Annotated in this window: 838 protein-coding genes, 14 tRNA genes, 3 rRNA genes, 3 pseudogenes and 1 riboswitch (2 of these 859 cut by a window edge); of the genes and pseudogenes, 495 read left to right on the top strand and 363 right to left on the bottom strand. The window is 62.6% G+C overall.

Features of this window, described 5'->3' with window-relative positions; genetic code table 11:
• Positions 1-995, top strand: the 3' portion of a protein-coding gene (locus LLJ08_RS15565) for a putative bifunctional diguanylate cyclase/phosphodiesterase (protein WP_228207425.1). Its footprint begins 1,129 nt before the window's first position; 995 of the gene's 2,124 nt are visible here — the last part of the coding sequence; the start codon falls outside the window, past its left edge; it ends in the stop codon at positions 993-995.
• A gap of 9 nt (positions 996-1,004) precedes the next feature.
• On the opposite strand, the gene LLJ08_RS15560 is transcribed toward LLJ08_RS15565, so the two are convergent.
• The 3 genes from LLJ08_RS15560 to LLJ08_RS15550 all read right to left on the bottom strand — a co-directional run bounded on the left by LLJ08_RS15560 (position 1,005) and on the right by LLJ08_RS15550 (position 5,493).
• Complete coding sequence (locus tag LLJ08_RS15560; RefSeq protein ID WP_228207424.1) at positions 1,005-1,913, bottom strand: acyltransferase; 909 nt, start codon at positions 1,911-1,913, stop codon at positions 1,005-1,007.
• 131 nt (positions 1,914-2,044) lie between these two features.
• Positions 2,045-4,141 (bottom strand): phosphate acetyltransferase, encoded by a 2,097-nt coding sequence (gene pta, locus LLJ08_RS15555; RefSeq protein ID WP_023444186.1) that lies wholly within the window; start codon positions 4,139-4,141, stop codon positions 2,045-2,047.
• Between the two features lie 164 nt (positions 4,142-4,305).
• The gene (locus LLJ08_RS15550; RefSeq protein WP_228207423.1) at positions 4,306-5,493 is read right to left on the bottom strand and encodes an acetate kinase; all 1,188 of its coding nucleotides are present in this window, start codon (positions 5,491-5,493) and stop codon (positions 4,306-4,308) included.
• A 238-nt stretch (positions 5,494-5,731) separates the two neighbouring features.
• Here LLJ08_RS15550 and LLJ08_RS15545 point away from each other — a divergent pair, with 238 nt between their 5' ends.
• From LLJ08_RS15545 to LLJ08_RS15530, 4 genes are all read left to right on the top strand, one after another.
• Positions 5,732-6,217, top strand: coding sequence for an FKBP-type peptidyl-prolyl cis-trans isomerase (locus tag LLJ08_RS15545; RefSeq protein ID WP_014821299.1), 486 nt, complete (start codon positions 5,732-5,734; stop codon positions 6,215-6,217).
• 114 nt (positions 6,218-6,331) lie between these two features.
• Positions 6,332-6,814 (top strand): glutathione peroxidase, encoded by a 483-nt coding sequence (locus tag LLJ08_RS15540; RefSeq protein ID WP_003302715.1) that lies wholly within the window; start codon positions 6,332-6,334, stop codon positions 6,812-6,814.
• A gap of 141 nt (positions 6,815-6,955) precedes the next feature.
• Complete coding sequence (locus LLJ08_RS15535) at positions 6,956-7,615, top strand: TetR/AcrR family transcriptional regulator (protein WP_228207422.1); 660 nt, start codon at positions 6,956-6,958, stop codon at positions 7,613-7,615.
• Complete coding sequence (locus LLJ08_RS15530; RefSeq protein ID WP_228207421.1) at positions 7,612-8,721, top strand: NADH:flavin oxidoreductase; 1,110 nt, start codon at positions 7,612-7,614, stop codon at positions 8,719-8,721. Before LLJ08_RS15535 ends, LLJ08_RS15530 begins: the two co-directional genes overlap by 4 nt.
• 174 nt (positions 8,722-8,895) lie before the next feature.
• Here the strand turns inward: LLJ08_RS15530 and cysZ are convergent, their stop codons facing one another.
• From cysZ to LLJ08_RS15500, 6 genes are all read right to left on the bottom strand, one after another.
• A complete protein-coding gene (gene cysZ, locus LLJ08_RS15525; RefSeq protein WP_228207420.1) occupies positions 8,896-9,651 on the bottom strand; it encodes a sulfate transporter CysZ in 756 nt (251 codons plus the stop codon).
• 237 nt (positions 9,652-9,888) lie between these two features.
• Entirely contained in the window at positions 9,889-10,227 is a 339-nt protein-coding gene (locus tag LLJ08_RS15520; RefSeq protein ID WP_228207419.1) for a HopJ type III effector protein, read from the bottom strand.
• Positions 10,224-10,517 carry a DUF1244 domain-containing protein gene (locus tag LLJ08_RS15515; protein WP_041015004.1) on the bottom strand — a complete coding sequence of 98 codons (294 nt, stop codon included), beginning with the start codon at positions 10,515-10,517 and terminating at the stop codon, positions 10,224-10,226. Before LLJ08_RS15515 ends, LLJ08_RS15520 begins: the two co-directional genes overlap by 4 nt.
• Positions 10,518-10,593: 76 nt before the next feature.
• Positions 10,594-10,968, bottom strand: coding sequence for a dihydroneopterin triphosphate 2'-epimerase (gene folX, locus LLJ08_RS15510; protein ID WP_003285881.1), 375 nt, complete (start codon positions 10,966-10,968; stop codon positions 10,594-10,596).
• 18 nt (positions 10,969-10,986) lie between these two features.
• On the bottom strand, positions 10,987-11,691 hold the full coding sequence (gene folM, locus LLJ08_RS15505) for a dihydromonapterin reductase (RefSeq protein WP_023446834.1): 705 nt from the start codon (positions 11,689-11,691) through the stop codon (positions 10,987-10,989).
• A 66-nt stretch (positions 11,692-11,757) separates the two neighbouring features.
• Positions 11,758-12,384 carry a PilZ domain-containing protein gene (locus LLJ08_RS15500; protein ID WP_228207418.1) on the bottom strand — a complete coding sequence of 209 codons (627 nt, stop codon included), beginning with the start codon at positions 12,382-12,384 and terminating at the stop codon, positions 11,758-11,760.
• 233 nt (positions 12,385-12,617) lie between these two features.
• Between LLJ08_RS15500 and LLJ08_RS15495 the strand changes: the two genes are divergently transcribed.
• Positions 12,618-13,070, top strand: coding sequence for a flavodoxin (locus LLJ08_RS15495; protein ID WP_014821292.1), 453 nt, complete (start codon positions 12,618-12,620; stop codon positions 13,068-13,070).
• A gap of 104 nt (positions 13,071-13,174) precedes the next feature.
• On the top strand, positions 13,175-13,951 hold the full coding sequence (locus tag LLJ08_RS15490) for a class II aldolase/adducin family protein (RefSeq protein WP_228207417.1): 777 nt from the start codon (positions 13,175-13,177) through the stop codon (positions 13,949-13,951).
• Between the two features lie 15 nt (positions 13,952-13,966).
• Here the strand turns inward: LLJ08_RS15490 and LLJ08_RS15485 are convergent, their stop codons facing one another.
• The 3 genes from LLJ08_RS15485 to olsB are packed head-to-tail and all read right to left on the bottom strand — an operon-like array spanning position 13,967 to position 16,095.
• A complete protein-coding gene (locus tag LLJ08_RS15485) occupies positions 13,967-14,539 on the bottom strand; it encodes an acyl carrier protein phosphodiesterase (RefSeq protein WP_228207416.1) in 573 nt (190 codons plus the stop codon).
• A gap of 35 nt (positions 14,540-14,574) precedes the next feature.
• Positions 14,575-15,348 carry a lysophospholipid acyltransferase family protein gene (locus LLJ08_RS15480; protein ID WP_228207415.1) on the bottom strand — a complete coding sequence of 258 codons (774 nt, stop codon included), beginning with the start codon at positions 15,346-15,348 and terminating at the stop codon, positions 14,575-14,577.
• Positions 15,349-16,095: an L-ornithine N(alpha)-acyltransferase gene (gene olsB, locus LLJ08_RS15475; protein WP_101274368.1), complete on the bottom strand. Its 747-nt coding sequence runs from the start codon at positions 16,093-16,095 to the stop codon at positions 15,349-15,351. It lies immediately after the preceding gene.
• A 186-nt stretch (positions 16,096-16,281) separates the two neighbouring features.
• Here olsB and LLJ08_RS15470 point away from each other — a divergent pair, with 186 nt between their 5' ends.
• From LLJ08_RS15470 to LLJ08_RS15450, 5 genes are all read left to right on the top strand, one after another.
• Positions 16,282-17,190: an acyl-CoA dehydrogenase middle domain-containing protein gene (locus LLJ08_RS15470; protein WP_042928529.1), complete on the top strand. Its 909-nt coding sequence runs from the start codon at positions 16,282-16,284 to the stop codon at positions 17,188-17,190.
• Positions 17,191-17,487: 297 nt separating this feature from the next.
• Positions 17,488-18,645: a phospholipase D-like domain-containing protein gene (locus tag LLJ08_RS15465; protein ID WP_041015003.1), complete on the top strand. Its 1,158-nt coding sequence runs from the start codon at positions 17,488-17,490 to the stop codon at positions 18,643-18,645.
• Between the two features lie 52 nt (positions 18,646-18,697).
• Positions 18,698-19,279, top strand: a complete 582-nt coding sequence (locus LLJ08_RS15460; RefSeq protein WP_003302691.1) for a DJ-1/PfpI family protein — start codon at positions 18,698-18,700, stop codon at positions 19,277-19,279.
• Positions 19,280-19,368: 89 nt separating this feature from the next.
• Entirely contained in the window at positions 19,369-19,590 is a 222-nt protein-coding gene (locus tag LLJ08_RS15455) for a VF530 family protein (protein WP_228207414.1), read from the top strand.
• A 155-nt stretch (positions 19,591-19,745) separates the two neighbouring features.
• A complete protein-coding gene (locus tag LLJ08_RS15450) occupies positions 19,746-21,311 on the top strand; it encodes a methyl-accepting chemotaxis protein (RefSeq protein WP_228207413.1) in 1,566 nt (521 codons plus the stop codon).
• 54 nt (positions 21,312-21,365) lie between these two features.
• On the opposite strand, the gene LLJ08_RS15445 is transcribed toward LLJ08_RS15450, so the two are convergent.
• The gene (locus LLJ08_RS15445; RefSeq protein WP_228207412.1) at positions 21,366-22,889 is read right to left on the bottom strand and encodes a fumarate hydratase; all 1,524 of its coding nucleotides are present in this window, start codon (positions 22,887-22,889) and stop codon (positions 21,366-21,368) included.
• Positions 22,890-23,083: 194 nt separating this feature from the next.
• Here LLJ08_RS15445 and LLJ08_RS15440 point away from each other — a divergent pair, with 194 nt between their 5' ends.
• Positions 23,084-24,214, top strand: coding sequence for a GGDEF domain-containing protein (locus tag LLJ08_RS15440; RefSeq protein WP_046622382.1), 1,131 nt, complete (start codon positions 23,084-23,086; stop codon positions 24,212-24,214).
• Positions 24,207-25,148 carry an iron-sulfur-binding ferredoxin reductase gene (locus tag LLJ08_RS15435; RefSeq protein ID WP_228207411.1) on the top strand — a complete coding sequence of 314 codons (942 nt, stop codon included), beginning with the start codon at positions 24,207-24,209 and terminating at the stop codon, positions 25,146-25,148. The genes LLJ08_RS15440 and LLJ08_RS15435 overlap by 8 nt, the downstream gene beginning before the upstream one ends.
• Before the next feature lie 74 nt (positions 25,149-25,222).
• Here the strand turns inward: LLJ08_RS15435 and pyk are convergent, their stop codons facing one another.
• Positions 25,223-26,671, bottom strand: coding sequence for a pyruvate kinase (gene pyk, locus LLJ08_RS15430; protein ID WP_101274362.1), 1,449 nt, complete (start codon positions 26,669-26,671; stop codon positions 25,223-25,225).
• A gap of 148 nt (positions 26,672-26,819) precedes the next feature.
• On the opposite strand from pyk, the gene LLJ08_RS15425 reads away from it, so the two are divergent.
• From LLJ08_RS15425 to LLJ08_RS15415, 3 genes are read left to right on the top strand one after another with little or no spacing between them, the layout of a single operon-like run.
• Entirely contained in the window at positions 26,820-27,197 is a 378-nt protein-coding gene (locus LLJ08_RS15425; protein WP_041014774.1) for a tetratricopeptide repeat protein, read from the top strand.
• Positions 27,198-27,222: 25 nt separating this feature from the next.
• Positions 27,223-27,645: a DUF4124 domain-containing protein gene (locus tag LLJ08_RS15420; RefSeq protein ID WP_228207410.1), complete on the top strand. Its 423-nt coding sequence runs from the start codon at positions 27,223-27,225 to the stop codon at positions 27,643-27,645.
• A gap of 47 nt (positions 27,646-27,692) precedes the next feature.
• A complete protein-coding gene (locus LLJ08_RS15415; protein WP_014821276.1) occupies positions 27,693-28,121 on the top strand; it encodes a PilZ domain-containing protein in 429 nt (142 codons plus the stop codon).
• A gap of 7 nt (positions 28,122-28,128) precedes the next feature.
• Here the strand turns inward: LLJ08_RS15415 and LLJ08_RS15410 are convergent, their stop codons facing one another.
• From LLJ08_RS15410 to LLJ08_RS15385, 6 genes are read right to left on the bottom strand one after another with little or no spacing between them, the layout of a single operon-like run.
• On the bottom strand, positions 28,129-29,457 hold the full coding sequence (locus LLJ08_RS15410) for a DUF58 domain-containing protein (protein ID WP_228207409.1): 1,329 nt from the start codon (positions 29,455-29,457) through the stop codon (positions 28,129-28,131).
• Entirely contained in the window at positions 29,454-30,467 is a 1,014-nt protein-coding gene (locus LLJ08_RS15405; protein ID WP_041014771.1) for an AAA family ATPase, read from the bottom strand. The genes LLJ08_RS15410 and LLJ08_RS15405 overlap by 4 nt, the downstream gene beginning before the upstream one ends.
• Positions 30,464-31,636: a DUF4350 domain-containing protein gene (locus LLJ08_RS15400; RefSeq protein WP_042928542.1), complete on the bottom strand. Its 1,173-nt coding sequence runs from the start codon at positions 31,634-31,636 to the stop codon at positions 30,464-30,466. Before LLJ08_RS15400 ends, LLJ08_RS15405 begins: the two co-directional genes overlap by 4 nt.
• The gene (locus LLJ08_RS15395; RefSeq protein WP_228207408.1) at positions 31,633-33,183 is read right to left on the bottom strand and encodes a DUF4129 domain-containing protein; all 1,551 of its coding nucleotides are present in this window, start codon (positions 33,181-33,183) and stop codon (positions 31,633-31,635) included. The genes LLJ08_RS15400 and LLJ08_RS15395 overlap by 4 nt, the downstream gene beginning before the upstream one ends.
• Positions 33,170-34,150, bottom strand: a complete 981-nt coding sequence (locus LLJ08_RS15390) for a stage II sporulation protein M (RefSeq protein ID WP_041014769.1) — start codon at positions 34,148-34,150, stop codon at positions 33,170-33,172. The genes LLJ08_RS15395 and LLJ08_RS15390 overlap by 14 nt, the downstream gene beginning before the upstream one ends.
• Positions 34,147-34,854: an RDD family protein gene (locus LLJ08_RS15385; RefSeq protein ID WP_228207407.1), complete on the bottom strand. Its 708-nt coding sequence runs from the start codon at positions 34,852-34,854 to the stop codon at positions 34,147-34,149. Before LLJ08_RS15385 ends, LLJ08_RS15390 begins: the two co-directional genes overlap by 4 nt.
• Positions 34,855-35,091: 237 nt before the next feature.
• On the opposite strand from LLJ08_RS15385, the gene sbcB reads away from it, so the two are divergent.
• Complete coding sequence (gene sbcB, locus LLJ08_RS15380; protein ID WP_228207406.1) at positions 35,092-36,528, top strand: exodeoxyribonuclease I; 1,437 nt, start codon at positions 35,092-35,094, stop codon at positions 36,526-36,528.
• Between the two features lie 137 nt (positions 36,529-36,665).
• Here the strand turns inward: sbcB and mvaT are convergent, their stop codons facing one another.
• A complete protein-coding gene (gene mvaT, locus LLJ08_RS15375; RefSeq protein WP_003303488.1) occupies positions 36,666-37,046 on the bottom strand; it encodes a histone-like nucleoid-structuring protein MvaT in 381 nt (126 codons plus the stop codon).
• A gap of 354 nt (positions 37,047-37,400) precedes the next feature.
• On the opposite strand from mvaT, the gene purU reads away from it, so the two are divergent.
• The 3 genes from purU to LLJ08_RS15360 are packed head-to-tail and all read left to right on the top strand — an operon-like array spanning position 37,401 to position 39,982.
• Positions 37,401-38,252: a formyltetrahydrofolate deformylase gene (gene purU, locus LLJ08_RS15370; RefSeq protein WP_023446811.1), complete on the top strand. Its 852-nt coding sequence runs from the start codon at positions 37,401-37,403 to the stop codon at positions 38,250-38,252.
• A gap of 15 nt (positions 38,253-38,267) precedes the next feature.
• The gene (locus LLJ08_RS15365; protein ID WP_228207405.1) at positions 38,268-38,507 is read left to right on the top strand and encodes a hypothetical protein; all 240 of its coding nucleotides are present in this window, start codon (positions 38,268-38,270) and stop codon (positions 38,505-38,507) included.
• Positions 38,507-39,982 carry a helicase HerA-like domain-containing protein gene (locus LLJ08_RS15360; RefSeq protein ID WP_228207404.1) on the top strand — a complete coding sequence of 492 codons (1,476 nt, stop codon included), beginning with the start codon at positions 38,507-38,509 and terminating at the stop codon, positions 39,980-39,982. The genes LLJ08_RS15365 and LLJ08_RS15360 overlap by 1 nt, the downstream gene beginning before the upstream one ends.
• A gap of 80 nt (positions 39,983-40,062) precedes the next feature.
• Here the strand turns inward: LLJ08_RS15360 and LLJ08_RS15355 are convergent, their stop codons facing one another.
• Together LLJ08_RS15355 and LLJ08_RS15350 are read right to left on the bottom strand one after the other, a co-directional pair.
• Entirely contained in the window at positions 40,063-40,284 is a 222-nt protein-coding gene (locus tag LLJ08_RS15355) for a hypothetical protein (protein ID WP_014821265.1), read from the bottom strand.
• Between the two features lie 329 nt (positions 40,285-40,613).
• Entirely contained in the window at positions 40,614-42,059 is a 1,446-nt protein-coding gene (locus LLJ08_RS15350; RefSeq protein WP_228207403.1) for a mannose-1-phosphate guanylyltransferase/mannose-6-phosphate isomerase, read from the bottom strand.
• A 187-nt stretch (positions 42,060-42,246) separates the two neighbouring features.
• On the opposite strand from LLJ08_RS15350, the gene LLJ08_RS15345 reads away from it, so the two are divergent.
• Complete coding sequence (locus tag LLJ08_RS15345) at positions 42,247-42,390, top strand: hypothetical protein (RefSeq protein ID WP_228207402.1); 144 nt, start codon at positions 42,247-42,249, stop codon at positions 42,388-42,390.
• Between the two features lie 456 nt (positions 42,391-42,846).
• Here LLJ08_RS15345 and yaaA read toward each other — a convergent pair whose 3' ends face one another.
• Entirely contained in the window at positions 42,847-43,626 is a 780-nt protein-coding gene (gene yaaA, locus LLJ08_RS15340) for a peroxide stress protein YaaA (protein ID WP_228207401.1), read from the bottom strand.
• 134 nt (positions 43,627-43,760) lie between these two features.
• Here yaaA and dmeF point away from each other — a divergent pair, with 134 nt between their 5' ends.
• From dmeF to moaE, 5 genes are all read left to right on the top strand, one after another.
• Positions 43,761-44,765, top strand: a complete 1,005-nt coding sequence (gene dmeF / locus LLJ08_RS15335) for a CDF family Co(II)/Ni(II) efflux transporter DmeF (RefSeq protein ID WP_228207400.1) — start codon at positions 43,761-43,763, stop codon at positions 44,763-44,765.
• A gap of 259 nt (positions 44,766-45,024) precedes the next feature.
• Positions 45,025-46,413 (top strand): PhoH family protein, encoded by a 1,389-nt coding sequence (locus LLJ08_RS15330; RefSeq protein WP_042928554.1) that lies wholly within the window; start codon positions 45,025-45,027, stop codon positions 46,411-46,413.
• Between the two features lie 100 nt (positions 46,414-46,513).
• Positions 46,514-46,984 carry a cyclic pyranopterin monophosphate synthase MoaC gene (gene moaC / locus LLJ08_RS15325; protein ID WP_014821260.1) on the top strand — a complete coding sequence of 157 codons (471 nt, stop codon included), beginning with the start codon at positions 46,514-46,516 and terminating at the stop codon, positions 46,982-46,984.
• Positions 46,981-47,229, top strand: a complete 249-nt coding sequence (locus tag LLJ08_RS15320) for a MoaD/ThiS family protein (RefSeq protein WP_228207399.1) — start codon at positions 46,981-46,983, stop codon at positions 47,227-47,229. Before moaC ends, LLJ08_RS15320 begins: the two co-directional genes overlap by 4 nt.
• A 2-nt stretch (positions 47,230-47,231) precedes the next feature.
• Positions 47,232-47,690: a molybdopterin synthase catalytic subunit MoaE gene (moaE, locus tag LLJ08_RS15315; protein WP_228207398.1), complete on the top strand. Its 459-nt coding sequence runs from the start codon at positions 47,232-47,234 to the stop codon at positions 47,688-47,690.
• A gap of 4 nt (positions 47,691-47,694) precedes the next feature.
• Here moaE and LLJ08_RS15310 read toward each other — a convergent pair whose 3' ends face one another.
• The 3 genes from LLJ08_RS15310 to LLJ08_RS15300 all read right to left on the bottom strand — a co-directional run bounded on the left by LLJ08_RS15310 (position 47,695) and on the right by LLJ08_RS15300 (position 50,375).
• The gene (locus LLJ08_RS15310) at positions 47,695-47,859 is read right to left on the bottom strand and encodes a hypothetical protein (protein ID WP_185749567.1); all 165 of its coding nucleotides are present in this window, start codon (positions 47,857-47,859) and stop codon (positions 47,695-47,697) included.
• Positions 47,860-47,989: 130 nt separating this feature from the next.
• Entirely contained in the window at positions 47,990-49,417 is a 1,428-nt protein-coding gene (gene rhlB / locus LLJ08_RS15305) for an ATP-dependent RNA helicase RhlB (RefSeq protein ID WP_228207397.1), read from the bottom strand.
• Positions 49,418-49,703: 286 nt separating this feature from the next.
• Positions 49,704-50,375, bottom strand: coding sequence for an alpha/beta hydrolase (locus tag LLJ08_RS15300; protein WP_090519177.1), 672 nt, complete (start codon positions 50,373-50,375; stop codon positions 49,704-49,706).
• Between the two features lie 339 nt (positions 50,376-50,714).
• Here LLJ08_RS15300 and LLJ08_RS15295 point away from each other — a divergent pair, with 339 nt between their 5' ends.
• From LLJ08_RS15295 to LLJ08_RS15270, 6 genes are all read left to right on the top strand, one after another.
• Positions 50,715-51,743 carry an amino acid ABC transporter substrate-binding protein gene (locus tag LLJ08_RS15295; protein ID WP_041014757.1) on the top strand — a complete coding sequence of 343 codons (1,029 nt, stop codon included), beginning with the start codon at positions 50,715-50,717 and terminating at the stop codon, positions 51,741-51,743.
• Positions 51,744-51,836: 93 nt separating this feature from the next.
• A complete protein-coding gene (locus LLJ08_RS15290; protein ID WP_042926754.1) occupies positions 51,837-53,021 on the top strand; it encodes an amino acid ABC transporter permease in 1,185 nt (394 codons plus the stop codon).
• Positions 53,022-53,025: 4 nt separating this feature from the next.
• Positions 53,026-54,123, top strand: coding sequence for an amino acid ABC transporter permease (locus tag LLJ08_RS15285; protein ID WP_014821252.1), 1,098 nt, complete (start codon positions 53,026-53,028; stop codon positions 54,121-54,123).
• A 9-nt stretch (positions 54,124-54,132) separates the two neighbouring features.
• A complete protein-coding gene (locus LLJ08_RS15280; protein ID WP_003303466.1) occupies positions 54,133-54,900 on the top strand; it encodes an amino acid ABC transporter ATP-binding protein in 768 nt (255 codons plus the stop codon).
• Between the two features lie 125 nt (positions 54,901-55,025).
• A complete protein-coding gene (gene purL, locus LLJ08_RS15275) occupies positions 55,026-58,922 on the top strand; it encodes a phosphoribosylformylglycinamidine synthase (protein ID WP_228207396.1) in 3,897 nt (1,298 codons plus the stop codon).
• A 203-nt stretch (positions 58,923-59,125) separates the two neighbouring features.
• Positions 59,126-59,443 carry a YqfO family protein gene (locus LLJ08_RS15270; RefSeq protein WP_041014753.1) on the top strand — a complete coding sequence of 106 codons (318 nt, stop codon included), beginning with the start codon at positions 59,126-59,128 and terminating at the stop codon, positions 59,441-59,443.
• 56 nt (positions 59,444-59,499) lie between these two features.
• On the opposite strand, the gene LLJ08_RS15265 is transcribed toward LLJ08_RS15270, so the two are convergent.
• Both LLJ08_RS15265 and LLJ08_RS15260 read right to left on the bottom strand, forming a co-directional pair.
• Positions 59,500-60,003: a L,D-transpeptidase family protein gene (locus LLJ08_RS15265; protein WP_014821249.1), complete on the bottom strand. Its 504-nt coding sequence runs from the start codon at positions 60,001-60,003 to the stop codon at positions 59,500-59,502.
• Between the two features lie 58 nt (positions 60,004-60,061).
• Entirely contained in the window at positions 60,062-60,628 is a 567-nt protein-coding gene (locus LLJ08_RS15260) for an NUDIX hydrolase (RefSeq protein ID WP_014821248.1), read from the bottom strand.
• Between the two features lie 218 nt (positions 60,629-60,846).
• On the opposite strand from LLJ08_RS15260, the gene LLJ08_RS15255 reads away from it, so the two are divergent.
• The 4 genes from LLJ08_RS15255 to purT all read left to right on the top strand — a co-directional run bounded on the left by LLJ08_RS15255 (position 60,847) and on the right by purT (position 63,467).
• Positions 60,847-61,464, top strand: a complete 618-nt coding sequence (locus tag LLJ08_RS15255; RefSeq protein ID WP_014821247.1) for a CoA pyrophosphatase — start codon at positions 60,847-60,849, stop codon at positions 61,462-61,464.
• 67 nt (positions 61,465-61,531) lie between these two features.
• Positions 61,532-62,053: a gamma carbonic anhydrase family protein gene (locus LLJ08_RS15250; RefSeq protein WP_228207395.1), complete on the top strand. Its 522-nt coding sequence runs from the start codon at positions 61,532-61,534 to the stop codon at positions 62,051-62,053.
• Complete coding sequence (locus LLJ08_RS15245) at positions 62,050-62,241, top strand: DUF1289 domain-containing protein (protein WP_023444754.1); 192 nt, start codon at positions 62,050-62,052, stop codon at positions 62,239-62,241. Before LLJ08_RS15250 ends, LLJ08_RS15245 begins: the two co-directional genes overlap by 4 nt.
• 44 nt (positions 62,242-62,285) lie before the next feature.
• On the top strand, positions 62,286-63,467 hold the full coding sequence (purT, locus tag LLJ08_RS15240) for a formate-dependent phosphoribosylglycinamide formyltransferase (RefSeq protein ID WP_228207394.1): 1,182 nt from the start codon (positions 62,286-62,288) through the stop codon (positions 63,465-63,467).
• A 30-nt stretch (positions 63,468-63,497) separates the two neighbouring features.
• On the opposite strand, the gene LLJ08_RS15235 is transcribed toward purT, so the two are convergent.
• The gene (locus LLJ08_RS15235; protein WP_014821243.1) at positions 63,498-64,784 is read right to left on the bottom strand and encodes an HlyC/CorC family transporter; all 1,287 of its coding nucleotides are present in this window, start codon (positions 64,782-64,784) and stop codon (positions 63,498-63,500) included.
• Between the two features lie 17 nt (positions 64,785-64,801).
• A complete protein-coding gene (locus tag LLJ08_RS15230; RefSeq protein WP_228207393.1) occupies positions 64,802-65,602 on the bottom strand; it encodes a cytochrome C assembly family protein in 801 nt (266 codons plus the stop codon).
• A gap of 246 nt (positions 65,603-65,848) precedes the next feature.
• Between LLJ08_RS15230 and ffh the strand changes: the two genes are divergently transcribed.
• The 10 genes from ffh (at position 65,849) to thrC (ending at position 74,814) form a co-directional block, all read left to right on the top strand.
• Positions 65,849-67,225 carry a signal recognition particle protein gene (gene ffh / locus LLJ08_RS15225; protein ID WP_014821241.1) on the top strand — a complete coding sequence of 459 codons (1,377 nt, stop codon included), beginning with the start codon at positions 65,849-65,851 and terminating at the stop codon, positions 67,223-67,225.
• Positions 67,226-67,428: 203 nt separating this feature from the next.
• Positions 67,429-67,680 carry a 30S ribosomal protein S16 gene (gene rpsP, locus LLJ08_RS15220; RefSeq protein WP_003293628.1) on the top strand — a complete coding sequence of 84 codons (252 nt, stop codon included), beginning with the start codon at positions 67,429-67,431 and terminating at the stop codon, positions 67,678-67,680.
• A gap of 5 nt (positions 67,681-67,685) precedes the next feature.
• Entirely contained in the window at positions 67,686-68,222 is a 537-nt protein-coding gene (gene rimM / locus LLJ08_RS15215) for a ribosome maturation factor RimM (protein ID WP_228207392.1), read from the top strand.
• Between the two features lie 5 nt (positions 68,223-68,227).
• On the top strand, positions 68,228-68,980 hold the full coding sequence (gene trmD, locus LLJ08_RS15210) for a tRNA (guanosine(37)-N1)-methyltransferase TrmD (protein ID WP_228207391.1): 753 nt from the start codon (positions 68,228-68,230) through the stop codon (positions 68,978-68,980).
• Between the two features lie 42 nt (positions 68,981-69,022).
• Entirely contained in the window at positions 69,023-69,373 is a 351-nt protein-coding gene (gene rplS / locus LLJ08_RS15205) for a 50S ribosomal protein L19 (RefSeq protein WP_003303444.1), read from the top strand.
• A 190-nt stretch (positions 69,374-69,563) separates the two neighbouring features.
• Complete coding sequence (gene xerD, locus LLJ08_RS15200) at positions 69,564-70,460, top strand: site-specific tyrosine recombinase XerD (protein WP_228207390.1); 897 nt, start codon at positions 69,564-69,566, stop codon at positions 70,458-70,460.
• Positions 70,461-70,584: 124 nt separating this feature from the next.
• The gene (locus tag LLJ08_RS15195; RefSeq protein WP_023444747.1) at positions 70,585-71,310 is read left to right on the top strand and encodes a thioredoxin fold domain-containing protein; all 726 of its coding nucleotides are present in this window, start codon (positions 70,585-70,587) and stop codon (positions 71,308-71,310) included.
• Positions 71,311-71,414: 104 nt separating this feature from the next.
• Positions 71,415-71,933, top strand: coding sequence for a GFA family protein (locus LLJ08_RS15190; RefSeq protein ID WP_045666546.1), 519 nt, complete (start codon positions 71,415-71,417; stop codon positions 71,931-71,933).
• An 82-nt stretch (positions 71,934-72,015) separates the two neighbouring features.
• Positions 72,016-73,320 (top strand): homoserine dehydrogenase, encoded by a 1,305-nt coding sequence (locus LLJ08_RS15185; protein ID WP_228207389.1) that lies wholly within the window; start codon positions 72,016-72,018, stop codon positions 73,318-73,320.
• Between the two features lie 84 nt (positions 73,321-73,404).
• Complete coding sequence (gene thrC / locus LLJ08_RS15180; RefSeq protein ID WP_228207388.1) at positions 73,405-74,814, top strand: threonine synthase; 1,410 nt, start codon at positions 73,405-73,407, stop codon at positions 74,812-74,814.
• A gap of 118 nt (positions 74,815-74,932) precedes the next feature.
• Here the strand turns inward: thrC and rnt are convergent, their stop codons facing one another.
• A complete protein-coding gene (gene rnt / locus LLJ08_RS15175) occupies positions 74,933-75,607 on the bottom strand; it encodes a ribonuclease T (RefSeq protein ID WP_023444744.1) in 675 nt (224 codons plus the stop codon).
• Positions 75,604-76,647, bottom strand: a complete 1,044-nt coding sequence (pyrC, locus tag LLJ08_RS15170) for a dihydroorotase (RefSeq protein WP_221102897.1) — start codon at positions 76,645-76,647, stop codon at positions 75,604-75,606. Before pyrC ends, rnt begins: the two co-directional genes overlap by 4 nt.
• A 164-nt stretch (positions 76,648-76,811) precedes the next feature.
• Between pyrC and LLJ08_RS15165 the strand changes: the two genes are divergently transcribed.
• The 3 genes from LLJ08_RS15165 to gloA all read left to right on the top strand — a co-directional run bounded on the left by LLJ08_RS15165 (position 76,812) and on the right by gloA (position 79,495).
• Entirely contained in the window at positions 76,812-77,702 is an 891-nt protein-coding gene (locus tag LLJ08_RS15165) for a flagellar protein MotY (protein ID WP_228207387.1), read from the top strand.
• Between the two features lie 87 nt (positions 77,703-77,789).
• Entirely contained in the window at positions 77,790-79,007 is a 1,218-nt protein-coding gene (locus LLJ08_RS15160) for an argininosuccinate synthase (RefSeq protein WP_041014740.1), read from the top strand.
• A 95-nt stretch (positions 79,008-79,102) separates the two neighbouring features.
• Positions 79,103-79,495: a lactoylglutathione lyase gene (gloA, locus tag LLJ08_RS15155; protein ID WP_003282968.1), complete on the top strand. Its 393-nt coding sequence runs from the start codon at positions 79,103-79,105 to the stop codon at positions 79,493-79,495.
• A gap of 39 nt (positions 79,496-79,534) precedes the next feature.
• Here gloA and LLJ08_RS15150 read toward each other — a convergent pair whose 3' ends face one another.
• From LLJ08_RS15150 to rsxA, 8 genes are all read right to left on the bottom strand, one after another.
• Positions 79,535-79,714: a PA3496 family putative envelope integrity protein gene (locus LLJ08_RS15150; RefSeq protein ID WP_003282969.1), complete on the bottom strand. Its 180-nt coding sequence runs from the start codon at positions 79,712-79,714 to the stop codon at positions 79,535-79,537.
• 108 nt (positions 79,715-79,822) lie between these two features.
• A complete protein-coding gene (nth, locus tag LLJ08_RS15145) occupies positions 79,823-80,461 on the bottom strand; it encodes an endonuclease III (RefSeq protein WP_014819502.1) in 639 nt (212 codons plus the stop codon).
• A gap of 10 nt (positions 80,462-80,471) precedes the next feature.
• Positions 80,472-81,185 (bottom strand): electron transport complex subunit E, encoded by a 714-nt coding sequence (locus tag LLJ08_RS15140; RefSeq protein WP_228207386.1) that lies wholly within the window; start codon positions 81,183-81,185, stop codon positions 80,472-80,474.
• A complete protein-coding gene (gene rsxG, locus LLJ08_RS15135; protein ID WP_023444739.1) occupies positions 81,182-81,955 on the bottom strand; it encodes an electron transport complex subunit RsxG in 774 nt (257 codons plus the stop codon). The genes LLJ08_RS15140 and rsxG overlap by 4 nt, the downstream gene beginning before the upstream one ends.
• 1 nt (position 81,956) lies before the next feature.
• The gene (locus tag LLJ08_RS15130) at positions 81,957-82,985 is read right to left on the bottom strand and encodes an RnfABCDGE type electron transport complex subunit D (protein WP_042926734.1); all 1,029 of its coding nucleotides are present in this window, start codon (positions 82,983-82,985) and stop codon (positions 81,957-81,959) included.
• 120 nt (positions 82,986-83,105) lie between these two features.
• On the bottom strand, positions 83,106-85,973 hold the full coding sequence (rsxC, locus tag LLJ08_RS15125; RefSeq protein WP_228207385.1) for an electron transport complex subunit RsxC: 2,868 nt from the start codon (positions 85,971-85,973) through the stop codon (positions 83,106-83,108).
• Complete coding sequence (gene rsxB / locus LLJ08_RS15120) at positions 85,970-86,545, bottom strand: electron transport complex subunit RsxB (protein ID WP_041014730.1); 576 nt, start codon at positions 86,543-86,545, stop codon at positions 85,970-85,972. The genes rsxC and rsxB overlap by 4 nt, the downstream gene beginning before the upstream one ends.
• Positions 86,542-87,126: an electron transport complex subunit RsxA gene (rsxA, locus tag LLJ08_RS15115; RefSeq protein WP_003282096.1), complete on the bottom strand. Its 585-nt coding sequence runs from the start codon at positions 87,124-87,126 to the stop codon at positions 86,542-86,544. Before rsxA ends, rsxB begins: the two co-directional genes overlap by 4 nt.
• Before the next feature lie 222 nt (positions 87,127-87,348).
• On the opposite strand from rsxA, the gene LLJ08_RS15110 reads away from it, so the two are divergent.
• Entirely contained in the window at positions 87,349-87,756 is a 408-nt protein-coding gene (locus LLJ08_RS15110; RefSeq protein ID WP_041014729.1) for a hypothetical protein, read from the top strand.
• Positions 87,757-87,767: 11 nt separating this feature from the next.
• Here LLJ08_RS15110 and LLJ08_RS15105 read toward each other — a convergent pair whose 3' ends face one another.
• The 3 genes from LLJ08_RS15105 to LLJ08_RS15095 form a co-directional block, all read right to left on the bottom strand.
• Positions 87,768-88,874: an enoyl-CoA hydratase/isomerase family protein gene (locus LLJ08_RS15105; protein WP_228208952.1), complete on the bottom strand. Its 1,107-nt coding sequence runs from the start codon at positions 88,872-88,874 to the stop codon at positions 87,768-87,770.
• A gap of 58 nt (positions 88,875-88,932) precedes the next feature.
• The gene (locus LLJ08_RS15100; protein ID WP_023443970.1) at positions 88,933-89,751 is read right to left on the bottom strand and encodes an enoyl-CoA hydratase; all 819 of its coding nucleotides are present in this window, start codon (positions 89,749-89,751) and stop codon (positions 88,933-88,935) included.
• A gap of 156 nt (positions 89,752-89,907) precedes the next feature.
• Positions 89,908-91,152, bottom strand: a complete 1,245-nt coding sequence (locus LLJ08_RS15095; protein ID WP_228207384.1) for an ABC transporter substrate-binding protein — start codon at positions 91,150-91,152, stop codon at positions 89,908-89,910.
• A 251-nt stretch (positions 91,153-91,403) separates the two neighbouring features.
• On the opposite strand from LLJ08_RS15095, the gene ung reads away from it, so the two are divergent.
• Positions 91,404-92,099: a uracil-DNA glycosylase gene (gene ung / locus LLJ08_RS15090; protein ID WP_228207383.1), complete on the top strand. Its 696-nt coding sequence runs from the start codon at positions 91,404-91,406 to the stop codon at positions 92,097-92,099.
• Positions 92,100-92,133: 34 nt separating this feature from the next.
• On the opposite strand, the gene LLJ08_RS15085 is transcribed toward ung, so the two are convergent.
• From LLJ08_RS15085 to ygfZ, 3 genes are all read right to left on the bottom strand, one after another.
• A complete protein-coding gene (locus LLJ08_RS15085) occupies positions 92,134-92,649 on the bottom strand; it encodes a DUF4142 domain-containing protein (RefSeq protein ID WP_228207382.1) in 516 nt (171 codons plus the stop codon).
• A gap of 137 nt (positions 92,650-92,786) precedes the next feature.
• Positions 92,787-93,623: an HDOD domain-containing protein gene (locus LLJ08_RS15080; RefSeq protein WP_014819513.1), complete on the bottom strand. Its 837-nt coding sequence runs from the start codon at positions 93,621-93,623 to the stop codon at positions 92,787-92,789.
• A gap of 110 nt (positions 93,624-93,733) precedes the next feature.
• Positions 93,734-94,681: a CAF17-like 4Fe-4S cluster assembly/insertion protein YgfZ gene (ygfZ, locus tag LLJ08_RS15075; protein ID WP_228207381.1), complete on the bottom strand. Its 948-nt coding sequence runs from the start codon at positions 94,679-94,681 to the stop codon at positions 93,734-93,736.
• A 147-nt stretch (positions 94,682-94,828) separates the two neighbouring features.
• Here ygfZ and LLJ08_RS15070 point away from each other — a divergent pair, with 147 nt between their 5' ends.
• Both LLJ08_RS15070 and LLJ08_RS15065 read left to right on the top strand, forming a co-directional pair.
• On the top strand, positions 94,829-95,083 hold the full coding sequence (locus tag LLJ08_RS15070; protein ID WP_014819515.1) for an FAD assembly factor SdhE: 255 nt from the start codon (positions 94,829-94,831) through the stop codon (positions 95,081-95,083).
• Entirely contained in the window at positions 95,067-95,522 is a 456-nt protein-coding gene (locus LLJ08_RS15065; protein ID WP_228207380.1) for a protein YgfX, read from the top strand. The genes LLJ08_RS15070 and LLJ08_RS15065 overlap by 17 nt, the downstream gene beginning before the upstream one ends.
• Here LLJ08_RS15065 and nadB read toward each other — a convergent pair.
• Positions 95,491-97,107 (bottom strand): L-aspartate oxidase, encoded by a 1,617-nt coding sequence (gene nadB / locus LLJ08_RS15060; RefSeq protein WP_042926723.1) that lies wholly within the window; start codon positions 97,105-97,107, stop codon positions 95,491-95,493. The two genes, LLJ08_RS15065 and nadB, sit on opposite strands and share 32 nt — an antisense overlap.
• 349 nt (positions 97,108-97,456) lie before the next feature.
• Between nadB and rpoE the strand changes: the two genes are divergently transcribed.
• The 12 genes from rpoE (at position 97,457) to pdxJ (ending at position 107,892) form a co-directional block, all read left to right on the top strand.
• The gene (gene rpoE / locus LLJ08_RS15055) at positions 97,457-98,038 is read left to right on the top strand and encodes an RNA polymerase sigma factor RpoE/AlgU (RefSeq protein ID WP_003282114.1); all 582 of its coding nucleotides are present in this window, start codon (positions 97,457-97,459) and stop codon (positions 98,036-98,038) included.
• Positions 98,039-98,069: 31 nt separating this feature from the next.
• The gene (locus tag LLJ08_RS15050) at positions 98,070-98,657 is read left to right on the top strand and encodes a sigma-E factor negative regulatory protein (RefSeq protein WP_023443963.1); all 588 of its coding nucleotides are present in this window, start codon (positions 98,070-98,072) and stop codon (positions 98,655-98,657) included.
• A gap of 8 nt (positions 98,658-98,665) precedes the next feature.
• Positions 98,666-99,610, top strand: a complete 945-nt coding sequence (locus LLJ08_RS15045) for a MucB/RseB C-terminal domain-containing protein (RefSeq protein ID WP_228207379.1) — start codon at positions 98,666-98,668, stop codon at positions 99,608-99,610.
• The gene (locus LLJ08_RS15040) at positions 99,607-100,059 is read left to right on the top strand and encodes a SoxR reducing system RseC family protein (RefSeq protein WP_014819519.1); all 453 of its coding nucleotides are present in this window, start codon (positions 99,607-99,609) and stop codon (positions 100,057-100,059) included. Before LLJ08_RS15045 ends, LLJ08_RS15040 begins: the two co-directional genes overlap by 4 nt.
• A 35-nt stretch (positions 100,060-100,094) precedes the next feature.
• Positions 100,095-101,510, top strand: coding sequence for a DegQ family serine endoprotease (locus LLJ08_RS15035; RefSeq protein WP_014819520.1), 1,416 nt, complete (start codon positions 100,095-100,097; stop codon positions 101,508-101,510).
• Positions 101,511-101,699: 189 nt separating this feature from the next.
• Complete coding sequence (lepA, locus tag LLJ08_RS15030) at positions 101,700-103,499, top strand: translation elongation factor 4 (RefSeq protein ID WP_003293585.1); 1,800 nt, start codon at positions 101,700-101,702, stop codon at positions 103,497-103,499.
• 1 nt (position 103,500) lies between these two features.
• Complete coding sequence (gene lepB, locus LLJ08_RS15025) at positions 103,501-104,355, top strand: signal peptidase I (RefSeq protein ID WP_003293584.1); 855 nt, start codon at positions 103,501-103,503, stop codon at positions 104,353-104,355.
• A gap of 92 nt (positions 104,356-104,447) precedes the next feature.
• Positions 104,448-104,825 carry a DUF4845 domain-containing protein gene (locus LLJ08_RS15020; protein ID WP_041014721.1) on the top strand — a complete coding sequence of 126 codons (378 nt, stop codon included), beginning with the start codon at positions 104,448-104,450 and terminating at the stop codon, positions 104,823-104,825.
• Complete coding sequence (gene rnc, locus LLJ08_RS15015) at positions 104,822-105,511, top strand: ribonuclease III (RefSeq protein ID WP_003302298.1); 690 nt, start codon at positions 104,822-104,824, stop codon at positions 105,509-105,511. Before LLJ08_RS15020 ends, rnc begins: the two co-directional genes overlap by 4 nt.
• The gene (gene era / locus LLJ08_RS15010) at positions 105,504-106,415 is read left to right on the top strand and encodes a GTPase Era (protein WP_014819523.1); all 912 of its coding nucleotides are present in this window, start codon (positions 105,504-105,506) and stop codon (positions 106,413-106,415) included. Before rnc ends, era begins: the two co-directional genes overlap by 8 nt.
• Positions 106,416-106,463: 48 nt before the next feature.
• Positions 106,464-107,153, top strand: coding sequence for a DNA repair protein RecO (gene recO / locus LLJ08_RS15005; protein WP_228207378.1), 690 nt, complete (start codon positions 106,464-106,466; stop codon positions 107,151-107,153).
• Positions 107,146-107,892 carry a pyridoxine 5'-phosphate synthase gene (gene pdxJ / locus LLJ08_RS15000; protein WP_228207377.1) on the top strand — a complete coding sequence of 249 codons (747 nt, stop codon included), beginning with the start codon at positions 107,146-107,148 and terminating at the stop codon, positions 107,890-107,892. The genes recO and pdxJ overlap by 8 nt, the downstream gene beginning before the upstream one ends.
• Before the next feature lie 134 nt (positions 107,893-108,026).
• Here the strand turns inward: pdxJ and LLJ08_RS14995 are convergent, their stop codons facing one another.
• Together LLJ08_RS14995 and LLJ08_RS14990 are read right to left on the bottom strand one after the other, a co-directional pair.
• Entirely contained in the window at positions 108,027-108,233 is a 207-nt protein-coding gene (locus LLJ08_RS14995; RefSeq protein ID WP_045665404.1) for a DUF2905 domain-containing protein, read from the bottom strand.
• Entirely contained in the window at positions 108,218-109,171 is a 954-nt protein-coding gene (locus tag LLJ08_RS14990) for a LysR substrate-binding domain-containing protein (RefSeq protein ID WP_228207376.1), read from the bottom strand. The genes LLJ08_RS14995 and LLJ08_RS14990 overlap by 16 nt, the downstream gene beginning before the upstream one ends.
• 132 nt (positions 109,172-109,303) lie before the next feature.
• On the opposite strand from LLJ08_RS14990, the gene LLJ08_RS14985 reads away from it, so the two are divergent.
• Entirely contained in the window at positions 109,304-109,591 is a 288-nt protein-coding gene (locus LLJ08_RS14985; protein WP_228207375.1) for a hypothetical protein, read from the top strand.
• A 15-nt stretch (positions 109,592-109,606) separates the two neighbouring features.
• On the opposite strand, the gene cmoB is transcribed toward LLJ08_RS14985, so the two are convergent.
• The 4 genes from cmoB to lon all read right to left on the bottom strand — a co-directional run bounded on the left by cmoB (position 109,607) and on the right by lon (position 114,317).
• Positions 109,607-110,569, bottom strand: a complete 963-nt coding sequence (gene cmoB, locus LLJ08_RS14980; protein ID WP_228207374.1) for a tRNA 5-methoxyuridine(34)/uridine 5-oxyacetic acid(34) synthase CmoB — start codon at positions 110,567-110,569, stop codon at positions 109,607-109,609.
• On the bottom strand, positions 110,566-111,309 hold the full coding sequence (gene cmoA / locus LLJ08_RS14975) for a carboxy-S-adenosyl-L-methionine synthase CmoA (protein ID WP_228207373.1): 744 nt from the start codon (positions 111,307-111,309) through the stop codon (positions 110,566-110,568). Before cmoA ends, cmoB begins: the two co-directional genes overlap by 4 nt.
• 73 nt (positions 111,310-111,382) lie before the next feature.
• Positions 111,383-111,784: a protease inhibitor I42 family protein gene (locus LLJ08_RS14970; RefSeq protein ID WP_041014715.1), complete on the bottom strand. Its 402-nt coding sequence runs from the start codon at positions 111,782-111,784 to the stop codon at positions 111,383-111,385.
• A gap of 145 nt (positions 111,785-111,929) precedes the next feature.
• Positions 111,930-114,317, bottom strand: a complete 2,388-nt coding sequence (lon, locus tag LLJ08_RS14965; protein ID WP_041014714.1) for an endopeptidase La — start codon at positions 114,315-114,317, stop codon at positions 111,930-111,932.
• A 125-nt stretch (positions 114,318-114,442) separates the two neighbouring features.
• Here lon and LLJ08_RS14960 point away from each other — a divergent pair, with 125 nt between their 5' ends.
• From LLJ08_RS14960 to putP (LLJ08_RS14950), 3 genes are all read left to right on the top strand, one after another.
• Entirely contained in the window at positions 114,443-115,198 is a 756-nt protein-coding gene (locus LLJ08_RS14960; RefSeq protein ID WP_041014735.1) for an AraC family transcriptional regulator, read from the top strand.
• A gap of 263 nt (positions 115,199-115,461) precedes the next feature.
• Complete coding sequence (gene putA / locus LLJ08_RS14955; RefSeq protein ID WP_228207372.1) at positions 115,462-118,623, top strand: bifunctional proline dehydrogenase/L-glutamate gamma-semialdehyde dehydrogenase PutA; 3,162 nt, start codon at positions 115,462-115,464, stop codon at positions 118,621-118,623.
• Between the two features lie 245 nt (positions 118,624-118,868).
• A complete protein-coding gene (gene putP / locus LLJ08_RS14950) occupies positions 118,869-120,353 on the top strand; it encodes a sodium/proline symporter PutP (RefSeq protein WP_228207371.1) in 1,485 nt (494 codons plus the stop codon).
• A gap of 131 nt (positions 120,354-120,484) precedes the next feature.
• Here putP (LLJ08_RS14950) and LLJ08_RS14945 read toward each other — a convergent pair whose 3' ends face one another.
• Positions 120,485-120,709, bottom strand: a complete 225-nt coding sequence (locus LLJ08_RS14945; protein ID WP_014819536.1) for a DUF3203 family protein — start codon at positions 120,707-120,709, stop codon at positions 120,485-120,487.
• 226 nt (positions 120,710-120,935) lie between these two features.
• On the opposite strand from LLJ08_RS14945, the gene LLJ08_RS14940 reads away from it, so the two are divergent.
• Positions 120,936-122,957, top strand: coding sequence for a TonB-dependent receptor (locus LLJ08_RS14940; RefSeq protein WP_014819537.1), 2,022 nt, complete (start codon positions 120,936-120,938; stop codon positions 122,955-122,957).
• Between the two features lie 213 nt (positions 122,958-123,170).
• Positions 123,171-124,655, top strand: coding sequence for a sodium/proline symporter PutP (gene putP, locus LLJ08_RS14935; RefSeq protein WP_090519144.1), 1,485 nt, complete (start codon positions 123,171-123,173; stop codon positions 124,653-124,655).
• 125 nt (positions 124,656-124,780) lie between these two features.
• On the opposite strand, the gene LLJ08_RS14930 is transcribed toward putP (LLJ08_RS14935), so the two are convergent.
• Complete coding sequence (locus LLJ08_RS14930) at positions 124,781-125,596, bottom strand: DUF1206 domain-containing protein (RefSeq protein WP_228208951.1); 816 nt, start codon at positions 125,594-125,596, stop codon at positions 124,781-124,783.
• A gap of 418 nt (positions 125,597-126,014) precedes the next feature.
• On the opposite strand from LLJ08_RS14930, the gene LLJ08_RS14925 reads away from it, so the two are divergent.
• Positions 126,015-126,164 (top strand): hypothetical protein, encoded by a 150-nt coding sequence (locus LLJ08_RS14925; RefSeq protein ID WP_172602778.1) that lies wholly within the window; start codon positions 126,015-126,017, stop codon positions 126,162-126,164.
• A gap of 71 nt (positions 126,165-126,235) precedes the next feature.
• Here the strand turns inward: LLJ08_RS14925 and LLJ08_RS14920 are convergent, their stop codons facing one another.
• The gene (locus tag LLJ08_RS14920) at positions 126,236-126,679 is read right to left on the bottom strand and encodes a hypothetical protein (RefSeq protein WP_228207370.1); all 444 of its coding nucleotides are present in this window, start codon (positions 126,677-126,679) and stop codon (positions 126,236-126,238) included.
• Positions 126,680-126,897: 218 nt separating this feature from the next.
• Between LLJ08_RS14920 and LLJ08_RS14915 the strand changes: the two genes are divergently transcribed.
• The 5 genes from LLJ08_RS14915 to pcaD all read left to right on the top strand — a co-directional run bounded on the left by LLJ08_RS14915 (position 126,898) and on the right by pcaD (position 131,803).
• Positions 126,898-127,740 (top strand): IclR family transcriptional regulator domain-containing protein, encoded by an 843-nt coding sequence (locus LLJ08_RS14915; RefSeq protein WP_014819543.1) that lies wholly within the window; start codon positions 126,898-126,900, stop codon positions 127,738-127,740.
• 201 nt (positions 127,741-127,941) lie between these two features.
• Complete coding sequence (locus LLJ08_RS14910; RefSeq protein WP_228207369.1) at positions 127,942-128,796, top strand: CoA transferase subunit A; 855 nt, start codon at positions 127,942-127,944, stop codon at positions 128,794-128,796.
• A complete protein-coding gene (locus LLJ08_RS14905; protein ID WP_023443941.1) occupies positions 128,796-129,578 on the top strand; it encodes a CoA-transferase subunit beta in 783 nt (260 codons plus the stop codon). The genes LLJ08_RS14910 and LLJ08_RS14905 overlap by 1 nt, the downstream gene beginning before the upstream one ends.
• A complete protein-coding gene (pcaF, locus tag LLJ08_RS14900) occupies positions 129,575-130,780 on the top strand; it encodes a 3-oxoadipyl-CoA thiolase (protein WP_228207368.1) in 1,206 nt (401 codons plus the stop codon). Before LLJ08_RS14905 ends, pcaF begins: the two co-directional genes overlap by 4 nt.
• A 234-nt stretch (positions 130,781-131,014) precedes the next feature.
• Complete coding sequence (gene pcaD / locus LLJ08_RS14895) at positions 131,015-131,803, top strand: 3-oxoadipate enol-lactonase (protein WP_228207367.1); 789 nt, start codon at positions 131,015-131,017, stop codon at positions 131,801-131,803.
• Between the two features lie 112 nt (positions 131,804-131,915).
• Here pcaD and LLJ08_RS14890 read toward each other — a convergent pair.
• The 4 genes from LLJ08_RS14890 to metG all read right to left on the bottom strand — a co-directional run bounded on the left by LLJ08_RS14890 (position 131,916) and on the right by metG (position 135,068).
• Positions 131,916-131,989 (bottom strand) — tRNA-Gly (locus LLJ08_RS14890).
• Between the two features lie 80 nt (positions 131,990-132,069).
• Complete coding sequence (locus LLJ08_RS14885) at positions 132,070-132,762, bottom strand: 16S rRNA pseudouridine(516) synthase (protein ID WP_228207366.1); 693 nt, start codon at positions 132,760-132,762, stop codon at positions 132,070-132,072.
• Positions 132,752-132,964, bottom strand: coding sequence for a cysteine-rich CWC family protein (locus LLJ08_RS14880; protein WP_213574769.1), 213 nt, complete (start codon positions 132,962-132,964; stop codon positions 132,752-132,754). Before LLJ08_RS14880 ends, LLJ08_RS14885 begins: the two co-directional genes overlap by 11 nt.
• 61 nt (positions 132,965-133,025) lie before the next feature.
• Positions 133,026-135,068, bottom strand: a complete 2,043-nt coding sequence (gene metG / locus LLJ08_RS14875) for a methionine--tRNA ligase (protein WP_228207365.1) — start codon at positions 135,066-135,068, stop codon at positions 133,026-133,028.
• A gap of 174 nt (positions 135,069-135,242) precedes the next feature.
• Here metG and apbC point away from each other — a divergent pair, with 174 nt between their 5' ends.
• Positions 135,243-136,337 (top strand): iron-sulfur cluster carrier protein ApbC, encoded by a 1,095-nt coding sequence (gene apbC / locus LLJ08_RS14870; RefSeq protein WP_228207364.1) that lies wholly within the window; start codon positions 135,243-135,245, stop codon positions 136,335-136,337.
• A gap of 101 nt (positions 136,338-136,438) precedes the next feature.
• Here apbC and LLJ08_RS14865 read toward each other — a convergent pair whose 3' ends face one another.
• Positions 136,439-136,648: a cold-shock protein gene (locus LLJ08_RS14865; RefSeq protein WP_003282211.1), complete on the bottom strand. Its 210-nt coding sequence runs from the start codon at positions 136,646-136,648 to the stop codon at positions 136,439-136,441.
• 123 nt (positions 136,649-136,771) lie between these two features.
• Positions 136,772-136,903, bottom strand: a complete 132-nt coding sequence (locus LLJ08_RS20990) for a hypothetical protein (RefSeq protein ID WP_256445873.1) — start codon at positions 136,901-136,903, stop codon at positions 136,772-136,774.
• Positions 136,904-136,977: 74 nt separating this feature from the next.
• On the opposite strand from LLJ08_RS20990, the gene dcd reads away from it, so the two are divergent.
• A complete protein-coding gene (dcd, locus tag LLJ08_RS14860) occupies positions 136,978-137,544 on the top strand; it encodes a dCTP deaminase (RefSeq protein WP_003302346.1) in 567 nt (188 codons plus the stop codon).
• Between the two features lie 108 nt (positions 137,545-137,652).
• Here the strand turns inward: dcd and LLJ08_RS14855 are convergent, their stop codons facing one another.
• The 5 genes from LLJ08_RS14855 to napE form a co-directional block, all read right to left on the bottom strand.
• Entirely contained in the window at positions 137,653-138,249 is a 597-nt protein-coding gene (locus tag LLJ08_RS14855; protein WP_023443863.1) for a cytochrome c3 family protein, read from the bottom strand.
• 10 nt (positions 138,250-138,259) lie between these two features.
• Positions 138,260-138,748 (bottom strand): nitrate reductase cytochrome c-type subunit, encoded by a 489-nt coding sequence (locus tag LLJ08_RS14850; RefSeq protein ID WP_046619968.1) that lies wholly within the window; start codon positions 138,746-138,748, stop codon positions 138,260-138,262.
• An 11-nt stretch (positions 138,749-138,759) separates the two neighbouring features.
• Positions 138,760-141,264: a nitrate reductase catalytic subunit NapA gene (napA, locus tag LLJ08_RS14845; RefSeq protein ID WP_228207363.1), complete on the bottom strand. Its 2,505-nt coding sequence runs from the start codon at positions 141,262-141,264 to the stop codon at positions 138,760-138,762.
• Positions 141,264-141,518 carry a chaperone NapD gene (locus tag LLJ08_RS14840; protein ID WP_228207362.1) on the bottom strand — a complete coding sequence of 85 codons (255 nt, stop codon included), beginning with the start codon at positions 141,516-141,518 and terminating at the stop codon, positions 141,264-141,266. Before LLJ08_RS14840 ends, napA begins: the two co-directional genes overlap by 1 nt.
• Positions 141,519-141,583: 65 nt before the next feature.
• Positions 141,584-141,763, bottom strand: coding sequence for a periplasmic nitrate reductase, NapE protein (gene napE / locus LLJ08_RS14835; protein ID WP_014819702.1), 180 nt, complete (start codon positions 141,761-141,763; stop codon positions 141,584-141,586).
• 192 nt (positions 141,764-141,955) lie between these two features.
• Here napE and LLJ08_RS14830 point away from each other — a divergent pair, with 192 nt between their 5' ends.
• A complete protein-coding gene (locus LLJ08_RS14830; protein WP_014819703.1) occupies positions 141,956-143,134 on the top strand; it encodes an MFS transporter in 1,179 nt (392 codons plus the stop codon).
• Between the two features lie 12 nt (positions 143,135-143,146).
• Here LLJ08_RS14830 and LLJ08_RS14825 read toward each other — a convergent pair whose 3' ends face one another.
• From LLJ08_RS14825 to LLJ08_RS14810, 4 genes are all read right to left on the bottom strand, one after another.
• Positions 143,147-143,641 (bottom strand): SprT family zinc-dependent metalloprotease, encoded by a 495-nt coding sequence (locus LLJ08_RS14825; RefSeq protein ID WP_044314976.1) that lies wholly within the window; start codon positions 143,639-143,641, stop codon positions 143,147-143,149.
• Positions 143,642-143,702: 61 nt separating this feature from the next.
• Positions 143,703-144,404 (bottom strand): Yip1 family protein, encoded by a 702-nt coding sequence (locus LLJ08_RS14820; RefSeq protein WP_102831899.1) that lies wholly within the window; start codon positions 144,402-144,404, stop codon positions 143,703-143,705.
• A gap of 176 nt (positions 144,405-144,580) precedes the next feature.
• Positions 144,581-145,180, bottom strand: coding sequence for a Yip1 family protein (locus tag LLJ08_RS14815; RefSeq protein WP_023443856.1), 600 nt, complete (start codon positions 145,178-145,180; stop codon positions 144,581-144,583).
• 138 nt (positions 145,181-145,318) lie between these two features.
• A complete protein-coding gene (locus LLJ08_RS14810; protein ID WP_228207361.1) occupies positions 145,319-145,912 on the bottom strand; it encodes a DNA-J related domain-containing protein in 594 nt (197 codons plus the stop codon).
• A 134-nt stretch (positions 145,913-146,046) separates the two neighbouring features.
• Between LLJ08_RS14810 and ttcA the strand changes: the two genes are divergently transcribed.
• From ttcA to nhaD, 14 genes are all read left to right on the top strand, one after another.
• Positions 146,047-146,871, top strand: a complete 825-nt coding sequence (ttcA, locus tag LLJ08_RS14805) for a tRNA 2-thiocytidine(32) synthetase TtcA (RefSeq protein WP_125862293.1) — start codon at positions 146,047-146,049, stop codon at positions 146,869-146,871.
• A 494-nt stretch (positions 146,872-147,365) separates the two neighbouring features.
• Complete coding sequence (locus LLJ08_RS14800; protein WP_228207360.1) at positions 147,366-148,442, top strand: 3-deoxy-7-phosphoheptulonate synthase; 1,077 nt, start codon at positions 147,366-147,368, stop codon at positions 148,440-148,442.
• A gap of 307 nt (positions 148,443-148,749) precedes the next feature.
• A complete protein-coding gene (locus tag LLJ08_RS14795) occupies positions 148,750-149,421 on the top strand; it encodes a DNA-3-methyladenine glycosylase I (protein WP_228207359.1) in 672 nt (223 codons plus the stop codon).
• A gap of 58 nt (positions 149,422-149,479) precedes the next feature.
• Positions 149,480-149,848 carry a DUF2946 domain-containing protein gene (locus LLJ08_RS14790; RefSeq protein WP_228207358.1) on the top strand — a complete coding sequence of 123 codons (369 nt, stop codon included), beginning with the start codon at positions 149,480-149,482 and terminating at the stop codon, positions 149,846-149,848.
• 106 nt (positions 149,849-149,954) lie between these two features.
• Positions 149,955-150,509, top strand: a complete 555-nt coding sequence (locus LLJ08_RS14785) for a putative natural product biosynthesis protein (RefSeq protein WP_014819712.1) — start codon at positions 149,955-149,957, stop codon at positions 150,507-150,509.
• 322 nt (positions 150,510-150,831) lie between these two features.
• Positions 150,832-151,011, top strand: a complete 180-nt coding sequence (gene cydP / locus LLJ08_RS14780; protein WP_003283920.1) for a cytochrome oxidase putative small subunit CydP — start codon at positions 150,832-150,834, stop codon at positions 151,009-151,011.
• Positions 151,008-152,621 carry a cytochrome ubiquinol oxidase subunit I gene (locus tag LLJ08_RS14775; protein ID WP_228207357.1) on the top strand — a complete coding sequence of 538 codons (1,614 nt, stop codon included), beginning with the start codon at positions 151,008-151,010 and terminating at the stop codon, positions 152,619-152,621. The genes cydP and LLJ08_RS14775 overlap by 4 nt, the downstream gene beginning before the upstream one ends.
• Positions 152,622-152,633: 12 nt before the next feature.
• Positions 152,634-153,776 (top strand): cytochrome d ubiquinol oxidase subunit II, encoded by a 1,143-nt coding sequence (cydB, locus tag LLJ08_RS14770; protein ID WP_014819714.1) that lies wholly within the window; start codon positions 152,634-152,636, stop codon positions 153,774-153,776.
• Between the two features lie 45 nt (positions 153,777-153,821).
• Positions 153,822-153,926 (top strand): cytochrome bd-I oxidase subunit CydX, encoded by a 105-nt coding sequence (gene cydX, locus LLJ08_RS14765; RefSeq protein ID WP_003297956.1) that lies wholly within the window; start codon positions 153,822-153,824, stop codon positions 153,924-153,926.
• A complete protein-coding gene (locus LLJ08_RS14760; RefSeq protein ID WP_041013435.1) occupies positions 153,923-154,219 on the top strand; it encodes a cyd operon YbgE family protein in 297 nt (98 codons plus the stop codon). Before cydX ends, LLJ08_RS14760 begins: the two co-directional genes overlap by 4 nt.
• A gap of 122 nt (positions 154,220-154,341) precedes the next feature.
• Positions 154,342-155,106: an NAD-dependent deacylase gene (locus LLJ08_RS14755; protein WP_228207356.1), complete on the top strand. Its 765-nt coding sequence runs from the start codon at positions 154,342-154,344 to the stop codon at positions 155,104-155,106.
• Positions 155,107-155,173: 67 nt separating this feature from the next.
• Positions 155,174-155,806, top strand: a complete 633-nt coding sequence (locus LLJ08_RS14750; protein WP_104098571.1) for a C40 family peptidase — start codon at positions 155,174-155,176, stop codon at positions 155,804-155,806.
• Positions 155,807-155,882: 76 nt separating this feature from the next.
• Positions 155,883-156,410 carry a C40 family peptidase gene (locus LLJ08_RS14745; RefSeq protein WP_102821407.1) on the top strand — a complete coding sequence of 176 codons (528 nt, stop codon included), beginning with the start codon at positions 155,883-155,885 and terminating at the stop codon, positions 156,408-156,410.
• A 191-nt stretch (positions 156,411-156,601) separates the two neighbouring features.
• Positions 156,602-157,855, top strand: a complete 1,254-nt coding sequence (gene nhaD / locus LLJ08_RS14740; protein ID WP_228207355.1) for a sodium:proton antiporter NhaD — start codon at positions 156,602-156,604, stop codon at positions 157,853-157,855.
• A 24-nt stretch (positions 157,856-157,879) separates the two neighbouring features.
• Here nhaD and LLJ08_RS14735 read toward each other — a convergent pair whose 3' ends face one another.
• Positions 157,880-158,683 carry a metallophosphoesterase family protein gene (locus LLJ08_RS14735; protein WP_228208950.1) on the bottom strand — a complete coding sequence of 268 codons (804 nt, stop codon included), beginning with the start codon at positions 158,681-158,683 and terminating at the stop codon, positions 157,880-157,882.
• 145 nt (positions 158,684-158,828) lie between these two features.
• Positions 158,829-159,044: riboswitch (cobalamin riboswitch) on the top strand.
• A 118-nt stretch (positions 159,045-159,162) separates the two neighbouring features.
• On the opposite strand from LLJ08_RS14735, the gene btuB reads away from it, so the two are divergent.
• The 13 genes from btuB to LLJ08_RS14670 all read left to right on the top strand — a co-directional run bounded on the left by btuB (position 159,163) and on the right by LLJ08_RS14670 (position 171,315).
• Entirely contained in the window at positions 159,163-161,016 is a 1,854-nt protein-coding gene (btuB, locus tag LLJ08_RS14730; RefSeq protein WP_041013439.1) for a TonB-dependent vitamin B12 receptor, read from the top strand.
• A gap of 46 nt (positions 161,017-161,062) precedes the next feature.
• Positions 161,063-161,632: a hypothetical protein gene (locus LLJ08_RS14725; RefSeq protein ID WP_015277759.1), complete on the top strand. Its 570-nt coding sequence runs from the start codon at positions 161,063-161,065 to the stop codon at positions 161,630-161,632.
• Positions 161,629-162,240, top strand: coding sequence for a cob(I)yrinic acid a,c-diamide adenosyltransferase (cobO, locus tag LLJ08_RS14720; RefSeq protein ID WP_015277758.1), 612 nt, complete (start codon positions 161,629-161,631; stop codon positions 162,238-162,240). Before LLJ08_RS14725 ends, cobO begins: the two co-directional genes overlap by 4 nt.
• A 124-nt stretch (positions 162,241-162,364) precedes the next feature.
• Positions 162,365-163,657, top strand: coding sequence for a cobyrinic acid a,c-diamide synthase CobB (locus LLJ08_RS14715; RefSeq protein WP_101274285.1), 1,293 nt, complete (start codon positions 162,365-162,367; stop codon positions 163,655-163,657).
• On the top strand, positions 163,654-164,301 hold the full coding sequence (gene bluB, locus LLJ08_RS14710) for a 5,6-dimethylbenzimidazole synthase (RefSeq protein WP_003297940.1): 648 nt from the start codon (positions 163,654-163,656) through the stop codon (positions 164,299-164,301). The genes LLJ08_RS14715 and bluB overlap by 4 nt, the downstream gene beginning before the upstream one ends.
• Entirely contained in the window at positions 164,298-165,098 is an 801-nt protein-coding gene (locus LLJ08_RS14705) for a cobalamin-binding protein (RefSeq protein ID WP_213573518.1), read from the top strand. Before bluB ends, LLJ08_RS14705 begins: the two co-directional genes overlap by 4 nt.
• Entirely contained in the window at positions 165,095-166,006 is a 912-nt protein-coding gene (gene cbiB, locus LLJ08_RS14700) for an adenosylcobinamide-phosphate synthase CbiB (RefSeq protein ID WP_228207354.1), read from the top strand. The genes LLJ08_RS14705 and cbiB overlap by 4 nt, the downstream gene beginning before the upstream one ends.
• Positions 165,999-166,988, top strand: coding sequence for a threonine-phosphate decarboxylase CobD (cobD, locus tag LLJ08_RS14695; RefSeq protein WP_228207353.1), 990 nt, complete (start codon positions 165,999-166,001; stop codon positions 166,986-166,988). Before cbiB ends, cobD begins: the two co-directional genes overlap by 8 nt.
• Positions 166,985-168,442, top strand: coding sequence for a cobyric acid synthase (locus LLJ08_RS14690; protein WP_228207352.1), 1,458 nt, complete (start codon positions 166,985-166,987; stop codon positions 168,440-168,442). The genes cobD and LLJ08_RS14690 overlap by 4 nt, the downstream gene beginning before the upstream one ends.
• Positions 168,443-168,444: 2 nt before the next feature.
• Positions 168,445-168,963: a bifunctional adenosylcobinamide kinase/adenosylcobinamide-phosphate guanylyltransferase gene (gene cobU / locus LLJ08_RS14685; RefSeq protein ID WP_228207351.1), complete on the top strand. Its 519-nt coding sequence runs from the start codon at positions 168,445-168,447 to the stop codon at positions 168,961-168,963.
• Positions 168,964-168,976: 13 nt separating this feature from the next.
• Positions 168,977-170,026, top strand: coding sequence for a nicotinate-nucleotide--dimethylbenzimidazole phosphoribosyltransferase (gene cobT / locus LLJ08_RS14680; protein WP_228207350.1), 1,050 nt, complete (start codon positions 168,977-168,979; stop codon positions 170,024-170,026).
• Entirely contained in the window at positions 170,023-170,574 is a 552-nt protein-coding gene (gene cobC / locus LLJ08_RS14675) for an alpha-ribazole phosphatase family protein (protein WP_102840747.1), read from the top strand. Before cobT ends, cobC begins: the two co-directional genes overlap by 4 nt.
• 9 nt (positions 170,575-170,583) lie before the next feature.
• A complete protein-coding gene (locus tag LLJ08_RS14670) occupies positions 170,584-171,315 on the top strand; it encodes an adenosylcobinamide-GDP ribazoletransferase (RefSeq protein WP_228207349.1) in 732 nt (243 codons plus the stop codon).
• On the opposite strand, the gene LLJ08_RS14665 is transcribed toward LLJ08_RS14670, so the two are convergent.
• Positions 171,312-172,247, bottom strand: a complete 936-nt coding sequence (locus LLJ08_RS14665; protein WP_104098584.1) for a LysR family transcriptional regulator — start codon at positions 172,245-172,247, stop codon at positions 171,312-171,314. The two genes, LLJ08_RS14670 and LLJ08_RS14665, sit on opposite strands and share 4 nt — an antisense overlap.
• A 131-nt stretch (positions 172,248-172,378) precedes the next feature.
• Here LLJ08_RS14665 and LLJ08_RS14660 point away from each other — a divergent pair, with 131 nt between their 5' ends.
• Positions 172,379-172,783, top strand: a complete 405-nt coding sequence (locus LLJ08_RS14660) for a RidA family protein (RefSeq protein WP_104098585.1) — start codon at positions 172,379-172,381, stop codon at positions 172,781-172,783.
• 6 nt (positions 172,784-172,789) lie between these two features.
• Here LLJ08_RS14660 and modC read toward each other — a convergent pair whose 3' ends face one another.
• Genes modC through modA form a run of 3 tightly spaced genes read right to left on the bottom strand, consistent with a single transcriptional unit; the run spans position 172,790 to position 175,327 of the window.
• Complete coding sequence (gene modC, locus LLJ08_RS14655) at positions 172,790-173,887, bottom strand: molybdenum ABC transporter ATP-binding protein (RefSeq protein ID WP_228207348.1); 1,098 nt, start codon at positions 173,885-173,887, stop codon at positions 172,790-172,792.
• Positions 173,884-174,588: a molybdate ABC transporter permease subunit gene (modB, locus tag LLJ08_RS14650; protein ID WP_181063910.1), complete on the bottom strand. Its 705-nt coding sequence runs from the start codon at positions 174,586-174,588 to the stop codon at positions 173,884-173,886. Before modB ends, modC begins: the two co-directional genes overlap by 4 nt.
• Positions 174,569-175,327, bottom strand: coding sequence for a molybdate ABC transporter substrate-binding protein (gene modA / locus LLJ08_RS14645; protein ID WP_228207347.1), 759 nt, complete (start codon positions 175,325-175,327; stop codon positions 174,569-174,571). The genes modB and modA overlap by 20 nt, the downstream gene beginning before the upstream one ends.
• 148 nt (positions 175,328-175,475) lie before the next feature.
• On the opposite strand from modA, the gene LLJ08_RS14640 reads away from it, so the two are divergent.
• Entirely contained in the window at positions 175,476-176,024 is a 549-nt protein-coding gene (locus LLJ08_RS14640) for a glutathione peroxidase (protein ID WP_023444363.1), read from the top strand.
• Positions 176,025-176,073: 49 nt separating this feature from the next.
• On the opposite strand, the gene LLJ08_RS14635 is transcribed toward LLJ08_RS14640, so the two are convergent.
• Positions 176,074-177,363, bottom strand: coding sequence for an OmpP1/FadL family transporter (locus LLJ08_RS14635; protein ID WP_228207346.1), 1,290 nt, complete (start codon positions 177,361-177,363; stop codon positions 176,074-176,076).
• 197 nt (positions 177,364-177,560) lie between these two features.
• Positions 177,561-178,406 carry a sulfurtransferase gene (locus LLJ08_RS14630; protein ID WP_179484567.1) on the bottom strand — a complete coding sequence of 282 codons (846 nt, stop codon included), beginning with the start codon at positions 178,404-178,406 and terminating at the stop codon, positions 177,561-177,563.
• A gap of 141 nt (positions 178,407-178,547) precedes the next feature.
• Between LLJ08_RS14630 and rnd the strand changes: the two genes are divergently transcribed.
• From rnd to LLJ08_RS14570, 12 genes are all read left to right on the top strand, one after another.
• Positions 178,548-179,672 carry a ribonuclease D gene (gene rnd / locus LLJ08_RS14625; RefSeq protein ID WP_228207345.1) on the top strand — a complete coding sequence of 375 codons (1,125 nt, stop codon included), beginning with the start codon at positions 178,548-178,550 and terminating at the stop codon, positions 179,670-179,672.
• Positions 179,669-179,962, top strand: a complete 294-nt coding sequence (locus tag LLJ08_RS14620) for a YcgL domain-containing protein (RefSeq protein WP_014819737.1) — start codon at positions 179,669-179,671, stop codon at positions 179,960-179,962. Before rnd ends, LLJ08_RS14620 begins: the two co-directional genes overlap by 4 nt.
• An 86-nt stretch (positions 179,963-180,048) precedes the next feature.
• Positions 180,049-180,450 (top strand): hypothetical protein, encoded by a 402-nt coding sequence (locus tag LLJ08_RS14615; protein ID WP_228207344.1) that lies wholly within the window; start codon positions 180,049-180,051, stop codon positions 180,448-180,450.
• Between the two features lie 105 nt (positions 180,451-180,555).
• Positions 180,556-181,005: a YcgN family cysteine cluster protein gene (locus tag LLJ08_RS14610; protein WP_023444358.1), complete on the top strand. Its 450-nt coding sequence runs from the start codon at positions 180,556-180,558 to the stop codon at positions 181,003-181,005.
• A gap of 68 nt (positions 181,006-181,073) precedes the next feature.
• The gene (locus tag LLJ08_RS14605) at positions 181,074-182,294 is read left to right on the top strand and encodes a M61 metallopeptidase family protein (protein ID WP_014819740.1); all 1,221 of its coding nucleotides are present in this window, start codon (positions 181,074-181,076) and stop codon (positions 182,292-182,294) included.
• Between the two features lie 50 nt (positions 182,295-182,344).
• Positions 182,345-183,361: a low-specificity L-threonine aldolase gene (ltaE, locus tag LLJ08_RS14600; protein WP_228207343.1), complete on the top strand. Its 1,017-nt coding sequence runs from the start codon at positions 182,345-182,347 to the stop codon at positions 183,359-183,361.
• Between the two features lie 169 nt (positions 183,362-183,530).
• On the top strand, positions 183,531-186,155 hold the full coding sequence (alaS, locus tag LLJ08_RS14595) for an alanine--tRNA ligase (protein ID WP_228207342.1): 2,625 nt from the start codon (positions 183,531-183,533) through the stop codon (positions 186,153-186,155).
• Positions 186,156-186,275: 120 nt separating this feature from the next.
• Positions 186,276-187,514, top strand: a complete 1,239-nt coding sequence (locus LLJ08_RS14590; protein WP_003301319.1) for an aspartate kinase — start codon at positions 186,276-186,278, stop codon at positions 187,512-187,514.
• Positions 187,515-187,693: 179 nt separating this feature from the next.
• Entirely contained in the window at positions 187,694-187,879 is a 186-nt protein-coding gene (gene csrA, locus LLJ08_RS14585; protein WP_003283978.1) for a carbon storage regulator CsrA, read from the top strand.
• A gap of 62 nt (positions 187,880-187,941) precedes the next feature.
• Positions 187,942-188,032 (top strand) — tRNA-Ser (locus LLJ08_RS14580).
• 111 nt (positions 188,033-188,143) lie between these two features.
• Positions 188,144-188,220, top strand: a tRNA-Arg gene (locus LLJ08_RS14575).
• Positions 188,221-188,291: 71 nt separating this feature from the next.
• Positions 188,292-188,368 (top strand) — tRNA-Arg (locus LLJ08_RS14570).
• A 49-nt stretch (positions 188,369-188,417) separates the two neighbouring features.
• On the opposite strand, the gene LLJ08_RS14565 is transcribed toward LLJ08_RS14570, so the two are convergent.
• The gene (locus LLJ08_RS14565; RefSeq protein ID WP_031297717.1) at positions 188,418-188,900 is read right to left on the bottom strand and encodes a DUF4124 domain-containing protein; all 483 of its coding nucleotides are present in this window, start codon (positions 188,898-188,900) and stop codon (positions 188,418-188,420) included.
• Between the two features lie 334 nt (positions 188,901-189,234).
• Between LLJ08_RS14565 and mgtE the strand changes: the two genes are divergently transcribed.
• The 4 genes from mgtE to LLJ08_RS14545 all read left to right on the top strand — a co-directional run bounded on the left by mgtE (position 189,235) and on the right by LLJ08_RS14545 (position 194,005).
• Positions 189,235-190,668 (top strand): magnesium transporter, encoded by a 1,434-nt coding sequence (gene mgtE, locus LLJ08_RS14560; RefSeq protein ID WP_014819745.1) that lies wholly within the window; start codon positions 189,235-189,237, stop codon positions 190,666-190,668.
• Between the two features lie 140 nt (positions 190,669-190,808).
• Positions 190,809-191,051: an OadG family protein gene (locus LLJ08_RS14555; RefSeq protein ID WP_041013465.1), complete on the top strand. Its 243-nt coding sequence runs from the start codon at positions 190,809-190,811 to the stop codon at positions 191,049-191,051.
• A 22-nt stretch (positions 191,052-191,073) separates the two neighbouring features.
• Positions 191,074-192,858, top strand: a complete 1,785-nt coding sequence (oadA, locus tag LLJ08_RS14550) for a sodium-extruding oxaloacetate decarboxylase subunit alpha (protein WP_041013466.1) — start codon at positions 191,074-191,076, stop codon at positions 192,856-192,858.
• Between the two features lie 10 nt (positions 192,859-192,868).
• Positions 192,869-194,005, top strand: coding sequence for a sodium ion-translocating decarboxylase subunit beta (locus LLJ08_RS14545; protein ID WP_014819748.1), 1,137 nt, complete (start codon positions 192,869-192,871; stop codon positions 194,003-194,005).
• A 277-nt stretch (positions 194,006-194,282) separates the two neighbouring features.
• Here LLJ08_RS14545 and LLJ08_RS14540 read toward each other — a convergent pair whose 3' ends face one another.
• The 3 genes from LLJ08_RS14540 to LLJ08_RS14530 all read right to left on the bottom strand — a co-directional run bounded on the left by LLJ08_RS14540 (position 194,283) and on the right by LLJ08_RS14530 (position 195,261).
• Positions 194,283-194,606, bottom strand: a complete 324-nt coding sequence (locus tag LLJ08_RS14540) for an Arc family DNA-binding protein (protein WP_003301308.1) — start codon at positions 194,604-194,606, stop codon at positions 194,283-194,285.
• Positions 194,607-194,820: 214 nt separating this feature from the next.
• Positions 194,821-195,006 (bottom strand): PA3371 family protein, encoded by a 186-nt coding sequence (locus LLJ08_RS14535; protein WP_228207341.1) that lies wholly within the window; start codon positions 195,004-195,006, stop codon positions 194,821-194,823.
• Between the two features lie 42 nt (positions 195,007-195,048).
• Complete coding sequence (locus LLJ08_RS14530) at positions 195,049-195,261, bottom strand: hypothetical protein (RefSeq protein ID WP_228207340.1); 213 nt, start codon at positions 195,259-195,261, stop codon at positions 195,049-195,051.
• A 269-nt stretch (positions 195,262-195,530) separates the two neighbouring features.
• Here LLJ08_RS14530 and LLJ08_RS14525 point away from each other — a divergent pair.
• Positions 195,531-195,607 (top strand) — tRNA-Arg (locus tag LLJ08_RS14525).
• A gap of 116 nt (positions 195,608-195,723) precedes the next feature.
• Here LLJ08_RS14525 and LLJ08_RS14520 read toward each other — a convergent pair.
• From LLJ08_RS14520 to flgA, 4 genes are all read right to left on the bottom strand, one after another.
• On the bottom strand, positions 195,724-196,470 hold the full coding sequence (locus tag LLJ08_RS14520) for a flagellar brake protein (protein ID WP_125877392.1): 747 nt from the start codon (positions 196,468-196,470) through the stop codon (positions 195,724-195,726).
• A 63-nt stretch (positions 196,471-196,533) separates the two neighbouring features.
• Positions 196,534-197,004, bottom strand: a complete 471-nt coding sequence (locus LLJ08_RS14515) for a flagella synthesis protein FlgN (protein ID WP_228207339.1) — start codon at positions 197,002-197,004, stop codon at positions 196,534-196,536.
• A 42-nt stretch (positions 197,005-197,046) separates the two neighbouring features.
• Positions 197,047-197,376: a flagellar biosynthesis anti-sigma factor FlgM gene (gene flgM / locus LLJ08_RS14510; protein WP_014819766.1), complete on the bottom strand. Its 330-nt coding sequence runs from the start codon at positions 197,374-197,376 to the stop codon at positions 197,047-197,049.
• A gap of 111 nt (positions 197,377-197,487) precedes the next feature.
• Positions 197,488-198,225, bottom strand: a complete 738-nt coding sequence (flgA, locus tag LLJ08_RS14505; RefSeq protein ID WP_228208949.1) for a flagellar basal body P-ring formation chaperone FlgA — start codon at positions 198,223-198,225, stop codon at positions 197,488-197,490.
• Between the two features lie 82 nt (positions 198,226-198,307).
• Here flgA and LLJ08_RS14500 point away from each other — a divergent pair, with 82 nt between their 5' ends.
• The 18 genes from LLJ08_RS14500 to LLJ08_RS14415 all read left to right on the top strand — a co-directional run bounded on the left by LLJ08_RS14500 (position 198,308) and on the right by LLJ08_RS14415 (position 213,956).
• Entirely contained in the window at positions 198,308-199,240 is a 933-nt protein-coding gene (locus LLJ08_RS14500) for a chemotaxis protein CheV (protein ID WP_014819768.1), read from the top strand.
• A gap of 34 nt (positions 199,241-199,274) precedes the next feature.
• On the top strand, positions 199,275-200,102 hold the full coding sequence (gene cheR, locus LLJ08_RS14495; protein ID WP_228207338.1) for a protein-glutamate O-methyltransferase CheR: 828 nt from the start codon (positions 199,275-199,277) through the stop codon (positions 200,100-200,102).
• 197 nt (positions 200,103-200,299) lie between these two features.
• Positions 200,300-200,704: a flagellar basal body rod protein FlgB gene (flgB, locus tag LLJ08_RS14490; protein ID WP_014819770.1), complete on the top strand. Its 405-nt coding sequence runs from the start codon at positions 200,300-200,302 to the stop codon at positions 200,702-200,704.
• An 11-nt stretch (positions 200,705-200,715) separates the two neighbouring features.
• Positions 200,716-201,159 (top strand): flagellar basal body rod protein FlgC, encoded by a 444-nt coding sequence (gene flgC / locus LLJ08_RS14485; protein WP_014819771.1) that lies wholly within the window; start codon positions 200,716-200,718, stop codon positions 201,157-201,159.
• 19 nt (positions 201,160-201,178) lie between these two features.
• Positions 201,179-201,862 carry a flagellar hook assembly protein FlgD gene (gene flgD / locus LLJ08_RS14480; RefSeq protein ID WP_014819772.1) on the top strand — a complete coding sequence of 228 codons (684 nt, stop codon included), beginning with the start codon at positions 201,179-201,181 and terminating at the stop codon, positions 201,860-201,862.
• Between the two features lie 30 nt (positions 201,863-201,892).
• A complete protein-coding gene (gene flgE / locus LLJ08_RS14475) occupies positions 201,893-203,209 on the top strand; it encodes a flagellar hook protein FlgE (protein WP_228207337.1) in 1,317 nt (438 codons plus the stop codon).
• Positions 203,210-203,408: 199 nt separating this feature from the next.
• Positions 203,409-204,149: a flagellar basal-body rod protein FlgF gene (gene flgF / locus LLJ08_RS14470; RefSeq protein ID WP_014819774.1), complete on the top strand. Its 741-nt coding sequence runs from the start codon at positions 203,409-203,411 to the stop codon at positions 204,147-204,149.
• Between the two features lie 35 nt (positions 204,150-204,184).
• Positions 204,185-204,970 carry a flagellar basal-body rod protein FlgG gene (flgG, locus tag LLJ08_RS14465; protein WP_014819775.1) on the top strand — a complete coding sequence of 262 codons (786 nt, stop codon included), beginning with the start codon at positions 204,185-204,187 and terminating at the stop codon, positions 204,968-204,970.
• A gap of 84 nt (positions 204,971-205,054) precedes the next feature.
• Positions 205,055-205,765, top strand: a complete 711-nt coding sequence (flgH, locus tag LLJ08_RS14460) for a flagellar basal body L-ring protein FlgH (RefSeq protein ID WP_228207336.1) — start codon at positions 205,055-205,057, stop codon at positions 205,763-205,765.
• Between the two features lie 11 nt (positions 205,766-205,776).
• A complete protein-coding gene (locus tag LLJ08_RS14455) occupies positions 205,777-206,877 on the top strand; it encodes a flagellar basal body P-ring protein FlgI (RefSeq protein WP_228207335.1) in 1,101 nt (366 codons plus the stop codon).
• Positions 206,878-206,887: 10 nt separating this feature from the next.
• Positions 206,888-208,060 (top strand): flagellar assembly peptidoglycan hydrolase FlgJ, encoded by a 1,173-nt coding sequence (gene flgJ / locus LLJ08_RS14450; RefSeq protein WP_228207334.1) that lies wholly within the window; start codon positions 206,888-206,890, stop codon positions 208,058-208,060.
• Between the two features lie 3 nt (positions 208,061-208,063).
• A complete protein-coding gene (gene flgK / locus LLJ08_RS14445) occupies positions 208,064-210,064 on the top strand; it encodes a flagellar hook-associated protein FlgK (protein ID WP_221103012.1) in 2,001 nt (666 codons plus the stop codon).
• A gap of 11 nt (positions 210,065-210,075) precedes the next feature.
• Positions 210,076-211,365 (top strand): flagellar hook-associated protein FlgL, encoded by a 1,290-nt coding sequence (flgL, locus tag LLJ08_RS14440; RefSeq protein WP_228207333.1) that lies wholly within the window; start codon positions 210,076-210,078, stop codon positions 211,363-211,365.
• 122 nt (positions 211,366-211,487) lie between these two features.
• Entirely contained in the window at positions 211,488-211,799 is a 312-nt protein-coding gene (locus tag LLJ08_RS14435; protein ID WP_102833285.1) for a ComEA family DNA-binding protein, read from the top strand.
• A gap of 386 nt (positions 211,800-212,185) precedes the next feature.
• The gene (locus LLJ08_RS14430; RefSeq protein WP_228207332.1) at positions 212,186-212,635 is read left to right on the top strand and encodes a YkvA family protein; all 450 of its coding nucleotides are present in this window, start codon (positions 212,186-212,188) and stop codon (positions 212,633-212,635) included.
• Positions 212,636-212,794: 159 nt separating this feature from the next.
• A complete protein-coding gene (locus LLJ08_RS14425; protein WP_014819782.1) occupies positions 212,795-213,124 on the top strand; it encodes a helix-turn-helix transcriptional regulator in 330 nt (109 codons plus the stop codon).
• Positions 213,121-213,489, top strand: coding sequence for a hypothetical protein (locus tag LLJ08_RS14420; protein WP_003301276.1), 369 nt, complete (start codon positions 213,121-213,123; stop codon positions 213,487-213,489). Before LLJ08_RS14425 ends, LLJ08_RS14420 begins: the two co-directional genes overlap by 4 nt.
• A complete protein-coding gene (locus LLJ08_RS14415) occupies positions 213,489-213,956 on the top strand; it encodes an SEL1-like repeat protein (RefSeq protein ID WP_023445463.1) in 468 nt (155 codons plus the stop codon). Before LLJ08_RS14420 ends, LLJ08_RS14415 begins: the two co-directional genes overlap by 1 nt.
• Here the strand turns inward: LLJ08_RS14415 and LLJ08_RS14410 are convergent.
• Both LLJ08_RS14410 and LLJ08_RS14405 read right to left on the bottom strand, forming a co-directional pair.
• Positions 213,923-215,719, bottom strand: a complete 1,797-nt coding sequence (locus tag LLJ08_RS14410) for a bifunctional diguanylate cyclase/phosphodiesterase (RefSeq protein ID WP_228207331.1) — start codon at positions 215,717-215,719, stop codon at positions 213,923-213,925. The two genes, LLJ08_RS14415 and LLJ08_RS14410, sit on opposite strands and share 34 nt — an antisense overlap.
• Before the next feature lie 99 nt (positions 215,720-215,818).
• Positions 215,819-217,903 carry a carboxy terminal-processing peptidase gene (locus LLJ08_RS14405; protein ID WP_228207330.1) on the bottom strand — a complete coding sequence of 695 codons (2,085 nt, stop codon included), beginning with the start codon at positions 217,901-217,903 and terminating at the stop codon, positions 215,819-215,821.
• Between the two features lie 174 nt (positions 217,904-218,077).
• Between LLJ08_RS14405 and LLJ08_RS14400 the strand changes: the two genes are divergently transcribed.
• Positions 218,078-219,040 carry an NAD(P)H-quinone oxidoreductase gene (locus LLJ08_RS14400; RefSeq protein ID WP_228207329.1) on the top strand — a complete coding sequence of 321 codons (963 nt, stop codon included), beginning with the start codon at positions 218,078-218,080 and terminating at the stop codon, positions 219,038-219,040.
• A gap of 91 nt (positions 219,041-219,131) precedes the next feature.
• Here LLJ08_RS14400 and LLJ08_RS14395 read toward each other — a convergent pair whose 3' ends face one another.
• The 5 genes from LLJ08_RS14395 to minC form a co-directional block, all read right to left on the bottom strand.
• Positions 219,132-220,421, bottom strand: a complete 1,290-nt coding sequence (locus LLJ08_RS14395) for a M18 family aminopeptidase (protein WP_228207328.1) — start codon at positions 220,419-220,421, stop codon at positions 219,132-219,134.
• A 113-nt stretch (positions 220,422-220,534) separates the two neighbouring features.
• Positions 220,535-221,170 carry an RluA family pseudouridine synthase gene (locus tag LLJ08_RS14390; RefSeq protein ID WP_044314585.1) on the bottom strand — a complete coding sequence of 212 codons (636 nt, stop codon included), beginning with the start codon at positions 221,168-221,170 and terminating at the stop codon, positions 220,535-220,537.
• Positions 221,171-221,231: 61 nt separating this feature from the next.
• On the bottom strand, positions 221,232-221,489 hold the full coding sequence (minE, locus tag LLJ08_RS14385; protein ID WP_003301267.1) for a cell division topological specificity factor MinE: 258 nt from the start codon (positions 221,487-221,489) through the stop codon (positions 221,232-221,234).
• Positions 221,486-222,301, bottom strand: coding sequence for a septum site-determining protein MinD (gene minD / locus LLJ08_RS14380; RefSeq protein WP_003301265.1), 816 nt, complete (start codon positions 222,299-222,301; stop codon positions 221,486-221,488). The genes minE and minD overlap by 4 nt, the downstream gene beginning before the upstream one ends.
• Before the next feature lie 96 nt (positions 222,302-222,397).
• Complete coding sequence (gene minC, locus LLJ08_RS14375; RefSeq protein ID WP_228207326.1) at positions 222,398-223,123, bottom strand: septum site-determining protein MinC; 726 nt, start codon at positions 223,121-223,123, stop codon at positions 222,398-222,400.
• Positions 223,124-223,281: 158 nt separating this feature from the next.
• Here minC and LLJ08_RS14370 point away from each other — a divergent pair, with 158 nt between their 5' ends.
• The gene (locus LLJ08_RS14370; protein ID WP_228207325.1) at positions 223,282-224,229 is read left to right on the top strand and encodes a lipid A biosynthesis lauroyl acyltransferase; all 948 of its coding nucleotides are present in this window, start codon (positions 223,282-223,284) and stop codon (positions 224,227-224,229) included.
• A 52-nt stretch (positions 224,230-224,281) separates the two neighbouring features.
• On the opposite strand, the gene LLJ08_RS14365 is transcribed toward LLJ08_RS14370, so the two are convergent.
• The 4 genes from LLJ08_RS14365 to LLJ08_RS14350 all read right to left on the bottom strand — a co-directional run bounded on the left by LLJ08_RS14365 (position 224,282) and on the right by LLJ08_RS14350 (position 227,661).
• Entirely contained in the window at positions 224,282-225,124 is an 843-nt protein-coding gene (locus LLJ08_RS14365; protein ID WP_228207324.1) for a pirin family protein, read from the bottom strand.
• Between the two features lie 94 nt (positions 225,125-225,218).
• Complete coding sequence (locus LLJ08_RS14360; RefSeq protein WP_228208948.1) at positions 225,219-225,974, bottom strand: MlaA family lipoprotein; 756 nt, start codon at positions 225,972-225,974, stop codon at positions 225,219-225,221.
• Between the two features lie 4 nt (positions 225,975-225,978).
• A complete protein-coding gene (locus LLJ08_RS14355; protein ID WP_014819792.1) occupies positions 225,979-227,271 on the bottom strand; it encodes an alpha/beta fold hydrolase family protein in 1,293 nt (430 codons plus the stop codon).
• 165 nt (positions 227,272-227,436) lie between these two features.
• Positions 227,437-227,661 (bottom strand): DUF2061 domain-containing protein, encoded by a 225-nt coding sequence (locus LLJ08_RS14350; protein WP_042926122.1) that lies wholly within the window; start codon positions 227,659-227,661, stop codon positions 227,437-227,439.
• Between the two features lie 281 nt (positions 227,662-227,942).
• On the opposite strand from LLJ08_RS14350, the gene LLJ08_RS14345 reads away from it, so the two are divergent.
• The 5 genes from LLJ08_RS14345 to LLJ08_RS14325 all read left to right on the top strand — a co-directional run bounded on the left by LLJ08_RS14345 (position 227,943) and on the right by LLJ08_RS14325 (position 232,761).
• A complete protein-coding gene (locus tag LLJ08_RS14345) occupies positions 227,943-228,257 on the top strand; it encodes a DUF485 domain-containing protein (protein ID WP_125862343.1) in 315 nt (104 codons plus the stop codon).
• Positions 228,257-229,912, top strand: coding sequence for a cation acetate symporter (locus tag LLJ08_RS14340; protein WP_003301252.1), 1,656 nt, complete (start codon positions 228,257-228,259; stop codon positions 229,910-229,912). Before LLJ08_RS14345 ends, LLJ08_RS14340 begins: the two co-directional genes overlap by 1 nt.
• Before the next feature lie 237 nt (positions 229,913-230,149).
• A complete protein-coding gene (locus LLJ08_RS14335) occupies positions 230,150-230,959 on the top strand; it encodes an SDR family oxidoreductase (RefSeq protein WP_014819796.1) in 810 nt (269 codons plus the stop codon).
• Positions 230,960-231,087: 128 nt separating this feature from the next.
• A complete protein-coding gene (locus LLJ08_RS14330; protein ID WP_228208947.1) occupies positions 231,088-232,218 on the top strand; it encodes an MFS transporter in 1,131 nt (376 codons plus the stop codon).
• Between the two features lie 114 nt (positions 232,219-232,332).
• Positions 232,333-232,761: a hypothetical protein gene (locus tag LLJ08_RS14325; RefSeq protein WP_003301247.1), complete on the top strand. Its 429-nt coding sequence runs from the start codon at positions 232,333-232,335 to the stop codon at positions 232,759-232,761.
• 15 nt (positions 232,762-232,776) lie between these two features.
• Here the strand turns inward: LLJ08_RS14325 and LLJ08_RS14320 are convergent, their stop codons facing one another.
• From LLJ08_RS14320 to LLJ08_RS14300, 5 genes are all read right to left on the bottom strand, one after another.
• Positions 232,777-233,004, bottom strand: a complete 228-nt coding sequence (locus LLJ08_RS14320) for a YheU family protein (protein ID WP_003301246.1) — start codon at positions 233,002-233,004, stop codon at positions 232,777-232,779.
• 44 nt (positions 233,005-233,048) lie between these two features.
• A complete protein-coding gene (locus LLJ08_RS14315) occupies positions 233,049-235,796 on the bottom strand; it encodes a hybrid sensor histidine kinase/response regulator (protein ID WP_228207323.1) in 2,748 nt (915 codons plus the stop codon).
• Positions 235,797-235,990: 194 nt separating this feature from the next.
• Entirely contained in the window at positions 235,991-237,196 is a 1,206-nt protein-coding gene (locus tag LLJ08_RS14310; protein ID WP_003301243.1) for an osmoprotectant NAGGN system M42 family peptidase, read from the bottom strand.
• Between the two features lie 119 nt (positions 237,197-237,315).
• Positions 237,316-239,055, bottom strand: coding sequence for an N-acetylglutaminylglutamine synthetase (ngg, locus tag LLJ08_RS14305; protein WP_045666273.1), 1,740 nt, complete (start codon positions 239,053-239,055; stop codon positions 237,316-237,318).
• 135 nt (positions 239,056-239,190) lie between these two features.
• Positions 239,191-240,963 (bottom strand): N-acetylglutaminylglutamine amidotransferase, encoded by a 1,773-nt coding sequence (locus LLJ08_RS14300; RefSeq protein WP_228207322.1) that lies wholly within the window; start codon positions 240,961-240,963, stop codon positions 239,191-239,193.
• 175 nt (positions 240,964-241,138) lie between these two features.
• On the opposite strand from LLJ08_RS14300, the gene LLJ08_RS14295 reads away from it, so the two are divergent.
• On the top strand, positions 241,139-241,612 hold the full coding sequence (locus tag LLJ08_RS14295; RefSeq protein ID WP_102833275.1) for a MarR family winged helix-turn-helix transcriptional regulator: 474 nt from the start codon (positions 241,139-241,141) through the stop codon (positions 241,610-241,612).
• 6 nt (positions 241,613-241,618) lie between these two features.
• Here LLJ08_RS14295 and LLJ08_RS14290 read toward each other — a convergent pair whose 3' ends face one another.
• From LLJ08_RS14290 to egtB, 3 genes are read right to left on the bottom strand one after another with little or no spacing between them, the layout of a single operon-like run.
• On the bottom strand, positions 241,619-243,409 hold the full coding sequence (locus tag LLJ08_RS14290) for a S8/S53 family peptidase (protein ID WP_228207321.1): 1,791 nt from the start codon (positions 243,407-243,409) through the stop codon (positions 241,619-241,621).
• A 3-nt stretch (positions 243,410-243,412) separates the two neighbouring features.
• Positions 243,413-244,375: an L-histidine N(alpha)-methyltransferase gene (egtD, locus tag LLJ08_RS14285; protein ID WP_044314594.1), complete on the bottom strand. Its 963-nt coding sequence runs from the start codon at positions 244,373-244,375 to the stop codon at positions 243,413-243,415.
• Between the two features lie 2 nt (positions 244,376-244,377).
• Complete coding sequence (gene egtB, locus LLJ08_RS14280) at positions 244,378-245,673, bottom strand: ergothioneine biosynthesis protein EgtB (RefSeq protein WP_102833273.1); 1,296 nt, start codon at positions 245,671-245,673, stop codon at positions 244,378-244,380.
• Between the two features lie 149 nt (positions 245,674-245,822).
• On the opposite strand from egtB, the gene LLJ08_RS14275 reads away from it, so the two are divergent.
• Positions 245,823-246,638 carry an OBAP family protein gene (locus tag LLJ08_RS14275; RefSeq protein WP_228207320.1) on the top strand — a complete coding sequence of 272 codons (816 nt, stop codon included), beginning with the start codon at positions 245,823-245,825 and terminating at the stop codon, positions 246,636-246,638.
• Between the two features lie 2 nt (positions 246,639-246,640).
• On the opposite strand, the gene LLJ08_RS14270 is transcribed toward LLJ08_RS14275, so the two are convergent.
• Both LLJ08_RS14270 and LLJ08_RS14265 read right to left on the bottom strand, forming a co-directional pair.
• On the bottom strand, positions 246,641-247,333 hold the full coding sequence (locus LLJ08_RS14270; protein WP_228207319.1) for an SDR family oxidoreductase: 693 nt from the start codon (positions 247,331-247,333) through the stop codon (positions 246,641-246,643).
• Positions 247,334-247,342: 9 nt separating this feature from the next.
• Positions 247,343-247,648, bottom strand: a complete 306-nt coding sequence (locus LLJ08_RS14265) for a hypothetical protein (RefSeq protein WP_014819807.1) — start codon at positions 247,646-247,648, stop codon at positions 247,343-247,345.
• A gap of 117 nt (positions 247,649-247,765) precedes the next feature.
• Here LLJ08_RS14265 and LLJ08_RS14260 point away from each other — a divergent pair, with 117 nt between their 5' ends.
• Positions 247,766-252,085 (top strand): DEAD/DEAH box helicase, encoded by a 4,320-nt coding sequence (locus LLJ08_RS14260; protein WP_228207318.1) that lies wholly within the window; start codon positions 247,766-247,768, stop codon positions 252,083-252,085.
• Between the two features lie 171 nt (positions 252,086-252,256).
• Here LLJ08_RS14260 and LLJ08_RS14255 read toward each other — a convergent pair whose 3' ends face one another.
• A complete protein-coding gene (locus LLJ08_RS14255; RefSeq protein ID WP_228207317.1) occupies positions 252,257-253,120 on the bottom strand; it encodes a DUF6279 family lipoprotein in 864 nt (287 codons plus the stop codon).
• A gap of 178 nt (positions 253,121-253,298) precedes the next feature.
• Between LLJ08_RS14255 and LLJ08_RS14250 the strand changes: the two genes are divergently transcribed.
• Positions 253,299-253,487 carry a hypothetical protein gene (locus LLJ08_RS14250; protein WP_014819810.1) on the top strand — a complete coding sequence of 63 codons (189 nt, stop codon included), beginning with the start codon at positions 253,299-253,301 and terminating at the stop codon, positions 253,485-253,487.
• Positions 253,488-253,517: 30 nt separating this feature from the next.
• Here the strand turns inward: LLJ08_RS14250 and LLJ08_RS14245 are convergent, their stop codons facing one another.
• The 4 genes and pseudogenes from LLJ08_RS14245 to LLJ08_RS14230 form a co-directional block, all read right to left on the bottom strand.
• Entirely contained in the window at positions 253,518-254,066 is a 549-nt protein-coding gene (locus LLJ08_RS14245; RefSeq protein WP_101274243.1) for a hypothetical protein, read from the bottom strand.
• A gap of 78 nt (positions 254,067-254,144) precedes the next feature.
• A pseudogene (locus LLJ08_RS14240) lies at positions 254,145-254,911 on the bottom strand (PAAT family amino acid ABC transporter substrate-binding protein).
• Positions 254,912-255,033: 122 nt separating this feature from the next.
• Positions 255,034-255,759, bottom strand: coding sequence for an RNA pseudouridine synthase (locus LLJ08_RS14235; protein WP_228207316.1), 726 nt, complete (start codon positions 255,757-255,759; stop codon positions 255,034-255,036).
• A 78-nt stretch (positions 255,760-255,837) separates the two neighbouring features.
• Positions 255,838-256,017, bottom strand: a complete 180-nt coding sequence (locus LLJ08_RS14230) for a hypothetical protein (RefSeq protein WP_014819814.1) — start codon at positions 256,015-256,017, stop codon at positions 255,838-255,840.
• Positions 256,018-256,198: 181 nt separating this feature from the next.
• Here LLJ08_RS14230 and LLJ08_RS14225 point away from each other — a divergent pair, with 181 nt between their 5' ends.
• The 3 genes from LLJ08_RS14225 (at position 256,199) to LLJ08_RS14215 (ending at position 260,722) form a co-directional block, all read left to right on the top strand.
• Entirely contained in the window at positions 256,199-257,347 is a 1,149-nt protein-coding gene (locus LLJ08_RS14225) for a PQQ-dependent sugar dehydrogenase (RefSeq protein ID WP_228207315.1), read from the top strand.
• A 166-nt stretch (positions 257,348-257,513) separates the two neighbouring features.
• Positions 257,514-259,844, top strand: coding sequence for a glucose/quinate/shikimate family membrane-bound PQQ-dependent dehydrogenase (locus tag LLJ08_RS14220; protein ID WP_221103030.1), 2,331 nt, complete (start codon positions 257,514-257,516; stop codon positions 259,842-259,844).
• A gap of 41 nt (positions 259,845-259,885) precedes the next feature.
• Positions 259,886-260,722, top strand: coding sequence for a CvfB family protein (locus LLJ08_RS14215; RefSeq protein ID WP_046619815.1), 837 nt, complete (start codon positions 259,886-259,888; stop codon positions 260,720-260,722).
• Between the two features lie 45 nt (positions 260,723-260,767).
• On the opposite strand, the gene LLJ08_RS14210 is transcribed toward LLJ08_RS14215, so the two are convergent.
• The gene (locus LLJ08_RS14210; RefSeq protein ID WP_125877421.1) at positions 260,768-261,349 is read right to left on the bottom strand and encodes a DUF488 domain-containing protein; all 582 of its coding nucleotides are present in this window, start codon (positions 261,347-261,349) and stop codon (positions 260,768-260,770) included.
• Between the two features lie 3 nt (positions 261,350-261,352).
• Positions 261,353-261,565, bottom strand: coding sequence for a hypervirulence associated TUDOR domain-containing protein (locus LLJ08_RS14205; protein WP_014819819.1), 213 nt, complete (start codon positions 261,563-261,565; stop codon positions 261,353-261,355).
• A 532-nt stretch (positions 261,566-262,097) separates the two neighbouring features.
• On the opposite strand from LLJ08_RS14205, the gene LLJ08_RS14200 reads away from it, so the two are divergent.
• From LLJ08_RS14200 to LLJ08_RS14175, 6 genes are all read left to right on the top strand, one after another.
• Positions 262,098-264,176 (top strand): glycoside hydrolase family 5 protein, encoded by a 2,079-nt coding sequence (locus tag LLJ08_RS14200; protein WP_228207314.1) that lies wholly within the window; start codon positions 262,098-262,100, stop codon positions 264,174-264,176.
• A gap of 447 nt (positions 264,177-264,623) precedes the next feature.
• The gene (locus tag LLJ08_RS14195) at positions 264,624-265,406 is read left to right on the top strand and encodes a hypothetical protein (protein WP_228207313.1); all 783 of its coding nucleotides are present in this window, start codon (positions 264,624-264,626) and stop codon (positions 265,404-265,406) included.
• Complete coding sequence (locus LLJ08_RS14190; protein ID WP_014819822.1) at positions 265,403-265,828, top strand: phage holin family protein; 426 nt, start codon at positions 265,403-265,405, stop codon at positions 265,826-265,828. Before LLJ08_RS14195 ends, LLJ08_RS14190 begins: the two co-directional genes overlap by 4 nt.
• Complete coding sequence (locus LLJ08_RS14185) at positions 265,825-266,583, top strand: DUF3618 domain-containing protein (protein ID WP_228207312.1); 759 nt, start codon at positions 265,825-265,827, stop codon at positions 266,581-266,583. The genes LLJ08_RS14190 and LLJ08_RS14185 overlap by 4 nt, the downstream gene beginning before the upstream one ends.
• Positions 266,584-266,667: 84 nt before the next feature.
• Positions 266,668-266,743 (top strand) — tRNA-Thr (locus LLJ08_RS14180).
• A gap of 496 nt (positions 266,744-267,239) precedes the next feature.
• A complete protein-coding gene (locus LLJ08_RS14175; protein WP_228208946.1) occupies positions 267,240-269,201 on the top strand; it encodes a methyl-accepting chemotaxis protein in 1,962 nt (653 codons plus the stop codon).
• A gap of 98 nt (positions 269,202-269,299) precedes the next feature.
• Here LLJ08_RS14175 and LLJ08_RS14170 read toward each other — a convergent pair whose 3' ends face one another.
• From LLJ08_RS14170 to LLJ08_RS14160, 3 genes are all read right to left on the bottom strand, one after another.
• A complete protein-coding gene (locus LLJ08_RS14170) occupies positions 269,300-271,429 on the bottom strand; it encodes a TonB-dependent siderophore receptor (protein WP_228207311.1) in 2,130 nt (709 codons plus the stop codon).
• A 226-nt stretch (positions 271,430-271,655) separates the two neighbouring features.
• Entirely contained in the window at positions 271,656-273,206 is a 1,551-nt protein-coding gene (locus tag LLJ08_RS14165) for a sensor domain-containing diguanylate cyclase (protein ID WP_228207310.1), read from the bottom strand.
• Positions 273,207-273,603: 397 nt separating this feature from the next.
• Positions 273,604-275,484: an NAD(P)/FAD-dependent oxidoreductase gene (locus tag LLJ08_RS14160; protein WP_228207309.1), complete on the bottom strand. Its 1,881-nt coding sequence runs from the start codon at positions 275,482-275,484 to the stop codon at positions 273,604-273,606.
• Between the two features lie 257 nt (positions 275,485-275,741).
• On the opposite strand from LLJ08_RS14160, the gene LLJ08_RS14155 reads away from it, so the two are divergent.
• Entirely contained in the window at positions 275,742-277,628 is a 1,887-nt protein-coding gene (locus tag LLJ08_RS14155; RefSeq protein ID WP_228207308.1) for a sigma-54-dependent Fis family transcriptional regulator, read from the top strand.
• Positions 277,629-277,659: 31 nt separating this feature from the next.
• Here the strand turns inward: LLJ08_RS14155 and LLJ08_RS14150 are convergent, their stop codons facing one another.
• The 8 genes from LLJ08_RS14150 to LLJ08_RS14115 all read right to left on the bottom strand — a co-directional run bounded on the left by LLJ08_RS14150 (position 277,660) and on the right by LLJ08_RS14115 (position 288,315).
• Positions 277,660-278,643, bottom strand: a complete 984-nt coding sequence (locus LLJ08_RS14150; protein WP_101274235.1) for a lipid A deacylase LpxR family protein — start codon at positions 278,641-278,643, stop codon at positions 277,660-277,662.
• A 77-nt stretch (positions 278,644-278,720) separates the two neighbouring features.
• Positions 278,721-279,785, bottom strand: coding sequence for a hypothetical protein (locus LLJ08_RS14145; RefSeq protein WP_228207307.1), 1,065 nt, complete (start codon positions 279,783-279,785; stop codon positions 278,721-278,723).
• Between the two features lie 3 nt (positions 279,786-279,788).
• Positions 279,789-280,037, bottom strand: coding sequence for an acyl carrier protein (locus LLJ08_RS14140; protein WP_008567163.1), 249 nt, complete (start codon positions 280,035-280,037; stop codon positions 279,789-279,791).
• Positions 280,034-281,935 (bottom strand): HAD-IIIC family phosphatase, encoded by a 1,902-nt coding sequence (locus tag LLJ08_RS14135; protein WP_228207306.1) that lies wholly within the window; start codon positions 281,933-281,935, stop codon positions 280,034-280,036. The genes LLJ08_RS14140 and LLJ08_RS14135 overlap by 4 nt, the downstream gene beginning before the upstream one ends.
• Before the next feature lie 21 nt (positions 281,936-281,956).
• Positions 281,957-283,495 carry an MBOAT family O-acyltransferase gene (locus tag LLJ08_RS14130; protein WP_228207305.1) on the bottom strand — a complete coding sequence of 513 codons (1,539 nt, stop codon included), beginning with the start codon at positions 283,493-283,495 and terminating at the stop codon, positions 281,957-281,959.
• Positions 283,496-283,895: 400 nt separating this feature from the next.
• Positions 283,896-284,129, bottom strand: a complete 234-nt coding sequence (locus LLJ08_RS14125; protein ID WP_044315359.1) for a hypothetical protein — start codon at positions 284,127-284,129, stop codon at positions 283,896-283,898.
• A gap of 135 nt (positions 284,130-284,264) precedes the next feature.
• Positions 284,265-284,924, bottom strand: coding sequence for a response regulator (locus tag LLJ08_RS14120; RefSeq protein WP_041013522.1), 660 nt, complete (start codon positions 284,922-284,924; stop codon positions 284,265-284,267).
• Positions 284,911-288,315, bottom strand: a complete 3,405-nt coding sequence (locus tag LLJ08_RS14115) for an ATP-binding protein (RefSeq protein ID WP_228207304.1) — start codon at positions 288,313-288,315, stop codon at positions 284,911-284,913. Before LLJ08_RS14115 ends, LLJ08_RS14120 begins: the two co-directional genes overlap by 14 nt.
• A gap of 415 nt (positions 288,316-288,730) precedes the next feature.
• On the opposite strand from LLJ08_RS14115, the gene urtA reads away from it, so the two are divergent.
• The 14 genes from urtA to LLJ08_RS14045 all read left to right on the top strand — a co-directional run bounded on the left by urtA (position 288,731) and on the right by LLJ08_RS14045 (position 302,334).
• Positions 288,731-289,900, top strand: a complete 1,170-nt coding sequence (gene urtA, locus LLJ08_RS14110) for an urea ABC transporter substrate-binding protein (protein WP_312723655.1) — start codon at positions 288,731-288,733, stop codon at positions 289,898-289,900.
• A 63-nt stretch (positions 289,901-289,963) separates the two neighbouring features.
• Positions 289,964-290,881, top strand: coding sequence for an urea ABC transporter permease subunit UrtB (gene urtB / locus LLJ08_RS14105; RefSeq protein WP_228207303.1), 918 nt, complete (start codon positions 289,964-289,966; stop codon positions 290,879-290,881).
• 46 nt (positions 290,882-290,927) lie between these two features.
• Positions 290,928-292,124: an urea ABC transporter permease subunit UrtC gene (urtC, locus tag LLJ08_RS14100; protein WP_228207302.1), complete on the top strand. Its 1,197-nt coding sequence runs from the start codon at positions 290,928-290,930 to the stop codon at positions 292,122-292,124.
• Positions 292,121-292,873: an urea ABC transporter ATP-binding protein UrtD gene (gene urtD / locus LLJ08_RS14095; RefSeq protein WP_228207301.1), complete on the top strand. Its 753-nt coding sequence runs from the start codon at positions 292,121-292,123 to the stop codon at positions 292,871-292,873. Before urtC ends, urtD begins: the two co-directional genes overlap by 4 nt.
• A 143-nt stretch (positions 292,874-293,016) precedes the next feature.
• Positions 293,017-293,706: an urea ABC transporter ATP-binding subunit UrtE gene (gene urtE, locus LLJ08_RS14090; RefSeq protein ID WP_023443812.1), complete on the top strand. Its 690-nt coding sequence runs from the start codon at positions 293,017-293,019 to the stop codon at positions 293,704-293,706.
• A 293-nt stretch (positions 293,707-293,999) separates the two neighbouring features.
• On the top strand, positions 294,000-295,229 hold the full coding sequence (gene fmdA, locus LLJ08_RS14085; RefSeq protein ID WP_228207300.1) for a formamidase: 1,230 nt from the start codon (positions 294,000-294,002) through the stop codon (positions 295,227-295,229).
• Between the two features lie 78 nt (positions 295,230-295,307).
• Entirely contained in the window at positions 295,308-295,655 is a 348-nt protein-coding gene (locus LLJ08_RS14080) for an FmdB family zinc ribbon protein (RefSeq protein WP_046622437.1), read from the top strand.
• A 97-nt stretch (positions 295,656-295,752) separates the two neighbouring features.
• Positions 295,753-296,793, top strand: a complete 1,041-nt coding sequence (locus tag LLJ08_RS14075; RefSeq protein ID WP_014819853.1) for an aliphatic amidase — start codon at positions 295,753-295,755, stop codon at positions 296,791-296,793.
• A 266-nt stretch (positions 296,794-297,059) separates the two neighbouring features.
• Positions 297,060-298,097 (top strand): AAA family ATPase, encoded by a 1,038-nt coding sequence (locus LLJ08_RS14070; protein ID WP_228207299.1) that lies wholly within the window; start codon positions 297,060-297,062, stop codon positions 298,095-298,097.
• A 70-nt stretch (positions 298,098-298,167) separates the two neighbouring features.
• Positions 298,168-299,043: a YihY/virulence factor BrkB family protein gene (locus LLJ08_RS14065; RefSeq protein WP_014819855.1), complete on the top strand. Its 876-nt coding sequence runs from the start codon at positions 298,168-298,170 to the stop codon at positions 299,041-299,043.
• Between the two features lie 154 nt (positions 299,044-299,197).
• Entirely contained in the window at positions 299,198-300,313 is a 1,116-nt protein-coding gene (locus tag LLJ08_RS14060; RefSeq protein ID WP_041013530.1) for an N-acetylglucosaminyl phosphatidylglycerol synthase, read from the top strand.
• Positions 300,306-301,067: an N-acetylglucosaminyl phosphatidylglycerol deacetylase gene (locus tag LLJ08_RS14055; protein WP_042927389.1), complete on the top strand. Its 762-nt coding sequence runs from the start codon at positions 300,306-300,308 to the stop codon at positions 301,065-301,067. Before LLJ08_RS14060 ends, LLJ08_RS14055 begins: the two co-directional genes overlap by 8 nt.
• Positions 301,064-302,056, top strand: coding sequence for a glucosaminyl phosphatidylglycerol flippase (locus LLJ08_RS14050; RefSeq protein WP_228207298.1), 993 nt, complete (start codon positions 301,064-301,066; stop codon positions 302,054-302,056). Before LLJ08_RS14055 ends, LLJ08_RS14050 begins: the two co-directional genes overlap by 4 nt.
• An 86-nt stretch (positions 302,057-302,142) precedes the next feature.
• On the top strand, positions 302,143-302,334 hold the full coding sequence (locus tag LLJ08_RS14045) for a CsbD family protein (protein WP_014819859.1): 192 nt from the start codon (positions 302,143-302,145) through the stop codon (positions 302,332-302,334).
• An 80-nt stretch (positions 302,335-302,414) separates the two neighbouring features.
• Here LLJ08_RS14045 and fdxA read toward each other — a convergent pair whose 3' ends face one another.
• Both fdxA and mutS read right to left on the bottom strand, forming a co-directional pair.
• Positions 302,415-302,738 carry a ferredoxin FdxA gene (gene fdxA, locus LLJ08_RS14040; protein ID WP_003285709.1) on the bottom strand — a complete coding sequence of 108 codons (324 nt, stop codon included), beginning with the start codon at positions 302,736-302,738 and terminating at the stop codon, positions 302,415-302,417.
• A gap of 121 nt (positions 302,739-302,859) precedes the next feature.
• Positions 302,860-305,439: a DNA mismatch repair protein MutS gene (mutS, locus tag LLJ08_RS14035; RefSeq protein ID WP_228207297.1), complete on the bottom strand. Its 2,580-nt coding sequence runs from the start codon at positions 305,437-305,439 to the stop codon at positions 302,860-302,862.
• Between the two features lie 471 nt (positions 305,440-305,910).
• Here mutS and LLJ08_RS14030 point away from each other — a divergent pair, with 471 nt between their 5' ends.
• The 4 genes from LLJ08_RS14030 to recX all read left to right on the top strand — a co-directional run bounded on the left by LLJ08_RS14030 (position 305,911) and on the right by recX (position 309,218).
• The gene (locus tag LLJ08_RS14030; RefSeq protein ID WP_228207296.1) at positions 305,911-307,023 is read left to right on the top strand and encodes an acyltransferase family protein; all 1,113 of its coding nucleotides are present in this window, start codon (positions 305,911-305,913) and stop codon (positions 307,021-307,023) included.
• 97 nt (positions 307,024-307,120) lie between these two features.
• A complete protein-coding gene (locus LLJ08_RS14025) occupies positions 307,121-307,618 on the top strand; it encodes a CinA family protein (protein ID WP_090519013.1) in 498 nt (165 codons plus the stop codon).
• Positions 307,619-307,701: 83 nt separating this feature from the next.
• Complete coding sequence (recA, locus tag LLJ08_RS14020; protein WP_014819877.1) at positions 307,702-308,745, top strand: recombinase RecA; 1,044 nt, start codon at positions 307,702-307,704, stop codon at positions 308,743-308,745.
• 5 nt (positions 308,746-308,750) lie between these two features.
• Positions 308,751-309,218 carry a recombination regulator RecX gene (recX, locus tag LLJ08_RS14015; protein WP_041013536.1) on the top strand — a complete coding sequence of 156 codons (468 nt, stop codon included), beginning with the start codon at positions 308,751-308,753 and terminating at the stop codon, positions 309,216-309,218.
• Between the two features lie 111 nt (positions 309,219-309,329).
• Here recX and LLJ08_RS14010 read toward each other — a convergent pair whose 3' ends face one another.
• Entirely contained in the window at positions 309,330-310,421 is a 1,092-nt protein-coding gene (locus LLJ08_RS14010; RefSeq protein ID WP_023444835.1) for an LOG family protein, read from the bottom strand.
• Between the two features lie 115 nt (positions 310,422-310,536).
• Entirely contained in the window at positions 310,537-311,946 is a 1,410-nt protein-coding gene (locus tag LLJ08_RS14005; RefSeq protein ID WP_228207295.1) for an MBL fold metallo-hydrolase RNA specificity domain-containing protein, read from the bottom strand.
• A gap of 132 nt (positions 311,947-312,078) precedes the next feature.
• Here LLJ08_RS14005 and LLJ08_RS14000 point away from each other — a divergent pair, with 132 nt between their 5' ends.
• A complete protein-coding gene (locus tag LLJ08_RS14000; RefSeq protein ID WP_228207294.1) occupies positions 312,079-314,493 on the top strand; it encodes a phosphoketolase family protein in 2,415 nt (804 codons plus the stop codon).
• Between the two features lie 55 nt (positions 314,494-314,548).
• Here the strand turns inward: LLJ08_RS14000 and LLJ08_RS13995 are convergent, their stop codons facing one another.
• The gene (locus tag LLJ08_RS13995) at positions 314,549-314,947 is read right to left on the bottom strand and encodes a PA3611 family quorum-sensing-regulated virulence factor (RefSeq protein ID WP_014819882.1); all 399 of its coding nucleotides are present in this window, start codon (positions 314,945-314,947) and stop codon (positions 314,549-314,551) included.
• Positions 314,948-315,074: 127 nt separating this feature from the next.
• On the opposite strand from LLJ08_RS13995, the gene LLJ08_RS13990 reads away from it, so the two are divergent.
• Positions 315,075-315,785, top strand: a complete 711-nt coding sequence (locus LLJ08_RS13990; RefSeq protein ID WP_045666939.1) for a tRNA-uridine aminocarboxypropyltransferase — start codon at positions 315,075-315,077, stop codon at positions 315,783-315,785.
• Between the two features lie 13 nt (positions 315,786-315,798).
• Here the strand turns inward: LLJ08_RS13990 and LLJ08_RS13985 are convergent, their stop codons facing one another.
• Positions 315,799-316,710 carry a DMT family transporter gene (locus LLJ08_RS13985; protein WP_046621319.1) on the bottom strand — a complete coding sequence of 304 codons (912 nt, stop codon included), beginning with the start codon at positions 316,708-316,710 and terminating at the stop codon, positions 315,799-315,801.
• Between the two features lie 246 nt (positions 316,711-316,956).
• On the opposite strand from LLJ08_RS13985, the gene erdR reads away from it, so the two are divergent.
• Positions 316,957-317,607 carry a response regulator transcription factor ErdR gene (erdR, locus tag LLJ08_RS13980; RefSeq protein WP_003299411.1) on the top strand — a complete coding sequence of 217 codons (651 nt, stop codon included), beginning with the start codon at positions 316,957-316,959 and terminating at the stop codon, positions 317,605-317,607.
• 14 nt (positions 317,608-317,621) lie between these two features.
• Here erdR and LLJ08_RS13975 read toward each other — a convergent pair whose 3' ends face one another.
• A complete protein-coding gene (locus LLJ08_RS13975; protein WP_228207293.1) occupies positions 317,622-318,548 on the bottom strand; it encodes a LysR family transcriptional regulator in 927 nt (308 codons plus the stop codon).
• Between the two features lie 114 nt (positions 318,549-318,662).
• Between LLJ08_RS13975 and fpr the strand changes: the two genes are divergently transcribed.
• Positions 318,663-319,439, top strand: coding sequence for a ferredoxin-NADP reductase (gene fpr / locus LLJ08_RS13970; protein ID WP_014819886.1), 777 nt, complete (start codon positions 318,663-318,665; stop codon positions 319,437-319,439).
• Positions 319,440-319,494: 55 nt separating this feature from the next.
• On the opposite strand, the gene LLJ08_RS13965 is transcribed toward fpr, so the two are convergent.
• Positions 319,495-319,980 carry a YchJ family protein gene (locus LLJ08_RS13965; protein WP_228207292.1) on the bottom strand — a complete coding sequence of 162 codons (486 nt, stop codon included), beginning with the start codon at positions 319,978-319,980 and terminating at the stop codon, positions 319,495-319,497.
• A 1-nt stretch (position 319,981) separates the two neighbouring features.
• Positions 319,982-320,479, bottom strand: a complete 498-nt coding sequence (locus LLJ08_RS13960) for a DUF6231 family protein (protein ID WP_228207291.1) — start codon at positions 320,477-320,479, stop codon at positions 319,982-319,984.
• 132 nt (positions 320,480-320,611) lie between these two features.
• On the opposite strand from LLJ08_RS13960, the gene LLJ08_RS20985 reads away from it, so the two are divergent.
• Complete coding sequence (locus tag LLJ08_RS20985; RefSeq protein WP_473243922.1) at positions 320,612-321,250, top strand: OmpA family protein; 639 nt, start codon at positions 320,612-320,614, stop codon at positions 321,248-321,250.
• A 59-nt stretch (positions 321,251-321,309) separates the two neighbouring features.
• Here LLJ08_RS20985 and LLJ08_RS13950 read toward each other — a convergent pair whose 3' ends face one another.
• The gene (locus LLJ08_RS13950) at positions 321,310-321,774 is read right to left on the bottom strand and encodes a CopD family protein (protein WP_228207290.1); all 465 of its coding nucleotides are present in this window, start codon (positions 321,772-321,774) and stop codon (positions 321,310-321,312) included.
• A gap of 87 nt (positions 321,775-321,861) precedes the next feature.
• On the opposite strand from LLJ08_RS13950, the gene dinG reads away from it, so the two are divergent.
• From dinG to pdxH, 4 genes are all read left to right on the top strand, one after another.
• Complete coding sequence (gene dinG / locus LLJ08_RS13945; RefSeq protein WP_044315647.1) at positions 321,862-324,006, top strand: ATP-dependent DNA helicase DinG; 2,145 nt, start codon at positions 321,862-321,864, stop codon at positions 324,004-324,006.
• A gap of 109 nt (positions 324,007-324,115) precedes the next feature.
• Positions 324,116-325,264, top strand: a complete 1,149-nt coding sequence (locus LLJ08_RS13940) for an EstA family serine hydrolase (RefSeq protein ID WP_044315661.1) — start codon at positions 324,116-324,118, stop codon at positions 325,262-325,264.
• A gap of 136 nt (positions 325,265-325,400) precedes the next feature.
• Entirely contained in the window at positions 325,401-326,027 is a 627-nt protein-coding gene (locus LLJ08_RS13935; RefSeq protein ID WP_228207289.1) for an OmpA family protein, read from the top strand.
• A gap of 196 nt (positions 326,028-326,223) precedes the next feature.
• A complete protein-coding gene (gene pdxH, locus LLJ08_RS13930) occupies positions 326,224-326,871 on the top strand; it encodes a pyridoxamine 5'-phosphate oxidase (RefSeq protein WP_014819894.1) in 648 nt (215 codons plus the stop codon).
• A 223-nt stretch (positions 326,872-327,094) separates the two neighbouring features.
• Here the strand turns inward: pdxH and LLJ08_RS13925 are convergent, their stop codons facing one another.
• Positions 327,095-327,331 (bottom strand): hypothetical protein, encoded by a 237-nt coding sequence (locus LLJ08_RS13925; protein WP_023443738.1) that lies wholly within the window; start codon positions 327,329-327,331, stop codon positions 327,095-327,097.
• Between the two features lie 164 nt (positions 327,332-327,495).
• Here LLJ08_RS13925 and LLJ08_RS13920 point away from each other — a divergent pair, with 164 nt between their 5' ends.
• The 7 genes from LLJ08_RS13920 to LLJ08_RS13890 all read left to right on the top strand — a co-directional run bounded on the left by LLJ08_RS13920 (position 327,496) and on the right by LLJ08_RS13890 (position 333,882).
• Positions 327,496-327,957, top strand: coding sequence for an outer membrane lipoprotein (locus tag LLJ08_RS13920; RefSeq protein WP_041013547.1), 462 nt, complete (start codon positions 327,496-327,498; stop codon positions 327,955-327,957).
• Positions 327,958-328,173: 216 nt separating this feature from the next.
• Positions 328,174-330,966 carry a monovalent cation/H+ antiporter subunit A gene (locus tag LLJ08_RS13915; RefSeq protein ID WP_014819897.1) on the top strand — a complete coding sequence of 931 codons (2,793 nt, stop codon included), beginning with the start codon at positions 328,174-328,176 and terminating at the stop codon, positions 330,964-330,966.
• Positions 330,966-331,295, top strand: coding sequence for a Na+/H+ antiporter subunit C (locus tag LLJ08_RS13910; protein ID WP_003299385.1), 330 nt, complete (start codon positions 330,966-330,968; stop codon positions 331,293-331,295). The genes LLJ08_RS13915 and LLJ08_RS13910 overlap by 1 nt, the downstream gene beginning before the upstream one ends.
• Positions 331,292-332,791: a monovalent cation/H+ antiporter subunit D gene (locus LLJ08_RS13905; RefSeq protein WP_023443741.1), complete on the top strand. Its 1,500-nt coding sequence runs from the start codon at positions 331,292-331,294 to the stop codon at positions 332,789-332,791. Before LLJ08_RS13910 ends, LLJ08_RS13905 begins: the two co-directional genes overlap by 4 nt.
• Positions 332,788-333,288: a Na+/H+ antiporter subunit E gene (locus tag LLJ08_RS13900; protein WP_014819899.1), complete on the top strand. Its 501-nt coding sequence runs from the start codon at positions 332,788-332,790 to the stop codon at positions 333,286-333,288. Before LLJ08_RS13905 ends, LLJ08_RS13900 begins: the two co-directional genes overlap by 4 nt.
• Complete coding sequence (locus LLJ08_RS13895) at positions 333,273-333,542, top strand: K+/H+ antiporter subunit F (protein WP_003299380.1); 270 nt, start codon at positions 333,273-333,275, stop codon at positions 333,540-333,542. The genes LLJ08_RS13900 and LLJ08_RS13895 overlap by 16 nt, the downstream gene beginning before the upstream one ends.
• Before the next feature lie 10 nt (positions 333,543-333,552).
• Positions 333,553-333,882: a Na+/H+ antiporter subunit G gene (locus LLJ08_RS13890; RefSeq protein ID WP_003299378.1), complete on the top strand. Its 330-nt coding sequence runs from the start codon at positions 333,553-333,555 to the stop codon at positions 333,880-333,882.
• Positions 333,883-333,935: 53 nt separating this feature from the next.
• Here the strand turns inward: LLJ08_RS13890 and LLJ08_RS13885 are convergent, their stop codons facing one another.
• Both LLJ08_RS13885 and map read right to left on the bottom strand, forming a co-directional pair.
• Positions 333,936-336,638 (bottom strand): [protein-PII] uridylyltransferase, encoded by a 2,703-nt coding sequence (locus LLJ08_RS13885; RefSeq protein WP_023443743.1) that lies wholly within the window; start codon positions 336,636-336,638, stop codon positions 333,936-333,938.
• 37 nt (positions 336,639-336,675) lie between these two features.
• A complete protein-coding gene (gene map / locus LLJ08_RS13880; RefSeq protein ID WP_014819901.1) occupies positions 336,676-337,458 on the bottom strand; it encodes a type I methionyl aminopeptidase in 783 nt (260 codons plus the stop codon).
• 286 nt (positions 337,459-337,744) lie between these two features.
• On the opposite strand from map, the gene rpsB reads away from it, so the two are divergent.
• The 23 genes from rpsB (at position 337,745) to ispD (ending at position 363,747) form a co-directional block, all read left to right on the top strand.
• Entirely contained in the window at positions 337,745-338,485 is a 741-nt protein-coding gene (rpsB, locus tag LLJ08_RS13875) for a 30S ribosomal protein S2 (RefSeq protein WP_014819902.1), read from the top strand.
• A gap of 127 nt (positions 338,486-338,612) precedes the next feature.
• On the top strand, positions 338,613-339,476 hold the full coding sequence (gene tsf / locus LLJ08_RS13870) for a translation elongation factor Ts (protein WP_042925668.1): 864 nt from the start codon (positions 338,613-338,615) through the stop codon (positions 339,474-339,476).
• Between the two features lie 200 nt (positions 339,477-339,676).
• Positions 339,677-340,420 carry a UMP kinase gene (gene pyrH / locus LLJ08_RS13865; RefSeq protein ID WP_014819904.1) on the top strand — a complete coding sequence of 248 codons (744 nt, stop codon included), beginning with the start codon at positions 339,677-339,679 and terminating at the stop codon, positions 340,418-340,420.
• The gene (gene frr, locus LLJ08_RS13860; RefSeq protein WP_014819905.1) at positions 340,417-340,974 is read left to right on the top strand and encodes a ribosome recycling factor; all 558 of its coding nucleotides are present in this window, start codon (positions 340,417-340,419) and stop codon (positions 340,972-340,974) included. Before pyrH ends, frr begins: the two co-directional genes overlap by 4 nt.
• A 137-nt stretch (positions 340,975-341,111) precedes the next feature.
• Positions 341,112-341,873: a polyprenyl diphosphate synthase gene (gene uppS / locus LLJ08_RS13855; RefSeq protein ID WP_014819906.1), complete on the top strand. Its 762-nt coding sequence runs from the start codon at positions 341,112-341,114 to the stop codon at positions 341,871-341,873.
• Complete coding sequence (locus LLJ08_RS13850) at positions 341,867-342,682, top strand: phosphatidate cytidylyltransferase (RefSeq protein ID WP_228207288.1); 816 nt, start codon at positions 341,867-341,869, stop codon at positions 342,680-342,682. The genes uppS and LLJ08_RS13850 overlap by 7 nt, the downstream gene beginning before the upstream one ends.
• Positions 342,679-343,869 carry a 1-deoxy-D-xylulose-5-phosphate reductoisomerase gene (gene ispC, locus LLJ08_RS13845; protein WP_228207287.1) on the top strand — a complete coding sequence of 397 codons (1,191 nt, stop codon included), beginning with the start codon at positions 342,679-342,681 and terminating at the stop codon, positions 343,867-343,869. The genes LLJ08_RS13850 and ispC overlap by 4 nt, the downstream gene beginning before the upstream one ends.
• 59 nt (positions 343,870-343,928) lie before the next feature.
• Positions 343,929-345,281 carry an RIP metalloprotease RseP gene (gene rseP / locus LLJ08_RS13840; RefSeq protein ID WP_041013553.1) on the top strand — a complete coding sequence of 451 codons (1,353 nt, stop codon included), beginning with the start codon at positions 343,929-343,931 and terminating at the stop codon, positions 345,279-345,281.
• A 69-nt stretch (positions 345,282-345,350) separates the two neighbouring features.
• A complete protein-coding gene (gene bamA / locus LLJ08_RS13835) occupies positions 345,351-347,702 on the top strand; it encodes an outer membrane protein assembly factor BamA (RefSeq protein ID WP_228207286.1) in 2,352 nt (783 codons plus the stop codon).
• Between the two features lie 48 nt (positions 347,703-347,750).
• Entirely contained in the window at positions 347,751-348,254 is a 504-nt protein-coding gene (locus LLJ08_RS13830; RefSeq protein ID WP_003295019.1) for an OmpH/Skp family outer membrane protein, read from the top strand.
• A 1-nt stretch (position 348,255) separates the two neighbouring features.
• The gene (gene lpxD, locus LLJ08_RS13825) at positions 348,256-349,314 is read left to right on the top strand and encodes a UDP-3-O-(3-hydroxymyristoyl)glucosamine N-acyltransferase (protein ID WP_090518994.1); all 1,059 of its coding nucleotides are present in this window, start codon (positions 348,256-348,258) and stop codon (positions 349,312-349,314) included.
• A 103-nt stretch (positions 349,315-349,417) separates the two neighbouring features.
• Complete coding sequence (fabZ, locus tag LLJ08_RS13820) at positions 349,418-349,858, top strand: 3-hydroxyacyl-ACP dehydratase FabZ (protein ID WP_003299359.1); 441 nt, start codon at positions 349,418-349,420, stop codon at positions 349,856-349,858.
• The gene (lpxA, locus tag LLJ08_RS13815) at positions 349,855-350,631 is read left to right on the top strand and encodes an acyl-ACP--UDP-N-acetylglucosamine O-acyltransferase (RefSeq protein WP_228207285.1); all 777 of its coding nucleotides are present in this window, start codon (positions 349,855-349,857) and stop codon (positions 350,629-350,631) included. Before fabZ ends, lpxA begins: the two co-directional genes overlap by 4 nt.
• Position 350,632: 1 nt before the next feature.
• On the top strand, positions 350,633-351,766 hold the full coding sequence (gene lpxB / locus LLJ08_RS13810; RefSeq protein WP_228208945.1) for a lipid-A-disaccharide synthase: 1,134 nt from the start codon (positions 350,633-350,635) through the stop codon (positions 351,764-351,766).
• The gene (gene rnhB, locus LLJ08_RS13805) at positions 351,766-352,404 is read left to right on the top strand and encodes a ribonuclease HII (RefSeq protein WP_041013556.1); all 639 of its coding nucleotides are present in this window, start codon (positions 351,766-351,768) and stop codon (positions 352,402-352,404) included. Before lpxB ends, rnhB begins: the two co-directional genes overlap by 1 nt.
• 155 nt (positions 352,405-352,559) lie before the next feature.
• Positions 352,560-356,081: a DNA polymerase III subunit alpha gene (gene dnaE, locus LLJ08_RS13800; RefSeq protein ID WP_228207284.1), complete on the top strand. Its 3,522-nt coding sequence runs from the start codon at positions 352,560-352,562 to the stop codon at positions 356,079-356,081.
• Between the two features lie 182 nt (positions 356,082-356,263).
• Positions 356,264-357,214, top strand: a complete 951-nt coding sequence (locus tag LLJ08_RS13795; protein ID WP_125897187.1) for an acetyl-CoA carboxylase carboxyltransferase subunit alpha — start codon at positions 356,264-356,266, stop codon at positions 357,212-357,214.
• A 144-nt stretch (positions 357,215-357,358) separates the two neighbouring features.
• On the top strand, positions 357,359-358,648 hold the full coding sequence (tilS, locus tag LLJ08_RS13790) for a tRNA lysidine(34) synthetase TilS (protein ID WP_228207283.1): 1,290 nt from the start codon (positions 357,359-357,361) through the stop codon (positions 358,646-358,648).
• A gap of 168 nt (positions 358,649-358,816) precedes the next feature.
• Positions 358,817-360,448 carry a CTP synthase gene (locus tag LLJ08_RS13785; protein WP_228207282.1) on the top strand — a complete coding sequence of 544 codons (1,632 nt, stop codon included), beginning with the start codon at positions 358,817-358,819 and terminating at the stop codon, positions 360,446-360,448.
• On the top strand, positions 360,445-361,290 hold the full coding sequence (gene kdsA, locus LLJ08_RS13780) for a 3-deoxy-8-phosphooctulonate synthase (RefSeq protein WP_042925650.1): 846 nt from the start codon (positions 360,445-360,447) through the stop codon (positions 361,288-361,290). Before LLJ08_RS13785 ends, kdsA begins: the two co-directional genes overlap by 4 nt.
• A 33-nt stretch (positions 361,291-361,323) precedes the next feature.
• Entirely contained in the window at positions 361,324-362,613 is a 1,290-nt protein-coding gene (eno, locus tag LLJ08_RS13775) for a phosphopyruvate hydratase (protein ID WP_014819919.1), read from the top strand.
• 142 nt (positions 362,614-362,755) lie between these two features.
• A complete protein-coding gene (gene ftsB / locus LLJ08_RS13770; RefSeq protein ID WP_014819920.1) occupies positions 362,756-363,034 on the top strand; it encodes a cell division protein FtsB in 279 nt (92 codons plus the stop codon).
• The gene (gene ispD / locus LLJ08_RS13765) at positions 363,031-363,747 is read left to right on the top strand and encodes a 2-C-methyl-D-erythritol 4-phosphate cytidylyltransferase (RefSeq protein WP_090518987.1); all 717 of its coding nucleotides are present in this window, start codon (positions 363,031-363,033) and stop codon (positions 363,745-363,747) included. The genes ftsB and ispD overlap by 4 nt, the downstream gene beginning before the upstream one ends.
• A 33-nt stretch (positions 363,748-363,780) precedes the next feature.
• Here ispD and LLJ08_RS13760 read toward each other — a convergent pair whose 3' ends face one another.
• The 3 genes from LLJ08_RS13760 to LLJ08_RS13750 all read right to left on the bottom strand — a co-directional run bounded on the left by LLJ08_RS13760 (position 363,781) and on the right by LLJ08_RS13750 (position 366,374).
• Positions 363,781-364,947, bottom strand: a complete 1,167-nt coding sequence (locus LLJ08_RS13760) for a baeRF3 domain-containing protein (protein WP_014819922.1) — start codon at positions 364,945-364,947, stop codon at positions 363,781-363,783.
• 75 nt (positions 364,948-365,022) lie between these two features.
• Positions 365,023-365,337 (bottom strand): HPF/RaiA family ribosome-associated protein, encoded by a 315-nt coding sequence (locus tag LLJ08_RS13755; protein WP_104097127.1) that lies wholly within the window; start codon positions 365,335-365,337, stop codon positions 365,023-365,025.
• Between the two features lie 125 nt (positions 365,338-365,462).
• Positions 365,463-366,374, bottom strand: coding sequence for a LysR family transcriptional regulator (locus LLJ08_RS13750; RefSeq protein WP_179484505.1), 912 nt, complete (start codon positions 366,372-366,374; stop codon positions 365,463-365,465).
• Between the two features lie 163 nt (positions 366,375-366,537).
• On the opposite strand from LLJ08_RS13750, the gene LLJ08_RS13745 reads away from it, so the two are divergent.
• Positions 366,538-367,653, top strand: coding sequence for an S-(hydroxymethyl)glutathione dehydrogenase/class III alcohol dehydrogenase (locus LLJ08_RS13745; protein ID WP_041754722.1), 1,116 nt, complete (start codon positions 366,538-366,540; stop codon positions 367,651-367,653).
• A gap of 86 nt (positions 367,654-367,739) precedes the next feature.
• Positions 367,740-368,585: an S-formylglutathione hydrolase gene (gene fghA / locus LLJ08_RS13740; protein WP_125897194.1), complete on the top strand. Its 846-nt coding sequence runs from the start codon at positions 367,740-367,742 to the stop codon at positions 368,583-368,585.
• Positions 368,586-368,719: 134 nt separating this feature from the next.
• Here fghA and LLJ08_RS13735 read toward each other — a convergent pair whose 3' ends face one another.
• Together LLJ08_RS13735 and LLJ08_RS13730 are read right to left on the bottom strand one after the other, a co-directional pair.
• On the bottom strand, positions 368,720-369,769 hold the full coding sequence (locus LLJ08_RS13735; protein WP_228207281.1) for an alkene reductase: 1,050 nt from the start codon (positions 369,767-369,769) through the stop codon (positions 368,720-368,722).
• A 38-nt stretch (positions 369,770-369,807) separates the two neighbouring features.
• Positions 369,808-370,110 carry an ArsR/SmtB family transcription factor gene (locus LLJ08_RS13730; RefSeq protein WP_003285796.1) on the bottom strand — a complete coding sequence of 101 codons (303 nt, stop codon included), beginning with the start codon at positions 370,108-370,110 and terminating at the stop codon, positions 369,808-369,810.
• Between the two features lie 181 nt (positions 370,111-370,291).
• On the opposite strand from LLJ08_RS13730, the gene ispF reads away from it, so the two are divergent.
• The 8 genes from ispF (at position 370,292) to LLJ08_RS13690 (ending at position 376,837) form a co-directional block, all read left to right on the top strand.
• The gene (gene ispF, locus LLJ08_RS13725; RefSeq protein ID WP_221103091.1) at positions 370,292-370,765 is read left to right on the top strand and encodes a 2-C-methyl-D-erythritol 2,4-cyclodiphosphate synthase; all 474 of its coding nucleotides are present in this window, start codon (positions 370,292-370,294) and stop codon (positions 370,763-370,765) included.
• Positions 370,762-371,802 (top strand): tRNA pseudouridine(13) synthase TruD, encoded by a 1,041-nt coding sequence (gene truD / locus LLJ08_RS13720; protein WP_228207280.1) that lies wholly within the window; start codon positions 370,762-370,764, stop codon positions 371,800-371,802. Before ispF ends, truD begins: the two co-directional genes overlap by 4 nt.
• Complete coding sequence (gene surE / locus LLJ08_RS13715; protein WP_003299332.1) at positions 371,802-372,551, top strand: 5'/3'-nucleotidase SurE; 750 nt, start codon at positions 371,802-371,804, stop codon at positions 372,549-372,551. The genes truD and surE overlap by 1 nt, the downstream gene beginning before the upstream one ends.
• A gap of 38 nt (positions 372,552-372,589) precedes the next feature.
• Positions 372,590-373,225 (top strand): protein-L-isoaspartate(D-aspartate) O-methyltransferase, encoded by a 636-nt coding sequence (locus LLJ08_RS13710; protein ID WP_003299331.1) that lies wholly within the window; start codon positions 372,590-372,592, stop codon positions 373,223-373,225.
• A 19-nt stretch (positions 373,226-373,244) separates the two neighbouring features.
• The gene (locus tag LLJ08_RS13705) at positions 373,245-374,180 is read left to right on the top strand and encodes a polyprenyl-phosphate transporter (RefSeq protein WP_023443764.1); all 936 of its coding nucleotides are present in this window, start codon (positions 373,245-373,247) and stop codon (positions 374,178-374,180) included.
• A gap of 79 nt (positions 374,181-374,259) precedes the next feature.
• A complete protein-coding gene (locus LLJ08_RS13700; protein ID WP_228207279.1) occupies positions 374,260-375,060 on the top strand; it encodes a peptidoglycan DD-metalloendopeptidase family protein in 801 nt (266 codons plus the stop codon).
• Between the two features lie 100 nt (positions 375,061-375,160).
• Positions 375,161-376,156 carry an RNA polymerase sigma factor RpoS gene (rpoS, locus tag LLJ08_RS13695; protein WP_228207278.1) on the top strand — a complete coding sequence of 332 codons (996 nt, stop codon included), beginning with the start codon at positions 375,161-375,163 and terminating at the stop codon, positions 376,154-376,156.
• Between the two features lie 543 nt (positions 376,157-376,699).
• A complete protein-coding gene (locus tag LLJ08_RS13690; RefSeq protein WP_003299325.1) occupies positions 376,700-376,837 on the top strand; it encodes a hypothetical protein in 138 nt (45 codons plus the stop codon).
• A gap of 18 nt (positions 376,838-376,855) precedes the next feature.
• On the opposite strand, the gene LLJ08_RS13685 is transcribed toward LLJ08_RS13690, so the two are convergent.
• Positions 376,856-377,701: a GNAT family N-acetyltransferase gene (locus LLJ08_RS13685; protein ID WP_023443768.1), complete on the bottom strand. Its 846-nt coding sequence runs from the start codon at positions 377,699-377,701 to the stop codon at positions 376,856-376,858.
• Between the two features lie 155 nt (positions 377,702-377,856).
• On the opposite strand from LLJ08_RS13685, the gene LLJ08_RS13680 reads away from it, so the two are divergent.
• On the top strand, positions 377,857-379,794 hold the full coding sequence (locus tag LLJ08_RS13680) for a sodium:solute symporter family protein (RefSeq protein ID WP_228207277.1): 1,938 nt from the start codon (positions 377,857-377,859) through the stop codon (positions 379,792-379,794).
• 269 nt (positions 379,795-380,063) lie between these two features.
• Positions 380,064-380,579, top strand: coding sequence for a hypothetical protein (locus tag LLJ08_RS13675; RefSeq protein WP_014819933.1), 516 nt, complete (start codon positions 380,064-380,066; stop codon positions 380,577-380,579).
• A 93-nt stretch (positions 380,580-380,672) separates the two neighbouring features.
• Here LLJ08_RS13675 and LLJ08_RS13670 read toward each other — a convergent pair whose 3' ends face one another.
• From LLJ08_RS13670 to LLJ08_RS13660, 3 genes are all read right to left on the bottom strand, one after another.
• On the bottom strand, positions 380,673-381,464 hold the full coding sequence (locus LLJ08_RS13670; protein ID WP_228207276.1) for an SIR2 family protein: 792 nt from the start codon (positions 381,462-381,464) through the stop codon (positions 380,673-380,675).
• Between the two features lie 6 nt (positions 381,465-381,470).
• Entirely contained in the window at positions 381,471-382,019 is a 549-nt protein-coding gene (locus LLJ08_RS13665; protein ID WP_228207275.1) for a non-canonical purine NTP pyrophosphatase, read from the bottom strand.
• Positions 382,020-382,204: 185 nt separating this feature from the next.
• A complete protein-coding gene (locus tag LLJ08_RS13660) occupies positions 382,205-382,645 on the bottom strand; it encodes a group II truncated hemoglobin (protein ID WP_228207274.1) in 441 nt (146 codons plus the stop codon).
• A gap of 135 nt (positions 382,646-382,780) precedes the next feature.
• Here LLJ08_RS13660 and LLJ08_RS13655 point away from each other — a divergent pair, with 135 nt between their 5' ends.
• A complete protein-coding gene (locus LLJ08_RS13655) occupies positions 382,781-383,212 on the top strand; it encodes a universal stress protein (protein ID WP_003299314.1) in 432 nt (143 codons plus the stop codon).
• Between the two features lie 21 nt (positions 383,213-383,233).
• Here the strand turns inward: LLJ08_RS13655 and LLJ08_RS13650 are convergent, their stop codons facing one another.
• Entirely contained in the window at positions 383,234-383,578 is a 345-nt protein-coding gene (locus tag LLJ08_RS13650) for a YajD family HNH nuclease (RefSeq protein WP_003299313.1), read from the bottom strand.
• Between the two features lie 93 nt (positions 383,579-383,671).
• On the bottom strand, positions 383,672-384,370 hold the full coding sequence (locus tag LLJ08_RS13645) for a YebC/PmpR family DNA-binding transcriptional regulator (RefSeq protein ID WP_014819936.1): 699 nt from the start codon (positions 384,368-384,370) through the stop codon (positions 383,672-383,674).
• Between the two features lie 215 nt (positions 384,371-384,585).
• Between LLJ08_RS13645 and LLJ08_RS13640 the strand changes: the two genes are divergently transcribed.
• A complete protein-coding gene (locus tag LLJ08_RS13640) occupies positions 384,586-385,470 on the top strand; it encodes an EamA family transporter (RefSeq protein WP_023443773.1) in 885 nt (294 codons plus the stop codon).
• A 38-nt stretch (positions 385,471-385,508) separates the two neighbouring features.
• Here the strand turns inward: LLJ08_RS13640 and LLJ08_RS13635 are convergent, their stop codons facing one another.
• The 3 genes from LLJ08_RS13635 to LLJ08_RS13625 form a co-directional block, all read right to left on the bottom strand.
• Entirely contained in the window at positions 385,509-385,775 is a 267-nt protein-coding gene (locus LLJ08_RS13635) for a hypothetical protein (RefSeq protein WP_041013570.1), read from the bottom strand.
• Between the two features lie 186 nt (positions 385,776-385,961).
• Entirely contained in the window at positions 385,962-386,675 is a 714-nt protein-coding gene (locus LLJ08_RS13630) for an MOSC domain-containing protein (RefSeq protein ID WP_419585748.1), read from the bottom strand.
• The gene (locus LLJ08_RS13625; protein ID WP_014819940.1) at positions 386,672-386,869 is read right to left on the bottom strand and encodes a hypothetical protein; all 198 of its coding nucleotides are present in this window, start codon (positions 386,867-386,869) and stop codon (positions 386,672-386,674) included. The genes LLJ08_RS13630 and LLJ08_RS13625 overlap by 4 nt, the downstream gene beginning before the upstream one ends.
• 107 nt (positions 386,870-386,976) lie before the next feature.
• Here LLJ08_RS13625 and dgt point away from each other — a divergent pair, with 107 nt between their 5' ends.
• Together dgt and LLJ08_RS13615 are read left to right on the top strand one after the other, a co-directional pair.
• Positions 386,977-388,473: a dGTPase gene (gene dgt, locus LLJ08_RS13620; protein ID WP_228207272.1), complete on the top strand. Its 1,497-nt coding sequence runs from the start codon at positions 386,977-386,979 to the stop codon at positions 388,471-388,473.
• A 280-nt stretch (positions 388,474-388,753) separates the two neighbouring features.
• Positions 388,754-389,962: an ammonium transporter gene (locus tag LLJ08_RS13615; RefSeq protein ID WP_014819942.1), complete on the top strand. Its 1,209-nt coding sequence runs from the start codon at positions 388,754-388,756 to the stop codon at positions 389,960-389,962.
• Positions 389,963-389,996: 34 nt separating this feature from the next.
• Here LLJ08_RS13615 and LLJ08_RS13610 read toward each other — a convergent pair whose 3' ends face one another.
• A complete protein-coding gene (locus tag LLJ08_RS13610) occupies positions 389,997-390,929 on the bottom strand; it encodes a 2-hydroxyacid dehydrogenase (RefSeq protein ID WP_228207271.1) in 933 nt (310 codons plus the stop codon).
• A gap of 117 nt (positions 390,930-391,046) precedes the next feature.
• On the opposite strand from LLJ08_RS13610, the gene LLJ08_RS13605 reads away from it, so the two are divergent.
• Positions 391,047-391,283: a DUF2789 domain-containing protein gene (locus LLJ08_RS13605; RefSeq protein WP_014819944.1), complete on the top strand. Its 237-nt coding sequence runs from the start codon at positions 391,047-391,049 to the stop codon at positions 391,281-391,283.
• A 56-nt stretch (positions 391,284-391,339) separates the two neighbouring features.
• On the opposite strand, the gene LLJ08_RS13600 is transcribed toward LLJ08_RS13605, so the two are convergent.
• A complete protein-coding gene (locus LLJ08_RS13600; RefSeq protein ID WP_014819945.1) occupies positions 391,340-391,735 on the bottom strand; it encodes a DUF3597 domain-containing protein in 396 nt (131 codons plus the stop codon).
• 143 nt (positions 391,736-391,878) lie between these two features.
• Between LLJ08_RS13600 and LLJ08_RS13595 the strand changes: the two genes are divergently transcribed.
• The 4 genes from LLJ08_RS13595 (at position 391,879) to LLJ08_RS13580 (ending at position 394,115) form a co-directional block, all read left to right on the top strand.
• Positions 391,879-392,031 (top strand): hypothetical protein, encoded by a 153-nt coding sequence (locus tag LLJ08_RS13595; RefSeq protein ID WP_156924008.1) that lies wholly within the window; start codon positions 391,879-391,881, stop codon positions 392,029-392,031.
• Between the two features lie 91 nt (positions 392,032-392,122).
• Complete coding sequence (locus LLJ08_RS13590) at positions 392,123-392,941, top strand: inositol monophosphatase family protein (RefSeq protein WP_023443781.1); 819 nt, start codon at positions 392,123-392,125, stop codon at positions 392,939-392,941.
• Between the two features lie 188 nt (positions 392,942-393,129).
• Positions 393,130-393,390, top strand: coding sequence for a hypothetical protein (locus tag LLJ08_RS13585; protein WP_014819947.1), 261 nt, complete (start codon positions 393,130-393,132; stop codon positions 393,388-393,390).
• Between the two features lie 311 nt (positions 393,391-393,701).
• Entirely contained in the window at positions 393,702-394,115 is a 414-nt protein-coding gene (locus LLJ08_RS13580; RefSeq protein WP_014819948.1) for an HPF/RaiA family ribosome-associated protein, read from the top strand.
• Positions 394,116-394,155: 40 nt separating this feature from the next.
• Here LLJ08_RS13580 and LLJ08_RS13575 read toward each other — a convergent pair whose 3' ends face one another.
• Entirely contained in the window at positions 394,156-394,617 is a 462-nt protein-coding gene (locus LLJ08_RS13575; protein WP_014819949.1) for a DUF3597 domain-containing protein, read from the bottom strand.
• 97 nt (positions 394,618-394,714) lie between these two features.
• Positions 394,715-395,083: a SpoIIAA family protein gene (locus LLJ08_RS13570; RefSeq protein ID WP_003299292.1), complete on the bottom strand. Its 369-nt coding sequence runs from the start codon at positions 395,081-395,083 to the stop codon at positions 394,715-394,717.
• 294 nt (positions 395,084-395,377) lie between these two features.
• On the opposite strand from LLJ08_RS13570, the gene LLJ08_RS13565 reads away from it, so the two are divergent.
• Complete coding sequence (locus tag LLJ08_RS13565; RefSeq protein ID WP_228207270.1) at positions 395,378-396,973, top strand: methyl-accepting chemotaxis protein; 1,596 nt, start codon at positions 395,378-395,380, stop codon at positions 396,971-396,973.
• 96 nt (positions 396,974-397,069) lie between these two features.
• Here LLJ08_RS13565 and LLJ08_RS13560 read toward each other — a convergent pair whose 3' ends face one another.
• A complete protein-coding gene (locus LLJ08_RS13560; protein ID WP_014819951.1) occupies positions 397,070-397,351 on the bottom strand; it encodes a peptidylprolyl isomerase in 282 nt (93 codons plus the stop codon).
• Between the two features lie 154 nt (positions 397,352-397,505).
• On the opposite strand from LLJ08_RS13560, the gene LLJ08_RS13555 reads away from it, so the two are divergent.
• Together LLJ08_RS13555 and LLJ08_RS13550 are read left to right on the top strand one after the other, a co-directional pair.
• Entirely contained in the window at positions 397,506-397,733 is a 228-nt protein-coding gene (locus LLJ08_RS13555; RefSeq protein ID WP_041013580.1) for a hypothetical protein, read from the top strand.
• Entirely contained in the window at positions 397,730-398,017 is a 288-nt protein-coding gene (locus LLJ08_RS13550; protein ID WP_023443783.1) for a cell division protein ZapA, read from the top strand. The genes LLJ08_RS13555 and LLJ08_RS13550 overlap by 4 nt, the downstream gene beginning before the upstream one ends.
• A gap of 9 nt (positions 398,018-398,026) precedes the next feature.
• On the opposite strand, the gene glpD is transcribed toward LLJ08_RS13550, so the two are convergent.
• The 6 genes from glpD to LLJ08_RS13520 form a co-directional block, all read right to left on the bottom strand.
• Positions 398,027-399,562 (bottom strand): glycerol-3-phosphate dehydrogenase, encoded by a 1,536-nt coding sequence (gene glpD / locus LLJ08_RS13545; protein WP_228207269.1) that lies wholly within the window; start codon positions 399,560-399,562, stop codon positions 398,027-398,029.
• Between the two features lie 286 nt (positions 399,563-399,848).
• Positions 399,849-400,607 (bottom strand): DeoR family transcriptional regulator, encoded by a 759-nt coding sequence (locus LLJ08_RS13540; RefSeq protein ID WP_041013582.1) that lies wholly within the window; start codon positions 400,605-400,607, stop codon positions 399,849-399,851.
• 132 nt (positions 400,608-400,739) lie between these two features.
• The gene (gene glpK, locus LLJ08_RS13535; RefSeq protein ID WP_042928053.1) at positions 400,740-402,248 is read right to left on the bottom strand and encodes a glycerol kinase GlpK; all 1,509 of its coding nucleotides are present in this window, start codon (positions 402,246-402,248) and stop codon (positions 400,740-400,742) included.
• Between the two features lie 12 nt (positions 402,249-402,260).
• On the bottom strand, positions 402,261-403,142 hold the full coding sequence (locus tag LLJ08_RS13530; RefSeq protein ID WP_228207268.1) for an MIP/aquaporin family protein: 882 nt from the start codon (positions 403,140-403,142) through the stop codon (positions 402,261-402,263).
• Positions 403,143-403,375: 233 nt separating this feature from the next.
• Positions 403,376-404,140: a YoaK family protein gene (locus LLJ08_RS13525; RefSeq protein ID WP_023443788.1), complete on the bottom strand. Its 765-nt coding sequence runs from the start codon at positions 404,138-404,140 to the stop codon at positions 403,376-403,378.
• A 75-nt stretch (positions 404,141-404,215) separates the two neighbouring features.
• Positions 404,216-406,576: an SUV3 family DEAD/DEAH box RNA helicase gene (locus tag LLJ08_RS13520; RefSeq protein WP_228207267.1), complete on the bottom strand. Its 2,361-nt coding sequence runs from the start codon at positions 406,574-406,576 to the stop codon at positions 404,216-404,218.
• 271 nt (positions 406,577-406,847) lie between these two features.
• Between LLJ08_RS13520 and LLJ08_RS13515 the strand changes: the two genes are divergently transcribed.
• Entirely contained in the window at positions 406,848-407,285 is a 438-nt protein-coding gene (locus LLJ08_RS13515) for a hypothetical protein (protein WP_045667103.1), read from the top strand.
• 45 nt (positions 407,286-407,330) lie between these two features.
• Here LLJ08_RS13515 and LLJ08_RS13510 read toward each other — a convergent pair whose 3' ends face one another.
• Entirely contained in the window at positions 407,331-408,119 is a 789-nt protein-coding gene (locus tag LLJ08_RS13510; RefSeq protein WP_228207266.1) for an ion transporter, read from the bottom strand.
• An 88-nt stretch (positions 408,120-408,207) separates the two neighbouring features.
• On the opposite strand from LLJ08_RS13510, the gene LLJ08_RS13505 reads away from it, so the two are divergent.
• A complete protein-coding gene (locus LLJ08_RS13505; RefSeq protein ID WP_228207265.1) occupies positions 408,208-408,957 on the top strand; it encodes a DUF72 domain-containing protein in 750 nt (249 codons plus the stop codon).
• Here LLJ08_RS13505 and LLJ08_RS13500 read toward each other — a convergent pair.
• Both LLJ08_RS13500 and LLJ08_RS13495 read right to left on the bottom strand, forming a co-directional pair.
• Positions 408,954-409,550: a hypothetical protein gene (locus LLJ08_RS13500; RefSeq protein WP_042928048.1), complete on the bottom strand. Its 597-nt coding sequence runs from the start codon at positions 409,548-409,550 to the stop codon at positions 408,954-408,956. The two genes, LLJ08_RS13505 and LLJ08_RS13500, sit on opposite strands and share 4 nt — an antisense overlap.
• A gap of 169 nt (positions 409,551-409,719) precedes the next feature.
• Positions 409,720-410,583, bottom strand: coding sequence for an SDR family oxidoreductase (locus tag LLJ08_RS13495; protein ID WP_228207264.1), 864 nt, complete (start codon positions 410,581-410,583; stop codon positions 409,720-409,722).
• A gap of 361 nt (positions 410,584-410,944) precedes the next feature.
• Between LLJ08_RS13495 and LLJ08_RS13490 the strand changes: the two genes are divergently transcribed.
• On the top strand, positions 410,945-412,135 hold the full coding sequence (locus tag LLJ08_RS13490; protein WP_082041288.1) for a sugar transporter: 1,191 nt from the start codon (positions 410,945-410,947) through the stop codon (positions 412,133-412,135).
• 84 nt (positions 412,136-412,219) lie between these two features.
• Here the strand turns inward: LLJ08_RS13490 and LLJ08_RS13485 are convergent, their stop codons facing one another.
• From LLJ08_RS13485 to LLJ08_RS13465, 5 genes are all read right to left on the bottom strand, one after another.
• Positions 412,220-412,945, bottom strand: coding sequence for a hypothetical protein (locus LLJ08_RS13485; protein WP_228207263.1), 726 nt, complete (start codon positions 412,943-412,945; stop codon positions 412,220-412,222).
• A gap of 27 nt (positions 412,946-412,972) precedes the next feature.
• Positions 412,973-414,973, bottom strand: a complete 2,001-nt coding sequence (locus LLJ08_RS13480) for a peptidase U32 family protein (protein WP_228207262.1) — start codon at positions 414,971-414,973, stop codon at positions 412,973-412,975.
• 144 nt (positions 414,974-415,117) lie between these two features.
• Complete coding sequence (locus tag LLJ08_RS13475; protein ID WP_003281487.1) at positions 415,118-415,561, bottom strand: DUF2846 domain-containing protein; 444 nt, start codon at positions 415,559-415,561, stop codon at positions 415,118-415,120.
• 192 nt (positions 415,562-415,753) lie between these two features.
• Complete coding sequence (locus tag LLJ08_RS13470; RefSeq protein WP_228207261.1) at positions 415,754-424,294, bottom strand: GH36-type glycosyl hydrolase domain-containing protein; 8,541 nt, start codon at positions 424,292-424,294, stop codon at positions 415,754-415,756.
• Positions 424,295-424,673: 379 nt separating this feature from the next.
• A complete protein-coding gene (locus LLJ08_RS13465) occupies positions 424,674-425,075 on the bottom strand; it encodes a hypothetical protein (RefSeq protein WP_090518957.1) in 402 nt (133 codons plus the stop codon).
• 153 nt (positions 425,076-425,228) lie between these two features.
• On the opposite strand from LLJ08_RS13465, the gene LLJ08_RS13460 reads away from it, so the two are divergent.
• Both LLJ08_RS13460 and LLJ08_RS13455 read left to right on the top strand, forming a co-directional pair.
• Positions 425,229-426,065, top strand: a complete 837-nt coding sequence (locus LLJ08_RS13460) for a CAP domain-containing protein (protein ID WP_014819969.1) — start codon at positions 425,229-425,231, stop codon at positions 426,063-426,065.
• Between the two features lie 139 nt (positions 426,066-426,204).
• Positions 426,205-428,115 (top strand): metallophosphoesterase family protein, encoded by a 1,911-nt coding sequence (locus tag LLJ08_RS13455; protein ID WP_228208944.1) that lies wholly within the window; start codon positions 426,205-426,207, stop codon positions 428,113-428,115.
• A gap of 19 nt (positions 428,116-428,134) precedes the next feature.
• Here LLJ08_RS13455 and LLJ08_RS13450 read toward each other — a convergent pair whose 3' ends face one another.
• A complete protein-coding gene (locus tag LLJ08_RS13450; RefSeq protein ID WP_014819971.1) occupies positions 428,135-428,782 on the bottom strand; it encodes a cation efflux transmembrane domain-containing protein in 648 nt (215 codons plus the stop codon).
• Between the two features lie 62 nt (positions 428,783-428,844).
• Here LLJ08_RS13450 and LLJ08_RS13445 point away from each other — a divergent pair, with 62 nt between their 5' ends.
• The 4 genes from LLJ08_RS13445 (at position 428,845) to LLJ08_RS13435 (ending at position 430,173) form a co-directional block, all read left to right on the top strand.
• Entirely contained in the window at positions 428,845-429,246 is a 402-nt protein-coding gene (locus tag LLJ08_RS13445; protein WP_014819972.1) for a MerR family transcriptional regulator, read from the top strand.
• Positions 429,247-429,377: 131 nt separating this feature from the next.
• The gene (locus LLJ08_RS13440; RefSeq protein ID WP_014819973.1) at positions 429,378-429,521 is read left to right on the top strand and encodes a hypothetical protein; all 144 of its coding nucleotides are present in this window, start codon (positions 429,378-429,380) and stop codon (positions 429,519-429,521) included.
• 134 nt (positions 429,522-429,655) lie between these two features.
• Positions 429,656-429,784, top strand: a complete 129-nt coding sequence (locus LLJ08_RS20980; RefSeq protein ID WP_023445530.1) for a hypothetical protein — start codon at positions 429,656-429,658, stop codon at positions 429,782-429,784.
• A gap of 140 nt (positions 429,785-429,924) precedes the next feature.
• Positions 429,925-430,173: an FmdB family zinc ribbon protein gene (locus LLJ08_RS13435; protein WP_090518954.1), complete on the top strand. Its 249-nt coding sequence runs from the start codon at positions 429,925-429,927 to the stop codon at positions 430,171-430,173.
• Positions 430,174-430,259: 86 nt separating this feature from the next.
• Here LLJ08_RS13435 and LLJ08_RS13430 read toward each other — a convergent pair whose 3' ends face one another.
• The 3 genes from LLJ08_RS13430 to LLJ08_RS13420 form a co-directional block, all read right to left on the bottom strand.
• Positions 430,260-430,682, bottom strand: a complete 423-nt coding sequence (locus tag LLJ08_RS13430) for a DUF2141 domain-containing protein (RefSeq protein WP_228207260.1) — start codon at positions 430,680-430,682, stop codon at positions 430,260-430,262.
• A 137-nt stretch (positions 430,683-430,819) separates the two neighbouring features.
• The gene (locus LLJ08_RS13425) at positions 430,820-431,287 is read right to left on the bottom strand and encodes an RNA methyltransferase (RefSeq protein WP_003281467.1); all 468 of its coding nucleotides are present in this window, start codon (positions 431,285-431,287) and stop codon (positions 430,820-430,822) included.
• Positions 431,288-431,367: 80 nt separating this feature from the next.
• Positions 431,368-432,426: an SDR family oxidoreductase gene (locus tag LLJ08_RS13420; RefSeq protein WP_228207259.1), complete on the bottom strand. Its 1,059-nt coding sequence runs from the start codon at positions 432,424-432,426 to the stop codon at positions 431,368-431,370.
• Positions 432,427-432,514: 88 nt separating this feature from the next.
• On the opposite strand from LLJ08_RS13420, the gene LLJ08_RS13415 reads away from it, so the two are divergent.
• A complete protein-coding gene (locus tag LLJ08_RS13415) occupies positions 432,515-432,898 on the top strand; it encodes a winged helix-turn-helix transcriptional regulator (protein WP_042928036.1) in 384 nt (127 codons plus the stop codon).
• On the opposite strand, the gene LLJ08_RS13410 is transcribed toward LLJ08_RS13415, so the two are convergent.
• Positions 432,895-433,785, bottom strand: a complete 891-nt coding sequence (locus LLJ08_RS13410; protein ID WP_228207258.1) for a LysR family transcriptional regulator — start codon at positions 433,783-433,785, stop codon at positions 432,895-432,897. The genes LLJ08_RS13415 and LLJ08_RS13410 overlap by 4 nt on opposite strands.
• 84 nt (positions 433,786-433,869) lie before the next feature.
• On the opposite strand from LLJ08_RS13410, the gene LLJ08_RS13405 reads away from it, so the two are divergent.
• Entirely contained in the window at positions 433,870-434,652 is a 783-nt protein-coding gene (locus LLJ08_RS13405; protein WP_228207256.1) for an NAD(P)H-dependent oxidoreductase, read from the top strand.
• A 38-nt stretch (positions 434,653-434,690) separates the two neighbouring features.
• Here the strand turns inward: LLJ08_RS13405 and LLJ08_RS13395 are convergent.
• The 3 genes and pseudogenes from LLJ08_RS13395 to LLJ08_RS13385 all read right to left on the bottom strand — a co-directional run bounded on the left by LLJ08_RS13395 (position 434,691) and on the right by LLJ08_RS13385 (position 437,782).
• Positions 434,691-435,991: pseudogene (locus LLJ08_RS13395) on the bottom strand (methyl-accepting chemotaxis protein).
• Positions 435,992-436,177: 186 nt separating this feature from the next.
• On the bottom strand, positions 436,178-436,564 hold the full coding sequence (locus LLJ08_RS13390) for an ester cyclase (protein ID WP_228207254.1): 387 nt from the start codon (positions 436,562-436,564) through the stop codon (positions 436,178-436,180).
• A gap of 114 nt (positions 436,565-436,678) precedes the next feature.
• On the bottom strand, positions 436,679-437,782 hold the full coding sequence (locus tag LLJ08_RS13385; RefSeq protein ID WP_228207252.1) for a DUF2855 family protein: 1,104 nt from the start codon (positions 437,780-437,782) through the stop codon (positions 436,679-436,681).
• A gap of 73 nt (positions 437,783-437,855) precedes the next feature.
• Between LLJ08_RS13385 and LLJ08_RS13380 the strand changes: the two genes are divergently transcribed.
• The 3 genes from LLJ08_RS13380 to LLJ08_RS13370 all read left to right on the top strand — a co-directional run bounded on the left by LLJ08_RS13380 (position 437,856) and on the right by LLJ08_RS13370 (position 440,192).
• A complete protein-coding gene (locus tag LLJ08_RS13380) occupies positions 437,856-438,503 on the top strand; it encodes a TetR/AcrR family transcriptional regulator (protein WP_228207251.1) in 648 nt (215 codons plus the stop codon).
• 172 nt (positions 438,504-438,675) lie between these two features.
• On the top strand, positions 438,676-439,419 hold the full coding sequence (locus LLJ08_RS13375; protein WP_228207249.1) for a class I SAM-dependent DNA methyltransferase: 744 nt from the start codon (positions 438,676-438,678) through the stop codon (positions 439,417-439,419).
• 164 nt (positions 439,420-439,583) lie between these two features.
• A complete protein-coding gene (locus LLJ08_RS13370) occupies positions 439,584-440,192 on the top strand; it encodes a DJ-1/PfpI family protein (protein ID WP_228207247.1) in 609 nt (202 codons plus the stop codon).
• 41 nt (positions 440,193-440,233) lie between these two features.
• Here LLJ08_RS13370 and LLJ08_RS13365 read toward each other — a convergent pair whose 3' ends face one another.
• On the bottom strand, positions 440,234-441,367 hold the full coding sequence (locus LLJ08_RS13365) for an MFS transporter (protein WP_228208942.1): 1,134 nt from the start codon (positions 441,365-441,367) through the stop codon (positions 440,234-440,236).
• A 140-nt stretch (positions 441,368-441,507) separates the two neighbouring features.
• Here LLJ08_RS13365 and LLJ08_RS13360 point away from each other — a divergent pair, with 140 nt between their 5' ends.
• Positions 441,508-441,993 carry a MarR family winged helix-turn-helix transcriptional regulator gene (locus LLJ08_RS13360; protein ID WP_031297762.1) on the top strand — a complete coding sequence of 162 codons (486 nt, stop codon included), beginning with the start codon at positions 441,508-441,510 and terminating at the stop codon, positions 441,991-441,993.
• Between the two features lie 142 nt (positions 441,994-442,135).
• On the opposite strand, the gene LLJ08_RS13355 is transcribed toward LLJ08_RS13360, so the two are convergent.
• The 3 genes from LLJ08_RS13355 to LLJ08_RS13345 form a co-directional block, all read right to left on the bottom strand.
• Positions 442,136-442,828 (bottom strand): GNAT family N-acetyltransferase, encoded by a 693-nt coding sequence (locus LLJ08_RS13355; RefSeq protein ID WP_228207245.1) that lies wholly within the window; start codon positions 442,826-442,828, stop codon positions 442,136-442,138.
• 108 nt (positions 442,829-442,936) lie between these two features.
• Positions 442,937-443,287 carry a TfoX/Sxy family protein gene (locus tag LLJ08_RS13350; RefSeq protein WP_228207244.1) on the bottom strand — a complete coding sequence of 117 codons (351 nt, stop codon included), beginning with the start codon at positions 443,285-443,287 and terminating at the stop codon, positions 442,937-442,939.
• An 81-nt stretch (positions 443,288-443,368) separates the two neighbouring features.
• Positions 443,369-444,094, bottom strand: coding sequence for an FMN-dependent NADH-azoreductase (locus LLJ08_RS13345; RefSeq protein ID WP_228207242.1), 726 nt, complete (start codon positions 444,092-444,094; stop codon positions 443,369-443,371).
• 117 nt (positions 444,095-444,211) lie between these two features.
• Here LLJ08_RS13345 and gcvA point away from each other — a divergent pair, with 117 nt between their 5' ends.
• Positions 444,212-445,180: a transcriptional regulator GcvA gene (gcvA, locus tag LLJ08_RS13340; protein ID WP_228207240.1), complete on the top strand. Its 969-nt coding sequence runs from the start codon at positions 444,212-444,214 to the stop codon at positions 445,178-445,180.
• A 450-nt stretch (positions 445,181-445,630) separates the two neighbouring features.
• Here gcvA and LLJ08_RS13335 read toward each other — a convergent pair whose 3' ends face one another.
• From LLJ08_RS13335 to LLJ08_RS13300, 8 genes and pseudogenes are all read right to left on the bottom strand, one after another.
• Positions 445,631-446,152 (bottom strand): intracellular growth attenuator family protein, encoded by a 522-nt coding sequence (locus LLJ08_RS13335; protein WP_228207238.1) that lies wholly within the window; start codon positions 446,150-446,152, stop codon positions 445,631-445,633.
• A gap of 154 nt (positions 446,153-446,306) precedes the next feature.
• The gene (locus LLJ08_RS13330; protein ID WP_228207236.1) at positions 446,307-446,837 is read right to left on the bottom strand and encodes an REP-associated tyrosine transposase; all 531 of its coding nucleotides are present in this window, start codon (positions 446,835-446,837) and stop codon (positions 446,307-446,309) included.
• Positions 446,838-447,021: 184 nt separating this feature from the next.
• Complete coding sequence (locus tag LLJ08_RS13325; protein ID WP_228207235.1) at positions 447,022-447,696, bottom strand: hypothetical protein; 675 nt, start codon at positions 447,694-447,696, stop codon at positions 447,022-447,024.
• A gap of 173 nt (positions 447,697-447,869) precedes the next feature.
• A pseudogene (locus LLJ08_RS13320) lies at positions 447,870-448,013 on the bottom strand (REP-associated tyrosine transposase); the annotation flags it as partial.
• Between the two features lie 182 nt (positions 448,014-448,195).
• The gene (locus LLJ08_RS13315; RefSeq protein ID WP_228207234.1) at positions 448,196-449,191 is read right to left on the bottom strand and encodes a DGQHR domain-containing protein; all 996 of its coding nucleotides are present in this window, start codon (positions 449,189-449,191) and stop codon (positions 448,196-448,198) included.
• Positions 449,188-449,679 (bottom strand): hypothetical protein, encoded by a 492-nt coding sequence (locus LLJ08_RS13310; RefSeq protein WP_228207233.1) that lies wholly within the window; start codon positions 449,677-449,679, stop codon positions 449,188-449,190. Before LLJ08_RS13310 ends, LLJ08_RS13315 begins: the two co-directional genes overlap by 4 nt.
• A 130-nt stretch (positions 449,680-449,809) precedes the next feature.
• Positions 449,810-451,057: a ribonucleotide-diphosphate reductase subunit beta gene (locus tag LLJ08_RS13305; RefSeq protein WP_023445554.1), complete on the bottom strand. Its 1,248-nt coding sequence runs from the start codon at positions 451,055-451,057 to the stop codon at positions 449,810-449,812.
• 497 nt (positions 451,058-451,554) lie between these two features.
• Positions 451,555-454,434, bottom strand: a complete 2,880-nt coding sequence (locus LLJ08_RS13300) for a ribonucleoside-diphosphate reductase subunit alpha (RefSeq protein ID WP_041013614.1) — start codon at positions 454,432-454,434, stop codon at positions 451,555-451,557.
• A gap of 707 nt (positions 454,435-455,141) precedes the next feature.
• On the opposite strand from LLJ08_RS13300, the gene LLJ08_RS13295 reads away from it, so the two are divergent.
• Positions 455,142-455,858: a winged helix-turn-helix domain-containing protein gene (locus LLJ08_RS13295; protein WP_046621223.1), complete on the top strand. Its 717-nt coding sequence runs from the start codon at positions 455,142-455,144 to the stop codon at positions 455,856-455,858.
• 11 nt (positions 455,859-455,869) lie between these two features.
• Positions 455,870-457,486, top strand: coding sequence for an ATP-binding protein (locus LLJ08_RS13290; RefSeq protein WP_104097812.1), 1,617 nt, complete (start codon positions 455,870-455,872; stop codon positions 457,484-457,486).
• Between the two features lie 25 nt (positions 457,487-457,511).
• On the opposite strand, the gene LLJ08_RS13285 is transcribed toward LLJ08_RS13290, so the two are convergent.
• Complete coding sequence (locus LLJ08_RS13285) at positions 457,512-458,183, bottom strand: DUF4197 domain-containing protein (RefSeq protein ID WP_014819999.1); 672 nt, start codon at positions 458,181-458,183, stop codon at positions 457,512-457,514.
• Positions 458,184-458,373: 190 nt separating this feature from the next.
• Between LLJ08_RS13285 and LLJ08_RS13280 the strand changes: the two genes are divergently transcribed.
• Complete coding sequence (locus LLJ08_RS13280; RefSeq protein WP_228207232.1) at positions 458,374-458,802, top strand: N-acetyltransferase; 429 nt, start codon at positions 458,374-458,376, stop codon at positions 458,800-458,802.
• A 5-nt stretch (positions 458,803-458,807) separates the two neighbouring features.
• Here LLJ08_RS13280 and plsB read toward each other — a convergent pair whose 3' ends face one another.
• A complete protein-coding gene (gene plsB, locus LLJ08_RS13275; RefSeq protein WP_023445560.1) occupies positions 458,808-461,306 on the bottom strand; it encodes a glycerol-3-phosphate 1-O-acyltransferase PlsB in 2,499 nt (832 codons plus the stop codon).
• Positions 461,307-461,719: 413 nt separating this feature from the next.
• Here plsB and katG point away from each other — a divergent pair, with 413 nt between their 5' ends.
• Positions 461,720-463,951, top strand: coding sequence for a catalase/peroxidase HPI (katG, locus tag LLJ08_RS13270; protein WP_228208941.1), 2,232 nt, complete (start codon positions 461,720-461,722; stop codon positions 463,949-463,951).
• A gap of 17 nt (positions 463,952-463,968) precedes the next feature.
• Here katG and LLJ08_RS13265 read toward each other — a convergent pair whose 3' ends face one another.
• The 5 genes from LLJ08_RS13265 to LLJ08_RS13245 all read right to left on the bottom strand — a co-directional run bounded on the left by LLJ08_RS13265 (position 463,969) and on the right by LLJ08_RS13245 (position 467,982).
• The gene (locus LLJ08_RS13265) at positions 463,969-464,343 is read right to left on the bottom strand and encodes a hypothetical protein (RefSeq protein WP_228207231.1); all 375 of its coding nucleotides are present in this window, start codon (positions 464,341-464,343) and stop codon (positions 463,969-463,971) included.
• A gap of 36 nt (positions 464,344-464,379) precedes the next feature.
• Positions 464,380-465,090: a class I SAM-dependent methyltransferase gene (locus LLJ08_RS13260; RefSeq protein ID WP_228207230.1), complete on the bottom strand. Its 711-nt coding sequence runs from the start codon at positions 465,088-465,090 to the stop codon at positions 464,380-464,382.
• A 69-nt stretch (positions 465,091-465,159) separates the two neighbouring features.
• Positions 465,160-465,942 (bottom strand): class D beta-lactamase, encoded by a 783-nt coding sequence (gene blaOXA, locus LLJ08_RS13255; RefSeq protein ID WP_014820005.1) that lies wholly within the window; start codon positions 465,940-465,942, stop codon positions 465,160-465,162.
• Between the two features lie 95 nt (positions 465,943-466,037).
• Positions 466,038-466,607 carry a GNAT family N-acetyltransferase gene (locus LLJ08_RS13250; RefSeq protein WP_228207229.1) on the bottom strand — a complete coding sequence of 190 codons (570 nt, stop codon included), beginning with the start codon at positions 466,605-466,607 and terminating at the stop codon, positions 466,038-466,040.
• Positions 466,608-466,647: 40 nt separating this feature from the next.
• The gene (locus LLJ08_RS13245) at positions 466,648-467,982 is read right to left on the bottom strand and encodes a serine hydrolase domain-containing protein (protein WP_419585747.1); all 1,335 of its coding nucleotides are present in this window, start codon (positions 467,980-467,982) and stop codon (positions 466,648-466,650) included.
• A gap of 270 nt (positions 467,983-468,252) precedes the next feature.
• Here LLJ08_RS13245 and LLJ08_RS13240 point away from each other — a divergent pair, with 270 nt between their 5' ends.
• From LLJ08_RS13240 to LLJ08_RS13225, 4 genes are all read left to right on the top strand, one after another.
• Positions 468,253-469,176 carry an ABC transporter ATP-binding protein gene (locus LLJ08_RS13240; protein ID WP_042928010.1) on the top strand — a complete coding sequence of 308 codons (924 nt, stop codon included), beginning with the start codon at positions 468,253-468,255 and terminating at the stop codon, positions 469,174-469,176.
• Positions 469,173-469,904: an ABC transporter permease subunit gene (locus tag LLJ08_RS13235; RefSeq protein WP_014820009.1), complete on the top strand. Its 732-nt coding sequence runs from the start codon at positions 469,173-469,175 to the stop codon at positions 469,902-469,904. Before LLJ08_RS13240 ends, LLJ08_RS13235 begins: the two co-directional genes overlap by 4 nt.
• Before the next feature lie 10 nt (positions 469,905-469,914).
• A complete protein-coding gene (locus LLJ08_RS13230; protein WP_228207228.1) occupies positions 469,915-471,750 on the top strand; it encodes a GldG family protein in 1,836 nt (611 codons plus the stop codon).
• A gap of 203 nt (positions 471,751-471,953) precedes the next feature.
• Positions 471,954-472,163, top strand: coding sequence for a cold-shock protein (locus LLJ08_RS13225; RefSeq protein ID WP_003283763.1), 210 nt, complete (start codon positions 471,954-471,956; stop codon positions 472,161-472,163).
• 99 nt (positions 472,164-472,262) lie between these two features.
• Here the strand turns inward: LLJ08_RS13225 and LLJ08_RS13220 are convergent, their stop codons facing one another.
• Genes LLJ08_RS13220 through dapE form a run of 3 tightly spaced genes read right to left on the bottom strand, consistent with a single transcriptional unit; the run spans position 472,263 to position 474,639 of the window.
• Entirely contained in the window at positions 472,263-472,634 is a 372-nt protein-coding gene (locus LLJ08_RS13220; RefSeq protein WP_003303949.1) for a hypothetical protein, read from the bottom strand.
• Positions 472,635-472,690: 56 nt separating this feature from the next.
• Positions 472,691-473,497, bottom strand: a complete 807-nt coding sequence (locus LLJ08_RS13215; RefSeq protein ID WP_228207226.1) for a putative RNA methyltransferase — start codon at positions 473,495-473,497, stop codon at positions 472,691-472,693.
• The gene (dapE, locus tag LLJ08_RS13210; protein ID WP_101274144.1) at positions 473,491-474,639 is read right to left on the bottom strand and encodes a succinyl-diaminopimelate desuccinylase; all 1,149 of its coding nucleotides are present in this window, start codon (positions 474,637-474,639) and stop codon (positions 473,491-473,493) included. Before dapE ends, LLJ08_RS13215 begins: the two co-directional genes overlap by 7 nt.
• 127 nt (positions 474,640-474,766) lie before the next feature.
• Between dapE and tcdA the strand changes: the two genes are divergently transcribed.
• From tcdA to LLJ08_RS13195, 3 genes are all read left to right on the top strand, one after another.
• On the top strand, positions 474,767-475,576 hold the full coding sequence (gene tcdA / locus LLJ08_RS13205) for a tRNA cyclic N6-threonylcarbamoyladenosine(37) synthase TcdA (RefSeq protein ID WP_228207225.1): 810 nt from the start codon (positions 474,767-474,769) through the stop codon (positions 475,574-475,576).
• Between the two features lie 168 nt (positions 475,577-475,744).
• On the top strand, positions 475,745-477,034 hold the full coding sequence (locus tag LLJ08_RS13200) for an OprO/OprP family phosphate-selective porin (RefSeq protein ID WP_228207224.1): 1,290 nt from the start codon (positions 475,745-475,747) through the stop codon (positions 477,032-477,034).
• Between the two features lie 83 nt (positions 477,035-477,117).
• A complete protein-coding gene (locus LLJ08_RS13195) occupies positions 477,118-478,248 on the top strand; it encodes a GNAT family N-acetyltransferase (protein ID WP_228207223.1) in 1,131 nt (376 codons plus the stop codon).
• A gap of 9 nt (positions 478,249-478,257) precedes the next feature.
• Here LLJ08_RS13195 and LLJ08_RS13190 read toward each other — a convergent pair whose 3' ends face one another.
• From LLJ08_RS13190 to LLJ08_RS13180, 3 genes are all read right to left on the bottom strand, one after another.
• Complete coding sequence (locus LLJ08_RS13190) at positions 478,258-478,680, bottom strand: DUF6306 domain-containing protein (protein ID WP_228207222.1); 423 nt, start codon at positions 478,678-478,680, stop codon at positions 478,258-478,260.
• A 97-nt stretch (positions 478,681-478,777) separates the two neighbouring features.
• The gene (locus tag LLJ08_RS13185) at positions 478,778-479,332 is read right to left on the bottom strand and encodes a peptidylprolyl isomerase (protein WP_003303960.1); all 555 of its coding nucleotides are present in this window, start codon (positions 479,330-479,332) and stop codon (positions 478,778-478,780) included.
• A gap of 28 nt (positions 479,333-479,360) precedes the next feature.
• Positions 479,361-480,269: a LysR family transcriptional regulator gene (locus LLJ08_RS13180; RefSeq protein ID WP_228207221.1), complete on the bottom strand. Its 909-nt coding sequence runs from the start codon at positions 480,267-480,269 to the stop codon at positions 479,361-479,363.
• A gap of 61 nt (positions 480,270-480,330) precedes the next feature.
• Between LLJ08_RS13180 and LLJ08_RS13175 the strand changes: the two genes are divergently transcribed.
• The gene (locus LLJ08_RS13175) at positions 480,331-480,651 is read left to right on the top strand and encodes a hypothetical protein (protein WP_023447110.1); all 321 of its coding nucleotides are present in this window, start codon (positions 480,331-480,333) and stop codon (positions 480,649-480,651) included.
• 46 nt (positions 480,652-480,697) lie between these two features.
• Here LLJ08_RS13175 and LLJ08_RS13170 read toward each other — a convergent pair whose 3' ends face one another.
• Positions 480,698-481,132: an anti-virulence regulator CigR family protein gene (locus LLJ08_RS13170; protein ID WP_228207220.1), complete on the bottom strand. Its 435-nt coding sequence runs from the start codon at positions 481,130-481,132 to the stop codon at positions 480,698-480,700.
• Positions 481,133-481,281: 149 nt separating this feature from the next.
• On the opposite strand from LLJ08_RS13170, the gene LLJ08_RS13165 reads away from it, so the two are divergent.
• The gene (locus LLJ08_RS13165) at positions 481,282-482,613 is read left to right on the top strand and encodes a DEAD/DEAH box helicase (RefSeq protein WP_003303968.1); all 1,332 of its coding nucleotides are present in this window, start codon (positions 481,282-481,284) and stop codon (positions 482,611-482,613) included.
• Positions 482,614-482,629: 16 nt separating this feature from the next.
• Here LLJ08_RS13165 and LLJ08_RS13160 read toward each other — a convergent pair whose 3' ends face one another.
• Positions 482,630-482,923 (bottom strand): hypothetical protein, encoded by a 294-nt coding sequence (locus tag LLJ08_RS13160; RefSeq protein ID WP_014820020.1) that lies wholly within the window; start codon positions 482,921-482,923, stop codon positions 482,630-482,632.
• A 144-nt stretch (positions 482,924-483,067) separates the two neighbouring features.
• Here LLJ08_RS13160 and LLJ08_RS13155 point away from each other — a divergent pair, with 144 nt between their 5' ends.
• The gene (locus LLJ08_RS13155; protein ID WP_003303971.1) at positions 483,068-483,445 is read left to right on the top strand and encodes a hypothetical protein; all 378 of its coding nucleotides are present in this window, start codon (positions 483,068-483,070) and stop codon (positions 483,443-483,445) included.
• A gap of 12 nt (positions 483,446-483,457) precedes the next feature.
• On the opposite strand, the gene LLJ08_RS13150 is transcribed toward LLJ08_RS13155, so the two are convergent.
• On the bottom strand, positions 483,458-484,312 hold the full coding sequence (locus LLJ08_RS13150) for a LysR substrate-binding domain-containing protein (protein ID WP_003303972.1): 855 nt from the start codon (positions 484,310-484,312) through the stop codon (positions 483,458-483,460).
• 96 nt (positions 484,313-484,408) lie between these two features.
• On the opposite strand from LLJ08_RS13150, the gene LLJ08_RS13145 reads away from it, so the two are divergent.
• Complete coding sequence (locus LLJ08_RS13145) at positions 484,409-484,645, top strand: DUF1127 domain-containing protein (protein WP_042928001.1); 237 nt, start codon at positions 484,409-484,411, stop codon at positions 484,643-484,645.
• Here the strand turns inward: LLJ08_RS13145 and LLJ08_RS13140 are convergent.
• The 5 genes from LLJ08_RS13140 to LLJ08_RS13120 form a co-directional block, all read right to left on the bottom strand.
• The gene (locus LLJ08_RS13140; protein ID WP_014820023.1) at positions 484,639-485,394 is read right to left on the bottom strand and encodes a sulfite exporter TauE/SafE family protein; all 756 of its coding nucleotides are present in this window, start codon (positions 485,392-485,394) and stop codon (positions 484,639-484,641) included. The genes LLJ08_RS13145 and LLJ08_RS13140 overlap by 7 nt on opposite strands.
• A 174-nt stretch (positions 485,395-485,568) precedes the next feature.
• The gene (locus LLJ08_RS13135; protein ID WP_044315308.1) at positions 485,569-486,126 is read right to left on the bottom strand and encodes a Tll0287-like domain-containing protein; all 558 of its coding nucleotides are present in this window, start codon (positions 486,124-486,126) and stop codon (positions 485,569-485,571) included.
• A 104-nt stretch (positions 486,127-486,230) separates the two neighbouring features.
• Entirely contained in the window at positions 486,231-488,213 is a 1,983-nt protein-coding gene (gene mnmC / locus LLJ08_RS13130; protein ID WP_228207219.1) for a bifunctional tRNA (5-methylaminomethyl-2-thiouridine)(34)-methyltransferase MnmC2/FAD-dependent 5-carboxymethylaminomethyl-2-thiouridine(34) oxidoreductase MnmC1, read from the bottom strand.
• A gap of 71 nt (positions 488,214-488,284) precedes the next feature.
• A complete protein-coding gene (locus tag LLJ08_RS13125) occupies positions 488,285-491,041 on the bottom strand; it encodes a response regulator (RefSeq protein WP_228207218.1) in 2,757 nt (918 codons plus the stop codon).
• Positions 491,042-491,132: 91 nt separating this feature from the next.
• Positions 491,133-491,759: a trimeric intracellular cation channel family protein gene (locus LLJ08_RS13120; RefSeq protein WP_003283735.1), complete on the bottom strand. Its 627-nt coding sequence runs from the start codon at positions 491,757-491,759 to the stop codon at positions 491,133-491,135.
• Positions 491,760-491,899: 140 nt separating this feature from the next.
• Between LLJ08_RS13120 and LLJ08_RS13115 the strand changes: the two genes are divergently transcribed.
• The 7 genes from LLJ08_RS13115 to LLJ08_RS13085 all read left to right on the top strand — a co-directional run bounded on the left by LLJ08_RS13115 (position 491,900) and on the right by LLJ08_RS13085 (position 499,538).
• Positions 491,900-492,793 (top strand): HTH-type transcriptional regulator ArgP, encoded by an 894-nt coding sequence (locus tag LLJ08_RS13115; protein WP_042927996.1) that lies wholly within the window; start codon positions 491,900-491,902, stop codon positions 492,791-492,793.
• A gap of 115 nt (positions 492,794-492,908) precedes the next feature.
• The gene (gene cysM, locus LLJ08_RS13110) at positions 492,909-493,811 is read left to right on the top strand and encodes a cysteine synthase CysM (protein WP_045666620.1); all 903 of its coding nucleotides are present in this window, start codon (positions 492,909-492,911) and stop codon (positions 493,809-493,811) included.
• 85 nt (positions 493,812-493,896) lie between these two features.
• A complete protein-coding gene (gene rlmD, locus LLJ08_RS13105; protein WP_228207217.1) occupies positions 493,897-495,249 on the top strand; it encodes a 23S rRNA (uracil(1939)-C(5))-methyltransferase RlmD in 1,353 nt (450 codons plus the stop codon).
• A gap of 106 nt (positions 495,250-495,355) precedes the next feature.
• Positions 495,356-497,599 (top strand): GTP diphosphokinase, encoded by a 2,244-nt coding sequence (gene relA / locus LLJ08_RS13100; protein WP_003303988.1) that lies wholly within the window; start codon positions 495,356-495,358, stop codon positions 497,597-497,599.
• Positions 497,600-497,786: 187 nt separating this feature from the next.
• Positions 497,787-498,617: a nucleoside triphosphate pyrophosphohydrolase gene (gene mazG / locus LLJ08_RS13095; RefSeq protein ID WP_228207216.1), complete on the top strand. Its 831-nt coding sequence runs from the start codon at positions 497,787-497,789 to the stop codon at positions 498,615-498,617.
• A 111-nt stretch (positions 498,618-498,728) separates the two neighbouring features.
• Positions 498,729-499,268, top strand: coding sequence for a DUF2058 domain-containing protein (locus tag LLJ08_RS13090; protein ID WP_014820031.1), 540 nt, complete (start codon positions 498,729-498,731; stop codon positions 499,266-499,268).
• Between the two features lie 108 nt (positions 499,269-499,376).
• Complete coding sequence (locus LLJ08_RS13085) at positions 499,377-499,538, top strand: hypothetical protein (protein ID WP_162488655.1); 162 nt, start codon at positions 499,377-499,379, stop codon at positions 499,536-499,538.
• Positions 499,539-499,600: 62 nt separating this feature from the next.
• Here the strand turns inward: LLJ08_RS13085 and LLJ08_RS13080 are convergent, their stop codons facing one another.
• On the bottom strand, positions 499,601-500,935 hold the full coding sequence (locus LLJ08_RS13080; protein ID WP_228207215.1) for an erythromycin esterase family protein: 1,335 nt from the start codon (positions 500,933-500,935) through the stop codon (positions 499,601-499,603).
• Between the two features lie 192 nt (positions 500,936-501,127).
• Here LLJ08_RS13080 and LLJ08_RS13075 point away from each other — a divergent pair, with 192 nt between their 5' ends.
• Entirely contained in the window at positions 501,128-501,361 is a 234-nt protein-coding gene (locus LLJ08_RS13075; protein WP_023447125.1) for a hypothetical protein, read from the top strand.
• Here the strand turns inward: LLJ08_RS13075 and pdeM are convergent.
• The 7 genes from pdeM to LLJ08_RS13040 all read right to left on the bottom strand — a co-directional run bounded on the left by pdeM (position 501,339) and on the right by LLJ08_RS13040 (position 511,898).
• Entirely contained in the window at positions 501,339-502,028 is a 690-nt protein-coding gene (pdeM, locus tag LLJ08_RS13070) for a ligase-associated DNA damage response endonuclease PdeM (RefSeq protein ID WP_023447126.1), read from the bottom strand. The genes LLJ08_RS13075 and pdeM overlap by 23 nt on opposite strands.
• Positions 502,029-502,056: 28 nt before the next feature.
• On the bottom strand, positions 502,057-504,645 hold the full coding sequence (locus LLJ08_RS13065) for a ligase-associated DNA damage response DEXH box helicase (RefSeq protein ID WP_419585746.1): 2,589 nt from the start codon (positions 504,643-504,645) through the stop codon (positions 502,057-502,059).
• Between the two features lie 140 nt (positions 504,646-504,785).
• On the bottom strand, positions 504,786-506,495 hold the full coding sequence (locus LLJ08_RS13060) for an ATP-dependent DNA ligase (RefSeq protein WP_228207213.1): 1,710 nt from the start codon (positions 506,493-506,495) through the stop codon (positions 504,786-504,788).
• 79 nt (positions 506,496-506,574) lie between these two features.
• Positions 506,575-507,591, bottom strand: coding sequence for a ligase-associated DNA damage response exonuclease (locus LLJ08_RS13055; protein WP_045666731.1), 1,017 nt, complete (start codon positions 507,589-507,591; stop codon positions 506,575-506,577).
• Positions 507,592-507,711: 120 nt separating this feature from the next.
• Positions 507,712-510,156, bottom strand: coding sequence for an acyl-CoA dehydrogenase (locus LLJ08_RS13050; protein ID WP_228207212.1), 2,445 nt, complete (start codon positions 510,154-510,156; stop codon positions 507,712-507,714).
• Between the two features lie 113 nt (positions 510,157-510,269).
• Positions 510,270-511,409, bottom strand: coding sequence for a mechanosensitive ion channel family protein (locus LLJ08_RS13045; protein WP_228207211.1), 1,140 nt, complete (start codon positions 511,407-511,409; stop codon positions 510,270-510,272).
• Between the two features lie 132 nt (positions 511,410-511,541).
• Positions 511,542-511,898: a rhodanese-like domain-containing protein gene (locus LLJ08_RS13040; RefSeq protein WP_179484430.1), complete on the bottom strand. Its 357-nt coding sequence runs from the start codon at positions 511,896-511,898 to the stop codon at positions 511,542-511,544.
• A gap of 350 nt (positions 511,899-512,248) precedes the next feature.
• Between LLJ08_RS13040 and LLJ08_RS13035 the strand changes: the two genes are divergently transcribed.
• Positions 512,249-512,761 carry a hypothetical protein gene (locus tag LLJ08_RS13035; RefSeq protein ID WP_102833102.1) on the top strand — a complete coding sequence of 171 codons (513 nt, stop codon included), beginning with the start codon at positions 512,249-512,251 and terminating at the stop codon, positions 512,759-512,761.
• A gap of 12 nt (positions 512,762-512,773) precedes the next feature.
• Here the strand turns inward: LLJ08_RS13035 and LLJ08_RS13030 are convergent, their stop codons facing one another.
• Together LLJ08_RS13030 and LLJ08_RS13025 are read right to left on the bottom strand one after the other, a co-directional pair.
• Entirely contained in the window at positions 512,774-513,214 is a 441-nt protein-coding gene (locus tag LLJ08_RS13030) for a DUF1810 domain-containing protein (RefSeq protein WP_228207210.1), read from the bottom strand.
• Positions 513,215-513,368: 154 nt separating this feature from the next.
• Positions 513,369-513,458, bottom strand: a tRNA-Ser gene (locus LLJ08_RS13025).
• A gap of 206 nt (positions 513,459-513,664) precedes the next feature.
• Between LLJ08_RS13025 and LLJ08_RS13020 the strand changes: the two genes are divergently transcribed.
• From LLJ08_RS13020 to queF, 8 genes are all read left to right on the top strand, one after another.
• Complete coding sequence (locus tag LLJ08_RS13020; RefSeq protein ID WP_003301873.1) at positions 513,665-514,951, top strand: HD-GYP domain-containing protein; 1,287 nt, start codon at positions 513,665-513,667, stop codon at positions 514,949-514,951.
• A 131-nt stretch (positions 514,952-515,082) separates the two neighbouring features.
• Positions 515,083-515,772, top strand: a complete 690-nt coding sequence (locus tag LLJ08_RS13015) for a crotonase/enoyl-CoA hydratase family protein (protein WP_090518901.1) — start codon at positions 515,083-515,085, stop codon at positions 515,770-515,772.
• 139 nt (positions 515,773-515,911) lie between these two features.
• Positions 515,912-517,132 carry an aspartate aminotransferase family protein gene (locus LLJ08_RS13010; RefSeq protein WP_023447137.1) on the top strand — a complete coding sequence of 407 codons (1,221 nt, stop codon included), beginning with the start codon at positions 515,912-515,914 and terminating at the stop codon, positions 517,130-517,132.
• 57 nt (positions 517,133-517,189) lie between these two features.
• Positions 517,190-517,471, top strand: a complete 282-nt coding sequence (locus LLJ08_RS13005; protein WP_003282913.1) for a hypothetical protein — start codon at positions 517,190-517,192, stop codon at positions 517,469-517,471.
• 12 nt (positions 517,472-517,483) lie between these two features.
• Entirely contained in the window at positions 517,484-518,476 is a 993-nt protein-coding gene (locus tag LLJ08_RS13000; RefSeq protein WP_228207209.1) for a succinylglutamate desuccinylase, read from the top strand.
• A 92-nt stretch (positions 518,477-518,568) separates the two neighbouring features.
• The gene (locus tag LLJ08_RS12995) at positions 518,569-519,498 is read left to right on the top strand and encodes an ABC transporter ATP-binding protein (protein WP_023447139.1); all 930 of its coding nucleotides are present in this window, start codon (positions 518,569-518,571) and stop codon (positions 519,496-519,498) included.
• The gene (locus LLJ08_RS12990; RefSeq protein WP_044314955.1) at positions 519,495-520,274 is read left to right on the top strand and encodes an ABC transporter permease; all 780 of its coding nucleotides are present in this window, start codon (positions 519,495-519,497) and stop codon (positions 520,272-520,274) included. The genes LLJ08_RS12995 and LLJ08_RS12990 overlap by 4 nt, the downstream gene beginning before the upstream one ends.
• 94 nt (positions 520,275-520,368) lie before the next feature.
• On the top strand, positions 520,369-521,199 hold the full coding sequence (queF, locus tag LLJ08_RS12985) for an NADPH-dependent 7-cyano-7-deazaguanine reductase QueF (RefSeq protein ID WP_228207208.1): 831 nt from the start codon (positions 520,369-520,371) through the stop codon (positions 521,197-521,199).
• A 39-nt stretch (positions 521,200-521,238) separates the two neighbouring features.
• On the opposite strand, the gene LLJ08_RS12980 is transcribed toward queF, so the two are convergent.
• Positions 521,239-521,505, bottom strand: coding sequence for a DUF4404 family protein (locus tag LLJ08_RS12980; RefSeq protein WP_011912816.1), 267 nt, complete (start codon positions 521,503-521,505; stop codon positions 521,239-521,241).
• A gap of 229 nt (positions 521,506-521,734) precedes the next feature.
• Here LLJ08_RS12980 and LLJ08_RS12975 point away from each other — a divergent pair, with 229 nt between their 5' ends.
• Positions 521,735-522,436 carry an MlaA family lipoprotein gene (locus LLJ08_RS12975; protein ID WP_228207207.1) on the top strand — a complete coding sequence of 234 codons (702 nt, stop codon included), beginning with the start codon at positions 521,735-521,737 and terminating at the stop codon, positions 522,434-522,436.
• A 39-nt stretch (positions 522,437-522,475) separates the two neighbouring features.
• Here LLJ08_RS12975 and LLJ08_RS12970 read toward each other — a convergent pair whose 3' ends face one another.
• Positions 522,476-522,775 (bottom strand): PilZ domain-containing protein, encoded by a 300-nt coding sequence (locus tag LLJ08_RS12970; RefSeq protein WP_228207206.1) that lies wholly within the window; start codon positions 522,773-522,775, stop codon positions 522,476-522,478.
• A 194-nt stretch (positions 522,776-522,969) separates the two neighbouring features.
• Here LLJ08_RS12970 and rssB point away from each other — a divergent pair, with 194 nt between their 5' ends.
• Together rssB and rssC are read left to right on the top strand one after the other, a co-directional pair.
• Positions 522,970-524,154 carry a two-component system response regulator RssB gene (gene rssB, locus LLJ08_RS12965; RefSeq protein ID WP_014820050.1) on the top strand — a complete coding sequence of 395 codons (1,185 nt, stop codon included), beginning with the start codon at positions 522,970-522,972 and terminating at the stop codon, positions 524,152-524,154.
• Positions 524,151-524,633, top strand: coding sequence for an anti-sigma factor antagonist RssC (gene rssC / locus LLJ08_RS12960; protein WP_003301853.1), 483 nt, complete (start codon positions 524,151-524,153; stop codon positions 524,631-524,633). The genes rssB and rssC overlap by 4 nt, the downstream gene beginning before the upstream one ends.
• On the opposite strand, the gene tal is transcribed toward rssC, so the two are convergent.
• Complete coding sequence (gene tal, locus LLJ08_RS12955) at positions 524,634-525,560, bottom strand: transaldolase (RefSeq protein WP_228207205.1); 927 nt, start codon at positions 525,558-525,560, stop codon at positions 524,634-524,636.
• A 131-nt stretch (positions 525,561-525,691) separates the two neighbouring features.
• On the bottom strand, positions 525,692-526,630 hold the full coding sequence (dusA, locus tag LLJ08_RS12950) for a tRNA dihydrouridine(20/20a) synthase DusA (protein ID WP_256445872.1): 939 nt from the start codon (positions 526,628-526,630) through the stop codon (positions 525,692-525,694).
• A 402-nt stretch (positions 526,631-527,032) separates the two neighbouring features.
• Between dusA and LLJ08_RS12945 the strand changes: the two genes are divergently transcribed.
• The 16 genes from LLJ08_RS12945 to rrf all read left to right on the top strand — a co-directional run bounded on the left by LLJ08_RS12945 (position 527,033) and on the right by rrf (position 544,440).
• Positions 527,033-527,986: an AraC family transcriptional regulator gene (locus LLJ08_RS12945; RefSeq protein WP_045666010.1), complete on the top strand. Its 954-nt coding sequence runs from the start codon at positions 527,033-527,035 to the stop codon at positions 527,984-527,986.
• Between the two features lie 247 nt (positions 527,987-528,233).
• Positions 528,234-529,595 carry a benzoate 1,2-dioxygenase large subunit gene (gene benA / locus LLJ08_RS12940; RefSeq protein WP_014820053.1) on the top strand — a complete coding sequence of 454 codons (1,362 nt, stop codon included), beginning with the start codon at positions 528,234-528,236 and terminating at the stop codon, positions 529,593-529,595.
• Positions 529,595-530,083, top strand: coding sequence for a benzoate 1,2-dioxygenase small subunit (benB, locus tag LLJ08_RS12935; RefSeq protein ID WP_073299683.1), 489 nt, complete (start codon positions 529,595-529,597; stop codon positions 530,081-530,083). Before benA ends, benB begins: the two co-directional genes overlap by 1 nt.
• 10 nt (positions 530,084-530,093) lie before the next feature.
• Complete coding sequence (benC, locus tag LLJ08_RS12930) at positions 530,094-531,104, top strand: benzoate 1,2-dioxygenase electron transfer component BenC (protein WP_221103163.1); 1,011 nt, start codon at positions 530,094-530,096, stop codon at positions 531,102-531,104.
• A gap of 71 nt (positions 531,105-531,175) precedes the next feature.
• Complete coding sequence (locus LLJ08_RS12925) at positions 531,176-531,955, top strand: 1,6-dihydroxycyclohexa-2,4-diene-1-carboxylate dehydrogenase (RefSeq protein WP_014820056.1); 780 nt, start codon at positions 531,176-531,178, stop codon at positions 531,953-531,955.
• A gap of 104 nt (positions 531,956-532,059) precedes the next feature.
• Positions 532,060-533,403 (top strand): MFS transporter, encoded by a 1,344-nt coding sequence (locus LLJ08_RS12920; RefSeq protein WP_228207203.1) that lies wholly within the window; start codon positions 532,060-532,062, stop codon positions 533,401-533,403.
• Positions 533,404-533,432: 29 nt separating this feature from the next.
• Positions 533,433-534,554 carry a muconate cycloisomerase family protein gene (locus LLJ08_RS12915; RefSeq protein ID WP_228207202.1) on the top strand — a complete coding sequence of 374 codons (1,122 nt, stop codon included), beginning with the start codon at positions 533,433-533,435 and terminating at the stop codon, positions 534,552-534,554.
• A gap of 15 nt (positions 534,555-534,569) precedes the next feature.
• Positions 534,570-534,860: a muconolactone Delta-isomerase gene (gene catC, locus LLJ08_RS12910; RefSeq protein WP_228207201.1), complete on the top strand. Its 291-nt coding sequence runs from the start codon at positions 534,570-534,572 to the stop codon at positions 534,858-534,860.
• A gap of 74 nt (positions 534,861-534,934) precedes the next feature.
• On the top strand, positions 534,935-535,873 hold the full coding sequence (gene catA, locus LLJ08_RS12905; RefSeq protein WP_228207200.1) for a catechol 1,2-dioxygenase: 939 nt from the start codon (positions 534,935-534,937) through the stop codon (positions 535,871-535,873).
• 159 nt (positions 535,874-536,032) lie between these two features.
• Positions 536,033-537,238, top strand: a complete 1,206-nt coding sequence (locus LLJ08_RS12900) for a benzoate/H(+) symporter BenE family transporter (RefSeq protein WP_228207199.1) — start codon at positions 536,033-536,035, stop codon at positions 537,236-537,238.
• 111 nt (positions 537,239-537,349) lie between these two features.
• The gene (locus LLJ08_RS12895) at positions 537,350-538,609 is read left to right on the top strand and encodes an OprD family porin (RefSeq protein ID WP_228207198.1); all 1,260 of its coding nucleotides are present in this window, start codon (positions 537,350-537,352) and stop codon (positions 538,607-538,609) included.
• Between the two features lie 627 nt (positions 538,610-539,236).
• Positions 539,237-540,773: ribosomal RNA gene (locus LLJ08_RS12890) — 16S ribosomal RNA — on the top strand.
• Positions 540,774-540,864: 91 nt separating this feature from the next.
• A tRNA-Ile gene (locus LLJ08_RS12885) sits at positions 540,865-540,941 on the top strand.
• Between the two features lie 30 nt (positions 540,942-540,971).
• A tRNA-Ala gene (locus LLJ08_RS12880) sits at positions 540,972-541,047 on the top strand.
• A gap of 253 nt (positions 541,048-541,300) precedes the next feature.
• Positions 541,301-544,191 (top strand): 23S ribosomal RNA (locus LLJ08_RS12875).
• A 133-nt stretch (positions 544,192-544,324) separates the two neighbouring features.
• Positions 544,325-544,440: ribosomal RNA gene (gene rrf / locus LLJ08_RS12870) — 5S ribosomal RNA — on the top strand.
• The 16S, 23S and 5S rRNA genes sit together here with 2 tRNA genes alongside, the layout of an rRNA operon.
• A 479-nt stretch (positions 544,441-544,919) precedes the next feature.
• On the opposite strand, the gene LLJ08_RS12865 is transcribed toward rrf, so the two are convergent.
• Positions 544,920-546,314, bottom strand: coding sequence for a class II fumarate hydratase (locus LLJ08_RS12865; protein ID WP_228208939.1), 1,395 nt, complete (start codon positions 546,312-546,314; stop codon positions 544,920-544,922).
• 146 nt (positions 546,315-546,460) lie between these two features.
• Here LLJ08_RS12865 and LLJ08_RS12860 point away from each other — a divergent pair, with 146 nt between their 5' ends.
• The 6 genes from LLJ08_RS12860 (at position 546,461) to LLJ08_RS12835 (ending at position 552,975) form a co-directional block, all read left to right on the top strand.
• The gene (locus LLJ08_RS12860) at positions 546,461-546,967 is read left to right on the top strand and encodes a DUF2059 domain-containing protein (RefSeq protein WP_101275436.1); all 507 of its coding nucleotides are present in this window, start codon (positions 546,461-546,463) and stop codon (positions 546,965-546,967) included.
• A gap of 11 nt (positions 546,968-546,978) precedes the next feature.
• Entirely contained in the window at positions 546,979-547,275 is a 297-nt protein-coding gene (locus LLJ08_RS12855; protein ID WP_014820626.1) for a BolA family protein, read from the top strand.
• A gap of 127 nt (positions 547,276-547,402) precedes the next feature.
• On the top strand, positions 547,403-548,338 hold the full coding sequence (gene trhO, locus LLJ08_RS12850; protein WP_228207197.1) for an oxygen-dependent tRNA uridine(34) hydroxylase TrhO: 936 nt from the start codon (positions 547,403-547,405) through the stop codon (positions 548,336-548,338).
• A 78-nt stretch (positions 548,339-548,416) separates the two neighbouring features.
• Positions 548,417-549,016 carry a DsbA family protein gene (locus LLJ08_RS12845; RefSeq protein WP_104098210.1) on the top strand — a complete coding sequence of 200 codons (600 nt, stop codon included), beginning with the start codon at positions 548,417-548,419 and terminating at the stop codon, positions 549,014-549,016.
• Positions 549,009-550,787, top strand: coding sequence for an ABC transporter ATP-binding protein (locus LLJ08_RS12840; RefSeq protein ID WP_228207196.1), 1,779 nt, complete (start codon positions 549,009-549,011; stop codon positions 550,785-550,787). Before LLJ08_RS12845 ends, LLJ08_RS12840 begins: the two co-directional genes overlap by 8 nt.
• A gap of 235 nt (positions 550,788-551,022) precedes the next feature.
• Entirely contained in the window at positions 551,023-552,975 is a 1,953-nt protein-coding gene (locus LLJ08_RS12835) for a methyl-accepting chemotaxis protein (RefSeq protein ID WP_228207195.1), read from the top strand.
• 45 nt (positions 552,976-553,020) lie between these two features.
• Here LLJ08_RS12835 and LLJ08_RS12830 read toward each other — a convergent pair whose 3' ends face one another.
• Positions 553,021-554,064 carry a metal-dependent hydrolase gene (locus LLJ08_RS12830; protein WP_101275440.1) on the bottom strand — a complete coding sequence of 348 codons (1,044 nt, stop codon included), beginning with the start codon at positions 554,062-554,064 and terminating at the stop codon, positions 553,021-553,023.
• Between the two features lie 136 nt (positions 554,065-554,200).
• Here LLJ08_RS12830 and arfB point away from each other — a divergent pair, with 136 nt between their 5' ends.
• On the top strand, positions 554,201-554,614 hold the full coding sequence (gene arfB, locus LLJ08_RS12825; RefSeq protein ID WP_003297653.1) for an alternative ribosome rescue aminoacyl-tRNA hydrolase ArfB: 414 nt from the start codon (positions 554,201-554,203) through the stop codon (positions 554,612-554,614).
• Positions 554,615-554,650: 36 nt separating this feature from the next.
• Here the strand turns inward: arfB and LLJ08_RS12820 are convergent, their stop codons facing one another.
• From LLJ08_RS12820 to LLJ08_RS12810, 3 genes are all read right to left on the bottom strand, one after another.
• Positions 554,651-555,967, bottom strand: coding sequence for an MFS transporter (locus LLJ08_RS12820; protein WP_014820620.1), 1,317 nt, complete (start codon positions 555,965-555,967; stop codon positions 554,651-554,653).
• Positions 555,968-556,107: 140 nt separating this feature from the next.
• The gene (locus tag LLJ08_RS12815) at positions 556,108-557,433 is read right to left on the bottom strand and encodes a DUF2254 domain-containing protein (RefSeq protein ID WP_090523501.1); all 1,326 of its coding nucleotides are present in this window, start codon (positions 557,431-557,433) and stop codon (positions 556,108-556,110) included.
• Positions 557,434-557,505: 72 nt separating this feature from the next.
• The gene (locus tag LLJ08_RS12810) at positions 557,506-558,399 is read right to left on the bottom strand and encodes a LysR family transcriptional regulator (RefSeq protein ID WP_228207194.1); all 894 of its coding nucleotides are present in this window, start codon (positions 558,397-558,399) and stop codon (positions 557,506-557,508) included.
• A 125-nt stretch (positions 558,400-558,524) separates the two neighbouring features.
• On the opposite strand from LLJ08_RS12810, the gene LLJ08_RS12805 reads away from it, so the two are divergent.
• From LLJ08_RS12805 to LLJ08_RS12760, 10 genes are all read left to right on the top strand, one after another.
• Positions 558,525-559,346: an HTD2 family dehydratase gene (locus LLJ08_RS12805; RefSeq protein ID WP_228207193.1), complete on the top strand. Its 822-nt coding sequence runs from the start codon at positions 558,525-558,527 to the stop codon at positions 559,344-559,346.
• Positions 559,347-559,551: 205 nt separating this feature from the next.
• Complete coding sequence (locus LLJ08_RS12800; protein WP_228207191.1) at positions 559,552-560,733, top strand: acyl-CoA dehydrogenase family protein; 1,182 nt, start codon at positions 559,552-559,554, stop codon at positions 560,731-560,733.
• A gap of 114 nt (positions 560,734-560,847) precedes the next feature.
• Complete coding sequence (locus LLJ08_RS12795; RefSeq protein ID WP_101275445.1) at positions 560,848-561,240, top strand: VOC family protein; 393 nt, start codon at positions 560,848-560,850, stop codon at positions 561,238-561,240.
• Entirely contained in the window at positions 561,237-562,589 is a 1,353-nt protein-coding gene (locus LLJ08_RS12790; protein ID WP_228207190.1) for an MmgE/PrpD family protein, read from the top strand. Before LLJ08_RS12795 ends, LLJ08_RS12790 begins: the two co-directional genes overlap by 4 nt.
• A gap of 288 nt (positions 562,590-562,877) precedes the next feature.
• Entirely contained in the window at positions 562,878-564,083 is a 1,206-nt protein-coding gene (locus tag LLJ08_RS12785; RefSeq protein ID WP_228207189.1) for a CaiB/BaiF CoA transferase family protein, read from the top strand.
• A gap of 20 nt (positions 564,084-564,103) precedes the next feature.
• On the top strand, positions 564,104-564,931 hold the full coding sequence (locus LLJ08_RS12780; protein ID WP_228207188.1) for an HpcH/HpaI aldolase/citrate lyase family protein: 828 nt from the start codon (positions 564,104-564,106) through the stop codon (positions 564,929-564,931).
• A gap of 54 nt (positions 564,932-564,985) precedes the next feature.
• Positions 564,986-565,975 carry a TRAP transporter substrate-binding protein gene (locus tag LLJ08_RS12775; protein ID WP_228207187.1) on the top strand — a complete coding sequence of 330 codons (990 nt, stop codon included), beginning with the start codon at positions 564,986-564,988 and terminating at the stop codon, positions 565,973-565,975.
• 153 nt (positions 565,976-566,128) lie between these two features.
• Complete coding sequence (locus LLJ08_RS12770) at positions 566,129-567,052, top strand: alpha/beta fold hydrolase (protein WP_228207186.1); 924 nt, start codon at positions 566,129-566,131, stop codon at positions 567,050-567,052.
• A 287-nt stretch (positions 567,053-567,339) separates the two neighbouring features.
• Positions 567,340-567,750 (top strand): lysozyme inhibitor LprI family protein, encoded by a 411-nt coding sequence (locus LLJ08_RS12765; protein WP_228207185.1) that lies wholly within the window; start codon positions 567,340-567,342, stop codon positions 567,748-567,750.
• A gap of 709 nt (positions 567,751-568,459) precedes the next feature.
• Positions 568,460-568,855 carry a lysozyme inhibitor LprI family protein gene (locus LLJ08_RS12760; protein WP_228207184.1) on the top strand — a complete coding sequence of 132 codons (396 nt, stop codon included), beginning with the start codon at positions 568,460-568,462 and terminating at the stop codon, positions 568,853-568,855.
• 69 nt (positions 568,856-568,924) lie between these two features.
• Here LLJ08_RS12760 and LLJ08_RS12755 read toward each other — a convergent pair whose 3' ends face one another.
• A complete protein-coding gene (locus LLJ08_RS12755) occupies positions 568,925-569,860 on the bottom strand; it encodes a hydroxymethylglutaryl-CoA lyase (protein ID WP_228207183.1) in 936 nt (311 codons plus the stop codon).
• A 132-nt stretch (positions 569,861-569,992) separates the two neighbouring features.
• On the bottom strand, positions 569,993-571,195 hold the full coding sequence (locus LLJ08_RS12750) for a CaiB/BaiF CoA transferase family protein (RefSeq protein WP_054093230.1): 1,203 nt from the start codon (positions 571,193-571,195) through the stop codon (positions 569,993-569,995).
• 176 nt (positions 571,196-571,371) lie between these two features.
• On the opposite strand from LLJ08_RS12750, the gene LLJ08_RS12745 reads away from it, so the two are divergent.
• The 3 genes from LLJ08_RS12745 (at position 571,372) to acs (ending at position 575,756) form a co-directional block, all read left to right on the top strand.
• Positions 571,372-572,271 (top strand): LysR family transcriptional regulator, encoded by a 900-nt coding sequence (locus LLJ08_RS12745; protein WP_228207182.1) that lies wholly within the window; start codon positions 571,372-571,374, stop codon positions 572,269-572,271.
• Positions 572,272-572,416: 145 nt separating this feature from the next.
• Positions 572,417-573,415, top strand: a complete 999-nt coding sequence (locus LLJ08_RS12740) for a TRAP transporter substrate-binding protein (protein ID WP_228207181.1) — start codon at positions 572,417-572,419, stop codon at positions 573,413-573,415.
• A gap of 385 nt (positions 573,416-573,800) precedes the next feature.
• On the top strand, positions 573,801-575,756 hold the full coding sequence (acs, locus tag LLJ08_RS12735; RefSeq protein ID WP_228207180.1) for an acetate--CoA ligase: 1,956 nt from the start codon (positions 573,801-573,803) through the stop codon (positions 575,754-575,756).
• Between the two features lie 119 nt (positions 575,757-575,875).
• On the opposite strand, the gene LLJ08_RS12730 is transcribed toward acs, so the two are convergent.
• Together LLJ08_RS12730 and LLJ08_RS12725 are read right to left on the bottom strand one after the other, a co-directional pair.
• On the bottom strand, positions 575,876-576,238 hold the full coding sequence (locus LLJ08_RS12730) for a YgaP-like transmembrane domain (protein WP_090519545.1): 363 nt from the start codon (positions 576,236-576,238) through the stop codon (positions 575,876-575,878).
• Positions 576,239-576,528: 290 nt separating this feature from the next.
• The gene (locus LLJ08_RS12725) at positions 576,529-578,562 is read right to left on the bottom strand and encodes a S9 family peptidase (RefSeq protein ID WP_228207179.1); all 2,034 of its coding nucleotides are present in this window, start codon (positions 578,560-578,562) and stop codon (positions 576,529-576,531) included.
• A 432-nt stretch (positions 578,563-578,994) separates the two neighbouring features.
• On the opposite strand from LLJ08_RS12725, the gene fadB reads away from it, so the two are divergent.
• The 5 genes from fadB (at position 578,995) to LLJ08_RS12700 (ending at position 586,251) form a co-directional block, all read left to right on the top strand.
• Positions 578,995-581,142 (top strand): fatty acid oxidation complex subunit alpha FadB, encoded by a 2,148-nt coding sequence (gene fadB / locus LLJ08_RS12720; protein ID WP_221103674.1) that lies wholly within the window; start codon positions 578,995-578,997, stop codon positions 581,140-581,142.
• Positions 581,143-581,160: 18 nt separating this feature from the next.
• Positions 581,161-582,336 carry an acetyl-CoA C-acyltransferase FadA gene (gene fadA, locus LLJ08_RS12715; protein ID WP_003285577.1) on the top strand — a complete coding sequence of 392 codons (1,176 nt, stop codon included), beginning with the start codon at positions 581,161-581,163 and terminating at the stop codon, positions 582,334-582,336.
• Positions 582,337-582,470: 134 nt separating this feature from the next.
• Positions 582,471-582,704, top strand: a complete 234-nt coding sequence (locus tag LLJ08_RS12710; protein WP_014820599.1) for a DUF1653 domain-containing protein — start codon at positions 582,471-582,473, stop codon at positions 582,702-582,704.
• Between the two features lie 288 nt (positions 582,705-582,992).
• Entirely contained in the window at positions 582,993-585,596 is a 2,604-nt protein-coding gene (topA, locus tag LLJ08_RS12705; RefSeq protein ID WP_228207178.1) for a type I DNA topoisomerase, read from the top strand.
• 136 nt (positions 585,597-585,732) lie between these two features.
• Entirely contained in the window at positions 585,733-586,251 is a 519-nt protein-coding gene (locus LLJ08_RS12700) for a DUF6586 family protein (RefSeq protein ID WP_023445656.1), read from the top strand.
• Between the two features lie 17 nt (positions 586,252-586,268).
• Here LLJ08_RS12700 and LLJ08_RS12695 read toward each other — a convergent pair whose 3' ends face one another.
• Positions 586,269-587,108 carry a DMT family transporter gene (locus LLJ08_RS12695; RefSeq protein WP_023445657.1) on the bottom strand — a complete coding sequence of 280 codons (840 nt, stop codon included), beginning with the start codon at positions 587,106-587,108 and terminating at the stop codon, positions 586,269-586,271.
• 212 nt (positions 587,109-587,320) lie between these two features.
• On the opposite strand from LLJ08_RS12695, the gene LLJ08_RS12690 reads away from it, so the two are divergent.
• Entirely contained in the window at positions 587,321-587,557 is a 237-nt protein-coding gene (locus tag LLJ08_RS12690) for a hypothetical protein (protein ID WP_014820595.1), read from the top strand.
• Positions 587,558-587,630: 73 nt separating this feature from the next.
• Here LLJ08_RS12690 and sulA read toward each other — a convergent pair whose 3' ends face one another.
• Together sulA and lexA are read right to left on the bottom strand one after the other, a co-directional pair.
• Positions 587,631-588,107, bottom strand: coding sequence for an SOS-induced cell division inhibitor SulA (gene sulA / locus LLJ08_RS12685; RefSeq protein WP_014820594.1), 477 nt, complete (start codon positions 588,105-588,107; stop codon positions 587,631-587,633).
• Between the two features lie 11 nt (positions 588,108-588,118).
• Positions 588,119-588,727 (bottom strand): transcriptional repressor LexA, encoded by a 609-nt coding sequence (gene lexA / locus LLJ08_RS12680; RefSeq protein ID WP_014820593.1) that lies wholly within the window; start codon positions 588,725-588,727, stop codon positions 588,119-588,121.
• A gap of 208 nt (positions 588,728-588,935) precedes the next feature.
• Here lexA and LLJ08_RS12675 point away from each other — a divergent pair, with 208 nt between their 5' ends.
• The 8 genes from LLJ08_RS12675 (at position 588,936) to LLJ08_RS12640 (ending at position 595,903) form a co-directional block, all read left to right on the top strand.
• Complete coding sequence (locus LLJ08_RS12675) at positions 588,936-589,643, top strand: TetR/AcrR family transcriptional regulator (RefSeq protein ID WP_011912890.1); 708 nt, start codon at positions 588,936-588,938, stop codon at positions 589,641-589,643.
• Positions 589,644-589,682: 39 nt separating this feature from the next.
• On the top strand, positions 589,683-590,207 hold the full coding sequence (locus LLJ08_RS12670) for a L,D-transpeptidase (RefSeq protein ID WP_045667030.1): 525 nt from the start codon (positions 589,683-589,685) through the stop codon (positions 590,205-590,207).
• Positions 590,208-590,222: 15 nt separating this feature from the next.
• The gene (gene nagZ / locus LLJ08_RS12665; protein ID WP_102831519.1) at positions 590,223-591,221 is read left to right on the top strand and encodes a beta-N-acetylhexosaminidase; all 999 of its coding nucleotides are present in this window, start codon (positions 590,223-590,225) and stop codon (positions 591,219-591,221) included.
• A gap of 24 nt (positions 591,222-591,245) precedes the next feature.
• Positions 591,246-591,983, top strand: a complete 738-nt coding sequence (locus tag LLJ08_RS12660) for an S-methyl-5'-thioinosine phosphorylase (RefSeq protein ID WP_023445660.1) — start codon at positions 591,246-591,248, stop codon at positions 591,981-591,983.
• Between the two features lie 144 nt (positions 591,984-592,127).
• A complete protein-coding gene (locus LLJ08_RS12655; RefSeq protein ID WP_041754418.1) occupies positions 592,128-592,625 on the top strand; it encodes an LEA/WHy family protein in 498 nt (165 codons plus the stop codon).
• Between the two features lie 7 nt (positions 592,626-592,632).
• Positions 592,633-592,821, top strand: a complete 189-nt coding sequence (locus LLJ08_RS12650) for an SEC-C metal-binding domain-containing protein (RefSeq protein WP_003302497.1) — start codon at positions 592,633-592,635, stop codon at positions 592,819-592,821.
• A gap of 7 nt (positions 592,822-592,828) precedes the next feature.
• Positions 592,829-593,290 (top strand): DUF2489 domain-containing protein, encoded by a 462-nt coding sequence (locus LLJ08_RS12645; protein WP_014820587.1) that lies wholly within the window; start codon positions 592,829-592,831, stop codon positions 593,288-593,290.
• Positions 593,291-593,365: 75 nt separating this feature from the next.
• The gene (locus tag LLJ08_RS12640) at positions 593,366-595,903 is read left to right on the top strand and encodes a penicillin acylase family protein (RefSeq protein WP_228207177.1); all 2,538 of its coding nucleotides are present in this window, start codon (positions 593,366-593,368) and stop codon (positions 595,901-595,903) included.
• Positions 595,904-595,922: 19 nt separating this feature from the next.
• On the opposite strand, the gene tsaA is transcribed toward LLJ08_RS12640, so the two are convergent.
• Together tsaA and trpB are read right to left on the bottom strand one after the other, a co-directional pair.
• The gene (gene tsaA / locus LLJ08_RS12635; protein WP_228207176.1) at positions 595,923-596,630 is read right to left on the bottom strand and encodes a tRNA (N6-threonylcarbamoyladenosine(37)-N6)-methyltransferase TrmO; all 708 of its coding nucleotides are present in this window, start codon (positions 596,628-596,630) and stop codon (positions 595,923-595,925) included.
• Between the two features lie 109 nt (positions 596,631-596,739).
• A complete protein-coding gene (gene trpB / locus LLJ08_RS12630; RefSeq protein WP_228207175.1) occupies positions 596,740-597,948 on the bottom strand; it encodes a tryptophan synthase subunit beta in 1,209 nt (402 codons plus the stop codon).
• Positions 597,949-598,370: 422 nt separating this feature from the next.
• Here trpB and LLJ08_RS12625 point away from each other — a divergent pair, with 422 nt between their 5' ends.
• The 3 genes from LLJ08_RS12625 (at position 598,371) to betA (ending at position 603,691) form a co-directional block, all read left to right on the top strand.
• On the top strand, positions 598,371-600,437 hold the full coding sequence (locus tag LLJ08_RS12625) for a choline transporter (protein ID WP_228207174.1): 2,067 nt from the start codon (positions 598,371-598,373) through the stop codon (positions 600,435-600,437).
• 93 nt (positions 600,438-600,530) lie between these two features.
• Entirely contained in the window at positions 600,531-602,003 is a 1,473-nt protein-coding gene (betB, locus tag LLJ08_RS12620) for a betaine-aldehyde dehydrogenase (protein WP_228207173.1), read from the top strand.
• Positions 602,004-602,017: 14 nt separating this feature from the next.
• The gene (gene betA / locus LLJ08_RS12615) at positions 602,018-603,691 is read left to right on the top strand and encodes a choline dehydrogenase (protein WP_228207172.1); all 1,674 of its coding nucleotides are present in this window, start codon (positions 602,018-602,020) and stop codon (positions 603,689-603,691) included.
• Positions 603,692-603,834: 143 nt separating this feature from the next.
• Here betA and rimO read toward each other — a convergent pair whose 3' ends face one another.
• Positions 603,835-605,157 carry a 30S ribosomal protein S12 methylthiotransferase RimO gene (gene rimO / locus LLJ08_RS12610; protein WP_228207171.1) on the bottom strand — a complete coding sequence of 441 codons (1,323 nt, stop codon included), beginning with the start codon at positions 605,155-605,157 and terminating at the stop codon, positions 603,835-603,837.
• A gap of 150 nt (positions 605,158-605,307) precedes the next feature.
• The gene (locus LLJ08_RS12605; protein WP_101275525.1) at positions 605,308-606,180 is read right to left on the bottom strand and encodes a helix-turn-helix transcriptional regulator; all 873 of its coding nucleotides are present in this window, start codon (positions 606,178-606,180) and stop codon (positions 605,308-605,310) included.
• Positions 606,181-606,478: 298 nt separating this feature from the next.
• Between LLJ08_RS12605 and LLJ08_RS12600 the strand changes: the two genes are divergently transcribed.
• The 14 genes from LLJ08_RS12600 to LLJ08_RS12535 are packed head-to-tail and all read left to right on the top strand — an operon-like array spanning position 606,479 to position 619,169.
• The gene (locus LLJ08_RS12600; RefSeq protein ID WP_023445670.1) at positions 606,479-606,673 is read left to right on the top strand and encodes a Flp family type IVb pilin; all 195 of its coding nucleotides are present in this window, start codon (positions 606,479-606,481) and stop codon (positions 606,671-606,673) included.
• 15 nt (positions 606,674-606,688) lie between these two features.
• Entirely contained in the window at positions 606,689-607,204 is a 516-nt protein-coding gene (locus LLJ08_RS12595) for an A24 family peptidase (RefSeq protein WP_228207170.1), read from the top strand.
• Positions 607,205-607,218: 14 nt separating this feature from the next.
• Positions 607,219-608,541, top strand: coding sequence for an AAA family ATPase (locus LLJ08_RS12590; RefSeq protein ID WP_228207169.1), 1,323 nt, complete (start codon positions 607,219-607,221; stop codon positions 608,539-608,541).
• A gap of 12 nt (positions 608,542-608,553) precedes the next feature.
• Positions 608,554-609,342, top strand: a complete 789-nt coding sequence (gene cpaB, locus LLJ08_RS12585) for a Flp pilus assembly protein CpaB (RefSeq protein WP_228207168.1) — start codon at positions 608,554-608,556, stop codon at positions 609,340-609,342.
• Between the two features lie 57 nt (positions 609,343-609,399).
• A complete protein-coding gene (locus LLJ08_RS12580; protein WP_228207167.1) occupies positions 609,400-610,905 on the top strand; it encodes a type II and III secretion system protein family protein in 1,506 nt (501 codons plus the stop codon).
• 11 nt (positions 610,906-610,916) lie between these two features.
• Positions 610,917-611,186, top strand: coding sequence for a hypothetical protein (locus tag LLJ08_RS12575; RefSeq protein WP_228207166.1), 270 nt, complete (start codon positions 610,917-610,919; stop codon positions 611,184-611,186).
• Positions 611,187-611,197: 11 nt separating this feature from the next.
• Entirely contained in the window at positions 611,198-612,526 is a 1,329-nt protein-coding gene (locus LLJ08_RS12570) for a Tad domain-containing protein (RefSeq protein WP_228207165.1), read from the top strand.
• Between the two features lie 8 nt (positions 612,527-612,534).
• A complete protein-coding gene (locus tag LLJ08_RS12565) occupies positions 612,535-613,005 on the top strand; it encodes a TadE/TadG family type IV pilus assembly protein (RefSeq protein WP_104098169.1) in 471 nt (156 codons plus the stop codon).
• Positions 613,005-613,505, top strand: coding sequence for a TadE/TadG family type IV pilus assembly protein (locus LLJ08_RS12560; RefSeq protein WP_101275531.1), 501 nt, complete (start codon positions 613,005-613,007; stop codon positions 613,503-613,505). Before LLJ08_RS12565 ends, LLJ08_RS12560 begins: the two co-directional genes overlap by 1 nt.
• Entirely contained in the window at positions 613,499-614,716 is a 1,218-nt protein-coding gene (locus LLJ08_RS12555) for an AAA family ATPase (RefSeq protein ID WP_228207164.1), read from the top strand. The genes LLJ08_RS12560 and LLJ08_RS12555 overlap by 7 nt, the downstream gene beginning before the upstream one ends.
• Before the next feature lie 2 nt (positions 614,717-614,718).
• Positions 614,719-616,152: a TadA family conjugal transfer-associated ATPase gene (locus tag LLJ08_RS12550; RefSeq protein WP_228207163.1), complete on the top strand. Its 1,434-nt coding sequence runs from the start codon at positions 614,719-614,721 to the stop codon at positions 616,150-616,152.
• Positions 616,149-617,135 carry a type II secretion system F family protein gene (locus tag LLJ08_RS12545; protein ID WP_023445681.1) on the top strand — a complete coding sequence of 329 codons (987 nt, stop codon included), beginning with the start codon at positions 616,149-616,151 and terminating at the stop codon, positions 617,133-617,135. Before LLJ08_RS12550 ends, LLJ08_RS12545 begins: the two co-directional genes overlap by 4 nt.
• A 14-nt stretch (positions 617,136-617,149) precedes the next feature.
• A complete protein-coding gene (locus LLJ08_RS12540; protein WP_228207162.1) occupies positions 617,150-618,127 on the top strand; it encodes a type II secretion system F family protein in 978 nt (325 codons plus the stop codon).
• 1 nt (position 618,128) lies between these two features.
• On the top strand, positions 618,129-619,169 hold the full coding sequence (locus tag LLJ08_RS12535; RefSeq protein ID WP_228207161.1) for a tetratricopeptide repeat protein: 1,041 nt from the start codon (positions 618,129-618,131) through the stop codon (positions 619,167-619,169).
• 10 nt (positions 619,170-619,179) lie between these two features.
• Here the strand turns inward: LLJ08_RS12535 and LLJ08_RS12530 are convergent, their stop codons facing one another.
• From LLJ08_RS12530 to LLJ08_RS12435, 20 genes are all read right to left on the bottom strand, one after another.
• A complete protein-coding gene (locus LLJ08_RS12530) occupies positions 619,180-620,250 on the bottom strand; it encodes an acyltransferase family protein (RefSeq protein ID WP_228207160.1) in 1,071 nt (356 codons plus the stop codon).
• A gap of 21 nt (positions 620,251-620,271) precedes the next feature.
• Positions 620,272-621,345, bottom strand: coding sequence for a glycosyltransferase (locus LLJ08_RS12525; RefSeq protein ID WP_191122209.1), 1,074 nt, complete (start codon positions 621,343-621,345; stop codon positions 620,272-620,274).
• Between the two features lie 11 nt (positions 621,346-621,356).
• Entirely contained in the window at positions 621,357-621,569 is a 213-nt protein-coding gene (locus tag LLJ08_RS12520; protein ID WP_125898216.1) for a hypothetical protein, read from the bottom strand.
• Positions 621,570-621,609: 40 nt separating this feature from the next.
• Complete coding sequence (locus LLJ08_RS12515) at positions 621,610-621,939, bottom strand: hypothetical protein (protein WP_031298153.1); 330 nt, start codon at positions 621,937-621,939, stop codon at positions 621,610-621,612.
• Positions 621,940-621,981: 42 nt separating this feature from the next.
• Positions 621,982-623,190 (bottom strand): glycosyltransferase family 4 protein, encoded by a 1,209-nt coding sequence (locus LLJ08_RS12510; protein ID WP_228207159.1) that lies wholly within the window; start codon positions 623,188-623,190, stop codon positions 621,982-621,984.
• A gap of 48 nt (positions 623,191-623,238) precedes the next feature.
• The gene (locus LLJ08_RS12505; protein WP_228207158.1) at positions 623,239-624,273 is read right to left on the bottom strand and encodes an acyltransferase; all 1,035 of its coding nucleotides are present in this window, start codon (positions 624,271-624,273) and stop codon (positions 623,239-623,241) included.
• 54 nt (positions 624,274-624,327) lie between these two features.
• Positions 624,328-625,434 carry a glycosyltransferase family 4 protein gene (locus LLJ08_RS12500; RefSeq protein WP_228207157.1) on the bottom strand — a complete coding sequence of 369 codons (1,107 nt, stop codon included), beginning with the start codon at positions 625,432-625,434 and terminating at the stop codon, positions 624,328-624,330.
• 195 nt (positions 625,435-625,629) lie between these two features.
• Positions 625,630-626,943, bottom strand: a complete 1,314-nt coding sequence (locus LLJ08_RS12495; protein WP_228207156.1) for a hypothetical protein — start codon at positions 626,941-626,943, stop codon at positions 625,630-625,632.
• A gap of 24 nt (positions 626,944-626,967) precedes the next feature.
• Complete coding sequence (locus LLJ08_RS12490) at positions 626,968-628,266, bottom strand: hypothetical protein (RefSeq protein ID WP_228207155.1); 1,299 nt, start codon at positions 628,264-628,266, stop codon at positions 626,968-626,970.
• The gene (locus LLJ08_RS12485; RefSeq protein WP_228207154.1) at positions 628,160-629,470 is read right to left on the bottom strand and encodes a glycosyltransferase family 4 protein; all 1,311 of its coding nucleotides are present in this window, start codon (positions 629,468-629,470) and stop codon (positions 628,160-628,162) included. Before LLJ08_RS12485 ends, LLJ08_RS12490 begins: the two co-directional genes overlap by 107 nt.
• Positions 629,471-629,532: 62 nt before the next feature.
• Positions 629,533-630,042 (bottom strand): transcription/translation regulatory transformer protein RfaH, encoded by a 510-nt coding sequence (gene rfaH, locus LLJ08_RS12480; RefSeq protein WP_228207153.1) that lies wholly within the window; start codon positions 630,040-630,042, stop codon positions 629,533-629,535.
• A gap of 55 nt (positions 630,043-630,097) precedes the next feature.
• Positions 630,098-630,841, bottom strand: coding sequence for a WbqC family protein (locus LLJ08_RS12475; protein WP_014820568.1), 744 nt, complete (start codon positions 630,839-630,841; stop codon positions 630,098-630,100).
• 22 nt (positions 630,842-630,863) lie between these two features.
• Entirely contained in the window at positions 630,864-633,074 is a 2,211-nt protein-coding gene (locus LLJ08_RS12470; RefSeq protein WP_228207152.1) for a polysaccharide biosynthesis tyrosine autokinase, read from the bottom strand.
• Positions 633,075-633,122: 48 nt separating this feature from the next.
• Positions 633,123-634,055 carry a glycosyltransferase family 2 protein gene (locus LLJ08_RS12465; RefSeq protein ID WP_031298155.1) on the bottom strand — a complete coding sequence of 311 codons (933 nt, stop codon included), beginning with the start codon at positions 634,053-634,055 and terminating at the stop codon, positions 633,123-633,125.
• Positions 634,024-635,586, bottom strand: a complete 1,563-nt coding sequence (locus LLJ08_RS12460; protein WP_228207151.1) for a lipopolysaccharide biosynthesis protein — start codon at positions 635,584-635,586, stop codon at positions 634,024-634,026. Before LLJ08_RS12460 ends, LLJ08_RS12465 begins: the two co-directional genes overlap by 32 nt.
• A gap of 3 nt (positions 635,587-635,589) precedes the next feature.
• Complete coding sequence (locus LLJ08_RS12455) at positions 635,590-636,792, bottom strand: DegT/DnrJ/EryC1/StrS family aminotransferase (protein ID WP_228207150.1); 1,203 nt, start codon at positions 636,790-636,792, stop codon at positions 635,590-635,592.
• A 75-nt stretch (positions 636,793-636,867) separates the two neighbouring features.
• The gene (locus tag LLJ08_RS12450) at positions 636,868-637,641 is read right to left on the bottom strand and encodes a hypothetical protein (protein WP_228207149.1); all 774 of its coding nucleotides are present in this window, start codon (positions 637,639-637,641) and stop codon (positions 636,868-636,870) included.
• An 866-nt stretch (positions 637,642-638,507) separates the two neighbouring features.
• A tRNA-Met gene (locus LLJ08_RS12445) sits at positions 638,508-638,584 on the bottom strand.
• Positions 638,585-638,753: 169 nt separating this feature from the next.
• Positions 638,754-638,830, bottom strand: a tRNA-Met gene (locus LLJ08_RS12440).
• Positions 638,831-638,895: 65 nt separating this feature from the next.
• The gene (locus LLJ08_RS12435) at positions 638,896-639,078 is read right to left on the bottom strand and encodes a hypothetical protein (RefSeq protein WP_228207148.1); all 183 of its coding nucleotides are present in this window, start codon (positions 639,076-639,078) and stop codon (positions 638,896-638,898) included.
• Between the two features lie 151 nt (positions 639,079-639,229).
• Between LLJ08_RS12435 and LLJ08_RS12430 the strand changes: the two genes are divergently transcribed.
• From LLJ08_RS12430 to LLJ08_RS12420, 3 genes are all read left to right on the top strand, one after another.
• Positions 639,230-639,550 carry a hypothetical protein gene (locus LLJ08_RS12430; RefSeq protein WP_336512842.1) on the top strand — a complete coding sequence of 107 codons (321 nt, stop codon included), beginning with the start codon at positions 639,230-639,232 and terminating at the stop codon, positions 639,548-639,550.
• A 28-nt stretch (positions 639,551-639,578) separates the two neighbouring features.
• Entirely contained in the window at positions 639,579-639,878 is a 300-nt protein-coding gene (locus tag LLJ08_RS12425; protein WP_181067285.1) for a hypothetical protein, read from the top strand.
• An 80-nt stretch (positions 639,879-639,958) separates the two neighbouring features.
• Positions 639,959-640,933 carry a tRNA dihydrouridine synthase gene (locus tag LLJ08_RS12420; protein ID WP_213574882.1) on the top strand — a complete coding sequence of 325 codons (975 nt, stop codon included), beginning with the start codon at positions 639,959-639,961 and terminating at the stop codon, positions 640,931-640,933.
• Positions 640,934-640,938: 5 nt separating this feature from the next.
• Here the strand turns inward: LLJ08_RS12420 and LLJ08_RS12415 are convergent, their stop codons facing one another.
• On the bottom strand, positions 640,939-641,685 hold the full coding sequence (locus LLJ08_RS12415) for an SDR family oxidoreductase (RefSeq protein ID WP_101275551.1): 747 nt from the start codon (positions 641,683-641,685) through the stop codon (positions 640,939-640,941).
• A 129-nt stretch (positions 641,686-641,814) separates the two neighbouring features.
• Between LLJ08_RS12415 and LLJ08_RS12410 the strand changes: the two genes are divergently transcribed.
• Positions 641,815-642,261, top strand: coding sequence for an Hsp20 family protein (locus LLJ08_RS12410; RefSeq protein ID WP_218857829.1), 447 nt, complete (start codon positions 641,815-641,817; stop codon positions 642,259-642,261).
• 57 nt (positions 642,262-642,318) lie between these two features.
• Here the strand turns inward: LLJ08_RS12410 and LLJ08_RS12405 are convergent, their stop codons facing one another.
• The gene (locus LLJ08_RS12405; RefSeq protein WP_228207146.1) at positions 642,319-643,194 is read right to left on the bottom strand and encodes a LysR family transcriptional regulator; all 876 of its coding nucleotides are present in this window, start codon (positions 643,192-643,194) and stop codon (positions 642,319-642,321) included.
• Between the two features lie 153 nt (positions 643,195-643,347).
• On the opposite strand from LLJ08_RS12405, the gene leuC reads away from it, so the two are divergent.
• The 14 genes from leuC to LLJ08_RS12335 all read left to right on the top strand — a co-directional run bounded on the left by leuC (position 643,348) and on the right by LLJ08_RS12335 (position 659,885).
• The gene (gene leuC, locus LLJ08_RS12400; RefSeq protein WP_023446358.1) at positions 643,348-644,775 is read left to right on the top strand and encodes a 3-isopropylmalate dehydratase large subunit; all 1,428 of its coding nucleotides are present in this window, start codon (positions 643,348-643,350) and stop codon (positions 644,773-644,775) included.
• A gap of 11 nt (positions 644,776-644,786) precedes the next feature.
• Positions 644,787-645,434 carry a 3-isopropylmalate dehydratase small subunit gene (gene leuD, locus LLJ08_RS12395; RefSeq protein ID WP_003301356.1) on the top strand — a complete coding sequence of 216 codons (648 nt, stop codon included), beginning with the start codon at positions 644,787-644,789 and terminating at the stop codon, positions 645,432-645,434.
• A 96-nt stretch (positions 645,435-645,530) separates the two neighbouring features.
• A complete protein-coding gene (leuB, locus tag LLJ08_RS12390) occupies positions 645,531-646,613 on the top strand; it encodes a 3-isopropylmalate dehydrogenase (protein ID WP_179484365.1) in 1,083 nt (360 codons plus the stop codon).
• A 54-nt stretch (positions 646,614-646,667) separates the two neighbouring features.
• On the top strand, positions 646,668-647,780 hold the full coding sequence (asd, locus tag LLJ08_RS12385) for an aspartate-semialdehyde dehydrogenase (RefSeq protein ID WP_228207145.1): 1,113 nt from the start codon (positions 646,668-646,670) through the stop codon (positions 647,778-647,780).
• A gap of 135 nt (positions 647,781-647,915) precedes the next feature.
• A complete protein-coding gene (locus tag LLJ08_RS12380) occupies positions 647,916-648,926 on the top strand; it encodes an aspartate-semialdehyde dehydrogenase (RefSeq protein WP_228207144.1) in 1,011 nt (336 codons plus the stop codon).
• 144 nt (positions 648,927-649,070) lie between these two features.
• Entirely contained in the window at positions 649,071-651,827 is a 2,757-nt protein-coding gene (locus tag LLJ08_RS12375; protein WP_228207143.1) for a FimV/HubP family polar landmark protein, read from the top strand.
• Positions 651,828-651,829: 2 nt separating this feature from the next.
• Positions 651,830-652,690, top strand: coding sequence for a tRNA pseudouridine(38-40) synthase TruA (gene truA / locus LLJ08_RS12370; RefSeq protein WP_041014214.1), 861 nt, complete (start codon positions 651,830-651,832; stop codon positions 652,688-652,690).
• An 89-nt stretch (positions 652,691-652,779) separates the two neighbouring features.
• Positions 652,780-653,403, top strand: coding sequence for a phosphoribosylanthranilate isomerase (locus tag LLJ08_RS12365; RefSeq protein WP_228207142.1), 624 nt, complete (start codon positions 652,780-652,782; stop codon positions 653,401-653,403).
• A gap of 203 nt (positions 653,404-653,606) precedes the next feature.
• Complete coding sequence (accD, locus tag LLJ08_RS12360; RefSeq protein ID WP_014820551.1) at positions 653,607-654,500, top strand: acetyl-CoA carboxylase, carboxyltransferase subunit beta; 894 nt, start codon at positions 653,607-653,609, stop codon at positions 654,498-654,500.
• Positions 654,497-655,783 (top strand): bifunctional tetrahydrofolate synthase/dihydrofolate synthase, encoded by a 1,287-nt coding sequence (gene folC / locus LLJ08_RS12355; protein ID WP_228207141.1) that lies wholly within the window; start codon positions 654,497-654,499, stop codon positions 655,781-655,783. Before accD ends, folC begins: the two co-directional genes overlap by 4 nt.
• On the top strand, positions 655,784-656,404 hold the full coding sequence (locus LLJ08_RS12350; RefSeq protein ID WP_023446351.1) for an SPOR domain-containing protein: 621 nt from the start codon (positions 655,784-655,786) through the stop codon (positions 656,402-656,404).
• A 98-nt stretch (positions 656,405-656,502) separates the two neighbouring features.
• Positions 656,503-657,048, top strand: a complete 546-nt coding sequence (locus tag LLJ08_RS12345) for a CvpA family protein (RefSeq protein WP_014820548.1) — start codon at positions 656,503-656,505, stop codon at positions 657,046-657,048.
• 71 nt (positions 657,049-657,119) lie between these two features.
• On the top strand, positions 657,120-658,625 hold the full coding sequence (purF, locus tag LLJ08_RS12340; protein WP_041014211.1) for an amidophosphoribosyltransferase: 1,506 nt from the start codon (positions 657,120-657,122) through the stop codon (positions 658,623-658,625).
• 48 nt (positions 658,626-658,673) lie between these two features.
• On the top strand, positions 658,674-659,885 hold the full coding sequence (locus LLJ08_RS12335; RefSeq protein ID WP_014820547.1) for an O-succinylhomoserine sulfhydrylase: 1,212 nt from the start codon (positions 658,674-658,676) through the stop codon (positions 659,883-659,885).
• A gap of 68 nt (positions 659,886-659,953) precedes the next feature.
• On the opposite strand, the gene gspD is transcribed toward LLJ08_RS12335, so the two are convergent.
• Both gspD and LLJ08_RS12325 read right to left on the bottom strand, forming a co-directional pair.
• The gene (gene gspD, locus LLJ08_RS12330) at positions 659,954-661,891 is read right to left on the bottom strand and encodes a type II secretion system secretin GspD (protein ID WP_041014209.1); all 1,938 of its coding nucleotides are present in this window, start codon (positions 661,889-661,891) and stop codon (positions 659,954-659,956) included.
• Between the two features lie 3 nt (positions 661,892-661,894).
• On the bottom strand, positions 661,895-662,539 hold the full coding sequence (locus LLJ08_RS12325; RefSeq protein WP_023446348.1) for a type II secretion system protein N: 645 nt from the start codon (positions 662,537-662,539) through the stop codon (positions 661,895-661,897).
• Between the two features lie 257 nt (positions 662,540-662,796).
• Between LLJ08_RS12325 and LLJ08_RS12320 the strand changes: the two genes are divergently transcribed.
• A tRNA-Val gene (locus LLJ08_RS12320) sits at positions 662,797-662,872 on the top strand.
• Positions 662,873-662,909: 37 nt separating this feature from the next.
• A tRNA-Asp gene (locus LLJ08_RS12315) sits at positions 662,910-662,986 on the top strand.
• A gap of 142 nt (positions 662,987-663,128) precedes the next feature.
• On the opposite strand, the gene LLJ08_RS12310 is transcribed toward LLJ08_RS12315, so the two are convergent.
• The gene (locus tag LLJ08_RS12310) at positions 663,129-663,965 is read right to left on the bottom strand and encodes an isocitrate lyase/PEP mutase family protein (RefSeq protein ID WP_228207140.1); all 837 of its coding nucleotides are present in this window, start codon (positions 663,963-663,965) and stop codon (positions 663,129-663,131) included.
• A gap of 336 nt (positions 663,966-664,301) precedes the next feature.
• Here LLJ08_RS12310 and LLJ08_RS12305 point away from each other — a divergent pair, with 336 nt between their 5' ends.
• Positions 664,302-665,348 (top strand): threonine aldolase family protein, encoded by a 1,047-nt coding sequence (locus tag LLJ08_RS12305; RefSeq protein WP_023446346.1) that lies wholly within the window; start codon positions 664,302-664,304, stop codon positions 665,346-665,348.
• A gap of 101 nt (positions 665,349-665,449) precedes the next feature.
• Here LLJ08_RS12305 and LLJ08_RS12300 read toward each other — a convergent pair whose 3' ends face one another.
• Positions 665,450-666,358, bottom strand: a complete 909-nt coding sequence (locus tag LLJ08_RS12300; protein ID WP_031298137.1) for a LysR family transcriptional regulator — start codon at positions 666,356-666,358, stop codon at positions 665,450-665,452.
• Positions 666,359-666,459: 101 nt separating this feature from the next.
• On the opposite strand from LLJ08_RS12300, the gene wrbA reads away from it, so the two are divergent.
• The 3 genes from wrbA (at position 666,460) to LLJ08_RS12285 (ending at position 670,732) form a co-directional block, all read left to right on the top strand.
• Positions 666,460-667,086: an NAD(P)H:quinone oxidoreductase gene (gene wrbA, locus LLJ08_RS12295; protein ID WP_023446344.1), complete on the top strand. Its 627-nt coding sequence runs from the start codon at positions 666,460-666,462 to the stop codon at positions 667,084-667,086.
• Entirely contained in the window at positions 667,083-668,312 is a 1,230-nt protein-coding gene (locus LLJ08_RS12290) for an MFS transporter (protein WP_023446343.1), read from the top strand. Before wrbA ends, LLJ08_RS12290 begins: the two co-directional genes overlap by 4 nt.
• A 284-nt stretch (positions 668,313-668,596) precedes the next feature.
• Positions 668,597-670,732, top strand: a complete 2,136-nt coding sequence (locus tag LLJ08_RS12285; protein WP_228207139.1) for a putative bifunctional diguanylate cyclase/phosphodiesterase — start codon at positions 668,597-668,599, stop codon at positions 670,730-670,732.
• Here the strand turns inward: LLJ08_RS12285 and LLJ08_RS12280 are convergent.
• Positions 670,729-671,058: a protealysin inhibitor emfourin gene (locus LLJ08_RS12280; RefSeq protein ID WP_041014202.1), complete on the bottom strand. Its 330-nt coding sequence runs from the start codon at positions 671,056-671,058 to the stop codon at positions 670,729-670,731. The genes LLJ08_RS12285 and LLJ08_RS12280 overlap by 4 nt on opposite strands.
• Before the next feature lie 9 nt (positions 671,059-671,067).
• On the bottom strand, positions 671,068-672,111 hold the full coding sequence (locus LLJ08_RS12275) for a M4 family metallopeptidase (RefSeq protein ID WP_228207138.1): 1,044 nt from the start codon (positions 672,109-672,111) through the stop codon (positions 671,068-671,070).
• Positions 672,112-672,311: 200 nt separating this feature from the next.
• On the opposite strand from LLJ08_RS12275, the gene LLJ08_RS12270 reads away from it, so the two are divergent.
• The 3 genes from LLJ08_RS12270 to LLJ08_RS12260 are packed head-to-tail and all read left to right on the top strand — an operon-like array spanning position 672,312 to position 674,926.
• On the top strand, positions 672,312-673,751 hold the full coding sequence (locus LLJ08_RS12270) for a cytochrome ubiquinol oxidase subunit I (RefSeq protein WP_003301388.1): 1,440 nt from the start codon (positions 672,312-672,314) through the stop codon (positions 673,749-673,751).
• Positions 673,752-673,754: 3 nt separating this feature from the next.
• A complete protein-coding gene (gene cydB / locus LLJ08_RS12265) occupies positions 673,755-674,762 on the top strand; it encodes a cytochrome d ubiquinol oxidase subunit II (RefSeq protein WP_003301390.1) in 1,008 nt (335 codons plus the stop codon).
• Positions 674,762-674,926, top strand: a complete 165-nt coding sequence (locus LLJ08_RS12260; protein WP_023446339.1) for a DUF2474 domain-containing protein — start codon at positions 674,762-674,764, stop codon at positions 674,924-674,926. Before cydB (LLJ08_RS12265) ends, LLJ08_RS12260 begins: the two co-directional genes overlap by 1 nt.
• Positions 674,927-675,210: 284 nt before the next feature.
• On the opposite strand, the gene LLJ08_RS12255 is transcribed toward LLJ08_RS12260, so the two are convergent.
• Together LLJ08_RS12255 and LLJ08_RS12250 are read right to left on the bottom strand one after the other, a co-directional pair.
• Positions 675,211-676,248 (bottom strand): AraC family transcriptional regulator, encoded by a 1,038-nt coding sequence (locus LLJ08_RS12255; protein WP_228208938.1) that lies wholly within the window; start codon positions 676,246-676,248, stop codon positions 675,211-675,213.
• A complete protein-coding gene (locus tag LLJ08_RS12250) occupies positions 676,245-677,258 on the bottom strand; it encodes a carbon-nitrogen hydrolase family protein (protein WP_023446337.1) in 1,014 nt (337 codons plus the stop codon). The genes LLJ08_RS12255 and LLJ08_RS12250 overlap by 4 nt, the downstream gene beginning before the upstream one ends.
• Positions 677,259-677,445: 187 nt before the next feature.
• Between LLJ08_RS12250 and LLJ08_RS12245 the strand changes: the two genes are divergently transcribed.
• The 5 genes from LLJ08_RS12245 (at position 677,446) to LLJ08_RS12225 (ending at position 683,563) form a co-directional block, all read left to right on the top strand.
• On the top strand, positions 677,446-679,476 hold the full coding sequence (locus LLJ08_RS12245) for an NADPH-dependent 2,4-dienoyl-CoA reductase (protein ID WP_023446336.1): 2,031 nt from the start codon (positions 677,446-677,448) through the stop codon (positions 679,474-679,476).
• Positions 679,477-679,507: 31 nt separating this feature from the next.
• A complete protein-coding gene (locus LLJ08_RS12240) occupies positions 679,508-679,930 on the top strand; it encodes a nuclear transport factor 2 family protein (protein WP_228207137.1) in 423 nt (140 codons plus the stop codon).
• A 196-nt stretch (positions 679,931-680,126) separates the two neighbouring features.
• Positions 680,127-681,485: a hypothetical protein gene (locus LLJ08_RS12235; RefSeq protein ID WP_023446334.1), complete on the top strand. Its 1,359-nt coding sequence runs from the start codon at positions 680,127-680,129 to the stop codon at positions 681,483-681,485.
• Positions 681,486-681,490: 5 nt separating this feature from the next.
• Complete coding sequence (locus LLJ08_RS12230; protein ID WP_014820529.1) at positions 681,491-682,441, top strand: 1-aminocyclopropane-1-carboxylate deaminase/D-cysteine desulfhydrase; 951 nt, start codon at positions 681,491-681,493, stop codon at positions 682,439-682,441.
• Between the two features lie 18 nt (positions 682,442-682,459).
• Entirely contained in the window at positions 682,460-683,563 is a 1,104-nt protein-coding gene (locus LLJ08_RS12225) for a cyclic nucleotide-binding domain-containing protein (RefSeq protein ID WP_228207136.1), read from the top strand.
• A gap of 26 nt (positions 683,564-683,589) precedes the next feature.
• Here the strand turns inward: LLJ08_RS12225 and LLJ08_RS12220 are convergent, their stop codons facing one another.
• Positions 683,590-684,984: an MATE family efflux transporter gene (locus tag LLJ08_RS12220; RefSeq protein ID WP_042922738.1), complete on the bottom strand. Its 1,395-nt coding sequence runs from the start codon at positions 684,982-684,984 to the stop codon at positions 683,590-683,592.
• A 121-nt stretch (positions 684,985-685,105) separates the two neighbouring features.
• On the opposite strand from LLJ08_RS12220, the gene pdxB reads away from it, so the two are divergent.
• The 8 genes from pdxB to LLJ08_RS12180 all read left to right on the top strand — a co-directional run bounded on the left by pdxB (position 685,106) and on the right by LLJ08_RS12180 (position 692,927).
• Entirely contained in the window at positions 685,106-686,251 is a 1,146-nt protein-coding gene (pdxB, locus tag LLJ08_RS12215) for a 4-phosphoerythronate dehydrogenase PdxB (protein ID WP_044314033.1), read from the top strand.
• An 87-nt stretch (positions 686,252-686,338) separates the two neighbouring features.
• On the top strand, positions 686,339-688,351 hold the full coding sequence (dnaX, locus tag LLJ08_RS12210) for a DNA polymerase III subunit gamma/tau (RefSeq protein ID WP_228207135.1): 2,013 nt from the start codon (positions 686,339-686,341) through the stop codon (positions 688,349-688,351).
• An 18-nt stretch (positions 688,352-688,369) separates the two neighbouring features.
• The gene (locus LLJ08_RS12205) at positions 688,370-688,696 is read left to right on the top strand and encodes a YbaB/EbfC family nucleoid-associated protein (protein ID WP_003294866.1); all 327 of its coding nucleotides are present in this window, start codon (positions 688,370-688,372) and stop codon (positions 688,694-688,696) included.
• 162 nt (positions 688,697-688,858) lie between these two features.
• The gene (gene recR, locus LLJ08_RS12200) at positions 688,859-689,458 is read left to right on the top strand and encodes a recombination mediator RecR (protein ID WP_014820524.1); all 600 of its coding nucleotides are present in this window, start codon (positions 688,859-688,861) and stop codon (positions 689,456-689,458) included.
• Between the two features lie 145 nt (positions 689,459-689,603).
• Positions 689,604-690,593 (top strand): ABC transporter substrate-binding protein, encoded by a 990-nt coding sequence (locus LLJ08_RS12195; protein WP_228207134.1) that lies wholly within the window; start codon positions 689,604-689,606, stop codon positions 690,591-690,593.
• 103 nt (positions 690,594-690,696) lie between these two features.
• Positions 690,697-691,443, top strand: coding sequence for an ABC transporter ATP-binding protein (locus LLJ08_RS12190; protein ID WP_228207133.1), 747 nt, complete (start codon positions 690,697-690,699; stop codon positions 691,441-691,443).
• Entirely contained in the window at positions 691,440-692,213 is a 774-nt protein-coding gene (locus LLJ08_RS12185; protein ID WP_014820521.1) for an ABC transporter permease, read from the top strand. Before LLJ08_RS12190 ends, LLJ08_RS12185 begins: the two co-directional genes overlap by 4 nt.
• A gap of 9 nt (positions 692,214-692,222) precedes the next feature.
• On the top strand, positions 692,223-692,927 hold the full coding sequence (locus tag LLJ08_RS12180; protein ID WP_228207132.1) for a type 2 periplasmic-binding domain-containing protein: 705 nt from the start codon (positions 692,223-692,225) through the stop codon (positions 692,925-692,927).
• Between the two features lie 28 nt (positions 692,928-692,955).
• Here the strand turns inward: LLJ08_RS12180 and LLJ08_RS12175 are convergent, their stop codons facing one another.
• From LLJ08_RS12175 to hemN, 4 genes are all read right to left on the bottom strand, one after another.
• A complete protein-coding gene (locus LLJ08_RS12175) occupies positions 692,956-693,558 on the bottom strand; it encodes an SCO family protein (RefSeq protein WP_414717819.1) in 603 nt (200 codons plus the stop codon).
• 47 nt (positions 693,559-693,605) lie between these two features.
• Positions 693,606-694,154, bottom strand: coding sequence for an adenine phosphoribosyltransferase (locus tag LLJ08_RS12170; protein ID WP_014820518.1), 549 nt, complete (start codon positions 694,152-694,154; stop codon positions 693,606-693,608).
• A gap of 27 nt (positions 694,155-694,181) precedes the next feature.
• Positions 694,182-694,916, bottom strand: a complete 735-nt coding sequence (fnr, locus tag LLJ08_RS12165; protein ID WP_014820517.1) for a fumarate/nitrate reduction transcriptional regulator Fnr — start codon at positions 694,914-694,916, stop codon at positions 694,182-694,184.
• Positions 694,917-695,033: 117 nt separating this feature from the next.
• Positions 695,034-696,410 carry an oxygen-independent coproporphyrinogen III oxidase gene (gene hemN, locus LLJ08_RS12160; protein WP_228207130.1) on the bottom strand — a complete coding sequence of 459 codons (1,377 nt, stop codon included), beginning with the start codon at positions 696,408-696,410 and terminating at the stop codon, positions 695,034-695,036.
• 206 nt (positions 696,411-696,616) lie between these two features.
• Here hemN and nadE point away from each other — a divergent pair, with 206 nt between their 5' ends.
• The gene (nadE, locus tag LLJ08_RS12155) at positions 696,617-697,444 is read left to right on the top strand and encodes an ammonia-dependent NAD(+) synthetase (protein ID WP_045665512.1); all 828 of its coding nucleotides are present in this window, start codon (positions 696,617-696,619) and stop codon (positions 697,442-697,444) included.
• A gap of 18 nt (positions 697,445-697,462) precedes the next feature.
• On the opposite strand, the gene LLJ08_RS12150 is transcribed toward nadE, so the two are convergent.
• The 12 genes from LLJ08_RS12150 to ccoN (LLJ08_RS12095) form a co-directional block, all read right to left on the bottom strand.
• On the bottom strand, positions 697,463-698,179 hold the full coding sequence (locus LLJ08_RS12150; protein WP_228207129.1) for a sulfite exporter TauE/SafE family protein: 717 nt from the start codon (positions 698,177-698,179) through the stop codon (positions 697,463-697,465).
• Positions 698,172-698,384 carry a cbb3-type cytochrome oxidase assembly protein CcoS gene (ccoS, locus tag LLJ08_RS12145; protein ID WP_014820513.1) on the bottom strand — a complete coding sequence of 71 codons (213 nt, stop codon included), beginning with the start codon at positions 698,382-698,384 and terminating at the stop codon, positions 698,172-698,174. Before ccoS ends, LLJ08_RS12150 begins: the two co-directional genes overlap by 8 nt.
• Positions 698,385-698,463: 79 nt before the next feature.
• Complete coding sequence (locus LLJ08_RS12140; RefSeq protein ID WP_228207128.1) at positions 698,464-700,878, bottom strand: heavy metal translocating P-type ATPase; 2,415 nt, start codon at positions 700,876-700,878, stop codon at positions 698,464-698,466.
• Positions 700,879-700,885: 7 nt separating this feature from the next.
• On the bottom strand, positions 700,886-701,386 hold the full coding sequence (locus LLJ08_RS12135; protein ID WP_228207127.1) for a FixH family protein: 501 nt from the start codon (positions 701,384-701,386) through the stop codon (positions 700,886-700,888).
• A 12-nt stretch (positions 701,387-701,398) separates the two neighbouring features.
• Positions 701,399-702,811 carry a cytochrome c oxidase accessory protein CcoG gene (gene ccoG, locus LLJ08_RS12130; protein WP_090519692.1) on the bottom strand — a complete coding sequence of 471 codons (1,413 nt, stop codon included), beginning with the start codon at positions 702,809-702,811 and terminating at the stop codon, positions 701,399-701,401.
• 135 nt (positions 702,812-702,946) lie between these two features.
• Entirely contained in the window at positions 702,947-703,864 is a 918-nt protein-coding gene (ccoP, locus tag LLJ08_RS12125; protein WP_228207126.1) for a cytochrome-c oxidase, cbb3-type subunit III, read from the bottom strand.
• A complete protein-coding gene (locus LLJ08_RS12120; protein WP_003301805.1) occupies positions 703,865-704,050 on the bottom strand; it encodes a CcoQ/FixQ family Cbb3-type cytochrome c oxidase assembly chaperone in 186 nt (61 codons plus the stop codon).
• A 6-nt stretch (positions 704,051-704,056) separates the two neighbouring features.
• Positions 704,057-704,668 carry a cytochrome-c oxidase, cbb3-type subunit II gene (gene ccoO / locus LLJ08_RS12115; protein ID WP_041014125.1) on the bottom strand — a complete coding sequence of 204 codons (612 nt, stop codon included), beginning with the start codon at positions 704,666-704,668 and terminating at the stop codon, positions 704,057-704,059.
• Positions 704,669-704,679: 11 nt separating this feature from the next.
• Positions 704,680-706,107: a cytochrome-c oxidase, cbb3-type subunit I gene (gene ccoN / locus LLJ08_RS12110; RefSeq protein WP_003301808.1), complete on the bottom strand. Its 1,428-nt coding sequence runs from the start codon at positions 706,105-706,107 to the stop codon at positions 704,680-704,682.
• 352 nt (positions 706,108-706,459) lie between these two features.
• Entirely contained in the window at positions 706,460-707,395 is a 936-nt protein-coding gene (gene ccoP, locus LLJ08_RS12105) for a cytochrome-c oxidase, cbb3-type subunit III (protein ID WP_045665509.1), read from the bottom strand.
• Between the two features lie 94 nt (positions 707,396-707,489).
• Entirely contained in the window at positions 707,490-708,101 is a 612-nt protein-coding gene (gene ccoO, locus LLJ08_RS12100; protein ID WP_044316406.1) for a cytochrome-c oxidase, cbb3-type subunit II, read from the bottom strand.
• Between the two features lie 13 nt (positions 708,102-708,114).
• Positions 708,115-709,539, bottom strand: coding sequence for a cytochrome-c oxidase, cbb3-type subunit I (gene ccoN, locus LLJ08_RS12095; RefSeq protein ID WP_041014122.1), 1,425 nt, complete (start codon positions 709,537-709,539; stop codon positions 708,115-708,117).
• Between the two features lie 63 nt (positions 709,540-709,602).
• Here ccoN (LLJ08_RS12095) and LLJ08_RS12090 point away from each other — a divergent pair, with 63 nt between their 5' ends.
• On the top strand, positions 709,603-710,295 hold the full coding sequence (locus LLJ08_RS12090) for an alpha/beta family hydrolase (RefSeq protein ID WP_101275581.1): 693 nt from the start codon (positions 709,603-709,605) through the stop codon (positions 710,293-710,295).
• 44 nt (positions 710,296-710,339) lie between these two features.
• On the opposite strand, the gene LLJ08_RS12085 is transcribed toward LLJ08_RS12090, so the two are convergent.
• Together LLJ08_RS12085 and acnA are read right to left on the bottom strand one after the other, a co-directional pair.
• A complete protein-coding gene (locus LLJ08_RS12085; RefSeq protein ID WP_228207125.1) occupies positions 710,340-711,908 on the bottom strand; it encodes a methyl-accepting chemotaxis protein in 1,569 nt (522 codons plus the stop codon).
• 341 nt (positions 711,909-712,249) lie between these two features.
• Positions 712,250-714,925, bottom strand: a complete 2,676-nt coding sequence (acnA, locus tag LLJ08_RS12080; RefSeq protein WP_228207124.1) for an aconitate hydratase AcnA — start codon at positions 714,923-714,925, stop codon at positions 712,250-712,252.
• Positions 714,926-715,089: 164 nt separating this feature from the next.
• On the opposite strand from acnA, the gene rlmM reads away from it, so the two are divergent.
• A complete protein-coding gene (gene rlmM, locus LLJ08_RS12075) occupies positions 715,090-716,139 on the top strand; it encodes a 23S rRNA (cytidine(2498)-2'-O)-methyltransferase RlmM (protein ID WP_228207123.1) in 1,050 nt (349 codons plus the stop codon).
• A 65-nt stretch (positions 716,140-716,204) separates the two neighbouring features.
• Positions 716,205-716,456 (top strand): sulfurtransferase TusA, encoded by a 252-nt coding sequence (tusA, locus tag LLJ08_RS12070; RefSeq protein WP_014820499.1) that lies wholly within the window; start codon positions 716,205-716,207, stop codon positions 716,454-716,456.
• A gap of 29 nt (positions 716,457-716,485) precedes the next feature.
• Here tusA and LLJ08_RS12065 read toward each other — a convergent pair whose 3' ends face one another.
• The 4 genes from LLJ08_RS12065 to coxB are packed head-to-tail and all read right to left on the bottom strand — an operon-like array spanning position 716,486 to position 721,099.
• Positions 716,486-717,313, bottom strand: a complete 828-nt coding sequence (locus LLJ08_RS12065) for a cytochrome c oxidase assembly protein (RefSeq protein WP_014820498.1) — start codon at positions 717,311-717,313, stop codon at positions 716,486-716,488.
• A gap of 11 nt (positions 717,314-717,324) precedes the next feature.
• Entirely contained in the window at positions 717,325-717,684 is a 360-nt protein-coding gene (locus LLJ08_RS12060; RefSeq protein WP_090519705.1) for a hypothetical protein, read from the bottom strand.
• Complete coding sequence (gene ctaD / locus LLJ08_RS12055) at positions 717,684-720,212, bottom strand: cytochrome c oxidase subunit I (protein ID WP_228207122.1); 2,529 nt, start codon at positions 720,210-720,212, stop codon at positions 717,684-717,686. Before ctaD ends, LLJ08_RS12060 begins: the two co-directional genes overlap by 1 nt.
• Positions 720,209-721,099, bottom strand: coding sequence for a cytochrome c oxidase subunit II (coxB, locus tag LLJ08_RS12050; RefSeq protein ID WP_228207121.1), 891 nt, complete (start codon positions 721,097-721,099; stop codon positions 720,209-720,211). The genes ctaD and coxB overlap by 4 nt, the downstream gene beginning before the upstream one ends.
• 147 nt (positions 721,100-721,246) lie before the next feature.
• On the opposite strand from coxB, the gene LLJ08_RS12045 reads away from it, so the two are divergent.
• Positions 721,247-721,723, top strand: a complete 477-nt coding sequence (locus LLJ08_RS12045; protein WP_003285475.1) for a DUF2231 domain-containing protein — start codon at positions 721,247-721,249, stop codon at positions 721,721-721,723.
• 121 nt (positions 721,724-721,844) lie between these two features.
• On the opposite strand, the gene LLJ08_RS12040 is transcribed toward LLJ08_RS12045, so the two are convergent.
• Together LLJ08_RS12040 and LLJ08_RS12035 are read right to left on the bottom strand one after the other, a co-directional pair.
• The gene (locus tag LLJ08_RS12040) at positions 721,845-722,258 is read right to left on the bottom strand and encodes a CopD family protein (RefSeq protein WP_003285474.1); all 414 of its coding nucleotides are present in this window, start codon (positions 722,256-722,258) and stop codon (positions 721,845-721,847) included.
• Between the two features lie 121 nt (positions 722,259-722,379).
• Positions 722,380-723,231 carry an ion transporter gene (locus LLJ08_RS12035; RefSeq protein ID WP_228207120.1) on the bottom strand — a complete coding sequence of 284 codons (852 nt, stop codon included), beginning with the start codon at positions 723,229-723,231 and terminating at the stop codon, positions 722,380-722,382.
• Positions 723,232-723,421: 190 nt separating this feature from the next.
• On the opposite strand from LLJ08_RS12035, the gene moaA reads away from it, so the two are divergent.
• From moaA to LLJ08_RS12010, 5 genes are all read left to right on the top strand, one after another.
• Entirely contained in the window at positions 723,422-724,417 is a 996-nt protein-coding gene (gene moaA, locus LLJ08_RS12030; protein WP_228207119.1) for a GTP 3',8-cyclase MoaA, read from the top strand.
• A 206-nt stretch (positions 724,418-724,623) separates the two neighbouring features.
• A complete protein-coding gene (gene smc / locus LLJ08_RS12025; RefSeq protein WP_228207118.1) occupies positions 724,624-728,112 on the top strand; it encodes a chromosome segregation protein SMC in 3,489 nt (1,162 codons plus the stop codon).
• A gap of 181 nt (positions 728,113-728,293) precedes the next feature.
• Entirely contained in the window at positions 728,294-729,115 is an 822-nt protein-coding gene (gene zipA, locus LLJ08_RS12020; protein WP_023446294.1) for a cell division protein ZipA, read from the top strand.
• A gap of 303 nt (positions 729,116-729,418) precedes the next feature.
• Complete coding sequence (gene ligA / locus LLJ08_RS12015) at positions 729,419-731,797, top strand: NAD-dependent DNA ligase LigA (protein ID WP_228207117.1); 2,379 nt, start codon at positions 729,419-729,421, stop codon at positions 731,795-731,797.
• A 307-nt stretch (positions 731,798-732,104) separates the two neighbouring features.
• Entirely contained in the window at positions 732,105-732,830 is a 726-nt protein-coding gene (locus tag LLJ08_RS12010; protein ID WP_228207116.1) for a class I SAM-dependent methyltransferase, read from the top strand.
• Positions 732,831-732,858: 28 nt separating this feature from the next.
• Here the strand turns inward: LLJ08_RS12010 and LLJ08_RS12005 are convergent, their stop codons facing one another.
• Positions 732,859-734,481, bottom strand: a complete 1,623-nt coding sequence (locus tag LLJ08_RS12005; protein WP_228207115.1) for a tetratricopeptide repeat protein — start codon at positions 734,479-734,481, stop codon at positions 732,859-732,861.
• 452 nt (positions 734,482-734,933) lie between these two features.
• Here LLJ08_RS12005 and LLJ08_RS12000 point away from each other — a divergent pair, with 452 nt between their 5' ends.
• From LLJ08_RS12000 to fliT, 5 genes are all read left to right on the top strand, one after another.
• Positions 734,934-736,433 carry a flagellin gene (locus LLJ08_RS12000; protein WP_228207114.1) on the top strand — a complete coding sequence of 500 codons (1,500 nt, stop codon included), beginning with the start codon at positions 734,934-734,936 and terminating at the stop codon, positions 736,431-736,433.
• Positions 736,434-736,507: 74 nt separating this feature from the next.
• Positions 736,508-736,864 (top strand): flagellar protein FlaG, encoded by a 357-nt coding sequence (locus LLJ08_RS11995; protein WP_228207113.1) that lies wholly within the window; start codon positions 736,508-736,510, stop codon positions 736,862-736,864.
• Between the two features lie 105 nt (positions 736,865-736,969).
• Entirely contained in the window at positions 736,970-738,415 is a 1,446-nt protein-coding gene (gene fliD, locus LLJ08_RS11990; protein WP_336512811.1) for a flagellar filament capping protein FliD, read from the top strand.
• Positions 738,416-738,521: 106 nt separating this feature from the next.
• Positions 738,522-738,908, top strand: coding sequence for a flagellar export chaperone FliS (fliS, locus tag LLJ08_RS11985; RefSeq protein ID WP_228207111.1), 387 nt, complete (start codon positions 738,522-738,524; stop codon positions 738,906-738,908).
• A 42-nt stretch (positions 738,909-738,950) separates the two neighbouring features.
• Complete coding sequence (gene fliT, locus LLJ08_RS11980; RefSeq protein WP_228207110.1) at positions 738,951-739,244, top strand: flagellar protein FliT; 294 nt, start codon at positions 738,951-738,953, stop codon at positions 739,242-739,244.
• Between the two features lie 56 nt (positions 739,245-739,300).
• Here the strand turns inward: fliT and ppnP are convergent, their stop codons facing one another.
• Both ppnP and LLJ08_RS11970 read right to left on the bottom strand, forming a co-directional pair.
• Positions 739,301-739,582 (bottom strand): pyrimidine/purine nucleoside phosphorylase, encoded by a 282-nt coding sequence (ppnP, locus tag LLJ08_RS11975; RefSeq protein ID WP_179484315.1) that lies wholly within the window; start codon positions 739,580-739,582, stop codon positions 739,301-739,303.
• Between the two features lie 77 nt (positions 739,583-739,659).
• Positions 739,660-740,001 (bottom strand): DMT family protein, encoded by a 342-nt coding sequence (locus LLJ08_RS11970; protein WP_003285450.1) that lies wholly within the window; start codon positions 739,999-740,001, stop codon positions 739,660-739,662.
• Positions 740,002-740,129: 128 nt separating this feature from the next.
• Between LLJ08_RS11970 and LLJ08_RS11965 the strand changes: the two genes are divergently transcribed.
• The gene (locus LLJ08_RS11965) at positions 740,130-740,381 is read left to right on the top strand and encodes a YkgJ family cysteine cluster protein (RefSeq protein WP_228208937.1); all 252 of its coding nucleotides are present in this window, start codon (positions 740,130-740,132) and stop codon (positions 740,379-740,381) included.
• Positions 740,382-740,633: 252 nt separating this feature from the next.
• Here the strand turns inward: LLJ08_RS11965 and gltA are convergent, their stop codons facing one another.
• Positions 740,634-741,905 (bottom strand): citrate synthase, encoded by a 1,272-nt coding sequence (gene gltA, locus LLJ08_RS11960; protein WP_003294794.1) that lies wholly within the window; start codon positions 741,903-741,905, stop codon positions 740,634-740,636.
• A gap of 360 nt (positions 741,906-742,265) precedes the next feature.
• Here gltA and sdhC point away from each other — a divergent pair, with 360 nt between their 5' ends.
• The 15 genes from sdhC to htpG all read left to right on the top strand — a co-directional run bounded on the left by sdhC (position 742,266) and on the right by htpG (position 760,591).
• Positions 742,266-742,640: a succinate dehydrogenase, cytochrome b556 subunit gene (gene sdhC, locus LLJ08_RS11955; RefSeq protein WP_228207109.1), complete on the top strand. Its 375-nt coding sequence runs from the start codon at positions 742,266-742,268 to the stop codon at positions 742,638-742,640.
• Positions 742,634-743,002: a succinate dehydrogenase, hydrophobic membrane anchor protein gene (gene sdhD / locus LLJ08_RS11950; RefSeq protein ID WP_228207108.1), complete on the top strand. Its 369-nt coding sequence runs from the start codon at positions 742,634-742,636 to the stop codon at positions 743,000-743,002. Before sdhC ends, sdhD begins: the two co-directional genes overlap by 7 nt.
• A 3-nt stretch (positions 743,003-743,005) precedes the next feature.
• Complete coding sequence (gene sdhA / locus LLJ08_RS11945; protein ID WP_014820478.1) at positions 743,006-744,778, top strand: succinate dehydrogenase flavoprotein subunit; 1,773 nt, start codon at positions 743,006-743,008, stop codon at positions 744,776-744,778.
• A gap of 10 nt (positions 744,779-744,788) precedes the next feature.
• Entirely contained in the window at positions 744,789-745,493 is a 705-nt protein-coding gene (locus tag LLJ08_RS11940; RefSeq protein WP_003302396.1) for a succinate dehydrogenase iron-sulfur subunit, read from the top strand.
• A gap of 292 nt (positions 745,494-745,785) precedes the next feature.
• Entirely contained in the window at positions 745,786-748,617 is a 2,832-nt protein-coding gene (locus LLJ08_RS11935) for a 2-oxoglutarate dehydrogenase E1 component (RefSeq protein WP_228207107.1), read from the top strand.
• A gap of 69 nt (positions 748,618-748,686) precedes the next feature.
• Positions 748,687-749,907 (top strand): 2-oxoglutarate dehydrogenase complex dihydrolipoyllysine-residue succinyltransferase, encoded by a 1,221-nt coding sequence (odhB, locus tag LLJ08_RS11930; protein ID WP_023447232.1) that lies wholly within the window; start codon positions 748,687-748,689, stop codon positions 749,905-749,907.
• A 95-nt stretch (positions 749,908-750,002) separates the two neighbouring features.
• Complete coding sequence (gene lpdA / locus LLJ08_RS11925) at positions 750,003-751,439, top strand: dihydrolipoyl dehydrogenase (RefSeq protein WP_045666740.1); 1,437 nt, start codon at positions 750,003-750,005, stop codon at positions 751,437-751,439.
• A gap of 192 nt (positions 751,440-751,631) precedes the next feature.
• Positions 751,632-752,798, top strand: a complete 1,167-nt coding sequence (gene sucC, locus LLJ08_RS11920) for an ADP-forming succinate--CoA ligase subunit beta (RefSeq protein ID WP_014820474.1) — start codon at positions 751,632-751,634, stop codon at positions 752,796-752,798.
• Positions 752,798-753,682 (top strand): succinate--CoA ligase subunit alpha, encoded by an 885-nt coding sequence (gene sucD / locus LLJ08_RS11915; RefSeq protein ID WP_014820473.1) that lies wholly within the window; start codon positions 752,798-752,800, stop codon positions 753,680-753,682. Before sucC ends, sucD begins: the two co-directional genes overlap by 1 nt.
• Before the next feature lie 450 nt (positions 753,683-754,132).
• Positions 754,133-755,452: a branched-chain amino acid transport system II carrier protein gene (gene brnQ / locus LLJ08_RS11910; protein ID WP_101275605.1), complete on the top strand. Its 1,320-nt coding sequence runs from the start codon at positions 754,133-754,135 to the stop codon at positions 755,450-755,452.
• 120 nt (positions 755,453-755,572) lie between these two features.
• Positions 755,573-756,298, top strand: a complete 726-nt coding sequence (locus LLJ08_RS11905; RefSeq protein ID WP_228207106.1) for a DUF599 domain-containing protein — start codon at positions 755,573-755,575, stop codon at positions 756,296-756,298.
• Positions 756,299-756,357: 59 nt separating this feature from the next.
• Positions 756,358-756,819, top strand: coding sequence for a PaaI family thioesterase (locus tag LLJ08_RS11900; RefSeq protein ID WP_228207105.1), 462 nt, complete (start codon positions 756,358-756,360; stop codon positions 756,817-756,819).
• Complete coding sequence (locus LLJ08_RS11895; protein WP_213575000.1) at positions 756,816-757,259, top strand: PaaI family thioesterase; 444 nt, start codon at positions 756,816-756,818, stop codon at positions 757,257-757,259. The genes LLJ08_RS11900 and LLJ08_RS11895 overlap by 4 nt, the downstream gene beginning before the upstream one ends.
• 65 nt (positions 757,260-757,324) lie before the next feature.
• Positions 757,325-758,566 (top strand): MFS transporter, encoded by a 1,242-nt coding sequence (locus LLJ08_RS11890; protein ID WP_221103754.1) that lies wholly within the window; start codon positions 757,325-757,327, stop codon positions 758,564-758,566.
• A gap of 120 nt (positions 758,567-758,686) precedes the next feature.
• Complete coding sequence (htpG, locus tag LLJ08_RS11885; RefSeq protein ID WP_104097479.1) at positions 758,687-760,591, top strand: molecular chaperone HtpG; 1,905 nt, start codon at positions 758,687-758,689, stop codon at positions 760,589-760,591.
• Positions 760,592-760,652: 61 nt separating this feature from the next.
• On the opposite strand, the gene LLJ08_RS11880 is transcribed toward htpG, so the two are convergent.
• Complete coding sequence (locus LLJ08_RS11880) at positions 760,653-761,087, bottom strand: OsmC family protein (protein WP_041014089.1); 435 nt, start codon at positions 761,085-761,087, stop codon at positions 760,653-760,655.
• 230 nt (positions 761,088-761,317) lie between these two features.
• On the opposite strand from LLJ08_RS11880, the gene LLJ08_RS11875 reads away from it, so the two are divergent.
• The 5 genes from LLJ08_RS11875 (at position 761,318) to sstT (ending at position 767,822) form a co-directional block, all read left to right on the top strand.
• A complete protein-coding gene (locus tag LLJ08_RS11875; RefSeq protein WP_101275609.1) occupies positions 761,318-762,343 on the top strand; it encodes an amidohydrolase family protein in 1,026 nt (341 codons plus the stop codon).
• A 66-nt stretch (positions 762,344-762,409) separates the two neighbouring features.
• The gene (locus LLJ08_RS11870; RefSeq protein ID WP_101275610.1) at positions 762,410-762,877 is read left to right on the top strand and encodes a DUF3859 domain-containing protein; all 468 of its coding nucleotides are present in this window, start codon (positions 762,410-762,412) and stop codon (positions 762,875-762,877) included.
• Positions 762,878-763,044: 167 nt separating this feature from the next.
• On the top strand, positions 763,045-764,670 hold the full coding sequence (locus LLJ08_RS11865) for a methyl-accepting chemotaxis protein (protein ID WP_228207104.1): 1,626 nt from the start codon (positions 763,045-763,047) through the stop codon (positions 764,668-764,670).
• A gap of 115 nt (positions 764,671-764,785) precedes the next feature.
• Positions 764,786-766,408, top strand: coding sequence for a methyl-accepting chemotaxis protein (locus tag LLJ08_RS11860; protein WP_228207103.1), 1,623 nt, complete (start codon positions 764,786-764,788; stop codon positions 766,406-766,408).
• A 175-nt stretch (positions 766,409-766,583) separates the two neighbouring features.
• A complete protein-coding gene (sstT, locus tag LLJ08_RS11855; protein ID WP_228207102.1) occupies positions 766,584-767,822 on the top strand; it encodes a serine/threonine transporter SstT in 1,239 nt (412 codons plus the stop codon).
• Between the two features lie 65 nt (positions 767,823-767,887).
• On the opposite strand, the gene fabB is transcribed toward sstT, so the two are convergent.
• On the bottom strand, positions 767,888-769,105 hold the full coding sequence (gene fabB, locus LLJ08_RS11850) for a beta-ketoacyl-ACP synthase I (RefSeq protein WP_023447221.1): 1,218 nt from the start codon (positions 769,103-769,105) through the stop codon (positions 767,888-767,890).
• Positions 769,106-769,116: 11 nt separating this feature from the next.
• Complete coding sequence (fabA, locus tag LLJ08_RS11845) at positions 769,117-769,632, bottom strand: 3-hydroxyacyl-[acyl-carrier-protein] dehydratase FabA (RefSeq protein WP_003285418.1); 516 nt, start codon at positions 769,630-769,632, stop codon at positions 769,117-769,119.
• Between the two features lie 430 nt (positions 769,633-770,062).
• Here fabA and LLJ08_RS11840 point away from each other — a divergent pair, with 430 nt between their 5' ends.
• The 8 genes from LLJ08_RS11840 to LLJ08_RS11805 all read left to right on the top strand — a co-directional run bounded on the left by LLJ08_RS11840 (position 770,063) and on the right by LLJ08_RS11805 (position 776,453).
• Complete coding sequence (locus tag LLJ08_RS11840; RefSeq protein ID WP_041014150.1) at positions 770,063-771,085, top strand: NAD(P)H-dependent glycerol-3-phosphate dehydrogenase; 1,023 nt, start codon at positions 770,063-770,065, stop codon at positions 771,083-771,085.
• A gap of 21 nt (positions 771,086-771,106) precedes the next feature.
• Positions 771,107-771,463, top strand: a complete 357-nt coding sequence (locus LLJ08_RS11835; RefSeq protein WP_228207101.1) for a DUF4389 domain-containing protein — start codon at positions 771,107-771,109, stop codon at positions 771,461-771,463.
• Positions 771,460-771,918 carry a phosphohistidine phosphatase SixA gene (gene sixA / locus LLJ08_RS11830; RefSeq protein WP_228207100.1) on the top strand — a complete coding sequence of 153 codons (459 nt, stop codon included), beginning with the start codon at positions 771,460-771,462 and terminating at the stop codon, positions 771,916-771,918. The genes LLJ08_RS11835 and sixA overlap by 4 nt, the downstream gene beginning before the upstream one ends.
• Positions 771,919-771,997: 79 nt before the next feature.
• A complete protein-coding gene (locus LLJ08_RS11825; RefSeq protein WP_023447217.1) occupies positions 771,998-772,441 on the top strand; it encodes a hotdog fold thioesterase in 444 nt (147 codons plus the stop codon).
• 127 nt (positions 772,442-772,568) lie between these two features.
• The gene (locus LLJ08_RS11820) at positions 772,569-773,381 is read left to right on the top strand and encodes an alpha/beta fold hydrolase (protein WP_228207099.1); all 813 of its coding nucleotides are present in this window, start codon (positions 772,569-772,571) and stop codon (positions 773,379-773,381) included.
• On the top strand, positions 773,378-774,235 hold the full coding sequence (locus LLJ08_RS11815) for an alpha/beta hydrolase (RefSeq protein WP_045665823.1): 858 nt from the start codon (positions 773,378-773,380) through the stop codon (positions 774,233-774,235). Before LLJ08_RS11820 ends, LLJ08_RS11815 begins: the two co-directional genes overlap by 4 nt.
• Before the next feature lie 234 nt (positions 774,236-774,469).
• Positions 774,470-775,273 (top strand): DUF4892 domain-containing protein, encoded by an 804-nt coding sequence (locus tag LLJ08_RS11810; protein WP_044315418.1) that lies wholly within the window; start codon positions 774,470-774,472, stop codon positions 775,271-775,273.
• Between the two features lie 85 nt (positions 775,274-775,358).
• Positions 775,359-776,453 carry an AI-2E family transporter gene (locus LLJ08_RS11805; protein WP_023447213.1) on the top strand — a complete coding sequence of 365 codons (1,095 nt, stop codon included), beginning with the start codon at positions 775,359-775,361 and terminating at the stop codon, positions 776,451-776,453.
• A gap of 15 nt (positions 776,454-776,468) precedes the next feature.
• On the opposite strand, the gene LLJ08_RS11800 is transcribed toward LLJ08_RS11805, so the two are convergent.
• Positions 776,469-777,458 (bottom strand): patatin-like phospholipase family protein, encoded by a 990-nt coding sequence (locus tag LLJ08_RS11800; protein WP_041014078.1) that lies wholly within the window; start codon positions 777,456-777,458, stop codon positions 776,469-776,471.
• Between the two features lie 182 nt (positions 777,459-777,640).
• Between LLJ08_RS11800 and selD the strand changes: the two genes are divergently transcribed.
• The 7 genes from selD (at position 777,641) to LLJ08_RS11765 (ending at position 785,176) form a co-directional block, all read left to right on the top strand.
• On the top strand, positions 777,641-778,675 hold the full coding sequence (gene selD, locus LLJ08_RS11795; RefSeq protein WP_228207098.1) for a selenide, water dikinase SelD: 1,035 nt from the start codon (positions 777,641-777,643) through the stop codon (positions 778,673-778,675).
• Positions 778,675-779,781, top strand: coding sequence for a tRNA 2-selenouridine(34) synthase MnmH (gene mnmH, locus LLJ08_RS11790; protein ID WP_228207097.1), 1,107 nt, complete (start codon positions 778,675-778,677; stop codon positions 779,779-779,781). The genes selD and mnmH overlap by 1 nt, the downstream gene beginning before the upstream one ends.
• Positions 779,782-779,810: 29 nt before the next feature.
• The gene (locus LLJ08_RS11785; RefSeq protein ID WP_014820449.1) at positions 779,811-780,089 is read left to right on the top strand and encodes a hypothetical protein; all 279 of its coding nucleotides are present in this window, start codon (positions 779,811-779,813) and stop codon (positions 780,087-780,089) included.
• 259 nt (positions 780,090-780,348) lie between these two features.
• Complete coding sequence (locus tag LLJ08_RS11780) at positions 780,349-781,266, top strand: AAA family ATPase (protein WP_014820448.1); 918 nt, start codon at positions 780,349-780,351, stop codon at positions 781,264-781,266.
• A gap of 34 nt (positions 781,267-781,300) precedes the next feature.
• Entirely contained in the window at positions 781,301-782,263 is a 963-nt protein-coding gene (locus LLJ08_RS11775) for a DUF58 domain-containing protein (RefSeq protein WP_228207096.1), read from the top strand.
• On the top strand, positions 782,260-784,260 hold the full coding sequence (locus LLJ08_RS11770) for a transglutaminase TgpA family protein (RefSeq protein WP_228207095.1): 2,001 nt from the start codon (positions 782,260-782,262) through the stop codon (positions 784,258-784,260). Before LLJ08_RS11775 ends, LLJ08_RS11770 begins: the two co-directional genes overlap by 4 nt.
• Before the next feature lie 118 nt (positions 784,261-784,378).
• The gene (locus LLJ08_RS11765; protein ID WP_228207094.1) at positions 784,379-785,176 is read left to right on the top strand and encodes an acyl-CoA thioesterase; all 798 of its coding nucleotides are present in this window, start codon (positions 784,379-784,381) and stop codon (positions 785,174-785,176) included.
• Between the two features lie 63 nt (positions 785,177-785,239).
• Here the strand turns inward: LLJ08_RS11765 and LLJ08_RS11760 are convergent, their stop codons facing one another.
• From LLJ08_RS11760 to LLJ08_RS11745, 4 genes are all read right to left on the bottom strand, one after another.
• Positions 785,240-785,788, bottom strand: a complete 549-nt coding sequence (locus tag LLJ08_RS11760) for a rhodanese-like domain-containing protein (protein ID WP_228207093.1) — start codon at positions 785,786-785,788, stop codon at positions 785,240-785,242.
• Between the two features lie 79 nt (positions 785,789-785,867).
• On the bottom strand, positions 785,868-786,464 hold the full coding sequence (locus tag LLJ08_RS11755; RefSeq protein WP_228207092.1) for a cytochrome b/b6 domain-containing protein: 597 nt from the start codon (positions 786,462-786,464) through the stop codon (positions 785,868-785,870).
• A 1-nt stretch (position 786,465) separates the two neighbouring features.
• Positions 786,466-788,049, bottom strand: a complete 1,584-nt coding sequence (locus LLJ08_RS11750) for a tetrathionate reductase family octaheme c-type cytochrome (RefSeq protein ID WP_228207091.1) — start codon at positions 788,047-788,049, stop codon at positions 786,466-786,468.
• Positions 788,050-788,096: 47 nt separating this feature from the next.
• On the bottom strand, positions 788,097-788,510 hold the full coding sequence (locus tag LLJ08_RS11745) for a glutaredoxin family protein (protein ID WP_228208936.1): 414 nt from the start codon (positions 788,508-788,510) through the stop codon (positions 788,097-788,099).
• A gap of 297 nt (positions 788,511-788,807) precedes the next feature.
• Between LLJ08_RS11745 and LLJ08_RS11740 the strand changes: the two genes are divergently transcribed.
• The 9 genes from LLJ08_RS11740 to LLJ08_RS11700 all read left to right on the top strand — a co-directional run bounded on the left by LLJ08_RS11740 (position 788,808) and on the right by LLJ08_RS11700 (position 797,835).
• Positions 788,808-789,263, top strand: a complete 456-nt coding sequence (locus LLJ08_RS11740; protein WP_014820440.1) for a hypothetical protein — start codon at positions 788,808-788,810, stop codon at positions 789,261-789,263.
• A gap of 259 nt (positions 789,264-789,522) precedes the next feature.
• On the top strand, positions 789,523-789,960 hold the full coding sequence (locus tag LLJ08_RS11735; protein WP_125861865.1) for a YqaA family protein: 438 nt from the start codon (positions 789,523-789,525) through the stop codon (positions 789,958-789,960).
• Between the two features lie 74 nt (positions 789,961-790,034).
• A complete protein-coding gene (locus LLJ08_RS11730) occupies positions 790,035-791,102 on the top strand; it encodes an AraC family transcriptional regulator (protein WP_228207090.1) in 1,068 nt (355 codons plus the stop codon).
• Between the two features lie 175 nt (positions 791,103-791,277).
• The gene (locus tag LLJ08_RS11725; protein WP_228207089.1) at positions 791,278-792,045 is read left to right on the top strand and encodes an SDR family NAD(P)-dependent oxidoreductase; all 768 of its coding nucleotides are present in this window, start codon (positions 791,278-791,280) and stop codon (positions 792,043-792,045) included.
• An 11-nt stretch (positions 792,046-792,056) separates the two neighbouring features.
• Positions 792,057-793,241: an acetyl-CoA C-acyltransferase gene (locus tag LLJ08_RS11720; RefSeq protein ID WP_228207088.1), complete on the top strand. Its 1,185-nt coding sequence runs from the start codon at positions 792,057-792,059 to the stop codon at positions 793,239-793,241.
• A gap of 10 nt (positions 793,242-793,251) precedes the next feature.
• Positions 793,252-794,391 carry an acyl-CoA dehydrogenase gene (locus LLJ08_RS11715; RefSeq protein WP_228207087.1) on the top strand — a complete coding sequence of 380 codons (1,140 nt, stop codon included), beginning with the start codon at positions 793,252-793,254 and terminating at the stop codon, positions 794,389-794,391.
• A 135-nt stretch (positions 794,392-794,526) separates the two neighbouring features.
• Positions 794,527-796,146, top strand: coding sequence for a long-chain fatty acid--CoA ligase (locus LLJ08_RS11710; RefSeq protein WP_228208935.1), 1,620 nt, complete (start codon positions 794,527-794,529; stop codon positions 796,144-796,146).
• A 71-nt stretch (positions 796,147-796,217) separates the two neighbouring features.
• Positions 796,218-797,300 (top strand): CaiB/BaiF CoA transferase family protein, encoded by a 1,083-nt coding sequence (locus tag LLJ08_RS11705; protein ID WP_228207086.1) that lies wholly within the window; start codon positions 796,218-796,220, stop codon positions 797,298-797,300.
• Between the two features lie 268 nt (positions 797,301-797,568).
• The gene (locus LLJ08_RS11700) at positions 797,569-797,835 is read left to right on the top strand and encodes a hypothetical protein (RefSeq protein WP_014820432.1); all 267 of its coding nucleotides are present in this window, start codon (positions 797,569-797,571) and stop codon (positions 797,833-797,835) included.
• An 859-nt stretch (positions 797,836-798,694) separates the two neighbouring features.
• On the opposite strand, the gene LLJ08_RS11695 is transcribed toward LLJ08_RS11700, so the two are convergent.
• From LLJ08_RS11695 to LLJ08_RS11675, 5 genes are read right to left on the bottom strand one after another with little or no spacing between them, the layout of a single operon-like run.
• A complete protein-coding gene (locus tag LLJ08_RS11695; RefSeq protein ID WP_228207085.1) occupies positions 798,695-799,846 on the bottom strand; it encodes an acyl-CoA dehydrogenase family protein in 1,152 nt (383 codons plus the stop codon).
• A gap of 38 nt (positions 799,847-799,884) precedes the next feature.
• A complete protein-coding gene (locus tag LLJ08_RS11690) occupies positions 799,885-800,979 on the bottom strand; it encodes an enoyl-CoA hydratase/isomerase family protein (protein WP_228207084.1) in 1,095 nt (364 codons plus the stop codon).
• Between the two features lie 2 nt (positions 800,980-800,981).
• The gene (gene mmsB / locus LLJ08_RS11685) at positions 800,982-801,872 is read right to left on the bottom strand and encodes a 3-hydroxyisobutyrate dehydrogenase (protein ID WP_228207083.1); all 891 of its coding nucleotides are present in this window, start codon (positions 801,870-801,872) and stop codon (positions 800,982-800,984) included.
• Between the two features lie 36 nt (positions 801,873-801,908).
• On the bottom strand, positions 801,909-802,682 hold the full coding sequence (locus LLJ08_RS11680; RefSeq protein ID WP_228207082.1) for an enoyl-CoA hydratase: 774 nt from the start codon (positions 802,680-802,682) through the stop codon (positions 801,909-801,911).
• A gap of 47 nt (positions 802,683-802,729) precedes the next feature.
• On the bottom strand, positions 802,730-804,241 hold the full coding sequence (locus LLJ08_RS11675) for a CoA-acylating methylmalonate-semialdehyde dehydrogenase (protein WP_101275631.1): 1,512 nt from the start codon (positions 804,239-804,241) through the stop codon (positions 802,730-802,732).
• Between the two features lie 156 nt (positions 804,242-804,397).
• On the opposite strand from LLJ08_RS11675, the gene LLJ08_RS11670 reads away from it, so the two are divergent.
• On the top strand, positions 804,398-805,288 hold the full coding sequence (locus LLJ08_RS11670) for a LysR family transcriptional regulator (RefSeq protein WP_221103788.1): 891 nt from the start codon (positions 804,398-804,400) through the stop codon (positions 805,286-805,288).
• 118 nt (positions 805,289-805,406) lie between these two features.
• On the opposite strand, the gene LLJ08_RS11665 is transcribed toward LLJ08_RS11670, so the two are convergent.
• Entirely contained in the window at positions 805,407-805,760 is a 354-nt protein-coding gene (locus LLJ08_RS11665; RefSeq protein ID WP_003300491.1) for a YgaP family membrane protein, read from the bottom strand.
• Between the two features lie 196 nt (positions 805,761-805,956).
• Here LLJ08_RS11665 and LLJ08_RS11660 point away from each other — a divergent pair, with 196 nt between their 5' ends.
• The 6 genes from LLJ08_RS11660 to LLJ08_RS11635 are packed head-to-tail and all read left to right on the top strand — an operon-like array spanning position 805,957 to position 813,782.
• Positions 805,957-806,046: a potassium-transporting ATPase subunit F gene (locus tag LLJ08_RS11660; RefSeq protein WP_080695083.1), complete on the top strand. Its 90-nt coding sequence runs from the start codon at positions 805,957-805,959 to the stop codon at positions 806,044-806,046.
• 8 nt (positions 806,047-806,054) lie between these two features.
• Complete coding sequence (gene kdpA / locus LLJ08_RS11655; protein ID WP_042923905.1) at positions 806,055-807,755, top strand: potassium-transporting ATPase subunit KdpA; 1,701 nt, start codon at positions 806,055-806,057, stop codon at positions 807,753-807,755.
• An 8-nt stretch (positions 807,756-807,763) separates the two neighbouring features.
• Positions 807,764-809,818, top strand: a complete 2,055-nt coding sequence (gene kdpB, locus LLJ08_RS11650; RefSeq protein WP_376780495.1) for a potassium-transporting ATPase subunit KdpB — start codon at positions 807,764-807,766, stop codon at positions 809,816-809,818.
• A gap of 39 nt (positions 809,819-809,857) precedes the next feature.
• Positions 809,858-810,424 carry a potassium-transporting ATPase subunit KdpC gene (gene kdpC / locus LLJ08_RS11645; RefSeq protein ID WP_228208934.1) on the top strand — a complete coding sequence of 189 codons (567 nt, stop codon included), beginning with the start codon at positions 809,858-809,860 and terminating at the stop codon, positions 810,422-810,424.
• Positions 810,425-810,429: 5 nt separating this feature from the next.
• Entirely contained in the window at positions 810,430-813,090 is a 2,661-nt protein-coding gene (locus tag LLJ08_RS11640) for a sensor histidine kinase (protein ID WP_228207080.1), read from the top strand.
• Positions 813,087-813,782, top strand: a complete 696-nt coding sequence (locus LLJ08_RS11635; RefSeq protein ID WP_228207079.1) for a response regulator — start codon at positions 813,087-813,089, stop codon at positions 813,780-813,782. The genes LLJ08_RS11640 and LLJ08_RS11635 overlap by 4 nt, the downstream gene beginning before the upstream one ends.
• 21 nt (positions 813,783-813,803) lie before the next feature.
• Here the strand turns inward: LLJ08_RS11635 and glgP are convergent, their stop codons facing one another.
• The 5 genes from glgP to LLJ08_RS11610 form a co-directional block, all read right to left on the bottom strand.
• Positions 813,804-816,329 carry an alpha-glucan family phosphorylase gene (gene glgP, locus LLJ08_RS11630; RefSeq protein WP_228207078.1) on the bottom strand — a complete coding sequence of 842 codons (2,526 nt, stop codon included), beginning with the start codon at positions 816,327-816,329 and terminating at the stop codon, positions 813,804-813,806.
• Between the two features lie 75 nt (positions 816,330-816,404).
• Positions 816,405-817,502: an endonuclease/exonuclease/phosphatase family protein gene (locus LLJ08_RS11625; protein ID WP_228207077.1), complete on the bottom strand. Its 1,098-nt coding sequence runs from the start codon at positions 817,500-817,502 to the stop codon at positions 816,405-816,407.
• A gap of 185 nt (positions 817,503-817,687) precedes the next feature.
• Positions 817,688-820,807 carry a transglycosylase domain-containing protein gene (locus LLJ08_RS11620; protein WP_228207076.1) on the bottom strand — a complete coding sequence of 1,040 codons (3,120 nt, stop codon included), beginning with the start codon at positions 820,805-820,807 and terminating at the stop codon, positions 817,688-817,690.
• A gap of 302 nt (positions 820,808-821,109) precedes the next feature.
• On the bottom strand, positions 821,110-821,784 hold the full coding sequence (locus tag LLJ08_RS11615) for a TIGR04211 family SH3 domain-containing protein (RefSeq protein WP_041014050.1): 675 nt from the start codon (positions 821,782-821,784) through the stop codon (positions 821,110-821,112).
• A gap of 427 nt (positions 821,785-822,211) precedes the next feature.
• Positions 822,212-822,982 (bottom strand): TerC family protein, encoded by a 771-nt coding sequence (locus LLJ08_RS11610; protein ID WP_023443694.1) that lies wholly within the window; start codon positions 822,980-822,982, stop codon positions 822,212-822,214.
• Positions 822,983-823,311: 329 nt separating this feature from the next.
• Here LLJ08_RS11610 and LLJ08_RS11605 point away from each other — a divergent pair, with 329 nt between their 5' ends.
• The 4 genes from LLJ08_RS11605 to LLJ08_RS11590 all read left to right on the top strand — a co-directional run bounded on the left by LLJ08_RS11605 (position 823,312) and on the right by LLJ08_RS11590 (position 829,012).
• Positions 823,312-826,338 carry a PAS domain-containing hybrid sensor histidine kinase/response regulator gene (locus tag LLJ08_RS11605; protein ID WP_419585756.1) on the top strand — a complete coding sequence of 1,009 codons (3,027 nt, stop codon included), beginning with the start codon at positions 823,312-823,314 and terminating at the stop codon, positions 826,336-826,338.
• A gap of 131 nt (positions 826,339-826,469) precedes the next feature.
• A complete protein-coding gene (locus LLJ08_RS11600) occupies positions 826,470-827,798 on the top strand; it encodes a TrkH family potassium uptake protein (RefSeq protein WP_228207075.1) in 1,329 nt (442 codons plus the stop codon).
• Positions 827,788-828,492, top strand: coding sequence for a potassium channel family protein (locus LLJ08_RS11595; RefSeq protein ID WP_031297088.1), 705 nt, complete (start codon positions 827,788-827,790; stop codon positions 828,490-828,492). The genes LLJ08_RS11600 and LLJ08_RS11595 overlap by 11 nt, the downstream gene beginning before the upstream one ends.
• A gap of 130 nt (positions 828,493-828,622) precedes the next feature.
• Entirely contained in the window at positions 828,623-829,012 is a 390-nt protein-coding gene (locus LLJ08_RS11590; protein ID WP_179484280.1) for a GFA family protein, read from the top strand.
• Positions 829,013-829,015: 3 nt separating this feature from the next.
• On the opposite strand, the gene LLJ08_RS11585 is transcribed toward LLJ08_RS11590, so the two are convergent.
• From LLJ08_RS11585 to LLJ08_RS11565, 5 genes are all read right to left on the bottom strand, one after another.
• Positions 829,016-831,364 carry an FdhF/YdeP family oxidoreductase gene (locus LLJ08_RS11585; RefSeq protein ID WP_228207074.1) on the bottom strand — a complete coding sequence of 783 codons (2,349 nt, stop codon included), beginning with the start codon at positions 831,362-831,364 and terminating at the stop codon, positions 829,016-829,018.
• On the bottom strand, positions 831,361-832,164 hold the full coding sequence (gene fdhD, locus LLJ08_RS11580; RefSeq protein WP_228207073.1) for a formate dehydrogenase accessory sulfurtransferase FdhD: 804 nt from the start codon (positions 832,162-832,164) through the stop codon (positions 831,361-831,363). The genes LLJ08_RS11585 and fdhD overlap by 4 nt, the downstream gene beginning before the upstream one ends.
• 101 nt (positions 832,165-832,265) lie before the next feature.
• Positions 832,266-833,168, bottom strand: a complete 903-nt coding sequence (locus tag LLJ08_RS11575) for a LysR family transcriptional regulator (protein WP_228207072.1) — start codon at positions 833,166-833,168, stop codon at positions 832,266-832,268.
• 45 nt (positions 833,169-833,213) lie between these two features.
• Positions 833,214-834,251, bottom strand: a complete 1,038-nt coding sequence (locus LLJ08_RS11570) for an AraC family transcriptional regulator (RefSeq protein WP_228207071.1) — start codon at positions 834,249-834,251, stop codon at positions 833,214-833,216.
• 7 nt (positions 834,252-834,258) lie between these two features.
• Positions 834,259-835,173: a GGDEF domain-containing protein gene (locus LLJ08_RS11565; protein WP_041014041.1), complete on the bottom strand. Its 915-nt coding sequence runs from the start codon at positions 835,171-835,173 to the stop codon at positions 834,259-834,261.
• Positions 835,174-836,219: 1,046 nt separating this feature from the next.
• On the opposite strand from LLJ08_RS11565, the gene LLJ08_RS11560 reads away from it, so the two are divergent.
• From LLJ08_RS11560 to LLJ08_RS11535, 6 genes are all read left to right on the top strand, one after another.
• Positions 836,220-838,703, top strand: a complete 2,484-nt coding sequence (locus LLJ08_RS11560; protein WP_228207070.1) for a TonB-dependent receptor — start codon at positions 836,220-836,222, stop codon at positions 838,701-838,703.
• Between the two features lie 75 nt (positions 838,704-838,778).
• On the top strand, positions 838,779-840,695 hold the full coding sequence (locus LLJ08_RS11555) for a phytase (protein ID WP_046619475.1): 1,917 nt from the start codon (positions 838,779-838,781) through the stop codon (positions 840,693-840,695).
• Between the two features lie 69 nt (positions 840,696-840,764).
• Entirely contained in the window at positions 840,765-841,478 is a 714-nt protein-coding gene (gene tolQ / locus LLJ08_RS11550; RefSeq protein ID WP_228207069.1) for a protein TolQ, read from the top strand.
• A 13-nt stretch (positions 841,479-841,491) separates the two neighbouring features.
• Positions 841,492-841,953 carry a protein TolR gene (tolR, locus tag LLJ08_RS11545; protein WP_044314329.1) on the top strand — a complete coding sequence of 154 codons (462 nt, stop codon included), beginning with the start codon at positions 841,492-841,494 and terminating at the stop codon, positions 841,951-841,953.
• The gene (locus LLJ08_RS11540) at positions 841,953-842,783 is read left to right on the top strand and encodes an energy transducer TonB (protein ID WP_228208932.1); all 831 of its coding nucleotides are present in this window, start codon (positions 841,953-841,955) and stop codon (positions 842,781-842,783) included. The genes tolR and LLJ08_RS11540 overlap by 1 nt, the downstream gene beginning before the upstream one ends.
• A gap of 28 nt (positions 842,784-842,811) precedes the next feature.
• Complete coding sequence (locus LLJ08_RS11535) at positions 842,812-844,773, top strand: PhoX family protein (RefSeq protein ID WP_228207068.1); 1,962 nt, start codon at positions 842,812-842,814, stop codon at positions 844,771-844,773.
• 184 nt (positions 844,774-844,957) lie between these two features.
• On the opposite strand, the gene LLJ08_RS11530 is transcribed toward LLJ08_RS11535, so the two are convergent.
• From LLJ08_RS11530 to LLJ08_RS11520, 3 genes are all read right to left on the bottom strand, one after another.
• Positions 844,958-845,479 carry a phosphatidylglycerophosphatase A family protein gene (locus LLJ08_RS11530; RefSeq protein ID WP_228207067.1) on the bottom strand — a complete coding sequence of 174 codons (522 nt, stop codon included), beginning with the start codon at positions 845,477-845,479 and terminating at the stop codon, positions 844,958-844,960.
• Between the two features lie 220 nt (positions 845,480-845,699).
• Positions 845,700-847,697, bottom strand: coding sequence for a methyl-accepting chemotaxis protein (locus LLJ08_RS11525; RefSeq protein WP_228207066.1), 1,998 nt, complete (start codon positions 847,695-847,697; stop codon positions 845,700-845,702).
• A gap of 211 nt (positions 847,698-847,908) precedes the next feature.
• A complete protein-coding gene (locus LLJ08_RS11520; RefSeq protein ID WP_228207065.1) occupies positions 847,909-850,899 on the bottom strand; it encodes a PAS domain-containing protein in 2,991 nt (996 codons plus the stop codon).
• A gap of 207 nt (positions 850,900-851,106) precedes the next feature.
• Here LLJ08_RS11520 and LLJ08_RS11515 point away from each other — a divergent pair, with 207 nt between their 5' ends.
• Complete coding sequence (locus LLJ08_RS11515) at positions 851,107-853,077, top strand: DEAD/DEAH box helicase (protein ID WP_228207064.1); 1,971 nt, start codon at positions 851,107-851,109, stop codon at positions 853,075-853,077.
• A 3-nt stretch (positions 853,078-853,080) separates the two neighbouring features.
• Here the strand turns inward: LLJ08_RS11515 and LLJ08_RS11510 are convergent, their stop codons facing one another.
• The 5 genes from LLJ08_RS11510 to LLJ08_RS11490 all read right to left on the bottom strand — a co-directional run bounded on the left by LLJ08_RS11510 (position 853,081) and on the right by LLJ08_RS11490 (position 859,989).
• A complete protein-coding gene (locus LLJ08_RS11510) occupies positions 853,081-854,802 on the bottom strand; it encodes a bifunctional protein-serine/threonine kinase/phosphatase (RefSeq protein ID WP_221103811.1) in 1,722 nt (573 codons plus the stop codon).
• A 59-nt stretch (positions 854,803-854,861) separates the two neighbouring features.
• Entirely contained in the window at positions 854,862-855,674 is an 813-nt protein-coding gene (locus LLJ08_RS11505; RefSeq protein WP_041014032.1) for a formate/nitrite transporter family protein, read from the bottom strand.
• 168 nt (positions 855,675-855,842) lie between these two features.
• Positions 855,843-856,226 carry a nitrite reductase small subunit NirD gene (nirD, locus tag LLJ08_RS11500; protein ID WP_228207063.1) on the bottom strand — a complete coding sequence of 128 codons (384 nt, stop codon included), beginning with the start codon at positions 856,224-856,226 and terminating at the stop codon, positions 855,843-855,845.
• Positions 856,226-858,784, bottom strand: a complete 2,559-nt coding sequence (nirB, locus tag LLJ08_RS11495; protein WP_228207062.1) for a nitrite reductase large subunit NirB — start codon at positions 858,782-858,784, stop codon at positions 856,226-856,228. Before nirB ends, nirD begins: the two co-directional genes overlap by 1 nt.
• Before the next feature lie 446 nt (positions 858,785-859,230).
• A complete protein-coding gene (locus LLJ08_RS11490; protein ID WP_228207061.1) occupies positions 859,231-859,989 on the bottom strand; it encodes an SIR2 family NAD-dependent protein deacylase in 759 nt (252 codons plus the stop codon).
• A 261-nt stretch (positions 859,990-860,250) separates the two neighbouring features.
• On the opposite strand from LLJ08_RS11490, the gene LLJ08_RS11485 reads away from it, so the two are divergent.
• On the top strand, positions 860,251-861,582 hold the full coding sequence (locus tag LLJ08_RS11485; protein WP_228207060.1) for an oxygen-independent coproporphyrinogen III oxidase: 1,332 nt from the start codon (positions 860,251-860,253) through the stop codon (positions 861,580-861,582).
• A gap of 14 nt (positions 861,583-861,596) precedes the next feature.
• Here LLJ08_RS11485 and LLJ08_RS11480 read toward each other — a convergent pair whose 3' ends face one another.
• The 9 genes from LLJ08_RS11480 to LLJ08_RS11440 are packed head-to-tail and all read right to left on the bottom strand — an operon-like array spanning position 861,597 to position 870,976.
• Complete coding sequence (locus LLJ08_RS11480) at positions 861,597-863,093, bottom strand: methyl-accepting chemotaxis protein (protein WP_014820391.1); 1,497 nt, start codon at positions 863,091-863,093, stop codon at positions 861,597-861,599.
• A 43-nt stretch (positions 863,094-863,136) separates the two neighbouring features.
• Positions 863,137-864,414, bottom strand: coding sequence for an SAM-dependent methyltransferase (locus LLJ08_RS11475; RefSeq protein WP_023443719.1), 1,278 nt, complete (start codon positions 864,412-864,414; stop codon positions 863,137-863,139).
• Positions 864,401-865,201, bottom strand: a complete 801-nt coding sequence (locus tag LLJ08_RS11470) for a DUF1365 domain-containing protein (RefSeq protein ID WP_180982700.1) — start codon at positions 865,199-865,201, stop codon at positions 864,401-864,403. The genes LLJ08_RS11475 and LLJ08_RS11470 overlap by 14 nt, the downstream gene beginning before the upstream one ends.
• Before the next feature lie 11 nt (positions 865,202-865,212).
• Entirely contained in the window at positions 865,213-866,460 is a 1,248-nt protein-coding gene (locus LLJ08_RS11465; RefSeq protein ID WP_221103822.1) for an NAD(P)/FAD-dependent oxidoreductase, read from the bottom strand.
• A gap of 2 nt (positions 866,461-866,462) precedes the next feature.
• On the bottom strand, positions 866,463-867,230 hold the full coding sequence (locus tag LLJ08_RS11460) for an SDR family NAD(P)-dependent oxidoreductase (protein ID WP_228207059.1): 768 nt from the start codon (positions 867,228-867,230) through the stop codon (positions 866,463-866,465).
• Positions 867,227-867,655 (bottom strand): nuclear transport factor 2 family protein, encoded by a 429-nt coding sequence (locus tag LLJ08_RS11455; RefSeq protein ID WP_228207058.1) that lies wholly within the window; start codon positions 867,653-867,655, stop codon positions 867,227-867,229. The genes LLJ08_RS11460 and LLJ08_RS11455 overlap by 4 nt, the downstream gene beginning before the upstream one ends.
• Positions 867,652-869,082, bottom strand: a complete 1,431-nt coding sequence (gene phrB / locus LLJ08_RS11450; protein ID WP_228207057.1) for a deoxyribodipyrimidine photo-lyase — start codon at positions 869,080-869,082, stop codon at positions 867,652-867,654. The genes LLJ08_RS11455 and phrB overlap by 4 nt, the downstream gene beginning before the upstream one ends.
• On the bottom strand, positions 869,079-870,014 hold the full coding sequence (locus tag LLJ08_RS11445) for a MerR family transcriptional regulator (RefSeq protein ID WP_228207056.1): 936 nt from the start codon (positions 870,012-870,014) through the stop codon (positions 869,079-869,081). The genes phrB and LLJ08_RS11445 overlap by 4 nt, the downstream gene beginning before the upstream one ends.
• Positions 870,015-870,016: 2 nt before the next feature.
• Positions 870,017-870,976, bottom strand: a complete 960-nt coding sequence (locus LLJ08_RS11440) for a YbgA family protein (protein ID WP_228207055.1) — start codon at positions 870,974-870,976, stop codon at positions 870,017-870,019.
• Positions 870,977-871,308: 332 nt separating this feature from the next.
• Here LLJ08_RS11440 and LLJ08_RS11435 point away from each other — a divergent pair, with 332 nt between their 5' ends.
• The gene (locus LLJ08_RS11435; RefSeq protein ID WP_228207054.1) at positions 871,309-872,211 is read left to right on the top strand and encodes a TIGR01777 family oxidoreductase; all 903 of its coding nucleotides are present in this window, start codon (positions 871,309-871,311) and stop codon (positions 872,209-872,211) included.
• A gap of 80 nt (positions 872,212-872,291) precedes the next feature.
• Positions 872,292-873,317, top strand: a complete 1,026-nt coding sequence (gene hemH, locus LLJ08_RS11430) for a ferrochelatase (RefSeq protein ID WP_228207053.1) — start codon at positions 872,292-872,294, stop codon at positions 873,315-873,317.
• Between the two features lie 41 nt (positions 873,318-873,358).
• On the opposite strand, the gene LLJ08_RS11425 is transcribed toward hemH, so the two are convergent.
• From LLJ08_RS11425 to folE, 7 genes are all read right to left on the bottom strand, one after another.
• Positions 873,359-876,016: an EAL domain-containing protein gene (locus LLJ08_RS11425; protein WP_228207052.1), complete on the bottom strand. Its 2,658-nt coding sequence runs from the start codon at positions 876,014-876,016 to the stop codon at positions 873,359-873,361.
• A gap of 177 nt (positions 876,017-876,193) precedes the next feature.
• Positions 876,194-876,634 (bottom strand): PAS sensor domain-containing protein, encoded by a 441-nt coding sequence (locus tag LLJ08_RS11420; protein WP_014820379.1) that lies wholly within the window; start codon positions 876,632-876,634, stop codon positions 876,194-876,196.
• A 234-nt stretch (positions 876,635-876,868) separates the two neighbouring features.
• Positions 876,869-877,396 (bottom strand): DUF3833 domain-containing protein, encoded by a 528-nt coding sequence (locus LLJ08_RS11415; RefSeq protein ID WP_228207051.1) that lies wholly within the window; start codon positions 877,394-877,396, stop codon positions 876,869-876,871.
• Positions 877,393-878,631: an MFS transporter gene (locus LLJ08_RS11410; protein ID WP_228207050.1), complete on the bottom strand. Its 1,239-nt coding sequence runs from the start codon at positions 878,629-878,631 to the stop codon at positions 877,393-877,395. Before LLJ08_RS11410 ends, LLJ08_RS11415 begins: the two co-directional genes overlap by 4 nt.
• Positions 878,628-879,146, bottom strand: a complete 519-nt coding sequence (locus tag LLJ08_RS11405; protein ID WP_101275667.1) for a chalcone isomerase family protein — start codon at positions 879,144-879,146, stop codon at positions 878,628-878,630. Before LLJ08_RS11405 ends, LLJ08_RS11410 begins: the two co-directional genes overlap by 4 nt.
• 10 nt (positions 879,147-879,156) lie before the next feature.
• Positions 879,157-879,528, bottom strand: coding sequence for a dihydroneopterin triphosphate 2'-epimerase (gene folX, locus LLJ08_RS11400; protein ID WP_014820375.1), 372 nt, complete (start codon positions 879,526-879,528; stop codon positions 879,157-879,159).
• Positions 879,528-880,085 carry a GTP cyclohydrolase I FolE gene (gene folE / locus LLJ08_RS11395; protein ID WP_014820374.1) on the bottom strand — a complete coding sequence of 186 codons (558 nt, stop codon included), beginning with the start codon at positions 880,083-880,085 and terminating at the stop codon, positions 879,528-879,530. The genes folX (LLJ08_RS11400) and folE overlap by 1 nt, the downstream gene beginning before the upstream one ends.
• A gap of 219 nt (positions 880,086-880,304) precedes the next feature.
• Here folE and LLJ08_RS11390 point away from each other — a divergent pair, with 219 nt between their 5' ends.
• Positions 880,305-880,619 carry a DUF6482 family protein gene (locus LLJ08_RS11390; RefSeq protein WP_228207049.1) on the top strand — a complete coding sequence of 105 codons (315 nt, stop codon included), beginning with the start codon at positions 880,305-880,307 and terminating at the stop codon, positions 880,617-880,619.
• Here LLJ08_RS11390 and LLJ08_RS11385 read toward each other — a convergent pair.
• Entirely contained in the window at positions 880,616-881,062 is a 447-nt protein-coding gene (locus LLJ08_RS11385) for a thiol-disulfide oxidoreductase DCC family protein (protein WP_125861920.1), read from the bottom strand. The two genes, LLJ08_RS11390 and LLJ08_RS11385, sit on opposite strands and share 4 nt — an antisense overlap.
• Before the next feature lie 93 nt (positions 881,063-881,155).
• On the opposite strand from LLJ08_RS11385, the gene LLJ08_RS11380 reads away from it, so the two are divergent.
• The 5 genes from LLJ08_RS11380 to nahK all read left to right on the top strand — a co-directional run bounded on the left by LLJ08_RS11380 (position 881,156) and on the right by nahK (position 890,293).
• The gene (locus LLJ08_RS11380) at positions 881,156-882,103 is read left to right on the top strand and encodes a MerR family transcriptional regulator (RefSeq protein ID WP_101275668.1); all 948 of its coding nucleotides are present in this window, start codon (positions 881,156-881,158) and stop codon (positions 882,101-882,103) included.
• Between the two features lie 38 nt (positions 882,104-882,141).
• The gene (gene pqqF, locus LLJ08_RS11375) at positions 882,142-884,658 is read left to right on the top strand and encodes a pyrroloquinoline quinone biosynthesis protein PqqF (RefSeq protein WP_228207048.1); all 2,517 of its coding nucleotides are present in this window, start codon (positions 882,142-882,144) and stop codon (positions 884,656-884,658) included.
• 294 nt (positions 884,659-884,952) lie between these two features.
• Entirely contained in the window at positions 884,953-886,140 is a 1,188-nt protein-coding gene (locus LLJ08_RS11370) for a porin (RefSeq protein WP_023445614.1), read from the top strand.
• A gap of 420 nt (positions 886,141-886,560) precedes the next feature.
• A complete protein-coding gene (nosP, locus tag LLJ08_RS11365) occupies positions 886,561-887,724 on the top strand; it encodes a nitric oxide-sensing protein NosP (protein ID WP_003284516.1) in 1,164 nt (387 codons plus the stop codon).
• Positions 887,693-890,293 (top strand): hybrid sensor histidine kinase/response regulator NahK/ErcS', encoded by a 2,601-nt coding sequence (gene nahK, locus LLJ08_RS11360; RefSeq protein WP_090519895.1) that lies wholly within the window; start codon positions 887,693-887,695, stop codon positions 890,291-890,293. Before nosP ends, nahK begins: the two co-directional genes overlap by 32 nt.
• 115 nt (positions 890,294-890,408) lie before the next feature.
• Here nahK and LLJ08_RS11355 read toward each other — a convergent pair whose 3' ends face one another.
• The 7 genes from LLJ08_RS11355 to LLJ08_RS11325 all read right to left on the bottom strand — a co-directional run bounded on the left by LLJ08_RS11355 (position 890,409) and on the right by LLJ08_RS11325 (position 894,625).
• On the bottom strand, positions 890,409-891,416 hold the full coding sequence (locus LLJ08_RS11355) for a glutathione S-transferase family protein (protein ID WP_023445612.1): 1,008 nt from the start codon (positions 891,414-891,416) through the stop codon (positions 890,409-890,411).
• 84 nt (positions 891,417-891,500) lie between these two features.
• Positions 891,501-892,484, bottom strand: coding sequence for a glycosyl transferase family protein (locus tag LLJ08_RS11350; RefSeq protein WP_213575084.1), 984 nt, complete (start codon positions 892,482-892,484; stop codon positions 891,501-891,503).
• Positions 892,481-892,816 (bottom strand): TusE/DsrC/DsvC family sulfur relay protein, encoded by a 336-nt coding sequence (locus LLJ08_RS11345; protein ID WP_023445610.1) that lies wholly within the window; start codon positions 892,814-892,816, stop codon positions 892,481-892,483. The genes LLJ08_RS11350 and LLJ08_RS11345 overlap by 4 nt, the downstream gene beginning before the upstream one ends.
• Positions 892,813-893,115 carry a sulfurtransferase complex subunit TusB gene (gene tusB, locus LLJ08_RS11340; protein ID WP_023445609.1) on the bottom strand — a complete coding sequence of 101 codons (303 nt, stop codon included), beginning with the start codon at positions 893,113-893,115 and terminating at the stop codon, positions 892,813-892,815. The genes LLJ08_RS11345 and tusB overlap by 4 nt, the downstream gene beginning before the upstream one ends.
• Positions 893,115-893,474: a sulfurtransferase complex subunit TusC gene (tusC, locus tag LLJ08_RS11335; RefSeq protein WP_102831678.1), complete on the bottom strand. Its 360-nt coding sequence runs from the start codon at positions 893,472-893,474 to the stop codon at positions 893,115-893,117. Before tusC ends, tusB begins: the two co-directional genes overlap by 1 nt.
• Complete coding sequence (gene tusD / locus LLJ08_RS11330) at positions 893,474-893,866, bottom strand: sulfurtransferase complex subunit TusD (RefSeq protein WP_228207047.1); 393 nt, start codon at positions 893,864-893,866, stop codon at positions 893,474-893,476. The genes tusC and tusD overlap by 1 nt, the downstream gene beginning before the upstream one ends.
• Before the next feature lie 90 nt (positions 893,867-893,956).
• On the bottom strand, positions 893,957-894,625 hold the full coding sequence (locus LLJ08_RS11325; RefSeq protein WP_015277156.1) for a Bax inhibitor-1/YccA family protein: 669 nt from the start codon (positions 894,623-894,625) through the stop codon (positions 893,957-893,959).
• Positions 894,626-894,753: 128 nt separating this feature from the next.
• Here LLJ08_RS11325 and LLJ08_RS11320 point away from each other — a divergent pair.
• A tRNA-Ser gene (locus LLJ08_RS11320) sits at positions 894,754-894,843 on the top strand.
• 259 nt (positions 894,844-895,102) lie between these two features.
• Entirely contained in the window at positions 895,103-895,375 is a 273-nt protein-coding gene (locus tag LLJ08_RS11315) for a DUF1652 domain-containing protein (RefSeq protein ID WP_041013998.1), read from the top strand.
• On the opposite strand, the gene LLJ08_RS11310 is transcribed toward LLJ08_RS11315, so the two are convergent.
• The 3 genes from LLJ08_RS11310 to glnT all read right to left on the bottom strand — a co-directional run bounded on the left by LLJ08_RS11310 (position 895,350) and on the right by glnT (position 898,564).
• Complete coding sequence (locus LLJ08_RS11310) at positions 895,350-896,000, bottom strand: TetR family transcriptional regulator (RefSeq protein ID WP_023445606.1); 651 nt, start codon at positions 895,998-896,000, stop codon at positions 895,350-895,352. The two genes, LLJ08_RS11315 and LLJ08_RS11310, sit on opposite strands and share 26 nt — an antisense overlap.
• Positions 896,001-896,103: 103 nt before the next feature.
• The gene (locus LLJ08_RS11305; RefSeq protein ID WP_228207046.1) at positions 896,104-897,177 is read right to left on the bottom strand and encodes a putative urea ABC transporter substrate-binding protein; all 1,074 of its coding nucleotides are present in this window, start codon (positions 897,175-897,177) and stop codon (positions 896,104-896,106) included.
• Positions 897,178-897,199: 22 nt separating this feature from the next.
• Positions 897,200-898,564 (bottom strand): type III glutamate--ammonia ligase, encoded by a 1,365-nt coding sequence (gene glnT / locus LLJ08_RS11300; protein WP_031297782.1) that lies wholly within the window; start codon positions 898,562-898,564, stop codon positions 897,200-897,202.
• A 142-nt stretch (positions 898,565-898,706) separates the two neighbouring features.
• On the opposite strand from glnT, the gene LLJ08_RS11295 reads away from it, so the two are divergent.
• Entirely contained in the window at positions 898,707-899,729 is a 1,023-nt protein-coding gene (locus tag LLJ08_RS11295) for an alpha/beta fold hydrolase (RefSeq protein WP_228207045.1), read from the top strand.
• Positions 899,730-899,732: 3 nt separating this feature from the next.
• Here LLJ08_RS11295 and LLJ08_RS11290 read toward each other — a convergent pair whose 3' ends face one another.
• Entirely contained in the window at positions 899,733-900,572 is an 840-nt protein-coding gene (locus LLJ08_RS11290) for an ABC transporter ATP-binding protein (RefSeq protein ID WP_228207044.1), read from the bottom strand.
• Between the two features lie 2 nt (positions 900,573-900,574).
• Positions 900,575-901,120 carry the 3' portion of an ABC transporter permease gene (locus tag LLJ08_RS11285; RefSeq protein WP_014820354.1) on the bottom strand. 333 nt of this gene lie beyond the right edge of the window, so only the last 546 of its 879 coding nucleotides appear in the window; the start codon falls outside the window, past its right edge — the gene reads right to left on this strand; the stop codon is at positions 900,575-900,577.

Genomic DNA, 901,120 nt, shown 5'->3' with positions numbered 1-901,120 from the left:
CGGAGAAGCTGATCGAGCTGATCTCGGTACGGCACAGGATCGACGGTACCGAGGTGACCCTTGGTGCCAGTATCGGCATCGCTCACTTTCCCGACTGCGGGGTCAGCGTCGATCAGCTGCTGCGCTCGGCAGACATGGCGATGTACGAGGCCAAGCGTGCCGGTCGCCGCCAATACCGATTCTTCTCCAGCGACATGAACGAACGCGCGCATGCGCGGCTGATGATGGAGGAAAACCTGCGCAGCGCCACCGAGCGCAACGACTTCGAGCTGCTGTACCAACCGCAGATCATACTGGCGACCGGTAAGCTGAGGGGGTTCGAGGGTTTATTGCGCTGGCCCCAGGGTGATGCAGAGGAAAACCAGCCGGGCAACTTCATCCCATTGCTGGAAGAAACCCGGTTGATCGAGCGGGTCGGCGACTGGGTGCTGCGCGAAGGCATGAATCAGTACTGTCAGTGGCTGCCGTCATTCGGCAGCGATCTGATTCTCAGCCTGAACGTCAGCCCGGTGCAGTTCAGCCGGGCTGGGCTGTTCGATTCGCTTCGCCGTCTGCTGGATGAATATCAGCTCCACCCTGCGCAACTGGAGCTGGAGGTCACCGAAGGCACGCTGATGCAGGATCTCGAGCAGAGCTGCGAGAAACTACGGCAATTGCGCAAGCTCGGCGTGCGCGTGGCCATCGACGATTTCGGCACCGGTTATTCGTCGCTGGCTTATCTGCGGCACTTCGAGCTGGATACGCTGAAGATCGACCGACTTTTCATCGCCAACATGCTGGATTCCCCCCGCGATGCGGCGGTGGTCAGCACCATCATCGATCTGGGCCGCAACCTCAACCTGGAAGTGGTGGCCGAGGGCGTGGAAACCCGGGCGCAGCTTGACTGGCTGGTGGACAACGGCTGCGACGTCATGCAGGGCTTTCTCGTCTCGCCGGCATTGAGCGCCGAGCAGGCGCGGGCCTTTCCCACTCAGGTCGCCTGGGACGCGCTCTGAGCGAGCTGGTCAGGGCTGCACCGGAAACTGCTGGTGCAGTTGCTCCAGTTGCAGATCCTTTGCACTCCAGAGCCCGTTGACCCACTGCTGGAATGCCAGCCGATACGACTCGTCCTGGTCGTAGTTGCAGCGGAGGAATTCGGCGGGTATCGGCTGTGCCTGGAGGCGCACGACGACCTGATGGATATTGCCGGCGAGCAGGTCCCAGAAACTCGGACGACCGTCGGGGTAATGGATGGTGATGTTGATCAGCGCCGTCAGTTGCTCGCCCATGGCGTCGATGACGAAGGCGATGCCGCCAGCCCTTGGCTTGAGCAGATAGCGATAGGGTGAGGCTTGTTCGGTGTGCTTGTCCTCGGTGAAGCGTGTGCCTTCCAGGAAGTTGAACACCGACACCGGATTGGTCCGATAGCGCTCGCAGGCTTTGCGTGTGGTCGCCAGGTCCTCGCCACGCTTCTCCGGGTACTTGGCCAGATACTCCTTGCTGAAGCGCTTCATGAAGGGAAACTCCAGCGCCCACCAGCACAGGCCGATCACCGGGACCCAGATCAGCTCCTGCTTGAGAAAGAACTTGAGGAACGGCATGCGCCGGTTGAGCTGGTACTGCAGCACGAGGATGTCCGCCCAGCTCTGGTGGTTGCTGGTGACCAGGTAGGAGTGATGCATGTCAACCTGATCCAGACCCTGCACGTCCCAGCGGATCGGGCGAACCAGATCCATCCAGAAGCTGTTCATCGCGATCCATGACTCGGCGATCCAGTGCATGCCGAAGCGCAGGCTGCGTTGTATCGCAGGGATTGGAAACAGCAGCTTGAGCAGCGAGAGCGCAAACAGCGGCCAGCACCAAAACAGGGTATTGAGCGCAAGCAGCAGGGCGGCGAGCGTGCCGCGGAGTAGAGCGGGGAGAAAGCTCAGCATGAAGTTCTCGTCGATACGGCTGATTCGAGGCGCCAAGAGTAGCGATTACGCGCTGAACTGCAACTATCGAGAGGGGTGAAGCACTGGCGCCGCCTGCCGGAGGGCGAGGCGGCGCCAGTCGGAAGCGGCCGTCAGGCCTTCTGGTTGGCAGCTTGCAGAGCGGTCAGGGCGATGGTGAAGACGATGTCATCCACCAGGGCGCCGCGGGACAGGTCGTTGACCGGCTTGGCCAGGCCTTGCAGCATCGGGCCGACGCTGAGGCAGTTGGCGTTGCGCTGAACCGCTTTGTAGGTGGTGTTGCCGGTGTTCAGGTCGGGGAAGATGAACACCGTGGCTTGGCCGGCGACCTTGCTGTTAGGGGCCTTCTGCTTGCCGACGCTGAGCACGGAGGCGGCGTCGTACTGCAGCGGGCCGTCGATCGGCAGCTCGGGCGCACGACCCTGGGCGATGCGGGTGGCTTCAGCGACCTTCTCGACTTCTGCACCGCTGCCGGAGCTGCCGGTCGAGTAGCTGATCATCGCGACGCGCGGGTTGACGCCAAGGGCCACGGCGGACTCCGCGCTCTGTAGCGCGATCTCCGCCAGTTCGGTGGCGCTCGGGTTCGGGTTGACCGCGCAATCGCCGTAGACCAGAACCTGATCCGGCAGCAGCATGAAGAACACCGAGGACACCAGGCTGTAGCCCGGTGCGGTCTTGATCAGCTGCAGGGCAGGGCGGATGGTGTTGGCGGTGGTGTGCACGGCGCCAGAAACCAGGCCGTCCACTTCGTCCAGCGCCAGCATCATGGTGCCGAGGACCACGGTGTCCTTCAGCTGCTCGCGGGCATCGTCCGGGGTCAGGCCCTTGGCCTTGCGCATTTCGCACATCGGCTCGACGTAGCGGTTGGCGATGTTGTCCGGATCGAGAATCTCCAGGCTGGCGGGCAGGGTGATGCCTTGCTCGCGAGCGACCTGCTGGACTTCTTCCGGCTTGGCCAGCAGCACGCAGCGGGCGATGCCCCGCTCCTGGCAAATGGCGGCGGCGCGGATGGTGCGTGGCTCGTTGCCTTCGGGCAGCACGATGCGCTTGTTGGCATCCTGTGCGCGCTTGACCAGCTGGTAGCGGAAGGCTGCCGGCGACATGCGCAGCTCGCCGCGCGGCACGCTGTAGCGGGTGTGCAGGAACTCGGGGTGCAGGTGCTTGGCGATGAAATCGGTGACCCGTGTGGCACGTTCGATGTCGTCCGACGGAGTTTCCTTGTTCAGGCCGAACAGGTTGTTCGCCGTGTCGTAGGAGTTGGTTTCCACGGTCATCACCGGCAGGCCGCCGTCCAGTGCGGCCTTGCACAGCTCGAGGATGCGCGGGTCCGGCGCGAAGTCGCTGCACAGCAACAGGCCGGCGAGTTTTTCGCCGTTGAGCGAGGCCAGGCTGGCGGCCAGGATGATGTCGTCGCGGTCGCCTGGCGTCACTACCAGCACGCCGGACCGCAGCAGCTGTACGGTGTTCGGAACGGCGCGCGCGCACAGCACGATCTTGTTGACGCGACGCTGGTCGGCTTCACCGGCGTTCAGTACCTGAGCGCCGAGCAGCTCGGCGATGTCTCGGGTGCGCAGTGCGTTGAGCTCTTCGGAGAAGGGGATCGCGCCCAGCAGCTGGAAGTCGGCGCTGCCCAGCAGCGGCAGGTGCTGCTTGAGGCTGTCGACGAAAGCCGGCAGGCCTTCTTCGGTCTTGACCTTGTTGAGGATGACACCAAGCACCTTGGGGTCCTTCGCGCCGCCGTACAGCTGCGCCTGGATCTCGATGCGTTCGGCCAGGCGCTTGAGGCTGTCGCTGCCCTGGGCGCCGATCAGGATAACCTCGGCGTCCAGGCTCTTGGCCAGCTGGGTGTTGATGCGCTGGGTGTAGTTGGACTCGCGGGTGGGCACCATGCCTTCGACGATGACCACGTCCTTGCCGGCAGCGACTTCCTGGTAGCGGCTGATGACATCTTCGAGCAGCAGGTCGATCTCGCCATCGGCGAGCTGACGCTCTACCTGCTCCAGCGGCAGCGGCTCGGGCGAGGTCAGGTTAAGGGTGCGCTCGACCAGGATGCAGGAGCGCTCACGGCCCTGATCGACCGGAAAGGGCTGGGCGATCGGCTTGAAGAAACCGACCTTCAGCCCGGCGTTTTCCAGGGCGCGAATCAGGCCGAGGCTGATGGAATTGAGGCCGCCGCCGAAACCGGTGGGGGCTAGAAAGATTGTGTGCATGGCATCTCCTTGAGGGCAGGGTGCTCGGGGTAACGGTGCTGGGCGCCGGCAAGGCTAGGGCAGTTGCCACGGGACGGAAACTGCCGGATTGCCGCGGCGCTGATGTGAAAAGACCCGACCGCCAGGGGCTGTCGGGTCTCGGAATCGCTACATGCCTACTGCGCTCAGGCGTCCAGCAGGGCCAGCGTATCGAGGGCAATCTGGCGCTCCTCGTTGGTCGGGACGACCATGACGCGCGGGCTGCGTTCAGCCTGGATTTCGCCGGCAACGCCGCGGGTGCAGCGGGCGTTGGCTTCGGCGTCGAGCTTGAAGCCGAACAGCTTGAGGTGTTCCAGTGTCCGCTCGCGCACTGCCGAGGAGTTCTCGCCGATACCACCGGTGAACACCAGGCCGTCCAGCTGCGGCAGGGCGCAGGACATGGCGGCCAGCGATTTGGCCAGGCGATAGCAGAACACTTCGAAGGCCAGTACGGCGCCCGGATGGCCGGCGTTGCGGGCATCGGCCAGGGTGCGCATGTCGTTGGACAGGCCGGAAAGTCCCTTCAGGCCGCTTTCCTTGTTGAGCATGTTGTCGATCTTGGCCAGGTCCCAGCCCAGCGTCTTGCTCAGGAAGTTGTGCAGGCTCGGATCGACGTCACCGCTGCGGGTGCCCATCACCAGGCCTTCGAGCGGCGTCAGGCCCATGCTGGTGTCGCGGCTTTCACCGTTGACTACCGCACAGGTGGAGCAGCCGTTGCCCAGGTGAGCGACCAGCCAGCTGCTGTTCTCGACCGGTACGCCGGCCAGTTCGGCGGCGCGCTTGCTGACGTAGCGGTGGCTGGTGCCATGGAAGCCGTAGCGGCGTACACCATGATCCTTGTACAGCACATCCGGCACGGCATAGCGGTAAGCATGCTCGGGCATGGTCTGGTGGAAAGCGGTGTCGAACACGCCAACCTGCGGCAGCTCGGGGAACAGGTTGATGGCAGCATGGATGCCGCTCAAGTTGGCCGGGTTGTGCAGCGGCGCCAGCTGAATGTTGGCTTCGATGCCGGCCAGGGTTTCATCGGTGAGCAGCGAGGAGGCAAAGAACTTTTCGCCGCCGTGCACTACGCGGTGGCCGATGCCATCGAGATGGCCGCCAGCGGCGTCTTCCACGCGCGGTAGGATCTGGGCCAGAGCAGCCTGATGATCGGCATTCGGCACCTTGACGCTTTCCTTGCCGGCTGCGCTCTCGAAGTGGATGACGGCTTCCGGGCTGCCGATGCATTCGGCCAGGCCTTGTAGCGGGAAGGTCGCTTGCGCTTCGTTGACCAGGGCGAACTTGATCGACGAGCTGCCACAGTTAATCACCAGGATGTTACGAGCCGACATCGGTGCTCCTTGGTTCTCTAATGTTATTGATATGGGTGCCAAAGATACTTTCCGCCGATTCTTGCACATCGGCCATGAAAGCGATGCCATCCAAAGGTTGTAGTCCCATGTTCAATGGCACTACATGCGGGGCGAGGGCGACGAACGGCATTGGCCCGTTCATCCAAGGTCGGTTCGCAATCGGCGCGGTGGATGGTTAAACTTCGACATCCATTCTCTAAAGCAAAGGTTCTGCCCCATGCTGATTGCCGCTAACAAGGCTGTCTCCATCGACTACACACTCACCAACGACGCCGGTGAGGTGATCGACAGCTCGGCCGGCGGCGCGCCGCTGGTCTACCTGCACGGCGCAGGCAACATCATCCCGGGTCTGGAAAAGGCCCTCGAGGGCAAGCAGGGCGGTGACCAGATCCAGGTCGCCATCGAGCCGCAGGACGCTTACGGCGAGTACAGCGCGGAGCTGGTCGCTACCCTCAATCGCGCCATGTTCGAAGGCGTCGACGAGCTGGAAGTTGGCATGCAGTTCCACGCTTCCGGTCCGGACGGCGGCATGCAGATCGTCACCATTCGTGACGTGGAAGGCGACGACGTGATCGTCGACGGCAACCACCCGCTGGCCGGCCAGCGCCTGAACTTCGACGTCAAGGTCGTCAGCGTGCGTGACGCCAGCGAAGAAGAAGTCGCCCACGGCCACGTCCACGGCGAAGGTGGCCACCACCACTGATCCGGGTCGCCGCATAGGCGTCCGCAGGCACGGCGGCAGGAACCGCTACCGTGCGGATCGAAAAGAAGAGCGCTCCGGTCGTTGCCGGGGCGTTTTTTCGTTAGGAGAGATGAGATGAGCGCATTCCACCAATTGGTGTTGCCAGGTCTGGGCAGCGAGGAGCTGCCGTTGGCGCAGTTCGGCGATCGGATCACGCTGGTGGTCAACGTCGCGTCGCAGTGCGGGCTGACCCCGCAGTACGCCGGCCTGGAGCGGCTGCAGCAGCAATACGCTGCCCGCGGCTTCAGCGTGCTGGGCGTGCCATGCAATCAGTTCGCTGCGCAGGAGCCGGGCAGCGATGAGGAAATCCGCTCGTTCTGCACACTCAACTATGGTGTGAGCTTTCCTCTGAGCGGCAAGCTCGAGGTGAACGGTCCGCAGCGCCATCCGCTGTATCGTTTGCTGGCTGGCGAAGGTGCCGATTTTCCGGGGGACATCACCTGGAACTTCGAGAAGTTCCTGGTGGGCAAGGACGGCCGTGTGCTGGCCCGTTTCTCACCGCGCACCACGCCCGACGACCCCGCCCTGATCCAGGCGATCGAAACCGCCCTGGCCTGATCTGCAGATCTGCGACCGTACGCGCGGTCGCGTTCTCTTTCTTGAGTCCTGGATATACCGGCCATGCTTGCCGTGGTTGCCGCTGAATAAGCGTCATGGATGATGCTGTGCCGGCGAGACGACCGGTCATATTCTCGCTGCATGACCAGTCCAGCACGCAACGACAAGCGCGACCTGATCCTGTCCAAGGGCGCCCGGGTGATGACCCGCCGCGGCTATCACGGCACCGGTGTTCAGGAAATCGTCCAGGCGGGCGGTATTCCCAAGGGGTCGTTCTATCACTACTTCGCCAGCAAGGAAGACTTCGCCCTGCAGGCGCTGGACTATATCTATGCGCCCCGGCTGGAGCGCTATCAGGCGGCGCTGAGCAACTCAGCAGTCTCGCCCCGGCAGCGCATCCTCGACTACTACGCCGATCTCGTTGCGCACTTCGCCCGCCAGGAAAAGCCGGAATATCACTGCTTCATCGGCAGTCTCAGCTTCGAGATGGCCGAGCTGTGCCCGGCCATCGCCAAACGGCTCAGCGCGATACTGACGCAATCGGTCGAGTTGCTTACGGCCTGCCTCGAACAGGCGCGTGACGCTGGAGAGATCGCGGCCGATTGCGATTGTGCAGTGCTGGCGGAATTCATAAGCAACGCCTGGGAAGGTGCGCTGCTGCGCATGAAAGTGAGCGGCAGCGTTGCGCCTTTGCAGGTGTTTTTCCAGCAGCTCGAACGCCTGTTGGCGCCGGCTGCAAGAACTTCGCCGGGGCATGAGCGCCCGGCTGCCTTGACCAATGCCACAGGAGTCGATCGATGACCGCCAGCGTACAAGCCTTGTTTCAGCCCTTTGAGTTGGGTGCTCTCCGTTTGCCGACCCGTGTGGTCATGGCGCCGATGACCCGTTCGTTCTCGCCTAACGGCGTACCCACTGCCGATGTGGTCGAGTACTACCGCCGTCGTGCCGCCTCCGGGGTCGGGCTGATCATCACCGAGGGCACCACGGTCGGCCACGCCGCGGCGAACGGTTATCCCCATGTGCCGCGTTTCTACGGTGAAGATGCGCTGGCTGGCTGGAAGGCTGTGGTCGATGCGGTGCACGCCGCTGGCGGCAAGATCGTCCCGCAGCTCTGGCACGTCGGTAACGTGCGCCGCAAGGGCACCGAGCCGGAGCCGGAGGTCGTCGGTTACGGCCCGATGGAGAAGCAGAAGGACGGCCAGGTCGTCGTTCATGGCATGACCAAGCAGGACATCCAGGATGTGATCGAAGCATTCGCTCAGGCTGCCCGCGATGCTCAGTCGATAGGCATGGACGGCGTGGAAATCCACGGTGCCCACGGCTACCTCATTGACCAGTTCTTCTGGGAAGGCAGCAATCAGCGCACCGATGAGTACGGCGGCAGCCTGGCCAACCGCTCGCGCTTCGCCATCGAGCTGGTGCAGGCCGTACGTGCAGCGGTCGGCCCTGATTTCCCGATCATCTTCCGCTTCTCGCAGTGGAAGCAGCAGGACTACACGGCGCGCCTGGTGCAGTCGCCCGAAGAGCTCGGCGAGTTCCTGGCACCGTTGTCGGCGGCCGGCGTGGATATCTTCCATTGCTCGACGCGCCGTTTCTGGGAACCGGAGTTCGAAGGCTCCGATCTCAACCTGGCCGGTTGGACCCGCCAACTGACCGGCAAGCCGACCATCACCGTCGGCAGTGTCGGCCTGGATGGCGAATTCCTGCAGTTCATGGTCAAGACCGACAAGGTGGCGCAGCCGGCCAACATCGAGGGATTGCTGGAGCGTCTGAACAAGCAGGAGTTCGATCTGGTGGCGGTGGGGCGTGCGCTGATCTGCGATCCGGATTGGGCGGTTAAGGTGCGTGAAGGGCGGATGGAAGAGATTCTGTCGTTCAGTCGTGAGGCGTTGAAGACGCTGGCGTGAGTGAGGGCGGCAGCCAGGGTGATCTGGCTGCCGATCTCCCCTGACCCGGCAGCATCCGATCTCGCCAGGCCTTCGCGCTGAGCTGTCAGCATGTGACGTGGTGCGGACGGAGAGACTCGAACTCTCACACCTTGCGGCACTAGAACCCTGACCGCCGAGTGCGACGCCTGACGTCTACGCTGGTCGGTCCAGCTGCCGATTCGGCCCGCCTTCCCTTACCCAGAACAGCGTCGCTCCCGCCACGGCCGCCGGCATGATCAGCAGGTTCAGGACCGGCACCAGCAACGCCGCATAAGTCACCGCACCAAAGCTCAGGCTCTGCCAGCGTCGCTGGCGCAACCAACCAATCATGTCCGCCCAGCTCAGCTTGTTGTTGTCCGCCGGGTAGTCGATGTATTGCACTGCCATCATCCACACGCCGAACAGCAGCCATAAAGGCGCGGCAACAAGGTTCAGTACGGGGATGAATGAAAGCACCAGCAACGCCAGCGCGCGCGGTGCGAAATAGCCCAGCTTGCGCAGCTCGCGGCCAATCGTGCGGGGCAGCATGGCCAGCAGCTCGGCCCAGCTGAAAGGCGGCGCGGCATCCTCGCCGCGCACCACCACCTCGACCTTTTCCGCCAGAAAGCCGTTGAACGGTGCGGCGATGATGTTGGCCAGCATGGTGAAGCTGAAAAACACCATCAGTACCACCAGCACGACGAACAGGGGCCAGAGGATGTATTCGAGAAAGGCGAGCCAGGTCGGCAGGTTGGGCATGAAGGTGTCGACCCAGCCGCTGAACTGGCCGACCGCGAACCAGATCAGGCCGAAGAACAGCAGCACGTTCACCGTCAGCGGCAGGATCACGAACAGACGCAGCCCTGGGCTGAGCACCAGGCGCAGGCCTTCGCGAAGGTATTGCGGGCCGGAGAGGGTGGATACGGGCATTGGCGTCTCCTGAAAAAGGGCAGGGTTTCGTCGAGAGGGGCGTAGCGCAGCGGGATAGTCGATGACTATGGGTTGTATGCAGAACCTGAATTATCCACGGCCTCGGCGGATAGCTAAGGTGGCGCTCAACGGTTTTCGGGTTATCCGCTCCTTCAGCCTTCCCCAAGTGCTTGGGATGACCCTTTTTATTCCCATTGAGCCGGCATAGCCGGCTCAAATCCGCCGAATGGATGCGCGTTACTTGCGTTTGAGCGGTTGGGTGTCGAAACGCACGCCCGGCAGGCCGGTTTCCATGAGCGCGCGAATGTTGCGGTGGTCGCTGCCGTTCGGGTCGGCCAGGACCGCCTGATAGTGCTCGCCGAACGCAAGCAGCGCTTCTTCCGTCGTGAAGTCTTCAAGCAATGCGAGGCCCAGCGTCTTGCAGGAACCTTCGTTCTCGCCGGCAGCGTTCTCCAGTGTGCCGTTGACGAAGCGGCTCGGCTGGTAGTCGTAAGCGCCCTCGATGAAGGCAAGCGTTTCGCTGAATGCGTGGTTGCGATTGCGCAGGCTGGCGCGGAAGCCCTTCAGGTCGTTCATTCTTTCTGAGCCTTGTCGAAAGCGGCCTGCTGCTCGGCAGACGCTTCCTTCTGATAGCGTTTTTTCCACTCGCTGTACGGCATTCCGTACACCTCTTCGCGGGCCTGGTCGATGCTGAGTTCGACGTCCAGATCGTCTGCGGCGGCCTTGTACCATTTCGACAGGCAGTTGCGACAGAAACCGGCGAGGTTCATCAGGTCGATGTTCTGGGCATCGGGACGGGTGCGCAGGTGCTGGACCAGGCGGCGGAAGGCTGCGGCTTCCAGTTCGGTGCGTTCTTGATCGTTCATCTCGTGGGTCTCGGCGTTGGCTGAGGTCGGCCGGATCATAACCTTGCGTCAGTGAGCCGGCCAGCCTTGCGCAGGGTCAATCCCGATGCGCAGCCAGGGTGATCGATACGGACTCGGCGAAGCGCAGCGCGTGGGGTTTGTCGACTTCCACTTCGGCGTAGCGCACCTGCGGGTAGCGCATGACCAGGTCGAGAATTTCCTGGGTCAGCCGCTCGAGCAGGGCGAAGCGGTTGTCTTCGACGTGCTGGATGATCGCCTTGGTGATGGTGCGGTAGTTCAGCGCCTGTTCGATGTCGTTTTCGCGCACCGCTTCCGCAGCGGGGTAGAGCATCGTCAGGTTGATCAGCACGTCCTGGCGATTGAGGATTTCCTCTTCCTTGATGCCGATGTAGGTGCGCAGCCGCAGGTCCTTGACGCGGATGCGGGCCATCGCGGGTTCCAGTCGGGGCATGGGGACTCCTTGCAGTCTTCAGATCAGGTGGCGGCCGCCGTTCACGGTCAGTGTGGTGCCGGTGACATAAGGGTTGTCGAGCAGGTAGCGCAGACTCTGGTAGATCACCTCGGCACCGGGTTCGATGCCCAGCGCGGATTTGGCCAGCGCCTTGCGGCGATATTCGGCGTCGTCGTCCGGGTTGAACTGGATCAGCGCCGGGGCGATGCCATTGACCTTGATCGCCGGCGCCAGGCTGGCGGCGAAAGATAGCGTCAGGTTGTCCAGGCCCGCTTTGCTCGCAGCATAGGCGATGTGCTTCTTGCTGCCCTTGCGGGTCACGTCGTCGCCGATGTGGACGATGTCCGCCGGCCCGCCGTGGCGCAGCAGTTCGGCGCAGTGCAGGTTGATCAGGTAGGGCGCGAGCATATGCACCTGGAACAGCTGGCGGAACGCCTCGGCTTCCTGCCCGGGGGTATCCGGGCGCCATTCGGAGGCGTTGTGCACGATGGCCCGCAGGCAGTCGGTCTGCTGCTTGAGAGCGCTGATAAAGGTGGTGATGCCGGTTTCGTCGCTGAAGTCTGCCTGCAACGCCTGTGCGCCCAAGGCGCGAAGCCGGTCGATGCTGTCGCGTTCGCGACGGTAGGTAACGATGACCGGAAAGCCGTCTTCCAGCAGTCGCTCGGCACAATGCAGCCCGATCCGCTGGCTGGCTCCGGTGATGAGAATCGGGGCCTGATGCATGAAAATCCACTGCCTGTAATGGGCGGACCGCCCACAGGTTGAGGCGGTCGCTACAGGCGTGGCAGCTTACACCAGATCGGCCGGCAGCTCTGGCTGCAAATCTGGATGCAGGCGCTGATGCTGGCGATAGAGAAAGGAGCGGATCCGCTCGGCGTCCTTTTCCTGGGTGAATTCGACTTCGTAGGCGGCCCGCCCGCCGGTCAGCTCGCGAACGCGATGGGCATCGATTTCCAGCGGGCTGTCGTCGGGCAGCGCCAAGCGCAGGTGGAAGTGCTTGGGCGGCTTGCGGTGTCCGCCGGCATCCACCAGCAGGCCGTGCGGAGACAGCTCGTGCACGCTGAGCGAACTTTCACCACCATCGTTTTCCAGCAGAGGCAGCGGCTGGTCCAGGTGCAGGCGCCAGGCACGCGTGGTTGGCCCGCGCTCGTAGATCACCGGAGGTGCCAGCTGCAGGTCGAGGCTGTGTAGTTCGTCTTCCCTGAGCTGCAGCGGGAAGGACATGCGGAAATCCTCGAACTCCGCCTGCAACGACAGATTGGCGCGAGCGGCCAGCTGCAGCAGCAATTCGTTGGATTGCGCGCCGCCGTCGATCCGAAAGCCTGTCGTGCGCTCAACGCTGGTGCTGCCGTTGCGCTGCATCAACTTGCGGATGAAGGTCAGTTCGTCTTTGCTGAGAATCGTCTCTTCCGCCATGCGGATACCCTCGGAGGGACAGTGCCCTCCACGTTTGGCGTCGCGCGGTGGGGCCGCTACACGCCTGCAACCGGTATGGTCGCGATGGGGCAATCGGCCCTATGACAAATGGGCTCGATAGTGGTTCCGCAGGCTGCACGTTTTCTGGATGGACGGCTTCGCCTGAGCAGGGTGTGCCGACCAGACTTGGCGATTGCGGCATAATGCGCAGCTTTGATTGCCTCGGAGCGCACATGAAAGTCGCCATTCTTTCCGGGAGCGTCTACGGCACCGCCGAAGATGTCGCCCGTCACGCCGAACACCAGCTGAAAGCCGCCGGTTTCGAAACCTGGCACGATCCCCGCGCCCAGCTGCCGCAGATTCTAGAGTTCGCACCCGAAGCGCTGCTGGTCGTGACCTCGACTACCGGCATGGGTGAGCTGCCGGACAGCTTCATTCCGTTGTACTCGGCAATTCGCGATCAGTTTCCCGCCTGGAGCGGTTTGCCCGGAGGCGTCATCGCCCTTGGCGATGCCAGCTACGGCGACACCTTCTGTGGTGGCGGCGAGCTGATTCGTGAGCTCTATGCCGAGCTCGGCGTGCGGGAAGTCGTAGAGATGCTGCGCCTCGACGCCAGCGAGACGGTGACGCCGGAAAGCGACGCCGAACCGTGGCTGGAAACCTTCGCGGCGGCCTTGCGTGCCTGAGTGGCTCGCCGGGTCAGCGGCCTGGCTGCAAGGGCAACTGCTGGGCCAATAGCGGCTGGCTAGAATCCAGGGCATCTTCACGACAATAACAAGAGGTGCCCTCGATGACTGCGCTGCACGCTTTGCCTTCTTTGGAAACCCAAGTGAGCCCCGCCGAATGGCAGGCGCGGGTCGATCTGGCGGCCTGTTACCGACTGGTCGCGCTGCATGGCTGGGATGACCTGATCTTCACGCACATCTCGGCCAAGATTCCCGAAACCGATCACTTTCTGATCAACCCATACGGGCTGATGTTTCACGAAATCACCGCGTCCAGCCTGGTGAAAGTCGATCTGGCCGGCAACAAAGTGACGGACAGCCCGTACGAGATCAATCCCGCTGGGTACACCATTCACAGCGCCGTGCATGAGGTTCGCCACGACGTCGCCTGCGTCATGCACACTCATACCGCCGCCGGGGTGGCGGTCTCGGCCCAGCGTCAGGGCGTGCTACCGATCAGCCAGCAGTCACTGTTCGTGCTGGCCAGTCTTTCGACGCATGGCTATGAGGGTGTGGCGCTGAATCACGACGAGAAGGCGCGTCTGCAGGCCGATCTTGGCGAAACCGCTTTCATGCTGCTGCACAACCACGGTCTGCTGACCTGCGGTAGCAGCATCGCCGATACCTTTCTGATGATGTTCATCTTCCAGCGCGCCTGTGAAATCCAGGTCATGGCGCAGACCGGTGGCAGCGAGCTGATCGCCATTCCGGAGCAGATTCTGGCCGGTGCGAAGGCCATGGCAGCGGGCGTGACCCGCACTCGCTCGGGCATGGGCGGTGGGCTGGCATGGCCCGGTCTGTTGCGCAAGCTGGATGCGCAAAGCCCGGGCTATGCGCAGTAATACGGGGCGTTCGCGCTACATCGCCGTCTTGGCGAACTGCTGCAGCTGCGGATAGAAGTGGCGGAAGTCCTCGAGCAGCGGGTCGTATAGCTGCTCCAGCTCTTCCAGCCCGCCGGCCAGGCCTTCCGGCCGGCTCAGGCGGCGGCCCATGTTCGCCAGCACCCTGCCCAGTACCTCGAATTCACGGTAACTACCGAGCCAGTCGTGTGCCGCCATGTGCGGTGCGATCACGGCGAGCTTGCCAGGCAGCGCGGGCTCATCGGCCAGCGCTCGGTAGGCGCGCCGGGTGAACTGGTCCAGCGGTTCGCCGGAGTAATCCGCCCAGTTCGCCGCCAGACAATGATCGAAGAACAGGTCCAGCAGTATCCCGGCGTAGCGGCGACGCTCGCTGGGAAAGCGCGCTTTGGCCTGCAGCACCAGCGGATGGCTGTCGGTGAAGGCATCGATCTGCCGATGCAGACGGATGCCTGCTTCGATCTGGGCCGGCAGGCGGCCCTGCAGCGGACCTTTGACGAAGTCCCCGTAAAGACTGCCGAGCATGTCAGCCGGGCCGGGGCCGCCAAGATGAAGATGAGCGAGATAGTTCATGGGCGAAGCTTAGCGCAGCCTCGATAGGCAGGTCGCTATGCGGCCTCGCGCGCGGCCTCCTGCGCCGCCCCAAACAGTGCCCGTTCGATGGCCCGCTGTGCTTGCTCGGCAAGAGCCCTGCGACTGAGTGAGGCAACGGGTATCGGCGCCAGCAGCTGGATTTCTACTTCTGCCACGTCGCTGGCCAACAGCCTGCGCAGGTGCGCGGGCAGTTCGTCGTCGCCAATGAAGGGGGCGACGGTGTCGGGCTTGCCGTTGCGCGTATAGCGGATCGCCACGGGTTGAACGGCGCAGCCGGCCTCTATCGCGCAGGCGAACAGTCGGGGGTGGAAGGTGCGCACGCTGTTGCCGTCGGTCGAGGTGCCCTCAGGGAAGATCAGCAGGTGGCAGCCCTGGGTGAGGTGGCTGGCCAGCTGTTGGTTGATCTGCGCGGCATCGCCGGCGCCGCGGCGGATGAACAGCGTGCCAGCCTGGCGTGCCAGCCAGCCCAGCACGGGCCATTGTGCGACCTCGGCCTTGGCCAGGAACGACAGCGGCCGCAGCATTCCCAGCAACGGGATATCGCACCAGGACACGTGGTTGGCGACCCACAGCATCGGCTGAGCTGGTAGCTGACCGATGATGTGTACGCGATAGGGCAGCGCGGAGGCCAGGCGGACCATGAACCAGCGGGTCAGCTGTTGTCTGAGTTGCAGCGATAGGCGTAGCGCGAGGCGGTCGCCGAGACCCAGCGCGGTCGCCAACAGCAACCCCAGCAGGATCACCGCGGCGACCCGCAGCAGGAGCCAGTACAGGCGCAACCGCGGCATCTATACCGCCGCCTTGAAGTGGCGAGCGTAGCGCGGGCACAGCTCCTCGCGCTTGAGCAGGATGAAGATATCGGCAACCTGGAAATCCGGGTCCCAGCAGGGTTCGCCACAGATCTTCGCGCCGAGCCGCATATAGGCCTTGAGCAGCGGCGGGAGCTGGGCAGTGACGTTGTCCGGCAGTTCCAGTTCGGGAAGTGGTGTTCGCGGCTCGGCGTGCAGCAGTTCAGTGCTCAGGTGGCTGTCGCGCAGTCGTTGCATGATCGCTCGGGCCTGGATGCCACCGTCGCGCATCGGGATGCTCGCGCACCCCATAAGGTAGCGATAGCCACCCTGGTTGAGTACCTCGGCCAGTTCGCTCCAAAGCACTGCGATGGTCGCACCATTGCGATAGGCCGGCGCCACGCAGGTACGGCCGATCTCCAGCACCGGTTCGTTGATGTCCGCCAGGCCATGCAGGGCAAATTCTCCCTCGCTGTAGAAGCGCCCGAGCTGCTTGGCGGTGAGGTGATCGAGCAGGCGGGTGGTGGCGACCAGCTCTCCAGTTGCCAGATCACGTACACCGATATGCCGACAGTGGATATCGAAGTCATCCATGTCCAGCCCGAACTCGGCACCATTGAGCTGGGCATCGAACTCGCTGCTGAACACCCGATAACGCAGGGCCTGGGCTTCGCGGAGGGCCCGTTCGCCTTCCAGGCGTTCGGCTCGAAGTTGACGCGTGCTGCGTGGATCGACGATGGCATTCATGCTCTGTCTCCTTGTCCGCCGGGGTAGTGGCGGGTTGGCGATGCAACGCGAGCGTCTGGTTGTTATCGTTGGGCTCGCTGGTTTGGCGTGATCAGGCTAGGAGCAGGGCGTGTCGCCACTGTGACGTTCGGATGATGGTTGGATGACGGCGCGAGCCTGTGGCCGGTAATTGCAGAACCTTTGGAGATGAAGATGCCCTGGAAACGATTGATCGGGCCGCTGCAGCCGGTTGCTGCAACCTCAGGGCTGCGCGACTGGTACCAGGCCGTGTGTGACGGTGCCGGAAGTACGGACTCCTTCAGTCAAGCGGTCTACGGCGGCCGGCTGGCGACCACGCCGGGGCTGGCCTTTCTCTCTGGATACCAGGCAGCCCTGCGGGCGCTCTGGCCGGATGCGCCGCCCGGGCTCGGTGCGTTATGCACGACGGAGCGGCGTAAGCTGCGGCCGGCCGACATGACAACGCGTTGCGAGAACGGCCAGCTCATTGGCAGCAAGGATTTCGTGACGGCGGGCGACGCGGCGCAATGGCTGCTGGTTTCAGCCCGGGAGGAGGGCGCCGGCGAGTCGCCGCACCTCGGACTGTTCGTCGTGGAGCCGTCCGGTGCCGGCGTGTCACTGGTGGCTGGGCCGGATCTGCCGATCGTGCCGGATATCGCGCATGGCAGATTGAGCCTTGAGCAGGCTGCTGGGAAACGCTTGCCTGGTGACGGCTGGAGCGAGTACGTCAAACCGTTCCGCAGCCACGAGGATCTACATGTGCTGGCGGCGCTGACTGCCTGGCTCTACGGTGTGGCGCTGCTTGAGCAGTGGCCGCGCGCGCTGGCACTGCGTCTGCTCGGCGTTCTTGCGGCTGCGGCAGAGGTTGCGCGGCGGCCAGCCCATGAGCCTGCCACTCATCTGCTGCTGGCCGCGTTGCTCGAGCAGTTCGCTGCGCTGCAACCTGAGGTGGACAGGGCGCTGGCGGATTCGCAGGGGCCCCGGGGCGCATTGTGGCGGCGTGATCGCGCAGTGCTGGGCTTGGCGCGCGATGCCCAGGCGCGCCGTCTGGAACAGGCGCTTGCCGCGCTCGGGCTCGAATCTTCAGTAGGCAGTTGAAGGCAGGGTGCGCGCCGGCGAACAGCTGGGAACTCTGCCCAGGCGAGTCGGGCCTATAGAGGATCGTAGTTCACGGCGGCTCTTCCGCTGCGGCGGTCTGACCTGCTGCCTTGCCTTGCTCGAACGCATGGGTAAGCTAGCCAACTGCTCGTTCAGCACCCCCAGTGCAGAGGGGCGGTATCGAGGCCGCAGCCCTTGGATGCCGTCCGGAAAAAGGGATTTCATGTCATTTCGTTGCTCATCCGCTTCGTCGCTGTGCCTGACGTCATCTGGCTCTACGCGGGGTGCCGCTCTGTGATGCTGGCTGGAGCGGTGTTCCCCTGGCGCAGCGACAATCAGTTCCGCCTCCTGATAGACGGGCCGGGGTTCTTTCCGCCCATGCTCGACGCCATCGAGCGCGCCGAGCGCCGGGTCGATCTCGAGCTCTATCTGGTGGAGGACGGCGCTTGTCTCGACCGCCTGCTGGAGCCGCTGCTGCGTGCGGCGGCACGCGGCGTTCGGGTGCGCTGCCTGTTCGATGGTTTCGGCTGCCTGAAGATGAGCCAGGCCAATCGTGACCGGATGACCGCCGCCGGCGTCGAGCTGCGTCTCTATAACCCGCTTTCGCTCCGCCTGAGGCTGCGCAATCTGCATCGTGACCACCGCAAGCTGCTGCTGGTTGACGGCTGCATCGGTTACGTCGGCGGCACCGGTGTCACCGACGAATTCTGGCGTCCTGATCAGCCCGACGTGCATTGGCATGAGGTGATGGTCGAGATGACCGGCCCGCTGCTGCAGGACTGGCAGGACCTGTTCGACACCCAGTGGGTGCATTGCCTGAAGCGGCGCATCTGGCAGCTGCCCCTGCCCAGCGGTGCGCCGCGCATTCCAGTGCTGCCCAGTGGCTCGGGACTAGGGCGCGTCGCCTATGCGGCGGCGCGTCAGCACCGGGACATACTGCACAGCCTGTTGCGCAACCTGCGACGCGCGCAGACGCGCATCTGGCTGGCGACACCGTATTTCCTACCTACCGGCAAGGTGCGCCGGGCACTGATCCGGGCGGCGCGTCGCGGGGTGGACGTGCGCCTGCTGCTGACCAGTCGCAATACCGATCACCCGCCGGTGCGCTACGCAGGGCAGCGTTTCTATCCACGGCTGCTGCGTGCCGGCGTGCGAATCCATGAATATCAGCCACACTTTTCCCACCTGAAAATGGTGCTGGTTGACGACTGGGTCAGCGTCGGCTCTTGCAACTTCGATCACTGGAACCTGCGCTGGAATCTGGAAGCCAATCTCGAGGCCATCGATGCTGCGTTGAGTGCCCAGGTGCAGGCATGCTTCGAGCGCGATTTTCAGGACAGTATCGAAATCGACATTAAAAGCTGGTACGCCAGACCGCTGCACCTGCGCCTCTACCAGCGTATGTGGGGCTGGCTGGACCGGCTGCTGGTAAACATCTTCAACCGTGGTGGCTGAAGCCGCCGCGTCACGGAGCAATGCTCCAAACCCGCGCGAAGAGGACGATCCAATGGCGGCGAAGAACATTTTGATGCTGGTGGGTGATTACGCCGAAGACTACGAAACCATGGTGCCTTTCCAGGCCCTGCAGATGGTTGGCCATCGCGTGCATGCCGTGTGCCCGGACAAGAAGGCCGGCGACAGCGTGCGCACCGCGATTCACGATTTCGAGGGCGACCAGACCTATAGCGAGAAGCCGGGGCACAACTTTGCGCTGAACTTCGACTTCGCCGACGTGCGGGCTGAAGACTACGATGCCCTGGTCATTCCCGGTGGCCGGGCGCCGGAATATCTGCGCCTAAACGAGCAGGTGCTGGCGCTGGTGCGTGCGTTCGATGAGGCCAGGAAGCCGATCGCCGCCGTTTGTCACGGCGCCCAGCTGCTGGCCGCCGCGGGCGTGCTCAAGGGGCGTGCCTGCAGTGCCTATCCCGCCTGTGCACCCGAGGTGAAGCTGGCCGGTGGCGAGTACGTGGACATTGCCGTGGATCAGGCGCATACCGATGGCAACCTGGTCAGCGCTCCGGCATGGCCCGCCCATCCGGCGTGGCTGGCGGCATTCCTCGAGGTGCTCGGAACTCGCATCAGCCTGTAAGATGCAGACCGTCTCCCAAGCCCGCCCCGCATACCGCGCGGCGGGTTTTTTCATCCGTGAGGCTATGCCCTCGTGTTCGTGAGTGCCCCATGACTCAAGCAAAAGACCACCTTCATGGCGTGACGCTGGAGGCCATCCTGGTCCAGCTGCATGCTCGCTTCGGCTGGGACGGCCTTGCCGAGCGCGTCGATGTCCGCTGTTTCAGCAATGAGCCGAGCATCAAGTCCAGCCTGAAATTCCTGCGCAAGACGCCCTGGGGCAGGGCGAAAGTCGAAGCGCTGTACATCGAAGAACAGAGCGCCGGTCGCTAGTCCGCTCACTAGCGGCACTCCTGGCGATGCCGTTCGGCAAATACTTACCGTCCCCGCTCAAGTTCGCTTTGCGCCGTCCGACTCTTGTAACAGATTGATTCGTCGTGACTGATGAGTCGCTTTTTTCAGCAGGTCGCTGGCAGGGAGTTCAGGCGATGAGAAACAACGGGCCGGTAAGCAACACCGAACGAACCTTTCCGGCGCATCAGCGGCTGATTTCGGCGACGGATACCCAGGGCAAGATCCTTTATTGCAACGACGAATTCGTCGCCATCAGTGGCTACTCACGAGCCGAGCTGATGGGCAGCGACCACAACCTGGTCCGCCACCCGGACATGCCGCCGGCCGTGTTCGAGGTGATGTGGCGCTACTTGAAGGCCGGCAAAAGCTGGATGGGGGTGGTCAAGAACCGCTGCAAGAACGGCGATTTCTACTGGGTCAGCGCCTACGTCACGCCTGTTTTCGACGATGGCAAGCTGACCGGCTTCGAGTCGGTGCGGGTCAAGCCGACAGCCGAGCAGGTCGCCCAGGCGACGGCGCTGTACGAGCGCCTGCGTACCGGTCGGCCGGCGGTTTCGTTGAGCCGGCGCGCGCAGGGTTGGGCGCGTGCACTGGCGATGCCGATGGGCGCCGCGGTGCTGGCGGCCGGTGGAATCTTCTGGCTGCCGCCGGCAGTGGAAGCGCTCGTCGTGCTCGGTCTGTTCTTCGTGCTCGGGCTCAGCTGTCACTTCGCTGCGGAACGCCAGTTGCTGAGCATCCTGCAGCGCGTACCCGAAGCCTTCACCGATCCGGTGGTCGCCCTGACCTACACCCGGCGGCATGGCAATGCGGCGCGGCTGGAGATGGCTCTGGTCAGTGAAGACGCGCGGTTGCGGACGGCGTTGACTCGTCTGTCCGATCTGGCCGTGCAGGTCGCCGGTGCATCGGCGGAAACCTATTCGTTGGCCAGCCAGACCGAAAGCGAGCTGCGTCAGCAGCGCGGCGAGACGGACATGACGGCCACCGCGGTGACGCAGATGACCGCATCGATCAGCGAGGTCGCCGGGCACGTCCAGCACACGGCAGAGGAGGCGAGGACGGCGAACGCGCTGGCAGACGACGGTGATCGGGTCGCAGCGAACTCCCGCGAGGCGATGGAAATGCTGGCGGCGACCGTCACCAACATCGGCAACGTGGTCAACGAGCTGGCTGGCGAAACCCAGCAGATCGTATCCGCTGCCGGCATGATCCAGAGCATCGCCGACCAGACCAACCTGCTGGCGCTGAATGCTGCCATCGAGGCCGCACGTGCTGGCGAGCAGGGCAGGGGCTTTGCCGTGGTCGCCGACGAGGTGCGTGCGTTGGCGAGCAAGACGCGGGAGTCGACGCAGCAGATCCAGTCCATCATCCAGTCGCTCACCAGCAAGGCGGATGAGGCCGTGACAATCGCACAGCTGGGTGACAAGGAGGCGGCCCAGGGGTTGGCCCAGGTCGTCGAGGCGCAGCAGGCGTTGCAGGGCATTCGCGATGCGGTCGGGCGTATTGCCGGGATGAGCCAGCAGATGGCTGCCGCTGCCGAGGAGCAGGCGCATGTGGCCGAAGACATTGCTCGTCAGGTCACCCGTATTGCCGTCACGACTGACAGCAATGTCAGCAAGGCCGACCTGACCATGCAGCGCGGTCGCGACCTGGAATGCGCAGCGCACGGGCTGCGGGCACTGGTCGAACGCTTCAACCGCTGATTGCCGGGCAATAAAAAGCCCGGCATCGAGCCGGGCTTTTTATTGGCGTGTCGCTTATTGCACCTCGACCGCCAGGCTGTCGGCGATCTTCTGCTGCCAGATCGCCGGGCCGGTGATGTGCACCGACTCGCCGTTGGTGTCGACGGCGACGGTGACCGGCATGTCCTTCACTTCGAACTCGTAGATCGCTTCCATGCCCAGCTCGGCGAAGGCCAGCACCTTGGACTTCTTGATCGCCTGGGCGACCAGGTAAGCCGCGCCGCCAACCGCCATCAGGTAGACGGCCTTGTTGTCCTTGATCGCTTCGATGGCGATCGGGCCACGCTCGGACTTGCCGATCATGCCCAGCAGACCAGTGCTCTCGAGAATCTGACGGGTGAACTTGTCCATGCGCGTCGCGGTGGTCGGGCCAGCCGGGCCAACCACTTCGTCACCGACTGGATCGACGGGGCCTACGTAGTAGATGAAACGGCCCTTGAGGTCGACCGGCAGCTCTTCGCCTTTGTTCAGCATGTCGGCCATGCGCTTGTGCGCGGCGTCGCGGCCGGTGAGCATCTTGCCGTTGAGCAGGACGGTTTCGCCCGGCTTCCAGCTCTGCACTTCTTCCGGGGTGATGGTGTCGAGGTTGACGCGGCGCGCGCTCGGGCCGGCTTCCCAGACGATCTCGGGGTAGGCATCCAGCGGCGGCGGGGTCAGTTCGGCAGGGCCGGAGCCGTCGAGCACGAAGTGTGCGTGGCGGGTGGCGGCGCAGTTGGGGATCATGCACACCGGCAGCGAGGCGGCGTGGGTCGGGTAATCCATGATCTTCACGTCGAGCACGGTGGTCAGGCCGCCGAGGCCCTGGGCGCCGATGCCCAGCTGGTTGACCTTCTCGAACAGCTCAAGACGCAGCTCTTCGATGCGGTTCTGCGGGCCACGGGCCTTCAGCTCATGGATGTCGATGGATTCCATCAGCACTTCCTTGGCCATCACCGCGGCTTTCTCGGCGGTGCCGCCGATGCCGATGCCGAGCATACCCGGCGGGCACCAGCCGGCGCCCATGGTCGGCACGGTCTTCAGTACCCAGTCGACGATCGAGTCGGACGGGTTGAGCATGGCCATCTTCGACTTGTTTTCCGAGCCACCGCCTTTGGCGGCCACATCCACCTCGACTTTGTCACCTGGGACGATGGAGTAATGAATGACAGCTGGCGTATTGTCCTTAGTGTTCTTGCGGGAACCTGCCGGGTCGGCCAGGATCGAAGCACGCAGGACGTTTTCCGGCAGGTTGTAGGCGCGGCGCACACCCTCATTGATCATGTCGTCCAGGCTCATGGTCGCTCCGTCCCAGCGCACGTCCATGCCGACACGGACGAACACGGTGACGATACCGGTGTCCTGACAGATCGGGCGATGACCGGTGGCGCACATGCGCGAGTTGATCAGGATCTGCGCCATGGAGTCGCGGGCAGCCGGGGATTCTTCACGCAGGTAGGCTTCGTGCATCGCCTGGATGAAATCCACGGGGTGGTAGTAAGAAATGAACTGCAAAGCGTCAGCGACGCTTTGAATCAGGTCGTCTTGCTTGATCACGGTCATGCAGCGCGTCCTCATACGGGGCGATAAGAGGCGCGTCGGGGGTGGCAGTCGACGCGCCGCGAAAAAATGCGGCGCAGTATAACGCGTCAGGCTGCGCGGTACACGGATGGACCAGGAGCGATGGGAATGCTGGCTAGGATTTTGTTTTCGGTAAGCGTAGAGTGCGGCAAATTGCCACGGCGGGAAGGATCCCTATGAGTGCGATGCGTGACGAGACCGATCTGCGTACATTGCAGCAATTGGTTACGCGGCGATTCGCACTGGCCTCCGTGACCTACGGTCTGGGCCTGGTGCTGACCTGGGTGGCGGTGGCGGGGGGCTTCTATCAGGCCTCGGTGGCCAGCGCCGTGGCGCAGTCAGCATTGATTGTGGTGAGTCAGCTGCTGTTCTTCTGGCTGTTTCACCGAGGCGTCAACCTGCGTTCCAAGGATCCCAGCCTGACTGAGCCGCAGGTCCTGGTGGGGCTGCTGTGGCTGACGACCTTTCTGTTCAACCTCGGCAGCGCACGTGGCTCGCTGCTGGTGCTCTATCTGCTGGTGCTGATGTTTGCAGTCTTTCTGCCGCCGAAGGTGTTCATTCGCTACGCCGCGCTGGCCTTCGTCAGCTTCGTCAGCATGGCTGCGCTGGATTACTACCTGCAGCGGCCTATCGAGACCGATGTGTTCCTGCTGCAGGCCAGCGTGCTGCTGGTGACGCTGATCTGGATGTGTCTGTTCGCCGGCCACGTGTATCGCTTGCGCCAGCGCATGCGCCAGCGGCGTTTCGCGTTGCAGGCACATCAGGACACCCTGCGCGGAATGATGCGTCAACTGGAGGATCTGGCTTCGACCGACGAGTTGACGGGCCTATACAACCGGCGGCGCTTCCTGCGTATCGCCGAGGGCGACCTGAACCGCCTGCGCAAGGGGCATCAATCGGGGCTGGCGCTCATCGATCTGGACCACTTCAAACGCATCAACGATATCCACGGCCATGCCACCGGAGACCGCGTGCTGCAGGCCTTTGCCAGCGTGGCACGGTCCTGTCTGCGTGATGACGACGTGCTGGCCCGTTATGGCGGCGAGGAGTTCGTGCTACTGCTGCCCAATACCGACGCCGAGCAGTTCACCGCGTGCTGTGAGCGCCTGCGGGAGGCTTTCGCCAACGCCGAGCCGGAAGACGCCAATATCGAAGCCGGACATCTCAGCCTGTCGATCGGCCTGACCCTGCTGAACGCCGGAGATGATCTGGATGCAGCGCTACAGCGTGCCGACGAAGCGCTTTATCGAGCCAAGCGCGGTGGTCGCAATCGTTGCGAACCCGCCTGGGTCACCGCCGATGCCTGAGTTGCATTGCGCCGGCAAGCGCTGGTCGGTCGCGCCCGCTACCAACCTGCTCGATGCCCTGATCGCTGCCGGCTTGCCCGTACCCTACAGTTGCCGCGCCGGCAGCTGCCACGCCTGCCTGGTGCGCTGTGTCGACGGAGCACCGCGCGATCTGCAACCCGACCTGCTGCGGCCCGAGCAGCATGCGGCCGGCTGGCGACTGGCCTGTCAGTGCCGTGTCGAGGAGGATTTCGGTGTAGAAGTCTTCGATCCCCGCCGCGACGGACTGCCCGCTCAGCTGCAAAGCGCCGAGTGGCTGAGCGGCAGCGTGCTGCGCCTGCGTCTGCTGCCGGAGCGGCCGCTGCGCTATCGTGCAGGTCAGCACCTGTTGCTGTGGACCGGTGCCGGCATCGCTAGGCCGTATTCGCTGGCCAGCCTTCCCGGCGACGATTCCTGGCTGGAGTTTCATCTCGATTGCTCCAGGCCGGGGGCGTTCTGCGATGCCGCGCGGCAGCTGCGCGCGGGCGACACGCTGCGGCTGGGCGACCTGCACGGTGGTGCATTGCGTTACGAGCCGGAGTGGTCCGAGCGCTCTTTATTGCTGCTGGCTTCGGGAACCGGGTTGGCCCCTTTGTTCAGCCTGTTGCGCGAGAGCCTGCGCCAGGGCCATGCCGGGACGATCAGGCTGGTGCACTTTTGCTGCGACGAGCACTACCTGCGCGGGCCGTTGCAGGAGTTGGCGGACAGGCACGAGAACCTGGAGCTGCAATGGGTCGATGCGCAACAGCGTGACAGCGTGCTTTCGATGCTACGACCAGCGTCGCGGCGGGACATCGCGCTGCTCTGCGGCGGTTCGGCGTTCGTCGACGCCTGCGCCCGGCGCCTGTTTCTCGCGGGCCTGCCGCGTGGACAGATATTCAGCGACGCTTTCGTCAGCGCGACTCAGTCGCGGTAGTTGGCTCCCCGTTCGATCTCGCAGACAGCACGAGGCCGGCTAAAGAGCCGGCCTCGTGTGATTCCCTGCCAACCTTACTGATCGCCGACGCGCAGGATCTTCATCGTGTTGGTACCGCCTGTGCTGTCGTGGTAGCTGTCGCCCTTGGTCAGGATCACCCAGTCACCGGGCTGCACGATGTTGCGCTTGAGCAGCTCCTCGACTGCCATCTGGCTGACCTTTTCTGCAGGTAGCGCAGCCGGATCGAACGGGATGGTCTGCACGCCGCGGAACAGTGCGACCCGTGCCTGGGTTTCGCGGTGCGGCGAGAAGGCGAAGATCGGTACCGAAGACCGGATGCGCGACATGATCAGCGGTGTGTAGCCGCTTTCGGTCAGGGCGATGATGGCCTTGACCCCCGGGAAGTGGTTGGCGGTGTACATCGCAGCCAACGCCGCACTCTCGTCGCAGCGCTCGAACTGCTGGCCGAGGCGGTGTCCGGACTTGGTGCTGGTCGGGTGCTTCTCCGCGCCGCAGCACACACGGGCCATGGCCTTGATCGCTTCGATCGGGTATTCGCCGGCGGCGCTTTCGGCCGAGAGCATCACCGCATCGGTGTAGTCCAGCACGGCGTTGGCTACATCGGATACCTCGGCGCGGGTCGGCATCGGGCTGTGGATCATCGACTCCATCATCTGCGTCGCGGTGATCACCACCTTGTTGTGGCGACGTGCGTGCAGAATGATCTTCTTCTGGATGCCGACCAGCTCGGCATCGCCAACTTCCACCCCGAGGTCGCCGCGCGCCACCATCACGCCGTCGCTGGCGCGGATCAGGCCGTCCAGTGCCTCATCGTCGGCGACCGCTTCGGCCCGCTCGATCTTGGCGATCAGCCAGGCGTCGGAGCCGGCTTCGTCGCGCAGGCGGCGGGCCAGGTCCATGTCAGCGGCATCACGCGGGAAGGAGACTGCCAGGTAGTCCAGCTCGAGATCCGCGGCCAGCTTGATGTCGGCCTTGTCCTTGTTGGTCAGCGCCGGCGCCGTCAGGCCGCCGCCACGGCGGTTGATGCCCTTGTTGTCCGACAGCGGGCCACCGATCAGCACGGTGCAGTGCAGTTCGTCCGCGGTGGCGTTGTCGACGCGCATCACCACGCGGCCGTCGTCGAGCAGAAGCTCATCGCCGATGCCGCAATCCTTGACCAGGTCCGGGTAATCGATGCCGACCACTTCCTGATTACCGGCGTCGCGCGGATGGGTCACGGAGAAGCGGAACTGGTCTCCTTCCTTCAGCTCAATGCGCTTGTCGGTGAACTTGGCAATGCGGATCTTCGGTCCCTGCAGGTCTCCGAGCAGCGCGACGAAGCGGCCGTGGCGCGCGGCGATTTCACGCACCAGCTCGGCCCGGGCACGATGCTCGTCGGGGCTGCCGTGGGAGAAATTCAGGCGGGCTACATCCAGCCCGGCGACGATCATCTTTTCCAACACCTCCGGCGAGCTGCTTGCTGGGCCCAGGGTGGCGACGATCTTGGTGCGACGCGGAATCATTCAATTGCTCCTTTTTCTGGCTGGCCCCGAGGCTACTATGCTCGCCGGTTGTAGTCATCGCTCGGCAACCACTACTCTTTGCGTCCGGCTGAGGGGCTGTCTGCAGCTTTTTCCAGCTCGGTCGATACAGGGGCATACGGAGGAACCCATGCGCACCCTGATCATCGTTTTCCTGAGTCTTCTGACCGTCGGCTGCAGCAGTCGCCATGCTTTCGATCGCCACCTGGATGCGGCTTACCAGTACTACGAGGCCGACAACTGCGAGCGGGTGATGCAATCGCTGTCGCAGGCAGAACGCCGCAGCAAGCCGCGCAGCCAGGTCCAGCCGGAGATTTCACTGTTGCGCGGCCAGTGTCTTGAGCGCCAGGGCCTGTTCGTCGACGCTGGCGAAACCTATCGTTTCATCGTCGAGCGATACCCTGCCAGCGAGTACGCCTATCGCGCTCGTGCGCGCCTGGAGACGCTGAGGCAGCTGGGCCACTATCATGTCGAGGCACCGCCGGTGGTTCAGCCGGCCAAACGTTGATTTCATGAAAGCCATGTGAGGGATCATGCGAGCTTTGCTGATGACCGCCATGCTGCTGCCTGCACTGGCAGATGCGCAGATCTATCGCTGGACCGATGCCAACGGACAGGTTCACTTCGGCCAGCGCCCGACAGCCGGAGCCGAGCAGGTCGAGGTTCGGCCCCAGGTCGTCGAACGCGACGACCAGACCCGTGAGCGTGAGGCGCGCAGCGAACGATTCTTCGATGCGCGGCGGCAGGAGCAGCAGGCAGCGAGGGAGCAGGCCAGCAAGGCGCGGGCTGCACGAGATCAGGAATGCCAGGGCTTGCGCAGCCAGTTGTCGCGACTGCAGCTTGGCGGACGTTTTTTTCGTAACGATGCAGCCGGAGAGCGCGTCTACTACAGTGAAAGTGAAGTAGAGGCGGCTCGACAGCGCCTGGCGATGCGTATCAGCCAGGAATGCAGTTGAGCCGACAGGACTCGAATTGCAGGGTTAAGGCTGAAGGCTCCGACGACATGAACATGGCGAACCAGCGTCGTATCCAGCGGCATCAGTTGCCGTACTACCTCAACGTATTCAATCGGTTCACCGAGAAGCCGCTGGGCTTCATCGGCAACCTGTCCGAGGGCGGGCTGATGCTGATCAGCCCCTATCCGATGATGCTTGGTGTTCGCTTCGAGATGCGCCTGAAGATTCCGGGCCAGAGCGGTCAACTCCGGCAGGTGGATTTCAGTGCGTTCAGTCTGTGGTCAAGCGAGGATGTGACGCCGGGCAGCTACGATACCGGCTTTTCCCTGATCGACCCGCCCGGGGATATCCGCGAGATGATCGCTGCCCTGCATCACTACTTCAGTTTCCAGCCGATGTTGCACATCCCTCTGGCGCATCATGCCAGTCCGGCATCGGATCGATTCACTGACAAGGACTGCTGCCACGGTCTGTGAGCCGCGCTCACAGCGTCCCGGTTTTCTTCCACGCCAGATAACGCCCGATAAGTGCCGGCCCCAGATCGCAAGGCTGGACGTCGAGCACCGGCATGCCATGGGCCGCCAGGCGCTTGTGCAGCGCCTGACGGGCGTTCAGGTAGTCCTGGGCGCCGCAGTAGTCGAGCGCGTCGTCCAGGCTCTGCACCGGCCGCAGGCGCAGCTGGTCCAGAACTTCTTCGCGCAGGCTCACCAACAACACCCGATGTCTGCGTGAGAGCCGCTTCAGCGCCCCGTGCAGCTCGGCATCGTCCTCATCGCGCAGGTTGCTCAGCACGATAACCAGTGCCTGGCGCTGTTGCCGGGCCAGCAACCGATCGACCGCTGCGCCGTAGTCTGCGGGCTGCTGGGTGGGCTGCAGGTCGTAAAGTCCGTTCAGTAACACGTGAAGTTGCTGTTGGCCCTTGGCTGGGGTGACGTGACGCGGCTGTTCGCTGGCGAAGGTGCAGGCGCCCACGGCATCGCCCTGGCGCAACGCGGCATAGGCCAGCAGCAGGGCAGCGTTGAGGGCATGGTCGAAGTGCGTGAGTTCGGCGTCCTGGCTGCGCATACGCCGACCGCAGTCGAGCATCAGCACGATCTGCTGGTCGCGCTCGTCCTGGTATTCGCGGGCAATCGGCATGCGTGCCCGCGCCGTGGCTTTCCAGTCGATCTGCCGCAGGGTGTCGCCCTCGCGGAACTCGCGTAGCTGGTGAAATTCCAGCCCCAGCCCGCGGCGCGGTTGCTGGCGGACGCCGAGGCGATTCAACCAGACGTCGATCGCCTGCAGGCTGGCTCCGTGCAACCGAGCGAAGTCGGGATACACCCGGGTTTCGTTGACAAGCTCAAGCTGGCGTCTGCTGCGCCAGAGGCCCAACGGGCTGGCCAGGCGAATATCGCAGTGCTGGAAGACGAACTGGCCGCGGCGGGTAGGGCGCAGACGGTAGTCGAGTTGGCAATGTTCGGCGGGCTGCAGGCGCATGCGTTGAGGCAGCTGTTCGAAGCTCATGCCCTCAGGCACGTGGTCGAACAGCTCCAGCTCGATTGCGCGGGAATGTGCGTTGCGCACCAGCAGTTGCACGTTGCTCCAGTGGCCCAGTGGCAGATTTCCCGACAGGCTGCGTTGCAGCGCAGGCGACGGCAGTCGCCTCAGGGCGAAGGCGTCGAGCGATGTCACTGTACCCAGCGCCAGCAACAGACCCCACCAGGCCGACTGCCAGTGCCCGGCTTCGACGCCGAACGCGGCGAGAACGCCGAGAGGAATGGCCACGAGCACCAGCGCGGCCAGCGCAACGAGCAGGCGACGGGATGGCGTCATGCGCGTGGCGCCGCGACCTGATCGAGTAGCTGCTGCAGCACCTGGTCCACCGACAGTCCTTCGATGTCCAGCTCTGCCGACAGGCGCACCCGGTGACGCAGTACCGCCAGCGCGCAACCCTTGATGTCATCAGGCGTGACGAACTCGCCGCCGCGCAGCAGCGCTCTGGCGCGACCACCACGAACCAGCGCGATCGATGCGCGGGGGCCGGCACCCAGCGCCAGCCCCGGCCAGCTGCGAGTGGTGCGGGCAAGGCGCACGGCATAGTCCAGTACCTGATCGTCCAGCGGCAGTTCGCTGGCAATCTTCTGCAGGGCCAGCACATCCCGGGCCTGTACCAGCTGGCGCAAGGCGCTGACGTCGAGCATGTCGGCGCGTGCCGAGCGGGTGACCTGGCGTACCAACTCCAGCTCTTCGTTCGCCTGCGGGTAGTCCATGCGCAACATCAGCATGAAGCGGTCGAGCTCGGCTTCCGGCAGTGGGTAGGTGCCTTCCTGTTCGATGGGGTTCTGCGTGGCCATGACCAGAAAAGGTTGCGGAACCGCCAGGGCCTTGCCTTCCAGGGTGACCTGGCGTTCCTGCATAACTTCGAGCAGCGCGGCCTGAGTCTTGGCTGGCGCACGGTTGATTTCATCGGCCAGCAGAAGGTTGGTGAACACCGGCCCCTTGCGCAGCTTGAACTGCTCGCTCTGCATGTCGTAGACGGCATGGCCGGTGACGTCGCTGGGCATCAGGTCGGGGGTGAACTGGATGCGCGAGAACTCGCCGCCGAAGCAGCGCGCCAGCGCCCGTACCAGCAGTGTCTTGCCCAGCCCCGGCACGCCTTCGATGAGCACGTGGCCGCCGGCGATCAGCGCGGTCAGAACGCCATCGATGACGTCGTCCTGGCCGATCACCGCCTTGTGCAGCTCGTCGCGCAGCGCCTGGGCGAGCTGGCTGGCTCGCAGGCGCTGGCTCACCGGGTTGGAGGCCGGAGCAGGGTTGCCGGATTCTGGGATGTGTTCGCTCATAGCGCGTTCCTGAGGGTTTGCAGGTGGGCGACCTGTCGGGTGAATTCGGTAGCCGACAGACGTTGCTGCGGCAGTGGGCGCATGGCCAGCTCGATGCTGGCGATCGGCAGGCTGGAGAGTCGGGCGAGCAGTGGCAGCTGGGCACTCGGCGGAAGCTGTTCGAAGCCCGGATGACGTTGCCCCGCTCGGCGCTGGATGTCCTGTTGCAGCGGCTGCAGCAGACTGTGCTGGCGACCATGGCGCAGCAGGAACTCCGCCGACCCACGCAGGTGTTCCTGCAGCTGGCGACGCGCCGGGTTGAGCGGAGCCTGCAGTGGGCCGAAGCGTTGGCCGGCATGCCAGAGCGCGAGCAGTACAAGCAGACCCAGTACGGTGAGAAGTTCGGGGAAATGGCGGCGCAGCTGTGCGAGCAAGCCGTCGTGTTCGCTGCGGTGCACCAGAGTCACCGCGCTGTCCTGAGTCAGATACCAGAGCAGCCAGGCATGGTCGTACTGGTCGATGTTGCGGTTCTGCCAGATCCAGCTGTCGGTCAGCGCGGTGATCAGCCCATCACCGTGCTGCAGCTGCAGCATGTGCGTGGCGCCTGCGCTGTTGGCCCAGGCGTGGGCGCGGTTGTCGGCATCATAGAGGTGAAAGTCGGTATCGAAGGCCAGATAGGCCGGCGCACTTTCATTCTCCAGATACAGCTTGGTCAGCTGCGGATGCTGTTCGGCTGTGGATGACTGCGGTGTCTGCGCATCATCGTCCAGATCGTCAGCTGCGTACTGCTGCAGATTGAGCCGGTCGAACAGCAGGTCGCCACTTTTGCCGGTCTCTTCATCCCACAGTCGCTCTGCAACCACGACCAGATGGCCGCCGGCGTTTGCCCAGTCCAGCAGGCGCTCGGTCTGCCGCGGGGTCAGGTTGCCGCGGTCACCGAGCAGGAGCAGCGTCTGGCCAGAGGTGGGCAGGGTCTCAAGTCCGGCGATGCCTTCCTGATGCACGACCTGCAGGCCGAGGTCGCGCAGGAACAGTTCGGCGGCCAGGTAAGTGTTGCTGCGCGCTTCCGGGGTCGGGCCGTGCTCGACGACGTCTTCATAGGATTGCAGCTTGCCGGCCAACCAGATGACCAGCAGACCGATCAGCAGGACCGCGGCCGCGGCGAGCAGGCGAGGGCGGAGTCGGTTCATGGCCTCGACTCCTCGGCAAACAGCGCGCGCCAGCCGGCACACAGTTCGTCGCGGACCACGTCTTCGGCGTTCCGGTGCCCGTAGGCCTGGTGCTGCCAATGCTGCGTAAGTTGCTCGGCAAAGCGCGACAGCGGTTCGCGCTGAAGCTGTCGCACGCGCGCCAGCACCTCGCCCTCGGTATGCGCCGCCTTCAGCGGCAGCTGGAAATCATGCAGCAGGCGGCTGAGCAAGCCGCGATAGAGAAGTGCCAGAGACGCGCGCGGATCCTGCTGCCAGAGTCGTTCGGCCTCGCTGGCAACGTCGTTTGGCAGGCTTTCGGGCGCGACGTCGAGGCCGAACAGCTGCGCGGGTGCAGGTTGGCGGCGCCTGGCCGGCAGCTGTATGCGGCTGCCGAAAGTCTGCAGCCAGTCGCGGTAGCGCCACAGCAGAAGCGCGACCAGCAAGGCCAGTGCGGTCCAGAGTAGAACTTCGAGTGCCTGCGCCAGCCTTTCCAGGCTTTCCCACAGCGAGCCACCCTGCAGCAGGCGTTCGAGCAGGCGCGCCAGAGCGGCGGGCTCCTGCGGGCTGTCTTGCGCACCAAAGCGCCAACGGGTGACCGTCTCCCGGTGCTGAAAGGGCGGTTGGTCGAGCAGCGCTTCGATTCGTTCGCGGGCCGTCTCGCTGGTCAGTGGCTGATTCAGCAGACGCTCGCTTTCCGGGCCCTGTTGCGCTGTGTCGGCCGTTGGCGCCGCTGCCCAGGCATCGTGCGCTGTCGGCCAGAACAACAGGCCACAGGCAAGCAGCACCGCTGGTGCAGCGCTGAGCAGGCGCTGGCGCAGTCGACGGAAGGCCAGCTCTATGTCCCACGCCTCCAGATGAGTGCGTCGATTGAGATAGAGGCTGAAGCCACAGGCGACATAGATAGGCTCCCAGACGATGAGCACCAGCGCATAGAGCAGATTGGACAGGTGTTCCAGCCAGAGCCATTCGGCGCTCAGCCCGAGCAGATCCTCCCAGTTCCAGCGCTGTACCAGCTGCGCCGGCAGCAGGAAATACAGCACGCCGAGCAGGCCGAGCCAGAGCGCGCCTTCCAGATGCACGCCTACCACGGTCAGCCAGCTGGGCGCGCGGCCGCTGCGCAGACTGAGCGTGAGCAGGCGTTGCTTGCGTGCCTTGCCGTCGAGCCCCTCGAGCTGCTGCACTGGCAGATCGAAGCTGCGCGTCGTGCTCAGGCGACGCCAGGTGAGGCTGGCCAATAGCTGTGGCCGCAGCAGGCCGGGGAAGGCCCGCAGGCTCTCTCGAAAGTCTGGTGTTTCACCGAACAGTGCTTTGGACAGGATATGCAGCGGCAAGCGCTCGTACAGGGGTTTGAGCCACCAGAACAGCAGCAGCGCCAGACTTGGGTGCTGCCACAGCAGCAGACTGATCAGGCCGAAAAACGGCAGCGTCACGGCCGCCCAGGTCGTCATCAGCAGCTTCGCGTGGCGCCTGGCGAGCAGGGTGCCGAGGTCCAGCGCCTCCCATGGACTGCGCGGGCGGATCGAGACGCTGGCATCACTCAGCTGCATGCTGCGCCCTCCCGGCAAACGCGAAGTAAGCGGCAACGATCAGCCAGAGCAGCGCGCCGACGATGTACTTGATCATGGGCGAGGTCAGGGTCATGGATGACCAGTAGGCCTCGACAAAGGCAGCGATCAGCAAGAACAGGGTGGCTCCGCAGACCAGCTGGATGCCTCGCTTGGCGGCCTGACGCAGCGCCTCTGCGCGGGTCAGGCGCCCCGGCGCCACCAGCGCTACGCCGAGCTGCAGCCCCGCGGCACCGGCAAGGGTGATGGCGGTCAGCTCGAACGCGCCATGGCCGATGACGAACGACCAGAACGGCTGGTGGTAGCCGATGGCGCTCAGATGGCCCGCGACGGCGCCGATCGTCAGACCATTGAACAGCAGGAAGAACAGCGTACCCAGGCCGAACAGCAGCCCGCTGGCAAACGTCTGGAATGCGATGCCGATATTGTTCATCACGTAATAGCCGAACATCAGCCAATCGTCGCCCGAGCCCCGCTCGGCGAAGCGACCCAGGCGGCTGGCGTCCGGGTCGTACATCTGTTCCATCTGTGTGACCTGGTCCGGCGGCAGGATGCTGAACACCAGCTCCGGGAAAGCGAAGACCAAAGCGGCCATGCCGAGCAGGCTGCCGTAGAAGAGCAGGCTTGCTGCCAGTACGTAACGCCATTGCTCACGGACCGCGCGGGCGAAGCCACCGGTGATGAACCCGAGCAGTCGCCCCAGCAATGGACTGCGGTGCCGATAGAACTGCTGATGGCCGCGCAGGGCGAGCTGGCGCAACTGATCGATCAGCTGGCTGCTGTAGCCGCGGGATTCGGCCAGCGCCAGGTGTTGGCAGAGACGGCGGTAGGCGGCGGGGAAGTCGCTGGCCTGGCTGGGACTTGGCTTGCCACGCTCCAGCGCGTCCAGCTGGCTGATGAAGTCATGCCAGTCGGCGTGATGCTGGCGTTCGAAGGCGGCCTGCTTCATGGCGCGCCTACCAGTGAGCGGGCGATGCCATGGATCTCAGCCTCGGCGTTCTCACCGGTAACCGCCAGCGGTTCGGCAAGGATCGAAGCCAGCTCCAGACGCCGCTCGGCAGAAAGACTGGCATGACGCTCGGAGAAGGCAATAAGAGCGCGTTGCTCATCGAGACTTAACGCAAAAGGCGGTTTGGCAGCTTCCACCTCCGGCAGCGTCGGGCGCGCTTGCGGTCTTTCCCGGTAGACCACCAGCGTCCCTGCGGCGAGATCGCCGAGACGCTTGAAGGCAGGGTGGCCCAGGCAGCTCAGTGCGCCGAGAAAATAGCCGAACGGCAGCATGTCGACGAAGCGCAGCAGGTTGCGCGTCAGCGAGGAGGTCCAGCCGACCGGCGTGCCATCGTCATGCACCACTCGCAGACCCAGCCAGTACTTGCCAGGCGTACGTCCCTGGTTCAGTACTTCGAAGAGCACCATGTACCACCATTGCACGAGGAACAGCAGCAGCGTCCCAAGACCGATACCAAAATTGCCCAGCATCCCCAGGATGATGAAGAGGGCCAGCAGGATGGCAGCACGGATCGCCAAGTCGATGGCAAAGGCCAGCGCGCGCGGTACGAGCCCGGCCGGACGCAGGAGTAGATCGATGCCTTCGGGCGTCTCCACGCGATGGCTATTGTCGAGCAGCGATGGTCGGTCGAGAGCTGAAGGCAAGGGTAAAGTCGTCTGAGGCAGGCAAAGGTCGATGCTATGCGGCAAGTGCCGCTGCGGCAATGCGCCTGAGTCGTCTGAGCGGAGGGCAAGCCGGAGGGGTGTGATTATGGCGAAGTGCCTGCTCCTTTGCAGGATGTCGTTCGCATACCCAATGCTGAGCGGGCAGATCGGGCGACGCACGCGGCGATGTGCCGCCCTGGCTGATAGACTGCCGCGCTGATCGAGAAGGACTCTCCCGTGAATTCAAGCATCTTCTGGTACGACTTCGAAACCACAGGAATCTCGCCCAGTCGCGACCGTCCGTTGCAGGTGGCGGGTATCCGCACCAACGAGGCGCTCGAGGAAATCGGCGAGCCGCTGAACATCTATTGCCGTCCCTCCGACGACATCCTTCCGCATCCGGCGGCCTGCCTGGTCACTGGGATCACCCCCGCGACCCTCGAACAGAAGGGCTTGTGCGAGGCCGAATTCATTCATCGCCTGCATCAACAGCTGTCGATGCCTGGCACCTGCGGCGCCGGTTACAACAGCCTGCGGTTCGACGACGAGGTGACGCGCTACAGCCTGTACCGCAACTTCTACGATCCCTATGCTCGTGAATGGCAGGGCGGCAACAGCCGCTGGGATCTGATCGATCTGGTACGCACCGCTTATGCTCTGCGCCCGGAAGGCCTGGTCTGGCCGGAAGAGGAGGGGCGGGTGACGCTCAAACTCGAACGACTGAGCGTGGCCAACGGGCTGGAACATCTGAATGCGCACGACGCGCTATCCGATGTGCGCGCGACCATTGCCTTGGCCAGACTCGTTCGCGATCGGCAGCCGCGGCTGTACGACTATCTCTACAACCTGCGCCGCAAACAGGCGGTGCTTGAACAGATCCGCTTGCTGGAACCTATGGTGCACGTGTCCGGCCGCTTCTCCGCTGCACGGCATTTTCTCTCGGTGGTCCTGCCGCTGGGCTGGCACCCGCGCAATCGCAATGCGCTGATCGTCTGCGATCTGCAGGCCGGACCGGAGCCGCTCTTGCAGGAAACGGCTGAAACGCTGCGTCAGCGCCTGTATACCCGACGTGACCGGCTCGCCGATGGCGAGTTGCCGGTGCCCTTGAAGCTGGTGCACGTCAACAAGTGTCCCGTGGTGGCGCCGCTCAAGGTTTTGCGCACGCAAGACATCCAGCGCCTTGGTCTGGATATGCCGGTCTGCCATGAGCGTGCAGCGATGCTTCGAGAGCAGCGGCAGATCTGGAGCACCAAGCTCGAAGACATCTATCGCGAAGACCGCTTCGCTGGCACTGATGATCCGGAGCAGCAGCTGTATGACGGTTTTCTCGGGGACCGCGACCGGCGGCTGTGCGACCAGGTCCGTAGCCTGTCACCTGCGGAGCTGGCGAAACAGCCATTCCGATTCGATGATGCGCGCCTCGACGAGCTGTTGTTTCGTTACCGCGCGCGTAACTTTCCTGAAGCGTTATCCGTCGACGAGCAAGCGCAATGGCGTCAGTTCTGCCAACAGCGGCTGAGTGATGGGGCATGTGGCGCGCCCAACACCCTCGTGCAGTTCGAGTCGGATATCGAGCAATTCATGATCGGCGCCACGCCGGCACAACGGCAACTGTTGCAGCAATGGCGCGAGTACGGTCAGGGGTTGCGTGAGCGTTACCGCTTGAGCAATTAACTCTTGGGGAGGGCGTATGTTTGTGCGCCACGCCTGAATCGAGCGGGGAAGGAAGAGTGCAGCACAAATAAAAACGCCGTTTCCCGACATCAATGATTAATGTCGAGAAACGGCGTTCGTTATAAAACCGTAGCCGCTTAGCCGAGAAGGGTGGCCCAGCTTTCCACGGTGTCGGAGCCCCACTGGGCTTTCCATTCTTTCAGGGTCTTGTGATTGCCGCCTTTGGTTTCAATCACTTCACCGCTGTGTGGGTTTTTATATTGCTTCACGCGGCGGGCGCGCTTGCTGGTCGCGGGAGCTTTTGCAGCGCGAGGGCTCTTGCTGTTGCGAGAGGCTTCCGGATCGAGCAGGGCAATGATGTCGCGCAGGGACTTCTGGTATTCACCCATGAGTTCGCGCAGCTTGCCTTCGAATTCCAGTTCCTTTTTCAGCTTGTCGTCTTCGGACAGCGACTTCAGGCGCTCTTGAAGTTCCTTGATGGCTTCTTCAGTAGCGCGATACTCATTGATAAGTGACATATGACTTCCTTGGGATAGGTTTGAACGCAAGTGGCAGCAATCATAGTCCTGCGTAATCCGCAAGTAAATATAGCCTTGTAAAAAAGCCACACTACTATTTGAAAGGATATGTGACGCAGGCTAAGAGCTGCTATTGCAGCCGTGAGCAGGCTTAAATCAAGCGGAAAGCCTGTTTTATCGGACAAGTTTTTTCGATTGGTTTTTATGCTTTGCATAACAATCCGATGACTGCGAGCCGCGCCGTTTGCGTCACCGGGCATAGTTGGCGCTGCGCCTCGATCTTAATGGCGATGGCTGTGCTTTTGTCTGCTGGGCTAGAATGCCGCATTTCCCATTGAGTCGGAGTAACCGTTGATGCGCACTTTCAGGCTGGTCATTGCCTGTCCCGATGGCGTTGGCATTGTTGCCAAGGTCAGTAACTTTCTTGCCACTTACAACGGCTGGATCACTGAAGCCAACCATCATTCGGATCACCAGAGCGGTTGGTTCTTCATGCGTCACGAGATTCGCGCGGACTCACTGCCTTTCGATCTGGACGGTTTCCGTCAGGCGTTCGCTCCGATCGCTCGTGAGTTTTCAATGGAGTGGCGAGTCACCGACTCCGAGCAACGCAAACGCGTGGTGCTGATGGCCAGTCGCGAATCCCACTGCCTGGCCGATCTGCTGCACCGTTGGCACAGCGGCGAGCTGGACTGCGACATTCCCTGCGTGATTTCCAACCATGACGACCTGCGCAGCATGGTCGAATGGCATGGCATTCCCTACATTCACGTGCCGGTCGACCCCGCCAATAAGCAGGAGGCGTTCGCCGAAGTCACCCGCCTGGTCCGCGAGCAGCGCGCCGATGTGATTGTGCTCGCGCGGTACATGCAGATCTTGCCGTCCGAGCTGTGCGACGAGTTCGCCCAGCGCGTGATCAACATCCATCACAGCTTTTTGCCGTCCTTCGTCGGCGCCAAGCCCTATCACCAGGCCTCGCTGCGCGGCGTGAAGCTGATCGGCGCCACCTGTCACTATGTCACCGAGGAGCTCGACGCCGGCCCGATCATCGAGCAGGACGTGGTGCGCGTTAGCCATCGCGACAGCATCGAGGACATGGTCCGGCTCGGCAAGGACGTAGAGAAGATGGTGCTTTCTCGCGGCCTGCGCTATCACTTGGAGGACCGTGTGCTGGTACACAGCAACAAGACGATGGTGTTCAACTGACATCCGGGAGCATCTGTGACCGATCCCCTCGAGCGTGCCGCGGCCAAGGCGCCGCCCATCATCGGCAGTGGTTGTACACAGCGATACGATCCTGAGGCGCTGTCGCCCGAGCAGGGCGCCGAGTTCGCCGATGCCGCAGCGCTATGGGCCGAGCTTCAGGCTGAGCAGAGCAATGCAGGTCGGCAATCGAGTGCATCGACGGCCGACGAGAGCGCCCCATCCGGAGCGCGCGAGCACGACAAGGAGGCGGGTTGATGAAGGCTGCAATCGATCGTCTGGTACTCGGCGCTGATGCGACGGGTGAACCGAACAGCCAGTCCCTGCGCCTGGCCAATCGGCACGGGTTGATTGCCGGAGCCACCGGCACCGGCAAGACAGTGACCTTGCAACGTCTGGCCGAGCAGTTCAGCGATGCCGGAGTTGCCGTGTTCGCTGCCGACATCAAGGGCGATCTCTGTGGCCTGGGTGCTGCCGGTGCACCGCAGGGCAAGATCGCCGAGCGGATCGCCAGCATGCCCTGGCTGGACCATCAGCCGCAGGCATACCCGGTGACCCTGTGGGACGTGCATGGTCGTAGCGGCCATCCGCTGCGTACTACGTTGAGCGAGATGGGGCCGCTGCTGCTGGGAAGCCTGCTGCAGCTCACCGACAGCCAGCAGGCCGCTTTGTACGCGGCGTTCAAGGTGGCAGACCGCGAAGGCCTGCTGCTACTCGATCTGAAGGACCTCAAGGCGCTGCTGGCGCACCTCAAGGCTGAGCCGCAGTTGCTCGGTGAGGACAGTGCATTGTTCACCGGTGCATCGTCACAGGCCCTGCTGCGACGCCTGGCAACGCTCGAACAGCAGGGCGCCGAGGCGCTGTTCGGTGAGCCAGCGCTGCAACTCGAGGATCTGTTGCACCCCGCGGCGGACGGCCGAGGTCCCATCCATCTGCTCGATGCCAGCGTACTGGTGCATGAGGCGCCCAAGGTTTATGCGACCTTCCTGCTATGGCTGCTTGCCGAACTGTTCGAGCAGCTTCCGGAGCGGGGCGATGCCGACAAGCCTTTGCTGGCCCTGTTCTTCGATGAGGCGCACCTGCTGTTTGGCGATACGCCCAAGGCGTTGCAGGACCGGCTGGTGCAGGTGGTGCGGCTGATTCGTTCGAAAGGTGTTGGCGTCTATTTCGTCACTCAGTCCCCAGCCGATCTGCCTGACCAGGTACTGGCGCAGCTGGGGCTGCGAATCCAGCATGGTTTGCGGGCATACACCGTCAAGGAGCAGAAAGCACTGCGCTCGGTGGCTGACGGATTTCGTGCGAACCCGGACTTTGCGACGCTGGATGTGCTGACCCAGTTGGGCATCGGCGAGGCCCTGGTCGGTGGGCTCGAGGCGAAAGGCACGCCGGCGATGGTGCAGCGAGTCTCGATCGCGCCGCCACAGTCGCGAGTGGGGCCGCTGAGTGAGGCTGAGCGCATGCAGCTTATCGCGAGGTCCAGCTTGCGTGGCCGTTATGACAAGCCCGTCGACCGTGAGTCGGCCTACGAAATACTGAGTGCTCGGGCCATGCAGGCAGTCGAGGAGGCTGAGCGTCCGGTCGAGAAGCCTGCACGAGGCAAGAGCAGTGCAGGCAGCGATCTGGGGGATCTGGCCGGACGAGTCGTCAAAAGTGCGTTGAGCCAGGCTGCCAGTCAGTTGGGGCGTCAGTTGGCCAGAGGGTTGCTCGGCTCGTTACTCGGCGGTAAGCGCTGACTTATTGGCGCTCTTCAGTTCACTAGTGCTGTTTGTATTGGCTGCGCTAGTTGACTTCCTGACCTGCACGGGGGTCAGGATCAGGCTTGCCCAGTTGCCGCGCTTTCACAATCGGCATGTTTTTCCTGTTCGAGCTTCTGCAGTTCCCGCTGAAACACTTGATCAAGCACAGTGGGTTTCTTGCGCCACGGCTTGCGCTCGGGTTCGCGTTCAGCCGCGTAAGTCGTAATTTCACCACCATAGACATTGGTAAAGCGCTGCGCCTGGCGCTCAAGTTCGGCGCGCAGTTCGTCTTTCGTCACGTAAGGATCCTGTTTTTCTAGTTTGAATTAAGACGCCTCTGAAATGAATGACGCGTCTTTGGTTGTAACCGAAGTTTTCAGTTGCAACAGAGTCGAGCTTATGTGCGTGAGACTGGAGGTCAACCGAAAAGGTTTAAGCAATTACCTGGCAGGCGGCAGATTCGAGCAGTAGTTCAAAAAAACCAGGTTATCTGTGGCATTGATACTACGTTTGCGGCAAGGCGCTACACGGATTTTCGCAAGTATGCGCTTTCAGGTGCGCTCAGAGCCAGAAATCGAGCAAAGAAAAACCCGCCGAAGCGGGCTTTCCTCTCGTTACTTGGCGAACATTAACGGGAAACTTTGGCTTCGTTGCTCTGTTCGGCGCGGCCGTAAACGTCATCAAAGCGCTCGATGTCGTCTTCACCCAGATAGCTGCCGGACTGGACTTCGATGATCTCCAGCGGAATTTTCCCAGGGTTGGCCAGGCGATGCACTGAAGTGATCGGGATATAAGTCGACTGATTCTCGGTGAGCAGGAAAGTCTTGTCGTTGCAGGTGACCTGAGCGGTACCGGAAACAACGATCCAATGCTCGGCACGATGGTGGTGCATCTGCAGGGAGAGGCTGGCCCCTGGGTTCACGCAGATACGCTTGACCTGGAAGCGGCCACCCATGTCCACCGAGTCATACCAGCCCCAAGGGCGGTACACGGCGCAGTGGTTCTTGGTTTCGCTGCGGTCCTGAGCGTCGAGCTTGCTGACCAGCTTCTTGACGTCCTGCACCTTGTCCTTGTGGGCAACCATCATGGCGTCCTTGGTCTCCACCACCACGATGTTTTCCAGGCCGAGCACGGTGACCAGTTTGCCGTTGCCGTGTACCAGGCAGTTGCGCGAGTCTTCGGCGATCACGTCGCCCTTGAGGACGTTACCGTTCTCGTCCTTCTCGTGCACATCCCAGATCGAAGACCACGAGCCGACATCGCTCCAGCCAGCCGACATGGGCACTACGCAAGCCAGTTGAGTCTTTTCCATCACTGCATAGTCGATGGAGTTGTCCGGGCAACAGGCGAAGGTGGCGGGGTCGATCAGCACTTCTTCGCCGTTCTTCACGCTGCGCTCCAGAGCGAGCGAGCAGGTATCGTAGATGTCCGGATCGTGCTTCTTCAGTTCTTCCAAGAACACGCTGGCGCGGAACAGGAACATGCCGCTGTTCCAGAAATAGTCACCTGACTCCAGATAGCTCTGGGCGCGAGCCTCATCCGGCTTCTCGACGAACTGCGCCACGCGCTTGATGCCATCGGGCAGACCATGATTGGCGTCCTGGCTGGCCTTGATATAACCGAAACCGGTTTCAGGACGGGTCGGCGGAACACCAAAAAGAACCATCTCGCCGTTTTCCGCGGCATTGGTCGCCAGTGCCAGGGACCGCTGAAAGGCCTTCTGGTCTTCGATGACGTGGTCGGCCGGCAGGACCAGCAGTAGCTCGTCGCGGCCCTCTTCAACCAGCTTCATCGCCGCGATCCCAATGGCCGGTGCGGTGTTACGACCGAAAGGCTCAAGCAGAAGGCCTTGAACGCCGAGTTTGCGCGCGGCCAGCTGCTCCTTGACGATGAAACGGTGGTCCTTGTTGCAGACCAGCAGCGGTTGCTGCATGCCATCGAACGCCAGGCGTTCGACGGTCTGCTGGAACAACGTCTGCTCGCCGGTCAGGGCAAGAAACTGCTTGGGGAACGACTTGCGGGAAAGGGGCCACAGTCGGGAGCCGCTACCGCCTGAAAGAATAACCGGGATCATATTGCTTCTCCTGAATCGTTTCGAAGGTCGTTCTACTTGTCCGGTGACGCCGGCCTCTTGGCCGCGCCTGGGTTGTTGCTGTTCTTTGTCGGAGGAATCGCCAGTTGGCTGGACGAAATCCACTCTGTCCCAAGGCATGCCTTGAGATTGAAATCTGCTGTCTGGTTAATCGCCTGGATGTCGCACCGTGACCGTTCAGGCCGCATGTGTATCGGGCGAGATGTCGATCATGGTCATCTGCACCGGGCGCTCGTGGTCGGCGTTTGGCGCGCTACTGAGGAGCGCCATCGTCGCGCGCGGTGTGTGGCACCTGTCGGTCGAACGGGAGTGATGCGCTTGCATGGCCGTAACCCTCTGTTCGTGCCTTGCTCGGCGTTTGCCGTGTCAGATGCCGCGTAGGCTCTGCTCGACGCCGCGGCTGTGGGCTGGATAATCAGCCGTATCGCCGTCTGAAGTTGCGCTACCGCCAAGATCGACTGACGATCTCGAACGGAGCGATCTGCGAAATTGATGACCCAATGCACGTTCATGTGCGACTTCCCTTTCCACCTGGAATTGTCGGTACGCGCTTATGATTGCGAGCCACGCTGGATAGTTCCCGCCTCGGCAACCGTTGATCGGCCAGTTTTTGCGAACGGATTCAAGGTGCGCTCATCTGCCCAGGGCACTGCGGACGGTTGGTCGGAAGGTCTTGGTATAGGCAGTGGGACGTGCTGGGCGGACCCGCTAATGGAGTCGCTGAGGGCAGCGGTAGAGCCCGTACGGGCCCTCCGCCGGCATTGAGTTGTTACTGGTCGGCGGCGTCGCGCAGGAATACCAAGCGGTCGCTGGTCGAATCATCCCGACTGTAGCGGTAGCCCTGGTAGTCGAATTCCGGCAGCTGATCAGGGTTGCCGATACGCTCCTTGATCACCCAGCGTGCCATGAGGCCCCGAGCCTTCTTGGCGTAGAACGAGATGATCTTGTATTGGCCGTTCTTCATGTCCTTGAAGTCGACGTTGATGACCCGTGCGTTCAACGCCTCGGGTTTGACCGCGCTGAAGTACTCGTTGGAGGCCAGATTCAGCAGGACATCGTCACCCTGCTCGACAAGCGCCTCGTTCAGCCAGCCAGTGATGCGCTCGCCCCAGAATGCGTACAGATCCTTGCCGCGCGGATTGGCCAGTTTGGTGCCCATTTCCAGCCGATACGGCTGCATCAGGTCCAGCGGCCGTAACAGGCCGTAGAGCCCCGACAGCATGCGCAGATGCTCCTGTGCGAACAGCAGGTCGCTCTCGGTGAAATCCTCGACGCTCAGGCCAGTGTAGACATCGCCCTTGAAGGCGAGCAGGGCCTGCTTGGCATTCTCCGGTGTGAAGTCAGTCGTCCAACTGCCGTAGCGCGCGACGTTCAGGGCGGCCAGCTTGTCGGAAAGGTGCATGAGTTCGCTGATCTGCGCTGGGGAGTAATCGCGCAACAGGTCGATCAGCAGTTGCGAGTGCTCCAGGTACTGAGGCTGAGTGAAGCGTTCGGTTATTGAGGGTGTTTCATAGTCGAGCGTCTTGGCGGGGGAAATCACCATCAGCATGTACGGGTCTCCTGTCTGATGGCGCGATTGTAGGGGTACGAGCGGAGCGGCTCCAGCTATGGCGGTCATAGGCAACGGTTGACCTTCCCCGCGTGGCAAGGCACAAGCTGGAAGGCGTCAATCAAGGAGTTCGTATGTCTGGCTGCAATCATGCGCAATGGCAACCACCTCACGACTACCGTCCGCTGGAGCGCAACTCCGAGCGTCAGACCTGGGCGGTGGTCATTCTGACCGGCTTGACCATGTTGGTGGAGATCATCGCCGGATACTGGTTCAACTCCATGGCGTTGCTGGCGGACGGCTGGCATATGGCCTCGCACATGGTAGCCATCGGCCTGGCGGCGTTGGCGTATCTGCTGGCTCGGCGCTACGCGGCGGACCAGCGTTTCGCGTTCGGAACCTGGAAGATCGAGGTGTTGGCCGGTTTCACCAGCGCCTTGCTGCTGGTCGTCGTGGCGCTGTTCATGATCGGTGAATCGCTGTCGCGGCTCTGGTCGCCGGTCGCGATCGGTTTCGATGCAGCGTTGATGGTCGCCGTGATCGGCTTGCTGGTGAATCTGCTGTCCGCCTGGTTGCTGCGGGATCAGCATGACCACGGTCACGGTCACGGTCACGGTCACGGTCACGGTCACGGTCACGGCGAGCACGCGCATGACCATTCGCATGAGCATGAACACGCTTCGGGTGGCAAGGACCTGAATCGGCACGCCGCCTTCATCCATGTGCTGACTGATGCGCTGACGTCGGTGGCTGCGATCATCGCGCTGCTGGGCGGCAAGTTCTTCGGCTGGGGCTGGCTGGACCCGGTGATGGGTATCGTCGGCGCGCTGGTGATCCTTTTATGGGCGCGCGGCCTGTTGCGCGATACCGCCAAGGCGCTGCTCGATCGGGAGATGGATGATCCGCTGGTGCACAGGGTTCGGGAAGCGCTGCAGGACGTGCCGGATACCGAGGTCACCGATCTGCATCTGTGGCGGGTAGGGCGGTCGCAATACAGCTGCATCCTGAGCCTGGTGACGCATCAGGCGCACACCGCCGACCACTACAAGGCTGCGTTGCAGGGCTTTCCGCAGCTGGTGCACATCACCGTGGAAGTGAATCGCTGCGACGAAAGCGCGCACCTTGATCATCGACAATAGCGCGGCTGAAATACGCGCGCCAAGGCCGTTTGGTCGATTCGTGAAAAAAAGTCGAGTTCAACGGAAAAGTCTTTTGTCTGTCATAACTTTTACGGTATTACCGAATTCAGACCGCCGAACCCTGCGACACAGGTGGCGGCTCCTGGGCAGCCCCGAATCCACCGGCTACCCTCGTCCGCTCACCTGAATCGCATGGCGGTTACTGTGCAGCGAAGCGCTTTTGGCTCTTCGTTTCTGGCCCCAGAAGAAGGTGATCGGTATGGATGACTACGGCAGACCTCGCGCGACCCAGCCCACGCTCTACGTCCTCGACACGAATGTACTGATCCACGATCCCAACGCTTTGCTGAACTTCCAGGAACATCAGGTCGCCATCCCGATGACCGTGCTGGAGGAACTCGACCAACTCAAGGCCGGCAAGCACAGCGTCGCAGCCGAGTGTCGTCAGGCAATCCGATTGATCGACAAGCTGCTCGGTGACGCCACACCGGAAGAGGTCGAGCTCGGCGTGCCGATCCAGCGCGGCAAGAGCGGGCCTTCCGGCAGTCTTTCGATCCTCATGAGCAAGCGTGGCGAGTCCAACGCGTTGCCGGAGGATCTGAACGACAACAAGATCATCAATCAGGTGGTCGAGCTGAGCCGACAGCGTCCCGGCTTGCCTGTGGTGCTGGTGACCAAGGACATCAACATGCGCCTGAAGGCGCGTGCCTGTGGCGTAGCGGCGGAGGATTACCATACCGATCAGCTGGTCGATGACGTCGGCCAGCTTTCCCCCGGCTATCACAGCGTCAGCGGCTCGTTCTGGGATCGCGTGAGCAAGGTCGAGACCCATCAGGGGCATGGGCGCACCTGGCACCGCGTGCAGCTGACCGACAACCTTCCCGCGGTACACATCAACGAGTTCATCATCGACGAACAGGGCTTCGTTGGCTGGATCAAGGGTATCAAGGCCGATGAGCTACTGCTCCTCGACCTGCATCAGGAACCGCTGCTGCATCAAGAAGCCTGGGGCCTGCGCCCGCGGGACATCCATCAGGCATTGGCGCTGTTCGCCTTGCTCGACCCGGATATCCATCTGGTCAACCTGTCCGGCGCCGCCGGTTCGGGCAAGACCATTCTCGCGCTGGCTGCGGCCATCGAGCAGACCGTGGTCAGCAAGCGCTACCGGCGCATCATTGCCACCCGCAGCGTGCAGGGGCTGGACGAGGACATCGGCTTTCTGCCCGGCACCGAGGCCGAGAAGATGGAGCCGTGGCTGGGTGCAATCACCGATAACCTCGAAGCGCTGCACATGGAGGACGAGAACACCCACGGCAGCATCGACTACATCCTGCAAAAGGTGCCGCTGCAGTTTAAATCGCTGAACTACATCCGCGGGCGCAGCTTCCAGCAGAGCCTGATCCTGATCGACGAGTGCCAGAACCTCACGCCGCACCAGATGAAGACCATCATCACCCGCGCGGGCAACGGCTCGAAGGTGGTCTGTCTGGGCAATCTGGCGCAGATCGACACGCCGTATCTGTCGGCGACCAGTTCGGGGCTTACTTACCTGACCGAGCGCTTCAAGGATTTCTCCCACGGCGTGCACATCACCTTGCAGGGTGTACCGCGTTCGGTGCTGGCCGAATACGCCGAAGCGCACATGTAGCGGAGGCGCGTGCGGCGATGCCCGGTAGTACCTCTTATGGGGGGCGGGTTCATCGCCGGCGGCTGCGGTAGACTCGTGATTTTACGATCAGGAGCGCCGAATGCTCACCCATCTCGATTCCCAAGGCCGGGCCAGCATGGTCGACGTCACCGACAAGGCCGTGACCGCGCGCGAAGCCGTGGCCGAGGCCCGCGTGCGCATGCTGCCGCAGACCCTGCAAATGATCCAGCAGGGTGGTCATCCCAAGGGCGATGTCTTCGCCGTGGCGCGCATCGCCGGCATCCAGGCGGCAAAGAAGACCTACGAACTGATTCCGCTGTGTCATCCGCTGCTGCTCACCAGCATCAAGGTCGAGCTGCAGGCGGATGGTGAAGACTGCGTACTGATTCGCGCTGCCTGCAAGCTGGCCGGGCAGACAGGTGTCGAGATGGAAGCGTTGACCGCTGCCAGCGTCGCTGCGCTGACCATCTACGACATGTGCAAGGCCGTGGATCGCGGCATGGTCATCGAAGGCGTGCGCCTGCTGGAAAAACTCGGCGGCAAGAGCGGTCACTGGCAGGTGCCGGCATGATTACCGTCCAGTTCTTTGCCCGTTATCGCGAAACCCTCGGCACTGATGGCGAGTGCCTGCAGTGGGATGCTTCGCTCGCCAACGTGGATGACGTGCGCCAGCAGCTGCTTGCGCGGGGCGGTGTCTGGGAGGTGCTTGCCGAGCAGAACCTGATGTGTGCCCGTAATCAGGAACTCTGTGGTCTTGATGAGTCGATCACCGATGACGATGAAGTCGCTTTCTTTCCCACCGTGACCGGAGGCTGAGCATGGCGGTTCGTGTACAGACGACAGCGTTCGATCCGGGGGCCGAACTCAATGCGCTGCATGCGGCCAACCTGGGGATTGGCGCGGTCGCCGGGTTCGTCGGTTACGTAAGGGATTTCAATGATGGGCAGGATGTCGCCGGAATGTTCCTCGAACATGCGCCGGGGATGACCGAAAAGGCACTGGAGAAAATCATTATCGAGGCGGAGCAGCGCTGGCCATTATTGCGGCTCGACGTGCTGCATCGCGTCGGGCCCCTGGAGCCAGGTGAGCCCATCGTCTTCGTCGGCGCGGCGAGCGCCCATCGCGACGCTGCCTTCGATGCATGTCGCTTCGTGATGGATTATCTGAAGACGCGGGCGCCGTTCTGGAAGAAGGAAACCACGCCGTCCGGGCCACGCTGGGTGGAGGGCCGCGCGAGTGATCAGGTCGCGGCTGGGCGTTGGAGCGAGAACGGCTGAGCCGTCAATAGAAGGTGATGTACATCTTGAAGGCCAGCGTCGAGAACATGGTGAGCACGCCCAGGCCAAGAAGGCCCACGCCCCAGTCCCGGTCCCGGTAGTTGAAACCTACGCAGAGCAGGATGAAGCCGATGACGATTAGCGACAGTAGCCAGTGCATGCTGTCCATCGATGTCTCCTCGAGTTCCGATCTTGCTACCACTCTAGCCGCTTGACCTCTGTTGAGGCCTGATTCAGGTCATTGATGGAGGAGGTGATTGACGGTCGCAGGGGCGCGGCGAATGCCGCGCCCAATAGGCTCAGCGCGAATGAGGGACCGGGGCGAGCAGCTCCGCCGGCGGCATTTCGCACTGAATCTTGCGGCCAATCAGCGCTTCGATCGGCGGCAGGGCGAAGGAGTCGTCCTCGCCCGCGAAGCTGATCGACGTGCCGCTGGTGCCGGCACGGCCGGTGCGGCCGATGCGGTGCACGTAGTCATCCGGGTCTTCCGGCAGCGTAAAGTTGATCACGTGGCTGATGCCGTCGACATGGATGCCTCGACCGGCGACATCGGTCGCCACCAGTACCCGAATCTTGCCCTCGCGGAAACCTTCCAGCGTGCGGATGCGCTTGTGCTGCGGCACGTCGCCGGACATCTGCGCGGCGCTGATGCCGTCCCGGGTCAGGCGTTCCTCGATGCGCCGCACTTCATCCTTGCGGTTGGCGAAGACCATCACTCGCGTCCAGTCATTCTGGGTGATCAGGTTGTACAGCAGCTTGTACTTGTCACTGCCGGCCACGGCGAATACGTGCTGTTCTACGGTGTCGCTGGCGACGTTTTCCGGTTCGATCTCGACGATGGCGGGATTGGTCGTCCACTGCTGCGCCAGGTTCATCACGTCATCGGTGAACGTGGCTGAGAACAGCAGGGTTTGGCGCTCGCTCTTGGGCGGCGTCTGCCGGATGATCTGGCGGACCTGCGGAATGAAGCCCATGTCGAGCATACGATCGGCTTCATCCAGCACCATCACCTCGACCATGTCCAGATGCACCTCGCCGCGCTGGTTGAAATCCAGCAAGCGCCCGGGCGTGGCAACCAGGATGTCGCAGAATTTCGATTCCAGCAGCTTGAGCTGCTTGTCGAAGTCCATGCCGCCGACGAAGCTCATCACGTTCAGGTTGGTGTACTTGGTCAGGTCCAGCGCGTCGTTGGCGATCTGCACCACGAGTTCACGGGTCGGCGCGATGATCAGTGCGCGGGGTTCGCCCATATAGCGGTCCCGCGGCGGTGGAGTGTCGAGCAGCTGTGTGATGGTGGAGATGAGAAACGCAGCCGTCTTGCCAGTGCCGGTCTGGGCGCGGCCAATGGCGTCTCTGCCGGCGAGGGTATAGCCGAGCACCTGGGCCTGGATCGGCGTGCAGTAGGGAAAACCCAGGTCATGAATTGCGTGCATCAGCTCGGGTGCGAGCTTGAAGTCGTGGAAGCGGGTCTTGCCTTCGGCCGCTTCGACCTCGAAGTCCTCCAGCTTCCACGCCGGAGCGGCGGGTTTTGGCGGCTTGCTGCTGCGTTGACGGCGCGGCTTTTCGGCGGCGCGCTCAGCGGTCTGCGGCTTGGGTTGAGAATCAGGCGTCGTTGCTTGCTGAGGGGCGCTGTGTTGGCCCTCGTGGTCGGCGGCGAGCACGTCATCGGCTGCGCTGGCCCGTACATCCGGGGCCTTGCCAAAGATTTTCTTGAGTGCTTTGAGCACGGTCTTCTCGTCATTTATTAGGAAAGTGTCGCGCGCCAGTGTAATGCAAGACGCATGCATGGCGAAGCCTCGCGCACGGGAAGGCTTGACTTCCAGCGGGCGCACTCGCGCCTGGAGTATTGTTGTGCGATACCGCGCGGGCCCGGTCAGGGCCTTGGGGCATGGCCGTGCCTGATGCCAGGTTCAAGCGTGGCAGGATGCTGGCCGCGCTTGAGCCTGCCAGGTGGCGGACGGTCAAGCGCGCCGCCCATCCTTCCTTTGATGAACAGGCAACCGGAGCTGGTGCTCAGGAGGCGGCATCTTCGCCAAGCAAAGGTGCGAGCCAGTTGCCGATGTCGCGGATTTCCTCCGGGAGCACCTCGTGGCTCATCGGGTACTCGCGCCAAGTGACATTGACGCCGGCGTCATGCAGGCACTGATAGGCGGCACGGCCCATCGCAGGCGGCACTACATCATCGCGGCTGCCATGCAGGCATAGCGCCGGATAGCGCCGGACATCATCGGAAAGCTCGAGGCGCTCGGCAAATGTCGGGGCATAGGTGGACAGTGCGATGACGCCGCCCAGCGGGCCCTGCCAGCGCAGAAATGCCGTATGCAGCACCACCGCGCCGCCTTGGGAGAAACCGGCGAGAAAGATGCGTGCCGGATCGATGCCCGCGTCACGCTGTGCTTCGATCAGACCGATGACCTGTTGCGCTGATGCCTCGAGTTGCTCGCGATCGATCGCGCGGGCTGGGCTCATGGCCAGGATGTCGTACCAGCTGGGCATGCTCCAGCCACCGTTGATGGTTACCGGACGCGTCGGTGCCTGCGGCAGAACGAAGCGAGTGCTATGAAGCTTCTGCTGCAGCGCTTCGGCCACAGGTAGGAAGTCATAGCGATCAGCGCCCAGGCCATGCAGCCAGATGATGCACGCATCGGCAATGCCATTGGGTTCGAGGATCAATGGTTCGCTCATAGATCGGCTCCAGTTGGGGGCAAGTTGCCTCGTCTTGGGGCATTACGTGCCACCGGCGAGGGAGTGGCGCGAGGTTACCCGCTCGCGCACTTCGATAGAACCCGCAACCTGGCGTATCCAGCTCATTGCCGGATGAGCTGGTACGCGCCTTGCTAAGTTCAGTTCGACTCAGAAGGGAGCGGCTCGCATGAGCGAGTCGAGGTAATGGCACAAAGAACATTGCCGATCATCCACGGACGACTAGACTCAGGTCAGGCTGCGCCGCTTCGCTGCTGCCGGTTACGCATCGAGGGGCAACAGGCCCGAACCCGAGAATAAGAAAGCAAACTGGAGGTTTCGATGATTAGGGTGAAATCCACACTGGCTGCGCTGGGTGCAGCGTCACTGCTGGGAGTCAGCGGGCTGGCGCAAGCGGGGGCGACCCTCGATGCAGTGCAGAAGAAAGGATTCGTGCAGTGCGGCATCAGTGATGGCCTTCCGGGCTTTTCCTACGCCGATGCAAAGGGGCAATACTTGGGGATCGACGTGGATGTCTGTCGCGCGGTGGCCGCGGCCGTGTTCGGTGACGCCAGTAAGGTCAAGTACAGTCCGTTGACCGCCAAGGAGCGCTTCACCGCGCTGCAATCCGGTGAAGTGGACATGCTGTCGCGCAACACCACCTGGACCAGCTCGCGTGATGCGGCGATGGGCCTGAATTTCACCGGCGTGACCTATTACGACGGTCAAGGCTTCCTGGTGAACAAGGAGCTGGGCGTTAAAAGTGCCAAGGAGCTGGATGGCGCGACTGTCTGCATTCAGGCAGGCACGACTACCGAACTCAATCTCTCCGACTATTTCCGCGCCAACAACCTGAAGTACACCCCCATCACCTACGACACCTCGGACGAAAGCGCCAAGTCACTGGAGTCGGGCCGCTGCGACGTGCTCACTTCCGACCAGTCGCAGCTCTACGCCCAGCGCATCAAGCTGGCAAAGCCTGATGACTACGTAGTGCTACCCGAAGTGATATCCAAGGAGCCCCTCGGCCCGGCGGTCCGCCAAGGCGATGAGGAATGGTTCGATATCGTGCGTTGGACCCTGTTCGCCATGCTCAACGCCGAGGAATTGGGCATCACTTCGGCAAACGTCGAAGAAAAGGCCAAGAGCACCAAGAATCCTGACGTCGCCCGCCTGCTGGGTGTGGAGGGGGAATATGGCAAGGATCTGAAGCTGCCGAAGGACTGGGCGGTGCAGATCGTCAAGCAGGTCGGTAACTATGGCGAGATCTTCGATCGAAACGTCGGCGCCGGCAGCGAGCTGAAGATCGAACGTGGCCTCAATGCCCTGTGGAACAACGGCGGCGTGCAGTACGCCCCGCCGGTACGTTGACCAAGCGGGGCCGGCTACACCGGCCCCGTTTTCCAAAGGGAGAAGTGCCGCCGGCGCGCACAACGCGCCGGCGGTGCGGTATGAGGACATTCGATGCGAACCATCGACAATCCTAGGCCGGCTGGCGGGTCGCTATTGACCGACCCTCGGGCACGCGCCTGGCTGTTTCAGATTCTGGCTGTAATCACCGTCGTAGCATTCGGCTGGTACCTTTTTCACAATACCCAGACCAACCTTGCCCATCGAGGCATTACCTCCGGCTTCGGTTTCCTTGAGAACGCCGCCGGCTTCGGCATATCCCAGCACCTGATCGACTACAGCGAGAGCGACACTTACGGTCGCGTCTTCTGGGTCGGGCTGCTCAATACGCTGTTGGTCAGCGTCATCGGGATATTTCTCGCAACGGTGATGGGGTTCATCCTCGGCGTGGGACGCCTCTCGAGCAACTGGCTGATCCGTCAATTGGCGACGCTCTACATCGAGATATTCCGCAATATCCCGCCGTTGCTGCTGATCTTCTTCGTCTACTTCGCTGTGATCAGCCCGTTGCCTGGGCCGCGCAACAGCCTGAGCCTATGGGATGCGGTGTTCGTCAACAACCGTGGCGTGCAGATGCCGGCACCCAGCGCCGCCGATGGCTTCTGGTCATTCTGGCTGGCGTTGCTCGTGGCGCTGGTGGCCGTGGTCTTGCTCAATCGCTGGGCTCGGGCGCGGCGGCATGCCACCGGGCAGATGTTTCCGGTGTTCTGGACCAGCCTTGGGTTGTTTCTGGCGATCCCGTGGCTGATGACCTTCATTGCAGGCGTACCTTTCACTTGGGAAGTGCCGGAGTTGCAGCGCTTCAACATTCGCGGTGGTTGGGTGGTGATCCCGGAGCTGGTTTCGATCGTGGTGGCGTTGTCGGTGTATACCGCGGCGTTCATCGGGGAAACCGTGCGTTCAGGCATTCAGTCGGTCAGCTATGGCCAGACCGAAGCCGCCGCTTCGCTTGGGTTGCGCCCAGGCCAGGTATTGCGGCTGGTGATCGTGCCGCAAGCGTTGCGGGTGATCGTGCCGCCGCTGACCAGCCAATACCTGAACCTGGCAAAGAACTCGTCGCTCGCTGCTGCTATCGGTTATCCGGACATGGTGTCGCTATTCGCCGGCACGGTGCTCAATCAGACCGGGCAGGCCATCGAAACCATGGCCATCACCATGAGTGTCTATCTGGCCATCAGCATCAGCATCTCGCTGCTGATGAACTGGTACAACAAGCGCATTGCGCTGATCGAGCGGTGAGCGCATGACCATCCATACCTTCAAGCCCGACCTGCCGCCACCGACGATCAGCATCGGTGCGCTCGGCTGGCTACGGGCCAATCTGTTTTCCAGCTGGATCAATACCCTGCTGACGCTGGTAGGGCTATACCTGCTCTGGCTGATTGTGCCGCCGGTACTCGAATGGGCCATCTTCAAGGCCGACTGGACCGGTGAAACCCGCGCCGACTGCAGCCGCGAAGGCGCCTGCTGGGTGTTCATTCAGACCCGGTTCGGCCAGTTCATGTACGGCTTCTATCCGACGGAGCTGCGCTGGCGAGTCGATGCGGCAGCCTGGCTGGCGATCATCGGTGCGGCGCCGCTGTTCCTGCGGCAGATGCCACACAAGTTGCGCTACGGGCTGGGCTATCTGCTGGTTTACCCGCTGCTAGCCTACTGGCTGCTGCATGGTGGCTTTCTCGGCCTGCAGACGGTGCCTACCAGTCAGTGGGGCGGGCTCATGCTGACCGTAGTGATCGCTGCCGTGGGCATTGCCGGTGCTTTGCCGCTGGGCATTCTGCTGGCATTGGGACGGCGCTCGGACATGCCGGCTATTCGCGTGCTCTGCGTGACCTTCATCGAGTTCTGGCGCGGCGTGCCGTTGATCACCGTGCTGTTCATGTCCTCGGTGATGCTGCCGCTGTTCCTGCCCGAAGGCATGAGCCTCGACAAGCTGCTGCGGGCAATGCTGATGGTGGTGTTCTTCGAGGCCGCCTACATCGCCGAGGTAGTACGTGGCGGTCTGCAGGCGATCCCCAAGGGGCAGTACGAGGCGGCGGCGGCCATGGGCCTGGGCTACTGGCGCAGCACGCTGCTGGTGATCCTGCCGCAGGCGCTGAAGCTGGTAATCCCAGGCATCGTCAACACCTTCATTGCCCTGTTCAAGGACACCAGCCTGGTGATCATCATCGGCCTGTTCGACTTCCTCAACAGCATCAAGCGCGCCACCGCGGACCCGGCCTGGCTAGGCATGTCCACCGAGGGTTACGTGTTCGCCGCGCTGGTGTACTGGATGTTCTGTTTCGGTATGTCCCGCTACTCGATGCGCCTGGAGCGCAAGCTGGACACCGGCCACAAGCATTAGGAGTGATATATGAGTGATTCAAACGCGCAGGCCGAGCAGAGCAGCGAGCCGGTCATCCGCATGCAGGGCGTGCACAAATGGTTCGGCCAGTTCCATGTACTCAAGGACATCAACCTCTCCGTGCGCCAGGGCGAGCGCATCGTGCTGTGCGGGCCTTCCGGCTCCGGCAAGTCCACCACCATTCGCTGCCTCAATCGCCTGGAGGAACACCAGCAGGGGCGCATCGTCATCAACGGCGTGGAGCTGACCAGCGACCTCAAGCAGATCGAGGCGATCCGCAGCGAAGTCGGCATGGTGTTCCAGCACTTCAACCTGTTCCCGCACCTGACCGTGTTGCAGAACTGCACCCTGGCGCCGATGTGGGTGCGCAAGCTGCCGCGACGGCAGGCCGAGGAAATTGCCATGCATTATCTGGAGCGCGTGCGCATCCCGGAGCAGGCCAACAAGTTTCCCGGCCAGCTCTCCGGCGGTCAGCAGCAGCGCGTGGCGATCGCCCGTGCGCTGTGCATGAAGCCGAAGATCATGCTGTTCGATGAGCCGACTTCGGCCCTCGACCCGGAAATGGTGAAGGAGGTGCTCGACACCATGGTCAGCCTCGCCGAAAGCGGCATGACCATGCTCTGCGTGACCCATGAGATGGGCTTCGCCCGCACCGTGGCGGATCGGGTGATCTTCATGGACAAGGGCGAGATCGTCGAACAGGCCGAGCCAGAGGTGTTCTTCACAAACCCGGTCAACGACAGGACCAAGCTGTTCCTCAGCCAGATCCTGCACTGATCCAAGCCGGGCCTGGCGTGCCGTCGGAACACGCGGCGCCTGGCTATGTTCAGCCTTAGCCTCGGCCGCCGTCATGGGCTAGAATACGCGCCCCGACTGCTCCCCCCTCCGAGGCTGTTCCGACGATGTTGATCCTGCGCGGCGCTCCCGCTCTTTCCGCCTTCCGTCATGGCAAGCTCCTGGCACAACTGACCGATAAGGTCCCCGCCGTCAGCGGGCTGTATGCCGAGTTCGCCCATTTCGCCGAGGTTTCCGGCACGCTCGGCGCGGATGAGCAGAACGTACTGACCCGCCTGCTGAAGTACGGCCCCAGTGTGCCGGTGCAGGAACCTGCCGGGCGGCTGTTTCTCGTGGTGCCTCGCTTCGGCACCATTTCGCCGTGGTCGAGCAAGGCCAGCGATATCGCCCACAACTGCGGGCTGGAGAAGGTCCAGCGGCTGGAGCGCGGCATCGCCTATTACGTGCAGGGCGAGTTTTCCGATAGCGATGCACAGCTGATTGCCGCAGCGCTTCACGACCGCATGACGCAAATGGTGCTCGATCGTTTCGAAGCAGCCGCCAACCTGTTCAGCCATGCCGAGCCCAAGCCTCTGACTGCCGTGGACATCCTTGGTGGCGGTCGCGCCGCGCTGGAAAAGGCCAACACCGACCTGGGCCTGGCCCTGGCCGAAGACGAAATCGATTATCTGGTCAGTGCCTTCCAGGGCCTCAAGCGCAACCCGCACGACATCGAACTGATGATGTTCGCGCAGGCCAACTCCGAGCACTGCCGCCACAAGATCTTCAACGCCAGCTGGGACATCGACGGCGAGAGCCAGGACAAGTCGCTGTTCGGCATGATCAAGAACACCTACCAGATGCACAGCGAGAACGTGCTGTCCGCTTACAAGGACAACGCGTCGGTCATCGTCGGCCACACCGCAGGGCGTTTCTTCCCCAATGCTGAAACCCGCCAGTACGGCGCGGTGCAGGAGCCGGTGCACATCCTGATGAAGGTGGAAACCCACAACCACCCGACGGCCATCTCGCCATTCTCCGGTGCTTCCACCGGCTCCGGCGGCGAGATTCGCGACGAGGGCGCCACCGGCCGCGGCGCCAAGCCAAAGGCCGGTCTGACCGGTTTCACCGTCTCCAACCTGAACATCCCCGGCTTCGAGCAGCCGTGGGAACAGGCCTACGGCAAGCCGGAACGCATCGTCACGCCGCTGGACATCATGATTGAAGGCCCTCTGGGCGGCGCCGCGTTCAACAACGAGTTCGGCCGCCCGGCGCTGACCGGTTACTTCCGTACCTTCGAGCAGTCGATCAACACGCCGCGCGGCGACGAGGTGCGTGGTTATCACAAGCCGATCATGCTCGCTGGCGGCATGGGCAATATCCGTGAAGATCACGTGCAGAAGGCCGAGATCACCGTTGGCGCCAAGCTGATCGTGCTCGGCGGCCCGGCCATGCTGATCGGCCTGGGCGGCGGCGCCGCCTCCTCGGTCGCGACCGGTGCCAGCTCGGCCGATCTTGATTTCGCCTCGGTACAGCGCGAGAACCCGGAAATGGAACGCCGCTGCCAGGAGGTCATCGACCGCTGCTGGCAGCTGGGCGACCAGAACCCCATCGCCTTCATCCATGACGTCGGTGCCGGTGGCATTTCCAATGCCTTCCCGGAGCTGGTCAACGACGGTGACCGCGGTGGCCGCTTCGAACTGCGCAACGTGCCTAACGACGAGCCGGGCATGGCCCCGCACGAGATCTGGAGCAACGAGTCCCAGGAGCGTTACGTGCTGGCCGTCAGTGCCGCCGATTTCGAGCGTTTCCAGGCTATCTGCGAACGTGAGCGCTGCCCGTTCGCGGTTGTCGGCGAGGCGACCGAAGAGCCACAACTGACCGTCACCGACAGCCATTTCGGCAACACCCCGGTGGACATGCCGCTCGAAGTGCTACTCGGTAAGCCGCCGCGCATGCACCGCAGCGCCAGCCGCGAAGCGGAGCTGGGCGATGACTTCGATGCGGCTACTGTCGATCTGAACGAGGCGGTCACCCGGGTGCTGCGCCACCCAGCGGTCGCCAGCAAGAGCTTCCTGATCACCATCGGCGACCGCAGCATCACCGGCCAGGTAGCGCGAGATCAGATGGTCGGCCCTTGGCAGGTGCCGGTCGCCGACTGCGCCGTCACGGCTACCAGCTACGACGTTTACACCGGCGAGGCCATGGCGATGGGCGAGCGTACGCCGCTGGCACTGCTGGATGCCCCGGCGTCGGGCCGCATGGCCATCGGCGAAACGCTGACCAACCTGGCAGCGGCACGCATCGAGAAGATCTCCGACATCAAGTTGTCCGCCAACTGGATGGCCGCCGCCGGCCACCCCGGCGAAGACGCGCGGCTGTACGACACCGTGCGAGCCGTCGGCATGGAGCTGTGCCCGCAGCTGGGCCTGACCATTCCGGTGGGCAAGGACTCGATGTCAATGAAGACCCGTTGGTCGGAGGAGGGCGCCGAGAAAAGCGTGACCTCGCCGATGTCGCTGATCGTTTCCGGCTTCGCCCCAGTCACTGATATCCGCCAGACCCTGACCCCGCAGCTGCGCCTGGACAAGGGCGCAACGGACCTGATCCTGATCGATCTGGGACGCGGCCAGAACCGCATGGGCGCTTCGATTCTTGCGCAGGTGTACGGTCAGCTTGGTCGCCAGGCACCCGACGTCGATGATGCCGAAGACCTGCAGGCGTTCTTCGCCGTGGTCCAGGGGCTGAACGCCGACGGTCTGCTACTGGCCTACCACGACCGGTCCGACGGTGGTCTGCTGACCACTGTGCTGGAAATGGCGTTTGCCGGTCACTGTGGCCTGAGTCTGAATCTTGATGGCCTGCTGGAGAGTGCCGCGGATGTCGCACCGATGCTCTTCAACGAGGAGCTTGGTGCGGTGATTCAGGTGCGTCAGGACGACACCGAGATCGTGCTGGCACAGTTCAGCGCAGCCGGTCTGGGTGACTGTGTCGCGGTCATCGGTCAGCCGGTCAACAATGGCCATGTGTCGATCAAGCACGGCGAGAACGAAGTCTTCGCCGGTGAGCGCCGCCTGCTGCAGCGCCAGTGGGCAGAAACCAGCTATCAGATCCAGCGTCTGCGCGATAACGCCGAGTGCGCCGATCAGGAGTTCGACGCGCTGCTCGAAGAGGACAACCCGGGTCTTAGTGCCAAGCTCAGCTTCGACGTGAACGAGGACATCGCGGCGCCCTACATCAAGCGTGGCATTCGTCCACAGATTGCGGTGCTGCGCGAGCAGGGCGTCAACGGCCAGGTGGAGATGGCGGCGGCGTTCGACCGTGCCGGGTTCGCTGCGGTCGACGTGCACATGAGCGATATCCTTTCCGGGCGTGTCAGCCTTGAGGAGTTCAAGGGCCTGGTGGCCTGCGGTGGCTTCTCCTACGGCGACGTGCTCGGCGCCGGTGAAGGCTGGGCCAAGTCGATCCTGTTCAATGCGCGTGCACGGGATGGCTTCCAGGCCTTCTTCGAGCGCAAGGACAGCTTCGCTCTCGGCGTGTGCAATGGTTGCCAGATGATGAGCAACCTGCACGAGCTGATCCCGGGCACCGAGAACTGGCCGCACTTCGTGCGTAACCGCTCGGAGCAGTTTGAAGCGCGGGTGGCGATGGTTCAGATTCAGGATTCGCCATCGATCTTCCTGCAGGGCATGGCCGGCTCCCGTCTGCCGATCGCCATCGCCCACGGCGAAGGCCATGCGGAGTTCGAGAGCGAAGAGGCCATGCTGCAGGCAGATCTTTCCGGCACCGTGGCGCTGCGCTTCGTGGATAACCACGGCAAGGTCACCGAGCGTTACCCGGCCAACCCGAACGGCTCGCCGCGCGGTATCACCGGTCTCAGCAGTCGCGATGGCCGCGTGACCATCATGATGCCGCACCCGGAGCGGGTGTTCCGCGCCGTGACCAACTCCTGGCGCCCTGACGAGTGGCAGGAAGACGGCGGCTGGATGCGCATGTTCCGCAATGCGCGGGTCTGGGTCGACTGACCGACCGGGTCAATCTGGCCATTCCCGAGGAGCCCGTCGATAGCATATCGGCGGGCTTTTTCATTTGTGACAAAGGTCTATGAACCGGCAGCGCAAAGTGTCGTCTGAGCTATGACGCGCCGCACTATTCGGTGCGCACACGGATGGCAGAATGCCAGTTCGCTCGGCCGGTGGAGGTCGGGCTCATCTGCACGGAGAGGTCGATGTACAAGCTGTGCTTCTATGTTCCAGACAGTCATCTGGAAGCGGTCAAGAAAGCAGTGTTCGCCGCCGGCGCTGGCCGCATAGGCGCATATGACAGTTGCTGCTGGCAGGTACTGGGGCAGGGGCAGTACCGCCCGTTGGAGGGTAGCCAGCCTTTTATCGGGCAAACCGGGCAGGTGCAGCACGTTCCCGAGTGGAAGGTCGAATTGGTTGTGGCGGACGAGCTGATTCACGATAGCGTGAAGGCAATGAAGAAGGCCCATCCGTATGAAACGCCTGCGTTCGACGTCTGGCGTTTGTCCGACATGCAGTTCTAGCCTAACGGGTCGGGGCAGTCCTGGCGGTTGCGGCGCCCCGGCATTGATTCCTGGCGTTACGGGCGAATCTCGATCAGCGTGCCATCCTTCACCAGCGCCCAGATCTCGCGCATGTCGCTGTTGCTCAGCGCGATGCAGCCCTCGGTCCAGTCCAGGGTGTGGAAGAACCACTCCGGATACTCCTCATCCAGTGGCGTGCCGTGCAGCATGATCATGCTTCCAGGCGCTACGCCTTCCTGCTGTGCGCGGGCCAGGTCACGCGCGTTGGGGTAGGAGATGTGCATCGACAGGTTGTATTTGTCGCTGGTCTTGCGCCAGTCGATCCAGTAGAAGCCTTCCGGCGTGCGCTTGTCGCCTTCGCGCAGCTTTGCGCCGTCGGGTTGTTTGCCCAGCGAAACGCGATAGCTCTTGAGTGTCTGGCCAGCGCTGACCAGATGGAGTTTGCGTTCCGACTTGATTACCAGCACTTTGTCGATGGGTGAACCGCCCAGGCTGGGCGTCGCATTGGCGTGGGAGAACGCGGTAAAGGTGAGGCAGAGCAGGGCGAGCAGCCAGCGCATCGAGGCTTTCCTTCGAACTTCATCAGACCTGTATGTGCCAGCCGGTCCGGCAGACACTTCAGTCTGCGCGGGCGTGGCCCTGCTGGCGGTTGCGATAGCTTGTCACGGCCTCGTTGCGCACCGGGAAGGTCTGCTGCACCCGGTCGGCGAAGAAGCATTCTAGGGTACGGCCGATGGTCGGAAAAGCCAGCTCGGACCAAGGGATGTCTTGCTGATGAAAGAGCTTCACTTCCAGGCTTTCGTCTCCGGCACAGAAGTCCAGATCGACGAGCTCAGCGCGGAAGAACATGTAGACCTGATTGATATGTGGCAGGTCGAACAGGGTATACAGCTGCAGGTCACGCACTCTGGCGCAGGCCTCTTCGAGTGTTTCGCGCTCTGCGGCCTGCTGCATGGTTTCGCCGTTCTCCATGAAGCCGGCCGGCAGGGTCCAATAGCCCCGGCGCGGTTCGATCGCACGCCGACAGAGCAGCACGCGATCATCCCAGACGGGTACGCAGCCGGCGACAATCCTCGGGTTCTGATAGTGCACCGTCTGGCAGCTGTCGCAGACGAAGCGCGGCCGGTTGTCGCCGTCCGGTACGCGGACCAGCACCGGATCGCCGCACTGGTTGCAGTATTTCATGGGTGCCTTCCTGATTGCTCCGGGAAATATTGGGCTGTTCACACGGATTCGGCAAGGCAGCCTCTGCGCCGTTCGGGGTGGCTCTGACCCGTCTGGTTCGCAGTTGTAACATCGATATCGCGTCGAGGCGTCGGAGCTTCTCGTTTGGCGCTCTCCGGGCCTTGGGCGGCTCCGCCTTTCATGCCATGATGCCGATCAAAGACGAAACGAGAAAATACATGCTGGACACAATACTCCACCGGGTGCGCGCTCATTCCCCGCATCTTCTGGAGCCGGAAGGCCGCCTGCCCGAGGCGGCCGTGTTGATGCCAATCACCCGCAGCGAGTCGCCGGAGCTGGTGCTGACGCTCCGCGCCGCCGGTCTTTCCACCCATGGTGGAGAAGTGGCGTTCCCTGGCGGTCGACGCGATCCGGAAGACCGCGATCTGCTGCACACCGCGCTGCGTGAGGCCGAGGAAGAGGTAGGCCTGGCGCCAGGCATGGTCGAGGTCGTCGGCCCGCTCAGCAGCCTGGTGTCGGTGCATGGCATTCACGTCACGCCCTATGTCGGCCTGGTTCCAGACTATGTCGAGTACCGCGCCAACGATGCCGAAATCGCCTCGGTTTTCTCTGTGCCGCTGGAGTTCTTCTGCGAGGATCCGCGCGAGGTCACACACCGCATCGATTACCAGGGGCAGAGCTGGTACATCCCGTCCTACCGCTATGGTGAGTACCAGATTTGGGGCCTGACCGCGATCATGATCGTCGAGCTGGTCAATGTCATCTATGACGCCGGCATCGAAATGCGCCGCGCGCCTGCCGCGTTCATCGATCTGTCCGGGCGACGCGAGCCCTGAGCCGCACCGCCACAGGGTCGAGCGGCATTCCTGTGGCCTGAGTACAACTGACAAGAAGAGGTGTGTCGTGAAATATCGTCTGGGAGAGTCGCGGGTCGAAGCGGATCCGCAAAGCTGGGTAGCCCCCAATGCCACGCTGGTCGGCAAGATCAGGCTGGATGCTGGCGCAAGCGTCTGGTTTGGCGCCGTTCTGCGTGGTGACAACGAGTTGATCCACATCGGTGAGAACAGCAACGTGCAAGACGGCAGCGTGATGCACACAGACATGGGGCATCCGTTGACGCTGGGTACCGGCGTCACTGTTGGGCACAACGCCATGTTGCACGGTTGCACGGTCGGTGATTACAGCCTGATCGGCATCAACGCGGTGGTGCTTAACGGCGCGAAGATCGGCAAGCACTGCATCATTGGCGCCAACACCCTGATTGCCGAGGGCAAGGAAATTCCCGATGGCTCACTGGTGGTCGGCTCACCGGGCAAAGTGGTGCGTGAGCTGAGCGATGAGCAGAAGAAGATGCTCGAAGCCAGCGCCGCTCACTACGTGCATAACGCTCAGCGCTACGCGCGTGAGCTGGAGCGCGATGAGTGAACACGCAGGAAAAGCCGGTCGCCTCGCCCTGCGTCAGTCTCTGCGCTCTGGATGAGGATGACCTGTGCGTCGGTTGCCAGCGAAGCGCGGATGAGATCCGGCGCTGGGGGTTGATGAGCAACGAGGAGCGCCGCGAGGTGCTTCAACGCTGCAGCGAGCGACTTCGCCTCAGTGGCCAGCTGATGTAGGCGCGTGCCGGGTTCGTTTGTATTTCCAGTGTCGCGAGGATTCCATGCCAAGAATAGGTACACCATTGTCTTCCAGCGCTACGCGCGTCCTGCTCTGTGGCTGCGGCGAGCTTGGCAAGGAGCTGGTTATTGAGCTGCAGCGGCTTGGCGTGGAAGTCATAGCGGTCGACCGCTACGCCAATGCACCAGCCATGCAGGTTGCGCACCGCAGCCACGTGGTCGACATGCTCGACGGTGCTGCGCTGCGAGCGGTGATCGAGCATGAGCGACCGCATTACATCGTGCCGGAGATCGAGGCCATCGCCACCGCTACCCTGGTCGAGCTGGAGGGCGAAGGCTACACCGTGATACCCACGGCCCGGGCCGCGCAGCTGACGATGAATCGCGAAGGCATTCGCCGATTGGCCGCAGAGGAGTTGGGCTTGCCGACTTCACCCTATCGCTTCGCGGATTCGCTGGAGGAGTGTCGCTCGGCGGCGATGGCGCTGGGCTTTCCCTGTCTGGTCAAGCCAGTGATGAGCTCGTCCGGCAAGGGGCAGTCGGTGCTGCGCAGCGAAGCCGATATCGATGCCGCCTGGGATTATGCGCAGGCCGGTGGTCGCGCAGGTCGCGGGCGAGTCATCGTCGAAGGCTTTATCGCCTTCGATTACGAAATCACCTTGCTGACGGTGCGCCACACGGGTGGCACGAGCTTCTGCGAGCCGGTCGGCCATCGCCAGGAGAAGGGCGACTATCAGGAGTCGTGGCAGCCGCAGCTGATGGCGCCGGCGGCGATGACCGAGGCGAAGCGCATCGCACTGGCGGTCACTGAGGCGCTTGGTGGGCGGGGCATCTTTGGCGTCGAGTTGTTCGTCAAAGGCGATCAGGTCTGGTTCTGCGAAATCTCCCCGCGTCCTCACGATACCGGCCTTGTGACACTGGTTTCGCAGGACCTGTCCGAGTTCGCGCTGCATGCGCGGGCCATTCTCGGCCTGCCGATTCCGAGCATCCGCCAGATGGGCTCGGCGGCTTCAGCAGTGATTCTGGTAGAAGGTGAATCCACCGAAGTGAGCTTCGGCAATCTCGCTGCTGCGCTTGCAGAACCGGATACCGCGCTGCGTCTGTTCGGCAAGCCCGGTGTAAGCGGCCAACGGCGCATGGGGGTCGCGCTGGCGCGGGACGTATCCATCGAAGCGGCGAGAGAAAAGGCGTTGCGTGCAGCTGCTGCTGTGAAAGTGGAGCTGTGAGGCTGGCGGGCCGGCTTGCTGCCGGCCCGATTACTCGGGTTGCTGCTCGTCCGAGGATGTGTCGTCGATGGTCCAGGCGCGTACGCTTTTCACGCGGTTATCGGCCGCTTGCAGGATTTCCAGCCGGTAGTTGCCGATCTGCAAGCAGATGCCGCTATCCGGCATGTGCTCAAGGGCCTCGGTGATGAGGCCGTTGAGCGTCTTGGGGCCGTCGCAAGGCAACTTCCACCCGAGGGCCCGGTTTACCTCGCGTATGTAGGCGGCGCCATCGATCACCAGCGTACCGTCGTCCTGCGGGTGAATATCCGGGCTGCGCAATACGTCCTGATTGCTAAACTCGCCGACGATCTCTTCGAGGATGTCCTCGAGCGTGACGATGCCGCGGACGTCGCCGTATTCGTCGACCACGATGCCGATCCGTCGCTTCTGCTTCTGGAAGTTCAGCAACTGGGTGGAAAGCGGAGTATTTTCCGGTACGAAATAGGGTTCGTTACAGGCTTCGAGCAGGCTTTCCTTGGTTAGCTGGTCATGACTGAGCAGGCGGGCAATCTGTCGCATATGGACGATGCCCTCGATCTGGTTGATGTCGTTGCGAAACACCGGCAGGCGGGTATGTGGCGTGGTGCGCAGCTGACCGATGATCGACTCCAGATCGTCATCGAGATCGATCCCGGTAACCTCGTTGCGCGGAATCATGATGTCGTCGACAGTGACCCGCTCCAGGTCGAGAATGCCGAGCAGCATGCTCTGGCGATTCAGCGGCAGGTCGGTGCCGGATTCGCGTACGACGCTGCGTAGCTCCTCGGTGGACAGGCTGTCGTTGCCCTTGTTGGACAGGTCGACGCCAAGCAGCTTGAGCAGTCCGTTGCTTACCCAGCCGAGCATGGCAACCAGAGGATAAAGCACCTTCTGCAACAGCTTCAGCGGCAGGCTGACCGGATAGGCGACAATCTCCGGGCGTAGTGCGGCCAGGGTTTTCGGCGTGATTTCGCCGAAGATCAGCAAGATGATGGTCAGGCCGATGGTGGCAATCGCGATCCCTGCTTCGCCCCATAGCTGCATCGCGAGCACGGTGGCGATGGATGAGGCCAGGATGTTGACGAAGTTGTTGCCAACCAGAATGGTGCCCAGCAGGCGGTCAGGATGGGCCAGCAGTTCGCTGGCGCGCTGCGCGCCTCGATGCCCTTCCTTGGCCTGATGCCTGAGGCGGTAGCGGTTGAGGCTGAGCATGCCGGTTTCGGAGCTGGAGAAGAATGCCGAGCACAGCAGCAGAAAGACCAGCAGTCCGACCAGAAAGCCGGGGTGTAGATTTTCCACGGGTTAGCCTGTTTGCGTCAGATGTGCAGGATGAATTCGCGGACGAGCTTGCTGCCGAAATACGCCAGCATCAGCAGGCAGAAACCGACCAGTGTCCAGCGGATGGCCTTGTAGCCACGCCAGCCAAGCTGGTGGCGCCCCCACAGCAGCAGGCCGAAGACGATCCAGGCAACCACCGAAAGGAGTGTCTTGTGGACCAGGTGCTGCGCAAAAAGGTCATCAAGAAACAGCCAGCCGGAAAGCAGTGAGGCGGACAGAAGCAGCCAACCTGCCCAGAGAAAGCCGAACAACAGGCTTTCCATTGTCTGCAGAGGCGGGAAGTTGCGGATCAGGCCCGAGGGGTGCTTGTGCTTGAGGTGATGATCCTGCAGCAGCAGCAACAAAGCCTGGAAGACCGCAATGGTCAACATGCCGTAGGCTAGGATCGACAGCAGGATATGCGCGAGTATGCCCGGCTCCTCGGCAATCGCAGGTGCAGTGCCGGATGGGGCGAACTGGGCGAAGAGTACCGTCAGGCAGCCCAGTGGAAAGAGCAGCAGCAGCAGGTTTTCCACTGGCATCCGATACAGCGCCAGTAGTATCAGCAGGATGACAGCAGCGGCAATCAGGCTTGAGGCGGTGAAGAAGTCCAAGTGCAGGCCGCTTGGTGATATCAGCTGGATGAAAAGGCTGACCCCATGGGCAAGCAGAGCGAGCAGTCCGACTGTCAGCAGCAGACGTCTGTCCGGCACGGCGCGTTGCGCCAGACGCAAACTTTGATAACCCGTGGCGCCGGCATACAGAGCCGCGGCGGCAAGGCTGGGTAGCAGAGGGTGCATAAGTTCCGGTAACGGGCTCGAAAGGTCGTGAGTGTGGCACAAAGACCCGAGGCGCAAAAGCGGTGGCCGGGTTACGGATCGTCACGGCGTGCGATGCGCCGCATGCTGCTCCATCCATCCCTGGCTTCGGGTCGCGCGGCGGCTGGCGCGGCCAGGTAAATACGAAAAGCGGTGCAGTCGGGGTACCGGCCGGACGCCCGCACCTTCTATAATCTCGCCCTTCAGCACCCCAGCGTGGAATGGCTCATGTTCGAAAACCTAACCGACCGCCTCTCACAAACGCTTCGCCACGTCACCGGCAAGGCGAAGCTGACCGAGGACAACATCAAGGACACGCTGCGTGAAGTGCGGATGGCGCTGCTCGAGGCCGACGTCGCACTGCCGGTGGTCAAGGAGTTCGTCAATCGGGTCAAGGAGCGCGCTGTTGGCACCGAGGTCTCGAAGAGCCTGACTCCGGGTCAGGCGTTCGTGAAGATCGTTCGCGCAGAGCTGGAAGAGTTGATGGGCGCGGCCAACGAGGACCTGGCGCTTCAGGTCACTCCGCCGGCCGTGGTGCTGATGGCCGGCCTGCAGGGGGCGGGCAAGACCACTACCGTAGGGAAGCTGGCGCGCTTCCTCAAAGAGCGCAAGAAGAAGAGCGTGCTGGTGGTTTCGGCTGACGTCTATCGTCCGGCTGCGATCAAGCAGCTCGAAACCCTGGCCGGCGAAGTGGGTGTGACCTTCTTCCCTTCCGATATCAGCCAGAAGCCGGTGGAGATCGCCCAGGCGGCCATCCGTGAAGCCAAGCTCAAGTTCATTGACGTGGTGCTGGTGGATACTGCCGGTCGTCTGGCCGTTGATGCCGAGATGATGGCCGAGATCCAGGCTGTACACGCCGCGATCAATCCTGCCGAAACGCTGTTCGTAGTCGATGCCATGACGGGCCAGGACGCGGCAAACACCGCCAAGGCGTTCGGCGAAGCACTGCCGCTGACCGGTGTGGTGTTGACCAAGGTGGATGGCGATGCGCGTGGTGGTGCCGCGCTTTCGGTGCGGCACGTGACCGGGAAGCCGATCAAGTTCCTCGGCATGGGCGAGAAGAGTGACGCCCTTGAACCTTTCCATCCGGATCGTATCGCCTCTCGCATCCTCGGCATGGGCGATGTGCTCAGCCTTATCGAGCAGGCCGAGCAGACCCTTGATCGCGAGAAGGCCGAGAAGCTCACCAAGAAGCTCAAGAAGGGCAAAGGGTTCGATCTCGAGGACTTCCGCGATCAGCTGCAGCAGATGAAGAACATGGGCGGCCTCGGTGGCTTGATGGACAAGCTGCCATCGATTGGTGGCGTCAACCTGTCGCAGATGGGGCATGCTCAGGGCGCAGCGGAGAAGCAGTTCATGCAGATGGAGGCGATCATCAACTCGATGACGCCTGCCGAGCGACGCAATCCTGACATCATCAGTGGATCGCGCAAGCGCCGTATCGCCATGGGGTCAGGTACCCAGGTGCAGGATATCGGCCGGCTGATCAAGCAGCATAAGCAGATGCAGAAGATGATGAAAAAGGTCACCGGCAAGGGTGGCATGACCAAGATGATGCGCGGCATGGGCGGCATGTTCCCAGGCGGCGGCATGCCGAAGTTCTAGAGAGTGTCTTGTCACGGCGCTGAGCCGCGACGTAATGCGGTCTGCAGCCTGATGCCGGGTATCGCCTGCTTCCGGCTGAGACCTTTAGTAAAAGAGTTTGCAAAATCCCCGGCATTCCTTAAAATGTGCGGCCTTTCGGGCCTAGGCCCATTTTAAGTGTGTGCCTTAAGTAAGTTAGCACCGACTACAGGAACGATGTTCACATGGTAACTATTCGTCTCGCCCGTGGCGGCTCCAAGAAGCGCCCTTTCTACCACCTGACCGTGACCAACAGCCGCAACCCGCGTGATGGTCGCTTCGTCGAGCGCATCGGTTTCTTCAACCCGATCGCCACTGGTGCGGAAGTGAAGCTTTCTGTAAACCAGGAGCGCGCTACTTACTGGCTGAGCCAGGGCGCACAGCCGTCTGAGCGCGTTGCTCAGCTGCTGAAGGAAGCTGCCAAGGCCGCTGCCTGAATCTCATGAACGCAACGTCTGCTCCGGTCGATGACCTGGTTGTCATCGGCAAGATCGTTTCGGTGCATGGCGTACGCGGTGACGTAAAGGTCTATTCCTTTACTGATCCGATCGACAACCTGCTGGGCTATCGACGCTGGACGCTGAGGCGAGGCGACGAGGTGAAGCAGGTCGAGTTGGTCAAGGGGCGCCTCCAGGGGAAGATCCTGGTGGCAACGCTGAGTGGGTTGGATGATCGCGAAGTTGCGCGTACCTACGCCGATTTCGAGATATGCATCCCGCGTAGCGAACTGCCCGCCTTGGACGACGGTGAGTACTACTGGTATCAGCTTCAGGGTTTGAAGGTCATCAATCAGGCTGGGCAGTTGCTTGGTCAGATCGATCACCTGCTTGAAACCGGAGCCAACGACGTGATGGCCGTGAAGCCTTGTGCTGAAAGCCTGGACGATCGCGAGCGTCTGCTGCCTTACACCGATCAATGCGTGTTGAAGATCGATCTGGTAGCGGGCGAGATGCAGGTCGATTGGGACGCGGATTTCTGAACGGCATGTCCGCTTTGCGCGTCGAGATCATCAGCCTTTTCCCGGATATGTTCGCAGCGATATGTGACTACGGGATTACCAGTCGTGCCGTGAAGCAGGGGTTGTTGCAGTTGAGCTGCTGGAACCCCAGAAGCTACACCGAAGACCGCCACCAAACAGTGGACGACCGCCCATTCGGCGGTGGCCCCGGCATGGTGATGAAGATCAAGCCGCTCGAGCTTGCCTTGGCTGACGCCAAACAGGCTGCGGGTGAGACGGCGAAGGTGATCTACCTCTCGCCGCAGGGGCGCCAGCTGAAACAGGCTGATGTCCGCGAGATGGCAAAAGAGGATGCGCTTATCCTGATTGCCGGTCGCTACGAAGGTATTGATGAGCGCTTCATCGAAGCGCATGTCGATGAGGAATGGTCGATTGGTGATTACGTGTTGTCCGGTGGCGAGTTGCCGGCAATGGTGCTGATCGACGCCGTGACGAGGCTGCTTCCGGGCGCCCTGGGTCATGCTGGTTCCGCCGAGGAGGATTCGTTCACCGACGGCCTGCTCGACTGTCCGCACTACACGCGCCCTGAGGTGTATGCGGGTAAATGTGTTCCTGATGTGCTGCTCAGCGGCAACCACGAACACATCCGACGCTGGCGCTTGCAGCAGTCCCTTGGAAGGACCTGGGAGCGACGCGCCGATCTTCTGGATAGCCGCTCGCTTTCTGGAGAAGAACAGAAGCTGCTGACGGAATACATCCGCCAGCGGGACGATAGTTAACGTATCGATGGCAACCCACAGGGTTGACCTTAGGAGCACAGCATGACCAACAAGATCATTCAGCAGCTCGAAGCCGAGCAGATGAACAAAGAAATCCCGCCGTTCGCGCCGGGCGACACCGTTATCGTTCAGGTGAAGGTGAAGGAAGGCGAGCGTCAGCGTCTGCAGGCCTTCGAAGGCGTCGTGATCGGCAAGCGCAACCGCGGTCTGAACAGTGCTTTCACCGTTCGCAAGATCTCCAACGGTGTAGGCGTCGAGCGTACTTTCCAGAGCTACAGCCCGATGGTCGACAGCATCAGCGTCAAGCGTCGCGGTGACGTGCGCAAGGCCAAGCTGTACTACCTCCGCGCGCTGTCCGGCAAGGCCGCCCGCATCAAGGAAAAGCTGGTCTAAGACCGCGGTTCCGCAAAAAAGCAGCCCTCGGGCTGCTTTTTTCGTTTCTAGGGCCTGCTGATTCCGGCGGAGCGAGACTTGTGCCTGCGATTGGGGCGGCGATCGGATGAAGAGATTCCGATTCGTTTGCGCTCTGGCTGCATCGGGACGCCTGTGGAAAACTGTTGCACCCCTTCTGATTGAAGCTGTCATGCCTGCACTCGACGACCCCATCATCGACCGTTACCTCGATGCGCTCTGGCTGGAAAAAGGGCTGGCGGACAATAGCCGCGAGGCCTACCGCAGCGACCTCGCATTGTTCAACGGCTGGCTGGAGGAGCGAGGCGTTCGACTTGCCACCGCCGGGCGCGAGATCATTCTCGATCACCTCGCATGGCGTCTGAACAATGGTTACAAGACGCGCTCCACGGCGCGCTTTCTGTCAGGCTTACGGGGCTTTTATCGCTACCTGTTACGCGAGGGCGAGATCGCCGTCGATCCGACCTTGCGCGTGGGTCTGCCACGGCTTGGACGTCCCTTGCCGAAAGCGCTGTCCGAAGCCGATGTAGAGGCATTGCTGGCGGCGCCAGATATTGGAGAGCCGTTAGGTCTGCGTGATCGCGCCATGCTCGAGGTGCTTTATGCCTGCGGGTTGCGGGTTACCGAGTTGATCAGCCTGACGCTCGAGCAGGTCAGCATGCGCCAGGGCGTCGTGCGAACGTTCGGTAAAGGCAATAAAGAGCGTCTTGTGCCGCTTGGCGATGAAGCTTTGCACTGGCTGGAGCGTTATCAGCGCGATGGTCGTGAACTCTTGCTCTCGGGCAAGGCCAGTGATGTGCTGTTTCCCAGTCAGCGCGGTGGCCAGATGACACGCCAGACCTTCTGGCACCGGATCAAGCTGCACGCGAAGGTCGCCGGTGTCGCCGCATCGATTTCACCGCATACCTTGCGCCACGCTTTCGCCACGCACTTGCTCAACCATGGCGCGGATCTGCGCACCGTCCAGATGTTGCTTGGTCACAGCGACCTGTCGACCACTCAGATCTACACCCACATTGCGCGAGCGCGGTTGCAGGAGTTGCATGCGGCGCACCATCCGCGCGGCTAGGGCAGAGCGCCGGCGCTGGTAGGCCGTGGTCTCGGCGGCGGCCCAGAGAAGCAGCTAGCAGTTTGTACGGCATGGCTATGATAGGCTTTGCGCCTTTCCCCGATTGTCGCTGCCAGGAGTTTCCATGGGCGTGATTCGTTTGTTCGCTGCCGCCGTTGCAGGTCTGGCCAGCGTTGTTGTAATGGCCGCCGATCCGGATCAGGCGATTCGCCAGTCTTTGCAGAAGATCCAGCCGGACATGCCCATCGAGGCTATTGCCGAGAGCCCGATGCCCGGGGTTTATCAGGTTCAGCTGGAGGGCGGGCGGCAGCTGTATGCCAGCGCTGATGGGCAGTTCGTCATCCAAGGCTATCTCTACCAGTTCAAGGATGGTCAGGCCGTCAACCTGACCGAGCAAGCTCAAAGCAAGTCGGTGGCCAAGCAGATCAACTCGATCCCGGCCAGCGAGATGGTGGTGTTCGCGCCCAAGGAACCCAAGACCCATATCACCGTATTTACCGATACTGACTGTGGCTACTGCCAGAAGCTGCACAGCGAGGTTTCGCAGTTGAACCGCCTCGGCGTTGAGGTTCGCTATGTCGCGTTTCCGCGGCAGGGCATGGGTAGCCATGGGGCCAATACCCTGACCAGCGTGTGGTGCGCCAAGGATCGCCAGGACGCCATGAACAAGGCCAAGGCGCGTGAAGATCTGCCCACAGCCAGCTGCGAGACGCCTATCGAAAAGCAGTATCAGCTTGGCCAGATGATCGGCGTCCAGGGCACGCCTGCCATCATTCTCGCCAACGGTCAGATGATTCCCGGCTACCAGCCGGCGGCCCAATTAGCAGAAGTTGCGCTCGCTGCCGAGTAATGCGTTGAGGCCATTGGTCCGATTCATTCGGGCTGATTGCCGATAGTGGAACTGGCTGGCCTGATGCGTTCAAAACCCTAAGGGTCTGAATGAGGAGGGTCGTGATGAAGCTCGAAGGTTCCTGTCACTGTCAGGCTGTGCGGTTCAGCCTTGAATCCGCGCAGCCGTATCCTTTCATGCGCTGCTACTGCTCGATCTGTCGCAAGACAGCGGGTGGCGGCGGCTACGCGATCAATCTTGGTGGTGACTATCGAAGCCTGCAGGTCGAGGGGCGGGAGCATCTTGGCGTCTACCAGGCGCATATCACCGATGCCGAGACTGGCGAGGTAAAGATCAGTGATGGTCGCCGCCACTTCTGTCGACACTGCGCCAGTGCGTTGTGGTTGTGGGATCCGAACTGGCCCGAGCTGGTGCATCCCTTCGCATCGGCGATCGACACCGATCTGCCCATCCCGCCGGAGCACACGCATTTGATGCTCGACTCCAAGGCCAGTTGGGTAGAGCCGCAAGTACAGGGGCATGATCGCTGTTTTGCCGAATACCCGGATGAGTCGCTCGCGCAATGGCATCAGCGGTTGAAACTTGACGATCGGGCGCGCCCGCCGCAAGGCGAGGCTGATTGACTAAAAGCTGCTCCCTTCGTAATGTGCGACTCTTTTGTCGACCGGCAGGTCCGGTCGTCTCGCTGTGAATGGGGAGTTCAGCTTGAAACCGGTGAAAGTTGGCATCTGTGGGCTGGGAACCGTCGGTGGCGGTACCTTCAATGTGCTCAAACGCAACGCCGAGGAGATTGCCCGCCGTGCCGGGCGCGGAATCGAGGTTGCGCAGATTGCCACCCGGCACCCGAATCCCAGGTGCGATACCGGTACGACAGCCATCACGGCGGACATCTTCGATGTCGTGAACAACCCCGAAATCGACATCGTCGTCGAGCTGATCGGCGGTTACACCCTGGCCAAGGAACTCGTCCTCAAGGCCATCGAGAATGGCAAGCATGTGGTCACCGCCAACAAGGCGCTGATCGCCGTGCATGGCAACGAAATCTTCGCCAAGGCGTGCGAGAAGGGCGTAATCGTCGCCTTCGAAGCCTCGGTCGCGGGTGGTATTCCGGTCATCAAGGCGATTCGTGAAGGCTTGGCCGGTAACCGCATCAACTGGCTGGCGGGAATCATCAACGGCACCGGCAACTTCATCCTCACCGAGATGCGTGAAAAGGGGCGCACCTTCGAGGACGTTCTCAAGGAAGCCCAGGAACTCGGCTACGCCGAGGCCGACCCGACCTTCGACGTCGAGGGCATCGATGCCGCGCACAAGCTGACGATTCTGGCGTCCATCGCTTTCGGGATCCCGCTGCAGTTCGACAAGGCTTACACCGAGGGCATCGCGCGCCTGACCACGACTGATGTGAATTACGCCGAAGCGCTGGGCTATCGCATCAAGCACCTGGGCGTCGCCCGCCGCACCGATGCTGGCATCGAACTGCGCGTTCATCCGACACTGATTCCGGCCGACCGCCTGATCGCCAACGTCAATGGCGTGATGAATGCGGTCATGGTCAATGGCGATGCCGTCGGCAGCACGCTCTACTACGGCGCCGGTGCAGGCATGGAGCCGACCGCTTCGGCAGTCGTGGCCGACCTCGTGGATGTGACCCGGGCCCTGACCACCGATCCGAACAATCGCGTGCCGCATCTGGCGTTCCAGCCCGACTCGCTGTCCGATCATCCAATTCTGCCGATCAGTGCCTGCGAGAGCGCCTACTACCTGCGCATCCAGGCCAAGGACCATCCGGGCGTGCTGGCTCAGGTGGCAACCATTCTCTCCGAGCGTGGCATCAACATCGAGTCGATCATGCAGAAGGAGGCCGAAGTCCAGGACGGTCTGGTTCCTGTGATTCTGGTGACCCATCGAGTGGTCGAGCAGCGTATCGACGATGCTATCGCTGCGTTGGAAGCCCTCGATGATGTGGCGGACAAGGTCGTGCGCATTCGCGTCGAACAGCTCAACTAACCAAGCCGCAGGCCGCAGCTGCAGGCAAGGAACAGCCTGATACCTGCAGCGCCAGCCTGCCGCTCGAACCGAAGGTTTGAACAAATGCGCTACATCAGCACTCGCGGCCAGGCGCCGGCCTTGAACTTCGAAGACGTCCTGCTGGCCGGCCTGGCCAGCGATGGCGGCCTGTACGTGCCGGAGAACCTGCCGCGGTTCACCGTGGAAGAAATTGCCTCCTGGGCCGGCCTGCCGTATCACGAGCTGGCCTTTCGGGTCATGCGCCCGTTCGTTGCCGGCAGCATTCCGGACGCCGACTTCAAGCGAATCCTCGAAGAAACCTATGGCGTCTTCGCCCATAGCGCCATCGCCCCGCTGCGTCAGCTGAACGGCAACGAGTGGGTGCTGGAGCTGTTTCACGGCCCAACCCTGGCGTTCAAGGATTTCGCCTTGCAGCTGCTCGGTCGTCTGCTCGATCACGTGCTGGCCAAGCGTGGCGAGCGCGTGGTGATCATGGGCGCCACCTCCGGTGATACCGGTTCGGCGGCCATCGAAGGCTGCAAGGCCTGCGACAACGTCGACATCTTCATCATGCACCCGCACAACCGCGTATCCGAGGTGCAGCGCCGGCAGATGACCACCATTCTCGGCGACAACATTCACAACATCGCCATCGAAGGCAACTTCGACGACTGCCAGGAGATGGTCAAGGCCAGCTTTGCGGACCAGGGTTTCCTCAAGGGCACCCGTCTGGTGGCAGTCAACTCGATCAACTGGGCGCGGATCATGGCCCAGATCGTCTACTACTTCCACGCTGCGCTGCAGCTCGGCGGTCCGGCGCGCTCCGTGGCGTTCTCGGTGCCGACCGGCAATTTCGGCGACATCTTTGCCGGCTATCTGGCGCGCAACATGGGCCTGCCGATCAACCAGTTGATCGTTGCCACCAACCGCAACGACATCCTGCATCGCTTCATGTCCGGCAACCGCTACGACAAGGACACCCTGCACGCGTCGCTGTCGCCGTCGATGGACATCATGGTGTCGTCGAACTTCGAGCGTCTGCTGTTCGACCTGCATGGTCGCAATGGCAAGGCCGTGGCCGAACTGCTGGATGGTTTCCGTGCCAGCGGCAAGCTGTCGGTGGAAGAGGAACGCTGGGCCGAAGCGCGCAAGCTGTTCGATTCGCTGGCCGTGGATGACGGGCAGACCTGCGCCACCATCGCTCAGGTCTTCAAGGAAACCGGCGAGGTGCTCGATCCGCATACGGCCATCGGCGTGCATGCCGCACGCGAATGCCGTCGCAGCCTGAGCGTCCCGATGGTGACACTGGGCACCGCGCACCCGGTGAAATTCCCGGATGCGGTGGAGAAGGCGGGTATTGGCCAGGCACTTGCCCTGCCGGCGCACCTGGCTGATCTGTTCGAACGCAGCGAGCGTTGCACGGTGCTGCCGAACGAACTGAAGGCCGTTCAAGCCTTCGTTGGCCAGCACGGCAACCGGGGCAAGCCGCTGTAACGCTGCGGTAATACAAAAAAGGCCAGTCGCATGACTGGCCTTTTTTCGTTTACAGCGTCGATTTCGACTGCTGGCGTTCCGAAGCGGGCCTTCGCCCCGATGCCCCGTATCCCGGACGTTACTCGTCGAACTCTTCCCAACCGCCCATTTCCCGCCAACGATTGACGATGCCGCAGAACAGCTCGGCAGTCTTCTCGGTGTCGTACCGGGCCGAGTGCGCCTCGCGGCCGTCGAAGTCGATCCCGGCGGCCTGGCAGGCCTTGGCCAGCACGGTCTGACCGTAGGCAAGGCCAGCGAGGGTGGCGGTGTCGAAGCTGGAGAAGGGGTGGAACGGGTTGCGCTTGATCTCGCAACGAGCGATCGCTGCGTTGAGAAAGCCCAGATCGAAGCTGCTGTTATGACCGACCAGAATCGCGCGCTTGCAGCCGGCGGATTTCACCGCCTTGCGCACGCTGCGAAAGATATCGGTCAGCGCCTGCGATTCGGGCACGGCCATGCGCAGCGGATGGTCGAGCTTGATGCCGGTGAACTCCAGCGCGGCTGCCTCGATGTTGGCGCCAGCGAAAGGCTCCACGCGGTAGAACAAGGTGTCCTGCGGGTACAGCAGGCCTTGCTCGTCCATGCCGATGGTCACGGCCGCAATTTCCAGCAGCGCATCCGTTGCGCTGTTGAAGCCGCCGCACTCGACATCGATCACCACTGGCAGGAAACCACGGAAACGCCGCGCCATCGGCGAGCGGGGTTTGCCCGGCAGGTGCTCTTCGAGCTCGTCTTCGAAGTGTTCTTCGCTCATGCGTTCGTCTCCAGACGCCAGTGCAGTCGTTCCCCGGCACGCAGCGGCACGACGACCTGCTCACCGAATGGCAGATTGGCCGGCACGTTCCACGCCTCGCGCACCAGGGTGATCTGCGTGGTGTTGCGCGGCAGACCGTAGAAATCCGGACCGAAGTGACTGGCAAAGGGTTCCAGTTTGTCCAGCGCCTGCCGCTGCTCGAAGGCTTCGGCGTACAGCTCGATGGCCGCATGCGCGGTATAGCACCCAGCACAACCGCAGGCAGCTTCCTTGGCGTGCTGTGCGTGGGGGGCCGAGTCGGTGCCGAGGAAGAACTTCGGGTTGCCGCTGGTGGCGGCATCCAGCAGGGCTTCCTGGTGAACGTTGCGCTTGAGCACCGGCAGGCAGAAAAGGTGAGGACGAATGCCGCCGACCAGCATGTGGTTGCGGTTGTACAGCAGGTGGTGCGCGGTGATGGTGGCGCCGACGTTGGTGCCTGCCGCCTGGACGAACTGCACGGCGTCACGGGTGGTGATGTGCTCGAACACCACTTTGAGGGTTGGGAAGCGCGCGGTGACGCGACTCAACTGCTCGTCGATGAAGTGCTTCTCGCGATCGAAGATATCGATCTCGCTGCGCGTGACCTCGCCGTGGACCAGCAAAGGCAGGCCGACCTCGGCCATGGTTTCCAGCACACCGAAGATGTTGTCGATCGCGGTTACGCCGGAAGCGGAGTTGGTGGTCGCGCCTGCCGGATATAGCTTGGCGGCATGCACGAAGCCGCTGGCCTTGGCCTGGCGGATATCGTCGGAACTGGTGCTGTCGGTGAGATAGAGCACCATCAATGGCGTGAAATCACTGCCGGCCGGCCGAGCCGCCAGGATGCGCTGGCGATAGGCTTCGGCCTCGTCGGCATTGCGTACCGGTGGCACCAGGTTCGGCATGATGATGGCGCGGGCGAACTGGCGAGCAGCATCCGCGACGGTGTGAGGCAGGGCGGCGCCGTCGCGCAGGTGGATGTGCCAGTCGTCGGGGCGCAGCAGGGTGAGTCGGTCGGACATGCAGGGGTTTCCAGGCGGGTGAAACGTGCGCGAATGCTACCGGAAAAGCCCGGAGACGGCATCTTGCCTTCGTCTGCCAGGCTTGGGCACTGACCGTGACACGCTCAAGTTTGCCGGTCGGGCACCGATACCTAGAAGGAATACGCATCCTCTCGGAGTTCATCGTGCGCCTGCGCCCCCTCGTACTGTTGTGCCTGCTCGCTTCACCGGCCAACGCCCTGACATTCCAGACGCGGCTGGAACGGGTGCAATGGCAAGTGGAGGGCGATCAGTTCGAGTGCCGACTGACCCAGCCCATCGCCGGTTTCGGCAGCGGCGAGTTCGTCAGGCGTGCCGGCGAACAGGCGGTCTTTCGTCTGCACTCGCCGGAGCGCTGGCTTGGCGCCGGCTCGGCGACACTGCTTGCCGCAGCGGCGCCTTGGCAACCGTCGCGCAGTGATATCAATCTCGGCGTGGTCACCGTGAGTGGTGGCGATATTCCGTTCAACAGCACCCAGCTACAGGCCGGGCGCCTGCTCAGCGGCCTGCTCGAAGGGCGTAGTCCGGTGGTTCGGCATCGCACCATGCACGGCGGCGATACCCTGGAGATTCGCCTGTTGCCGGCGCGCTTCGGCAAGGCTTACGAGGACTACCGCGCCTGTACGGCCAAGCTGCTGCCAGTCAATTTCGATCAGGTGCGCCAGTCGCAGATCGGTTTCCCGAGCAGCGATGTGGTGCTGGACGCTCAGGGGCGCGCCAGGCTCGATGTCGTTCTGCAGTACATGCGCGCCGATCCCAGTGTGAATCGCATCGAACTGGATGGCCACTCGGACAACAGCGGCAATCGCCTGCTCAATCGGGATCTGTCGCGCCGTCGCGCACTGGCGGTTCAGGAGTATCTGGTCGCCAACGGCATAGCGCTGGAGCAGATCAACCTGCGCTTCCATGGCGAGCGCTATCCGCTGGTGGCCAACAGCAGCGAGGCCAATCGTGCGAAGAATCGGCGTGTCACCTTGCGCCTGGCGCGAGAAGCGGCGCCTCCTGCGCCCTCGGCTCCCGCCGCCCCGTCGTCTTGATTGCCGCGGCAGCGGCGCGCCCCTGTAAAAGCCAGCCCATGACCGGTAGAATCGCAGGCTTTCCGTACAACCCGTGGAGCTGATGGCATGGCGGACGTTAAGAAGGTAGTTCTGGCCTATTCCGGTGGCCTGGACACCTCGGTGATTCTGAAGTGGCTGCAAGACACCTATAACTGTGAAGTGGTGACCTTCACCGCCGACCTCGGCCAGGGCGAAGAAGTCGAGCCAGCGCGCACCAAGGCGCAGGCTCTGGGCGTCAAGGAAATCTACATCGACGACCTGCGCGAAGAGTTCGTGCGCGACTTCGTCTTCCCCATGTTCCGTGCCAACACCGTTTACGAAGGCGAGTACCTGCTGGGTACCTCCATCGCCCGTCCGCTGATCGCCAAGCGCCTGATCGAGATCGCCAACGAGACTGGTGCCGATGCCATCTCCCACGGTGCCACCGGCAAGGGTAACGACCAGGTGCGCTTCGAGCTGGGCGCCTATGCGCTGAAGCCGGGCGTCAAGGTGATCGCTCCCTGGCGCGAGTGGGATCTGCTGTCGCGCGAGAAGCTGATGGACTACGCCGAGAAGCATGCCATCCCGATCGAGCGCCACGGCAAGAAGAAGTCGCCTTACTCCATGGATGCCAACCTGCTGCACATCTCCTACGAGGGCGGTGTGCTGGAAGACACCTGGACCGAGCACGAAGAAGACATGTGGCGCTGGACCAAGTCGCCGGAAGCGGCGCCGGACACCCCCACCTACATCGAACTGACCTACCGCAAGGGCGACATCGTCGCCATCGATGGCAAGGACATGACTCCAGCTCAGGTCCTGGCCGAGCTGAACCGCATCGGCGGCGAAAATGGCATCGGCCGCCTCGACATCGTCGAGAACCGCTATGTCGGCATGAAGTCCCGCGGCTGCTATGAGACGCCCGGCGGCACCATCATGCTCAAGGCCCACCGCGCAATCGAGTCGATCACCCTCGACCGCGAGGTCGCGCACCTGAAAGACGAGCTGATGCCCAAGTACGCCAGCCTGATCTACAACGGCTACTGGTGGAGTCCCGAGCGCAGCATGCTGCAGCAGATGATCGACGCTTCCCAGGTCAACGTGAACGGCGTCGTGCGCCTGAAGCTGTACAAGGGCAACGTCATCGTCGTCGGCCGCAAGTCCGACGATTCGCTGTTCGACGCCAACATTGCGACCTTCGAAGAGGATGGCGGCGCCTACAACCAGGCGGACGCCGGCGGCTTCATCAAGCTCAACGCCCTGCGCATGCGCATCGCTGCCGGCAAGGGCCGCACCCAGTTCTGATAAGCTGGCGCGCCTGAGCAAACCGACCCCGGCCATGTGCCGGGGTTGTACTTTCTGCACTGCCACAAGCGCTGCCGAACGAGGAGACCTGAATCATGAGACTGCTGCATACCATGCTGCGTGTCGGCGATATGGAAAAGTCCATCGCCTTCTACACCGAAGTGCTGGGCATGACCCTGCTGCGCCGCAAAGACTATCCGGACGGCAAATTCACGCTCGCCTTCGTCGGTTACGGCGACGAGGCGCACAACAGCGTCATCGAGCTGACCCACAACTGGGGGGTCGAGACCTACGAGCTGGGTAATGGCTACGGCCACATCGCCCTGGAAGTGGAAGATGTCTACAAGGCCTGCGAGGACATCCGCGCCCGTGGCGGCAAGATCACCCGGGAGCCGGGGCCGATGATGCACGGTTCGAGCATTCTGGCCTTCGTTGAAGACCCGGATGGCTACAAGATAGAACTGTTATCGCCGAAGCGCGCTGACTGATCGGTAGATATGAAAAAGCCCCTTTCGGGGCTTTTTCTTTTATAGATCGAAGTCGAAGTCGTTCAACTGTTTCTGCAGGCGGCGTTCCTCCAGCAGGTTGTCGATGATTCGGCGCTTGGTCAGATTGGTCTTGGCGACCTCGACGGGAGCTTCGCTGCTCTCATCGTCATCTTCGGCGATGAAATCGTCTTCGATCTGAATGTCTTCTTTCTCGGCCACTTGTTCACTCCAAGGCTACGGGGCGCTCTTGGCGCACCTTATAGCCGCAAATCGGGAGCCGGTAAAAAAGTTTTTTTCAATCGCGATGCAAGCTTTTCGCTAGCGCGCTCAATCGTCCGAAGTCTTGTGCCTGTATTCGCAGAGATCCTCGATCCGACAGCTGCCGCATAGTGGTTTGCGCGCCTTGCAGACATAGCGTCCGTGCAGGATCAGCCAGTGGTGTGCGTCGAGCAGATAATCCTTCGGTACGAAACGAATCAGCTTGCGTTCGACCTCCAGAACGTTCTTGCCTGGGGCGATGCCGGTGCGGTTGCTGACCCGGAAGATGTGCGTGTCCACCGCCATGGTGAATTGGCGGAATGCCGTGTTCAGTACCACGTTGGCGGTCTTGCGACCCACCCCGGGGAGGGCTTCCAGATCCTCGCGATTGTCCGGCACCTGGCCGCCATGCTTCTCGATCAGGATGCGACAGGTCTCGATGACGTTCTTCGCCTTGCTCGGATACAGGCCGATGGTGCGGATGTACTCGCACAGGCCGTCGTAGCCGAGGGCGTAGATCGCCTCCGGGGTGTTGGCCACGGGGTAGAGCCTGGCAGTGGCCTTGTTCACGCCGACATCGGTGGCCTGGGCCGAGAGGATCACGGCGATCAGCAGCTCGAAGGGCGTGCTGTAGGCCAGCTCGGTCTTCGGCTCGGGGTTGTCTTCATGCAAGCGCCGGAAGATTTCCCGACGTTTTTCGGCATTCATCGGAACGGGCTCACTCGATCACACCGGTTACGCGTACGCGGCGGCTGGTGGCCGGCGCAGCGGGCTGGGTGGCGCGGGCACGTTCGGCAAGCTGCTGGTCGATCCGGTTCTTCAGCGCAATCAGCAGGCCGAGCACGATGAAGGCACCAGGCGGCAGAATCGCCAACAGGAAGCCCTTGTAGTCGCTGAACAGAGTGATCTGCCAGTCAGCGGCGATCGTGCCGAACAGCAGGTGCATGTTGGCGAACAGCGCACCGGTGCCGAACAGTTCGCGCAGGCCGCCGAGCACCACCAGAACCAGACAGAAGCCGATGCCCATGACCAGGCCGTCGAAGCCTGCGATCAGCGGATTGTGTTTGGCGGCGAACCCGTCGGCGCGTCCAAGGATGACGCAGTTGGTGGTGATCAGCGGGATGAAGATGCCGAGGATCTGGTACAGCTCGTAGGTGAAGGCCTGCATCAGTAGCTCAATGCAGGTGGTCAGCGCGGCGATGATCATCACGAATGCCGGCAGACGCACCGCGGTGTTGACCACGCCGCGCACCAGCGATACGCCGATGTTCGAACAGGTCAGCACCAGCATCGTCGCCAGGCCGAGTCCGAGTGCGTTGACCGCCGAGTTGCTGACGCCGAGCAGCGGACAGAGCCCGAGCAGCTGGACCAGCGCCGGGTTGTTCTTCCACAGTCCGTTGACGGTCAGTTCGCGATAGCTAGGTGCGCTCATGGCTGATCCCCTTGCGGCTCGGCTTCAGGCTCGTTGGTTTGCAGCTCGTCGCGGGTGGCGGCACTTCCGGCGCGTGAGTGGACGGTGGCTCCGGCGGGCTCGGTGCGGCTTTCCAAGGCGTCGCCAACTGCCCCGGTCGTCTCGCCGCCGGTTGCTAGCAGCTCGGCCTTGTGCGCATCGAAGTACTGCAAGGCGCGGTGCACGGCGCCGACCACGGCGCGGGGGGTGATGGTGGCGCCGGCGAACTGGTCGAACTCGCCGCGATCCTTCTTCACTGCCCAGCCTTCGGCCTCGGGGCTGCTCAGCGACTTGCCTTCGAAACTGCGAATCCAAGGACTTTTCGCCAGTTCGATCTTGTCGCCGAGTCCTGGCGTTTCACGATGGCCGATGACGCGGACACCGGCGACCCGGCCGTCGGCGTGGATGCCCACCAGCAGGTGAATCGCGCCGCTGTAGCCATCCGGCGCGATGGCCTGGAGGATCACGGCGCTTGGCCGGCCATCCTTGATGGCGACATAAGCGGGCAGAGGGCTCTTGTTGCCGAGCAAGCGGTCCTGGATCGGCACGCTGTCGTCGAGCAGGTGATTGTCATAACTGCCTGCGGGCAGAATTTCACCCAGTGCGCGAACCTGTGCGGCGCGTTCGGCGGCCTGGATGCGTTCGGCGGTTCCCTGCTGAAGCAGCGTCACCGCGCCTACGGTGACAATTGCGAACAGGCCCAGCACCGCGGCGTTCTTCAGCATGGAACGGCTGATTTCCGGAAGCATCATGTCATTCGCCCAGCTTGAAGCCGCGCTCGGCCTTGCGGTGGCCGTAGGTGCGCGGGCGGGTGTAGTAATCGATAGTGGGTGCCGCCAGGTTCATCAGCAATACGCCGAAGGCCACGCCATCCGGATAGCCGCCCCAGGCGCGGATGACGTAGACCAGAATGCCGACGCCAACACCGAAGATGAGACGCCCGAGCGGGCTGGTGGCGCTGCTGACCGGATCGGTGACGATGAAGAACGCGCCGAGCATGGTGGCGCCGCTGAGCAGATGGAACAGCGGCGAGCCGTTGCTATCGGAGCCCGAGCCATTCCAGAACACCAGGCTCATCACCACCAGCGCGGCGAGCATGCCCACTGGCGCATGCCAGCTGAACAGCCTTTTGTGCAGCAGGAACAGGCCGCCGGCCAGGAAAGCCAGGTTCACCACCTCCGAACCGATACCGCCAAAGTGGCCGAACGCCGGATTGCTCCACAGCTCGTCGATGGTCAGGCTTTTGTTCACCTTCAGTACGTCGAGGGCCGTGGCCTGGGTCCAGCCATCGGGCAGCGAGGCGATCCCGAGGATGTGCTGCAGGCCGGCACCCAGCCCGACGCTGTGCGGCACAGGCCAGGTTGTCATTTCGACCGGGAAGGAAATCAGCACCACCACATAGCCGATCATCGCCGGGTTGAAGGGGTTCTGGCCGAGGCCGCCATACAGCTGTTTGCCGAAGACCACCGCGCAACCAGTGGCAATCAGTGTCAGCCACCAGGGTGAGTAGGGCGGCAGCGCGAGGGCCAGCAACACAGCGGTAACCAGCACGCTGCCATCGCGGAGAAAGAAGCCTACCGGACGCTGGCGCAGCTTCAGAATCGCTGCTTCGAAACCAAGAGCGGCCGCGCAGGCCCAGGCCATGTTGATCAACGTACCGGCGCCGTAAAGCCAGGTCAGCACGATCACGCCGGGCAGGGTAGCCGCGAGCACCAGCAGCATGACGCGCTGGGTACGGCTGGGGCCCTTGGCATGGGGCGAAGTGATGCGGGGCAGGGCCATTGGCTCTCCGGTTCTAACGCGTTGACTGGGTGCAGGCTGGGGAGCCTACGCCTTGTGTCCGTTCTATGTGTTGGTGTTTCACCCAGGCGACGAAGGTTGCTGCCGTGTCGAGCCGTGGGTTCATGAGTCCTGATATTCCGCCATCTGGCGTTCCGCCTCGCTCAACCGTGCGCGGGCAGCGTCTATTGCAGCGGACTCTGCGTTCTCGTCGCGCTCAAGCTTGCGCAGATCGGCTCGGGCAAAGGCGAGCTCGGTCTTGAGCGCTCGCTGGCGATCATCGACTCCCGGCTTGCTGGTCCGTACCAGCTCGGGCGCGGGTTTATGCGAAGCATCCTCGGCAGCGTGCAGCGCTTGCTCCGCTGCGCTCAGCGCATCACGCAGACGACTGAGCTCCGGTTCTTCGGCGCCGGCTTTCTCGGCTTTCTTGAGTTCGGCGCGCTTCATCGCCAGTTCGATCTTGGCTTTCTTCAGTGCATCGTCAGCGGCTGGCTTCGCATCCGGTGTTGGCGCCGAATTCTGCGCGGCACTGAGGTCCTGCTCTGCTTCATGCAGCTGCTGGCGCAGGCGGGCGAGTTCGGTTTGTTGGTCGTCGTCCGGTGCTTCGACCTTCTCCAGCTTGCGGATCTGCGCCTTGAGCATGGCAGCTTCGATCTTGGCTTTTTTCAGTGCTTCGTCATCAGCCGGCTTGGCGGCGGGAGCGGGTGCTGCGCTCTGCGCGGTACTAAGGGCCTGCTCTGCTTCGTGCAGTTGCTGGTGCAGGCGGGCGAGTTCGGCTTGCTGGTCGTCGTCCGGCGTTTCGACCTTCTCCAGTTTGCGGATCTGCGCCTTGAGCATCGCAGCTTCGATCTTGGCTTTTTTCAGCGCTTCGTCATCGGCCGGCTTGGCGGCAGGAGCGGGCGCTGCACTCTGCGCGGCGGTCAGCGCCTGTTCGGCGTCGTGCAGTTGCTGGCGCAGGCGGGCGAGTTCGGCTTGCTGGTCGTCGTCCGGCGTTTCAACCTTCTCCAGCTTGCGGATCTGCGCCTTGAGCATGGCAGCTTCGATCTTGGCTTTTTTCAGTGCTTCGTCATCGGCCGACTTGGCGGCGGGAGTGGGCGCTGCGCTCTGCGCGGCACTAAGGGCCTGCTCTGCTTCGTGCAGTTGCTGGCGCAGGCGGGCGAGTTCGGCTTGCTGATCGTCATCCGGTGCTTCGATCTTCTCCAGCTTGCGAATCTGTGCCTTGAGCATGGCGGCTTCGATCTTGGCTTTTTTCGCAACGGCATCGTCTGGCCCTGGCGCAGTGGCGGGCGGAGCGGAGTCCGCCTGCATGGCGGCATCCAACGCACGCTGCGCGGCCTCGGCGGCGTTGCGCAGATCGGCAACCTGGGCTTCCAGCTCGGCAGTGGCATGGGTGGCCAGCTGCTTCTCGGCTTTCTTCAGGGCGACCTGGGCCATGCTGGCCTCGATCTTAAGTTTCTTCTGCGTTTCGGAAAGGCTGGTCTTCTGTGCCGGGGCCGCCGTCTCGGCTGTGGTCGCGGTCGGGCTGCTCTCGCTTTGCGCCGCCTTGGCGCGTGCAGCACGTTCGGCACGGGCCTTGCGCTCGGCTTCCTTCTGTTCTTCGGCGCGCCGTAGACGTTCCTGGCGAAGCTCGAAGCGCTGCTTGGAGTGCTCGGCCTTCTGCTGCTTCTGCTCCAGCTCGCGGATCTCACCCTTGGCAGCGCGGTAATACTGCACCAGGGGGATGTTGGAGGGGCAGACGTAGGCGCAGGCGCCGCACTCGATGCAGTCGAACAGGTTATGGGCCTTGAGTTGCTCATGCTCCTGGCCGAGGGCAAAGAAATGCAGCTGCTGCGGTAGCAGGCTGACCGGGCAGGCCTCGGCGCACTCTCCGCAACGGATGCACGGCAGAGCGGGCGGCGGTGGCGGCAGCTCTTCCAGCGTGCTCGCCAGCAGGCAGTTGGTGGTCTTGACCACCGGCACCTCAAGGGATGGCAGGCTGAAGCCCATCATCGGGCCGCCCATGATCAGACGGTTGAGCCTGTGCTGATCGAGACCGGCGAAGGCCAGCAGTTCATCCACGGGGGTGCCGATCAGCACCTCGACGTTCATCGGCCGCGCCAGCGCCTCGCCGGTCAGGGTGGTGATGCGCGAGATCAAAGGCTTGCCGAGGAGCACGGCGTCGTGGATGGCGACGCAGGTTCCGACGTTCTGGCAGAGCATGCCGATATCCGCCGGCAAGCCGCCACTGGGAACCTCTTCTCCGGTGAGAATCTGGATCAGCTGCTTTTCGCCGCCGGACGGATACTTGGTCGGGAAGACCTTCAACGTGAAGGGGCGCTCGCCGATGGCAGCCCGCACTGCGGCGATCGCTTCGGGCTTGTTGTCCTCGATGCCGATCAGTACCTCTTGCGGCTGAATCAGGTGCGCGAGTATCTCGATCCCCGCGACCAGCTCGGCCGCCTTTTCACGCATCAGCAGGTCATCGGCGGTGATGTAGGGCTCGCACTCGGTGCCATTGATGATCAGCGTGCGGATCGTCTGGGTCGGCGGGGGGCTGAGCTTCACGGCGGTGGGGAAGCCGGCGCCGCCGAGGCCGCTGATGCCGGCCTGGCGAATCAGCTCGAGCAGGGCAGGGCGCTCGAGCTCACGGTAATCCGGCTGCGGATGCAGGTCGATCCATTTGTCTTCGCCATCGCTGTCGATGACGATCGCGTTGGCGAGCATGCCTGATACGTGCGGGTAGGGCTGCGGGCCGATGAAGCTGACCACTCCCGAGGTAGGAGCATGCAGCGGCGCGCTGACAAACCCGCTGGCGACAGCGATCTGCTGACCTTTGAGTACCTGTTCGCCAAGAGTGACGCAGGGCTCGGCCGGCGCTCCGAGGTGCTGCGTCAGTGGCAGGACCAGGCGCTTGGGCAGCGGGGCCGGCTGGATCGGGGTGCGGTTGGACAGATCCTTGTGTTCCGGTGGATGAATGCCGCCGTGGATGTCCCAGATCTTCAGTGCGGTCATGCGGCCTGCTCCCGATCAGTTGCGATCAGCTGGCCGGGCGCCAGCGGCCGGTTCCATTTCCAGCTCTGCAGGTTGCTGCCGACTTCGATCATGTCGATGCAGTCCACCGGGCAGGGTTCGACACACAGGTCGCAGCCGGTGCACTCGGAAATGATCACGGTGTGCATCTGCCGCGCGGCACCGACGATGGCGTCAACCGGGCAGGCCTGGATGCACTTGGTGCAGCCGATGCACTCGGCTTCACGGATGTAGGCGACCATCTGCGCCTTTTCGCCACCCTCGGCATCCAGCGGCTCCGCCTCGACATCGAGCAGATCGGCCAGGGCCTGGATGGTCGCTTCGCCGCCCGGTGGGCACTTGTTGATCTTGTCGCCGCCGGCAATGGCTTCGGCGTAGGGTTTGCAGCCCGGATAACCGCACTGACCACATTGGGTCTGGGGTAGCAGGGCATTGATCTGCTCGGCGATCGGATCGCCTTCGACACGAAAGCGCACAGCGGCGAAACCGAGGATGGCGCCGCCGAGCAAGCACAGGGCGAGCAGGGCGAGGATCGCGATGACGACTGCGCTCATAGCTTGATCAGCCCGGTGAAGCCCATGAATGCCAGCGACATCAGGCCGGCGGTGACCATGCCGATCGCCGCGCCCTGGAACGACTTCGGCACGTCGGCAATGGCGATGCGCTCGCGCATGGCGGCGAACAGTACGAGCACCAGGGAAAAGCCCAGCCCCGCGGCGAAGCCGTTGACGGTGGCGGTGAGAAAGGTGAATTCGGCCTTGTTGGCATTGAGCAGCGCCACGCCGAGCACGATGCAGTTGGTGGTGATCAGCGGCAGAAAGATGCCGAGTACGCGGTACAGCAGCGGACTGGTCTTGTTCACCACCATCTCGGTGAACTGAACGGTCACCGCGATCACCAGAATGAAACTGATGGTGCGTAGAAATTCGAGGTCCAGCGGCTTGAGCACATACTGCTGGACGAGGTAGCTGCACATGGCAGCAAGCGTCAGCACGAAGGTGGTGGCCAGCGACAGGCCGATGGCGGTCTCGATCTTCTTCGAGACGCCCATGAACGGGCACAGACCGAGGAACTGCACCAGCACGAAATTGTTGACCAGGATGGCGCTAACCATGATCAGGGCGAGTTCGGTCATCTAGGGTCTATTCCCGTTCCGTCCGCTCTGCGAGAGCCGTGGGGCTAAAGGGCCGCTATTATCGGGAAGCAGCGGCAGCCATACAAGGTGCGGCGGCCCGTCGCGGTCCTCGCGCGACGCATGACGTCGTGTCAGAGCTGCCGGTTGTCCGCTGTTTCTGCAGCTGTCTCACGGTTGTGGTCTGATGAATCGAAGCCTGTGACGCCATCGGAGGTGGTTTCCATGAGCATTCGTTCTTCACTGCTTATTCTGCTCTGTGTCGGTCTGGGCATGAGCCTGCAGGCCCATGCGGAGCGGCGAGACGGCGTCTGGGTCTTCCAGGCGGAGAGTCCGCGCTACTACAACCCGGGGCCGCGACACTATGACCGGGACTATCGTCAGCACAACCGTCCGCATCAATACGACCCGCGAAGCCCTTATTCCCACTATCCGCAGTACCCGCGCAACCTGCCGCCGCGTTATCAGAGTCAGCTTCCGCCGCAATACTACGACCGCCATCGCGGCTTCGAACGACGTGGCTACTGGCGTCAGGAACATCGCCAGCAGCGTCCGCCGCTGATCAGGGATGGGCGCGATCATCGGCTACGGCCGCATTACGATAGGGGCGGCCGCCAGCACTACTATCGGTGATGAGAGGGCATTCAGGCCAGGACGGTCAGTGGGTGATCCCCTTCCCAGGTCGGCTCGAAGTGCGCCTCGATCACCGCTGTCGGAACGTGGTGGGCGTCCGGCCAATGCCAACCTGGCCTATTGTCCTTGTCGATCAGGCGGGCACGGACGCCTTCGGCGAACTCCGGGTGGCGACAGCAATTCAGGCTTAGCGCGTACTCCATCTGCAATGCCTGGCCCAGCGACAGCTTCCGGCCTTTCTCCTGCTGTCGCCAGGCGAGATGGGCGCTCAGTGGGCATCCGTCGCGCAGGCTGCGAGCGGCCTGCGCGATTACTTCGTCAGAATCATCCTGCAACGCGGCCAAGGCCTGCCATGCATGCGCGAGCTCAGCCACGTCCAGCAGTTCATCGATCCGCTCTCGTCGTGGCAGCAATCTGGGTGCGGGCAGCTGTTCAGTGGCGTGCCTGGACAAGGCCCGCAACAGACTGTGCAGCTGGCTGTGCGCCTGGTCCTGCCAGTTGATCTGGACCAGCCCCTCGATGAGTTCGGGCTGTTGCTCGTCCATCAGGCAGCGGTCGGCAAGACCGATGTCCAGTGCATCGCGGGCACTCACCCGCGTGCCGGTGAGGCCCAGAAACAGACCCAGCCTGCCAGCCAGGCGAGGAAGGAACCAGCTCGCGCCGACATCCGTATGCAGGCCGATGGCGACTTCCGGCATCGCCAGCCAACTATCCGGTGTAACGATGCGGATCGTCGCGCTCTGCAGGAGCCCCATACCGCCGCCCATCACGTAGCCATGGCCCCAGCAGATCAGCGGCTTCGGGTAATGGTGCAGCAGGTGGACGAGGCGGTACTCGTCGGCGAAGAAACGCTCGGCCAAGGCCGGCACCGTTCCGGGCTCGCCTCGGCAGGCCTCTGCAAGGCGTCGTACGTCGCCACCGGCGCAGAACGCCTTGGCACCGTTCCCGCGTAACAGCACGCAGGCGACTGCCGGCTCATTGGCCCAGCGGCCAAGCTGGTCAAGCAGTGCGTCGATCATCGGCAGGCTCAGGGCGTTGAGTTGCTGCGCGGCGTCCAGGGTGACAATGGCTATTCGCATGCCATGCAGCGCGGGGCGTTCTTCGAAGGTGACGTGCATGTAATCCTCGGCGCCGGATTGGTGGGCAGGTCCTGTAAGGCTGCGTTTGGTACGGCGGTCATCGGTTGCGCCAGCGAGGGTCGCGCTTCTCGAGGAACGCATTGACACCCTCCAGGGTGTCGTCGGCCTCGAACAGCTCGACGAAGGCCTCGCGCTCGGCGGCGGCAAGCGTATTGGGCACACGTTTACGGGCCGCGTCGATCAACGGCTTGATGGCACGCACCGCAACAGGGCTTTGCCGCGCGACCCGGGATGCGAGCATCAATGCGTGGCCACGCGACTGGCCGGGCTCGACCACCTGCTCCACCAGTCCGATGCGCAGCGCAGTTTCTGCCGTGATGCGCTCGCCACAGAGGATCATGCGTTTGGCCCAGCCTTCGCCTACCAGCCAGGCCAGTGCCTGGGTGCCGCCCGCACAGGGCAGCAGGCCCACCGATGCCTCCGGCAAGCCCATTTGCGCCTGCTGCTCGGCGATGCGCAGGTCGCAGGCCAGTGCGCATTCCAGGCCCCCGCCAAGGGCGAATCCGTTGATTGCAGCGATGGAGACACCGCGGAAATCGCGCAGCGCCTCAAAGGCTTCGCCAAAGCGGCGGGCCATTTCCCGGGCTCGGTTGCGATCACCATCAGCGAAGAGTTTCAGGTCCGCACCCGCGCTGAAGAACTTCTCGCCCTGACCGCAGATCACCAGTGCGTAGATTTCGTCATCGTGGTTCAGATGGTCGATGATCTGCTTGAGCCCGATGAGCGACTCGCGGTCCCAGGTGTTGGCAGGCGGATGGTTGATCGTGATGAGGGCGGTGTGACCATGCTTTTCCACGGTCAGCTTGTGGGTCAGGTCGAAGACACCGGCTTGGTAGGGCTCTACTGCAGTGCTCATGGTCGAAATCCTCGTGCGTTTCAGGGCTCCGCTGACGAGCGACCGGTAACGTCGCTCCTCTTGAGAGTCCTTCAATGCAGCGAGGTTGCAGCGTTCCGGTCGGTCAGACGACCCGATGGAGCGCCTGGGTGCTGTCCCAGGTGCTCCATCGTTCTGTCACTGTAGCCTAGCCGGCTGCCCGCCCGCGCGACGCTCTTCCTGCCATTCGGCCAGCGACGGCGCAGCCTGCTCGCCGGATAAACGGTGGACGATCTCGAAATAGTCCTGCTTGAAGCGATCCTTGAGCACTTCTTCGCGTGGCTTTACCTGAATGGCGTAGACGGTCTGCACGTTCTGGTGGTCGAACTCGCGCCACTGCTGCTGATCCTTGAGCAGGCTGTAGCTGTGGTTTTCCAGGGCCGTGATGACTTGCTCACTGCCGATGCTCTTGGCGCGAGTGGCGGCATCTGCCCACTGATAGACGATGCTGTAGGCCGAGGCGGCAGAGCTCGATGGGTGCGTCTGGTAACGCTCACCGAAGTCGCGCACGAATGCCTTACCGCGTTCGGAACCTTCGAGTTCGGGTACGCGCCAGGTCCAGGGCTCGGTGCCGAGCACGCCGCGCATGATGTCCGGGCCGGCGAGTTCGACCATGGACTGCGTCAGGTTGGGAACCGCAATCTGCATCTTCTTGTTCAAGTCGAGTTCGTCGGCGATACGCATGGCTCGCACCATGTCTTCGCCAAACAGGACCAGTACCAGGACCTCGGCACCGCTGTTGGCCGCCTTTTCCAGCGCCGCGCGGTAGTCGGACAGGCGTGCGCCGGGGAAGGCCGTCTTGACCCCATGGTGCTTGTTCTGGTCGACGGTGCCGGTCGCCTGGCGCAGCGAGCTCTCGCTGGTGTGGCCCCAGGTATAGTCGGAGGTGATGTAGAAGTAGGTCTTGCCGGGCATTTTTTCGTTCAGATACTGCCCCAGCACCCGCGCGCTCATCCATGCGTTATTGCACTCGCGGAACATGTAACGGTGGCCATCCTTGCCAGTTGTGTCGTTGGAGTAGGTCAGGGTGCCGAAGTAGAGCAGCCCCCGCTCCTTGGCGCGCTTGCTCGCGGCAATGGCCACCGCGCTGGATACGCCGCCGAACAGCATGGCGACGCCTTCATCCGCCATCTTGTCGACGTTCGCAACGGCCTTTTCGGGGCGGGATGCGGTATTGCGGCTAATCAGGCGTAGCGGGCGGCCCAGAACACCGCCCGCCTCGTTGATCTCGTCGATTGCCAACAAGGCTCCGCGCATTTGTGCAAGGCCTTCTTCCTTGTAGCTGCCGGTACGGGGGTAATTGAGGCCGAGCGTGATGGGGTCAGCAGCCTGAGCCGTAAGACAGAACCCCAGCCCTAGCGCCAGAAGGGTGATCCGGTTCATAGCATGTTCCTTGTTATAGCTTTTGTTATTGGTTTATTGGCAGTTAGCTTTTTTACCCTGCCGCCGGTGCGTGCGTCACTCTTTATGTGCGGCTCGAAGGCGGCGCCGGCGTCAGTACGTGAGCCAGGTGCGATTATGACTAAAGGAGGGAGGGTGGATCTTGCGGTGACGCCGTGATTTCGCCGGTTTGCGGTTGACAACCATGATGGCGTTTTCTAGGGTTCGGCGGCTACGCCATCCGGAAACAGCTCATGACTCAAGACGATCGCATCAGGCTGGAGGCTGGCTGGAAAGAAGCGCTGCGCGAGGAGTTCGACAAGCCATACATGCTTGAGCTTGGCGCTTTCCTTCGGCGAGAGAAGGCTGCGGGCAAGGTGATATTTCCGCCGGGGCCGATGATCTTCAACGCGCTCAATTCCACGCCGCTCGATCAGGTCAAGGTAGTGATCCTTGGGCAGGACCCCTACCACGGTGCCGGTCAGGCCCATGGGCTTTGCTTTTCGGTACAGCCGGGCGTGGCGCCACCGCCGTCACTGCAGAACATCTTTAAGGAACTCAAGCGCGACTTGAATCTTGATATCCCTCAGCATGGCTATCTGCAGCACTGGGCAGAACAGGGCGTGCTATTGCTCAATACTTCGCTCACCGTGGAACAGGGTGTCGCCGGTTCGCATGCCAAAGCGGGGTGGCAGCTATTCACCGATCGAATCATTGAGGTGGTCAGCGAGCGGCGTCCGCACCTGGTATTCATGCTTTGGGGCGCCCATGCGCAATCCAAATCGAAACTGATAGACGCCACGCGGCATCTGATGCTGAAGTCGGTGCATCCTTCGCCTCTCTCGGCGCACCGCGGATTCATCGGTAACGGTCACTTCAGTCGCGCCAACCAGTTTCTCACGCAGCAGGGGATGCAGGTGATCGACTGGCAACTTCCGGCTGAGGTTTAGCCCGACACCCAGGCGGTATCGGGCTAGGTTTTGGTCAGTCTTTGGCGCCGTGCTTGGCCTGAAGGTCCTTGGCCTGCTTGAGATGCTCTTCCAGCTTCGGCAGCGTTTTTTGAGCGAATTGCTTCAGGTCGGCGTTCTCGCCACCCTCCACGTAGTCCTGATACATCTCGATGGTCTGCTCGTGAGCGACGACCTGATTGTTGGCGTAGGCTTCGTCGAAATTCTCGCCATCACGCAGCTTCAGGATCATGGCTTTAGCCTTGTCCATCAGCGTGGCCTCGTCGGACATTTCCAGGTCTTTGGCCTGGGCCAGTTGCGCAAGCTCCTGATTGGCCTTGGTGTGGTCGCCGATCATCATCTGGGCGAATTGCTTCACATCCTCCGACGTACCCTTGTCCAGGGCCATCTTTGCCGTTTCGATTTCTGCAATACCTTTGGCCGAAGCCTCGTCGACGAAGTTTTCGCCTTCGGCGGCAAGCGCCAGGTTAGCCGCTACTCCGAACAGCAAGGCGAATGCGCCCGAGAAAATTGTTTTGGTTGCTCTGGTCATTGCGTTCTCCTTTCTTCACCTGACTTGTGTTGGCCGGGAGGCAGACACAAGGCGCGATGCGGCGAGATTGCCGTCCCTTTTTGTGACTAGGTGCCATAGGGACGGTTCCTCGCTTTCGGGCGAACGGTGTCCGGTGCTTACTGAAGCATGCTCATGGCTGCGTCCATGGCGGCAGACAGGTCCTCGTCCTCCTGCATCAGTTCGCTCGGATCGAGCCCCAGCTTGGCGAAGGCGGGAACCTCGCTCCAGTCCAGCTGCGCGTAAGGGTGCTGGGTGCCCATATAGCTCTGCAGGGTGGCGACTTGCACCACGTCTACATAATCGACTGCGGCCGAATTGCGCTGGAAATCGGTGTACTGACCAGCCACCGACACGATTGCCTCCGGGAAATCCCAGGTGCGCAGGATTTTCTCACCCACCATCGGGTGAATCTTGTCGATGACGTGATTGAGGCTGAACGAGTCCGATAGCAGGGCACTGTGCTCTTCTGCGTAGGTCAGGATCGGCAATATGCCGATCTGATGGACCAGTCCGGCCAGGGTCGCCTGATCAGGCATCAATCGTGTGTAGTGACGGCAGAGCACATGACTGATGGCGGCGACTTCGGTGCTCTTGTTCCAGACCTCGCGCATCTTGCGATCGACGACATCGGTGGTCGCCTGGAACATCTGCTCCATCGCCAGGCCTGTGGCAAGGTTGCAGGTGTAATTGATGCCGAGACGGCTGACCGCCATCTGCAGATCGTCGATCTCGCGACTGGTACGCAGCAGCGGGCTGTTGACCACCTTGATGATGCGTGCGGCGAGGGCTGCGTCGGCGCCTATCACCTTGCTCAGTGCCGGAATGCTGATGTCCGGGTCCTCGGCCGCCTCGCGGACGCGCAATGCCACCTCCGGCAGGGTAGGCAGAACCAATTCATCGTTCTCGATCGCGAGCGTCAGATCGCGCTGGACTTTCTCGGCAAGGGTGCTCATGTCATTCCTTTATGTGTCGGTCAGTGTCGCTAGGGCGCTTCAGGTCAGGGTGCTTTGCCCGTGGTCCATGGTGCGCCTCTCAGGTATTTGCTTTCTGGCTCCGGTTCGCACTAGCGCTGAATTTCCAGATCCGCATTCAGGCTGTAGGGAAGCTCGAGCAGACTCATCGGCAATCCGTCCGGGGAGCCCAGATACAGGCGGCCGTCAGCGGCGGCATCCTCCTGCAGTACGGCCAGTAGCTCGATTCGGTCGGTGTCACTGGCGGCTAGCACGACCTCGCCGACGCTGGAGCCATGCACCGGCGAGAAAATCTCAACGCCCGGAGCTGGCAGCTCGTCCTGTCTGCCGTCGATCAACAGGCGCTGCAGGCGGCGCTTGAGTTTGCCCAGATACTGCATGCGCGCGACGATTTCCTGGCCGGTATAGCAGCCCTTTTTGAAACTCACGCCGCCCAGTGCCTGCAAATTGATCATCTGCGGGATGAACAGCTCGCGAGTGCTGCCGAATACCTGGCCGATGCCGGCGCGAACCTGGTCCAGCAGCCAGCGATTGACTGGCGCTTCCTGAAGCTGCGCGGCCAGGCGCGTGCGGACCTGCTCGGCGTCGGCGCCTGGGGTCCAGAGCTCGACGCGGCCATCCTGCAGACGGATCGCGATCATGCCGTGGCTCCGCACCACACTGTCGGCGGTCAGCGGCAGATCCAGGCCCAGGCTGACCAGCGAGCCGTCTCCGCCCGCAAGACCGAATCGGCACCAGTCGGCGCTCTCGTCGTTCAGGCGGGACTTGGAAAATACGGCGTATTTGTTCAGATCGGCTTGTTGCAGTTGCAGCAGCTCACTGGCCATTGCCAGCAGGTAACCGTCGCCATCCAGCACGATGCGGAAACTCGACTGCATGCGCCCCTTGGGCGTGCAGCGTGCGCCCAGACTGGATGTCTCGGCAGTGAGGTAGCTGAGGTTGCAGGTCAGCTGACCCTGGAGAAACTTGCTGGCATCCGGGCCGCGTACGGCAAGGACGCCTTCATGCGACAGAACGCAAAAATAAGCAGTGTCGGTCATGATTGGTCGTCGTCAGAATCCGGGTGGGCATCATAGCAGCCCGGCGGAAACGGTTGCGTGATGACGGGTTTGCAGCTCGACGAAAAAAGCGACTGATGAGTTCGGTGCAGCCGCTATAATGCGCGCCTTCTCAAAAGGAGCCGATGTATGGCTGAGCAATCCGAACTCAATCGTCTGTTTTGGCAAAGCCGTCGCGGCATGTTGGAGCTGGATGTGTTGCTGGTGCCTTTCGTCAAGGAGGTCTATCCAGGTCTCGATGAGGAAGATCAGCACCGCTATCGCAAGCTGCTGAGTTGCGAGGATCAGGACATGTTCGGCTGGTTCATGCAGCGCGGCGAGCCCGAGGATGAGGACCTGCGGCGCATGGTTCGCATGATCCTCGATCGTGTCCAGCCCAAGTAATCAATCATTCGAGTGTCGCTGGCAGCCGTCCAGCTGGTTGTTGACACTCTATCTAGGGGTTCAGGCGCTCGCCCTGGCCGCCATCGTGCTGTCGGCTGCGCCGCTATGGTTGCAGCTGATAGCGCTTCTGTTTTGTCTGGCCCACGCGCTGTGGGTGTTGCCGCGCGGGATTCTACTGTCCAGTCGGGATGCCTGGTCTGGCCTGCGCCACGATGCTGCGGGCTGGCACCTGTGGAGCGAGCGGCAGGGATGGCAGGCAGTTCAGTTGCTGCCTGACAGCCTGGCGCTGCCACTGATAGTCGTGCTGCGTTTTCGCGTGCCGGGCCGGCGGTTAGCTGGCAGCATCTGCGTGCCCCGCGACGCACTACCGCGAGAGCAGTATCGTCGACTGCGGGTGCGGCTCAAGTTCAGTCGACGTAGGTGGGCGGCGCCAGAATAGTGTCGACCGCCTGCGGCAGCAGCTCCGGGTAGTCGAGGGTGTAGTGCAGTCCTCGGCTCTCCTTGCGCAGCATGGCCGAGCGAATCATCAGGTCTGCAACCAGCGCCAGATTGCGTAGTTCGAGCAAGTCACGACTGACCTTGTAGTTGCTGTAGAACTCGTCGATCTCGCTCAGCAGCAGGCGCACCCGGTGCTGCGCGCGCATCAGCCGTTTGTTGGTGCGAACGATGCCGACGTAGTCCCACATGAAGCGCCGCAGCTCGTCCCAGTTGTGCGCGATGATCACGTCTTCGTCGGAGTCGGTCACCTGGCTGGCGTCCCATGCAGGTAACGTTGCTGCGTTGGTGACTTGGGGCAGTTCGCGCAGGATGTCCTGAGCGGCCGCCCGTCCGTAGACGAAGCATTCGAGCAGCGAGTTGCTGGCCATGCGGTTCGCGCCGTGCAGGCCTGTGAAACTGGTCTCGCCGATGGCGTAGAGGCCGGGGATGTCGGTGCGTCCAGCCTGATCCACGACTACGCCGCCGCAGGTGTAGTGCGCTGCGGGTACCACCGGAATCGGCTGGCTGGTGATGTCGATGCCGTATTCCAGGCAGCGCTCGTAGACGGTGGGGAAGTGGCTTTTGATGAACTCGGCAGGCTTGTGGCTGATATCGAGGTAGACGCAGTCGATGCCTAGTCGCTTCATTTCGTGGTCGATTGCGCGTGCGACGATATCGCGCGGGGCGAGTTCTTCCCTGGCATCGAAACGCGGCATGAAACGCTCGCCGTTAGGCAGCTTGAGCAAGGCACCTTCCCCGCGCAGGGCTTCGGTCACCAGAAAGCTCTTCGCTTGCGGGTGATAGAGGCAGGTAGGGTGGAACTGGTTGAATTCCAGATTGCCGACGCGGCAGCCCGCTCGCCAGGCCATCGCAATGCCATCGCCGCACGCGCTGTCCGGGTTGCTGGTGTACAGGTAAACCTTGGCCGCGCCGCCGGTAGCCAGTACGACGAATCGTGACTGGAAGGTTTCGACCTCGCCGGTGCTGCGATTGAGCACATAGGCGCCCAGGCAGCGTCTGCCCGGCAGCCCGAGTTTGTGTTCGGTGATTAGGTCGACTGCAACGCGCTGCTGTAGAAGCTCGATATTGCTCTGCTTTCTGGCCTGGCCAAGCAGCGTGTTGAAAATGGCTGCGCCAGTGGCGTCGGCTGCGTGAATGATGCGCCGATGGCTATGGCCGCCCTCGCGGGTCAGGTGAAATTCGAAACTGCCGTCTTCGCGATCCGGGGCATTGTCCCGCGTGAAGGGCACCCCTTGCTCGATCAGCCACTGGATGGCCTCGTTGCTGTGCTCGACCGTGAAACGGACGGCGTCTTCGCGGCACAGCCCTCCTCCGGCGATGAGGGTGTCGGCGACATGTGACTCTACGGTGTCGGTCGTATCCAGTACTGCGGCGACGCCACCTTGGGCCCAGTAGGTGGAGCCGTTGGAGAGATCGCCCTTGCTGAGAACGGCGATGCGAAGATCGGTCGGCAGGTTGAGTGCCAAGGTCAAGCCGGCGGCACCGCTGCCGATGACCAGCACGTCGTATCGTAGAACCTGGTTCATGTCCAATTCCGGCGGGAAAAACGAGCCCTAGTATATAGACGGGATGTAGCGCCAAAATAGGCGACTGTGTGTTTGTCTTCTAACGAAGGGAACTTTTCCTTCGCGGGGTGGCTCAATAGGCAGTTATGAATGCAAACCAGCTGGCCATCGTGAATGGGCGGTGCGAGTTTGCTATGGACACCAGGACGGCGTCGTCAGCAATGGCGCAACGCTGTGGTGCAATCGCCGTCAGGTATTGCAGGATAGCTTGCTAGGAGGGGGGAGAACTTTTGCGTAAAGCCCGGGTCTATTCTGGCAGGTCGGTTCGCTGGTGTGAGCGACGCTACTCCGCTACCGAGGAGGAGCGTTCATGTTGACTCAGGAGCAGGACCAGCAGCTGGTTGAACGAGTGCAGCGTGGTGACAAGCGGGCGTTTGATCTGCTGGTAATGAAATACCAGCACAAGATCCTTGGGTTGATCGTGCGGTTCGTGCATGACTCTCATGAAGCTCAGGATGTTGCCCAAGAGGCTTTTATCAAAGCCTACCGCGCACTCGCCAATTTTCGCGGTGACAGCGCTTTCTACACTTGGCTGTACCGCATCGCCATCAATACGGCGAAGAATCATCTGGTGGCGCGCGGCAGACGCCCGCCAGATAGTGATGTGAGTTCCGAGGATGCCGAGTTCTATGAGGGCGATCATGCGCTCAAGGACATCGAGTCACCGGAACGCTCGCTGCTCAGGGATGAGATTGAAGATACCGTTCATCGAACCATTCAACTTTTGCCAGAAGATTTGCGTACGGCTCTAACACTGCGTGAATTTGATGGTCTTAGTTATGAAGACATTGCGAGCGTCATGCAGTGTCCGGTGGGCACAGTGCGTTCCCGGATCTTCCGGGCACGTGAAGCCATAGATAAAGCATTGCAACCCTTGTTGCATGAATCCTGAGACAGCGGCGACAGCCAAGAGAGGAACCGCCATGAGTCGTGAAGCCCTGCATGAATCGCTGTCCGCGGTGATGGATAACGAAGCGGACGAGTTGGAATTACGTCGCATGCTCGCAGGCGACAACCCGGAGCTACGTGCTACCTGGTCGCGTTATCAACTTGCCCGTGCCGCCATGCACAAGGAGTTGATCGAGCCGCGCCTGGATATCGCTTCTGCGGTATCGGCTGCGTTGGCTGATGAGGCCGCGCCGGTCAAGGCGCAACGTAACGGATGGAAAGGCCTCGGCCGGCTGGCAGTGGCTGCTTCGGTTACAGTCGCTGTTCTGGCCGGTGTACGTCTGTACAATCAGAATGAGGTTGCTGGTCCGCAGCTAGCGCAGCAGGCTCCGCAACCAAGTATTTCGGTTCCGCAGACCAGTCAAGGGCCGGCGGTTCTGGCTGGTTACAGTGAGCGAACCGAAGCGCCTGCACAGGCAGCGGCAGATGGCGCTCCGGTAGAGCGCTGGCACGAAGAGCGTCTGCCTTCATATGTTCGCCAGCATGCCCAGCAAGCTGCCTTTGGTAATGGATCGGAGAGCGCGCTGCCTTACGCTCGCGCGGCCAGCATGGAAGAACGTTAGGGAGAAACATGCGCGTATTACCGCTGTATGTGGTGATGGGGGGCTGGCTATCGATGCCGGCCCTTGCTGCTGATGCCGGGTCCTGGATGGAGCGACTTGCGGCGGCAGAGCAGAAACAGAGTTATACCGGTACGTTCGTCTACGAACGCAATGGCAGCTTTTCCAGTCATGCCGTTTGGCAGCAAGTCGAAGAAGGTCAAGTGCAGGAGCGATTGCTTCAGCTTGACGGAGCTCCGGCTGAAGTTCTGCTGGTAAATGGTCAGATGCAATGCGCTACCGATGACCTCGCGGCGCAAGTGCGTGAAGCGCAAGCCTGGCACGGGCAGCGTCTCGATCCGAAAGCACTCTCCGAGTGGTACGAATTCCGTGAGATCGGGGATTCACGAGTTGCTGGCCGCCCCGCCGTGGCGCTGGCTGTCGTGCCGAAGGACCAGCACCGTTACGGCTTCGAACTGCATCTCGACCAAGATACCGCATTGCCCCTCAAGTCGCTGATGCTGAACGAGAAAGGGCAGCTGCTCGAGCGTTTCCAATTCACCCAGTTCACGGCTGGCAGTTTATCTGCCGAGCAACTGAAGCCCGGCGCTGATTGCAATCCAGTGACCGTGAACCGGCGCGAGGCGAATCCAACATCACCCTGGCGCTCCGACTGGTTGCCTTCCGGCTTCACGCTTCTGGACGCCAACGAACGACCTAGTCCCGCCTCTTCCGAAACTGTTTCCTGGTTGTCCTACGGTGATGGCCTGGCGAAGTTTTCCGTGTTTCTGGAGCCGCTGCGCGGCGCCTTGGTTGAGGACGCGCGAAGCCAGATGGGGCCTACCGTCGCGGTCTCTAAGCGCATCAGTACTGCGGATGGCGATGTCATGGTGACCGTGGTGGGCGAGATTCCACTTGGTACGGCTGAGCGGGTTGCCCTGTCCATGCGAGCCAGTTCGGAACAGGCACAACGATGATCGAAGAGCCTGGGCGGGTAGTCGCGCTGGATGTCGGCGCTGTATGGGTCGAGACTCGGCGCAAGACTACCTGCTCTGGCTGTTCCGCGAAGAGTGGCTGTGGCCAAGGCTTGATGGATACCCTCGGTGTTCGCGAACAGCGCGGCCTCATCAGAGCGCTCTGCGATCTCCACCTGCAAGTCGGTGACGGTGTCGTTGTGGGCATCCGCGAGGACGTGTTGCTGCGCGGTGCCGTCCTTGTCTATCTTCTCCCTCTTATCGTACTGATGGCGGCCGCTTCGCTGGCCGCTCAGCTGTCGACGCGTGAGCCGATCGTTATTCTGGCAGGTCTCGGGGGCTTCTTCATTTCCTGGCTATTCGTGCGTATGCGAAGCCGCCGTACCGCAGCTGACCCGAATCTGCAGCCAGTGGTTTTGCGCGCCATGCTCGCGGGGCCTGCGAGTCCCTGAGCTTCCTTGTTTTGTCAGTGGGGAGACTTGTAGTCATGTTCAATCGAAACAGCTGCTTCGCCTTCGTGGCGGGCCTGGCATTGCTGGGCCATGCTGTCGTTGCCCAGGCGGAATTGCCTGATTTCACGCCGCTGGTCGAAAGTGCCTCGCCAGCGGTAGTCAATATCAGCACCAAGCAGAAGGTGCAGAGCCGCGGTGCGACTGCGCAGATGCCGGAACTCGAAGGGCTGCCGCCGATTTTTCGCGAGTTCTTCGAACACAGCATCCCGCAGATGCCGGGCGCCCCGGGTCGCGGCCAGCAGCGTGAAGCGCAGTCGCTCGGTTCGGGTTTCATCATTTCCGAAGACGGTTATGTCCTGACCAACAATCACGTGGTCGCCGATGCCGACGAAATCATCGTTCGTCTGCCGGATCGAAGCGAGCTGGAAGCCAAGCTTATCGGTGCCGATCCGCGCTCCGACGTGGCGGTGCTGAAGGTCGAGGGCAAGGGACTACCGACCGTCAAGATTGGCCGTTCTGATGAGCTGAAAGCAGGGGAGTGGGTGCTCGCCATTGGCTCGCCGTTTGGTTTCGATCATACGGTGACCGCCGGTATTGTCAGTGCGACTGGCCGCAGCTTGCCCAATGAGAGCTATGTGCCGTTCATTCAGACCGACGTGGCAATCAACCCAGGCAATTCCGGTGGTCCGCTGTTTAACCTCGACGGTGAGGTGATTGGCATCAACTCGCAGATATTCACGCGCTCCGGTGGCTTCATGGGGCTGTCCTTCGCCATTCCGATCGATGTGGCAATGGATGTTGCCAATCAGCTGCGAACCGAAGGCAAGGTGAGTCGGGGCTGGCTTGGCGTGGTGATCCAGGAAGTCAACAAGGACCTGGCTGAGTCCTTTGGTCTTGAGCGTCCAGCGGGCGCCCTGGTGGCTCAGGTTATGGATGGCGGTCCGGCAGCGCGCGGTGGTCTGCGTGTCGGTGATGTGATTCTGAGCCTCAACGACAAGCCGATTGTCATGTCTGCTGATCTGCCTCATCTGGTCGGAGCACTCAAGCCCGGCAGCACCGCACGAATGGAAGTGGTTCGCGACGGTGATCGCAAGATGCTCGACGTCAAGATCGGCGCCATGCCGGAAGAGGGCGAAGCCGTGGCAGCCTCTGGTGGCGGCCAGGAACGCAGCGATAACCGCTTGGGTGTTAAAGTCACTGAGCTGACCGATGAGCAGAAGAAGAGCCTGGATTTACCGGGCGGTGTGGTGATCACTGAGATTCTCAACGGGCCGGCTGCGATGATTGGGCTGCGCCCGGGCGATGTCATCACCCATCTGAATAATCAGGCGATCAATTCGGCGGCAACATTTGCTCGAGTGGCTGAGCAATTGCCGAAGAATCGATCCGTTTCGATGCGAGTTCTGCGTCAGGGGCGTGCGAGTTTCATTACTTTCAAGCTCGCTGAATAAGACGCTGGCTGGTGAATGTGGAAGGGCGGTTATTACCGCCCTTTTTCATTTTCAAGACGTAACAGCACGTCCGTTGCGTTGCTCATCAGCTGCGGATGGCTTGTGCGTGGCACTGCAAGGGTTGATCAGTTACACTTCGCGGCTATTTTCGGCGGGCAATCGGCCCGCGACTATTCCGAGTGTTGAGCTGTGAGTGACCTGAGTCATATCCGCAATTTTTCCATCATCGCCCATATCGATCACGGCAAGTCGACCCTGGCAGACCGTTTTATCCAGATGTGTGGTGGTCTGACCGAGCGTGAAATGGAAGCCCAGGTGCTGGATTCGATGGATCTCGAGCGCGAGCGCGGCATCACCATCAAAGCCCACAGCGTCACGCTTTATTACACCGCGCGCGATGGCAAGACCTACCAGTTGAATTTCATCGATACGCCCGGCCACGTCGACTTCACCTATGAAGTCAGTCGCTCGCTGGCCGCGTGCGAGGGTGCGCTGCTGGTAGTCGATGCTGGCCAGGGCGTCGAGGCGCAATCGGTAGCCAACTGCTACACGGCGATCGAGCAGGGCCTGGAAGTGATGCCGGTGCTGAACAAGATGGACCTGCCACAGGCCGATCCGGACAAGGTCAAGGAAGAGATCGAGCACATCATCGGCATCGATGCGACCGACGCGGTGGCCTGCAGTGCCAAGAGCGGCATGGGCGTGGACGAGGTGCTCGAGCGCCTGGTCGCCGTGATCCCGCCGCCGACCGGCGATGTCGAGGCGCCGTTGCAGGCGTTGATCATCGACTCATGGTTCGACAACTATCTGGGCGTCGTATCGCTGGTACGGGTTCGCCACGGTCGTATCAAGAAGGGCGACAAGGTGCTGGTGAAATCCACCGGCAAGGTTCATCAGGTGGACAGTGTCGGCGTGTTCAACCCCAAGCACACCGCCACGGCAGACCTCAAGGCTGGCGAAGTGGGCTTCATCATCGCCGGCATCAAGGACATTCTCGGCGCTCCGGTGGGCGACACGCTGACACTGTCGAGCACGCCGGACGTGGAGATGTTGCCCGGTTTCAAACGCGTCAAGCCGCAGGTCTATGCCGGTCTGTTCCCGGTCAGTTCGGACGACTTCGAGGATTTTCGCGAAGCGCTGCAGAAGCTGACCCTCAACGATGCCGCGTTGCAATACGAACCGGAAAGCTCCGACGCGTTGGGCTTCGGCTTCCGTATCGGCTTCCTCGGCATGCTGCATATGGAGATCATTCAGGAGCGCCTCGAGCGCGAGTACGACCTGGATCTGATCACCACCGCGCCGACGGTTGTTTACGAGTTGCTGTTGAAGAACGGCGACACCATCTACGTCGACAGCCCTTCGAAGCTGCCCGACATGTCCTCCGTCGAGGACATGCGCGAGCCGATCGTGCGCGCCAACATCCTCGTGCCCCAGGAACACCTGGGCAACGTCATCACGCTGTGCATCGAGAAGCGCGGCGTGCAGCGCGACCTGCAGTTCCTCGGCAGTCAGGTGCAGGTGCGTTACGACCTGCCGATGAGCGAGGTGGTGCTGGACTTCTTCGATCGCTTGAAATCGTGCAGCCGCGGTTACGCCTCGCTGGACTACAGCTTCGAATGCTTCCAGTCGGCTAACCTGACGCGCCTGGATATCCTCATCAACGGCGATAAGGTCGACGCGTTGGCACTGATCGTCCACCGCGACAATGCCCACTACAAGGGCCGCATCCTAGTCGAGAAGATGAAGGAGCTTATCCCGCGTCAGATGTTCGATGTGGCGATTCAGGCGGCCATCGGCGGCCAGATCGTTGCCCGCAGTACGGTCAAGGCCTTGCGCAAGAACGTTCTGGCCAAATGCTACGGCGGCGATGTGAGCCGTAAGCGCAAGCTGCTGGAAAAGCAGAAAGCCGGTAAGAAGCGCATGAAGCAGGTAGGCAACGTCGAAATCCCGCAGGAAGCGTTCCTCGCCGTGCTGAAGGTGGACAGCTGATATGTCGATCAATTTCCCGTTGTTGCTGGTTATCGCCGTGGCTGTCTGCGGCCTGTTGGCGCTGAGCGACCTGTTGTTCTTCGCCCCCCGCCGCCGGGCTGCGATCGCCAACTACGAAGGGCGCACCGGGGAAATCGATCCATCGACCCTTGAGGCGTTGAACAAGGAGCCGGTGCTGATCGAGTACGGCAAGTCGTTCTTCCCGGTGCTGGCCATCGTGCTGGTGCTGCGCTCGTTCCTGGTCGAGCCGTTCCAGATTCCCTCCGGCTCGATGATCCCCACGTTGGAAGTTGGCGATTTCATTCTGGTGAACAAGTTCGCCTATGGCATCCGCCTGCCGGTAGTGGATACCAAGGTGATCGAAGTCAGCGACCCGAAGCGTGGCGACGTCATGGTGTTCCGCTATCCGAATCAACCGAGCATCAACTACATCAAGCGGGTCGTCGGCCTGCCTGGCGACACCGTGCGCTACAGCAGCGATCGTCGGCTGTTCATCAACGATCAGCCGGTTGCCGAGACACTGGTCGGCGAGGAGCCGGGCAGCTTGGGCAGCGCCGTGCTGTATCGGGAAAAGCTGGGCGAGATGGAGCACCTGATTCGCAAGGAAATGGGCCGCTATCGCATCGAGCCGAGCCGTCAGTGGACCGTGCCGGCTGAGCACTACTTCATGATGGGCGATAATCGCGATAACTCGAATGACAGCCGCTATTGGCAGGACGAGTCGATTCCCGCGGAGCTGGCTGGCATGGTCCCGGACCGTAACATCGTCGGCAAGGCGTTCGCCGTCTGGATGAGCTGGCCTGATCCGAAGCTCAGCAATCTGCCGAATTTCTCCCGCGTGGGCCTGATTCACTGAAAGCTGTGAATTGCGGCCGTCGCTGAGCGAACCGGGCTCGCTATATTTGTCCTGCCCCGATCGGTGGGTATCGTAACGACATAGAGGTCGACATGAGTTTTGCGCGTTCGCAAAAAGGGCTGTCCATGCTGAGCTGGATCATGGTCCTGGCAATCGTGGCGTTTGTGGCCAGCACGGGATTTAAAATGTTCCCGCATTACTTCGATTACATGTCCATGGACAAGATCATCCAGTCCGTGGAAACCGACGAAGCGCTTGAGATTCAGAGCGTCGGGGAGTTCTATAGTCATGTCAGCAAGGGGATGCAGGTAAACGGCATCCAGAACATCGACCTGAAGGAAGCGCTGAAGGTCGAGATCCAGAACAACGAATTCAGGGCGCACCTGAAATACGAAAAACGCGAGCCGCTGATCCGCAATCTCGATCTGGTGGCGAACTTCGATAAAGAATATCGCCTAAGGATGCCGTGAGCACTTCGTTAGCCCGTCTCGAGCGCAGGCTCGGTTATCAATTCAAGGATCAGGAGCTGATGCTCCTGGCCCTGACCCATCGTAGCTATGCCGGACGCAACAACGAGCGTCTGGAGTTTCTCGGCGACGCCATTCTCAATTTCGTTGCCGGTGAGGCGCTGTTCAATCATTTTCCGCAAGCCCGTGAGGGGCAGCTGTCGCGTCTGCGCGCCCGTCTGGTCAAGGGCGAGACGCTGGCGGTGCTGGCGCGTGGATTCGAGCTCGGCGAATATTTGCGCCTCGGCTCCGGTGAGCTCAAGAGCGGCGGTTACCGCCGCGAATCTATCCTGGCCGACACCCTCGAAGCGCTGATCGGTGCCATTTATCTGGACGCGGGCATGGATGTTGCTCGCGAGCGGGTCGTCGCCTGGTTGGCCAACGAGCTGCAAGGCCTGACGCTGGTCGATACCAACAAGGACCCGAAGACCCGGCTGCAGGAATTTCTGCAATCGCGTGCCTGTGAGCTGCCGCGTTACGAGGTGGTGGATATTCAAGGCGAACCGCATTGCCGCACCTTCTTCGTCGAATGTCAGGTTGCTTTGCTGAACGAGAAAACCCACGGGCAGGGCGCTAGCCGCCGAATTGCCGAACAGGTTGCCGCTGCAGCCGCATTGATCGCCTTGGGCGTGGAGAACGGACATGACTGACGAACAGCTGCAATCCGAGGACGTCAGCCGTTGCGGTTACGTGGCGATCGTCGGCCGGCCGAACGTCGGCAAGTCGACGCTGCTCAACCACATCCTTGGCCAGAAGCTGGCGATCACCTCGCGCAAGCCGCAGACGACGCGGCATAACATGCTCGGCATCAAGACCGAGGGCAGCGTTCAGGCCGTCTATGTGGACACGCCGGGGCTGCACAAGAATGGCGAGACGGCGCTCAACCGCTACATGAACCGCACTGCTGCCTCGGCATTGAAGGATGTCGACGTGGTGATCTTCGTCGTCGACCGCACCCGCTGGACCGACGAAGACCAGGCCGTGCTCGAGCGGGTGCAGTACGTTACCGGACCGTTGATCGTTGCGGTCAACAAGACCGACCGTGTCGAGGACAAGGCCGAGCTGTTGCCGCATCTGCGCTGGCTGGCCGAGCAGCTGCCGAACGCGGAGATCGTGCCGATTTCGGCGCAGCACGGACAGAACCTGGAAACGCTGGAAAAACTGGTCGCCGATCGTCTGCCCGAGAGTGAGCACTTCTTCCCGGAGGACCAGATCACCGATCGCAGCAGTCGTTTCCTCGCCGCCGAGCTGGTGCGCGAGAAGATCATGCGACAGCTTGGCGCCGAGGTGCCTTACCAGATCACCGTGGAGATCGAGGACTTCAAGCAGGAAGGCCGCGTGTTGCACATCCATGCGCTGATTCTCGTCGAGCGTGACGGGCAGAAGAAGATCATCATCGGCGACAAGGGCGAGCGCATCAAACGTATCGGCCAGGAAGCGCGCAAGGATATGGAAGTGCTGTTCGATTCCAAGGTCATGCTGCACCTGTGGGTCAAGGTGAAGGGTGGCTGGTCCGACGATGAGCGTGCGCTGCATTCGCTGGGTTACCAGTAAGCGCCGACCCGCAATCAATGGTGCGCATCGCGCACCTTCTGGGCTGCCATGCACCAACCTGCGTTCGTTCTGCACAGTCGCCCGTACAAGGAAAGCAGCGCGCTGGTCGACCTGTTCACCCCGCAGGGCCGGCTGAGTGCCGTCATGCGTGCCGCGCGTGGTAAGGCCGGCAGTCTGATCCGCCCCTTCGTATCGCTGGAAGTCGAGCTGCGCGGCAAGTCCGAGCTGAAGACCGTTTCCCGTCTCGAAAGCGCCGGCCCTGCGCACTGGCTCGATGGCCAGGCGCTGTTCAGCGGCATGTACCTCAACGAATTGCTGATTCGCCTGCTGCCTGCCGAAGACGCGCACCCCGCGCTGTTCGATCATTACGTCGCGACACTGCCGGCCCTGGCCGCACATCGGCCGCTGGAGCCGCTGCTGCGTGCCTTCGAATGGCGGCTACTCAGCGAGTTGGGCTATGGTTTTGCCCTCGATGTGGACATCGCTGGTCAGCCGATTGACCCGCAGCGGCTCTATCACCTGCAGCCCGACGCCGGCCTGGAGCCGGTCGCGGGATTTCAGCCGGGGCTGTTCAACGGCGCGGAACTATTGGCCATGGCCGAGGCCGATTGGCAGGTTCCGGGGTCGCTGGCCGCGGCCAAGCGGCTGATGCGCCAGGCCCTGGCTCCCCATCTGGGCGGTCGACCGCTGGTCAGCCGCGAATTGTTCATGAATCTGAAGGAGGCCCCGCGTGACTGAAGCCAATCGAATTCTGCTCGGCGTCAATGTCGACCACGTCGCCACACTGCGTCAGGCCCGCGGCACCCGCTATCCGGACCCGGTCAAGGCTGCGCTGGATGCGGAAGAGGCCGGCGCCGATGGCATCACCGTGCACCTGCGCGAGGATCGCCGGCATATCCAGGAACGCGATGTGCTGATGATGAAGGACGCGCTACAGACGCGGATGAACTTCGAGATGGGGGTCACCGAGGCGATGCTCGCATTCGCCGAGCAGCTGTGTCCGGAGCACGTGTGCCTGGTCCCGGAAACGCGTCAGGAGCTGACTACCGAGGGTGGGCTGGACGTGCTCGGGCAGGAAGCACGCATTCGTGAGGCCGTCGAGCGTCTACGTGGCTGCGGTGCGGAAGTCTCACTGTTCATCGATGCCGACCGGCGGCAGATCGAGGCGGCCGCACGTGTCGGCGCACCGGCTATCGAGTTGCACACCGGGCGCTACGCCGATGGCCACGGCGTTGCCGAGCGGGCCTGCGAGCTCGCGCGCATTCGCGACGGTGTCGAGGCCGGTCTGAGTCACGGCCTGATCGTCAACGCAGGCCATGGCCTGCATTACCACAACGCCGAAGCGATCGCGGCGATCCGAGGCGTCAACGAGCTGAATATCGGCCATGCCATCGTTGCCCATGCGCTGTTCGTCGGCTTCAAGCAGGCGGTCAAGGAAATGAAGCATCTGATCCTGAGTGCGGCGGCGCGGGGCTGAAAGAATCGGGAGTGTTTCAGCCGCGATGACACGCGGCGGGCAGACTCCGATTGGTGAGGTAGCGCCGGGTGTCATCCGCTGGCAAGCCCGGCTCCTACGCTAGTGCGGGGCGCCGTATTCCACCTGCAGAGCCCTCAGCGGCGCAGCAGGTTGATCAGTACGGTCAACACCACGCTGAGGATCACCATTGAGGTGATCGGGATGAACACCCGGCTGCGTTCGGACTGGATGCGGATGTCGCCGGGCAATCGACCGAACCAGTTCAGCAGCCATGGGAAGTAGTGCCAGGCGATGCCGAGCAGTAGCAGCGCAGCGCCCGCCACGATCAACCAGCGTGCCATTTGATCTCCTCGTTTCGCTCCAATCGCTTGGCCGGTCGTGTGCGGTATTCGACAAAGGCGGCGATCACCTGTGCGGCCAGCACCTCAACGGCTTCGCTGCGATTGCTGCCACGGAGCAGCTTGATCTGATACTCGCCCAGTTGTGGCAACCCATACTGCCCATCGAGACGCTGCAGGGGCGGGCGAATCAGGCTTGATGGATAGGGCGCGATGGCGAGATCGGCAATCATCGCGGCCTCCTGTCCCGAAGTCTGTTCGCTGGAGTAGGCCACTCGGTAGCTGCGGCCGATGCGGTCGAGGGCATCCAGTGCCTGTCGCCGCCAGGCGCAATCGGGGCTGGCCAGCGCCAGCGGCAGCGGCGTGCGCAGCGCGGCGACACCACCGGTGCGACCGGCCCAGACCAGCGGTTCGCTATGAATCGGCTCGCCCCGCGAATCGTCCTGGCCGAGGTTGCCGACGGTGACCAGGGCGAGGTCCAGTTCGCCTGCGTCGATGCGCTCGATCATATCGATGCTACGCGCGACCGACACATCCACTTCGACTCCGGGATGGCTGCGGGCGAACAACGCCAGCAGGCCGGGCAGAATGCGCGTCCCGACATCCGCCGGCGTTCCGAAGCGCACGCGACCCTGCAGCGCTGGCTGGAGGAAGTGCGCAATGGCTTCTTCGTTGAGCTTGAGCAGGCGTCGGGCATAGCCGAGCAGCGTCTCGCCTGCCGGTGTCAGGCGCACCTGCCGCGCCTCGCGGACGAACAGGGAGCGCCCAAGAGTCTCTTCCAGACGCTTGATCTGCATGCTGACCGCCGAGGTACTGCGATAGATCTGTCCCGCGGCGCGAGTGAAACTGCCGCTTTCGGCAATAGCAACGAAGGTGCGCAGGACATCGCTTTCCAGCAGGGGCGTCGAAGGGATAGTGGATTGCTCAAGCGGCTCGGACATAAGAGAGGCTTCAGTTTTTCTGAACACAGGCTTTCATATTAGTCGTTTGTTTGAACGACTGATGCCCGCTCATCCTGTAGGCAACCGGTGGCGCCACAGCCCGTGGCCACCGCGAGCGAAGCGGAGGTGAGCATGCCTGGTGAACGACGCGATACGCGTGTACGACAACAATCCGAGCCGCAGTTGCCGGACTTCTACATGCCGGCCATGTGGCCGCTGGATCTGCAGCGCAGCCTGCATGACTGGTTTCGCGCCTGGCGGCAGCGACGCCTGTATCGGCAGTTGTTGAAGCTGGATGATCGGCAGCTGGCGTCGCGCGATCTGGATCGGCGCCGTCTCGGGGAGATGGCTAATACACCATTGCGTCAATTGGTAGCGCAGCGACGCAAGCGCCCCAGCGCTGCCCGGGCCGCTCGTTGAGCGGCCAACCTACTGTCAGGGCTTGCGGGCGAGGAGCACGGCGCGCATGGGGGCCGGCAGGCCTTCGACCGTTTTGCCGTGGTCTTGCGGGTCGAGGAAGTCGGGCAACGACTGGAAGCGCATCCACTCGGTGCTGCGCTGTTCCTCAATGCTGGTCACGCTGACATCCACGCAGCGCACGTCGACAAAGCCGGCGCGGCGCAACCAGCATTCCAGCGCCTTCACCGAGGGCAAGAACCAGACGTTGCGCATCTGCGCATAGCGGTCTTCCGGCACCAGTGCGGTGTTTTCGTCGCCTTCCACCACCAGGGTCTCTAGCACCAGTTCGCCGCCGCGTACCAGGCAGTCCTTGAGGTCGAGCAGGTGGTCGACCGGCGAGCGGCGATGGTAGAGCACGCCCATGGAAAACACCGTCTCGAAGCCTTCGAGCCTACCCGGCAGTTCTTCCAGTGCGAACGGCAGATGCCAGACCGGCAGCTCCTGCAGGTAGCGCTTCATCGCATGGAACTGGCAGAAGAACAGCCAGTTCGGGTCGACCCCGACCACGCTGTCGGCGCCAGCACCGAGCATGCGCCACATGTAGTAGCCGTTGCCGCAACCGACGTCGAGGATGCGTTTGCCGGCCAGATTCAGGTGCGGCGCGACCCGGTCCCACTTCCAGTCCGAGCGCCACTCGGTATCGACATGCACGCCGAACACGTCGAACGGACCCTTGCGCCATGGCGAGAGCCCCATCAGCGCATCTTGGGTGGCCTGGCGCGTGGCGTCGTCACAGGTCGCGTCGAGGCGGAAGCTGTCACGCAGTTCGACCTGCACGGGCGCCAGCGCAGGCAGCGCATCGACGGCACGCCGCCAGCGCGGCAGATCACCGTGACCAACCGCGAGTTTGGTGTCCAGCTGCTGCTGAACGCCGTTGGCCCATGCGGCCAGCGGGGTGCCGGCCAGGCGCCAGGCGAGGGGAGTCAGGTCGAGGTTCATGGCAGGGCGATCAGCGAGGCGAAGTTCAGGCACTGGAACCAGGGCACGACCTTGGAAAAGCCGGCATCCAGTAGCCGTTGGCGATGGGTTTCCAGGCTGTCGGGCTTCATCACGTTTTCGATGGCGCTGCGCTTCTGGGCGATTTCCAGTTCGCTGTAGCCATTGGCGCGCTTGAAGGCGATGTGCAGGTCGGTCAGCAACTGTTGCTCGTCTTCATCCTCGAAGCGCAGTTTTTCCGACAGGATCAGCGCGCCACCGGGCACCAGCGCCTGGCGAATGCGGCTGAGCAGGGCCGGGCGCTGTTCCGGTGCGATGAACTGCAGGGTGAAGTTCAGCGCCACCAGCGAGCTGGGCTGGAACTGCAGAGCCAGGATGTCGCCCTCGATGACGTCGACCGGCAGCAGTTCCTGAAACATCGAGTCCTGCCCGTGGAGGTATTCGCGGCAGCGCTTGACCATTGCCGCGGAGTTATCCACGGCGACGACCTGGCAGTTGTCGGCAGTCACGTGACGACGCAAGGCCTGGGTCACCGCGCCCAGCGAGCAGCCCAGGTCATACAGATGAGTATGCGGCTGTGCGAACTGAGCGGCGATCACGCCGATGTTCTCGACGATGGTCGGGTAACCGGGCACAGAGCGCTTGATCATGTCGGGAAACACCCGCACCACGTCCTCGTTGAAGACGAAGTCCTGAATGCTGGGCAGGGGCTGGGCGAACAGACGGTCGAGATCGTGGCTCACGGTGTCGGGCGGCGTGTGTGAAAACGGGGCGGCATTGTAGCCGAAACCACGCTCGCCGCGGGCTCTGCCCGACTCAGCGCACCTCGATCCGGCAATCGAACATGCCCGCAGGCTCGGCGTCGACCTCCCACGGGCGTTGATAGGTGAGGTACAGCCTGCCGCTGCCTGGCTCCTGTGCCTCGAAGCGCCAGGTCGACAGGCCATCCCCGCCGATCATGTCGCCTTTCGGATTGCTGAACACTTCGGGGCCGAGGCTGTGCAATTGCTCCGCGGCGGCTTCGTGCAGAATCCAGCGATAGCCCGTCGCAGGGTTGCTCGGCAGGCTGACGATGAGTTGCTGGCCGCTCTGCAGTGTTTGCGGGCAGCGGTTGTCGTCGCTGAGCACGACGCTCGAGGGCGTCTTGTCGTTGCTTGCGCAGGCGGTGAGCAGGGCGAAGCTGGCGGGCAGCAACAGACGAGGGATGTCGAAAGGCATGATCGGCACCGGTCGGAATTGAGTTGGGAAGGATAGCCCAAAAGAGCCTGGTCGCAGGCGGGTACTCCGTCTGCGCCGGTCCGGGGGTGGAAGTGCAGCGCGACTTCCACCCTTCGACTACAGCTGGTCTGCAGCTCCTCCCGCGTCAGAACAGCACCTTGGCCACATCGGCGAAGCGCTTGGCGAAATGCACGGTCAGACCTTCCTTGAGGTAGGCAGGCAACTCTTCGAAGTCGCCGCGGTTGGCTTCCGGCAGGATCAGCTCGAAAATCTTCTGCCGCCGCGCCGCGATCACCTTCTCGCGCACTCCGCCGATCGGCAATACGTGACCGGTCAGCGTCAGCTCGCCGGTCATGGCCACGCCTTTCTTCGGCGGCTGGTTGCGCGCCAGCGAGAGCAGCGCGCTGGCCATGGTGATGCCGGCGCTGGGGCCGTCCTTGGGCGTCGCGCCTTCCGGCACGTGCAGGTGCACGAAGGCCTGGTCGAAGAATTCCGGGTCGCCCTTGAAGGTTTTCAGGTTCGAGCTGACGTAGCTGTAGGCGATCTCCGCCGATTCCTTCATCACGTCACCGAGCTTGCCGGTGAGCTTGAAGCCGCGGTTCAGCGTGTGGATGCGCGTGGCCTCGATCGGCAGGGTGGCGCCGCCCATGCTGGTCCAGGCGAGGCCTGTGATTACGCCGACGCCGGAGAGCACCTGTTCGCTGCGAAACACCGGTTTGCCGAGGTAGCTTTCCAGATCCTTCGGCGTGATCTTCAGCACCGCTTGGGGGGCTTCCAGCAACTGCACCACTGCCTTGCGCACCAGCTTGCCCAGCTGCTTCTCCAGCTGACGCACACCAGCTTCACGTGCATAGCCTTCGATCACCGCTTTCATGGCGCTGTCGCTGATGGCTAGGCGCTGCTTGGGCACGCCGGTCTTATTCAGCAGCTTGGGCCACAGGTGACGCTTGGCAATGGCCAGCTTCTCCTCGGCGATGTAGCCGGACAGGCGGATCACCTCCATGCGGTCGAGCAGCGGGCCGGGAATCGAGTCCAGGGTGTTTGCCGTGCAGACGAACAGTACCTTGGACAGGTCCAGGCGCAGGTCCAGGTAATGATCGAGGAATTCGACGTTCTGTTCCGGGTCCAGCGTCTCCAGCAGCGCGGAGGCCGGATCGCCCTGGTAGCTGCTGCTGAGCTTGTCGATCTCGTCGAGCATGATCACCGGGTTCATCACCTCGACATCCTTTAGCGCCTGCACCAGTTTGCCGGGCAGGGCGCCGATGTAGGTACGACGGTGACCCTTGATCTCCGCTTCGTCGCGCATGCCGCCGACGCTGAAACGATAGAACGGCCGGCCGAGGGATTCGGCGATGGACTTGCCGATGCTGGTCTTGCCCACGCCCGGTGGGCCGACCAGCAGGACGATGGAGCCGGAAATTTCGCCCTTGAAGGCACCGACAGCGAGAAATTCGAGGATGCGGTTCTTGATGTCGTCGAGGCCTGCGTGATGCTTGTCCAGCACCTTGCGCGCGCGTTTGAGGTCGAGCTTGTCCTGGCCGAACACGCCCCAGGGCAGGGCGGTGGCCCAGTCCAGGTAGTTGCGGGTGACGGCATATTCCGGTGAGCCGGTCTCGAGGATCGACAGCTTGTTCAGCTCCTCGTCGATTCGCTTCTGCGCGGCGGGCGGCACCACCTTGCCGTCAAGGCGGGCGCGGAACTCGTCCGCGTCGGCGCTCTTGTCGTCCTTGGTAATACCCAGCTCGCGCTGGATGATCTTCAGTTGTTCCTTGAGGAAGAACTCGCGCTGGCGCTCGCCGATCTTGCGATTCACCTCGCCGGTCAGCTCCTTCTGCAGCCTGGCGACTTCCACTTCCTTGCGCAGCAGCGGCAACACCTTCTCCATGCGCTTCAAGACCGGCACGGTATCCAGCACTTCCTGCAGCTCCACGCCAGGCGCGGTGGTCAGCGCGGCGGCGAAGTCCGACAGCGGCGACGGGTCGTTGGGGCTGAAGCGATTAAGGTAGTTCTTCAGCTCCTCGCTATACAGCGGGTTAAGCGGCAAGAGCTCCTTGATCGCGTTGATCAGTGCCATGCCGTAGGCCTTCACCTCGTCGCGCGGGTCGTCATCGCTTTTCGGGTAATCGACTTCCACCAGATACGGCGGTTTGCGCCGCAGCCAGCCGCGGATGCGCACCCGCGCCAGGCCTTGGGCGACGAACTGCAGCTTGCCGCCCTCCTGCGAGGCGTGATGCACGCGGACCATGGTGCCGTGCTCCGGCAGGCTGTCCGGGTCGAAGGTGGCCATGTCCAGCACCGGCGAGTCGACGAAGAATAGTGCGACGCGCTGGTGCGGCGTCTTCGCCACGCGATCCAGGGTCTCGGCCCAGGGATCTTCGTTGACGATCACCGGCAACACCTGCGCCGGGAAGAAAGGTCGGTTGTGCACCGGGATGATGTAGAGCTTGTCCGGCTGCTGTTGATCGGGCAGTACGAGACCGTTGGAGGAGATGATTTCCTGCTCGATATGATCCTGATTGACGTCGTCGTTCATGCGGCACCCGTTGCGAATACGTGCACCTTAGATGGGTGGTGGCCCGGATGATTTCAATCCCGTCGCATGGGGGTGGGCACTTCATGCAGGCTTCGGTACAGTGCTTGCACGCACAGGTGCCCATCATGCTCAACGCCCGTCTGCTTCGCCTGGATGACCAGACTCACCAGCACGCCCACGACTATCACCAGTTGGTGATGTCGCTTTCTGGGCGCGCGGAATTCGAGGTCAATGGCTCCGGTGGCGAAGTCTGCCGGATGCGCGCCTGTCTGGTGCCGGGCGATGCCGACCACGGCTTCGCCGGCATGGGCGACAACCGCATGCTGATCATCGATCTCGACGAGCAGGATGTCGTCACCGAGGACCCCGAGCTGCTGGCCCGCCTGTTCGAGGCGCCGCGCTATCCGGCGCTGGATGCCGATTTCCAGAACCTGCTGGCCTACGCCGGTGCCGAGCTGGCGCGCTACGGCAGCGATCCGCTGCTGGCCCGGGCGCTGGGCGGCGTGCTGTTGCGGGCACTGCACCTGCGACTGTTCGGCGAGTCAGTTCAGCGCCCGGCCGGACCGCTCGATCTGCAGCGGCTGGACAGCCATATTCAGGACAACCTGGCGCGACGCATCACGGTCGCCGAGTTGGCCCAGGTGGTCTGCCTCAGCCCCAGCCACTTCCACGCCCAGTTCAAGGATTGCGTCGGCCTCACGCCGCACCAGTACCTGCTCAAGACCCGCCTCGATCGTGCCGCCCGCCTGCTGCGCGAAACGCCGCTGCCACTGGTGCGGATTGCCGAGGAGTGCGGTTTCTCCAGCCAGAGCGCATTGACCACGGCAACTCGCCGCTACCTCGGTCTGACCCCTCGCGGATTGCGCAAGTCGGACTCCTGAGCTTTCTCCTGATTGCCCTGTTTTCGGGCTTTTCAGCTACCAGGGGTATATTCCTGCGCCATCCTGGTGCGCTTTCATTACGGCCGTGTTTCCGCGTCCGGCTTTCGTAGTTTTTCGTAAAACTTCCGTAGTTTTGCGCAAGAACGGCTCGTCTTGCAGACCCTACATTCCGTCTCCCGACCTGGCTCTTCGTCTTGTGCTGCACCATCAGCCTGGCCGTGGACTAGACCTATAAGCAGACACAATCACAAGAGGAGCGGCGCATGTTCAAGGCCGGTCACGTGCTGGAAGGCGCCTTCGCCAACCAGAAAGCCGCGGAATTCTTTCCCGCCATCAGCGCCAACTACGCCGTTGACGAGGCGCAATATCTCACCGAACTGCTGCAGCTTGCCGATCCCGGCGAGGCGGGCATTGCCGCCATTCGCGAGCGCGCGCGCAGCCTGATCGAGGCGGTGCGCGGGCGTGAGAATGCCGTCGATACCCTCGATGCGCTGCTGCGCCAGTACAGCCTGGACACCCAGGAAGGGCTGATGCTGATGTGCCTGGCCGAAGCGCTGCTGCGGGTGCCGGATGCCGCCACGGCTGACGCGCTGATCCGCGACAAGCTCAACGCCGCCGAATGGGAACGCCACCTCGGCCAGAGCGACAACGTGCTGGTCAACTTCGCCGCCTGGGGGCTGGTGATGACCGGCAAGGTGGTCGATCCGGAAACCGCCGATGGCCGTCCGAAGAACGTCATCGGTCGTCTGCTCAAGCGCTCCGGCGAGCCGGTGATCCGCAGCGCAATGAACCAGGCGATGAAGCTGATGGGCAAGCAGTTCGTGCTTGGCCGGACCATCGCCGAAGCGCTGAAGAACGGCCGTCCCGAGCGCGAGAAGGGCTACACCTATTCCTTCGACATGCTCGGCGAGGCGGCACTGACTGCCGAAGACGCCGCCAAGTACATGGCCGACTACCGTCAGGCCGTGGAGACCGTCGGCGCCGAGCCGCAGGTCGGCAAGGGCCCGCGGCCATCGGTGTCGATCAAGTTGTCCGCACTGCATCCGCGCTACGAAGTCGCCCAGCGCGAGCGCGTGCTCACCGAGCTGTTCGCCAGTGTGCGCGAACTGGCCGTACTGGCGCGTCAGCGCAATGTCGGGATCACCATCGATGCCGAGGAGGCCGACCGCCTCGAGCTGTCGCTGGAACTGTACGAAAAGCTCCTGCGCGACCCGGCTATCGCCGGCTGGGGTGAGTTCGGCCTGGTCATCCAGGCTTATTCCAAACGCTGCCTGCCGGTGCTGGTCTGGCTGACGCTGCTCGGTCGTGAGCTTGGCGAACGCATTCCGCTGCGGCTGGTAAAGGGCGCCTACTGGGACAGTGAGATCAAGCAGTGCCAGGTCCAGGGCCTGGACGGCTACCCGGTCTACACGCGCAAGGAAGGCACCGACACCTCCTACCTCGCCTGCGCGCGCTACCTGTTGTCCGAGCAAACCCGTGGGGTGATCTACCCGCAGTTCGCCAGCCACAACGCGCACACCGTCAGCTGCATCCTGGCCATGGCCGAGGAAATCTCACAGCCGCGCGAGTTCGAGTTCCAGCGCCTGCACGGCATGGGCGATGCCCTGTACGACACGGTGATCGAGAAGTACGCCCGCAACGTCCGCATCTACGCCCCGGTCGGCGCGCACAAGGATCTGCTGCCCTATCTGGTGCGCCGCCTGCTGGAGAACGGTGCCAACTCGTCCTTCGTTCATCAGCTGGTCGACCCGCGCGTGCCGGTCGAATCGCTGATCGATCACCCGGTGAGCCAGCTGCGCAGATTCGCCGCACCGGGCAACCCCCGCATTCCGCTGCCGCCGGCGCTGTTCGGCAATCGCAAGAACTCCCAAGGGATCAACATGAATATCCAGAACCAATGGAACGACCTGGCCAGCGCCTATCAGCCCTTCCTCGAGCGTCAGTGGCAGGCGGCGCCGGTCATCAGCGGGCAGAGACTCGCCGGAACGCCATCCGACGTGCGCTGCCCCTATGACCTGAACAAGGTCGTCGGCCAGGCCCAGTTCGCCAGCGCCGAGCAGGCGCGCCAGGCCGTCGATCGCCTGGCGGCTTACTGGCCGACCTGGAATGCCACGCCGGTGGAAGCCCGTGCCGCCGTGCTGGAGCGCCTGGGCGATCTGCTGGAGCAGCACCGCGCCGAGCTGATGGCCCTGTGTACCGTGGAAGCCGGCAAGTCGCTGCAGGATGGCATCGACGAAGTACGCGAGGCGGTGGATTTCTGCCGTTACTACGCTCAGCAGGCGCGGCAGAAGCTCGGTCGCGAAGAGTTGAAAGGCCCCACCGGCGAGCGTAACGAGCTGTTCCATGAAGGCCGCGGCGTGTTTGTCTGCGTCAGTCCGTGGAACTTCCCGCTGGCGATCTACCTCGGCCAGATCACCGCGGCACTGGTGGCCGGCAACACCGTGCTGGCCAAGCCGGCCGAGCAGACCAGCCTCATCGCTGCGCGTGCGCTTGAACTGATGTTTGAAGCTGGATTGCCGAAAGAGGCAATCGCCTTTCTGCCAGGCGATGGCGCTACCCTGGGCGGCGTGTTCTGTCGCGATCCGCGGGTGGTCGGCGTGTGCTTCACCGGTTCCACCGACACGGCGCGCATCATTAACCGCCAGCTGGCCGAGAAGGAAGGCCCGATCGCCACGCTGATCGCCGAAACCGGCGGGCAAAACGCGATGATCGTCGATTCCACCGCGCTGCCCGAGCAGGTGATCAAGGACGCCGTCGGCTCCGCTTTCACCAGTGCCGGCCAGCGTTGCTCGGCGTTGCGTGTGCTCTACGTGCAGCGTGATATCGCTGACCGGGTGATTGAGTTGCTAAAGGGCGCCATGGCCGAGCTGAACGTCGGCCCGACCCATCTGCGTGAGAACGACATCGGCCCGGTGATCGACCAGGAAGCTCGTGAAGGCCTGCTGGCGCATATACAGCAGCTCAAGAGCGAAGGGCGCCTGATCGCCGAGGCGACATTGCCGGCTGGTCTGAACGGTCATTTCGTCGCGCCGGTGGCCTTCGAAATCGACGGCATTCACCAGCTCAAGAAGGAGCAGTTCGGCCCCGTGCTGCACGTGGTGCGCTACGACGCGGCGGACCTGGAAAAGGTCGTGGCGGCGATCAACGGCACCGGCTACGGCCTGACCCTCGGCGTACACAGCCGCAACGAGGAAACCGCCGAACGCATCGAGCAGCTGGCGCGGGTCGGCAACCTCTACGTCAATCGCAACCAGATTGGTGCCGTGGTCGGCGTGCAGCCGTTCGGCGGCTGTGGCCTGTCCGGCACCGGTCCGAAGGCGGGCGGCCCCAGCTATGTGCTGCGCTTCGCCAACGAGCGGACCACCTCCACCAACACCACAGCGGTGGGCGGCAACGCCTCGCTGCTGTCGCTCGGAGACGACTGAACGCATTCACGCTGTACCACCGAGTGAATGGCCTTGGTCATTCACCTGGCGCATCACGCTAAACCTCCCGGCCGCTCAGGCGGCCGGAACACAACAACAATTGGACAGTTGGCGGACGCTCTTCCGCCACTGACGGGCCCGGGTTGGGTCTGTCACAGGTGATGGCCTTTTCGCTATCGCCCTCTGCCAAGGTGCAGCGTGGGCCCGCTCGCGTTACGCCGAACAACAACTAACGAGGGACACACATGAGCATCAGTACACCCACGCTGATCACCTTTCTGATCTACATCGCGGCGATGATCCTGATCGGTTTCGTCGCTTACCGCGCCACCAAGAACTTCGACGACTACATCCTCGGCGGTCGCAGCCTCGGCAGCTTCGTCACTGCGCTGTCGGCCGGTGCCTCGGACATGAGCGGCTGGCTGCTGATGGGCCTGCCCGGTGCGATCTTCGTCGCCGGTCTGTCGGAAAGCTGGATCGCCATCGGCTTGATTGTCGGCGCCTGGCTGAACTGGCTGTTCGTCGCCGGACGGTTGCGTGTGCATACCGAGCACAACCACAACGCCCTGACGCTGCCGGATTACTTCTCCCATCGCTTCGAGGACGAGAGTCGCATGCTGCGGATCTTCTCCGCGCTGGTGATTCTGGTGTTCTTCACCATCTACTGCGCCTCGGGCGTGGTCGCCGGCGCACGGCTGTTCGAGAGTAGCTTCGGCGTGCCGTACGAGTACGCACTGTGGATCGGCGCCGCGGCGACCATCCTCTATGTGTTTATCGGTGGCTTCCTGGCCGTCAGTTGGACCGACACCGTGCAGGCGACGCTGATGATCTTCGCGCTGCTGATCACCCCGGTGTTCGTCATCCTCGCCCTGGGCGACATGGGCGCCGCGATGGACACCATTGCCACGCAGAATCCGGCGGCCTTCGACATGTTCAGCGGGCTCTCTTTCGTCGCGATCATCTCGCTGCTGGCGTGGGGCCTGGGCTACTTTGGCCAGCCGCATATCCTGGTGCGCTTCATGGCGGCCGACTCGATCAAGACCATCCCCAACGCCCGCCGCATCGGCATGGCCTGGATGATCCTGACGCTGGCCGGTGCCGTGGCGGTGGGCTTCTTCGGTATCGCCTACTTCGCCGGACATCCGGAACTGGCCGGACCGGTCACCCAGAATGGTGAGCGTGTTTTCCTGGAGCTGGTGAAGATCCTGTTCAACCCCTGGGTCGCCGGCATCATCCTCTCCGGCGTGCTGGCGGCGGTGATGAGTACGCTCAGTGCTCAGTTGCTGGTCAGCTCCAGCGCCCTGACCCAGGACTTCTACAAGGCCATGTTGCGCAAGAGCGCCTCGCAGACCGAACTGGTCTGGGTCGGCCGGGCGATGGTGCTGCTGATCGCGCTGATCGCCATCGGCATCGCCTCAAACCCCGACAGCAAGGTACTGGGTCTGGTGTCCTACGCTTGGGCCGGTTTCGGCGCGGCGTTCGGGCCGGTGGTGTTGATCTCGCTGCTGTGGAAGCGCATGACCCGCAACGGTGCGCTGTCCGGCATGCTGGTCGGTGCGGTCACTGTGGTGGTGTGGAAGGAGTTCATCGGCCTGGGCCTGTACGAAATCATTCCCGGGTTCATCCTCGCCAGCATCGCCATCTATGTAGTGAGCAAGATGGGTGCCGAGCCGGCCCCGACCATCATCAAGCGCTTCGAGGAAGCTGACACGGATTACCACGCCGGCTAAGGCTACTGTCGGAGTGTCGCCGCGGCGCGAAGCGGGGGCGCGCTCCCACAGTCGGTTGCTGCAGCGGATCTTGCTTTAAATAACCTGCAAAAAACCCCGGCTAGCCGGGGTTTTGCGTTTCTGTCGCAGATTCAGTCGTCCGCTACCAGATTGGATCGGTCGTCCACTGCACCCGCGGCAATCAGGTGTTCGGCTTCGTCTTCCGGCACGTGGATGCTGGTGCCGTCGATATTCATCACCGACATGCGTGCCTGGGGATCGGTGGTGATGCGGACGTCCATCAGGGCGCTGCGGTGCGTGTTGCCGTTGATGACCACGGCGCAGGTGCCGGTGGTGGTGTCGATGTCTACGGTCATGATCTATCTCCCGAAGCGGTGCAAAAGCCGCGCGCGGTTCGCCCGGCGTTTCCATGTCGACCACGAACAGGGTGCATCCGTTGTACCTGTTACTGGAAAAACAGGCTTAAATGTTACGATATAACATGTTAGATTCTCGCCCCGCGAAGCTGGCTCCGCTACCGGATGCCGGCGCACAGCCGTCTTCGGTTGCCTCGGAAGCAACCGCCACTGTCTGGAGAGTCACATGAAACTGAAGCGTCATCCCCTGGCCTGGGCGATCAGCCTGGCCCTGGTTCCGGCTGCCTGGGCCGCCGAGCCGGTCGAACTGCAATCTGTCGTGGTCAGCGCCAGCGGCCTGGCCAAACAGAGCCATGAGATGACCACGCCGGCTGCCGTGATGGAGGGAGATGAGCTGGTGCTGCGTCGCGAGGCAACGTTGGGCGAAACGCTGGAAAGCCTGCCTGGCGTACGCTCCAGCAGCTTTGGCGCCGGTGCGGCGCGCCCTGTGATTCGCGGGCTGGATGGCGCACGGGTCAAGGTGCTGAGCGATGGAGTGGAGCTGCTCGATGCCTCGACCATCAGCCCCGACCACGCGGTGACCAGCGAGCCGCTACTGGCCGAGCGCATCGAGGTCCTCAAGGGGCCGGCAACCCTGCTCTACGGTGGCGGCGCCATCGGCGGCGTGGTCAACGTGATCGACAAGAAAATCCCCACCCGCGTGCCGGAGAAGGGCTACGAAGGCGAGCTGGAGCTGCGCACCAACAGCGTCGCCAACGAAGGGGCAGGGGTGTTCGGAATCACCGCTGGCAGCGGCAACTTCGCCGTGCGCGCCGAAGGCACCAAGCGCCAGGCCGACCCTTATGAAATCCCCGGTTCGCCGGACAAGCAGGAAGGCTCCTACAACGACACCGACAGCTTCAATCTGGGTGCCAGCTTCATCGGCGAGCGCGGTTACATCGGCGCCGCCTACGGTGAGCAGAACAATCGCTACGGGCTGCTGGCCCATGAGCACGCCGATTGCCACACCCACGGCAGCGACTGGCACTGCGGTGGCCATGATGATCACGACGATGACGACGACCATGATCATGACGAGCATGGCAGCGTGCCTTATGTCGACATGCGCCAGAAGCGCTGGGATCTGCGCGGCGAGCTGAGCGATCCGCTGCCGGGATTCGAGCTTGCGCGGCTGCGCATCGGCCACAGCGACTATCAGCACAAGGAAATCGAAGGCGGGGAAGTGGGCACCCGCTTCAACAACGATGCCACCGACGCACGCCTGGAGCTGACCCATCAGCCAATGTTCGGCTGGCGCGGTGTGCTCGGCGCGCAGACGCTGCGGCGTGACTTCGAAGCCCTCGGCGAAGAGGCCTACGTGCCGCAGACGCTGACGCGCAACCACGGCCTGTTCCTGCTCGAGGAATACACCGCCGGCGCCTGGCGCTATGAACTCGGCCTGCGTCACGAATGGCAGGACATCGATGCCGATGGCCGCCCGGATACCGATCACAGCGGCACCTCGATGTCCGCCGGTGCGGTCTGGACCTTCGCTCCGCAGTACTCGTTGGGCTTCTCGCTGACGCGCTCGCAACGCCTGCCCAGCGCCGAAGAGCTTTACGCAAACGGCCCGCATGCCGCGACCCGCACCGTCGAGCTGGGTAATGTCGACCTGGAGGAGGAAACCTCGCATAACGCCGAGATCACCCTGCGCAAGTTCGCCGGCCGCTCGACCTTCAGCCTGAGCGTCTTCCGCAACGAGGTGGATGACTTCATTTATGCCGCTGATACCGGCAACGATATCGGTGGCGGCTACCGCGAGATCGAGTACCGCCAGCAGGACGCCGTGCTCACCGGGGCGGAAGGGGAGGTGCGCTTCCAGGCGACCGACGCCGTCGCCTTCACCCTGTTCGGCGATCACGTGCGCGGCAAATTGCGCGACGGCGGCGGCGACCTGCCGCGTATTCCCGCCGATCGCCTCGGTGTGCGGGTGGATCAGAGCTTCACCCCGGCGCTCAACGGCCAGCTGGAGTTCTATCGCGTGCAGCGTCAGGACGAGCTGGCCGATTACGAAAGCGAGACCGGCGGCTACAACATGCTGGGCGCCAGCCTCGGTTACAGCGGCTCGCTGAACCAGACCGATTACCTGCTCTACCTCAAGGCTAACAACCTGCTGGACGAGAAGGCCCGTCAGCACACCTCGTTCATCAAGGATGAGGTGCTGCTGCCTGGGCGCAACCTGACCGTGGGCGTGCGCCTGGCGTTCTAAGGCGAGCAAGTCTCCTGCAGCAACCTTGAGGGCCGGCAGCTACTGTCGGCCCTCGTTCGTTAAGGAAGGCGGTCTGGCACGCAGAACCTCGCGGTCACGCGCAAGTACGCGGATGACGCGCTATCCTTGCGCCCCTCGATTGTTCCGTTGCGGGTGCCGGTCGTTGTCCGCGCTGGCGATGGAACGTCAGGACCAACAAGGAAAACAAGTCCCATGAACGTCAGCACTCCCACTCTGATCACTTTCGTGGTCTATATCGCGGCGATGATCCTGATCGGTTTCATCGCCTACCGCGCCACCAAGAACTTCTCCGACTACATCCTCGGCGGTCGCAGCCTCGGCAGCTTCGTCACGGCGCTGTCGGCCGGTGCCTCCGACATGAGCGGCTGGCTGCTGATGGGCTTGCCCGGTGCGATCTTCGTCGCCGGTCTCTCGGAAAGCTGGATCGCCATTGGCCTGATCGTCGGCGCCTGGCTCAACTGGCTGTTCGTCGCCGGACGGTTGCGTGTGCACACCGAGCACAACCACAACGCCCTGACGTTGCCGGATTACTTCTCCCATCGTTTCGAGGACGAGAGCCGCATGTTGCGGATATTCTCCGCCCTGGTGATCCTGGTGTTCTTCACCATCTACTGCGCCTCGGGCGTAGTGGCCGGCGCGCGACTGTTCGAGTCCACCTTCGGCATGCCATACGAATACGCGCTGTGGGTCGGTGCAGCGGCGACCATCCTCTACGTGTTCATCGGTGGATTCCTCGCAGTGAGCTGGACCGATACCGTGCAGGCCACGCTGATGATCTTCGCGCTGCTGATCACGCCAGTGTTCGTCATTCTCGCCCTCGGCGACATGGGCACCGCGATGGCCACTATCGAAGCGCAGAACCCGGCCAACTTCGACATGTTCCGCGGGCTGTCCTTCGTCGCCATCATTTCGCTGCTGGCGTGGGGCCTGGGCTATTTCGGCCAACCACACATTCTGGTGCGCTTTATGGCCGCCGACTCGATCAAGACCATCCCCAATGCCCGCCGCATCGGCATGACCTGGATGATCCTGACCCTGGCCGGCGCGGTCGCGGTGGGCTTCCTCGGCATCGCCTACTTCGCTGATCATCCGGAGCAGGCCGGTGCGGTCAGCCAGAACGGCGAGCGGGTATTCATGGAGCTGGTGAAGATCCTGTTCAACCCCTGGGTTGCGGGCATCATCCTCTCCGGCGTGCTGGCGGCGGTGATGAGCACCCTCAGTGCCCAGCTGCTGGTCAGCTCCAGCGCGCTGACCCAGGACTTCTACAAGGCGATGCTGCGCAAAAATGCCTCGCAGACCGAACTGGTCTGGGTCGGCCGCGGCATGGTGCTGTTGATCGCACTGATCGCCATCGGCATCGCCTCCAACCCCGACAGCAAGGTGCTGGGCCTGGTGTCCTACGCCTGGGCGGGCTTCGGCGCGGCGTTCGGGCCGGTGGTGCTGATCTCGCTGCTGTGGAAGCGCATGACCCGTAACGGTGCCTTGGTTGGCATGCTGGTCGGTGCGGTCACTGTGGTGGTGTGGAAGGAGTTCATCGGTCTGGGCCTGTACGAAATCATCCCCGGTTTCATCCTCGCCAGCATCGCCATCTATGTCGTGAGCAAGATGGGCGCCGAACCCGCCCCGAGTATCGTCAAGCGCTTCGAAGAAGCCGACGCGGACTACCACGCCGGCTGATCTGCACAGCGCAGGTCGAGCATGGCGGCTCGACCTGCGGTTGGAACCGGTGTCCCGGTTCTAACCGTTCCGCCCCATATCGATATTTGCCACTGCCCGGCCTCTCCGTCGAGGCTGTCCGGGCTTCAATTCGTCACTTCCGACAAGTCGATCCGCCGCCAGCGTGCTTCGGCGAAGCTGTACACAGCGAAGGCCAGCAGGCCGACCCCGATTGCCAACAGCAGCGCGCCACCCGCAGGCATGCCCTGAAGCGCTTCGAGCGCTTCCTTGAGGCCCGGTGGATCGGTGGGCTCGTAGCGGCTACCGCCCATGAACAACAGCCCGGCGATTATCAGAAAGGAACAGCCACGTGCAGCCAGCCCAACACTGGAAACGGGGCGCACCAGATGCATGGTGCGTTCATCGCACTGGAAGTAGCGCTCGAAATGCGCACGCCATGCCTTGATCAGATGCGCAATGGCGACTCCAAGTGGAATCAGCGCAATCGCCCATATCAGCCAGTGAGAGTGCTTCAGGCCAAGAAAACGCATGAGGCTGTCGGTGCTTTCGCCTCCGGAACCGCCGCCGCCTTCGGAGAAGCGGTCCAGCCCGCTCACCAGCATGCTCAGCGTGAACAGTGCAAGCAGCAAGTTGACCACGCCACTGCTCACCAGCCCCGTGCGGATCAGCAGACCCTTGGCGTCATGCCCGTGCCGATCGGTATCACCGATGCCCTGCGTCAGCCGCCACGCCACGTGCGCGAGCAGGCCGATTACCACCAGCCAGAGCAGTATCGCCCCGAATGGCTCGCCGAGCAGTTGCTGAACTGCGCCGCGAGTGTCCACCGTTTCCCCAGAACCGAGCGCCGCCATGACGGCAAAAAAGCCGACGATGACGTACACCACGCCCCGCGCCGCGTAGCCGCTGCGTGCCAGCCAGACCACTCCACGTGTCACGTTCATATTCGCTTTCGCTCCGAAATTGAGATCATCCGATACAGCGTCGTCATAGTTGGGACGCGGTTGCGGCCCGTTCGGTTCGCTCAGATTCTCAGCCTGCAAGGCTCCATCCGCTGCAAAAAGAATTAATACCGACGAGGGAACGGGACGAAACGGCAAAGGTCTGATTCATCGCCCAGTAGCGTTTACACGCTCTTGGCTGGAAGGGCCGGGGTGCCTGCGGAGAATCAAGGAGTATCTCGATGAACTATGTGAAGGTGATATTGCTCGGGGCGGTGCTTGGGTTGGCCGGATGCAGCTTCAGTGCCCCTGGTGTGCATGCGCGGGTCGGCGACGCAGATGCGGTTCGCCTGGATATCGGCGGTCACGGTCATGGTGGCGGGTTCTGTCCGCCGGGACATCGGATGAAAGGAAATTGCTGATGAGCACTCGTCTTCTTGTAGTTGTACTGACAGCACTTTTGATGTCCGGTTGCAGTCTGCGTCTGCCAGGCATAGGCATTGATATCGGTGACGGTGGTGGCGGCCCGCCGCACTGTCCACCAGGCCAGGCCAAGAAGGGTAACTGCTGAGGCGCCAGGCGCCGGCTGGTCACACTCAGGCAAGGCCGATGAGGCCTTGCCTGTCTTTGGAGTCATCTATGTCACGTCTTCTCGTGTTGTTTCTCGGGGTGTTCCTGCTGAGCGGCTGTACCGTGCATGAGTACACCGGCCACGGTTATCACCGGTCTCATTACCACAGTGATTATCGAGAGTATCGGTACGACGCCTATCCAAGTCGCCATTACCAGTACGACCGTTCCGGTTATTCCCGCCATGCTCCACCGGCGGTGGTTCGACAAGAACGCTACGAGCAGCATCGAGGCAAGCGTAATGACCATCCTTCCCGGCACTACAGCCAAGGCGGCGACCGTCATAACAAGCAGAACGCGGTGCGCCACCCTGTTCAACAAAGGAGCTACCACCCGGCTAGATCTCAGCAGCATCGCGATCGTCGCCGCGAGTGGTAGTGGCATGGCGCTGCCGCCGACGATGAGCCGTAGCCTGACTCGCTCTGAGTTCCTCCTTACGCCGTAGCATGCCGCCACGTAATCTCCCGCTGCATGCAGTGGGGTTGGTATCTTCGCCGTCGCTTCCTGCCACCGATCTTCTTACGCAACGCTAGAGTCAATGCGCTCTTGACCGCGGTGTCGCTGCGCGCTACGGGGGGTATTTCTGGCATGCCGGGTGCTCTGGGTGCGACGCTGGCGATTATCGGTCGATGAACCGATAATCGCCCCCGATGTCAGCGTCCGGGGTGTCCTGCATGACCGATGATTCACGAGTTCTCCAGCCACCGATGGCGCCGCCCATCGTCGCGTCCCCCGCCAAACGCATCGAGGCGCTAACCGGCGATCCCAACTTCATGACTTCGCTGGCGCGCGGGTTGGCTGTGATTCATGCGTTCCAGGAGCGGAAGCGCCACCTGACCATCGCGCAGATCAGCCACCGCACAGAGATTCCCCGCGCCGCGGTGCGCCGCTGCCTGCATACCCTGATGAAACTTGGCTACGTCACCACCGACGGGCGCACCTATTCGCTGTTGCCCAAGGTGCTGACCCTCGGCCACGCCTATCTGTCGTCCACGCCGCTGGCAGTTACCGCGCAGCCGATTCTCGACCGCCTCAGCGAGCAGCTTCATGAGGCCTGTTCGATGGCGACTCTGGAGGGTGATGAGGTGCTTTACGTGGCACGCTCGGCCACGCCACAGCGATTGATTTCGGTGGATCTGTCGGTGGGCAGTCGGCTGCCGGCGTATTGCACGTCGATGGGCCGCATCCTGCTGGCGGCGCTGGATGACGCGGCGCTCGACGACTACCTGGGGCGAGCCGACCTGCAAGTAAAGACCAGTCGCACCTTGCACAGCCCCGAGGCGCTACGCGAAAACATCGCCGAGATTCGTCAGCAGGGTTGGGTCATCATCGATCAGGAACTGGAAATGGGCCTGCGTTCGTTGGCCGTTCCACTCAAGGATTCCGCCGGCCAGGTGCTGGCCGCGCTGAACGTCGGCACCCATGCCGGGCGCGTCTCGCGTCAGGAGCTGGAGACCCGATTCCTGCCCGTGCTGCTAGAAGCCAGCCGTGAATTGAGCACCCGGCTGTTCCATTGATTGGATGCTCGCAGCATTCGCGACTACGGTGCTCTGGCTAGCTTCTCGCGCTGATGTCGGCGTCGTTCATCACGCAGATACGGTGTCTAATGCGTTCGATAATCGAACGGTATGTCGATTATCGGATTGTTTGGCTGGGGATGGACCGTTAACGTTTTCACAACGCAATTGGCGTACTGAAAACAACACGAGATCCGACTCATGGCTGAACTCCTCTCGCTCCGCGAAGCGGTCGAGCGCTTCATCCAGGATAGCGACACCGTCGCCCTGGAAGGCTTTACCCACCTGATTCCCACCGCAGCCGCCCATGAAATCGTGCGCCAGGGGCGCAAGGACCTGACCCTGGTGCGCATGACACCGGACCTGGTCTACGACCTGCTGATCGGTGCCGGTTGCGCGAAGAAGCTGATCTTCTCCTGGGGCGGCAATCCCGGCGTCGGCTCGCTGCATCGTCTGCGTGATGCGGTGGAGAAGGGCTGGCCGCAGCCGCTGGAGATCGAGGAGCACAGCCACGCCGACCTCGCCAATGCCTACGTCGCCGGCGCCTCTGGTCTGCCATTTGCGGTGCTGCGTGCCTATGGCGGCTCCGACCTGCCCAAAGTCAATCCGCTGATCAAGTCGGTCACCTGCCCGTTCACCGGGGAAGTGCTGGCGGCCGTACCCAGCGTGCGCCCGGACGTCACCGTGATCCACGCGCAGAAGGCCGATCGCAAGGGCAACGTGCTGATCCAGGGCATTCTTGGTGTGCAGAAGGAAGCCGCCCTGGCAGCCAAGCGCTGCATCGTCACCGTCGAAGAGATCGTCGATGACCTCCAGGCGCCGATGAACGCCTGCGTGCTGCCGACCTGGGCCCTGAGCGCGGTGTGCCTGGTGCCGGGTGGCGCGCACCCGTCCTACGCGCATGGCTACTACGAGCGAGACAACCGTTTCTATCAGGCCTGGGACCCGATCGCCCGTGACCGCGAGGCGTTCAGCGCCTGGATCGACACCTACATTCGCGGCACCGCCGACTTCGCCGCCTATCGCGCGAAGATCGCCCAGCAGGAGGCCAACTGATGAGCGCTTACAACACAAACGAAATGATGACCGTCGCCGCGGCCCGTCGGCTTGGCAATGGCAGTGTCTGCTTTGTCGGCATCGGCCTGCCGTCCAAGGCCGCCAACCTGGCCCGCCTGACCCACGCCCCGGAAGTGGTGCTGATCTACGAATCCGGCCCGATCGGCGCCAAGCCTTCGGTGCTGCCGCTGTCCATCGGTGACGGCGAGCTGGCCGAAACTGCCGACACGGTGGTGCCGACTGGCGAAATCTTCCGCTACTGGCTGCAGGGCGGGCGCATCGACGTCGGCTTTCTCGGCGCCGCGCAGGTGGACAAGTACGGCAACATCAACACCACGGTGATCGGTGACTACCACCAGCCCAAGGTGCGCCTGCCAGGTGCCGGCGGCGCGCCGGAGATCGCCGGCAGCGCCAAGCAAGTGCTGATCATCCTCAAGCAGTCGCATCGCACCTTCGTCGACAAGTTGGCTTTCATCACCTCGGTCGGCTTCGGTGAGGGCGGCGATCACCGCAAGCAGTTGGGCCTGCCGGGTGCCGGTCCGGTGGCGATCATCACCGATCTGTGCATCATGGAACCGGAAGAGGGTACTAACGAATTCGTGGTCACCGCTCTGCATCCGGGTGTGGCCCGCGAGCAGGTGATCGAGAACACCGGTTGGCAGATCCGCTTCGCCGACAACGTGGTCGTCACCGAGGCGCCGCGTGCCGAGGAGCTGGAAGCGCTGCGCGCCCTGGAAGCGCGCACGGCTGCCGCCCATGGTCAGCTGGGAGGTGAGGAATGAACCGCGAGGTATTCATCTGTGATGCCGTACGCACGCCGATTGGCCGCTTCGGCGGTGTGCTGGCAGCCGTACGCGCTGACGACCTGGCTGCGATCCCATTGCGGGCGCTGCTGGAGCGCAACCCGCAGCTCGATCCTGCGGCGATCGAGGAAGTCTTCATGGGCAGCGCCAACCAGGCCGGGGAGGACAACCGCAATGTCGCGCGCATGGCCGCGCTGCTCGCCGGCCTCCCGGATACGGTGCCGGGCGTGACCCTCAACCGTCTGTGCGCCTCGGGCATGGACGCCGTGGGCACCGCGTTTCGTGCCATCGCCTGCGGTGAAATGGAGCTGGCGATGGCCGGCGGCGTCGAGTCCATGTCCCGCGCGCCCTACGTGATGGGCAAGGCCGACACGGCGTTCGGTCGCACCCAGAAGATTGAGGACACCACCATTGGCTGGCGCTTCATCAATCCGAAGATGAAGGAAATGTATGGCGTGGATGCCATGCCGCAGACTGCTGACAACGTCGCCGATGAGTGGCAGATAAGTCGCGCCGATCAGGACGCCTTCGCGCTGCGCAGCCAGCAGCGAGCGGCGGTAGCTCAACAGAGCGGGTTCTTTGCCGAAGAAATCGTTCCGGTGGTGATTAAGGGAAAGAAAGGCGAAACGGTAGTCGATACCGACGAGCACCCGCGCGCCGATACAACGGCCGAGGCGCTGGCCAAGCTCAAGCCGGTCAATGGCCCGGACAAGACCGTCACCGCCGGCAACGCCTCGGGCGTCAACGATGGTGCCGCAGCGATGATCCTCGCCAGTGCCGAAGCGGTGCAGAAGTATGGCCTCAAACCCCGCGCCAAGGTGCTCGGCATGGCCAGTTCCGGCGTCGCCCCGCGGGTCATGGGGTATGGCCCGGTGCCGGCAGTGCGCAAGCTGTGTGAGCGCCTGAATATCGCGGTAAGCGACTTCGATGTGGTCGAGCTGAACGAAGCCTTCGCCGCGCAGGGCCTGGCCGTGACTCGCGATCTCGGCCTGTCAGATGGCAGCCCGAAGGTGAACCCCAACGGCGGCGCCATCGCCCTGGGCCATCCGCTTGGCATGAGCGGTGCTCGCCTGGTGCTGACTGCAGTCCATCAGCTGGAGAAAACCGGTGGCCGTCTCGGTCTCGCGACCATGTGTGTCGGTGTAGGGCAGGGGCTGGCGCTGGTAGTGGAGCGGGTCTGACCTGGATCGGGCGCAGACTGCCGTGGCAGCGATCTCGACCGTGACGCATTGCGAGCATTCAGCGGAAAGCGCTTGCGCGGTATCGATTTGGGCTAGACCTCTACGTCGTGCGTCGTGCGTCCTGCCAAGGCACGCGCAGAGCATCGGCGAAGCCGCCCGTGATCGCTTGAATCTCCGAATCAGGCTGTGCTTGATCAAGCACACTGGCCGAACATAATGCGAGTGAGTAGAACAATGCCGAGTGTAAAACTGGCTGATGCAAGCCTGAACTACCGATTCGACGGTGCGAATAACGCGCCGGTGCTGGTGCTTTCCAACTCTCTGGGTACCAGCCTGGGCATGTGGGACGAGCAGGTTCCCGCGTTTTCAGAGCATTTTCGAGTGCTGCGCTACGATACGCGCGGCCATGGCGAGTCGAGTGTCACCACTGGACCCTACAGTATCGAGCAGCTGGGGGGGGACGTGCTCGCCCTGCTAGACACACTGGGCATCGAGCGCTTTTCCTTCTGCGGCCTTTCCATGGGCGGGCTGATCGGACAGTGGCTCGGAATCCATGCCCGCGACCGGCTGCAACGACTGGTGCTGTGCAATACCGGAGCTAAGATCGGCACCGACGAAGTATGGAACGCCCGCATCGATAGCGTCCTGGCCGGCCGCGAGCAAGCCATGCGCGACATGCGTGATGCATCCATTGCTCGCTGGTTCACAGCTGGCTTCGCCGAGGCGAACCCAGCGGCTGTGGCACGCATCACCGAGATGATCGCCAGCACCTCACCAGACGGCTACGCCGCCAACTGCGCGGCTGTGCGCGATGCCGACTATCGCGCACAGCTGGGCGCGATCAAGGCACCGACACTGGTCGTTTGCGGCTCCAAGGACCCGGTGACAACCGTCGAGCATGGCCAGTTCATCCAGTCCAATATCCCCGCCGTCGAACTGGTCGCATTCGAGGCTGCGCATCTATCGAACGTAGAAGCCGGCGACGCGTTCACACAGCGAGTGCTGGCGTTCCTGCGCGGCTGAGAGCAGTCAGTGGTTGGGCCGACGACGCATGAAACCTCTGGCGGAAGGCGAACCATCTGCAGGTTGCTCAGCCGCAAATGAAAAGGCCCCGCGTAAGCAGGGCCTTGAAGACTGGAGCGGGCGAAGGGAATCGAACCCTCGTCATGAGCTTGGGAAGCTCAGGTAATGCCATTATACGACGCCCGCTCAGGGGTGCCTTTTTACCAGAAGGCTTGGGCGAAATGAAGGGCGGCATTGGGTTTTTCTGACGGGCAGGCGAAAAGGGTTCAGATCTGAGCGATCTCCTGCTCGGTCAGCGATCGATACTGGCCGGGTTTCAGTGCTAGGTCCAGCGTCAGAGGACCCATGCTTTCGCGATGCAGGGCGGTGACCTTGTTGTTGAAGCGACCGAACATGCGCTTGACCTGGTGGTAGCGGCCCTCGTGCAGGGTCAGACGGGCGCGACGGGGTTCGAGCAGTATGAGTTCGGCGGGCAGGGTGGTGAGGTTTTCGAAGCGGAAATACATGCCCTGGGCAAAAACGTCAACGCAGGCCGGGTCGATCTCGTCTTCGGTTTCGATCAAATAGACCTTGCCCAGCAGGCTGGTAGGCTGGGTCAGGCGGCGAGACCACTGGCCGTCGTTGGTGAGCAGCATAAGGCCGGTGGTATTGAAATCGAGGCGGCCGGCGATGTGCAGGTCTTGCTTATCCGGCTCGTCGATCAGGTCGAGCACGGTTCGGTGTGTCGCGTCCTGGGTAGCGCTGGCGCAGCCTGCCGGCTTATGCAGCATCAGGTAGCGCGCCGCTTTCCCCGCTTGCAGCATCTCTCCGTCCAGCTCGATTCGGTCGAATACACGAACTTCCAGATCCACTATCCGGCTGGTTTCGCCGTTCACCAGCACTCGGTCTTCGGCCAGCAGGCGCCGAACGTCCTGACGACTTAGACGTGCGCGATTGGCGAGGTAGCGGTCAAGGCGCATCTGGAGGAGCGGTTTGGCTGCGTGCGCAGCGCGCGCAGATACAGGCCTGATTTCGGCGCGTGGCAGGAATGCGCTCGAGCACGTGATCGGGGATTGGGGTCGTGAAGCACCAGCAGGGCTGGGCGGCGGCAGGGTCGCACTCGCCGCACTGGTTAGGCTGACCGCAGAGCGGGCAGTTGGAAGGATCTACAGGCTCGCTCATAGCGTTTCCGTTAACGCCGGGTTTCGCGTGCCGCTCGAGAGGCCGGCACGCGAACGCCGGTTTACATGACGCGCTGGCCCGGCTTGGCGCCGTTGTCGGGGCTCAGCAGGTAGATTTCGCTACCGCCGGGGCCAGCCGCGAGGACCATACCTTCCGAAACGCCGAACTTCATCTTGCGCGGCGCCAGGTTAGCGACATACAGGGTCAGACGACCTTCCAGCTTGCTTGGGTCCGGGTAGGCGCTCTTGATGCCGGAGAAAACGTTGCGCTTGGCATCGCCGATGTCCAGGGTCAGACGTAGCAGCTTGTCGGCGCCTTCGACGAACTCGGCCTTCTCGATCAGGGCAATGCGCAGATCGACCGCGGCAAAGGCATCGAAGTTGATTTCCGCGGCGATCGGCTGCTTGGTCAGTTCGCCATTGCCCGCCGGGGCAGCTGCGGCTTCGCTGGAGGCGAGGTCTTCTTTGGATGCTTCGATCATGGCTTCGATCTTCGCGGGTTCAATGCGGGTCATTAGCGGAGTGAAAGCATTGAGCTGGTGGTTGGCCAGCAGCGTCGCATGATCGTTCCAGGTGAGCGGCTCAACATTGAGGAACTGCTCGGCAGCCGCGGCGAGGTTCGGCAGCACCGGCTTGAGAAAAATCACCAGCTGGCGGAACAGGTTGATGCCTAGTGCACAGATTTCCTGTATCTCGGCCTGCTTGCCTTCAACCTTGTTCAGCGCCCATGGCGCCTTATCGGCAATCCAGGCGTTGGCACGGTCAGCGAGCGCCATGATTTCGCGCATGGCACGGGCGAAGTCGCGTGCCTCGTAAGCCTCGGCGATGCTCGGGGCGGCGGCTTGGAAGGCTGCCCACAGTTCCGGTTCAGGGTTGGCGTCGACCATCACACTGCCGTTGCCTTTGTGGACGAAGCCCGCGCAGCGGCTGGCGATGTTGACGACCTTGCCAACCAAGTCGGAGTTGACCTTCTGGATGAAGTCTTCGAGGTTCAGATCGAGGTCGTCCACGCCGCGGCCCAGCTTCGACGCGTAGTAGTAACGCAGGTATTCCGGGTTCAGATGATCGAGATATGTGCGCGCCTTGATAAAGGTGCCGCGCGACTTGGACATCTTCTGTCCGTTCACCGTCAGGTAGCCGTGCACGTTGACCGCGGTCGGCTTGCGGAAACCGGCGCCTTCGAGCATAGCCGGCCAGAATAGGGTGTGGAAGTTGATGATGTCCTTGCCGATGAAGTGGTACAGCTCGGCGGTCGAGTCCTTGCTCCAGAACGTGTCGAAGCTCAGCTCCGGGCGGCGCTTGCACAGGTTCTCGAAGCTGGCCATGTAGCCGATCGGCGCGTCCAGCCAGACGTAGAAATACTTGCTCGGTTCGCCCGGAATTTCGAAGCCGAAGTAGGGCGCGTCACGCGAGATGTCCCACTCCTGTAACCCTCCGTCGAGCCATTCGGCGATCTTATTGGCAACCGACTCCTGCAGCGCACCGCCGCGGGTCCATTGCTTGAGCATGGCCTCGAAGTCCGGCAGCTTGAAGAAGAAGTGCTTGGAGTCCTTCAGCACTGGCGTGGCGCCGGAGATCGCCGAACGCGGATCTTTCAGTTCGGTCGGCTCGTAGGTGGCGCCACACTTCTCGCAGTTGTCGCCGTACTGGTCCTCGGCCGCGCACTTCGGGCAGGTGCCCTTGATGAAGCGGTCGGCGAGGAACATGCCCTTCTCGGGGTCAAAATACTGGGTCACCGAGCGGGTTGCGATGTGGCCGGCGTCGCGCAGGCGTGTGTAGATCAGCTCGGCAAGCTTGCGGTTCTCTTCCGAATGGGTGGAGTGGAAGTTGTCGAAGTCCACCAGGAAGTCGGCGAAATCACTGCCGTGTTCGGCCTGCACGTTGGCGATCAATTGCTCGGGCGTGATGCCTTCTTTCTCGGCACGCAGCATGATTGCCGAGCCGTGGGCGTCGTCGGCGCAGACATAAATGCACTGATTGCCGCGCAGCTTCTGGAAGCGCACCCACATGTCCGTCTGGATGTACTCGAGCATATGGCCGAGGTGGATCGAACCGTTGGCGTAGGGCAGTGCGCTGGTAACGAGAATCTGGCGAGCTTCGGACATGGGAAATCTGCAGTCGGAATTGCGAAAGAAAGTCTGCAACTATAAAGGCCCGGCGCGTATTTTTCACCCGCGCTGCCCATCCCCGGCTTCGACAGTGCCGGTTGGTGTTGGGCTCGGAAGTGGCGTGCGGGGTAAGATGCCTGTCTGATTTGCTCGGTCTTTCTAGGAGTAACCATGTCCGTCACTCGCGAAGCTGTGGAAACCGTCCTGCGCCAGTACACCGATCCCCATTTGAATCAGGATCCGGTGAGCGCCGGCTGCGTGCGTTCGATCGAGGTGCAGGGTGATAGGGTCAGCGTGCAGCTTGAGTTGGGCTACGCCGCTGCGCTGTTTCGCAGTGGCTGGGCACAGATGCTGGCGATGGCTATCGAGCATCTGGATGGCGTCAGTCGCGCCGATGTCCAGGTCGATTGCGTCGTGCGTCCGCACAAGGCGCAGGATCAGGTGCCGGCGCTTTCCAATGTGAAGAACATCATCGCCGTGGCATCCGGTAAGGGCGGGGTGGGCAAGTCGACCACAGCCGCCAATCTGGCTCTGGCCTTGGCGCGCGAAGGTGCACGGGTGGGCGTGCTGGATGCCGACATCTATGGCCCGAGCCAGGGCATCATGTTCGGTATCGCAGAAGGCACGCGCCCGGAGATTCGCGATGGCAAGGCGTTCATCCCTCTAGAGGCCCACGGGGTGCAGGTCATGTCCATGGCGTTCCTGTCCGATGACAAGACGCCGATGGTCTGGCGCGGGCCGATGGTTTCCGGTGCGCTGTTGCAGTTGATCACTCAGACCGCCTGGAACGATCTCGATTATCTGGTGGTGGATATGCCGCCGGGGACGGGCGATATCCAGCTGACGCTGGCGCAGAAAGTGCCGGTGACGGGGGCGGTCATCGTGACCACGCCGCAGGATCTGGCGTTGCTCGACGCCAAGAAGGGAGTTGAGATGTTCCGCAAGGTGAACATTCCAGTGCTCGGTGTGGTGGAGAACATGGCCATCCATATCTGCTCGAGCTGCGGCCATGCGGAGCATCTGTTCGGCGAGGGTGGTGGCGAGAAGCTGGCGGCGCAGTACAACGTCGATCTGCTGGCATCGCTACCTTTGTCGATGGCGATTCGCAGTCAGGTGGATGCGGGCAAGCCGACCGTGATCGCTGATCCGGAAAGCCAGATCGCGATGATTTACCAAGAGGTGGCGCGTACCGTCGGTGCCCGTATCGCCCAGAGTGGGCAAATCATCGCGCAGTCGATGCCGAAGATCGTCATTTCCGAGGACTGAGCCTAGCGGCGGTGACGCATGCGTCACCGCCCGCGCCCGGCGATAAATTGCAGGCACAAAAAAGCCCCGCCGAAGCGAGGCTTTTTCAGAGAAGACTCAGGTTAGATAACCTGAACTTCCTCAGCTTGCATGCCCTTCTGGCCGCGGGTAGCGACGAAGGAAACTTGCTGGCCTTCTTTCAGGCTCTTGAAACCGTCGCCCTGGATGGCGCGGAAGTGTACGAAGAGGTCGTCACCGGATTGCGGAGTGATGAAGCCGAAGCCTTTCTCATCGTTGAACCACTTAACGGTACCGGTTTGGCGATTGGACATTTGATGTCTCCTTGAACCAAGTTTTGAAAAATAAAGTGCGGACTGAAAAGGTCCGAACATCACTGTGTGCAAGGAGATAGGAGTCGTATCGATATTTGGATCGAAATCTAAACATGTAGCGATTCACGGTGACACATGCAGCAGCAGCCCAGTAACAATACCTTTTTTCTGGAGCAAAGCGAGCTTTATTTTGGATTTCTTCTCCGAGCGGCGCGGTTGAGGTGTGACCTGCTCTGCGGCGCGCATCGCGGCCATGCTTTTACACGCGCACGAGGCTCGGTAAGATGCGCGTCTTCGCACGCCCATTTCATCTAATCAGGACGCCAGCCATGAGCATCAAATCGGACAAGTGGATTCGCCGCATGGCCCAGGAACACGGCATGATCGAACCCTTCGTCGAGCGCCAGGTGCGCACCGAGGGTAACGATCGGCTGATTTCCTATGGCGTCTCCAGCTATGGCTACGACGTGCGCTGCGCCGATGAATTCAAGGTGTTTACCAACATCAACTCGGCGACGGTCGATCCGAAGAATTTCGACGAGAAGAGCTTCGTCGACATAAAGAGCGACGTCTGCATCATTCCGCCTAACTCCTTCGCCCTGGCGCGCACGGTCGAGTACTTCCGCATCCCGCGCAACGTGCTGACCATCTGCCTGGGCAAGAGCACCTACGCGCGCTGCGGCATCATCGTTAACGTGACGCCGCTGGAACCGGAGTGGGAAGGGCATGTGACCCTGGAGTTCTCCAACACCACGACGCTGCCGGCCAAGATCTACGCGAACGAGGGGGTTGCGCAGATGCTGTTCCTCGAGTCCGACGAAGAGTGCGAAGTGTCCTACCGTGACCGCGGCGGCAAGTACCAGGGCCAGCGCGGCGTGACGCTGCCCAAGGCCTGATGGCAAAGAGCAATACGAAAAAGCCCTGACCAATGGTCAGGGCTTTTTTTTTGCATCGGTGGAGCCTGCGAGTGCTTGGCCGGTAAACCTGCCAAGCACTATTTACCCTTACCAGCCCGGTACGCCTCTCATGTCCGGCAGCTTGTGCGCGATGCCCTTGTGACAGTCGATACAGGTTGCCTCGCCGCTGGCCAGGGCGGTGGAATGGAACTCCGATGCCCGTTTGCCTTGGCGGGTGAAGTCCATGTAGCCGAAGTCGTGACAGTTGCGGCACTCGAGCGAGTCGTTGGCTTTAAGTCGCGCCCACTCGTGTTCGGCCAGTTCACGGCGCTTGTCGAGGAATTTCTCGCGCGTGTTGATGGTGCCGAAAATCGTGCCCCAGACCTCCTTGGACGCCTGCATCTTGCGCGCGATCTTGTCGGTCCACTTGTGCGGCACATGACAATCGGGGCAGGTGGCGCGGACGCCGGAACGGTTGCTGTAGTGGATGGTGTCCTTGATTTCCATGTACACGTTGTCTTCCATCTCGTGGCATGAAATGCAGAACGCCTCCGTGTTGGTGGCTTCAAGGGCGGTGTTGAAGCCACCCCAGAAAATGATCCCGGCGATGAACCCGCCGAGGGTCAGTGCCCCCAGGCTGTAGTGGACGCTGGGTCTGCGCAGAACGGCCCAGTAGCGTTTGAAAAACGACTTGATCGACTTCATCCAGGCCCCCTCAGTTTCCGTTGGTGGATGGCGAGGTTTCCCGGTACAGCAGTTCGTCGATGTTCTTGAAGGTGTTTTCCACCAGCGGCTCCACATCGTGCTGCGGCACATGACACTGCGTGCAGAAGTACCGTCGCGGCGCGACTGCGGCGAGGGTCTGATGATCACGGTCGGTGTAGTGGGTGATGCTGATCATCGGCGCCTGGGCGCGTGCACTGTTGGCTCGGCTATGGCAGGTCAGGCATTTGTTGGCGTTCTTGTCGACGTGATAGCCGCGGATGCTGTGAGGAATGGTCGGTGGCTGCTCCGGATAGTTGCGCTCGCGCCGCGCATCCTTGTTTTCCTCGTCGTGCAGTTTTGGCGGGGTGAATTCCTGGGTAATGGTCCCGCCCGGACGGCGACCGTCCGGGGCTGGTGCGTCCAGGGGGTAGTTGGTTTCGGCGGCTATGGCCAGTCCGAATACCGCGAGCAGGGTCAGCGGCAGTAGGCGAAATTTCATGGCGGTTCTCCTCAGGCGATGCTGACCACTTCGATCTTCACGGCGCATTTCTTGTAATCGGTCTGCTTGGAGATCGGGTCGGTGGCGTCGAGGGTGACTTTGTTGATCAGCTTGTTGGCGTCGAAGAACGGCACGAAGATCAACCCCATCGGCGGCTTGTTGCGCCCCCGTGTCTCCACCCGTGCCTGCATCTCACCGCGCCTGCTGATGACTTTCACCACGCTGCCACGGCGCGCGTTGAGCTTGCGGGCGTCCTCCGGATGCATGTAGACGAGTGCGTCGGGCACGGCCTTGTGCAGCTCATCGACCCGCTGCGTCATGCTTCCGGTGTGCCAGTGCTCGAGCACCCGTCCGGTACTGAGCCAGAAGGGGTAATCCTCGTCCGGGACTTCGGCAGGCACGTCGTAGGGCAGGGCGAAGATGATCGCCTTCTTGTCGCCGTAGCCGTAGAACTGCACATCGCTGCCGGCTTTGACATAAGGGTCGTAGCCCTCGCGGTAGCGCCACTGGGTTTCCTTGCCATCCACCACCGGCCAGCGTAAACCGCGGGTTTCGTGGTAGGTGTCGAAGGGCGCCAGATCGTGTCCATGACCGCGACCGAATTCGGCGTATTCCTCGAACAGACCCTTCTGTAGATAGAAGCCGAATGCCTCGGCCTCCTGATTTAAATAGCCCTCGGCAATTTCCTCGTTGGGGAAGCGATCGACCTGACCATTCTTGAACAGTACGTCGTACAGGGTCTTGCCCTTGAGTTCCGGTGACTTGCTCAGCAGGTCGGCCGGCCATACCTCGTCGACGTTGAAGCGCTTGGAAAACTCGACCAGCTGCCAGAGGTCCGAGCGTGCATCGCCAGGTGCTTTGACCAGCTGGTGCCAGAACTGGGTGCGTCGCTCGGCGTTACCGTAGGCGCCTTCCTTCTCCACCCACATTGCGCTGGGCAGGATGAGGTCGGCCGCCTGGGCTGAAACGGTGGGGTAGACGTCCGAGACGATGATGAATGTATCCGGATTGCGCCAGCCCGGCAGGATCTCCTGCATGACGTTGGGGCCGGCCTGCATATTGTTGGTCACCTGCGTCCAGTAGACCTTCAGTACCCCGTCCTTGAGCTTGCGGCTCTGCTCGACGGCATGAAAGCCCGGCTTTTCCTGAATGGTGCCTTCGGGCAGCTTCCAGATTTTTTCGGTGATGGCCCGATGCTTTGGATTGGCGACTGCCATGTCCGCCGGTAGGCGGTGGGAGAAGGTGCCGACTTCCCGGGCCGTGCCACAGGCGGACGGCTGTCCGGTCAGGGAGAACGGGCTGTTACCCGGCTCGCTTATCTTTCCGGTGAGCAGGTGGATGTTGTAGATCATGTTGTTCGCCCAGACACCGCGGGTGTGCTGGTTGAAGCCCATGGTCCAGAACGACATCACCTTGACCTTCGGGTCGGCATAGAGCTCGGCAAGCGCCTGCAGTCGCTCGGCCGGAACGCCGGATTCCTTGGTGGCGTATTCCAGGGTGTAGGTTTTCAGGAACTCGGCGTAGTCCTCGAAGCTGATATCGCTCCAGGTATTGGCCACCGCCGCGTTCTCTGCCTTGAGCTCCCGCGGGTCGGTCGGTCGCAGGCCGTAGCCGATGTTGGTCGCGCCCTTGGCGAACTTGGTGTGCTTCTCGACGAAGTCCTTGTTCACCGCACCGCTCTGGATGATGTGGTTGGCGATGTAGTTGAGGATGACCAGGTCGGTCTGCGGATTGAAGATCATCGGGATGTCGGCCAGCTCGAAGCTGCGATGCTCGAACGTCGACATGACCGCCACCTTGACGTGCGGCGCGCTGAGGCGACGATCCGTCACGCGGGTCCAGAGCACCGGGTGCATCTCCGCCATGTTCGAGCCCCAGAGCACAAACGCGTCGGCCGCTTCGATGTCCTCGTAGCAGCCCATGGGTTCGTCCATGCCAAAGGTGCGCATGAAGCCGAACGCTGCCGAGGCCATGCAGTGACGTGCATTGGGGTCGATGTTGTTCGAGCGGAAACCGGCCTTCATCAACTTGTTCGCCGCGTAGCCTTCCCAGATCGTCCACTGCCCCGAGCCGAACATGCCGATGGCTTCCGGGCCACCCTGCTTGAGCGCCGCCTTGTACTTTTCCTCCATGATGTCGAAGGCCTGTTCCCAGCTGACGGGCTGGAACTCGCCCTGTTTGTCGAACTTACCGTCCTTCATCCGTAGCAGCGGTTGGGTCAGGCGATCCGAGCCGTACATGATCTTCGACAGGAAGTAGCCCTTGACGCAGTTGATGCCGCGGTTCACTTCCGCCTTGACGTCGCCATGGGTGGCGACGACGCGGCCCTCTCGAGTCGCCACCATGACGCCGCAGCCGGTGCCGCAGAAGCGGCAAGGGGCCTTGTCCCATTTCAGATTGGTGGCGTCCGCTTCGGTAATCAGGTTGCTTGCGCTAGAAGCGATCGGCATGCCGGCCACGGTTGCGGCGATGGCCGCAGCGTTGGCTTTGGCGAATTGGCGTCGGGTAAGGCTCATCAGACGTCTCCTTCGAGGAGTTCTTCGTGATAGATCAATGCGGCATTGAGCACGCCGGGCAATTGCTGGATATGGTCGATCGAGGCAAGGATGCGTGATTCGTGCTCGGCTTCCAGCACCACCACCAGCTTGCCGCTGGCATTCTCCTGGTGCATTTCCAGGCCGGGTAACAGTTGCAGGTTGGCTTTTACCGCGGCCAGCCATTCGGGGCGGCAGTGCACCAGCAGGCTGGCGATATGCAGAGGGTGTCCCATCAGTGATTCCGTTTCCGTTTCCGTTGGCAGCAGGGCGCAGGCCCGATTAGATCGGCAGGAGCGGCTTAAGCCGGACCTGGCGGCCCGAAGATCATCTGCACGATCCAGACGATGAAACCGTAACCACTGACCAGCGCGACGCTGAGGATGGGAAACAGGAAGACGATCAGGAATATGAAGAGGCGGGTTTCGTCCCGCTTGATCGAGGTATCCGCGGGGCGGGTGTCATTCGGCGTTACTGTCATTGTTCTACTCCGACTGGCATATAGGGAGTCTAGTCACAGACCAGCATAGGGCAATATTCGTTTCGGTTCTTTGCGGTGGCTTGGGGTTAGGCCGATCAGCGGACCGCTTTTCTGTCCGGCAAGCGGCAGAGCGAACAGCCGTGCTAGCCTGCGCGGCTTTTTCTCAGGTCAGCGCATGAGACGAGGGCGCCGATGATCGCTGAACACGCACACCTCTCAAGAGGCACGCCAGCCTACCGGCGCGCCACGTTTGCACTCTTCTGCGCTGGCTTCGCCACGTTCGCATTGCTGTATTGCATTCAGCCGTTGCTGCCCATGCTCGCCGCGCATTTCTCCGTATCGGCTGCCAGCAGCAGTCTGGCGTTGTCGCTGACGACGCTGTCGCTCGCCGTCTGTCTGCTGATCTCGGGTGCGCTTGCCGAAAGCTGGGGGCGCAAGCCGGTGATGGCCGCGGCGCTTGGTCTGGCCAGCCTGCTCGGGCTGGCCAGCGTACTGGTCGATTCCTGGCAACTATTGCTGGCGCTGCGCGCGCTACTCGGGCTGGCACTCAGTGGATTGCCGGCACTGGCGATGGCTTACGTCGGCGAGGAGTTCGAGCCCGAGTCGCTGCCTGCCGCAATGGGCCTGTATATCGGCGGCACGGCGCTGGGTGGGATGCTCGGGCGTCTGCTTTCGGGCCTGCTGAGTGACCTGGGTGGCTGGCAGCTGGCGCTCGGTGGCATTGCCTCGCTGGGACTGCTGGCGTTGGTGGCGTTCGTCTGGCTGTTGCCGCCGTCGCGACATTTCACGGCGCAACCGCTCTCGCTGCGCATTCTGCTGACGAACTTCCGGCTGCATCTGGGCAATCCGGTGCTACGTGGACTGTTCCTGCAGGGCTTTCTGCTGATGGGCGGCTTCGTCGCGCTGTTCAACTACATTGGCTTCCGCCTGGCAGGCGAGCCGTTCGGCTTGTCCTCGACGCTCATCGGCCTGCTGTTCGTCGTCTATCTCGGGGGGATTTTCAGCGCCGGCTGGGCCGGGCGTCTGGTGCCGCGCTTCGGTGCGCGGCAGGTGCTGCGCGGTGGGGTCGCTCTGATGCTGATTGGTGTGGGACTATGCGCGACGTCGTGGCTGGTCAGCATCGTGCTCGGTCTCGGATTGTTCACCCTCGGCTTCTTCGCCGCGCATGCCGTGGCCAGCGGGCAGGTCGGCAGCCATGCCAAGGGTGCTCGAGCGCAGGCATCGGCGCTGTACCTGTGTGCCTACTATCTGGGATCGAGTGTGGTTGGCTATGGCGCCGGTTATGTCTGGGATCACGCGGGCTGGTTGCCGTTGATGGCGTTGCTGGCGGCGTTGTTCGTCATTGCCGGTTGGCGGGCGAGGGCGCTCTAGCAGGCGCTGGCGTTATTCGATGCGTTGCTCGCCGCTGAAGGCGAGGGTGGTCTTGCAGCGACGGCAGTAATAACGGCGCCCCTTCGCCACCAACGCATGGCGTTGGGGCGTGAAAGCGAAATCCTGATCCACGCAGCTGCAGCGATAGACATAACGGGTAACGGACCGGCGACGAATCGCATAGGTGTGGCAGCGATCCGGCGGCAGCTCGTACACGCCACGCATGATCAGCTGCCATTCCTCGCCGTGAGGCTGGATCCGTGAGCCAAACATCTGATGGGCGATCAGGTGCGCGACCTCATGGGCGACGGTCTGGCGCAGAAAGTGCTCGGTGTTTTCCCTATATAGCTGCTCATTGAAGCGCAGGAGATTTTCCTGCAAATGCGCTACACCAGCTTTCTGCCCGCGCAGCTTGAGGCTTATCTGGGGGCGGGTGAAGCGTCGCTTGAAAAACTGCTCGGCCAGCTCGTAACAGGCTTCGACACGGGCATTGAGGCGCTCGGGCATTGGGGTACTCCTGCAAGCGCCGCATTATGCCAAACCGATTCTGGCCGAACAGCTTCGTTGGTCACTCGTTCGGCCGTTCGTTGAAGCGCCGTTCGTTTTCCAAACCGCCCGGTTCTTCCTGCGGGCGATTCTCCTCGAAGCCATAGCTCTGGTTCTGTGGGGTATCGCGCTCGTAGGTCGGGTCGAGTGCGAGCATCCAGAATAGGATCATCGGCACCTTCAGGTTCACCAGCACCAGCAGACCGACGCCCCAGGTGCAGGCGCCGTAAAGAAAGGTGTTGCGGTTACTGATGCGCATGAACGTCGGCAGGCCGACGAACAGCAGATAGGTCGAGTACGCCCCGGCCGCCACCAGAACCAGGATGGCCAGCCAGCGCGACGGGTAGAGCGCACCCAGTCCGGCCAGGAAGAAAGGTGTAATGACATAGGCGATGAAGCCCACGCATTGATTGAAAGTCGGGCGTGCATCGAAGGAGCGCGACATCCAGCGCAGGAAGAACCCCATGATGAAGGTGCCGGCGACGATGGTGATGTAGATCAGCGCGCTGAGCTGGAAGGCACTGCGGGTATCGAGCCAGATCCGTTCGGCTTCGACCAGGCTCCAACCCACATAGCGCGTGCCGATGAACATGCAAACCGCTGGCAGCAATGCCCAGAGCAGCAGATGGACAAGGTAGTTGGAGCTGTTCTTTTCTTCGTCGCGGCGAATGTCCGCCCACGCCCGATCCGGGCGGGTGAGCAATGTTACAAAGTGCGGGATCATACCGAGTCTCCGTCTGCCTTGAGGGCCGCTCAGGAGTGCTGTTGCAGCGGCGTTATCGCTTTAGAACGGCAGATGCGGTGAGGGTTTCCCTTATCGGTCCAGACGATTCGTCGTGGGATGATGCACGGGCATACGAAAAGGCCGCCAACAGGCGGCCTTTTGAGGTGAGGATTGGGTTAACGGACGTAGACCGGACCGATGCCCATGCCCCAGGTTATGACCGACAGGGCGATGATCGCGACCAGCACTACGAGGCCGACTGCAAGTACCGAACTGGAGAACATGAATCCCTCGTCTTCGTGGATGTTCATGAACTTGGGCAGCCCCACGTAGAGCAGATAGGCCGTGTAGCAGACTGCCGCGGTCCCCACCAGCATGCCGAGCCAGAGGTGCGGATAGAGACCCGCCAGCCCGCCGATGAACAGCGGCGTTGCGGTATAGGCGGCGAAAACGATGCATTGGGTAAGGGTTGGGGTAGCGTCGTAGGTACGTGCCATCCAGTGAATGAAGCCGCCCATCACGGCGACGCCGGCCAGCATGGCGAAGTAGGAAAGTATCGCCAGCTGCATGCAACTGGCCTGGGTCAGTTTGACCGGCTCTCCACCGCCGATGCTCCAGCCCACCTGGGTCGCGCCGATGTAGGCCGATACCGCCGGTATCGCGGCGAGCAGCAGCACATGCGTGAGGTACATGTGGCTGACGGTTTCTTCCTCGCCGCGGATTTCATTCCACTCCTGACCGGGGTGGGTGAACAAACCCCAAACGTGATTGATCATGCCAGCGTCTCCTCAGTTTATGGAGGTCGCCTCGCCTGGCGGTCGTCATCGAGGACGGCGCGTGCGACCTTACGTCGCAGTATAGAAATGCCAATCGGCAATGCATCAGCGGGGTTAGAGCGTTTCGAAGCTATGCCGTCAGCGGTAATAGCGCTCGAGTATTTCCATCGCCAGATTGATTGACTGCAGGCGCTGCGTACTGCCACCTCGATCCGGATGGTGCAGGCCGACCAGCTGACGGTAGCGGCGCTTGATCAGCTCTAGGGTGAGGGGCTGTGAGGCGCGGTCCAGTTCGAATAGTTCGAGAGCGGCCCGCTTCTCGTCGCTGCCCTGCATGCGCGTCCAGAAGCTCGCCAGAAGACGTTCGACATCGTCTTCGTAGGTATCCCGCAGGTTGGAGAGATCCAGGTAATACGCGCGCAGGGCATCCTGCTCGGCGAGGCCGGCGTTGGCGCCGGCATATGGCAGCAACTGAACGTGCAAGGGGCTGATCTGCAGATGGCCGCTGCCCTCGGCCCAGAGTCGGTCGCGCAGCAGATAAAGCGCGTTGAACACCAGAAAGTGCGTGCGGAACAGCACCAGCTTGTCTGTCAGCGGCAGGTTGGGCACATGCGTGCTATGCCGGCGCTTGAGCTGTTGAATCAGCTCGTACTCGCTGCAGCCTTCGGGTCTTTCCTGCAGCAGCACGAGCAGGTGGTCTGGCAGATCCAGTGCGGGGGAGAGGTCGTCCATCGGGCGAGACTAGCACAGCACTGCGGGTGTTCATTCAGTGCTGGTTCACATCGGAGCAGGCGGCGAACGGGCTGCGGTCAGGCTTGCTTTGCGCGTAAAATGCGCGCCTTTCGCATCTCACCCGGACACCTGACATGGGCAACCTCTCGGTCAACCAGAACAAACTGCAGAAGCGCCTGCGCCGCCTGGCCGGCGAGGCCGTCACCGACTTCAACATGATCGAGGACGGCGACAAGGTCATGGTCTGCCTGTCCGGCGGCAAGGACAGCTACACCATGCTCGATGTGCTGCTCTATCTGCAGAAGGTCGCGCCGATCAAGTTCGAGATCGTTGCCGTGAACATGGACCAGAAGCAGCCCGGCTTTCCCGAGCATGTCCTTCCCGAATACCTGAAGTCCATCGGCGTCGAGTACCACATCATCGAGAAGGACACCTACTCGGTGGTGAAGGAGAAGATTCCGGAAGGCAAGACCACCTGCTCGCTGTGCTCACGTCTGCGCCGGGGCACGCTGTACACCTTTGCCGACGAGATCGGCGCGACGAAGATGGCGCTCGGGCATCATCGCGACGACATCCTGGAGACCTTCTTCCTCAACATGTTCTATGGCGGCACGCTGAAGGCCATGCCGCCCAAGCTGCTCTCCGACGATGGACGCAACGTGGTGATTCGCCCGCTGGCCTACTGCAACGAGGCGGACATCGAGGCGTACTCGACGATGAAGGAGTTTCCGATCATCCCGTGCAACCTCTGTGGTTCGCAGGAAAATCTGCAGCGCCAGGTGGTCAAGGAAATGCTGCAGGAGTGGGAGCGCAAGTCGCCAGGGCGCACCGAAATCATGTTTCGCGCGCTGCAGAATGTGGTGCCTTCGCAGCTGGCCGACCGCAACCTGTTCGATTTCAAGAGCCTGCGTATTGATGACAGCGCCACGCCGCGCTTCGTCGATGTGATGAGCCTGTAATCGGGCGCACCCGGCCGAGCCAGCCACTTTCTTTTTGCCGTGCCGGTTGAAAGCCGCAGTCCCGGCAGAGTATGGTTCGGTCATCTTCTGGAGATCAGCATGTCCCTGAACCCTGTAGCCCTGAACGTTGTCGATGCCGGTGCCATTCGCGCCGTGTTCGCTCGTGGGCAGCAGGTTGCAGCCGCTGGTTATTACTTTGGGTATTGGTTTAGCCACAGGCGCGCCTGATACCCCACAGGCGCCCTAGCAAGCAGGGTCGCCACCAGAACAGTTTTCGAACCCCCGGTCGGCCACCCGACCGGGGGTTTTTGTTTTTTCGGCCACGCGATGGCCCAACGCAACGAGGAACACGCCATGACCACTTACCGCACCGACCGTTATTACCGCTACGACTGGCGATTTAGCCGCTTCGACGCCGAACACAAAGCACGCGAACGAACACCCGACTAGCGCCGCCGCGGACCACCCGCGCCGGCAGAAGGAACCGCCAGATCATGAATGCATCCGCCACCGTACTTGCTCAACAACCCGTCGCCACCGCCGAAGCCAGCGTCGCCCGCCGCAGCGCGCAGCCGCTGCCCAGCCCCGCGGTATTGCGCCAGCGTCTGCCCTTGAACGACGCCCTTGCCGCACGCATCCATAACGACCGCAACGCCATCCGCGCCGTGCTCGACAGTCGTGATCCGCGCCTGCTGGTCGTCGTCGGGCCCTGTTCCCTGCACGATCCTGTCGCCGCGCTCGAGTACGCCGAGCGTCTCGCCGCGCTTGCACCTGACGTCAGCGATCAGCTGCTGCTGGTGATGCGCGCCTATGTGGAAAAACCGCGTACCACCGTCGGCTGGAAAGGCCTGGTCTACGACCCGCATCTGGACGGCAGCGGCAACATGGCCGAGGGGCTGCACCTGTCGCGCCGCCTGATGCTGGATATTCTCGAAACTGGTCTGCCGATTGCCACCGAACTGCTGCAGCCGCTGGCTGCCGGGTACTTCGACGATCTGCTGGGCTGGGCCGCGATTGGCGCGCGCACCAGCGAGTCGCAGATCCATCGCGAGCTGGTCAGCGGGCTGGACCTGCCGGTGGGCTTCAAGAATGGCACCGATGGCGGCCTGGGCATCGCTTGCGACGCCATGCGTTCAGCGGAACATCCACACCAGCACTTCGGCATCGACGATCTCGGCCATCCGGCACTGCTGCAGACGCGCGGTAATCCGGATACCCATCTGGTCCTGCGTGGCGGCCACGGCGCACCCAACTACGACGCGGTCAGTGTCGCTGCTGCCCGTCGTGCGCTGGAAAAGCAGGGGATCGCTCCGCGCATCATGGTCGATTGCAGCCACGCCAACAGTGGCAAGGACCCCCTGCGCCAGCCCGCGGTGCTGGAGTCGGTGATCGAGCAGCGCCTGGCTGGCGACATGAGTCTGCGTGGCGTCATGCTGGAGAGCCATCTGTTCGATGGTTGCCAGCCGCTGTCCGGCGAGCTGCGCTACGGCGTGTCGATCACCGACGGCTGCCTGGGTTGGACGGCGACCGAGCAGGTGCTGCGTCAGGCGGCGCAGCGGCTGCGCGGCTGATACCGAGAGCCCGCTGCACGTCTGAGCCGGCTCGCACGCAAACGACGTTCTGCTCGTAGGGTGGACAACGTGAAGCTTGTCCACCGTCTGCGCCTGGCGTCAGGGCAATGGGACGCGTACCAAGCGGTGTCATTCGGCCTGCGCCGGCTTCACAGCGGAAGCGGGCTTGCCCGCGAATATTCGTCCAGACCAGCCTGCGCGAACGCCACCTGACCGCTGCCGCCCAGCTGCGTCGATGGCGGCGGACTTGCGAGGCCGGCTCGTCACCGGCACCCTGTGCCGCTGCCGTCACCATCGGATCTGAACCATGCAAGACTACAAATGGCTGCACGAATACTGCCTCAACCGCTTCGGCTCGGCCGCGGCGCTGGAGGCCCGCCTGCCGCAACCGCGCAGTGCCGATGAATTGCGCGACGTTTCCGATGATCGCTATCTCTCGCTGATCAGCCTGCGCATTTTCCGCGCCGGCCTCAAGCACAGCCTGGTGGATGCAAAGTGGCCGGCGTTCGAGCAGGCGTTCTTCGGCTTCGACCCGGAAAAGGTCGTGCTGATGGGCGGTGAGCACATCGAACGATTGATGCAGGACACCCGGCTGATCCGCCATCTCGGCAAGCTCAAGAGCGTGCCGCGTAACGCGCAGTTCGTGCTCGATGTGGCGAAAGAGAAGGGCGGCTTCGGCAACCTGCTGGCCGATTGGCCGAGCGGCGACATCGTCGGCCTGTGGCGCTACCTGACCAGACACGGCAGCCAGCTCGGCGGATTGTCGGCGCCGCGCCTGTTGCGCATGGCCGGCAAAGACACCTTCGTGCCCAGCAATGACGTGGTAGCCGCGCTCAAGGCGCAGGAAATCGTCGACAAGGTTCCCAGCAGCCAGCGTGACCAGGCTGCGGTGCAGGCTGCGTTCAATCAGTGGCAGAGCGAGAGTGGCCGTCCGCTGTGTCAGCTCTCGGCGATGCTGGCGTTCACCGTCAACCACTGAGGCCGCTGCGACGGTTTGGCGCAGCGCCGTCCAGAGGCGTGCGGTGTAAAGTCGAAACATGACCATCGTCAAAGACAAGCGTGCGCAGATCGTATGGGTGCTCTTCACCTGCATCCTGCTCAATGCCTTTGTCTGCAGTCTGAACCACGCCACCCATGTGGGCTTCGGACTGGCCATGGGGCAGGACGCGTTCTGCGTCACCGGCGACGATGGTGGCTCCGGCCTCGGCGCGCTTCCCTCCGATTTACATGACCTGTCGCAGCATGCCCTCGACTGCCCGCTGTGCAGTTCGGTTTTCCTTGCCATCGTCGCACTGTTCGCCTTGGCCTGGCTGGGGCGGCGCACGACAGGGGCGAATCCGCTACCACCGATTGAGCGTCATGGCCCGTGCCACCACTGGCCGGCACTGAATCCGCGCGCGCCCTGAGATTTCCTGAATGACGTGATTCGCCGTTCTTCCGCCCAGCAGCAGCGGACGAGACGGCTACCTGTCGGAGCCTTCCGACGGCCCAGTCGATTCAGGGGATTTCACCATGACCATGATGGAACGATTCACCCGCGCCGATAGCCGCGTGAGCTATCGGCTGCCTTTTCCCGACTACCCCAGCAACGCCCGCAGCTTCGTGCATCTGGATGCCAAGTTGCTGCCGTACTGGCATGCGCTGTTCGATGTCTGCCCGCGGCTGCTCAAGCTTGACCCGCCAGAGGGACTGGAGATCTTTCGCCAGTTCATGACCTGGGCCTACGGCTGCCAGCTGGCGCTGGACTGGACCTTCCACCTCGGCGTCTGCCGCTGGTTGCTGGCCTCCGACTACCGCGAGCTGGTCGAGCCGGAGCATATCGAGGCCATGATGCTCGCCGCCGCAGCGCGTTGGGTCGCCAGCGATGACAGCCCGGCAATCGGCATCGTGCTCGGCTGGCGAGGCGACAGCGAGCATGTGTTCGACTGGAAGCCACGGGTGCGCCAGGGCGGACGCCCGCTCGCCGCCGAGGCGGAGGAGCTGCCGCCGGCGCCCTGGGACTTCGCCTGGAGCCCGCTCTCGAGCACGGCCGGCAACGGGTTTCGCCGCTGGCTGCGTGTGCCATGACTGCGACAGGGCGCCGCAGCGTGGCGATCGCGTCGCGCCTGACCCGGTGTCGCTCGCCGGTGTCACTGCTTGTTTGGAGCGCAGCGCCGCTCTGGCACAGATTGCCGCGAGTGGGTGGGGCAGGCTGTCGCAGTTGTCCGCTTGCGGGGTGCGCCGGACACTTTGCCTGCCTCGAACCAGAGCAGCTTCCACGGGTGGTTCGGGGTACCGCGATTGAGTCCAGGCGTCGCGCCCGGATGTCGGCCCCCACCCCAAGGGGGCCTTCAATCGCAACATGCTGCCGGAGCGCCAGGCGCTCGGGCGGTCACGCAAGGAGGTAGGCATGTTCAAGTCATCGCTCAGGCGAGACGTCGTGCTGGTAGTGCTGGCCAAGGTCGCGATCCTCATGATCATAAAAAACGTCTGGTTCGATGCCCCCAGCATTCCCGAGAACGGTTCGGTGCGCGTTGCCGACCATTTGCTTGATTCGCGGGGTTCGATCCCCGAGGGAGGGCCGAGATGATCTCGGAAAGCGTTGTCGATCTATCACGCCTGCAGTTCGCCATGACGGCGATGTATCACTTTCTCTTCGTGCCGTTGACCCTGGGGCTGGCGTTCCTGCTGGCGATCATGGAATCGGTCTACGTGATGACCGGCAAGCAGGTCTATCAGGACATGACCAAGTTCTGGGGCAAGCTGTTCGGCATCAACTTCGCCCTGGGCGTCACCACCGGACTGACCATGGAATTCCAGTTCGGTACCAACTGGGCCTACTACAGCCACTACGTCGGCGACATCTTCGGCGCGCCGCTGGCCATCGAGGGGTTGATGGCGTTCTTCCTCGAATCCACCTTCATCGGCCTGTTCTTCTTCGGCTGGGACCGGCTCTCCAAGGTGCAGCACCTAGCGGTCACCTGGCTGGTGGCGCTGGGCTCGAATCTCTCGGCGCTCTGGATCCTTATCGCTAATGGCTGGATGCAGAACCCGGTGGGCTCTGAGTTCAACTTCGAGACCATGCGCATGGAGCTGGTGGACTTCGGCGCGCTGCTGTTCAACCCGGTGGCGCAGGTCAAGTTCGTCCACACCGTGTCCGCGGGCTATGTCACCGGGGCGATTTTCGTGCTGGCGATTTCTTCCTTCTATCTATTGAAGAAGCGCGACCTGGGCTTTGCCCGCCGTTCGTTCGCCATCGCCGCGGTGTTCGGCCTGGCGTCGACGATCTCGGTGATCATCCTCGGCGACGAGTCCGGCTATGAGATTGGCGATGTGCAGAAGGTCAAGCTGGCCGCCATCGAGGCTGAGTGGGAAACCCACCCGGCGCCGGCCGGCTTCACCCTGTTCGGCCTGCCCAATCAGCAGGAGATGCGCACCGATTACGAAGTGAAGATCCCCTACGCACTAGGACTGATCGCCACGCGCTCGCTGGACGAGGAGGTAAAGGGCATCAAGCAGCTGATCGCCGAGCATGAGCTGCGCATCCGCAACGGCATGCTCGCCTACGAGCGCCTACAGGTGCTGCGTAGCGGCGACAAGTCGGCCGAAGCCATCGCCGCGTTCAATGAGGTCAAGCAGGACCTGGGCTACGGGCTGCTGCTGAAGAAGTACACCGCCGATGTGGTGGATGCCAGCGAGGAGCAGATCAAGCTCGCCGCGCTGGACACCATACCCAACGTGTTCAGCCTGTTCTGGACCTTCCGCGTGATGGTCGCCGCTGGCTTCCTGATGTTGCTGCTGTTTGCTCTGGCGAGCTGGGCATCGATCAAGCGCAATGCCGAGACAAAGCCCTGGCTGCTGAAGTTTGCGCTGTTCAGCCTGCCGCTGCCGTGGATCGCCGCGCAGACCGGCTGGTACGTCGCCGAGCATGGCCGTCAGCCATGGTCGATCGCCGAGGTACTGCCGACCCATCTGTCCACCTCGACGCTGGCGGCCGGCGATATCTGGGGCTCGCTGATCGCCCTGGTGGCCTTCTACAGCCTGCTGCTGGTGATCGAGATGTTCCTGATGATCCGCTTCGCACGGCTTGGGCCGAGCAGTCTGCACACCGGTCGTTATCACTTCGAACGGGACGTACGTGAAGCACGGGTGGCGTCGGCGCAGCCGAGCGGCCTGTCTTCCCAGCCTGGCAGCGTCTGAGGGAGATACGAGATGTTCGATTACGAAGTGCTCAAGCTCATCTGGTGGGTGCTGATCGGCGTGTTGCTGATCGGCTTCGCCCTGACCGATGGCTTCGACATGGGCGCCATGGCACTGATGCCCTTCGTCGGCAAGACCGACAACGAGCGACGCGTGGCGATCAACACCATCGCGCCACACTGGGATGGCAACCAGGTGTGGTTCATCACCGCCGGTGGTGCGCTGTTCGCTGCCTGGCCGATGGTCTATGCGGTGGCATTTTCCGGCCTGTACTGGGCGATGCTGCTGGTGCTGTTCGCGCTGTTCTGCCGCCCGGTGGGCTTCGACTATCGCAGCAAGGTGGAAGACCCGCGCTGGCGCAGCGCCTGGGACTGGGCGTTGTTCGTCGGCGGTGCGGTGCCGGCGCTGGTGTTCGGCGTGGCCTTCGGCAACCTGTTCCTCGGCCTGCCGTTCCAGCTGGACGAGCTGATGCGCTCGACCTATCAGGGCTCGTTCTTCGCGCTGCTCAACCCGTTCGCGCTGCTCTGCGGCATCGTCAGCCTGAGCATGCTCAGCGCCCACGGTGGCGCCTGGCTGATGCTGCGCACCGACGGCGCGCTGGCTGAGCGCTCGCGGCAGGCCACGCGCCTGTGCGTGCTGGTGTTCCTGTTCGGCTTCGTCGCGGCGGGTGTCTGGCTGGCGCTGGGCATTCAGGGCTTCAGCCAGCTGTCGGTCAGCGATCCGGGCGCCGCGCTCAATCCGCTGCTGGACAAGCAGGTGGCCCAGGACAATATCGGCTGGTTGGCCAACTACGGCCTCTATCCGGTCACCTTGATCGCGCCGGCCGCGGGCATCCTCGGGGCGTTGCTGGCGCTGCTCGGCTCCAGCCGCAACAGCGGTGGGGTGAGCTTCGTCGGAACCAGTCTGATGATCGTCGGCAGCATCTGTACCGCGGGCTTTGCGCTGTTTCCCTTCGTCTTCCCGTCGAGCCTCGATCCGGCCTCGAGCCTGACGATCTGGGATGCGGTCTCAAGTCAGAAGACGCTGGGCATCATGTTCGTTGTGGCCTGCATCTTCGTGCCGCTGATCCTCTGCTACACGCTGTGGAGCTACGTGCGCATGTGGGGCCGGCTCACCCAGAAAACCATCGAAGCCAACCCCCACGGGCTGTACTGACCGCGCGGGCGGGCCGCCGTGCCCGCCCGCCAAGGAGAGACGACTATGTGGTACTTCACCTGGATTCTCGGCGTGCTGCTGGCCAGCAGCTTCGGCATCATCAATGCGCTGTGGCTGGAAGCCACTCAGGACCTGGACGCCGAGCCGTGAGCAGTCGCGCGCAGGGGCACTGCTACGGCGCGTTCGGTCGCGTACTTTCTCTAGTGCTGGCCGCGCCGCTGGCGCTGGTCCTGCTGATCCATCCGGCGGCGATGCTGGACGGGCAGGGAGGCTACAGTCACCCGCAGCTGATGCTGGTGATGTGGGGTATTTCCGCCGGCTTCGTGCATGGCGTCGGCTTCGTGCCGCAATGGTGGGGCTGGCGCTGGCTGCTCGGCCCGCTGCCGGCCTGGCTGTTGTGTGCTTTGGGCTACGCGGTGCTGTTCCAGGCCCAGCTGGGCTGAGCGGGGGCGAATGCCTTTGCAGTCAGGCGCGGCGATTCGTAGGCTGATGGCCGTGGTCGCGACGCGGCCATCGGTTCCCCGCTCGATCGGGGGAGTGCCACCGAAACGGGTTCGCGACATTCATGGATATCGACAAGGCCGCCCAGGCGCTGAGCGGCGCCGAACGCATTCTGATCATCACCGGGGCCGGGCTGTCGGCCGACTCCGGGTTGCCCACCTACCGTGGCCTCGGCGGCCTCTATAACGGCGAAACCGAAGACGGCCTGCCGATCGAGGTGGCGCTATCCGGGCCGACGCTGCGGCGTGATCCGGCCTTGTGCTGGAAGTACCTGGCCGAAATCGGGCGGGCCTGCCTGCAAGCCGAGCCCAATGCCGGCCACTTCGCCATCGCCGAGCTGCAGCGGCGCAAACGCAGGGCCTGGGTGCTCACGCAGAACATCGATGGCTTCCACCGCCGAGCCGGCAGTCCGCCCGATCGCTTGATCGAGATTCACGGTCAGCTGTCGCCGCTGTCGTGCATGGGCTGCGGCAAGGTCGACGAACGTCCACTGCCTTCGCTGCTGGATCAGCCAATGCCGCCGCGCTGCCTGACCTGCGACGGGGTGTTGCGTCCTGCCGTGGTGCTGTTCGAGGAGATGCTGCCGGACTCCGCCCTGACTGCATTGCAGCAACAGGTGCAGCTCGGCTTCGACGCCGTGCTGGTGGTTGGAACCACGGCGAGCTTCGGCTACATCCTCGAGCCGGTATGGCGGGTGCGTCAGGCCGGCGGCTCGGTCGTCGAGGTGAACCTGCAAGCCACCGAAATCAGTCCGCTGGCGGACGTACTTCTGCAAGGAAGGGCCGCAGACGTTTTGTCGCAGCTGGTTCGTCACATTTCGTCCGATTGAATTTGATCATCGAAGCGATAGAGGGCATAGTCGCCGGCACTTTGAAATCACCGACACGGCTGTGCCCATGCGCCAACGCTTCGCACCCCTCGTGCCTCTCGCACTCATCGCCCTGCTGACCGCCTGCGCCGGCCAGCCTGTACAGACCGAGCAGCAAGCCGACGCGCCTCGTCTGTCGCAACACCATCCCTTGGCCGGATTCGACTTCGACGCGCTCGAAAAGAGCGAAGAGCAGTCGCTGGCAGAGCTTACCGATGAGCACGACTACCAGCTGCCGCAGCTGGCCGACAGCATTCTCGAGCGCGGCTTCACCCTAGTCGGTACCCCGTATCGCTACGGTGGCAGCTCGGTGAAGAGCGGTTTCGACTGCAGCGGCTTCGTCGGCTTCCTGTTCCGCAAGGAGGCAGGTCTCGAGCTGCCGCGCTCCACTCGCGAGCTGATCAACCTCGACGCACCGGTGGTCAAGCGCAACGAGCTGGAACCCGGTGACGTGGTGTTCTTCAACAACCGTGGCCGTGGCCGGGTCAGCCATGCCGGCATCTACATCGGCGATGACCAGTTCATCCACGCCTCCAGCAGCCGCAGCGGTGGCGTGCGCGTCGACAGCCTGGATGACCGTTACTGGCGCGCCAGCTACATGGAAGCAAAACGCGTGCTGGCCCTGGCGTCCGATCTGGCTTCGCACACGTCCCAGCACTGATCCCGCGACCTGCGGGGGTTGCGTCTTCCCGCACATGCCGGCAGAGTGATGGCTCATTTGCCTGGACCGCTCTGCCATGCACTATCCGGCTCGTCTCACGCTCGTTGTTCTGACTGTGCTGCTGACCGCCTGTGCCGGAAAGGCACCCACGCCGCCGGTCGTGCAGACACCCAGGGTCCACCAACAGCCCGTGCCTGGCGCCGCTGAAGACGTGCTGTTCAGTGCGATTGGTCTGGTCGGCACGCCTTATCGCTGGGGCGGCAACACGCCGGATAGCGGTTTCGACTGCAGTGGCCTGATCGGCTACGTCTACCACGGCGCAGCCGGCATCCAGCTCCCTCGCACCACTCAGGCCATGAGCAATCTGCGCGGCCCCTCCGTACGGCGCGACGCATTGCAGCCCGGCGATCTGGTGTTCTTCGCTACCAGCGGTGGGCGCCGGGTCAGCCACGCGGGCATCTACGTTGGCGAAGACCGCTTCGTTCACGCGCCATCTTCTGGCGGCACGGTACGCCTGGACAGTCTTACCGCCGGCTACTGGAATAAGAGTTATCTGGGCGCCAAGCGCGTGCTCGACCAGGAGCAACTGGCCCGCAACCCCTGAGCGTCATCCGCATAGAACCCCCGTCGTAGACGCCCTGTCTTTAGTCGTACTCACATGCTGAAACACTCCCCGTTTGACATGCGGTGATTTCGCTCGCCTGGCGCTTTGGCTACCATGCGCATCCCCAATTCCTCCCCGTGCGTCGTTCCGTCGCGCACAGCCCCTTTTTCCCCACTTCCATTAGGTGAGATATGCCTGAATTGCTGACGTACGTGCTGATTGCACTGGCGGTCGCGGCGCTGCTTGGTGTCGTACTCGAAGAAATTACTCACGTGAACAAGGCCAAGGTGACGCTGTTCTTCGGCACCCTGGCCTGGCTGCTCTTGTTCATCTTCACACCGGTGGGCGAGGCGCGGGAAACCGTGCTGGAAAGCCTCAACGAGAACATCGCCGAGATCGCCGGATTGTGGATCTTCCTGGTGGCGGCCATGACCTTCGTTGCCTATCTGAACAAGAAGGGCATGATCGAGAACCTGATCTATCTGGTGTTGCCCACGCGGATCAGTGAGCGCGCGCTGCTGTTCCTCACAGCGACCTTCTGCTTCGTGTTCTCGTCGCTCGCCGACAACATCACCGCGACGCTGGTCTCCATCACCCTGATTCTCTCGCTGCAGCTGGATCGGGCGAAGACCATCAAGTTCGCTACCTTGGTGGTTTTCTCCGTCAACTCCGGTGGCGTCGCGCTGATTACCGGCGACGTCACCACGCTGATGATCTTCCTCGCTGGCAAGGTGGCGATCCTCCAGCTGCTGGCACTGGCCGTGCCGGCATTCGTCGCGGTGATGGTGCTGGCCGCCATGCTGTCGATCGGTATGAAGGGCGAGGTGGTGGTGCAGGGCCAGCGCAACGATGTGCGCGGTGTCGACGTGGCGATTGCACTGATCTTCCTGTGCACCATCCTCAGCACCATTGTCGGCAACTTCCTGTTCCAGATCCCGCCGGTGCTGACCTTCCTCGCCGGCCTCTCGGTGATGTTCCTGGTTGCGCGCTTCTTCAGCGACGACAACGACTCCGATCCGATTCTCGAATACGTGCGCCAGGTGGAGTTCGAGACGCTGTTCTTCTTCCTCGGCATCCTCCTGCTCGTCGGCATGCTCAAGGAGATTCGCGTGCTCGACGGGCTGGTGCACATCTATGACCAGGTGCCGGCAGTGATGGCCAACTACCTGATGGGCGTAATGTCGGCGGCCATCGACAACGTGCCGCTGACCGCAGCGCTGCTGAAATCAGGCCTGGAAATGGGTGTCGCCGAATGGATGGTGCTGACCTATGCGGTCGGTGTTGGCGGCTCGCTGCTGGTGATCGGTTCGGCGTCGGGCATCGTCGCCATGAGCAAGGTGCCGGGGCTGACCTTCGGCAGCTACCTGCGCTACATGCTCTACCTGTTCATCGCCTTCAACATCGGCTTCGCCGGTGTCTATCTGGTCGGCCTGTCGGTGGGCTGACCGCGGTTCGCGTGCTAGCGCGGGTCACCAGCTCAGGTTGAAGTGCGAACCCAGCACGAAGCGACCGTCGAGCAGGTCCCAGCGCTCGACGCAGACCTTCTTCTGTTCGCCGGGATGCAGCTTCAGCCGGTTGAAGGAGTTTGGCGAGGTGCCACGCAGGCGGGTCGAGAGCGTGGTGCCGGCCTGCACCATCCAGATCTCCCGCGCGAGGCCGCTGTACTGCTTGGACAACGGCAGCACGTAGGGCAGATGGATGTGCCCGCCCATGACCAGGTCCAGCCCGTGCTCGGCCCAGCGCTGCAGCGCGAATTCGGCGCCGTGCTGCAGGTTGCTCAGATCGCTCGGCACCATCGCGCCGAATGGCTGGTGGGCCACCACGATGCGAATCTTGTGCGGGTTGCCATCGGCCAGCCGCTGCGCCACCCGCTCCACTTGTCGCCCCGTCACCACGCCGTCCTTGTGCCGGCGCGGATGGGTGGTATTGAGCCCGATCACCAGCATGTCGTCGTTCTCGAATACCGGCTCCAGCTCATCGCCGAAGTGTCGCCGGTAGTTGCTGTACGGCGTGAACAGGCGGGCGAAGAGGTTGTACAGCGGGATGTCGTGATTGCCCGGAATCACCAGCGTCTCGCCGACGCCATCGGCCTGCACGCGGCGCACGAAGGCGGCGGCACTGGCGAACTGCCCGCGACGGGCACGCTGGGTGATGTCGCCGGAGAACACCAGCAGGTCGGCCCGGTGTTCGCGTACATGGTCCTCCAGGGCCTGGACCACGGAAGGTTGTTCGGTACCGAAATGGGTGTCTGAAATCTGCACGATGCTGGTCATGGGCGTCGGATATGGGTCCTGGCTGATTGCTGGCATTGTTGCATTCGAAGCCTTTTGGCGTCCGCCGTTCCGAGCGCCGAGATGCAAGCGGAAATTGCAGGGCGCTGCGACAACCCCGTGGTTGCGTCAAGCCCGGCCTTGGACTAACCTCCGCGTCGCCTCAGGTGCCCCCTCTTCAGCGAGGGGGTGAAACAGGGAAGCCGGTCCATTCTCACGAAGATTCCGGCGCTGCCCCCGCAACGGTAGGCGAGTCGAGAAACCCTAATAGCCACTGTGCTCAACGCATGGGAAGGCGCGGTTTCGGGACGCCGCAAGGCGTACGCTCGCAAGCCCGGAGACCGGCCTGTCGCATTTCACTGACAGTGCGGCGGGCGCTGGGCGGGTGCATATCCCTCGCGGTATTCACTTCCTTTTGCGGTTCCTCCGTCTGTCTTCGTCGACTTTCAGTCGTGCGGGTGGGCACGACGGAGACCTGTACCTTGACTTGCAAGCCCCGTTTCAAGCCAGCGGCCTATGTGCTGCTCGGCAGTTTTCCCCTTTCCATTGGCCAGCTGGCCGCAGCCCCGCTGGATCTCCAGCAACAGGTGGTGACCGCCACCCGCACCGCGCAGACGGCTCAGCAGAGCCTGGCCGCGGTGACCGTGATAGACCGCGAGCGGATCGAACGCAGCCAGGCGAGTTCGCTGCCCGAGCTGCTCAAGCAGGTGCCTGGCGTATCGCTGGCCAACAACGGCGGGCCCGGCAAGTCCACCTCGCTGTTCATGCGCGGCACCGAATCCGATCACGTGCTGGTGATGATCGATGGCATCAAGATCGGCTCGGTCTCGGGCGGCGGCGCGGCCCTGCAGGATCTGCCGCTGGAGCTGATCGAGCGCATCGAGGTGGTCCGCGGTCCACGCTCCAGCCTGTACGGCTCGGAGGCCATCGGCGGGGTGATCCAGATATTCACCCGCAAGGGCCAGGGGCAGGGCGTCAAGCCGTTCTTCTCGGCCGGCTACGGCACCCATGACACCTACACGGGCAGCGCCGGCGTTTCCGGTGGTGACGGTCGTGGCTGGTACAGCCTGGGCGTCAGTGGCTCGGACACCGACGGCATCAACGTCAAGTCGGCGGACACCAGCGGCTACGAACGTGATGCCGATGGCTATCGCAACCTGTCCGCGACGCTGAGCGCCGGCTACCGCTTCGACAACGGCCTGGAGCTGGACGCCAACCTGCTGCAGGCCAAATCCCATAACGACTACGACAGCGTAAACCGCTCCCGCACGTCCGGTTTCGGCGCCAATGCCGATGGCGAGTCGAGGGTCTTCGGCACCCGTGCGCGCTTCAGTCCGCTGGAACCCTGGCTGGTGACGCTGCAGGCCGGGCGCAGCGAAGACAAATCCGATGCCTATCAGGACGGACAGTTCTATTCACGCTTCGACAGCCGTCGCGACACGTTCAGCTGGCAGAACGATATCGAGCTGGCCGCGGGGCATACGCTGATCCTGGGTGCCGACCACCAGCGCGATGAGGTCAACGGCACCACGGTGTATGCCGAGGATTCCCGGGACAACGACGGCTATTTCGCTCAGTACCTGGGCGAGGTCGGCCGCCATGACTGGCAGCTGTCGCTGCGACGTGATGATAACGAGCAGTTCGGCCAGCACGACACCGGCAACATCGGCTACGGCTATGCGCTGACCGACTGGTTGCGCGGCACCATCAGCTATGGCACGGCATTCAAGGCGCCGACCTTCAACGAGCTGTATTTCCCCGACTACGGCAATCCCGAGCTGGACGCGGAAACCTCCGAGAGCCTCGAAGTCGGCCTTGCCGGGCAGCATGGCTGGGGCCACTGGGCGGTGAATGCCTATCGCACCGTGGTCGATGACCTCATCGCCTATGACGCCAGCATTTCCGCGCCGGCCAACGTGCAGGAAGCGCGTATCCGCGGGGTCGAGCTGGTGCTCGGCAGCCAATTGTTCGGTTGGGACTGGAACGCCAACTACAGCCTGCTGGAGCCGGAGAACCGCTCCGCCGGGGCCAACCGCGGCAACGAGCTGGCGCGCCGGGCCAAGCAGCTATTCAACCTTGACCTCGACCGCCGGCTCGGTGCCTTCAGCGTTGGCGCCAGCCTGCACGCCGAGGGGCAGCGTTACGACGACCTGGCCAACACCCGCGAGCTGTCCGGCTACGCCACCCTCGACCTGCGTGGCGAATACCGCATCACCCCGGAGTGGCGCCTGCAGGCGCGCGTCGCCAACCTGCTGGACGCCGACTACGAAACCGCCGAGGGCTACAACCAGCCCGGCCAGGCCGCTTACCTGACCGTGCGCTACCAGGCGCTGTAAGACCGCGACGCGGGCATGTCGCCCGCGCCCACCAGAGGAGATTGCAATGATCAAGCTTGCCCCGAGATACCAGCTGCTGGTCGGCCTCGCGCTTGCCGCGCTGCTGGCCATGACCCGCGGACAGCACTTCGCCAGCGTGAACCTGCCCAGCGCGTCCTGGGCGGTGTTCTTCCTCGCCGGCGTGCTGGTGCGGCCGAAGTGGGTGTTTCCGGCACTGTTTCTCGAGGCTTCGCTGCTGGATTTCGCCGCCATCCAGTGGGCCGGTGTCAGCGACTGGTGCATGTCGCCGGCGTACTGGATGCTCGTGCCGGCATACGGTTCGCTGTGGCTGGGCGGTCGACTCTATGCACGTCTGCATCGTGACCATTTCAGCAGCCTGGCGACCCTGGCGCTGTGCGTGATGGCGAGCGCCTTCGTTTGCTACCTGTTCTCCGGCGGCGGCTTCCTCTATTTCTCCGGGCGCTATCCCGAGCCGACCCTGGCGCTGCTGGCCGAGCGCATCGCCACCTATTACCCGCGTTACCTGTCGACCCTGGCGCTGTATGTCGGCGTCGCCGCGCTGCTGTTCGTCGGCCTACGTGCCTGGGCCGGGCAGCGTGACGAGGCCCGCGCATGAGTGAGTCCAGCGAACGCGACGATCGCCACAAGGCGCGCATGCAGCGCAAGAAGGCGCTGATCGACGAGAAGATTGCCGAGGCGCAGGACGAGTACGGCCTGCTGCTGGTGCACACCGGTAATGGCAAGGGCAAGAGCAGTTCGGCTTTCGGCATGGTGGCGCGTGCGCTCGGCCATGGCATCAAGGTCGGCGTGGTGCAATTCATCAAGGGCGCGGCCAGCACCGGCGAGGAGGCATTCTTCCGGCGCTTCCCGGACGAGGTCCGCTACCACGTGATGGGTGAGGGCTTCACCTGGGAAACCCAGGATCGCCAGCGTGACATCGCCAAGGCCCGCGAAGCCTGGGCGGTCGCAGCCGAGCTGCTGGCCGATCCCGAGATCGGCCTGGTGGTGCTCGACGAACTGAACATCGCCCTGAAGTACGGCTACCTGGAGCTGGCGCCGGTGCTCGCCGACATCGAGTCGCGGCCGCTGCTGCAGCACGTGGTGGTCACCGGCCGCGGCGCCCCGCCGGGTCTGGTCGAGGCGGCGGACACCGTCACCGAGATGGCGTTGGTCAAACATGCGTTCAAGGCCGGCGTTAAGGCGCAGAAAGGCGTCGAATTTTGATGCCAGCGCTCAAGACATTCACGGACCGTTGCATAGGGTGGATGACGTCTGTTTCATCCACCATCGGCGTGGTCGGTGGATGGGTGAAGCGTCATCCAACCTACGATGCTGATGAGAGACCGCGATGACCAGTAGAAACTGCCCGGCGCTGTTGATCGCCGCACCTGCTTCCGGCCAGGGCAAGACTACCGTCACTGCCGCTCTGGCGCGGCTGCATGCGCGGCAGGGCAAGCGCGTGCGGGTGTTCAAATGCGGGCCGGACTTCCTCGACCCGATGATCCTTGCGCGTGCCAGCGGCAAGCCGGTCTATCAGCTCGATCTGTGGATGGTCGGCGAAGAGGAGTCGCGGCGCCTGCTCTGGGAAGCGGCGGGCGAGGCCGACCTGATCCTGATCGAAGGGGTGATGGGCCTGTTCGATGGTTCGCCCTCGGCGGCTGATCTGGCGCGGCGCTTCGGCGTGCCGGTGCTGGCGGTCATCGATGGCTCGGCCATGGCGCAGACCTTCGGCGCCATGGCGCACGGGCTGAGCAGCTTCCAGCCGGACCTGCCGTTCGATGGCGTGCTGGCCAATCGGGTCGGCAGCGCCCGGCATGGCGAGATTCTGCGCGACAGCCTGCCGGAGTCGATCCGCTGGTACGGCGCCTTGCCGCGCAGTGTCGAGGTGGAACTGCCAAGCCGGCACCTGGGGCTGGTGCAGGCCGAGGAGCTGGCTGATCTGGACGCCCGTCTGGATGCCGCGGCCGATGCCCTGGCACTCAGTGCAGACACCGAGTTGCCTGCCCCGGTCACTTTCGCCGCGCCGGCCAGTGCGCCGCTCGAACCGCTGCTGGCGGGTGTGCGCATCGGCGTTGCACGCGATGCGGCCTTTGCCTTTCTCTACCAGGCCAATCTCGACTTGCTGCAGGCGTTGGGCGCCGAGTTGCTGTTTTTCTCGCCGCTGCGCTTCGCCCGCTTGCCGGCCGTGGACAGCCTGTACCTGCCCGGCGGCTATCCCGAGCTGCATCTGCGCGCGTTATCGCGCAATGGGCCAATGGCTGAGGCGATCCGTGCGCATCATGAGTCGGGCAAGCCGATCCTCGCCGAGTGCGGCGGCATGCTCTACCTGCTCGACGGGCTGACCGACCGTGGCGACGAGCGCGCGCAGATGCTCGGCCTGCTGCCCGGCGAGGCGCGCATGCACAAGCGCCTGACCGCGCTGGCGCTGCAGGAAGTGGAGCTGCCGGAAGGGCGGCTGCGCGGGCACACCTTCCACCATTCCGCGCTGGAGTCGCCACTCGAGCCGCTGGCTCGCGGCGAATGCCCGAACTACAAGCGCACCGCCGAGGCGGTCTACCGCCGGGGGCGGCTGACGGCGTCCTATATCCACCTGTACCTGCCGTCCGATCCGGCAGCCGCCGCGGCGCTGTTCCGGCCATGAGCGCGCATGCCTTCAGCCCGCAGGAGCGCGCGGCGGTCTATCGGGCCATTGGCGAGCGCCGCGACATGCGCCATTTCGCCGGCGGCGAGGTAGCGCCGGAGCTGTTGTCGAGACTGCTCAACGCTGCGCATCAGGCACCCAGCGTCGGCCTGATGCAGCCGTGGCGCTTTGTCCGCATCACCCGCCCCGAGTTGCGCACGGCCATCGCCGATCTGGTCGGTGAGGAGCGCCAGCGCACGGCTCAGGCGCTCGGCGAGCGTTCCGCCGAGTTCATGCGGCTCAAGGTCGAGGGCATCGAGGATTGCGCCGAACTGCTGGTCGCCGCGTTGATGGATGGCCGCGAACAACATATCTTCGGCCGCCGCACGCTGCCGGAGATGGATCTCGCTTCGCTGGCCTGCGCGATCCAGAATCTCTGGCTCGCGGCACGAGCGGAAGGCCTGGGGATGGGCTGGGTGTCACTGTTCGATCCCGACGCGCTGGCCGCCTTGCTCGGCATGCCGGGCGGTGCCAAGCCGGTGGCGATCCTCTGCCTCGGGCCGGTGCAGGAGTTCTATCCGGCACCGATGCTGGCACTGGAAGGCTGGACCACGCCGCGACCGCTGCACGAACTGGTTTTCGAGAATGCCTGGGAGGCGAAATGAGCAAGGGGCCGCAGCGCATCGTCTGCCTGTCCACCGAGACCTGCGAAACGCTTTACCTGCTGGGCGAGCAGGCGCGCATCGTCGGCATCTCCGGCTTCACCGTGCGCCCGCCGCAGGCGCGCAAGGAGAAGCCCAAGGTCAGCGGCTTCACCAGCGTCAAGCATGAGCAGATTCTCGCCCTCGAGCCGGACCTGGTGCTCGGCTACAGCGACTTGCAGGGCGACATGCTCGCCGAGCTGGCGCGCGAAGGGCTGGACGTGCACCTGTTCAACCAGCGCGATATCGCCGGCATCCTGCGTATGATCGAGACGCTCGGTGCGCTGGTGCATGCCGGCGAGCGTGCGCGGGCGCTGATCGCCGAGCTGCAGGCCGGGCTGGACGTCATCCGCGCCAGCGCCGCCGCCTTGCCGCGCCGGCCGCGGGTGTACTTCGAGGAATGGAACGAGCCGCTGATTTCCGGCATCGCCTGGGTCAGCGAGCTGATCGAACTGGCCGGTGGCGAGGACTGCTTCGCCGAGCTGGCGTCGTTCAAGCGCGCCAAGCAACGCATCATCGAGGACCCGCAGGAAGTGGTGCGCCGCGCGCCAGAGCTGATCGTCGGCTCCTGGTGCGGGCGCCGTTTTCGCCCGGAACAGGTGGCTGCACGGCCTGGCTGGCAGGCGATTCCGGCGGTGCGCACGGGCCAGCTGCACGAGATCAAGTCGCCGGACATTCTCAACCCCGGCCCGGCGGTGCTGACCGACGGCGTACGCCAGCTGCATGCGCTGATCAGTGCCTGCGCGCAGAGGGCCGAGTGAGTCTGTTCCTCACCGTTAGCGCGGCGCTGCTGCTGGATGCATTGCTCGGCGAGCCGAAGCGGGCGCATCCACTGGTAGCCTTCGGTCGCCTGGCCGATCGCCTGGAGCAGCATTTCAACGGATCTGCGGCGCGCGGCTGGCGCAGCCACGGGGTGACCGCCTGGTGCCTGGCGGTGCTACCGCTGACCTTGCTGGCCTGGCTGCTCAGCCTGTTACCGACCGTCGGCTGGCTGGTGGAGGTCGTAATGCTCTATCTGGCCCTGGGCCTGCGAAGTCTGGGCGAGCATGCACTGCCGGTGGCGCAGGCGCTGTGGCGGCATGATCTGCCAGAGGCACGCCGCCGCGTCGGTTGGATCGTCAGCCGCGACACCACGCAGCTGGACGAGGAGGGCGTGGCCCGTGCGGCCACCGAGTCGGTGCTGGAGAACGGCAGCGATGCGGTGTTCGCCGCGCTGTTCTGGTTTATCGTCGCCGGTGCGCCGGGTGTGGTGCTGTACCGCCTGAGCAATACGCTGGACGCCATGTGGGGCTATCGCAACGCGCGCTTCGAGCGCTTCGGCTGGGCCGCGGCGCGCATCGACGACGTGCTCAACTACCTGCCGGCACGGCTGGTCGCGCTGACCTATGCATTGCTCGGGCGCACCCGCCGCGCGCTGCGTTGCTGGCGCACCCAGGCGCCGCTGTGGGACAGCCCCAACGCTGGTCCGGTAATGGCGTCCGGGGCTGGAGCGCTGGGTGTGGTGTTGGGTGGCGCCGCCATTTATCACGGTGAAGTGCATGCGCGGCCCGAGCTGGGCCGGGGCCAGGCGCCGCAGGCGCGGCATATCGAACATGCGCTGGACCTGGTCTGGGGTGGCGTCGGCGTCTGGCTGCTGACACTGCTGTTTGGTGGCTGGCTCTATGCTTGAGCACGGTGGACGTTTGCGCGCAGCCGCACAGCGCTACGGCATTCCGCTTTCGGATTGGCTCGACCTGTCCACTGGCATCGCCCCTTATCACCCGCCGTTGCCGAGCATTTCCAGCTGCGCCTGGACACGTCTGCCAGAGCCTGAAGATGGCCTGGAAGTAGCGGCCCGGCAGTACTACGGTGCGCGCGCGGTGTTGCCAGTGGCCGGTTCGCAGAGTGCCATCCAGGCCCTGCCGCGCCTGCGCGGGTCGGCACGGATCGGCATCGTATCGCCCTGTTATGCCGAGCACGCCGAGGCCTGGCGTCGCGCCGGCCACCGTGTCGTCGAGCTCTGCGAGGCCAGCGTGCCGCGTGCACTGGATCAGCTCGACGTGCTGGTGGTGGTCAACCCGAACAATCCCACCGGCCAGCTGATTGCGCCGCAGCGCCTGCTGGAGTGGCGCAGTGAGCTGGCGGCCTACGGCGGCTGGTTGGTGGTGGACGAGGCGTTCATGGACTGCACGCCGCAGCACAGTCTGGCCGAGCACAGCCACCTGCCCGGACTGATCGTGCTGCGCTCGTTCGGCAAATTCTTTGGCCTAGCCGGCGCGAGACTGGGTTTCGTACTTGCCCACACTGGCCTGCTGCGTTCCCTGGCCAGGCTGCTCGGCCCCTGGGCGGTGAATGGCCCGACGCGGCAGCTGGGCGCAGTGCTGCTGGCTGATCAGTCTGCTCAGCAGCGCCAGCGCGAATGCCTGCACTGCGACGGCCAGCGTCTGACCGATCTGCTACGCCGCCATGGCCTTGCGCCGCTGGGCGGCTGCGCACTGTTCCAGTGGTGGGTCAGCGACGACGCTGCTCTGCTGCATGACTTTCTCGCCCGTCGCGGCATTCTCACACGGTTTTTCGCTCAGCCTTCCAGCGTGCGTTTCGGCCTGCCGACCGATATTGGTTGGGCGCGGCTTGATCAGGCTCTGCAATTTTTCAGGGAGCAACATTCATGACGACGCTGATGGTGCAGGGCACCACCTCCGACGCCGGCAAGAGCACGCTGGTGACGGCGCTGTGCCGCTGGTTGGCACGCCAGGGGGTTGCCGTCGTGCCGTTCAAACCGCAGAACATGGCGCTCAACAGCGCGGTGACTGCAGATGGCGGCGAAATCGGCAGGGCTCAGGCGGTACAGGCGCAGGCGGCGAACCTTGCGCCGCACACCGACATGAATCCGGTGCTCTTGAAGCCCAACAGCGACATCGGCGCCCAGGTGATCATCCATGGTCGCGCGGTGACCAGCATGGATGCCGCCGCCTACCATGACTACAAGCGCGTGGCGATGCAGGCGGTGCTCGACTCGCACCAGCGGCTGTCCGCGGCTTATCGCGTGGTGATGGTCGAGGGCGCCGGTTCGCCTGCGGAGATCAATCTGCGCGCCGGCGATATCGCCAACATGGGCTTCGCCGAGGCGGTGGATTGCCCGGTGATCCTGATCGCCGATATCGACAAGGGTGGGGTGTTCGCCCATCTGGTCGGCACCCTGGCGTTGCTCTCGGAAAGCGAGCAGGCGCGGGTTCAGGGCTTCGTCATCAACCGTTTTCGTGGCGACATTGCGCTGTTGCAGCCCGGTCTCGACTGGCTGGAGCAACGCACCGGCAAGCCGGTACTGGGCGTGCTGCCGTACCTGATGGATCTGCACCTGGAGGCCGAAGATGCCATCGATGTGCGCCAGTCCGGCAAGGCCGGCGACGCGCTGAAGGTGGTGGTGCCGGTGCTGCCACGCATCAGCAATCACACCGACTTCGACCCGTTGCGCCTGCACCCGCAGGTCGACCTGCAGTTCGTCGGTCCCGGGCAGCCGGTGCCGCCTGCCGATCTGATCATCCTGCCCGGCTCGAAAAGCGTACGCGCCGACCTCACCTGGCTGCGCGCCAACGGCTGGGAAGCAGCAATCCAGAAGCACCTGCGCTACGGCGGCAAATTGCTGGGCATCTGTGGCGGCCTGCAGATGCTCGGCACGCGCATTGCTGATCCGCTCGGGCTGGAAGGTGCGGCGGGGGAGAGCGAGGCGCTCGGGCTGCTGGATTTCGACACGGTTCTTGAGGCGGACAAGCAGTTGCGCAACGTCACCGGCCGGTTGCTACCGGACGGCGTGCCGGTCAGCGGCTACGAGATTCATGCCGGCGTCAGCAGCGGCCCGGCGCTCGAGCAGCCAGCGGTGCAGCTCGACGATGGCCGCTTCGATGGCGCCATCAGCGCCGACGGGCAGGTGCTCGGCACCTATCTGCACGGCCTGTTCGAAGGCCCCGAGGCCTGTGCCGCCCTGCTGCGCTGGGCAGGCCTCGATGCGGTGGAAACTGTCGACTACCACGCGCTGCGTGAGCGCGACATCGAGCGCCTGGCCGACCTGGTCGAGACACATCTGGATACCGCGCGGTTACGCGCGCTCTGCGGGCTGGAAGACTGAGCATGCTGGAACTGATTCTTGGCGGCGCCCGCTCGGGCAAGAGCCGCTTTGCCGAGCGTCTGGCTGCCGATAGCGGCCTGGCGGTTACCTATATCGCCACCAGCCAGCCGCTGGACGGCGAGATGACCGAGCGCATCGCCCATCACCGTGAGCGGCGCCCGGCGCACTGGACACTGGTCGAAGAACCCCTGCAACTGGCGCGGGTGCTGCGCGAGCAGGCTGCTGCGAATCGCTGCCTGCTGGTCGACTGCCTGACCCTCTGGCTAACCAACCTGCTGATGCTGGACGACGCGGCGCGCCTCGCCGAGGAGCGTAATGCCCTGCTCGAATGCCTGGACGGGCTGCCAGGGCGGATCCTGCTGGTCAGCAACGAGACCGGCCTCGGCGTGGTGCCGCTGGGCGAGCTGACCCGTCGCTATGTGGACGAGGCCGGCTGGCTGCACCAGGCCGTGGCGGAACGGGCGCAGCGGGTGACCTTTATGGTCGCCGGGCTGCCCATGACATTGAAGGACGCACATTGAAGGAAGCGCATTGATGCACGATTGGTGGAACGAGCCATGCCACATGCTGGATGAATCCGTGCGCGCCCAGGCATTGGCGCGCCAGGATCAGTTGACCAAGCCACGTGGTGCGCTCGGCCAGCTCGAAGCCCTGGCGGTGTCGCTGGCAGCTATGCAGGGCAGCGAGCGGCCGCAGGTCGAGCGCCTGCATGTCAGCGTGTTCGCCGGCGATCACGGCGTGGTGGGAGAGGGTGTTTCGGCTTATCCGCAATCGGTGACCGGGCAGATGCTGCGCAATTTCGTCGGCGGCGGGGCTGCACTGAGCGTGTTGTCAAAGCGCCTGGGCGCGCCGCTGGAGGTGACCGACCTGGGCACGGTGGAACCGCTACAACTGGATGGCGTGAGCCATTTGCGACTCGGCCCCGGCACGGCCAACCTGGCTCGCGAAGCGGCGATGAGTGACGAGCAAATGCGTCTGGCCCTGGCAGCCGGACGCGACAGCGCGCAGCGTGCTGCGGAAGGCTCTGCCCAGCTGTTCATCGGTGGCGAAATGGGCATCGGCAACACCACCAGCGCCAGTGCCTTGGCTGCCGTGCTGCTGCCGCGCTCGCCGTTGACCCTGGTCGGGCCGGGCACCGGGCTCGATCTGGCCGGTGTTCGCCACAAGGTTCAGGTGATCCAGGACGCGGTTCGGCTGCACGCCGAGCATTGTGTCGCGCCGCTTGAGGCCCTGCGCCGACTGGGTGGTTTCGAGATCGCGGCGCTGGCGGGTGCCTATCTGCGCTGCGCGCAGCTGGGCATTGCGGTACTGGTCGACGGCTTTATCTGCAGCGCTGCCGCGCTCTGTGCGGTGCGGCTGAACCCGGCATGTCGGCCCTGGCTGATCTTCGCCCATCGTTCTGCCGAGCCTGGTCACGTAGCGGTCCTGGAAGCGCTCGGTGCCGTTCCGTTGCTCGATCTCGGCTTGCGCCTGGGTGAGGGCAGCGGGGCGGCGCTGGCGGTGCCCTTGTTGCAGCAGGCCTGCGCGCTGCACAACGAAATGGCGACGTTCGCCGAAGCCGCAGTTTCGGACCGAACTGCATGATTACGAGCATCGATCTGCTGCGCCATGGCGAGACCGAGCAGGGCGGTGGCTTTCGCGGCAGCCTCGACGATGCGCTGACTGAGCGTGGCTGGCAGCAGATGCGCGATGCGGTTGCTGGTGCCGGTCCCTGGGACGCGCTGGTCAGCTCGCCGCTGCAGCGCTGCGCCACCTTTGCCCGGGAGCTGGCCGCGCAGCACGGCTTGCCGCTGCAGCTGGAGCCGGACCTGCGCGAGCTGCATTTCGGCGACTGGGAAGGCCGTAGCGCCGCCGATCTGATGCAGCACAGTGCCGAGGTGCTCGGCCTGTTCTGGGCCGATCCCTACGGATTTACGCCGCCTGGCGGTGAGCCGCTGGTGCAGTTCGAGGCGCGCGTGCTGAATGCTATCGACAGCCTTCGGCAGCGCTTTGCCGGCCAGCAACTGTTGGTCATCTGTCATGCCGGCGTCATGCGCCTGCTGCTGGCGCGCGCGCGGGGCTTGCCAAGGGAGCGGCTGCTGGAGGTTGTCGTGGCCCACGGCGAACTGCTGTCGCTCTCCGTCGAGGAGTAGGACCTGCCGATGCTGCCACTATTGATCGCCCTGCAATTTCTCACCAGCCTGCCGATCCGCTTGCCGGCAATGCCGGAGCCAGAGCAGCAGGGGCGCTCATTGCTGTATTACCCCGTGGTCGGTCTGTTGCTCGGCGCGTTGCTCGGTTTGGCCGCGTTTGTGCTGGCTGGGGCTGCACCGCTGTTACAGGCGGTCTTGCTGCTCACCCTCTGGGTCGCGCTGACCGGCGCCTTGCACCTCGATGGTCTGGCCGACAGCGCCGACGCCTGGCTGGGTGGCTTCGGCGACCGCGACCGCACGCTGCAGATCATGAAGGACCCGCGCAGCGGCCCGGTCGCCGTGGTGGTTCTGGTGCTTTTGCTGTTGCTTAAATTCACCGCGCTGTTGGCGTTGCTCCAAGCGCAACAGTACTCCGCACTGTTGCTGGCGCCAGTGCTAGGGCGGGCCGCGCTGCCAGCGCTGTTTCTCTGCACGCCATACGTGCGGCCCGGCGGCCTTGGTCATGCGCTGGCGGCGAATCTTCCACATGGCGGGGCGCGCGGCGTACTGGCACTGGTCGCGGTGGGTTGTTTGCTGTTCGGCAGCAGCGGGCTGATCGCCCTGTCATTGGCTGCCGTGACATTCCTGCTGGCGCGTCGCGCCATGCTGCGCCGGCTCGGCGGCACCACCGGCGATACCGCCGGCGCGCTGCTGGAACTGGTGGAGTGCACGGTATTGATAGGGCTGGCGCTGCAGCTCTAGCGGTCGGCCACCGGTCGGCGGTCGAGCACGGGCGCATGCTGCGCCATAAGTTCGATGACCCAATCGATGAACACGCGCAGCTTGGCGCTGACATGCCGATTCGGTGGGAATGCCAGGTACAGCGGCATTTCATCGAGCCGCCAGTCTTCCAGCAGTGGCAACAGCTCGCCGTTGGCCAGGTGCGTTCTGACCATGTACTCCGGTAGCCAGATGATGCCCAGCCCGGCCAGGCCCGCGGCCAGGCAGGCGTTGCCATCGTCCACGGCAAGTGCATAGCGGCCGTGTACCTGAACCTGCTCGTTCTGCCGCTGCATGATGTACGCCGTCGGTTTGCCGGTGCGCGCCCAGAGAAAGCCGACGACACGGTGGTGGCTGTTTTCCAGCTCGCTCGGATGTGTCGGCACGCCGGCGCGTTCGAGGTAACCAGGGGCCGCGTAGACGCCAAGGCGCAGGTCGCCGACGTGGCGGGCGATCAGTGACTGGTCGGTGATTTCCCCACCGCGCACGACGCAGTCCACGTTCTCCCCGATCAGGTCCACCCGCCGGTCGCTGACGCCCATGTCCAGCTGGATGTCCGGATACTTCGCATAGAAGGCCGGCAATGCCGGAATCAGGATCATCCGCGCCAGTGGGCTGGGGACGTCCACGCGCAAGCGTCCTCGCGGCACTGCTGCTGCGGCGGACAGGCTGGTTTCGGCGTCGTCCAGATCGGCCAGCAGGCGCAGGGCGCGCTCGTAATAGGCCGCACCGTCGGCGGTGACGTTGACCTTGCGCGTGGTGCGGTTGAGTAGCCTGACGCGAAGCCGCGCCTCGAGTTGCTGGACCTGCTGGGTGACGCTGGTCTTGCTGATGCGCAGGGTCTCGGCGGCCTTGGTGAAGCTGCCGGTTTCCACCACGCGAACGAAGGCCTGCATCGCATCGAAACGGTCCATCTGAACTCCCGCGGATTGTTTGGATTACGCAAATAGTGTTGAGCGACCTGGCGCGTTTATCCAGTGCTTTGCGACTTCTACAGTGAGGCCTTCATTCAACGGGTCGCTCCGACCCTTATTGGAGGTTGCACATGACACCGCGTGATGTTGTTTTTCCGCCTGGCCGCCAGGCGCTCTACGAGCGCAATCGCTATTCCCCGGCCATCCGCGCCAATGGCTTGCTGTTCGTCTCCGGACAGGTCGGCAGCCGCGAGGACGGCTCACCCGAACCGGAGCTGGAGGCGCAGGCCCGGCGTGCGTTCGATAACCTGAACGCAATCCTGCAGGCGGCTGGCTGCACCTTCGACGATGTCATTGACGTCACCGTGTTCATGGTCGATCCGCAGGCGATCTTCGAGCGGGTCTGGAGCGTCGTGCCCGAATACTGGGGCGCAGCGCCGCATCCGACGCTGACGGCCGTTGGGGTTACCTGGCTGTACGGCTTCCAGTTCGAGATCAAGGTGATCGCCAAGCTGCCGGAACCGGCTGCGGCTTGAGCCCGCTCAGCCCAGCAGCGCCACCGTCTTGATCTGCGCCCAAAGCGCCTGACCGGGCGTAATGGCCAGCTGATCGGCCGAGCGCCGGGTGATGCGTGCCAGCAGTGGCGTGCCGCCGGCATCGAGGCGGATCAGTACGTGGGCCGGCGTATCGGCCGCGACCATCGCCTCGACCCGAGCGGGGAGCAGGTTGGTGATGCTGCTGCCTTCGGCGCGCTGCAGCGCCAGGCTCACGTCGCGGGCGTGCACACGAAAGCGCAGGCGTTGGCCCAGGGCTTCAGGGCGCTGCGATACCAGCACTTCGCCGCCGGGAAAGGTCAGCCGGGTGAGGTGGTAGTGGGCGTCGTGGCCGGCGATTTCGCCTTCCACCACGACACCGGCGTCATCACTGAAGGCGGTTGGCAGGTCCAGCCGTGCCAGCGTCTCGCGCAACTCGCCCTGAGCGATGGCTCGCCCCTGTTCCAGCAACACGACGTGGTCGGCCAGCCGCGCAACTTCGTCCGGCGAGTGGCTGACGTAGAGCACGGGGATATCCAGCTCGTCATGCAGGCGTTCCAGATAAGGCAGGATCTCACTCTTGCGCTTGAGGTCGAGCGCTGCCAGCGGTTCGTCCATCAGCAGCAGGCGCGGGCTGCTCAGCAGCGCTCGGGCGATGCCGACACGCTGGCGCTCGCCGCCGGAAAGCCGATCCGGCATGCGCTCGAGCAGGTGATCGATGCCCAGCAGTTCCACTGCATGATCCAAGACAACACGGCGCTCCGCTGCCGCCACGCGGCGCATGCCGAATTCCAGATTGCGTCGCACCGACAGGTGCGTGAACAGATTGGCCTCCTGAAACACATAACCGATTGAGCGGCGATGCGGTGGCACGAACAGGTTCTGCGCGTTGTTCTGCCAACGCTCGCCATTGACGGTCAGCTGGCCCAGGCCTGAGCGCTCCAGGCCCGCCACGCAGCGCAACAGGGTGGTCTTGCCTGAGCCGGAGTGGCCGAACAGCGCGGTCACCCCGCGGCCGGGCAATTGCAGATCGACATCTAGGCTGAAGTCGGCATAGTCGAGGCGAAAACGAGCCTGGATTCCGCTGTTGGTTGCAGCGTCGCTCATCCGCGCCACCCTTGCTTTAACCGGCTGCCATAAAGCACCAACAGCACCAGAAATGAGAACAGCAGCATGCCGCCAGCCAGCCAGTGCGCCTGGGCATATTCCATGGCTTCGACATGGTCGTAGATCTGCACCGAAACCACCCGGGTTTGCCCTGGAATGTTCCCCCCGATCATCAACACCACGCCGAACTCGCCGACGGTGTGGGCGAAACCGAGGATGCTGGCGGTAATGAAACCGGGGCGGGCGAGTGGCAGAACCACACTGAAGAAGGTGTCCCAGGGGCCGGCGCGTAGCGTGGCGGCGGCTTCCAGCGGGCGCTCGCCAATGGCTTCGAAGGCGTTCTGCAAGGGTTGCACCACGAACGGCAGCGAGTAGAACACCGAGCCGACCACCAATCCGGCAAAGGTGAACGGCAGGGTGCCGAGCCCAAGACTCTGGGTGAACTGGCCGATGAAACCGTTGGGGCCCATGGCCACCAGCAGGTAGAAGCCGAGCACAGTCGGCGGCAGTACCAGCGGCAACGCGACCACGGCCCCGATCGGGCCCTTCATGCGCGAGGTGGTGCGCGCCAGCCACCAGGCGATGGGTGTGCCGATCAGCAGCAGGACCAGCGTGGTCACGCTGGCCAGTTTGACGGTCAGCCAGATTGCTGCCAGGGCCACGCTGTCCAGCGGCATGCTGCTACTCCAGCCCGTAGCCATAGGACTGGATCAGCGCGCGGATCTGCGGCTGCGCCAGGTAATCCAGCAGCGCTTTGGCTGCAGGGTTGTCTTGCCCTTTGGTCAGCAGCACGGCTTCCTGGCGGATGGCCGGGTGGATGTCGGTGGGCACAACCCAGCCCGAGCCGGTAGCGATCCGGCCATCCTTCGCCACTTGGGACAGCGCGATGAAGCCCAGCTGCGCATTGCCGCTGGCGACGAACTGGTGGGTCTGCGCGATATTTTCGCCCTGCACCAGGCGGCCGCGCAGGGTGTCGTCGAGCCCGAGATGTTCCAGTGTGGCCAGGGCGGCAGCGCCATAGGGCGCAGTTTTCGGGTTGGCCATGGCGAGGTGGCGGAAATCGCCCTTGCGCAGCAGGTCAGGGCCGTCCTGCACCAAGCCCGCAGTCGGCGACCACAACACCAGGCGGCCAACGGCATAGGTGAAGCGGCTACCGGGTATGGCCGCGCCTTCCTGCTCGAGCCGCCCTGGCGTGGTGTCATCCGCTGACAGCAAGACCTCGAACGGTGCGCCATTGCGAATCTGCGCATAGAACTTGCCGGTAGCGCCGAAGGCAAGTCTGGCCTGGTGGCCGGTGTCACGCTCGAAGCGGCTGGCGATTTCCCGCATCGGTGCCGTGAAGTTGGAAGCGACTGCCACCTGCACCTGTGCCGCGAGGACATTGCCGAGCGGCAGCAGGAGGAGAGTCAGTGCGTAGCGGAGTGCTCGAGATGGATGCATGCGGCCTCGTTCGGTGCAGAGCGGCTGGGGCGCATCATATTGCAGTTTGGCCGAGCTGTGATTGACCGGACGCGCTTCGGCCTGCGCGGGCATTGTCGCGGGCACGGCGGCGGAGTAGCGTTGTGAGCCCGCGACCGGAGAACTGGCCATGAATATCACTCGTCCCCTGGCGGCACTGTCGCTGGTCTTTGCCAGCGCCTCGGTGATTGCCGCCGAATGCCCGGCACTGCTGCAGCACGAGTTGCCCAAGCTGCGCTCCAAGGAAACCGTCGATCTGTGCAGCCAGTTCCAGGGCAAGGCCTTGGTGGTGGTCAACACCGCGAGCCATTGCGGCTTCACCGGGCAGTTCAAGGGACTCGAAGCGCTCTATCAACGCTACAAGGACGACGGCCTGGAGGTGCTCGGCGTGCCCTCGGATGACTTCTTCCAGGAGGCCGATGACGAGGCCGAGACGGCCGAGGTCTGCTACGTGAATTACGGTGTGACCTTCACCATGACCCAAACGCAGCCGGTTCGGGGTGGCGATGCGACGCCGTTGTTTCGCCAGCTGGCCGAGCAGGCCGGAACAGCGCCGCGCTGGAACTTTTACAAGTACGTGGTCGATAGGGAAGGGCGCGTCGTCGGGCATTTCTCCAGCAAGGTCGCGCCGGATGACCCGCGTCTGATCGCAGCGGTGGAGAAGGCGTTGGAAAGGTAGAAACAAAAAAGCCCCGGCGGACCGGGGCTTTTTTCGTTCTTTCGCTACATCAGAAGCGGTAGCTCAGAGCAGCGCCAAAGCCGTGGGCGCTGTTTTCATACGTGGCGTTGTAGATGCCCTTGGACGGGTGCTCGTGGCGAACCTTTGTATCTTCTTCCCATAGGTAGGAATAAGCGAGGTCGACAGTAATATCGTCGGTTGGGTGCCAGCCCAGGCCGAAGCTCACCGCAGTACGGTCTCCGGAAGGGATGCGTGGCGAACGATCAACGTTGTTGGTCGGGCTCTGGTCAAATGCCAAGCCAGTGCGCAGAGTCCACTCGCGATTCAGCTTGTACGCGGCGCCGAGCGCATAGGACCAAGTGTCCTGCCATTCCTGATCTTCGACGATCGGGTTGAGCGGACCGGAAGGAAGTCCTTCGTTCTCGATAATGATCGCTTCGAAGCGGCTCCAGCGAGTGAGCATGGCGCCGGCGTATAGCGTCCACTGGTCGTTGAGCTCGTGTGTGACGGAGAGGTCAATTGACTCGGGGGTGGTCAGGTCCAGCGAGGCATCATACTTTCCGGCGATGCCGAGTTGGTTGAAGCCTTCTTTGAGTTCGGTATCGCCCTCAAGTGTGTATTCAACCTTGGAGTGGTAAGTCAAGCCCATGCGGGTATGGGGTGTGAACTCATACAGGACGCCTGCATTGAAGCCCATGGCGGTGTCGTCACCCTTAACCTTGACCCGGCCGTCGTTTCCTCCGATAGGGCTGATCGTTGCGCTCTGCAATTCACCGTCGATACGGTTAATCGTGGGGCCAAAGCCGACAGAGAGCTTGTCGTTAAAACGATAGCTGACGGTTGGCTGCACCGTGATCACGCGCACTTCGCTGTAGTCGCCGTGATAGCGACCCTGAAAGCCGCTTTCGTAGTCGGTAATCAGGCCGAACGGTACATAAACACCGACACCCAGCGCCCACTTATCATCAATTGGTTTGACGTAATAACCCATCGGAACGGCGGTGAACGGGACCATATCGCCGTCATTGCTGCCGTCAACCGGCAGGCGGGCGCCACCGAGCGCGGGAATTTGTGGTGAAGCTGCGCTCGTATTCTTGATATCCGTCTTCGCATGAATCGCCGCCATACCGAAGCTGACTTCTTCACGCTTCAGGCGGGACATGCCGGCAGGGTTGCCGAACAGGGTGGTGGCGTCGTCGGCGGAAGAGGAGCGACCTGCGAAGGAGGTGCCCATGCCGCTGATGCTTTGTTCGTTGAGGGCAAAACCGGCGGCCATGGCCTGGGTGGACAAGGCGCCTACGGCTACCGCGAGCGCGGTCTTCAACCATGTTGTTTTCATTGTTCTACTACTCCGGGATGAAAGCGGGTCGGAACCTAGCAACTTTCTCCGACAGGTAGCAAGACAATGAATTGCAATTTTTCGTAAAGATGACGACTAACGGTCGTGAAAACAAATGTAACTTCGGTGAAAACCCCTCGGACGTATTCTGACTGGCGAGCCACGCTGCGCGTTGGGCGCAGCGGGTCTCGTCGGTATCAGGCGCGTGGCCGGCTTGGGTCGGTGATCCATTCGCTCCATGAACCTGGGTACAGCGTCGCCAACGGGTAGCCTGCCAGACAGAGCGCGAACAGGTTGTGACAGGCGGTGACACCGGAGCCGCAATAGGCCACTGCAACTTGCGGTGACTTGCCGTCCAGCAGCTGATCGAATCGGCCGCGTAGCTGCTCGGCATCGAGAAAGCGACCATCACTGCCCAGGTTCTCGCTGAAGGGCGCGCAAACGGCACCGGGAATATGCCCGCCGATCGGGTCTATGGGCTCGACCTCGCCGAGGAAACGCGGCAGGGCGCGTGCGTCGAGCAGTGCCAGCTCGGGGCTATGCAGGCGTTCTTGCAGTCTCGCTGCATCGACGACCATGCTGTCGTCTGCGTTGCCGTCGAAATGGCCCGCCTGCATCGCGGGCGTGGTGCTTTCCATGGGCAACCCCGCTTCTCGCCAAGCGTTTACGCCCCCGTCCAGCAGGTAGACGCCCTCACGCTTGCCCAGCCACAGCAACAGCCACCACGCCCGAGCGGCAAACGCGCCGGGGCCGTCGTCATAGAGCACCACTTCGCTGCCGCCATCGAGGCCCCATTGGCGCAGGCGAGTCAGCAACTGCTCAGGATCCGGCAGTGGGTGGCGTCCGGTGGTGCCGGGGATCACCGGGCCGGACAGGTCTTTTTCCAGATCGGCGAACTGCGCGCCGGGAATATGCGCCTTCCTGTAACTACTCTCGCCATAGGCCGGATCTTCCAGGGCGAACCGGCAATCCAGAATCAGCAGGTCGGGGGTGTGCAGGTGCTGGGCAAGCTCAGCGGCGGTAATGAGTTGGGCCAGTGGCATCGGTGCGGCTCCAGGCGGATTGATCGGTCAACACTACCAGCGCGCGTGGCGGTCATGAATGCCCCGGCCGCTCGGATGCTCGATATATACTGCGCGCCTCGTTCGGCCGTGCGCCGGTCGTCAGCCGAAAAGGAGGGCCGTGTGGCCATCGAAACTCAATGGGTTCTGGATGATGAACATCTGACCCGCCTGTGCGCCGAATGGCGCCAGCTGCCCTATGTGGCAGTGGATACCGAATTCATGAGGGTCGATACCTTCTACCCCATCGCCGGGCTGATACAGGTCGGTGACGGGCGGCGTGCCTATCTGATCGACCCGCTGAGCGTACGTGACTGGACCGCGTTTGCCGCGTTGCTGCAAGACCCGGCGGTGGTGAAAGTGCTGCACGCCTGCAGCGAAGACCTCGAAGTACTGCTGCGTCTGACCGGTAGCCTGCCGCAGCCGCTGTTCGACACCCAGCTGGCGGCCGGTTACCTGAATATCGGTTTCTCCATGGGCTACTCGCGGCTGGTCCAGGCGGTACTCGGCATCGAGTTGCCCAAGGGCGAAACGCGCTCGGACTGGTTGCAGCGGCCTCTGAGTGACATGCAGGTGCGATATGCCGCCGAGGATGCCCAGCATCTGGCCGAGTTGTACGAAGCGCTGCTGCCGAAGCTGTCCGAGGACAAGCGTGCCTGGGTACTGGAGGATGGTGTCGAGCTGGTCGCCAACCTGCAGCGCGAATCCGATCCCGATGAAGCCTACCGTGATGTGAAGCAGGCCTGGCGGCTCAAGCCGCAGCAGCTCGCTGTGCTCAAAGTGCTGACGGCCTGGCGCGAGCGTCAGGCCCGTGCGCGCAACCAACCGCGCAATCGCGTGCTGCGCGAAGCCAGTCTCTGGCCGCTGGCGCGCACCCAGCCGCGCGATCTGGTGACGCTGGCCCGGATCGAGGACATGCATCCGCGTACCGTGCGCCAGGATGGTGAATTGCTGCTGGAGATGATTCGGGAGGCCGCGGCGACGCCCGAACAGGATTGGCCGGTACCGCTACCGGAACCATTGCCCCTGGAGGTGTCGTCCGTGCTGAAAAAGCTGCGCGCGGTCGGCCAGCGCGAAGCGCAGGCGCTGGATATCGCACCGGAGCTGATGTTGCGCAAGAAAACGCTCGAGGCGCTGCTCAAGAGCGGCTACCCCGATGGACCCTATGAACTGCCCGAATCGCTGCGCGGCTGGCGCCGTGAGCGGATGGGGCAAGCCCTGCTCGATGCTCTGGAAAAACGACCATGAAAGTCATCTGTTCCATCTACAAAAGCCCACGCAAGGACGGAATGTACCTTTATGTCGAAAAGCGCGATGCGCTCAAGCGTGTCCCCGAAGGCCTGATCGCGGCGTTCGGGCCGCCGCAGCTGGCCTTCGAAATGGTGCTGACGCCCGAGCGTCAGCTGGCACGCGAAGACATCACCAAGGTGCTCGCCAATCTCCAGGCACAGGGTTATCACCTGCAGATGCCGCCCGCCGAGGACGATTACATCGAGCATCTGCCCGAAGAGCTGCTGCGCATGAACGATCCGATGTAACACCTGCTCGATCCTGACGCTGGACAAGATGCGTCGGCCGGATCGGAACTACGCTCTTCTGACCGTACATGCATAAGGAGACGACGATGAAAACGCGTTCTTTGGTGATCGGTTCGGTAATGGCGGCTCTGGCGATGTCGGCCGGCGCGCAGACGCCCTCCAGCGATAACGAAGCCTGGCAGCAGCATTGGCAGAAGATGCAGGAGTCCCGGCAGGCCTGGCAGTCTGCGAAGACCCCGCAGGAGCGACAGAAACTTCGCGAAGAGCATTGGCAGAGCATGCAGTCCGGTATGGGTGGCATGGCCGGCTGCCCGATGGGCGGGCCCGGCGGCGGAATGGGCAAGCAGGGTGGCAAGCCGATGCAGGGCGCCATGGGTGGCGGCATGATGGGCGCGCCGTCCAAGGAGATGCTCGACATGCGTATCCAGCACATGGAGCAGATGCTCGAGCAGATGCGTAGTCACCTGCAGATGCTCGACAAGCAGTAGCGCTCGATGTAGCCGCCGGCTCCTACCGGCGGCATCCGCCTGGCGGCTCTTGGCCGGATATCCGACAGTGGCTAGACTTGCCGGTTTTTACCGGTAGTGACAGTCATGGCGGCCAAGGTCGAACCCTTCTGGATGCGCAAAACCCTTGCCGAACTCGATGCGGCGGAATGGGAGTCGCTGTGCGACGGATGCGGCCTCTGCTGCCTGCAGAAGCTCGAGGACGAGGAAGACGGCGCCGTTTACTACACACGTATCGCCTGCAAGCTGCTCGACCTGAAGACCTGCCGCTGCAGCGATTATCCCAACCGGCGCGCCAGTGTGCCGGACTGCATACAGCTGAACGCTTCCGATGCTGCTCAGTTCAAATGGCTACCGCCCACCTGCGCCTACCGTCTTGTGGCCGAGCGCAAGGACCTGCCGCTCTGGCATCACCTGGTCTGTGGCGACCCTGAAGCGGTGCACGTCGAGCGGATTTCCCAGTCGGGCCGGATGCTCGCCGAAGGCAGCGTTGCCGAGGAGCACTGGGAAGACCACCTGATTTTCCGTGCCGGTTGAATCTAAGCCTCGTTTGCATCGTCTCAAGATCAGCACACCCCCGCGCGTTTCCGATGGAGTTCTCTTCGATGCTTGTTCGACTGCTGTCGCTGTTCGCTCTTGTTCTTTTCGTCAGCGCCGAGGCCCACGCGGCCAAGCGGGTCGACCTGGACTATCACGTGCGTTTTCTGCCCGACGAGGATCAGGCCGAGGTGCAACTGATCCTGGAGAAAGGCGAAGCGGTTCGTAGCCTGGAGTTCAATCTGGGCGATGACGGCTACTACAGCGATTTCGTAGCGGATGGCGAGTGGTTGCAGGCGTCGCCGGAGCGTGGTGCCTGGCGACCCGCCGAAGGCAAGGCGCGTCTCAGCTACCGCGTGCGTATCAGCCATCCGCGCGACAACGGACGCTACGACGCACGGATGACCAGTGATTGGGCGCTGTTCCGTGGCGATGATCTGGTGCCGCCGGCCCGGCTCGATCAGGTCGACGGTGTGAAACTGGTTTCGCGCATCACCTTCGAGCTGCCCGAGGGTTGGAAGAGCATCGAAACCGGCTGGCCGCGTGTCGGCAAGAATCGCTTCCGCGTGGATAACCGTGAGCGGCTGTTCGACCGGCCGACCGGCTGGATGCTCGCCGGCAAGCTCGGTACCCGTCGCGCCAAGCTCGGCGAAACGGACGTCACCATCGCGGCGCCGGTTGGAGAGGGCGTCCGGCGGATGGATATTCTGACGATGCTGACCTTCGTCTGGCCGCAGGTACAGAACGTCTTTCCCCGCGACCCGGCGAAGCTGCTCATCGTCGGTGCCGGCGACCCCATGTGGCGTGGTGGGTTGTCCGGTCCGAACTCCCTGTACATGCACGCCGATCGGCCGATTGTCAGCGAGAACGGTACAAGCTCGCTGGTGCATGAGCTTGTTCACGTCTTTAGCCGCATCAAGGACAGCGACCGCAGCGACTGGATCACTGAGGGGCTGGCCGAGTACTACGCCATCGAACTGGTGCGTCGCGCCGGCGGCATGAGCGAAGACCGCTACCAGGCGGTACGTGAGCATCTGACCAAGTGGAGCCGCAAGGTCGATAGCTTGCGCACCGAGCGCTCGACAGGGCCGATCACCGCCCGTGCCGTGCTGCTGTTGCAAGAGCTGGACAAGGAGATCCGTCAGCGCAGCAAGGGCCGCCATTCGCTCGACGACGTCAGTCGTGGCTTGATGCGCATGGATACGGTCAGCACCGACGCCTTCATCGAAATGACCGAGACGCTGCTGGGTGGTGGCTCGAAGGTGCTCGATACGCGCCTGCTGCGCTGACGGCGGCCGCGGTAGCGTCGTTGGCCTTGTCCTGAGTCCGAGGAGATCTCATGTCCGTGATTGATCTACGAAGCGACACCGTTACCCAGCCCAGCGCAGCAATGCGCGAAGCGATGCTTGCCGCCGAAACCGGTGACGATGTCTATGGCGAAGATCCAACGGTCATTCTGCTCGAACGGCGCCTCGCAGCCGACCTGGGCTTTTCTGCGGGGATGTTCGTGCCGTCCGGCACCATGAGCAATCTGCTGGCGCTGATGGCGCACTGCGAGCGTGGCGATGAATACATCGTCGGGCAGCAGGCCCATACCTACAAATACGAGGGCGGCGGAGCGGCCGTGCTCGGCTCGATCCAGCCCCAGCCGATCGAAATGGAAGCCGACGGAACGCTGGATCTGGCGCGTGTCGAGGCCGCGATCAAGCCGGACAATTTCCACTTCGCCCGCAGTCGCCTGCTCGTGCTGGAAAACACCATGCATGGCAAGGTTCTGCCGCTGGACTACTTGGCCGCGGCTCGCGACTTCAGCCATCGTCACGGACTGGCGCTGCACCTCGATGGCGCGCGGCTGTACAACGCTGCGGTGAAGCTCGGCTGCGATGCGTGCGAGATCACCCGGCATTTCGATACGGTGTCGGTCTGCCTGTCCAAAGGCCTCGGCGCGCCAGTCGGCTCGGTGCTGTGCGGCAGCGAGGCGTTCATCGCCAAGGCCCGGCGTTTGCGCAAGATGGTCGGCGGCGGCATGCGCCAGGCCGGCATTCTCGCCGCCGCCGGCTTGTACGCGCTGGAGCACAACATCGGGCGATTGGCCGATGACCATCGTCGTGCACTACAGCTCGGCCATGAGTTGGCAGCCCTCGGCTTCGCTGTGGAGCCGGTGCAGACCAACATGGTCTATGTCGAGATGGGGGAAAAGGCAGCGGCGCTGACGGCCTTCTGCGCGCAGCGTGGCATTCGCCTGACACCTGCGACTCGGCTGCGGCTGGTTACCCATATGGACCTGCATGACGAGCATCTTCCGGTAGTGGTGAATGCATTCGCCGAATTTGCCGAAAACATGGGCCGTTGCTGACGTTGAATTGCTTGATTCAATCGGCTTTATCCCCTATACCCGGCGCGCAGGCCCGATATAATGCGGCCCTTTGCCGGCTATCCGTTGGGTAGTTGCGAACCGGTTTTCGGTGTCTCGCCTCGCCGTGTCGTTTTGCAGCCGTTCGGCCGCAGTCCTCTGGAAGAAATCTATGAAAAGCGCAGAAATCCGTGAAGCCTTCCTCCGCTTCTTCGAAGAGAAGGGCCACACACGCGTGGCCTCAAGTTCGCTGATTCCGGCGAACGACCCGACCCTGTTGTTCACCAACGCCGGCATGAATCAGTTCAAGGACTGCTTCCTCGGCCTGGAAAAGCGCGCCTACACCCGCGCCACCACTAGCCAGAAGTGCGTGCGGGCGGGCGGCAAGCACAATGACCTGGAGAACGTCGGCTACACCGCGCGTCACCACACCTTCTTCGAGATGCTCGGCAACTTCAGCTTCGGCGACTATTTCAAGCGCGACGCCATCACTTACGCCTGGGAGTTCCTCACGTCCGAGAAGTGGCTGAACCTGCCCAAGGAGAAGCTCTGGGTCACCGTCTATGCCAGCGACGATGAGGCCTACGACATCTGGACCAAGGAAGTAGGCGTGCCGGCCGAGCGCATGGTGCGAATCGGTGACAACAAGGGCGCCCCTTACGCGTCGGACAACTTCTGGGCGATGGGCGACACCGGCCCATGCGGTCCCTGCACCGAGATTTTCTTCGACCACGGCGAGCACATCTGGGGCGGCCCGCCCGGCTCGCCGGAGGAAGATGGCGATCGCTATATCGAGATCTGGAACAACGTCTTCATGCAGTTCAACCGCACGGCCGATGGCGTCATGCATCCGCTGCCGGCGCCGAGTGTCGACACCGGGATGGGCCTCGAGCGCATCAGTGCGGTCCTGCAGCACGTCAACTCGAACTATGAAATCGATCTGTTCCAGAGTCTGCTCAACGCAGCGGCGGATGCCATCGGCTGCGCCAACGAAGGTCAGGCTTCACTGAAGGTCGTCGCCGACCATATCCGCTCCTGCGGCTTCCTCATCGCCGACGGCGTGACCCCGTCCAACGAAGGCCGCGGTTACGTTCTGCGCCGCATCGTTCGCCGTGCCTGCCGTCACGGCAACAAGCTGGGCGCCAAAGGCAGCTTCTTCCACCGTATCGTCGCCGCACTCGTTGCGGAAATGGGCGATGCGTTCCCTGAACTCAAGCAGCAGCAGGCGCATATCGAGCGTGTGCTGAAGAACGAGGAAGAACAGTTCGCCAAGACCCTGGAGCAGGGCCTGAAAATCCTCGAGCAGGATCTGGCTGACCTGACCGGCAGCATCATACCCGGCGATGTGGTGTTCAAGCTGTACGACACCTACGGCTTCCCGGTCGACCTGACCGGCGACATCGCCCGCGAGCGCAATCTGACCCTCGACGAAGACGGTTTCGAACGTGAAATGCAGGCGCAGCGTGAGCGTGCGCGTTCGGCCAGTGCCTTCGGCATGGACTACAACAGCTTGGTAAAAGTGGAAGGCGAAACGCGCTTCCTCGGTTACCAGGGCACATCCGGTGCCGGTAAGGTGCTTGCGCTGTTCAAGGAAGGCATGGTGGTCGACAGCCTGAGCGCTGGCGAGGAAGGCGTCGTGGTGCTCGATCAGACGCCGTTCTATGCAGAGTCCGGCGGCCAGATTGGTGACTGTGGCTATCTGGCGGCAGAGGGCTTGCGTTTCGATGTCCGCGATACCAGCAAGGCCGGCAGCGCATTCCTGCATCACGGCATCGTCGACAGCGGCACGCTGCACGTAGGTGCGGATGTCGAGGCGACTGTGGATGCGTCCGTGCGCCAGGCCACTGCGCTCAACCATTCGGCAACCCACCTGCTGCATGCCGCGCTGCGCGAGATTCTTGGCGAGCACGTCAGCCAGAAGGGATCGCTGGTGGACAGCCAGCGCCTGCGCTTCGACTTCAGCCACTTCGAGGCGATCAAGCCAGAGCAGCTGCGCGCGCTGGAGGATCGGGTCAACGCCGAGATTCGCCGCAACTCCGCGGTGGAGATCGAGGAAACCGATATCGATACCGCCAAGGCCAAGGGCGCGATGGCGTTGTTCGGTGAAAAGTACGGTGACTCCGTGCGGGTGCTGACCATGGGCGGCGGCTTCTCGGTCGAGTTGTGCGGCGGTACTCACGTAAACCGCACTGGCGACATCGGGCTGTTCAAGATCACCAGCGAAGGCGGCGTGGCGGCTGGTGTTCGGCGGATCGAGGCGGTCACTGGCGCACCTGCATTGGCCTATCTCAATGCAGCCGAGGAACAGCTGAAAGAGGCGGCGAACCTGGTCAAGGGCAGCCGTGACAATCTGCTCGACAAGCTTGGTGGCATCCTCGAGCGCAACCGTCAGCTGGAGAAGGAACTCGAGCAGCTCAAGGCGAAGGCGGCCAGCGCAGCAGGCAACGACCTGGCGACCTCCGCCTTGGACGTGAAGGGCGTGCGCGTGCTTGCTGCGCGCCAAGACGGGCTGGACGGCAAGGCGTTGCTGGCGCTGGTCGACCAGCTGAAGAACAAGCTGGGCAGCGCCGTCATCCTCCTGGGTGGTGTTCAGGACGATAAAGTGGTGCTGGTCGCGGGCGTAACCCAGGACCTGACTGGTCGTTTGAAAGCAGGCGACCTGATGAAGCAGGCCGCGGCAGCGGTTGGCGGCAAGGGGGGCGGTCGTCCGGATATGGCGCAAGGCGGCGGCAGTGAGCCGGCCAAGCTGGATGATGCGCTGGCACTGGCGGTGCCATTTACCGAGCAGGGGCTTTGATTCAGTTACCGTGCTGCGTCCCGCCGGCGCCCGTCGAACGGGTCTGGTTGAGCCGGTGCTTGGCAGGTTTCGGGGTTGTTTGATTAATGATCGCCCTTCAGGGGCTCTAGGCGGCTAACAATGGCTTTGATCGTACAGAAGTTTGGAGGCACCTCGGTCGGCACTGTCGAGCGGATCGAGCAGGTGGCCGAGAAGGTCAAGAAGTTCCGCGACGGTGGAGACGATATCGTCGTGGTCGTCTCGGCAATGAGTGGCGAAACCAACCGCCTGATCGATCTCGCCAAGCAGATCAGTGATCAGCCGGTCGCCCGAGAGTTGGATGTGATGGTTTCCACCGGTGAGCAGGTGACCATTGCCCTGTTGGCGATGGCGCTTATCAAGCGCGGCGTACCGGCGGTGTCCTACACTGGCAATCAGGTTCGTATCCTCACCGACAGCGCCCATACCAAGGCGCGCATCCTGCAGATCGATGGCCAGCGGATCCAGCGCGACATCAAGGCTGGGCGCGTTGTTGTGGTGGCTGGCTTCCAGGGTGTGGACGAGAAGGGCAATATCACTACCTTGGGTCGTGGCGGCTCGGATACCACAGGCGTGGCGCTGGCCGCTGCGCTGAAGGCCGACGAATGCCAGATCTATACCGATGTGGATGGCGTCTATACCACCGATCCTCGGGTCGTGGCCAAGGCTCAGCGACTGGACAAGATCACCTTCGAGGAGATGCTGGAAATGGCCAGCCTCGGCTCCAAGGTGCTACAGATTCGGGCGGTTGAGTTCGCCGGTAAGTACAGCGTCCCGCTGCGCGTACTGCACAGTTTTCAGGAGGGTCCGGGTACCCTCATTACCCTTGATGAAGAGGAATCCATGGAACAGCCCATCATTTCCGGCATCGCCTTCAACCGCGACGAGGCCAAGCTGACCATCCGTGGGGTCCCGGATACGCCCGGTGTGGCGTTCAAGATCCTCGGGCCGATCAGCGCCGCGAACGTTGAAGTGGATATGATCGTGCAGAACGTCGCGCACGATAACACCACCGACTTCACGTTCACTGTGCATCGCAACGACTACAACAATGCGTTGCAGGTATTGCAGGGCATTGCATCCGAGATGGGCGCTCGTGAGGTCATCGGCGATACGGATATCGCCAAGGTGTCCATCGTCGGCGTAGGCATGCGTTCGCATGCCGGCGTAGCCAGCCGCATGTTCGAGGCCCTGGCCAAGGAAAATATCAACATCCAGATGATTTCGACGTCGGAAATCAAAGTGTCGGTAGTGATCGAGGAGAAGTACCTCGAGCTTGCCGTGCGTGCTTTGCATACTGCGTTCGAACTTGATGCGCCCGCCGGCAATACTGCGGAATGATTCGCAGAAGGCGCGCTAGTCCGCGCCTTCTGTCGTATTGGGTCATGCGAAAAGGAACTTTAGGCTCCTGCGCGCGGGTCAATACCTGTTGAAAGGCTCTAGCTTCATGTTTTACGGACATTTTCCGTATTTATCTTTGCAGACTGTTTACTGAACTGAATCCGTTTAAGGAGAAAGGAATGCTGATTCTGACTCGCCGGGTTGGAGAAACCCTGATGGTGGGTGACGATGTGACTGTCACCGTGTTGGGTGTGAAAGGAAACCAAGTACGTATCGGCGTCAATGCGCCCAAGGAGGTGGCGGTGCATCGCGAGGAGATTTACCAACGGATCCAGAAAGAGAAGGATCAGGAACCAAGCCACTAATTTTTCTGTAATTTTCGGCTTTGCAAACGGGGCAAAGATGGGTATTATGCGCCCCGTGTTGCGGAGAGGTGGCCGAGTGGCCGAAGGCGCTCCCCTGCTAAGGGAGTACACCTCAAAAGGGTGTCGGGGGTTCGAATCCCCCCTTCTCCGCCATTTTGCATTCTAGGGTTCAGGGTTCTCGCGGCAGCCTGCTTTCATATAAGAAAGCGCCACGGCAAAGTGCTTGACCGTCAATGTTTACTCCCTATAATGCGCACGCTCAGCGCACTCATAGCTCAGCTGGATAGAGTACTCGGCTACGAACCGAGCGGTCGGAGGTTCGAATCCTCCTGAGTGCGCCACACTTCGAATGATCGGCAGAAATGCGGATCACTCAAGCCACCAGCGGTGATCTGGTCTAACAAGCACTTACGCACTCATAGCTCAGCTGGATAGAGTACTCGGCTACGAACCGAGCGGTCGGAGGTTCGAATCCTCCTGAGTGCGCCAACCAAGAGAAGGGCCTGCAGCGATGCAGGCCCTTTTTCGTTTTCGAGCGTTAGCGTCTACCAAGAACGCAGCCGAACTCGTCGAAGCTGACGGTGCGTACCTGGCCGCTGCTGCTGCGAAAGCGCAGGCGTTCCCGCCCGTTGCTACTTGTGATGCTCTCCGGTCGCCCGAATGCGCTTTCGACGTCACTGCGAGTCATGCCGGTGCGGATCTGTTTGTTGATGATTGCGCTGCGCCGTTCGCTGCTGGTTACTCTGTTGCCGCAACCGTCATCTCGTTCGGCGACTATCGCCAGGCTTTCGCCTTCACTGCCGGCGGGGCTTTTCCTGGTCTTGAGGGTCGCCATTGGCACGGCTTTCCCTGAACTGGGTGTTGGATTGGTTGCGCGCTGCCGTTGCTGTCTTTGGTTTTCCGGGCAGCCTTGCTGGCTGAAGGTGACATGCCCGGATTGGTCGACGCAGCGAAATACGCTTGCTGAAAATGCGGGGGTGGATAGCAATAGCAGGCTCACACCTATGGACAGTGCTCTCATTCTCGTCCTCCATGACTGAACAACTGTCCATTCAGGCTACTCAATAAAAGCTGCTCGTACATTCGTGTCTCTTCGCAGCGTGAAGGCGTCGACAGAATGTCGGCTTCTCCGTCGCAAGCTTTTCTGCATCTTTGACGCAGCCCTTGTGATGGCCGTGTTTGAGCGCGTCGGGCCGCTGATTGCGATGTTATGATGCCCGCATCTGCCCCTCAGGGTTTGTGGAACAACCTTTCTTTATGGACTTACCCAGTAGTCGTTCACGTTTCCAATTTGCCAATCACGTACTGATTGATTGATTTTCCCTGGCGTGCTCCCGGCCAGGGTGGAGTGCGCCATGACAGAAGTAGAAGCAAAAAAGCCCCAAGAGACCCTGCAGGATCGCCTGGCGCAGGTGGTCGATCTGCTGCAGCGCCGTCGCCTCGGTGAGGACGGGGAGTACCGGCAGGACGGCGAGCAGGGTGAGATCTACGACGAGAGTCAGATTCTCGCCGAGCTGCAACGCAAGCTCGACGAATTGCATCCTGCTGACGTCGCTCACATTCTCGAAGCGCTACCGCTCGAAGAGCGACTGACCGTCTGGCAACTGGTCAAGGCCGAGCGAGACGGCGATATCCTGCTCGAGGTGTCCGACGCAGTTCGGGAAACGCTGATCGCCGATATGGACGATCACGAACTGCTTGCCGCGGCGAAGGAAATGGACGCCGACGAGCTGGCAGACCTGGCGCCGGAGTTGCCGCGCGACGTCGTTCATGAGTTGATGGAAAGCCTCGATGCGCAACAGCGCGAGCGCGTGCGATCAGCGCTGTCCTACGAAGAGGATCAGGTCGGGGCACTGATGGACTTCGAGATGGTGACCATCCGTGAGGATGTCAGTCTCGAGGTGGTGTTGCGTTATCTGCGCCGCCTCAAGGAGTTGCCGGGCCACACCGACAAGCTGTTCGTGGTCGACTACGACGGCGTGCTCAAGGGCGTGCTCCCGATCAAGCGTTTACTGGTTAACGATCCGGACAAGCAGGTCGCGGAGGTGATGGCCAGCGATCCCGTCACCTTTCACCCGGATGAAGACGCCTATGACGCGGCGCAGGCCTTCGAACGTTATGACTTGGTATCGACGCCGGTCGTCGACAAGGGTGGCAAGCTGATCGGGCGTCTGACCATCGATGAGATGGTCGACCTGATCCGTGAGGAGAGTGAAAGCGAAGTTCTCAACATGGCCGGTCTGCGCGAGGAGGAAGACATCTTCGCCTCCGTCTGGAAATCCGTTCGTAACCGTTGGGCCTGGCTCGCGGTCAACCTGGTCACTGCATTTATCGCCTCCCGCGTAATCGGCTTGTTCGATGGCTCGATCGAGAAGCTGGTGGCCCTCGCGGCCCTGATGCCAATTGTCGCAGGCATTGGCGGAAATTCGGGTAATCAGACAATCACCATGATCGTGCGCGCCATGGCGTTGGATCAGGTGGGTACCGGTAATACGACCCGACTGTTGCGCAAGGAGGTCGGGGTTGGCCTGGTCAACGGGCTGGTCTGGGGTGGTGTGATCGGTGCGGTGGCCTGGTGGCTGTATGGCAGCTGGTCTCTTGGGGTGGTCATGACGGCGGCTATGACACTGAACCTGCTGCTCGCTGCGCTTATGGGCGTGCTGATTCCTATGACGCTGGCGCGCCTGGGGCGCGATCCGGCAATGGGGGCAAGCGTCATGATCACTGCCATGACAGACAGCGGCGGGTTCTTCATTTTCCTTGGATTGGCGACCATTTTTCTGCTGTAGCGGTACTTTTCGCGCTTTATTGGGGTTTGCCTTATTTCGCTGTTTCGGGCTAAGGTTCGGCCGTTTCGTGTGTCGCGAAACGTGTCCGAACCCACGCAGCGAATAACAAGCAGCTTGAGCTGCTGACAAGGGAACTCCCGATGACCCCCAGCCAACTCCTGCTCGAAGGCGTCGAACTCATGCTGTTCGGCATCGGTTTCGTCTTCGCCTTTCTCGTTCTGTTGATCCTCTGCATTCGCTTGATGTCCTACCTCGCCGGCCGCTTCGTCACTGAGCCGGCGCCTCGAGTAGCGGCCGCTCAGGTTGCGAGCGCTGAAACAGATGCGGATATTCTTGCAGCCATCCAGGCCGCGATTCATCAACACCGCGCGCGACGCGGTTGACTCTGGAAAGGGAGTTCCTTCCATGACCATTGCTAAACAGCCGCTCGGCATAACCGATGTGGTGCTGCGTGATGCGCACCAATCCATTCTAGCCACCCGTGTTCGCTTGGAAGACATGTTGCCGATCGCTGCCAAACTCGATCAGGTTGGCTTCTGGTCGGTGGAAAGTTGGGGCGGCGCGACCTTCGATGCCTGTATCCGCTACTTGGGAGAAGACCCTTGGGAGCGCATTCGCGAACTCAAGAAGGCCATGCCCAACACGCGCCAGCAGATGCTGCTGCGAGGCCAGAACCTGCTGGGCTATCGGCACTACGCCGATGATGTCGTGGAAAAATTCGTCGAGCGCGCCGCTGTAAATGGCGTCGATGTCTTTCGCGTATTCGACGCTATGAACGATCCGCGCAATCTCGAAACTGCCCTGCGTGCCGTCAAACAACAGGGCAAGCATGCACAAGGCACCATTTCCTATACCACCAGTCCGGTGCATACGCTGGAGATGTGGGTCGATCTGGCAAAGCAGATCGAGGATATGGGCGCCGACTCGGTGGCGATCAAGGATATGGCAGGCATCCTTACGCCGTACATGGCGTTCGAGCTGGTGTCGCGCTTGAAGTCCAGCCTTGCGATTCCGATCCATATGCAGTGCCACGCTACAGCCGGCCTGTCGACGGCCGCCATTCTCAAGGCAGTAGAGGCGGGTATCGACAATGTCGATACAGCCATTTCGTCGCTATCGATGACCTACGGACATTCTCCGACGGAATCGGTGGTGGCTATTTTCCAGGGCACGGAGCGCGATACCGGCTTGAACCTGGAGCTGCTCGAGGAAATCGCGGCGTACTTCCGTGAGGTTCGCAAGAAGTACGCGAAATTCGAGGGCACCCTGCGCGGTGTCGACTCGCGAATCCTCGTGGCTCAGGTGCCCGGCGGCATGTTGACCAATATGGAAGGTCAGCTGAAGGAGCAGGGCGCTCTGGACAAGTTCGACGACGTGCTTGCTGAAATCCCTCGCGTTCGTGAAGACCTCGGCTTCATCCCGCTGGTGACGCCCACGTCGCAAATCGTCGGTACGCAGGCGGTGATCAATGTGCTGATGGGTGAGCGCTACAAGTCGATCACCAAAGAGACGGCAGGCGTGCTCAAAGGTGAATACGGTGCGGCCCCTGCACCTTTCAATTCCGAGCTGCAGGCTCGTGTGCTGGAGGGGGCTGAGGTGATCACCTGTCGTCCCGCAGACCTGCTGCAGCCGGAAATGGATCGACTTACTGCCGAACTGAAAGGGATCGCAAAAGAGAAAGGCATCAAGCTCGCTACGGATTCGATCGATGACGTGCTGACCTATGCACTATTCCCCCAGATCGGATTGAAGTTTTTGGAGAACCGTGGAAACCCATCCGCGTTCGAGCCGGCGCCAACCGGGGGCGATCTACCACCGCGAGAGGCGGGCAAGCCGGAGGTCTATACCGTTGAAGTCAACGGCAAATCTTTCGTCGTACAAGTGAGCGATGGCGGCGATATCGAGGGCATCAAGCCTCTCGGCGCTGGTGGCGGCGCTACCAGCGCGGTGGCTGGTTCTGCCGCCGTGCCTGCCAGTGGTGAAACCCAGGCGGCGCCGCTGGCGGGCAACATATTCAAAGTGCTGGTGCAGCCCGGACAGTTGGTCCAGGAGGGCGATCTGGTGATGATTCTCGAAGCCATGAAAATGGAAACCGAGATCCGTGCGTTCAAGGCCGGCACCGTCGCCTCCGTCAGCGTCAAGGTGGGCGACGCGGTTTCGGTCGGTGACAGTCTGCTGAGCATCGGCTAAGGGGAGTCCCATGGAAAAGTTGCTCAAGCTGTGGCACGGAACCGGCCTGTACCATCTGGAGCCAGGGCAGGCGCTGATGATCTTCGTCTGTCTGGGGCTGATCTATCTGGCGATTCGGAAGGGATTCGAACCTTTGTTGCTGATCCCTATAGGGTTCGGTGGCATCCTGGCAAACATCCCGGTTGCCAACATGGGCGAGGGTGCCGGAATTCTGCATCTGTTTTATGAGGTAGGGTTACCGACCAGCGTCTTTCCGCTGTTGATCTTCATGGGCGTTGGCGCGATGACCGACTTTGGCCCCATGCTTGCCAACCCAAAGACCCTGCTGCTTGGTGCAGCGGCGCAGTTCGGAATCTTTGCGACCCTGCTAGGCGCTCTTGCTCTGACTGCTGCCGGGATTCCGGGTATGGAGTTCACGCTGCGCGAGGCAGCGTCGATCGCTATCATTGGGGGCGCAGACGGTCCAACGTCGATCTTCGTGACATCCAAGCTTGCCCCAGAGTTGCTCGGTCCGATTGCGGTTGCTGCGTATTCCTACATGGCCCTCGTGCCGCTGATTCAGCCGCCGATCATGCGTGCGATGACCACAAAAGAGGAGCGTGCAATCGTCATGACGCAACTGCGTCATGTCGGGCAGGTCGAGAAGATAGTATTCCCGCTGGTGCTCTGTTTGCTGGTCGGCTTGCTACTGCCGGATGCCGCACCGCTGGTGGGTATGTTCGCCTTCGGTAATCTGTTGCGCGAATGTGGTGTGGTGGACCGCCTGGCGGATACTTCACGAAATGCCCTGATCAACATCGTCACCATTGCTCTCGGTCTGACAGTCGGTTCGAAGCTATCGGCCGAGGCCTTCCTGCAGATGAAAACCTTGGGGATTCTCGTGCTGGGTATGGTTGCCTTTTGCGGTGGTACCGCAGCGGGTATTTTCATGGCCAAAGTGATGAACCGTTTCAGTGAGAACAAGATCAATCCGTTGATCGGTTCCGCAGGAGTCTCTGCTGTGCCGATGGCTGCACGTGTATCGAACAAGGTGGGGCTGGAGGCCAATCCTCAGAACTTCCTGCTGATGCATGCCATGGGGCCCAACGTGGCAGGTGTCATCGGCTCTGCGGTTGCGGCCGGGGTGCTGCTCAACTTTGTAGGCTAAACTTTGTAGGCTAGTTGTATAGGCGCCTCTGCAACGGGGGCGCCTTGCTGCATCCAGGTTCTAACTTCTTATCGAGCGCGGATCTCGGGTCGACCATAGATTCGGCGCAACCCTTGTGTCCGAAGCACATTCGTGCCTGTCTTTATGGCTAGGACGATGATGAAGGGGGGAACTGATGCGGCTGGCTGACTTGATGACCGCCTGAGAGTGGCAGCCGGATCAGAGGTAGCGTCAGCTGGAGCCAGTCACCTGTCTCCAGCTGGTGGCTGGTCCGGGGTCAATCTTCTTTGGCGAGCTCGGTGTCCTGAGCGATCAATGCAATGAGCGCGTTCTGCTGGCGGTGAGCGAGCTGGCGAAAGCGCTGCAGAAGCTCTCGCTCGTGAAGAGACAGCTCTGGGCTGTCGAGACGCATGCTCAGATCTTCATCCAGTGCGCCTTCCTGCAGCAGGCTCTGCTCCAATCTGGCGATGATTTCTGAGTTCATGCTGCGGTGATGATTCCGCGCTACCTCGGCGATGCGTTCACGCATGCCGTCGGGAAGCCGAACAACGAATTTGTCAGCCGTACGGCTGGAATAAACTGCCTGTTTCATAGGGCGCATAATTAACCGGTTAGTCAGGTGGGCGTGCTGGCGTATTGCCGGGGTAGTCACCGGTCTGACAACCACCAGTACTCGCTGTTCCGTCAGCCAGGTTAAAAATTAGGAGACGGCTTCATGACGCCAATTGTACGTCGATATTCTGATTAGTAAAGTGCTCGTGCTATCAAAATGCCTTTACTGTGAACCAGTCTGATTATTGTCCGGCTATGGGGTCTTAGCGCAGCACTGGATCGAACTTGATCCTGCGTCCGATCATGAGTGCGATCAGGGATAAGCTTCCGAATATGCCAAGTCCTGCCTTGCACAAGGTATCCAAGGCCGCCAGGCTTTGGGGGGCCAGGAAGGCACCGTAGCCGCACGCTGCAGTAAGAAGCAAGCAAGTCAATGCAAATCTGGACATGAGTAACTCCTTTTGCGGAACCATCCGCGCTCAACTGAATCCTTAGAACACCCAGCGTTGCGGTTGAGTGAGCACGCTCGCCTCGCCTGAGTTGAGGGTGGTGATCTGTGCGCGTTCCAAATTGCTCGTGCGCTGAATGGAGAACTGGGAAGAGGGCTCGTATCGCTGTTGCTGCGGTTCGGCGGATGGCAGCTGCGAGGCTGTCAGGGCGGCAAATGTAAAGCCTGTAGTAAGAAAAAAAGCCGACTTGATCATGAGCGTTATCCTTCGCGTCACGTTAACTTTGCCTAGCTATTGCAGTAGCTGTGCCAAAGTTTATCTGGATAAAAACTGTTATAAATCAATAAGTTGGCGTTTCATTGAGGCGAGTGTTGCTTGCGCTTTGCACGGATGACTGATAGTGGTCATGCAATTTGCATTGCTGAGTGTGAGAGGCGTATTCGGCTGTAGGAGGCTGCATGGCATCAGGTCTACGATGCGCATGACAAATCATGCTTGGCTCGTTACCATGCCCGCCGCGTGATGTCCCAGTAGCTCAATTGGATAGAGCATCCCCCTCCTAAGGGGAAGGTTGTGAGTTCGAACCTCGCCTGGGACGCCATAAGATTTCGCACAGCGATCACGTTCAGATAGCAAGGCTTTTGACTCGGCTGTGCCGCTTTTTCGCGACAAGCCTTGAGCTGAGCGGTGGTCTGGCAAGGCGCGCTGCGCTGCGCGTTAGCCGAACGGTGAGGCGGAATTGTCGCGGCGTGCGTCGCGTTGAAGCTGGTACACGAGCTTTTCAATCTGCCGTTGCGTCAGTCCGCTGAGGCGATGAAAGCGCAGCCCGCAGATCGAAGTTCCAGACTTTTCATCAATGGCCACGTGACGAAGCTCGACTTCCGTCTGGATCGCGCCAATTGGCAGCTTCGCGATCATCTCGTAGACCTGTCCCGTTTGAAGAATGGCCTGTTGGTCGCCCTTTAGGCTCAGCTTGCAGCCAGTAGCCGATATATCGAGCAGCCTGCCTTCCAGGGCTTTTCTTACTGTTGAGCCGCCGAGCTGCGCAGCGACGGCGATCTCTTTCAGCTGTGCGCGATAAGCATTGCGGCGCTGATGGTAAGTGAGCGTTGTCGGGGTTGGGATCCAATAGCAGCGAGCGCCATCAATTTCGCCGGTATGAACCTGTTGGTCGCTCGTCCAGGAGAGTCGTGCGCCTTCGTAGAATCCTTCGATATGAATCGGCTCGCCTTGCAATAGCAGTCTCTCGCCGTCATTGGGGATCAATTCGTCGAGCGCTATCCAGCCGGTTTCACGGTTCATTTCAACCAGAAAACTCTGGTAGCGCTGGTTGCGCTCATGGAAGCGAAGCGTGAGGGGGGTGTTGTTGTCGAGAAGGGGACGCAGATTGGCGTAAATCTCGAGTGGCGCCGTCAGTACCTTGGGAGGCTGCGGGCCTTCATCGCCGAGGAATAAGCTAGACACGGGCCGATGCTCTCCGGCGCATTGTTGTGACCATCGCGTTGCGTCCTTGTGGCGTTCTATCGTTCAGGCTTGGCTCAGAGGCCGTTGCGGCTTGTTCTTGGCGGAACCGCCACGATTGTCATACAGGCCGGGTGTATCGTCCTTGCCTTGGAGAATGTGCAGCATTCCGCCGAGGGCGCTTTGATTGGCTCGGATGAGACGGCCATTTCTTTCATTGGCGCTACGGCAGCGCTCAAGCTCTGTCTCCAGCGATAGCGCTCGCTCAAGGATAAGCGCACCGTCCTTCGATCTATTTGCGGCCGCTTCAAGTCCGGCGCGATCAGGCGTCAGCTGTAATCCCGCAAGCCACTGGCTACGCTGAGTGCCATGCTGCCCAAGCAGTGCCAGTAACGGCTGCTTCTTCGCTAATATCGCCTCTAGCTCCGCCAGATTGCGTTCACCCAGTGCGGTGAGTTCTTGATCGATGAGTTCAAGGAGCTGGCGTGCGATGCCGATATCATCGGTTAGCTGCTCAAGCAGGGCTGTATCTTGCATTTCGTGCTCTGGGCTTGCTCGCGTGTATGTGTCGGCTCAGGTTCAGCGCTGGGTCTCGAACGCGAGCAGCTTGGATGCGACGCGTTGGCTATCAACCTGGTAGGAGCCATCAGCGATCGCCTGTTTCAGCTTCTCAACGCGCTCCTGGTCCACTGCGGGCTGCTCGTTCAATTTGTCAGCCGCGTGCTGCAGGCGCTGGGCTTCAGGGCTCAGTTGAACGGTGTCGCTAGTGTTGGAGTTGACGCTGTCGGTTTTAGGTGCTTCGCTAGCAGGCCCTTGCTGGGTGCCGGCAGTACGCTCGTTGCCTTGTACGCCGCTGCGCCCGTTAGGGGCGTTCAGTGGACTGTTGGGCCGATTGAAGTCGATGACCATGATGCAAACCTCGAAGGAATCAGGACGCTTGCCATGTGTTCGGCAACAATGGAGGAAACTTTAGCCTTTTTTTCCAGCGAACACACTGGAAAACTGCGGCATGCGGACATGCTACATTGCCACTTCAACCTGGCCTGGGCCAGTCACTCGGGCCTTGATCGTGCGACCGGAACGTTGGTTCTTGACCGGGATCTGTTTGCCCGTAACGCCATCGGCCATCGCCTCGCCGGGCATGCGTACGCTTATCGAGCCCGACCTGGCCGTGATGACCACCTGATCGCCTTTGCGTACTACCTTCGCCATTTCCAGCTGATTAGGCGTGATGACCTGATCTGGCTGAGCCGGCCGTGTCAGCTTGTTACCCAGCGCCTCGTCGTGTCTTGTCAGGTATCCCTGAGTAAGGATGGACACGTCCCGTTCGGCTAGCCTCACGTCGGCATCGGTCAATACTGTGCCGCGCAGAAGTGATTTGCTGGCGACAAGGACCTGACGATAAAGGCGGACGTGGCTAGGGATGAATACCGACCATGGGCTGCTGCCTTCGCAACTTACCCGTACGCTCACACGTCCTACAGGGATAGCGGTGCTGCCAAGGCTGGTCGTGAGAGTTTGATCGCATTGATTCAAGCGCAAACGAGGGTCCAGTCTGGCTACTTCGACCTCGTAGCGTGCATCGATAGCGCTGCGGCTTAAATACTCGCTTACTGTCTGCTCAAGAAACTGCTCGGTCACGTCGATAAGCTGCTGAGGATGTGACAAGGTTGACGCATGGGTGAGCTGAGAAAACACGCACAGCATTGATAGCAGCACATTTCTGTACGGTAGCCGGCCGCGCCGGAAAATGGTCATTTGGACGTTCATATCCCAACCAAAGCAAGGGGCGTGCCGCGTCCTCGGCCCCAATAATCTGCAAGCAGAGAGGAAGACTGGCATGGCCGGTGTATTGGATTCGGTTAACCAGCGTACCCAGTTGGTGGGGCAAAACCGTTTGGAGCTGCTGCTTTTTCGTCTCGAAGGCGAGCAGCTATATGGCATCAACGTGTTCAAGGTGCGCGAAGTGTTGCAGTGCCCGCGCCTGACTGTGATGCCCAAATGCGGCCGGGTGGTACGGGGCGTTGCAAGCATTCGCGGCAGCACCCTGCCTATCCTCGATCTGTCGCTCGCCACGGGCAAGTCGGCGCTGATGGATTTGCAGAATTCTTTCGCTGTCATCACCGAGTACAACAACAGAACGCTGGGTTTCCTGGTGAGCTCGGTTGAAAGGATCGTCAATCTGAACTGGGAAGCGATCCTGCCTCCGCCAAAGGGTGCAGGACGCGATCATTACCTGACGGCCGTAACTCACATCGACAACAAGCTGGTGGAGATCATCGATGTGGAAAAGGTGCTGGCAGAAGTTGCACCGACCTCCGAAGAGGTGTCAGCCGATGTGGTCGATGACGATACCCGTGCCAGGGCACTTTCGTGTCGCGTGCTCATCGTCGACGACTCGTCTGTGGCGCGTAAGCAGATTGCTCGTTGCCTGGAAAATATCGGTATCGAGGTCGTCAAGCTGAATGATGGACGGGAGGCTCTCAATTATCTGAAGCGAATGGCTGACGAGGGCAAGAAACCGGCTGAAGAATTTCTGATGATGATTTCCGATATTGAAATGCCGGAAATGGATGGCTATACCCTGACTACCGAGGTGCGGCACGATCCGCGCATGCAAGGTATGCATATACTCCTGCATACTTCCCTTTCCGGCGTGTTCAACCAGAACATGGTGAAACGGGCGGGGGCGGATGACTTCCTCGCCAAGTTCCAGCCTGATGATCTCGCTGCCCGAGTGGCTGAGCGGATCAGGCAGGCGGATGCAAACTGAGGCTAGTTCCTCTCTCATGATGGTGAGGCTTTGATTGGTGTCAGTCGATCTGGATTTTGAGCAGTTCCGGGTGTTTCTTGAAAAGACGTGCGGCATTCTGCTGGGCAGTAACAAGCAGTATCTGGTGTCCAGTCGGCTGAACAAGCTGATGGAACAACAGGGCATCAAGACGCTGGGCGATCTGGTCCGGAAGATTCAGGCACAGCCACGTAGCGGGCTTCGGGAATTGGTCGTCGATGCTATGACGACCAACGAAACGCTCTGGTTTCGTGACACCTACCCTTTCGAAGTGCTCAAGAACCGTGTACTGCCAGAGATGCTCAAGACTGGTGCGGGGCAGCGTCTGCGGATCTGGTCGGCGGCATGCTCGTCCGGGCAGGAACCGTACTCTCTGTCGATGTCCATCGATGAGTACGAGCGCAGCAATCCCAGTCAGGCGAAAACCGGGGTGCAGATCGTGGCTACCGAACTGTCCGGCGCGATGCTTGCGGCGTGCAAGGCGGCAGAATACGACAGTCTGGCAATTGCTCGCGGCCTGTCCAGTGACCGCCTGCAGCGCTACTTCGATGTCAAGGCACCAGGACGGTGGGCGGTCAAGCCCGCGATCCGTTCGCGGGTCGAGTTCAGGGTGCAGAATCTGCTCGACAGCTATGCCGCGCTGGGCAAGTTCGACATCGTGTTCTGCCGTAACGTACTGATCTACTTTTCCGCTGATGTGAAGAAGGACATTCTCAAGCGCATTCATGCGACGTTGCGCCCAGGCGGCTATCTGTTTCTTGGCGCCTCCGAAGCGCTCAACGGCCTGCCTGAGCTGTATCAGATGGTCCAGTGCAGTCCGGGAATCATCTACAAGGCGAAATAGCCGGCATGACGCCGGCGGCAGAAAACCGTCATGCAATATGGCGGGTGCGGCAAAAAAGCGGTAAAGCCTTGCCGCTTTTGACGCCTTCTAACCGAGAGTTCTCTGGTTAGCCCAATAAAATCAATGATTTGCGTTCAGTGGCATGAGCTTTGCTGGTGTTTGCTTAAGCAGACTTGTATCCGGCAGAGGGCCAGATCATGAGCATCAGTTTCGATAAGGCACTGGGTTTACACGAGAAGGCACTCGGTTTTCGCTCGCAGCGCGCCGAAGTGCTGGCGAACAATATCGCCAACGCCGACACGCCTAACTATAAGGCTCGCGATCTGGACTTCAGCAGCGTGCTTGCCGAGCAGTCCGCTCGTAGCCAGGGTGGGTTCGGGGTAACGCGGACCAGTGACAAGCATATTGCCGCCGAGGGGTTGGAGATTGCCGATGCCTCCTTGCGCTTCCGCACTCCCGCGCATCCCTCGCTTGATCAGAACACTGTCGATCTGCAGATCGAGCAATCCAACTACGCGAAGAACGCCGTTGACTTTCAGGCGAGCTTCACCCTGCTCAATAGCAAGTTTAAAGGGCTGATCAGTGCCCTGCGCGGCGAGTAAAGGAGTTTCCCATGTCTCTAAGCAGCGTCTTCAACATTGCCGGTAGTGGCATGAGTGCCCAGAGCACCCGTCTGAACACTATATCCAGCAACATCGCGAACGCCGAAACCGTTTCATCCAGCGTCGATCAGACTTACCGCGCTCGGCATCCCGTGTTTGCGACCGTGTTTCAGCAGGCCGGCGGCCAGCCCGACCAGTCGCTTTTCGCGGAGCAGGATCAGGCGGGCGTAGGTGTTCAGGTGTTGGGTGTAGTCGAGGATCAGGGCGAGCTGCAGGCGCGCTACGAACCCAATCATCCGGCCGCTGATGAGGCAGGCTACGTGTATTACCCGAACGTCAATGTGGTGGAAGAGATGGCCGACATGATTTCAGCCAGTCGCGCGTTTCAGACCAACGCCGAGCTGATGAATACGGCCAAGACCATGTTGCAGAAAGTGCTGACGCTGGGTCAGTGATCGTTACGAGAGCGCATTCATGAGCACTACAAGCGGCGTTGGCGGTACCAGTTCGATACTCGAGCAGTACCAGTTCGGAGAGGATCGCGAGGTCAAGGGGAACGACCTTGGCAAGAACGAGTTCCTTGAACTGCTGGTTGCCCAGATGAACAACCAGAATCCGCTGGAACCCCAGGAAAACGGCGAGTTCATCGGTCAGCTGGCGCAGTTCAGCACCGTCGAGGGTGTCGAGAAACTGAATTCCAGCATGGAAACCATCCTTTCCGGCTATCAGTCTTCGCAGGCGCTCCAGGCATCGTCCCTGGTCGGGCGCAAGGTGATTGTGCCGGCCGACAAGGCCGTGGTCGATACCAGTGAAACCTTCAAGGCCAGCCTGGTGCTGCCGACCTCGAGCAGCAACGTGTTCGTGAATGTGTACGACAGTACCGGAGCCTCGGTTGGTCGCGTGAACATGGGCGCGCAAGAAGCCGGCAACATTTCCTTCATGTGGGATGGCAAGGATTCCAGCGGCAAGGTCTTGCCGCCCGGGACCTATCGATTCGAGGCGCAGGCTACGTATCAGGGCGAAACCAAGGGGTTGTATACCTTGCTGCCGGCTAACGTCGACAGCGTAACCCTCGGGCAGAACGGCGGGGAGCTGATGCTCAACCTTGCCGGTGTTGGCAGCATCGGGCTTTCTCAAGTCCAGGTCATCGGACAATAACCGCCGGCACTTCGGCAAAGGAGCGATTCAATGTCCTTCAATATCGGTCTTAGCGGCATGCGTGCTGCCAGCAAGGATCTCAACGTTACTGGCAACAACATCGCCAACGCTGGAACTGCCGGTTTCAAACAGTCTCGGGCGGAGTTCGCCGACGTGTATGCTTCGTCTATGGGCGTCAGTAAGAATGCCGTGGGCAGTGGAGTGCAGTTAGCAAACATTTCCCAGCAATTTACTCAAGGTAATATTAACTACACGCAAAATGCGTTGGACTTAGCAATAAATGGTAAGGGCTTCTTCCAGGTTAGTAATAACGGTGCGCTAAGCTACACCCGCGCTGGGTACTTCGGTACCGATCGTGAAGGCTTTCTGGTTGACAACTTCGGCTATAACCTGCAGGGGTACACCGTCAATGAAGACGGTAATCTCCAAGACACTATTGGTAATTTGCGAATTCAGTCGGGCAGTCAGGAACCTAAGGCTACTACTAAAATAGAGCAAACGTTCAATCTGAATTCCACTAACACAGCCCCGTCGGTTGCTACGTTCAATCCCGCTGATCCTCAAACCTACAACTCGTCCACATCAACGAATATTTACGATTCGCAGGGCAACGCGCATGTGATGACGCAATACTTCGTCAAGTCAGATGCCAATAATTGGGATATGCATGTACTGATTGATGGGCGGACTCCAGGTAATGCTGCTGCTGAGCCGCCTGTGGCGGCTGTTATCCCGCTGTCATTTACGCCTTCCGGACAGCTCGATAAAGCAGCTCTGAGTGCTGCGACGCTACCTAGCGGTTTCGATGAGACTGATGGAATTATTAATTATTCAGGGTGGGATCCAGCTGGTCTGGATACTACAGTTTCGCCTCCTGTTTGGGAAAGTAATGGCGCCGTTAACCCTAGTCCGTTTGCGATTGATATACGCAATGCAACGCAGTATTCCAGCGCGTTTGCGGTCAACAGCATCAATCAGGATGGTTATACCGCGGGTGAGCTAGCGGGCTTAGAGATTGATGAGGGAGGCCAGATTTTTGCTCGCTATACCAATGGGCAATCAATGGTACAGGGCCGTGTGGTGCTCGCAACCTTTGCTAATGAGCAAGGACTGACACCGGTCGGTAAGACTCAGTGGGTTCAGTCTTTTGAGTCAGGTGAACCTGTGCGCAACCCTCCCGGTGTGGGCACGATGGGTGCTCTACAATCTGGTGCACTGGAGGACTCCAACGTTGAACTGTCAGACCAACTGGTCAATCTGATCGTCGCCCAGCGCAACTATCAGGCGAACGCCAAGACCATCGAGACCGAAAGCGCTATCACGCAGACCATCATCAATCTGCGGTGATAGCCCGCGGCAAAGAACGGTTGCCGCTGACGGCATTATTCCGCCGCTCCTTTCGAAGAAGGCCCGTAAGGGCCTTCTTTGTTCCTGTAAAACCTATATAAATCAGCTACTTAAGTGGTCCTTTTGGTGATGGCACGCGCCTTGCATTTTTCATCTGCAACAGAATCGCAAGTGTCAAACTCGCGTCTCGGAGATGTCGATGGACAAGATGCTCTACGTGGCCATGACCGGTGCCAGCCAGAATGCGCGGGCCCAGCAGGCCCATGCCAACAATCTGGCGAATATTTCCACCACCGGCTTTCGCCGGGATTTCGAGCAAGCCCGTTCGATGCAGGTCTTTGGCGACAGTCATCCTGCGCGGGTGTATGCGATGTCCGAGCGTCCGGGCACCGACTTCACGCCGGGCACCTTGCAGGAAACCGGCCGTGATCTTGATGTCGCCGTCGAAGGCGAGGGCTGGATTGCGGTGCAGGCGCCAGATGGCAGTGAGGCCTACGTCCGCACCGGCAGCCTGAATATTGACGTGCTTGGCATGTTGCGTACCGCAGACGGTATGCCGGTGCTGGGCAATGGCGGGCCGATCGCGATTCCGCCGGAAGAGAAGGTGGACGTCGGCAATGACGGCACCATCAGTATTCGCGCGCTGGGCGAGGACCCGAACGTTGTGGTCACCGTGGATCGCATCAAGCTGGTCAACCCTGATCCGCAGCAGCTGGAAAAGGGCACTGATGGCCTGATTCGGCTGAAGGATGGCCAGCCTATCGAGCCTGACGCGAACGTACGGGTCGTCTCGGGTTTTCTCGAGGCGAGCAATGTGAATGCGGTATCCGAAATGACTTCCATCCTGGCGCTGTCTCGCCAGTTCGAACTGCACGTAAAGATGATGCGCACCGCCGAAGATGACGCGGCTGCCATGGCGCGCGTACTGCAACTCAGCTAATAGCGTGGCGCCGGCGGCGCACGAGGAGAAAGCTCATGCTTCCAGCACTTTGGGTCAGCAAGACCGGACTGTCCGCCCAGGACATGAACCTGACGACCATTTCCAACAACCTGGCCAACGTTTCTACCACCGGCTTCAAGCGTGACCGCGCCGAGTTTCAGGACCTGCTCTATCAGATTCGCCGTCAGCCTGGCGGTCAGTCCAGCCAGGACAGCGAACTGCCCTCCGGCCTTCAGTTGGGTACCGGTGTGCGGGTGACCGGCACGCAGAAGATCTTCACCGCCGGTAGCCTGCAGACCACCGAGCAGCCGCTGGACATGGCGGTCAACGGTCGCGGTTTCTTCCAGGTACTGCTGCCCGATGGCACGGTTTCCTACACCCGTGACGGCAGCTTCCATCTGAGCTCCGATGGCCAATTGGTGACCTCCAACGGCTATGCGCTGGAGCCGGCCATCGTGGTACCGCCGGAGACCCAGACCTTCACCGTGGGCGAGGACGGCACTGTCTCGGTGACCACCGTGGGCAATCCGCAGCCGCAGATCATCGGCAACCTGCAGACGGCCGACTTCATCAATCCGGCAGGTCTGCAGGCTATGGGCAGCAACCTGTTCCTGGAGACCGCTGCAAGCGGCGCGCCTCAGGTCAGCACGCCAGGGCTGAATGGTCTGGGTACGGTGCTGCAGAACACCCTGGAAAATTCCAACGTCAGCGTCGTCGAGGAACTGGTGAACATGATCACCACCCAACGCGCCTACGAGATGAATTCCAAGGTCATATCCACCGCCGACCAGATGCTGTCATTCGTTACACAGCAGCTCTGATCGCGCGTTCGCCGTTGTATACGGGCACGCACGCCTTGTGCTGCTCGCAGTAGTTTCGATGGCCTGTCATGGCTTGAGGTGTTTATGAGCCGTTTGCTGATCGTTGTGTCGATGTCGTCCGCCCTGGCGCTGGCCGGATGTGTTGCTCCTGCGCCGAAACCGAATGACCCGTACTATGCACCGGTGCTGCCTCGCACGCCGCTGCCAGCGGCGCAGAACAACGGCGCGATCTATCAGGCAGGCTTCGAGACCAATCTCTACGATGACCGCAAGGCATTTCGCGTCGGGGACATCATTACTATTACGCTCAATGAGCGAACCCAAGCGAGCAAAAATGCCAGCTCGAAGATTTCCAAAGACAGCGATGTGGAGATGGGGCTTACCTCGCTCTTGGGCAACGCTGTAAGCGTGAATAACCCCGCTGCGGGGCTTCTTCGTAATGGCGGTCCGCTTTCATTGGATACGCAGTTCGGCGGTTCCAGTTCGACTAATGGTTCCGGCCAGGCAGGCCAGAGCAACAGTCTTTCCGGCTCCATCACCGTTACCGTTTCCGACGTGTTGCCCAATGGCATCTTGGCTGTGCGAGGAGAGAAGTGGCTAACGCTCAACACGGGCGATGAGCTTGTACGTATTGCCGGTCTTGTGCGATCGGACGATATCTCCACTGATAACACCGTTTCCTCCACGCGCGTAGCTGATGCACGCATTACTTACTCCGGCACAGGCGCTTTCGCTGATGCGAGCCAGCCGGGATGGCTGAGTCGTTTCTTCGTTAGCCCGCTTTGGCCGTTCTGAAGGACATGATGATGATTAGAAAAGCCATCGTCTTTCTCGGATTGCTCGCCATTGGTACTTCTGCCTATGCCGAGCGTCTGAAGGATGTCGCGACCATCCATGGTGTTCGTAGTAACCAGCTGATCGGCTACGGCCTGGTTGTCGGCTTGAACGGTAGCGGTGACCAGACCACCCAGACGCCGTTCACCGTGCAGACCTTCAACAACATGCTGGCCCAGTTCGGCATCAAGGTGCCGGCCGGTGGCAACATTCAGCTGAAGAACGTCGCGGCGGTGTCGATTCATGCCGAACTGCCACCGTTCGCCAAGCCGGGACAGACCATCGACATCACCGTCTCGTCTATCGGTAACGCCAAGAGCCTGCGTGGCGGCAGCCTGTTGATGGCGCCGCTGAAGGGTATCGACGGCAACGTCTACGCCATCGCCCAGGGCAACCTGGTGGTAGGAGGCTTCGATGCCGGTGGCGCCGATGGCTCGCGGATCACCGTCAATTCGCCGTCGGCTGGCCGGATCCCGGGTGGCGCGACGGTCGAACGTCCGGTGCCGAGCGGCTTCAATCAGGGCAATACACTGACGCTGAATCTCAACCGTCCGGACTTCACCACGGCCAAGAACATCGTCGATCAGATCAACGACCTGCTAGGCCCGGGTGTAGCGCAGGCGCTCGACGGCGGCTCGATCAGCGTGACCGCGCCGCTGGATCCGAGTCAGCGCGTGGACTACCTGTCGATTCTGGAAAATCTCGAAGTAGAGGTTGGCCAGGCCGTGGCCAAGGTCATCATCAATTCGCGTACCGGGACGATCGTGATCGGCCAGAACGTGCGGGTGCAACCTGCCGCCGTTACCCACGGCAGCCTGACCGTCACCATCAGCGAAGATCCACAGGTGAGCCAGCCGGAGCCCTTCTCGGATGGTCAGACCGTCGTCGTGCCCAACAGCAAGGTAAAAGCCGATCAGGAAGCCAAGCCGATGTTCAAGTTCGGCCCGGGTACCACACTAGACGAGATCGTCCGAGCGGTGAATCAGGTGGGCGCTGCGCCCAGCGACCTGATGGCCATTCTTGAAGCACTGAAGCAGGCTGGCGCTCTGCAAGCCGACCTGATCGTGATCTAAGGGCAGGGATATGGAAAATCGTCTCGGAAGCGGAGCGCGCGGCCTCGACAGCGGCAGCTACAACGACCTCAATCGCCTCAGCCAGCTCAAGGTTGGCAAGGATCGGGACGGTGAGGAGAACGTGCGCAAGGTTGCGCAGGAGTTCGAGTCGTTGTTTCTCAACGAAATGCTCAAGTCGATGCGTTCGGCAACCGAAGTACTGGCCAAGGACAACCCGCTGAACAGTCAGGCCAGCAAGCAATACCAGGATATGTATGACCAGCAGCTGTCTGTCAGTCTTTCGAAGGAAGGCGGTGGCATCGGGCTGGCGGACGTACTGGTGCGCCAGCTGAGCAAGCAGACCGAAACCGCGACACGCAACAATCCGTTTGCCCAGGTTGCGCAGACCGAAGGGGCCGCATGGCCGAGCAAGCCGGCCGCTGCCGTCGAGTCCGCACGAGATGATTCCCGGTTGCTGAATCAGCGTCGTCTTGCGTTACCAGGCCGGGCGATCGAGCGGCAAGTGGCGGATGTATCGGCGACTGCGCAGAAACCTGCCGCAGAAGGTGCGCAGCCTCTGGTCGACCTCGATTGGAAACCCGCCACGGCGTTCGTGCCCCCCAAGGACAAGCCGTTGGTCGTCAACGGTGTCGAGAAAAGTGCGCCCAACGCGCCGAGCAAGACGCGGTTCAATTCGTCCGAGGAGTTCATCGCCACCATGCTGCCCATGGCAGAGAAGGCGGCCGAACGCCTGGGCATCGAGCCGCGTTTCCTGGTCGCACAAGCTGCGCTGGAGACCGGCTGGGGTAAATCCATGATCCGTCAGAAGGACGGCAGCAACAGCCACAACCTGTTCGGCATCAAGGCGACCGGGTGGAAAGGGGAGTCGGCTACCGTGATGACCACCGAGTACGTCAACGGTACGGCAACCCGCGAGAAAGCGGGCTTCCGCGCCTACGATTCGTTCGAGCAGAGCTTCGACGACTTCGTCAGCCTGCTGGAAAACAACGACCGTTATCGGACCGCCATTCAGGTGGCGAGCAATACCGGCGATTCGGAACGCTTCGTCAAGGAGCTGCAGAAAGCCGGCTACGCCACCGACCCACAATACGCGCGCAAGATCAGCCAGATCGCCCGCAAGATGCAGACTTACCAGACCGTTGCCGACGCGAATTCGGTGCCCGCCATGCGGACCAGAGGCTAAATCATGGCTGACCTATTGAGCATTGGCCTTTCCGGCCTGTCTGCCAGCAAAACCCAACTTTCCATCACCGGACACAACATCACGAACGTCAACACGCCTGGCTATAGCCGCCAGGATGCGAGCCAGGCGACACGCTCGCCGCAGTTCAGCGGTGCCGGTTACATTGGATCGGGTACCTCGCTGGTAGACGTGCGTCGCTCCTACAGCGAATTTCTCACCAGCCAGCTGCGTAGCAGTACATCGCTGAACAGTGATGTCGAGGCTTACAAAAGCCAGATCGATCAGCTCGATTCATTGCTGGCTGGCACCACCACCGGTATCACGCCTTCGCTGCAAAAGTTCTTCTCGGCCTTGCAGACAGCTGCCGAGGACCCGGCGAATATCCCGGCGCGTCAGCTGGTGCTGGCGGAGGCTGAGGGATTGGCGCGGCGTTTCAATACCGTATACGACCGACTTTCCGAGCAGAACAGTTTCACCAACAAGCAGATGTCCGCTGTCACCGATCAGGTGAATCGTCTGGCAGGCAGCATCGGTAGCCTCAACGAGGCTATTGCCATCGCCGCGGCCAACGGCAAGCAGCCGAACGATCTGCTCGACGCCCGTGACGAGGCTGTTCGGCAGTTATCGGGCTACATCGGCGTGACGGTTGTTCCTCAGGATGACAGCAGCTTCAACGTATTCATCGGCAGCGGCCAGCCGCTGGTCGTGGGCAGTACGGTAGCCAAGCTGGAGGTCGTGCCAGGGCAGGGCGACCCGAACCGTCATGAAGTGCAGTTCATCAGCGGTGGCTCGCGGCAGGGCATCACCTCGCAGATTACCGGCGGCGAACTCGGCGGGCTGATTCGCTATCGTGAGGAAGTGCTGGATTCGACCATGAACTCCCTAGGGCGCCTTTCGCTGGCCGTCAGTGATCAGGTCAATACTCAGCTGCGGCAGGGGCTGGATCTGAAAGGTGACGTAGGCGTAGATCTGTTCAAGGATATCAATTCGGCTGATCTGGTCGATAAACGCAGCTTCCCGACTGGAATTGATGTAAGTATCACCGACACTTCCAAGCTAACTGCCAGTGACTATCAGGTGGAGTTCGTCTCGGCTGGTACGTTTCGTATTCGTCCGTCCGGTGGAGCCTGGTTGGCCGGTAACCATCCGGTTGACTCGGCAATCGCCGAACTGGGCTTCAGCATCTCTGCACCCGCTGACCCGAGCGTTACCAGCTATACGGTGATGCCTACCCGGCGAGCTGCAAGTGGTATTGCCATAGACCTTGATCAGGCCGATCAGCTCGCTTTCGCGGCCCCAATGCGCGCAGAGAGCGAGTTGCAGAATGGTGGTACCGGGGTCATTGGTCAGCCGGACTTGATCGCTGGCCCGTCACCTATCGACAAGACGGTACTTGGCGCGGCAAATCTTTCCTTTGATGTAACTCTGAGTCCCGATGGCAAGAGCTATTCACTCAGTGACCCGCTTCCGGCCAATTGGTCTTATGTGGATGCGGCTGGGAATGCAGTAACCCCGGCGCCATCTTTTGTCTCTGGTAGTACCAACACCGTTAACCTCGCCTACACGTCAGGCGGCGAGACCTACAGGTTCCAGCTCTCCCTCGGGGGGAGACCGCAGACTGGAGATGGCTTCTCTCTGAGCTTCAACAGCAGCGGGGTGTCCGACAATCGGAATGCTTTGAAACTGGTCGACCTGCAGAGCAAACAAACCGTCGGGGTTACCGTTGACGCTACGGGCAAAACTATCTCCGGCGCTAGTTTTACCGATGGCTACGGCGAACTGGTCGAGCGCGTCGGTACGCTGACGGCACAGGCACGGATGGATAGCGAAGCAACGGGCTCGATTCTCAAGCAGGCCACGGACAACCGCGATTCACTCTCGGCTGTGAACCTGGACGAGGAAGCCGCCAACCTGATCAAGTTCGAGCAGTACTACAACGCTTCGGCCCAGATCATTCAAGTTGCCCGCTCCTTGTTCGATACATTGATCAGCTCCTTCAGGTAATAGGTCGCCTTATGCGCATTTCCACCCTGCAAGCATTCAATAACGGCGTCGCCGGACTGCAGCGCAACTACGCCAATGCGACCCGCACGCAGGAGCAGATCAGTACCGGCAATCGCATCCTTACGCCAGCCGACGACCCGGTTGCGTCGGTGCGTTTGCTCCAACTGGACCAGCAGCAGAACGTTCTGAGTCAGTACAACGCCAACCTGACTGCGGCGAAGAACAGCCTTACCCAAGAGGAGGTGACGCTCAACTCGGTTAATACCGTTCTGCAGCGAGTGCGAGAGCTTGCCGTACAGGCGGGCAATGGTGGCCTGAGTGCGGAAGACCGGAAGTCGATCGCGGCCGAGCTGACTGAGCGCGAGGACGAGCTGCTGTCACTGATGAACACCCGCAATGCCCGCGGCGAGTACCTGTTCTCTGGCTTTCAGGGTAAGACTCAGCCGTTCGTTCGTTCAGGGGACGGTAGCTATAGCTATCAGGGAGACGAGGGGCAGCGGAAGTTGCAGATAGCTAGCTCGCTGAATATCCCGATCAGCGACAACGGCAAGTCGATTTTTCAGAACATTACTAATGCTGGACGCCTACAAAGTAGCCTGTCCATTGGCGCTGCGACTGACTCGACGCTTATGGTATCAGCGCCGTTAGTGAGTGATGAGGTCGCTTTCGCTGGTGATCCTGCGTTTCCCCCGTATGGGATCGATATTTCATTCGGCAGCGATGGTAGCTATACGATCAGGGCTCTGAACCAGGACGGTAGCGTCAACCCGGCCGAAATTGGCGATGGGTTAATGGACAAGGAGGCTAGCCGCAGTGACACGCTTGTCTTCCGCGGCATGACCATGACGCTCGACGGGATTCCAAGCGGAGGGGAGAGTGCCACCGTCATACCAAGGACTGTAAGCGGCGTTGATGCGAATGGTGATCCGACTGTCGCGGCTACCAACAGGCAGGGCATTCTGGATACTGTCGCCAATCTTCGATCTGCCTTAGAGAACCCCGCGACCAGCAACGGAGGCGTTCGCGATGCCGTAGCCGTAGCGCTGACCAACCTGGACCACGGCATGATCAGCGTCGACGCCGCTCGCGGCAACATCGGCGCGCGTCTGAACGTGATCGAAACAACGCAGACTGACAACGAGGACGTGGCTCTGGTTAACAAATCGGTCCAGGCCGAGCTGCGTGAGCTGGACTACGCAGAGGCGCTGTCCCGGCTGTCGTTCCAGACCGTCATCCTTGAGGCTACGCAGCAGAGCTATGTAAAGATCAGCGGCCTGAATCTGTTCAACGCCATGCGCTGAGCTTGACGAGGTTCGCAAATATGCAACCTCGTTTTTGACATCAGCTGGCAGGCGACTAGATTGGCTGACGCGGAGCAGGAAGTCCCGCGAACGAATACTTTGGTTTTCATAAGGACGTGATTATGCGTAAAGCTATTCTTGCCGCTGCGGCATTCGCCGTACTCTCCGGCTTTTCTTTCGGTGGCTATGCCGCCACTCAGGCACAACCTGCCCCGACAGCTGTGGCTGTCGCCGCGGCCCCAGTGAACCTCAATGCTGCCGATGCTGAGACGCTTTCCCGTGAGCTGAGAGGCATCGGTGAAACCAAGGCAAAAGCAATCATCGCTTATCGGGAAGAGCATGGCCCGTTCAGCTCGGTAGATGAGCTGCTCGAGGTAAAAGGCATCGGCTCGGCGACCCTCGACAAGATTCGTGGGCAGCTCAGCATTCAGTAAGGTATTGGGAGGTCGATCGCAATGATCGACCTCTTTTTGATTCTCACCTGGAATGTTCTTCCCTCAACGCCTAGCCCCCGGTAGTTCGAACGCCCTGTGTCGCCGTCAGTCAAAGTGCTTGTAAAGGCATTGACAATCCGCGGTTATGCACATTCGGAATAGATCGCGGCGTGTTCTGCAGGCATGTTTCAATACAATTTCAGCATGATCGTAACCTATTGATTATTAAGGCCTTAAGCGGCTGGATAAAAAAACACCGATCTGTTGGGCGGCCCCGTAAACAGGGCCTTAGCGGCAACCATCCATAAACTGTTCACAAGGTTATCCACAGCTTCGGTGGATAACATTCACGAGGTCAGGGATGACGCAGGCTGGAGGCAACCCAGATGAAGGCTCCCTGGAATTTCATCCGATATTTTCCGCTCGCGCAGCGTCTGATCAAACGCGGAAAGATCCCCGCGTTACTCTTTGCGGTGGCTCGCAAATCCTCTTCGAAAAGAGGGCTGTTCAAAGGATTGCGAGAAGATCTGGCACTTTTACAGGCGCTTTGCGTAGCCTGGTGGCGTGGCGAGTATCGGGCCATCAGTCCTAATGCATTGATAGCTGTGGTGGCCGGCTTGCTCTACTTCCTGTCGCCAATCGACGCCATCCCGGATTGGCTGCCTGGTCTTGGGTTCGTCGACGATCTGGCTGTGCTGGGCTGGGTAATGCGCAAGTGGTCTGGTGAGTTGGAGGCGTTCAAGGTCTGGAGGCAGGCCCAGACTGCGGATCGGCAGGCATCGCTTCAACGCTTGCCTGCCTTGGACGAACCGAAGGCCAGCGGCCAGCCGAGCTGATAGCAGCGGCGTGTGTAGCGCCGCCGTTTGTCGGTGCCGGATGAGCATTTGCGGTCTCTATCCCGATTCACTAACGCATGCGGCAGGTTGGTAGCTTCAAGGAGCGGCAAGGGCTGTTAAGATTCCGCATCTGATCGAAGACGCCTGGGGAAAATACGGATGAATGTACAGGTCATCATGCGTGACGGCTCGCCGGAATACGCCGTACTGCCGTGGGACGAGTACCAGGCGCTTTTGAATGCGGTCGGTGTCAAATCGGCCGTTGCCACTGATGTCGCACCCAGTGGCGCTCAGTCACGTCCGTCCCTGGTCGAGCTGAGCGCTCTGCGTGAGGCCAAGGGGCTTTCACAAGAGGCGTTGGCGCGCGCTGTGGGGATCAGTCCAGCCTACCTGGGGCTGATCGAGGCGGGAGAGCGCGAACCCGATGCTGCGATTCGTCGAGCACTGGCACGTGCGTTGGAAATTGCCGGCTGGGAGGGCGACGCTTGACGTCAGTATCCATCAGCCGGCACCACTGGCAGGCGCTGCTTGCCGAACTGGATGCCGCTCGCCGGCAGAGACATCTGGTGACCTACCGTGCGCTGGTCGAGCGGCTCCAGTTGCCCACACCCGCCATGCGAACCCTTACCGCCGCGCTGGAGCACCTCGCTGCGCTGGACGCCCGCTCGGAGCGCCCGTTGCGCAGCGCACTGGTCATCAGTCAGGGTGCTAGTCGTTTGCCCCGCACGGGCTTTTTCGAGTGTGCTGCGCGGTTGGGACGCTTCTCGGGGCCGGCGGACGGTGCCGCCGCTGCATCCTGGCATGCGGGAGAAGTGGCGCGCGTTTTCGAGTTCGTTTATTCGGAGGAGCTCTGATGCTGGGCAGGCTGCGTGCAAGGCTCGGTTATTTAACTGCCCGCAAATTGATGACGTCGCACTACGCGGTTCAGCAGCCGAAGATCTGGCGTTGGATGGAAGGGCAATTCGCGCGGATGGCGGCACTGGGCGACGTGGCGGCGCAGAGTTTCTACGGTCATATCCTGTATTTCCGCGGGCGCGGCTATGGTGCCAAGCTGGAAGGCGTTCGCCTTCTAAGGCTGGCGGCCAAGGCGGGAGATGTGAAAGCGGCATATCAGATGGGCGTCATCAGCCTCAGCGAAGATGCCTCCCACGGCCCGGATGGCAGTGAGGCGGCGCGCTGGTGGTCCCAGGCGGCCGAGGCAGGGCATCCACTGGCGGCGGTTCGCCTCGAGCAACTGTATCGTGCCGGCGGCCACGGCCTGGCCGCAGACCCCCAGCAGGCAGATCGTTACAAGGCGAAGGCGGAGCAGCTGGGGTTGTAGGCATCCGCCGTTGGCTGCCCTGCATCGAGCAGGTGGAAGCTCGGGCCGTTCACCTGTTTGGCATAGCGCTTGGCCTCCGAAGCAAGGGCGGCGAGCCTGCCTGCATCCAGGCGGTCAGTGTGCTCCGGGTGCACGCTGACGATCCCGATCGAGAGTGACAGCAGGGCATAGCGCTGTTTACGCCCGTCACGGCTGGTGGAAATAAAGCAGCCGGCCGCGAGGTGTTCTGGCTGGTAGAAGGCGCTGCTGCGAAGCGCGAAGGCGCTGTGCAAGTCGGCAATGCGCTGCTCCCAGTCGTGACCGCTCAGCACCAGCATGAAATCATCCCCGCCAATATGGCCGACAAAATCCATCTGTGGGTCGACCCGGTCGTTCAGGCATTGGGCCAGGCACAGCAGCACTTCATCGCCTTTGGCATAGCCATACAGATCGTTGAAAGGTTTGAAGTTGTCGATGTCGACGTAACAGACCATCGCCCTACGTCGCTGTAGCAGCAGGCGGGTCAGGCACTGCTGGATAGGTACGTTGCCCGGCAACAGTGTCAGGGGATTGGCGTGGCGCGCCTGCTGAATCTTCAGTTCGGTTATCAACCTCAGAACATCGATGACGCGGCCCAGACCGAGGTATTGACCTGCCTGTGTGATGACGAAGTCTTCCTCGATTCTTTGGCGCGCCCGGCTGGTGAGCAAGCGGCTGACCTGTTGCAACGACTGGTCGAGCTCGACAGCGAGGAAATCCGTGCTCATCAGGCGGCTAAGCGGTTTGCGTGCCAGCAGATCGGTGGCGTAGGGCTTGAGCAGCGCGTCGGAAATGAGATTGCGGTGAAGTATGCCGACCGGCCTGGCGTCAACGTCCAAAACTGCGATCGAGTTCAGGGCCGGCTGCAGTCGAAACGCCTCGAGCATTTCAGCGACCGGACGTTCTGCGGACATGGCGGGTTGTCGGATAAGCAGTCCGGACAGGTTGCCGGACTCCTCGCCCAGGACCGCCTGCTGGGCCTCCGGGGGTGGCAGGACCTCGTCGATGTCCTGGGCAGGCAACTCCAGCGGACGTCCAAGCAGATAGCCCTGCACCAGATCGATACCCATGCCGGCCAGCACCGCCAGTTCCTCGCGCAGTTCGATACCTTCGGCGATGACGTGGGCACGCGATGCGCGGGCGATCTTCAGGATGGATTCGACGAACTCGCGCTTCACGGGGTCGAGATGGATGCCGTCGATGAAATAGCGGTCGATCTTCACATAGTCGGGTCGCAGCTCGGACCACAGGCGCAAACTCGAATATCCGGCACCAAGGTCGTCGAGCGCTATGCTGAAGCCCATCGAGCGATAGTGATGAAGCGCCGTGTCCAGCAGCTCGAGATCGTCGGCCGGTGCCTGCTCGGTCAGCTCGATGACCACGTTGTCCGCGGAAATCCCATAGGTGTGCAGCAGCTCGAGCGTGCGCCCGGGCTTGTGGGTCGCGTCAAGTAGCGTTTCCGGTGAGGCGTTGAGAAAGAGCTTGCCGCGTAGCGCCCCCTGGCTGTAACGCCGGCACGCTGTTTCGCGGCAGGTCATCTCTAGTTCGTTAAGCCGGCCGGCGTGGCGTGCTGTGGCGAGCAAATTGATCGGGGAGTGCAGCGGGCCGTTGGATGGTCCACGGCTGAGTGCTTCATAACCGAGAATGCGTCGCTCCGAAAGCGAGACAATGGGTTGGAACAGGGTGGTGATGTCGCCGTGAGCAAGGATATGTCCCAGCGTGCTCAACTGCTCGGTGACTGTCATGGAGGTCTCTGGGTGTGAAAAGAAAAGGGCCGCAGCGCGGCCCTTTCATTTCACGATGTCGTGATGTCAATTTGATGACATCGCAGCGTTCCACTCGATTCAGTGCTTGGCCATCGCCGAGCTGAGACCGAGGTAATCGAGCAGAATGCGCCCGCTCTCGGAGAGGTAGGCATCATCCTCCGGCTTTGGTTTGTCCGCTTCCGCGTGAGGCGTGTTTTCGTCTTCCTTCTCCAGCTTTGCCAGTGGTTCCTCACCTTTGGCCAGGCGCAATGCATTCTCCAAGGCCAGCTGACGCTTCTCGATATCGGCCTGCTGTGCACGCCGCTTTTCTTCATTGAGGCTGACGGTGGTTTCGTGCATCAGCTCCTGGGCAAGCGCCAGGCGATCGCGGGTGAAGACGAAGTCCGGGTTTTCGCCGGTGCGTGCTTCGTGGCGTGCCTTCAGCTCGGCGAGGAACGGCTTGAACGGGTTCATGTCCGGATTGATCGCCGCGCGGATGCTGTCCCAAGGCAGCGCTTCCGGCAGCGCACTCTCACCGATTTCCTTGGTGTCGACATCGGCAGGGTAGCTGATGTCGGGAATCACACCCTGATGTTGAGTGCTCTGCCCGGATACGCGGTAAAACTTGGCCAGGGTCAGTTTCAGCTCACCATGGTTGAGAGGCTGGATCGTCTGCACGGTGCCCTTGCCGAAGGTCTGGCCACCGAGGATTAAGGCCCGGTGGTAGTCCTGCATCGCGCCGGCGAAGATCTCCGAGGCCGATGCCGAAAGACGGTTGACGAGGACGGCCAGCGGCCCTTTGTACAGCGCGCCGGTCTGTTCATCGGCAAGCACGTCTACGCGGCCATCGCTGTTGCGTACCAGCACAGTCGGACCCTGATCAATGAATAGGCCGGTGAGCTCGGTGGCCTCTTGCAGTGAGCCGCCGCCGTTGTTGCGCAGGTCGATGACCACGCCGTCGACTTTCTCTGCTTCCAGTTCGGAGAGCAGCTTTTTTACGTCACGCGTGGTGCTCTTGTAGTTCTGGTCCCCGGCGCGCAGTGCCTTGAAGTCGAGGTAGAACGCCGGAATTTCGATCACGCCGAGCTTGAAGTTCTGCCCCTGGTGTTCCAAGTTCAGCACCGACTTCTTCGCTGCCTGCTCCTCGAGCTTCACCGCTTCGCGGGTAATGGCGACGACCTTGCTGCTCTGGTCATTCGGCGCATTGCTCGCCGGGATGACTTCCAGGCGCACGACCGAACCCTTCGGGCCGCGGATGAGCTTGACCACCTCATCCAGACGCCAGCCTATGACGTCGACCATCTCATCGTTGGCCTGGCCGACGCCGACAATCTTGTCCGCTGGCGCCAGCTGCTTGCTCTTCTCCGCCGGGCCGGCCGGCACCAGGCGTACGATCTTCACGTGCTCGTTGTCACTCTGCAGCACCGCGCCGATGCCCTCGAGCGACAGGCTCATGTTGATGTCGAAATTCTCCGCGCTGTCCGGCGACAGGTATTGGGTGTGCGGATCGTAGGTCTGCGCGAAGGCGTTGATGTAGGTTTGGAAAACGTCCTCGCCACGGGTCTGGTTCAGGCGCGATAGCTGGTTCTTGTAGCGTTTGGTCAGCAGTTCCTCGATGGCCTTCGGCTCCTTGCCGGCGATCTTCAGACGCAATACCTCGTCCTTTACCCGCTTGCGCCACAGGTCATCCAGCTCTGCGGTGTCCTTGGCCCAGGCGGCCTTCTCACGGTCGACCAGCAGCTCCTCGTCGACGCTGAAGTTGAAGCTGTCGACGCCCTTGTCGAGCAGGCTCAGGGCGTAGTTCAACCGGTTCTGCAAGCGCTCGAGATGACGGGAGTAGATGATGAAGCCTGGTTCGAGATTGCCGCCCTTGAGGAAGTCGTCGAACTGGTTGCGCCACTTGCCGAACTCTTCGAGGTCGGATGCCAGGAAATAGCTGCGCGAGGGATCGAGCATCTGGATGTAGCTGTCGAAGATCTTTGCCGAACGCGCGTCGTTCAGCGGCGGCTTGTTGTAGTGATGGCGCTTGAGCAGTTCGACGACGTTCAGGCTGGCTATGACCTGGTCACGATCGGGTTGCAGGTAGTCCCAGTTCTCCGGCGTGCTGACGGCTTTGGCCATCGCCAGGGAAGCGTGAAGGCCGAAAAGGACGGCGAGAACAGTGCAGGTCAGCGTACGTTTCATGGCTTGGGGGCGACGTAAGGCTAGGGAATAACGCATATTAGGCCATCTAAAGTAGGCGCCGGTTCGGTTTTCCGTCCGGCGGTGGAAAGCACAAGCCCGATGGTTGAGGTGGTCAAAGAAGGCCAGCGAGCGATCAGTTGGGTGGGCATAGATAGGAACCACTATGGAGGCAGCATGAAGGCATTGCAAGGTATCGAGGGGCATCTGGAGTGGGCCGAGCGACCGGCTCCGGCGTGCGGCGATGGCGAAATCCGTATCCGTGTGGCTGCTGCCGGGCTGAACCGTGCGGACCTGCTGCAGCGAGGCGGACACTATCCGCCGCCGGCAGGTGTCACCGACATCCTGGGGCTGGAATGCGCAGGAGTGGTCGCCGAGGTCAGTGGGCGCAGCCGCTGGAAGGTGGGCGATCGCGTGTGCACGCTGCTGGCTGGTGGTGGCATGGCCGAGGAGGTGGTGGTCGATGCCCGTCATGCGCTGCCGGCCCCGGAGGGCATGTCGCTGCATGAAGCTGCGGTTATCCCGGAGGTATATGCCACGGCCTGGCTCAATCTCTATCGCCTGGGCGCTTTACTGGCCGGCGACAAGGTGCTGCTGCACGCTGGCGCCAGTGGTGTTGGCTCGGCGGCGATCCAGTTGTGCAAGGCTTTCGGCAATCCCTGCTGGGTCAGTGTCGGCTCGGCCGAGCGGCTGGCCTACTGTGAGTCGCTCGGTGCTCAGGGTGGTGTGCTGCGTGGTGACTCGCTCGAAGCGCTACGCGATTTTGGTCCGTTCGACATGATCCTCGACCCGGTCGGTGCCAAGTACGCCGCATTGAATATGCAGCTGCTGGCGATGGATGGGCGTTGGGTGATGATCGGCTTGATGGGCGGACGCAAGGCCGAGATGGATCTGGCTGGTTTGCTGGCCAAGCGCATCCAGTTGATCGGCTCGACCCTGCGCAGCCGCGACGCCGATTACAAGGCCGGGCTGCTGGCGGAAATGGAAGAGAAGGTCTGGCCGCTGTTCACCCAGGGCAAGCTTTCGCCGCGTCTGGAGCGAACCTTTGCCATCGGTGATGTGGAGGCTGCATTCGAAACGCTGGCCAGCAACACCGTGTCCGGCAAGGTGGCCCTGGTGATCGATAGCGCGCTTTCCTGATCCGCATCGTCCTGATGTGGACGGAGCCAGATTTCGCTTTGCCTTGATGGATCGAGCAGGTTTGCAGTGCTGCAGACCTGCCCGGTGCGGTTCAAGGCAACTGGCTGCTGGCGTAGAACGCGGTCAGTACCTTGACCAGATGCGCCAGGTCCTGGCTACCCGCAAGCTCGCGGATCGAGTGCATGGCGAAGGTCGGCAGGCCGATGTCGACGGTACGCACACCCAGCTGACTGGCCGTGATCGGGCCGATCGTGGAGCCGCAACCCATGTCGCTGCGGGTGACGAAACTCTGCACCGGCACTTCGTTTTCCAGGCAGAGATGGCGGAAGAAGCCGGCAGTTTCGCTGCTGGTGGCGTAGCGCTGGTTGTTGTTCACCTTGATCACTGGACCAGCGTTGAGCTTCGGCCCGTGATTGCCGTCGTGCTTGTCGGCGTAGTTCGGGTGCACCGCGTGGGCATTGTCGGCGGAAATCAGCAGAGAATGGCTGATGGCGCGCTGGAAGTCGTCCTCATCCGGCAGCACGCGACGCAAGACCTGCTCCAGGAACGGGCCATCCGCGCCGCACAGCGAGGTCGAGCCGACTTCCTCGTGATCGGTGCAGACCAGTACGCAGGTGTGCTCGGGTTCGGCGTTCAGCAAGGCCTGCAAGCCCGCAAAGCACGAGAGCAGATTGTCCAGACGCGCGCCGGCGATGAAGTCACCGTGCAGGCCGATGACCGCGGCGCTCTGGGTGTCGTAGAAGCTCAGTTCGAAGTCCAGCACCACGTCGGCGACCAGCCCATGTTCACGGCCGAGCTGATCGGCGAGGAGTGCGCGAAAGTCCGGGCTTTCCTGGCTGGCGATCTGGGCCAGAATCGGCGGTAGCTCGTTCTGCGCGTTGATGGTCCAGCCCTGATTGGCTTCCCGATTGAGGTGAATCGCCAGGTTCGGAATCGTCGCGATCGGAACCTTGAAGTCGATTAGCTGGCTTTCGATGCGGCCATCACGGCTGTAGGTGACGCGGCCGGCCAGCGACAGATCGCGGTCGAACCAAGGAGCGAGCAGGGCGCCGCCATACACCTCGACCCCCAGCTGCCAGAAGCCCTGGCGCTGCAGCTCGGGCTGCGGCTTGACCCGCAGGCACGGGCTGTCGGTATGGGCGCCAACCAAGCGCAGGCCGTGTTCGACGAGCGCCTTGCTGCCCAGCTGGAAGGCGATTATGGCCGAGTCGTTGCGGGTGACGTAATAACGCCCGCTCGCCTCGGTATGCCAGACCTCGCGCTCGTCCAGCGCACGGTAGCCGGCGGCCTGTAGCGCCTGGGCGAGATTCTGGGTGGCATGGAACGGGGTAGGGGACGCCTGCAGATATTCGATCAGGCCTTGGTTGAGAGCTTTGCGCATTTCGGACTCCGGACTGCAAGGTCACGAAGTCTATAGCATTCGACACCTGGTAATAAGCGCACCGGAACCGCCTGCATTTAGTAAGTGCGCGCGATGGCACGTGCTTGTCGTCATCAGAACGGTGCCGGGCACTCGAAGCGTAGGCGCTCGCCGGTTTGCGGGTGGGTCAGGGTGAGCATACTGGCGTGCAGACACAGGCGCTCATGGGCTTGCAGGGCTTGCTCGTGGGCATACAGGCGATCGCCGAGCAGCGGATGCCCGATCGACAGCATATGGACTCGCAACTGGTGGGAGCGGCCGGTGATGGGGGTCAGCTCGACGCGGCTGTAGTCGCCGCAGCGTTCAAGCACGCGCCAGAAGGTCAGTGCGTGCTTGCCCAGCTCGTGGTCGACGACGTGGCGCGGCTTGGTCGGCGGATCGTAGCGCAGCGGCAGGTCAATGCTGCCGCTGTCCTGTTCGGGCTGGCCCCAGCACAGCGCGGTATAGGCCTTTTCCGTTTCACGATCATGGAACTGACGGGACAGCTCACGGTGCGTATCAGCGTCGCGGGCGAGCACGATTAGTCCGGAGGTTTCCCAGTCCAGGCGATGCACGATGCGCGCTTCGGGATAGCCGTTTTCCTGCAGGCGGGTCACCAGGCAGTCACGGTTGTCTTCGGCGCGGCCCGGTACGGACAGCAGCAGGGTCGGCTTGTTGATGACCAGCAGGGCGGCGTCCTGATGGACGATCTCGATAGCGCTTAGAGGCATTCGCTTTTCCACAAACGAAGACGGCGACCCGTGGGCCGCCGTTTCTGTACGCCGGTTTCGCTCAGCGATCCGGCAGGGTGATATTGAGTTCGAGAATCGAGCAGCTGCCTTGGTCCTCGAGTGCAACCTGGACCTGATCGCTGTCGATGTTGACGTACTTGCGGATCACCTCGACCAGCTCTTTCTGCAGGGCCGGCAGGTAGTCCGGCTCGGTGCGCTGGCCACGCTCGTGGGCGACGATGATCTGCAGACGCTCCTTGGCGATCGCGGCTGGGGTTTCCTTCTTCTTGCGTTCACGGAAGAAGTCGAAAAGGTTCATTCGCGGCCTCCGAAAAGTCGTTGCAGGAAGCCCGGCTTCTTGACGTCGAGGAAACGGTGCGCGACTTCCTTGCCGAGCAGACGGTCCACGGCGTCGCTGTACGCCTGGCCGGCATCGCTCTGGTCGTCGAGAATCACCGGGATACCCTGGTTGGAAGCCTTGAGTACGGCCTGCGACTCGGGGATCACGCCCAGCAGGCGGATGGAGAGGATTTCCTCGACGTCTTCGACGCCGAGCATTTCGCCCTTGGTGACACGCTCGGGGTTGTAGCGGGTCAGCAGCAGATGTTCCCGAATCGGCTCTTCACCGTTCTCGGCGCGACGCGATTTGCTCGCCAGCAGGCCGAGCATGCGGTCGGAGTCGCGAACCGAAGAAACTTCCGGGTTGGTGACGACGATGGCTTCGTCGGCGAAGTACATCGCCAGGTGCGCGCCCTTCTCGATACCGGCCGGGGAGTCGCAGATGACGTACTCGAAATTCTTGCCTAGTTCGTCGATGACCTTGCCAACGCCTTCCTGAGTCAGCGCGTCCTTGTCACGGGTCTGGCTGGCGGCCAGCACGTAGAGGTTCTCGAGACGCTTGTCCTTGATCAGGGCCTGGGTCAGGGTTGCATCGCCATTGATGACATTGACGAAGTCGTAAACCACCCGGCGTTCGCAGCCCATGATCAAGTCGAGGTTCCGCAGACCGACGTCGAAGTCGACGATGACAGTCTTGTGGCCGCGCAGAGCGAGGCCGGTACCGATGGCGGCGCTGGTGGTGGTTTTACCAACGCCACCTTTGCCGGAAGTGACTACGATGATCTTGGCCAAGGTGATTCACCCTAAATATTTAAAAAATCGGGACCTTTCGCCGGTTTCAGCGTCAGGATTACCCGTTTGGTCCTTGAAAATTCGCGGCAGTATCCGTTAAAGGCGGGTGATGTTCAACACGTCGCCGGAGAGGCTGATCTGTACCGCTTCAGCCCAGAGAGGATCGCGTCGTAGGTCCTCGGCGACCTTGTACTGGCCGGCGATGGAGACCATTTCAGCGGTGAGTTGCTGACAGAAGATCCGCGCCGAAGTGTCGCCCTTGATGCCCGCCAAGGCGCGGCCGCGAAGCGGACCGTAGACATGGATGTTGCCATCGGCAAGAAGTTCCGCACCGGGGCTCACGGGAGCGAGAACGATGAGGTCGCCGCCTTGCGCGTAGACCTGCTGGCCGCCGCGGATGGGGGTGGTCACCACGCGGGTCGGGCGATACACCGGCTCGACCGGTTTGGCCGGGGTTTTCGAGCCCAGGTCGACCTGTCGTTCCCGAGCACCTGAAGGCGGCAGCACCGGCAGATCGAGCACCGCCGCCGCCTCGAGGTGGGACGGTTCGCTGGCGCGCAGGGCCAGGGTACGCAGACGATGCTTGCGGCACAGGCTGACCAGGGCAGCGATATCGATCTCGCGAGCCGCCTCCGGCAGCTTGTCCAATGCCAGCACCAGCGGGGTGTTATTGAAGAAGTCCGGCGCCTGCTCGACCTTGGCCGCGAGTTGCTCGTCGAGACGCTCGATGTCGTTGCTGGCGAGTTCCAGCACGGTGATGGCGAGCATGCTGCCCTTGAGCTGGAAGGCTGGGGACTGATCGGTGAGGTCGGCTTGGCTCATGGTCTGTCTGCTACGGTAAATGGCGAGGACTTATAGCGGGGCGCGTCGCTGCCTGCAACCCGCGAGCGGTCTGTGAAGCGATCGCCGGTGTGCTTGGGCTCGGTCAACGCAGGCGTTTGCCGCTAGAATGCGTCGCTTCTTCGGTTGTCGAGCTATTCATGGATCGTCCTCAGTTTCGTGCGTACTTCCTGCACCCGCGCTTCTGGCCGCTGTGGCTGGGCCTGGGCGTGCTGTGGCTGCTGGTCCAGTTGCCATATTCGGTTCTGTTGAAACTGGGGCGCGGGCTTGGCGCACTGATGTTTCGTTTCGCCGGTTCGCGTCGCTACATCGCCCGGCGCAATCTGGAGCTGTGTTTTCCCGAACTCAGCCAAGAGCAACGCGAACGCCTGCTGCGGGAGAACTTCGCCTCGAACGGAATTGCCTTCTTCGAAATGGCCATGAGCTGGTGGTGGCCCCAGGCTCGCCTGCAGCGTCTGGCCAGGATAGAGGGCCTCGAGCACCTGCAGCAGGCCCAGGCCGCAGGCCAGGGCGTGATCCTGATGGCGCTGCACTTCACCACGCTGGAGATCGGCGCCGCGCTGCTCGGCCAGCTTCACACGATCGATGGCATGTATCGTGAGCACAAGAATCCGCTTTTCGACTTCGTCCAGCGTCGCGGGCGCGAACGGCACAACCGTGATGCGAGTGCCATCGAGCGCGAGGATGTACGGGCGATGCTCAAGGTGCTGCGCGCCGGGCGCGCCATCTGGTACGCACCGGATCAGGACTACGGGCGCAAACAGAGCCTGTTCGTGCCGCTGTTCGGTATCCAGGCGGCGACCGTGACTGCCACGACCAAGTTCGCCCGGCTGGGCAGGGCGCGTGTCGTGCCCTTCACCCAGGAACGCCTGGCGGACGGTTCGGGGTATCGACTGGTGATCCATCCACCGCTGCAGAACTTTCCGGGTGAAAGTGAAGAGGCGGACTGTCTGCGGATCAATCAATGGGTGGAAGAGGCGGTCAGTGCATTGCCCGAGCAATACCTCTGGGCTCATCGCCGCTTCAAGACCCGCCCGGCAGGCGAACCCGGTCTGTATAGAAAGAGGAAAACGCGTTCGGCCGCCTAGCGGGCGGCCGTTTGCGTCGGGCCTGTTGCTTCACGGCAGAACGACGTGGACTTCAGGCCAACGTACCGTCCCGGAAGTCTCGCAATGCCTGCTCGATCTCTTCTCGGCTGTTCATCACGAACGGCCCGTACTGCACGATCGGCTCACCCAGCGGCCGGCCCGCCAGCAGCATCAGACGGGCGCCACGTTCGCTGGACAGATTGAGCTCGCCGTCCTGGGACATCTGAACCAACTGGCCTTTGCTCGCCGCCTGCTCGCCCACCCGCAGCGTCCCTTCATAGACGTAGAGGAGCAACCGATGCCCCTCCGGCACTTGCGGCGAGACGGCACTCTCGGCTGGAAGCTGCAGGTCGAACAGCAGAGGCTCGGTATCGGGCCGCTGCACGATCCCGTGCTGCTCGATATCGCCGGCCTTGAACACGCCGGCGATGACCTTGGCCTGTACGCCGCCCGGCAGGGTGAGTCGCGGTATTTCGGCCGGGGCGAAATCGCGATAGTCCGGATCGCCGAGCTTGGCGTGGGAGGGCAGGTTCAACCACAGCTGGAAGCCGCGCATGGTGCCTTCCTGCTGCTGCGGCATCTCGCTGTGAATGACGCCACGCGCTGCGGTCATCCACTGCACGCCACCGCTCTCCAGCAACCCCACATTGCCCATGTGATCCTCATGGCGCATGCGCCCTTCGAGCATGTAGGTGATGGTTTCGAAGCCGCGATGCGGATGGGGCGGGAAGCCGGCGATGTACTCGTCGGGGTCGTTGGAACCGAACTCGTCGAGCATCAGGAACGGATCGAAGCGCTCCGGGGCAGCGCCGCCGAAGACGCGGGTCAGGCTGACGCCGGCGCCATCGGATGTGGCGCGGCCGCTGGTGATGGAAAGAATTTCGCGCTGGGACATGATCGAATGCCTCTCGGGTTGAATTCGCCAAGAGTAGGTGGGTTGCTTCGATCAATGGGTGCGTAATATCGCTACAAAAGATCGATTAAGTGGATTATTCCTCTACCAGCAGATCTCGCGCCCGGCTGTAGACGTAGCGCACCTTCTCGTATTCGAACGGCGAATTGAGCTGACCGTAGCGGAAGCTGGTGACATGCCGCGCATTGACAGCCCGCAGCGCCGTCAGGCCCAACTCGCCCCCGGTGGTTTCGGAATACTGCAGAAACTCCACCTGCCGCTCGACGGCGAAGTCGGCCACGCGGCCCGTGGTGTCGCGCAGGTTGGACGGGCCCAGTGCCGGAAGAATCAGGTACGGCCCCTGGGGAACGCCCCAATAACCGAGGGTCTGGCCGAAATCTTCGCTCTGACGCGGCAGCCCCATGCGCGTTGCCGGGTCCCAGAGGCCGCCCACACCCAGGATGCTGTTGAACAGGAAACGTGCGGTGGCGTTCGCCGCGCGCTGGCCCTTGAGTTGAGCCAGGCTGTTGAACAGCGTCGGCACTTCGCCGAGGTTGCTGAAGAAATTGCTCACGCCAGTGCGCACCGGCCGCGGCGTGACGTAGCGATAGCCGCGCACCACCGGCAGCATCACCCACTGATCGAGCCGATAGTTGAAGTGGTAGATGCGCCGGTTGACCGACTCGAACGGATCGTAGACGTCCAGTGCCTGGAAGGTGGCGCGCTCGAACTCGCGCTGATCCAGGCCGGGATTGAACTCCAGATTGCGCAGCGGATGGGTGAAACCATCCTCATCCACCTTCGGCGTTTCGGCGAAGGCCAGACCACTCGCCAGAAGCAACGGCAGCAGCATTCCTTTAGCCACGGAAGAACTCCAGCATGTGTTGAGTGTTTACGCGGTAGTTGAGGTTGCCGCAGTGGCCGCCTCGCGGATAAAGGGTCAGGCGATCACCGAAGGTACGACGCAGGAAGCCGAGGTCACCCTCGCCGAGGATCAGGTCGTCGGCGTTGTGCATGACGGCGATCTTCGGACTCTGGCGCAGGTAATCCTCCAGCGCGTACAGGCTGACCTGCTGGATCAGCTGGGTCAGGCTGCCGCCGTCGTACTGGGCGCGCCACATCGGAATCACCTGCTCGGTGATGTAGCAGTCGAAGCTGCACAGCAGTGCGCGCTTGAAGAACGGCTCCAGACGGGTGCCTTCGTTGATCGGATACTCGGGCGGCGTGATCAGGCCGCGACGGTTGATCAGGTCGGAGGTGAAGGTGATATCCGCGGCGGAGAAGCGGAACACCGAACCGATGAGCATCGCCATCTGCTCGTCGCTGAGCTTCAGGTTCGATTGCTGGAAATCGTAGAGAACAGCCTCGTCGAGGTCGATATAGCCCTTCTGACGGTAATAGCGCGTGAGCTTTTCCAGAATCACTTCGTAGAAGGTGGTGTGGTCGTTAATGCCTTCGACGCGGGTCTGCACCAGTTTGTCCAGGTTGCTGACCGAGGTGTAGAGGTTGACCGGCGGATTCAGCAGCAGCACGCGCTTGAAGTTGAAGCTGCGACGGGTTTCGTCCAGCTGGCTGACGAACGCGGCATTCAGGGCGCCGAGGCTGTAGCCGGTGAGGTGGTACTCGGTGACGGGCAGCTTGTGGTGCTGCGCGCGGACCGCCTGCATGACCCGGTACAGGTCTTTGGCATCGTCGCTGCTGATGCCGGGTGTTGCGTAGCGCGAGGCGGCGGACATGAAGTCATAGCTGGTCGGCGACGACAACTGCACCACATGGTAGCCGGCGCCGTAGAACAGACGCTTCAGGGCTTCGGTCTTGCCTGCCGAATAGCGCGCGCCGGTACCGGAAATGATGAACATGAGTGGCGCGGGGCCGCTTTGCCGAGCGAGCCGATAACGCAGCTTTTTGACCGGCCAGAAGTTGTCCGGCAGGGTGAACTCGCGTTCGGGACGCAGGCGCAGGTTGTAGTCGGCCTGGTCGATATCGTCATCGGTCGGCACTTCGGCGCGTAGCTCGTTGGGCGTACCGGCGATCGTGGCTTCGAAGGGGTTGGACAGCGGGAAGCCGTACTCCTCGACAGTCAGGTCGGCGGCGTGGACAGGCGCAACGACCAGGGCGAGCAGGGCGGTCAGGCGCAACAACAGCTGCATGGTGCTTCTCCGTTAACAGGCCCGGTTGGCCTGTGGCAAGGCAGCGACGGCGTCCCGCGCTACCTGTCCCAATAGAACTGCATCGGCCGCACAACGCAAGCCAACTTCACTATGGCAGCGCGGTTGCGGATTCGATCCCTGCGCAGGATGAGAAATGACGAGGCCTCAGGCGTGATGGTGCAGCCAGGCATGTTTGGGGATGGGCATCTTGCCTGCCGGACTGCGTTCGAAACGCTGCCAGAGCTTCTCGTGGAAGTAGAAGCCCACCGAGTTGCACAGCGGTTCGACGGTGGCGACCAGGCCGCCAATGGCGATGCTGCCAGTCAGTGCATAGGTCACCGAAAAGGCGATGCAGAAGTGCATCAGGGTGAACGTCACGGTCTTCAGCATGGCCCCGTCTCCTTGTGCAGTCGAGAATCGTTCTCGCGATGGAGAGAGTCTGGTCGAGCCCGGGCAATGTCTGAAATCAACGTTTCGCATGTGCGACATAGCGCCACACTATTTGTATGTGGATTTGTTGCGGCGCCCCATTTTCCGCGGCTGAACGGCTCTACGACGGGTGTTTTTGTGAACTGCATTCAGACCAAAGTCGGGTGGTGTTCATCCGACCCAAGCCTAAAGTAGCCGCCCCTGCTCCCACCGGGGGGTAGCGACCGTGGAGACAGATTCCAATGCACAATGAAAATGTTTACCGGCAGATCTATGCCAATCCGCGTTTCCAGGAGCTGGTTGCCAAGCGCGGCCGTTTTGCCTGGCTCCTATCGGCTGTCATGCTCAGCGCCTACCTGGCGTTCATCCTGCTGATCGCCTTCGAGCCAAGAATCCTCGGCATTCCGCTGTCCGCCAATACGGTGACCACCTGGGGTATCCCGGTTGGCGTCGGGGTGATCTTCATGGCGTTCATCCTGACCGGTGTCTATGTGCAGCGTGCCAACGGTGAGTTCGATCGCATCAACCAGGAAATCCTCAACGAGGCACAGCAATAATGATCCTGCGTTTTCTGATGACTGCCCTGCTGTTGGCAGTCTCGCCTGTGCTTCTCGCCGATGCCATCACCGGCGAAGTCCAGAAACAGGCCACCAACTACACCGCCATCATCATGTTCGTGGTGTTCATCGTGTTCACCATGGGCATCACCAAGTGGGCGGCCAAGCGCAACACCTCCACGGCTGACTACTACACCGCGGGTGGTAGCATCACCGGCTTCCAGAACGGCCTGGCGATCGCCGGCGACTTCATGTCGGCGGCATCCTTCCTGGGCATTTCCGCGCTGGTCTACACCAGTGGCTACGACGGCCTGATCTACTCCATCGGCTTCCTCGTCGGCTGGCCGATCATCCTCTTCCTGATGGCCGAGCGCCTACGCAACCTGGGCAAGTTCACCTTCTCCGACGTGGCGTCCTATCGCCTGGGCCAGACTCAGATCCGTCTGCTCTCGGCGTTCGGTTCGCTGATCGTGGTGGCCTTCTACCTGATCGCGCAGATGGTCGGCGCCGGCAAGCTGATCCAGCTGCTGTTCGGCCTGGACTACTACGTAGCCGTGGTGCTGGTCGGTGTGCTGATGGTCATGTACGTGCTGTTCGGCGGCATGCTCGCCACCACCTGGGTGCAGATCATCAAGGCGGTCCTGCTGCTGTCCGGCGCCTCTTTCATGGCCATCATGGTGATGAAGAGTGTCGGTTTCGACTTCGGCAGCCTGTTCGCCGAAGCAGTGAAGATCCACGAGAAAGGCGCTCAGATCATGAGCCCGGGCGGCCTGGTTTCCGATCCGATCTCGGCGATCTCCCTCGGCCTGGCGCTGATGTTCGGCACCGCTGGCCTGCCGCACATCCTGATGCGCTTCTTTACCGTCTCCGACGCCAAGGAAGCGCGCAAGAGCGTGTTCTACGCCACCGGCTTCATCGGCTACTTCTACATCCTGACCTTCATCATCGGCTTCGGCGCGATCCTGCTGGTCAGCACCAACCCGGACTTCAAGGACGTGACCGGCGCCATCGTCGGCGGCACCAACATGGTCGCCATCCACCTGGCCAGCGCGGTGGGCGGCAACCTGTTCCTCGGCTTCATCTCCGCGGTCGCCTTCGCCACCATTCTCGCCGTCGTGGCGGGTCTGACCCTGGCCGGTGCCTCGGCGGTTTCCCATGACCTCTATGCCTGCGTGATCAAGCAGGGCAAGGCGCGGGAAGAGGACGAGATGCGCGTGACCAAGCTGACCACCCTGACCCTGGGCGTGGTGGCGATTCTGCTCGGCATCATCTTCGAAAAGCAGAACATCGCCTTCATGGTCGGCCTGGCATTCTCCATCGCCGCCAGCTGCAACTTCCCAGTGCTGTTCCTTTCCATGTACTGGAAGGGCCTGAGCACCCGCGGCGCGCTGTTCGGTGGCTCGCTGGGGCTGTTCACTGCGTTGCTGCTGACCATCATCAGCCCGACCGTATGGGTCGACGTGTTCGGTTATGCCGAGGCGATCTTCCCCTACAAATACCCGGCGCTGTTCTCGATGGCCGCCGCGTTCATCGGCATCTGGTTCTTCTCGGTCACCGACAAGTCCAAGCGTGCCGGCGAGGAGCGCGAGCGCTTCTTCGCCCAGTTCGTTCGTTCGCAGACCGGCCTGGGTGCCACCGGTGCCGTCGCGCACTGACGCAATGCTGGCAGAAACAAGGGCAGCCCTCGGGCTGCCCTTTTTTTTGTGGCGCAGGTCGCTCGTGCAGCTATAACGAGCCCATGCTGCCGCCATATTGCCTGCCCGGAACCGCGCGGTCAGCCCCATGAGCCGCGGGTTTGCCAAGGGCATTCAGCAGTCTGATGGATGCCGGTCCGTGCCCCGGCATTCGCTAGACTCGCTGCCACTACCCGAACAACAAAAGGCAGCACAACGATGCACAACCGCATGATGATTACCGGTGCCGGCTCCGGGCTCGGTCGCGAGATTGCCCTGCGCTGGGCGCGTGAGGGCTGGCAGCTGGCGCTTTCCGATGTCAACGAAGGCGGCCTGGCCGAAACCCTGAAAATGGTCCGCGAAGCGGGCGGGGACGGCTTCACCATGCGCTGTGACGTGCGTGACTACAGCCAGCTGATCGCCTTTGCCCAGGCCTGCGAGGAGAAGCTTGGCGGCATCGATATCGTGGTCAACAACGCCGGTGTGGCTTCCGGCGGCTTCTTCGACGAGCTGTCGCTGGAGGACTGGGACTGGCAGATCGCGATCAACCTGATGGGCGTGGTCAAGGGCTGCAAGGCGTTCCTGCCGTTAGTACAGAAGAGCAAGGGCAAGATCATCAACATCGCGTCGATGGCGGCGCTGATGCAGGCACCGGGCATGAGCAACTACAACGTGGCGAAGGCCGGCGTGGTGGCGCTGTCGGAAAGCCTGCTGGTCGAGCTGCGCCAGGCCGAGGTCGGCGTGCATGTGGTCTGCCCGTCGTTCTTCCAGACCAACCTGCTGGATTCCTTCCGCGGCCCGACGCCGAACGTGAAGGCGCAGATCGGCAAGCTGCTGGAGTCCTCGCCGATTACTGCGGCGGACATCGCTGACTACATCCACCAGCAGGTCGCCAAGGGCGAGTTCATGATCCTGCCGCACGACGAGGGCCGTATGGCCTGGAAGGTCAAGCAGCAGAACCCTCAGGCGATCTACGACGAGATGGCGCTGCTGGCCGAAAAGAAACGCGCCAAGAGCAAGGCGCTCTGAGACTGCCCGGCCGCTTCGGCGGCCGCTGCGGTTGCCTCGGGGAGAGGCGGGGAGTAGGGTTGCCTGTCCGGCTTTTTTCGCCGTAACCCTATGGATCGCTTGTGAATTTTCCCTCCCGCGGGCTGCTGATGCTGGCCCTGGTCCTGGCTGCCATCAACCTGCGCCCAGGTATTACCTCCTTCGCTCCGCTGATCGAGCGCATCGCCGAAGAGCTTTCGCTTTCTCGCGGTCTGATCAGTCTCACCACGGCCTTGCCGGTTCTGCTGATGGGCTTGCTCGCCCCCCTGGCGCCGCGGCTGGCCGTGCGTTTCGGGCTGGAGTGCAGCATCGCGCTGTGCCTCGGGCTGATCGGCGTGGCATTGCTGTTGCGGCTGTTCGGCCACAATGCCGTTCTGCTGATCGGCACCGCCGGGCTGGTTGGCGCCGGGATCGCCGTCGCCGGGCCGCTGCTGTCCGGTTTCATCAAGCGCTACTTCCTCGAACGCATGGGCCAGACCGCCGCCTGGTACTCGCTGAGCATGGCGGTCGGCGGCACCCTCGGCGTAGTGGTGACGGCGCCGGCCACCGAGGTGATGGGGCAGGACTGGACGCGTGGCCTGGCGCTCTGGGCGCTGCCGGCCCTGGCTGCGCTGCTGATCTGGTCGCGCTTGCCCAATCAGCCGGAAGCCGCCAGCGAGAGTCGTGCCGGTTTGCCCTGGAAGGAGCCTCGGGCCTGGTTGCTCAGTGTCTACTTTGCCCTTCAGGCGGGGCTGTTCTACGCGCTGGCCACCTGGCTGGTGGCTCGTTATCACGAGGTTGGCTACAGCCTGCTGCAAAGTAATGCGTTCTTCAGTGGTTTCATGCTCATCGGCCTGCCGAGCGCCTTTGCCATGCCCTGGCTGGCGCAGCGGCTGGGCAATCGACATCGAATCATGGCGGCGTGCGGTGGGTTGGCGACCCTTTGCCTGGCAGCAATCGCTCTGGCACCGAGCTGGCAACCACTGGTGGTCTGCATGCTGCTCGGCGTCGCGCTCAACGGCACCTTCTCCCTGGCGCTGATCTCGCCGATGTACGAAGCCAATACTCCGTTGGCGGTCAGCCGGCTGACCGCGATGATGCTCTGCACCGGCTACTGCCTGGCGTGCCTGACTCCGGTACTGGCCGGGCTCGGGCGTGATCTGGCGGGTGACTATCGCATGCCGTTCCTGGTCCTCACCGGCATGGCGGCATGCATGTCGTTGTTGGCGATGCGCCTGCGGCCACGGCATCAGGATTGCTGAACCGTCCCGAGGCTGTGGCCTGTTTCACCACTTCCCAAGCCGCGGGTGACCCGCCCGCCGCGCTGTGCTAGAAAGCTCGCCGTCCCAGTTCATCCCTGCGTTTCGGAGTTTCGAGTGGAGTCTGAATCCATCGTTTATGGCTGCATCCGTGATTGGCCTTCCGCCGACCCCGAGCAGTGCCGCCAGCGCCGGGCGAACAATCTGGCTGCCGTGCAGGCGTTGCCGCAGGGCGAGGCCTGGCCCTTCATCGGTCGCGAAATGTTTTCCTTCTGCCGTAACGAGGAACTGGGCCTGTACCAGACCCAGGTGATCCACTTCGGTGCCAGCTACCGCGCAGTGGAGTACGAGTGGGCGCTCTGGGTCCAGCGTTTCGAGGAGCTGCTCAAGCAGTTGTACTGGACCAGCGCGGTGGTGCACCTGGAAACCGAGCTCAACGGCACCCACACCTTTCGCTGGGAAACCGATACCGGCAGCCACAGTCCGCAGCAGAGCGACCTGCGCATGCGCTGTGCCTGGGAGCGGGAGAGCGGTCTGTTCGGCTGAAACGCGCGGCGGCGTTCAGTCCAGCCACTCGCGCGGCACATCGCGCCTGAGGGCCAGCTGGCATTGCTGACTGTCGGGGTCGAAGACGATCACCGCCTCCCCCTTGTCCAGCGCGCGGCGAACCCGTGTCACCCGGGTTTCAAGCGGGGTTTCGTCACCATTATCGGTGCCATCGCGGGTGACGAAATCTTCTATTAGGCGGGTCAGGGTGTCCGGTTCGAGCTGGTCGTGCGGTATGAGCATGGGATTTCTTCGGGTGAGCCGGTTTGCCACAAGGCCGGCGGACGCTAGCTCGCGCCGCCCTGCAGGTAGCTGTCCAGGCAAGCATACAGCTGCCGGCTCTCCAGAGGTTTACCGATGAATTCATCCATACCCGATTCCAGGCCGCGCTGACGGTGCTCTGCCAATACGTGGGCGGTCACGGCGATGATCGGCACGGCCTGTAATTCAAGCTCCGCTTCCAGCTTGCGTATCCGCCGGCTGGCTTCGAAGCCATCGAGCTCCGGCATTTCGCAGTCCATCAGGATCAGTTGCACGGCTTCCGGATCGCGACGATAGAGGTCCACGGCCTGGCGTCCGTTGTCGGCGAGCTGAACCGCGTAACCGCGCTTTTTCAGCAGGCCGCGCACCACCATCTGATTCACCGGATTGTCCTCGGCGACCAGAATGCAGGGCTCGCGGGGTGGCTGCTCTGCTGGTGCAACGTCGGTCGCTTCGCTAGCCTGCTGAGGCGCTGGAGTGTATAGCGCCTGCAACGCCTCACGCAGCGGCGTGCTCTGCAGCGGTAGCGCCAGGCTGATCAGACGTAACCCGGGCGATGGCGGTGGCGGCTCGTGGACCGGCGAATAGAGCATCAGCACCCGCTGATTCGCCTCCAGATGCGGGCGAAGACGCTCCAGCCACTGCGCCGGACTGCCCGGCCAGGGCGCCAGCAGAACCATCAGTGGCGGGGCGGTGAAGTCCGACAGGTAGTCCGGCAGGCATTCCGGGGTCTGACAGCGCTCGGTGCGCATGCCCCAGCGTCGCAGCAGATGGCTCAACGCCTCGAGGCCCTCGGTATCCTGCGAAGCGAGCAGCGCCGGGCGGCCGCCGAGCAGGTGGTTCAGCGGGTCTTCCACATCGCTGGCGCTTTGCAGCGGGATTTCGAAACAGAAGCGGCTGCCGCGGCCCGGTGCGCTCTGCACCTCGATATGGCCGTTCATCATTTCCACCAGCTCCTTGCTGATCGCCAGGCCAAGTCCGCTGCCACCATAACGTCGGGTGGTACTCGAATCGCCCTGGGAGAAGGACTCGAACAGTTGCGCCAATACTTCCTGACGCATGCCGATACCGCTGTCGCTGACGCAGAACACCAGGCGCCGGGTGCCTTCCTGGGTCTGACGGCAGGAGACTTCGAGCAGTACGTGGCCGTGCTCGGTGAATTTCAGCGCATTGCTCAGCAGGTTCATCAGAATCTGTTTGAGTCGCGTGGGGTCGCCACGAATCCGTCGCGGCACGCCGGGCTCCAGGCCTACGTGCAGGCTCAGCTGTTTCTCCAGCGCCTGCGCGGTGAACAGCCGGATGGTTTCGGAAATCAGGATTTCCAGATCGAAATCGATGTCTTCCAGGCTGAGCTTGCCGGAGCCGATCCGGGCGTAGTCGAGGATGTCGTTGATCACCGCCATCAGCGAATTGCCGGAGCTGGAGATGGTATCCAGGTAGAACTGCTGGCTGCGGTCCAGCGGCGTTTCACGCAGCAGTTGCAGCATGCCGAGCACGCCATTGAGCGGCGTGCGGATCTCGTGACTCATCTTGGCCAGGAAGCGGCTCTTGGCTTCATTCTCGCTGGCGGCCCGCTCGGCGGCCTCACGCGAGCGGTAGCCCTCTTCCTTGAGCAGGTTGATGCGATCGGCCAGGCCGATGGACAGGGTGATTAGTTCGAAAGCGACGCTGGCCTTGACCACCGCCGCGCCGTACAGGCCGAACAGTTCGAAACCCAACGAGCCGGCCGTGACGAGAATGAACGAGGCCAGCAGCACGCCCCACGCCAGCGTGTAGTAAACCCCGTAGCGCACGCCGCGGCGCCAGACAAAGGCACCGGTGACGAGCAGGCCGACCGAGGCGGCGATCACAGTGATGCTGGCCAGGATGCTCCAGGTCTGCACGTCCAGCAGCAGCCCGGAAACCATGCTGCCGAGGGCGATCAGCAGCGTGCAGCGCAGCACCAGATCGAGCCGTGGAAAGAGTTCGCGGGTATGCAGGAAGTGGCGGCTGAACTGAATGGCGATCAGGCAATGACTGAACATCAGGACGTAGATGCCCATGGCCACCAGCCCGCCGTCGTCGGCCAGCCATTTGACCAGCAGGCCGTCGAAGGAGAGTGCGAACAGTCCGACGTTGAGGGTGTAGACCAGATACCAGAAGTACGCCGGTTCGCGCAGCGAGGCGAAGAGGAACAGGTTGTAGCAGAACATCGCGAACAGCACGCCGTAGAAGGCCCCGCTGATGCCGCTCAGCTCCTGCTGCTCGGCCGCGCTGGCGTTGTAGCTGCTGAAATACAGTGGCACGTAGAGCGTGCTGGTGGTCTTGATGCGTAACAGCAGCGTGGTTTCGCCCGGCGGCAGATCGACGGGAAACCAGAAGTCGCTGACCTTCACCGGACGATCCGCGAAGGGGTAGCGATCCCCGCTCAGTTGCCGGCTGATGCTGCCGTCGGGGTACTGCAGGAACACCTCGATGTGGTCGAGCAGTGGATAGTTGATCTCGATGAAACCGCCGAGTGGTGCGTCCAGCTCGTTGACCAGCCTGGTGCGTAGCCACCACGTCGAGCTGTTCTTGCCTTCGTTGACATGCCCGCTCTCGACGGGGCGCAGACGCTCGGCGGGTAACGCCATGACTTCATCGAAATCCAGGCTTCCATCCGGGTCTTCGAGGTAGAGGGTGCCGTTACCGAGGGACTGGCGCGTATCGGGCGAATCGAACACGACGGGCGAGACTGCCCAGGCTTGGAGCGACAGGCAAAACAGCAACAGAGCCAGGCATGAACGCGGCGACATGTTTCGTTCCGGAAGGGGCGCGCCCGAATGGGCGACACATATTAGTAGAGCGATGTGACGGTACCGATTCCTTGGGCTCTACATGGCGCCTTCAGAGTGCCGCACGTCCTTGTCCGGTTAACTTTGCCGAGTTACGCGCCGAGCGGCAAGCGTCTGCTGCGCGAAGCAGGCGCCTGGTCACGTAAGCCAATGACTCAACTTTCACGCTCCTGGGGGTGGTGCTGGCGCCCGATCAGTGTGTCGACGGGTGGCACGCGGGTGTCGTTCTCCATCTGCGCATCGTGTTCCAGTTGATGGCTGAAACGTTCCAGCGAGTCCTTCGAGTGTTGGGAGTCGCTGGCGAAGACCGGCTGGCTGAGCATGTAGCCGCAGAGCAGGCGGCTCATCGCCGCGAGGCTGTCGATGTGGGTGCGTTCGTAGCCATGGGTGGCATCGCAGCCGAAGGCCAGCAGCGCGGTGCGGATGTCGTGTCCCGCTTCGACCGCCGACTGGGCGTCGCTGTGGTAGTAGCGGAACAGGTCGCGGCGCACCGGGATCTCGTTCTCGCTGGCGAGCTTTAGCAGGTGGCGCGACAGATGAAAGTCGTAGGGGCCGCCGGAATCCTGCATCGCCACAGTTACCGCGTGCTCACTGGAGGCCTGGCCCTTGGCCGCCGGCGCGATGTCGATTCCGACGAACTCGCTGACATCCCAGGGCAGGGCGCCGGCGGCTCCGGAGCCGGTTTCCTCGGTGATGGTGAACAGCGGATGTACATCGATGGGTGGTTCGCGGCCGCTTTCGACGATGGCCTTCAGTGCCGCCAGCAGCGCGGCGACGCCAGCCTTGTCATCCAGGTGGCGGGCGCTGATGTAGCCGTTTTCGGTGAATTCCGGCATCGGATCGAAGGCGACGAAATCACCGACGTTGACCCCCAGCGCGCAGGTTTCGTTGCGGCTGTAGGTATAGGCGTCCAGGCGCAGTTCGACGTGGTCCCAGCTCACCGGTGCTTCATCCACGGCGGTGTTGAAGGCATGCCCCGAGGCCAGCAGCGGCAGTACGCTACCGCGGATGACTCCGGTATCGGTGAAGACGCTGACGCGGCTGCCCTCGGCGAAACGGCTCGACCAGCAGCCCACTGGGGCCAGGCCGAGGCGGCCGGTATCCTGAATCTCGCGGACGATGGCGCCGATGGTGTCCAGATGTGCCGCGACCGCGCGGTCCGGGCTGTAGCGGCGGCCCTTGAGTGTGGCGCGGATGGTGCCGCGGCGGGTCAGCTCATAGGGGATGCCCAGCTCGGCCAGGCGCTCGGCAACATAGCGCACAATGGTGTCGGTGAATCCAGTGGGGCTGGGGATGGCGAGCATTTCCAGCAACACGCGTTGCATGTAGTTGAGATCGGGTTCGGGGAGTTTTGCGGTCATGAGAGCTCCTGTTGACGGCGCCTTTTCAGCCTTCGGATGGAGTGAATGTCGGAGAGCGGGACCCGCCATAGTGACGAGCGACCTGTGGCGACCCGGCTTGGTGCCGGGTTGCGCCAGACTCAACCTGCGGTGCTGAGCGGGAAAAGCAGGTCGATGAAGCGTTCGGCGGTCGGCTGCGGTTGATGATTGGCCAGGCCGACGCGCTCGTTGGCCTCGATGAAGACGTACTCCGGCTGGTCCGGTGCCGGCACCAGCAAGTCCAGGCCCACCACCGGGATGTCCAGCGCGCGGGCGGCGCGTACGGCGGCGTCGACCAGCTCGGGGTGCAGTTGCGCGGTGACGTCTTCCAGCGTGCCACCGGTATGCAGGTTGGCGGTGCGGCGCACCGCGAGCCGGTGTCCGTCCGGCAATACACTTTCGAAGTCGAAGCCGGCGTCGCGCAGGCAGCGCTGGGTTTCCTCATCCAGCGGAATGGAACTCTCACCGCCGGTAGCGGCCTGGCGCCGGCGGCTCTGCTTCTCGATCAGCGAACCGATGCTGGTGCGGCCATCTCCGATGACTTCCGCCGGGCGGCGTATCGCCGCGGCGACCACCTCGAAGCCGATCACCACGATGCGTAGGTCGAACCCCGGGTGGAAGCTTTCCAGCAATACGCGGCTGTCGTACTGCCGGGCACGCTGGATGGCGTCTTCCATTTCGGTCGCATCGCGCAGGTCCACGGCGACGCCCATGCCCTGTTCGCCATCCACCGGCTTGACCACCACGCTGCCGTGCTCGGCGAGGAACGCGGCATTTTCCTTCGGGCCGGCAGCCAGCTGTTGCGCCGGAAGACAGATGCCCGCCTGGGACAGGGTGCGGTGGGTCAGGCGCTTGTCCTGGCAGAGCGTCATGCTGACGGCCGAGGTCAGGTCGGATAGCGACTCTCGGCAGCGTACCCGCCGGCCGCCCTGGGTCAGGGTGAACAGACCGGCTTCGGCATCGTTGATCTCGATCTCGATACCGCGCCGCCGGGCCTCGTCGACGATGATCTTGGCGTAGGGGTTGAGCTTGGCTTCCGGGCCAGGGCCGAGGAACAGCGGCTGGTTGAAGCTGTTCTTGCGCTTGACGGTGAAGGTCTGAAGATCACGGAAGCCCAGCTTGGCGTACAGCGCCTTGGCCTGCTGGTTGTCGTGCAGCACCGACAGATCGAGATAGGCCAAGCCGCGGCCCATGTAGTGTTCGATCAGGTGCCGCACCAGCGCCTCGCCGACGCCCGGCCGCGGGCAGCTTGGCGAAACCGCCAGGCACCAAAGGCTGGAGCCGTTTTCCGGATCGTTGAAGGCGCGGTGGTGGTCGATGCCCATCACGCTGCCGATGATCTGCCCGGAGGTTTCGTCCTCGGCCAGCCAGTACACCGGGCCGCCCTGTTCGCGCGGGGTGCAGCGCTCCGGGTCGACGGGCATCATGCCGCGCGCCTGGTACAGACCGTTGATGGCCTGCCAGTCGGCTTCGCTCTGGGCACGACGCACGCAGAAACCGCGGAAACGCTTCTGCGCAGGGCGGTAGTCGGTGAACCAGATGCGCAGGGTATCGGAGGGATCGAGAAAGAGTTGCTGCGGTGCATAGGAAAGCACCTGGTGTGGCGCGGCGACGTACAGCGCGATATCGCGCTCGCCCGCCTGCTCGTTGAGCAGTTCGGCAGCGAGTTGGGCGGGATCGGAGTAGGTGTGGCCGACCAGAATGCGACCCCAGCCGCAATGCAGGATCACCGGGCCGCAGGGCTCCTCCTGACCGTCCTCGGCGAAGCGTGCCTGCAGCCGCTGGTAGGTCGGAGCCTGTCCGCGCAACAGACGCTGACCGTAGGCTTGGGACTTCTGCATGGTGCGTTCCTTGATGCTAAGTCACGAACCGGCAGCGGCGGGGCGATGTGCTTGCCCCCGTGGCGCGTGGCAACCGCAGCCGTTCGTGAGCGGGTTATCGGGGCCGTCGTGGCCTGGCGCCTGCAGCGGCCAACGTCAAAGGCCTTGTTCGCTCAACCATAGGTTGACCGCCGCCAGCTGCCAGAGTTTTGAACCGCGCAGCGGCGTGAGTTGGCCATCCGGATCGGCGAGCAGCTTCTCCAGTGCCTGCGGGTTGTAGAGACCGCGTTCCTGGCTGGGGTCGAGCAGCATCTCGCGAACCCAGTTCAGCGTCGCACCCTGCAAGTGCTTGAGGCCCGGCACCGGGAAGTAGCCCTTAGGCCGGTCGATCACCTCGGCAGGAATCACCTGGCGCGCCGCTTCCTTGAGCACATACTTGCCGCCCTCGGGGAGCTTGAACCTGGCCGGGATGCGCGCCGACAGTTCGGCAACGCGGTAGTCGAGGAACGGCGTGCGCGCCTCCAGGCCCCAGGCCATGGTCATGTTGTCGACGCGCTTGACCGGGTCATCGACCAGCATCACCGTGCTGTCGATACGCAGCGCCTTGTCCACCGCCGCATCGGCGCCGGGCTGGGCGAAGTGCTGACGGACGAAGTCGCCGGAGAAGTCGCCCTGGACCCACTGCTGCTGCACAGTCTCGGCATATTCCTCGTACGTGCGATCGCGGAACGCGGCGAGGTAGGCCGCCACCGGGTCTTCGGCGCCGTCCACCAGCGGATACCAGTGGTAGCCGGCGAACAGTTCGTCCGCACCCTGGCCGCTCTGCACCACCTTGCAGTGCTTGGCCACTTCCCGCGAGAGCAGGTAGAAAGCGATGCAGTCATGGCTGACCATCGGCTCGCTCATCGCCTGGAAGGCGGCCGGCAGCTGTTCGAGGATTTCCTTTTCCTGAATACGCAGCTGGTGATGACGCGTGTTGTAGTGCTTGGCGATCAGATCCGAGTACTTGAACTCGTCGCCGCGCTCGCCGCCGGCATCTTCGAAGCCGATGGAAAAGGTCAGCAGATTGTCGGCCACACCGGCTTCGCGCAGCAGGCCGACCAGCAGGCTGGAGTCGACACCGCCGGAGAGCAGTACGCCGACATCCACCGCGGCGCGCTGACGGATCGCCACCGCCTCGCGCATGGTGTCCAGGGTGCGCTGTTTCCAGTCTTCGAAGCTGTAGTTGCGCTCCTCTTCTCGGGCGCCGAATTCCAGCTCCCACCAGCGCTGGGTGGTGGTCGCACCATTGGCGTCGACGCGCATCCAGCTCGCCGGCGGCAGCTTCTCGATACCGGCGATCAGCGTGTCCGGTGCCGGAACCACGGCGTGGAAACTCATGTAGTGATTCAGCGCCACCGGATTCAAAACACCGGCGATATCGCCGCCCTTGAGCAATGCCGGCAGCGACGAGGCGAAGCGCAGGCGCTGGTCGGTGCGCGACAGGTACAGCGGCTTGACGCCGAGACGGTCGCGGGCGATGAACAGCTGCTGGCTGTCGCGCTCCCAGATGGCAAAGGCGAACATGCCGTTCAGCCGCGGCAGCAGCCCTTCACCCCAGGCATGGAAGCCCTTGAGCAGCACTTCGGTATCGCCTTCGGAGAAGAAGCGGTAGCCCAGGCCTTCCAGCTCTGCGCGCAATTCGGGGTAGTTGTAGATGGCGCCGTTGAAGACCATCGACAGGCCGAGGGCCGAGTCGATCATCGGCTGGCCGGACGCCTCGCACAGATCCATGATCTTCAGGCGCCGATGACCCAGGGCGAGTGGGCCCTGGCTGTGGAAACCGCACGCGTCGGGGCCGCGCGCAGTCAGGTGTTGAGTGATGCGTTCAACCGCAGCCAGATCGGCCGGGCGGTTATCGAAGCGAAGTTCTCCAGCTATGCCACACATAAGATCCTTACCGGTTTTGCCGTTGGGGAGTGTGACTGGCCCGTCACCCGCGAAGTTCAGCCTTTCGGATCAGCGCAGCGGCGCCGATGCGGCCGGGAACAGGTCAGTCAGCTTTTTACACCAAAACAAAAAAATGCTTTGATGTCAAAGTTAGTTTTCGCAAGAAAAGCCGCATATGACTGAAGAAACAGTTTTAAACGAAAGCAATAGTGCCGGGCTGGAAGCCTTCGAGATGCCGCTGTTTCAGGCCATGCGCCGGTTGCAGCAGGACGCCGAAGTGCATGCCAAACGGCTGGCGCGTTACGGCGGGCTGAGCCCTGTGCAGCTGATGATCCTGCAGGTGCTGGCTAGCGAAGGGCAGTTGACCGCAAGTGACCTGAGTCGGCGCGTCAGCCTTACCGCAGCCACGCTTTCCGGGCAGATCGACCGGCTGGAGGAGCGCGGGTTGTTGCAGCGCCAGCGCGACGAGCAGGACCGTCGTCGCCAGTGGCTGCTGCTCAGCGATAGCGGTCGCGCCTTGTTGCAGCAGGCGCCAGCGCTGTTGCCGCCGGAATTCCGCGCGCGTTTCGCCGCCCTGCCGCAATGGGAGCGCCACGCGCTGACCGCCGCGCTGCTGCGTGCCGCCGAACTGTGCGGCGACATGGAGTGAGCGCCTCTAGCGCGAGTTCTTCAGGCTCTCCACGGTCAGCTCCAACGCCTTGCGCATGTCCAGTCGCGCCGAGCGGCCGACGTCGCGATCATCCAGCCGATAGCCGCGCTCGGACGGCAGGATCGGCGCGGTCAGGTCATCCGCCTCGGCCGGTTCGAAATCCGAATCACGGCCGATGGTCATGGCGCTGCGGCGCAGCAGTTCGCGCACCTGATCCGGCTCCAGCCCAGGATTGACCGAAAGCATCGCGCCCACCGCGCCGGCAACCAGCGGCGTGGCATAGGAGGTGCCGCAATGCACGTCGCCGCGCTGCTCGGGATCGAGCGTGGCGGCACGGGTGCAGGCCGCAGCGGTGATATCCACGCGCATGTCGACATTGGAGGATTTGCGCTTGCGTACGTAGTCCGGGTGCTCCACCGAGACCTTTTTCCTGTCGTTGCGCTCATGGCCGCCGACCACCAGCAACTGCTCGGTGATGAACGAGGAGGGCAGTCGATAGTCGTCACGCCCGGAGTGGGCCGAGCCATTGCCGGCGGAGTTGATCACCAGCACGTCGGGATGTTCGCGGCGCAACCAGAGGAAGAATTCCTCCAGCAGCTCCTCGTAGCCGCTCATGGCAATTCCCGAGCGCAGCAGCGAATCCACCGGCTCGCCTTCCACATCCACCGTGCCAATGCGGTGGATGCCCCAACTCCAGTTGAGGATGCGCGCGCCGTCCTCCACCAGATTCACCGAGGCCGCGACGTTGGCCGTGATGCCGGCGTCCGAGTTGCGCTCGACGATCACCTCGAAGCCCGGCCCGGTACCGTCCAGTGCACTGAGAAATCCCTGGTCGCGGGCATCGCTGGCGTGGGCGGCGAGGATGCCGGCGACGCTGCTGCCGTGATTGTCCGGCCGGTCTGCGTCGCGGGCGTAGAGGCAGGTGCGCTGCTGCTGTGGATCGCAGGGTTCGAGGTACTCGGCGAAATGCGGTGCATCGAAATCCACCGCGCGCTCGATGATGCCGATACGCACCGGCTGTTTCTCCCCGGCGCGCTGGCCGGCGGGAATGCGTTCGCGGTAGTAGTCCACCGCATCGAGGAAGCGGTTGGCGGCCCACTCGCGGTTCTGCGGACGCTTCTGATCCGTGGTCTTGCCGGTTTCCTGCTCGTCGTTCTCGGCGGCCGATTCCTCGATCACCACGGCATCCACACCCACCTCGCTGCCCAGGCGCAGCACCATGGCATCGCGTTCGGTCAGGTCTTTCACTGGTAGGCGCAGCTGATAGGTGTTCAGCGGCGGTATGGCGCCGACGACTTCGGCGCCGTACTTCTCGGCGAGCTGGCGCGCCTTTTCCAGCCCCTTGTGGTCCTCCTCGATGATCAGGCTGACCAGGTCTACATAGGTGGTCAGGTCATCCATGTTGCGCGCCACTTCATCGGGTTTGGCGGCGAGCACCTGGCTGCGGCCAGCCGAGAGCCAGACCGGATTGCTGCGTTGCCCGTCGCGTTCCAGCCACAGCGGGCCGCTGCGCACCGCGTCCGCCGCTAGGGTCAGGCGCAGCTGCTTGCCGTCGCGTTGGAGCGTGTCGGCAGCCACTCGCTCGCCGTTGAGGTACAGCTGCACCCCGCCGCGGGGCAGGCCTTTGGCGCTCAGGCACCAGCTCAGCGAATCCTCGGCGAAGAGGTCGCCGCAGCGCTTGAGCTGGGTGATGCGGATGGGATCTTCTGCAGCTGCCGGAAAGGCGGCGAGGGCGCTCAATAACCCGAGGCCGAGGCCGAGGCCGAGGGTGAACAGGGTGGAGGCGCGTTCTGGCATGGTTCAACGTCGCTCGAGGTAGTTGACGCTGAACAGCCCGCGCCGGTCGGTCCACTGACCGCGACAGGCGAAGCCGGCGGCATCGGCCAGGGCAGCGAAGGATTCCAGCGTGTACTTGTAGGAGTTTTCCGTGTGCAGGCTTTCCCCAGCATCGAAGTGGAAGCGCCGGCCTTCGATGGTCACGTCCTGCGCATCGGGGCTGATCAGGTGCATCTCGATGCGCGATTCGGCCTCGTTGAAGAAGGCGCGATGGACGAAGCGCGACGGGTCGATGTCGCTGTCCAGCTCGTTGCGGATGCGCTGCAGCAGGTTGAGGTTGAAGGCGGCTGTGACATGGGCGCGGTCGTTGTAAGCCGCCTCCAGCACCGCGCGGTCCTTGACCAGATCGACGCCGATCACCAGGCCGCCACCGGCTGGCAGCACATCGTGCAAACGCTGCAGAAAGGCCGCGGCCTCGCCGGGGGTGAAATTGCCGATGCTGGAACCGGGGAAGAACATCAGCGGGTGCTCGCTGGAAAAATCATCCGGCAGGTTCAGCTCGTTGGAAAAGTCGGTACAGGCGGCATGCACCTCCAGCCACGGGTAGTCCGCCGCCAGCCGCTGGGTGCTGCTGAGCAGGAAGTCCTCGGAGATGTCGATGCCCAGATAGCTGGTCGGGTGCAGTGCCTCCAGCAGCAGGCGTACCTTGCGACTGGCACCGCTGCCCAGCTCGATCAGGTCGCTGTGAGGGCCGGCGATGTCGAGGATGTCGTTGGCAGCCTCGGCGAGAATCTGCTCCTCAGTGCGGGTGATGTAGTACTCGGGCTGCTGGCAGATCTGCTCGAACAGCTCGGACCCGCGGCGGTCATAGAAGAACTTTGGCGAGGCCCATTTCGGGCTCGCGGCGAACCCGGCGAGGGTTTCGTCGCGCAGCGAGGCGTCGTGTGGCTGTTGCAGCTGATCGTGAAAGTGAATTGCCAGCGCCATGTTCAGAGCCCTCTGGCCAGGCGCAGCCCGGCGAACTGCCAGCGCATGGCCGGCTGGAAGAAGTTGCGGTAGGTGACCCGTAGGTGGGATTCCGGCGTGGCGCAGCAACCGCCACGCAAGACCATCTGGCCGGACATGAACTTGCCGTTGTACTCGCCAAGGCTGCCCTCCAGCGGGCGAAAACCCGGATAGGGGAGGTAAGCGCTGGCGGTCCACTCCCAGACATCGCCGAAAAGCTGCCTCGGGCCGTCATGGCCGGGCGGCGCGGCGACCGGTTGCAGGTAGTCGCTTTCAAGGAAATTGCCGCGCAATGGCTGGTCGGCGGCGGCGACTTCCCATTCCGCTTCGCTCGGCAGCCGCGCACCGGCCCAGCGTGCGAAGGCATCGGCCTCGTAATAGCTGATGTGACAGACCGGTGCCTCCAGGTCCAGCGGGCGCAGACCACCAAGGGTCATCTCGTGCCAGCTGGCGTCCTCGCGCAGCCAGTACAGCGGGGCGTTCCAGCCGGCCTGCTGGATCAGGTCCCAGCCGTCCGACAGCCACAGCTCCGGGCGGGCATAACCGCCGTCAGTGATGAACGACAGGTATTCGCGGTTGCTCACCAATCGTTCGGCAAGCTGGAAATCCTCGACGAACTGGCGATGTCGCGGGGTTTCGCAATCGAAGGCGAAATCGCTGCCGGCATGCCCGATGTGCTGCACACCGCCGGCGTATTCATGCCAGCGCGGGCGCTCGGGGCTGCTGGGCCGGGGCTGGGCGAGATCGTCGCGATAAACCGGGTGCAGCGGGCTCTGCGCGAGGATGTGCTTGATGTCCATCAGCAGCAGTTCCTGGTGCTGCTGCTCATGCTGCAGGCCGAGGCCGACGCGGCGGACGATTTCGGCAGCCTGCTCGCGCGGCGGATTGCTCAGCAGTTCGCCCATGGCCTGGTCGACGTGGCGGCGATAGCGATAGATCTCGTCCACACCCGGGCGGGACAGCACACCGCGCCGCGCCCGCGGAAAGGGCAGGCCATGGGTCTGGTAGTAGGAATTGAACAGGTAGTCGTAGGCCTCGTTCAGCCGCCGGTAGCCGGGCAGATAAGGCAACAGCAGAAAGGTCTCGAAGAACCAGCTGACATGCGCCAGGTGCCATTTTGGCGGGCTGACTTCCGGCGTGCTCTGGATGACGTAATCCTCGACCTGCAGCGGCGTGCAGATCGCCTCGCTGGTGGCACGTACCTGCCGGTAACGCTGCAGCAACAGGTCGAGTTCGGCGAGTACCGGATGCGAATGTGGCTGCTCTGCCAGGTTGCCCATGGCTGTCCCCCTCGGGTTTGACGACCGAAACGGCCTCCCATAGCGACCCGGCGCGGCGGGCAAAAGTTTCTGCCGGCCGGCTTGGCGACCATGAAGAAAAAGCGGCCGCGCTCTGGTCACTCTGTATGAGCAAAGCAGGGGATCGAGCCATGCGAAAGTTGTCAGTTCTGGGTTCCGCAGTGCTGTTGGCTGCCTGCGGGCAACACAATACGGCGTCCTACACCGACGCCGCGGGCGCGCCGAAAAGCGCCGAGACGCGCACCCTCGAGGCCGGCGCAAAGCTGTTGCAGGGCAAGGCGCCGCTGAATGCTGTGAGCGCTTACCTCAACGGCTTTCACTTCTATAACGGCGACATGGACGGGCAAATGGAGGCCCACCACTACGTCACGCGGCTGAACGAGGACGTGATGCAGGCGCTGATCTACGACGGCAATGGCAGCGATGCCAAGCTCATGGGCGTCGAATACATCATCAGCGCGCGCCTGTTCGCGACACTGCCCGACGATGAGAAGATGCTCTGGCACAGCCACGATTACGAGGTGAAGTCCGGCGCGCTGGTTGCCCCCGGCCTGCCGCAGGTCGCGGAAAAGCAGCTGATGGAACAGGTGGTCAGCACCTATGGCAAGACGTGGCACACCTGGCATACCGACCGCGACAAGGAGCTGCCCTATGGAATTCCGGCGCTGATGATGGGCTTTACCGCGGATGGCCAGTTGGACCCGGCGCTGGAAAAGGCCCGTGACGACCGTCTCGACGTGGATACCCAGGCGATCCGTCGCAGTCGCGAGTCGATCCCGCAGCCGACGGTCGATCCGGCGGCAAATGCCTGGGAGAAAGGTGAAGTGATTCAGCTGCAGCGGGTGCGGGGGGCCGGCGAGCATCGCCACGGCGATGGGGCCGGGCGGGCGGAAATAATCGAGTCGGGACGCCTGCAACAACAGCAACAGCGCAGCGATAAACGCTGAGGTTACTCGCCGTCGACCGGGGGCGTCGGGCGAATCAGGATTTCGTTAACGTCGACATGGGCCGGCTGCGACAGGGCATAGACCACTGCGCGGCCGACATCCTCCGGTTGCAGGGCATAGGCTGGCGGTTCGTCGAACAACGGCGTGTCGACCATGCCCGGCTCGATCAGAGTGACCCGCACACCGCTGCCGCGCAGTTCTTCGCGCACGCTCAGACCCATCCCGGTCACCGCCCATTTGCTGGCGCTGTACATCGAGCCGGGAATGACGAAGCGCCCGGCCGCCGAACCGGTGAGCAGCAGATGACCGCGGCTGGCCTTCAAGGCGGCCAGCGCGCAGCGCAGGGTCAGGCCGACGCCGTAGACGTTGGTCAGCAGCATGGTTTTCCAGACTTCGGGATCGGCACCGCTGAAACCGCCCTCGCTGCCGGGGATGCCGGCGTTGGCGTAGACCGCATCGAGCTGGCCGTAGTGATCGAGCACGCGTTGCACCATGGCTTGTTGCTCGGCGTAATCGGTCACGTCGCAGCGAATGGCGAGGGCGCGCTGCGGCCCGATTTCATCGACCAGCTGCCGCAGCTTGTCCTCGGAGCGTGCGGCGAGCGCCAGCCGGTAGCCGGCCGCCGCTGCCAGACGTGCGGTTGCCGCGCCGATACCGGATGAGGCGCCGGTGATCAGCAGCACGTGATCGCTCATGGCCGCTCCTCAGTAGTTCGGCGTGGTTTCCGGAATGGCGCTGTCGTCGGTGATGAACGGCATGCTCCAGGGTTCGAGGGTGCAACCCTTGTCGATCAGCTCCTGACGGGTCTGCTCGATCACCTGTGCCATACGCAGCGGGTCGGCGTAGTCGCGCACCTGCGCCACGCGGGTGATCTCCTCGCCGCTGCCGTTCATCACGGTGAAGCCGAAGCTGTCGTCCTCGGGGTTGGCGCTGGTCACGCAACCACAGGGCAGGAAGGCTTCCGAGGCCAGTTGCATGGCGTTGTCGAGGCTGAGCGGGGTGGTGGTCATGGTCATCTCCGTTGCGTTGCGGATGTTTCAAGTTGACCGCCATATCCCATGGCCGTTTCCCGACCGCCGACCGACTGTCGCTTGTGCAAAGGCCGGGGCGCCACCATATTCGTCGGCATGACCACGTCATCCGTCGATCCACTTGGCCGTTTCCACCCCGCCGTGGCGGGCTGGTTTTCCCGCAGCTTTCCCGCACCGACGCCGGCCCAGGCGGCTGCCTGGCCCCTTATTCGTGCCGGTCGTTCGACCCTGGTGGCCGCGCCGACTGGGTCGGGCAAGACGCTGACCGCATTTCTCGCCGCCATCGATGACCTGGTGCAGCAGGGGCTGGCCGAGGGCGGCCTGGCCGACGCGACGCGCGTGCTCTATGTCTCGCCATTGAAGGCCTTGTCCAACGACATCCATATCAACCTGGAGGAGCCGCTCGCCGGGATCACCGCCGAGCTGGCGCGTCTGGGGCTACCAGCGCTGGAAATCCGCACCGCGGTGCGTACCGGCGACACGCCGCAGGCCGAGCGCAACGCCATGCGCAAGCGCGTCCCGCATATCCTCGTCACCACGCCGGAATCGCTCTATGTGCTGCTCGGCTCGGCATCTGGGCGCGAAATGCTCGCCGATGTGCAGAGCGTGATTGTCGACGAGATTCACGCCATCGCCGGCAACAAGCGTGGCAGCCATCTGGCGCTGTCGCTGGAGCGACTGGAAGCGCTCTGCAATCGGCCGCTGGTGCGGGTCGGCCTGTCGGCGACGCAGAAGCCGATCGATGCGGTGGCGCGTTTTCTGGTCGGCGTCGAGCGACCGTGCGAGATCGTCGATATCGGCCATGGCCGCGCCCGCGACCTGGCGCTGGAAGTGCCGCCGGTGCCGCTGGAGGCGGTGATGAGCAACGATGCCTGGGCGCTGGTCTACGACCGCCTCGCGGCACTGGCTGGCGAGCATCGCACCACGCTGGTGTTCGTCAACACGCGGCGCCTGGCCGAGCGCACCACCCGCCACCTGGCCGAGCGGTTGGGTGCAGAGGTGGTCGCTGCGCATCACGGCAGTCTGGCCCGCGAACAGCGGCTGAGCGCCGAGCAGAAGCTCAAGCGCGGCGAGTTGCGGGTACTGGTCGCGACGGCCTCGCTGGAGCTGGGTATCGACATCGGTGATGTCGAGTTGGTCTGTCAGCTGGGTTCGCCACGCTCGATCTCGGCCTTTCTGCAGCGGGTCGGGCGCGCCGGGCACCAGGTCGCCGGGGTGTCCAAGGGGCGGCTGTTTCCCAGCTCCCGCGACGACCTGATCGAGTGTGCCGCGCTGCTCGACGCCGTGCGTCGTGGCGAGCTGGACACGCTGAAGATCCCGCACGCGCCGCTGGACGTGCTGGCGCAACAGATCGTCGCGGAAGTGGCCTGTCGTGAGTGGGGCGAGGATGAGCTGTTGCAGTCGTTTCACCGCGCGACGCCCTATGCCGCGCTCGACGATGCGACCTTCCAGGCACTGCTGCGAATGCTCGCCGAGGGCTATACGACCCGCCACGGAACCCGCGGCGCCTATCTGCACCGTGATCTCGCGACGCGCAGCCTGCGTGGCCGGCGCGGTGGCCGGCTGACCGCACTGACCTCCGGCGGCACCATCGCCGACAACGCCGACTATGCCGTGCTGCTGGAGCCGCAGGGGCTGAATATCGGCACGGTGAACGAGGACTTCGCGGTGGAGAGCCTGGCCGGCGATGTGTTCCAGCTGGGTAACACCTCGTATCGCATCCTCAAGATCGAGTCCGGGCGGGTGCGTGTCGAAGATGCTCAGGGCATGCCGCCGAGCATTCCCTTCTGGCTGGGCGAGGCGCCAGGGCGCAGCGACGAGCTGTCCTTTGCCGTGGCGCGGCTGCGTGACGAGATCGATCGGCGGTTGGCTGAGGGGGCGGCGGTGGGCAGGGTGGACCTGTCGCCCGCCATCGATTGGCTTACCGGCACCCTTGGCCTGGCGGAAACCGCCGCGCGACAGATCGTCGAATACCTGGCGCGTGCCCGCTCCGCACTTGGCGCCTTGCCGACTCAGCAGCGGCTGGTGATGGAGCGCTTCTTCGACGAGTCCGGCGGCACCCAGCTGGTCATTCATTCGCCCTATGGCAGCCGCATCAATCGCGCCTGGGGGCTGGCACTGCGCAAGCGCTTCTGCCGCACCTTCAACTTCGAGCTGCAGGCGGCGGCCACCGAGGACGCCATCATTCTTTCGCTGTCCACCAGTCACAGCTTTCCGCTGGCGGAAGTCTGGCGCTACCTGCATTCGGCCAGCGCCGAGCAGGTGCTGATCCAGGCACTGCTGGATGCGCCGCTGTTCGGTGTGCGCTGGCGCTGGATCGCCACCACGGCACTGGCGTTGCCGCGCATGGCCGGCGGACGCAAGGTCGCGCCGCAGCTACAGCGAATGAAGAGCGACGATCTGCTGGCCACGGTCTTTCCCGACCAGGTTGCCTGCCTGGAAAATATCGTCGGCGAGCGCGAGATTCCCGATCATCCGCTTGTACGCCAGACCCTCGATGACTGCCTGCACGAGGCCATGGATAGCGAAGGCTGGCTCGCGCTGCTGCGGCGCATGGAGGGCGGCGAGGTCGAACTGCTGGCGCGTGATCTGCCGGCGCCGTCGCCGCTAGCCATGGAGATTCTCGGCGCACGGCCTTACGCCTTTCTCGACGATGCACCGCTGGAAGAGCGCCGCACCCAGGCGGTGCTCGCGCGGCGCTGGAGCGATCCGGAGTCGGCTGACGATCTGGGCGCGCTGGACCCGGAAGCGATCGCCGCCGTGCGTGAGGAGGCCTGGCCCGAGGCGCGCAGTGCCGACGAGTTGCACGAGGCGCTGACAGCGCTCGGTTGCATTGCCGAAGCCGAGACCGTCGCACAGTCGCAATGGGGCGAATGGCTGGCCGAACTGGCCCGTGGCGGCCGCGCGACGCGCATGCAGGTGGCGCACGACCGCGTCCTCTGGTTGCCGCTCGAGCGCCTGATGCTGCTGCGCGCGGTCTATCCGCAGGCCCCGTTCCAGCCGCATCTGCAGGCGCCCGGCGGCTACGATCAGCCAATCGAGGAAGAAGCGGCACTGGTCGAGCTGATTCGTGCGCGGCTGAGCGGCTTCGGCCCGCTGCCGGTGGCGTTGATCGCGCGGCCGCTGGCGTTGCCGGCCTCTGCCGTCGCGGCGGCGCTGGTCCGTCTGGAAAGCCAGGGTTACGTGATGCGCGGGCGTTTCAGCGCTGGCGCAGTGGAGGAGGAGTGGTGCGAGCGGCATCTGCTGGCGCGTATCCATCGCTACACGGTCAAGCGCCTGCGGCGGGAGATCGAGCCGGTCGAACGTGTCGATTTCATGCGCTTTCTTGCTGACTGGCAGCATCTGTCCGCGACCACGCGCATGCAGGGGCGCGAGGCGCTGCCCACGGTTGTCGAACAGCTGGAGGGCTTTCAGGCCGCGGCCGCAGCGTGGGAAGCCGATCTCTTGCCGGCGCGCCTGAAGGATTATGGCGGCACCTGGCTGGACGAGCTGTGCCGCTCCGGCCGTATTGTCTGGACGCGGCTGGCCGGGCGACTCAGGGCTAGCGGCGGGCCGGTGCGCGGCACGCCGATCGTGCTGCTGCCGCGGCGCCAGTTACCGACCTGGTATGCACTGGCCAGCGATGCGCCGGCGCCGGAGCTGTCTTCACGGGCACAGCGGGTGCTCGAATGCCTGAACGCCCAGGGCGCGCTGTTCTTCGATGAGCTGCAGCACGACGCGCATCTGCTGCGCAGCGAACTGGAGGATGCCCTTGGCGAGCTGGTGGCGGTGGGCTTGGTAAACGCCGACAGCTTCGCCGGTCTGCGCGCATTGCTGGCGCCGGCGAGCAAGCGCTCGCGCACGGCCCGGCGAAGCCGCGGGGGTGCCTTTATCGGCGGGATGGATGACGCCGGCCGCTGGGCACTGGTGCGCAAGTCTGGAGCGGGCGAAGAGGAGGCAAGAACACCGGCGTTCGATGCAGAGGCGCTGGAGCACATTGCCCGTGTGCTGCTGCGCCGTTACGGCGTGGTGTGCTGGCGCCTGCTGGCGCGTGAAGCGGACTGGTTGCCGCCCTGGCGCGACCTGCTGCGGGTCTACCATCAGCTGGAAGCCCGTGGCGAGATTCGCGGCGGGCGCTTTGTCGCGGCGGTGGCGGGCGAGCAGTTCGCTCTGCCGGAGGCGCTTGGCTTGCTGCGCGAGGTGCGCAAGCGGCCGCTGACCGGCGAGATGCTGGCGGTGTCCGCGGTCGATCCGTTCAATCAGCTCGGCACTCTGTTACCAGGCTCCAGGGTGCCCGCCCTGGCGGCAAATCGGATCCTGTTTCGCGACGGGCTGCCGGTGGCTGTGCTGGCGGCGGGCAAGCCGCAATGGCTGGTCGAACTGGACGAGGAAGCCCAGCGCGAGGCGCGCCGTCTGCTGACGCCAGCCAGACGTTGAGCGGTCAGTAGCCCGTCTGGTAAGTGCAGCTGGTCAATTTCGGCGCCCATGGCCCCGATGCTGTGTTGCTGCTCCTTGCCATGGCCCGCCAGGACCCGTCGCAGCGCCTTGTTTTGCAGCCATGTTCATCCGAACCTGCCTCAACCCACTCACCGCCCAAGCCACCAGGGATCAGGCTGTCGGCGCCAGGCATTTCAGGTCGCCGAAGTCGGTGCGCAGCTGCGCCAGGCGCCCGCTGAGGTGTGTCCGCTGCCCTTCGTCGGCAAGGCTGTAGAGGTCGGCCACCAGGTCCAATCCGGCCTGCTCGGCACGCTGCAACGCGGCCTGATCGTTCGTACTCAGCAACGCCTCGCGCTCCTGCAGCAGCTGCGCGATGCGGTCATCGAAATCGTCGCGGTGGCGCTGCTCGACCGCGGCCAATAGCAGCTCTTGCCAGCGCTCGCGGTTGCTCAGCCAGCGGCTGTTCTGCTCGTTCAGGGCGTGAGACCAGAGCAGCACACGTTGACGCTGGGCCGCGTTCAACTGGCCGAACCAGTACTGCAGACGCTCCTGCATGCGCTCGGCGCGCTCGCGAATCTGCCGTTCCAGCGGCGGAGCCAGGTATTTCTCCCGGTACTCCTCTCGGTTTTCCTCCAGCGCGTTGCGCAGTTCGGCGACCTGCTTGTCGCTCAGGGCACGCAGCAGGTCCGTTGCGGTGGGGGTGATCTCTACGGCAACGCTGTGCATGGCGTCGCGGACGTCGCGGTACTGTGGCTCGAGATCGCGGCGATCGAGCTGGCCGCCAGCAGTTTCGCGCTCAAGCTGTTCGAGGTTGGCCAGCAGTTCCGGCAATTGCGTGCTGCAGTGCCAGGCCAGGTGCTCGCGCAGGCGTTCGCGCAGCTCGTCCTTCTGACGGTTATCGAGGTCGAGATAGTCGTTGAGCGTCCAGGGCACGACCATGTCGAGGTTGCGATAGACCAGGGTGGCGCGGCTGCAGCCGTTCAACAGCGCGGCGCAGAGCAGGGTCAGCAGGAGCAGGCTGGCAATGGGGCGCATCGTCTTTCCTCGAGCGTCGGCGGCTGTTCTGTAGAGCCACGGCAGCGCCGGGGGTTCGGCTGGCGGACCGTTTCGTCGGTGCCGGCGAGCAAAGGCGGCTGGCCTGTGGTCTTCCCTACATGGAGTCGTTCCGACGATATGGGGCGGCCGCCTTACCCAGCAGCAGTGGAGAAAAGCCATGACCTCTCAGATCAAGCACCTCAGCGGCGAAGACGTACCCAAGGCCTGGCGCCCGACCTGGGCCGTGTGCTGGGTAGTGGAGCTGAACGGCACCATCGTCGGTGGCCCCTACGCCACCGAACAGGAAGCGCGTGCGGTGGCCGATGGCGACGAGGAGCCGCGGATCTCGCAGACCCCGGCGCCCTGAAACGGTAATCCCAGGCGCCTGGGCCCGTAACTAGCGGGACTGTTCCAGGCAGTGCTGCGGGCAGGGCGCCTGATACGGGACCGATGGCGGTGGCGGAGCGACCAGCTGATTCACCAGCTCCAGTGATTTATCGAAGGATGGATAGCCGCTGCGCGCGACATCCAGCTCGCCGTAGGCGTCGCGGTAGCGTTCCGCGCGATCCTCGTCTGCTTCGTTGAGCAGGTACGGCTCGTGATAGATCTTGTAGAGCAGCGCCACCGCATGGGGGTGGCCCTTGCGCTTGGCCTTCTCCAACAGGTCGAGTACCTCCGATGGCTCCGGGCCTTGGCGAATCAGCAGCAGGGCCTGATAGAACTCAGTCTCGCCGCGCCGATCCAGCTTCGCACTGCGATCGAGCAGCGCCTGGGCAAGTTCGTAGCTGTCTTCGTCGCCGATCGAAATCAGAATCTTCGCCTGCATCAGGTCATTCTGGTACAGCAGCCGTTCGGCACGACATTGGTCGTTCCAGTCGCGGTCGCAGGATTGAGTGGCGCAGCCGCCGAGGGTCAATAGCAGGCTGACCAGCAGTGCCTTTTTCATGGCTGAATTGGTACTCCGTTCTCTTTTCGCCAGTATGAGCCGTGCCAGCTTCGATTCGCCAGTGGCGCTTACGTTCGCTCAATAATTGGGGCAGGGCGCGCTCATCTCTTGCAGGCCGTAGCGCCTGAGCAGGGTCTGCCAGCGTGCGCTGTGCGGCAGATCGGCGATGAGCTGATGCACGAACTGCGTGGTTTCGGCCGGCTGGCGGTCATGAGCACATGGCGGTCGAAGACGTAGAGCGGGCGTGGCGAAACATGCAGCGGTGCGTCCGGCACCTCTGTCAGGCTGAAGAACAGCCGTGAGGAGCGCGGCATCAACGCGACATCGATGCGCTGGTTGAGCAGCTTGTTCAGATTCTGCAGATCGTTGTGCACGTCTTCGCGCTGGATCAGGCCCTTGTCGATGTCGCCTTCCAGCGCCCGGTAGAGATGCCCGAGCACGCCACCCAGCCGCAGCCCGTGCAGCGATTTCGGGCCGTCATAGTCGACCGGCTTGTCGTTGTGGGACACGAAGTCCTGGATGTCGCACAGCAGAGGCCGAGTCCAGCTGGCGCCGGCGGTGAGGCGCTCGGGGAAGAACTCCGGCGTGGCCCATAGGAGGATGCCGGGCTCCTTGTCCTCGAGGCGTGCATCGAGACGTTTGCGCGGCAACTGGGTCAACTGAAAGTCGTAGCGGTCCTGGTTGGTCGGATGCTCGTTGAGCAATTGCACCAGCGCTTCGGAGAGCCCGGGGTTCTGCCCCGAGGCAAAGGGCGGCGAGGGTTGGTAAGCCCATACGGCGACGGGCTCGGCAGCCAGGATGCTCAGCGGGAAAACGGTCAGCAGCAGGAGCATCAGTTTCTGCATCGCGGTCCTGTCTTGAGTGAAAGCGCCGTCGTGGCGAATTGCCGCTCAAGACTGATTCAGCAGGGCAGGTAAAGCAAGCGTGCTCCGCCAGCCGGTGCTGGCGATGGCGTGCGGGTGCGGCGTCAGAAGCGCTCGTGTTCGCCGGCAAAACGCCACTGGCCGGCCGGTAGTTTGGCCATGGACAGGCGGCCGATGCGAATGCGTTTGCAGGCCAGCACCGTCAGCCCGATAGCTTCGCAGAGCAGGCGGACCTCGCCGGGCGCGGGTTCCTTGATCACCAGACGCAGACGGTTTTCGCTCTGCCAGCTGACCTTGGCCTTGGGCAGGATCTTGCCGCGGTGGCCAATGCCCTTGGCGAGCAGGGCCAGCCCGTTTTCTTCGGCTTCGCCGCTCACTTCGACGACGTATTCCTGCTCCAGCTTGTCGCGCGTGCTGGTGAGCAGGCGGATCACTTCACGTTGCTGGCTGAAGACGGTCAGCCCGCTGGCGTCGGCGTCCAGTGGCAGCAACAGGTTCTGCTGGAGCAGATGGCGCTGCAGGGCTTCGTTGCGGCTGGGGTCGTCGCTCCAGTGCTCGCTGGCCTGCAGTACGCGGCGGGTGCTGTCGACGTCGGCATCGATCACCTGCCCGGCAGGTTTGTGCAGCAGCAGCGTCACAGGCGTGATTTCCTTCGCGGTAGCGCCGGCCTGCAGTTCGACACGCTGTTCAGGTCGCACCTTGATGAAAGGCACTTCGACCAGTTCTCCGTCGACCGTTACCCAACCACCCTCGATATACAGCTCGGCCTCGCGCCGGGAACAGCCGAGTTGCTCGGCGAGGCGTTTGGCAAGGCGTACGGGGTCGGTCATGGTGCGCTCGGAGACGAGAAAGGAGGGGGTAGAACGCGGCGAGCCATGATAAAGCCGGCTCGCCGAAGGCGGTTCAGATCACTTCTTGCTGATGGTGATCTGGCGGGAAGGACCGTTGGTCTGGCCACTCACACCGTTGGGGATGGTCTGGACTTCGCCGCCTGCCTTGATGAAAGCGGCCATTTGCGCAGCGAGGGACTGGCTGGTTTCGGTGGCGGGTTCGGGCTTGCGCTTGGCGCTGGTGGTTTTAGTGGCCATGGATCGCTTTTCCTTTAATCAGTCGAACCGGGCATTATACAGAGTTGATCAAAATTTGTTCAGGTTTTTGCAGGCCGTCATTTCTTGAAGCGTTTTTGCAACCACTCAGCGAGCCGTCTGGTCTTCAATTAGCCGCGAAAGCGAGTTTCTCGACGCCGGATCATCACCTGAGAGGAAGACCATGCTGCGCCATGCCATTCGCACCACGCTCTGTGGTTTTGCCATCGCCGCTTCGCTGCAGGCTGTCGCCGAAACTGAACGTCATTCCAGCGAGGCCGGGCCGGTAACGGTCAAGGAGATCGCCAGCGGCCTTGAAAACGCCTGGGCACTTGCCTTCCTGCCGGACGGCAAGCGCATGCTGGTGACCGAACGGCCTGGACGCCTGCGCGTGATCGGCCTGGATGGCAGCCTCTCCGAGCCGCTTGCTGGCGTGCCGGAGGTCTTCGCCCGCTCCCAGGGTGGTTTGCTCGACGTGCGATTGTCGCCGGACTTCGAAAAGGACCGCCTGGTCTACCTGACCTATGCCGAGGCTGGTGAGCAGGGCAAGGCTGGAACGGCGGTCGGTCGTGGCCGGCTGAGTGACGATGACACACGGCTGGAGAACTTCGAGGTTATCTTCCGTCAGCTGCCGAAGCTCTCCACCGGGGTGCACTTCGGCTCGCGGCTGGTGTTCGACGGCAAGGGACACCTATTCGTCGCGCTCGGCGAAAACAATCAGCGGCCGACCTCGCAGGACCTCGACAAGCATCAGGGCAAGGTGGTGCGCATCAGCCTGGACGGCAGTGTGCCGGAGGACAACCCCTTCGTCGGCCAGGACGGCGTGCGGCCGGAAATCTGGTCCTACGGCCATCGCAACCAGCAGGGCGCCGCACTCAACCCCTGGAGCGGCGTGCTCTGGACCCACGAACATGGGCCGCGCGGCGGTGACGAGGTCAATATTCCCCAGGCCGGCAAGAACTACGGCTGGCCGCTGGCAACCCACGGCATCAACTACAGCATGCTGCCGATTCCTGAAGCCGAGGGCGAAACCGTCGAGGGCACCGAGCCGCCGCACCACGTCTGGAAAAAATCGCCGGGCGTCAGTGGGATGGCGTTCTACGATGCCGAGCGCTTTCCCGGCTGGCAGCACAGTCTGTTCATCGGCGCGCTGGTGGATCAGTCGCTGATACGCCTGCAGCTCGACGGCGACCGCGTGGTTGGTGAGGAACGCCTGCTCAAGGACCTCGGTGCGCGCATCCGCGACGTACGCCTTGGGCCCGACGGTTACCTCTATGTGCTGACCGATGCGGGCAATGGCAAGTTGCTTCAGGTTGGCCTGGACACCCAGTAAGTCTCACCTGGCGGGGTTGCCGGCCCCGTCTTGCCAAGTCACGTCGCGCCAATCGCCCCTGTGCACGGAGCATTCGCGCTCGTCGCCTGTCCCACTCTCATAATGGCCAGCCCTGCTGGCCGTCGCAGTGTGGTGATTTGAACAATAAGATCGAGGGAGACAGGCCGTGGCTGTGGTCATCAGCGGAGTGTTCTGCATCATCGTCGGGCTCGCGCTCGGTGCAGGGGGAGCGAAGGTCGTCAGCCTTGGCGGTACCTGGTATTTCGCCATCGTCGCGGCAGGGTTTCTGCTGACCGGGGCGCTGCTGCTGATGCGCCGCCGCGCGGCGCTGTGGGTTTACGCGCTGCTGATGCTCGGGGCGCTCGGTTGGGCGCTGTACGAAGTGGGACTGGACTGGTGGCAGCTGGCGCCGCGCGGCAGCATCATCGCGCCGCTCGGGTTGTGGCTGCTGACGCCCTGGATCGCGCAGCGGCTGGGCTGGCAGCACTTCGGTTTTCGCGCCTGGGGTGGCGCCGCGCTGCCGCTGATGCTGGCGGTCGTGCTCTGGGGCGCAGCAGCGGTGTACGCCGTTGGGCACGACAGTCACGACATCAAGGGCATGCTGCCGCCACCTTTGGCCGAAGCGCCTGCCATGGACCAAGCCGTGCCGGCCGGCGACTGGCACGCCTACGGACGCAGCCAGCAGGGCCAGCGCTACTCGCCGCTGGCACAGATCACGCCGCACAACGTCGAGCGGCTGGAGCCGGTGTGGCATTACCAGACCGGGGATCTGCGCGGTCCGGACGATCCGGATGAAACCACCTACGAAGTCACCCCGCTCAAGGTCGATGACAGCCTGTACCTGTGCACGCCGCACAATCTGGTCATCGCGCTGGATGCCGAAACCGGCGAGGAGCGCTGGCGCTTCGATCCCGAGGTGCCGCATTCGGTCAACCGCCAGCACCTGACCTGCCGCGGGCTTTCCTACCATGCAGCGCCGCCGGCCACCGAGGGCCAGGCCTGTCGGCAGCGCCTGTTCATGCCAACCGCGGATGCCAGGCTGATCGCGCTGGATGCGAAGACCGGGGAGATTTGCCCCGGCTTCGGCGACAACGGTGCGGTGGATCTCTGGGCGAACATGCCCCACGTGAAGGAAGGCTTCTACTATTCCACGTCGCCGCCGGTGGTCGCGCGTGATCGGGTGATCGTCGGCGGAGCGGTGAATGACAACGTTCGCGCCAACGAGCCGTCCGGCGTCATCCGTGCCTATGACGTCTATACCGGCGAGCTGAAATGGAACTGGGACCCGGGCAATCCGGATGAAACGGCACCGATCGCCGCCGGGCAGACCTACAGCGCGAGCAGCCCGAACAGCTGGAGCATTTCCAGCGCGGACGAGGCGCTGGGGCTGATCTACGTGCCGCTGGGCAATCAGGTGCCGGATCAGTGGGGCGGTAAGCGCAGCGAGAACAGCGAGCGTTTTTCCTCCTCAATCGTCGCCCTCGATCTGGATAGCGGCCAGCTGCGCTGGGTCTTCCAGACCGTGCGCCATGACCTCTGGGACATGGATGTACCGGCGCAGCCGAGCCTGATCGACATCCAGACCGAGGAGGGTCCGGTGCCCGCGCTGGTGGCCCCGACCAAGCAGGGCGACATCTATGTACTCGACCGTCGCACGGGCGAGCCGGTCCTGCCGGTGCGCGAGGTGCCTGCACCGCAGGGCGCGGCCGAGGGTGACTGGGTCGCCAGGACGCAGCCTGCGTCGGCACTGACCTACGAGCCGCCGAAGCTGCAGGGCAAGGACCTGTGGGGTGCCACGCTGATCGACCAGATGATGTGCCACATCCAGTTCCACTCGCTGCGCTACGAAGGGCGGTACACACCGCCATCGACCCAAGGCACCCTGGTCCATCCGGGCAATTTCGGGGTGTTCAACTGGGGCGGCGTAGCGGTGGACCCGGTGCGGCAGATGGTGTTCAGCACGCCGGCCTATCTGGCCTTCACCGCCAAGCTGATTCCCCGGGAGGATGCCGAGACGACCTACGTGTCCGAGGAGGAGCCGTTCCTCAACGAGAACTTCGGCTCGCCCTTCGCCGTTGAGCTGAAGGCTTTCGTCTCGCCCATCGGCCTGCCATGCACCGCGCCGCCTTGGGGCTACGTGGCCGGCGCCGATCTGCGTACCGGCAAGACGCATTGGCTGCGCAAGAACGGCACGGTACGTGACCGCTCGCCGATTCCGCTGCCGTTCAAGATGGGCGTGCCGAGCCTTGGCGGACCGATGCTCACCGCCGGTGGCGTCGCCTTCCTGAGCGGCACGCTGGACTACTACCTGCGCGCCTACGATGTCAGCACCGGCCGCGAACTATGGAAAGCGCGTCTGCCGGCCGGTGGCCAGGCCACGCCGATGACCTACGAGAGCCGCTCGGGTCGGCAGATGGTCGTGGTGGTTGCCGGCGGGCATGGCTCGCTGGGTACCAAAGCCGGTGATTCGGTGATCGCCTATGCACTGCCACGCTGACAGGCGCTAGAATCGCCGCCTTTATATTCGGGACCGCCCACATGGCCGCAATCGGACGTTACAACAGCCTGCAGATCGTCAAGCACACCGGTTTCGGCCTCTATCTGGACGGCGGCCCGGACGGCGAAATCCTGCTGCCCAACCGCTACATCCCCAAGGACATGCCGACCGAGGTGGATGACTGGCTGAACGTCTTCATCTACCTCGATAGCGAGGACAAGCTGATCGCCACCACCGAAAAGCCCAAGGTGCAGGTCGGTGAATTCGCCAGTCTGAAGGTGGCCGAGATCAACCGGGTCGGATTGTTTCTCGACTGGGGACTACCCAAGGACCTGCTCTTGCCGCACTCGGAAGAGAAGCGGCCGCTGCAGGTGGGTGATTACTGCGTGGTCTACGTCTACATCGACAAGCGCACCCGGCGCATTACCGCCACGGCGCGCCTGGACCGCTATTTGGACAAGACCCCGGCGAACTACAAGGTAGGAGAAGCAGTGGACCTGCTGATCGTCGAAGCCACCGATCTCGGTTTCAAGGCGATCATCAACGGCCAGCACTGGGGCCTGATTCACAAGAACGAGGCGTTCAAGTTTCTCCGTGGCGGCATGCGCGAGCGCGGCTACATCAAGGAGCTGCGGCCCGACGGCAAGATCAGCCTGAGCCTGCAGCCGGTGGGCAGCGAAGCGACCGATGCGCTGCAGGCGTTGATCCTGCAGAAGTTGGAAGAAAACCAGGGCTCGCTGGATGTCAGCGACAAGAGCCCGGCCGAGGAAATTGCCCGTCGCTTCGGCGTCAGCAAGGGCAACTTCAAGAAGGCCATCGGTGGTCTGTACAAGCAGGGCCGCATCGTCATCCACCCGGATCGCATCGAGCGCGCCTGAGCCGATCCCATAGCGGGGTGGTCGCAATGACCAACCCAGTAGCCGCTACAGATCCAGATTGATCTGCCCGCTGCCGACTTCCTTTCTCAGCGACTCTCCGTTGCCCTCTGCATAGCTCAGCTGCCCGTCGACCAGGCGGGCAGGGGCGGTGAACGGGTGGGCGGTCGGCGGCTTCTCGTCCTGGATATGAAGGACTTCGATGCCGCGTATCTTCAACACGTCCGAAACCAGCGAACGATGGCAGCGCCACCAGAGCACCTCGGCGCACATCATCGCCGTGCGTCGTTGCGCCGCCATTTCCAGTAGGCGCTGCAGACCGCGGTTGAATTCATCGCTGCGCAAATGATCGGCATAGCCGCGAAAGGAGCTGTTGCGCCAGGCCAGGCTTGGCGAATCCTTCAGAGGTCGCCGTCTGCCGCCCAGCTCTTCGATCCATTGATAGTGCAGCCCGTGCGCTTCCAGACCTTCGCGCAGCGCTGCCTCGCCGAACTGCGGCAATCGCCGTGAGCCGGGAAAGCGGCGGACGTCGGCGATGGCCTCGATCTGATGGTGGCGCAGTATCTCGATCAGCTGCTCCAGAGAGCGCGTCGAGTGGCCGATGGTCCACACCGTGGCTGGCTGAACCATGCCTCAGCTCAGCTTCCTGAGTGCCGACTCTTTATGCATCGCCACATGATCGGTCTTGTCGCTCTTGATCTCGTATTGCGGGGCATCCGGGCTGGCGTGCCGTGTGCGGCCCATGAATTCGGTGTCAGCTGTGTGCACGCGGGTGATGTGACCGCTAACCCGTCCTGCTTCCGAGTTCCAGCTGACGTGATCGCCCACTTTGTACTTATGGCTCATGGTGCCTCCGTTTCGTCGTTCGGTAAGGCATCCGACAGCCATCTGCCGAGGAAGATCGGTTACTTCCAGCAGCCAGTTTCTTAGCCCCAACAGATGGCTATCAGCTCTTCCGCTATATACCGTTCGTCGGCAAGACCGATAGCGGTTAATCCCTCTTAAGACCGCAGAAGTTCAAAAAGCCGACGCTTATTTTTGCGCCAGGCAACCAACTAGGGCGGTTAAACGTAATATCAATTCGACAGCTATCGCCATATGAGTAATGGCAACTTAATGTTATTTTCCCTGTATGGCGTTTTTCTGGCGATCTATTACTGACAAAAAAATTTCCATTAATTTTTGGAACCTATTATAAAGCCGCCACACAAGACGATTTACCGGTTTGTTCAGGGGTGGACGGCGGGAAATTTCTTGTTGAACGGTTCGTTTGTTGTGACACCGCGGCCCTCCTCAAGAGCAACGCCCCACGACTTATCGACCTCCCGTCACTTTTTAAAGGCTCGGCCTTTGAAGTAGTAAGTTCCGGAGAGACTCAATGTCCACCAACCTGTTTTCCGGTGCCCGCAAGGCACTCGTCGCTTCCATCGCCGCCGCTGTTCTTCTGGGTGGCGTCACTGTTGTAACCACGCCTTATGCCGCTGCATCCACGGTTGCCGCTGTATCGGTTTCCGCCAAGATCAACGCGTTCACCAACACCGATTGGCTGAACGGTGTATGGCGCACCGGCGCCGGCTTCTCGATCCCGGCTACCTCGGCAAACCGCACCGCGTTCGTGGCCGGCGTTTCGGTACGACTGGCAGACGGTCAGGTACGCAAGATCAGCCGCGCGCAGATCGTCGGCAGCAACATGAGCGTCTTTCTGGAAGGTGCAAAACTGGACGGCAACAAGGTTGGCGCACCGCAGGTGGTCACCATCGGTAGTACGGCCGTTACGGCGCCGATAACTTCCACCGCTCCGGTCACTGCACCGACTACCGTCGCTGCACACTCGACCAGCATCAATGCATTCACCAATACCGATTGGCTCAATGGTGTATGGCGCAAGTCGCCGGGCTTCTCCATTCCAGCAAGTGCTGCCAACAAGGCCGCTTTCAAAGTTGGTGCGTCGGCAAAACTGGCAGATGGCCAGGTCCGCAAAGTTACCCAGGTGCAAGTTGTCGGCGCCAATATGAGCGTCTATCTCGAGGGTGCGGCAGTTAACGGGAGTGTGGTCGGCGCACCCAACAAGTTGTCGCTGGCGACAACCTCTACTACCAGCCCGGCTCCGGCGCCTACTGCTCCGACTAACTCAGTCATTGCGACCAGTAACCTGAACAACTACACCAATACTCATTGGCTGAACGGTATGTTCCGTACTGCTGCCGCCTTCTCTATTCAGGCAAGCAGCGCCAACGTGGCAGCGTTCAAGACTGGCGCTGTGGTGAAGCTCGCTGACGGCCAGACCCGCAAGGTGCTGCGCACTCAGCTGGTGGGCAGCAACATGAGCGTCTTTCTCGACGGCGCTGTGATCAATGGCACCACCCTGGGTTATCCGAAGACCATCTCGGTGGTCAGCACATCGACCAGCACTCCTTCGTCTCCGGCTCTGACTACTCCGCCGGTAGAAGCAGCACCGGCGCCTGCGCCTACCGCACCTGACACCACCAACGGCAAGCCGCTGCTGGTTGGCGTCAACCTGTCCGGCGCAGGCTTCGGCCCGTCGGTTGTTCCGGGCAAGCATGGCACCAACTACACCTACCCGGCCGAGTCGTACTACAAGAAGTACTCCGACCTGGGCATGCCGCTGGTTCGCCTGCCGTTCCTCTGGGAGCGAATCCAGCCCAAGCTGAACTCTCCGCTCAACGCTGAGGAGTTCGCCCGTCTGAAGCAGTCGCTGGACTTCGCGCAGAAGCACAACGTCAAGGTGATTCTCGACCTGCACAACTACTACCGTTACTACGGCAAGCTGATCGGCTCCAAAGAAGTGCCCATCAGTTCCTTCGCTGCGGTGTGGAAGCAGATCGTGCAGCAGGTGGTCAACCATCCTGCCGTCGAGGGTTACGGCCTGATGAACGAGCCGCACTCCACCAACGGGCTCTGGCCGCAAGCTGCCCTGGCTGCTGCTCAGGCAATCCGCACCGTCGACTCCAAGCGCTGGATCTACGTAGCGGGCGATCGCTGGTCGAGCGCCTTCCACTGGCCGCACTACAACACCCAGCTGGTCACCAACCCGTGGATGCGTGATCCGAAGAACAACCTGGTTTATGAAGCGCACATGTACGTGGACAAGGATTTCTCGGGCAACTACTTCGACAAGGCCGAGAAGTTCGACCCGATGATTGGTGTCAATCGCGTCAAGCCCTTCGTCGACTGGCTCAAGCAGAACAAGCTGCGCGGCTATATCGGTGAGCACGGCGTACCGGACTTCTCGCCCTCGGCCATCGTCGCTACCGACAACCTGCTGGCTTACCTGCGTCAGAACTGCATCCCGAGCACCTACTGGGCTGCCGGTCCCTGGTGGGGCGAGTACTCCATGTCCCTGGACGTGAAAAGTGGTAAGTACCGTCCGCAGCTGCCGGTTCTGCAGAAGCACGCCAAAGCCGCAAACAGCTGCACCAGCGTGGGTCCGCTGTAACGACAAACCATCCAAACAAGAACGGGCCCCAAGGGCCCGTTTTTGCGTTCCTATACTGCATTGGCTGATTACAGCTCGTCGGCTCGCTGTGACGGGGTGATCGCCAGTGAGCTGACCCGATGGTCACCATCGCTGCCATTCCCGCCGTTCCGCTTGTTCGCCCTTCGCATTCCCCCCAAGCCAAGCTGCATGCCGGCTGCGCGCCAATCGCGGGCAGATCGCCACCAGATCGCGCTGTTTCACGTCCTCCCTTCCTACCGTGCGGCATAGCCGAACTCGGTCTGCGAAGCCCCGTACCGCTTGGCCAGAAACACGGAACTCGAAAATTTGGGTCCGGTCACCATTTATGTGCGTACTGAAATCGCACAGCCGCGGAACCCCGCACTGCTGTGCTTCACGGACCGTGGTCATCCGGCCAAACCCTATGACCCTATAAAGGTGGACAAAATGACGACACCCGATGAAGAGATCACAGGTTACGGCGGCCAAGCCAGAACCGACGCCAATGCGCAGTCATCGAGCGCTCCCGCTCAGCCCACCGGCCAGACAGGCCAGGCTGGCACCACGCAGGCAAGCAGCTCCGCTTCCGCTCCGAGTGCCGAGGAACTCAAGTCAAAGGCGCGCGAAGCCGGCGAGCAGGTGAAGAACCAAGGCAAGGCTCAGCTGGACAGCTACCGCGGTACGGCCGCCGATGAGCTGGAAAAGGTTGCGCAGAGTGCCAAGGCAGCAGCGGCAGAACTTGAAAACCAGGATCGCACTGGCCTTTCCCATTACGTCTCCGACATGGCGCAGAGCATGGTCGACCTGGCCGACAACCTGCGCGGCAAGAGCGTCGATGAGCTGGTGGGCGAGGTGAACCGTCTGGCTCGCAACAATCCCGGCCTGTTCATTGCCGGCAGCGTTGCACTTGGCTTCGGCCTGACTCGTTTCGCCCGCGCGTCCAGCCGTCGCGCTGAATCCACAACGCGTGAACCAACGACCGATTACGGCCATTCCGACGCCAGTCGCCCGCATCCGACTTCGCCGCTCGGCGTGCCGGCAGACGTAACCGCCGAGACGCTGCCGAGCCAGTCCGAACTGGACTCGCGCATTTCCAGTGGCGCACCGGGCAGTACCGTCGGCAGTGTGAGCAACGCTGGCATGGCGCCGAACACGGGCAGCAGCAATGGCGTAGGCAGCAACGGCGTTGGCAGCACTGGCAAAGGCACGAACGGAGGGCTTAATCGATGAACGAACAACGCAACCTCAATACGCCTTACGAACCCGGCAACCCCGAGCACGATAACTCGGTCGGCGGTTTGCTACGGCAGCTGACCCGCGAAGTGCCGTCGCTGTTCACCAAGGAACTGGCGCTGGCCAAGGCCGAGCTGAACGAATCGCTGCGTGCCACCAAGGCCGGCGCTGCCAGCGTCGCAACCGGCGGTGCGGTGCTGCTGGCCGGCTTCATCATCCTGCTGATGTCGGCGGTCTACTTCCTCAGCACCATGATGGAACCCTGGCTCGCCGCGTTGATCGTCGGCGTGGTCGTGGTGGTCATCGGCATGATCATGGTCTCGGCCGGCAAGAAGAAGTTCGAAGCCTCTTCGTTCAAACCCGACCGCACCATCCATTCGCTGCAGAAGGATAAAGAAGTCGTAAGGGGGCACGCATGAGCACGCATAACCAGGTAGACGTAGAAGCACAAAAGGACCCCGACACGCTGGAGCGCGAGATCGACCAGCAGCGCGCCGAAATCGGCAACATTGTCCACGCGCTGGAAAGCAAGCTCTCCCCGGGGCAGATGATCGATACCGCGCTCGGCTACGCCAAAGGCGGCGGTGGCGAGTTCCTGCATAACCTCACCGATACCGTTAAGGCCAATCCGGTACCGACGCTGCTCACCTCCGTCGGCCTGGTGTGGCTGATGGCCGGGCAGAATCGCCGCCCGGACTATAGCGACAGCGCTTCGACCGGTCCGTCGATGACCGACAAGCTCGCCGCCAAGGCCTCTGGTCTCAAGCAGCAGGGCACCGGCATCAAGGAAAAGGCTGCGCAGATGAGCCATAGCGCCTCCAGCTCACTGGGCAATGCCCGTCATCGCGTTGGTGACTCCAGCCGGCACGCCGCGGAAAGCCTGCGGCACACCGCAGACCGTGCGCGCGGCGGGTTCACTCGGCTGCTCAACGAGCAACCGCTGGCATTGGGCGCCATGGGCATCGCCCTCGGCGCGCTGCTGGCGGCCTCGGTTCCACCGACCCGTCGTGAAGACGAACTGATGGGCCAGAAGAGCGACGAGCTGACCGGTAAGATCAAGGACAAGGCCCGCGAGGGCTATGCGATGGCCAGCGCCGAAGGCGAGCAACTGGCCGGCCAGGTCAAGCACGACCTCGAACGCGACCACGGCCAGCCGGCGTCGCGGCCACATTGACCGAATGACGCGGATCGGAGTATCGAGGGCGATGTGCGCGGACTTGAGTCCAACCGCAGAACCCCCGATAATCCGCGGCCTGGCGCCGGTGTAGCTCAGTAGGTAGAGCAGCGCATTCGTAATGCGAAGGTCGCAGGTTCGACTCCTGTCTCCGGCACCAATGAAATCAAAGGGTTAGCTTCGGCTAGCCCTTTTTTTGTGGTGGTTTTGCCGAACCATCCCCTCGTTATCGGCTTCAGGCTGCATTACCTCCTTTCTCGCCTCGTGGGCTTTCAATCAAGCAAGGACTGGGTCGTTGTAAGGCTCAAGCGCCCAAAACACATTCTCGCCAGGCCGGCTAACCCCGTGGTTCTAGACCTGCTCGGTTGCCACCGGTGTTGTGTCCGACAGCCGGCAGTACCTTGACGCTAATTTATTGACTATGGTCAGGGTTACGCGCCTGTGCACCAGAAAGAATGCGTGCCAGTTCAAGACGGTCGCTGATAAGCGCTGAAGGGTCGGTCGTCCTGCGACGTGCTACAGCATCCGACGCTACCGCTCGACCGACCAATAAACCGATAAATCGCTTCCTCGCGCGTGCCGGACGGTACGCGGCGGTTGCGCGCACCCTGCCTTCTGCCACTCGTAACTCCATGACCTGGAGCACTGAGGTACGCATGCTTAGAAACATTCCCTTGAGCGCGAAGCTTCTTTTGATCCTCGCGTGTCCGATGCTCGGTTTTTTGTGGCTGGCCAGCCTGTATGTCGTTGACAGCTACGCCACCCTGAGGCAGATGGAGCGCACCGTCGAGGCCAGCGTGGCCGCGCAGAACGTGAGCCGGCTGATCACTGCATTGCAACGTGAACGTGGTGCGAGCGGCGTCTATCTGGGGAGCCAGGGACGTACCATGGCCAGGCGCCTGCCGGGGATGCGGCAAGCGACTGACGAAGCGTTGAGTGCCATGCAGGTGCTTGCCAAACAGGAAGGCTCGCAGATCGGGGGCGTCTTGGCCTCGCTCGATGAGCTTCAGGCAACACGTTCGCAAATCGACTCGTTCGTAATCAACAGCATCGACTCCGGTTCTCGCTTTACTGGCTACATCAAGGCGTTGATCGGCTTTACCCACGAGGTAGAGCGCAGCGTGCAGGACGTCACGCTTGCACGAGCGCTAGGCGGGCTCAATCAGTTCGTCGAGATGAAGGAGCGAGCCGGGCGCGAACGGGCGTTGTTGGGCGTGGTGTTCGGTCAGGACCGGTTCGACGCGGCACTGCTTGCCTCCTTCAGCCGAAACCTGGGTGAATTCTCAGCCTATATGGACGGCTTCCGTCGTGCGGCCTCGGAGCACTTCATCCGTTTGCTGGATGAAAAGCTGCAGCAGCCGAGCGCCGTTGAAGTTGCACGTCTGCAACGTCTGGCTTTCGAGGTGCCGATCGGGCAGAGCCTGGGTATCGACAGCGAGAGCTGGTTCGATACGGCGACCAGCCGGATCGACCTGATGGGTGAGCTGGAGCAGGCCTTGTCGCAGGAAGTGGGCACACTGGCCGCTCGGGCTCGCGATGAGGCGAGCAACGCGCTTTGGCTGACGCTCGCCGCGGTGATCATTGCGCTGCTGGTGGTGACCGGCCTTTCCTTCCTGATCATTCGCAACATCAAACTGGCGGTGCAGGATGTGAATCATGCGCTGTTGTCGCTTTCCGCTCGGGATCTGACCGCAACGGCGCATTACGAAGGCAGGGACGAGTTTGGCGAAATCTCGCGCAACCTCAATCTCATGGCCGTCGAGCTCAAGCAGGTCGTCGGCGAGATCAGTAACGCTACCGCGCAGGTGGCCACGGCGGCGGAGGAGTCCTCCGCGGTGACCGTGCAGACAAGCCAGAGCATCGATCGCCAGCGGCAGGGAACCGAGCTGGTGGTTACCGCGATAAACGAGATGAGCGCGACCGTGCGCGACGTTGCGAGAAGCACCAGCGATGCCGCCGAACTCTCGCAGCAGCTCAACGCCAACACTGCGCAAGGCCGGGCCGAAGTCGAGAGCACCATCGAGCTCATTCGCCAGCTGTCGAGTCAGGCCGATCAAACCGCAAGCATCATTGCGGACCTCAAGCGTGAGAGTGATTCGATCTCGTCCGTACTGGATGTGATCCGCGGCATTGCCGATCAGACCAATCTGCTCGCACTGAACGCGGCTATCGAGGCGGCGAGAGCAGGGGAGCATGGCCGCGGCTTCGCTGTCGTTGCGTCCGAGGTACGTACGCTTGCCCAGAAGACGCAGGAATCCACCGGCAGCATTCAGGACATGATTGCCAATCTCCAGGGCGGGGCTGACCGGGCCGCGCGCTCGATGCAGGAGACGCTCGCCAAGGCTCAGACCGGCTCGAGCAACATCGGCCGTGCTGGGGAGTTGCTGGCGGAGATTGCCGACGGCGTTTCTGCAATCAGTGATCGCAATCTGCAGATTGCCACAGCGGCGGAGGAGCAGAGCGCGGTGGCCGAAGACATCAATCGCAACGTTGTCGAGATCAACGATGTCGCGATTCAGGTGAGCGCCGGTGCGGAGCAGACGGCGATGACCAGTCTGGAGCTTGCGCGCCTGGCCGAGCAGCAACAGCAGCTCGTTGGTCGGTTCAAGGTCGCTTGACGCGTGCGCCTGCTGAGTTGAGTCCATAAGCCCCGGCCGCAGCTGGCCGGGGTAGCGCGAGGCGGGGGGCGCAGCCATACAGGCTGGGCCCTTCTTCGTTACAGCGTGATCGCGATGCCGGCCTGGAGAGTGCGGGGGGCGCCCGGGTAGGCCCAGATGTTGCCCCAGGCGCGCTCTTCGTACTCTTCGTCGAACAGGTTGTTGAGGTTCAGGTTCAGGCGAACCCGTTCGGTCAGCGGGTAGTAGGCGAGCAGGTCGACGGTGGTGTAGGCGTCCATGTCGAACGCGGTGCTGGTGGCGCCGCCCTTGCGGTCGCCGACGTACTTGACGCCCATGCCAACGCCGAGCCCGGCCAGCGGACCTTCGGCGAATTCGTAGGTATCCAGCAAATTGAAGCTGTGCCGCGGCACGTTGGCCAGGCGCGTGCCGGTCGGCATCGATGCGTTCGAGCTTTCGGTGACTTCGGCATCGACGTAGGCGTAGCCGCCGATCACGCGCCATTGCGGGGTGATGTTGCCGGCCACGCTGATGTCGAAGCCGCGGCTGCGCGCTTCGCCGGCGGCGACCTGGTAGTTGCTGTCGAGCGGATCGCTGGTCAGCACGTTTTCCTTGGTGATGTGGAACAGCGCCGCGGTGACGCTGAGGTCATGCTCCGGCAGCTCGTACTTGATACCGACTTCGTGGGCGATGCCTTTTTCCGGGTCGAACGCCTGGCTGCTGCGGTCGGCGCCGCGGTTGGGCTTGAACGAGCGCGAGGTGTTGGCGTAGACGGCCAACTCCTCAGTCAGGTCGTAGATCAGCCCGAAACGCGGGGAAACTGCGTTGTGCGCCTGGTCCCAGCTGCCGGCGGGGGTGAGCTTGTTTTCATAGCGCTGCTCGAAGCGTTCCAGGCGCGCGCCGACCTGCGCTGTCAGGCGCTCGGTGAGGGCGATCTGGTCCTGCAGGAAGAACGCGTAGGACTTCAGGTTCTCGTCATCGTAGGTCGTGGTGCGGGTCAGCGCCGGCAGCGGCTGGCCGTAGACCGGATCATAGAGGTCGATCGGGAAGTCGCTGGTCGCACCACCCGAGCGATCAATCTGGGAGTCGTAGTTGAAGTCGTCGAATTCCACACCGAGCAGCAGCGTGTGGGCCAGGCCCGCGGCATCGAAGTGACCCTCCAGATTGGCCTGCACAGCCAGGTCGTTCCAGTTCAGCCAGCGCTCGCTGTAGTTGCGTCCGACCGTGCGGCCATCGGCGGCCAGGTCATTGTTCTCCACCGCGCCGCCGTCCAGGCTGCCGTCGAGGTACTGGATGCCGCCGCGCAGCATCCACTGGCTGTCCAGCTGGTGCTCCAGGCGCAGTTGCGTGGTGGCGTTCTGGTTGGTCAGCTTGCCGGCACTTTCCTCCCCGAGGAAGCGATCGCGCGACAGGTCGCCGGCCTGATTGGGGTAGCGGGTCAGACCACGGTCCATGGGGTGGCGGTTGTGCAGGTAATCGCCTTCGAGGATCAGCGCAGTGTCGTCGCTGAGCTGCCAGCGCAGCACTGGCGCGATGTTGTAGCGCTCACTTTCGACGTGATCGCGGAAGCTGTCGCTGCCTTCGGCGACCAGGTTGAGGCGATAGGTAAAGCCTGCGCTTTCGTCCAGTGCGCCGGTGGTGTCCAGTGTGCCGCGGCGCAGTCCGTCGGTGTTCACCTGGCTGCCGAGTACCGTGCGCCGCTCCGCCTGCGGCTGCTTGCTGACGATGTTGAAGGTGCCGCCCGGATCGCCGCGACCGTACAGCATCGAGGCCGGGCCGCGCAGCACTTCGATGCGCTCCAGCGTGCTGGCGTCGGGCATGTTGGGATAGCCACGGTTCACCGCGAAGCCGTTGCGGTAGAACTCCTGGGTGCTGAAGCCGCGCACGAGGAATTCGGTCAGGCCCTGGCCGCCGAAGTTGTTGCCACGTTCCACGCCACCGGCGTAATCGAGCGCATCTTCCAGGCGCGTTGCGCCGATGTCTTCGACGACCTGCGCCGGGACCACGCTGATCGACTGCGGGGTTTCGTGGATCGCGGTGTCGGTGCGGGTGGCGCTGGCCGAGCGGGTTGCCCGGTAGCCCTGCACAGGCCCGTCGGCGCGCTCGGCCGATGCGGTGACCTGCATCTCCTCCAGTGCCAGCGGTTCAGCAGGCGGTTCGTCGTTGGCTGAAACCACGGCAGGGCAGGTGAGGGCTGGAACCGCGAGCATCGGGAGGAGAAGGCGCCGCATCGAATGATCCTTGAGGGAAGGGAGCGAGGGCGGGCATCCTAATCGCAACGAAAACGACTATCAAATAGAAATATATCTCAACTGTCGCATGCTACGGCAGGTTGCGCTGGGCGTAGCGGCGCAGGCAGATCGAGCGCGTGGCGACAGGCACCCAGCGCGCCGCGCAGCGCAGGTGAGCGGCGGCTGCCAAGCGGCTCGGGGGTCACATCCGGCGGCTGCTCGGCGCTCAGGCGGAGGCCAGGACGACGCGGTCGCGGCCGGCCCGCTTTGCCTGATAGAGCGCCTCGTCCGCGGCCTTGAAAGTCGCGTCGGAGGACGCATAGCGGTCACTGCAGGCGATGCCGATGGATGCTGTTACCGGTGCGCCGGTCGGGCTAGCAGTTTGCCGCAGGCGGGCGAGCAGGCGTTCTGCCGCAATGCTGGCGCCGGCGGCGTCTGTCTCGGGCAGCAGCATGAGGAATTCTTCACCACCCATGCGGCACAGCACGTCAGTGGGGCGTGAGCATTCCTTCATGATTTCGGCGAGAAAGCGCAGCACCGCATCGCCCACGTCATGGCCGTGCTGGTCGTTGACCTGTTTGAAGTGATCGATATCCAGTGTCACTGCCGCGTAGCGCTGATCGAGCAGGTCGAACTGCTTGAGGGCCAGTTCGAGGCCGCGGCGGTTGCGCAATCCTGTCAGCGGGTCGGTCATGGACGCCGCTTCCAGTGCACCCATCTTCTGCTGCAGCAGGGAGACGCCTGCGAGCATCGCGACCTTCAATCGCGAGACCTCGAAATACCAGGAATTGACTGTCGAGATACGGGCGGCGGCTTCCGGTGCACCCCAGTGTTCGGCGGTGTCGGCCAGCGCGCGAATGGGCCTGGAGATGAGTCTGGACAGCCACCAGAACACCGCGAGCGAGATCAGCGTGAACGGCACTGCGTTGAGCAGCGTGGTCCGTGCCAGCTGTTCGAGCTTCGCGGTGATGGCAGCGGTCGGGCGCTGGGCGATGATGCCCCAGCCGGTGCTCTGCATGGGCGCGAAGCCGGCGAGCATGTCCACGCCGAGCGTATTGATGACGCGCTGGCTGCCCTCCTGGCCCGACAGCACCTGCCGGACCACCGCATTGCTCGATACGTTCTGGCCGACCCGCTTGCCGTCTTCGTGGAAGATCAGTCTGCCCTGGGTGTCGACCACGTACAGGTAGGAGCCGTCGCGGTAGTAATGCACCCCCAGCAGGCCGTGCAGTGCGTTGCGCTCGCGCAGGAACAGCGAGGCGCTGATATAGCCGAGGTAGCTGCCATCGGGGGCAAAGATGGGATGGGTTACCGCGATCAGATAGGTACCATCGGTGGCCACGTAGGGATCCGTGGTCAGCGGCTTACGCTCTTTCAGTGCGCGTGCCGCGCCTGTGCTGTTGACCTTGAGCCCGACCAGGCCGGCGCTTTCCGGCGACGCCGAGACGATCTCTCCAGAGGCGCTGACGATAACGGTCCGGCTGAACTGCTCGCTCTTGAGCTTGAGTCGTTCGGTCTCGTTGTCACGCGCGATCGGGTCGGCGAAGCGCGTCGACAGCTCTTCTGCGGCATAGGCGAGCTCGCGACGGCTATTGAGGAAGAACTGATCGGTGGTGTCGGCGAGCTTGCGCGCATAGGCCCGATTTGCCTCCAGAGTCTGCTCGAACAACTGATCGCGCTGTGAGCTGTAGCCGGCGAAGAAGGTGTTACCGAAGGTCAGTAGGCCGGCGACGAGCGCCAGCAGCAGCGTGAGTTTCTGTAGATCCAGCCGGTGCATGAAACGCGATTCTCCGATGCGTGCTTGGCATGCGCCAATGGAGGCTTCAGGGCAAGTGGAAGCCAAAGGGCCGGGAATGATACAGGCAGCGTGCGGCTGACGAATGGCTTCTCATACATATAGAGCTGGCGGCCTGCTCTGGGTCAATCGCCTGCTGCCGGTACAACTATCGCAGTATGGCAAATGAGAGGTGCGGGTGTTCTTCCTGATCTGGGCGGCCGCTCGGGCCCCATGTGCTGTGGCGGCTGGCGCAGCTCGGCTGAGCCGATAACTGGCGCTGCCTTGTCTGGCTCTGCCTGTGCTGAACGTGATGGTTGTTGCCCTGGGCGGGGCTGAGCCGACTACGAAACAGGCCCGCTGATGCGGGCCTGTTTCATTCGAGCTAGCCGATCTGGCTTCAGCCCTGGTGATAGCTCGGCGCAAGCTTGTAGACCGAGGTATCCAGCCCCTCGAAGCGCGCCTTCAGTTGCAAGGCCAGGTACAGGGAGTAGTGCCGTGACTGGTGCAGGTTGCCGCCGTGGAACCAGAGGTTCTGCTGCTGGGTGGGCTTCCACATGTTGCGCAGCTCGCCTTCGTACGGGCCCGGGTCCTTGGTGGTGCCGGAACCGAGGCCCCAGCAACGGCCGACCTTGTCTGCGACGTCCTGGGAGATCAGCCGCGCCGCCCAGCCGTTCATCGAGCCGTAGCCGGTAGCGTAGACGATCAGGTCCGCCGGCAGGCGGCTGCCATCGTTGAGCACCACGGCATTCGGCTCGATGTGATCGACGCCTAGGCCAGGCCCGCTTTTCAGCTTGATGGTGCCGTCGGCGATCAGCTCGCAGGCGCCGACGTCGATGTAGTAGCCCGAGCCGCGGCGCACATACTTGAGGAACAGGCCGGATTCGTCATCGCCGAAGTCGAGCATGAAGCCCGCTGCGGCCAGGCGGTCGTAGAAGGCCTTGTCGCGTTCCTTGACCTGCTCGAAGGCCTGGCGATGGAACTGCGGCAGCACCTTGTAGGGGATCGAGGCGAACAGCATGTCGGCCTTGTCGGTGGTCAGTCCGCTCTCGACCGCATCCTCCGAATAGAGTGGGCCGAAGACCACTTCCATCAGCGTGTCGGAGCGCACGATATGGGTGCTGGAGCGCTGCACCATGGTGACGTCCGCGCCGTTCTCCACCAGGTCCGCACAGATATCGTGGGCCGAGTTGTTGGCACCGATGACCACCGCGCGCTTGCCGCGCCAGGCGTCGCCGCCGGGATGCTGGCTGGAATGGTGCTGCTGGCCGGCAAAGGTTTCCGCACCCGGATAGACCGGCACGTTGGGCACACCGGACATGCCGGTGGCGAGGATCAGCTGTGCGGGCTTGAGGGTCATCGGTTTGCCGTCGCGCAGCACGTCGACCGTCCAGCGGCCCTCGGCCTCGTCGAAGCTCGCCTTCACGCATTCGGTTTTCGCCCAGTAGTTCAGCTCCATGACCTTGGCGTACATCTCCAGCCAGTCGCCGATCTGGTCCTTGGGTGTGAAGATCGGCCAATGGTCGGGGAAGGGCAGGTAGGGCATGTGGTCGTACCAGACCGGGTCGTGCAGGCACAGCGACTTGTAGCGTCCGCGCCATTGATCGCCGGGGCGCTCGGCCTTGTCGACGATCAGCGTCGGCACGCCGAGGCGCTTGAGCCGCGCGCCGAGGCCGAGGCCGCCCTGGCCGCCGCCGATGACCAGGCAATAGGGCTGTTCCGTGATGCCCAGCGCGGCTTCCTCGTCGCGGCGCTTTTCCAGCCAGTTGCGCTTGTCGGCCAGGCCGTGGCCGTGTTCGGCGCCCAGTGGCCGGCGGCGTCCGAGCGGTTCCTCGTGCCCCTTCAGCTCGCGCATGGTGGTCAGCAGCGTCCAGCACAGGCCGTCCTTCAGACGCACATAACCCTTGCCGCGGGCGACGTCGGTTTCCAGGCTGATCCAGCCTTCGAGCACGCCGTCGGTCAGGCTCGCTTCGCCTTCGAGCTTCCAGTTGTCCGGCCGGGTGGCTTCCAGGCGGCTTTCCAGCATGTCACGAATGTCGGCCTTGCCTTCGAGGGTGATCAGGTTCCAGCTGAACAGCACCAGGTCACGCCAGTGGCAGTCGTCGGCGAACAGCTCAAGCGTGCCATCGACGTCGCGTTGCGCCAGGCGCTGGCCGAGGCGTTCGACCCAGGCGGCCAGTTGTTCGGTGGGCGAGCGGGTGTCGGTGGTCTGGCGGTCACCGCCTAGGTCGCTGCCGTTATCGGTTTTCAGATCGAACGGAACGTCGTTGCTGGGACGCATGGTGGTTCTCCTGGTCATTGTTGTTATTCACGGGGATACCGTGCTTGCAGCAGAGCAAGCGGCGGGCCAGCAACCGGCGCGCCGCGTCGTATCTGGCCTGGAGTCGTATCGGGACTGCCCGGTCGAGGCTGCGCTGTGCCATCTCCGGTACGGCGGGGGTGACACTCTGTACCAGCCGTGGCACAGCATGCGGCGGCCGGGCGATTGGCCTATGCTGGGCGCGAAACCGCCTCGAAACATCGCGGAGAACAACAAGAATGACCTCTCGCCTCAGTCAGCACGCGCACCAGGTCCTCAGCTTTGGTGACGGCACGTCCGCCAGCCAGGGCCCGGCTGCCGATCCCGCCATTGCGCGTTCCTGGCGCCGTTGCCTGGAGCAGCATCAGCTCGACCCCACCAGCCCGCGCGCGCCCTGCGTGATCGAGAGTCCGCGGCTCAATGAGCATCGCGAGCGGCTGGACCGGGTTATCGCCGTCGCCCACTGGCAGATGAACAGCCTGCACCAGCAGCTGGGCAGCAGCGGCCACGCGGTACTGCTGACCGACGCCAGCGGCGTGGTGATCGACAGCGTGGCGGATCAGGCCGAGCGCGCGGAATTCCAGCGCGCCGGGCTCTGGCTCGGTGCGGTGTGGAACGAGGCGACCGAGGGCACCAATGGCGTCGGCCTGTGCCTGCTGGAGCGCCAGGCGCTGACCATTCGGCGTGACGAGCACTTCCGTGGTCGGCACGCAGCACTGACCTGTTCGGCGAGCCCGGTGTTCGATGCCGAAGGCGGTTTGCTTGCCGTACTCAATGTGTCGTCGGCGCGTGAAGACCTGTCGCGCCAGCGGCGTTTTCACACCATGGCGCTGACCAACCTGTCGGCCAAGCTCATCGAAAGCTGTTTCTTCCTGCAGCACTGCGAGGGCAACTACCTGCTGCGCTTCCATGCCCAGCCCGAATACATCGGCCTGCTCAGCGAAGGCCTGCTGGCGTTCGATGGCGAGGGACGGATCACCGCGATCAACGAAACCGCGCTCAACCTGCTCGCCAGTAGCCGCGAGGCGCTATTAGGCCGGCCCTTGGAAACTGTGCTCGATGTGCGTCTGGATCAGTTGCTGGAGCGTGCGCGACCGCAGCCGGGGGCTTGCTGGCCCTTGCATACCCATGACGGTCAGCGGCTGTTCTGCCAGCTGCGCGGGCCGCAGCTGCGCGTGGTTGCTGCGCCGCGCCAGGAGCCGGCCGATGTGCCGGGCCTGTGCCTGCTCGATCCGTCAATGCGCACCGGTTTCAGCCGTGCGCTGAAGGTGCTCGAGCGGGACGTGCCGGTGTTGCTACAAGGTGAGACCGGCACCGGCAAGGAGGCATTCGCCAGCGCACTGCATCGCGCCAGCAGCCGCGCCGGTCGGCCGTTCGTGGCACTCAATTGCGCGGCGATTCCCGAGACGCTGATCGAAAGCGAACTGTTCGGCTATCGCGGCGGCAGTTTCACCGGCGCGCGGCGCGAGGGTATGGTCGGCAAGCTGGAGCAGGCCAACGGCGGGATTCTCTTTCTCGACGAGATTGGCGACATGCCGCTGGCGCTGCAGACGCGCTTGTTGCGGGTGCTGGAGGAACGCAAGGTCACCGCGCTGGGGGCTGCCGCGCCGACCGAACTGAATATCCGCCTGATCAGCGCCAGTCATCACGACCTGCGCGCGCTAGTGGCCAGCGGCGCGTTCCGCGAAGACCTGTATTACCGCCTTGGCGGGCTGATGGTTGCGTTGCCACCGTTGCGCGAGCGCAGCGACAAGGCTGCGGTGCTCGATCACCTGCTGGCGGAAGAAGCGCAAGGCGAATCGATCTGTCTCGAGCCGGCCGCGCGGCAAGCCTTGCTGCGCTACAGCTGGCCGGGCAACGTGCGGCAGCTGCGCAATCTGCTGCGCACGTTGGTCGCGCTGAGCGAGCAGGGGCGCGTTGGGCTGGACGACGTGCTTGCCGTGCTGCCGGCCGAAATGGGCGAGGTCGAGGCACCTCGTGACCCGTTGCAGTCGGCCGAGCGCGAGGCCCTGCTCACGGTGCTACGCGAACGGCACTGGCAGGTCAGTCGGGTGGCGGAACAGCTGGGGATCAGTCGCAATACGCTCTATCGCAAGCTGCGCAAGCACGGCATCTCGCGTAACTGAACCGGCGGGCGCGATGCCCGCCGTCAGTGGGTCAGAGCGCGGTGGAGAGGGTGATCGAACCGAACTGGTCGTGTTCCTGCTGGCCCTGGAATTCGCGGGTGCGCCAGACGCTGGCGAACGCCAGCTGCCAGCGGCTCCAGGTCAGCGCCACACCGAGCTTGGCGTCGCCCACCCACTCGCGGCGGTCCACCGAATGGCTGTCCTCGAAGGTGTTGCCGTCCAGCAGCATGTTGTGCGCCATGTAGCGGCCTTCGAGATTGGCGAAGCCGTACCAGGCGAAGTCGCCGCCGGGGCGGAAGAACTGGCTGCCGCTTTGCGCCGGCGTCACCGCGGGGATGCTGAAGCTGCGCTGCAGGTTCTGACCCAGGCGCAGACCCAGCCCGGCCGAGCCATAGCTGTATAGGTTGCCGAGGGCGAAACCGAGACTCGGGCCGTATTCCAGCTCCAGCCCGGCGAAGCGCTCCTGCAGCCACCAGCGATGCTGATAGCCCAGATTGACGAAGGGTTCGTTCTCCAGCTGGTTGTCCCAGCCGTTGGGCTCGTCGCTGTCGGTTGCCTTGTGCACGGCACGCTGCAAACGCTTGCCGCCCGCGGCCGGGCCAACGATGCCGACATCCAGGTGCAACCCTTGCGCGGCGCGCCAGCCGTCGTACTGGGTGTCGGAAAACATCGACATGCCGGCGAACAGCAGACCGGCGTAGGGGCGGTCGTCTTCGATCAGTGCTCGAGTTTCTATTTCCTCCGGCGTGTAGATCTGATGGCCGAAGCGATAGGCGACGTTGTCGATTGCCGCTCCCGACCAGCCGGGCAGCAGATCGGCGAAGCGCCGCGTCCAGCTCTGGTCGTCCGGTTCGAAACCCCAGATGACTTCCAGGCCGTTGGTGTAGTGACCATCGCTGCCCGAGGCGATGATGTCGTTCTCCGCCTTGATGGCGAGGATGTCCGCATGGCTGACGGCGGGGGCGGTGATGGATGCGGCGAGCAGGCACAAGCACGGCAAAGAACGAGAATGCATGATTCAACTCCTGGCTTACGTTCTTGTTTGTATGTTCTCTCTCGGACCATCACCGCTTCCAGCGGTTCGCTTGTCGATCAGGGCGCGTCGTACGCGCCGTTTCTGGCCAGTCCCGCCTTGCTGACCATCTCCTGCCTGGCTTCCTGTAGTTGCTCGGCCAGCGCCACGGAAAAGCCCTGCACGGCTGACCAGCGCAGGTGGATCGCATCGACGAAGGCGGCCGGTGGGGCAACCCATTCGCGATCGGCGTTCCAGTACTGCGCTCCGGCATTCCCGGCGATGGCGGCGTTCAGCTTGGCGTCGAAGCGGCCGAGAAAGCTGCCATCGGCATCGACCTTGGCTTTCCACTGCGGGTGCAGGGGCGTGGAAACCACCAGCAGCTGGCGTTGCTCGTTCTTCAGGCGTTTCGACAGTTCGCCCAGGGCGACAAAGCAGCTGTCATCCAGCGCGTCCGGTTTGTCGTAGAACAGGCCGCGATCACCCTGCGGCTCCAGCGGCCCGTCGCCGTGGCGGGTGAACACCAACGGGTCCCATTCGATCTCGTTGGCCCGCTGCGCCTTGACCGTCTGCGCATTGCGCAACAGCGAACGCGGCGAGAAGTAGCGCATGTAGTAACCCCAGCGTGAGGCCTGCTGATAAACGTAGTGATCGGCATCCTCGCGGTCGAACACCGCATCCGGCACTTTCCAGCAGCCGGCGAAGTCCAGCGGATCGACGATCATCACCACCTGGCGGACGCTCGGTTCACGATCCAGCAGCCAGTTGGCGACATAGGTCGACTGATTGGCGTGCAGGCCGCAGAACGCACCGTTGAGCGGACGCAAGCCGGGCGTCTGCTCGATCAGCACGTCACCATCGACATGGCGCCAGGCGACCGAGGAACCGACGATCAGCAGGTTCGGATCGGCGATGGGGTTGTGCCGCAGAAAGTGCAGCTTTTCGTCCACACACAGGCTGTTGGAGAAGGCCGGTGGCGGCAGGTTGTCGGTGTGATTGAGCCAGGCGAGCAGGGCGGCAAAGCCGCCGAGCATCCCGAACAGCCCGGCGAACATGCCCAGCAGGTAGCCGGCACGTATCCGCCGCTGGTCTGCTTCGGCCCGGGCGGCAACACCGTCCGGGCATGTATCGACGGATCTGGCCATGACTCAACGCCCTCCGAGTTTGGTCTGGATCAGTTGCGCGAAGTGGCCAACGTTCTTCAGCGATTCCAGTTCGGCGGTGCGGAACTTGATGCCGAAGCGTTGCTCGGCGGCCACGATCAGCAGCACATGGGTCTGGCTGTCCCAGCCATCGATGTCGTCGGCGGTGGTTTCGGAGGTGAGGACGATATCGTCATCGTCGAACACGTCGTGGAAGACCTGGGTCAGCGCCTGGAGAATTTCCTTTTCGTTCATGCTTGCACCTGGATGTGATGGTTGATGGAAGCGCGCGAGGCCAGCTCGTAGCGCCAGAAACTTGCATCGGTAGCGGCGTTGGCAGGGGCGGGGCGCTGCTCGAAGCCCAGCCGCGGATAGTGCTCGGCGACCATGCCGTTGCGTTCGGTGGGGCGGTATTCGCCAACCAGTGCTCCCCAGCCGGCAGCTGCTGCCGCATCGGCCAGCACCTCCAGTACGGCCATCTCGACTTCACGCCCCAGTACGCGGCAGCTCATCAGCCAGCTGTCGATCAGCAGTTCGTCAGCCTCGATTGCGGCATCCGGTCGTGCCAGCACCACGCTGATCAGGCCGTTGTCGCCGAACTTGTCTTCCAGCCGCATGGCCAACGCGATCGTTTGCGGATCGTCGGCCATGCGCTCGACTTCGGCTTCGGTATAGCGGCGGGTGGTGAGATTGAACTGGTTGGTCTTGTTGATCAGCTGGGTGGCGCGGGCCAGTTCGGTGGCGCCGATGTGGCTGACGCGCAGCACCATCTGCAGCCCGCGCAGGTAGCCTTCCATATCCGTGGCCTGGTTCAGCGCGGCCTTGCGTTCGGCATTCAGCGCATAGCTGCGGCCGCGCTCGGCGTCATCGGAGGTAAAGGACACGGCCTCGAAGTAACCCGCCGCGGCGATGCGCGCGGGGTAATCGGCGACATCGTCGGGCAGTTCCGGTACGGCAACTTCCGGCAGCTCGCGGCGCACGATGTCGCGCTCGGCGGGGTTGTCGTCGACGAACACCAGGCTGTCCAGACCGATATTGAGCATGCTCGCGATGCGCCGCAGGTTGCCGGCCTTGTCTTCCCAGTTGGCGACGAAAGCTGCGATATCGCTGCGCTTGAGCGCCATTTCCGGATGTGCGAATGCCGCCTCGGCGACGTGCAGGTCGTTCTTGCTGCACACCGCAAGAATCACCCCGCGGCGCGCCAGTTGCGCGGCATAACGCTGGAAGGCGAGAAACGCCTCGCCGCTGGGGCTGCCCTGGCCGAGCTGGATACCGTCGATGCCGTCATCACCGATCACACCGCCCCAGAGGGTGTTGTCCAGATCGAGTACCAGGCATTTGCGCGACAGCCCGGCAGTGGCCGCTGCGATCCGTGCCAGCTGCTCGCCATAAAGCGGTGCCAGGGTCGGGCTGACCAGCTGCTTGGCCTGATGCCAGCGCACCGGCTCGCCCAGGCCGTCGCCATAAGCGGCTGCGTGCCAGGCCAGATCGAGCAGCAGCACGCCATCCTCGCGGGCAGCGGCTCGGATGGCCGCATTCAACCGTTCGATGACTGCCCGCGGCGAAGCCGGCACCAGTGCTTCGTAAGAGCCGAACAAGGGCGGTGCGACCGGCACCAGGGTTTGCTGCACAACCTGCGCGGCATATCGCTCGCGGGCTCGGCGCCAGAGGAGGCGCAGCTCATCGACGCGCTCCGCCACGGCGGCATCCACCTCCGCCTGGCCTGCCTGCAAGGGCAGTTGCAGCGGCGCGTCATGGGCGTCCAGCGCCAGCAGCACCAGCTGCGGGGCGAAGGCGTTCAGCGCCGGGTCATCAGCCAGCAGTGCCTGGCGGTACATGCCGTAGGGCGCAACGTGCAGCGAAAGCGCCAACCGCCGCTGCAGCCCGGCCACGCGGATGGCCGGCAGCAGGTGATCGACCGTATGCGAGGACAGCAATGCCAGCCGCAGCGGCGTCAGTCGTGCCGCTGCGGCGTACTGCTCTACGCCCGTGGCGGCTAGCTTGTCCAGTCGCGCGGTCAGGGTGAAATCCCGTTGAAAGGTGGCCAGCCGCGCGGCTTGGTGCAGGCGCTGCAACGGGTCATCGATACGTTTGGCTTGGCTGATCGCGGCGGAGAGATCCGGGTGCGCCGGCAGCCAGTGAAGTTGTTGCATGCCTGGGACTCCTTGTCGTGGTCAGAATTGGAAGTAGAGGAATTCGGTCGGCGCCATGGAAAAGGCGATCGCCAGGGCGAAGAAACCGAGCACGCCTACCGCCATGCCGTGGATCGCCGTCGGCCGCCAGGCGCTGACCGGCAGCAGCCGTTCGGTCCAGTGCGGCTGAGCCTGGAAGTTGAGCGCGGTTCGGAAGTGGCCCATCCACTGCTGCACGTTGGGCATGCCCCAGACAAACACCAGCAACGCGGCGATATAGACGAAGTCGGAGCGATCCATCGCCGTGCTGGTCGGGCTCAGGCCGAGCATGCCGACGAAGATCGCCATGGCGGTCGGCACGTCGCTGGCGCGAAAGAACACCATCGCCACCACCACGCAGCCAAAGGTCAGCGCGACGGCCGCCGCCTTGTGCCACCAGATGTCGCTGTCCAGCTTCCAGCCCTGACGTGCCTTCCAGGCACGCCAGCCGTGGGCGACCACCAGATAGAAGCCGTGCAGCAGGCCGAAGGCAACGAAGTGCCAGCCGGCGCCATGCCAGATGCCGGAAATGAACATGGTGAACACGGTTGGGTAGGCGACCAGCGCAAAGAAGGTGCCGGCGGTCATCTTGCCCCGCCGCGGCTGCGGCTTGCCGGCCGCCATGCGCGCGCGGGTCACGCGCAGCACGATGGGGTTGTAGATGTAGGCGGTGAGAAAACGCGTCAGCGTCATGTGCCAGCGCGACCAGTAGTCGATGACGTTGCGCGCCTTGAACGGGCTGTTGAAGTTGGCCGGCAGGCTGATGCCGAATAGCAGCGCCAGGCCGATGGCCATGTCGCTGTAGCCGGAAAAGTCGAAGTAGATCTGCAGCGTGTAGGTCAGCGCGCCGGTCCAGGCGTCGTAGAACGCCGGGATGGTGCCGTCGGCAGCCAGGCTGAAGACCGGCGTGGCCTTTAGCGCGAGGGTGTCGGCGATCACCACCTTCTTGAACAGGCCGAGCAGAAACACCGTGGCGCCCAGCGACAGGTTGTCGATGCGCGCGCGGAAGCTGTCGCGGTCGTTGAACTGCGCAAGCATCTCGCCGTGGTGGGTGATCGGCCCGGCGATCAGTTGCGGAAAGAAGCTGATGAACAGGCAGTAGTTGGCGAAATCGTGCTCTTCCACCACGCCATCATGGGCATCGACCAGATAGGCGATCTGCTGGAAGGTGAAGAAGGAGATCGCCAGCGGCAGGATGATGTCTTCCACCCGCCAACCGAGATCCAGCGCCGCATCCAGCGTGCCTAGCAGGAAACCGGTGTACTTGTAGTAGACCAGCAGCAGCACGTTGGCCGCGACCGCCAGCCCGAGCACCAGACGTGAGGGGTGCCGGCGCAGGTAGCCACCGAGCAGATAGTTGACCAGCATGCTGCCGAACAGCAGCGGTACGTAGACCGGGTTCCACCAGCCGTAGAACACCAACGAGACGACGGTCAGCCAGATCACCGCGAGCCGCTGTCGGCCCGATCCAGTCAGCACGAAGAATCCAATCAACACCACCGGTAGAAAGCCGGCGATGAATTCCACTGAATTGAAAAGCATCTTTCCCTATCCCTGCTCAGCGTACGTGCATCGCTGCCCAGGCCGCCGGCAAGGCGGGGCGAGTCATCCATAAAGTCCTAGCGCCACGCCACCGACAATCCATCCTGGTCGGCTTTGCGACATCCTCGGTCCATCAGTGGGTGCTCGCTCGGGTTTCGGCCACCTTGGCCGGCTTCCCCTGAGCTCCTATGGCTCGGACGTGAAGGTGTAAAAAAAAGTTTCAGTGTTTGTTGCACCGCCGAGCGCTTTATTGTCGCAGGTCAAAAAGCCCGCGGCGGGCGTGGCCTGCAGCCCATTTCCGTCGGTCGGGAAAGTTCCCGGCATTTTTCAAGGCCCGGAACATTTGAGCGCGAACGAGTTACTGGCGTGTTCGGGCGACCGTGTAAAGCTGCCGGTCCGCTCAGCGGACGCTGCTCAACCCTGCGCTGCTGCGCGCGCGCTGAACGCTTCTCGAAGCGGCGGCAGGCGGTTCGACCCTGCGCTGCAGGTGCCGCACGGTGCGCTTTAGCCGCTGCACCTTGTCTTCCAGTTGGAAGACCTTGCGGTTGTTGTAGAACATGCCCAGCACGAACCCCACCGAAGTGAAGACCAGGCCATAGATGAGTGCGGCTTCATAGAGATAGCTGGAAAACATCCTGTCGTCCTCTGCGGGTAATGGCCCACGCTCGTCGAGCGAATCAACCCGGAATGGGCTGATGCCAATCTGCCTTTATGTGACAGGACGCACATTGAAAACGTTCCCAGTGCGATGGCTGCGCTTGTCGTGCGGTCAGCGAGCGCCGGCGGACATGGCGATGGCCGCGGCTGCGGTCCGGGTCTCCACACCGAGCTTCACGTAGACGTGCTCCAGATGCTTGTTCACCGTGCGCGGGCTGAGCCCGAGGATGTCGCCGATATCGCGGTTGGTCTTGCCGCAGGAGACCCAGTGCAGCACCTCGACCTCGCGCCCGGTCAGCTGGAAGCGCTCGGTCAGGGTGGCCTGGATCTGCTTCTCATCGGCCGGAGCCTGGGCCTGGCGAGCGCTCTGCAGCGTGCGCGCGGTGCGCAGATGTGCGGCGACGCGGGCCAACACCTGTTCCGGGTGGATTGGCTTGGTCACGTAGTCGATGCCGCCGGCCTCGAAGCCGGCGAGCACATGCTCGCTTTCGGTCAGGGCAGTCATGAACAGCACCGGTACGTCTTCCAGCTCGGCCTGCGCCTTGATTCGGCGGCAGGTATCGAAACCGTTTAGCCCGGGCATCATGGCGTCGAGCAGCACGATGTCCGGCTTCAGCCGCTGCATTCGCTCCAGCGCGCTGAGGCCGTCCAGCGCCACCAGCACCATGTAGCCGGCCTGGTCGAGTGCGCCGGAGAGCAGGGCGAGGTTGTCGGGCACGTCATCGACGATCATCACGATGCCCTGGTTCTGCGGATGATCAGCTGGGTGCATGGGTGTTCTCCATGGGCGTCTGAATCTCGTTGTTCATGGCCTGGTCCAGGCGCTGGCCCAGTTCGTTCAGCTGGAAGCGCCTGGCCAGCTGGCGCAGTTCCTGGAGTTGCGCGGCGGCGGCCGGCAGGTCGCGCTCGAGCTGGTCGAGCAGTTCGAGCACGCCGCGCACATACCCGAGCGAGGCCTGTTGCTGCAGCGCATGCAGGGCATTGAGCGGCAGGCCCGCGGCGGTCGAAGTGGTGGCCGCCGCATCGCGTCTGAGCCAGTCCAGCGCCAGCTGCTGGCGAATCTTGTCCAGCAGCACCGGGGCATGCACCGGCTTGGGCAGGTAGTCACTGCAATCGGCGGCGACACTCGCGCCGTCGACGAAGGCATTGGCGGAAATGACGATGATCGGCGCCTTCGAACCCACCGAGCGGCGAATCAGCCTGGCGGTCTGCCAGCCGTCGAGCTGCGGCATGGAAAGGTCCATCAGGATCAGGTCGGGGTTGTGCAGCGAAACCTGGCTGAGCGCTTCCTGGCCATTGCTGGCCATGAGTATCTCGAAGCCCAGTGGTTCGAGCATGCCGGCCAGCACCTTGCGGTGTTCGATGTGGTCGTCGACCACCAGCACGCGGCGGCGCGGGCCGTGGTAGCCGATGATGTCGTGTTCGACATGGACCACCGCCTGCGGCACGCGCACTTCGGAGAGGAACAGGCGCAGCTGAAAAACGCTGCCGCGACCTTGCTCGCTCTTCATCGACAGCTCGCCGCCCATCAACGCGGTGAGCATGCGGGTGATGGTCAGGCCGAGGCCCAGACCGCTGTCCTGACGCAACGGATTACCGCGCTCGAACGGCTGGAACAGACGCTCCACCTGTTCGGGGGCGATGCCGATACCGGTGTCGGCGATCTCGAAGGTCGCGGTTTCGCGCAGGTAGCTGGCGCGCAGGGTGATGCTGCCTGCGTCGGTGTAGCGCACCGCGTTGCCGAGCAGGTTGATGAGAATCTGCCGCACGCGCTTCTCGTCGCCGCGCACAACGGCCGGGATGCGGCCCTGGGTTTCGAAGTGGAAACGCAGGCCCTTTTCCTCGGCCTGTGGCGCGATCATCTGGCGTAGTTGCAGGAGGAATTCGGGAAAGGCGATCTCGGAGGGCTCCAGATTGAGCTTTCCGGCCTCGATCCTGGCCACGTCGAGCAGCCCGTCGATCAGCGAGAGCAGATGAGCGCCGCTGCGATGGATGGTGCCCAGCGCTTCCTTGTGTCGCGTAGGCAGCTCGCCATCGCGCAACAGGATCTGCGCATAGCCGAGGATGCTGTTCAGCGGGGTGCGTAGCTCGTGGGAAAGGCCGGTCACATAGCGGCTCTTGGCGGCATTGGCCGCCTCGGACGCCTCCTTGGCCTTCTGCAGCTGTTCGTCGGTCTTGCGGTGGGCTTCGATTTCCTGCATCAGCAGGTGGGTCTGGCGATCCGATTCCTGCTGGGCGACGTGGCGGCTTTCGCGGGTCAGCACGACCCACCAGGCGAGAATCCCGGCGAACAGCGAGAGCACCAGGAATGCCTTGAGAAACGCCTGATAAAGGGTTTCTCCCGCCTCCTGCGGGCTGGCCACGACGCTCGGCGAAACCTGGCTGTAGATCAGCCAGAGCGCCAGCGAAAGCAGGCCGATGATCAGGCCGAGCACACCGAGGTAGTGCGCCAGGCGGGTGTGCAGGCGCGGGATGGACACCTGCGGGAAGGCCCAGCGGAGGAAGTTGTCCCACTGCGCCGAGAGCCGCGCGTGCGGCTTGCACAGGTCGCCACAGCGGGCATCGAGCGAGCAGCACAGCGAGCAGATCGGCGCACCGTAGGCGGGGCAGAAGGCGGTGTCCGGCTCTTCGAAGGCGTTGCTGCACAGCACGCAGGCGACTTTGCCGCGCTCGGTATAGGGGTAGAGCAGCTCTGGCTGGCGTTCGCGGGCTATATAGAAGCGCCCGCCGGTAAGCCATGCGATCAATGGTGCGCAGATCAGTGCGGTGCCCAGCGCGATCATCGGTGAGGCTGCCTGAGGCAACGAACCGAGCACGCCGCTGTGGGCGAGAATCGCCAGCAGTGAGGCGATCAGCATGGCGCCGACACCCACTGGGTTGATGTCGTAGAGGTGTGCGCGCTTGAATTCGATCTGCCGCGGCGACAGGCCCAGCGGCTTGTTGATCACCAGGTCCGCGACCAGCGCGCCGATCCAGGCGATGGCCACGTTGGCGTACAGCCCGAGCACCTGCTCGATGGCTTCGAACACGCCCAGTTCCATCAACATCAGCGCGATCGACACGTTGAATACCAGCCAGACCACCCGCCCCGGATGGCTGTGGGTGACGCGCGCGAAGAAGTTCGACCAGGCCAGGGAGCCGGCATAGGCGTTCGTCACGTTGATCTTCACCTGCGAGACGATGACGAACAGCACCATGGCGCCCAGCGCCCATTCCGGCGAGGCGAACACGTAGCTGAAGGCCACCAGGTACATCTGTGTCGGCTCGGCCGCCTTGTCCACCGGGATTTCGTGCTGCAACGCGAGAAAGGCGAGAAAGGCGCCGGCGAGCATCTTCAGTGCGCCGGGGATGATCCAGCCGGGGCCGGCGGCAAGCATCGCCAGCCACCAGCGAACGCGGTTCTGCCGGGTCTTCTCGGGCAGGAATCGCAGGTAGTCGACCTGCTCGCCGATCTGTGTGATCAGTGCCAGCGCCACCGTGCAGGCGGCGCCGAAGGACAGCAGGTTGAACGAGCCACCGTCGCCTTCGCGGCCGGCGAAACTGGTCAGATCGCTCAGCGCCTCGGGGTTCTTGGCGATGACGAAAATGTAGGGCAGCAACAGCAGGATCAGCCAGACCGGTTGCGTCCAGAGCTGCAGGCGGTTGATCAGGGTGATGCCGTAGGTCACCAGCGGCACGATGATGATCGAGCAGACCACATAGGCGAGCGCCAGCGGTATGCCGAAATACAGCTCCAGCGCCAGCGCCATGATCGCCGCTTCGAGGGCGAAGAACAGGAAGGTGAAGCTGGCGTAGATCAGCGAGGTGATGGTCGAGCCGATGTAGCCGAAGCCGGCGCCACGGGTCAGCAGGTCCATGTCCACGCCGTAGCGCGCCGCGTAGTAACTGATCGGCAACCCGGTGAGGAAGATCACCAGCGCCACCGCGAGGATCGCCCAGAGCGTATTGGTGAAACCGTAGGAAAGGGCCAGCGTGCCGCCGATGGCTTCCAGGGCCAGGAACGACACCGCACCGAGCGCGGTGTTGGCGATACGAAATTCCGACCACTTGCGAAACGACTTGGGGGTGAAACGCAGGGCATAGTCTTCCAGCGTCTCGTCGGCGACCCAGCTGTTGTAGTCGCGGCGGATCTTGACGATGCGCTGTGTGCCTGTGATCTGCACGCTGGCGGCCCCGGCTGATTGTCGTTTCCCTGGTTTGAGCAACTTCCGTGCCCCCGTTCGGCACTGCTGATGAACCGCGGCGAAGCACCGGTACGCATCCGGCGCAGCGCTGCCGTGATCGGCAGGAGCGAGGGTTGCCGGCTGCTGGCGTGCTCCATACCGGCGCAAGGATGCACCAGCAGTGCACCTGCTACGGATACGTCAGATGACGTACCCGCTTACGTCATCCTGCGTATACCCCGGCCAGACAGCCGAGCCCATTCTTGCTCCCGACCCGATGCCGGCCCGCAGCAGCAGTGTTGCGGCAAGCCAAGCACGGCCCACCGAGACAGGAGCAATCATCATGGATTCAAAACTGACGGGTTCGTCACGCCGCCTTCCCCGCCGGCTTGCGCAGGGGGCTGCGGCACTCTCGATGCTGGCAATGAGCATCTTCGCCTCGAGCGCCAGCGCCGAGGTCAACACCACCGGCTTGGCGGTCACCGATACGGAAGTGGTGGTCGGGCAGCTGCATTCGGCGACGGGCACCATGGCCATCTCCGAGACCGGCTCGATCCAGGCCGAGCGACTGGCCATCGAGCAGATCAACGCGGCAGGCGGCATCCTTGGCCGGCAGATCAAGGTGGTGCAGGAAGACGGCGCGTCCGACTGGCCGACCTTCGCCGAAAAGGCCAAGAAGCTGCTGGAGCGTGACAAGGTCGCCGCGGTGTTCGGCTGCTGGACCTCGGCCTCGCGCAAGGCGGTGCTGCCGATCTTCGAGCGGGAGAACGGGCTGCTCTACTACCCGACCTTCTATGAAGGCCTGGAGCAGTCGAAGAACGTCGTCTACACCGGCCAGGAGGCCACCCAGCAGATCCTCGCCGGCCTCGACTGGGTCGCCAAGGAGAAGGGCGCCAAGACCTTCTACCTGCTCGGCTCCGACTACATCTGGCCGCGCACCTCGATGAAGATCGCCCGCAAGCACATCGAGAACGTGCTCGGCGGCAAGGTGGTGGGCGAGGAGTACTACCCGCTGGGCAACACGCAGTTCGGCTCGCTGACCAACAAGATCAAGCTGAAGAAGCCTGACGTGATCTTCGCCGCCGTGGTCGGTGGTTCCAACGTCGCCTTCTACAAGCAGCTCAAGGCCGCCGGCATCACCGCGGACAAGCAGACCCTGCTGACCCTCTCGGTCACCGAGGACGAACTGCTCGGCATCGGCGGCGAGAACATGGCCGGCTTCTACGCCTCGATGAAGTACTTCCAGAGCCTCGATAACCCCAACAACGTCGAATTCGTCAAGGCGTTCAAGGCCAAGTACGGCAGCGACGCGGTGATCGGTGACGTCACCCAAGCCGCCTATCTCGGCCCCTGGCTGTGGAAGGCCGCGGTCGAGAAGGCCGGCAGCTTCGACGTCGACAAGGTGGTCGCCGCCTCAGCCGGGCTGGAGCTGAACACCGCGCCGGAAGGCTACGTGAAGGTGCATGAGAACCAGCACCTGTGGAGCAAGACGCGCATCGGCCAGGTGCAGGCCGACGGCCAGTTCCAGGTGGTCTTCGAGTCCGACCTGATCGAGCCGAACCCCTTCCCGAAAGGCTACCAGTAACCCTCTCTGCGCCGCGTGCCGGCAGGCCCGCGGCGCTCTCTTTTGCCATCAGGAGACATCATCATGGAATGGCTATCGGAGTTTGGTGCCATCGCGGCCATGCAGGGTTTCAACGGCTTGTCGGTGTTCTGCGTGCTGCTGCTGATGGCTCTGGGTCTGGCGATCATCTTTGGTCAGATGGGCGTGATAAACATGGCCCATGGCGAGTTCCTCACCGTGGGTGCCTACACCACCTATCTGGTTTCGGTGCTGACGCTCAAGTACCTGCCTGAGCTGCAGCCCTACTACTTCTTCGTCGCCATCGTGCTGTCATTCGTGATTGCCGGTGCGCTGGGCTGGCTCGCCGAATGGGCGTTGATCAGCAAGCTTTACCATCGCCCGCTGGACACGTTGCTGGCGACCTGGGGCCTGTCACTGGTGATGCAGCAGGCGTTCCGTTCGATCTTCGGTGCGCGCGAGGTCAGCGCCACGCTGCCGGACTGGCTGATGGGGTCCTGGATGCCCACCGACACCATCGACATCCCGCTCAACGGGCTGTTCGTGATGGCGCTGACACTGCTGCTCACCACGATGATCTTCGTCCTCATGTACCGCTCGCGCTGGGGCCTGCAAGTGCGCGCCACGGTGCAGAACCGGGTGATGGCGCGTTCGGTGGGGATCAACACCAAGAAGGTCGACCGCATGACCTTCGCCCTGGGCTGCGGCGTGGCAGGGGTCGCCGGCGCGGCCTTCACCACCATCGGTTCGACAGGCCCGACCTCGGGTTCGCTATACATCGTCGACACCTTCCTGGTGGTGGTCTTCGGCGGCGCGGCCAGTCTGTTCGGCACCATTGCTTCGGCGTTCTCCATCGCTCAGACGCAATCGATGGCCGAGTTCTTCATCAGCGGCTCGATGGCCAAGGTGCTGACCCTTTCGGCAGTGATCCTGATCCTCATGCTGCGTCCGCAGGGGCTGTTCACGGCCAAGGTGCGCAAATGATGAACAGTTTTTTGGTGGCGATGGCGAACGACGTGAGGGCCAAGGCATGAACTCGACACTCGATAAATTCTTCGGCGGAAAGCAGGGCGGCATCGGTCTGCTGATTCTCGCGGCGCTGCTCCTGCTGGTGTTTCCGCTGCTGCTCGACAGCTTCCGCCTGAATATGGTGGGCAAGTACCTGACCTACGCCTTCGTTGCCGTGGGCCTGGTGCTCTGCTGGGGCTACGGCGGCATTCTCAGCCTGGGGCAGGGGATCTTCTTCGGCCTCGGCGGCTACTGCATGGCAATGTTTCTCAAGCTCGAGGCATCCGACCCGGAAAGCACCAGGATCCAGTCCACGCCCGGTATTCCGGACTTCATGGACTGGAACCAGATCACCGAGCTGCCGTTGTTCTGGCAGCCCTTCCAGAGCTTCGGCTTCACCCTGCTTGCCGTGGTCGCGGTGCCGGCGATTCTTGCACTGATCATCGGTGTGGCGATGTTCAAGCGCCGGGTGGGTGACGTGTACTTCTCCATCGTCACCCAGGCCATCGCGGCGATCCTGACCATTCTGATCATCGGCCAGCAGGGCCTGACCGGCGGGGTGAACGGCATCACCGACCTGAAGACGCTGCTCGGCTGGGACATTCGCACTGACGAGGCGAAGACCATCCTCTACTTCGTCAACGCGGCGCTGCTCATCGGCTGCATCCTGATCGGGCGCTTCATCCTCGCCTCGAAGCTCGGGCGCCTGCTGATGGCCATGCGTGACAAGGAGGAGCGGGTGCGCTTCTCCGGTTACGACGTGGCCAGCTTCAAGATCTTCGTGTTCTGCGTGGCGGCAAGCTTCTCGGCCATCGGCGGGGCGATGTTCACCCTGCAGGTGGGCTTCATGTCGCCGAGCTTCGTCGGCATCGTGCCGTCGATCGAGATGGTCATCTTCGCCGCCGTGGGCGGGCGCATGTCGCTGCTCGGCGCGGTGTACGGCGCGCTGCTGGTCAACTACGGCAAGACGGTGTTCTCCGAGAGCTTCCCCGAACTCTGGCTGTACTTCATGGGTGGGCTGTTCATCGCGGTGGTCATGTATTTCCCCAACGGTCTGGCAGGCCTCTGGCAAAGCCATGCCCGTCCCTGGCTGGCGCGTCTGCGGCTGCCGGATCGGCGCCAGCCATCGGTGAAGCCCAAGCCGCCGGCGAAGCAGGCGGGGGTGGGCGGTGCAACGATCGATGCGGTTCCCGCCAAGCAACTGGAGAGCACGCCATGAGTGGATTTCAGATGCCCAAACCGGTGCTGGCCATCGAGGGCCTGACCGTTTCCTTCGACGGGTTCAAGGCGGTCGACGACCTGAACCTCTATCTGGACCGCAACGAGGTGCGCGTGGTGATCGGCCCCAACGGCGCCGGCAAGACCACGGTGCTCGACCTGATCTGCGGGAAGACCCGCGCCACCGGCGGCTCGATCCAGTTCGACGGGCGCGAGCTGACCAAGATGAAGGAGTTCGACATCGTTCGCGCCGGGGTCGGGCGCAAGTTCCAGAACCCGTCGATCTACGAAAACCTCAGCGTGTTCGAGAACCTGGAGATGTCCTATCCGGCCGGGCGCAAGGTGTTCGGTGCGCTGTTCTTCAAGCGCAGTGCCGAGGTCGTCGCGCGGGTGGAGGAGATCGCGGCGGAAATCGGCCTGACCGGACAGTTGTACGGTGAGGCAGGGCTGCTCTCCCACGGCCAGAAACAGTGGCTGGAGATCGGCATGCTGCTGATGCAGGACCCGGAGTTGCTGATGCTCGACGAGCCGGTGGCTGGCATGAGCGTCAGTGAGCGGGCACAGACCGCCGTGCTGCTCAAGCGCATCAGCCAGGGCCGCTCGGTGCTGGTGATCGAGCACGACATGGAGTTCGTCAAGAGCATCGCCCACAAGGTCACCGTGCTGCATCAGGGCAAGGTGCTGGCCGAGGGCAGCATGGAAGCGGTGCAGAGCAATCCCAAGGTCATCGAGGTTTATCTGGGGCATTGAGGCGGTGCGGGCCCTGGCCCGCGTGGATAACCCTTTGCGGTTATCGACGCTACGCCGACGGCTGGCCCGCGCACCGTAGGGTGGACATCGCCGCAGGCATGTCCACGCGTGTCGCACCCGACAGGTACAAACAGGAGTTCAGCATGTTCCAGATCAGCAGCCTCGCTTCGGGCTACGGCCAGAGCCAGATCCTTCATGACCTCAATCTCAAGGTCGAAAAGCAGGAAATCGTCGCGGTCATGGGCCGCAACGGCATGGGCAAGACCACACTGTTCAAGACGCTGATGGGCATCGTCCCGCAGACCGCAGGCAGCGTGCAGGTGGACGGGCAGGAAGTTGCCGGACTGGAGACCCATCAGCGGGTCGCCAGCGGTGTGGCCTACGTGCCTCAGGGGCGGATGATCTTTCCCAGCATGACGGTGCTGGAGAACATCCAGACCGGCCTGCCGGCAGCCGCCGGCGGCAAGGTGCCGGATGATCTCTACGCGCTGTTCCCGGTGCTGCACGACATGCGCAAGCGCAAGGGCGGCAACCTGTCCGGCGGCCAGCAACAGCAGCTGGCGATCGCCCGGGCACTGGCGACCAATCCCAAGGTGCTGCTGCTGGATGAGCCGACCGAGGGCATCCAGCCGTCGATCATCAAGGACATCGCGCGCACGCTGAAGGAGATCCGCTCGCTTCGCGATCTGACCATCGTGGTTTCCGAGCAGGTGCTGTCATTCACCATGGAAATCGCCGACCGCTTCCTGGTCATCGAGAAGGGCCGCTTCGTGCTTGAGGAAAGCGCAGCCAATGCCGACGAGGCGACCATCAGTCGTTACCTGTCGGTGTAAGCGCTTATTCCGTGGGGCGCCCTAGGGCGCGAACCGTGCAGGCTGGTTCGCGCGCCAAGGGCCTTTCGCGGAGCGATGGGGCGACGCAATTCTTCTCTTTTTCCTGATCCTCAGGCTGGTGTGCATTCCCTGCACGCCGGCCTTCTCCTGCCTGCCCAACAGAGCTGCAAGCCGCGCATTTGCTGGCTCCGGGCATACGTCATCCAACGTATTTCGGAAAAAACGGCGACGGAAAAGACTAGCTCCGTGTTCAGCGCAACGCTGATGTCCTTCCAACGCAAAGGAGCTTCGTCATGACCGATACCCTGATCAAGGTCGACTTGAATCAGCCTGCCACCGAGAACGAGCAGATCCACAACCGCTGGCATCCGGACATTCCGATGGCCTGCTGGGTCAAGCCGGGTGACGACTTCATTCTCGAGACCTACGACTGGACCGCTGGCGCGATCAAGAACGACGACGATGCATCCGACGTGCGCGACGTCGACCTGACCACCGTGCACTACCTGTCCGGCCCGGTCGGGGTCGAGGGCGCCGAGCCGGGCGACCTGCTGGTGGTGGACCTGCTCGACATTGGCGCCAAGCAGGACTCGCTGTGGGGCTTCAATGGCTTCTTCTCACAGCAGAACGGCGGCGGCTTCCTGACCGACCACTTCCCCCATGCGCAGAAATCCATCTGGGATTTCCAGGGCCTGTTCACCAGCTCCAGGCACATCCCGGGCGTGCGTTTCGCCGGGCAGATCCATCCCGGCCTGATCGGCTGCCTGCCGGACCACAAGATGCTGGCGACCTGGAACGAGCGCGAGCAGGGCCTGATCGACACCAATCCCAACCGCGTCCCGCCGCTGGCCAATCCGACATTCGCTGCGACCGCGCACATGGGCAAGCTCACCGGCGAGGCGCGTGACAAGGCCGCGGCCCAGGGCGCGCGTACCGTGCCGCCCCGCGAGCATGGCGGCAACTGCGATATCAAGGACCTTTCGCGCGGCTCGAAGATCTTCTTCCCGGTCTATGTCGATGGCGCCGGGCTCTCGGTCGGCGACCTGCACTTCAGCCAGGGTGACGGCGAGATCACCTTCTGCGGCGCCATCGAGATGGCCGGCTGGGTGCACATGAAGGTCGAGCTGATCAAGGGCGGCATGGCCAAGTACGGCATCAAGAACCCGATCTTCAAGCCCAGCCCCATCGTGCCGGCCTATAAGGATTACCTGATCTTCGAAGGCATCTCGGTGGACGAGAGCGGCAAGCAGTACTATCTGGACGTCAACATCGCCTACAAGCAGGCCTGTCTGAACGCCATCAACTACCTGACCAAGTTTGGCTACTCGCCGGCGCAGGGTTACTCGCTGCTCGGTTCGGCGCCAGTGCAGGGCCATATCAGCGGTGTGGTGGACATCCCCAATGCCTGCGCAACGCTTTGGCTGCCGACCGAGATCTTCGAATTCGACATCCACCCGAACGCGTCCGGGCCGACCCGGTTCCTCGACGGCAGCATCGACCTGCCGATCGCCTACGACAAATGAGTTCGTTCATCCGGGCGGGGCAGGTGCTCTGGACGGCGGCCTGGCCCGCCCGGATGGAGGGACACGGAGGATGATGCGATGCCGATCTATGAATACGACTGCGACGCCTGCGGTGACTTCACTGCCCTGCGCCCGATGAGTGTGCGCAGCGACCCCTGCGACTGTCCGGCTTGCGGCACGCCCAGCCCGCGGGTGATTCGCACCGCCCCCGGCCTGGCAACCATGGCCGGCAGCACCCGCGCGGCGCATGAGACCAATGAGCGCGCCAGCCACGCGCCCAAGACAGTCGCCGAGTATGCCGCCAGCAAGCGCCACCCGGCCGGCTGCAGCTGCTGCGGCCCGAGCAAGCCGGTGGTGCCGACCAAGGCGAATCCCCATGCGCTCAAGGCCAGCCCGTCGAACCGGCCGTGGATGATCAGCCACTGAGGTGAACCCCGTGGAGGGCCTTGGCCGCAGTGGCTGAGCAATGCGGCAGATGCCACTCCCACGATCGCACTGACTCGACAACCAAGAGGAGGCGCCCATGCGTCACGGTGATATTTCCAGCAGTCCCGATACCGTCGGCGTAGCCGTCGTCAACTACAAGATGCCGCGCCTGCATACCCGCGCCGAGGTGCTCGACAACGCGCGCAAGATCGCCGAGATGATCAAGGGCATGAAGCTCGGCCTGCCGGGCATGGACCTGGTGGTGTTCCCCGAGTACAGCACCATGGGGATCATGTATGACCCCGGCGAGATGATGGAAACCGCCACCACCATTCCCGGCGAAGAGACGGCGATCTTCTCGGCTGCCTGTCGCGAGGCCCGGACCTGGGGCGTCTTCTCGCTCACCGGCGAGCGCAACGAAGACCCGGGCAAGGCGCCTTACAACACGCTGGTGCTGATCGACGATCAGGGCGAGATCGTGCAGAAGTACCGCAAGTGCATCCCCTGGTGCCCGATCGAGGGCTGGTATCCGGGGGACCGCACCTACGTCAGCGACGGCCCCAAGGGCATGAAGATCAGCCTGATCATCTGCGACGACGGCAACTATCCCGAGATCTGGCGCGACTGTGCGATGAAGGGCGCCGAGCTGATCGTGCGCTGCCAGGGCTACATGTACCCGGCCAAGGAGCAGCAGGTGCTGATGTCCAAGACCATGGCCTGGGCCAACAACTGCTATGTAGCGGTGGCCAACGCCGCAGGCTTCGACGGCGTCTACAGCTACTTCGGTCACTCGGCGATCATCGGCTTCGACGGTCGCACCCTGGGCGAGTGCGGCGAGGAGGAAATGGGTATCCAGTACGCCCAGCTGTCCATCTCGCAGATCCGCGACGCCCGTGCCAACGACCAGTCGCAGAACCACCTGTTCAAGCTGCTGCACCGCGGCTACACCGGCGTCTACAACTCCGGTGATGGTGACAAGGGCGTGGCTGACTGTCCGTTCGAGTTCTACCGCACCTGGGTGCTGGATGCGCAGAAGGCGCAGGAAAACGTCGAGGCCATGACCCGCGCCACTGTCGGGGTCGCCGATTGCCCGGTGTACGAGCTGCCGCACGCGGGGCGGGAGCGAACGCTGGGTTGAAGGGTTGCCCGCCGCATTGGGGCAACTGTTCCAGAGGGTTGCTTGCCATCGGGGCCATGCGCCCTCAGCCCTCACCTCTCCTTGGAGAGGTGAGGGTGGCAGGCCGGTGTCGACTTTGGGCGATTACCCGCCTCGTTGCGATCTAGGTTTTGCCTTTCGGAGAGCAGGTAGTGGCGGACGCGCAGCGTTGATCGCACCCATTCCCCGCGCCCCTTCGCTCCAATGGTTGAGGGGCCGCACGTTCAATACTTCGCACCGGGGCGCTCATGCCATTCGTGAATGAACTGATCGAGCACAACCGTACCCAGCTCGCGCAAGCCAGCGACCGGGAGGACCACGCGCCGAAGCCGGTGTCGCGCTTCCTGTTCGACGTCGAGGCCGTCATGGCGCTGCTGCGCAGTCGTATCGTTGGTCAGGATGCGGTGCTGGGCGAAATCGAGGCGATGCTTCGCGTGGTCAAGGCCGGAATCGGCGATCCCGAACGTCCGCTGACGGTCAATCTCTTCCTCGGCCCGACCGGGGTTGGCAAGACCGAGATCGTCCGTCTGCTGGCCCAGGCCATTCATGGCAAGCCGGACGCCTTCTGCCGCATCGACATGAATACCCTGGCCCAGGAGCACTACGCCGCCGCGCTCACCGGAGCCCCGCCCGGCTACGTGGGCAGCAAGGAAGGCACGACCCTGTTCGACGCCGAGGCCATCGCCGGAAGCTTCAGCCGGCCCGGTATCGTGCTGTTCGACGAGCTGGAGAAGGCCAGTCGGGAAGTCGTGCGCAGCTTGCTCAATGTGCTGGATAGCGGACGACTGACCTTGGCTGCCGGCAACCGGACCCTGGATTTCCGCAACGCGCTGGTGTTCATGACCAGCAACATCGGCGCACGGCAGGCTGCGCGGTGGGAGCGCTGGCCGATACCACGCATGGGCCGTGCCGCGTTGCGAAGCCGTAGCTTCGGGCAGGCGCTGCATCGGCATTTCGATCCGGAGTTTCTCAATCGCATCGACCGCACGCTGCAGTTCGAGAGCATCCAGGGCGATCGGCTGAAGGCAGTGCTCGATGTCGAACTGGGCAAGCTGGCACAGCGCCTGGCCCGACAGGGCGTACGGTTGCAGGTCGATGAGGCCGTCAAACACGCCATCTGCCGCGCGCACGACTCGCGCTTCGGTGCGCGCGACCTCAGCCGGCGGCTGCGCACGCGCCTGGAGCCAGCGTTGGCGGAAGCCCTGTTGCGCGATCCCGCCGAGCGGGTATGGCGAGCGGTGCTGCAAGACGGTGCGATCCGTGTGGAGCCGCTCGCGAGCGACTAGCAGCGAACTCTCCAGCAGAGCGGTCGTCCCATTTTCTAGACCGCACATTTCACTGATTGGGGAAACATCGATGGCCATGCTGGACACCCGCGGTATCGGGGCCGTGACCTTGCTCAAGCGTACGTTCAAGGAATTCGGCAACGACGACATGTCGACCTATGCCTCGGCGCTGGCATACCGCGGCCTGTTCTCGATGTTTCCGTTCCTGCTGTTTCTTATCGCCTTGCTCGGCTTTCTCGATCTGCAGAATTTCTTCGACTGGTTGCGCATGCAGGCCGAGCTGGCCTTGCCGCCGATGGCGATGGAGCAGATCAATCCGGTCATTGACCAGTTGCAGGAACAGAAGGCGGGGCTGCTGTCGTTCGGTATCGTCGTGGCGCTATGGACGGCTTCGGTCGGTTTTCGCTCGTTGATGAATGCGATGAACCGCGCCTACGACGTGGAGGAGGGGCGACCGAGCTGGAAGCTGATCCTGCTTTCGTTGGCCTATACCGTGGGCATCGCCGTGCTGCTGCTGTTGTCGGCCGGGCTGATGATCGTCGGGCCGCAGGTGATGGAGTGGCTGGCTTCGCAGGTCGGCCTGAAGGACGTCGTCGTGCTGCTCTGGACCTGGCTGCGCTGGCCGGTGATTGTGCTCATGCTGATGCTGGTGGTGGCGCTGCTGTACTACGTGGCGCCGGATGTGAAGCAGGAGTTTCGCTTCATCACGCCGGGCTCGGTGCTAGCCGTGCTGGTGTGGATTCTGGCCTCGATCGCGTTCGGCATCTATGTGCAGAACTTCGCCGACTACAACGCGACCTACGGCAGCATCGGCGCCATCATCGTCTTGCTGCTTTATCTGTACATCTCCTCGGCAGTGCTGCTGTTCGGTGCCGAACTCAATGCAGTGATCGAACACGCTTCGGTCGAAGGCAAGGACCCGGGCGAGAAGGTGCCGGACGCCTGAGGCGCCGTCTGGCGCCCCGCTGCGAACAACCCTTCTACGTAACGGTCATCTATTTCATTACAGAATTATTCCGCAGGGATTGCGGAGCATGTTGCTGACCCGCGACGTGCCCGGCGAGGCCGGAGTTCTGCTATGGGACCGACGGAGAAGTACCTTGCATATCGCGGATATGACCATGTTCTACGCGCCCGCCAGTGGTGGCGTGCGCACCTACCTCGAGGCGAAGCATCGCAGGCTGCAGCTTTACTCCGGCGTGCGGCACAGCATTCTGGTGCCGGGCGGCGACTACAGTCACAACGATGGCCTCTATGAGGTGCCGGCACCGATCCTGCCTTTCGGCAAGGGCTACCGCTTTCCGATCCGCCGCGCGCCCTGGCGCAATCTGCTGCGTTCGCTGCGTCCCGATCTGATCGAGGTCGGCGATCCCTACATGACCGCATGGGCGGCACTGGATGCGGGGCGCCGGCTCAATGTTCCGGTCATTGGTTTCTATCACTCCGACCTGCCACTGCTGGTCAGCAACCGCATCGGCAGCTGGCTGGGCACCAACCTCAATGGCTACGTTTCAAAGCTGTACGGCAGCTTCGATCGGGTGTTGGCACCCAGCGAAGTGATGGCCGACAAGCTCTTGCACCTCGGCGTGAAGAACGTCTTCGTGCAGCCCCTGGGCGTTGATCTGGACACCTTCTGCCCCGAGCGCCGCGACCCCGATCTGCGCCGCGAGCTGGGCCTGGCCGACGACACCCGGCTGATGATCTTTGCCGGGCGCGGTTCGCGGGAGAAGAACCTGCACGTTCTGCTGGAAACCGCGCGCCAGCTCGGCAAGCCGTACCACCTGTTGCTGGTGGGTTCGAGCATGCCGCAGCGGGTGCCGGACAACGTCACGGTGATCGACCGCTTCTGTTGTGCCAGCGAAGTGGCGCGCTACATGGCCAGTAGCGATGTGCTGTTGCATGCCGGTAATCAGGAGACCTTCGGCCTGGTGGCGCTCGAAGCCATGGCCAGCGGTATTCCGGTGATCGCCGCGCGTGCCGGTGCGTTGCCGGAGCTGGTGCCGTTCTACACCGGGCGCCTGTGTCGGCCGCTCGACCCGAGGGCCATGGCGCATGCCGTGCGCGAGCTGTTCGAAGACGATCCGCGACTGCTCGGACAGCAGGCGCGCCAGCATGTCGAGGCGCATCATGCCTGGGATGCCGTGGTGGCGGGGTTACTCGCCCATTATCACGCGGTGCTCGGCACAGCGGACCTGCCGGTAGCCGTACATGGCTGAGGCTGCTCTGACGCTGGTACTGCACGACGTGGCCGCGGAAACCTGGCCGGCCTACCGGCCCTTCGTCGAGGCGGTGGACGCCATCGGCGGCGTGCCGATCACCTGGCTGGTGGTCCCGGACTTTCATCAGCGCAATCCGCTGGAGCGGCAGCCGGATTTTTGCCGGCTGCTGGACCAGCGTGTGCAGCGTGGTGACGAACTGGTGCTGCACGGCTGCTACCACGCCGATCTCGAGCCCGCGCCGAAGACGCCGCGGGACTGGTTCATGCGCCGGGTGTACACCCATGAAGGCGAGTTCTATGGCCTTGACGAACAGGCTGCCGGCGAACGGCTGGCGCATGGCCTGGAGTTGTTCCAGCGCCAGCAATGGCCGCTGCATGGCTTCGTCGCCCCCGCCTGGCTGATGAGCGAGGGCACCCGGCGTGTACTGGCCGGCAGCGGGCTAACCTATACCAGTGATCCAGGCCATCTTTACCTGCTGCCGGATTTCACTCCAATCGTCGCTCCTGGCTTGGTCTGGAGTGCTCGCAGCGCCTGGCGCCGTGGTGTGTCCTGGCTGGTCAGCGAACGCCAGTTGCGTCAGAGCCGTCAGGCGCCATTGCTGCGATTGGGCCTGCATCCGGTGGATATGCGCCACGAGTTCTCCCGCCGCTATTGGCTCGATGTGCTCGAGCGGCTGCTGCGGGACGGCAGGACACCGCTGACCAAGATCCACTGGCTGCGCCAGTACCGCCAGACGAGCGCCGTGGCATGAACCGGCGCTGGTGGTTGCTGGGCGGTGCCTTGCTCGCGGCGGCCATGGTGCCGCTTCTGCTTGGCGGCACCGGCCTGTTCGAACGACTGCGCCACTTTCCGGGTAGCCTGTTGGTCACCATGCTCGGCATGGTGCTGGTCGGCTGGAATCTGAATGCGCTGCGCCTGCGCCTGTTGCTCGGGCGGCGCAAGCTGGGCCAGCGTCGTGCATTCGGCATCGTCGTCGCCACCGAATTCGCCATCTGTGCGACGCCTGGAGGTGCCGGAGGGCCGCTGACCCTGATGGCGCTGCTCATGCGCCAGGGCGTGGCGCCGGCCAAGGGCACGGCGACCTATGCCGTGGAGCAGCTGAGTGATCTGCTGTTCTTCGCCTGCGCGCTGATTGGCGTGCTGTTCTATGCCCTGACCCACAGGCTCAACGCGCATATCGCCAGCCTGCTGGGCTTCAGCGTCGCGCTACTGATCGGCGTGATGGTGCTGCTGGCGTTGCTCGGGCGCTTCCACCGCCAGGTATTTCTGCTCAATGGCTGGCTGGTTGGCCGGCTCGGCATGAAGCCGTCACGCAAGCGCCGTTGGGCACGCAAGGTGCTGGGCTTCCGTAATGCGCTGGTCGACTGTTTTCGCCTGCCGCGTCGTCTTCTGTTGGCGGTGTTCGGGTTGACCACACTGCACTGGCTGCTGCGCTTCAGCGTGCTCTATCTGACGCTGCGTGGTCTGGGCGGCGAGCTGGCGTGGGCCTGGACCTTTCTCGTCCAGCTGCTGGCGCTGACTGCGGGGCAGCTGAGCCTGCTGCCTGGGGGGGCGGGTAGTGCCGAACTGGCCTCGGCTGCGCTGCTGACGCCGATGGTGGGCAAGTCGACGACGGCAGCGGCGATTCTGATCTGGCGCTTCGTGACCTATTACTTCTACCTCATCGTGGGCGCGCCGGTGTTCCTGCACCTGGCGGGTCGACCGTTGCTGCGCCGCCTGGTCCCTTCGCGCCATGCGTGAGCCGCTCTGTTCCGATGGCCGGGGGAAACTAACGTTTCGCACGGGCGGTCCACCCTATGTCACCAATGAGAAGCCAGGAGTTCGTCATGAGCAGTACTGAAGACAAGGTCAAAGGCAACACCAACGAAGCTGTCGGCAAGATCAAGCAAGGCGTAGGCGAGGCGACCGATAACGAGCGCATGAAGGGCGAAGGCCAGCGCCAGGAAGTCAAGGGCGAGGCCCAGCAGGTCAAGGGTGATGTGAAAGACACCCTGAAGAAGGGCATCGACAAGGCCTGATCTGCCGACGTTCTTGCGGCAGTACAAATGAAAATGCCCGCATCGCTGCGGGCATTTTTTTGTCTGGAATCGGCTGGCGATCAGCGCTCCAGATACTGCAGTTTGTCCTTTACGCCGTCCCACTCTTCGGCATCGGCCAGGGCGTCTTTCTTCTCGGTGATGTTCGGCCAGACTTCCGCCAGATCTGCATTGAGCTCGATGAACTCCTGCTGATCCTCCGGTACCTCGTCTTCAGAGAAGATCGCCTGGGCCGGGCACTCCGGCTCGCACAGTGCGCAGTCGATGCACTCGTCCGGGTGAATCACCAGAAAGTTCGGGCCTTCGTAGAAGCAGTCCACCGGGCAGACTTCCACGCAATCGGTGTATTTGCACTTGATGCAGTTGTCGGTGACGACGAAGGTCATGTCTAGCTATCTCCTCAGGCGTGTCAGGTAGGCGTTACGGTGACGCCCCTGCGAGTAGGCGGCACAGGCAAATGCCGCTTATCAAAAAAATGCGCGCGATTCTAGCAGCTTTCGCGGCGTATCAAATGCGAGTTTTCAAGCTGTATAGCAGGTCCAGCGCCTGACGCGGCGTCACATCATCGGGATTGATCCGTGCCAATTCCTCGAGCACCGGATGCGGCAGGCTGGCGAACAGGTCGCTCTGCATCGGTGGTGCCGGCTGGCCGGGCGCTATTCTCGGCGCTTCGTGGGGCAGGCTGGTGGTTTCCAGCCGCGACAGATGGTCGCGCGCACGCTGGATGACTTCGCCCGGCACGCCGGCCAGTTGGGCAACGGCCAATCCATAACTCTGGCTCGCCGGCCCCGGCAGCACATGGTGCAGGAAGACGATGCGCTCGTTGTGCTCGGTGGCCGAGAGGTGCACGTTGGCCACGACCGGCTCGCTTTCCGGCAGCACGGTCAGTTCGAAGTAGTGGGTGGCGAACAGGGTAAAGGCGCGCAGCTTGGCGAGGTGCTCGGCTGCCGCCCAGGCCAGCGAGAGGCCATCGAAGGTGCTGGTGCCGCGACCGACTTCGTCCATCAGTACCAGACTGCGATCACTGGCGTTGTGCAGGATATTCGCGGTTTCGCTCATTTCCACCATGAAGGTGGAGCGCCCGCCGGCGAGATCATCCGAAGAGCCGATGCGGGTGAAGATGCGGTCGACCAGCGACAGCTCGCAAGCCGCAGCCGGGACGAAGCTACCGATCTGTGCCAGCAGCACGATCAGCGCGGTTTGGCGCATGTAGGTCGATTTACCGCCCATGTTCGGCCCGGTAATGACCAGCATGCGAGTTTCGTCGTCGAGGCCCAGGTCGTTGGCGACGAAAGGCGTCTCCAATACCTGCTCGACCACCGGATGGCGACCCTGCTCGATGCGCATGCACGGCTGCTCGACGAAGCGCGGGCGGTTCAGATCGAGGTTGAGCGCGCGCTCGGCCAGGTTGCTCAGTACGTCCAGCTCGGCCAGTGCGGCAGCGCTTTCCTGCAGCGGTGCCAGGTGGCCGATGAGCATTTCCAGCAGCTCGTCGTAGAGCAGCTTTTCGCGGGCGAGGGCGCGACTCTTGGCCGACAGCGCCTTGTCCTCGAACTCCTTGAGCTCAGGGGTGATGAAGCGTTCGGCGCCCTTGAGCGTCTGCCGGCGGATATAGTCGGCTGGCGCCGATTCGGCCTGTTTGCTCGGCAGCTCGATGAAGTAGCCGTGCACGCGGTTGTAGCCGACCTTGAGGTTGGCCAGTCCGGTACGGGCCTTCTCGCGGGTTTCCAGGTCCATCAGGTACTGGCCGGCGTTCTCGGAAAGCGACTGCAGATCATCCAGCTCGGCGTCGTAGCCGGTCTTCAGTACGCCGCCGTCGCGGATCACCGCCGGCGGGTTGTCGATGATGGCGCGGGCCAGCAGTTCGGCCAGTTCCGGGTAGGTGCTGATGCTCGTCGCCAGTTCGAGCAGATGCGGTGCCACCAGGTCCTGCATGCCGGCCTGCAGCTGCGGCAGCGCGGCCAAGGCATCGCGCAGGCGCGCCAGATCGCGCGGGCGGGCGTTGCGCAGGCCGATCCGGGCGAGGATGCGTTCCAGGTCGCCGATGTCCTTGAGCTGCGGCTGCAGCTGCTCGAAGCGGTAATGCTCGAGCAGGCAGGTGATCGAATCCTGGCGCGCTTCGAGAATCTCGCGGTTGCGCAGCGGGCGGTTCAGCCAGCGGGTCAGAAGGCGCGAGCCCATGGCGGTCTGGCAGCGGTCCATGACCGATTGCAGCGTGTTCTCGCGGCCGCCGGCCAGATTGACGTCCAGCTCCAGGTTGCGCCGGCTGGCGCCGTCGAGGATCACCGTGTCGTCGAGGCGCTCGTGACGCAGGCTGCGCAGGTGGGGCAGGGCGGTGCGCTGGGTTTCCTTGGCGTAGGCGAGCAGGCAGCCGGCGGCGCCGATGGCCAGCGTCAGGTTCTCGCAGCCGAAGCCCTTGAGGTCCTGGGTGGAGAACTGCTGGCAGAGGCTCTTGAATGCCGAATCGCGATCGAAATCCCAGGGCGCGCGACGGCGCACACCGCGGCGTTTTTCCAGTGGCAGACCCTGTGGCCAGTCGTCCGGGATCAACAGTTCCGCCGGGCTCAGTCGCTCCAGTTCCGCGAGCAGGGTTTCCCAGCCCTTGAGTTCCTGCACGCTGAAGCGGCCGCTGGCGATGTCCAGCACCGACAGGCCGAACAGGCGCTCATCACCGACCACCGCAGCCAGCAGGTTGTCGCGACGCTCGTCGAGCAATGCCTCGTCGCTCACCGTGCCGGGGGTGATGATGCGCACCACCTGGCGTTCTACCGGCCCTTTGCTGGTCGCCGGATCGCCGATCTGCTCGCAGATCACCACCGACTCGCCAAGCTTCACCAGCCGCGCCAGATAACCCTCGGCGGAATGGAACGGAATACCTGCCATCGGGATCGCCGTGCCCGCCGACTGCCCGCGTGCGGTCAGGGTGATGTCGAGCAGCGCGGCGGCTTTCTTGGCATCGTCGTAGAACAGCTCATAGAAGTCGCCCATGCGGTAGAACATCAGCTGGTCCGGATGCTCGCGCTTGAGTCTCCAATATTGCTGCATCATCGGCGTATGGGCGGAAAGGTCGGCGTTGGGCTTGGTCATCGGCTTGCGTGCGGTTCGTTGAGTGGCGGGTAAGGCTATCGGATGACGGTGCGGTCGGACCGTCCGGAGCCAGGTTGACGCGGGAAAGCCGGCAAGGTTAACACGGGCCGAGCGGCTCGACAGGTGAGGGCGAGGACCGGTTCCCGCTTGGTCGGGTGTCGTTTGTCGGGCCGGGCGCGGAATGCGTTGACAAGCGAGCCGGTGCTGTTGGTAACTCTGGCCTGTCGACAGGTTGCCGGTGCGCCTTGTGCCTTGCGCGCGCCGGGCCTGCGACTCCCTCGATCATGCAGTCGCGCAGGCCCCCTCGGTGCCTGGCGCGGTAGCTTGCCTGATTGTCGCTCGTGCTTCGCCGTCCTGTGGATTGCAGCCCCTGCCATCCCGCCTCGGCGAATGCCTTTTTCTACCCCCTCGCGTCAGTTCTTCCTGCAGTAATGCTGGCGACCTCCCTTTCTGGTCAAGTGAGCAGCAGACATGTCTCGACTACTCGGACTCGACGCCCTGCGCGGCGTTGCGGCGTTGTGCGTTGCTTATTCCCATCTGATCGCAAAAATGAAGCGTGACGGCCATTTCGATGGGCTGACCAGCGATCTGTTTCTTGTCAGCAAAACGGTACTGGATGTCGGCAAGACCAGCGTGCTGGTGCTGTTCGCCCTGAGCGGCTATTTCGTCGTTGCGGCGCTGTACAAGAGCCGCCATCGCTACGAACGGCCGATCGCGGCGTTCGTCTATCAGCGCTTCTTCAGGCTGTTTCCCCTGTACTGGCTATCGCTGCTTCTCGGTGTGATGTTTCCCTGGGACGATCCGGCTCGGGTGTTCAGTCCGGCTGTCATCGCGATCAATGCGACGATGCTGCAAGGCTTCGTATTTGTCGAAAACGTGATCGGTTTGTACTGGACGCTGCAAATAGAGCTGACCTTCTATGTGCTGTGCATTGTCATCTTCGCGCTGCGTCTGGGCGGCTCGGCCAGGCGCGATCTGCTGTTTCTGCTGGCCCAGTACGCCTTCACCCTGCTGCTCGCGTTCCTGCGTTACAAGCTGGAAATGAAGCTGCCGGTGGCCCTGCCCCTGATGCTGAGTGTGTGTTTCCTCGGCGCATTGTGGAAGGCCACGGATAACGGTCGCGCACCCGATACCGGGCATTACGCGCGCATCGCAGTGGGCCTGTTCTACCTGTTTCTGTTGCCGATCTGCGTGCTGGCCTACTCGCGCGATACCGGTCTCGGGGAAACCTGGTATCGCTACTTCGTCAGCTATGCGGTGGGTGTTGCCGTCTTCATTGGCGCGACACGCATCAGTGGTAAGGGGCTGCGCTGGATCGCGCCGCTAGGCGGGATCGGCTATATCGTCTTCCTGGCCCATCCATCGGTATTCGCAATCGCCGAGCGGCTGGGCTTCGGCGCTGGAGCGCTGGCCATTCCCGGCCCGCTCTACATCGCGGTGATGCTGTTACTGGTGACGCTGTTCGGCTTCTTCGTCAAGCGAACCCTGGCAGATCCCATCCAGCGCTATGGTGATGCAGTGGTAAGCCGTCGCGGACGGAGCATCGGCGAGCGTGTCGTGCTGCCGGTTCGCCAGGATGCCTGATGGGCGACGCGTAACTCGACCATTGGCCATCCGGATGGCTGAACTCGGGAGCCCGCTGGTGTAGGGTATCGGCCACTTTCCTTTGGCCGGAGCCCTGATGAATCTCACCGAACTGGCGGCACAGCTGGGTGATGCGCTGCAACGACTGGGTGCGCAGGTCAGCACCGCGGAATCCTGCACCGGTGGTGGCATTGCCGAGGCCATCACCCGTATTGCCGGCAGCTCGGCCTGGTTCGAGGCCGGCTACATCACCTATTCCAATGCCCAGAAGACGCGCCAGCTCGGCGTACCGGCGGAGCTATTCGAGCAGGTCGGCGCGGTCAGTGCCGAAGTGGTGCAGGCCATGGCGCGAGGCGCGCAGCGCAACAGTGGTGCGCGCTTTGCGGTGGCTGTCAGCGGCATTGCCGGACCCGGCGGCGGCACGGCAGAAAAACCGGTTGGTACGGTCTGGATTGCCTGGGCAGATGACTCGCATCTGCAGGCCCAACGCTATCTATTCGCCGGTGATCGCCAGGCCGTACGTGAGCAGACGGTGGCGGCGGCGTTGCAAGGTTTGCTTGTGCTGGCGGTCGGAGAAAAACAGTTTCGGGGCTAGGCGAGTAAATTTGCCTATGTTCTAATACTGGCTACTTATACAGTTGTTGTGGCCTCCGGCCCTCTTGATCAAGTGAGGATTTGATGGACGAGAACAAGAAGCGCGCCCTGGCTGCAGCCCTGGGCCAGATCGAAAAGCAGTTCGGCAAGGGTGCAGTGATGCGCATGGGCGATCATGATCGCCAGGCCATTCCGGCCATTTCTACCGGCTCGCTGGGCCTGGATATCGCGCTTGGAATTGGCGGCCTGCCCAAGGGCCGTATCGTCGAGATCTACGGTCCGGAATCCTCCGGTAAGACCACTCTGACCCTGTCGGTAATCGCTGAAGCGCAGAAGATGGGCGCCACCTGTGCTTTCGTCGATGCCGAGCACGCGCTGGACCCGGATTACGCTGGCAAGCTGGGCGTGAACGTCGACGACCTGCTGGTTTCGCAGCCTGATACCGGCGAGCAGGCGCTGGAAATCACCGACATGCTGGTGCGCTCCAACGCGGTGGATGTGATCATCGTCGACTCCGTGGCGGCGCTGGTGCCCAAGGCCGAAATCGAAGGCGAGATGGGCGATACGCACGTCGGCCTGCAGGCCCGTCTGATGTCTCAGGCGCTGCGCAAGATCACGGGCAATATCAAGAACGCCAACTGCCTGGTCATCTTCATCAACCAGATCCGCATGAAGATCGGCGTGATGTTCGGCAGCCCGGAAACCACCACCGGTGGTAACGCGCTGAAGTTCTACGCCTCGGTTCGTCTGGATATTCGCCGTACCGGCGCGGTCAAGGAAGGCGACGAAGTGGTCGGCAGCGAAACCCGCGTCAAGGTAGTGAAGAACAAGGTGGCGCCGCCCTTCCGTCAGGCTGAGTTCCAGATCCTCTATGGCAAGGGCATCTACCGCAATGGCGAGGTCATCGATCTCGGCGTGCAGCAGGGCCTGGTGGAGAAGTCCGGCGCCTGGTACGCCTACAAGGGCAACAAGATCGGCCAGGGCAAGGCCAACGCCGCCAAGTATCTGGAAGACAATCCGGAGATCGGTCAGGAGATCGAGCAACAGATCCGCGACAAGTTGCTGGTAGTTGCGCCAAACACCAAGGCCAACCCGGTTACCGAAGATCTGGCTGACGCCGATCTCTGATCCCCATGGCTGCCGTGCTCGATAACCCCGTCGCGGTACGGCGGACGGCCATGGATCTGCTGGCTCGACGCGAACATGGTCGCGTCGAGCTGGCTCGCAAGCTGCGCCAGCGTGGCGCCCCGCCTGAGTTGATCGAGCAGGCCCTGGATCGTCTATGCGAGCAGGGGCTGCTTTCCGAATCCCGATATCTCGAAAGCTTTGTCAGAAGCCGGGCCAATGCCGGCTATGGGCCGTTGCGTATCCGCGAGGAATTGGCCCAGCGCGGGCTGGCCAGAGCGGATATCGAGCAGGCATTGCGTGACAGTGGTTTTGACTGGGGTGAGCAGCTGCGCGAACTCTGGCAGCGCAAGTTCGCTGGACGGTTGCCTGCCGATGCCAAAGAGCGGGCGAAGCAGGGGCGCTTTCTCAGCTATCGCGGTTATCCGCTGGAGTTGATCAGTCGAGTGTTGCGCGGCGACAGCTCGGCGGATTGATGCGGTAACGGGGCTCTATGCCAGGTTGTGCGCGTCGGAGACCAGTCGGTGCTGAAGCCGACCAGCCTTACGAGCGCTCGCAATATCCGGAGTCCAGGCCATCAAAGGCCATCAGTCCTCGCTTGCCAGCGGCCGCGCCCAGTTGGCCGGTTCGTTGACGTAGTCCGTCAGCTCCCTCAAGCGACCGTGGTTGCGGCCGTTGAAGACGAAGCTCAAGCGCGGCAGGCGCTGTAGTTCGGGCTCGTCCAGTTCCGATTCACAGCAGTTCTGCTGTTCGAATACGCCTTTCAGACACAGATCGGTGAACTCCGCGTTCAGGTATTCCATCGCCTGGTCGTTCAGTGCGTGGTTGAGGCGCAGAACGAAACGATCCTTCAGCCAGCGGCTCGAGTGGAAGTTGCGATAGAAGTTGGCGATTTCCCTGGCTGCTTCCTCGGCATCGTCCACCAGGCGCATCAATCGCATGTCGCTGGGCAGGATGTAGCGATTCTCCTCCAGCTGTCCGCGCATGAACTGCAGTGCATCCTTCCAGTAGGTGCCGCCGGGTTCGTCGAGCAGCACGATCGGCACCAGCGGACTCTTGCCAGTCTGGATCAGCGTCAGCACTTCCAGTGCTTCGTCCAGCGTGCCGAACCCACCGGGGCAGAGCACCAGCGCATCGGCTTCCTTGATGAAGAACAGTTTGCGCACGAAGAAGAAATGGAACGACAACAGGTTCTCGGTGCCACCCACCGTCGGGTTGGGGTGTTGCTCGAAAGGCAGCGTGATGTTCAGCCCGAGGCTGCTGTCGCGCCCCGCGCCCTCGTGAGCGGCGGCCATGATGCCGCCACCGGCGCCGGTGATGACCATGAAGTTGTAATGCGCAAGGATGGAGCCCAACTGACGGGCCAGCGCATACAGGGGATGTTCGACCGGCGTACGGGCTGAGCCGAAAACCGTGACCTTGCGGCGCCGCTTGAACTGGTCGAGCCGGCTGAATGCGTGCTCCATTTCGCGCATCGTCTGCAGCAGGATCTTGGCATCCCAGCGGCTGCGGTCGGCCTGAGCCATGCGCATGACGGTCACCAGCATCTCCCGGTATAGGGGCAGGTTCGCACTGTTCTCCGGAACGACCAAGGCGGCCAGCTCATCGATCTTGCTTTCCAGCTCGGCGCCGCTGGTCTTGAAATGCCGCGACAGATAGTCATCCGAATCAAAGGACATACAACATCTCCATGTATGAGCGTCGCGTTCAGGCTATAGGGTGCGATCAGCCGGCTCAAGCCGGTTGCGTGGCGCGCAGTCGGCCGAAGCCGCAAGCGGCTTCGGCGGGCTGCGTTCAGATGGCGATTCGGTCGCCAGGTTCCGGAATGCGTGCTTCCCATTTCAGGCGCTCACGGATGGTCTGCTGCAGCGCCTGCATCTTCTCCAGCTCGCCGTGCACCAGGTAGAGCTCCGGACGGCTTTCGAAGTTGCTGACCCAGTCGATCAGCTGAGACTGGCCGGCGTGGGCGGAGAACCCTCCGAGGGTATGCACCTTGGCATTCACGGCGATGCGCTGGTGCAGCAACTTGACGCTTTTCGCTCCGTCGACGATGGCACGGCCGAGGGTACCGCGTGCCTGGAAACCAGGGATCACCAGATGGCACTCCTCGCGCCAGAGGTTGTGCTTGAAGTGGTGCAGGATGCGCCCGCCGGTGCACATGCCGCTGCCAGCGATAATGATCACGCCGCTCTTGAAGCGGTTGATCGCCATCGATTCTTCCGGTGTCGGCGTGGATCGGAGGATCGGCAACCAGCGCTCGGCGTAAAGCGTGCCGCTGGCTCCGCTCAGGGCATTGTCGATGCCGTCGAGATCCAGCTGATCCTTGTAGTGCGAGTAGATGGCGTTGGCGCCGATGGCCATCGGGCTGTCCAGAAATACCGCTTGCTGCGGCAGACGGCCTTCCCGGTAGAAGCGCCCGAGGTAGTAGATCAGGTCCTGCGTACGTCCGACGGCGAAGGAGGGCATCAGCACGTTGCCGCCATCGCGATGGGCCTGTTGCAGGATGCCGGCCAGCTCCTCGATCGTGTCTTCGTGGCTGCGGTGGTCGCGGTCGCCATAGGTGGACTCCATGAGCACCACGTCAGCTTCCTTGAGCACGGTCGGCGCATGCATCAGCGGCGAGCAGTCGTTGCCCAGGTCGCCCGAGAAGACCACGCGCCGTGTTCTGCCATGGTCGTGCACATCCAGTTGCACGATCGAGGAGCCGAGGATGTGACCGGCATCGTGGAAGGTCACCGCGACACCTGGCGCGACATCGAACGTCTCGCCATAGGCGTGGGGAGTGCGCTGGCTCAACATGCGCTCGGCGTCGACGCGGGTATAGAGCGGCTGGATCATCGGTTTGCCGATGCGCGCGCGCCACTTGTTTTCCCACTCGGCATCCTTTTCCTGAATCTGCGCCGAATCCAGCAGCATCAGTTCGAGCAGCTCCGCGGTGGCATCGGTGCAGTGCACCTCGCCGCGGTAGCCGAGGGCGACCAGGCGCGGCAGCAGGCCGCTGTGGTCGATATGCGCGTGGGACAGCACCACCGCATCGAGTGTCTTGGGGTCGAAGGCGAAGGTGCTGCGGTCGCTTCCGGCTTCTTCCCGGCGGCCCTGGTGCATGCCGCATTCGAGCAGAACCCTTGCACCGTCGTGGGTCTCAATGAGATAGCAGGAGCCGGTGACCTGCTGAATGGCGCCTAGAAAACTGAGCAAAGCCATGTTGCCTTCCTGTCTGTACGATGATGTCCACATTGCCCGCTCGGTTGCCATGACCACTTGATACATATCAGAGATAACGAATCGAGCGCTGCCTAGACTACAGCACAACCCGCTTACCAACGGAGTGAACCCATGAGTCAGCTACTGCCCAGCCTTGTCGAGCTGGATCAACACGCGCAAGCCGAACCGGAGTTCGCCACCTGGCGTGTAGGTTTCGGGCCGTTCGAGCACGCGCTGGAGACCCAGGCGGCGGTGTTCCGGTTGGCCCATCAGCTGGTACAGGCAGGTCATCAGCCGGATCTGACCAGTGTTTACCGGCTGCTGCAGGCGGTCGACCGGGTCGCCAGCGCCGGACTCTGGCTGGTGGTGCACATGACCTACGCGCGCCAGGTGCATCTGGACGGTTCGCCGTTGGCTGCCGAGGATTTCAAGCAGAACCCCGAGGGGCATACCGGCGGCGCGCTGAACATGGTGCCGGCCTATGCCGGTTACCTGGCCCTGAATGCGCTGACTGGCCGCACCCGCGCCTGGCTGATGGGGCAGGGCCACTGTGTGGCGGCCGTCGATGCGCTTAACCTGCTGACGGGCAACCTGCATCCGGAGCAGGCGCAAGCCTATGCGGGCGGCGAGGCGGGCATGAATCGCCTGCTGCAGGATTTCTACGGTTACGGCCAGGCCGCCGACGGCAGTCCGCTCGCGCCCCTGGGCAGCCATGTCAATCCGCACACCGCCGGCGGCATTGCCGAGGGCGGTTATCTCGGTTTCGCCGAGTTGCAATACGCACACATGCCGCTGCCGGGCGAGACGCTGGTGGCCTTCCTCTCCGATGGCGCGGCAGAAGAGCAGCGCGGCAGTGACTGGATTCCCCGCTGGTGGCGTGCCGAAGATTGCGGCGTCGCGCTGCCGGTGATGATTGCCAACGGACGGCGAATCGAGCAGCGTACTGCGCTTGGCACCGAGCAGGGGCTCGAGGATTTCCGTCAGCACTTGAGTCAGTGCGGCTTCGACCCGATGCCGTTCGATGGGCGTGATCCTGCTGCTTTCGTCACCACCCTCTGGGAGATGGAGCTGCGCCTGGAGCGACGCGTGGAAGAGAAGGCGCGCGGCATTCTCAACTATCCGCTGCCGATGCCCTACGGCATCGCCGAGACGGTGAAAGGCTTCGGCTTCTATGGTGCCGGCAGCAACGCAGCGCACAATCTGCCGTTGCCGGGTAATCCGAGCCGCGATGAGCAGTCACGCGACCTGTTCAACGAGCACGCGGCGCGTCTGTTCGTACCGCAACAGGAGCTGGCTGCTTCACTGGAGCTGTTCACGCGCAGTCGCCAGGGTCGAGCGCTGGAGCGCGACAATCCGCTCGCCTCGCGACGCCCGCCTGCGCCGACCATGCCGAAGTTGAACTACCGCGACGACGCCTGTTCACCAATGGCAGCGGTCGATCGTTTCTTCGTCGAGCTGACCGCCGCCAACCCCGCGTTGCGGCCGCGGGTGGGTAATCCTGACGAGCTGGCCAGCAACCGTTTGGGCGGCGTGCTAAAGGCGCTCAAGCATCGCGTCATCGAGCCGGAAAGCGAGCTGGAGGCCGTGGACGGCGCCATCATCACCGCTCTCAACGAGGAGGCGGTGGTATCCGCCTGCCTTGCCAACCAGGGCGGCTTGAATCTGGTGGCGAGCTACGAAGCCTTCTGCGTGAAGATGCTGGGCGTGGTGCGGCAGAGCATTATTTTTTCCCGGCAGCAAAAGGAGATTGGCAGGCCTGCAGGCTGGCTCGGCTGGCCCTTGATCGCGACGTCGCACACCTGGGAAAACGGCAAGAACCAGCAGTCCCACCAAGACACGACCTTCTGCGAAGCGCTGCTCGGAGAAATGAACGACATGGTCCGGGTGCTGTTTCCGGCCGACCACAACAGCACTCTGGCGCTGCTGCCATCGATCTACCAGGCACGCGGCGAACTGGCCTGCCTGGTCATGCCCAAACGCGACCGGCCGTGCTACTTCGATCAGGCCCAGGCCGAGCAGTTGGCGCGCGACGGCGCCATCGTGGTCGAGGAGCAGCCGGGCAACGAGGCATTGCTGCTGATTGCCAACGGCAGCTATCAACTGGGCGAGATGCTCCGTGCGGCCAAGCGGCTCAAGGAGGCCGACTGCGCTTATCGCCTTGTCTATCTGCAGGAGCCGGGCCGCTTCCGCGGGCCGCGCGATCATTGGGAAGTCGGGGCGCGCGCCAGCGAAGGCGTGGCGGAGCAGTTGTTCCCGGATGCGATGGAAATGCGCGTGCTGTTGACGCACATGCGGCCGGAAGTGGCGCGCGGTCACCTGTGGCCGATTCTGCCGGACGCGCGCAAGTGTTCGGCGCTCGGCTATCGCAACCGCGGAGGTACGCTGGATGAGTTCGGTATGCAGTTCGCCAATCGCGCCAGCTGGGCCAATGTGCTCGCGGCCTGTGCGCGCCTGCGCAATGTGCCGCGCACGGCCCTGCTCACCAGGGACGAGGCTGCCGCAGTGGCCGGCAAGGGTGATCCGCAGATACTGCGGGGCGACGCTTGATAAATAAACCTGGCAGGACGGCGGGCCGTGGCCTGCGCCTGCCAGCGTTCACCTGTTAGCGGTCGCAGTCCGAGGCCTTGTAGCGCTCGCTGGCGATGGGCTTGTTGCTCTGGTACTCGCTGAAGTCATAGCGCAGGACTGCGCCCTGGCTCATCAGCTTGCGTAGTCCTTCATTGCCACAGACGCTAACAGCGAGCTGGCTGCGCACATCGGCCGGGTTATCGCGCATCTGCGCCGCATGTCGCGGCTGTACGCTGAGATGGTTTACCAGCATGTTGTTTTCTACGGTGTAGCCCTGGTCAAGAATGTCTTCGTTGATCGCGCGGGGCGTTCCGACACTGCTTTCGCGGGCGACCTGCTCGAGCAGCTGATTCAGCTGTTGCTCCTGCAGCGAGGCGGCGTGGGCAACGGGGAGGGCGAGGCTCAGAGCGAGCAGGGTGGTCAGACGATACATGGCGGTCTCCTTTTGACTGCGCTATTTCGACCGGCTGCCTGTGGTGCGGTTCATTTAACGGTGCTGGGCAGAAGTCTCCCTGGCGCTGGTAGACTGCCGCGCTTCATCGTCACCCTCGAGTCGATTCATGCCCCATGCCGTAGCCCGTCTGCGCAGCGAACGCCTGGCCAAGAGCCTCAAACCCTTCGTTGCCCGCGGCTCCCGGGCGTCGCGCTGCGAGCGCTGCCGGGTACCATTCAGCCATTGCCTTTGCCCTTGGCTTCCGACGATCGAAAGCGATTGTGGTGTCTGCCTGCTGATGCACGATATCGAGCCGCTCAAGCCTAGCAATACGGGCTGGCTGATTGCCGATGTGGTGCGCGATACCTTCGCCTTCACCTGGCAGCGCACGGGCGTGGACCCGCGATTGCTGGCGCTGCTGGCCGATCCGCAATGGCAGCCACTGGTGATCTTCCCGGGCGAATACACCGAGTCGAGGCGGGTGGTCGAGCAAGTCGAGCGGGAGAACGTTAAGCGCCCGCTGTTCATACTGCTAGATGCCACCTGGACCGAGGCGCGCAAGATGTTTCGCAAGAGCCCCTACCTGGATGGCCTGCCGGTGCTGAGCCTGCGACCGGAGGCGCTGTCGCGCTACCGGCTGCGCCGGTCGACTCGCAGTGACCATCTGTGCACCGCCGAGGTCGCAGCGCTCTGTCTGGATCTGGCTGGAGATTCGGCCGCGGCGAACACGCTCGATGCCTTGCTCGACGTGTTCACCGAGCACTATCTGGGCGCCAAGTATCATCGCCAGCCGGACCTGCAGAACGCTGCGCATCTGGCATTGAAGCCTGCGCGCTGAACTCGATTGGCCGTCAGGCCTTGGCAGGACTGGCTGCGGTTAGCGGCTCGGCTTTGCGCGGCCAGAGCTGTGCGGCGAGCATGCCGATGAACATCAATACGCAGCCCATGTAGCCGCGCAGCGTCAGGCTTTCCTCAAGGAACAGTGCGCCCGCGATGGCTGCAAACACCGCTTCCAGTGAGAGGATGATCGCCGCATGGGAGGCGATCGCATGCTTTTGCGCAACAACCTGCAGCGTGTAGCCAACCGCAACGGCGAACAATCCGCCATAGATGAGGGCCGGCCCGGCGAGCCAGATGCTGGTCGGCTCGATCTCTTCAAAGATCAATGCCAGCAGCAGGCTGACCACGGCACAGGTGGCGAACTGCAGGAAGGCCAGGCGAATCGCGTCGTGGCGGCTGACGAAGAAGCTCACCAGCAGCACATGCAGGCCCCAGACGAAGGCGCCGGCCAACTGGATCCAGTCACCAGAGGCAACGGTGAAATCCTCGCCGATGCTCAGCAGCGCCATGCCGGCAACGGCGAGAAAGGCGCCGACCCAGGTTCCGAGGCCTGTCCTGTGGCCAATGATCAGTCCCAGCAGTGGCACCACGATCACGTACAGGCCAGTGATGAATCCCGAGTTGGTCACGCTGGTAAACAGCAGGCCCACCTGCTGCAGGTTGATTCCCACGGTCAGCGCAAGCCCCATGCTCAGGCCGCCGAGCAGCAGGCCACGTTGCAGAAAGGGTTCGTGCCGGGCTTTGGTGCGGCCCTGGTAAATCACCAGTGGCAGCAGCGCGAGAGCGCCCAGGGCGAAGCGCAGGCCGGTAAATAGAAACGGGCCGATGTTGTCCATGCCGATGCGTTGGGCAACAAAGGCCGTGCCCCAGATCATGGCGGTGATCAGCATCAGGAAGTCGGCGCGGAGGGCTTGGCTACGCATGTTTCGGCTCGGTCGGGAAAAGTCGCAGACTTTGCTACAAAGCGCCGCGCTTGACCACTTATTCATGGGTGGGCATGCTTGCGCCGCTTGATTTGTTGTGGCGGGCGGCCGATATTCGGTCTGGCCGGCCGAAAATTTCACATCGGACCATCCCCGGAGCGTTGTCTCGGGGTTTCTGCCGTCATCTTGTCGGCATCGGCTGCTCAAGCCGATGAAAAAGCGCCAATAAAAACTACAGGTCTGCCAATGGCTGCTTACGAAATAATCATTGCCGATGATCACCCGCTTTTCCGCAGCGCGCTGCAACAGGCGCTCACCATGGGGCTAGGGGAAAACGTACGTCTGGTGGAAGCGGCCAGCATCGCCGAACTGGAAAGCCTTCTAAATCAGGGCGCCGATTGGGATCTGGTGCTGCTGGATCTGAACATGCCTGGAGCCTATGGTTTCTCGGGGTTGGTACTGCTGAGGGGGCAGTATCCGCATCTACCGGTAGTCATGATCTCGGCACAGGAGGACGCAGCGGTCGTTGCGCGCTCCCGTGAGTTCGGTGCCAGCGGTTTCATTCCCAAGTCCAGTTCTCTGGAAACCATCCAGGAAGCGGTACGTGCTGTTTTGGATGGCGATGTCTGGTGGCCTAGCAACATCCAGGATGTGGCCAACGTCAGCGATGAAGCCAAGGCCGCCAGCGCCGGGCTTGCCAGCCTGACGCCGCAACAGTTCCGAGTGCTGACCATGGTCTGTGACGGGCTGTTGAACAAGCAGATCGCCTACGAACTGAGCGTTTCCGAAGCGACCATCAAGGCTCACGTTACCGCTATCTTTCGCAAGCTCGGCGTACGTACCCGCACCCAGGCAGCGCTGTTGCTGCAGCAGATGGGTTCCATTCCCACCAGTTGACGCCAGATATGGCCTCAGGCGATCGGCGGCAGCTGGATTTCATCGCTGCGGCGCACGCCTGAGGTCAGGGCGCGGCACTGTTCGACGAACTCAAGCATGGCCGCGGTCTGATACTTGTGCGAATGCCATATGAAGTAGAACTGGCGGCGCAGGTCCAGCTCGGGCGTCGCCACCGGTACCAGGCTGCCACGGCGAAAGGCGTCACGCAACGCCAGTCGTGAAATACAGCCGATTCCCAGTCCCGACTCCACCGCGCGTTTGATCGCTTCGGTGTGCTCCAGCTCGAGCCGCACGTTCAGCTTGCCTGGCCGATGTCGCACAGCCTGTTCGAAGGTCATCCGCGTGCCGGAGCCCTGCTCGCGGAGAATCCACGCTTCGCTGGTCAGCTCGTCCAGGCCCACCTCGCCGCGCCCGGCCAGCGGGTGCTGCGGCGCGCAGAACACCACCAGCTCATCTTCGATCCACGGCTGGACCTCAAGGTGCGGGTGCTGGCAATCACCTTCGATCAAACCCAGATCAAGTTCGTGTTGCGCGATCTGATGCACGATGTGCGCAGTGTTGTGCACGTGCAGCTTCACTCGGCATTCCGGGTGGCGCTGCATGAAGCTGCCAATCAGCAACGTGGCGAGGTAGTTGCCGATCGTCAGCGTCGCACCGACCGCCAGTGAGCCGAAGCCGCTCTTGCCGTTTAGCAAATCCTCGATGGCGCGTGCCTGATCGAGCAGGGCAACCGCCTGCGGCAGCAGCTGTTGTCCGAGCGCGTTCAAGCAGAGCCTTTTGCCGGCTCGGTCGAAGAGCTGGCAGCCGGACTGGCGTTCCAGTTCGGCCAGCGATGTGCTGGTTGCGGACTGTGACAACGAGAGGCTCTCGGCTGCGCGCGACACGCTTTCCTGGCGGGCGACAGCGGCAAACACTTCGATCTGGCGGAGAGTAAAATGCATATCTATATAACCGATAACCTATATCTTTATTATCCAGTTAACGAATAAAGACGCCATCGCTAGACTTGGCGCCACGTAACGACGCCCGTCGCGACACCACGAGGAATTCGTAGCATGAGCAATCTGAACGTAGAGCGCGTTCTCAGTGTGCACCATTGGAACGACACGCTGTTCAGCTTCAAGACCACCCGCAATGCAGGCTTGCGCTTCGAGAACGGCCAGTTCGTCATGATCGGCCTAGAGGTCGAGGGCCGTCCGCTGATGCGCGCCTACAGTATCGCCAGTCCCAACTACGAAGAGTATCTGGAGTTCTTCAGCATCAAGGTGCAGAACGGCCCGCTGACTTCTCGACTGCAGCACCTGCAGGAAGGCGACCAGATCATGGTCAGCCGCAAGCCAACCGGAACACTGGTGCTCGACGACCTGCTGCCTGGCAAGCATCTTTACCTGCTCAGCACCGGCACGGGCCTGGCGCCATTCATGAGTGTCATCCAGGACCCGGAAACCTACGAGCGCTTCGAAAAAGTCGTGCTGGTGCATGGCGTTCGCTACGCAAACGAAGTCGCCTATCGCGAATTCATCACCGAGCACCTGCCGCAGAACGAGTTCTTTGGTGAGGCGGTGAAGGAAAAACTGATCTATTACCCGACTGTGACGCGCGAGCCTTTCGAGAATCAGGGCCGCCTGACCGAGCTGATGCGCAGCGGCAAACTGTTCAGCGACATCGGCCTGCCTCCGATCAATCCGCAGGACGATCGCGCGATGATTTGCGGCAGCCCGAGCATGCTGGACGAAACCAGCCAGGTGCTGGACAGCTTCGGGCTGAGCGTCTCGCCGCGCATGGGCGATCCGGGGCACTACCTGATCGAGCGCGCATTCGTCGAGAAGTAGCGCATCCGCTACACGCCGCCGCCTCGCGCGGCGGCTATCCCGGTGCGGTCTGGCATCAGACGTAGGGGGCGCAGCACTTCTTGAATTTCGAACCGCTGCCGCATGGGCAGGGATCGTTGCGTCCGGCCCTGAGTGGCACCGTCGGATCGATGAAATACCATTTTCCGTCGCATTGAACGAAGGCCGAGCGTTCCTGGTGGACATGCTCGCCCGCCTGGTCGTGCCAGCGGGCGGTGAAGGTCACCCGTGCATGTTCAGGCTTGCCGCCGAGCACTGCACTCTCGTTCACTTCCAGCCCCAACCAGGTGCTGTCCAGGCTCCAGCGGCGCATGCCGTCCATGTCCAGCGCCGTCTGTTGCACCGGCAGCGTGGTGGCCTGCAGATAGTCGACCAGACCCAGCACGTAGGCGCTATAGCGCGAGCGCATCAGCAGTTCGGCGCTGGGTGCCGGTGTGCCCGCGTGATAACGGCCGCAGCACTGCTCAAGCGTATTGCCGCTGCCGCAAGGGCAGTTAGGCGCGAGGGGGCGCTGTTCGCTCATGTCACCACCAGTACTTTCCGAAGTTTTCCGGGTTGGCCCAGAACCTGGCATTCAGCCAGTCCGGAACCTGCTTGTATTGGAGCAGGTCGTAGGTGAAGAGCGTCAAGGTCTGTCCGTCGCGCTGGAAGCGCTCGCTGACTTGCAGGGCTAATGCATAGAAGTCTGTGGTCTGCCATTCGGATGCGTCGAGATCCACGAGTACCGCCATACGGCTGGCATTCAGATTGCGAACGCTGCCGAGCAGCTCCAGGCCGTTACGCTTGGGCATGTGCTCCAGACAGTCGACGAACAGGGCCAAATCGTAGCGCTGAGAGGCCAGTTGTTCTGATAGCGGCGCGGCATCGGCGCGGTCTAGCTGAAACGCCGGATGACATTCGGCGTAGGCAGCCAGAGCAGGTTGATCACTGCGTCCCACGTGCAATAGACGGCTTGGGGCATAGTGCTCGAGCATCGCCGCAAGCGCTTGTTGTGGCGTGTGCACTACAGGGTTTTCAGTCAATCGAGAATCCTCGTTTCAAAGGTGAAGACTAGCGCGGTGCCGTTTGTCGGCCTAGTCTGAAAGTAACCGGAGCCGCCCGGATTCCCGTACGTGGCGATTCTGGCTGAATGTCCACACTGGAGGTTTTGATCGATGAGTACATTACGGACAGCAGTACCCGTTATTGTCATGACCACGTTCCTGGCTGGTTGTGCAGGCGTGCAGAAACAGGATTGGCCGACATGTGCGGCCGTGGGTGGCGTGAGCGGTGCCGCGCTGGGGGCCATCGAGAGCAGCTCCTATGCCGGTTGGGGTGCGCTGATCGGTGGTGGTGTCGCGGCAGCCTATTGTTGGGCCAACGGCATGGAAGAGGAAACGGTCGCCGTCGTCGAGACGGTCGAGCCTATGCCTCAGTCCGAGCCGGAACCGGAGCCTGCGGCAGAGCCGGTGCGCGTCGAACTGGACGTCAAGTTCGACTTCGATCGTGATGTGGTCAAGCAGGATAGCTATGGCGACATCCAGAATCTGGCTGATTTCATGAAGGAATATGGCCAGACCACGACCGTGCTCGAAGGCCACACCGACTCCGTCGGTACCGATGCCTACAATCAGCGCCTTTCCGAGCGCCGCGCCAATGCGGTTCGTAAAGTGCTGGTCGACGAGTATGGCGTTGGTGGCGATCGGGTGAATGCGGTTGGCTACGGTGAGTCGCGCCCGGTGGCCGATAACGCAACCGAAGAAGGCCGCGCTATCAACCGTCGCGTAGAGGCTGAGGTCGAAGCACGCCCTTGAGTCGAATGCGGTAACAGATCCAGCCGGGCCCAGTGTCCGGCTGTTTTATTTTACGGCTGTCAGAACGACGGCCGTACGCTGGCCAGCGCGATCACCAGCAGGCCAAGCACGAGGTTGATGCCCACCAGTCGGCGAATCTGCCCGAGCACCGCACCAGCGTCCGGCCACCGCTCGGCCTCGACCGCGCGCTTGAGGGCCGGCAACTGCAGTAGCTGAATACGCAGAAACAGCGCCAGCATCACCAGATACAGACCGGCCATGATGTGAACGTAGCGCGGTGCGCTTTCCAGCGGGCCGAAACGCATGTGCCACATGCCGATGCCGCTTAGCGGCAATACCAGCACCGCCACCCAGACCCAGACGAAAAAACGTCGGAACACATCTGCCCATAAGGTCAACCGTTCCGGTGCCTGCAGCACCGCCACCGCCGCCGGGCGCAGCACCATCCAGGCGAAAAACATTCCGCCCACCCAGACCGTCGCGGCGAGTACATGCAGGGTGTAAAGCAGGGCAAATGACGTCATGGGGCAAATCTCCGGTGGCGGCAGGGCGAACGCGCGCTATCATAGCCGCCCCATTGAAGTACTGAAAATATATACAGCTCCGCGCCCATGCTCAGCACCGAACTCAAGTCCCAGATCCAGGGCGCCTACAGCCGTTTTCTCGAAGCCAAGGGGCTCAAGGCCCGCTATGGCCAGCGCCTGATGATCGCCGAGGTCGCCAAGGTGCTCGGCACTATCAAGACCGACGATGAAGGGCGTCGCGAGAGCGAGCCCGCGGTCGTCGCGGTCGAGGCGGGCACCGGTACAGGCAAGACCGTCGCCTATAGTCTGGCGGCGATCCCCACCGCCAAGGCGGCTGGCAAGCGGCTGGTGATCGCCACGGCAACGGTCGCCCTGCAGGAGCAGATCGTGCACAAGGATCTGCCGGACCTGATGCGCAACAGCGGACTGAATTTCAGCTTCGCATTGGCCAAGGGCCGCGGGCGCTACCTGTGCCTGTCAAAGCTGGATCTGTTACTGCAGGAAGGCCAGGCGCAGAGCGCGACCGCCCAGTTGTTCGAGGAAGAAGGCTTCCGCATCGAGGTCGACGAGCGCAGCCAGAAGCTTTTCACCGGCATGATCGAGAAGTTGGCGGGTAATCGCTGGGATGGCGACCGCGACACCTGGCCGGAGGAGCTGGGCGATGCGGACTGGTCGCAGCTCACCACGGATCACAGCCAATGCACCGGCCGGCATTGCCCCAACTTTCAGCAGTGCGCTTTCTACAAGGCGCGCGAGGGCATGACCAAGGTCGACGTGATCGTCACCAACCACGACATGGTTCTGGCTGACCTGGCCCTTGGCGGCGGTGCGGTGTTGCCCGATCCACGTGACACCATCTACGTCTTCGACGAAGGGCATCACCTGCCGGACAAGGCCATCGGTCACTTCGCCCATTTCACCCGGTTGCGCTCCACGGCTGACTGGCTCGGGCAGGTGGAAAAGAACCTGACCAAGCTGCTTGCCCAGCATCCGCTGCCGGGCGAGCTCGGTCGGCTGGTGGAGGGCATCCCAGAACTGGCTCGTGATCTGCGCACCCAACAGCAGTTCATGTTCAGCGCCTGTGAGCAATTGGCCGATTTCAAGGCCGGTGAGGACATGGAGGGCCGTGAGCGGCCGCGGCACCGCTTCGTCGGTGGCGTGGTGCCGGAGCATCTGATCGAGCTGGGCACCGAGCTGAAGAAGGGTTTTTCCAAGCTGACCGATCTGTTCAGTCGGATCGCTGAACTGCTCAAGGAGGCCATGGACGGCGAAGCAGGTGGCGGAATCGCCAGCCATCAGGCCGAGGAGTGGTACCCGCTGTTCGGCAGTCTGCTGACGCGTTCGCAGAACAATTGGGAGTTGTGGACCGCATTCACCGTCGAAGACCCGGAGGATAGCCCGCCAATGGCGCGCTGGCTGACCCTGGCGGAAGGCGGGGCGCTGTTCGATATCGAGGTCAATGCCAGCCCGATCCTTGCAGCGGAAACATTGCGGCGCAATCTCTGGAATGTCGCCTTTGGTGCGCTGGTGACATCGGCGACGCTCACGGCGCTGAACAGTTTCGACCGCTACCGCATGCGGGCCGGCTTGCCCAAGGCTGCGGTCACCGCCGTGGTGCCGAGTCCTTTTCATCATGCCGATGCCGGGGTGCTGCGCGTCCCCGATCTGAAGGCCGATCCGCGCGATGCTGCAGCACACACGGCAGCCATCGTCCGCGAACTGCCGGGATTGGTCGAAGGTGCACGGGGAACGCTTGTACTGTTCTCGTCACGCAAGCAGATGCAGGACGTGTTCGACGGCCTGGAGCGTGAATGGCGTCGGCGGGTGCTGATCCAGGGCAACCTGTCCAAGCAGGAAACCCTGAACAAGCACAAGGCGCGGGTGGACGATGGCGAGTCCAGTGTGCTGTTCGGGCTTGCCAGCTTTGCCGAAGGCGTCGATCTGCCGGGGGCATACTGCGAGCATGTGGTGATTGCGAAGATTCCGTTTGCGGTCCCCGATGACCCGGTCGAGGCCGCATTGGCAGAGTGGATCGAGGCGCGCGGCGGCAACCCCTTCATGGAGATCGCCGTTCCAGATGCCTCTCTGCGGCTAGTGCAGGCCTGTGGGCGGCTGCTGCGTACCGAGGCGGACCGTGGAACCATCACGCTGCTCGACCGGCGAGTGGTGACGCAGCGCTATGGCAAGGCGATCCTCAATGCGCTGCCGCCGTTCCGTCGCGAGATCAGTTGATAGGCGAGATAACCGGTCGCGATATCACCCCATCACCGCTTCGTCTGGCGGTTTTGTTGCGTAATGGCGGCTGCAAGAATCCCGAGAATTGATTGCGAGAGGTGACAGCGTGCAGGTTCAGGGCTATTTCGATCTTCGTTTCGAGGCCGTTCGCGATGCGTTCGGCGCGCTGTTCGACGGCACCCAGCAGCGCGGCGCGGGACTCTGCGTGCAGATCGGCGGCGAGACGGTCGTCGATCTCTGGGCCGGCGTTGCCGACAATCAGGGCGAGCAGGTGTGGCACAGCGATACGGTGGTCAACCTGTTCTCCTGCACCAAGACCTTCACCGGGGTTGCTGCGCTGCAGCTGGTCGAGGAAGGCAAGCTGCAGCTGGATGAGCCCGTCGGCCGTATATGGCCGGAGTTCGCAGTCAATGGCAAGGAAACCATCACCCTGCGTCAGCTGCTCTGTCATCGGGCGGGATTGCCGGCGATTCGCAGACCGCTAGCCGCCGAAGCGCTGTACGACTGGGACGTCATGACCGCCGCGCTAGCAGCCGAAGAGCCATCGTGGGCGCCCGGCACCGATCAGGGCTACGCGGCGATGACCTACGGCTGGCTGGTTGGTGAGCTCCTGCGTCGTGTCGATGGCTGTGGGCCTGGGGAGTCGATCGTTCGTCGTACGGCGGTGCCGCTCGGGCTTGACTTCCATATCGGTCTCGGCGACTCCGAGGCTCATCGTGTCGCTTATCTCACGCGCACCAAGAACGACTTCGGTGACGCTGCCGCGCAGCGCCTGTTCAAGGCCTTGATGAGCGAGCCGGAGTCAATAAGTGTCCGGGCCTTCAACAATCCACCGTCCATCATGAGCAGTGGTAACAAACCGGAATGGCGACGCATGGCGCAACCGGCAGCCAACGGCCATGGCAATGCCCGCTCGTTGGCGGGTTTCTATACAGGGTTGCTGCAGGGCAAACTTCTGGATGAGTCGCTGCTGCGCGAGATGACCAGTGAGCACAGCGCAGGACAAGACCGCACTCTGTTGGCGGCCACGCGTTTCGGCCTCGGCTGCTGGTTGGATCAGCCGCACGTCGCCAATGCCACCTTTGGTATGGGAGAGCAGGCGTTCGGTCACCCTGGTGCCGGTGGCAGTGTTGGTTTTGCCGATCCGGAGCGTGAACTGGGGTTCGGTTTCGTGACCAATACCCTCGGCCCCTATGTGCTGATGGACCCGCGTGCTCAATCGCTGGCGCGCAGCGTTGCAGCATGCCTGCGTTGAACCACTCGTCACTTCTGGCCTCGCAGGCTTTTCAAAAGAAGGGCTTGCGTCCACAATTTCAACTCGAACTCAATAGTGGCCTCACCTCGATTGGTCGCACCCTCCTAGAACGCTTCTGGTTGACGGAACCTGCCTCATGAACCTGCTGAAGAGCGTCTCCCTGATTTTCTGCATGATCGTCGTTGCCGGGTGCAGCTCGAAGAGCGAGAAACCGAGCGAGGCCGCTGCCCCGGCTACGGTCAAGGTGGATTACGCCTGGCTCGATGAGTACGAGCCGCAGTTGAAGGATGCGCTCGTGGGCAGTGGTTTCGAGGTGGAGCGCCGTGACAGCGTGCTGGTGGTGACTGCGCCGGTGGACTCGTCCTTCAATCCGGATCGTCCCGGCATGCTCCTGCCGGTAACCCTCGGGCCGATCACCCGTGTTGCAAAGCTGGTCGAGAAGGACGACAAGACTGCCGTAGTCGTACTCGGTCATGCCGACAGCACTGGCTCTGCGGACACCAATCGCACCGTAAGTCGCGAGCGTGCCGGTGCCGTGGCGGCCATTTTCCGCCTGAGTGGCCTCAAGCATAACCGCCTGCGCATTCGAGGCCTGGGTTCCGACATGCCGCGTGCAGCCAACGACAGCAAGGAAGGCCGGGCTCTGAACCGTCGGGTCGAGATGGTACTGGCGCCGCAGGCGACGATGCTCGCATTGATCGCGAAGTACGAGCGGCCGGCGCAGGCCGCGACTCAGGTGGCGCAAGCCGAGGTCGCCAAGTAGCGCTGCCAGGCATTGGATATCGACAGGCCCGCATGCGGGCCTGTTTTCGTTGGGCATGGTTGCCTTGAATCAAGCGCGTTGCCTGAGCACGCGGATAAGCTAGTTCATGCAGGCCGGCTGGGTTCAACCACCGTCGCCCGGCGAATGGCCGCCTGGTAGGCTGAAGCCTGCTTATTCGACTACAAGGAGCCCCGCGATGATCCAGACCCTGGCCGATATGCGCCGTGACTACACCCGTGACGGACTCAGCGAGGCCAATGCACCAGCCGAGCCGTTCGGATTGTTTCGCCAGTGGTTCACCGAGGCCACGAAAACCGAACAGGCGCCGGTGGAGCCTAACGCGATGTCCCTGGCTACGGTCGACTCCGACGGCCGTCCTCACTGTCGCATCCTGCTTCTCAAGGCGCTGGATGATCGAGGCTTTACCTTTTTCACCAATTACGACAGCGCCAAGGGTGAGCAACTGAATGCTTCGCCCTATGCAGCCATGACTTTCTTCTGGCCGACACTCGAGCGTCAGGTTCGTATCGAGGGGCGGGTGGAGAAGGTTACTCAGGAAGAGTCGGATGCTTATTTTCAAGTCCGCCCCTTGGGTAGCCGGCTCGGTGCCTGGGCATCGCCGCAGAGCCAGGTGATTCGCGATCGGGCCGAACTTGAGCGTTTGCTGGCGGAAACCGAGCAGCGCTTTCTCGACACGGCACCCCATTGTCCGCCGCACTGGGGAGGTTATCGCCTGTTGCCGGAGCGTATGGAGTTCTGGCAGGGCCGGCCTAGCCGCCTGCATGATCGTCTCGACTATCGTTTGATCGCAAACAGCTGGCAGCGGGAGCGCTTGGCGCCCTAAATGGTCTCCCAGCAACGAACTAGTCCAGGCGCTGTTGCTCCAAGCCTCTTGTACCGGAGAGCGGCGCTTTGCTGGAGCGCCAGCGGGTAAGCTCTCGCGCCGTGCTGGCAACGTTCTGTAACCAGCAAACGATCACCTGGTGCTAGGGATGTGCTTTCCGATGGTCAGAGACCATGAAAGCGTGGTTTGTCTGTTTGGGTCTGATTTTCTGAAAGTGTCCGAATCAGAGGCCGGGGTAGTGTTGTACCTGCTGCTCCAGCCAGCTTTGTAGTTCCCGCCGCTTGATCTTCTGACTCTTCGCGTCGGCGAGGCGTTGTAGCATCCAGCTGCGCTTGTCTGGGTCGCTGCCGGCGATTGAAAGCGCCAGGTCCCGATCGGCCCAAAGTCGGAAGCGCATGATCAGCCAGCCGTGAAAAGCCAGGCCAGCTATGGTGGTGATGGCTATGATGAAGTAATCCATGGATCGTCTCGGCGAGAGGAACCGGTGCGCCAGGTTCGACTCGCATAGGTATGCTAGGAAGGTAGTAAATGCTGAGTCAGGACGGAGAAGTTGCCAAGCGCTTTTTTGTCGCTACTGCTCATGCCGCCGTTCAGAACGAAACAGCTGTCCGCAGGAGAATTGCAATGCGTAGGTCCATTTATGTCGCTTCCTTTACAGCTCTGACGCTCGCTCTGGGTGGGTGCGCCTCCAGCCTGACCGGAGATACCTATTCTCGGGACGAGGCGCGAGCCGTACAGACTGTGCGTTACGGAACCATCGAGTCGCTGCGCCCGGTAAAGATCGAGGGAACCAAGACCCCCATCGGCACTGGCGCCGGTGCCGTCGTTGGCGGCGTTGCCGGCAGCGGCATCGGCGGCGGCCGTGGCAGTGCGGTTGCTGCAGTGATTGGTGCGGTGGCAGGTGGCATGCTGGGGTCGGCGGCGGAAGAGGGGATTACCCGCACCCAGGGTGTCGAGATCACGGTGCGCGAGGATGATGGCAACATGCGCGCCTATGTGCAGGCCGTGGAGCCCAATCAGGTGTTTCGGGTCGGACAACGGGTTCGCATCCTCACCGTCAGTGGTACCAGTCGCGTGGCGCCCTGATCTTCATAGCAGCTGCCCGAGGCTGAGGTCAGAGCGCTGTCACCGCTCCGTTAACGGAGCGGTGACAGCGCTTTTTGTTTTTCGAAATACATGAATCCATGACGCCAGCATCATCGGTATGGATAATCGGGCACACATTTATGTGCTGTTTCAGGCAGTTGCTGTGCCTGCAAGGATAAGAATGCCTCCGCTCAGGTGGCTTAAGGGGTCTCGTTCATGGCGCTTGCGCTGATCATCGCTTTGCCATTTCTGGGCATCTTCCTGCCTTTGCTCCTGGAGCGGTTTGGTCGCTCCGCTTGTGCCTTTGGCGCGGGCCTGGCGCCACTGACAGCGCTGATTCTGCTGCTGACCAAACGGGCCGACGTATTTGCCGGCCAAACCGAAATCATCCATTACGAGTGGTTGCCGCAGCTCGGACTCAACCTGAGCCTGCGCCTTGATGGATTGGGCTTCCTCTTCGCCCTGCTGATTCTCGGCATCGGTCTCCTGGTCATTCTCTACGCACGCTATTACCTGTCGAAGAAGGACCCAATGGGGCGATTCTTCGGCTTCTTCCTGTTGTTCATGGGCGCCATGCTCGGCGTGGTGCTGTCCGAGAATCTGCTGCTGATGCTGATGTTCTGGGAGCTGACGAGCCTTTCGTCGTTCCTGCTGATTGGCTACTGGAACCATCGCGCCGATGCCCGCCAAGGCGCGCGCATGGCGCTCGCCATCACCGGGGGGGGCGGCCTCGCCTTGCTCGCCGGGATTCTGCTGATCGGCCATATCGTCGGCAGCTTCGAGCTCACAACCGTGCTCGCTTCGGGCGATTTGATCCGTGCCAATTCGCTGTACCCGCTGACCTTGATTCTCGTGTTGCTCGGTGTGTTCACCAAGTCCGCGCAGTTCCCTTTTCACTTCTGGTTGCCACAGGCAATGGCAGCGCCCACGCCGGTATCGGCCTTCCTGCATTCCGCGACGATGGTCAAGGCCGGTGTCTTCCTGCTCGCTCGGCTGTATCCGGCGCTGGCCGAGTCGGAGTGGTGGTTCTACATGGTCAGCGTCACCGGGCTGGCGACATTGCTGCTGGGTGCGGTGATGGCGCTGTTCCAGCACGACCTGAAAGGCCTGCTGGCCTATTCCACTATCAGCCACCTGGGCCTGATTACCTTGCTCTTTGGCCTGGATTCGCGTCTTGCAGCGGTGGCGGCGATCTTTCACATCATTAACCACGCAACCTTCAAGGCTTCGCTGTTCATGGCCGCCGGGATCATCGATCACGAGACGGGCACTCGCGACATGCGCCGCATCAATGGCATGTGGAAGTACATGCCACACACCGCGGCACTCGCGATGGTGGCGTCGCTGGCAATGGCCGGTGTCCCATTGCTCAATGGTTTCCTGAGCAAGGAAATGTTCTTCGCCGAGACGCTCGATCAGCACCTGCTCGGTAGCTTCTATTGGACGATTCCCGCGGCAGCGACGCTGGCCGGTGCGTTCTCGGTCGCCTATTCGCTGCGTTTTGTTCACGACGTGTTCTTCAACGGCGAGCCGATCGATCTGCCGAAGTACCCGCCACACGAACCTGCACGCTACATGAAGATTCCGGTGGAAATCCTCGTGTTGCTCTGCCTGCTGGTGGGGATGCTACCGGCTTTCACCGTAGGCCCATTGTTGGCGGCGGCGGTGTCGGGAACGCTGAATGGCAACGTGCCTGAATACAGCCTGTCGATCTGGCACGGCTTCAACTTGCCGCTGGCCATGAGCTTTGCTGCGCTGATTGGCGGGATACTGATCTATTCGCTGCGCAAGTGGGCGTTCCGCTGGTACGAAGGGTTGCCCACGGTCGATTCGCTGGAGGTGTTCGAACGGGTGATGGGCGGACTGACCCTCGCCGCACGTCACGTCACCTGTCTGCTGGAAAACGGCTCGCTGCAACGCTACATCGCCCTCATGCTGCTCAGTACGCTGGTGCTCGTGGTTTTTGCGTTGACCCCGTTGGAAACGCTGCATGGGCCGGTCGCGCTGACGCCGCTTGATGGAATCACCGTGCTGGGTATGGCGATTCTGGCGCTGACTTCGCTGCTGACCGTGCTTTTCCATCGCCGCCGTCTGACCGCGCTGATCGTACTCAGTGTCGTTGGTCTCATGGTTGCGCTCGGGTTTGCCCGTTATTCCGCCCCGGATCTGGCGCTGACCCAGCTTTCGGTAGAGGTGGTGACGATCATCCTGCTGATTCTCGCGCTGTTCTTCATGCCCGACCGTACGCCGGCCGAGTCGAGCAGTCTGCGTGCCTTCCGCGATTTCGTTCTCGCGGGCGGCAGCGGCACCATGGTCGCGCTGCTTGCCTACACCGTGCTGACCCGGCCCTATGACAGCATCGCGTCGTACTTCCTCGAGAACAGTGTTTCCGGCGGCGGCGGCAAGAACGTCGTGAATGTGATCCTGGTGGACTTCCGTGGGTTCGATACCCTGGGCGAGATCGCAGTGCTGGCGATCGCCGGCGTAGGCATCTATGCGCTACTCAAAGGCCTGCGCCTGCCGCACCCGGTTCGCGACTACGGCGGGCGACCCTGGTCGGTTGACCGGCACCCCATGGTTCTGGATGCACTTGCCCGCGCGCTGCTACCGATGGCGCTGCTGATTTCCGCCTTCATCTTCCTACGCGGGCACAACCTGCCGGGTGGCGGATTCATTGCGGGTCTCATCACCGCGGTGGCACTGATTCTCCAATACATCGCGCATGGCGTGAGCTGGGCACAGGCGCGGCAACCGATCAGCTATCACGCACTCTGCGGCGCAGGCCTGCTTATTGCGGGGCTGACGGGGCTGGGCAGCTGGGCGTTCGGCTACGCGTTCCTGACGTCGTCATTCGGGTATTTCCATCTGCCTCTCGTCGGAGAGTTCGAGCTGGCGACTGCAATGCTCTTCGATCTGGGGGTTTATCTGGTGGTTGTCGGCGCGACATTGCTGATTCTTTCCAACATCGGCCAGGTCAGCCAGGACGATTCCAACAGGGAGGTGCTGTAGTGGAAGCGCTGTTCGCAATCACGCTGGGAATCATGACGGCCAGTGGCGTCTATCTGCTCCTGCGTGCCCGGATCTTTCCGGTGGTGATGGGGCTGACGCTGATTTCCTATGCGGTCAATCTGTTCATCTTTTCCATGGGCCGGCTGGCGACCGGCGTTCCGGCGGTGATAGGCAAGAGCGCGGAGTATGGCGATCCGCTGCCGCAGGCGCTGGTGCTTACGGCCATTGTCATCGGCTTCGCCATGACCGCTTTCGTGGTGGTGCTGGCGTTGCGCAGCATCGGAGAGCTGCGTACCGATCACGTCGATGGTGAGGAGCCGCGCAAATGAATCATGCGTTGATTCTCCCGCTGCTGCTGCCGTTGTTCATGGGGGCGCTGTTGCTGTTCGCTCATCGCGCCAACAAGTCGACCAAGCGCCTGCTTTCACTGGCGGCAACCTGGACCCTGGTCCCGATTGCGATCTGGCTGGTGCTGCTTGCCGATGATGGCCAGCTGCGGATCTATGCGCTGGGTAGCTGGCAGCCGCCATTCGGCATCATTCTCATGCTGGACCGGTTGAGCGCGCTGATGCTGCTGGTGACGGCGGTGCTGGCTGGTTTCGCAGCGCTTTATGCCTGCCGTGGTGATGACGAGCGCGGGCCGAACTTTCACGCCCTCTATCAGTTCCAGCTGCTCGGCATCAATGGTGCCTTCCTGACCGGCGACCTGTTCAACCTGTTCGTGTTCTTCGAGATCCTGTTGATCTCTTCGTATGCCTTGCTGCTGCACGGCCATGGTCAGCGCAGGGTGCGCTCGGGTATGCACTATGTTGTGCTGAATCTGCTCGGCTCCTCGCTGTTTCTGATCGGCGTGAGCATGCTCTACGGACTGCTGGGCACCCTGAACATGGTCGACATGGCTGCCCGTGTGAGCGCGGCCGATCCGGCCGATGCGCCGCTGCTGGCGGCCGCCGGGTATCTGCTGCTGGTGGTGTTCGCGCTCAAGGGCGCAATCCTGCCGCTGTACTTCTGGTTGCCGCGGGCTTACGCATCGGCCACCGCGCCGGTCGCTGCGCTATTCGCGATCATGACCAAGGTCGGTCTGTACGCGATCATTCGTGTGTTCACCCTGGTCTTCGGCAGCGAAGCGGGCGAGTTGAGCGGCATGGTCGATGTCTGGCTCTGGCCGCTGGCTCTGCTGACGCTCGGTGCGGCCGTGATAGGCGCATTGGCCGCTCGCAGCCTGCAGGTGCTGCTGGCCTATCTGGTGGTCGTGTCAGTGGGCACGCTTCTGGCGGGTATTGCGCTCGGCAGCGAGGCCGGGCTTGCTGCGGCACTTTATTACCTGGTCCACAGCACGCTGGTTGCGGGCGGCTTGTTCCTGCTCGCCGATCTGATAGCTCGTCAGCGCGGAGACCTGGGGACCGATCTGATTTCGGCGCCTGCGCTGCGTCAGCCGCTGCTGCTGGGCACGCTGTTCTTCATGGGCGCCATCTCCGTGGCCGGTTTGCCTCCGTTCTCCGGCTTTCTCGGCAAGGTGATGCTGCTGCGCGCCATCGAGCTTGGCGCAGACGCTATCGCGCTGTGGGCCGTGGTGCTGGTCGGCGGGCTGGGCATGCTGATTTCACTGAGCCGAGCCGGCAGCCTGGTGTTCTGGCGTCCCAGTGCCGAGGCGGTGGGGCAGCCTGCAGATGCCATTCGGGTTCTGGCGACGGTCGGCCTGCTGCTTGGTAGTGTGATGCTGGTTGTCGCCGCCGGCCCGCTGCAGGCGTTCGTGCAGGCCACTGCTGCGCAGTTGCTGGATGTTGCGCCTTATCTGCAGATACTTCAGGGAGGTGCGGCATGAAGGCGCGCTGGTTACCTAATCCCGCCCTGACCTTGATGCTGGCCATTCTCTGGCTGTTGCTCAACAACACGCTCAGCTTCGGGCAGTTCTTGCTCGGTCTGTTTCTTGGTTGGGCGATTCCACTTCTGGTTCGGGGGTTTCTCATTGAGGTGCCGCGCATACGCAAGCCGCTGCAGCTGTGCGTGTTCTCGCTCAAGGTGCTCTTTGACATCGTCGTGGCCAATGTGCACGTCGCCAAGCTGGTGCTGGGGCCGAAGAAAAACCTGCGCCCTGCGTTCATCGAGGTGCCCATGGCCATCGAGAACGAGTTCGTCCTGTCCACACTGACCAGCATCATCTCGCTGACGCCTGGGACGGTATCTGCCTGCCTGAGTCAGGATCGCCAGATGCTTATGGTGCATGCGCTGGACGTGCCTGACGTCGATGCGCTGATCGCTGACGTCAAGCGTAACTATGAGGCGCCACTGCTGGAGATCTTCGAATGCTCGCCTACGTGATTCCGTTCTGTATGGCCGTTTTGGGGCTGGCGGCGGTGTTGAATGTCGTTCGTCTGGTCCAGGGGCCGGACATGCCCGACCGAGTGCTAGCGCTCGATACGCTGTACATCAACGCGCTCGCGCTTATCGTGCTGTTCGGCATCTGGCTCGCCTCCGACCTGTTCTTCGAGGCTGCACTGCTGATTGCCGTGATGGGTTTCGTCAGTACCGTGGCAGTCGGTAAGCACCTGCTGCACGGCGACATCATTGATTGAGGGAAACGACATGCCATTCTGGATCGAAGTGCTGGTAAGCGTGTTCCTTATTATCGGCAGCCTGTTCGCGCTGATCGGTGCGATCGGCCTCTACCGGCTGCCGGATTTCTACACGCGCCTGCATGGCCCGACCAAGGCGACGACGCTGGGTGTTGGCGGTATCGTGATCGCGTCGATGATCTTCTTCAGCAGCCAGAACGATGGCTTGAGCCTGCACGAGCTGCTGATCACGCTGTTTCTCTTCCTCACTGCGCCGGTCAGTGCGCACATGCTGGCCAAGGCTGCAATGCAGCAGAAACTGCCAGCTGTCGAACAAACGCGGGGTCAGCCTTGGGATTGAGCCTGCCTCCTACCTGTCTTGCAGCGCCAGGTAGGTGAGCAGGCGAGGCCATTTCAGATCAGGATGCTGCTCGGTGAGGGTTGCTGTTCGTTCTCCTGCTGCAGCTCCTTGACGAGCGCCTGCTGCAGGCGCAGGCAGAACTGCGGGTCGGACAGCGGCTGGTTGTCTGCGTCGGTGACGAAGAATACGTCCTCCACGCGTTCGCCCAAGGTCGCGATCTTGGCGTTCTGCACCGATAGATCGAAATCGAGGAACAGCTGGCCCACACGCGCCAACAGGCCGGGCCGGTCCGGTGCAATGATTTCCAGAATGGTCTGCGGCCGCTGTGTGTCGTTGTGGATGGTGACCTGCGGCGGGAAGGCGAAGTGCTTGAGTTGCCGTGGGACACGGCGCTGGATGATGGTCAGGTAGTCGTCCGGGTTGCGCAGGGCGGCGATCAGGCCGCTGCGAATCTCCTCGATCCGCTTCGGATTATTGCCGATCGGGCTGCCGTCGGCGTCCAGCACGATGTAGGTGTCCAGCGTGAACTGGCTGCTCGACGTCAGAATGCGTGCGTCATGGATGTTCAGGTTGAGCTGATCCATGGCCGCCACGGTTACCGCGAAGAAGTCATGCTGGTCTGGCGCGTAGATGAATATTTGCGTGCCTCCCTCAAACTCCCGCTGCGTGGTTTCCTTGATCAGCACCAGCGGCCCACCGTTGGCCGGGTGCTCGATGATCGCGTCGGTATGCCAGGCCACATCGGTGGCGGTGTGCCGGAGGAAATAGTCGTCGCCCAGCTGTGACCAGAGCTGCTCGGCGTCATCCGGATCGGTGCCCTGGCGCACCAGGTCATCGAGCGCAGCGCGTTGGGTCTGGCGGATTTGCTCTTCGCGCCCCAGCGGGTTTTCCAGCCCGCGTTTCAAGGCCCGCTTTGTTTCGGTATAGAGCTGACGCAGCAGGCTCGCGCGCCAGGAATTCCACAGGGTCGGGTTGGTGGCGTTGATGTCGGCCACGGTCAGGACGTAGAGATAGTCCAAGTGCGTCTCGTCGCCGACCAGTTGGGCGAAATCATTGATCACCTGCGGATCGGACAGATCCTTGCGCTGCGCTGTGGTGGACATGACCAGATGGTTTTCCACCAGCCAGACCACCAGTCGGGTATCCCACGCCGGCAGCTTGTGACGACTGCAGAATTGCTCGGCATCCACCGCGCCGAGTTCCGAATGGTCGCCGCCACGGCCCTTGGCAATGTCGTGATAGAGCCCGGCAATGTAGATCAGCTCTGGTTTGGGCAGCCTTTCGACCAGCTTGCTGGCCAGCGGATATTTCTCGGCGACGCCCGGCTTGGTCAGCTTGCGCAGGTACTTGATGACATTGAGCGTGTGCGCGTCGACGGTGTAGATGTGGAACAGGTCGTGCTGCATTTGCCCGACGATGTGGCCGAACTCCGGCAGATAGCGGCCCAGGATGCCGTAGCGGTTCATTCGGCGAAGGTTGCGGTGAATACCTTCCTTGCACTTGAACAGCTCGATGAACAGGCTGGTGTTGCGCAGATCCTGGCGGAAGATGTCATCGATCAGGTAGCGGTGATCGCGGAGCAGGCGAATGGTGTCCGAGCGAACGCCCTGGATGTCGGGATGCTGGGCGAGCAGCACGAAGGTTTCCAGGATCGCGAAAGGGGTGCGTTTGAAGATAGCTGCGTTGCTCACCTCAAGGTAGCCGTCGCGTACCTGAAATCGGCTGTTTAGCGGCACGATCGGGCCTGACTCGCCTTCCCAGAGAATCACTTCGGCGAAGTGCTGACCGACAAGATCGCTGAGTTCGGCAATGCTCATGACGATCCGGTAGTACTTCTGCATGAAGCGTTCGATGGCCAGCTTGGCATCATTGTCTTCATAGCCCAGCAGCGCGGCCAAACTGCGCTGATGGTCAAACAGCAGGCGATCCTCGGCGCGACCGGCAAGCATGTGCAGGCCGTAGCGCACCTTCCAGAGAAACTCCTGGGCGGCGGTCAGCAGGCTGTGTTCACCCTCGGTAAGAAAGCCCTGATCGACCATCGCCTGCAGATTGAGCGTGCCGAACTCGCGACGGGCGATCCAGAGGATGGTCTGGATGTCGCGCAGGCCGCCGGGAGAGCCTTTTACATTGGGCTCCAGGTTGTACTCGGTGTTGTTGTACTTGGCATGTCGTGCGCGCTGCTCGTTGCGCTTGGCGAGGAAGAATTCCTTGCTAGGCCACATCTGTTGGGTGCTGGTGACCCGCAGCATCGCTTGGCGCAGGCGCTCCGGGCCGGCGATCGTCCGGCTTTCCATGAGGTTGGTGATGACCGTGAGGTCGGCGCGCGCTTCGTCGGCGCATTCGGCAACGGAGCGCACGGCCTGCCCGACTTCCAGGCCGATATCCCAGAGCAGGGTCAGAAAGCCCTCGATCGAGTCGCGAAAGATTTCCTGGTCGTTGGCGTCGAGCAGAATGAGCAGGTCGATATCGGAGTAGGGGTGCAGTTCACCTCGGCCGTAGCCACCCACGGCGACGAGCGCGATATCTGCGCCATTGTTCCAGTCGAAGCGATCCCAGGCCGAGCGCAGAATCTGATCGACGAACCAGGCGCGATCCTGAATCAGGCGACGGATGTCCCGCCCTGCCTTGAACCGCTCGTCCAGTACCTGCCGCGCCTGGCGTATGGCCTTCTTGTACGCAGCGATGGGGCTGGCCTTCAGAGCCAGCTCCGCCTGAAACTGGCTGCGGTCAAACAGCTCCGGGTCAACCTGGGGCATGCGAACGTCCTCCCGTGGGGGCTGCGGCTGTGAAATCTCAGGCAGAGGTGCGAGCGATGGTGTCGTCGCTGCGCAGAGTGAAGATTTCGTAGCCGTCAGCGGTCACCAGGATGGTGTGTTCCCATTGCGCCGACAGCTTGCGATCCTTGGTGATCGCGGTCCAGCCATCGCCAAGCAGGCGGGTTTCCGAGCGACCCTGGTTGATCATCGGCTCGATGGTGAAGGTCATGCCTTCCTTGAGCTCCATGCCGGTGCCGGCACGGCCGTAATGCAGAACCTGCGGCTCCTCATGGAAGACCTTGCCGATGCCATGGCCACAGTATTCGCGGACCACGGAGAACCCATTCTTCTCGGCATGTTTCTGGATGACTTCACCGATGTCCCCGAGTCGTGCGCCCGGGCGAACCAGCTCGATGCCTTTATAGAGGCATTCCTGAGTGACCTGGCAGAGGCGATCGGCCCACTCGGGCACCTTGCCGACCATGAACATCTTGCTGGTGTCGCCGTGATAGCCGTCCTTGATCACAGTGATATCGATGTTGAGGATGTCGCCGTCTTTCAGCGGCTTGTCGTTCGGGATGCCGTGGCAGACAACGTGGTTGATCGAGGTGCAGATCGATTTGGGAAAGCCCTTGTAGTTCAGCGGAGCGGGAATGGCCTGCTGAACGTTGACGATATGCTCGTGGCAAAGGCGGTCGAGTTCCTCGGTGGTGACGCCTGGCTTGACGTGCTCGCCGATCATCTCGAGAACTTCGGCGGCGAGGCGCCCGGCAATGCGCATCTTCTCGATATCTTCGGGCGTCTTGATGGTGACAGTCATGCAAACCTCTTGTATGCCCGCAGGCGAAGGCAATAACGGAAAGTCGCGATGATAAACCAAAGCGCCTGCGGCCTGCAGGTCAGGGCTGATTGCACCGCTGAGCCTGTTGTAGAGAGTTCAAAGCAGTAGCCTCTCGATGGTCGTTGTGCTATAAAACGCGCCGCTCAGCGGGGTAGACCCCGTCGAGCCTAACCCCACACACGTGTCGACACGGTATCCTGGGTGCTCGCAAGAGTTGGATATCGGGACGCGTGGAGGCCTAACCCGACTTATTCGAGGACTGATCATGTCTCAAGTCACTATGCGCGATATGCTGAAGGCCGGTGTGCACTTCGGCCACCAGACCCGTTACTGGAATCCGAAAATGGATAAATACATTTTCGGCGCGCGCAACAAGATCCATATCATCAACCTGGAAAAAACCCTGCCGATGTTCAACGACGCGCTGCGTTTTGTTGAGAAGCTGGCTGCAGGCAAGAACAAGATTCTGTTCGTTGGCACCAAGCGTTCCGCCGGCAAGATCGTTCGCGAAGAAGCTGCTCGTTGTGGCTCGCCGTACGTCGATCATCGCTGGTTGGGTGGCATGCTGACCAACTACAAGACCATCCGTGCCTCCATCAAGCGTCTGCGTGAGCTGGAAGGGCAGTCCCAGGACGGTACTTTCGAGAAGCTGACCAAGAAAGAAGCTCTGATGCGCACCCGTGATCTCGAGAAGCTCGAGCGCAGCCTGGGTGGTATCAAGGATATGGGCGGCCTGCCGGACGCCATGTTCGTCGTCGACGTCGATCACGAGCGCATCGCTATCTCCGAAGCCAACAAGCTGGGTATCCCGGTCATCGGCATCGTCGATACCAACAGCAGCCCGGAAGGCGTTGACTACATCATTCCCGGTAATGATGACGCCATCCGTGCCGTGCAACTCTACCTCGGCTCCATGGCTGACGCTGTTCTGCGCGGTCGCCAGAACGGTGCCGGTGGCGCTGACGAGTTCGTCGAGGAAGTTGCTTCCGAAGCGGCTCAGGGCTGAGTGCGGCGCACTGCAGCGTGACACCCGATGAACAAAAAGGGGGCTAGGCCCCCTTTTTGTCTCTTGCGAATTGATCACCCGTGTATTGGGTGAGTGGTTTAGAAACCAAATCGAGAGGATTCCCAACATGGCAGAAATCACTGCAGCCTTGGTCAAAGAACTGCGCGAGCGTACCGGTCAGGGCATGATGGAGTGCAAGAAGGCTCTGGTCGCCGCTGGTGGTGACATCGAAAAGGCGATTGACGACATGCGTGCCTCGGGCGCCATCAAGGCCGCCAAGAAGTCGGGCAACATCGCTGCCGAGGGCTCGATCGCCGTTCGCGTCGAGGGTGGCCGTGGTCTGATCATCGAAGTCAACTCGCAGACTGACTTCCTGGCTCTGCAGGATGACTTCAAGGCGTTCGTCAAGGAAAGCCTGGACGAGGCCTTCGAGCAGAAGCTGGCCGATGTGGCCCCGCTGATCGCTTCTCGTGAATCCGCGCGCGAGGCGCTGGTTGCCAAGTGCGGCGAGAACGTCAACATCCGTCGCCTGACCGCAGTGGAAGGTGAAGTGGTTGGTGCTTATCTGCACGGTCACCGCATCGGTGTGCTGGTCACCCTGAAGGGTGGCGATGCCGAGCTGGCCAAGGATATCGCCATGCACGTGGCTGCCAGCAATCCTGCGGTTCTGAGCCCGGCTGATGTTTCCGAAGAGCTGGTTGCCAAGGAAAAGGAAATCTTCCTGCAGCTCAATGCCGACAAGATCGCCGGCAAGCCGGAAAACATCGTCGAGAACATGGTCAAGGGCCGTATCAACAAGTTCCTGGCCGAAGCCAGCCTGGTTGAGCAGGCGTTCGTCAAGAACCCGGAAATCAAGGTTGGTGAGCTGGCCAAGAAAGCTGGTGCCGAAATCGTATCCTTTGTTCGCTACGAAGTAGGCGAGGGTATCGAGAAGGCCGAAGTCGACTTTGCTGCCGAAGTTGCTGCTCAGGTCGCTGCGACCAAGAAATAAGGCCGCTTCGGTGGTTCTGGCAAAGAGGCTGCCCGCTCACGCGCGCGGCCTCTTTGTCGAATTGGGCAGCGGAATTGTTTTTTTGTCACGATATAGTCATCGCCTGGCACCAACCCCGGGTTGAGCTGTCAAAGCGCAGATATTTTTTGGTCTGAGTCATTCAGACTTGATCACAGCACGCCGCAGGAGATAACACGCCAATGGCTCAGCAGATGAGTGCACGCAATCCTCGCTATAAACGCATTCTGCTCAAATTGAGCGGCGAGGCCCTGATGGGCTCCGAAGACTTTGGCATAGATCCCAAGGTCCTTGACCGTATGGCTCTGGAAGTCGGCCAGTTGGTGGGCATCGGCGTCGAGGTCGGACTGGTCATCGGTGGTGGCAACCTCTTTCGTGGTGCTGCGCTCTCGGCGGCCGGTATGGACCGCGTCACCGGCGACCATATGGGTATGCTGGCCACTGTGATGAACGCGCTGGCCATGCGCGACGCGCTTGAGCGTTCGAACATCCCGGCGCTGGTCATGTCTGCCATTTCCATGGTCGGCGTGACTGATCACTATGACCGTCGCAAGGCGATGCGTCATTTGAAGACCGGCGAGGTGGTTATTTTCTCCGCCGGTACCGGCAACCCATTCTTCACCACCGACTCGGCCGCCTGTCTGCGTGCGATCGAGATCCAGGCGGATGTCGTGCTCAAGGCCACCAAGGTCGATGGTGTTTACACCGCAGATCCGTTCAAGGATCCGAATGCGGAGAAATTTGCCGAGCTCACGTACGACGAAGTGCTGGATCGCAAGCTTGGCGTGATGGATCTGACAGCCATCTGTCTGTGCCGTGACCACAACATGCCGCTGCGGGTCTTCAACATGAACAAGCCCGGCGCCCTGCTCAACATCGTGCTAGGTGGCGCTGAAGGAACCCTGATCGAGGAATCGAAAGAATGATCAACGAGATCAAGCAAGACGCGCAGGAGCGCATGAAGAAAACCCTGGAATCGCTGGACCATGCATTCGCCAAGATCCGTACCGGCCGTGCGCATCCCAGTATTCTCGATAGCGTTATGGTCTCCTATTACGGTTCCGACACTCCGCTGCGTCAGGTTGCCAACGTAATCGCCGAAGACTCCCGCACTCTGGCATTGACAGTGTTCGACAAGAGCATGATCCAGGCGGTAGAGAAGGCGATCATGACCTCGGACCTGGGTCTGAATCCGGCCACCGCTGGCACCACGATTCGTGTGCCGATGCCCGCGCTGACCGAAGAGACCCGCAAGGGCTACACCAAGCAGGCCCGCGCAGAGGCCGAGAACGCCCGAGTCGCAGTGCGCAACATCCGCCGTGATGCGATCGCGCAGCTGAAGGACCTGGTCAAGGAAAAGGAAATCAGTGAGGACGAGGAACGTCGTGGCCAGGATGACGTCCAGAAGCTAACCGACAAGTACGTTGCCGAGATCGACAAGGCCCTCGAAGCCAAAGAAGGCGACCTGATGGCCGTATAAGGCCGGCATCGAATCGCTGCTGTCGTGTCCTGAATCGGGGGGCCGGTTCGTGATGCGACAGTGCAGATGCCCCAGAGCTGTTGCTTGCAGCTTTTTCTTTTGGTTCGCAGCGTGTTTTAGCGCAAGTAGAGTTGTTCATGGAAAAGGTCAGGCAGATCGCCGGGCGGAATGTACCCCGTCACGTGGCGATCATCATGGATGGCAACAATCGCTGGGCGAAGAGGCGTTTGCTGCCCGGTGTGGCCGGGCATAAAGCCGGTGTCGACGCGGTTCGCGCCGTGATTGAGGTCTGCGCCGATTCCGGCGTCGAGGTGCTGACACTGTTTGCGTTCTCCAGCGAGAACTGGCAGCGCCCGGCAGATGAAGTCGGGGCGCTGATGGAACTGTTCCTGTCGGCGTTGCGGCGTGAGGCGCGCAAGCTCGATGAGAACGGCATTCGCCTGCGCATCATCGGGGATCGTGCCCGTTTCCATCCCGAATTGCAGGCCGCGATGCTGGAGGTGGAAGAGATGACTTCCGCCAATCATCGTTTCGTCCTCCAGGTTGCCGCCAATTACGGTGGGCAGTGGGACATTCTTCAGGCGGCTCAGCACTTGGCTGCCGAGGCGCAGTCCGGGCGTCTGAATCCGGCGGAAATTACGCCTGCTCTGTTTCAGAGCTATCTGGCGACCGGCGACATGCCGTTGCCCGATCTGTGCATTCGCACCGGCGGTGAGCGGCGCATCAGCAATTTCCTGCTTTGGCAGCTCGCCTATGCGGAACTGTATTTTTCCGATCTTTATTGGCCCGACTTCAAGCACGTTGCCATGCGCAAGGCGCTCGCCGATTTCGCCACTCGACAGCGGCGATTTGGCAAAACGGGCGAACAGGTCGAAAGCGAGGTCAAGGCCGAATGCTGAAGCAGCGCATCATCACCGCCGCCATCCTTCTGCCCGTCGCGATCATTGGGTTCTTTCTCCTTCATGGGCTCGCTTTCGCCATCTTCATTGGGCTGGTCGTTGCGCTAGGTGCCTGGGAATGGGCCCGGTTGGCTGGATTCGCGGGCCAGCCGGTGAGAGTCGCTTATGCGGCGCTGGTCGTGGTGCTGCTTGCCGTGCTGTATCAACTTCCGGCACTGGCCCCCTGGCTGTTGGCGCTCGCCGTGCTCTGGTGGCTGGCAGCAACCTATCTGGTGTTGACCTATCCGCAGAGCAGTCGTCTCTGGGGTGGCTCCGCTGGCAGTCTGGTGATCGGTCTGGCGATTCTGCTTCCGTCGTGGCAGGCGCTGGTCGTGCTCAAGCAATGGCCATTGGGTAACTGGTTGATCCTTGCCGTGATGATTCTGGTCTGGGCTGCGGATATCGGGGCGTATTTCTCCGGCAGGACGTTCGGCAAGCGCAAGCTTGCACCGCAGGTCAGTCCTGGCAAGAGCTGGGAGGGGCTGATAGGTGGCCTGTTGACCAGTCTGCTGATCACGCTGGCGGTTGGCATTTACCGCGGCTGGTCGGTGCGAGAGCTGGTGCTAGCGCTGCTGGGTGCGGCGGTGGTGGTGTTGATCTCGGTGATCGGTGACCTCACCGAGAGCATGTTCAAGCGTAGCTCGGGCATCAAGGACAGCAGTCAGCTGCTGCCCGGGCACGGCGGTGTAATGGATCGCATAGACAGTCTTACCGCGGCCATTCCGATCTTTGCGGTGCTTCTTTGGCTTGCTGGCTGGGGCGTGCTGTGACGCGACCTCTACAGATAACCGTGCTGGGGGCGACCGGTTCGATCGGACTTAGCACATTGGATGTCATCGCTCGTCATCCCGATCGCTATAGCGTATTTGCGCTGACCGGCTTCAGCCGGCTCGCCGACCTGCGTTCGCTCTGCCTCAAGCATCGTCCGAGCTACGCAGTGGTCGGTGATGAAGAGCAAGCCGGCGTGCTGCAGGGGCAGTTGCAGTCCGATGGCGTTGCCACTCGAGTGCTGAGCGGCGAGGGCGGTCTGAGCGAGGTGGCGGGCCATCCCGAGGTCGATGTCGTGATGGCTGCAATCGTCGGTGCCGCTGGGCTGAAGCCGACTCTCGCCGCCGTGCAGGCAGGCAAGCGAGTGTTGCTGGCGAACAAGGAAGCGCTGGTAATGTCCGGCGCGTTGTTCATGCAGGCACTGCACGATAGCGATGCGGTGTTGCTGCCGATCGATAGCGAACACAACGCGATTTTTCAATGCTTGCCATCCGATTATGCCCGTGGGCTTGGTGCTGTCGGTGTGCGGCGGATATTGCTCACCGCTTCTGGCGGGCCGTTTCGAGATATTGCGCCGCAGCATCTGGCGGATGTATCGCCGGAGCAGGCCTGTGCGCATCCCAACTGGTCGATGGGGCGCAAGATTTCCGTGGATTCGGCCAGCATGATGAACAAGGGGCTTGAGCTGATCGAGGCCTGTTGGTTGTTCAGCGCGCGACCAGATCAGGTCGAGGTGGTGATTCACCCGCAAAGCGTTATCCACTCTATGGTGGACTACGTGGATGGTTCGGTGCTCGCGCAACTCGGCAATCCCGATATGCGTACGCCGATTGCGCATGCGCTGGCATGGCCGGAGCGAATCGATTCCGGTGTGTCTGCGCTGGATCTGTTGCAGGTTGGGCGACTGGATTTCCAGGCGCCGGACAACCTGCGCTTCCCTTGTCTGCGGCTTGCTCGCCTGGCCGCGGAGACCGGTGGTACGGCGCCGGCGATGCTCAATGCCGCGAACGAAGTGGCGGTTGACGCCTTTCTCAATCGACGCATCCGCTTCACCGAGATCGCGAGTATCATCGACGACGTGTTGAATCGAGAGGCATCGGTTCCGACTGTCTGCCTTGAAGATGTACTGGCAGCTGACAACCAGGCTCGTGAAACTGCCGACCACTGGTTGAGCTGCCGCGGGCGATAGGGTCTGCCGGCCTCGCGGCTTGCAGCGAAACGTCAACAGACCCACTCCCGGAGGAAAATATGGGCGCGCTCTACATGATCATCGGTACCCTCGTTGCGCTCGGGGTGTTGGTGACCTTTCACGAATTCGGTCATTTCTGGGTTGCCCGTCGCTGTGGCGTGAAGGTGCTGCGATTCTCCGTTGGCTTCGGTAGTCCGCTGCTTCGCTGGCATGACCGGCAGGGCACCGAGTTCGTCATCGCTGCGATACCGCTTGGCGGTTACGTCAAGATGCTCGACGAACGTGAGGGCGACGTGCCTCCCGCTTTGCTCGACAGTGCATTCAATCGCAAGAGCGTCCGCCAGCGCTTCGCTATCGTATCCGCCGGGCCGTTGGCCAATTTCCTGTTAGCTATGGTGTTCTTCTGGCTGCTGGCGATGCTTGGCAGCGAACAGGTGCGGCCTGTTGTCGGTGCTGTCGCGCCAGGCAGTCTCGCTGCTCAGGCGGGGATGGCGGTCGATCAGGAGATCGTTGCGGTCAATGGCAAGCCAGTCAGTGGCTGGTCCGACGTCAATCTACAGTTGGTACGGCGCCTGGGCGAGAGCGGTCAGCTCGATATGACGGTGCGAGAGCTTGGCGGTTCTGGCGAGCAGCACTTGCAGATCCCGTTGCAAAATTGGCTGAAAGGCGTGGAGGAGCCGGACCCGATCACCTCGCTCGGAATCAGACCCTGGCGCCCTCAGATTGTCCCAGTGGTCGCTCAGTTGGATCCTGAAGGCCCGGCCCAGGCCGCAGGTATTCGTCTCGGCGACCGCCTGTTGAGTATGGATCAGCAGCCACTGGACGATTGGCAGCAGGTGATCGACGCAGTCAAGGTACTGCCCGGTGAGCCGGTATCGCTGCAGGTGGAGCGCGCCGGTGAGCGAATCGATGTGTCGTTGACGCTGGCCGCGCGTGGCGAAGGCGATGCGCGCCGCGGTTATCTGGGGGCGGGTGTCGAAGGTGGTGAATGGCCAGCGGAAATGCTGCGCGAAGTCAGCTTCGGGCCTCTTGAAGCGGTGGTCGAAGGCGTAAGGCGCACCTGGACCATGAGCCTGCTGACCCTCGATTCGCTGAAGAAAATGCTCTTCGGGGAGCTCTCGGTAAAAAACTTGAGCGGTCCGATAACCATTGCTAAAGTGGCGGGCGCTTCTGCCCAGTCGGGGCTGGGGGATTTCCTCAATTTCCTCGCCTATCTGAGCATTAGTCTGGGGGTTCTCAATCTATTGCCTATCCCGGTGCTCGATGGCGGCCATCTGCTCTTCTATCTCGTCGAGTGGGTCCGCGGACGTCCTCTGTCGGAGCGGGTACAGGGATGGGGAGTACAGATCGGCATCAGCCTGGTGGTTGGGGTGATGCTGCTTGCACTGGTCAATGACCTTGGCCGTCTGTAATGCCGAATCCGTAGTGTCGCCATGCCGAATCGCCGGTTCATTTATCAGGTTTGAATAAGAAAGGACTTCATGAAACGTCTGCTGCTACCTGCGGTTATCTCCGCATTGATGATCGCCGAAGTTCACGCTGAGTCCTTCACTATTTCCGATATCCGGGTCAATGGCCTGCAGCGGGTTTCCGCCGGCAGCGTATTCGGCGCTCTGCCTTTGAACGTGGGTGAGCCTGCCGATGACAATCGCCTCGTCGATGCCACTCGTGCGCTCTTTCGAACCGGTTTCTTTCAGGATATTCAGCTGGGGCGGGATGGCGATGTGCTGGTCATCAGCGTAGTCGAGCGACCATCCATTTCCGGCATCGAGATCGAAGGCAACAAGGCGATCAAGACCGAAGATCTGCTGTCAGGTTTGCAGCAGTCCGGTCTGGCCGAAGGGGAAATCTTTCAGCAGGCCACGCTCGAGGGTGTACGTAATGAACTGCAGCGCCAGTACGTTGCCCAGGGGCGCTATTCGGCGACCATCGAAACCGAGGTCATTTCGCAGCCGCGTAATCGGGTGGCGTTGAAGATCAAGATCAACGAAGGCTCGGTGGCGGCGATCAAGCACGTCAATATCGTGGGCAATTCTGTCTTCGCGGACGAAGATCTGGTGGATCTGTTCGAGCTGAAGACCACAAACTGGCTGTCGTTCTTCCGCAACGACGACAAGTACGCGCGTGAAAAGCTCTCCGGTGACCTGGAACGCCTGCGCTCGTATTACCTGGATCGCGGTTACATCAACATGGATATCACCTCGACCCAGGTATCCATAACGCCAGACAAGAAGCACGTCTATGTCACCGTGAACATCGACGAAGGCGAGCGCTATACCGTGCGCGACGTCAAGCTGAGCGGTGATCTCAAGGTTCCGCAGGAAGAGATCGAGGCGCTGTTGCTGGCAAAAGAAGGTCAGGTGTTCTCGCGCAAGGTGATGACTACCACCTCCGAGCTGATTACCCGGCGCTTGGGTAACGAAGGCTATACCTTTGCCAACGTCAACGGTGTTCCTGAAGCTCACGACGAAGACAATACGGTGTCGATCACGTTCGTCGTCGATCCGGGTAAGCGTGCGTACGTCAATCGCGTCAATTTCCGCGGGAATACCAAGACCGAAGATGAAGTGCTGCGTCGCGAGATGCGCCAGATGGAAGGTGGTTGGGCGTCGACCTATTTGATCGACCAATCCAAGACTCGTCTCGAGCGCCTGGGCTTCTTCAAGGAAGTGAACGTAGAAACGCCGCAGGTTCCAGGTACGGATGATCAGATCGACGTCAACTACAGCGTCGAGGAGCAACCGTCCGGTTCGATTATGGCCAGCATCGGTTTTGCGCAGAACGCAGGCCTGATTCTGGGTGGCTCCATCAGCCAGAACAACTTCCTCGGTACCGGTAACCGGGTCTCCCTGGGCTTGACTCGCAGCGAATACCAGACGCGCTATAACTTTGGCTTCGTCGATCCCTACTGGACCGAGGACGGCGTCAGCCTGGGGTATAACGCCTTCTATCGCACCACCGATTACGACGAGCTCGATTACGACGTTTCCAGTTATTCGGTGGATAGCCTTGGTGGTGGCATCAACATCGGCTACCCGATCAGCGAGACGTCTCGACTGTCGTTCGGTCTCACTATGCAGCAGGATGAATTGGATACCGGCCGCTATACCGTGGACGAGATCTTCAAGTTCATGGAAGAAGAGGGCGACAGCTTCCTCAACTTCAAGGCATCTGCAGGTTGGTCCGAGTCGACCCTCAATCGCGGCGTGCTCGCCACTCGCGGCCATTCGCAGAGCCTGGTGTTCGAAAGTACTATTCCGGGTAGCGACCTGTCTTTCTACAAACTCGACTACAACGGCCAGCTGTTCGTACCGATGAGCAAGGATTACACCCTGCGCATGCATACGCGCCTGGGTTACGGGGACGCCTATGGCTCGACCTCGAGCCTGCCGTTCTACGAGCATTACTATGCCGGCGGCTTCAATTCGGTACGCGGCTTCGAGGATAGCAGCCTCGGCCCTCGTAGCACGCCGAGTGACGGGTCGCGCCCAGGCACCATCGCCGACCCGGATCAGGATCCTCTGCCGTTCGGTGGTAACGTACTCATCCAGGGGGGCTTGGAAGTGCTGTTCCCCATGCCGTTCGTCAAGGATCAGCGCTCGCTGCGTACCTCGGTGTTCTGGGACGTAGGTAATGTGTACAACACCAATTGCCCAACAGAGTCGAGTAATTGCAGCGATATCGACTTCGGCGATATGGCCAGCTCGGTGGGTGTCGGTCTGACCTGGATTACCGCAATGGGCCCGCTGAGCTTCAGTCTGGCTATGCCGGTGGTCAAGCCGGACGAGGCCGATACTCAGGTATTCCAGTTCTCGCTGGGACAAACGTTCTAACATTGCGGCGTGATGCCTCAGTGCTTTCTTTCAGGAGTGGTGTTTACCGTGCGTAAGTTGACTCAACTGTTTCTCGTCGTTGCCGCGCTGGTAGCGACCCCAGCATTTGCCGAAATGAAGATCGCCGTCATGAACTATCAGATGGCGCTGCTTGAGTCGGATGCGGCCAAACGTTACGCGGTCGACGCGGAGAAGAAGTTCGGCCCCCAACTGAGCAAGCTGAAAACCCTCGAAAGCGACGCCAAGCGTATTCAGGATCGCCTGGTAAAGGACGGCGACAAGATGCAGCAGGCCGAGCGTGAACGTCTGGAGCTCGAATTCAAGCAAAAGGCCCGTGACTTCCAGTTCCAGTCCAAGGAATTGAACGAGGCAAAGGCTGTGGCGGATCGGGACATGCTCAAGCAGCTCAAGCCGAAGCTTGATCAGGCTGTCGAAGAAGTCATCAAGAAGGGCAACTACGACCTGGTGTTCGAGCGTGGTGCCGTGGTGGATGTCAAACCGCAGTTCGATATCACCCGCCAGGTCATCGAGCGCATGAATCAGCTGCGCTGATATGGCAGGCGCAGTCTATACACTCGGCCAGCTGGCCGAGGAACTGGGTGGCACCCTGCGCGGCGATGCTGACCAGACGATTAGCGGGCTCGCTACCCTGCAGGAGGCGGGCCCGGCGCATTTGAGCTTCCTTGCCAATGCTCAGTATCGCAAGTACCTGTCGACCACCCAGGCCGCCGCGGTGTTGTTGGCTCCCGCTGATGCCGAAGGCTACGAAGGCGCGGCAATTGTGGTTAGCGACCCCTATCTGGCTTATGCGCGCGCGTCGCACCTGTTCGAGACTCGACCGGTAGCGAATAGCGGCATTCACCCGACGGCGGTGGTCGCTGCCGATGCTTATGTAGATTCGTCGGCCAGCATTGGTCCCTATGTGGTGATCGAGTCCGGCGCAACCATCGAGGCGGATGTGGTGATCGGTGCGCAGTCATTCGTCGGCGCCCGTAGCCGAATCGGCGCTGGCGGGCGACTCGCACCGCGAGTCACGCTTTATCACGACGTGCAGATCGGTAAGCGCGTGGTGATCCAGTCCGGTGCCGTGATCGGTGGTGAGGGGTTCGGCTTCGCCAAGGAAAAAGGTGCCTGGCAGAAGATCGCTCAAATCGGCGGTGTGCGTATCGGGGATGATGTGGAGATTGGCTCGAATACCACCATCGACCGCGGCGCCCTTTCCGATACGCTGATTGGCAACGGCGTGAAGCTAGATAATCAGATCATGATCGCGCACAACGTGCAGATTGGTGACAACACGGCGATGGCTGGCTGTGCCGGCATCTCCGGTAGCACCAAGATCGGACGCAATTGCATGATCGCCGGTGGCGTCGGCATGGTTGGGCACATCGAAGTGTGCGACAACGTGTTCGTGACGGGTATGACGATGGTCACGCGCTCGATCACGGAACCCGGAAGCTACTCCTCGGGCACGGCGATGCAGAATGCTGCCGATTGGAGAAAGAGTGCGGCGCGTATTCGTCAGTTGGATGACATGGCTCGCCGGCTGCAACAGCTGGAGAAAAGCCTGGCTACCGTGACTCAGGGTCAGAATCCGGCTTCTGATGCCTGAGCTTACCGTCTGATCCGGTTTTTTTCGGGGTTAATGCCTGTCAGTGCTCGCGCGGGCTTTCAGCGCAGGCGGCCCTATACTTTTTTACAGGCTCTTTCCTGACATGATGGATATCAACGAGATTCGCGAATATTTGCCTCACCGCTACCCGTTCCTGCTGGTGGACCGTGTGACGGAGATGGACGTCGAGGCCAAGCGCGTTCGTGCCTACAAGAACGTGACCATCAACGAACCGTTCTTCAATGGGCATTTTCCACAGCATCCGATCATGCCAGGCGTGCTGATCATCGAAGCCATGGCGCAGGCGGCCGGTCTGCTTGGTTTCAAGATGATGGGCGTCAAGCCAGCCGATGGCACGCTTTACTATTTCGTCGGCTCTGACAAGCTGCGCTTCCGTCAGCCGGTGGTTCCGGGCGATCAGCTGGTCCTGGAAGCTTCCTTCATCAGCGCCAAACGCGGCATCTGGAAGTTCGATTGTCGTGCCAGCGTCGAGGGCAAGCCGGTCTGCTCGGCAGAAATCATCTGCGCGGAACAGAAGATATGAGTTTGATCGACCCTCGCGCCATCATCGACCCTGCGGCTCGCTTGGCGGATGACGTCCAGGTCGGCCCATGGTCGATCATTGGTCCGGACGTCGAAATTGGCGAGGGTACGGTGATCGCGTCGCATGTGGTCATCAAAGGGCCGACCCGTATCGGTCGGCACAATCGCATCTATCAGTTCTCCTCGGTTGGCGAAGATACGCCGGATCTGAAGTACAAGGGTGAGCCGACGCGCCTGGTGATTGGCGATCACAACGTGATTCGCGAGGGTGTCACCATCCATCGCGGCACCGTGCAGGATCGCTCCGAAACCACCCTCGGTGATCACAACCTGATCATGGCTTATGCTCACATCGGCCACGACAGCGTGATCGCCAATCATTGCATTCTGGTCAACAACACCGCGCTGGCCGGTCACGTCCATGTGGGCGACTGGGCCATTCTCTCCGGTTACACCCTGGTGCATCAGTTCTGCCATATCGGCGCCCATAGTTTTTCCGGCATGGGCACGGCAATCGGCAAGGATGTACCGGCGTTTGTCACCGTGTTCGGCAATCCGGCTGAGGCGCGCAGCATGAACTTCGAGGGCATGCGTCGTCGTGGCTTCAGCGCCGAAGCCGTTCACGCCCTGCGCAACGCTTACAAGGTCGTCTACCGCAAGGGGTTGACCGTGGAGGCCGCACTCACCGAGCTGGCCGAAAGTGCAGCGGAATTCCCCGAGGTTGCGATCTTCCGCGACTCGATCCAGGCTTCAACTCGTGGCATCACCCGCTGAGATGAACCGGCCGCTCAGGGTTGCCTTGGTAGCCGGGGAGTCCTCCGGTGACATCCTTGGTGCGGGCCTGATGCAGGCGCTGAAGGCTCAGCACGCGAATGTCGAATTCATCGGGGTCGGCGGCTCGCGCATGCAGGCCGAAGGGTTGCAGTCGTACTTTCCGCTCGAGCGTCTGGCAGTGATGGGCCTGGTCGAAGTGCTCGGTCGTTTGCCGGAGCTGCTGGCCCGCCGCAAACGCCTGGTGGACACGCTGATCCAGCAGCGGCCGGATGTATTCATCGGCATCGACGCACCGGACTTCAATCTCGGGCTTGAGCTCAAGCTGCGCCGCGCCGGAATCAAGACCGTGCACTACGTCAGTCCGTCGGTCTGGGCCTGGCGTCAGAAGCGGGTACTGAAGATCCGTGACGCCTGCGATCTGATGCTCACGCTGTTTCCGTTCGAGGCCAGGTTCTACGACGAGCACCAGGTACCTGTTCGCTTCGTCGGTCATCCCCTGGCTGATGCCATTCCGCTTTGCGCCGATCGTGCCGCGGCGCGGCAAGCGCTCGGATTGCCAGCGGATGGCCTGGTCGTCGCGCTGATGCCCGGTAGCAGGGGCGGCGAAGTCGCTCGACTGGGGGGGCTGTTCCTTTCCGCTGCCGAGCGGTTGCGCGCCATGCGTCCCGGGATTCGTTTTGTCATGCCTTGCGCCAGCCCCGAGCGGCGGCTGCAGCTTGAGCAGATGCTGGTTACTCGTGATTTGCCGCTGACCCTGCTCGATGGCCGGTCCCATGAGGCATTGGCCGCCTGCAACGCCGTGTTGATTGCTTCCGGTACGGCAACGCTTGAGGCGCTGTTGTTCAAACGTCCTATGGTGGTGGCCTACAGCGTAGCGCCAATGACTTACCGCATCCTCCGGCGGCTGGTGAAGAGCCCCTATGTTGCGCTTCCCAACCTGCTGGCCCAGCGTCTGCTGGTTCCCGAGTTGCTGCAGGACGCCGCTACCCCCGAAGCGCTTGCGCAGTCTCTGTCGCCACTGCTGGACGATGGTGACGTGCAGACCGAAGGCTTCGACAGTATTCATCGCACCCTGCGTTGCGATGCGTCGAGTCAGGCCGCCGATGCCGTGTTGCGCCTGGTTGGCGTTCGTTGATGCAGTTCGGACTCGATTTCAATCTGGTCGAAGAGCTGGTTGCCGGCGTCGACGAGGTCGGGCGCGGGCCGCTGTGTGGTCCTGTAGTGACCGCCGCAGTGATCCTCGATCCGGCGCGTCCGATCGAAGGCCTCAACGACTCGAAAAAGCTGAGCGAAGCCCGTCGTGAAGCGTTGTTCGACGAGATCTGCGAAAAGGCGGTGGCGTGGTGCATTGCCCGAGCGGAGGTCGAAGAGATCGATCAGCTGAATATCCTTCACGCCACGATGCTCGCCATGCAGCGTGCGGTTGATGGACTGAGTGTCACGCCGCGGCTGGCACTCATCGATGGCAATCGCTGCCCTCAGCTGAACGTGCCCAGCGCACCGGTGATCCAGGGCGACGGTCAGGTGCCGGCTATCGCTGCGGCATCCATCCTGGCCAAGGTCAGTCGTGACCGCGAAATGCAGGCCCTGGATCTCTGCTATCCGGGTTATGGGCTGGCCGGGCACAAGGGTTATCCGACTCCAAGCCATCTGGAGGCGCTTCGTCGGCTAGGACCAACGCCCATTCATCGGCGCTCTTTCGCCCCAGTGCGTACGCTGCTTGAGCAGGCAGTTGTCGAGACTGACATCCCGGCCAGCGTGCTGCTGGTCTAGCTGGTAACTGTACGCGGGCCAGCCAGGTGCTTCATGAGGTCCTGGGCCGCCGAACACCCTTTTGCCGTGCCGGCTACCGCTAGCGCGGTCGCCAGCCCGTCCGTGCTTTCCGGTACAATCCCGCCCTTGTCGTTCTGCCAGCTCAAGGTCTGTTCATGCCTGTTTCCTTCGTCCATCTACGTCTGCATACCGAGTACTCGCTGGTCGATGGGCTGGTTCGGGTCAAGCCGCTGATCAAGGCGGTCGCGGCAGGTGGCATGCCGGCAGTGGCGGTGACCGACATGAGCAATATGTGCTCGCTGGTCAAGTTCTATAAAGCCGCGCAGGGCGCCGGCATAAAGCCGATTTGCGGTGCCGATATCTGGATGGCTGGTTGTGACGAGGACGGTCCTCTCAGCCGCTTGACCTTGCTGGCGATGAATCCCAAGGGGTATCGCAATCTCACCGAGTTGATCTCTCGCGGCTGGACCGAAGGCCAGCGCAACGATCTGGTGATCATCGAGCGCGACTGGGTCAAGCAGGCCGCCGAAGGTGTGATCGCCTTGTCTGGCGCCAGGGAGGGAGAGGTCGGCCAGGCGCTGCTCAATGGCGACGAACCACTGGCCGAATCGCGTCTGGCTGAATGGCGCGATGTGTTTGCCGATCGCTTCTACCTGGAAGTTCAGCGCACCAGCCGGGTCAATGACGAAGAGTATCTGCACGCTGCAGTCGCGCTCGCCGAGCGCAGCGGTACGCCGCTGGTCGCGACGAACGACGTGCGTTTCCTCAAGCAGGAAGACTTCGAGGCCCACGAGACCCGCGTATGCATCGGTGAAGGCCGAACACTGGACGATCCGCGGCGGCCGCGTACCTACTCTGATCAGCAGTATCTGAAGACTCCGGCAGAGATGGCCGAGCTGTTCAGCGACCTCCCCGAGGCGCTGGAAAACACCGTCGAGATCGCCAAGCGCTGCAACATCGAAGTGCAGTTGGGTACCTACTTCCTGCCGAACTTCCCCGTGCCCGAGGGCATGACCATCGACGACTACCTGCGTCAGGTGTCGTTCGAAGGGCTGGAAGAACGCCTTGAGGTGCTGCTACCCAAGGACACTCCTGACTACGAGGCGAAGAAGCAGGTCTACATCGATCGCCTAGAGTTCGAGCTGGGCACCATCATCCAGATGGGCTTCCCCGGTTACTTCCTGATCGTTATGGACTTCATCAAGTGGGCGAAGAACAACGGCGTACCGGTCGGCCCAGGCCGTGGCTCGGGTGCCGGCTCACTGGTCGCCTACGTGCTGAAGATCACCGACCTCGATCCGCTGGCCTATGACCTCCTGTTCGAGCGCTTCCTCAACCCCGAACGTATTTCCATGCCCGACTTCGACGTCGACTTTTGCATGGATGGTCGCGACCGGGTCATCGATTACGTGGCCGAGGCATATGGCCGTAATGCGGTCAGCCAGATCATCACCTTCGGCACCATGGCGGCCAAGGCCGTGGTGCGCGACGTGGCGCGGGTGCAGGGCAAGTCCTACGGCCTGGCTGATCGGTTGTCGAAGATGATTCCCTTCGAAGTCGGCATGACGCTGGAAAAGGCCTACGAAATGGAGGAGCCGCTGCGCGACTTCCTCGCCGTTGACGAGGACGCCCGGGAAATCTGGGAGATGGCGCTCAAGCTCGAAGGTATTACTCGCGGTACCGGTAAGCACGCCGGTGGTGTGGTGATCGCGCCAACCAAGCTCACCGACTTCGCGCCGATCGCTTGCGACGAGGAGGGTGGCGGCCTGGTGACCCAGTTCGACAAGGACGACGTCGAGCAGGCCGGTCTGGTGAAGTTCGACTTCCTCGGCCTGCGGACGCTGACCATCATCAAGTGGGCGCTGGAAACCATCAACCGCGAACAGGCCAAGAAGGGCCTGGAGCCGATCAACATCGACTTCATCCCGCTGGATGACAAGCCAACCTACCAGTTGCTGCAGAAGGCCGAGACCACCGCGGTTTTCCAGCTCGAATCCCGCGGTATGAAGGAGTTGATCAAAAAGCTCAAGCCCGACTGCCTGGAAGACCTGATCGCACTGGTGGCGCTGTTCCGTCCCGGTCCGTTGCAATCGGGCATGGTGGACGACTTCATCAACCGCAAGCACGGGCGTGCCGAAGTCTCCTATCCACACCCGGACTACCAGTACGCCGGGCTGGAGCCAGTGCTCAAGCCCACCTACGGCATCATCCTGTACCAGGAACAGGTGATGCAGATCGCACAGGTCATGGCCGGCTATACGCTGGGTGGTGCGGACATGCTGCGCCGCGCCATGGGCAAGAAGAAGCCCGAGGAGATGGCCAAGCAGCGCGGTGGTTTCATCGAAGGCTGTTCCAACAATGGCATCGATAAAGAACTCTCAGGCAACATCTTCGACCTGGTAGAGAAGTTCGCCGGTTACGGTTTCAACAAGTCGCACTCGGCGGCCTACGGTCTGGTTTCCTACCAGACGGCCTGGCTCAAGGCGCACTACCCGTCGCCGTTCATGGCTGCCGTGCTCTCGGCGGATATGCACAATACCGACAAGGTGGTGATCCTTATCGAGGAATGCCGCAGCATGAAGCTGCGCATCGACCCGCCCGATGTGAACATTTCCGAGTTCAAGTTCACCGTCAACGATGACGGCCGTATCGTCTATGGCCTAGGTGCAGTCAAGGGCGTGGGCGAGGGGCCGGTCGAGGCCATCGCTGAATGTCGTGCCGAAGGTGGGTCATTCAAGGACCTGTTCGACTTCTGCGCGCGGATCGACCTGAAACGGATCAACAAGCGTACCCTTGAGGCGCTGATTCGCTCCGGTGCGCTGGATCGTCTAGGTCCGTATTTCTTCGAAGAGGTCAAGGCCTATCAGGCCAACATCGACCGCAATCGGGCGGTTTTGCTGGCGGCGATGGAAGAAGCGGTGCAGGCCGCGGAGCAGACGGCGCGCAGCGCTGAGAGCGGCCACATGGACCTGTTTGGCGGCTTGTTCGCCGAGCCCGAAGCTGACGTCTACGCCAACCACCGCAAGGCGCGCGAGCTGTCTCTGAAGGAGCGTCTGAAAGGTGAAAAGGACACCCTAGGCCTCTATCTCACTGGTCACCCGATCGATGAATACGAGGGCGAGGTGCGCCGCTTCGCACGCCAGCGCATCGTCGATCTACGTCCGGCGCGTGGCGAGCAGACCATTGCCGGCCTGATCGTCAATCTGCGGGTAATGAAGAACAAGAAGGGCGACAAGATGGGTTTCATCACCCTGGATGACCGCTCGGGGCGCATCGAGGCGTCACTGTTCGCCGAGGCTTTCAATACTGCTCAGGCGTTGTTGCAAACCGATGCGCTGGTCGTGGTGGAGGGCGAGGTAAGCAACGATGACTTTTCCGGTGGCCTGCGGCTGCGCGCCAAGCGGGTGATGAGCCTGGAAGAGGCGCGCACCGGGCTCGCCGAAAGTCTACGGGTCAAGGTCGCTGGTGAAGCGCTCAAGGGTGAGCGCATGCGTTGGCTGGCTGAGGTCTGTGGCCGTCATCGCGGGGCCTGCCCGATTACGCTGGAGTACACCGGTCGTGACGCGCGTGCCCTGCTGCAGTTCGGTGAAGCCTGGCGGATCGACCCGGCCGACAACTTGATTCAGGCATTGCGTGACCAGTTCGGACGCGACAACGTCTTCCTGCAATACCGATAGAGGGCCGCGGCCCGGAAGGTCGCCGATGGCGCTTTCCGGGTCCGACCCGAACGGCCCGGTGATGACCGGGTCATGGTTCAGAACAATTTTTGTTCGACCTGAATGCGCCTGTCCCGTAAGGTAAGGCGCAAAAAACGGAACAGCCTCCCGGCCGCCTGGCCGTCGACGCATGACGGATGCCTATGAACCCGAATTTCCTGGATTTCGAACAGCCGATCGCCGACCTGCAAGCCAAGATCGAAGAATTGCGCCTGGTTGGTAACGACAACTCGCTGAACATCGGCGATGAGATTGCCCGCCTGCAGGACAAGAGCGAATCGCTCACCGAAAGCATCTTCGGCAATCTGACCAGCTGGCAGATCGCCCGCCTGGCTCGCCACCCGCAGCGCCCCTACACCCTCGACTACATCAATCACCTGTTCAGCGAGTTCGAAGAGCTGCACGGTGATCGCCACTTCTCCGATGACGCCGCTATCGTGGGCGGTACTGCGCGTCTGGACGGACAGCCGGTGATGATCATCGGTCATCAGAAGGGCCGTGAGGTGCGCGAGAAGGTACGCCGTAACTTCGGCATGCCGCGCCCCGAGGGTTACCGAAAGGCGTGCCGTCTGATGGAGATGGCCGAGCGCTTCAAGATGCCGATCCTGACCTTCATCGACACCCCGGGCGCCTATCCGGGTATCGATGCCGAAGAGCGCAACCAGAGCGAGGCCATTGCCTGGAACCTGCGCGTCATGGCACGTCTGAAGACGCCGATCATTGCCACCGTGATCGGTGAGGGCGGTTCTGGCGGAGCCCTGGCTATTGGCGTCTGCGACCAGCTGAACATGCTGCAGTATTCCACCTACGCGGTGATTTCGCCGGAAGGCTGCGCCTCGATTCTCTGGCGCACCGCCGAGAAGGCACCTGAAGCGGCCGAGGCCATGGGTGTGACGGCTGAGCGTCTCAAGGACCTGGGCATCGTCGACAAGGTGATCCCGGAGCCTCTGGGCGGCGCCCACCGCAATCCTGCCGTCATGGCTGCGGCCATGCGTGAGCAGCTGAACAGCCAGCTGCATATGCTCAAGTCGCTGGATACCGATGCGCTGCTCGCGCGCCGCTATGAGCGCCTGATGAGCTACGGTATCGCCTGATCCGTCACGCCTGATCCGCGTCTCGATTTCGCCGTTCGAAATCGAGACGCGAAAGCCAGTGGGTTGATCGCCCCCAACGTCCTATCGCTGCTTCTGCCGCCGGGCTTTATGCTTGCCGTCAACGCCGGTCATCGAAGCGCTCGTATGTCCCTCGACTCCCTCCTGCTTTCAGCTCTCGCACCTTGGCGTGGTTCACCGACGTGGTGGGTCGCGTTGTCTGGTGGTCTTGATTCGACCGTCCTGTTGCATTTGCTGGTACGGCTCGCTGGACAGCATGAGTTGCCTGCGATTCGCGCGATCCATGTGCATCATGGTCTGCAAGCCGCTGGTGAGGGCTGGCCGGCGCATTGCCAGGCGATCTGCGACGGTTTAGGAGTTCCTTTGCAAATGGTCCGCGTGAAGGTCGTGCCTGGCGCAAGCCTGGAGCGTGCGGCGCGCGAGGCTCGCTATGAAGCGTTCTCCGAATGCCTGAGGGAGGGCGAGCTGCTCCTGACAGGTCAACACCGTGACGATCAGGCCGAAACTGTGCTGTTTCGTCTGCTTCGTGGGGCTGGCGTGCGCGGTCTGGCAGCGATGCCGGTGGAGCGGTCGCTAGGTCTGGGCAGACTGGTGAGACCGCTTCTCGGCGTATCGCGCATCGAACTCGAGGCGTACGCCCGGCGCAACGCATTACGCTGGGTCGAGGATCCGAGCAATCAGGATCACAACTATTCGCGCAATTTTCTGCGCCGCGAGGTCATGCCGCTTTTAAAGCGGCGCTGGCCGCAGGCGGCTTCGAGTATGGCTCGAGCAGCGGCTCATATGACTGAAGCGCAGCAACTGCTGGACGAGCTGGCGCAACAGGATCTGCTCATTGCGAACATGGCCAGCGCTTTTGAGTGGCTGCGCCTGCCCAGCCTTGCGCTACCGCCGTTGCGAGCATTGACGCCGGTGCGTCAGCGCAACGCGCTACGTCATTGGCTGGCGAGCTTCACGCTGGCGCCGGATGAGGATCACTGGGCCGGCTGGGCGTCGCTGCTGAATGCCCGGCCGGATGCCACGCCGCGATGGTGCTTGGCAGGGGGCGAGCTGCAGCGCACTGGCGAGCGGGTCTGGTGGCTGCCCGATAGCTGGCTTGAGCCGGTTGTCGAGCCGATCGACTGGTCGGATCCGTCCACAGCCCTGGATCTCCCAGGCAATGGCATGCTTCGAGGGGAGGGTGAGCCACCTGCCGGTAAACTCCAGGTCCGCTATCGGCACGGTGGCGAGGCGCTTCTCGTGCCTGGCCGCGGCCGGCGCGACCTGAAACGTCTGCTTAACGAGGCTGGCGTTCCCCATTTTGCGCGCAGTCGTCTGCCATTGCTTTACTGCAATGATGAACTGATCGGCGTAGCCAATCTGCCACTCCTGGCTAACGGGCGGTTCGCCCTGTATTGGTGCGTGCCGGACTTCTAAGTGGTTTGAGCTGATAAGGCCTTTCCGGTAGACTACGCTCCCGTCTCAATACAGCTTCTGCGGTTTCTTCGAATCCGTGGCAGTTGCGCTATTGCCGCTCGCGAGCAATGGCATCTTCGCTTTCCCCCGGCGGCGCCGGCCGCTTAACGCAGACTTCTAGGGTTTTTCATGACGCGCTACATCTTCGTCACGGGTGGTGTTGTTTCTTCATTGGGGAAAGGCATCGCCTCGGCTTCATTGGCGGCCATCCTGGAGGCGCGGGGCCTGAAGGTCACGATGCTCAAGCTTGACCCTTACATCAACGTCGATCCGGGCACCATGAGCCCGTTCCAGCACGGCGAGGTGTTCGTCACCCACGACGGCGCCGAGACCGATCTCGATCTGGGGCACTACGAGCGGTTCATCCGCACCCGCATGACCCAGAACAACAACTTCACCACCGGTCGCGTATACGAAGACGTGCTGCGCCGAGAGCGCCGGGGTGATTACCTGGGTGCGACCATTCAGGTCATTCCGCACATCACCGACGAGATCAAGCGTCGCATCATCAAGGGCGCCGGCGATGCCGACGTTGCCCTGGTTGAAGTCGGCGGCACCGTCGGGGACATCGAGTCGCAGCCGTTCCTTGAGGCGATTCGCCAGTTGCGCGTCGAAGTGGGCGCCAAGCGCGCCATGCTGATGCACCTGACGCTGGTGCCCTACATCGCCACTGCCGGCGAAACCAAGACCAAGCCCACGCAGCATTCGGTGAAGGAGCTGCGCTCCATCGGCCTGCAGCCTGACGTACTGGTCTGCCGCTCCGATCGTGCCATCGACGTTTCCTCGCGGCGTAAGATTGCGCTGTTCACCAACGTCGAAGAGCGCGCGGTGATCAGCCTTCCGGACGCCGATACGATCTACAAGATTCCAGGCATCCTGCATGCCCAGGGCCTCGATGACTACGTGGTCGAGCGCTTTGGCCTGGAGTGTCGTGGTGCCGATCTCTCCGAATGGGATCGTGTCGTCGATGCCAAGCTGCACCCGGAGAAGGAAGTCACCATCGCCATGGTCGGTAAGTACATGGAACTTCTGGACGCCTACAAATCTCTGATCGAGGCGATGAGCCACGCTGGCATCCAGAGCCGTACCAAAGTGAACCTGCGTTATATCGACTCCGAAGAGATCGAGAATCAGGGCACCAGCCTGCTGGAAGGTGTCGACGCCATTCTCGTGCCGGGCGGTTTCGGCCTGCGCGGCGTCGAGGGCAAGATCGCTACGGTACGTTATGCCCGTGAGAACAAGATCCCGTATCTGGGCATCTGCCTGGGTATGCAGGTCGCGGTCATCGAGTTCGCTCGTGACGTGCTGGGCTGGTCCGATGCCAACTCCACCGAGTTCGACAAGGACAGTGGTCACCCGGTGGTTGGTCTGATCACCGAATGGGAAGACGCCAGTGGCGCGGTTGAAACCCGCAGCGATAACTCTGATCTGGGTGGCACCATGCGCCTTGGCGCGCAGGAGTGCGGCCTCGAAGCCGGCTCCAACGTATTCGAGTGCTACGGCCAGGAGCGCATCGTCGAGCGCCATCGCCATCGTTACGAAGTGAACAACAACCTGCTGCCGCAATTGCAGGCAGCGGGCCTGAAGATTACCGGGCGTTCCGGCGACGGCGCGCTGGTGGAAGTGGTCGAGGCTCCGGATCATCCCTGGTTCGTTGCTTGCCAGTTCCACCCTGAATTCACCTCCACGCCGCGTGACGGCCATCCGCTGTTCAGCGGTTTCGTCAAGGCAGCGCTGGAATACAAGGCGAAGAAGGCATGAGCCAGAAGACCATCCGCGTAGGCAACATCGAGATCGCCAACGACAAGCCGTTCGTGCTGTTCGGCGGCATCAACGTGCTGGAATCCCGCGACTTGGCCATGCAGGCCTGCGAAGAGTACGTGCGGGTGACCGAGAAGCTCGGCATCCCCTACGTGTTTAAGGCCAGCTTCGACAAGGCCAATCGCTCCTCGATCACCTCGTTCCGCGGTCCGGGCCTGGAAGAAGGGATGAAGATCTTCGAGGAAGTTAAGAAGACCTTCGGCGTGCCTGTCATCACCGATGTGCACGAGCCCTGGCAGGCGCAGCCCGTCGCGGACGTCTGCGACATCATCCAGCTGCCGGCTTTCCTCTCCCGGCAGACCGATCTGGTCGTGGCGATGGCCAAGACCGGCGCGGTGATCAACATCAAGAAGGCGCAGTTCCTCGCGCCGCAGGAGATGAAGCACATCCTGCGCAAATGCGAGGAAGCCGGCAACGATCAGCTGATCCTCTGCGAGCGCGGCTCCTCCTTCGGCTACAACAATCTCGTAGTCGACATGCTCGGCTTCGGCATCATGAAGCAGTTCGAATACCCGGTGTTCTTCGATGTCACCCACGCCCTGCAGATGCCAGGCGGTCGCGCCGATTCGGCGGGTGGTCGTCGTGCCCAGGTCACCGATCTGGCCAAGGCCGGCCTGTCCCAGGGCCTGGCTGGGCTGTTCCTCGAAGCGCACCCCGATCCGGACAACGCCAAATGCGACGGCCCGTGCGCGCTGCGCCTGAACAAGCTCGAGCCTTTCCTTACCCAGCTCAAGCAGCTGGATGATCTCGTCAAGAATTTCCCGCCAATCGAAACTGCTTGAAGCCTTGCAGCTATCTACGGAGTGTTAACAACAATGGCAAAGATCGTCGACATCAAGGGGCGTGAAGTTCTCGATTCCCGTGGCAACCCCACAGTGGAAGCCGACGTGATCCTGGACAACGGCATCATCGGCAGCGCCTGCGCGCCGTCTGGTGCATCCACCGGTTCCCGCGAGGCTTTGGAACTGCGTGATGGCGACAAGAGTCGTTACCTGGGCAAGGGCGTACTGACCGCCGTAGCCAACGTAAATGGCCCGATCCGTGACCTGCTGTTGGGCAAGGACCCGCTCGATCAGAAAGCGCTGGACCAGGCGATGATCGAGCTCGACGGTACCGAGAACAAAGGCAAGCTGGGGGCCAACGCCATCCTTGCCGTGTCGCTGGCTGCCGCCAAGGCTGCTGCTCAGGCCAAGGGCGTGCCGCTGTACGCGCACATTGCCGATCTGAACGGCACCCCGGGCGTCTACTCCATGCCGGTACCGATGATGAACATCATCAACGGCGGCGAGCATGCAGACAACAACGTCGACATCCAGGAATTCATGGTCCAGCCGGTCGGCGCCAAGACCTTCGCCGACGCGCTGCGCATGGGCGCCGAGATCTTCCACCACCTGAAGGCTGTGCTGAAGGCCCGTGGCCTGAGCACCTCCGTGGGTGACGAGGGGGGCTTCGCGCCGAACCTGGCGTCCAATGAAGACGCCCTGGCCGCAATCGCCGAAGCCGTCGCCAACGCCGGCTACACGCTGGGTGATGACGTCACACTGGCTCTGGACTGCGCTTCCTCCGAGTTCTTCAAGGACGGCAAGTACGACCTGGCCGGCGAAGGCAAGGTGTTCGACGCTGCCGGATTCGCCGACTACCTGGCCGGTCTGAGCCAGCGCTATCCGATCATCTCCATCGAAGATGGCATGGACGAATCCGATTGGGCCGGTTGGAAGGTGCTGACCGACAAGATCGGCGACAAGGTGCAACTGGTCGGTGACGACCTGTTCGTGACCAACACCAAGATCCTCAAGCGCGGCATCGACGAGAAGATCGGTAACTCGATCCTGATCAAGTTCAACCAGATCGGCTCGCTGACCGAGACTCTGGAAGCCATTCAGATGGCCAAGGCTGCTGGTTATACCGCGGTGATTTCGCACCGTTCCGGTGAGACCGAGGACAGCACCATCGCCGACCTGGCCGTGGGTACTGCCGCTGGTCAGATCAAGACCGGTTCGCTGTGCCGTTCGGACCGCGTGTCCAAGTACAACCAGCTGCTGCGTATCGAAGAGCAGCTGGCCGGCAAGGCACCGTACAAGGGTCGCGCCGAATTCCGCGGCTGATCCGCGGTACTTAAAAAAGGGCGGCGCAAGTCGCCCTTTTTTGTTTCAATCGCTCCGTGCCCGCGTGCAAACTCTTCGTGCCTCCAGAGCCGTCGCTGTTTGCCAATACCCGAATTTCAGCTGAAGTCGTTTCATGCCTTCTATGCGTCGCCCCTACTGGTTGTTCGTCGTACTGATACTGCTGCTGGGTGGTCTGCAGTACCGTCTCTGGGTGGGCGAGGGCAGCCTGGCTCAGGTCAATGGCCTGAACAAGCAGATCGCTGAACAGCAGGGTGAGAACGAGCGGCTCCTTGAGCGCAATCGAATCCTCGAGGCGGAGGTTCTGGAGCTCAAGCAGGGCATGGAGACCGTCGAAGAGCGGGCCCGCCAGGAACTCGGCATGGTCAAAGAGGGCGAAACCCTCTATCAGCTGATCGAATGAGCCCGCGCGATCAGCCTGCCTTCTGGGTCGTCATCCCGGCTGCCGGCGTCGGCAGTCGTATGCGCGCAGATCGTCCCAAGCAGTATCTGTTGCTGGGTGAGCGCAGCATCATCGAACACACCCTCGATTGTTTTCTGGACCACCCGGCACTTGCTGGTTTGGTGGTTTGCATTGCGCCCGACGATCCCTACTGGCCGGCGCTGCCCTGTGCTCGCGATACTCGCGTGCAGCTTGCGCCGGGCGGTCGTGAACGTTGCGATTCGGTACTCAGTGGGCTGCAGCGCCTCGATGAACTGGGCGCGAATGAGCATGACTGGGTGCTAGTGCACGACGCGGCCCGTCCCAATCTGGCGCGTGAGGATCTGGACAGGTTGCTGGCCGAGTTGGCCGATGATCCGGTCGGTGGTCTGCTGGCTGTTCCGGCGCGGGACACCCTCAAGCGCGTAGGTCCGGATGGGCGTGTGGTGGAGACGGTGGACCGCAGCGTCATCTGGCAGGCTTTCACTCCGCAGATGTTCCGCCTGGGCATGTTGTGCGACGCGCTCGAAGCTGCACTCGCGTCCCGTATGCAGGTTACCGACGAGGCGTCGGCACTGGAGTGGGCAGGTCACTCGCCTAGGGTGGTAGAAGGGCGGGCGGACAACCTGAAGGTCACCCGGCCCGAAGATCTGGAGTGGCTGGCGCAGCGCTGGAAGACAGACCGCGAGTCTTGAGAACGGGCAGGGGTTGCCTGCCCGCCATTTACATCAGAAGCGATAGATCGCCGCCGCGCCGGTGCCGGTCGGCATCCGTTCGGTCGGTACCACAACCACGTCTCCACCTTGCTCGAGTGTCCAGATGGTCAGCTCGTCCAGAAGATCGGGTGTGTTGACGTCATCTTCGCTGGTCGGCGTTGCCGTTCCGTCAGTTTTGTCGACATGGCCGGGAATCTGCCGCTCGGCCTCCACCAGCAAGGTGGCGACCCGGCCTTGTCGGGTGGCCTGACCGATATCCTCGAGGTGGTCGGATGCCAGCCCCTGGCCATGGGATGCGCCGAACTGGTTGAGCAAGCCTTCCAGGCGCTTGAGATAGCGCGGCTGCATCACCATCCAGCTTTTCTCACGCAGCTCATTGACGCTCAATGCGTTCTGGCCGGTCTCGATGCCCTCCGGCAGCAGGCAGTCATTGTGGCTGAGGCGTCGGAAGTGCGACTGCTGCTCGGGCAGAGCGGCGAGGATCAGCGGCAGGCCGGATGGGCGCGAGTGATGTTCGGTGATGGCGCGATCGACTTCGCGAAAGTAGCGATCACGGTCCCGGTCGATCTCCGCCTGCTTGCCGCTGCCGCCGGCCTCCACCTGCATCGGGTCGCCGCGTTCGCTGGAGCGGCCATAACCCTGGGGAAACCCACTTTGACCCTTCTCGGTGAGGTCGCTGCCCAAGGCGTCGGCGAGTGTCCGGGGCACACCGTCGTGCAGCTTCACCTCGTCGAGGGCATCACGGTTGCCCTCGAACAAGCGTACCGAGTCACGCGAGAGGCAGAGGATCTGAAAGCGGTCGGCTGACTGTGCAATGCGTACCAGCGGTTTGAGGTGCATGCGCGCGTTGGCCACCGCCATTTCCGGCACGCTGCGTTGCAGTCGATAGACCTGGAAGTAGTCCTTGGCGGCAAAAGCGGCCAGGCCGTCGAGGCTGTGGTTCCAGAAGTCACTGTTATCGATCAGGGCGTAGAACGGCTCGAGCAGGGTGTGTGCCTTGTCGCCATGGCCTTGCTGCTTGAGTGATTCTTCCAGCTGCTTGACCAGGTGCTTGAAGCGGATCGGGTCCTGCTGACGCTCGGGAAAGCTGCGATGAGTGGGTTGGTACACGGACAGGCAGGGCCCGTCTCGTTTTGACAGCAGTTTGGTCAGGGTTTCGCGGTCGAGCAGTCGGTTCATGCGTGGCCTCCAGTAGCGGTGGTTCGGTCCCTCGCAGAAGTGTCGATGGCGCGCTCATTGGCCATCGAGGGCCAGTCAGTGGCGGTTGATCTTGTCCAGAACGTGGCTCAGTGCGTGGTTCAGCTTCTCCGCGGCGCCGTTGATTGCCAGGTCCAGCGTTTCGGCCTTGTGGGTGGCCGAGATGGGGTCGTGACCCTTGACCCTCGCCTCCATCTGGCAGCGCTTGTCATGGGGACCGCTCTTGCTGCTGTTTTCGTCGTTGAGATGGACCTCGACTCGGGTCAGGTGATCATCGAAGCGCTCCAGTTCGGTCTCGACCGTGGCCTTCACTCGTTCTTCCAGATCGGCGGTGACGCTGATGCTGTGGTTACTGTTCACCAGAACCTGCATGGTTTCCTCCTGATTGCAGCGCTGCGCTCATCCAGCGCGGGCGGCTCGAAGAGCAGCAGCTACACAGGGTACGACGTGGGGGATTAAGGCGGGTTCCGCGTCATTAGAGGCGTCTGACGCGCGGTTCAGTGCCCGTTCCGGTCGCCGGTCCTGGCGTACTCCGAACGCTTGGCAAGACCGGTCTTGAGGGCCTCGACCAAGAGCCGAACTTTCGGTAGCGGGTAGCGCCGTTGCGGGTAAACCGCCCACACGGCGGTATCTGGCGGCTGATTGCTTTCCAGTAGCGAAACCAGCTCGCCTCGAAGCAGCGGCTCTTGCACGTAGTAGTCCGGCAGCTGGCACAGGCCAAAGCCACGCAGGGCTGCATCCAGCACCGCCTCGCCACTGTTGCAGCGCCAGTTGCCGCTGGGCTTGAAGTGCTGCTCGCGGCCCTCGATCTGAAACGACCAGATGTCGCTCGTGCCGATCAGGCAGTTGTGTCGCGCCAGCTCCGACAGGGTGTGTGGCCGTCCGTAGCGTTCCAGGTAGCTCGGTGCAGCGCACAGATACATTGCTCGCGGCGCGATGCGGGTGGCGACCAGGCGCGACTCGCCGAGTTTGCCGAGGCGGATGGCCAGGTCGTAGCCCTCCTGAACCAGATCGAGGGTGCGGTTGGACAGCTCGATATCGACGCGCAGTTGCGGATGCTGGGCCATGAATTCGTTCACCAGCGGCACGATGAAGCGCTCGCCATAGGCCACCGCAGCGGTCATGCGTAACAGCCCGGTCGGTGCGCTGTGCAGATCGCTGATGGCCAGAAAGGCTTCGTCACGTTCCTCGATCAAGCGCTGGCAGCGGGTGAAGAAGGTATGCCCGGCCTCGGTCAGCGAGACGCGGCGGGTGGTGCGATAGAGCAAACGCGCTTGCAGGCGTTCTTCAAGGCGCGCGACCTGTCGGCTGACATGCGAGGATGAAACCCGCAGCCGCTCAGCGGCGCGCATGAAGCTGCCGCATTCGGCGACAGCCACGAATTCGTCAAGGCCTTCCCAGCGGCTCATGGGTTCTCCGGTGTCAGATTCCAGCAAGCGGGTTGCAAAGATCCTAACGTGATGAGCGCCGATTGTCCCTCAACAGCAATAATGTTTTCCCGAGGCCATCGTTAATCCCCGTTTGGCCATGAATTACACTCTCTGCTTTCCAATCACATCGAGAGTGATGTCCATGACCATCAAGTCGCGCGCCGCCGTTGCCTTCGGCCCCAACCAGCCTCTGCAGATCGTGGAAGTGGACGTAGCCCCACCCAAGGCTGGCGAAGTCCTGATCCGCATCGTCGCCACCGGTGTGTGCCACACCGATGCTTACACGCTCTCGGGCGAGGATTCGGAAGGCGTGTTTCCGTGCATCCTCGGTCACGAGGGCGGCGGCATCGTCGAGGCGGTGGGCGAGGGCGTCACCTCGGTTGCCGTCGGCGATCACGTGATTCCGCTCTATACCGCCGAATGCCGGCAGTGCAAGTTCTGCAAGTCGGGCAAGACCAACCTCTGCAGCTCGGTTCGCGCCACTCAGGGCAAGGGCCTGATGCCCGACGGCACCACCCGCTTCAGCTATCAGGGCGAGCCGATTTACCACTACATGGGCTGCTCGACCTTCTCCGAGTACACCGTGCTGCCGGAAGTCTCGGTGGCGAAGATCCCGAAAGAGGCCCCGTTGGAAAAAGTCTGCCTGCTCGGTTGCGGCGTCACCACCGGTATCGGTGCCGTGCTCAACACTGCGAAGGTGGAAGAGGGGGCGACCGTGGCGATATTCGGCCTGGGCGGCATCGGTCTGGCAGCGATCATCGGTGCGAAGATGGCCAAGGCCAGCCGGATCATTGCCATCGACATCAATCCGGGCAAGTTCGCCATTGCCGAAGAACTGGGCGCCACCGATTTCGTCAATCCGAAGGACTACGACAAGCCGATCCAGGACGTGATCGTCGAGATGACCGACGGCGGCGTCGACTATTCCTTCGAGTGCGTTGGCAACGTTCAACTGATGCGCGCGGCGCTCGAGTGCTGCCACAAGGGCTGGGGCGAATCGACCATCATCGGCGTAGCCGGTGCGGGGCAGGAGATCAGTACCCGTCCGTTCCAGCTGGTCACGGGACGCGTCTGGCGCGGTTCGGCGTTCGGCGGCGTGAAGGGTCGTACCGAGCTGCCGAGCTATGTGGAGAAGGCGCAGAGCGGCGAGATTCCACTGGATACCTTCATTACCCACAACATGCCCCTGGACCAGATCAACGAAGCGTTCGACCTGATGCACGAAGGCAAGAGCATCCGGACCGTCATTCACTTCTGATCCCAGGGTGGATAACGCTGTCGCCAGACGGCTTGTCCACCTCGACCGGTGGAAGCCCGCGGTTTCCACCATCGCGAGGCCTGTTCATGACCCTTGAAATCGTTTCCAGCAACAAGAGCTTCGGCGGCTGGCACAAGCGCTATCGCCACCGTTCCAGCAGCCTTGCCTGTGACATGGTATTCGCCGTGTATCTGCCGCCGCAGGCGGAGCAGGGCGAAAAGCTGCCGGTGCTGTACTGGCTGTCGGGGCTGACCTGCACCGATGAGAACTTCATGCAGAAGGCCGGGGCGTTGCGGCTAGCTGCCGAGCTCGGCCTGATCATTGTCGCGCCGGATACCAGTCCACGCGGCGCCGGGGTGCCGGACGATCCCGATGGGGCCTGGGACTTCGGCCTTGGCGCTGGCTTCTACCTCAACGCCACCCAGGAACCCTGGGCTCAGCATTACCGGATGTACGACTACGTGGTCGACGAGCTGCCGGCACTGGTCGAGGCGAACTTCCCTGTCTCCGACCGCCGGGGCATCAGCGGGCATTCGATGGGTGGCCACGGCGCGCTGGTCTGCGCGCTGAAGAATCCCGGTCGCTACCAGTCGCTTTCGGCTTTCGCACCCATCAGCAATCCGCTCAACTGCCCGTGGGGCGAGAAGGCGTTCAGCCGCTACCTGGGCGCCGACCGTTCGCGCTGGCGCGAGTGGGATGCCTGCGCGCTGATTGCCGATGCCGGCGAGAAGCTGCCGATGCTGGTCGATCAGGGCGATCGCGATGACTTCATGGAGGGTCAGCTCAAACCGCAGGCGCTGCGTGCCGCTGCGGACGCTGTCGGGCACCCGCTGACGCTGCGCATCCAGCCGGGCTATGACCATAGCTACTACTTCATCGCCAGCTTTATCGATGATCACCTGCGTCATCATGCCGAGGCGCTGAAGGCGTAGGGTGGGTGACGGTGGAGCCTCAGCCGCGCGTCCGGTTCGGCTCGCCGCGCTGGTCGATACGTCAGGTGCCTGTGCGGCAGGAATAAAAAAGGCCCGTCCGGACATGCCGGTCGGGCCTTTCCATCGCCAGGAGCTTAGAGCGACGGATAATCGGTATAGCCAGCCGGGCCCTGGGCGTAGAACAGCTCGGGTTTCGGCTCGTTCAGCGGTGCGTCCTGACGCAGGCGCTCAACCAGATCCGGGTTGGCGATGTACGGGATGCCGAAGGCCACGGCATCGGCCTTGCCCTCAGCCAGCCAGGCGTTGGCCTGTTCCTTGGTGAAGCGTTCGTTGGCGATATAGATGCCACCGAATATCTTCTTCAGCTGTGGGCCGAGGCTGTCTTCACCGACTTTTTCGCGAGTGCAGATGAAGGCGATACCGCGCTTGCCCAGTTCACCGGCAACGTAGCCAAAGGTCTCGGCGCGGTTGGAATCGCCCATGTCATGGGAGTCGGCACGCGGCGCCAGGTGTACGCCAACACGCCCTGCGCCCCACACGGAGATGGCCGCATCGGTCACTTCCAGCATCAGCCGGGCGCGGTTTTCCAGCGAGCCACCGTAGGCGTCACTGCGCTGGTTGGTGCTGTCCTGCAGGAACTGGTCGAGCAGATAGCCGTTCGCGCCATGAATCTCGACCCCATCGAAACCAGCTTCCTTAGCGTTCTCCGCACCCTTGCGGTAGGCCTCGACGATGCCCGGAATCTCAGCGGTTTCCAGCGCACGAGGCGTCTCGTAATCCTTCATTGGTCGCACCAGGCTGACATGGCCGGCTGGTTTGATGGCGCTGGGTGCGACCGGTAGCTGGCCGTCGAGGTAGATCGGGTCGGAGATACGGCCGACGTGCCAGAGCTGCAGGACGATCTTGCCGCCTTTGGCGTGCACTGCATCGGTGACCTTCTTCCAGCCCTGAATCTGGTCGGCGGACCAGATACCGGGGGTGTCCGGGTAGCCGACGCCCATCGGGGTCACGGAGGTGGCTTCGCTGATGATCAGGCCGGCGTCGGCGCGCTGGGCGTAGTACTCGGCAATCAGGTCGCCGGGAACGCGGCCGGGCTCGGCGCGGCAGCGGGTCAGGGGAGCCATGATGACGCGGTTGTTCAGTTCCAGATCGCCGATCTTGATCGGGTCGAAAAGTGTGGGCATAGCAATACCGCTCCTTTACTGGTGGTGCGAAAAGGGACTCAGAGTTCCTGGCCGATGCGCTCGACGAACGACTCGATGATCGCGTCGTTGCGCTTGAAGAAGTGCCACTGGCCGACCTTTTGGCTGGTGATCAGCCCGGCTTTCTGCAGGGTCGCCAGATGGGCCGATACGGTTGACTGCGACAGGCCGGCACGCTGGTCGATCTGCCCGGCACAGACGCCGTTTTCCAGCGAATGGTGCTGCTCGGAGAAATACCGCTGCGGCTCCTTCAGCCAGCGCAGGATGTCGCGACGCAGCGGGTGGGCGAGGGCCTTGATGATGTCGTCGAAGTCGTCCGGCATGGGATGGCTCTGTGCTGTATATCGGAATGAGGCGAACTATATATCGTTGTTTTCCGATATGAGATCGATTCGACTGATGGTGGTTATTGGCTGTGTCGATGATCGGGAGGTGCCGCGGACACTCAAGCAGCACCCGGCTCCTGTAGAATCGCCGCCTCGAGATTTTCAGGGTTTTGCATCTATGCGTATCGGCCACGGTTACGACGTGCACCGCTTCGGCGAGGGCGATCACATCACGCTTGGCGGCGTGCGGATTCCACACAGGTTCGGGCTGTTGGCTCATTCCGACGGTGACGTGCTGCTACATGCCTTGAGTGACGCGTTGCTCGGTGCCGCTGCGCTGGGCGATATCGGCAAGCACTTCCCGGACACCGACCCGCAATTCAAGGGCGCCGACAGCCGCGCTTTGCTGCGCCATGTGCTCGTCCAGGTCCAGGCCAAGGGATACGTCGTCGGCAATGTCGACGCCACCATCATCGCCCAGGCGCCGAAAATGGCCCCGCACATCGAACGCATGCGCGCGTTGATCGCGGCCGATCTGCAGGTCGAGCTGGACCAGGTCAACGTCAAGGCCACCACGACCGAGAAGCTGGGTTTCACTGGGCGTGAGGAGGGGATCGCCGTTCACGCGGTTGCCTTGCTGGTCCGCGCATGACCGAAGATCAGCTGCTCGGGCCGCGCGCCCATGGTGAGCCCTGTGGCAGTGCGGTGCTGAAAGCGGTTGCCGAGGATTTTCAGGTCGATGAAGTGCTCGATATCCCGCTGTCCGGCGAAGGCGAGCACCTCTGGTTGTGGGTGGAAAAGCGCAATCTGAACACCGAGGAAGCCGCCAAACGCATCGCCCGCGCCGCTGGCGTGCCGCTGAAGATGATCAGCTACGCCGGGCTCAAGGACCGCCAGGCATTGACTCGCCAGTGGTTCAGCCTGCATCTGCCGGGCAAGAGCGATCCGGATCTTGCCGCTGCCGAGAGCGGCGGCCTGGCGATCCTCAAGCGCACCCGGCATCAGCGTAAGCTGCAGCGCGGCGCGCACTCGGCCAATGGCTTCCGCCTACGCTTGACGGAGCTGCGCGGTGAACATGCCGCGCTGGATGAGCGGCTGGAGCGGATCAAGGCCTCCGGCGTGCCGAATTACTTCGGCCTGCAGCGTTTCGGCTATGAGGGCAGCAACCTGCACGGTGCACGGCACTTCGCGGCGAAAGGTGAGCTTCCGGAGCAGCGCAACATGCGTTCGCGGCTGCTTTCGGCTGGTCGTAGTTACCTGTTTAACCGTGTGCTCGCCGAACGGGTTGGGGATGGCAGCTGGGATCAGGCACGAGTAGGCGATCTCCTGGCATTCACCGACAGTCGCAGCTTTTTCCCGGCCGGGCCGGACGAGTGCGACGACCCGCGCCTGACGATTCTGGATCTGCATCCGACCGGCCCTTTATGGGGCATGGAAGGCTCTCCAGCAGGTGACGAAATTCAGGCACTGGAAAACGCCGTCGCCGAAACTGAACCCACAGTCGTCAATTGGTTGGCGCAGGCAGGAATGAAGCACGAACGGCGCATTCTTCGCCTCCCCATCGGCGGTTTGTCGTGGCATTATCCCGAGCCTGACATTCTGCAACTGGAATTCGTCCTGCCGACCGGATGCTTCGCCACCGCCGTGGTGCGTGAGCTGGTCAGCCTGGCAGGGCAGACGGACATCTGATGCGTATTCTGATCGCCAACGACGACGGGGTGTATGCACCCGGGCTCGCCGCGCTTTATGACGCGCTGGCCGACTATGCCGAGTGCAAGGTGGTAGCCCCGATCCAGGACATGAGCGGCGCCAGCAGCGCCCTTACCCTGGACCGCCCGCTTCATCCTGTCAGCATGCCGAACGGCTTCATCGGGCTGAACGGCTCGCCCACCGATTGCGTGCATCTGGGCCTGAACGGGCTGCTCGAAGAAACACCGGACATGGTGGTTTCGGGCATCAACCTCGGCGCCAATCTGGGTGACGATGTGCTCTATTCCGGCACGGTTGCTGCGGCCATCGAAGGCCGCTTCACCGGCCGCCCGGCCTTTGCCTTCTCGCTGGTCTCTCGCTCGACGGAAAACCTGCCGACCGCCGCGCATATTGCGCGCCTGCTGGTGGAGAAGCACGACCAGCTCGAAGTGCCGCCGCGCACGGTGCTCAGCGTCAACGTCCCGAACCTGCCGCTTGATCACATTCGTGGTATCCAGCTCACTCGTCTGGGACATCGCAGCCGTGCCAAGCCGCCGGTCAAACAGGCCAACCCTCGGGGCAAGGAGGGCTACTGGATATCCGTGGCCGGGGACGTCGAGGATGGCGGACCGGGTACCGATTTTCATGCGGTGATGCAGGGTTACGTATCGATTACCCCGCTGCAGCTGGATCGAACTTTTCATGAGGCCTTCAACGGTCTCGAGAGCTGGCTGGAGAACGTGCTGTGAGACATCGCGAACAAGACAGCCTGCTGCATGGGTCGGGAATGACCTCCCAACGCACCCGTGATCGCCTCATCCAGCGCCTGTACGAGGAAGGTCTTTCCAGCGCCCAGGTGCTCGAAGTCATCCGCCGCACGCCACGTCATCTGTTCGTAGACGAAGCCCTGGCGCACCGTGCCTATGAAGATACGGCGCTGCCGATCGGACACAACCAGACCATTTCCCAGCCGTTCATGGTTGCACGCATGAGCGAGCTGCTGCTGGCCGACGGGCCGCTGGACAAGGTTCTCGAAATCGGGACCGGCTCCGGCTACCAGACCGCCGTGCTGGCGCAGCTGGTCGAGCGGGTCTTCTCGGTCGAGCGCATTCAGGCGCTGCAGGACCGAGCCAAGGAGCGCCTCGCCGAACTCAAGCTGCGCAATGTGGTCTTTCGCTGGGGCGATGGTTGGGAAGGCTGGCCAGCATTGGCGCCTTACAACGGGATCATCGTCACCGCAGCGGCAGCCGATGTGCCGCAGGCCCTGCTCGATCAGTTGGCGCCCGGTGGGCGTCTGGTGATCCCGGTAGGGGCCGGCGAGGTCCAGCAACTCATGCTGATCATTCGAGAGGAGAACGGCTTTTCGCGTCATCTTCTGGATACCGTACGTTTCGTGCCGCTGCTCAATGGCCCCGTGATTTGATCATTCAGCGGAAGAAAGCATGAAAGACGCTTTATTGTTGTACGCCAAGGGCATGGCCATGGGCGCAGCGGATGTGGTGCCCGGTGTCTCGGGCGGTACGGTGGCTTTCATCACCGGCATCTACGACGAGCTGCTGCGTTCGATCAGTGCGGTGCCCTATGCCATCCGCCCGTTGCTGCGGGGGCGCGTCGCCGAGGCGTGGAAGACCGCCAACGGCAGTTTTCTGGTGGTGCTGTTTGCCGGCATCCTGACCAGCATCCTCAGCCTGGCCAGGCTGATTACCTTCCTGCTGGAAGAGCATCCGATTCCCGTTTGGTCCTTCTTCTTCGGCCTGATTCTGGTTTCCGTGCATCTGGTGGGCAAGGAGATCCAGCGGCGCAACCTGTCGCGGCTGGTGAGTTTCTGCCTGGGTATCGGTTTCGCCTACTGGATAACGGTGGCGGCCCCAGTGCAATGGGGCAGTGACGGCCTGAGCCTGTTCTTCGCCGGTGCCATCGCCATCTGCGCCATGATCCTTCCGGGGATCTCCGGCAGCTTCATCCTCGTCTTGCTGGGGCTGTATCCGGTGGTGCTGGGTGCGGTAAAGAACTTCGATATCGGCGTGATGGCGATCTTCGCTGCCGGTTGCCTGGTGGGTCTGCTCAGCTTTGCCAAGTTCCTCAGCTGGCTGCTCAAGCGCTGGCGCGACCTGACCCTGGCGTTTCTGACCGGATTGATGCTCGGCTCGCTCAACAAGGTCTGGCCGTGGAAGGAAACGCTGACCTGGCGTACCAACTCCAGCGGCGAGAACGTTCCGGTCCTGCAGCAGAATCTGCTGCCCGGCGCCTATGGCGATCTGACCGGCCAGGACCCGCAGTTGCTGCTGGCCATACTGCTGGCCGTGGGCGGCATCGTCCTGGTGCTGGGTCTCGAGTGGTTCGCCGGGCGACGCCAGCCGATGACGGAAGGCGTTTGACGCACGTGTCTATGAAAGGGAGCGGGCATTGAGGCTCACAGCAGTACGGCGGTGGATTCGCGACCCTTTGGTCCGCTCGATGGTCGGCGTGCTGGTGATCGCCGGCACGCTGGTCGGTTGCGCATCCTCGCCTCCGGGCGGTGGTGTGCAGGTCGTCGATCGCAACCAGCGTGATCGTGTCACCAGCGGGCAGTACATCGTGCGCCGCGGCGACACGTTGTGGTCCATCGCTTTCCGCTTCGGCTGGGACTGGCGCGATCTGGCCCGCGTAAACGGCATTCAGCCGCCACATGTCATCTATCCCGGCCAGCGGATTCGCTTCAGCGGCGGCGCCACCCGAACGGCGGCTGCTACACCGCAGCCTGCGCCCAAGCCTTCTTCCAGTCCCGCCCCATCCACTCCGGTCGTGGTCGCCAATCCGGTGCCGCGCCAGCCAGCGATCACCACGCAATCTAAGCCTGCGGTTAGCCAGCCGGCGCGCACTCCGGTTACGCCTGTGACCCGCTCTGCAAGCGGTTGGGCGTGGCCAGCGAACGGCACGATCATCGGTCGTTTTTCCTCAAACGGTAGTTTGAATAAAGGAATTGATATCGCTGGGGATTTGGGACAGCCTGTCCTGGCTGCTTCTGATGGGACTGTTGTGTACGCCGGCAGTGGATTACGGGGTTACGGCGAACTTGTGATCATCAAGCACAGCGATACCTATGTAAGCGCCTACGGACACAACCGCAGGCTGCTGGTGCGGGAGGGTCAACAAGTCAAGGCTGGGCAAAGTATCGCCGAGATGGGATCGACGGGAACCGACCGGGTGAAGCTGCATTTCGAGATTCGTCGCCAGGGCAAACCCGTAGACCCGCTGCAATACCTGCCAAGACGTTGACCTGTCGCCTGCCTGTTCCAGCACTAGGTTGGGCTTGAGCGTAGCCAGGGACCCGCGCCGCTTGGGCCTGTTGTCGAACCCGGAACAGGACAAGAATAAAATGGCACTTAAAGACCACGCGCTGGAGTTTGACGTCGACGATGCGGTTCTGCTCATGGAAACGCCGATCCACTTCGACCAGAAAGACAAAGTGACCAAGGCTGCCAGTGCAGGCAGACCCAAGGCCACATCCAGCAAACAGCACAAGTTCATCGACTACAACCGGGCGCTAGATGCAACCCAGTTGTATCTCAACGAAATCGGTTTCTCCCCCCTCCTGACCCCCGAAGAAGAAGTGCATTTCGCGCGTTTGGCGCAGAAAGGCGATCCGGCGGGGCGCAAGCGCATGATCGAAAGCAACCTTCGCCTGGTGGTGAAGATCGCCCGACGCTACGTCAATCGCGGTCTTTCCCTGCTCGATCTGGTCGAGGAGGGCAATCTCGGTCTGATTCGCGCGGTGGAGAAATTCGACCCCGAGCGCGGCTTCCGCTTTTCCACCTATGCCACCTGGTGGATTCGACAGACCATCGAACGGGCGATCATGAATCAGACCCGCACGATTCGCCTGCCGATTCATGTGGTCAAGGAATTGAACGTCTACCTCCGGGCCGCTCGCGAGCTGACCCAGAAGCTCGACCACGAACCCAGCCCTGAAGAGATCGCCAACTTGCTGGAGAAGCCGGTCGGTGAGGTCAAGCGCATGCTCGGGCTTAACGAACGCGTCACTTCGGTGGACGTGTCGCTTGGCCCGGACACGGACAAGACGCTGCTCGATACACTGACCGACGATCGCCCGACCGATCCTTGCGAGCTCCTGCTGGATGACGATCTGTCCTACAGCATCGACCAATGGCTGTCTGATCTGTCCGAAAAGCAGCGGGAGGTGGTTATCCGTCGTTTTGGCCTGCGCGGCCATGAAGCCTCGACGCTGGAGGAGGTGGGGCAGGAGATCGGCCTGACCCGCGAGCGTGTTCGCCAGATTCAGGTGGAGGCGCTGCGTCGTCTGCGCGAGATTCTCGAGCGTAACGGCCTGTCGAGCGACGCGCTGTTCCAGTGACATCAATGTCGTCGGGTCTGGTTGCCGGGCCCGACGACAATCCCGCCGCTGCTGCACTCTTCCTGACCCCTTACACACGCGGCCTTGGGTCGATCCCTTGGCTTAATCCGCCGCGGTCGATTTTCCTGGTTGTCCTCTCCCTGTGTACGCATTTGCTTACAAGCGTTGTAAGCAAAGCCCACGAAACAGCTACGGCGACCGGCGATTTATGCCCGGCTAACTACGCAACTTACTGATTTTTATAGAACTTATTAGATGCTCTGGATGGTCCAGGCAGTGCTGCGGCTGGATGCCACAGCTTGTTGTCGTCACGCCGATCATTAATATCGCACCCGTGCTCAGGGATTAGCGCGGCCTTCAGGATGAAGGTCAAGGACCGCCGCAGGAAGCGGTGTCATCTAGGAAGATGAGAAGGGATACAGGGAACAAGGAAGGAGGCGGGCGGGGTCAAACCCGCCCCTTTTTTTTGCCTGCGAGAAACTCCCGCTGAACCGAGTGGCCGGGGCACGGCCTAATGGGAACAGTCCATCAGCGGAGAACGACATGAACGGCGACCAGCACAACGACCAGCCCACCAAAGAGCAGGACGACGTGACCCGTCGGCCGGATGAGGCTGACGAAGATCAGCTCGATGAGGCTATCGAAGAAACCTTTCCAGCCAGCGATCCGATCTCGCCCTGATCAACCGGAGGCGCACGCTCAAACGGCTTGTTCCTTCCCCTCCGTACGCATCAATAGCGCAGGCATGATATGCCTGCGCAACAGCGGCGCCACATCCTCCCTCGCGCATGGCGCGATCTCCATCCAACCCAGTTCTTCCAGTTCGGCCTGCACCTTCACTGCGTGGGGCAGGCGTCCGATGAACACATCCGCCTCCACCTGATGGTCCGGCTCGTTGGCAGCCGGTGCGCGGAAGTGCCCGAACGACTCGAGGTCATCATCCTCGAGCCTCAGGTCGAGTTCTTCATGAAGCTCACGCTTGAGGGTTTGCAGAGGTGTTTCGCCCGGCTCTGCCTTGCCCCCGGGGAGCATGAAGAAGCGGGTGCTGCGTTTGCGCACGACCAGGAGGCGTCCGCGTTCGTCGATCAGGCAGGCGATGGCGATGTTCAGGGTTGCAGCTGGCATGGGCATCATCCTTCGGTCATGGAGCAGGGCAATCAGTGCCTTGGTCCGTCGGTAGCGGGCCAGTCGGTCGGCCAGGGTGTCAGGCAGCTGGTCCGTCATGACGAAGCCAAGTCGCGTATAGAAATCCAGAAGTTCCGGTTTACAGAACAGCCAGACCGGTCCGCTGTTCGACATCAGCGCTTCGCGTACAAGCTGCGCGCCGATGCCGCGGCTCCGCTGCGAAGGGCTCACCAACAAGCCGGTCAGAAAATGCCCATCCGCTACTGGCGTCAGGCAGAGCCCACCGAGGATAGCGCCGCGCCGGGCCACCCAGCATGTGGCCTCGGGACGTATGCGGTTACGGCTGTTGTGGGCTCGATAGAACCTGACCAGCAGCGGCTGCAGAGCCTTGGGGAGCGGCGAATAGTCGAGAGTGGGCATGACCGACCGTGGATTCTTCGAGGGCGCTAGTCTAGCGCCTGAGCTGCGATCGCCATACGCCCTGTATCCGACCGCTGCCGTTCATCCGTTCGCTGCATCTTTTCCGTCGTCTTGGCGCTCTCACCCTTAGCGTTTCCAACGACAGGAATAACAACATGTTGGATCTACTGATTGTGCTCGCATTCGTTTTCTACGGCCTTTCGGCAGGGATGCGCGCCCGCTCCAAAGCCTCGCAGAGCCTTCACGAATACTTTCTTGCCGGACGAACCATCAAGGGCTGGCGCGCAGGTGTGTCGATGTCCGCCACGCAGTTCGCGGCCGATACGCCGTTGCTGGTCAGCGGTCTGGTCGCGACTGCCGGGGTTTTTGCGTTGTGGCGGCTGTGGATATATGGGTTGGCATTCCTGCTGCTGGCATGGGTATTCGCCTCCGGCTGGCGCCGTGCCGGGGTGCTCACCGACGCCGAACTAACTCGTGTGCGCTACAGCGGTCCCGCAGTGGTGCCGTTGCGGCTGTTCAAGGCGATCTATTACGGCACCGTTATCAACTGTGTGGTGCTGGCAATGGTACTGGTCGCGGCCATTCGCATTGCCGAGGTGTTTCTGCCATGGCACGAGTGGCTGCCGGGCGGCGTCTACGCGGTGATCATGGGCGCAGTGGAAGCCAGCGGCATACGGCTTGGTGAGAGCATCAGTGGGCTCGATCAGCTGACGACCAGCACCAACAATCTCATTTCGATCCTGTTGATCCTGACCTTCACGGCGATGTACTCGATCACCGGAGGCCTGCGTGCGGTGGTGCAGACCGATGTCATGCAGTTCAGCGTGGCGATGCTGGGTACGTTGGTATACGCCTGGTTCGTGGTGGACGCGGCCGGTGGACTGGGCGGCCTGACCGATCGGATCGTCGAGCTGTATGGCAGCGAGCAGGCGGCCAAGATGCTTTCGTTCTCGCCGCCGAGCAATGCCGGCGAGGCGCTGACGCCATTTCTGGTGATCGTCGGTTTGCAGTGGCTGTTCCAGATGAATTCCGACGGTACCGGATACCTGGCGCAGCGCAGCATGGCTTGCCCGACAGATCGTGAGGCGCGTATTGCCGGTTTGGTATTCACCTGGCTGCAGATATTCCTGCGCAGCCTGTTCTGGCTGGCGATAGCGATCGGTCTGCTGGTGCTGTATCCGTTCAGTCCAGAAGAGATGAGTGGTGAAGGCTTCACCGCTGCGCGCGAGGCGCTGTTCGTCACCGGTATCGAAGAATTGCTACCGCCGGGTTTCCGCGGGTTGATGCTGGTGGGCCTACTGGCGGCCCTGGCGTCGACCGTGGATACGCATCTCAATTGGGGCGCTTCGTACTGGAGCAATGATGTCTATGGTGGGGTCGTCGCGCCGAAGCTGCTCAAGCGCAAGCCCAAGGACAAAGAGCTGGTTCTGGTTGCGCGTCTTTCCAACGTGCTGATCCTGCTGATCGCGATGGTCATCATGGCCAACCTCGGTTCGATCCAGACGGCCTGGTTCATCTCCTTGCTGTTCGGTGCCGGAATGGGTTCGGTGCTGGTACTGCGCTGGCTCTGGGAGAGGATCAATCTGTACTCCGAGCTGACGGCAATGATCGCATCGCTGATCACCGCCCCCTTGCTGCTCTACTACCTGGGCACCGATCCGGAGCGGGAGTGGATACGTCTGGGCATCATGTCCCTGGTTACCTGCAGCGCCGCGATTCTGGTCAGCTACATCACCCCACCCACGGACAAGGAGACGCTGGATCGCTTCTATCGCAGGGTGCGGCCGTTCGGCTTCTGGGGGCAGACCGCCGTGCGTTGTGGCGTCTCGCGCCGGGAGTCGCTCAAGGCCCTCGGTGTACGCCTGTTTGCGGTAGGCGTTACGGCGCTATCGGTCTACACGTTATTGATCGGCGTGGGGCGGTTGCTGTTCCCACAGCCGGAAGGAAGTTCTGCGCTGGCGTGGATATGTATCGCCGTTGGGTTGGCCTTGACACCCGTGTGGATGTATCTCGCGTTCAGCCGTTATTTCGATGATGAACGGGAAGATGATGCGCTTGAACTTCACGAGAAGAGTGCGGATGTGGCTGGCTGATTTAATGGACAGGTTTATATGTATATCACGCAACGATTCTATAATTGCCTTTCTAATATCTATTTGAAGGCAGTCGTGCTGGCATAATAGTATCGCGTTCTAGGCTAAATTTATAAAAATCATCGAATTGACGCTTTTTTCTATTGTTTTGCATGAAAAGCCGGTCATTCGTCGATTCCTTTGAGCAGTCTCAGGGTTTACATGCTTGCCTCAGGAATACGCATTGCTATTGCGTATTTCATAACAAGCACAAAAGCAGAGGTGCCGTCATGAATCGACTTTTCAAAACTTCCTTAATGGTTGCCGCTATGCTTCCGGCTGTTGCCGGTGCGGCTCCCATGACCGGTGACAAGGAAATCACATTGGGTGGTGCAGGAAGCAGCGACAAGGACTTTGACGATACTGTTTTTTCCGTACAGGGAAGTTGGGGTCAGTATTTAAGCGAATCTTCTCTCTGGGGTGTCCGGCAGACTGTCAATGCGCGTGATACCGAGGGAGAAAGTGTCAAGTTCGATGGCTCGACTCGCGTCTTCTATGACTATCACTTCGGCACTGGCAAGGCACGGCCTTTCATCGGTGCGAGCATTGGTGGTGTCTACGGTGACCGGGTAGACGAGACGTTCATGGCGGGGCCGGAAGTCGGCTTCAAGTACTGGGTTCAGGACAAGACGTTCATTACCGCGATGGCGGAATATCAGTTTCTGTTCAAGAGCGGCAGCGATGCACAGGATCGATATGATGACGGAGTGTTCCTCTACAGCATCGGTGTTGGCTTCAACTACTGATCAGGACATGCGCGATGTCGCCCGACATCGCGCATGCTAAATTGCCTGTGTCTTCGTAAAAGTGCCGTTTCGCTTGTTTTTGGAAAAAGACTCTCAGGTTTCAACCAGTTGCTGCAGGAAGTTCTTCAGCGCAACGCCGGGTTCATCGTCTTCCGATGCAATCATGCGAATGCCCCATTGTCTCAACACTTCTTCCTGAACCGGGTTCGGCTTGTGTGAGAACACATATGAAATGGGCCGGACACCGAGCGTCTCGTGTTCGTTCCATATCTTCGACAGCTTGTGAAATAGCAGACGTATATTGGTATCGGAAAGACTGTATCCGATAAACAGAACGGCCTTGCTCAATGTATCGGCGCGTAACTTGATATCCAGCGGCGTTTCGAACTGCAGGCGCTGGTAGTAGCTGGTCTCGTCAAGCACGATCGAGGCGTCATCATCGAAGTCACCGTGGAACTTGACGATCTGCCTGACGCCATCACGGGCCTTGGTCAGGTCACTGGCGTTGGCGATCTTTATGTAGTCCACCGCATGGACGTCATGGGCGTACTCCAGCCAACGGTCATAGTTGGTGGTATAGATCGCCGGAAAACGGCCACGCACGATCAGCCGATGAATTTCCGAGTCACGTATTTCGATGTTGCGATGCCACTCGCGGTCCATCCAGCTGCGCAGCGGGCCGATGCTGCCTTTCTTGATCCGGTAGTACTCGGCCAGGGCGAGGAAATTGCCGTATGTGTTGAACACCTCCGGGTCGTAGTCGAGCTGCACGGCGATCTCGTCGATCAGCTCCTTCCACGGCGGCAAGCCAATGTTGGCGGATACGCCGGAACCGACGAAAAGGATCAAACGATTGTTCCGGTACGCCTCGCGGAGCTGGTCCATGGTTGCTCAGGACTCCCGCAGATAGGCGACGAAGGCGTCGAGTGCGCGTCGGCGCATGGAAAGGCCGTTCTTTTGCGTGCCCAGCTGCGCGAACGTCTGGGTCTGGCCTTCGGGAATGAACACGTCGTCCCATTCGAAGCCGCCATGCCCGGCTGGCGACGGTGCGATGCGCCCTGCGACCACGCCTTCGAAGAAATGCCGTTTGCGACCGTCGCAATAGCCGATCAGGGTCCGCGCCTCGACGGCCGGATCGTCCAGCCGCCCGATCAGCTCCGAGAATCGCTCGGCCTGCAGTCGGTCCCAGAAGATCTGCGTCAGCCCGCCGGGAAAGCCGTTGAGGCTGTTGATGAAAAGCCCGGTGTGTTCGACGAAGACCGGTTTACCGATCATCTTGAAGGCGACCAGCAGCTTGTCGCTGACCAGCTGGTGCAGGTCCTCGGTACGCAGCTCCTCGATACGGATGGGAAAGGGCTTCACCTCGATTCCGCTGGGCTGGAGAATCTCGCAAACCTCGAGGATCTTCTGCGGGTTGATGGACGCGAAGCGGATTTTCATGGAACGAGCCAGCTCCGGTTTCGACGGATGAATGCTGCCGCCACGACGGCCGCCCTTGTCTGTATGACGCAAGGTGAGTGGCTCGGTTCTCCTGCCCAGCGGATTAATCGATCAGGCGCGCCTATGGACGTTGCAGCGCCACGTCTTAAACGAATGACATTGCAGCCTCTGGCGGGGAGGGCGCTTCAGCTCCGGCCCGGACGCATCGGGCAGACTGCCTGCACCTGACGGATGCGCTCGGCGGGGACGCGCAGCTGCCGTAGCAGGTAATCGGCGAACTCTGGCGTGAATGGCTGACGGGCGATGGCCTGTTCCATGCAGAACAGCCAGGCATCGCGTTCGGCTTCGCCGACCTGCCAGCGGGTATGGAACTGCGGAATGCTGATGCCGCCATACTTCTCTGCGTATCGCTTCGGGCCGCCCAGCCAGCCGCTCAGAAAGCTCGCCAGCCGGTCCCGGGCGTCGCTCACGTCCGCCGGATACATTGCACGAACGCCCGCGGCCTCTGGCGCCAGGTCCATCACCTGGTAGAAGTCCGCGACCAACTGTTGCAGGCCCGGTTCGCCGCCGGCTGCCTGGAACGAGGCGTCGCCGACGCCGAATGCGGGACCTTGATCGGGGTTCATCAGACTCGTCTCTGGCTCGTTGAAAGGGCGCGAGATGATGCGCGCTTGTGCCAGATCAAAACAAGTGCGAGCAGCGCCCGCAACGCGCAGGCAGCTGGTCTAAGCTGAAGGTCCACACAACAGCGGAGACAGGAAATGCGCAGGCTTCTGGTTGCATACGATGGTTCGGACAACGCCAAGCGCGCCCTGCAGTATGTCGTCGATCTGGCGCGGGATACCGGGATCGCGCTACAGGTGCATGTGGTCAACGTTCAGCACGAACCGATCATCTACGGCGAATACGTGACGTCGGCGATGATCGATGAACTCAACAACGGCCTGATGGCCAAGGCGCGCTCCGTGCTCGACGAAGCGGCAGCCGTGTTGCAGGCCGGCGGCCTGAGCTGCGAAACCCATGCGCTGCTGGGCAATGTTGCCGAGCAGGTCAACGACGCGGTCAAGCGGCTGGGCTGCGACACGGTGGTGATGGGCACCCGTGGTCTGGGCAGCTTCACCGGGATGCTGATGGGCTCGGTGGCGAACCGGGTGATCCATGAGGTATCGGTCCCGGTGCTCTTGGTCAAGTGAGCTGAATGCCGGTCTGGCCGATCAGTCCTGCTTGCCCTTGAGCAGATCGGCCAGGTTGGCGAAGGCCTTGAAGGTTTCCTTCGGGCCCAGGTCGCTGCCCGGCCTGGCTTCGGCCTGGTACTGGTTGTCGGTGTAGCGGGAATGCTCGTTGTCGTGGCAGTACAGGCAGAGCAGCTCCCAGTTCGAGCCATCCTCGGGGTTGTTGTCGTGGTTGTGGTCCTTGTGGTGGACCGTCAACTCGCTCAGGCGCTTGCCGGAAAATTCCCGCGCGCAACGACCGCAGACCCAGGGATACATCTTCAGTGCTTTTTCCCGATAGCCTTGTTCGCGCTGACTGTAGGGCGTGGTCGGTTTGCTGCTGCTCATGGTGAATGCTCGCCGGGTTCGTTGTTCGTCAGGGCCCATCCCCGCGTCGGCATCGCCACGCGCGGGAACAGCCCCAAGTAAAGTCGATGGCTGTCAGCCCGCCAAGCCGACGTAGACGTTCTGCACGTCATCGTGGGCGTCGATGGCCTCGAGAAAGGCTTCGACTTCTTCCAGTTCGGCACCGGACAGGCTGACCGGATTCTTCGGACGATAGCCCAGTTGCGCGGACTGCACGGTAAAGCCGAATTCCGGCAGCGCCTTGCACACGGCGTCGAGATCGGTGGGTTCGGTGATGAACAGCGTGCTGCCTTCGTCGGCTGCTTCGAAATCCTGCGCACCGGCCTCGATCGCGGCCATTTCCGCATCGGCGTCGCCTTCAGGCGCGGCTTCGATCATGCCGACGTGGTCGAAGTCCCAGCTCACCGAGCCGGAGGAGCCCAACTGGCCTTTGCGGAACAGCACGCGGATTTCGGCAACGGTGCGGTTGACGTTGTCGGTCAGGCACTCGACGATCAGTGGCACCTGATGCGGCGCGAAGCCTTCGTAGAGTGTGCGTTCGTAGTGGACCACCTCACCGCTGAGGCCAGCGCCTTTCTTGATGGCGCGCTCCAGGGTGTCCTTGGGCATCGAGGCCTTCTTCGCCTGTTCGACGACCAGGCGCAGACGCGGATTCATGTCGGGGTCGGCACCGCTGCGGGCTGCGATCATGATTTCCTTCGACAGCTTGCCGAAGATCCTGCCTTTGGCGTTCGCCGCCGCTTCCTTATGCTTCGCTTTCCACTGTGCGCCCATGCTCGTCCCCGTCTGAAGTGATGAAGTCAGGCGCGGATTCTATAGCGTATTCCGGCCTTGCGTCGCCGGTGACGGTCAAGCCTAGCCTGTGCTGCCCGTGTCAGGGCGATGGGCGGTTGCTCCGCACTGTGCCGCTCAATTTGGCAGTCACTGTATGGCACGCTCACCGGAAGCGACGTCTTTAATGCACCTTTTACGCAACAGGGTGCGTCGCCATGTCGCCTCGGGATCTGCTGCTCGCGCTGGTCGTCATCGTCGTCTGGGGCATGAACTTCGTGGTGATCATGGTCGGCCTGCACGACGTGCCGCCGATGCTGCTTGGTGCGTTGCGTTTCATGCTGGCGGCCGTGCCGGCGGTGTTCTTCATCAAGCGTCCGCAGGTGCCGTTGCGCTGGATGCTGGCCTATGGGCTGACCATCTCGCTCGGGCAGTTCGCCTTTCTGTTCACCGCGATGAAACATGGCATGCCGGCCGGACTGGCCTCGCTGGTGCTGCAGTCGCAGGCGTTCTTCACGCTGTTCTTCGCGGCGCTGTTTCTCGGCGAGCGACTGCGCGCTGCCAACTTGCTGGGACTGGTCATCGCGGCCTGCGGTCTGGCGATGATCGGCGCGCAGACCGGCCTGGGCATGACCCTGAGCGGTTTCGTGCTGACCATCTGCGCGGCGTCGATGTGGGCGCTGGGCAACATCGTCACGCGCAAGGTCGGCAAGGTGAACCTGGTCGGGCTGGTGGTATGGGGCAGTCTGGTGCCGCCGCTGCCATTCCTGGCGCTGTCGCTATGGCTCGAGGGGCCGGCGGTGATCGAGGCGGCGCTGCGCGGCATTGGTTGGCAGACGATTCTGGTGCTGGCCTACCTGGCATTCGGCGCGACGATTCTCGGCTATGGCCTGTGGAGTCGCTTGCTGTCGCGTTACCCGGCGAGCCAGGTGGCCCCGTTCTCGCTGCTGGTGCCAGTGGTCGGGCTGACGTCAGCCAGCGTGTTGCTGGGCGAGCGGCTGGGGACGCTGCAATTGGGTGGGGCGTTGCTGGTGATGCTCGGCCTGGCGGTGAATGTTTGTGGTAGCTGGTTGTTCGGTCGGTTGCGTCTGGCCAGGGTCTGAAACGCCCGGCATCAGACCGGGCGTCGCAGCGATAAGGCTCAATGGGTGGCGGCGTGGGCGCCGAGCAGCGTAGTGCCCGAGCCACTCTTCTTGTCGCGCTTGGCCATCCGTTTTTCTTGCGCCGTTTTCATCGGCTTTTTCTTGCCGTTCTTCTTTGCGTCCATTCCCTTGCTCATGGTGTTCACCTCTGATTGCTGGCTGGACATGTCCTGATGTGCAAAGGCCTGACTGTCGCTGCTGGAGCGAAGCCTGTTTCCGGCCTGTGTCTTCCATGACCGCTGCAGTATGGCACTGCTGGGCTGCATTGCACGCACTGCTTTGCTTAGGGTCTGTTCCCGTTTCGTCGCAAGCCGCGTTGCTGCGCCAAATGGCGCCATGCCCGGGCGGCGTTCCGCAGGCGCGGGACGAAGGTAATGGTGGTTCCCTTGCCAAGTCCCGCAACGCCGCATGGCGCCATTTGCCGCGCACGAAACGGGAACAGACCCTTGGTATCAGTCGAACAGGCTGTGCTGGTCGCGTCGCCCACGAAGGGCGTCGTAGCGCTGGCGGAAGATCGCCCGGTAATGCAAGGCCAGAGGAGGTAGCTTCGCCAGTTGCTGCAGGCTGTCTTCAGTCAGGTTCTGATCGAGAAAGCAGCGCCACAGGTGCGCGACGCTGATCTGCGGGTGCGGGCGCTCGAGCAACTGCAACGTGTCGCCAGGACGCACGGTGCTTGGCTCGATGGTCCGATAGAGCCAGCCGGTGCGGCCGCTCCCCGACAGCTCCCGTGCCAGGCCACGCACACCGTGACGGTTGTCCAGCCTGATGCAGGGCGAGCGCGGCTGACTGATCTCGATCAGCGCGGTGCCCCAGCGAAGAAGATCGCCGATGCATACCTGCTCTTCGTCCAGCGCCTGGCTACCTAGGTTCTCACCGAAGGCGCCGAGGCCAAGCCGCGCGCGCAGCGGCGGGAAGCGCTGCGACCAATACTGATAATGCTGGGTCGGGTAGTGGCAGAGGCTGCGATCCGGCCCGCCATGAAAACGCCGATCGGCGATCCGATCACCCTGCAGGCCATCCAGGCCCAGCCACAGCGGGCCGTCGCTGGCTTGCTTGTCCATGGCGGTGGCTCTGCGACTATCCGGCAGCGGCGAAAACTGACGGCACAGCAATGGGCCGTCGACCGTCCAGGCTCCGAGCGCGGTGCGTGGCGCCTGCAGGGTCACGGCTGCTGTGCTCGGTTGAGCTGCTCCAGTTCGCGGCGGACCATGGCGGTGTATTCCGGTGGGCTGAGCTGATACAGCTCGGTGGCAACCCAGGCCAGCCAGCGCGAGCCCAGGGCCGCTTGCCGGTCCAGCAGGCGTTGGGCTTCGGCGCGGGCGCGCTCGGCATTGTTCTGATGAAAATCTGCTCGACTCACGAATCGTCTCCGTCGCCATACTCGGCGATGAAAGGGGCAGCGATGGTAAACCCGGAACGCTCGCGTTAGGCTCGATGGCTATTCTTTTTGCGCCGCGAGAACGATGCATGCCGGTGTCCATGAACTTCAAGCACAAAATCTCCCGCCAACGCCCCTATGGCAAGGCCGAGGCGGGCCTGCGGGTCAGCGATGGCAGCCTCGACGCCGTGCTGGACCAGCTGGAGAGCGATCGCGGGCGCATCATAAACTCGGCCGCGGTGCGCCGCCTGCAGCAGAAGACGCAGGTGTTTCCGCTGGAGCGCAATGCCGCGGTGCGCAGCCGCCTCACCCATTCGCTGGAAGTGCAGCAGACCGGCCGCTTCATCGTTCGCACCCTGTACAAGCAGCTCGGCCACGGCGCCGCGGAGTTCGGCCTGGACGGACTCGAGCCGGCGTTGCAGAGCCTGGTCGAGATGACCTGCCTGATGCACGATATCGGCAATCCGCCGTTCGGCCATTTCGGCGAGTACGCCATCGGCGAGTGGTTCGAGCGCAATCTCGACGGGCTGTTCACGGCCGCCGTGACGCCGGGGCAGGGCGATGCCGAGCTGCGCAAACGGATGCTGGTCGATCTCAAGCACTTCGAAGGCAATGCCCAGGCGGTTCGCCTGGTGGTCTCGCTGCAACGCCTCAACCTGACCTATACGCAGACCGCCGGACTGCTCAAGTACGTCCGTCCGGCCTATCAGGCCAAGCCCGCGAAAGGCACGCCAGGCGCCTACCTGCTGAAGAAGCCCGGCTTCTATCTGTCCGAGGAACCCTTCGTGCGTGCGCTGCAGGCGGCGCTCGATCTGCAGCCGTGCACGCGTCACCCGCTGGCCTACGTGATGGAGGCCGCCGACGACATCGCCTATTGCCTTGCCGACATCGAGGATTCGGTGGAGAAGGGCATCTTCAGCATCGAACAGCTGGCGCAGCTGCTGCTCGCCAAGTTCGCGCTGCATGGTTCGGTCGATGCCCCGGTGCCGGGCCCGGAGCGCAGTTTCCGGGGCATGGTCAACTACGCGCTGGAGCGCGCGCAGAAGGAGCCGATCAACAAGGCCGGCGAGTTCTTCATCTGGCTGCGGGTGAACATGATCCACCCGCTGGTGCAGCACGCTGCGCGGCAGTTCATCGACAACATCGCCGCGGTTTATCACGGCACCCTGGATCGCGCGTTGCTGGAGGACGACAGCCTGCCCAACGCCATCGTGCAGACCTTCAAGGATGTCGCGATGGAGCACGTGTTCTGCCACCGCGAGGTGGAAACGTTGCAACTGCAGGGCTATCGCATTCTCCAGGGCCTGCTCGACTTCTATGCGCCGCTGCTGCGCGTGCCGGCCACCGTGTTCGATGCACTCAGCCTCGGCGCCTGCCGCAGCGAACCTCACCTGCAGATGCTGGCGCGACGCCTGCCCAACCAGCTCGTCAAGGCCTACCACGAAGCGCTCAAGGAGCACGCTGAACAATCGGCGGATTGGCCTCTGTGGGAGTTCTACTACCGCAACCGGATGCTGCAGGACTACATCAGCGGCATGACCGACCAACTGGCTCAGGACGAGTATCGGGCCCTTTCCGCCCTCTGAGGGTGCGCTGCACCAGAACTGCCGCTGCGCTTGGTACGCGCCTTGCTTTTGCTTGGTGCAGCAGTCGTCGTGCGAGCCCCGCAATGGCGCACGACGGATTTCCGGTAGTTTCCTTAACCTGTTGATATCAAAGGTTTCATGGCGCTTCAGCGTTTCGCTGCAAGCAAGCTCCGGCTGCAGGTGACGGTGGCCCGACATGGCGCGGTGATGCATCTCGGTGCATGCGTCTGGCAGAGGTAACCGTTTTGGTGCGATTTATCCGCTGAGGCTGTAGTAACCCATGGAAAACCTCAACAGCGCCGTGGAAACCCTGGTCCACGGTTCGAATACCCTGTTCATCCTGATGGGCGCGGTGATGGTGCTGGCCATGCACGCCGGCTTCGCCTTTCTCGAAGTCGGTACGGTACGTCTGAAGAATCAGGTCAACGCGTTATCGAAGATCATCACCGACTTCGCAGTGTCGACCCTGGCGTATTTCTTCATCGGCTACTGGGTCGCCTATGGCGTGACCTTCATGCAGCCGGCCGATCAGCTGGTGGTGGACCACGGCTACGCGCTGGTGAAGTTCTTCTTCCTGCTGACCTTCGCCGCGGCCATTCCGGCGATCATCTCCGGCGGTATCGCCGAGCGCGCGCGGTTCGGCCCGCAGCTGTGCGCCACGCTGCTGATCGTCGCGTTCGTCTATCCGTTCTTCGAGGGCCTTATCTGGAACGGCAATTTCGGTTTCCAGGGCTGGCTTGAGCGCCAGTTCGGTGCGTCCTTCCATGACTTCGCCGGCTCCGTGGTGGTGCACGCCATGGGCGGCTGGCTGGCATTTGGCGCGGTGGTTTTGCTGGGGCGACGCAACGGTCGCTACCGGGACGGCAGGCTGGTGGCATTCGCGCCATCGAACATTCCTTTCCTCGCTTTGGGATCGTGGATTCTCATCGTCGGCTGGTTCGGCTTCAACGTCATGAGCGCGCAGACCATCGAGGGTATCAGCGGGCTGGTTGCGGTGAATTCGTTGATGGCGATGGTTGGGGGCACTGCAGCGGCATGGCTCGCCGGGCGCAACGACCCGGGCTTCCTGCACAACGGCCCGCTGGCTGGCCTGGTGGCGGTCTGTGCCGGCTCCGATCTGATGCATCCGGTCGGCGCACTGGCTACTGGTGCGATCGCCGGAGCACTGTTCGTCTGGACGTTCACCGCTACGCAGAATCGCTGGAAGATCGACGATGTGCTGGGTGTATGGCCACTGCACGGCCTGTGCGGGATCTGGGGCGGGGTGGCCTGCGGCATCTTCGGCCAGTCCGCGCTGGGCGGTCTGGGCGGCGTGAGCCTGATCAGTCAGGTGATCGGCAGCGGCATGGGCATGCTGGTGGCGCTGCTCGGCGGCTTCGGTGTCTACGGCCTACTCAAGCTGACCACAGGTATTCGCCTGAGCCAGGAGGAAGAGTTCAACGGCGCGGATCTTTCCATCCACCGGATCGGCGCGCTCAGCCAGGATTGAGCCGCTTGCTTATGTCCGGTTGCCGCAGTCGCGCTCAGTAGCCGCGGCTGCGCTCCACCAGATCATGCAGCGGTTCGCCGTCACGCAGCGCTTGCAGGTTAACGGCGACGATCCGGGCCGCGCTGCGCATGTCCGTTGCGGCTGCGATGTGGGGCAGCACGGTCACCTGTGGATGCTTCCAGAACGGATGCTCTGCCGGCAGCGGCTCGCTGCGAAACACGTCGAGCACCGCATGGCCGACCTGGCCACATTCGAGCGCCTGCAGCAGATCAGCCTCGACCAGGTGCCCGCCCCGTGCGAGGTTGACCAGCCCGGCGCCGGGGCGCAGAGCTTCGAAGAAACGCCGGTCCAGCAGATCGCCAGTCTGTGGCGTCAGTGGCAGCAGGTTGATGACGATGTCGCTGCATGCCAGCAGCGGCCAGAGGGCATCCATGCCGTGCTCAAGCGCGAGGCCCTCTGCAGCGCCGCTGCGAAGCTTCCAGCCAGTCACGCGGTAGCCCTGGGTGACCAAGCGCTGGGCACATGTCCGGCCCATCTGGCCCATGCCCAGCAGCGTCACCTGGATTTCGTCAGCCCGCCGCTGCGGCAGTTGCCGCCAATCGCAGGCGTGCTGCTGCCGGGCGTAATCGTAGAAACCCCGATGCAGCGAGAGAGTCGCCCACAACGCGGTTTCGGCCATGGCCGCGCTCATGGTCGGGTCGACCATGCGCGCCACCGGCACGTCCGGCAGGCTCGGGTCGCTGAGCAGGCGGTCCACGCCGGCCCAGAGCGACTGGATCAGCCGCAGGTTGGGCAAGCCCTGCAGCAATCCCGCGGGTGGGTTCGCGACCACCGCCGCAGTGATCAGCCCGGCGTTCTCCGCCGTCGCGGACAGGTGCCAGCGGGCTTGCGGCAAGGCGCGCTGCAGCTCTGCGAGCCAGGCGTCGCGCTCGTTATCGTCGAAGCTGCCGCAGAGCAGGATGTCCATGCAGTCGTTCCTCATCGGTCCAGGCGGAACTGTAGTCAGCCGCAGAGTCTCTGAATAGGCGAGTAGCGGAACGCGCGACGCGCCTTTCAGCCTGTTGACGAGCCTAAGGAGAACATCATGGAACTACCCAACAAAGACCTCGGTACCCTGTTCGAGCAGCTGGGTCTGGCGTCAGACCCGGCGAGTATCGATGCATTCATCGGCAAGCATGGGCACCTGCCGGAAGACGTTCGGCTGGCCGATGCGCCGGTCTGGAACGAGTCGCAGCGCGCGCTGCTGCGCGATGAGTGGGTCGAGGATGCGGAGTGGGCGCCGATTGTCGACGAGCTGAATGTGCGCATGCACGAGCATTGATCACCAGCGCGAGCTGCCGCAATCGCTGCAGCTCGCCTGTCGCCCCTCGAGGCAGATCAGTCCAGCAGATCGGCTGGTACGTTGCCGCCATTCTCGGCCAGTTTGTTCAGCACCGCCTTGTGCAACCACATGTTCATCTGCGCCGAATCCCCCATCTTGTCAGCCGGGCAACCCAGCTCGGTAGCCAGTTCCTTGCGCGCGGTGAGGCTGCTGTCCAAGCTGAGCAACTTCAGCAGGTCGACGATGGACGTGCGCCAGTTGAGTTTCTCCGGGTGATTCTGCGCCATGCCGTCGAGCTTGGCCGCGACGTCCACCTGGTCCACTGCAGGGCCCGTGGGGGCGCCGGCACCGCCTGTGGAGGCCTCAGGTGGTGTGGTGGGCGCTGTGCTGTCGGGTGCGGCATGTGCCTGGCCGAGGCCGATCTTTTCCAGTATCGAGTTGAACAAGCCCATGGGGATCTCCTGTCTGCGTGAATGATGAGCCGTGGCTCGCAGATTAGGACCGCACGTGTATCGATTCGTCGCGCCCGTATTGAACGGGGCGTTCCGGCGAGTGGCGTGGGGAAATTGGGCTTTTGGGCGCCCTGGGTGGACCCATGTCATTCATCGTCTTGCCCAGTCGATTCCCGGCATCGCTCGTGCTGCAACAGGTGCATGTCGAGTGGCCTGTTTGGCAAGTTCAGTTGGTCAATTTCGGCGCGCATGGCCCCGATACAGCGTTGCTGCTCCTTGCCATAGCCCCGCTATGACTCGTCGCAGGGAGCCCTGATCATCCGAACTTGCCTCAACCAACTCACCAAACAGTCCACTAGAATGCCGCTTTTGTTTCAGGAACCAATCATGAGCGAGTCGACCCAGCAAGACCTCGATATCGATGCCCGCTACGCCTGTGCCAAGAGCCTCGCGCTGGAAGCCGCGCAGCTGGGCATGGATTTCTATCGGCAACGCGAGACGCTGGATGTCGAGCACAAGGGCAACGACCGGCAGGATGTGGTCAGCATCGCCGACAAAAACATCGAAGACTTCATTCGCGCACGCCTGGCCGAGCGCTTCCCGCAGGACGGCTTTCTCGGCGAGGAAAGCGGCTCGGCCGACCTCAAGGCCCGCTGCGTGTGGGTGATCGATCCCATCGACGGCACCGCCTGTTTCGTCAACGGTCTGCACAACTGGTGCGTTTCCATCGGGCTGCTGATCGACGGGGAACCCCACATCGGCGCGATCGCCGACCCCAACCATGACGAACTCTTCCATGGCTGTCTCGGCCGCGGCGCCTATGTCAACGAGACGCCCATCACGGCCAGCGCCGCCAGCCATGTGCGTGATGGCCTGACCGGCGCGGGCACCTTTCACCCGCGCGGCAAGGAGCATTTCATTCCGTTTCTGGAAAAGCTGCTGGCCGAAGGCGGCATGTTCATCCGCAATGGCTCCGGCGCGCTGATGACGGCTTACGTCGCCGCAGGGCGATTGATCGGTTACTACGAGACCGAACTCAAGAGCTGGGATTGCCTGGCCGGGCTGGTGCTGGTGGCCGAGGCGGGCGGGCTGCGCAACGATTTCTTCCGCAACGATGGGCTGCTCAGGGGTAACCCCTATCTGGTGGCGGCGCCCGGCGTGTATCGACAGCTGGCCGAGCTGATCGGCCCTTCGCTGGATGGCTGAGGCGTTGCGCGTTCGTCAGTCGACCGTGCACTGCCAGGCCCGAGTCGGGCAGCCTGTGCTATACCGTTCTGACGCGCTGGGGCCGGCGAAACGGCCCTGTTCATCAGGGGGGGAACAATCGGCGGCCCATCAGCCTGAGCCAACCTGCGTGATCTGATGGCTGCCCGCATAGAAGCGAGGTAACGATCATGACCATGATGCAATGCACCCACCGCGACCACCTCATCACCGCCGAGGTGATGGAATATCCCGGCACCCCGACACCCTGGGCTGGCGGTTGCCGGATTACCGATCCCGCCGGGCACGTGACTCGCCGTATGCCGCTACCGCTCGAGCATGCGTTCATGGACGAGCTGGAAAAGGCCCAGCGACTGTCCATCGCCCATGGCAAGTGGCTGGTCGATCAGCATCTCGATCACGGCCGCGAGCTGTTCCAGAAGGCCGCCTAGCACTGCTCGAAGCGTCTTTTCATGCGTCGGATGTCCATCGTCCGACGCATGCCTTGAGCGCGCCGAGTGAGCGTGCGGTTCTTCGTTCCTGCACACACAATTCGCTTCGCAGTTGCCAGCGCACGAATCTGTACCGTTTGCGGCAGGAACGCCGACGAACCGGCTAAGTTTCGGATAGCAAAGCGAAAAGTGCTGACGGGCAGGACTGAGTCGGCGGCATTTTGCCCGTTGCTTAATAAGTGAAACGGTGGCATAGCTATCACCAAGCCACCGGAAACGGTGGTGCTCATAAGCGGAAGTAAGGACGACTTATGCAAATCCAGGTTCACAGCGATAACCACATCGAAGGCAGTGCCCGTCTGGCTGATTGGGTCAGTGCCAGTGTCGCAAGCAGGCTGGACCGGTTCGACGACGAGCTGACGCGCGTCGTCGTGCACCTCAACGACGAAAACGGTGACAAGGCCGGCGCCCATGACAAGCGCTGCCAGATCGAAGCGCGGCCGAAGGGGCTGCAGCCGATCTCCGTCACCCACAAGGCCGAATCGCTGGAGTTGGCGATCGACGGCGCGGTGGACAAGCTGAACAATGCGCTCGCTCACCAGTTCGGCAAGTTGCGTAGCAAGCGCTCCGGAGCCCAGCCGCAGATGATCGATGGCGCGGTGGCCGAGCGTGACGCGCTCTTGGAGGAAGATTTCCTCGCGGACGAGCAGGTCCGCAATTCATAAGCCGTAAGCAAGGGCCTTCCTCGGAAGGCCCTTCACACATCTAGTGCAGCAATTCCGGCGGAATCCTGCCGCCATTTTCGGCAAGCTTCTTCATCACCGCTCGGTGCAGCCACATGTTCATCTGCGCCGAGTCCGCCATCTCTGCCGGCGGGCAGCCGAGTTCCGTAGCAAGCTCCCGGCGTGCTTCCAGGCTGCTGTCCAGCCCGAGCAACTTCAGCAGATCGACGATAGAGGTGCGCCAGTTCAGCGCTTCCGGGTGTGCCGCCGCCTTGGCTTCCAGTTGTGCCACCACATCCACGCCACTCGCCGTGGCTGATGACTGATTCAAGTCCTGGTGCGGCGCGATAGTCGCGTTGTCGGTGGCGGTGGGCCTTTCTCCCAGCGTGATGCCCTCGGCGCTCGAGCGGGTAGCGTCGGCTGGTGGTGCATCAGCCTTGTGTTGCGCCTCGTTGGAAGCATCACCCAGGCCGAGCTTGGCCTTGATCGTATCGAAAAGTCCCATGTCCGTTCTCCTGACTGTTGATGTCTATATTCGACAGCAACCCAGGACAGACCATTCGCTCCCGCAGGTCGGGTAATTGTCGGCCTGGCGTGGCCCCTCAGCCGTGTTCCAGCCAGGCGCTGGCCTCGGCTTCCTGGTGCAGGTCGAAGGCCTTGATGGTCAGCCCGGGGATCAGCGCGCCTTCCACCTCACTGGCCTTGCGCAGCCATTCCTTGCCGGCGACCACCGCGCAGCGGTCGAAACGGCGTATGAAGCGGAACAGGTGCGGCAGCCGTGACAGCTCCACGCCGACGGCGCCGAGCGTAGGCAGGTCGAAGTCGCCGATGCGATAGAGCATGCGGCCATGGCTGATGCCTTCGGATTTGAACAGCAGGTCATCCAGCGCAGCGCGCATGGCCTGACTGTCCAATTTGCCGGAGAAGTCGATATCGATGCGGTTTTCGCCTCGGCGCGATACGTGAAACATGCGCAGACCCTCGATTGATCTGTGTTTTCTGCGAGTTACCCCGCACAACTGACCATAGACGTTGCGTCGCGACCGGGCCAAAAAAAGGTACGCAAGTGCCGTTTTCGTTGATCTGCGTCAGTACGTGGGGATGGGTTACGTGAGCGCCAAAAAAGGCGCGCAAAGCCAGCAATGGCGCGGCTTGCGGATAGTTGATAAACGGTATCAAGTTGCCCCTGGCGCCGCCGAGAACAGTGTTAGCTGCGACGCCATTCGACGCTGGCATCGCTTTCTCTCCCTGTAGTGGATACCCCCATGACCAGCACCTTGGCGAACGTCATTCAGTCCCTTCTGCGCGGACTGGGTCTGCGCACCATCAACCATCAGTTCTTCTTCTCCTACAGCCTGATCTTCCTGTGTGCGGCCCTGACCGCCGCTGTGCTGTTCATGTCCGCCAAGGACGCCAGCCAGATCGACATGGCCGGAGCCCAGCGCATGCTCAGCCAGAAGATGATGAAGGAAGCGCTGTTGGCGGCGCAGGGCGTCGGCGACAAGGTGGCTGTCGACAAGACCATCCAGCGCTTCGAACAGTCGCATCAGCTGCTGCTCAACGGCGACCGCGCCCAGAACATCGCCCCGGTTGAGCTGGCCAGTGCGCAGCCACATCTGCAGCGCGTCGACCAGATCTGGCAGCGTTACCGGCCCGCCATACAGGCGCTGGCCGCGGGGCAGAGTGCTGACGTGAACGCCATTGCCACCGACTCAAACGACATCCTTGCCGCTTCCAACGAAGTGGTGCTGCTGATTTCCGCTGAAGCCAACCGCAGCGCGTCGCAGCAGCTCTGGGTGGCCCTGGGTTCGACCTTGTGCATTCTGCTGCTGGTCGTGCTGGGGCGGATTGCCGGAATGAACTGGCTGATGCTGCAGATCGACGAGCTGCGGGGGCGTCTGGAAAAAGTCAGCCTGGGTGATTTTTCCGCGCCGTTGCAGGTGCGGCACGCCGATGACGAGATGGGCATGATCACCCTGGCCTACAACCGCCTGCTGGGCCAGGTTGGCGAAATGATCCGCGGCGTGCGTCTGGCCGCTGACGAAGCCGATGGCCAATGCGTGCGCATGGCCAACCTGGCCGGCGACAGCGCGCGCAACGTCGAGGGGCAGCAGGCCGAGATCGATCAGGTTGCCACCGCCATGAACGAAATGCTCGCGACCTCCCAGGAAGTCGCGCGCAGCACGGTAGAGGCCGCCAATGCCGCGGATGTCGCCGAGCAGGAGACCAACTCCGGCAGCGCGGTGATGAATGAGTCGGTCGGTGCCATCCGCACCCTCAGTCGTCATGTCGACAGCCTGTCCGATGTGATGCAGCAGCTGGTGCAGGACAGTCACGAGATCGGCAAGGTGCTCAACGTGATCAGCGGGATCGCCGAGCAGACCAATCTGCTGGCGCTGAATGCGGCCATCGAGGCGGCGCGTGCTGGCGAGCAGGGCCGTGGTTTTGCGGTGGTTGCCGACGAAGTACGCAGTCTGGCCAGCCGCACGCAGAGTTCGGCCAAGGAGGTCAGCGTGCTGGTCGAGCGCTTGCAGAGCCAGGCCACCCGCGCGGGAACGGCCATGGATGCGTCGCGACAGAGCAGCTCGGTGACGCTCACCCAGATCGAGGCGGCGCAGCATGCGCTGGGGCAGATCGTCGGCGCGGTGCAGACCATCCGCGGCATGACCAATCAGATCGCTACGGCGGCCGAGGAGCAGTCGCAGGTGGCCGAGGACATGAACCAGTCGCTGACGCGCATCGCCCAGGTCGCCGATCAGGCTGCCGGGGTTACCCACGACACGGCTGCGTCGGGCAATACCATCATGCAGAGCATGAAAGGCCTAAAGGCATTGACCGGGCGTTTCCGTCTCGAGGCGTGATCAGGTTGGCGTGAATCGGGGGAGGGCAATGCTGGCGGAGGGCGCCTGTCCGGCGCAAGGGCATCCCCGCCCATGAGGGGCGGGAATTGGGGGTAATCAGTCCTGACGGCTGGTCACTTCCAGCAGGTGATAGCCGAACTGGGTCTTCACCGGGCCTTGCACCTGATTGAGCGGGGCGCTGAATACGACGGTGTCGAATTCCTTGACCATCTGACCCGGGCCGAACGAACCCAGGTCGCCGCCCTGACGGCTGGAAGGGCAGCTGGAGTTTTCCTTGGCGACCTCGGCGAAGTCGGCACCGCCTTCGATAGCGGCTTTCAGTTCGTTGCACTTGGCTTCGGTGGAAACCAGGATGTGGCGGGCGGTAGCGCGTGCCATGGGGACTCTCCTCTTCAAATAGGCTGCCGAGGCTACCGCAAACCGGTGGCATTGGCGACCGGACCGCGTGGCATTGAAGGCTTAATGAAGGCCCCCGGCGGCCTTCCTTTCGGGTACTCTCGCGCGCTTTTTCATCGGACCCGGAAAACGCTCCATGCTTGATAGCACTCTTGCGCAACTTGAAAACGTCATCAACGATCTGCTGCAACGCAACCAGAACCTGAGCGAGCATTGTGTCTTGCTCGAGCAGCAGCTGCAGCAGGCGCGTGAGGAAAACGACAATCTGCAACTGGCTGCGCTGGAGCAGGAAGACAGGCAGGGCGCTACCCTGGCGCGGCTGCAGGCGCTGGTGGAACGTGCAGCTGGCAGTAGCGCCGCATGACGGCGGATGGCGTTCAGGTGCTCAGGGTATTCGGCCGCGAATACTCGTTCCGCGCGCCGCCCAGCCAGGACGCTCTGCTGCAGGAGGCGGCGGCCTTGCTGCAGCAGCATCTGGCCGACAGCCAGCGGCAGTTTCCCAACGCCACGGGCGACAAGCTGCTGGTGCTGACCGCACTGAATCTCTGCGTGCCGCTGCTGCAACAGAACGAGCAGATGCAGGATGTCGAGCAACGCATCGCCGCCAGCGTCGCCCGTATCAATCAGCAGCTCGCGGCGCAGGGCTGAGCGGCTGTCTCAGGCTGCGTCGCTGCTGCGCGTGGTTTCGCTGACCGGGCGCTCTGTCAGGTAACGCTGCAGGTGAGCCTTTTCCGGCTCGCTGAAGGCCAGCCCGAGTTTGGTGCGGCGCCAGAGGATGTCATCCACCTGGGTTGCCCACTCTTCGCGCCGCAGGTAGTCGACTTCCTGCGCATACAGCTGCTGGCCGAGGTCTTCGCCCAGTGCATCGAGCGAGCGCGCTTCGCCCAGCATGCGCCATACCCGATTGCCGTAGAGGGTTGCCCAGCGCTTGGCCAGCGGCAGTTTCAGCCCCTGTACCTTGGCCACCAGCTCTTCGGTGAGTGCATCGGCCGTGCTCATGCCTTCACCGCCAGGCAGTGCCGCCTGCGCCGTCCAGCTTTCACCCATAGCCGGGAAGAACGGCTTGAGCTGCGCCATCGCCGACTCGGCGAGCTTGCGGTAGGTGGTCAGCTTGCCGCCGAACACCGAAAGCAGCGGTGCCTGCTTTTCTTCCGCCGCCAGCGACAGGGTGTAGTCGCGGGTAACCGCGGACGGGTTATCCGATTCGTCGTCGCATAGCGGCCGGACGCCGGCGAAGGTGTGCACGATGTCCCTGGGCTCGAGTTGCTTGCGAAAGTGCGTGTTGGCCACGCCCAATACGTAGGCGATCTCTTCCTCGCTGATGCTCACCTTGGCCGGGTCGCCACGGTACTCGCGATCGGTGGTGCCGATCATGGTGTAACGGTCCAGATAGGGGATGGCGAAGACGATACGCCGATCCTCGTTCTGCATGATGTAGGCCTGCTCACCTTCATACAGCTTGGGCACGATGATGTGGCTGCCCTGAATCAGGCGTATGCCATAGGGTGAGCGCTGCTGCAGGTTTTCGCCGATGAACTGTGCGACCCAGGGACCGGCCGCATTGACCAGTGCCTTGGCCTTTAGTGAGAAGCGGCTGCCGTCCTCGCGCTGCAGCTCGACATGCCAGATGCCGCCAGCACGCCTGGCGCTCAGGCATTGGGTGCGGGTATGGATATGCGCGCCTTTCTCCCGCGCCGCCATGGCGTTGAGCACCACCAGCCGCGCGTCGTCGACCCAGCAGTCGGAGTATTCGAAGCCGCGGGTGATGGCTGGCTTCAGTGGACTCTCCTTGGCGAAGCGCAGGCCCCGCGAAGCTGGCAGCTTCTTGCGCATGCCCAGGTTGTCGTAGAGGAACAGGCCGGCGCGGATCATCCACGCCGGGCGCAGGTGAGGACGGTGGGGCAGCACGAAGCGCATCGGCTTGACGATATGCGGCGCCTTGGCCAGCAGCACTTCACGCTCGGCCAGCGCCTCGCGGACGAGGCGGAATTCGTAGTGCTCCAGATAGCGCAGGCCTCCGTGAATGAGCTTGCTGCTGGCCGACGACGTATGGCTGGCCAGATCGTCGCGTTCGCAAAGGAACACCGACAGCCCGCGACCAGCTGCATCGGCAGCGATACCGACGCCATTGATACCGCCGCCGATCACGGCGACGTCATAGAGCTCGGAGACGGGCTGGGCGGAATGGGGCACGGGCTTCTCCTCGAAAACGAAAGGTCATGTTCGGTTTTGAACATGCTATTCGCAAAAGAATCCGTACGAAAGAAAAAATGTTCGAAAATAGATAAAAAAGAAAATATTCGAACGCTGGGTTTCTGATTGATTACCGCTGTTTCGACTGTTTCGACTGTTTCGACTGTTGTGCTGGTGTCGTCCCGGCCGCCGACACATTTCGCCTGCCCGCAGGGCTCGAATTCGTTACGAGCGTTCTGTCTTAACTATCGGAGCGGAGTTATCTGCGAAACGAACTGCCGCCCAACTACTCGGCTATCTCCAGCTGCACCTTGTGGCGGGCCAGCAGCTCGGCGAACACCTCGGAAGGTGCCGAGTCGGTGAACAGGCAGTCGATCTGTTCCAGCGAGCCCAGGCGCGTCATGGCGCTGCGGCCGAATTTGCTGGAGTCCGCGGCGAGGAAGACCTTGCGCGCGTTATGGATGATCGCCTGGGAGACGCGCACTTCCTGATAATCGAAGTCGAGCAGGGTGCCGTCCTCGTCGATACCGCTGATGCCGATCAGGGCGAAATCGACCTTGAACTGGCTGATGAAATCGGCGGTGGCCTGGCCCACCACGCCGCCGTCGCTGCGCACGTTGCCGCCGGCGATCAGCACATCGAAGTCTTCCTTGGTGCTGAGAATGCTCGCCACGTGCAGATCATTGGTGATGATCTTCAGGTCACGGTGGTTGAGCAGGGCGCGGGCGATCGCCTCGGTGGTGGTGCCGATATTGATGAACAGCGAAGCCTGGTCGGGGATGCGCGCGGCCATGGCGGCGGCGATACGCAGTTTCTCGTCGCGCATCTGGTGCGCGCGCTGGCTGTAGGCGGTGTTCTGCACGCTGGAATCGTAGGCCGCGCCGCCGTGGTAGCGCCGCAGCAGGCCGGCGTCGCCGAGCTGGTTGATGTCGCGGCGGATGGTTTGCGGCGTGACGGCGAAATGCCGTGCCAGCTCGTCGATGCTCACATAGCCGCGCTCGCGCACGAGTTCCAGAATGTTCTGCTGTCGGGGCGCCAGGCTCATGAGGCTTCCTTGTTCGCTGTTGTGCGGGAAGCATGCCGTAGTCTGGCGTTCGATTAAAGCGCTGCCTGTTCGAATTCGCACATGCCAGGCCTGCCTCCGAAACCTCCAGAGGCAGGCCTGTTGTTCGTCAGATCAGTCTTCGGCCCAGTTGCGCGTACGGTCGACCGCCTTCTGCCAGCCGCGATAGAGCGCTTCGCGCTGTTCGCTTCCGCACGCCGGTTCGAACACCCGCTCGATGCTGCTCTTGCTGCGCAACTCGTCGAGGTCGCTCCAGAAACCGGTCGCCAATCCTGCCAGGTACGCAGCGCCGAGGGCGGTGGTTTCCTTCATCTGCGGGCGTTCAACCTGAGTACCGAGCATATCGGCCTGGAACTGCATGAGGAAGTTGTTGGCTACCGCGCCGCCGTCCACGCGCAGGGCGCGCAGGCGCTCGCCGGCGTCCTGCTGCATGGCATCGAGCACGTCGCGAGTCTGGTAGGCGATGGATTCCAATGCTGCTCGGATCAGGTGATCAACCTTGACCCCGCGGGTCAGGCCGAACAGCGCGCCACGGGCACGCGGGTCCCAGTAGGGCGCGCCAAGGCCGGTGAACGCCGGCACCAGGTAAATGCCGTTGCTGTCGGGCACCTTGGTGGCGAAGTATTCCGAATCCAGCGACTCGTTGAGCACCTTGAGCTCGTCACGTAGCCACTGCACGGTGGAGCCACCATTGAAGATGGCGCCTTCCAGTGCGTAGTTCACTTCGCCACGCGGTCCGCAGGCGATGGTCGTCAGCAGGCCATGTTCGGATTGCACCGCCTTGGTGCCAGTGTTCATCAGCAGGAAACAGCCGGTGCCGTAGGTGTTCTTCGCCTGGCCTGGCTCGACGCACATCTGGCCGAACAGAGCGGCTTGCTGGTCCCCGGCGATACCGGCGATGGGGATGCCAGTGCTCTGGCCCGAGCCAAGGTAGGCGTGACCATAAACCTCGGAGGACGAGCGCACATCCGGCAGCATCTCGCGTGGGATATCCAGGGTTTCCAGCATCACCGGGTCCCAGTCCAGCTTGTGGATGTCGAACAGCATGGTCCGTGAAGCGTTGGTGTAGTCGGTGACGTGGGCCTTGCCCTGGGTCATCTTCCAGATCAGCCAGCAATCGACGGTGCCGAACAGCAGTTCGCCGCGGCGGGCGCGCTCACGGCTGCCCTCGACGTGGTCGAGAATCCACTTGATCTTGGTACCGGAGAAGTAGGGGTCGATCACCAGGCCGGTAGTCTTGCGGATGTGATCTTCCATGCCGTCGCGCTTGAGCTGGTCGCAGATCGGCGTGCTCTGGCGGCTCTGCCAGACGATGGCGTTGTAGATCGGTCGGCCGGTGATCTTGTCCCAGACGATGGCGGTCTCGCGCTGGTTGGTGATACCGATGGCCGCCACCTGCTCGTTGGTGATGCCGGCCTGGGCCAGGGCTTCGACGAACACACCGCTCTGGGTCGCCCAGATTTCCATGGGGTCGTGCTCGACCCAGCTCGGTTGCGGGTAGATCTGTGCGAATTCGCGCTGAGCGATGGTCACCACGTTGGCGTTGCGGTCCAGCACGATGGCGCGGGAGCTGGTGGTGCCCTGGTCGAGGGCGACGATGAATTGCTTGTTCTGATTGCTCATGGCGTCGTTTCCTTAGCGAACTTTGCTGATATCGGGCTGGGCGGAGCCCATTTCGGCAGAGGCCTTTTCCTTGGGTTTTGGTGCATCGCAGGCGGCCGATCCAACGCCCGGCAAGTGCCGGCAGATGAGTGCCTTGTACCCTGCAGCGCCGAGGCAGGCGCCGAGAATCGGGGCGAAGATCGGGACCAGGAAATACGGAATGTCTCGCCCGCCAGTGAAGGCCACGTCACCCCAGCCGGCAAAGAAGGTCATCAGTTTAGGCCCGAAATCCCGTGCGGGATTCATCGCGAAGCCGGTCAGCGGTCCCATCGCGCCGCCGATCACGGCGATCAGCAGGCCGATCAGCAAAGGTGCGAGCGGGCCGCTGGGCAGGCCGTTGCCGTCGTCGGTGATGGCCATGATCATCGCCAGCAGAATGGCGGTGATGACGACCTCCACCAGAAACGCCTGGCCGAACGACAAGGAGGCGTGGGGGTAGGTCGAGAAGATCGATGCGAGTTCGAGGCTCTCGACACTGCCGCGAACCATTTGCTGGGCCTGTTCGAAATCGAAAAACAGACTGCTGTACAGCCCGTAGACCAGCGCCGCAGAACAGAAGGCGCCGGCCACCTGCGCGAGGATGTAGGCTGGAACGCGGTGCCGCTCGAATGTGCCGAACAGCCACAATGCGATGGTGACGGCCGGGTTCAGGTGGGCACCGGAGACGCCGGCGGCAAGGTACACCGCCATCGAAACGCCGATGCCCCAGATGATGCAGATTTCCCACAACCCCAGGTCGGCACCGCCGAGCTTGAGCGCTGCGACGCAGCCAGTACCGAAGAAGATAAGAAGGGCAGTGCCGAGAAATTCGGCGATGCATTGTCCCTTGAGCGTCGGGACGATGGGCGTACTCATGCGCGGAGCCTCGTTCGTTTGTTTTTGTTTTATTCCGAGCACTGCGTTGGTTCGGAATTGTTCGGAAACGAAAACTTAGAGGCAAAGAATGCAGCTGTCAAAGTAAAAATTCGAACATTTTACGGGCGCGCTGCGGGAACAAATGATGGCGCTTGCTGTCGCGGCGGCCCCGAGTCTTCGCCGTGACCGATGAAGCCTTGCCGACCTGGATGGCGTTGGAAACCGTCGGTGTCTTAGCGCCGACGCCGCCAGAGGCGCCAGCCGAGCAGCATATCGTCAGCCATCGGCACCAGAGCCAGTGCCAGCAGCAAGGCGGCCAGCGGGACCGTGGCGATGAAGCCGAAATGCTTGAAGCCGGCTGCGCCGCTCAATCCGCCGACGAAGAAGCTCATCACCATCAGCAGGTTGATACGCAGGCGCTGTCGGTTGGCCCGAACCGGTGGCATGTCGTCATGACGATTGCGGTTGAAGTAGATCAGCCGGCCCAGTTCGATGCCGATGTCGGTCACCATGCCAGTGATATGGGTGGTGCGCACTTCGGCATTGGAGAGTTTGGTGATGATCGCGTTTTGCAGGCCCATGATGAAGCACAGCAGCACCACGGTCAGCGGCACGAAGAAACCCGGAACCGTCATCAGCCGCGCGCCGAGGATACCGAACAGCAGCAACAGCGCGGCTTCCAGAGCCAGCGGTAGCGCGTACTGGCTATGCAGACGGCGACGCCGCGAGAAATTGATCATCAGCGTCGAGCACATGGCGCCAAGAACGAACGAGAGCAATGCACCGAAGCCTGCCAGCGCCAGATCGGTGGCACCGAGGGCCAGGTTGTCGGCCATTGCCGAAACAATACCGGTCATGTGCGAGGTGTACTGCTGGACGGCGATGAACCCGCCGGCATTGGCGGCACCCGCGACAAACGCGAGGCACAGACCGAGCTGACGATTGCTATGGGCGGACCGTCGGCGATCGGTCAGACGACGGGCGTACTTGATCGGCATGGCAGGCTCGCGCTCGGCAGCAAAGCGGCGATTATAGAGCGGCCGGCCTGGCTGGATCGTGGTTGGTGGATATTCTCAGCGCCGTCGCCCGGCCTTGCGGCCGCCGCCGCGTCGTGCAGCCCGCGGTTTGCGCTGGCGTGACAGTTCACGGGTGATGGCGTCGTTGAGCAGCTTGCGCGCGTCTTCACCGTCGTCGTGCTCGGGAAAATGCTCGGGCAGGCTGCGGGCCAGATGCAGGTAGGTTTCCACCACATGCAGGGTACTTTCCAGGCTGGACAGGTCGCTGCCGAGCAGCAGCTTGGGCATCGGGATGGCGTGGCCTTCGGCGACTCGCTTGATCCAGCGCTGGGCATGTTGACTGGCCGGACTGTCGAAGCCGCCGCGGATCGGCGTGCACGCGAACGTCCAGCGCAGCCAGAGCGGAATCTTCGGATCGTCGATCAGCTCGATCCATTCGGCCAGTTCGTCCGGCAGTACCGAGATAAATGCCTCGCCGTAGTTTATGTTGCGGTTGAAGGTCAGCCAGGACCGCAGCAGACTCGGCTCGCCCATCAGTTCGGAGATGGCGGACAGGTGATCGATGGAAGGGCGCACCTGGAACTGACTCAGGTCCACCGGCGCATCCGGGCTGTTGAACAGGCGGCGGATGGACTTGAGCGTCTGCGGGTCCAGCGCGGTGATCTCGCCGCTGTCGTGGTGACCGAAGCGCCCGGCGCGGCCGCCGATCTGCTTGACCTCCTGCACCTTGAGCTGGCGATTCTGGATGCCGTCGAATTTCTCATCGGTATAGAAACACAGCGTGTGCGCCGGCAGGTTGAGGCCCATGCCGACCGCATCGGTAGCGACCATGATGTCCGCCTCGCCCTCGCGGAAGCGCCGGGCCTGCTCGCGTCGGACCTCGGGCGAGAGCGCACCGTAGACCACCGAGACGCTCTTGCCGGCACTCTCGAGCATGCCCTTGAGCTCCAGCACCAGCTTGCGGCTGAACGCCACCAGCAGCGAGCCGGGTTCCAGCCGTTCCAGCGTCGTGGCGTGGCGGGCGACTTCAACCGGGGACAGGCGCTTGGTGCGCTGCACAACCAGCTTGTCTTTGCACAGATCGCAAAGCGTGCGCAAGGAGGGTTCGATCAGCGCTGGCCCGGTCATCATCAGTTGCGGTGTATGGGCGCTGACCAGTGCATCGACCCAGGCCCAGCCACGTTGCGAGTCGGCCATCATCTGTACCTCGTCGACCACCACCACATCCCAATGCTGATGGCGGAAACGCGCGAACTCCTCCACCGTGCAGCAGAAGTGTGTGGCGCCTTCGCGGATGATTTCTTCCTCCCCGGTTACAAGTGAGCAGGGCACGCCCATCGCCTCAATGCGCTCCTGGTTTTCCAGCGCCATCAGGCGCAGTGGCGACAGGTAGATGCCGTGCTCGGCCGCAGCCATCGCCTCGATAGAACGATGCGTCTTGCCGCTGTTGGTCGGGCCGAGCAGGGCGGTCCAGCGTCGCGTCAGGCGCCGGGCCGGGTAGAGCTCGTGGTAGTGGACGAAGCGCGGGTTGTTCTCCAGCAGCACGGCAAACGCCATCTTTTCCTCGTGCTCGCGGCGGGCGGCGCGAATCGCCTTGCGCATGCGGCCGGGTTCCAGGGCGATGAGCTCGGTAAGACGCTTGTGCCCGAGCAGTTGCAGGTCGAAATCGCCGGCGAGCTCAAGCATGCGCTCGAAGGTGGCCTGCAGCTCGTCGCGATCCTGGCGCTTCCAGGTCTCGACTTCTGTCACGCTGAGCAGATGATCCTGGCCGGAAGGAACGCGCCGCTGCAATTCGAGGGTGAGATTGCCGCGCTGCAACGTCACCACGTAGCGCAGCTCATGGCGAATCTCGTTGAGGGTGGCGACGGCATGCGGGAGAAATTCATCGACCCGTGACAGTTCCGGGCGGATGCGCGCCAGGCAACGCTGACGCTCGTCCTCGTCCATTTCGGTGAAGGGACGTTCGAGCACCTGCAATCGATTGCGCACATAGCGCTGCACGGCCTGCTTCAGGTTGTCGGCGAAATCGCTGCGCCGCGGGCTATCGTCCAGACGCAGCGCCCAGTCCGGCTCCAGCAGATGGACCGGCGAGCCCAGGCTGAAGGTCTTCTCGCTGCCGAACACATCCACGCTGCAGTGGATCTCGCCGAGATCACGGCTGACGACCCGGTCGAGCAACTCGTCTGCAGCAGGTGCCGCCAGCAGTTCATCCACCGCCTGCCCATGCAGCCCCAACCAGAACGCCTTGGCCGCGCGAGCCAATCCGACGATGGGGTAGCCGATGTACGGGGTGAACCACTTTTCCTGGTGGTGCTTCTTCGCGGTGAATTCCGGATATCGCGCCGTTGCCCAGTCGAGGAAGCGCGCCAGACGTTCGAGCCTGATGGATTTGAACTGCTTGCCCCCGGTCTTGGCCATGATCGACACCTTTGCTGATCAGTCTTCTTTGTACGACTCGCGTTGCGCTCGTTTGCTCGGCGGCGCGCATGGCCGGCCGGAGATTATAGAGGCCAGCGCCGGCTGTTCTCTCGCGCCTGACTGCAATCAAGAAAGCAAATTGTCCGTAAGGGTGGCGGTTGGCCATTATTCGTCAATGCCCTATAGTGCGCGCCGCAATGGATGGCAAACAGCCCGGTCGAGCCGGCTGGATGAGAGCTATCGATTTTTGATGGACAACAGGGAATTACAGATGAACGCCAAACACATTCTTGCCGTGGCCGTTGCTGCCACACTGCTTTCGGCCTGCACCGCCACCACTTCGCTGCGCTCCACCGATCCGGACCTGGCAATCAAGATCAACCAGGACGCGCCGCTAGTGCTGAAGAACCCCGTCAGCAAGACCTACAAGGCCACCAGCTTCGGCCAGTACCGCTTCCGCGCCGAGAAGCCTGGGATGGAGCCTATGTATGGTCTGATCCCGTTGAAATTCAACAGCGGCTATCTGGTCGCCGACATCCTTTTCTTCGCACCCGCCGCGTTCTACAACCTGCGCGAGGTGTACCCGTTCTACGAGTTCGACGTAGAGAAGAACGAGGTCCGCTACAAGAAGAACGTGGGTGATCAGTGGACCGTGTACACGCCGACACCAGCGGAAGTGGCTCGCGCTCAGGCGTACTTCGCCAACTGATCGCAGCCGGCAGCCCTTGCGTCTGTTGACGCAGGGGCTCCGAAATCAAACCCCTCGCTCTGCCGCATCGCCATCGTCACGGCGATCGTCCCCCAGCTGCAGCTTCAGGCTGCGCACTTCTTCAGTCAGGCATTCCACCTGTACCAGTAGTCGCTGCAGGGTTTCGCGGTCGGCCAGCTGGTCGCGGTTGTCTTCCTCGTTGCGGTCGGCGACGAACAGCGAACCGATGTAGGCCGCGAAGCTGCCGAACAGACCGACTCCGGACACCATCAGCAGCACTGCGACGATACGGCCCAGGGTGGTGACCGGATAGAAGTCGCCGTAGCCGACCGTGGTCACGGTGACGAACGCCCACCACAGCGCCTCTTCCGGCGTGTTGATCGAGCTCTCTGGGTTCGGCGCTTCCACCAGCAGCATGGTCAGCGCGCCAAACGCTACCAGCAGCATGGTTGCCGTGGCGGCGGAGGCGACGATGCCTTCGGCGCGGTTGCGGAACAGGATGCGCCAGATCAGCCGCAACGACTTGATCGCCCGCAGCACCCGCAGAATCTGGAAGGCCCGAAACAGCTTGGCCGCCTGCAACCCGCCGGCAGGCACGCTGGCCAGCAGGTCGATCCAGCCCCAGCGCATGAAGCGCAGCTTGTCGTCGGCTTCCTGCAGGCGCATCCAGAAATCGATGAAGAAAAAGAAGCACACGATGTTGTCCAGATACCCGAGCAGAGTCGATACGTCGTCGGGTAGGTCGAACACCAGATCGGCCACCAGTGCACCGATCACGTAGACCGATAGCAACAGGATGAATATCTGAAAAGGTGTGACGGCGCGATGCTTCATGAGTCAACCGGGTTTCGTTGGGCAGGTTGGCGCAAGTTTAAAGCACACCGCGGTAATCGGGCCGGAACGATGGGCAGGAGTGTTGGGGATGGAAGTGCGCAAGATGATTGGTATCGGCTGTGCCGGCTGGAGCCTGCCGCGCGAGGCGTGGCCGGCATTCGCTGAGCAAGGCACGCACCTGCAGCGCTACAGCGGAGAGCTATCGGTGGTCGAGATCAACAGCTCGTTCTACCGACCGCATCGCCCGGCCACCTATCGCAAGTGGGCGGCGAGCGTGCCGGAGAACTTCCGCTTTTGCGTGAAGATGCCCAGGCAGATCAGCCATGAGCTGCGCTTGCGCGAGTGTGACGAGGCGCTCGAGCGCTTTCTCGGCGAATCGACCGAGCTGGCTGAAAAGCTCGGCTGCCTGTTGCTGCAATTGCCGCCATCGCTGACCTTCGAGCCTTCAACGGCGGAGGACTTCTTCGCTGCCATGCGCGCACGCTACGACGGTGCACTAGTAGTCGAACCGCGGCATGCGAGCTGGCTGGACGCCGGTGAGCTGCTCGAGCGTTGGCGTATCGCACGGGTGGCGGCAGATCCTTCGCCAATTGCAGGAGCAGAGCAGGCGGGCGGCTGGTCGGGCATGCGCTACTACCGACTGCACGGGTCGCCACGCATCTACCATTCTGCGTACTCGGCCGAATGGCTGGAGCGGCTGGCTGGTGAGTTGCGGACTTGTGCTCGGTCCGGCGTGCCGTGCTGGTGCATCTTCGACAATACCGCCAGCGGCGCTGCGGTGAGCAATGCGCTGGCACTGCAGGCGCTGCTGGCAGATGAAACCGCCTGGTCGCCCTAGCGCGGGATGATGCGTACGCGACCCGCGGTGTTGTCGCGCCGGGCAGCCTTTTCGTTTTCCGCGCGGCCGGGAATCGAGCCGAAATCCGCACCGCGATCCGGTGTCGAGCTGCCGTCCAGTTCGCGCTCATCGACGCTGATCGAGGTGGCGTCCGGGTAGCCGGTGGTCAGCGTCTCGGTGCTGGCGGTCACCGGGGTGGCATCGTCGTCGCCCCATTTGGCGCTGCGCTCGTCGATATCGATGGCGCCGTTGCGCTCCATGACACGCTCGACTGCGGAAACCCGGCTGTCGTCCTCCAGCGTTACGGTGACGATGGTCGATCCGCGGCGGGCCGCTTCGGGGTAACGACCGGCATGCTGGCTCGATTCGTCGCCGAAGACCTTGTGAAAGAAGCTGCTGATCTTGTCGGCCACTGTTGCGTCTTCACCTGGCTCTTCGCCGACCACTTCCACACGGCTGCTGTCGACGGTGTCGCTGTTGAAGGATGCCGATATCTGGATGTCGTCGCTGGACACTCCCTCGCTCACGAGTTCGGCTTTCACTTTCTCTGCTTCGGCATAGCGGTCGAAAGCGGCAATTAGAATCTGGGTCATGACTTCACCTTTCATATGCAGCGAGGCTGCGGTGGCGGGCGTCTGGACCGATAGCGGTCAACGCATGGGTACTGACTGTTGGGCGCGGCGAGCCGCACGATGGTTCCGTGCGGACTCATTACCCGATGCTTCGCCTGGAGCCGCGCCGGCCCGGGTTTTCCACCGCCGGCTAGCCGTTGACCACCTTGCCGCCATTGATATGAATGGTCTGGCCACTGACGTAGGACGAGTCCTCGCAGGCCAGATAGACATAAGCCGGACCCAGTTCGGACGGCTGGCCGCAGCGGCCCATGGGCATCTGGCTGCCGAAGTCTTCGAGCATCTGCGGGTCGTGCTTGCCGAGCGACGGTGGCTGCAGCGGCGTCCAGATCGGGCCGGGCGCGATCTGGTTGACGCGAATCTCGCGCTCGATCAGCTGCTGTGACAGCGCCCGGGTAAAGCCATCGATCGCGCCCTTGGTCGAGGTGTAGTCGACCAGCAGCGGGTGGCCGATAAAGGAGTTGATCGAGGTGGTGTTGATGATCGAGGCGCCGGCCTGCAGATGGGGCAGGGCGGCACGGGTGAGATAGAAGTAGCCGTGGATGTTGGTGGCGAAGGTCTTCTCCCACTGCTCGTCGGTGATGTCCTCAAGGCGGGTCTGGACCTCCTGGCGGCCGGCATTGTTGACCAGCACGTCCAGCCGACCGAAGGCCTTCACGGTTTGTTCGACGGCATCGTTGCAGTGGCGGCTGTCGCGGATATCGCCGGGGATCAGCAGGCAGCGCTGGCCCTCGGCTTCCACCATGCGCTTGGCGTTCTCGGCATCCTCGTGTTCGTCGAGATACATGATCGCGACGCTCGCACCTTCACGGGCAAAATGCACCGCCGCGGAGCGCCCGATGCCGCTGTCGCCGCCGCTGATCAGCGCCACCTTGCCGGCCAGCTTGCCACTGCCCTTGTAGCTGTCGCGGATGAACTCGGCCTGCGGGTGCATTTCGGTTTCGCGACCGGGCAGACGGTCCTGCTGCTGAGCGGGAATCCTCGGGTAAGCCATACGTACTCCAGTCCTGAAATGGGTTCTGTAGGTACGGCTGGCGCTCGCCTGGAAAGTTTCGCCAGGATGCCGAACGGAAGTCAGGCAGCGGCAGAGCGCAGTGACGAACCACCGACAGCAGCGACGCCTTTGCGGCCGATCGTCGTGGCGCACGTTTGCGACCTGACATCAGTGGATGGCGGGCGTAGAATCCGCGCCGCTTCGACTGTCCCGTCCCTCACTCCATCCGCTCCCGCTGCCTTCCTGCTCGCTTCGCGCGTGCGGGCCGCGTGTGTCATGGCATTCGGGCAGGAACCGTCGCCCTTACACCCTCATTCGTCGCGCTTTGCTTCGACTGAATCGATACCAGACCCACTTCTCCATGAACGAATTGCAAAGCTCCCCGGCCGGGAGCTGGCTCAGCGTGATCGCACTGGCGCTGGCCGCCTTCATCTTCAACACCACCGAGTTCGTCCCTGTGGCGCTGCTAAGTGACATCGGCCGCTCGTTCGACATGCCGCCATCCCAGGTCGGGCTGATGCTGACCATCTACGCCTGGGTGGTTGCGCTGATGTCGCTGCCGATGATGCTGCTGACGCGCAATTTCGAGCGCCGCACGCTGCTCATACTGGTCTTTGTGGTGTTCATCGGCAGCCATCTGGTTTCGAGCGTGGCATCGAGCTACGGCATGCTGATGCTCAGCCGGATCGGCATCGCCCTGGCGCACGCGGTATTCTGGTCGATCACCGCATCGCTGGCGGTGCGTGTCGCGCCCGCAGGCAAGCAGGCGCAAGCCCTGGGCCTGCTGGCGACCGGCAGTGCGCTGGCGATGGTGCTGGGCATCCCACTGGGGCGCGTGGTGGGCGAGGCGCTGGACTGGCGCACCACCTTCCTGGCCATCGGCGTGATCGCCGCGCTGGTGTTGGTCGTCCTGGCGCGGACGCTGCCATCGCTGCCGAGCCAGAACTCCGGTTCGTTGCGCAGCCTGCCGGTGCTGTTCAAACGCCCTGCGCTGTTGACCGCCTATGTGCTGACCGCGTTGGTCATCACCGCGCAATTCACCGCCTACACCTACATCGAGCCCTTTGCGCAAACCGTCGCGCACCTGAGCGGCGACATGACCACCGTCCTGCTGTTGCTCTTCGGCGGTGCCGGTCTGCTCGGTTCGTTGCTGTTCAGCCGATACAGCGCGCGCTATCCGAGGGGCTTTCTGATCGTGGCGATCGCGGTCATGGCGATCTGTCTGCTGCTTTTGCTGCCGGCTTCGCGCGAGAGTTCGCTGCTCGGTGCGGTGGTGGTGATCTGGGGTATCGCCGGGATGTGCTTCGGCCTGGCCGTGCAATCGAAGGTACTGAACCTGGCTTCGGACGCGACCGACGTTGCCATGGCCATGTTCTCCGGCATCTACAACGTCGGAATCGGCGGCGGCGCCTTGCTCGGCAGCCTCGTTGTCAGCCATCTGGGGTTGCGTGAGATTGGCGTGGCCGCCGGCTTGCTCGCTGTCGCCGGCCTGTTGCTTTGCAGCTTTGCGACCTATCGCTTAGCCAGGCCTGCCAGCGGCACGGCGGTGTAGCTGGGCTACGTGTGATCCGCTGTCGGGCTTGGTTGTTGCGGTGGGATCAGCAGGTTTCCGCAGAGTTAGCTTGGAAAGCTGTGGCTATTCATGCGTAGCGGTGCTTTCGAAAGATGCCTGCGGTGTGCTGTGGGCGGCCTGGGTGCGTGCGATATCCAATGCCGCACGCTCCAGGCAGCGGCCGATTACCCGGTCACGATGCTGGTTGCTGCGGATGCCGTCCAACAGGGCTAGAACCACATATGTAACCGTGGCTAACGCCAGCACGAATACGATGCCTTTTCCGGCGATCCAGGTATCGGTTAGCTTGATGACGTCCGTCGACAGACTGACGATCGCCGAAACCAGCATGACGATGACGAGATTCTGGGAGACCCAGCGTTCCTGAGGTGGCGGGCCGGCGATCTCGGCGATGCGCGCCAACTCCTGAATGTCCGCTGCGTTGAGCCCGCGCTCTACAAGGGTATTTCGGAATAGTGCGTAGCGCAGCAGTTCTTCGCGGCGTAGAAAACCGTAGCGGTTCAGCGTTTCACGGGCATAGATATCCCGGTAGTACCACGCGCAATAGCGCTCCCGGGCCAGCAGCATGCCAAACAGAGCAAGCAGTGCGCCGGCCATGGCAGCCAACCCCTGCAAAGGTGACTGGCTATTGAGCAAGGTCCCAACCAGCAATATGCCGACAGCGATCGTCAGCGCCCAGGAAGGCCAGACCATGCGCAGCCCGCCATGCGTGAAGCTCGCCGTGAACACGCCGGGTTGGCATTGTCGATAGAGCGAGCGGATCTCTGCCCATGTCGCAAGTACAGTCACGGCAGCGCCTCCCCGGATGTATGGACGTCAGGCGTGCGGCTTGTTGCGGATTGTCTTCATCAGATCGTCCGGCGTGATGTGTCCGACCACGCTGCTGGCGCTGCCCGGCAGTGGCAGGTCGAGGATGTGGCCCTTCATCTTGCCGACCACGTGCATCTCGCAGGGCTTGCAGTCGAAGGTCAGGGTCAGCACTTCGTCGCCGTGCACCAGTTGCATCGGTGCGACCTTGGTACGCACGCCGGTGACGCCCTTGGCCTGCTTCGGGCAGAGGTTGAAGGAGAAGCGCAGGCAGTGCTTGGTGATCATCACCGGCACCTCGCCGGTTTCCTCGTGGGCCTCGTAGGCCGCGTCGATCAGCTGCACGCCGTAGCGGTGATAGAAGGCACGGGCCTTCTCGTTGTAGACGTTGTAGAGGAACGACAGGTGCGACTCCGGGTAGACCGGCGGCGGCACGCTGACTGGCTTGCGGCCGCCGCGCGGACGGATGGCTTCGCGCGCTTCGCCCAGCGCCTCGATGGCTTCGCGGCGCAGCGCCTTGAGTTGCGAGTTGGGGATGAAGAAGGCCTGCGGTGCATCCACTTCGACTTCTTCGGCGTGGTAGATGGTGGTGCCCAGCTGGCTCAGCAGATCGACGATCTGGCCGGGCACCTGCTCCGGCTTCTTCGCTTCGCCGAACGGACCGGCCAGCGACACGCTGGCATAGGCGCCTTCCTCGCTGGTGACGTGCAGCTCCAGCTCATCGGCGCGCAATTTTGCCAGCCAACGTACGCCGATACGGCGCTCGGCGGAGGTCTTGAGCAGCGCGTTCTGCCAGTTGTGGTCCAGGTTGCGATTGAGTGGATGGTTCGGGCGCACCTGACGCATGGCGGCGGGCATTTCGTTGGGTTCGACGCGGTACTGCCAGAACGACTGACCGTCTTCCTCGAACTGCTTCAGCGGCTCGACCACGCTGGCGCGGAAACCCACCACTTCGCGTTTGATCAGCACATTGAGGCCATCACCATTGGACAGGGGCTCGCGGGTCTGCACGGTCAGGTCATGCTTGCCCACCTTGAGCACTTCGCCGACCGCAAGGCCGGTGAAAGTCGGTGAGTCGAAGGCGCCGATGTCGATCTTGCGGTCGGTGACGAAGTAGTCGGTGCTGCCGCGGTGAAAGGTCTTGTCCGGGTCCGGCACGAAGAAGTGATCGGTGCGGCCGCTGGAGGCGCGGGCCAGGTCAGGGCGTTCGGCGAGGATGCCGTCCAGGCGCTGGCGGTAGTAAGCGGTGATGTTCTTCACGTAGCTCACATCCTTGTAGCGCCCCTCGATCTTGAACGAACGCACGCCGGCGTCGACCAGGGCGCTAAGGTTGGCGCTCTGGTTGTTGTCCTTCATCGACAGCAGATGCTTTTCGAAGGCCACCACGCGGCCCTGATCGTCCTTCAGCGTGTAGGGCAGGCGACAGGCCTGGGAGCAGTCGCCGCGATTGGCGCTGCGCCCGGTCTGCGCGTGGCTGATATTGCACTGCCCGGAAAAGGCGACGCACAGCGCGCCATGGATGAAGAACTCCAGGGTCGAATCCACTTCATCGTAAATCGTGCGGATTTCCTGCAGGTTCAGCTCGCGGGCGAGAACCAGCTGCGAGAAGCCGGCCTTGTCGAGGAACTTGGCCCGTTCCAGCGTGCGGATATCGGTCTGGGTGCTGGCGTGGATCTCGATGGGCGGAATGTCCAGCTCCATGATGCCCATGTCCTGCACGATCAACGCATCGACGCCGATCTCGTACAGCTGGTGGATCAGCGTGCGCGCGGCTTCCAGCTCGTCGTCATGCAGGATGGTGTTGATGGTGACGAACACCCGAGCATGAAACAGGTGAGCGAATTTCACCAGCTCGGCAATGTCCGCCACGCTGTTCTCGGCGTTGTGCCGCGCACCGAAGCTCGGGCCGCCGATATACACCGCATCGGCGCCATGCAGGATGGCTTCACGGGCAATGCTGGCATCCCGGGCGGGGGCGAGCAGTTCGAGATGGTGCTTGGGCAGGGACATGGCGCGGACCGGATTTGAATCGAAAGTCGCGCATTGTAATGGCTTGCGGCCGGTTTGGGACTGGCCGCCGGGCGAGTGGGGGCGTGATGGTCGGTTAGCGGGAAGGGTGTCGAGGTGAGGTTAACCCCACCTCGACGGCCTGAATCAGCGTGCCAGCTTGGTGTTGCGCACGCCTTGTTGGCCTTCGCTTTCAGATACTTCGGTCAGTTTGGCGCCACCGACGAACACGCCCATCTTGATCGACTGACGGACGTAATGGTTCTTGCCGGCCTGGGCGTTCAGCTCAAGCAGGTTGTCGCCGAACTCGGATTCGGTTGCAAGTACATGGGGGCCAGGACTGACAAGGCGATAGAAATAGGTCTTGGCAGCGGTCTCGCCGATGACCTCGTCATCAATCTTGATGGTTTTCTTCACGGCCGCCCCAAGGGACGAGTCGCGGAAGATGTACAGACCAGCCTGGTCCTGCGGCGGTGCCGAGAACGACTTGAGTGCCTGATCCTTGTCCGCTGATTCCATCGGTACGGAGGCGCAACCGGATAGCAGGGCAAAACCCAGGGCCACAGCGCTCATCGTCAGCTTGTTAAACATGCTCTTTCCTTAATGTGTTGACTGAAACGGCCTCACTGGCCGCGGACTTGTATCGGCCGCGGCGCGAGTTTCTTGTAGCCCCCGTTGGAAAAGACGAGCGTCAAAGGCCACGCACATGCATGCGCTGGTGCCATGGTGATCGTTGACCGCCCGGCAGCAGCGCAACGACCCTCGGACGGCTATCGGCTGGTTTTACAGCGTCAACACGACCTGATGTTGCCCTCCATCCAGCGCAAGTCGTACGTATCCGTTCATGCAATCGAGCGGGCCTTCATCCAGCCGCGCGTGCTGGATGCCGCGGTTGGCCTGGCCTGGGTTTTCCACGCGGATGGCGTAGCGCGTTTCGCCCAGGGTGATGGTGGCTTCGAACGCCGGCCAGTGGCTGCTGATGCACGGATCGACGATCAGCCATTCACCTTCGCGGCGGATGCCGAGGATGCCTTCGACGCCGGCGCGATACATCCAGCCGGCAGCGCCGGTGTACCAGGTCCAGCCGCCGCGGCCGTTGTGCGGTGCGACGCCATAGACGTCCGCCGCGACCACGTAGGGTTCGACCTTGTAGCGCTGGCTTTCTTTCGGTGTCAGCGCGTGATTGATCGGGTTCAGCAGCTTGAACATCCCACACGCTGCATCGCCATCACCGAGCTTGGCAAAGGCGAGCATGGCCCACATCGCAGCGTGGCTGTATTGACCGCCGTTCTCGCGTAGGCCCGCCGGATATCCCTTGATGTAGCCGGGCTCCTTCGGCGTCTTGTCGAATGGCGGGGTGAACAGCAGGGCCAGACCGTCATGCTCGCGGATCAGGTGGTGCTGCACGGAAGCCATGGCCTGTTTCGCGCGGGCGGGGTCCGCTGCGCCGGACAACACCGCCCAGGACTGAGCAATGGAGTCGATGCGGCACTCGTCGCTGTCTTTGGAGCCCAGCCAGGTGCCGTCGTCGAAGGTTGCGCGGCGGTACCACTCGCCATCCCAGGCCTTTTCTTCCAGCGAGTCGGCGAGTGCCAGCGCGTGTTCGCGCCAGCGTTCGGCGCGCTGGGCGCCAGCCACGCTGCCTCGCTGCTCAGCCAGCGGCGCGAAGAGTTCGATGGTGCGCAGCAGCAGCCAGCCGAGCCACACGCTCTCGCCCTTGCCATTTTCTCCGACGCGGTTCATGCCGTCGTTCCAGTCACCACCGCCGATCAGCGGCAGGCCGAGTTCGCCGGTCAGCTCCAGGCACTGATCGAGTCCGCGAGCGCAGTGTTCGAACAGTGAGGCAGCCTCGTCCGCGATCATCGGCTGGAAGAAGGCATCGTGCTCGCCGGGCTTGAGCAACGGTCCTTCGAGAAAGCTCACCGGCTCTTCGAGAATCGCTGCGTCGCCGGAAACCTGAACATAGGTTGCCGTGGCGAATGCGAGCCAGACACGGTCGTCGGAAATGCGCGTGCGCACACCCTGACCGGAGTGCGGCAGCCACCAGTGCTGTACGTCGCCTTCGGGAAACTGGCGACTGGCCGCGCGCAGGATGTGGCTGCGGGTGGCCTCTGGCTGCGAAAACGTCAGTGCCATGCCGTCCTGCAACTGATCGCGAAAGCCATAGGCGCCGCTGGCCTGATAGAAAGCCGAGCGCGCCCAGATGCGGCAGGCGAGGGTCTGATACAGCAGCCAGCCGTTGAGCATGATGTCCATCGCCCGGTCCGGCGTTTTCACCTGTACCGAGCCAAGGGCGCGGTGCCAGTGGTCCGTGACTTCACGCAGCACTGCGTCGAGATCGGCCTGGCGATAACGCTCGACCAGCGCACGCGCCTCATCAGCCGACGCGCACTGGCCAAGGAAGGCGACGATCTCGACGCTCTCCCCAGGGGCGAGCTGGACCCCGCACTGCAATGCCGCGCAAGGGTCCATGCCTGCGCCGACGCTGGCGGATAACGGTTTGCCAGTAAGCAGCGCCGCCGGCGTGGCGGGGCCGCTGTTGCGACCAAGGAATTCACTGCGATCAGCCGTCCAGGCCGTTTGTCGTCCACCCAGATCGGCGAATGAAATACGCCCGGGAAAGGCGCTGCTCCACGGGTTGTGCGCCAGCAACAGGCCGCTGCTGGCGTCGCGCTGGGTGACGATGAAAGGCCCGGAGGCGCCGCGGGCGGTGCCGAGCACCCATTCGCTATAACTGGTGACCGACAGTCGGCGAGGCTCGGATGACAGGTTGCGCAGCGTCAGTCGGGAAATCTTGATCGGGTCGCCAAGGGCGACGTATTGCAGCAGATCCAGCGCAATGCCTTCGGCCTGGTGCTCGAAGCGGCTGTAGCCGTGGCCGTGCCGCGCCACATAGAGGCCGTCATCGCGGATCGGTTGGGCGGTTGGGCTGAACAGCGCGCCGCTGCGTTCGTCGCGCACATAGAAGGCTTCGCCGCAGGGATCGGTGACCGGGTCGTTGGACCAGGGCGTGAGCTGATTTTCCCGGCTGTTTTCCGCCCAGGTATAGCCGCTGCCCTGCGCCGAGACCTGAAAGCCAAAGCGCGGGTTGGCGATCACGTTGATCCACGGCGCCGGTGTCGTGCTGCCCGACTCCAGCAGTGTCACGTATTCGCGGCCGTCCTTGTCGAAACCGCCGAGGCCGTTGAAGAACTCCAGCCCTTGTGCCAGTTCGCTGCCGGTAGGGCCCGGTGCCGCAACGACCGGCCGCGAGGGCGGGGTAGCGAAATGCGCTGCCACGGTGTCGCCCGGGAGCAATGTGTTGGCCAGCTGCTTGTCGATCGGCCCGCGGCGGGCTATCAGTGCTACGCGAGCGACGCTGCGCAGCAGGGCGCGTGCCTCGCCGCTCAACAGGTCGGCGCGCAGCATGTACACCGATCCCTGGGCAAGCTCGGCGCCGAAGCGCGGACGTGACTGGCTGCTGCGCACCGCGGTTTCGATGGCGATCTGCAGATCCTGCAGATAGGAACTGGCGTGCTCGTTGAGAATCACCAGGTCCACCGCCAGGCGCTTCATCCGCCAGTACTCATGGGCACCGAGTAACTGGCGGACCTGGGCGATGTCCTGGATATCGTCGATGCGCAGCAGCACGATCGGCAGATCGCCCGAAATCGCGTGCGGCCACAGGCCGGATTGGGCGCCGGCACCCTGGATGATCGCAGCCGACGGCGCGCGGAATTTCGGATCGGCATAGAGAATGGGCGCGGCCAGGCGCTGGAAGTCGGCGGCTTCGGCCGGTTTGATGTCGAGATGGCGCAGCTGCACCTGGGCCTGAGTCCAGGCCAGGGTCTTGACGCGGTCGTAGGCGCTGCGGTCGTGGTGCTTCTCGATCAGGCTCAGCAGCTCGTCACGCGAGTCGGCGACCAGGGTCCAGAACGCTACGCGGGCGACCTTGCCCGGCGCCACCCTGACCCGGTACTTGAGTGAGAAGATCGGATCGAGCACCGTGCCGACGCTGTTCGACAGCGGCTGGCCTTCGGCGACCACCGCGGCAGCGGCCACGCTCGGTCGCTGGCCGATGAAGCGGGCGCGATCGGTCTCATACTGCGGGTCGGACAGGATTTCGCCTTCCACCACGGCGAAGTGCGCGGCCCAGATCGGCTGTTCGCCCTCGCTGCGCAGGCGGCGGGTGGCGGTCAACGCGCCGAATTCGGGCAGGTAGTCGGTCACCACGAACAGTTTGGCGAACGCCTGATGCGCATTGTCGGTGGCCGGCGTGGTCAGCACCACTTCACTGTAGGACGTCAGTTCGATGTCCCGCGCTTCGCGACCGCTGTTGGCGAGCGAGACGCGGCGCACTTCACTGTCGTCCTCTCCGGATACCAGCACGTCCATCGTGGTGGTCAGGTCCAGATCGTGACGAATGAACTCGGCATGATCCTCACCGAATATCACCTCGTGACTGAGCGCATCGCTGCCCAGCGGCTGTCCGCCTGCGGGCCAGACCCTGCCGTCTTCGGTATCGCGCAGGAAGACGAAGGAGCCGTAGTCGTCCCGGCTGACGTCCTCGCGCCAGCGCGTGATCGCGAGGTCGCGCCAGCGGCTGAAGCCGGCACCGGCTGCGGTGAGCATCACGGCGTAGCGGCCGTTGCTGAGCAGATGGGTAACCGGCGCGCCGCTCGCGGCTGAGCCTTTCAGGCGGCGCAGTGATTGCGGATCACCGCCACCCTCGACGGCGCGGATCTTCACTTCTTCGGCACGCGGGTGGGCGATGGCGACATCGCGCGGCATGCGTTCCTGCAGCAGCAGTTCACAGGCCTGGATCATCGGCTCGCGATGGAAGCGTGCGCGCATCTGGCCGTCTTGCAAGGTATTGGCGATGGCGACGATGGTCATGCCCTGATGGTGCGCCATGTAGTTGCGCACGATGACAAACGCCTGGCCATCCGGCAGGCGTGTCGGGGTGAAGTCCAGCGCTTCGAAGAAGCCGTAGCGCCCGAGCGCACCCATCTCCGTCATGCGCCGGAAGTTCGCCTGGGCGCCAGTCGCGTCGACCATGGTCGCGAGCCCGGTGGCATAGGGCGCGATCACCAGGTTTTCCGCCAGCCCTCGCTTGAGGCCCAGGCCCGGCACGCCGAAGTTGGAGTACTGGTAGGTGAACTCCATGTCGCGGGCGTTATAGGCCGATTCCGAAACGCCCCAGGGCGCGTGGTGGTCATTGCCATATTCCTGCTGGCGCTGCACGACCAGACGATTGGTCTGCTCCAGCAGGCTGCCCGCCGGGGCGCGCATGACCAGTGACGGCATCAGGTATTCGAACATCGAGCCCGACCAGGAAATCAGCGCGGATGCATTACCCAGCGGTGTCGCCGTGCGGCCCAGGCGGAACCAGTGCCGCGTGGTGACATCGCCCTTGGCAATGGCGAACAGGCTGGCCAGGCGGGCTTCGGAGGCCAGCAGGTCGTAGCAGCTGGGGTCCAGGCTGTTGTCGGCCAGGCCGTAACCGATCGACAGCAGCTTGCGCTCGGGGTCGAGCAGAAAGGCGAAGTCCATATCCAGCGCCATCTCCCGTGCGCTGGCAGCCACGCCGCGCAGGCGCGCCTGCATCGCTGCCAGCGACTCGGCGGATAGCTGGCGATCCCGCGCGTGTTCGGCCAGCGTCTGGCACAGGGCGTTGATCCAGAAGTGAAGCGCCTGCGCATCTTCGTCATCCGTGGCGGATGGGCTGATTTCCTGCGTGACGCGAACGGCCTTCTCGGCCAATTGCCGGAGCGTTGCCGAACGGGTGTCGAGCGCTTGCGCGTCGCCTATTTGCGTGGCGATCTCATCGAGCACGCCGAGCAACGGCTGGCCGCGCTCGCCATTGGCTGCCGGCAGCGCGGCGATGGCCTGACGCGCCAGTATCAGGTTGTCGTGCAGGCCCTGGCGGGCATGCGGCACCTGGGGCTGGTCGAGCCATTCTTCGCAGGCATTGGCGAGGGCGATCAGGTGGCCGGCGAGATTGCCGCTGTCCACGGCCGAGACATAGGCGGGTTCCAGCGCGCGCATGTCCTCGGTGGCGTACCAGTTGAAGAAGTGCCCGCGGTGTCGCTGCAGCCGGCTCATGCTGTCCAGCGTCGTCTCCATTCGCTCGAGCGTCTGCAGCGTGCCGGCCCAGCCGAAATCACGTGCGGCAACGGTTGAGAGCAGATACAGCCCCATGTTGGTGGGCGAGGTTCGGCGCGCGACTACAGGCTTTGGGTCTTCCTGGAAATTGTCCGGCGGCAGCATGTTGTCGGCGGGGGTGACGAATGTTTCGAAGAAGCGCCAGGTGCGCCGTGCAATCAGGCGCAGCTCCTGGGCATCCGCTTCAGCCAGTTTCTGACTGGGAGCGACGCGAGGTGAGCGACTGGCCCACAGGGCCAGCGCCGGAGCACCCAGCCAGAGCAGGGCGAACGGCAGCACCAGCGGCCATGACCCCGGCGCGACCAGCAGCGCCAGCAGTGCGACGCCGACACCCAGCACTGTTCCGCCGGCCATGCCACGGTAGAAGCCGCTCAGTTTCAGCCGCGGGCTAATGGCCGATTGCGCGGCGGTGGTCCATTCCAGCAGGTGGCTGCGAGTCGCATAGAGCCGTGAGAGGGTGCGGATGATGGCATCGCTCATGCGCCAGGCCTGGTCCGGCAGAAACGCCAGGTTCAACAGGGTTTGCGAGGCGGCCATGCGCAGGTCGCCGAGCAGCCGGTGCAGATGGCTTTGCGCACTGACGCCACTGCGAGACGGCAGCAGCGTGAAGCACAGTGGTAGGAAACCGGGAATCGCCAGCGCTCCGAGCACCAGCAAGGTGCCGATCAGGGCCGCCGGCAGCGACAGCATCCAGCACAGGGCCAGTGCCAGCAGACTCAGCGGTGCCAGCAGCGAGCGGCGCAGGTTGTCGAGCATCTTGAAGCGCCCGATGATGGGCAATGCCTGGGGGCCGCGGCGCGCGCCGAAGATCCACGGCAGCAGCTGCCAGTCGCCGCGGGTCCAGCGGTGCTGGCGCTTGCCCGATACGTCGTAGCGCGAGGGAAACTCTTCCACCACCTCGACGTCGGTCGCCAGTCCCGCGCGGGCAAACACACCCTCGAACAGATCGTGGCTGAGCATGCTGTTTTCCGGCACTCGTCCGGCCAGCGCTGCCTCGAAGGCGTCAATGTCGTAGATGCCTTTGCCGGTGTAGGAGCCTTCGCCAAACAGATCCTGATAGACGTCGGACACGGCGGCGGCATAGGGGTCCATGCCGCCGGGGCTGGAGAACACCCGTTGATAGAAGGAGCCTTCGCGGCCCACGGGCAGCGACGGCGTGACACGCGGCTGAAGAATCGCGTAGCCATTGATCACCCGCTGTTCGGGTACGCTGAATCGCGGCCGATTCAGCGGGTGCGCCATCTTGCCGATCAGGCGCATGGCGGCATCACGCGGCAGGCGCGTGTCCGCGTCCAGGGTGATCACGTAACGCACATCCGCGGGAATCCGCTGCGTACAGCCGGCCAGGGGCATGTAACTGGTATCGGTCGCGCCACGTAACAGCTGGTTCAGCTCATGCAGTTTGCCGCGCTTGCGCTCCCAGCCCATCCAGCAGCCTTCGCTGGGGTTGTACTGCCGGCGCCGATGCAGAATCAGGAAACGGCTGCCGCCGGGCGCCGGGCCGTAGCGCTGGTTGAGTCGCGCGATGGCATCGACCGCGACCTCCAGCAGCCGGGCGTCGCTGTCGAGAGTTTCCTGGTCGGCGTCCAGGCCATCGGTGAGCAGGGCGAAGGTGAGGTCGCCCCCGGCGCCGGCCAGGTGATGCACTTCGATTCGCTCGATCTGTTCCAGCAGGTCCGCTTCATTGGTCAGCAGCGTCGGCACCGCGACCAGGGTGCGCATCGACTGCGGCACACCGGCGGTGAGGTCCAGGCCCGGCAGCGTGCTGGCGCCGAAACGCCAGGTGACCACGCGGTTGACCAGCGCCGAGGCCAGGTCCGTGATCGGCAGAAAGGCGACCAGAGCCAGCAGCGCGAGCCAGCCCGCGCCCACGTCGGCACCGCCCATGGCCTGCAGCCCGAGGGACAGCAGCAGGGTGGTAACCAGGAGGATGGCGCCAACATAGCCGACGATGCCCAGCTGCACGTGAAAACGGCTCAGGCGCAGCCCCAGTGGTGGACGGAAGCCAAGGCTGCGTTCGAGATCGAGACGGCCTTCGCCAATCAGGTGGTAGCCGGGGTCGGCCACGCGCTCGTCGTCGGCGATGTCACGGCTAGGTGCGGCGTTGGCGGCGTCCAGCGCGGCGCCGGCTATCTCCAGTTCGCTGGCGCTGGAACCGCGTGCCAGTTGCTCGATGGCACTGCGATAGAGGTTGCGTGTCGGGAAGTCCATGGCGGCAAAGGCACTGCCGCCGCGCAGCCGCTCATCCACCAGGCTGACGTCTTCGAACAGCTCGGTCCAGTCGATATCGGAGATCAACCGCATGCTGGTGATGACGTTACGCACGCTGACGTTGGAGGCGCCCTGACGCTGCTGCGAGTGCTGTACCACCTGTTCGATGGAGGTGTCCTGGCGGCCCAGCAGTTCTTCCAGCCAGCCCAGTGACGGCGTGGTGCGCGGGTCCTGGTCGCGCAAGCGCTTGGCCAGTTCCGCGGCGAAGATCTCGGACAACGGCGCCGTGCCACGCGCGGCAATTTCATCGTCCAGCGCCTTTTCCGGCGAGCTGGCCGAGAGCAGCCGGTTGGCCAGCTCGTCGGCGGCCATTCGGGTTGCCCGGCCATCGGTGATCTGATCGCTCAGACGACGCAGGTTCTCGATCAGGACGATGCGCAGGGTAATGGCCACGGCCCACAGCTCGCCGATCGTCAGCGGCTGGACCTGCTGGTAGGCATTGATGAAACGGCGCAGGGTCTCGGGATCGAAATGACTGTCGGTATGGGCCACGAACGCCCAGGCCAGGCCGAAGATGCGGGGATAGCCGACGAAAGGCCCGTCAGCCAGCTTGGGCAGTTGGCGGTAGAAGCCTGGCGGCAGGTCGTCGCGAATCTCGCGGATCTGCGCCTCGACCAGGTGGTAGTTGTCCAGCAGCCACTCTGCGGCGGGTACCACGCTGCGACCACTTTCCAGCTCGGCGGCGCTGGCGCGGTAAGCCGCCAGCAGCACCGTCGCGTTGTCGTTCAAGCGCGCGTGCAGCGGCAGCACAGCCCGAGGGCGAGGGGTGACCGGCTGGGCGGCGGCCAGGCTCCGGGCGTGATGCTCGAGCCGCTCCGGGCCGAACAACTCGTCGCGAACGGGAGCTAGATCGCTCCAGACGGGCGAACGCTGATGGCGCCCGAGGATGTGACGGAAAACTGAGGTCATGAGCGCCTGTCCGACTAGCGGAGATAGGGGAACAGGCGTTAGTGCGCCGGCTCCTGTCGGGAGGAACCACGGCGGCAAGCTTTCGGAACAACGGGAAACCGATTGCCGGTTTCTGCCAAATCGCCGTACGGCCTCGTGCATGCACCAGACCGCGTGGCGGTATGGCAGAGGCTTCAAGAATCGGCGAGCCATGAAAGCGGAGGGCCCTTCGGCCACTCCGTTTGCAGGAAGAATGCTGTCGCAGCAATTGCTCCACGATACAGCATAGGCACTTTTATTGTCGGTGCTTCGCCGCCTGGCCCTCAGGCGCGATCGGCATGCCGGCTCTGGCGAATCAAGGGGGGCGAGACCGGTTCGGACGAGGCTTGTGTTGCCCCTGTCAGAGGCCACCCAGCAGGTCGTGCGCATCGAGCAGGCGCCAGGCGATTTCCGGCTGTTTCTCCAGCCCGCGGCGTACGGCGGCGGCGATGGCGGGGCGAGTCTTGCGGCAGAGGCCGGGCTGTTCGGCAAACTCGATGGCGATGCCGCGCATGCTGCGCACCTCGTTGTGGCCGGGGGCGACGGTCATGCGGATGCCGAGCTGGTCGAGCATGCGTTGCTGCACGCGCTCGAGATCGTCCAGGCTCTGCACGTTTTCCAGGCGCTCGAGCAGGCGGCGTTCCTCGTGACGGGTCAGCATGAGAATGCGCACGTCGGCGCCGGCTGTTTCCAGCAGCTCGTCACGCCGGCAGGTGCAGGTGCCGGGCGGGCAGGATGGGCGGAGCGGCGGCAGGCTATTCATGGCTTTCGATCATAGCCAAGCCAGCGCAATGCGCACAGCCAGTGGCCTTGTGCCTGCCCGGTGATGACAAGCGTGGCAGCGTCGCGCACCATGGCGCTTCATTTCTGCGCCGGGTGCGCCTCGTTCCGTCAGGGATTTTGCTGGAGAACTGTCATGCGTGTTCTGTCATCCGTCCTGCTGATCGCAACCTTGTGCGTTGCTGGCGCTGCTGTGGCCGAGGAGGCCCGCCTGGTCGAGGCGATCAATGCCTACCGTGGTGAAGTGCAGCGCTGTGGCGACAAAGCGAGTGAAGAGCTGCCGCCGCTTACCGCCGACTCGCGCCTGAATCTGCCGGTCGATAGTGCGGGTGATTTGCAGCAGGCGCTGTCCCGCGCGGGCTATCCGATGGTAACCGTGCAGGCGATCACGTTGTCCGGCCCGCGGGATGCCCAGGCCGCGATGCAGGCGCTGCGCGAGAGCTTCTGTCGGGTGATCCTCGATCCGCAGTTCGCCGATATCGGTGTGAGCCGCAATGACCGTGACTGGCGCATCGTGGTGGCGCGGCCGTTGCTCGATGGTCGGCTGGGTGACTGGCAGGCGGAAGGGCAGAAGCTGCTGGAGCAGATCAACACGGCCCGCGCCTCCGCCCGCCGTTGCGGTAAGCAGGACTTCGCCGCAGCCGGGCCGCTCAGCTGGAACGAGACGCTGGGCAGCACCGCCGAAGCCCACAGCCGGGCCATGGCCAACGGCAACTTCTTCAGCCATCTGAGCGAAGACGGCCGCACCCCAGGTGACCGCGCCGAGCTGGCGGGTTACGCCGGCAGGCAGGTTGGCGAAAACATCGCCGCGGCGCTGCCGACTACCCGCAAGGTGCTGGACGGCTGGCTGGCGAGCCCCGGCCATTGCGCCAACCTGATGAATCCGCAGTTCAGCGAGTTCGGCGGCGCCTATGCGGTCGATCCGCAGAGCGACGCGGCCATCTACTGGACGGCGATGTTCGGCGCGCCTTGAGCAGTCGTTCAGCGACCACCGCCAAGCCGCTTTCGGCTCGATTGTTGAGCGATCCGGCCGAGCGCGCTGTCAGACGAACCTGTTCCCATCAGCAGGGTTGCCCTTGACCGATATCCCTACCCCCGAGCAACTACCCGCCGTGCTGGCGGGCCCGCTGCTGCGGCGTACCGAGCCTGGCCTTCTGACGTTCTGGCTGGTCGGCTCGCGGCCGCTCGAGCTGTCGCTGATTCTCGAAAGCCCGGCAGGCGGACTGCAAAAATCTGTGTCGCTCGATGAGCTGAGCTGCCAGCGCCTGCCGATCGGCAAGCACGCGGTATTGCATCTAATCGAGCTCGTGCCGGACGCACCGCTGCCCACCGATTGCCTGATCGAATACGACCTGCGCATCCACGATGGTGCAGGGGAGCAGGGCATCGCCGGCTGGGCGCCGCACCTGCTCTACGACGGCGCGACGCGGCCGAGCTTCGTCATCAAGTCGCAGCTCGATCGCGTGCTGCATGGTTCCTGCCGCAAGCCGCACCACGCCGCGACAGATGGTCTGCTGTGTGTCGACGAACTGCTGAGTGACGCGCTGGACAGTCCGGCCGAGCGCCCGGCCGTGCTGTTGATGACGGGCGACCAGGTCTATGCCGATGATGTCGCGGGGCCGATGCTGGTGGCGATCCACGCATTGGTGCGCCGCCTGGGGCTTTATGGCGAACAGCTCGAAGGCGCGGTGGTGAACAATAGCGATGAGCTGATGACCCATCCGGCCAGCTATTACCGTCGCGAGCAGCTGTTGCCCGCATTCAAGTCCAACGAGGCGTTGCGCGAGCGCTTCTTCGGCGGCGTGGAAAAGCCGGTGTTCACCACCGCCAACGGGCAGAACCATCTGATCAGCCTGGGCGAAGTCATGGCGATGTATTTGCTCGTCTGGTCGCCTACACCATGGTCGCTGATTGCTCCGCAAATACCCGCGCTCGAATCTGCCCATGCCGAGCGCTATCGCTGCGAAGAAAGCTGTCTGCAAGGCTTCATCCATGGGTTGCCGAAGGTCGCCCGCGCCCTGGCTCATGTGCCGTCGCTGATGATCTTCGATGACCACGACATCACCGATGACTGGAACCTCTCCGCGCGCTGGGAAGAGACCGCCTACGGCCATCCGCTGTCGCGGCGCATAATCGGCAACGCGCTGCTCGCCTATCTGCTGTGTCAGGCCTGGGGCAACGATCCTACGCGTTTCGCCGAGTTGCTGGTGCCGCTCGGTGAACTGCTGGCGACGGCAGACGACGGCTGGCTGGATTGCGCGGCGCAGGATCAACTGATCGATGCGCTGTTCAGGCTCGACGGGTGGGGCTACGAGCTGCCCACCGATCCGCCGCTGGTGGTGCTCGACACGCGCACCCGGCGCTGGCGCAGCGAGCGCAACCTCAGCCGCCCGTCCGGCCTGATGGATTGGGAAGCGCTGAGCGAATTCCAGCAGAACATTCTCGATAAGCCGTCGGTGCTGATCGTCTCGCCTGCACCGATGTTCGGCGTCAAGCTGATCGAGGCGGTGCAGCGCGTGTTCAGTTGGGCCGGCCAGCCGTTGCTGGTCGATGCGGAGAACTGGATGGCCCATCGCGGCGCTGCCCACGTGATGATGAACATCTTTCGCCACACGCGAACGCCGGGAAACTATGTGGTGCTGTCCGGCGACGTGCATTACTCCTTTGTCTACGAGGTGCACATCCGTTCCCGCGATAGCGGGCCGTGCGTCTGGCAGATCACCAGCAGCGGCGTGAAGAACGAGTTTCCACGGCGCCTGCTGGACTGGTTCGATCGCCTCAACCGCTGGCTCTACGCGCCTTGGTCTCCATTGAACTGGCTGACCAAGCGCCGCCGGCTGGAAGTTGTGCCGCGCGTGCCTGACCGCAGCAACGCCGGCGAACGGCTATGGAACGGCTCGGGTATCGGCCTGCTGCTGCTCGACGAGCAGGGCAGGCCGCGTGAGATCTACCAGTTGAATGCCGATGGTACGGCACCGGTGGCGTTTCTTGCCGAGCGCGCTCGCCCTCGTGGCGAGGCTTAGTCGCGCGTGCCCCGCGGGATCAGGCGCGTCGCTCCACATCGCTGACCGCCATCCGTTCGGATCGCAACTCTTCCAGGGCATGGCGGGTGATCTGCACCGCCGCGCTGATGGAGAGCAACGCCATGATCGTCGCCACGATCAGATCGGGCCATCCGGCGCCGGTGCCGAACACCCCCAGCGCGGCCAGCATCACCGCCAGGTTGCCGAGCGCATCGTTGCGGCTGCATAGCCAGACGCTGCGCATGTTGCTGTCGCCTTCGCGGTAGGCGTAGAGCATGGCGGCCACCGCGATATTGGCCAGCAGCGCGATCACGCCGACGACGCCCATGGTCGAGGCATGCGGCACGCTGCCATCGACGAAATTGCCAATCGCCACCACCAGGATGAACACGCCGAACAGGCCCATCGTCAGCGCCTTGGCCAGCGACGCCCGCGCCCGCATCACCACGCCCAGGCCCAGCACGAACAGGCTGACGCCGTAGTTGGCCGCATCGCCGAAGAAATCCAGCGAGTCCGCCAGCAGCGATACCGACCCCGAGCGCACGCCTGCGCCGATCTCGACACCGAACATCGCCAGGTTGATCAGCAGCGCAATCCAGAGAATGCGCCGATAGCGTCCGCGTGCCGCCGTGGTGGCGCAGCCGCCGCTGCAACAATTTCCCGCCATGACATCGCCTCCAGTTGTCGATGGCGCTACGCTAAACCCTGTAGCCACTACAGGGTCAAGCGATGCCACTCACGATCGGCAAACTCAGCAAGGCCACGGCAGTGAACGTGGAGACCATCCGCTATTACGAGCGCATCGGGCTGCTGGCGGCGCCGTCGCGCACCGAATCCGGCTATCGCACGTTCAGCGAGCAGGACGCCGCGCGGCTGCGTTTCATCAAGCGTGGGCGGGAGCTGGGGTTTTCCCTCGACGAGATCCGCACCATGGTCGAGCTGGCCGACCAGCCCGAGCATGCCTGCACCGATGTCGATCGCCTGGTGCAGACGCATCTGGTCGAAGTGCGCCAGCGCATCGCCGATCTGCAGCGGCTCGAAGCGGAGCTGCAGCGCTTGGCGGGCTGCAGCGAATCGTCGGTCCGCGAGTGCCGCATCATCGAAACCCTGACGGGAGTGCGTCGGCCCTAGGTCCGCGGTGTTGCGCGACTCGGTGCGCACGCACCGCACATCGAGATGTCCAGCGCTGACGAAACGCACGGTCTGCCTTCGGGTTCCAAGGCAATGTCACCAAAGCCCATTGTTGCCAGAGGACAGCTGCCATGATCGATCCAGACGACCCGCTCAAGGATGGCTTGACCCCGCCGGACTACGACGAGTACGGCGATGTGCCGGATTCGGGCGAAAACGATTCAGGCACCGATTCGAACGACCAACCGGAAGCCGATCAGAGCCCGCTCGGCTAGACGCCGGCCAGGCGTGACCTCGCGTGAATGTTCATCCACTGGACAATTCGACCCGCCCGGCCTAAAAAGGCGCGCTGCGCCGAGAGGCGTGAGCGCCAAGCGGCAGCAGCGTGTTTTCCAGAGCCAGGTGAATCGTGAGAAAGAAAAAGCCCGTAGACCCCGTCCGCCAAGCCCAGAAGAACCGCGCCCATCGCATCGGCTGGCTGATTGCCCTGGCTGGCATCGTGGTGGGTTTCGCGCTGGTGATGATGAAATCGGCATAGCCAGTACGTGCCGGCGGTTTCCGTAGCCGCTCACGACGCTGCTGAAAAGCACAGTGCTTTACGAGTGCGGCCGTGTGCAGCAGACAGCCCGCGGCTGTCAGCACGGGCTGCCGGCACCGAATCATCACGAGAGGAATACCATGCCAACCTACGACTACCGCTGCGATGCCAACGGTCAGGTTTATGAAGTTCGCCATGCCATGGCGCTACGGCCGAAAACCTGGGGCGAACTGCGCGCGGCCGGCGCGCTGGCCGAAGATTCGAACATTCCGGACGACGCGCCGGTGACCAAACTGATGACGGCTGCCGGGGTGGTCAACAGCCGCGTATTGAAGAATCCGGAAGCGCCGGCATGTGCCCGCGGCGGCTGTGCCGGCAACTGCCGCTGAGTTCAGCCGCGGACTTGGATGCGGCGTCGCGTCGCTAGGGTGGAAAACGGCGAAGCCTTTTCCACGCGGTTTCCCGAGTTGTTTCGTTAGTAACGCATCTCCAGCATGACCCGGGTCGGTTCGCCGGCGGGCACCTCGAATGCGCTGTCCTCGAAGGACGGTGGGCCCATCACCTTGGGATTGTTCGACAGCCCATAGCCTTCCGTGGGGATCATGCCGAAGCGGCGATCCATCTCGCCGTTGTCGTTCTCGTCATGGTAGGCCAGCACCGCGTAGCGTCCGGGCGGCAGGTCCTTGAACACCAGGGTCACGGCGCCTTGCTCGGCCTTGGCTTTCTGCGCGGCGAACGCCTGGTCGTCCTTGCGGAAGGTTTTCGCGCTGGAATAAACCGCCACGGCCACCTGACCCTTGTCGTGCTGCAGGCCGTCGAGCGTGACCTGCAGTTCCTCGGCATAGGCCGAGGGGACCAAGAGTGCGAGGGCAGCGCCCAGAATCGGAAGTGCTTTCATGCTGTGCTCTTGAAATCGAGGATGCGGAAATCGCCGAATTCAAACGTGGCCGGCGACGCTTGGAGTCGATCACCGCCATCTTCAGCGAACAAGCGAAGCGTTGTCCACGTGCGGCGTGTAGCGCATCCATCGTTCGATCAGAACTGCGGCCCGGAGCGGGTGTTGTTGCCCTTGGCCAGGCGGTCGTAGAGCACCACGTTCACCGTCGCGGCGAGGTTCATGCAGCCGTTGGTGGGGATGTACACCACGTCCTCGCACCAGTCGCGGATTTCCTTGCTCAGCGAGCCGTCCTCGGCACCGAAGATGTACAGCGCGCGATCCGGGTGCGTGTACTCGGGGAGCGAGCGGGCGCCTTCGACCAGCTCCACCGCAACCGGCACGCAGCCGAGCGGGAGAATCTTGCGCAGGTCGTCGATGTTGATCAGCGGAATGTCCTGGTGGACCTTCTTGGTGTCGGTGACGAAGTCCTTGGCGCGGTCGTAGCGGGTGCCGGTGTAGAACACCGAAGCGGCGCCATAGCAGCCTGCGGCACGCATGATCGCCCCCACGTTGGACGGCGATTTCGGGTTGCTCAGGCCGATGCAGGCATAGCGTTTGTTGCTCACGGAAGGGGACTCGCGCGGAAAACGCGCGAGTATACGGGACGGTTTGGTCGGCAACGGGTTTTTAGCGCTGCGCGACCGGGTCAGGGAATGAGCTTGCGCGCCCGCAGCCTGGCGAAGACATCGAAGAACGCCTCGTCGCTGGCCTGGTAATCCAGAAAGCCGAGCTTGCGACTCTTCGACATATCCGTCACCACCTCAATCGGGCGGCCCAGATCGGCATCGGTGTGCCACGGCGAGATAAGCGTGCCGATGTCCGCCTCGGCGAGACCGAACTGCTTCGCCATGTCGCTCCAGATTGCCGCGTCGCCCGCCATCTGCTGCTCCAACGGGGCCGGACCAGCGAACGGCGCGGCGTCGATGCCGAACCACTCGGCAATGCGCGACCACATCCATTTCCAGCGAAACACATCGCCATTGACGACGTTGAAGGCCTGGTTGGCGGCTGCCGGCGTGCTGGCGGCCCAGCGCAGGTGCCGGGCGAGCTGAGCGGCGTCGGTCATGTCGGTCAGGCTGTGCCACTGCACGTCCGAGCCCGGAAAGCGGAAAGGCCGCCCCGTATGGCGGCAGATGGAGGCGTACACGGCCAGCGTGGTGGCCATGTTCATGGCGTTGCCGACCGCGACGCCGGTGATGGTGTGCGGGCGATGCACGCTCCAGCTGAAGCCATCGCGCTCCGCCGCGGCGAACACCTCATCTTCCTGGGCGTAATAGAAGTTCTCGACATCCAGCCGCTCCTGTTCCTCGCGGAACGGCGTCTGCGGCAGCGCACCCTTGCCGTAGGCTTCGAACGGGCCGAGGTAGTGCTTGAGGCCGGTGACCAGGGCGGCATGGCGCAGCGTACCAGCCGGCCGGACGGCTTCGAGCAGGTTGCGTACCATCTGCGCGTTGACGCGGATATTCTCCGCCTCGCTGGCCTGGCGCGCCCAGGTGGTGAGGAAGACGTGAGTGGGTGAAACGCCGGCCAGCGCCGAGGCGAGCGCCTTGGGGTCCAGCAGATCGGCGCTGATCGGCGTGACACCCGCCTCGGTATTCGGCCGGCGAGCCAGTCCGGCGACGTTCCAGCCTCCATCGGCCAGCAGGCGCGACAGCGCGCTGCCGACAATGCCGCTCGCGCCGACCACCAGTGCTTGATTTGTCATGTGCAGACCCCCACAAAGCGAAACAGGCCTGCACCTTACCCACTCGAAAATGCCGATCCAAGTCGGCACCAAATGGTGACCATCCCCCATGCAACCGGGCTCTGACGAAGAACAATGGCGCGAAGACTGCGCACCGAGACGCGTGCTTGAGCTCTTCTCCACCAAGTGGACCAGCATGATTCTGCACACGCTGCATGCCCGGCATGGAGGCACCGCACGCAGTGGCGCATTGCATCGCAGCCTGCCTGGCATCTCCAAGAAAATGCTGATCCAGACGCTTCGCGAACTGGAGCAAAGCGGCCTGATCGAGCGCCACACGCTCGATTCGGTGCCGCCGGCGGTGAGCTATGCGCTCTCGCCGCTGGGCCAGCTGATGGTTGAACCCATCGAACTGATCTACGACTGGGCAAGGCAGAACTCCGGCGCGCTGGATCAGCTGCAGCCCAGAAGCACGTCGCGCAGGCGGGGCTAGATCGCGTTGACGATCTGCTCGCGCAGCCATTGATGGGCCGGGTCGCGATGGGCGCGTTCATGCCAGAGCATGGCCATTTCGTAGCCTGGAATCTCCAGCGGCGCTTCGACGACCTGCAGTGCAACACCCTGAACCAGCCGTTCGGGCAGCATCGCCACCAGGTCGGTGCTTTCCAGCACCGAGCGCAGGAACAGGAAATGCGGCACCGACAGCACCACGCGCCGTTGCAGGCCATGCGTGGCCAGGGCATCGTCGGTGGCACCGTGAAAGCCGCCGCCATCCGGTGAGACGATCACCTGATCCAGCGCGCAGAACTGCTCTAGCGTCGGCCGTCGCCGCAGGCGGGGATGCCCGGCACGGCCGGCCAGCACGTAGCGCTCGGTGAACAGAACACGGCGGCGCAGGTTGGATGGCGATCCGTCGACGGTGTGCAAGGCGAGGTCGATATCACCCTGTTCAGCCTGGCGGGCGATGCGCGAAGGCTGCATCTCTACCACGGCGATGCGTGTGCCCGGTGCGGCGGACCGCAGGCCGGCCAGAGCGGGTAGCACAATGGCGGACTCGCCATAGTCGCTGGCTGCGATGCGCCAGACGTTCTGCGCGGCGCCAGGGTCGAACGGGCTGGCTGGGGCGACGGCTTGCTCCAGCGCCTCCAGCGCCAGGCGCAGGGGCTCGCGCAACGCTTCAGCCCGTGCAGTCGGGCGCATGCCTCGCGGCCCGGGTATCAGCAGAGGATCATCGAAAATGTCCCGCAGCTTGGCCAGGTGCACGCTCACCGAGGGCTGGGAAAAATTCAGGCGCTCTGCGGCGCGGGTGACATTGTGCTCAGCCAGCAACACGTCCAGGGTCACCAGCAGATTCAGATCGAGACGTCTGAGATTATTCATGGCAATACCTGAGATATGGCTTATTCATTTCAAACATACCTGGGCAAGCGACATTCTGCAGCCGTCCCGCTACGGAGGTTTCCCATGAATGTTCTGCTTGTTTATGTCCATCCCGAACCGCGCTCGTTGAATGGCGCGCTGAAGGAATTTGCCGTCCACCGTCTGCAGGCGGCTGGCCATCAGGTCCAGGTTTCCGACTTGTATGCCATGGGCTGGAAGGCCGCGATCGATGCCGGCGACAGTCTAGATCGCGACCCCGAAGCGCGTTTCGATGCTTCCGAGGATTCCCGACGCGCGTTCGCCAGTGGCCGGCAGAGTTCCGACATCGCGGCCGAGCAGGACAAGCTGCGCTGGGCGGATGCGCTGATCCTGCAATTCCCGCTCTGGTGGTTCTCGATGCCGGCGATCCTCAAGGGCTGGGTCGACCGGGTATATGCCTACGGTTTCGCTTATGGCGTCGGAGAGCACTCGGATGCGCGCTGGGGCGATCGCTACGGCGAGGGCTCGATGGTCGGCAAGCGGGCGATGCTGATCGTGACTACCGGCGGCTGGGAATCACACTACAGCCCGCGGGGGATCAACGGGCCCATCGAGGACCTGCTGTTCCCCATCCATCACGGCATCCTGCATTACCCGGGCTTCGATGTGCTGCCACCGTTTCTGGTGCACCGCACCAGCCGCATCGACCGGGCCCGATTCGACACACTCCGCGACGAACTGGGCAAGCGCCTGGACCACCTCTGGCGCACTGAGCCCATCGCCTATCGCAAACAGAACGGCGGCGACTACGACATTCCGGCGCTAACGCTCAGGGCCGAGGTGGCGCCAGGGCAGGTCGGCTTTGTCGCGCATGTCGAACAGCCGTAACAGCTCCAGGGGCAGGGGCGTGTTCTGTCGTTACGTCGTCAGAGTTCCTTGGCGAACCGTTCGACCGCACTGACCACCTGCTTGGCGGCGTCCTGAATCTCGACGATCACCGCACCGGCCTGGTTGGCCAGCCCCAGGCCCTGCACCGCCTGTTCGCGGCTGGCGAACATGTTGCGCACGGCTTCGTCGGCCAGCGCCTGGTTCTGTTGCACCACATTGACGATCTCGTCGGTAGCGGTGCTCGTGCGCGCGGCCAGTTGCCGGACCTCGTCGGCCACCACCGCGAAACCGCGACCCTGGTCGCCAGCCCTGGCGGCCTCGATGGCCGCGTTCAAGGCCAGCAGGTTGGTCTGCGCGGAATGGTCTGGACGATGGAGCTGATCAGCAGCGACTGCTTGCCGAGCGCCTCGATGCCATCGGTGGCGGACTGCACCTGGTCGGTGATCTTCTGCATCGTCACCAGGGTGTCCTTCACCACGCTGGCGCCGCGCTCGGCACTGACGTCGGTCTGCAGCGATATGTCGTAGGCGACGCCCGCGGCTTGCCGCACTTCAGCCTCCCGCATGACCTGATCGGTCACCACGTTGGCGAACTTGACCACCTTGTAGAGGTTGCCTTCGGTGTCGTGCACCGGGTTGTAGGTCGCTTCCAGCCAAACCTCGCGGCCATGGCGGTCGACACGCTTGAAGCGGTCGGCGACGTACTCGCCGCGGTTGAGCTTCTGCCAGAACGCCTTGTAATCCGCCGAAGCGGCATCTTCCGGCGTGCAGAACAGGCTGTGATGTTTGCCTTTGAGCTCCGCGAGCGAATAGCCCATGGTCTGGAGAAACTGCTCATTGGCCGTGACCACCGTTCCGTCCAGATTGAACTGGATAACCGCGGTCGAGCGGAGCAGGGCGGTGATGAATGCCTCGTTCTCCTTCGCCTGATACACGGCCTCGCTGATATCGCTGCCGAAACCCTGAATATGCGAAAGCTTTCCGTCGGCCGTTGCGATCGGATACCAATGGATCTTCAACCAGGCGAGGCTGCCGTCGGCGCGCAGGTACCGATAGTCGTCGCTGACCGGCTCGAGCTTGGCCACCGCGGCGCGAAAGTTGTGAAAGCAGGGCAGGTTCTTCACGTAGGGCGGAACGATCTCGGCCAGGGGCCGGCCCTGGAGATGCCCGTGTGAGTAGCCCAAGGTACTGGCGAATCGATCATTGAACGCGCAGATCTTGAAGTCGGTATCCAGCGTGACCGACAGCATGTCACCGTTCATCTTGCCCATGAGCTGGCGCAGGATTGCCAGCTCGGCATCCTTGGCTTCCAAATCCTTTTTCAAGCGGTTGTTAAACATGCAGGGCATCCAATCGATCTAGTTGTGCTTCCGATATCGGCGAAGAGTGCGGGCGCTTGAGCGACTTCGTGTCGCGCCAGCGAAAGCCGTTGAGCCGACGCGGTGCGTGCCGAAACGAGAACATGAAAGGGTGCGATTACCACGCGTTTGTCTTCGCACTACATGTGATGTGAGCCGTCATCGCCCTCAGAGCTGATCGGCAACTGCCTTCTTGTCGATCACCGACCACACGTTGCGGATCTTTCCCTCGAGGAACTCGTAGAAGACGTTTTCGGTAAAGACGACTCTCTTGCCATTCACAGCAAAGCCAAATAGTTCGCCTGTGGGCGTGCAATCGAACCGCAGCTGTGCCGCCAAATGGGGCGGCTCGACGATGAGCAGCCCGATATTGAACTGCAGATCGGGGATCGCCCGAACGTCGCCCTCAAGCATCTGGCGATAGCCGTCCAGCCCGACGAACTGGCCGTTGTAGTGCACTTCTTCATGGACGAAGCGCTCCAGCTCTGCCCAGCGCCTGTTGTTCAAACAGGCGATGTAGCCCCGGTAGCAATCAGCGATCTCGTCGCCAGTCATGATCGTTCCCCGCAAAGAAAGTCCGATAGTCAGGCTAGCGACTGGCTCAATATACGCCAGCCGCATCGATCGGCCGCACTGGCTGAGGTTATCTGCTCGGCACCGATTACCTGGTCAGTCGAGCACCACGGCGTGGCCCTCCAGAGGATTGATGTCGCCTTTGATCAAGGATTCGGCCAGCGCCTGTGCGGACTCCAGGCCAGCGTGTTCGTGCACCTGCATCCAGGGCTGCCGCGCATCGCTCACCCGAGCGATGAAGGCCAGCTGCGCCTCGTTGAAGCGGCGGGTCACCTCGGCGGGGCCCCAGTCGGCGTTGCGTTTCTTGATCTGATAAGGCGCGAAGTAGGGCTGTGGCTGCGGACCGGCCAGCGTTGCGTCCGTCTTTCTGTATTCGTGGTTCTGGGCTGACCCGGCGAAGCAGTCGTACACCAGGGCATCCTTGAAATGGCTGTGGATCTGCCGGCGTAGATCGGCGCTGCCGGAGAAGTCGACGTAGAGCGTGGGCACGCTCGGGTCCAGCGAAGCGAGTTGGTCGTAGCTTACTGCCTGGCGATAGCAGCCCAGTCCTTTTACGAAGTCCGTGTTGCCCGCGGAAGTCAGCCCGATCAGCTGCACGGCCGGGTTGTCCTGCAGGCAGAACGCGGTGCCATACGCGGTCTTGCTCGAGGCGCTCGACATCAGGATCTGGCGCGCGCCGAAGAAGGCGTTGTCGTCGAGGAAATCGGCCAGCATGAACGAGGTGATGAACAGCGGGCGCAGCAGCATCTGGTAGTTTTCGCTCTCTGCGCGATAGGCGGCGTCGCTGCTGATGCGCTGGTACTGGTTGTAGGCCGAGGTGAGTTCGAGTCGATGTTCGGCGCCGTCGTAGAAACCGCGCTCGGAGGCGCGCACCGGCTGCATCACGACATGGCTGGCGATCGGCCAGAATCCATAGAAGCGTTCACCCTTCGCCAGGCCATCGACGGTGCTCTCCACGACTTCGGCGAAGCCCCACGCCGGCATGTGGAACCACTCGCTATCGCCGGTGGGGTAGAAGTCCCAATAGCGCAGGTGAGGCGTCTCGCCGAATGCGGCGTAGGTGACATTGTTCGTGGTCAGTGCCAGCCGGCTGATACGCAGCAGGGCTTCGCCGGGTTGCAGCTCCGGCATCGGTTGGGTCTGAATGCGGGTCTGCTGCATGTCTTTCTTGTTGTTCTGCAACTGGCGGATGACGCTCATCGATGGCACCTTGGGTTCGTAAATGGACGGCTTCGACTCTATCCCTTTCGTTTCACCGCCGGGTTCGGATTTCATGAGCACACGATTGCCGAGCGCCAAGCCGCTCAAACGGCCGACTCAGCAGCGCGCCAAAGCCACCGTTCAGGCGATTTTCGATACCTATGTTCGGATATGGCAGCGCGACGGCTGGGCTCGATTGACGACCCGTGCGGTCGCACTCGAAGCCGGCGTGGCCATCGGCACCCTGTACGACTACTTCCCCAACAAGCACGCCCTGCACTCGGGCTACGTGCGCTATTGCGTCGAGCAGCTTCTGGAGGCGATTGACGCGCAAGCCGTAGCGCCAACCGCGCTTGCCTGGCCCGAGCGCATCCGCCTATTGGTACGCGCCCTTGCCGGAGTCGAGCCACAGCTGCCCTGGTTCCATCCGGACATGCTCGAACTGGAAACGCTGGTGGCCGAGCCCAAGCATCAGCGTCGGGTCTACGAGGATCTGTTGGCCGCCTGGCATCGGGTCATCGACGCGGCGACCGATCTGCCGGTACGCCCGAGCGCTGCGACGCTGGAAGCGTTGCATCTATCGGTATGGGGCGGCCGCCGCTACGCGATGCTGGTGCAGCTTGAAGCGGATCGGAAGGCTGACTGGGCCAACTGTATGGAGCAGCTGTGCCTGGACAGGCTCGCTGGCCCGTCGCCCCAGCCTGAGCGCGATCAAGCATGAGGCAGCCTTTCGTTTCGTTCAGCTGACTCGCTAAAGAGGGGGCGGCATACGGTCGCCGGGTATCCGGAGGACGGGCAACAGGATGTGCCAGCGCGGCGGTAATTGCCGGGCGATTTCTAGCCGGCCGGGATAATATGCGCGCCCCCATCGTTTCCTCACACATCAGGTCATCATGCCCGGCGATGCTCTCTATACCGACTTGTCGGGTTATTACGATCTCATGTGTGCGGACATCGACTACAGGGCGCAAAGCCACTGTGTCCACCGGTTGCAGCAGCTGTTCGGCAACGGCGGGACGAGGCATCTGGACCTCGCCTGCGGCACTGGCCCGCATGTCCGCCATTTCATCGATGCCGGCTATACCAGCGGCGGGCTCGACATCAACCAGCCGATGCTGGACAGAGCAGCCGCGCGCTGCCCGCAAGCGCAGTTTTCCCTGCAGGACATGTGTGGCTTTGCGGTCGAGCAGCCGGCCGATCTGATCACCTGCTTTCTTTACTCCATTCATTACAGCGCCGAGCTTCAGCGATTGCAGGCCTGTATCGCCAGCGTGCATGCCGCGTTGGCCCCGGGCGGGCTGTTCTGCTTCAACGCCGTGGACAAGCTTCGGATCGACAACGCCTCATTCGTCTCGCACACGGCCAGGCATACGGACGGCCTGTTCACCTTCAGCTCCGGTTGGCACTACCCGGGTGAAGGGGAGCAGCAACTGCTGAGGCTGCGCATCGAAAAATCCGTCGCGGATCAAAGCCAGGTCTGGCACGACGAACACAGGATGGTGGCGGTGAGCTTTACCGAGCTAAGCGAGCTGCTGGAGCGGTACTTCGAAGTGCATGTGCTCGAGCATGACTACGAGAAGATCGTGCCCTGGGACCAGGCATCCGGGAACGCGGTATTCGTCTGCGTGAAGATTTAGCGGCGAAAGGCAGACCCTTCGTCCAGGTCCGTGGAGTGACCAAGCGCTTTCTCGCCCAGTGGCCAGCCTTACGCGCTGTACTGGTATCGCCGCTTCCGACTGTGCCTTTGCGCGCGCCTGCCTCGCTTTGAGAATAGGTCGACTCACTAACGCTGGACCCAGCCATGCACATTGCCATTGTTACCTTTGACGGCTTCAACGAGCTGGACTCGCTGATCGCGCTCGGCATCCTGAACTGCATCAAGCGACCGGGCTGGCGTGTGGCGCTGGCTTCGCCGAGCGAGATGGTCGCCTCGATGAATGGCGTGCGGCTGTATCGACAGGCTTCTCTAGACGAGCTCGAGTTCTGCGACGCCGTGCTGGTCGGCAGCGGCATCAGAACCCGTGAAGTCGCTAAGGATCTCGCAGTGATGCAGCTGCTGGCGCGGCTCAATCCCGCACGCCAGCTGATCGGCGCCCAGTGCTCGGGCACTCTGTTGCTTGCCAAAGCGGGTTTGCTGAACGGCGTTCCCGGCTGCACCGACCTCACCACCAAGCCCTGGGTGCAGGAAGCGGGTATCGAAGTGCTGGAGCAACCGTTCTTCGCGCGCGGCAACCTGGCAACCGCCGGCGGTTATCTGGCGTCCATCTATCTGGCGGCTTGGACGTTGACACGGCTGGTTGGGCTCGATGCGGCAGCCGAGGCGCTGCACTACGTCGCGCCGGTAGGGGAGAAGGAGGACTACGTAGCGCGAGCGCTCGCCAATATCGAGCCGTATCTGAACTGCGCCTGATGATCGCCAATTGGTTGATCAGGTATCTCGATACGGCTGCGTCATAGCGGCTGCGCCTCTCGCGACGGCGCGGTGAGCTGCAACGCCAGACCCATCAACAGCATGATGCCAACAGCCATCAGCAGCCAGGCATCCGCCAGACTCGCCAGTCGGTCACGCAACAGGCCTGCTCCCAGCGGGGCCAGGCCGGCAATCAGGTAGCCGCCGCCCTGAACGAACCCCAGCAGCGAGCCGGCGTCGGCCGAGTCACGTGCATGGTCCATGGCCAGAATCAACGAGAGCGGGAACAGCGCGCCGATACCTACACCCAGCAGAATCGCCGTCGGGATTGCCAGCGCCAGCGGCGCCAATGCCAGGCACAACAACCCGCCCAGCACCACGGCCAACACGCCCAGCACCAGCGGCCGCCGCTGCCGGATTCGTCCGATCAGCGCGGAGAGCAGCAATCCGGCGCCGACTTCCGCCAGGCTGATGCCGCCGAGCAGCAGGCCGCTGTCCGCAGCGCTCCAGCCAAGGCCCGTGTAATAGGGCGGCAGCCACGCCAGCACCAGGGTATAGGCCGCCGTACCGATGCCGAAGAACAGCAACAGACGCCAGGCATGTGACGATTTCAGCGGCAACGGCCGGGACGCGGTTCGCCCTGTAGCGATCGGCGGGCGCGCCAGGCTCCACCAGATCGACAGGGTCAGTACGGCCGGAATCGCCCACAATGCCAAGCCATTCGCCCAACCGAATCGTTCTGCCAGCGGTGCGGCACTGGCAGCGGCGAGAGCAGCGCCGCCCATGATGCCGGTGGTGTAGAGCCCCATCAGCGCACTGGTCCGCTGCGGATGGCAGCGGTGGATGTACGCCGGTATCAGCGCCTGCACCAGGGCAATCCCGACGCCACCCAGTGCGGCGGTGAGGATCAGCCACGCACCGTTCGGAGAGCCCCAGCGCAAGGCACTGGCGAGCGCCACCAGCGTGAGCCCGAGCGCTACGCCACGGCGCTCGCCCAGCTTCGCTTGCAGCATGGCGCCGCCAAGTGCGCAGAATCCCATGGCAGCGATGGGCAGGGTGGTAAGTGCGCCTGCACCGGCGCTGCCCAGACCGGTCGCGGCCTGGATTTCATCGAGTAATGGCCCGATGGCCGCTAGGATAGGCCGCAGGTTGAGGCCTACCAGCAGGACGAGCATGACCGCCAGTATCGCCTCGCCGGCCCGCGATAGTGAAGATGACGCGGGTGATCGAACGGAAAGCATGGCAATCTCCAAGTGGGCAGTTAATGTCTTTGCGATAAGTATCTTAACATCAAGATAAATAGACGAGGTATCCGGTGATCGATAGAGCTCAACTCGCCGTTGAACAATGGCAACAGCAACGGCCGGACCTGGACACCTTGCCCATGCGCCTGATCGGCCGGCTCGGCGAGGCGGTGCAGGTGCTCAACCGAGACGTGCTGCAACCCTTCTTCGATGAGCACCGTTTGCACTACGGCGAATTCGATGTGCTGGCGACCTTGCGTCGCGCCGGGGCGCCGCATGCCCTGAGCCCGACCGCTCTGTATGAGGCAGCGATGATTTCGTCAGGCGGCATGACTAATCGGCTCGACCGCCTCGAGCGTGCCGGGCTGATCGAACGCAAGCCGAACCCCGAGGACCGTCGTGGCACCCTGGTCGCCCTGACCGAAGCCGGCTTCACTCTGATCGACGGCCTGATGACCGCCCACGTCGAGAACGAAAAAACGGCCCTCGCCACACTCAGTCGCGACGAACAGGAACAGCTCGACAGGCTGCTGGGCAAGTGGCTGGCCGGGCGCTAGCGCGAGGCTTGGCGTAAGCCGCGATAAAGAGCGCGCGGTTCGACAAGGCGCGGCGTATATCCGCGATGGATTGAGGTGTGGCTCGTGAATGACGCAGCTGCGCGGGCTCGGTATCACCCGAGCTTGGTGATGCCTCGCGCGATCAATGCAAGCGCCGAACGGTCGATTGCTGCACCAGGTCCTGCGCCTGGCGCGCCAGTTGATCGAGCAGACGGTCGCGTTGTTTCTCCGCCTCGCTCATCGCCTTGCGGCCATTCTGCTGCACCAGGTAGCTGTAGATCTGCCGGACTTCCTTGGACTGGAAGATCGGCTCCAGATCCTGCACCGCCACCGCACCGTTCGAAGCCCCGTTACGGGTATTCATCACCACCTGCGGGCCGCGCGCCACCAGCGGCTGAAAGCCCAGTGCGCTGAAATACGGCACCTTGCCTGCAACGCACGCCACCTCGGCATGGGGATAGCGCGTCACCATCGCTTCGACCATTGCCCGGCCAATGCCCTGGCGACGATGGCCGGCGTCCACCGCCAGATAGACCAGCGCGCAGGCTTCGGAATCGTCCACAAAGGGCAGGTACAGCGCGAAGCCGAGCAGGACCGCCGGGTCCTCAGCATCCAACGCCATGATCAGCTCCGGCTTGCCCGCCTGCGCGCCGTCCATGCTGTCCATATAGCGATGCACCTCGAAACCCACCACGTACTGATACAGCTGATACAGCGGGTTGCTGGGCTGCAGCGAAACCGGGCTGATGTCGCCGAGATAATCCACCACCATCTGCAGCACCTGGCTTTTCAGCGATTCCGGCGGCGGGGTGTCGAGGTGGGTGAGGGTGAACATGGCGGCGCTCCGGGGCGGTACTGAAAATGGCGGCATTGTACCGGGCGGTGTGCGTCAGGCGAGGGTAAGCGGCATGGTGATCGGTGCTACGAGAGATCGTGCCTGCCTCTACGTCGCGGCTACGTCTGGCTTTCTCTTTCTCGGTTTGCGTGGCGCGGGTGCCGGCATGAGGCGAGCCGTTTCGATCACCAGGCGGCGGAGTTCGTCGGTATCATCCAGCAGCTCGTCCGCCACCGGATAGTTCTTCGCGCCGGGGTAGGGCGGAGCTTGCGGCAAGTCTGAGGCGAGCGTCTCGGCGGCCGCCGAAGGCTTGATGAACAGGCTGTTGTCGCAGACAAACGCGACGACCTTTTCGTCCAGATAAAGGGCGTACTCGCCGAACATCTTCCTGTACGTCAGCCTGCTTCCCAGGCCAATCTGCTCCGCCACATACAGCACGAAATCTCTGTCGCTCGCCATGCCTGCTCCGCTGTTTCGACTGGGTGCCATGCCCATGGAGCGTAGCGTGGAAAGCGAGGCCGTTTCCACGCGTTGCCCGCCTTACACCTGATTGAGCTCCACCTGCCTTGCCCGCGCATGGCGTGGGGGCGCATCGAGTGCCGACTGCAGCTCCGTGACCAAGGCATCGACCTGGCGCAGCGCCTCGGTCACCGAGGCGGCCAATACCTCGCCACCGGTTTCCTGACCTTCAATCGCGATCTGATGGATGCGGGTGATCCCGATGAAATTGAGTGCCGTCACCAGATTCGGCTCCAAATGATTCATGTGCGCCATTTCCCCGCCAGGGCCAAAGCCGATGCCGCCGCGGGCACTGAGGATGACCGCATGCCGTGGCCGGTCCGCCAGCAGCGGCACGTACGGATCGGGCAGTTTGCTTTCGTCGACCTCGACCGTCCGGCCTGGGCGCACGATCTGGTCGATCCAGGCTTTCAGCGCCGCGGGCATGCCGAAGTTGTAGAGCGGCGTACCGATGACCAATATATCGGCGGCGATCAGCTCATCGACCAGCTGTTCGCTTTCCGCCAGCGTGTTCCGCATCCACGGCTCACGGCGTCCTTCCGGCGTGAAGCTCGAGGCGATCCAGTCATGGCTGATAAACGAAGGCGGGTTCTGGCCTATATCGCGGTAGACGATGCCGTCCTGCGCGCGGCGGGCCGCCCACTGGCTGACGAAGCGGTGAGTGAGGTTACGGCTGTGGGAACCGTGCTCGTCCTTGCCGGCAAGGCCGGGGCGGGCGCTGGCATCGAGGTGCAGAAGGTGCGTCATGGCGATTCTCCTCTGTGATTGAATTCATCTGTCGTTCGCGGTAAATCCAGCCTATGGCTAGGCTGTACTGGCGACAAACGACCATTTCTTACAACTACAGATGAGAGAAACTCAGCCATGGCGCACCGCCGGTTACCTTCGCTTTCTGCGCTGCGGGCCTTCGAAGCCGCCGCCCGCCACGAGAGCGCCAAGCAGGCTGCCGAGGAGCTGTCCGTCACGGCCACGGCGATCAGCCACCAGATTCGTTCGCTGGAGGAATCCCTCGGCGTGGCGCTGTTCCTGCGCAAACCGCGAAAGCTGGAACTAACCGACCAGGGGCGCGAGCTGCAACAGACGCTGGAAGCCGCGTTCGACAGCATCAGCGGGGCGGTCGAACGCCTCAGCGCGAAGCCCTGCCGCCAGGCGATCACCCTCAGTACCACACCGGCCATCGCGGTGCGCTGGCTGGTGCCCTGGGTTTGCCTGCTGCGCGATTCCCATCCGGATATCGATCTGCGCTTCCACACCTCCCACGAACCGGTCGCGCTGGATGGCGTCACGGCCGACATCGCCATTCGCTACGGCGATGGCCGCTGGCCGGGGCTGGTGGCGGAGAAGCTGTTCGACAACACTTTCGTCCCGGTCTGCAGCCCGCACCTCGGCTTGCGGGATATTGCTGAGCTGCCCAAACACCCTTTGATTCATTTCCGTGCGCAAGCCGCCTTGTCCGCTCCGATTCATTGGGCGTCGTGGCAGAAGCTCGCCAACGTGCCGGGGCTGGATGTGAGCGCCGGGCTGGTCTTCTCCGACGAGACCCACGCCATCTCAGCCGCCGTCGGCGCGCAGGGTGTGGCGCTGATGAGTCGGCAGTTAATCGAGGATGAATTGAGGGAAGGGCGGCTGGTGCAGCCATTCGGGCCGGAGATGGAGGGCAAGCCGTTTCACCTCGTATACCCGGAGAGCCGTCGGGATGATCCGACGGTTCGGGCAGTGAGGGAGTGGGTGATGAGGGTGCCGGGTGGGTTGTGTGAGGTACGGGCTGATATCGGCAATGCCGAGCCCGCAACCTCACTACATACCAATCAAGTTAATGAAGCCATGGATTAACGTGCGTTGTAACAGTGGGCATTGACCAGCGCTTAGCTGCCAGAAAAAGGCCTGCGGTCAAAGAATGGCCATAAAGACTAGATGGAGAAGGGCGCCGTCCTTGAATCTATAAACGGTAACGTCCTTTGTGGCGTAAACATCTCCAGTCAGCGCAATAACAATCGTGCCTGAGAGGCAGAACAGCAGTGTAAGCAAAACGAACCAGCGCTTTCGTTAGATAGGCACGACTATGAAATACGAGCTTTTTCGAAACGCCTTATATCCATATTCATGGCGCTCCTAGTGTTGGTGCAATGATAGTCCTCTTTTTCACGCGGGAATTATACGCAAGTTGGTATTTAGAAAAATTGAGCTGGTTTGTGTTCGCGCTTCTTGCGGAAGAAAAGAGAATCGTGCGGCCGTCATTACCTATGCGTCCTGTTCGCAGCCTCTCGGAGAGAGGGCGGCGTTTCAGGACACTTTGCTTCTCGATAATTGTAATCTTTGCAACGCAGCTACCAGTTCGGGTGCCACATGCTTCGATTGGGGTGGATCGAGGAATACGCTATTCAGAGAGAGCACGATGGCATGGGATGTAGAAATAGCTACCTCGGCCACGTTGATTCCTGGCTGTAGGTATTCAGAAAGTCCAGTCGGGAATTCAACGGCAACGTTGTCGATCGTTATTTTCTGTAGTTTCGCTGCTGTCGTTTCCAGTCCGAATCCACCAATCTTTCCCTCTAGAAGATAAACGTTGTCATTTTTCGGTATTAATAGCGAGCCGGTTTTCTTATCTATTTTGCTCAAGGCATTATAATCTGCCATGAGTCGCAGTTTTTCCGTGCTTGTTAAGGTTCGGTGTGGCTTGGCCCATTGCTCTAGGTCTTGTAAAGCCATCCGGCTCCCAAGCAGCTTTCCAAAGAAATAAATAGCTGAACCAAAAGTGACGGCTGCGATTGCGGTGATGAAGAACAGATTGATATAGCCTGCCATGGCTGTCTGGCTCCGTTTACGTTTCTACTAGATTGGTGAGAGCTGCCGGTCATGCCCAGCAAAAGGTGGTCACCTTACATCAAGCGCATTCCTGATTTCGCCAACACATCGGCATTGCGGGGAGTAGCGTGGAATGGCGATGCTTATCCACGCGCTAGTCCGCATCTCCCGCGAATCCCTCCGCCTCGCCACCGCACCAATCAACCGGATAGACCCCAGCTCCGACCGCCCGATGAAAGCTCGAATAGGGCCAGTCGACGACACGCTCCACTAAACCGTGCTTCAACGGATTTCGATGCACGTAGTCCACGTGGTGCCGGTAATCCAGTTCATCCTGAATCAGGTGTTCCCAATAGCGCCGTTGCCAGATTCCACGCTCGCCGCGGGAGCGCTGAGTTGCCGTTAGTATCTCGGTCTTTGGCAGGCGTCGGGCGAAAGCGAACTTGATGACTTTCCAGCGCAGGGCGAAATCGGCGTTGCCATCCGGGAGCGTCCAGACGCAATGCATGTGGTCGGGCAGAACGACCCAGGCGTCGATGTGGAAGGGATGGCGTGAGCGTGTGGCTCGCACCGTCTCGCGGAGCAGGTCGACGTGGCGGACCAGCAGGTCGCTGCGCCGGTTGAGCAGATTGACGGTGAAGAAATACGTGGCGCCCGGCACATGGGCGCGGCGGTAGCGGGACATGGCGGCTCATCCTTGAGCGTTGTGTTGGCGGGTTCGTATCGGTGGATAAGCAAAGCGTTATCCACCCTACGACATCTCGACCGCCCACACCGCCGACGCATCGACGTTGCCGGAGATAGGGTGGAAAACGGCGTAGCCTTTTCTACGCGTTTCTTCCAGGCTACCTCGCTAGCTCGCTGACGTGTCATCTATCGCGCCGTACATCCAGCACTTCGTTTTTGCCCATTCTCTCCAGAAACCGTTGCCGGAAGGTTAGCTTGCTCTCCTGCAATGGTTGAAGACCGAAACGCTGACGTTCGTTATCAACCAGGCGGCGCGGAAGATGGGCCTCGCAGTAGTGCGCATACTGCTCGAAGTAGATCCTGCTATACGCACCATCCTTGATTTCGACTGGCTCGTTTAGGGCCTTGCGTTTGTGTTTGACCCACGGCTCCAACGCATACCAGCAGGCGAGATACATCGGGCCCCAGATATTCATGAAGTGGTTTCGGGAAACCAAGTTGTGAAGCGCCATGTAGCCGATGCGTTGCAGATTGACCCCAACGACCTGGGCTGCATCGAGCTCCTGGCTGGTCCAGCCGTTCGGGTTTGTCTCTGGGTCGTGCGGCAGCCCGCAGTAGCTATGCCGCTTGTGTGCGTCGGTGAGTAGCCTTATCTGCGGTTTGAGGGTGTCCATTTCCGACATGGCCCAGCGGAGAATGTCAGCGTCCCGTGATATCGACGACTCGCGAATGTTCTTTGCGCCCTGCCTCAACCCTGCAAGTAGAACCAATGTGAGCAGCACCATTACCACGTCGGACAGGCCGGATACGCCGCTCCAGTCAAACTTGCTGAGCTCGATTTTTATTTCGGTGAACATCGTTGTCCTTGAGTCTGGTTTGTATGCGCTGTTGATGCCGTATGTATCGTTGAGTCTGCAAGTCGCGATAAGCGGTTTTTGATTGGCACAGAGGGCGCCACGTCGTGCTATGCCAAATCGTATCGGCGATAGTGCAGATTTCTGGAGGCTGTGGAAGGGATCGCTCTGCAAGTGAAAGGGGGGCGTGAACGTGTGGCTCGCACTGTCTCGCGGAGCAGGTCGATATGGCGGACAAGCAAGTCGCTGCGACGATTGAGCAGATTGACCGTAAAGAAATACGTGGCGCCCGGCACTTGGGCGCGGCGGTAACGGGAGATGGCGGCTCATCCTTGAGCGTTGTGTTGGCGGGAGGTCCGTATCGGTGGATAAGAAAAGCGTTATCCACCCTACGCCATCTCACCCGCCCACACGGCCGACGCATCGACGTTGCCGGAGGTAGGGTGGAAAACGGCGAAGCCTTTTCCACGCGTTACTTTCAGGCTATTCGCTTTACATATATTCAGATAGATTCAATGATTAGTTGGCTGAATTTTATCATTGCATCATTGCTTGTTTGGAAGTCTTTTTTGGTTAGTGTCAGGTAACGGCTCTCAAGATTCTCTCTAAGTCTTTCAAAAATTTCCCGGAAGAATTCCTCAGTCAAGGATCCTTGCTCAGCACCCGCTGTAAACATTTGTGGCATGGCTTTCATTAATCCACCAAAACCTACAGTTTTTGCAAGTAGATGGTTGTTGCTGTTCCATTCGGTCGGGAAGGTTTTTGCTAGTGCGCTAAAGCAGCTTAGTAGGATCCTTAATATTATGTCGTCGCGCTCATTTTCGTAATATGCCCTGAAGCAGCCTTTAGAGCTCACTAGCGGCTTCAATGAATCAATAAAGGCAGATTGGCTTATAGTTTCGGTTGGTGAGGTTTTTATGCCAAGCATTTTTATTTTATTGTGAAGTGGCGAGTCTTTTTCAGAGTTAAGGGATTTTGCTATTTCGTGGCATGCCTTTATCTCTGTGCGCTCTTCACTTATTCCGAATAGGTCGTATATTAGTGACTTTGGTACGGGTTTCTGATTGCTGTTTATGGTCAGGAATATAGTTGCGTCACTGTATACGTCCGTTCCAGTTACGAATATCACTAAGAGTTTGAATTTTGCCTGCTGCTCTTTCGTTAGTTGTTGTAGGCCCAATACTCGATGCTGCCCGTCGAGAATATGGCCGAGAGATCCATGTTTTGTGAAGGATACGGTTTTTGTGTCTGTATTAATTATTTCGCCGTCGCAGGAAATAATTATTGGTGTCGGGAATACGGCATCTTCCCGCAGTGCATATTTCTTTATCTCGCTGATTCGTTTTGTATCTGGATTTCTTTGTATACCGTCAGGGGTGGAGCCACGCCTTTTGATTTCGACGCGATCTACGAGCTCCGAAGCTAGCATTGTAGTGACATAAAAAGTCCCGCCAGGTTGCTCTAGCTCTATGTACGGATACTCCATTTTTTCGCTCATAGATCAATCCCTTCTGGCGTTGCAGCTAGTGACTTGGCTTTATCTAGATTTTTCTGACTCTTCTCGTCGATTTCGTCTCGGATTGTGGAGCGTTGGGGTGGGAATATTTCGAAAAATACCCAAAGCACCAGCGCAAACAAAGTCGAAATTGAGTAAACCCACCAATGCCATGTTTTGGCGGTTTCAGAAACTTGGTCGAGTGGGGCGGTTACAAATTTTATGAGTGTGGCGGATATTGCAATCAGCCCTAATGCGATTAATAGCATGACGGACTTTGATTTTCTAAGGTCGATTTTATTGCTTCCGTTGTACTCGTGTATGAAGTGGAAGCAGCTGCTAGCAAGGATGGCTATAGAGAAAGTCAGGAATGCACCAGAATTCAATAGCTGTGTAATGATTGGTGCGAGTTCTGCTTCAGTGAGTATCGAAGCAGTTATTGTGTAGGCGACTGGGGCTTGCCCAATGATGAAGGTAATGACTAATACCAAGCTAGGTTTGTTATTAGCTCTGTTGGTTTCACAGCAAATCCTATTTGGCTGTTTGGGGTTGGCGGAGTCGTGGTTGTTGAACCCGCCAGTGCTCACAGCCGATCGGCTGTGAGCGTCAGGAGGTGCGAGATCAATCCCAGCTCAACGCCCCACCAGTCTGATACTCAATCACCCGCGTCTCAAAGAAGTTCTTCTCCTTCTTCAGGTCCATGATCTCGCTCATCCATGGGAACGGGTTGGTAGTACCCGGATACTCTTCCTTCAGGCCAATCTGCGTCAGACGACGGTTGGCGATGAACTTGAGGTAGTCCTCCATCATCGCGGCGTTCATGCCGAGCACGCCACGGGGCATGGTGTCGCGGGCGTATTCGATTTCCAGCTGGGTGCCCTGGAGGATCATCTGGGTCGCTTCGTCCTTCATGTCGGCGTCCCACAGGTGCGGGTTTTCGATCTTGATCTGGTTGATCATGTCGATGCCGAAGTTCAGATGCATGGACTCGTCACGCAGGATGTACTGGAACTGCTCGGCGGTGCCGGTCATTTTGTTGCGGCGGCCCATGGAGAGGATCTGGGTGAAGCCGCAATAGAAGAAGATGCCTTCGAGTACGCAGTAGTAGGCAATGAGGTTGCGCAGGAACTGCTTGTCGGTCTCCGGGGTGCCGGTCTGGAAGGTCGGGTCGGAAATGGAACGGGTGTACTTGAGGCCCCAGCTGGCCTTTTTCGCGACGCTCGGGATCTCGTGGTACATGTTGAAGATCTCGCCTTCATCCATGCCCAGCGATTCGATGCAGTACTGGTAGGCGTGGGTGTGGATCGCCTCTTCGAAGGCCTGGCGCAGGATGTACTGGCGGCACTCGGGGTTGGTGATCAGGCGGTAGGTGGCCAGCACGAGGTTGTTGGCGACCAGGCTGTCGGCGGTGGAGAAGAAGCCGAGGTTGCGCTTGACGATGCGGCGCTCGTCTTCGCTGAGGCCGTCCTTGCTCTTCCACAGGGCAATGTCGGCGTTCATGTTCACTTCCTGCGGCATCCAGTGGTTGGCGCAACCATCCAGATACTTCTGCCAGGCCCAGTCGTACTTGAAGGGTACGAGCTGGTTGAGGTCGGCGCGGGCGTTGATCATGCGCTTCTCGTCGACGCGCACGCGGGCCGATTCGCCTTCCAGTTCGTTGAGGCCTTCCTGAATGTCCAGGTCGTCCAGCGCGCGCTTGGCGCGGGCGATGGCGTCGGAGTCACTGGCGGCAACGGCGCGGGCTTCTTCCACGGAGCCGGCGGCGTCGTTGTCCAGCTTGGCGGCGGTCTGGCCTGCCGGCTGCGCGGCAGCGGGGGCCGGCGCGGCGGTGGTAGTGTCTTCTTCGTTGAATTCGTCCCAGCTCAGCATGTGCGATAGCTCCTGATCGGGGACCGGGGCTTGGCCGGTCGGATGTGTTTGGGTGCTTTTGGTTTGCACGCAAAAGCGGGTATTTGGTTTGGACCGAGATAGGTCCGGCCTTTTGTATCGTCTGGTGGGGCTGCCCCTCACCCTGACCCTCTCCCCGGAGGGGCGAGGGGACGGTCGGGTGTCTGGTCCGACCGCTTGTGTTTGTCTGGAGGGTTGCCCCTCACCCTAACCCTCTCCCCAGAGGGGCGAGGGGACTGGTTTGGTGTTGGCGTCGGGCTTGCTCTATCGGTAGCCACTGCGTTGGCTGTGAGTACCTGGCAAGCGAGAACGGGTCGTTCCCTTCGTTGTTAAAAAACCGCTCGGTGTGAGCGGGTTCCAGAGCGAGGTCGCGCTAGGCGCCCGTCAGTCCGGAGCCCCTGAGCGTACGCATGTACGTGATGGGGGCCGGGCTGGCGGGCAACAACGCGCGGACCGCTCTGGGGGCCGCGACTTTGAAGTTATTGGCAGGCTTCGCAGTCGGGGTTATCGATGGAACACGCCAGCGGCACCGGAGCTGGCTGCGGCTCTGCAGCCGGAGCGGCGCTCGCGGAGTTCGCCGCCTCGCTGCCACCACTGGACACGGCGTTCAGCTTGCCGGTGTTGATGGTGGACTTCTCGGTGCTGGTCGCGGCCAGGGCACGGAGGTAGTAGGTGGTTTTCAGGCCACGGTACCAGGCCATGCGGTAGGTCACGTCGAGCTTCTTGCCCGAGGCGCCGGCGATGTACAGGTTCAGCGACTGCGCCTGGTCGATCCACTTCTGGCGGCGGCTGGCGGCGTCGACGATCCACTTGGTTTCCACCTCGAAGGCGGTGGCGTACATGTCTTTCAGATCCTGCGGGATGCGCTCGATCTGCTGTACGGAGCCGTCGTAGTACTTCAGGTCGTTGACCATGACCGGGTCCCACAGGCCGCGGGCCTTGAGGTCGTGGACCAGGTACGGGTTGATCACGGTGAACTCGCCGGACAGGTTCGATTTGACGTACAGGTTCTGGTACGTCGGCTCGATGGACTGCGACACGCCAACGATGTTGGAGATGGTCGCGGTCGGCGCGATGGCCATGATGTTCGAGTTGCGGATGCCTTTCTTGACGCGCTCGCGGATCGGCGCCCAGTCCAGGGATTCGGTCAGGTCGACGTCGATGTACTTCTGGCCACGAGCCTCGATGAGGATCTGCTGGGAGTCCAGCGGCAGGATGCCCTGGGACCACAGCGAGCCCTGGAAGCTGGAGTAGGCGCCACGCTCGTCGGCCAGGTCACAGGAGGCCTGGATGGCGAAGTAGCTGATGGCTTCCATGGACTTGTCGGCGAAGTCGATGGCGGCGTCGGAACCGTAGGCGATGTGCTGCAGGTACAGCGCGTCCTGGAAGCCCATGATGCCCAGGCCCACCGGACGGTGCTTGAAGTTGGCGTTCTGCGCCTGCGGCACGCTGTAGTAGTTGATGTCGATGACGTTATCGAGCATGCGCACAGCGGTGCGCACGGTGCGCTCCAGCTTGGCGGCGTCGAGCTTGCCGTCCTTGATGTGGTTGACCAGGTTGATCGAGCCGAGGTTGCAGACGGCGATCTCGTCCTTGTTGGTGTTCAGGGTGATCTCGGTGCACAGGTTGGAGCTGTGCACCACGCCGACGTGCTGCTGCGGGCTGCGCAGGTTGCACGGGTCCTTGAAGGTCAGCCACGGGTGGCCGGTCTCGAACAGCATCGAGAGCATCTTGCGCCACAGGTCCTTGGCCGGCAGGGTCTTGAACAGCTTGATCTTGCCGTACTTGGTCAGCTCCTCGTAGTACTCGTAACGCTCCTCGAAGGCGCGGCCGGTGAGGTCGTGCAGGTCGGGTACGTCGGACGGGGAGAACAGGGTCCAGGGGCCGTCGTCGAAGACGCGCTTCATGAACAGGTCCGGAATCCAGTTGGCGGTGTTCATGTCGTGGGTACGGCGACGGTCGTCACCGGTGTTCTTGCGCAGTTCGAGGAATTCCTCGATGTCCAGGTGCCAGGTTTCCAGGTACGCGCAGACCGCGCCCTTGCGCTTGCCGCCCTGGTTGACCGCGACGGCGGTGTCGTTGACCACCTTCAGGAAGGGCACGACGCCCTGGGATTTGCCGTTGGTGCCCTTGATGTAGGCGCCCAGTGCGCGTACCGGGGTCCAGTCGTTGCCCAGACCGCCGGCGAACTTGGAGAGCAGGGCGTTATCGCGGATGGCGTCGTAGATGCCGCCCAGGTCGTCCGGCACGGTGGTCAGGTAGCAGGAGGACAGCTGCGGACGCAGGGTGCCTGCGTTGAACAGGGTCGGCGTGGAGGCCATGTAGTCGAAGGACGACAACAGGTTGTAGAACTCGATGGCGCGGGCTTCTTTCTGCTCTTCCTCAATGGCCAGGCCCATGGCGACGCGCATGAAGAAGATCTGCGGCAGCTCGAAGCGGACGTTGTCCTTGTGGATGAAGTAGCGGTCGTACAGGGTCTGCAGGCCGAGGTAGGTGAACTGCTGGTCGCGCTCGTGGTTGAGCGCGGCGCCCAGCTTGGCCAGGTCGTAGCTCTTGAGCTTGGAATCGAGCAGTTCGAACTCGACGCCTTTCTCGATGTAGGCCGGCAGGGCCTTGGCGTACAGGTCGGCCATCTCGTGATGGGTGGCGGCTTCGGCAACGTCGAGGAAGCCCAGGGCTTCGGCACGCAGGGTGTCCATCAGCAGACGCGCGGTGACCTGGCTGTAGTTCGGCTCGCGCTCGACCAGGGTACGGGCAGTCATCACCAGGGCGGTGTTGACGTCCTTCTCGGCCACGCCGTCGTAGAGGTTCTTCAGGGTTTCACGCTCGATCAGCGCGCCATCGACTTCGGCCAGGCCTTCGCAGGCTTCGGTGATGATGGTCTGCAGGCGACCCATGTCCAGCGGCTGCTGGCTGCCATCGGCGCGGGTGACGCGGATGCTCGGGTGCGGCTGGGCGATGTCGTTGGCCGCGGCGCTCTTGCGCTCCTGGCTACGGGCTTCGCGGTAGATCACGTAGTCACGCGCGACCTTCTGCTCGCCGGCGCGCATCAGGGCCAGTTCGACCTGATCCTGGATTTCTTCGATGTGGATGGTGCCACCGGAGGGCATGCGACGACGGAAGGTGGCGCTGACCTGCTCGGTCAGGCGCGCGACGGTGTCGTGAATACGCGAGGAAGCGGCAGCGTTACCGCCTTCCACTGCGAGAAAGGCCTTGGTGATGGCGACGGTGATCTTGTCGTCGGTGTAGGGGACGACGGTACCGTTGCGCTTGATCACGCGCAGCTGGCCCGGGGCGGTAGCCGCCAGATCCGGTGCATCGGCTGACAGCGGGTTCTCGCGAGTGGATGGGTTCTGCATGGGGGCTCCGGATTCTCTCTTTTAGTCGCGGTTCTGGTTCTGTCTGCGCGGGCTTCGTTGAGCCCGGGCGTCGTTACTGCATCAGCCATGCCCCGCATCGCGGTGCATGGTGGTATCGCAAGGAATAGTCCTGACTAGGCCGCTGACGAGCTAAGTCGTTGCCGGAAGGATAGTCAGGCTGGAAAAACTGTCAACACAATATGTTGTGTTTTGTCTTGGCTCCGAGCACAGCTGCTAGTTCCGCGCTTGAAGTCAGGGAGACGACTGTCGAAGGCTTGCATTAATGCTTGACCTGAGGCTGCCGACGGTGTTGCAGAGCAATGGGAGGCAGGGCGATAGCCCAGCTCTCGAAAATGTCTCGATTGTGTCAGTTGCGGTGCGCAGGCCCAATATCTAGGGGTCAAGGCGCGCAGGAGCGACAAGATAATGCTGGCTCCGGGCCAATGCAAGGCAGCCGTCTGGGATAACCTGTGGATAACGTGTGTGCGGATTGTGGGTGAAAGCGCGGCGTCCGGCCGCAGGCCGCATGGCTGCGGCGCTCGGCCGAATGCCGACGAAATACGCGCCGCCGGGCATATTTTGATGATGGTCAATGACACTACATGTTGTGTTTGCCGCTGCCCGCTTTTTGTGCATCGTGCCGGGCCGGGCGTTGGGTACAATGCGCGCTGTTCGTTTGTGGCCTGACGGTCTGACAGGGGGCGGGGATGGAGCAAGAGACGTGGCGGATTCTCATCGTCGAGGACGATCGACGGCTGGCCGAGCTGACGCAGGAATACCTGCAGAGCAGTGGCGGCTTCGAGGTGTCGATCGAATCGGATGGCGCCTGCGCCGCCGAGCGCATCATCGAGGAGCGCCCGGATCTGGTGGTGCTCGATCTGATGCTGCCCGGCGAGGATGGCCTGTCGATCTGCCGGCGGGTACGTGACCGCTACGATGGCCCGATCCTCATGCTCACCGCGCGGGCCGACGATCTGGATCAGGTGTTGGGGCTGGAAACCGGCGCCGACGACTATGTCTGCAAGCCCGTGCGTCCGCGTCTGTTGCTGGCGCGCATCCGCGCCTTGCTGCGTCGTCAGCCACCGGAGGCACCGACCAATGCCAAGCGCCTGCAGTTCGGCCCGTTGGTGATCGACAGCGCGTTGCGCGAAGCCTGGTTGCGTGAACAGCAGATCGAACTGACCGGCGCCGAGTTCGACCTGCTCTGGCTGCTGACCTCCAACCCCGGACGCATTCTTTCCCGTGAAGAAATCTTCGCCGAGCTGCGCGGCATCGAATACGACGGTCAGGACCGCTCCATCGATGTGCGTATTTCGCGTATCCGCCCCAAGATCGGTGACGATCCCGATCATCCGCGGCTGATCAAGACGGTGCGCGGCAAGGGCTATCTGTTCGTTTCTGAAGCTGCCGTGGCGATGGTGTAGCGCCGCCGCCCATGAACTCGATCTTCCTGCGCATCTATGGCGGCATGCTGGGGGTGCTGGTGCTGGTGGCGCTGCTCGGCGCCGGCGGCCTGCACCTGCTCAACCAGTACCGCGCGGACGATCACCGCGAGCGCCTGGCCAGCGGCACCTTCCGCCTGATGGCGCACAACATGAGCAGCATGACGCCGATCGAACGGCGCCAGGCGGCGAACCTCTGGGGGCGGCTGCTGGGCATTCCGCTGCGGGTGCGCACGCTCGACGATGTCAGCCTGGAAAGCCGACTGGAGGCGCGCCTGCTGCGCGGCCAGGTGCTGGTCGAGCAGATCCGTCCGCAGAGCACCACGGTGTTCAGCCTGGTCAGCGCGCAGGACCGGCTGGTGCTCACCGGCGAGGTGGAACAGCTCAGCGAGCAGCTGGCGCGCGCGACCATCTATCTGCTGATCGACGAGCTGATCCGCTATCCCGAAGCCGAGCAGCCGCGACGCCTCGCCGAGCTGAAACAGGCGCGTGGTTTCGGCTTCGATCTGGAATTGCTGACGCGTGACAGCGCCAACCTCGATGACGACCAGCGTCGGCGGCTGGACGAGGGCGACACGGTGATGGCGCTCGCTCGCGGCGGTGATGCCGTGCGTGTGTTCGCGGCCATCGCCGGTACCGGCTGGATCATGCAGCTCGGTCCGCTGTACCAGATGAATCCCTATCCGCCGCAGTTGCTGATCTTGATCGGCCTGCTCGGCCTGTCGTTGATCGGTCTTACCGTGTACCTGCTGGTGCGCCAGCTGGAGCAGCGCCTGAGCGTGCTGGAAGGCGCGGCGACCCGCATCGCCGCGGGCAATCTGGAAACCCGCGTGCCGGACGTCGGCACCGATTCGGTCGGGCGCCTGGCGGCGGCGTTCAACGGTATGGCCAGGCATCTGCAGCGTTTGCTGGCGGTGCAGCGGGAGATGGTCAGCGCGGTGGCCCATGAGCTGCGCACGCCGGTCGCGCGCCTGCGTTTCGGCCTGGAAATGAGCGCCGAGGCGCAGACCGACGAGGCCCGGCGCAAGTACCTGGAAGGCATGGACGGCGACATCGACGACCTCGATGCGCTGGTCGACGAAATGCTGGTGTATTCGCGGTTGGAGCGCGGCTCGCCGACCCTGCATTTCCAGCAGGTCGACCTGGGTGCGCTGGTCGATCAGGTGATCGGTGAGCTGGCGCCGCTCCGCGCCGATGTCGGCGTCAGCCGCGGAGAATGCACAACGGCAGCCGATGGCAGCTGCTGGGCCGAGGCGGAGCCGCAGTACCTGCGCCGCGCCCTGAGCAACCTGATCACCAATGCCATGCGCCATGCCGAGAGTCGGGTGCAGGTCAGCTTCGCCATCGACGGGCAAACGGTGCGGCTGGAGGTGGACGACGATGGCCCGGGCGTCCCGGAAGCGGATTGGGAAAAGGTCTTCACCCCGTTCCTGCGCCTGGACGACAGCCGTACCCGCGCCTCTGGCGGGCACGGGTTGGGCTTGTCCATCGTGCGGCGGATCATCTACTGGCACGGCGGTCGCTCGCAGCTGGGGCACAGCGACCTGGGCGGCGCGCGTTTCAGCCTGGTCTGGCCGCGGCGCAGGGCGGACCGCGCAGCGGCTGGCTGAAACCAGCGCAGCTCGACCCAATCTCTCAGAGCAGTCCGAACACCTTTTTCGCCAGGCTGGTGGCCGCGGCGGCGGGGTTCTTGCGAATGCTCGCTTCCTGCTCGGCGATCACGGTGAACAGGCCATCGAGTGCCTGTTCCGTGACGTAGCTTTCGATATTCGCGTAACTGCCGTTCATGCCAGCCGGCACCTTGGCGGCGACGGCGTTGTATTGCTGCGCCAGGCCGACCTGGTCGGTGGCCTGTTTGACGATGGGCAGGAATTTCGCGCGAATCTGCTCGCGGCTGGACTGGTTGAGGTACTGGGTGGCCGAGTCATCGCCACCGGCGAGAATGGCCTTGGCGTCCTGCACGGTCATCTTGCGCACGGCATCCAGCAGTAGTTGCTGGGCTTCCGGCACGGCCTTCTCGGCGGCCAGGTTCATGCTGTTCTCCAGCTGCTCGACTTGCGCACCCATGCCGAGCATCTTCAACATTCGCGAGGCCTTGCCGATGTTGCCCGGCAGCTCGATACGCACGTCCGGATCGCTGCTGAAACCGCCAGGGCGGCCGAGCTGCTGCACGGCGACCTTGGCGCCCTGGCTCAGCGCATCCTTGAGGCCGGCGCTGGCGTCGCTCTGGGTCAGGTCGGAAAGTGAAAGAGCGAAAGCGCTGGCGGAAAGTGCCAGGCCTGCAACGAGAGTGGTGATGCGCAACATGGCGTTAACCTCATGTTCATTGAATGGTGCAGAAGCGGCGGGCTGCTAACTGCCGTATGGCCTGGCGCCGATGCTAAAGCAATGCCGGGCAAGGCGCAGGCGTTTACCAGCAGTATGGGTCAGGCAGGCGGGGGACAGGTTGTTACTGATGCGCTAAGGTTGCGGCCCCGTCGTTATGGAGCCGACTCGCATGATCCGTCCCTTTCGCCCCGATGACCTGGAGCCGGTGCTGGCGATCTGGCTGGCTGCATCGCTCCGCGCCCATGACTTCATCGCCCCTGAGTTCTGGGCGTCGAAGCTGGATGACATGCGCGATATCTATCTGCCGGCGGCGCAGATCTGGGTCGATGAGCGTGAAGGCGAGGTGCTGGGATTCGTCGCGCTGGTCGGGGACGTCCTGACGGCGATCTTCGTGGCGCCGAGCGCCCAGGGCGGTGGTATCGGCTCGGCGCTGATCGAGCAGGCCAAGACCGTGCGTGAGCGGCTCGAGCTGACGGTCTACAGCGCCAATGCCGCCAGCGTCGCCTTCTATCGCCGACATGGCTTTGCCGTGATCAGCGAACAGCTGGACCCGCACACCGGCCATCCCGAACTGGCGATGGCCTGGCAGCGGAACTGACCGCGTCAGGCGGCCTCGGGAGGCGTCGAATCGGAATCGTCGTGATGACGCTCCAGCGCCACCTGACGGATCGACAGGCGAATCTCCGCCGGTAGCACGCGCTTGGCTGCGCCCTCGGCCAGTTCCGCGAGCTTCTCGTGATAGCCGAGGCGGCCGTTTTCGTCCGGGCTGACCACGCCCTGTTCCTGCATGCTCTGGATGAAATGGCGGAACAGCGCCTTGTCGAAGAACTCCGGCGCGTTCAGCCCATGCAGGATCGACAGGCGCTGGGCCATGACCGTGCAGAGGTTTTCCAGCTCCTCGGCGCTCAGGCTGTGCTGGCCACTGTTGAGCAGCAGCGAGGTAGCCATGTAGAAGCGCTGCAGGGTCTGCACCACGACGCGAGCGAGAAGGGTGAGCAGGACGAACTGCCGCGAGCTCGGGGCCGGGCGCACGTAGTGGTTGCCGTCCACCTTGAGCAGGCCGCGCTCGACGAAGGCCGCCAGCCACTGGTCGACCACGGCTTCCAGCTCCTCGACTTCCCAGCGCATGAACAGCTCGGCACGCAGGTACGGGTACAGCGCCTCGGTGAAGCGCTGGATCTGCTCGCGGCTGATGCGCGAGCTGCTCTGGAAGAAGCTCGCCAGCAGCGCCGGCAACGCGAAGATGTGCATCACGTTGTTGCGGTAGTAGGTCATCAGGACGGCGTTCTGCTCGTCCAGATAGAGGATGTTGCCCAGCGCGTCCTTCTGCTCGGCAAGCAGGTCGAGGCTCTTCACGTAGGCGATCAGCGCGTTGCCGTCGCCTTCCGGCAGCGTGGTGTGCGGCGAGTAGGGCACCGCACGTAACAGCGCCTGATACAGGTCGAGAATCCGCGCCAGGGATTGCTGGTCCAGGGCCTGGCGGCTGGTGGAGAGCATCGCCAGCGCCACCAGGTTGACCGGGTTGACCGCCGCCGCCTCGTTCAGGCGCTGGGCAATGCGCTCGGCCAGGCGATTGGTGGCGTCGTTCAGCCATTCGGGACGGTAATCCGGCGCGTAGGTCTGCTGGCGCCAGCCGGGCTGCTCCTGGTCGAGGAATTCGTTGAGCTTGAGCGGTTCGCCGAAGTTGACCCAGACCTGGCCGAAGCGCTGCTTGAGCGCACCGATGACCTTGAAGATGTCGAAGATCGATTCCTTCTTCTTCGCCGCGCCGCGCAGTTCACCCAGGTAGGTGCGGCCTTCCAGCACGCGCTCGTAGCCGATGTAGACCGGCACGAACAGGATCGGCAGGCGCGACGAGCGCACGTAGCTGCGCAGGGTCAGGGCCAGCATGCCGGTCTTGGGTTGCAGCATGCGGCCGGTACGCGAACGGCCGCCCTCGACGAAGTACTCGACAGGGAAGCCGCGGGTGAACAGGTTGTGCAGGTATTCGTTGAACACCGAGGTGTACAGCGGGTTGCCCTTGAACGAGCGGCGCATGAAGAAGGCGCCACCGCGGCGCAGCAGGCTGCCGATCACCGGCATGTTGAGGTTGATGCCGGCGGCGATGTGCGGCGGCGTCAGGCCGTTGCGGAACAGCAGGTAGGACAGCAGCAGGTAGTCGATATGGCTGCGATGGCAGGGGACGTAGATCACCTCGTAGCCGCGCACGGCTTCCTGCAGCGGCTCGATATGGTTGACGCGGATGCCGTCGTAGATCTTGTTCCAGAACCAGGACAGCACCACTTCAAGGAAGCGCACGGCGGTGTAGGCGTAGTCCGAGGCCACCTCGTTGCCGTAGCGCAGCGCCCTGGCTTCGGCCCGCTCGATGGAAATGTTCTCGCGCTCGGCCTCGTCGCGAATCGCCTGCCGGACCTGCGGTGCGTGGACCAGGCCCTTGACCAGATTGCGCCGGTGCGACAGGTCGGGGCCGATCACGGCGGTCTTCTGGTTGCGGAAGTGCACGCGCAGCATGCGATGGACCATGCGCAGGGTGCGCTCGTGGCCCTTGTTCAGCGCGATCAGCTCGTTGAGCTGGATTGGTGCGGAGAACTGCACGCGGGTCTTGCGGCCCAGTACCAGGATGCTGAGCAGTTTGCGCAGGCGCCCGGTGACCGCCCAGCTGTCGGCGAACAGCAGCTTCCAGGCGCTGGTCTCGCGATTCGGCGACTGCCCCCAGAACACGCTGACCGGGATGATCTGCGCGTTTTCCACCGCGTTGTGCTCCAGTGCGCCGACCAGCCGGACCAGCGTTGGCGGCGCCACCAGACGCGTGCGTCGGCCAAACCAGCTCGTTGCCGGATTGAGAAAGAAGAACGCGGCCGGCTCGACGTGGTCGCCCACCGCCACATCGGCCACCGGGCGTGGTAACCCGGCCTTGCTGCACTCGACGTCCAGCACCGCGAGATCGCTCAGCGAGGGTTGCTGCAGCACGTAGAACACCGGCTTGCTGCGGTCCAGCTTGAGGGTGAAGGCAGACTGGTTGATGGTCTCCGAGCGCACCCAGAAGTACAGCACGCGGCGCAATACGGAGAAGATCAGACGGCGAAGGGGGGAGCGAGTCATACGGCAGATTCGGCTATGGAAGGGGCAATGCCCTCGAAGGCGGCAAGTGTGCCGCAAGCGGGGAGGGCGGGCAAAACTCTCTGCCGGCGAACCGCCAGCGATTGCAGGGCTACTCGACGCCCGGATTCTCTGCGCAGACCTAACGCGGACACTGGAGTGTGAGGCGTAAATGGGACGATAGGATGCGCTGTTTGAGGCTGCGCCTATCGTGCCGATAGGGAAATTCCATACGCGCCATTTCAGCCGCGGGTCGGGTAGCTGGAAGCCGCTTGGTTGCTGCGCTGGCGCCGTTTTCAGCCTCGTTCCTGCCGCCTTGAAAACGCCGTCCTGGCCTTTTGTTCGTTCATGAGCTCGGTGCTAGGTTGTTTAAAGCGGCGCCTGATCGCGTCATCGACAACCGTGAGGAGCAGAACATGAACGAAGAGACTGGCGAAAAGACGGGTGGTGGTTGCCCATTCGGTCATGGCGCTGGTGCGCCCCGCAAACGCCCGAGCAACCGGGACTGGTGGCCTGAAGCGCTGAGCCTCACATCGCTCAACCAGCACTCACCGCGATCCAATCCATACGGTGGCGATTTCGACTACGCCGCCGCATTCAACTCCCTCGATCTCGACGCAGTGATCGCTGATCTTCACCAAGTGATGACTGACTCCCAGGACTGGTGGCCGGCGGATTTCGGCCATTACGGCGGGCTTTTCATCCGGCTGGCCTGGCACAGCGCCGGCACCTATCGGATCACCGATGGCCGTGGCGGCGCCGGCGGCGGTCAGCAGCGTTTCGCACCGCTCAACAGCTGGCCGGACAACGCCTCGCTGGACAAGGCGCGGCGCCTGCTCTGGCCGATCAAACAGAAGTACGGCCGTAAAATTTCCTGGGCGGACCTTTACGTGCTCACGGGCAACGTGGCGCTGGAATCCATGGGTTTCAAGACCTTTGGTTTCGCCGGCGGCCGTGCGGACACCTGGGAGCCGGAAGAGCTCTTCTGGGGCCCCGAAGGCACCTGGCTCGGTGATGAGCGTTATAGCGGCGAGCGGCAATTGCATCCGGGGCTGGGCGCGGTGCAGATGGGTTTGATCTACGTGAACCCGGAAGGCCCCAACGGCAACCCTGACCCCAAAGCCTCGGCCATCGATATTCGCGAAACCTTCGGCCGCATGGCGATGAACGACTATGAAACGGTGGCGCTGATCGCCGGGGGTCACACCTTCGGCAAGACCCACGGCGCGGGCGACCCTTCGCTATTGGGGCCAGACCCGGAAGGCGCCGTTATCGAAGACCAGGGCTTGGGTTGGCGCAGCAGATTCCAGACCGGTGCGGGTGCAGACGCCATTACCTCGGGCCTGGAAGTCATCTGGAGTCAGACCCCGACGCAGTGGTCCAACTACTTCTTCGAGAACCTGTTCAACTTCGAATGGGAGCTGACCAAGAGCCCGGCTGGCGCGCATCAGTGGGTCGCAAAGGACGTGGGGGAAATCATTCCCGACCCCTTCGACCCGAACAAGAAGCGCAAGCCAACCATGCTTACCTCGGACCTGGCGCTGCGTTTCGATCCTGAGTACGAAAAGATCTCCCGTCACTTCCTCGAGAACCCGGACGAGTTCGCCGATGCCTTCGCCAAAGCGTGGTTCAAGCTGACGCACCGCGACATGGGTCCCATCGGCCGCTACCTCGGGCCACTGGTGCCGCAGGAAAAGCTGATCTGGCAGGACCCGATTCCCGAACGTGACCACCCGGTGATCGACGAGGCGGACATCGCCGCGCTGAAGCAGCAGCTGCTCGGTATGGGCTTTTCCGTGTCCGAGCTGGTGTCGGTAGCCTGGGCTTCGGCCGCCACCTATCGCGGATCGGACAAGCGCGGAGGCGCCAACGGTGCTCGTATCCGCTTCGCGCCGCAGAAGGATTGGGAGATCAACAACCCAGCCCTGCTGGATCGCGTGCTGCAGAAAATCGGCGAGATCCAGAACACGTTCAACGGCTCGGCCAGCGGGGGCAAAAAGGTCTCCATGGCGGACCTGATCGTGCTCGCCGGCTGCGCTGCCATCGAGAAAGCGGCACAGGACGGCGGCGTGGCCGTCACCGTGCCCTTCACGCCAGGGCGGATGGATGCGCTCGAAGAGTGGACCGATGGGCCCTCGTTCGAAGCGCTGCGGCCGGTCGCCGATGGCTTCCGCAACTACTACCACGAGTCCCACTTCATGGCGCCCGAGGAAGCGCTGGTCGATAAGGCCCACCTGCTACGGCTGAGCGCGCCGGAAATGACCGTGCTGGTCGGCGGCATGCGTGTGTTGGGCACCAATGCGGATGGCGGCAGGGAAGGCGTCTTCACCAAGCGCGTGGGCACGCTTTCGAACGACTTCTTCGTCAACCTGCTGAGCATGCAGAACGAGTGGGTCGCGACTGAGCACAAGAACCGCTTCCAGGGCCTCGACCGCAAGACCCGCCAGCCCACCTGGACCGCCACCCGCGTGGACCTCATCTTCGGCGCGCAATCGGAGCTGCGTGCCCAGGCTGAGGTATACGGAATGGCCGACGGCAACGAGAAGTTCGTGCAGGACTTCGTCAAAGCCTGGGACAAGGTGATGAACGTGGACCGGCTCGATATCGGCAAGCCCGCCGATAATTTCAGCCAGAAGCTCTCAGCCTAGAGCTCGCGGCGGCGCCATCAGGCGCCGCCACGGGGCGGCTGCTGCTTTCGAGCCTGCCATCTGGTTCGGGCTCGGGAGCCGACATAGGCTCCGGCGAGAAAGACCAGGGAGCACAGCAGCACGAACACCAGCCCGACGGGGAGCAATGGCCCTGTCGGCAACCAGCCGAGCAGATACAGAACCTGCCCGGCCACACAGCCTGCGTAGAGCGGCCACAATGGTTTCGGCGAAACGGAGCCACACAATCCGCCGCCCAGGGCCAGCGTTACGGGGTGATACAGGCCGCCGGCATCCCAGGGCTCGACATGGCCCGTCAGCAGCGGCGACAGGCTCCAGATCGCCGCACCGGCCAACGTGGCGAGAAGAAACGAACACAACACGGATCGCTTCATGCTCGGCCGGTCGGATACAGCCGCCATGCCGCGGCGTTATTGCGCATCGACCGTTGACCGCGTCGAGTACCAGGCGTGAATCAGCCCGGCCTGGTAGAACAGGACGGGGTCGGTAAAGCCGCCGGATTCGATGATCGCTGCGACCCGCTCGCGAGGCAGCACCGCCACATCGCGGGAGTAGGCTGCGCGCATCTGCTCCACACCGGCGGCCGGGATGGCAGCCACGGTCATCATGTTCATCCAGGTTTCGAGCAGGGCCGTGTATTCGGCCGAGGCGGTATCCGATGCCAGGTCGGAGCTGGCCAGGCGTGCGCCCGGGCGAAGCCGGCTAGCGATGGCACGGAAAAACTCCGCACGGGCCCCAGGCTCCAGAATGAACTGCGACACCAGAAAGCACGTCGCGGCATCGAAGGCGTCCTGCTCCGGCAGCGATTGCAGATAGCCCTCATGGAACTGGCAGCGTTCGGCGTAGCCGCCCTCGATCGCCTTGTTGCGGCACACCTCGAGCATTGCACCGGAGGGCTCGACGGCGGTGAAGCTCCAGCGCGGGAAGCGCCTCGCCAGGTATGCGATTTCCTCGCCGGTGCCGGCACCGACGCACAGAATCCGGGCATCGGCTGGGAGGTCCGCAAACACGGCTTCCAGAAGGAAATGCAGGGCCTCGCGAATCGGCGCGGTTCTCGCCCAGCGCTCGTCGTAGCTGGTTGCCTGCTGGTCGAAGATGGCCTTGATTTCATCGTTGCGCATGGCGGATTTCCCAGGAGGTTGTTCAGGATGGGCGCCTAGGCGCACCACCCGGGTTGCTGCTGAGTTGCTTCAGTCCGCCGGCAGAATGCCTTTGGCTCGCAATGCGTTCAGGGCGATCTGCTGACGCAACGGCAGGTCCCTGACGGTTCGGGTGTCCAGGTTCAAGGCGAACAGCCAGGTATTCTCACCAGTCTCCACGTAGCCGATGTACCAGCCGGTGCCGGGCGTGCTGCGGGCGGCCCAGCCGGTCTTGGCGTAAAGACGATAGTCCTTGGCGGCTTCGGTGAGCATCACCGTCTTCAATGTGTCGTAACTGCTGGTGCGGTACGGCAGGCTGCGCGCGGTCACGCGTTTGAGCAGCTCGATCTGTTGCTCGGCGCTGATGGTCAGCGAGCCATCCAGCCAGAACTCGGTACCGTTGAAGGGCTCGCGCAGCTGACCGTAATGCGCCTGGCGGATGTGTGGCGGATAGTCTGCCGCACCCACCCGCCGCGCCAGCCACTGGTAGCACCAGACGCAACTGACCTGGAAGGCGCTCTTCAGCGTCTGGTCGCGGTTCCAGTCCTCGATCTCGTAACGGGTGTTGTCCCACGGGATGATCTCGTCGGCGCCGGCGATGGCGCCTTCCTCCAGCGCGATCAGCGTATTCAGCACCTTGAATGTGGATGCGGCGGTGAACGGCTGCTTCGCGCGGGCTTCGTTGTGAACGTAGCGCTGGCCGGTTTCAGCCGATTCGATCACCAGTGTTCCGTCCACGCCAGCCTCGTCGAACAGCCGGGCGATATCGGCATCTTCCGCATGAGCGAAGCCGGAAAAGCCGAGGAACAGAAGCGCGAGGAACAGCTGAGGCATTGAAGAATATCCGTAGGGTGGGGATGAGGGTCCGGCTATGCGCGTGCCGTTCTAACAGGGTTTCCAGCGAAGTCCAGACAATCGTGAATGAACGGTCATTCAGCTGCAGCCAACTGCGCCGCAAAGTGTTCGCGATCCAGTCGATACAGGCAGTGCCGGCGAAGCGGATGGCCGACGGGTACCCCTGGATGCTCGAACACCTCCGTTTCACGCATGCCGAGACGGGCCATCACGGCGCGTGAACGTCGATTCTCGATAGTAGTGAAGGATACGATTTCGGAAAGATCGAGCGTGCCGAACCCTGTCTTTAGCGCGGACCACGCCGCCTCGCTGGCCAATCCCTGGCCCCAGTAATCAGCCGCCAGGCGCCAACCTATTTCCACGCACGGCGAGAACGGCAAGGTGGCCGACGGCGTATGCAGGCCGACGAAGCCGATGAATGCGCCGCTGGCTTTCAGTTCGACGGCCCAGAACCCCCAGCCGCGTTCTTCGATCAGCGCCTGGCAGCGGTCAGCCATTGCATCGCTCTCGGCCCGACTGAGCAGAGCGGGGAAGTGCCGCATGACCCTGGGGTCCGCATTCATCGTGGCGAACGGTGCACGATCGGCTGGCGTCCATTGCCGTAGGAGCAGACGTGTGGTCTGGAATTCGATCGGGTCGGTCACTGCGAATCCTTCATCCCGGGCTGTTTGCAGCTTCAGCAAGCTATCGACGCTGTTCTAGCAGATGCTTCGCCACCGCCTCAAAAGCCGGCAACGAGGTGGGGTCGTTTGCTGCGTTGCCCGCCACCGGATGGCTGGCAAAGCGCGCGATCACCATCTCCGCCAGTGGGTCGATATAAAGCGCTTGCCCATGTACCCCACGTGCCATGAAGGCATCATGCCCGTTGTGGGTGACCCACCACATGTTGCGGTAGCTCCAGCCGGGTAGCAGTCGATAACCGGCTTTCGCAAAGTCGTCTCGATTTGCTCCACCACGGATATCTGCCACGACTTCCGCTGGCAGGATCTGAGTGCCGTTGTATCTACCTTCATTGCGCATCATCTCGCCAAAACGAGCAAGGTCGCGCAGGCCGGCGTTAAGGCCGCCTCCGGCGAACGGCGTACCGATGGAGTCTACCGACATGTAGGCATCCTGTTCTGCGCCCAAGCGGCTCCAGATGCGCTCCGACAACAGCTGTGCGACGTTCCGCCCGCTCACTCGCGCGATTACCCAGCCCAGAGCGTCGGAGTTTGCGGTGCGGTAATGAAAGGCCTCGCCATGACGACCTTGCGGTTTGACCGTTTGCAGAAATTCGTAATAGGTCCGTGGCCCCTGGTAATCAGCGGGTTTCGGCAGCGGATTGCCGGCGGCGGCGTGCGCCCATACTTCGGCCTTGGGGTCCGCATAATCCTCGCTGAAGTGAATGCCGGTGGTCATATCCATCAGCTGACGTACGCTGGCATCGCCAAAACCCGACGCTGCCAGCTCGGGAACGTAATCAGCGACCAGACGTTCGGGATCCAGCTTTTCTTCGGCCACAAGAAGCGCCGCCAATGTACCGGTGAAGGTTTTCGTAATCGACATGGCAGCATGCTGTCCTTGCGGCTTCAATACGCCGAAATAGCGCTCGTACACCAATTTCCCTCGGTGAAGGATGATGATGCCGTCGGTGTAATTGGCTTGCAGCGATTGCTGCCAGGTCATCGGCTCGCCCCCACCAAGCGGGACAAATGTCAGCGCATCGATCTCGTTGCTTGGCTGGTGCTCCAGTAGTGAAGACTCACCTAGGCCGCGTGAGACATTGACGGTAGGCATCAGCTGTCGAAAGTTGGCGACGCTCCAGCGCATCTGCGGGAAGCGAAAATAACTGCCATCCTCGAAGCGCAGGATTCGATCAGCCGGTGGCGGCGAGCCAACCATCCATCCCATTGTCGCTGGATCACTGGTTTGTGCGTCTGGAAACTCCGCAGGCTCACTGGCGTACGCTGAGCACGCCATGGCGCCAAACAAACAGCAGAGATGTACTTTCGCTAGCTCTCTGGACCTGCGTAGTTTCATGGTTTGTCCTTGCTAATGGCTTGGCGTGTCGCGGCATGCCGGCCTGGAAGTCTCTCAATCTCTGCCGGAATTTTGGGCGTCTGCGATCCGTGCGGCATGGCCTTATAGCGAGTTGCGCGCAGAGCGGTGATGAACAGCGTAGTCCTCTCAGTCTAGGGACTGGTTGCATTCGTCGGGTTGCTGTTCTTATAGTGCCGCCGGCATTTTTGCAGGACCTGGCTCGGGTCGCGCGGCGGCACGCCAGGGCCTTTGGTGCACTGGTGAGAGTCCATGATCGAAATAAGCAACCTGACCAAGCGTTTTGCCCAGCACACCGCGGTCGACGACCTGTCATTCCAGGTCCAGCGCGGCGAGGTGCTGGGATTTCTCGGCCCGAATGGTGCCGGCAAGTCCACCACTATGAAGATGCTGACCGGCTTTCTCGCGCCGACGTCGGGCACGGCGAGCATCCTCGGCCACGACATTCGCACCCAGACCCTGCAGGCCCAGCGGCAGATCGGTTATCTGCCCGAAGGCGCGCCCTGCTACGGCGACATGACGGTGCGCGGTTTTCTCGAGTTCATCGCTGAAGTCCGCGGCTTCCGTGGTGCGGACAAGCGCCAGCGGGTCGAAGCCGCGGTCGCCCAGGTGGAGCTGGAGAACGTGCTGGGGCAGTCCATCGAGACGCTGTCCAAGGGCTTCAAGCGTCGCGTCGGCCTGGCCCAGGCGATCCTGCACGACCCGCAGGTGCTGATCCTCGACGAGCCCACCGATGGCCTCGATCCGAACCAGAAACACCAGGTACGTCAGCTGATCCAGGGGCTGGCGCAGGACAAGATTGTCATCATATCCACGCATATCCTCGAAGAGGTCAGTGCGGTCTGCACCCGCGCGGTGGTCATCGCCCAGGGCCGGCTGGTGGCCGACAGCACGCCGCTGGAGCTGGAGAGCCGGTCGAAATATCACCAGGCCGTCACGCTGGTCAGCGACGGTCCGCTGGACGACGTTGCCCTGGCCGCGTTGCCCGGCGTGGCCGGTGTCGAATTCAACGAGCCCGAGCACAGCCTGACGTTGCTGGCGCAGCCGGGGCAGGTGATTTTCCCCCAGGTCAGTGCGCTGATCGCCCAGCATGGCTGGGTGGTGAAGGAGCTGGACGTGGAACGCGGCCGGTTGGATGAGGTGTTCCGTAACCTGACTCGCGGGGAGTCGCTATGACCCAGTTGCCGGTTATCTTCAAGCGCGAGCTGGGCAGCTATTTCGCCACGCCGCTGGCTTACGTGTTCATTGTGATCTTCCTGGTGCTGTCCGGGGTATTCACCTTCTACCTGGGCGGTTTCTACGAGCGCGGCCAGGCCGACCTTACGCCGTTCTTCAGCTTCCATACCTGGCTGTACCTGTTCCTGGTGCCGGCGATCGCCATGCGCCTGTGGGCGGAGGAGCGCAAGTCGGGCTCGATCGAGCTCTTGATGACGCTGCCAATCACCCGCTTCGAAGCGGTTACCGGCAAGTTCCTCGCCGCCTGGGTATTCGCTGGCATCGCGCTGCTGCTGACCTTCCCGATGGTCATCACCGTCAATTACCTGGGCGAGCCGGACAACGGTGTGATCGTTGCTGGTTATTTCGGCAGCTGGCTGCTGGCGGGTGCGTTTCTGGCGATCGGCTCGTGCATGTCGGCGCTGGCGAAGAACCAGGTGATCGCCTTCATCCTCGCGGTGGCGGTGTGTTTCCTGTTCATCGTCAGCGGCCTGCCGATGGTGCTGGATGCCTTCGCCTGGGCGCCGCAGTGGCTGATCGATGCGGTGGCTTCGCTGAGCTTCCTGATCCGTTTCGATTCCATCAGCAAGGGTGTGATCGACCTGCGTGACCTGCTGTATTTCGTCACGCTGATCGTCGCCTGGCTGGCTGCCACTGCCGTGGTCGTCGATCTGAAGAAAGCCGCCTGAGGGAACAGACATGAAACGAGTCATCTATTCCGGTGCCGGGCTGCTGCTGATCGCACTGGCATTTCTGTTGTTCAACGGCGTGTCCGGCATGCTGTTCACCAATGCGCGGCTCGATCTGACCGAGCAGAAGCTCTACACCATTTCCGAGGGCACCGAGCGCATTCTTGACGGCCTGCAGGAACCGATCGAACTGCACTTCTTCTACTCGGACGAGACCTCCAAGGAGCTGGTGGCGCTGCGCAACTACGCGCGTCGCGTCGAGGAGATGCTCAAGGCCTACGAGCGGGCCTCCGCTGGCAAGCTCAAGCTGCATGTGATCGACCCGCAGCCGTTCTCCGAAGAGGAGGACCGCGCCGCCGAGTTCGGCCTGCAGGCGGTGCCGCTCAACCAGGGCGGCGACAAGATCTACTTCGGCCTCGCCGGCACCAATGCCGAGGGCAGCACGCAGATCATTCCGTTCTTCCCGCTGGATCAGGAAGAGTTTCTCGAGTACGAGATCAGCCGCCTGGTGCAGGGCCTGGCTAGTGGCGAGCTGCCGGTGGTCGGCGTGCTCTCAGGGTTGCAGCTGACCGGCGGTTTCGACATGCGGACTCAGCAGGCGACGCCGCCGTGGATGGTGCTGGAGGAAGTCCGCCAGCTGTTCCATATCGAAAGCCTGCGCCGCGATGTGGACATGATCCCGACCAACGTCTCGGTGTTGCTGCTGATTCACCCGAAGGATCTGCCTGAGCAGACGCTGTACGCCATCGACCAGTTCGTCCTGCGTGGCGGCAAGCTGCTGGTATTCGTCGATCCGCACAGCGAGGCCGATCCGGGCATGGGCATCGGTCCGGGAGAATTCGGCGAGGAGCGTGCGTCCGACCTCGAGCCACTGTTCAAGGCCTGGGGCGTGCGCATGGTGCCGCAACAGGCGCTGGTCGATGCAGCCTACGCGATGTCGGTTGGCGTCGGTGCGGAGCGCCGTCCGGTGCGTCACGCAGGCTGGTTGAGCCTGCCGCGCAACGCGCTGGATCAGGATGACGTGACCACCGCCGCGCTGGAAAACATCACCATCGCCAGTGCCGGCATTCTGGAGCCGCTGGAGGACGCGACGACGCGCTTCACGCCGCTGTTCGGCAGTTCCGACTACGCCATGCCGGTGGAGGCCGAGCGCTTCGCCACGCTGGACAACCCGGAAACCCTGCTGCTTGGCCTCGAGCCGACCGGCGAGCGCTACACCCTGGCGGCGCGCATCCAGGGGCCGGCGAAAACTGCCTTTCCGGACGGCATCGAAGGCCGTGAAGAGGGCATCAAGGAAAGCCAGAACATCAACGTGATCGCCGTCGCCGATACCGATCTGCTGAGTGATCGCATGTGGGTGCAGGTGCAGGACTTCTTCGGCCAGCGCGTTCCGCAGCCGTGGGCGGACAACGGCGCGTTCGTGATCAATGCGCTGGACAACCTTTCCGGCACCGATGCGCTGATCAGCGTGCGTTCGCGTGGTCGCTTCACCCGTCCGTTCGTGATGGTAGAAACCTTGCAACGCGAGGCCGAGGATCGTTTCCGCGAGAAGGAAGAAGTGCTGCAGCAGCGCCTGGCTGATACCGAGCAGCAACTGGCCGAGCTGCAGAGTCCGGACCCGGAGCAGGCGCTGGAGCTGACGGCTGAGCAGGAGCAGGCGGTGCGTCAGTTCCAGCAGGAGAAGGTGCGTATCCGCAAGGAGTTGCGTGAGGTGCGCTACCAGCTCAATGCCGATATCGAAGCGCTGGGGCGTACTCTGAAGTTCGCCAACATCGCTCTGGTGCCCTTGCTGCTGACCCTGGGCGTGCTCGCCCTGTGGCTATGGCGCCGCCGCCGGAGCGCCTGAACAGAGCACCCGTTCCGGCATTGGCCGGGGCGGGCGAGGGTGTCAAATCCGCAGCGGAAAAAAGAGGCTGACAGCGAAAATCGTTGTTTTATACTCCGGCAACGGTCGCGTTCGAGTCGCATTTGCGCCGGAGCCGAATGCACGAAGGCCTGACCGTCGACCCCTCTTCCGAGGAATAACAAAAGCGAGTTGGAGAAGTGGTAATGGCTGAGCGCGAGACTGGAACCGTCAAGTGGTTCAACGATGCAAAAGGCTATGGATTCATTCAGCGGGGTAATGGCGCGGACGTGTTCGTGCATTACCGCGCGATCCGTGGCGACGGCCACCGCTCGCTGGCCGAAGGGCAGCAGGTGGAGTTTTCGGTAACCCAGGGCCAGAAGGGCCTGCAGGCCGAAGACGTCGCCGGCGTGTAACTTCGGTTGCGCAATGACAAAGCCCGTCCAAGTGACGGGCTTTGTTTTGCTATTCGGTGGTTTCGGTCCACCACGGATGAGCGATACGGCCGATGCCGATCAGCCCGTCCGCCAGACGATTTCCTCTTCACCGTCATCGCTGATGCGGATCCAGCGGTCGGCCTCTTCAACGGCTTCCTCTTCCTGCCAGCCGCCCGGCGCGCAGCGGATTTCCACACCCAAAGCCTGATACGCCGCGCGGGCGCAGGCGAGGTCATCGTCCCAGGGGGTGGCATCGCTTTCCAGCAGCAGACAATGCCATTTGCCCACCGCCTTCGGCAGCCAGGTCACCGGAATGCCGGCGGCGCTGCACTTGAAGGTCTGGCCTTTCTGTTGCCAGGCGGAACATGAGCCAATGGCTTGGGCCAGCCACTCGCCGACGGCCTCCTGACTGGCATCCCTGAGGTAGATCTCGATATCGGGTTGACGCATGGGCGACTGCCTTATGTGGTGGTGCGAGGTTTTGGTCGTAGGCAAATATACGAACGCTAGGGCGTGCGTTCGATCCAGTCGTAGCGTATCGCAACCCGCACGCTGAGGTGACTGTCGATCACGGCGGCGCGGCGCTCGGCGCTGGCGCGCCAGCCGTGCGGGGTCATCGCCAGAAGGTCGGCACGGGCCTGGGCGTTGTCCAGCTGCAGCTCGTAGCTGAGGGTTTCGCTGTGGGCCAGGCGCATGCCTTCGGGAATCAGCGACAGGTGCTTCTCGTCATCGTAGTCGCGTACCTCGTCGTAGAGCCGGGCGCGTAGCTCCCACAGGTGCTCGCGGGTCGGTCCCATGCGCAGCAGTCCGCCGCCGGGTGCGAGCAGGCGTCGCGCCTCCTGCCAGTCCAGCGGGCTGAACACGCTGGCGAGCAGGTCGCAGCTGCCATCGGCCAGCGGCACGCGGGCCATGCTCGCCACCAGCCATTCCAGTTGCGGCGCGCGTTTGCAGGCGCGCTTGACCGCTTCGCGGGAGATGTCCAGTGCATAGCCTTCGGCGTCCGGTAGTGCCTCGGCCACCTGGGCGGTGTAGTAGCCCTCGCCACAGCCGATGTCCAGCCAGCGCTGCGGCGCGCGTTCGGCGGCCAGCTCGGCGAGGCGTCGGGCCAGCGGCGCATAGTGGCCGCCGTCGAGAAAGCGTCGCCGTGCTTCGACCATGGCCTGGTTGTCGCCCGGATCGCGGCTGTTCTTGTGCTGCACCGGGAGCAGGTTCAGGTAACCCTGACGCGCGCGGTCGAAACGGTGGTTGGCCGCGCAGACCACGCCGTTGTCGAGCGCGCTCAGTGGCGCCTGGCAGATCGGGCAGATCAGCATGCGAGCAGGTTCACCAGGGTCTGGTAGTAGATCTCGGTCAGCAGGTCGAGATCGCTGGCCAGGATGTGTTCGTCGACCTGGTGGATGGTCGCGTTGACCGGGCCGAGCTCGACCACCTGGGTGCCGAGGGTGGCGATAAAGCGCCCGTCCGAGGTGCCGCCGCTGGTGGACGGCGTGGTCTCTCGGCCGGTGACGCTGCGGATTGCCTTGGCCACGCCGTCGAGCAGCGCGCCTGGTTCGGTGAGGAACGGCAGGCCGGACAGTGCCCAGTCCACGTTCCAGTCCAGACCGTGCTTGTCGAGAATCGCGGCGGTGCGCTGCTTGAGCTGTTCGACGGTGGATTCGGTAGAGAAGCGGAAGTTGAACACCGCTTCCAGCGTGCCGGGAATGACATTGGTGGCGCCGGTGCCGGCATTCAGGTTGGAGATCTGGAAGCTGGTCGGCGGGAAGAAGGCATTGCCGTCGTCCCAGTGCTCGGCGGCCAATTCCGCTAGCGCAGGCGCGGCCAGGTGGATGGGGTTCTTCGCCAGATGCGGATAGGCCACATGGCCCTGCTGGCCACGTACGGTGAGGGTGCCGCCGAGCGAGCCGCGGCGGCCATTCTTCACCACGTCACCTACCAAGGCGGTGCTCGACGGTTCGCCGACGATGCACCAGTCTAGGCGCTGGCCACGCTCGCGCAGGCGCTCGACGACGGCCTTGGTGCCGTGGTGCGCAGGGCCTTCTTCATCACTGGTGATGAGAAAGGCGATCTGCCCCTTGTGCTTCGGGTGATCGGCGGTGAAGCGCTCCACTGCCACGACCATCGCCGCCAGGCTGCCTTTCATATCTGCCGCGCCACGGCCGTGGAGCATGCCCTGCTCGTCGATGCGCGCACTGAACGGCGGATTCTGCCAGGCCTGCAGCGGGCCTGTAGGGACCACGTCAGTGTGGCCGGCGAAGCACAGCACCGGGCCTTCGTTGCCGCGAATGGCCCAGAAGTTCTCCACGTCCTCGATATGCATCGGCTCGATGGTGAAGCCGCAGGCCGCCAGGCGCTGGCTCATCAGCTGCTGGCAGCCTTCATCCAGCGGCGTCACCGATGGGCGATTGATCAGCTCGCAGGCGAGTTCGAGCGTCGGGGAGAGGGCAGGCGCGGTCATCAGGGCTCCGGTGCGGCGGGGAAAGGGCGCCATATTAAAGCAAAGGCGCGGTTGCGGTGACGGCTGGATGCAGTGGTCGTGGCGTCATGAGGTCTTATAATCGCCAGGTTTTTTCCGGGGAGTCGGCATGTCTATCGATGATCAGCGTTTCGGCGGTATTGCCCGCCTGTATGGCCGCGTCGGCCTCGAGCGGCTGACGGCTGCGCATGTGGCGGTGGTCGGCATCGGTGGCGTCGGCTCGTGGGCGGCCGAGGCGCTAGCGCGCAGCGGGGTAGGCGAGATCAGCCTGTTCGACCTGGACGATGTGTGCATCACCAATACCAACCGGCAGATTCACGCCCTCGATGGCGCAGTGGGCAAAGCCAAGGTCGACGAGATGGCCGCACGTATTCGCGCCATCAACCCGGCCTGCCAGGTTCATGCAGTGGCGGATTTCGTCACCCGCGAAACCATGGCCGAGTACATCACCGAAGACATGGACTGCGTCATCGACTGCATCGACAGCGTGCCGGCCAAGGCGGCGCTGATCGCCTGGTGTAAGCGCCGCAAGATCCAGATCATCACCACCGGCGGCGCCGGCGGGCAGGTCGATCCGACACAGATCCAGGTCACTGATCTGAACAAGACCTTCAACGATCCGCTGGCGGCAAAGGTGCGCTCGCTGCTGCGTCGCGAATACAACTTCTCGCGCACGCCGGGGCGCACCTACAGCGTGCCCTGTGTGTTCTCCACGGAGCAGTTGCGCTACCCGAAGCCGGACGGCGGCGTGTGCCAGAGCAAGAGCTTCGTTGGTGAGGGGGTCAAGCTCGACTGCGCCGGAGGCTTCGGCGCGGTGACCATGGTGACCGCCAGTTTCGGCATGGTTGCAGCCGCCAGGGCCGTCGACAAGCTGGTCGCCGGAGCCCGTCGCCCCAGCGAGCGCAACGTTCGCAGCTGACGAAAAAGTGCCGCAGCCGCTCTGTGATGCGGCTCCACGGAAAGTTCCGCTGTCACAAAAGCTTTACATATCAGCCATTTGGCTGACATACGCCGTCGCCAAGATTCCCCCCAACACAAAGAGCCCATCTCGTGTGTTTCCGACGCTAAACATAAAGGGGAATTTTGGATGATCCGTAAGCACTTCGCCGGTTTCGCTGCCAGCGCTCTGGCTCTGGCCGTTTCCGCCCAGGCTTTCGCCGGTACCGTCACCACCGACGGCGCCGATCTCGTTATCAAGACCAAGGGCGGCCTGGAGGTCGGAACCACCGACAAGGAGTTCTCGTTCAAGATCAATGGCCGCCTGCAGGCTGATGCCGACAGCTTCGATGGTTTCTACACCCAGAACGGCGAGCGCGCAGACGAGACCTATTTCCGTCGTGCGCGTCTGGAGATTTCCGGTGTTGCCTTCACCGATTGGGGCTACACCTTCAACCGCAACTTCACCAACGATTCCAGCAACTGGGACGAACTGGCCATCCACTACAACGGCTGGGAGCCGGTCCAGATTTCGGTTGGCCGCATCAACCCCACATTCGGCCTGGAAGAGGCGGTCAGCTCGAAGTGGATCACCGCCATCGAGCGCTCTGCGATCTATGACCTGGCGCCCTGGCTGAACAGCCACGAAGACGGCGAAGGCATCCGCGTGCGTACCACCGTCGGAATGTTCCACGGTGAAGCCGGTGCTTACCGTCAGGACGCCGGTGCCGGTGCCGACATGCTGGAAGACGAAGATGGCTCCAACAACACCAGCTTCGTGCTGCGTGGCGTGGTAGCTCCGATCGTCGAGAAGGACCAGGTGCTGCATCTCGGCGCCAGCTTCGGTAAGCGTGACGTGGAAGAAGGTTACCTGGAGCGCATCCGTCCGCGTCTGTCCGTGCGTGGCACTACCGAAGACAGCGCCAACGGCAACCGTGCCACATTCGGCGGCACGGTTACCGACGGCAGCGATCAGGCCTGGGGGCTGGAAGCGGCTTACATGATCGGCCCGTTCTCGGTTCAGGGCGAATACCTGACCCGCACTGTCGACGCTCAGGATGGTTTCGAGGATCTGGAAGCGTCCGGCTACAACGTCCAGCTGGCCTACACTCTGACCGGCGAGTCGCGTTCCTACAAGCTCGATGGCGGCAAGTTCGACAAGATCAAGCCGGAGAACAAGCAGATCGGTGCCTGGGAAGTGTTCTACCGCTTCGACGACATCACCGTCGATGAAACCGGTGTTGCACCGAGCGGTTATGTCGGTGCGCTGGACAGCGCAGAAGCTGGTGCGAAGACCCACACCATCGGTCTCAACTGGTACGCCAACGAGTCGGTGAAGCTCTCGGCCAACTACCTGAAGACCAGCGTGGACGACGTGGTAAACGCCAATGGCGACGACGACGGCGACGCCATCAGCCTGCGCGCCCAGTACGTGTTCTAAAACATCACCTCATCCGTGATGCTCCATTGAGCCCCGCCCTGGCGGGGCTTTTTTTCGCCTGCGGGACAGGCCAGACTGCGCGCATGCCTATCCAGACCCTGTACCGCCTCGCCGAACTGCCTCCCGCCGAATGGGATGCGCTACTGAGAGATGATCAGCCCTTCCTTCGTCACGCCTTCCTCTGCGCGCTGGAAGACAGCGGCAGCGTGGGTGGGCGTAGCGGCTGGCAACCTGCCCATCTCCTGCTGCGCGACCCGCAGGGCGCGTTGCAGGCAGCCTTGCCGCTGTATCGCAAGTTTCATTCGTACGGCGAGTACGTGTTCGATTGGGCGTGGGCGGATGCCTGCCAGCGGGCAGGCATCGCCTACTACCCCAAGCTGCTTTGCGCGGTGCCTTTCACCCCGGTCACCGGCAGTCGCCTGCTGGGCGACGTACAGGCTGCCGGTGAGCTGCTCGATGTACTCACCGCTGGGCTTGAAAGGCAGGAACTGTCGGGGCTCCACGTGAATTTCAGCGAGCCGCGGGCCGATCAGCTGCTGGCGGGGCGGGATGGCTGGCTGGAGCGCATCGGCTGCCAGTTTCATTGGCACAACCGTGGTTACCGCGATTTTCAGGACTTTCTCGATGCACTGACCTCGCGCAAGCGCAAGCAGTTGCGCAAGGAACGCGAACAGGTGGCGGGGCAGGGCATCAGCTTCGAGTGGCGCGATGGGCACGAGCTCAGCGAGGCGGAATGGGATTTCGTCTATGCCTGCTACGCCAACACCTATCAGGTCCGCGGTCAGACGCCCTATCTGACTCGGCAATTCTTCAGCCTGCTGGCTGAGCGCATGCCGCAGGCGATTCGCGTGGTGCTGGCGTTACAGGGCTCGAGGCCGGTGGCGATGGCCTTCAGCCTGCGCAGTGCGTCTGGCCTGTACGGTCGTTACTGGGGCTGTCTGGCGGAGTTCGACCGGCTGCACTTCGAGACGTGCTTTTACCAGGGTATCGATCAGGCCATCGCGGGCGGCCTGGAGCGATTCGATGCGGGGGCGCAGGGTGAGCACAAGCTCATTCGTGGTTTCGAGCCGGTGGTCACGCGCTCCTGGCACTATCTGCAGCACCCTGGTTTGCGCGCTGCGGTAGCGGATTTCCTGCGACAGGAACGTGCGGGGGTGCTGGCCTACGCCGAAGCAGCGCGCCAGGCGCTGCCGTACCGGCAGGCCGGCAGCTAGTCGTTTGCCTCAGGCGTGGGAGGCGGCGCTGTTCTCCTCGTGGATCAGCAGCATGCGTTGCAGTTCGCTACGCAGCAGCGGGTCCTGGCATCCCGGCAGGTACTCGCGCAGTTTGCGGATCACCCATTGTTGGCCCCTGTCGATGAAGGGCAGGCGCTCGTCCAGCGATTCGATGGCCATCGCCTTGCCGTAGAAGGTGCCGGTGTCCTTGTTGGGCTCCAGACCCAGATGCTGCAGGCAGTTGAGGAGCAACTTGCAGCTTTCGATTTCGCCCTGACGGACCTGCTCGAGCAGTTGCCGTTGCTCGGGCGTGCAGGGTTGTTGCAACGAGTCGCCGGCCACCTTGGCCCCGGCGCGCTCCGCGCTGAGCAGGTCCTGCAGCAGCTGTGCTTCGCCTTCCGGGGTGTTCAGTGGACTTTGTGGTTCGGTCATGTCGCGATCTCCTGTCGGTCGAGGGTTTCGCACGCTGGCGGCAGCCGGGTTTGTGCCGGCAGAAATGAAAAGGGCCGGTGAACCGGCCCCTCGGGGATCAGAGTTTCTTCGCGGTGATGATCTTCACCGGGGTCAGCGGCACGTTCTGCATCATGGCGCGGTTGCCGGTGGGCACCTGGGCGATCTGGTCGACCACCTCCATGCCGCGTACGACCTTGGCGAACACCGCGTAGCCAAAGTCGCGGCCACCGTGATCGAGGAAATCGTTGTCGCGATGGTTGATGAAGAACTGGCTGGTAGCCGAATTCACGTTCTGGGTCCGGGCCATTGCGACGGTCCCGCGCACATTGTGCAGCCCATTGTCCGCCTCGTTCTTGATCGGGGCCTTGGTCGGCTTCTGGTTCAGGCCTTCGCCGAAGCCGCCGCCCTGGACCATGAAACCCGGAATGACGCGGTGGAACACGGTGCCGTCATAAAAGCCGCTGTCGACGTAGCCGAGGAAGTTCTCGACGCTGATCGGTGCCTTTTCCGCTTCGAGCTCCAGCTCGATCTCGCCCAGGCTGGTGGTCAGCAGTACGCGAGGGTTTTCCGCGGCGAACAGGTTGCCGGCCAGCAGAACGGTACAGGCGGCGAGGGCAATGCGTTTCAACATGATGTCTTTCCTGATGTTGGGGAAGCTGTCAGTCGGCCAGTGGAGTGGCCTGGCCAGCATCGTACGTCTTGATCAGCTCGATGAGAATCCGGGTAGCCGGCCCGAGCGGTCTGTCGTGGTTAGTGTAGAGATAGAACAGTGGCCGGCGAATACTGCCTTGGACCAGTGGCAGCGGCTTGAGTATGCCCTCGGTCAGTTCGCGCCCGATCAGATGCCGGGGCAGCCAGGCGAAGCCCAGACCGCTGCTGACGAAGGCCACCGACGTCGCCAGGCTGCCCACCGTCCAGCGCTGTTCGGCACCCAGCCATCCGGCATCACGAGGTTGGCGCAGGCCCGTATCACGCACCACGATCTGCATCTGGCTCTGCAGGTCCTGCACGCTGAGCTTGCGTCCGAGCTGGTGAAGGGCATGGTTGGCGTGTGCCACGGCGACGAACTCCACGGTACTGAGCTCGCTGCCCAGATAGCCGGTGATGTCCAGGCCGCTGATGGCGAGGTCCGCGGTGCCGTCCTTGAGCACTTCCTCGACCCCGGAGAGCACTTCCTCGCGCAGGCGCACCCGGCAGCCGCGGCTCTTCGGCATGAATTCGGTGAGGGCCTGGATCAGCTTGGCGCTGGGGTAGGCGGCATCGACAACCAAGCGCACCTCGGCTTCCCAGCCTTGTTCCATGTGGTGCGCCAGTTCTTCCAGCTGACTGGCCTGTGTGACCAGCTGTCGCGACCGGCGCAGCAGCACTTCTCCTGCCTCGGTCAGCACTGCCTTGCGCCCGTCTATGCGCAATAGCGGCACGCCCAGTTGTTCCTGCATGCGTGCCACGGTGTAGCTGACCGACGACTGCGACCGATGCAGCGCTTCCGCCGCCTGGGCGAAGCCGCCGTGATCGATGACCGCCTGCAGGGTGCGCCACTGATCGAGGGTCACACGGGGCACTTTCATTCCTTCGGTTCCTTTAGCAAGGTCTGTTAGGCTGGCCACTCTGTAGAGGAGCCCAGTCAAAATGAAAACAATCGGTTACCTACTCGTCGCCTTGCTGCCACTCACGGCCAATGCGGTCACTTATCCGGTAGACGTCGAGCAGCAGCTCAACGGCGCGGAGATCACCGTCACCCCGCAGACCATTGATCGTGACCTCGCCGGGCTACTGCTGCTCAACTATGGGGGCACGGCTGCGGTGTGTACCGCCGTGTTCCAGAACGGCCCGGAAGCGCCGCGCACGCGACGCACGGAGTTGCAACCAGGTGAGCGCAAGGCACTGACGTCCAAGTTCAAGCGCGACGTGATTCGCCTGCGCATCAAGTTGACCTGCCAGCCAGAGTAGGACGCTAGGCTGCCCTCATCGCGCGGGCTGCCTGAACGCGAACCGATCAATCCAGTATGTTCTCGAGTATTTCGTAAACGATGCCGGTGGCGATGGCGACCAGAACCACGTCGCGGCCGATCTGTTTCCACTCGTAGCCTTCGTAGCGCGGCAGGTGTCCCAGCAGGCGGCTGTCCATGTTCTTGGCGATGCCCGGCGGTAGCGGCTTGCCGCGCGCCAGATTCTTCTGGATGCCCGGTGGCAGAGACGAAACCGGCGCTAGCAGATCGCGATGACTACGCAGGGTGATGCGGACCGAACCGATGTCCACCGACGGACCCTGGTAGCGATGCGGCTGCTGTGCCGCAGGCTGATGCTGTTGTGCGCGGTCGGGCTTGCCCTTGCCAGGGTGATCACTGTTCGGCTGCGCTGCGCCGGCAGTGGCGTGTAACGCCAGTGAAAGCGCGCCAGTCAGCAGTATCACTCGCTTTTTGGACATCATGCGAACCTCTTGGGTATTAAGCCGCTTCTATTTCCTCAGCTTAGCCTGTGTTTGCCTGGGAAAACATGGCGACCGTTACAGAACGCGCCTTTGCCCGGCAGACGAGTTACCCTATGCCATTGTTTTTTTCGACCTCCGAGGTAGCTCCCTTGTTTGACCAATTCGCCCTGCACGAACGCCTGCTAAAGGCTGTCGCCGAACTCAAATTCGTCGAGCCGACTCCAGTGCAGGTGGCGGCCATTCCGCCGGCGCTGGAAGGGCGTGACCTGCGGGTGACGGCACAGACTGGCAGCGGCAAGACCGCCGCCTTCGTACTGCCGATGCTCAATCGGCTGATTGGCGATGCCGTGGTGCGCACCGATGTTCGGGCGCTGATTCTGTTGCCGACCCGAGAGCTGGCGCAGCAGACGCTGAAGGAGGTCGAGCGTTTCTCGCAATTCACCTTCATCAAGTCGGCGATGATTACCGGTGGCGAGGACTTCAAGGTCCAGGCCGCAGTCATGCGCAAGGTGCCGGACATTCTCATCGGCACGCCTGGGCGCATGATCGAGCACCTTAATGCCGGCACGCTGGTCCTCAAGGATGTCGAGATGCTGATCCTCGACGAAGCCGACCGCATGCTCGACATGGGCTTTGCCGAGGACGTGCAGCGTCTGGTCGGCGAGTGCGCCAAACGCCAGCAGACGCTGCTGTTTTCCGCGACCAGTGGCGGTGCCGCGCTGCGCGAGATGACCGCCAGCGTGCTGCGCGACCCGCTGCACCTGCAGCTCAACCGCGTCAGCGAACTCAACGAAGGCACGCGCCAGCAGATCATCACTGCCGAAAACACCGAACATAAGGAAAAGTTGGTGCACTGGCTGCTCGCCAACGAGACGTACAAGAAGGCAGTGATCTTCACCAACACCCGCGTACAGGCCGACCGCCTCTACGGCCGGCTCGTTGCCGAGGGCGTGAAGGCGTTCGTGCTGCATGGCGACAAGGACCAGAAAGACCGCAAGCTGGCGATCGACCGGGTCAAGGAAGGCGGCGTCAAGGTGCTGGTAGCGACCGACGTGGCGGCGCGCGGGTTGGACATCGAAGGGCTGGATCTGGTGATCAACTTCGACATGCCGCGCTCGGGTGACGAATACGTGCACCGTATCGGTCGTACGGGGCGCGCCGGTGGCGAAGGGCTGGCGATCTCGCTGATCTGTCACAACGACTGGAACCTGATGTCCAGCATCGAGCGTTATCTCAAGCAGCGTTTCGAGCGGCGGGTGATCAAGGGGCTGAAAGGCAGCTACATGGGCCCGAAGAACCTTAAAGCGTCGGGCAAGGCCGCTGGCACCAAGAAGAAAAAGATCGAAAAGAAGAAAGGCACCGAGAAGAAATCCAAACCTGCCGGCAAGCGCCCGAACGGCGCCAAGCGCGAGTCACCATCGCCGGTGGTGAGCCAGGATGGCATGGCGCCGCTCAAGCGCAAGAAGCCGACGGCCGAGTAACCGTCGGCCTTCAGCCTCAGCGCTGAGCGTCAGCCGGCATATCTGCCTCGCGTTCCGCTTCCTCGATCTGCTTCAGACGCTTGTCATAGGCCTCGCACTCGTCGCCCAACTGGTCGGCGGTGCGCTTGGCTTCCATCTGGCGAATCTCCTCATTGATCTCCTTGGCGCGCTCCGGATTGCTCTCGGTGAGCTGGTTGACGCGCTCAGCCAGCTGTTCGGCCTTGGCATTCACTTCGTCCGGGGTGCACGCGGCGTGCGCAGTCGGGCTGGCCAGCGCGGCGGCGGTCAGGGCAATCATCAGCAGTTTCATGGCTCGCTCCTCGTTCAATCGGTCTGTACGGTGGATCGCAGCGCAGCCGCTTTAGTTCAGACAACGAACCGGTCGCCATGGTGAACGGTCCCAATCAGTAGGCGCCTCATTCGCGAGGCGAACATCTGCTGAGGGAGAACGACCATGAGCTATAACTGGGGCCTTATCCAGCGCCTGTTGCATGAAGTTCAACGCGGCGCCAATGACAGTTTCAAGCCACGCCACTACGCCGAAGAACATGCGACGCAGATGGAAAGTGAAGGTCAGCCGATGCCGAATCTGGACAGCCTGCGTGCCGAAGCGGCCGACTACGAAAGTCTGCTATTCGAAGGTGGCTTCATCGTTTCGCGGCCCGAGGAAGAGGGCGGCAATGGCGAGAACTTCGTCCTGACCGAGCGCGGCTCGCGCTTGCTGGCGATCCTCGACGATCCGCAGGAGGCGCAGCGCCAGCACCTGGCGGACAAGGGCGATGCGGCGCTGGTGCCGGAAGTGTTCGACGAGATGGCGGCCGGACGCCCATGACCGGCGTTGTCGTTACAGGCGAAAGCCATCGGCGATGTAGCCGGCGAGCGTTTCGCTGACCGGCGACTGCTGCTGCGGGTTGCGCAGCAGCACGATGCTGGTCTGAGGCAGGCGCGGCAGGCCCTCCTTTTCACCGAGTATCTGCAGATCGGCAGGAATCAGGCTCTGCAGCTGTGCGGTCAGCGCCAATCCTGCACCCACGATCGCCATGATCGCCGACAGGCTCGGGCTGCTATAGGCGATCCGGTACTCGATTTCCCGCGCATCCAGCGCGTTGCATACCCAGGCGCGACAGAAGCAATCGGTATTGAACGTTGCCAGCGGCAGGGGGCGATGCTCATGCAGGTCGAAGCCCGGGGCGGCGGCCCAGACGACGTGCTCCTGGCGCAGCAACTGGCCAATCTCGGTGCCCGGTTCGCGGGTGACGATGCTCAGGTCCAGATCCCGTCGCTGCAACAACTGGGTCGATGGTTCGCAATGCACCTCGACCTGTACTAGCGGATACGCCTGGGCGAAGCGCGAAAGAATGCCGGGTAGAAAACGCATGACGTAATCGTCCGGCGTGCCGATGCGCACCGCGCCGACCATGTGTGGCTGGCGCAGGGTGGTCATGACTTCGCCGTGCAGTTTGAGAATGCGCCGCGCGTAGCCCAGCAGTATCTGGCCCTCGGCAGTAAACCTGACCTGCCGACCGTTGCGCTCGAATAGCGGACGCTGCAATACATCCTCTTCCAGGCGTTTCATCTGCATGCTCACCGCCGACTGGGTGCGGTTCACCGCGGCTGCGGCACGGGTGAAACCGCCGTGGTCAGCGATGGCCACGAAGCTGCGCAGCAGCTCGGTGTCGATATTCGGGTAGTTGGCCATTCATCAATCCTCGAGATGCAAGGCATCAGGAACATTCGTTGGATTGATCTTAATCCGGGCGCGAGACTGACGCCAACCCAACTGGAGGGTGTCGTGATGAACATGCACAAAGTCGCTTTGCAATCTTTCCATCTGCCGAAGGCACTTCGGGCACCCGCGCCGGGATTGCTGCTGCAGGCCTGGCACAAGCTGCAGCGCTGGAACGAACTGGCACGCCAACGGCGCCAGCTGGCCGCGCTCGGTGACGACATGCTCAAGGACATCGGCCGCAGCCGTGCCGACATCGAATGGGAGGCGAACCGGCCGTTCTGGGACGACCCTGATCGTCAGTGACCCAGCACCAGCTTTTGAATCCCCAGCGACAGGCTGACGGTGACCAACATGAGCGCGAACAGGCGCTGCAGCAGACTGCTGTTGAGGTATTGCGCCAGACGGTTACCGGCCAGCACGCCGAAGGCACCGCCCAGCGCCAGGCCGCCGAGCAGCGGTAGTGGTGGCTCGGCATCGGTAAGGTAGAGCAGGAAGCCACCGCCGCTGACGACGGCGATCACCGCCATCGATGTGGCCATGGCGCTGAGCAGCGATAGCGAAGTAAACCAGAGCAGCGCCGGGACGATGAGAAAGCCGCCGCCGACACCCATCAGCCCGGAGAGCAGGCCAACGCCAACGCCGATGCCCAGCAGCGCCAGCTGTCGGTCCTCGACGTTCTCCTTGGCCGGCAGGTTGGCGCCGCGCCACATGCGCCAGGCGGACCACAGCACCAACAGGCAGAAACCGATGATCAGTGCGCGCTCCGGTATGAACTGCCCGAGCCATTGACCGGCAGCGTTGCCCGGCAAGCCGCAGACGGCCAGCAGCATGACCGGGCGCCAGGCGACCTGGCCGAGCCGCGCCCGCGGAATCGCGCCGATGAGTGCGGACATGGCCACCGCACCGAGGCTGACGCCGATGGCATCGCGCAATGGCAGGTGCAGGCTGAGTAGCAGGGGCAGGGCGACCAACGAGCCACCGGCGCCGGTGAGGCCAAGCAAGAGGCCGAGAATGAGGCCGATGCCCAGTGCTTCCAGCAGTAGAACGTCCATCAGGCAAAGCTGCCGGATGTCAGGGGAATGGTAGGGACCGTATCGGTTTGCATGCGTGCTCCGTCGTCAGCGTTCCATCGTCCATCGTTGGTACGCTCGCGCTGGCGAGCGTTCCTTTGGATGAACGGCGGGTCGCAGCGGTGCCACGCACCCGCCGACGGAGTGTAAGGCCTATCAGCGTGGCAGGGCACGGCTGAGGGTGAAGGCGCCGCGCAGATCGCCCTCGCGAAACCCGCGGGCCTGATCCTGCGGGTAGTGCCGGTCGATCAGCTCCACCAGCTCCGGCTTGATCTTTTCGCCGTGACAACCCAGGCAGGCCTCAGCGGTGCCGATCGCCTGCATGTAGCGGTACTCGCCTGCCACTATCTCACCATGCTTGAGCTGTTCGATCGGTTCACCTGCAGCCGAACGCTTGGCGAACTGCTCCAGCACCGAGCGCTCCCAGGTGTCTGGCGCGTTGTCCGGATTGCGCAGCTTCAGCGCGGTGCGGCCTACCTTCCAGGGCGCCTGGCTATGCTGGCTGGCGATTTCCGGCGCGAGAAGACGGCATGCCTTGACGGCTTCCGCCGGGCCACCGTCTGCCATCGCCTGCTTGACCGTGCCAAGCAACTGCTGCTGGAACGGTGGAATCAGGCTGGCAGCCTCGCCGCGCAGCTGCTCGGTATCGACGTCAGGCGCGGCGTGGGCCTGCAATGCAAACCAGCCGAGCGTCAGCAAAGACAGTGATTTCATGATGCCTCCCAGGATGTGAAATATAGTGGGGGGAGTATCCGTGCAGGCAACGCACGATGCAAGCCACAGCCTGCGGTAGGCAGCGGCTCGGGCATCGGAACGTCTCAGGTGCCGCGAATCAGCTTGCGTAGCAGGAAACGATTGGGGTGGCAGGCTTCGGCGACGTCCCGAGGCAGCGGCAACGGTTCGTTGTCCAGCCAGGCGGCCAGCAGCTCGCCGGACAGCGGGGCGCTGATCATTCCGCGCGAACCATGTGCAGTATTGACGTAGAGCCCGTCGAGCCACGGGCAGGGCGCGTGCAGCGACTGACGGGCGTTCTTGCCCAACGCCGCATAGGTTTCGGCGAAGGCCTCGGGCTCGGCCAGTGGCCCGATCAGCGGCAGATAGTCCGGGCTGGTACAGCGAAATGCCACGCGCCCGTCCAGCTCCTCGGTACGTTGCGGGTCCGCCTGCAGACGCTGGTACAGATCCGCGGAAATCTGCTCGAGCATTTCCAGATTCGCCTGGTGTTCGGCGACGCTGGGGGTATCGTCGGTCTGCTGGAAGTTGAAGCTGGCACCCAGCGTGTGCGTGCCATCTCGGGGTGGCGCGACGTAGCCCTTGGCGCACAGCACGGTGCGCAGCTGGCCGCTCTGGGTGTTTGCCGGCAGGCAGGAAATCTGCCCGCGAATACGCTTGAGCGGCAGCCAGGCGCTCTGGCTGAAACGCGCGGCGTCCGCCGCGCCGGTCAGGACCACCACGGGCGCTTCGGCCAACAATGCTTGGCCGTCGAGCACCTGCCAGGATTGCCCGTTGCGGCGCAATTCGAGCGCTTCATGATGCCTGTACAGCTCGATTCCCGGTCGCCGCAGCAGCCATTGGCATAGCGCCGGTGGGTTGGCCCAGCCGGCTTCGGGGTAGAACAATCCGCCCTCGGCCAGGGCCACTCCTGCCAGCGCCTCAGCGGCTTCGCGCGACAGCGGATGGACCAGCGAGGCCGGGAAGGCTGCCGCCAGCTCGGCCTGGCGTTCGCGCTCCTTTTCGTCGTAGATCAGTTGCAGTACGCCGCATGCCTGCCAGTCCTGGCCTGCTTGCAGATTGCTCAGCAACCGGCGCGTGTAGCTGAAGCCGCTGACCACTAGCCGCGACAGTGCGGTGCCGTGGGCAGAAAGCTTGAGGTAGAGCACGCCTTGCGGGTTGCCTGAGCCTTCCTGTGCCGCCGCGGCGTGGCGCTCGAGGACGGTCACCTTCCAGCCGCGAGCGGCCAGCGATGCAGCCGTCGCGCAGCCGGCCAGGCCGGCGCCGATGATTACCGCGTGGCGTTCGGCCGTCGTATAGCCCGGGCGAGCGAACCAGGGCTTGTCCGAAATGCTGCCGTTGGCGGCTCGCAGGCGCCCGCGCAGAATCTCGCGTTTGTGGCCGTAGCCGGGCACCCGCTGCATGTCGAAGCCGGCCTCGATCAGGCCGCGCCGCACAAAGCCGGCGCTGGTGAACGTCCCCAGCGTTGCGTCGGGCGCGGAAAGTCTGGCCAGCTCGGCGAACAGCATCGGTTGCCACATCTGCGGATTCTTCGCCGGGGCAAAGCCGTCGAGGAACCAGGCATCGACCTGCGCATCCAGGCTCGGCAGGCATTCGAGCACGTCGCCGATCAGCAGGGTCAGAACAACGCGGCCGCCAGCGAAGACGAAACGCTGATAGCCCGGATTCAGCGCCACGTACTGTTGCAGCAGTTGCTCGGACTGCTCTCGCAGCTCCGGCCACAGCGCCAGTGCGCGCTGCAGGTCCTCGCGGGTCAGCGGGTGCTTTTCGACGCTGATGAAGTGCAGCCGCGCCTGCGGGTGGGCTACGCGCTCGAACAGATGCCACGCACAAAGAAAGTTCAGCCCGGTACCGAAGCCGGTCTCACCAATCACCAGGCGCTGGTTGTCCAGTAGCGCGGCGAAGCGCTGGGGCAGATCGTTCTGCGTGAGGAACACATGTTCGGTCTCGGCCATGCCGCTGGCGCGGGAGAAGTACACGTCGCCGTACTGGCGGGACTGCGGCAGGCCGTTCTCGTCCCAGTCGAGTTCGGCATGCTGGAAGGCGTCGGAAGCGGGGTGGTCGTTCATGCTGGTTCCTGAAAGAACGGTGCAACGCGATGGGCGTCGCCGGGCGCAGATGAAGCACCCGGCACGGTCGATCAGCCGTCGACCTGGATTTCCTGCTCCAGGCGGCTGATGGCTGCGTCCAGCTCATCGAGCGCGGCCTCGCTGTCCGGATGGTTCTGCTTGAGCAGGGTCTCGCTCTGCTGACAGGCGTTGCGCAACTGCGGCACGCCGCAATAACGGGTGGCGCCATGCAGGCGGTGTACCCGCTCGATCAACGCCTGGCGATCTCCTGCCTGGCGGGCTTCGCGAATGGTTCGGCGGTCGCCTTCCAGTGACTGCAGCAGCATGCCGAGCATGTCATCGGCGAGATCGGCCTTGCCTGCCGCCAGGCGCAGGCCTTCTTCCTCATCCAGCACTTTCAGGCTCGGTTCAGCCAGCTGCGGCGGCTCCGCTGCACGCTGCGGCTGGCTGCGCAGGGCCAGTCCGGTCCACTTCAGCACCACCTGGGCCAGCTGCCGGTCGCTGATCGGCTTGGTCAGGTAGTCGTCCATGCCGCTCTGCAGCAGCGAGCGTTTCTCATTCGCCAGTGCATGAGCCGTGAGCGCGATGATCGGTAACGGCGCGCTGTTGTTGGTGTGCTCCCAGTGGCGAATGGCTTCGGTGGCCTGTCGGCCGTCCATGCCGGGCATTTGCACGTCCATAAGGATCAGGTCGAACGCATGCTGCTTGACCGCTTCCAGCGCGGCGGGGCCGTTATCCACCGCAACGACTTCGGCGCCCATATCGCCGAGCAGCGTTTTTACCAGCAGCAGGTTGGCCGGATTGTCATCCACGCAAAGCACACGTGCCGGCCGGTCGGGCGCAGCTGCGGTGGGTTCCGGGTAGCTTTGGTTGGGGCGTACCAGCGCCACCAGTACGCGTTGCAGCTTGCGCGTGCAGGCGGGTTTGCCCTGCAGCTGGGTATAGCTGTGGGCTTCCGGGAGGGCGTCGTGGTAGTGGCCCTGCTCGGTGGTCGGGCACAGCACCACGCATTTGCAGCCGAGCGCCTCGATCTCCATCAGGCGCCGGCTGAGCGCGTCCGGCTCGATTTCGCGGCCGGTGACGCCAAGCACGGCGAGGTCGATCAGCTGGCTGCCCTGGCGCTGAGCGCTGATGGTTTCCTGCATCTGGTCGAGGGTATCGAAGGTATGCACTTCGAGGCCGAGGCTTTCCAGCTGATGCTGCAATGCCTGGCGGGCCAGTGGGTGCTGCTCCAGCAATGCGATCCGCCGGCCCTGCAAGGCCGGGTGCGGCAGGTCTTCGATGTCATCCCGTGCCTTCGGCAGGCTGAGGCTGATCCAGAACTCGGAGCCTTCGTCGGGGATGCTGTCGACACCGATCTCGCCGCCCATCTGCTCGATCAGTCGTTTGGAAATGACCAGTCCAAGGCCGGTACCGCCTGGCTGGCGCGACATGGAGTTGTCCGCCTGACTGAAGGCCTGGAACAGCGCGCGCAGGTCCTGATCGGTCAGACCAATGCCGGTGTCCTGCACGCTGATGCGCAGCTGGGCGCGATCGGTATTGTCGTCCTCGACCATGGCGCGGACGGCGATGGTGCCTTCGTTGGTGAACTTGATGGCGTTGCTGATCAGATTGGTCAGCACCTGTTTGAGGCGCAGCGGATCGCCCAGCAGCGACAGCGGCGTGTCGCGATAGACCAGGCTGACCAGCTCCAGATGCTTGGTGTGTGCAGCCGGGGCGAGGATGGTCAGTGTGTCCTCGATCAGATCACGGAGGTTGAACGGGACGCTGTCGAGCACCAGCTTGCCGGCCTCGATCTTGGAGAAGTCGAGAATCTCGTTGATGATTCCGAGCAGGCTGTCGGCGGACTGCTCGATGGTGCCCAGATAATCCTGCTGGCGCGGAGTGAGGTCGCTTTTCTGCAGCAGCTGGGTGAAGCCGAGGATGCCGTTCAGTGGGGTGCGGATCTCGTGGCTCATGTTGGCGAGGAATTCGGATTTGATCCGGCTGGCCTCCAGAGCTTCCTTGCGCGCCAGATCCAGTTCGATGTTCTGGATCTCGATGGTTTCCAGGTTCTGCTGCACATCCTCGGTGGCCTGGTCGATGCTCTGCTGCAGTTCTTCACGGGCGCTGAGCAGTGCTTCGGCCATGCGGTTGATGCCGGACGCGAGCTCGTCCATTTCATGGCTGCCCAATGGTGGCAGGCGGGTTTCCAGGTGGCCGTCCTTGAGCTGCGCGACGGCGCCTTTGACACGCTGCAGCGGCAGGCTGATGGCGCGGCTCATGCGCAGAGCCAGCAGGGCGGTGATGATCAGGCCGGCACTCACCAGAAACAGGCTGGTCAGCAGGCTGCGATAGCCACGCAGCAGGGTGTTGTGGTGCGACAGCTCCAGCTCCAGCCAGCCGATCAGCTTTTCGTCCGGTCCGCGGGTTTCGTCGGCGAGGTTGAGGTGGCGGCTGAGCACCGGCATGAGAATGCGCGTGTGGTCCATGCTGCTGACGCGGGTCAGGCTCTCCGGATCGCTCGGCGGAGGCGGGGTCAGCATGCGCGGGCCGGCGTGTACGCGTTGAACGCGTTCGGGATCGAGAATGGTCACGGCGCGGACGTCGGCCTGATCCAGCACCTGGGTCAGGATGCGCTGCAGGCGTTTGTCGTAGCCCAGATTCATGGCGGGCGCGGCCAGTGGCGCCAGCTGCTCGGCGATGAGCTGGCCGCGCTCGTCGAGCTGGTGGCGCATCTCGGACAGCTGCATCCAGGTGAAGTAGGCACCGAGCACCACCGCCAGCAAGGTGCTGGGCAGCAGCGTCAGCATCAGCACGCGGCCACGAATTCCTAGGTCTTTCAGCACAGTCCGTCCACCGATCCTGATTGCAGCGCGCTAGTGTAGCGACTCGGCTCGGTGGAATCTGCACGCCAGGTCTAGCCGTGGCGTCGCAGCCTCAGTCGAGGCCGCGGATTTCCTTGCCGTTGAAGTCCGGCAGTTTCCAGTGGAAGGTCATCGCCAGGACGCGGAACAGGAAGCCGCTGCCCAATGCTGCCAGAGTGGCCAGCGTGGTATTGATCTCCAGCCACAGCATGCCGACGTAGAAGACACCGGTGAACAGCGCGACGGTGGCGTACAGCTCGCGCTGCAGGACCATCGGCACCTGGTTGCACAACACGTCGCGCATCAGCCCGCCGAAGATGCCGGTGATCACGCCAGCCAGTACGACGATGGACGGGTGCGCGCCCATGCCCATCGCCACATCGCAACCGATCACGGTGAACGCTACCAGGCCGAGGCCATCCACCAGCAGGAAGACCATGCGCAGGTGATGCAGGTGGCGGGCGATGAAGCCGGTGACGATCGCCGCGCCGATGGTGAAGGTCAGATACTCCGGGTGAGCGATCCAGCCGACCGGATAATGACCGAGCAGCACGTCCCGCGCGGTGCCGCCACCCAGCGCCGTCACGGTGCCGAGAAGGCAGATGCCGAACAGGTCCATGCCGCGGCGCATGCCCATGATGGCGCCGGACATTGCTTCGGCCGTGATGGCGATCAGGTAGATGGTGTGCAGCAGTTCCACGACGATACTCCGGACGGGCTGGGCTGCACGCCAGTGGGGCGCTGCAGCAAGGGATGCGCGATTATGGAGCAATGCTGGCTAAATTTGTCGTGGCTAAGTATTTTTAGGCCATCCAAACATTTTCTTAATCGGCAGGCCGCATGAATCTCGATCCGAAGCAGACCGAAGCGTTTCGCACGGTGATCCGTACTGGCAGCTTCGAACAGGCTGCACAGCGCCTGCACCTGACGCCACCGGCGATTTCACAGCGGGTGCGCGCACTGGAGAGTGCGCTGGGCAGCGCGCTGGTTGTGCGCAGTCGACCCTGCCGACCCACCGAAACCGGTCAGCGCCTGCTGCAGTACCTCAAACGCGCCACCCTGCTCGAGGCCGATCTGCTGGCGGACCTCGCCGAGCGCAGCGATGCGCCACTGGTCGTGGTCGCGGCGCTCAATGCCGACAGCCTGGGCACCTGGTTCTTCCCGGCGCTGGCCGAGGTGCTGATCCGCGAGCGGGTCTTGCTCGATCTCACCGTCGAGGACCAGGATCACACCTACAGCCTACTGGAGACGGGGCTGGCGATCGGTTGCATCAGCACCGAGCCCAAGCCGATGCGCGGCTGCACGGCCAGCCCGCTGGGCAGCATGCGTTACCGACTGGTGGCATCCAGCGAGTTCCGGCAGAAGCACTTCGCCAATGGGCTGACCCGCAACGCGGCACGCAAGGCGCCGGTGGTTGCCTACACGCGCAAGGACACCCTGCAGTCGTCGTTCCTGCTGCGCCGCTTCGGGCTGCCGGACGGCGCCTATCCCTGCCATTTCGTCCCCGGTGCCGAACCGCATTTCAGCGCGATTCGCTTCGGGCTGGGGTACGGGATGGTGCCGGAACTGTTGCTGCATGATGCGCTGCAGACTGGCGAGGTGGTCGATCTGGCGGCCGACGAACCGCTGGAAATTGCCCTCTACTGGCACACCTGGAAGGTGCAATCACCGCGTATGGAGCACCTTTCGCGGCAGATCATCGAAGCGGCGCCGAAGATCCTCGCGCGGCCATAGCCTGATCGGGAGGGGCGGTGGGTGAGCCGATGTCGTGCCGGACAGGCAGAGACGGTCTGCCCGTCGTCGAGCGTTGCCGGTATCATGGCAACCTTTTCCGCTGCCGTGCGACGCCATGACTACACACTATCCGACCATTGCCGATTGCATCGGCAACACCCCGCTGGTTCGCCTGCAGCGGATGCCGGGTAAGACCAGCAACACCATTCTGGTCAAGCTCGAGGGCAACAATCCGGCCGGTTCGGTCAAGGATCGCCCGGCGCTGTCGATGATCAACCGTGCCGAGATGCGCGGCGACATCCAGCCCGGCGATACCCTGATCGAGGCGACCTCCGGCAATACCGGGATCGCCCTGGCCATGGCGGCGGCGATCAAGGGCTATCGGATGGTCCTGATCATGCCGGACAACTCCACGGCCGAGCGTAAGGCGGCGATGACCGCCTATGGCGCCGAGCTGATCCTGGTCAGCAAGGAAGAGGGCATGGAAGGTGCCCGCGACCTGGCGTTGAAGATGCAGGCTGAAGGTCGCGGCAAGGTGCTCGATCAGTTCGCCAACGGCGACAACCCGGAAGCGCACTACAACAGCACGGGGCCGGAGCTCTGGCGGCAGACTCACGGCAGCATCACCCATTTCATCAGCTCCATGGGTACCACCGGAACCATCATGGGCGTCTCGCGCTACCTCAAGGAGCAGAACGCCGCGGTGCAGATCGTCGGGCTGCAGCCGATGGAGGGGGCGGCTATCCCCGGCATCCGCCGCTGGCCGCAGGAATACCTGCCGAAGATCTATCAGGCCGAGCGCGTCGACCGCGTCGTCGACATGTCGCAGGCCGAGGCCGAGCAGGCCATGCGCCGTCTGGCCCGCGAAGAAGGCATCTTCTGTGGCGTGTCCTCCGGTGGCGCCGTTGCCGCGGCGTTGCGTCTGTCGCAGGAGGTCGAGAACGCGGTGATCGTGGCGATCATCTGCGACCGCGGCGACCGCTATCTGTCGACCGGTGTGTATGACGCGCCCAATTGACTCGCGCATCAGCGGTGCGCTCCCACGCGCCGCATTGCGTCGCCCATGACATTTTCAACGAACACAACAGCGCAGGTTTCAGCTGATGGCCAAACGTAGCGGCGCTCTGCGCTTTCAACCTAGCGGCGGCGAGCGCAAGCCCCAGGTGCCGGTCGGCAAGAAGCAGCGCCTGATTATCGAGCGACTGGCCAATGATGGGCGCGGCATTGCCTTCATCGAGGGGCGCACCTGGTTCGTCGAAGGCGCGCTGGCTGGCGAAGAGGTCGAGGCGCGCGTGCTGGCTGCGCGCAGTCAGATCGTCGAAGCGCGCTGCGAGCGCGTGCTCCAGGCCAGTGCGCAGCGTCGGGCCGAACCCTGTCCGCATGCTCGCCGATGTGGCGGCTGCAACCTGCAGCATGTGCCCGTCGCCGATCAGCTTGCGCTGAAACAGCACACGCTCGCCGAGCAGTTCGCGCGGGTGGCCGATCTGCAGCCGGAGGTATGGGCCGAGCCGCTGGTGGGACCGGCTTTCGGCTATCGCCGTCGCGCTCGGTTGGCGGTGCGCTGGGACGTCAAGCGCAAGCATCTGGACATCGGTTTCCGCGCCAGCGCCAGCCAGGAAATCGTCTCCATCAGTGAATGCCCGGTTCTGGTACAGCCCTTGCAGTCGCTGCTGCCGGCATTGCTGGCTGCATTGCGTGATCTGAGCAAGCCGCAGGTTATCGGCCACGTCGAACTCTTCAGTGGTACGGCCGAGGCGGTGCTGATCCGCCACACCGCAGCCTTGTCGGAAACAGACGTGGGACGTTTGCGCAGCTTCGCCACCGTCAATGGAGCGCAGCTCTGGTGGCAGGGCGAAGGTGAGCCTGAATCGGATGATCCCGCGGCGACGCTGGGTTACCGACTGGATGCCTGGGATCTGGAGCTGGCCTGGCGTCCGGGCGATTTCGTCCAGGTCAACGCGCCGGTCAATGATGCGATGGTCGCTCAGGCTCTGGAATGGCTGGACGTCGGCCGGGATGAGACAGTGCTTGATCTGTTCTGCGGGCTAGGCAATTTCAGCCTGCCGCTGGCGCGCTCGGGCGCTCAAGTAGTGGGTGTCGAGGGTGTAGAGACGATGGTTACGCGGGCGCAGGAAAATGCCCGTCGTAATGCTCTGGCGCACGCGCACTTTTATCGGGCCGACTTGTCGAAGCCGCTGGCTGACGCACCCTGGGCGCGCAATGATTTTGCCGCGGTGCTGCTCGATCCGCCGCGCGACGGCGCGCTGGAAATCGTTCGACAAATGTCGAAGCTGAAGGCGCGGCGCGTGGTCTATGTTTCATGCAATCCGGCCACCCTGGCGCGCGATGCGCGCGAGCTGGCCAGCCAGGGATATCGCCTGAAGCGTGCGGGTGTGCTGGACATGTTCCCGCAGACCGCCCACGTCGAGGCCATGGCGTTGTTCGAGCGGGGTTAGCGCTCGACGCTGCATTCTTGACAGGCGAATTGCCTGTGGTTCAACCGACCGGCACGCAGAATGCCGGCGTTCATGGCGCATTAGCTGCGCGGAAGGGAAGGTTTAGATGGTACAGGTCAGAGCGCTTCAGCCGATCAATACGGACGGTAGTATCAACCTGGATGGCTGGCTCGATCATGTGCTGGGGATGGACCCGGCACTCGACCGCGCGGCTCTTAAGGAGGCCTGCGAGTTTGCCCGCGAGGCGGAACAGCAGGCCAATGCGGCGCAGAACCTCTGGAGTGAAGGCACCTCCAGCTACCAGATCGGCCTCGAGATCGCCGAGATACTCGCCGACCTCAAGCTGGACCAGGACAGCCTGGTCGCCGCCGTTATCTACCGTGGCGTGCGCGAAGGCAAGATCCAGCTGGCCGATGTGAACCAGCGTTTCGGCCCGGTGGTGGCCAAGCTGGTCGAAGGCGTGCTTCGCATGGCGGCGATCAGCGCCAGTCTCAACCCACGCGAATCGCTCGTGCTCGGCTCCCAGGCGCAGGTGGAAAACCTGCGCAAGATGCTGGTGGCCATGGTCGATGACGTGCGCGTCGCGCTGATCAAGCTGGCCGAACGCACCTGTGCCATCCGTGCCGTCAAGCTGGCCGACGACGAGAAGCGCCAGCGCGTCGCCCGCGAAGTCTTCGACATCTACGCGCCGCTGGCCCATCGCCTGGGCATCGGCCATATCAAGTGGGAGCTGGAGGACCTGTCTTTCCGCTACCTCGAGCCCGAGCAGTACAAGCAGATCGCCCAGCTCTTGCACGAGCGTCGCCTCGATCGCGAACAGTACATCCAGAACGTCGTGCAGCAGCTCAGGGACGAACTGACTGCGACCGGCATTCAGCCCGACATCGACGGGCGTGCCAAGCACATCTATTCCATCTGGCGAAAGATGCAGAAGAAAGGCCTGCAGTTCAGCCAGATCTACGACGTTCGCGCCGTTCGCGTGCTGGTGCCGGAAGTTCGCGATTGCTACACCGCGCTGGGGATCGTGCATACCCTGTGGCGGCACATTCCGAAGGAGTTCGACGACTACATCGCCAACCCCAAGGAGAACGGCTATCGCTCGCTGCACACCGCGGTGATCGGCCCGGAGGGCAAGGTGCTGGAGGTGCAGATTCGCACCCACGCCATGCACGAAGAGGCCGAGCTGGGCGTCTGCGCGCACTGGCGCTACAAGGGCACCGATGTCAATTCCGGCTCCGACCATTACGAGGAGAAGATCGCCTGGTTGCGTCAGGTGCTCGAATGGCACGAAGAGCTCGGCGACATCGGTGGCCTGGCCGACCAGCTGCGGGTGGATATCGAGCCTGATCGAGTTTACGTGTTCACCCCGGACGGCCATGCCATCGATCTGCCCAAGGGCGCCACGCCGCTGGACTTCGCCTATCGAGTGCATACCGAGATCGGCCACAACTGTCGCGGTGCCAAGATCAACGGGCGCATCGTGCCGCTCAACTACAGCCTGCAGACCGGCGAGCAGGTGGAGATCATCACCAGCAAGCACGGCTCGCCGAGCCGCGACTGGCTGAACCCGAACCTGGGCTACATCACCACCTCACGCTCGCGGGCGAAGATCGTCCACTGGTTCAAACTGCAGGCTCGTGACCAGAACGTCGCCGCCGGCAAGGCGCTGCTGGAGCGCGAACTGGGACGTCTGGATCTGCCGCCGGTGGACTTCGACAAGCTGGCTGAAAAGGCCAACCTGAAGAACGCCGAGGACATGTTCGCGGCGCTTGGCGCGGGTGACCTGCGCCTGGCGCACCTGGTCAACATGGCGCAACAGCTGGTCGAGCCGGAGCGCGGTTACGACCAGCTGGAGCTGATTCCGCGGCGCTCGGCGCCGTACAAGCCGGGCAAGCGCGGCGACGTGCAGATCCAGGGCGTCGGCAACCTGCTGACGCAGATGGCCGGCTGCTGCCAGCCGCTGCCGGGCGATCCCATCGTCGGTTACATCACCCAGGGCCGCGGTGTCAGTATCCACCGTCAGGACTGCCCGTCCGTGCTGCAACTGGCCGGGCGCGAGCCGGAGCGGATCATCCAGGTCAGCTGGGGGCCGGTACCGGAGAAGACCTATCCGGTGGAAATCATGATCCGCGCCTACGACCGCGCCGGCTTGCTGCGTGACATCTCGCAGATGCTGCTCAACGAGCGCATCAACGTGCTGTCGATGAACACCCGCTCGAACAAGGAAGACAGCACCGCGCAGATGACGCTGACCATCGAGATTCCCGGGCTGAACGCGCTGGGTCGCCTGCTCAGCCGTATTTCGCAGTTGCCGAACATCATCGAAGCCAAGCGCCAAAGAGCGACGTAAGGCTCAGCACAGAGGCGGCGCCAACCGCGCCATGGTGGATGGGTGAAGCGTCATCCACCCTACGATGCAATACGGGTTTTTTTGGGGCGTTTGGCCCGTGACCGAACCGTAGGGTGGATGTCGCTTTTTACATCCACCGTGATGTCATCAGCGTCCCTCACCAGCCCTCGATTCGCTGAGGAATCCTATGTACCAACTCAACGATCTCCTGCACCTGATGGCCCGGCTGCGCGATCCGCAGCATGGCTGCCCTTGGGATTTGCAGCAGAATTACGCGAGCATCGTGCCGCATACGCTGGAAGAGGCCTACGAGGTGGCCGATGCCATCGAGAGCGGCGACTTCGATCATCTGCCCGGCGAGCTGGGGGACCTGCTGTTCCAGGTCGTCTACTACAGCCAGCTGGCCCGGGAGGAAGGGCGCTTCGAGTTCGCCACGGTGGTCGATGCCATCACCCGCAAGCTGATCCGTCGCCACCCCCACGTGTTCCCCGATGGCGATCTGTATGGCTCGCCGGAGCTGCCGCGCTTCGATGAAGCGGCGATCAAGCAGCGCTGGGAGGAGATCAAGGCCGAAGAGCGTGCCGAGAAAGCCGCCGCACCTGAACAATTGTCCCTGCTCGATGACGTGCCCAGCGCGCTGCCGGCGCTCAGTCGGGCCGCGAAACTGCAGAAGCGTGCGGCGCAGGTCGGTTTCGACTGGCCCGAGGCGCTGCCGGTGGTGGACAAGGTGCGCGAGGAACTCGGCGAAGTGCTGGAGGCAATGAGCGAGAACGATCCGCAGGCCATTGCCGAAGAGCTGGGTGATCTGCTGTTCGTTGTGGTCAACCTGGCGCGGCATCTCAAGGTCGATCCTGAGAACGCCTTGCGTGCCGCGAATGGCAAGTTCGAGCGGCGTTTTCGCTTCATCGAGCAGGCCTTGCGTGAAGCGGGGCGGCCAATCGAGAACTGCGATCTCGAAGAGCTTGACGCGCTCTGGGGCGAGGCGAAGAAGGCCGAACGATCGCCGTCCTGCGCCTAACTGCACTTTCCGGGTGGATGTGGCTTTTCACATCCACCACAATGCCGCTCGGTGGGCGGCCGAAGCGTCCACCCGCGTCCCACTTGAACTCACGACGAGACGAGCCGAAACATGAGTCTTTCCCTCCGTGATCAGCTGCTCAAAGCCGGGCTGGTCAACGAAAAGCAGGCCAAGCAGGCCGTCAAGCAGAAGCAGAAGCAGCAGCGCCTGGAGAAGAAAGGCCAGGTCGAGAAGGACGATTCGCAGCGCGAAGCGGCACTGAAGGCGCAGGCGGAAAAGATCGCCCGCGATCAGGAGCTCAACCGCCAGCAGCAGCAAAAGGCCGAACAGAAGGCCCGTACAGCGCAGATCAAGCAGTTGATCGAGACCAGCCGTCTGCCGAAGCTGACCACCGAGGATTACTACAACTTCGTCGACGACAAGAAGGTCAAGCGGCTGTCGGTGAACAAGCTGATGCGTGAAAAGCTGGCCAGCGGCTCGCTGGCAATCGTTCGTCATGGCGGCGGCTACGAAGTGATCCCGCGTGAAGCGGCGCTTAAGATTCAGGAGCGCGACCCGCAGCGGGTGGTGCAGCTCAACATCCGCACCGAGGAGCCGGATGCCGACGATCCCTACGCCGCCTATCAGGTGCCGGACGACCTGATGTGGTAATCCGCTGGGGCAGGTCGGCCGCCCGACGGAAGGTTGGATAGAAAGCGCCTGCCCCGACCTCTACTACAGACCAGCCCGCAGCTGCGGGTTAATGCAGTGGAGGACGTTATGGACGCTCGATCGAATCGCTATTTCCACGCCGCCGATACCGATGGCTGGCACGCCGCCGGCATTCCGGGTGATCCGGAGGAGCCAGGCGTTCCCACCCAGCCGTCCGAGCCCGGCGAGCCCACCGTGCCCGATCAGCCACCGCCAGCGCCGGTGGCATAAGCCGGTCGACTGTCCCTTTCTTGCGTGACGGCGTCGCAGCGCTCCGGCGCCGCGATGACGTCTTACTCGCCGAACGGGTAAGTATCCGGTACGACGCTCGCATCGATGTCCTGCGGGCCGATGGGCGTCACCGCCTGCGTCTGGTCGAACCAGATCAACGCATCGAACTGCTCGGCAAGGATGGCGCGGAAGTAGTGACTCTGTCGCTCGGTCAGCGGCCGGTAGATGACGCCAATCGCACGCTCAAGCCGTGGATGGCTGAGCGCCTTGCGAAATTCGCTGCGATCATTGCGCCAGTCGGTCAGCGAGGCCGGCACGCCGGCGCGCAGAAAGAGCTGCTCCCAGCTGTCCGACCGTGACGGGATGACCTGCTTGATTTGCATCGGTTCGTCCCAGTTGGCCGCCGCGGCCACCTCGCCGCGATCGGTTGCCATGCCGATCAGCACTGCATCGCGACCGAAGGCGGTGCGGCAGAGTTCGCCGATGTTGAACTCGCCACCCCAGCCCATCGAAGTCGCCGCAGCATTGCTGATATGCGAGTTGTGCGCCCAGATTACCGCTTTCGCGTTTGCCCCGCGGTGGTCGAGCAGAGCCCGCAGGGTGTCGAACATGTGGCGGTCGCGCAGATTCCAGGATTCTGTCGAGCCGCGGTACATCGCCCGGTAGTAACTCTCCGCGGCAAGTACCACCCGCGCGTTGCGCTCGGCGTTGAAGAAGCGTTCACCATCCTGGCCAATATATTCGAGACGCTGGGCGAGCAGGGCCTGCAGCTGTTCGATCACTGCCTTTTCGCAGGTTGGCTGGCCGAGCATGACGTTTCGACCGTAGTCGGCCGGGTCTTCCTGCCAGGGGCTCAGACAGCCATAGCGCTGGCGCGCATCCGCCGCGGCTTCAGGGTCGGTGTGGTCAAGGTAACGCAGCACCTCGCGGATCGAGCTGCCTAGGCTGTAGACGTCCAGGCCGCGAAACTCGACGCGCCGTGCGGCATCAAGTGCAGCATTGTGCTTGTGCAGCCAGCGGACAAAAGCGTCGACTTCGCGATTGCGCCACATCCAGGTCGGGAAGCGTTTGAAGGCATCCTCTGTCCAGGCGACCGATTCACGCTGGCGACAGTAGCAGTCGATTCGCGCGGCATCGGGCCAATCCGCCTCGACCGCGACGATGGAAAAACCATGGCGCTCGATCAGGCGCCGGGTGATCGCGGCCCGGGCGCGGTAGAACTCGGAGGTGCCGTGGCTGGCTTCACCGATCAGCACCACCCGAGCGTCGGCGAAGCGTTCGAATGCATCGGCGAAGCGCGGGCCATCCAGAGCGGGCAGCGGTTCGGCGTGCTGGCGCAGTAAGCTCACCAAATGCTCTTCGGACGGTTCGGTAATGCGTAGAGGCGAGGCATTCATATTCCCGACTCCATGGTGTTTGCATACGGATGACCGGGGCGTCCGCATGGTTGTTCCTGGCAATTCAATTAAAGCTGCTAACTTTGAAGTGAGGGACCGAACTGCCGACGCCGGATGGGTCTAAAAACTTACAAAAACCAAAATGGGCGTTATTACGTCCACACGGGTTTCTTTAAGGCGAGGGGCACTTTCATGACGACTTGGATCATTGCGTACAACAAAGACGGCAACACCGCGACATTGAAGATCGACTCGGCGCACCAGCCGGATATCGATGAGGCTGTGGAACTGGTGAGTCGCAAGGCAGAAGAGCTGTATCCGGATCAGGAGATCGAGCACGAGCACGAGCCCGATCTGGAGGACACCCCGGCCACACGCCTGGCCGAGCGTTATGGCATCACCATCACGGGCATATCCCAGGCCTGACCGGCGCAGGGCGTCTCAGCGGCCAGACCTCTCCATCCCCGATCACATAAATCTGCCAGTTGTCTTCGGCTGCCACCGTCATCGTTCCGGTGAAGTTGCCGAAGGCCGGCAGCAGGCTGAGCCGCGCTCCGATGCAGAAGCACGGCAGGCGCAGGCGCTGGCGGCCGCGGCCATGTAGCTGAAAGGCTGGATGTACGTGGCCAGCGAGTACGTGATGGGTCGGATGCGGGTCCGGCTCATGCTGCAGGGCATAGGGGCCGAGCAGTAACGGTTCGCTGACTACGCTTATGTCTAACTCGCGCGGTGGGTCGCCGGCACGGCGGTCGTGGTTGCCACGCACCAGCGTGATGTCCAGTTGCGCATGTTGTGCACGCCATTCGGCCAGACGGGCCAGCGTGGATGGTGCACGGGACTCCGGCGCATGCAGGAAGTCACCGAGAAAGATCAGCTGGCGGCAGGCGTACCGCGCCAGCAGATCGTCCAGCTGGCGCAGGTTGGCATCGGTGGTGCCGTGGGGCACGGGCTGGCCCAGACGCCGGTAGGCTGCGGCCTTGCCGAAATGTATATCTGCTATCAGCAACGCCTGCTGCTCAGGCCAGTAGACGGCCTTTTCCGCAAGTAGCCAGAGCGTACTGCCGGCCAGTTCGATGGGCTGGTAAGGATTCATGCGAGACATGGGCGTGCTGAGGCTGGCGTCATGGGGCGCGTTTCGGCTTCCTGAGCCGTGGCGTGCCGTCCTTGGTCTGCCGCGGTTTGCGCTTGGGCGCGGTTTCACGTTCGACCATGATGCTGGCATTCGCTTCCGGCTGATAGCCGCCGGGACCAGCCGCCTTGTCCAATTCGGCGACCATGCGGCGGATGCGGTCGGCGAGTTTTTCCGAGCTCATGCTTTCGCGAAAGCGTTCGACCATCAACGGAAATGCAAGCGGCGTGGTGCGTTTGACCTGATGGACGTCCAGCTGGCGCCGTTGCAGCCGGTTCATTGTCTTCTCCAGCCGCTCGACCTCCAGCTCCTGCCGCAGCACTTCTTCCTCGGCCTGGGTAAGTAGCAGGTTGGCCGGGTCGTATTGGCGGAACACGTCGAAGAACAGGCCGCTGGATGCCTGCAGCTGGCGCGCGCTCTTCTGCGCGCCGGGGTAGCCGGAGAAAACCAGCCCCGCGATGCGCGCGATCTCCCGGAAGCGCCGGCGCGCCAGTTCGCCAGCGTTGAGACTGGCGAGCACGTCCTGCAGCAGATTGTTCTGGCTGAACAGTTCGGGCGTCAGCCATTTCAGCCAGTCCACCTCGGTCGCAGAAAGCAGTTCGAAACCGTAGTCGTTGACCGCAATCGAAAAGGTCAGCGGCTGCTGCTGGCCCACGCGCCAGGCCAGCAGGCTTGCGAGGCCCAGATGTACGTGGCGACCGGCGAAAGGGTAGAGGAACAGGTGCCAGCCCTCGCGGGACTTCATCACCTCGGCCAGTAACGTGGTTTCGGTGGGCAGCGCAGACCAGTCCATCTGTACGCGGAGCAGGGGCTCGACCAGGCGCATCTCGTCACTTTCGAAACGGCCACGCGAGGCGGCGCCGAGTTGTTCCACAACCGCATCGGCCAGTTCGCTCGATAGCGGCATACGGCCGCCGTTCCAGCGGGGCACGGCGGCCTTCTTCCCCGTGGCGCGGCTGACATAGGCGGTCATGTTCTCGACCCGCACCAGCTCCAGCAAACGGCCGCCGAAGAGGAAGTTGTCGCCAGGCCGCAAGCGCGCGATGAACCCTTCCTCGATAGTGCCCAGCGAGCGGCCGCTGCCGCCCTTGGCCCAGAACTTCACAGTCAGGCTGGCATCGCTGACGATGGTGCCTATGCTCATGCGATGGCGCAGCGCCACACGGCGGCTCGGTACTTTCCACAGCCCGGTGTCGTCCGGCTCGACACGCTGGTAATCCGGGTAGGCGGTCAGGGAATGTCCGCCATGCCGTACGAAGGCCAGCGCCCATTGCCAGTGATCGTCAGTGAGATCGCGGTACGACCAGGCCTGCCTAACCTCATCGAACAATTCTTCCGGACGAAACCCACCGCCCAGCGCCATGCTCACCAGGTGCTGCACCAGTACGTCCAGTGGTCGATGGGGCGCGCTGCGGGCTTCGATGCGGCGTTCGGCGATCGCGATCTGGGCGGCGGCGGCTTCCACGACTTCGACGCTGTGTGTCGGCACCAGCGTGACGCGGGAAGTACGACCCGGCGCATGCCCAGAGCGACCGGCCCGCTGCATCAGCCGAGCCACGCCCTTGGGCGAACCGATCTGCAGGACCCGCTCGACGGGTAAAAAATCGACCCCAAGATCCAGGCTCGAGGTGCAGACCACTGCTTTCAGCGCACCTTGTTTGAGGCCCAGCTCCACCCAGTCGCGTACCTCGCGAGCGAGCGAGCCGTGGTGCAACGCGATTAGCCCGGCCCAGTCCGGCCGCGCGCCGAGGATCGCCTGATACCAGATCTCCGACTGGGAGCGGGTATTGGTAAAGACCAGCGTTGTGGCAGCCGAGTCGATCTGCTCGACCACTTGCGGCAGCATGCGTAGCCCGAGATGGCCGGCCCAGGGGAAGCGTTCAATGCTCGGCGGCAGCAAGGTATCGACGCGCAGGTCCTTGTCCACCTTGCCCTGCACCAGCCTGCCGCTGCCGGGGTGCAATAGGACGTCCAGCGCGTGGGGCTGGTTGCCGAGGGTGGCGGAAAGCCCCCACACGATGAGCTCCGGCATCCACTGACGAAGCCGCGCCAGCGCCAGTTGCAGCTGCACGCCGCGCTTATTGCCCAGCAGCTCATGCCACTCGTCCACCACCAGCATGCGCAGGCCCGAGAAGGCCTGGCGCGCATCGGCGCGGGTCAGCAGCAGGGTCAGGCTTTCCGGGGTGGTCACAAGCGCGGTGGGCAGCCTTCGGCCTTGGCGCGCACGCTCGGAACTGCTGGTATCACCGGTGCGCAGGCCGATGCTCCAGTTGATGCCGAGATCATCCAGCGGTGCTTGCAGAGCCCGCGCGGTATCGGCCGCCAGGGCGCGCATCGGAGTGATCCAGAGCACCGTCAAAGGCGCTGGCTTGTCCGTCGCGGTGGAAGAGGGTGCCTTGGTCGCAAAGCGATTCAGGGCTCCGAGCCAGACAGCGTAGGTCTTGCCGGAGCCGGTGGTGGCGTGCAGCAGCCCCGATTCGTCATGGCCTATCGCTTGCCACACCTCCTGCTGGAACGGGAAGGGTTGCCAGGCACGGCTGGAAAACCAGCCCGCAGCGAGGCTCTCGGCCCCGTCCCTCACCTCCAGCCCCTCTCCCGGAGGGAGAGGGGGGCGATCGCGCAGTTGCTCAGCATTCTCGCCTGGCGCTGCTCCGCTCTTGCTCCCTCTACCTCTGGGAGAGGGTTGGGGTGAGGGCTGAGCGGGTGCCGGATGCCTTGGTTTCATCCCAGCAACTCCTTCAGCGTCTCCAGCGTATCGGCTTCCTCCACCGGCTTATCGAGGCGCCAGCGCAGCATGCGGGGGAAGCGCACGGCGATGCCGCTCTTGTGTCGGCTGCTGGCCGCGATGCCTTCGAAGCCCAGCTCGAACACCAACGTCGGCGTCACGCTGCGAACGGGGCCGAATTTCTCCACGGTGGTCTTGCGCACGATGGCGTCGACTTTGCGCATTTCCTCGTCGGTAAGTCCGGAATAAGCCTTGGCAAAGGGCACGAGCTTGCGGTCCGGGTCGCCCGGCTCGCCGTCCCAGACGGCAAAGGTGTAGTCGGTGTAGAGGCTGGCGCGGCGGCCATGACCGCGCTGGGCATAGATCAGCACGGCATCGACGGAGTAGGGGTCGATCTTCCATTTCCACCAGACGCCGACGTCCTTGGTCCGACCGACGCCGTACTGGGCGGCGCGCGCCTTGATCATCATGCCTTCCACGCCCAGCGAGCGGGAGGCTTCGCGCTGGCGGGCCAGGTCCTGCCAATCCGTTCCACTCACCAGCGGCGAAAGCATCAGCTGTGGGCTGGGGCATTGGCCCACGACCGCCTCGAGCTGCTGGCGGCGTTCGCGGTGCTCGCGCTGGCGCCAGTCGTTGCCTTGCCATTCCAGCAGGTCGTAGGCGAGCACCGCGACGGGGGCGTCAGCCAGCACTTTCGCCGTGAGATTCTTGCGGCCGATACGCTGCTGCAGCAGCGAGAAGGATTGCACGCCGAAGCGTTCGGTTGTTTCTGAATCATCGCTATCGGAATGTTCGAAAAGATTGGTCGTAGGCTCGCCGGGGGCGTGCTTCCAGACCAGGATCTCGCCATCGATGACTGTGCCGTCCGGCAGTTCGCTGGCCAGCTCGCAGAGTTCCGGGAAGCGCTCGCTGACCAGCTCTTCGCCACGCGACCAGACCCAGATCTGCCCGTCGCGCTTGACCAGCTGGGCGCGGATGCCGTCCCACTTCCATTCGACGAACCAGTTCTCCGGCGCGCTGAGCAGGGTGTCGAACTCCTTGACCGGGGCCTGCAGCGGATGGGCGAGAAAGAAGGGGTAGGGCTGGCCGCCGCGCTGCGCATGTTCGTGTTCGGACTCGTCGGCAATCAGCGCGAGGTAGCCTTCGGCGCTGGGACGGTGCGAAAGGTCGGTATAGCCAACCAGCCGCTGCGCGACCCGTTTCGGATCGAGATCGACCAGCGAGGCCAGCGCACGGGTGACCAGCAATTTCGAGACGCCCACACGAAAGGCGCCGGTGATCAGTTTGATGCAGACCATCAGGCTGAGCCGGTCCAGCTGCGCCCATAGTGCGGGCAATCGCTCAGCCAATTCTTCCGGCGGCAGACCGCGCAATGGCAGCAGCTTGTCCTGCATCCATACGGCGAGGCCATCGTCGGAGCTGTGCTCGGCCTCGGGCATCAGCAGCGAGATGGTCTCGGCCATGTCGCCGACCGCCTGGTAGCTTTCCTCGAACAGCCATTCCGGCAAGCCAGATGCCTGCATGGCGGTTTCGCGCAATACCTTGGTCGGCACAAGTTGGCGAGGTCGACCGCCGGAAAGAAAGTAGACCGCCCAAGCGGCGTCGGCCGGATCGGCCTCGCGGAAATAGTCACGCATTGCCGCGAGCTTGGCGTTGCTCGAGGTGGTCGCGTCGAGGCGGCTATAGAGCGTGGCGAACGCTTTCATGCGGCGCCTCCGTACCGGTGTGGTGCGGCCGGTTTGCGCGCAAGCTCGCTCCTACAAGGCGGGGTGGTGACCCGCCGAGTCATTCGGCCTCCTGGGTGTTCGCATCGTCTTCCTCGCCATACTCGGTCTCGAATGCCTGCGCATCGAGCCCGCGCATCTCACGCAGATAACGGACCAGGATCGGAACGGAACCGTGAGTCACCATTACCCGCTCGGCACCGGTCTGTTCGATGGCCCAGAGCAGCCCTGGCCAGTCGGCGTGATCGGAGAGCACGAAGCCGCGGTCGACCCCGCGTCGACGACGGGTGCCGCGCAACATCATCCAGCCGCTGGCGAAGGCATCGGCATAGTCACCGAAACGGCGCATCCAGGTGCTGCCGCCAGCCGACGGCGGGGCGAGGATGATGGCCTGCTTCAGGCGCGGGTCGCCCTTTTTCAGGTCGCCGGCATAAACGGTCGGTGGAAGATAGACACCGCCTTCGCGATAGACCTTGTTCAGTGGCTCCACAGCGCCATGGACGACGATGGTGCCGATGTTCTCATCCAATCCGTGAAGGATGCGCTGCGCCTTGCCGAAGGCATAGCAGAACAGCACCGAGGCTCGCCCGGCCGCGGCGTTGGCGCGCCACCAGTCATTGATGTCGCGGAGTACCTCGGCCTGGGACGGCCATTTGTAGATCGGCAAACCGAAGGTCGATTCGGTAATGAAGGTGTGGCAGCGCACCGGCTCGAACGGGGCGCAGGTGCCGTCCGGCTCGACCTTGTAGTCGCCTGAGGCCACCCAGACCTCGCCCTTGTATTCCAGTCGCACCTGAGCCGAGCCGAGCACATGGCCAGCCGGGTGGAAGCTGAGCTTTACGCCGTGATGTTCGATGGATTTCCCATAAGCCAGCGTTTGCAGCGGCATATCGGCGGCGATGCGTGAACGCAGAATGCCTTCGCTGTCGCTTGAAGCCAGGTAATGGCCCATGCCCCAGCGCGCGTGGTCGCCGTGGGCGTGGGTGATGACGGCGCGATCGACCGGACGCCAGGGATCGATGTAGAAATCACCGGGTGGGCAGTAGAGGCCTTCGGGACGAGCAACGACAAGATCCATGACGACTGGCAGTTCGATGGGCTTGCAGGGTTGGAGCCCGACGAGGCGTTTGGAGTTCGCTCTCCAGGCTATGGCAGGGGCAGGCCCGTTCAATGAACGGGCTGCAGGGCTAGTCGGAAATCAGCGGATTCGTCCTTCCTGCAACTCCAGGTCCTCCTTGGCGAAGTCGTCCACGTCGATGACTTTGCGCCGTGCGAGTTCTGCCATCTGCAGCTGCTCGGCCTCCACGGCATCTATGACGCCGGCAGCCAGCGCGGCATCGATCGAACTTTCGCCAGCGGCCGGCATGACCGCGCCGGACTTGAGCGCCTTGGCCAGCTTCTTCGCTGCGTCCTGGCTGGTGGCGAGGATTTCGAAAGCGTGCTTCAGCGCGCCGAGCGGCTGCTCGGGATCCTGCGGGCGGTACATGCCATCGAGGATGCGCTCCAAAGCCGGATCGCCTTCCGGGCGGCCGAGGAGGGCGGCGACCTCGGCGTCCAGGACGTCGGACGGCCCCTTGTGGCGCGCACCGAAGGGGAACACCAGAGCATGCAGCAGGTGCCCGAGAATGCGGTTGGGGAAGTTGGCCAGCACGTCCTGCAGGGCGGATTCGGCCTTCTCCAGGCAGTCCTCCAGCGCCCAGCGCAGCAGCGGCTCCTGTTCAGTCGGATGGCCGAGGTCATGGAACTGCTTGAGTGCTGCGGAGGCGAGGTAGAGATGGCTTAGCACGTCGCCCAGCCGCGCCGACAGCCGCTCGCGACGCTTGAGCTCGCCGCCGAGCAGCATCATCGACAGATCGGCCAGCATCGCGAACGCCGCGGCGATGCGATTGAGCGCGCGGAAGTAGGGTTGCGTGACGCTCGTCCCCGGCACACGCCCCATCAGACCGAAGCTCAGACCCAGCAGCAGGGTGCTGGCCGTGTTGCTGACGGCGAAGCCGATGTGTTGCATCAACAGGTCATCGAATTTCACAACGGCGGCTTCACGATCCGGCTCGTGGACCAGCTCCATTTCGCGCAGCACGAACGGATGGCAGCGGATTGCGCCCTGGCCGAAGATCATCAGGTTGCGCGAGAGGATGTTGGCACCTTCCACGGTGATGGAGATCGGCGCCGACAGCCACAGGCGTCCGAGGTAATTGTTCGGGCCGAGGATGATGCCCTTGCCGCCGTGGATATCCATGGCGTCGGTGATGCAGGCACGGCCGCGTTCGGTGAGGTGGTACTTGAGAATCGCCGAGAGCACCGAGGGCTTCTCGCCCAGATCGACGGCGTTGGCGGTGAGAATACGCGCCGCGTCCATCAGCCAGGCGTTGCCGCCAATGCGCGCCAGCGGCTCCTGAATACCTTCGAAGGCGGCCAGCGGCACGTTGAACTGCTCGCGGACCTGCGCATAGCGACCGCTCACATAGCTGCAGACCTTGGCGGCGCTGGTGCCGGTCGCCGGCAGGGAGATCGAGCGGCCGACCGACAGGCAGTTCATCAGCATCATCCAGCCTTTGCCGATCATGTCGCGGCCGCCGATGATCGCATCCAGCGACACGAAGACATCCTTGCCCCAGTTCGGCCCGTTCATGAAGGCCGCACCCAGCGGCAGGTGGCGACGGCCGATGTCCACGCCGGGAGTGTCGGTGGGGATCAGCGCCAGGCTGATGCCGAGTTCTTCCTCATCGCCCAGCAAGTGATCCGGATCGTAGGTCTTGAAAGCTACGCCGAGCAGGGTCGCCACCGGGCCGAGGGTGATGTAGCGCTTCTCCCAGTTCAGCCGCAGGCCGAGCACTTCTTCGCCCTGCCACTGGCCGCGGCAGATCACGCCGCTGTCGTTCATGGCCCCGGCGTCGGAGCCGGCATATGGGCCGGTGAGGGCAAAGCAGGGAATGTCGGTGCCATTGGCCAGGCGCGGCAGGTAGTGGTTGCGCTGCTCATCGGTGCCGTAGTGCATCAGCAGCTCGGCCGGACCGAGAGAGTTGGGCACCATCACGGTGCTGGCCAGGTCACCGCTGCGGGTGGCGAGTTTCATCACGATCTGCGAGTGGGCGTAGGCGGAGAAGCCCTTGCCGCCGTATTCCTTGGGGATGATCAGGGCGAAGAAGCCTTCGGCCTTGATGTAGTCCCAGGCGGCGGGCGGCAGGTCCATGCGCTGGGCGATATCCCATTCGCTGACCAGGGCGCAGAGGGTTTCGGTAGGGCCGTCGAGAAAGGCCTGTTCTTCATCCGTGAGGCGCGCCTTCGGATAGCCGAGCAGGGTGTCCCACGCCGGGCGGCCGCTGAACAGCTCGCCGTCCCACCAGACGGTGCCGGCGTCGATGGCGTCGCGCTCGGTGGCGGAAATCGGCGGTAGCACCTTCTTGAACCAGTCGAACATCGGCCCGCTGAAGTACTTGCGGCGCACGTCTGCGACCAATAGAGGCACCGCAATGGCGATCAAGGCGAGCCAGAGCAGGAATACCACCACCCCGGAGGTGTCGGCAGCGGTCATGAAGACCAGGTAGGTGGCGACGATCACCAGTGCCGGCACCGGCGACAGGCGCAGGTGGGCGATTACGGCAATGCCGAGCAGTAGAACCAGCAACCAGAGCAGCGTCATGAGTCTTATCCTTTCAGGTTCGAACAGCTTCCGTCTTCAGCATAGGCGCTTGCGCCGCTGCAGCGAAGGGACGAGGTGTCGCCGCCGGCCAACGGGCGGCGACGGGGGATGGTTCAGCTCGGCCGGGCGCCGAGCATTTGCGTGTCGGCATCGTCGGTGTTCTGGTTGGCTGCCGGCTTTTCCTGCGGCACGCCGGCAACATTGATTTCCGGCAATCGCCCACCGATGAATTCGATGCTGCGGGTGGGGAAGGCGAACTGCACGTCCATGTCGCGAATGCCCTGCAGCAGGGCGAGGTTGATCTCCTGCTGGGTGTCCATGTACTTGTTGTAGTCCGAGACCTGCATGATGTAGACGACCTCGAAGGTCAGCTGACTGTCGTCGAAGCCGAGGAAATGCGCGCGGTCGAACTTCGCCACTTCGATGCCTTCGACGATGCGCTTCACCAGTGCCGCCACCTCTTTCACCTTTTCGGTTGGCGTGTCGTAGGTGATGCCGAACTTGAAGACGATCCGCCGCGTGTTCATGCGCTTGTAGTTGTGCACGATCTGCCGCAACAGGTCGGCGTTGGATACGACCACCTGTTCGCCGCTGAGGGCGCGAATGCGCGTGGTTTTCAGGCCGATGTGCTCGATGTTGCCGGCCACCTCGCCGAATACCACGAAGTCACCGATCTCGAACGGCTTGTCCACGCCGATGGACAGCGAGGCGAAGATGTCGCTGAGCAGCGTCTGTACTGCCAGGGCGATGGCGATACCGCCGACGCCGAGGCTGGCGACCATGGCGGTGATGTCGACACCCAGGTTGGCGAGGATCGATAGCAGCATCATGGTCCAGACCACGATGCGGATCATGATGCCGATGATGGTGGTGGTGACCGGATTGCGGGCCTTGCCGTCGCGGGTCAGGCTCTCCATCCACAGGCGCACGCCGGTGTCCATCCACAGCGCGAACTGGAACGCGAGGGCGATGAACCAGCCGTGGGACATTGTCGATTCCCAGCGAGGCGACAGTTCGACCGTCTTCAGTGCGATCAGCAGTGAGAACGCCAGGATCAGCAGATTGCTGGTGCGTGAAAGCAGTTCGGCGGTGATGCCGAGGAACTTGGTCTTGGACCCGGTGGCGAGCTTGTTGAGGCGCCTGGTGACGATCCCGAGGATGGTGCGCAGAACCAGGTAGCTGACGATGGTGATCCCCAGCATGATCGCCAGGTTGATCCAGAGTGTCTCGTTGAGCAGGGCGTCCCAGTTCATCCATATCCTCCGATAAGGGTGCGCATGATGCAGCGAAGGCCACGTTTTTCAGTGGCCCTCGCTGCTCATAAGTTCCCTATGTCGGCGGCGGTATGGGTGGTGCTGGCGGACTCGACGGCCGCGTCGGTGCGATCAGTCGCTTGGTAACACAGTGGCGAGCTCGTCGTAGCCGCCCGCGTTGATGACCTGTGTGTAGCCGAGCTTCTCGAGCACGTCCTGCGCTTCGGAGGCACGGCGGCCGCTGCGGCAGTAGAGCACGACCGGCGTGTCCTTTTCCGGGGCCAGTGTTCCGATCCGCTCGGCGATATCCGGAGTCTCGATGCGGACCGCGCCGGGCAGCGCTCCTTCGGCGAACTCGTCAGCAGTTCTTACATCGATCAGTACGGTGTCGGCTCGCTGCAGCATCTGCAGGGCGGTGGGCTGATCGATATCGCCAGCCGATGCGTGCAGGCTCAGAGCCAGCAGTAGGGAAAGAATCGGGACGCGCATGGGAACTCCTCGCAGCGCGCCGGTGGCGCGCTCAGCTGAATATACGGGTCAGGTTGGGCAGGATGAGAATCACTGCCGTGGCAATGACGATCAGTGTCGCCTGCCGAAATTTCTTCTGCTTGAGCATGACATGGCCTTTTATTCTTGTGTGTAGCGATTATCGCCTTGCCGAAGGGGCGGAGACGGTACGTGACCGCGGTTTCTAGAATCCGACGCCGGTAAACGAGACGTGCCGGACATTCGCCCAGACTCAAGAGAAAGCAATTTCCGCACCAGCGAACGCTTCCAGCGATGGAGCTGGTCGCTGCTTTTGGTTGTCTTCCGTTTTACACCGCATCGGAGGACAGATGATGAACAAGCCGAAGTTTCCGCTAGTACTGTTACTCACCGCCATTTCCAGCGCTGCATTGGCGCAGCAGGAGGGCATGACACTGCAGCAGGAGCGTGACCAGATGGGTGCCGATTTGGAAGAAAATCGCCAGCAGATCGGTCGTGATATCAACCGTATCCGTGAGCCGGGCACCACTCGGGAGCAGACGCCTGGTATCAACCGAGGGGGCGTGCAGAGTGATGCGTACAACCCCCGACCCAACGTTCCGGGTGCCACGAACCCGCCGACCGGGACCGGTTTGCCGAGTCCGCAGAACAATGTCCGCCAGCCGAACGGTGGCGTGGGCGCGAATCCTGCTCCGGGCACCACCCAGCCGCAGACCGCTCCGGGTGGTGCCAATGGAAACGCCAATCAGGGCGGCGTCACACCGCCGGGTGGAATCGGAACAGGTAGCGGTAACGGTGCAGGCGGAGCCAGCAGCGGAGGTGCGGCCAGCGGCGGCGCAACGGGTGGCGCCGCCGGCCAGCGTTGATTCGGCCGGCGTTCAGCAGGCGGTGTCGCCGCTGCTCAGAAGGCTCAGGGTGGCCGTATCGGCCTGACCGTCGAAGAAGGCTTGCTGCGCCTGCTCGAACTGGGCGGAGTCTGGCGCTACATGGGCGAAGAGGGTCATGCAGGAGTGAAACTTCAGGTCGTCTGGGCTTCCCAGAATCTGCTGTGCGCTGTTGCGGTGATGCCCTAGCATCGCCCCGGTGCAGGCCAGCAGACGTGGCCCCAGCAGCGGATGCTGCAGATAGGCTTCAGCCTCGGCTCGGCCCGAAATCGCGTAGCGCTGTGCCATGGCGCTGCGGCCAAGCCCCTGCAGCTGCGGAAAGATGAACCACATCCAGTGCGTACGTTTGCGCCCGCTGCGCAGTTCTGCCAGCGCCTGCGGATACTGGAGTTGTTGAGCGTCGACGAAGCGCTGCAGGTTGTAGGGATCGGCCATGGAAATGATTGCGGCATGAAAGGACTGCGAGCAATCTGCAACAGGCCAGACGGCACGACAATCGCTGACGGACGTATGGTGCCCTCGGATCGGGGCTCTAGAACGCAAAAACCCCTGGCTTCGGGGAAGTCAGGGGTTTTGCTTGAATCGAATATGGCGGTGAGGAAGGGATTCGAACCCTTGATACGATTTCTCGTATACACACTTTCCAGGCGTGCTCCTTCAACCGCTCGGACACCTCACCGGATCGACGGAGGTTCATGTCCGTCGAGGCGCGCTAATGTAATCGAACCCTGTGCCTTTGGCAAAAACTTTTTTAGCTTATTCATGCGCTTAACAAATTCGTCTCGCTCAGGTGACAGGCTGCACGTTCCGCTAGACTCCTGATTGCAGCCTTGGTCGATGCCTGGGTTATTTTGAATAAGAAGCCGAGCGGAGCTCACCTGTTCCATGAAACTGACAAGCAAGTCAGGTAAGCATATCGATACCTTGCTGGTGCCGACCCGGCGTCGGGTTGCTGTCGCCCGCCTGGAATTGGGCATGTACGTCTGCGAGCTGGATCGGCCGTGGAATGAAACGAACTTTGCGTTCCAGGGTTTTCCGCTGCTGAAGCCCGCCGAGATACGCGCGCTACGCAACTGTTGCGAGTATGTCTATGTCGACGATACGCGCAGAGTTCGCTTGCAGCACGATACGCCGGTTCCGGTCGTCGGGCCGCGTGTTCGCAAGCCGATAGAGCGACCGCAGCACGCGCTTTCGACCGAGGTGGAAGAGGCCCGCGCAGCCTATCTGGATGGCTCCCGCCTGATCGAACAGGTACTGGCCGACGTACAGCATGGACGAGTGATCGACACCCGCGCATGCCATGGCGCCGTCAAGCGCAACCTGGCCAGCATGCTGCGCAATGAAAGCGCCATGCTCTGGCTGGTCCGGCTGAAGAACAAGGATCTCTACACCAGCCTGCACTGCTTGTCGGTGTCGATCATGGCGATGGGCTTCGGCAATCATCTCGGCCTGCAGGACGACAAACTCCAGCTGCTGGGCATGGCGGGGTTGCTGCATGACGTCGGCAAGATGCGCATTGATCCGGAGATTCTCAACAAGCCCGGAAAGCTCACCGCGCAGGAGTTCGAGGTGATCAAGCGGCATCCGGTCTTCGGCCTGGAAGCGCTGCGGGCGCAACCCGGTATTCCGGAGGCTGCACTGCACGCCGCGTATGGCCATCACGAGCGACTCGATGGCACTGGATATCCGCTGGGTTCGGGGCCGGCGCAGATTTCCTACATGACGCGCATCATCACCATTGTCGACGCTTTCGACGCCATTACCAGCCACCGGGCCTACGATTGCGCGCGACCAGTGCAATCGGCCTTCGAGATCCTGCGCAGCGCCAGCGGCAGGCAGTTCGACGAGGACCTGGTGAGCGAATTCATCCGCTGGCTGGGAGCCTTCCCGGTGGGTACGCTCGTCGAGTTGCACACCGGTGAGGTCGCCGTGGTAGTGGAAAAACATCGGCAATACCAACTCCGCCCCCGTGTTGTGGTGCTGCGCGATGCCGCCAAGCAGCGCTGCACGCCGCGTTATCTGGATCTGGCGCAGATCACCGTGGACGAGGAGGGTGCGCCTTACCGGATATCCGTCGGTCTGCCGGATGGCTCTTTCGGGCTTCATCTCGCCGACCCCGAGCTACAGGCCATCCTGCACCCCGAGACACTGGCCGACTTCGAATCGAGCTGATCCCTTTCTGTACAGATACGTTTCGGTGCGGCTTTGACGCCTCTGGCGTGACCGGCCGGTCGGTCATCGCGCTTTACCTGAGCCTGAGCGCTGGGTAACGTCTGCCGACTTCAAAAACAAGGAATCTCGTCATGAGTGAGCTGGTCTCCTACCAATTCGAAGACGGCGTCGCCACGCTGACGCTGTGCAATGGCAAGGTCAACGCCCTTTCGCCTGCCGTGTTCGAGGCGCTCAACGCCGCGCTGGATCGCGCCGAGCAGGACCGTGCCGTCGTGATTCTCACCGGGCAGCCGGGCATCCTGTCCGGCGGCTACGATCTGAAGGTCATGACGTCGAGCCCGCAGAACGCCATGACGCTGGTCGCTACGGGTTCGACCTTCTCCCGCCGGATGCTGGCGCACCCGTTCCCGATCATCGTGGCGTGCCCAGGGCATGCCATCGCCAAAGGCGCCTTCCTGCTGTTGTCCGCCGATTACCGCATTGGTGTCGAAGGGCCATTTCATATAGGCCTCAATGAGGTGCAGATCGGCATGACCATGCACCATGCAGGCATCGAGTTGGCGCGTGACCGTTTGCGCAAGTCAGCCTTCCATCGCTCGGTGATCAACGGCGAGATGTTCGATCCGATTGGCGCGGTGGATGCCGGTTTTCTCGACAAGGTGGTGCCGACCGGTGAGCTGCTGGCAGTCGCCAAAGCCGCGGCCGAGCAGCTCAAGAAGATCAACATGGTGGCGCACAAGAACACCAAGCTCAAAGTGCGCAAGGCGCTGCTGGAAACCCTGGATCAGGCGATCGCGCTGGACCAGCAGCACTTCGGCTGAAAGAGCGCGTGGAGCGCAAGAGAATTTCTTCTCGAGTGCGCACGAGGGCCGGCCCTGCGTTTACACTGCGCGAGTGACGCCCCGCCGATGGCGGGGCGTTTTCATTTCTCATTCCGTGTCGCCTCGCAGGAGAGCCCCGATGTCCGCCCCGCACACCCCGGTAGAACGCGCCGATTTCGACCAGGTCATTGTTCCCACCTTCGCCCCAGCAGCCTTCGTACCGGTACGTGGCCTGGGTTCGCGAGTATGGGATCAGAGCGGGCGAGAACTGGTGGACTTCGCTGGCGGCATCGCGGTCAACGCACTGGGCCATGCGCATCCGGCGATGGTCGCGGCGCTGACCGAGCAGGCTGGCAAGCTCTGGCACATTTCCAACATCTATACCAACGAGCCGGCGCTGCGCCTGGCGAAGAAGCTGACGGCAGCGACCTTCGCCGACCGCGCGTTCTTCTGCAATTCCGGCGCGGAAGCCAACGAGGCGGCGTTCAAGCTGGCCCGTCGTTACGCCCATGACGTCTACGGGCCGCAGAAATTCGAGATTATCTCGGCGCTCAACAGCTTTCACGGCCGCACCCTGTTCACCGTCACGGTGGGCGGGCAGTCGAAGTACTCCGACGGCTTCGGGCCAAAGATCGAAGGGATTACCCATGTACCCTTCAACGATCTCGACGCCCTGAAAGCGGCGATCTCCGACAAGACCTGCGCGGTGGTGCTGGAGCCGATCCAGGGCGAGAGCGGCATTCTGCCGGGCGACCAGGCTTATCTGGAAGGCGCGCGCCAGCTGTGCAACGAGCACAACGCGCTGCTCATCTTCGATGAGGTGCAGACCGGCCTCGGCCGTACCGGCGAGCTGTTCGCCTACATGCACTACGGCGTCACGCCGGACATCCTGACCAACGCCAAGAGCCTGGGCGGCGGCTTCCCGATCGGGACGATGCTGACCACCAACGAGATCGCCGCGCACCTGAGCGTCGGCACCCACGGCACCACTTATGGCGGCAATCCGCTGGCCTGCGCAGTTGCCGAGACGGTGCTGGATATCGTCAATACGCCGGAGGTGCTCGAAGGCGTCAAGGCGCGACACGAGCGTTTCAAGGCGCGCCTGATGCAGATCGGTGAGCGCTATGGCGTGTTCAGCCTGGTGCGTGGCCGTGGCCTGCTGATCGGCTGTGTGTTGAGCGAGGCCTGGAAGGGCAAGGCCGGTGCCTTCTGCGCCGCCGCGGAGAAGCAAGCTCTCATGGTGCTGCAGGCCGGCCCCGACGTGGTGCGCCTGGCGCCGAGCCTGGTCATCGACGAAGCTGATATCGACGAAGGGCTGGATCGCCTCGAGCGCGCCGTCGCGACGCTGACCCAGGCCTGACCATTCCCCATGCGCAGCGCCGCGGGCGCCGCGCGTTCTACTAGCGAGAGCAATTCAATGAGCGATAGCCTGCAACTGGTTCTGGAAGATGTCGACGGAACCCAACTGGAAACGTCCTGCACCCGTTTTGCCGTGATTTGGCAGGGCCGCGAGGTCTGGATTCAGCAGGTCGGCAACGGTCAGCTGATGATTGGTGTGGACGTCGAGGACGGCGACACCGAATACGCCAATCTGGTGCTGCGTCCGTTGGCCACCAATCTGGTCAGCCTGCAGCTGGAAATGGAGCCGGTCGAGGCCGATGACGACGAGCACGTCCACGGCCCTGACTGCAATCACTGACGGCAGACCAGCATGCTCGCCATCGGCAAGCTGCTGGAACTGACCCTCGCCGGGCGCGAGCCCTGCGAGAAAGTCCAGCTCACCCCGCGCGGGGTGAAGCTGCACTGGCTGGCCGAGGGCGCGCTGCTGGTATCGCCGCCGAGCGGCCAGGATCAAGGCGGCGATCTGGTCCTGTCGGCCGGCATACACGGCAATGAACTCATCCCCATACATGTCTTGGATCGCCTGATCCGTGCGCTCGCACGGGGCGATGTGCAGCCCCGTGCGCGACTGTTGCTGCTGTTCGCCAATCCTGCAGCGATGCGTCGCATGGTTCGGTACATCGAACATGACCTTAACCGTCTCTTTCTCGGTGCCCATGCTGATGTATGGGGCGGCGAAGCCATTCGTGCGTCAGAGCTTGAGGCATTGGTCGGAGGCTTCTTCAGCGTGTCCGGACGCCAGCGCCGGCACTATGACCTGCACTCAGCGATGCGCCCGTCGCGTCTCGCCCAGTTTGCGATCTGCCCTTGGCGCGAGGGAGGGGGCGCACAACCCAATGCGTTGGCCCGACTGCATGCTCTGGCAATCGACGGAGTCCTGTTGCAGCGCCAGCCCAGCTCTACCTTCAGTGCCATGACCGCCACGCTTCATGGCGCCGAGGCGTTTACCTTGGAGCTTGCCGAAGGCAAGGACGAGGCACTGCCGCCGGCAGTGCTGCAGTTCGAGCAGGGGCTGATCGCAATGATCGAGGGGCGCGAGTTGTCTGCGGGTGCAGAGGCGCAACCGCAGCTGCTGAGTATTTCTCGAGAGATCATCAAGCGCAGCTCGCGGTTTCGGCTGTGTCTACCCGCTGACATCGAGAACTTTGCGCCATTGCCGCTTGGCAGCCTGCTTGCCGAGGACGACGGCATGCGCTGGGTGGTCGATGAGCCGGACGCGCGCATTCTTTTCCCCATGGCCGATGTTGCCGAAGGACAGCGTGCTGCATTGATCGTTGTGCCATTGGAGCAGTCCGACACGTAGCACTGAGGCGCTCGCTCCGGAAATGGGCGGTTGCAATCGGTCACTTGCGCCCTTATCTAGCTTCACTCCCTTCGCGTTGTGTGCACCTTCTTATGAGTACTGCTCTATCCATCCGGCAGTTGACCAAGACCTACGGCAACGGCTTCCAGGCCCTCAAGGGTATCGACCTGGACGTGGCCGAAGGCGACTTCTTCGCCTTGCTCGGGCCCAATGGCGCCGGCAAGTCCACCACCATCGGCATCCTCTCCACCCTGGTGAACAAGAGCGGCGGCACGGTCAACGTGTTCGGTCACGATCTGGATCGCGACCCGTCCGGGCTCAAGCGTTGCCTGGGCGTGGTGCCGCAGGAATTCAACTTCAACCAGTTCGAGAAGGCCTTCGACATCCTGGTCACGCAGGCCGGCTACTACGGCATCCCGGCGAAGATTGCCAAGGAGCGCGCGGAGCGCTATCTCAACCAGCTGGGGTTGTGGGACAAGCGTGATGTTTCCTCGCGGATGCTCTCCGGCGGCATGAAGCGCCGCCTGATGATCGCGCGGGCGCTGATCCATCAACCGCGGCTGTTGATTCTCGACGAGCCCACCGCGGGTGTGGATATCGAGCTGCGCCGCTCGATGTGGTCGTTCCTCACCGAGCTCAATCGTGAAGGCATTACCATCATCCTCACCACCCACTATCTGGAGGAGGCCGAACAGCTGTGCCGCAACATCGGCATCATCGACCATGGCCAGATCGTAAAGAACACCAGCATGCGCGAGCTGCTCTCGCAGCTGCACGTGGAAACCTTTCTGCTGGACCTCAAGGAGTCGCAACTGGTCGCGCCGGAGCTGGGCAGCTATCCGGCGCAGTTGATCGATCATCACACCCTCGAGGTGCAGGTGGAGAAGAGCCAGGGCGTGACCGAACTGTTCCGTCTGCTCAGCGCTCAGGGCATCGAGGTGCTGAGTCTGCGCAACAAGACCAACCGACTGGAGGAGCTGTTCGTGTCGCTGGTGGAGAACAACCTGAAGGTGAAGTCATGAGCGGCGAACTGCGTCCCAACCTGGTCGCGCTGCAGACCATCGTCCAGCGCGAGATCCGTCGCTATACACGCATCTGGCCGCAGACGCTGCTGCCCCCGGCGATCACCATGGTGCTGTACTTCGTCATCTTCGGCAGCCTGATCGGTGCGCGGATTGGGGACATGGGCGGCTTCAGCTACATGGACTACATCGTCCCGGGCCTGATCATGATGTCGGTGATCACCAACTCCTACAGCAACGTGGTGTCGAGCTTCTTCAGCACCAAGTTCCAGCGCTCCATCGAGGAGCTGCTGGTCTCGCCGGTGTCGCCGCATGTGATCGTCATTGGTTTTGCCCTGGGTGGCATCACCCGTGGGCTGGCGGTTGCGGTAATCGTCACGCTGCTGTCGATGTTCTTCACCGATCTGCAGGTGCACCACCTGGGCGTGACCGTTCTGGTGATCACCCTGACGGCGAGCATCTTCGCCCTGGGCGGCTTCATCAACGCGGTGTTCGCGCGCAATTTCGATGATATCTCGATCATCCCGACCTTCGTGCTGACGCCGCTGACCTACCTCGGTGGGGTGTTCTATTCGATCAACCTGCTGTCGCCGTTCTGGCAGACGCTGTCGCTGGCCAACCCGGTGTTGCACATGGTCAATGCGTTTCGCTACGGGATTCTCGGTGTTTCGGATATCCGCATCGGTGTGGCGATCAGCTTCATGCTGGTAGCGGTGGCGGCGCTCTATCTGGTCTCCGTCGGGCTGCTCAAGAGTGGGCGCGGGATGCGCCAGTAGCTGGCACTTGATTTCGGCCGCTGCGCCGATGCCACTGAAAAGAACGCCGCGAAGCGCTAAACTTCGCGGCGTTTCTCGTTCAGGTCCATTTCCCATGCAGCATCCCGCCGAACATTCCCCGCTGGGCAAGTCCAGTGACTACGTCGCCACCTACAGCCCGCACCTACTGTTTCCGATTCCGCGCGCGCCGAAGTGGGCCGAGCTTGGTCTCACCGCCGAGACGCTGCCCTACCAGGGCGTGGATCTGTGGAATTGCTACGAACTGTCATGGTTGCTGCCTTCCGGCAAGCCGGTGGTGGCGATCGGTGAATTCGAGATTCCGGCGGACTCGCCGAGCATCATCGAATCCAAGTCGTTCAAGCTCTATCTGAACTCGCTGAACCAGTCGGTGTTCGAGTCGCGGGAAGCGCTGGCCGAGGTGATGAGCAGCGATCTTTCTGCGGCAGCCGGCAAGCCGGTGAAGGTGCGCCTGCGCGCGCTGGATGAGGTGGCGGCCGAAGGTGTTGCGACGCTGCCGGGGCGCTGCGTCGACGATCTGGACGTGACCATCGAGCATTACGACCATCCTCAACCGGGACTGTTGGCCTGTGATGCCGGGCATATGGTCGAGGAGTCGCTGCACAGCCACTTGCTCAAGTCCAACTGCCCGGTGACCGGTCAGCCGGATTGGGGCAGCGTAGTCGTTGAGTACCGCGGCGCGGCGTTGCAGGCGGAGAGCCTGTTGGCCTATTTGGTGAGCTTCCGTCAGCATGCCGACTTTCACGAGCAATGCGTGGAGCGCATCTTTCTCGATCTGCAGCGTTTGCTGCAGCCGGAGAAGCTGACCGTCTACGCGCGTTACCTGCGCCGTGGCGGGCTGGACATCAATCCGTACCGCAGTACCGAGGCGATGGTCGTGGACAATCGCCGTCTGGTGCGCCAGTAACGCAGCGAGTCAGGGTCGCAGCGCGACCCGTGACCTGCTTCAGATGCCCATGTTGGCCAGGGTCTGCATGATGTTGCGCAGCGTCATGGCCATGCTTGGGTGGCTGACCTCGAAGCGCTCGACGGCCAGGTTGACGCCATCCACCAGCGAGTCGTTGTGGTCGGTGCTGCCCTGCGTCGCCAGGCGAACTTCGATGTCCTGGGCGATCGCTTGCAGCGAAGCCCGCTCCTCATCGGTCAGCGGCGTGTCCTGGGCCAGTTGATAACGCAGTTCTTCGAGCTGCGACTGCAGATCATGTTCCGGCATTTTGCTTCCCTCTCATGGGTTTACGGGCGGCGTGTAATGAACGTCGATAGCTGAAGGTTAAACCAGCGGCCAGGCCTTGTCTGTGCCTTTACCGGCGCTGGCACAAGCGCCGGCCTGTGCCACGAAAGCCGAATATCCGGCTGACTGCCGAAAACAGGATGTTCACTCTATACTGCGCGGTCTGCGTCGGTGCGCCGCATGCACCAAATACCTAAGGGAGAGAAAAGTGATGCCCAAGATCGCTACGGCCTGGATCGCCGTGCTCAAGGCCAGTTTCGTCGCTATGATCGCCACGCATGGCGCAGCGCCAGCGTTAGCGGCCGAAGAAGATCCGTGGGAAGGCGTCAACCGCGCGGTGTTTCGTTTCAATGACACCGTTGACACCTACACCCTCAAGCCCTTGGCCCAGGGCTACCAGAAAGTGACGCCGAGCTTCCTCGAGGACGGCATCGGCAATGTGTTCAGTAATCTCGGTGATGTGGTGGTGCTGACCAACGACCTGCTGCAGGGCAAGGTCCGCGATGCCGGCATCGACACCAGTCGTATCCTGTTCAATACCACATTCGGCGTGCTCGGTTTCTTCGACGTTGCCACCCGCATGGGGCTGCACAAGAACGATGAGGACTTCGGCCAGACGCTGGGTGCCTGGGGGCTGGGAAGTGGGCCATATGTCGTGCTGCCGCTGCTTGGGCCAAGCACGGTGCGTGATGCCGTCGGCCGGGTGCCGGATTCCTTCCTCGAACCGTATCCGCACATGGATCATGTGCCGACCCGCAACGTGACGCGGGGTGTGGACCTGATCGATACGCGCGCAGGACTGCTGTCAGCCGAGAAGATGATTCAGGGTGATCGCTACATCTTCGTACGCAACGCCTACCTTCAGAATCGCGAATTCCGGGTCAAGGACGGGGAAGTCGAAGACGACTTCTGAAGCCTGGCCGCATTTGCTGCGGCCATCGCTGGAGCAGGGTCAGCACATCGAGAGGATTGCCAGACCCAGGCTCTGCCGGCCATCGTCGAGCTGGCTGACGCGGACGACTTCTGTCTGCGCGTCCAGTCCTTTCAGTTCGCTGTGCTCGGATGGAATGAGTACGCGGACCTTGTCGCCCATGCGTAGTTGGGCGCTGGCCAGAACCTGCATGCCGGTACTGGAGAGGTCGATACAGGTGCCGCTCAGTTTTGTATCGCCATGTTCCAGCGCAACGGTGGTTTCGATCTGCATTCGGATGAAATCGCGTTTTTCACTGTAATCACGGTCTTTCTGGCTCATGGTTTCAACCTTTTATATATGGCTCGCGGCATTCTTATAGCTCCCCTCAATTCGACCTGTAAAGGCGCCAGCCGGTCGGCTTGAAACCCCGATCGTATGGGAGTACCGTCTGCGCCTTGAATCGAACCCAAGCCCGGCGTCATGCGGGGCCAATGTTTTCGCCAATCATCCTGGCGACCCCGCCTGGTAGGAACATGCATAAACCAAGCGCGACGCTGCTGATCATAGATGACGACGATGTGGTTCGAGCCAGTCTGGCTGCCTATCTGGATGACAGTGGTTTTCGTGTCTTGCAGGCCGGCAATGGCCCGCAGGGCATGGAGCTCTTCGAGTCGGAGCAGCCCGATCTGGTGATCTGCGATCTGCGCATGCCGCAGATGGATGGCCTTGAGCTGATCCGTCAGATCAGTGAGCGCCAGCTCGACCTCCCCGTGATCGTGGTTTCCGGTGCCGGCGTGATGAGCGACGCGGTGGAGGCCCTGCGCTTGGGCGCTGCCGACTACCTGATCAAGCCACTCGAAGACCTGGCGATGCTTGAGCATTCGGTACGGCGGGCGCTGGACCGTTCTCGTTTGCGGCTGGAAAATCGCCGCTATCGTGAACAGCTCGAGACGGCCAATCGTGATCTGCAAGCCAGCCTGCACCTGTTGCAGGAAGACCAGGACGCCGGTCGCCAAGTGCAGATGAACATGCTGCCGGTGACGCCCTGGAGCGTCGATGGCTTCGACTTCGCCCACCAGATCATCCCATCGCTGTACCTGTCCGGTGACTTCGTCGACTATTTCCGCGTGGATGAGCGGCGCATCGGTTTCTACCTGGCCGATGTTTCCGGCCATGGTGCCTCCTCGGCGTTCGTGACCGTGCTGCTCAAGTTCATGACGACCCGACTGCTGTACGAGTCGCGCCGTGGCGGCACGCTGCGCGAGTTCAAACCGTCGGAAGTGCTAGATCACATCAACCGCGGGCTGATCAATTGCAAGCTGGGCAAGCACGTGACCATGCTGGGCGGCGTTATTGATCAGGAGCATGACGTGCTGCACTACAGCATTGGCGGTCATCTGCCTATGCCGGTGCTGTACACGGGAGAGGGCGCGCACTATCTCGAAGGGCGCGGGTTGCCGGTCGGGTTGTTCGTTGAGGCGACCTATCAGAATTTCGAGCTGAAGCTACCCGAGACCTTCAGCTTGACCTTGCTCTCCGACGGCATTCTGGACCTTTTGCCCGGCGACACACTCAAAGAAAAAGAGTCCGCGCTGCCCGGTTTGATTACCGATGCCGGTGGCACGCTGGATGGATTACGTCGAGTCTTCGGGTTGGCCGAGCTGGCTGACATGCCCGACGATATCGCCTTGCTGGTGTTGAGCAGGAACCTTGCATGAGTACTGGTAGAATCCAGTTCGCCGAGATGGATGGCACCTTTGTTCTGAAGTTCATAGGTGAAATCCGTTTGACGCTCTGTTCGGCGCTGGATGCAACGATCGAGAAGATCTTCTCGTCGCGCAATTTTTCTTCGATTGTCATTGATCTGACCGAAAGCCGAAGCATTGACAGTACCACCTTGGGCCTCTTGGCCAAGCTGTCGATACTGTCGCGGCAGAAGGTGGGTATGTTGCCGACGCTGGTCACCACCCACCCGGACATCACCCGGCTGTTGCAGTCTATGGGCTTCGATCAGGTGTTCAATATCGTCGATACACCGTTGCCTTGCCCGGAATGCCTGGCCGATCTGCCATCGCAGGATCAATCCGAAGAGGTGGTGAAGGCCAAGGTGCTCGAGGCTCACCGCATCCTGATGAGCCTCAATGAGTCCAACCGCGAGGCCTTCCATGACCTCGTCACCGCCTTGGAGCGGTCCTGATCAGGCCAGCTTGGCCAGCAGGGCTTCGAGTTTCTCTTGGTCCCGCGCGAACTGACGGATGCCTTCGGCAAGCTTTTCGGTCGCCATCGCATCCTCGTTCAGGCCCCAGCGGAAGCTCTTTTCATCCAGACTGATATGCGCTTCTGACTCGCGGCCGGGCTGCAGTTTGCGTTCCAGCGCGCCGCTGGCTGCGGCCAGGTCGCCGAGCAGTTCCGGGCTGATGGTCAGCCGGTCGCAACCGGCCAGTGCCTCGATCTGTCCGACATTGCGGAAGCTCGCGCCCATCACTACCGTCTTGTATCCGTGAGCCTTGTAGTAGTCGTAGATGCGGCTGACCGACTGCACGCCTGGATCTTCCGCGCCTTGGTAATCACGACCTTCGTGCTTCTTGTACCAGTCATAGATGCGGCCAACGAACGGCGAGATCAGGAAGACGCCGGCCTCGGCGCATGCCACGGCCTGGGTGAAGGAGAACAGCAGGGTAAGGTTGGTCTGGATGCCGGCTTTCTCCAGCTGTTCGGCTGCACGGATGCCTTCCCAGGTCGAAGCGATCTTGATCAGAACGCGCTCGCGGCTAATGCCAGCCTGCTCGTAAAGGCCGATCAGGCGCTCACCGCGCTGGACCATGGCTTGAGTGTCGAACGACAATCGCGCGTCGACCTCGGTGGAGATGCGCCCGGGGATCAGTTCCAGAATCTGCTTGCCTACCGCGACGGCGAACAGGTCGCACGCCAGACCGATGTCGCCGTGGCACTGCTTCATCGCGTTCGCCAGGTCATCGGCATAACGCGGCATAGCCGCTGCCTTGAGCAGCAGTGAAGGATTGGTGGTGGCGTCCACCGGTTTCAGGCGAGCAATGGCGTCGATGTCGCCTGTATCGGCGACGACAGTGGTGAACTGCTTGAGTTGTTCCAGCTTGGAAGTCATGTAAGAGGGGCTCCGTCCTGTGAGTGGCATGACCTTACCCGAGCCAGTCAGCCCGCTCAACGAGCGGGTGGACCCGGATGCGCCTGGCCTTTGATTCAGATGCCGGGGTTGCGTTCCTTGAACGTGGAGCGTTAGTGCCCTTCGAGCAGCGCCACCGCCTGATCGAGCAGCGCAAGGGGGTTGCTCGTCTTGTGGATGTCCACCGAGAGCAGCTGGCGGAAGCGCCGCGCGCCGGGAAAGCCCTGGCCCAAACCGAGCACATGACGGGTGATGTGATGCATCGCGCCACCGTCGCTCATGTGGCGCTCAATGTAGGGTCGCATATTGCGTAGAGCTTGTGCCCGGCTGATCACCGGCGCTTCGCTACCGAACAGCTCCCGGTCGACGCGGGCCAGCAGATAGGGGTTGTGGTAGGCCTCGCGCCCTAGCATGACGCCATCGAAGGTTTCCAGGTGCGCGCGGCACTCGTCCAGCGTCTTGATGCCGCCGTTCAGGATGATCTCGAGGTCCGGGAAGTCCTTCTTCAGCTGCACGGCGATGTCGTAACGCAATGGCGGCACCTCACGGTTCTGCTTCGGTGACAGCCCTTCGAGGATGGCTATGCGCGCGTGCACGGTGAAACTGCGGCATCCAGCGTCGCGAACCTGACCGACGAAATCGCACAGCTCGGCATAGCTGTCGCGTCCATTGATACCGATGCGATGCTTGACGGTGACCTCGATATCCACTGCATCGCGCATTGCCTTTACGCAATCGGCCACCAGCGACGGGTGACCCATCAGGCAGGCGCCGATCATGTTGTTCTGCACCCGATCGCTGGGGCAGCCGACGTTGAGGTTAACCTCGTCATAACCCGCGGCTTCGGCGAGCTTGGCGCACTCGGCCAGCTCCGCCGGCACACTGCCTCCCAGCTGCAGAGCCAATGGGTGCTCAGTCTCGTCATACCGCAGAAACCGCTGCGCATCGCCATGCAGCAGCGCGCCGGTGGTGACCATCTCGGTGTAGAGCAACGCGTGTTGCGAAAGCTGGCGCAGGAAGTACCTACAGTGCCTATCAGTCCAATCCATCATGGGTGCGACGGAGAACTTTCTACTTGCAACAGACTGATTCGAACGAGGACTTTGCACTATCGGGCCGGATAACTTGGAGAGTCGGTGCAGGCGCACACGAGCGGTAAATGGGGGCGGCATTATACAGGATGCTGCCCATGGGCCAGCGCCCGGCTTGCGAAGCCTTTCGTCCGGTCAGGATCATTGGCGGCTGCCTTTTCCAGGTGCCCGTCTTGCGGTCCGCCAAAAACCGTGCGGTCACCGAACGACGGGGTGTCGTTCGTTGGTCGAATCTCCTATGCTCGAACGAAGCGATAGTCTTGACGCAGATCAAGCCTGAACATGCATGTGCGTGGCAGGAATCGCCGCCGGCGTCGTTGACGATGGACCGGCCGACTATAAGAACAATGCGAGTGCCTGGTGATGGAACGACTGCTGAACGAAAAAAGCAGGATCTTCGAGCATGCTGATCCGCATGCCGTTTCGGACTACGTCAATCAGCACGTGGGGGCGCACTGCATCCAGCTGCCGCGCACCGGCAGTCCGCAAGCCAGCCTCAGTCATTGCAAGTTCGGCAAACTCGACCTCTGCCAGATCAGTTATGGCGGCAGCGTTCACGTCACTTCGCCGGCGCTCGAGACCATCTACCACCTGCAGCTGCTGCAGCGCGGCCATTGCCTGTGGCGCGGCCGGGGCCAGGAGCACTATTTCACCCCCGGCGAGCTCCTGCTGATCAATCCCGACGATCCGGTCGACCTGACCTATTCGGAAGACTGCGAGAAACTCATCGTCAAACTGCCGGCCTCCTTTCTGGAGAAGGCCTGTAGCGAAAACCAGTGGCAGGCTCCGGTGGAGGGGATTCGCTTCGGCAGCAACCGCCACGCGCTCAGCGAACTCGATGGGTTTGGCAGCCTGCTTGGGTTGATCTGCCAGGAGGCGGGGTCCGAGCAGAGCATTCCGCAGATTCAGGAACAGTACAGCCGGATCATCGCCAGCAAGCTGCTCTGCAGTTTGGCCAGCAACATCCGCCGCGATCCGTTTGGTGACAGTTGCCCGTCCTTCGGGCGGATTGCCGACTATATAGATGAGCATCTTAAGCGGGACATATCCGTCGAGCAGTTGGCCGAGCTGGCCAACATGAGCCTGCGCTCGCTCTATCTGCTGTTCGAGCGCAAGGTCGGCACCACGCCGAAGTCCTATATCCGCCAGCGCAAGCTGGAGCAGATCCATGGCCGGCTAAGCGATCCTTCGGCCAAGGTGCGCAACATCACCGAAATCGCCATGGACTACGGCTTCATGCACCTGGGGCGTTTCTCGGAAAGCTACAAGAGCACCTTCGGCGAGCTACCTTCGGATACGTTGCGCCGCCATCACTGAGTCTCCTTGAGTCCCCTTGAGTCGCTGCCGGTCCGACGGAAGCGGCTCTTTTTTCCTTCCCTGCCTGTGCGCATTCGCTGCTCGTCACCCCGTGTGATGCGCGGGTGTGTTCCTGCGTGCCTGCGTCAATCTGTCCGCTTGCGCTTTGCAGAAAACGGATAAAGGTCCTGCAGGAAACGGATATTGATCCTTCTCCCCGCGCCGTAGCCTTCATCACGTAGACACAATAACAATGGAGGCCCCGGCCATGTCCCTGGGATTCGACTACCTTGATTCGCTGCTAGAAGAAGATAAAGAGAAGGGCGTCTTTCGCTGCAAGCGCGAGATGTTCACCGACCCTCGGTTGTTCGATCTGGAGATGAAACACATCTTCGAGGGCAACTGGCTGTACCTCGCTCACGAGAGCCAGATTCCCGAGAAGAACGACTACTACACCACCCAGATGGGTCGTCAGCCGATCTTCATCGCCCGCAACAAGGATGGCGAGCTCAACGCCTTCATCAATGCCTGCAGTCATCGCGGTGCCATGCTGTGCCGCTTCAAGAGCGGCAACAAGGCGACCTATACCTGTCCATTCCATGGCTGGACGTTCAATAACTCGGGCAAGCTGCTGAAGGTCAAGGACCCGAAGGAAGCTGGCTACCCGGATAGCTTCAACTGCGACGGCTCCCACGACCTGAAGAAGGTCGCGCGCTTCGAGTCCTACCGCGGCTTCCTGTTCGGCAGCCTGCGTGAGGACGTGGCGCCGCTGGAAGACTTCCTCGGCGAATCGAAGAAGATCATCGATATGGTCGTCGACCAGTCGCCGGACGGCATCGAAGTGCTACGCGGCTCGTCCACCTATGTCTATGAAGGCAACTGGAAGTTGCAGGCCGAAAACGGCGCCGACGGCTACCACGTCACCGCCGTGCACTGGAACTACGCCGCCACCCAGCAGCAGCGAAAGCTGAAAGAGGCCGGTGACGACATCCGCGCCATGAGCGCCGGCGGCTGGGGCAAGAAGGGCGGTGGCTTCTACTCGTTCGAGAACGGCCACCTGCTGCTCTGGACCCGCTGGGACAACCCGGAAGACCGCCCGCTGTATGCGCGCCGTGACGAGATGATCGCCGAGGTCGGCCAGGCTCGCACCGACTGGATGATCGAGAACTCGCGCAACCTCTGCCTCTACCCGAACCTGTATCTGATGGACCAGTTCGGCTCGCAGCTGCGCATCGCCAAGCCGATCTCCGTCGACAAGACCGAAGTCACCATCTATTGCATCGCACCCAAGGGCGAGAGCGCCGAAGCCCGCGCCCGCCGCATCCGCCAGTACGAAGACTTCTTCAACGTCAGCGGCATGGCCACGCCAGATGACCTCGAAGAGTTCCGCGCCTGCCAGCAGGGCTTTGCCGGCCGGGCGATGGAATGGAACGACATGTCCCGCGGTGCCAAGCACTGGATCGATGGCGCCGACGAAGGCGCGCAGGAGATCGACCTGCATCCGCTGATGAGCGGCGTGCGCACCGAGGATGAAGGCCTGTTCGTGCTGCAGCACCACTACTGGCAGCAGCAGATGATCAAGGCGGTGCAGCAAGAGCAGGACCAGCTGATCCACGTGGAGGGCGCGTGATGACTCTCTCCTACGAAACCGCGCGCGACTTCCTCTACCGCGAAGCGCGCTATCTGGATGACAAGGACTGGGACGCCTGGCTCGAACTCTATGCGCCGGACGCCACCTTCTGGATGCCGGCCTGGGATGACCGCGACCAGCTGACCCAAGACCCGATGAGCGAAATTTCGCTGATCTGGTACGGCAACCGCAGCGGCCTCGAAGACCGGGTGTTCCGCATCCGCACCGAGCGCTCCAGTGCAACCATTCCGGACACCCGGACGAGCCACAACATCAGCAACCTCGAGTTGCTCGAGCAGGCCGACGGCGTCTGCAAGCTGCGCTTCAACTGGCACACGATGAGCTTTCGCTACAAGACGGTCGACCACTTCTACGGCACCAGCTTCTACACCCTTGATACGCGCGGCGAGAACCCGCTGATCAAGGCCAAGAAAGTCGTGCTGAAGAACGACTACATCCGCCAGATGATCGACGTGTACCACCTCTGAGGGCGCCGCCATGACTAACAAGATCGCATTGAACTTCGAAGACGGCGTCACCCGTTTCATCGACGCCAACTTAGGCGAAACCGTCGCCGATGCCGCCTACCGCCAAGGCATCAACGTGCCGCTGGATTGCCGGGACGGTGCCTGCGGAGCCTGCAAGTGCTTCGCCGAAAGCGGTCGCTACGACCTCGGCGAGGAATACATCGAGGACGCGCTGAGCGAAGCCGAAGCCGAGCAGGGTTACGTGCTGACCTGCCAGATGCGCGCCGAAAGCGACTGCGTGATTCGCGTGCCGGCCGCTTCTGACATCTGCAAGACCCAGCAGGCCAACTACCAGGCTGCGATCAGCAATGTGCGCCAGCTCTCCGAGAGCACCATTGCGCTGTCGATCAAGGGCGAATCGCTGAACCAGCTGGCGTTCCTGCCCGGGCAGTACGTCAATCTGCAGGTGCCTGGCAGCGATCAGACCCGCGCCTATTCCTTCAGCTCGCTGCAAAAGGATGGCGAAGTCAGCTTCCTGATCCGCAACGTGCCGGGCGGGCTGATGAGCAGCTTCCTGACCAACCTTGCCAAGGCTGGCGACAGCGTCAATCTCGCCGGGCCGCTCGGCGCCTTCTATCTGCGCGAGATCAAGCGGCCATTGTTATTGCTGGCCGGCGGCACCGGTCTCGCGCCGTTCACCGCAATGCTGGAGAAGATCGCCGAGCAGGGTAGCGAGCATCCGCTGCACCTGATCTACGGCGTCACCCACGACCACGACCTGGTGGAGATGGAGAAGCTCGAGGCCTTCGCCGCGCGCATCCCCAACTTCACTTACAGCGCCTGCGTCGCCAACCCGGACAGCGCCTATCCGCAGAAGGGTTACGTGACCCAGCACATCGACCCCAGGCACCTCAACGATGGTGAAGTGGACATCTACCTCTGCGGCCCGCCTCCGATGGTCGAGGCGGTCAGCGGCTTCATTCGTGAGCAAGGGCTGGAGCCTGCGAATTTCTACTACGAGAAGTTTGCCGCCAGCGCCTGACAGCCAACCGTAGGGTGGGCAACTGCGCCGCATTGCCCACCGAATTCCTCGCCATTCCAGAGGTTGGGTAGATGAACACACGTTTTCAGAACAAGGTCGCCGTCATCACCGGCGCGGCCCAGGGCATCGGCCGGCGTGTGGCCGAGCGCATGGGCGAAGAGGGTGGACGGCTGATTCTGGTCGACCGTTCCGAACTGGTCCACGAACTGGCCGATGAGCTGGGGGCGACGGGCGTCGAGGTGCTGACGCTCACCGCCGATCTCGAGCAATTTGCCGACTGCCATCGCGTCATGAACGCGGCGAAGGCGCGCTTCGGCCGCCTCGATATCTTGGTCAACAACGTCGGCGGCACCATCTGGGCCAAGCCCTTCGAGCATTACCAGGAACACGAGATCGAGGCCGAAGTGCGCCGCTCGCTGTTCCCCACGCTGTGGTGTTGTCACGCCGCGCTGCCGCACATGCTGGAGCAGGGCGCGGGCGCCATTGTCAACGTCTCTTCGATTGCCACGCGCAGCCTGAATCGCGTGCCCTATGGCGCGGCCAAGGGCGGGGTGAATGCGCTGACTGCGTGCCTGGCCTTCGAGAACGCCGAGCGCGGCATTCGCGTCAACGCCACCGCGCCGGGCGGCACCGAGGCGCCGCCGCGGCGTATTCCGCGCAACAGTGCCGAGCAGACTGAGCAGGAAAAGCTCTGGTACCAGCAGATCGTCGATCAGACCGTCGATTCATCGCTGATGAAGCGCTACGGGACGATCGACGAGCAGGCCGGCGCGATCCTTTTCCTGGCATCGGACGACGCGTCCTACATCACCGGCGTGACCCTGCCGGTGGGTGGTGGCGATCTCGGCTGAATCACATAGACCGGCCTGACCGGACAACGCCAAGGCACCTCGGCGGCGCGGTGATTCACCGCTGCGGCCGACCGCGACTAACAAAAACAATAGAGAGTCTTGCCATGCGAAAAGTAGATGTACACGAAATCATCGATAACGCGCGCTTCAGCCGCTTCCATTGGCTCGTCGTGTGCCTCTGCGCACTGCTGCTGATCTTCGACGGCTACGACCTGTTCATCTATGGCGTAGTGCTGCCGGTGATCATGAAGGAATGGGGGCTGACCCCACTGGAAGCTGGTGCGCTGGGTAGTTACGCGCTGTTCGGGATGATGTTCGGCGCGTTGGTCTTCGGCACCCTGGCTGACCGCATCGGTCGCAAGAAAGGCATTGCCATCTGCTTCGTACTGTTCAGCGGCGCCACCGTGCTCAATGGCTTCGCCAGCACACCGACCGAGTTCGGCATCTTCCGCTTTCTCGCCGGCCTCGGCTGCGGCGGGTTGATGCCCAACGTGGTGGCGCTGATGAACGAATACGCGCCGAAGAAGCTGCGCAGCACGCTGGTGGCGGTCATGTTCAGCGGCTACTCGCTGGGCGGCATGCTGTCGGCCGGCCTCGGAATCTACATGCTGCCGCGCTTCGGCTGGGAAGCGATGTTCTTCGCCGCCGCGGTGCCGCTGCTGTTGTTGCCGGTGATCCTCTGGTATCTGCCGGAGTCGGTGGGTTTCCTCGTCCGCCAGGGCCGCGGTGAGCAGGCCCGTGCGTTGCTGAACAAGGTCGACCCAAGTCGCCAGCTGACAGCGGACGATGAGCTGGTGATGACCGATGTGAAGGGCAAGAGCGCTTCGGTGCTGGAGCTGTTTCGCGACGGCCGTGGCGTGCGCACCTTCTCCCTGTGGCTGGCGTTCTTCTGCTGCCTGCTGATGGTTTACGCGCTGGGTTCATGGCTGCCGAAACTGATGGCCAACGCGGGTTACAGCCTGGGCTCCAGCCTGTCGTTCCTGCTGGCACTGAATTTCGGGGGAATGGCTGGCGCGATTCTCGGCGGCTGGCTGGGCGATCGCTACAACCTGTCCAAGGTAGTGGTGGTGTTCTTCGCCGTGTCGGTGGCCTCGATCAGCCTGCTTGGCTTCAAGACCCCGATGCCGGTGCTGTACACCCTGATCTTCATCGCCGGCGCCACGGTGATCGGCACGCAGATCCTGCTGTACGCGACCGCCGCGCAGTTCTACGGCCTGTCGATCCGCTCCACCGGTCTCGGCTGGGCCTCGGGTATCGGCCGCAACGGCGCCATCGTCGGCCCGCTGCTGGGTGGTGCGCTGCTGGGCATCAACCTGCCGCTGCAACTCAACTTCATGGCCTTTGCCGTCCCGGGCATCGTCGCTGCACTGGCCATGACCGCCTTCGCCATCTCCAGCAAGCGCAGCCCAGAAGCCGCGCCGATCGTGCTGTCGGCGGCCAAGGCGTGACTCCTGACATTGGTAAATCGGAAATCGATATGAGCCCCATCCTGATCGAAAGCATCCAGGCAATCATCGTCGGCCTGCCGACCATCCGTCCGCATAAGCTGGCGATGCACACCATGCAGCAACAGACGCTGGTGATCATCCGTGTGCAGTGCAGCGACGGTATCGAAGGCATCGGCGAAGCCACCACCATCGGTGGCCTGGCCTACGGCAACGAGAGCCCGGAAAGCATCAAGCAGAACATCGACAGCCATCTCGGCGCGCTGCTGGTGGGGCAGGATGCGGCGAATATCAACGCCGCCATGCTGCGGCTGGATAAGGCGGCGAAGGGCAACACCTTCGCCAAGTCCGGCCTGGAAAGCGCGCTGCTGGATGCCCAGGGCAAGCGCCTCGGGCTGCCGGTCAGCGAGCTCCTTGGCGGACGGGTACGCGACAGCCTGGAAGTCGCTTGGACCCTGGCCAGCGGCAACACCGCCAAGGACATCGAAGAGGCCGAGCGCATGCTCGATATCCGCCGTCATCGCATCTTCAAGCTGAAAATCGGCGCCGGTGAGGTGAATGCCGACCTCAAGCACGTCATCGCCATCAAGCAGGCCCTTGGCGAGCGCGCCAGTGTGCGCGTCGACGTCAATCAGGCGTGGGACGAGTCGGTGGCCCTGCGTGCCTGCCAGGTGCTGGGCGACAACGGCATCGACCTGATCGAACAGCCGATCTCGCGGATCAACCGCGGCGGTCAGATCCGCCTGAACCAGCGCAGCCCGGCACCGATCATGGCCGACGAGTCCATCGAAAGCGTCGAGGATGCCTTCAGCTTGGCCGCCGATGGCGCGGCCAGCATATTCGCCTTAAAGATTGCCAAGAACGGCGGCCCGCGTGCCGTGCTGCGCACCGCGCAGATCGCCGAGGCAGCCGGTATCGCGCTGTACGGCGGGACCATGCTCGAAGGCGCCATCGGCACCCTGGCCTCAGCGCATGCCTTCGTCACCCTCAACAAACTGACCTGGGGTACCGAGCTGTTCGGGCCGCTGTTGCTCACCGAAGAAATCGTCACCGAGGCGCCGGTTTACCGCGACTTCCAGCTGGAAGTGCCGCGCACGCCGGGCCTGGGTCTGACCCTCGATGAAGAGCGCCTGGCGTTCTTCAGCCGCACGTAAACGGAGGCTGAACCGATGCTGTTCCACGTAAAGATGAATGTAAAACTACCGGTCGATATGGACCCCGGCAAGGCGTTCAAGCTGAAGGCTGACGAGAAGGAATTGGCGCAAAGCCTGATGCGTGAAGGCAAGTGGCGCCACCTCTGGCGCATCGCCGGCCAGTACGCCAATTACAGCGTGTTCGACGTCGCCAGCGTGCAGGAACTGCACGACACCCTGATGCAGCTGCCGCTGTTCCCCTACATGGAGATCGAGGTCAATCCGCTGTGCCGGCATCCGTCCTCGATTCGTGAAGACGATAGCTGATCGAACCTGAAAAAGGCCGGTGTGCGCCGGCCAATCAACCCGCGTCACCACAACTACAAGACGAGGCTTGAGCCATGACTGTGAAAATCTCCCACACCAGCGACGTGCAGCAGTTCTTCAAGGAAGCCAGCGGCTTCAACAATGACGAAGGCAGCCGCCGCATGAAGACGGTGGTCAACCGCATCCTGATCGATACCGCGAAGATCATCGAGGATCTGGAAATCACCCAGGATGAGTTCTGGAAAGCGGTGGACTACCTGAATCGTCTGGGCGGCCGCCACGAGGCAGGCCTGCTGGTCGCTGGTCTCGGTCTGGAGCATTTTCTCGATTTGCTGGAGGATGCCAAGGACCAGCAGCAGGGCTTGACTGGCGGCACGCCGCGTACCATCGAAGGCCCGCTGTATGTAGCCGGCGCCCCGATCGCTCAGGGCGTGACACGCATGGACGACGGCAGCGAGGATGATGTTGCCACGACGATGTTCCTGCAGGGTCGCGTCACCGGCCCGGACGGCAAGCCACTTGCCGGTGCGGTAGTCGACCTGTGGCACGCCAACACCAAGGGCAACTATTCCTACTTCGACAAGAGCCAGTCCGACTACAACCTGCGTCGCCGCATCGTCACCGACGAGAACGGCTGTTACCGCGCGCGCAGCATCGTGCCTTCCGGCTATGGCTGCTCGCCCGACGGTCCGACCCAGGAGGTGCTCGACACCCTCGGCCGCCACGGCCAGCGTCCGGCTCACATCCATTTCTTCATCTCCGCGCCGGGCTATCGCCATCTGACTACCCAGATCAACCTGGCCGGCGACAAGTACTTGTGGGACGACTTCGCTTACGCAACTCGCGACGGGCTGGTCGGTGACATTCACTTCATCGATGACGCCGAAGCCGCACGCAGCCGCGGTGTGCAAGGCCGCTTCGCCGAGGTCGACTTCGACTTCCAGCTGCAGAAAGCGCCCGCGCTGAAGGCCGAACAGCGCAGCTCGCGTCCGCGGGCTTTGCAGGAGGCGTAAGGCAGGCAAGTCAGCGCCAGCCACGGATGGCTCTGCCGCGCCAACAATTAATGCGGTGCGGCGTGTCCCGCTGCGTTGTCGAGCCACTGAAACGATACACCTACAACAAGAGCCGTCCGGACACTGTCACGGATAGCCAGGCCTGACTTGCGAGGCTTCATGAAGACACTACTCAGAGACTGTTCGCTTTCTGCCGTGGTTGCAGGATTCATCGCGACGGTGATCTCGTACGCCGGTCCCCTGGTGATCATCTTCCAGGCAGCCAAGGCGGGTGGGTTGCCTCAAGACGTACTGTCGTCATGGGTCTGGACGATCTCCATCGGCAGCGGCGTGCTCGGCATTCTGCTAAGCCTGCGCTACAAAGTGCCGATCATCATTGCCTGGTCCGCGCCGGGCTCGGCGCTGCTGGTCACCATGCTGCCCGACATCACGCTGAATGAGGCAGTCGGCGCCTATGTCGTCACCAGCGTGGTGGTGCTGTTGGTTGGCCTATCAGGTGCATTCGACCGCATCATCAACCGCCTGCCGGCCGCGATTGCCGCAGGCATGCTCGCGGGGATCCTGTTCCGCTTCGGGACTGGCCTGTTCATCTCCATAAAGGAACAGCCCTGGCTGGTGCTGGCGATGATCGCCACCTATCTGGCGCTCAAGCGTGCCTTGCCGCGCTACGCGGTGCTCGCGGTGCTGGTTGTCGGCGTAACGATCACCGTCGCCTCTGGCGAATTACAAAGCGAGGCCTTGGTGATCGGCTTGGCGACGCCGATTTGGATCGCCCCCGAGTTTAGTTGGCAGGTGATGCTGAATATCGCCTTTCCGCTGGTGATGGTGGCGCTGACCGGGCAATTCGTTCCGGGCATGGCTGTTCTGCGCAACGACGGCTACAGCACGCCGGCCAGCCCGTTGATCAGCAGCAGCGCATTGGGTTCGTTGCTGCTGGCGCCCTTCGGTTGCCACGGACTGAACCTTGCTGCAATCACAGCGGCGATCTGCACGGGCCGGGAAGCTCACGAGAATCCGGCGAAGCGTTACGTTGCGGGCGTATCGGGCGGTGTTTTCTATCTGCTGCTCGGGGTATTCGGTGCGACGCTGGTCTCCATCTTCACCGCGTTTCCCCCGGCTCTGATCGCAGCCCTGGCCGGTCTGGCACTACTGGCCGCAATTGGCGGCGCGCTGAGTGCCGCGATGGCAATGCCCGCAGACCGTGAGGCTGCCTTGATCACCTTTCTGGTGACGGCATCCGGTATGTCGTTCCTCGACCTGTCCGCGGCGTTCTGGGGACTGATCTTCGGCATTGCTGCCCATCTCTTCTTGAAGCTTCGCCCCGTAGCGGCAAATCACGCGGAGGAGCGACAGCCGGCCCGCTGACCTCGATTTTCGCGGCGCGACAACCTAGTCACCCAACACGTAGTCCTCCCCGGCACCACGCCGGAGAGGTGACTGCGTGCCCCCAGAAAACAACAAAAAGAGATGAATGCCATGCAGAAACGATCAATCTCGAGACTTGCTCTGACCATTGCTGCCGCTTCCGCCGTGCCGTACGTGCATGCTGAGGCCGGTGGGTTCATCGAGGATGCGACTGCCACGCTACAGGCACGCAACTACTACTTCAGCCGCGACTTCTCGGATATCGAGAGGCCAAATCAGCAGTCGAAGGCGGAGGAGTGGGGGCAGGGATTCATTCTCAACTTCAAGTCCGGCTATACGCAGGGCACGGTTGGGGTAGGCGTCGATGCAATCGGGATGCTGGGAGTAAAGCTCGACAGCAGTCCTGATCGGGCGGGGGCGGGGCTCTTGCCGGTGGCCGATGATGGCCGGGGAGCGGATGATTACAGCCGCCTGGGTGCTGCGCTGAAAGTGCGAGTCTCGAGCACCGATTTGCGGATCGGCGAGCTACAGCCAAATCTCCCGGTGTTGACCTTCAGCGACATTCGCCTGCTACCGCCTACTTATCAGGGCGTCAGTTTCGTTTCCAACGAGATCGCCGGCCTTACCTTGCAGGGTGGACACCTGCGCTCGACCAGCCTTCGCAATGAAGCGGGTGATGACCGGATGCGTGCGATGTTGGGCCGCACGCCGCAAGCGGGGTTCAGCGCTGCCTTCAACTATGCTGGCGGCGATTATGCGTTTAACGCCAAGCGGACGTCGCTGAGTGCCTGGTACGCTCAGCTTGAAGACATATATAACCAGCGCTTCCTCGGTCTGAAGCACAGCGAGCCACTGGGCAGCTGGACGCTTGGCGCCAACTTGGGCGTCTATGACTCGCAGGCAGATGGCAGCAAGCTCGTGGGAGAGATTGATAATCGGGCGTTCTATTCGCTGCTATCTGCCAGGCACGGCGGCCACACATTCTATGTCGGCTACCAGGCAATGTTCGGGGACAGCGCTTTTCCTCGGGTCTTTGCCAACGTAACGCCGCTCGGCAACGAGGTGCCAACCTACGAATTCGCCGAAAAGGATGAGCGTTCCTGGCAGGCGCGGTACGACTACGATTTCGCCGCGGTCGGCGTTCCGGGCCTGGTTGCAACGGTGCGCTATATCTCGAGCGATAACGTCGATACGGATCGGGGCTTCGAGGGTACCGCTCATGAACGCGACCTGGACGTCAGCTATACGATTCAAAGCGGTCCGTTGAGGAACGTCGGCATTCGTATCCGCAATGTTGCAGCACGCTCTAACTACCGCAGTGACATTGATGAGAACCGGTTAATCCTCAGCTATACATTGGCGCTGTTCTGAATAGCAGATCGCCACCGTGGCAGACATAGGAGGGGGCAGCCAGACAAATCTGGCCTCAGTGGAAATAAACGGTTGACGTTGATTTTCAGGCTCCTATAATGCGCACCACTTCCGGCGCAGTCCTTAAGAAAAACCTCTTGTAAATCAAAAGGTTAGCGAAATAAAAGGGTTGCACGGATGGCGGATTCGAGTAGAATGCGCCGGGCTGGCAGGGTGGCGGTTGAATCCTGTTAGCGGCTTCGGTCGGGTTGATCGGAAGCGGTTGAAAGAGGTGGTTGACAGCGGTTTTGAACGCTGTATGATTCGCCTCCCGCTAACGAGAGATGCAAGTTGATCTGAAGCGCAAGCGGTTGAGAAGAAAGAAAAACTTCTTCAAAAACAGCTTGACAGGTAACAAGGCTGCTGTAGAATGCGCGGCCTCGGTTGAGACGAAAGACTTGATCGAAACGCTCTTTAACAACTGAATCAAGCAATTCGTGTGGGTGCTTGTGAATGTAAGACTGATGGTCAGATAGATTATCAGCATCACAAAGCAACACTCGTTTATTCGAGAGTTACTCTTTACTTGTAAAGAGATTTGCGATTGCTGAGCCAAGTTTAGGGTTTTCTCAAAACCCAAGCAGTATTGAACTGAAGAGTTTGATCATGGCTCAGATTGAACGCTGGCGGCAGGCCTAACACATGCAAGTCGAGCGGATGAAGAGAGCTTGCTCTCTGATTCAGCGGCGGACGGGTGAGTAATGCCTAGGAATCTGCCTGATAGTGGGGGACAACGTTTCGAAAGGAACGCTAATACCGCATACGTCCTACGGGAGAAAGCAGGGGACCTTCGGGCCTTGCGCTATCAGATGAGCCTAGGTCGGATTAGCTAGTTGGTGAGGTAATGGCTCACCAAGGCGACGATCCGTAACTGGTCTGAGAGGATGATCAGTCACACTGGAACTGAGACACGGTCCAGACTCCTACGGGAGGCAGCAGTGGGGAATATTGGACAATGGGCGAAAGCCTGATCCAGCCATGCCGCGTGTGTGAAGAAGGTCTTCGGATTGTAAAGCACTTTAAGTTGGGAGGAAGGGCATTAACCTAATACGTTAGTGTTTTGACGTTACCGACAGAATAAGCACCGGCTAACTTCGTGCCAGCAGCCGCGGTAATACGAAGGGTGCAAGCGTTAATCGGAATTACTGGGCGTAAAGCGCGCGTAGGTGGTTTGTTAAGTTGAATGTGAAAGCCCCGGGCTCAACCTGGGAACTGCATCCAAAACTGGCAAGCTAGAGTATGGCAGAGGGTGGTGGAATTTCCTGTGTAGCGGTGAAATGCGTAGATATAGGAAGGAACACCAGTGGCGAAGGCGACCACCTGGGCTAATACTGACACTGAGGTGCGAAAGCGTGGGGAGCAAACAGGATTAGATACCCTGGTAGTCCACGCCGTAAACGATGTCGACTAGCCGTTGGGATCCTTGAGATCTTAGTGGCGCAGCTAACGCATTAAGTCGACCGCCTGGGGAGTACGGCCGCAAGGTTAAAACTCAAATGAATTGACGGGGGCCCGCACAAGCGGTGGAGCATGTGGTTTAATTCGAAGCAACGCGAAGAACCTTACCAGGCCTTGACATGCAGAGAACTTTCCAGAGATGGATTGGTGCCTTCGGGAGCTCTGACACAGGTGCTGCATGGCTGTCGTCAGCTCGTGTCGTGAGATGTTGGGTTAAGTCCCGTAACGAGCGCAACCCTTGTCCTTAGTTACCAGCACGTTAAGGTGGGCACTCTAAGGAGACTGCCGGTGACAAACCGGAGGAAGGTGGGGATGACGTCAAGTCATCATGGCCCTTACGGCCTGGGCTACACACGTGCTACAATGGTCGGTACAAAGGGTTGCCAAGCCGCGAGGTGGAGCTAATCCCATAAAACCGATCGTAGTCCGGATCGCAGTCTGCAACTCGACTGCGTGAAGTCGGAATCGCTAGTAATCGTGAATCAGAATGTCACGGTGAATACGTTCCCGGGCCTTGTACACACCGCCCGTCACACCATGGGAGTGGGTTGCTCCAGAAGTAGCTAGTCTAACCTTCGGGGGGACGGTTACCACGGAGTGATTCATGACTGGGGTGAAGTCGTAACAAGGTAGCCGTAGGGGAACCTGCGGCTGGATCACCTCCTTAATCGAAGACTTCAGCTTCTTCATAAGCTCCCACACGAATTGCTTGATTCACTAGCGAAAAGCGATTGGGTTTCGACCCGAGAGAGACGATTGGGTCTGTAGCTCAGTTGGTTAGAGCGCACCCCTGATAAGGGTGAGGTCGGCAGTTCGAATCTGCCCAGACCCACCAATTGTCATGGGATGTGGCCGATCTGTAGATGGGGCCATAGCTCAGCTGGGAGAGCGCCTGCTTTGCACGCAGGAGGTCAGCGGTTCGATCCCGCTTGGCTCCACCATTAACTCGAAAATCGCTGAAAGCTCAGAAATGAGTGCTGCTTACGCATCCTGTGATGTGTGAGGGTATTGATTTCTGGTCTTTGCGCCAGAACTGTTCTTTAAAAATTTGGGTATGTGATAGAAGTAGATTTGAGTGGTCACTTTCACTGGTGATTATTCAAGTCAAGGTAAAATTTGCGTGTTCTCTATGCAAATTTTCGGCGAATGTCGTCTTCACGTTATAGACAGTAACCAGATTGCTTGGGGTTATATGGTCAAGTGAAGAAGCGCATACGGTGGATGCCTTGGCAGTCAGAGGCGATGAAAGACGTGGTAGCCTGCGAAAAGCTTCGGGGAGTCGGCAAACAGACTTTGATCCGGAGATGTCTGAATGGGGGAACCCAGCCATCATAAGATGGTTATCACACACTGAATACATAGGTGTGTGAGGCGAACCAGGGGAACTGAAACATCTAAGTACCCTGAGGAAAAGAAATCAACCGAGATTCCCTTAGTAGTGGCGAGCGAACGGGGATTAGCCCTTAAGCTTCTTTGATTTTAGCGGAACGCTCTGGAAAGTGCGGCCATAGTGGGTGATAGCCCTGTACGCGAAAAGGTCTTAGAAGTGAAATCGAGTAGGACGGAGCACGAGAAACTTTGTCTGAATATGGGGGGACCATCCTCCAAGGCTAAATACTACTGACTGACCGATAGTGAACCAGTACCGTGAGGGAAAGGCGAAAAGAACCCCGGAGAGGGGAGTGAAATAGAACCTGAAACCGTATGCGTACAAGCAGTGGGAGCCTACTTTGTTAGGTGACTGCGTACCTTTTGTATAATGGGTCAGCGACTTATTTTCAGTGGCGAGCTTAACCGAATAGGGGAGGCGTAGCGAAAGCGAGTCTTAATAGGGCGTCTAGTCGCTGGGAATAGACCCGAAACCGGGCGATCTATCCATGGGCAGGTTGAAGGTTAGGTAACACTGACTGGAGGACCGAACCGACTACCGTTGAAAAGTTAGCGGATGACCTGTGGATCGGAGTGAAAGGCTAATCAAGCTCGGAGATAGCTGGTTCTCCTCGAAAGCTATTTAGGTAGCGCCTCGTGTATCACTGCTGGGGGTAGAGCACTGTTTCGGCTAGGGGGTCATCCCGACTTACCAAACCGATGCAAACTCCGAATACCAGCAAGTGTCAGCACGGGAGACACACGGCGGGTGCTAACGTCCGTCGTGAAAAGGGAAACAACCCAGACCGTCAGCTAAGGTCCCAAAATCCTGGTTAAGTGGGAAACGATGTGGGAAGGCTTAGACAGCTAGGAGGTTGGCTTAGAAGCAGCCACCCTTTAAAGAAAGCGTAATAGCTCACTAGTCGAGTCGGCCTGCGCGGAAGATGTAACGGGGCTCAAACCAGGTACCGAAGCTACGGGTTCAACGCAAGTTGAGCGGTAGAGGAGCGTTCTGTAAGCCTGTGAAGGTCAGTTGAGAAGCTGGCTGGAGGTATCAGAAGTGCGAATGCTGACATGAGTAACGACAATGCGAGTGAAAAACTCGCACGCCGAAAGACCAAGGGTTCCTGCGCAACGTTAATCGACGCAGGGTGAGTCGGTCCCTAAGGCGAGGCTGAAGAGCGTAGTCGATGGGAAACGGGTTAATATTCCCGTACTTCTAGTTACTGCGATGGGGGGACGGAGAAGGCTAGGCCAGCAAGGCGTTGGTTGTCCTTGTTTAAGGTGGTAGGCAGAGATCTTAGGTAAATCCGGGATCTTAATGCCGAGAGCTGATGACGAGCTTTCTTTTAGAAAGCGAAGTGGTTGATGCCATGCTTCCAGGAAAAGCCTCTAAGCTTCAGGTAACTAGGAACCGTACCCCAAACCGACACAGGTGGTTGGGTAGAGAATACCAAGGCGCTTGAGAGAACTCGGGTGAAGGAACTAGGCAAAATGGCACCGTAACTTCGGGAGAAGGTGCGCCGGTGAGGGTGAAGTATTTACTACGTAAGCCCATGCCGGTCGAAGATACCAGGCCGCTGCGACTGTTTATTAAAAACACAGCACTCTGCAAACACGAAAGTGGACGTATAGGGTGTGACGCCTGCCCGGTGCCGGAAGGTTAATTGATGGGGTTAGCGCAAGCGAAGCTCTTGATCGAAGCCCCGGTAAACGGCGGCCGTAACTATAACGGTCCTAAGGTAGCGAAATTCCTTGTCGGGTAAGTTCCGACCTGCACGAATGGCGTAACGATGGCGGCGCTGTCTCCACCCGAGACTCAGTGAAATTGAAATCGCTGTGAAGATGCAGTGTATCCGCGGCTAGACGGAAAGACCCCGTGAACCTTTACTATAGCTTTGCACTGGACTTTGAATTTGCTTGTGTAGGATAGGTGGGAGGCTTTGAAGCGTGGACGCCAGTTCGCGTGGAGCCAACCTTGAAATACCACCCTGGCAACTTTGAGGTTCTAACTCTGGTCCGTTATCCGGATCGAGGACAGTGTATGGTGGGTAGTTTGACTGGGGCGGTCTCCTCCTAAAGAGTAACGGAGGAGTACGAAGGTGCGCTCAGACCGGTCGGAAATCGGTCGTAGAGTATAAAGGCAAAAGCGCGCTTGACTGCGAGACAGACACGTCGAGCAGGTACGAAAGTAGGTCTTAGTGATCCGGTGGTTCTGTATGGAAGGGCCATCGCTCAACGGATAAAAGGTACTCCGGGGATAACAGGCTGATACCGCCCAAGAGTTCATATCGACGGCGGTGTTTGGCACCTCGATGTCGGCTCATCACATCCTGGGGCTGAAGCCGGTCCCAAGGGTATGGCTGTTCGCCATTTAAAGTGGTACGCGAGCTGGGTTTAGAACGTCGTGAGACAGTTCGGTCCCTATCTGCCGTGGACGTTTGAGATTTGAGAGGGGCTGCTCCTAGTACGAGAGGACCGGAGTGGACGAACCTCTGGTGTTCCGGTTGTCACGCCAGTGGCATTGCCGGGTAGCTACGTTCGGAAGAGATAACCGCTGAAAGCATCTAAGCGGGAAACTTGCCTCAAGATGAGATCTCACTGGAGCCTTGAGCTCCCTGAAGGGCCGTCGAAGACTACGACGTTGATAGGTTGGGTGTGTAAGCGCTGTGAGGCGTTGAGCTAACCAATACTAATTGCCCGTGAGGCTTGACCATATAACACCCAAACAATTTGGCTGTTAGACGGAAAGTCGACAAACAGACCGAAAATCTGCACGAACACGCAATACCAATTCATCACATACCCGATTGGCTGCAGCGGCTAAACCCCGAGGCAGCAACTGAATTGCTTGACGACCATAGAGCGTTGGAACCACCTGATCCCTTCCCGAACTCAGTAGTGAAACGACGCATCGCCGATGGTAGTGTGGGGTCTCCCCATGTGAGAGTAGGTCATCGTCAAGCTCCTTTCCCAAACCCCCGACCCGCGTAAGCTGGTCGGGGGTTTGCTTTTGGGACAGAGAAAGGTATTGAACTATGGGGAGAGCATTTAGCGCGTGCCTAGGAAGTGCCTTCCGCCAACCCTTCAATTGCATTGCTGCATTGCTGCATTGCTGCATTGCTGCATTGCTGCATTGCTGCATTGCTGCATTGCAAGCTTATAAAGTTCATTCAGGTCGGATGCTTTGGGGGTAGTGTTAAAAGAAGCCAGCCCCCGACAACCACGTAGCGTTCAGTCCTAACACCCCCGAAGTGCTGGAGCAGAGCCAGCCGTTGGGTCTTGGCCGGCACTAGCTAATGCTTGAGCTGGAGCCGCCCGCAGCTGTCGTCTAGATACATTGCTCCGGCCGGTCTTAGGCAGCCCCAGCCGGCACAGCGCGCGACCTAAGGTTCGCGGCAGGCGTGTTGAGAGCACACAGCAGACAGACGCTTCCGCTACACCGTTATTCCCTTTGTCCGGCTTCAAGCATCGTCTCTGGACGAACCCATTGATCGAACTCCTCGCTGGTAAGGTAACCAAGCTCCATGGCTGCTTCGCGCAATGTGGTGCCTTGCGCATAGGCCTTCTTGGCGATTTCAGCTGCCCGGTCATAGCCGATGTGAGGATTCAGTGCGGTTACCAGCATCAGCCCGCGTTCCAGATGCTCGGCCATACGCGCCGGGTCCGGCTCTAATCCGGAAATGCAATGAGCGTTGAAGTTGCGGCATCCATCGGACAGCAGTTGGACCGATTGGAGCAGGTTATGAATGATCACCGGCTTGAATACGTTCAATTGCAGATGTCCTTGACTCGCTGCAAAGCTGATCGCCATGTCATTGCCCATGACCTGGCAAGCGAGCATTGATAAGGCTTCGCATTGGGTTGGATTGACCTTGCCGGGCATGATCGAACTTCCTGGTTCGTTGGCTGGCAATCGCACCTCAGCGAATCCCCCGCGCGGACCGGAGCCGAGCAGACGAAGATCATTGGCCAACTTCATCAACGCGACGGCCAGCGTCTTCAGCGCACCGGACATCGCGACCAGCGGCTCATGTCCGGCCAGCGCGGCGAACTTGTTTGGGGCAGAGACGAAGGGGAGGCCCGAGAGAGCGGCCAGCTCCGCTGCGATGGCTTCGGCGAAGCCGTGCGGCGAGTTCAAGCCGGTGCCTACCGCAGTACCCCCCTGCGCCAGTTCATAAACAGCCGGCAGGCACTGACGGATCGTGCGTTCGGCGATATCGAGCTGCGCGACGAACGCCGACATCTCCTGGCCGAAGGTAATCGGAGTTGCATCCATCAGATGGGTGCGTCCGGTCTTGATCAGCTTATTGTGTCGCACTGCAAGCTCTGCCAGTCCACCGGACAGTTCTGCAATGGCAGGCAGAAGTTGGCTGTGCACGGCTTTGGCGGCCGCAATGTGCATTGCTGTCGGGAAGCAGTCGTTGGAGCTCTGCGCGCGATTAACGTGATCGTTCGGATGGACTGGCGCCTTGCCGCCTCGGTTGCCGCCGGCCAGCTCGTTGGCGCGACCCGCGATCACCTCGTTGACGTTCATATTGCTCTGCGTGCCGCTGCCGGTTTGCCAGACGACCAGCGGAAACTGGTCGTCGTGCTGACCATGCAGAACCTCATCCGCGGCTTGCTCGATCAGGCGCGCGATGTCGGGTGGCAGATCACCAATTCGATTGTTTACACGCGCTGCAGCTTTCTTGATCAGCGCTAACGCATGCAGCACCTGGATCGGCATTCGCTCGCTACCAATCGCGAAGTTGCTCAGCGATCGCTGCGTCTGTGCGCCCCAGTAAGCCTGTTCCGGTACTTCGACTTGCCCCAGACTGTCGGTCTCTATACGCGTCATGCCATGCTCCTGCTCGATATTGCTGGTTAGGCTGCCCTGCGGCATCGGCAGTTCCGTAGCTTTGCCTTCGGCCGCTTGAGGCATTGGAACTCCGAGCGCAGAATGTGTCCATTGAGGGCTACCTATAGCCAGCCCAAGGATTTCCAATGTCGACTTTTCGTGTCCAGACCCTGCGCGCTGCAGCGCTGTTCATCTGTATCAGTTCATCGGCTTTTGCCGATAGTGCGAGCCATGCGGGAAGTGCAGAACGTTTTCTGCAGCTTGCCAATGCTGACCGGCTCGCCGTACCTGTTTATGCCCAAGTGCAGCAGATGTTTGCGCAGCGTTTTGCCGAAGCGCAGGCGCCAGATACCAAGAAGGCGCTGCTTGAGCGCTATCAGGCTCAGGCCAATACTGCGTTGGACAAGGCTATAGGGTGGGACAAGCTGAAGCCGGATCTGGTTGCTTTGTACACCAGCCAGTTCTCCGAAGCGGAACTGAATCAGCTGATCGATTTTTATGAGTCGCGACTCGGCAAGAAGATGCTCAGCAAGCTGCCGGAGCTCAATGCTCGCTCGGCTCAGCTTACCCAGGTCAAGTTGGAAAGCGCGGTGCCGGAAGTGAATAACCTGCTGTCCGAGATGACGGCCGAACTCGAGAAACAGAAGCCTTAAGAGACCCTGCTATGCGCAAGCTCGATTTGATCCAAGACGCCCTGCAAGCCTTGCAGCCCGAGCACCTTGAAGTGCTCGATGAAAGCCACACACACAGTCGCGGGCAGGAAACACATTACAAAGCCGTGATCGTCAGCGAGCAGTTCACCGGACTGAATTCGGTCAAGCGCCACCAAAAGGCTTATGCCGCGATGGGGGCACTGATGCAACAGATCCATGCCCTTGCGCTGCATACCTATACGCCTGAGGAGTGGGCGCAACAAGGCACGGCCCCGGCATCACCGGTTTGTGCTGGTGGGCATAAATAGCGCGCCGTCTCGCACGGGACCATTCTTGCCGTTCTTTGTTAGACTTCCTCCCCGCGCCGGCCCACGCCGGCGCTTTCGTTTGTATCCGGTCCACCCTTTACGCGGGTGACCACTGGCGGAAGTACCCATGACACGAAAAATCGTTGTGGCAGCGCTGTACAAGTTCGTATCGCTGCCTGATTACGTTGCGCTGCGCGAACCCCTGCTCGAAACCCTCACGCACAATGGCATCAAGGGCACCTTGTTGTTGGCCGAGGAGGGTATCAATGGCACGGTCTCCGGTACCCGCGAGGCCATCAATGCGCTGCTTGAATGGTTTCGGCTCGATGACCGCCTTACTGACATCGACCACAAGGAATCGTACTGCGACGAGCAGCCTTTCTATCGCACCAAGGTCAAGCTGAAGAAGGAGATCGTCACGCTCGGCGTTGAGGGTGTCGATCCGAATCGGCAGGTTGGAACCTATGTCGAGCCGCAAGACTGGAACGCACTGATCGCCGATCCGGAAGTGTTGCTGATCGACACCCGTAACGACTACGAAGTGGCAATCGGTACGTTCGAAGGTGCGGTCGACCCGAAGACCAAATCGTTCCGAGACTTTCCTGACTACATCAAGGCTCACTACGACCCGGCAAAGCACAAGAAGGTCGCAATGTTTTGCACCGGCGGCATTCGCTGCGAGAAGGCGTCGAGCTATATGCTTGGTGAGGGCTTTGAGGAGGTTTATCACCTCAAGGGCGGCATCCTCAAGTATCTGGAGGAGGTGCCGGAGACACAAAGTCGATGGCAAGGCGACTGCTTCGTGTTCGATAACCGCGTGACCGTGCGCCATGATCTCAGTGTCGGCAAGTTCGATCTATGCCATGCCTGCCGTACCCCGCTATCCGTGGAAGACCGGCAGTCGGAGCACTACGCTTCGGGTATCAGCTGTCCTCATTGCTGGAATACGCTGAGCGAAAAAACGCGCGCAGGTGCTCGTGAGCGGCAGAAACAGATCGAGCTGGCACGTCAGCGCAATCAGCCGCATCCCATCGGCCGCGACCTCCGAGAACTGGATCGCTGAAGCCAACTGGCCGTGCGTCGGCCCACCAGGTAGTTGTGGAGTCTCGAAGTGGCCCGACTGATCTATGTGATGGACCCAATGTGCTCATGGTGCTGGGGATTCGCGCCGGTAATGACGGCGCTGGCCGAGCAAGCCGCGGCTCAGGGCGTATCGCTAGAGCTGAGGGTGGGCGGGCTGCGTCGCGAGCAGGGCGTTATGGATCAGGCAGGGCGGCAGCGCACGCTGTCCTACTGGCAGGCCGTGCACTCGGCGACAGGTCAGTCGTTCAATCTGGATAAGGGCTTGCCTGACGCGTTGATCTACGACACGGAGCCCGCCTGCCGTGCGCTTGTCGCTGCTCGCAGCCTCGATGAATCTCGCGTCTGGTCGCTGTCATTGGCGATTCAGCAGGCGTTCTACCAGCACGGGTTCGATGTGACCCTGCCAGCGGTGCTGGTGGACCTGGCCGAGACCGCAGGTCTTTCGCGGAGTCAGTTCGCCGAGCGTTATGACGACCCGGCCACCAAGGCAACCACTGTGGCTGACTTCACCTGGGTCGAGAACCTCGGCATTGCCGGCTTCCCCACACTGCTGGCCGAGCACGAAGGGCAACTGGCGCTGGTCACCAACGGCTATCAACCGCTGCCTGCACTAAGCCCGCTACTGGAACGCTGGCTGGAGCGTAACGCCCATGCCTGACCAACTCAGCTGGGCAGAGATACGCCGGCTCGCATTGCACCATCGCAAAGCGCTGATCCTGGCGAATCTGGTTGCCGTGCTGGCGACGCTCTGCAGTGTGCCGATTCCGTTGCTGCTGCCGCTGTTGGTCGACGAGGTGCTGCTCGGAGCGGGCGACTCGGCGCTGCAGATCATGGATCGCTTTCTGCCTGCCAGCTGGGAAACCGCTGTCGGCTATATCGGGCTCATGCTCGGCGTGACCCTGGTATTGCGGTCTTCTGCGCTGGTGTTCAACGTGCTGCAGGCGCGCCTGTTCGCTCGGCTTTCGAAGGATATCGTTTATCGCATTCGCGTGCGCCTGATCGAGCGGCTCAAGCGCATTGCCCTGGCGGAATACGAAAGCCTCGGCGGCGGCACGGTGGCGGCGCACCTGGTCACTGATCTGGAGACCATCGACAAGTTCATCGGCGATACGCTCAGTCGTCTGCTGGTGGCCGTGCTGTCGATTTTCGGCACGGCGGCCATTCTGGTATGGATGCACTGGCAGCTGGCGTTGTTGATTCTCCTGTTCAATCCGCTGGTGATCTACGCCACGGTGCAGCTGGGCAAGCGCGTAAAGCACCTGAAGAAGCTGGAGAACGACAGCACGTCGCGCTTCACCCAGGCGCTCACGGAAACCCTCGACGCCATCCAGGAAGTGCGCGCCGGCAACCGGCAGGGTTTCTTCCTCGGTCGCCTGGGTTTGCGCGCGCGGGAGGTACGCGACTACGCAGTTGCTTCGCAGTGGAAGACCGACGCGTCCAACCGTGCCAGTGGCCTGCTGTTCCAGTTCGGCATTGACGTGTTTCGCGCCGCGGCAATGCTCACTGTGCTGTTTTCCGATCTGTCGATCGGCCAGATGCTGGCGGTCTTCAGCTACCTCTGGTTCATGATCGGTCCGGTGGAGCAACTGTTGAGCCTGCAGTACGCCTTCTACGCGGCCGGTGGTGCGCTGGGCCGCATCAACCAGCTGCTGGCGAGGGCGGACGAGCCGCAGTACGCCGGGGGACGCGATCCTTTCGCCGGCCAGACGACGGTGGCCATCGATGTTCGAGGTCTGCGCTTTGCCTATCAGGATGAACCGATTCTGGAAGGGCTTGATCTCAGCATCGCGCCGGGCGAGAAGGTCGCAATCGTCGGGGCCAGCGGTGGCGGCAAGAGCACCCTGGTGCAACTGCTGCTGGGCCTCTATCAGCCGCAGGCCGGTCAGATCCGTTTTGATGGCGTGCCACTCGAAGAAATCGGACTGAGCACCGTGCGCGACAACGTTGCAGTGGTGCTGCAGCATCCCGCACTGTTCAACGACAGCGTGCGAGCCAACCTGATGATGGGCCGCGAGCGAGATGACGACGCCTGCTGGCGGGCGCTGGAGATCGCTCAGCTGGCCGATACCATTCGTCAATTACCGAACGGTCTGGACAGCATCGTCGGCCGTTCCGGCGTGCGTCTGTCCGGCGGTCAGCGGCAGCGCCTGGCCGTAGCACGCATGATCCTGGCCGAGCCGAAGGTCGTGATTCTCGATGAAGCCACCTCTGCGCTGGATGCGGCGACGGAGTATGCCCTGCACCAAGGCCTCAATCGTTTCCTTCAGGGGCGTACGACGCTGATCATTGCCCATCGCCTGTCGGCGGTGAAACAGGCGGATCGCGTACTGGTCTTCGACGGTGGCCGCATCGCCGAAGACGGCGGCCACCAGCAGCTCATCGCCGAGGGTGGGCTTTACGCTCGGCTCTATGGGCACCTGCAGCACTAGCTGTCGCAGGCACGTCATTCACCCGCAGCGGGTCACCGAGTTCGCCGCTGGGGCTTGGCCGAAAGCCGCAGCTGATCCGCACCCATAGGTAGACATCCTGGCGTCGCCCGCGACAGGGGAAGGTCGTTGGCACTTACCGTCAGTCTTAAGGCGCCAAAAATATCCAGCCGCAACGCTCAACTATTAGTAATCTCTGCCGACTTCCCGTTCGTGCCTCTTTTGTGGAACTTCTCTGATGGAACCAGTGCTGAATTCACTCACTAATCTCTCGGTCGGCAAAAAGCTCATCGGTGGTTTCGGCCTGGTACTGCTGCTCACGCTTGGAGTGGCCGGTACCGGGTTCGTTGCCGTCGATGAAGTCCTTGGCCGGGCCCGGCAGATCGAGCAGCTTTCCAGCGTCAACGCCTCCATTCTGGCGGCGCGTGGTGCCGAGCGGGACTACGCGCTGACCCGTCAGTCGTCTTCGGCCGAGGCGTTGCATGGCTCGTTGCAGCAACTGAATCAGAAGCTCGCTGGCCTGACCACCAGCTCCGATGCCGCCGAGCGGGCCTATCTGACGCGGATCAGCCAGGGTGCGGATGAATACGCGCAAAAGTTCGACCGCTACATGCAGCTGATCGAGCGCGGCGTGGCGCTACGTACGCGGATGCAGGAGGCCGCTCAGGTCAGTCGCGAGGAGTTCGAGTTCATCGAGCTGGACATGTACGACGCGGTACGGGCGCTGCGGCTGGAGGGAGATCGGCTCAAGGGAAGCGATCCGCTGACCGTCGCCGAGGCGACTTCGGGCCTGACCAAGCAGATCCTGGACATGCGTACCCTGGAGAATGTCTACGTTGCCAACAGCTCGGATGAAGCAGCCACCAGCTGGAGCGACTTGCACGGGAACGTGACCACCATCGGCGGCAATCTCAAGATCTGGCTGAACGATGACCAGAAGGCTTCCATGGACAAGGCTCTGGCCGAGCTGGATCAGTACAGGCTGGCGTTCGACGAGTTTCGTCAGAATCGTAGTGAGCGCCTCGCGCTGGAACAGTCGATGGCCCAGCAGTCCGAAGTCGTGATCGCTGCTGCCGACGAGGCCTTGGCCAATGCCAGCAGCGCCATGCAGCAACAGAAAAGCAGCAGCTACATGTTGCTCGGCGTGATTGGCGCGCTGGCCATTTTCGTCGGCATGCTGGCCGCCACGGTGATCTCGCGAATGATCGTCGGCCCGCTTCGCAGCACCGTCCAGCAGGCCCAGCGGGTCGCCAGCGGTGATCTGACGTACTCCGCGGCAAGCGCGCGTCGTGACGAGGTCGGGCAACTGCAGAACGCCATGCACGACATGACCGAAAGCCTGCGCAATCTGATCGGCCGCATCGGTGGCGGCGTCAGCCAGATCGCTGCAGCCGCCGATCAGCTCTCCGCCGTGACTGCGCAGACCAGCGCCGGCGTACAGACTCAGCGCGTCGAGACGGAGCAGGTGGCCACCGCGATGCACGAGATGGCTGCGACGGTGCAGGAGGTTGCACGCAATGCCGAGCAGGCTTCCATTGCCGCGCGCCAGGCGGATCAGCAGGCGCGGCAGGGCGATCTGGTGGTGCAGGATGCCGTCGGACAGATCGGCAACCTGGCCGGCGAGGTGAATCAGTCGGCGCATGCGATCGAAGCGTTGCACGCCGAAAGTGGACGCATCGGTAGCGTGCTCGAGGTGATTCGAGCGGTTGCCGAGCAAACCAATCTGTTGGCACTCAATGCGGCCATCGAAGCGGCCCGTGCCGGCGAGCAGGGCCGCGGCTTCGCCGTGGTGGCTGACGAGGTTCGTGCCCTGGCGCGGCGTACCCATGATTCCACCGAGGAAATCGAGGGGCTTATCGCCAACCTACAGCGGGTTGCGCAGCAGGCGGTGGAGCAGATGCAGAGCAGCCGTGACCTGACTCAACGGACCGTAGATCTGGCCAACGAAGCCGGCGTCGCGCTTGGGCGCATCACGGAGTCGGTGTCGACCATCGAGCAGATGAACCAGCAGATCGCGGCAGCTGCCGAGCAGCAGAGCGCCGTGGCCGAGAACATTTCCGAGAGCGTGACCCGCGTGCGGGATATCGGTGACCAGAGCGCCAGTGCCACCGAGCACACCGCCAGTGCCAGCGCCGAGCTGGCACGCCTGGGACTGGAATTGCAGGAGCTGGTTCGTCAGTTCCGCACCTGACCCGCGTAGGGGTGTATGCGGCTCAAACTCCTTGAGCCGCTTTCTTCAGCGACCGCCGTTCAGTTCAGCGGCCCAGGCGGCCAGAGGCAGCGCTGGCTCCTGCTGCCAGATGCGCTGCCACAGGCTGACCAGGCGGCTCATGTCGCCCCGGTTGGCCGGCAGTCGTTCGGGTTGCGCGATAAGCTGCCAGCCTTCGGCAGAGCGCTCTGCCAGCGGAAAGCGGAATGGATGAAAGCCGGTCATGCCCAGCCGCAGGTCGGTCACCAGTAGCTGATCGCCATCCACGTCATAGCGCAGCACGTTTCCGGTAAACCATTTCAAGCGTTCGTGCTGCTCTGAGCCATTGAGCTCCGCGGCCAGCTGCGCGTTGCGTGGAAGCCGCACGAGGCTGGGTGGTGCAGCATCCCACCAGCTGACCAGCGTTTCGTAATAGTGCTCGCCATCCACCAGAATCACCCGCCACAGCAGGCTGTTGAAGGGTGTTGGTGTGCTGAACATCTGCTCCGCCTGGATCCCTTGGCTTGCCATGGTCGCCTGCACGCGGTGCTCGGCCATCTGTTTGCCGGCCAGGGTAAACCCCAGGTAACAGGTGGAAATGGCCAGGGCGTAGGCGGGCCATCTGGCCCTGCGTCCGCGCAGGCCAAACAGCAGACCCGCCAGCACCGCAATGAGCAGTGGCACGCTGTACAGGGGGTCGATGATGAACACGCTGGACCAGGCGATAGGAGGCGTGGTCAGTGGCCAGAGCAGCTGCGTGCCGTAGCTGGTGAAGGCGTCCAGCAGAACGTGAGTGATCAGCACCAACCAGATGCTGAGGAACAGTCGTGTAGCGGTGTATCGCTCGTCCGGGCGGAATCGCCTGATCAGCCAGGTCAGCAGAACGGCGAGCAGACTCAGCACGAACAACGAATGGCTGAAGCCACGGTGATAGGTCATGTTGGCGACCGCATCGCCGTAGTCGATGACCACATCGAGATCCGGCAGGGTGCCGAGCACGGCGCCGTAAGCGAGCGCCTTGCGACCCTGCCAGCGACCGAGCATAGCGCCTTGTACACTGGCACCGAGTAGAGCCTGGGTGATCGAGTCCATGTTCAGATCCGTTGGGGCGGGCGTTTACCTTAGCCGAACGGCTGCCGGCAGCTGACGGCCAATGTTCTAAAAAGTGTGTCGGCGGCGCGCAGGTCATAGGACAATCACCGACACCCATCGTCCGCCGCGAGCTTTCATGCTGGAAATTTCCAATGCCGTGCAGTTGCCGGATGCCGAGATCGAACTGACTGCCATCCGCGCCCAGGGTGCGGGCGGGCAGAACGTCAACAAGGTTTCCAGCGCGTTGCACTTGCGCTTCGACATCCAGGCGTCGTCATTACCGCCGTTCTATAAGGAGCGGCTGCTGGCCCTCCGCGACAGCCGGATCACCAGCGAAGGCGTGGTCGTCATCAAGGCGCAGCGGTATCGAACCCAGGAGCAGAACCGCCTCGATGCGCTGGAGCGACTGGCTGAACTGATTCGCAGCGTGGCCAAGGTGGAGAAGGCGCGCCGCCCGACCAAGCCGACGCTCGGCTCGAAGAAGCGCCGGCTCGAAGGCAAAACCAAGCGCGGCGCGATCAAGGCAGGGCGGGGGAAGGTCGACTTCTGATCGGCCTGTGTCGCCACGCCGCCGCGGAGCAGCCGGCTACAGGGTGCCGGTCCGTGGTGGCATCGGCTCGTCCTGCGCGACCGGATGCTCGTCGACCATTTCCGCCTCGTTGGCCGGCGCAGCATCAGCTTCGACTTCCGGGGTGTCGGGCATCAGCTCCAGCACGGTATGGCTGGTACGCAGCATGGGTGTGAAATGACCGTGCGGCTCGGTGACCAAATCCACTACGCGACGCGGGCGCCAGAACGAGTAGATCGCGAGGATGCCCAGCGACACGGCGAAGAATAGTGGCAGGGCGATATGGCCGAACAGGTGCATCAGACCACCGGCCACCACCGGGCCGAACGCCGCACCGAAGCCGTTGGCCAGCAAAAGGCCGCTGGAACCCGAAAGGATTTCGTCCGGGTGCAACTGATCGACCATCTGCGCAACGGCTATCGAATAGATCGAAAATGCCAGCCCGCCCCAGAGAAACATCAGCCCCAGCAGCAGCGAGCCGGACAGGATCGGTGTGATCACCAGCGCCAGGACCGCCGCGATCGCCACCACCCAGAGCAGCACGACACGCCGGTCATGCTTGTCCGAAAACAGCCCGATTGGCCATTGCAGCACCGCGCCGCCGAGAATCGTGATGCTCATCAGCAGGCCGACACCGGCGGCATCGAAACCGACCTGGCTCGCATATACCGGCGCCAGACCCCAGAAACCGCCCAGCGTGAGCCCGGAAATACCGGCCGCCATCAACGGCAGCGGGGCGATGCGCGCCAGTTGCAGCAAATCGGTGGCTGGCATGTCCGGCAGCGCGGGTTGCGCCTGGCGGGTCAGGGTGATCGGCATCAGCGCGCTGCTGATGAGGATGGCGGCCAGCGCGAACAGCGTGAAGTTCATCGGCGTGTCGAGGCTCAACAGCTGTTGTGCAGCCGCCAGCGCGCCGAGGTTAACCGCCATGTATAGGGCAAAAACCTGGCCGCGCTTTTCGCCGCTGACCTGCGCGTTCAGCCAGCTTTCGATGACCATGTACAGCGTGACCAGCGACACCCCGTAGAGCACCCGCAGTACAAGCCACACCCACGGGTTGACGATCAGCACGTGCACCAGTACGGCGACCGCCGCCAGCGCGGCATAAAAGGCGAAGGTGCGGATGTGGCCGATGCGGCGGATCAGCGAGGGCGCCAGCCAGGTGCCGATCAGGAAGCCGGCGAAATAGCCGGACATCAGCAGGCCGATCATGCCGGTGGAGTAGCCTTCGGCAACGCCGCGCAGCGTAAGCAAAGTATTGAGCAGCCCGTGCCCGAGCAGGAGCAGAGCCACGCCAGCGAGCAGGGAGCTGATAGGTGCGATCAAGGTTTTCATCGGGACACCCTAAATAACGAGATGGCTGAAAACAAGTCGCGGCGCGTCCTGCGTCGAGCACAACGAAATGCAACTGTTTGATTTGTAAATGATTGAGGCGGGCCGGGCTGTCGTGCCTCCGCCCAGGGCAGAGCGCATGTTCAGGACTCCCGCGTCAGCGTGTTCTCCAGCGGCTCGGCGTGACGCACAGCCTGGTTCAGTAACTGCACAGCCTCGGCTACGGCGCAGCGATCCAGCGCGCCGTTCAGCGAGGTGGATGCCTGTTCGAGGATCGCCTGGGCGTGGTGCAGGATCACCCGTTCGTCCTCGGCGTCCGTCGCGCTGAAGAGGAGGTTCTTGCACGCCTGAAGCAGGGTCAGCAGCACCTGCAGGTCCTCTTTGCCGTATGCACGCAGCGAGCCGAAGGCCAGCAGGAGCATCTGATGCAGATCGAGCTCGCTGAGGAAGACCCGTGGCGCACCCTGTTCGGGGGCGACATCGTAGTCGGGCAACTTCATTCGTTCGCTGAGCAGCACGCCTATCATGTCGATCGCCTTGATCGCCGTTCCCGGATCATTGATGCCTGGGCTTAGCGCGCGTACGGCAATCTCGATGATCTGCTTGAAGCCGAAGAAAAAATGCCGGTGGGCGTATTCCTCGACGTAGAAATCGAAACAGTCGAGCAACTGCGTGACGCATTGTTCGTCCAGCTCTTTGCTCAGCCGGATCAACGGATGGCCGGGCATGACGAAAAAGCCGTAGTGCACCTGCACGGTCATACAGGCGTCCTGTTCGTTGAGCAGATCCTGCACCGCAGAGATGTTCAGCGCCTTGAAATAGCCGGAGCGCCGCGCCCGGACGGTCTGCCAGCCGCTGTCGTCCGGCCAGTCGGCGACTTCGCAACGCTCCAGTCGCTCCCGTCGTTGTTGCAGCTGGGCGTAGGTCTGCTTGTAAACGCGATTGAGGATGTAATCCACCTGGATCGACAGCGATATGGAGCGAATGAAGTACACGAACAAACACAGGCAGATCACCGCGAGCCCCAGCGCCAGGAAGATGCCCAGGCTCGGTACGTTGATGTCGTCGCCTTCCTGAATGGTCGAGATCAGCATCAGCGAATCGATGATCGTGCCGAGATAGACGCCGAGCACCACTTGATGGCTGCGGCTGCTGATCAGCCCGGGAATGACTCGCGGTGACAGCGACGAGGCGGCCGAGTTGAGCACCACCATCACCATCGAGAAGCTGAACACCATCAGCGAAATGATCCCGCCGACCAGCGTGCCGAGGATCAACCGGGCGTTCTCGGCGTTCTTCACCAGCCCCAGATCCAGGTCTTCCTTGTACGGCTGCAGCCAGGTCATCTCCAGCAGGATCGTAACGACGCAAAGGACGGCCAAGCCGAGGGCGATCAGGGTCGGGTAGAAGGCGATGCTGCCGGTGACTCGGTGATACAGCCGGAACAGTCGATTGGTCAGTGCGGACATGGTGGCTCCCTGCGATGGTCCGCCGAAGCGGGGCTACCCGCCTTTCGGCAGCATCCGGCGCGTAACGTTCGCTCACGCCTTGTCGTCGGGAACGAGAGTCGCGATCAGTGCACGAACGCTACCGGGCAGCGCGTCCAGTTCGCGAACCAGAATGCTGCGCTCGCGCACCGCCCAGGGTTCGTCCAGTGCCACCAGCGCAAGCTGCATGGTGCGGCTGTGCCGCCTTGCCGCGGATTCGGGAATGATACCGATGCCCACACCGGCCTCGATCATCCGGCACACCGCTTCGAAGCTGGAGACCTGGATGCGCAGCGATAGCTGACCACCGAGCCTTTCCACTTGATCGCGCAGGAAGGTCAGCAGCGTGCTGCCCTCATGCAGGCCGATGTGCTGGTAGGCCAGCGTCTGGCGCAGCGTGAGCTGTTGCTCGCCTGCCAGCGGATGGCCGATCGGCACGGCGAGCAGCAGGCGGTCGGTGCTGAAGTGCAGCACCTGCAGTCCCTCGGCGCGCACCGGCCCGGCGATGATGCCCATGTCGGTGCTGCCGTCGAGCACGCCACGGACGATGTCGCGGCTCAGCCTTTCCTGCAGGTCAACGCTTACGCCGGGGCGCTCGGCGAGAAAGCCCGCCAGCACTTCCGGCAGAAATTCGGTCACCGCGGTGGTGTTGGCGAAGATACGGATATGTCCGGCCGAATCGGTGCCGTATTCGGTGAACTCGCTCTTCAGGTAATCGACCTGACGCATGATTAGCCGTGCGTGCTGCAGCAGCTTGTGTCCGGCCGGCGTCAGCTCGACACCGCGGCTGTCGCGATAGAGCAAGCGACTGTCGAGCTGGCTTTCCAGCGCCTTGATGCGAGCGCTGGCCGCTGCCGGTGACAGATGGGCACGGCGCGCGCCCTGGGTCAGGCTCGGGGATTCGGCGATATGGATGAACAGACGCAGGTCCGCCAGATCGAAATGCATGCTTGATACCGGTACTTGGAACGGCGTTCAGCTTAGCCGAACGCTGGTGTCGGTAAATATAAATTCACGGAACGCCGCCGTCGTAGCATTCTCCAGCGAAACAAAGACAACGACCGGAAGCCGCAATGACCGATATCTCTGCCTGGATTGGCCGCAGCGAAGAAGTGCACGACCAGCTCAGCCGCAACCTGCTGATGCGCATCGCCGCCACATTCGGCGAAACAACGCCCGCTTATGGCGAGGCGTTGCCGCCGTTGTGGCAATGGTGCTTCTTTCAGGAGCCCATCGCCGAGAGCGGCCTGGGCGAGGACGGTCACCCGGCGCGCGGCGGCTTCCTGCCCCCGGCCGATAACCGCAACCGCATGTGGGCCGGCGGCCGGGTCGAGTTTCTTCGTCCGCTGGAGGCCGGTGGCGAGGCGCGGCGGGTATCTACCATCAAGCAAGCCGAGGAAAAACACGGGCGCACCGGTGCGCTGCTGTTCGTCACCCTGCAGCACGACTACCTGCAGGACGGTCGTCTGGCCATCCGCGAAGAGCAGGACATCGTCTACCGTGAGCCCAGCCCACCGAAGACCAGCAGCGGCGAACCCATGGTTGCCGGTGGCTGGCGCGAGGCGGTAACGCCGACGCCGACGCTGCTGTTCCGCTATTCGGCGGTCACCTTTAACGGCCATCGCATCCATTACGACTGGCCCTACGTCACTGAGGCCGAGGGCTATGCCGGTCTGGTCGTTCACGGCCCGCTGATCGCCACGCTGAACCTGCGCGCCTTTTGCCGCGCCAATCCCGACGCCCGCCTGCGGCGCTTTGCCTACCGTGGCCTGCGCCCGCTGATCACACCGCAGCCGTTCGAGGTCGGCGGACGCATCGTCGCGCCGGGCAAGGCCGAACTCTGGGCCGGCGATCACAACGGCTTGGCACAGAAGGCCGAAGTGGAATTCGACTGAGGTGTATGGCGGGACTCTGCCCCCTCACCCTAACCCTCTCCCCTAGGGGGCGAGGGGACTGGTCGGTGTCCGGCTTTAGATTGGTGTACACGCGATGCCATCTGCCAAGGCATAACCTCCGACCGTACACCGGATAGCTCCCTCGCCCCTCTGGGGAGAGGGCTGGGGTGAGGGGCGACCTCTCTAACAACGAGAACGTATCGAGATGACGACGAATCACAACTACCAGGACGCCAGGCACGAAGAACTCAATTTCATCCGCGAAGGCGTGCGTGCCCTCTGTGCCGAATTTCCCGCCGAGTACTGGCGCAGGATCGACGAGGAGAAGGGCTTTCCGGAAGCCTTCGTCACGGCCATGACCGAAGCCGGATGGCTATCGGCGATGATCCCGGAAGAGTACGGCGGCTCGGGCCTGGGCCTGGCCGAAGCCTCCGTGATTCTCGAGGAAGTGAACCACTGCGGAGGCAACTCCGGGACCATCCACGGGCAGATGTACAACATGTTCACCCTGCTCAGAAACGGCAGCGAGGAGCAGAAGCGCTACTACCTGCCGAAGCTGGCCAGCGGCGAGCTGCGCTTGCAGTCCATGGGCGTGACCGAACCCACCACCGGCACCGACACCACCAAGATCAAGACCACTGCTGTGCGCCGGGGCGACAAGTACGTGATCAACGGGCAGAAGGTGTGGATCTCGCGCATCCAGCATTCCGACCTGATGATCCTGCTGGCACGCACCACGCCGCTGGCCGAGGTGCAGCGCAAGTCCGAGGGCATGTCGATCTTTCTCGTCGACCTGCGCGAGGCCATCGGCAACGGCCTGACCGTGCAGCCGATCGCCAACATGGTCAACCACGAGACCAACGAGCTGTTCTTCGACAACCTGGAGATTCCCGCCAGTAGCCTGATTGGCGAGGAGGGCAAGGGCTTTCGCTACATACTCGACGGCCTGAATGCCGAACGCACGCTGATCGCCGCCGAGTGCATCGGGGACGGCCGCTGGTTCGTCGAGAAGTCCGCGCAGTACGCCCGCGACCGTGTGGTGTTCGGCCGGCCCATCGGGCAGAACCAGGGCGTGCAGTTCCCCATCGCCGAAGCGCATATCGAGATCGAGGCCGCCGACCTGATGCGCTGGCGCGCCTGCGAGGAATACGACAGCGGCCGCAACGCCGGAGCCGCGGCCAACATGGCCAAGTACCTGGCAGCCAAGGCCAGCTGGGAGGCAGCCAACGCCTGCCTGCAGACCCACGGCGGCTTCGGCTTCGCCAACGAATACGACGTCGAGCGCAAGTTCCGCGAGACGCGGCTGTACCAGGTGGCGCCGATCTCCACCAACCTGATCCTGTCGTACGTGGCCGAGCACTTGCTCGAGTTGCCGCGCTCGTTCTAACGGAGCCAAACGTAGGGTGGAAAACGGCGAAGCCTTTTCCACGCGTATCGAACAGGCGACACAGGTGGTGGAAATGCTCCGCGATTTCCACCCTACGAAAAAGGGAAGTGCGTCATGAATATCAGCCACCTCGACCATCTGGTCCTCACCGTCGCCGATATCGAAAAGACGGTGGACTTCTACACCCGCGTGCTCGGCATGCAGCTGGTGACCTTCGGCGAAGGGCGCAAGGCGCTGACCTTCGGCAATCAGAAGATCAATCTGCATCAGGCCGGGCGCGAGTTCGAGCCCAAGGCCGAGCGGCCGACGCCGGGTTCGGCGGACCTGTGCTTTATCGTCGCCACGCCATTGGATCGAGTCATTGCGCATCTGGAAACGCAGGGCGTCTCGATCATCGAAGGCCCAGTGCAACGCACCGGCGCCACCGGCCCGATCCGCTCGGTGTATGTGCGCGACCCCGATCTGAACCTCATCGAACTGTCCAACTCAATGGAGTCTCGCGCATGAGCCAACACACCCAGGCGCTGACCGAATTCCTTGCCGGGCTCACCTATGAGCAGATCCCCGAGCCGGTGCTGGCCCGCACCGAAGACCTCTTTCTCGACTGGCTCGGCTCGGCCCTGGCCAGCGCAGGCTCGCATCCGATTCCGCTGTTCGAGCGTTACGCGCAGAGGATGGGCCCGGCCGACGGACCGGCGCGCATTCTGGTCAACGGCCAGAGCAGCTCCGCCTATTTCGCCGCGCTGGTGAACGCCGCCAGCTCGCACCTGGTGGAGCAGGATGATCTGCATAACAGCTCCGTGCTGCACCCGGCCACGGTGGTCTTCCCGGCCGCGCTGGCGGCGGCGCAGGATCTGGGCAAGTCCGGCCGCGAGCTTCTGATGGCCTCGGTTGCCGGTTACGAGGCGGGTATCCGCATCGGCGAATTCCTCGGCCGCTCGCATTACCGCATCTTCCATACCACGGCGACCGTCGGCACCCTGGCTGCCGCGATGGCCGTAGGCAAGCTGATGAACTTCGACCAGCAGCAGTTCACCCACCTGCTCGGCAGCGCCGGCACCCAGGCCGCGGGGCTGTGGGAGTTTCTTCGTGACGCGGCCGACTCCAAGCAGCTGCACACGGCCAAGGCCGCTGCCGATGGTCTGCTCGCCGCCTACCTGACCGCCGATGGCCTGACTGGCGCGCAGAACATCCTCGAAGGCGAGCAGGGCATGGCTGCCGGTATGTCCCGCGATGCCGAGCCGAGCAAGCTGTCCGACCGCCTCGGCACCCGCTGGGCGCTGGCGGAAACCTCCTTCAAGTTCCACGCCTCCTGCCGGCATACCCACCCGGCCGCCGATGCGTTGCTGGCGTTGATGCAGCGCGAAGGGCTCGGGTCCGATGACATCGCCTCGGTCACCACCCGCGTGCACCAGGGCGCGATCGACGTGCTCGGCCGCGTGACGGTGCCGCAAACGGTGCATCAGGCCAAGTTTTCCATGGGCACCGTGCTCGGGCTGATCGCCCTGTACGGCAAGGCCGGCCTGACCGAATTCCACAGCCATGCGCTCAGCGACCCGCGCGTCGGCGAGTTTCGCGAGAGGGTCTCGATGACCCTCGATCCTGAGGTCGACGGCGCCTACCCGGCGCGCTGGCTCGGTCGTGTCGAAGTGACCACCGCCGATGGCCGCACGCTGCACGGCGCCATAGACGAGCCCAAGGGCGATCCGGGCAACACGCTGAGCCGCGCCGAGCTGGAAGACAAATTCCGCCGCCTGGTGCAGTTCTCCGCGGCGCGTAGTGATGACGAGGCGGGCGAATTGATCGACAGGGTCTGGCGTTTGCTCGACCTGGAGCGCCTGGACGAGCTGGCCTGAACGTAGGGTGGATGACGGCGAAGCCTCATCCACCAACACGGCGCCGGAGTCGCAGAGCCTGAACACACGCGTGGAAAAGGCGTTGCCGTTTTCCACCCTACGCCGAATTTGCAGTACCACAGCGACACGCTCCGGGGGCTGAAGCCCACCCTACAAGAAGCTGAATCGTAGGGTGGATGACGGCGAAGCCTCATCCACCTGACCAGCTCCAGAGTCCCAAGGGCTTGAACACACGCGTTGGTAAGGCGTTGCCGTTTTCACCCAGCGCCAGATTTGCAGGAACCGAATATGACCGATATCCAAGCCAAACCCCGCCCACTCGATGGCATCACCGTGGTCAGCCTCGAGCACGCCATCGCCGCGCCGTTCTGCACGCGCCAGCTGGCCGATCTCGGCGCGCGGGTGATCAAGATCGAGCGGCCCGGTGCCGGCGATTTCGCCCGCGGTTATGACGAGCGGGTCGATGGCCTGGCCTCGCATTTCGTCTGGACCAACCGCTCCAAGGAGAGCCTGAGCCTGGACGTGAAGCAGGATGCCGCCGCGCAGGTGCTCGACCAGCTGCTGGCGGGTGCCGATGTGCTGGTGCAGAACCTGGCGCCCGGTGCCGCGGCGCGTATGGGGCTGTCCTTCGACGCGCTGCACGAGCGTTTCCCGCGGCTGATCGTCTGCGACATCTCCGGCTACGGCGAGGGCGGCCCCTACGAGCAGAAGAAGGCCTATGACCTGCTGATCCAGAGCGAGGGCGGCTTTCTCTCCGTCACCGGTGGACCGGGTGAGACCGAGATGGCCAAGGCCGGCTGCTCCATTGCCGATATCGCCGCGGGCATGTACGCCTACACCGGCGTGCTTTCAGCGCTGATGCTGCGCGACAAGACGGGCGAGGGCACCCGCGTCGACGTTTCAATGCTCGAAAGCCTGGTGGAGTGGATGGGCTACCCGTTGTACTACGCCTACAAGGGCGCGACGCCGCCGCCGCGTGCCGGCGCCGCCCACGCCACCATCTACCCCTACGGCCCGTTCCCCACCGGTGACGGCGGCACGGTGATGCTCGGCCTGCAGAACGAGCGTGAGTGGCTGGCGTTCTGCGACAAGGTGCTGCTGCAGCCGGAGCTGGCGCAGGACGAGCGCTTCTCGAGCAACGCCCGGCGTTCGGAGCATCGCACCGAATTGCGTGCACTTATCGTCGAGGCGTTCAGCCACCTGAGCGCCGAGGAGGTGATTGCCCGGCTGGATGCCGCGCCGATCGCCAATGCGCATGTCAACGACATGGCCGGTGTCTGGGCGCATCCGCAGCTCAAGGCCCGCCAGCGCTGGAGCGAGGTGGACAGCCCGGCCGGTCGCTTGCCTGCGCTGCTGCCGCCGGGACGCAACAGCGCCTTCGCCCCGCGCATGGATCCGATCCCCGCGCTGGGCCAGCACACCGACAGTCTGCTGGCCGAGCTGGGTTACGCCCCCGGCGACATTCAGCGCTTGCACGAGCAGGGCGCGGTATGAGCGTGCCCAGGAACCAGCCCATGAACTCATCGATCATCCGTAGCGCGCTGTTCGTCCCGGCGACCCGCCCGGAGCGCATTCCCAAAGCACTGGCGAGCGGCGCCGACGCGGTCATCGTCGACCTCGAGGATGCGGTCGCGGAGAACCTTAAGGCAGAGGCGAGGGGCAACCTCGATGCCTTCCTCGCGGCCAACCCGGTGGTGCGCGTGCTGGTGCGCATCAACGCGCCAACCCATGCCGAGCAGGCCGCGGACCTGGCGCTTTGTGCCCGTCATGCTGGCGTCGCCAGCGTGCTGCTGCCGAAGGTCGAAAGCGCGGTGCAGGTTGCGCTGGCGGCCAGCTGCGGCAAGCCGGTCTGGCCAATCGTCGAAAGTGCCCGCGGGCTGGCCAATCTGGCGGAAATTGCCGACGCCCAGGGTGTCGAGCGGCTGTCCTTCGGCGCGCTGGACCTGGGCCTCGATCTCGGCCTGGCCAATGGCAGCGCCGGCGCCGAGCGCATGCTTGACCAGGCACGCTATGCGCTGCTGCTGCAGTCGCGATTGGCCGGACTGGCAGAGCCGCTGGACAGCGTCTTTCCCGACATCAAGAACCTCGAGGGCCTCGCCCGTGCCGCTGCCGATGCTCGTGACATGGGCTTTGGCGGCCTGCTGTGCATCCATCCGAGCCAGGTGGCCGTGGTGCACGAAACCCTGATGCCCAGTGCCGCGGAACTGGACTGGGCGCAACGCATCCTCGCCGCCGGAGCTTCCGGCGATGGGGTTTTCGTGGTGGATGGACAGATGGTCGACGCCCCCGTCATCGGCCGTGCCCGTCGCCTGCTGCAACGTGCCGGACAAGCGGTGCCCTGACCGCAACGCTTGCCTGCGAAACGTACCAACCGACAAAAACAAGAGGGTACTTCCATGCTGAGTAACAAGCTCAAGGCACTCGCCTGCGCGCTTTCTTTCACCGTCGCCGGGCTGGTGCATGCCGATCCCGTGACCATCAAGTTCGCCCATGTAGTGGCGGACAACACGCCGAAGGGGCAGGGCGCCCTGCTGTTCAAGAAACTCGCCGAGGAACGCCTGCCCGGCAAGGTGAAGGTCGAGGTCTACCCGAACTCCTCGCTGTTCGGCGACGGCAAGGAAATGGAGGCCCTGCTGCTGGGTGATGTGCACATGCTGGCGCCTTCGCTGGCCAAGTTCGAGCATTACGCCAAGGCCATCCAGATATTCGATCTGCCGTTCCTGTTCGACGACCTGGCCGCTGCCGACCGCTTCCAGAGCAGCCCGCAGGGCCGGGCGCTGCTGACCGCGATGGAGGACAAGAACATCACCGGTCTGGCCTATTGGCACAACGGCATGAAGCAGCTCTCGGCCAACAAGCCGCTGCGCGAACCCAAGGACGCGCGCGGCCTGAAGTTCCGCGTGCAGGCCTCCGCGGTGCTCGACGAGCAGTTCAAGGTGGTACGCGCCAACCCGCGCAAGATGAGCTTCGCCGAGGTCTACCAGGGCCTGCAGACCGGTGTGGTCAATGGCACCGAGAACACCTGGTCGAACTACGAAAGCCAGAAGGTCCATGAGGTACAGCCGTACATGACCGCGTCCGATCATGGCCTGATCGACTACATGGTGATCACCAACACCAAGTTCTGGAAAGGCTTGCCGGATGATGTGCGCAGCGAGCTGGAAGCGATCATGGCTGAGGTCACCGTCGAGGTTAACCGCCAGGCGGACGAACTCAATCAGAAGGCGCGCCAGACCATCGCCGCCTCCGGCAAGACCGAAATCATCGAGCTGACCCCCGAGCAACGCGCGATGTGGCGCGAGGCGATGAAACCGGTGTGGAAGAAGTTCGAGAGCGAGATCGGCGTCGAGCTGATCGAGGCGGCGCAGGCAGCCAACCGCTCCTGACACCAAACCATCCGCCTGAGCGGGGCGCAGTGTGCTCCCGCCCAGGTGCTTATCGGTCAACCATGCGGCGCCCGCCCAGATGAGACGGGCCTGCTTTTTTTACCCAGACGAAGGCTTATGCTGACCGCTCGACCAACGTAAGGAGACGCCGGCATGAGTCGCTATGCCTTTGTCAGCACGCCGGTGCTGGATATTGCTTATCTCGAATGGAATCCCCGTGGCCAACAGGTCGCCGTGCTGGTGCATGGATGGCCGGACTGCGCGGAGAGCTGGACCGAGGTCGCCGAGCGCCTGGCCGCAGCAGGCTACCGCGTGCTCTGCCCGACGCTGCGTGGTTTCGGCCAGACGCGCTTTATCGACCCACTGACCCCACGTAGCGGCCAGCTGGCCGCACTGGGCCGCGATCTCTTGGACTTCATCGATGCGCTGCGCCTCGACCAGCCGGTGCTGGTCGGCCACGACTGGGGCGCGCGGGCTGTGGCGAATGCCTGCGGGCTGCGCCATCACGCCGCCGCACGGCTGGTAATGCTCGCGGTGGGCTACGGCACCAATGACCCGAACCAGCACATCTCGCTGAGCCAGGCGCGCAACTACTGGTACCACTGGTACATGGCCACCCCGCGCGGCGAGCAGACGGTAATCGAGGATCGCGCGGCCTTCACGCGGCTGCTGTGGGATACCTGGTCACCGGCCGGCTGGTACGCCGAGGCGGATTTCATCCAGGCGCTGGAGGCTTTCGACAACCCGGACTGGGCTGCCGTGGTACTGCATTCCTATCGCCACCGCTGGGGCTTCGTCGACGGCGATCCTGCATATGCATCGGACGAGGCGCTGCTGCAACCGGCCCCGGTGCTCGCCGTGCCGACGCTGGTGCTGCACGGCGAGGCCGATACCTGCAACGCACCGGAAACCTCGGCCGGGCGTGAGGCCTTGTTCAGCGGCCCATACCACCGACAGCTATTGCCGGGCGTCGGCCATTTCCCCCAGCGCGAAGCGCCACAGGCGGTGGTCGAGGCGATTCTGCAGTTCTGTCAGGGATTGAGCCTGTTGCTAGATGCTGCGGACGGAGAGACCTAACTGTTTCTCTGGCCTGCAGTGGTTGGTTTTTCTAGGGCTCTGCTAGGCCTGCCGCTTGTGCTTGCCAGTTTTTTGCGGCTCTACACGGCATGGAATCTAGACGCCTTATCGACACGGCAATGGTGGAGCGTGTGCGGTAGGTCGCAGGCGAGGCAATGTTTGGTGACACCAATTTGATGCTTCTCGGAGCTGGTGTATAAACACCCACCTAACAACTGGTTGAATTCGTTCACTCCTCTCACTAGGACGGGCTAAAGCCCGCCCCTTAACCAAACGTTAGGGCAATCATGAACCGCAAATCTGCAGCTATATTTATCCTTGCTGGAGCTTTCGCAGGTGTCGCTCATGCAGCCTCTATGAAGGAGAGCATATGTAATTCCGCAAGCAATGAAGGAGAGATGTATCAATGCCTCAAGCATCAATTCAACAAGGCTGATGCCACCTTAAATCAGTCATACAAGACACTTGTTGCAAGATACAAAAATAACGGTATCCAGCAGGCTCAAGGAGCAAAACCTCAAGATAGTTATCTTAAAGAAGCCCAGATCGCATGGATTAAGTTTCGCGATGAAAGCTGCGATTTTGAGACCTATGAAGCAATCACAGGAAGCGATTTCGGGACAATCTACACTGCTTGCCTTCTAGGAAAGACACTAGAGCGGGTCAAGTATCTGCAATGGTACGTCGAGCACCCCTAACAAATGGTTCAATTGGCTCGCTTCGCTCACTCGGAGCCGGCTCAAGCCTTAACCAAACGTTACGTCTTACAAGGAAGTGTGCCAATGACTCAATATGCCGGCGGGCCATGTTGCTTTAGAACTTGGCTCAGAGGCCACCTGCCTTGGCTTCTAATTGATCGGGGCATTGCTGTTAAAGGCCCCGATTGCGAACGAGGGGATGTAGTCATGAGTGTTACAACATCAATGGCAAAGATAGTGGGTGCTGCCACTGTTAGGTCGTAGGCGAAGGCCAGCTTCGGCACAGAGGCAGTGAAACATAACAAATTTCAAATCGTTCGCTTTGCTCGCTGGAACGGGCTAAAGCCTGCCCCTAACCAAATGTTAGGTAAGGCAGTCGTTTAAATTTTTAATTTAGTAAGGAAGCTATGTCTAAAATATTAATAATACTGCTCGCCGTCAGCTGTTCTGCTTTCGCCGGAGCTCCCCCGCCAGGGGCGAAAATTGGCTTCGGTAGAGAAACATTTAACCAGGAGGAAGTTGTTTTTTTAATAGGAGCGATTATAATTTTCGCTGTAATTGTTTTTTTTATGGGATCTGCTTGGGGGAGCCAGGATGAAAACGAAAGAAATGACCGCCCTTAGTCATGTATGACAACCGGCTCAAATGTTCGCTTCGCTCACTGGGGCGGACTAAAGTCCGCGCCTATAACCAATAGTTAGGGAAGGGCATGGTTTTACGTACTCTGCTTTTAACCGTTTTCTGTTCTATTAGTGCTAATGCTGTAGAGGCAGCGGAAATTGATTGCGCAAAGGTAATTTCCACTCCTGATGTAGAGCAATGTATTGCTGTCGAATTAGATAAAGTCGAGGCTAGCCTGAACGAAGCGTATCAGCGCCTCGTAAAGCAGCTTACTCAAGTCGACACGCCGCAGGATAATTACACCGAGTACAGGAAAAAGCTTCTTATCGCTCAGCGGGCCTGGATAAAATTCAGAGAAGCAGACTGTGACACCCAGTACGAAATGCATAGATCGGGAAGTATCCGTAACTCTATATATTTAAGCTGTAAGAAACAGCGCGCAGAGCAAAGAATAAATGAGCTGAACAGCTATGCACCGTATTAGCCTTAACGATTTGTATGGACTCTCCCCACAATCATTGAAGAATAGCTTTTTCGAGACGGTCCGCTAGCCTCAAACGCCGGCTTCCTGCATCCACTTTGGCTTCGGATAACGGCGATCGGCCTTGCCGGCCTTGAGTACCGCGCCCGGCACGTCGTGGCTGACCAGTTGCGGCAGGTCGGCGGCGCATTGCAGCAGACAGTCGAGATCGACGCCGGTGTCTAGGCCCATGCGCTGGAACATATGCACCAAGTCCTCGGTGCAGATATTGCCGCTGGCGCCGGGCGCGTAAGGGCAGCCGCCGAGTCCGCCGAGAGAGGCATCGAAGCGGTCGATACCGGCGTTCAGCGCTGCCAGCGCGTTGGCCAGGCCCATGCCGCGGGTGTTGTGGAAGTGTGCGGTGAATATTGCCTGCGGCCAGCTGTTGAGCACTTCGCGGCAGATACGCTCGACCTGCGCCGGGTCGGCCATGCCGGTGGTGTCGCAGAGGGTGATGCCCTGTACGCCGATCTCCAGCAGGCGTTGCACCAGCTCATAGATGCGCCGCTCCGGCACGTCGCCCTCGAAGGGGCAGCCGAAGGTGGTCGATAGCGAGGCGTTGATGAATACGCCACTGCCGCGAGTGACTTCGATGATTTCGCGGAACTGCGCCAGCGACTGTTCGGGCGTCATGCGCAGGTTGGCCAGGCCGTGGGTGTCGCTGGCCGACATCACCAGGTTGATCTCGTCCACCTCGCAGGCCAGGGCGCGCTCGCAGCCCTTCACGTTGGGCACCAGCACGGTGTACTCGACGCCCTCCACGCGACGGATGCCGCGCATCACGTCCTCGGCGTCGCGCAGGTTGGGGATGGCCTTGGGCGAGGTGAAGGAGGTGACCTCGATCTTCGACAGCCCGGTCTGCGAGAGGCGGTCGATCAGGGCGATCTTGGTCTCGGTCGGCACGAAGTTCGCTTCGATCTGGAAGCCGTCGCGGGTGGCGACTTCCTGGATATACAGGCGTTTGTTCATGGGAATCCTGTCGGTTGGCTCTGGGCGTAGGGTGGATGACGCTTTACCCATCCACCGTTGTGGCTTGCTGGCTGGTGGACAAGCTTCGCGTTGTCCACCCTACGTATGGGCGCAGGGTGGATGACGCACTGTTCAGATGATCCCGCGCTCGCGCAGGCCCTGGCGTTGTTCATCGGTGAGACCGAAGCCGGCCAGCACGTCGTCGGTGTGCTCGCCCAGTTGCGGGCCGCCTTCGCCGATGCGCCCTGGCGTGCGCGACAGCTTGGGAAGCACGCCCGGTACCTTGAGCGGGCCGGCAAAGGTCTGCACCTGCTCGATCATCTGCCGCGCCAGGTAGTGTGGGTCCTTGACGATATCGGCGGCGGTGTAGGGATAGCCGGCCGGCACGCGGGCGCCCTTGAGTGCTTCGATCACCTCGTCGCGGCTGTGCTGGATGGTCCATTCGCCAATGGCGGCATCGATCAGCTCGGCGTGCTGAGCGCGGCCGTCGTTGTGGGCGAAGCGCGGATCATCGGCAAGGTCCTGGCGGCCCATCAGGGTCATCAGGCGCTTGTAGATGCTGTCGCCATTGCCGGCGATCAGCACGTAAGCGCCGTCGTTGCACAAATAGGAATTGGACGGCGTGATGCCGGGCAGGGCACTGCCAGCCGGCTCGCGTACATAGCCGAAGGCGTCGTATTCGGGCACAAGGCTTTCCATCATGGCGAACACCGACTCGTACAGCGCCACGTCGATCTCCTGGCCCTGGCCGCTGCGGTTGCGCTCCTGCAGGGCGAGCAATACACCGATCACCCCATACAGCGAGGACAGCGAATCGCCAATGCTGACGCCAACCCGCACCGGCGGCTGGCCGGGATAGCCGGAGAGGTGACGCAGGCCGCCCATGGCTTCGCCGATCACGCCGAAGCCCGGCAGGTCACGATAGGGGCCGGTCTGGCCGTAGCCGGAAATGCGCAGCATGATCAGCCGCGGGTTCAGCTTCGACAGCTCATCCCAGCCCAGGCCCCATTCTTCCAGCGTGCCAGGGCGAAAGTTCTCCACCAGGATGTCGGCTTCGGCCACCAGCTGGCGGACGATTTCCTGGCCTTCCGCGGCCTTGAGATCGAGCGTCACCGAGCGCTTGTTGCGCGACTGCACATGCCACCAGAGCGAGGTGCCGTCCTTGAGCTTGCGCCACTTGCGCAACGGGTCGCCGACCCTGGGCGGCTCGATCTTGATCACATCGGCGCCGAATTCGCCGAGCAGCTTGCTGGCGAAAGGGCCGGCGATCAGTTGGCCCATCTCGATCACCTTGAGGCCCTGCAGCGGCAGGTTCTTGTCTGTCTGTTCGCTCATCACGACACCTGTGCCGGTTGATTCATGGTGCCGAGCATGACCGACGCATCGGCAGCGGACAATTGGCCGTTGGCCAAGTGAGGTTTCGCGCCTCACGAAGGCTAAGACGAAAGGCGCTTTGAAAAGCACGGATTGAGCAGCGCATGCTTCGTCTACCGCGAATACGGGAATCCACTATGCGCCGCATTGATTTCGTCACCCTTCGGCTGTTCGTCGCCATCGCCGAGACCCGCAGTCTGACCCGTGCCGCCGAGCGCGAGCATCTGGCGCTGGCGGCGGTGAGCAAGCGCGTCAGCGATCTGGAAGGGCAGCTCGGCGTCAGCCTGCTCTATCGCCAGCCCAAGGGCGTCGAGCTGACGCCGGCCGGCCACGCGCTGCTGCACCACGCGTGTAACCTGCTGGACAATCTGCAGCAGCTGGACGCTGACTTGAGCGAGTTCAGCCAGGGCGTGAAGGGCCATGTGCGCATCCACGCCAATACCTCGGCGGTCATCGAGTTTCTCCCCGAGGATCTGAGTACCTTCACCCGCCAGCATCCGGAAGTGAAAATCGACCTGGAAGAGCGCGTCAGCAGCGACACCCTGCGCGCCCTGCGCGAGGGGCTGACCGATATCGGCATCTTCGCTGGGCACATGCCGGCCGAGGACCTGCAGGTGTTTCCCTACCGCGAGGATCGGCTGGTGCTGGTCACGCCGCGCTGGCATCCGCTGGCCGGCCGCGAATGCATTGCACTGCGCGAGGCGGCAGGCTTCGATTTCATTGGCCTGCAGCAGGACGCCTCGCTGCATGCCCTGCTGCAGCAGTCGGCACAGCAGATGGGCACGCCGCTGCGTCTGCGCATCCAGGTACGCAGCTTCGAGGCGATTTGCCGGATGATCCACACCGGCATGGGCATCGGCGTGCTGCCCGAGCAGGTGGTGCGCAACTACCTGCCGGCGCTGGACGTGGCCATGGTGCCGCTGACCGATGTTTGGGCGCGACGCGAGCTGAAACTCGGAGTGCGCAATCTGGAAAGCCTGTCGGTGACTGCGAGGCAGATGCTCGAGCACCTCACGCTTCGCGAAGGCCAGGCCTGAACGTAGCCGTTCGGCGGCGCGATCGCGTCACGGCCTTCGCCAAACGCGAAGTCGCGCTTGGCCAATTAGCAATTCAGCCCGAGGGGGCAGCGGGGTAGAGTCGGACCAGCTGCATGGCTCACACAACTACAAAACGGAGCTCTCCATGGCACGACTCACCCGTGGCATCACCCGTCTGCTCGCCGCTTCGGCGCTGTTTAGCGTCCTCGGCGCCCAGGCCGATCCGATCCTGATCAAGTTCTCCCATATCACCGCCGACAGCACGCCGAAGGGCCAGGGCGCGCTGATGTTCAAGAAGCTCGTGGAAGAGCGCCTGCCCGGCCAGGTGGAGGTGCAGGTGTTCGCCAACTCCTCGCTGTACGGCGACGGCAAGGAGATGGAGGCACTGCTGATGAACGAGGTGCAGCTGCTGGCGCCGGCACCGTCGAAGCTCGAGCAGTACACCAAGCAGCTGCAGCTGTTCGACCTGATGTTCCTGTTCGACGACATGGCCGCGGCGCAGCGCTTCCAGCAGTCGGACAAGGGCCGCGCCATGCTCAAATCCATGGAGGACAAGGGCATCACCGGCCTGGCCTACTGGCTCAACGGCATGCGCCACTTCACTGCCAACAAGCCGCTGCGCGAGCCGGCCGACGCCCGCGGACTGAAATTCCGCGTGCAGCCCTCGGACCTGCAGGCCGCCCAGTACACCGCCCTGCGGGCAGTACCGCGCAAGATGGCCTTCGCCGAAATCTATCAAGGGCTGCAGACCGGCGTGGTCAATGCCCAGGACAATCCCTGGTCGAACATCTACAGCCAGAAGTACCACGAGGTGCAGAAGTACATCACCGAGTCCGGTCACGGCATCGGCAACTACCTGCTGATCACCAACACCAGGTTCTGGAGCGGCCTGCCGGCAGAGGTGCGCGGCGAGCTGGAAGCGATCATCGACGAGGTCACCGTGGAGGTGAACCGCCAGGCCGAGGCGCTGAACGAGAAGGCCAAGCAGGGCGTGATCGACTCAGGCAAGAGCGAGATTCTGGTGCTTACCGACGAGCAACGCGACAAGTGGCGCGACGCGGTGCAGCCGGCGTGGAAGAAGTTCGAAGCCGATATCGGCAAGGACCTGATCGAGGCCGCGCGCGCAGCCAACTCTGCGCCCTGAGGCAAGCCCGCCAATGGTCTGTTAGACCAATGTGCAGTTTCGGCCGCGGCGCGGGCTGCACAGAATGGCGGTGTCTATCTGCGTGATCGGACAAGTGTGTATTCCAACCGGATGGTTGACCGAGCGGCCCTTGAGGCCGCTTTTTTTTTGCCCGCAAAACGCGTTCGCTGGTCTCGGGACTGAAGCATTCAGCTACGCGAAAGCTCTGGCAAATGGCGGCAGTGCACACGCCATGCGGTGAGGCGCGGTCTATGCTTGAGCAAAGCCGATACGCCAAGGGTGGCGTGCTTGGCTGGAGTGCACCGTCTGACAGGCGCTGGGTTGGTCATTGGGTTCGCCTGCTGGACAGGGTTCTGCATACCAACAAGACAGACGAGGAACTGCCATGAGCGCTGCGTCCGTATATCCGGTTCGGCCCGAGGTGGCCGCTCAGTCACTGACCAACGAAGCCAGCTACAAGGCCATGTACCAGCAGTCGGTGATCAATCCCGAGGGCTTCTGGCGTGAACAGGCGGCGCGGCTGGACTGGATCCGGCCTTTCACCGAGGTCAAGCGCACCTCCTTCGACGATCATCATGTGGATATCAAATGGTTCGCCGATGGCACGCTCAACGTCTCGGCCAACTGCCTGGATCGGCACCTGGCCGAGCGCGGCGATCAGCTGGCAATCATCTGGGAGGGCGATGATCCTTCCGAACACCGCGAGATCACCTACCGCGAGCTGCACCAGGAAGTCAGCAAGTTCGCCAATGCCCTGCGCGGGCAGGATGTGCACCGCGGCGACGTGGTGACCATCTACATGCCGATGATTCCCGAGGCCGCGGTGGCGATGCTGGCCTGCGCACGCATCGGCGCTATTCATTCGGTGGTGTTCGGTGGCTTCTCCCCGGAAGCACTGGCCGGGCGCATCATCGATGGTCAGTCGAAGATCGTGATCACCGCCGACGAAGGCATTCGCGGCGGCAAACCCGTGCCGCTCAAGGAGAATGTCGACGAGGCGCTGACCAATCCCCAGACCAGCTGTGTGAAGAAGATCATCGTCGTGCGCCGCACGGGTGCGGACATCCGCTGGCACGCGCATCGCGACATCTGCTACGACGACCTGATGCGCGTGGCCGGTGAGGTTTGCGCGCCGAAGGAAATGGGGGCCGACGAGCCGCTGTTCATCCTTTATACCTCCGGCTCCACGGGCAAGCCGAAGGGCGTTCTGCATACCTGCGGCGGCTATCTGCTCTATGCCGCACTGACCCATGAGCGGGTGTTCGACTACCGCCCCGGGGAGGTCTATTGGTGCACGGCCGATATCGGCTGGATCACCGGGCACAGTTACCTGATCTATGGTCCGCTGGCCAACGGCGCGACGACGCTGATGTACGAAGGCGTGCCGAATCATCCAGACGTTACCCGCATCGCCCGGATTATCGACAAGCATAAGGTGAACATCCTTTACACGGCGCCCACGGCGATCCGCGCCATGATGGCCGAGGGGGCCGCGGCGGTGGGGGGGGCCGACGGCTCCAGCCTGCGTCTGCTCGGCACGGTGGGCGAACCGATCAATCCCGAGGCATGGCACTGGTATTACGAAACGGTCGGCCAATCGCGCTGCCCCATCGTCGATACCTGGTGGCAGACCGAGACTGGCGGCATCCTGATCAGCCCGCTGCCGGGAGCGACTGCGCTCAAGCCGGGGTCCGCCACGCGCCCGTTGTTCGGCGTGGTGCCGGGGTTGGTGGACAACCTCGGCAACCTGCTCGAAGGCCCTGCCGAGGGCAATCTGGTAATCCTCGACTCCTGGCCGGGGCAGATGCGCACCATCTACAAGGACCACGACCGCTTCGTCGACACCTACTTCAAGACCTTCCGCGGCATGTACTTCACCGGCGATGGCGCGCGCCGCGACGAGGATGGCTATTACTGGATCACCGGAAGGGTGGATGACGTGCTCAACGTGTCCGGGCACCGCATGGGCACTGCGGAGATAGAAAGCGCCATGGTCGCCCATGCCAAGGTGGCCGAAGCGGCAGCGGTGGGCGTTCCGCATGCGCTGAAGGGGCAGGCGATCTACGTGTATGTGACCTTGGTCAGTGGCGTGCAACCCACGGATGCGCTGCGTCAGGAGCTGCAGCAATGGGTGCGCAAGGAAATCGGGCCGATCGCCGTGCCGGATGTGATTCAGTGGGCCCCTGGGCTGCCGAAGACGCGTTCCGGCAAGATCATGCGCCGGCTGCTGCGCAAGATCGCCACGGACGACTATGACGCGCTGGGCGATACCTCGACCCTGGCCGATCCTGGTGTGGTCGATCAGCTGATCGAGGCTCATGAGGCGGTGAAGAAGCGCTGAAGGCGAGGGCGACCGGAGCGTAGTCACGCAGCCGGTCGCCTCTACCCATGGAGCGTGTGCCCGGCTGCAATGCCACGACACGCCGGGCTCGATGTTTCCCGCTTGTATGGCCGCGGGGATCAGACGCCGGCGGGCGGGCTTTTCAGGCTGTCATTGCCGGTTACGGTGGTGCCGTTGGTGGCTGCCGCGGCATTGGCCTGCAGTTGCTGACTATCTTTTTCCGAGCGTTCGAACGGCATGTGGTGCGAGCGGCCTTCGGCCATGCCGGCCTGTTCGTTGATTTCATTGAACACGCGCTTGGCTTCGCAGTGACCGGTTACGCCACGGGACAGCGCCAGGCCGCCGATACCCAGCTGCAGCAGTCCGCCCAGGCCGCCGCGGCTGAGGCCCTTGGCAAGGAAATACAGCCCGCCGGCCAGGGACATGGCGCGCTCCCAACCGTGGACGTTCTGATTCTGGTGGTTCGAAGAATTGTTGTTCATTGGGTGGCTCCGACGAGGACATTCTCAATGAATGACTCTCGCCAGCGCAGGCTGTTCGGTGCCGCAGGTCGGCATCTGGCGACAACGCGGTGTAGTGGCTGTTGTGGGAAGCCAAACGGATGCAGGGGAGCGATCCAGGGCGCGCCGATGCGTGGGAGCGGTCCTGACCGCGAATCGTGAAATGCGATGGACGAGCTTCGCGGCTAACACCGGCGCGGGACAGCCGTGCTTCACGGTCGGCCCCATGGATGAATGTCTCGCGCACCAGACAGGCTGCGCGCGAGAGCGTGCTAACCGGCCATGCCGAATACCTTGAGCACGAAGGCGTACTCCAGCGCCACGTCCTTGAGCGCCTGGTAGCGCCCACTCATGCCGCCGTGCCCGGCACCGAATTCAGTCTTGAGCAGCAGCAGATTGTCGTCGGTACGGGTGGCGCGTAGCTTGGCGACCCACTTGGCGGCTTCCCAGTACTGCACGCGGCTGTCGTTGTAGCCGGCCACTGCGAGCAGCGCGGGGTAGGCCTGGGCGCGGATATTTTCGTAGGGCGCGTAGGCCTTGATCCGCTCATGAACTTCGGGCTGGTTCGGGTCGCCCCACTCGTCGTATTCGGTCACGGTCAGCGGCAGGTCGGCGTTGAGCATGGTGTTCAGCACATCGACGAAGGGCACCTCGGCGACGGCTGCGCCGAACAGCTCCGGGCGCATGTTCAGCACCGCGCCGATCAGCAGGCCGCCGGCGCTGCCGCCGCTGATGGCCAGGCGCGGCGAGGTGGTGTAGCCGTCGGCCAGCAGCTGCTCGGCGCAGGCGATGAAGTCGCGGAAGGTGTTCGGCTTGTGTTCCAGCTTGCCGGCGCGATACCAGGCTTCGCCGAGATCACCACCGCCACGCACATGCGCGATGGCGAAGACGAAACCGCGGTCGAGCAGCGACAGGCGCGCATGGGAGAACCACGGGTCGAGGCTGTGCCCATAGGCACCGTAGCCATAGAGATAGAGCGGAGCCGGCTTGCCGAAGCTGTCACGCCGGCCGACCAGGCTGATGGGAATCTGCGTGCCGTCCTGGGCGGTCGCCCAGATGCGTCGACTTTCATAGGCGTCCGCATCGAACGGGCCTTCCACCGGTGTTTCTTTCAGCACTTCCTGCGAGCCGTCGACCAGCGTCAGCTGACGGACTTGTGCCGGTCGGTTGAGCGCTTCATAGCGCAGGCGGATCACCGTGCTAGTGAACTCCAGCGAATTCTGTACGTGCAGGCTGTAGGCCGCATCGGGCAGCTGCAGGCGATAGGGCTGCACGCCCTGCGGCCGCACCTCGATCACTGGTAGGCCGCTTTCGCGCAGGGTCAGGGTGATCGCCTCGGCGTTCAGGCTGACATCCTCGAGCATCACCGCGTCGTCATGCGGGACCAGTTCCTGCCAATGCTCCCGCTCGGGCTGCGCCTCGCTGGCGAGATAGAGGGCGAAGTTGATGCCCGCCTGATTGCTGCGGATCAGCCAGCTCCACTGACCTTCGTGAAGGCCATGATCGGGAAAGTACTCGTGGTCTTCCTGGCGTGGTGCCAGGCACGTCCATTGACCTTCCGGCTCGTCCGCCGACAGCACCCAGGCTTCGCTGGTGGTCTTGCTGTGGGAAAGGATGACCAGCTGGCGCTCGGAGCTGGCGCGGTAGCAATGCACGAAGAAGCGCCCGTCCGGGTCGTGATAAACCTCGTTGCTGCCGGTTTCTCCGAGGCGATGGCGGTAGACCTTGTGCGGACGGTGGGTGTCGTCCAGTTCGCCGTAGAACAGCGTCTGGCTGTCGTTGGCCCAGGTCATGCTGCCGTCGCAATCGTCGAAGGGCAGGGCGGTCACGTCGCCGCTGGCGAGATCCTTGACGAACAGTCGGTAGATCTCGTCGCCTTCGCGATCGAGGCTGTAGGCCAGCTTGCTGTGGTCCTGGCTGACGCTGAACGCGCCCAGGGAGAGGAAGCCGCCTTTGGCCAGCTCGTTGGGGTCGAGCAGCAGCTGTTCGGCGTTCTCATCTACGGTGAGCGAACCATCGAGCGGCCGCGGGCAGCGATAGTGCCGCGGGTATTCGTCGCCAGCCGTGGTGCGCTGGTAATACAGCCACGGCCCCCAGGGCGACGGCAGGGACAGGTCGGTCTCGCGGATGCGGCTCTTTATTTCCTGAAACAGCGTCTCGCGCACTTCGGACTGGTCGGCGAGCTGTTCCTCGAGGTATGCGTTCTCTGCCTTGAGGTACGCCAGCACATCATCGGCGTCGCGATTCTCCAGCCAGCGATAGGGATCGGTGCCAGTGTCGGCGCGGGCGATGGGGGCTTGGGACATGCAGTAACTCCGGATTCGGTTCGCGGGCGGTAGGGCCGGTGATGGCATAGAGCGAGATGCGGCAGTGTACCTGCTCGGCTACGGCTAGGATTCAACAGACAAACGTGGCGTCGGTCGGTGACCGGTGCACGGCAAGGATCGGCGCGGTGAATGGCGGCGAATCGGCGTTGTCGATGATGACCGGGTGGTCGCGAAATGTCCGCTTGCAGGTGGCTTTCGGTTAGGCAAACCAGCTGATTGACAATGCTGAGCTTTTCCCCGAAGGTGTGCCGACCCAAATCAAACGGGCGTATGAATCGAGCGTTTGCCAGAGCAGATGCCGATCACCCGGATTATCGTGTCGGTGGGTGTCGTTCGCTGCAAGGCGCGGTCGAGTAAGGGCCGAAGACGTGAGACACGTAACGTTCAGCTTCCATACCTGGAGATCAGTTGATGATTTACGAAGGTAAAGCCATCACGGTTAAGGCTCTTGAGAGCGGCATCGTCGAATTGAATTTCGACCTCAAGGGTGAGTCCGTCAACAAGTTCAATCGCCTCACTCTCAACGATCTGCGCCAGGCCGTCGATGCCATCAAGGCTGACGCGTCGGTGAAAGGCGTCATCGTTACCAGCGGCAAGGACGTATTCATCGTCGGCGCCGACATCACCGAATTCGTCGACAACTTCAAGATGGCTGACGAGGAACTGGTCGCCGGCAACCTCGAAGCCAACAAGATCTTCAGCGATTTCGAAGACCTGGGCGTACCTACCGTGGCCGCCATCAACGGTATCGCCCTGGGTGGCGGTTTCGAGATGTGCATGGCCGCCGACTATCGCGTCATGTCCACCGCCGCCAAGGTCGGTCTGCCGGAAGTGAAGCTGGGCATCTACCCGGGCTTCGGCGGCACCGTACGCCTGCCGCGTCTGATCGGTGTGGATAACGCTGTCGAGTGGATCGCCTCCGGCAAGGAAAACCGCGCCGAAGACGCGCTCAAGGTTCATGCAGTCGATGCCGTGGTCGCCCCGGACAAACTGCAGGCCGCTGCACTGGATCTGGTCAAGCGCGCCATTTCCGGCGAGCTGGACTACAAGGCCAAGCGTCAGCCGAAGCTGGACAAGCTCAAGCTCAACGCCATCGAGCAGATGATGGCCTTTGAAACTAGCAAGGCATTCGTTGCTGGCCAGGCCGGCCCGAACTATCCGGCCCCGGTCGAAGCCATCAAGACCATTCAGAAGGCCGCCAACTTCGGTCGTGACAAGGCCATCGAAGTCGAGGCCGCTGGCTTCGTCAAACTGGCCAAGACCTCGGTTGCACAGAGCCTGGTCGGCCTGTTCCTCAGCGATCAGGAACTGAAGAAGAAGGCCAAGGCCTACGACAAGCAGGCGCGCGACGTGAAACTGGCTGCCGTACTCGGCGCTGGCATCATGGGCGGCGGCATCGCCTACCAGTCGGCCGTCAAGGGCACGCCGATCCTGATGAAGGATATCCGTGAAGAGGGTATCCAGATGGGCCTGGATGAGGCCTCCAAGCTGCTCGGCAAGCGTGTCGAGAAAGGCCGTCTGACTGCCGACAAGATGGCTCAGGCGCTCAACGCGATTCGCCCGACCATGTCGTATGGTGATTTCGGTAACGTCGACATCGTCGTCGAGGCCGTGGTCGAGAACCCGAAGGTCAAGCACGCCGTGCTGGCCGAGGTTGAAGGGCACGTTCGCGAAGACGCGATCATCGCCTCCAACACCTCGACGATCTCCATCAACTACCTGGCCCAGGCGCTCAAGCGTCCGGAAAACTTCTGCGGCATGCACTTCTTCAACCCGGTGCACATGATGCCGCTGGTGGAAGTGATTCGTGGCGAGAAGACCAGCGAAGTGGCTATCGCAACCACCGTTGCCTACGCCAAGAAAATGGGCAAGAGCCCGGTCGTGGTCAACGATTGCCCGGGCTTCCTGGTCAACCGCGTGCTGTTCCCGTACTTCGGCGGCTTCGCCCGCGCCATCGCCCACGGTGTCGACTTCGTTCGCGCCGACAAGGTGATGGAGAAGTTCGGCTGGCCGATGGGCCCGGCCTATCTGATGGACGTCGTCGGCATGGACACCGGCCACCACGGCCGTGACGTGATGGCTGAAGGCTTCCCGGATCGCATGAAGGACGACACCCGCACGGCTGTCGACGTCATGTACGAGGCCAACCGCCTCGGCCAGAAGAATGGCAAGGGCTTCTACGCCTATGAGATGGACAAGAAGGGCAAGCCGAAGAAGGTCGTCGATGCCCAGGCTTACGAGCTGCTCAAGCCGATCGTTGCCGAGACTCGCGAGCTGTCCGACGAGGACATCATCAACTACATGATGATCCCGCTGTGCCTGGAAACCGTGCGCTGCCTGGAAGACGGCATCGTCGAGACCGCTGCCGAAGCCGACATGGGCCTGATCTATGGCATTGGCTTCCCACCCTTCCGTGGCGGTGCGCTGCGCTACATCGATTCGATCGGCGTCGCCGAGTTCGTCGCGATGGCCGACAAGTACGCCGACCTGGGCCCGCTGTACCACCCGACCGCGAAGCTGCGCGAGATGGCTGCCAACGGCCAGCGCTTCTACGGTTAATCGAGGGAGAGAGAATTCATGAGCCTGAATCCAAGAGATGCAGTCATCGTCGACTTCGGTCGCACCCCGATGGGGCGCTCCAAGGGCGGCATGCACCGTAATACCCGCGCTGAAACCATGTCCGCACACCTGATCGACGGCGTGCTGGCGCGCAACCCGAAGATCGACCCGGCCGAAGTCGAGGACGTGATCTGGGGCTGCGTGAACCAGACCCTCGAGCAGGGCTGGAACATCGCCCGCATGGCTTCGCTGATGACGCGTATCCCGCACACCAGCGCCGGCCAGACCGTGAGCCGCCTCTGCGGTTCGTCCATGAGCGCCCTGCACACTGCCGTGCAGGCCATCCAGACCAACAATGGTGACGTGTTCGTCATCGGTGGTGTGGAGCACATGGGCCACGTCAGCATGATGCACGGCGTCGACCCGAACCCGCAGCTGTCGCTGTACGCCGCCAAGGCGTCCGGCATGATGGGCCTGACTGCCGAAATGCTGGGCAAGATGCACGGCATCACCCGCGAGCAGCAGGATGCCTTTGGTGAGCGTTCGCACCGCCTGGCGCACAAGGCCACGCTGGAAGGCAACTTCAAGGATGAAATCATCCCGATGGAAGGCTATGACGAGGATGGTTTCCTCAAGGTCTTCGATTACGACGAAACCATCCGTCCGGACACCACCCTGGAAAGCCTGGCTGCGCTGAAGCCTGCGTTCAACCCGAAGGGCGGCACCGTGACTGCAGGTACTTCCTCGCAGATCACCGACGGCGCGTCCTGCATGATCGTCATGTCCGCCCAGCGCGCCAAGGATCTCGGCATCCAGCCGTTGGCCGTGGTTCGCGCCATGGCACTGGCTGGTGTCGACCCGGCAATCATGGGTTACGGCCCGGTGCCGTCCACCCAGAAGGTGCTCAAGCGCGCCGGTCTGACCATGGACGACATCAGTCACGTCGAGCTGAACGAAGCCTTCGCTGCACAGGCTCTGCCGGTGCTCAAGGACCTCAAACTCCTCGACAAGATGGAAGAGAAGGTCAACCTGCACGGCGGCGCGATCGCTCTGGGTCACCCGTTCGGTTGCTCCGGTGCGCGTATCTCCGGCACCCTGCTGAACGTGATGAAGCAGAACAACGGTACGATTGGTATTGCCACCATGTGTATCGGTCTGGGCCAGGGGATCAGTACGGTCTTCGAACGCGTCTAACAGACAGATGCAAATGACTGCGCTAGGCTGACAGCCAATCTCGCGACTGAGCGGGAATATGATTGTCAGCCGGTGCATGGAAGCCGGGGCCTGGTGCCCCGGTTTTTCTTTTTTGTATTTGTGTGGAGGTAGGCATGCAGTTGCAGCCGGGGCGTTATCGCCATTACAAGGGGCCGGAATATCGCGTTTTCGCTGTTGCGCGGCACTCCGAGACCGAGGAGTCGGTGGTGTTCTACCAGGCGCTGTATGGGGAACGTGGACTCTGGGTGCGCCCGTTGTCGATGTTCATCGAGACTGTCGAAGTCAACGGCGAAACGGTCCCGCGTTTCGCATTGATCGAAGCCGAAACGAGCGTTTTCGAAGGTTGAGCTGGCTAGCGGCCACCAGGTCCGCGCTTGACCTCACCTCCATCGCCACTATATATAGCGGTGCTTTTCAGACAGAGCTTAAACCTTGCTGTTCGCTGGATGGCATCGAACGGCTGCTCTGATTCGCACCAGGCGGAGCCGGGCAGGGCGATTTTTCTGTCAGGTCGGCCCGTTCGCAAAACGCGCACTAACGTACGCTGATGCCTTGCCGTTTAGCGCCGGTGCGGGTATTCAAACTGTCGGAGGCGCCGCCTCTGTTCACCTCTAGATTCAGGAACTCTCCTCTCCATGGGTAAATCGCTGGTCATCGTGGAATCACCGGCCAAGGCCAAGACAATCAACAAGTATTTGGGCAACCAGTACGTGGTGAAGTCGAGTATCGGCCATATCCGCGACCTTCCTACCAGCGGCTCTGCCAACAAGGAGCCGGTCAAGCGCGGCAAGGCTGCGGCCGCCGAAGCGCCTGCGCTGTCGCCGAAGGAGAAGGCCAAGCGTCAACTCATCACCCGCATGGGGGTCGACCCGGAGCACGGCTGGAAGGCCAAGTACGAGATCCTGCCCGGCAAGGAAAAGGTCATCGAGGAACTGCGCCGTCTGGCCAAGGAAGCCGATACCATCTATCTCGCGACCGACTTGGATAGAGAGGGGGAGGCCATCGCCTGGCACCTGCGCGAGTCGATTGGCGGCGACGACAGCCGTTACAAGCGCGTGGTGTTCAACGAGATCACCAAGAAGGCGATTCAGGAGGCTTTCTCCAAGCCTGGCGAACTCGATCTGAACCGGGTCAACGCACAGCAGGCGCGTCGTTTCCTCGATCGGGTGGTTGGCTACATGGTGTCGCCGCTGCTCTGGGCGAAGATCGCCCGCGGGCTTTCCGCCGGCCGAGTGCAATCGGTAGCGGTGAAGCTGGTGGTCGAGCGCGAGCGTGAGATTCGCGCCTTCGTTCCGGAAGAATACTGGGAAGTTCACGCGGACCTGGCGAATGCGCAGCAGGCCAAGGTGCGTTTCGAGGTCGCGCGTGAGAACGGCGAAGCCTTCAAGCCGCTGAACGAAGCCCAAGCCACCGCTGCACTGGAGAAACTCAAGGGCGCGCAGTACAGCGTCAGCAAGCGCGAAGATAAGCCGACGAGCAGCAAGCCCTCGGCCCCCTTCATCACTTCGACCCTGCAGCAGGCGGCGAGCAATCGCCTCGGCTTCGGTGTGAAGAAGACCATGATGATGGCTCAGCGCCTGTACGAAGCCGGTTACATCACCTACATGCGTACCGACTCGACCAACCTTTCCGCTGACGCGATCGGTATGGTGCGCGGTTTCATCGAGAGCGAGTTCGGCGACAAGTACCTACCGGAAAAACCGAATGTCTATTCGAGCAAAGAAGGCGCGCAGGAAGCGCACGAGGCGATTCGCCCGTCCGACGTCAACCTGCGCCCGACCCAGCTTTCGGGCATGGAACGCGATGCCGAGCGTCTGTACGAGCTGATCTGGCGCCAGTTCGTAGCCTGCCAGATGCCGCCGGCACAGTACCTGTCCACCAGCGTGACCGTCGCTGCCGGCAATTTCGAACTGCGCGCCAAGGGCCGCATCCTGAAGTTCGACGGTTACACCAAGGTCATGCCGCAGCAGAGCAAGGCCGGTGAGGATGACGTGTTGCCGGAGATGAACAAGGGCGACGACATGAAGCTGCTCAAGCTCGACCCGAGCCAGCACTTCACCAAGCCGCCAGCGCGCTACTCCGAAGCCAGTCTGGTCAAGGAGATGGAGAAGCGCGGTATCGGCCGGCCGTCCACCTACGCAGCGATTATCTCGACCATCCAGGACCGCGGCTACGTCTCGCTGCACAACCGCCGTTTCTATTCGGAGAAGATGGGCGACATCGTCACCGAGCGCCTGTCCGAGAGCTTCAACAATCTGATGGACTACGGTTTCACCGCCGGCATGGAAGAGCATCTGGACGACGTCGCCCAGGGTGAGCGCGACTGGAAGCACGTACTGGACGAATTCTACGGTGACTTCCGCAAGAAGCTCGAGGTTGCCGAGGCCAGCGAGAACGGCATGCGTGCCAATCAGCCGACCGTGACCGATATCCCGTGCAAGGTCTGCGGTCGGCCGATGATGATCCGTACCGCTTCCACCGGCGTGTTCCTCGGCTGCTCCGGCTACAGCCTGCCGCCGAAGGAACGCTGCAAGTCCACCGTCAACCTGGTTCCGGGCGACGAGATCGCTGCCGATGACGAGGGCGAGTCCGAGTCTCGCGTGCTGCTTGGCAAGCACCGCTGCCCGCTCTGCAGTACCGCGATGGATGCCTATCTGCTCGACGAGACGCAGAAGCTGCATATCTGCGGCAACAACCCGGATTGCTCGGGTTATGAGATCGAGAAAGGCCAGTACCGCATCAAGGGCTATGAAGGCCCGAGCCTGGAATGCGACAAGTGCGGCAGCGAAATGCAGCTCAAGACCGGTCGCTTCGGCAAGTTCTTCGGTTGTACCAACGCCGAATGCAAGAACACCCGCAAGCTGCTGAAAAATGGCGAAGCCGCGCCACCGAAGATGGATGCGGTGAAGATGCCCGAGCTCAAGTGCGACAAGGTCGACGACACCTACGTACTGCGCGATGGCGCTTCCGGCCTGTTCCTGGCTGCCAGTCAGTTCCCGAAGAATCGCGAAACCCGCGCGCCGCTGGTGCGTGAGCTGATTCCGCACAAGGACGAGATCGATCCCAAGTACCACTTTCTGCTCGATGCGCCGCAGAAGGATCCGGAAGGCCGCTTCGCGGTTATCCGCTTCAGCCGCAAGACCAAGGAGCAGTACGTGCAGACCGAAGTGGACGGCAAGCCGACCGGCTGGAAAGCGTTCTACGATGGCGGCAAGTGGAAGGTCGAAGACAAACGCTGATTTCTTTGCGGTCGACCGCTCAGCAGACCGGCTGCACCGAGTGCGTTCTTCAAATCGGCTGGCACTTCGTCAGCCGATCTGGTGCGGCAACCTGTGAAGGTCCATTCTCTGTCCATCTTCTTTCGGAGAGCATGCCATGGCTCACGAGCTCTACACACGTACCAACCAGAAGATATTCTTCGCCGGTTTGTCACTGGAAAGCTGGCGCAAGGCCGAAGAATCTGCCTCGATGAATTCTCAAGGTTTGATTCAGGCTGAACGTGAGGCTTGCCTGTTCCACCTTTACGGCGCCTTGCTTGGACTGTGCCATGAGATCGCCGGTTACTACCGATCGCCCGGTGCGGATGCGCCTGTCGTCGAGGCATTTCTGACCCGCAGCGTGCTCGAGGCTGCGCCGAGCCCGGAACTCGCCGAATTGCTGGAATTGTCGGAGCAGCCAAGCACTTGGCTCGGGCAGTTGCTTACCGCCTACAAGCAGCTGCTCCAGCCGCCACGCGCTCCTGCCAAGGCCAAGACTGATCCGCGCCAGCCGTTGATCGAGGCAGTCAGTGTCGAGGACGATGTGCCACCGCTGTCGCGCGTCGAGCTGGAAGCCTGGCGACAGAACCTCAAGGGCCTGGCATTACGTTTTCGTGAGTCGTTGACCGAATGGTGACACTCGGGACCGTGGCGTCAGCCGCGGTGCCTGATACTCAGGACCATGGCGATGCCGCCGAGAATCGCCGCACCTGAGATGATCAGCGTTGCCGTCAACGCTTCACCCAGCAGCACAGTCCCGGCGATGGCTGTGAGTAGCGGAACGCTGAGCTGGACGCTCGCCGCCTGTATTGCCGCAAGACCGGGCAGCGCCGCGTACCAGATGGCGTAGCCGACCCCAGAGGTCAGCGCCCCGGAGAGCAGGGCGTACACGATTCCTGGCGCATCCCATTGCTGCTGGCCAAGCGTCACCAGACAAAGCACTGCTGCCAGCGGCACGGCCTTGATGAAATTGCCCGCAGTTGCTGCAAGGGGATTGCTCGCGCCCCGTCCACGCAGCGAATAGATGCCCCAGGCGACACCGGACAGCAGCATGAGCAGTGCGCCGTCCAATGCCGGCGCGCTGCTTCCCGGCAGCAGCAGAATCAGCAATCCGCTCAATGCCAACAGCAAGCCGACAATCTGCCAAGCGCTAAAGCGCTCGCCCCGCAGCAATCCCCAAGCAAGCATGCTCAACTGCACCGCGCCGAACAGCAGCAGGGCGCCGGCTCCGGCATCCAGGTTGATATAGGCGTAGGAAAAACTAGCGGCGTAGATGAACAGCGCCAAGGCGCTGAACCAATCTCCGCCCTGCGATTGTCTCGGCGTGCCGATTCGCAACATTAGCCAGAGCGTGAGCGCTCCGGCCAGTATACGGAGGCCGGTGAAGCTGGCCGGGTCAATAGCGGTGTCCCGCAAGGCGATACGGCATAGGATCGAGTTGCCGGCAAATGCAAGCATGGCCAAGGCGGTAAGCAGCAAGGTGCGGGTTGTCATACACAATCCTTATCGAGCGCCGGCGCGCGCTTTTTTTGTGCATGCTACGTGTCGGTATCCATAGCCGCATTGTTTTGTTGGTCGGGCAATGCACGGCTGCATGATGCTGCTACCTATCGGGGTGTTGCTAGCGAAAGGAGCTTGAGACCTGCAAAGGCTGTCCTGAGGCTGGTCGGCTGCTACAATGGCCGCCTTTCACGCGGAGCTGATCCATGCCTACATCTTTTCTGGAAATCGTCGAGCTACCTGACGGGCGCATCGTGCTTCGTCGTGCCGAGGACGAAGAGGTGTTGGTCACGCTGAATTTTTCGGAAGACGCCAAGCTATTTCTACAGGGGCAGCACGTCGAGATTGCCAAGGCGATGTTCAATGTCGGCGTTCAGATGGCCGGTCGCATGTCGGAAGGGGATTTCGAGCGCGACGATGAAGAGCCGCGTGTTCTGCACTGAGTGAGCTATTGCTCGAGCGTTATAGCTTCAGGATTCCATCCGCGATTTTCAGCACGTCCCTGTGCCGTGCGGTTCAACATCCGAGACGAATATTCAGACTCTGAGCTGCGCCCAGGCTGGCGGCTGCGCATAGTTTGCTACGTGTTGCCCCATCGAGCTGATCAAACCAGCTGACCACGGTATGGCTGCACCCCGAGGCCAGGGCTTTGCAGGCGAGTTCCATCGCGCCCTCGGCGTCGCGTGGCTGCAGCAGGATGATGCGTTCGCGATTCAGACCGCACTTGCGCAGCCAGTTCTGCGAGAGGAAAGCAGGCGGGGCAATCAGCGTCAGCCAGCGGCTGTCCGCTGCATCGCCGAGTTCACGCAGGATCGGGGCAAGCAGCAGGTGGCAGTGCTCGCTGCTGCCACTCAGGCTCAACTCGCTCAGATATTCCTTGTCCTGCTCGGGTTTGTTGCGTGGTTTCAGGTTGCCAAACGGTGCCAGGCTTTGCGCAATGACGCCGTCGAACAACGAAAGTTGGGGCCGGGAAGTGCTGGTCTGGTACTGCATGAACCTTCTCCTTAGCGGCGGATTACGCCGACACTCAAGCCTTCTATCACCAGTTCCTGCTGTTCGAGGTCGACCTCGATGGGCGCGAACTCGGGGTTTTCAGCCAACAGCCAAACCTTCTTGCCGTCACGCTTGAAACGCTTCACCGTGACTTCGTCACCGACGCGAGCAACCACGATCTGGCCGTTGCGGGCCTCGCGGGTGGTGTGCACGGCAAGCAGGTCGCCATCAAAAATGCCGACGTCCTTCATGCTCATGCCGTGGACACGCAGCAGATAATCGGCGCGCGGATGGAAAAACGCGGGGCTGATCTGGCAGGATTCTTCGACATGTTGCTGCGCCAGAATCGGCGCGCCGGCAGCAACGCGGCCGATGATCGGCAGGCCGTTTTCGGATGCGGCGGGTTCGAAGTCCGGAATACGTATCCCGCGAGACGCCCCGGGCGTCATCTCGATAGCGCCCTTGCGGGCAAGTGCCTTGAGATGTTCTTCGGCAGCGTTGGGTGACTTGAAGCCGAGTTCCTGAGCGATCTCTGCGCGAGTGGGTGGATACCCATTGTCTTCCAGGCAGCGCTTGATGAACGCGAGGATTTCCGTCTGGCGAGGCGTCAGCTTGATCATGTCGGTCTCTGTTCTTTTATACAGTGACTGGGATTATATACAGTGATCCGGCCTTGGCAACGAATGATTATGATGGTTTTGAAAGCACATCCGGCGTGCTCCGTGGTCTGTCTGCGACAATGACGCTAGTGCCACAAGGCGTTTCGTGGTTGACTTGCCGGTCGGTGAAACGTAAGTTTCAAACAGTTGTTTGTCTTTCGGAGGGGGCATGGCGCAGTCGGAAACAGTTGAGCGCATTCTTGATGCAGCGGAACAGCTGTTCGCGGAAAAAGGCTTCGCCGAAACCTCGCTTCGCCTGATCACCAGCAAGGCTGGGGTCAACCTCGCGGCAGTGAACTATCATTTCGGTTCGAAGAAGGCGCTGATCCAGGCGGTGTTCTCGCGTTTTCTCGGGCCATTCTGTGCCAGTCTCGAGCGTGAACTGGATCGACGCGAGGCATTGACCGACAAGAAGGACACGCTCGAGGAATTGCTGGAAATCCTCGTCGAGCAAGCCTTGGCGGTCAAACCGCGCAGCGGCGATGATCTGTCCATCTTCATGCGCCTGCTGGGCTTGTCTTTCAGTCAGAGCCAGGGCCACCTGCGACGCTATCTGGAAGACATGTACGGCAAGGTGTTCCGTCGCTACATGCTCAAGGTGCATGACGCGGCGCCGGCCATTCCGCCCATCGAACTGTTCTGGCGTGTGCACTTCATGCTTGGTGCGGCGGCATTCAGCATGTCGGGTATCAAGGCACTGCGCGCTATTTCCGAGAACGATTTTGGCGTCAGAACCTCGATCGAGCAGGTCATGCGTATGATGGTGCCGTTTCTCGCGGCCGGCATGCGCGCCGACAGTGGCATTGATGACAACACGCTGGCGGCGGCGCAACCGATCGCGCGGCGCAACGCAGTGGCTATCCCGGCGAAGGCTTGAGCTACAAGCCTGCCGGGTGATCGGCTAAGCTAGCCGCCCATGGCATTTCTCGATTTTCTGCATATTTCCATCGCCGATCAGCAGCTCTATGGCTTCGCCGAGGGCCAGTTGCGTCTGCGCTTTTCTGTCTCTACGGCACGCAATGGTGCGGGCGAGCTGAACGGTTCTGGTTGCACGCCGCGCGGTCTGCATCAGGTGCGTGCGCGCCTCGGTGACGGTTTGCCTCAAGGTGCGGTGTTGCGCGGGCGGCGCTGGACGAGGGAGGTATGGTCCCCTGAGCTTCACGGAATTTCTCCCGGTCGTGACTGGATCCTGACCCGGATTCTCTGGCTCAGCGGGTGCGAGCCAGGGGTCAATCGCCAGGGGCAGGTCGATACCTTCCGCCGTTACATCTACATTCACGGCACCCCCGATTGTGAGCCGATGGGCGTACCTCTTTCCCACGGTTGTATTCGCATGCGCAATGCCGACCTGCTGCAACTCTTCCCATTGGTGCCGCCTCACTGTGCGGTGCGCATCGACGAGGCGCCCTGTCCCGATTGGGCTGCCGCTGAACTCGAATAAGGATCCCTTCTGCATATGCACGGTTCACTGATGCTGGACATTGCTGGTACCTGGTTGACTGCCGAGGATCGCCAGCTGCTTCGCCAGCCCGAGGTCGGCGGGCTTATTCTGTTTGCCCGAAATATCGAGCACTCGCGCCAGGTCGACGAGCTGTGCCGATCGATTCGAGCCGTGCGGCCAGACCTGCTGTTGGCGGTGGACCAGGAGGGTGGCCGCGTCCAGCGGCTGCGCCAGGGTTTCGTACGGCTTCCGCCGATGCGCGAACTTGCGCGCTGCTCCGACGCGCCGCGGCTGGCGGAAGCCTGCGGCTGGGTGATGGCGACCGAGGTACTCGCTGCGGGCCTGGATTTCAGCTTCGCACCGGTTCTCGATCTTGACCACCAGCGCAGTGCCGTGGTGGGAACGCGTGCATTCGAAGGCGATCCGCAGGCCGCCGTAGTGCTGATCGACGCGTTCATCCGTGGCATGCACGCGGCGGGTATGGCCGCAACCGGCAAGCACTTTCCCGGTCATGGCTGGGCCGAGGCGGACTCCCATGTCGCGATCCCGGTCGACGAACGAAGTCTTGAAGAGTTGCGCCGCTGTGATCTGATTCCCTTCAAGGCGCTGAGCGGCACGCTCGATGCGATCATGCCTGCGCACGTGATCTATCCTCAGGTCGATGACCAGCCCGCAGGTTTTTCGCGGCGCTGGCTGCAGGACATCCTGCGTAACGAGCTCGGCTTCAAGGGCGTTATCTTCAGTGACGATCTGTCGATGGCGGGCGCGCACGTCGCCGGCGATGCGGCCGATCGCATCCAGGCTGCACTGGTTGCCGGCTGTGACATGGGGCTGGTGTGTAATGATCGGGCGGCGGCTGAACTGGCGTTGGCTGCGCTGCAGCGCCTCAGCGTCACGGCGCCGCCTGCGCTTTCGCGTATGCGCGCTGGTCGGGAGTGCGCTGCTGAGTACAAGCAGAATCCGCGTTGGCTTGACGCCATTGGCGCGCTCAAGGCCGCCGACCTGATTGACTGACCCTTTTTCTTTCAAGGAATACCCATGACTGTCCATGCCATCATCGGCGGCACCGGCCTGACTCAGTTGAGCGGCTTCAAGATGCAGCGCGCGCAGCTCATCGATACGCCCTACGGGCGCCCGTCCGGTGAAATCCTGCGTGGCGAATACAGCGGCCGAGAGGTGCTGTTCCTTGCACGGCATGGCCATCCGCACCGCATTCCGCCACATCAGGTGAATTATCGAGCCAACTTATGGGCGCTGAGGCAGGCCGGGGCGGAGGCGATTCTTGCAATCAATGCGGTCGGTGGCATCCATTCGGCCATGGGCTCCGGACATTTTTGCGTACCCCATCAGATTGTCGATTACACCTACGGTCGCGAACACACCTTCTTCGAAGGCGATATAGATCACGTGACCCACATCGATTTCAGCTATCCCTATGACGAAGCGCTGCGCGAGCGCCTGATCGGCGCACTCGCAGCCGAGGGCTATGCGTTCAGCAGCCACGGTGTGTATGGCTGCACGCAGGGTCCGCGGTTGGAAACCGTAGCGGAGATCACCCGTATGGAACGCGACGGCTGCGACATCGTCGGTATGACCGGAATGCCCGAGGCTGCGCTGGCGCGCGAACTCGATCTGCCTTATGCCTGCCTGGCGCTGGTGGTCAATCCGGCGGCCGGCAAGGCGAGCGGGGTGATCACCATGACCGAGATCGAAGCGGCACTGGCTGCCGGCATAGGCAAGGCGCGACAGGTCCTCGCAAACGTGCTGGCGACGTGAGTGATCCGCGGCGCACTGCAATGCGGGAGCGCTTTGTCTGAAACGTCGTTGTCATATTGCGGCCTGAGACTGGTATTTTTGCGGTGGCCCCCGTTGCGGCAAGCATGCTGCTTGCTACACTTGGCCGTCCTTTGGAGTACCGGAATGTTTTGCCAGGCACACACAATAAGAATTCTTAGAACCGTCGTGTTGCTCTGCCTGCTTGGCGGCATGGCCGGATGCTCGACCTGGTTTTCGGGCGATTTCAAGGACCCTACGGTCGAGCTCACCAAGGTCGATATCATCAAGGCGCGGCTGCTGGAACAGCAATTCATGCTGCGCTTTCGTATCGACAACCCCAACGATCACAGCCTGCCGGTGCGCGGGCTGATCTACAAAGTCCATCTCAACGACGTGGAATTGGCCAGCGGCGAGTCCAGTGGCTGGCTGACAGTACCTGCCAACAGCTTCGAGTACTACGAGGTGCCGGTTCACACCAACCTCTGGCGCCATATGAAGTACATCGTGCGTCTGCTGGAGAAGCCCGACCGTCCGATCGCCTACCGCCTGGCAGGTGAGCTCAAGACCGGGCTGATGATGGGCCGGCGCGTGCACATTTCCAGCAATGGCGAGATAATCCCGGGCAACTTTATTCCGGAGTAGTACCCAGATGAGTCAAGAGCCCCACGTACATGGTCCCGACTGCAACCACGATCACGACCATGACCATCACCACGTTCATGGCCCGCATTGCAATCACAGCCACGAACCTGTGCGTAATCCGCTGAAGGACGTCGGTCGCAATGACCCGTGCCCTTGTGGCAGCCAGCAGAAGTACAAGAAATGCCACGGCGCCTGAGCCTGTCATGACCCTGGCCATCGGTCTGTTCGTCATCGCCACGCTGCTGATTGCTGCGCTGGGCGGCTATGCGCTGTATCTCTGGCGGCGTGTCTGGCGCAACGAGCGGTTGCAGGCAGAGGCGCGGACGCAGCAGCAGACCGCGCTGGCGGAGGATCTGCGAATCCTCGCCAGCTGCCTGCTGGAGGAGCAAGTCCCGCTCATCGAGGGGGCAATCCGCATCAAGGTGCTGCTCGACAACTATGATGTGGCGCTGGGGCAGCATCCTCGTTGTCAGGTCTTCCAGCAGCTGTTCGAGGCCACCGAGCAAGTGCCGACCCATGCCGCCTGGAAGGCGCTGGACAAGCAGGAGCGGCGCCGACATGAAGCGCAGTTCAGTGCCCTCGAGCTGCAGCACAAGGCCGAGGCTCGGCGTTCGGCCCGTTGGCTGCTCGACGAAGCTCTGCCAAAATCCCGCGACGCGGCCTGATCGACCGATCTTCTTCGCCGCGCGCCCTCTAATCTGTCAGTACCATCCCTTGCCAAGCTCGCTCAGGAGTCTTTGATGTCTCTGCGTCTGCCGTTCGCCCTGGTTCGCCTGACGCTGGGGGCCGCGCTCGGCCTGGCTGGCCTTGGCGGTTGTCAGGCCTATCTCGATAATCGCTACAGCGCCAGCCTGCCGCCGCCGCAGGGCATTCAGCCGCTGACCGGCCTGGCAGGCAGCGCGAGCATCCGGCGCAATTCGCTGGGCATGCCGCTGATCGAAACCTCGTCGTTCCACGATGCGCTGTTCGCCATGGGTTACGTCCACGCCACCGATCGTCTGAGCCAGATGGTCAGCCTACGGCTGATGGCTCAAGGGAGATTGGCGGAGATGGTTGGCCCCGGCGTGTTGGAGAGCGACCGCTTCATGCGCGCGGTGAATCTGCGCCAGAGCGCCGAGCTGCTCTATCGCGAGTCCTCGCCGCGGATGAAGAAGTTCTTCGAGGTCTACGCCCGCGGCGTGAACGCCTACCTGTATCGCCATCAGGACAAGCTGCCGATGGACCTTGCCGAGTCCGGCTACAAGCCTGAGTACTGGAAGCCCGAGGACTCGGTGCTGGTGTTCTGTTTGCTCAACTTCGGGCTTTCGCAGAATCTGCAGGAAGAAGTGGCGGCGCTGCTGCTGGCGCAGAAGGTGGGTAGCGATAAGCTCGCCTGGTTGCTGCCGATCTATCCGGACGAAGCATTGCCGTTCGCCGAAGCCGACAAGCTCAAGGGACTCGCGCTGGGTGGATCGGTACCAGGGCTGGCGGCGATCGAGCAGGCGGCGCAAAACTTGGCATCGTTGACCCCGACTGGGATGGCTGCGTCGAACAACTGGGCCATTGCCGGTAGCAACACCCGGAGTGGCAAGCCGATTTTGGCTAACGACACGCACTTGCCACTGTCGATGCCTTCGTACTGGAATTTCATGCAGATACGCGCACCGAAATTTCAGGCGGCGGGCGTCACTATCGCCGGCGTACCTGCGGTTGTGGCCGGCTTCAACGGCAAGCTCGGCTGGGGCATGACCATGGTCATGGGTGACAACCAGGATCTGTTTCTCGAGCAGATCCGCCGCGAAGGCTCGCGCCTGATGTATCTGGCTAATGGCAAGTGGCTGCCGGCCCGCGAGCGGCACGAAACCTACTTCGTCAAAGGCGAGCGGCCGATTCGCGAGACCATCTACGAAACCCGCAATGGGCCTCTGCTGAACACGGCGCTCGGCGAGCGCAAGCACCCCTTGCAACCGCTACAGCTCCGCAGTGGTTACGGCCTTGCGTTGAAAACCACGCAACTGGAGGCCGATCGCACGCTCGACGCCTTCTTCGACCTGTCCCGCGCGCAGTCGGTGGATCAGGCCTTCGAGGCGACCCGTGAAATTCGTGCAACCGCGCTGAATCTGGTTTTCGCCGATCAGCAGGGAATCGGCTGGCAGGTCACCGGACGTTTCCCAAATCGTCGCGAGGGATTGGGGCTGGTGCCGTCGCCGGGTTGGGACAATCGTTATGAATGGGACGGCTTCGCTGATCCGATGCTGCATCCCTACGACCAGGATCCTATCCAGGGCTGGCTGGGCACCGCCAACCATCGCAGTGTACCGCGCGGTTATGGGATGCAGCTTTCCAGCTCCTGGTATGGCCCGGAGCGCTATGAGCGGCTGGCGGAGCTGGCGGGGCGGGGCAAGCACGACACCCGCAGCACCATCGCGATGCAGTACGACCAGGTCACGCCTTTCGCTGCCAAGCTCAGGGCAATGTTCGAGGCGCCGGGCATGGCCGAGCCGCTGCGCAAGGCAATCGATGCGCTGCCGGCCAGTGAGCAACACAAGGCGCGAGAAGCGCTGGATCGGCTGATGGCCTTCGACGGCAAGCTGACTGCGGATTCGGCCGATGCCGCGCTGTATGGCGCTTTCCTGCACGAAAGTGCACGGCAGATCTTCCTCGATGAGCTAGGGCCGGAAGATACGCCGGCGTGGCGTGCGCTGGTGCAGACGGCTAACACGTCCTACTCGGCGCAGGCGGACCATTTGCTCGGACGTGAAGACAGTCCGTTCTGGAACGACCAGCGGACTGCGCAAACCGAAGACAAGCCGGCGATTCTGGCACGCAGTCTTGCTGGTGCGGTGAGTCTGCTGGAAGGCCGGCTGGGCAGCGAGCGTAGCGCCTGGCAATGGGGCAAGCTTCACACGGCCAGCTGGACCTCTGGCGCAACGCAGCTGGCGCCGCATATGCCGGCCAGCCAGCGGAGCAAGATCAACGCCATCGGTAGCTACCTCGACCGTGGCCCCTATGCCATGGGTGGCGATCACAGCACTCTGAATGCCTCGGCCTACAGCATGGGGGCGAACTTCGATACCTGGCTGATCCCGGCGATGCGCATCATCGTCGACTTCGGCCGCGACGAGCCGATGATCGGCCTCAACAGTTCCGGTCAGTCAGGCAACCCGGCCAGCCCGCACTATGCTGACGGTATCGATGCATGGATGAGGGCGCAGTACATGAGCTTCCCGTTCAAGACGGAGAATTTCGACAAGGTCTACGGCACGCAGCGCCTGTTGCTGACACCTGCTGGTAAATGACGGGAGCGCCGCACCGGCATCAGGCCGGTTGCGGCGCTGCTGGCGCTACTTCCAGAACGCGGATCACGCCTGGCGCAGGGTAGTGCCAGCGTACGTCCACATCCCATAACTGCGCGCCGTAACGTCGTTCGGGCTCCGGCTTCTGATAGGCCGGGCGCGGGTCCTGCGCCAGGCACTGTTCGATGAGTTCGACCAGAGGCTCGCCCAGGCGCAGTGCTTCGCGGCGGGCTTGCAGCAATCCCGATTCCGACCATTGCACCTCGATCAACTCTGGCGCATCGGCGGCCATGTCGTTGCGTGCGTCAGGTAGCGCATCGGCGTAGGGCACGTAGGGTTTGATGTCCAGCACCGGGGTGCCGTCCAGCAGGTCGATGCCGGAAATGAACAGTCGTCCCGGCTCGACCTTATCCAGCCTGACCACCGACTGACCGATGCCATTGGGTCTGTGCGTTGCTCGCGTGGCGAACACGCCAACCATGCGATTGCCGCCCAGACGTGGCGGGCGAACCTTGAGGCGGGATTTGCTTTCCAGCGCCTGATGGAAGAGAAATAGCAGCCACACGTGGCTGACCTGCTCGAGCCCGGCTACCGCATCACCACTGTCGAACGGCGGCAGCAGTTCCAGCACGCCACGTGCGGCTGGCGCCAGGCTGGGCTGGCGGGGGATGGCGAACTTCTCCTTGAAGCAGGAGCGGACGTAGCCGATAGGCGAGACGCTGTGATGCATTACACGGGCCTGGAAGCAGTCGGGCGGCTGCGCATCTTAACCGCTATGGCCGCCTGTTGCGTTTACGCCCGGCCGACGCGCATATGCACTGTCGGCCCGCGCTGATGTGTTACAGGCCGAGCAGGTTGGCGACGTAATCGGCGTCCTTGTCGCCGCGGCCGGAAAGGTTGACCAGGATATGGCTGTCCTTGCCCAGCGTCGGCGCGGTGCGAATCGCCCAGGCCACGGCATGGGCGCTTTCCAGGGCAGGGATGATGCCCTCCACACGCGATAGAGTCATGAAGGCGTCCAGGCATTCCTGGTCGGTCGCGGTCTGGTAGTTCACCCGGCCGATGTCCTTGAGATAGCTGTGCTGTGGGCCGACACCGGGGTAGTCCAGACCGGAAGCGATGGAGTGCACCGCGGACGGGTTGCCATCGGCATCCTCCAGCACGTAACAGGCCATGCCATGCAGTTCGCCTGGCTTGCCCTTCGTCAGCGTGGCCGAGTGTCGGCCTGGCTTGTCCAGGCTTTCACCGGCCGGCTCGATACCGATCAGCTCGACCGCGGCATCTTCGAGAAATGCGGTGAACATGCCCATGGCATTTGAGCCGCCACCGACGCAGGCAACCACGTGATCGGGCAAGCGGCCATGTTTGGCGAGGAATTGCTCACGGGCCTCGGTGCCGATGATTGACTGGAAATCGCGGACCATCTTCGGGAACGGATGCGGGCCGACCACCGAGCCAATGGCGTAGATGTAGTTGTGCGGGTCCTTCAGGTATTCCTCGAAGGCGCTATCCACCGCTTCCTTGAGCGTCGCGGCGCCGCGGGTGACCGCTACCAGCTTGCAGCCGAGGATCTTCATCTTGGTGACGTTCGGGTGTTCCTTCTCGATGTCCACTTGGCCCATGTGGATCTCGCAGGGAATGCCGACCAGCGCGCAGGCGGTAGCCAGGGCAACCCCGTGCTGGCCGGCGCCAGTCTCCGCGATCACCTTCTTCTTGCCCATGAATTTGGCCAGCAGCGCCTCGCCCAGGCAGTGATTGATCTTGTGCGCGCCGGTGTGGTTCAGGTCTTCGCGCTTCAGGTGAATCTGCGCACCGCCGAGCTGCTCGGACAGGCGACGCGCATGGAAGATCGGGCTTGGCCGACCCACGTAGTCGGCGAACAGTGCGGCCAGTTCCTGCTGGAAGTCATCGCGCTGGCGAATTTCCTCGTACGCCAGGTTGATGTCGTCCATCGCCTGCTTGAGGTGCGGCGGGACCAGCTGGCCGCCATAGGGGCCGAAATATCCGTTGGCGTCGGGCATGGCGGTGAAGCGAGGATCGGACGACATGAACTCATCTCTGCAGGTGGAATGGGAGAAGGCTGCTGCTATGCGGGGCCGATCATAAGTCAGCGCACAATCGCTGAAAACGCCGAGCTGGGGCGGAGCGCTGGGCCGCTTGTGGCGAGGCGATTCGCATGACCGAAGGGTCGGATCAAGGCGTATGGAATGGTGCCGATTTCGCCGTCATTCGCGAAATTGACACTTATCGTGTAGGATGCACGCCGACTTCGCCATTATGGGAGCATGATTCAACTCGATTTTTTGTCGGCAGTAGCTTGCCGACGGGCATGGCTGTCATCAGTACGGCCGCTATGCATGCCCATCCCGCCCTTGGTGCGCAGCAATTTCAAGAGATTTGCCCGCCACCTGCCGCAATACGTCGCAGCGCGATGTCGTAAAAGCCAGAACAAGTTCAGGAGATAGAACTGATGAACGAGGCTGAGCTCTCGCCTAATGATTCCGAAGCGCCGGCTGACCGGATCAATCCCGTAGTCTTCTACGGTTCCGCAATCGCCATCGTGGCGTTTGCCATATGGACGATGTTCTTCACCGATCGCTCCCAAGCGGTCATCAACACGGTACTTGGCTGGATATCTGACACCTTCGGCTGGTTCTACTTTCTCGCCGTGCTGGTCTACCTGCTCTTCGTGGTGATCGTGGCTACCAGCCGCTACGGCAAGATCCGCCTTGGGCCGGATCATTCCAAACCCGAATTCAACGTGGTCACCTGGGCGGCGATGCTGTTTTCCGCCGGGATCGGCATCGACCTGCTGTTCTTCTGCATCGCCGAACCCATCACCCAGTTCCTCGAACCACCGGTAGGCGAGGGCGGAACCACCCAGGCCGCGCGCCACGCCATGGAGCTGACCTTCCTGCACTGGGGCCTTTCCGGTTGGGGTGTCTATACCCTGGTCGGCATGTCGCTGGCGTATTTCAGCTTTCGCCAGGGCTTGCCGCTGTCGATCCGCTCATCGCTGTATCCGATCTTCGGCAAGCGCATCTACGGCCCCATCGGGCATACCGTCGATACCGCCGCGGTGCTGGGCACGGTGTTTGGCATCGCTACCAGTCTCGGCATCGGCATCATCCAGCTCAACTTCGGCCTCAACTACATCTTCGGCATACCGGAAGGCACGCTTACCCAGGCGGTGCTGGTGGTGCTGATCGTGGTGTTCTCGGCGATCTCGGCGGCGACCGGGGTCGAGCGCGGGATTCGCCGGCTTTCCGAATTCAACATGCTGCTGGCGGTCCTGCTGCTGCTGTTCGTGCTGGTGGTCGGCGATACGGTGTTCCTGCTCAACGCACTGGTGATGAACGTCGGCGACTACTTCTCCAACTTCATCAGTCTGTCGCTGGACACCTACGCCTACCGCCGACCGACCGACTGGCTGAACGCCTGGACAGTGTTCTTCTGGGCCTGGTGGATCGCCTGGGGGCCGTTCGTGGGCCTGTTTCTGGCGCGCATTTCCCGCGGTCGCACCATCCGCGAGTTCGTCATCGGCACGTTGCTGCTGCCGCTGGCCTTCATGATGGCCTGGATGTCGATCATGGGTAACAGCGCGATCGAGATGGTCATGGGCGGTGCCCTCGAATTCGGTCAGCAGGCGGTGAGCAACCCTGGCTCGTCGATCTATCTGTTCCTGCAGAGCCTGCCCTGGGCCGGTCTCACTACCATCGTGGTGACCATCCTCGCCATTGTGTTCTTCGTTACCTCAGGCGACTCCGGCTCGCTGGTGCTGTCGAACTTCACCTCCATCCTCAAGGATGTGAACAGCGATGCGCCGGTGTGGATGCGCATCCTCTGGGCGGCGATCATCGGCATTCTCACCCTGGCGCTGCTGATTGCCGGCGGGCTGACCGCGCTGCAGGGCACCGTGGTGATCATGGGGCTGCCGTTCTCCATCGTCCTGCTGTTCATGATGTACGGGCTGTTCAAGGCCCTGCACGTCGAAGGGGTCATGGCCGACAGCTACCAGAAGAGCCTGTCCGGCTATCTGTCCGGGCGCGCCACGCTGGAACACACGCAGATGAACTGGAGTCAGCGGCTGTCGCGGGCAATGAGCTTCCCCAGCCGTTCGCAGATCCGTCGCTACCTGAAGGACGTGTGCAAGCCGGCGATGGAGGAGATCCAGAAGGCGCTGGGCGAGAAGGGCGTGCCGGTGGAGATCGTTGAAGGCGAACCGGGCAACGAGCACCTGGCGCTGCACGTCAATCTGGGCAGCGAGCAGGACTTCACCTACCAGATCTGGCCGGTGCGCGGCACCATGCCGTCCTTTGCCCTGCGCACGCAGAGCGGCAACGCCGACTACTACCGGCTTGAGGTGCATCTGCGTCAGGGCAGCCTGGGTTACGACCTGATGGGCTACTCGCGGCGCCAGCTGATCGAGGACATCCTCGACCACTACGAGCACCACATGCACTTCCTGCATCTGCAACGCGAGAACGGCGGTGGTGAAAGCGGCATGCCCAATCCGGGCGCGGCGCCGACACCCTGACCCTGCACGCCTCGGGCGATCCCCGAGGCGTTCCAATCATGTTGCGGCAGCGTCGATCCGCTGCCGCCACGAACAGTACGAACGAGGTAGAACATGGCCCGTTTCCCACGGCAGCAACTCTATATCCATGGCGGCTACGTCGACGCCAGCAGCAACCAGACCTTCGAGAGCATCAACCCGGCCAACGGTGAGGTCCTGGCCGAAGTCGCCGAGGCTGGCGCGGCCGACCTGGAACGCGCGGTTGAAAGTGCCGAGCAGGGCCAGCGTGTCTGGGCGGCGCTGACCGGCATCGAACGGGCGCGAATCATGCGTCGTGCGGTCGATCTGCTGCGCGAGCGCAACGACGAGCTGGCCGTGCTGGAAACCCTGGACACCGGCAAGCCGCTGAGCGAAACCCGCAGTGTCGACATCGTCACCGGCGCCGACGTGCTGGAGTACTACGCTGGCCTGGCTCCGGCCATCGAGGGCGAACAGATTCCGCTGCGCGACAGCAGCTTCGTCTATACCCGGCGCGAACCGCTGGGCGTGGTGGCCGGCATCGGTGCGTGGAACTACCCGATCCAGATCGCCCTGTGGAAGGCGGCCCCGGCGCTGGCTGCCGGCAATGCGATGATCTTCAAACCCAGCGAAGTCACCTCGCTGAGCGCGCTGAAACTGGCGGAGATCTTCAGCGAAGCTGGGCTGCCCGATGGCGTGTTCAACGTACTGACCGGCAGTGGCGCCGGCGTCGGGGCGCTGATCACCGAGCACCCGCGCATCGCCAAGGTGTCGTTCACCGGCGGCGTGGCCACCGGCAAGAAGGTCATGGCCAGTGCGGCGGCGTCGTCGCTGAAGGACGTGACCATGGAGCTGGGCGGCAAATCGCCGCTGATCATTTGCGAAGATGCCGATCTGGACCGCGCGGCCGACATCGCGGTGATGGCCAATTTCTTCAGCTCCGGCCAGGTGTGCACCAACGGCACGCGGGTGTTCGTTCCGGCCGGTCTGAAAGCGGCGTTCGAGGCCAAGCTGCTGGAGCGCGTGCAGCGCATTCGCCTTGGTGATCCCCAGCAGGAGGAAACCAACTTCGGTCCGCTGGTCAGCTTCGCGCACATGAACAACGTGCTCGACTACATCGCCAAGGGCAAGGCCGGCGGTGCGCGGCTGCTCTGTGGTGGCGAGCGGGTGACCGACGGCGAGCACGCCAAGGGCGCCTTTGTCGCACCGACCATCTTCACCGACTGCAGCGACGACATGACCATCGTGCGCGAGGAGATCTTCGGCCCGGTGCTGAGCCTGCTCGAGTATCAGGACGAGGACGAAGTCATCCGCCGCGCCAACGACACCGAGTACGGCCTTGCCGCCGGCGTCGTCACCACCGATCTGGCGCGGGCGCACCGCATCATCCATCGCCTTGAGGCTGGCATCTGCTGGATCAATACCTGGGGCGAATCGCCGGCGCAGATGCCGGTCGGTGGCTACAAGCAGTCCGGCATCGGCCGCGAAAACGGTATCGCCTCGCTGGCGCACTACACGCGGGTCAAATCGGTACAGGTAGAGCTGGGCGAGTTCGCCTCGGTGTTCTGAGGGAGGTTTGAACCATGGAATACGACTACATCATCATCGGCGGCGGCTCGGCGGGTAACGTGCTGGCCGCGCGCCTGACCGAGGACGCCGACGTCAGCGTGCTGCTGCTGGAAGCCGGCGGGCCGGACTATCGGCTGGACTTCCGCACCCAGATGCCTGCGGCGCTGGCGTATCCGCTGCAGGGCACGCGCTACAACTGGGCGTACAAGACCGACCCCGAGCCGCACATGAACAATCGCCGCATGGACTGCGGTCGCGGCAAGGGCCTGGGTGGTTCTTCGCTGATCAACGGCATGTGCTACATCCGCGGCAATGCCCTGGACTACGACAACTGGGCCAAGACTCCGGGGCTGGAGGACTGGACCTACCTCGACTGCCTGCCGTACTTCCGCAAGGCCGAGTCGCGTGACATCGGCCCCAACGACTACCACGGCGGCGACGGCCCGGTCAGCGTGACCACACCCAAGGCCGACAACAACGAGCTGTTCCACGCCATGGTGGAAGCGGGCGTGCAGGCGGGCTTCCCGCGTACCGATGACCTCAACGGCTACCAGCAGGAAGGCTTTGGCCCGATGGATCGCACCGTGACGCCCCAGGGCCGGCGCGCCAGCACGGCGCGAGGTTATCTGGATCAGGCCAAGGAGCGGTCGAACCTGACCATCCACACCCATGCCGTCACCGACCGTGTGCTGTTCGAGGGCAAGCGTGCCGTCGGCGTTCGTTACCTGCGCGGCCGCGAGCAGCCACAGGTGGCGCGTGCGCGCCGTGAAGTGCTGCTGTGCGGCGGCGCCATCGCCTCGCCGCAAATCCTGCAGCGCTCGGGAGTTGGCTCTGGCGCGTTGCTGAAGAAGCTCGGCGTCACGCTGGTGCAGGAGCTGCCCGGTGTCGGCCAGAACCTGCAGGATCACCTGGAGATGTACCTGCAGTTCGAGTGCCTGAAGCCAGTGTCGCTGTACCCGGCGCTCAAGTGGTGGAACCAGCCGGCCATCGGCGCTGAATGGCTGTTCCTCGGCAGCGGCATCGGTGCCAGCAACCAGTTCGAGGCCGGCGGTTTCATCCGCAGCAGCGACGAGTTCGAATGGCCGAATATCCAGTTCCACTTTCTGCCGGTGGCGGTCAGCTACAACGGCAGCAATGCCCATGACGGCCACAGCTTCCAGGCCCACGTCGGCTCGATGCGTTCACCCAGTCGCGGGCGCATCGAGATTCGCTCCACCGATCCGCGGGTCGATCCCAGCATCCTGTTCAACTACATGGCCCACGAGCAGGACTGGCGCGAGTTCCGCGATGCCATCCGTCTCACCCGCGAGATCATCGCCCAGCCGGCGCTCGATCCCTACCGTGGTCGCGAGCTGAACCCCGGCGTGGAGGCGCAGAGCGATGCCGAGCTGGATGCCTTCGTCCGCGAGCACGCGGAGACGGCCTACCACCCGTCCTGCTCCTGCAAGATGGGCACGGACGATATGGCCGTGGTGGACGGGCAGGGGCGCGTGCATGGCCTGGACGGGTTGCGCGTGGTGGATGCCTCGATCATGCCGCAGATCATCACCGGCAACCTCAACGCCACCACCATCATGCTGGCCGAGAAGATCGCCGACCGGATTCGCGGTCGCGAGCCGCTGCCGCGCAGCACGGCGAGCTACTACGTGGCCAACGGCGCACCGGTGCGGCAACCACCGCAGCGTTGACGCGTTCGCCGTCAGGTGGTGGAAAAGGCTTCGCCGTTTTCCACCCTACGCGGCTGGCGCTAATTGGTGTGCAGCGACCGTTGCGCGTAGCCAGAAACGAAAACGCCCCGCAGTAGCGGGGCGTTTTCGTTAGGCGGGGCGGATCAGATCACTTCGGCCCAGAGGTCGTACTCGTCGGCGTGGGTGACGCGCACGCGGACCTTGTCGCCCGGCTGCAGCGGTTTATCGCTGTCGATGTAGACCATGCCGTCGATCTCCGGAGCGTCGGCCCAGGAGCGGCCGATGGCGCCGTCCTCGTCCACTTCATCGATCAGCACGTCCAGTTCCTTGCCGACCTTCAGCTGCAGACGCGCGGCGCTGATGGCCTGCTGGTGCGCCATGAAGCGGTCCCAGCGATCCTGCTTGATCTCGTCCGGTACCGGTTCCAGGCCCATGACCTCGGCCGGGGCGCCGTCAACCGGCGAATACTGGAAGCAGCCGACGCGGTCGAGCTGGGCTTCGGTCAGCCAGTCGAGCAGATACTGGAAATCTTCTTCGGTCTCGCCGGGGAAGCCGACGATGAAGGTCGAGCGAATGGTCAGCTCGGGGCAGATCTCGCGCCACTTCTTGATGCGCGCCAGGGTCTTGTCTTCGAAGGCCGGGCGCTTCATGGCCTTGAGCACCTTCGGGCTGGCGTGCTGGAAGGGAATGTCCAGGTACGGCAGGATCTTGCCGGCGGCCATCAGTGGGATCACGTCGTCGACGTTCGGGTACGGATAAACGTAGTGCAGGCGCACCCACACACCCATCTTGCCCAGCTCCTCGCACAGCTCGAGCATGCGCGTCTTGACCGGCTGGCCGTTCCAGAAATCCAGCTTGTACTTGAGGTCGACGCCATAGGCGCTGGTGTCCTGGCTGATCACCAGGACTTCCTTCACGCCGGCCTTGACCAGGCGCTCGGCTTCGCTGAGCACATCGCCCACCGGACGACTGACCAGCTTGCCGCGCATCGACGGAATGATGCAGAAGCTGCACGTATGGTTGCAGCCTTCGGAAATCTTCAGGTAGGCGTAGTGGCGCGGGGTGAGCTTGATGCCCTGCGGCGGCACCAGATCGACGAAGGGGTCGTGCTCGATGTTCGGCGGCACCACTTCGTGCACGGCGTTGACCACCTGCTCGTACTGCTGCGGCCCGGTGACGGCCAGCACGCTGGGGTGTACGCCGCGGATGTTGTTCTCGTCCACGCCCATGCAGCCGGTGACGATCACCTTGCCGTTCTCGGCGATCGCCTCGCCAATGGCGTCCAGCGATTCGGCCTTGGCGCTGTCGATGAAACCGCAGGTGTTGACCACCACCACATCGGCATCCTCGTAGGACGGCACGATCTGGTAGCCCTCCATGCGCAGCTGGGTGAGGATGCGTTCAGAGTCGACCGTTGCCTTGGGGCACCCCAAGCTCACGAACCCGACTGTTGGCGTTTTGCTCATCGACTTTGAACCTCGAAAACCGCGCATGAAAAAGGCGCGCGAGTATACCGATGTGGATATTTTTTAGCCAGATTGAGCGGCATGCGGGCGACAGACGCGATGGTGGGTGGCAAGGACGACAGCAGACGGGCACGGTCGACACTCCAACGCTCAGGCGCCGATGTCCAGCTCCAGCCGGGCGGGTGTCGCGGTGGCGTCCTGTAGTGCCTGAGTGGCGTGCGTGGCAGCGTTCGCGCCACCGGCGAGGCGGTATTCGCTTGGCGTGCAGCCGACGAACTGCTTGAACGCACGGGCGAAGTAGGAAGGATCGCGAAAGCCGGCTTCGTAGCCGATGGTGGTGATGGGCATCTGCGAGTTCTCCAGCCGATCCTTGGCGAACTCCAGGCGCTTGCCCAGGGTGTACTCCAGATAGCAGACGCCATGCACGTCGCGGAACAGACGGCTGAAACGCGAGGGCGTCATCTCACACAGCCGCGCCAGCTCCTTCTGATCGAGGTTCTCGCGAAAGTGCAGGTCGATGTACTGGGTTGCCCGTGCCAGCAGCTGGTGCTTCTGGTGGTCGGCGGTCAGGCGGATGCTCGGCGGCAGGTCGGGGTAATGCTCGCTGAGCATCCGCCGTGCGCCGCGCTCGCTGTTCTGCCGCAGCTCGAGCAACCCGTGCAACGCCTGACGGAAGCGCTGCAGCTCGGCCGCTGACAGCGGCAGGGTGATGTATTCCCAGACGCGTGAGCGCATCGCCCACACCGCCAGCTCCTCGGAATGCTGGACGGTGAACATGCTGATGGGGATCGATGGAGCGGCATGCTTGACCTGCTGCAACTGATTCAGACCCGGGGCATCGGGGCGGTCGAAGTGCATGCAGATCATGTCGATGCGCTGCCCCGGCTTGCTATCGGCAAGGCTATGCGCTTGCAGCAGGCGAGAGTCGCTAAACGCCGTGAACTGGCTCATCAGCGTTGCGGTGCTGCGGTCGTGAGTCAGATCGATCCAGCGAAGGACGGGTAGCGGCGGAGAGTTAGACATCTGCACTAGCTCTGCTCTTTACATTTCCTTACCCACAGTATTGGCAATTGGCCATTATCGGTAATAACGATTTCTGCTAATCACCCTTGGTGATGGCTATTTGCCGTTATTGATTGCATCCGTCTCGGCAGCCGCCTTGAGGCGATCCGTAGGGCAGTGCAGTGCCAGCGAAATTGAGTGCTAGCGATCGGCAATTGAGTCCTAACGACCGCTTCGTTCCGCTGACTAGTGTTCACCTCAAGCAACGCACGCCGCGTTGCCCGCCTTTGAGCAACCACTTTCGAGTGAGGTGAGCGAAATGACCATTCAATCGATCAAGACCGCGATGCTGGCGTTTGCCAAGGATGAGGACGGGCTGACCATCGTCGAGTACGCCGTGGCCGGAGGGCTGATTACCGCGGCCGTTGCCCTGGCGTTCACCAATCTGGGCGCGGCGGTGCTCGTAAAGATCAACGCGCTTATCACTGCGCTCGGCGGGACCCCGGCATCCTGAGGCCGGAGCATCGCGATGAGCAGTCAAGGCTGGATCAGCACGCTGTTGCTGCTGACGCTGTTGGGACTGGCGGCGATCAGCGACCTGCGCCGTCACCGCATTCCCAACCTGCTGATCCTGCTGGGGCTGGCGTTGGGCTTGGCCGGGCAGTTTTTCGTCAGCGGTCTGGCCGGGCTGGGGCAGGGGATGTTGGCCGGGCTGATCGCTTTCGGTCTGTTCCTGCTGCTCTACCTCACCGGTGGCATGGCGGCGGGCGATGTGAAGCTGATGGCGATGGTCGGGGCGTTTCTCACGCCGCAGCAGGCACTGCTGGCCACGGCGGCAAGCCTTATCGCCGGCGGCCTCTGCGGGCTGATGCTGCTGCTCTGGCACGGCCAGTTGCGTCAGACCCTGGTTCGCTACGGTGCGATGTTCCGCACCCACAGCTACCTGCCACCAGCGTCCAGCGAGGTCGCCGGCCAGCCGTTCCCCTACGCCGTCGCGATTCTTCTGGGAACCACTGCCAGCCTGTCCAGCCAGCTCAACTTCTAGCGCGGGAGAGCGCCATGTACGCCGTCAGCGACAGCGATGCCTACCCCAGCGAGCGCGACGCGGTGCAGCGTCTGGCGCCGCAGCCGCGCAGCATCGCGGAGACCGGGCTGAGCGACCAGCTGCTTGCCGACCTGCTGTGCAAGCACCTGCACGAAGGTGGCGCGCTGGACATGTCGCGGCTGGTCGAGCGGCTGACGCTGCCCGGCGCGGTACTGGAGGAGGTGCTGGGCCTGTTGCGCAAGGACGGCCGCATCGAGGTGCTCGGCCAGCACAATGGCCAGGCCCTGCGCTATGGCCTGACCGAGCGGGGCCGCAATGCCGCCCGTGCCGCCCTGGAGCGCAGTGGCTACGTAGGCGCGGCGCCGTTTCCGGTGAGCACCTATCGCTCGCTGGTCAAAGTGCAGACGATTCACCACGGACGGGTGAATGCCGAGCGGATGCGCTCCTCCTTCAGCGGCGTCGTGCTCGCCGACGACCTGCTCGATCAGCTTGGCGTGGCGCTCAACTCCGGGCGCGCGATCATGCTTTACGGCCCGGCCGGCACCGGCAAGACCTACATCAGCGCACGCCTGGCCAGGCTGTTCAGCGAGGCGATCTGGGTGCCCTACGCCATCGCCGTCAACGACGCGGTGGTAGAGATCTACGACCCGCAGATTCACCAGCGCCTAGACGAGGACGAGCAGTCGCCCAGTCTGCTGCTGAGCGAAGGCGTCGACCGCCGCCTGCTGTGCTGCATGCGGCCGCTGGCGGTATCCGGCGGCGAGCTGAGCATGGAGCAGCTGGACATCCGCTACGACCCCTTCAGCCGCCGCTACCTGGCGCCGCTGCAGCTCAAGGCCAGCAACGGCCTGTTCGTCATCGATGACCTCGGCCGCCAGCGCATGCCGCCGCTGGACCTGTTCAACCGCTGGATCGTGCCGATGGAGGAGAAGCGCGACTTCCTCAACTTCGGCGGTGGCCAGCAATGCGCACTGCCGTTCGACATGGTTCTGGTGTTCTCCACCAACCTCAATCCGCTGGAACTGGCTGACGAGGCCTTCCTGCGGCGGATCGGCTACAAGCTGCGCTTCAACTACCTCAGACCGCTGGAATACGAGCGCCTATGGCGCCAGGAAACCGAGCGGCTGGGCATCGCTTTCGATCCGCACCTGCTGCGCTACGTCCTGCACGACCTCTACGAGGCCGAGGGCATGCCGCTGGTGCCGTGCCACCCGCGCGACCTGCTGAGCATGGCGCTGGACCGCCAGCGCTACGCACAACGCAGCGGACCGCTGACGCCCGACGACCTGCAATGGGCCTGGCGCAACTACTTCGTTCAGCTCGAATTTCTCGGATGAGGAGATACAGACATGGGCGCTCGTACTCTCACGCTGATCGCGCTGTCTCTGCTGCTGGGACTGGGGGCGGTCTGGATGGCCAACAACTGGCTGAGCGCAAGGCTCGATGCCGGTCCCGATGACCAGTCGCAGAACGTGGTGGTCGCCACCACCGAGATCCCCTTCGGGCGCATGGTCGAGATGCAACACGTGACGCTGGTGCGCATGCCCAAGGGCACAGTGCCGGACGACTCGTTCGCCGCCGCCGAAGACGTGGTCGGCAAGATCGCCACCTTCGGCATGCTGCGCGGCGATGTACTGCGTGGTGCGCGGCTGGCCGAACACCTGGGCGGCAGCACGCTGGCCTCGCTGATTGCCACCGACAAGCGCGCCGTGTCGGTGCGGGTCGATGATGTGGTGGGTGTGGGCGGCTTCCTGCTACCGGGCAACCGCGTCGACGTGCTGGCCACCCGGCGCAAGGGCAACGGCGACGAAGCCGAGGCCAGGACCATTCTCGAAGACCTGCGCGTGCTCGCCGTCGACCAGACCGCCAGTACCGACAAGACCCAGCCGGTGGTGGTACGCGCGGTGACCCTGGAAATGAGCTCCGAGGAAGCCGAGGAACTGGTCAAGGCGATGACCGAAGGCCGCCTGCAGCTGGCGCTGCGCAATCCCCTGGATAACCAGAAGAAGCCGGTGGCGGCCCCGCCGCCAGCTCCGGTTGCTGTGGCGCCTAAACCGGTGGCGCGCCGCGCGCCGGCGCCGAGCGGGGTGACGATCATTCGTGGCACCCAGGTGAACGTGAGCAATCTGGGGCTGTAGGGCGACTGCCGGCTGACGACGCGCGGCCAGAGCGGACCGACGCGCAAGGAGAAGGACATGAAGAGCAAGTGCAGAGTGGGGGCTACGGTCCTGGTGCTGGGCATGATGCTGTCCGGCCTGGCGGCCGCCCAGGCGACCCCGGCTGTCGTCGCGACACCGGCGGCGAATACCAGCGACGTTCAGGTGCCGATCTACAAGTCGCGGGTGCTGACCACGCGCACAGCTGTCAAGCGCATCTCGGTGGGCAATCCGGATATCGCCGACATCCTCATCACCAGTCCGACTCAGCTCTATCTGCTCGGGCGGTCGCTGGGCAGCACCAACGTGCTGCTGTGGGACAGCGGCAACCGCCTGATCGACAGCCTCGATCTGGAAGTGGTGCACGACCTCGGCGGCCTGAAAAGCAAACTGCATCAGGTGCTGCCGAACGAGGCCATCGAGGTGTTCAGCGCCCAGGGTGCGCTGGTGCTGCGTGGGCAGGTCAGCAGTGCCGCGGTGATGGACAGTGCACTCAGGCTGGCCCAGAGCTACAGCGAGCCGGCACCTGGTACAGCCGCGGAGCAGGGCGCCATGGCTCAGGCGTCGCCGGCGGCGCAGCGGCCGTTGCAACTGATCAACCTGCTCAGCGTCGGCGGCAGTCAGCAGGTGATGCTCGAAGTGAAGGTCGCAGAGATGCAGCGCAACCTGTTCAAGAACCTCAACGTGCGCTTCAACGCACTGGACTTCGGCTCGTCCGGGCGCTGGTCCGGCGGCGGCTTCAACAACGGCGCCGGGCTGGGCTTTGATGAGGACGGGCTGATCAACCCGACCGCGCTGTTCGGCGATGGCACCGGCATCTTCGGCCAGTTCCTCTCCGACAACTTCCTCTTCAACGTGGTGCTTGAGGCTGCGAAGGACAATGGCTCGGCCAAGGTGCTCGCCGAACCGACGCTGACCACCCTGACCGGGCAGCAGGCGGAGTTCATCTCCGGCGGTGAGTTTCCGGTGCCGATCACCGAGGACGACGGCATCACCATCGAATTCAAGGAATTCGGGGTCGGGGTCAAGTTCCTGCCTGTGGTGCTCGATTCCGGGCGGATCAACCTCAACCTCAACGTCTCGGTCAGCGAGCTCTCCAACGCCAATTCGCTGGTGCTGGACACCGGCCTGGAGAGCATTCTCGGCAACGGCGTCAGCCAGGTGATTCCGTCGCTGACCAAACGCAGCGCGCAGTCCACCGTCGAGCTGGGCAACGGGCAGACCATCGCCATTGCCGGCCTGATCAGCCAGAACACCCGTGATTTCGTCAGCCGCTTCCCCGGCCTGGGCGACGTGCCGGTGCTGGGCCAGTTGTTCCGTAGCCAGCAGTTCATTCACGGCGAAACCGAACTGGTGATCCTGGTCACGCCGCACCTTGCGCAGCCGGTGGATGCCAAGACCGTGCGGCTGCCCACCGAGCATTTCGTCGAGCCCAGCGATGCCGAGTTCTACCTGCTAGGCAAGACCAAGGGCAGTGGTGTCGACCGCGCGGTGCCGGTGAGCCTGGGTATCAGCGAAGGCCGCTTCGGCCACGACCTCAAGTAGGAGTCGCGATCATGAAAAGTCTGCTCCCCGTCTGTGTCCTGCTCCTGCTGGCCGGCTGCATTCCCTATCAGGAAGGGCGAGTCGGTGCGCTCGGCAGCACGGTCAACGCAACGCTGTATCAGCAGATCGCCGACAAGCACACGGCCGCCAATCCAGGCACGGCGCTGTCGCCTGCCGGCACCGACGGACCACTGACCGAGCGGGTCCTTGACGGTTACCGCGGCGTGACCGGCGATGCGCAGCAGGTCGCCCAGCCGATTCAGATCAACGTGGAAAACTGAAGGGCCGCATCATGAACGCCTCTCGCACGATGCGCCCGCTGCCACGAGCCCAACGCGGTTCGGTGATGGTGCTGATCGTAGTCGCACTGGCGGCGATCCTGTTGATGGCAGCGCTCGCGCTGGACGGCGGCCACATGCTGGTCAACAAGACGCGCCTGCAGAATGCGGTGGATGCCGCTGCGCTGAGCGGCGCCAAGACCCTGCAGCAGGTGATGGGCTCGGGAAATGCCGGCAGCCTGGCTCAGGACGCGGCGCGTGCCACCTTTCAGCTCAACGCCCAGGCGGCCGGCAACGACGAGCTGGCGGCGGCGCTGGGTGAGGACCCGGCCAGCCTGGTGCAGGTCGATCTGGCCGCCAGCGTCTACGGACCGTTCTCCTTTCCCGGCCCGACCGACGCACGCTACGTGCGCGTCAGCGTCACCCAGCTGCCGCTGACGGGTTTTTTCTGGGGGCTGCTGCAGGTCTTCGGCAATAGCAGCGAAAAGGCCGTGGCCGCGGCGGCGACCGCCGGTCCAAGTCCGACCAGCCCCTGCAACATTGCGCCGCTGATGGTTTGCGGCAACCCGGCGCAGCACCAGCCGGACGCTGGCCTGTTCTGGGGCTATCGCTTTGGCGATCTGGAAGTGCTCAAGGGGTCGGCCGACAATGCGCCGGCCATCGGGCCGGGCAACTTTCAGCTGATTCGGCTGGGCGACAGCAGCGGCGGTGCGGACGTGCGTGAAGCCCTCGCCGGTGGCGTCGAACAGTGCAACAGCGTCGGCGAGGCGGTCGAGACCGAGCCGGGCAATACCATCGGCCCGGTCGCCCAGGGCTTCAATACGCGCTTCGGGCAGTACAGCGGGGCGTTGTCGAACAGCGGCGATCAGTATCCGCCGGACCTGATCACCGACTACAGCGCGCCACGCATGACCTACAACAACAGCACCGCGCAGGCCGAGTATGAGGGCGAGGTGGTGAACGCCAGCGACGGCGACCTCTCCACCGCCAGCAGCGCCTTGCTCGATTACAACGACTGGCGCCAGCGCGTGGCGGATTGCCCCAACGGCTGTCGCTCGGACGGCGTGTTCGAGCGGCGCATCCTGAAGATCGTGCTCGGCGACTGCAGCGGCAGCTCCGGCGGCCAGGTTTCCGTGCCGGTGCTGGGGTTCGGTTGCTTCTTCCTGGTCCAGCCACTACCCACCGGCGCCGGCAACGAGGCGCAGATATTCGGCCAGTTTGTCAGCGAGTGCGAAGGCGACAACGTGCCGGACAGCAACCCGGTGGACGATGGCGGCCCGCAGATCATCCAGCTCTACAAGACCTACATCGACAACAACCGTACGCCGAGCAGCGACTCGTAGGAGGCGCCATGAACAGTCGGGGAGTTCGGGACAGGGCGCGCCAGCAGGGACTGGCGATGGTAGAGCTGGCCATCGCCTTGCCCTTGTTGTTGCTGTTGCTTCTGGGCATTGGCGAACTGGGTCGGCTGTTGTGGCAGTACAACAGCCTGCTGCAGGCCAGCCGCGATGCCAGTCGTTTCGTCGCCGGTCAGGCCTGGAATCGCACCCTCGGGCAGCTGGAACTGAGCGCGAGCCTGCAGCAACAGGCGCGCTCACTGGCGGTGTATGGCGTGCCGGTGGCGCAGGACGGCAGCGCGCCGCTGGTCACCGGGCTGAGCCCGTCGCAGGTGGCAGTCAGTGCCGTGGGCAGCGATCACGTGCAGGTCAGCATCAGCTATCCGTTCCAGCCATTGTTCGGCGGCGGCATTCCGGGTTTCGGCGGCGAGGCTGTCTCGCTGAGCTTTCCGCTGGTGGCCACCTCCGTGATGAGGGCGCTGTGATGAACGCCAGGCGGATGCGCGGGGTGTATGTGGTGGAGTTCGCCCTCGTCGGGTTGCTGCTGTTCATCCTGCTGTTCGGCGTGCTGGAACTGGGCCGGCTGTTCTTTACCGTCAACGCGCTCAACGAAACGGTGCGCCGTGGTGCCCGGCTGGCTGCGGTATGCGAGATCCACGAGCCACGCATCCTGCGCCGGGCGATCTTCAACGAGGCCGACGACAGCGCCGCCAGCGGCCTGATCGCCAACCTGCAGACCGCCGATCTGTCCCTGGTCTACCTCGACGGCAACGGCTCGCCGATAGCCAATCCGTCGACGCCCGGCAGCGCCGGATTCAGCGCCATCCGCTTCGTCCAGCTGCGGGTGGAGAACTTCACCTTCGACTCGCTCATTCCCGGCCTGAGCGGGGCGATCACGCTGCCGCCATTCAGCTCGACATTGCCGCGCGAGAGCCTCGGCCGCCATGCCGAGCCCGATGCCGTTCCGGAGATCACGCCATGCTGAACACCCTCGAAACTTCCAGCGGTGTTGCGATTGGTCGACAGGGCCTGCGGCTGCTCATCAGCGGCCGCGATGCCGGCGTGCTGGCCCGGCTCAAGGCGCTCAGCGAACAGCTGCCGGGCCTGCAGGTGAGCACGCGCCAGGTGAGCAACGGGCACACCGACCCGCTCTACGGGCTGGAGCAGCTTCCCGACATGCTGTTGCTGCACGTCAGCCACCTGTGGCGCGAGGAACTCGGTGCGCTGCAGCAGCACCCGTCGCAGCAACGACCGCCGCTGCTGGTCTGCGGCCCGCAGGACGATCGTGACTGCATGCGTCTGGCCATGCAGGTCGGCGCGCGCGACTTTCTTCCCGAACCGTTGCTGGAGCAGGAGTTGCTGGCCGCGATCGGTCGGGTCGCACTGGAAGCTCGCGACGTTCCGGCGCCTGGCGGGCAGCTGATCGCGATCATGAACGCTAAGGGCGGCTCTGGCGCCACCATGCTCGCCTGCAACCTGGCCCACAGTCTCAGCGCCCACGGCCGACGCACGCTGCTGCTGGACCTGGATCTGCAGTTCGGCAGTGTCGCCCACTGCCTGGACGTGCAGCCGAACCACAGCCACATGGAAGTGCTGCAGCGCATCGATGAGCTGGATGGCGTGGCGCTGCACGGCTTCTGCAGCCATTTCAGCCCGACCCTCGACGTGCTCGGCGGCCGCGCCGGCGAGCTGTGCCTGACCCAGGATGTGCAGCTGGAGCAGCTCGAGGCGCTGCTGCGGCTGGCACGCACGAGCTACGACTGGGTAGTGGTGGACCTGCCACGGCAGATCGACCACCTCACCGGCATCACCCTGGAACAGGCCGATCACGTCTACGTGGTGCTGCAGCAGTCGCTCAGCCATCTGAAGGACGCCGTGCGCCTGGTGCGCATCATGCGCGAGGACCTGGGCATTGGCGGCGAGCGTCTGCAGCTGGTGGTCAATCGCTACGACAAGTCGGCGCCGGTCAGTCTCAAGGACATCGGCGAGGCGCTGCATTGCGGCGAGCCGCTGCGGCTGCCGAACGACTATGCGGTGATCAACGAAAGCCAGAACACCGGCGTGCCGCTGGGGCTGCACGCGCCGCGGGCGGCGCTGACCCAGGGCATCCGCCAGATCGCCCAGGACCTGCTCGGTAACGAAGCCGCCGCGCCGGGCCTGCTCAAGCGCACCTTCGGCCGACTATTCAGGGGATGACCATGCTCAGCGAACTGCGCAACCGCCTGCAGACAGGCAAGCGACCCGCAACCCGCCAGCCGGACACAGGCCCTGCGCCCGAACGGGCGGAAGGTGTCATGGCCTGGGAAATGCCAGCGGTCGAGCGGCTGTATGAAACCCGCAGCCAGCTCAGCCCGGTCGATGCCGACTGGCGCGAACGGACCTATCAGCAACTGCTCAAGGTCATGGACCTGTCGCTGCTCGACTCGCTGGAGCCTGCGGAGGCGGGCTGGCAGATCCGCGAGATCTGCCAGCGCCTGCTCGACGAGCATGCCGCGCCGGTCAGCGCGGCCGGGCGGCAACTGATCATCAAGCAGATCACCGACGAGGTGCTGGGCCTCGGCCCGCTCGAACCGCTGCTGGCCGACGCCACGGTGTCGGACATCCTGGTCAATGGCCACGCCTCGGTCTACGTCGAGCGCCACGGCAAGCTGCAGCGCACCGATGTGCGCTTCCGGGACGACCAGCACCTGTTGAACATCATCGACCGCATCGTTTCCAGCCTCGGCCGGCGCATCGACGAATCCTCGCCGCTGGTGGACGCGCGACTGAAGGATGGCTCGCGGGTGAACGCGATCATCCCGCCGCTGGCCATCGACGGCCCGAGCCTGTCGATCCGGCGTTTTGCCGTCGACCTGCTCAATGCTGACGCGCTGGTGCAGATGGGCACCCTGACGCCGGCGATTGCCCTGGTGCTCAAGGCCATCGTGCGCGGGCGGATGAACGTGCTGGTGTCCGGCGGCACCGGCACTGGCAAGACCACCATGCTCAACGTGCTGTCGAGCTTCATCCCGCACAACGAGCGCATCGTCACCATCGAGGACTCCGCCGAGCTGCAACTGCAGCAGCCCCACGTGGTGCGTCTGGAAACGCGCCCGGCCAACATTGAGGGGCGCGGCGAGGTCAATCAGCGCGAGCTGGTGCGCAACAGCCTGCGCATGCGCCCGGACCGCATCGTCATCGGCGAGGTGCGCGGCCCGGAGGCGCTGGACATGCTGGCGGCGATGAACACCGGGCACGATGGCTCGCTCACCACCATTCACGCCAACAGCCCGCGCGATGCCCTCGGGCGGGTGGAGAACATGGTGGCGATGAGCGGCGCGACCTTTCCGATCAAGGCGCTGCGCCAGCAGATCGCCTCGGCCATCGACGTGGTGATCCAGCTCGAGCGGCAGGAAGACGGCAAGCGACGGCTGGTCAGCGTGCAGGAGATCAACGGCATGGAAGGCGAAATCATCACCATGACCGAGATATTCACCTTCGAGCGCCGCGGCGTCGGCGAGCACGGCGAGGTGGTCGGTGAATACCGGGCGACGGGCATGGTGCCGGGCTTGCGCGACGTGCTGGCCAAGCGCGGCATCGAGCTGCCGCTGGAGTTGTTCCGCCCGGACTGGATGGAGGGCTTGCAGCCATGAGCCAGCTGCCAGGCGAATTCATCCTGATCTTTCTGGGCATGATCTTCGTCGCCGTGTTCCTGCTCAGCCAGGGGCTGACGGTGCCGGTGTTCGGTGAGGCGGGACGGGTGCGCAAGCGTATCCGTGCGCGGCTGCACCTGCTCGAACAGGCCAACGACCTGCCGAACATGCAGACCCTGTTGCGGCAGAAATACCTGACGCGCCTGTCGCCTCTGGAGGCGGCGCTGGAACAGCTGCCGCTGATGGAACGTCTGGCGCAGATGATCGAGCAGAGCGGCCATGGCTACCGCGCCTATCGGGTGGTGCTGCTTGGCGCATTGCTGGGCGTGCTGGTGGCGGTGGCCTGTGCGCTGCTACTGCGTCCGTGGTGGCTGGCGGTGCCGCTGGGGCTGCTGGCGTTCTGGCTGCCGATACTGAAGATCGCGCGTGATCGCAGCCGGCGTTTTGCCGAGTTCGAGGAAGGCCTGGCCGATGCGCTGGACTCCATGTGCCGTGCGTTGCGTGCCGGCCATCCGTTCAGCGAGACGCTGCGGCTGGTGGCCGAGGAGCAGCGAGGCGCGGTGGCGCGCGAATTCGGCCTGACCTTTGCCGACATCAACTACGGCAACGACGTGCGCCGCGCCATGCTCGGTCTGCTGGAACGGGTGCCGAGCATGACGGTGATGATGCTGGTGACCAGCATCCTCATCCACCGCGAAACCGGCGGCAACCTGACCGAAGTACTGGAGCGGCTGAGCCGGCTGATCCGCGGGCGCTTCCGCTTCCAGCGCAAGGTCCGCACGCTCTCCGCCGAAGGGCGGATGTCGGCCTGGGTGCTGATCTGTGTGCCGTTCGTACTGGCCGCGGTGATCATGCTGACTACGCCGCAGTACCTGCCTCTGCTGATCAACGAGCCGATCGGGCGGCAACTCGGGGTGGCGGCGTTCGGCGCCATGCTGCTGGGCATTTTCTGGATTCGCCGGGTCATCCGCATCCGGGTCTGAGTGGGGGAGTGGTCATGGACTATCTGTATGGGCTGGTGCGTAGCCTGGTCGCCGATGAGCAGCTGGTGCGCCTGATCTTCCTGGCAGCGGTGGCGCTGAGTGTGGTGCTGGCAGCGACGACCACGACGGTGCTGGTGATGGGCCTGCACGATCCGATGCGCCGCCGCCTGGCGCTGATCAAGCGGGGCGGGCAGCACGGCGCCGAGCATGGCGTCGGCGAGCCGCCGCTGGGCGGTCTGCAACTGCTGCTGGAGCAGGTCGGCCAGCGTTTCGTGGGCAGGGAAGGCGAGCAGCACAGCGGCACCCGCGCACTGCTTTCGCAGGCCGGCTACCGCTCGGCCGCCGCGGTGCAGATGTACTGGGCGATCCGCCTGCTGCTGCCGCTGTTGCTGCTGGTCGCGACCCTGCTGGCACTGCCGCTGATGACCAGTGCCTCGCTGACACCCGGGTTGCTGGCCGTGACACTGGCGCTGGGGCTGGGCTGGCTGGCCCCGGCGATGTTCGTCGAGCGGCGTCGCAATGCGCGGCAGATGCGCCTGCGCGCGGCATTTCCCGATGCCCTCGATCTGATGGTGGTCTGCGTGGAGTCGGGGCTGGCGTTGCCGCAGGCGATCGAGCGTGTCGCCGAGGAAATGGCGGTGAGCCAGGTCGAGCTGGCCGAGGAGCTGGCGACGGTCAACGCCGAGCTGCGTGCCGGGATATCCAGCGCGGTGGCGCTGGGGCATCTGGCCGATCGGACCGGGCTGGAGGATATCCGCGGGCTGGTGAGCCTGCTGGCGCAAAGCATTCGCTTCGGCACCAGCGTGGCCGACACCCTGCGCGTCTACGCCGACGAATTTCGCGATCGGCGTACCCAGGCCGCCGAGGAGCAGGCGGCCAAGATCGGCACCAAGCTGGTATTCCCGCTGATTTTCTGCCTGTGGCCGAGCTTTTTCCTGGTCGCCATCGGCCCCGCCATGATCGGCGTACTCAAAGCGTTCGGGGGACTGTGAGATGAGCAGAATCGCACTGCTGCTGGCCATCGCGGCCGTACTCGCCGGCTGCCAGTCCATGGGCCCGGAGCCCGGCGAAGGGCGCTCGATCTACTCGGGCAACCATTCGGTGCTGTACCGTGCACGGCAACAGGCCGGCTCGCTGGAGCAGGCGCTGCAGCTTGCCGACATGGCTTATCGGGCGGGGGATCTGGACCAGGCGCTGTTCCAGTACCTGCGTGCACTGGAGTTGGAGCCGGAACGCTTCGAAGCGCTGGTCTGGGTCGGGCGGATTCACCGCGAGCGCGGCAATATCCAGCTGGCCGAAATGGCCTTTGACGAGGTACTGCGCAAGGCGCCGAATGACCTTGATGCCCTGGCCGAGATGGGCATGCTGCAACTGGCCCGGCGGGAGCAGGAACGGGCGCGGGAGCTGCTCGAACGAGCCGTGCTGCTGGACCAGCAGCGGCTCGCCGGCGTGCCGCTCAACGCACTGCCGGCGGTGGCAGCGCTGAAGGTTGACCGGCAGTCGCCGTTGCGCCTTTACAACGCGCTGGGGGTATTGGCCGATCTCAACAATGACTTTCCACTGGCTGAGCGCTACTACCGGTTGGCGCTGCAGATCGAGCCGCGTTCGCTGCTGGTGCAGAACAGCCTGGGCTACTCGTACTACATGGCCGGGCACTGGCAGGAAGCCGAGCGGGTCTTTCGGCGTGCACTCGACCGCGATGGCGGCTACGCGCCGCTATGGCGCAACTACGGCTTGCTGATGGCACGCACGCAGCGCTACGAGGCGGCGCTGTCGGCCTTCGAACAGATCGGCTCGCGCGCCCAGGCGAGCAACGACGTGGGCTACATCTGTCTGGTGGAAGGCAAGCTGGATGAAGCCGAGCAGTTCTTCCGCAGCGCCATGGAACAGTCGCCGTCGCACTACGCCACCGCCTGGGACAACCTGGAGCGGGTGCGTCAGCTGCGCAAGGTCCGTCAGCTCGGGCTGGGTCAGGTTCCGCCCGAGGCGGTTGCCGCAGCTTCGGCCGAGGTCCGGACGTTCGCCGTTCCCTGATCGGCCGCGTTCAGCGGTTGAGGCTGGCCGCCCCTGCAGTCGACTGCGCACTGGCTGCACGGGGCAGGTAGCGCTTGAGCCGAAGCGCTGGCGATTCGACGAAGTGCCAGGACAGCACCGCGAGAGCCAGGCTGGCAGCGAAGCCAAGGAGCATGAAGGGAATCAGCGGCAGGCCGTCGGTCCAGTGCATCAGTAGCTGCTGGACCGGGAAGCTGAAGATGTACAGGCCGTAGGAGAAGTCGCCGGCCTTGCCGAAGCCGGCCAGCCTCGGAATGCGCAGTTGGGCGAGGTAGAGCGTCAGGTAGGGCAGGGTCAGCACGTGCACCAGCTCCCAGTGATCGGTGCGGGCACTCACCAGGTTGGCAGCAACCAGCAGCGCGGCGATTTTCCAGTTCCAGCGAACGAGGTGCCGGTACAGATAGAGCAGCACGCCGGCATAGAAGAACATTCCCAGGCGAGTGGCCTTGCGCAGCAGGTCGCTCTGCATCTCGTAGATCGGCATCAGGTGAAAGTGCACACCCACCATCAGAATCAGGCCGAACAGCGCGCTGCTGCGGCCGAAGACCTTGACGATTCCGAGCGTCAGCACGGTGGCGTACATCAGCACTTCGTAAGGCAGTGTCCAGAGCGAACCGTTGACGCTGTGGGGAAACGGGTTGGCCTCGAATACGCCGGGCAGGCGGAACTCGGTGATCAGCGCGGCGTTGGCCAGGTAGGCGAGCGTGCCGGGGGCGGTGAAGTAATCGCCAAGCGGCAGCTCGGTGGCCAGCGGGCCGATCAGCAGGACCACGAACAGCACCGAGACGATCAGTGCCGGCATGATGCGCAGGGCTCGCTTGGCGGCAAAATCCAGCACGCTGCGGCTGTTCAGCCAGGACGCCGCAATGAGGAAACCGCTCATCACGAAGAACACGTGTACGGCGATATCCGCCGAGTCGTAGCTGCCGCTGAACAGGCGCAGAGGTTCCCGGTCCGCCTGACCGGATAGGCCGTAGCTATGGCCGAACACGACCATCGAGGCGGCAAAGAAGCGCAGGAAATCGAAGTTGTTGTCTCTTGGCGCGGTGGTTGGCGCGTGCATCGGCTCCTCCTTGGAATGGGTTCAGCGCAACGGAAAGGTCTGATGCATCCCCAGCGAACGGTTCTCGCCGTCACGGATGGCCTGCTCGATCAGTTGCAGCCGTTCCGGAACCTGCTGTCGCCGGGCCACGTGCCGCAGCAGGCCGAGGAAGATGCTTCGGTTCAACCGATAGAGCCAGGGTGAGGCGGCCCAGACGTAGGTGTCGAACCAGGCCTGGTTGCGGGCGGTGTAGTAGGCGCGGAAATCGGAATCACCGAGCAGGAAGGCTTCGTAGATGTTGCGGGTGTGCGCCTTGATGTTCCAGGACAGCTCCAGCTCGTCGATCAGCGCATCGGTCACCAGACGCAGACGGCCACCTTTGGCGGTAATGCGACGGGTGTACTCGGTGTCGTCGGCGTAGAGCACCAGCTCGCGCAAGGGCACCCCGATCGCCTGGTACAGGCTGCGATGGGCGAGCATGCCGCCATAGGGGGCGAACGGCAGGTCGATGGCCCGCGGCGGCGTGCCTTTTGGCCGGCCCCAGGGCAGGCGGCGCCAGACCTTGTACGGCAGCTGCGCGACGTGAAAGCCGAAGTAGCTGGAACGTGGCTGGATGGCGAAACGGCTCGGTACGCCGCGGGCGATGTCTTCCTGCTGACTGGGGCGAAAGCCCAGCACGGCGGCACGATGCAGCCCTACCTCGTCCGCCATTCGCGCAAGTTCTTCATGCAGCAGACGCACCGCGGCCGCGGTGGGGCCGTTGTCGTCATCCATCATCCAGATGTACTGCGCGCCTTCGGCCAGCGCCGCTTCCAGCCCCACGGCATAGCCGTTGGCCGAGCCGGTGTTCTGCGCCAGTGGGATGATGCGCACCTGCCCTGGCCAGCGGCTGGTGAGCTGTTCGAGTGGTGCGGTCGAGGCATTGCTGACCACCAGTACGCGGGTGATCTGTTCGAAGGCGAAGGCCTGCTCGATCAGTCGGCGCAGGTAAACCAGGCGGTCGCCGTAGGTCACCGTGACGATGGTGGTTTGCCGTCGCACCGGCATCTCGCCGGCGCTGGCGGCGGCTGCCTGTGCACTCTGCTTGCAGGGTTCGACGCGCGCGGTGTTCTGCACGGAATATCTCCTCAGCTCTGTTCAGGCGTGGCCAACGACAGGCAGTCGGCCTGCTGCACGTCGGCTGTCGTGCCTTCTTCGTTGGGGCTGAAGAAGGCGTGGAAGATACGGATGAATCCATTGCCCGACGGTCCGTCAGGCGCGCCGGGTGCGGGAATGAGTTCGGTGTAGGAATAGCCATCGGCCAGAATCAGCGACGTTCTGGATGTTTCTTCTGTGCTCATGCCTGTGCTCCTGCATAACCCGGTGCGGTAACGGCCCGGATCAGAATGAATAGCGCCTGCTGTCTGCCGGCGGACTCCAGAACGAACCGGACGCCGGTTCCGCGAATCGATACGGTTGATGACCGGATGGGCTTTCCTGCTGCCCGCCGCCATTGGAGCCACAGCGTGGCGTGGAGTCGGTTGACGAGTCGCTGTAGGCGATGACGCTCGCACTGCCGGCGCTGGTGCAGGCAGGCAACTGGCTGGACGGGTCGGTCGGTTCGGTGATCAGCGTGTCGGCGTTCACCGCAGCGCTGGCTGGCTCGATCACTACAACGAGAGCGAACCCGAGCGCTCGGGTCACTCTCATCCACTTCTTTACTGTGTTCATCCTTGAAACCTCGTAAGTGAATGGGGTTGATGGGTAAACGCATCAGGCGTGCTTGATCGGCACCACGGCTGCCGGGTAGAGCGGCGTGCTGGGGGCCGGCAAGGGCGCCGAGCTCTGCTGAAGGTCGAAGGCCCTGGCTTCGCGCAGGCGCGCGTCGACGAAGGCGCGGATTTCCTGCTGGAAGCGTTCGCTGGAGAAGCGCTCGGCATTGCGTCGGCAGTTTTCCGGTGTGATGCGCGAGCACTGGGCCTCGAACTCGCCGATGGCGGCGATGAGCGAGGCGGTGGTCTGCTCCGGGTAGAACACGCCCGTGGGTTCGGCATGTTCGAGCCCGCGCACGGTTTCCAGTACGCCGCCGCGCCCGTAGGCGACCACCGGCGTGCCACAGGCCTGGGCCTCGATGGGCGCGATGCCGAAATCTTCTTCGGCGGCAAAGACGAACGCCTTGGCGCGCTGCATGTGTTGCAGCAGCACCTCGAAACTCTGGTAGCCGAGCAGGGTGACATTGGGCCCGGCCGCTTCACGGGCCTTTTCCATTTCCGGGCCGGTGCCGATGACGATCAGGCGCTTGTCCGGCATAGCCGCGAACGCCTCGATGATCATCGGCATCTTCTTGTAGGGCACCATCCGCGAAGCGGTGAGATAGAAGTCTTCCTTGGCCTCGTGCAGGGTGAACTGGCAGGTGTCGACCGGCGGGTAGATCACCGTGGATTGGCGCCGGTAGCTCTTGTTGATGCGCCGGCCGATGAAGTGCGAATTGGCGATGAACTCGTCGACGCCGCTGGCGGTGCGCTGGTCCCACATGCGCATGTAGTGCAGCAGCATGCGCGCCAGCTTGGCCTTGATGCCGCGCTCCAGGCTGGCTTCGTGCAGGTACTGGTGCTGCAGGTCCCAGGCGTAGCGGATGGGCGAATGCACGTAGCTGATGTGCAGCTGGTTGGGCCCGGTCAGCACGCCCTTGGCCACTGCGTGGCTGCTGGAAATGATCAGGTCATACGAGGACATGTCGAGCTGCTCGATGGCCAGCGGCATCAGCGGCAGGTACTTCTGGTAATGGGTGCGCGCCTTCGGCAGTTGCTGGATGAAGGTGGTGGTGGCGCGCTTGCCGCCGAGGTGGGCACGGTCGGCGTCGGAGAGAAAATCGATGACGGCGAACAGATCGGCGTCCGGCCAGACGGCGCACAGCCCGGCGAGCACGCGCTCGGCGCCGGCATACGTCACCAGCCAGTCGTGAACGATGGCAACTTTCATGGCATGACATCCTTGATCGAGAAAGAGTGAGCAGCGAGGCGGTGAGCCTCAGCGGCTGTGCAGGCGTGCCAGTGGCATCAGGTCGTGTTGTCTGGTCAGGCGCCTGCCGGCGTGAGCCAGCGGCAGATCCAGCAACTGTCGGCAGAGCTGGGCGCTACCGAGGGCCAGCAGCAGGCCGAACACAGCGCCAGCCAGGCTGACGGTCGGACCGGTCAGGCCGAGCGCCTGGGTCAGCAGTTCGCTCAGGCGCTGCATCGCTGGCAGCAACAGATAGAGCGAGTAGCTGAGGCTTCCAAGCCAGACGAGCGGGGGTGCCCGTAGCGGTAGCCGGCTGGTGACCAGCAGGAAGGTCACGATGGCCAGGGCATAGGTGAGCAGGTCCCGGGGCCAGGCGGTTGCGTCCGCAGACCAGCCGGCCAGGAAGATGATCGGCAGCACCAGCAGGTAGATTCGCAGCGTGTAGCGCGCATATTCACGGGCTCGTCTGCGGGCGTAGCTGCTGCTTTCATGCTTGGCCTCGTACCTGAGTGACGCGAAAAACATCAGTGATAGCGCCAGCGGCAGCGTGACCGGTAGCTCTGTGCCCAGCAGCTGCCGCGCCAGGGCGAGCAGCAGCGCCACCGCCAGCAGCACGAGCGCGCAGCTGGTCCGCAGACTGACGCTGTGCAACAGGCCGAGCACCTGCAGCAGCAGGCACAATCCGTAGAACAGCAGGATTGGCAGCAGCGCTCCGTAAGCGCCGATGACCTCGAACGCCATGGCGCCGCCTGGCGCGGCCACACCCGGCAGCCAGGCCGGTGCCGTCGGCAACAGAATGGCGGTCAGCAGCACCGCCAGCAGGTAGACCGGCAGCAGGCGCAGCAGGCGGCGGACGACGAAGCCTCGCCCGCCGTCGACGCTGGTATGCAGGCTGGCCGGCACGATGAAACCGCAGCACAGCAGGAACCAGAGCACCGCCAGCAGTCCGGGGTCCAGGGCGTGCTGCAGTGCCCAGCCGTCTGACAGTGGCAACAGCAGGGTCTGGAAAATCAGGAGTAGGGCTGCGCTGCCGCGTAGCGCGTCGATATGCGCCAACCGTTCCATGGTCTGCCTCGCTTGGTTGATGGAGTTGAGTGTCGGGACTGCATTCGTCGGGCATCAGGGGCGGTCCGATGACCAGGCGATAAAGGACGGCGGGCTGGGTTTGCCCATCAGTGCCTTGTCGATCAGCTGCGACACGGTTTGCGCCGAGCGCTTCCAGGAGTAGCGCTCGACGTTGGCCAGGCCGAGGGTGCGCAGGTCATCGCGCAGGCGCGCGTCCTGCAGCACGTGGCGCATGCAGCGGGCAATGTCCTCGATGTTCAGGGGCTCGAAATAGAGCACGCTCTCGCCGAGCACTTCGGGTATCGACGCGGCCCGGGCGGCGATCACCGGACACCCGCAGGCCTGGGCCTCCAGCGGCGGAATGCCGAAGCCTTCGTAGAGCGAAGGGAACACGAAGGCGGTGGCGCCCTGGTATTCGCGCACCAGCTGATCGTCGTTCAGCCGGCCGAGAATGCGTACGCGTGGATTGCCATCAATGCTGGAAGTGGAGCCTGAGAAGACCGAGTGCGAGTCGCCGACGATGTGCAGTTCCACGTCATCGAAGCCTTCCAGGCTGAGGAAGGCCGCGACCATCCGCGCGAAGTTCTTGTGCGCGTTCGGGGAGGACACCGCCAGCACGTATGGCCTGGCATTGCCGCTGCGATCCGCGCCACTCGGCGGATGGAATTTGGCCGCCACCGCGTTGGGGACGACGCAGATCTTCTCGCTCGGGTAGCCGTAGTAGCGGGCGATTTCCTTGCGTGAGAAGTCGCTGACGGTGATCAGTGCCTTGATGCGCTTGAGCAGTAGCGGCGTGAGCCCCTTGTAGACGCTGCGGAAGGTGCGCGAATAGCTTTCTGGATGGCGCACGTAGGTGATGTCGTGATGGGTGGCGATCTGGTTGCGGTAGATCAGCGGTGCCGTGTTGCACAGTGATACCAGCGGCGGATAGCCGTGGCGCGCCAGCCACAGTGGCAGGTCCAGCTGTTCCCACAGATGCCCGTGGTTGCGGCCGATGCGCCGCACCTGCAGGCGCTCGGCGCTGGCGTGCATGCGGATGTCGTCCGGCGCAATGAATGTCAGGTCCTTGCGCATGGCGGCAAGCTCAAGGCAGACCTGTTCGGCAAAACGTTGCACACCGCGGGTTTCCTGAGTCAGGAAACGGGCGTTGATGGCGATCATGTAGGGCTCTCCTTGCGGGGATGGTGTGCGCCGCCGGTTGCTGGCACGCGGCGAACGCTGGCAGGTGGCGGCTTTGGCGACTGGCGAAGCGATGCGTCGTGCGTGGCGGTCAATGCGGGTTGGCCAGCGCGTGCTGGTCCGGTTGCGTTTCGCCTGGGTGGCCGGTCGTGCGGTCAGTGCATGTCGCGACAGGGGTCAACCGTCGTTCTGCACCGCGCGCAGGCTGATGATTTTCGGGAATCCATCGAGCTCCACCTCGGTGCTGCAGGCCTGGCCTTTGCCCGGACACTTCCACTCGGTACTGGTGACCACACGGCCGTGCTGGGGCTGGGCGGTATCGATCAGCGCCACCTGACCCGCCTGGCCTTCGGAGTTCTGCAGCTCCACGGTTCGCGGCTTGCCGGTGCTCCAGGCCACCATCAGTTCATCGTCTCCGCGGGCGAATCGCAGCATCACCACGTCACCCGGGGTTTTCTCTTCGCGGCTGAGGAAGCTGTACTGGCTGACGATCTGGCTGATGGAGGCGAGCACCGAATAGGCCGGCTTGAGGGTGAAGTCCTGCCGTACCAGGCCGAAGTTGTGTTCGCGTTCGGTCTTGTCGGTGCCATCGTTGCGGAAGTCGTACCACCACATGCCCTTGATGCTCGGCAGTGTCTTGGCCAGAAAGAAGGCGCGGGCGAGGTAGGCCCCCTGCAGGCTTTCATCGATGCCGCATGCGCCCTGGTGGGCAGGCCAGGCCATTTCCGTCAGGTAGAGCGGTACCGGGCGTCCGGCGGCGCGGGTCAGGTCCTTGTCGACCTCGCTCATCCATTCGATCCAGGCCTCTGGGGTGTTGCGCCGCCAGCCGCGGCAGTGCACGTAGGGGTGCAACGACAGGCCGTCGACCGATTGCATCAGGCCGTTCTCCAGCAGGCGCAGGGCGAAACCGGAGTCGATGCCCTGGCTGGTCACGGCGCCGGCGAGCACCTTGGCGTTGGGCGCGCGCTGCCGGATGATCCCGGACGCATCGGCGATCAGCCGCGCGTAATCCTGGGTGAATTCCGGGTCGCGCGGGTCCTCGACGTCCCATTCGTTCCAGATCTCGTAATACGCCACCTGGCCTTTCAGCTCTTCGGTGATGAACTCGACATAGCGATTGAATGCCGCCCTTACCGGCTCGCTGCGGGGCTTTTCACCACCGCCGTAGTGCGAGTTGCCGTAGCCGAGGATGAACTGGGTGCTTAGCCCGTGAGCGGCGGTTGCCTTCAGGTAACGGTGCCAGGATGGCTCGATCTTCAATTGCCCGGGCCGACGTTCGACATAGGCCCAGTGGGCGTCGGTGCGCACGGAGGTGATGCCGGCATCGCGCATCATCGCGTAGGCGCGGCCGCTGGGGTCGCCCTTGTGCAGTTCATGGGCACAGACGCCGACCACGAAAGGCTCCTCGGTGGTCTGGGCCGGTGTAAACGGAGCAAGGCCAAGCAAGCCGCCCAGCAGCAGGGTGTTGAGCGGGGTAGAGCGCTTCGTCATGTGGATCATCCGTGAAGGTAGGTCTCAGGTCAGGTGCTGCAACTCGGGCAGCCGCTGCGCCGCCAGGTTGTTGCTCGGGGCGCGGGCCGGGGTCAGCACGTGGGAGATCGCCAGACCCAGGAACAGCGTGGCGATGGACACCTCCAGTACATCCGTGGCCCAGGCCACCAGGCAGATGCAGAAAACGATCGGCAGCAACGCGCTGCGCAGTCGCGAGCCCCGCTCATGCAGGCGCAGCATCAGCGGAAAGGTCAGCAGGTAGAGCAGCACACCGAACACGCCGAGCATTCCCCACAGGTACAGCGCGGTATTGTCGGCAATGCTCAGCAACTCCAGCCCGGGTACGGGATAGACCTTGCCAGTGCTGCCCACCGCGCCAAATCCCGCGCCCCACCAGCCCCATCCTTCACGGGTGATGACCTCGATGAAGTTCGGCCAGCTGTTGATCAGACGGTCGGCGAATGAGGCCAGCAGCGAGCCGTTGTTCGCGGCGTTGGGGTCCAGGCTGAGCACCAGGCTAAACATCGGCAGCATCAGGCCGACCAGCACCGCGATCAGAAAGGCCGTGGCGCTGGCGAAGCGGTAGGCCGTGACGATCAGCATCAGCAGGGTCAGCACGTAGGCCGCCGCGGTGGATTTGTTGGTGGTCAGCACGATGCCGATCAGCGCTGCAATGTAGAGCATCAGGCGTAGCACGCGCGGCTGGATGAATGCGGCGATGAACAGGCTGTAGATCGCGATCATCACCGACAGCGCGGTGGACATGCGGGCGAAGCCGCCGATGCGGTCGATGTCGTCGAACGCCCACGAGCGGTTGGCGCTTAGTTCCACCTCGCCGACCATGTAGCTGTAGCCCTTCCACGGAACGCTGGTGAGCATGTCCAGGGCGATGCCGACAAAAGAGGCGATCAGGCAGAAGCCGATGATTCGCCGCAGCAGCCCGAGCCGCAGCTCCAGATGCCGGCCGCAGATCAGACCGAACAACAGCGGAATGTAGATGAATAGGCTGAAACCGATGTTGGCCAGCTCCGCGCCATGCATCAGTGCCAGCTGGGCGGAAGTGACAAGCCCCAGCAGCACCAGCCAGAACGCCGGCCAGCCGCGGTAGCGCAGCAGCTCCAGGCCCAGCGCGATCAGGCAGGCAATCTTGGGCAGGTACAGCAGCCAGGAAATCCCGGCCATGTCGAAGTAGTAGCGCAGTGCGCCGGAAAAGGTTTCAGTCAGCAGCAGCGAGGCGACGACCAGCGTCAACAATGTCGGCTTGTCGAAGGCCAACGGATTCGATTCGCGTCGCCGCGGGGTAATCAGCAGGCTCTGGTTCATGGTGGATTCTCGTTCCCTGAAGTGTTTCGCGCAGGATGGTCTGGTACTGATCCAGCATGCGTTCCATATCCAGCAGCGGCAGCACGCTGGCCCGTGCCTGGCTGGCGAGCCGCTGCCGCAGTGCGCCGTCGATGTAGAGCCAGAGCATGGCGATGCCGAGTGAGTCGGGATCATCGGGCGAGCAGAGCAGGCCGTTGCATTCGTCGCGGATGATCTCCGGCAGCCCGCCCATGTTGCTGGCGATCACCGGCAGGTTGTTGGCGCAGCCTTCGACGGCCACCAGGCCGAACGGCTCGCCCCACAGCGACGGCACCACCAACACATCGATGCTCTGCATGAACTCGTCGCTGTCGCAGTAGCCGAGAAAGCTGACCTTCTTCGGATCGGCCATGGCCTTCAGCCGGGCTTCGTAGTCCAGCTTGCCGCGCCCGGCGATATCCAGCCGCGCATCGATGTCCAGCCGCTGGAACTGCTCGATCAGCCAGCCGACGCCCTTGTTCTCCGACAGCGTGCCGATATAGCCGAAGCGCAGTGGATGGTTGCTGCGCTGCCTGGGCTTGCTGCCCTGACCGGGGTTGGCCGGCGTGCAGTTGTGCACCACATGCTGGCGCGCGCCACTGAAATAGCCCTGTGCGGTGATGCGCTCGAGCACGAAGCGGCTGACGCCGATCGCCGTGGCCACTTGCGCTGAGGCGCCGGCGTGGCGGAGACGGAACACCGAACACATACCGCACTGGCGCTGGCAGCTCTTGCCGTGGTTGAACATGGTGTCCTTCGGGCAGAGCAGGTACAGGTCGTGCAGCACCTGGACGATCGGCAGGCCGGCGGCGGTGATTTCGTCCCAGGCGGAAATCGACCAGCCGGTGAGGTTGTTGCAGACCACGATATCCGGCTGCTCCCGCGCGATCACCTCGCGCACGTGACAGCGCATGTCGCGGTTGTAGCGGTCCCGGTAGTGCCAGCCGAGGCGGGCGACGCGACTCGGGCGCTGCTGGGTGTAGTGCCAGTAGCTGTTCGCCAGGTTGGCGCGATAGACCCGCACACCGTCCTGAATCTGCATGTTCAGCCCGGCATCCGGGCCGGTCGCCAGCACTGCCACCTCACAACCACGCCGCTGCAACCCTTCGGCCAGGTGCCGGAGGATGACTTCTGCGCCGCCGCCGACATGCGGGGTGTAGAACGCATTGAGGAATAGGATCTTCATCGGTTGGCTCGCTGATTGAACCTGTCAGGCTGCTCGCATGGCCCTACGGGCACTCGCCTGGCTCAGGAGTAGCACTGGAGATAACGGGTGGGTACCCGGACCTTCTGCTCACGCTGCAGCAGGTTGAGCAGGATGACGGAGCGTTCTTCGCCGTCGCTGCTGACGAAGATCGCTTCGATGTCACTGAAGCTGCCCCCGCTGACCTGCACGCGCTCGCCGGGAGTGAAGGTTGCTGCTGGTGCGGCTTCGCTCTGCGCCAGGCGTCGGCGCAACTGTTCGATCAGCTCGTCGCGTACCGGCGTCGGTTGGCCGCCGAAGGTCACCACGCGGCTGACACCACGGGTGGAGCGGATCGGATACCAGTTGTCGTGAATGCAATCGAGGCGGATGAACAGGTAGCCCGGAAACAGCGCCTCGCCGGACTTGGCCCCGTGCGAGCCGCGTGAGGGAGCAGGTGTCTTGAGCGGGCGGTAGCATTCGAAGTGCTGGCGCAGCAGGTGCTCCTCGGCGCGGGCCTCCTGGCGAGGCTTGGTCTGGATCAGATACCAGCGTGCGGTATTGCTCGGTGTCATGGGGATGTCCTTCCCTGATTGGCCTGCCCGAATCCCGATGGCAGGCGGAATGTCGTCACGCCAGTGTCAGCGTTGCCCTTTTTTCCTGTCCCTCGACCACGCTGAAGCGCTGCAGCAATTCCTTGATCTCTTCGCGGCTGTTGAACATCAGCACGTCGATGATCGACAGCGACGGTACGAACGGATGCTTGAGCTGCGCATAGGTAATGTCATCCATGCGCAGGAAGCGCAGCAGCAGGCCGTCGGCGCGGAAGCGGGCAGGGCAGTACAGCTCCATGCCGCCGATGGGATTCAGGTAGAGCTCGCCGTCCATGCGATGGGTGATCTGGATGACCCGGTCCTGCATGTCCATCTTCGCCGGCAAGCCGAGGCTGGAGCCGCGATAGATCGGCGTGCGGATGTTCAGGTAGGCGCAGAGGCAGCGCAGGGAGTTTTCGGTGAACAGCGCCAGATTGCGCTCCGGACATTGCAGGATGCTGCGAATCAGCGGCAGCACCGCATCGCGCTGGGGTGCCTTGGCGTAGCAACGCTCGAGGGTCAGCATCAGCCCCGCGGCTTCCTTGTCGAAGTCGTCGCAGAGCCAGCGCTGGTTGATGCGCTCGGTCTGATGGCCCTTCTTCAGCGGGAAGCTGATGAGCTTGGGTTGGCCATTGACGAGAATCCGGTTGCGGTTCATCCAGGAGCCCCTGACGAATTGCAGGTCGTCACCCAGCACGAATACGTCGCTGAGCGCGATCAACTGAAAGTAGCCCAGGTACGGAAATAGGTAGGGCTGCATCATCGAGACGGTTCTGAGCACGGTGCACCTCCTTGTCTGGCGATCAGGCTTGCTGGGTGTAGGTGTAATAACCATAGGCGCCGCTGTCGTACGGCGAGGTCGAGGCCTTGCGCTTCACGGCATTGAGGATCACGCCCTTGAGCAGCACGCCGTTCTGCGCGAGCCGCCGCTTGGATGCATCAATCTGCGAGCTGGTGCTGAGGCCGAAGCGGGCCACCAACAGGTTGGTGCCCGACTGCTGGGCGACCAGTACGGCGTCGGTCACCGCGAGCACCGGCGGCGTATCGATGATGATGAAGTCGTAGAGCTTTTCCGCTTCACGCAGCAGGCGGGAGAAGTTGTCGTGCATCAGCAGTTCGGACGGATTCGGCGCGGAGAACCCGGCGGAGATGAAGTGCAGGTTTTTCTGCTCGGTGCGGTTGGTGATCTCCGCCAGGTTCAGGCCACTGGCCAGTGCATCCGACAGCCCGTGACGCGGTGCCATGCCGAACAGGGTATGCAGGTAGCCGCGGCGCATGTCGGCATCGATCAGCAGCACGCGCTGGCCGGTCTGCGCGATCACCGCGGCAAGGTTGCTGGACACGAACGACTTGCCCACCGAAGGGGTCGGGCTGGTGATCATCAGCACTTTGTTGCGCGCCTCGAGCATGGCGAACTTGAGGCTGGTACGCAGGCTGCGCAGCGATTCGACCGCCAGATCGGTCGGTTCGGTGAGGCTGAGCAGGCGAGTCTTGCCGTCGCGGCTCTTGCGGCTGCGATTGAGCTGATCCTGAGAGGCGCTGTAGGGCAGGCCGGCATAGACCGGTACGCCAAGCTTCTCGATCACGTCCGGGCTTTCCACACCGCGGTAGAAGGCCTGGCGCAGCAGGATGACTGCCGCCGAGACGAGCAGGCCGACGAAGATCGCGATGGCCACCACCAGCGGTTTGACCGGTTTCGACGGCTTCTCAATCATCGAGTAGGCGTTGTCGATGATGCGCACGTTGCCGATGGTGCCGGCGCGCAGGATGTCTTGCTCCTGTGCCTGGTTCATGAGGAGCGTGTAGGTCTGGGTCGTGACTTCCATGTCACGTTGGAGGCGCAGCAACTCCTGCTGCGTCATGGGGAGGGCGTCGACCTTCTTCAGCAGCTGGGCTTTCTGCGCCTGCAGCTCGTTCATCTGGGTGATCAGCGTGCGATAGGTCGGGTGCTCGCGGGTATAGAGGCGGTCGTACTCCACGCGCTTGAGTGACAGTTCGGATATCTGCGTTTCCAGCGCGACGATCTGGTCGAGCACGCCCTTGGTCTCGATGCTGATATCCACCGACTTGGAGCTGGTCTGGTAGGCATTCAGCGCGGCTTCGGCCTTCTCCAGCTCCTTGCGCACCTGAGGTAGTTGAGAACGCAGGAAGTCCAGGCGCTGGGCCGCCTCGGCGGAACTGCGCTGTATGTTCTGGCTGACGTACAGCCTGCTGATCTCGTCCAGCACATGGCTGGCCAGCTGCGGGTCCGGGTCTTCCAGGGACATGTAGATGATCCCGGAATCCTTGCCGGCCTCGCCGACCTTCAAGCGGTTCTGGTAATCCAGCGCGGTGGTCTGCGGGCGGTTGCGGACCAGCGCGAACTCGGTGCCCGGACGCGCGTCCAGCTGGGCGATCTGCACCTTGAAACCCTGGTTCTCCACCGCCTGATTGACCTGGCCACGCAGGATCGGCTCGTGCTCGTCGTCATGCAGGGTGTAGGCCCCGGCGGTGCCGGCGACCAGTGTCAGCTCCACGCCCAGATAGGCTTCGGGCACATCGAGCTGGAACACTTCGAGCTTTTCCCCGCCCCAGGCGTAGCTGCTCAGGCCGAACAGCGGGGCGGCCAGCGCGCCATCGGTCGCCGGGTCGTGCCGGCGCGCCATGAAGGCGCCGAACACCGGGAAATGACGGGGCTGGGCGACGATGTAGAGCTTGAGCTCCTCGACAGCCTTGCCGAGCACCGCGCGGGATTTCAGCAGGGAGATCTCGGTAACCGCCTGGGACACCGAATCCGGCCGGGCCGATACTTCCGGTACGCCGGTGATGGCGGCTTTTTTCGGTTCGATCTGGATCATCGCCGTCGCCTGGTAGATCGGCGTGGCGATCAGGGCGTAGAGCACGCCCAGCGCAGCGAAGAAGCCGGTGATGGTGATGATCAGCGCCTTGTGGTCATAGGCGGTGCGCATTATCCCGGCAAGGTCGATGCGGTTGTCCGCGTCATATTCCAGCGAAGAGCGGGTCAAGGCAGTCATTGGGAATCCTTCCTCATGGTGCTATGTGCAAAGAAGCGGGGTAGGCGGTCAGCTCCTGGCCAGCCGTGGGCTCAACCGACGCAGCAGGTTGAGGCTGATGTTCTGGGCGATGGTCGAGAGCGCCTGGATCTTGCTGAACGGCGAGATCAGCGAGAGGCACTCGCCGAACACCTGGATCAGGAAGTACTCGTAGAGCGCGTTGTTGCCGATGCGGCTGTAGTAGCGCGCCAGCGAGTAGTGGGCGTGCATGGCCATCTGGATGCGTTGCCGGCTCGGCTGCATGGAGAAGATGCCGCCCTCGTGCACGCGGTAGGCGGCCGGGCTGATGGTTTCCAGGAACTTGCCTTTGCCGTAGGCGCCGAGCAGCGACCACCAGCAGATATCCAGCACTTTTACGCCTAGCAGTTCCGGCGGCAGCTCCTGCACCAGATTGCGAAAGCACACGGTGAGCGTCGAGAGCGGGCGACCCTGCATCAGCTCCTGCGCGGTGGCGTCCTTGCGCAGCTTTCCGGTCAGTTGCGGGCTCTGGATGATGCCCTTGCTGTTGAACATGAAGGCATCGTGATAGGTGATCACGTAGTCACGATGCTGCTCGAGGAAGTCCACCTGCTGCTGCAGTTTGGTCGGGTCGGTCCAGTAGTCGTCGCCTTCGCAGTAGGCGATGTACTTGCCCCCGGCGCGGGCGAACAGGCGCGTGCTGAACGGCTCGCCGAGGCTGAACTGGTTCTGCGTCTGATAGATCGGCTTGATGATGCGGGGGTAGCGCGCCGCGTAGTCGGCGATGATCGCGGCGGTGGTGTCGGTCGAGGCGTCGTCGTGGACGATCACCTCGAAAGGGAAATCCGTTTCCTGCTGGAGGAAGCTCTCCAGCGCCTTCCTGATAAAGGATGCGTGGTTGTAGGCCAGGCAGACGACGCTCAGCAGCGGCTCGGTCTTGCCGCCCCAGCGTTCAATCAAGGCTTGCTCGCTCTTCAATTCCATTTTTGGACGCTCGTTTGGTGATGAGTAGGTGAAGCTTGAGTCGCAGTGATTTCGAGGTGGCCGCGACCAGCGCCAGGCAAATGAATCCGCTTACGGCCAGCGCCATCAGCATGTCGAAGCGGTTGTCGCTGGCGATCAGCAGGAACAGCGGCTCGCCCAGCGCCACGCCGATCAGGGTCGCGGCGGTGATTCGCAAGATGTCACGCGTCCAGATGCCCTGCAGGCCGGGCGAGAAACGCCGATGCACCACCGGAGGCCAGATCACGAAGGTCGCCAGGCGCAGGAAGAACCAGGCAAGCGCCGCGCCATAGGCGCCGTGGGTGAGCGCTGCGTAGATCACGATCGGCACGCTGATGGCGGTGGAGACCACGCTGTACCAGATATGCAGGCGCAGCCGGCCATAGGCGTACTGCAGGTAGAACTGAAAGGCACCGACCGCCATCAGCGCGCTGCCCGGCACGTACCAGAACAGCATGCGCTCGCTCCACTGCGCCGCGCCCGCGTCGCCGGTCCAGGCGAGGATCAGGGCATGCCCGTGCCAGGCGATCACCGCGGCCATCGGAAACAGCACGCTGCAGACGAAGCGGGTGGCGTTCAGGTACAGCCGCTCCATTTCGGCGATCCGGCCCTCGGCCACGAGCATGGTCATGCGCGGCAACAGCGTCTGCACCAGGGGGTTGGTCAGGGTCATGATGCCGGTGGTGATCAGCGCCACCAGCGAGAAGTAGCCGTACTCCTTGAGCAGCAGCACCTTAGAAAGCAGCACCTTGTCCAGCTGGGTCAGCACGATCCACAGCAGCGAGGTGAAGAACATGCCGCCGGCGAAGGGCAGCACCGGCTTGACCACGCGCCAGTCGATGCCACTGAGCAGCCTCGGGCTGGACAGCTGTATGTAGGCCTTGCTGGCGAAGGCAAGCGTTTCCACCAGCGCCACGGCGGTTTGAAACAGGAAGAAGTCCAGCGGTTCCTGCGAGACATAGGCGACCAGAAACAGGCCGCCGAGGTAGCGCAAGGTGGCGATCAGGGTGTTCGTTGCGTTCAGCCAGCCGTGCAGTTCGACGCCCTGCAGCCCGCTCTTGTACAGGGTCGCGTAGAGCCTCAGCGCGACCATCAGGCCCATGAGGCTGATGCACTGCATGATGGTGCCGGTGCTCAGTTCCCGCGCCTGCAGCCAGGCCCCGGCGATCCAGCCGCTGCCCAGGTAGATCGCCACGCAGGTCGCCAGGGCGATCGGCAGCAGCAGCAGCTCGAACGAACGCAGCAGCCGCCCTGCAGGACCAGCCGCGGTGCTGAGATCGCCCTGGCCGCGGTAGTGTGCCACCTGCCGCACCAGTGCCGGCGACATCCCGGCATCGAGCAGCTGCAGCCAGGCCTGAAGTACCGCGAAGAAGCCAATCAGCCCGTAGGCTTCGGCGCCCAGATGCTTCAGATAGAACGGCAGGATCAGAATGCCGATCAGCAGGGCGTAGGCCTGGCCGAGGTAGTTCAGGCTGGTGTTGCGGATCACCGATAACCGCTTGGGATCTGACATGAGTTACTGCTGGCCTCCAGTGGTCAGGGGCATGCGCGGGTAATCCGAACCTGGCAGGCGCTCCACGCCGCTGAACAGCCCGAACGCATCGGCAAAGGGCTGGAACAGGGTCCGGTTCGACTGTTCGCTGTGGATCGCTTCCTGGATCAGCGTCTGCATGACCTTTTCCTGCACCTTGCGCGGCAGCCCGGGGTAGATCGGCAGGCACAGCACCTTGCGGCTCAGGGCCCGCGAGCGTGGCTGCGGCACTTGCGGCTGCAGATGATCGAGCGTGTCCAGCGACGGGTAGAAGTAGCGGCGGGGGTTGATGCCGTTCTCGTTCAGTTGCGAGCGGCAGCGCAGGAGCTGGCTTTCGTCGGCGAGGGCAACGGGAAAGTAGCTGTAGTTGCACTGGGATTCCGGCTGCGCCCGTTGCAGATCGAAGTGTTCGCCAAGGCGGCGCTCGTAGCGATGGCCGATCTCTGCCCGGCACTCGAATATCAGCTCGATATCGTCGAGCACGCACATGCCCATCGCGGCGGAGAACTCGTTGAGCTTGGCGTTGATGCCGATGCCTTCGATCTGGTCGGTGTCGACGATGCCGAAGTTGCAGAGCAGACGGATGCGGTCGGCCAGCGCGTCGTCGTTGGTGACGATGGCGCCACCCTCGATGGTGTGAAACAGCTTGGTCGCATGGAAGCTCAGCGTGCTGATATCGCCCCAGTCGTAGACCGACCGCCCTTTGTGACGAACGCCGAACGCATGGGCGCCGTCGTAGACGACCCTCAGATTGTTCTTGCGCGCGATCTGCTCGATGCGTTCGACATCGCAAGGATTGCCGAATACATGCGTCGCGACGATGGCGGAGGTGTCGGGCCGGATATTTCGCTCGATCTGTTCCGGGTCCAGATTCCAGGTCGCCGGATCGATGTCGGCGAAGATCGGCTTGATGCCTTCCCATTGCAGCGAGCTGGTGGTGGCGACAAAGCTGAAGGGCGTGGTGATGGCGCTGCCGGTCAAACCCAGCGCTCGATAGGCAATCTGCAGCGCGATGGTTCCGTTGTTGGTGAGGATGATGTTCCTCACCCCGAGGTAGTCCTTGAGTCGTTGCTCGAGTGCAGTCACTAACGGTCCGTTGTTGGTGAGCCAGCCGGTGTTGTAGATCCTGTCAATGTAAGCCTTGAACTTGTTTTTGCTGCCCAGGTACGACTTGGTCACGTTGATCATGGTGATTTCCTTATCGAAGCTCAGCCGCCCCCGAATGGCATTCGGGGGTTATCGCTGGGTGCTACAGATGCGTGCTCAGACAGGTTGATGCGCGCCGATTGCGCTGGCCCGCCGTGCCCTGCGTTGGTTGTGCCTGAGGATCATTCGGGTCATCAGGCTGCCGGCGTGGGGATCGCCGTAGTGGAAGATGGCGGTAGCGCGCAGCTGCGCCGGATCACAAGGCTCGTTGGCATGCAGGGATCGGTAGCCCCAGAACAGGTAGAGATTGCCGGGTACCAGCTGCAGGCGCTGAGGCTTGAGCAGTCCGAGGCCTATCGCGCGGCTAATCAGCTTGCGACTCAACTTGTTCTGCAGCAGTGCTTTCTCCACCACGTTGACCAGTACGTACTTGCGAAGCTTGCGCAGATTGGGAAACAGCAGAAGATCGCCGCGCTGGTCGCCTTCCTGCGGGATTTCCACAGGTAGCAATGCCGTTACCAGAGAAGCATCGTAGTGAAAGCAGTTCGATTCCTTGCGTCCTGTCTGCCCCTGCACGCAGCGCATCACCAGGTAGATGCGCTTGCTTGGTGCCGCCTTGCCTGCGCCGAGCTGATACACGTCGTCCAGCAGCGACTGGAACTCCGGCGCGCTGCTCAACGTGGCAAGCAGCGAGCCCGCAACCTGTTCACCGTCGTGATGAGCGAAATATTCCCCGTGATGCTGTCGAGCCTGCTCGTGAACCTGCTCGCGCAGTTGAGTTAGTTGCAGATTGTTCAAGTAGCCGGGTATGCAGGCGTAGCCATTCTGATTGATATCCCGCGCAATCAATGCCTTGTCCTGATCTTCCGTTCCATAAAAGATTGTTGACACTGTAGTTCTCCCTGCGCAAAGGCGAGGCGAAACGGTTTGTCGAACCGCAGCTATTGCCGCGCCGCTGCTGATCGGCGTCCTGGGTGGGAATAAAGAATTACGGCGTAATGCCTGGCAGTAGCCTTTTAGCCTGTGACGAAAGTTAATGCCGGTCTAAAATATTCTTTTATTTAGACAAAGCTACCGCCATCGACTTATTTATATGTCGAGTTGAATAACTTGTACGTATTCCCCGTCATCTGCGATCGGCCAACGTCCGCGTGTGACCTTGAGAGAATCGGGCATGGCTACCGCACTCCGGGCACTCTGCGAGCCCCGGCTCTCTCAATGCTTATGGCGAACGAGCCCGCATCGCTTTATTAAAAGCGATACTAATCAGGCAGGGGGTTTAACTCTTGCGCCGCAAAACTTGACCTGTCCAGTTGGTCTTAAACTGCTCTGCAACGTATTGCTCCCTGTTGCGACTAGATATCCGTCATAACGTGAACCAAGTCAAGCTAGGGAGCCAAAAAAAAGTTGCGGATGGAGGTCGCGAGGTGTTTAGGAGAGCCAACTTATTGAGTTGAAAAGAGTTTTGTTTTTGACGCAGGCTGGCCTAGGGCTATCATCAATGGTTATAGCGAATGCAGTAATTAGCTCTAAGCTGAATAAACCATCTGCTGCTTTGCTGGCCATAAATGACGTATGCATAAACAAAGGGAATATAATTCCGACTATGCTGAGCAACTATTCCGATAAAGAGTTAATTCTACGGACCTGTTGTTACAAGACGCGGCTTACTGGCCGAAGAGGGGCGTTGGTCTGTCCGTGACAAAAAAGACGTGCAAACGAAAAAGGCCACTCGTCTGAGTGGCCTTTTCGTGATTTGGTTGCGGGAGCCGGATTTGAACCGACGACCTTCGGGTTATGAGCCCGACGAGCTACCAGACTGCTCCATCCCGCGTCTGTGGGGCGCATTCTACAGCCCGGTTACCCGTTGTCAATCAAAAGGAAGGAAAAAATCGTATTTCATTCAAAAGGTTAGCGAGTCCTGCAAGGTCTGCTGCCAACACGAGCGTCTCAGAGTTATGCGCACACAAAAAAAGGCCACTCATCTGAGTGGCCTTTTAAATTGGTTGCGGGAGCCGGATTTGAACCGACGACCTTCGGGTTATGAGCCCGACGAGCTACCAGACTGCTCCATCCCGCGACGCGCATTCTACAGCTTTAAACGCGGCTGTCACGGGTTTATTTGAAATCAGATTGAAATACCGGTCAGGCGTGCCATGAGGGCAGGGTGCCGGGAGCTGCTGGCTGGTGTGGCAGACACTGTTTGATTGCCGGGTGAGCCTGCGGCGGGTGATGGCGACGAGCGATCCTCATCATGCCCCAGAGCATGGAGAGCGCTACCGACAGCCAACCCAGGATCATCATCAGGAGTATCAGCGCAGGTTCCATCTGGAGCTTCCTCTTTGAATCCAATATTCGTCCTTGTGGTTGTGACCCCGCTCGCTAAAAGCGGTTCCGGCATGCCATCGGTCGCTCGCCGGCGCACTCCTTGGAATCGCCGCTGCCCAAGTATCAAGTGGATGATGCGGAGGTGTCGGACATGCGTATTCAGCTTGGTGTGCTGGTTGCAGCGCTTGCTTCAACAGTCAGCGCGCAGGATCTGGAACGACCGGTCGCTGATATCCCGTTGGCTCAGAACACGGGCGCGGCGGATCGCGGCGCCGCCGGCAATGGCTCGATGGGCATTGGCGGCGGTATCGACTATCTGGAGGATGACCAGGGCCAGTCTGAGGCAAGTGACGCATCCTCCAAGAAGCCAGCGGCGGAGCAGTACGACGACACGGCCGAACCCGGCCATGGTGGCAATGAGACCGACATGGAGCACCGTCGCCGTCCCAAATTGGAAAGACGTAGTGATTAACGCAGTCGTTCATCGATAGGAGGTAGCCATGAATCGGGCACTCACAGCGGTAACAGTATTGCTTCTGGCGGGTTCTGCGGGGGCGTACGCCGGTTCGGCGGAGAACGCCGATGACGCCCGTCGTCCGGGAGCTGCAAACGAAAGCTCAGTTGAATCGAGCGAGCGTTCCGACCAGCACAGCGAAAAGTCGGAAGGCCATGACAGTCGGGACCACAAGGCGCAGCAGGGCAGTGACCTGGGCACCATGGGAACGGGTAATACCGGAACCACAGGCGGCATGGGTGCTACCACGGGAACCGACACCATTGGCGGGACCATCGAGGAATAGCCCGCTACCGGCCACGCAACATTCATAAAGCGGTTGGGCATCCGTACAATGCCCAACCTTTCAACATCTATTGGCCTGGTATGCAGATCGCTTTGGCGCCCATGGAGGGGCTGGTCGACGAAATCCTTCGTGACGTTCTGACTCGGATGGGTGGTGTCGACTGGTGCGTCACCGAGTTCATCCGAGTTTCTGATCGTCTGCTGCCGCAAAGCAGCTTTCGCAAACTTGCCCCCGAATTGCAGACTGGCGCCATTACTCGCGCCGGCACCCCTGTGCGCGTTCAATTACTGGGCTCCGATCCTGCCTGTCTGGCTGATAATGCTGCCTATGCCTGCTCACTGGGTGCGCCTGCTATCGATCTGAATTTCGGCTGCCCGGCCAAGACGGTAAACAAATCGCGCGGTGGGGCCATCCTGCTCAGGGAGCCTGATTTGCTGCACGCCATCCTCTGTGAGGTACGGCGAACTGTGCCGGCGCACATCCCGGTCACCGCCAAGATGCGCCTGGGTTTCGACAGCCCGGACGGTGCACTCGATTGCGCTCGGGCGCTGGTGGACGGCGGGGCAGGTCAGTTGGTGGTGCATGCGCGAACGAAGGTCGAAGGCTACAAGCCGCCGGCGCATTGGGAATGGGTGGCTCGCGTGCAGGAAGTCGTCGTGGTGCCGGTATACGCCAACGGCGATATCTGGTCGCTAGAAGACTGGCGTCGCTGTCGAGAGGTCAGCGGCGCGGAGAACATCATGTTGGGCCGCGGCCTGGTTTCGAGGCCAGACCTGGCACGGCAGATCGCCGCCGCTGAACAGGGGCAAAGCATCGCCGAGATGAGCTGGGCAGAGTTTCAACCCACGCTGGTGGACTTCTGGCAGCAGGCGCGGGGCAAGATCGCACCACGCTATGCGCCCGGCAGACTGAAGCAGTGGCTGGCCTTGCTTACGCGCAACTACCCCGAGGCGGTGGCGCTGTTCGCCGCACTGCGCCGGGAGAATGATTGCGCGCGGATCGACGCGATGCTCGGCGTCGATACCGTCGGAATTCCGGTGGCGGCGCTGGGTTAGGCCGATCAGCGTCCGCCGCTGACGTCCAGCAACGCGCCGGTGGTATAGCTGGCGTGCTCACTGGCGAGCCAGAGTATGGCTTCGGCAACTTCCTCGGCTTTCCCGCCGCGCCCCATGGGCACGCTTGCCTTGACCCGCTCGATGCGATCCGGCTCGCCACCGCTTGCGTGAATCTCGGTATCGATCACGCCAGGTCGTACCGCATTCACCCGAATGCCTTCGCCGGCCACTTCCCTGGCCAGCCCGACCGTCATGCTGTCGATGGCGCCCTTGGCCGCGGCATAGTCGATGTACTCCCCAGGCGCGCCAAGTCGCGCGGCGATCGAGGACAGGTTGATGATCGAACCACCCTGGCCGCCATGCTGATTGGACATGCGCTTGATCGCCTCGCGTGCACATAGAAAGCTGCCGATGACATTAGCACCGAGCACGCGCGTCCAGCGGGCGGCGTCCATCTGCTCCAGGCGCATCTGCTGTTCGAGCATGCCGGCGTTGTTGACCAGCACATCGAGGCGGCCGAACTCGCGATCAATCATCTCGAACATCTGCACCACCTGACCCTCGTCGGCGACATCAGCCTTGACCGTGATTGCCGATACGCCCGCAGCGTGGACCTGTTCGAGCACCTGTTTCACCGCGTCTTCGCGTTGGTGATAGTTGAGGCACAGTGCGTAGCCCTGGTGGGCCGCCAGCCGGGCAGTGGCGGCGCCGATACCACGACTGGCACCTGTGATCAGCATGACTCTGGACATGGTGTTACCTCTCGTCGGCAGGCTCATTTTTGGTGCCTTGAAATCTGCATAACGGTTCCTATCTAGGGCTCAGCGGGATGCCGAAGTCGGGTCCCGCCAGTTTCAACTCGCTGATTCAGGAGGTTTATCATGAGTTCGTTCCCCATGGCCCCTCTGTTCCGGCAATCCGTGGGCTTCGATCGTTTCAATGACCTGTTCGAGTCCGCGCTGCGCAACGACACCGGCAGCTCGTATCCACCCTATAACATCGAGAAACACGGTGACGACCAGTATCGAATCGTGGTCGCGGCCGCCGGCTTCGAGGAGTCCGACCTCGATCTGCAGGTCGAGCGCAGTGTGCTGACCATCAGTGGCGGGCGGCGCGAAAGCGAGGCCGACAATGTCACCTATCTGCATCAGGGCATCGCTCAGCGGGCGTTCAAGTTGTCGTTCCGGCTAGCCGACCACATCGAGGTGAAAGGCGCTGCGCTGAACAGTGGCCTGCTCAACATCGACCTGGAGCGCGTGGTGCCGGAAGAGGCCAAGCCCAAGCGCATCCCGATCAATGCCGATCAGCGACCCGCGCTGGAGGGTTGATCTGCAAGAAAGCGAAGGGCGCCATAGGGCGCCCTTTCTTGTAGTTGTCTCGTCTGGTTAGTCACCGCGTTCAGCATCCAGCAGCGCCATGAAGGCTCTGGCCGCATTGGACAGGGTGCGTTCCCTGTGCACGATGTAGCCAAGGTGCCGGGTCAGCTGAATGCCTGGTAGAGGCAGGCTGACCACCTGTTCGTCGAGCATGCTGCGCGGTAACACGCTCCAGGCAATGCCGATGGAGACCATCATCTTGATGGTCTCCATATAGTTGGTGCTCATGGTGATATTGGGCGTCAGGCCCTCACGCTCGAACAGTCGCTGGGCGATGTGGTGAGTGAAGGTGTTGCCGCCGGGAAAGACGGCAGGATGGCCGGCGACATCGGCCAGACGAATATCCGCCTTGCCCGCCAGCGGGTGCTCGGGCGCGACAACGAAATCCAGCGGGTCGTCCCATACCTTCATTGCCCGGACCGGCTCGGCAGTCTGCGGCGCCAGGGTGATGACCGCCAGTTCGGCGCGGCCATGCAGCACTTCGTCGTAGGCGACTTCCGAATCGAGAAAGCGAATATCCAGGCTGACCTGCGAATAAGCGCGGGTGAACGCGCGTAGCAAGGGCGGCAGGCGGTGCAGGCCGATGTGATGGCTGGTCGCCAGGCTCAGCCGGCCGCCAATGTCGCCGTTGAGGTTGGTCAAGGCGCGGCGGGTGTCGTCCAGTACATTCAAAATCTGATAGGCCCGCGGCAGCAGGGCTCTTCCTGCCTCGGTCAGGCCAATCTCGCGGCCGAGCCGGTCGAACAGGCGCACGTCCAGCTGCGATTCCAACGCGGCAATGCGTTTGCTGACCGCGGGCTGGGTCAGATGCAGGCGCTCCGCGGCCAAGGAAAAGCTGCCCGTTTCCGCGATGGCGATAAAGGCATTGAGGTTGGCCAGGTCCATGAACGATCTCTATCCGTTGATGATTCGGATTCCTGTAGGGAATGCTTGGGATGAAAAATATGAATTTGAGTAATTGAATGCAAGTCCCTAGCATCGTCCCCATAAGCGCAAGGGCTATTCGCCCCGCATAGAAAGCAGATGAGGAAAAGTCCGATGGCCGGCAAGACGCTCTACGACAAGCTCTGGGAAATGCACGAGGTGAAACGTCGCGACGATGGTTCGTCGCTGATCTACATCGACCGCCACATCCTGCATGAAGTGACTTCGCCACAAGCGTTCGAAGGTCTGCGTCTGGCCAATCGCAAGCCATGGCGTATCGACGCCAATATCGCCACGCCGGACCACAACGTGCCGACCACCAAGGGCGAGCGTCAGGGCGGCCTGGAAGCTATCGCCGACGAGGTCTCGCGCATCCAGGTGCAGACGCTGGACGAGAACTGCGATGACTTCGGCATCCTCGAATTCAAGATGAACGACGTGCGTCAGGGCATCGTCCACGTCATCGGCCCGGAGCAGGGCGCGACACTGCCCGGCATGACCGTGGTTTGCGGTGATTCGCATACCTCCACCCACGGCGCCTTCGGCGCGCTGGCCCACGGCATCGGCACCTCCGAGGTCGAGCATGTGCTCGCCACCCAGTGCCTGGTCGCCAAGAAGATGAAGAACATGCAGGTGCGCGTCGAAGGCAAGTTGCCGTTCGGCGTCACCGCGAAGGACATCGTGCTGGCGGTGATTGGCAAGATCGGCACCGCTGGCGGTAACGGCCATGCCCTGGAATTCGCCGGCAGCGCGATTCGCGATCTGTCCATGGAAGGGCGCATGACCATCTGCAACATGTCCATCGAAGCCGGTGCCCGCGTAGGCATGGTGGCGGTGGATGAAAAGACCATCGCCTACGTCGAAGGGCGTCCGTTCGCGCCGAAGGGCGACGACTGGGACAAGGCGGTCGAGCTGTGGAAAGGCCTGGTCTCCGATGTCGACGCGGTGTTCGACACCGTCGTCGAGCTCAAGGCCGAGGACATCAAGCCGCAGGTCAGCTGGGGCACTTCGCCGGAAATGGTGCTGGCTGTCGATCAGAGCGTGCCGGACCCCGCCGCCGAAGCCGACCCGGTCAAGCGCGATTCCATCGTTCGTGCGCTGAAGTACATGGGCCTGGCGGCCAACCAGCCGATCACCGATATCAAGCTGGATCGCGTGTTCATTGGTTCCTGCACCAACTCGCGGATCGAGGACCTGCGTGCCGCGGCTGAGGTCGCCAAAGGGCGCAAGGTGGCGGCGAACGTCAAGCAGGCCATGGTGGTGCCGGGCTCCGGCCTGGTGAAGCAGCAGGCCGAGGCTGAAGGGTTGGACAAGATCTTCGTCGAGGCTGGCTTCGAGTGGCGCGAACCGGGCTGCTCCATGTGCCTGGCGATGAACCCGGACAAGCTGGGCAGCGGCGAGCATTGCGCCTCGACTTCCAACCGCAACTTCGAGGGGCGTCAGGGCGCTGGTGGCCGCACACACCTGGTCAGCCCGGCCATGGCGGCCGCTGCGGCGGTAACCGGCCATTTCATCGATGTACGCGAACTGGTCCAGGCCTGAGGAGATAACGGATGAAAGCCTTTACCCAACACACCGGCCTGGTCTGTCCGCTGGATCGTGCCAACGTCGATACCGATCAGATCATTCCGAAGCAGTTTCTCAAGTCCATCAAGCGCACCGGCTTTGGCCCTAATCTGTTCGATGAGTGGCGCTACCTGGACGTCGGCCAGCCGAATCAGGATTGTTCGCAGCGTCCGGTGAACAAGGACTTCGTGCTGAACTTCCCGCGCTACCAGGGCGCCAGCGTGCTGCTGGCGCGTGAGAACTTCGGCTGCGGCTCCTCCCGCGAGCATGCGCCGTGGGCCCTGGAGGAGTACGGTTTCCGTACGATCATCGCGCCGAGCTTTGCCGACATTTTCTACAACAACAGCTTCAAGAACGGCCTGCTGCCGATCGTGCTGAAGGAAGAGGAAGTCGATGAGCTGTTCGCACAGGCCGAAGCCAACGAAGGCTACCAGCTGACCGTGGACCTCGCTGCGCAGGTCGTGACACGCCCGGACGGCAAGCAGTACGACTTTGAAGTCGATGCCTTCCGCAAGCACTGCCTGCTCAACGGCCTCGACGATATCGGCCTGACGCTGCAAGACGCGGACGCGATCAAGGCGTTCGAAACCCGTCACCAGCAGAGCCAGCCATGGCTGTTCGGCGCCATCAAGTGAGATAAGGGCAGGGTGGATGATGCGTCATCCATCCACTTGCAGGGTTTCGGTGGATGAACACAACGGCGTCCACCCAAGTGAAAATCGAGGAATGTGATGAGCAAACAGATTCTGGTTCTGCCCGGTGATGGTATCGGCCCGGAGATCATGGCCGAGGCGGTCAAGGTTCTGCAGCTGGCCAATGACAAGTTCCAGCTGGACTTCGAGCTGAGCTATGACGAGTTGGGTGGCGCAGCGGTCGACAAATATGGCGTGCCGCTGGCCGACGAAACCCTTGGGCGTGCACGTGCCGCCGATGCCATTCTGCTTGGCGCGGTGGGAGGCCCGAAGTGGGACAAGATCGATCCGGCCATTCGTCCCGAGCGCGGTCTGCTGAAGATTCGCTCCGAGCTGGGGCTGTTCGGTAACCTGCGTCCGGCACTGCTCTACCCGCAACTGGCCGATGCGTCGTCGCTGAAGCCTGAGATCGTGGCCGGTCTGGATATCCTCATCGTTCGCGAGTTGACCGGCGGCATCTATTTCGGCAAGCCGCGCGAAAGCAAGGTGCTGGAGAACGGTGAGCGCATGGCGTACGACACGCTGCCGTACAGTGAAAGCGAAATCCGTCGCATCGCCAAGGTCGGCTTCGACATGGCGATGGTGCGCAACAAGAAGCTCTGTTCGGTGGACAAGGCCAACGTGCTGGCGTCTAGCCAGCTGTGGCGTGCTGTGGTCGAGGAAGTGGCCAAGGACTATCCCGAGATCGAGCTGAGCCACATGTACGTCGACAATGCGGCAATGCAACTGGTGCGCGCACCGAAGCAGTTCGACGTGATCGTCACCGACAACATGTTTGGCGACATCCTCTCCGACGAGGCATCGATGCTGACCGGTTCCATTGGCATGCTGCCGTCCGCCTCGCTGGATGCGGGCAACAAGGGCATGTACGAGCCGTGCCACGGTTCAGCGCCGGATATCGCTGGCCAGGGCATCGCCAATCCGTTGGCGACCATCCTGTCCGTTTCGATGATGCTGCGTTACAGCTTCAATCAGGTAGCGGCAGCCGATGCCATCGAGCAGGCGGTGAGTGATGTGCTCGATCAGGGCCTGCGTACCGGTGATATCTGGTCGGAAGGCTGTACCAAGGTCGGTACTCAGGCGATGGGCGATGCAGTAGTCGCGGCCCTCGCGAAGTTGTAATCTTCTGGCCCGCCTTAATCTGCGCGGGCCACTTTTTCTATAGGTGTAGTTGCGATGAAACGTGTAGGTCTGATCGGTTGGCGCGGTATGGTCGGTTCCGTGCTCATGCAGCGGATGCTGGAAGAGCGGGATTTCGACCTGATCGAGCCCGTGTTCTTCACCACTTCCAATGTCGGCGGCCAGGGCCCCGATATTGGCAAGGAAACCACTGCGCTGAAGGACGCCTACAGCATCGACGAGCTGAAAGGCCTTGATGTGATCCTGACCTGTCAGGGCGGCGACTACACCAATGAAGTCTTCCCCAAGCTGCGTGAAGCGGGCTGGCAGGGCTACTGGATCGACGCGGCGTCCTCGCTGCGTATGCAGGACGATGCGGTGATCGTGCTCGATCCGGTGAACCGTCGCGTGATCGACCAGCAACTGGATGCCGGCACCAAGAACTACATCGGCGGCAACTGCACCGTCAGCCTGGCGCTGATGGGTCTTGGCGGTCTGTTCGAAGCCGGGCTGGTCGAGTGGATGAGCGCGATGACCTATCAGGCAGCCTCCGGCGCCGGCGCGCAGAACATGCGCGAACTGATCAAGCAGATGGGTGCAATCAATGCGGCCGTGGCCGATGATCTAGCCAATCCCGCCAGCGCGATCCTAGACATCGACCGTAAGGTGGCTGAAACCCAGCGCAGCGAAGCATTCCCGGTCGACAATTTCGGCGTGCCGCTGGCCGGCAGCCTGATTCCTTACATCGACAAGGAGTTGCCGAATGGGCAGAGTCGCGAAGAGTGGAAGGCGCAGGCTGAGACCAACAAGATCCTTGGTCGATTCAAGAGTCCGATCCCCGTTGACGGCATCTGCGTGCGCGTGGGTGCTATGCGTTGCCACAGCCAGGCGCTGACCATCAAGCTGAACAAGGATGTGCCGATCTCTGATATCGAAGGGCTGATCAGCCAGCACAATCCCTGGGTCAAGCTGGTGCCGAATCATCGTGATGCCAGCATGCAGGAGCTGAGTCCGGCCGCAGTCACCGGAACGCTAAGCGTGCCGGTCGGCCGTCTGCGCAAGCTCAACATGGGCTCGCACTACCTGGGCGCGTTCACCGTGGGCGACCAGCTGCTGTGGGGCGCCGCGGAGCCGCTGCGGCGCATGCTGCGTATCCTGCTGGAGCGTTGATGCGCTCTCGATGAAGCGCCAGACGCCGCGACTTGTTCGCGGCGTTTTCGTTTATGCGATGTGCCGCTCGGCGGCGCTGGTTGCAGTGGTCTGCCATTTCGCTACAGTGCCGGTCCTTAGTGCGTGGAGGTGACGATGCCCACAGGTGTCGGTGTTGCGGTCGTAGGTGCGGTCAGCCTGGTAGGCGAAGCACTGGTCGAGGTGCTCGAGGAGCGGACGTTTCCGGTTGCCGAGCTGTATCTGTTGGGTGACAGCGAGGATGTCGGGCACACGGTGCCATTCAAGGGCCGGAATCTGCGTGTAGGCGAGGCGGATCGCTTCGACTTCAATCGGGCGCAGCTGGTGTTTCTGGTCGGTGCTTCGGAATTGGTGAGCGAGTGCCACGTCAAGGCAGTAGCGGCAGGCTGCCGAATCGTCGATCTGTCAGGCTCGATTCCCGTCGAGCAACAGCTTTGCGTGGTCCCAGAGGTTAACGGCGGGCTGCTCGATTCGTTGCCCGATCAGCGCGCCATTGCCAGTCCACTGCCTGAAGCGGTCGCCCTGGCCATTGCATTGAAGCCGATCCGGCAACAGCTGGATTTGCGTCGCGTGAGTGTTACAGCCTGTTTGCCGGTATCAAGTCGTGGTGCGGCGGGCGTGAAGGAGCTTGCCCGGCAGACATCCGAATTGCTCAATGCGCGCCCTTTGGAGCCCCGAATATTCGGCCGGCAGATGGCTTTCAATATGCTCGCACAAGCCGAGGCGGTCGACGCGCAAGGATATGGAGCGCAGGAACGGCGTCTGGTTGAAGAGCTTCGTCAGCTCCTGGATATGCCTGAACTCGCCGTCTCTGTTACGTTCGTTCAAGCTCCGGTGTTCTTCGGAGAGAGCCTCATCGTCTCGTTGCAGGGTGGCGTCGAGGCCGATATGCCAGCGCTGTCTGCGGCTCTCGACGCGGCGCCAGGGGTTGAGCTGGTGGAGTCGGATGACTATCCGACAGCGGTTGGTGACGCAGTCGGGCAGGAGGCGATCTATGTTGGAAGACTTCGTCGAGGCATCTGCGATCCACGGGAAGTCAATTTGTGGATTGTGTCTGATAACGTGCGAAAAGGCGCGGCACTAAACGCTGTGCAGTCTGGTGAGTTGTTGATAAAAGACTATCTGTAAAAGATACTTACTGGTAATTCAAAGAATATTTCTAGCCGATGCGCTGAACGGCTTATCGCTGATGGGGAGCCACCGCCAGGTGGCGCGGGCAGTGACATAAGACCCTCTCGTAGTTCGAGAAAAAGATAAACAAGGGATTAAATAATGGTTCGGGTTCGCAATCTGGTGCTGGCAATCGCGGCTGCTACCGCGCTGACTACAGAAATGGCCCACGCGCTTGGGTTGGGAGAGGTCACGCTTCAGTCGTCATTGAATCAACCGCTGATCGCGGAAATCGAGCTGCTGGATGCAAACAGCCTGGCGCCCGGGGAGGTGATCCCGGTATTGGCCTCGCTCGAAGAATTCAATCGCGCCGGTATTGATCGCCAGTACTTTCTGACGGACCTGAAATTCACTCCAGTGCTGCGTCCGAACGGAAAGAGCGTCATTCAGGTTTCGTCCAGCAAGCCGGTACGCGAACCCTATCTCAATTTTCTCGTAGAGGTGCTCTGGCCCAGTGGGCGCCTGCTCCGTGAGTACACCCTGCTGCTCGATCCGCCACTCTATTCACCGGAAACCGCAGCGGCCGCAGCACCGCAGTTGCCCATTTCCGCTCCGTCCCGAACAGTAGAGCCAGTACGCTCTGCGCCAGCTCGTCCGTCTACAACGCGCTCGACCGCAGTTCAGCCGGTAAGCGCGCCGCAGAGCGGCGGTAGCGAGTACAAGACTTCTGCGCGCGACACTCTCTGGGAGATCGCGGAGCGCAATCGTCGCAATGGAACGGTTCATCAGGCGATGCTGGCTATTCAGGATCTCAATCCTGATGCTTTCATTGGCGGCAATATCAACCGGATGAAGAGCGGGCAGGTACTTCGTCTGCCGGATGCCGAGCAGATATCGACTCGCTCTCAGGCCGAAGCGATCGCTCAGGTCGCGGAGCAGAACGCGGCATGGCGACAGGGTAGTGGTGGCGCGGTTGCAGGCGCTCGCCAACTGGACGCGACCCGTCGTACTGAAGCTGGAGCAGCACCGTCGCGTAGCGAGTCTCGTGACAGCCTCCGCCTGGTGGCGGCTGATGCGGGCAAGGAAACTGCCGGCTCCGACACCGGGTCTGCCGAAGGCGGCCAGGCCTTGCGTGACAAGCTGGCGGTGACCCAGGAGAGTCTGGACTCCAGCCGTCGTGAGAACGACGACCTCAAGGATCGTCTGAATGATCTACAGGGGCAGCTGGAAAAGCTGCAACGGCTTATGCAGCTCAAGGATGACCAGCTTGCCAAGCTGCAGGCCCAGGTCGGTGCCGAAGGCCAGGCCCCGGCGCTGGACGCCAACGCCAACGCCAGCCAGCCTGCTGCCGCAAAAACAGAGCCCCAGGCAACTGAAGGTAGCACGCAAGAGCCGGCCCGCGCTGACGGTGACACCCCGGCTGATTCTGCTGTTGATACCCGGCAGGAACCTGCTCCAGTCGTTGCTCCGGCACCGGCCGAGCAGTCTGCGGCGTCCAAGCCTGCTGCAAAGCCAGCCAGCCCAGCGAAACCGGTCGCACCTGTTGTTGAGCCTGAGCCCAAGAGCCTGATTGACGATCTGCTGTCCAACACTTTGCTGCTCGGTGTCGTCGGCGGTAGTGCCCTGTTGCTGTTGCTGCTGGGTCTGATGGCTCTTTCGCGCCGCAATGCGATGAAAGAGGCGGAGCTGCAGGAAAGTCTGATGGCGGATGACACGGTCGACGATCTGCGAGTGGAATCGCCAGCGTACGTCGATCTGGGACAGGAGCATCAACTTGAACCAACTTCCTTCCATGCCGACGCTCCGGCTGCGTCGGATGAGCTGACTTCCACTACAGGTGATGCATTGGCCGAGGCGGACATCTACATCGCTTACGGCCGCTTCAATCAGGCTGCAGAACTGCTACAAAACGCCCTTAATGACGAGCCTCAGCGGAGCGATCTGCGGCTGAAGCTGATGGAAGTGTATGCGGAGCTTGGCAATCGCGATGGCTTCGCCCGTGAAGAAGCTGAGCTACGTGAAATCGGCGGTGCTACCACCGAAGTCGAACAGCTGAAGTACAAGTATCCCGCCATGGCCGCGGCGATCGGAGGCTCGGCAGCTGTCACCGCCACTCATATGGACATGGACAGCCTCGACCTTGATGATCTGCAGCTCGACGAGCCGGCCGCGCCGGCGGCAGGGCAGGATCTGGACGATGCATTCGACCTCAGCCTGGATGACCTGGACATCGATCTGAACGAGGAGCGTCCGGCTGCACCTGCGGACGACTCTTTGGACTTCGACGACCTGACGCTGGATGAGCCGGTTACCGAGCGTGAGGCCTCGCCTGCAGCCAGCGATTTCTCCTTCGATCTCGCAGAAGATAAGTCTGCGCAAGAGGCCGAGCAGGACGATCTTTCCGATTTCTCGTTCGATCTGGACAGCGACAAAGGAGCGGAGCAAGCCCCCACAGAGTTTTCGCTCAATCTCGACGAGGAGCCGGTTGAAGGTCCTGCCGCGTTTGAAAGTGATGATCTCGATTTCGAACTGTCGGAGCCTGTAGCGAATCCGAGCGACGATTTGCCCGAAGGGTTCGATATTTCGCTGGATGAGCCCGAGTTTGAGGCGCAACCGGAAACCTTTGCCGACAAGCTGAACGAGGTGGAGGCTGATCTGGATGATCTGTCCAAGGAACTGGAGGAGCCGGCCACTGCTCCTGCTGACAACTTGGCTACGACTGACGCCGACGGCGGTGGGGAGGACGACTTCGATTTCTTCTCCGACACCGACGAAACTACCACCAAGCTGGATCTCGCCAGAGCCTATATCGACATGGGCGACGCTGAAGGTGCACGCGACATCCTGGATGAAGTGATTTCCGAGGGTAGCGATGTCCAGCAGCAAGAGGCGCGAGAAATGCTCGCCAAACTAGCCTGATCATGACCCAAGCAGTACCCCAAACGGCAGCCGAAATGGCTGCCGTCGGCGTTTCCAGGATCGCGCTTGGCGTCGAATACAAGGGATCGCGCTATCGCGGATTTCAGCGTCAGCGCGCCGGTGTGCCATCCATTCAGGAATCACTCGAAACCGCGTTGACCAAAGTGGCGGGTGGTCACTCCGTCACGCTGAGCTGTGCAGGTCGCACAGACGCGTTGGTCCATGCCAGCGGGCAGGTCGTGCACTTCGACACGCCGGTCTCGCGAACCATGCACGCATGGGTGATGGGCGCGAACATGAACCTGCCATCCGACATCAGCGTCACCTGGGCGAAGGAGATGCCGCGTCATTTCGATGCGCGCTTCAGCGCGATGGCTCGCCGTTATCGCTATGTGATCTACAACGATCAGATACGGCCGGCGCACATGGCCGAAGAGGTTACCTGGAACCATCGCCCACTCGATATCGAGCGTATGCGTGCCGCTGCGACGGCGTTCGTGGGAACACATGATTTCAGTGCCTTCCGGGCCAGGCAGTGTCAGGCCAAGTCGCCGATCAAAACCATTCATCACCTGGAGCTGCTGGAGCACGGCCGGCTGATCGTCATAGATGTTCGGGCCAATGCCTTTCTGCATCATATGGTGCGCAACTTCGCTGGCGTTCTGATGACCATTGGTGCGGGTGAGCGGCCAGTGGAATGGGCTGCGCAAGTGCTGGAGTCTCGTGTGCGCCGAACGGGCGGAGTGACAGCGCACCCGTACGGGCTCTATCTCATCGAAGTCGATTATCCCGAAGAGTTCGAGCTGCCGAAGCGCTATCTCGGTCCGCACTTCCTGTCGGGTTTGCCGGACGTTCGTCGCTAATGAATTAGGCAGGAGCCGTTTTGCCTATTCGCTTGCAGGTGGCAGGTCTTTTGTTACCATCCGGTTTCCTTTTTGGCAGGTAGCATCCGTTGTCAGTCGTTCGCAGCAAAATATGCGGGATCACTCGCGTCGACGACGCCTTGACAGCAGCCAAGGCGGGCGCCGATGCCATCGGCCTGGTTTTCTATGCCAAGAGTCCGCGTGCCGTCGATGTGCGGCAGGCACGTGAGATCGTCGCGGCATTGCCACCGTTTGTCACGACGGTAGGCCTGTTCGTCAACGCCAGCCGCTGCGAGATCAACGAGATACTCGACGCCGTTCCGTTGGACATGCTGCAGTTTCACGGCGATGAAACACCGGCACAGTGCGAGGGGTTTCATCGGCCGTGGTTCAAGGCGCTACGGGTAGGGAACGGCGAGGATATCGAGGCTCAAGTTGCGCGTTATGCAAATGCCAGCGGCATCCTTCTGGATACGTTCGTGGCAGGGGTGCCGGGTGGGACGGGCGAACGCTTCGATTGGTCGCTGATCCCGGCGGCGCTGGCCAAGCCGCTGATTCTGGCAGGTGGACTGACCGCCGAGAACGTTCAGCAAGCCATTGCCCAGGTTCGTCCGTACGCAGTGGATGTCAGCGGCGGGGTGGAGGCGAGCAAGGGCGTCAAGGATGCTTCCAAGGTGATGGCCTTTGTCGGTCAGGTTCGATCGGCTATGTGACGCCTGGGCAGCCTTTGCCGTCCAGTAACGAGTCGCTGGTGAGACCAGTAGCGTGATTCCTTGCCTGAAGGAGTCGGAGTTTCGCGGCTGCGCCGATAGGCGCATCGCTCACGCGACCAAGAGCGCCTGATACGCGTGGTCGCAACAATGAATCTGCCTGCAGCGCGAGTGCGCTCGGGACTGAAGCTTTGGAGAACAAGAGCATGAGCAACTGGCTGGTAGACAAACTGATCCCTTCGATCATGCGGTCGGAGACGCAAAAGAGCTCGGTCCCCGAAGGCCTTTGGCACAAGTGCCCCTCTTGCGAGGCGGTTCTATACCGCCCGGAGCTGGAAAAGACGCTCGATGTTTGCCCCAAGTGCCAGCATCACATGCGCATCGATGCCCGTAGCCGGCTCGATATCTTCCTCGATGCCGAGGGCCGCGAAGAGATCGCTGCCGAGCTGGAGCCGGTCGACCGCCTGAAGTTCCGTGATAGCAAGAAGTACAAGGATCGCCTCTCTGCAGCACAGAAGCAGACCGGCGAGAAAGATGCGCTGATCGCAATGAGCGGAAAGGTCGTCAACATCCCGGTCGTGGCTTGTGCATTCGAATTCTCGTTCATGGGTGGCTCCATGGGAGCAATCGTTGGCGAGCGTTTCGTGCGGGCCGCCAATGTTGCTCTTGAAAAGCGTTGTCCGCTGGTGTGCTTCTCCGCGTCAGGCGGTGCCCGGATGCAGGAGGCTCTGATCTCCCTGATGCAGATGGCAAAGACTTCCGCCGTGCTGGCCCGCATGCGTGAAGAGGGCCTGCCGTTTATCTCCGTACTGACCGATCCGGTCTACGGTGGTGTGTCTGCGAGTCTGGCGATGCTTGGTGATGTGATCGTCGCCGAGCCTAAGGCATTGATCGGCTTCGCCGGCCCGCGAGTGATTGAGCAGACCGTACGAGAAAAACTGCCGGAAGGCTTCCAGCGCAGCGAGTTCCTGCTGGACCATGGTGCTATCGATCTGATCATTCATCGCTCCGAACTGCGTACTCGCTTGTCGCGCTTGCTGGCCCAGATGCAGAAATTGCCAAGCCCGGTGGAACCCGCCCAGGTAACGGCTACTGCATGACCGGTCGGAGTCTGGCCGACTGGCTCGCCTATCTCGAGCAGCTGCATCCCACTGCCATAGACATGGGCCTGGACAGGGTCCGAGCGGTGGTGGGGCGGCTTGGCCTGACACGGCCGGCTCCGCTGGTGATTACCGTCACGGGCACGAATGGCAAAGGCTCTACCTGCGCGTTCATCGCTGCTCTGTTGAGCAGTCAGGGGTACAAGGTCGGTAGCTACAGCTCGCCGCATCTTCTGCGTTACAACGAGCGCGTTCAGTTCGACGGGCACCAGGCCAGCGATGACCAGCTTTGCCAGGCCTTTTCCGCGGTGGAGGCGGCGCGAGGCGAGGTTTCGCTGACCTATTTCGAAATGGGCACACTTGCAGCCTTCTGGGTGTTCGAGCGGAGCGGGCTCGACGCCGTGGTACTGGAAGTCGGTCTTGGTGGTCGTCTCGATGCCGTCAACGTCATTGACGCGGATCTGGCTGTGATCACCAATATCGGACTCGATCATGCCGATTGGCTGGGTGATACCCGCGACAGCGTTGCGTATGAAAAGGCCGGGATCATGCGCGACGGAGTCCCCGCGCTTTGTGGCGATCTGGATGTTCCGGGGCCATTGCTTGAGCACGCAGAGTCCCTGAAATCACCGCTGTTTCTGCGCGGAAGAGATTTCGACCTGGCGCTTGATCCCCACTCCTGGCATTGGCGGGGCGTCGGGCCTGGCGGCGAGCCGTTGGAGCTGCATGACCTGCCGCTGCTGTCATTGCCGATGGAGAACGCTGCACTTGCCCTGCAAGCCTATGCCACGCTTGCCTTGCCATGGGAGCCGGCGGCGTTGTCCGCGGCGCTTCAGCGGACACGCGTTGTAGGGCGCCTCGATAGTCGGCAGATCAGCTGGCGCGGCCGCGAGATCTCGCTGCTGCTGGACGTTGGACATAATCCTCATGCTGCAAGCTACCTCGCGCAACGCCTTGAGCAACGGCCGGTAGATGGTCGTCGCTTGGCTGTTTTTGGTCTGCTGGCGGATAAGGATCTCAACGGTGTGCTCGAAGCGATGTCCTCCTGCATCGCTGATTGGGCCGTCGCTCCACTGCCTACGCCGCGAACGCAATCAGCTACACAATTGGCTGCAGCGCTGCTTGAGCGGGGCGCGTCGGTCAGCCAGTATGCGAGCTTCGAGCAGGCGCTCGATGCTCAATGCGCGAAGGCCGAAGCCGATGATGAAGTAGTGGTTTTCGGATCGTTCTACTGCGTGGCGGCGGCGCTTGACTGGCTGGAACAACGGGCGGGGGAGAGTTGAATGGCGATGCTGGATAAGGGATTGCTGCAGCGTATGGTTGGCGCTCTGGTGTTGATTGCGCTGGCGGTCATATTCGTGCCGATGCTGTTCAATCGTGAGGACGATCTGCGCCACGTCACCGTCGATGCGCCCACCATCCCTGCTGCACCGGCACCGGCTGAAATCGAGATGCAGGAGGTCGAAGTGCCAGAGCCAGCGTCGGAGCCTGAAGGTTTCGAGATCATCGAGGAAGGTGCCGAGGCAGAAGCGGCATCACCCGTCGGTGAGCAGGCTTCGGAGCCGATCGTGCCGGTCGCTCCGAGCGAGCCTGCGCCAGCTGCGCAGCCGCCGGTGGAACAACCGCAGGCGGCGAAAGACGAGCCACGGCTTGATAACGATAACCTGCCGGTCAGCTGGTCGATCCAACTCGCCAGCCTGTCCAATCGCGCCAGCGCCGAAAGCCTGCAGCAGACCTTGCGTTCGCAGGGCTACAACGCCTACATCCGCACTGCGGATGGTATGAATCGCGTCTTCGTCGGACCGCTGGTGGAGCGCAGCGAAGCGAATCGGCTTCGCGATGTGTTGCAGCGCCAGCAGAAACTCGATGGCTTCGTCGTTCGTTTCAAGCCGGAAGGAAGCTGAATCGTTGAAGCGCTGGCCGGGGTACTGACGACAGGCCCCGGCTGCGGAGTTGCCGTCGGGTAGTCAGCGCGTATTCCTGGCGCTCCTGCTCTGCTAAAATGCGCCGCCTTTTCCCCATTGCAGAAGACATCGTGGCATTCACCTGGGTCGATTGGGCCATCATCGCCGTCATTGCAGTATCGAGCCTGATCAGCTTGAAGCGTGGTTTCGTGAAAGAAGCGCTTTCGCTGGTTACCTGGATCGTTGCCGGTGTGGTCGCATGGATGTTCGGTGGTGCGTTGTCCCACCATCTCGCGGAATACATCAGCACGCCCTCGGCGCAAGTCATCGCAGCCTGCGCGTTGCTGTTCGTGGCTACCTTGCTGGTAGGAGCACTGGTTAATTTTCTGATCGGCGAGCTGATCAGAGTGACGGGTTTGTCCGGCACCGATCGCTTTCTCGGCATGGTGTTTGGTGCGGCACGGGGTGGTCTATTGGTGGTGGTGCTCGCCGGATTGCTGAGCCTGGCGCCGGTCGAGCAGGACCTCTGGTGGCGCGAGTCCACGTTGTTGCCGCACTTTCTCCTGATCGCCGACTGGTCGAAGAACCTCATTCTAGGCTTCAGCGGCCAGTGGTTCGCCGGATCACTCAACCCGCCCGGTTGAGTCCCTTTTTCTACGGATGCTCGGCCTGCCGTCGTATCCGGTCTGCCTGTAATAACTGAGAGGTTCCTTGCATGTGTGGCATTGTCGGCATCGTCGGTAAGTCGAACGTCAATCAGGCGCTGTATGACGCGCTTACCGTACTGCAGCACCGCGGCCAGGATGCAGCCGGTATCGTCACGAGCCATGACGGCCGGCTGTTTCTGCGCAAGGATAACGGCCTGGTTCGCGACGTCTTTCAGCAGCGCCATATGCAGCGCCTGGTCGGCAACATGGGGATCGGCCACATCCGTTACCCCACCGCGGGTAGCTCCAGTTCCGCCGAGGCACAGCCGTTCTACGTCAACTCGCCTTACGGCATTACCCTGGCGCACAACGGCAACCTGACCAATGTCGATCAGCTGACCAAGGAGATCTACGAGTCGGATCTGCGCCATGTGAATACCAGCTCCGACTCGGAAGTGCTGCTCAACGTGTTCGCCCACGAACTTGCCGTGCGCGGCAAGCTGCAGCCGACCGAGGAGGACGTCTTCGCCGCGGTGAGCAAGGTCCACGAGCGCTGCCGCGGCGGCTACGCGGTAGTGGCGATGGTCACCGGTTACGGCATCGTCGGCTTCCGCGACCCCAATGCGATTCGCCCGATCGTGTTCGGTCAGCGCCATACCGACGAAGGCGTCGAGTACATGATCGCCTCCGAAAGCGTATCGCTCGACGTGCTCGGCTTTACCCTGATTCGCGACCTGGCGCCGGGCGAAGCGGTTTACATCACCGCTGACGGCAAGCTCTTCACCCGCCAGTGCGCGGATGCGCCGAAACTCGCACCCTGCATCTTCGAGTACGTTTACCTGGCGCGTTCCGACTCCCTGATGGATGGTGTCTCGGTTTACAAGGCTCGGCTGCGCATGGGTGAGAAGCTGGCGGACAAGATCCTGCGCGAGCGTCCAGAGCACGATATCGACGTGGTCATCCCGATTCCCGACACCAGCCGTACCGCTGCGCTGGAGCTGGCCAATCGCCTTGGTGTGAAGTTCCGCGAAGGCTTCGTCAAGAACCGCTACATCGGTCGTACTTTCATCATGCCCGGCCAGGCCGCGCGGAAGAAATCGGTACGGCAGAAGCTCAATGCCATTGATCTCGAGTTCCGTGGCAAGAACGTGATGCTGGTGGATGACTCCATCGTGCGCGGCACCACCTGCAAGCAGATCATTCAGATGGCGCGCGAGGCAGGGGCGAAGAACGTCTACTTCTGTTCCGCTGCGCCGGCAGTGCGTTATCCGAATGTGTACGGCATCGACATGCCCAGTGCCCACGAGCTGATCGCGCACAACCGCACCACCGAGGAGGTCGCCGAGCTGATCGGTGCCGATTGGCTGATCTACCAGGATCTGGAAGACCTCGTCGACGCCGTTGGTGGCGGCAAAGTCAAGATCGACAACTTTGACTGTGCAGTTTTCGACGGCAATTACATCACCGGTGATATCGACGAAGCCTATCTGCACAAGATCGAGCAGGCGCGCAATGATCTGAGCAAGGTCAAGACCAACGCGGTCAGCGCCATCATCGATCTCTACAACAACTGATTCATGCCGGCGTGGCAGCCTCGGCTGCCCGCGGCCGAGGTAAGAGCTATGACGACTGAATGGGATGCCGGACGGCTGGACAGCGATCTTCAAGGCGTCGGGCTCGATACGCTTGCGGTACGCGCCGGACAACGGCGCACACCGGAAGCCGAACACGGTGAGCCGCTGTTCTTCACTTCCAGTTACGTGTTTCGCAGTGCCGCCGATGCTGCGGCGCGCTTCGCCGGTGACGTGCCGGGCAATGTCTATTCGCGTTACACCAATCCCACCGTCCGTGCGTTCGAAGAGCGTATGGCGGCGCTCGAGGGCGCAGAGCAGGCGGTCGCCACGGCATCCGGCATGGCGGCCATCCTCGCCACCGTGATGAGCCTGTGCTCGGCAGGCGATCACGTGCTGGTCTCGCGCAGCGTATTCGGCGCCACCGTTTCCTTGTTCGAGAAGTACTTCAAGCGTTTCGGTGTGCAGGTCGACTATGTGCCGCTCACCGATTTTGCCGCCTGGGAGTCCGCGTTCAAGGAGAACACCAAGCTGGTGTTCGTCGAATCGCCATCCAATCCCTTGGCAGAGTTGGTGGACATCGCCGCGCTGGCGCAGCTTTGCCACGCCAAGGGCGCGATGTTGGCCGTCGACAACTGCTTCTGCACACCGGTATTGCAGCAGCCGCTGGCACTGGGTGCCGATATCGTCATTCATTCCGCGACCAAGTACATCGATGGCCAGGGCCGTTGCCTGGGCGGTGTGATTGCAGGTCGCAGCGAGCAAATGAAGGAACTGGTCGGATTTCTGCGTACCGCCGGCCCGACGCTCAGTCCGTTCAATGCCTGGGTCTTCCTCAAGGGATTGGAAACGTTGCGGCTGCGCATGCAGGCGCACTGCGCCAGCGCTCAGGAGCTTGCCGAATGGCTCGAGCAGCAGCCCGGTATCCAGCGCGTCTACTATGCGGGTTTGTCCAGCCATCCACAGCACGAGCTGGCCAAGCGTCAGCAGAAGGGGTTCGGTGCGGTGGTGAGCTTCGAGGTTGCTGGAGGCAAGGAGGCCGCGTGGCGCTTCATCGATGCGACTCGACTGATCTCGATTACGGCCAATTTGGGCGATAGCAAGACCACCATTACCCATCCAGGCTCGACCACACATGGTCGGCTGTCCGCCGAGGATCGCGCGACCGCAGGCATTTCGGACAGTCTGATTCGGGTAGCGGTGGGGCTGGAAGATGTCGCTGACCTCAAGGCCGATCTGGCTCGCGGTCTCGCAGCGCTCTAGATCAACTCATCAGGATGCCGTGCCCGGCCTGCGCAAGCAGGTCGGGCACGAACACTTGTGCCCTTTTTTCACTGACGCAGATCGATAGCCGGTGCGGGCTCGCCCCGTCCGTCGAACAGCTGCGCGGGATTCGCCGGCAGGATGCTGGGGCTGGCCGAATCCGTTTCGATGACCCGAATATCGCTGTATTTCTTCCCGGAAAGAGCCGCCAGGCCGGCACGGTCGCGAATGACCGTAGGTCGCAGAAACACCATCAGGTTGCGTTTGACGTGGGTTTCCTGAGTCGAGCGGAATAGGGCACCCAGAAACGGAATGTCTCCGAGTAGCGGCACCTTGGCGTTGGTGCGGGTGACGTCGTCCTGGATCAGGCCACCAAGCACGATGACCTGGCCATCTTCGGCAAGGATGGTGCTTTTGATGGCGCGCTTGTTGGTCACCAGGTCCACGGCCTGGGCCGTCAGGCTGGCGCTGGGCGCGATCGAGGAGATCTCCTGCTCGATCTGCAGGCGTAGCGTGGCGCCTTCGTTGATGTGCGGAGTCACCTTGAGGGTCACCCCGATGTCCTGGCGCTCGATGGTGGTGAAGGGGTTGTTCGCGCCCGCCGCATCGGTGGTGTAGGAGCCCGTCTGGAACGGGACGTTCTGGCCGACAAGAATCTCAGCTTCCTGGTTATCTAGCGTCAGCAGGCTCGGCGTCGACAGCAGATTGCTCTTGCTGTTGGACGACAGTGCGGTAATCAGCGCGCCGAAACTGCGAGTTCCAACGCCGATGATCGCGCCGTCGGGCAGGTTCTCCGGGATCTCGTTCTCGTTGATGGCATTGAGCACGCTGCCGACCGAAATACCGGTGTTGCCAAAGCTGACGCCACCGGCTCCACCAGTGCCTCCGCGCGCGTCGACCGCCCATTGCACGCCGAGGGCGTCAGTGATGTCGCCGGAAACCTCGACGATAGCCGCTTCGACCATGACCTGCGCACGGGGAACATCCAGCTGGCGAACGATGCTTTCCAGAGTGCCGATCAGCTCTGGATCAGCGAGAAGGACCAGCGCGTTCAGGCTTTCGTCGGCGCGGATCAGGATGTTCTGCGGCCGGGCAGAGGTGGCGGATTCGCCGCTTTCGGGGTTTTTCAGACCTTCGGAAATATCACCCAGGGTCTCGGCCAGGGATTTCGCATCGTTGTGGCGCAAACGGATAACGCGCGTGTTGGCCGAACGCGTGGTTGGCGTGTCGAGCGATTGGGCCAGTGCCGCCAGCTTGCCACGGGCCTCGCTGGGGCCAATGAAGATCAATCGGTTGGTGCGGGAATCGGCGATGATCTGCACGCCGGAGGTGGTTTTCGCATCACCGCGCATCAGCGAGTTGCGCAGCACTTCAGCGATATCCATCGCCCAGCCGTGCTGCAGATTGAGCACGGCGTAATCGTTGCTCTCAGCACGATCGAGCTGGCGCACCAGGTCCTCAATGCGCGCGATATTGGCGCTGCGATCACTGATGATCAGTGCATTGGCCGACGACACCGCAGCAAGATGGCCGAACTGCGGGACAAGCGGGCGGATCAGGGGTATCAGTTCGGCCGCGGAAGTGTGCTGCACCTGGATCACCCGTGTTTCCAATTGGTCGCCGCCGGTAGGCCCGCTGCCGGCTTCGGCCTTGGCCTCTGCATTCGGAACTACTCGGGCGACATCGCCTTGGGTCAGCACGCTGAACCCGTGCGTCGCCATGACCGAGAGGAACAGCTGATACACCTCGCTCAGCGACAGCGTGGCATTGGATACCACGCTGACTTGCCCCTTCACTCGCGGATCGACGATGAACGTCTGTCCGCTGAGCTGGCTGATCTGATCGATGAAGGCGCGGATATCCGCGTCCTTGAGATTGATGGTCCAGCCGTCCTGTTGATTGGGGCTTGGCTCGATACCGGGTTCGACGGCAAGCAAAGGCAGAGGGGCGGCCAGCAGGCCGGTGGCGAGCAGGGCAAGCAACGGGCGCGAAAAAGGCTTCGGCATCGGTCAATTGTCTTCCGTGGGCTGATCGTTGGCGGGGGCGGCATCGGGTTGGTTGACGGCTTCTTCCAGCTGCTGACGCAAGGCGTCCATCTGCTGCTGCATCAGCTGCGTCTCCTCGTCCGGTGGCTCGGCATAGGGTGGTTGATCCTGATAGGGCGCTTCGGTCATCTCCTCGGGAATGTAGCTGGGCGAGCGTACCTGAGGAAAATGCAGCACTTCGACGGCGCCGTTGCGCGCTAGCTCCACGCGATCAGGGTAGACCTGATGCAGACTGACGCCACTGGCCAGCTCTTCGCCCTGCCAGTAGAGCCGTGGCGGCTGCCCGTCGACTTGAACAATGGCGCTTGAGCGCTGCGGGTCCATGTGCACGAAGCTGCCGCGCAGGGTAAAGCCGCTGGCAGCCGCGGTGGGCGCGTAGGAGTCAGAAGGGGCCGCCGAGCCGAACAGTATTTCCAGCCGCTGCATATCGGGCTGACCCAGATTGCCGGCTTGTTGTTCATAGACGTCGGTGGGGGTAGGGGCGCGAGACAGGTTCATCCATTGCTCGATCTGCATCGCGAGGTAGAGCGCGAACACGCAGAGCAGCACGGTACTGATAATGAGTGGGACGTAGCGGCGGTAGTTGTCCAGTTTTCCCGGCAGTGGCAAGCGAAATACTCCGTGGCGCTTTTGTTGTTCGGTTCCCTAGTACGCGGGTTGCCTCTGTCAGGCGATACAGCACTTTTAGAACACTTTCGCGGACGCCGCAGCGAATTTACAGGTGCTCTTGGCGAATCGATGGTGCGGGACCAAGGTTACAAAGTGACGCGGCAGCTCCTGTTGACCACGGTTCCGTAAAAAAAATTCAATGCTGTTGTTGACTTAGCGTAGGGGGCTGAGTAAATTGCGCGCCTCGCAAGGCGATCGGCTGATTAGCTCAGCTGGGAGAGCACCTGCATCACACGCAGGGGGTCGGCGGTTCGATCCCGTCATCAGCCACCAACCTTTGTGAGATTTCGGACGAAAGTCCGGCCGACGCGCAGCGGTAGTTCAGTCGGTTAGAATACCGGCCTGTCACGCCGGGGGTCGCGGGTTCGAGTCCCGTCCGCTGCGCCATATCCCTCCGCTCACTTCCTTTAGAAGTGATGAGACAAGAGAAGCTGCCCAAGGGCAGCTTTTTTTGTGCCTGTCGAATAGCGATGTGATTGGTGAACCCTGCACTATCCAATCCCCGTCGGCGACCCGTTTCGGCGGAATCCTATGGCCTCTCGCATTTGCCAAACAGCGCGTCGAGCTCCGCTCCAGAGGCTGCGTTGGCAAAACCATCGAATCGTCCATGCTCGGCGATGGACCGTGCCGCCTGCAGAAAACCGGCCCACGCCGCTCTGGCCAATGCGCCGCCGACGCTGATGCGTCTGACGCCTAGGTCGGCGAGGTCCTGCACGGTCAGGTCGCTGTTCCAGCCAATCAGTACATTGACCGGTTTTGGCGAGACTGCCTCGATGACGGCGCTGATCTGCTCGCGGGTTCTCAGGCCTGGCGCATACAGGCAGTCGGCGCCTGCATCGGCATAGGCTTTCAGGCGTGCAAGGGTATCGTCGAGATCAGGCCGATCGACGAAGAAATTCTCGGCGCGACCGATCAGCAATGTTTCGCCTCCGGTAGCGTCGATTGCCTCACGCGCGGCGCACATACGTTCGGTGGCCTCGGCAAGCTCGCGTAACGGCTCGTGCGGGTCGCCTGTGGAGTCCTCGATGGAAATACCCGCGACGCCGGTTCCGACCGCCATGTGCACGCTTTCGGCCACGCCTTCGGGCGTATCGGCGTAGCCACTCTCGAAATCGGCGTTCACCGGCAGATGGGTGGCTTGGACCATGTAGCGCATATGGGCCAGGACCTCGTCCCGCGGCATCTGTCCGTCGGCGCGGGCACACGACCAGGCGTAGCCGGAGCTGGTCGTCGCCAACGCCTTGAAACCGAGGCCTGCGAGGACGCTCGCACTGCCGACATCCCAGGGGTTGGGCAGGACAAAGCAGCCGGACTGGTGCAGCGCACGAAAGGCGGCACGTTTTTGCGAAACACTGGGATGGACCATGAACCCTCCTGGTTGGTGAGATGGGTGGGGCACGACGCTTTTCGATTCGCCGCAGCGCGTCGTCAAAGACTAGATGGGATTCAGCGTGCCGTGGTTTTCAGAACACGCGCTGCAGGGTGCCACAGCGTTACTGAATTTCCCTGTGGGCGACCGTGAAATGTGCCGCCGTGATGTCCGCGCTGGGCTACGACGTTGCGTGGAGGCTGACGAGGGCGGGGCGGCGCCGGCATCACCCCGTACATGCTCGCCTGACACTCCGTTTGCGCTCGCGTGTCCGGGCTTCTACAACGTAACGTGCAGCCACCAACCGCCCGGCAATGCCATAACGAGGATTTGATGACGACCGACAAGCAGCAATTTGCCAGCGACAACTATTCCGGCATCTGCCCTGAAGCCTGGGAAGCCATGGCAAGGGCGAACCAAGGCCACGACAGGGCGTACGGCGACGACCAATGGACAGCCCGCGCGGCTGATCACTTCCGCGCACTGTTCGAGACCGACTGCGAGGTGTTCTTCGCCTTCAACGGTACAGCGGCCAATTCCCTGGCGTTGTCGTCCCTTTGCCAGAGCTACCACAGCGTGATCTGCGCCGACATCGCCCACGTCGAGACGGACGAATGCGGCGCGCCGGAGTTCTTCTCCAACGGCTCCAAGCTGCTGCTCGGCAGGACCGAGCAGGGCAAGCTGACGCCTGCTGCCATTCGCGAGATCGCGCTGAAGCGCAAGGACATCCATTACCCCAAGCCACGCGTGGTCAGCCTGACCCAGGCCACGGAAGTCGGTACCGTCTACCAGCCCGCCGAGCTGCGTGCCATCAGCGACACCTGCAAGGACCTCGGGCTGCACCTGCACATGGACGGCGCGCGCTTTGCCAATGCCTGCGCTCACCTGGGCATGTCGCCCGCCGAACTGAGCTGGAAAGCCGGCGTCGATGTGCTCTGTTTCGGTGGCACCAAGAACGGCATGGCGGTCGGCGAGGCCATCCTGTTCTTCAATCGCGAACTGGCCACCGATTTCGAGTACCGCTGCAAGCAGGCTGGCCAGCTTGCCTCCAAGATGCGATTTCTGTCGGCACCGTGGGTCGGGCTTCTGGAAAACGGCGCCTGGCTGAGATACGCCGAACACGCCAACCGTTGTGCCCAGCTGCTGGCCGAGTCGATTCAACCGTTGCCTGGGGTCGAGCTGATGTTTCCGGTGCAGGCCAATGGTGTCTTCGTCAGCCTGCCGCCATCGGCACTGGAGGCGCTCAGGAACCGCGGCTGGATGTTCTACACCTTCATCGGCGTCGGCGGTGCGCGCTTCATGTGCTCATGGGACACCAGCGAAGCGCGGGTACGCCAGCTGGCCGATGACATACGTGCGGCCGTAACCGACGTCCTGTAGCTGCCGACGATGTGCCCGCTCGCGAAGGGGCCTCGGCAATACGCGGGCAGCGGCTACTGAGCGCTGCTCGTCTGGATAAAATTGCCAGCGCTCTCGTGAGGCTAGATGCCGGCTTGCTCGAGCAAGGCGCGGCGGAACGCCTGTGCCACAGGCCCGAGTGGCTCATCCAGGCGGTGCGCGAGGTAGGCTTCGGATTGCACCTCGCTGTTTCTGCCAAGGTCGGGAATGGCGACGCGCGCCAGCCGCCCTGAAGTCAGATCCTCCTCAACCAGCCATGCCGGGAGCCGTCCCCAGCCGAGTCCGGCGCGGATCAGTGCGACCTTCGCTTCCTGGGTATTCACCCGACAGGTGAAGGGCGACAGAACGCCGAATGAGCGGCCCTCGGAGAGTGGCGTGGGATCGGCAAGCACGATCTGCAGATGGCCGGCGAGATCCGGCACGCCGAGTGGCTCACGGCTGCCGAGTTCGGCCAGCGGATGATCGCTGCGTACGACGGCAATCTGCGCAATCGAGCCAATCGCCTCCAGCGCCAGCCGGGGATTGCGAAAATCCTCGCCGACGATGATCGCGAGCGTGCAGCGCCTCTCATCCAGCGCTGCGATGGGGCCACCCAGGGCCTGTGACTCCAGGCGAAAGCTGGTGGAAGGAAAGTCGACGCTGGCCCGGGTAATGGCGAGCGCCACCGATTCGATCGGAAACAGCGTATCCACCACCAGGGTCAGTTCCAGCTCGACACCCGCACCCAGCGCCCGCGCCCGAGCACGCATGGCATCGGCGCGCAGCAGGATGTCGCGTGCGTGGGCCAGCAGTGCCTGACCTTCCTGAGTGAGGACGGGGCGGTAGCCGCTGCGATCGAACAGCTGCAGGCCCAGCTCTGTCTCCAGGTTCGCGATGGCATGGCTGATGGCCGATTGCACGCGCAGCAGCCGTGCCGCGCCGGATCGAAAGCTGCCGCTGTCGGCCACAGTTACGAACGTACGAATCTGATCCAGTGTCATGCCATCGAGCATGATCTGCTCCATAGATCGAGTTGATCGAAATTTAATCACTCCGCGAGAGCGTTTTTAGTCATTAGCCTGGCTCCAGTCAATGCCATCGGAGGACTGCAGCAATGACGAACGTACTGGTGCTCTATTACTCATCCTATGGGCATGTCGAAGCACTTGCCGATGCCGTCGCCGAGGGCGCACGCGAAGCGGGCGCGTTGGCAGACGTCAAACGGGTGCCCGAACTCGTTCCGCACGAGGTCGCGCAGAATGCGGGGTACAAGATGGACCAGCCCGCGGATACGGCGACCGTGGCGGAACTGCCGAACTACGACGCCATCGTGATCGGCACGCCGACGCGTTTCGGCAACATGGCCGCGCAGATGAAGAACTTCCTCGATCGATGTGGCGGGCTGTGGGCCGAGGACCGGCTGGTCGGCAAGGTGGGCAGCGTGTTCACCTCGACTGGCAGCCAGCACGGGGGCCAGGAGAGCACGATTCTGGCGACGCACACCGTACTGCTTCATCTGGGGATGGTTGTGGTCGGGCTGCCGTACAGCTTCAAGGGGCAGCTGCGGATGGATGCCATAACCGGTGGCACGCCCTATGGCGCCTCGACACTGGCCGATGACGGCAGCGGCGGTGACCGCCAGCCGAGCGAAAATGAACTGCAGGGCGCCCGTTACCAGGGCTGGCACGTCGCTCGCGTGGCCGCCGCACTCGCCGCCAATCCGGTCGGGGTGCCGGAATGAATGTCGCCCGGCAGCTCCGCGCGAGGCTGGTCGTCTGGGTCGTGCTCGGCTGCGGAGTCGTGGCGGCTCTGCATTTGGGCAAGGCTGCCATTGCCACACCGTTGCTACAGGCGGACCTTGGGGTCGATCTCGCCGGAGCCGGCTGGCTGACCGGCATATTCGCGGTGCTCGGCTTGCTCGGGGGAGCGGCGGCCGGTGCGGTGGTGGCGGCAGTCGGAGATCGGCGGGCCCTGCTGTTGGGGCTCGGGGTAACCGCGGTTGCCGGCGTCGCGGGCGCCGCCGCGCCGTCATTCGCGCTGCTGCTGATTTCCCGGCTGCTGGAAGGACTCGGATTCCTGCTCATCATCGTCGCCGGGCCGGCGATTCTGGAACGCCTGACGACCGGCGCTGCGCGGGACAGCGCCTACTCGCTGTGGAGTTGCTTCATGCCGAGCGGGATGGCGCTGGCCATGGTCGCCGGGCCGCTGTTCCAGACATGGCAGGGGTTGTGGTGGTCGGGTTCGGCGCTGGCGGTAATCGCCGCGGTGGCGGTGGGCTGCTGCATACCCGCTGGCGTTTCGTCTGGCATACCCGGACGGCTACTGGGAAATATTCGGCGCGTGCTGTTTTCCCGAGCCAGCGTTTTGCTGGCGGTTGGTTTCGCGCTGTACAGCCTGATGTTCTTCGCCCTGTTCAGCTTTCTGCCGGTTCTGCTGATGGAGCGTATGGATATTTCATATCGGAGTGCGGGGCTGTTGAGCGCACTGGCCAGTGTGGTCAATGTCAGCGGCAACCTTGCTGCTGGCTATCTGCTCACGCGCGGCGCCGGGCGTGGTTCGCTGATCCTGTTTGCCAGCGGCGTCATGGGGGCGTCCGGGATAGGCATATTCCTGGGCTGGTTCGAACCGCAGGCGACCTTCCTGCTGTGCCTGCTGTTTTCAGCCGTGGGTGGGTTGATCCCGGCCACGCTGCTGGCATCCGCACCGTTGGCTGCGCGGGAGACCTTCCTCGTTCCAATTGCTGTCGGCCTGATGATGCAGGGCAGCAATCTGGGACAACTGCTGGGCCCGGTAGTGGTCGGCGGCGTGACCGCGGCTTTCGGTTGGAACGCCGCCGGCCCCGTCGTGTTGCTTGCGGCGCTGGCCGCTGGCGTGACTGCGCTTCTTTTGCCAGCAGCACTGCAGCGCAGCGAGCCGGCGAAGGAGGGCAGTTCTGGGCGTTCCAGAAGCGGCGACGTGCAGTACTGATCCGATATGCGCGGCGAGCTGTCCCTAATAGCGGGCACCATGGCAGAGCGGTATGAAGCGATACGGTGCCCTGAAATGGGGCTCGGCTGTGACCGGTACGTCACATTATGGTGCGCGGTTCCTGGCCGGAGGCGGGACGAGGGCTCGACGGGTGGCCATGTGCCATCAATGGAGCGTTTCTTGCTGCGCATCGGTTTTCTGCCTTTCCTGCAGACCTCCGGGCGACAGCCTCAACATTGTCGCGGCTCCGGGTCATGCAGGATAACCACTTCAAGCCCAGATCAATGACCCAAGAACTCTCTGCCAGAACCAACCGCCGGAGCAGTCTGCTCACCTGTGAGGTGCTGGACCGCTCGCGTGTGCTCGACACGCTGGTCAACAACCTCGAAGGCATGGCCTACCGCTGCCGCAACGACGCGCCCTGGACGATGATCTTCGTCAGTCAGGGCTCGCAAGGCTTGTGCGGCTACAGTGCTGCGGATCTGGTCGACGACAACGGCATCTCATGGGACCGGATCACCCATCCGGATGACCGGCTTCGCGTCCGCCGCTGCATCGATAATGCTGTCGCCGGAATGGGGCGATTCACCGTGCATTACCGGATCCGCACCGCTGCGGGGAACCTCAAGTGGGTCATCGAGCGGGGCGTCGCGGTGCCCGATGAGCAGGGCGAGATCGTGGTGGAGGGCTTCATCGAGGACATCACCGCCCAGAAGGCCGTGCTCGAAGCGCTGGAGCAGGCCGAACTGCGTTATCGCAGCATCTTCGAGAACGCTTCGGAGGGCATTTTCCAGTCCACCCGCGATGGCCGCTATCTGGCCGCGAATCCTGCGTTGGCGCGCATTTACGGATACGACAGTGCGTCCGAGCTGGTGGCCGATCTCGCTGACATAGAGCGTCGCCTGTACGTCGAGGGTGGGCGTCGCGAAGTGTTCTGCCAGCTGATGGAGCAGCAGGGCGAGGTGCTCAACTTCGAGTCCGAGGTCTATCGGCGCGACGGCACACGCATCTGGATATCCGAGAACGCGCACGTGGTGCGAGGCGCTAGCGGCGAGTTCATCTGCTACGAAGGCACCGTGCAGGACATCTCCGAGCGCAAGCATTATCAACAGCAGCTCGAACGTCAGGCCAACCATGATCTGCTGACCGGCCTGCCCAATCGCATCCTGCTCAACGACCGCATCGAGCAGGGCCTGGCCCGTGCGGCTCGCCTGGGCTACTACCTGACGCTGGTATTCATCGACTTGGACAACTTCAAGTTCATCAACGACGGCCTCGGGCATGTCGCTGGTGACGAGCTGCTCAAGAGTATTGCGGCGCGGCTGGCCGGTAGCCTGCGCAGCTCCGACACCGTGGCGCGGGTCGGTGGGGATGAATTCGTGCTGGTGCTCAGCGATCACTACCGCATCAGCACAGTGATCTCGCTATTGGAGCGTGTGCTGAACGAAATCCGCCGGCCGGTCATGCTCGCCGGTCGCGAGTTTCAGGTCGGCGCCAGCCTGGGTGTGGCGATGTTCCCCGACGACGGCGAGGATGCGCAAAGCTTGCTCAAACACGCCGATATCGCCATGTACGCGGCGAAGAAGCGTGGGCGCAACAATTTCCAGTTCTTCACCCACGATCTCAACCGGATCGCCGATGAGCGTCTGAATCTCGAGGCCGCCATGCGCGTGGCGCTGGAGCGCAACGAGTTGTCGGTGCACTACCAGCCGAAGGTCGATGCGACGCGGCGGATTGTCGGTGTCGAGGCGCTGGCGCGCTGGACCCACGCGGAGCTGGGGGTGATAGGGCCGGATCGCTTCATCCCGGTGGCGGAGGAGAGCGGGCTGATCATGCCGCTGACCCTGGCCATCCTGCGTCGCGCCTTCACCGATGCGCGGCAATGGAACGAGGGACGCGGCACGCCGCTGCTGATTGCGGTGAACCTGTCACCGCTGCTGTTTCTTGGCGACGATGTGGTCGAACGCATCCTCGCGGTGCTCGACGAAATAGGGCTGCCGCCGACCCAGGTGGAGCTGGAAATCACCGAAACGGTATTCCTCGGAGACGGCACACGTGCGGTTTCCATCCTGGCCGAGTTCAAGGCGCGGGGCTTTCGCTTGGCGATGGACGATTTCGGTACAGGTTACTCGGCGCTCAGCTATCTGCGGCGTTTTCCGCTGGACATCATCAAGATCGATCGATCGCTGGTCACCGGGCTCGAACAGGAGGAGGAAGTGGCGATGATCGCCCGTGCCGCCATTTCGCTGGGCAAGAGCCTGCACAAGACGGTGGTGGCCGAAGGGGTCGAGAACGCCGCGCAGTTCGATTTCCTGCGTCGCAACGGTTGCGACGAGTTCCAGGGCTACCTGCTCTCACGCCCGCTGCCGGCGGCGCAGATCACCGCATTGCTTGCGGACGGCGGCGTGATCCGCTTCTAGCTGTCGCCGGGGATGGCGCCGTTCTGCCAGAGCTGCATCAGTTCCTGTGGCGCTCGGTCCTCGGCGATCTGCAGGATCAGTTCGGCGTCGGTGTCCTCGCGTCGGTAGTGCAGTTCGACCCGGAAGAAGCGCTGATCGCCGGCACCGACGTTCTTGCTGGCGACCGGCAGGCAGCGTTCGACCACCGAACAGAGGCCGCGGCGCTGCTCGGCATCGCAGTCGGAGAATTCGATCTGCCGGGGTCGCGCCAGGCTTGGCGCCGCGACGAAACCGCCCTGGCGCGATACGCGCAACGAGGTTTCCGGTCCCAGTGCTGGCATCTTCATCCTGCCTCCTCAGCGCAGTGCTACGCCCACTGACGTCCAGGCTTCATACAGCGCCTGAACCTGAGGCGACTGACGACCGAACAGCTGCGCCGCGTGGTTCAGCGTCACACCGGCGAAGGTTGCGAAGTCCGCATCATTGGGCAGTTGTGGATCACAGATGGTGGCGTACCAGATTCGTCCGGCCTGCTCCCAGGCGTAACCACCCAGCGCCATGGCCGCGAGGTAGAAGGCGCGGTTGGGAATGCCGGAGTTGAGGTGTACGCCACCGTTGTCGTCGCGGGTCTCGATGAAGTCGCGCATGTGCGCAGGCTGCGGGTCGCGACCGAGCAGCGGATCGTCGTAGGCGGTGCCCGGGTTGGCCATGGAACGCAGGGCGACGCCGTTGACCTTGTCGGTGAGCAGTTCGGCGCCGACCAGCCAGTCGGCCTCCGCCGCAGTCTGGCCGAGCGCGTGCTGTTTGGTCAGTACGCCGAACACGTCCGACACCGATTCGTTGAGCGCTCCGGGCTGGTTGAAATAGACCAGCCCGGCTTCGCTCTCGATCAGGCCGTGGGTCAGTTCGTGGGCGACCACGTCCAGCGAGCGAGTGAAGCGCTGGAACAGCTCACCGTCGCCATCGCCGAACACCATCTGCTCGCCGTTCCAGAAGGCGTTCTCGTAGCCCTGGCCGTAGTGCACGGTGCCGATCAACGGCATCCCCAGGTCATTGATCGAGTCGCGCTGGAAAACCTGCCAGAAGAATGTGTAGGTCGCGCCGAGCGCGTCGTAGGCTTCGTCCACCGCGGCGTCGCCGGAGGCCGGCTGACCTTCGCGACGTCGCAGGGTGCCCGGCAGCTGCATCTGCTGCTCGGCGTCATGGATTCGTCGTTGTGGGTGGCCGGGCGTGCGCAGCTCGCCAAGCTCGGCGATGGCTGTGGGTCGTGGCGGGCCGGGGTTGGGCAGCAGGCTCTGCACGTGGTGCAGCGTCTGTTGAGCGCAGCCGCGCTGGTAGGGCGAGCCGCGGTCGATGATGCGGTCGAGAATGTATGGCGGGATGAAGGTGTGAATCGGCACCGGCGGTACTCCAAGGCTGACGCGGCTACGACCAGCATAGACCGCTGGAACGCGATGGTTCGACCGCCGATCCAGAGGGCGCGACGAGATGGCGCGGCTCCCGCGGCGCACCCTTGGCGCGTTCTGCTGTCACTTGTGCTGGACCCCGTTTTTACCGTCATCGACGACGCGGGCGCTCATTTGACGAGGAGTTGTTGCCCATGTTCGGATTGGAAGCACTAGAGCTGGCGCGCGTCCAGTTCGCTTTCACCATCACCTTTCACATCATCTTCCCGGCGATCACCATCGGGCTCGCCAGCTTTCTCGCCGTGCTCGAGGGGCTCTGGCTGAAGACCCGGCAGGAGGTCTATCGCGACCTGTACCACTTCTGGCTGAAGATATTCGCGGTCAATTTCGGCATGGGTGTGGTGTCGGGAATCGTCATGGCGTACCAGTTCGGCACCAACTGGAGTGCCTACTCCGAGTTCGCCGGCAGTGTCACCGGGCCGCTGCTGGCCTATGAGGTGCTGACCGCGTTCTTCCTGGAGGCGGGTTTCCTCGGGGTCATGCTGTTCGGCTGGAATCGGGTTGGCGAACGCCTGCATTTCTTTTCCACGCTCATGGTGGCCGTGGGCACGCTGATCTCGACCTTCTGGATTCTGGCGTCCAACAGCTGGATGCACACGCCGCAGGGGCACGAGATCATCGACGGCATCGTGGTGCCGGTGGACTGGTTGGCGATCATCTTCAACCCGTCGTTCCCTTATCGACTGGCGCACATGGCGGTCGCCGCGTTCCTCGCCACGGCGTTCTTCGTCGGCGCGTCGGCGGCCTGGCAGCTGTTGCGCGGCAAGGACAACCCGGCGATCCGCAAGATGCTCTCGATGGCCATGTGGATGGCCCTCTTGGTGGCACCGGTGCAGGCGGTGATCGGCGATTTCCATGGGCTGAACACCCTCGAGTATCAGCCGGCGAAGATCGCCGCGATGGAAGGGCACTGGGACAACTCCGAAGGCGGGCCGACGCCGCTGTTGCTGTTCGGCTGGCCGGACATGGAGGCCGAGGAAACGCGCTACAAGATCGAGATTCCCTACCTCGCCAGTCTGATCCTCAATCACAGCCTGACCGAACCGATTCCGGCGCTGAAGGACTTCCCGCCCGAGGACCGGCCGAACTCGACGATCGTGTTCTGGACGTTCCGCATCATGGTCGCGCTCGGCCTGCTGATGATCGTCACCGGTATCTGGAGTCTGCTGTTGCGGCGGGGCGACCGGATGTACAGCTCACGCGCGTTCCTGCGGCTGGTGTTGCTGATGGGGCCTTCCGGGCTGATCGCCATCTTGGCTGGCTGGTACACCACCGAGATCGGGCGTCAGCCCTGGGTGATCTATGGCCTGATGCGCACCGCCGATGCCGTATCCAATCACGGCGCCGGCCAGCTGGGGCTCACTCTGGCGATGTTCGTGGTCGTCTACTTCGCCGTGTTCGGGGTGGGCATGGTGTACGTCCTGCGCCTGGTGCGCAAAGGTCCGGTGATCAGCGAAGGGCGCGAGAAAGGTACCGGTGGGCCCGGCGAGGCGCGCACGCCGATGCGACCGATCTCTGCGGCGGACGAAGCCCTTCCCGAGGGACAAAGCGATCAACTGGGCGAGAGGAACTGAGCCATGGGTATCGATCTTTCACTGATCTGGGCGGTGATCATCATCTTCGGCATCATGATGTACGTGGTGATGGACGGTTTCGATCTCGGCGTCGGCATCCTCTTTCCCTTCGTGCAGGACGCCTCGGAGCGCGACGTGATGATGAACACCGTCGCGCCGATCTGGGACGGCAACGAGACCTGGCTGGTACTCGGCGGTGCCGGGCTGTTCGCCGCGTTTCCGCTGGCCTATTCGGTGGTGCTGTCCGCGCTCTATCTGCCGATCATCTTCATGCTGATGGGGCTGATCTTCCGCGGCGTGGCGTTCGAGTTCCGCTTCAAGGTGGTCCGCGAGCGCCAGCATGTCTGGGACAAGGCCTTTATCGGCGGCTCGCTGGTCGCAACCTTCTTCCAGGGCGTGGTGCTTGGTGCATTCATCAGCGGGTTGCCGGTCGAGGATCGGGCCTATGCCGGCGGGGCGCTGGACTGGTTGACGCCGTTCTCGCTGTTCTGCGGACTGGCGCTGATCGTTGCCTATGCGCTGCTCGGCTGTACCTGGCTGATGATGCGCACCGCCGGCGACCTGCAACGGCGCATGCACGACATCGGCATTCCGCTGGTGTGGGCGGTGCTGGTGGTTACCGGCATCGTCAGCCTGTGGACGCCGCTGACCCATCCGGATATCGCCGAGCGCTGGTTCAGCATGCCCAACCTGCTGTATTTCATGCCGGTTCCGGTGCTGGTGCTGCTCTGCGCATTCGGACTGCTGCGCTCGATTCAGCGCTACGCCAACTACACGCCATTCCTGCTGACGCTGGCGCTGATCTTCCTCGGCTATAGCGGTCTGGGCATCAGCCTCTGGCCAAACATCATTCCGCCGTCGGTGAGCATCTGGGAGGCGGCCGCACCGCCTCAGAGTCAGGGCTTTACTCTGGTCGGAGCACTGCTCATTCTGCCGCTGATCCTGATGTATACGGCCTGGAGCTACTACGTGTTCCGCGGCAAGGTCAGTGCGGAGGATGGGTATCACTGATGGCTGATCTGGATAACAAGCCGCCCGCACAGCCTGAGCAGCGGCCGCTCTGGCAGCGCATGAGCTGGTTGGTGCTGATCTGGAGTGGCAGCGTGCTGGCGCTCGGCATCGTCGCCTGGCTGCTGCGCCTGGCGATGAATGCAGCGGGGTTGTCTTCACCCTGAAGGCGCGCCCCGGTTTGGGGCGTGTCACTCGCGCGTGCCCCGTGATCTGGCCGCCCGCGAGGCTCAAGGCACGTCACGATTCCTTCATTTGCCGGTTGTAGCCTGCTGGCATGAACCTTGATGCACAGACAGGCATCAAGCCTTGGGCAACCGCCGACGACTGAGGAATCTAGCGATGGACGACTACCAGGACGAACTACTGGAATGGCATGCCGCCGAGCAGGATCACCCGGACTGTGCGGAGGATGCGGTCGAACTCTGATCGCCGCTCGCGTATGCGCCGTTTACGCGCCGCGCCGCTGCGCCCGGCGATAGTCTCCTGGCGTCTGCCCGCTCCAGCGCTTGAAGGCACGCTGAAACGCTTCGGCTGAGGAAAAACCAAGCAGCCAGGCGATCTCGCCGAAAGCGGATTCGGTGTCGCGAATGTAGGCCATCGCCAGGTCGCGGCGGGTGTCGTTGAGGATCGCGCGATAGCTGCTGTTTTCCTCGGCCAGCTTGCGTCGCAGTGTCCAGGCCGGCATTTGCAGACGTGCAGCGATCTGTTGCAGGTCGGGCTCCTGACCCTTGAGCATCGGCCCGAGAATCTGTGCGACCCGCTCGCGCAGACTGCGGGTGCGGGTGCGCCGTTCCAGTTCGGCTTCACACAGCTCCAGCAGATGCCGCCAGGTGCCGGGGCAATGATCCGGGTTGCGCAACGCCAGGCTGCGCTGATCCAGCTGCAACTGATTCGCTTCGGCGCCGAAGATTACCGGCCGGCCGAACTGCTCGTCGTAGCGCGAGGCGTAGTCAGGGGCTTCGAACTCGATGTGGATCGCCATCGGCACCAGCGGCTGACCGCTCAAGCGGCCGAGCTGCGAGATCCAGCTGGCGAGTACGGTATCGACGACGAAGCGGTTGTAGGCGTTGTAAGGGCTGATGGAATAAAAGCGCAGCCAGGCGCCTGACGCATCTTCATGAAAACTCGAACTGCCGCGGTAGTTGGATGCATACAGCGCCTCGTAGCGGATCAGCGCCCTTGCCGCTTCGCGCACGGTGGGCGCCTGAGCGGCGGTCAGCCCGGCGAGGCCGAGGTGCCCGGGCTTGCGCAGGCGGCCCATCTCCAGGCCCAGAGCGGGATCGCCAGCCAGCTGGATGGCCGCATGCCCGAGCCGCATGTAACGGGGGATCGAGAGGCGGGCATGCGGCTCAGCGAGCCGCTCGCCATCCAGTCCGTAGGCCAGCAAAAGCGGCTGAGGGTCATGGCCGTACAGCTGCAACGCATCGTTGAGGCTGTGCAGAAAACCGACCGACAGATCACCCAGGCGCACCCGTTGCGCATTCATGGGGTGCTGCCGAGCCATTGATTGCGTACCTGGACCGGGACGCCGTGGCCCGGGGGCGCCGGGCGGCGCGGCGAGCCGAGCAGATTCCAGGGCAGGGCGAGGGTACGCACGGCCATGTGCGGTCTTGCGCTGAGCGCGTCGGAATGTGTACTGCCACAGCTCGCCTGCGGATCTGCCAGCGCGCCGGGTACAGCCAGCAGTTTCGCTTCGGCAGGCGGTTGCTCGAGGTAGGCATCGCAGCCCAGCAGCACTGCCAGCGAGCCCGCCGGTGTTTCAATCAGCCGTCGACGCTCGGGGATGGGGGCAACGCTGTAGCGGCGTTCGTAACGGCTCAACGCCTGCTTGTACTGCAGCGTTCCGAGGGGCTTGCCGCGACCGTCAAAGGTCAGGCTTACCTGGCGCAGCGGGCCATCGCCGATCATCAGCTGATCGTTCTCCAGATAGGGCTCCGGCAGCACGATCGAGCCAGCCACCAAGGTAACGCCGAACTCTCTGGCGAGGCCGCCGAAGACGTTCTGGTATTCCTCTGCCATCTGTCGGGCCTTGAGTCGCAACACCGCACCGGTACGCCGATCGTCGCCCTGATTATCCGGCAGTGCGCGCAGATAGCTGCCGGGATTGCTGAGCGCCATCCACTGCATCGCATCGCGCAGGGTGCGGGCTTGCTGCACTTCCGGCTTTTCGCCCAGGGCGAACAGGCCAGTGCCAACGTGTTCGGGGAGCACCACGACGGTTCGCTCGCTGAGCATTCCGGCTTCGGCCGCCTGCTTGAGGTAGGTGCGAAACTTGAGTTGCAGCCGCTCGCGGCTCTGATAGTCGGCTGGCTGCAGCCGGGTCTCGATGCCCAGCAGGTTGCCTGCGCTTCCGGCCTGCCCGTGGTTTTCGATGGGTAGCGTACGCAGATCGGACAGCAGTGGGCCGCTACGACGGTCTTGCGTCCAGTCGAGGTAGACGGCAAATGAGGCTGCTCCGAGGACGAGCAACAGCACGATATTGATTGAGGTGCGCATGTGAGGCAGGGCAGTGAGGGATTGCGTCAGCGTAGGTAACGCGGCGCCTGTTGCCAAGCTTTTTGCGCAGAAGGATCAAAAAGTTGTCACTTTGGATCATTGAGTACGGCACCTTCGCTGTTTATCGTCGCTGCATACCGACCGTAGCCCCATGAGGCTCGGCACTTGTCATGATGAGGATGCTTCGATGACCGCTTTCCCGAAACTGCTGGCTCCGCTCGATCTGGGCTTTACCACCTTGCGCAACCGTACCCTGATGGGATCCATGCACACGGGCCTGGAGGAAATGCCCAACGGCTTCGAGCGGATGGCGGCATTCTTCGCCGAGCGCGCTCGCGGCGGCGTCGGCCTGATCGTCACCGGTGGCGTTGGCCCCAATGAGGAAGGCTCGGTGCGCGCCGGGGCGGCCAAGCTGTCCACGCCGGAGGAGGCCGAAGAGCACAAGATCGTTACCCAGGCGGTTCACGAAGCTGGCGGCAAGATCTGCATGCAGATCCTGCATGCCGGGCGTTACGCCTACAGCCCGCAGCTGGTGGCGCCGAGCGCTATCCAGGCGCCGATCAATCCGTTCACCCCGCGCGAACTGGACGAGGAGGGCATCGAGAAGCAGATCCGCGACTTCGTCAACTGCGCAAGCCTGGCCCAGCAAGCCGGTTATGACGGCGTCGAGATCATGGGTTCGGAAGGCTACTTCATCAATCAGTTCCTGGTGGCGCACACCAACCACCGCACCGATCGCTGGGGTGGCAGCTACGAGAATCGCATGCGCTTGCCGGTGGAGATCGTGCGCCGCGTGCGCGAAGCGGTGGGCAGCGACTTCATCATCATCTATCGCCTGTCGATGCTCGACCTCATCGAAGGCGGCAGTGTCTGGGAAGAGGTGGTGCAGCTGGCCAAGGCCATCGAGCAGGCGGGCGCCACGCTGATCAATACCGGCATCGGTTGGCACGAGGCGCGGATTCCGACCATCGCCACCAAGGTGCCACGCGCCGCGTTCACCAAGGTGACCGCGAAGCTGCGTGGCGAGGTGAGCATTCCGCTGATCACTACCAACCGGATCAATACCCCGGAGGTCGCCGAACAGGTGCTGACCGAGGGCGATGCGGACATGGTCTCCATGGCGCGTCCGTTCCTCGCCGATCCGGAGTTCGTCAACAAGGCCGCCGCCGGTCACAGCGAGCGCATCAACACCTGCATCGGCTGCAACCAGGCCTGTCTGGACCACACCTTCAGCGGCAAGCTGACCACCTGCCTGGTCAATCCGCGTGCCTGCTACGAAACCGAGCTGAACTACATCCCCACTACCGCGGTGAAGAAGATCGCCGTCGTCGGTGCCGGGCCTGCGGGGCTCGCCGCTGCGACCATCGCAGCCGAGCGCGGTCATGAGGTGACGCTGTTCGATTCGTCCGCCGAAATCGGCGGGCAATTCAATGTTGCCAAGCGGGTGCCGGGCAAGGAGGAGTTCTACGAAACCCTGCGCTACTTCAAGAACCGCCTCGAAGAAACCGGAGTCGAGGTTCGTCTGAACACCCGCGCGACGGTGGAAGCGCTGCTGGCCGGTGGCTTCGACGAGATCATCCTGGCAACCGGGATCGCGCCGCGAGTGCCGGCAATTCCCGGGGTCGACCATCCGAAGGTGATTGGCTACCTAGATGCGATTCTGGAGCGCAAGCCGGTCGGCCAGCGCGTCGCGGTGATCGGCGCAGGCGGTATCGGCTTCGACGTGTCGGAATACATCACTCACGACGGCGAATCCACCAGCCTGGATCGTGAAGCCTTCTGGAAGGAGTGGGGTATCGATCTCGGGCTGTCGGTGCGCGGCGGTATCGCCGGCATCCAGCCGGCTCCGCATGCGCCCAAGCGTCAGGTCTATCTGCTGCAGCGCAAGAAGTCCAAGGTGGGTAACGGGCTGGGCAAGACCACTGGCTGGATCCACCGTACCGGGCTTAAGAACAAGCACGTGCAGATGCTCAATTCGGTGGAGTACCTGCAGATCGATGACGCCGGTCTGCACATCCGCGTGGGCGAAGGCGAGTCGCAGGTACTGCCGGTGGATACGGTGATTCTCTGCGCCGGGCAGGAGCCGTTGCGTGAGCTGCAGGAAGGCCTTGAGGCCGCTGGCGCGCGGGTGCATCTGATTGGTGGCGCCGACGTCGCCGCCGAACTGGACGCCAAGCGCGCGATCAATCAGGGCTGTCGCCTGGCAGCGGCGCTCTAGGCCACCGGCACATCCGCAAAGAGGATCACGCATGGAAACTGCAATCGCGCTGCAACCGGGGGCTGCCAATAGCCTGCAGACCTGGCACCGAATGATCGTTGAGCGAGACCTGAGCCGGCTGCCGGAGCTGCTGCATCCGCAGGCGGTGTTTCGCTCGCCGATGGCTCACACGCCGTATGAGGGGGCAGCGACGGTGAGCCTGATCCTCAACACCGTGCTGCAGGTTTTCGAGGATTTCCGCTACCACCGTGAGCTGGCCAGCGCCCAGGGTGCGGATGTAGTCCTCGAGTTCAGCGCCCGGGTGGGTGACCGTGAGCTCAAGGGCATCGACATGATCCGCTTCGATGACGAAGGGAAGATTGTCGAATTCGAGGTCATGATCCGGCCCATGAGTGGCTTGCAGGCCCTGGGCGACGAGATGAAGCGACGCCTCGCTGCCTACCGCGGCAAGTGATTTAGCTAAGCTCATCGCAAATCCGCTGGGCGCCTGGTCGAACGGCGTCCGATGCGGCGACTCCCTGCCAACCCAGTCACATTGCCTGCGCGAACATTTCCCCTAAACTTGCGGCACCAACGGGACGACGGCATCGGATGGCCGCTCGTTCCGCTAATCGCTGGCTCGCAGTTGCGGGCGATAAAGGAAATCGAGCATGCAGAACAAACCGCAGATGGTCGAAGCCGTCCTGTTCTTCAATGAGGGCTCCATCTGTAAGGAAATGCTGTATCCCGAATTCGAAGCGGTGCTGGATGGGGTGGTCGCGCTACCCGAGTTCGCAGACCGCCAGATGCATGCTGTCTACGTAATGATCAATCCGCGGCTGCAGGTGCGCGCCGCGGTGTTTTTCTGTCTCGACTTCAATGACGACGGCTCTGCCGACGCCGGTTGGAACATTCCCCTGCGTCAGTTGGCCGAGCGTACCGGGCGTGGTCCGGACATGGGGGCCGGACCGATTCGCCTGGCCTGCCGCAGCCAGTGCCCGGTCTCCTGGCACCAGATGCACATGTGGGACCCCAAGGTCGGTCCCGAACGCAATGATCTGGTTGTGTTGCGCGAGACCATCAAGCGCAACCAGCTCGGTCTGCTGGTCGAAGAGGAGACGCCTCAGGCCGTACCTGCGGAACGTCTGCAGATGGTCGCCGAAGACACCTGGTATGCAGCCGAGGCCGGCAAGGACGCAGCTGCGAAACGTTCCGAAAGCCATGAGCGTGAACAGCGGCAGAAGGCTGCGCTGCTGATCAAGCAACAGCGCCAACGCATTACCAACCTCGAGCGTCTGCGCGAAGAAGACGCGCTCAAGCTCACGGCTGCCGCGGAGAAGGAACGCAAGGCACTGCAGGAGGAGATCCGCACGCTGCAGCAGAAATTGCAACAGCAGACCGAGCTGAGCGCCAGCCTGCATGCGCAGATGACCGCCCAGGGCGAGAGTTTCCAGAAAGCGCGTGAGGAAATGAGCAAGCAGCTGCGTACGCTGGAGGTCAGCGGTCGGGTTGAGATCGGCGCCGCCCGGGAGCAGTTCGAGCATGAAGCCCAGGCCCGTATCGCGGCGGCGATTGCGGAGTACAAGGAGCAGGTGGCGATCCGCGATGTCGAGCTGGCCTACCGCAACGAACTGGATGCACAGCTGGAAGAGGAAATCCAGCGGCTCAAGACCGAGTGCGAAACGCTGCGCCACAGCGGTGACCGGGTGCTGGAGGAACTGTCTCGACAAGGGGTCGTGTTCATGGCCTACCACCCGGGTGCCGGGCATCTGACGATCGCATTGCAGGACCTGGCCCGCTACCGCGCCAATCCTCTGGCTTATGCTGCTGCCAAGTGCTTTGTCTCCGAGGAGCAGTACCGACAGTGGCTGGAGCATTATCAGAAGCCGGCCTGCGTCGCGGCGCTTTCCAGCGGTGAGCGTTGCGCGATGCCCCTGGACAAGATCGATGCGCCGAGTCGCTTCGTGATCGGCGAATCCAACTGCTGCGCCCGGCACCGCAAGGAAGACCGGCAGCGCACCGGCAGCTGAGCGGTTTGTCCTCCGTTCAATCCGATCTCGGCTTCGATGCTCCGCTGATCCTGCAGCCGCTGTCATTGGACTGGCTCGCGCGCAGCGGGGTCGAGGTTGCGGTGCTGCGGCTCGATCTGCTGGATCCCGAGCTGTCCGGCAACAAGTGGTTCAAATTGGTAAAGCATCTCGATGCAGCGCGTTCTGTCGCTGCGCCGGGGCTGATCAGTCTCGGCGGCCCACACTCCAATCATCTGCATGCGCTGGCTGCAGCCGGCCGCCGACTCGGCCTGCCTACTGTCGGCCTGCTGCGCGGCCATGAGCAGGTAACGCCAACGGTCGCCGATCTACGTGGCTGGGGCATGCAGCTGCATTGGCTCGGCTACGCAGGGTACCGGGAGCGCAATCTGCCTACCTTCTGGACGCCATGGCGAGCGCGATATCCAGGTTTCTACTGCATCCCTGAAGGTGGCGGCGGTTTGCCCGGCGCCCTGGGGTGCGCCGGACTCGTTCCGAGAGTGGAGTCCGCGCTCGCGTCGCTCGGCTGGAAGGACTACAACGCACTTTGGCTGGCCGCTGGTACTGGAACGACGCTGGCGGGTCTGGTCATCGGCGAGGCAGGTAGGCATCGGGTGTTCGGCGCGCTGGCAGGGCCGCCTTCCCACGCCGTCGATGCCAGCGTGGCCAACTTGCTCGCGCAAGCCGGTGTGGCGTCCAGCGGCTATGAACTGCTGGACGCCAGTCGTGGCGGATTTGGTCGCTTCGACAAGGAGTTGGCGCAGTTCATTCTCGATACCGAGCGCCAGGGTGGCGTGCCGCTCGATCCGATATACACTGCAAAGACCATGATGGCATTGCGCCTTTATGTCGAGCGCGGTTATTTTCCCGCCGGCACGCGGCTGATATTCGTCCATACCGGTGGACTGCAAGGGCGCCGTGCTGCTCAGGGCCAGCTGCAGAAGCTGATTGACGGATAGACGTTTGGATTTTGTCGGATGAACAAACCGCTGCACCCCGATCAGCTGCGTAATCTGGTCCCGCTCAATGGCTTGTCGCCACGCCAGTTGTGGGAGCTTCGCGTGCGCATAGTGCCGCTCGCGCTTGCGCCTGGGCAGTTGCTCGACCTTGTTGATGAGCTGAGTTCGAAACGTCATTACCTGATGTCGGGCAGCCTGCTGTTGACCGATCACGACGGGCAGCAAACGCGGCTGGTGGCGGGCACATCGGCTGCTCTACACAGCCTTGCTGCGGGCCGCCTGCTGGAGGCGAGGGCGCTGGACGACTGCCAGCTGCTGACGGTGGACAGCGCGGAGTTGGAGCGCCTGCTGTCCTGGCGCCAAGCCCTGCAAGATGTGCTGCTGCAGCTGTCGATGGAGGGCGAGGACGGCGAGTGGCTGGAGCGCCTGCTGGAGAGTCCGCTGTTCGCCCAGGTTCCACCGGCAAATATTCGCAGCATGCTCAGCCGCCTCGTTGAGATCGAGGTATCCGCCGGGCAAACCCTGCTACGCGAAGGGGAAGCCGGCGATTGCTGCTATTTCCTCAAGAGCGGCGGCGCCCAGGTCCTGAAGGCCGCCGGCAGCGGTGAGCAGCTGTTGGCCGAGCTGGAACCCGGAGCCTGTTTCGGTGAAGAGGCGCTGATCGAGGAGCGACCGCGTAATGCCAGTGTCGCGATGGTTGAGGACGGTCGGGTGCTCCGCCTGGCGCGGGCGGACTTTCTCGAGCTGCTCAAGGCACCGGTGGTTGGCGAAGTCGATCTGGATGGCGTGGCTGATCTGCTGGCCTGCGGTGCGCAGTGGCTGGATGTGCGTCTGCTTGATGATTACGAGCAGGGCCATGCCATGCAGGCGCTGCACATGCCGCTGCACCTGCTGCGTTTGAAAACCCGTTTGCTGGACCCGCAGCGGCCCTACCTTTGCTATTGCGAAAGCGGCAAGCGCAGCGCCAACGCGGTGTTCCTACTGACGCAGCTCGGCTTCACCGCCTATGCGCTGCGTGGTGGACTCGACGCACTTGTTACCGAGGACCGCGCTGCGCTGCTTTGGGAGTGTGGCACGGGTTACCTGGCGCGCTCCGACGGCCGAATCGAACGCAGCCTATGATCCGCGCTGCCCCATCCCGACCTTTGTCAGACGGCCGCCCTGCGAAGCGCAGTGTGCCGACGAATCTCGCGTCGGGCGCTGCGGGCCAGGCGCACGCTGAGCAACAGAGCTGCGCAGCTCAGGCCGGCGATCAGGCCTTGCCATAGACCGGCAGGCCCACTGGCGGCGCCGAGGTGGTCGGTCAGGCCGAGCAGATAGCCCAACGGCAAACCGATCCCCCAGTAGGCGAAGAGGGTGTAGACCATCGTCATGCGGGTGTCCTGATAGCCGCGCAACGCGCCAGCAGCCGTGACCTGAACCACATCGGAGAACTGGAACAGCGCGGCGTAGAGGAACAGGCTGGCAGCGACGGCGACCACGGCCGGATCAGGGGTATAGATCCGCGCGATCTGCTCGCTGAACAGCAGCATGGCGCTGGCGGAAAAGCAGGCATATACCAGGGCGGCGCCGATCCCGACGCCGGCGACAAAGCGAGCGTCGCGTGGAGCGTTGCGGCCCAGCTCCTGACCAATGCGCACGGTTACCGCCATACCCAGCGACAGTGGAATCATGAAGATCAGCGACGTGAAGTTCAGTGCGATCTGGTGACCGGCGACGACCGTTGCCCCGAGGGCGCCGATCAGCAGGGCGATCACCGAGAAGATGCTGGCCTCGGCAAACACCGCGACCCCAATTGGTACGCCGACCGAAAGCAGATGACGCAGCATCGGCCAGCGTGGCCATTCGAAGTGGGAAAACAGCTGACTGGCCTGATAGGCCGGTGCGCGCTTAACCCAGACGCTCATCGCCACCAACATGAACAGCATCACCAATGCCGTGGAAACGCCGCAACCGACGCCGCCCATTGCCGGCACGCCGAACTTGCCGTAGATGAACACATAGTTCAGCGGAATGTTCAGCAGCAGGCCGAGGATACCTATCACCATGCTTGGCCGCGGATGGCCCAGCCCGTCGCTGAAACAGCGCAGCACCTGATACAGAGCGACAGCGGGAAATCCGCAGGCGACAGCGCGCAGGTAGTCCATGGTCGGCTCGACCAGGGCCGGTTCGACACGCATCAGATGCAGGACGGGCTCCGCGTTCCACATCAATGATGCACTGAGCACACCGATGCCGCCGCCCATCCACAACGCCTGGCGAACCAGCGGGCCGATTTCGCCATGCCGTCCTGCGCCGAAGCGCTGTGCGACGTTCGGCGTGGTCGCCAGGGTGATTCCGCAGACGAGCAGATAGACCGGCACCCAGATCGAGTTGCCTAGCGCGACGGCGGCCAGGTCCTGCGGACTTACGCGTCCGGCCATAACGGTATCGACGAAACCCATCGCCGTGCTGGCCAGCTGGGCGATCATCATGGGTAGGGCAAGGGCAAAGAGGGTGCGCAATTCGAGGCGGACCCGTCTGAGTCTGAGCTCAGTGGGCATTACTGGGCGTTCCGGTTGTATACAAGAAGCGCGCTAGTCTACGCCGCGTGGCTACGCTCAGGAAGGCGGCAAAGCAGTGGCAAGCCGTCTAGAATGTGCTCCCCCTCACCGGAGCCGTGCAATGCATATCCTCGCCGATGAAAACATTCCGCTGGTCGATGAGTTCTTTGCCGGTTTCGGCGAGATTCGCCGCATGCCCGGCCGCAGCATCAATCGAGCTGCACTTGAGAATGTCGACGTGCTGCTGGTGCGCTCGGTGACGCGGGTCGACCGCGAGATGCTGGAAGGCAGCGCAGTGCGATTCGTCGGGACCTGCACGATAGGCACCGATCATCTGGATCTGGATTATTTCGAGCAGGCCGGCATCGAGTGGGCCAGCGCACCGGGGTGCAACGCGCGGGGCGTAGTCGACTATGTTCTGGGCAGCTTGCTCGCGCTGTCGGAGGTGCGCGGTGAAGCGCTGGCCCGGCGGCGTTTCGGCGTGGTCGGTGCCGGTGAGGTGGGCGGGCGGCTGCTCGAAGTGCTGCGCGGGCTTGGTTGGGACGTGCGCGTTTGCGATCCACCGCGGCAGGTCCGCGAGGCAGGCGATTTCGTCTCGCTGGATGAGATCCTCGCGGAGTGCGATGTGATCAGCCTGCACACGCCGCTGACCCTGGGGGGCGACTGGCCGACCTTTCACCTGTTCGATCAGGTGCGACTGTCGAGGTTGCGACCCGGTACCTGGCTGATCAATGCCAGTCGGGGTGCTGTGGTGGACAATGCCGCGCTGCGCGACCTGCTATGGCAGCGGCCGGACCTGGAAGCCGTGCTGGATGTCTGGGAAGGCGAGCCTCAGGTCGACGTCGCACTGGCCGGCTTGTGCCGTATCGCTACGCCGCACATCGCCGGGTATAGCCTGGATGGCAAGCTGCGCGGTACGGCGCAGATATATGCGGCGCTTTGCGCGGCGCGTGGTGTCGAGCCGGCTATCGAACTGGCGCAGCTGATGCCCGGCCCGGCACTCACCGAGCTGGTGTTTGCATCCTCCGCAGAGCCCGCCGAGATGCAGGCCACACTGTGCCGGGCGGTCTACGATCCGCGTCGCGACGATGCCGACTTCCGCCGCAGCCTGCTTGGCAATGAGGCGCAGCGTCGGGCCGGGTTCGACCTGCTGCGCAAACAGTATCCGCCGAGGCGCGAGATCGATGGCCTCAAGGTGCGGATCGGCGGGCACAACCCGGCGCTGGCTACGATAGTTGAGGCGCTTGGTGCGCGATTGCTGGGCTAGCCGGCGGTTCGAGTGCAGCCCGGATGCAATTTCCATCCTGCTCCGCTAGCATTACCCGTCCTCTGCCTTGTCCCCCGCGATGGTGTTATGAGTTATCAGGTTCTTGCACGAAAATGGCGTCCGCGCTCGTTCCGCGAAATGGTCGGCCAGACGCATGTGCTCAAGGCCCTGATCAACGCGCTGGACAACCAGCGCCTGCACCACGCTTACCTGTTCACCGGCACGCGAGGCGTGGGCAAGACGACCATTGCGCGGATCATTGCCAAGTGCCTGAACTGTGAAACCGGGGTCAGCTCGACGCCCTGCGGTGTGTGTTCGGTATGCCGGGAAATCGACGAGGGGCGCTTCGTCGATCTGATCGAGGTGGACGCCGCGAGCCGTACCAAGGTCGAAGACACCCGCGAGCTGCTGGACAACGTGCAGTACGCGCCGAGCCGCGGGCGCTACAAGGTTTACCTGATCGACGAAGTGCACATGCTCTCGTCGCACTCATTCAATGCGCTGCTCAAGACCCTCGAGGAGCCGCCGCCCCACGTCAAGTTCCTGCTGGCGACCACCGATCCGCAAAAGCTGCCGGTCACCATCCTCTCGCGCTGCCTGCAGTTCTCCCTGAAGAACATGCCGCCCGAGCGGGTGGTCGAGCACCTCACTCATGTGCTGGGCGTCGAGAACGTTCCCTTCGAAGACGATGCGTTGTGGCTGCTGGGGCGTGCCGCCGATGGCTCGATGCGCGATGCGATGAGCCTGACCGATCAGGCGATCGCCTTCGGTGAAGGCAAGGTGCTGGCCGCCGATGTGCGCGCCATGCTCGGCACCCTCGATCATGGTCAGGTCTATGGTGTGCTGCAGGCATTGCTTGAAGGCGATGCCAGAGCGTTGCTCGAGGCCGTTCGCCACTTGGCGGAGCAGGGGCCGGACTGGGCTGGCGTGCTGGCCGAAATCCTCAATGTGCTGCACCGCGTCGCCATCGCCCAGGCGCTGCCGGAGGCAGTGGACAATGGCCAGGGCGATCGTGATCGCGTGCTGGCGTTGGCTCAGGCGCTACCGGCCGAGGATGTGCAGTTCTACTATCAGATGGGATTGATCGGCCGGCGCGATCTGCCGCTGGCGCCTGATCCTCGCAGCGGTTTCGAAATGGTGCTGCTGCGCATGCTGGCATTTCGTCCTGCAGGCAGTGATGGCGCACCGCGAACACCGCTAAAGACACTGGGAATCAGCCCGGCCACAGCTGATTCCAAGCCCGCAGCGGTGGCCGATTCCGCTCCCGCTGGCGTGTCGTCCACTCCATCCGCTGCGATTGCCGTAGCAGCTGCGCCAGAGCCCGCTCCCGTTGCGCCGGCCGTTACCATGCCAGTGAACGTGCCGGCTCCCACGCCCTCGGCAGTGACGCCGGTCGCCACTCATGTGGTGGAAGCGCCGCAGGCCGCGCCTGTCATCGATGTGCCGTGGAATGAGCCGCCTGACGTACCGCCCGTCGCGGTCGAGGCTGATGCCGTTTTACCCCAACCTGTGCCGGTGGACGGCGCTGCCGATCACGTGGCGTCCGTGGTACAGGTCGAAGAGCCGGATGATGACGAACCGCCGCTGACGGACGAAGACTACTTCGAGGTCGAGAACCAGGCCGAGGCCTATCTGGACGAACTGGAACACTCAAGGGATGAGCCGGAGCCCGTCGAGCCTCTGCCTGCGGTAGAGCCTGCGACCGGGCTGGCTGCCGAATGGCTGGAACTGTATCTCAAGCTCGGCTTGTCCGGTCTTACCGGCAGCATTGCCGCCAACTGTACGTTGATCGCCGTGGAAGGCGACCGTTGGCTGATGCATCTCGATCCTGCGCAGAGCGCACTATTCAACCCCACGCAACAGCGGCGACTAAACGACGCCCTGAATCAATACCACGGGCGTACGCTACAGCTCGAGATCGTGCTGCAGAAGCCGGAGCAGGAAACGCCTGCGCAGGCCGCCCTGCGTCGCCGTGCCGAACGACAGCGTGCCGCGGAACAGTCGATTCACGCAGATCCTCTGGTCCGGCAGCTCATGCAGCAGTTCGCCGCTGTGATCCGCGAAGGCACCATCGAACCCGTAGAACACTCCGAAACCTGATTAATTGAGGTGATTCCCATGATGAAAGGTGGCATGGCCGGCCTGATGAAGCAGGCGCAGCAGATGCAGGAAAAAATGCAGAAGATGCAGGAGGAACTGGCGAACGCCGAGGTGACGGGCCAGTCTGGCGCCGGGCTGGTTAGCGTGGTGATGAACGGTCGCCATGACGTCAAGCGGGTCAGCCTCGACGACAGCCTGATGCAGGAAGACAAGGAAATCCTGGAAGACCTGATCGCTGCCGCCGTCAATGACGCGGTACGCAAGATCGAGCAGAACAGCCAGGACAAGATGGCCGGCATGACCGCCGGCATGCAGCTTCCGCCAGGCTTCAAGATGCCTTTCTAACTCGAACGGCCAGTCGGCGCGCATGGGCGCGCCACTCGAGGCGGGGCATCGTCATTTACGCGTAGTAGACTCCGATGTCCCGCTTTCTTGCCTCTGGTCCGGCAAACCGCCTGCCTGAACCCTTGGCACTGTGCTGCCCCTTTGCATAGCGACGCTTAATTTATGAGCTTCAGTCCCCTGATCCGCCAACTCATCGACGCCCTGCGCATTCTTCCCGGCGTGGGCCAGAAAACTGCACAGCGCATGGCGTTGCAGCTACTGGAGCGGGATCGCAGCGGCGGCTTACGCCTGGCGCAAGCGCTGAGCAAAGCGATGGAAGGGGTCGGCTACTGCCGGCAGTGTCGTACCCTTACCGAAGACGACCTGTGCCCGCAATGCGCCGACCCGCGACGCGACGATTCGCTGCTCTGCGTGGTGCAGAGCCCGGTGGACGTTTTCGCCGTCGAGCAGACGGGCTTTCGCGGGCGCTACTTCGTGCTCAAGGGGCATCTGTCGCCGCTCGATGGTTTGGGCCCTGAAGCGATCGGCATTCCCGAGCTTCTGGCGCGTGTTGCAGATGGTGCGTTCACTGAAGTCATTCTCGCGACAAACCCGACGGTGGAAGGTGAGGCAACGGCGCATTACATCGCGCAGATGCTGATTCCAAAGGGGCTGACCATCAGCCGAATCGCTCACGGCGTTCCACTGGGCGGCGAGCTGGACCTGGTCGACGGCGGAACCCTGGCCCACGCACTGGCCGGGCGCAAGACAATCCGCCTATAACCCGAAGTACTGACGATATGCCACCTCGGTAGTGCAGTTTTCTGGGTGATTCAGGTAAAGTTCTAAGCCATCAATGTTAGATAACTAAAACGAATATAGTGCTTCGTTCTGGTTATATGTACTGGCTATCCGAATCGAGGTCGAAATGAAAGCAAAGCATTGGCTGGTTCCAGCTCTGCTGCTGCTGAGCGCGTTTGCTCAGGCGCAGGAGAAGTTCAAGGTTGGCTACATCCGTGTGATGGACGATGCCCAGACCATGGTTGCACACGAGGCCGGTCTGTATAAGAAGCATGGCCTTGACGTCGAGCTGATCGAGTTCAGTTCCGGTACCGACCTGATCAAGGCGATCGTCGGCGGGCAGTTGGATACCGGCGTCCTCGGCTTTACCAATGCGGTGGCCTGGGCCTCCAAAGGTGCTGACCTCAAGGTGGTCGGTGGCGCTCAGCAGGGCTACCACTCTATCGTGGCGCTTGAGGGTTCGGGTATCGAGAAGGTTGCCGACCTGAAGGGCAAGATCCTCGCTTCGCAGAAAGAGGGGAGCACCGCTGATGCAGTGCTGCGTGGCGTGACCTTGAAGAATGCCGAACTCAAGCCGAGCGACGTCAACATCATGGGTGTCAGCCCGGCCGTTGCGGTGCAGTCGCTGGTGTCCGGGCGTGTCGATGCGGCGTTCCTGTTCGAGCCGTACGATCGCATCGCGCAGCTGGTTGCCCCGGTTCAGCAGGTCTACGAGATCGGTGAAGTGTGGCCATTCCCGTGCATGGTGGTGATCACCTCCGGCGATACCCTGGCCAAGCGCAAGGATGCCGTCTGGAAGTCGCTGGACGCCCAGCGCGATGCCATTGAAATGCTCGACAAGCAGCCTGCCGAGGCAGCCAAGCTGATCGCCGACTACTTCATCGCCGAGCCGACGCTGAAGACGCTCAAGCGTGGTGAGCTCGCGCGCGAGGTTGTCATTGAGGAGGCGATCGGAACCCAGACCTTCAGCGCCAAGCTTGGCAAGGACGATCTGGCACGCATCCAGGAGCTGGCGGACATTCTGCAGGAGCTCGGTTCGCTGAAGACCCGCGATGGCAAGCCGTTCGACACCAGTGCCATCGTCGATCTGTCCTGGCAGGAAGCTCGCGAACTCTGATCGCTTGACTCTGGTTTGAAACTACACGGGCCCGGCTTTTGTGCCGGGCCGTTTGCATCGCCCGCATTGCCGGGCAATTTCGTTTCTGGATTTGCGGATTTTTATGCAACTCAGGTTTGAAGAAGTAGACAAGCGCTTCGGGCAGCTCGAAGTCATCAAGGGCTTCAGCGGTGAGTTCGCCCAAGGTGAACTGGTGGCTCTGGTTGGACCTTCGGGTTGCGGCAAGTCGACCCTGCTGCATCTGGTTGCCGGGCTGGAAAAGCCCAGTGCGGGCCGCGTGCTTGCCGATGAAAAACCGATCACCGAGCCGAGCCCTCGACGTACGCTGGTGTTCCAGGAGCATGCCCTCTATCCCTGGCTCAGCCTGCAGGGCAACGTTGGCATGGCGCTGGAACTGCAGGGCGTGGCCAAGGCCAGCGCATTCGAACAGGCGCAGGCCTGGCTCCAGCGTGTCGGCCTCAATGGATTCGAGCATTACTACCCGCACCAGGTTTCCGGCGGCATGCGCCAACGCACGGCCCTCGCCCGTGCATTCATCGCCAAACCCGAGGTGCTGTTGCTGGACGAGCCGTTTGGCGCCCTTGATGCCCTGACCCGAATGGCATTGCAGGACGTGTTGCGTGAGCTGATCGAGGAGCATCAGCCGACGGTGCTGTTGGTCACCCATGATGTCGATGAGGCCCTTTACCTGGCCGATCACGTTCTGGTGTTCAGCGCGCGGCCGACTCGCGTGCTGAAAACCTTCAACTTCACCCATTGCGAGAAGAGCCACGACCTGTCCGACTTCGCTGCCGAGCGTAAGGAAATTCTCAGTCTGCTGGGTATCAAGACGGAGGTAGCGCATCCATGAGTCAGGCTCGCCGTCTTACTGGCCCAAAGAAGTACCTTGCGGTCGTTCTGGCCATCCTGTTCATTCTTCTGATCTGGCAGGCCGCAGCATGGAGTTTGCCGGCCTTTCTGATGCCGGGTATCCCGACCGTCTTCGAGCGTCTGTTCAGCACTATCCAGGAGCCAGAGTTCCGCGAAGGGCTTTACGGCAGTATGAGTCGCCTCGGCAGCGGCTACAGTTTTGCGCTGCTGTTCGGGATCGGTTTTGGCCTGGTGGGTGGGGTGCTGTTCTTCTTCCGCGAGATCCTGCGCTCGGCCATCGTCATTCTGCAGTCGATTCCGTCGATCGCCTGGGTGCCGCTGTTTCTGATCGTGATGGGTTTCGGCAATCTGCCGATCATCGTGGTGGTCGCCCTGGCCGCTTTCTTCCCGATGGCGCTGTCGGTGATGAATGCCACCGAGAGCGTGCAGCCGGTGCACGTCGCTGCGGCGCGGGTGATGGGTGCCTCGCGCTGGCAGCTGCTGCGCCGCGTTTATCTGCCCGCCGTGATGCCAGAGCTGATCACCGGCGCGCAGCTGGCCTTCGGTAACGCCTGGCGTGCACTGATCTCCGCCGAAATGCTAATTGGTTTCGGCCAGGGGCTCGGGCGTTCGCTCGCGTACTCGGGCGAGATTGCTGACATGGTTGGCGTGATGATGAACATTCTGGTCATCGCCATTCTCGCCACGCTGATCGATCAGGTTGTACTAGAGAAGTTCAAGCAGCGGATGCTTCGCTATCAGTACGTCTGAGGCCATTGCATGTCTGTTCTCTCGCGCATTGCCATATGGCTCACCCTGTTGATGCCGGTCGCGTCGATGGCCGAGTCGTTGCGGGTGCAACTGCCCGAACGCCGGGTGCTGTCCAGCAGCGAAACGGAGAGTTTCGAGCCGGCGCTGATCGAGCAATTGGCCGAAGCGCTTGGGCGTTCCGGGTTTTCCGTGGTCAGCGCAGATGACGCTGAAGTGCGCCTGGTCGCAGGCGATCGGGTTGGTCCGGCCACTTACTATCATGCTGTGCCTGCCGCGCTAAGCGCGACGGAAGGTCGCCTGGTTGCTTGGTCCGATCTTCGTGAGCAAACGGTTTGCGTCACCCACGCGAGTCCATATGGAGCGTTGCTGAGCGAGCGCTTCGCGGCGGTGCCTCGGGAATATCCGAGCGCGGCGCATGCGCTGATCGGACTCAGGCTTGGTGAGTGCGCTGCGGTTGTCGAAGATGATGTGCTGCTGACGGAGATCGCCACCTTGCCCGAGTGGCGGCGCTACAAGCACCTGTTACCGTCGATTTTCGATGCCGGGTGGCAGCTAAGCCTGACCGTCGCTGATGACGCTAACCTGCAGCAGCAGATCAACGCACTCTTGGCGCAATGGTTGGCAGAAGGGCGGTTGGCGGGGCTGACCCAGCAATGGGTCGATGAGGTGGCGTTTCAGGCGTACGTGCTGGCCGATACCCTGGACTGCCACTGATTCGGTAATTCGGCTTCGATGGCCAGGTTCAGCGTTCGTTCTCGAGTATCTGCGGCAGCATCCGCTGCAAGCCCTCCAGTTTCAGCGGCGCACGAATATGCCCGCGCAGGCTGCCATCCGGTGCGACCAAGGCCAGATTTCCGCTATGACTGACACTGTAGTCGCCTTCTGTGTCGCGCGCCGGAACGAAAGGGAGGCCCAGCGCCCTGGATAGCCTTAGCAGTTGCTCCATGTCGCCGGTCAAGCCGCTGAAGCCGGCGCGGTAGTAGCTCAGGTAGGCCTTGAGTTGTTTCGGAGTGTCGCGCGCGGGATCGGCGCTGACCAATACCACCTGCAGCTGCTCGCGAGTCTCGGGCGGTAGCCGGCTGAGCAGCCGACGCATGTCGCTCAGCGTGGTCGGGCAGATGTCGGGGCAGGCGGTAAAGCCGAAGAACAGGATGTGCCAGCGCCCCTGCAGCGACGAAGTACTGAAAGGCTGGCCGTCCTGGTCGATCAGCTCGAACTGGGGAATGGGTCGTTCACGCGGCAGCAGCAGGATATTCGCCTGGTCCAGCAGTGCATCGCGATCGAGTGCGAACCCGGGAGGAGTACAGGCCAGAACTAGGATAAGCAGGCTGCGCCTTAACGTCATTAACACGGGCAGATCCTTTACCTGGCAGCGGCGCGGAGAATTCGCCGTCAGCGGTCGCTTAGGGCGAAGGCGGTCAGAGTGAACGTGGGGATGCCAATGTCCTGAAGTTTCTGCGATCCGCCCAGTTCGGGCAAATCGATGATGGCAGCCGCCTCATGAATGCTCGCGCGCATTCGTCGCACAAGCTGTGCGGCGGCTAGCAGCGTGCCGCCGGTCGCAATCAGGTCATCGAACAACAGCACCGAATCGCCCTCGCAAAGGCTGTCGGCGTGAATCTCCAGATGCGCTTCGCCATATTCGGTGCTGTAGGCCTGCGACAGCACGTCGGCCGGCAGCTTGCCCTGCTTGCGAAACAGCACCAGAGGTTTGTTCAGCTCATAGGCGAGAATCGAGCCGACCAGGAACCCTCGCGCATCAAGCGCGCCGATATGTGTAAAGTCGGCCTCCACATAGCGCTGAATGAAGCTGTCAGCCACCATGCGTAGCGCCTTTGGCGACTGGAATAGCGGGGTGATGTCGCGAAACACCACACCCGGGCGGGGAAAGTCCTGCACCGGGCGGATCAGGGTCTTGATGCTGAACTCGTCGAAGATCATCGGATCTGCTACTCCAAACGCGCTGACTCAGACATCCATTGCGCCGCCGGCTAGGGCGCACAGTCCGATGGAATCCAGAATGCGTACTTCCTTGCCCTCGGCCTCGAGTAAGCCACTCTGCTGAAAACGGGTGAATACACGGGAAACGGTCTCGACCGCCAGGCCCAGGTAATTGCCGATCTCGTTGCGGGACATCGGCAGGCGGAACTGATTGGCCGAGAAGCCGCGTGCGCTGAAGCGTGCAGAAAGGTTGATGAGGAAGGTCGCGATGCGCTCATCGGCGGTCTTTTTCGACAGCAACAACATCATCTGCTGATCATCGCGGATTTCGCGGCTCATGATGCGCATGAGCTGGCGACGCAGCTGCGGCAGCAGGACGCTCAGTTCGTCGAGTCGTTCGAAGGGAATTTCGCAAACCGAGGTGGTTTCCAACGCCTGCGCGGTGACTGGATAGCTTTCGGTATCCATGCCGGAAAGACCGACCAGCTCGCTGGGCAGGTGGAAGCCGGTGATCTGCTCCTCGCCGCCATCGGTAACGCTGAACGTCCGCAACGCGCCGGAGCGTACCGCGAATACGGAACTGAACACGTCGCCCTGGCGGAACAGGGTTTCGCCTTTCTTCAGGGGGCGGCCGCGCTTGACGATGTCGTCCAAAGCGTCCATGTCCTGCATGTTCAGCGACAGGGGCAGGCACAGCCCGGACAGGCTGCAATCCTTGCAATGAGCTTGCCGCTGCGCACGGACCTTGATCGATTCGGACATAGAGGGCTTCCTGGAAACCTAGTTATAGCGCGCAAGGTTAACTCAGGACGTCGGCGATGGCCAATCGGCTCAAGGGTCGCAGGCAATGATTGGGACGATAGTCTGAGGCGCTCTAGATCAGGCGCGGCTGGCCTGGCTGACCTGCTCGGGGAGATAGTGGTCGAAGAGCATGCATATCGAGCGAACCAGTAGCCGGCCAGCAGGCTGAATCAGCAGATGGCTCTCGGTGATCTCGATCATCCCATCAGCGGCCATCTGCTCGAGCATCTGCCAGGCTTCGGCGAAGTACTGTCTGAACTCGATGTCATGCTCGCTCTCGATTTTCGTGAAGCTCAGCTCGAAATCGCAGATTAGAGACTGGATGACGGTGCGGCGGATATGGTCGTCCTGTTTGCAGCGTAAGCCTCTGGCGGTGGCTAGCTGATGCTGATCCAGCTGATATTGGTATTGTTCGATGTCGCTGGTGTTCTGGCAGTAGAGATCACCGATCTGGCTGATGGCCGAAACGCCGAGACCCACCAGATCGCAATGGCCATGGGTGGTGTAGCCCTGGAAGTTGCGCTGCAGGCTGCCATCTTCTTGCGCCATGGCCAGTTCATCGTCCGGCAGGGCGAAGTGGTCCACGCCTATGTAGCGGTATCCCGCGTCGGTGAGCAAATGAATGCTCTGCTCCAGCATGGCCAGCTTTTCGGCGGGGGCCGGCAGGTCGTTGGCGTTGATACGGCGCTGCGGCGCGTATTGCTCAGGCAGATGAGCATAATTGAACAGCGAGAGCCGGTCCGGCTGCAGGTCAATGATCGCTTCAACGGTTCTGGCGAAGCATGCTGGCGTCTGCAGCGGCAGGCCGTATATCAGATCGATGCTCAGCGAGTGGTACTGCAGCGTGCGGGCCGCCTCGATGATGGTGCGTGTTTGCTCCAGGGTCTGCATGCGATTGATGGCGCGCTGGACGTCCGGGTCCAGATCCTGCACGCCGATGCTGATGCGGTTGAAACCTAGTTCGCGGAGCAGGCCGATGGTTGGCCAATCCGCTTCCCGGGGGTCGATCTCGATACTGAAGTCGCCATGATCATCGTCCTGCAGGTTGAAGTGCTGGCGCAGATGGCCCATCAGCCGACGCAGTTGATCATGGCTGAGAAAGGTAGGTGTGCCGCCGCCAAAGTGCAGCTGCTCGACCACCTGGTCCTTGCCCAGGTGGCAGGTGATCAGCTCGATTTCTTTCTCGAGGCGTTCCAGATAGGGCTGTGCGCGTGTCCGGTCGTTGGTCACCACTTTGTTGCGGCCGCAGTAGTAGCACGCGTTGGCGCAGAATGGCAGATGGACGTACAGCGACAGCGGGCGTGACGCCTGGCGGCTGCCGCGCAATGCGTGCAGCAGGTCGAACGAGCCGACCTTTTCATTGAACTGGGCCGCGGTCGGGTACGACGTATAGCGCGGGCCGGCCTGATCGTAGCGACGGATCAGGTCGGAATCCCAGCGAATGGAGTCGAGCATGTGGCGTTCCCGGTCATGACGGCGGTCGCTGGATTCTAGGGGCAGGGCATTGCGGCGGACTTGACCTGTATCAAACTTGATCCGACCCTAGCGCGCTGGGCCAGATCGGCGCCGACATCCGGAAGGATCGCGCTGATTGGCGGTCAGATGATCACGTCAGCGTCTTATGCTTCAGCAGCGCCTTCATATCGCCAGAGGAGAGATTCATGCACAGCCGCCAGCAGGAAATCGCAACCGCGCTCAACGTCTGCGCACCATTTACCGGGCCGGAGTCGGTACAGGCCGAGATTGATCGTCGGGTGAGCTTCATCCAGACCTGCTTGCGCGAGTCGGGCCTGAAGACCTTGGTGCTCGGGATCAGTGGTGGCGTCGATTCGACCACGGCGGGTCTGCTGGCCCAGCGGGCGGTCGCCGGCATGCGCGAAGCAGGGGAAGGCGACGACTATCGCTTCATCGCCGTGCGCCTGCCTTATCAGGTGCAGCATGACGAGCATGAAGCGCAGCTGGCGGTGGATTCGATCAAGCCCGACGAGTGCCACACCGTGAACATCGGCACCGCGGTGCTGGGCCTGGCTGCCGCCACGCAGGCGCTTGATCCTTTGAGCCCGGCGCAGCGTGATTTCGTGCTGGGCAATACCAAGGCGCGGATGCGCATGGTGGCTCAGTACACGATCGCCAACGCGCGCCAGGGCCTGGTCATCGGTACCGACCATGCGGCAGAGGCGGTGATGGGCTTCTTCACCAAGTTCGGTGATGGCGCGTGCGACCTGACGCCACTGGCGGGTCTGGTGAAGGACCAGGTTCGGCAGATAGCCGCGGCATTGGGCGCTCCCGATCAATTGGTGCACAAGGTGCCAACCGCGGATCTCGAAGAGTTGTCACCTGGCAAGCCCGATGAGGCAGCTCATGGTGTCAGCTACCGCAACATCGATGATTTTCTGCAGGGTAAGCCGGTACCGGACGAGGCGGCCCGGATCATCATCGATACCTACGACAAGACTGCTCACAAGCGCCAGTTGCCCAAGGAGCCATGAGCGCTCGCAAGCCTTCCGCTAGTGCGCGTGTGTCTCGTGAGATGGCGCTGAGCCATGCCCCATCAGCCACTGCTGATGAGGGCCTGGCAGCGTCCAGATACCGAACAGAATCACCATTACCCCGCCGACGACGCGCACGCCACGCTTGCGCAGCAACGTTGTCAATCGCTCGGCAGCAAGGCCGGTGGCAAGCAACACCGGCCAGGTGCCGATGCCGAACGCCAGCATCAGCAAAGCGCTATCCAGTGCATCGCCCTGGCTGGCTGACCACAACAGGGTGCTGTAGACCAGGCCGCACGGTAGCCAGCCCCACAGCGCCCCCAGTATCAGGGCGCGTGGAATGCTCGTTACCGGCATGAATTTGCTAGCGATAGGCTGGATATGACGCCAGAGTCCGCGTCCTATCGACTCGATGCGTGTCAGCCCGCTCCACCAGCCGGCGAGGTACAGGCCCATGGTGATCAGCAGAAGTGCAGCGACGACTCGTAACGCCATGGCCGCTGGACTGTTGGCAACGGCCAAGCCCGCCAGGCCGATCAGGAATCCGGCAACGGCATAGCTTGATACGCGTCCGAGGTTGTAGGCGACCAGGAGACGCAGGCGCCTGCCGCGCTGATCCGGTGGAATGGCCATGGTCAGTGCACCCATCAGGCCGCCGCACATGCCGAGGCAATGGCCGCCACCCAGTAGTCCCAAGACCAGTGCAGACAGCAGCAGGGGCAGCAGTTCAGTCACCTTTGCGTTGCTCCGGCTGATCTTCCGAGGATTCCGCTGCATCGGCTGCGGAAGGCTTCTGCGGCTCGTCGTCGTCGAACAGGATGCTGTGCGCCGGTCCGTCGAGATCGTCGAACTGCCCGCTGTCCACCGCCCAGAAGAACACCCAGATTGCGACGGCCACCAGGACCACGGCAACAGGGATGAGGATGTACAGAGCGGCCATTAGGACCTCCAGGATCCGAAGCGAAGTCTTCAGCTGCGTAAAGTGCGCCGCTGCGCCAATGACGTGCGTTGCAGCAGATTCAGCCGTGACTTGCCGGCTGACGTGTCAGCCGCAAGGCGTTCAAAACCACCAGCAGCGAGCTGAGCGACATCCCCAGCGCGGCCCATAGTGGGGTGACCCAGCCAAAGGCGGCGAAGGGCAGAATCAGGCCATTGTACAGGCTTGCCCAGGCCAGGTTCTCGATGATGATGCGGCGGCTGCCGCGTGCGACGTCGAATGCCTGCGCCAAGCTGCCTAGGCGGTTGGATAGCAGTACCGCATCAGCACTGGTCTTGGCCAGGTCGGTCGCCGAGCCCATAGCGACGCTGATATCCGCTGCGGCAAGCACCGGGACGTCGTTGACGCCGTCGCCGAGCATTAGCACCCGATGTCCAGCGGCCTGCAAAGCCTGCAATCGGGAGAGCTTGGCGGCAGGGGTCATGCCGCCTTCGGCCTCATCGACGCCCAGTTCCCTGGCAATCTGGCCGACCATCGGTGAGCTGTCACCGGATAGCAGTAGCGTCTGCCAGCCACGGGCGCGGCAGGCCTCGAGGAGTGCCGGGGCATCGTCGCGAAGCCGATCGTCCAATACCAGCCAGGCCAGCGGAACTTGATCGTCGCCCAACAACAGCCATTGCCCCTGGTCGCCGGGAATAGCGGGTGCCGGTTGGGCGAAGCCTTCGGCGACGAAACTGGGCTGGCCGATCCGCAGGTTGCGACCTTCAACGTTGCCTTGCAGGCCAAGGCCCGGCACCGTTTCGACCGATTCCGCCGCCAGCGGCGCACGTCCGAAGGCGCGGGCAATCGGGTGTTCGGAACGGTTCTCCAGGGCTGCGGCCAGCGCCAGGCAGGCATCGGCATTCAAAGCTCCGAGCGGGTGCACGGCGCTGAGTGTCAGCCGGCCCTCGGTCAGGGTGCCGGTCTTGTCGAACACCACGGTATCGATATGATTCAGGCCTTCGAGCACATGCCCGCGGGTCAGCAGCAGACCGAGCTTGTGCAGCGTACCGGTGGCCGTGGTAAGTGCTGTGGGTGTCGCCAGCGACAGCGCGCATGGGCAGGTCGCAACGAGCAATGCAAGAACGATCCAGAACGCGCGTTGCGGATCGATCTGCCACCAGACCACCCCGACGACAGTTGCAACCAGCAGCACCACCAGCAGAAACCACTGCGCGACGCGGTCGGCCAGCTCGGCAAGCTTCGGTTTGTCTGCCTGAGCACGCTCCAGCAGGCGGACAATGGCGGATAAACGGGTGTCGTCGCCCAAGGCCTGGACTTCCACGGTCAGCGGGCCTTCGACGTTCAGCGTGCCAGCGGTTACTGCATCGTCCACGCCGCGGGGCAGGGGCAGGTACTCACCGGTCAGTACAGATTCATCGACGCTGGACTGACCGCTGATGATGAGGCCGTCTGCCGGAATCAACGCACCGGGTTGCACCAGTACGCGGTCGCTGAGCTGCAGCTCGCTGAGCAGGATGCGATTGCTGTGACCGTCTGCGTCGAGTTTCAGGCAGGACGCAGGCAGCAAATTGACCAGTTGTGCGGTGGCGGCTGCGGTGCGTTCGCGCGCGCGCCGCTCCAGGTAGCGCCCGGCCAGCAGGAAAAGGGCAAACATGCCCACCGCGTCGAAATAGAGTTCACCCTGGCCGGTGATGGTGGACCAGATGCCGGCGACATACGCACCGCCGATCGCCAGCGACACCGACACGTCCATGGTCAGGTGGCGGGTGCGCAAATCGCGCAGTGCTCCTTTGAAGAAGTCGGTGCAGCAGTAAAAGACGATCGGCGTGGTGAGCAGCAGGGCGGTCCAGCGAAGGGTGACGAAGAAGCTCTCCGACAGGTCCAGGTTGAACTCGGGCCAGGTGGCCATGGTGGCCATCATTACCTGCATCCACAGCAGCCCGGCTACGCCCAGCTGGCGCAGCGAACGGCGGTTCTCGCTGGCCAGGCGCTCGGCAGCCTGGTCGGCCTGGTAGGGGTGTGCTGCGTAGCCGATCCGTCGCAGCTCGCCGAGCAGCTCGCTGAGCGGCAGCTGTGCGTCGCTCCAGCGTACGTTCAGGCGATGATTGGACAGGTTGAGGCTTGCCTCGGCCACGCCGTGCAGGTTGCGCAAGTGGCGTTCGATCAGCCAGCCGCAGGCGGCGCAGCTGATCCCTTCGATCATCAGCGAAGTGCTTGCCAGATCGCCCTGGTGCTGTACGAACGGCTGTTGGACGTCCTCGCGATCGTACAGCGCCATCTCTTCGCTCAGTTCCTGAGGGAGAGTCTGCGGGTTAATGGCGGTGTCGCTGCGGTGCTGGTAGTAGCTCTCCAGCCCACCCTTGACGATGGCTTCAGCGACGGCCTGGCAGCCTGGGCAGCACAAGGCCCGCGTCTCACCCAGCACGCGGGCCTGGAACGGCCTGCCGGCTGGCACCGGCAGGCCGCAGTGGTAGCAGGGGAGAGGCTTTGCCATCAGCAGCTCAAGGCTTCAGTTCGAGGGCGCGGCCGGTTTCGATGGTTTTTTCTCCGTACAGGCGCCAGTCCTGATCACCTTCGCGACCGAGCAGCTCGATGAAGCGGCGGCCACTGATCGATTCCTGCATCTGGCCCTGATAGATGCCGTCGCCCTGCGGCTGCAGGATGATGCGGCGGTCACGCTCGGGCTGGGTCGGAGAGATCAGGTTGAGCACCAGTTGCTGCGGGCGGCTCGCACCGCTCAGTTGCACTTCGGCCAGGCCGCGCTCGTCATTCAGGGCGATGCGTGCCTGCATCTCCAGGCGCTCTGCCAGTTTCTCGCGCTCCAGCGACTGGTTGATGCCCTTGCCCGCGTCGTAATAGTTGTCCGCGACCAGGGTGTCGGCATTCTTGATCGCCAACGTCAGCAGGGACACGCCCAGTACTACGGAGCTGAGCAGGATGGCGATGACAAACCAGGCCCAGAACTGGGTATACCAACGCGTTTGTTCGTTATCAGAGCGCATGCATTACCTTACTTAGCGGATGCTTGGGCCGATGAAGCGGCTGTCTGCATCGTCGGTTATCGAATCGTCGTCTGCCGAGCGAATGTGGAAGGCGATTTCATTGGTACTCGAGGGCAGTTTCTCGGCGGCGATGGACAGCTCGACCGGGATCGTCACAAGTTCGCCGCCTTCGGCGCGAATCTCGCTGCGACCTTCGTAGACGAGGCCGTCGAGGCCGGTCGCTTCGATGACGAAGGTCTGTTCGCGCTGGGCCTTGTTCATCACCTTGAGGGTGTAGACGTTTTCGATGTTGCCCTGCTCGTTCTCGCGGTAGAGCACGCGATCCTTGAGCACGTCGAGTTTTACCAGCGGGCGATCATACACGGCATAGGCGAACAGCCCCATCATGGCCACCAGCGCGATGGCATAGCCGATCAGGCGCGGGCGCAGCAGATGAGTCTTCTGCCCGGACAGGTTGTGTTCGGTGGTGTAGCTGATCAGCCCGCGCGGGTAGTTCATCTTGTCCATGATGGCGTCGCAGGCGTCGATACAGGCCGCGCAGCCGATGCATTCGATCTGCAGGCCGTCGCGGATGTCGATCCCGGTCGGGCAGACCTGTACGCACATGGTGCAGTCGATGCAGTCGCCGAGGCCCATGGCCTTGTAGTCGGCGTCTTTCTTGCGCGGTCCACGCTTCTCGCCGCGCCGCGGGTCGTAGGAAACGATAAGGGTGTCTTTGTCGAACATCACGCTCTGGAAGCGCGCGTAGGGACACATGTAGATGCACACCTGCTCACGCAGATAGCCGGCATTGCCGTAGGTGGCGAGCGTGAAGAAGGCCACCCAGAACAGGGCCCAGCCGCCAACCTGCAGGGTGAGCAGGTCAGGTACCAGTTCGCGGATGGGGGTGAAGTACCCGACGAAGGTGACTCCCGTCGCGAACGACACGGCGAGCCAGATGCCGTGCTTGCCCAGCTTGCGGATGAACTTGTTGCCGCTCATGGGCGCCTTGTCCAGCTTCATGCGCTGGTTGCGGTCACCCTCGGTGACCTTCTCGGCCCACATGAAAACCCAGGTGAACACGCTCTGCGGGCAGGTATAGCCACACCAGACGCGTCCGGCGAACACGGTGATGAAGAACAGGCCGAAGGCACAGATGATCAGCAGCCATGACAACAGCATGAAGTCCTGAGGCCAGAAGGTTGCCCCGAAGACGTGGAATTTGCGCTCCGGAAGATCCCACCAGACAGCCTGTCGGCCGTTCCAGTTGATCCACGCGGTGCCGAAATAAAGGATGAAGAGAACCGCTCCGCCGACGCGGCGGACATTGCGAAACAGGCCGGAGAAGGCTCGGGTGTAGATTTTTTCACGCGCGGCGTAGAGGTCTGCCGACGCTCCTGCCTTGGACGGGGGGGTTACATCACGAACGGGGATCTGCTCAGTCATCGAGTGCGTACCACGGCGGAAGGTGGGTGTCCCGGCCGATACGTGCCAACCGGGATCATTTTTCTGTCCAGCTGCGAATGGTACGCCCGGAGTGTCGGGGTCGGGTGCGACAGGTCGTCACCCCGACCCTTTGTATCACTGCTCCGGCTGCTGCGACAGGCTGTAAACGTAAGCCGCCAGCAAGTGCACCTTGTCGTTGCCAAGGATTGCTTCCTGGGCCGGCATGCGGCCATTGCGACCGTAGCGAAGGGTCTGCTGGATCTGAGCGAAGCTCGAACCATACAGCCAGACATTGTCGGTCAGGTTCGGCGCGCCCATGGCTGCAACGCCCTTGGCTTCCGGTCCATGGCAGACTACACAGTTGGTCGCGAAGATTTTTTGACCCTGCTCAATGTCGACGCTGATACCCTCAGGGGTATTACGGCCGGATAGGCTGCGTACGTAACCCGCGACGTTGCGGATGCCTTCTTCACCGATCACATCGCGCCATGCCGGCATAGCGGCCTGACGGCCATGCAGGATGGTGGTCTTGATGGTTTCAGGCTCGCCGCCCCACAGCCAGTCATTGTCGGTGAGGTTCGGGAAGCCGTAGGCACCCTTGGCATCGGAGCCATGGCAGACGGAGCAGTTGGAGGCGAACAGGCGACCGCCCATCTTCAGCGCTTGCGCGTCCTTGGCGACTTCCTCTACCGGCATTGCAGCGTACTTGGCGAACAGCGGACCGTACTGCTCGTCCGCCTTGTCCATCTCGCGCTGCCATTCCTTGACCTGAGTCCAGCCACCTTCATAGCCCGGCAGGATGCCTTTCCAGTTGCCCAGGCCGGGGTACAGCACTAGGTAGCCGAGGGCGAAGATGACGGTGCCGACGAACAGCATGAACCACCAGCGCGGCAGCGGGTTATCGTATTCCTCGATACCGTCATAGGAATGGCCAACGGTTTCTTCAGTGCTGTCAGGGCGTTGGCCCTTGCGAGTTGCCAGTAGCAGCCAGACCAGCGCGGCAATGGTGCCGAGGCTCAGCAGGGTGACGTACCAACTCCAAAACGAGGTCATTTATTTCTTACTCCTGGAAGCTTCTTCATCACGCTTCTTGGCGTCGGTCTCGTCGTCCGCGAAGGGCAGGTTGGCGGCTTCGTCGAAGCTATTCTTGCGTTTGCTGCTGTAAGCCCAGAGCACCACGCCGATAAAGGCGACGAATACCAGAATTGTGCCCAAGCCGCGAAGAGTCCCGATTTCCATCATGCGTTACCGTTTGTTGGTGAGTGCAGTGCCGAGTACTTGCAGGTAAGCCACCATGGCGTCCATTTCGGTCTTGCCACGGACGGCATCCTTGGCGCCGGCGATGTCTTCTTCGGTGTACGGCACGCCGAGAGTGCGCAGTGCCGACATCTTCTTGGCGGTGTCCTTGCCGTCGAGGGTGTTCTCGACCAGCCACGGGTAGGACGGCATCTTCGACTCGGGCACTACATTGCGCGGGTTGTACAGGTGCGCGCGGTGCCAGTCATCGGAGTAGCGGCCACCGACACGGGCCAGGTCCGGACCGGTACGCTTGGAGCCCCACAGGAACGGATGGTCATAGACGCTTTCGCCAGCGACCGAGTAGTGGCCGTAACGCTCGGTTTCAGCGCGGAACGGACGCACCATCTGCGAGTGGCAGCCGACGCAGCCTTCGCGGATGTACAGGTCGCGGCCTTCCAGCTGCAGCGCGGTGTAGGGCTTCATGCCTTCGACCGGCTCGTTGACGGCGTCCTGGAAGAACAGCGGGACGATCTGGGTCAGACCACCGATGCTCACCGCCAGGATCATGAACAGGGTCAGCAGACCAATGTTCTTTTCGAGTACTTCGTGATTCTTCATCTATCCGTTCCTCAAGCGATCTGCGCAGCAGCGTCGTACTGAGCTGCTTTGGCGGCACGCACAGTGCGCCAGGTGTTGTAGGCCATCAGCAGCATGCCGGCGAGGAAGAAGGCACCGCCCAGTGCACGGACGATGAAGCCGGGGTGGCTGGCTTCCAGTGCCTCGACGAAGGAGTAGGTCAGCGTGCCGTCTTCGTTGATTGCGCGCCACATCAGACCCTGGGTGATGCCGTTGACCCACATCGAGGCGATGTAGAGCACGGTGCCGATGGTGGCCAGCCAGAAGTGCGCATTGATCAGGCCGATGCTGTGCATCTGCTCGCGACCGAACACTTTCGGGATCAGGTGGTACATGGAGCCGATGGTGATCATCGCAACCCAGCCGAGGGCGCCGGCGTGTACGTGGCCGATGGTCCAGTCGGTGTAGTGCGAGAGGGCGTTGACGGTCTTGATCGCCATCATCGGACCTTCGAAGGTCGACATACCGTAGAACGCCAGCGAAACCACCAGGAAGCGCAGGATCGGATCGGTGCGCAGCTTATGCCAGGCGCCCGAGAGGGTCATCATGCCGTTGATCATGCCGCCCCAGCTCGGAGCCAGCAGGATGATCGACATCACCATGCCCAGGCTCTGCGCCCAATCCGGCAGAGCGGTGTAGTGCAGGTGGTGCGGACCGGCCCAGATATAAAGGGTGATCAGCGCCCAGAAGTGAACGATCGACAGGCGATAGGAATACACCGGGCGCTCGGCCTGCTTCGGCACGAAGTAATACATCATGCCCAGGAAGCCGGTGGTCAGGAAGAAGCCCACGGCGTTGTGGCCGTACCACCATTGCACCATCGCGTCGGTCGCACCCGAATAGATCGAGTAGGACTTGAACCAGGACACCGGGATTTCCAGGTTGTTGACGATGTGCAGCATCGCCGTAACCAGGATGAACGCGCCGAAGAACCAGTTACCCACATAGATGTGCTTGGCCTTGCGCTTCATGATCGTGCCGAAGAACACGCCGATGTACGACACCCACACCAGCGTGATCAGGATGTCGATCGGCCACTCCAGTTCCGCGTATTCCTTGGAGCTGGTGAAGCCCTGTGGAAGCGTGATGACTGCAAGCACGATCACAGCCTGCCAACCCCAGAAGGTGAAGGCCGCGAGTCCGTCGGAGAACAGACGCGCCTGGCAAGTGCGCTGAACCACGTAATAGGACGTGGCAAACAGTGCGCAACCACCGAATGCGAAGATCACCGCGTTTGTGTGCAATGGTCGTAGACGGCCGAAGCTCGTCCACGGCAGGTCGAAGTTGAGCGAGGGCCACACCAACTGCGCGGCGATCAAAACACCCAGGCCCATCCCGATGATTCCCCATACCACCGTCATGATGGCGAATTGGCGAACCACCTTATAGTTATAAGCAGTCTCACTTATTGCTGTGCTCATGCAAGGCTTCCACGCTAATGGCATTTTCGAAGGCAAAAACGGCGGCAAGTATGGAGAAAGCATGGGGGCAATGCAAACGACGCCCGGGCTCTCTTTGCTGGCCAAAACCCTGATTTAAAGCGTTTTCCATGCGCTGCGCAGGGACGTTTCGCACCAGGCCGGTGCGCCAGAAATACCGAGTTCGCCTTATGCTTCTAGGTGGCGCGGCGAGTCGGAAGCAAAGCTTAGAAGTGCGTGGGCGGGCGGGGAAGGTCTTCGGTCGGCTGATGATGCGACAGATGGTCGCAGCACGACGAGAGTTGCCTGAAGACAAGGCGAGAAGGGCGGTACGAGTGTACCGCCCTTTTACGACTTACTGCTTGGCGAGTTGTTCCGGTTTCTGCGACAAGCTGTAGACGTAGGCGGCGAGCAGGTGAACCTTGTCGTCGCCCAGGTACTGCTGCTGGGCAGGCATCTGGCCGTTGCGGCCGTGGCGGATGGTCTGCTGCAGCTGGGCGAGGCTCGAGCCGTAGATCCAGCCGGAGGCATGCTGAAGATTCGGCGCACCCAGTGCCGCCATACCTTCTCCACCCTGGCCGTGGCAGACGGAGCAGGTCTGTGCATAGACCTCTTTGCCTTTGCCCAGATCAGCGTCGGTGCCTTCCGGCAGCGCCAGGCCAGCGAGTTCCTTGCGGACGAAGGCTGCCACGTTCTTCACGCCTTCCTCGCCGATAGCCTGACCCCAGGCCGGCATTGCTGCGATACGGCCGTTGAGGATGCTGGTCTTGATCGAGGCTGCATCACCACCCCAGCGCCAGTCATGGTCAGCCAGGTTCGGGAAGCCCAGGGAGCCCTTGGCATCGGAACCATGGCAGATGGCGCAGTAGTTGGCGAACAGGCGAGCACCCATCTTCACGGCTTGCTCGTCCTGAGCGACTTCTTCCACTGACATGGCAGCGTACTTGGCGAAGATCGGACCGTATTTTTCATCGGCCTGAGCGACCTCGCGCTCCCACTGCTTTTCCTGAGTCCAGCCACCCTCGTAGCCGGGCAGTACGCCTTTCCAGTTACCCAGGCCCGGATAGAGCACGAGGTAAAGGATGCCGAACACCAGGGTGCCGATGAACAGCAGGAACCACCAGCGCGGCAGCGGGTTGTCGTATTCCTCGATGCCGTCGAAGGCATGACCCATCGTTTGGTCCGTGGTGCCGGCCGACTCGCCCTTGCGGGTGGCGAAGATCAGCCAGAACAGAGCGACGATGGTGCCCAGCGTCAGCAGGGCGATGTATCCACTCCAGAAAGTGCTCATGTGCTACTCCTGGACAGCCCGAGCAACTCTGGCTGTCCGCGATTGAAGTCCCTGACGGCTGCGAAGCCAGCCGTCATTTTTCTTGGCTGTGCGATTAGCGCTTGTTGGTCAGAGCCGTGCCGAGCACCTGAAGATAGGCCACCATGGCGTCCATCTCGGTCTTGCCATTGACGGAGTCGCGAGCGCCGGCGATGTCCTCTTCGGTGTACGGCACACCGAGGGTGCGCAGTGCCGACATCTTCTTGGCGGTGTCCTTGCCGTCGAGGGTGTTCTCGACCAGCCACGGGTAGGACGGCATCTTCGACTCGGGCACTACGTTGCGCGGGTTGTACAGGTGCGCGCGGTGCCAGTCATCGGAGTAGCGGCCACCGACACGGGCCAGGTCCGGACCGGTACGCTTGGAGCCCCACAGGAACGGATGGTCATAGACGCTTTCGCCAGCGACCGAGTAGTGGCCGTAACGCTCGGTTTCAGCGCGGAACGGACGGATCATCTGCGAGTGGCAGCCGACGCAGCCTTCGCGGATGTACAGATCGCGGCCTTCCAGCTGCAGCGCGGTGTAGGGCTTCATGCCTTCGACCGGCTCGTTGACGGCGTCCTGGAAGAACAGCGGGACGATCTGGGTCAGACCACCGATGCTCACCGCCAGGATCATGAACAGGGTCAACAGCCCGACGTTCTTTTCTAGTTTCTCGTGCGATTTCATTTACCTAGGCTCCTCAGGCGATCTGCGCGGCAGCGTCGTACTCGGCGGGCTTGGCAGCCTGCACGGTGCGCCAGGTGTTGTAGGCCATCACCAGCATGCCGGCGAAGAAGATCGCGCCACCGATCATCCGCACCACGAAACCGGGGTGGCTGGCTTCCAGTGCTTCGACGAAGGAGTAGGTCAGCGTGCCGTCGTCGTTGATCGCGCGCCACATCAGGCCCTGGGCGATACCGTTGACCCACATCGAGGCGATGTAGAGCACGGTGCCGATGGTGGCCAGCCAGAAGTGGGTGTTGATCAGCGCGACGCTGTGCATCTGAGCGCGGCCGAAGACCTTCGGAATCAGGTGATACAGCGCGCCGATGGACACCATGGCAACCCAGCCGAGGGCGCCGGCGTGTACGTGGCCGATGGTCCAGTCGGTGTAGTGCGAGAGGGCGTTGACGGTCTTGATGGCCATCATCGGACCTTCGAAGGTCGACATGCCGTAGAACGCCAGCGAAACCACCAGGAAGCGCAGGATCGGGTCGCTGCGCAGTTTGTGCCAGGCGCCCGAGAGGGTCATCATGCCGTTGATCATGCCGCCCCAGCTGGGAGCCAGCAGAATCAGCGACATCACCATGCCCAGGCTCTGCGCCCAATCCGGCAGGGCGGTGTAGTGCAGGTGGTGCGGACCGGCCCAGATGTAGACGGTGATCAGTGCCCAGAAGTGGACGATCGACAGGCGATAGGAATACACCGGACGTTCGGCCTGCTTCGGCACGAAGTAGTACATGATCCCGAGGAAGCCGGCGGTGAGGAAGAAGCCCACGGCGTTGTGGCCGTACCACCATTGCACCATCGCATCGGTCGCACCGGCATACAGCGAGTAGGACTTCATCGCACTGACCGGAATTTCCAGGTTGTTGACGATGTGCAGAATGGCCACGGTCAGGATGAAGGCGCCGAAGAACCAGTTACCGACGTAGATGTGCTTGACCTTGCGCGTCGCCAGCGTACCGAAGAAGACGACCGCATAGGCCACCCAGACGATGGTGATCAGGATGTCGATCGGCCACTCCAGTTCCGCATATTCCTTGGAGCTGGTGAAGCCCAGCGGCAGGGAGATCGCGGCGAGCAGGATGACCAGCTGCCAGCCCCAGAACGTGAACGCGGCCAACTTCGGCGCGAACAGTGTGGTCTGACAGGTACGCTGTACCGAGTAGTAGGACGTTGCGAACAGAGCACAGCCGCCGAAGGCGAAGATCACCGCGTTGGTGTGCAATGGACGTAGACGACCGAAACTGGTCCAGGGGAGGTCAAGGTTCAGAAATGGCCAGGCCAATTGTGCTGCGATGAAAACGCCGAGCCCCATCCCGACGATTCCCCACACCACCGTCATGATGGCGAATTGGCGGACCACCTTGTAACTGTAGGCGGTACTGGTTGCTGTGTTCATGTATGGGCTTCCATCCACGGGTAATGAGCAGTTTTTTTCTTTCTAATAGAAAGCGGGGCAAGGATGGGGAAAGGGCAATCTGCCGGTATTGACACGGATCAATACACACAAAGTGACAAAGGGCATCTCGTCAGGTGGAACCAGCCGTCTGGCGGCGCCTGGGTGAGCCTGATCCTGGCGCATGGTGCAGGCGCACCGATGGACAGCCCGTTCATGGAGCAAATGGCTGCGCGCCTTGCTGCGCGCGGGATAGCGGTTTGCCGATTCGAGTTCGCCTACATGGCGGCGCGACGTGCCGGGGCAGGCAAGCGGCCGCCCAGTCCACAGGCTCAATTGTTGGCCCAATGGCGTGAAGTCCATGCCCTGGTGCGACAGCAGGCCACAGGACCGCTGGCCATCGGTGGCAAGTCGATGGGGGGGCGAATGGCCAGTTTGCTGGCCGATGAGTTGGGCGCGGACGCGCTGGTCTGCCTGGGTTATCCGTTCTATGCCGCCGGCAAGCCGGAAAAGCCTCGGGTGGCGCATCTCGCCACGCTGCAGACGCCGACCCTGGTTGTCCAGGGTGAGCGCGACGCCTTGGGTGATCATGAAACGGTGGAGCAGTACGCGCTATCCCCGGCGATTGCGCTGCACTGGCTGGCCGCCGCCGATCACGATCTCAAACCGCTGAAACGCTCGGGCCTGAGCCACGACCAGCACCTCGACAGTACTGCCGATGCGATTGCCGCGTTTCTCCAGGGCGTGATCTCGCACTGAGCGCTGCCTGCAGCCGGATCGAGCGATACCGGCTGCGGCTTTTCCTAGCGGTTGAAGCGCTCGACCAGGGCGTACTGCCCTTGCGCCGTGGCGGCGAGGTCCTCGCTGAGCAGCGCTGAGCTGCGCGCGTCACCGGTGGTCTGTTCGGCCAGCTGGGCGATGGTGCTGACATTGTTGCTGATCTCGTCGGCCACCGCGCTCTGCTGCTCCGTCGCGGACGCGATCTGCGTGGTCATGTCGATGATATTGCCCATCGCCTCATTGATCCCGCTGAGGGCCTGATCGGCCTGGACCACCTGATCGACGCCGCGCGTCGCATGCACGCGGCCATCCTCGGTGGTCTGCACGGCGTGGCGCGCCTGCGACTGAAGCTTCTCGATCAGTTGATGGATCTCACCCGTGGCACTGGCCGTTCGTTGGGCAAGCTGGCGGACTTCGTCGGCGACTACCGCGAAGCCGCGGCCACTTTCACCGGCACGCGCAGCCTCGATCGCGGCGTTGAGTGCCAGCAGGTTGGTCTGGTCGGCGATGCTCTTGATCACATCGACCACGCTGCCGATCGCCTCGCTGTCGTTGGCCAGTTGGTTGACCGCCTCGCCCGTCTTGGCGACGGACTCGGATAGCTGCTGAATGGCCTTGCGTGTCTCGGCAGTGACCGCACGGCCCTGATCGGTGAGGCGGCTGGCCTCTCGGGTCGCGTCGGCGGCCAGCGCTACGTTGCCGGCGACCTCCTGCGTCGTCGCGGCCATCTCGTTGATCGCCGTTGCGACCTGCTCGGTTTCCTGATGCTGCTGCATCAGGCCATTGGCGCAGTTCTGTGCCAGCGAGTCGGCCTGTTTGGCTTGGCCCTGCAACTGCACGGCCATGTCCTGCAAGCGCGTGAGGCAGGTCTTCAGGTGCGCATGCTGACTGAGCATCGCCATTTCCAGCTGGGCTTCGACGCCGCTGCTGTCGGTATACATACGCGCGATGAGTGGGTCACTGGTGCTCTCGCTCGCCAGCTGCAACAGGCGCTTTATGCCACGTTGCTGCCAGTGCAGCGCGACCAGGCCGAACGGTACGGCCAGCAGCGCGGCGGCGATGAACCCCAATGCATGATCGAAGCTGGCCCCGACCAGAAACCCGATCTGGCTGATGACCAGAAATGGTAGCCATTTGCTCAATACGGGCAGCCAGGTGTCGCGGCGGGGCACGCCGGACTTGCCGGAATTGATGCGCGCATACAGGGCTTCGGCTCGCTGAACCTGTTCGCGGGTCGGTTTGGTACGCACCGACTCATAGCCTGTTACCTGGCGCTGCTGATCGAAAATGGGCGTGACGTAGGCGTTGACCCAATAATGGTCGCCGGTCTTGCGCCGGTTCTTGACGATGCCCATCCACGGCTTGCCCTGCTTCAGGGTCGTCCACATGTGGTCGAACACGGCCGGCGGCACATCCGGATGGCGCACCAGGTTATGCGGCGCGCGAATCAGTTCGTCACGTGCGAAGCCGCTGACCTCGGCAAATATGTCGTTGCAGTAGGTGATCTGGCCTTTGAGGTCGGTGGTCGAGATGAGGCGTTGCTGGTCAGGAAACGCGTATTCGCGCTGAGTTACGGGTTGATTGTTACGCATCGACTATCACGCCTGGCAGAGGAATCGTAGGGTGTCGCACCCGACCTTATGTTTTTCTAATGGGTCAGGCTGACCAGTTGGTCGGCCGGAGAGGGGCGTTCTTGAGCGAAAGCTGATCCGTGGATCAGCTTCTCCTGCGCACAGGCGACCAGCGGCAGCCATGGCTTAATGGTTCTGTAACGGGTTTTGGGCATTGTCGGTGCGTGTCCGGTGCTTCGCGATGCGAAGCGAACTCAGGGAGCCGGGCAGCGGGCAGGGACGTCAGGGCAGCTGGAAACCAATCGCCGAAGGACCGGCGGACGCCGATGCGAAAGGAATCGCATCGGCGTTTCCGGTTTCGATCAGCTCCCGATCAGCTGGCGCAGCACGTAGTGCAGAATCCCGCCAGCCTTGAAGTACTGCACCTCGTTGAGCGTATCGATGCGGCTCAGCACCTGGAACGAGTCACGCGAACCATCGGCGCGCTCCACATCCACGGTCAGCATCTGGCGCGGCGCGATATCGGCGCCTAGACCGCGGATCGACAACTTCTCCGTACCGTTCAGGCCCAGCGACTGGCGCGTCTGATCATCGACGAACTGCAACGCCAGCACGCCCATACCGATCAGGTTGGAGCGATGGATACGCTCGAAGCTCTCTGCGATGACCGCCTTGACACCCAGCAGATTGGTGCCCTTGGCCGCCCAGTCGCGGCTGGAGCCAGTGCCATACTCCTTGCCGGCGACCACTACCAGTGGGACGCCTTCGGCCTGGTAACGCATGGCTGCATCATAGATCGAAAGCTTCTCGCCACTCGGCTGATGGAGTGTGTTGCCGCCTTCCTCCCCGCCAAGCATCTCGTTCTTGATGCGGATATTGGCGAAGGTGCCGCGCATCATCACCTCGTGGTTGCCGCGGCGGGAGCCATAGGAGTTGAAGTCTTCCGGCGCCACGCCTAGCGACTGCAAATAGGTGCCAGCCGGTGAGCTGGCCTTGATATTGCCAGCAGGGGAAATGTGGTCGGTGGTGATCGAGTCGCCGAACAAGGCCAGTACGCGAGCGTTCTCGACTTCTGCCGGCGGGGTCGGAGCCTGGCCGATATCCTCGAAGTAGGGTGGGTTCTGCACGTAGCTGGAGCCTGCGTCCCACGCGTAGGTGTCCCCGGCGCTGACCGGAATCTTTTGCCAGTGCTCGTCGCCGCTGAACACGTCGGCGTAGCGGCTGCGGAACATTTCGCCATCGATGCTCGCTACCGCTTCGGCGATTTCCGCGCTGCTTGGCCAGATGTCCTTCAGGTACACCGGCTCGTTCTGCGCGTCATAGCCCAGCGGTTCGCGGTCCATGTCGATGCGTGTGGTGCCGGCCAGTGCAAAGGCGACCACCAGCGGCGGCGAGGCCAGCCAGTTGGCCTTGACCAACGGATGTACGCGCCCTTCGAAGTTACGGTTGCCAGACAGTACGGAAGAAACGATCAGATCGTTATCTGTGATCGCCTGGCCGATGGCATCCGGCAGCGGCCCGGAGTTGCCGATGCAGGTGGTGCAGCCGTAGCCCACTAGGTTGAAGCCGAGCTCGTCGAGATAGCGGGTCAGGCCAGCACGCTCGAGGTAGTCGGTCACCACCTTCGAGCCGGGCGCCAGAGAGGTTTTGACCCAGGGTTGGCGTTGCAGGCCGCGCTCGATGGCCTTCTTGGCGACCAGGCCGGCGGCCATCAGCACGTTCGGGTTCGAAGTATTGGTGCAGGAGGTGATGGCAGCGATCACTACTGCGCCATGCTTGAGCTGGAACTGTTCACCAGCGACCGCAAAATCGGTATCGGCCTGTTGCTGGCGCCCGCTGGTCTCCAGCAGCAGATCGAAATTCGCGCCGATATCGCCGAGGGTCACTCGATCCTGTGGACGCTTGGGCCCCGCCACGGACGGTCGAACCTGGCTCAGGTCCAGTTCGAGGGTAGCGGTGAACTCCGGATCGGGCGAGTTGGTGTCGCGCCACATGCCCTGGGCCTTGCTGTAGGCCTCGACCAGCGCGATGCGCTCTTCATTGCGGCCTGTCAGGCGCAGGTAATCGATGGTCACCTGGTCGACCGGGAAGAAGCCGCACGTGGCGCCGTATTCCGGGGCCATGTTGCCGATGGTGGCGCGGTCGGCCAGCGGCAGGTGATCCAGGCCGGGGCCGAAGAACTCGACGAACTTTCCGACCACGCCGTGCTTGCGCAGCATCTGCGTTACGGTCAGCACCAGGTCGGTGGCGGTGACACCCTCGTTGAGCTTGCCGGTCAGGCGGAAGCCGATCACTTCAGGGATCAGCATCGACACCGGCTGGCCGAGCATTGCCGCCTCGGCCTCGATACCACCAACGCCCCAGCCAAGCACACCGAGGCCATTGATCATGGTGGTGTGCGAGTCGGTGCCGACCAGGGTGTCCGGATAGGCATAGGTTTCGCCGTTCTCTTCACGGGTCCAGACCACCTGACCGAGGTATTCCAGATTCACCTGGTGACAGATGCCGGTGCCCGGCGGCACCACGGCGAAGTTGTCGAAGGCCTGCTGGCCCCAGCGCAGGAACTCGTAGCGTTCGCCGTTGCGCTGCATCTCGATCTCGACGTTCTGCTCGAATGCCTGATCGTTGCCGAAACGGTCGACCATCACCGAGTGATCGATGACCAGATCCACCGGCGACAGCGGGTTGATCTTCTGCGGATCGCCGCCGGCCTTGGCCACGGCGTCGCGCATGGCTGCAAGATCGACGACTGCCGGGACGCCGGTGAAGTCCTGCATCAGTACGCGGGCAGGGCGGTACTGGATCTCCATCGTGGAGCTGCGCGTATCCAGCCAGCGCACCAGGGATTTCAGGTCGTCGGCGCGCACCGTCTGGTTGTCTTCCCAGCGCAGCAGATTCTCCAGCAGCACCTTCAGTGACGTGGGCAGGCGGCTGATATCGCCGAGTTGGGCGGCTGCGTCGGGCAGGCTGTAGTAGTGGTAGGTCTTGCCGGCAACTTCGAGGCTGCGGCGGCAATTCAGGCTATCCAGGGAAGGCATTCCTCATCTCCTTGTGCCCACACGGTAAGGGCTGGCTGATGAACGAGCGGTGAAACCCATGGGGCTTCGCTACTGCACTGGACCGGGTCATGCAGGCGAGGGTTCCCGTGGTCGGCTATGATGCGCGGCTTTGGCGCTGGCCCGACCGCTGACAGGATTCGAACATGAACACATTGCTGCTGCATTGCCGCCCCGGTTTCGAGGGCGAGGTATGCGCGGAAATCAGCGAGCACGCCGCCGTCCTGGAAGTGGCCGGCTACGCCAAGGCGCGGCCCGAGAGTGCCTGTGCGGAATTCATCTGCAGCGAAAGCGGCGGCGCCGAGCGGCTGATGCGAAAGCTGCGTTTCGCCGAACTGATCTTTCCGCGGCAATGGGCGCGCGGCGAGTACCTGCAACTTCCTGAAACGGATCGTATCAGCGTATTGCTGGAGTACCTGGCGGCTTATCCGGTCTGCAGTGGCTTGTGGCTGGAAGTGCTGGACACCAACGATGGCAAGGAACTTTCCAACTTCTGCCGCAAGTTCGAGGCGCCACTGCGCAAGGCGCTGATCAAGGCCGGCCGCCTCGACGAGCAGGGCAACGGCCCGCGACTGTTGTTGACCTTCAAGAGTGGCCGTGAGGTGTTCGTCGGTATTGCCGAGGTGAACAACAGCGCCTTGTGGCCGATGGGCATCCCGCGACTGAAGTTCCCGCGCCAGGCGCCCAGTCGATCCACGCTAAAGCTGGAGGAGGCCTGGCACCATTTCATCCCGCGCGACCAGTGGGATGCGCGTTTGGCGGCGGGCATGACCGGCGTCGATCTCGGCGCAGCGCCGGGTGGCTGGACCTGGCAGCTGGTCAACCGACACATCAAGGTCAGCGCTGTGGACAACGGCCCGATGAACGCCGAGCTGATGGATTCCGGGCTGGTCGAACATTTCCGTGCCGACGGCTTCACGTTCCGTCCGCGCAAGCCGGTGAACTGGATGGTCTGCGATATCGTCGAAAAGCCGGCGCGCAATGCGGCGCTGCTGGAAACCTGGATCGGCGAAGGCCTGTGCCGCGAAGCGGTGGTCAACCTCAAACTGCCGATGAAGCAGCGCTATGCCGAGGTCAAGCGGCTGCTGGAGCGCATCGCCGATGGCCTGGCCGCGCGCGGCGTCAAGACCAGCATCGGCTGCAAGCAGCTGTACCACGACCGCGAAGAGGTGACCTGCCACCTGCGGCGTCTCTGATCAGCCAGCGGATGACCCGCCTGCGCGCATGCGTAACAATGCACGCCAGTTTTCCGGAGCCCAAGATGACCCAATCAGCTGAAATGTCCGTCGATGCCGTGCTCGATGCCAGCGGCCTGAACTGCCCCGAGCCGGTGATGATGTTGCACAACAAGGTGCGCGATCTGGCCGGTGGTGCGCTGCTCAAGGTGATCGCGACCGATCCCTCGACCCAGAGAGATATTCCGAAGTTCTGCATCTTTCTCGGCCATGACCTGGTCGAGCAGCAGGAAGCGGCTGGCACCTACCTCTACTGGATTCGCAAGAAGAGCGAGTGAGCGACGCGGCTGCAGGCTCGTTCGCAGCCTCAGCCCAGCTCCTCCCGGGCAGCACCCGTTTGCTGGCGCCGCCACATGCGGGTCAGCCAGCGCCAGGCGATCCAGCCCCCGCCGATCAGATAGATAAGCCCACCGGGTACCCACATGATCAGGCCGGCGAGTTGCTGGTCGTCCACCGAGCGACCTTCGCCATAGAACGAGACGGTGCCGAAGGTGAGCAGGGCGCCCAGCAGGCCGGTGTGCATCAGCGTCAGCAACACGGCCATCAACGCCTGGGGCACCTGCTTCGGATTGGCGCGCAGCACCGACCACCAGAACAGCCAGCCGGTGAACAGAAAGCACGCATGTTCGAAAGCGTGCCACCAGAGGTTGTCCAGCGCCAGCACATAGAGCTTCGGCGTGTGCCAGATCCAGATGATCGCACCATGCAGCAGCGCCAGCAGCGTGGGGTAGCGGCCGGCGCGCAGAATGCCAGTCCACAGCGGCTGGGCAAAGCGGCCGGTGACGCCGCGCCATTGCGGCAGCGGCCGGGCCAGCGCCCACAGCGGCGCGATCACGATGATGAACAGCATGTGCTGGGTCATGTGCCAGCTGGTGCTGCTTTCCGCCCAGTCGTCGATGGGGCCGAAAACCGAGAACACCGCCAGCAGCATGGCGCTGTGAAAGCAGAGGGCCTCGCTCCGCCGCGGCGGTACCTTGCGGGCGCCCAGCACATAGAGCAGCCAGGCGGCCGCGACCAGCACCGCCGTGAGCAGCAATGGCGCGCGGTCCAGCAGGTGGGCATCGAAAAGGCCATGGGCCTGCGCCGATACCGGCAGGAAGATGGCGGTCAAGGCTGCAGCGGCTGCCCAGCGCATCGGCGGCCGAATTACAGGCATGGCGGAATCTGCAGCAGCGGAATGCCGACGAACAGGGTGGCGAGCGCCGCAATGAAGTGAATACCGGCAGCCAGCTTGGTGACGAACTGCTGCCGCTCGTTTAGCTCATGCGGTGGTCGCGACAGGCGCCAGAAGTAACGCGCTAGCCAGAGCAACAGCGTCAGGGTAAGCAGGGTCAGCACGCCGAGGCTGCCGTTCAGCCAGTTCCACACGCCGTCCGCGGGGTCCGGTGGGCTTACCTTGCAGATCACCGCCTGGCCACCGTACATCGCGACAAACCACAGGCTCCAGATGATCAGGCCGATCGGGATCTGCACCGGGTGAAAGGGTGACGTGCGTGCATAGGCCATCAGGCACCTCCCCAGGTCGCCGGGAACAACACGATCGCCGCATAGCTGACCCACAGCACACCCAGGTTGTAGTACCAGAGCTGCTCGACCACGATGGGCTCGTATGGCGCCTTGTCGCCCACGTAACCGAGGGCTACCCGCCACGCCTGCAGTCCGGTCAGTACGGCTGCCAGCGTGCAGTGAATCAGGTTGTACGCCAGCATCACGAAGATCACTGCATCGTGGGCGGTTTCGGTCGGCGCCAGGCCGGCCGACAGCATCAGCCAGAGCAGCAGCGCCGATTGAATGAAGGCGACGATCGCCAACACGGCAAGTTGCCCCATCAGCCCGCAATGCATACCGGCGCGCAGACGCTTGATCAGCTGGTGCAGCCAGAGCGTGCCGGCACTCAGTAACACGGTGCTGGCCAGCATCAACCAACCGTTCAGGTCGCTGTCCGGCACCTGCCATTGCGGCGACACGGTCCACAGATAGAACCAGCCGAACAGCAGCGAAAGGTACAGCGCACCATTGGCCAGCAGCGTCACGCCCATGCCCCATAGGCCCGGTCCGTCGAAGGTGCGTGAGTGCAGCGGTGGCTCGCCCGGTTGGGTATGGGCGTCCGGCGCGGCAGCAGGATGGGCGCCGTTTTCCCAGGACCAGCGCAGCAGCACGATCAGCGTTGCCACGGTGGCGATGATCGCGAGGATGTACGCCTTGTTCAGCAGGCTCAGGCAGAGCACTGCAAGGAACACCGAGGCAATGAACGGCAGCCAGCTGTTGCCAGGCAAATGAATGATCTCGCGGACCTTGCCCGTCAGCGGATCACTGCCCCAGGTCTCCCGTCGACCGTGGTCGATCACCGTCAGCGCATGTTCGCCGCGGGCGATGCTGTCGGGCAGGTCCGGGTCTTTCCACAGCGGATGACGGTCCGTCACATCGGGCAGGCTGACGAAGTTGTACGCGCTGGGCGGCAGGCTGGTGGCCCACTCGAGGGTATCGGCTTTCCAGGGATTCTTCGGTGCCGGGATGCCGAAGCGGAAATGCAGGATGATGTCCAGCAGGATGGTGGCGACACCCACGGCCATGATGAAGCTGCCGATCGACGACACCAGGTTGGGCATGTCCCAGCCGAGGCCGGTGTCATAGGTGTAGACGCGCCGTGGCATGCCGATCAGGCCCGTCCAGTGCATGATCATGAAGGTCACGTTGAAGCCGATGAAGAACAGCCAGAAGCCCCAGCGGCCGAGCTTTTCCGAGGGCATGCGCCCGGAGAAGTGCGGCAGCCAGTAGTACAGACCGGCCATCAGCGGGAACAACATGCCGCCCACCAGTACGTAGTGCATGTGCGCGACGACGAAATGGGTGTCGTGTACCTGCCAGTCGAACGGCACCAGCGCCAGCATTACCCCGGTCAGGCCGCCGGCGACGAAGACGATCAGAAAGCCCACCAGCCAGAGCATTGGCACTCTGTACACCGGCTTGCCGAGCCAGAGCGTCGCCAGCCAGGCGAAAATCTGCACGCCGGTGGGGATTGCCACCAGCATGCTCGCGGCCGAGAAGAACGCCGTGGCCAGCTGCGGGATGCCCACCGTGAACATGTGGTGTACCCATAGTCCGAAGCTGATGAAGCCGGTGGTCAGTACGCCCAGCACGACCCAGCGGTAGCCCACCAGCGGGCGCTGGCAGAACACTGGAATCAGCGTGGAGACGATGCCGGCGCCGGGCAGGAAGATGATGTACACCTCCGGGTGACCGAACAGCCAGAACAGGTGCTGCCAGAGCACCGGATCGCCACCGCGGGCGACATCGAAGAACGGCATGCCGGCCGCGCGTTCCAGTTCCAGCAGGATGGAGCCGAGGATCAGCGGCGGAAAGCCGACCACGATCATCATCGCCATCACCAGGATGTACCAGGCGTACAGCGGCATCTTGTGCAGCGCCATGCCGTTGGTGCGGGTGCGCAGGATCGATACCACCAGTTCGACACCGGCGGATACCGCGGAAATCTCGACGAAGGTGATGCCCAGCAGCCAGAAATCCGAGTTCACCCCAGGGGTATGTGCCGAGCTGGACAGCGGCGTGTACATGAACCAGCCGGCCTTGGGCGCGACGTCGAGAAAGATGCTCGACAGCAGGATCAGCCCGCCGAACAGGTAGCAGTAGTAGCCCAGGGCGGAAAGGCGCGGGAAAACCAGGTCGCGGGCACCGATCATCTTCGGGATCAGGTAGACCGCCAACCCCTCCATCATCGGCACCGCGAAGAGGAACATCATCACCGTGCCGTGCATGGTGAAGACCTGGTTGTAGACGTCCGGCTCCATCAGCTCGTAGCCGGGCAGCGCGAGCTGCGTGCGGATCAGCATCGCCAGCAAACCGCCGACGAGGAAAAAGAAGGCGCCGGTGACCAGAAAGCGCAGACCGATGCTGGTGTGGTTGACGATGGTCAGCGCGCGCCAACCGCGGGGGTTGCCCCAGACCTCGTTGAACTGGTCCTGCAACTGGTCGAGATCGGTAGCGGGCGCGCCACTCTTCGGGGTCGGTGTCATGGAGCGAGTGTCTCCAGCCAGTCGGCAAGCTGGCCGAGGGTTTCTTCGGGAATGTCGTCGTGCCGCGGCATGGCGTTGCCGTGCTTGAGGCTCTGGTGATCGCTCAGCCAGCGGCGCAGGCCGTCCGCATCGTTGGCGATCACGCCGGCGCCGAGGGTCGGACGGGTGGCGAGATCGCTCAGGTCCGGTGCGCGATTGCCCTCGCTGACGCCCGTGACGCGGTGGCATTGCCCGCAGCGCTCAGCGAAGACGCGACCGGCATCGCCGCTGGGTGGCTGGTGCTGCAGCTCACGGCGGGCCTTGATCCAGCTGGCAAAAGCGTCAGCTTCCAGCGCCTCCACGTGCAGAATCATGTGCGCATGCTGGCTGCCGCAGAACTCCGAGCATTGCCCGCGGAAAATTCCGGTCTGCGAGGCCTGCACGCGCAGGGTGTTGGTCCGGCCGGGAACCATGTCCAGCTTGCCGCCGAAGCGTGGCACCCAGAACGAGTGGATCACGTCGGCGCTGGTGACCTCGACGTCCACCGGGCGATCGACCGGCAGGATGAATTGGTTGGCCGTCACCACCTCGCTTTCCGGGTAGCGCACCTCCCACCACCATTGGTGGCCGATAACCTGGATGCGCAGCGGTTGCTCGCCTTCGACCGGCAACGGCAGCATGCCGCGCCCGGTGGGAATGCCGAACGCCAGCAGGGCGATGATGGTGACGGTGGGCAGGATCAGGCCGCCGCCGATGATCCAGCGACGATTGATCCGTTTGGCTTCTTCGGCGGTGTGCGTTCGCGGGCGGCGCAGCATCGCGTAGATCCACAGCGCGCTCACTACCAGCAGCACCACCACGGAAAAGCCGAACATCGCCCACCAGACGTTCGCCACGTCGCGGGCCATCGGGCCGGCAGGTGAAAGCGCCGATTGCGGACCGTCGCAGGCCGCGAGTAAAGGAACTGCCAGCGCCAGCGTGGTCCATTTGAAAGGGTTGCCGCCTCGTCTCGACCACCGGGCGGCCCGTTTCACTTCAGTGCCTGGGAGGGCCGGATGGCCACAGAACGCGAGTCGATCAACAGCAACGCCGCCATTGCCGGCCATCCGCTGCACCCGATGATGATTCACTTCCCCGTCGCGGCGTTGATCGGCCTGGTGCCGGCGGATCTCGCCTACCTGTGGACGCTTGACGAATTCTGGTGGCGCGCTGGCCTCTGGCTTTCCGGTGTGGGTGCGATCGGCGGCTGGATCGCCAGCGTCGCCGGCGTTATTGATCTGGTCACCGTGCAGCAGATTCGCCGCAAGGTGACCGCGTGGTGCCATGCGATCCTGGCGGTGATGATGCTTTCCCTGGCCTCGCTGAACTGGCTGTTGCGCTACCAGGGCATGGATCGCGGTGACGGCGATGCCATGTGGGGTCTCTACCTGTCGCTGCTGACCGCCGTGCTGATCTCGCTGGCGGCCTTTCTCGGCGGGCGCTTGGTCTACGAGCACGCGGTTGGTGTGGACGTTGAAGGCGATGGGCCGTAAGCGCGAGTCGCAACGGATCGAGTCGTCTCCTGGCGACATGCCGGGCTGCGTCGCGCAATGGCGCTGAGGGTATACGAATCGGGCCGGAGAGTCGGTCATGCGAGGCGGTCGTTCCTTGAGGTCAGAAGGGCTTGGCCAGCACCAGCCACAGAGTCAGGGCGATCAGCACGGGCACCATCACGCCCAAGGTGATGCACTGGTATGTGACGCCACGCTCCGGCTCGCGTTCGATGCGCAGGACGAGAACGCCGCACAGCGCATGACAGAGCGCCATCGCCGTCACCACCGTGAGCTTCATGATCAGCCAGCCTGCCAGCGTGCCGTCGCGCAGGAACAGCGCCGTGCCGGAGCCGATCGCCAGCAGCGCAGCCGGGGTGCTGATGAGGGTGAAGACCATGCGGGTGAGGTGTGCATGGTCACGGTAGAAGAGCTGATCGCTACGCTTGGTGCCCGCCGCGATCAGCGCCGGGAGATAAAGCAGCGAGCCGCACCAGCAGAGCAGGGCAGCGAAGTGCAGCAGTTTGAGCAAGGGCATGCCGGTCTCCATCCTGCCTGACGCGAGTCAGAGGATGTGACAGCCCTGCTTCAGGGCAGTTCGCCATGCCGTTGGCGATGCAGCGGGTCGGCAACCCAGCCCGCGCGACGGTTGGCACGTGTCAGTCGCGCGCCTCGCCTTCGCGTCGCTCGAACAGCTGGCTGCCGCAGCGACTGCAGAAGGCCGCATTGGGCTCATGGGTGAGCTTGTCGCAGGTCGGGCAGCTGTGGCGCAGGCTGTCCTGGCGCATGGCATTCGCCAGCTCGGCGGTGAAGATGCCGGTCGGCACGGCGATGATCGAATAACCAGTGATCATCACCATCGTCGCCAGCGCCTTGCCCAATGGCGTATGCGGAACGATGTCGCCGAAGCCGACCGTGGTCAGTGTGACCACCGCCCAGTAGATGCTTATCGGAATGCTGGTGAAGCCATTGCCTGGCCCTTCGATCACATACATCAGCGTGCCGTAAACGATGATCAGGGTGGTTACGCTGACGAGGAAGACGATGATCTTTTGCCGGCTGCCCTGCAGTGCCACCAGCAGGAAATTCGCCTGGCTCAGGTAGGGCGTGAGCTTGAGTACACGGAAAATCCGCAGCATGCGGACGATGCGTACCACCAGCAGGTACTGCGCATCGGGTAGCAGCAGGGCGATGAAGGCCGGCAGCACCGAGAGCAGGTCCACCGCGCCGTAGAAGCTGAAGATGTATTTGCGTGGCTCGGGGTGGGTGTAGATGCGCACCAGGTATTCCAGGGCGAATATCGTGGTGAATCCCCACTCCAGAGTGGTCAGCAGCTCGCCGTGGCGCTCATTGAAGGAGGCGATGCTGTCGAACATCACCACCACCAGACTGGCGAGGATAATCACCAGCAGCCAGGTATCGAAGCGTTTTCCCGCTGGGGTATTGGTGAAAAAGATGATGACGTATAGCCGTTCGCGCCAGCTCATCGCTTTCAAGGAGTCGTTATCCATTCGCTGTGGTCTCTCGCATGGGTTGCAGGTCGAGCGGGTCGCCTGCCAAAGCGGCTCATTAAAGCATTGCGACTGTGATGCTGCATGCCCGGCGGTGGCGCGGACCGCTCGCCGTTGGTAACGTCACTTTGCCTGATTCGCGCTTAGCGCATAGTCTGAATACAGGCGCAGCCAGCAGTTGGAGAGTTCCATGCCCGATTCCCAGTTGGTCGACCCGTTCGGCCGGCGCATCACCTACCTGAGGTTATCGGTAACCGATCGCTGCGATTTTCGCTGCACCTACTGCATGAGCGAAGACATGGTCTTCGCTCCCCGCGCACAGATACTTACCCTCGAAGAGCTCTATGCCGTGGCCGATGCCTTCATCAGTCTCGGTGTCAAACGCATTCGCGTGACCGGCGGTGAGCCGTTGGTGCGCAAGGGTCTGACCGGCCTGCTGGCGCAACTGGGCGCGCGCAGCGAGCTCGAAGACCTGGCCATCACCACCAACGGTTCACAGCTGCCAAGTCTGGCGACGGCGCTGCGTGATGCCGGGGTGAAGCGCCTGAACATCAGCCTCGACTCGCTCAAGCGCGACCGCTTCGCCGAACTGACCCGCCGTGACCGCCTCGATCAGGTGCTGGCGGGCATCGAGGCGGCGCGCGCTGCTGGCTTCAAGCGGATCAAGCTCAATAGCGTGGTGCAGAAGGGGCGCAATGACGACGAGATCCTCGATCTGGTGGATTTCGCCATCGAGCGTGGCCTGGATATCAGCTTCATTGAAGAGATGCCGCTGGGTAGCGTGTCCAGTCATCAACGCCAGATCACTTTCTGTTCCAGCGACGAAGTGCGTGAGCGAATCGAGGCGCGGCATACCCTGGTACGCAGCAGTCATGCCACCGGCGGCCCGTCGCGTTACTGGCAGGTAGCGGGTAGCGAAACACAGGTCGGCTTCATTTCGCCCCACAGCAACAACTTCTGCGGCAGTTGCAACCGCGTCCGCGTGACTGCCGAAGGCAAGCTGGTGCTATGCCTCGGCCACGAGGGCGCGCTGGATCTGAAAAGCCTGATGCGCCGGCATCCGGGCGATGGCGAACGCCTGCGCAATGCATTGGTGGACGCACTGCAACTCAAGCCGGAGAAACATCACTTCCGCACTGATGAGCAGGTTCAGGTGGTGCGCTTCATGAGCATGACGGGCGGCTGACGAATCGTCTTTCCAGCCCGAGCGCCGCTTGCAGTTCGGATGCCTTCACCTGCCACACCGTTCTGTGCGCCGCCACGCTGCGAGCGGAGCCAGGCTGCGTGATAAACTCCCTGGCTTCTTGCCAGTACCCATTCCATGCCAGGATTTCCGATGTTCACGGCGACCCCGCTTGCTCGTTCCCACGCTGACTGCCACGGATAGGCCGCATGCGACTGAAAAGCATCAAACTCGCCGGCTTCAAATCCTTCGTCGATCCCACCACCGTCAGCTTTCCGAGCAACATGGCGGCGGTGGTCGGGCCGAACGGCTGCGGCAAATCCAATATCATCGACGCCGTGCGCTGGGTAATGGGCGAAAGCTCGGCTAAGAACCTGCGTGGTGAGTCGATGACGGACGTCATCTTCAATGGCTCTAACACGCGCAAGCCGGTAACCCAGGCGAGCATCGAGCTGATCTTCGATAACTCCGACGGCACGTTGACCGGTGAGTACGCAGCCTTCGCCGAAATTTCCATCCGCCGCCGCGTCACCCGCGACTCGCAGAACACCTACTTTCTCAACGGCGTGAAGTGCCGGCGCCGCGATATCACCGATATCTTCCTCGGCACCGGGCTCGGGCCGCGCAGTTACTCGATCATCGAGCAGGGCATGATCTCCAAACTGATCGAGGCCAAGCCCGAGGACCTGCGCAACTTCATCGAGGAAGCGGCCGGCATCTCCAAGTACAAGGAGCGCCGGCGCGAAACCGAGAACCGTATTCGTCGGACGCACGAGAACCTGGCTCGCCTGACCGACCTGCGCGAAGAGCTGGAACGCCAGCTCGAACGTCTGCACCGTCAGGCGCAGTCGGCGGAGAAGTATCAGGAATACAAGGCCGAAGAGCGTCAGCTCAAGGCGCAGCTGTCGGCGCTGCGCTGGCAGGCCTTGAACGAGCAGGTCGGCCAGCGCGAGCAGGTCATCGGCGATCAGGAAGTCGCCTTCGAAGCGCTGGTCGCCGAGCAGCGCAACGCCGATGCGAGCATCGAACGCTTGCGTGACGGCCACCACGAACTGTCCGAGCGCTTCAACCAGGTGCAGGGTCGCTTCTATTCGGTTGGCGGCGATATCGCCCGGGTCGAGCAAAGCATCCAGCACGGCCAGCAGCGCCTGCGTCAGTTGCAGGACGATCTGCGCGAGGCGGAGCAGGCGCGTCTGGAGACCGAATCACACCTCGGTCACGACCGCACGCTGCTGGCCACGCTCGGCGAGGAATTGGCGATGCTCGAGCCTGAGCAGGAGCTCTCCGGCGCCGCCGCGGAGGAATCTGCCGTCCAGCTGGAAGAGGCTGAAGCGGCCATGCAGGGCTGGCAGGAACAATGGGAACGCTTCAATCAGCTCAGCGCTGAGCCACGCCGCGTGGCTGAGGTCCAGCAGTCGCGCATCCAGCAGCTGGAGCAGAGTCTGGAACGGTTGGCCGAACGTCAACGTCGGCTGGATGACGAACGTGCGCTGCTGGCTACCGATCCTGAAGATGTGGCGATTCTCGAGCTGGGCGAGCAGCTTGCCGCCAGTGAGCTCGATCTCGAAGCGCTTGCCGCGGCCGGCGATGCGCTCAATGAACGCCTGGAGCAATTGCGTGAAGCGTTGCAGCAGGCGACCCAGGCGCAGCAGCAGGCGCAGGGGGATCTGCAGCGTCTGAATGGCCGCATCGCCTCGCTGGAGGCGCTGCAGCAGGCGGCGAGGGATCCCGGCAAAGGCGTCGGCGAGTGGCTGCGTGAGCACGGGTTGGAAAAGCGCCCGCGCCTAGCCGAAGGGCTGCGTGTCGAGCCCGGTTGGGAAGTGGCGGTGGAAACCGTGCTGGGCGCCGATCTGCATGCCGTGCTGCTGGATGATTTTGCGGCGATCGAGTTCGAGGGCTTCGAGCAGGGCGACCTGCGGCTGGTCAGCCCTGCAAATGGCGGTGCGCGCCGCGCTGGTAGCTTGCTCGATCTGGTCGAGTCTGCTCTGGATCTGTCGCCCTGGCTGGGCAATGTGCGTCCGGTCGATTCGCTGGAGCAGGCGCTGGCCGCGCGCTCGGGTCTCAACGATGGCGAAAGCCTGGTAAGCCGCGACGGCTACTGGGTCGGTCGGCATTTTCTGCGGGTGCGGCGCGCCAGCGAGGCCGAATCCGGTGTGCTCGCCCGCGGGCAGGAACTGGAGCGGTTACAGGCAGAGCGCGAAGAGCGTGAAACCGCCTTGGCGGCAGTTGAAGAGCGCATCGCTGAGTTGCGTAGTGATCAGGCCCGTCTCGAAGACGAGCGCGAGCAGCAGCGTCGTCGGCAGCAGGAGGAAGCTCGCAGCCATAGCGATCTCAAGGCGCAGCTATCTGCCGGGCAAGCGCGCCTCGAGCAGTTGGCGCTGCGCCGCCAGCGTCTGGATGAAGAGCTTTCCGAGCAGAACGAACAGCGCGAGATCGAGACCGAACAGCTCGGCGAGGCGCGTCTGCAACTACAGGACGCGCTGGATGCGATGGCCCAGGACACCGAGCAGCGCGAGACATTGCTGGCCAGTCGCGACGGCATTCGCGAGCGGCTCGATCGCATTCGCCAGGATGCCCGTCAGCACAAGGACCAGGCGCATCAGCTGGCGTTGCGGGTCGGTTCGCTCAAAGCGCAGTACGAGTCCACCCGGCAGGCGCTGGAGCGATTGGAGCAACAGTTCGAACGTGCCATCGAGCGCCGCGAGCAGCTGACGCTGAACCTGGAGGAGGGCGAGGCACCGCTGGAAGAACTGCGCATGAAGCTCGAAGAGCTGCTGGAGCGGCGCATGGGGGTCGAAGACGAACTCAAGCATGCGCGACTGGCCCTGGAAGACGCCGACCGCGAGCTGCGTGATGCCGAAAAACGCCGCACTCAGGCCGAGCAGCAAGCGCAGCTGCTACGTGGGCAGCTGGAGCAGCAAAGGCTGGATTGGCAAGGGCTGAGCGTCCGCCGCAAGTCGTTGCAGGACCAGCTGCAGGAGGACGGCTACGATCTGCATGGCGTGCTTGGCACGCTCCCTGCCGATGCAGACGAGCCGCGTTGGGAGGCGGAGCTGGAGCGCCTTGGCCAGCGCATTCAGCGCCTGGGCCCGATCAACCTCGCGGCGATCGATGAGTACCAGCAGCAATCGGAACGCAAACGTTACCTCGATGCGCAGAACGATGATCTGGTCGAGGCGCTGGATACGCTGGAAAACGTCATCCGCAAGATCGACCGGGAAACTCGCAACCGCTTCAAAGAGACCTTCGATCAGATCAACGGTGGCCTACAGGCGCTTTTCCCGAAAGTGTTCGGCGGCGGCAATGCCTATCTGGAACTTACCGGAGAAGATTTACTCGATACCGGGGTGGCGATCATGGCGCGCCCGCCCGGGAAGAAGAACAGCACCATTCACCTGCTTTCCGGTGGCGAAAAGGCGTTGACGGCGCTGGCGCTGGTTTTTGCCATCTTCCAGCTCAATCCCGCGCCGTTCTGCATGCTCGATGAGGTTGACGCACCGCTGGATGATGCGAACGTCGGTCGATACGCGCGCTTGGTGAAGGAGATGTCGGAGAAAGTGCAATTCATCTACATCACCCACAACAAGATCGCCATGGAAATGGCCGATCAGCTGATGGGTGTGACCATGCATGAGCCGGGCTGCTCACGCCTGGTGACGGTCGACGTCGAACAGGCCGTTGCACTCGTCGAAGCCTAGGATTAAGCCGCGTGTTTGAGCATTTTTGATACAAGGAACGCTATAAAAAGAGAACTACCGCACGGTGCAAAGTTACCGTTCGTCGTGCTAGCTTAGAGCACAATTTTTGCGATGCGCTTGAAGCAGTCCCAAGTGACTGTTCGTTGCGTCTTTATCATCGAATTCAGAGGTTAAAGCATTAATGGATATCGGTCTGCGCGAGTGGCTGATCGTCATCGGCATCATTGTCATTGCCGGCATTCTGTTCGACGGCTGGCGTCGCATGCGCGGTGGCAAGGGTAAGCTGAAATTCAAGCTGGACCGCAGCCTCTCCAACCTTCCCGATGCCGACGATTCTCCGGAGCTTCTAGGCCCGGCGCGTGTGGTTAATCGCGATCATGAGCCTTCTCTGGATGAGGGCGACATGCCGACGATGAGCGCGCGCGAGTCCGGCAAGAAGCGCCGGCAGAACGAACCCTTTCAGGGCGACCTCCAGCTCAACAGCGACGAGCCCGTACCCACGCTGCTCGATCCGGTTGTTGGTGATGACGAGGAAGGGAAAGACCAGCCGCAGAAGGAACTGGCGCCCGTCGAGGAAGTACTCGTCATCAACGTCATTTGCCGTGATCCTCACGGTTTCCGTGGTCCGGCGCTGCTGCAGAACATTCTCGAGAGTGGCCTGCGCTTCGGCGAAATGGATATCTTCCATCGCCACGAAAGCATGGCCGGCAATGGCGAGGTGCTGTTCTCCATGGCCAATGCCGTCAAGCCTGGTACTTTCGACCTGGACGACATCGATCACTTCACCACGCCGGCCGTGAGCTTCTTCCTCGGTCTGCCCGGCCCACGCCATCCCAAGCAGGCTTTCGATGTCATGGTTGCTGCGGCGCGCAAGCTGTCCCAGGAGCTCAATGGCGAGCTGAAGGATGACCAGCGCAGCGTTCTCACCGCCCAGACCATCGAGCACTACCGCCAGCGCATCGTCGAGTTCGAGCGCCGGCAGATGACCATCAAGCAGCGTTGAGTGATATTTGCACCGGGCCTTGCGCCCGGTGTTGTGTGTTAGCAGACGTGGATTGCTCGCGCCGTCTCATGCTCCTGTCTCCAGTGCAGGCATTCCATTGACGGGCGCGCTCCGCCTCTGTCCATCAGTGAGCAGTTTGATTCGGGATGGCTGAGGCCGTCCCGCTGCGCTTCCAGCCTCCGACTAGCCAAAGCCGCGAACCTGCCTTCGATTGCGCATTCGGCTAGAATCCGACGCCTCACTATCAACCAAGGCGCGCTGATACGGTCTGAATCAGCACAGCCCCAGCCACGGCTCCGTCTTATGCCTTCCGCCCAAACCGCCGCCGAGCGCATCGCCGAACTGCGCGGCGAAATTGACGCCCACAATTATCGCTACTACGTGCTCGACGAGCCGAGCGTTCCTGACGCCGAGTACGACCGCCTGTTTAACGAGCTCAAGGCGCTCGAAGCAGAGCACCCGGAACTGGTGACGCCTGAGTCGCCAACCCAGCGGGTTGGAGGAGCGGCGCTCGCGGCATTCGGTCAGGTACGCCACGAAGTGCCGATGCTGAGCCTGGGCAACGCCTTCGATGAGCAGGATCTGCTCGACTTCGATCGTCGTGTGCGCGAAGGACTGGATTTGCCGGCGGGCGACCTGTTCAGCGATGGCGCTGTGGTCGAGTACAGCTGCGAACCCAAGCTGGACGGCCTGGCGGTCAGCCTGCTGTATGAGAACGGCCATCTGGTGCGCGGCGCCACACGGGGTGATGGCAGCACGGGTGAGGACATCAGCGCCAACGTGCGCACCGTACGCAACATTCCATTGAAACTGCATGGCAGTGGCTGGCCTGCGGTACTCGAGGTGCGCGGCGAAATCTACATGCCCAAGGCGGGGTTCGAAGCGCTGAATGCGCGGCAGCTGGAAAGCGGCGGCAAACCCTTCGCCAATCCCCGCAACGCCGCTGCTGGAAGCCTGCGCCAGCTGGATTCGAAGATCACCGCAAGTCGTCCGCTTGAGCTGTGTGCATATGGTGTCGGACGTAGCGACGGCGAGCTGCCGGGCACGCACATCGGTATCCTCGAAGCGCTGAAAAGCTGGGGCCTGCCCATCAGTCGTGAGCTGAAACTGGCCAGGGGCGTGGCCGAATGCCGGGCTTACTACGACGCCATCGGTGAAAAGCGCGACGCGCTGCCGTATGAGATTGACGGTGTGGTGTTCAAGGTCAACGCGGTCGCGCAGCAGCGTGAACTGGGCTTCCGTGCGCGGGAGCCGCGCTGGGCCATCGCACACAAGTTTCCCGCGCGGGAAGAAATCACCGAGCTGCTCGATGTAGAGTTCCAGGTCGGCCGTACCGGCGCGATCACCCCGGTCGCCCGGTTGAAGCCGGTGCAGGTGGCGGGCGTTACGGTTTCCAACGCGACGCTGCACAACATGGACGAAGTGGCGCGCCTGGGCGTGATGATCGGCGATACGGTGATCGTGCGACGTGCAGGCGACGTGATTCCCCAGATTCTCGGCGTAATCGCCGAACGCCGCCCGGCCGACGCGCGCGCCGTGCATGTGCCGGAGCAGTGCCCGGTGTGCGGTTCTGCCGTGGAGCGCACCCAGCTGATCAAGCGCAGCAAGGGGCGTGAGTCGGTGAGCGAAGGCTCGATCTACCGTTGCGTCGGCCGGCTGGCCTGTCAGGCGCAGCTTAAGCAGGCGATCATCCATTTCGTATCGCGCCGAGCGATGGATATCGACGGCCTGGGCGACAAGATCGTCGAGCAGCTGGTCGACAGGGGGTTGGTCAAATCGCCAGCGGATCTCTACTGCCTCACCCATGAGCAGGTCATCGACTTGGAAGGTTTTGCCGAGATATCCACGCGCAACCTGCTCAACGCCATCGACGCCAGCCGCAAACCGAGCCTCGCGCGTTTCGTCTACGCCCTCGGCATACCCGACGTCGGCGAGGAAACCGCCAAGTTGCTGGCACGGGCGCTGGGCTCCTTGGATCGCATAGGTCGAGCGCTGCCCGACGTGCTCGTCTACCTGCCCGATGTCGGCCTGGAAGTCGCTCATGAGATCCACAGCTTCTTCGAGGACGAACATAACCGCACGGTCATTGCGCTGCTGCGTGAGCGTGGCGTAGAACCGCAGGAGGAGGGCGACGTCCATCCGGAATTCGCCGCCTGCGCGACACCGGCCGATCTGCTCGACCGGCTCAATATTCCCTATATCGCCCGCACCGGCGCCCAGCGCCTGGCAGAACGTTTCGGCAGCCTGGACGCGATCATCGCCGCCGATTGGCTCGACCTGCGCCAGGTTGAACGCCTCACCGAAAAGGCCGCACGCTCGCTACGCGATTACTTCGACAAACCTGAAAACACCGAACGCGCCCGCGCTATCGAAGCGCAGTTGCGGGAATTCGGTATGCATTGGGAGAGCGAACGGAAGTCCGCGGAAGGTCTGCCGCTGGCCGGGCAGACCTGGGTGCTGACCGGCACACTCGTAGCAATGAGCCGCGACGAGGGCAAGGCGCGGCTGGAGGCGTTGGGGGCCAAGGTTGCCGGTTCCGTGTCGGCCAAAACGTCCTGCGTGGTGGCGGGGCCTGGCGCGGGTTCGAAGCTTGCTAAGGCAAATGAACTGGAGGTGCCTGTGTGGAATGAAGCGGAGTTTCTTGAGTATCTAGCGATATTGGAAATTCACCTAGTCCAGTAGATGGTCAAGGATGTATAGCTCGATGAGAAAATCTATTTCAACTGATGAAATAGAACTTGGTATGCATCATTGCTGAAAGTCGAGAAGTTTTCCGGCGTTAGATTGTATCAGTGGCCTTGTTGGAGGCGCTAGTTGTTCGTGCAGTGTAAGTTGCACTGCTCTAAAATGTAGGTTTACTGTAATTCATACAGGCATCTGTAAATTTCCTTTCAAATGCGCTAAGGTATCTATGAGATATGATTACAAGTTCGCTATATTTGGATTTTTTGTGGTTTTATCGGATTCTGTTAAGTAGAGGGGGTGAAAGATGGGGGCGATAAAGGAGGTGCGACTTGATTGGGGGCTTCATTCGGCGCTCAAGCTTGTTAGCGATTACCAATTCCAGACTATGCTTGATATCGGTTCTGGCGATGGGCTGCAGAAGAAGTTCTTTGAGATGTTCGGAAAGCGGGTTTTTACAGTTGATTTGAACAAGGATGCTGATTATGTTGGGGACTTCTTGGAGATTGAATTCGATCGTGAGTTTGATGTTATTTGGTGCTCTCATGTCCTTGAGCATCAAAGAAACGTGGGTGTTTTTCTGGAGAAAATTTTCAGTTGCCTGAAAGATGATGGGATTCTGGTAATTGTTGTGCCTGTGCACCCCCGGGAGCGCCTGATAGCCGGCCACCTGACAAGTTGGAATGCCGGGTTGCTATGTTACAACTTGATTCTTGCTGGCTTTGATTGTTCTTCAGCTGCTTTTTTACAGAATTTCGAGCTTGGCTGTATTGTTAGAAAGCGTAAGGCAGATATAGATTCTGCTTATCGGCGCGCAGGGTCCGGTGCTGATATTCAGGGTTTTTATCGACTGGATCCGTTCGAAGTGTTGAAAGGTTTTTTTCCTTTTCCAGTATCTCAAGGGGCGAATGCCGAAATATTGGAGTGTGCCTGGGGCGGGACGAATTACAGATTGCCGCCACCGGTGCATGGGGGCTCATATCGAATAGTGGGCAGGTTCCTGGGGGAGGGAGGAGTGGTTGTAGAGGTCTGAGACCTATCTCTTGAGAAAAGCCCGTATGTCATGGGCTGATCCCGGAAATCAAGTCGACGGCCTCGTCTATGGCGCTCATCCAATTACTTGGGTTTGGGTTGCGAATGAACTTTACGGATGGATACCAATAGCTCTCGTTCTGATCCAACCCCCAGCGCCAATCTGGGTCTGTGGATAACAGGAGATAGGTAGGGGTGCCCAGCGCCCCGGCAAGATGTACGGTCGTATTATCGACTGTAAGCACCAGGTCGAGCGCGGAGATTTGTGCCGCCTGCAGGTCCAGACTCAGCAAGGGGTCGATTTCAGAATCGTGATAAATTTCTAGGCCGAACGTCTCCATAGCTGCTCGATCTTCTAATGTATTTCCATACTGCAAATCAATAAATTGAACGTTTTTAAGCGTTTTTATTGGGTGCATTTCAACAGGGTTTAGGGTGCGTGCATATTTGTTGGTTCCCACGCCCGTGCCGCCACGCCATGAGATACCCACGAGTAGTTTTCCTGGAAAGAGATCTTTATAGGTTTTTCTGATTCTTCTTACCTCTGAGTTAGAGGCTTGAAGGAAGCTTTCTTGTCGAGGGAATTTGCTGGCATCATTACGTAATATCTTGCACAGGCTGCCTGCCGGGATATGGTAATCTGATGTTGGCCATAGCTTTACTATTGGCTTTCCTGTCTTGGAGATTGACTGTGCGATGAAGTTTACCTCTGGCCAGCTTCGGCTAAATAGCGGTACTAGTCGTGCGTTACATTCCCAGGCAATGTGTGGAGTCAATTTGCAGAGGTCTGGCAGTGTGCTGGCAAACATTATCTGATCGCCTATGCCTTGCTCAGTCCAGACAAGCAGTCTCTTCCCTTCGAGTGGCTCACCGTTCCATTCGGGGATATTGAAGTTCTGGATCTGGTTCTCGATGGATTTTGCCCAGCGCCATTCCCAGTGTTCCCAGCCTTTCTGGAGATTTCCAGTTTTCAGCATTAGGTGTGCGAGGCTGTGGTGTGTGTCTATATCTTCAGGGTTGTTTTTCAGTACTTCATAATAATGCGCGATGGCTTGGTTATACTGGCCTAGCTTATTGTGGCTTTGGGCCATTGCATAATGGCCATCTCGTGAATCTGGAAAGCTTTCCAGTACAATTTGGCAGCAGGCGAGGCTTTCGTGAAAGCGGTTCTGGCAGTAATAGATATGTGCCAATATCAGTAACAGTCCGTCTTGGGGTATTGCTTGGAGGGCAGCAGTCTCAAGTGCGGCAGTGATCAGCTCTTCCGCTTCGTTGAAGTATTCCTGTCGAATCAGTGACAGTGCCAGCAACTGACAGCGATGCTGGTTGGGGTGTTGTGAGTGCCAAGTGCGGATTCGCACCAGTTCGTTTTGGAGAATGTCAGCTCGCTGCGCCATGAGAGGGAAGATGAGTGCATCCACTTCATCGCTCTGAGGGAATGCCAAGGCGCGCTGGCAATGTTGCACAGCTTCCTGTTCCCGGCCTTGTCGTTGCAATAGGCAGGCTGCGCGTGCATGGGCAACCGCTGGCTCGGGCATGAGTCGCGTGAGTGCCAGGTAGCCCCGTATCTGCGCATCGAGATTATCTGTTTGCTCGGCCTTTATAAGTGCCTGAATGGTTCGTTGTATCTGCTTGTCGTTCCGGTGAGCCATCTGGGATTCCTGGGCACTAGGAAAATGAGACGTACCATGCAGGAGGTTGAGGGGCTGGCGCAAGCGGCCCGCAAGGTCGGGCATGCTGCACGGTTTATGAGACGACCTCCCTGGTGCCCGCCTGATGCTTCAGGTGTAGGAGGGGCCTTGGCCGCGATAGGGCGGCAACGATTTTTTCGCGGCCAAGGCCCCCCTACAACAGATGTGGGACAGGGTTAAAGTTTACTGCTGAACGATCGAAAACCTTTGCGAGCGGGCTCGTTGGGTCGGGGCCGCCGGTGTCGTACAAGGTATTGGCAGGATGCGCAAATTATTTTCCATCTGCCTCTAAAGCTCCCCGGAACGACGCCGATAAGCTAATCGAATGCGAACTCGATGGGTGCCTGGGCACAGCCGGCCCGGAGTCGCACGCTCAGGCAAACCAAAGTAACCAGCGCCCTTGGAGGCTCATCATGGCTCTTACCGTCAATACCAACATCCCGTCGCTGAATACCCAGCGCAACATCAACAACACGTCCAACTCCCTGAACACCTCCATGCAGCGCCTGTCCACCGGTAGCCGGATCAACAGTGCCAAGGACGATGCCGCGGGCCTGCAGATTTCCAACCGTCTGACCAACCAGATCAGCGGCCTGAACGTGGCGACCCGCAACGCCAACGACGGTATCTCGCTGTCGCAAACTGCGGAAGGTGCCCTGCAGCAATCCACCAACATCCTGCAGCGTATTCGTGACCTGGCAATCCAGTCGGCCAACGGCTCCAACAGCGATGCGGACCGCGCTGCACTGCAGAAGGAAGTGTCTGCTCAGCAGGCCGAGCTGACCCGTATTGCCGAAACCACCACCTTCGGTGGCCGCAAGCTGCTGGATGGTTCGTTTGGTACTTCTAGCTTCCAAGTCGGTTCCAACGCCTACGAAACCATTGATGTCAGCCTGAAGAGCGCTGCTTCCAACAAGATTGGCGCTTTCCAATTGAATAGCGGCGCTAGCAGTGTTACAGCATCGCTTTCGGCTGAGGTCGCTACTGCTGCTACTACTGGGGGATCAGGAACTGCTGTTCCCGCTGCTCCCGCCGCTGCATTTACGGCGCAGACGCTCAATGTAGTAGGCGGCGGTCAAGAAAAAGAAATCGAGATCGAAACCACCGATAGCGCCAAGACCATCGCAGCCAAGTTCGATGGGGCTATCCCCGGCATGACAGCGACTGCTCGCACCGTGTTCACGGCCGAGGTGGATCTCGACACCTCCACTGCCCTGAATTTCGATCTGACAGTGGGCGATGAGACGGTTTCCCTTGTAGGGGTGACCTCGACTGCCGATCTGGCTGACCAGATCAACTCGAATGCCTCGAAGCTGGGTGTGACGGCAAACCTGGACAAAGACGGTGTGCTGACCATCACGTCCAGTACTGGGGAGAATGTTGGATTTGGCGCGGTGAAAGCTCAGGATGGTGTCGCCAACGCTGCCGATGGTGAGATCAAGGTCAAGGTCCAGGGCTCCGATGGGGAGCTTGGTTCTGAGGAGGAACTTGCAGCCGCTGGTGGTACCGTAGTGGGCTACGTTCAGGTCAACTCGCCTACGTCCTATGCGGTGACTGGTACTACTACCGAGCTGTTCTCGGCTGGAAAATCCGAGCTGTCAAATATTGGTAATGTCGATATTTCGACCGCCGCTGGCGCTCAGCAGGCCCTGGCTGTTGTCGACAGTGCCTTGGCTGCTATCGACGCCCAGCGCGCCGACCTCGGTGCGGTGCAGAACCGCTTTGACAACACCATCAACAACCTGCAGAACATCTCGGAAAATGCTTCGGCCGCTCGCAGCCGGATCATGGATACCGACTACGCTGCGGAGACCGCGAACCTGTCGAAGAACCAGGTGCTGCAACAGGCTGGTACCGCCATCCTGGCCCAGGCCAAGCAGCTGCCACAGTCTGTACTGTCGCTGCTCCAGTAAGGCAAAAGCCGTCTGGCTAACAGGGGGAGGGAGTTTAGGCTCCTTCCTCCTTTTTGCGTTGTGAGGTATTAGATATGGAAACGGTAAATCTCACTTCTTTATCGCAGCCAAATACATTTAGGCGCGAGATGCCGTCGCTGAGCCCTAACGCTTCCGGTGAAACTGCGCCGACTGGTGGTGCTAAGGCTAAGGAGCAATCGGTTTCCGCTTCTGAGAGTGCAACCTCGGCAGTGGAGAAGTTCAAGACCATCGTGTATGACCTGCAGCGCAATCTTGATTTCAGCGTGGATGATTCTAGCGGGCAGGTTGTTGTGAAGGTCATGGATGGCGAGTCAGGCAAGCTGATACGCCAGATACCATCCGAGGATCTTTTGCGACTTTCCGAGCGGCTTGAGGACATGCGTAGCTTGCTGTTCAAGGCTGAAGCCTAAGGCACGATTATTGGATGGACTTCCTGAATCGCCAGCTCAGCCTGGCCTTCAGGCAAATTTTTGACGAGGTGGCATATGGCGGGTATCACAGGCATCGGATCCGGTATGGATATCGATGCGATGGTTAAGGCCATTTCATCAGCCGAGCAGGCGCCGAAGGAAGGTCAGCTGAAGCGTCTGGAAGCCAAGACGACTACCCAGCTGACCTCGCTAGGGCAGCTGAAAGGTGCGATCAGCAATTTCCAAACGGCGTTGTCCACCCTCAACAGTCCCTCTTCATTCCTGGCGCGTAAGGCGTCCTCTTCTGAAAGCAATGTGGCAACCGCGACGGCCAGCCAAAGCGCTGTGGCGGGAAGCTATAAGCTGGAAGTCGAAAAACTGGCAAGTAGCAGCAAGGTCGCCTTGGCTGCGATACCTGCTGATGAAGAAACCAAGCTGAACGCGGGCACCTTGAGTATCAAGGTGGGCGGCTCGACCGCACTCGATATCACAGTCGACTCGACTAATAACACGTTGGCGGGCATTCGTGATGCCATAAACAAGGCAGGCGCAAGCGCGGGCGTCAGTGCAACCATCATCACCGACGACCAAGGCTCCCGTCTCGTGTTGAGCAGCAGCAAGACGGGTGATGGCAACGACATTTCCGTCGTGGGGGCGGATGCCGACCCAGCAGAAGGCAACGTTTCGCTCGGAGCATTAACGTATAGCGCCCCCCCTAATTTAGCTGACTACTCTGGAGAAACAGACCCGGCGTATATCGAGGCCAAGGCCACGTATGACGCCCAGATTGCTGACCCGAGCTCGGCCAAGACGCTTGCTGTTGCACAGAGTGCGAAGTTCACAATCGACGGCCTTTCTGTTACCCGAGAGAGCAATAGTGTCGATGATGTGGTCAGTGGCGTCAGTTTTGAGCTCAAGTCTGAGGGTAGCAGTAGCGTGACGATTACTCGCGACGAGGCCGGCGTGCAGGGCAACGTCAAAAAGTTCGTTGATGCTTACAACACCTTAATGAGCCTTATAAATACCGAGACCAAGGTCACCACGGTTACTGAAACCGATGCGCCGGTGACCGGGGCTTTGGTGGGTGATAGCTCTGTTCGTTCGCTGATCAACACCATTCGATCAGAGCTGGTGTCGCCTCAGGGGGAGGGAGCGATACGAGCCTTGGCTGACATGGGCATCACTACCAAGAAAGACGGCACTCTTGAAATGGATGCGGCCAAGGTAAGCAAGGCGATTACTTCGAATTTTGAAGAAGTCGCCGCCTACTTTACTGGGGACAATGGATTAGCGAGCCGCTTAGGTGCTCGGCTGAAGCCCTATACTGATGCTGGCGGAATATTGGAGTCCAGAACGGATGCATTGCAGGGGACTATTGATAAGGTCGACACGCAGAAAGCGGAATTAACAAAGCGGATTGCGGCGCTGGAAGAGCGCTTATATAAGCAGTTCAATGCGATGGATACCCTGGTGGCCCAGCTTACTCGCACAAGCGATAGCCTCACGCAGCTTTTTGACAGCATGCCTGGGTTTGTTACGCAGAAAGATTGATCGGATGGCTGCCAAGGCTTTGCTTTAAGTGTTGGAAAAAGCTGCTAAAGCTCTTTGATTGTTTGTCGATAACTTGAACAGTATCGCTAAACGCTTGGAGCCCACCATGAACGCAATGTCCGCAATGAAGCAGTATCAACGTGTTGGGGTGCAGACTCAGGTTGCTGAGGCTAGTCCCCATCGCTTGATACAGATGCTCATGCAGGGCGGCCTAGACCGCATATATCAGGCCAGGGGTGCCATTCAATTTGGCCGGCTGGCCGAAAAGGGCGAGCTTATCGGCAAGAGTATCTCCATCGTTGGTGGCTTGCGCGAGGCCCTTGATCATGAAGTGGGCGGCGAGATTTCAGCGAATCTTGACCGGCTCTATGAATACATGATCAGGCGGCTGACGGAAGCTAACCGCAACAATGATGCCGATGCGCTTACAGAGGTCGCGGCTTTGCTTCAGGAAGTCAAGGCCGGCTGGGATGGCATTGAGCAGTACGCGTAACATCTAATAGGGTCTTCGGGTCACCCAGGCCAAGGTATTTTTATGACGCTTATCGGCTCCCTCAAGGTGCTTCAGGTCGAGCTCCGTGACGCGCTGTCACGCCGTGATTGGGGTGCAGTCAGCGAGCTTGATCCTCGCTGCCGTGCACTTGTAGCAGAGATAGTTGCGATGGAGTCTTGGGGCGATTCTGAGCTCCGCGATCAGGTTGGTGCGTTGTCTAGTTTGTATGCGGATCTACAACAGGTAGCGAGAGCAGAGCGTGAGCGAATTGCTGGTGAGTTGGCTCAGCTCAATCAGTCGAGGCGGGCGGATCAAGCGTACAAAACACTCGGCTGAAAGCAGCTCAGTGGCGGAAAGTCTCTGGAGACTTTCCGCCTTGCGCCTTGTAATCCTCACCGGTACTCGCACAGATAGGCGGTTTCAACCGTCACCTTCAGCTGAAACTTGCTGTTCGCTGGTACGGTGAACTGGCTGCCGCTGGCGAAGGTTTCCCAGGCGTCGCTACCCGGCAGTTTCACGTCCAGGCTGCCGGCAACTACGTGCATGACTTCCAGTTGGGCGGTGCCGAACTCGTATTCACCTGGCGCCATGACGCCGATCGTGGCCGGGCCTTCAGTCATGTCGAAGGCGATGGATTTGACGGTGCCATCGAAGTACTCATTGACCTTGAACATTTGGATTCCTTTGCAGGGTCGGGAAAAGGGTCGCCAGTATGCCCAAGCGCCAGGCCTGGCGTCACCTGGCAGAAGTGCTAGCTGCGAAAAATGAAGTAGACCGCTCCGACCATGCAAAGCCCTGCCCATAGATAGTCCAGCTTCAATGGCTGCTGCATGTACAGCACGCTGAAGGGCACGAACACCATCAGCGTGATCACCTCCTGCATGATCTTTAGCTGGCCTATCGACAGCTCGGTATAGCCGATGCGGTTAGCCGGCACCATCAGCATGTATTCGAAGAAGGCGATGCCCCAGCTGATCAGTGCGGCGATCAGCCAGGGTTTGCCGTTCAGGCTCTTCAGGTGGCCGTACCAGGCGAAGGTCATGAAGAGGTTGGAGCAGCAGAGTAGGGCGGCGGTTTGCAACCAGACAGGCATGATGGGTGTGGGCTCGAAATGGCGACGCACTAGCGTATTTGCACCTGCGGTCGCCTGCAATGGCGCATCTGGTGTCTTTGCTTTGGCCGGATTATTATCGCGCCCGTTTTTTCACTGAGTGGCAGTTTATGGATTGTCGCCCTGGTTGCGGTGCATGCTGTATCGCGCCCTCCATTAGCTCCTCGATACCTGGCATGCCTCATGGCAAGCGCGCTGGGGAGCGCTGTATTCAATTAAGCGCTGACTTTCTCTGTTTGCTGTTCGGCGATCCGCGGCGGCCGGTTGTCTGCTCGGCTTTTTCGGCGGACCCTGTTTGCTGTGGTGAAACTAGGGGGGATGCGATTCGATTGTTGGGTTGGCTGGAGCAAGCGACTGCGTAGGCAAGTCTGTGCTTGTTAAGTCCAAGATTGCGTATTCAACTGCTCGTCGGGCTATGAGTTGCTGGTTGCGCCGGTATGTCTGCTGAGAGCTGATCAATGACGTCAGGCCGGAAGATCGCTGATTGCGCTCGATGGCCATCGCTTACCTGTGTCAACCTTTAGTGAATCGAATGGAAGGGATAAATATTCAGTCGGCCCAGGGGGAATAAAAAAGGCTGCCCAAGGGCAGCCTTATTTTGCGCTGGTTGTCGCTTAGCGCGGCAGGTCGCGCTTGGTGTGGCCGGTATACAGCTGCCGCGGGCGGCCGATCTTCTGGCCGGAGGCGATCATTTCCTTCCAGTGGGAAATCCAGCCAACAGTACGCGCCAAGGCAAAGATGACGGTGAACATGCTGGTCGGAATGCCGATAGCCTTGAGAATGATGCCCGAGTAGAAGTCCACGTTCGGATACAGGTTGCGCTCGGCGAAGTAAGGATCGTTGAGAGCAATCTCTTCCAGCTTCATGGCCAGATCCAGCTGCGGATCGTTGATGCCCAGCTCGCCCAGCACCTCGTCGCAGGTCTGCTTCATGACCTTTGCGCGCGGGTCGAAGTTCTTGTAGACGCGATGCCCGAAGCCCATCAGCTTGAACGGATCGTTCTTGTCCTTGGCCTTCGCCAGGAATTTCTCGACGTTCGATACGTCGCCGATCTCGTCCAGCATGGTGAGTACGGCTTCGTTCGCGCCGCCGTGTGCCGGTCCCCATAGAGCGGCGATGCCGGCCGCGATACAGGCGAACGGGTTGGCACCGGTGGAGCCGGCGAGGCGTACGGTGGAAGTTGAGGCGTTCTGCTCATGGTCGGCATGCAGGATGAAGATGCGATCCATTGCCTTGGCCAGCACCGGGCTGATCGGTTTGATCTCGCACGGAGTGTTGAACATCATGTGCAGGAAGTTTTCCGAGTAGCTCAGATCGTTGCGCGGATACATCAGCGGCTGACCGATCGAGTACTTGTAGACCATTGCAGCAATGGTCGGCATCTTCGCGACCAGGCGCACCGCGGAAATCTCGCGATGGTGCGGGTCGTTGATGTCTAGGGAGTCGTGGTAGAAGGCAGAGAGTGCGCCGACTACGCCGCACATGATGGCCATGGGGTGAGCGTCACGACGGAAGCCATTAAGGAAGGACTTCAGCTGCTCGTGAACCATGGTGTGGTTCTTCACGGTGCTGACGAACTGTGCCTTCTGCTCGGCGGTAGGCAGTTCGCCGTTCAGCAGCAGGTAGCAGGTTTCCAGGTAGTCGGATTTCTCTGCCAGCTGCTCGATGGGATAGCCGCGGTGCAGCAGGATGCCCTTGTCGCCGTCGATGTAGGTGATCTTGGACTCGCAAGAGGCGGTCGACATGAAGCCGGGATCGAAGGTGAAGTGACCCGTGGAGGTCAGGCTTCGTACGTCTATTACATCAGGCCCTACGGTACCGGTTAAAACGGGCAGTTCGACGGGGGCAGCGCCCTCGATGATCAACTGCGCTTTCTTGTCAGCCATGTATGGCCTCCTGTTTTGTGCTTGGAATCATCATGGCCCCCCACGCAGGGCCCGCATCACTATAGAGTGATAAATCGCAAAGTCAATTTGCGTGAACCCATGCCGTAGAGGGCTCTGCAGGGGGATGCGTACAGCTTGGGTGCACTGTTTACGGCATTTATATAGGGGCTGCTATCAGCCTTTAGTGGCACTTCACCACATTGTCATTAGTGACCTAACTGTTTATACTCGGACACCGACCGGCAGGGGCCTTACAGGCAGTATTCTGTAGGTTGTCACTCGTGGGTAGCGGGTACTGCTGCGTACTCTTCCCAACAACTTTGCCCTGCGCTCTGGGGCTCTCAAGTGTGAAAAAAAGCCGTGAAAAGCCAACGACCTGTAAACCTAGATCTTAGGACAATAAAACTCCCCATCACTGCTTACACGTCGATTCTCCACCGTGTATCCGGTGTCATCCTGTTCGTCGGTGTCGCCTTGCTGCTGCTTGCGCTCGATACCTCGTTGTCTTCGCCAGAAGGCTTTGAGGATGTTCGCGCGTACCTGGGTAGTCCGCTGGCCAAGCTGGTGAGCTGGGCGTTGCTGTCCGCACTGCTGTATCACCTGGTGGCGGGTGTGCGTCACCTGATCATGGACACTGGGCATGGCGAGACGCTGGAAGGCGGCAAGCTGGGCTCGAAAATCGTAATCGCCGTGTCGGCGGTGCTGATCGTTCTGGCGGGAGTGTGGATATGGTAACCAATGTCACCAACTTTTCGCGCTCGGGTCTGTACGACTGGATGGCACAGCGCGTTTCTGCAGTGGTTCTTGCGGCTTATTTTCTGTTCCTGCTTGGGTACCTAATTGCGAACCCGGACTTGGGGTATGCACAGTGGCATGAGCTGTTTTCGGCCAACTGGATGCGGATCTTCAGCCTGTTGGCGCTGGTTGCCCTGAGTGTGCACGCGTGGGTTGGTATGTGGACAATTTCCACTGACTACCTGACCAACATGGCGATCGGCAAGTGGGCTACCGGCGTTCGTTTCCTGTTCCAGGCGGTGTGTGGCATTGCCATGTTCACTTTCTTCGTCTGGGGCGTGCAGATTCTTTGGGGTATCTGATTCATGGCTAACATTCGTACGCTTTCTTTTGACGCCATCATCGTTGGTGGCGGTGGCGCCGGTATGCGCGCGGCGCTGCAGTTGTCCCAGTCCGGTCACAAGACCGCTGTGGTCACCAAGGTTTTTCCGACTCGTTCGCACACCGTTTCCGCTCAGGGTGGCATCACCTGCGCCATCGCTTCGGCCGATCCGAATGATGACTGGCGCTGGCATATGTACGATACCGTCAAGGGTTCCGACTACATCGGTGACCAGGACGCTATCGAGTACATGTGTTCCGTTGGCCCGGAAGCTGTGTTCGAGCTCGAGCACATGGGCCTGCCGTTTTCCCGTACCGAGCAGGGTCGTATCTATCAGCGTCCGTTCGGTGGTCAGTCCAAGGATTTCGGCAAGGGCGGGCAGGCTGCTCGTACCTGCGCTGCCGCCGACCGTACTGGTCATGCACTGCTGCACACTCTCTATCAGGGCAACCTGAAGAACGACACCGTATTCCTCAATGAGTGGTATGCGGTCGATCTGGTTAAGAACCAGGATGGTGCGGTCGTTGGTGTTATCGCCATCTGCATCGAAACCGGTGAAACCGTTTACATTCGTTCGAAGGCCACTGTTCTTGCGACTGGTGGTGCTGGTCGCATCTATGCTTCGACCACCAATGCTCTGATCAACACCGGCGACGGCGTGGGCATGGCGCTGCGCGCAGGCGTGCCGGTTCAAGACATCGAGATGTGGCAGTTCCACCCGACCGGTATTGCCGGCGCGGGTGTGCTGGTAACCGAAGGTTGCCGTGGTGAAGGTGGCTACCTGATCAACAAGCACGGCGAGCGTTTCATGGAACGCTATGCTCCTAATGCGAAAGACCTGGCTGGTCGTGACGTCGTTGCGCGCTCGATGGTCAAGGAAATCCTGGCTGGCAATGGCTGTGGCCCGGATGGTGACCACGTGATGCTGAAGCTGGATCACCTCGGTGAAGAAGTGCTGCACAGCCGCCTGCCGGGCATCTGTGAACTGTCGAAGACCTTTGCGCATGTCGATCCGGTGACCGCTCCGGTACCGGTCGTGCCGACCTGTCACTACATGATGGGTGGTATCGCCACTAATATTCATGGTCAGGCCATCACTCAAGACGCCAATGGTAATGACACCATCATCGATGGCCTGTTCGCAGTAGGCGAAGTGGCTTGTGTATCGGTGCATGGCGCCAACCGCCTGGGCGGCAACTCGCTGCTGGATCTGGTTGTGTTCGGTCGCGCTGCAGGTCTGCACCTGGAGAAAGCGCTGAAGGAAGGTATCGAACATCGCGGTGCCAGCGAAACCGATCTGGACGTCGCCCTGAGCCGTCTTGCCGGTCTCAACGAGCGCACCACTGGTGAAGACGTCGCCCCGCTGCGCAAAGAACTGCAGAACTGCATGCAGAACTACTTCGGTGTATTCCGTACCGGCGAGTACATGCAGAAGGGTATCGCTCAGCTGGTGGACCTGCGTCAGCGTATCGCCAATGTCAAGATCTCGGACAAGAGCCAGGCGTTCAACACCGCGCGCATCGAAGCGCTCGAGCTGCAGAACCTGCTGGAAGTTGCCGAGGCTACTGCTATTGCCGCGGAGAACCGCAAGGAATCCCGTGGCGCGCATGCTCGCGAAGATTTCGAAGAGCGTGATGACGAGAATTGGCTGTGCCACACCCTGTACTTCCCGGGTGACAAGCGCGTTGCCAAGCGTGCCGTGAACTTCGCTCCGAAGACCGTTCCGGCATTCGAGCCCAAGGTTCGGACTTATTGAGGTCGACGATATGTTGCAAGTGAGTGTTTATCGCTACAACCCCGATCAGGACGAAAAGCCGTTCATGCAGGATTTTCAGGTCAATACCGATGGTAAAGATCTGATGGTTCTGGACGTCTTGGCTCTGATCAAGGAACAGGATCAGGGTTTCTCCTATCGTCGCTCCTGCCGCGAAGGCGTGTGTGGCTCCGATGGGATGAACATCAACGGTAAGAACGGTCTGGCTTGCATTACGCCGCTGTCCGCCGTGGTCAAGAACAACAAGCTGGTCGTACGTCCGCTGCCGGGTCTCCCAGTTATTCGTGACTTGGCCGTCGATATGAGCATCTTCTACAAGCAGTACGAGAAAGTGCGTCCGTATCTGATGAACGATACGCCGCCACCGGCTATCGAACGTCTGCAAAGTCCGGAAGATCGCGAGAAGCTGGACGGTCTGTACGAGTGCATCCTGTGCGCTTGCTGCTCGACCAGCTGCCCGTCCTTCTGGTGGAACCCGGACAAGTTCCTCGGTCCGGCCGCGTCGCTGCAGGCTTATCGTTTCCTGGCCGACAGCCGCGACACCGAAACCGAGAACCGTCTGGCAGGTTTGGACGATCCGTTCAGCGTGTTCCGCTGCCGCGGTATCATGAACTGCGTTGACGTTTGTCCGAAGGGATTGAACCCTACCAAGGCAATCGGTCACATACGCAACATGCTGCTGCAGAGCGGCACCTGATGACACCCCGGTCGCGAAAGGTTATGCGCTAGCCTGGAATGGCCGGATTGCGTTACCCGTTACACCTGCGGCGCCGAAGTTGAAGCTCGGCGCCGTAGTTTTAGTAGGAATCCCAGCTCACAAAGCCGGGATTCCACTCTGAAAATTTGATGACCAGCAGGAGCACCCGGCTTGTGCCCGGGAACTATCTGCGCGGTCCGTAGTGGCTTTACCTGAGTCGCTGCTTCAGAACTTGGGAAGTCATGCTGCGGTTTCCACGCTGGTGGTGTCTCCTTATCGAAGGTGACCAGACATGCAAGAAAGCGTAATGCAGCGCATGTGGGACAGTGCCCACCTATCCGGTGGTAACGCTGCCTATGTGGAAGAGCTTTATGAGCTCTACCTGCACGATCCCAACGCTGTGCCCGAAGAGTGGCGCACTTACTTCCAGAAGTTGCCCTCCGGTGGCAGCGCTTCAGCCGATGTATCGCACTCGACTATTCGCGACCACTTCGTCCTGCTGGGCAAGAACCAGCGTCGTGCTCAGCCTGTGTCCGCAGGTAGCGTCAGCAGTGAGCACGAAAAGAAGCAGATCGAAGTCCTGCGCCTGATCCAGGCCTATCGGGTGCGTGGCCATCAGGCAGCACAGCTCGATCCGCTTGGCCTGCAACAGCGCACCGTTCCTGCCGATCTGGCGATCAATAACTACGGTCTGACCGACGCCGACCTCGACACCGTGTTCCGCACCGCCGACCTGGCCATGGTCAACGGACAAGGCACTCTGTGCGAAATCCTGCAGGCGCTGCAAGAAACCTATTGCCGCACCATCGGCGCCGAGTACATGCATATCGTCGATTCCGAGCAGCGCAGCTGGTTCGTTCAGCGCCTGGAAAGCGTGCGTGGCCGCCCGGACTTCTCGCCGGAGATCAAGAGCCATCTGCTCGAGCGCCTGACTGCCGCCGAAGGCCTGGAAAAGTACCTGGGTACCAAGTATCCGGGCACCAAGCGTTTTGGTCTCGAAGGTGGCGAAAGCCTGATTCCGCTGCTTGACGAGATCATCCAGCGTTCTGGCTCTTATGGCACTAAGGAAATCGTAATCGGCATGGCCCACCGTGGCCGCCTGAACGTGCTGGTCAACACCTTTGGCAAGAATCCGCGCGACCTTTTCGACGAGTTCGAAGGCAAGAAGGTCGAGGGCCTGAGTTCAGGTGACGTGAAATATCACCAGGGCTTCTCCTCCAACGTGATGACCCCGGGTGGCGAAATTCACCTGGCCATGGCGTTCAACCCGTCCCACCTCGAAATCGTTTCCCCGGTGGTCGAGGGTTCGGTGCGGGCTCGTCAGGATCGCCGTTGTGATCCGGTCGGCGACAAGGTGCTTCCGGTAACCATCCACGGCGATGCTGCTGTCGCCGGTCAGGGCGTGGTGATGGAAACCTTCCAGATGTCGCAGACCCGTGCTTATCGCACGGGTGGCACCATTCGCATCGTGGTCAACAACCAGGTCGGCTTCACCACCAACAAGCAGGAAGATGCTCGTTCCACCGAGTACGCAACCGATGTGGCGAAGATGATCCAGGCGCCGATCTTCCATGTGAACGCAGATGATCCCGAGGCGGTGCTGTTCGTCACCCAGCTCGCTGTCGACTACCGGATGCAGTTCAAGCGCGACATCGTCATCGACCTGATCTGCTACCGTCGTCGTGGTCACAATGAAGCGGACGAGCCGAGCGGCACTCAGCCGTTGATGTATCAGAAGATCGCCAAGCAGCGCACCACTCGTGAGCTGTACGCCGATTCGCTGATCCAGTCGAAAGTGCTGGACGACGAGCGTGTTCAGGCCAAGATCGACGAGTACCGTACGGCGCTCGACAATGGGCTGCACGTAGTCAAGAGCCTGGTCAAAGAGCCGAATAAAGAACTCTTCGTTGACTGGCGTCCGTATCTGGGTCATGCCTGGACTGCCCGTCATGACACCAGCTTCGATCTGAAGACCTTGCAGGATCTGTCCAACAAGCTGCTGCAGACGCCGGAAGGCTTCGTGGTGCAGCGTCAGGTCTCGAAGATTCTTGAAGATCGCCAGAAGATGGGTGCGGGCGCGCTCACCATCAACTGGGGCTACGCGGAAGTCATGGCGTACGCCACGCTGCTGTTCGAAGGCCACCCGGTACGAATCTCCGGTCAGGACGTCGGCCGCGGCACCTTCTCGCACCGCCATGCTGCGCTGCATAACCAGAAGGACGGCAGTACCTACATTCCGCTGCAGCACCTCTATGAAGGTCAGCCGCGTTTCGATCTGTACGACTCGTTCCTCTCCGAGGAAGCGGTTCTGGCTTTCGAATACGGTTACGCCACCACCATGCCCAACGCGCTTGTCGTGTGGGAAGCGCAGTTCGGCGACTTCGCCAATGGCGCCCAGGTAGTGATCGACCAGTTCATCACCAGCGGTGAGCACAAGTGGGGTCGCCTGTGTGGCCTGACCATGCTGTTGCCACACGGCTATGAGGGGCAGGGCCCGGAACACTCGTCCGCTCGTCTGGAGCGTTACCTGCAGCTGTGCGCCGAGCACAATATCCAGGTTTGCGTGCCGACGACTCCGGCGCAGGTCTATCACATGCTGCGTCGCCAGGCGATTCGCCCGCTGCGCAAGCCGCTGGTTGCGCTGACACCCAAGTCGCTGCTGCGTCATAAGCTTGCGACCTCGACACTGGAAGAGCTCACCCAGGGTTCCTTCCAGACCGTTATCCCGGAAGTCGACGCGATCGATCCGGCGAAGGTCGAGCGTGTAATCATGTGTAGCGGCAAGGTCTACTATGACCTGCTGGACAAGCGTCGTGCCGAAGGCCGCGAAGATATCGCCATCGTACGTATCGAGCAGCTGTATCCGTTCCCGGAAGAGGATCTGGCCGAAGCGCTCGCGCCTTACCAGAATCTCAAGCACATCGTCTGGTGCCAGGAAGAGCCGATGAACCAGGGTGCCTGGTACTGCAGCCAGCATCACATGCGCCGTGTGGCCACCGCACACAAGAAGGAACTGTTCCTTCAGTACGCGGGTCGTGATGCTTCAGCGGCGCCGGCGGTCGGTTACGCCTCCATGCATGCCGAACAGCAGGAAAAACTGCTGCAGGACGCCTTCACCGTTTAACCATTTCGTGCAAGGGGCCGCGATATCGCGGCCTCGATGTAGAAACCGAATCAATAGGACCCCTGAATAATGGCTATCGAGATCAAAGCCCCTACATTCCCGGAATCGGTTGCCGACGGCACCGTTGCCACCTGGCACAAGCAGCCGGGCGACGCGGTCAAGCGTGATGAGCTGATCGTCGACATCGAAACCGACAAGGTGGTGATGGAAGTGCTCGCCGAAGCTGACGGCGTGCTGACCGAGATCGTCAAGAACGAAGGCGATACCGTGCTGAGCGGCGAGCTGCTCGGCAAGCTGGAGGCTGGTGCTACTGCCGCCGCCGCACCTGCGCCGGCTGCTGCCCCGGCTCAAACTGCTGCTCCGGCTGCTGCCGCAACCGCAGGTGAAGAGCCAATCCTGGCTCCTGCTGCGCGCAAGATGGCCGAAGAGAACGGCATCGATCCGAACAGCATCGCCGGTACCGGTAAAGATGGTCGTGTGACCAAGGAAGATGTCGTTGCCGCCGTCGAAGCCAAGAAATCCGCTCCGGCTGCTGCTGCCAAGCCGGCTGCTCCAGCTGCCTCCGCTCCGATCTTCGCCGAAGGCGATCGTGTCGAGAAGCGCGTTCCGATGACCCGCCTGCGTGCGAAGGTCGCCGAGCGTCTGGTCGAAGCGCAATCCTCCATGGCGATGCTGACTACGTTCAACGAAGTCAACATGAAGCCGATCATGGAGCTGCGTTCCAAGTACAAGGACCTGTTCGAGAAGACTCACAACGGCGTGCGCCTGGGCTTCATGTCCTTCTTCGTCAAGGCCGCGGTCGAAGCACTCAAGCGCCAGCCGGGCGTCAACGCTTCCATCGATGGCAATGACATCGTCTACCACGGTTATCAGGATATCGGCGTCGCCGTTTCCAGCGACCGCGGCCTGGTGGTTCCGGTCCTGCGCAACGCCGAGCACATGAGCCTGGCCGAGATCGAAGGCGGCATCAACAACTTCGGCAAGAAGGCCAAGGCCGGCAAGCTGACCATCGAAGAGATGACTGGCGGCACCTTCACCATCTCCAATGGTGGTGTGTTTGGTTCGCTGCTGTCGACGCCGATCGTCAACCCGCCTCAGACCGCCATCCTCGGTATGCACAAGATCCAGGAACGCCCGATGGCCGTTAACGGTCAAGTGGTCATCCTGCCGATGATGTACCTGGCCCTGTCCTATGACCATCGCTTGATCGACGGCAAGGAAGCGGTGACCTTCCTGGTTACCATGAAGGACCTGCTGGAAGACCCGGCCCGTCTGCTGCTGGATATCTGATAGAAACGTCACGGGCTGCAGCTGGCAGGTCAGGTGAAAGCCGGCCGTGCTACCTGCAGCCTTTGGCTTTTAGCTGCTTTTGAAGAGGATTCGTAATGAGCCAGAAATTCGACGTCGTCGTCATCGGTGCCGGCCCTGGCGGCTATGTGGCCGCCATTCGTGCAGCCCAGCTGGGTCTGAAGACCGCATGTATCGAAAAATACCAGGGCAAGGATGGTAAGACCGCTCTGGGCGGCACCTGCCTGAACGTAGGTTGCATTCCTTCCAAGGCGCTGCTGGACAGCTCCTACAAGTTTCATGAAGCCCACGAGAGCTTCAAGGTTCATGGCATCAGCACTGGCGAAGTGGCCATGGACGTTCCGACCATGGTCGCGCGCAAGGACCAGATCGTTAAGAACCTTACCGGTGGGGTTTCGGCTCTGCTGAAGGCCAACGGTGTGACCGTATTCGAAGGCCACGGCAAGCTGCTGGCCGGCAAGCAGGTTGAAGTGACCGGCCTGGACGGCAACGTGCAGACTTTGGCTGCCGAGAACGTCATCCTTGCCTCCGGCTCGACTCCGGTAAACATTCCGCCGGCGCCGGTCGATCAGAACGTCATCGTCGATTCCACCGGCGCACTGGACTTTCAGAGCGTTCCGGGCAAGCTCGGCGTCATCGGTGCTGGCGTGATCGGCCTCGAGCTGGGTTCGGTCTGGGCGCGCCTCGGCGCGGAAGTGACCGTTATCGAAGCCATGGAAAAGTTCCTGCCGGCTGCCGATGAGCAGATCTCCAAGGAAGCGTTCAAGGTTCTTTCCAAGCAGGGTCTGAAGATTCTGCTGGGCGCTCGTCTGACCGGTTCGGAAGTGAAGGGCGATCAAGTGACCGTCAACTTCACCAGCGCCGAAGGCGAGCAGCAGATGACCTTCGACAAGCTGATCGTCGCAGTTGGCCGTCGTCCGGTCACCTCCGAGCTGCTGGCTGCCGATGCTGGTGTCGATATGGATGAGCGCGGTTTCATCTTCGTTGACGACTACTGCGCGACCAGCGTCCCTGGCGTCTACGCCATCGGTGATGTTGTTCGCGGCGCCATGCTGGCCCACAAGGCCTCGGAAGAGGGCGTGATGGTTGCCGAGCGTATCGCTGGTCACAAGACCCAGATGAACTATGACCTGATTCCGTCGGTCATCTACACTCACCCGGAAATCGCATGGGTCGGCAAGTCCGAGCAGGCGCTCAAGGCTGAAGGCGTTGAAGTCAACGTCGGTACCTTCCCGTTCGCTGCCAGCGGACGTGCCATGGCGGCCAACGACACCGCTGGCCTGGTCAAGGTCATCGCCGATGCCAAGACCGACCGCGTGCTGGGCGTTCATGTCATGGGCCCAAGCGCTGCCGAGCTGGTTCAGCAAGGCGCGATCGGCATGGAATTCGGCACCAGTGCCGAAGACCTGGGCATGATGGTGTTCTCGCACCCGACGATGTCCGAAGCGCTGCATGAAGCGGCCTTGGCAGTGAATGGCCACGCCATCCACATCGCCAATCGCAAGAAGCGCTAATCGGCTTCGTGCTGTACCCGGGCCCGACGTATCTGCGGATACGCCGGGCCTTTTGCAAACTGCAGATTCGAAAAGGATTGCAGGTCGCTGAGAGGTATCGTGAATTCGCAGATAGTTTTCAGCGACTTGTGAGGGGGCACGGCGGCTCGTCGTGCTGTAAATGCGCCAATACCAAACCAGACGGTAGAAAGCATGAATCTTCACGAGTACCAAGGTAAACAACTGTTCGCTGAATACGGTCTGCCCGTGTCCAAGGGTTACGCAGTCGATAGCCCAAAGGAAGCAGCGGAAGCCTGCGACAAGATCGGCGGAACGCAATGGGTGGTCAAAGCCCAGGTGCATGCCGGTGGACGTGGCAAGGCAGGTGGCGTAAAGCTGGTTCGCAGCAAGGATGAAGCACGGGCGTTTGCCCAGCAGTGGCTAGACAAGCGTCTGGTGACCTATCAGACCGACGCCAATGGTCAGCCGGTGAGCAAGATCCTTGTCGAGGCTTGTACCGATATCGACAAGGAGCTCTATCTGGGCGCCGTGGTTGATCGCGCGAGTCGCCGGGTCGTGTTCATGGCCTCCACCGAAGGTGGCGTGGATATCGAAAAAGTTGCTCACGACACGCCTGAGAAAATCCTCAAGGCCACCATCGACCCGCTGGTCGGTGCACAGCCGTTCCAGGCGCGCGAGCTGGCATTCCAGCTGGGTCTGAAGGGCGATCAGGTCAAGCAGTTCGTCCATATCTTCGTCGGCCTTGCCCAGCTGTTCCAGGACTATGACCTGGCCCTGCTCGAAGTGAACCCGCTGGTGATCAAGAAGGACGGCAACCTGCATTGCCTGGACGCCAAGATCAACATCGACAGCAACGCTATCTATCGTCAACCCAAACTGCGCGATATGGCCGATCCGTCTCAGGACGATCCGCGCGAGGCCCACGCGGCCAAGTGGGAGCTCAATTACGTAGCGCTCGACGGCAACATCGGCTGCATGGTCAATGGTGCGGGCCTGGCCATGGGCACCATGGATATCGTCAACCTGCATGGCGGTGCGCCGGCGAACTTCCTCGACGTGGGCGGTGGTGCCACCGAGGAACGCGTGACCGAAGCGTTCAAGATCATTCTCTCCGATAGCAATGTCGCGGCCGTTCTGGTGAACATCTTCGGCGGCATCGTGCGATGCGACATGATCGCCGAAGGCATTATCGGTGCCGTTCGCGAAGTGGGCGTCAAGGTACCGGTGGTGGTTCGCCTGGAAGGCAACAACGCCGACTTGGGGGCCAAGATGCTGAGTGAAAGCGGTCTGAACATCATCGGTGCGAGCAGCCTGACCGATGCGGCCATTCAGGTTGTCAAAGCCGCGGAGGGCAAGTAATGAGCGTATTGATCAACAAGGACACCAAGGTCATTTGCCAGGGCTTCACCGGCTCGCAAGGTACCTTCCACTCCGAGCAGGCCATTGCCTACGGCACGAAGATGGTCGGCGGCGTCACGCCGGGCAAGGGCGGCACCATGCACCTCGGTCTGCCGGTATTCAACACCGTTCGGGAGGCCGTCGAGACCACCGGTGCTGACGCCTCGGTGATCTACGTGCCGGCGCCGTTCTGCAAGGACTCGATTCTCGAAGCGGCTTTCGGTGGGATCAAGCTCATCGTCTGCATCACCGAAGGCATTCCGACACTGGATATGCTCGAGGTTAAGATCAAGTGCGACGAACTGGGTGTGCGCCTGATCGGGCCGAACTGCCCGGGTGTGATCACGCCGGGTGAGTGCAAGATCGGCATTCAGCCTGGGCACATCCATATGCCCGGCAAGGTCGGCATCGTCTCGCGCTCCGGCACGCTGACCTACGAAGCCGTGAAGCAGACCACCGACGCCGGTTTCGGCCAGTCGACCTGTGTTGGCATCGGTGGTGACCCTATTCCGGGCTCGACCTTCATCGATATCCTCAAGCTGTTCCAGGATGATCCGCAGACCGAGGCCATCGTCATGATCGGCGAGATCGGCGGTTCGGCCGAGGAAGAAGCGGCGGCCTTCATCAAGGCCAACGTGACCAAGCCAGTCGTTTCCTACATTGCGGGTGTCACGGCTCCGGCTGGCAAGCGGATGGGGCACGCCGGCGCGATCATTTCTGGCGGCAAGGGAACGGCGGAAGAGAAATTCGCAGCCCTGCAGGACGCCGGTGTGAAGACCGTTCGCTCGCTTGCCGATATCGGCAAGGCGCTGGCGGAAGTGACTGGCTGGGAAATGAAGGCCTGATGTAACGCCCGCTCGGCTGCAGTCGGGCGTTCGAGTTGCTCAGTCTTCGCATGCCCCGAGGCAGACCTGACGGTTCTGCCTCGGGGCTTTCAGCTTTGGGTTTGGTAACGTTGCAGCTTCAATCGCTGCTTGGTCCCGCGCTTCATCTATCACGCGTTGAGCGCTTCAACTCTGCGGCGCGACGTTTTTTCGCGGCCAATGTTGACGCTCCGGTCAGCATCCATCGCCGCATCGTGGCATCATTGCCGCTCATTCATACGCTTGTTCGGTCCACAAGAGCGACAGCGTGCAACGAAGGATTCGGCCCAACCGGCTGAATGACGTTTCCCCTTATCCCTGAAGGAAACCCGTATCCCATCATTCAGGCCAATATGAACCGCTGACCCGTCGCGCTCGTGGCATGTGCGTCGCGTTCATTTAAGCCGTCATCCATTTGGTAGTTTTTTCCGCATGAATCGTTTGAAAGGTTTTGACCTGCTGGCTCTTGGCTTCATGACATTTGCGTTGTTCCTTGGCGCCGGCAACATCATCTTCCCGCCCAGCGCCGGTATGGCGTCGGGCGAGTTTATCTGGCAGGCGGCACTGGGCTTCTTGCTGACCGGTGTCGGGTTGCCGCTGCTGACCGTCGTCGCGCTGGCGCGAGTGGGTGGGGGCATGGACCGTTTGACCGCACCGCTCGGCAAGGTCGCTGGTACGGTGCTGGCGGTGGCCGTCTACCTGGCGATCGGTCCGCTGTTCGCGACTCCGCGCACCGCCGTCGTTTCGTTCGAGATGGGCATTGCGCCATTCAGCGGTAACGCCGGCATGCCGCTATTCATCTACACGCTGGTGTTCTTCGCGGCCATGCTGTTCCTGGTGCTGAACCCCGGTCAGCTGGTCAACCGTATCGGCAAGTTCATTACGCCGGTGCTGCTGGCGGCACTGCTGGTACTCGGTGGTGCGGCGATTTTCGCCCCGGCGGGAGAGGTCGGTGCTGCGAGTGAGAGTTATCGTGCGTCGCCGCTGATCAAGGGTTTTCTCGAAGGCTATCTGACCATGGATACGCTCGGCGCCCTGGTGTTCGGCATCGTCATCGCCACCGCCATCCGCGACCGTGGCGTTACCGAACCTGCGCTGGTTACCCGTTACTCGATGATTGCTGGCGTGATTGCTGCGGTCGGGCTGTCGTTGGTCTATCTCGCTCTGTTCTATCTTGGTGCTACCAGCCAGGGCATCGCCGCCGGTGCGGAGAACGGCGTGCAGATTCTGACGACCTACGTGCAACACACGTTCGGCACACCGGGCAGCCTGCTGCTCGCAGTAGTCATCACGCTGGCCTGCCTGACCACGGCGGTCGGCCTGACCACGGCCTGTGGCGAGTTCTTCAGCGCATTGCTGCCGGTTTCCTATCGCACAGTGGTGGTCGTTTTCGCTCTGTTCAGCCTGCTGGTGGCCAACCAGGGTCTGACGCAGTTGATCAGTGTGTCGGTGCCGGTCTTGGTGGGCCTTTACCCGCTGGCCATCGTCCTGGTTGCTCTGAGCTTGCTGGATCGCTTCTGGGTTTCGCCCTCGCGGGTGTTCGTGCCGGTCATGGCGGTGACGCTGATCTTCGGCATTGTCGATGGACTTGCCGCCGCGGGCTTCACCGATTGGGTTCCGGTGCTGTTCACGCAGTTGCCATTGGCCGATCAGAGCATGGGCTGGCTGGTTCCGGTTCTGGTGATGCTGGTGTTTGCAGTCGTCACTGATCGCCTGCTCAGTCGCGCCGATCAGGCGCAGCATCACGCCTGACTTGTTCTCGCGCTGCGTTGCGGCTGACGATAGATCGGTCGCGGGGTAGCGCTGACATTAGGCGCAAGCTTCGGCGACGCGGTGCTGGCTATAATCGCGTGATGTCTCCGAGGGCGCGCCATGACGTTATCCGATTCAACCCTGCCGCATCTGATCGCCGTGCTCTGGTTCATCATCTGTTGGGCTGGATACACCCGCTACGCGAGCTGGCGCGGCCGGGATACGGCTTGTCTGGCGAGTGTGTTGCACCTCTATCGGCAGGACTGGATGCAGCGCCTGCTGTTGCGTGACAACCGTATTGCCGATGCCAACGTGATCGGCAATCTGGAGCGCAACGCATCGTTCTTTGCATCCAGCACGCTGATCATCCTTGCAGGCATCCTGACCGCGTTGGGTGCATCCGATCGAGCGGTTTCGCTATTGGCCGACCTGCCATTTGCGCAACCGGTCAGCCGCGGTCTTTCGGAAGTCAAGCTGCTGTGTCTGGCGGTCGTCTTCGTCTATGCGTTCTTCACCTTCAGCTGGTGCATGCGCCAGTACAACTTCGCCGCGGTACTGGTTGCTTCGGCGCCGATGGTGGGCGAGCGCAACGTCAGTGATCAGGAGCGCAGGGCTTTCGCCGAGCGTGCGGCGCGGGTCCTGTCCATGGCGGCCAACCAGTTCAACTTCGGCTTGCGCGCCTATTACTTCGGCATGGCCACCTTGGCCTGGTTCGTTCACCCCTGGTTCTTCATGTTGGTCACCACAGGCGTGGTCCTGATTCTCTACCGCCGCGAATTCCACTCGGACGTACTCGGGGTGATGGTATTCACGCCAACTTCCCCGGCCGAACTGCCCAGGGAATAGGGCGCGTACATGGCAAGGCGGTATCATGCGCGCCTTGAGCAAATCCCCCGAGGATTCGAATGAGCGATAGCCAGATACTCGAGCGCACCCAGCGCTTCTTGTCCTTTCTGCGACACTGTGAGGTGCTGGGTCTGACAGTCGAGCATGCCGACAGCCGCGGCCTTACCCTGCGCCTTCCATACAGCGAGAAGATCATCGGGAACCCGGAAACCGGCGGAGTCCATGGCGGTGCGATCACCACGCTGATGGACACCACCTGCGGCATTTCCACGGCCTGCGCCCTGCCGGAGCTGGAAGTTTGCCCGACGCTCGATCTGCGAATCGACTACATGCATCCCGCCGAGGCCGGACACGATATCTTCGGGTTCGCCGAGTGCTACCGCGTCACTCCAACGGTCATCTTTACTCGTGGCGTCGCCTATCAGCGCGACATCAACGAACCGATCGCTCATGTGGTCGGCACCTTCATGCGCATGGGCAAGGCTGCACCGGCAGCCATGGGCAAGGAGGGCGGCGCATGAGCGATCTCAACCTCAACGAGCTGGTCCAGGATGCACACGCCAACAACGATTACGACTCGCTGATCAAACTGGTGCCGTACGCCAAGCTGATCGGCATCGAGTGCCTGCGGCTCGGTGACGAAATGGTTTTTCGTCTGCCGCAGAACGAGGACAACATCGGCAATCCGCTGCCGGCCATTCACGGCGGGGTCATCGCAGGCTTCATGGAGCACGCGGCGATGCTGCATCTGCTGATGTTCATGGGCGCGCCACATTTGCCCAAAATCATCGACTTCTCGATAGATTATCTACGCGCCGGTCACTATCGTGACACCTTTGCCGCCTGCCAGGTCTGGCGCCAGGGTCGCAGGGTCGCCAATGTCGCGATCACCGCCTGGCAGACCCATCAGGCCGAGCCCATCGCCACCGCCCGCTGCCATTTCAAGATCGACGAGCCCTGACGCATTCGTCAGGGTGGCGTTACGGTGTGCGGCGTCACCTTGTGCGATTGCGTGAAGGAACTCGAATGGAAGCACTTCTGATCCTCGGCGGCTTGCTGCTGATTCTTGCTGGCGCCGTCTGGCTCATCAGCTTGGCATTCTCGACGAGCTTGCTCTGGGGCCTGGGCAGCCTGCTGCCTCCATTGACGTTGGCGTTCGTATTCAGTCACTGGCGCGTTGCGCGCAAGGCGCTGATCCTGTCCTGCCTGGGTTTCATTCCGTTGATCGTGGGGCTGTCGCTGCTGGCCAGTCGCGATGCCGAGCGGCTGGAGGCGATTTTCAGTCTGCGTTGGCTGCCAACTCAGGTCGAGCCGGATCTTGCCATGGGGGTGCGCGGGGAATTGAACGGACGTCGATTCGCGCCGCAACAGGGTGAGCTCATAAATGGCGTACTGAATCTGCGTGAGGGGAAGGGCTTCTTCGCTCGCCAAGAGGTGACGATTCGCTTGCGCGAACCGATCGAGGGTGCGTTGCGCATCGACGTTCTGCCCGATGACATCGGCGCATTGCCTGAGGTCGAAATCGCCTGGCTGAACCCCGATCAGGAGCTGCCGGAGACGCGACGCCTCGATCGCGGTTACACGTTGCATCTTGATCTGCAACCGGTGGCGCCGAACAAGCTGCGTGGCGATTTCCATCTCGTGCTGCCGCCACAGTTCGACACCAGCATCACCGGCGTCATCGAGCTGTACACCGATCGCCTGCGCTACCTGAACGGTCAGGTCGACCGCCGCCATGATTCGCGGGACACCCTGGCCTTCGTGATCGAGGACTACCTGCAGCGTCGTCACGCGAGCCGGGACGTCGCTTTGCAATCGACGCCCGTCGTCACGTTGCCGGCCGAAGAGTTGGAGGTTGAGGTCCAGGCTCAGGTGAAGGGCGAGATGCAGGCGTTCACGCTGCCCCTGGCAAAGAACGAGCAGGGCTGGCACGTCAGGGGCGATGACTATCCGCCCCTGACCGAACCTGCGGTGGAGACACCTGTAACGACGACCAAGGCGGCCGAGCCCGTTGCTGCGACGGTGCCGCAAAGCAGTCTGGATCGGCGACTGCGCTTCTCGATGGAGCAGGTCCTGCGCACGCCTGACCGCTATCAGCACCTGTTGATGCGCGCGCACACCGAGCGCGGCGGTGTTGCAGAAGGGCGCTTCGCTGGTCTGGATAGCGAGGGCAATCTGATCATCAGGCGGGTCATCAGCGGCCCCGGCGAAGCGACCTATAACCTGGCTCCCGGGGAGATCGTGCTGCTCGAACTCGTTGACCCTTGACTGGGCTGGCTGGCGTTGCGACCCGTCGGCTGCCCTTGAAAATCATCGCCACGCCCCCATCTGCCAGACATCGCCGCAACCGCGGTCCGTGCCATTACGCTGATGTGGAGTTTGTAGACGATGAGTGTGGAGACTCAAAAAGAAACCCTGGGCTTCCAGACCGAAGTGAAGCAGCTGCTTCATCTGATGATCCATTCGCTGTATTCCAACAAGGAAATCTTCCTTCGCGAGCTGATTTCCAACGCCTCCGATGCCGCCGACAAGCTGCGCTTCGAAGCGCTGGCCAAGCCGGAGCTGCTTGAGGGTGGCGCTGATCTGAAGATTCGCCTCAGCTTTGACAAGGATGCCAATACCGTCACCCTGGAAGACAACGGCATCGGCATGAACCGCGATGACGTGATCGCGCATCTGGGTACCATCGCCAAGTCCGGTACTGCCGACTTCCTGAAAAATCTCTCTGGCGACCAGAAGAAGGATTCGCACCTGATCGGTCAGTTCGGTGTGGGCTTCTATTCCGCCTTCATCGTCGCCGACAAGGTCGATGTCTACAGCCGCCGCGCCGGTACTCCGTCCAGCGAAGGGGTGCATTGGTCGTCGCAGGGCGAGGGCGAATTCGAGGTCGCCACCATCGACAAGGCCGAACGCGGCACCCGCATCGTCCTGCACCTGAAGAAGGGCGAAGAAGAGTTTGCCGATGGCTGGCGCCTGCGCAACATCGTCAAGAAGTACTCCGATCACATCGCGCTGCCGATCGAGTTGCCGAAAGAGTTTCACGGTGAAGAACAGGACAAGCCGGCCGAGCAGGAGTGGGAGACGGTCAACCGCGCCAGCGCCCTCTGGACCCGTCCGCGCACCGAGGTGAAGGACGAGGAGTATCAGGAGTTCTACAAGCACGTCGCTCACGACTTCGACAATCCACTGTCGTGGAGCCACAACAAGGTCGAGGGCAAGCTCGAGTACACGTCGCTGCTCTATGTGCCCGGCCGCGCTCCATTCGATCTGTATCACCGCGAGGCGCCGAAGGGCCTGAAGCTCTACGTGCAGCGCGTGTTCATCATGGATCAGGCGGACGAGTTCCTGCCGCTGTACCTGCGCTTCATCAAGGGAGTGGTCGATTCCAACGACCTGTCGCTCAACGTTTCCCGCGAAATCCTGCAGAAGGATCCGGTCATCGATTCGATGAAGTCGGCGCTGACCAAGCGCGTGCTGGACATGTTGGAGAAGCTGGCCAAGGACAAGCCCGAGGACTACAAGAAGTTCTGGTCGCAGTTCGGTCAGGTACTCAAGGAAGGCCCGGCGGAAGATTTTGCAAACAAGGAGAAGATTGCCAGCCTGCTGCGATTTGCCTCCACCAGCGACGCATCGGGCGAGCAGTCGGTTTCGCTGACCGATTACCTGTCGCGCATGAAGGAAGGTCAGGACAAGGTTTACTACCTGACTGGCGAAAGCTACGCGCAGGTCAAGAACAGCCCGCACCTGGAAGTCTTCCGCAAGAAAGGCGTCGAGGTACTGCTGCTCACTGATCGTATCGACGAATGGCTGATGAGCTACCTGACCGAGTTCGACGGCAAGCAGTTCGCCGATGTTGTGCGCGGCGACCTGGATCTGGGCAAGCTGGATTCCGAAGAGGACAAGAAGGCTCAGGAAGAAATCGCCAAGACCAAGGAAGGGCTGATCGAGCGCCTGAAGGGCGCGCTGGGTGATGAAGTCGCCGAGGTGCGCGTCTCCCATCGTCTGACCGACTCGCCGGCGATTCTCGCCATTGGTGAGCAGGATCTGGGCCTGCAGATGCGGCAGATTCTCGAGGCGAGCGGGCAGAAGGTGCCAGAGTCCAAGCCGATCTTCGAGATCAACCCGCAGCATCCGCTGATCGAAAAGCTCGATGCCGAGCCGGACGAGGATCGCTTCGCGGATCTGTCGCACATCCTGTTCGACCAGGCTGCGCTGGCGGCGGGGGATAGCCTGAAGGATCCCGCTGCTTACGTGCAGCGTCTGAACAAACTGCTGGTCGAACTATCGGCCTGATCCCTGGCAGCGATGTACGAACGGCCCGTCAAGTGACGGGCCGTTTTCGTTTCGGGTCGCTTCAGAGCAGGACGCTGACCAGACGAGTGCCGTGGGTGAGATTGTCGGCTACCGGGCAACGCTGCTCGATCTGCTCCAGCAATGCCTGCTTGCCGTCCCGATCCAGATCCGCGTCGATGTCCACCTTGATGCGCAACTCCTGAAAGCCCGGCCGTACAGAAGGATCGCGTCCGAGCAGTCCGGCGGGATCGTAATCGGCTTCGATCTCGAAGCGCATGCCGCGCAGTTCGATCTTCTGCTGGTGAGCGATGAAGCGGCCGATGGTGCCGAAACATCCGGCCACTGCCGCCAGAATGGCTTCCAGCGGCGTCGGGCCGAGGTCTTGGCCCGCCGCGCTCTTTGGCTGGTCCATGATCAGGCGGTGGTTGCCGCATTGCACCTCGATTGCCATTCCGGCATTCAATGTTCCGTGCGCGCTGATGGTTTTCATTGCCATGCGATGGGTCCTTTTGTGAAGCGGAAGAAAAGCAGCGCGCAGTGAGGTAGCGGCTGCGCGGTTGTGGTGGTCATGAGACTAGTGTGATGGCGATGGATGGTCGTTGATTTCAGTCAAATACCGTGGGGGGTATGCCTCGGCTGAGTCTCTGGTCGTGCCCCGCAGCATGGCAAAGCTGAACGGGTGGCCCTCCTGACGGTCTACTCGCTGGCTGTCAGGAGGACCGAGCTTTGTACATTTTCAGAATATTTTCCGTTGTAGCCCTCGTTACGTTGTCGTCCGTCGCGGTAGGGGAAGGGCGTGACTATCGTTACAGCGATGCGCATCTGCACTATGTGGATTTTTTCCAGGAAACCGATGGCATGCAAAAGCTGCTGGCAGCGATGGACGCGGGCAGCATCGATCACGTGATGATCAGCGGCATTCCGGTGGCGAAGAAATGGCACGAGAACGAGCCCAAGCGGCCTCGCTACTACGCCGGTGACGATGCGCCGGTGTACTGGTACAGCGCGACCGACGTGCTGGTCGCCGCAGCGCTGGAAGATCTGGATGAGGAGCAGCGCAAGCGCTTCCATCCGTTTCTTTCCGGCTTCAACCCTAACGACAAGAACGCCGACGCGCATATCCGCCGCATGCTGGAGCTGAACCCGGGCCTCTGGCAGGGTCTGGGGGAGGTATTCACCCGACACGATGACGTGACCGCGTTGACCGAGGGCGACACCCCGCGGGCCAACAACGAGGCGCTGGCCAGGGTCTATCACCTGGCGGCGGAGTTCGATCTGCCGGTGATGCTGCATTCCAACATCACCTCCAAGCGAGAGCGCAATCCGCTCTACCTGGTCGAGCTGGAGGAGCCGCTGCGCAATCATCCGCATACGCGCTTTATCTGGGCTCATGCCGGAACCAGCATGGAGCTGCACCGACACCAGGAGAAGCTTGAATTCCTGCACGATACGGTCAGCCGCCTGCTCGATGACTATCCGAATCTGTACATCGACCTTTCCTGGACCATGTTGCAACCTTATCTGCTGGACGAAGATAAGCGTCCCGACCCGAAGTGGGTCGCGCTGGTTAAGCGGCATCCCAAGCGCTTCGTGATCGGCTCGGACGTGGTTGGCCATTTCGATAACCTGGCGACCGGCATGCACGCCTTCGCTCCCTTCCTCGATGCACTTCCAGCCTCCGTAGCGCAAGGCGTGGCGCGAGATAACTTTCTCGCGCTGCTCCCCCGCAAGCGTCAGGCTGAGCTACGTTGAGCGTCATGAGACTGTAATCGGGGCGTCATAACCTGCCTGCTTCGCAAACAGGAAGGAGCAGGTTCCATGTCGTTCACTCGTTGGGCGCTCGTCGCCATGGTACTGGGTGTGAGTTCGCCCGCAGCGCTGGCGCAGGTCGAGGTCGTGGGTGCCGTGGAGTACGGCGTGTTCGAAACCGTCAAAGAGGATTTCGAGCCAGGCGAGCGCGTGCTGACTCGTCGTGACCAGCCCATTCGCCAGACGACTGAGGTGCCGGCGCGGCTCGGAAGCAAGTTCGGCCTGCGCTATCGCCTCGCTGGTAAGCACGACGCCGATACGCCGCTGACCTTGCTATACCTGACGCCAGGTGTGGTGACACCCGATGGCAAGCGGCATGACAAGTTCGAGGTCGTACAAGCGCTGGTGTCGGGCGCCGAAACGGACGTGATGGCATTCGAATTCACCGAGCCTCATGAGATTGTGGTCGGCCGGTGGCATCTGATGGTGTTCCAGGGAGACCGCAAGTTGGCCGAGCAGATGTTCGACGTCCGGTGATGGCCATCTTGTTAGGCCGAGATGGCCATTCGAACCGTTAGTCGGGGAGGGAGTCGAGCGGCGCAAAAAATTGGCGTCAAAGTTCAAGTGAGGGGCCAGGCCTTCCGATAACGGAGCAAGTCACGGTTTGTGGCGTTGTTCCGTTTTTTCATGGAGAAGGTAGTCCCATGTCCATTCGCTCGCTCACTATTGGTAAACGCTCAACACTGGGTTTCGGCCTGATTGGCCTGCTCGTCCTCTTCCTCGGCCTGTTCGCACTGAACCAGATGGCCAACATGCGCAACGAGAGCAAGGAGGTCGATGAGAACTGGCTACCCAGCATCATGGCGCTCAGTGAACTCAACGTCACGGTCATGCGCATTCGAGCCAATACCCTGCGCCTGGCTCTGGCTGAAGAGTCACAGATGGTGCAGGAGACCGCCCAGCGCTTGACCCAGATGCGCAGCGAAGTGGCTCAACGTGATGCCGATTACGCCAAGCGAGTAACCACGGCCGACGAGCGCGCAGCGTATGAGCGCTTCAAGCAGGGTTTCGACCAGTATCTGCTGCTGCAACAGCGCGTCGTGGATCATGTAGTCCGAGGCGAGCGCGCCCAGGCCGTGACGATAGTCAACGGCGAAATCAACGGGCACGCCGACAACGTAACCGCTTCGTTGAACCAGCTTCTGACTATCAACAACGAGGAGGCCAACCGGGCGGCCGAGCGTGCGTCCTTGCAATACGACACAGCCCTGAGTTGGGTGGTGGTCACGCTGGTACTCGCCGCTGGCATTACGATCACGCTTGCCTGGGTCTTTACCCGGAGCGTTGTGGGTCCGCTGGGGATGGCCGTTTCGGTAGCCGAGCGTATCGCTGGTGGTGACCTGACCGGAGACTTCGCTGTCGATGGCAAGGACGAGCCGGCCCGCCTGCTGACATCACTGAAAGCCATGCAGGCCAATCTGCGCGGGACCATTCAGGGCATCGCCGAATCCTCCAATCAGCTTGCCTCGGCGGCTGAAGAGCTCAATGCGGTGACCGAAGACTCTACCCGTGGCCTGCACCAGCAGAACCACGAGATCGAGCAAGCGGCTGCCGCCGTGAATGAGATGACCGCAGCCGTAGATGAAGTGGCGCGCAACGCGGTGGCTACCTCCGAGGCCTCCCAGGACTCCAACGACACCGCACAGCGCGGTCGCAAGCAGGTGATGCAGACAGTCGAGTCGATCAATCTGCTGGCAAGCGACGTGACCAATACCGCTGGAGAGGTGGAGCATCTTGCCGGTCAGGTGCGAGACATAAGCAAGGTGCTTGAAGTGATCCGCTCGATTGCCGAACAGACCAATCTGCTCGCACTGAACGCCGCGATCGAGGCGGCCCGGGCTGGCGATGCTGGCCGCGGCTTTGCGGTGGTGGCCGACGAGGTACGTGCTCTGGCGCATCGTACCCAGCAGTCCACCGGTGAGATCGAGCAGATGATTGGCAGCGTGCATCAGGGCACGGACAAGGCCGTGCATGCGATGCAATCGAGCAACGAGCGTGCCCGTACTACGTTGGAAATGGCTCGGGCGGCCGGCGAAGCCCTTGATGGCATCACCTCGGCGATCAGCCAGATCAGCGAGCGTAACCTGGTGATTGCCAGCGCCTCAGAAGAACAGGCTCAGGTCGCGCGGGAAGTGGATCGGAATCTGGTTAATATCCGTGACCTGTCGCTGCAGTCCTCGGCAGGTGCCAATCAGACGAGCGCGGCCAGTCAGGAACTGGCCCGCTTGGCCATCGACCTGAACGGCTTGGTGGCGCGTTTCAGGATCTAACTGCTCGCCTAATAAAAACCACGTTAAATTCAAGGTTTTTACCGTTCGTCGTAAAGTTTCCTCCCGCCAAGGCGATAATGTTGCATAAGCAGCGTTACCCCGGGGGGGACTTTATATGGTTAGGCAAATCAGTATTGCGATTCGTGCAGGGTTAGGTTTTGGCGCCGTGGCCCTGCTGGTATTTTTGCTGGGAGGCTTTTCTCTGCAGCAGATGACTACCATGCAACGGGAGTCCGTGGAGGTCAGTGAGCACTGGCTTCCTGCGATTCTTCGCATGGGTGATGTGAATCAGCAGTTCCTACGCATCCGTGCCGCCACTCTGCGTCTTCTCTTGGCTGATTCACCAACGAATCAGCGCACGGCAGTAGCTGCTATCGAAAAAACCAAAGTTGAGTTTCGGCAAGCTCGTGAAGAAGTGGATCCGCTGATTCGCACTGCAGAAGGTCGTTCGATCATCACGCGCTTCGATAAGGCCATGGCAGATTACGAGCGTTTCCAGACGCAGATCGTAGAGCTCGCGCTGAAAGGCGATCTTGACGGAGCGAGAGCATTAACGCGCGGCGAACTCAATCAGCATGCCGATGCCGCTTCCCAAGCAGTCGGGGATCTGATTGCTCTTTCCCGCGGAAAAGCTCTGGAGGCGGCGCGGCTGTCCGACGAAACTGCGTCGAGTGCGTTCAATGGAGTTGTAGTGGCGATGCTGCTGGCAGCAGTCCTGACAGTTGCCCTGGCTTTGCTGCTGACGCGCAGTATTGTGCGACCACTAAACGAGGCTGTAAGTGTTGCCGAGATCGTTGCTTCGGGCGATCTGACGCGTTGCATTCAGGTGATCGGGCGTGACGAGCCCGCTCGCCTGCTGACTGCGCTGGGGAGCATGCAGGCAAGCCTGCGCGAAACGATTCAGCGCATTGCTGACTCCTCCAGCCAGCTGGCTTCGGCGGCTGAGGAACTCAACGTCGTGACCGAAGATTCCACCCGCGGCCTCCACCAGCAGAATCAAGAGATTGAGCAGGCTGCAACGGCGGTCAACGAGATGACCACCGCGGTGGATGAGGTGGCGCGCAACGCCGTGGCGACCTCCGAAGCGTCGCGCGAGTCCGACCAGACAGCGCAGCATGGTCGTCAGCAGGTCATACGCACGGTTGACTCGATCGGCCTGTTGGCGGAAGACGTGACGATGACCGCGGCCGAAGTCGAGCGCCTAGCGGGGCAGGTGCGGGACATAAGCAAAGTGCTGGAAGTTATTCGCTCCATCGCCGAGCAAACCAACCTGCTGGCATTGAACGCCGCGATCGAGGCCGCGCGTGCAGGGGACGCTGGACGCGGTTTCGCGGTGGTAGCCGACGAGGTCCGGGCCTTGGCACATCGTACTCAGCAATCGACTGAAGAGATTGAGCAAATGATTGCTGACGTGCATCAGGGCACGGACAAGGCCGTGCACGCGATGCAATCGAGCAACGAGCGTGCCCGTACCACGTTGGAAATGGCTCGGGCGGCCGGCGAAGCTCTTGATGGCATCACCTCGGCGATCAGCCAGATCAGCGAACGCAACCTGGTGATTGCCAGCGCCTCAGAAGAACAGGCTCAGGTCGCGCGGGAAGTGGATCGGAATCTGGTTAATATCCGTGACCTCTCGCTGCAGTCCTCGGCAGGTGCCAATCAGACGAGCGCGGCCAGTCAGGAACTGGCTCGCTTGGCTATCGACCTGAATGGTCTGGTAGCGCGCTTTCAGGTGTGACATGCGCTAGCCGCAATGGCGCTTTCCCGCCGTCTGCGGGCGCTTCAGCAGCCGCCCGTGCCCCCGTGACAGCACAACGCTGGGCATGGGCGGGAGAGCGGCGTACCATCCGGCGTTTTTCCATGGCAGGCACGGGCTGTTTCGGGCCGTATCTGCCGAGCTGCGAGATGCGCCCATGTCCGATATGCCTCGATTCATTCGCTTCATCAGCCGTACCAGCCTCGTTGCCCAGATCGTCGCGGGCCTGGTGGCTGGCGCCCTGCTTGCGCTACTGCTGCCTGGCGCAGCAAAATCCGTAGCTCTTCTCGGTGACCTGTTCGTGCAGGCGCTCAAAGCGGTAGCACCGATTCTGGTGTTCGTGTTGGTGACCTCTTCACTGGCCAACCACAAGCGCGGCCAGCCTACCCATATCCGCCCCATCATCTTGCTATACGCGCTCGGCACGCTGAGTGCAGCGGCCGTTGCCGTGCTGGCGAGCTTCATGTTTCCAACCACGCTCACGCTGGTCAGCGGTGCTGCGGATGTAGCGCCGCCATCGGGCGTGGGTGCTGTGTTGCAGACGCTGCTGTTCAATATCACGGCTAACCCGGTGCAGGCGCTGCTCGACGGCAACTTTATCGGCATCCTGGCCTGGGCCATCGGACTTGGCTTCGCCTTCCGTCATGCGCAGGAAAGCACCCGGCATCTGATCAGTGACCTTTCCGATGGCGTCACCTTGATCGTCAAGGTGGTCATCCGCTTCGCCCCGCTGGGGGTATTCGGGCTGGTAGCCGGCACGTTGGCCGAATCGGGCTTCGACGTGCTGCTGGGCTACATGCGGTTGTTGCTGGTGCTGGTCGGCGCGATGCTGTTCATGGCGCTGGTGATGAATCCGCTGATCGTGTTCTGGCAGATCCGCCGCAACCCATATCCGCTGGTATTCGCCTGCCTGCGCGAAAGCGGTATCACGGCGTTCTTCACGCGCAGTTCCGCCGCGAACATCCCGGTGAATATGCAACTCTGTCAGCGGCTCGGGCTGCACAAGGACACCTATTCTGTATCCATTCCGCTCGGGGCGACGATCAACATGGGTGGTGCGGCGATCACCATCACGGTGCTTACCCTGGCTGCGGTCAACACCCTGGGTATCGAGGTGGATATCGCCACGGCGGTGCTGCTCAGCCTTCTGGCTGCGGTATGTGCCTGCGGCGCGTCGGGTGTGGCCGGTGGCTCCTTGCTGCTCATTCCGCTGGCCTGCAGCCTGTTTGGTATCTCCAATGACCTGGCGATGCAGGTGGTGGCCGTCGGCTTCATCATCGGGGTCGTCCAGGATTCGGCGGAAACCGCGCTCAACTCCTCTACCGATGTGCTGTTCACCGCCGCTTCGTGTATCGCACATGGCGATATCGATGGAGATGCCGGGCGCCGGGTGTGACGGCGTGAGGTGGAAACAAAAAACGGCGCCCTAGGGCGCCGTTCTTGTTTTGTCGCTAGTCAGACTCAGCCTTTGTAGCGGCGCAGCACCAGTGTGGAGTTGGTGCCACCGAAGCCGAAGCTGTTGCTCATCACGGTATCGAGCTGCACGTTCTCGCGGGTTTCGCGAAGAATCGGCATGTCGGCGACTTCCGGATCCAGCTCGTCGATGTTGGCGGAGCCCGCGATGAAGTTGCCTTCCATCATCAGCATCGAGTAGATCGCTTCATGAACGCCTGCAGCGCCCAGCGAGTGACCGGACAGGCTCTTGGTCGAGCTGATGGTCGGGATCTTGTCGCCGAACATGTTGCGCACGGCCTTGATCTCGGCCACGTCACCGACCGGCGTGGAGGTGCCGTGGGTGTTGAGGTAGTCGATCGTGGTATCAACGGTCGACATTGCCTGCTGCATGCAGCGCAGGGCGCCTTCGCCACTCGGCGCAACCATGTCGTAGCCGTCGGAAGTAGCGCCGTAGCCGACGATTTCTGCGTAGATCTTGGCGCCGCGCTTGAGTGCGTGCTCCAACTCTTCGACCACCACCATGCCGCCACCGCCGGCAATGACGAAACCGTCACGCTTGGCATCATAGGCGCGGGAGGCTTTCTCCGGCGTATCGTTGTACTGGCTGGACAGCGCGCCCATGGCGTCGAACAGGCAGCTCTGGCTGTAATGCTCTTCTTCACCACCACCGGCGAAGACCACATCCTGCTTGCCCATCTGGATCTGTTCCATGGCGTGGCCGATGCAATGCGCGCTGGTGGCGCAGGCCGAAGCGATGGAGTAGTTGATGCCCTTGATACGGAACGGCGTGGCCAGGCAGGCGGATACCGTGCTGCTCATGGTGCGCGGAACACGATATGGGCCGATGCGCTTGACGCCCTTGTCACGCAGGATGTCGATGGCTTCCATCTGGTTGATGGTCGAAGCACCACCGGAGCCGGCCACCAGGCCGATGCGCGGGTTGGAGATGTCATCGAGGGTGAAGCCGGCGTCTTTCACGGCCTGCTCCATTGCCAGATAGGCGTAGGCGGCAGCGTCGCCCATGAAGCGCAGGACCTTGCGGTCGATCAGTTCTTCGAGGTTCAGGTTGACGGAACCGGAAACCTGGCTGCGCAACCCCATGTCCGCGTAGGACTGGTTGAAGCGAATGCCGGGGCGGCCGGCGCGCAGGTTGCCGGAGACGGTCTCTTTGTCATTGCCCAGGCAAGAAACGATACCCAGGCCAGTGATCACGACGCGACGCATGCGGATGTCCTTCAAAAGCTGTCGGTAGAGGTGAACAGGCCGACGCGCAAGCCTTCGGCACTGTAGATCTCGCGGCCATCAACGCTGACGGTGCCATCGGCAATGCCGAGAATCAGCGAGCGGTTGATGGTGCGCTTGATGTGAATGTTGTAGGTGACTTTCTTGGCGGTCGGCAGAACCTGACCGAAGAACTTCACTTCGCCGGAGCCGAGGGCACGGCCACGGCCGGGGTTGCCCTGCCAGCCGAGGTAGAAGCCGACCAGCTGCCACATGGCATCCAGGCCCAGGCAGCCGGGCATGACCGGATCGCCTTCGAAATGGCAAGCGAAGAACCAGAGATCAGGGTTGATGTCCAGTTCGGCGACCAGTTCGCCCTTGCCATACTTGCCGCCCACTTCACTGATGTGAACGATACGATCGACCATCAGCATGTTCGGCGCGGGCAGTTGCGCATTACCGGGACCGAAGAGTTCGCCGCGGCTGCAACGAAGCAGGTCTTCCCGAGTAAAGGCGTGTTGTTTGGTCATGCGTATTCCTCAATGGGCCCCTTGCGAAGGGCTTTGCTGCTTACATACCGGGCCAGAATTCGAGGCCTGATCATCAAGACTAGTCATAGACTGCCGCGTTGTGGCTAAAGTCACAGCCCGCCAACAGCGACGCCATTCAACCCGTACCTGCGGCTGAACGCGCAAAGACAGAATTGGGCGGCTACTTTAACACTCCTTAACGGCGAACGAGGACCTTGCGACAGCGTGTCCTCTATAGACAATCGTTGCAGGGACGGTTGCATGGCGTGAACGAATACCGATCCAAGGGCCCCCGGGAGGCTCTGGACTAGTCTTCGTGACGACTGTAACCAAATGATTTCACTGGGCCCCGTAGTTGCGCTGGCCGCTGTGAAGATGAAACGTATAATGCCCGGCACTGCCATTTCGGATGGCCAACAACGGATTCCACATGACACGACAGCAACCCATCGCGGTACTCGGTGGCGGCAGTTTCGGTACCGCGATCGCCAATCTGCTGGCCGAGAATGGTCACCACGTCCTGCTCTGGATGCGCGATGCGGAGCAGGCCGAAAGTATCCGGACGCTGCGACAGAACCCGCGCTATCTGAAAGGCGTCGAGATCCTTGCGCAGGTCGAGCCGACCACCGATCTGTCGTCGACCCTCGATGCCTGCGAGCTGATCTTCGTTGCGCTGCCGTCCAGCGCGCTGCGCCAGGCACTGCAGCCGTTCGCGGCGCAGCTCGGCGGCAAGATGCTGGTCAGTACCACCAAAGGCATCGAGGCGGACGGCTTCATGCTGATGAGCCAGATTCTCGAGCAGATCGCGCCGCAAGCGCGCATTGGCGTGCTGTCCGGACCGAACCTGGCGCGAGAAGTGGCGGAGCACGCGTTGACCGCGACTGTGGTGGCGAGCCAGGACGAAGCCTTGTGCCGGAGTGTGCAGCAGGTGCTGCATGGCCGCACCTTCCGTGTCTATGCCAGCTCCGATCGCTTCGGCGTCGAACTGGGCGGGGCATTGAAGAACGTCTACGCGATCATGGCGGGTATGGCCGCAGCTCTGGGCATGGGCGAGAACACCCGCAGCATGCTTATCACCCGCGCCCTTGCGGAAATGACTCGTTTCGCCGTGAAGCTGGGTGCCAATCCCATGACCTTTCTCGGGCTGGCAGGGGTTGGCGATCTGATCGTGACCTGCACCTCGCCCAAGAGTCGCAATTTCCAGGTGGGCTACGCCCTGGGCGAAGGCCTCAGTCTGGAGGAGGCGGTTTCCCGGCTGGGCGAGGTCGCGGAAGGCGTCAACACTATCAAGGTGCTCAAGTGCAAGGCCGAGGAACTGCAGGTGTATATGCCGCTGGTCGCGGGTCTGCATGCCATCCTGTTCGAGGGGCGTACGCTCGATCAGATCATCGGGGTGCTGATGCGTGGCGAGCCCAAGACCGATGTGGACTTCATTTCAACCGACGGTTTCTGAGCCGAGCGTAGGGGACATTCCATGAGTCAATCGAACCAGGCAACGGACCGGGAATCGCTGATCCTGCGAGCCGTCTGGATGCTGATCTTCTTCTTCGTCTGGCAATTGGCCGAACTGGCCCTGCTGGTGGTCGTGGTGCTGCAGCTGGTAATGCGCTTGGTCAAGGGCTACCCGGACTCCAGTCTGCAGGGCTTTGGCGACAGCCTCAGCCAGTACATCGCGCAGATTGGCCGTTTCGCCACCTTCAATACCGAACGCAAGCCCTGGCCGCTTTCGGACTGGCCGAATCCGCGTCCGGCGGATGTCGAGCTGACCACCCCGGCTGCGCCCGTTGCGCCGAACGAGCCGAAGGACTCCCAGCAGGGTCCGACGGCATGAAGCTGTGGCTGCTACGACACGGCGAAGCCGAGCCCCGTGCGCGCACCGATGCGGAGCGCAACCTGACCGAGGGAGGGCGCCGCGACGTGCGGCGCAGCGCCACTTTTCTTCGCGGCAAGCCGCTGCAAACGATCCTGGTCAGTCCGTTTCATCGTGCACAGCAGACTGCGGACGAGGTGCGCAAGGCGCTGAGCTTCGGCGGTCAATTTGAAACCGTGGACTGGCTGACGCCGGAGGCCGATCTAGGCGAAGCATTGCGCCAGCTCGATCTGCGCGGCGAAAGCGATCTGCTACTGGTCACCCACCAGCCCTTCGTCGGCAATCTTGCCGGCTGGCTGGTGAACGGCAACTATGCGGAGCCTGTGCCGATGGCGACCGCGTCCCTGGCGGAGCTGGAGGGTGAGGCAATTGCCGGAGGGCTGATGCGGCTGGTGTCCTTGCGTCACGTTGGTTAGGGTTGACCGGTCCGCCAGGCTGTTTTGCTCACGGCGGCACATCAATCAAGAACAACAATAGACGTCAGGAGTATGCGCCTTGAGTATCTGGCACCGTCAGCCCAACCTGGAAGAGCTTCACAGCACCCGCAAGAACACCATCACCGAATTGCTGGACATCCGCTTCGAGACCTTCGATGACTCGTCCATCACCGCCAGCATGCCGGTCGATGCACGCACCCATCAGCCTTACGGCCTGCTTCATGGCGGTGCCTCTGTAGTGCTGGCTGAAACCCTCGGTTCGATGGCCAGCTATCACTGCATCGACAGCAGCAAGTTCTATTGCGTTGGCCTCGAAGTGAACGCCAACCATCTGCGCGGTTTGCGCAGCGGGCGCGTGACAGGCGTATGCCGGCCGGTGCACCTGGGACGCTCGACCCATGTCTGGGATATCCGTCTCAGCGGCGAGGACGGCAAGCCAAGCTGCATTTCACGTTTGACCGTCGCGATCGTGCCGCTGGAAAAAGGCGCTCCGGCGGGCTGACAACAAACCTGGAGCATTGCGGCCTGCTGATTGGCCTGAATGCCCTCCATTCGGCAGGGCTATGGCGATTGCCGCCTGCCGAGGCCTGCCAGACAATGAGGCTTCAGTCTGTCCGGCAATGCCTTCCATGTCGCAACGCATCTTCTTCGCCCACGCCAATGGCTTTCCCTCGGCCACCTATCGCAAGCTGTTCGACGCCCTGGCGCCGGAATACCGGGTCACGCACATGGACCGCCATGGGCACGACCCGCGCTTTCCGGTCGACGATAACTGGAACAACCTGCTCGACGAGTTGTTCGAGCAGCTCGATCGATTGCACGAGCCGGTGTGGGGGGTAGGGCATTCGTTCGGTGGCATGCTGCATTACCGCGCCGCGCTGCTGCGCCCGGACCTGTACCACGGGGTCGTCATGCTGGATTCGCCGATACCGACCTGGTTCGACCAGACGGTGATCTGGGCGGCCAAGCGCCTCGGTTTCATCGACCGGCTGACGCCGGCTGGTCGTACGCTGGGACGGCGCGAACAGTTCGCCAGTGTCGAAGAGGCTCGCGCCTATTTCGCCGGCAAAGCCCTGTTCAGCAGCTTTGATCCGGAATGCCTCGAAGCCTATATCGAGCATGGTCTGGAGCCTGTGGGGCAGGGGGTGCGCCTGCGTTTCGATCCGCGGACGGAGATCAGCATCTATCGCAGCGTGCCTCATCTCACTCCCGGTTGGCCGCCGGCCTTGAAGATTCCGCTGGCGATGATTCGCGGGCGCGATAGTCGTGTCGTGCTGCCGCATCATGGTTATTTGCTGCGGCTGATGTCGCGAGGCGAAGCGCACACTTTGCCAGGAGGCCACATGTTTCCGTTCGAACAGCCGCAGCAGACCGCGGAAAAGCTGCGTGAACTGCTTGGCCGCTGGGGCACCTATACCGAGCTTTCCAAGGGGGCTGCATGAGCGTGCTGTTCGAAGAAGTCCGGCTGAGCCTGCCGCATCTCGAGGTGGCGGCGCATCTTTACGGGCCTGACGATGGCAAGCCGGTGATTGCGTTGCATGGCTGGCTGGATAATGCGGCAACCTTCAGCCGTCTGGCGCCGCGGCTGCAAGGGCTGCGCATCGTGGCGCTGGATCTGCCTGGTCACGGCCATTCCGATCATCGTCCGATCGGGGCGGGATACAACATCTGGGACTATGCCCATGACGTGCTGCAGGTCGCCGAGCAGTTTGGCTGGCAGCGCTTTTCATTGCTCGGGCACTCCATGGGTGCGATCGTTTCCGTGCTGCTCGCCGGTGCGCTACCCGAGCGCGTCGAGCGGCTCGCATTGATCGACGGCGTGATTCCCTACACTGGCGAGGCGGATAGCGCGCCGCAGAAGCTTGGTTCCGCCCTCGAGGCGCTGCTCGCGGTGAACGACAAGCGCAAGCCGGTCTACGCGAGTTTCGACCAGGCTGTGGAAGCGCGGATGAAAGGTGTCGGCGCGGTCAGTCGTGAGGCGGCCGAGATGCTCGCACAGCGCGGGTTGATGCCTGTGCCCGGCGGCTACACTTGGCGCACCGATCCACGCCTGATGCTTCCCTCGGCAATGCGGCTGACCCGCGCCCATGCGTTGGCCTTCGTCAGTCGGGTCGCTTGCCCGACCAGCCTGGTGCTGGCCGAGCAGGGGTTGATGATGCAGCCTGAGCTGCTCGAGCTTGTCGAAAGCTTCCCGTTCGATATCCGCCGCCTGGCGGGTGGGCATCATTTGCATCTGGACGATGACATCGGCGCTGAGGCGGTCGCCAGGGTATTCAACAGCTTCTTGCGCGACTAACGTATCCGGCGGGCTCGCAATACTCTCTCGCAAACCCTTGCTTGACTTGCTTTTGCCAACTGGCGAGGCTGGGAAGCAATGTTCCAGCAGAGCCAGCGCAATGATTGATCGCTACAGTGCCACGTTTCCCTGCGAGCATCGGCCTGCTGACGTTCTGAGCCTATCGGGTCCATGCGACGCGATATGCCGGTTGAGCTTCGGCAAGCAGTCGAAGGTGTCCCGTTGAGGAGAATTATGCGAAGTGCATGGATAGCAGCGGCGGCGTTTTTCTCCGCCGCTGTGCTGGCGGCTGACGTTACCGGGAGCGCTGATCTGGAGCGCCTGCCTCGTTTTGCCCAGGCGCAGATCGTCGATTACCGGCAAACCCAGGTTCAGGAGCGGGTGTATCCGCAGGACTCGATACGTCGCATCAGTGGCAACCTGCGGATGGCCTCCCAGGTGGTCGTCTCTGGCGAGCTGACCGCGATCACCTATCAATTGCCAGCCACGCACACGGGTATTGAAGCCTTTACCGAGGCTCGCGGCACGCTGTTGCAACAGGGCGCCGAATTGCTTTTCTGGTGCGAAGGGCGCGAGTGCGGTTCCAGCAGCCTCTGGGCCAACGCTATCTTCAACAAGTCCATGCTCTACGGTCCTGAAGCGCGGCAGGCCTATCTGCTGGCACGCATGCCAGGCGGTGAAGGCGAGCTGATCGCGCTGTACGGGATTACCCGTGGCAACGGCAGGCCTTATCTGCACGTCGAGCAACTCCACTCCGACCGGCCTCTGGCTGGTGTGCTGCCGACTGCGGCGACATTGCAGCGACAGCTGCGCAGCACCGGGGAGCTGCGTTTGCCCGATCTGGCCGATGAGCCGACTGCCGAGTGGGGCGTGCTGCTGGCCAATGTCATGCGTCTGGACAGCACAACGCGGGTGAGCCTGGCCGGGCGTAGCGCAGCCGCCTGGCGTGAAGCGCTGATCGCCGAACGCATTCGTGGCGGTCGCCTGGAAGTGGATGACTCGGAGCAACCCGGCCTGCTCATCAGACTATTGCGCTGATCCTGCGTAACGGCTGCAATAGCCGTCTTCGCTGACGCGTCACGCTGACAGAACGCGCCGGCTCTTTTCAGTAGAGTAATTTCACATGCTCAACAATGATCGCCTGCTGGTGCAGATTCTGCTCCTCGGGCTGCTGGCCGCCTGTCTCTGGGTACTGGCGCCCTTTGCTTCCGCGTTGTTCTGGGCTGCCGTTCTGGCATTCGCCAGCTGGCCGGTCATGCGCGTGCTGACCCGTTGGCTGAATGGCAATGCCACGCTCGCCGCCGGTCTGCTCACGTTCAGCTGGATGGTTCTGGTGGCGGTGCCGCTGGTTTGGCTGGGCTTCAACATCGCCGACCAGATCCGCGATGCCAACGCATTGCTGCACGATCTGCAGGTCGAGGGACTGCCGCCGGCGCCGGCCTGGCTGGGTGAGGTGCCGCTGATAGGCGATGCACTACTGAATTTCTGGAGCACCGTGGACGAGCAGGGCACGGCGCTGATCGCCAGCATTCGGCCCTACATCGGCCAAGTCGCCAACTGGCTGCTGGTGCGCAGCGCGCGCATCGGCGGCGGGATGCTCGAACTGGCGCTGAGCCTGGTGCTGGTGTTCTTCTTCTATCGCGATGGGCCACGCTTGTCGGCATTCGTCCATAGCCTGTTGCACAGGCTGATTGGTGATCGTGCGGATCATTATCTGGAACTCGTTGCGGGGACGGTGCAGCGCGTGGTCAACGGGGTGATAGGCACTGCCGCGGCTCAGGCGATTCTGGCCTACATCGGTTTTCTCATCGCCGGGGTGCCGGGAGCGCTGGTGCTCGGGCTGCTGACCTTCGCCTGTAGCTTCATCATGGTGCCGCCGCTGATCTGGGGCCCTGCCGTTGCCTGGCTGGCCTGGCAGGGCGATTACGGTATGGCGATCTTCCTCGGCATCTGGGGGATGTTCATCATCAGCGGCGTGGACAACGTGCTCAAACCCTATCTGATCAGCCGAGGGGGCAATCTGCCGCTGGTGGTGGTGCTGCTCGGTGTGTTCGGCGGCATTCTCGCGTTCGGTTTCATGGGGCTGTTCCTCGGCCCGACCCTGCTCGCGGTGGCCTATAGCCTGCTGGGTGACTGGCTGATCAAGGAGGTGCCGCAGATGCCACCGCACGAATCGACGCAGCTCGCGAACGAGCGGCGGGAACCTGCCGGGCGGTGAGGTGACGTCTGCCGATCACTGCTCCTCTTCGTAGCGCACGAGGGCGTCGTGGGCGACGATGCGGCCCAGCGCTATGAGCTCCGGCGCCTTGTAGAACTCGTAGAAGCGGCAGGCCCGCTTCGGAATATTGACCAGTACATTCGGCGGATAGCCGGCGATCTTGTACTGCGCCAGCGAAGACTGCATGACATCGAAGCTCTGGTTGATCAGCTCCAGCAGCGACGCCGGGCCAGTCACATCGATTACCGTCGAGCCTTCCGCCGATCGAGGCGCGCTGCGGCTGGTCGGTGCAGCCGGTGGCTGATCACCGCGAGTCAGTTCGCCTGCGCGGATATCCTCGATCTGTTCGGTCAGCTCGGCTTCGTCCTTGCGCCAGAACGGGATGTGCGAGCTGATCGAGGTCATGAGCGAGTCGAAGCGGCCGGGGCGCTCGATCTCCGGTAGCGGGTATTGCTTGTGATTGTTGGCGTTGAGGTTGACCGCGATGATCATGTCGCAATGCGCCGACACCACCGGGACGATCGGTAGGGGATTGAGCAGGCCGCCGTCGACCAGCATGCGATTGCCCTGCATGACCGGCGTGAACAGGCTTGGGATGGCCGCGGAGGCGCGCATCGCCAGTTCCAGGCTGCCTTCCTGAAACCAGATCTCCTGCTGATTGGTCAGGTCGGTGGCGACCGCTGTGAACGGAATCGGCAGATCCTCGATGCGGGTCTTGCCGACCATGTCGCGGATGCGGCCGAACACCTTTTCGCCGCGGATCGCGCCGAGGCTGAAGCTTGGGTCGACCAGGCGCAGCAGGTCCAGGTAATCGAGGCTTTCGATCCAGCTGCGGTACTCGTCGAGCTTGCCAGCTGCATAGATGCCGCCCACGACCGCGCCCATGGAGCAGCCGGCGATGCAGGCGATCTCGTAGCCACGTGCCTCCAGTTCCTCGATCACGCCTATGTGCGCATAGCCCCGTGCGCCACCGGATCCCAATACCAGTGCAACTTTCTTACTCATGCGGTTCTCCCTGTGGCACTCGCGATAGCTTCATGCCTGGCCGGCGAGCCTGCAAGCGCTGATCGGGAACTCGTCATGTGCGAGCCTGTCACCGCGTGCCAGAATCCAGCGGCAACCGGCGAAATCACGGTGGCCTTTGCTACAATCGCCGCCCGTTTGTGCACGTGTCACGAGAGAGCCTGATGAGCGAACCGATCCGCCTCACCCAGTACAGTCACGGCGCCGGCTGCGGCTGCAAGATATCGCCCAAGGTGCTGGATGTGATTCTTGCCGGCAGCGGTGCGCAGAACCTCGATCCGCGCCTTTGGGTCGGTAACGCGTCGCGTGATGACGCCGCGGTGTATGGCATCGATGAAGAGCGCGGCGTGGTGTCGACCACAGACTTCTTTATGCCCATCGTCGACGATCCGTTCGACTTCGGTCGCATTGCTGCGACCAATGCCATCAGCGACATCTACGCCATGGGTGGCGATCCGCTCATGGCCATCGCCATCCTCGGCTGGCCGGTCAACGTGCTGCCGCCGGAAGTCGCCCGCGAAGTGATCGCCGGTGGCCGCGCCGTCTGCGATGCCGCAGGCATTCCCCTCGCCGGCGGCCATTCGATCGATGCGCCCGAGCCGATCTTCGGCCTGGCCGTCACCGGCCTGGTGAACAAGCATCAGATGAAGCGCAACGACACCGCTACCGCCGGCTGCAAGCTGTACCTGACCAAGCCGCTGGGCATCGGCATCCTCACCACCGCCGAGAAGAAGGCCAAGCTGCGCGCCGAGGACGTCGGGCTGGCCCGCGACTGGATGTGCACCCTGAACACTGCCGGTAGCCGTTTCGGCAAGCTCGAGGGGGTTCGTGCCATGACCGACGTCACCGGCTTCGGGCTCCTCGGCCATCTGGTGGAAATGGCCGACGGCAGCGGCCTGACTGCCGAGATCGATTACGACCGCGTACCGCGGCTACCGGGCATCGAGTACTACCTGGAGCAAGGGTGCGTGCCCGGCGGGACCCAGCGCAATTTCGACAGCTACGGTGAGCGCATCGGCACGCTCGACGAACGCCACAAGCAGCTGCTCTGTGACCCGCAAACCAGTGGTGGCTTGCTGGTCGCAGTGGCGCCGGAAGGCGAAGCTGAATTCCTCGCCGTTTGCGCCGAGCTCGGCCTCGCCCTGGAGCCGATCGGCCAGCTGGTGGACGCGCGCAGCCATGCAGTAGAGGTGCGTTGATGCGCAGCGATACCGAAGATTTTCGCGCGTTGTTCCTCCACGACACCCCGATGATGGATGCCCGTGCGCCGGTGGAATTCGACAAGGGCGCGTTTCCCGGCGTAGTCAACCTGCCGCTGATGAGCGACATCGAGCGGCAGAAGGTCGGCACCTGCTACAAGCAGCACGGCCAGAAAGCCGCCATCGAGCTGGGCCATCAGCTGGTGTCCGGCAAGACCAAGGCGGAGCGGCTTCAGGCCTGGGCCGATTTCGCCCGGGCTCATCCGAACGGCTACCTGTACTGCTTCCGTGGTGGTTTGCGTTCGAAGATCGTCCAGCAATGGCTGAAGGACGAGATGGGCATCGAGTACCCGCGGGTCGTCGGCGGCTACAAGGCGATGCGCCATTTCTTGCTGGATACCATTGATCAGGCTGTCGAGCAGTGCGGTTTCGTGCTGGTGGGCGGGATGACCGGTACCGGCAAGACCGAAGTGCTGGCGCAGCTGGATAACAGCCTGGACCTGGAAGGCCTGGCCAATCACCGTGGCTCCAGCTTCGGCAAGCGCGCGACACCACAGCCGGCGCAGATCGATTTCGAGAACGCCCTCGCGATCCGGCTGCTGAAGATGCGTGCCACGGGCATCGAGACGTTCGTTGTCGAGGACGAGGCGCGTCTGGTCGGGCGTTGCTCGATTCCATTGCCGCTGTTCAACGGCATGCAGGAATTTCCGCTGGTCTGGCTGGAGGACAGCCTGGAAGGGCGCGTCGAGCGGATTCTCAAGGACTACGTGATCGACCTGTGCGCTGAATTCATCGCCGAACAGGGCGAGAACGGTTTCGCTGCATTCGCCGAGCGTCTGCAGCAAAGTCTGGTCAATATCAGTAAGCGACTCGGCGGCGAGCGTTACCAGCGCCTGGCATTGCTGATGGATCAGGCGCTGGCGGAACAGGCGCGTAGTGGCTCTGTCGACCTGCATCGCGCCTGGATTGAGGCGCTGCTGGGTGAGTATTACGACCCCATGTACGCCTATCAGCGTGAGAGCAAGGCCGAGCGTATCGAGTTCGCTGGCGACCAGCCGTCCGTGGTCGAGTATTTGCGGCACCGTCAGGCGCGAGCTGCGCCTTAACTCCTGAATGGCATACGAGGGATCATGCGATGAAAACCTGGCTATCTTTGCCTTTGCTGGTTCTGTTGCTGGCCGGTTGTGCTGGCAAGACGGCATACCGTGACAGCTGCGCCGCGGAGCTGAATGCGGCGTGGAAGGAGCAGAGCCTGGCGGAAGCCGAAGGCTTCGCCGGTACGGTCAGCTACTCCAAGGCCATGGCCTTGCTGACCGGCGCCAAGACGCAGCAGCAGTTCGAAGCCTTCCGCGGTTGCACGCAGAAAGCGCAGAAGGCGCGCTTCTACCTTCGCGAATCCCGCGCCGGTCGCTGAGCCGGCGCCTTCAGTTGCCGGTCCGTTCGCTAACGCACGGGCCGGCAATTGCCTTCGAGCCTTCCGGCTCGCTTACCGCTTTCCCGCGGCCGTCATCTCACAAGCAATGTCTGCAGCTGCTTTCCATCGTCTGGAAACAGGCGCAGCGGCGTGAGTGCTGCAACGGTGCCAGGATCACAAACTCGTCACCGCGCATTTCCTTCGCTTTGCCTGGCCGCAGCTGACCAGTAGCATCAGGGCGACGAACGAAGGAGAGTCTATGCGCACCCGATTGGACGCCTGCCTGCGAGCAGTCAACGAAGTATTGCTCGGCAAGGAAGCCCAGGTTCGACTGGCCCTTGCCTGTCTCTTGGCCCGAGGTCATCTGCTGGTCGAAGACATGCCGGGCATGGGCAAGACCACCCTGAGCCATACTCTGGCCAAGGTGCTGGGACTGGAGTTCCAGCGCATCCAGTTCACCTCCGATCTGCTGCCCGGCGACATTCTCGGCACCTCGGTGTTCGACAAGGACAGCGGACAGTTCGTCTTCCACCCGGGTCCGATCTTCGCCGAGCTGGTGCTGGCCGACGAGATCAACCGCGCCACGCCGAAGAGCCAGAGCGCGCTGCTTGAAGCCATGGAGGAGGGGCAGGTCACCATCGAGGGGGCGACGCGCCCGTTACCTGACCCATTCTTCGTCATCGCCACACAGAACCCGGTCAGTTCAGGCGGCACCTTTGCCTTGCCGGAATCGCAGCTAGACCGCTTTCTCATGCGGGTTTCCCTGGGCTATCCGGCCAAGGCAGCGGAAAAGGCGTTGCTGTTGGGCGAGTCGCGACGCGATCTGCTGACCCGCCTCGAACCGCTGCTGGAACACGACGAACTACGTGCCATTCAGGACGCAGTGGGCAACGTGCGGGTCAGCGATGCGCTGGTCGATTACGTGCTGCGACTGGTGGAGGCCACCCGCACGCAGCCGCAATTCGCCTGGGGACTGTCGCCGCGTGGCAGCCTGGCCCTGCTTGCGGCTGCACGTGCCTGGGCGTTTCTCGACGGTCGCGACTACGTGATCCCGGAAGACGTGCAGGCGGTGTTGCCAACCGTGGTCGGTCATCGCCTGCGCGAGCGCGCGGATGCCACCGGTCACGGCGGCGGCGCGCTGGTGCAGTGGTTGCTGCGCGAAGTGCCTGCGCTGTGACAGCGACATCCGCGCATGACGGCGGGCAACTGTCGTGAGGCTGTTGCCGCGCTTTCGTGACCGCTGGCTGCTGCGGCGCATCCCGCCCGCATCCAGCGTGCGCCTGAATCAGCGGCGCATCTTCATCATGCCCACCGCGGTCGGGCTGGCGTTCCTGGTGGCGCTGCTGCTGATGCTGCTGACCGCGATCAACTACCAGAACAGCCTGGCCTACGGCCTGACCTTTCTGCTCGGGTCGTTGTATCTCGTCACCATCCTGCATACCTGGCGCAATCTTGCCGGCCTGGTCCTGCAGGCGGGCGGAACCACCGCTGCATTCGTCGGTGAGCAGGCGCTGCTGCGGGTGCGTCTGGAAAGTCCCGGTCGCGCCTATCAGGCGGTGGCGCTCGGCTGGCCGGCCAGCGGCTTGCGCTTGGTCGATGTGCCGGCGGGCGGCGCCGTCGAAGTCGAATTGAGCCTGCCGACGCAACGCCGCGGCTGGCTGCGACCGGGGCGTGTGCGGGTCGAGAGCCGTTTTCCGCTGGGCCTGCTGGTGGCCTGGAGCTGGATCGATCTGGAGCTGGCGGCGCTGGTCTACCCGCAGCCATCGGTTGCCGAGCGCCCGCCCGGCGGCAAGGCGCAGGAAACCGAGGATGAGGGCACGCTGACGCGCGGCGCCGGTGTCGACGACTATCAGGGGCTGCGGGCCTGGCAGCCGGGCGATCCGCGCCGACGCCTGCACTGGAAGGCCTATTCCCGTGGCCAGGGCCTGCTGGTGAAGGATTTCGCCAGCCTGCTCGGCAACGATCCGCTGCTGGACTTCGATGCCCTGGACGGCGACACCGAGCAGCGCCTGTCGAGGCTCTGCCACTGGGTCGTCGACCTCAGCGACAAGCAGCAACCGTTCGCACTGCGCCTGCCGGGTGAGCTGGTCGGACCCGATGGCGGGCAGGCTCATCGGGATGCCTGCCTGCGTGCACTGGCGCTGCATGGCCTGAGCGAGGAGGGCGTGAAGTGAGCGCGAAGCCGGGAATTCCGCGCAACAGCCTGATCTGGCTGCTGGTGGCGCAGGTGCTGGTGATCCTGCCGCACCTCACTCATCTGCCGCTATGGATCATCGGCCTGTGGTTGGGCTGCGCCAGCTGGCGGATCCAGATATTCCGCATGCGTGCGCGTTATCCGCGCAGCTGGCTCAAGGCGCTGCTGATGATTGGCGCCGGCTTCGGCGTGTATTTCTCGCGCGGCAGCCTGGTCGGCTTGGAAGCCGGCGTGGTGCTGCTGATCGCTGCGTTCATTCTCAAGCTCGTGGAGATGAGCACCCGTCGCGATGCGCTGGTACTGATCTTCCTGGGTTTCTTCGCGGTGGTGACCAGCTACCTGTTCGAGGACAGCCTGGTCGCCGGACTGTATAGCCTGCTGCCCGTCATCGCATTGCTGGCCGCGATGATCGGGCTGCAGCAGAGTAGCCTGGTCACCCGACCATGGCCGACGGTACGCCTGGCCGGTTCGCTGCTGTTGCAGGCGATTCCGCTGATGCTGGTGCTGTTCCTGTTCTTCCCCCGCCTGCCGCCACTGTGGTCGTTGCCGCAGGCCGGCGACCGCGGCACAACCGGCCTGGCCGATCACATGGCGCCCGGCGATATCGCCCGTCTTGGCCGTTCGGCGGAGCTGGCCTTTCGCGTTACCTTCGACGGCGACATTCCGCCCCGCGACCAGCTCTACTGGCGCGCGGTGACCTTCGAACGCTTCGACGGTCGTCGCTGGTCGCAGTCCTACGCTTCGCAGCTTCCCCAGGCGCCGGAGTGGCAGGCGGCTGGTGAGCCGCTCAGCTACAGCATCGTCATGCAGCCCAGCGGTCAGCCCTGGCTGTTCGCGCTGGATGTGCCGCAGGTTGCGTCCGCCGAGGCGCAGCTGATGGCGGATTTTCATCTCCAGCGCCGCCAGCCGGTGAACAAGCCGCTGATGTATCAGGCGACCTCCTGGTTGGACGCGCGTCGCGAAGCGACCAGCGCACCGGCGAGCCTCGGGCGCGCATTGCAGCTGCCGGAGCAGGGCAATCCACGTACTCGCGCCTGGGCGACCGAGCTACGGCGCTCTGCGCAGGAGCCGCAGGCGATGGTGGATGCGCTGTTGAAGCACTTCAACCGCCAGCCCTATCACTACACTCTGGAGCCGCCGTCGGTGGGGAGCGATATCGTCGATGACTTCCTGTTCGAGACGCGCAGCGGTTTCTGCGCACACTACGCCGGCGCCATGACTTTTGTGCTGCGCGCAGCGGGCATTCCGGCTCGGGTGGTGGCGGGCTATCAGGGCGGTGAGGTCAACCCGGCGGGCAATTATCTCTCCGTTCGTCAGTTCGACGCCCACGCCTGGGTCGAATACTGGGTCGCCGAGCGCGGTTGGGTCAGTGTCGACCCGACCTTCCAGGTCGCGCCCGAGCGGGTGGAGCAGGGCCTGGAGCAGGCGCTGGCCCGAGAGCAGAGCTTTCTCGCCGACGAACCGATGTCACTGCTGCGCTACCGTGACATCGGCTGGATGAACGCGCTGCGCCTGCGCTGGGACAGCCTCAATTACGGTTGGCAGCGCTGGGTACTCAACTATCAGGACGAGCAGCAGTCGCAGATGCTGCAACGCTGGTTCGGCAAGCTGGACGGCCAGACCCTCGGTCTTGGCCTGGTGGCGCTGCTGGGTGTGCTGACCGGCGTGCTCGCGCTGCTGCTGTTCAAGCCCTGGCGGCGCGAAACGGACGTTCAGCAGCGCCTGTTCCGGCGCTTCGAACGACTTCTGGCACGTCATGGCGCGCGCCGCCAAAAAGGCGAGGGTGCCCGTAGTTTCGCCCAGCGCGCCGCAGTGATGCTGCCCGAACAGGCGCCAGCCATCCTTGCGTTCGTCAGCCTCTACGAGGCGCAGCGCTACGCCGAGCAAACTGATGCGACTGACGACCTGTCACGCGCCTTGAACCAGCTGCGCCGGGCGCTGCCCTGGCGTCCCGCTGCGCCGGCGCAACGTGGCTGACGTCCATTGCCGGCATGGATGATTCGGCATTTCATGCGGCCGCTTCTGCCAGGCAGGCTCGCACCCTCACCGGCGCCCCTTTAACATCGCTCGCATAACGAACGATAACGAGGTGGATATGGAGCTTTGCGAGCTGTTGCAGGCGGTGCGCGACAACCCCGGCAGTGTGGTGGTACCGGCCAGCTGGGGACAGGGGCGTGCCGGTTTCGGCGGTCTGGTCGCCGCGCTGGTCTTCGAAAGCATGCGCGCCAAGGTGCCCGACGGCAGACCGCTGCGTTCGCTGGCGATCACCTTCGTCGGGCCGCTGGCGCTGGACACGCCGGCGAGCTTCGAGGCCGAGGTACTGCGAGAAGGCAAGGCCGTGAGCCAGATGCTCGGCCGGGTGATGCAGGACGGGCAGGTGGTCACCATAGTCCAGGGCAGCTTCGGCGCAGCGCGCAGTTCCGTCGTGGATGTCGAGGCCGAGCCGGCGCCAGCCATGCCACCGGTCGAAGCCTGCCAGGAACTGCCTTACGTAGCAGGCGTAACGCCGGAATTTACCCGCTACCTGGCCATGCGCTGGGGCATCGGCGGGCTACCATTTTCCGGCAACGCGTCCCGCGAAATGGGCGGCTGGGTGCGCCAGCGTGGTGATGTACCCCGCGAGCCGATGACTGAAGCGCACCTGCTGGCGCTGGTCGATGCCTGGCCGCCTGCCGTGTTGCCGCATCTGAAGAGCTTCGCGCCCGGCAGTTCACTGACCTGGACCATCGAATTCATCCAGCCGTTGCCTGAACTCGACAGCCACGACTGGTGCATGTACCGCGCAGTTATCGAGCATGCCCGTGACGGCTACGGCCACTGCGCCGCGGCGTTGTGGACGCCAACCGGAGAATTGGTCGCGCTGAGCCGGCAAACGGTGACCGTTTTTGGCTGATGGCCGATCCGGCGGTGTGCGTTACCGATGTTCATCGCCGAGGTGCCGCGCTACGCGAGGGTTTTACTTGCGATCGGTGCGATAGATCTTTTCCGGATTCATCTTCGGGCTCCACGGCAGGCCGGCGTTCTGCCAGCCGTTCTGTAGGCGAAAACCTGCCTGCGGTCCTTCCTTTATCGCCGCGCCCTGAAATCCATCGACGACATACCGCGCATTGGGAAAACCGTTCTCACGCAGGAAATCCGCACTGGGTTTGCCACGCTCGCTGCCCGAGCGGCACATGGTGATGATTTCGGTGTCGGCGCCCAGCCCACGCTTGTCCAGTTCGGCCTGGATCTGCTCGAGGAACTTCGGATTACGGTTGGTCTGGAACGCACCGCGCTCGTCATTCCAGGCGTCCCGATTGACGAGCAGATACGGAATGTTGGTGTCCACGGCATCGGTGAAGCCGACGAACATGATCTCCACCGGGTCGCGGACGTCGATGAAGAGGACCTTTGCATCCTCCTGTTGGGCGCGGGCGTAGGCGTCTTGCGGGGTGACTTCGAGTTCTACTGCCTGGGCCGCGAAAGCCAGCATGCTGAGGGAAAGGGCGATCAATGAGGATTTCATCTGAAGCTCCGACATGAAAGGACGTAGATGTTCGGGTCATCTTATACCGGTGGGGGTATTTATCCACTCATTGATCCACTCAGTGCTTCTCTTCCCAACCGCTAACCATGGCTCTGATGTGTTCCAGGGGCGTCCGCCCGGTTGTGGCCAGGTACACATGCGCTATCAGGAAGATCAGCATCATGAACGCGCCCGCCGTGTGCAGCAGTGCGACCTGTTGCAAGCCGAGCCAGGGCGAGAGCTGCTCCTGCATCTGCTCCCAGAAGAGATAGAGCAGCCCGGTCAGCCACAGCAGCGGGCCGATCATCACCTTGACGAACAGGTACGACAGGCGCTGCAACGGGTTGTGCTTGCGCTCCACCGTGATCTTGTACGGATGAGGAGCGCCGATGAAGATGCCGTGAACGTAGTAGCGCAGCATCCGATCGATGTTGTTCAGCGTGGGAGTGTACTGGCGCCACTGGCCGGTGGTGAAATGCCAGAAGATGCCGAACACCCACAACAGCATCAGCAGCCAGGCTGATACCTCGTGGATTTCAACCGCAGTGCGAAACTCCAGTAACGCGTGGCTGCCATGAACCGCGAAGCCGCTGAACAACAACGTGATGATCAGTGTGGCTTGCGACCAGTGCCAGAAGCGCTCGAAACGGGTAAACAGGTAGAGACGCTCGCCCATGTCAGTGGCTCCTTCTGCGGCGCGAGAGTACGCGCAAAGCGGCATGGATGAGGACGCCCAGCAGGGCGAGGCCAGCCAGCCCAAAGCCGATCCGGTCGAGCAGGGGGCTGTGGTGTTTGCCAGTCAGCCAGATACCGGGAACAGCGCCGAGCCGGCTTTGCCGGGCATGGCACTGCGCGCAATCGAGCGCCTGTTCCTTCGGTGCGACCATATGGGTGATCGGCCATAGCATCGACGTGTCGACGAAGTCGAACTTGCCACTGTAGGGGGCGCCAGAAGCGTCGGCTCCAGCCTGCAGGGCCTTGGCCCAGTCGAAGTTGTACCAGAACGCCGTATCGTTCGGGATCGCGGTATGCGGCACCAGCAATGTCAGGTGTTCGGTATCGAAAGGCTGGCGCCCGTGAAAGGTTTTGACCGGCCAGATGCGTGCATCAGCGGCCCCCGGTGTGCCGTGAAAGCTATTGATCGGTACCCGGGTGCTTGGGTCTATTACAGTATCGGGTTGCACATAGCTAACCCGACCGTCGAACCAGACATAGTCGGGCACTACATCCTCGCCGAGTACGAAACTGCCCTTTCTGCTGTCGTAAAGAACCTGACCGCGCTCGTTGCGCGTCTGGAATGGCTTGCCGTTGGCGTCCATTCTTCCGGCGCTGGACCAGTCCCAGGCCATTTTGGTAGGTACGCCGCCGCGGGCGAAGGCCGGGATATGACAGCTCTGGCAGGCAAGCACACTGGTGTGGTCATTAACGCGCCCCGCGTGCAGCAGGTTTCCCTGGTGCGGCTTGTCACCATGGCAGGACTGACAGGTCGAACGGTTGCGCTCGCTGCGCTCACCTCGAGTGACTGCGCCGTGCGGGTCGCTGGCAGTAACGTTGATGCGACTGCCGGCGATCCGGTGCTCCTCGGCAACGTGGCAGGTCGAACAGGTGAAATCTAGACCCTCGGCGGCCATGTGCACGTCCAGCTCACGCGACGGCGCATTGAGCGACGAATCGAGATCGCCGTGCTTCACGCCGTCGCCACCGCCGCCGTAGTAATGGCAGGTCCCGCAGGTCCGGCGTGTGGTTGCGCCAACATGGCGTGCCACGGCGGCCAGGTCGACCGGTTCGATGAATCTGCCTGAGCCGGGTGCGGTTTCGCTGCGCACCAGCGGCGGATGCCCAGCGAGGCCCGCAAGCTTGAGGTAGTTGCCGGTGTTATGGCAAGAAAGGCAGTCGACCTTGGTTTCGTCGGTAAAGTCGAAGCTGGCATCCTTCCAACCATAGCCGATGTGGCAAGACTGGCAGAACGCCTCGTTGGAACGGTCGCCGATGCAGAAGCCGTTGAGCATGGTCTTCTTGCCCAGACGCTGACCGGTATCCGGGTTTATGTAGTCCCAAGTCCAGTGCCGCGTGGCCATGATCTGCTTGGCTGCCTTGCCGTGGCAGCTCAGACAGGCCCGCGTTACTTCTTCGCCACTGGCGAAAGGACCCAGCAGGGCATCGAAACGAGCGTGATTGGCGGTGGATGCTTGCGCCAGGCCGCCAGCAAGCAGGAGCGGCGCTAGTAGCAGGGCGATGGTGCGCTGGCGGAATGCTCTCATTTGCCTCTCCCTTGCTGCATGGCAGCGGCGCTAGGGTCCAGCATAGGTCACCCCTGGCAATCTGCTACTGCAGCGATTGCGGCTGTAGCAGCATGACGACGTCCCGCGGGAGCATCGCCGCACCGCTGATTAGCTTCAGCGTGCCGCCAGGTCGTTTTGTGAGCTTGTGGCTGCTCAGCGCGAGCACGGCGAAACAGGTAGTACATCTGATCAGCGATGACGAATGTCGGCACTGCCGGCGGCCAGACGCCGGCGTCACGGGACAGGCGCAGCAGATCGGCGCGAGCGGCAGGATCGCGATCGACTTCCCGCAGGCGAATCTCCAGCTCCGGATGCTGCGTGGAGAGCTCCGCGAGATGGGCCTTGGCTGCGCTGCAGTGCGGGCAGCCGTCACGCACGAATACCTCAAGCACCGTTGCGTTAGCGAACGCATGAGCGCTGGCCAGTATCCCCAGAAGCATCAACAGAGCCCCGCGCAACACGACGTGGTACATGAGCGTGCTTCCCTGGTGCTGGCCTAGCCGGCGGGCGGGGCGATGGCACATGGTTTGCGAATCCACGCCCATCCTCGACCGTCTTTTTCCGGCCGGCAATGATCTGTAGCAAGGTTGCGCGGTGTGAGCGGCCTTGGCGCAGCAGGCTGGACTAATCTCTTAATCAGCGTCATGTAACCGGACCTGGCAAGCGGACAGAATCAGGCACCGGTGAGACAGGCCTGTGCCGTGCTGTTTGCCGTCCTACCAGCGGAGATTTTGGCGATGAAGATCGAGCGATTCGAAGACCTGATCGACTGGACACGCGACACCCATGCCATGCTGGCTCGTTGCATGGCTCGCTGTTCCGACAAGCACGAAGAGACCCGAGCCAAATGGCTGCTGGTCTACATTGCCGACCACGAGAGAGCACTGGCGGAAACGGTCGACAAGATCGAGAAGCATGCCGACCCGAAGGCATTGCATACCTGGATCTACGACTATCTGACACGCAATCCGGTGTTGCGCAATCAGGCCTGTAAGGCTTACGACACCATGACGGTGGAGGAGATCTCCCTGGATATCTTCACCATTCATAACCAGGTGATCGATCTGTACCGATCCTTGGCACGTCGCGCCGAAATTGATGGTGCACGCAATCTCGCCGAGGACCTTCTACGCATGGAAGAGCACGAGACCATGCGTCTTGCTCGTCAGGTGAGCCGTATTCACGAGATGTGATGTCAGTGCGGCCGTTGCCGTCCATGGCAATGTCCGATCTCGGCAACACCGGTGCCGCATGTACATTTGCCCTGTTGCCCTGTTGCCCTGTTGCCCTGTTGCAAGGTGACACAGTGACGCCGGCTAGTCTGTCGCGAGTGAATCGCCGCGGGCTTGGAGGTTCTTACTCAAGCATCATCCCCGCCGCAGTCACCGCCCAAACGATGCGCTTTCCCGCATACTGCGCGCCGTCAGTCAGCATGGTTACGGTTGCATATCGATGGTGTCGCTCTCCGGCTATCTCGGCCTTTTTCTCGCGGCGTTCGGTGCCGCCACGCTGCTACCGATGCAGTCCGAGGCGGTGCTCGCGGGCCTCCTTCTTTCCGAACGCTACACGGTCTGGGCCCTGGTCGCCGTGGCCAGCCTCGGCAATGTGCTGGGCTCGGTTGTGAACTGGCTGCTCGGGCGTTACGTCGAGCATTTCCGCCACAAACGCTGGTTTCCGGTCAACGAGCGGCAACTGGCGAAGGCGCAGCACAGCTACCATCGCTATGGCCGCTGGACGCTGCTGCTCAGCTGGGTGCCGATCATCGGTGATCCGCTGACCCTGGTCGCCGGCGTGATGCGTGAGCCACTATGGAGCTTTCTGCTGATCGTCACGTTGGCGAAGACCGCGCGTTACCTCATGGTGATGGGGCTGACCCTGGGCTGGATGTGACGCAAGGGCTGACAGCGCGACCGTGCCTGGCCGATCATGGCGGCCAACGACTACAGGGCAGGAAACCGAGCCGCATGACCAGCGAGGCGCAAACGACAGCAGACGAGGCAGCCGTCTCGGCGATAGCCCGCCGGGACAGCATCAGCGTCCGTTTGGTGGCCGAGGCACTGCTGGGTTTCGTCGGGCCGCGGCTGAGCGCCGAGCAACTGCTGGAGGAAATCGGTCTCGACCCCGCATGCCTGCAAGATCCCGACGGCCGCATGGACGTGCGCGACTACTCGCAACTCTGGCTGCGCCTGGCGCGGCGCTTCGATGACGAATTCTTCGGCATGGACCCGCGCCGGCTGCGCTGGGGCAGCTTCGTCTTTCTCAGCCGCAGCTGCATCCAGCAGCCGACACTGGAGAAGGCGCTGGTTCACGCACTGAGCTTTCTCGGGCTGGGCCTGGAGGACTTGCGTGGCAAGCTGATCCGCAGCCAGAGCCTGGCTGAAGTGGTGCTGCGCGAACGCAACCCCGAGCCGGCGCGAGCCTTTTGCTACTTCACCTTCTGGATGCTCCTGCACGGCCTGGCCTGCTGGCTGGTGGGGCGGCGTATCCCGCTGCTGGCGGTCGAGTTGCGTTGTGCTGAACCGGACTACACGGATGATTACCGGGTGATGTTCTCCGACAACCTGCGTTTCGGCCGGCCGTCGACGCGGATCATCTTCGCTGCCGAAGTGCTCGATCTGCCGATCCGTCGTAGCGAAGCAGAATTGCAGGCCTTTCTCGCCGAAGCGCCAGCCAACATCCTGGTGCGTTATCGCGACCACTCCAGCCTGGCCAGCCGCATCAAACAGCACCTGCGCAGCCTGCCCGCCGAACGCTGGCCGGACAGCGAGGCGCTGGCGCAGACCCTGTGCATCTCGGCCTCGACCCTGCGCCGACGCCTGGCGGAAGCGGGGCAGCCGTATCAGGCGATCAAGGACGGCTTGCGTCAGGAGATGGCCACCGAGTGGCTGGCCGATGCTGCCATCAGCTACGGCGAGATCGCCGAGCGGCTTGGGTTTGCCGATGTCAGCTCGTTCTACAAGGCATTCCGCAAGTGGACGGGCATCAATCCCGGGCACTACCGCAATCTGATTCTGGCGCCGGCGCGGCGCTGATTACCTGCATCCCAACTTCAGCCCGCTGGCGCGCACCGCGGCGTTCGTGATTGCGTTTAGCCATTGGCCAAAACGGTCAGACAGGTTGAGAACATCGACCATTGCCGCACCCGTGTTGCTGTCCAAAGATAACTCCCGGCTTCGCACCGAATAACAACAAGCACGGGAGAGCGCCATGCAGATTCGCGACAAGGTATTCCTCATTACTGGCGGCGCCTCCGGCCTTGGCGCTGCCGCGGCCCAAGGGCTGGTGGAGGCGGGCGGCAAGGTCGTACTCGTCGATCTGGATGAAGCCGCGGCCAACGCAACGGCACAGGCGCTGGGGCCGAACGCCTTGGGTGTCGCTGCCGACATTCGTGACGAACAGGCCGCGCGCCATGCCGTCGCCACCGCCCGCGAACATTTCGGCGCGTTGCACGGGCTGGTCAACTGCGCCGGCGTCGCCGGCGGCGAAAAAGTCCTCGGCCGCAACGGCCCGCACAGTCTGGACGGCTTCAGCCGCATCGTCGGCATCAACCTGATCGGTAGCTTCAACATGCTGCGGCTGGCCGCCGAGGCGATGGCCGAGAACGCACCTGACGAAGGTGGCGAGCGCGGCGCGATCATCAATACCGCATCGATCGCTGCCTTCGACGGCCAGATCGGCCAGGCGGCCTATGCCGCGTCCAAGGGCGGGGTGGTCAGCATGACCCTGCCTGCAGCCCGCGAATTGGCGCGCTTCGGCATCCGCGTGATGACCATCGCCCCTGGCGTGTTCGAGACGCCGATGATGGCCGGGATGACTCAGGAAATCCGCGACTCGCTGGCCGCCGGTGTGCCGTTTCCGCCACGCCTGGGCCACCCGGCCGAATACGCCGCGCTGGTGCGGCACATCTTTGAGAACAGCATGCTCAATGGCGAGGTGATCCGTCTCGACGGCGCCTTGCGCATGGCCGCCAAGTGAAGGAAGCAGAGATGAAAGATGATCCGATCGTAATCGTCAGCAGTGCGCGCACGCCCATGGGCGGTTTTCAGGGCGACCTGCAGGGGATGACCGCCTGGCAGCTCGGTGCTGCCGCCATCCGCGCGGCGGTGGAACGCAGCGGCCTGCCGGCCGAGAACGTGCAGGACGTGCTGATGGGCTGCGTGCTGCCTGCCGGCCAGGGCCAGGCACCGGCACGTCAGGCGGCGTTGAGCGCCGGGCTGACCCGCGCCACCACCTGCACCACGGTCAACAAGATGTGCGGCTCGGGCATGCAGACGGTGATCATGGCCCACGACCAGCTGCTTGCCGGGAGTGGCGATATCGTCGTCGCCGGCGGGATGGAAAGCATGTCCAACGCGCCTTACCTGCTCGACCGCGCCCGTGGCGGCTATCGCATGGGGCATGGGCGGGTGCTCGACCATATGTTTCTCGACGGTCTGGAAGACTCGTTCGACAAAGGCCGGCTGATGGGCACCTTTGCCGAGGAATGCGCCGACGCGTTCGGCTTCAGCCGTGAAGCCCAGGACGCTTACGCGCTCGAGTCCCTGCGCCGCGCTCAGGTGGCGATCAGCGAGGGGCGTTTTGCCGAAGAGATCGTTGCGCTGGAGGTCACCCAGGGCAAACAGCAGCGGCATATTCGCGACGACGAGCAGCCACCCAAGGCGATGCCGGAAAAGATTCCCAGCTTGAAGCCGGCGTTCCGCGAGGGCGGCACGGTGACCGCGGCCAACTCCAGCTCGATTTCCGATGGTGCCGCCGCGCTGCTGCTGATGCGCCGTTCCGAAGCCGAGCGCTGGGGCCTGCAGCCACAGGCGGTGATCCACGGCCACGCGGCCTACGCTGATGCACCGAATCTGTTCACCACAGCGCCGATCGGCGCGATCCGCAAGCTGATGGAGCGCACCGGCTGGTCCACCGAAGACGTGGATCTGTTCGAGATCAACGAAGCCTTCGCGGTGGTCGCCATGGCCAGTATGCGCGAGTTGGGCTTGGACCACGCCAAGGTCAACGTCAACGGCGGTGCCTGCGCGCTCGGCCATCCCATCGGTGCCTCGGGCGCGCGGATCCTGGTGACGCTGCTTTCGGCCCTTCGTGCACGTGGTCTGCGCCGTGGCGTAGCGGCGATCTGCATTGGCGGCGGCGAAGCCACGGCCATGGCCGTCGAACTGATCTGAGGAGGCATCCATGCTGCCCAATGAAGATCAAAACGCGATCGCCGAGATGGCTCGCCAGTTCGCTCAGGAACGGCTGAAACCGTTCGCCGAACAGTGGAGTTGCGAGCATCGCTATCCCGCCGAGGCGATTGCCGAGATGGCCGCGCTCGGCTTCTTCGGCATGCTGGTGCCAGAGCAGTGGGGTGGCAGCGACATCGGCTACCTGGCCTATGCCATGGCATTGGAAGAGATCGCCGCCGGTGACGGCGCCTGCTCGACCATCATGAGCGTGCACAACTCGGTAGGCTGCGTGCCGATCCTGCGTTTCGGCAACGACCAGCAAAAGCGCGACTTCCTCGGTCCGCTGGCGCGCGGCGAGCAGATCGGTGCCTTCGCCCTCACCGAACCGCAGGCCGGCTCCGACGCCAGCAGCCTGCGTACTCGTGCCCGGCGTGACGGCGATTATTACGTGCTCAATGGTGCCAAGCAGTTCATCACGTCGGGCAAGCATGCCGGCACGGTGATCGTCTTTGCGGTGACCGACCCGGACGCCGGCAAGCGCGGTATCAGTGCCTTTATCGTGCCGACCGACAGCCCGGGCTATCAGGTGGTACGGGTCGAGGACAAGCTCGGTCAGCACGCGTCGGATACCTGCCAGATCGCATTCGAGGACCTGCGCGTGCCGGTGGCCAACCGGTTGGGCGAGGAAGGCGAGGGCTACCGCATTGCCCTGGCCAATCTCGAAGGCGGACGCATCGGCATCGCCGCCCAGGCAGTGGGCATGGCGCGCGCGGCGTTCGAAGCGGCGCGTGATTACGCTCGCGATCGCGAGACCTTCGGCAAGCCGATCATCGAGCATCAGGCCGTGGCCTTCCGCCTGGCCGACATGGCCACCCAGATCGCCGTGGCACGGCAGATGGTGCATCACGCCGCCGCGCTGCGCGAAGCCGGACGGCCGGCATTGGTGGAGGCGTCGATGGCCAAGCTGTTCGCCTCGGAGATGGCGGAGAAGGTCTGCTCGGCAGCGATTCAGACCCTGGGTGGCTACGGCTACCTGTCCGACTTCCCGGTGGAGCGTATCTACCGCGACGTACGGGTCTGCCAGATCTACGAAGGCACCAGCGATATTCAGCGTCTGGTCATCGCGCGCAACCTTGGAGGGCCGTCCTGACCTGAACCGGCTGCGCCTGCGTGCCATGCGGCGCATCGATACGTGATTTCAGTGGTGTCGGTAGAACGCCGTTTCCTCGACCGGCACTTGCACAATAAAAACAAGATAGAGGTAGGAAACATGCAACCAGGATTGATGCAGAACGCCCCCCTGTTGATCAGCAGCATCGTCACCCACGCCGCCCGTGCTCACGGTGATCGCGAAATCGTCTCGCGGCTGGTCGACGAACCCCTCTGGCGTTATGACTATGCCGGGCTCGCCGCCCGTTCGGCGCAGGCCGCCAGCATGCTGGCCAAGCTCGGCATCGGCCCCGGCGATTGCGTGTCGTCGCTGGCCTGGAATACTCACCGTCACTACGAGCTGTTCTTCGCCGTGCCCGGCATCGGCGCCGTGCTGCACACGGCCAACCCGCGGCTGTCGGACGAACAGATCGTCTTCACCATCAACCACGCCGGCAGTCAGGTGCTGCTGTTCGACAGCAGCTTTGCCGAGTGCGTCGCCCGGTTGCGGCCGCGTTTGGGCAATATCCGCCATTTCATTGAACTGGCTGCGCAACCGAGTTCTGGCCTAGAGGATGTCCTGGGCTACGAGCAGCTGATCGCCGACGAGCAGCCGCTGGACTGGCCGCAGTTCGACGAGAACGCCGGCGCGGTGCTTTGCTACACGTCCGGCACCACTGGCGACCCCAAGGGTGTGCTCTACAGCCACCGTTCGGTGGTGTTGCATGCGATGGCCGCCGGGCTGTCCGGCGCGTTCGGCCTGTCCGCCTTCGATTGCATCATGCCGTGCTCGTCGCTCTATCACGGCACTGCCTGGGGCATTCCGTTCGCCGCGGCGATCAATGGCTGCAAGTTCGTGCTGCCATGCGACAAGATGGACGGCGCGAGCCTGCAGGAACTGATCAAGACCGAGGGCGTGACTCTGTCCGGCGGCGTGCCGACCATCTGGACCATGTACCTCGCCCATCTGGAACGTAGCGGTGAGGATTCCGGCAGCCTGGCGCGGCTGGTGATCGGCGGTTCCGCCGTCCCGCGGGCGATGGCCGAAACCTTCCAGACCAAGTACGGCGTCGCGGTCTGTCAGCTCTGGGGCATGACCGAGACCAGCCCGCTGGGTGTGGTGGCAACGCCGACGCCAAAGCTGGCCGAACGTGGCCAGCAGGCCACCAATGACACCATCTGGACGCGTCAGGGGCGCCTGCAATTCGGCATCGAGCTGAAGATCGTCGACGAAGATGGACGCGAACTGCCGTGCGACGGCGTCAGCTCCGGCAGCCTCAAGGTGCGCGGCCCCTGGACGGTGGAGCGCTACTACCGCAGCGAAGTGAGCGCACTGGATGAGGATGGCTGGTTCGACACCGGTGATATCGCCACGCTGGATGCCGATGGCTTCATGCGCATCACCGACCGCAGCAAGGACGTGATCAAGTCCGGCGGCGAATGGGTCAGCTCCATTGATATCGAGAACGTCGCGGCGGCCTGTCCCGGGGTGAAGGTGGCAGCCGTGGTCGGCGTGTTCCACCCCAAATGGGAAGAGCGTCCGGTACTGGTGATCGAGCCGCATGTCGATGCCGAGGTCACCGTAGATACGATCCTCGCCCACCTGGAGCCGAACATCGTCAAGTGGTGGATGCCGGACGCGGTGATTTTCGACGCGGTGCCATTGACCGCCACCGGCAAGATCGACAAGAAGGTGCTGCGCGAGCGCTATCGCAACCATCTAGTCGAGAACCAGCCCAGCGCTGTAAACCAGTAACCGTTCAGCAAGAACGCCCCCGTGCCGTCGGCGCGGGGCGTTCTTGCGCGCGCGGATCAGGAGAAATACAGATGAGCGAAGGTGTCGATGCACGCCAGGGCCCGCTACAGGGGCTGCGCGTGCTGGAGTTTGCCGGGATAGGCCCAGGGCCGCACTGCGCGATGCTGTTGGCAGATATGGGCGCCGAAGTGCTGCGCATCGAACGCGAGGGTGGTAACGGCTGGCCGAACCCTGTGGTCGACCGTGGGCGCAAGACGCTGACGCTGGATATCCGCAGCGAAGCAGGGCGTGCGCGCTGCCTTGAGCTGGCGCAGACCGCCGATGTGCTGATCGAGGGTTTTCGGCCCGGCGTGATGGAAAGGCTCGGACTCGGGCCGGAGGAACTGCGGCAGCGCAATCCCCGGCTGATCTATGGACGCATGACCGGTTGGGGCCAGACCGGCCCGCTGGCCAGAGCCGCCGGGCACGATATCAACTACATCGCCCTGACCGGCGCGCTGGCGGCAATCCGCGGCGAGAGCGGGACGGCGATTCCACCGTTGAACCTGGTCGGCGATTTCGGCGGCGGCTCGCTCTATCTCGCCGTCGGCATCCTCGCCGCGTTGTGGGAGCGCGAACGTTCGGGGCAGGGGCAAGTGATCGATGCGGCGATCGTCGATGGCGTGTCGTCGTTGATGACCTTCTTCGCCGGCCTGCTGCCGAGCGGGCGGATCGACATGCAACGCGAACACAATCCGCTGGCTGGCGCTGCGCCGAACTACCGTTGCTATCGCTGCGCCGATGGTCGCGAGATTGCAATCGGGCCGCTGGAGCCACAGTTCTGGCACGAGCTGCTGGAGCGAATAGACGCACCGGAAGCGCTCTGGGCGGGCTGTGCCGATCCGGGCGAATGGCCTGTGCAGAGCGAGCTGCTGGAGCGGCTGTTCGCGACCCGCACGCGAGCCGAGTGGTGCGCCTTGCTCGAGGGCAGCGACGCCTGCTTCGCGCCCGTGCTTGAACTGGAAGAAGCGGCGCAGCACCCGCATCTGCGCCAGCGTGGCGTTTACCAAGACGTTGAGGGCGTGTTGCAGGCAGCACCGGCTCCGCGTTTTTCCCGCACGCCAGGCAAGGCGAGGCGGACGTTACGTTGCGGTGCGGAGGAGGGGTGGGACTGAGCTGCGCAGCTGACGGTAAGCACTGTTACGACGCACGCAGGCTTGCGCGCGAGTATCGAAGTCGACGACTTTCATGCTGCGAAAAAAAGCGCGTCCATTATTGGGCAAGCAGTCAGGAAAATGATTCCTGAATATATAACGCTTATATCGCAACACTGTTCAAAGTAATCATTCGGGGTCGACCAAAGTAGTGTGCAGCGCCCGTAAAGCGCGGCCTAGACGTGCCGCACGTCGGTTTTGGTTTGCGAGTTGGCACCAGCTGACTACTATGAAAACGGAGGCTGCTTATTACAACAAAAACGGGGAGTACAACGTCATGATTAATGATGCCGAACAACAAGTAGTTGCACTTGAACTGTGCCGTTTCCTGGCCCACTGCGTCGCTGCGATCGTTGTCGTGGGGATGCTGTTTGTGGCCCTCGTCGGATCCTGGCACGCTGCCCTCAGTGTAGGTGTCGTCCCTTTGCTCGCCATCATGGCCTGCGATTACCTAGCGAGACGCAAGGAAACTGCTGTGCAGACAGCAGACGCCTGATACGACACAGGCGCTAACCAGCCGAAGAACCTTTTTATGCCCATCGAGCGATAGACACCCTGACAGTGAACCACTGCCGGGGTGTCCTGCGTTATGCAGCCGCGAATCGGCTGGCAGACCCTTTCATATCACTATCGCGCCCTTGCACGTCGCCGCGCACAGAGGCGGTTACCCAAAGGTGTTACTCCTTTCGTACAGCGTAACGGTCACTGAGGTGGGCGGTAACGAATCAGGCGCGAATTCTGTGCTCTCTGTGCATGCGTAAATCGTAACCTATTGAAAAATATGGAGTTATCGAAACTGGCACGACGAATGCTTTGTTATTGGCATAACAAGAACAAGAAAGCACATCCAATAACAAAAACAACACGTAGCGACTCCGACACAATAAAAACAAGCAGGTGGGAGACGTAGCAAACTGATTCTTTTGGAGAGGAATTGCCCGACAGGTTTCCTGTCGACCGGACCGAGAACAATAAAACTGCCTTGAGGCAGCTCCAGAACCGGTTGAGCCCGCGAGGGTAGTGGCAACATCAGCGACCAAAATAATCCGTTTGTTCTTTATGTCCCTTATGGGACTGCTACTCGGACGATGTCCGACCGGGCTGCCAACAAAAACAACAAGCCCGTCAGCAGAAGAAGAACAAAGCAACATGACCTGAAGGGGAGCCTAGCGGCTCCCCTTTTTATTTGGGCCGCAAGACAGCGGCCACGCTGTCAGGCGTTGTGGGCATTGATTGTGTAATTGAGTGGGCTTCGATACAGCCAGGCTGGCTTTGCCATGCGAGTGACGGCGCCCTTGTGACGAATGCCGAGCTGTCACATTGCAGCACGGCATTCGTCCAGCACGCAGTGGCGTTTACAGCGCGTAGTTCGCCAGCTCCCGCGCGATCAGCAGGCGCTGGATCTCGCTCGAACCCTCGTAAATCTGCGTGATACGGGCATCGCGGTAATAGCGCTCGACCGGATAATCCTCGAGATAGCCGTAGCCACCGTGGATCTGCACCGCCTGCGAACAGACCTTCTCCGCCATTTCCGAGGCAAACAGCTTGGCCTGCGAGGCTTCGGACAGGCATGGCAGGCCGGCGCTCTTCAGCCGCGCGGCATGCAGAATCAGCAGACGTGCCGCATTCAGCTGGGTCTGCATGTCGGCGAGCATGTTGGCGATGCTCTGGTGCTCGGCGATCGGCTTGCCGAACTGCACGCGCTCGCGGGCATAGAGCAGGGCGGCTTCGAAGGCCGCACGGGCGATACCCAGGGCTTGCGCGCCGATGCCGATACGGCCGCCTTCGAGGTTCGACAGCGCAATCGCCAGGCCCTTGCCACGCTCGCCAAGCAGGTTCGCCTGCGGGATTCGGCAGTCGCTGAGCGAGACCGCGCAGGTGTCCGAGGCGCGGATACCCATCTTGTGTTCGCTGCGCTCCACCGCGAAGCCGGGCGTGTCGGTGGGCACCAGAAAGGCGGAAAGTCCCTTCTTGCCTAGGTCCGGATCAGTCACCGCGAAAACAATGGCCAACTTCGCCCGCTTGGCATTGCTGCAGAACTGCTTGCTCCCGTTGAGTACCCACTGACCGTCCACCAGCTCTGCGCGGGTGCGTAGGTTGTGCGCTTCGGAGCCGGCCTGCGGTTCGGTGAGGGCGAAGCAGCCGATGGCGCGACCGCTGGCCAGTTCAGGGAGCCACTCGTCCTTCTGCGCCTGCGAGCCGTAATTCAGCACCGGGCCGCAGCCCACCGAATTGTGGATGCTCATCAGCGCGCCGGTGGCGCCGTCGCCGGCGGAGATTTCCTCCACGGCCAGGGCGTAGGCGACGTAGTCGATATAGCTGCCGCCCCATTCTTCCGGGACGACCATGCCGAGCAGGCCAAGCTCGCCCATCTGGGCGACCAGGGCGTCGTCGATCCAGCCGGCCTTTTCCCAGGCCTGTGCATGGGGGGCGATCTCGCGGCGGGCGAAGTCGCGCGCCATGTCGCGGATCATGCGTTGGTCTTCGCTGAGTTCGAGGTCATGCATTGCGCGGTCTCTTCTTGTTGTTGTGCTGCAAAAGAGGTTCAGGCCGTGGCGCTGCGGCGTGTCTTGCCGGTGGTGGCCTTGAAGCCGTCGAAGAACGCCTGGACGCGCTCCGGCGTGACCTCTGCCAGCGTCGGCGGATTCCAGCGCGGTGACTTGTCTTTGTCGATGATCAGCGCACGCACGCCTTCCATGATGTCGCCCTTGGCGAACCATTGACGGTCCAGATGCAGCTCCAGGGCGAAGCAGTCGGCGATCGGCAGCTCGCGGCCGCGACGCAGCATCTCCAGCGTGACGCACATGGCCAGGGGTGAGCGGCTGTCGAGCACCTTGAGCGTTTCCTCGGCCCAGTCGGCAAACTCCGGACGCGACTCGGCGGCCAGCGATGCGCGAATCGCCGCCACGTCGCTTTTGCCGAAATGCTCGTCGATGGCCTGATGCAGCGCCTTCAGCTCGGAACCCGGCAGTTTGTTGCTGCCCAGCGTCGCCACCAGGGTGCGCAACGCCTCCTGCGGATGGACCGACCAGCTCATGCGGTCCAGGCAGCGATCCAGCTCGGCAATCTGGTCGTGGCTGACGCACCAGTCCGCCAGGCCAACGTGCAAAGCATCAGCGGCGCGGATCTGCAGGCCGGTGACGCCCATGTAGGTGCCGAGTTCACCCGGCAGGCGCGAGAGGAAATAGCTGCCGCCGACATCCGGGAAATAGCCGATGCCGACTTCCGGCATGCCCATGCGCACGCGCTCGGTGACCACGCGCAGCGAGGCGCCCTGGACCAGGCCCATGCCGCCGCCGAGGACGAAACCGTCCATCAGCGCCAGCAGCGGCTTCGGGTAGGCGTGGATGTACTGGTCGAGGGCGTATTCTTCCTCGAAGAAGGTTTCGTGCTCGGTGTCGCCGCGCTGGAAGCTGTCGTACAGCGAACGGATGTCGCCGCCGGCACAGAACGCCTTCTCGCCATTGGCGCGCAGCACCACGGCATGGATCTGCGGATCGGCCGCCCAGGCGCTGAGCTGCTGTTGCAGCAGGCGGACCATTTCCAGGGTCACCGCATTCAGCCCGGCCGGGCGGTTGAGGGTGAGGTGGCCGACGTGGTTGCGTACGGCGGCCAGCACGGGGCGTTCGGTTGCACTCATGGTCAGGTGTCCTTGCGGTACTGATTGATGATCGCCGAGAAATCCAGGCCGCCATGACCCTGGGCGCTGAAGCTCTGGTAGAGTTGCTGGGCGAGGGCGCCGAGTACTACCGGCTGGCGCACCTGTTTCGCCGCCTCGGTAGCCAGGCCCAGATCCTTGAGCATCAGGTCGCTGCCGAAGCCGCCGCTGTAGCCGCGTGAGGACGGAACGTTGTCCAGCACGCCGGGGAAGGGGTTGTAGGTATCCGAGCTCCAGCAACGACCGCTGGAGGTGTTGATCACGCCGGCCAGGGTCTTGGCATCCATGCCCAGCGCGACGCCCAGCGCCATCGCCTCGGCGACGCCGATCATGGAAATGCCCAGCAGCATGTTGTTGGCGACCTTGGCCACCTGGCCGTTGCCGGCTGCACCGCAGTGCACGATGTTCTTGCCCATGGCCGCGAGGATCGGCTGCGCCCGGTCGAAGTCCGCGTCGCTGCCACCGACCATGAAGGTCAGGGTGCCGGCTGCTGCACCGCCGGTGCCGCCGGAGACCGGTGCGTCGAGCATCGGGTTGCCATGCTCGGCAGCGGCCTTGGCCACTTCGCGGGCACTGTGCGGGTCGATGGTCGAACAGTCGATCAGCATCACACCCTCGCGGCTGCTGGCGATCAGGCCGTTCTCGCCCAGGTACACGCTCTTCACATGGGCGGCGGCCGGCAGCATGGTGATGATCAGTTCGGCGTTGCCCTGGGCGATGGCGGTCGGAGAATCGACCGGAAGCGCGCCGGCGCCGACCAGATTTTCGACGGCCGCGGCGTTGAGGTCGAAAACGCTGAGCTGGTGGCCTGCCTTGAGCAGGTTGTGGGCCATGGGCGCGCCCATGTTGCCGAGACCAATGAATCCGATATGCATGGCGTGTTTCCTCTTCTTGTTATGGCCAGATGCGGCTTAGCGATTGGTGAACTCAGGCTTGCGCTTCTCGCTGAACGCGGCCATGCCTTCCTTCTGGTCGGCAGTGGCGAACACCGCGTGGAACACACGACGCTCGAAGCGGATGCCTTCGGCCAGCGTGGTTTCGAAGGCGCGATTGACGCTTTCCTTGATCATCATGGTGGCCGGCAGGGATTTCTCGGCAATCACCCGGGCGGCCTTGAGGGTTTCCTCCAGCAGGCTTTCGGCTGGGAACACACGGGCGACGAGGCCGGCGTGCTCGGCTTCGGCGGCGTCCATCTGGCGGCCGGTCAGGCACATGTCCATCGCCTTGGCCTTGCCCACGGCACGGGTCAGGCGCTGGGTGCCGCCGATGCCCGGCAGCACGCCGAGGTTGACCTCCGGCTGGCCAAAACGCGCGTTGTCGGCAGCGAAGATCATGTCGCAGAGCAACGCCAGCTCGCAGCCGCCGCCCAGGGCGTAACCGGCGACAGCGGCAATCAGCGGCTTGCGGCGAGTGGCGATACGATCGGCGTCGGCAAAGAGGTCATCGAGATAGACCTGCGGGTAGGACAGCTCGGCCATTTCCTTGATGTCGGCGCCGGCGGCGAACGCCTTGGGCGAGCCGGTGAGCACGATGCAGCCGATCTGCGGATCGGCCTCGAGCTGGCCCAGGGCCTGGTTCAGTTCGCTGATCAGTTGGGCGTTGAGCGCGTTGAGCGCCTGCGGCCGGTTGAGGGTGATCAGCGCGACGCGCTCCTGGATGTCGACGAGCAGGGTTTCGAATGTCATTTCAGCGTCCTTGAGGGCCGGCGCGTCCGCCGGCCCGGTGGGTGATGTCACTTCAGGTTGATGGTGGTGTTGACCGGGCCGCCGACCTCGTTTTCATCGAACCAGCGCTCGGTGATGGTCTTGGTCTGGGTGTAGAACTGCACCACCTGCTTGCCGTAGGGACCGAGGTCGCCGAGCTTGGAAGCGCGCGAACCGGTGAAGGAGAACATCGGCACCGGCACCGGGATCGGTACGTTGATGCCGACCTGACCCACGTCGATCTCTTCCTGGAAGTGCCGCGCCGCCGCGCCAGAGCGGGTGAAGATGGCGGTGCCGTTGCCGTTCGGGTTGGCGTTGATCAGCGCGATGGCTTCGTCCATGGTCGCTGCCGCCATGACGCAGAGGACCGGGCCGAAGATTTCTTCCTGATAGATGCTCATCTCGCGGGTAACGCCGGAGAAGATCGTCGGGCCGACGAAGTTGCCCTTTTCGTAGCCGCTGACGCTCGGGTTGCGGCCGTCCAGCTCCAGCCTGGCGCCTTCGCGTACGCCGCGTTCGATCAGCCCGCTGACGCGATCCAGCGCCGCGCAGGAAACCAGCGGACCGACATCGGTGCCGGCCTCGACACCGGCGTTGACCTTGAGGGTCTGTGCCTTGGCTACCAGATCGGGAATCCAGGCCTGCGCTTCGCCCACCAGCACCACCACCGACAGCGCCATGCAGCGCTGGCCGGCCGCACCGAAGGCGGCACCGGCGAGGTTGTTGAGGGTCTGTTCCTTGTGCGCATCGGGCAGCACGATGGCGTGGTTCTTCGCGCCCATCATGCACTGAACGCGCTTGCCGGCCTGGCTGGCGCGGTTGTAGACGTGGGTGCCAACCCTGGTCGAGCCAACGAAGGACACCGCCTTGATATCCGGGTGGTCGCAGATCGCGTTCACCGCGTCCGGCCCGCCGTGCACCACGTTGAGCACGCCCGGTGGCACGCCGGCTTCCAGCGCCAGTTCGCACAGGCGCATGGTGACCATCGGGTCCTGCTCGGACGGCTTGAGGACGAAGGTGTTACCGGTGGCGATGGCCATCGGGAACATCCACAGCGGGATCATGGCCGGGAAGTTGAACGGGGTGATGCCGGCGCAGACGCCCAGCGGCTGCAGCAGGGTATAGGTATCGACGCCCGCGGCGACGTTGTTGGCCAGCTCGCCGAGCTGCAGGTTGCCGATACCGGCGGCGTGCTCGACCACTTCCAGGCCGCGGAACACGTCGCCCTCGGCATCAGCCAGGGTCTTGCCCTGTTCGGCGGTGAGGATCGCCGCCAGCTCCTTCATGTTCTCGCGGATCAGCTGCTGGTACTTGAGGAAGATGCGCGCCCGCGCGCCGATCGGTGTCTTGCGCCAGGTCTTGAAGGCTTTCTGGCCGCTGGCGACGGCGCGGTCGATTTCCTCGGCAGTCGCAAAAGGCACGCGCGCCAGGACTTCCTGGGTCGCCGGGTTGACGACATCGCGCCAGTCCTGGGTGGTCGATTCGATAAATTCACCGTCGATCAGCAATTTGACGGTAGGAATGGAGCTGGACGTTGTCATAAGGCTCTCCGCCTGAGAAGGCACTGTTGTTGTTATGGCTCGCGGACGGCTGCGACCAGTTGCACCGAATGTAGCAATGCAAAAAACCACATTACAATGCGATCGACTGCAGAGTCGTTCTGCATAAATGCACAGTAGCTAATGGAGGCTTCAACCATGGACTGGGACAATCTGCGCTATTTTCTCGAGGTCGCCCGAGCGGGGCGGCTGACGACCGCGGCGCGCCGGCTTGCTGTCGACCACACCACCGTGTCCCGTCGCTTGCAGGCGCTGGAAAAAAGCATGGGCCTGCAGCTCTTCCTACGTGAGCCCGGCGGTTACAGGCTCACCGAAGCCGGGCGCAATCTGCTACCGCGAGTGGAAGCGATGGAAAGCGCCAGCGTGGCCATCGAGCATTCGTTGCCGAGCATGGGTGATGGCCTTTCCGGGCAGGTACGTATCGGCGCGACGGAGGGTTACGGCACGGTGATGCTTGCCGGCCAACTAACTGGGCTCAGCCGGCGCTATCCGCACCTGAACATCGACCTGCTGGCGCTGCCGCGGGCGGTGCGCCTGTCGCGCCACGAGGCGGACATCGTCATTACCCTGGAACGCCCGGAGCGTGGACCGTTCATCATCACCCGGCTCACCGACTACGTGCTGCGGCTGTATGCGTCGCCGGCGTATCTCGACGAACACCCGCCGATCCGCAGCCGCGAGGACCTGGCCGCGCATCGCTTCGTCAGCTACGTGGATGACCTGCTGTTCAGCAAGGAGCTGCTGTTTCTCGATGGCATCGCCGACGCCCGCTCCATCGGCCTGCGCAGCACCAGCCTGCTGGCGCAGCAGGAAGCAGTGGCGATGGGGGCGGGGATTGCGATCCTGCCGGCTTTTTCCGCCGACGCCGATCCACGGCTGCGACTGCTGCTGCCGGAGGAGGTCAGCTTTACCCGCACCTTCTGGATGCTGATGCCGATCGAGTTCAAGGACCTGGCGCGCATGCGCACGACCTGGGATTACCTGAAGGAAATGGCGCAGCAGAATCAGGACCGATTGTTGGGCCAGTAGTTATCGATGATTGACCGCATTGCAGCCACGGCGCCGCTAGAGCGCCGTGAGGTTTGCGCTTTTGCCGCTTGTAGAGGCTGTTAGCGAGCAGCGCATCATCGAGGCGCTGCCCGGTCGATCAGACGCGCGGCGTGGTGCGGCTTTCGTTGCCCATGGGGGTGGAGTCCGGCATTTGTACGCTGGTATCGGTGAAGTCCGAACTGTGCACTTCGGAATCCATCGGCATATGGCTGTAGCGCTGGCTCGGCAGCGCCGGCTTGCTTTCCATCTCCGCGAGCATGCGCTTGGCCTCGCAGCGACCGCTGATACCACGAGCCAGCGCCATACCGCCCATGGCCAGCTCGGCGATCCCGATCAATCCGCCACGGCGTAGCCCCTTGCCCATCATCACCAGGCCGCCCGCCAGCGACGCGGCGCGCTCCCAGCCGTGGACGTTCTGTGGGGCGGTTTTGTCGAACATTTGCTTGATCATGACGCGGCATCCTCTATGCGGGTGGTTTATAGATGACTGCGGCGTGCGGGTAGCGTTCCGGTCGCAGGGGCCGCGCAAGACCAACGTCAGAATTTACGGTTTTTTTACGCCGCCTGACCGGTAACACAATCGAATCTTTACGCCGCCTGCCTCGAGACTCCGTACACGCATTGACGCGTCATACGGAGCATTACCCATGACTATCCTCGACGGGCTCGCACTGGGCCTGGCCATCCTTCTTTTCCTCTATCTGCTGGCTGCGCTGTTGCGCGCCGAACGTAGTTAGGAGGCCGCATGCACGCCAACGACTACTGGCTGATCGCGGCGTTCTTCATCCTCGTGCTGGCGCCAGCACCCTGGCTTGGCCGCTATCTGTACCGTGCAATGGAGGGCGAACGTACCTGGCTGACGCCTGTATTCCAGCCGGTCGAGCGGCTGTGTTATCGCATTGCCGGTATTGATCAGGAAGGCGAACAGAACTGGATGAGCTACTGCCTGGCACTGCTCGGACTAACTGCGTTCAGCCTCCTGGGTTTGCTTGCAATGCTGATGCTGCAAGGGCAGCTCCCGCTGAATCCGCAGGAGCTGCCCGGGCTCGAATGGCACCTGGCGCTGAACACCGCGGTGAGCTTTGTCACCAACACCAACTGGCAGGCCTATAGCGGTGAGGCGCAGCTCAGCTACTTCAGCCAGATGCTGGGTCTGGGTGTGCAGAACTTCGTCAGCCCGGCGGTCGGTCTCGCGGTGCTGGTGGTGTTCTGCCGCGCACTGTCGCGCCGCAACGCGGGTGCAGTCGGCAATTTCTGGGTCGATATGACCCGCGCGGTACTTTACGGACTGTTGCCGTTCAGCCTGATCCTTGCGCTGCTGCTGGTGTGGCAGGGCGTGCCACAAAGCCTGGCGGAATACGTCCCGGTGGTGACGCTGCAGGGCGGCGAGCAGAGCATTCCACTGGGGCCGGCAGCCAGCCAGATCGCGATCAAACAGCTGGGCACCAACGGCGGCGGCTTCTTCGGTGTCAATTCGGCGCACCCGTTCGAGAACCCGACAGCCTGGAGCAACCTCCTCGAGGTGGCTTCGATCCTGCTGCTGCCAGCCGCACTGGTATTCATGTTTGGCCACTACGTACGCGACCTTCGGCAGAGCAGGGCGATTCTGGCCTGCATGCTGGTGCTGTTCTCACTCGGTCTGGGCACGACCCTGCTCGCCGAGCATCAACCCAACCCTGCGTTTGTCGGTATTGCCGTGGAACAGACGGGGCCGCTGGAGGGCAAGGAAAGCCGTCTGGGCATTGCTGCCTCGGCGCTATGGGCCACCGTGACCAGCGCGGCTTCGAACGGCTCGGTCAATGCCATGCATGACAGTTTCAGCCCCCTTGGCGGCATGGTGCCGATGTTCAACATGATGCTTGGCGAGATCGTGTTCGGCGGTGTCGGTGCAGGCTTGTACGGCATGCTGCTGTTCGTGCTGGTCACGGTATTCCTGGCGGGCCTGATGATCGGACGCACACCCGAGTACCTGGGCAAGAAGCTCGAAGCGCGCGAGGTCCGCTTGCTGGTGGCGTCTCTGCTGGTGATGCCGGTGGGTGTGCTGGTGCTGGCTGCGCTCGGTGTGAGCTTGCCGGGACCCGCTGCCTCGATCACCAATCCTGGCCCTCATGGGCTGAGCCAGATCCTGTATGCCTACACATCGGGTACCGGCAATAACGGCTCGGCCTTCGCCGGCTTTGGCGCCGGCACGACCTATCACAACCTGATGATCGCGCTCGCCATGCTGCTGGGGCGCTTCGGCTTCATCCTGCCGGTGCTGGCGATTGCCGGCAGTTTGGCGGCGAAGAACCGCGCACCGCTCGATGCCAACAGCTTCCCCACCCACGGACCGCTGTTCGTGACGCTGTTGACCCTGGTGATCCTCCTGGTCGGCGGTCTGACATTCCTGCCGGCCCTCGCGCTCGGCCCGCTCGCCGAACACTTCGTCCTGCTGCAAGGCTTCTGAGGAGCGTCATGATGAACGTCCGTCAAACGGCACTCGAAAGTGCCGAGCAACAACCTGCTACATCCTTTGCTGCGCTGTGCAAGCCGGCGCTGTTGCAGGCCCTGGTCAAGCTAGACCCACGCCGGCTCGCCCGATCTCCGGTGATGCTGGTGGTCGAGCTCGCCGCTGTAGCGACCACATTGCTGTGTTTCCTGCCAGATGCTGCGGTCGGTCGCCCGGTGGCAATACAGATAGCGCTATGGCTGTGGTTCACCGTGCTATTTGCCAACTTTGCCGAAGCGCTTGCCGAAGGGCGCGGCAAGGCACGGGCGGATAGCCTCAAGGCAGGCGTGCAGGGACTCGAGGCGCGACTGCGAGATGACGATGGCAATTACCGCCAGGTGGCGGCGAGCAGCCTGCGTCGCGGTGATGTGGTAAGAGTCGAGGTCGGCGAACTTATTCCCGGCGATGGCGAAGTCATCGAAGGCATCGCGGCCGTCAACGAGGCGGCGATCACCGGGGAGTCTGCACCGGTGATCCGCGAGTCGGGAGGGGATCGCTCGGCCGTCACGGGCAATACCCGCGTAGTGTCCGATTGGCTGCTGGTGCGGATCAGCAGCGATCCGGGCGAATCCACACTGGATCGAATGATCGCCCTGGTCGAGGGAGCCAAGCGGCAGAAAACGCCCAATGAGGTCGCGCTGGACGTCCTGTTGATCGGGCTGACGCTGATCTTTCTCGTGGTGGTTGCCACGCTGCAGCCATTCGCCCGCTTCGCTGGTGGCGATCTGCCACTGGTCTTTCTGGTCGCGCTGCTGGTGACATTGATTCCGACGACGATCGGCGGGCTGTTGTCGGCGATCGGCATCGCCGGCATGGATCGTCTGGTGCGGCTCAATGTGATCGCCAAATCGGGCCGGGCAGTGGAGGCGGCGGGCGACGTCCAGGTGCTGTTATTGGACAAGACCGGCACCATCACTTTCGGCAACCGGCGCTGCAGCGCGATGGTGAAGGCACCCGGCATTTCTACCACCGAGCTGTCGTATGCGGCATTGCTCTCTTCGCTGGCGGACGATACGGCCGAAGGCAAATCCATCGTTGAATACCTGCGTGCCCTGTCGCCCATGGCAGAGCCGTCCACACAGAACGTCAGCAATATTCCATTCAGCGCCGAAACACGTTTATCCGGTGCCGATCATCAGGGTCGCCGCTATCGCAAGGGCGCGGTAGACGCTGTGCTTGACCATCTCGGCATGACGCGCGAGCAGGTTCCGCCGGTACTGGCACGTGAGGTGGAAAAGATCGCTCAGAGTGGTGGCACGCCTTTGCTGGTATGCGCCGATGACCATTTGTTGGGCGCCATCCACCTCAAGGATGTCGTGAAACCCGGCATACGCGAGCGCTTCGCCGAGCTGCGCCAGCTGGGCATACGTACGGTGATGGTTACCGGGGACAACCCGCTGACCGCAGCCGCGATTGCAGCCGAGGCTGGGGTCGACGACCTGATTGCCGAAGCGACGCCGCAGAAGAAATTGCAGCGCATTCGTCAGGAGCAGGCCGAGGGCAAGATGGTCGCCATGTGCGGCGATGGCGCCAACGATGCGCCAGCGCTGGCGCAGGCCGATGTCGGCATGGCAATGAACGACGGCACCCAGGCTGCGCGGGAGGCGGCGAATCTGGTCGATCTCGACTCGGATCCGACCAAGCTGCTCGACGTGGTTCAGGTGGGCAAGCAGCTGCTGGTGACACGGGGCGCGCTGACGACCTTTTCGATCGCCAACGACGTGGCGAAGTACTTCGCCATCCTGCCGGCATTGTTCATCGGCATCTATCCGCAGCTCTCTGCACTGAACCTGATGCAGCTGCACAGCCCGGAGAGCGCAATCCTGTCGGCGATCATATTCAACGCTCTGATCATCGTCGTCCTGATCCCGCTGGCGCTGCGTGGCGTACGCATCAAGGCGGCCGACGCAGCCAGCCTGCTACGGCGCAACCTGTTGATCTACGGACTGGGCGGGCTGCTGGCACCGTTCGTTGGGATCAAGCTGATCGATCTGCTCCTGACCGCGACAGGTCTGGTCTGAATCCCGCCGTGCCCTGGCGCGGCTTCTGGAGATGAAATGATGCTCAAACAAATTCGTCCGGCGTTCGTCCTGCTGGTCCTGATGACCCTGATCACAGGGGGCGCTTATCCGCTGCTGGTCACGGCTGTGGCGCAGCTCGCCTTTGCCGAACAGGCCAACGGCAGCCTGGTTCGTGATGCCAGCGGCCAGGTGCGTGGCAGCAGCCTGTTGGCCCAGCGTTTCGATGGCGCGCAGTGGTTCCATCCGCGTCCCTCGGCGGGGGACTATGAGACGGTGGCCAGCGGTGCCAGTAACCTGGCACCCAGCAACCCGGAACTGGCGAATCAGGTCCGTGCGCGGGTAATCGAATGGGCTGGCAGTCCTACGAAGCCGGTGCCCATGGAGTTGGTGACGACTTCGGCCAGTGGGCTCGACCCGCATCTGACGCTGGCTGCCGCCCGCTTCCAGGCGTCACTGGTGGCGGCCGCTCGGGGCATCCAGCCCGAGCGTGTGGAGCGCTTGCTGCTCGAGCACCTGGAAGCCCCTCTGGTGGGGCCCGCCGTAGTAAACGTGCTGGCTCTGAATCTTGCATTGGCTGACAATCGCTTGCCTGCCCCCAGCGAGTGACCTGAATGAGCGATGCCCTGCGCGCGGATGCGCTGCTCGACGATGTTCCAAGGGAAGGCCGTGGGCGTCTCAAGGTTTTCCTCGGAGCCGCGCCCGGGGTCGGCAAGACCTATGCGATGCTGCAGGCCGCACAGCGCCAAAAACGGCTTGGGTGCGACCTGCGTGTGGGTGTGGTCGAAACCCACGGCAGGGCTGAAACCGAAGCGATGCTCGTTGGCCTGCCCGAGCAGCCGCTGATCCGCAGTGAGTATCGCGGCATCACCCTGGCCGAGATGGACCTCGACGGGCTGCTGGCGGCGCGGCCGCGTGTGGTGCTGGTGGATGAACTGGCCCATAGCAACGCGCCTGGCAGTCGCCACAGCAAACGTTGGCAGGATGTACTGGAACTGCTCGAAGCAGGCATCGACGTCTACACCACGGTCAATGTCCAGCATCTGGAAAGCCTGAACGATCAGGTCCGTGCGATCACCGGCATACAGGTGCGGGAAACCATGCCCGACTGGATCCTGCAGGAAGCGGACGACATCCTGCTGATCGACCTGCCGCCGCGCGAACTGCTGGAACGCTTGCGCGAAGGCAAGGTTTACGTGCCCGATCAGGCCAGGGCGGCCATCGATGCATTCTTCACGCAGACCAACCTGACGGCCTTGCGTGAGCTGGCTATGCAGACTGCCGCCGCGCGGGTCGATGCCGAGCTGAACCGGCGTTACCGCTTGCAGGGTCAGTCGGCGCCGGCCGTTCGTGGTCGCCTGCTGGTCGGTATCCACGGTAACGATGCTGCCGAAGGGCTGGTCCGGCATGCCGCGCGCGTTGCGGAGCGCAGGCACCTGCCGTGGTCGGTCGTGTATGTGAACACCGGGGCGAATCGCGGCGAAACAGAGCTCGCTCATCTGCAAGCGGCTCAACAGCTGGCAGAGCGGCTGGGCGGCGAGGTGGTGGAGCTGCGCGGGGAACGGGTGGCGCGAACACTGATCGACCACGCATACGAGCGCCGCGCTACGTTGCTCCTGGTCGGGCGTAGCGGCGCACGACGGGGCCTGAAACGGGTGTTCATGCGTTCGGTCGCAGAGCAGCTCATCGCGGCAGGTCAGGGGCTGGAAGTCAGTATTCTCGACCAGCAGCGCACGCCCTCGCGCAGGATCGGCGAGGCGAAACGGTCGGCGGACTGGCGCAACTACCTGCTGGCGCTGCTGGCGACCCTGGTGGCGACCGGGGCCGCGCTGGTGCTGTCGCGCTACCTCGCGCTACCCAACATCTCTCTGGTTTTCCTCGCAGCGGTGCTGGTCGTGGCTGTGCGCAGTAGCCTTGGCCCGGCGCTGGCGTGCGCGGGATTTTCGTTTCTTTTCTACGACTTTCTGTTCATCCCGCCGACCTTCACCTTTATCGTGGCGCGTCAGGAAGATGTGCTGACGCTGTTGTTCTTTCTGTTGATGGCAGTCCTGGCCGGCAATCTCGCCAGTCGCCAGCGCCGCCAGCTGCAGTCGCTGCGTCAGGCTCAAGCGCAGACCACGGCGCTGCTCGACCTTTCCCGGCGACTCAGCGCTGCGACGGATGTACAGGCGGTCTGTGCCGTTGCAGTTCACCAGCTGCAGTTGTTGCCGGATATCGAGGCTGTGGTGGCTATGCGGACGAAGAGGGCCGAGTGGTCGTTCAAGGGCGGTGCTCTGCCTGATCTGCTGAACGACCAGGCGTTGGCAGCGGCCGAGTGGGCCTGGAAACATGGGCAGCCCGCGGGGAGGGGGACCGATACCCTACCTGGCGGACAGTGGTGGTGGCTGCCGCTCAGCGGAGATGGGCAGTCGCTGGGCTTGCTGGGCATTCATCCACTCGCCGGTACGCAGCTGCCGCCGCCGAAACGTCGGCTGATAACCGCCCTGGCCCAGCCGCTTGCCCAGGCGCTGGGTCGTGCGACCCTCGCCGATGAACTGGAAGCGGCCCGGCTGCATGGCCAGAACGAAGAGCTGCGCAGTGCCTTGCTGGCTTCCGTTTCGCACGATTTGCGCACACCGCTGACCGCCATGCGTGGGTCCATCGACTGCCTGGCCAGTCTGTGGGCGGGCATGAGTGAGACTGACCGGCAGGAGCTTCTGGATACCACGCGGGACGAAGCGGAGCGGCTGGATCGCTATATCCAGAACCTGCTGGATATGACACGGCTGGGCCATGGCGGTCTCAAGCTGATTCGCGACTGGGTGACGCCGGCCGATATTGTCGCTAGTGCCCTGCAACGCCTGCAGCGAGTCCTGGCTGGTTTCCAGGTCGTGCTTCGGATTCCCGACCGGCTGCCGCTGCTGTACGTCCACGCGGCGCTGATCGAACAGGCGCTGGTCAACGTGCTGGAAAATGCTGCGCGATTTTCCTCGCCGGGAGGGTCCGTGGAAGTGGCAGTTTCAGCGGTCCCCAACGCGTTGCGCTTCATCGTCAGGGACGAGGGGCCGGGCATTCCCGAAGCGGAGCGAGAGAAAATCTTCGACATGTTCTACACCGCTGCACGGGGAGACCGGGGCGGTCCGGGCACCGGACTGGGGCTCGCCATCTGCCAGGGCATGATCGGCGCTCATGGCGGGCGCGTACTGGTTGATGATGGGCTCAATGGCCGAGGCGCAAGTGTGATCCTGGAACTGCCGCTATCGCCGCAGCCGGAAATGGAGGACGGTCTTTCGTGAGTGGCGAATCGGCAAGTGTTCTGATCATCGACGACGAGCCGCAGATCCGGAAATTCCTTCGCATCAGCCTTGTCTCGCAAGGCTATCGGGTGGTCGAGGGCGTCGATGGCCGCGATGGTCTGACCCGTGCGGCGCTCGAGCGGCCGGATCTGGTTGTGCTGGACCTTGGCCTGCCTGACATGGACGGCCAGGTCGTGTTGAGCGAGCTGCGCGGTTGGAGCCAGGTGCCGGTGATTGTGCTGTCGGTACGCTCCAATGAGGCGGAAAAGGTCAGGGCGCTCGATGCTGGCGCGAATGACTACGTCACCAAGCCATTCGGTATTCAGGAATTCCTCGCCCGGGTGCGCGGGCTGTTGCGTCAATCCACGGTTCCTGCGAGCACGGCAGCCCAGGTGGTTGCAGGTGCCTTGTGTATAGACTTCGCGTTCAGACGGGTCAGTCTGGACGACCAGGCCGTGAGCCTGACCCGCAAGGAGTATGCGGTGCTAGCGGAGCTGGCCCGTCACGCTGGTCGGGTGGTGACACAACAGCATTTACTGAAAGAAATCTGGGGGCCGTCCCACGGAGGCGACAGTCACTATCTACGTGTCGTCATCGGGCATCTGCGGCGCAAGCTTGGCGACGATCCGGCTGCGCCGCGCTTTATCGTGACCGAGCCCGGAGTCGGGTATCGCTTGGTCTCGGACGCATGATGCGCGCACCTGAGCAGCACTTCATCGCTGCCAGAGAATGAGCGGCAGCTCCAACGGCACCGCCAGGCCCAGCGCGGGGCTGGGTACGACCCGAGCCGTGTAGTCGGCCTCAGGGCGCTGGGTGCTCAGCTCAGTCCGGTAGCTGGCGTATGAGCCTTCGTGGTGCTGGAGTTGCAACGTGTGGACATTGGCCGGCTCCGCTCCCTGCGATTCGGCGAACAGCTGCACGGCGATCTGCTCCGGTTCGATTCGGCCGAGGTGCAGGCGAGCCGCAATGTGCTGGGCATCGCCCTCGCGCCGCCACTCAAGTTGTTCGAAGGCCAGTTCGTGCCAGTAACTGCGCAGGTTGGTGATTCGGCGCGACATCTCGCTGGCCAACGCAGAACCATCCGCGCAGCGCTGTCGGTAGCGGCCGGACAGCGGCAGGTAATAGCGCTCGGTGTATTCACGCACCGTCCGGTCGGCGGAAAAGCGTTCCACCAGAGCACTCATGCTGCGGCGCATGCGTTTCACCCAGGCGGTGGGGATGTCCTGCTGGTCGCGCTGGTAGAAGCAGGGCACGACTTGCTCTTCGAGTAGCCGATACAGCTGTTCGGCGTCCGCGGCATCGTGCTCGGGTTCATGTTCCAGGCCGTCGCCGACCGCCCAGCCGAGGTCGGCGGCATAGGCTTCGGCCCACCAGCCGTCGAGCTGTGAAAGATTCAGCCCGCCGTTGGCCAGGACCTTCATGCCGCTGGTGCCACTGGCTTCCCACGGGCGGCGGGGAGTATTCAGCCAGACATCCACGCCCTGCACCATGTGCCGGGCAATACGCATGTCGTAGTCCTCGAGAAAAACCACGTGGCCGGCAATATCGGGGCGCGCGGCGAACTGCTGCCATTCGCTGAGCAGCGCCTGGCCGGCGCGATCGGCGGGGTGCGCCTTGCCGGCAACCAGCAGCTGCACCGGGTAATCGCGATGGGTGAGGAGGCGCGCCAGCCGCTCCGGGTCCTGCAGCAGCAGGTTGGGGCGCTTGTAGGCGGCGAAGCGCCGGGCAAAGCCGAGCGTCAGCCGTTGCGGATGCAGGTGCGAGCCGGCGAACTCGATCTCCGAAGGCGAGGCGCCGTGCACCGCGAGGCTGCGAGCCAGGTGGCTGCGTACGAAGCTGAGCAGTTCGCCACGGGCATGCTGGCGGATCTGCCACAGCCATCGGTCATCGACTTGCGCCAGAAGATCGTCCACGGAAGCTTGGTCGGTGCCGCGCCAGGGAATCTCATCGCCATGCAGCTCATACCAGTGGGCTTCGGCGTCTGGCGATACCCAGGTCGGCAGGTGGATGCCATTGGTGACATGACCGACCGGCACCGACTCGAGCGGCCAGCGTGGATAAAGCTCGCGGAAGATGTAGCGGCTGGTGCGGCCATGCAGCTGGCTGACGGCGTTGACCGCCCCGGCCCCGCGCGTTGCCAGGTAGGCCATGTTGAATGGCTCGTGTGGGTCGTGCACATGCTTGCGTCCCATGGCCAGCAGCGCCTGCAGCGGGATGCCCAGTTCGTACTCGGCATAGCGCTCCAGGTATTTGCTCAGCAGCTCCGGCGGGAAGCGGTCGAAGCCGGCTTCGACGGGCGTATGGGTCGTGAACAGATTGCCCGCGCGGGTTGCGTGGAGGGCGACTTCGAACGACACGCGCTCCCTGGCCATGTAACTGCGGGCGCGTTCCAGGACGGCGAAGGCGGCGTGGCCGTCGTTCAGGTGAAGCACATCGGCCTGCAGCCCGGCGGCTTCGAGCAGCCGCCAGCCGCCGATGCCCAGCACCAGCTCCTGGCGCAGACGCATTTCGTTGTCGCCGCCGTAGAGTTCGCTGGTGATCAGTCGCGCGATGGGCGGGTTGGCTGGGTCGTTGGTGTCCAGCAGGAGCAGGCGGTGGCGGCCGACCCTGGCCTGCCAGCCGCGCAGCCAGATCTGCACGCCGGGCAGCTGGATCGCGAAACGCAATGCTGTTCCGCTGGCGTCGAGCAGCGGCTCGATGGGCATCTGCCGGGTGTCATTGACCGGGTAGAGCGCCTGCTGGCGCCCATCCGGGCCGATGCTCTGGCGAAAATAGCCGTGCTGCCAGAGCATGCCGACCGCGGTTATCGGCACGCCGAGGTCGTTGGCGGCCTTGAGCTGGTCGCCGGCGACATTGCCGAGACCGCCGGAGTAGATGGGCAGCGCCTCGCTGAGCATGTACTCCATGGAGAAATAGGCGACTCGCGCGAGTTGTTCGCTGTAACTCTGGTCACCGTGACTTTGACTGGCGAACCAGGTCGCCCGCTCCAGGCGTGCCTGCTGAGCTTGGACGATGCCCTCCACCAGACGATGGCATTCAGCGCGCTGCAGCAGTGCTTCCAGCTTCTGCAGCGGCACCGTGCTGAGCACCAGGCTGGGATTGCGGGTGAGCTGCCACAGGTCGTTATCGATCAGCTGCCACAGGTCATCGTTCTGGCTGGTCCAGCGGATGGACTGGTCAAAAGCGAGCTGGCGCAGGGTTTCCGGGGTGATGGCGGGGCGTTCGGATGCAGGCGTCATGCGGGCTCTCTCGTCTGAACTGGGCGCACGGTGTTTTCCAGCATAGGCCGACCGCCGCGGCTGATGGACGGCGGCTCAGCGTCGCGGGCCGGCCGCAGGCTGCGGCACCTCGCCCGGGGTGACGGGCTCCTCGTCGATGGTTTCCTCGGCCTCCTGTTCGTCCTCGCGGTCGGCTTCGAGGCCATGTTGTTCTTCAGTGTGCTTGGGGTCGTACTGCAACTCGATGAACACCGGGAAATGGTCGGAGCCGATATCAGGCAGCCGCAGCATGCGGATGAAGCGGAAATGCGCGCTGTGAAAGAAGTGATCCAGCGGCCAGCGCAGAAACCAGTGATGGGCATGGAAGGTGTTGTACATGCCGCGGCCCACACGCGGATCGAGCAGCCCGCTGATCTTGCGGAACAGGCGCGTGGTGGGCGACCAGGCGACATCATTGAGGTCACCGCTGACGATGATCGGGTCATCGCTGTCCTGGATGCTCCTGGCGACCACCAGCAGCTCGGCGTCGCGCTCGGTGGATTCCTCGTTCTCGGTCGGGCTGGGCGGCGCTGGATGCAGGAAGTGCATGCGCACCGCGAGCTCGTCGCTTACGCGCACCCGAGCATGCATGGAGGGCACGTCGTCTTCCACCAGAAAGCACAGCTCCGGCTCTTCCAGCGGCAGACGTGAAAACACATGCATGCCGTAGAGGTTGTCCAGCGGGCAGCGGATGCTGTGCGGGTATTGCTCGGCGAGTTGCTCGAGCTGCGTTTCCCACCACTGGTCCGATTCGAGCGTGACCAGAACGTCCGGGCGATACTCGCGAACCAGCGCCAGCAGCCGATCGGACTGTCGGTTCGGCCCCAGCACATTGGATGACATCACCCGGATGCGCGGCCCTGCGGCATCTGCCTCCGCCCGGCGCACCTCGTTGCGCCAGGGGCGTGTGTAGGGCACGACCCATGCGAGCTGGTAGGCCAGACAGGCGCCGGCCAAGGCAGAGATCAGGTAATGCCACGGCTGGCTGTAGTCGAGCAGCATGCCTTGAGCGACGAGCAGGGCGACCAGCAGCGCGCCGAGTTGCAGGCGCGGAAACTCCCATACGCGCACCCACCAGGCGCGATGCCGCCACAGCGGCAGGAGTGTGACGAGCACAAAGAGTCCCGTGGTGAGCAGCAGTATCCCTTCGATCATGACGTTTCCCGTTATGGCCGATCAGTTCGGCAATCAGGTGTGCACTCCAGATTGGTTCCAGGACCGGGATATTCGACAGGCAATCAGGCGAAGCGTCGCAAACGAATTCGGATTACGTCCAGTTTTTGCCGGTGCGTGCGCCGAAATCGGCGCCGGGAAGAGCACCGATGCGGGCGTTTTGGGGATCACTTTTCGGCCGAAAGCATGCCGCTGGTCAGTGCCGGCAGGTTTTCCGGTCGGCACAGCGTGTTCTGGCCTTGCAGGTAAGGCTGGAGGATGGGCGCCATGCCCTTGAGCGTCTGCACGGGCAGCGCCGAGGTAAAGCGGAAGCTGTCGGCGGCGCGTCCCGGTACATAGGCCGTCAGCGTGCCGAAGTGATTGGGTCCGAGATAGAAGACGAAGGTGGCGGTGCGGTTCAGCGCCAGCGAGCTGATCAGCCGGCCGCCAGCGCCGACGCTCTGGATGCGGTTGTCACCGGTGCCCGTCTTGCCGCCCATTCGCAAAGCGCTGCCGTCCTGCTGCACGAAACTGCCTTGCAGGCGCCGCGCAGTACCGCCTTCGACGACATTGGCCAGCGCATCCTGCAGCGCGCGGGCCACTTCTACCGGCATCACCCGCTTGCCGGTCCCGGCGACCAGGCCCATGCGGGTTTCATAGGGCGTGCCCTGAGCGAAGTGCAGGTTGTCGATGCGCACGCTGGGCAGGCGGACGCCGTCGTTGAGGATGATGCCCATCAGCTCGGCCAGCGCGGCCGGTCGATCACCGGAACTACCCAGCGCGGTCGCCAGCGAAGGCACCAGGTTGTCGAACGGATAGCCCAGCCGCTGCCAGCGGCGATGGATGTCGGTGAAGGCCTCGACTTCCAGCATGATGCGAATCCGGCTGTCTCGCGCGCTCTTGTGCCGGCTGCGGAACAGCCAGCCATAGACTTCCTGGCGCTGCGCGCGGCTGTCGGCGACCACTTCGGAGAGCGTTGCCTGCGGGTGGGCGATCAGGTAGCCGAGCAACCAGAGGTCCAGCGGGTGCGTGCGGGCGATGTAGGCCTGATCGGGCAGGCTGTAGGCGCCGGGGCCATAGCGGGTGTAGAGCGCATCCAGCTTCTTGTCGTTGAGATCGGCATCCGGCAGATGCTGCTTGAGAAAGCTGTCGAAGACCGGCCGCTCGGCATCCGGCATCAGGTAGCGATGCACGGCCGCCAGGCGCACCGGTGTCGGCCGCATGCCCTGCAGGAAGGTTTCGATGCGCTGCTCAGCGCTCTTGTTGCGGTACTTCTTCCAGAAACGTTGCAGGAATACCGAGCCCTCGCGATCGGCGAAGCGGGTCAGGTATTCCTGGCGGCGCGGGTCCTTGTCGTCCCCAAGCAGCTCGGCACTGTTGATGGTTTCGTAGGTGCTGTAGCTCACCAGATCACGCATCAGCCGTACGAAGGGCAGATTGATCGATTCGCGCAGCGATTCGCGTACGGTGGGGATACGCCCGTCGTCTTCACGGCGGAAGTTGCCGAAGCGATGCATGCCGGCGCCGGTGAAGAAGCGTTCGGCGGGGCTGGCCGAGTAGCGCCGATCCAGGGCCGCGTCGAGCATGCGCTCCAGGCTGCGGTCGCTGTGCGTGGCCAGGTAATCGATGGCCCAGCGGCTGAGATTGGCCTTGGCGTCGATCTTGCGCAGCTCGCCCGGGGTGAGGCCCGAGTAGCGCTGGTGCAGCTCGGCGATAACCTCAAGATAGGTGGTCAGCACGCGCAGCTTGGCGGTCGAGCCCAGCTCCAGCTTGCTGCCCTCGTTGATGTCGAACGGCTGGTTGGTGTTGTCGGTCTGCACCCGCACCTGGAAGCCTTCCTCGCCGCGCTCGAACAGCGTGAAGCTGTAACGCACGGCGGCGGTCTTCTCCGGGGACAGCATGCGATCACCGAACAGCCCGACCGTTTCGGCGAAAGCGGGATCGGCCAGGCGCACCAGGTACTCGCTGATCTGTGCCTGCAGATCACCCTGCAGCGGCGTGCTGGCGGTGAGGTCCAGGCGATCCAGGTCATACAGGGGCAAGCCGAGCAGCCCGGCCAGGCGCATGCGCGCGACGGTGATGCCCTTGGTGGCGTCCACCTGCCGGATCGCCGAGTCGCGGCTCGGGCTTTGTCCTAGGACGCGCTGGCCCAGCGCTGCGTCGCGCAGGCCGGCATCGATGATGCCGCCGTTGGCCAGCAGGCGGATGTGACTGTCGGTCAGCGTTGCCATTTCCTCGCGGCCGGCACCCAGGTAGTACGACGGACGCCGCTGTGCGATCAGCAGCGACAGCACCTGACGCAGCGCCAGACCGCGCGCCTGCGGATCGACTTCGTCGGCGCTGCGTGGATCGAGCAGGCGATTGACTTCACGGAAGTCGGCGCCGAACCACAGTCGCAAGCCATCGGCGATGCCATGCACTTCACCGTGTCCGGGCGCCGCCGAGAGCGGCACGCTGTTGAGGTAGTCGCGCACGATGCGCTGACGGGTGGCCAGGGTTTGCGGACCCTCGCGATAGGTACGCACGCTGGCGGAGATCATCTGCCGGATCTTTTCCTGCGGATCGCCGGTGCGGCCTTCGGGCGAATGCCGATACTTTTCGACCTGGGTGGCCAGGGTGCTACCGCCGGCGGCCTGGCCGCTGAGGCCAAGGCGCTTCTCCAGCTGGCTGATCGCCGCCTTGGTGAAGCGCGGCCAGTCCACCGCCGGGTTGGCGTGGGGGCGGCTGGCGTCCAGCAGGCCACGGTCCTCGATGAACAACAGGCTCATCACCACCAGCGGTGGGATGTCCTCGAAGCGCTCGTAATACTGGCGTGGATAGCTGTTGGTGTAGATCGGCACGCCGCGGCAGTCGTTGATGGTCAACCCGGCCTGGGAATCCTCGGGGTAGGGCGGAAAGAATCCGCGGTGGGTGTAATCCAGCAGTGCCCGCGAGAAGCGTGCCTGCTCCTCGATCCTGAAGTTGCGCTGTGACAGCTGTTGAATGAAGCGCGGCAGATCGACGTAGCCCAGGCGGCGGTCGAACGGACCGTCCTCGGGGAACTGAATGCGTGGGCTCGGCCCGGGTTTGACCGCGTAATCCAGATCGGCCGCATAGCGGCTTAACCAGTGCGATTGCCACCGGGCGCTGTCCAGCTCCTGCCAACCGAGATAGCCACCGCCTGCCAGCAGCGAAATGCCGACGAGCAGCGCCAATCGGCGTGCCGTCTTGCGACGGCCTTTAGCTGATGTGCGGGATGATTTCGGGGAAGGGGCGCGCTTGTTACGCCCATCCTGGGATGTATTGTCGGACCGCCATACTGCGCCCATGTGTGCCTGGCTTCCTAGCAGTGCTCTACGGCAAGCATAGTTCGCCCGCACGGCTTAAGCGATGGCGGTTTGACGAACGGAGCGGCTCAAGCACGAGCCTTGAAGCGGAGGCGGTGGGGTGCCTCGACATACTTCTGAAATCCGGCGCATGGAGCGCCGGAATGGGGCGTGATTCATATCTGAGTTCGGCTTGACGGCCCGGTCCTGAAGAGCAGGTATTGGCAACCGGTAACCACCCCGCGAATGCCCATCAGCACCGGGACGAGCGGCGATTGTGTTCCTTTCGGCCGGGCCGTTTATCGTCAGAACCAGCGATCGTTACGCTTACGGCCGCGGGTGAGCATTGGCAGGATCAGACCCACCAGCAGCCCAGCACCGGCGATGCTGCCGCCATAGACCATGTACTGCATGAGCACCTGCTTGTTCTCGTCGCCGAGCCGCGCCTGGGTCGTACGCAGTTCGGACTGTGCTTCGGTCAGCTCCGCCTCGAGGGCGATGCGGCGGGCGTCGAGTTCGTCGATCAGGGCTTTGCGCGAGTCCAGGGTTTCCTGCATGCCCTGCACGCGGACCTGCCAGCTTTCGTCGATGGTCTTGAGTTCCTCGCTCAGTTCTGCGACTTGCTGTTCGAGCTGCGGCAGGCGCTCGGCCTGGCCGGGAACGTCCTGCAGTTCCTTGCTGGGTATCCAGACGTTGCTGCCGGACTCCGAGCGTACCTGGCTGTAATCGCCCTGAGTGCTGATCAGCTCGACCTTCTGCCCCGAGGTCAGCGTGCCGACGATGCGATAGCCGTCCGTGGGGCCGCTGCGCACGTAGGTGTTCAGGCTGTCGCTGACCCAGCGCGCGTTATCGGACGATTCCTGGGCATCCACAGGCCCTGCAATGAGCAGGGCGCCGAACAGACTGGCGCCGATGACTTGGCGCGGCTGGGAAAAGCTGAACCGGGAGAGCAAGGCAAAAAGATGAAGAGATATGGACATGAAAAGTTCGCGTTATTGGAAGAATAGGACCCAAGCGTGGGGTGGTGAGGTCGACTGCATCTGGCACGCGAGACTCTGGGCCAGCCGCAGCGAAAAGCACCGCTTTTAGTGGCCGGACGCGGTGGCAGCCACAGGTCGGAGCCCGACGTGCAAACGGCACGAAAATGAAGATGCTCCGCGGGTGCATCAGCTGACTGACCGTCCTCCCTGGCGAAAGTTCAGGCGGTTTTTTTCGGGCTGACAATGCTGGCGATGAGGGGCGGCGAGCTGGGCAACTGCAGTCGATGCCAGCCGCAAGCGGCTAAAGCCGCGGGGTGGGGCGGTGCGAGACCGAGCCGGTCTCTAGGCCGGAATGGTGATTGAACCTGGTGCAGGTGGGCCTGCGCCAGCGTGACCTCGGTCCGCTGAAGCAGGCCCCGCCGTCAGCTTATTTCGGTTCCTGAGCGGTACCGAGCTGCTTCTGCCGTGCGCGACGCGCCATCATGTTCAACACCTCGACCCCGGCGGAGAATGCCATCGCGGCATACACGTAGCCCTTTGGTACGTGGGCACCGAAGCCCTCGGCGATGAGGGTCATGCCGATCATCAGCAGGAAGCCGAGCGCGAGCATCACGACGGTCGGGTTCTCGTTGATGAATTTGGCCAGCGGATTCGCCGCCAGGAGCATCACGGTTACCGCGACGACCACCGCAATGACCATGATCGCGACGTGATCGGTCATACCCACCGCAGTGATGATGCTGTCCACCGAGAACACCAGGTCGAGCAGCAATATCTGCGCAATCGCGGCGCTGAAGCCCATCGTGACGGCATTGTCGAGCTGCTTGCCTTCGAACATGTCGCCGCCCGGTGTCGGGTCGACACTGTGGTGAATCTCCTTGGTGGCCTTCCAGAGCAGGAACAGGCCGCCGGCGATCAGGATCATGTCCTTCCAGGAAAACGCGTTGCCGAACAGTTCGATGACCGGCTCGGTGAGCTGAACGATCCAGGCCACCGTGCCGAGCAGGCCCAGTCTCAGGACCAGCGCCAGGCTGATGCCGATGCGCCTCGCGCGCTCACGCTGATGCTCCGGAAGCTTGTTCGTCAGAATCGAAATGAAGATCAGGTTGTCGATGCCGAGCACCACCTCCATGGCGATCAAGGTTGCCAGGGCAACCCAGGTGGTGGGTTCGGAGAAGAGCTGGATAAGCGATTCCATATGGATCTCTAGCGTGAGTGATGACGATCCCGCGTCTGGCGGGTGCGCGAGCATAGCTGGAAGGCAATCCGTAACAGAGCCCGCATTTTGGACCGCTTTGTATCAAATCGATTCAGTGCCAAGTGGCGGCTGCTTCGCGTGCGGTAACCGTCCCTATAGCGCCAGGATGCGTCGAAGTCCCATGCGCCTGGGGCGCCAGAATCAGGCAAGCCAAACCGATTGTTCTTGGCCACCGCTTAACACCTGCGGGTGCAAAGCCTGGCGGTTTCTGCTTTTATGACCTGCAGCACGCTGCGGAATTACCGCCCGCCCATTCATCACGATGCATAGTGGAAATAGCTCTGGAAAATCTGACCCGAGAGGAGCTGGTGGCTGAGGTGGCGCGCCTGCGCACGGTTCTGGATCTGGCTGGAATCGATCCGGATCCGGCCCTATCTCAAGTTCACCGTGATAGTCAGCCCGCCCGCGAGCAGCATCGTCAGCGCCCGACACCCGCACAGTTGGGTGCCTCCAAATATCTCCCCGAAACGCTGAAAGCCAGCCTCCTGGCACTGGCTGGCAGCGAGGCACGACAGCGCGCGATATTCGAGAGCGCGATCGACTTCGCCATCATCCTGACCGACACCGCTGGCATCATCACCGACTGGAATGCCGGCGCCGAGCAGGTGATGGGCTGGACCGCAGAGGAGATGCGCGGGCAAAGCGCCGAGCGGTTCTTCACGCCGGCCGATCGGGCCTGCGACTGGCTTGGCGAAGAGATGCAGAGCGCGCTACGTGAGGGCCGCGCTCTGGACGAGCGATGGCACCTGCGCAAGGACGGTCAGCAGTTCTGGGCAGCGGGCGAACTCTCGCCGATCCATGACGAAAACGGTGCACACCTCGGCTTCATGAAAATCCTGCGTGACCGCACCAGCGAGCACCTTGCGGGCCTCGCCATGGAAGACACCCAGGTGCGTTATCGGCTGGCCGCGAAGGCGACCAACGATGCGGTCTGGGACTGGGATCTGCTCAGTAATCACGTGCTGTGGAATGACGCGCTGGAGCAGGCGTACGGCCATCCGCTGGCAAACGTCGACAGCTCTGGTGACTGGTGGCTGGCGCATATCCATCCGGATGACCGTGCACGTATTCACCGGTCGATCCATGCGGTCATCGATGGCAGCGAGGTGACCTGGACCGACGAGTACCGCTTTCGCCGTCTGGATGGGTCCTACGCGGATATCCTCGACCGCGGTCATGTGATTCGTGACGTTCACGGCCAGGCCGTGCGGATGATTGGCGCGATGCTCGACCTGACGCGCATGCGCGCCGCCGAGGCGGCCTTGCGCCAGAGTGAGGAACGCTTCAGCACCATTCTGGAGACCATCGAGGCGGCATTCGCCATTGTTCAGGTCAAGTTCGATGCCGACGACAATCCCGTGGATTACTGCTTCCTCGAGGCCAATCCTGCGTTCGAGCGCCAGGCCGGCGTAGACCTGCGCGGCAAATGGGTCACCGAGTTCGCGCCGGACCTGGAGCAGTTCTGGTTCGAAGCCTATGGCCACGTCGCCAAGACCGGTGAGCCTGCCAATTTCGAGAACTATGCCGAAGCGTTCGAACGCTGGTTCGACGTTCGCGCCGTCCGCGTCGGCGATCCCGCCGAGCGGCGAATCGCCATTCTCTTCAACGACGTCACCGAGCGCAGAAACGCCGAAGAGCGGCTTCGGATCAGCGAAGCCCTCGCCCGCGAGAACGTGCAGCGCGTCCAGCTGGCCCTGGCGGCGGGCGCGATCATCGGTACCTGGAACTGGCATCTGCCGACCGACCGTTTCACCGTGGATGAGGGGTTTGCGAGCGCCTTCGGCCTCGACCTCGCTCTCGGTCGCGAAGGGCTTAGCCTCGAGCAGATCATCGCAACGGTGCACCCTGAGGACCGGGACGGACTGATCGCAGCGATCGAAGAAGTCATCGCCCGCGGTGGTGCCTATGCGCACCAGTACCGTGTGCGCCGCGCTGATGGAAGGTTCTACTGGCTTGAGGCCAACGGGCGCGTCGATCATGCCGAGGACGGCACGCCGCTGAGCTTTCCCGGCGTCTTGATCGACGTTGAGGACCGACGCTCCATCGAGGCGGAGCGGGATCGTGCCACCGCTGCACTGCGCGCGCTTAATGACACGCTGGAACAGCGTGTGGCCGAGCGGACGGCGGAGCTGATCCAGGCCGAGGAGAAATTGCGCCAGTCGCAGAAGATGGAAGCGGTCGGCCAACTGACTGGCGGTCTTGCCCATGACTTCAACAACCTGCTGGCCGGTATCAGCGGCGCGCTGGAATTGATGAATCTGCGGATTTCCCAGGGGCGGCTGGACGATATCGACAAGTACATGTCGGCTGCGCAGGGCGCCGCCAGGCGTGCCGCGGCGCTGACCCATCGGCTGCTCGCCTTTTCCCGCCGCCAGACCCTCGACCCGCGGCCGGTGGACGTCAACCTGCTGATGGAGGGCATGACCGAGCTGATCCAGCGCACGGTGGGGCCGAGCATCCTGCTCGAAACCATAAGCGCGCCCGACCTCTGGCCGGCGTCGGTCGATGCCAGTCAGCTGGAGAACGCGATCCTCAATCTCTGCATCAACTCGCGCGACGCGATGCCCGACGGCGGTCGGATCACCATCGAGACCGCCAACCGCGTGCTCGACCCGGAGACGGCGCAGGCCTATGACCTGCCCGCCGGCGACTATCTGTCGCTGTCCGTCACCGATACAGGGACCGGCATGACGCCCAGCGTGATTGCAAAAGCGTTCGACCCGTTCTTCACCACCAAACCGATTGGCGAAGGCACCGGGTTGGGGCTTTCGATGATCTACGGATTCGCTAAACAGTCCGGCGGGCAGGTGCGTATCGATTCCGATGTCGGTCGCGGAACCTCGATGTGCATCTACCTGCCGCGTTATCACGGCAATGCCGGGACCGGCACGTCCGCACAGACCAACTCCGCGACCGCACTCGCGGGCGCCTGCGGCACCATTCTGATCGTCGACGACGAGCCGACCGTGCGCCTGCTGCTGATGGATGTGCTGGGCGACCTCGGTTACACGCTTATCGAAGCATCGGACAGCGTGGCCGGGCTGAAGCTGCTGCAGTCGGATGTGAGCATCGACCTGCTGATCACCGATGTCGGCTTGCCCGGTGGGATGAACGGCCGGCAGATGGCCGACGCCGGTCGCCAGGTGCGCCCCGGCCTGAAGACGCTGTTCATCACCGGTTATGCCGAGAGCGCCGCGTTGGGCAACAGCTCGCTCGGCGCTGGCATGCAGGTGCTGACCAAGCCTTTCGCGATAGATGTCCTCGCGGCCCGGGTGCTCGAGATGATGAAAGACTAGGCGCTTGAATCGCGTTCTCTTTTTTTCCTCGCTAGTTGAAGTATCCGGGCAATGCGCCTAGCCTCTCGGCCTGCTTTCAGGGCCGCCGATTCCGGCGGTTCTCACTCTTCGGATCCGTCAGTGTGGGTCGAATGAAATCACTGCTGCACCCAGGCAGGGTTGTCTCGCTCGTTTTTCTCTTCGCCATTCTCTGCGGTACAGCGTTGCTGTCATTGCCCGCTGCCCAAGCCCAGGGTGAGTCGGCGCCGTGGATCACTGCCTTCTTCACCGCCGTGTCGGCGGTCAGCGTTACCGGTCTGGTGGTGGTCGACACCGGCACCTATTGGTCGACCTTCGGCCAGGTGGTGATCATGCTGCTGTTCCAGCTCGGCGGTTTCGGCATGATGACCCTGGCCACGCTGCTCGGGTTGCTGGTCAACCGCTCGTTTCACCTGCGAACCAAGCTGATCGCCCAGGCCGAATCCCACGTGCTGGGGCTGGGTGACATCACCAGTGTGGCAAAGCTTGTTCTGGTGGTGACGCTGGTGATGGAGCTGGCGGTGATGCTGCTGCTCACCCTGCGCTTGCACCTGACCCACGGCCTCGCCTGGGGCGATGCAGCCTGGAGCGGGCTGTTCCACGCGGTGTCGGCATTCAACAATGCCGGGTTCTCTATTCACGGCGACGGTCTGGTCCGCTATGCCACCGATGCGCTGGTCCTGACACCGGTGATGAGCGCCATCGTGATCGGCGGGATAGGCTTTCCGGTGCTCTACGATCTGCGCAGCAAGTGGACCGATCCGCGGCATTGGTCGCTGCACACCAAGCTGACGCTGTCCGGGACTGGGGTATTGCTGGCAGGCGGCTTCCTGGCCGTGTTGCTGTTCGAGTGGTCCAACCCGGGCACGCTCGGCCCGATGGCCTGGGCGGACAAGATGCTCTCGGCGGCCTTCGTTTCCGTCTCGGCGCGTACAGCCGGCTTCAATGCCATCGACATCGGCGCGCTGACCCACGAGAGCTGGGCGCTGCACTATTTTCTGATGTTCATTGGCGGTGGCAGTGCCGGTACCGCGGGCGGGGTCAAGGTCGGAACAGTGGCCATCCTGGCGCTGATGGTGATCGCCGAGATTCGCGGCCGGCCCGACGTCGAGGTGTTCGGCCGTCGGGTTGGCAGTTCGGCGCAGCGCCAGGCCATCACCGTGCTCGTGCTGGGTAGCGCGCTGGTGGTGCTGGGTACGCTGGTCATCCTGCGCGACACCGATATCCCGACCGATCAGGTCATCTTCGAAGTCATTTCGGCATTCGGCACGGTCGGCCTGTCCACCGGCATTACCGCGGACCTGCCGGAAACTAGTCAGCTCATGCTGACCCTACTGATGTATGTCGGTCGGGTCGGCACCATCACGCTGGCCGCTTCCCTCGCACTGGGCGAGCACCGCATGCCATACCGCTATCCGGAGGAACACCCAATTGTTGGCTAAATTGTTGTTTTCAGAGCAGTTTTCGTTCTCTAAAGGCGACAGCGTGGTGGTCATCGGGCTGGGGCGGTTCGGCAGTTCGGTGGCGCGCTCATTGACGCGTCTGGGCCATGACGTGATGGGTATCGATCAGGCGGCGGAGCCGGTGCACACCTGGGCCGACCTGCTGACCCATGCGGTGCAGGCCGATTCCACCAATGTCATGGCGCTGCGGCAGCTCGGCGTCGCCGATTTTCCCCACGCGATCGTCGGCATCGGCTCCGACATGGCGGCAAGCCTGATGACCATCATGGCGCTGACCGAGCTGGGCATCAAAGACATCTGGGTCAAGGCGCTGACGGCCGAGCACGGGCAGATCGCGACGCGGATCGGCGCGCACCATGTGGTCTATCCCGAGGCGGACATGGGCGAGCGGGTCGCCCATCTGATCTCCGGGCGGATGGTGGATTTCATCGAGTTCGACGACGGTTTCGCCATCGCCAAGATCCATGCGCCGGAACGCGTTCATAACGCGACGCTCGCCGCAGCCGGGGTGCGCGAGAAGTTCGGCGTGACCGTCGTGGGCCTCAAGCGCGCCAATGAGGATTTTCAGCATGCGACGCCCAGCACCCAGGTGCTGCCGGGTGATCTGCTGATCGTTTCGGGCCCAACCCATGACATCCAGCGTTTCGCCGGTCAGGGGCGCAAGCGAAGCTGAGGCCTGGGCTACGCGCTCCTTTAGTGCGGCAGCCGAGAGGCGACTACGCTTCTCGGGCGGTCGAGCCTGCGGTTCAGTGATCGATAGTCTGGGCTCGCTGCTTCCTTCGTTGAATTAGAGGACGCCGAACGTGAATTCATTAACTGGGGGCTGCCTGTGCGGCAACCTGCGGATCGTGACGGCGGGGCAGCCCTATCGGGTCGGGATCTGCCACTGCCTAGACTGCCGCAAGCATCATGGTGCTTTGTTCTACGCAGCTGCGGTGTTCCCGCAGGATGCGGTAACCGTCGAGGGCGAGACGGCCGAATATGCCGGACGGCATTTCTGCCCGCGCTGTGGCTCGTCGGTTTTTTCCCGCCTCGCCGATGAAATCGAGGTGCATCTCGGCGCCCTGGATGCACCCGACCAACTGGCACCGACCTACGAATGCTGGACCGTGCGTCGCGAAGGGTGGCTGCCCCGGTTTCCGCTCAACCGGCGCTACCAGCACGATCGCGACGACTCCAGCCGCTTCGAATGAGCGTCATTGGCCGCTGGCGATCAGCGGCTGCTCGGTCTTCTGCGTGTTGGGCAGCACGCGAATCGCGATGAATTTCGACGTCGGCGTGTGGCTGCGCTCGCCAAAGCTTTCCAGCGGCACCAGCGGGTTGGTTTCCGGGTAATAGGCGGCGGCCTGGCCGAGCGGGGTGTCGTAGGCGAGCAGGGTGAAACCGCGCACGCGGCGCTCGATACCGTCATCCCACAGCGAAATCAGATCGACTTGCTGGCCGGCTTCCAGGCCCAGCCGTTGGATGTCGGCGGGATTGACGAACACCACATCGCGCATGCCTTTCACCCCACGATAGCGATCATCCAGACCATAGAGCGTGGTGTTGTACTGATCGTGGGAGCGCAGCGTCTGCAGGATCAGGTCGGCCTCCACGCCGCCGTGGCGGGCCTGCTCGGGTAGCAGATCGGCCGGCAACGGGTGCGCCTTGAACTCGGCGCGACCGCTGGCGGTGTTCCATTCGCGCCGGGCAGCGGCATTGCCCAGGTAGAAGCCGCCAGCGCGATGCAGGCGGTGGTCGAAGCCGGCGAAGCCGGGAATGGTCGCCGCGATCAGCTCGCGGATACGGCCGTAGTCCTCCACCAGCCAGAGCCAGTCCACCGGGCGCTTGCCCAGCGTGGCGGCGGCGATGCCGGCGACGATGGCCGGCTCCGAGCGCATCTCGGCAGACGCAGGCTCGAGCTGGCCGCGCGAGGCGTGGATCATGCTGAACGAGTCTTCCACGGTGACCGCCTGCGGGCCGCAGGCCTGGCGGTCGATGTCGGTGCGGCCGAGGCACGGCAGGATCAGCGCGTCGCGGCCCATGGTCAGGTGGCTGCGGTTGAGCTTGGTGCTGATCTGTACGGTCAGCGCGCAGTTGCGCAGCGCCTGCTGCGTGCGCGGGGTGTCCGGCGTGGCCTGGGCGAAGTTGCCGCCCAGACCGATGAACACCTTGACCTGCCCGGCGAGCATGGCCTGGATGCATTCCACGGTGTTGTAGCCGGGCTGGCGCGGCATTGGCAGGTCGAACTGGCGCTGCAGTGCATCGAGCAGCGCAAGCGGCGGCCGCTCGTTGATGCCCATGGTGCGGTCGCCCTGCACGTTGCTGTGGCCGCGCACCGGGCAGGCGCCAGCGCCGGGCTTGCCGAGGTTGCCGCGCAACAGCAGCAGGTTGGCGATTTCCTGGATGGTCGCCACCGAGTGACGGTGCTGGGTGATGCCCATCGCCCAGCAGACGATGGCCCTTTCCGCGTTGCGGTAGATCATGGCGGCGTGGCAAATGGTTTCGCGGTCGAGCCCCGACTGCTGCTCAATCAGCGCCCAGGGCGTGGCTTCGACCTCGGCCAGGTAGGCCTCCAGCCCGTGGCTGTGCTCAGCCAGAAACGCGTGATCGAACACTGCCGGTGCGCCGCTGGACTGGGCTTCCTGCTCCCATTGCAGCAGGTACTTGGCGATACCGCGCAGCACCGCGAGATCGCCACCGAGATTGGGCCGCAAGTAGGCACTGTGAGTTGGCGCGTCCTGATTGGCGAGCATCTCGATGGGCTTCTGCGGGTGCTGGAAGCGCTCCAGCCCGCGCTCGCGCAATGGATTGAAGCAGACCACCTGAGCGCCGCGCTCCACAGCCTGACGCAATGGTTCGAGCATGCGCGGATGGTTGGTGCCGGGGTTCTGGCCGAGGACGAAGATCGCATCGGCGTGATCGAAATCCTCCAGCGTCACCGTGCCCTTGCCGACGCCGATGGATTCGGTCAGGGCGACGCCACTGGCCTCGTGGCACATGTTCGAGCAGTCGGGAAAATTGTTGGTGCCGAAGCTGCGACCGAACAGCTGGTAGAGATAGGCCGCTTCGTTGCTGGCCCGGCCGGACGTGTAGAAGGCTGCCTGGTGCGGGCTGTCCAGGCCGTTCAGGTGATGGGCGATCAGCGCAAAGGCATCGTCCCAGCTGATCGGCAGGTAGCGGTCGCTGGCGACGTCGTAACGGACCGGTTCGCTCAGGCGGCCCTGGTATTCGAGCCAGTAATCGCTCTGCTCGCGTAACTGGCTGACGCTGTGGCGGGCGAAGAACGCGGCGTCCACGCGGCGCCGGGTCGCTTCCCAGTTCACTGCCTTGGCGCCGTTTTCGCAGAACTTCACCGCACCGGCCTCCGGCGAATCACCCCAGGCGCAGCCGGGGCAGTCGAAGCCGCCGTTCTGGTTGGTGCGCAGCATCGCGCGGATGTTCTTCAGCGCGTTGCCGCTGCCGAGCCAGGCGCTGGCCACGCTGCGCAGCGCGCCCCAGCCGCCTGCCGGACCGGCGTAGGGCTGGAAACGGGTGGCGGGATGGAAGCGGGACGTGCGGCTCATGGGTGACATCCGTTCTGTTCGGGCAGCGCAGGTGCCGGGCTGTAGACCCGTGGCGCGCTGTGGTGGGGCAGGTGAATGAGGTTGAGGTGATGCCGACGCGCCCACTCGACGGTCAGGTGGGTCGGCGCGGACAGACTGACCAGCGTGCCGATGCCGGCGCGCACGGCCTTGTGGATCAGCTCCAGGCTGCAGCGGCTGGTGACCACGACGAAGCCTTCGCTCGGGGTACGGCGCTGCAGCGTCAGCGCACCGATCAGCTTGTCCAGGGCGTTGTGCCGGCCGATGTCCTCGCGGCACAGGGCGATCTCTCCGTTGCCGTCGACATACAGCGCCGCGTGCAGTGCGCCGCTGTCGCGGGCCAGCAGCTGGGCGTTGGCGATGCGCTGGCGCAGTTCGTGGAAATGTCCTTCGGGCGGCAGATCGATTGGCGAAAGTGGTGCGAGCTGTGGCAATGCCTGCTCCAGCGCCTGCACACCGCACAGGCCACAACCGCTGTGGCCGGCCAACTGCCGTCGTTGCTGCTTGATGTGCCAGAACGCCCGCGGGCTCACCTGCACTTCGGCATGCTGCGCGCTGCCATCGCCTCGCAAGCGCAGGTCGCGTAGATCATCGATGCGCTCGATCAAGCCGCTGCTCAGGCTGAAGCCGATAACGAAGTCTTCCAGATCCAGCGGTGTAACCATCATCACGGCCTGATTGAGGCCGTTGTAGCTGATGGCCAGGGCACATTCGTCAGCCAAGGGCGCTGCGCCGAGATCCGGAGCACTGGCGCTTGGGGCGTTGAGGGTGGCGTATTGCATGGCGATGGCCTGCGACAGGTCGACGCAGGGAGCCTAGGAGCGCAGGGAGGGATCGTCCAATCGCTATGTTCGATAGGGTGATCGAGCGTATCGATCGCCCGTCAGGGGATGGCAGGTCTTTGCCGCTGTAACAGCTCGCGTGCCTCGTTGAAGCAAGCCTCGCCTAGCGCGGATCGCGGTGAGCCGCGACGCAGGATCAGCCCCAGCGGCGCGAGGGTACTGGCATTGTCGATGGGCGTCAGGGTCAGCCGGCTATCCAGTGCTTCGAGGCCGCTATCCAGCGGCATGATTGCGCAACACAGTCCGGCCCCTACGGCCTGCAGCAGATGGTGCACGGCATCGGTCTGCAGCCGCGGTGCCAGGCTCAGGCCACGGCTACGCAGCGCATGGTCGATGGACTGGCGAAAGTGCATACCGCCGGTCAAAAGACCTAGCGGAAGATCGGCGAGGGCTTCCCAGCGCAGCGATGGCGCGTCGAAGCGAAAATGGCGCTCGTCATGCAACAGCCCCATGCGGGTTTCGCCGAGCGGCAGGCTGGTGAAGTGCGCGTCATCCAGCCGCTCCAGGTAGGACAGGCCGAGGTCCAGCAGATTGCGATTGAGCCGTTCGAGAATCTGATCGCTGCTCAACGCGAACAACTCGAAGCGCAGGTTCGGGTGGCGCTCGCCGAAGGCCTGCACCAATTGCATCGGGTCGAAACCGGCCAGCGGCACCACGCCCAGGCGCAAGGTGCCGACCAGCTGGCCACGGCAGGAGGCGGCTTCGGCCAGCAGGCCGTCCTGTGCGGCGAGCAGGCTGCGCGCCCAGGCCAGGATGCGTTCGCCTTCGGGGGTGAAGCCTTCGAAGCGCTGGCTGCGGGTCACCAGTTGCAGGCCGAGTTCGTCTTCCAGGCCGCGCAGGCGCATCGACAGCGTCGGCTGGGTGACATGGCAGCGCGCCGCGGCCTGACCGAAATGACGCGTTTCATCCAGCGCCACGAGAAACTTCAGCTGCTTGATATCCATGCCCGCTCGCCTCGAAGGTAATGCGGACGGCACCTTAGCATGCCGTCAGGGGGCGTCGAACAGCGGCTGCAGCCCGCTGGGCACCACCCCGGTCCAGCGCTTGAAGGCGCGACGGAAGTTGGTGGTGTCGTTGAAGCCGAGGTGCCGCGCCACGGCCTCGTTGCCTAGGCCGCGGGCCTGATAGAGGTAGAGCGCAACGTGCGTGCGCACCAGATCGAGCTGTTCCTGGAAGTGCGTGCCGTGCTTGGCCAGCTTGCGCTTGAGCGTCGCCGGACTCATGGCGAACGCCAGCGCGACGCGCTCCAGGTTCAGTGGCTCGCGGATGTTGTCATGCAGGTATTGGTAGAACGCATCGAGAAACGCACAGGGGCCTTCCAGCGCATCGATCTGCTGCTGGCTGGCCTGCTGCGCGACCTGGCCTACCGTGGCCGAAGCATCCGGCCAGGGCTGATGCAGGTACTCGCGAGGCAGGCTGAGCAGGGTCAGGTGGCGGTCGAACTGCAGCGCGTCACCCAGGTGCACCCAGTACTGCTCGACATGGCGCGGCTGCGGGTAGGCGAACTGGAAGCGCCACGGCAGGCGCAGGCCGCTGCCGCGCTTGCACAGCGCGACGATGGCGGTCAGGTGCGCTTCGATGAGAAACCGTTGGTGGCGGCCGGCGCTGCCGTTGTCCAGCCAATAGATGTGCAGCTGCTGCTCGTCCAGCAGCAGCCTTGGCGCCAGCAGCGGGCAGAGCAGGGCGCGGAACTGGCTAAGCCGCTCCAGCGCCTGCTCGAGGTTGCCGGCGTTGGCCAAGGCAAGGCTGGCATCGCCGTAGTGGCCGGGCAGCAAGCGCTGGCCGAACAGAAAGCTGCTGTCCGCAGCACCCAACAAGCGTTCGGTATTGCCGATGAGCGTCAGCAGCTGCTCCGGGCTGACGCGGGCACGGCCGCTGGCGACGTCCTCGTAGAACAGCCCGCTGCCGCGCAGCAGCGCATGGCTGTCGATACCGCGCGAGAGCGCCAGGTCGAGCAACACCGCCGGCTGGTGGTGGGCGGCGATGAAGCGGGTGTCCCATTCGTACCAGCGTAACGGGCTTTCCATGGTCGCCTCAGGCGCAGCGTGGCAGGGACTGCTTGGCCTTGGCCAAACCGAGGTTGAGGCGTTTGAGCAACTGCTCGGCATCGTCGTCGAAGGCCATCACCACTGCGGTGCTGGCGCGCAGATGCAGGCGCTCGCCGTGCTGGCGGGTCTTGTGCGCGAGGCTGGCGACGGCGGTCTGCAACTCCTCGGCGAGCTGCCGCGCCTGTTGTTCGGCGGTATCGGGCAGCAGCACGACGAAGCGATCCCCGGCCAGGCGGCAGAGCAGGTCCTGATGGCGCAGGTTGAGCACCAGCAACTGCGCCACGGCCTGCAACACGAGGTCGCCTTCTTCCTGGCCGTAGCGCTGGTTGACCCGACTGAATTCGTCGAGATCCACCGCCAGAAGCGACAGCGGCCTTTGCTCGTCGGCGGCCTGGCGCAGGGCCGAGTCCAGTTGCCGACGCAGGTACTCGGCGGTGCCGAGCGGGGTCAGGTTGTCGAACAGGCGATGCTCGCGGAAGAGCCGTTCGCGCTTGTGCATCTGCGCGTTGATGGCGCGCTGTTCCTGGTTCAGGTGGTAGATGCCGAAGGTCAGCAGGATCAGGCCGACCGGCATGGGTGCCGTTTCCAGCCAATTGTCCCAGGCGATGTTGGCGGGGATCTGGATGAATTCGTCGAGCAGGTCCATCCACCAGGAAAAGCAGATGCAGGCCAGCCCCAGCGCCAGCAACCGCGTCACCCGGCCTGCCGGGCGGCTGTGCAGCAGCATGATCAGCCAGGCGAGGGCGAGGGCGGCGCAACCGCCTTCACCGACCACGTCCATCCAGTCGATCTCGCCCCAGGATTTGAGCTGGCCGACGGCGAGGAGCAGCTGCAGACCGACGTTGGCGGCCAGGGCGAGGCCGAGGAGGGTGAGGGTGTGGAGTTTGAGGAGGGATTTCATCGGGTCTCCGTGGCGAGGGATCGCGCCAGTGCGTGATGGCACGGAAACAGATGGATGTGACGGTTGGATGAATGGGGTGGGGGTTGAATTGGCTCAGGGGGTTTTTAATCTTTTGGGGTGTCAGACGAATTAGGGAGTTGCTTGATAGCTGGGTTTCGCCCTGCTGGGCGACCTACTTTTTCCAGTCGCGGAAAAAGTAGGCAAAAACGCTTGCCCCTGCATCCGGCCCCGGCTGCGCCGGGGTTCGTTCTCTACGCCGCCGTTCCGAGGGTCGCCGTACAAGGGCCATCCATGGCCCTTTACGGCTCTCGCGGCATCCATGCCGCTCGCCCCTCTACACGACGGCTCCGTTCACCCTCCTGAAGGGGCGATTGGGAGTCGCCTGGGAGGCAGTGCAAGCAGAACGATAAGCAGCCCTAGGCTTCCGCGGGTTAGAGGATCACTCAAGGTTTCTGCGTTTCAGCATAGGAGCCGTGCTTTGGCGCTCTGCATTACGTACGCGAAGCATTTCTACGACCTGTCCACATAAAGGGGGGTAGCTCTGCATGTACTTGCACAGATCACCAGGTAATACCGAATGCCCCTTTCAGGAGGCCGAATGGAATCGTTGCGTAGGGGAGCGAGCGGCATGGATGCCGCGAGAGAACTAGGCGTCCCCTCCGTAAAGGGCCATGGATGGCCCTTTACGCCGGCTCCCGGAGCGGCGAGGGAGTGAGGAAAGTCGAGCGCAGCGAACCGGGGACGCCCAGTTCGGATGCAGGGGCGAAGCGTTTTTGGCTATTTTTCCCCGGCCGGGCAGGCGCGTCTGGAAAAAGTGACTCGCCCAGCAGGGCGAAACAGAAACTTCGACCCCTTCGAAAAACGGCTCTGGCGCGCAGTCCGCCCTGAAAACAGGTCATATCAGCTCAATCCCGCTCGCAAAATCCCCGAAAACCCCCTGTTCCAAGCCCTCCCCGAACCTCCTGTCACAGAACCGCCATATCCCCCACCTACCGTCCGCTGCAGTTCCGGGATGGACCCGGTAAACACCGTTCGGGGGATTGTTCATGAGCACATACCGCAGCGGCATCCGCCATGCAGGATTCCGCATCAGCCTGCTGGCCCTGGCCGTCAGCGCCGGTTCGGCCTGGGCCGAGGAGCCGCTTGTCATGGAGCACGTCGAAGTCATTGGCCAAGCGGTCAGCATCGACGAGGCACTGAAGGACCAGCGCAATTCCGACAGCGTGAAGAGCGTGGTGCATGCAGACGGCATCGGCCAGCTGCCGGACGACAACGCCGCCGAGGCGCTGCAGCGCATTCCGGGCATCTCGGTCGAGCGCGACCAGGGCGAAGGGCGCTTCGTCAGCGTGCGCGGCATCGCGCCGGATCTGAACAGCGTCACCATCAACGGCACCCTGGTCCCATCGCCGGAGAGCGATCGCCGTGCCGTGGCGCTCGACGTGCTGCCATCGGAGCTGGTGCAGTCGCTGTCGGTGGTCAAGACGCTGACGCCGGACATGGATGCCAATTCCCTGGGCGGCACCATCGAGGTACAGAGCCTGTCGGCCTTCGACCATGACGGGCTGTTCTACAGCCTCAGCGGCGAGGGCAGCCATGACGACAACGTCGACAAGACCAGCCAGAAATTCTCCGGCGCCATCAGCGACCGCTTCAGCCTGGGCGATGGCGTCGACAATTTCGGCGTCGCCGCAGCCGTCAGCTGGCAGGAGCGCGACTTCGGCTCGGACAACGTCGAGACCGGCGGCAAGTGGGACTTCGCCGACGACGGCGCGCGGCTGGAGGAACTCGAGCAGCGCGACTACGAGATCACCCGAGAGCGCACCGGCTTCGGGCTGAACTTCGACTACAGGCCGGACGATGTCAGCAGCTACTACCTGCGCACGCTGTACAGCCGCTTCAAGGACACCGAAACGCGTAACGCCGCCGGTGTCGCCTTCGAGGATTCGCAGCTGCCGGGCGAGACCGGTGACGCCGAGGGCTGGCGCGAGCTGAAGTCCCGCGAGGACACCCAGACCGTGCAGTCCTACGTGTTCGGCGGTGAACGCATGATGGGCCTGTGGACCCTGAGCGGGCAGGCCGGTTACAGCCAGTCGCGCGAGCGCAATCCGGGCGGTATCGCCAGCGCGACTTTCGAGGGCGATTTCGCCGATGCCGGCTTTTCCAGCAGCCGCAAGCCGCGCCTGACGATCGATTCGTCCTTCTACGACCCGGCGTCCTTCGAGCTGGATGAAGTGGAGTGGGAGAAAAGCGACACCCGCGACCGCGAGAAGAACATCCGCCTGGACCTGGCGCGCGAGTACGACATCCAGGGTTACGCCGCGCAGGCCAAGTTCGGCGGCAAGCTCAGCCGCCGGCACAAGGACAACGATAACGAGGTCTGGAAATACGACGATTTCGACGACCTGACTCTGGCCGACTTTCAGGGCGGCAACGTCGACTATGCGCTCGGCCGCTTCGGCCCGGGCATCAGTGCCTCGGCCATCGAGGGCGCGATTGGCGGTCTGGATGCCAGCGAGTTCTACGACGAGGAGGAGTCGCGCATCAATGACTTCGACATGCACGAGGACATCAACGCCGCCTACCTGATGAACACCGTGGATATCGACCGCTGGCGCGTCATCGCCGGCCTGCGCTACGAGGGCACGCGCTTTCGCGCCAAGGGCACCGGCCTGCGCGATGACCAGTTTGAGTCGATCTCCAGCAGCAGTCGTTATGACCACTGGCTGCCGGGGCTGCACCTGCGCTACCAACTGACCGACGACACCATGATCCGTGCCGCCTGGACCAACAGCGTTGTGCGCCCGACCTTCGGCCAGCTGGCGCCCGGTTTCGTCATCGACGGCAACGACGCCGAGTTCGGCAACCCCGATCTCAAGCCGCTGGAATCGATCAACTACGACCTTGGCATCGAGCACTACATGGGCCGCGCCGGCGTGGTGTCGGCGTACCTGTTCTACAAGGACATCGATAACTTCATCTACAACACCGATCTGGCCGGCACCGGCCAGTGGGCCGCGTTCGACGAAGCGCTCAGTTTCCAGAACGGCAGCAGCGCGAAGCTCTACGGCCTGGAGCTGGCCTACTCGCAGAAGCTCGACTGGCTGCCGGCGCCGTGGAACGGTCTGTTGCTGGGCGCCAACGCCACCTTCAGCCAGTCCGACGCGGACATCGAAGGGCAGGGCATGCAGCGCAGCATCGACCTGCCGAATCACTCCGACACGGTCGGCAACCTGATGCTCGGCTGGGAAAACGACCGGCTCAACCTGCGCCTGGCTGCGAACTACAAGTCGGACTACCTCTACGAGGTGGCTGGCATCGACGACGAGGCGCACGACCTGTACGTCGACGATCAGCTGTTCGTCGATTTCAAGGCGGGCTACTTCATCACGCCGAGCCTGCAGCTGACCTTCGAGGCGCTGAACCTGACGGACGAGTCCTACTACGTCTACAGCGGCCGCCGCGCCTACAACGCCCAGTACGAAGAGTACGGCCCGACCTACAAGCTCGGCCTGACCCTCACCCACTTCTGACCCCATGCCGCTCCGGTGCCCGCCGTTCCCCTTTTCGGTCGGGCGCCGGCAGGCGGCAGCCTGAATGGATACACCATGAACGCATTACCCAAAACCATGCTGCTCGGCCTGTGCATCGCATTGGCGGCCTGCCAGTCCACGCAACCAGATACACCGGCGAAGTCGGCCCAGCTGAACATCAGCGAACCGCTGCTGGTCGGCCTCGAGTACGCCCAGCTGCTAAACGGCGACACCCCCTGGACCGGCGCCGACCGTGTGCAGGTCGATGACCAGGGCCTGCAGCTGCTGGATGCCGCCGGTAACAGCCTGGCGCGCCACGCCGGGCGCTTCGAAGGACTGGACCATCGCGTCGACCGCCAGGGCCTGCTGCTCGCCACGGTCGAGCGCAAGCGCCAGCAGGCGATGCTGATCGGCCTGAATGCCGCGCGTGCCTGGAGCCAGCCGCTGTACCTGCCGCGCACAGCATTCGCCATCGAGGGGCTTTGCCTGTACCGCGACAGCGCGCACAACGACTTCGTGTTTCTGCTCGGTGAGGAGGGCGTCGGCGAGCAATGGCTGGTCGGCAGTCAGGGCCGCCTGCTCGGTGAGGCGCGGCGGGTGCGCGGGCTCAGCCTGCCGCCGCAGAGCGCCTTCTGCCAGACGGACGATGCCAGTGGGCAGCTCTATGTCAACGAGGAGTCCGTCGGCTTTTGGCGTTACCCGGCCGACGCCGAGGCGCCGTTGCAGCGTGAGCCGGTCGATCTGCGCCAGCCGTTCGGCAGCCTGGCCCATGCCGCAGCGGGCATGACCTTGGTGCCGGGCGGACTGCTGGCGCTCGATCCCGAAGCCTCGGTGCTGCATCTGTACCGGCAGAACGAAGCCGGCTGGCAAGCCGATGAGGTCATCGCACTGGACGGTTTCGACGAACCGGAACGCATCAGCGCGCGCCGCAGTGCCGAGGGCGTCGAGCTGCTGCTGGCGGATGAACGCGGCCTGCAGTCGGCCCGTCTGGACTGGCAACCGACCGCGCTGTCGCAAGCCGAGCCGATCGTCAGCCTGCCGGCCGCAGTTGAGACAGGCCCGGTGCCGAGCCTGGGTGATGCCGCCGATGATCCGGCGATCTGGGTCCATCCGCGCGATCCGGCACAGAGCCGCGTGCTCGGCACCGACAAGAAGGGCGGCCTGGTGGTGTACGACCTGGACGGCCGTCAGGTGCAGGACCTGCGCGCCGGCCGGCTGAACAACGTCGATGTGCGCAGCGGCTTCCGCCTTGGCAGCAAGCGCGTGGACCTGGCCGTGGCCAGCAATCGCGATCACAACAGCCTGCACCTGTTCGCCATCGACCGGGCGAGCGGGGTGCTCCGCGATGTCGGCGAGGTCGCCACGCCGCTGAGCGAAATCTATGGCCTGTGCATGTTCCAGGATCGCCAGGGCACTACCTACGCCATCGCCAACGACAAGGACGGCACCTTCCTGCAGTACCGCCTCGATGGCAGCTCCGGCCAGCCGCGTGGCGAGCTGGTGCGGCGCTTCAAGCTGGACAGTCAGCCCGAGGGCTGCGTGGCCGACGACCGCAGCGAGCGGCTGTTCGTCGGCGAGGAAGACGTCGCGGTGTGGGTGGTCGATGCCCGCGCCGATGTGCCGGCGGTGCCGGAGCAGATCATCGGTGTCGGCGGGCCGGTCTACGACGACATCGAAGGTCTGGCTATCTACCACGGCGAGCGCGGCGACTACCTGGTGATTTCCAGTCAGGGCAACGACAGCTACGTGGTGCTCGATGCCCAGGCTCCCTACGCCGTGCGCGGCGCCTTCCGCATCGGCCTGAACGCCGAGCGCGGCATCGACGGAGCGTCCGAGACCGATGGGCTGGAAGTCACCTCGGCCAACCTCGGCGGCATCTGGAACCGCGGAATGCTGGTGGTGCAGGACGGCCGCAAGCGGATGCCCGAGGGGACGCAGAACTACAAGTACCTGCCCTGGTCGGCGATCGCCGATGCGCTGGGGCTGGATTGACGTCATCGCCCGCTAACCGACCCGCAATCCAATAGCAGCTGCCCCAGTCGGGGCAGGAGGAAACGATTCATGCAAACGACTCTCGAGCACATGTCCATCTGGGGCCTGGTCAGCGAAGCCAGCCTGGTGGTCCAGGCGGTGATGATGATTCTGGTCCTGGCCTCGGTTTCGAGCTGGTACCTGATCATCCGTCGCAGCGTGGCGTTGCGCAGCGCCGAACGCCTGCAGCGCGGCTTTCTGCAGCGCTTCCGGCAGGGCGGCGATCTTGCCCAGCTCTATCGCGAAGGCCAGGCGCAGCCGTTGCCGGACGAGGCCGCGCTGCAGCGCATCTTCCTCGCCGGTTACGGCGAGTTCGCCCAGCTGCAACGCCAGCCGGGGATCGCGCCGGATGTGGTGGCGCAGGGTGTCGAGCGCAGCCTCTACGTGGCCGTCGCCGAGCAGGAGGAGCGTCTGGAAAAGGGCCTGCAGTTTCTCGCGACCGTGGGTTCGGTGAGCCCCTATATCGGCCTGTTCGGTACCGTGTGGGGAATCATGAACTCCTTCCTCGGCCTGTCGCAGGTGCAGCAGGCGACGCTCTCGACCGTCGCACCGGGCATCGCCGAAGCGCTGATCGCGACGGCCATCGGCCTGTTCGCGGCGATTCCCGCGGTGATGGCCTACAACCGCTTCGCTGCCCGTGGGCAGACGCTGGTCGGTCGTTACTACGCCTTCGGCAACGAGCTACAGGCGCGCCTGCATCGGCGCCTGCACGCCGCTTCACCCAACGTTGCCGCAGCCGCCTGAGGAGGACGCCTTCATGCTGGTCAAACCACAGCACAAACACGGGCCCAAGGCGGAAATGAACGTGGTGCCCTACATCGACGTGATGCTGGTGCTGCTGGTGATCTTCATGGTCACCGCGCCGATGCTGGTGCAGGGCGTCAAGATCGAGCTGCCCAAGGTCGCAGCCGAAGCGCTGCCGGTGGAGAACGAGCGGCAGATCCTCACGCTCTCGGTAAAGGCCGATGGCGGCTTCTACTGGAACCTGGGCAGCGAGCTGGACATCGACAACCAGACCGACAGCGCCGTCGACCTTGCCGAGCTGCAGGCCAAGGTCGGCGCGATCATCGCCGAGCGCGGCGACACCCAGGTCTATGTCCGTGCCGACGAGGCGGCGGGCTACGGTCGCGTGGTCGCCGGTATCGCCGAGCTGCAGCGCGGCGGGGTGGTCAACCTGGGGCTGATCACCGAGGCGCCGGCCGGAGTCGGGCAGCCGTGATGATGACCTTCAGCACGCCCGTCGCGCATGGCAGCGAAGTTGTCCCGCGACAGTGGATCGGTCCGGCCGGGGCTGCATTGCTGACCCTCGGGATGCACGCCGGACTGTTCGCGCTGTTGCTCTGCAGCTGGTCGCCAGCGCTGGAAATGCCGGTCGCCACCCAGGTGATGCAGACCCAGTTGATCAGCTTGCCGCCGCCGGCGCCAACCGAGAGCGCAGTGCCGGTCGAACCGCCCGTCGAGCCCGCGGTCGAACCGCCGCCGCGCGAGCCACAGGTCGATACCCACGCCCAGCAGCAGCGACTCGAGCAGGCCGAGCTGGCCTTCAAGCGCGCCGAAGAGGAGCGCAAGGCCGAGCAGCTGAAGCAGCAGCGCGAGCAGTTGGAACGCCAGCGCGAGCAGCAGCGTCAGCGCGACGAGCAACGCCGCCAGGAACAGGCACAGGAGCGGGAACGGATGGCTCAGGAAGAGGCACGGTTGCAGGCGGCGCGCGCAGCCGAGGCAACGGCGCGCGCGGAAGCGGCTGAGCGCGCACGACAGGCTGCTGCGGCCGAAGCGGCCAGCCGGCAGTACCTGCCGATTGCCAAAAAGCCGCCGGTCTACCCGCAACGGGCGCTGGACTCCGGGCTTCAGGGTTCCTGCACGGTCAGCTACACGGTCGATGTGCAGGGTCGCGTGCGCTCGCCCGAAGTGGTCGGCGACTGCCATCCGCTGTTCATCCGCCCATCACTCACCGCCGCCAAGAGCTTTCGCTACCAGCCGCGCATCGTTGAAGGCCGCGCGGTTGCCGTGCCCGACGTAAAGAACACCTTCCATTACCGCATCGAATGATGCCGTTACGACTCAGGAACCGTTTTCGATGAAACAGGATTTCACCGATTTTCACGCGAGCGTGGGCGCTCATGACGACCAACCGGTCAATCCGAGCGGCAACGTGCCGCTGCAGCAGGCGATCGATCACCGCCGGCGCGGGCTGCTCAAGGGTGGGCTCGGCCTGGCCGGCATCGCCTTTCTCGGCGGCGGGATGGCCGGCGCGCGAGCCGCGACCCGGGGCGATTCGCTGCTCGGCTTCGAAGGTATCCCGACCCAGCTCGATCCGCATTTCGACCGTGTCGAGGTGGCGCCGGGCTACAGCGCCCGGGTGTTCTTCTCCTGGGGCGATCCGGTGCATGCCGACGCCCCCGAGTGGCAGCCGGATGCCAGCGACGATTGGCAAGCCCAGCTCAGGCAGGCCGGCGACAACCACGACGGCATGCATTTCTTCCCGTTCCCCGACGCGCCCGACAGCCGCGGCCTGCTGGCCATCAACCACGAGTACGTCAACCCGACGCTGCATCCAGAAGGCATCGCCGTGGTCGATGGCCGGCGCCCACTGGAACAGGTGCGCAAGGAGCAGGCGGCCCATGGCCTGAGTGTCATCGAGGTGCGCAAGGATGCGCAGGGCGAATGGCAGCGGGTGATGGATTCACCCTACAACCGCCGCATTTCCGGCATGACGCCGATGGCCATTGCCGGGCCGCTGGCCGGCCATGCAGCGATGCAGACCATGGACGACCCGGAAGGAAACACGGTGCTCGGCACGCTGAACAACTGCTCCAGCGGCTTCACGCCCTGGGGCACCTATCTGGTCTGCGAGGAGAACTGGCACAACTACTTCGTCAACCACGACGCCGACGATCTTGCCGCGCGCGTCTCGCACAACCGCTACGGCATCGCCGGCAGCGGCATGAGCAAGCTCTACGGCTGGGGCACGGTCGATCCGCGTTTCGATGCCACGCCGCAGGCAGGCCAACCCCATGGCGGCTTCGTCAACGAGCCGCACCGGTTCGGCTGGGTGGTGGAGGTCGATCCGTTCGACCCGCAGAGCGCGCCGGTCAAGCGCACCGCCTTCGGCCGCTACTGCCGCGAGTGCTCGGTGCTGTCGCTGGGCGAGGACGGGCGCATGGCGTTCTACTCGGGCGACGACACCAAGGGCGAGTACGTCTACAAGTTCGTTCCCAGCGGCCGTTTCGTGCCCGGTGCGGACGCGGCCAATCGCCGCTTGCTGGATGAGGGCACCTTGTATGTCGCGCGTTTCGATGCCGACGGCAGTGGCCAGTGGCTGGCGCTGGTGCACGGCGAGCATGGCCTGACCGCGGAAAACTGCTTCTCCAGCCAGGCCGAGGTGCTGCTCAACGCCCGCGCCGCCGCCGACCGCGCCGGCGCGACGCCGATGGACCGGCCGGAGTGGGTCGCAGTGCATCCCGATACCCGCGAGGTTTACGTCACCCTGACCAACAATGACGCGCGCGGCACCAAGCAGCCGCTGGACAAGGCCAATCCGCGACCGAACAACCTGCACGGGCAGATCCTGCGCTGGCAGGAGGAGGGCGGCGACCCGACGGCGACCCGTTTCCTGTGGGAAGTCTTCCTGCTCGCCGGCGAACGTCGCGGCTCGCGCGATGCCCAGGGCCAGCCGGTTGCCGCCAACCTGATCGGCACCATCGACGGCGACTGCTTTTCCTCGCCGGACGGGCTGGCCTTCGATCGTGACGGGCGCTTGTGGATAGAAACCGATTTCGACGATGACGAATCGGTGATGCAGGCCATGGGCACCAATCAGCTGCTCTGCGCCGATCCGAAAACGCGCGAGGTGCGGCGTTTCCTGGTCGGGCCACGGGGCTGCGAGATCACCGGAATCACCTGGAGCCCGGACTACCGTGCCATGTGGATCAACGTGCAGCACCCGGGGCTGAGCTTCCCGGCCAGCGACGGCCAGTCACGCCCGCGCTCGTCCACGGTGCTGATCACCAAGGACGACGGCGGCGTGATCGGCAGCTGACGATCGTTCCCACGAGTAGGTGCCAGGCTAGGCGGCGCCCCGCATCCTGAATCAGGGCAGGCACAACGGGCGGTAGCTACCGTTGGCGCTTCCGGCGCATCATCGTTTCTGCTGCGCCGAGCTCCTGCCAGGTCGTACTGCCTGGCGGGCCTTAGCTGCGCCGCCTCGTGGTGATCGACCGGCGCTACACGCGCAACCAAAGCGCTCGGGCCCCACGCAGTGCGAGCCAAGCTAACAGCGCGGCCAGCACGTCATCCAATGCGATACCCAAGCCTCCACCAATCGTTTCGACGAATCCTATGGGCGGCGGCTTGGTGATATCGAAAAGTCTATACAGTGCGAATCCGGCACCTAGTAGCCACCATCGATGGGTTGTGGCCACTCCCAAAAAAACCAGTGGAAAAGCGAAGTACTCGTCGGCAACGATCTGCGCGGCATCGCCGCCTCCAAGCCAGTGCGAGGCCCAGTGACACAACGGAACGCCAACCGCCAGCAGTGCGGTGATGACCAGCAGTTGCCTTGTCAGCGGCTGCCCCCAGAGCCACCACGCCAGTGGTATCCCCAGCAGTGATCCGAAGGTACCGGGCATCCAGGGCAATGATCCCAGCCCGAAACCAGTGGCAATCAATAAAACGACTTGCTCTGCGATCAATTGTCGAACCTCTACGGTGACCACCTGGCGTAACTGCAGAAATGCTCGCAACATCTCGCATAAAATCGATTCGACCGTTCGGCATTGAACATCGCACAAACTGGACGCCGCTTTTGGCGACCCTCAAATTTCGTCCCTGCACGATGTTGATGCGGAAATCGTCGAGTACACGCTTGGCGACGATGCGAGAGCCGCCGGCCGACTGCTCTCGCAGATGGCGCTGTTGTAATGGGCGGAAAGAGGCCCACTAAGCGCCTCTCTCATCCAGGTTGTATCAGCGGACCTTGAATCGGCTTACGACGGCCGTGAGGCGTCCATTCGTGTCCAGGAGCGATTCGGTACTCCTATCGACGCTCGCGCCGCTTTCGACCAGCTCGTCAACCACATGCCGCACGGCGACCATGTTCCGGTTGATCTCCTCGGCTACGGCGCTCTGTTCTTCCGCTGCGGTGGCGATCTGGGTGCTGAGATCATTGATGTGAACGACCGAGTTGGTCATTTCATCAAGTCCAACGGTGACCTGAGCCGTTTTGTCGGCTGTCGCCTGGCAGCTGGCCTTGGTTTGTTCCATGGCCTGAACGGCAGAGCCGACCGCATCCTTCAGGCGTTGCAAGGTTTCATTGATTTCGGAGGTGCTCTGCTGCGTCCGTGCGGCAAGTGCGCGGACCTCGTCAGCGACGACCGCGAAGCCACGGCCCTGTTCGCCGGCTCGGGCCGCCTCGATGGCCGCATTCAGCGCAAGCAGGTTGGTCTGCCCGGCGATGTCACCAATGACGCCCAGTACATCGTTGATGCGCTGGGCATCGGCCTGCATCGCCTGGACTTTCGCCGTCGCGCTTTCCACTTCGCTGACCAGCGAGCGCACGCTGCTCGAGGCATCCTCGACGACTAGGCGGGAGGAGACCGCATTGTGGTTGGCCGTCTGGGTGAACGTCGCCGTATCGCTGGCACTGTGCGCAACCGATTCGGCAGTTGAGCTCATTTCGTTGATCGCGGTAACGGCCTGGTCGGTTTCCGAGGCGTGCCGGGCCAGCGCGTCATTGGTGGTACGGGACAGCTGCTTGAGCTGTGCGATCTCCGACTGGATCTGGGTCGTGGCGTCACTTACGTCGATCATCATCTTCTGCAGGTAGCCGATGAATCCATTGACTGAGCGTCCGACCTGATCGACTTCGTCCTCGCCCTTGATAGCGATACGCCTGGTCAGGTCTGCGTCGCCTGCGGATAGGGAATCGATGTTTGTCTTCAGAACGGCAAGTCGTTTCATCAGCTGATTGATCGCGACAAGCATGAGCGCGAGCAGGATGAGCACCATCGGGATCTGCAGGGATGCAAGCGTCCTGAGCATCGCATCGCTTCGTGCCTCAAGCTTGGCGGTCGGCAGGGCGGCGGCGAGGAACCAGGGGGTACCTTCGACAGGCGTCATGAAGAAGCTGAACTCTTCGCCGGTCTTGCTCGTGAATACCTCCCGTCGCAACGCTTGCGACGTGCTGGCGAGCGCCTTCTGTACGGTCGCGATGAAGGGCGACTGTACTGACATTTCGGAAACGTTGCGCAGCACCATGTCCGAGCCAAGTTGCGGCTGGTTGCTGAGGATCTTGCCGTCGGCCTCGACGATCATGACCTCGCCTTCGATCTCGTCCTGCTTTTCGGCAACCAGGCGGTTGAAGAAACCGAGGGTCAGGTCGATCGTCGACACGCCCCAGGGAGAGCCGTCCTTATAGATAGTCATCGCGCAATTGGTACGCGGCTCAGCACTGGCGTCATCCTTGTAGGCCGCTGCCCACACACATTTGCCGCGCGGTGCCTGCATGCCGCCTCGGTGCCAAGGCTCCTCGAAATAGTTACGCGATTCGGCCGAATTCCAGTGGGTATTGACGATCAGTTTGCCGGATGCGTCCCGGTGATAAAACGTGCTGTGCTTGGCGCGGCCTGGCGTACGGACGTCGGGGAGCGGCCAGATGCCGCCACCGAAGACCTTGACGTCACCGTACTGGTCGACGAGACCGGGTAGGACCCGGTCGATCTCGTCACTGTCAAGCATCGGCACCGTCTGGGTGATGCTGCGTGCTTGCGCTTCGACTCGCGCCAGGTCCATTGCGATGTGCTCGCCAATCTCGGTGACCTGCGACATGACGATGGTTTCGCCTGCCTCTATGAGCTGCGGGGTTACGAAGCGCTTGATCCCCAGCATCGTGAGCAACATGACCAGGAGAACGAAGCCGATGAAAGCGGCCGTGTAGCGAGCTTTGATGGTATGCAAAGAGAGCATGGATCCTGAACCTTGAGACAGCCGGCCCAACGGAGGGCATGGCGACGGTGCGCTATCGGCTAGTTGACCGATTAGTTAAGAAATCGGCGACTAACGGTCCTTCGAGAATGGCTCGCAGGTTATTCGTCGTATTACCAGGTGCGCGGCCATCGAATCAGGCATCCAGTAATGATGCCCCACACGGTCATGGGCCCCGCTGCGCCGATGTTGCTCAGCAGACGTCGGCGCGCAGCTGCTCGACGGCATCTAGCAGCTGGTCCTGGGTGAAGGGCTTGGCCAGTCGCTGCAGCGGCAGGGCCGGGGTGGCCAATGGCAGTTCGGCATAACCGGACACCAGCAGGATCGGCAGCTCCGGCCGGCTTGCCCGTACCTCGGCAGCCAGTTGCGCGCCGCTCATCAGCGGCATGGCGTGGTCGGTGACGAGCATGTCGATCTGCGCCACCTGCAGCAGCTCCAGCGCCTGCGCAGCGGAGCGCGCCGTCAAGACGTGGTGGCCGGCGGCTTCCAGCATGCCGGCGGTGCCGAACAGCACCAGCTCGTCATCATCCACGGCCAGCACGGACAGCGGACGCGTGGTTCTGCGCGGGAGGTCATGCGGTGACGGGCCGTGAGTCGGTTCCGCGGCTGGTTCGTCCTCAAGTGCTGGCAGCCAGATTTGCGCGGTGGTGCCGGCGCCCGGGCTGCTGCGCAGCACCAGCCGCCCGCCGGATTGCTCGGCCAGGCCATGCACCATCGACAGGCCGAGACCGGTGCCCTTGGCGACGCCCTTGGTGGTGAAGAACGGCTCGACCGCGCGCTTGAGCGTCGTCTCGTCCATGCCGGTGCCGCTGTCGCTGACATTCAGGCGAACGTAGCGCCCGGCGGCCAGGCCGTGCTGCTCGCCGGGCAGCGTCACCTGTTCGGCGACGATGAGAATGCGGCCCTCGCCGGCCATGGCGTCGCGCGCGTTGGCGGCGAGGTTGAGCAGGGCGGTTTCCAGCTGGTTGGGATCGGTCTTGACCCGCGCCAGTCGCTGCGGCAGCTCCACCTCCAGCTGGATGGTCGGGCCGAGCGAGCTGAGCAGAAGTGCCTGCATGCCTTGGATCAACTGGCGCAGATCGATCGGCGTCTTGTGCAGTTCCTGCTTTCGCGCGAACGAGAGCATGCGTGCCGTGAGCGAGGCGCCGCGTTCGGCACCAGCGCGGGCGTTGTCCACCAGGCGCAGCAGGGCCGGATCGGCCGGCATGCGCCTGCGCAGCAGCTCCAGGCTGCCGAGCACGGCCATGAGCAGATTGTTGAAGTCGTGGGCGATGCCGCCAGTGAGGTTGCCCAGCGCTTCCATCTTGTGCAGCTGTTGCAGCGTCTGCTCGGCGGCGACGCGCTCGCTGATATCCAGGGCCTCGGGGACCAGGGCGACGACAGTACCGTCGTCACCCAGCACCGGGCGCATGGAGAAGTCGAACGTGCGCGTGCCGCCCGGCATGTTCAGTGTCATGGTGCCGTGCTCGGTGGCGCCGGCCGCGACGCGCAGGGTCATCGCCTTCATCGCTTCCGGCATGCCGGGGGTGGCACTGAACCAGGGCGAGTCCCAGAACGGCGTGCCCGCCAACTGATGGAAGCGTGCGTCGATGCCGGCCAATGCCGTGGCGTTGACGTAGAGAATCGAACCGTCCGGTGCGAGCATCGCCTTGTACAGGTGCGAGGTTTCCAGCACCGCACGGATGTTCGCCTCGCTGCGGGCCAGCGCCGCCGTGCGCTCGGCGACCTTGGCTTCGAGCTGTTCCAGGAAGCACTGCTCGCGCTGCCGGACCGCCGCAGCGGAGCGCACACGCTCGATGTGCGCCCAGGAGCGATCGGTGACTTCTCGGAGCAGGGCCAGCTCGCAGGCGCTCCATACGCGGGGCACGCGGTCGTGAATGGCCATCAGCGCGGTCAACCGGCCTTCCTTGACCAGCGGCAGGCAGATGGTCGCCGCGATGTCGAGTTGCTGGAAGCTGGCGGCTTCGGCCGGCGGCAGCTGCGCACAGTGATCGTCGACTATGAAGGCTTCACCTCCACGCAATTTCGTCACCGCCAGTGTGCCGAAGGCTTCCAGCCGGTAACGTCCGACGATGCTGGTGCAGCCGGGCGCGGCCCAGTCGCCGCGAATGGTGAAGCCGTCCTGGTCCGGGTCCATGTCGGCGTAGGCGCAGCTGGACAGGCCCAGATGCTCGCCGAGCATGCGTGTAGTGGTGGTCAGGATGGCGTCGGCGTCGACGCTGCGGGCGGTTTCCTTGGCCAGGGCATCGAGAAAGCGCAGGCGCTGTTCGTTCTCGCGCAGGGCCTGTTCGGCCTCGGCGCGCTCGGTGACGTCATTGCCTTCGACGAAAATGCCGCTGACATTGCCATTCGCGTCGGTCACCGGCTGGAAGACGAAATCCAGCAGGCGCTCTTCCTCTGCTTCGCCTTGGGTACGCTGCAGGCCGATGCGGATACCGGAGCCGACGAAGGCGGTGCCGCTGCGATAGACCCGGTCGAGAATGTCGATGAAGCCCTGCCGCTCGACTTCGGGCAGCGCCTCGCGCACCGGCTTGCCGATGACGTCGCGTTCGCCCACCACCCGCAGATAGGCCGGGTTGGCCATCTCGAAGACGTGTTCGGGGCCGCGCAGCATCGCCATCAGCCCCGGTGCCTGTTCGAACATCTCTTGCAGGCGTGCCTGCTGGCCCTGCAGCTCTCGTTCGGCCAGTACCCGTTCGGTGGTTTCCACGACCAGCGCGATGACACCGGCCGGCTGCGCCTGATCGTCGAATACCGGCGAGTAGTCCAGATTCATCCAGGCACGCTCAGGACGGCCGTTGCGGTACAGCACCAGCTCCTGATCCTTGTACGAAAGCGTGCCGCCTGCCAGGCCGACCTTCATGACGTTGTCGTTGAAATCGGCGACTTCCGGCCAGCCTTCGCGCACTTCCGAGCCCAACAACTGCGGGTGTCGGCTACCGGCGAACACGGAATAGGCGTCGTTGTAGATCATGATGCCGCGCTCGCCCCAGAGCAGCACGATGGGCGTCGGCGAAAGCAGCAGCATGGCGGTGACGGTCTTCAGGCTCGCCGGCCAGCCAGCCAGAGGCCCCAGCGTCGTTTGCGACCAGTCGAAGCGACGAATCAGTGCGCCGAGTTCGCCGCCGTCGGGGAGGAATACATGGCTTGAGACGTCAGGCGCGGGGTGTGCTGCTGGGTCCATCAGTAGCGATCCGTATCCGGTGTGAAGGCAGGGCAGGGTTATCCAGATCAGAGCTGGTTCAGCTCGGACAGCCGATTGCCCAAGAAGTCGTGCCGGCGATGCAGGCGATTGATGCCTCCATTCGCTGCTGTTCGTCCTGGCAGCGGCCAGGGTACAGGGAAAAACCCGTACCATATCAACGATATGCAATGCCCACGGTGATTTCCGATGCTTTCTGCCGTCAAGCGCTACAGGGCCCTGGTCGCCGGGGTGCTGCAGCGCTGTTTTCCACGTACCTCGGCCCATCTGCGCGAAGAGGACGAGTTGTTGTTTCGTCGCTGGGGCGCTGCGCCCGGCAAGGCGAACAAGGCTGCGACCGCCAAGCGCAAGGGCAAGCCTGCAGCCAAGGCCAAGCCGAAGAGCACCCCGGAAGCGCCGGCGCGTGCTGCCGCCAAGCCGCGCGGGACGGCAGCGCAGGGGATCTACGCCGCGGCACAACTGAAAGTGGATGACGCTCAGGTCCAGGCCATGCGCGAACGCGTCGAGCAGGCGGTGGCCGCCGGCATAATCAGTGCACCGTCGGAAGAGCAATGGGCGATGATCCTCAGTCGCAGCCCGGTGACGCGAATCTTCGCCGGCGCCGGTTCCGGCAAATCCACCACCTTGTTGCTGCGGGTGGTGTTCATGCTCTGCCACATGGGCGTCGAGCCCGGACGCTTGACGGTCATCTCGTTCACCAACGCCTCTTGCGCGCAGCTGCGCGAACAGTTGTTGCGCGTGCTCGGCTTCTGGCAGGTGCCGTTCGATGCGCAGCAGGCGCGCCAGTGCGTACGCACCTTTCATTCGGCCATGGCGCAGCTGGCGCGTGAAGTGCTGAGCCGGCCGCTGTGGTTCGAGCAGTTGGACGACAAGGCCGCCGCGGCGGACGAACCGGATAACCCGCTAGCCACCGCACGCCTGCGTCCGGCGCAAGTTCGCCTGCTCAAGCAGGCCTATCAGCAGTGTTACGCCGAACAAGCGACATTCCGTGAGTTGGTGCATCGACTGCTCGACCTGCCTGCGCCGCCAACCGAAAGCGAACAGGGCAAGCGCGCTGCCCCGAAAGCGCCCGGCGATACCTTCACCCTGGCCGGCGAGTTCACGCCGCTGCCGCTGTACGAGGCCTTCTATGCCCAGGCAGGCTTTATCGAGAGCATCGGCATTCGCATTGATCAGCTGCAGCCAGGCAAGCTGCAGTGTGCGCCGCGCGAGCGGGATTTCGTCGAAGCGCTGGTGAGCTTCCATGGCTACTTCAGGGCCGCGCTGCGTGAGCAGGGGCTGCTGACCTTCAACGAGGCCTTTCAACAGCTCACCGAGCGCCTGGCCTCAGGCTCGGATATGCCGCAGGCCTGCCTCGTGCCGTTCGAAAATTTGCTGATCGACGAATTTCAGGACATTTCCCCGCAGATCGTCCAATGGCTGCAAGCGCTGCATCGCCAGCTGGCGCGACAGAAGGCCGGCCCGAGCCTGATGGCTATCGGTGACGACTGGCAGTCGATCTACGGCTGGCGCGGCAGTTCGCCGGAGTTGTTCATGGACTTCGACAAGTACTTTCCGCGGCGCGGCGCGAAGGGCAGCGAGACGCTGCTGCTGGAAACCAACTACCGCTCCATCGAACCGGTGATTCGCGATGGCGAGGCGGTGCTGGCCGGTGTGCACTTCAAGCAGGCCAAGACCAGCCGGCCATGCAAACCGACGCAGCCCGGCGACCACGGGGTAAAGCTGGTCACCGGTTTCGAGCTGAACAAGGGCCTGCCGAAGCTGATCGAGGCGATCACCGCGCAATGTGCCCATGCGGCCGAACGGCAAAGCCGCGAACGCACCGCAGTGCTGTTGCTCAGCCGGCGCAATGCGTCGCTGCGAACCATTCAGGCGCAGCTGGACCGCAAGCTGCCGGTCAAGGCCTACACCATCCACCGTGCCAAGGGGTTGCAGGCCGAGGTGGCGATCATCGTCGACGACTGCGCACCGGTGCAGCCGCACCCGCTGCGCAATGCGCTGTATACCTACTCGGGCTTTTTCCGCAACAGCTATGACCAGGCCATGGCCGATGAGAGTTTGCGCCTGGGCTATGTGGCAATCACCCGCGGCGTCAGCCGGGTGTTCTGGTACACCCGCAAGGCCCAGGGCGCCACCGAGCGCCTGGCACGGCGTGGCTAGGGCTCAGCGCAACAGCAACACGACGACTGTCACCGCCAGCAGCAGTGACAGGCCTTTCCAGAACAGCAGCGGGTTGCGCTCCAGCAGCGGCGGGCGGGCGCGGTTGAGAAACGCCGGGTTGGGCTGGCGCAGCTCGAAGACGAACTCCGACAGCTCGGCATAGCGCCGGGACGGATCGGGATGCAGCGCCTTGCCCAGCACTTCGTCGATCCATGCCGGGATATCGCGCTGTGCATGGCGCAGCGGCTGATAGCAGAGGCGTTTCTGCGCTGCAGTGGTGCGAGCCCTGGCGACGTCGGCGCCGTAGGGCAAGCGACCGCTGAGCAATTGATAGGCAATCACCGCCAGCGAATACTGATCCGAACGCGGCGTGCCGGCCTCGCCGAGGAAGTATTCCGGCGCGGTATAGGCGGCGGTGCCGAGCAGGTTGTCCTGCGTGCCCGGTGCGTTGCGTTCTGCCAGCCCGGCGACGCGGGTCGAGCCGAAGTCGATGATCTTCAGCGTGCCGGTGGCGTCGATCATCAGGTTCTGCGGGCGCAAGTCCTGATGCAGCATCTCCAGGCGGTGGAAGGCGCGCAGGCCGCGGGCTATCTGCTCGACGATGCCTCGCACGGTTTCCAGGTCCGGCTGTGGATGGTCAAGCATCCATTGCGCCAGTGTCTGGCCGTCGATGAACTCGCTCACGGTGTACAGGTAGCGGCGCTGCCGCGGCGGCGGGCAGGCCTTGACCACGTGGGGATTGTCGAGGCGCCGGGCGATCCACTCTTCCAGCAGGAAGCGCTCCAGATAGGCCGCGTCGCCCCGCAGATCCATCGAGGGCGTCTTCAACACCACGGTGGCGCCGCTGGCTTCGTCGACGGCCAGATGCACATGGCTGCGGCTGCTGACGTGCAGCTCACGGACGATGCGATAGCCGTCGAACTGCATGCGCGGCTCCAGCAGTGGCGGCAGCGCCAGTTCACCAAGCTGTCGCTGCACATCGCCGACGGCGTGCTCCGGCAGGCTGTCGATGCGCACCAGCTGTACGGTGAGGTTGTCGTCGCTACCGTTGGCCAATGCCCGCTCGACGATCCGTCGCGCCGCCAGGTCGAGCTCGTTGCCATGTTCGGCAACGAGCTGCGCCACCTCCCGCGCGCCGATGTGCTCGTAGACGCCATCGGTGGCGAGCAGGAACAGGTCGCCGACCGCCAGCGGCAGACTGCGGTAGTCGATCTCCAGGTGCCGGTCGATGCCCAGCGCGCGGCCGAGGTAGCTGGTATCCGCGGACACGCGCACGCGGTGATCCTCGGTCAGTTGTTCGAGGCCGCCGTCGCGCAGTCGATAGATGCGCGCATCGCCGACGTGGAACAGGTGCGCGCTGGCCGACTTGAGCACCAGCGCGCTGAAGGTGCAGACATAACCTCGGTCGCGGTCATAGCGGTGCGGGCTGTGGCGGGTCTGCGCATGCAGCCAGGAATTGATCGCCACCAGCACCCGCTGCGCCGACTGCTTCACCGACCAGGCGTCGGAGGTGCAGAAATAGTCGGAAAGAAAGCTCGCCACCGCGGTTTCGCTGGCGACATGGCTGACCTCGCTGCTGCTGATGCCATCGGCCAGCGCAATGGCGATGCCCTTGCTGGCGAGCTGGGCGTCAGCGGGCACGCAGGCGCCGTGAAAGTCCTGGTTGGCCGGTTTGCGCCCGCGGTCCGAATGCTGGCCGAGGGAAATGGCGAGTTGGCTGGGCATCTTCATCTGCGCAAAAGCCCCGGCGCGCATGCGAGCCGGGGCCTTCGTTCACTCCAGGGTCAGTAGACGGTGCGCTTGGGTGCGGTGCGCACGTGGGTGGTGTAGAGCGTCAGGCCGGTGAAGGCCAGGCCGCCGACCAGGTTGCCCAGCGCGGTGGGGATCTCGTTCCAGAGCATGTAATCCATCACCGAGAAGTCGCCGCCCATGATCATCGCCGAGGGGAACAGAAACATGTTCACCACCGAATGCTCGAAGCCCATGAAGAAGAACAGCATGATCGGCATCCACATGGCGATGACTTTGCCGCTGACCGAGGTGGAGATCATCGCGCCGACCACGCCCATCGAGACCATCCAGTTGCACAGCATGCCGCGTAGAAAGATGGTCGCCCAACCCGCCGCGCCGAACTCGGCGTAGCCCAGGGTGCGGTCCTCACCAATGTGCGAGATCTTCTCGCCGATCGGCCCCGGGTCGGTGGAAAAGCCCATGGTGAAGACGAAGGCCATCATGAAGGCGACCACCAGTGCGCCGGCGAAGTTGCCGAGAAATACCCAGCCCCAGTTGCGCAGGATGCCATTCACGGTCACGCCCGGGCGGCGGTCCAGCAGGGCCAGCGGGGTGAGCATGAATACCCCTGTGAGCAGGTCGAAGCCCATCAGGTAAAGCATGATGAAGCCGACCGGAAACAGCATCGCGCCGACCAGCGGCGAGCCGGTCTGCACGGTCACGGCCACGGCGAACACCGCGGCGAGGGAGAGGATGGCGCCAGCCATGAAGGCGCGGATCAGTGTGTCGCGGGTGGACATGAAGATCTTCGATTCACCGGCGTCCACCATCTTGGTGACGAACTCGGAGGGGATGATGTAGGACATGGCGGTCTCTCTGAATGGCAGTAAGGGGCCAAGCCCCCGACGGCGGTCGCGGGGCGCTGGCTGAGCGATGTGAATTGCTGGCGAATTGAGGTCAGGTTCGCGGCCAGGGCTGCTCCCGCGGATCGGTACGGTTTGGGAGCGGTGAGCCGCGCGAGTGAACGGCGGCGATCAGCCAACGGCGATTTGCACCTCGTCTCCCTCCAGACGCACCGGCCAGACGCGCAGGCTTTGTTCGGGGTATTCCATGCAGCTGCCGTCTTGCAGGCGGAAATGCTGCTTGTACAACGGCGAAGCGATCACCAGCTCACCCTTGACGTTGCCGACGATGCCGCGGCCGATGACGTTGGCGCCGGACTTGGGGTCGCGATTGTCGATGGCGAACAGCTGCTCGCCTTCGGCGTTGTCGGGCAGGTGGAACAGCGCCACCTGGGCGCCTTCGTGCCAGGCCACTACACCGGAATTGGCGACCAGATCGGCACGGCTGCACAGTGCCTGCCAGGCCGCCGGGGCTGCGGAACGGGAGTCGAGACGAACGACGTTGGACTGGCTCATCAGAGCACCTCCTGGGTAAGTGGGATCAGGTGAAGTTCGCTGGCGCGCACCGGCCGACGCTGGCCGCGCTCCTTGACGAAGTGGATGTCGGGGTCGCCGCGGCCGTCGTTGACGAAGGTGCGGAAGCGCTTGAGCTTTTCCGGGTCGCTGATGGCATTGGCCCATTCGCACTGGTAGCTGTCGACCACGTGCTGCATCTGGCTTTCCAGCTCGGCGGCAAGACCCAGGCTGTCGTCGAGGATGACGTCCTTCAGGTAGTCCAGGCCGCCTTCCAGACTTTCGCGCCAGACCGAGGTGCGCTGCAGCTTGTCGGCGGTGCGTACGTAGAACATCAGCACGCGGTCGATGGTGCGGATCAGCGCTTCATCGTCGAGGTCGGTGGCGAACAGCTCGGCATGCCGCGGTCGCATGCCGCCGTTACCGCAGACATAGAGGTTCCAGCCCTTGTCGGTGGCGATCACGCCGATGTCCTTGCTCTGCGCCTCGGCGCATTCGCGGGTGCAACCGGATACGGCGAACTTGATCTTGTGCGGTGCACGCAGGCCCTTGTAGCGGTCCTCGAGACGCAGCGCCATGCCGACGCTGTCCTGCACGCCGTAGCGGCACCAGGTGCTGCCCACGCAGGATTTCACCGTGCGCAGGCTCTTGCCGTAGGCGTGACCGGTCTCGAAACCGGCGGCGATCAGCTCGCCCCAGATGTCCGGCAGCTCGTGCAGCTGGGCGCCGAACAGGTCGATGCGCTGGCCCCCGGTGATCTTGGTGTAGAGGTCGTATTTCTTCGCCACCTGGCCGATGGCGATCAGCCCCTCGGGGGTGATCTCGCCGCCTGGAATGCGCGGCACCACCGAGTAGGTGCCGTTCTTCTGCATGTTGGCCATGAAGGTGTCGTTGGTGTCCTGCAGCGGAATCAGCGCCGGATCGGTGATCGGCTGGTTCCAGCAGGAGGCGAGGATCGAACCCACCGTCGGCTTGCAGATGTCGCAGCCGACATGGCCACGGCCGTGCTTGGCCAGCAGTTCGGCGAAGCTCTGGATGCCCTCGACGCGGACGATGCCGTAGAGCTCCTGACGGGTGTAGGCGAAGTGCTCGCACAGGCTCTTGTCCACCGCCACGCCGCGCGCCGCCAGTTCGGAATCGAACACCAGCTTGAGCAGGGCGTTGCAACCGCCGCAACCGGTAGCTGCCTTGGTTGCGGCCTTGAGTTCGCCGAGATCGGTGACGCCGGCCTCGACCTGGCAGCACACCGCGCCCTTGCTGACGTTGTGACAGGAACAGATGGTCGCGCTGGCCGGCAGGGCGTCCGGCCCAAGGGTCGGAGCGCCCTCGGTCTGCGGCAGGATCAGCGCGGACGGATCGGCCGGCAGCTTGATGCCGTTCTGCGCGTACTGCAGCAGCGTGTCGTAGTAGCTGTTGTCACCGACCAGTACCGCGCCGAGCACGGTCTTGCCATCGGCGGATACCACCAGTCGACGGTAGCTGGCACTGGCCTCGTCGATGAAACGGTAACTGCGCGAGCCGGGTGTGGCGCCGTGGGCATCCCCGATGGAACCGACGTCGACGCCGAGCAGCTTGAGCTTGGTCGACATGTCGGCGCCGTAGAAGGGCTCGTGCGGTTCCTCGGCCAGCTGCGCGGCGACACTGCGCGCCATGCTGTAGCCGGGCGCGACCAGGCCGAACACGCTGCCGTTCCAGCTGGCGCACTCGCCGATGGCGAAGATCGCCGGGTCCGAGGTGCGGCATTCGCTGTCGATCACGATGCCGCCGCGCGGAGCGATCTCCAGCTCCGCGACATGGCCGAGGGCGTCCTGCGGGCGGATGCCGGCGGAAAACACGATCAGGTCGGTTTCGAGGAATTCGCCGTCGGTGAAGTTCATCCGCCAGGCGTAGTCCTCGCCGGTAACGATCTCCTGGGTGGCGCGCGACAGGTGCACGCCGACGCCCAGCGCCTCGATGCGCGCCTTCAATGCCGCGCCGCCTTCGCCGTCCAGTTGCACCGGCATCAGGCGCGGGGCGAATTCGACGACATGGGCTTCCAGGCCGAGCGACTTCAGCGCGTTGGCCGCTTCCAGGCCGAGCAGACCGCCACCAACCACCACACCGCGCGTGGCGCCGCTGGCGGCCGCACGAATCGCATCAAGGTCGTCGAGGGTGCGGTAGACCAGCCGCGCGCTGCCTTCGGCACCGCTGATCGGTGGCACGAAGGGGTAGGAGCCGGTGGCAAGAATCAGTTGGTCGTAGGGCTGGCGGCCGGAACTGGTAACGACCTCCTTACGTTCGCGGTCGATACCCAGCACCTGTACGCCCAGATGGGTGTAGACGCCGTGGCTGCTGTAGTAGTCAGCCTCGCACATGGCCAGCGACTCGGCATCGCGACCGCCGAAGTATTCGGACAGGTGCACGCGATCGTAGGCACGCTGGCGCTCCTCGCCGAACACATGCAGCTCGTAGCGGGTGAGGGCGCCGCGCTCGATCAGCTGTTCGATGCAGTGGTGACCGACCATGCCGTTGCCGACGATGACCAGTTTTTCGTGCGTGAGCGGAGTGACGGTAGAACTCATGGCCTTTCCTCAGTCGAGCTGCTGCGGCACTGGGCCGGCAAAACGCAAAAAGGCGCCTGGAGCTGGTATCAGCTCCAGGCGCCTTTGCCTGGTAATTAGTGGTGTGTGGGGTGGTCGGTCAGGCCTCGTTGCCTGCTACACCCGGTCCCGCGCCTGTTGGCTTGACGGTCGCCGCTGACCGTCTGGGACGTCCTGCCGCGAGGCGGCAGGTGTTGTCAGGGTGGTTGCAGGTTGTATGCCAGCTTGTCCGGCAGCATGGATTTGCGGCTGTAAGGCGCGCGATTGCGCGGTGTTGCGCGGTGCCTGGTCGCTCGGATGCTGAGCGATCAGCCTCCGTGACTGCGACCTGAGCGCGGCAGGCTTGAACCAGAACAGTGCGGCGGTGCGCGCACGATCCCCGCTTTGGGGCGATCAGGTCCCGAGGCAGGGCGCAGATTGTTTCTGCATCAGGCGCCAAACGCCTCGCGGAGCAATTCGGGCAGTGCCTTGCCGGCGGGCAGCGCAAGCAGGTGTTCGCGGTCGCTGCCGGGTGCCTCGCCCTGTGGGTTGATGTGCACCACGGTGGCACCGGCGTCGCGCGCTCGGTGAGGCACTTCAGCTGCTGGGTAGACCACGCCGGAGGTACCGACCGACAGTAGCAGGTCGCATTCGCCGGCCGCCTGGAACGCGGCACTGAGTGCAGCGACGGGCAGGCTCTCGCCGAACCAGACGACGCCAGGGCGCAGTCGTCCGCCGCAGTGGCTGCATCGAGGCGGTTCGAGGCGACGACCACCTTCGGGCTCGTCGGCAGCCGGCAGCGGTTCGGCTGGCTCGCGGGCGCAGGCGAAACAGCGCGGTCGGTGCAGGCTGCCGTGCAGGTGAATGACATCCTCGCTGCCGGCACGCTCGTGCAGGTCGTCGACGTTCTGCGTGATCAGCGTCAGTTGCGGTACGTGGCGCGCGAGGTCGGCGATGGCCAGATGAGCAGGATTCGGCTGGGACTGGAGGACGCGCATGCGCCGCCATTCATACCAGCCCCAGACCAGCGCCGGATCGCGGCGAAACGCTTCGGGTGTGGCCAGCTCGCCCGGATCGAAACGCTCCCATAAACCGGTCAGCGCGTCGCGGAAGGTCGGGATGCCGCTCTCGGCGGAAACGCCGGCACCGGTGAACACGACGACATGGCGCGCGGAGCGCAGGGCGGAAATCAGGGACGCTGGAATCACGTTCGGGCTCCGGGGTGCATGGATGGCGCACTATCAATACCATCGTGCTGCGGGCTTTTTCAAAACGTCGGCTGGTCGAACGGCGTTCGCGAGGGGCGGTTGTTCAAGCAGCACATCGTGTTTCGCGTCGGAGTTCTGACCGTCCGGCTGCTCGCCGTGGCCATCTGTCACCTACTTGACGGACGTCAACGTCGCCCGCAGCGGCTCGCGGATGATGCCGCGTAAAGCAACAGACGCGATATTCGCAGCCGGGAGGCTCTCATGCTTGGCTCAGTGACCTGGGACGACGCGCTGGTACAACGCTACGGACAGATCGGGCAGAGGCACTGCACCTATCCGGCTGCGGCCGATTTCAGCGACCGGATCGCCCCGCTGGATCTGCTGCGTGCGTTGCGCGAGGGGCGTCGCGCCGGCCGCCCGCTGTCGATATCCATTCACCAGCCCGGTGGCGTCGAGCTGCAGCCTGGCGAGGCCGCGGCCTATCAGCTGCGGCTGCACCGCGAGATCGAACAGCTCGGTTGCCATGCCGGGCCGCTGCAGCAGGTCGAGCAATTGCGGCTGAGCACCGGCACGCTGGGCATCGCCGCGTTACGAGAACTGATGACGCTGCTCAGAAGCCGTTTCAGTTTCGTCGATTCCCATGCCGGCAGCTTTCTCGCTGAAGTCGAGCTGGCTCATGTCGACTGGCCGCTGATTGGCGCGCTGCACGAGCTCGGCTTCAACCAGCTCAGCGTCGCGGTGCCCGATCTGCGCGCGGACGACGGCAGCACGGTCGAATATTTCCGCAGCTCGGCGCGCATCCGCGCGGTGATCGAAGCCGCCCATGCGTTGCATTACCGCTCGGTGAATCTGGATCTTGGCTACGGCAGGTCCTGGCAGACGCCGGCCAGCTTCGCGCGCAAGTTGGCGTCGATCATCGAGCTGGCGCCCGATCAGGTGACGATGTTCGATTACCGCGACGCGCCTCTGGTCGCTTCCAATCCCGCGCGCCTCGGCCTGGCTTCGGTGGCCGATACGCTGGCGATGTACCGCCATGGTGTCGAGCAGCTCAGCGCCGCCGGCTACCGCTACATCGGGCTGGGCAAGTTCGTCCTGCCTCACGACGATCTGGCGATGGCTCAGGAGATCGGCGCGCTGCACCACGATATCCATGGCTACACCCTGCACGGTGAATGCGATCACCTGGGGTTCGGGGTGGGCGCGATAAGCCGGGTCGATGGCCTTTATTGTCAGAACGCCAGCACCGCGCAGGCCTATCAGCAGGCGCTCGACCAGGACCAGCTACCGAGCATTTGCGGTCTGCACGCCAGCCATGTCGATCCGCTGCACCAGTTGCTGCTCGAACACCTGCGCTGCACCTTCGCGCTGGATTTCGACGCGCTCACGCTGCATAGCGGCGTGGATGTGCGGCAGCGTTATGCGCGGCATTGGCCCGCGCTGCAGCAACTGCATGTCGACGGGGTGATCGTGCTGGACGACAGCGGGCTGGAAATCCCGCGCCACGCTCGGCTACTGGTGCCGGCGGTGTGTGCGGCCTTCGAACAGCCAAACGCAATGGCGATTGGTCATTCGGCCGGGCGCCGGCGGCGCTGACTGGCTCCGCCGCTTCACCGCACGGTGAAGCGGCTGCTGAGGCTGCCGAGGCGACCGGCCAGCTCGTGCAGCTGACGACCATCGTTATCCAGCTCGCTGGCGTCCCCTGCGTTACGCTCGGCGACCTGCTGCACGCTCTGCAGATGACGCCCCATATCGGCTGAAACCGCGGTCTGTTCGTGGGTCGCGGCGGCAATCATTTCGTTCATCTGGCTGATGCCCTCGATCTCGCTGGCGATGGCGTCCAGCAGGGCGGTGGTGTCCTGGCTGCTGCTCACGCAACGGGCCACGCTGTCGCGGCTGTTCTGCATCGCTTCGGTGGCCTTGCGACTGCCTTGCTGCAGGCGGCTGATGATGCCCTGGATCTCGGTGGTGGAAGCTGCGGTCTTCTGCGCCAGATTGCGCACCTCGTCGGCGACCACGGCGAACCCGCGACCCTGTTCCCCTGCTCGTGCGGCCTCGATGGCGGCATTGAGGGCGAGCAGGTTGGTCTGTTCGGCGATGGTACGGATAACCTCCAACACGCGGTCGATCTGCTCCGATTGCGCCGCCAGGTCCTGAACCACGCGGTCGGTGCCTTCGATGTGTTCGGCAAGGGTGCCGATCTCGCTGCGCACGCCGCTGACCGCGCTGCGGCCCTGGCCGGCCTTCTGGCTGGCACCCTGGGCAGCCTGCGCCGCGCGATCGGCGTGGCCGGCGACGTCATCGATGGCTACGGTCATCTGCTGCATGGCTTCGACCATGTAGGCAGTCTCATCCAGTTGGCGGCTGGCACCGTCACGCAGCTGGCGGGTTGCCTCGCTGAGGTTGGCAGCGGTGCCGCCCAGCCCCGCGGTGTCGCGTACCACGGCGCCGACCAGATCGCCCAGCTGGTCGAGCAGTTGATTGAAGCGCTGGGTGACCGGCCCGCTGACCTGGCTGCGGTAGCTCAGATCGATGCGTTCGGGACGCGCGGTGATGGCGGCGGCAGCGCCGAGCAGCGCTTCGCCTTCGCGGGCCTCGGCGGCGGCACGGATTGCCAGATAGACCAGGATTGCGCTTTCCAGCACCACGTAGAACGCATGCAGGAATACCTCGCCCCAGTTGCCATCGGGCATCAGGAATACGTCGGTGCCCTGTTGTTGCAGGGCGAAAAAGCTCAGGTGGTGCACGGCGATGGTCAGTGCAGCGACCACGATGGGCAGCCAGTCGCGGTAATACACCAGAAACGCCAACAGGGCGAAGATGCCGAAATGCATCTCCAGCATGCCGTGTGCCTGGTTGATATGCAGCGCGGAGAACACCATGAATGCGGCGCCGATCAGGCAGCGCAGCAGACGTTGACCAGGGATCAGCATGTACAGCGCAGTTACCGCCACGCCGGTCAGCCCGCCGATGACCAGTGCTTGCGCCCAAGTGCCATGGAAAGCCGCCACGCCGAACGAGTAGGCGACCAGAAACCAGATCACACCCAGCATGATGCGATCGGCCTTGAGGTAATGCGCTTGCAGCGTGACGCTTTCGCTGTTCATGGATGACTCCGGGTGAAAGTCCGCACTCCTGTTATCGGGCGCCTCATGCCGCGCTTGATCCGTCGTAGAGCGGTTTCCGACGAGCGCCCGGTTTGGCCAGCAGCAGCTGTGCGGTGCCGATGGCGCGCTCGATGAAGCCGCCCTCGCAGTAGCACAGGTAGAACTCCCAGAGCCGGTAGAAATAGTCGTCGTAACCGTGGCGCTCCAGCTCGCCGCGGGCGCGGCGGAAGTTCTCGTGCCACAGGCGCAGGGTGCGCGCGTAGTGTTCGCCGAAGTCCTCCATGTGCAGCAGGTTCATGTCCGAGTCGCTGGCTACGATATTGAGCATGCGCTGCATGGAGGGCAGGGCACCGCCGGGGAAGATGTAGCGCTGGATGAAGTCGACGCTGCGGCGCGCCTGTTCGTAGCGCTGGTCGCGAATGGTGATGGCTTGCAGCAGCATCAGCCCGTCGTCCTTGAGCAGCCGCGAGCACTGTCGGAAGTAAGTCGGCAGGAAGTCGTGGCCGACCGCTTCGATCATTTCGATGGACACCAGCTTGTCGAACTGACCGTCGAGATCGCGATAGTCCTTGAGCAGCAGGGTGATGCGGTCCTGCAGGCCCTGTTCTTCGATGCGCCGCTGGGTGTAGGCGAACTGTTCGCGCGACAGCGTGGTGGTGGTCACCCGGCAGCCACGGTGGATGGCGGCATAGAGCGCCATGCTTCCCCAGCCGGTACCAATCTCCAGCAGATGGTCCTCGGGCTGCAGGTCGAGCTTTTCGCAGATGCGTTCGAGCTTGTGCAGCTGGGCCTGTTCCAGATCCTGTTCGGGGCTGGTGAACATTGCCGCCGAGTACATCATGGTCGGGTCGAGAAACTGCTCGAAGAGCTCGTTGCCGAGGTCGTAATGGGCGGCGATGTTGCGCTGTGAGCCGCTGCGGGTGTTGCGGTTGAACCAGTGCAACGCCTTGATCACCGGCTGGCCGAACAGCGCCAGGCTGCCGCGCTCGATGTTGTCGAGCACGTCCATGTTGGCGACGAACAGGCGGATCACCGCGGTCAGGTCCGGGCTGTGCCAGTAGCCGTGAATGTAGGCTTCGCCGGCGCCGATCGAGCCGCGCGCGGCGATCAGGCCCCAGGCGGCACTGTCGGTTATATGAATTTCTGCCTTGAGCGGGCTCGCCAGATCGCCGAACTGCTGGCAGACATCGCCGTGTTGCAGTCTCAGCAACCCGTGGCGCAGGTGTTCGAGCTGATTCAGCACGGTACGGCGCAGCAGGCTGCTGGCCAGTCCCATGCCCGCCAGCGGACGGACTTTGACGGTCAGGCTAGGGCTCTTCATGGCGGGCTCCGGTGGGTTGCGTGACGGCCAGCCCGTACGCCGTGGTAGCGGGCTGATGGGTGAAGATCGGTGTGCGCTTGAGCAGCAGGCGCAGCGCCTGCCAGTAGATGGCGAGCAGGGTCTTGGCGGTCATCCAGGGGAAGCCGAGCAGGTAGCGGTGCACCGCGCCGCAAGTCAGCGCCTGGCGTTGCAGACCGAGGGTGGCGTCAAACAGCTTCTGCTCGCCCTGCCAGTCCTCCATGTGCACGCCGATGCGTCGTCCCGGCGGGTTGAAGCGCATGCGGTATTCCAGCTCGCCGGGCAGGAACGGCGAGACGTGGAAGGTCTTCGCCACCGTGCAGCGCAGGTTGCGATTGCCGGATGCCGGCAGCACGTAGTGATAACGCTCGCGCCAGGGGGTGTTGCTGACTTCGCAGAGCACCGCGGTCAGCTGTTCCTGTTCGTCGAAGCAATAGAAGAAGCTGACCGGGTTGAAGCACAGCCCCCAGCTGCGCGGCTGGGTCAGCAGGCGCACGGCACCGGTGACCGGCCGCCCGAGGGCTTCACTGACCCGCTGGCGGACCGCGTCGGCCAGCGCGATGCCCTGGCTGGTGTATTGCGGCAGGTAGTCGCGCTCGCGGAAGGAAAATGCGGCGAAGCGGGCACGCCCACTCAGGGGCGAAAGCCCGAGCACGGCGTCCTGTTCGGCCAGGTCGAGGTACAGCAACCCCATGCGATAGCTGAACGCATGAGCCCGCGGCGCGAAGCGCCGGTGCTGCACCCAGCCGCTGTACAGCGCGCTGTGCACGATGGCGCTGCTCACAGCGACTCTCCGAAGGCGGCGGCGACGCGCAACGCGCTGACCACACCGTCCTCGTGGAAGCCATTGCCCCAGTAGGCACCACAAAAGTAGCTGTGCCGGGCGCCGAGGAGTTCGTCGGCACGGGTCTGCGCGGCGATGCCGGCCAGGCTGTATTGCGGGTGGGCGTAGGAGAAGCGCGCGAGGATCAGGTCCGGATCGATCGCTTCGCTCTGGTTGAGGCTGACGCAGAAGGTTTCCGGCGACTCGATGCCCTGCAGGATGTTCATGTTGTAGGTCACCGCGGCCTGCTGCGTGGTCGGCCCACCGAGGCGGTAGTTCCAGCTGGCCCAGGCGCGGCGACGCTTGGGCAGCAGGCGCGTATCGGTGTGTAGCACCACGTCGTTTGCGGCGTAGCCGATGGCTCCGAGGATCTCTCGTTCGACCCGGCTCGGTTCGGCCAGCAGGCTCAGCGCCTGGTCGCTGTGACAGGCGAAGATCACCTTGTCGAAACGCTCGGCACCGGCCGGGCTCTGGATCGTTACGCCGTGCTCATCGCGCAGCACCTCGAACACCGGGCAGTTGAGACGGATGTGCTGGCTGAAACCCCGCGTCAGTGGCGATACATAGGCGCTGGAGCCGCCTTCGACGACGTACCACTGTGGGCGATCGCTCACCGACAGCAGCCCGTGGTTCTTGAAGAAGCGGATGAAGAATTCCACCGGGAATTCCAGCATGTCGGCCAGCGACATCGACCAGATCGCTGCGCCCATCGGCACGATGTAGTGATCGATAAAGCGCTGGCTGTAGCGGCCCAGCTCGAGATAGGTACCCAGGGTGACGTGGGCACCGAGGCGGCCGTGCTTGTAGTCGTCAAGCGCTTCGCGGTTGAAGCGCAGGATGTCGCGGATCATGCCCCAGAACGGTGGCGAGAACAGGTTGCTGCGCTGGGCGAACAACGTGTTGAGATCGTGGCCGTTGTATTCCAGGTCGCTGAGCGGATCGCTCACCGAAAAGCTCATTTCGGTCGGCTTGTAGCGCACTCCGAGCTTGTCCAGCAACTTGATGAAGTTGGGGTAGGTCCAGTCATTGAAGACGATGAAGCCGGTGTCCACCGCGTAGTCCCGGCCGTGCAGACGGAAGTCCACGGTATGGGTGTGGCCGCCGATCCAGCTGGCCGATTCGAACACCGCGACCTGGTGCTGACGGGACAGCAGATGCGCACAGGTAAGTCCGGCAATACCGCTGCCGATGATGGCGATTTTCATGGTTATCCTTCCTTGAGAGGCGTACGCGCCAGTCGCCGGCCGAGGGCGAATTGCAGGCGTGCGGGCAGCAGTGAGAGCAGGCGCAGTACGGCGATGAACGGCGCCGGAAACGCGATGTGCAGCGGGCGGCGTTCCAGCCGTCGGGCGATCTGCCGTGCGGCCTTGTCCGCCGGCCAGCTCATTGGCATGGGAAAGTCGTTGCGACGGGTCAGCGGTGTATCGACGAACCCCGGGCTGACGAGGGTGACGTCGATGCCTTCGTTGGCCAGATCCAGACGCAGCGATTCGAGCAGGTAGCGCAGCGCCGCCTTGGATGCGCCGTAGGCCCCGGCACGCGGCAGCGGCAGCCAGGTCACCGAGCTGCCGACACCGACCAGATGCGGGCGCACCCCTTGGCGCAGCAGTGGCAGTGCCGCCTCGATGCAGTAGCCGACGGCGAGCACGTTGGCGCCCATCACGCGCTCCAGCAGCGCCGCGTCGAATCGGCCGGCATCGATGTATTCGCAGGTTCCGGCATTGAGGATTACGCTGTCCAGCGCGCCCCATTGCATCTGGATGGCGGCGCCGATGTCGCGCACCTGTTCGCTGTCGGTGAGATCGCCGGGCAACACCAGCACACGCCCCGGGTAGCGCCGGGCAAAGGCCTGCAGCGGCTCGGCGCGGCGTGCCGACAGCGCCAGGCAGTGCCCGTCGGCGAGCAGCTGACGTGCCAGTTCCAAGCCGATGCCACTGCTGGCGCCGGTCAGCCAGATACGTCGCGAGAGGTTCACGCGAGCCTCCGCTGCAGCCAGCGAATGGCCGTGCCGAGCAGGGGCACATGCTGATAGAGCAGGGCACCGGCATCGAAGTAGTCGCGGTGACGGACGACCTTGCCGGCGCCGTTCCAGCGCAGCAGCGAGCAGCCTTCGAGGCTGATCAGCTTGCCGCCGTTCAGCCGCGGATGTCGGTAACTCATGATCCAGCGCAGATAGCCCTGGCCGTCGCATACCTCGTCGTGGCTGATGAACTCGAAATGCAGATGCTCGACGTTGGCATACAGCTCGCTGAAATAGCGCTCCAGCTCGACGAGCCCGCAGACCTCATGCAGCGGGTCGGTGAAGTGCACGTCGGCGCTGTAGAGGTCGCGCAGGCGGTCGAGATTGCTCGCGTCGAGGCGGGCGAACTCGCAGGCGAAAGACTGCAGGAAGCCGCTCATGCTTGCGCATCCGGCAGGTTGCGGAAGGCATCCAGCGCCCGCGCCCGGCTGGCGCCGAGGTCGACGATGGGGGCGGGGTACTCGGTTACGCCGAACAGGCTGCGGTGCGCCGACGGGTTATGCACGTCGCGCCTGCTCAGGTGCTGCAGCTCGGGAAGCCAGCGGCGCAGGAACTGCCCGTCCGGGTCGAAGCGTTGCGACTGGCTGATCGGATTGAACAGGCGGAAGTAGGGCACCGAATCCGTGCCGGTGGACGCGCTCCATTGCCAGCCGCCATTGTTGGCGGCCAGGTCGCCGTCTATCAGGTGGCGCATGAACCAGCGCTCGCCCTCACGCCAGTCGATCAGCAGGTTCTTGCTGAGGAACATGGCGACGACCATGCGCAGACGGTTGTGCATCCAGCCGGTTTCCTGCATCTGGCGCATGGCCGCATCGATGATCGGAAAGCCCGTGCGGCCCTGCTGCCATGCTTCCAGCTCGTACGGCGCGCGCCGCCAGGGCAGTGCCTCGGTTTCCGGGCGGAAGGCGCGGTACATGGACACCCGCGGATAGCCGACCAGGATGTGCTTGTAGAACTCGCGCCAGAGCAGTTCGTTGATCCAGGTGGTGACGCCGGTGCTGCCGCTGTCCAGCTCGCCCTGGTTGTAGCCAAGCGCCGCGTGCAGGCACTGGCGGATGGAAATGACGCCGGCGGCGAGGTAGGCCGACAGCTGGCTGGTGCCGGGCTCGGCGGGCAGGTCGCGGCGCTGGTGGTATTCGTTCAGGTCGTCCTCGACGAACGCTGCCAGGCGGCGTTGGGCGAAGGCTTCGCCGGCTGGCCAGAGCGCGCGCAGATAGTCCGTGGGTCGCGGAAAACCGGTGACCGTCGTGGGTATCGCGTCACTGGTGATACCCAGCGGCGCCTGGGCCGCAGGCACCGGCTCGCAGGCTGGCAGCGATACGCTCAGGTGGGCGAGGCAGGCCTTGCGGAACTGGCTGAACACCTTGAAGTAGCTGCCCGACTGCGTCTGTACGCTGCCCGGAGTGAACAGCAGCTGGTCGAGATGGCCGCGCACGCTGATGCCGGCCGCTTCCAGATGCGTGGTAACTGCCTGATCGCGGCGCTGCTCGTTTACCCCGTACTCGTCGTTGTAATGCAGCCGCTGCACGCCCTGTTCGCGGCAGACCTTCAGCAGCGCGTCGGGTACCGCCTGCCAATCATCGACCTCGCGAATCAGCAGCGGGACGTTGAGCGCGCCCAGCCGCGTCGACAGCTCGGCGAGGTTACGCAGCCAGAAGTCGACTTTGCAGGGGGCATCGTCGTGGGCGAGCCATTGGCCCGGAGTGACCAGATACAGCGCCACGGTAGGGCCGCAAGCCATCGCAGCCGCGAGGGCGGTGTTGTCGCTTGTGCGCAGATCGCTGCGCAGCCAGAGCAGCTGGGTCATGACGCACTCCCTTCGCTACCGGGCAGCAGGCCGGCGCCATGCAGCTGCTGCAGGGCGCCGAGGGGACCCTCAGCGAGCATCAGCCCGCGATGTCGGTGCAGCTCGGGTGCATGGATATGAACGGCCGGCCCGGCCACACAGAGCGGCGCGACGCTTTGCACGATCAGACGCGGCAGGTCGCGTTGCAGGCAGTTGCCCGGCAGGCTGTTGCTCGCATAGAGCAACAGGGCGCGCGGCAGGATGCGCTCCATCGCCAGGTTCAGCTCGTTTAGCGGTACCGGCCACTCGACGACTTCAACTGGGCAGTCGGTGCTGGAGACGAGCCAGGCGGTCAACCACAGACCGGGTGCGAAGGACTCGTTATCCAGATTGGCGAGCAACAGCGGACGCCCGACCTGCTGCCGGTTGTTGAAATAGATGCGCGTCGCCAGTTTGCTGCGCAGCCAGGAATGAACCAGCGCCCGCTCCACCGCTGCACCGTACTGGCCCTGCCAGCGCTGTTCGAGTGCCTCGAGCAGTGGATGCAGCAGGTGCTGGCAGAGCGTGCGCGGCGGATACAGCGCCATGGCCCGGTTGAAGGCATCGTCCAGGCGTCGTTCGCTGAGGTGGTCGATGGCCTGCAGCAGCTCTTCGAGCAGCTCCGACCACTGGTTCTGCCTGGGCAGCTCCGGCGGCGTGGTGGTGTCCAGCAGCGGCTTGATCTGGCTGACCGAAACGCCGCGATTGAGCCAGGTGAGGATGTCGCGGATGCGCTGGATATGTGCTTCTTCGTACAGCCGATGACCCTTGGGCGTGCGCAGCGGGACGATCAGCCCGTAACGGCGCTCCCAGGCACGCAGGGTCACGGCGTTGACGCCGGTGATGCGCGCCACTTCGCGGATCGGCAGGAGGCCGTCGGCCGTCAGCTGCGTCAGGTCCGTTGATTCATTCATGTTCAGATTCCGTTGCGCAGGCTGAGGGTTTCGGGATGCGGCTGCATGTAGGCCTGGCGTGCGACGTAATGATCGGGATGCCGACGGAAGTGGTGCTTGAGCAGGGTCAGCGGCACCACCAGCGGAATGACGCCGGCGCGATACTGATCGATGAGGTGGCGCATCTCGCGGCGGTCCTCCGCGCCAAGCGCGTCCTTGAGGTAACCGCTCAGATGCAGCAGCACGTTGCAGTGGGTACCGCGGGTGGCCGGCTTCTTCAGCGCCTGCATCAGCAGGCTGAAGTACTGCGGTGCGAACTCTTCCAGCGAGTGTTCCGCCAGTTGCGCGACCAGCCGGCCGAGCACCTTGTACTGCAGCGGGTTGCTCGCCATCAGCTGGTACTTGTAGCGCGAGTGGAAATCGACGATGGCCCGGCGGCTGAGGCCGGCCTGGCGCAGGCGCTGCCAGTCGGCATGGGCATAGACGCGGGTGAGGAAGTTTTCGCGCAGCACGGCATCGTTCAGTCGACCGTCCTCTTCGACCGGCAGATCCGGACAGGCCTGCATCAGCGCCTGGGCGAACACGCCGCTACCACCTCCGGGCTGGGTATGGCCGTTGGCGGCATAGACCTTGACCCGCTCCATGCCGCAGGACGGCGATTTCTGCATAAGGATGTAGCCGTTGATGTCGTGCAACTGCTCGGCGATCTGCCGACCGTAGGCGGCGAGGGCTTCGGTGACATCCAGCTCGGGACGTACGGTGCCGACAGCCTTTGGTGCGTCGGTGTCACCGACCAGGCGGATCGGCTCGCGAGGTGTGCCAAGGCCGATGGCAACCTCCGGGCACACCGGCACGAACTCGAAGTGCTGCGCCAGGGTTTCGCTGCACAGGCGTGATTCCTTGTGGCCACCGTTGAAACGCACCGGATTACCAAGCAGGCAGGCGCTGATTCCAATCTTGGGCGTGGGGAGCTTGGTGTGCATGATGGCGACCTCGTCTTGTACAAGTTGGTTTTCTGTACAACTTGTGGCCATCATAATCTTGGTATTGTACAAGTCAATACATGATGTACAACTAAGTGCATAATCCTGTACAAATATTGTCAGCGAGTGGCTTTGGATAGTTGTCGCCGCGTACGGAGGGGGGTTTTGGTGGCTGAGCGATCTACAGCGCTTGTCGGCCGGCCTGATGTGCGCCATTGGCTCAGCTGAAGCGGTGGCGTGAAAATGCTGTACGGTTCATGTGCCTGTGTATAGGTGTATGCTTTCAAGCAAGTCGTCAAACCCGCGCAATGGCTGCGCGCCAGGAGCTCACCATGAACATCTTGTTGACGGGCGGTACCGGGCTGATAGGCCGCGCGTTGTGTCGGCGCTGGCTGGCGGACGGGCATCGGCTGTGGGTATGGAGTCGCACGCCGCAACGCGTTGCCGCGTTGTGTGGTGCCGAAGTGCAGGGTGTGGGCAGCTTGCAGCAGCTGGATGCCGTGGCGCTGGACGCGGTGGTCAATCTGGCCGGCGCCCCCATCGCCGATCGGCCATGGACCAAGTCGCGCAAGGCGTTGCTTTGGGACAGTCGGGTCAAGCTCACCGAACAGCTGGTCGAGTGGCTGGGCCGGCGCGAGCAGAAACCGGCGCTGCTGATCTCCGGTTCCGCTGTGGGTTGGTACGGCGACGGTGGTGAGCACCGCCTGACCGAAGCCGATCAGCCGGTCTCCACCGATTTTGCCAGCCAGCTATGCAATGCCTGGGAAGAGCGCGCGATGGAGGCAACAGTGCTGGGAATGCGTGTGGTGCTGGTGCGTACCGGGCTGGTGCTGGCGCGTGACGGCGGCTTTCTCCAGCGGTTGCTGCCGCCATTCAGGCTTGGTTTGGGCGGGCGCATCGGCGATGGTCGACAATGGATGCCGTGGATTCATATCGAAGACCAGATCGCCCTGATTGATTTTCTTCTGCGCCAGCCGGCGGCAAGCGGGCCTTACAATGCCTGTGCGCCGGCTCCAGTGCGCAACGTCGAGTTCACGCGCAGCCTTGGCCGCTGCCTGCATCGCCCAACGGTATTGCCAGTCCCGGCAGCGGTGCTCAAGCCCCTGCTCGGCGAGTTGGCCGGATTGCTGCTCGGGGGGCAACATGCGTTGCCGCAGAGGGCCGAGGCGGAAGGTTTCCGCTTCCGTTTCAACGATCTGGATTCAGCCCTGGCCGACCTATTGACGCCCCCCTGAAGGGTGCGCCCTGTGTGAAAATAGCGCGCCCCCCGCTTGGGGTACGGCGCAACCTTAAAAACAGTAGTCAGGAAAGTTGCATGACAGAGCAGGCGTTGTTGTTGGTCAATCTGGGTTCGCCGGCCTCCACGGAAGTCGCTGATGTACGCCGCTACCTCAACCAGTTTCTGATGGATCCGTACGTGATCGATCTGCCGTGGCCGTTGCGGCGCCTGCTGGTCTCGCTGATCTTGATCAAGCGCCCCGAGCAATCGGCGCATGCCTACGCCTCGATCTGGTGGCCGGAAGGTTCGCCGCTGGTGGTGCTGAGCCGCCGTCTGCACGAGGCGGTACGTCCGCACTGGACGCAGGGCCCGGTGGAGCTGGCGATGCGCTACGGCGAGCCCTCCATTGAGACCACGCTGACGCGTCTGGCCGGGCAGGGCATCACCCAGGTCACCCTGGCGCCGCTTTATCCGCAGTTCGCCGACAGCACCACGACGACGGTCATTCAGGAAGCGCGCCGGGTCATCCGCGAGCGCGGACTGTCTCTGCAGTTGTCGATCCTGCAGCCGTTCTACGACCAGCCGGAGTACCTCGACGCGCTGGTCGCCAGTGCCAGGCCGCATCTGCAACAGGATTTCGATCATCTGCTGCTGAGTTTCCACGGGCTGCCCGAGCGTCACCTGCACAAGACCGATCCAACCGGCGCGCACTGCCTGAAGAGCGATGATTGCTGCCAGCGTGCCGAGGGCGAGGTACTCGCCAGCTGCTACCGCGCGCAGTGCATGCGCACCGCCGCCGGCTTCGCGGCGCAGGCCGGGTTGCGTGACGATCAGTGGTCAGTGTCCTTCCAGTCGCGCCTCGGCCGCGCCAAGTGGATCGAGCCCTACACCGAGACGCGTCTCGACGAGCTGGCGCAGCAGGGCGTGAAGAAGCTGCTGGTGATGTGCCCGGCTTTCGTCGCCGACTGCATCGAAACCCTCGAGGAGATCGGCGATCGCGGTCGTGAACAGTTCATCGAGGCGGGTGGCGAGGAACTGGTGCTGGTGCCCTGTCTGAATACCCACGAGGATTGGGTAAAGGCGCTGGTGACACTCTGCGGGCGCGCGCCTCTGGCGCTCTGACCGCAGGCTCGGGGACGCATCGCGCGGCGATGCGTCCCACGTCAGGCTGTCACGCCGTCGTCCGCCTCGGTGGCGCGAACCAGCTCCTCGAAGGCATCTGCCGATAGCGGTCTGCCGAACAGATAACCCTGATAGCGATGGCAGCCATTGGCGAGCAGCATCCCCCGTTGTGGCTCGCTTTCGACGCCTTCGGCGATGACCTCCAGGCCCAGGCCGGTCGCCAGTGCGCAGATGGCCCGGACGATGGTCAGGCTGCTGCTGTCGTCCGGCAGGCGGCGAATGAAGGTCTGATCGATCTTCAGCTGATCCAGCGGCAGCTGCTGGAGATAGCTCATCGAGGAATAGCCGGTACCGAAGTCGTCGATGGCGAAACGGATGCCGTGCTGCTTGAGCCGCGTCATGCGGGCGATCGCTTCGGGCATGTTGTCCAGCAGCAGCGTTTCGGTCAGCTCCAGCTTCAGCCGGGCCGGATCGGCACCGCTCCTTTCCAGCAGCTCGAGCACCCCCTCGACGAAATTGTCCTGGTACAGCAGGTGTGCACTGAGGTTGACCGAGAGGCTGAGGTGGGCGAATTCCGGCGTTTCGGCCCAGCGCGCCAGTTGTGCGCAGGCCTGGGCCAGCACCTGTTGATCGAGAGTGTGGATCAGACCGGCGTGTTCGGCCTGCGCGATGAATGCCGCCGGAGTAAGCAGACCGCGCAGCGGGTGCTGCCAGCGCACCAGCGCCTCGGCGCCAATGATGCCTTCGGTCTGCTCCAGCTGCGGCTGGAAATTGAGTATGAATTCGCCGTTCTTCAAGCCCAGGCGAATCTCTTCCTCCAGACGCAACCGTTCCTGCACGGCCAGCTGCATGCGCGGGTCGAAGAAGCGCAGGGCGTTCTTGCCGGAAATCTTCGCTTCGTACATCGACATGTCGGCGCGCTTCATCAGCTCGTCGCTGCTGCTGGCTTCGGCACCGAACAGCACCACGCCGATACTGGCGCTGCTGTACAGCGCGAGATCGGCCAGGCGATACGGCCGATCCAGCGAGTTCAGCAGCTTCATGCCGATGTGCTCGGCCTGGCCCGCCGCGCGTAGCGGGTCATCACCGAGGTTCTCCAGCATCACCACGAACTCGTCGCCACCCAGGCGCGCCACCGTGTCGCTGGCGCGCACCTCGGCATGCAGACGTTCGGCGGCGATGCGCAGCACCTGGTCGCCGGTCTGGTGCCCGTGCAGGTCGTTGATGTTCTTGAAGTTGTCCAGGTCGATGAACATCAGCGCGCCCAGCTGATTGCCGCGGCGGCTGGCGGCCATGGCCTGGTGCAGGCGGTCGAGCAGCAGCCGGCGGTTGGGCAGACCGGTCAGCGGATCGTAGAACGCCAGATTATGAATTCGCTCTTCGGCCGCCTTACGATCGGTGATGTCGGTAAAGGCGGCGACATAGTGAGTCACTTCTCCGAGCGCGTTGCGCACCGCGCTGACGGTCAGCCATTCGGGAAATATCTCGCCACTCTTGCGCCGGTTCCAGATTTCGCCTTCCCATACGCCGGTGGTTTCAATGCTCGACCACATGCTGCGATAGAACTCCGGGCCGTGCTTGCCGGACGCGAGCAGAGCGGTGGTCTGACCGATGGCTTCGGCGGGGCTGTAGCCGCTGATGCGGGTGAAAGCCCGGTTGACCCGCAGGATGCGGTTCTGCGCGTCGGTAATCAGCATGCCCTGCTGCGATTCGAAGGCGATGGCGGCGATCCTGCGCTCCAGCTCGGTGTTCACCCGTTCGGTGATATCGCGGCTCAGCCAGACCACCGCACGCTTCTGTCCTTCCGGCTGCTCCAGCGGCAGCGCGCGGCCTTCGAACACCTTGAGGCCACCCTGAGTCGGCAGGCAGTATTCGATCAGCTGCGGAACATCGCTGTTCAGCGTCAGCTGGATGAAGTCGAGGAAGCGACGTTCTTCCTCTTCGGGCATGACGTCGTGCAGGCGGCGACCGAGCAGCTTGCCCGGATCGTCATATAGCAGGCTCCGTTCGGCGCAGAGGATTTCCAGGTAGCGGCCATCCTCGTCGAGCACCATGAGCAGATCGGGCATGGCCTGGGTGATGGCGCGCAGCCTAGCTTCGCTGAAGCGCAGGGCCTGCTCGGTCTTGTCGCGCTCCAGCAGATCCTTGAGCAGGACGCCGAGGGTCGCGGTGGCGATGGGCAGCGCCAAAAGCGCTGGCAAGGCGACTTCCCGTACCGCGGCGGCGGCAAGGCCGCTGGGCAGCAGCAGTGCGATCAGTCCCACGGCGCAGAGGTGCAGCAGCAGGCCGAAGGCGAGCAGTTGCCAGAAGCCGATGCCGACCAGGCGCTTGCGATATGCACAGCAGTAGGCGAGTCCGAGCGCGATCGGCAACACCACGTTCGCCAGCCCCGGTACCACACCGGGCCCGCCCAGCCAGAGGCGGTAGGCGCCGGCCAGGGTGCCGGCGATCGTGGCCACCAGCGGCCCGCCGAACAACCCGGCCATGCTTAGCACCACGGTGCGCGCATCGAGGATGATCCCGGTGTGGCCGACGCTCGTGATCAGCATGCCGATGATGCAGGCGCTGCCGAACCAGAGTCCGGCGAGCAATTGAGCAGAGAGCTGACCGCTCCGGTTCCAGCTGCGGGTGGTAAAGGCCAGCAGCCAGCACAACGCGAGCAGCATGACCGCGTTCTGTACGACGGCATTGAGAGTCAAGACAGAATCCTAGGGCGCAACCGCCCACTGCAGGATGGTGAAATGGCGATTTGCCAGTATCCCATATCCACCGCTACCGAGTAACGGCACTTAGGTAGGGTTGTCCGGGTACTTGAGGGCGCAGCGCTACCCCATCGTTGAGCCAATGGCCCGCCGGACGCGGGCCGGGCGGCGTGCTCAGTTCTGCGCGAGCTTCGCCTTCAGTTCGCGAATCTCGGCTTCCAGCGCTTCGACACGTTGCAGGGCATCGACCTCGGCGGTGACGTTCTTCTGGATGCCGATGAAGTAGGTCAGCTGATCGGCCTCGTTGAACACCGGCGTGATGGAAAGCTCGTTCCAGAACGGTGTGCCGTCCTTGCGGTAGTTGCGGATGATCTGGCGGCACGGCTGGTTGTTCTTAACCGCCTCGCGAATGGCCTGCAGGGCCGGCTGGTCGCGGTCCTCGCCTTGCAGGAAGCGGCAGTCGCGGTAGAGGATGTCGTCGACCGCATAGCCGGTCAGCCGCTCGAACGCTGGGTTGGCGTAGATCAGGATGTTGTCATCGCCTTCCTGTTCGGCGACCACGATTCCGTCGTTGGAGGCTTCGATAACCAGTTGCAACAGCTTGGCATTGATCATGTCACGACATCCTGAAAGGGCATGCCGCGCATTCTAGAACAACTTGGACCGTTCGGTGCCTTGCAGGTGCCATCAGTGGCCTGTTTGGCAAGTTCAGTTTGTCAATTTCGCGCCGATGGCCCCGATACTGCGTTGCTGCTCCTCTATAGCCCGCTATGACTCGTCGCAGCGCCTTGTCTCGGAACCATGGTCATCCGAACGTGCCTCAACCAACTCACCCCACAGGCCACCCGCTCATTCGTTGCGTTTGCGGAAGAACAGGGTGACCTGTCCCACCTCCACGCCAAACTTGCTCATGAACGAACGGTTGGCCAGGGTGTTCTCGTCGATCAGGTACATCCAGTCGTCCAGGTGCACGTCGTAAACCTTGTCATCCACCGGCAGGCTGAGCACGTAGCGCCAGCGCAGGGCATTGCCGGCCACTTCGCCAACGGCCTCGCCGACCACGTCTGCAGCCGTGCCGCGCCAGTGCCCCGGGTGTTCCTCGGTCAGCGTCCAGACGCGTTGCTGGGTAGTGCCGTCGCTGTAGCGAAAGTGTTCGTCGAGGATCAGCTTGTCGCCATCGAGGCTGCCTTCGATCTTGACATGAAAGCGCTTGACGACCTCGCCGGAGCGCTTCTGGAACATGCCCCAGGCATCCACCGTGCCGACGAAATACTTGCGCAGATCAAGCGTCGGCTCCTCGTCTCGGTAATGCTCGACATCGACGGCGGTGCAGCTGAGCAGCAGCAGGCAGCAAGCCAGAATCAGTACCTTTTTCATGGTTTCGTTTCTCCGCAGGGCAGGGAAGTGAGCAGCCGCGCCGCCAAGAGTTTCAGCAGGCAGGGCAGGCCGGCGTAGACCAGCGCAAGGTTCCAGCCGGCGGCGGTGCCCGGTTGGTAGTCGCTCAACGCCAGCAATGGCAAAGCCAGACCGGCGAGTGCCAGCGCCAGCTTGGCGAGAAAGCTCCACAAGCCGAAGTAGGCGGCGGTGGAATCACGGTCCTCGACTGGGATGATGTCGGCCAGCAGCGCGGGTGGCAGAGCCAGATCGGCTCCGAGGGCAAGGCCGGACATCATGCAGACGCCGGCATAGGCCCAGGCCGAGCCCGGCTCCAGCAGCACCGCCCAGATAAAGGCGGCGCAGGCGGTGAGCATGCCGATCCGCCAGCTGCGTCGTTTGCCGATGCGATCGGCCAGACGGGTCCAGAGCGGCAGGCCCAATGCGCCGCTGATGAAGTACAGCGCCAGGAACAGCCCGGTCAGTCGCGCCAGTTGCAGGCGGTCGGCGATGAAGAACAGCGCCAGGGTGGCCGGAATCGCCACCGCCACGGCATTGATGAAGTAGACGCCCGCCAGGCGCCGGAACGCAGGGTTGCGCAGGGGCAGTCGCCGGCTGCTGGTTTCGGTACGCACGGTGCGGTGGGGGCGTGGGGCGCCGAACAACAAGGTCGCCGTGCCGGCTAACAGCAGCACGGCGAAGGTGGCAGCAAAGGTCGCCAGCGCCGTCGCCATGCCGTATCGGGTCGCCAGCACGGTAGGCAGCACGCTGGCGAGCACCACGCCGAACAGTCCGGCACCTGCGCGCCAGGCGGCGACTCGGGTGCGGGTATCCGGCTGGTCGGAGAGGCGCGCGCCCCAGGCCAGATAGGTAATGTTGATCAGGCTGTGCAAGGTATAGGTGAGCGCCAGCAACGCGCCGAGCCACGCGGCTAAGCCGAAACTGCCTAAGTTGCCGGGTGGGAGCAGCAGTGCCGCCATCGCCAGGCTAAGCAACACAGCCACGCCGCCGAGCAGAATGGTCCAGCCACGTGGTGAGCGGCGATCGATAAGGCGGCCAAGCCAGGGGTCTTGCACGGTGTCCAGCAGGCGGGCGAGAAACAGCACGGCGCCGGTCAGCGTCAGGCCGAGGCCAAGATCGACCGCATAGAAATTTGGCACCAGCACATAGATCGGCAGCATCGCCATCGCCAGCGGCAGGCCGAGCATTCCATAGGCTGCCAGCGCCGGGCTTTTCATCGCTGGCCCAGCAGGTTTCGCCGCAGCTTCTGGTCGCGGCTGCGCGGGTCGAGCCAGATGGCGAAGAAGGCGTCGGCGAACGCAGCGTCGGCGACCTCATGCTGCAGGCGGTCATTCACGTAGAAGCGGCAACCGCGCCCGGGCAAGAAGACGCCAGTGATTCGGTCTCCCGCCTCTACATCGACGAAGGCCTGCTGCATGTCTGCGCGCCAGCGGCGCAGCTGTTCGGCATCGAGCGGCTCGCCGGAGAGTCGCTGAATCTCTTCCAGGCTGGTGCGCACCAGGTCGTCGCGGCTGATGGAGCGGTGATAGGTCAGTTCCAGCGCGAACGCCGTACGGGCTTGCAGCGGCGCGGTTTCGCTCCACAGGCGCGCGTCATAGATGCGCAATCCGAAGAAGCGCAACTGGCCTTCGCCAATCAGTCGCGCCTGTGGCACGGCTTCGCGCCAGCTCGCTGCTGCGATCAGCGGGATCAGCGAAAGCAGGCTGGTGAGCACGACGCGGCGGATATTCACGACATCGTGCTCAGCGACTGCCGGCGAGGGTGATCGAGACCGAGTCGGCAAAGCGCAGCGCGTGGGGCTTGTCGACTTCCACCTCGGCGTAACTCACCGCAGGATGTGCCATCACCAGGTCGAGGATTTCCTGGGTCATGCGCTCGAGCAGGGCGAAGCGGTTCAGCTCCACATGGCGAATGATCGCCTTGGTGATGGTTCGGTAGTTGAGTGCCTGCTCGATGTCGTTGTCGCGCACCGCCTCGACCGCCGGGTAGAGGATGCTCAGGTTGATCAGCACGTCCTGGCGGTTGAGGATCTCGTCCTCGTTGATGCCGATGTAGGTGCGCAGGCGCAGATCCTTCACCCGGATGCGCGCCATGCCAGGTTCCAGGCGCGGCATTACTGGCCCCTCCCGATCAGCTGTAGAAATTCCATCCGTGTGTTGCAGGAGCTGCGGAAGGCCCCGAGCATCACCGAGGTGTTCATCACCGAGTTCTGCTTCTCCACGCCGCGCATCATCATGCACATGTGCTTGGCCTCGATGACCACCGCAACACCAGCGGCGCCGGTGACTTCCTGAATGGCTTCGGCGATCTGGCGGGTCAGGTTTTCCTGGATCTGCAGGCGGCGGGCGAACATGTCGACGATTCGCGCAATCTTCGACAGGCCCAGCACGCGCCCGGTGGGGATGTACGCCACATGGGCCTTGCCGATGAAGGGCAGCATGTGGTGCTCGCACAGGGAGTACAGCTCGATGTCCTTGACGATGACCATCTCGTCGTTGTCCGAGGCGAACAGCGCGCCGTTGACGATCTCTTCCAGGCTGCGGTTGTAACCGCCGCACAGGTATTGCATCGCCTTCGCCGCGCGTTGCGGCGTGTCGCGCAGACCTTCACGCTCCGGGTTTTCACCCACCCCGGAGAGTATTTCGCGGTAATGACCAGGCAGATCGTTCATGACGGTTCCTTTTTTGCGCCGGGCGCTGTTGCGTGGAGGGGGAATGCTGTTGCATCGATGAGGGATGCGATAAAGCTATACGAATATTGCTTCTTGTACAGGTAAATGTACAGGAATATTCTGCTGCACAAGAACTCCTTGGCCCGAGCCCGCCATTTGGCAGGCAGGTGGGCAATTGCGGGGCTATGCGGCCAACTGAATCTGTACAGGTATCCGAGTATGAAACAGGGCGTGTCGAGGCTTGGGCTGCGTATTGCGCTATTTCGCGGCCGAGTAGAGCGGGTCGAGCTGCATGGTCTGCGCTGCTGCGGGTACAGCGCCTGGGTGGTCGAGCGCAGCGGTCGTCGCCGGCAGTTCGCCGATGGCCGGCGCAACGTCTGGAGCGACCAGGGCAGCCTGAAGCGGGAGCTTCGGGCGTGCGGTGTGCGTGAGGTCTACTGGCGGCAGCCGGTCAGCCATGACGAAATGATCGGCCGCCCGGCTGCTGCGGAATCCGGGTTTGGCCTGCGCATGCCTCTGCTTGCCGACAACTAAAGGCGATCGTCGGTTGCGGCGCTGGTCTTCGACGGCTTTTGCGGCACATTGCACCCGGTTGTGCAACGACTCGCACCGTCAGGATGCGGCAGCCAGTCAAGATGCGGGCGCAGCACGGCGAACAGCTGGTAACCGAGCAACAGCAGTGGCCGCAATGGACGCCAGCCGAGCGGTGCGGCCCAGCGACCGTGGCCCGCCAGTCGCCAGCTCCAGTAGGTGGCGTCCACGCCGGTCAGCCAGGCACCGCTGGCGCTGCGGGCGTGCAGACGCCGTCGGAGCTGCGCCAGATCCCGGTCGAGCCCTTTAGGATCGAAATCGGCAGCGCTGATATCCACCAGCCGCAGCCTTGCCGGATCGGCGCTGCGTTCCAGCCAACGAACTTCTCGGGCACACAGCGGACAGGCTCGATCGACATAGAGCGTCAGGGGCAAATCAGGCGTCATTTCATCGCACCTTGCATTTGTACAACGTTTGTAGAGGGTATGCTGCGAAACGCTGGGTTACAATCTCGGCATTCTTTTCCAGCGAGCCGCCCCATGACCGATTCTTCCGGCGCTTCGAACCTGGCCTCGAGCGCCTTCGAGCAGCAGGATCTATTCCCTATCCGTGAAGTTTCCCGCCTGACCGGGGTCAACCCGGTCACCTTGCGAGCGTGGGAGCGCCGCTACGGGCTGATCCGGCCGACGCGGACCGAGAGCGGCCATCGCCTGTACTCGATGGCCGACGTGGAGGCGGTTCGCAGCATTCTTTCCTGGACCGAGCGTGGCGTGGCGGTAAGCAAGGTCGGCAGCATACTGGCGCGCAGCGCAGCGACCCGCGAGTTAGAGGAACCGACCGCAACCCCCAGTAGCGAGTGGAACGAATGGCAGGGGCAACTGCGTGATGCGGTGAATGGTTTCGACGAGGTGCGGCTGGAGCAGCTATACGGCCAGATCTTCTCCACCTATCCGCTGGCTGTGGTGTTTCAGGATGTCCTGTTGCCGGTGTGGCAGGAGCTGCTGCTGCGTCAGGAGGAATTTGGCGGTACCAGCGAGTGGCTGTTTCTCGATGCTTTCCTTCGTGCCCGGGCGCTGCAGCGGCTGCAGCTGGCCCGTATGCCGGCTGGCGAGCGCGTACTGCTCGCCGCGATGCCGGGGCAGTGTCGCGAGCTTGAATTGCTCGTGGCAGGTCTGATGCTCAGTGGCGACAGCCTGGCCGTCAGCGTGTTGCCGATCGGGCAGCCGCTGGAAGAACTCGCGCTGGTCTGCGACAAGATGAAACCGCAGGGGCTGGTGCTGTTCTCCAACGTTCCCCATGGCGAGGCGCAGTTGCGCCAGCTCAACAAGCTGTCCCTCGCGCTTGATTGCTCCTTGGCTTTGGCCGGGGAGGCGGCCGAACTGGGTCGTGAAGCGCTGGCGGGTACGCCGATCGCCTGCCTCGGCAGTTCCGGCAAGTTGATGCAGCGCCGTCTGCGCCAGTTCCTGGCCGGCCAGCTGGATACCTGAGTCATGCGCACAGCTGTCCGGCAACAGGAGATCGATCCATGACGCCAGACAGCGTTCCGCCTGCCGTGTTGCCGCAGTGGCACGTCCTGCCCAATGGCCTGCGGCTGGGCTTTATCCAGCTCCCAGCGGGCAGCCAGGCAGCAGCCCTCGTTCGCGTGAACGCCGGCGCACACGATGCGCCGGGCGAATACCCAGGGCTTGCGCATTTTCTCGAGCACCTGCTGTTCCTGGGCAGCCAGGCCTATGCGCCAACCCAGAGCCTGATGCCGTTCGTGCAGGGTTGCGCTGGGCAATTGAACGCATCGACCCGTGAGCGTCATACCGACTTCTTCTTCCAGGTGCCTGCCGCTGCCTTCGGCGAAGCCCTCGAACGCCTGCTCGACATGCTCGCCCGGCCGCTGCTCGATCCTGCGGCGCAGTTGCGCGAACGCGAGGTGTTGCAGGCCGAATTCCTGGCTCGGGGGCGGGACCGGGAGACTCTGTGCGACGCCGCGATCGGTACGACACTGAGCTGCGCGCATCCCTTTTCAGGGTTTCACGCGGGCAATCGCGAAACGCTGCCGGTAGAGGCGCCAGCGTTCCAGAAAGCGCTGACGGGATATCACCAGCGCTTCTATCAAACTGGGCAGATGGAACTGCTGGTCGCCGCACCCTGCAGCCTTGAGCAGGTGCTGGAACTGCTGCAGAGCGATGAATGCCAGCTACCGGTCGCACCGAACGTCGCGAGGCCGATACAGCCACTGCGCGCCGATGATGGCGGCACCTTGCGTCTGAGCGTCGATGGCGCGCGACCGTATCTGGATATCGCTTTCGCCCTCGACGGGCTGCCGGATGAAGCCTGCGTGGCGCTGGATGTGCTCGGCTCATGGTTGAGCTCGCAAGCCGACCGGAGTCTTTTCCAAACCCTCAGCGACGCCCACTGGTGCGATGCCGTCTCGTTGCGGGTGCCGTACTGGCATGACGGGCAGGGTGTGGCCGTCTTCGAGGTGCAGTTGACCGAACGCGGCATGGCGGAACGCGCGCAGATTGTTGCCGCAGTGCGTGACTGGCTGCATTTCATGAGCACGCAGGCAGCCTGGTCAGAGCTCTGGGGCGAGTACGCGCAGGTCCGTCAGCGCGGGCTCATGGGCAAGGAGCCGCTGGCCCTATTGCGCTACTGGATTGACCCGGCTGCCTGGACGCCGTCGATCGATACGAATCGTGTGCAGCAGGCGCTTGAGATGCTGGGTGCGCAGCTTCATGCGAGCAGGCCGATCGTATTGACGGTGGACGGCGAAGGTTGCGCTCGGACTAAGCGCATCGAGCCGGTAAAGGCTGGGTTCGAGCTGGACCTGGTCGCCGAGCAGTTGCCGCCGTCAGACAGGACTGGATGGCAATGGCACCTGCCGGAACGCAATCCTTGGCTCAGTGAGCGCATGCAACCGGGCGTGGTGCCGTTGCAGATGCCATCCCTGCGCTGGGTCGAACACACCGATGCTGCAGGGCAGGGCGCGCTCTACCTGCGTTGGCGGTTTGCCGCGGGCCAGCCACCGGCAGGGCTCTGGCATACGCTGCACGCGGCGCTACGCAGGCATGCCATCGCTGCGGTGCAAGCCGGTGTCGAGCTGCATTTCGATGACCATGGGCATAGCTGGTGCCTGAGGCTGTGCGGTTATGCCGAAGCGTTGCCAGTAATTCTTCGTGACCTGACCGACATCCTCAAAGTGCCGTCGCCGGCTGCTTTCAATGAAGGACACCGCCTGTGCTACGAGTCCGTGACGTCAGGTGCCGACGAGATACTGATACGGCAACTGCTGCGCCGCCTGCCGCTCCTGCTAGCGGGAGCCGCACGAGACGGTGATGCATCGCTGGACCAGCACGCGCTCGATCAAGCCTGGCATCAGTCCCATTGGGATGCATTGGCAGTGGGACTGCCTCGGCATCTGAGTGGCCCGTTGCAGACGGTACTGGCTGAGCTGCCTGGGCTGGCCGGGCCCGGTGCCGGTCAGTACCACGAAAGCACACCGCGTTATTGCTGGTCGCGCTTTGGTCAGCCTGGCGTGGAAACCGCGTTGGTGCTGTTCTGTCCGCTACCGCTTCGGACAGTCTTCATCGAGGCGAGCTGGCGCCGCCTGGCGCGATTGATGGAAGGCGCGTTCTTCCGTCGACTGCGCAGCGAACTGCAGCTCGGCTATGCGGTGTTCTGTGGCTATCGTCAGTTCGGCGAGTGCCCGGGCATCGTTTTCGCGGTGCAGTCTCCCAGCGCATCTGCCAGTGAGATCCTCGCCCATATCGAAACCTTCCTCGACGGCTTTGCCGGCACTCTGGTTGAAGTCGCTGCAGCGGATCCCTCGACCGGCAACCACGACGGCGACCTGCGCCGCCGCGCCGAGTCGTTATGGCAGGCGCACCTGGCCGGCTTCGATGGCGACCACCCGGAGGCGGTTGCTGCGGCGTCGGCCAACCTCGATGCCCGAGCTATCCGTGCTCAGCTACAGGCGCTGCGTGATGCCGAAGGCGGCTGGCATGTGGTCGCCAATGCCGAAGCGCCCGACACGCGTTGGCATCGTTGCTGACGGTTATCTCAGCGTCCCACATCACCCGCCCATTCAACCCCGACAATGCAGCTCGATGGCCAGCCGTTTACGGCGGGCTGCCGTGGCTTGTGCCTGGGTATGGTGGCGCGCTGCTTTGGGTGTACGACCTAAGCCTCGTGCGTCTGGCGGTCGGATGAGATGCTTTACATGCAAGACGGCACCCCGGGCGAAAGTACTAGCCTTTCGCCGCCATCGCAGCGTATGTGCGCTCGAACGGCCTTTCGATAATCGCTCCCGTCACGACTGCTTGTCGTCAAAACCGCGGAGAGCGCCATGCACAACAACAAGAAAGCCGTATCAACCCTGTTGCCACTGGTTCTGGCCAGTGCCGTCGCCATGACCGTAAGCCAGTCGGCCGTCGCCGAAATCGTGCTTTACGATCAGGACGACACCACCTTTTCCACCGATGGTTACTTCAACACCTTCTACGTTCACAGCGACGTAGAGCGTGCCGGCGAGCAGTTCGATCGCAAGCAGTCGCGGGTGAAGATGGGCTTCCTGCCCAACTGGATCGGCTTCAACTTCGGCAAGCAGGTCGGCGATCTCAAACTGGGCGGTCGTTCCTCGTTCTGGGTGACCATCAACGACAGCGAAAGCAACGGCACCGAAACCGGTATCGACGTTCGTCAGTTCTACGCCACCGCAGCGAATGAGCAGTGGGGCGAAGTGCTGTTCGGTAAGGACTTCGGCTTGTTTGGCCGCTCCAACATCCTGCTCGACGAGATGCTCAGCGGTTACGGCCAGGTCAGCGACACCCTGGGTCTGGTCGATGGCGGCGGCGTCTCCTTCGGCAACATCGGTACCGGCTACCCGTATCCGTTCCCAACCTCGCAGATCACCTACCGTTCGCCGAAGATGAGCGGCCTGCGCATCGCTGCCGGCATCATGGACCCGGTAGACACCACCGACGATACCTCGTCCACCCTGGACAAGGCCTACCAGGAAGCGCCGCGCTTCGAAACCGAGATCACCTACGAGTTCGAGATGGGCGGCACCCAGTTCTACACCTGGATCAACGGTATGCAGCAAAGCTCGGACAACACCGACAGCAGCATCGAGAAGGTCGATTCCAAGGGCCTGGGTTACGGCGTGCAGGCCAAGATGGGCAGCCTGTCGCTGACCGCATCGGGCTTCCAGGCCGAAGGTATCAACCCGTTCTTCACCAACAATGCCGGCGAAGCACTGCTGCGTGAAGTGGACAGCGACGGCTACCTGCTGCAGGGCTCCTACCGCTTCGGCAAGAACCGCGTTGCGCTGTCCTACGGTCAGACCAAGGATGATGGCAACGGTCTGGGCGGTGAGGCCGATTACGAGACCCGCGGTATCGCCCTGTTCCACAGCATCAACGACAACCTGACCCTGGTCGCCGAACTGAACCAGTTCGAGATCGAAGGCAAGGACAGCCCGGCACTGGACGAAGAAACCCGCACCTTCGCAGTGGGCGCGGCGCTGAGCTTCTAAGCGAGGCGATCAGCAGGGCGCGGATGGACGTCGAACCGTAGGTCGCTCCATCCGTTGCATCGGCAGTGGGACGTACGTTGAGCGTATCCCACGCCCTGTGCGCAGTGATGATCTCTGCGCAACCACGAGAAAGGCCGGCACCGTAAGGGGCCGGCCTTTATGCATCTGTGCATCACTTGACATGGCCAGCGTGCGTCGAGGCCAGGCCTGATCGGGATGGACACCGTTTGGTTCGCGGTGCAGAGGATGGCTGGTGGACGGGAACCCACACTGCGGCCACTGAACTAGCAACGCAGCGCTGCGTTGTTTCGTCGCGATACTACCTAGGCAGGCCTTTACCGGTACTCAAGTAGCATTTTCGTCCCATATGCCCTGCCCAAGAATGGGGTCATCCGATTCAAGTGGTGCGGGGTATCGTGCGTGACCGATGAACAAGGCGAAGTGATCCGCACGGCGATGTCCGAGGCCCGGCTACCCGAAACGGTGGCGCAGGACCTGGCGCGCCAACTGATGCACCCGCATCTGGGCTTCGTGCTGTTCTTCTGTTCGGCTGAATACGACCTGCCGGCGCTGGGCGATGCGCTGCGCCAATACTTCGGTGGCGTGCGTCTGGTCGGTTGCACCTCGGCGGGCGAGATCACCTCCCAGGGCTATGGGCGCAGCTGCGTGACGGCAGTCGGCTTCGACCATCGAAGCTTTTCCATCGCCTGCGAGCTGATCGACGAGATGGATCGCTTCAGCCTGATCGAGGCACAGCAGCTGGTCGAACGCCTGGGTAGCGACTGCCGCAGCAACTCGCTGGCGCCGATCAAGGACCACAGCTTTGCGCTGACGCTGCTCGACGGGCTGTCCAGCCGTGAGGAGATCGTGTTGTCTGCGCTTAGCGCCGCGTTCGGCAGCATTCCGCATTTCGGCGGGTCGGCTGGCGATGACAATCACCTCAGCGATACCTACGTCTATTACGACGGCCGGTTCTACAGCGGTGCGGCGATTGTGGTGCTGATCAACACTTGGCTGGATTTCGAGGTGTTCACCACCCATCACATCCTGCCACTCGAAGACAAACTGGTCGTGACCCGCGCCGACAGCAACAGCAGGCGGGTCTACGAGCTGAACGCCGAGCCGGCCGCCGAGGAATACGCCCGGCTGATCGGTGTGCCTGTCAGCGATCTCGATCACCGTCTGTTCGCCGCCCATCCCCTGGCGGTGCGGATCAACGAGCACTACTACGTGCGCTCGATCCAGAAGGTCAACGAGGACATGAGCCTGACCTTCTATTGCGCGGTGGAGAACGGCATCGTGCTCACCGCCATGGAACCCGGTCCGCTGATGCCGAATCTGGAAGCCCTGTTCGAGCGGCTGGAACAGCGCCTCGGGCCGCCGCTGTTGACCATTGGTTGCGACTGCTTTCTGCGCCGGCTGGAAATCGAGGGCAACGACACCAGCGAACAGACCTCGGCTTTTCTCCGACGCCAGCAGGTGATCGGCTTCAACACCTACGGAGAGCAGTTCAATGGCATGCACATCAACCAGACCTTCACCGGTGTCGCCATTGGCCGACCCGGAGGCCGGGCAGGTCGCTGAGCTGCTGGCGCGCCAGGCCGAACTCGAGCGCGAAAACCTCAAGCTCAAACGCATCAACGCCGCACTGATCGAGCGCGTCGAGTCCAGTGGCGCCGGACGGGATGCATCCTATGCGGCGTTCCAGCATTCGGTGGAACTGGCCGAGCAGGTGCGCGAGCGCACCGACGCGTTGAACCAGGCGATGGCCGAGCTCAAGGGCAGCAACCAGCTGCTCAGCGATGCGCGGCTGCGCGCGGAAACCGCGCACCAGCACCTGGTCGACGCCATCGAGAGCATTTCCGACGCATTCGTGCTGTTCGACCGGGATCAGCGCATCGTCCTGTTCAACCGTCGCTTCAAGTCGCTATGGACGCGCACGCGCGCGCGCATCAACGCCGGCACGCGGCTGGCCGAGGTCCGCCGGCTGGCGGAAAGCACCGGGCTGATCGTCGAGGAACACCGCGGCAAGGGCGATGAGCCCACGGTGTATCGACTGAACAACGGCCGTTGGGTGCAGGTCAGCGAGCGACCGACCCGTGAAGGCGGACTGGTGATTCTCTACACCGACATCACCGAGGTGAAAGTCAGCGAGACCATGCGTCGCGAGCAGGCGCTGGCGCAGAAGTCGAGGCTGTTGCAGCGCGCGGTGGACAACCTGTCCCAGGGCGTGGCGATGGTCAGCGCCGAGGGTGCGCTGGAGCTGTGGAACCGGCGCTTTCTTGAACTCTGCGGGCTGGCGCCGATCGAGGCGCATCGACCGTTCGAGGAGGTCATGGCCGACAGCGAGCTGACCCTGCTCACACCCAACAGTCGTGACGCCCGCGGCCGGCCGATCCGCGAGCTGGAGCAGCGCCTGTTCGATGGCCGCGTGCTGGAAATTCGCACCCATGCGCTCCCCACCGGCGGCTTCGTCAATACCTTCACTGACATCACCGAGCGCTACCGCCATGCCGAGGCGCTGCGCGAGAGCGAGCGCTGGATTCGCCTGATCACCGACCATGTGCCGGCACTGATCGCCTACGTCTCGGCCGATCTCACCTACGAGTTCACCAACAAGGTCTACGAGGAATGGTATCGCTGGCCCAGCGACGGCATGCTCGGCCAGTCGCTGCGCGAGGTCCACAGCGGCGAACACTGGCGGCAACTGGAGCCCTACATCGATCGCGCACTGTCGGGCGAGAGCGTCAGCTTCGAGATGGCCGAGCGCAACCATGCCGGCCAGCAGCGCTATATGCTGCGCTCCTATGTGCCGAACCGGCAGGCCAATGGCGAAGTGGCCGGCATTTTTGTGCTGATTCAGGACATCACCGATCGCCGGCGCACCGCCGAGGCGTTGCACCAGGCCTATCAGAATCTCGAACAGCGGGTGCGTGAGCGCACTGCCGAGCTGACCAGCCTCAACGACCAGCTGCTGCGCGAGATCGACGAGCGCAGCCATGTCGAGGCGCGGCTGCGCGAAGCCAAGCGCGAGGCGGAAGTGGCCAACCTGTCCAAGACCAAATTCCTTGCCGCGGTCAGCCATGACCTGCTGCAGCCGCTCAACGCCGCGCGGCTGTTCACCAGCGCTTTGCTTGAGCAACCGGGCGCGCCCAACGGCGGGCTGATCCGCAACATCAGCAACTCGCTGGAAGACGTGGAGAACCTGCTTGGTACGCTGGTCGATATATCCAAGCTGGATGCCGGCGTGATCAAACCGGATATCGCCCCGTTCGCCGTCAGTGAGCTGTTGGAAAACCTGGCCATGGAGTTCCGCCAGATCGCCGGGGCCGAACAGTTGCAGCTGGACTTCATTCCCTGTTCGGCGCTGGTGCGTAGCGATATCCAGCTGCTCGCGCGCATCCTGCGCAATCTGCTGACCAACGCGATTCGCTACACACCCAAAGGACGCGTACTGCTGGGTTGTCGTCGGCATCGGCAGAGTCTGTCCATCGAAGTCTGGGATACCGGCGTGGGCATCGCCTCGGACAAGCTCGAGGAAATCTTCCAGGAATTCAAACGCGGGGAGGGCGTGCGTCCCAACCAGGATCGTGGTCTCGGCCTTGGCCTGGCCATCGTCGAGAAGATCGCGCGCATGCTGGGCCATCGTATCCGGGTCAGTTCGCACCCGGGACGCGGCTCGTGTTTCGCCATCGACGTACCATTGGCCAAGCGCGCACCCAAGGCGCGGCCTGAGCCGAGCACCACGGAGCTGGTGCTACAGCGGCTGCAGGGCGCCCGGGTCTGGGTGCTGGATAACGACACGGCGATTTGTGCGGGCATGCGCACGCTGCTGGAAGGCTGGGGCTGCAAGGTGATCACGGCGCTGTCCGAGGAGGACTTGGCGAGGCAGGTGGACAACTTCCATGCCGAGGCCGACTTGATGATCGCCGACTACCACCTGGACAATGGCCACACCGGCATCGATGTCGTCGCCACCGTCAATGCGCGCCGCGCCAGCCCGCTACCGGCGCTGATGATCACCGCCAACTACAGCAACGAACTCAAGCAGCAGGTCCGCGAGCTGGGCCATATGCTGATGCACAAGCCGGTGCGGCCGATGAAGCTGAAGACTGCCATGTGCCATATGCTCGAGCATGGTACAGCTGGATGACTGATCCGCTGGCCCCGGCAGCCGTCGGATGTGACCGCATCGCCGCGGGCGCGCTTCCCACAGGGCCTGGAGTTTTGTAGAAGCACGACATCTGGGCGATGGTATGGGTTTCAGGCTAGCTGTGCTCCGATCTCACCCAGATGCCGTTGCCTCGCAGGCGCTCGCGATCATGTGGTCGATCCAGTCCAAGAAGCGGACCTTTCGGCACGATGCCATTTCCGTTGATCTGTCGATGGCTGGCGTAGTAGTGGTTCTTGATGTGTGTGAAATCCACCGTTTCGGCAATTCCCGGCCACTGGTACAGCTCGCGCAGCCAGTTCGACAGGTTCGGATAGTCCTCGATGCGGCGCAGGTTGCACTTGAAGTGGCCGTGGTAAACCGCGTCGAAGCGAATGGCTGTGGTGAACAGGCGCCAATCGGCCTCTGTCAGGTACTCCCCTGTCAGGTAGCGCTGCTTGCCCAGGCGTCGCTCCAGCCAGTCGAGCTCACGGAACAACTCGTCGAAGGCCTCTTCGTAGGCCTCCTGGGTCGTGGCGAAACCTGCTCGGTAGACCCCGTTGTTGATCGCCGGATAGATCCGCGCGTTTAGCGCATCGATTTCGCCATGCAGTGCCTCTGGGTAGAAATCCAGCGTTGAGCCGGTCAGTTCGTCGAAAGCGCTGTTGAAGATGCGGATGATCTCGGCCGATTCGTTGTTGACGATGCATTGGCGCTCGCGATCCCAGAGAACGGGGACGGTGACCCGGCCCGAGTACTTCGGATCGTCACGGGTGTAGCGCTGATGGAGGTAGTCGAATTCGTCCAGCGCATCGCCGCTGGAGCCGGTGGACTTGTCGAAGGTCCAGCCGTGCTCGGCCATCAGCCAGCTGACTACGGACACGTCGATCAGCGGCTCGAGCCCCTTGAGCTTGCGGTAGATCAGCGTGCGATGCGCCCACGGACAGGCAAGGGAAACATAGAGATGATAGCGACCGGCCTCAGCCTGGAAGCCACCCTGGCCGTCAGGCCCGGGCGCGCCGTCGGGCGTGACCCAGTGCCGGCGCTTGGCCTGTTCGCGTTCGAATTTGCCATCGCGGCTTGCATACCAGCGGTCGTGCCACTGGCCATCGATCAGTAATCCCATGGTGCCCTCCTGTTACGGCATAGGAGGCCAGTCTAGGAAGCATCGTTCGATCGATGTGACCGAATGGCGGGTTAATCCTATCGCTTAAATCGATGAATGGCGGGCGCGCCAGTAGCTTTGCGCTTGCTCGAAAGCTGCCTCCCGCGTCGCGCCAAGGCCTCGCAGGGCAAGGGCCATGGTGGCGATCACAGCGAGTTCACCGTAGGCGTCTTCCTGCTCGCCAGCCCAGACGGCAAGCAGCTGCTGCGGGTCGAGCTGTGCGGGCTTCACGTGGCGCCGCTCGGACAGTGCCGGCCATTCCTCGTCCCACGGCGTGCCGCCAGTGGTGCCGTAGAGATGGGAGATGTTGTCCGGGTTCATCTCGATCTCGCCGCCTTCGCCCTTGATGACGATGGCGTGGTCCCCGAGCAGGGTGCTGGCCTGGCGATGGGCATCCTGATAGCCGGGGTGGAAGATGCTCTGCAGGCCGCAGCGTGCGCCCAGCGGGTTGAGCAGGCGCGCCAGCGAGTGGATTGGCGAGCGCAGGCCGAGCAGGTTGCGCATGTCGATCATGCGCTGCAGCACCGGCATCCAGGCTCCCAGCGGGATGAACGCGAGATTGCTCTGGTCCAGTGCCACGCTGACCTGTTGCCAGTTCTCGCATCGACGAATGCCCAGCAGCTCAAGCTGCTGTTCGCTATAGATGCGCCCAGCAGTATGGGCACCGCCACCGTGCATGAGGATGCGTATGCCATTGGCTGCCAGGCACTTGGCTGCCAGCAGATACCAGGGCAGGTGGCGCTTCTTGCCGGCATAGGTCGGCCAGTCGATATCGACCGGGATAGTCGGTGCCTGCACGCGCTCACGCACGGCCTGGGTAAAGCCCGCCAGCTCGTCGGGGCTTTCTTCCTTGTGCCGCAACAACATGAGGAAGGCGCCCAGCTGAGCGTCCTCCACCTTGCCGTCGAGCAGCATGCCCATGGCTTCGCGGGCTTCTTCGCGTGTCAGGTCGCGGGCGCCACGCTTGCCTTTGCCAAGGATACGCACGAAGGCGGCGAAAGGATGTTCTGCAGGCGTTTCGAGGCTCATAGGCAGTTGCTCGGTTTTGGCAGCCCGGCCAGCTTGGCGGCCAGTTTGGCAGGGGTGCCCTTGAACAGGCGGTTGAGGTGCATGCTGTTGCCCTTTTCAGGCCCCAGCTTGAGTGCGGTGTACTTGATCAGCGGGCGTGTGGCCGGCGACAGCTGGAATTCGGCATAGAACTCGCGCAGCAGCCGAAGCACTTCCCGATGTTCGTCTTCCAGCTCCAACTCTTCACGGCGCGCCAGCGCTTCGGCAACGGCTTCGTTCCAGTCGCTCAGATCGACCAGAAAGCCGTCCTTGTCCAGCGCGATCTCGCGCCCATCCACGACCAGGCTGCTCATAGCCAGCTGTTGATCCGTTCGTAACGGCAGGTCAGTTCGACGAAGCCCGCGTAGTCCAGCAATTGCACGCGCGTCGGCAGCATGCCGAGTGCCCGAGCCTGCACGTCTTCTTCAAGTGCGAACAGCGCGACCTGCTCTGGCAGTTGCTCCAATTCGGTCGCGGGTTTGGTTCCGGCTGTCAGGGCGTAGGTTGCGTCGCCGGCCAGCAGCAGGGCGTCGGTGTCGCCTAGTAGCGGCAGGCAGCTGTTGAAGCGGCCGTCGCTGAAGGGCGAATGGGAAAGCAGATGCAGAGTCGCCATCAGATCGTGATCACATGGTCATAGCGGTTGATCAGGGTGCTCAGGCCAGCGTCGTCGAGGATTTCGACCGGCAGCGCCAGAGAGGATTCATCCAGGTTGCGCTCGGCCAGGCTGCGGCGAGCGACGAACAGGCTGTCGATGCCGAACAGCGGCAGCGCCTGCAGATTCGCGGTCAGGTCTTTCTGCTCGAGCGATGCGGCCTGCTGCGCCTTCGTAAGCTGGAACACGCCGTCATCGAGAAACAGCAGCCCTAGCGGCAGCTCGAAAGCGCCACCGGCCAAAACGATATCCAGTGCCTCACGCGCAGAGGGGCCGGCCCAGGGCGCCTGACGGCTAATGATTAGCATGGAACGCGCCATCATTGGCCTCCGAAGCAGACGAGCCGATCGGCCTGCTGCGCGGCTTCATGCAACTGGCCCAGCCCCGACAGCTCCCAGCCAGCGGCAAGGTTCGCTGCCGGACGCTGGTAGCGCTGCGCTTCGCCGGCATCCAGTACGCCGCGACGCAGGCCGGCGGCGATGCAGACCACGCCGTCCAGCTGGTTGGCGCTGATGAAACGGCTCCATTCAGCCGCCACGTCCAGTTCGTCCTGTGCCGCCACGACGTTAGCTGAAGCACTGTGCACGCCATCCTGATAGTAGAACAGCCGGACGATCTCATGCCCGCCAGCGAGCACGGCTTCGGCAAAGCGCAACGCGCGGCGGGCAGCGGGTGAATGGGGCGGAGCGAACAGGGCGATTACGAATTTCATCGGAGCACCATGGCAGAACAGCTGACATGATACGCCAGCTGCGGGCATGAAAAAGCCCGCCGAAGCGGGCTCGTTCAATGCGATGCCGGATCAGTCGTCGCCACCGAAGATGCCCAGCAGCTGCAGCAGGCTGATGAACAGGTTGTACAGCGAAACGAACAGGCCGATGGTGGCCATGATGTAGTTACGCTCGCCGCCGTGGATGATGGCGCTGGTCTGGAACAGGATGCAGGCCGAAGAGAACAGCACGAAACCTGCGCTGATCGCCAGTTGCAGCCCGGTGATCTGGAAGAAGAAGCCCGCCAGCATGGCGCCGATCAATACGAAGAAACCCGCGGTGATGAAGCCACTGAGGAAGCTCATGTCCTTGCGGGTGATTAGCACGTAGGCTGACAGTCCGAAGAACACCAGGGCTGTCATCGACAACGCCGAGCTGATCAGCTCACCGCCATTGGCCAGACCCAGATACATGTTGAGGATCGGCCCGAGCGTGTAGCCCATGAAGCCGGTCAGAGCGAAGGTGGAAACCAGGCCCCATGCCGAGTTGCGCAGCTTGGCGGTGAGGAAGAAAAGGCCATAGAAGCCGATCAGCACCACGAAGATGTTCGGGTAGGCCGCGTTGGCCTGCATGGCCATATAGGCAACCAGGCCGCTGAACGCGAGCGTCATGGCCAGTAGCCCGTAGGTGTTGCGCAGGACCTTGCTGACCTCACGCTGTTCGACCTGCGTGTGGCTAAGCGCGTATTCGTGTTCGTGCATGGCGACACTCCTTGGATGAATTCAAGCCTGAGACGATTTGTCCCGGATCATAACAGAGGCAAGTTGGATGCCTAGCATCAGTGTTTGACAGTGTATTTCTATCCGGTACTATTGCGCCCGCTTTATCCGGAAGTGTGGCCGAGTGGTTGAAGGCAGCGGTCTTGAAAACCGCCGAAGGGGAGACCCTTCCCAGAGTTCGAATCTCTGCGCTTCCGCCATCTGCAATCCTGAAGGCCCCGATTACGGGGCCTTCAGCGTTTCTGTGGTACGGAAAACGAGCGCGGATGTTGCCAGGATCGGCGAATGTCAGGCTGCAGTTCCATTGCGTAGGCTGCCCGCGCGACTTCCTGCAACATCCGTAGGGCAAGTTTTGCTCTGACAGTGTCGACGCACGTTGTGCTGCAGTTGGCACTTGCCAGCCAGAGCGATGCGAAAGCCACTGCTAGAATCCGCCGCCTGACAAATGGAGTTGTCATCATGAAGCGATTCAGGCAACCGGAGGCATTTGCCCTGGTTCAACAATATTTCGAACCGCTGCTGTTCAGCGCGCGGATGGATTCGCCCTCGACCATCCGCGTGCTGCTAGTCGATGAAGCAGCAGGCGAGTCGCTTTTGCTTACCGGTTTGCCGTGCCGGCTATCGCTTTCCCGCGCCGAGATCACCGGGCTGATCAATACCATCGATCTGGACGCCGCCGCGCTGCGGCCGGCGCTACTGAGCAAGCTCAAGCGCCCTCGCTTGCTTGGCTAGTCACTGAGGATGGAGCGTGCGACGTCACCAGCGCCAACAGATTGCTCGCCATGAAGGGTGTCTGCTCCCTGAGCGAAAACAGCTTGGGTGACAGCAACCAGGTGTGGGTGATGCCCATCAGGCTTGAATAAAGCAGCAGCGCCAGCGATCGTGGGGATTGGCAGTTGCCGGTGCCAGGCGTCTGCTGACTTCGCTCGACCAGCGCCTCCAGCAGCTGGACCATGTCGCGGGTCAGCTTGCGTTCACGCTTCAATGTGCTGGCCATCTGTGCCGTGAGTTCGGTCTTGTTCAGCAGGATCTCGAAAGACTGGCGATACCAGCGGTCCTCCAGCAACAGCCGAAACCAGTCGTCGATGAAGTGCTCGAGCGCGACAAGCGGCTCGTCGGCCAGCTTTCGGCTGCGGGCGATGAGCTGCTCCAGCGGTGCCTGGGAGTAGGCCAGGACCGCTTCGTACAGCTCGTCCTTGCTTTTGAAATGCCAGTAGATCGGGCCGCGGCTGAAGCCGGCGCTGTCGGCGATCATCGCCAGCGTGGTGTTCGAGTAACCGTTGCGGCTGAACAATTCCAGCGCCGCGGCAATGATCTTCAGACGGGTCTGTTCGGCGTCTTCTTTGGTCCGGCGCATGTGGGGCCTCAGATGATGCGCGGTGGCTCAGCCAGGCCGCGCTGTGCGACAGCGCGCCGTGGCTGATGAATCGGGCGCGTCGCGCCCGTCAGGGGCTGAGGATTCAGAGTTTTCCGTCCGCGGCCATTTGCATGTAGGTGGTATCGAAGCGCAGTTTGACGTTGGCGTCCGAGCCCATCAACTTGCCGCCAGGCATGGCGATGCCGATAAAGTCTACCGAGTCCGCACCGTCGCCCAGCAGACCGTGGTCGAAGGAGAACCTGCGCACGCTGTCCATGGCCTGATACGCCTCGTCGCTGTTGATGAACGCGAGCGAGTCGGCAGGCTTCCAGAACATCTTCATGCCCTTGAGCTGGCTTTCGTACCCGGCCTGATCGGTTCCGGAGGCCTGGCCTAGCGAGGCACGCGCCTTGGCGCCTTGGTCGGTGTCGCTTTCCAGGATCGCCATCACCTCATACCAGGCGCCAACCACGGCTTTGCCGAAATCAGGGTTGTCGGCCAGGGTTTCGCTGTTGACGATGGTCAGGTCCTTGATGTGGCCGGGGATCTGGCTGGAGTCGAAGGTGCGGTGCGCACCGGGCGTGGCGGCGACTTCGTCGAGCAGAGGGTTCCATGTCACGACATTGCGCACCTCGTCCGTACTGAATGCGGCGACCAGATCGGCGTCCGAGGTGTTGACCACCTGTACGTCGCGCTCGCTCATGCCGACGCTATCGAGCGCCTGGGCCAGCAGGTAATGCGAAACCGACAGCTCGACCAGATGGATCTGCTGATCCTTGAGGCTCTTCAGGTCGGCGCTGTCCTTCATCACCATCCCGTCGTTGCCGTTGGAATAGTCACCGACGATCAGTGCGGTGGTATCGATGCCTCCGGCTGCCGGAATCGACAGCGCATCCATGCTGGTGGCGACCACCCCGTCGAACTGGCCGGCGCTGTACTGGTTGATCGACTCGACGTAGTCGTTGACCTGGGTGATGTTCACTTCGATCCCGTACTTGTCGGCCCACTTCTTCATGATTCCCGACTCATCCGCATACTTCCATGGCATCCAGCCGGCGTAGATGGTCCAGGCAATATCGAAGCTTTTCTTTTCCTCGGCCTGCGCGGCAAAAGGCGAAAGGGCTGCAAAGATCACGGCGCCGGCACAGAGTGCCCGCTTGAACGTATTGGCTTGCATGGTGAATCTCCTTTTCATCGAGTCAGAAGAATTTCAGGTAGCGCTGGATTTCCCAGTCGGAAACATGGGTGTGGTAGGCATTCCATTCGTCGCGCTTGTACTCGACGAAGGCTTCATACATCGCGTCGCCGAACACCTGGCGCGACAGCGGGTCGGCCTCGAAGGCGTCGATGGCTTCGGACAGCGTGCGCGGCAGGGTTTCGATGCCCATGTCCGCGACATCCTTTTCGCTGTAGTCGTACATGTTTTCGCGATGCGGCTGGCCCGGTTCGAGCTTGTCGCGGATGCCTTCCAGGCCGGCGGCGAGGATCATCGCGGCGCCGAGATAGGGGTTGCAGCCGATATCCGCGGCGCGGCATTCGACCCGCGCGCCTTGGGACGGAATACGCAGCATGTTGGTGCGGTTGTTGTTGCCGTAGCAGACGAACACCGGCGCCCAGGTCGAGCCGGACATGGCGCCCTTGCGGATCAGCCGCTTGTAGCTGTTCACCGTTGGCGCGATGACCGCGCAGATCGCCTTGGCGTGTTTCAGCACGCCGGCGATGAAGTGATAGGCGAGCGGGGTGACACCGCAGCCGTGAGGGTCTTCGCCATCCACTTCGAAGAGGTTCTTGCCCGAGGCCAGGTCCGCCAGTGACATGTTGTAGTGCGCGCCGCTGCCGGTGCGCTGCGCCGAGGGCTTGGGCATGAAGGTGGCGAAGGCGCCGTGCTTGCGGGCGATCTCGTTGGCCATCATGCGGAAGAACACGAAGCGGTCGGCCATGGTCAGTGCGTCGGCGTACTTGAAGTCGGTTTCGAACTGGCCGTTGGCGTCTTCATGGTCGAACGAGTACACGCCCCAGCCCATCTCGTTCATGGCTTCCACCAGCTCATCGATCACCGGCAGGTTGTCCATCAGCAGGCGCGGGTCATAGCAGGGCTTGGCCGCGGTATCACGATCGCTGAGTGGGGCAAAGCCACCGTCCGGGGTGTCCTTGTAGAGGAAGAACTCGGTCTCGATGCCCAGATTGAAGCTGTAGCCCATCTCGGCCGCAGCGTCGGTCTGGCGCTTGAGAATGCCGCGCGAGCAGGCTTCGAACGGCTTGCCGTCCAGGTACAGATCACTGGCGAACCAGGCCAGGCTGCGATTCCAGCTGCACTGGGTGGCGCTGGCCGGATCGGGCATCGCCGCCACTTCGTTATCGCTGATCTGCTGCGGCACGCCGTCCAGCGCTGCGCCGGTGTACAGCTCGGAACCGCGAAGCATCTGCCCCAGATGGTCGAGCGGAACGAACTTGCCTTTGATCACGCCGTGCATGTCGACGTAGCTGGCCATGGCGTACTTCACGCCCTTGTCCTGCAGCCGCTGTTTCAGCTCCTCGACGGAGGAGAGTGGGAAGCTGGTCATCTGCTTGCGCTCCTTGGAGTCATGAATGGCGGCCGGGGCCGCTGGCACGATTCCTTCATCCAATATACATGCCAGCGTGTATAGAAACGGGCTACGTCTGGTGCCACTGCTTGCCCGTTTCGCCGATGTGGGAGTCATGCAGATGCTTGAAATAAAAAGGGAAAAGAAGCTTCACGCGCTGGGCGAAATGAGCCTGGAAAGCGGCGAGCGATTGCGCAATGCACGCATTTGCTATCAGGTAATAGGCACGCCGAACCGGGCGCGAGACAACCTGGTGCTGATTCCCAGCTACTACGGCGGCACACATTGGGGCAGCCTGCCCCTGCTTGGTGCGGAGGGGCCACTGGCAGGCGGCGATTACTGCGTGGTGCTGACCAACCTTTTCGGCGCCGGCTGGTCGACTTCGCCGAGCAACGCGGCGCCGGGACAGGAGGGTGCGGACTTTCCGCAGGTGAGCCTGCTGGACAATCTGCACGCCCAGAAGGCGTTGCTCGACCGGCTGTTCGGTGACGACTGGCAGCTAGCCTTGGTGACGGGCTGGTCCATGGGCGGCATGCAGACGCTGTTCTGGGCGATGGCCTATCCCGAGCGGGTGCGCGCCATCCTGCCGTTCTGCTGCACGGCACGCTGCTGGCCGCACAATCGGGTGTTTCTCGAAGGGGTGAAAGCGGCGCTGTGCGCCGACGCCGCCTGGCTGGGTGGTCGCTACAGCGTGCCGCCGGAACGCGGCCTGCGGGCTTTCGGCCGCGCCTATGCCGGCTGGGCCTATTCGCAGGCGTTCTATCGTCACGAGCTGTGGCGCGAGCTGGGCTTCGAGAGCCTGGAGGCGCTGCTCGACTACTGGGAGCAGGATCATCTGGAGCAGGACGCCAACGACCTGCTCTGCGTGCTGCATACCTGGCAGTCGGCCGATCCGGCCCGCAGCTTTGGCGATGGCTCGCTGGCCGAAGCGCTGGGGCGCATCCGTGCGCGGTCCATCCTCATGCCCGGCAGCAGCGATCTGTATTTCACCGTCGAGGATGCCCGCCACGAGGCCTCGCTGATTCCCGCTGCCGAACTGCGCGTGCTGGAATCGGACTGGGGTCATTGCGCCGGTGGGCCCGGCCGCAGCGCGGCGGCCATGCAGCAGGTCTTCGCAGCGATGGCCGAGCTACTCGGGCGCTAGCCTTCAGCCGGCCACGGCGCTGAGCTTGGCCAGCTGCTCGAGGTCGGTCTGCATGCCAGAGGTTTCGCGGATGCGGGCGAGGATTTCGCGCTTGAGCTCGGTGAATTCGGGCGCGAGCTTCATGTCCTGATGGCGCTGGGCCGGCAGCGGCACCTCGTAGATGGAGTCGATACGCCCGGGCCTCGGCGCCATCAGCACGATGCGGCTGCCCAGATAGATGGCTTCCTCGACATCGTGGGTGACAAACAGGATGGTGCTTTTTTCCAGCCTGTGCACATGGCGGATAAGGTCGTGCATGACCTCACGGGTCTGCGCATCCAGCGCGCCGAACGGCTCGTCCATCAGCAGCGTCGCGGGCTTGGGCAGCAGGGCGCGAGCGATGGCGACGCGCTGCTGCATCCCGCCGGAGAGCTGGCTGGGATAGGCATCGGCGAAGCGCGTTAGGCCCATCAGGTTGAGCAGGGCGTCGGCGCGGCCGGCGGCGGACTCCACGTCACCGTCGTGGCGCACGGTGTCGCCGATCACCTTGAGTTGGCGGCAGAACTTGATGTTCTGCATCACCGTCAGCCAGGGGTAGAGGCTGTAATGCTGGAAGACCATGGCGCGGTCGACGCCAGGACCATCGATGGGCTTGCCGTCGAGCAGGATCTCGCCGCGGCTCAGCGTTTCCAGCCCGGCGATGATTCGCAGCAGGGTGGATTTGCCGCAGCCCGAGGCGCCGACGAAGGTGACGAACTCGTTGGGCTGGATATCCAGGTCGATCGACTGCAGCGCCTGCACCTCACGGCGCTCGCTGACGAAAGTCTTGCCGACCTGACGGACATGAATCTTGGCATCGGACATGGTCATTTCCTCATCCAGGGAAAGGCGCGGCGGTGCAACCAGCGGAAGGCCTGGTCGGTGAGCAGGCCGATCAGACCGATCAGCAGGATGCCGGCGAAGATCTTGTCGGTGTGCATGTACCGCTGCGCCTTGAGGATGGCGTAGCCGAGGCCGGAGTTGGCCGCGACCAGTTCGGCCACCACCAGGTAGGTCCAGGCCCAGCCGCAGGTGATGCGCAGGGTGTCGAGCAGCGCCGGTTTGGCCGACGGCAGGATCACCAGCTTGACGATCTCGCTGCGGTTGGCCCCCATGGTCTGTGCCGCCTCGATCTGCGCCATGGGCACGCGGCGCACATCCTCGGCGACCATCAGCACCATCTGGAAAAAGGTGCCGATGAAGATGATCAGCACCTTGGAGCCTTCGTCGATGCCGACCCAAAGCATCACCAGCGGAATGAAGGCCACTGCGGGCATGTAGCGGATGAAATCGGTGAGCGGTTCGAGAAAGGCCTGCACCGGCCGGTAGGTGCCGATGTACAGCCCCAGCGGCAGGGCGATCAGCGCCGAGGC

This window comes from Stutzerimonas chloritidismutans, from assembly GCF_020783375.1.
GTDB lineage: Bacteria > Pseudomonadota > Gammaproteobacteria > Pseudomonadales > Pseudomonadaceae > Stutzerimonas > Stutzerimonas kunmingensis.
This window is presented reverse-complemented; position numbering and strand designations above follow the sequence as displayed.

Coding starts and splice junctions, on each gene's coding strand:
- map (WP_014819901.1), bottom strand. CDS start 337,458: ATGACTGTCACCATCAAGACGCCCGAAGATATCGAGAAGATGCGCATT.
- LLJ08_RS14005 (WP_228207295.1), bottom strand. CDS start 311,946: ATGGCTTTGCTCAGTTTTCTAGGCGCCATTCAGCAGGTCACCGGCTCC.
- LLJ08_RS13985 (WP_046621319.1), bottom strand. CDS start 316,710: ATGCGTAGCCAAGCCCTCCGCGCCGACTTCCTGATGCTGATCACCGCC.
- LLJ08_RS15085 (WP_228207382.1), bottom strand. CDS start 92,649: ATGACCAGAGCAACCAAAACAATTTTCTCGGGCGCATTCGCCTTGCTG.
- LLJ08_RS14970 (WP_041014715.1), bottom strand. CDS start 111,784: ATGCCTTTCGACATCCCTCGTCTGTTGCTGCCCGCCAGCTTCGCCCTG.
- LLJ08_RS15280 (WP_003303466.1), top strand. CDS start 54,133: ATGAGTGATTCAAACGCGCAGGCCGAGCAGAGCAGCGAGCCGGTCATC.
- trpB (WP_228207175.1), bottom strand. CDS start 597,948: ATGTCGTCCGATCCTCGCTTCACCGCCATGCCCGACGCCAACGGATAT.
- accD (WP_014820551.1), top strand. CDS start 653,607: ATGAGCAACTGGCTGGTAGACAAACTGATCCCTTCGATCATGCGGTCG.
- LLJ08_RS14345 (WP_125862343.1), top strand. CDS start 227,943: ATGCACAATGAAAATGTTTACCGGCAGATCTATGCCAATCCGCGTTTC.
- LLJ08_RS14055 (WP_042927389.1), top strand. CDS start 300,306: ATGGCTGAGGCTGCTCTGACGCTGGTACTGCACGACGTGGCCGCGGAA.
- urtE (WP_023443812.1), top strand. CDS start 293,017: ATGTTCCAGATCAGCAGCCTCGCTTCGGGCTACGGCCAGAGCCAGATC.
- LLJ08_RS11555 (WP_046619475.1), top strand. CDS start 838,779: ATGAACGCATTACCCAAAACCATGCTGCTCGGCCTGTGCATCGCATTG.
- LLJ08_RS13495 (WP_228207264.1), bottom strand. CDS start 410,583: ATGGCTTACCCGAGGATTCCCGCTCAGCAGCAGGACCGTCTGCCCGGT.
- LLJ08_RS14215 (WP_046619815.1), top strand. CDS start 259,886: ATGGCCGCAATCGGACGTTACAACAGCCTGCAGATCGTCAAGCACACC.
- LLJ08_RS12170 (WP_014820518.1), bottom strand. CDS start 694,154: ATGATCTTCGACGAGTTCAGCATCAAGACCCTGATCCGCCCGGTGCAG.
- LLJ08_RS12605 (WP_101275525.1), bottom strand. CDS start 606,180: ATGTCTAACTCTCCGCCGCTACCCGTCCTTCGCTGGATCGATCTGACT.
- LLJ08_RS12135 (WP_228207127.1), bottom strand. CDS start 701,386: ATGCGCTCTGATAACGAACAAACGCGTTGGTATACCCAGTTCTGGGCC.
- LLJ08_RS11665 (WP_003300491.1), bottom strand. CDS start 805,760: ATGATCAAGCAAATGTTCGACAAAACCGCCCCACAGAACGTCCACGGC.
- LLJ08_RS13460 (WP_014819969.1), top strand. CDS start 425,229: ATGCGTGTTCTGTCATCCGTCCTGCTGATCGCAACCTTGTGCGTTGCT.
- LLJ08_RS14320 (WP_003301246.1), bottom strand. CDS start 233,004: ATGCTCATACCGCACGACCAGCTCGAACCGGACACCCTGACCCGCCTA.
- LLJ08_RS12185 (WP_014820521.1), top strand. CDS start 691,440: ATGAGTCAGGCTCGCCGTCTTACTGGCCCAAAGAAGTACCTTGCGGTC.
- LLJ08_RS12835 (WP_228207195.1), top strand. CDS start 551,023: ATGGAACCAGTGCTGAATTCACTCACTAATCTCTCGGTCGGCAAAAAG.
- minC (WP_228207326.1), bottom strand. CDS start 223,123: ATGAGCCAAGCCGACCTCACCGATCAGTCCCCAGCCTTCCAGCTCAAG.
- LLJ08_RS11695 (WP_228207085.1), bottom strand. CDS start 799,846: ATGCATGACCTCGAACTCAGCGAAGACCAACGCATGATCCGCGACATG.
- LLJ08_RS11995 (WP_228207113.1), top strand. CDS start 736,508: ATGGAAACGGTAAATCTCACTTCTTTATCGCAGCCAAATACATTTAGG.
- LLJ08_RS14530 (WP_228207340.1), bottom strand. CDS start 195,261: ATGATCAAGTCGGCTTTTTTTCTTACTACAGGCTTTACATTTGCCGCC.
- LLJ08_RS12335 (WP_014820547.1), top strand. CDS start 658,674: ATGACGACTGAATGGGATGCCGGACGGCTGGACAGCGATCTTCAAGGC.
- LLJ08_RS12975 (WP_228207207.1), top strand. CDS start 521,735: ATGCCCAAGATCGCTACGGCCTGGATCGCCGTGCTCAAGGCCAGTTTC.
- LLJ08_RS13515 (WP_045667103.1), top strand. CDS start 406,848: ATGAACGCCAAACACATTCTTGCCGTGGCCGTTGCTGCCACACTGCTT.
- LLJ08_RS14825 (WP_044314976.1), bottom strand. CDS start 143,641: ATGCCCGAGCGCCTCAATGCCCGTGTCGAAGCCTGTTACGAGCTGGCC.
- LLJ08_RS13190 (WP_228207222.1), bottom strand. CDS start 478,680: ATGACCGAACCACAAAGTCCACTGAACACCCCGGAAGGCGAAGCACAG.
- relA (WP_003303988.1), top strand. CDS start 495,356: ATGGTACAGGTCAGAGCGCTTCAGCCGATCAATACGGACGGTAGTATC.
- LLJ08_RS11780 (WP_014820448.1), top strand. CDS start 780,349: ATGCGCACCCGATTGGACGCCTGCCTGCGAGCAGTCAACGAAGTATTG.
- bluB (WP_003297940.1), top strand. CDS start 163,654: ATGAGCGCGCATGCCTTCAGCCCGCAGGAGCGCGCGGCGGTCTATCGG.
- LLJ08_RS11505 (WP_041014032.1), bottom strand. CDS start 855,674: ATGTCCTACATCATCCCCTCCGAGTTCGTCACCAAGATGGTGGACGCC.
- LLJ08_RS13680 (WP_228207277.1), top strand. CDS start 377,857: ATGTTGGATCTACTGATTGTGCTCGCATTCGTTTTCTACGGCCTTTCG.
- LLJ08_RS12280 (WP_041014202.1), bottom strand. CDS start 671,058: ATGAAGATGCCAGCACTGGGACCGGAAACCTCGTTGCGCGTATCGCGC.
- gspD (WP_041014209.1), bottom strand. CDS start 661,891: ATGCCGAAGCCTTTTTCGCGCCCGTTGCTTGCCCTGCTCGCCACCGGC.
- LLJ08_RS12640 (WP_228207177.1), top strand. CDS start 593,366: ATGTCTCTGCGTCTGCCGTTCGCCCTGGTTCGCCTGACGCTGGGGGCC.
- LLJ08_RS14865 (WP_003282211.1), bottom strand. CDS start 136,648: ATGTCCAATCGCCAAACCGGTACCGTTAAGTGGTTCAACGATGAGAAA.
- rssC (WP_003301853.1), top strand. CDS start 524,151: ATGAGTACTGGTAGAATCCAGTTCGCCGAGATGGATGGCACCTTTGTT.
- LLJ08_RS14775 (WP_228207357.1), top strand. CDS start 151,008: ATGATCTCGGAAAGCGTTGTCGATCTATCACGCCTGCAGTTCGCCATG.
- LLJ08_RS13450 (WP_014819971.1), bottom strand. CDS start 428,782: ATGGCGGGAAATTGTTGCAGCGGCGGCTGCGCCACCACGGCGGCACGC.
- LLJ08_RS11675 (WP_101275631.1), bottom strand. CDS start 804,241: ATGACAACGTCCAGCTCCATTCCTACCGTCAAATTGCTGATCGACGGT.
- folX (WP_014820375.1), bottom strand. CDS start 879,528: ATGCCGCGCCTGGAACCTGGCATGGCGCGCATCCGGGTGAAGGATCTG.
- ygfZ (WP_228207381.1), bottom strand. CDS start 94,681: ATGACCGACACTGCTTATTTTTGCGTTCTGTCGCATGAAGGCGTCCTT.
- eno (WP_014819919.1), top strand. CDS start 361,324: ATGGCAAAGATCGTCGACATCAAGGGGCGTGAAGTTCTCGATTCCCGT.
- leuC (WP_023446358.1), top strand. CDS start 643,348: ATGGCCGGCAAGACGCTCTACGACAAGCTCTGGGAAATGCACGAGGTG.
- LLJ08_RS14945 (WP_014819536.1), bottom strand. CDS start 120,709: ATGACCGTAGACATCGACACCACCACCGGCACCTGCGCCGTGGTCATC.
- modA (WP_228207347.1), bottom strand. CDS start 175,327: ATGCATCCATCTCGAGCACTCCGCTACGCACTGACTCTCCTCCTGCTG.
- LLJ08_RS12590 (WP_228207169.1), top strand. CDS start 607,219: ATGTACGCCGTCAGCGACAGCGATGCCTACCCCAGCGAGCGCGACGCG.
- LLJ08_RS13410 (WP_228207258.1), bottom strand. CDS start 433,785: ATGAATAATCTCAGACGTCTCGATCTGAATCTGCTGGTGACCCTGGAC.
- purF (WP_041014211.1), top strand. CDS start 657,120: ATGTGTGGCATTGTCGGCATCGTCGGTAAGTCGAACGTCAATCAGGCG.
- LLJ08_RS12090 (WP_101275581.1), top strand. CDS start 709,603: ATGGGGAAAGGGCAATCTGCCGGTATTGACACGGATCAATACACACAA.
- LLJ08_RS12255 (WP_228208938.1), bottom strand. CDS start 676,248: ATGAATGCGCAACGGGTGCGCCTGGGTGATCTGTCGGTCGGTTTTCTG.
- tsf (WP_042925668.1), top strand. CDS start 338,613: ATGGCAGAAATCACTGCAGCCTTGGTCAAAGAACTGCGCGAGCGTACC.
- rpsP (WP_003293628.1), top strand. CDS start 67,429: ATGGTAACTATTCGTCTCGCCCGTGGCGGCTCCAAGAAGCGCCCTTTC.
- LLJ08_RS14665 (WP_104098584.1), bottom strand. CDS start 172,247: ATGGACCGTTTCGATGCGATGCAGGCCTTCGTTCGCGTGGTGGAAACC.
- metG (WP_228207365.1), bottom strand. CDS start 135,068: ATGTCCGAAGCTCGCCAGATTCTCGTTACCAGCGCACTGCCCTACGCC.
- sixA (WP_228207100.1), top strand. CDS start 771,460: ATGAAGCTGTGGCTGCTACGACACGGCGAAGCCGAGCCCCGTGCGCGC.
- LLJ08_RS13685 (WP_023443768.1), bottom strand. CDS start 377,701: ATGCCCACTCTCGACTATTCGCCGCTCCCCAAGGCTCTGCAGCCGCTG.
- LLJ08_RS11905 (WP_228207106.1), top strand. CDS start 755,573: ATGACGTTATCCGATTCAACCCTGCCGCATCTGATCGCCGTGCTCTGG.
- LLJ08_RS13245 (WP_419585747.1), bottom strand. CDS start 467,982: ATGAAACTACGCAGGTCCAGAGAGCTAGCGAAAGTACATCTCTGCTGT.
- LLJ08_RS12065 (WP_014820498.1), bottom strand. CDS start 717,313: ATGCGCTGGGCAGCCGCTGCAGCCTTGACCGCCATCTTCCTGCCGGTA.
- flgJ (WP_228207334.1), top strand. CDS start 206,888: ATGGAAAATCGTCTCGGAAGCGGAGCGCGCGGCCTCGACAGCGGCAGC.
- LLJ08_RS13225 (WP_003283763.1), top strand. CDS start 471,954: ATGGCTGAGCGCGAGACTGGAACCGTCAAGTGGTTCAACGATGCAAAA.
- LLJ08_RS15485 (WP_228207416.1), bottom strand. CDS start 14,539: ATGAACTATCTCGCTCATCTTCATCTTGGCGGCCCCGGCCCGGCTGAC.
- LLJ08_RS14270 (WP_228207319.1), bottom strand. CDS start 247,333: ATGAGCGATCACGTGCTGCTGATCACCGGCGCCTCATCCGGTATCGGC.
- LLJ08_RS14995 (WP_045665404.1), bottom strand. CDS start 108,233: ATGGCACGCTGGTTGATCGTGGCGGGCGCTGCGCTGCTACTGCTCGGC.
- LLJ08_RS11560 (WP_228207070.1), top strand. CDS start 836,220: ATGAGCACATACCGCAGCGGCATCCGCCATGCAGGATTCCGCATCAGC.
- pcaF (WP_228207368.1), top strand. CDS start 129,575: ATGAACCGCGAGGTATTCATCTGTGATGCCGTACGCACGCCGATTGGC.
- LLJ08_RS15140 (WP_228207386.1), bottom strand. CDS start 81,185: ATGAGCGCACCTAGCTATCGCGAACTGACCGTCAACGGACTGTGGAAG.
- LLJ08_RS13605 (WP_014819944.1), top strand. CDS start 391,047: ATGGAACTACCCAACAAAGACCTCGGTACCCTGTTCGAGCAGCTGGGT.
- LLJ08_RS12045 (WP_003285475.1), top strand. CDS start 721,247: ATGGCCACAGAACGCGAGTCGATCAACAGCAACGCCGCCATTGCCGGC.
- LLJ08_RS12900 (WP_228207199.1), top strand. CDS start 536,033: ATGAAGACACTACTCAGAGACTGTTCGCTTTCTGCCGTGGTTGCAGGA.
- LLJ08_RS12980 (WP_011912816.1), bottom strand. CDS start 521,505: ATGCCGGAACATGATCTGCAGTCGCAGCTCGAAGAACTGCGTTATCAA.
- LLJ08_RS11880 (WP_041014089.1), bottom strand. CDS start 761,087: ATGGCAATGAAAACCATCAGCGCGCACGGAACATTGAATGCCGGAATG.
- LLJ08_RS13285 (WP_014819999.1), bottom strand. CDS start 458,183: ATGTTGCGCATCACCACTCTCGTTGCAGGCCTGGCACTTTCCGCCAGC.
- LLJ08_RS13640 (WP_023443773.1), top strand. CDS start 384,586: ATGTCGCCTCGGGATCTGCTGCTCGCGCTGGTCGTCATCGTCGTCTGG.
- LLJ08_RS13500 (WP_042928048.1), bottom strand. CDS start 409,550: ATGACCCAGATTCTAATTGCCGCTTTCGACCGCTATGCCGAAGCAGAG.
- LLJ08_RS14815 (WP_023443856.1), bottom strand. CDS start 145,180: ATGATCAATCACGTTTGGGGTTTGTTCACCCACCCCGGTCAGGAGTGG.
- LLJ08_RS12580 (WP_228207167.1), top strand. CDS start 609,400: ATGAAGAGCAAGTGCAGAGTGGGGGCTACGGTCCTGGTGCTGGGCATG.
- flgG (WP_014819775.1), top strand. CDS start 204,185: ATGCTTCCAGCACTTTGGGTCAGCAAGACCGGACTGTCCGCCCAGGAC.
- LLJ08_RS15360 (WP_228207404.1), top strand. CDS start 38,507: ATGAAGGCTGCAATCGATCGTCTGGTACTCGGCGCTGATGCGACGGGT.
- LLJ08_RS12010 (WP_228207116.1), top strand. CDS start 732,105: ATGGGGGCGATAAAGGAGGTGCGACTTGATTGGGGGCTTCATTCGGCG.
- urtC (WP_228207302.1), top strand. CDS start 290,928: ATGAACTCGACACTCGATAAATTCTTCGGCGGAAAGCAGGGCGGCATC.
- pyrC (WP_221102897.1), bottom strand. CDS start 76,647: ATGTCCGACCGACTCACCCTGCTGCGCCCCGACGACTGGCACATCCAC.
- mutS (WP_228207297.1), bottom strand. CDS start 305,439: ATGACCAAGCCCAACGCCGACCTTTCCGCCCATACGCCGATGATGCAG.
- fdxA (WP_003285709.1), bottom strand. CDS start 302,738: ATGACCTTCGTCGTCACCGACAACTGCATCAAGTGCAAATACACCGAT.
- LLJ08_RS11610 (WP_023443694.1), bottom strand. CDS start 822,982: ATGGAATCGCTTATCCAGCTCTTCTCCGAACCCACCACCTGGGTTGCC.
- lpxA (WP_228207285.1), top strand. CDS start 349,855: ATGAGTTTGATCGACCCTCGCGCCATCATCGACCCTGCGGCTCGCTTG.
- LLJ08_RS13550 (WP_023443783.1), top strand. CDS start 397,730: ATGACGGCGGATGGCGTTCAGGTGCTCAGGGTATTCGGCCGCGAATAC.
- LLJ08_RS13670 (WP_228207276.1), bottom strand. CDS start 381,464: ATGGACCAGCTCCGCGAGGCGTACCGGAACAATCGTTTGATCCTTTTC.
- phrB (WP_228207057.1), bottom strand. CDS start 869,082: ATGACCCAGCTGCTCTGGCTGCGCAGCGATCTGCGCACAAGCGACAAC.
- rpoE (WP_003282114.1), top strand. CDS start 97,457: ATGTTGACTCAGGAGCAGGACCAGCAGCTGGTTGAACGAGTGCAGCGT.
- LLJ08_RS11345 (WP_023445610.1), bottom strand. CDS start 892,816: ATGAGCAGCCTGGTCGTGGATGGGCGCGAGATCGCGCTGGACAAGGAC.
- flgH (WP_228207336.1), top strand. CDS start 205,055: ATGAGCCGTTTGCTGATCGTTGTGTCGATGTCGTCCGCCCTGGCGCTG.
- leuD (WP_003301356.1), top strand. CDS start 644,787: ATGAAAGCCTTTACCCAACACACCGGCCTGGTCTGTCCGCTGGATCGT.
- LLJ08_RS15535 (WP_228207422.1), top strand. CDS start 6,956: ATGACCAGTCCAGCACGCAACGACAAGCGCGACCTGATCCTGTCCAAG.
- flgC (WP_014819771.1), top strand. CDS start 200,716: ATGTCTCTAAGCAGCGTCTTCAACATTGCCGGTAGTGGCATGAGTGCC.
- rpoS (WP_228207278.1), top strand. CDS start 375,161: ATGGCACTTAAAGACCACGCGCTGGAGTTTGACGTCGACGATGCGGTT.
- LLJ08_RS13635 (WP_041013570.1), bottom strand. CDS start 385,775: ATGCAGCCCAGCAGTGCCATACTGCAGCGGTCATGGAAGACACAGGCC.
- LLJ08_RS14205 (WP_014819819.1), bottom strand. CDS start 261,565: ATGAGCCATAAGTACAAAGTGGGCGATCACGTCAGCTGGAACTCGGAA.
- recR (WP_014820524.1), top strand. CDS start 688,859: ATGAGCTTCAGTCCCCTGATCCGCCAACTCATCGACGCCCTGCGCATT.
- ffh (WP_014821241.1), top strand. CDS start 65,849: ATGTTCGAAAACCTAACCGACCGCCTCTCACAAACGCTTCGCCACGTC.
- LLJ08_RS11350 (WP_213575084.1), bottom strand. CDS start 892,484: ATGAGCCTCGAAACGCCTGCAGAACATCCTTTCGCCGCCTTCGTGCGT.
- tcdA (WP_228207225.1), top strand. CDS start 474,767: ATGTCTATCGATGATCAGCGTTTCGGCGGTATTGCCCGCCTGTATGGC.
- LLJ08_RS14260 (WP_228207318.1), top strand. CDS start 247,766: ATGACCACGTCATCCGTCGATCCACTTGGCCGTTTCCACCCCGCCGTG.
- LLJ08_RS15110 (WP_041014729.1), top strand. CDS start 87,349: ATGAGCATTCGTTCTTCACTGCTTATTCTGCTCTGTGTCGGTCTGGGC.
- rplS (WP_003303444.1), top strand. CDS start 69,023: ATGACCAACAAGATCATTCAGCAGCTCGAAGCCGAGCAGATGAACAAA.
- LLJ08_RS14340 (WP_003301252.1), top strand. CDS start 228,257: ATGATCCTGCGTTTTCTGATGACTGCCCTGCTGTTGGCAGTCTCGCCT.
- LLJ08_RS11705 (WP_228207086.1), top strand. CDS start 796,218: ATGAGCGAAGGTGTCGATGCACGCCAGGGCCCGCTACAGGGGCTGCGC.
- acnA (WP_228207124.1), bottom strand. CDS start 714,925: ATGCCTTCCCTGGATAGCCTGAATTGCCGCCGCAGCCTCGAAGTTGCC.
- LLJ08_RS14425 (WP_014819782.1), top strand. CDS start 212,795: ATGAATGTACAGGTCATCATGCGTGACGGCTCGCCGGAATACGCCGTA.
- LLJ08_RS14195 (WP_228207313.1), top strand. CDS start 264,624: ATGACGACACCCGATGAAGAGATCACAGGTTACGGCGGCCAAGCCAGA.
- LLJ08_RS13330 (WP_228207236.1), bottom strand. CDS start 446,837: ATGTCCCGCTACCGCCGCGCCCATGTGCCGGGCGCCACGTATTTCTTC.
- oadA (WP_041013466.1), top strand. CDS start 191,074: ATGACCATTGCTAAACAGCCGCTCGGCATAACCGATGTGGTGCTGCGT.
- LLJ08_RS13075 (WP_023447125.1), top strand. CDS start 501,128: ATGACGACTTGGATCATTGCGTACAACAAAGACGGCAACACCGCGACA.
- LLJ08_RS12795 (WP_101275445.1), top strand. CDS start 560,848: ATGAATATCAGCCACCTCGACCATCTGGTCCTCACCGTCGCCGATATC.
- flgM (WP_014819766.1), bottom strand. CDS start 197,376: ATGGTCATCGACTTCAATCGGCCCAACAGTCCACTGAACGCCCCTAAC.
- LLJ08_RS14830 (WP_014819703.1), top strand. CDS start 141,956: ATGATCGCTGAACACGCACACCTCTCAAGAGGCACGCCAGCCTACCGG.
- LLJ08_RS14640 (WP_023444363.1), top strand. CDS start 175,476: ATGAATATCACTCGTCCCCTGGCGGCACTGTCGCTGGTCTTTGCCAGC.
- LLJ08_RS11620 (WP_228207076.1), bottom strand. CDS start 820,807: ATGGGCGCAGTATGGCGGTCCGACAATACATCCCAGGATGGGCGTAAC.
- kdpB (WP_376780495.1), top strand. CDS start 807,764: ATGATGAACGTCCGTCAAACGGCACTCGAAAGTGCCGAGCAACAACCT.
- mazG (WP_228207216.1), top strand. CDS start 497,787: ATGTACCAACTCAACGATCTCCTGCACCTGATGGCCCGGCTGCGCGAT.
- coxB (WP_228207121.1), bottom strand. CDS start 721,099: ATGGCCCGCGACGTGGCGAACGTCTGGTGGGCGATGTTCGGCTTTTCC.
- LLJ08_RS13505 (WP_228207265.1), top strand. CDS start 408,208: ATGGAAGTGCGCAAGATGATTGGTATCGGCTGTGCCGGCTGGAGCCTG.
- LLJ08_RS11325 (WP_015277156.1), bottom strand. CDS start 894,625: ATGCACGAACACGAATACGCGCTTAGCCACACGCAGGTCGAACAGCGT.
- LLJ08_RS11475 (WP_023443719.1), bottom strand. CDS start 864,414: ATGAAGAGCCCTAGCCTGACCGTCAAAGTCCGTCCGCTGGCGGGCATG.
- LLJ08_RS12945 (WP_045666010.1), top strand. CDS start 527,033: ATGGAACGACTGCTGAACGAAAAAAGCAGGATCTTCGAGCATGCTGAT.
- LLJ08_RS12725 (WP_228207179.1), bottom strand. CDS start 578,562: ATGTCCCAAGCCCCCATCGCCCGCGCCGACACTGGCACCGATCCCTAT.
- LLJ08_RS13445 (WP_014819972.1), top strand. CDS start 428,845: ATGCCACTCACGATCGGCAAACTCAGCAAGGCCACGGCAGTGAACGTG.
- LLJ08_RS12600 (WP_023445670.1), top strand. CDS start 606,479: ATGACCATTCAATCGATCAAGACCGCGATGCTGGCGTTTGCCAAGGAT.
- yaaA (WP_228207401.1), bottom strand. CDS start 43,626: ATGCTGATGGTGATTTCCCCCGCCAAGACGCTCGACTATGAAACACCC.
- LLJ08_RS12490 (WP_228207155.1), bottom strand. CDS start 628,266: ATGAACCAGAGCCTGCTGATTACCCCGCGGCGACGCGAATCGAATCCG.
- LLJ08_RS12235 (WP_023446334.1), top strand. CDS start 680,127: ATGCAGAACAAACCGCAGATGGTCGAAGCCGTCCTGTTCTTCAATGAG.
- LLJ08_RS12205 (WP_003294866.1), top strand. CDS start 688,370: ATGATGAAAGGTGGCATGGCCGGCCTGATGAAGCAGGCGCAGCAGATG.
- LLJ08_RS13675 (WP_014819933.1), top strand. CDS start 380,064: ATGAATCGACTTTTCAAAACTTCCTTAATGGTTGCCGCTATGCTTCCG.
- LLJ08_RS14670 (WP_228207349.1), top strand. CDS start 170,584: ATGCTGCCACTATTGATCGCCCTGCAATTTCTCACCAGCCTGCCGATC.
- cysM (WP_045666620.1), top strand. CDS start 492,909: ATGACTACACACTATCCGACCATTGCCGATTGCATCGGCAACACCCCG.
- LLJ08_RS14315 (WP_228207323.1), bottom strand. CDS start 235,796: ATGTCGCCGCGTTCATGCCTGGCTCTGTTGCTGTTTTGCCTGTCGCTC.
- selD (WP_228207098.1), top strand. CDS start 777,641: ATGAGCGAACCGATCCGCCTCACCCAGTACAGTCACGGCGCCGGCTGC.
- flgD (WP_014819772.1), top strand. CDS start 201,179: ATGAGCACTACAAGCGGCGTTGGCGGTACCAGTTCGATACTCGAGCAG.
- LLJ08_RS11805 (WP_023447213.1), top strand. CDS start 775,359: ATGCTCAACAATGATCGCCTGCTGGTGCAGATTCTGCTCCTCGGGCTG.
- LLJ08_RS11710 (WP_228208935.1), top strand. CDS start 794,527: ATGCAGAACGCCCCCCTGTTGATCAGCAGCATCGTCACCCACGCCGCC.
- LLJ08_RS14070 (WP_228207299.1), top strand. CDS start 297,060: ATGCCATTCGTGAATGAACTGATCGAGCACAACCGTACCCAGCTCGCG.
- mnmC (WP_228207219.1), bottom strand. CDS start 488,213: ATGAACGACCACCCCGCTTCCGACGCCTTCCAGCATGCCGAACTCGAC.
- LLJ08_RS12625 (WP_228207174.1), top strand. CDS start 598,371: ATGAACGAGGCTGAGCTCTCGCCTAATGATTCCGAAGCGCCGGCTGAC.
- LLJ08_RS13175 (WP_023447110.1), top strand. CDS start 480,331: ATGAAAACAATCGGTTACCTACTCGTCGCCTTGCTGCCACTCACGGCC.
- LLJ08_RS13440 (WP_014819973.1), top strand. CDS start 429,378: ATGATCGATCCAGACGACCCGCTCAAGGATGGCTTGACCCCGCCGGAC.
- LLJ08_RS11785 (WP_014820449.1), top strand. CDS start 779,811: ATGAAAACCTGGCTATCTTTGCCTTTGCTGGTTCTGTTGCTGGCCGGT.
- LLJ08_RS13920 (WP_041013547.1), top strand. CDS start 327,496: ATGCGTAGGTCCATTTATGTCGCTTCCTTTACAGCTCTGACGCTCGCT.
- LLJ08_RS12550 (WP_228207163.1), top strand. CDS start 614,719: ATGCTCAGCGAACTGCGCAACCGCCTGCAGACAGGCAAGCGACCCGCA.
- LLJ08_RS13005 (WP_003282913.1), top strand. CDS start 517,190: ATGAGCGATAGCCTGCAACTGGTTCTGGAAGATGTCGACGGAACCCAA.
- sucD (WP_014820473.1), top strand. CDS start 752,798: ATGAGCGTATTGATCAACAAGGACACCAAGGTCATTTGCCAGGGCTTC.
- LLJ08_RS12505 (WP_228207158.1), bottom strand. CDS start 624,273: ATGGAACGGTTGGCGCATATCGACGCGCTACGCGGCAGCGCAGCCCTA.
- fabB (WP_023447221.1), bottom strand. CDS start 769,105: ATGCGTCGCGTCGTGATCACTGGCCTGGGTATCGTTTCTTGCCTGGGC.
- LLJ08_RS13965 (WP_228207292.1), bottom strand. CDS start 319,980: ATGAGCGAACAGCGCCCCCTCGCGCCTAACTGCCCTTGCGGCAGCGGC.
- LLJ08_RS13850 (WP_228207288.1), top strand. CDS start 341,867: ATGCTGAAGCAGCGCATCATCACCGCCGCCATCCTTCTGCCCGTCGCG.
- LLJ08_RS11390 (WP_228207049.1), top strand. CDS start 880,305: ATGAAACAGGGCGTGTCGAGGCTTGGGCTGCGTATTGCGCTATTTCGC.
- LLJ08_RS13305 (WP_023445554.1), bottom strand. CDS start 451,057: ATGCTGAGCTGGGACGAATTCAACGAAGAAGACACTACCACCGCCGCG.
- LLJ08_RS12300 (WP_031298137.1), bottom strand. CDS start 666,358: ATGCTCGATGGCATGACACTGGATCAGATTCGTACGTTCGTAACTGTG.
- mmsB (WP_228207083.1), bottom strand. CDS start 801,872: ATGCATATCGGATTCATTGGTCTCGGCAACATGGGCGCGCCCATGGCC.
- fnr (WP_014820517.1), bottom strand. CDS start 694,916: ATGTCCGAATCGATCAAGGTCCGTGCGCAGCGGCAAGCTCATTGCAAG.
- blaOXA (WP_014820005.1), bottom strand. CDS start 465,942: ATGCCTCAGCTGTTCCTCGCGCTTCTGTTCCTCGGCTTTTCCGGCTTC.
- LLJ08_RS11715 (WP_228207087.1), top strand. CDS start 793,252: ATGCTGCCCAATGAAGATCAAAACGCGATCGCCGAGATGGCTCGCCAG.
- LLJ08_RS12260 (WP_023446339.1), top strand. CDS start 674,762: ATGGCTGATCTGGATAACAAGCCGCCCGCACAGCCTGAGCAGCGGCCG.
- LLJ08_RS12375 (WP_228207143.1), top strand. CDS start 649,071: ATGGTTCGGGTTCGCAATCTGGTGCTGGCAATCGCGGCTGCTACCGCG.
- minE (WP_003301267.1), bottom strand. CDS start 221,489: ATGAACCTTTTCGACTTCTTCCGTGAACGCAAGAAGAAGGAAACCCCA.
- LLJ08_RS14275 (WP_228207320.1), top strand. CDS start 245,823: ATGCGAAAGTTGTCAGTTCTGGGTTCCGCAGTGCTGTTGGCTGCCTGC.
- ngg (WP_045666273.1), bottom strand. CDS start 239,055: ATGCAGAAGTCCCAAGCCTACGGTCAGCGTCTGTTGCGCGGACAGGCT.
- LLJ08_RS12405 (WP_228207146.1), bottom strand. CDS start 643,194: ATGGACCTGGCCAACCTCAATGCCTTTATCGCCATCGCGGAAACGGGC.
- LLJ08_RS14500 (WP_014819768.1), top strand. CDS start 198,308: ATGGCCGGTGTATTGGATTCGGTTAACCAGCGTACCCAGTTGGTGGGG.
- LLJ08_RS11570 (WP_228207071.1), bottom strand. CDS start 834,251: ATGGAAAGCCCGTTACGCTGGTACGAATGGGACACCCGCTTCATCGCC.
- LLJ08_RS14235 (WP_228207316.1), bottom strand. CDS start 255,759: ATGACCGACCCCGTACGCCTTGCCAAACGCCTCGCCGAGCAACTCGGC.
- LLJ08_RS14785 (WP_014819712.1), top strand. CDS start 149,955: ATGACCATGATGGAACGATTCACCCGCGCCGATAGCCGCGTGAGCTAT.
- LLJ08_RS12420 (WP_213574882.1), top strand. CDS start 639,959: ATGCAGATCGCTTTGGCGCCCATGGAGGGGCTGGTCGACGAAATCCTT.
- LLJ08_RS14125 (WP_044315359.1), bottom strand. CDS start 284,129: ATGTTTTCCAGCTATCTCTATGAAGCCGCACTCATCTATGGCCTGGTC.
- LLJ08_RS14120 (WP_041013522.1), bottom strand. CDS start 284,924: ATGCACCCAGCTGATCATCCGCAGAACCAGGGCATCGTGATGATCGTC.
- LLJ08_RS14200 (WP_228207314.1), top strand. CDS start 262,098: ATGTCCACCAACCTGTTTTCCGGTGCCCGCAAGGCACTCGTCGCTTCC.
- LLJ08_RS12470 (WP_228207152.1), bottom strand. CDS start 633,074: ATGACTGCCTTGACCCGCTCTTCGCTGGAATATGACGCGGACAACCGC.
- trhO (WP_228207197.1), top strand. CDS start 547,403: ATGACACGAAAAATCGTTGTGGCAGCGCTGTACAAGTTCGTATCGCTG.
- tusA (WP_014820499.1), top strand. CDS start 716,205: ATGACCCAATCAGCTGAAATGTCCGTCGATGCCGTGCTCGATGCCAGC.
- olsB (WP_101274368.1), bottom strand. CDS start 16,095: ATGAATGCCATCGTCGATCCACGCAGCACGCGTCAACTTCGAGCCGAA.
- LLJ08_RS12530 (WP_228207160.1), bottom strand. CDS start 620,250: ATGCACGCGCCAACCACCGCGCCAAGAGACAACAACTTCGATTTCCTG.
- benA (WP_014820053.1), top strand. CDS start 528,234: ATGTCCCTGGGATTCGACTACCTTGATTCGCTGCTAGAAGAAGATAAA.
- LLJ08_RS14755 (WP_228207356.1), top strand. CDS start 154,342: ATGGATATCGACAAGGCCGCCCAGGCGCTGAGCGGCGCCGAACGCATT.
- hemH (WP_228207053.1), top strand. CDS start 872,292: ATGACAGAGCAGGCGTTGTTGTTGGTCAATCTGGGTTCGCCGGCCTCC.
- LLJ08_RS14080 (WP_046622437.1), top strand. CDS start 295,308: ATGCCGATCTATGAATACGACTGCGACGCCTGCGGTGACTTCACTGCC.
- LLJ08_RS13315 (WP_228207234.1), bottom strand. CDS start 449,191: ATGAGCGAAAAAATGGAGTATCCGTACATAGAGCTAGAGCAACCTGGC.
- LLJ08_RS14210 (WP_125877421.1), bottom strand. CDS start 261,349: ATGGTTCAGCCAGCCACGGTGTGGACCATCGGCCACTCGACGCGCTCT.
- LLJ08_RS14840 (WP_228207362.1), bottom strand. CDS start 141,518: ATGGGACACCCTCTGCATATCGCCAGCCTGCTGGTGCACTGCCGCCCC.
- LLJ08_RS13380 (WP_228207251.1), top strand. CDS start 437,856: ATGAGCACACGATTGCCGAGCGCCAAGCCGCTCAAACGGCCGACTCAG.
- LLJ08_RS11415 (WP_228207051.1), bottom strand. CDS start 877,396: ATGAAAAAGGTACTGATTCTGGCTTGCTGCCTGCTGCTGCTCAGCTGC.
- LLJ08_RS11435 (WP_228207054.1), top strand. CDS start 871,309: ATGAACATCTTGTTGACGGGCGGTACCGGGCTGATAGGCCGCGCGTTG.
- fliT (WP_228207110.1), top strand. CDS start 738,951: ATGACGCTTATCGGCTCCCTCAAGGTGCTTCAGGTCGAGCTCCGTGAC.
- LLJ08_RS11615 (WP_041014050.1), bottom strand. CDS start 821,784: ATGTCCATATCTCTTCATCTTTTTGCCTTGCTCTCCCGGTTCAGCTTT.
- nirB (WP_228207062.1), bottom strand. CDS start 858,784: ATGAGTTCTACCGTCACTCCGCTCACGCACGAAAAACTGGTCATCGTC.
- fadA (WP_003285577.1), top strand. CDS start 581,161: ATGAGCCTGAATCCAAGAGATGCAGTCATCGTCGACTTCGGTCGCACC.
- LLJ08_RS13730 (WP_003285796.1), bottom strand. CDS start 370,110: ATGCCGGACGACTTCGACGACATCATCAAGGCCCTCGCCCACCCGCTG.
- ppnP (WP_179484315.1), bottom strand. CDS start 739,582: ATGTTCAAGGTCAATGAGTACTTCGATGGCACCGTCAAATCCATCGCC.
- LLJ08_RS12250 (WP_023446337.1), bottom strand. CDS start 677,258: ATGCGCACCTCAATCAATATCGTGCTGTTGCTCGTCCTCGGAGCAGCC.
- smc (WP_228207118.1), top strand. CDS start 724,624: ATGCGACTGAAAAGCATCAAACTCGCCGGCTTCAAATCCTTCGTCGAT.
- flgB (WP_014819770.1), top strand. CDS start 200,300: ATGAGCATCAGTTTCGATAAGGCACTGGGTTTACACGAGAAGGCACTC.
- LLJ08_RS11765 (WP_228207094.1), top strand. CDS start 784,379: ATGGAGCTTTGCGAGCTGTTGCAGGCGGTGCGCGACAACCCCGGCAGT.
- LLJ08_RS13705 (WP_023443764.1), top strand. CDS start 373,245: ATGAAAGACGCTTTATTGTTGTACGCCAAGGGCATGGCCATGGGCGCA.
- LLJ08_RS13610 (WP_228207271.1), bottom strand. CDS start 390,929: ATGGACATCCTGCTCTGCGGCAGCTTCGACGATAACGAGCGCGACGCC.
- LLJ08_RS15020 (WP_041014721.1), top strand. CDS start 104,448: ATGAGTTTTGCGCGTTCGCAAAAAGGGCTGTCCATGCTGAGCTGGATC.
- recX (WP_041013536.1), top strand. CDS start 308,751: ATGGCTGCCGTGCTCGATAACCCCGTCGCGGTACGGCGGACGGCCATG.
- LLJ08_RS13235 (WP_014820009.1), top strand. CDS start 469,173: ATGACCCAGTTGCCGGTTATCTTCAAGCGCGAGCTGGGCAGCTATTTC.
- mgtE (WP_014819745.1), top strand. CDS start 189,235: ATGACAGAAGTAGAAGCAAAAAAGCCCCAAGAGACCCTGCAGGATCGC.
- LLJ08_RS12410 (WP_218857829.1), top strand. CDS start 641,815: ATGAGTTCGTTCCCCATGGCCCCTCTGTTCCGGCAATCCGTGGGCTTC.
- LLJ08_RS14435 (WP_102833285.1), top strand. CDS start 211,488: ATGCGTAAAGCTATTCTTGCCGCTGCGGCATTCGCCGTACTCTCCGGC.
- queF (WP_228207208.1), top strand. CDS start 520,369: ATGCAGCATCCCGCCGAACATTCCCCGCTGGGCAAGTCCAGTGACTAC.
- LLJ08_RS14855 (WP_023443863.1), bottom strand. CDS start 138,249: ATGAAGTCGATCAAGTCGTTTTTCAAACGCTACTGGGCCGTTCTGCGC.
- LLJ08_RS13115 (WP_042927996.1), top strand. CDS start 491,900: ATGAATCTCGATCCGAAGCAGACCGAAGCGTTTCGCACGGTGATCCGT.
- ttcA (WP_125862293.1), top strand. CDS start 146,047: ATGGGCAACCTCTCGGTCAACCAGAACAAACTGCAGAAGCGCCTGCGC.
- LLJ08_RS12005 (WP_228207115.1), bottom strand. CDS start 734,481: ATGGCTCACCGGAACGACAAGCAGATACAACGAACCATTCAGGCACTT.
- LLJ08_RS12710 (WP_014820599.1), top strand. CDS start 582,471: ATGCAGTTGCAGCCGGGGCGTTATCGCCATTACAAGGGGCCGGAATAT.
- LLJ08_RS11385 (WP_125861920.1), bottom strand. CDS start 881,062: ATGACGCCTGATTTGCCCCTGACGCTCTATGTCGATCGAGCCTGTCCG.
- LLJ08_RS12175 (WP_414717819.1), bottom strand. CDS start 693,558: ATGACGTTAAGGCGCAGCCTGCTTATCCTAGTTCTGGCCTGTACTCCT.
- LLJ08_RS15455 (WP_228207414.1), top strand. CDS start 19,369: ATGACTCAAGCAAAAGACCACCTTCATGGCGTGACGCTGGAGGCCATC.
- truA (WP_041014214.1), top strand. CDS start 651,830: ATGACCCAAGCAGTACCCCAAACGGCAGCCGAAATGGCTGCCGTCGGC.
- LLJ08_RS15545 (WP_014821299.1), top strand. CDS start 5,732: ATGCTGATTGCCGCTAACAAGGCTGTCTCCATCGACTACACACTCACC.
- dnaX (WP_228207135.1), top strand. CDS start 686,339: ATGAGTTATCAGGTTCTTGCACGAAAATGGCGTCCGCGCTCGTTCCGC.
- LLJ08_RS12840 (WP_228207196.1), top strand. CDS start 549,009: ATGCCTGACCAACTCAGCTGGGCAGAGATACGCCGGCTCGCATTGCAC.
- LLJ08_RS12060 (WP_090519705.1), bottom strand. CDS start 717,684: ATGGCCTATGCACGCACGTCACCCTTTCACCCGGTGCAGATCCCGATC.
- LLJ08_RS15530 (WP_228207421.1), top strand. CDS start 7,612: ATGACCGCCAGCGTACAAGCCTTGTTTCAGCCCTTTGAGTTGGGTGCT.
- LLJ08_RS15265 (WP_014821249.1), bottom strand. CDS start 60,003: ATGCGCTGGCTGCTCGCCCTGCTCTGCCTCACCTTTACCGCGTTCTCC.
- LLJ08_RS11575 (WP_228207072.1), bottom strand. CDS start 833,168: ATGGATATCAAGCAGCTGAAGTTTCTCGTGGCGCTGGATGAAACGCGT.
- LLJ08_RS13290 (WP_104097812.1), top strand. CDS start 455,870: ATGAACTCGATCTTCCTGCGCATCTATGGCGGCATGCTGGGGGTGCTG.
- LLJ08_RS12240 (WP_228207137.1), top strand. CDS start 679,508: ATGGAAACTGCAATCGCGCTGCAACCGGGGGCTGCCAATAGCCTGCAG.
- fmdA (WP_228207300.1), top strand. CDS start 294,000: ATGACCGATACCCTGATCAAGGTCGACTTGAATCAGCCTGCCACCGAG.
- LLJ08_RS14225 (WP_228207315.1), top strand. CDS start 256,199: ATGCTGCGCCATGCCATTCGCACCACGCTCTGTGGTTTTGCCATCGCC.
- LLJ08_RS12785 (WP_228207189.1), top strand. CDS start 562,878: ATGACCGATATCCAAGCCAAACCCCGCCCACTCGATGGCATCACCGTG.
- LLJ08_RS13915 (WP_014819897.1), top strand. CDS start 328,174: ATGGCGCTTGCGCTGATCATCGCTTTGCCATTTCTGGGCATCTTCCTG.
- urtD (WP_228207301.1), top strand. CDS start 292,121: ATGAGTGGATTTCAGATGCCCAAACCGGTGCTGGCCATCGAGGGCCTG.
- LLJ08_RS14330 (WP_228208947.1), top strand. CDS start 231,088: ATGCTGGCCCTGGTCCTGGCTGCCATCAACCTGCGCCCAGGTATTACC.
- nth (WP_014819502.1), bottom strand. CDS start 80,461: ATGAATGCCGAAAAACGTCGGGAAATCTTCCGGCGCTTGCATGAAGAC.
- rfaH (WP_228207153.1), bottom strand. CDS start 630,042: ATGACACCGAGCAATACCGCACGCTGGTATCTGATCCAGACCAAGCCT.
- LLJ08_RS11295 (WP_228207045.1), top strand. CDS start 898,707: ATGCTTGAAATAAAAAGGGAAAAGAAGCTTCACGCGCTGGGCGAAATG.
- lexA (WP_014820593.1), bottom strand. CDS start 588,727: ATGATCAAGCTGACGCCTCGCCAGACGGAAATCCTCGCGTTCATCAAG.
- LLJ08_RS12555 (WP_228207164.1), top strand. CDS start 613,499: ATGCTGAACACCCTCGAAACTTCCAGCGGTGTTGCGATTGGTCGACAG.
- glgP (WP_228207078.1), bottom strand. CDS start 816,329: ATGACGCCTGCATCCGAACGCCCCGCCATCACCCCGGAAACCCTGCGC.
- LLJ08_RS12575 (WP_228207166.1), top strand. CDS start 610,917: ATGAAAAGTCTGCTCCCCGTCTGTGTCCTGCTCCTGCTGGCCGGCTGC.
- LLJ08_RS15350 (WP_228207403.1), bottom strand. CDS start 42,059: ATGATCCCGGTTATTCTTTCAGGCGGTAGCGGCTCCCGACTGTGGCCC.
- LLJ08_RS13745 (WP_041754722.1), top strand. CDS start 366,538: ATGACCATCAAGTCGCGCGCCGCCGTTGCCTTCGGCCCCAACCAGCCT.
- LLJ08_RS13975 (WP_228207293.1), bottom strand. CDS start 318,548: ATGCATTTTACTCTCCGCCAGATCGAAGTGTTTGCCGCTGTCGCCCGC.
- sdhA (WP_014820478.1), top strand. CDS start 743,006: ATGGCTAACATTCGTACGCTTTCTTTTGACGCCATCATCGTTGGTGGC.
- LLJ08_RS14050 (WP_228207298.1), top strand. CDS start 301,064: ATGAACCGGCGCTGGTGGTTGCTGGGCGGTGCCTTGCTCGCGGCGGCC.
- LLJ08_RS13430 (WP_228207260.1), bottom strand. CDS start 430,682: ATGAAAGCACTTCCGATTCTGGGCGCTGCCCTCGCACTCTTGGTCCCC.
- LLJ08_RS14745 (WP_102821407.1), top strand. CDS start 155,883: ATGCACTATCCGGCTCGTCTCACGCTCGTTGTTCTGACTGTGCTGCTG.
- mvaT (WP_003303488.1), bottom strand. CDS start 37,046: ATGTCACTTATCAATGAGTATCGCGCTACTGAAGAAGCCATCAAGGAA.
- pdxH (WP_014819894.1), top strand. CDS start 326,224: ATGATCCAGACCCTGGCCGATATGCGCCGTGACTACACCCGTGACGGA.
- LLJ08_RS12425 (WP_181067285.1), top strand. CDS start 639,579: ATGAATCGGGCACTCACAGCGGTAACAGTATTGCTTCTGGCGGGTTCT.
- LLJ08_RS14395 (WP_228207328.1), bottom strand. CDS start 220,421: ATGCGCAAAGCTCTCAACCAAGGCCTGATCGAATATCTGCAGGCGTCC.
- LLJ08_RS11820 (WP_228207099.1), top strand. CDS start 772,569: ATGTCGCAACGCATCTTCTTCGCCCACGCCAATGGCTTTCCCTCGGCC.
- LLJ08_RS14140 (WP_008567163.1), bottom strand. CDS start 280,037: ATGAACGAAAAGGAAATTCTCCAGGCGCTGACCCAGGTCTTCCACGAC.
- htpG (WP_104097479.1), top strand. CDS start 758,687: ATGAGTGTGGAGACTCAAAAAGAAACCCTGGGCTTCCAGACCGAAGTG.
- rpsB (WP_014819902.1), top strand. CDS start 337,745: ATGTCTCAAGTCACTATGCGCGATATGCTGAAGGCCGGTGTGCACTTC.
- LLJ08_RS12920 (WP_228207203.1), top strand. CDS start 532,060: ATGCGAAAAGTAGATGTACACGAAATCATCGATAACGCGCGCTTCAGC.
- LLJ08_RS15295 (WP_041014757.1), top strand. CDS start 50,715: ATGATTAGGGTGAAATCCACACTGGCTGCGCTGGGTGCAGCGTCACTG.
- benB (WP_073299683.1), top strand. CDS start 529,595: ATGACTCTCTCCTACGAAACCGCGCGCGACTTCCTCTACCGCGAAGCG.
- rsxG (WP_023444739.1), bottom strand. CDS start 81,955: ATGATGCTTCCGGAAATCAGCCGTTCCATGCTGAAGAACGCCGCGGTG.
- LLJ08_RS13150 (WP_003303972.1), bottom strand. CDS start 484,312: ATGGCCAACTACCCGAATATCGACACCGAGCTGCTGCGCAGCTTCGTG.
- tolR (WP_044314329.1), top strand. CDS start 841,492: ATGCTGGTCAAACCACAGCACAAACACGGGCCCAAGGCGGAAATGAAC.
- LLJ08_RS11355 (WP_023445612.1), bottom strand. CDS start 891,416: ATGGGATTACTGATCGATGGCCAGTGGCACGACCGCTGGTATGCAAGC.
- surE (WP_003299332.1), top strand. CDS start 371,802: ATGCGTATTCTGATCGCCAACGACGACGGGGTGTATGCACCCGGGCTC.
- LLJ08_RS13350 (WP_228207244.1), bottom strand. CDS start 443,287: ATGGCGAGCGACAGAGATTTCGTGCTGTATGTGGCGGAGCAGATTGGC.
- odhB (WP_023447232.1), top strand. CDS start 748,687: ATGGCTATCGAGATCAAAGCCCCTACATTCCCGGAATCGGTTGCCGAC.
- LLJ08_RS15495 (WP_014821292.1), top strand. CDS start 12,618: ATGAAAGTCGCCATTCTTTCCGGGAGCGTCTACGGCACCGCCGAAGAT.
- LLJ08_RS12195 (WP_228207134.1), top strand. CDS start 689,604: ATGAAAGCAAAGCATTGGCTGGTTCCAGCTCTGCTGCTGCTGAGCGCG.
- LLJ08_RS13895 (WP_003299380.1), top strand. CDS start 333,273: ATGCTCGCCTACGTGATTCCGTTCTGTATGGCCGTTTTGGGGCTGGCG.
- LLJ08_RS13185 (WP_003303960.1), bottom strand. CDS start 479,332: ATGTTGAAACGCATTGCCCTCGCCGCCTGTACCGTTCTGCTGGCCGGC.
- cobC (WP_102840747.1), top strand. CDS start 170,023: ATGATTACGAGCATCGATCTGCTGCGCCATGGCGAGACCGAGCAGGGC.
- lepB (WP_003293584.1), top strand. CDS start 103,501: ATGTCGATCAATTTCCCGTTGTTGCTGGTTATCGCCGTGGCTGTCTGC.
- LLJ08_RS12770 (WP_228207186.1), top strand. CDS start 566,129: ATGAGTCGCTATGCCTTTGTCAGCACGCCGGTGCTGGATATTGCTTAT.
- LLJ08_RS12780 (WP_228207188.1), top strand. CDS start 564,104: ATGAACTCATCGATCATCCGTAGCGCGCTGTTCGTCCCGGCGACCCGC.
- lon (WP_041014714.1), bottom strand. CDS start 114,317: ATGAACGACGACGTCAATCAGGATCATATCGAGCAGGAAATCATCTCC.
- LLJ08_RS11800 (WP_041014078.1), bottom strand. CDS start 777,458: ATGAGTAAGAAAGTTGCACTGGTATTGGGATCCGGTGGCGCACGGGGC.
- LLJ08_RS12120 (WP_003301805.1), bottom strand. CDS start 704,050: ATGGAAATCGGGACTCTTCGCGGCTTGGGCACAATTCTGGTATTCGTC.
- LLJ08_RS14620 (WP_014819737.1), top strand. CDS start 179,669: ATGAAAGTCATCTGTTCCATCTACAAAAGCCCACGCAAGGACGGAATG.
- dmeF (WP_228207400.1), top strand. CDS start 43,761: ATGTCTGGCTGCAATCATGCGCAATGGCAACCACCTCACGACTACCGT.
- LLJ08_RS12915 (WP_228207202.1), top strand. CDS start 533,433: ATGAGCCCCATCCTGATCGAAAGCATCCAGGCAATCATCGTCGGCCTG.
- ligA (WP_228207117.1), top strand. CDS start 729,419: ATGCCTTCCGCCCAAACCGCCGCCGAGCGCATCGCCGAACTGCGCGGC.
- lpdA (WP_045666740.1), top strand. CDS start 750,003: ATGAGCCAGAAATTCGACGTCGTCGTCATCGGTGCCGGCCCTGGCGGC.
- rsxB (WP_041014730.1), bottom strand. CDS start 86,545: ATGAGCGCAGTCGTCATCGCGATCCTCGCCCTGCTCGCCCTGTGCTTG.
- LLJ08_RS15255 (WP_014821247.1), top strand. CDS start 60,847: ATGCTGGACACAATACTCCACCGGGTGCGCGCTCATTCCCCGCATCTT.
- LLJ08_RS14290 (WP_228207321.1), bottom strand. CDS start 243,409: ATGCCAGAACGCGCCTCCACCCTGTTCACCCTCGGCCTCGGCCTCGGC.
- LLJ08_RS14245 (WP_101274243.1), bottom strand. CDS start 254,066: ATGAAAAAGGCACTGCTGGTCAGCCTGCTATTGACCCTCGGCGGCTGC.
- LLJ08_RS14130 (WP_228207305.1), bottom strand. CDS start 283,495: ATGCTTTTCAATTCAGTGGAATTCATCGCCGGCTTTCTACCGGTGGTG.
- LLJ08_RS11755 (WP_228207092.1), bottom strand. CDS start 786,464: ATGGGCGAGCGTCTCTACCTGTTTACCCGTTTCGAGCGCTTCTGGCAC.
- glpK (WP_042928053.1), bottom strand. CDS start 402,248: ATGAGCAATCAGAACAAGCAATTCATCGTCGCCCTCGACCAGGGCACC.
- benC (WP_221103163.1), top strand. CDS start 530,094: ATGACTAACAAGATCGCATTGAACTTCGAAGACGGCGTCACCCGTTTC.
- LLJ08_RS13995 (WP_014819882.1), bottom strand. CDS start 314,947: ATGTATCGTCTGACCACCCTGCTCGCTCTGAGCCTCGCCCTCCCCGTT.
- tusC (WP_102831678.1), bottom strand. CDS start 893,474: ATGGCGCGTTCCATGCTAATCATTAGCCGTCAGGCGCCCTGGGCCGGC.
- LLJ08_RS14790 (WP_228207358.1), top strand. CDS start 149,480: ATGACCATCGTCAAAGACAAGCGTGCGCAGATCGTATGGGTGCTCTTC.
- LLJ08_RS12560 (WP_101275531.1), top strand. CDS start 613,005: ATGAACGCCAGGCGGATGCGCGGGGTGTATGTGGTGGAGTTCGCCCTC.
- urtB (WP_228207303.1), top strand. CDS start 289,964: ATGGAATGGCTATCGGAGTTTGGTGCCATCGCGGCCATGCAGGGTTTC.
- LLJ08_RS15395 (WP_228207408.1), bottom strand. CDS start 33,183: ATGCAGCTGAGTGATGCCAGCGTCTCGATCCGCCCGCGCAGTCCATGG.
- LLJ08_RS14250 (WP_014819810.1), top strand. CDS start 253,299: ATGACCTCTCAGATCAAGCACCTCAGCGGCGAAGACGTACCCAAGGCC.
- wrbA (WP_023446344.1), top strand. CDS start 666,460: ATGACGAACGTACTGGTGCTCTATTACTCATCCTATGGGCATGTCGAA.
- LLJ08_RS15410 (WP_228207409.1), bottom strand. CDS start 29,457: ATGACGCCATCCCGTCGCCTGCTCGTTGCGCTGGCCGCGCTGGTGCTC.
- LLJ08_RS12570 (WP_228207165.1), top strand. CDS start 611,198: ATGAACGCCTCTCGCACGATGCGCCCGCTGCCACGAGCCCAACGCGGT.
- cobO (WP_015277758.1), top strand. CDS start 161,629: ATGAGTGAGTCCAGCGAACGCGACGATCGCCACAAGGCGCGCATGCAG.
- nagZ (WP_102831519.1), top strand. CDS start 590,223: ATGCACGGTTCACTGATGCTGGACATTGCTGGTACCTGGTTGACTGCC.
- LLJ08_RS14390 (WP_044314585.1), bottom strand. CDS start 221,170: ATGCCTCTAAGCGCTATCGAGATCGTCCATCAGGACGCCGCCCTGCTG.
- LLJ08_RS15195 (WP_023444747.1), top strand. CDS start 70,585: ATGGGCGTGATTCGTTTGTTCGCTGCCGCCGTTGCAGGTCTGGCCAGC.
- LLJ08_RS14610 (WP_023444358.1), top strand. CDS start 180,556: ATGGCGGCCAAGGTCGAACCCTTCTGGATGCGCAAAACCCTTGCCGAA.
- LLJ08_RS14635 (WP_228207346.1), bottom strand. CDS start 177,363: ATGAAAACAACATGGTTGAAGACCGCGCTCGCGGTAGCCGTAGGCGCC.
- LLJ08_RS12775 (WP_228207187.1), top strand. CDS start 564,986: ATGCTGAGTAACAAGCTCAAGGCACTCGCCTGCGCGCTTTCTTTCACC.
- LLJ08_RS12790 (WP_228207190.1), top strand. CDS start 561,237: ATGAGCCAACACACCCAGGCGCTGACCGAATTCCTTGCCGGGCTCACC.
- LLJ08_RS14350 (WP_042926122.1), bottom strand. CDS start 227,661: ATGCTGAAGACCGTGACGTTCACCCTGATGCACTTCTGCATCGCCTTT.
- LLJ08_RS14360 (WP_228208948.1), bottom strand. CDS start 225,974: ATGCTGCTGCCGTTGCTTCTGGCGAGTGGTCTGGCCTTCGCCGAAACG.
- LLJ08_RS12515 (WP_031298153.1), bottom strand. CDS start 621,939: ATGAACACAGTAAAGAAGTGGATGAGAGTGACCCGAGCGCTCGGGTTC.
- LLJ08_RS11315 (WP_041013998.1), top strand. CDS start 895,103: ATGAAGCGATTCAGGCAACCGGAGGCATTTGCCCTGGTTCAACAATAT.
- LLJ08_RS15330 (WP_042928554.1), top strand. CDS start 45,025: ATGGATGACTACGGCAGACCTCGCGCGACCCAGCCCACGCTCTACGTC.
- nadE (WP_045665512.1), top strand. CDS start 696,617: ATGCACAGCCGCCAGCAGGAAATCGCAACCGCGCTCAACGTCTGCGCA.
- LLJ08_RS15285 (WP_014821252.1), top strand. CDS start 53,026: ATGACCATCCATACCTTCAAGCCCGACCTGCCGCCACCGACGATCAGC.
- LLJ08_RS13385 (WP_228207252.1), bottom strand. CDS start 437,782: ATGAGCGTCATCCGCCAGTTGCAGAACAACAAGAAAGACATGCAGCAG.
- fliS (WP_228207111.1), top strand. CDS start 738,522: ATGAACGCAATGTCCGCAATGAAGCAGTATCAACGTGTTGGGGTGCAG.
- LLJ08_RS13015 (WP_090518901.1), top strand. CDS start 515,083: ATGAGTGAGCTGGTCTCCTACCAATTCGAAGACGGCGTCGCCACGCTG.
- LLJ08_RS11670 (WP_221103788.1), top strand. CDS start 804,398: ATGGACTGGGACAATCTGCGCTATTTTCTCGAGGTCGCCCGAGCGGGG.
- LLJ08_RS13145 (WP_042928001.1), top strand. CDS start 484,409: ATGAACATGCACAAAGTCGCTTTGCAATCTTTCCATCTGCCGAAGGCA.
- flgF (WP_014819774.1), top strand. CDS start 203,409: ATGGACAAGATGCTCTACGTGGCCATGACCGGTGCCAGCCAGAATGCG.
- LLJ08_RS11810 (WP_044315418.1), top strand. CDS start 774,470: ATGCGAAGTGCATGGATAGCAGCGGCGGCGTTTTTCTCCGCCGCTGTG.
- LLJ08_RS13000 (WP_228207209.1), top strand. CDS start 517,484: ATGCTCGCCATCGGCAAGCTGCTGGAACTGACCCTCGCCGGGCGCGAG.
- LLJ08_RS12730 (WP_090519545.1), bottom strand. CDS start 576,238: ATGAACAACAATTCTTCGAACCACCAGAATCAGAACGTCCACGGTTGG.
- LLJ08_RS13390 (WP_228207254.1), bottom strand. CDS start 436,564: ATGACTGGCGACGAGATCGCTGATTGCTACCGGGGCTACATCGCCTGT.
- LLJ08_RS14335 (WP_014819796.1), top strand. CDS start 230,150: ATGCACAACCGCATGATGATTACCGGTGCCGGCTCCGGGCTCGGTCGC.
- LLJ08_RS13755 (WP_104097127.1), bottom strand. CDS start 365,337: ATGCAGGTTCTGGTGAACAGTAACCACAGCATCAGCGTCACCGCCGAT.
- nirD (WP_228207063.1), bottom strand. CDS start 856,226: ATGAGCCAGTCCAACGTCGTTCGTCTCGACTCCCGTTCCGCAGCCCCG.
- LLJ08_RS11940 (WP_003302396.1), top strand. CDS start 744,789: ATGTTGCAAGTGAGTGTTTATCGCTACAACCCCGATCAGGACGAAAAG.
- LLJ08_RS15130 (WP_042926734.1), bottom strand. CDS start 82,985: ATGGCCCTGCCCCGCATCACTTCGCCCCATGCCAAGGGCCCCAGCCGT.
- zipA (WP_023446294.1), top strand. CDS start 728,294: ATGGATATCGGTCTGCGCGAGTGGCTGATCGTCATCGGCATCATTGTC.
- fadB (WP_221103674.1), top strand. CDS start 578,995: ATGATTTACGAAGGTAAAGCCATCACGGTTAAGGCTCTTGAGAGCGGC.
- LLJ08_RS14370 (WP_228207325.1), top strand. CDS start 223,282: ATGGATCGTCCTCAGTTTCGTGCGTACTTCCTGCACCCGCGCTTCTGG.
- pdeM (WP_023447126.1), bottom strand. CDS start 502,028: ATGAATCCTTACCAGCCCATCGAACTGGCCGGCAGTACGCTCTGGCTA.
- LLJ08_RS13240 (WP_042928010.1), top strand. CDS start 468,253: ATGATCGAAATAAGCAACCTGACCAAGCGTTTTGCCCAGCACACCGCG.
- LLJ08_RS13220 (WP_003303949.1), bottom strand. CDS start 472,634: ATGCGTCAACCCGATATCGAGATCTACCTCAGGGATGCCAGTCAGGAG.
- catA (WP_228207200.1), top strand. CDS start 534,935: ATGACTGTGAAAATCTCCCACACCAGCGACGTGCAGCAGTTCTTCAAG.
- LLJ08_RS12225 (WP_228207136.1), top strand. CDS start 682,460: ATGAACAAACCGCTGCACCCCGATCAGCTGCGTAATCTGGTCCCGCTC.
- LLJ08_RS14310 (WP_003301243.1), bottom strand. CDS start 237,196: ATGACCGCAAAACTCCCCGAACCCGATCTCAACTACATGCAACGCGTG.
- LLJ08_RS12345 (WP_014820548.1), top strand. CDS start 656,503: ATGCGCCGCCTTTTCCCCATTGCAGAAGACATCGTGGCATTCACCTGG.
- cysZ (WP_228207420.1), bottom strand. CDS start 9,651: ATGCCCGTATCCACCCTCTCCGGCCCGCAATACCTTCGCGAAGGCCTG.
- rsxC (WP_228207385.1), bottom strand. CDS start 85,973: ATGACCGCACTGAAGATCTGGGACATCCACGGCGGCATTCATCCACCG.
- LLJ08_RS14925 (WP_172602778.1), top strand. CDS start 126,015: ATGAGCACTCGTCTTCTTGTAGTTGTACTGACAGCACTTTTGATGTCC.
- LLJ08_RS11465 (WP_221103822.1), bottom strand. CDS start 866,460: ATGAAAATCGCCATCATCGGCAGCGGTATTGCCGGACTTACCTGTGCG.
- LLJ08_RS14885 (WP_228207366.1), bottom strand. CDS start 132,762: ATGCGCCTTGACCGCTACCTCGCCAATCGCGCACGTCTAAGTCGTCAG.
- LLJ08_RS11815 (WP_045665823.1), top strand. CDS start 773,378: ATGAGCGTGCTGTTCGAAGAAGTCCGGCTGAGCCTGCCGCATCTCGAG.
- tal (WP_228207205.1), bottom strand. CDS start 525,560: ATGACTTCCAAGCTGGAACAACTCAAGCAGTTCACCACTGTCGTCGCC.
- LLJ08_RS13615 (WP_014819942.1), top strand. CDS start 388,754: ATGGAAAACCTCAACAGCGCCGTGGAAACCCTGGTCCACGGTTCGAAT.
- LLJ08_RS12740 (WP_228207181.1), top strand. CDS start 572,417: ATGGCACGACTCACCCGTGGCATCACCCGTCTGCTCGCCGCTTCGGCG.
- leuB (WP_179484365.1), top strand. CDS start 645,531: ATGAGCAAACAGATTCTGGTTCTGCCCGGTGATGGTATCGGCCCGGAG.
- cobU (WP_228207351.1), top strand. CDS start 168,445: ATGCTGGAACTGATTCTTGGCGGCGCCCGCTCGGGCAAGAGCCGCTTT.
- ctaD (WP_228207122.1), bottom strand. CDS start 720,212: ATGACACCGACCCCGAAGAGTGGCGCGCCCGCTACCGATCTCGACCAG.
- LLJ08_RS14910 (WP_228207369.1), top strand. CDS start 127,942: ATGGCTGAACTCCTCTCGCTCCGCGAAGCGGTCGAGCGCTTCATCCAG.
- LLJ08_RS14160 (WP_228207309.1), bottom strand. CDS start 275,484: ATGCGTCCCAGCAACGACGTTCCGTTCGATCTGAAAACCGATAACGGC.
- LLJ08_RS12180 (WP_228207132.1), top strand. CDS start 692,223: ATGTCTGTTCTCTCGCGCATTGCCATATGGCTCACCCTGTTGATGCCG.
- catC (WP_228207201.1), top strand. CDS start 534,570: ATGCTGTTCCACGTAAAGATGAATGTAAAACTACCGGTCGATATGGAC.
- LLJ08_RS14705 (WP_213573518.1), top strand. CDS start 164,298: ATGAGCAAGGGGCCGCAGCGCATCGTCTGCCTGTCCACCGAGACCTGC.
- LLJ08_RS14025 (WP_090519013.1), top strand. CDS start 307,121: ATGAATCTCACCGAACTGGCGGCACAGCTGGGTGATGCGCTGCAACGA.
- tilS (WP_228207283.1), top strand. CDS start 357,359: ATGTCCCTCGACTCCCTCCTGCTTTCAGCTCTCGCACCTTGGCGTGGT.
- tolQ (WP_228207069.1), top strand. CDS start 840,765: ATGCAAACGACTCTCGAGCACATGTCCATCTGGGGCCTGGTCAGCGAA.
- LLJ08_RS11735 (WP_125861865.1), top strand. CDS start 789,523: ATGGTGTCGCTCTCCGGCTATCTCGGCCTTTTTCTCGCGGCGTTCGGT.
- kdpC (WP_228208934.1), top strand. CDS start 809,858: ATGCTCAAACAAATTCGTCCGGCGTTCGTCCTGCTGGTCCTGATGACC.
- LLJ08_RS12690 (WP_014820595.1), top strand. CDS start 587,321: ATGCCTACATCTTTTCTGGAAATCGTCGAGCTACCTGACGGGCGCATC.
- LLJ08_RS11965 (WP_228208937.1), top strand. CDS start 740,130: ATGGATTGTCGCCCTGGTTGCGGTGCATGCTGTATCGCGCCCTCCATT.
- dgt (WP_228207272.1), top strand. CDS start 386,977: ATGCCGGTGTCCATGAACTTCAAGCACAAAATCTCCCGCCAACGCCCC.
- trmD (WP_228207391.1), top strand. CDS start 68,228: ATGTCCGCTTTGCGCGTCGAGATCATCAGCCTTTTCCCGGATATGTTC.
- nhaD (WP_228207355.1), top strand. CDS start 156,602: ATGCCTGAATTGCTGACGTACGTGCTGATTGCACTGGCGGTCGCGGCG.
- LLJ08_RS15320 (WP_228207399.1), top strand. CDS start 46,981: ATGATTACCGTCCAGTTCTTTGCCCGTTATCGCGAAACCCTCGGCACT.
- LLJ08_RS12755 (WP_228207183.1), bottom strand. CDS start 569,860: ATGAACAAACGCCTGTATATCCAGGAAGTCGCCACCCGCGACGGCTTC.
- LLJ08_RS12645 (WP_014820587.1), top strand. CDS start 592,829: ATGACCCTGGCCATCGGTCTGTTCGTCATCGCCACGCTGCTGATTGCT.
- LLJ08_RS14190 (WP_014819822.1), top strand. CDS start 265,403: ATGAACGAACAACGCAACCTCAATACGCCTTACGAACCCGGCAACCCC.
- LLJ08_RS13600 (WP_014819945.1), bottom strand. CDS start 391,735: ATGGGCTTGTTCAACTCGATACTGGAAAAGATCGGCCTCGGCCAGGCA.
- fliD (WP_336512811.1), top strand. CDS start 736,970: ATGGATATCGATGCGATGGTTAAGGCCATTTCATCAGCCGAGCAGGCG.
- LLJ08_RS13560 (WP_014819951.1), bottom strand. CDS start 397,351: ATGGCACGCGCTACCGCCCGCCACATCCTGGTTTCCACCGAAGCCAAG.
- LLJ08_RS14515 (WP_228207339.1), bottom strand. CDS start 197,004: ATGCAAGATACAGCCCTGCTTGAGCAGCTAACCGATGATATCGGCATC.
- rimO (WP_228207171.1), bottom strand. CDS start 605,157: ATGAGCAAAACGCCAACAGTCGGGTTCGTGAGCTTGGGGTGCCCCAAG.
- LLJ08_RS14690 (WP_228207352.1), top strand. CDS start 166,985: ATGACGACGCTGATGGTGCAGGGCACCACCTCCGACGCCGGCAAGAGC.
- LLJ08_RS12310 (WP_228207140.1), bottom strand. CDS start 663,965: ATGGTCCATCCCAGTGTTTCGCAAAAACGTGCCGCCTTTCGTGCGCTG.
- LLJ08_RS14880 (WP_213574769.1), bottom strand. CDS start 132,964: ATGAGCGAGCCTGTAGATCCTTCCAACTGCCCGCTCTGCGGTCAGCCT.
- LLJ08_RS11290 (WP_228207044.1), bottom strand. CDS start 900,572: ATGTCCGATGCCAAGATTCATGTCCGTCAGGTCGGCAAGACTTTCGTC.
- LLJ08_RS12765 (WP_228207185.1), top strand. CDS start 567,340: ATGAACCGCAAATCTGCAGCTATATTTATCCTTGCTGGAGCTTTCGCA.
- LLJ08_RS11520 (WP_228207065.1), bottom strand. CDS start 850,899: ATGGACCCAGCAGCACACCCCGCGCCTGACGTCTCAAGCCATGTATTC.
- dnaE (WP_228207284.1), top strand. CDS start 352,560: ATGCCTGTTTCCTTCGTCCATCTACGTCTGCATACCGAGTACTCGCTG.
- pyrH (WP_014819904.1), top strand. CDS start 339,677: ATGGCTCAGCAGATGAGTGCACGCAATCCTCGCTATAAACGCATTCTG.
- purT (WP_228207394.1), top strand. CDS start 62,286: ATGCCAAGAATAGGTACACCATTGTCTTCCAGCGCTACGCGCGTCCTG.
- LLJ08_RS11840 (WP_041014150.1), top strand. CDS start 770,063: ATGACACGACAGCAACCCATCGCGGTACTCGGTGGCGGCAGTTTCGGT.
- LLJ08_RS14590 (WP_003301319.1), top strand. CDS start 186,276: ATGGCTTTGATCGTACAGAAGTTTGGAGGCACCTCGGTCGGCACTGTC.
- LLJ08_RS11515 (WP_228207064.1), top strand. CDS start 851,107: ATGCTTTCTGCCGTCAAGCGCTACAGGGCCCTGGTCGCCGGGGTGCTG.
- LLJ08_RS15425 (WP_041014774.1), top strand. CDS start 26,820: ATGCGCACCCTGATCATCGTTTTCCTGAGTCTTCTGACCGTCGGCTGC.
- LLJ08_RS12925 (WP_014820056.1), top strand. CDS start 531,176: ATGAACACACGTTTTCAGAACAAGGTCGCCGTCATCACCGGCGCGGCC.
- LLJ08_RS11370 (WP_023445614.1), top strand. CDS start 884,953: ATGCACAACAACAAGAAAGCCGTATCAACCCTGTTGCCACTGGTTCTG.
- rssB (WP_014820050.1), top strand. CDS start 522,970: ATGCATAAACCAAGCGCGACGCTGCTGATCATAGATGACGACGATGTG.
- LLJ08_RS13885 (WP_023443743.1), bottom strand. CDS start 336,638: ATGCCCCAGGTTGACCCGGAGCTGTTTGACCGCAGCCAGTTTCAGGCG.
- LLJ08_RS12535 (WP_228207161.1), top strand. CDS start 618,129: ATGAGCAGAATCGCACTGCTGCTGGCCATCGCGGCCGTACTCGCCGGC.
- LLJ08_RS12460 (WP_228207151.1), bottom strand. CDS start 635,586: ATGTCAGATCCCAAGCGGTTATCGGTGATCCGCAACACCAGCCTGAAC.
- LLJ08_RS15450 (WP_228207413.1), top strand. CDS start 19,746: ATGAGAAACAACGGGCCGGTAAGCAACACCGAACGAACCTTTCCGGCG.
- LLJ08_RS12670 (WP_045667030.1), top strand. CDS start 589,683: ATGGCATTTCTCGATTTTCTGCATATTTCCATCGCCGATCAGCAGCTC.
- LLJ08_RS13090 (WP_014820031.1), top strand. CDS start 498,729: ATGAGTCTTTCCCTCCGTGATCAGCTGCTCAAAGCCGGGCTGGTCAAC.
- LLJ08_RS13405 (WP_228207256.1), top strand. CDS start 433,870: ATGAATGTTCTGCTTGTTTATGTCCATCCCGAACCGCGCTCGTTGAAT.
- LLJ08_RS14075 (WP_014819853.1), top strand. CDS start 295,753: ATGCGTCACGGTGATATTTCCAGCAGTCCCGATACCGTCGGCGTAGCC.
- LLJ08_RS13195 (WP_228207223.1), top strand. CDS start 477,118: ATGCCTATCCAGACCCTGTACCGCCTCGCCGAACTGCCTCCCGCCGAA.
- LLJ08_RS13055 (WP_045666731.1), bottom strand. CDS start 507,591: ATGGATCTTGTCGTTGCTCGTCCCGAAGGCCTCTACTGCCCACCCGGT.
- LLJ08_RS13135 (WP_044315308.1), bottom strand. CDS start 486,126: ATGAAATCACTGTCTTTGCTGACGCTCGGCTGGTTTGCATTGCAGGCC.
- LLJ08_RS13040 (WP_179484430.1), bottom strand. CDS start 511,898: ATGCGCGTCCCGATTCTTTCCCTACTGCTGGCTCTGAGCCTGCACGCA.
- glnT (WP_031297782.1), bottom strand. CDS start 898,564: ATGACCAGCTTCCCACTCTCCTCCGTCGAGGAGCTGAAACAGCGGCTG.
- LLJ08_RS11970 (WP_003285450.1), bottom strand. CDS start 740,001: ATGCCTGTCTGGTTGCAAACCGCCGCCCTACTCTGCTGCTCCAACCTC.
- LLJ08_RS12140 (WP_228207128.1), bottom strand. CDS start 700,878: ATGGCAAAGCCTCTCCCCTGCTACCACTGCGGCCTGCCGGTGCCAGCC.
- LLJ08_RS12435 (WP_228207148.1), bottom strand. CDS start 639,078: ATGGAACCTGCGCTGATACTCCTGATGATGATCCTGGGTTGGCTGTCG.
- mnmH (WP_228207097.1), top strand. CDS start 778,675: ATGCGCAGCGATACCGAAGATTTTCGCGCGTTGTTCCTCCACGACACC.
- betB (WP_228207173.1), top strand. CDS start 600,531: ATGGCCCGTTTCCCACGGCAGCAACTCTATATCCATGGCGGCTACGTC.
- LLJ08_RS11870 (WP_101275610.1), top strand. CDS start 762,410: ATGTCGTTCACTCGTTGGGCGCTCGTCGCCATGGTACTGGGTGTGAGT.
- pcaD (WP_228207367.1), top strand. CDS start 131,015: ATGCCGAGTGTAAAACTGGCTGATGCAAGCCTGAACTACCGATTCGAC.
- modB (WP_181063910.1), bottom strand. CDS start 174,588: ATGGCTACGGGCTGGAGTAGCAGCATGCCGCTGGACAGCGTGGCCCTG.
- ftsB (WP_014819920.1), top strand. CDS start 362,756: ATGCGTCGCCCCTACTGGTTGTTCGTCGTACTGATACTGCTGCTGGGT.
- LLJ08_RS11585 (WP_228207074.1), bottom strand. CDS start 831,364: ATGAGCCGCACGTCCCGCTTCCATCCCGCCACCCGTTTCCAGCCCTAC.
- LLJ08_RS14045 (WP_014819859.1), top strand. CDS start 302,143: ATGAGCAGTACTGAAGACAAGGTCAAAGGCAACACCAACGAAGCTGTC.
- LLJ08_RS15390 (WP_041014769.1), bottom strand. CDS start 34,150: ATGAAGCAGGCCGCCTTCGAACGCCAGCATCACGCCGACTGGCATGAC.
- LLJ08_RS15105 (WP_228208952.1), bottom strand. CDS start 88,874: ATGCACGTCACCTTCGAAGAACGCCCCGCGCTGCATGGCATGCGAATA.
- recA (WP_014819877.1), top strand. CDS start 307,702: ATGGACGAGAACAAGAAGCGCGCCCTGGCTGCAGCCCTGGGCCAGATC.
- LLJ08_RS14170 (WP_228207311.1), bottom strand. CDS start 271,429: ATGCGGCGCCTTCTCCTCCCGATGCTCGCGGTTCCAGCCCTCACCTGC.
- LLJ08_RS15070 (WP_014819515.1), top strand. CDS start 94,829: ATGGCTGAGCAATCCGAACTCAATCGTCTGTTTTGGCAAAGCCGTCGC.
- LLJ08_RS15465 (WP_041015003.1), top strand. CDS start 17,488: ATGCTGGCTGGAGCGGTGTTCCCCTGGCGCAGCGACAATCAGTTCCGC.
- LLJ08_RS14660 (WP_104098585.1), top strand. CDS start 172,379: ATGACACCGCGTGATGTTGTTTTTCCGCCTGGCCGCCAGGCGCTCTAC.
- LLJ08_RS11305 (WP_228207046.1), bottom strand. CDS start 897,177: ATGCAAGCCAATACGTTCAAGCGGGCACTCTGTGCCGGCGCCGTGATC.
- flgE (WP_228207337.1), top strand. CDS start 201,893: ATGTCCTTCAATATCGGTCTTAGCGGCATGCGTGCTGCCAGCAAGGAT.
- LLJ08_RS15095 (WP_228207384.1), bottom strand. CDS start 91,152: ATGAACCGGATCACCCTTCTGGCGCTAGGGCTGGGGTTCTGTCTTACG.
- asd (WP_228207145.1), top strand. CDS start 646,668: ATGAAACGTGTAGGTCTGATCGGTTGGCGCGGTATGGTCGGTTCCGTG.
- putP (WP_090519144.1), top strand. CDS start 123,171: ATGAACGTCAGCACTCCCACTCTGATCACTTTCGTGGTCTATATCGCG.
- LLJ08_RS13760 (WP_014819922.1), bottom strand. CDS start 364,947: ATGAACCGACTGCTCGACCGCGAAACCCTGACCAAACTGCTGTCAAAA.
- LLJ08_RS11600 (WP_228207075.1), top strand. CDS start 826,470: ATGAAATCACTGCTGCACCCAGGCAGGGTTGTCTCGCTCGTTTTTCTC.
- LLJ08_RS12245 (WP_023446336.1), top strand. CDS start 677,446: ATGACCGCTTTCCCGAAACTGCTGGCTCCGCTCGATCTGGGCTTTACC.
- fpr (WP_014819886.1), top strand. CDS start 318,663: ATGAGCAATCTGAACGTAGAGCGCGTTCTCAGTGTGCACCATTGGAAC.
- LLJ08_RS14715 (WP_101274285.1), top strand. CDS start 162,365: ATGACCAGTAGAAACTGCCCGGCGCTGTTGATCGCCGCACCTGCTTCC.
- LLJ08_RS13295 (WP_046621223.1), top strand. CDS start 455,142: ATGGAGCAAGAGACGTGGCGGATTCTCATCGTCGAGGACGATCGACGG.
- LLJ08_RS13750 (WP_179484505.1), bottom strand. CDS start 366,374: ATGAGCCGCTGGGAAGGCCTTGACGAATTCGTGGCTGTCGCCGAATGC.
- rimM (WP_228207392.1), top strand. CDS start 67,686: ATGAACGCAACGTCTGCTCCGGTCGATGACCTGGTTGTCATCGGCAAG.
- LLJ08_RS14960 (WP_041014735.1), top strand. CDS start 114,443: ATGCTCAACGCCCGTCTGCTTCGCCTGGATGACCAGACTCACCAGCAC.
- sstT (WP_228207102.1), top strand. CDS start 766,584: ATGTCCGATATGCCTCGATTCATTCGCTTCATCAGCCGTACCAGCCTC.
- LLJ08_RS11480 (WP_014820391.1), bottom strand. CDS start 863,093: ATGAACAGCGAAAGCGTCACGCTGCAAGCGCATTACCTCAAGGCCGAT.
- LLJ08_RS11525 (WP_228207066.1), bottom strand. CDS start 847,697: ATGCTCTCTTTGCATACCATCAAAGCTCGCTACACGGCCGCTTTCATC.
- LLJ08_RS13355 (WP_228207245.1), bottom strand. CDS start 442,828: ATGTTCACCCTCACCCACCTCGACACCCCGCCGCCGGAATCGCTGAAA.
- LLJ08_RS11510 (WP_221103811.1), bottom strand. CDS start 854,802: ATGCCCAGCCAACTCGCCATTTCCCTCGGCCAGCATTCGGACCGCGGG.
- LLJ08_RS13045 (WP_228207211.1), bottom strand. CDS start 511,409: ATGAACTGGGACGCCCTGCTCAACGAGACACTCTGGATCAACCTGGCG.
- LLJ08_RS15515 (WP_041015004.1), bottom strand. CDS start 10,517: ATGAACGATCAAGAACGCACCGAACTGGAAGCCGCAGCCTTCCGCCGC.
- LLJ08_RS14300 (WP_228207322.1), bottom strand. CDS start 240,963: ATGTGTGGCATAGCTGGAGAACTTCGCTTCGATAACCGCCCGGCCGAT.
- LLJ08_RS11750 (WP_228207091.1), bottom strand. CDS start 788,049: ATGAGAGCATTCCGCCAGCGCACCATCGCCCTGCTACTAGCGCCGCTC.
- LLJ08_RS13365 (WP_228208942.1), bottom strand. CDS start 441,367: ATGCTCGTCCTGCTGGTAGGCCTCAACCTGCGGCCTATCCTAGCGGCC.
- pyk (WP_101274362.1), bottom strand. CDS start 26,671: ATGATTCCGCGTCGCACCAAGATCGTCGCCACCCTGGGCCCAGCAAGC.
- LLJ08_RS14915 (WP_014819543.1), top strand. CDS start 126,898: ATGACCGATGATTCACGAGTTCTCCAGCCACCGATGGCGCCGCCCATC.
- LLJ08_RS14355 (WP_014819792.1), bottom strand. CDS start 227,271: ATGCAGCTGTTGTTGCGCCTGACCGCCCTGCTCGCCCTGGTCGTTGCG.
- ccoG (WP_090519692.1), bottom strand. CDS start 702,811: ATGACTGAGCAGATCCCCGTTCGTGATGTAACCCCCCCGTCCAAGGCA.
- ccoS (WP_014820513.1), bottom strand. CDS start 698,384: ATGGCCGCTCTGTACATCCTCATCCCTGTTGCCGTGGTCCTGGTGGCC.
- cydX (WP_003297956.1), top strand. CDS start 153,822: ATGTGGTACTTCACCTGGATTCTCGGCGTGCTGCTGGCCAGCAGCTTC.
- hemN (WP_228207130.1), bottom strand. CDS start 696,410: ATGCTCGACTCCATTCGCTGGGATTCCGACCTGATCCGTCGCTACGAT.
- LLJ08_RS12650 (WP_003302497.1), top strand. CDS start 592,633: ATGAGTCAAGAGCCCCACGTACATGGTCCCGACTGCAACCACGATCAC.
- LLJ08_RS14065 (WP_014819855.1), top strand. CDS start 298,168: ATGGCCATGCTGGACACCCGCGGTATCGGGGCCGTGACCTTGCTCAAG.
- LLJ08_RS11640 (WP_228207080.1), top strand. CDS start 810,430: ATGAGCGATGCCCTGCGCGCGGATGCGCTGCTCGACGATGTTCCAAGG.
- LLJ08_RS12760 (WP_228207184.1), top strand. CDS start 568,460: ATGGTTTTACGTACTCTGCTTTTAACCGTTTTCTGTTCTATTAGTGCT.
- LLJ08_RS12465 (WP_031298155.1), bottom strand. CDS start 634,055: ATGGAATTGAAGAGCGAGCAAGCCTTGATTGAACGCTGGGGCGGCAAG.
- LLJ08_RS12500 (WP_228207157.1), bottom strand. CDS start 625,434: ATGATCGCCATCAACGCCCGTTTCCTGACTCAGGAAACCCGCGGTGTG.
- LLJ08_RS13655 (WP_003299314.1), top strand. CDS start 382,781: ATGCGCAGGCTTCTGGTTGCATACGATGGTTCGGACAACGCCAAGCGC.
- LLJ08_RS12565 (WP_104098169.1), top strand. CDS start 612,535: ATGAACAGTCGGGGAGTTCGGGACAGGGCGCGCCAGCAGGGACTGGCG.
- LLJ08_RS12270 (WP_003301388.1), top strand. CDS start 672,312: ATGTTCGGATTGGAAGCACTAGAGCTGGCGCGCGTCCAGTTCGCTTTC.
- LLJ08_RS13435 (WP_090518954.1), top strand. CDS start 429,925: ATGCCAACCTACGACTACCGCTGCGATGCCAACGGTCAGGTTTATGAA.
- ccoO (WP_044316406.1), bottom strand. CDS start 708,101: ATGAAATCGCACGAGAAACTAGAAAAGAACGTCGGGCTGTTGACCCTG.
- LLJ08_RS12800 (WP_228207191.1), top strand. CDS start 559,552: ATGACGACGAATCACAACTACCAGGACGCCAGGCACGAAGAACTCAAT.
- LLJ08_RS14810 (WP_228207361.1), bottom strand. CDS start 145,912: ATGGACGACCTCTCCCCCGCACTGGATCTGCCAGACCACCTGCTCGTG.
- LLJ08_RS11900 (WP_228207105.1), top strand. CDS start 756,358: ATGAGCGATAGCCAGATACTCGAGCGCACCCAGCGCTTCTTGTCCTTT.
- LLJ08_RS13595 (WP_156924008.1), top strand. CDS start 391,879: ATGTCATTCATCGTCTTGCCCAGTCGATTCCCGGCATCGCTCGTGCTG.
- LLJ08_RS11835 (WP_228207101.1), top strand. CDS start 771,107: ATGAGTCAATCGAACCAGGCAACGGACCGGGAATCGCTGATCCTGCGA.
- LLJ08_RS14365 (WP_228207324.1), bottom strand. CDS start 225,124: ATGTCCCAGCGCGAAATTCTTTCCATCACCAGCGGCCGCGCCACATCC.
- LLJ08_RS12805 (WP_228207193.1), top strand. CDS start 558,525: ATGACCGATATCTCTGCCTGGATTGGCCGCAGCGAAGAAGTGCACGAC.
- LLJ08_RS13900 (WP_014819899.1), top strand. CDS start 332,788: ATGAAGGCGCGCTGGTTACCTAATCCCGCCCTGACCTTGATGCTGGCC.
- flgK (WP_221103012.1), top strand. CDS start 208,064: ATGGCTGACCTATTGAGCATTGGCCTTTCCGGCCTGTCTGCCAGCAAA.
- LLJ08_RS14750 (WP_104098571.1), top strand. CDS start 155,174: ATGCGCCAACGCTTCGCACCCCTCGTGCCTCTCGCACTCATCGCCCTG.
- LLJ08_RS15190 (WP_045666546.1), top strand. CDS start 71,415: ATGAAGCTCGAAGGTTCCTGTCACTGTCAGGCTGTGCGGTTCAGCCTT.
- pdxB (WP_044314033.1), top strand. CDS start 685,106: ATGCATATCCTCGCCGATGAAAACATTCCGCTGGTCGATGAGTTCTTT.
- LLJ08_RS15480 (WP_228207415.1), bottom strand. CDS start 15,348: ATGCCGCGGTTGCGCCTGTACTGGCTCCTGCTGCGGGTCGCCGCGGTG.
- LLJ08_RS14850 (WP_046619968.1), bottom strand. CDS start 138,748: ATGAAATTTCGCCTACTGCCGCTGACCCTGCTCGCGGTATTCGGACTG.
- purU (WP_023446811.1), top strand. CDS start 37,401: ATGCGCACTTTCAGGCTGGTCATTGCCTGTCCCGATGGCGTTGGCATT.
- LLJ08_RS13030 (WP_228207210.1), bottom strand. CDS start 513,214: ATGGCCGATCCCTACAACCTGCAGCGCTTCGTCGACGCTCAACAACTC.
- LLJ08_RS12485 (WP_228207154.1), bottom strand. CDS start 629,470: ATGAAGATCCTATTCCTCAATGCGTTCTACACCCCGCATGTCGGCGGC.
- cobT (WP_228207350.1), top strand. CDS start 168,977: ATGCACGATTGGTGGAACGAGCCATGCCACATGCTGGATGAATCCGTG.
- LLJ08_RS15445 (WP_228207412.1), bottom strand. CDS start 22,889: ATGACCGTGATCAAGCAAGACGACCTGATTCAAAGCGTCGCTGACGCT.
- tusD (WP_228207047.1), bottom strand. CDS start 893,866: ATGAAATTCGTAATCGCCCTGTTCGCTCCGCCCCATTCACCCGCTGCC.
- ung (WP_228207383.1), top strand. CDS start 91,404: ATGACTCAAGACGATCGCATCAGGCTGGAGGCTGGCTGGAAAGAAGCG.
- LLJ08_RS14230 (WP_014819814.1), bottom strand. CDS start 256,017: ATGGCCACTAAAACCACCAGCGCCAAGCGCAAGCCCGAACCCGCCACC.
- LLJ08_RS13085 (WP_162488655.1), top strand. CDS start 499,377: ATGGACGCTCGATCGAATCGCTATTTCCACGCCGCCGATACCGATGGC.
- LLJ08_RS14735 (WP_228208950.1), bottom strand. CDS start 158,683: ATGACCAGCATCGTGCAGATTTCAGACACCCATTTCGGTACCGAACAA.
- LLJ08_RS12810 (WP_228207194.1), bottom strand. CDS start 558,399: ATGCATTTCGATCTGGCGGACCTGCGTCTGTTCATCCATATCGCCGAA.
- LLJ08_RS15400 (WP_042928542.1), bottom strand. CDS start 31,636: ATGAACCGACTCCGCCCTCGCCTGCTCGCCGCGGCCGCGGTCCTGCTG.
- pqqF (WP_228207048.1), top strand. CDS start 882,142: ATGACGCCAGACAGCGTTCCGCCTGCCGTGTTGCCGCAGTGGCACGTC.
- recO (WP_228207378.1), top strand. CDS start 106,464: ATGCACCAACCTGCGTTCGTTCTGCACAGTCGCCCGTACAAGGAAAGC.
- sulA (WP_014820594.1), bottom strand. CDS start 588,107: ATGCAGTACCAGACCAGCACTTCCCGGCCCCAACTTTCGTTGTTCGAC.
- LLJ08_RS13180 (WP_228207221.1), bottom strand. CDS start 480,269: ATGAAAGTGCCCCGTGTGACCCTCGATCAGTGGCGCACCCTGCAGGCG.
- LLJ08_RS12990 (WP_044314955.1), top strand. CDS start 519,495: ATGAGCGGCGAACTGCGTCCCAACCTGGTCGCGCTGCAGACCATCGTC.
- putA (WP_228207372.1), top strand. CDS start 115,462: ATGTTCAAGGCCGGTCACGTGCTGGAAGGCGCCTTCGCCAACCAGAAA.
- LLJ08_RS14630 (WP_179484567.1), bottom strand. CDS start 178,406: ATGCCACTGGCCCAACTCATTACCGCCGCTGAGCTTGCCCAGCACCTG.
- LLJ08_RS12815 (WP_090523501.1), bottom strand. CDS start 557,433: ATGTCCGCACTGACCAATCGACTGTTCCGGCTGTATCACCGAGTCACC.
- LLJ08_RS15310 (WP_185749567.1), bottom strand. CDS start 47,859: ATGGACAGCATGCACTGGCTACTGTCGCTAATCGTCATCGGCTTCATC.
- rnhB (WP_041013556.1), top strand. CDS start 351,766: ATGCAGTTCGGACTCGATTTCAATCTGGTCGAAGAGCTGGTTGCCGGC.
- LLJ08_RS12085 (WP_228207125.1), bottom strand. CDS start 711,908: ATGCGTAACAATCAACCCGTAACTCAGCGCGAATACGCGTTTCCTGAC.
- rnt (WP_023444744.1), bottom strand. CDS start 75,607: ATGAGCGAAGAACACTTCGAAGACGAGCTCGAAGAGCACCTGCCGGGC.
- LLJ08_RS13490 (WP_082041288.1), top strand. CDS start 410,945: ATGAACGAATTGCAAAGCTCCCCGGCCGGGAGCTGGCTCAGCGTGATC.
- LLJ08_RS15470 (WP_042928529.1), top strand. CDS start 16,282: ATGAAGATGCCCTGGAAACGATTGATCGGGCCGCTGCAGCCGGTTGCT.
- LLJ08_RS13060 (WP_228207213.1), bottom strand. CDS start 506,495: ATGAAAGCGTTCGCCACGCTCTATAGCCGCCTCGACGCGACCACCTCG.
- LLJ08_RS11535 (WP_228207068.1), top strand. CDS start 842,812: ATGAAACAGGATTTCACCGATTTTCACGCGAGCGTGGGCGCTCATGAC.
- flgL (WP_228207333.1), top strand. CDS start 210,076: ATGCGCATTTCCACCCTGCAAGCATTCAATAACGGCGTCGCCGGACTG.
- purL (WP_228207396.1), top strand. CDS start 55,026: ATGTTGATCCTGCGCGGCGCTCCCGCTCTTTCCGCCTTCCGTCATGGC.
- gcvA (WP_228207240.1), top strand. CDS start 444,212: ATGGCGCACCGCCGGTTACCTTCGCTTTCTGCGCTGCGGGCCTTCGAA.
- LLJ08_RS14605 (WP_014819740.1), top strand. CDS start 181,074: ATGCTTGTTCGACTGCTGTCGCTGTTCGCTCTTGTTCTTTTCGTCAGC.
- LLJ08_RS15045 (WP_228207379.1), top strand. CDS start 98,666: ATGCGCGTATTACCGCTGTATGTGGTGATGGGGGGCTGGCTATCGATG.
- sdhD (WP_228207108.1), top strand. CDS start 742,634: ATGGTAACCAATGTCACCAACTTTTCGCGCTCGGGTCTGTACGACTGG.
- LLJ08_RS13690 (WP_003299325.1), top strand. CDS start 376,700: ATGAACGGCGACCAGCACAACGACCAGCCCACCAAAGAGCAGGACGAC.
- LLJ08_RS15080 (WP_014819513.1), bottom strand. CDS start 93,623: ATGAGCACCCTTGCCGAGAAAGTCCAGCGCGATCTGACGCTCGCGATC.
- LLJ08_RS14165 (WP_228207310.1), bottom strand. CDS start 273,206: ATGCACCGGCTGGATCTACAGAAACTCACGCTGCTGCTGGCGCTCGTC.
- LLJ08_RS11540 (WP_228208932.1), top strand. CDS start 841,953: ATGATGACCTTCAGCACGCCCGTCGCGCATGGCAGCGAAGTTGTCCCG.
- LLJ08_RS13265 (WP_228207231.1), bottom strand. CDS start 464,343: ATGAAGCGATCCGTGTTGTGTTCGTTTCTTCTCGCCACGTTGGCCGGT.
- LLJ08_RS11700 (WP_014820432.1), top strand. CDS start 797,569: ATGAAAACGGAGGCTGCTTATTACAACAAAAACGGGGAGTACAACGTC.
- LLJ08_RS14405 (WP_228207330.1), bottom strand. CDS start 217,903: ATGAAACGTACGCTGACCTGCACTGTTCTCGCCGTCCTTTTCGGCCTT.
- LLJ08_RS15260 (WP_014821248.1), bottom strand. CDS start 60,628: ATGAAATACTGCAACCAGTGCGGCGATCCGGTGCTGGTCCGCGTACCG.
- fabA (WP_003285418.1), bottom strand. CDS start 769,632: ATGACCAAACAACACGCCTTTACTCGGGAAGACCTGCTTCGTTGCAGC.
- LLJ08_RS13735 (WP_228207281.1), bottom strand. CDS start 369,769: ATGCCCACACTTTTCGACCCGATCAAGATCGGCGATCTGGAACTGAAC.
- LLJ08_RS13890 (WP_003299378.1), top strand. CDS start 333,553: ATGCCATTCTGGATCGAAGTGCTGGTAAGCGTGTTCCTTATTATCGGC.
- dapE (WP_101274144.1), bottom strand. CDS start 474,639: ATGACCGCGCCTGCCCTCTCCCCGACGCTCGAACTCGCCTGCGAGCTG.
- tusB (WP_023445609.1), bottom strand. CDS start 893,115: ATGGCGACTCTGCATCTGCTTTCCCATTCGCCCTTCAGCGACGGCCGC.
- ispD (WP_090518987.1), top strand. CDS start 363,031: ATGAGCCCGCGCGATCAGCCTGCCTTCTGGGTCGTCATCCCGGCTGCC.
- LLJ08_RS14000 (WP_228207294.1), top strand. CDS start 312,079: ATGAGTCAGCTACTGCCCAGCCTTGTCGAGCTGGATCAACACGCGCAA.
- LLJ08_RS12455 (WP_228207150.1), bottom strand. CDS start 636,792: ATGATCAACGTGACCAAGTCGTACCTGGGCAGCAAAAACAAGTTCAAG.
- LLJ08_RS11410 (WP_228207050.1), bottom strand. CDS start 878,631: ATGAAAAGCCCGGCGCTGGCAGCCTATGGAATGCTCGGCCTGCCGCTG.
- LLJ08_RS12970 (WP_228207206.1), bottom strand. CDS start 522,775: ATGAGCCAGAAAGACCGTGATTACAGTGAAAAACGCGATTTCATCCGA.
- LLJ08_RS11760 (WP_228207093.1), bottom strand. CDS start 785,788: ATGAAATCCTCATTGATCGCCCTTTCCCTCAGCATGCTGGCTTTCGCG.
- LLJ08_RS13020 (WP_003301873.1), top strand. CDS start 513,665: ATGAAACTGACAAGCAAGTCAGGTAAGCATATCGATACCTTGCTGGTG.
- LLJ08_RS15050 (WP_023443963.1), top strand. CDS start 98,070: ATGAGTCGTGAAGCCCTGCATGAATCGCTGTCCGCGGTGATGGATAAC.
- LLJ08_RS14905 (WP_023443941.1), top strand. CDS start 128,796: ATGAGCGCTTACAACACAAACGAAATGATGACCGTCGCCGCGGCCCGT.
- LLJ08_RS11565 (WP_041014041.1), bottom strand. CDS start 835,173: ATGAAATCCCTCCTCAAACTCCACACCCTCACCCTCCTCGGCCTCGCC.
- LLJ08_RS14135 (WP_228207306.1), bottom strand. CDS start 281,935: ATGCAACAACTTCACTGGCTGCCGGCGCACCCGGATCTCTCCGCCGCG.
- kdsA (WP_042925650.1), top strand. CDS start 360,445: ATGAGCCAGAAGACCATCCGCGTAGGCAACATCGAGATCGCCAACGAC.
- LLJ08_RS13660 (WP_228207274.1), bottom strand. CDS start 382,645: ATGAACCCCGATCAAGGTCCCGCATTCGGCGTCGGCGACGCCTCGTTC.
- LLJ08_RS13370 (WP_228207247.1), top strand. CDS start 439,584: ATGCACATTGCCATTGTTACCTTTGACGGCTTCAACGAGCTGGACTCG.
- LLJ08_RS13540 (WP_041013582.1), bottom strand. CDS start 400,607: ATGAGCCTGGCGCCCCGACAGCAGAACATTCTGGAACTCGTGCGCGAG.
- napA (WP_228207363.1), bottom strand. CDS start 141,264: ATGAGCCTTACCCGACGCCAATTCGCCAAAGCCAACGCTGCGGCCATC.
- LLJ08_RS13335 (WP_228207238.1), bottom strand. CDS start 446,152: ATGGCAGGCTATATCAATCTGTTCTTCATCACCGCAATCGCAGCCGTC.
- LLJ08_RS12865 (WP_228208939.1), bottom strand. CDS start 546,314: ATGACGCGTATAGAGACCGACAGTCTGGGGCAAGTCGAAGTACCGGAA.
- moaA (WP_228207119.1), top strand. CDS start 723,422: ATGCCCGATTCCCAGTTGGTCGACCCGTTCGGCCGGCGCATCACCTAC.
- LLJ08_RS13080 (WP_228207215.1), bottom strand. CDS start 500,935: ATGAATGCCTCGCCTCTACGCATTACCGAACCGTCCGAAGAGCATTTG.
- LLJ08_RS14030 (WP_228207296.1), top strand. CDS start 305,911: ATGTCTCGACTACTCGGACTCGACGCCCTGCGCGGCGTTGCGGCGTTG.
- rlmD (WP_228207217.1), top strand. CDS start 493,897: ATGGCCAAACGTAGCGGCGCTCTGCGCTTTCAACCTAGCGGCGGCGAG.
- LLJ08_RS11730 (WP_228207090.1), top strand. CDS start 790,035: ATGACCAGCGAGGCGCAAACGACAGCAGACGAGGCAGCCGTCTCGGCG.
- LLJ08_RS14010 (WP_023444835.1), bottom strand. CDS start 310,421: ATGTCCTTTGATTCGGATGACTATCTGTCGCGGCATTTCAAGACCAGC.
- folM (WP_023446834.1), bottom strand. CDS start 11,691: ATGCATCAGGCCCCGATTCTCATCACCGGAGCCAGCCAGCGGATCGGG.
- ccoP (WP_045665509.1), bottom strand. CDS start 707,395: ATGAGCACTTTCTGGAGTGGATACATCGCCCTGCTGACGCTGGGCACC.
- ltaE (WP_228207343.1), top strand. CDS start 182,345: ATGTCCGTGATTGATCTACGAAGCGACACCGTTACCCAGCCCAGCGCA.
- ispF (WP_221103091.1), top strand. CDS start 370,292: ATGCGTATCGGCCACGGTTACGACGTGCACCGCTTCGGCGAGGGCGAT.
- LLJ08_RS11860 (WP_228207103.1), top strand. CDS start 764,786: ATGGTTAGGCAAATCAGTATTGCGATTCGTGCAGGGTTAGGTTTTGGC.
- sucC (WP_014820474.1), top strand. CDS start 751,632: ATGAATCTTCACGAGTACCAAGGTAAACAACTGTTCGCTGAATACGGT.
- tsaA (WP_228207176.1), bottom strand. CDS start 596,630: ATGCATCACAGCGTCTCGCCTATCGGCTACGTCCGCTCCTGCTTCAAG.
- LLJ08_RS13950 (WP_228207290.1), bottom strand. CDS start 321,774: ATGACGTCATTTGCCCTGCTTTACACCCTGCATGTACTCGCCGCGACG.
- LLJ08_RS13520 (WP_228207267.1), bottom strand. CDS start 406,576: ATGGCCAAGACCGGGGGCAAGCAGTTCAAATCCATCAGGCTCGAACGT.
- LLJ08_RS13140 (WP_014820023.1), bottom strand. CDS start 485,394: ATGGACGTTCTACTGCTGGAAGCACTGGGCATCGGCCTCATTCTCGGC.
- LLJ08_RS14930 (WP_228208951.1), bottom strand. CDS start 125,596: ATGAACGTGACACGTGGAGTGGTCTGGCTGGCACGCAGCGGCTACGCG.
- LLJ08_RS13700 (WP_228207279.1), top strand. CDS start 374,260: ATGGTCGGCGTGCTGGTGATCGCCGGCACGCTGGTCGGTTGCGCATCC.
- LLJ08_RS15040 (WP_014819519.1), top strand. CDS start 99,607: ATGATCGAAGAGCCTGGGCGGGTAGTCGCGCTGGATGTCGGCGCTGTA.
- LLJ08_RS12430 (WP_336512842.1), top strand. CDS start 639,230: ATGCGTATTCAGCTTGGTGTGCTGGTTGCAGCGCTTGCTTCAACAGTC.
- LLJ08_RS13230 (WP_228207228.1), top strand. CDS start 469,915: ATGAAACGAGTCATCTATTCCGGTGCCGGGCTGCTGCTGATCGCACTG.
- fabZ (WP_003299359.1), top strand. CDS start 349,418: ATGATGGATATCAACGAGATTCGCGAATATTTGCCTCACCGCTACCCG.
- dinG (WP_044315647.1), top strand. CDS start 321,862: ATGCTCAGCACCGAACTCAAGTCCCAGATCCAGGGCGCCTACAGCCGT.
- LLJ08_RS14990 (WP_228207376.1), bottom strand. CDS start 109,171: ATGTCCGAGCCGCTTGAGCAATCCACTATCCCTTCGACGCCCCTGCTG.
- LLJ08_RS12040 (WP_003285474.1), bottom strand. CDS start 722,258: ATGCCCTTGCTCAAACTGCTGCACTTCGCTGCCCTGCTCTGCTGGTGC.
- LLJ08_RS14555 (WP_041013465.1), top strand. CDS start 190,809: ATGACCCCCAGCCAACTCCTGCTCGAAGGCGTCGAACTCATGCTGTTC.
- LLJ08_RS15520 (WP_228207419.1), bottom strand. CDS start 10,227: ATGAACGACCTGAAGGGCTTCCGCGCCAGCCTGCGCAATCGCAACCAC.
- urtA (WP_312723655.1), top strand. CDS start 288,731: ATGCTGGCAATGAGCATCTTCGCCTCGAGCGCCAGCGCCGAGGTCAAC.
- rseP (WP_041013553.1), top strand. CDS start 343,929: ATGGGCGCGCTCTACATGATCATCGGTACCCTCGTTGCGCTCGGGGTG.
- LLJ08_RS12895 (WP_228207198.1), top strand. CDS start 537,350: ATGCAGAAACGATCAATCTCGAGACTTGCTCTGACCATTGCTGCCGCT.
- LLJ08_RS14540 (WP_003301308.1), bottom strand. CDS start 194,606: ATGCGCCCTATGAAACAGGCAGTTTATTCCAGCCGTACGGCTGACAAA.
- lpxB (WP_228208945.1), top strand. CDS start 350,633: ATGAACCGGCCGCTCAGGGTTGCCTTGGTAGCCGGGGAGTCCTCCGGT.
- LLJ08_RS14725 (WP_015277759.1), top strand. CDS start 161,063: ATGATCAAGCTTGCCCCGAGATACCAGCTGCTGGTCGGCCTCGCGCTT.
- acs (WP_228207180.1), top strand. CDS start 573,801: ATGAGCGCTGCGTCCGTATATCCGGTTCGGCCCGAGGTGGCCGCTCAG.
- LLJ08_RS15490 (WP_228207417.1), top strand. CDS start 13,175: ATGACTGCGCTGCACGCTTTGCCTTCTTTGGAAACCCAAGTGAGCCCC.
- LLJ08_RS12660 (WP_023445660.1), top strand. CDS start 591,246: ATGACTGTCCATGCCATCATCGGCGGCACCGGCCTGACTCAGTTGAGC.
- LLJ08_RS13050 (WP_228207212.1), bottom strand. CDS start 510,156: ATGACGCTGCTCTGGTTGCTGGTTCTACTGCTCGGCATTGCCGTAATC.
- ccoN (WP_003301808.1), bottom strand. CDS start 706,107: ATGAGCACAGCAATAAGTGAGACTGCTTATAACTATAAGGTGGTTCGC.
- era (WP_014819523.1), top strand. CDS start 105,504: ATGACTGACGAACAGCTGCAATCCGAGGACGTCAGCCGTTGCGGTTAC.
- LLJ08_RS13510 (WP_228207266.1), bottom strand. CDS start 408,119: ATGAAGCATCGCGCCGTCACACCTTTTCAGATATTCATCCTGTTGCTA.
- LLJ08_RS12745 (WP_228207182.1), top strand. CDS start 571,372: ATGCGCCGCATTGATTTCGTCACCCTTCGGCTGTTCGTCGCCATCGCC.
- LLJ08_RS13990 (WP_045666939.1), top strand. CDS start 315,075: ATGCCCCATGCCGTAGCCCGTCTGCGCAGCGAACGCCTGGCCAAGAGC.
- LLJ08_RS13650 (WP_003299313.1), bottom strand. CDS start 383,578: ATGAGCAGCAGCAAACCGACCACGCCCTACAGTCAGCGCGAACAAGGC.
- LLJ08_RS14535 (WP_228207341.1), bottom strand. CDS start 195,006: ATGTCCAGATTTGCATTGACTTGCTTGCTTCTTACTGCAGCGTGCGGC.
- LLJ08_RS13555 (WP_041013580.1), top strand. CDS start 397,506: ATGCTTGATAGCACTCTTGCGCAACTTGAAAACGTCATCAACGATCTG.
- LLJ08_RS13925 (WP_023443738.1), bottom strand. CDS start 327,331: ATGGATTACTTCATCATAGCCATCACCACCATAGCTGGCCTGGCTTTT.
- LLJ08_RS13905 (WP_023443741.1), top strand. CDS start 331,292: ATGAATCATGCGTTGATTCTCCCGCTGCTGCTGCCGTTGTTCATGGGG.
- egtB (WP_102833273.1), bottom strand. CDS start 245,673: ATGGGCAACCTGGCAGAGCAGCCACATTCGCATCCGGTACTCGCCGAA.
- LLJ08_RS11740 (WP_014820440.1), top strand. CDS start 788,808: ATGAAGATCGAGCGATTCGAAGACCTGATCGACTGGACACGCGACACC.
- bamA (WP_228207286.1), top strand. CDS start 345,351: ATGAAACGTCTGCTGCTACCTGCGGTTATCTCCGCATTGATGATCGCC.
- LLJ08_RS13215 (WP_228207226.1), bottom strand. CDS start 473,497: ATGCTGATCTGCCCGATCTGCCAGGCGCCACTGAGCGCGCTCGACAAC.
- LLJ08_RS12750 (WP_054093230.1), bottom strand. CDS start 571,195: ATGAGCGAACAGACAGACAAGAACCTGCCGCTGCAGGGCCTCAAGGTG.
- LLJ08_RS14400 (WP_228207329.1), top strand. CDS start 218,078: ATGAAGGCATTGCAAGGTATCGAGGGGCATCTGGAGTGGGCCGAGCGA.
- LLJ08_RS15035 (WP_014819520.1), top strand. CDS start 100,095: ATGTTCAATCGAAACAGCTGCTTCGCCTTCGTGGCGGGCCTGGCATTG.
- LLJ08_RS12855 (WP_014820626.1), top strand. CDS start 546,979: ATGCGCAAGCTCGATTTGATCCAAGACGCCCTGCAAGCCTTGCAGCCC.
- napE (WP_014819702.1), bottom strand. CDS start 141,763: ATGACAGTAACGCCGAATGACACCCGCCCCGCGGATACCTCGATCAAG.
- LLJ08_RS15270 (WP_041014753.1), top strand. CDS start 59,126: ATGTACAAGCTGTGCTTCTATGTTCCAGACAGTCATCTGGAAGCGGTC.
- lpxD (WP_090518994.1), top strand. CDS start 348,256: ATGGCAGGCGCAGTCTATACACTCGGCCAGCTGGCCGAGGAACTGGGT.
- LLJ08_RS11895 (WP_213575000.1), top strand. CDS start 756,816: ATGAGCGATCTCAACCTCAACGAGCTGGTCCAGGATGCACACGCCAAC.
- LLJ08_RS14145 (WP_228207307.1), bottom strand. CDS start 279,785: ATGGCCAGATCCGTCGATACATGCCCGGACGGTGTTGCCGCCCGGGCC.
- LLJ08_RS12000 (WP_228207114.1), top strand. CDS start 734,934: ATGGCTCTTACCGTCAATACCAACATCCCGTCGCTGAATACCCAGCGC.
- LLJ08_RS13345 (WP_228207242.1), bottom strand. CDS start 444,094: ATGACGCACCTTCTGCACCTCGATGCCAGCGCCCGCCCCGGCCTTGCC.
- LLJ08_RS13160 (WP_014820020.1), bottom strand. CDS start 482,923: ATGAAACTGCTGATGATTGCCCTGACCGCCGCCGCGCTGGCCAGCCCG.
- LLJ08_RS12495 (WP_228207156.1), bottom strand. CDS start 626,943: ATGACGAAGCGCTCTACCCCGCTCAACACCCTGCTGCTGGGCGGCTTG.
- LLJ08_RS11690 (WP_228207084.1), bottom strand. CDS start 800,979: ATGAGTGCAACCGAACGCCCCGTGCTGGCCGCCGTACGCAACCACGTC.
- flgA (WP_228208949.1), bottom strand. CDS start 198,225: ATGACCATTTTCCGGCGCGGCCGGCTACCGTACAGAAATGTGCTGCTA.
- LLJ08_RS11485 (WP_228207060.1), top strand. CDS start 860,251: ATGCTTGGCTCAGTGACCTGGGACGACGCGCTGGTACAACGCTACGGA.
- LLJ08_RS13280 (WP_228207232.1), top strand. CDS start 458,374: ATGATCCGTCCCTTTCGCCCCGATGACCTGGAGCCGGTGCTGGCGATC.
- gloA (WP_003282968.1), top strand. CDS start 79,103: ATGAGACTGCTGCATACCATGCTGCGTGTCGGCGATATGGAAAAGTCC.
- LLJ08_RS12035 (WP_228207120.1), bottom strand. CDS start 723,231: ATGGATAACGACTCCTTGAAAGCGATGAGCTGGCGCGAACGGCTATAC.
- LLJ08_RS13170 (WP_228207220.1), bottom strand. CDS start 481,132: ATGATGTCCAAAAAGCGAGTGATACTGCTGACTGGCGCGCTTTCACTG.
- LLJ08_RS12655 (WP_041754418.1), top strand. CDS start 592,128: ATGTTTTGCCAGGCACACACAATAAGAATTCTTAGAACCGTCGTGTTG.
- alaS (WP_228207342.1), top strand. CDS start 183,531: ATGAAAAGCGCAGAAATCCGTGAAGCCTTCCTCCGCTTCTTCGAAGAG.
- LLJ08_RS13645 (WP_014819936.1), bottom strand. CDS start 384,370: ATGGGCGCACAGTGGAAAGCGAAGCATAAGGAAGCGGCGGCGAACGCC.
- LLJ08_RS15160 (WP_041014740.1), top strand. CDS start 77,790: ATGGCGGACGTTAAGAAGGTAGTTCTGGCCTATTCCGGTGGCCTGGAC.
- LLJ08_RS11680 (WP_228207082.1), bottom strand. CDS start 802,682: ATGACATTCGAAACCCTGCTCGTCGACATCCAGGAGCGCGTCGCGCTG.
- csrA (WP_003283978.1), top strand. CDS start 187,694: ATGCTGATTCTGACTCGCCGGGTTGGAGAAACCCTGATGGTGGGTGAC.
- moaE (WP_228207398.1), top strand. CDS start 47,232: ATGGCGGTTCGTGTACAGACGACAGCGTTCGATCCGGGGGCCGAACTC.
- LLJ08_RS12820 (WP_014820620.1), bottom strand. CDS start 555,967: ATGAAAACCTTGATCGCACCTATCAGCTCCCTGCTCGCTGGCGTGGCT.
- LLJ08_RS13260 (WP_228207230.1), bottom strand. CDS start 465,090: ATGCGCAACGATGAAATCAAGGCCATCTTCGACCAGCAGGCAACCAGC.
- egtD (WP_044314594.1), bottom strand. CDS start 244,375: ATGGCGCTGGCAATTCACTTTCACGATCAGCTGCAACAGCCACACGAC.
- folE (WP_014820374.1), bottom strand. CDS start 880,085: ATGAACGATCTGCCTGGTCATTACCGCGAAATACTCTCCGGGGTGGGT.
- erdR (WP_003299411.1), top strand. CDS start 316,957: ATGGCTGCTTACGAAATAATCATTGCCGATGATCACCCGCTTTTCCGC.
- LLJ08_RS15290 (WP_042926754.1), top strand. CDS start 51,837: ATGCGAACCATCGACAATCCTAGGCCGGCTGGCGGGTCGCTATTGACC.
- LLJ08_RS12290 (WP_023446343.1), top strand. CDS start 667,083: ATGAATGTCGCCCGGCAGCTCCGCGCGAGGCTGGTCGTCTGGGTCGTG.
- LLJ08_RS13480 (WP_228207262.1), bottom strand. CDS start 414,973: ATGTCCCTGCCCAAGCACCATCTCGAACTGCTCGCCCCCGCCCGGGAT.
- LLJ08_RS12830 (WP_101275440.1), bottom strand. CDS start 554,064: ATGGACTCGATCACCCAGGCTCTACTCGGTGCCAGTGTACAAGGCGCT.
- folC (WP_228207141.1), top strand. CDS start 654,497: ATGACCGGTCGGAGTCTGGCCGACTGGCTCGCCTATCTCGAGCAGCTG.
- putP (WP_228207371.1), top strand. CDS start 118,869: ATGAGCATCAGTACACCCACGCTGATCACCTTTCTGATCTACATCGCG.
- katG (WP_228208941.1), top strand. CDS start 461,720: ATGAACGAAGAGACTGGCGAAAAGACGGGTGGTGGTTGCCCATTCGGT.
- LLJ08_RS14430 (WP_228207332.1), top strand. CDS start 212,186: ATGAAGGCTCCCTGGAATTTCATCCGATATTTTCCGCTCGCGCAGCGT.
- LLJ08_RS15435 (WP_228207411.1), top strand. CDS start 24,207: ATGCCTGAGTTGCATTGCGCCGGCAAGCGCTGGTCGGTCGCGCCCGCT.
- cydB (WP_014819714.1), top strand. CDS start 152,634: ATGTTCGATTACGAAGTGCTCAAGCTCATCTGGTGGGTGCTGATCGGC.
- cydB (WP_003301390.1), top strand. CDS start 673,755: ATGGGTATCGATCTTTCACTGATCTGGGCGGTGATCATCATCTTCGGC.
- LLJ08_RS14255 (WP_228207317.1), bottom strand. CDS start 253,120: ATGCGCCCCATTGCCAGCCTGCTCCTGCTGACCCTGCTCTGCGCCGCG.
- LLJ08_RS14820 (WP_102831899.1), bottom strand. CDS start 144,404: ATGATCCCGCACTTTGTAACATTGCTCACCCGCCCGGATCGGGCGTGG.
- LLJ08_RS14615 (WP_228207344.1), top strand. CDS start 180,049: ATGAAAACGCGTTCTTTGGTGATCGGTTCGGTAATGGCGGCTCTGGCG.
- LLJ08_RS12220 (WP_042922738.1), bottom strand. CDS start 684,984: ATGCCCACTGAGCTCAGACTCAGACGGGTCCGCCTCGAATTGCGCACC.
- xerD (WP_228207390.1), top strand. CDS start 69,564: ATGCCTGCACTCGACGACCCCATCATCGACCGTTACCTCGATGCGCTC.
- LLJ08_RS13475 (WP_003281487.1), bottom strand. CDS start 415,561: ATGTTTAACAAGCTGACGATGAGCGCTGTGGCCCTGGGTTTTGCCCTG.
- LLJ08_RS13935 (WP_228207289.1), top strand. CDS start 325,401: ATGAACCTGCTGAAGAGCGTCTCCCTGATTTTCTGCATGATCGTCGTT.
- LLJ08_RS13795 (WP_125897187.1), top strand. CDS start 356,264: ATGAACCCGAATTTCCTGGATTTCGAACAGCCGATCGCCGACCTGCAA.
- LLJ08_RS15300 (WP_090519177.1), bottom strand. CDS start 50,375: ATGAGCGAACCATTGATCCTCGAACCCAATGGCATTGCCGATGCGTGC.
- LLJ08_RS13575 (WP_014819949.1), bottom strand. CDS start 394,617: ATGGGACTTTTCGATACGATCAAGGCCAAGCTCGGCCTGGGTGATGCT.
- nadB (WP_042926723.1), bottom strand. CDS start 97,107: ATGAACCAGGTTCTACGATACGACGTGCTGGTCATCGGCAGCGGTGCC.
- LLJ08_RS20990 (WP_256445873.1), bottom strand. CDS start 136,903: ATGGCCGCGATGCGCGCCGCAGAGCAGGTCACACCTCAACCGCGCCGC.
- LLJ08_RS11890 (WP_221103754.1), top strand. CDS start 757,325: ATGGAAGCACTTCTGATCCTCGGCGGCTTGCTGCTGATTCTTGCTGGC.
- LLJ08_RS13585 (WP_014819947.1), top strand. CDS start 393,130: ATGACCATGATGCAATGCACCCACCGCGACCACCTCATCACCGCCGAG.
- LLJ08_RS13665 (WP_228207275.1), bottom strand. CDS start 382,019: ATGAAAATCCGCTTCGCGTCCATCAACCCGCAGAAGATCCTCGAGGTT.
- cpaB (WP_228207168.1), top strand. CDS start 608,554: ATGGGCGCTCGTACTCTCACGCTGATCGCGCTGTCTCTGCTGCTGGGA.
- LLJ08_RS14175 (WP_228208946.1), top strand. CDS start 267,240: ATGCTTAGAAACATTCCCTTGAGCGCGAAGCTTCTTTTGATCCTCGCG.
- LLJ08_RS11625 (WP_228207077.1), bottom strand. CDS start 817,502: ATGATCGAAGGGATACTGCTGCTCACCACGGGACTCTTTGTGCTCGTC.
- LLJ08_RS11455 (WP_228207058.1), bottom strand. CDS start 867,655: ATGAGCGGCTTCCTGCAGTCTTTCGCCTGCGAGTTCGCCCGCCTCGAC.
- LLJ08_RS13710 (WP_003299331.1), top strand. CDS start 372,590: ATGACCTCCCAACGCACCCGTGATCGCCTCATCCAGCGCCTGTACGAG.
- LLJ08_RS15100 (WP_023443970.1), bottom strand. CDS start 89,751: ATGAGCACTGCAGTAGAGCCCTACCAAGCCGGTGTCTTCGACCTGACC.
- LLJ08_RS13785 (WP_228207282.1), top strand. CDS start 358,817: ATGACGCGCTACATCTTCGTCACGGGTGGTGTTGTTTCTTCATTGGGG.
- LLJ08_RS12845 (WP_104098210.1), top strand. CDS start 548,417: ATGTGCTCATGGTGCTGGGGATTCGCGCCGGTAATGACGGCGCTGGCC.
- ccoN (WP_041014122.1), bottom strand. CDS start 709,539: ATGAACACAGCAACCAGTACCGCCTACAGTTACAAGGTGGTCCGCCAA.
- LLJ08_RS12695 (WP_023445657.1), bottom strand. CDS start 587,108: ATGACAACCCGCACCTTGCTGCTTACCGCCTTGGCCATGCTTGCATTT.
- LLJ08_RS12350 (WP_023446351.1), top strand. CDS start 655,784: ATGGCGATGCTGGATAAGGGATTGCTGCAGCGTATGGTTGGCGCTCTG.
- LLJ08_RS13530 (WP_228207268.1), bottom strand. CDS start 403,142: ATGAGTACGCCCATCGTCCCGACGCTCAAGGGACAATGCATCGCCGAA.
- cydP (WP_003283920.1), top strand. CDS start 150,832: ATGTTCAAGTCATCGCTCAGGCGAGACGTCGTGCTGGTAGTGCTGGCC.
- LLJ08_RS11935 (WP_228207107.1), top strand. CDS start 745,786: ATGCAAGAAAGCGTAATGCAGCGCATGTGGGACAGTGCCCACCTATCC.
- fghA (WP_125897194.1), top strand. CDS start 367,740: ATGACCCTTGAAATCGTTTCCAGCAACAAGAGCTTCGGCGGCTGGCAC.
- LLJ08_RS14940 (WP_014819537.1), top strand. CDS start 120,936: ATGAAACTGAAGCGTCATCCCCTGGCCTGGGCGATCAGCCTGGCCCTG.
- pta (WP_023444186.1), bottom strand. CDS start 4,141: ATGCACACAATCTTTCTAGCCCCCACCGGTTTCGGCGGCGGCCTCAAT.
- LLJ08_RS15460 (WP_003302691.1), top strand. CDS start 18,698: ATGGCGGCGAAGAACATTTTGATGCTGGTGGGTGATTACGCCGAAGAC.
- LLJ08_RS15540 (WP_003302715.1), top strand. CDS start 6,332: ATGAGCGCATTCCACCAATTGGTGTTGCCAGGTCTGGGCAGCGAGGAG.
- dusA (WP_256445872.1), bottom strand. CDS start 526,630: ATGATGGATTGGACTGATAGGCACTGTAGGTACTTCCTGCGCCAGCTT.
- truD (WP_228207280.1), top strand. CDS start 370,762: ATGACCGAAGATCAGCTGCTCGGGCCGCGCGCCCATGGTGAGCCCTGT.
- LLJ08_RS13590 (WP_023443781.1), top strand. CDS start 392,123: ATGAGCGAGTCGACCCAGCAAGACCTCGATATCGATGCCCGCTACGCC.
- LLJ08_RS11310 (WP_023445606.1), bottom strand. CDS start 896,000: ATGCGCCGGACCAAAGAAGACGCCGAACAGACCCGTCTGAAGATCATT.
- LLJ08_RS12860 (WP_101275436.1), top strand. CDS start 546,461: ATGTCGACTTTTCGTGTCCAGACCCTGCGCGCTGCAGCGCTGTTCATC.
- LLJ08_RS12305 (WP_023446346.1), top strand. CDS start 664,302: ATGACGACCGACAAGCAGCAATTTGCCAGCGACAACTATTCCGGCATC.
- LLJ08_RS15550 (WP_228207423.1), bottom strand. CDS start 5,493: ATGTCGGCTCGTAACATCCTGGTGATTAACTGTGGCAGCTCGTCGATC.
- LLJ08_RS11720 (WP_228207088.1), top strand. CDS start 792,057: ATGAAAGATGATCCGATCGTAATCGTCAGCAGTGCGCGCACGCCCATG.
- betA (WP_228207172.1), top strand. CDS start 602,018: ATGGAATACGACTACATCATCATCGGCGGCGGCTCGGCGGGTAACGTG.
- LLJ08_RS12415 (WP_101275551.1), bottom strand. CDS start 641,685: ATGTCCAGAGTCATGCTGATCACAGGTGCCAGTCGTGGTATCGGCGCC.
- LLJ08_RS14185 (WP_228207312.1), top strand. CDS start 265,825: ATGAGCACGCATAACCAGGTAGACGTAGAAGCACAAAAGGACCCCGAC.
- LLJ08_RS13325 (WP_228207235.1), bottom strand. CDS start 447,696: ATGTTCACCGAAATAAAAATCGAGCTCAGCAAGTTTGACTGGAGCGGC.
- uppS (WP_014819906.1), top strand. CDS start 341,112: ATGGAAAAGGTCAGGCAGATCGCCGGGCGGAATGTACCCCGTCACGTG.
- frr (WP_014819905.1), top strand. CDS start 340,417: ATGATCAACGAGATCAAGCAAGACGCGCAGGAGCGCATGAAGAAAACC.
- plsB (WP_023445560.1), bottom strand. CDS start 461,306: ATGACTCGCTCCCCCCTTCGCCGTCTGATCTTCTCCGTATTGCGCCGC.
- gltA (WP_003294794.1), bottom strand. CDS start 741,905: ATGGCTGACAAGAAAGCGCAGTTGATCATCGAGGGCGCTGCCCCCGTC.
- LLJ08_RS13010 (WP_023447137.1), top strand. CDS start 515,912: ATGTCCGCCCCGCACACCCCGGTAGAACGCGCCGATTTCGACCAGGTC.
- LLJ08_RS13525 (WP_023443788.1), bottom strand. CDS start 404,140: ATGCCGATCAAGTACGCCCGTCGTCTGACCGATCGCCGACGGTCCGCC.
- ccoO (WP_041014125.1), bottom strand. CDS start 704,668: ATGAAGAATCACGAAGTACTCGAAAAGAACATTGGTCTGCTGACCCTG.
- LLJ08_RS13035 (WP_102833102.1), top strand. CDS start 512,249: ATGAACAAGCCGAAGTTTCCGCTAGTACTGTTACTCACCGCCATTTCC.
- LLJ08_RS11445 (WP_228207056.1), bottom strand. CDS start 870,014: ATGAATGAATCAACGGACCTGACGCAGCTGACGGCCGACGGCCTCCTG.
- brnQ (WP_101275605.1), top strand. CDS start 754,133: ATGAATCGTTTGAAAGGTTTTGACCTGCTGGCTCTTGGCTTCATGACA.
- LLJ08_RS15230 (WP_228207393.1), bottom strand. CDS start 65,602: ATGCACCCTCTGCTACCCAGCCTTGCCGCCGCGGCTCTGTATGCCGGC.
- apbC (WP_228207364.1), top strand. CDS start 135,243: ATGTCCGTCACTCGCGAAGCTGTGGAAACCGTCCTGCGCCAGTACACC.
- LLJ08_RS13580 (WP_014819948.1), top strand. CDS start 393,702: ATGCAAATCCAGGTTCACAGCGATAACCACATCGAAGGCAGTGCCCGT.
- moaC (WP_014821260.1), top strand. CDS start 46,514: ATGCTCACCCATCTCGATTCCCAAGGCCGGGCCAGCATGGTCGACGTC.
- LLJ08_RS12675 (WP_011912890.1), top strand. CDS start 588,936: ATGGCGCAGTCGGAAACAGTTGAGCGCATTCTTGATGCAGCGGAACAG.
- modC (WP_228207348.1), bottom strand. CDS start 173,887: ATGAGCGACGCTGCAACCAACAGCGGAATCCAGGCTCGTTTTCGCCTC.
- LLJ08_RS15560 (WP_228207424.1), bottom strand. CDS start 1,913: ATGCTGAGCTTTCTCCCCGCTCTACTCCGCGGCACGCTCGCCGCCCTG.
- LLJ08_RS13470 (WP_228207261.1), bottom strand. CDS start 424,294: ATGACCTCAGTTTTCCGTCACATCCTCGGGCGCCATCAGCGTTCGCCC.
- LLJ08_RS14265 (WP_014819807.1), bottom strand. CDS start 247,648: ATGACCACCACCCCGCTCAGCCTCGACAACGCCATGCAACTGGCCTCG.
- LLJ08_RS15440 (WP_046622382.1), top strand. CDS start 23,084: ATGAGTGCGATGCGTGACGAGACCGATCTGCGTACATTGCAGCAATTG.
- LLJ08_RS14985 (WP_228207375.1), top strand. CDS start 109,304: ATGCCTGGTGAACGACGCGATACGCGTGTACGACAACAATCCGAGCCG.
- LLJ08_RS11420 (WP_014820379.1), bottom strand. CDS start 876,634: ATGATCAATGCCAAGCTGTTGCAACTGGTTATCGAAGCCTCCAACGAC.
- LLJ08_RS12285 (WP_228207139.1), top strand. CDS start 668,597: ATGACCCAAGAACTCTCTGCCAGAACCAACCGCCGGAGCAGTCTGCTC.
- LLJ08_RS12545 (WP_023445681.1), top strand. CDS start 616,149: ATGAGCCAGCTGCCAGGCGAATTCATCCTGATCTTTCTGGGCATGATC.
- kdpA (WP_042923905.1), top strand. CDS start 806,055: ATGCACGCCAACGACTACTGGCTGATCGCGGCGTTCTTCATCCTCGTG.
- rlmM (WP_228207123.1), top strand. CDS start 715,090: ATGAACACATTGCTGCTGCATTGCCGCCCCGGTTTCGAGGGCGAGGTA.
- LLJ08_RS11745 (WP_228208936.1), bottom strand. CDS start 788,510: ATGCTTCTGGGGATACTGGCCAGCGCTCATGCGTTCGCTAACGCAACG.
- LLJ08_RS12995 (WP_023447139.1), top strand. CDS start 518,569: ATGAGTACTGCTCTATCCATCCGGCAGTTGACCAAGACCTACGGCAAC.
- thrC (WP_228207388.1), top strand. CDS start 73,405: ATGCGCTACATCAGCACTCGCGGCCAGGCGCCGGCCTTGAACTTCGAA.
- LLJ08_RS13375 (WP_228207249.1), top strand. CDS start 438,676: ATGCCCGGCGATGCTCTCTATACCGACTTGTCGGGTTATTACGATCTC.
- LLJ08_RS15405 (WP_041014771.1), bottom strand. CDS start 30,467: ATGAGCGAACACATCCCAGAATCCGGCAACCCTGCTCCGGCCTCCAAC.
- cmoB (WP_228207374.1), bottom strand. CDS start 110,569: ATGAACCTCGACCTGACTCCCCTCGCCTGGCGCCTGGCCGGCACCCCG.
- LLJ08_RS14565 (WP_031297717.1), bottom strand. CDS start 188,900: ATGAGAGCACTGTCCATAGGTGTGAGCCTGCTATTGCTATCCACCCCC.
- LLJ08_RS12540 (WP_228207162.1), top strand. CDS start 617,150: ATGGACTATCTGTATGGGCTGGTGCGTAGCCTGGTCGCCGATGAGCAG.
- LLJ08_RS12700 (WP_023445656.1), top strand. CDS start 585,733: ATGGCTCACGAGCTCTACACACGTACCAACCAGAAGATATTCTTCGCC.
- LLJ08_RS13565 (WP_228207270.1), top strand. CDS start 395,378: ATGACCAGCACCTTGGCGAACGTCATTCAGTCCCTTCTGCGCGGACTG.
- LLJ08_RS14795 (WP_228207359.1), top strand. CDS start 148,750: ATGCAAGACTACAAATGGCTGCACGAATACTGCCTCAACCGCTTCGGC.
- LLJ08_RS15415 (WP_014821276.1), top strand. CDS start 27,693: ATGAACATGGCGAACCAGCGTCGTATCCAGCGGCATCAGTTGCCGTAC.
- LLJ08_RS13155 (WP_003303971.1), top strand. CDS start 483,068: ATGAGCTATAACTGGGGCCTTATCCAGCGCCTGTTGCATGAAGTTCAA.
- LLJ08_RS11440 (WP_228207055.1), bottom strand. CDS start 870,976: ATGCACACCAAGCTCCCCACGCCCAAGATTGGAATCAGCGCCTGCCTG.
- LLJ08_RS12190 (WP_228207133.1), top strand. CDS start 690,697: ATGCAACTCAGGTTTGAAGAAGTAGACAAGCGCTTCGGGCAGCTCGAA.
- LLJ08_RS14150 (WP_101274235.1), bottom strand. CDS start 278,643: ATGCATTCTCGTTCTTTGCCGTGCTTGTGCCTGCTCGCCGCATCCATC.
- arfB (WP_003297653.1), top strand. CDS start 554,201: ATGCTGGAAATTTCCAATGCCGTGCAGTTGCCGGATGCCGAGATCGAA.
- LLJ08_RS12380 (WP_228207144.1), top strand. CDS start 647,916: ATGCCCACAGGTGTCGGTGTTGCGGTCGTAGGTGCGGTCAGCCTGGTA.
- LLJ08_RS15500 (WP_228207418.1), bottom strand. CDS start 12,384: ATGGCGGAAGAGACGATTCTCAGCAAAGACGAACTGACCTTCATCCGC.
- LLJ08_RS11660 (WP_080695083.1), top strand. CDS start 805,957: ATGACTATCCTCGACGGGCTCGCACTGGGCCTGGCCATCCTTCTTTTC.
- LLJ08_RS13570 (WP_003299292.1), bottom strand. CDS start 395,083: ATGTTTCACGTATCGCGCCGAGGCGAAAACCGCATCGATATCGACTTC.
- LLJ08_RS13465 (WP_090518957.1), bottom strand. CDS start 425,075: ATGAATAGCCTGCCGCCGCTCCGCCCATCCTGCCCGCCCGGCACCTGC.
- LLJ08_RS13420 (WP_228207259.1), bottom strand. CDS start 432,426: ATGACAAATCAAGCACTGGTGGTCGGCGCGAGCGGCATTGTCGGCAGC.
- LLJ08_RS14415 (WP_023445463.1), top strand. CDS start 213,489: ATGCTGGGCAGGCTGCGTGCAAGGCTCGGTTATTTAACTGCCCGCAAA.
- LLJ08_RS14800 (WP_228207360.1), top strand. CDS start 147,366: ATGAATGCATCCGCCACCGTACTTGCTCAACAACCCGTCGCCACCGCC.
- LLJ08_RS11380 (WP_101275668.1), top strand. CDS start 881,156: ATGACCGATTCTTCCGGCGCTTCGAACCTGGCCTCGAGCGCCTTCGAG.
- LLJ08_RS12595 (WP_228207170.1), top strand. CDS start 606,689: ATGAGCAGTCAAGGCTGGATCAGCACGCTGTTGCTGCTGACGCTGTTG.
- LLJ08_RS14295 (WP_102833275.1), top strand. CDS start 241,139: ATGACTGAAGAAACAGTTTTAAACGAAAGCAATAGTGCCGGGCTGGAA.
- LLJ08_RS14410 (WP_228207331.1), bottom strand. CDS start 215,719: ATGACAGTCACCGAGCAGTTGAGCACGCTGGGACATATCCTTGCTCAC.
- LLJ08_RS13415 (WP_042928036.1), top strand. CDS start 432,515: ATGCAACCGGGCTCTGACGAAGAACAATGGCGCGAAGACTGCGCACCG.
- LLJ08_RS14455 (WP_228207335.1), top strand. CDS start 205,777: ATGATTAGAAAAGCCATCGTCTTTCTCGGATTGCTCGCCATTGGTACT.
- ccoP (WP_228207126.1), bottom strand. CDS start 703,864: ATGACCTCGTTTTGGAGTTGGTACGTCACCCTGCTGAGCCTCGGCACC.
- LLJ08_RS14545 (WP_014819748.1), top strand. CDS start 192,869: ATGGAAAAGTTGCTCAAGCTGTGGCACGGAACCGGCCTGTACCATCTG.
- LLJ08_RS12510 (WP_228207159.1), bottom strand. CDS start 623,190: ATGAAAGTTGCCATCGTTCACGACTGGCTGGTGACGTATGCCGGCGCC.
- LLJ08_RS11530 (WP_228207067.1), bottom strand. CDS start 845,479: ATGTTGCGAGCATTTCTGCAGTTACGCCAGGTGGTCACCGTAGAGGTT.
- LLJ08_RS13300 (WP_041013614.1), bottom strand. CDS start 454,434: ATGCAGAACCCATCCACTCGCGAGAACCCGCTGTCAGCCGATGCACCG.
- cobD (WP_228207353.1), top strand. CDS start 165,999: ATGCTTGAGCACGGTGGACGTTTGCGCGCAGCCGCACAGCGCTACGGC.
- folX (WP_003285881.1), bottom strand. CDS start 10,968: ATGCCCCGACTGGAACCCGCGATGGCCCGCATCCGCGTCAAGGACCTG.
- fdhD (WP_228207073.1), bottom strand. CDS start 832,164: ATGCAATACGCCACCCTCAACGCCCCAAGCGCCAGTGCTCCGGATCTC.
- LLJ08_RS20985 (WP_473243922.1), top strand. CDS start 320,612: ATGAGTACATTACGGACAGCAGTACCCGTTATTGTCATGACCACGTTC.
- LLJ08_RS14155 (WP_228207308.1), top strand. CDS start 275,742: ATGACCTCTCGCCTCAGTCAGCACGCGCACCAGGTCCTCAGCTTTGGT.
- topA (WP_228207178.1), top strand. CDS start 582,993: ATGGGTAAATCGCTGGTCATCGTGGAATCACCGGCCAAGGCCAAGACA.
- LLJ08_RS11865 (WP_228207104.1), top strand. CDS start 763,045: ATGTCCATTCGCTCGCTCACTATTGGTAAACGCTCAACACTGGGTTTC.
- LLJ08_RS13200 (WP_228207224.1), top strand. CDS start 475,745: ATGATCCGTAAGCACTTCGCCGGTTTCGCTGCCAGCGCTCTGGCTCTG.
- dcd (WP_003302346.1), top strand. CDS start 136,978: ATGAGCATCAAATCGGACAAGTGGATTCGCCGCATGGCCCAGGAACAC.
- LLJ08_RS11725 (WP_228207089.1), top strand. CDS start 791,278: ATGCAGATTCGCGACAAGGTATTCCTCATTACTGGCGGCGCCTCCGGC.
- LLJ08_RS15420 (WP_228207410.1), top strand. CDS start 27,223: ATGCGAGCTTTGCTGATGACCGCCATGCTGCTGCCTGCACTGGCAGAT.
- LLJ08_RS12520 (WP_125898216.1), bottom strand. CDS start 621,569: ATGAGCACAGAAGAAACATCCAGAACGTCGCTGATTCTGGCCGATGGC.
- rsxA (WP_003282096.1), bottom strand. CDS start 87,126: ATGACCGAACTCGCCCTGATCATGGTTAGCGCCATCCTGGTCAACAAT.